We start from the raw sequence: 691,893 nt of genomic DNA on the forward strand, positions 1-691,893 counted from the left end.
AAATCGCGATCCGCTTGAAACACTTAAACAATTTACCCCTGCCCGCATAGGTGTCGGCCGTACAGGAACAAGGCCGCTAACAAAAGACGTTTTATCTTTTCGCACGGATCATGCTGCAGCCGTGGATTCTGTATATGGAGCAGTTTCAGAAGATATTTTAGCTGAGTTTAACCTTTTCACTGTGAATACACGCGTGAAGTCAAAAGAACATTATTTAAAACGGCCGGATCAAGGAAGGTTATTAGCAGATAACGCTAAGAAAGAAATTTTTAAAAACTGCGTGCAGCAGCCTGATGTACAAGTAGTAGTCTCAGATGGACTGAGTGCCAAGGCAATCGAAGAAAACATAAGCGACGTGTATCCAGCTTTAATTGACTCCCTGCAGTCATATGGGCTTTGTATCGGGACTTCATTTTTTGTAAAAGGGGGACGGGTTGCATGCATGGATGAAATTGGCGAGATCATAAAGCCAAAAGCACTTGTGCTATTGATTGGAGAGCGACCTGGACTGGTCAGTGCTGAATCAATGAGTGCTTACATGTGCTATGAACCTAGCAAAGGCAAAAAAGAGTCTGATCGTATGGTTATTTCTAATATTCATAAAAGAGGGACGCCTCCTATTGAGGCAGCCGCACATATCGGTACCATGATTGACAAAATGATCAAGCAGCAAACAAGCGGTGTACATCTTATTGTTTAAACATCAAAAGGAGGAGAACGTATGGCGTTACAAAAACAATTAAAACCTATTCATTTATGGGCTATTTCAGTGGGCATGGTTATTTCAGGACAATACTTTGGGTGGAATTACGGGTTTGAACAAGGCGGGATTATTGGGCTTGCAATCGCAACCTTAATTGTAACCGTGTTTTACACAACGTTTATGTTCAGTTATGCAGAGCTTTCAACATCTATCCCGCAAGCCGGCGGACCTTCAGCTTATGCAAGAAGAGCACTTGGACCTTTTGGGGGATATATCGCAGGAATTGCCTGCTTGCTTGAATTTATTTTTGCTCCCCCTGCTATTGCAGTGTCAACAGGAGCATACCTACACTTCCTTATTCCAGCCGTTAACCCTGTATACGCAACGGTAGGTGCCTTTATTTTCTTTGTTTTATTAAATTTAATCGGGGTAAAAGAAGTAGCGGTGATTGAGCTTACAGCTACCATTGTTGCACTAATTGGTTTATCTATTTTTTATGTAGCTGGTTTGCCTCATGTACAAACATCGAATATTTTTAATGATCATTCATTTATTAACGGGCCAACAGGGGTACTAGCAGCTATTCCATTCGCTGTTTGGTTTTATCTAGCAATAGAAGGAGGAGCAATGGCAGCGGAAGAAGTGGAAAATCCTAAGAAAAACATTCCTAAAGGATTTATTGGAGCGATTATTACTCTAGCAACCGCAACGTTATTTACACTATTTGTAACAGCAGGACTTGGCGAAGGAAGCGGGAAGCTAGCCGATTATCCACTTCCACAGGCACTGTCTTCTGTATACGGAAACGGCATTTCAACCGTTGTTGCTATTATCGGCCTATTCGGTTTGATTGCTAGCTTAAACGGAATCATCATGGGATTTTCAAGACAAACCTATGCGCTTGCACGAGATGGGTACTTCCCTAAATTTCTTGCTAAAACGAATAAAAAAGGAGTTCCTGTCGGCGGTTTGTTGATTCCGGGAGCAATCGGCGTGATTTGTGCAGGATCTGCAACATTTGCCAATGCACTTATTATCTTATCCGTGTTCGGAGCAATGATGATGTACTGCATCAGTTTAGTTTCTCTTTTTATTTTACGCAAAAAAGAACCTAACTTGTCTCGTCCTTTTAAAGTAAACTACCCGGTCGTGCCAAGCATTGCCTTAGTATTAGGGATTCTGTGCTTGTACAGCATCATAAAATACAGTGTTCTTACAACAAATTTAATGCTGTTTGGCGTTTCTCTACCTTTAATTTATGTGATTCTTGGAATTTTCCTTCTTTCAATTATTTACTATGTCTTTTATGGCTCTAGACAGCTCAAAAAAGAAGCAGCCAATTCATATCGAGAAGCATCCATTAAATAGGAGGAAAAACGGCTCGCTGTAAAGGCAAGCCGTTTTTCTTGTAAAATTAAAGGGTTGAGCGTTTTTTTGTAGAATGATATACTAGGTCTGTTTGCTGGAAGAATATACATACATTTATATTAGATAAAGAAGGGGCAATTATGATGAACAAACGTAATACAATCATTATCACGGTTGTTTCATCTATTCTGTTATCAGCCTGTCAGCAAGAAGAAACATTAAAAGACGGAAATACAATGATAGTAGAAAAAGATGCAAAAAAAGTACTAAACCAACCAAAAACACAGGTAGAAAGCATTCAATCAATTGATTTAAATAAAGAAGCAATGAGCGGGAAATTTATTACAGCCTGGATGACTGATTACTTTTCAGCGTTTGGAAAAGCAGTGGATCAAAACTCCTTTGATGATTTAAAAGCTTTTTTGAAAGCGGACAGTTCTTTTTATAAAGAGCAGAACCTTCTTGTTGAAAATTTCACACGCCAAGGCATCGAGCAGAAGAAGCAAACGTTTCATATTGTCAATTGGTATGAAGAACCTAACCATGTGTTCAAAATACAAACCCACGAGGAAAGCTTATTAAAGCAGCCGGGTAAAGATCCTTACACTAAAATTTGTGACCGCCTTTATACAGCCGTTTATCAAAACGATACGTTAAAGTTATCGAGTGTAGAACCATTTGACTTTTCATCTAAACCAAATGCAAGCACTGAAACTCCCACTACACAAACAACAGATTTACACGACTACGATGGAAAATGGACCACTGGCAATGATAACGGATCTCCTATCATTCAATTTCTTGCTACATCCAACTCGGAAGCAACGATTAAAATAAATTCGTACCAGCCACCTAGCAAAATCCGCGTGTCAACCGTTGAACAAAAAAATATTCGCTTTGAAAATAACCAAGCAGCCATTAAATATGAAAATGATGGACAAGGAAATAAAGGAACAATTGTCATTACGCTCAAAGAAAATTCCATCTCATTACTTGCTAAAACAGATCAAAATAAAAAGGCAAAGTGGGGAATTCCAAGCGGTGATTACGTGCTCGATACGTTTGAGAATTAAAGATCATTTTAAAAACAGACTAAATTCGGCATTGAGGAGGACACCTTATGCATAAAAAATGGACGATTGCATTCGTTCTACTGCTGCTAATGGTTTTGACAGCCTGTGAAGAAAAAGAAACAGTTAAGTTATCCAAACCAACCGAACCTTCCTCAGATGAAGTGATCCCAAAAGATCAAGCTAAGTCATCTCTTCCTCCTGATCTTGTATCAGAAAAAAAAGCAGAAAAAACTGCGGTTAAGACGATGAACAAAATTTCAAGTACCTATAAAGAATTAGGCCAAGAGTACGAATGGGAAAATGAATCTAACCCTGCTGATTATGAAACGCTAAAAAAAGCGTTAACGCCATACGCAACTTCATCTTTAATTGCAACAAAGCTAAAAAGTATTTCTACTAATTATTACTGCAAAGAATGCAATATGAGCTTTTTTCCTGATGTAACTCATCTTATTCGATTTGAACTTATTAACAATCACGCTGGGCAATTTTCGGTCTCGGCTATTGAGCCAATTAGTAAAGAAGGAAGCGGTGGACTGACCATCTACATGAATTTTAAATACGTCAATAAGCACTGGAAGTTAAATGAATGGGATGAAGTTACCTATCATCAAAAATACCTCAACATTACGGCCGATGAATATATCGAATACGTGAAGTCAATTAATCCTTCTAGTGATATTTCATACCAAGGTGAAACAACCCGTACAAACGAAAAAGGGGAAAAGGAAGAAATCTTGGTTTTCAAAGAGAACAATACAAAGTATGCCATCAGCAAAAACAGCTCTCAGCGAATCGACGATTTTAAAGAAGATAAAAAAGAAAAAGAAGAGAAGGAAGAAAAAGATTTTAATTTAAAAAGCATCCAAAAAGTTGATCAAGAAACAGCGGATATTTTTATTGAACATTATTTGCGAGATTTAACAAAGTCCATTAACACGAATAAATTTGAACACGTACAGCCTTATATCCAGCGGGATAGTGTTTTGTGGAATGATCAAAAGCAGCTTGTGAAAATGCTGTATGAAAGAGACATTCGAGAAGAACTCGTTGATTATTCGGTATTAGACGTGGAATCTGTGAGTGAAGAAGAGGGCGAAGCGGTCTATACAATCCAAACGAAAGAAGTCATTTCAATTACAACGAACGGTCAAAGTCAGGAAAAAGAGTATTATCGAACCTATACCGTTTCCTACAGCAATAAACAGCTGCACCTGACTAAAATTGAATCACTTTAAAAAACATCACGCTCTGCGTGATGTTTTTTATTTACAAATAAGTTCGCAGGATATTAAAATAATTCTTTCCGATCATCTGCTCTTGGCAGTTTTTCGATCCATCCTTTTTTGATCATTATTCGCCCAAAAGAAGAGATGGTTTTTAAATCCCTTAAAATAGAAGCATCACAATGTCCGGCTACGTCTATTCTCATACTAGTTATCATAGCCGCAGCATAATATGTAGTAGCTAAATGAAACAAAAATCCTGCATGAAATACCATTAGTTTATCAGAAAAAGGGGCTACGTCAGAATTTGTAATTTCAGCATCCATCAAGCGCGGAGACTGCAGGTTTTCTTGTTGAAGTAAGGAAGAAAAAATGTTTATATTCTTACTGGCTGTGTGCAAACATTCCTCCATAAAGCTATGGATATCTTTATCTTTCGTTACCTGTTTGAAGCCATTCACAAGCGCTTTAGCTGTGATACTCTTTTTTTAGTTAAAATAAATATTTCCAGCTTCCATTGAGTTCAGCTGTCTTTTGTCTCCGAATAGGTCCATGACATATCCCCATTCTGTAATCGAGTGACCTCTCTCTGTTTTAGAAAAGTAGGGAGATCGTTGATAAATACCTTTCGATATAAGAATTTCAATAGATTTATTATACAGATCCATCGCATCAATATTGCATTGATAATAATGGTCACGTATACCTTTGCGTGCTGAAACACTAAAAGATATACTATATCCAGCCAACCCGTGCATGGTCATTTCGTGTATATACACTAACCAAAAGGTGTCCGTAAACAAAGGGGGAGCATCTAGATTTACATCTTTATCAGTAAAGCCAATCGGCAAATCTAATTTTTCAGCTTTAAAAATATCTCTAAGCACGTGCAAATGTTTTTCAGCCAGTTCTAAAGTAAATTCAAAAAGAGAATAAACCTCAAGGCCTTTGACCTTTGCTAACACATATTTACTAATACAAACAGACATGGTGTCTTGGATGTATTGTGTCCATAAACTTGTAATTTCTGATGACGTCAATCTACTTTTCTGATTTTCCAAAGTCGGTAACTCCAATTATTACCTAAACTCCTACTAGTGTTCCCAAAACATCACTGTTTAACACAGGGCAAAATACTTTAGTTAACTAACGCAAGATAACTCTTCCTTATCAAGCGTTCATATGATAAAGTAGAGAAATAAACAGAAAACAGAATTTATTTTACATATAATGGATTTTTGTATTAAAATCTTTAAAAGCCGACTTTCTAAATTGAGTTTTGAGAGGTTTTTAAAAACTTTTAATGGTATTTGTTGCGAATTTATAAAAAATCGTTATATCGAATCCTAGATCATTTAAAAGGGATATCGTTGTTTTTAATCATTAGGAGGGGTAAAATGGAAGAATTTGAATTGTCGCCTGCGAAAAATTCGTTTCGCCAACTAAAAGAGCAGTGGGAAGAGGCAGAGCTGTTAGATGAAGATAACAACTTGAATTTAAAGCACATTTCAGATGAAGAATTTATTCAGCTCTTTTTTTCAATGCGTATTATCAAAAAATCACTTTCTCCTCATACAATCAGATCTTACAATCAAGACATGAAAACGATTCTGTCTTTTTTCTATGAACGAGAGATTACATTAAAATCGATTGGATTTATGGAAGTCAAATTATTTAATGAAGAAATGATGAATCAATATGCCAATCGCACCGCTGCAAGAAAACTAGAATTTTTTAGAAGAATGCTAGAGTTTGGACACGCTACTCATTTTTATCCTTCGCTGTATACGACGTGGATTGAAAAACCATCTATTTCTAAAGGACATTACAGCGACAAGGAAAAACAAAATCGCACCGAGTACCGAGAGCTAACCGACCGCGAAGCCCAGGTGATTGTAAATGCGTTAGAATCAGTCGTGCGCATTCGTCAGCATGAAAAGGAATTCAAAGCGCGCAATCGCTTAATGGGAATGCTTTTGTATATGAGTGGAATGCGTTCAAGTGAACTGCTGAGTTTAAATTGGGGAAGCTTCCGCGAAGACCGTCGCGGAAATTTGGTTGTAGATGTGATTGGTAAAGGAAAAAAAGAACGAACGATTCCTGTGTTTGATGATGTGAAAGAAACGCTTTTCACTTACCGTCAAGCGTTAAATGAAAGCACTGAACTAAGTCCTTTTGACACCGACCCGCTTTTTTACTCCATTAAAGAGTACTATCGTACCGGCGAAAAGAAGCGATTATCCTATACAACGTTGTATCGAACGATTAAATCAGCTGTTTATAAAGTAAAAGGAAACGCGTCTATTTCTCCTCATTGGTTTCGTCACACCTTTATTACAAACAGTTTAGCTAATGACGTTCCGCTTGCTGTTGTGAAGCAAGTAGTAGGGCATTCTTCTATTGCTACAACGAACGTTTATCTTGAAAAACTTCAAGAAGATACGGTATACGACGCGTTTCGAAAATCGGGTTATCGCTAATTACTTATAATATTTTTATGTAAACTAAAAAACATATATTTTCATTTTTACTGCTTATGCGTATGAAATAAGTTGTATAAATGAATAAGTTACTTTTCCTACAATATAATGGTAGAAAGTCGATAAAGGAGGGAGCTACCTATGACGGCTAAACATCCGCTTCACTACCATTTCGGAGAAGTAACGGAGCTTTTTCATTACATATACGAAGTTTGTGAAACAGCAGGTATTTATATTGACTGGAGCGGAACAGCCCAAACCGTTCAGCTATATCGAAGCGAAGAATCTTTTTTATCCGGAGAACGCTACATCGGAGCGATTCAGTATGAGGGAAGCAATCAGTTTCAAAAAAGATGGCCTTCTACCGTCAGTTTGAGATTTCGACGTGCGAACTTGTCGTTTATTTTAAAATATTGTTTAGAACAAATTGAAGACTACCGCAAAGACACGAACAAAGAACCCTTCATTAATCCAAATGCAGAATCCATCGCGTTTAAATTCACCTCTTTAACAGATGAAACCAAACAAGTGATTTCAAAAATCAAAGAAGTACTATGCATCGCCAACTACGTGTAAAACCCCGCAGAATGTTAGCTGTGGGGTTTTGGGTATTTAACGCAGGTCTTCTGCGTCTTGAAGCAATTGCTCGGCGCGGTATTCAAGTTTTTGTAAAGTTTCGGTATAAATTTTTACCTGCTGTTCGTTTAATTCGGACGTCAATTCGAAAAATACCTGCTCCACAGCAGGCGTTACGTCTGTTTTTAAACGCAGGCCGTCTTCTGTTATTTGAATAAAAAACGAGCGGCGATCTTCTGGATTTCTGATACGCTGAATCCAATTTTGTTTTTCTAGTAAATCTAAAATTTTAGTCAGCGTCGCTTGATCCTTATCCGCTCGTTCAGCTAATTGTTTCTGCGTACTATATTCAGCTTCTGATACGCGTTTTAAAACGGTCCACTGTTCTGGCGTAATCCCAAAAGGGCGCAAGCGTGCGGCAACTACTCTGCTTAAGCGCTTACTTGTACGAACTGTGGGAATGCCGAATATTTCTTCTAACGATTCCATATAAAACCTCCTGCATACATACATGCTGTGATTATATCAGCTGTTTTTATTTCTGTAAATTTGTTTGTAAAGAGGACGCTTTATAAAAATAAATTTACAGAATAAATCGCAAATACACTAGACTTATTGTGTGTATCCTTGTAATCTAGTGTAAGAATAGTTAAACTTTTTCAAAAACAGTAGGGGGTACACACATCCATGATTAAAGCGGTATTTTTCGACTTAGATGACACGCTACTTTGGGACCAAAAAAGCGTAAAAGAAGCATTCGTTGCAACATGTACATATGCAAGTGAGAAATATAATTTAAAACCTGAAGAACTAGAAGAAGCGGTGCGTAAGGAAGCAAGAGAATTATATGCTTCGTATGAAACCTATGAGTTTACGCAAATGATTGGCATTAATCCATTTGAAGGATTATGGGGAAATTTTTTAGACGATCATGATGAATTCCGCAAAATGAAAGATATTGTTCCTACTTATCGCAAAGAAGCTTGGACTCGTGGTCTTCGTGCCCTAGGAATTCACGATGATGCTTTTGGAGCAGAGCTAGCTGAGCGTTTTCCATTAGAGCGCCGCAAAACACCGTTTGTATACGAAGAAACGTTTGAAGTACTTGATCAATTAAAAGGAAAGTACAAGCTGCTGCTGCTAACAAACGGTTCACCTGACTTACAAAATACCAAATTAGATATTACATCAGAACTAGTTCCATATTTTGATGAGATTGTGATTTCAGGTGCATTTGGCCGCGGTAAGCCTGATCCATCTATTTTCGACCATGCTTTATCACTTATAGATTTAAAGAAAGATGAAGCGATTATGGTTGGAGATAATTTAATGACAGATATACTGGGTTCTTCTCGCGTTGGAATGAAATCTGTATGGATTAATCGTCACGATAAAGAGCGAAATGAAGTCATTCCTACTTATGAAATTACCCATTTAAGTGAACTGCATTCAATTTTAGATGAACTAAATTCATAATACGAACAAACAAAAAAGAGGCGGAAATCGTCTCTTTTTTGTTATAAAAATAAGCACAGCAGTCTTTGCAGGTCCTATATCCGTTCCAAATCTCACTGACTTCATTCACATTGTACTAATCTTACCCTTGATTCCCAGATAAATACCATATAGCATAATATATAGACTAGTCATCGGAGGAATAACATGAAGAAAATAGTTACCAGAAGCCTTGTAGCTGCTGCTTTGTTCAAAAGTCTCGCCGCTTGTGAAGACAAACAAGGCGATACGCACGTCACTTACAAAACCCCTCAACCTAAACATGCCCCGGGAACAGACACCATTTCAGCAACAGATGAAACGATGGCCCCTGTAAGTCGGGTAGCTCAAGAAGATGAAACCGATGATCGATTAGCATTTGGAGAACGATCAAAACACGGTCAATATTATGTGTCCACAATGGATGCGCAATTTTATCCTGTTAAAGGAGCTAAACAAGTAAACACCCAGTACATTGTCGTATCCGTTCAGTTTCAGCGAACACCTAATGAACATTCGACTGTAGTATTAAACGACACAACGTTTACATTACAAGATACAGTAACTCACCAAACTTACGAACCGTCTGATGGAGGGAATTTATCGACAGAAACCCCGCACACCCTGTGGACAGCTTTTTCATTACCGTCACTATCTGACGATGAACCACTTAACCTCGATGTTGCATTTAAAATTCCAAAAAAGGCCAACCATACGTATAACCTGTTAATTACACAGCAATCAGAACGTGCGGATGTGTTTAAGTTTGAAGAAGCCAAACAGAATTATTAACTACATAAAACGTCTATCTTTTGCTTTATAGAAAAAGAAGGCGTTTTTTTATAAAATAATCTTGTTTTCCATAAAAAGAGCAAATGATACTACAACCCCTGAATAAAAAAAAGGAATATACAAGGGAAGCGGAGCAAACGATAGACACAAAAAGAAAAAAAGAAAAAAAGAAAAAGAGAATAGACATAAAGCGCGTTAGTGTAGTCAAGTTCAAAAAGAACGTGTATCATTGTAACTGCTGGTAACAAAAGATAGACATAAAATATAAATAAAAAAGTTATGAGAAAGGAAAAGGTGCGTACATCACGTTAAAGACATATGAATCATAAACATACAAAAACAACTACTGAATTTAGTAATAAAAAAATAAACATGCATTTAAATAGAAAGCTATCAGCCGCTATTATAGCTGCGTTTCTTTTTACTTTACTTTTTTGTTTTATGCCAGGTATAAAAGAGTCAATTCCCAATTTTTCTATTAAAAAAACCAGTCCGCATTTCATTGATTTATTTCCTTTATACCTTTTATTTTTTACACCCTTCTTCTTAATAATGGGGACGTTAGGCACGGTTATCGTTGATTTATTAGTCAGTGCTTTTGTAAAAGACCGTAGTAAAAAAATTGATTTTATCATGTCATTCATATTTCACGCCATTTTTGGGTTATTAATGTTTGAATTCGGAATGATGGGCGTCATTCTTATTTTTATTGTTGATCGCATTCTTTCAATCCGTAAAGAAAACTATTCTTATTTATCCCCACTGGGTTGCTTAGTACTGTCGGCCATTATTGGAACTCTCGTCTACTTCATTTTTACTATCGTTTAATAAAAAAAAACAAAAAAGAGACCCAATTGTTAGACTATATCTAACTTTTTAGGGTCTCTTTTTTGTTTTTTCTTGAAAGTTTGATTTACTATGCTATCGTTTGATAAATCAAAAAGATATTTAAACAAATGACTAATGCAGCTATCACCCAAGCTACAGTGGTTGTTGCTTTATGATTAACCAATCCGCCCATAATTTTTTTATTACTCGTAAACATAATAAGAGGAACGAGCGCAAAGGCAATTCCGAACGATAAAATAACTTGACTGACAACTAGTGCACTTGTTGGATTTACGCCCAATCCGATAATCAAAAGCGGCGGAATAATTGTAATGAACCGGCGAAGATATAAAGGAATTCTGCGTTTAATAAATCCTTGCATGATGACATCTCCAGACATTGTTCCGACCGAAGAACTTGAAAGTCCTGAAGATAATAATCCAACTCCGAACGCAATAGCTGCAAAGGGACCAATTAAATGTTCAAATTGTGTAAAAGCCACGTCCAAATCTTGCACGTTTAGTCCGTTTTTAAAGAATAGAGCGGCTGCGACAATCAGCATGCTTGCATTAATTGCACCAGCGATAATCATGGCAATCACAATATCAATAAATTCAAAGCGGAAAATCGCTTTTTTCTCCGATTCTGTAGTTCCTACCACGCGGCGCTGCGTAAGAGCTGAGTGCAAATAAATCGCGTGTGGCATAACTGTAGCACCCAAAATCCCAGAAGCTAACAGCACGCTGTCTGTTCCGTGAAACTGAGGGACAAATAAGCCGTGGACAACACTTGCGCCGTCTGGATGCGCAAGAAACATTTGAGTCCCAAAAGCTAATACCACAATAAAAACCATCGCCGCAATAGCTGCTTCTAGCAGTCGAACACCTCGTCTTTGTAACTCTAAAATAGCAAAAGAGCCTACCGCTGCGATAAGTGCAGCTGGGAACAGAGGAATATGAAATAATAAATAAATTCCAAGAGCAGCCCCAATAAATTCTGCTAAATCCGTTGCCATAATGACCAATTCTCCTTGGATCCAAAGCCCAAAAGAAACGAAGGACGGGAAGTGTTCCTGTGCTATCTCGGGTAAATTCAAGCCCGTTGCAATCCCTAATTTAGCTGATAACGATTGAATTAAGACAGCCATTAAGTTAGAAATTAATACAACCCAAAGCAGCATGTATCCGTATTGAGAGCCTGCTGCAATATTAGTAGCAAAATTACCTGGGTCAATATAAGCAACCGCTGCGATAAAAGCAGGCCCTAAGAAAGGTAATAATCGCTTAATTCCTTTTGTTTTACCCGACAATACGTCTTGAGCACTTAGCTGCATAGCTGATAATGCTTTACTGCCGTTTTGATCTTTCATGTCTAGTGCTCCTTTCTTTGATGAACAATAAATAGCCCAAGCTAATTTTTTTATATGAAGTATAAAATGTTTCCTTAATGCAAATTATATGCTAGCAAAGGTTCTTTTGACAATAAAAAAGTTCAGCAAAAAATATAGATCATCTTCAGCTGTTTTTATCCCGTTTGGCACAATTCTTTAAATGCACAGCCGTGACAGGAGGCAGGCGTATCTGTTTGAGGGAAATGCTCAAGCGGAAGAGGCTGATTTACCTCTGAGTCTTCCAAAAAAGTTTTCATATAATCAATGCTTGTATCAACTTGCTGAAGAACAGCTTCAATTTCGTGAAGAGTAAGCTGATACGTACGCGCACTGCCTGAAAGCAAGTATTCGTTTCGGACTTTTATCTGATCAACGGAAATATTATATTCAGCTAGCGCGTAGAGGGCGTATATCGCCAGTTGAAACAAATCATCTTTTGTTTGTTTACTTATTTTCCAATCAACAATCGTAAATTCGTCTGTGACTGGATTTTTAAAAAGAGAATGAAAAGGCGCATATACTTTATGATCATACACATTTATAGAACGAAACGACTGATGAGGCTCCACTTCTAAAAAAGGTGAAGATACGATGTCGCAAAAAGATTTACTTTGTAAAAAGTGATGTACACAAATGTGTACCCGTTTTTGCATGTCTTTAAGGTCTTTTTTAGAAATATAGCCGTTTTCGTAGAATTCTAAAAGCATCTTATACTGAGCAGGCTTATGATACCAAAGCTCTCCATAGTCAGTAGAATCACGCAGTGCGTTATTTAGTAGCTGCTGCACTTTCTCCGCTAAGTTCCGTTCATTTGGGACAAGCTTTGTAGATGTATAGTCAGAAATGGCCTCTGTAATCACTTGACGTACGGCTTGTCCGGCGTACATAGATAAAGTGGAAACCTTTTTTAAACGATAAGCGCTCTGAGACTGCGCAGAAGCGCTGTCAAGCCATCCGTTATGTGAGACATAATAATGATATGCATACTTTCGGTTGCACTGTGTGACCATTTTATGTCTGGAGTACGACCATGAAAATTCAGGGAAATCAGTGATTTGAAACAAGCTATTCACATCCTTTTTCAAAAACTGCGTATAGGTTGGTCTATTAGTATATTCGTACATGAGTTAAAATAGACTGAAAATGTAGAGAGTGAATAGCTACGCATGCATATTATTTTGTGGATTCTCGCGAAATATGTATAAATAGAAAAAACTATTTAAAAATTGATTGCTTTTTTCTGTGGCGGATGTTATATTAATAAAGCGATGAGCTAATTTGTGTAAGTCGAAGGATATGCTTTCGAGCTAAACGTGTGAATGTGGTCACACGGTCCCCGCCACAAACGCATCAAAGACGTCCTACGTGGACGTCTTTTTCATTTTATAAAAAAGAGAGCTTATGCTCTCTTTTTTTGTGTGAGATTATTTACTGAAGAAGTTAGGGTTTTTATTTGAATGCTTCACTATATTTTTAATACTTCTTTTTCACCGTTTTTTATTCCATACATCGTTTCCTACTTGCAACAAGAGTTTTCTTATCCGATTTTCTCGACCAAACGTAAATATATAAAAACTTACTGTATTTGCACATTTGCCGCATATTGCATTGTTCCTCTTGTGGAGTTAATCGCAATATCAACAACGTACAAACCTTGATTTTTAGGAACCTTAAATTCATTATTTTTGACAAACAGCTTGGTTTTTTCACCGTTATCTCTCCATATATGCACACTCACACTACGAATATATGCACCGTCTAAGTTCGAAAAATGGAGCTTAACCAATTGTTGCTGCTGCAATGGGATACTTTTTTGCTGCGATATGTATGTATATAAATCATATACATTTATTTCTTTTTTTGTTGTTGAACGGCCGTTTGACCAGTTAATAGAACCTTTGTGAAGGTGATAGGTATGTTCGTTGACCGCAAGCGCAGCTTCAGGTTTGTTTTGATCGTATTCTTCCTCTAGAAAGAAAGCACTGTTCTTAAGTAAAAGTAAGAAGAACACTATAACAGCTCCTAGACCGCTTAAGACATATACACCACATTTTGCGGATTGTACTTTCATAATAATTTCCTTTCATAGACCAATAATTAAGGAGGAAATGTACATAAAATTTCCACTTTTTCTATTTTAAACGATTACAAGTAAAATTACATTTATTGCTTTCTTTCTTCATGAAAAACAGGATAATAGTCATATGTTTTCTATAAAAGGTCTACTTAGATCAAAATCAAACCCATAGAAAAGGAAGATAAATGGAAATTAAAAGAGGGAATCTAAAAAATTTACAGAAGTTGATAAGTGATTTAAAATTATACAGAGGAAAAAAGCATTTCAAAAAAAGGGAGATTAGTAGGTTTTTTGTTCTACTTCCGCTTCTTAAAAAGTCGTATTTTTAGTAAGAAACTGTAAAGCTATATTTTATAAAGGTGAACCAATACATATACAAACAAAAAGGACACACAAAAAGGGGGATCAGCATGCAAATTAGAGAACTAGAATTACATGATGCTGCAAACTTTGTAGATTTGCTTAAACAGATTGAAGAAGAAAGTAAGTTTATGCTGTTTGAAAGCGGAGAGCGAAAGCTGAGCACAGATCAGCAGGAGAAAAACATCGAAATCTTTAAGCAGCAGCCAAACTCTACGATTATTGTAGCAGAAGAAGACGAGATGCTTGTGGGATATATAGCTGCAACAGGGGGGGAAGCTAACCGAAACGCTCACATCGCTTCTCTAACATTAGGTATTCGAAAGACGTTTCAAAATCAAGGGATTGGGACAGCTTTAATCGGTGCACTTGAAGAATGGGCGAGAGAACACCGTATTCATCGTCTTGAACTGACAGTCGCTATACAGCATGAAAAGGCTCTTTCTTTATATGACAAAGTAGGATTTGAAATTGAAGGAACAAAAAAACATTCACTGCGAATTGGCGGTTTGTTTATTGATGAGTACTATATGTCTAAATTGCTCAACTAAAAAAGAAACGACGTTTAAAGACGCCGTTTCTTTTTTTAGCTTCCTCTATAAATTTGGTATCCCCACGGTGACACAAGCAAAGGGACGTGATAATGTTCTTGTTCAGAAGACAATCCGACTCGAACAGAAACCTGATTTAAAAAGGGGGGATTTGTTGTTTGGACCTCTTGTTTTTTATAATATTCCCCAATATGAAACAGAAGTTCATAATCTCCTGATTCAAACGCTTCAGAAGAGAAGAGCGGAGTTACTAACCTCCCGTCTTCATTTGTAGTACCCTGTGAAATTTTTATTCGTTTACTTTCCGACTGAATATGATAAAAATCAACTTTGACAAAAGCAGCCGGACATCCGTGGGTAAGATCTAAAATATGCGTTGTGATTTTAGTCATGCTCGTTTCTTTGTCTCCTTATCTTCAGTAATTTTATCAGTTAAGCGAAAGAAAGCAATTTTATATACTTCTTCTAACGCTGTATCAAACTCTGTTTGCTCGGTATTTAGTAAACGACTTTGCATTGCCTCGTAGATATCTTCTTTTTGTTTGCCTCGTACTGCCAAAATAAAAGGAAAAGGAAACTTCTCCATATACGTTCCATTGAGAGAAGAAAACTGTTCATACTCATCTTGCGTTAAGTTTTGTAAGCCTGCTTTGGTTTGTTCTTCAGTAGAAGCAGATGTCATGGCAATATTTTCACCTAGATTTGGATGAGCTTGCAGCAGCTGCAGCTGTTTTTCTACAGATGCTTGCGCTACAATTTCTTTCATCATGGCATGAAGTTGTTCAACGGAAGAGAAAGGGCCTTTAGAATAAGCCTCTTCTGCAACCCAAGGTGAATGTTCAAATATATCACCAACTAGTGAAACAAAATGCTGCTTGCTAAGCTGATTTACATACTGCACGGATACATTATTCATACTACACCACCTTTATTTTATTTCTGAATAATCTGTCTTCTCCAAAGAGACAGAAGGTACTTTTCGTTCAAATGCTGCGTTAAAAAAGAGATTTAATAAAATGGCAGCCAAACTTCCCGTGATAACTCCATCACTTACAATTACGCGCAAAGCATTTGGGAGCTGAGCGAATAAATCAGGTACCACCGTTACACCAAGGCCGAGTGAAAGAGAGCACGCAATAATCAGCAAATTTTCTTGTTTAGACAAATCAACAGCACTTAGCATTTTGATGCCTGATGAAATAACTAAACCAAACAATACGACCATTGCTCCTCCTAAAACAGGGGTGGGAATAATGGTTGTAAAAGCAGCTATTTTCGGAACAAGCCCCAGTAATACGAGAATGAAGCCGGCTACTACCACTACATTTTTTGTTTTCACTTTCGATAATTGAACCAGTCCTACATTCTGAGCGAATGTATTGTAAGGGAAAGCATTAAATAGCCCTCCAAGAACAATGGCGATTCCTTCGGCACGGTAGCCTTTTGTAAAATCCTTTTCCGTTAATTCCCGATCACACAGCTTTCCTAACGCTAAAAATACGCCTGTAGACTCAATAATAATGACCAAGCATACGAGAATCATTGTTAAAATAGGGCCGATTTCAAAAGTGGGCATCCCAAAATAAAAAGGAGTGGGAACGTGCAGCCAAGAAGCTTCATTAAAATTAGTGAAATCAACTTTTCCCATTAATACAGCGGCTATTGTTCCGGCTACAATTCCAATCAACACAGAAAGAGAACGAAGAAAACCGCTGAAAAATCGATTTAAAATTAAAATAAGCGCTAGAACACCAAAAGAAAGAAGAAGATTAGAAAGAGAACCAAAATCTTTGCTTCCCACTCCTCCTGCCATATTTCGGACAGCGGATGGTACAAGCGATAAACCAATCATCGTCACAACCGTTCCGGTGACAACGGGAGGGAAAAATTTAATAATTTTGCCTAAAAAACTTGCTGCCAGTACGATGAAAATACCACCGGCAATAATCGCTCCGTAAACAGCGCTAATTCCATATTGAGTTCCAATTGCAATCATAGGAGTCACCGCTACAAATGAGCTTCCGAGTACAACAGGAAGACCAATACCAAACCACCTGTTCGTCCATGCCTGCAGCAGCGTAGCTAGTCCGCATGTTAGTAAATCAATGGCCACAAGATAGGATAAGTCATGGGTATTTAAATTCAATGCGCGCCCCACCATCAGCGGAACGAGAATGGCACCCGCATACATAGCAAGTACGTGCTGTAATCCCAATGAAGCTAGCCGAAACGGTCGATTTTGGTTATTCACCTAAAAACCTCCTTTAATTATATCACATGTAATGTCAATAAATATTACATTTATAATGATACATTAATAGTAAAATGTTTTTTAAGGGATGTCATTAGTTAAGTTGACTAAAAACAAAGGATTCGATATCTACTTTTTTACAATGTATAGAGAAGTAGGTAAGCTATCTTGTAAAAAGATGTTACATTAATTTTTGGTACCAACTCTTAATAGTAAGTGATATAATTTTTGTATATATTTTCAAATAATAGAGGGAAGAGGAAATGTTTATGTATAATCTTGCGGCTCACGTATGTAAATTTTTATTAAAAAGAAGAGGTAAGCTTTACATAAGGAATAAAGAGTCTTTACCAACAGACACAGGTTTTGTGATCGCTTGTTCGCATAAGGGATGGGTAGACGTTGTAGCGCTTGGTGCGGCTATTTTGCCTCACCAAATTCATTTTATGGCAAAAAAGGAGCTTTTTAATCATATACTCACTAGTAATGTATTAAAAAAACTCAACGCATTCCCAGTAGATCGTAACAACCCGGGACCCAGCAGCATTAAAACACCTATTAAATTAGCAAAAGAAGGACATATCGTCGGGATTTTTCCTAGCGGCACGCGAACAGAGAAAGACGTTCCCTTAAAAAGAGGAGCAGTCACTATAGCAAGTATAGCAAAGGTTCCTATTGTACCCGCGGTTTACAAAGGACCCGCAAATGTAAAAGAACTATTTTCGAAGGTTCCTATTGTTATCTCCTTTGGAAAACCTATCTACCTTGGAGAAGATAAACTGACAAAAGATCGCCTTGCCGACGTGTCAAACCATTTAACAGCTTCAATTCGTGCGTTAGAGGAAACGGCAAGATAACTTCATAGCGGAGGTGCATCATGAAGGATTGGGTACAGAGAAAGTTAAACAATGTAATTAGTGATGATGTGCAAGCAAAAATGAAAGAAAAGATGGCTGAAAGTGGCGTAACCGTTCCTATATCCGCTTCTATGCTCATGCGAATTTTTCAAAAGCAAATGACAAAGCAAGATCAAATTCAGCAATTCTCTATTTCATTTCAAGACTCCTATATTCACGTGAATGGAATTATTAAAAAATTTCTGGTGAGAATTCCATTTTCCATTGTGCTAGAACCTCTTGAGGCAAAAGAACGTACGCTTCTATTCAAAATCCATGAAATGAAACCTCTTAATCAAAATTGGATCAACTATCGAATTTTTCACAAGCCGCCTGTTACTACGTATGAAGAAAAACAAATTCATATCAATCTCAATGAAATTGATAAAGTGAAGGTCATTCCAGTAGGGAAAATCAAACAATTTTCAATACAAGATGAAAAGCTTCGAGTGAAAATTGGTTTATAAATAGTTATAAATAAAATGTAGAAATAGTTTTTTTAGAAAGAAAACCTTTTCAATTCAGCACTTAATTCGATTAGGTGCTATTTCTTTATAATTTTTATAAAATTTTTAGAATTTTTCGTCTCTAACTATTGTGACACTCTTCCCTAAAGTTGTACAATGTAACTTATATAGAGGTTTAAGCGAAAAACCCGTAAATATAAAGAGCAAGGAGAAACAACTATGACAACTTATTCAATCGATGTAACACTAAGTCAAACAAAAAAAGAAAAGCCCCAATCTGATCAATTGCAATTCGGGAAAGTCTTTACGGACCATATGTTCATTATGGATTATACAGAAGGCCAAGGATGGCACGATGCTCGTATTGTCCCTTATCAACCTATCACATTAGATCCGGCATCCATGATCTTTCATTATGGGCAGTCTGTTTTTGAAGGACTAAAAGCATATGTAACAAAAAAAGAGCAAGTATTATTATTTAGACCAGATGAGAACTTCAAACGTTTAAATAAATCAAACGATCGTCTTTGTATTCCTCATGTTGATGAAAACTTAGCGCTAGAAGCGTTAAAGCAGCTGATTAAAATTGACCGCGAATGGATTCCTACTGCTGAAGGTACATCACTATACATTCGCCCGTTTGTCATCGCAACAGAGCCTTACTTAGGAGTAGCGCCATCTGACCGCTATCAATTTATCATTATTCTTTCTCCAGTTGGTTCATATTACAAAGAAGGGATTGCTCCTGTAAAAATTGCGGTTGAAAGCGAATTTGTTCGTGCTGTAGCCGGAGGGACAGGGACAGCTAAAACAGGCGGAAACTATGCTTCAAGTTTAAAAGCTCAGCAGCTTTCTGACTCAAAAGGCTATTCACAAGTACTGTGGTTAGACGGAGTTGAACGCAAGTACATTGAAGAAGTAGGAAGCATGAATATTTTCTTCAAAATCGATGGAGAAGTAGTAACGCCATCTGTGAACGGAAGCATTTTGGAAGGAATTACGCGTAAATCTATCATTGAGCTGCTAAAACACTGGGATATGCCTGTAACTGAGCGCCGTATTTCTATGGAAGAAATTAAGCAAGCTTATTCCGAAGGCAAACTAGAAGAGGCATTTGGAACAGGTACAGCTGCAGTTATTTCTCCAATTGGCGAACTATTTTGGAATAACGAGAAAATGGTCATCAACGATGGAAACACAGGAGAAGTATCACAAAAACTGTATGACACTCTAACAGGTATTCAAAATGGTACAGTGGAAGACCCATTCGGCTGGGCAGTGGAAGTAGAATAAATTTCGGTAGTCAAATATCTTTTTACGTAAAAGAAGCGGACAGCTCCCGCTTCTTTTTTTATTGCCGAATAGTCCAAAAGAAACGAGTTATTTTTTGGATATTTAGAACTATTTATATACTTTTATTGTAAATAAAATATAATTATCCTTATAAAAGCAATACTTTGTCTTTATTGAAATTCACAGCATTACTTATTCGTTATAAGGGGGAACAAAATGCTTTTTTATCACATGATGAAAAAATTAAACAGCTGGCTTCACACTTAGCTGAACGACTCAAAAGAGAATTAAGCCAAGAAACCTCAGATGAACAAATGCACGTGCTCATTGGCTATTTGTTTGCTTCTCGTTTAATCGAGCACCGTCCTACGGGTTATTACGTAAGGTCTCAATACCCTGAGCAGCTAAAAGATTTATATGAAACTTTACACGTCCATCAATAAATTATCTCTTCCTCTTTTGTCCTATATCGTGTAGAATTTTAGAAAATATATGATTTTCTAGTTGATGGCAGAGCTAGGATATAGCAAGGTGTGGCATTTACCTTTAAATGATTAAGTAATGGCTTTAGAGGTGAATAATGTTAGCGCAGATCAAAGAAATGAGTTTAGATAAAAATCGTCGTAATCCACATTACCGCGTATTGTTGCAGTGTCCAGACGGGAGTGAACTATTCATTCACTTTAATTATACATACCGATCAAAAACATATTGGTCAAGAGATGTATATTACAACAATGTTCATAAAAAATCTCAGCTTGCTTGGTATACCCAAAGCGTAGAAGGAATGACGGCTCAGCAGTTTCTTGAAGAGCTAGGAGCCAAGGTAAATGAACATTTCGATTTTACACTGGGACGATAACTAAAAAAAGCACCCCTTCATAAGGGGTGCTTTTTTTGGTTGTTTTACACAAATAAGGACAGAATAATGTATATTCTCTTTTTTTGAAATGAAAGGCAGAATGTTCATGGCGCAAATTGTAATGTGGGTGTTTTTTATCGGTTCTTGGCTATTGCTTTTTGCAGTGGATAAAGAGCGAGTGAAGCGGTATATGGCTGTATCACTATTTGGAGTGGTATTGTTAACGATGGTTTTTCAAATTGCAGATGGCTTTAACTGGTGGGAAGTGAATAAAACTCTTTTTTTTCTTCGTTAATATGACGCCTTTTCCTTTTGGCATATTTATAATAGGCACGCTTTTTATTTTTTATTTTACCTATCCTGGCTTTTGGATATTTATGATTATCAATTCAGCATTTGATTTGTTTCAAGCATTTGTTATGAATCCTATTTTTGAAAAGCTAAATATTTATACACTGAAGGAAATGAATCATTTTTTATACTTTGTACTAATGATGGTTATTGCTGTTCTACTTTTTCTTTATCATAAGTGGCAAGATACTGCGTTTAAGTTATCTATCAAGTAATAGAGAGACGGGTTGTGTTTTATCGCTAACTTTTATATAATGAGCGTATAAAACCCTCTATTTATATCGGAAATAGAGGTGTTTTTACTATGAAAAAGATACAAAATGGCAAAATATCTGCGGATGAATATCATTTTTCGCAAAAAAATTAAAATAATGTAAAAGTTTATGTTAAAATGGCAATATTGCGTGAACGAATTAACTAAATTTACGCAAGAATGCTATTTACATACGTAAGAAGGAGAGAGATTTAAGATGGCAAAGACGTTAATTTTTGGACATAAAAATCCTGACACAGATACAATCTGTTCTGCAATTGCATACGCTGATTTAAAGAATAAATTAGGTGTAGACGCTGAACCAGTTCGATTAGGCGATATTAACGGTGAAACGCAATTTGCTCTTGAAAAGTTCAACGCTGAACTACCACGTTTCGTTGATGAAGTATCTAAAGAAACAAATGAAGTTATTTTAGTGGACCACAACGAACGCCAGCAAAGTGCAAACGATATTGATCAAGTTCGTGTGCTTGAAGTAATTGATCATCACCGTATTGCTAACTTTGAAACAGCAGATCCTTTATACTATCGTGCAGAGCCAGTTGGATGTACGGCAACGATCTTAAACAAGATGTATAAAGAAAACGGCGTAGAAATCGAACCTAACATCGCAGGTCTTATGCTATCAGCTATCATTTCTGATTCTTTATTATTCAAATCACCAACTTGCACAGACCAGGACGTTGCAGCTGCTAAAGAATTAGCGGAAATTGCAGGCGTAGATGCAGAAGAGTACGGATTAGCAATGCTGAAAGCTGGAGCTGACTTAGGCGATAAAACAGCTTCACAATTAATTTCATTAGATGCTAAAGAATTCAGCATGGGTACAAGCAAAGTAGAAATTGCCCAAGTGAATGCAATTGACGTAAACGACGTTTTAGTGCGCAAAATTGAATTGGAAGAAGCTATTACTAAAACAATCGAAGAAAAAGGATTACAATTATTCCTTTTAGTTGTTACAGATATTTTAAACAGCAACTCTACTGCATTAGCATTAGGTTCTGCTGCTTCAAAAGTAGAAGAAGCATACAACGTAACGCTTGAAAACAATACAGCTGTCTTAGAAGGCGTTGTATCACGTAAAAAACAAGTAGTGCCTGTATTAACATCTGTATTTGCTTAATGAAAAAAACGGTTCGTGTCTAGACACGAACCGTTTTTTTGTCCATTTGCACGTCAAGCCAATTTAGTATATCTTCTATCACTTCATCTTTATTTAATTCATTAAGCAACTCATGACGGCACTGTGTAAAAAAGCGGTAGCTTACGTCCTGCAATCCAGCTTTTTTAAAGTCGTTATATACTTTGAGTACCCCTTTTGTATAGCTGCCTACTGGGTCATGTTCTCCAGATATTAAATAAACAGGCAGGTTTGATGGTACTAGCTTTATATTAGCTAAGTTAGAGATTTGTTTGATTCCTGTTAATAAGTCATAGAAAAATCCCGCTGTGAAAACTCCTCCGCAGTAAGGGTCATTTACATATAAATCTACAGCCTCATTATCTTGACTTAACCAATCAAAAGGTGTTCGAGCAGGATGAAAGGATTTGTTATACTGTCCAAAAGAAAGTTTATCAAGCAATGGACTAGCAGATCGTAATCCTTTTCTTTTTTTCTCTATTGTCGCAGCTAATATGCCGCCCTTCAGTGAAAGGGAAGGAATGCTGCCAGTACCTGAGAGCATCACACCATGAATGTGCTCTGTATTCAATTGAATATATCTTCTCGTTAGAAAAGAACCCATGCTGTGACCGAAAAGAAAGATTGGTAGACCGGAGTGTTCCGTTGAAATGTGATTAGTCAAAGCAATCATGTCGTAAACTACGGTGTCAAAACCATTTTCTTCAGCAAAAAAACGCTTTTCTTCATCTTTTAAAGCTGTTTGACCGTGACCGCGGTGATCATTTCCATATACGATGTAGCCATGTTGAGTTAATACATTAGCAAAGTATTCGTAGCGTCCAATATGTTCGGCCATCCCATGGGCTATTTGAACAACGCCTTTTGCAGAATTGTTTTCAACATCCCATTTTTGTGCAAATATTTCTTTTTCCTGATGACCTCTGTAATAAAAGGATTGTTTCATGTTCAGCATCCACCTTCCGTCCCCCTTGTAAAATAAGGGATATATGTATATATTATACTAATTTATGCGGGTGATTTTACTATTTTGAAATAAAAAATGATTATTTTGTCATAAACCTTTACAAACCTTTATGTGATTTGTTAAATTAGTATTTATATTAAAAATTATTAAACAATTTAAAAAGATTCAGTTTTTAATAGGTTAGATGAATACGGAGGGAATTATTGTGGCAGAATTAAGAAGTAACATGATCAAAAAAGGATTCGACAGAGCACCGCACCGCAGCCTACTGCGTGCAGCTGGTGTAAAAGAAGAGGATTTCGGCAAACCGTTTATTGCGGTTGTCAATTCATATATTGATATTGTACCAGGTCATGTTCACTTGCAAGAGTTTGGTAAAATCGTAAAAGATGCGATTCGCGAAGCTGGTGGCGTACCTTTTGAAATGAACACTATCGGTGTAGATGACGGTATTGCGATGGGACATATCGGTATGCGCTATTCATTACCAAGTCGTGAAATCATTGCTGACTCAGTTGAAACGGTAGTATCTGCTCACTGGTTTGATGGAATGGTATGTATTCCAAACTGTGATAAAATTACGCCTGGGATGTTAATGGCTTCGTTGCGTCTGAATATTCCGACAGTTTTTGTTAGCGGCGGACCAATGAAGGCTGGCGTAACGAGCGACGGTCGTAAGATTTCTCTTTCTTCAGTATTTGAAGGCGTAGGAGCTCATCAAGCGGGTAAACTTGATGATAAAGGATTGCTTGAATTAGAACAATTCGGCTGTCCGACATGCGGATCTTGTTCAGGAATGTTTACAGCGAACTCAATGAACTGCTTAGCTGAAGCGTTAGGACTTGCTTTACCTGGAAATGGTACAATCTTAGCAGTTGCTCCTGAACGTAGAGAATTCGTTAAAAAATCAGCTAAACAGCTTATGGAATTAATTAAATTAGATTTAAAACCACGTGATATCGTAACAGAAAAAGCAATCGACAACGCGTTTGCTTTGGACATGGCGTTAGGTGGTTCTACAAATACAGTTCTTCATACGCTAGCTCTTGCGAATGAAGCTGAAATTGAGTATCCATTAGAGCGTATTAATGAAGTGGCAGAACGCGTGCCTCACTTGGCAAAACTGGCTCCGGCTTCTGATGTATTTATTGAAGACTTACATGAAGCAGGAGGCGTATCAGCTGCTTTAAACGAGCTATCTAAAAAAGAAGGGGCTCTTCATTTAGATACTATGACAGTTACTGGGAAAACGCTAGGTGAAAACATTGCTGGATGCGATGTAAAAGATTATAACGTTATCCATCCAATCGATAAGCCGTTTACCGAAAAAGGCGGACTTGCTGTATTGTTTGGTAACTTAGCTCCAGACGGCGCGATCATTAAAACAGGCGGTGTTCAAGATGGCATTACTCGCCACGAGGGACCGGCAATTGTATTTGAGTCTCAAGACGAGGCGCTGCACGGTATTGCTAACGGCAAAGTAAAAGAAGGACATGTCGTAGTCATTCGTTATGAAGGACCAAAAGGCGGCCCGGGAATGCCTGAAATGCTAGCTCCAACTTCTCAAATCATGGGAATGGGACTAGGTGCAAAAGTAGCTCTATTAACGGACGGACGCTTCTCTGGCGCTTCTCGTGGATTATCAATTGGCCACGCATCTCCAGAAGCTGCTGAAGGCGGCCCGCTAGCATTTGTCGAAGATGGCGACCACATCGTGATTGACATTGAAGATCGTTCGATGAATGTTCAAGTTTCTCCAGATGTTTGGGAAGAACGAAAAGCAAACTGGAAAGGCTTTGAGCCAAAAGTGAAAAAAGGCTATCTTGCAAGATATTCTAAACTTGTAACTTCTGCAAGCACAGGCGGAATTATGAAAATCTGATAGTACAAAAAAGGCTCTCAGTAGAGAGCCTTTTTCTTTACTGAAGTAACTGTGTACAAGAGGATTTTTAAAACGTAAATTCTTTTTTCATTATAACGTGTGGAATACCGTCTTCCATAAATACATCAGAAACAGTCTTATACCCTAATTTATGATAAAATGATTCAGCTTGAACTTGACCGTGAAGCTTAGCTTGAGTTAATCCTTCTTTTTTCGCTGCTTCTTCCAAGCTGGCCACCACTTCTTTTCCGAGCCCGTATTTTCTAAATTCCTTTAATACGCATATCCGCTCTATTTTGGCGTAATCGTCTACTATGCGGAATCTACCAGAAGCTGCCGGTTCATTGTTATAGTAAATCAACATATGTTTTGCCGTTTCCTCATGTTCATCAAATTCATCTTTTAATGGCACGCCTTGTTCTTCAACAAACACTGTTTTACGTATATGACATACTTCTTCAAGCTGCTCTTTTGTTGTAACTTGCTTAATTTTCATTAAAATCCTTCCTTTGCTGCGAATTTATGATTCTTTTTTGTATAATAAAGATATCTGATATGAAAGAGTATAAAGGAAAAACAAAATGTTGTAAATGCAACAAAAAACAAACAAGTGAAATATTACATACATGATGTTTTAATTTCTCGCTGTTTGAACTGTATGAGTAGCATTAAATTTAAATGCTGAGCGAAATATAATCAAAAAATAGCACTTCAGCTTTTAACAAACTTTAGAAAGAATTAAAATCAACTGGAACATGTTAAAAAAGGAAAGAAAAGGGATTATGAAGCGCCGTGGCTTTACATAACTTGTAAAAAGAGAAATATTCATAATAGTAGTGGGATGAAAAAGGGGAATGTATCATGCAAATAACCTTAGTGTATAAAGATGAGCAATCGAATAAATTTTGGAAAGTTGAAAGAAGAGACAGCAAGTTAGTGATTCACTTTGGAAAAGTTGATACAGCTGGCCGCATGCAAGTAAAAGAGTTTGCTTCCGCAGAAGCTTGTGAAGCGGAAGCTGAAAAGCTGATTCGTGCAAAATTGAAGAAAGGATATAAGCCTTTAACTTGTTCGATGCAAGTAATGAAAGACAGCATGATGTCAGAGGCTCTCTTTTGGGACCTGATAAAAAAGGCGAAGTCAAAATTAGATGTCGACGAGCAAATGGAATGGCTCCGCTCCACGCTAGCAAAGCGTTCTGAAAAGGACATTTTCCGCTTTGATCAGCTGTTAAATCAGCATTTTGATCACTCCTATACTTCTTCATTGTGGGCAGCAGCTTATATTGTAATGGGCGGTTGTTCAGATGATTGTTTTGATTATTTTAGAGCGTGGCTTTTATATCAAGGAAAAGACATATATTATAAAGCAATTGAATCTCCTGAGACGATGATTTCTGTACTTCAACCACTAGAAGCAGAAGGCTATGCTCCTCAATTAGAAGAATTACTTTCTGTAGCGTGTGAAGCTTATGAAGAAAAAACAGGTTTAGATAACGACTACTATTATGATAAATATGACCAGTTTGATCCAATGTGGTACGATGAGCAAGATTTGGATCTTGATTGGGATGAAGATGATGAGGATGGTTTACAGCTGCGATTCCCTGTGCTTTGGAGTCGCTATTGGAACAATCATCTCGAATATTAAAAAGAGGAGATGAAAACCTTTAAACAGATTTTCATCTCCTCTTTTCTTATTTTGATAGAGTACGTGAAGGACCGGCCGAAGACAGTTTTGTTTTTTTGTTTAGCATACTGTTCATAATCATTCCGATTACGATTACCATCATACCAGCTAAAGCTATCCCTGTTGGCACACGCCCATTTAATAAAATCACTTCTCCAAACACTGTAAAAATCATGCTGCCCGATTGAGTTGCTTCGACAGCTCCCAGCAAAGCTAAATTTTCTTTTGCCAAGTCTGTTGCGTGAAAGAACGTCATCGTCGCAATTACACCTGAACTCATCGCTAATATAACAGCTTGCGAAAATTGAGGAGCTGTTGGCATACCAGTTGTATAAAATCCATATATCGCATAGATGATACTTAGCGGTATACTGCCGATAGCCATACCTAAAACACGTTGAAATGTATCTAATTTTCCTTTGCAAACTTCCATCATTTTTCGATTTCCAAGCGGATATAAAAAAGCAGCCATGACGACAGGGAGAAAACCCAACACAAACTGTGAAAGCGTGATGTTTTCAGCTTCTTTAACTTGCATGAGAATCACACCCGCTAAAATAAACGTTGAAATACCAAGCGTTTTGAGTGGAATGTTTCCTCTTACTTTTTTGTTTCCGTCTGCAGTTTGAATCGTTACATAGAAAAGTGGAGAAATGAGCGCACCTGCCAAGATCGTTACTTGCCACGTTCCAGCTATAAGCCATGACGGTCCAAAAAGTGAAGAAAAACTTAATAATGAATAAAATCCAATTCCTGCAAGAGTTCCCCAGCCTAACCAAGCGAAAGGATGCTTTTTCATTTCCATCCATAATGGTGTAAACTTCTTTTGTACAAGTACTAAAATGAGTAAAATAGGTAGTGCTAATAAAAAACGAAGAGATGCTGTCCAAGCCCAGCTTGTTCCAGATACATTCATGGCACGATTCACAATAAATGTAGCAGAAAAGAACATAGACGAGAGAAGCCCCCATAAAATTGCTTTCATACTTTTTCCTCCTAATTAATAAAAATACCTAAATGTACATTATAGTATACTTAGATACAAAAAAAGTGTATCATAATATACAAAAGAAAGGAAGAAAAAAATGCATTCAGAAGAAATGATGAAAAAGGTAGGCAACGAGCTTAGAAAAATAAGAACACAGCGAGAATTCACACTCGATGAATTAGCAGATAGGACGGGAGTCAGCAAACTCACGTTAGGGAAAATTGAAAGAGGGGAGACTAATCCAACCCTAGGAGTAATGTGGAAAATAACAACAGGTTTAAATATCCCTTTAACTAAATTAGTGTCAGTAGAACCTTCAGTGGCTGTATCTAAGTGCGGAGAAGGTTTTTCTCTCAAAGGACCGGACGAAGCGTGGAAAGTAGAATTTATTTTTCAAAATCAAATAGATTCAACTATTGAAATGTACCGAGCCTTTCTTTCTCCTCTCGCTACATACTATCCCGAACCTCATCATAAAGGATTAATTGAAGTAGCAACGGTAATGGAAGGAAGAATTGAAATGAAAATAGAAGAAGAGCTATACGAACTAAAACAATTTGACTCTATAAAATTTGAAGGAAGTCATGTACACTCATACAAAAATCTTGAAGAACGTCCCGCTGTTCTGCATTTACTGCTAAAATATGAGGAGTAAAACGGCAGAGCCGCAGTAAAACGAACCATAAAAAATGATTCGTTTTACTGCGGCTCTAATAGCTGTTTATTCATCAGCTTGTTTTGATAGCTAATATATTTTTTCACTCTAATGATAATTAATGAATATTCTTCAATCAAACGGTGGATAGATTGAACCATACACTCTGGGTAATGATGTTTTTTCTGTAAATATACTTTATACTTTCGAATTTGCCTTTCGAAATATAAAATCACTTGTTCGGGCGTTTTTACCAGTAAAGATTGCATGTATTCATTTACTTGCGTTTCAAGAAACGAATAGCGATTCGTGATAAAAAATGTCTTCATCTTATTTTCCTCCCTATATGTTATTGGTACAAAAAAGAAACCCTTGTGCTAGGATTTCTTTTTTGCTTTTTATTTGAATCAGCTGTACACAACTTTTAGGCACTGATACTCGAAATCGAAGACTGTCTATATTTTTTTATTTTGCATTTTATATATGTAGGCGTTTCGCCGAAAAGATTTGCTACATGTGCAATAGCTCCATAATACGTTTTAGCATCCATCATTTCTTTATTCACAATATAGTCATAAAGGGATGATTCAATATCATCAACAAAAGCTAAAATGTGACGCTTTTCGAATAGGAGTTGATAAAGTTCATTAATTAAGTATGGGCTTTGATCAAATTTGTCTTGCAGCTGCTCTACTCGGTACTTCGTCATAGGCACTTCACACAAGATAATGTATCGTAACTCTTCTAAAAATAATTTATTCATCTTCCTCACATCCCTATTCTGTTAATAATTATATAATAGCACTATGCCTTCATATTTGGAAGCGTTTTCAATGGATTAATTTTAATATTTTTTTCTCCTCATTTCCTTTCATTTTTTCTTTTCTTACGTGAATTATCTGTAGTATAGTTCGTTTCACGTAAAGACTCTAGCTAATTGTTAAACTACCTGACATACTTTTTTGAAAATTTTATTATTGATGTTAAAAACTCTTACATACCTAAGCGGAAATACCTTAAAGATAACGTCCTGTGAGTCAGAATAGTCTTTAATTGTGATAAAATAAAAAATGGAAAATACATCATATAGGAGAGAGGCTATGGAAAAAGATCATATTTCAGAGCTTAAGATTTTAAAAGACATTGCCGAGATTTTAAATGAAGGCACTAATTTACATACAATGCTTCAAGATACTCTTTTAAAACTGCTGCAAATAACAGATTTACAAACAGGATGGATCTTTTTTATTGACGAAAATGGAAAACATGAGATGATTGCCGCTCAGCATTTGCCGCCCGCTTTATTAAATAAAACCGCTCAGCCTATGTGTAACGGAAGCTGCTGGTGTGTTGATCGGTATATGGATGGCCGGCTTCAAAAAGCGTCTAATATTATGGAGTGCAAGAGACTTGAAGATTCCGTCATTCATGAGTGGGGGGATACACACGACATTACCCATCACGCAACGGTTCCCTTACAAGCAGGGGATGAGCGCTTTGGATTATTAAATGTAGCTGCCCCCCATAAAATTCATTTTGAACAGCGAGAGCTTGATTTATTAGGATCTGCCGCTCTTCAAATTGGCACGGCTATCAAGCGGATTAAGCTGACTCGATCTCAGCAGGAAGTAAAACTTATTGAAGAAAGAAACAGATTGGCCAAAGATCTTCACGATTCTGTTAATCAGCTGTTATTTTCGATTAATGTCACAGCCAAAGCCGGAAGCAGCTTGGCGACAGATGTGCAGTTAAAAGAGACTTTTTCCTTAATCCAAGAAACCGCTCAGCATGCTCAAGTGGAAATGAAAGCATTAATTTGGCAGCTTCGTCCTCAAGGATTAGAAAACGGCATTGTCAGTGCGTTAAAAAGCTATGGTCAAATGCTAGGGCTTAACGTAAAAGAACAAATTAAAGGAGTGTCCGTTTTGCCTGCTGTGATTGAAGAGACACTGTGGAGAGTCGGGCAAGAAGCTTTTAATAATTGCCGAAAGCATGCGGGTATAGCAGATGTACATTTAAACGTAAATATAAGCAAAGAACAAGTGATCATGAAAGTCCGAGATAGCGGCAATGGGTTTATGTATAGCGCTTCAGCAGAATTGCCGACGCTTGGGTTAAAAACCATGCAGGAGCGAATAAACAGATTAAATGGAAAACTATCTGTTACAAGCAGCATAGGAAACGGAACGGTTGTGGAAGTATCTATTCCTCTTTCATAACGGAAAGGAGCGCACATGAAAATAAAGATTCTAATCGCAGATGATCACCACGTTGTCCGAAAAGGACTTGTCTTTTTCTTACAGACGCAGTCAGACTTAGAGATTGTAGGAGAAGCTTCTAACGGAGAGGAAGCTTTAAAGTTAGCAATATCCCTAGAGCCCCATATTGTTTTAATGGATTTATCGATGCCGGTTCTCGACGGAATCGAAGCAACAAAAGAATTAAAAAAACAAGCACCGCATATACAAGTTATGATTTTAACAAGCTTTTCGGATCAAGATCATGTGATACCGGCACTAGAAGCTGGAGCTTCAGGCTATCAGCTAAAAGAAAGTGACCCAGATGAACTTGTAGCAGCTATTCGAAAGCTAATGGATGGAGAAAATCAGCTTCATCCAAAAGTCACCACACACTTGTTAACACGATTAACCAAACGCACCGAAAAGCAAGTCAATTTTATTGACCACTTAACGAAACGAGAAAAAGACGTATTAAAAGAAATTGCAAAAGGTAAAAGCAACAAAGAAATTGGTACTTCCTTACACATTACGGAAAAAACAGTAAAAACACATGTATCTAATATTTTATCCAAGCTTGGGGTTCAAGACCGTACGCAAGCTGCTCTATATGCTGTGCAGCACGGCATTTCCTAACCTACGACTTTAGTTGTAGGTTTTTCTCTGTGCTTCTCCGTCTATATTGGTAGCTTTCTTTCTATCAATAGCATGACGAAAAAAAGTTCAATCATCCCTATACTATACATATAACCAAACGACAGAGGAGTAGATAAATATGAACATACTTATTATGAATGGAAGTCCTAGAGAAACAGGCCGAACAACACAAGTGACGAGAGAGCTTCACAAAAGTTATCAAAGTTCTTTTTTAGATTTAAGTAAATTATCGCTTCCTATATTCACAGGTGAACCTCATCAGTATGAAACAGAAGAAGTACAAGAGCTAATTGAAAAAATAGAAAAAGCAGATGGTATTTTGCTTGCGACGCCCGAGTACCACGGAGCTATGAGCGGAGCGTTAAAAAACGCGTTTGACTTCTTAAACAGTGCGTATTTTGCGCATAAGCCCGTAGCACTTTTAGCAGTATCAGGAGGAGGAAAAGGAGGCATTAATGCTTTAAATAACCTTAGAACCGTTACACGCGCCTTGTATGCGAATGTTCTATCTAAGCAGTTGGTATTAGACCCTGCAGACATCGTGGAAAAAGGGACTTTACGAAAAAACGCAGCTGACGGAATTCATGAATTAGTTAATGAGCTGACTCTGTATACACAAGTGTCTAAGCAAATTTTAGAAGCTAAGCAAAATGTTTGATGAAGGCGCTCCATAAAGACCTGCGCTTTCAAGCCGTAGTAGCTGCTAATGTTTTATCCTCTATCGGCTCCGGTATTACGATGCTTGCCATTCCTTTACTGTTAGTTGCATCTCCACATGGAAATAGACTATTTGGCACGATTATGCTGATTATGACGGTGATTAGCTTTATGGCTACTCCGTATATAGGTGTTCTTATTGATCGAATGTCACGAAAGAAACTGCTGTTAACCGTAGAATTGATAGGTTTTATCACGGTCATGTTATTTGTAATCGTCGGTTTTGTTACAGATTATTCAACGATTCACTACGTAATTTTGTACGGAACCGGAAACCTTTACTACACGTTTTTTTATCCAACGATTTTCGCTTTAAATCAAGAAGTTTTTTCAAAAGATGCGTTTCAATCATTAAACAGTATCATGGAAATACAAGGTCAGCTATCGAGTATGCTTGCAGGCGCTGTGGCCAGTCTAGTCATTACTCGTTGGTCGCTTCAGTGGATTTTAACAGTCGATGCAGCTACGTATATAGCTGCATTCCTTTGTCTATGGAGTATTCCATATAAACAAAGCAGTGAACGAAGCCACAAGAAACACACTGCCATGAAAGAAGGTTTAACATTTATAAAAGAAAATCGCTCCGTCTCTATTTTTTTACTGCTTTCTTTTATGCCTTTCATCGCTGTGATGATGACGAACTATTTATTTCCTATTTATCTGACTCAAGAATTAAAAGCAAGTCCAGCAGCATATGGAATTGAAAGTGCGGTATATGGTTTCGGGGCATTAACGGCAGGGGTATTCATCGTATCTATTATGAAAAGAACAGGCACTGAGCTAGCGGTTATGCTTAATATAAGCCTTTTTGCACTCGGAATATCTATCATCTTCTTTATGAAGTTTTTGCCGGTTTATTTTTCTATTGTGTTTCTTCTTGCTTTTGCAAATGCAGGTACAAGAGTAGCTCGAAATACGTTTATGATGCAAAAAATACCGAATATCATCGTGGGAAGAGTCGACAGCTGTTTTCGCTTTATTACGTTAGGAATTCGGATTTTACTGATTTTCTTCTTTACGTACGTTACGGCTAACGATCGTATAGGACTGGCTTTTTTAGGGCTGAGTCTACTTTTATTATCATCGGCTGGAGCGGGCTGGATACTCTACAAAAGAAAAAAGCGAAAACAGTCTGCATTGCTTAAGAGTGTTTTATAATGTCTGTTGCATGTTATAATAGAGAAATTGACAAATAATGTTCAACGTTTATGACGTTGAACATTATTTGTTCTGAATAGAAATTAAACAGAAACAGCATTGACTGTTATGCGATTGGAAGATTGTGAAGCGATGATAAATAAAACATTAAACAAAGAACAATTAAAAGATTCGTACTCAAGCAGAACGTACTATAGAGGACACACGTATTACAAGCAGGGACGTGTGCTCGACTTGGAATACAATGAACAGACCACTACGTGGACAGCAGCCGTTCGAGGGGCGGAAATGTATACGGTAATGGTTGAACAAAAAGGAAATTCTTTTTATTCATTCTGCGATTGTCCTGCTTATCACGAGTTTTCAGAATGCAAACACGAAGTAGCTGTTTTATTAACCATTTGCGATGAGCGAGCAAAGCCGCAGCCAATTAAAACGAAGCCTTTTCGCCAAAGCAAAGAATACGAGAATGTAAATCTTTTTATCGACTTATTTTCAAGCTATCAGCAAACAATAAGCGACCACAGAAAATATGCAGATAAAGATCCGTTGAAAGTGGAATTTATTTGCAAGTCTTACTCAGAAGAATTTTTACGTTCAGAAGGAATGTACGTGGCGCTTGAAATGAAAGTAGGCGTCGACCGGACGTATGTAGTAAAAAACATTCAAGAATTTTTAACAGACGCTAAAGAATTCAAAACTCACGAATTTACCAAGCGCTTCGAATATGACCCGGCGGAACATTTTTTTATAGAAGAAGATAGGAAAATCATTGAGCTGCTGATGGATATTATGACAAATGAATCATTTTATAAAAATTCTTATTCCATGTATCGTTCGTCTGCAAATAACAGAGAACTAATCATTCCCTCTATCATAGCCAAAGAGTTATTTCAATTGCTCAAAGATCGGAGCTTTATATTTATTCATGACGGGCACTCATATGAAAATATTATCTTTGCTGAAAGCTCAGCTCCTTTTTCGTTTCAATTAAATAAGCACCCGGCAGCTGGATTTGAGTTAGACTTTACTGAACTTCATCAAGCTTCATTTTTTGATCGATACGGGTGGCTATTTTTAAACGGGACGTTTTATGAGCTATCTCAAGATCAGCGTATGCTTCTTGAAGGGCTTCGAAAAACGGCGCCTTTGAAGCCAGTCGTACCTATAGCAGAAGAGCAGATGGGCAATTTTTTATCTCACGTCGTTCCAGGACTAAAAAAAGTGGGGAAAGTGGATATCGCAAAAGAAGTATCCCATCAGATTATTGCACCTGAACTAAAAGCAAAAGTATTTATTGACCAGGAAGATGAACAGCTGTTTGTGACGCTTCGGTACCACTATGGAGAGATTTCAATTAATCCATTTTTACCTCAACCTGAAAAGTACGATAAAATCTTAATACGAGATTTAGAAAAAGAAGACCGCGTGATGGATTTAATTGAAACAGCTCCTTTAAACATTTATAAAAACCAGCTGTATTTAAATCAAGATGAATCATCTTTATATGAATTTTTGTTTCATATTGTTCCAAAGCTTGATGAAATAGCGGATGTGTATATTACAGATGAGATGAAAGATTATGCTTATACGGATTTTTCTGCGCCAGTAACAACGGTTGACATCAAAAACAGCAATGGATTATTAGAAATTAATTTTGATTTAGGAGACATTAATCATCAGACCGTTCAAGATGTTTTAAAATCTGTTTTAGAAAAGAAAAGCTATCATCGTCTAGATAACGGTGCGTTTATTCCTCTTGAAAACGAAGGCTTTGAGCATATTCAAAATCTGTTTCGTGAGCTGAACGTAACCGAGAAAGACTTAAAGGATAACTCATTGCAAGTACCTTTATACAGAGGAATGCAAGTGGAAGAGATTATGAGTGCGGGTGATAAATCAGCGGCTAAGTTCGGCTCAGCATTTAAAAGGTTACTTACACAGCTCAAATCTCCAGAGGAAATGGATTGGGAAGTACCGGAATCCTTGCAGGCATCACTGCGTGATTATCAGTACAATGGGTTTAAGTGGTTTAAATCTCTGGCTCACTACTCTTTAGGAGGCGTGCTGGCTGATGATATGGGGCTTGGAAAAACGCTTCAAAGCATTGCCTATATCCTATCTGAAAAAGAGCTTGATGAAGATAGCAGTGCTTTTTTAATTGTTGTGCCGGCTTCCTTGATTTATAACTGGCGCAACGAATTGGAGAAATTTGCACCGAATTTAACGGTTCAAACCATTACAGGAACGCCGAGCGAGCGTGAGGAGAAGCTAAAACGCACAGCTGACGTATGGATCACATCTTATCCAACGCTGCGTCAAGATATTGATTTGTATCAGCACCTTCATTTTCATGCTTTAATTCTAGATGAGGCTCAGAGTATTAAAAATCATACAACGAAGACAGCAGTAGCTGTTAGGACTATTTCAGCTAAAAAACGTTTTGCGCTGAGCGGTACCCCTATTGAAAACTCACTTGATGAGCTTTGGTCAATTTTCCAGACCATTCTTCCTGGTTTATTTCCAGGGCTTCGCCAGTTTAAAAACATGTCATCGGAGCAGGTCAGTCGAATTGTAAGACCATTTTTACTGCGACGAGTAAAAAAGGATGTGTTAAAAGAACTGCCTGATAAAATTGAAACAACTCATTTATCTGAGCTGACTAAAGAACAAAAAGAGTTATATGTAGGCTATTTAGAGCAATTAAAATCATCTTTAGCCGGTGAAGATTTTAATAAAAACCGAATGAAGATCTTAGCGGGATTAACAAGACTTCGCCAGATTTGCTGTCATCCGTCTTTATTCGTTGAAAATTACGAAGGGTATTCAAGCAAATTAGAGCAGCTGCTTGAGATTACAAGAAGTGCTGTTGCCAATGGAAAACGCTTGTTAATCTTTTCTCAGTTTACAAGCATGCTTCACATTATTCGAGAAGAGCTTCAAAAAGATAATCTCTCATATTTTTATTTAGACGGTCAAACGCCATCAAAAGAACGGGTGGAAATGGCGGATCGGTTTAATAATGGAGAACAAGACATTTTCTTAATTTCATTAAAAGCCGGAGGCACAGGCTTAAATTTAACGGGAGCCGATACGGTTATTTTATATGACTTATGGTGGAACCCGGCGATTGAAGAACAAGCGGCAGGCCGTGCACACCGCATTGGGCAAAAAAATGTTGTGCAGGTCATCAAGCTTATTTCTCAAGGAACCATCGAAGAAAAAATTTACGGCTTGCAGCAAAAGAAAAAAGAACTCATCGAACAGGTTATTCAGCCGGGAGAAACAATGCTTTCCAGTTTGACAGAAGAAGAGCTTCGAGAACTGCTTAGTATGTAGCAAAGGATGTGTGAGGAATGAAAAAATGGGCGTTTGTATCAGATTTTGATGGAACAATTTCAAAAAAAGATTTTTACTGGATTGTGATTGAAAAGTATTTTCCAGAAGGTGAAGAATTTTTCCACCGATGGAAAGCAGGAGAAATGAAAGATATTGATTTTTTATCTACTGTTTTTCAATCCATTCACCAGGAAGAACCGAAAATTTTAGAAGAAGTAGGGAATATTCCAATTGATGAATACGTGCCCGCTTTTATTAAAACTGTTCAGAAAAACGGCGGGGATTTTTATATTTTAAGCGCTGGAACAACGTACTATATTAAACCGATTTTAGATAAATACGGTGTTGAAAAAGTGGAAGTTTATTCGAATGAAGGATATTTCCATCAAAACAATGTTCACTTGCGTCTAGACCCTGCTCACAGATGGCATTCAGAACGCTACGGCATTGATAAATCTGCTGTTATTCAAGAACTAAAAGAGACATACGAAACGATTTATTTTGCTGGAGACAGCGAGCCGGATTCACATCCGGCAAAATATGCAGATGTCACATTTGCAAAAGATTCTTTGCAGGATTTACTGCGCGAACAAAACGTTTCATTTGTTCCAGTTGAGACATTTAAAGATATTGAGCGGTATTTAATGCAGCACAATGTGATAAGCAAGACATAAAAACAGCGGTATTATTTGATTACTTCAAATAATACCGCTGTTCCTATTCCGCCTCCGCTCCCTAAAGCAGCTATTACATATCGCACGTCACGGCGCTTGCTTTCATAAAAAAGACGTGTAGCTAAAATAGCTCCTGATGCTCCGTATGGGTGTCCCAGCGTCAACGCTCCTCCGCGAATATTTACTTTCTCTTCTGATATCCCCAGTTCTTGCATACAAGCAACAACTTTAACGGCAAAGGCTTCATTGATTTCAAATAAGTCAATGTCATCTATCGTAAGAGAATTTCGCTTCAAGATATTTTTAATCGCAGAAACGGGCGCAATAGCAGGGTATAGAGGCGACACGCCTGAAATATCAGCGTCTATAAAACGTAAAACGGGCTGAAATCCTAAGGCGCGTGCTTTTTGCTCTTCCATCACAAGTGTAACGCAGGCCCCGTCATTAATTCCACAGCTGTTGGCTGCAGTGACGGTACCTTCTTTTTTTAAAAAGACGGGGCTGGCTTTTTGAAGCAGCTTTGTTAGGTTTCGGTTTTTCATAAACGCTTCATCGTGCATCACGTTTGAAAGAGGAAGCGTTTCTTCTTCAAACAATCTCTTTTCAAAAGACTCCCAGCTTCTTTCATGGCTTAAAAGAGCATACCTGTCCTGCTGGTCTTTAGATATATTGTATTGCTGGGCTACGTTTTCTGCTGCGATCCCCATGTCAGGGTCACCAATTTTATCAGGAGAAAAACGTGCTCTTTTTTCAAAAGGAGAAGTACTTGTACTTTCAACTCCTCCAGCTAAATAACACGTTCCAGCGCCAGCTTTTATCAAATAGCTGGCCATTCGAATAGCCTCTAAGCCCGCTCCGCACTGACGATCAATGGTCATTCCCGGGATAGAAAAAGGGAGGTCTGCTTCTAAGGCGGATAGTCTAGCTACATTTCCTCCTGGACCTACAATATTGCCTAAAATAATGTCATCAATTTCATGCTCGATTCCAGCGCTAAGCTGTTTTAATAAAGGAGCCGCTAGCTCTTGAACGCGAAAATTTTTAAGTGCGCCGTTTTCTTTTCCAATCACTGTACGTTTCGCTTTTACAACTGCTGCTTGATACATGGTCATCACTTCCTTACATAGAAGCCGTTTTAGAACGGCCAGGTACCGCTACTGCTTTTCGAACTTTTGTAATTAAATACGCCGCGACCGCTGCTTTTATGAAGTCACCCGGAAGATAAACAAAGCTTAGCTGAAGGGACTTCAGAAACGGAATGTGAAGCTGCATTGCCTGTACGGGAATGCCGCATGCGTATACTAACACAATGCCAAATAACACATTTACGGCAAATGCCTTTGCAACCGTTACATTTTTCAACTGTGATAGCGTCCAGCCAATAAAGAAAGCTGCAAACACATAGCCAATGATATACCCAGCACTCGGACTCAAGAATACCCCGATTCCTCCGCGCCCTCCAGCAAGTAAAGGAACGCCAGCTGCTAGCAAACATAAAAAAAGAAATTGACTTAAAGCTCCTAGTCTAGCTCCAAGAATTCCTCCCGATAGCATAACACCCATAGGCTGAAGGGTAATTGGAACGGGTGTAAAGGATAAAAAAATAGGAGGGACGAGGCCTAGAGTTCCCATTATAGCCGTGAATAATGCAACGTACGTCATATCTTTTGTTTTCATCGTAAACCTCCGCTATGTATGATAAAACATGACTATCGTATCTTATAAAACTCAAATTAGTCAACTTAATTTTTATATAAGTTTACATTTTTGTTTTCTCAAACGTACATTTACGATACACTAAAAGTAAAAGTAAAAGAAAAAGGGAGTTTAAGCAGTAATGAAACGAATTGAAGAACTAATTTTTTATCAGTGTCAACAAACGCCTGGCAACCTGGCACTATCGGATTCTATTAATAAGCTAAGCTACGGTCAAATGTGGGATCATGTATGCAAAGCCGAAAATCAGCTGCAGGAAAAAGGGATGGAAAAAGGGGAGCTCGTTGCGTTAAGTATGCCAAACAATGTAGAAGCTGTTGTGTCATTTTTAGCAATTTTAAAAGCTGGTGGAATTGTGATGCTTTTACATAATGAGTTAACAGAGGGGGAAGTGGATACCTATTTTTCTATTCAATCCCCAAATTGGCTATGGAACACATCTTCTTTAACTAACACAACAAAAGAAAAACCAATCCTGCCCGTACGGCGAGTGAATGCACTGTCCGATTTATTTTTATTTGGATTTACCTCTGGGTCAACAGGGAGACCAAAAGGATTTGTAAAATCGCATTATTCTTGGTCTTCATCATTTCAAGAGTGGTCCGATATATTTTCTTTAGAGCAACACGACAAGGTGCTTGTTCCTTTACATATCTCGTATTCTGCGCAGCTTTACCCGGTTTTGCATGCGCTTTGCAGCGGCATGCACGCTATCATGCTAGAATCGTTTACACCTTCGGCTGTTTTTAACAAGGAAGCTAGCTGTATGTCTATTACACCCGCATTAATTTCTCCGTTGCTTCGTTATGTACAAAGCAGACCAAAAGAAAAACGACTTCTGCCAAAAACCGTAATTTCAGTAGGCAATAAATTATCTCCTTCCGTTCGAAAGAAATTTTCACAAGCGTTTCCTAATGCCTATCTGTATGAATACTACGGATCTTCTGAAATGGGATTTGTTACGGTGCTTTCACCACATACAGCTGAAACGCTGCCTCATACAGTAGGCTATCCTGTTGACAGCGTAGACGTTTTAATCCTGAACGAGCGTGGAAAAGAAGTAGAAAAAGGAGATAAAGGAACACTATTTGTGAAAACAACTCAAGCATTTGAAGGGTTTGTTAAGGACAGCGAAGAAACGAACCGCTCATTTTTTAACGGATATGTTACGTCGCATGATATTGCGGTTCAGCTTCAAGACGGAAGCATTACCATCGTAGGAAGAGACAAAAACGTGATTAAAAGCAGCGGAAGCTTAGTGTATGCTGAAGAAATCGAAGAGTTGCTTTTGCAAATACCCGGCGTTAGCGAAGCAGCCGTTTTTAGCGTAGTAGATGCTGAACGTTCAGAAGTAGTCGGTGCAGCAATTGTCTTAGAGAACGTTTCTCTTTCTGATGTGAGACAAGCACTGACAAAACGAGTATCTGCTTATAAAATCCCGCGCATATGGAGAGTTTTAACGTCCTTTCCGCGAATGAAAAATGGTAAAATTGACAAAGCAACGATATACAGCTACTTTGCAGAGAAAGAAGGGAAGACATATGATTTCATTTGAACTTATTACAGCTGACACGATGTATATTGTGTCAGAGATTATCAATTCAAACGAAGCTTATAACGTGTTAGAAAACGGCAAAAAAGAGCGGGGTGAAGAAGAGCTTTTTAAAGAATACATGAACGAAAAAACAGACAGTTACTTTATAAAAGCCGACGATACATACGTAGGGGTTATTGATTACATGAAACAAAACCCAAACGATGACCATCCGTGGATTGGAGCATTTATCATTCATAGCGCTTATCACAATTTCAGTTTCGGAACGCAGGCGTATCTAGCGTTTGAAGACAAGCTAAAAGAAGAGGGAGTTTCCGTTCTACGCCTTGGCGTTCTGTCTCAAAATCCTAGAGCCAAGCTGTTTTGGGAGCGCCTTGGTTTTACGCATTATGCCACTAAGCCGCTTCATCATAATCAAGTTAACTGCTTGGGAAAAGAGATATAAAAGAAATCCGTGGGTTCATCCACGGATTTCTTTTATATTATTTTGTTAAAACCGTCGCATTCGCCGGAATCACAAGCTGATTTTTGACTTTCTTAGCACCTTTTTCACTAGCAAAAATCAATTTACCTTTCGCTGCTACAGATACTCTTACAGGTTGATTTGAAATATTATGATACACGCTAATCGAGTTGCCATTATACGTACGGCTATAAGCAACAACTTCTTTACTGTCTACTGAAATAGATTGAAGCGTTCCTTTTACTAACTCTTCGTGCTGTTGACGCACACGAATCATTTCACGGTAATGATTTAACAAAGAATCCTTTTGTTTTGTTTGGGCTTCTACTGACACACCGTTGCCGCCTTTGTTATATACAGGCGTTTCCCAGCTAGTTTGTCCAAGTCCGTTTCCTTCGTACCAGCGGAACGGTTCACGGATTAACTCATCAGGCTTTTCACCGGTCATGCCGATTTCTTCACCGTAATAAATATACGGGTTGCCAGGAAGCGTAAGTAAGATAGAAGCAGCTGATTTTGCTTTGTTCACATCGCCGCTCAGCTCACTCATGACGCGGTTTTGGTCATGGTTGGTTAAGAAAATGCCGTCAATTTTATTTGGATTGTATGATTTGAACAGCTCATCAGTTGCCGCTGCTGCAGTAGCGATTCCTTGATCATTTCCCGCTTTTACAGAGCTGACAATTTTTCCTGCTAAATCAAAGTTAAATAAAGAATCAAGCGATTGATAGTAAGGGGCTACCACTTCCGGCTGATCCCATACTTCACCCGTTAGATATACGTTAGGGTTTTCTTTTTTCATCGCATCTCTAAACTCATTCCACCAAAGGATATTTTTCTTAGCGCCTTCAGGTGTTTGACCTTTAAAGATATGAAGGGCAGCATCTAAGCGGAAGCCATCAACGCCTTGCTTTAGCCAAAACTTTCCGACGTTAATCATTTCTTTTCTTACTTCAGGGTTATCGTAATTTAAGTCAGGCATTCCTTCCCAGAACGTTCCGTAAAAATACTCTCCGTTTGGAGCTTTATGCCATACTTGCTGTCCCCAAGATCCTTTTTCATTCAGGTCGGTATTTTTATCAGCCCAAATATAGTAATCTCTGTACTTGCTGTTTTTATCTTTTAACGCAGCTTGAAACCAAGGGTGTTCACTGCTCGTATGATTCACAACGAGGTCCATAATAACTTTTACGTCTCGTTTGTCTGCTTCTTTCATCAGTTTGCGAAAATCTTGCAGACTTCCATACTGCTGATCAATATTATAATAGTCCGTTACATCATATTTATGATAGCTAGGAGAAGGGTTTACGGGCATCATCCAAATCCCGTTTACTTGAAGATCATTCTTTGTATGAGAATTGCCGTCATTTAAATAATCCAACTTTTGTGTCAGACCTTTTAAATCACCATGTCCATCCTTATTTGCATCGTAAAAAGAGTTTACATACACTTCATAAAAAACACCGTTTTTATCTGCTTCTTCAGACTTACCTTTATGTACGGTTTCGGCGTGAACGCCTGTTGATAAGCTAGCAGCCAGCGGCAGTGTTAGTGCTAAAGCTGTCCATTTTTTCCCTTTCATCGTTTCATCCCCTTTTTTTGCAATCGTTTGCATAAATTGACTACAATTGAAATATAGCACCTATTTGAAAACGATTACAACGAAAATTTCATATTGATTATTTTGAACTAGTAATTTTTCTGACAACCTGTTTGTTTACTGCGTCTAATGACATTGAGCGGCTGCGTTATATTAAGTCTATAGATAGAAGATAGCAATAAAATAAGGGATTATTATCCAAGTGAAAATAATGACTATGTCAAATATTCTGACAATGTTGTTGTTCAATTCATCATCTCGTGCTAAAATCCAAATATAACTGAAAAATGGTACTTCGATTCCGAAAAACGGAACTTAAAGTATTGATGCAGATAATAAAGCTTGAATTTTATTTACTATCTGCAAATGATTACGCTTACATTAAAGGGGTTAAGGGGGAAGAATGCATTGAGTAAAGTAGATTTAAACTGTGATTTAGGTGAAAGCTTTGGTGCTTATCGTATTGGCAATGATGAAGCCATTTTAGAGCACGTGACGTCTGTGAACGTAGCCTGTGGATTTCATGCAGGGGATCCGAGCGTCATGAGAAAAACGGTAAAATTGGCCGCTGAAAAAAAAGTGCAAATTGGGGCTCATCCTGGTCTGCAGGACCTTATCGGTTTTGGACGCAGAAACATGAATATTTCACCTCAGGAAGCCTACGATATCGTGGTCTATCAAATTGGGGCATTAAACGGTTTTTTGCAAGCGGAAGGGTTATCGATGCAGCATGTAAAACCTCACGGTGCACTATATAACATGGCTGCTAAAAACAAAGCGTTGTCTGAAGCAATAGCAAAAGCTGTTTACAACGTAAATCCTGAGCTGATTTTGTTTGGGTTATCTGGAAGTGAGCTGATTCAAGCAGGTAACAGAATTGGTTTAAAAACGGCTAACGAAGTATTTGCAGACCGTACCTATCAGTTAGACGGTTCTCTCACTGCTCGCACAGAACCAAATGCTTTAATTGAAAATGATGACGAAGCTGTTTCTCAAGTTATTACAATGGTGAAAGAAGGGAAGGTAAAATCTCAGCAGGGCAAGGATGTAGAATTGCAGGCAGATACGATTTGCATCCATGGAGACGGAGCTCACGCACTTGAATTTGCCCGTCATGTCAATTGTTCTTTACGAGCATCAGAAGTGGTAGTTAAGGCTATTTCAAAATAAAAACTACATACAATCAGGAGGAAGATGATATTGGAGCCAATTAAAAAATCAACACCTCAGCAAAAACTTTCGGCTGCGCCTAAAGTAAACTGGACGTTAATGCTTGGAGCCGCTTTTTTAATGGCCACATCGGCTATTGGACCAGGCTTTTTAACTCAAACTACTGTATTTACACAAAATTTAGCTGCAAGCTTCGGATTCGTTATTTTAATTTCAATTATTCTTGATATCTTTGCTCAAACCAACGTATGGAGAATTATTGCTGTTTCTGAAAAACGCGGACAAGAAATCGCCAACATGGTATTTCCTGGATTAGGATACGTGCTCGCTATTTTAATTGTTATTGGAGGACTTGCTTTCAATATTGGAAATATTGCCGGTGCCGGGCTTGGATTAAATGCGATTACGGGTATTTCTCCAACAGCCGGCGCTGCGATTAGTGCAGTTATTGCCGTGCTAATCTTCGTTGTAAAAGAAGCTGGAAAAGCAATGGATCGCTTCACGCAAATTGCAGGTTTTGTCATGATTGGGCTAATGCTATACGTAGCTGCTACCACTTCACCTCCCGTTGGAGAAGCTGTAGTGAAAACTTTTGCTCCTGACAAAATTGACATTATTGCGATCGTTACGCTTGTTGGAGGAACAGTCGGTGGTTATATCACCTTTGCTGGCGGACATCGTCTTTTAGATGCCGGCGTAAAAGGCATCGATTCTTTACCTCAAGTAACAAAAAGTTCTGTAACAGGAATTCTCATCACTTCTGTTATGCGAATCGCGTTGTTTTTAGCTGTACTTGGCGTTGTGTCTAAAGGTTTACAAATTGACCCAGCCAATCCTCCAGCATCCGTGTTTCAGCTCGCAGCGGGAAACGTCGGTTATAAAATCTTTGGTATTGTTATGTGGTCTGCCGCTATTACGTCTGTGGTAGGAGCTGCTTATACATCCGTTTCGTTTATTCAAACGTTTAGTGAAAAACTTAATAAAAACTCAAACTGGATTATTATTGGATTTATTATTATTTCAACTCTGTCGTTTGTCTTAATTGGAAAACCTATAAAAGTTCTTCTTTTAGTTGGAGCAATCAATGGATTAATTCTGCCGATCGCTCTTGGGACGTTACTGGTTGCTGCTTACAAAAAAAGCATCGTTGGCGATTATAAACATCCTTTATGGCTTACCATTTCTGGTGTACTTGTCGTTATTGTAATGGCTTTAATGGGCGGCTATACGTTAATAGATCAACTTCCTCAATTATTTAAATAAAACAATGTGCCCGCACGTAAGTTGCGTGCGGGCAATGATGGGAGATAGAAACATGACAACCCTTTCACAACTAACTCCAGCTGAACTTCGTCAGCAAATCCGTAACAATCAGCTTATTCAACCAACAGCAGGCATGGCAAACGGCTATGCTCAAGCTAATTTAGCTATTTTACCAAAGCAACAAGCTTTTGACTTTCTATTGTTCTGTCAGCGTAACCCTAAATCGTGTCCTCTTTTAGATGTCACAGACGTTGGATCTCCGGTGCCAAAATTCGCAGCTCCATCCGGAGATATTCGTACAGACATTCCAAAGTATCGAATCTATGAAAATGGGGAACTAGTAAAAGAAGTAACCGATATCACAGATTACTGGACAGAAGATATGGTTGCTTTTCTTATCGGCTGCAGCTTTACATTTGAACACGCGCTTTTAAACAACGACATACCTGTTCGTCACATTGAAGAAAACTGTAATGTTCCTATGTATAAAACAAATATTTCATGCGCTGAAGCGGGAATATTCCACGGCTCGACGGTAGTTAGTATGCGTCCAATTCCTCAGCAAGACGTAGTGCGGGCAGCCCAAGTAACTTCACGTTTTCCAGCTGTGCACGGGGGGCCTGTTCACATTGGAGATCCGGCTGCAATAGGGATCCAAGACCTGCACTCTCCGGATTTTGGTGATGCTGTTTCGATTAAGGAAGGGGAAGTGCCCGTATTTTGGGCTTGTGGTGTAACTCCTCAAGCAGTAGCAATGGCAACAAAACCTTCTATTATGATTACACATGCTCCGGGGCATATGTTTATCACAGATATTCGAGATGAAAAACTAGGTGTTTTATAAAAGAAAGAGGTGTAGATATGAATCAAACCGTAACAAAAGCGTCGGCTGTTATTTCTCCTCTTGGCGACTCAGCGCTTGTTATAACGTTTGGAGATAGCATTCAGTACGACATTCATAAACAAATTAAAACGTGTAAAGATTCGATAGAATTAAATCCTTTCCCTGGATTTGTTGAATGCGTGCCGGCATTTACAAATCTTACAATTTTCTATAACCCTCTTGAAGTTGTAGCAGCCGTGGAAAAAAAGCAGAAGAAGGAATTTGTTTCTCCTTTTGAAGTAGTGTCTTCTATCGTTCAAAGTAAACTAGAAAACGAACAGACAGAAAAAGAATTAGACCATCGTACGGTTTCCATTCCAGTTTGCTACGAAGGCGAGTATGGACCTGACCTTGAATATGTCGCTCGTCACCATAACTTAACAACTGAAGAGGTAATTAGTATTCATTCTGAAGGTGAATACTTAGCGTACATGATTGGGTTTGCTCCTGGATTTCCATTTCTAGGAGGATTATCTGAAAGAATTGCTACACCTCGCCGGCCGTCTCCTCGCACCTCTATTCCTGCCGGTTCGGTTGGTATTGCGGGAATGCAAACAGGAGTGTATCCTATTTCTACTCCTGGAGGATGGCAGTTAATTGGTCAAACGCCTATTAAACTGTTTTTGCCGGAACAAAATCCCCCAAGTTTGCTGCAGGCTGGAGATATTATAAAATTCGAGCCTATCTCTAAAGAAGAGTATCAAGAAATGCAGGCAAAGGAGGGGGAGAAATGAGTATGCGAGTCAGTAAAGCCGGGTTATTAACGAGCATTCAAGATTTAGGCAGAAGAGGGTTTCAGCAGCACGGTGTGATTGTAAGCGGTGCAATGGATTCTTATTCCCTTCGAATTGCTAATTTACTAGTTGGTAACGATGAAAAAGAAGCAGGACTTGAAGTTACGCTAATGGGGCCTACCCTTGAAATAGAAAGTGATTGTTTAGTAGCAATTACCGGAGGAGATTTAGCTCCTTCGGTCAACGGAAAGCTAGTCCCGATGTGGAAACCTTTATTTATTCCAAAAGGAAGCACTTTATCATTTGGTCCTTGCAAAACTGGGTGCCGTTCCTATCTATCTGTAGCAGGAGGATTTGCTATTGATGAAGTGTTAAATAGTAAAAGTACGTATTTAAGAGGTGAAATCGGGGGCTACAAAGGAAGAGCATTACAAACAGACGATGTTTTACCTCTATCTGTTCCTGCTGTTTCAAAGCCTGCTTTTCTTTCAAATGAACTGATAAACGGAGTATATACTTCTTCATGGTCCGTAAATTATAAGGAATTTGTTCATTTTACAAAGAAACCAGGTGTCCGTGTTATTAACGGCAGTCAATACGATTTATTTACAGCTGAAAGCAAAAGTCATTTTACGAAAGAGCCTTTTAAAGTATCGAATCAATCAGATCGAATGGGCTATCGAATGGATGGACCTTCTCTTCAGCTTCAAGAAAAAAAAGAGTTATTGTCCGAAGCTGTTTCAAAAGGTTCTGTTCAAGTCCCGCCGGATGGAAATCCCATCATCCTGTTAGCAGACCGTCAAACCACGGGGGGATACCCTAAAATTGCTCAAGTCATCACAGCGGATTTACCGCTTTTAGCTCAAGTAAAGCCTGGAGAATCCATTTACTTTTCTCACATTTCGCTTCATGAAGCGGAAAAAATCTATTTAGAAAAAGAACAGATGCTTCAAGAATTGAAGATTGCTGTTAACCTTGCGTCAACTAAATAACACAAAACGGGAGTGACAAGAAATGATAAACGTACGTGAATTGCAAGAAGTTGTTTCATTAATGAATGAATCTGGTATTCAAAAGCTCCATATTGAACATGAAGGAACAAAAGTTGTCATTGATAAAGCAGGAATTCCTTTAGAGGACACAGCTGTTACAGAAGTGAAAACAGATGAAGTAAAAGCCGCTGCCACTGAGCAAGCGCCCCAAGATTCTATGTCTGTAAACGCAGCAGACAATAATGAAAAGCAAATTTTATCACCAATGGTTGGAACCTTTTACGCCAAGCCAGAAGCAGACGCCGATCCCTTTGTTCAAGTAGGACAAACCATTGAACATAAAGATGTTGTATGTGTGATTGAAGCGATGAAGCTGTTTAATGAAGTCGATGCGGGAATGGAAGGAGAAGTGCTTGAAATTCTTGTGAAAGACGGGGATGTTGTTGAGTTTGGACAGCCTTTATTTACCGTAAAATCACGCTAAAGTATACATACTGTCAGGAGGAGTCATTATGTTTAAAAAGATCTTAATCGCAAACCGCGGCGAGATTGTAGTTCGTATCATTCGGGCTTGTAAAGAGATGGGGATTGCAACCGTGGCCGTGTATTCAGAAGCAGACAAAGATGCACTTCACGTGAAGCTAGCAGATGAGTCATTTTGTATTGGCAAAACGTCTTCTAAAGAAAGCTACTTAAACATTCGTAATTTGCTTACCGTAGCGCAAGTAACCAAGGCAGACGCTATTCATCCCGGCTATGGGTTTTTAGCTGAAAATGCTGATTTTGCTGAGATGTGTGAATCCTATGATATTACCTTTATTGGTCCAAAAGCGGAAGCCATCCGTAAAATGGGGGCAAAAGCTGTAGCGCGAGATACAATGAAACAAGCCGGCGTGCCTATTGTACCTGGCACGGAAGGACTGATTGAAGATAGCAGCACCGCTATTCCAGTAGCACGAGAAATAGGCTATCCAATCATCGTAAAAGCTACAGCGGGCGGTGGCGGAAAAGGAATGCGTCTAGCTCATAGCGAAGAGGAGCTAGAAAAAGCCATTCGTCAAGCTCAGCATGAAGCAGAAACAGCCTTTGGAAACGGCGGCGTATATCTTGAAAAGTACCTAGAAGAGCCAAAACACATCGAAATTCAAATCATTGCTGATGAAGAAGGGAATGTGGTTCATTTAGGTGAACGAGATTGTTCGATTCAACGCCGTCATCAAAAATTGGTAGAAGAAGCTCCGTCTCCTGCGGTAGATGAAAACCTTCGTGCTAAAATGGGCAAAGCGGCGGTCTCGGCAGCTAAAGCAGTTGATTATACAGGTGTCGGAACAGTCGAGTTTCTGTTAGATAAGCACGGGCATTTTTACTTTATGGAAATGAATACACGAATTCAAGTTGAACACCCCGTTACAGAACTTGTAACAAACATTGACTTAATTAAAGAACAAATTTCAGTAGCAGCAGGCTACCCGCTATCATTTTCTCAGCAGGATATTCAGTTAAAGGGATGGGCAATTGAATGTCGGATCAATGCAGAAAATCCGGCTAAAAACTTTATGCCTTCCCCTGGAAAAGTCGAGATGTATTTACCTCCTGGCGGCTACGGGGTTCGTGTAGACAGCGCCGTTTACCCAGGCTATGAAATTTCCCCATTTTATGATTCAATGGTGGCGAAATTAATTGTAACGGGGAAAGATCGAAATGAAGCGATTCAACGAATGAAACGCGCGCTCGAAGAGTTTATCATTATAGGTATTCATACAACCATTCCTTTTCATTTAGAATTACTGAACCATCCTTCTTTTAAGGAAGGGGATTTTACAACCAAATTTCTAGAAAGTAACCCTATTTCAATTAAAGAACTAGAAACGGTGTAAGAAAGGAAAGTGCTCTTATAAGGGAGTGCTTTCCTTTTTTTCTTCATGTATAATAAAAAGAACATATCATTAGCTAGTAAGCTATACGTCTATCAAATACATGTATTCGCACAAATAAGGGAGAAGGTTTTATGCAAGCTAACAATAAAACAGTGGTTAAATCCATGCAGATTCTCACGCTTTTTATCAAGCACCCTAAGCTGACCTTCACAGAAATGATGGAATATTCAGGCGTTCCGAAAACTTCTTTGCACAGGATGGTTGGTTCGCTTGAAGAGATGGGATTTTTAACAAAAGACAAGCAAGGATACTATTCGCTAGGACTTTTATTCTTGCAATTTGGTCAGCTAGTGGCTAATCGCTTAGATATTAGAAATATCGCAAAGCCTGTAATGGAAGCGCTCCGAGATGAAGTAGAAGAAGCGGTTAATTTAATTGTACGAGATGGGAATGAAGCTATGTATATTGAAAAAGTAGATACGCTTCATCCAGTGCGTCTTTATACATCAATTGGAAGGCGTTCACCTCTTTATGCAGGAGCTTGTTCACGCATTATCTTGGCGCATTTACCCGAAAAAGAACAAGAGGAATATATTACTCAAACGGAGCTAGCTCCAATAGGTATTGGAACCATTACAGATCAAAAGAAGCTAAGAAATGTATTAAAAGAAGCAAAAGAAAAAGGGTATACCATTAGCACCTCTGAATTAGAAAACTTTACAACATCCGTGAGCGCGCCGATTGTAAATCATCAAAATGAAGTGGTTGCAGGCATTAGCGTAGCGGGAATTGAAGCGAGATTTCAAGGAGACAGACTGCCGTTCATTATTCAAAAAGTAACAGAAGCGGCGAGCCTAATTTCTGAAAAACTCGGTTATCAAGGATCATTAAAGTAGCATACATAGAAAAATGGAGGTAGACCATTGAAACGATTAGAAGGAAAAACAGTCGCACTCGTAGGTCAGCGTAAAGTAGAAGAAATCAGCAAAATTGTTGAAAACCTTGGCGGGATCCCGCTTGTACGACCTGCACAAGGAACAATCTTTTTAGATGACACACACTTAGAAGCAGATATTAAAGAACTGGTAAAAGGAAATTATAATTGGTTTATTTTTACGACAGGCGTCGGGACGGAAATTTTGTATAAAACAGCAGATAAGCTAGGACTGGCGGATGAATTTCTGTCTTCTTTAAAAGCAGCTAATATTGCTGCACGCGGGTATAAAACCGTAAATATGTTAAAAAAGCTCGGTGTTACTCCAACCGTTCGAGATGATGATGGAAGTACAGCGGGACTAGTCAGGGCACTTCATTCATTTTCTTTTGAAGGAAAGCATGTAGCGCTTCAGCTTCACGGAGATCCTGCACCAAAATTGATTGACTTTCTATCGAATCAAAAAGCCCAATTTAAAGAGATTTTACCGTATCAGCATATTCCGCCAAAAGCAGAAATCATGGAACAGCTTATAAACGAATTAATAAGCGGAAAAATTGATGCTGTTAATTTCACAAGCGCTCCGCAGGCCCGATTTTTATTTTCGTTTGCAAGAGAACACGGACAAGCTGATCACATTCGAGAACTCTTTAAAAGCTCTGTAGTAGCTGTATCCGTAGGAAAAGTAACCGCTGCTGCTTTAAAAGAAGAAGGAGTAGATCGTATTGTTATTCCTGATCAAGAAAGAATGGGAAGTGCAATTGTAGCTTTAGAACATTATTATCAGCAGCGTGATTAACAAAAGACCTTCTCGCCTCACAGTGAGAAGGTCTTTTGTATGACTTCATCCAAGCGTTGTCGAATATTGTTTGATAATTATCTATCACTTATCTATCACTCTCGTTTTAAATACGTGCAAACGACAGATAAACATAGATTTGTTACTATTTCAGAAAATCATTTTCAAATATTGTAAAAATAGTAGAAAAAGGTAAAAAAACAGACGTAGATGTTAAAAAATTGTTACGTTCTCTTTAGCGATAACTTATATCCAACCAGCTTAAAAAATCTTGATCGCCTATTTTATCATGTTAAAAACAGTGCTGTGTAAAGCCCGGTAGATTATTTATTTTAACAGGGATATAAAGGTATATTTTTGCAGGTGAAAGATGAATGTATACACAAGCGTTAATTGTTACACTACTGAAATACAATTGTAATATTGTTATTCTTTTTTTCAACGTTTATCGTGGTATAATTTTCGTAGATTTTCATTAGCATATTTAGCTATTTATCGACAAATACAGTGAATTTTACATAAATTGTCAGACTTTTATACATATTGATACATAATTAGGAATTACTAGTTTAACAGAGCAAGAAAGCGGAGGAATTCATATTGAAAAAGAAAATGCTTTTACTTAACACAACGGTTTTATTAGGCCTCGGAGGAGTTTTATCAACTCCAACGTATGCCTCTACCATTCAAGATATGGAATCGCAAAAATCTCAAATTCAAAATCAGCGTCAAGATGTGCAATCTAACATCAAAGCAGCTTCTGATGAATTGACACGCCTTCAAGCAGAACAAGATCAAATGAAAGCACAGCTTGAGCGATTAACAATAGCAGAAGAAGAAAATAATAAAAAAGCCCAAAAAACAGAAGCCGATATTAAAGAAACGTCTAAACAAGTAGAGCAGCTTGAAAAAGAAATTAAGCTGCTTCAAGAAAAACTTGAAAAGCGAAACGATATTTTAAAAGATCGTGCACGTTCCCTGCAAGAAAGCGGCGGTAACGTAGAGTATTTACAAGTTTTACTTGGTTCTTCAAGTTTTGGTGATTTTGTAGACCGCGCGCTAGCTGTTTCGACTATTGTAGATGCAGACCGTGGTATTTTAAAAGAAACTAAAAATATGCAAGACGAATTAAAAATAAAACAAGCGGATGTTAAATCTAAGCTTGCTAGCTTAGAAGACATGAAGGCGGAACTGGATGAAATGACTGTCCAGCTAGCAGTTCAAAAGAAACAAAAAGATGCACTGGCAAAAGAACTAAAAGATAAAGAAGCAAAAAATGAAGAACTAAAAGCTTCTCTACAAGCAAAAGACAGCTCTCTTGCAAATGAACAGTCTACGCTTGAACAAAATATTAAAGATCAAAAAGCTGCAGAAGAAGCAGCAAGAAAAGCAGCTGAACAAGCGGCTAAAGAGGCAGCTAAGAAAGCAGCTGAGCAAGCTCAAAAAGCAGCGGCTGCACCAGCTGAAAAAGCCGATTCATCGTCTGCTAAGGCAGAAGCACCAAAAGCAAGCAGCAATGATGTGGCACCTACAAGCGCTCCGGCTCCAAAAGCTAGCAATGTTGTAACAGTAGGAAACCGCTGGATTGGAAACTCTGCTTACGTATTTGGCGGAGGACGCAGCCAGTCTGATATTAGCCACGGTTTATTTGACTGCTCGTCATTTGTACACTGGGCATATTCTCAAGTAGGCGTTAACCTTGGACCTCTTGGATCTGTAAGTACAGAGACGTTAAAGCATGCTGGAACACAAGTGTCTTCTAGTCAAATGCAACCTGGCGATCTTGTTTTCTTCGATACATATAAAAAAGACGGCCACGTTGGCATTTATGTAGGAGGCGGCAAGTTCATCGGTGCTCAAAGCTCAACAGGTGTTGCAATTGCAAACATGAGCAGCGGCTACTGGAAACAAAAATTCAACGGACGCGTAGTTCGTATTTAATAGGGTATAGTAAAAAGAAAACATCCAATTTGGGTGTTTTCTTTTTACATTGTAAGGAGCGTATGACTATGAATTCTATTTTTGATCACATACAACCCAACTTAGATATTTTATTTGTCGGTTTTAATCCAAGCATCCGTTCCGGGGAAACGGGGCATCATTTTGCGAATCCAACCAATCGTTTCTGGACGATTCTTCATAAAGCAGGTTTGACAGATCGTAAATATCATCCGGAGGAAGATCACTCGCTGCTCCAGCTAGGATACGGTTTAACCAATATTGTAGAGCGTCCTACAAAGGCAGCTGATGAGATTACAAAAGAAGAATATGCAGAAGGCAGAGAAATCTTAAAGAAAAAAATAGCTACATATACGCCTAAAATCGTTTGTTTTGTTGGAAAAGGTGTCTATCAGCAGTACAGCGGGCGCAAGCAAGTAAAGTGGGGTAAACAAGAGAAATCGATGGTATCAGGAATAATGGACTTTGTTGCCCCGTCTTCAAGCGGGCTCGTTCGAATGAAAGTAGATGAAGTAGTCGCCATTTATGCAGAGCTTCCGAAGCTGCTGTGTACATTAAAATAGAGAAAGCCTCAAGGCTTTCTCTATTTTGTAAACGAAATATCAATTTGAATAATTTCTGATCGGCTCCCGATTCGAAGCGGAGGACCCCAAAAGCCAAATCCTGAAGAGACAATGGTATGCAGTTGATTAGTTTGCTTGTAGCCCCAATCAATTTCAAATAACCGCTTGGTGATTAAATGATTAGGTGCCATTTGCCCTCTGTGAGTATGACCGCATAGAAGTAAATCTACGCCTGCTTGTTCCGCTTCTTTTAAAGAAAGCGGCTGATGATCCATTGCAATGACAGGTAGGGAACGATCCGTTTCAATCGCTAAATCGAAAAAGCTGTCTCGGTTTTTGTCCGTTTTGTCTTTTCTTCCTATTAAATACAAGCTATCACCTATGTTTAACACTTCATCCATTAAAATAGGAATGTTCATTTCTTTCATTCTTTCCACAAACTGAGGGATCTTCCCGCCGTAATACTCATGGTTTCCTAAAATTCCATATGTGCCTAAAGGGGCTTTTAGCTGTTTCATCATAGAATCCATTTCTTTTTTAAAGAATACGTGGGGATCATCGTCAATAATATCTCCAGGAAGTAAAATAAGATCCGGCTGTATCTTTTGTACATGAGTGATTAACCGCTGCAAATGTTTTTTGCCCGACAATGTGCCAAAGTGCATATCAGATGCTACAGCAATGCGAAGGTTTTTCCGATTCGTTTTTTTAGCAAGTGAAATCGTGTATTTTCTTACCACAGGACTGTAAGCATTATACGTACCATAAGCAAAAATGAATAAAAAAGCGGCAATCATGAAAAATCCAATTGAATCGATAGCTGTAGAAAGTGAAGCGCCTAGAAGAGTAAGAATATATACGGCTAGATTACTTATAGGAAGCAAAAGCACCGAATATTGAATAAATCCTAACCAGTACGATCCCACAATTTTAAATATGCTCACTTGTTGAAACGCACGACTGATGATAAAGGAATAAGCAAAAAAGACAACGATCACCGTAAGAATCCATTTGTTTTCCACTTCAAACATTGTGTGAAGCCACATCCAAGCGTTCCATCCGATGTACAGAACGAATAAATTATATAAAATAACAACTAAAATAGACCTTACTAACACACTTACTTTCATACGCTAACCTCTTTTCTTTCATCTGTAATTCCACTATAGCTCATTTTTATTGCTTCAACAAAATTTTATCTCTTCTTCTTATCAATAAAATTTTTGCTTGTCACACAAACGAAAAAACACACCTGTTTTAGAGGTGTGTTTTTTGTATTAATGATGGTGATGCGCGTGGTGAAGGCTGCTAATCACAAATTCAGGCTCTGGAACGTGGAAATATTGAATCCATACGCCTTCTAAAAATTTCTCGCGTTTATCTAAAATGATATCGATATCTTTATCTGTTTTTACGATTTCATCATGTTCAGTCGGCGTATCAAATTTCCAATCATAATGCGCGTGATCACCGTGGTCGATAGTTACATATACACGAATCATTTTTCCTTGACCTTCTGGACTAGCCAACGCATTTTTTAACACTTTTGCTGCGTTTCGATTAATTTTTACTTCCATTTTGAAAACTCCATTCTGTAACTTAGTATGTAACGTATTTTCGCAAACTTAAACGAAAAAGAGAAATTTTTTGCCTGACGCTCCGTATAGAGTTGCTTCATTCCAACGTAATACGCTACACTACACCATAAATGAACGAAAAAGGAGCGTATGACGAATGAAGATCGTTATTTTAGGCGACACTCATATTCCAAAAAGAGCGAAACATTTTCCGGAAAGACTTCTAGCCGAACTGAAAACAGCTGATGCTATTATTCATACTGGAGACTTTCAAACGATAGATGTATACAATGACCTGCGTGTGTTTGCTCCTGTACACGGGGTAATTGGAAATGTAGACAGTGAAGAGCTTCAGCAAGTACTTCCATCTTCATTACTTCTTCCGTTTGACGACGTTACGATTGGTGTAACCCACGGTCATGGCAAAGGAAAAACGACTGAAAAACGTGCGCTTTTGGCATTTGAACATGAACAAGTTGACGCAATAATTTTCGGTCACTCCCACATTCCTGTTCATAAGCAAATTGGTGATATTACGTTGTTTAATCCAGGTTCCGCTACTGACAAGCGGCGTGAAAAGCAATTTTCGTTTGGACTGCTGTACATACAAAAAAACACGCTGCATTTTGAACATGTTTTTTATGATTCTAAGAACTAAAACAAGAGAGGGCTCTTGTTTTAGCATTTTTACGTTGTATGGTCTAAATGAGCAATATATTCATGAAGCTTATTTTCTTCGTAATCATTTAAGTCATGCATCGGAATAACCTGCTGAGTTTGAGGATCCGTTCCTCTTACTTCTGCAATTTTTACTCCTTCTTTATAGATATTAAAAATATCTTTTTCTTCCCCGCGCTGAACCTTTTCTGTTTCAAACATTGAAAAAGACTTGCTGTTTTTACTTTCTTCCATTAAAATCACCTACTTTTTTTATCGTACTCTTATCTTTTCACACCCATTGTTAATTATGTATACACTCGATGACTAAAGGAATATGAAGTCTTGCCGATAGAAAGAAAGTGCACGATCACTTTTAACTACGGAGAGAGAGGCTACATAGCATGGAGAGAGTAAGAAAAAAAAGGTCCCTTAATAACTTTAAGACAAAGCTGGTGCTAGCATTTGCAGCGATCTTATTAGTGCCATCTGTTACGATAGGTGTATCAGCTTACATAACGGCGAAACATGAAATTGAAAACCAAATTATTAACACAGCACAGCAAAATGTACAGTCCATTAATTCAGTGATTGACGATACCATTGGACCAAAAATTCATGATGTAGAGTTTTTTGCATCAGTGGTAAACAACGAGCGCTACAATGAAAAAGATATGGCTACTTTAAGGAAAGATTTTAACTTATATGCTTCGCTTCATCCAGAAGCCGTCAGCATTTTTACAGGAAATCAGCAGGGGAAGTTTATTCAATCGCCTAAAAAAGTGATACAAGCAGGCTATGATCCCAGAAAGCGAGATTGGTACAAGCTAGCCATGCAAAACAAAGGAAAAACAGTTGTCACTGAACCTTATCCATCAGCCTCTACAGGTCAGACCGTTATTACTGTAGCGAAAACAACGGCGGATGGCACAGGGGTTATTGCTTTAAATTTAGATATAAGCCGCATCAATAAAGCTGTCAGCAAAGTAAAAATCGGAGAAAAAGGATATCCATTTCTTTTGGATGGAGAAAGAAAATATATTGTTCACCCTACGGAAAAAGCAGGTACAAAAGCGACAGATTCTCTTTTTGACAAGCTTTATGCAAAGAGCTCCGGGTCTTTTGATTATACCTTTAACGGGGATGAAAAAAAGATGGTCTTTACTACAAATAAAACAACAAGCTGGAAAGTTGCAGGCACTATGTACTCATCAGAAGTTAGTGAAGCAGCACAGCCTATCTTTTACAAAACACTATTTATTATTGTAGCTTGTCTGATAATCGGGAGTCTTACCATTTTTGCGGTGTTGCAATCGATTATTAAACCGCTCAAACAGCTTAAGAATCAGGCTCTGAGCGTTAGTGAAGGAGATCTAACAACAGCGATTATCGTCAATTCAAAGGATGAAATCGGCGAGTTAGGGTATGCTTTTAGTCAGATGCAAAACAATCTTCGCACATTAATTCAAAATGTTGAAATGAGTGCAGAACAAGTGGCTGCTTCTTCAGAAGAGCTAACGGCCAGCTCACAGCAAACGAGCGCTGCGACTGAACAAGTATCGGTTGCGATACAAGAAGTGGTTTCTAGCGCGGAAAAACAAACGGCTGTTATTGACCAAAATGCAGCTTCTTTAGATGAGATTGTCCAAGGAGTTTCTACCATTGCCAAGCGTACAGAAATTGTTTCTCAGCTATCAAATCACACAACGTCTGAAGCTGTAGAAGGCGGAAAAGCCGTGAGAGAAACGGTCGAACAAATGGAATCCATTTCTCAATCCGTCGAGCTGTCTAATACAACGATTCGTACTTTGTTTCAACGTTCAAAAGAAGTTGGAACCATTTTAGAAGTAATCAGCGGCATTGCTGCTCAAACAAATTTACTAGCCTTAAATGCTGCAATCGAAGCGGCACGAGCTGGAGAACATGGAAAAGGGTTTTCCGTTGTAGCAGCGGAAGTGAGAAAGCTGGCAGAACAATCACAAGTGTCCGCGTCTCAAATTTCTGAGCTTATTCAAGCGATTCAACAAGATACTCAGGAATCTGTACATACAATGGAGCAAGTTACAAACAAAGTTGAAGAAGGACGAACAATATCACAAACGGCTATTCAAAAATTCGAACAAATTCTAAGCAGCATGAATGAAACGACTCCGCAAGTAGAAGAAGTTGCTGCGACTGCTCAGCAAATTTCAGCAGCGGTTGAAGAAGTGGCCCGTACAGCGGGTGAAATGGCGATCCTTGCTAAAGGAAATGCAGCTACATCTGAAGAAGTGGCTGCATCAACTGAAGAACAGCTGGCTTCAATGGAGGAAATTGCTGTTTCCGCACAATCTCTGTCTCAAATGGCAGAACAATTAACAGCGCTCATTAGCAAATTTAATTTGTAAACTTTCGTCAAATCGTCATAGACCTCTTTTATATTGGAAAAAGTAGAACATACACACATGAAAGAGGTGACAGTATCTAATGGAGCAAACAAAAATGACCTTTGAGCCAGCTTCAATTAACGATGATATGCATGCGAAGCTTAAACAGCTAGAAGAGCAGTTTCAACAAACGTTAGGAAAAAGAGTAGCTTTAGTTGCATACGAAGCTGAAAAATAAAGAAACAAAAAAAGAAAAGACCCAGTGTCTTTTCTTTTTTTTGTTTCAATAAGGTTAACATACATTAAATTACAAATTTTTTCATATACTTTCTCAAAATAAGTTGTAAATTAGTGTAAAATTACACTTTTATAGTGTTATTTCACTTTTTATATGGTATAATTTCACAGAAATAAAGAAAGGAGCTTACAGTTTAGAATGAAGAAAAACGTGTTGTTAGGAACTTTTTTATCTTTTTATCTAGTAGGTTCATATTCCTCCTATCATATTTATAAACAGCAGCAAAGCCACCCTGTAATGGGGGATGTTGCTCGGCTTCTTCCTACAAAAGTCAAAGAAATAAAGCATGGAACAACTGAAAAACAGCTGAAAGATTGGGTGAAAACCGCTTCACAGCATCATGAAAAAATAGCGATTGCAGGCATGCAGCACAGCCAAGGAGGGCAGACGTACTATCCGAATGCTATTTTACTTGATATGAAGCAGTACAATAAAATTATAGATTACAAGCCACGTCAAAAAGAAATTAGGGTTCAAAGCGGGACAACGTGGAATGATATTCAGCAATATATACATAAAGACGGTCTTGCTCTTCAAGTTATGCAATCACAAAATATTTTTACCGTTGGAGGTTCTATTAGCGTGAACGTACACGGCAGAGATATTCGATACGGTTCTTTAATGGATACGGTAAAATCTATGCGTCTCCTGCAGGCGGACGGATCTATTATCGAAATTAGCCGGACAAAACACCCTGAGCTGTTTTCTTTAGTAAACGGAGGATACGGGTTATTTGGAGTCATTTTAGATGTGACGCTTCGTTTGACAGACGATGAATGGTATGAAGATGAAGTTATTCGCTTAGATTATAGGCAGTATACAGCGTATTTTAAAAACTACGTACAGCATAATCCTGACGTTCGTATGCATATGGCGCGTATTTCTGTTTCTCCTAATCAATTACTAACAGATATGTACGTCACAAACTACCGTTTATCTTCTCAAAATACTTCTACTGCAAACGAACCGCTCAAAACAGAAAAAATAGTGGCACTTCCTAAATTTATGCTAGGGCTGTCTCGGTACAGTGACTGGGGAAAAGATATGCTGTGGGAAACACAAAAGGCTTATTTCTTAAGACAAAATGGACGGCTTGAAACAAGAAATAATGTTATGCGTTCTGAAAGTGATTTTATGGAATACGAAAGTGCTAGCCGAGCGGAAGTTTTACAGGAATACTTCGTTCCGGTTGATGAATTTGCTTCTTACATCGATGATTTACGCGAAGTGTTATCAACAGAGAAATTAAATTTATTGAACATTACCGTTCGCTATGTAGAGAAAGACAATAAAGCAGTCATGTCTTATGCAAAAGACGACATGTTTGCTCTCGTTTTACTTATTAACCAGAAAAAAGACCATCAAGGCATCTCTGATACACAAAGAGTTGTCAGAAAAATGGTAGATGTTACGCTTCAGCATCAAGGAAGCTATTATTTGCCTTACTACGGCTACCCAAGCAAGAAGCAGTTAGAAGAGGCTTACCCTCATACAACCGCCTTTTTTAATTTAAAAAGAAAATATGATCGGAACGAAACGTTCGTTAATTTATTTTATAAGGAGTATGGAAAATGGCATACAAACAACTCTTATATTCACAAAGCCTTATGATTACTGCAAGCAGTATTGTGTTTCCTTTTTATCTTTTATTGCTTCGGAATCTTGGAGATAGTTATTCGCAATTTGGCTTAGCTTACGGAATTTTCGCTTTAACCGCAGCTTTAAGTCATCCGTTGATCGGTTCATGGAGTGACAGAGTAGGAGAAAAGCGCTTGCTTCTTTTATATACGTTTGGGATGGCCGTTGTTATGCTTGTTATTCCTGTTTTAACAACGATCACGCAGGTGTATATCGTTCAGATTATAATGGGGCTACTTGGAGCTCTTCAGAAAACTTCAGAAAAAATAGCGTTATCTAGGCAGACAGATCGTGCTCATACAGGAAAACAAGTAGGACACTATCATTTATGGACCTCTATATGGGCAGCTTTAGCCGTGATTGCAACAGGGTATATCATTGATTTTCTGACAATCGGCAGCCTTTTTTACATCACTTCGTTTATGTACGTAGCAGCAGGGGTATTAATATGGCAAAAACCAAAAACAATTGAGCTTGAACGCCACCATTCGCTGTAAAAGTTTATATGGACAGGTCGCTTGAATTTTTTAGTTCGTATTATAAGATACTATAAAAAATTTATGTTCTCCCGATATAAGTACTGAAAGGAGAAACGTTTATGCAAGGTATAAGTATATCAGGGCAAGATGCATGGTCTTCTATTATAGTATCGTTCGCTATTTTCATCATTATATGGGGTCTGATTCCAGGCTTAACTATAAAGTATGTATGTAAAAGTCAAACACTAGGTATAGCAAGTTTTTTTGTTGGTATTGCCTATGGGGTTAAAGCGGGTCATTTCCTTATTTAAATACGGTTTGGCGTAAGTAAGCTTGGACCACTATTAGCTAAGTGGTAATCCCTTTTGTTTCCTGTTATTTTTTTAGAGCAATTCTCTATAATAACAGTTAAAGAGGTGAATCCGATGACAGATAACAATGTTGGGTTTGGAGTTAGCGGAGGCGAAGAGACTAGAAAAAAGTCTACTGTTTCTAGTGAAGCTCCTATATCTAATGATGTACAACAAAACCAAAAACAAGATAACTACGAAAAGCTTAGCCATCAACTAAATTCATTATCTGATGATGAATTTAGAGCAGATCGTGATGAAGATTAAGGGTTACCTATCAAAAAAGAATATTTAAATTAAATAAAGTATTATGAAAGTAAACTAATTGGATTCCATGACTTTAACATGATAGCATTAACTACTGGTACAAACATACCACTTGACTATTTTGACATGCTATTTTGTCAAAGTTCTTAGTTATTTCTTTGATAACTGAGAATCCATTTGTAACCTTTAAGTAGAGATATAAAGGTAATCCTTCACTTTAATAAGTGAAGGATTTTTTTATCATTTCGTAATGGTTTTGCGATTGTTTGGATTAACGGGGATAAAACAGATACATTGTATACAATGTAAACGTCGTCATGTATAATGTAACTTATTCTTAGTTGAAAACTTGAATGAGCAGGATAGACATACTCGAGATAAGCGGGGGCATACACCAGTGTCTAAGAAAATACATGATTTTAATGATATTATCCGAAAGCTGCGCAAAAAACTTTTTGGAAAAGGTCCAGAACGAATTCATACTGTATTTGTTCAAAATATGGCTATTTCAACTTTGTACGGCAACTTAACGCCAGCTGAACAATTTATCGCGAGAACAACCGAAGGTAAAGAGACGGTACATATGGCAAGAACAAAGCTTATTCAAAACCTGTACGCTTCATCTCCTCCAGAGGGGTTTGAAGACTTGTTAGGAGCTAAGCTGGAGTACTTATTTTCTGATATCAAAGTAGAAGAAGATATCGCTGTTTCTGTGTTTGTGTTTGAAACCAATATTCAGTAGAACAACGTAAAATACATAATTTAATTAAATGAAGGAGAAGTAGGATCTGCTTGTTTTTTATTTGATTTTATTATAGATAATGATGACTGATATACTGTAAAGAAAGTGCAGGATTATTAGGCAGCATTCAAAAACCTTGTGTAAAAGGTGTTTTTGAGTGCTGCCTTTTTTAGTTAAGGAGGAGTTTTATGGCATTTCACAAGCCGGATAAAATGTTAAACATCGCTTTAGAAGCAGGGATTTCAAAAACGAAGCTATCCCTTTCTTCCATTCTCATGCTTGGGTTTTTAGGAGGCGCGTTTATTGCGCTTGGCTTTTTACTAGATGTACGCGTAATTGGTAATTTACCAGCTGAATGGGGAAGTTTATCGAATCTTTTAGGAGGGGCCGTCTTTCCTGTAGGTCTTATGCTGGTTGTACTTGGGGGAGCGGAGCTTATTACAGGGAATATGATGTCTGTTTCCATTGCCTTGTATGCAAGAAAAATTTCACTTCGTCACTTGCTTCATAACTGGTTTTGGGTCACGCTTGCTAACTTTTTAGGTGCCGCATTTATTGCATATTTCTTTGGACATATTGTAGGTTTAACAGAAACAGGGCCTTTTTTAGATAAAACGGTAGCAATTGCTCAAGCTAAAATTGATGAAACGTTTTTTAAAACGCTTATTTCCGCTGTGGGCTGCAACTGGCTTGTATGTTTAGCTATTTGGCTTTCATACGGTGCTGAAGATGTTACGGGGAAAATTCTTGGTATTTGGTTTCCTATTATGGCATTTGTTGCGATTGGCTTTCAGCACGTTGTAGCCAATATGTTTATTATTCCCGCTGCTATTTTTGCAGGTCACTTTACTTGGTTTGATTTTATGACAAATATTGTCCCTACCTTTATTGGAAATATGATAGGCGGAGCTGTATTTGTAGGTCTTATTTATTTTTCTTCTTATCAACAAAAACAAAAAGAACAATTAAAAAAAGCTTCTTAAGCGGTTTTATCAGTTGTCATTAAAAAAAAGCAGTCTCTTAGTAAAGAGGCTGCTTTTTTGATAGTGAAAGGTAAAAAAATGTATTTTTAACAATTTATGTATGATAACATATAAATCAATTAAGGTTGGGTAAACGTTCAAATTCGTTTTTTTATTTTCATAATAATATTATGGTTGACTAGATGATAAGGAATACATGCATAAGGGAGAGAAAGAAAGATTGAATATTGGTATAGGGTTAATTCTACTATCTGTCGCACTACTATTTCTTATATCAGGAATGTTTTTACGCAAGAAGAGAAAAAAGGTATGTAGCAACAGTTTGTTAATCGCAGGAACATTGATTTTATCAGCAAGTCTATTACTACTTACTGGTTTATATGATCCATATGCAAATCATATTTAATAACTTACTAACGGAGAGTGAAGAAATTGAAGTTCATGTTTGCTGTTTTATTGATTATATTTGGCAGCATTTTAGTTGGGTTGACTAGTAACAGTCTAGGCGCGACAGGTAATAACATCATGCATTGAGCTGGAATTGGGTGCCTTATAGCAGCTATTTTTATAGCAAAAGGCAAAAAAGATACCAAAAGCCGTACAAGAAAGGAATGCGGTGTTTAATCACGCATTCTTTTTTGATGTAAGCAGCTCTAATTCTTTGTCGTCCACTTTTTCTTACGATTATTATAAAATAGAGAGTAACAGCTATACATACAGCAGTAAGGTGGTATTGAACAATGAAACAATCTAATAAAACAATCGGCATTGCAGCGCATGTGGATGCAGGGAAGACTACGTTTTCCGAGCAGCTTCTTTATCATACAAAAAGTATTAAACAGCGAGGAAGAGTTGACCACAAAGACTCCTTTCTTGATACCCATGCGATTGAAAAAGAACGAGGAATTACGGTATTTGCCGATCAAGGAACTTTTTCATATAACGGTTCTACTTACTATTTAATTGATACGCCGGGCCACGTCGATTTTTCACCTGAAATGGAACGTTCTATTCAAGTGATGGACTATGCCATTGTTATCTTAAGTGCAGTAGAAGGAGTCGAAGGCCATACAGAAACGGTTTGGCAGCTGCTTCAAAAACATCGTGTGCCCGTATTCTTTTTCATCAATAAAATCGATCGTGTAGGAGCAGATCCTGAACGTGTTATAAATGATATTAAACACAACTTAACCCCCGATGTTTTTGACATAACGTCAGAGCTTCTAGATGGCTCGTTAAGTGAGGAACTTATTGAATTTATAGCTGAAAAAGATGAAGAGCTTCTAGATTCATTTATGGAAGGTAAGAATGATCAAGCTTATTGGAGAGCGGCTATGCAAAAGCTTATTCAAGCCAATCAGCTTTTCCCGTGTGCGAGTGGTTCAGCTTTACAAGACATCGGTATTAAAGAATTTTTAGAGAAGGTTGATTTGTTAACAGAAACTCGCTACTCGAAGGAAGAAGCATTTTCAGGGCGTGTATATAAAATTCGGCACGATGAAAACGGCATGCGTATCACGTTTATCAAAGCTCTTAGCGGGACACTGCAGGTGCGTGATGAAGTGGCTTATGAAAAAAACGAAGAGCTATACGAAGAAAAAATTACTCAAATTCGCGCTTATAACGGAAGCACATTTAAAAACGTTAATGAAGGTTCAGCCGGCGCACTTTTTGCAGTTACAGGATTGTCTTCAGCATCGATTGGAGACGGTCTTGGAACGTTAAAAGAAAGCCGGTCCTACGAACTTTTGCCTACGTTAAAATCAAAAGTTGTTTTTGAGCCTTCTGTTCATCCAAAAGAAGGAATTAAACTTTTTCGATTATTAGATGTTGAAGACCCTTCTTTACATGTGACGTGGGAAGAAAAGACTCAAGAACTTCATATTCATGTGATGGGAGCAATTCAGCTTGAAGTTCTCGAAAAACTGATAAAAGAACGTTTTAATATAAACGTACAGTTTGAAGAACCAGAAATTTTGTACAAAGAATCCATTCAAAATACAGTGATGGGCTACGGGCATTTTGAACCGTTGAAACACTATGCAGAAGTTCATTTGAAAATAGAAGCAGCGGAACGAAACAGCGGAATTACTTTTGAAAATGCTTGTCACGCCGACGATTTGTCCTTTGGGTATCAAAATCTAGTCCGTCAGCATATATTTGAAAAGCCGCATCACGGTTTGCTGACAGGTTCGCCTATTACTGATATAAAAGTGACGTTGCGTACCGGACGAGCTCATAACAAGCATACAAGCGGAGGAGATTTTAGAGAAGCAACGTACCGAGCATTACGACAAGGGTTAGAAAAAGCCAAAAACATTGTGCTGGAACCGTATTATGACTTTAAAATTAAAGTAGATATTGATCAAATGGGAAGAGTATTAGCTGATGTTCAAAGCGCACACGGTCGCTTTGATTCTCCTGTAACAACCGAAAACAAAGCGATTATTACAGGAAAAGTTCCTGTTGCTACTTTTATGACCTACGGTTCGACGCTAGCATCTTTTACGCATGGAAAAGGAGCGATGTCTCTATTATTCGGAGGGTATGAACGCTGTCATAATGAAGAAGAAGTTATTGAACGAATCCGCTACAATAAAGAGGCGGATCCCGAATACAGTTCATCCTCCGTCTTTTGCGCCAAAGGACAGGGCTATACGGTTCCTTGGAAAGAAGCAGAGGAAAAAATGCACTGTTTATAAAAAGCACTGTAGCAATCGCTACAGTGCTTTTTTGTAATGGGCTTTCATTAGTTATTTTCTTCATATCTTTACAATAAAAACCACATTATAGTATAGTTTACTTATATTTCTAAAAAAGAGGTGATAGAAACGTGGATGCCACTGTTAAAACAACTAAAAGTGGGATAATAGGTGGGATTCTTGGAGGAATTTCACTTTTATATGTCATTATTAATACTTTATTGATCCTTAACTTTTTTACAGGACTTATTGCGGCTGAAAAGCTTCAAGGACTGCCTATTATCGCACCTATCTTTTTAGTTCCGCTCATGATTGTTCCTGCAATTATTGGTTTCTTTATAAAAAAAGACAAGCTCTGTCTATGGGGGATTATTTTAAATATCATCTTGTTTCTTGTACCAATTAGCTACCATGTCATCGGTACATTAGTATTTGGCCCTTAATTAAAAAACGAACAAACTTTATATTGAAGTTTGTTCGTTTTTTAATATCATATAACCACTATTGAGCCGGAGCAGTAGCTGTACTGCTGTTTTCGTCTTTCACCATCATCCTTACGCCTTGTACAACCGCAATTCCTTCCCACTTATCAAGATCAGGTTCGAGAAATTCTAAAGCAAACGTGTGGGGACGTAATGACAGAAAAGAAGAGAGTGTGCGGACTTGAATGATAGGAACGCCGGAACGCAAAACGTTGAATTTGCGATCTGTTATATTCCCCGTAATTTCATATGTATCGCCATCGTTTCTGATATAAAGATACTTCTTTTTTAAAAAAAGTGAATTTCCGTTGAATCATGCCAACTTCATTTCCTTGATGATCAGAAATAATCAGCTTTGGCTTGAGGGCAAACATTTTAGATTTACCTGTAAATATAATTTCTTTTTCCTTTAAAATCTCAAATTTATTAGCAATAGATAACTTATATGTGACATTTCCAACAACGTCTTGTGATTCATTATAAATAGGAGATTCACCTAATTCGAAAAACTTGTCTTGCAAGATAATCCCTTGTTTCTCCATCCGAAAACCTCATTTAGAATATATTACCATATTTTTTAACCTTTGAGTTGTGCCAAGCAGATTTTTATGAGTATCACTAAATAAAGGTCACCCTTATGTGCTGCGGATAATGAAAAGAATGAAAATAGGTTTCAAAGCTCATAATGTGTAAAGGAGACCTGCTTGTTATAGCACCAGGTGAACGTAAAGCAATTTGTTAGATATACATAAGGAGATGATACTTTATGCCTCAATGGCACCCACATCGTGAACAAAAAAATTTACCTGATGAATTTCCTGTTAATCCGCTTTTTTCTCGACAAGGAGAAGTGACGATTCCAAGACTGCGCATCGGTGATCAAGGTATGCTTCCGGAAACGGCTTATCAAATCATTCATGACGAAATTGCTTTAGACGGAAATGCCCGCTTGAATTTAGCTACGTTTGTTACTACGTGGATGGAGCCTGATGCAAAGCGTTTGTACGGAGAATCTTTTGATAAAAATATGATCGATAAAGATGAGTATCCGCAGACAGCGGCTATTGAAGAGAGATGTGTACGTATTTTAGCGGATTTGTGGAATTCACCTAATCCTGATACCACGATGGGCGTTTCTACTACAGGTTCATCTGAAGCATGTATGCTTGGTGGACTAGCGTTAAAAAGACGCTGGCAGAAACTGCGTAAAAGTAAAGGGCTATCAACGGACCGCCCCAATATTGTATTTAGTTCATCGGTTCAAGTGGTATGGGAGAAGTTCGCAAACTATTGGGACGTAGAGCCTCGTTATGTGAACATTAATCCAGATCATCCTTATTTAGATGCAGAAGGCGTGATTAATGCGGTTGACGAAAATACAATTGGCGTCGTACCGATTCTTGGAGTCACGTATACAGGGGTTTACGAACCAATTGCTGCTATCGCAAAAGCATTAGATGAGTTACAGGAAAAAACAGGGTTGGATATTCCTATCCATGTAGATGCTGCTTCTGGAGGTTTTATCGCTCCATTTCTTCAACCAGACCTTATCTGGGATTTCCGCTTGCCGCGAGTAAAGTCCATTAACGTGTCAGGACACAAGTATGGTTTAGTTTACCCTGGCTTGGGATGGGTAATTTGGAGAGAAAAAGAGGACTTGCCTGAAGATCTTATTTTCCGCGTTTCTTATTTAGGGGGCAACATGCCAACTTTTGCGCTCAACTTCTCTAGACCAGGAGCACAAGTCCTTTTGCAGTACTACAATTTCTTGCGTTTAGGTAAAGACGGCTATTATGCCGTGCAAAAAACCTCCCAAGAAAACGCGCTGTTTCTTAGCAAAGAAATTGGAGAAATGGACGCATTCGAAATTCTTGCTGATGGTTCAGATATCCCGGTTCTTGCTTGGAAACTGAAAGAAGACTATACACCAAACTGGACTCTTTATGATTTGTCTAGACAACTGCGTACGTACGGATGGCAAGTTCCTGCTTACCCACTCCCAGCAGACATGGAAGAAATAACAATCATGCGCATTGTTGTTAGAAATGGATTTTCAAGAGACCTTGCTCATTTATTTATGGTTAATTTCAAACAAGCCGTTGAATTTCTTAACTCGTTGGATAGACCTGTTCTTAAAGACACGAAATACGACAATGGATTTCATCATTAACATCTGTTACGAAAACATAAAGCCGTGTTCTGAAAAAAGTATATGGCTTTGTGTTTTTTTATGCATAAAAAGATATTTTTTTCAAAAAATTTCATAAACAACACAAGAAAATATTCTTATATTTTCTTAATTTTGGTATAATAACCCCTAAGGTTTTGTGGTTCTTTAGAATTATGTAAAACCTAAAAAAAGATAAAAAAAGGGGATAATAGTCTATGAAAATGTTGAAAGTTGCTTTTGGTATTCCATTATTAGCTATATTGCTAGCAGCCTGTAGCGATGAGTCCAGTGAAACGGTATCGCAAAAAGAAGAGCCTACAGAGAAATCAACAGCGGTTCATACTAAAGAAAATGGCAATAAAACGGCTGTAAAAGAATCATCGCCGAATACATTACAAACAAAAGCATCCACAATTAAAAAAGCTGTTAATTCTAAAGAAGCTGATCGTGATTACTTATTAAACGTAATGAATGGTTATCAGTACATCCAAGTAGGTGACAATCAATATATTTACTATGGCATTAATCAAGAGCAAAATGTTTTTTGTATGATGGAAGTTAATTTTGACGCGAGTGGTGATTATGTAGAAAACATCAATTTTGTTGATAATGCTTCAGAAGAACAAATTGCTTTGCTTCAAAATCAAATACAAGAACAACAAAAGCAATTATCTGACCTTGAACAGCAGCAAATGGAAAAGGAATTAGATGATTACTATGCGCAACTAGAAGAAGACCGACAAAAAGAAGAAGAGGCGCAGGCCAAAGCGGATGCAGAAGCTGAAGCTCAGGCAGAAGCAGATCGTAAAGCGGAGGAAGAACGTTTAGCAGAAGAAGAAAAGAAACAGCAGGAGGAAGAGGAAGCTCAGGCCAAAGCGGACGAGGAAGAAGCTCAGGCTGATTCAGAAGATGAGGCCCAAACGGAATCAGAACCAGAGCAAGAAGAAGATACAGAAGCAATTGAGGAAGAGGAAACAGCCGAACAAACAGTTTCCCACGAACAAGCTATCCAGCTGGTTCGTGATCAGCAAGGCATATCTGAAGATTCACCTCTCCTTGTAGCATATGATCACGTTGACGACTCAGGAAACTATATTATCCATGTTTATGAAAATGTTGTTGATAATGAAGAAACAGGAGAAGGGCATACAGCTACACAAGGGTGGTATCAAGTAAGTCCTAGTGATGGGTCAATTACTGATGTTACGTTAGACGGTTACCAATAAAATAAGCTGTTTATTAAACATAAAAAGAGCGATACAAAACCTCAAAAGTAGCTATTATATATACTTTTGGGATTTTAATTCCTGTTGACTATAAATTGTAATAAAATGGATTTTTCAAAAATTAAAACGTAGTAACTAACGTATAGAAAAGTTTTTTCTCTATCTTTCAAAAGAACAAAAAATGTTAGATACTGACACTCTTAAATACAACCGATATATGATTTATCTATGCTTCATTTTATAGTTCATTTCACTTTCGTAAAGAGAAAGTACATTATAAAACTAAACATCTTTTCCTCCATAGATATAAAGATATAAAAATAGTAAAAGATTTAGAGGAAGACAGCCCCATTAAAAATGGTTGTCTTGTTTTGTCGGAATTTGAATATAGAATTATATGGTTATGTTAAAAATTAAGTAGTATCATAGTCGTAGTTATAAAGTAATTACACATGGTTAAGGGAGAGATTAAATGAAGAAAAAGGGTATCATCTCATTATTATCTGTAGGTTTACTAGCTTCCTCATTATCAGTAAGCACAACTCAAGCAGCTGAAAATAACTATGAGTCTTCAAAGAAAACAATTGAAAGCCGATTGAAATCTGATAAACCGTTAAATCATAATGTTATTAATCCCTATGCGCTAAGGGAAATTAAAGAACAAACTTTAATTACATTAGAAACACCTAAAGGTTTTTCTACGAAAAAATTTAATGCACCAAGTGCAAGTATTAAGGGCAGTAGTGGTCAGCCAATGTATGAAAGTGAGCCTAATGATGATTTCAAAATAGCAGATACACTACTAAACGAGAGAGTAACATTTGGACAATTCGACGATACTCTTGATATAGATTTTTATAAGGTGAACGTATCTGGAAAAGGGACTTTACTAGTAGCGGGTGGAACAGATACTACTTCCAATATCGATTTACTATTTTTAGCAACTGAATATGAATATCAAGATCATGGTTATTTAGAATACTTAGGTTCTGAATATGATGATGGAGTGGAAGTGCAAGGATATAAAGTTAATAAAGCGGGCACGTATTACATACCTGTTTTAGATCTAAACGGAAATGATTATGATGCTATATATGGAATCTCTACTCAATTTGAAGCTGACAAAGATACTGTTGCGCCAAATAAACCTACTGTTAATAAAGTAGACAATAACGATAAAGTTATAACTGGTAAAGCGGAAGCAGGTTCAACTGTAACTGTTAATGTAGGTAAAAAACGAATTGGGTATGCAAAGGCAAGTTCAAAGGGAGCATTCTCTGTTAGTATTCCAGTTCAAAAAGCAGGCACTACGCTGAATGTAACCGCTAAAGATAGTGCGGGAAATGTAAGTAAACTTACCTATATAACAGTTGTAAAAGCTGACGTTACTCCACCAAACAAGCCAGCAGTTAATAAAGTAGATGATAATGATAAGGTTGTGACAGGAAAAGCAGAAGCTAACTCTACCGTAACTGTTAATATAGGGAAGAATAGAATTGGGTATGCAAAAGCAAATTTAAAGGGAGCATTCTCTGTTAGTATCCCTATACAGAAAAAAGGAACTAAATTAAACGTAACTGCTAAAGATGCTTCGAATAATGTAAGTAAAGTTACGTATGTAACTGTTGTGAAACATTAAAATTGATAAACTGTTTAGATTATCTGCGATGCATTAAGTGGTAAATCAATCCAATAATAATCACAAAAGCTAAAATCAGACTGTTAGGATAGCAGGATAGCTAGTATTATAAGCAGACCAATTGCGTCTGCTTTTTTATTTAGGCAAAATACATAACTCCGTAGTAAGTACACTTATTTAGACCTAATTAAGGCCTAAAACTTTATTATTAATTAATAATGGAAGATTATAATGATGATTACGTTCTTGAGAGTTTAAGGAATGAACAGGACCAAGGGGATAAGGAAAGAGCTAAATTATGTACCAAAGAGAACGGATTTTCATCCTCTCTTTAAAGAAAGCTGGTTTAAAGGGTGTAGAGTGCTCTCATCTAAAATGATAATTTTCGATGAATATTCGAGATGTTCATTATAACAAAGCAACAAATTATGATAAAAATCCAGTAAAAGACCGACATAAAAACTATTTTCCTCTGAAAACATACCAGAGCGATTGATAAGAATATTTTCGTATTTTTTAACGATTCTTTGAGTTCTCTTTATAATTTTTACCGCATCTTTCATTTTATACATTTCATTTAACTCTTCCGCAAATATGTGGAGGTCTTTTTGTATGATAGTTCTAAGCGCTGCATTCATTTCTTTAATGTTCTGCGGCACTTCTTCCAGAATAAATTGCTTTATCATAATGAAATCAGACTGCACTGGCTCGTTCAAAAAGCTTAGGTATATGCGAAGAGTGTTATACGCATCATACATCGGATTGTGCTTTTTACCCTCAAACTGCAAATTATATAAAGCTAACCCATTTTCTACTGATACGTTATTTTTAGAAACACGCTTTGTAAAAATTGCTTGAAAATCAACATAACGCTGTTCTATTTTCTTTATAGTAGCAAGAGAGATTTCGTGCTTTGCCGCATCTATTTTTAAACGAGATAAATCGCTGGTAGACCAGGAGAAAAAACGGGATTTTTTAATTCCGCCAATCCAGGTTAAAAAGTCTTCAAAAACATTTTTAAAATTACTTGCACCGACTAAATCAGTATCGTTAATACCGGTTAACTCTTTGCAAAAGCGGCTTAAGGACACTCGTTTTGTAGGTTGAATATAACGATCAAAAAACTCAATGTCTTCTGTCTCGATATTGTACTTCACCGCGCCGAGCCGAATTGCTTCCATATCTTCAAACGGCATTCCTTTGTTTGAACACAGCATTTCAAAATCAAAAAAGATAAATTGTTTTACATCTGCCATATTCTATGCTCCTCTCTCTAACAGGTTATTATAAGGGAATAGGTGTGAAAGAGGAAGAACTAATAAATTCCAAATCCCGAGGATAACAATGGATTATTTCAAAAGGCTAGGGGACTCTTATCAGTTTCTAGGTAGCGGAAAAGTTTTTGAAGCTCTTCGAAGGACATATAAACAGGAAGTTCTTTGTCTGATTTTGGCGCTTGGATATTAGCAGTGAAGTCTGACTTCATATAATTTTCTTTTAAGCAATATTGCGTAAGTGGCTTGATATACGACGTTGTAACGTTTCGATGATTAATTACTTAATTCTATACAAAACGACGTACACTTGAAAATGTAAGGTCATTCAAATCAAGTGAGCGATTATTTTCTTATAGGAATTCTCGATAAAGCCTTAAAGCAAGCAAACGAGTAACCAAGACAAAGCAATAGGTGATATGTATTCCAAGGGTCTAAGAGCAAGGGAGACCGCAATGATTTTATTTCTTTTTCTAGTTTACATAATATATATTCTAGGAACCAATAGATAAAACGTAAATTCCGTCTCATTACAAAAGTATACTTGTGATAGTGAGACGGAATTTAAAAATGAGATAGGGTTTGTGTTTATTTAATTTAACTCACTAAACTAATTATCAGTAAGATTTGTTCTAATTGAACAAATCTGGATATGATTTTATAGAATGCATATTGATTTCACCAGATTGTTTTTAAGTTTGATCAGTTCGACTTATATTTATAGATTTTGAAAAATAAATGAGTTACTTGTAGGATTTAGATTTTATACTCATTTATTTTTTCTCATCGTATTCTCAATGAACTCTTTGCAAATTGATAAAATCTGTTTACGTTTAATATTTTAAGGATTTATTTGCTACAGAACGTATATTTTTCATTTAGTACATATGTTTGCATTTAATGGATTTTTATTCATTTACAAAAGTCAAAACCTCGTATTTTCTGTAATAAAATACAGTAATTAGTATTTTTATTCTATCTGATTCCTTGTTAAAATCATTGAAAACCCCTTTCTTATCAGCTTTTTAGTGATTTTAGTTGTAGTTTCCTTTTTCATCGGGTATAATATTAAACAAATAGATGAGGGTATAAATTGGATGTCATTATCCAGTTTTAAAGGAGCGATACTCATGAACATTACAATTTATTATGGAAATCATGAAGATAAAACAATTCATACAATGGATTGTCACGTAGATATCGATTTAGATGATGAAGATATGGTAGCTTTAACAGAAGCTCGTTAATGAATATATAAAAGGCTGTGGATGCTTTTCATCTGCAGCCTTTTATTTTTTGCTCTCCCTCTCCTCTTTAACTTCTACTAACCGCTATGTTTTAGAAACCTTAGTTACTTTTATTATAAAATTTCAAATTCTCCGTTAACTTCTCTTTACTTTTCGACACATTTTTTGTATCATTAGATAAGAACATATGTTCGTTTTATTTTTATCGTATTGATGATCACAAGGAGTGTTTTTGAATGACGGTACGAAAAAGAAAAAGAAAGAAGCTCCCTCCTACCCTATCCAATACAGGCTTTATTGGATCAACGTTTGCTGATACAGATGAATTAGCACGCAATGAATATCACTTTCCTCGTAAGCAAATGAAAATTACCCATCATGTCTTAGATGCCTTGCTTCAAGGGGCAACGCACTTATTTCAACAGCATAAAGTTGAAGCCGCTATCTCATGCGTGTATCTTCCTAAGTACAAGAAGATTGGTTTAGTCCTTTCTAAACAGCCTTTTGGCCGCAATGAAGGCATTGGGTATTTTATTAATTACTTAAAGGAAATCGGACATATTGAGTGGGATGAAAAAACGAAAGACTACGAAATACATAATACGAGTTTTATCGGCGTGGTATTTGCAGATCTGAAAAAAATTGCTAAGTTCACCTTCGACTTTGAGCTGGAATTGCTGTCAAAGTTCGTTAAAGACTTAATTATTCCTGCTAAAGAGCTGTTCTTGCAGCATAATGTAAAAGCGTATCTCTCAGGCGTTGAAAATGAAGATCAGCATAAAGTAGGGTTTGTTTTATCGATCAAGCCTTATGATGAACGTAAGGAAGCAGACTTATATTTTGTGGAGTATTTAAAAGAACGTGGTTTATACGAAGAGGACGAGTCTGAAGAAGAGCTAGTACCTATTCATACAAAATGGAGCTTATTTAAATAACATACGTTATACCCGCTGTCTTAATAAGATAAGCGGGTCTTTTTTTGCTTTTTTACTAAAACCCAAAACAAATTAGTAGCAAGTACTAATAGTTAGCAATATAATAATAGTAATGATAAAAATCATTGATATCTATAATATAAGGAGTCGTTTTTATGATTCAGCTAAAAGATTTAGTTCCAAGTGAACATTACAACTTAACAGAGGAAATTGAAAAACATGCATCCGATCAGCTTGCGTTAAAGTGGCAGGACGCTGACGGTGCACGTGAAGAAATTACATATAACCAGCTGTTAGCAAAAGCCAATAAAGTGGCAAACGGGTTAACAGAGCTAGGTTTAACAAAAGGCGATCACGTTTTAGTTATTACGCCTCGCCTTATTGAATCGTACGCTATTTACTTAGCATGCTTAAAAGCAGGTATTATTGTAATTCCTTCTTCAGAACTATTACGCGCAAAAGATATCCAATATCGTTTACATCACGCTGAAGCAAAAGCGATTATTTCTTACCATCCTTTCTGCAATGAGATCGATAAGATTGAAAACTTCCCTACTTCTCTACAACATAAAATTACGTTTGGTGCTGATGTTACGTCATGGACGCGCTTAGAGTCACTTACGGCGGATGCATCAGAACAGTTCCAAGCAGCTAAAACAACTAAGGATGATACGGCATTCCTTCCTTATACTTCTGGTACAACAGGACAGCCAAAAGGCGTTGTTCATACTCATGGATGGGCTTATGCTCACCTTCGTATCGCAGCTGCTGAATGGTTAGATATTAAAAAAGGAGATACGGTATGGGCAACAGCAGGTCCTGGTTGGCAGAAATGGATTTGGACTCCGTTTTTATCTGTACTTGGACAAGGTGCAACAGGCATTATCTATAACGGACGTTTTGAACCTAAAAAGTTTTTAGAAATTTTACAGGATGAAAAAGTAAACGTACTGTGCTGCACGCCAACAGAGTACCGCTTTATGGCTAAAATTGATGAGCTTGAACGTTTTGACCTATCTCACCTTCATAGCGCTGTATCTGCGGGAGAACCGCTAAATGAAGAAGTGATTAATGTGTTTAAAAAATATTTTAATATCCAAGTACGTGATGGATACGGTCAAACAGAGAATACTCTTTTAATCGGTACATTAAAAGGTGTAAAAACAAAGATTGGTTCAATGGGTAAACCGATGCTTGAAGGATTTGTAGAAATCATTAATGAAGACGGCGAACCTTGTAAGCCTGGAGAAGTTGGAGATATTGCCGTTCATAGAGACCTCCCTTCTCTTTTCAAGCACTACTATAAAGACATGGAGCGCACTGAGAAAACGTATAAAGGAAACTACTATTTAACAGGTGACCGCGCTTCTAAAGATGAAGATAACTATTACTGGTTCCAAGGACGCGGAGATGATATCATTATCAGTTCCGGCTATACAATTGGGCCATTTGAAGTTGAAGATGCATTAATTAAGCATCCAGCGGTGAAAGAGTGTGCCGTTATAGCTAGCCCAGATGCTGATCGCGGCCATGTTGTAAAAGCGTATGTTGTTCTTGTCGATCATGTAAAAACAACAGATGCAGGGTTTATTAAAGAGCTGCAAAATCACGTAAAGACTTTAACTGCACCTTACAAGTATCCTCGCGTAATTGAATTTATTGATGAATTGCCAAAAACTAATTCAGGTAAAATTCGACGTGTGGAACTTCGTGAACGCGAGCAACAAAAAGCATAATAAATGAAAAAAAGACGTATCTGTTAGGATACGTCTTTTTTTATTAGATAGCATGCTGTGAAGTACGGACATCTACCGTTAAAACACCGGTATTTACGTTTGCGTACGCTTTAATGATGACAGGGTAATCTTTGTTGTTTGTGAACTTAAAATCAGGTCCTCCCCACGATACGGTTGCATCTCTTCCTGCAGGTACATAACCTACATGTTTTGAATGGTGAGACCTAGCTGTCACTTGAAGACCAGCGCCGTCAATAGCATTGAATAGCGTAGAAGATGTTTGGCAGATCCCTCCGCCAATTCCCATCACAAGCTGTTTGTTGATGATTTCAGGAGCAGGCTGATAGCCTCTTTCTGCTGTGCGCTCCCCAACTGTTTGATTATAAGAAAATGAATCTCCTGGACCTAATACAACGTTATTAATCGCTTCTGCGGATAGCTGAACATTTCTGTTTCGGCTTGTATCACTTGGACGAAAACGTGTAGAATACGAAGCTAGCGATACATCAGCGATCCCTTGAGTAGATGCTGCCGTTACATTTGGAGCGGTTTCGTAAATCGGAACCTTTACATCCAATTGTTTCGTATTTAAGTTCTGCAGATTTTTAACAAGCTCTGCTTCTTTTAAAATGATTTGTTTGGACCCGCCGGTTAACGATCCATTTGCATCCATCTTTATGTTTTGCATAGGCGTGTCGATCCCTTTTGCCAGCTCAGACGCTAATTGCTTAATTTCTTGGTCGTATACGTCTTTATCCTTGTAATGAACCGGCTTGAATTCTTTCATTACTTTTCCTGTGCGGGAATCTTTCAGCTGATACGTTAGGTCTTCGATTTTAAGAACTGGTTTTTTCTTTTTCTCAGTCTTTTTTTCTGCTTTTTTCGCTGCTTGTTTTTGTTCTATCGCAGCTGTTTGCTTTGCAGAATGGTTTGTATACATGCTGTACGCAATAAACGCACTCACAATTGTAGCGCCAAGCAAAAGCGCTCCTAAGACTTTCTTCATGTAATTGAATCCCCCCATATCTCGGCTTTACCTCAATATGTTTTTTCTATAAAAATATGTATACATTCATTTTATACAAACATCCTATAAAAGACGATCTGCCAAAGTGAATAATCACCATTTTTTATATTTTTTTCTTTGTTCAACACATGAGGTAAAGCGGAATGATGTTCATAGACCCCATTTTTTCTTATGAACTCAATAGAAAACAAATGTTGTATGCGTTTCCTGTTATTACTATTCTTATATATAATAGCACGAAAACAAGGATTTTTTAACGAATTATGGTAATTATTTTAAAATTTTTCTGACAATTTTCGCGGTGTTGTTCATTTTTCTATGGGCATTATACATGGTATAATGGTAAAAATGGAATTTGTTTTATGAGGAGGATTTACGCTTGACTGAACGTTATAGCAAAGAAGAGATTAGTCATCAGCTAGAAAGTATAGATCATGTAAAAGAAGCTCTTTTAAAATATAAAAACACCGTAATCGGTGAGAAATATGATTTGCTTCCCTACCATTTAACTTCAACAAAAGAAGCAATCTTAAAGACCATTCACGATAAAAAAAGCTGTATTGTTAGCGATATCACAAAAGTACTTGGACTCTCACCTGGTGCTATCACCATTGTATTAAATCAATTAGAAGATGATGAGCTTGTGAATCGTATTTATAAAAAGCAAAACCGCCGAAGTGTTTGGGTAGAGCTGACGGAAAAAGGCGAAAAAGTTGTCGAAATATTGCAAGCTACTCGTGTCGATTTTTGGTCAGATTTACTTTCACACTTATCAGAAGAAGAAAGAGATCAATACTTTCACATTATGAAAAAAATATCTCAAAAATTACAGCAATAAATATAAAAAAAGCGGCTATAAAGGCCGCTTTTTTATTATGCGTGTGCTAAGGCTTGTTTTTTCACTTCGTTTTTCAACACTTTTCCTACGCTGTTTTTAGGAAGTGATGAAACAAATACAACAGTTGGCACTTTATATGGTGCTAATCGTTCTTTACAGAAGTTCACTACATCTTCTTCAGTTAAAGCAGATGCTTCTTGTTTAACAACAAATGCATATGGAACTTCGCCGTACACATCATCAGGCATGCCGACAACTGTCGCTTCTAACACACCATCTGCTGCTAGGACAACTTCTTCTACTTGATCTGGGTAGATGTTGTCTCCTCCATATACAATTACATCTTTATAGCGTCCTTCAATGTAAAGAAATCCGTCTTCATCTAATCGACCTGCATCGCCCATCGCTAGCCAGCCATCTTGTAAGACAGCGTTTGTTGCTTCTTCGTTTTGCCAGTAGCCTTTAAATAGATAAGGGCTTCGTACAAGTACTTCACCTTTTTCTCCAGTTGGAACTTCTTGACGTGTTTCGGGGTCTACAATTTTAACTTCCACATGTGGAGCAGGTTTTCCAGCAGAGCTTACTTTCTTCCATCCCATTTGAGGATGCCATGAACTGATAATCCAAGCTTCTGTGCTTCCGTACCCTTGAGCTAAAATCATTCCGTTACGATCATATTGTTCAATTAAAGACTCTGATACTTTTGTTCCGCCTGACACAGCAAGTTTTAGAGGGAAATCATAGTGATCTCCTTTTTCAAGCTCTTCTACAATGTATTTTAATGCAGGTGGTAGTGCAAACAGCATTTTAATGTTTTCTTTTTCAATTACTTCAATTACTTTAGCTGGATCTGTTTCTTCAGAACATACCATTGTGTTTCCTGTGTTAATGCACATAAATAAAATGCTCATCGAACTCATGTGGAAGAATGGATGAACAAACAAATAGCGCATGCTTTTATCAATATTTGCACGTTCTTCCTGTCCGCCAGAATTTAAAAAGGCACTTACCGATCCGTGTGCAATCATACATCCTTTTGACTTACCTGTTGTACCTGATGTGAACATCATCAATGCTAGATCTTCAGGAAGTACTTCAGGAAGTGCTTCTGGCGTGTTTGTGTTATACGCTGAGAATTGAGTTGTAAATTCTTTTGCATCCTCAATTTTTAACGTAAAACTAAGTCCATCCGTTTGTTCCGCTTTTTCTAATACAGACGTAAATTCATTGTGGTGGATAATCGCTTTTAACTGTCCGCTCGTAATAATGCTATCAAGCTCATAAGGTGTCATGCTCTTACTTAATGGAACAACGACTGCTCCCACTTGTAAAATCCCCATTGTAACGACTGGGTAAGCAATGCTTGTATGAGCTAAAACACCAATACGGTCTCCTTTTTGAATTCCTTTCTCTAAGAAGTAATGAGACAATTGATTTACTTTTTCATGAAATTCATTAAATGTATAACGTTCATTATGTTCAACTAGTGCTTCATGTTGAGGAGAAATCTCTGCACGTTCTGCGACTAAGTATTGTAATGTGTTCATTTTATCCTCTCCTTTGTCCGCTCGGACTAAATATTTCTTTTATGAATATTTTAATGACTAAAACATAATAACAAAAAATTTTTCCGAAGTAAAAGTTTAAAATTATCAAAATGTGTTTATATAGGTTGTATCGGGAAATGTTAAAAGAGATACTGTTTTTAAGAAGTGTTGTATTACCAAGGGTTTGAGAAAATTTTACAAAATTTAAATAGTTCAGACACTGGGTTTAACGAACTATTTTTTTCCTTTTTTTGTTTGTAAATTAGTTTTTATTTCTTGTTTTTCATTTTTTTAATATATTTTCTTACTTTCCCCTTATTCACCGGATTTTGAGCTCATTTATTGAATGAAAACGGTGAATATGAAACAATAATATATAAGCATTTGGATTTGAAAGGAGCAAATTTAGACATGAAAGTTCTTGTAATTGGTGCGAATGGTCAAGTAGGCAAACATATTGTAAACATTTTGAATGAAAGTGATGTGCACACTGTACGTGCGATGGTTCGTAAAGAAGAACAAGCAAAAGAACTTGAGGCAAGAGGTATCGAAACGGCTTTTGCAAGCTTAGAAGGCACTGTACATGAAATTAAGGAAGTGATGAAAGGCTGTGACGCCGTTATCTTTAGCGCAGGATCAGGCGGAAATACAGGCCATGATAAGACACTTTTAATTGATTTAGACGGTGCGGTAAAAGCGATGGAAGCTGCAGAAGATTTAGGTATTAAACGATTTGTGATGGTAAGCGCACTTCAAGCACATCACCGTGAAAACTGGAATACTTCACTAATTCCTTACTATGTAGCCAAACATTACGCGGATAAAATCTTAGAAGCAAGCGGATTAACATATACAATTGTTCGACCAGGCGGATTGTTAAACGAACCAGGAACAGGACGTGTAGATGCTGGGGAGAACAAAGAGCGCGGATCCATTCCTCGCGAAGATGTAGCGCGTGTGGTAGTGGAAACGTTAAGTGAAGATCATACATTCGGACGTTCTTTTGATTTAGTTTCAGGCGATACGCCTATCGCAGAGGCTATTCAATCTATTTAATATAAAAAAAGCAGCGAATACGTATTCGCTGCTTTTTATTTATCATTTAATACACGTACTAAATGATAAATCACTTTTGCTGTCAGTCCCCATATGACTCGATCTTCATAGTAATAAAAATGTTCTTCCATCTCTCTTGTTTGCCAATTATAATTTTCACCACCGATAATCGCGTCATAAGGAAAATTATGTTCGGGTTCTACCCTCAAATGGATATTGTGTATATCAGGTTCGGTACGTTGGAAAAAAGAAAGAGGCACGGTAAATACTTCTGCTACTTCCGAAGGATTCGGTCGAAGTTCAAGCGACTCATCAATAAAACCTACATAAGGATAAATGATTGTTCCGAATTGAGAAACAATATAATCTAAAGCTTGTACTTGCTGAATAGATTCAGGCGTAATCCCTAACTCCTCGGATGTTTCACGGATAGCCGTTTCTTTTTCGTCTGCATCCGTCTTCTCGACACGCCCTCCTGGAAAACAAATTTCTCCGGGCTGTCTTCGTAAATCGAGCGCTCTTACCTCAAATAAAACATGTAGTTCCCCTTGTTTTTCAATAAGCGGAACAAGAATACCGAAGCGAGAAAACTGCTCCATCCCAAGAATTGTCGGTATCCGATTTTCTAACTTAGCTATAATACGGGATGCATCCATACGTCCACTTCCTTTCACAAAATGAATTATCAAAAGAATAGCGAGTTGTAAGCTACGATGTCAACTAACCTGCAAAAGAAAGCTGTTATCTTTAGTATATGAAGAGATCCATTCAATTGACACTACCAATTGATAAAAATATATAACATGAATATAAATAAAAGCAGATAGCATCGGCTACCTGTCTTTTTGTTTTGTTTTTAACAACCCATAAATAAGTAAAAAGAATGCAACCACACTGATAAGCAATCCTCCTACTTGCTTATCAGTGAATCCAAAACGAAGCTGAAGCCAAAAGATAACCAAGCAAATCAAAATGACACTGGTAGCTAAATAAAAGTAAATACTGTAGAAAAACGGATTCGTTCTTTTCCGTTTGTAGACAAGTAGTGAGATGCCTATATACGTACCCAATAGTGTGAGTAATACAACAACTTCCGTTAATGTTCTCACCGCATTCTCCCCTCTCCCTTTTTTCTTCTATACCCCGTTTCTTCTTTCATCAAAAGGAAGTTTGACTAAGGTATTTACAAAAAAAGCCCTTATGCCATAAAGCGGTTTCCTTCAATACACTTGCTTTTATATATCAAGAGCAAAGGTAATGACCGCTTCACAAGCTAACTCGCTGTCTACAAATGCTTTTCCTTTTCCTCTTACAATCTTTCCGCGCTGCTTGAGAACCTCAAATTCTAAACGCAGTGTATCTCCTGGCCTTACTTGACGCTTAAAACGACATTCGTCTATTCCTGCTAAAAAAGCAAGTCTTCCTTTTTGTTGGTCATCCGCAGCCATGGCAAATCCACCGAGCTGAGCAAGAGCTTCTACAATAAGTACCCCTGGCATTACCATATAGTCGGGAAAGTGGCCTTTGAAAAAAGGTTCATTTGCTGTTACTTGTTTGATTCCTACCGCAAGCTTTCCTTCTTCTTGCTCTAAGATGCGATCAACAAGTAAAAAAGGATAGCGGTGTTGAAGGGTATGTTTTATTTGTTTTATATCTTTCATATGTATCGCTCCTTTTTCTTATAATAAGGGGTCCTTACCGTCAAATGCAGGAAACGTATCTGGATGAAGAAGCGGCGCGAGTTTTTTTAACCCTAACAGCAACCTAGGTGAAGGACGACAATACAGCCATTCTTCTAGTACATATACGCGATGTTCTTTTATGGCAGACATGTCAGACCAGTTCGGTCTCTTGTGTAAAATCGTTGGATTCACTTTGTTTGTCTGTACGCCCACCCAAGCCAAACACACATGAAGTGGATTTCGTTTGAGCACTTCTTCCCAATCACTCTGTACATTTGCTTCTTTATGATCAGCAAATATATTTTCTCCTCCCGCTAACTCACTAATTTCAGTCAGCCAGTTTGCTTTGCCAGGAGTAAAGACAGGTTTTGGCCACCATTCCCAGTATACAGTGGCTTTTTCATCAATTTGATTTGCAATCCCTTTATATGTAGAAAGAAACTGATCATAACGCTTTAACAGTTCAGCTGCTTTTGTTTCAATGTTTAATCGCTGACCTAAATCCTGTAGATTTTGACGGATATCTTCTAGCGAATTAGGATTATATACGACATAAGGAAGCTTTCGTTTTTTTAGTTCTTCAATATTTCGCTCCATTCCAGGAACGCTTAGTGATGCTAGGACTAAATCGGGTTTAGCTTCTTCCACCGCGTCCATATTAATAGATAAATCGGGACCTAAACGCGGCAGACCTTGAATAGACTGCGGCCAATCGGAATAATCATCTATTGCTACGAGCAAATGCTCACATTTTAAATACGCTATTAGTTCTGTATTGCTTGGACAAAGCGAAACAATTCGCATAGTTCCCCTCCTGCATTCATTTCTTTTTTTCTATTATACAATAGATCCAAATATAAAAAGCAGAGACTTTCACTGAAGTCCCTGATTGTGGTGCTCTCTCTTATCCGCCCATCGCGTGATAAAAGAAGTAAAAGAAACCTAAACAGCCAAGTGAACTAATGCTTGTAGTTAAAATGCCGATTGAAAGCAACACCTGTCCGTCTTTTTTTTGTTTGTATCGCAGCATATAATAAAAAGCTAAACAGGTGCCAAGAAGTAAATAAATAGCCCATATGTAAGGTAGATTCTTTAGCTGAAAGATGTATCCTTGATTAAATAATAAACAGTAAATAAAAAAAAGATTTACGATAAAAAATATAGGAAGTACACTTTTCTTCATCTATTAAACCCTCTTCTATTCTTTATTTTCTGCTATAGTTGCTCTGTTTTGATTTCTCAGTTCATCCCGTATGTCACGTAAATATTGATTTCTCTCTTTCATTCGCTTTAAAACTATAACGATAACAGCTATAATACCAGCAATGATTCCTATATAAAGAACTCCAAACACTAAGATAGGTACTACACCCCAAAGCTCCATCTCATTCCTCCTATTTTTTAGTTATTACCTTATTTTACCGTATTTTGTAAGGATGTCACGTCTTTTATCCATGAAAAAGGGAGTTTGAATATACATTCAAACTCCCTAAAGAGATAATAAAAAATAATATTTATTATAGCGCTTTGCTTTTGACACTCGCTCCCGTTCCGAAGAACTTATCAAAAATTTGATAAAGAGCAGACAGGCCAACTAACCAATAAATCGTTGTTACTAACCAATCCCAAGAGCCAAATAGCTCTTCTACTACATTCACGCCTAATGCTACAGCTAACCAATTTAAACCGCCTAAAATCACAAGAAGAGTCGTTAAACCTGAAAGAAATTTCACGTTGTCACCTCCTTGCGAACTGCATTAGGAAAAGCAGCTCATGTTACATCTTATGCGCTGTATAGATCAGTATATGCATAGGCGCTATGTAAAATAGTTATAAAGAATATGTGATTTATTCTTTTTTATTTCCTTATTGTGCAGCTGCTGCTTTCCCAATTTGCTTAATCGTTTCTACATGCATCGCTTCGTGATAAAAGCTGAATAAAAACGTTTCACCAACTGTTGTAAAGTTGATGCCCGCTTTGTTTGTAAAAGGTGTGATCAACTGTTTGTCAAACTGCTGAGGCATGAACTCTTTAATACGATGTGCTTGATCTTTCAACACATTCGCAATTTCTTCAAGAGAAGGAGCAGCCTCCGTCCAATCGGCAGGTTTTGTTCCTGCGCCGAAAAGGCTTTCATAACTCTCGGGCGTTTGCATCGCTTCACCAGCTAAGCCAAACACAAGTTTTTCTTGAATAAAGGCAATGTGTCCAAGATTCCAGCGGATATTGTTATTGAATCCTTTTGGTGTGATGTCCGCTGCCTCTTCTATTGTTTTTTCGAGGATACTAATCGTAATTCCTCTTACAACGTCCATATGTTTTAAAATCATGTTTTCCATCGTCTAATCTCTCCTTACGTTGTCGTATTAGATAAACTATTCAATGTCTATTGTGCACAAATTATCCCTTAAATGCCACTCATAACATTTAAACCTGAAAATAAAAGAAAACTCAAAAGAAACATCCCCCTATATAAAAACTAGGGGGATGTTTTAAGCAGAAGACTTCAAATTTGAGACAGGTCCTTTGTTTGGCTTCGGTTTTAGCTGACCTAGCTTATTTTTTAGATAATCTTTTAATGCGCCGCGTTTTCTCTTGCGTCTTTTATCACGATTTTTAATGGGAATCTCCTCCTTTCCTTTTAGTTTTAAGACCTGTGTATTAAATGGATTCTTCTTTTATACATAAAATCCTTTTGAATTCTCAAATTTACCTTCATGTAATTCTTTCCTTTTTACAAAAAAAGACCAAAGTATCAAACCTTTGATCAATCAAGCTACATACGTAATCGACCCAATAGTGGAAATAATAGCGCTGTTTCTGTCGTACCAAACAACGGGTTCGTATCTAACTGCAAAATAACTGAGGTGAGCGGTGTGAAGCCTGACAATTTCATCTGACAGGTAAGCTGATTGCTTTGCGTCGTCTTTTCTCTTTAAATTTAACACTTCAATAATTCTTTCCCGCGTCGTAATTCCAATTCCATGACCAAAATATAGAGTTTCATCTAATACAATTGTGTTTTCACCTTTCCACTGGGGAGTATCAGGGTTATAATCAGGATTTTTAAAATACGCACAGTCTCCGGGCAAGTAGTCAGATCCTTTATAACCATGGAGCTCAAGATCTTCATCATATTGCCAATCGTGTAAGTAAAGATCAGCAAAAAGCCTGTTAAAGTTTGCTTTTCCAATATTATTTAATACAGCTTTGTAAAAGATGATGATAACAGCCGTCGCGCACTCAAACGCATATTCGTGTCCGTTGTAAAAAATATCATCGATGGCCTGATGAGGAGAAACGGTAGGCAGTAGCTGAAATCCTCCGTTATCGGTTCTTTTCCAATACTTTTCGTTACACCTAGAACGTGCAAATGTAGCAAACCTGGCACCGCTTTTACGCAGCAACACAGACGATTCAATAATTTGTAATTTAACAGATACATCAAAATCAAGCTGGTCAAATGTAGCATACTCATACACTTCCCTATAGGCATCCATCTGTTTTAAAATGTCTGCTTTTTCTTTTGTTAACGAACTATTATTTAGATCACTTATTTTCACAATTTGTTGGTTAACTTTAATCATAGACGTTCTCTCCTTTACAGAAAATGATATCAATCACTTTCTCTAACAGGATATTGATAAAAAAAGATTTTGTGTATCTTCATTTATTTAAAATCATGAAGATTAGAAAAAACGATGAAAGAAAGTAATTTAACCAATAATCTTTTCCTTTGTTCCTTTTTGTCCTTTTGTAACCTTTTTAAATATAAAGCGAGCAACTAACACGTACAGTGGTAATACAATAATGACGGCAATAACATTTAAAATCCAAGGTATTGTCCCCATAAAAACGTTTGAAGATGCTTTATCATACCAGCTCACAATAAGTATTAAAAAGAAAACACTGAATATAAAAGTACTTATATATCCCTTCTTATAGTTTGTACTTCTCACAGCAACAACAAAGCCAATTATCAATGAAATGCCTGCTGCAATTAAGATAAAAATCAAAAAAAAGTTTGCTACCTTTTGAACGTCCATTACTTCCCTCTTTCTTATAAAATTTTCACTCCAGAATCTTCGTTAAGCTTATAAAAAAGTAAATTTAAGTACTTTAAACTCCCTAAAACAATTAACGCCCTTTTCTAGATACAATTCCTATAGTTAAAATTAAGTCATACCTACAGCATATAGTGCTATAAAAGTATAAAGTGATTTTATGTAGCCAGCTGTATAAAGCGTAGCGCTCATTATTAATAAAAGTCCTAATATGTTTAATAACTTTGTTTTTTTAATTTTTATTTCAATCTCTTCCTTTCTATCTCTGAGCAATGTATTTTTTGAAAAAGATTTAATACAACTACTTTAGTTAATAAAAAGCTAAAGCAAACTAATAAAACAAACGAGATTTCCTTTTGATAGTTTAGAGATATATTTATAATATTTTTCTCCTTTATCTGTTGTATCGTACTGTGAAATGTAATAAAAGGGGGGAAATGCATAGATTTGTTCACGCTTGGTCCTATTGTTGTAGCATCCTTAAGGACAGTAGGCCACTATGTATTAGAAAATATAAAAGTTAAATCTGGCAATGGAATCAATCCTAAAATGTATAAAGGGATTCTATTCGTCTTTAAAGATGAATTAAGCAGTGTTCTGGGCAATAGAAAAAAGGATGTTCAGGACTTTCTTGATCAGTTTGAGAAACAGTTAACTTTACATACGTTCAATGGCAAAGAGTATTATAGGGCCGATAATTTAAGACAGACTATTAATGCTACTGAATAAGCACATAAGCAAAAAAGGTCTTGATGTCTAATCGAGTCCTTTTTATTTATAACTGTATCAAAAAACTTGATCATTTCACGTCAAAGGTGCTGCTATAAAGGTTTCCAGCGAAAGTTCCATCATAATTTGTTAGCGGTTTGGTTATGTGATATACAGCAAGCTTATAACGGTATGTGCCATTAGTATCAACTTTAAAACTCGTTCCAAATTTCTCTCCAGAGACTGCATACCATTGGGATGCAGATTGCACGTTCACCCATTTACCATTCTCTAAATGCTGCAATTGACCAACAAGTCGTACCTCAAATGAATTATGGTTAATAAACTTCATAATGATTGGTTCTTCTTTTGTCCAATTTGTCTTAATTGAGTTAACTGATACATCGTATGATGAAGCGGCATCAGCTTCTTGAATATCCCATTTGGAACCAATGGGATATTTGCGACGGATCCTATTCCTAAACCACCTAATGTAATTACTCCGGCTAGTGCTACTCGCGTTACTCTTTTCACATCATTTCCCCGTTTCATTATAAGATTATAGGCTTTATATCCTCTATAAAACCTATTAATTTATCACTATAGCACAAAAAATAGAATATTATGGGTTATTTTGTAAAATGTCTTATTGAACTAAGAGTTTTAAATAACACTATTGAAGATTCTAAACACTAGATGCAAAAGATATTTTACCTCACATACGCCTAAAAGGAAGGAATTAAGCTGGGATACTAGCCTATATAAGGTTTAATCCATAATTGTGGTTTATGGTCTTATAACAATAACGAAACCCCAACTTGTGGTCTATAGAATTGCTGCTTGCAAAGAGCAATATTCATACTGAATAGTGTTATTTAGTTTTTTCTCCTACAAGTGATTTTTTTACTTAAAATTACAATAATAAATTAACTAATAAAACGTAATAATATAGCTATAACTACAATTAAAGCGATTAATAATACTTTTTTAAAGCTTTTCTACTCTAGTTCTTCACCTCTGTCTTGACTATTAAATGGTCAACTTTCTCTTATCGAGATCGTTTAAACGTTCATCAGACTATTCAAAGGGTATTCTAAGCAGCTTATATTAAAGCTCTACTTAGTTAAGAATTTACTGCAGTAAAAGAACGGATTGTAAGACATTTCGAAGAACAAGAGCACAGTATGGAGATATACTAGGTGACGATATTAATCGTTTTTAAAGAATACGAAGCCAAACAAAACAAGCTGGCATTTTAAATGCGCAGCTTGTTTTGTTTTCAGGGTATAAGATATTTGTACAAAATTGGAAATAAGAACGGGCATCTTTACTACTATTGTGTTCCTGTTTGTAAATTTTATTTCTAACATAAAAAGCTAAATGAACATATCTTTAATGTTAAAAGTGTATTTATCCGGTAATTTGTCAGCTCTCCTTGAAATCTCTGCTCTTTGGCTCTTTCTCCCCTTAATAACAACTGAATCTTTTTTTATACTTATGCTTCCAAAGCTATACGGGCACCAAAACAAATTAATATCATCTATTTTTGTAGTTTTAACAAAGTTAGAATTAAGGTCTGTAACACGTAGTTTAAATGGAGCGTTTGTAAGATGAGATTTAGGAACTGTATAAATGACCTCGGCTAAATACTTCTCATTTTGTTTCGCAAAGTATGTGAGCTCAATGTCGATACCTTCTTCTTTTATTTTTCCAATAACAGATTCTATTTTATGCTCTTCTAAGTAATCAAACTCCGTAATGCTTCTTAGTGCGGAAACTACGCTATTAAACATCATATTTGATTTAGTTTCGTTATCACTTGTCACATATTTTTAGTATCTATTATCGAAAATGCATCTTTTCCATGGGGATTTGGAGTAAATTCTTGTTTTGCTTCTACTAATGTGTCCGCTAAATGTATAAAGATATGACTATAACCCGGCAGCATCACTTCTGATTTTCTAAGAAGGTTACTGAAAATTTCAGTGTATATAAAGATGTAATCGGGTTCTGTTTCCTCCATAGGAGCAGAAATACTAATTGTTATTAACGGCTTTGTTAGCGGTTTTGGATTAGACAAAGATCTTTTCATTGAAAGGTCAGCTAGTTTAGCCCAGTTATTTTGAACTGTTTGCTTTTGCTTCTTGAAATATGTCTTTAGCTCCTTGAGTGTACGTGGTGCATTTTTTATCGATTGTTGAAATTCTAATAGAAGCTTGTCTTCACTAAAGTCGAGTTCTGACTTTAGTTTTATAGTTTTAACTAACATAATAGCCTCTTCAACTCTATGTAGGCCTGTTAAGAAATCCACTATTAAGATTTTTGTTATTGTTAAAATTTCCAGGCAACTCAATTTCGGCTATATTTTCATAGAGAACACGTAATTTGTACTTCTTCTTAGAGGTAGGATTGTTTATAAAACGGATCAAAATGCACTCAAATGTGCTTCCATGGAACTCTCCTATTAAATGTTCATTTAAAAAAGTATCTAATAATTGCAAGGAAAAGTTATTTTCTTCTTTCGTTTTAAAATCCTTATACTCAATCAAAAATCTCATTGGAATCACCTTGAAATATACAGTATATTTTTACTATACATTATATTTTAAAAAGCAGTCAACGCAAAGCATACAGCCAGTAAAGGGCAGTTTTATACAGGATCAATCAAACTTCACTTCTAGACAGAGGTTATTCACCTGGACACATTGAGATAGAATTTGATTCTGTTCCTGTTCCTGTTCCCTATATTAAGGAGCTATACAATATAAAGAAGGAAGAGAAAAATATCTAAGGTATCTTAATCTTTTGTTCTTTTATTATAAAATAATTATTTGAAGTTCGCGTTCAGTTTCCTTCTGCCGCTTTTCAAAAACAATAAAAAAGGCAGCAGCTCATAAGTTGAGCTGCTGCCTTTTATTTATAGAAACACAGAAAGAACCTTTTAACGATACCAAATCGTTTTATCTTGATATGGAATACGTTTTGATGAAGCTTCTTTATTAGGATGTCCGACGTAAATTAAGCCTAAGAGCTTATCGTCTTCTTCTAGAGATAAAAAGTCATTCAGTTCTGTCTGATAGACAATTTCACCGGTTCTCCAAATTGTAGCCAAACCTTGTTCTTCCGCTACTAATAGCATATTTTGTATGCCTGCTGCTACGGCAGAGATTTCTTCAATTTCAGGCACTTTTCCAGAAGGACTTACTGCTACAGCAATAATGACAGGAGCGCGAAGCGGTCCTTTTTTTGCTTTTGTTGTTTTTTTCAACGCTTCTTCTTCACTTAAGTGAGCAGTTTTTTGCTTCATAATACGTTCCATTTCGTCTCCTAAACGAACGCGTGAATCCCCTGTAAACACGCGGAACTTCCAAGGCTCTGTCTTTTTATGGTTAGGAGCCCAAGTGCCGGCTTCTAACATAAGGTTAATAGCATCTTCTGATACGTCTTTGTCTTGCATGGCCCCAATCGTCCTTCTGGCTTTAATAATATCTAATACGCTCATGCTTTCTGTCTCCTTTTCTACCTTCAATTTATTAGTATAGGTATGTATATATTATATATCTTATATATAGAATAATTGAAAATCATTCTCATCGTCAATTGTTTTGCCCTTATTCGGGTCGCGATAAATATGCCAATTTTTTAAGCGTGTTTGTTTTTTTAGCAGTTTTTCTTTTAATTACTTGGCAGTTCCGGTAAATAAAAAACGATTTGGAACATAGAGTCCAAATCGTTTTTTTATCTTATACCCAGCCGCGGAAACGAGAAGCTTCAGCTGATTTCTTGATTCCTGCCATGTAAGCAGCAAGTCTCATATCTACGTCATTTTCTTGAGAGATTTGATAGACCGTTTCAAATGAATCCACCATTACTTTACGTAATTTGTAAGCTACTTCCTCTTCAGACCAGTAGTAGCCTTGATTATTTTGCACCCATTCGAAGTATGAAACCGTTACGCCTCCAGCACTCGCTAAAATATCTGGCACTAAAAGTACGCCTTTTTCATCTAAAATGCGCGTAGCTTCAAGCGTAGTCGGTCCATTCGCTGCTTCTACTACAATAGAAGCTTTGATGCGATGAGCGTTTCGAACCGTAATTTGATTCGAAATGGCTGCGGGCACTAAAATATCACATTCTTTTTCTAATAGTTCTTCGTTTGTCATCACATTGGTAAATAAATTCGTTACGGTACCAAAACTGTCGCGTCGATCAAGCAGGTAATCAATATCAAGACCAAGCGGATCATAAAGAGCTCCGTATGCATCTGAAACGCCAATTACTTTTGCTCCTGCATCATGCATGAACTTAGCGAGAAAACTGCCGGCATTTCCGAAGCCTTGAATAATAATTCGCGCTTCTTGCAAGTTAAGGTTTTTCTTCTTAACAGCTTCTTCTATACAAATGGTTACTCCTTTAGCCGTTGCAGTTTCGCGTCCTTGAGATCCTCCGAGTACGATAGGTTTTCCGGTAATAAAACCAGGAGAATCGAACTCACGCAGTCGGCTATATTCATCCATCATCCACGCCATAATTTGAGAGTTTGTATAGACATCCGGTGCAGGAATATCTTTAGTAGGCCCAACTATTTGACTGATGGCTCTTACATAGCCGCGGCTGAGTCGTTCTAGTTCACCAAAAGACATGTTTCTTGGGTCACATACAATTCCGCCTTTACCACCGCCGTACGGAAGGTCGACAATTCCGCATTTTAAGCTCATCCAAATGGATAATGCCTTCACTTCCTCTTCATTTACTTCAGGATGAAAACGTACTCCTCCTTTAGTAGGCCCGACAGCATCATTATGCTGAGAGCGGTAGCCGGTGAATACTTTTACCGATCCGTTATCCATTTTAACCGGAATGCGAACCGTCATCATGCGCAGCGGTTCTTTCAATAAATGGTATACTTCTTCACCATAGCCTAGCTTTTGAAGCGCTTCTTGAATAACCGTTTGAGTAGATAAAAATAAATTAAGTGATTCCTGTTCTTGCTGCTGTTCTTTTTTTAATTCACTAGCTGTTTTTGTAATGGACATTCTGTTCACCCCATATTAATCATTGAATTTTCTCAACGATTTAACATGCAATTCCTGTGCCAATTTCTGCTGCTTAACAACGCTTTTATATTATAAATAATCTGTATTAGCAAGCCTTATATTCCCTGCATAGGCTGATATTAGTATATACTTAAAGAAATAAGACAAACTATTTATACTGCAAAGGAGGAAAGTGCTATGTTACATGAAAGAAAAGAACAAGAGCAAAACAATCACTGTATAGAATGCTGTTCCATCTGCGGAGAAAGGCTAACATCTTTTCAAGAAAAAGAAATATTCACATGCGACAGCTGCTTTGAACAAAAAGTCAACGATGTGCTTTCTGAGCTGTAATCAGATACTCTATTTTTCGGAAACAGGTGTCACAATATTAAAGTTTGGATCGACAGAATCCTGACAAGACAAAAAGAAATCCCATTTTGATTTATCTCCTTGAACAAATATGACCGAGCTATAAGAGTGATCATTTGTAGTTGTGAGTCGATATAAGGTATCTTGCCACATCGTTACCGTCACCTCAGCTTTCTTTCGCGTATCTCCGAGATACCTAAAGATTCCATGCTTAAGTTCTGTGAGAGCTACTTCATTAAGATCTGGTATTACAAACAATATACGATAGTTACATGCACCTGCCTTTAATCCATCTACGCGAATGCTAAATAGTTCTAAAATATTTTTTAAAGGAAGTGTATCCCATACTTCTTTTGTGATAATGTTGGCAGGCAGCGGTATATTACCTAAACGAAGTTCTTTGGCTCCTGTTAAATATTCATTTCGCCAAGGGCCAGATTCCGCTATATACCCTAATTGTTCAAGCGCGTCTGCACATAAAAGTTTTGCCTTTACATGGTGAGGAGCAGCATAAATAACTTGTTTGGTCACTTCAGCTACCCATTGATAGTCGCCTTGTTGAAAACAGCGCTGCGCTTTTTTGACAATGTTGTCCGCTCCACCCATATACTCTACATACTTCTTAGCTGACTCTTCAGGAAACAGTTTATTTAAATCTACAGGATTGCTGTTATACCAGCCCATATAGCGCTGATAAACCGCTTTTGCGTTGTGGTTAACCGTTCCATAAAAACCGTTGGTATACCACTCGTGAGATAGGCTTTCTGGCAGCTTCATCATTCGGCCGACGTGATCAATGGTATATCCTTGATTCATGAGCCTTAATGTTTGATCATGAATATATTGATAAACATCTCGTTGATTTTCGATATAGGTAATACACGACTCGTTTCCGAACCTTGGCCAATTATGTACCCCAAATACAGTTGTTAGTTCTTGGCCAAATAAATCGATTGCTTGCTGCAAGTATCTTGCCCATGCTGCTGCGTCTCTTACTTTTGCTCCTCTGAGCGTATAGAGGGTGTGCTGAGTGGCCGTACAGTTTTCTGCAATACACAGAGACTTTTCACTAGGAATATAGATGTTCATTTCAGCAGGCGCTTCCGTTCCGGGCGTAAGCTGAAACTGAAATGAAACGCCGTCAATTTCTTTACTTACATAAGAATGATGTTGGGAAGGGCGAATTTCTTCTATTCCTTTAATAAGCGTAATTGTTCCAAACGAAATTTCTTTTCCGATACCGTTGTCAATTAAGCCTTTTTCATCGCGTCGCAGTCGAATACCGTACATGTATTGACTTCTTCGTGTCATTGCTGTTGCCGCCGTGACGTTTTCATCGATAACTGCGTCCATAAACCCAGCAGGAGCATAAACTTTACTATTTTTATTTTGTGTTGAGTCAGGTAATATCCCTAGAACTCCGCCGTAATGGTCTATATGCGAATGAGAGAAGATAACGGCTTTGATAGAGTGTTTACCGCAGTGCTGGTTTACTAGTTTAAGCGCTTCTTCTGCTGTTTCTTTTGACGTCAAGCAATCAATAACAATCCATCCCGTTTTCCCTTTAACAAATGTAATATTAGCTATATCAAAGTCTCTTACTTGAAAGATATTTTCAGTTACTTGATATAAGCCGGCTTGTACATTTAATTTTCCTTGTTCCCACAGTTTAGGGTGGACAGTAGCAGGTGTAGATTGTTCAAATAAAAAAGCGTACTTTCTTAAATCCCATACAGGATACAGCTGATTTTTTTTGAAAATCAGAGGAAAAGGTACGCGTACAAGAGCTTGGTAATCCGCAAGATTTTGTTCTACTTTCACTTGTTCCCAGTCTATGTTTTTATAAGTCTCAGCATTAGTCGCTGCAGTCTTTTGAGTAGCATCTTTTCTGTGAATCGTTAACTCCTGTTCATAATCAAACAGCATAACCCCCTCCTTTTTATTACTTTATGCGTAAAAATAAGACGAAGTACAAAAAGGGAGGGAAAAATAGAGTCAATAAAAAAGAAGATGCGCTTAGCACGCATCTTCTTTTTATACTGAATGTTATGTTTGAATAGTCGAGTATTCTGTCTGAATTAGACAGCCTAGCACTTAGTATAACGATTGTTTACCAGTGTGCCTTTTGTAATCAAAACAAATCTTCCTTCTAAGGTGCTCAATACGTTTCTTGAAGTCGCTGTAAAACAATGCATGTGTACAGTCTCTCCTTTCTTGTATTGGCCTTACATAGAATGTATACCCTCGAAAAAATAATTGAAACCTAATTGGGATATTTTTCCAAAAAATAATAATTCCATTATGGTTAGGCTCTTTTGTCACTATTTTTTCACCCAGTTGTCATTATCATCTTTTTTGTACTTCGTTTTCACCGCTTTCCAAGCAACTTTGTGAGCGGTAGCTTCTTCTTGGTATTCGTCACTTGCTGAATTGAATGCTTCTTTATAAATTTCCTGAGCGTGATGAGGAAGATTATCTCTTACTCCATCCGGCAGTTCTTTTAATGAATTGTAAGGCATGATAGTATTCCTCCTTGAAAACATCTTTTACTACTGATTTACCTGTTTTTAAATAACATAAACATTTAATAAATATAGTCCCTATACAAGTCGGACTGAGTGACCTTTTTATAAGCGAGTCCGTGTTTTTTAGCAAGGGCTTTTACTTCATCTACACAGCTTTGAGCGCTTCTTGGGGACACGTAAATTTCATTGATAAGCTGATGTAAATTACATGTAAGGAGGTTACCATGCTCATGAGAAAACTCATACGATCTTTTTTCAAGGATATCCATTCGTTTTTGCCATTGATTTGCGGAAATACCTTGAATTTCGAATAGCTTTTGCAGTTTCCAAGCGTGTATACGGCTTGCTACAATAACAAGCCTCAATTCATTTTCATGCTGATAGGATTTACGCTTGTAAAATAACGTGTCATATACAGAGTGACTGACCATTTCTTTTTGGAAGTCTATGTACTGCACTTTGCCAGAGAAGATTTTATAGCGTAAATCTTTAATACTGCACAATAAATTTTCATAGGTGGTTTTAATAGCTACGCCATCATTCCCCTTTAAATATAGATCCCACATTCCAGCGGCTTCGTAATCATTGATATGCCAGGATGAAACAGCAGAAAATTCATGGATTTTTCTTATATAGGTTCTAGAGGTACGGTTATGACGTTCGCCTTTTTTTCTTAACTCTTCTATGTTCCACATTGAAGAGCATCCTTCAAGGGGGTCCGAAAATGCATCAGGTTTTGCGAAAAAAAGCGCATTGGTTTCCAGTAAATCTTGAAAATCAGACAGCGGCATAAATCGCCACACCGTCGGATTATTGTGCAACTTATACCGTTCATCATAATCGTCATAGCTAGATTCGAATCTTTTGGCATATTCGTAAGCTTTATCTCTATAAGCTAAATCCATTGATTTTCCTCCTCTGAATGCATATTCATACTTGAATTATAGCACTTAATTGTTGTAATTTTCAAAATTATCCACCTGTATTAAGACAGTTCTGTTATCAGAAAAGAAGACACGCCTCAACATCTACAGCGTGTCTTCTTATTTAATGAAATGAATGTTTTGCTTAACACTTTCACTTTCTGGCTGATTTAATTCCAATAAATAAATTTCATCCGCTCGAAAATCAGTATTCTTCATTTCTTTTTTTAAGGTACGAATAAAGGCAGCTGAACTTTTTCCGTAGGCTTCAAAATAATGAAACGTGTGTACAACAAATAGAATCGATGCTCCACTGTAATCTTTTTTGCTCTTTTTTTGGATGTTTTCTAGCACTTTTTCTATATACTCTTCTACAGAACCTTCCGTCTGGATACGGGGTAGAGCAAAATTTCCTGAATTCATCCTCTGTGCATCTTCAAATTCCAGTTTCCCATCTTTGTAAGAAGTAATTTCAATTCGTTTTTCAGTACCATCCGGCTGAAGAATTAATCCGTCGTATCCTTGACTTCCAATAATAAGCTTCAATTTTGAATTCCTCGGACAATAGGAAGATTGGCTGAAGCAATAAAGCGGATAAAACTCTTCAAAAAACTTTTTGAAACGCCCTTTTTTAAGTCGAGCTAATTTTATATATTCTCTGTTTTGATGAATCATTTGCTGCGTATGTTCAAAATACTGCTTCATTTCTTCTTGCGTCCTGTACACATCAAGATCTTTAAATAATTCATCCATCTTTTTCACCTTCAATCCCACCAACTAAAAAAGTCTTCTTACTTAGTAGATACATATTCATAAATGTGTGTGACAATTTTCTTTTTTTAAAGATATAGCTTTTTTAAAACAAAACGTGCACACTTTTCATTTTTTTGCATATCCTGTTATTCGTGCGTTCAATCATGAGCGTAAATTTCAGCCTTTAGTTGTAAAAGATGAACCGCAAAGTTACAGCTGATGGCGGATGATATGCTGCTGATTATTTCATAAACTATAACAAACAGGAAACTTAACAATAATTGAGGTGTTGAAAATGTTTGATAATGATTATGTAGTTAAAACCATTCACGATTTATATGTAAAACATACAGAAAGCAAATTAAAAGTCTTCTTAACTTATTTTTGTCATAAAAGATAACATGTATTTATAGACGGTAATATATAGTCAGTTGTTACTTGGAGTTTTTTATAGGAAGAAGAGTTTGATACAAATAAAAAGGAATAGTGGGTAATCCACTACTCCTTTTTTTACTATACTTGCAATTCCCCAATAAGTTCAGCAATAATTTTAATGCTTCTATCGATATCTGGTAAAGAAGCATAGGCGTAAGAAAGGCGAAGATAACTGCCGGTTTCTTGTGCATAGATACTTCCGGAATTAAGCAATATTCCTCTTTTTAAAGCACGAGAGTATAAAGATTTCATTGAAATAGAAGGTTGAATATGCACCCATATAAAAAAGCCTCCTTCAGGATTCGTCCATGTCGCTACATCTCCTGCATATGTTTCTAAAGCATTCAGCATAACTTTTCTTCTTGTTCGCAATTCGGTTCGTACCGTTTCCATATGCTGTTGATATAAGCCATTTTTAAACCATTCTGCTGCTACTCTTTGAGACAATGAGCTGGATCCATAATCTGTTTGCATTTTAATATCCGCCAAACGCTCAATGACTGGTTCTGGGCCGACTATCCATCCGATACGTAATCCTGGGCTTAATGTTTTAGAAAGACTGCTAACATATAACACGTGTCCATTTTTATCTAAAGCCTTTAATGGCAACGGAGGCTGTTTATTTAGCCATAATTCGCGGTATAAATCATCTTCAATAATAGGAAGCTGATGTTCCTCACATTCTTTCAGCAAAACGTAACGCCTTTTTGAGGACATTAATGTTCCCGTTGGGTTATGGAAACATGGATTTGTATATAAAATAGCTTGCCCTTCTTGAGGATCGGCGCATTTTATAGCTGTTACTTTTATTCCTTCCTCATCCATAGCAAGACCTTTGAGTTTCATTCCGGCTGATTGAAATACATGTAAGGAGTATAGATAAGAAGGTTTTTCTAGCAAAACCGAAGAGTTCTTTTGCAGCAGTCCAATTGAAATAAGCTGAAGAGCTTGAAGAGCGCCGGAAACAATTAAAATAGAATCTGGAGAAGATTCAATCCCCATTGTTTTCATATACGCACTTAACTCTTTTCGTAAAGGAAAATACCCCTTTGGTTCTTCGTATCCCAGAACCTCCATGTTTTTTGCTACCTTTTCCATAGCATATTTCATTTTATCTTTAGGGAATATGTCAGGTGAAAGCTCTCCTTTGCTTAATTGAATAAGATTTGAGTTAAATTCGGATTCATTAATATCTTGTACCATTGCTTGACTCGGACGATGCATACCTGATTTCACATGAACATTCCAATCAGGCGGAGTCGTAGCCAAAAGCGTCCATGTATTATTTATAACGATTGTTCCCTTTCCCATCTTACCTTCAATTAAACCGTCCGCTGTTAACTCCTCTAATGCCGTGATGACCGTACTTCGGTTAACATCGAACATAGCAGCAAGCTTTCGCTGACTAGGAATTTTACTTCCAATCGGCCATTCTCCACGCGCAATTTTCTCTTTCATAAAATCAATGATTTGCTTGTATTTTGGATAACTCGAACTGTTCTCTTGATTCATACACTTACTCCTGTTTTTAAAGTGGTTGGGTTAATTGCTTTTAAACTGGTTGAAGACATTTTATCAAATGTTTATTAACATGGGAACCACAATAGATACTGGTTGGATTCAAAATAAAAAATGGAGATGAATAGCATGAAATTAACGTTTAGTTTGGTGTTCTTACATATACTGATGATTAGCTTATGGGCTTCAGCATTTCCAGTTATTCAAATAGGGCTGGAATCGTTTTCTCCTCAGCACCTCGCTTTTGTTCGGTTAAGTATTGCTTCTGTAGTGCTGTTAGTTATTGCAATAGCCACACACATGCGCTTGCCTGATATAAAAGATATTCCATTTCTTTTAGCACTCGGTTTTTTAGGTTTTACCGTATATCACACGGCATTAAACATTGGGGAAAAAACGGTGAGTGCGGGTATTGCGAGTTTACTGGTCTCGACTACTCCTATTTTTTCTTCGCTTTTAGCTATTTTTCTTTTTCAGGAGGATTTCGGAAAAAGAAAATGGGTTGGATCTGCAGTAAGCTTTGCAGGTGTTGCACTTTTAACCTTCAGCAAAGAGAATTTTGTACACTCAGTTAATGGAATCTTACTGATTCTGCTAGCTGCCCTTGCAGAAAGCATCTATATAGTATGTCAAAAAAATTTATTGAAAAAGTATGGTTTCCTTTCTTTTGTGACGTACAGTATTTGGGGAGCTACAATTTCTATGCTTGTTTTTTTACCTGGGTTAGAAACGGAACTTGCACATATCTCTGTCAGATCAGCAATAAGCGTGATATATTTAGGATTATTTCCAACCGTTATTCCCTATATGGTACTCGCTTATCTGACATCGCGTATAGGTTCTGCTGAGGCTGCCATTTCTCTTTACTTAACTCCTGCGCTGTCCTTTTTCTTAGCGTGGCTGCTTTTAAAAGATATCCCGAGTGCAGCTTCCATTGTTGGAAGCATCATTACGTTATGCGGCGTGTTGCTTACACATAGTAAAAGAAAAGTAGTGGTAAAAGAGACAAAGTTCACAATGCAAAGGTAATGTGTATGTTTTAAGGAATTCTCTTAGATGCTATGTGTTTTATTTATATATTTTATTTAGAACATACTTTAATTTCTTCTTTTTGCAGTTTAATTAATAATTAATAAAAAAGCACCTTTCTTTAATTAAGATTTAAAGAAAGGCGCTGCTTTTTTATGTAGTTTCTAATTCTGCTTTTATTTTCCCAGCCACTGCGTGAGTCAGCTGCTGAAGATCGTAAATCTCTTCTCCTGAAAGTACTACATGTCCGTTTAAAACATGGTTATGTTTATATACTCGATACGTCACTTCAATACTTTTTATCGCACGCTCTACTTCGTCATTCACCATAATGCTTTCGTAGTGGTAGGACAGTGTTTCAATTCGAATCTGCGTATTTTTCATATTCATTCACCCTCCATGAGCTGTTGACTAAAAATATGACTGCTACAGGTGAACTATACATAGAATCTTTTTAGTTACCACTTCTTTTATTATTTAGAACATATTTTAATTACTTAATTGATGTCTGCTATCTTTTTTATTAAATCCCAAGACAAAATCCCACTCCGAAGAGCGGGGTTTTATTGTTTATAATACCAGCCTTTTTTATCTAAAAACTGCTTAACTTTTACAAAATCTAGTCCAGCTGCTGTGATTTCAGCTGATGGATTACCTATTGCATTTACATGTAATTCACTGTCAATTCCTTCATTTTTTAAGAAAGCACGGAATTCCGCTTCCATGTCTTTACTTAATCCACCTGTTTTAATTGTAACTGAGATAGGTTCTACATCTTTTATTTGCACAAATCCACCTGGCACAGCCCATGCTGCATACGTATAGCCATATACGCTAAATATCGTATCTTTTTTTATAGTTCTGAAATTCTCTGTTACATTCGCATACTTATAGACCTCAATATCCTTCTTCGCCTTTACTTGGAAAGAATATTTATCTCCCAGTGAAGTAACCTTCGGTAATGATTCTTCTATAGGATTACTTATACCTTTAAGCAATTCCATCATTTTAGCCAATGTTTTTTCATCAGCTTTTCCAGTTGACGTTAATCCATACTTTTCTTGAAAAGCTTTAACAGCTGCAGTAGTTTCATTTCCATATTGACCATCGGTTCCGTGTTGAGAAAGGTCAAATCCTAATTTAGTTAAATTTTGCTGCAGTTCTTTTACAGCTAGTCCGCTATCACCTTGCTGTAATTGTGCTGATGGCTTATTATTTTCCACCACCGTAACACCTGTATTAATACTATTAAAGAAATCGAGATCCATTTCGTTAATATCAACATTTCCGTTAATTCCTTTTACCTTTCCTTGATCTGTATATTGGAACATAGTCCATCTATTCCAAATCGCTGTATTCCCCGGATTAGCAAACCCCTCAGAACGGTTACTTCCACTGTACCGGGCTACCCATAGCGGATATTTTGCTACAGCGCTTGTAAAGTTGGATTTAATAAAACTATATCCCGTGTAAAGAATAGGTGTGATGCTTGTTTTCTTTTCAATATACTCCATCCATCTAACTGCAAAGGCTGTGACCTGCGCTTTTGTTTTCCCTTTGTTTTCTTCCAAATCTAAGCAATGAGGCAAATCAACCTTCATGCTGCCCAACTTATTTAAAAAGAAATTAACTTCTGCAATAGGATCATTATCAGCATGAGCAAAGTGATAAAAGCCTACACGTAAACCTGCATTTTTCGCTCCTATATAATTATCGTATGATTTTTTATCTAAGAAGGTTGTGCCTTCTGTTAATTTAATATACGCGCCTTTTACACCATCCGAAGCCACTTTTGCCCAATCAATTGTTCCATTGTGATGAGAAACATCAATGACCTTAATATTTTGATTATTACGGTTTTGCATTGCTATCACTCCTTCATACAAACTATGAATAAAAAAGGAAATGGAAACTGATACAGGCCTATTAAATAGATATTAGGCTTTATAAAAAACCGTACAATAACAAGGGCTTTTGATAGCCTTACCTTATTATAAGAAATGAATTTGCGCAATTTTATAAAGTGAGGAGAGCTATATTCGTTTATACTAATAAGATAAATCTTATATTTCACATGCTTATAATGTGTATTAAACCATAAGTGTTTGATGTTTAATGACCTTAAAAAGACTAGTTATTTTATACTGGTATGCAATGATAATGATTAATAAATAATTTGTGGTCATTTATGTGGTCAGTGATCAATTTTTATTGGCCACTTTCTTTTATACAACTAGCACCTGTATTATAGATTTTGTTAGCATGTGCAGCAATTAAATAAATACATAAGCTATAATCGTTTTTGTCAATCAACTAATACTTTCGTATATTTTAAATATTTCCTTTCTCATAAAAAGAGAAGCCCCTTATAAATATAAGAAGCTTCTCTTTTATTGTTTTTTCTTATTCATTATGCATGGCTACGATTGCCAGGACGTACTCTTCTCATAATAAAACTTACAATTAACACTAAAATAATGGAACCGATAATAGCAGGTATAATGGCAAATCCACCAATATCTGGTCCCCATTCTCCAAAGATAAGTCCGCCTAACCATGCGCCAATAAAACCCGCAATAATATTTCCAATAATACCTCCTGGAACATTGCGCCCTGTAATTAAACCCGCTAACCAACCAATAATGCCCCCAACAATTAGCATCCATATGAATGACATAAATAATAACCTCCTTTTTAAAATTACATCCATTAACTACATGTGCATATAAAATGCACTGTTACCATAATTAAAGTCATCGTTAGTCATTAACTTATATCGTAGGGAAAGTATGATTATCTTAAACCATTGTTCATTTGGCTTCTACTCGTCATTGTTTTCATGGCTGGTGCTGCCGTCTTATTTCCATTCCCTCTTATTATCCAAATGGCAAGAGTCCCAATTCCTATACCTAAAAGTGACAGTAACACGCCTCTGTTATTATTTCTCTTTCCAAACATCTCATTAAAATTAAATAAAGAAGTTAACCCCTGGAAGCTGTTCATTATACGAATACCTCTTTGATATTTGTTTGAAAGAAAATGCTCTTCCAACGCCTTTATCTTTTGACAACTTTATTTATATATACTGGAAAAATGATACTACTCCCTTTCATTTTCAAATTATTCCCTGTAATTGTTTTTGAAAATAATGTGGATTTTAAAAGGTATACGAATATTACAAGGAGTGAAGACAAGATGAAGAAAAGAAAATATTTATTGGGTCTCCTATCAACAATTTTATCTGTAGGATTCCTTTTTGGTTGTAACGATAAAAAGGATGAAGCTGAACCCGATCCAACTGAAGAACCTTCTGAACAAAGAGCAGAGAATGCTCGTAACAACAATGGTCCACTAAACGTTGGATATGATCCTAATGGGGATGATAATGATAATGACAATAATCAAACAAGATTAGAAGTAGCTGATGAGGCTGCAGATCGTATTGCTAAATTAGACGAAGTAGACAGTGCGAATGTGATTGTTACAAACCGAAATGCCTACGTGGCTGTTGTTTTAAAGAATGGAGCAAACAGAGAAGTAACCGATCGTTTAAAAAAGAAGATTTCAGATCAAGTTAAAGCTACAGATCGGGATATTCGAAATGTATATGTGTCATCCGATCCTGATTTTGTGAATCGTATGGAAGGATACGGAAACCGGATTAATGAAGGCGCGTCAAGAGATGGTCTATTTGAAGACTTTACTGAAACTGTTCGAAGAGTATTTCCTAACAATCGTTAAATTAAAAGGATGATGCATAGCAAGTCAATTACTATGTTCTAGAAAAGAGAAACCTCCTTGGATTATAAGGAGGTTTCATCTATGTTTAGCCATCTCCACTTAAGAGGGATTTTTTATTATATATTTTTTTATACCGCAATTTGCACATTTACATAAGACAATATTTGCTTATTTAGTCTTCATCACGGTCTGCTCTAAATGCATCATCAGATACTGAATTTAATTGATGATTAAGCACTTCGTAATTATCATGTTTTACCTTGTTTGTCATAGTAGCTTCACTAGAAACATTAGTTTTTTGTTTAGTATCAGCATTTCCACTAACTCCAAAACCAACATTGTTATCTGTCATAAAGATTCACCCCTTAATTATATTGTGTAGAGGTTATCTAAATAAATAACAGGGAGTAAGAGGAAATTATTAAATATTCTTTTTCATACCACAATTGGTACATTCACGCAGAAACCTACCGCCGTCCACGCTGCTTTTAATACAAGGGCTAACTATACTAACAACTCTTCTTTTTGTTTTCATATAAAAATTTTGATTCTATCTCTGAAATTAATTTTCCAAGGCCTTGTTTGCTTAATATTAATTTCCCATTCAAAAACTCAAGATTATCTTCTGATTCTTCACCAGTCACTAAACATCTCTTAACAACATTGGTTTTAATAACAATTTTTTTCATTACAATAGTATCTCTTCGCTTATGTATTTCTAAATAGTCATTTTCTTTTAATGATAATTTCCCTCTTATTTGTTTTGGAATAACAACATATCCATTTTGATGTATATGTCGTCTAATCGGTTCCAATCCGTTAACAGTTCCTAAAGAATCAAACTTTCTTACCACAATATCTGCATTATGTATAAAGAACTCTATACTTGGGTTATTCTTACTAGGGTTTAATAAAGTAATAAATTCATCCGATAATTGAATCTTTCCTGACTTCTGAACTCTTACTTTAAGATTCATATACGACCCTTCCTTCATTAAAGTAAACATTCAACATCATATAATAAAAAGGGTTTAGATAACAAATACTATTCTTCATACCACACTTCGTACATTCATGCAGGAACTTATCACCAACCAATTTCTTTTCCACATCTAATACATCTCCCAGAAGAAATTTCTATTTTATGCTGATTCTTAACCTTACACTTGAAGATTTTTTTAAAAAACTCTACCACTTTAAATTCTCCTTTTACCAGGTAAACAAGCTGTCATAGTCATTTGACCTTAGACCTTTGGTTTTACATCTGAGTCTTTCGATTAGTTTGCCTGTATTTTATTGTTATTATTTTACATTTAATTATATAATTAGAAATATATGAATTTTTTACATAAATCAGTATAGTTGATAAATAAGAAAAGTTCACTAGGTCTTACGAGTTATTTTACATATAAATCCATCTAATGACTAAGACATAATTAAATAACAATTACGTTCCAATCAAGGGTAAAAAGATACATCCCAAATTACTTATTTTTATAATTATAAAAAAGACCCCTACTCTAATGAGCAGGGGCCTTACCTTATCTGTCACCAAACAGAAAAGGATTTGCTAAGGGGATTGTTTGCTATCAGGGGAGATAACAAAGGGTCTCGACAACATTACATTGTCAAACAGTAAAGTAAGGATAGTGAAATAACTATCGTTATAAAGTGTACTCCTGTAAAATACAGCTGTCCACAATTCTGCTTCAGATGTTCTTCTTCATTCCACAATTCGTACATTCACGTAAAAATGGAGATTTGTATATCATATACATCTTCATTTATTGCAATATATGAATTAAAATAAACATTCCAATAAACAATAAAGAAAGCTCATTGCTAACGTTACATCTAAAACAGGATATATAATAAAGTAAAGAGCTATTGGAGGGTGAGTAGTGATGATACAACGAGATAAAAGACCAAACTTTAAGATTTTAGGCATTCTTCGGTTTATCTTAAATACAGCATTGATTTTACTAGCTGTTACTTTATCCGTTTTGCTTGCTAAAGAAATCTTTCATTTTATTCATTTTTCTATTTTCAACCGAGGGGTTGAGACTCACTACAAAGTTCTTGAAAGTATCTTAGTTTTCTTTTTGTACTTTGAATTCATTGCAATGATCGTAAAATATTTTCAGGAGAATTATCACTTCCCTCTACGCTATTTTCTTTATATTGGCATTACAGCATTGATCCGTCTGGTTATTGTGGAGCACGATAACCCGGTTACTACACTTTTGCATACTTTCGCTATTCTTGTGTTAACTATCAGTTACGCTATTATAAAGTTTTCGTCGAAACAAAAGGAGAAACTATAATTACGCCTTGTTAAAATAATACTAATAAATTAGCACCCCTCTTAACTCAAGCTATTAGGAATTTAAATTCATCGTCACTTCCAAAGGAAAAATTTTCCGAGTTAATGTATTTTAGGGAAGATGCCAAAGCCTTTATTAATATTTAATATAACGAACGAATATGACGTAAACGAAAAAACCTGATACTCCTAAGAGAGTACAGGTTTTTCTAATTAGATATTCTTTTTCATCCCACAATTTATACATTCGCGTAGAAATTTACCGCCCCCTACGCTACTTTTGAATTTAACACTACCGCAGTAATCACACCGCCCAGCAATTTTATCCGGTAAGTCTTTATATTCATAAATTTTATTTAAATCAATATTTGCGTACTTATCTTCTAATTTTCCCATTATGGCTCCCTCACATTCTTATCTATAATACCATTATGGACAAATAAAAAAGCCCCTACTCATAAGAGCAGGAGCTTTAATCAATAACCTTTAGATTTCAAAACAGCTTGTAATTTACTCTTAGTGTTTGGTCCATAAATTCCATCAACCGCATAAGGAAGATAAACTTTTTGAAAACGTGTTACCGCATCTGTTGTTTTAGCTCCATAGATTCCATCTGCTGCACCACACTTAAAATACACAGCATTTAAAGCCTCCTGAAGCTGTTTGATTGCGCTCTTATCCGTTGAACCTACCTTAAGTACCCCTGAAGGAAGAGGATATTTATATTCTGACTGATCTTTTTTAGACGTTTCTGGAGTTGGTGTATAAGTATTCTTTGCGGTACCGAATTTAATTGTTTGACCAATTTTTAATTGAGATGGTTTTACATCTGGATTAGCCGCAATTAAATCCTCTACAGTAATACCTTCCTTTCCATCTTTTAAAGCAATAGACCAGAATGTATCTCCTTCTTGAATTGTATATAAGCCAGGTACTGGATCAGGTTGTTTAGCTTCTGGAAACATATCAGATAGTACATCTTTAAATGCCTTATTGTAATCAAATACGCAGCATGCTTTCCAGCTATACCCGGGCATTTCGCTATGCGCTTTGTCATACTTACCAATTCCATCAGCTATTAAAGCTTTATGCAAGTCAATAATAGAACGAATAGTTGCCTCACTAAGCTTATCCGCACGATAATCCCCGATAACACAGATACCAAGTCCAATGCTGTTGCTATTTCCAACGTGATAGCTTTTCTTAGAAATATCCACGCAATAATAAATAGTCGCTTTTCCACCCATAACATGCTTAGGATCAATGATTAGATGGTATGCAATTTCTGGCCAGCCGTTTGTTCGTACATGAAAGTCAGCAAATGATTCAATTTTAGAGCCTCCAGCTGATAACTTAGTTAAGGAGTGGTGCCATACACGCGTAGTAATGGAATTCACACCATTTTTACGTTTACTATAAGAACCTTTATGAATTAACTTGCCTCGTTTATCAACTAACTGTGGTAACTTTTGAAATACGTACATTTTCATCTTCCTCTCGAATTTTTTATATAAAAAAGCCACTGCATAAACAGTGACTTATTTATCCATCCTTTCACGAATATCCTGAATCTCTTCTTGCATTCCACTGACACTTTGTTCAATCTGCTTTAGCGTATCAGTCGTGCGCTCGACATGACTCATGAGCCTATCTTCACGTTCTTTTGATTCTTTAATTGTTTTAAAGAAAAGCCAAATAAACAATGCCGCATAAGGACCTTGTTGAGCAATTGTATTTAATACTGGATCCATTCTTCCCCACCCTTTTATAAAATAAAAAAGAGCCTAAGCCCTCTTATTTCTCTATTTAGACATAAAAAATAACGATGCATCAGCACCGTTTATCGTTGAATATTATTTAGTTTAGTAAAATACGTGACCATCCGAATAACGAAATCCAAAGAGGAATGCTAAGCAAGATTCCCCATAGTAACCCCTTAAACACATTACCTTGTTCAATAATCATGTTATTCCTCCATTTTTATGAATTGTTTTTATGAAAGCGTTATCATTTGTTATATATTTCTCTTTCTACTCTCATAAACCCTTTTTTATCCATAAAAAATAACGCCCTAAGCGTTTGAGTTACACTAAAATACAACCCTCATATTCGGGTAAGGATTTTACCAGTTCATAGGCTTTGTTAATAATTTGAGACAACAAAATACCTTCATTTTCAATAAAGAACTGATGCTTTCTTGTTGCTAAAGGGTTCATTCCCTCTTCTTTCGATGTTTGATTGGTATAAATAAAGACCGTACACTCAAGTAAAGACGTCTCGTTATTATTTCCACTTAATGTGTAAGATTCAATGGAATGATATGCATCTTGGATGGTAAGACCAACTCCCGACAGCTCAATAGGTCCTTGTAAAGCCATATACATTCTCCTTTCACGATTTGGTTATAGTCATATACGTATCAGTTGTATTTTCTTCGATCGTCACAGCGTCAGGTGAAATGATATAAATTTCTACTTGATCATAGGCATTTAATTTAACAGGAACTCCTCCTCCTAGAAAAGCTCCAGATCCTGCACCTATTCGTGCCTCTGCAACTCCATTCACATAAAGCATCAAAGAGCGTTCTTGGTTAGAGGGAGTGGTTAATCTAGCATGCGCTCGCACATTATATACACCAGCTTGTTTAGGTATAAATTTATAAGTGTTTGTATCGTACTCTTCCCTGAAATCATTAATTCTGTTGTTAAAAATCACTTTATTTATTCCAGAGGCTACTTGTTGTACCCCTTGTCTTTTGGCTCTGACAAACGTAATATCTTCTAATGCATCAGTCAAAACACCACTTGGCAGAGTCGGTATAAGTGGTTGATCCGAATACCATGCATAGTACGCACCAGTTTCATTTGATACAACGTGGTAAGGGTTTAAAAAAATTTGGTCAAAGGCATTGTTAATCTTCATATAAAGTTCAACTCGTGTTGCTTCGGCATCATTTTGGATAGTTACTGCTTTGATTTGATCTGGAGAGATATTCGCATAATCTTTAATCTTTAGCTGGATGATAGGAGGTGCCCCCATCACGCCTTGTTGCTTTACACGTAGAAATAAATGTCCTCTCTGTGAGGTGGTATATCCACTGTTCCCAGACATAAACACCGAGCGAGCAATTGCGTATTTATATTGTTGCGTTAGATGAACAACACCTATTTTCGCCCAGTAATATTGTGTGTTTGGCTTAGATTCAATTGTGTGAAACCCTTCTGTCTTTGTATAAAAAGGATGAGCATTTTCATCATCAAGATGCTCTGTATTAAGCACCGGACGTCCGTTTAAAAACAGGGTTTCTTTATTGTAAACCGCCATTTAGATCCCCTCCTTTTGTATGCCCAATCCAATCAGCGAACACTTGTGCAGATGGTAAGTTTTCAAATCTAAAAGCGTCAGTTGTACTAAATGCTAGCCGCCACCAAAAGAAACCTTTTAACCAACTCACTTGGCTAGTCCATATTCGAAATATAGCATCCACGTATAATGCTTGCTCATTATAATCGACGGTAGAGCTAATGTTGTAATTTGCTGGATCTTGAGTGGAGCCTTTAAAAACCGTACAACCAATCTCTGTAAACAAGACTGGTTTACCATGTACCTTTTGCCAGGTAGTTAATTTGCGAATATAATCCTGCCCCTCTGAACTCTTTGTCCATGCAGCTCCTACTGTAGAAGTGCTAGGAGTGATATCTGGAAGTGTAAGCTTGAAATACACATCTAACCCTGCATAATCTAAAAGCCCCCAAAAAGGAACGACTAAGTATTCTTCTTGATCTTTACTACTCATGGCAGTAGCTGCATACGTAAGTTTATTTTGATAAGCAGAACGAATAGATTGAATAACGTTTGTCCAATTAGATTGATAAATTACCTTTGTCATATTCTTTAATTCTGTACCGATACAAAATAATTCAACATTTTCATTTTGAGCTATTTGTGCATAGTGCAGAATAAATTGCTGATAGGAAGCAAACCAAGCAGTCGTATCAACTGGGTTAATTTCTCCACGCCATGTACCATCATTACAATCCACATGAGGCTTTAACATAACTTTTAATCCTTTGCCCTTCGCTTGACGAATAATAGCTAAGACATCCTCATCTGGCACCGTTTTAGTTGCATCACGTTGAATAACAGTTGACGTCTTTGTATCTTGAAACCATGTAACAACAATCGCTACACTATCCATAGAAATTTGTTGAACGTAATTCAATAGATCCGTTGCACGGGTACTTTGATATTGTCCTGGGACAATAGAGGTCATATTAGCTCCATTGTATTCAAAGGCATCTGCCTCTACAATTTCACCATTTAAGTTATTAGTATTTACTTTTTGGAATTCATCAACTGAAACTCCATTTTGCTGTAACTCTTCTAACGATTTATACGTTCTATTAAAAAACCAATTGAGCCATTCTGCAGGTGGACGATTAAGAGCCCCCCATCCCTGATCTTTTACCGTACTAGGAGGCTCTTGACCACTATTTTTCCACTCTGGAAGTGGAGCATTAAATCCCATCTTGTTTCACTCCTCTCTATAAAGGCACACTTGTTTCTTTATCTGGAACAATATATGCCCCTAACGTTCCTCCTTCAGTTGGAGTATCAATACTTGACAATCCATTAGGACCATTAGGATTCAATGTAAATTCTTCTACCGAAGATAATTCGAAGGTACCATCCATTTGTACAGATTGTACCTGTACACCTGCCGAAACAGTCGATTGTACAATGTTCGTAAAGGTATAAGGCGTCAATCCAGCAGCGTAAATCGTATCTATCGGTGCATTGGTCATATAAACAGCTGCAGGCTCATCAGCTGAACGTAATTGAAATTCGTTAGGATCACAGTTTAATGTTTGCGCTAATACCTCAATAACTTTGTTGAATGTGCCATCTGATCTGTCACGAGCAATTTTACTTTTAATAAGAGACCGATAGACGGCATCGGTTGTCTTACCCCGTTTTTGCCCTACATCGTTTCCTATCAGATCAAGGTTTTTTCCTTGTGCATTATTTAAATCACGCCATTCCTCAATACGTGTAAAGGTTTCCTTTAGCTGATTGATTTCATCATCCAGTAAAGAGAATATTTTTCCTAAATTTGAATTCTCACTTTTAACAAAGGCATCGGAGAGTTTGGAAAACCAATCTTTTATCAACTTACGCTCACCTCAATTAAATCTCCACTTGTTCTCGCAATCTCGTAACTTTGTAAAGTTAAGTTGCTCATTTTATAACCTTCGTTATTCTTAGCAATCTGAATCGTTACATCATCTATACCAGGCGTTTCATAAACAAAACTAAATAACTGTGAATATACGATTTTTTCTCCTAACGCTAAACCTGCCCAATCTGTATCAGCTGCATCCCTTCCCCCTATATGTTGAATAAGCGTCTGTTTAATAGTGGCTATGCCGTCACTTGGAAAGCTCGTATCAGACTGAACATTAATTTTTATCTTAATTTGGACTTCAACAGCATAATCAAATCTAACTATGTGTTCATTCCCACTAATATCTATTACAACGACTTCTTCAGAACCGATCGTATCAATCCCGGCTGCCACACAATTAAAAAGTGTCTCAGCTACATCTTCACGATTCCCACCTAATACATAGGCATGAACAACAGGATTGACACTTAATACACTAGAAGAGCGAACACCAGCTGTATCATTTAAACGGGCAATAATTGAATTAACAGTGGTATTTCCTTCAATAGCTGGTGATTTAATAAGGCGATCACGAAGTTCTGTATCAGTCTCCACGTCTCTTCCACCAGTGGCGGCCAAAAGATTTGTTACCGTATAAATATTTTCTGTAGGTTCTGCCTGTAATGTAATGGTCTCTGCAGCAACGTTAGTATGAATACCCTTCTCAACCGAGACAGCTTCACCACTGCCTTTTCCTGTCTCATCTAGCGTTACATTTTCTATGAGATAAAAATAAATAAATTTATCTGTTGCAAATTGAGTCTGTTCTTGAATCGTTGTATTTGGCACGCCTGTAAAAGTTAGTTCTACATGAGATTCTGATTCTTGATCACGACTCATCGTTTTGTTAGCAGCTAAGCGATCAAGTTGCACACCTTCAGCTTTACTAGAATATCCACTGTTATAAACCATTTCTGCTAATTCCCATAGAGGAGCTAAAAAGAAAGCAAAGATCATGATTAAAATACCAAATGGACTTTTAGCTGAAATGTTAACGTCATTGCCGAATTTCTCTTTAAATTTAGTTTCTAAGTCTGCTTTTAAATCTTGATATGTCTTACGTTTAAATCCTGTTTTATCAAGCATTTAACACCACCTCGTCGATGGTTATTTCGTCTTGTTTTTGAATAGTTAGCGATATTTTAAGGGTACGCCCTTCTTTAACAAAAGAAATATTCGTTACAGCACCTATACGATCATCTTTAGAAAGAGCTTCAATAATGTCATCTCTTATCTCTGCTTCACTAGCACCTTTACCCAATAAATTGTCATAAGATAAGCCATACTCAGGATCTAAAAAGAACTCACCTTTCCGTGTCCTTAATATGGATTGAACGGATTGAATGAGTTCTTCATCACCTGATATCATGATTAAATTCCCATTTTCCACAACTAAATCACCGCCTTCAAGCTTCGGTGAAATCATACCTTAAACCTCCCAACAATAACTGCATCATTCATGCTATGCATTCTGGAAAACTGCGGATCAAATGGTTCAGACCCTAAGTAATCTAGAGCATAATCAGCAAAACTAACATACACCATATCACCAACTGCTATAGGTCTGTTATATTCAACATGCTCCAAGATATAAGCATCTAGTACTAAAGCATGCTCCTCTCCATTTTCTTTAAATAGAGGTTTAATATCAGCTGTAGATCCATGAACATCTGTAACCCTAGCAGGAGCTGCTACATGAATGTTCGCTTTAATTGCTTGAGCAAAGTTTAAAAAGAAATTTGTATCATTAGCCATTATTAGATCACCTGCACTTCTGTTTTGAAATCAGAACCACTAGCTGTATGCTTTCCTTTTTTAGCACGATACTGACCATTTGCAGTTTTACTTTTAATTTGAATGATAGAGGCTGTTGAAATACGATGCTGCAGCAAACAATTAACTGTGTATCCTTTTAAATCATCTTCTTCAAAAGGGTCAGGGGAACCTAATAGTCCAGTTGCCTCTTCTAAATTAAAGCGTTCGTCTGTACCCTCTTTTATTGAACGAATAACCAATGTACCTCTTCGATAATAAAGAGCTGCACCACAGTCTTTTACAACATCTGAAAGATTATTTAATATGTTCCCCGTGACTGTGTATCCACTTTTATAAGTTGGATTCTTAGGTAATTTCATTTCTCCAAGGCGTATACCTAGTGTACTCACTAACTTGCGAATGATAGTATCTGCCTTCGTATTTTTACCAAATGCAATCTTTAAGGATTTTTCATCTGTACTTGTAGAAGCTGTCACTTTTACACCTGAGTAATCCTGTCCTTCTGTCATATAGATAGTTGTGATTTTATCTACACCATCCCGACTAGTCAAAACTCGTGATATCTTACCTTGCGAAAGAATACCATAGTCTGATTTGTATCCTGCCTGCAATATCAAGGTGTTATCCTTCTTTATATGATTAATAGAAGTACTAGAGAGATTGTACAGCTTAACCGTAATCTCATTAGGTGTTGAATCATCATCAAAAGGAACTTCAAACTCAATATGAAAATTGTCACTAGAAAAATCAGCTTTGTAGTCCCCTTCTATATGGACCTTGATTACTCTTCCAAACAATTCATTACTCATACACTTACCTCACTTAAATCATCATCAGGTGCAATGTCATCAATAAATAAAAATGTTGTCACCATAAAATTATCAAAGGTAATGCGCTTGGTTTGGTCAGATTCATCTAAAACTACTAATGACGGGGCTGGCAGTCGTCGATCAACAGAATCATGCCAAAGTGGTACATTTAATACAAGCTTTTCACCTAAAATAATGGCCTCATTATCTACACTATACAAATCCACTGTAAAAAAATCGCATGTTTGATTGTAATTAACCTCCATCACAAATGTATCTGCAGCAAGTTCAATTTCAAATCGTTCAGGTAAACTATTTTTATTAATGGGAATGTAATCACGCATATCATCACCTCAACCTATTTCACTCTTAATTTAACGCCAATGGGAATACGACGGTCAGGATACTTATTCCACTTCCTTAGTTGCGCAATACTTGTGCCGTATTTCTGCCACATATCCCAGTAGGTATCTCTTTTCTTAGTGACATGATAAACAGCACCTGTAGGTTTACTACTCACAGGCTTTTTCTTGCCACTATTTTTGACTTTAACCCAGGGCGTAGAGGCAATCCGAATTTGCCGTAACTTAATGGAGATATCTTTCCCATTAGCATTATTTGAATCTACTGAACCACTTATGTCCAAAATAATAACGTTTTTAGCAATATTACGGCCAGTGTAGGTTAGAATCGTACCGTTTTTCATACATTTCTTAAGGTATTCGTAATCAGATTCATAAGAATCTCCATTTAAAACGCCGGAGAGTGAAAACTCATCCGGCTTTTGTTCAACATGATCTGTCATAGGAATACCTTCTTCTACTGAATAAGAAGTAGCATCAATTGAAGCAGAATCATCTTCTTTTTCAATTAACAACCTGATGTTTCCTAAACGCGCCATTTTCACCCTCCTATACTAAACCTGTATTAATAAGAACCTCCTGGAGCTTCTTAAACTGTTCTGCTAATGCTTCATCAATTTGTTCTCTTACACTCTTTTCGCCTTCTTTGCTGCCACCAGTAACAGTAATAACAGGCTTAAACTCGATGTTAATCTGTTTAGAACCTGTATCCCCAACAGCAAAAGAAGGAGCAACAGAATCATAACTTTCTCCTGGATTAATAGATACTTTACTAGTTGTTTTCTTAAAGAAATCTAAAATACTAGGCCATACCTTAGTTCCAGTAGGTAGGTTAGGGAATAAGGTAGCTCGATTTGGACTAAGCCCCATTTGTCCGTTTGGAAGCAGGAAAGGCTCGTTTAATCCACCATCACCGAGTATGGCATCTCCACCGATATGAGAGTCCGTTCCGTTTTTATACTTACGTCCACCATGAGGCCCCCATCCACGACGACCATATGGTAGGTCTCTTCTCCAAGTTTTATTGTTGAAGAATGCTAATAGCTGATCGTAACCACTGTAAATATTCCCGTGCCCCTTAACCTTGTAGGCATTAAACGTTTGCGGGATATATTGGAGTAATCCGCGAGCAGGATTTCCAGCAGCCGTATTCACATCCCATACAGCAGACGATTGAACAATCCTTTGATTACCGCCTGATTCACGCTGAATCTGAGCAATAATACCATTTACTTGAGCAGGAGTTATAGCTTCCTTCATCGCGGCTGCAGCTTTTAATATCATAGGACGCCACGCAGTAGCCCCACCTTTAATATTAGGAGCTGGACCACCATCACCCATGAATGAGAAAGCTTCCATTTTCTTCTTAATAAAACCTAAAGCATTATCTTTAATCTTTGTTAAAGAAGCAGGAAAGACTTTATTAAATACTTCACTGATGGCAGGTGGTTTAGGGACAAAGCTAGCAAATACCTTTTTAAGTAGCTTAGAAGGCTCTGATACATAGGACCAAGCATCAAGGGATAAATCTTTAACTTTTCCAGCACCTTCCACCACTTTATCTTTTGCAGCTCCGGCTACATTTTTCGTTCCTTCCCAAAGACCGGAGGCTACACTTTTAAAGGAACTACCTAAGTTCCCTTTATCATAAGCCGGTATCATACCAGATTGCATTAACTGTTGAGTTTGAGGACCAGAAAAAACTTTAGTACCTTGAGGTAAATTCAATAATGTATCAGTTGCTGGTGACATCCCCATTGCACCACTAGGAGTGACATATAACTCTTTCATGCCACCATCACCAAGAATTGCAGGTCCACCAGGATGATAGCCTGTACCAGTAGCATATTTAGGTACCCAAGGATCTATATAGAAGTCTGCACCGATCTTCTTCATGATCCAGTTTAGACCACCAGTAGCACCGTTGATCATTTTCTTAAATCCGCCAAATATTTTGGAAGTAAGAGCCTCGATTCCACCAGCGACTTTGCCAGCCATCCCCTTGATTCCAGAACCTATTTTGCCAGGCAATTCTCTAGCACCTTGTACGATTTTTCCAAAGGTATTAGATACATCGTCGCGTATCATACCAAAAAGTTGCTTCGTTTCAGACCGCGCTGTGGTCCAGGCTGACTTTATGGATGAACTTATTCGGCCAAGCATTCCCTTGACCCCACCATACAAAGAAGTCCAAATGCCAACTACCGCATTTTTTAACCCGGTCATAATATTTTGACCAAGCAATTTTATAGCGGTAAATCCATATTGGACCGTATTTTTCACATTTGTAACACTGGCTTTAAAGAGTGCAACTAGACCTTGCCACAAACTAACAAATACACTACGGAAACCCGAGAAGAAGAGCTTACCTGCGCTTAGGATACGACCAAACATCATTAGATTGACATAGTTCCAGACTACCTGAATGGCTCCAAAGAACATCTGTTTTAAGCCTTCCCACATCTTACTGAAGTCTCCAGTAAATAAACCTGAGAATACTTTTACAGCACCCATAATGACATTTAAAGCACCATTTATTATGCCTTTTATATTCCCCCATACTGATTGGACTAAGATAACCAAAACTGGGAAAACAGCACGGAAAACAGCGCCTATTACCGTTAGTGCTCCTTGGATAATAGAAGAAATAAAACCAAAAACATTTCGAGTAGCCTGTAGGATTTGCTGACCATTGTTGTCCCAGAAAGCTTGCAATTGTACTAGTTTAGCATGGACGAATGTAGTCACAGCAGACATTGCTTGATTGATATAAGGAGATAAAAATCCCCAAACTTCAAGTGCCTTATTTTTTATGGCAGTCCACCCACTGATAACTGCATTTCTGAATGTTTCAGAGCGTGTCCACAATAAATAAAGTGCTGCACCAAAGGCGATAACAGCTGCAGAAACTAGCACTACAGTGCCCATCATAGCAGCTAGACCTTCTACTAATGGACCAATAAATACCCATGCTGCTGCAAATGCTGCTTTTAAGCCCATGATATATCCTATACCTGCTGCAAGAGGAGTTAAAATAAGAGCAAACGTTGCAACTAAGTATAGAAACATACCAGCTAGCTTAGTGATCCAGGGGTTAATTTCATTTAGCTTATTGATAAATCCACCAATCATAGTGCCAACATCAACAATTTTGGCAGCTATTGTTCCCCAAAAAGCTACGAAAGGCGCAACTGCACTAGCCCAGGTATTTTTGAAATTATATAGAGATACCCCAAGGGGAGTTAAAGAATCCTGTAATCCTTTGACCTTTAATTGCGTTTCCTGTTTTAACTTTTCTAGTTCAGTAGTAGCTGCTTGTCTTGCTAGTTGGTGCTTCTGTCTCCACAAATCCACGTATTTATTTAGCTGAGGTTGAGACATTTGGTTTAAGGCAGCAATCTGTGAAGCTGCTTCTGGACCCATCTTACGTAGACTAGCAATAAAGCCTTCATCTACGCCTTTACTAGCAAGAGAGTTAAGGTTTTTAGACCAATCTTGCATAACCTTAACTTGGCCTTGAAGGTTAGATAATAGCTTTTGCGGACTGGTCTTTTCTAACTGGACCTTCTCGAAAAGTCCCCAGGTATCTACAATTTCCTGTGTTCGATTCTTTACAGCATCTCTATAATCTGCCCATGCTTTAGCTTGAGCAGCTAAATTCTCTCCGACGTCGGGTCCTTTTGCTGCATTCGCTAAAATAGCTGTAAATCCAACCCAGGCAACAGATGTGACCATTGCTACAGACTGCATACGCATAACACCTTGGGTGATCATGCCAATCATATCTTGGAGCTCTTTCATACTAGCGTTAGGTCCAAGCATTTGAAGAGCTAAAGAAGCAGCACTGCTCTCCCTTGCTAAGCGTGACAAATTAGAAGTAACTGAAAGTAATGGGTTGTTAACCTTTAGCAATGCATTCCCCATGCGGTCATAGTTCTTAGCTATCTTTTCACTTTGACCACTCATGGCTGACATAGTAGCTACTTGTTGAATAATACTTTGGCGCATAGCGACATTATTATTAATCATTTGATCGGTAGACTTTTTATGTTCTTTTCCCAGTCTAAGAATTTCATTCATAAAATCATTAGTGCTACCTGTGTAATTACCCATTTGAGAACCAAGTTTGTACATATCATGCTCCGTCTTCATAATTTGCTGACGGTATTTCAACATGTCGTTATGGTTGTTAATCATAGACCTACGCATTTCGTTATTCATCGCTTGCCAGTCTTTAGCTAACTGAGTAGCACTTGTTCCCGTAGTTTTCGCTAAAGCACGAATAACATCACTTTGACGACCTAACTGATTATTGAGAGCTTGAGATTCATCAATCATTCGTTGGGTAGATCGATGAGTAGAATTCATTTGGTTGCTCATTTGCCGCATTTCTTGCGTAGCTCGATTTGTATGTTGATCCATTTGCTGCATTTGCTGATTAGATTGACCAAACGCTCTATTCGTTTGATTAGTTTGTCGCCCTGTTTGATTCATCTGCTGATTCATACGATTCATAGAGTCGCGCCATTCACGAGTAGCATTATCTGTTTGTTGAAAAGCACGCACAGTATCATTCATATAACGATTCAATTCAATAACAGGGGCTAAATTAACACTAGGTTGAATTCTTACATCCAAATCACGAATGCTCATGTTTCCCCTCCTTTCTTTGAATTATTTTTAGTTACTTTACTTTGTTAGCGTCATTCTTTTGTTTAATCAGTTTGTTAAGTGCCTCATTCGCTAGTTGAAGCTGATAAGGGGACATTTGGTAAGCCTCTGTAAGACTGATCATTCCTTCTGCAACAGGCCTCCAAAAATCCCAATTCTCATCTACTTCTTTTTTTACGACGTTCTGAGGTTTACCCTTACTTTCCGTCTCGAAGAAAGGTAGAAGCCTCTGTAAATAACTCGTTAAATCCATCTTTAGGCTCAATATCCTTATCTTCGTTGCCATCAAAGTACTCCCAATCTACTTTTGGATCTACAATGACATGTTTAAACAACTCTTCCGCCATTTTTTCGCTAGAAAAAGTACCTCTGTCAGTTGTGCATCGGTCTTGAATTCTTACTTGTTCTCGATGCCCCGGGAATTGCAATGTGTATTCTACGCCTTCAATTGTTACCTTTTTTTGAGTACCGATTTTAGCCATTTTAAAAATCTCTCCTTTGTAATGTAAATATAAAGAAGCAGCCCTATTGGACTGCCTCAATTCATTTGTTTTTCTTTTTTGTGAATTACGTTTAGAACATTTCAATCAAATCACTCTTCTGTATAGTCAAATACTTTAAACTGGAATTCACGGCCACCTGCTTCGGTATCAAACTCTTTAGAAGGTGTTTTGACAATACGAGCCTGTGTTCCACCAGCCTTTTCCTTTGTTGTGCCGTTATTGTAGTTAACCCATATAGGGAACGGCTTCTTTTGCTTTGCCTTTCTCATCAAATAAGGATACGAAGGCGATGTTTGAGAAAGTGTTAGAGTAACAGTTCCTAACGTGTTATTGCTCTCAGAAATGATAGCTTCCCCTTGAGCACTAACTTTAGTTGAGAAAAAATCCTCATCTTTTTCAGCTTGGATGAATGATCCTTCATCATAGCCAGTCATAAAAACACCATCTACAATTGCAGATGCATACTTTGGATCGTACGTACGTGTCATATTTGTTCAGCTCCTTTAAACCAAAATTTCACCTTTTATTTCAGCCGAGTGAATAGCTCCAGCTAATTCAAACGAAAATGATAGACCTTTATAAACACGACTTGCGCGATCTGCAGGTAATGTTTCACTACGTGGTACTGTTGTAACTGTATAGATAGGGTTATCATCCTCATCTGCCGCAATAATACCTTGAGCAAAAGCTCGTTGAAGAACAGTCGTTGCAGCACTATCAAATAATGCTATACCTCGACTATCAAATGAAACTTTTCCGTTGTTAGCGAAAGCAGATTGAATGTTGTTTTCCATGTTTGTTTTAACCCATGACTTACCATGCATAACGTCAATGTACTCACCACTCACTGTGATGCCTTCACTAGTTTGAGCGATGCCTGCTTTCTTCACATATGCAATAGCACCATCTTCATGAATAGCTGCTAGCTCGTCTGCATTTAAATCAAGAGGAGTGATACCTGTTAATGACTTGAATTTCCATGTGATGGAACCAACCTCTTGACTTCCTAATTCACCGACTAATGCTGCGTCGGCCTGTTCACCTGCTGTTAGATGGTAAAAGTTAATGACATAATCATAATCCTTAGCTTTAAAAGCATTACGGCTTTTTGAGTCAACTGTTTTCACCACATGCATTTTGAATTTCTTACCTTCCACATAATCAGCAATAGCCACTTCATCTGTTAACTCAATATCTGCAGTTAACAAAAAGAACCAATCATGATCATAATACTTGGCAATAGCTTCTGCAGCTGTTTTAGCGTCTGTATCTGTTGCTGCTGGATCATATGTGGCAATAGCTAAAGTAGCTGGGCGATGATTTTGAGCAAAAACAGCAGCTGCCTTTTTGTAGACCTCTGTTGTTTCAGGAAAGTCCGGTTTTACCGTATCGATGCTGCTATATGTTTTAAATGTGCTCGCTCCTGCTTTTTCAGCTAGAATAAGTGGCTTGCCAAGTCCAATCAAACCGGACGGCTTTCTTAACTCGATGCTTACAGTTACATCTTGTAATGGCATTCTATAAACCTCCTAAGTTAATAGTTTCAATGACCTCACTTAGCTGACGAATTTGTTCATTCGTTGCTCTAAATTGCACATCGAAACCGTGTTTGTACTCATAATGTTCAACAAGAAATGTAGTGCGATCTTCAATGTTTCCTAACATCGCAATAGCTATATTCTTTTCTTCAATGAAGTCTTGACCCAAAAATAAAAACCACTGATGGATTTGAAAAGCTTTCTCCATAGTGGTTTCAGCATCCTCAGCGTAAAAACTAAAAGATATCGTATATTTATATTGTTCAATACGTTTTTGAAAAGCTGTATCGCCTTCAACGTACTCTACAACAGCCCCTTGTCCTCTGCCTTTAATGTATGGTGACGTAATATTATAAACGCCATAAGGTAAGGAAGGAGCAGGGTTTATTGTATTTCCTTTGATAATTTGTAGTCCTGTATCCTTCTTTATTTGAGCAATCATTTCTTTAATTGTTGCTATGTTCATGACCTGCCCACCTTGCTAGATAAATAAAGACATCCGTATAATCTGTGAAGTCCTTAAAGTTCTGCACAGTGTAAGGGATGCCTTTATATTCGATTTTCTGTCCTGGATTAAGAGCTTCGATTGTATAGACTTTACGGTCTTTTACGCTATAAGTACCACTCTCTGAATATCGAACGTCATCTTCTGATAAAGGAAGAATAACGCCGAATCTATTTTCAGGATGAGGACTTCCACCAGGTACCCAATCTCCTGCATCGTTGTAATAACCGCCCTCTTGTTCAACAATTGCCACAAAAGGAACACCATTTTCCACAATCATTTCTTTAAAACTAATAATCTCAGGCATTTCTTTCTACCACCCTCCAAGTTACACGGGCACGAAGGCCACCAGTATCAATTAAAGGATTGGATGAACCTTTGTTCTCCATTGTGATAGGACTATTCCCAGGAGAACGTAAGGTAGTAATCTTCTCTTGAATATGAGCAGCTGCCTTTGCCCCGACTCGCTCAAATAAAGTCTTTGCATCAATTTCAAATGCTAGTACCTTATCGATTAATCGCTCCATAAACTGCACCCATTCATCATTCTTTTCATCAAATGTTGAACGTACGAAAGAGCGTTCCGGAATGGTTACGCTCTTAACAAGAATGAACATGACTTTTAAGTTGTCACCCTCTTGAATAGCCAATACATTTTTTCCTTTTGGCTTAAATAAACCGGGAATGTCCGAAGCTTTCCGACCATCTGCCTCCTTTGTTGGGATAGTTAGAAACTGCTTCTTAGGCTTAATAGTTATTCCATATTCATGTACATTTGCAATCATGGCATAGAACGAATCGTCAGAAGCAAAGATACCAACTTCTACTGAGTATTTATCAAGATCCTCTAAAGCTTTGATTAACTTATCGAAATTATCATTTTTAACGGTCATTTTTACAAAGCCTTTTTGTCTAGCCATGTTAAATCACCGTTAGATTAATACTATTTCGCTTTGTAAGCTTTTTTAAGAGTCTCAAATATTCTTGCCCATATGGTGTAGATTCAAGCCCTACAGCAGTATTTGAGACGTTATATTCAGTCTCCATAACATCTAACTTCTTTCTTTTTACTGTTTGAGCCTTTATAGTTGCCAAATGAGTGGCATAATAGCGAATTAAGCGCTGTTTGTTGTCCTCTGACACATCTAGATCCTCTACCTCAAGGGTTGCATCATCAATAAAGATTTGCAACACGTCTGGAGACATACTAGCTAAATGTTCAGCAGTCTTTTGAATGATTTCAGGTGTTGTTTTCAAACCAATCACCTACCTTATTCTTTATCTTCTCCTGAACCATTTACGATTAAGTCACTTTGTTCAGTGATGGCAGCAAGAACAGTACTACGCTTCTCTGTAGCCTTCCACTCTTCTAATAAAGAAAGTGAGAACGTGTCTTTCACTAACTCAATTGCTTCGTTTGCGTTTAAATCCTTAGTTGTTTTAGCAGATTCATGAGCTACAATCTCTTCATTTTCCACTAATTCCTTTATTAAAGGATGTGCGCTGAACTTCTTCCAATCAGCGGGAGCGAGTTGGTTCGCTCCAGGAACCAACATGACACCAGCAGCATGACGAACGTATTTACCTTTGTTTTGTACTATCATCAAGCACCATCTCCTCGTACAATCGCCATTGGATAACGTACAATTGCACCGCCTGTACGCTCTTCTAATGGGATTTTATAGTTGGGGAACTTGTATTCTTCCGGATGACGCATAATGTCCATCGGAATAAGTACTTCAACTACATCTGGTGAGCTATCGAATACTAAGAAGCAATCTGTACCACCTTGACCTTGACCCTCGATATCAGATGTAAATTCAATACGACTGAACCATTTTTGGCTACGTAAGTATTGAAGAACTGTCTGATTTGTATATTCGTTGTACTCTTTTTCAAGCTCTTCCATCATGTCCGGCGTAACAACAAGTGTATCTGCATTGTGACCAGGTAAACGATTAACTGCAGACCGAGCTTTACGTAAATCAGATACGATTTCTTTACCTGTTTTATCAGCCCACTTTGTTGAAGTACCAGCTTTGTTTTGGTCAATTGCAATCGTTTGGATTCCTTCTGCATTTGTTACACCAAGAATATTGTGTTTAGCATCACCGATCCATACGATACGATTCTCTTTTTCAGCAATGGCTTTACGTGCTGTATCAGCCTTTGTTGTTTCGATAGGTTGACCTGCCATTTGTGCCTGGCGTAACTCCTGAACAGACACTCGAAAAGCAGCAGCAACAGAATAGATTTTTTCCGTATGGCGTTCCATGTCAGCATCCACTAATGGAATATCCTCTGCACCTGGAGCTAATACTTTAGCAGCACCAGAACGCTTGATAACATCATAGCTGTATGTTTCCGCGCCAGCAGGTACATCAGTCTTCACATTAAAAATAGTGCGGGCTTTTAGTTCCTCTTTCTTTGCTTCATAAATCTTATTATCAATGGATTCTAAATCAATCGGACGAATAACGCCGTCTGCTCTATATTGGGACATTCTTGTTCACTCCTCATTCTTACTAATTTTAAGGTAAATTGATTTCAAGCTGTACTAAACCACCTGCTTGAGCGCTTGACTTGAATGCTGCTGAAGGGAATGCAATGACTCCAGATGTTGCTGTATCAGCTGGACGGAAATTGCTTGTAGTAGGATCTACAACCACACCGTCACCAATTACTACATCTTCATCAACTTGCACCCAAATGACACCCTTGCGGACTGTAGCAACAGGATCATATTTTAAATACTTTTGATCATCAGCTTTTAATACCCAATCATGCATTTCTTGAGCTAATGAAACGCCATAAGGTTTACCACCAGCTTTAACGCGTGTGATAGTTTCTCCGTCTGTGCCTAATTGAACAGCAACTCCGTAAGGAATATCTTCAGCTGCAGCTTTTGTATCTGCACTATAATCTTGATAATTGGCAAGCTTACCTTTACCGCCTGCTGCTGGCATATATTTGTCATAACTTGTAATAGCCATCTATATAGCCTCCTATTTTCATATTTTGACGTTTTATTTCATGTTTAGGCGTTTGTTTTTCATCTCTTCAATCTGCTTATTAGATGAACTACCGTCACCAGTAAACATGTGATTGTTGCCTGTTGAAGAAAATCCTTCTTGCTTAGCACGTCCTAAAGTCGCATCAAAAAAGGCGTCGATATAATCATCTGATTTACCGTCACCTTTAAAGTCAGGTTTTGCTTTTTGAATAACTGCTTCTTTGATTTCACGCTCTGATTTGCCTTTAAAATCAAAAGAATCACCAAGGAATGTTGTTGCACCACTGATTAACTCAACACGAGATTGTACCTTTGCATCTAGTTCATCAGCAGATAAATTGTTTTCCTTTGCTTGTTTTAAATCCTTCTCAGCATTTTGGTATTTCACTTCTAGCGCATCATAACGACCTTGTAATGTATCGAAGTCCTTCGCTTTTAAGTTAGCCGTATCTAAGCGTGCTTGCTGTGCTTCTAAAAAAGCTTTAACCGTTGAATCCACTTCATAATCCTTGCCATCAATTTTGTAAGTAGGCATGTTATTAGTTCCTCCTTTATTTTCAATCTGCCATGCATCTGAATCATTTCGAATAGCAACCTCTGGGCCTGCCCTCCCTTGATCTACTATGGCAATATGGTTGATTTCTAAATTACGTTGAACATATTCGTAGGGTTCTCCATTGTAATTACCTGACTCAGCAACTACATCGGATAAAAAACCAATACTGATCTCTCGTTTCCCATCACGAATCTTTTGTATAAGAGCTTCATCAGTAATTGTCATGGAAACATAGAGTTTAAAGTTTCGAACAACTGCATCTGTATGAGACAGCCCTTTTGCATAACGGCTATAGTTTTTTAGCGTCACCGGTTCATTAGGGTGGTCATCTGTAACGGGTTTAGAACGAGCTGAATTAATAGTATGATCACTAAATATCTCATCAGGCAGCTTGGCCTCCATCTGAACAGTGCCATCCTGCCTTTGATATGGAAAAACGCCAGGACGAGTAATTGGAACCGTTACAGTCAAATACCCTTCTGACGTTTCTGCGTAGTCTTGTATTAATGCTTTATCAAAGCGTTGGTTCTTCAAGCTTTATCACCTCCTTTCCAAGAAAAATAAAAAGACTGATTTCTCAGTCTCTAAGCAAGTGAAAGATTATTACATACCATGTTTTAACTGGTACAGCCTACGTCTTATGTCATAAAACTCTGCTCCTGTCTTTATCTCTCTTTCTAGTATCTCTATCCATTTCCTATTATAATGAGATATAGCAACAGCTGAAGTACTATGCATACAATTAAGAGAAAGATGTAGCTTTGAAGGATCTTCCCCTAACCATTCTACAGTATCCGAAACTAGCGAGGCTATTTGTTCCCATGCTTGAACAGCTAGTTCTAAAATCCCTTCTTCATATGGGTCTAATCCCCAGTGACGTTCAATACATGGCCACGACTCTTCATCATCCCCTAATATTCCAAATACATCCACAACCTCTTGATCCTTTGCAGTTAAAAATAGAAACTTCAATAACAAAATATCGCTATCTTCGAAGGGATCTAACTTCATACCCATACCTAGCTTTAAACCATTTCTTCCTTCTGTTATACCCAAATAAGCACTACTTTTAGGTTTTAACATTGATTTGTGAACTACTATATCTCGAGCTTTAAACAAATAAGATATCAATGGATCATTATTTGTTACTTGTCTTCTTTCTTTGTACCATTTAGTAAAACCTTCTTTATTTTGGAGCTCCATCTGTAAAATCTGCGGAACCTCTTTAATTACTCTTAAAAACGAATTTAAAGAATATCTGAAAGGCTCTGACTCGTGATAATGTTGCTCCATTTGGTGAATATTCCAGTGTGCTTCTTCTAATCTATCATAAGCACTTGCAATAATATTAATAGGGAATTGAGACATGCTACTTACACTACTTTCTTTGTTAGTTTTTATAAATATCTCATTAATATTATCATTTTTTTATTTCCAATTCACTCAAAAATTGGAATGGCAACGCATCTACAGCGATAATCCCCACCAGGTAAACCTACATTTGGTGGATCTGTATAAGAGAAGACTTTATTACTCAAATCCCTGTGTGTTTTTCGTACCTTTTCGTCATTGGATGTTAGCCATTTGAACTTCGATACACCCATTTGCTTATGACGTTTTGCAGTCATTTGACCGAGTATAGAACCTGTTTGATCAACAGCAATAAATTCAGCCCGTTTCCTAGACATTCCCACGCGTTCAACCAGCTGATCTCTCACCTTTTTTGCGCTACTGCCATTCTTCACACCCTGATAAATGATACTTTCAATATTAGCCAGGTACCCATCTTTAATATTAGTAATGTAGCTGGCATTCTCGCTTATTGATGTTTTCATAAATGACTCTAACCAAGGCTCACTAACGGTGGGGTCAATTCCCTTCACCTTGCCTTGGTTGCTAATATTATTCTTATTGAATAAGTTCAGAGAGTTAACAAACTTACTGGCTGTTTCCTGAACTACACTCGAATTAAAAATACCTAGTGACAACCCTTTGATTACGTCTACAGCTCGTTGAATAACGTCAAGTGGAGCGTCTGACTTATAGGATGAACCGTCATCCCTACTCTTTCCCAACCTAATCTGAGGCGTTATTTGCTCGTCATAGACGTTTAAAGTGACTTTTTCTAACTCAGATATTAGTTTGTTAATAGAACGACTGTATGAGACTGCTACGCTGTCAGGGAAACGTGTAGGAGGAATTATCCTAGCCATATCACTGACTCTCCTTATAAGCTGTGTAAACTTCTTTAGCCATTCGTTCCCAATCAGCATCGTCACCACTGTACTTAGTTTCATTCGTTAAACCGAATTGTCCAAAGCGTGCTTCTCTCACCTCATCAGACGTATGAACACCATTAACAATATAAATATTGTCTGTTTCAGCAGTTAATTTGCGAATCTCAGCGTCTGTTTTTGAGTCAACATTCCATAATGGGTTAAACTTAATCTCCCATTCCACTGAGTCAGGGTTAATTGTGCCACCTAATTCATCAGAACATAGCAACAGCAAACGAATAAGACGCTCAATGTGAGGCTTTAATTCATTCTCTTGTTGTGCAGCAATACGAGAATAATAGTTCATAACATCGTACTGAGCACCAGCAATAGTCCCTGCTTCCTGTCCTTTAATAACCGTCTTAGGCATTCGTGCTGCGCCTGCAAGCATATCCCACACATAATCAAGTAAATCCTTAATACCTGTGGTGACTGTGCCTTCTTTTGTGAGCTCTTCATCCTTGCCAATAAGAGCAAGAGCCTCTGTGCGAAACATAAAGTCCATAAGCATACTTAATTCTCGTTTATCTTCCTTTCCCATACCTTCAATATCAGCTGATTTATAGACCTTAAAAGTAAAATCATACAGCATCTGACCAACTGACCAAAGGGACGTATCAAGAACTGTGATAATGTCATATAACGGTTCCAATAATGGCTGTCCTCTGTATTCATCTTCTAACCTTCTTGTTTGATCATGAATAACACGAGAAGCGTGTACACGATCTTGAGTAGGTCCTGCAATCTCTTGACCAACACGAGAACGGCGGTTTAATTGGAATGATTCTACTTGACCATACTTAGGATGGAACATATCTTCATTCAACAAGAACTCATACACTTTCATCCCACTGAATGCATGGATATAATCAATATGCATTAGTTCTTTTTCTCTTAGAGGGTCACTTAGTTCAAACTTATTCTTTTGGGTAACACCTAAAGAGATAAAGCCATCGCCACGTAATCGCTCGTATGAACGCATCTTTTTAAAAGCTTCCTTAGCATTAAGATCAGCAAGCTTACTCATAATATCGCGTTGCAACTTCTCATCCTTCATTCGTAAAGTGAACCAGCTGCGTGTCATATCTTCTGCAGGGATATCAATGACATTTTGAATAATACGATTATCCGCATATAAACGGGTTAAATCTTGGTTAGTTAATACACGTCTTAGTCCTGGCGTTTGTCGGGTTAATGCATCCCTGCTATTTCCCTTGCCAGGTGCTTGCATGAAATCATTACGAAACTGCTTTGCTTGCTTAATTACACTCACTCAATCACCTCCCCATTAATTTCTTATAGCGGTCTAAAGGATTACCCTTAGATGCCTGTAATTTAACTAATGCTTGCGTTAAACTATCGACCATATCATCATGCTTACCATTTGGAAATGCTGTTGCTTCATCAATAAGCTCATTAACCCAAGGTGCATAGGACGGATGTGGCAGGTATACGTTACCGGATTCTACTTCAGGAGAAACGGCATTGGCACGTACTTCTTTTCCACCCTCCGGATTAACAGGAATTAAACCACTTATTTCATCCTGTAGCATTTGAATAACAGCAGGACCATTCGCCTTATCCTCGACGTATTTTGCTTTAGCATTCGGCCATTTTGCTGTCATGTTACGAATAGCCTTCATTGTTTCAGGCAGATTTAAACGATCACGTATTTGATCAAGTAGATAAGAGTTAGCTTGTCGCTTCCCCCATACTTGCCCAACAACAAAGTCAGAAGCGCTGCTATCTTTAAAGGTACAATCCCATGACTGAACCTGTTTATCTAGCAATTTGGGGAGGACAGCTACTTCTTTAGGAAGCTTTAATTTAGCCCTTATTTCCTCAGTAGGTACATAAAATCCCCACCAATGACGCTTGAAAATGTTACCGCCTGCAGGAGATGGACGTTGCTGATACATTGCGTTCCACAAACGAGACCCTAACGCTTTCTTTGTGTTGTGATACTCTTGTTCAGGAAAACGTTCTGGCCACAATGTTGCTCCAATTTTCCGTCCTAATGCGTCATCTTCATCCTCTGCAATAGCAGGTAAAGAAAGAACTCGCCACTTCTCCCCATCTGATTCCATATCCTTAATTAAACGGCCAGCTAAGTCGTCATCATGCCAACGTGTCATAATTAAAATAACCGCCCCACCTGGCGCTAAACGTGTACGCAAAGTTGAACGGTACCAGCTATCTACATTTTCACGAATCTTTAATGAATCGGCTTCTTGCCAGTTTTTAAATGGGTCGTCGATGATAGCTATGTGTGCTCCACGGCCTGTCAGTGGTCCTCCTACACCAGCAGCAGCAAGCCCTCCTCTATAGCCTTCAATTCCCCATCTACCAACAGCTCCACTTTCTCTTGAGACATTTACATCATATAGAGTTTGAGCGTGTTCTTTAAAAGTGTCACGGGCTATTTTGCTGAAGTCGAAAGCAAGATCAGCTGAATAACTGGATATAATCATTTCCCATGTAGGATTCCTCATTAATACCCATGCTGGAAACTTCTTTGTACTAACCTCACTTTTACCATGACGGGGAGGCATAAAGATTAGCAACCTATCGCCTTTGCCTTTTTTTACATTTCGCTCTACCTTTTCGAGCTCAAATATCAGCATTTTAAGATGTTTGGCTGTTTTCCACATTCCACGTCCATCGTAAAGAAGAAAGCCTTCTAATGACCGTCTTGCTAACTCTTGTTGAGCAGCTGTAGCAATTATTTCTCGTTGTTCACTCGTCAAGTTTAGCAAGTTTCTTCAGCTCCTCAATGCCTAGAGCAGACATATCAATGTTGTGATTTGTAACAGTGCCACTATGCTCCACCTTATCAGTGAACAGACCTAGATGTTTGCCTAGTAGTTCAATTGCACGCACCTTATCGTGGAACTTAATCTCGATACCATACTTTGTTTCTTTCATTCCTGAGATTGCTTTCTTTTGAAAAGCATTTAGGGCTTCTGTTTCTTTGATAAAAACACTTTGGCGAATTTCCATAACAGGAACACGTTCCATACGTTCATATTCTTCACTGCTTGGAGTATAATCATTACGTTCTACTTCTTCACCATCAAGCATCCATTTATAACTGCTGATGTATTCTACATCTTTGACATTCACAACGTCTGTTGCGTTTGCAAATGCTATAGCTGCTAATTCTTGCAAAACCTTATCTGCGCTAATTTCAGCACGATGAGCACGCGTCTTCAATGCTTCATCAATAAACATTTTTATCTTAGGTTTTCTTAGGTTCTCATGTCCGATAGCTTCAGCAGTCTTTTCACTGTACCCAGCACGTATAGCAGCTTGAGTAGCGTTTAGGTCAACTAAATACTCTTCCACAAATCGTTTTTGTTTAGGTGTAAGTTTCACTACATCACCACCGCCTCCATTAGTTCAACTTTGGTTCACTCTTATGGGTTAACTATAAAGTGAACTTAATCGCTGCAAATAAAAAAGCACCCAAATAGGTGCTAATCTCTTTTAAAATAAATCCAGCTTCTTTCTTGAAACTTTGAACGATTAATTCTACGGAATACTTTTATAAATGGTAACTTTAGATAATAAGATTCTGTGATATGTTTCTTGGTTAAGGAGTTCTTCTTAGTAATTTCAAGAACATACTTTAAAGTTTCATCTTGCTGAGTTTTATAGATTACTATTGTTTTGTCAATTGAGTAGGGTTCCCCAATAATTTCTACAGGATCTGTAGATATATAAATTTCATCACCAACTTCCATTATTGGTAAGGTAGCTTCTATAACCCAAGACTTTTTATCTGAACTTATATGTAATTCTACAGACGCACCAATGACTAAACCCGGACCTAAATTTTTTAATTGAGTATAGTTAAACTTGGAGTCATTAAGATCATTTTCATCCAGCTTGAGTTCTTTTATTTTTTCTTTCAATAAATTATACTGCTCAGTAATAATTAGCCTTGATCCTTCCTTTGCTGAAGTGCTCTTTAGGTTATAATTAGTAATTATAGTTTCAGCTTTTAAATAACTACGATGATTTCTTTTTCTGTCTTTAGAAGCACTGTATCGTCCTAAACCATAGACTACCAACGCGCTGGCTACCCCAAAAGTAGATCCATAATCTTTAATGAATTGTACAATTGTCATTTACTTATCCTCCCTGTCCCAATTATATAAGACGAAGGTTACATTTAACATATTTTCTCAAAATCATAGTTCTTTATTTTTATTTCTTGCTGTTTGTATTTTATGGATATATAGTAATAATTGAGCATTTTTAAATATAGGGGGGTAGCTTCTTTGAGATTAAGAGAAATAAAATTCTTATTAGCTAAATACAGTGACAAAATTTCTTATCAAGAACAGCAACTTAATAGTGGTAATAGCTATAGAGTGATTGGATTAGAAAAAGCCATAAACGCTATTAACCAATTATCTGTCTTAGGATTTTTAAATCCTGATATTGAGCGTTTAAAACAGTTTGATACAGTATACTATTCTAAATCTAAAGATGACCAAATGATATTAGACAAGACAACCCATTTTGAGATTAAAAATATCATTCGTACAGCTAAAGAAAAAACAGAAGGCTTTCAAGCGCTTATAGCAAATTCTATTTCCGAACACAAAGATGATATTGTTAGCGTCAAGCTACCTGAGTACAATGATTTAAATGATCTAAGTATTTTTTTCAAAAATTTAAACCAAGCCCTTAAAACTGGTTTAATGAATGATGAGATTAAAGCTAATTATCATTTACAAAGCTTCGACACAGGTTCTATGTGGGTTGATATTGCTATAACTTCAGGTGCTGCTATTAAGTTTTTAGGCGAAATAATCAAAACAGCAATGTCAGTAAAAGAGCAAACTTATCAACTAGAAGCATCGAAGACCCACCTTAGTATGTTAAAAATTAAAGAAGAAACCTTAAAAGATCTTCAAGCAGCAGTCGATGTTCAATTGGATGCTATTGTGGAAGCAGAAACTCAACGCCTTAAAGGGGAAAAAGAAATTAACCCTGAAGCGTTAAATGATATCAAGCATTCTGTGAAAACCTTCTCCCAATTAATTAATGAAGGTGCTCAGTTTCATCCATCATTGGAGGCGCCTCAAGAAGTAAGCGAATCTTTTCCTGAGCCTCCTAAGACAGAACTTTTAGGTCAAGCCCAAGGACTTCTAGAACAATTAGCTTCTAATTTGGAAAACGATAATGATCAATGAAAAATGACGCTGAATTATTCAGCGTCATTTTAATTTTTATTAAATTGTTTAACACCACCCTATGCTAATTGCTTAATTAAATTAAACCCGTCCTTTATCAATCACCCGGGAGGCGGCCAGGATTGCAGTAACGGTTGCTGTACATAGAACGACAGACAGTAGTTTCGTGAAGGACTTTCACACTTCACTACCCCGTGGCTATCGTACGCAATACAGCTAGACTCCAGTTGTTCCCCCGTAATTTCAGCCGGCAACCTTCATAGTCATTCGATACACCCGAGTATACCCGTTATAAGGGACTGGTACGTTTCCCATAAGCGATATTGCTTATAAGAAAATCTTACTTGTCATGGAAAAATAAATAGTCCCCTATTTTGTCCCTCTTTTTTCTGGTTTTTTTCGGTGCTTTTTCTGCAAAAGAAACAGCACTTAGATTATCCCAAGTGCTGTAGCTATACGATTCAATGCTCTATTTCTCATTGCATAATACGTATCCTTTTTCACTCCAATTGCAAGATAAATTTCAATGTCTTTCGTTCGTTTTGATGTAAGATATGCCTTTTCGATGATTAAGAGCTCTTCTTGATCCAGGCTGTTTTTTAATGCCCTATCAATTTGTTTAACTTTTAATTCATTAATGCGGTGGGAATTACGAATAGATGGGAACAATTCTAGACCTGCACGTTCACATTCTTCTTTATTTTCCACCTGGACCTTTAAGGCCCTATATCCTTTTAATTCTTTAATTACGATCTTCCTCACTAATTTTTCATCTACCGGTTCAAGTAAGGTTAATTGCTCAGCTACCATCATTTAGCCTCCTTTTTAACTGGCTTGTCTGCTACAAATCCATATTCTTTTACACAACGTTGGAACATACATAAACCGTTTTGCTGCCATACACAACGCTTGCAGTAATTATTCTTTACTTTAACTTTCACTGTAATGACCCCCTTATAACATAGAAAAGAGGACACTAATCAAAACACAGGTATTCTGTGTAAAGATTAGTGTCCTCCAGTGAGCTGGTAGAACTATTTATCTTTATTAGTAATGAAGGCTATTATGAAGAATAATGAATTATTCTTTCTGAATTGTGGATGAATCTTATCGAGATATTTTTCGATGATTATAGCGTTCTTTAATGTATGAATGAGCTGTTTATTAATTCCTTCTTCAAACTGTTTGTATTTAACTAAAAAATCAATTTGGTTCTTTACAGCCTCCTTAGTACAAAAAGTTCTATTCAGTTTATTCAACCTAGATTTCGGATTACTTATATTACTATACATTGAGTGTAATTTATAAAAAGATGGATGTTTTACCCCCATAAAAATAAACGGATATAAATCCTTGTATTTATCATTTTCTGATACAAAAGCATCTAATTCTGCAATTTTAGGTATTTCCTCTAAAGAATTATATAACCTATTGCAAGTATCATTAAATTTATCAGTTTCTTCCTGTTTAAATGTTCTTATTAATTTCTTTCTGTAATGAAAAACCCAATTAATATTTCTATAACCTTCTAAAGTAATCTCAGATAAAAGCATTCTATTTTTCTTATGAAATCTCACTATCGTTTCAAAGTCCTCTAAGTTAATTTTATTCTTTGCTCTTGCTAATAAACCTTTTCGACTAGTAAAGAAATATGACATAAGAATTAGTAATAACGCAATGGATGCTGGAACGATTAAAAGTAAACTTTTTAAAGTTGTAAGGTGTTCAATTACCCATGTATACACTATTTTCAAATACTCTATCACGCTGATACCATTTAACTCCAATAATAAAATTATAATCATAAAATTAATAAGTCTAAATGGCGATAACCTATAAAGAAAATACTCTACTGTATTTCGAAATATATTCCTCTTTCTTATTAGTAATCCCATATCCTCCTCTAATGGATTTCTAGAAACATCAGGGAAATAAGGTATTATAAAAAGGAATATATTTTCTAATAAAAGTTCAAATCGAATACTTTGAACAAGTTTAGGCTTGTTATCATTTTTTATACAATTTTCCTGATAATCTGCCATGGTCTTAAAGAAACTATCCTTAAATTCATTAAGGATAACTTCAATTAATTTCAATATTGCCACTCCAAAAATTGAAATTATAAAATAAGCTGCTATTAAACTTATAACAAACGTCAAAAATCTTCCCCCTCATCAAACTTAACGCGTTTCACCTTTCCTTGATGAGTAATAATTTTTGTCTCACCATGATGGGGTAACTCCGTTAATTTCGCTTTACCGTCGCATACTACAATGGCAAAACTTCCTTTTTGCTCCATTATATCAACTTCAAATTTCATTGTATCGACATTTATTTTAATTTCTTGTAATTTCACCAAAAATTCCCCCATATGGTATAATGTTATTAGGCATGATCAGACGAAGTTCTGGTCTTTTTTCGTTTCACCTAGTGTATAATGAAAATACCTCTTAGAAGGTTCTTTTTTATCACACGGACGCTCCTGGCAGAGCGTCTTTTTTATTGTTATGTTGAGTGCTACATATACTAATTACGTGTAGCGTATATTCCTTGAATGACCATAAATAGATGATCGGAATTCATATAAGATTGGTGCTCTTCAAAGGGCATCTTTGTATACTCACAATATATTAGTAATCCATGTAATTCATCTTCAGATGCTTTTAATCGAGCATCTCTTTTTTGCGTTCTAAACTTTTGATGTTAATAATACATTCTATAGAATCCGTTTATTCACCACTTGACGCTCTTAGCTGGGCCCTTTTTATGTTCCAGATGATGGACAATCACCATAAGGTTCATAGAATACCTTTTCTCATGAAAAAATACTCTCTATAGGATATTTTTTCGTTTTTTTGCAATCATTTCATAAATTCATATATAATGTAATTCCTAGTACATAGCACAAGGAGTAACATAATGAATAAACGAACTAAGAATAAACGATCATTTGGATGTTTTATAAGTTTCATGGTTTTATATATTGTAGTAGGTTTAATATATATTACAATTACTAACTTATAACAAAGGTTTGTCCGCACCTTTTGTTATTAAATATCCACTTTCCTGACGTTTATGGTAAACTTTATTTTTACCCATCCGACGCTCCCGACCGAGCGTCTTTTTTATTTCTACTAAAAGGGTACATTAAGTTCTCTCCTTTTATTAAAATCCTTACAAATTAATTATTTAGTTTGTAAAACTCTCCATTTTGAGTAATAATTAGTCTATCCAATATAGAAGAGGTGATGATAATGGTAATAGTCACGGAAGGTCTAACTCCATCTGCTTTAGTTAAAGACTTAATTGCTTTACCCACACCTTGTAATGATGTTGTCTACTATCCTGCCAACTTAGCTGTCTTAGGAACTCAAGAGAAATATTCTGTTTTCCAAACTTTTAGTCGTAAAAGTGGACTAGCTTATATAGCTGCCATCCAACCTGATAGAGCTAAATTTAAATTAGCTGGTTCTAGAAATTTCATGTGTGAAGTATATGAGGCTATTCCTTGGCCTGAATTTGAGCTAACGTATGGGGACAATACCTTTTATTACAAAGCAGCCTCATCTTCACAAGAAATGGAAGATTATTTTAACACTCTCAAAAAACAATAATTTATTTTATGGATAGCTCTTTTTATTTAATAAGAGCTATCTTTTTATTTTATTGGTTTAACCGACTTCAAAGCCTCAAACATATCCTCTTTCACGTTCTCTACTTGCTTTTTAACCCCTCATGAATTGACTGAACACATCTATTTTCATTCCTACCTCTAACACAAATAAGTCACTTTCCTATACGCGTCTATATAAATCCTCAAGTTCAGTTAAAGTAAGTTCGTAAAGCTGCCGTTCGTTCGAATCTTTATAGACATTTTTTTGAATAAGAGCGTTGATTAAACTCTTTCTTTTTTCCTCTACGCGCTTTCTAAGCTCCATTTAGTACCTCCCATCCGTTATCCAGCTCGTTTATGTAAGATTTCTTGTTGTTGTTCAAAAGCTGTGATACGTTGTTCAAATAAATTCATCGAAATATTGAAATAATTAATGTCATCTGCCCCCTCTTGGATGCAGTGTGAGCAAAGTTGAACCTCCATCATACTGACCGATAATAGGTCAACCTTCGTTCTCCCATTACATAATTCACACACTATGAATCCCCCTTTTATCTATATAAAAGTGACTGCAAATCTTCGTTTTCCTGCTGAGCTAAATAGCTTCGTATCTTTTCATCTGGCATATAGATAGGAAACGCCATCTTTTCAATACGGCTACTCACACGACCTTCTTTGTATTTGATATCTAGATCATCAATTGAAAGGTTGGATGTAAACAGAGTTACCTTTTTATTTGTTAAGCGATAATCCATAATGCCAGAAAACTTCTCTTCTACGAAACTTGTTACTTTTTCAACCCCAATATCATCTAAAGCCAAAATATCTACATTTTTAATGGTTTCAATCAGATCCGACGTCTTAACCTTGCTGTCATCACTGAAAGTCTTTTTAATATCATCAAGCAAATCAGTGGAGGTGATTTTTATGTTATAGCTAAAGCTAACTGTGGTTGTTTAATAATGCAATTTCTAAATATATTTTTTAAGGAGGCTTTAATTCTATGGCTTATTTTCGTAAAGTTCCATCTAAAAAAGCAAAATCAGGTTATACATGGTCGTTTACTATTGAAACTGGTGTTGATCCATTAACCGGCAAACGTAAGCAAACGACGAGAAGAGGATTTGCTACTAAAAAAGAAGCAGAAAATGCAGCAAAAGAATTATCAACACAATTAGAAAACGGATTAAACATTATAGATAACAAAATGACTCTAAATCAGTATCTACCTAAATGGCTTGAAATGGCTGCTAAACGCAAAGTTAAAGATACTACCTTTGACCACTATCAAAATGTGATTAACTTTCGTATACTCCCCATTTTAGGTCACCTAGCACTAAGGGATTTAAACGGAACTGTATGTCAAAAATTTTTCAATCACCTTTTAGATCAAGAACTTTCAGAGAGATATATCAAATATATTTATAATGTTTTGAATACCTCCCTAGAAAAAGCAATTGATTGGGATTTAATTCTAAAGAATCCCTTACGCAAAGTTGATCTACCTAAAGAGAGAAAGCGTAAGTACACAGTATGGAAAAGAGAGGAAATTCATCGTTTTTTACAATTTGCAAAGGATGAGGATCTACACTACTTCGCATTATTTTTTGTTTGTGTTTATACTGGAATAAGACGAGGAGAAGTATTAGGGTTAAAATGGGAAGATGTTGATCTTAAGGATGGTACCCTTCATGTTCAACGGAATCAAACCTACCTTAGAGGAACTTATTCCTATGGCTCTCTCAAAACAGAGTCATCTAATCGTATAATTAAACTTGATGATGAAACATTGCATATATTAATGCAAAATAAAAAAAGACAGAACGAACTTAAATTGCTATATGGACCTCAATATAGTGCTGAAAATCTCATTTTTAGCCGTAAGAATGGACAACCCATAAACTCTGCAACACTGGCCAAAATCTTTAATCGTATTATCAAAAAATCGGGTGTTCCTAAACTCCGTTTTCATGATTTGCGTCATACCCATGCTACTTTATTATTAGAAGCTGGTGTAAGTCTAAAAGAAGTTCAAGAACGTCTAGGACACTCTAGTATTAAAATGACTGGAGATATTTATGCTCACGTAACAAATAAAATGAAAAATAATGCTTCTAAGAAATTCAGTGAATACATGCAAGAACATAGCTAAGCGGCAATTGGTTACTTCCCCGCCGTTTACCAACTTCTAATAAATGTGGTCAAAATGTGGTCAACATTAAAAAAAACAACTAAAAAACGTTGTTATTTCAAAATTATTAAAGGTATGTACTTCATACTAATAATATGAAGATATACTGTATAAAAAAAAGTGGAGGAATATGATGTCTTTAATAAAAGAAGCACGTAGATATGCAGAACACGCTCATAGCGGCCAAATGCGCAAGCTGTCCGATACACCTTATATTGTTCACCCTATTAACGTAGGTAATATTTTAGAAAAAGCGGGTTTTAGTGAAGAAGTAATTGCAGCAGCTTATCTGCATGATGTTGTAGAAGATACAAGTGTAACACTCGAAGAAATTGTACAAAGATTTGGTTTAGAGGTAGCGGGGATTGTTGAAGCTCATACAGAAAACAAATCAAAAAGCTGGGAAGAACGTAAACAGCATACAATTCAAATTGTGAAAACTGGTTCTCTTGAAGTGAAATCTTTAATTGTAGCAGATAAATTAGACAATTTAAGGTCTTTAAAAGAAAGCTACGATCAGCAAGGAGATACGATTTGGAATAGCTTTAAAAGAGGATTCGAAAAGCAGAAATGGTACTACGAATCCATCAGCAAATACGCTGCAAAAGGATTGGAACCAAGCCAAATTCCAAGCTTTTTTTATACGTACAAACAAGAAGTAAATAATTTTTTTAGAAGTTAATATTCATATGAAGAAATTAGAAAACACTGAAAATAACTATTGCGAACGCGCGGCATACGTATTAAAATATAGTAGAGTCAACACGCAATAAAGGCTCTACATAATCGGGACTGTAGTTCAGTGGGAGAATACTTGTCTGGCAGACAAGGGGTCGTGGGTTCGAATCCCATCAGTTCCATAAAACCAGTCGTATCAAGAGTTTAAAATACTTTAAAACTCTGCAGGATGGAATGGTTGCAATACTATTTCATCTGACCTCTTCATGATTTCCATGAAGAGGTTTTTTATTTTCTTTTTACGATTGATCCTCATGATTTTTATGATTATTCTTTTCACTGCTTCTGCTGACAATTTCTCTAAGTTCGCCCTCGTCGCCTTTTGCATTGATGATTTCAAAAAGCTGATTCAGCCCTTCACTTGTTTCATCCTTTGGTTCTTTGCCCATTCTATCCCCTCCTTTTGCTTCTAGGATGCCCATTTTTTTCACATTGTTTCATGTAAAAAGCAATTCATCAATATTAATCGGCCGTAAAAGTATACCTTTACGGCCCTTGTGCAATTACTGGTTATACAGATATACTCAATCAATTCCTTAAATTTTGCAGCATTTTATAGGGTTTCTAATACTCATCTATAATGAAATGATCATCACAAACTTCGTTAAAATCGCTCTCGTCGTGGAGATCTACTTCTTTATCTTTAGATATCTCGGTTTCTTGTGTAAATAGTTTAAAAAGCTTGTTTAGCATTATTCCACCTCATATCTTTCATTAATACATTCAGTATGATTAATTTATATGAAGCCAGTATGAATTGAAACTTAAGATAATGTGAATTTAGACATTAACGTGAGATGTTAAGGATGCTTACCCTTACCTGGACAAAAAGGTTACTTCATTCTACAAAGAGGTGATTAGTATATCAGCTGTATTTGGCATTCGTTCTATAACAGTCGTCTTTTTGCTTCCTCCCTGCTGCTATATAAAAAATACGGCATTCGTTTTTTATACAGTGTTAATCGATTTACTATTGTACTAGGTGGCTTAGTTTTATGTATTATCGCTTTAATCCTTGAGTCCTCAACATCCTTAAATACCATTCAAATCGCTTGTTTAGTCGGAATTATACTTTTGCTTGCTTTGTTTTTCTTTGGTTATATCTACAATCGAACGAAAAAACGCAAGCTATAAAAAAGAACTTTGTATGCTGCTGCAAAGTTCTTTTCATAAACACTTACTGTTTGTTAAGAACTGTACTAAATATGAAATAGCTCATACACTTCTCATACAATCGCTAAGACCTATTCAGTTAACAGTCCTTCTTACGTTTTTTTTCAAAACATCTATATGCAATTTCACCTTTAATTTCTTTATTTCCCGGAGAAACTAGAAAAATAACGTAGGAACCGTTGTTTGAAAAGATAAATTTACCGTCTTCATCACTTACTAATGTCCTCGTCGGCTGCTGGTATATAAACGGATTGTTTTGTAATTTTATATTCCAATGCTTTTTTAATATTTCTACTATCACTTCTTAAAGTAGTAATCACCTATTCTTTTGTGGTCATAAAATGAAGAATCCTTACCTTTTTTTCACAATATTCAACAATTTTATAACAGGTTGTGAGGATATCATGTCTAGACAGTTCTATTTCATCAAATACAAACTTTGAAAGCTGCTTCTGCAGAACCTCCAACTTTTTGCTGTCTTCTTCATCGATCCATAGTCCTTCCGTAATACACACATCTGCTAGTTTGTTAATAGATTGAGCCGTCCAGTTTAAGCCGGCTGAAGAAACGGTTTTTGTAAGTAAATCATTTTTTATAGCTAGAATAACTTGACACACATGGGTATAGGCATCAACTTTCTTTTGGATAAATGCTTTGCGAAGCTCTTGTTTGTATTGCTCTTTCGACATCACTATAGCTACGACAGACGTAATGAATGTTCCTGCCAGCGCGATGAGCGACCCTATCAAAATTCCTATCAGTTCTCCTGACAAAACGTTCACCTCTTTAAATGTATTTCTATATGCTATGAGAATAAAGGAAATGATATGAGGTAAACACCATGTAAAAACAGCCCTAACTTAGAAAAGTTAGGGCTGAAACACTAAAATATGATGGGAACCAAATTAGATAATACGACTTGTAATAATTCCTTCAATTTGACCAATTTTTTCTTCTAGCTCAGGCACAATCTCGTCACTTACTTGATTGTCAATATCGATCATTGTATACGCATATTCACCGCGGCTTCTGTTTACCATATCTGCGATGTTTAAATTGTAGTTTGAGAATACTTGCGTAAGTTGTCCTACCATATTCGGCACGTTGTGATGGAAAGCAGCTACGCGTTTTTTCCCAGTGTAAGGAAGAGATGCATTCGGGAAGTTCACTGAGTTTTTAACGTTTCCTGTTTCTAAGAAATTTTTCACTTGACGTGCTGCCATTACCGCGCAGTTTTCTTCTGATTCTTGAGTTGATGCCCCTAAATGAGGAATTGGCACAACATTTTTCATGTTCAAGACATTTTGATTTGGGAAATCTGTAATGTATCGGCCAACTTTTCCACTTTCAAGAGCAGCTTTCATATCTTCTTCGTTTACAAGCTCACCGCGTGAGAAGTTCAAGATATGAACATCTGGTTTCATGATGCTAAACGTTTCTTTATTGAAAACACCTTTTGTATCGTCCGTTAATGGAACGTGAACCGTAATATAGTCAGATGCTGCAAATAGTTCTTCTAGAGACATTGCACGCTGTACGTTGCGAGACAAATTCCAAGCTGTATTAACAGAAATGAATGGATCAAAACCAATTACGTCCATATCTAAATCAAGCGCATCGTTTGCTACAAGAGCACCAATTGCACCTAAACCAATAACGCCTAACGTTTTACCTTTGATTTCTTTTCCAACAAACTGTTTTTTGCCTGCTTCAACTAACTTAGGAATTTGATCACCTTGGCCGTCTAATCCTTTTGTCCATTCAACTCCAGCAAATAAGTTACGAGAAGAAGCCATAATTGTAGTTAAAACCATTTCTTTTACTGCGTTTGCATTAGCTCCTGGCGTATTAAATACAACGATACCTTGCTCCGTGCAAGCGTCCACTGGTATATTATTAACCCCTGCTCCAGCTCGTGCAATAGCTTTTAAATTTTGGTCAAATGCCATGCTGTGCATGTTAAAGCTACGCACGACAATCGCATCTGGGTTTTCGCTGTCATTGTCAATTTGATAACCTTCTTGATTAAAAACATTTAGACCTTTTTGTGCAATGTTGTTTAATGTTTTGATTGTTTGTACTTTTTCCAATGTTAATGTGCTCATTTTGTACTCTCCTCTGATTATCATCGTAGTTTTACATGTTTTTACCTTTGAATAAAGGAACTTCGTTTTTAATTTTTTTAAAAGTCTGGTTTTTCAGCCTACATGTCTGGTAACTTCTATATCCTCTCCCCCTAAACAGAAAGAGGTAAGAGATATGTATTAATCCCTTACCTCTGCCCAGGCGAACGGCTACGTCACTATATGCTTCCTCACGGTTATCCGCGTTTCGCCAGTCACATATAGTCTTTGAAATTAAGTATATTCTAGCAAACTCTTTCAGAACGTTCAACCTTTTTTTAAAAGTTTGCTTTTTTCAGTCTAATTTTTAATCTCTTTAGTGAATCTCCTAATATATTGACAAATATCCTAATACATGTTAAATAAAAAGAGTGATTAGCACTCTATCCACTCAAGTGCTAATTATTTTACAAGCCCTATTTGGAAAGGAGAACTTCTTATGTCAAAAAAAGAATTCAAAGCCGAATCAAAGCGATTATTAGAGATGATGATTAATTCCATCTATTCTCAAAAAGAAGTATTTTTGAGAGAACTTCTATCAAATTCAAGCGATGCAATCGATAAAATTTATTACAAAGCTTTAACAGACGACTCCTTGCGTTTTAACAAAGAAAGCTATTACATAAAAGTAACACCAGATAAAACTAACCGTATCTTAACCATTACGGATACTGGGATTGGCATGACGCAAGAAGAGCTTGAAAGCAGCTTGGGCACAATTGCGCGAAGCGGTTCCCTTGCATTTAAAAACGAAAATGAAACAAAGGACGGGCACACGATTATCGGCCAATTCGGCGTTGGGTTTTACGCAGCGTTTATGGTGGCAGATGTCGTAACGGTGATTAGTAAAGCGTTAGGCAGCGGTGAAGCCTATAAATGGGAATCTACTGGTGCCGATGGTTATACAATCGAACCTTGCGAAAAAGAAACGGTTGGGACTCAAATCATTTTAAAAATTAAAGAAAATACAGAAGATGAAACATATGATGAGTATCTAGAAGAGTATCGTTTAAAAGAGATCATTAAAAAGTATTCAGACTTTATCCGCTACCCGATTAAAATGGACATAACGGAAAAACGTCCTAAAGAAGGTTCTGATAACGAGCTAGAAGATTATACAGAAGAGCAAGTTATCAACAGTATGGTACCGATCTGGAAGAAAAACAAAAATGAATTGACTTCAGAAGACTATGAGCAGTTTTATTCAGAAAAGCGCTACGGATTTGATAAACCGCTCACTCACCTTCATATTAATGTGGATGGAACGATTCGCTACAATGCCATTTTATTTATTCCAGAAAATAGTCCGTTTGACTACTACTCAAAAGAATTTGAAAAAGGGCTTGAACTGTATTCAAACGGCGTCTTAATTATGAATAAATGTGCAGACCTTCTTCCAGATTACTTTAGCTTTGTAAAAGGTATGGTAGATTCTGAAGATTTATCTCTTAATATTTCACGTGAAATTTTGCAGCAAGACCGCCAGCTTCAGCTGATTGCCAAAAACATCGGCAAGAAAATCAAAAATGAATTAAAAAGCTTGCTTAAAAACGAACGTGAAAAGTTCGAGAAGTTTTATAAATCATTTGGCCGCCAGCTGAAGTACGGCGTTTACAGTGACTTTGGCAGCAACAAAGACGTATTAAAAGACCTGCTTTTATTCTATTCTTCTACAGAGAAAAAGCTCGTAACACTAGATGAGTATGTATCGCGCATGCCTGAGGATCAAAAGTATATCTATTATGCATCAGGCGAATCGTACGACCGAATTGAAAAACTTCCTCAAGCAGAATTGGTTGCAGATAAAGGGTACGAAATTCTGTATTTTACAGAAGATATCGATGAATTTGCCATTAAAATGTTAATGACGTACGAAGAAAAAGAATTTAAATCTGTTTCAAGCAGTAACTTAGGGATTGAAGCAGAAGAAGAACAGATCAATGAGTCTGAGGAAAGAGAAAATAAAGAGCTATTTGACTATATGAAAAAAGCTTTGACGGGAAAAGTAGGAGATGTGCGCGCGTCTAAACGTTTAAAAACACATCCCGTTTGCTTATCAGCTGATGGTGAAGTAACGATTGAAATGGAGAAAATTTTAAGTGCTATGCCTGATAATCAGCATGTAAAAGCAGAGAAAGTGTTAGAAATTAACGTAAATCATGATGTATTCGCTTCTTTAAAAGATGCATTTGAAAGTGATAAAGGGAAATTAGACCTTTATACAAATTTATTATATAACCAAGCTCTTCTAATTGAAGGCTTATCTATTAGTGATCCCGTTGAATTCACAAATGATATTTGTAAAATCATGATATAAAAATCAGGCGCAGAATCATTCTGCGCCTGATTATATGTATGGCATAATAAAAGTAGTTATATAGTAAGAAGCGATAAAAATGGGTACGGGCAGTTCTTCTATTACTCTTATTGAGTGTTTGCCTTCTTTAAAATGAAAAAGGTCTGTTTTAAACTCTGCGACTTTTTCTCTTTTTTGATTAAAAATACACGCTTCCTCTACGGCTTCATGACTGCTTAACATGTAGACGTTATTTCCCCATCTAATTTCTTGTTGTCCTTCGTTTTTAATTATTCCTTTACCTAATAGATCCCCCACTGTTTTTCCATTTTCTTTTATCACCCACCGGTGTTTTTTCACGTGATCAATAAGCACCGTTCTTCCTTCCCATTGAACTTGTAAATGTACCTTTAAGCCGCAGGAAAAGATAGGAAACCAAGAAATAGAATCTAAAACTGGAAGTCCATCACGAGTTAAAAAATCAATACTTTTAGTCCACATATTTTTATGCATTCTCTTAAGTTGTCCGACGTTTTCTCCATTTTCATTTGTAACTGCTACGGTCTTCCCCGCTGATTTAAAATAGGGAAGATAAAAAATATATTCTTGCATATAAGCCTCCAAAGATTCTGCACTTCATATTAACAGCGTGTACATAGTTATGTTTCTATCTTTCATATATTTCGTTTGTTTCTTTTGATTTCTTCCTTTGTTTAAATTGGCTTTGATTTTCTTTTAAATGCTTTAGTAAAGCAACAATCAAGAAACTAACAATCACAAGAAGAAGCCAAGAGCTAATTTTACTTATATGAACCATTGTCCACTGCTGCTGTTGATCTGGATACTGCCATGCCCCGAAAAATGTTGCGATATTTTCAGCGATCCAAATGAAAAAGCCAATCAGTACAAAAGACAGTGCTACAGGCATGCGATATGTACGTTTGTTAACCGTAAAATATACAAAAGTTCGATAAAAAATAAGTAAAGTAAAAAGTTTTAAAAACCAGCGGAAGTCGTAAATAAAATGATGCGTGAAAAAATTAAGGTAAATAGCCATACTTAGTATACTGACGATCCACGTAGAAGGCCAATTCGTAAGCTTTAATTCAAGCCTTCTCCACACTTGGCACATGTAGCTGGCTACACTAGCATACATAAATCCGCTGTACAGCGGAACACCCCAGACTTTAGTGAAAGCTTTTTCTGGATAGCTCCATGATCCCATATGAACTTTGTAGAGTTCTAACGCTAGTCCAATTAAATGAAATACTGCGATGACTTTTACTTCATCAAGCGTTTCTCGTTTAAACATCACCATTAAAACTTGAGTTCCTAGACAGACTAATAAAATAAGGTCATATCTGGAAATAAACGGTACTTCAATTATTTTTGTCATGGCCAATGTAAGAAAAATGATAACAGGAAAAACACAAGATTTTGCTTGTTCTAAACCAAAATAGATTAATTGCTTCATTGTAACATCCTATCTTTATGGTATTCCTTAGTATTTTCACAGAAATGATTCCCTGAAAATTATTGCAGGTTTTTCAAATTTATTCAATAAGCATCTCCGCTGTTTTTGTAACTAAACTATCATACCCAGCGGAGATTCGTTTTCTCCGTTAACTTTTCAAAAAATCGGTTACTCTCTGTACATAGCGCTCTTTATCATAAGATAAGTACAGATAACTGGTTAACTGTACAGGCTCCCCAAAGAAAAAACGTTCATACAGCGTTTCTCTTGTGCCAAACGGACTCATAGTTAAATCCCACGCTAGTCGAAAAAGCTTAATTCGATCTTCTGCCCCTTTTGTTTTAGCTTGCAAATAACGCGTAATATCTTCTTTAACCAATGAGCGGCACGTATTTTCTGTTGGTATTGCCATTAGTCCGCTTGCACCTAAAAGCTGGATAATTTCTGTAAAGGTAGGATATGTTTTTGAAAATATATTCGCGGCAATACGAAGTGTAGTTTCATTCGGACGCATGTATCCCCATGGATCAATCTCCGCTTCTTCTTCTGCTTTCATCACGAGGGCTTTCATCGTTTCTAACGCAATAATAAGCTCCGTTGCTTTTTCTCGCACATGCGGATAGTCCGTAATGTTAATGGTCTCAATCAGAGATTGTACAATCCCTAATACAAACTCTGTTTTGACAATTCTCCTTGAACTTACTTGATGCAGAGCAAAAGCTGAGAAGGAACTAGAAGAAAGAAATGTATTTGATACGTCTACATTTTCATAGAAAAACACGCGGTTCCACGGTACTAATACATGGTCAAAGACAACAATTGTATCCATTTCTTCAAATCTAGAACTTAATGGATAATCAAACGTCGAATCTTTTCCTGCAAATGATTCTCTACAAATAAATTTAATTCCTTTTGTATTACTTGGAATCGAAAAAGCAAATCCTTTTTCTTTTCCTTGAATGCCCCCTGAAGACAGTACGAGTAGCTCATCCGTCATTCCACCCTGTGTAGCAAGCAGTTTCGCGCCTTGGATAACGATTCCCTCATTGTTTTTATCAACTATTTTTGCTGCTATCGGTTCGTCGTTTTGCTCGTAATAAAATTGGATTCGATTGACTTGAGGATCGATGAATGTATGAGTGAGCGATAAGTCGTGCTCTCTCACATATTCATAATAAGAAATGATGTTTTCAGGAAAGCAATTTTCTGTTCCTCTCAGGAGTTCTGCAGAGGATGCAAAAGCCATCAATACGGTATTCATATAATCTGGACTTCTTCCCATCATACCATGGGTTAATTGCGCCCATTGCTGAGTCATCTCTCGTCTTTTTTTTAACTCTTCTTTTGTTTTAGGCTGTAAATAAGATGTACCAACGAATTTCTTAGAAGCCGGAGATTGATATGTCATGATATCTTTGATTTTTTTATCATGCTGAAGATCATAAAGCTTAGCTTGACTGTTAATGGCTCCTTTAAAAGCCGGATGTTCTGATATATCGCCTGTTACGAGCTTGCCATCAACCCATACATTTGCTTTTAATTGATTAATTCTCTCTACGTATTGCTTCCCATTAATTGCTGACATACTCCCTCTCCCAGACTTTCGATAAATATTTTCACCTATTGCATTTTTATCATATTACGATGTCTTTTCCATGTTTCCTTCCTACATCACAGCTTTGAGCATAAAAAAAGAAGGTCACAGTAACCTTCTTTTTTATGATTTATTTATATTGAATATCATTTCTTAGGGATTCAACTTTACTTAATGCTTGGTCAATATCAGGCTCTTCAACATTAAAGTGAGCAAGTGCATCGTGAAGATGCTTAGCAATTGCATTAAAATGTTCGGGTTGAATATTCATATTTGCATGTGCTTTGGCCATGGATTTTCCTGAATATTGATTCGGGCCACCTAAGGCAAAACTTATAAACTTGGCTTGATGTCGACGCTGTTTATCCATGTCCGTATGCTCGAAAAAGTGACTGACCGTTTCGTCTTTTAATACGAGTTCAGAATAAAAATAATCAACTACTTTTTCAATAGCTTCTTGTCCGCCCACTTTTTCATACAATGTTTGTTCCAAAACAATTCCTCCTTTTGTACCTTTCCCCATTATTACCCAACAGAAGTGTTCATATTCTTTAAAAGGCTTCTTTATGGAAATTCGTTGTCCCCATATTTTATTCCTCTTCCACATAAAGAATAAAATGTAAAGAAGTGAACACAATGTAAAGGAATTGTAGAAGTTGCATGTAAAATCTCTCGTTACTGGTCTTTAGGAATCATTACATTTTGATAAGCGCTTATCTAATATACGTAAGTATAAGCCGGCACGCCTTTTACTCCTACTCGGCATGAAAAAAGAGAGCCGGCAGCTTCTTCGTATTTTTCTTCTTCCTTAGCTGTGGTGATAAATAAGGTTTGTAAATCGTCTCCTCCAAATGTACAGCAGGTTACATTGGAAACAGGAAGATGAATAGATTCTATAATTTCTCCTTTATCTGGATCTACACAAATAACTTTGGAACCTCCCCAAAGCGCTACCCATAATCGGTCGTGTTCATCAATTGTCATTCCATCAGGAAACCCGTCCATATCTGAAAGGTCAATCACCACTTTTTCATCTTCGAGCCTTGTTGTTTCTTTCGAAAATGAATAAGACATAATTTTATTTTTCGGTGAATCGACTAGAAAGAATTTGTCTCCTGTTCGATTCCAAGCTAGCCCGTTTGACACGCTTAATCCTTCTTTAGCACTCTTAATTACACCTTTTTCATCTACTACGTACAGCTGGGCTTTTCCTTCTTCATCTTCTTCACTCATCGTTCCAATCCAAAAGCGATTATATGGATCGCATTTCCCGTCATTAAAACGCATGGTTTTTTCAAGAGTATCTAAACGGATATACTCTTCATGATTCTTTTTGTTTTTATCAACTAAAAGCAGCTGGTTATGGGTGGAGACAATCAATTCTGAATGATTGGTTTTAGAAACGCTTGTAACGACTGAAGGAAGAGTAATATCTTCTAAGGTTGTCGTTTTTGGATCGTACGTAAGAAGCTTTTTATCTAAGATGTCTACTAGTACTAATTTTTGATTTTCTTCATCCCATAGGGGTCCTTCAAGCAAACGGCCATCGTACTTTTTTTCAATTTTTGCTTCCATTTTTAAGCTCCTTTTTCGTTTTTATGTACAACCATTTTTTTATAATCGCTTTCTCAAAAAAATATTCTTTTAAACAAATTAAAAAAGCTAGGAATATCTTTCCTTTTTCATAAATACCCGTTGTATGACATTCTTTAAACACCAGGTTCTAAGAGAATCTTTTCATAAAAAAAGCAGCACGCTTTGTATAGCGTGCTGCTTTTTTTATTATAAAGTTACGTGTTCTTTTTCAAGCTCTTTAACACGTGCTGCAAACTCTTCTTCTGTTAAACCGTGTTCTTTTACATAGCGGTTACGAGGGCTCACTCGACATTCATGTGAACAAGCGCGTAAATATTTGTGTTCATTTTCTTCAGAAGCTAAGATTTTCTTATTGCATTCTGGGTTTGCGCAGTTAACATAGCGTTCACAAGGCTCGCCGGTAAAGTGGTCTTTTCCGACAATCACATGCTCTTTTTGGTTAACTGGTACGCTGATGCGCTCATCAAATACATAGCACTGACCGTCCCATAGTTCACCTTGTACTTCAGGATCTTTTCCGTATGTTACAATACCTCCGTGAAGCTGGCTTACATCTTCGAAACCTTCTTCAAGAAGCCATCCAGAGAATTTTTCACAGCGAATACCGCCTGTGCAGTACGTTAAGATTTTTTTATCTTCAAACTGATCTTTGTTGTCGTGAATCCATTCAGGAAGCTCACGGAAGTTTCGAATATCCGGACGAACAGCTCCTCGGAAGTGACCTAAATCGTATTCATAATCGTTTCTTGCATCAATTACGACCGTATTCTCATCTTGCATCGCTTCATAAAATTCTTTTGGGCTTAAGTAATTACCCGTTACGCGAAGAGGATTCACATCTTCTTCTAGTCGAAGAGTTACTAATTCTTTGCGGTGACGCACGTGCATTTTTTTGAACGCATGTTCATCTGCTTCGTCTATTTTAAATACAATACCTTCAAAACGAGGATCATTTTTCATCGTTTCCATGTATTTATCTGTTTGTTCAACTGTTCCTGATACCGTTCCATTGATCCCTTCAGCCGCAATTAAAATGCGTCCTTTCAATTCAAGCTCTTTACAAAATGCCAAGTGCTGAGCTGTGAACTCTTCAGGATTTTCAATTGGTGTGTACAAATAATATAGTAGTACTTGATATGGTTTTCTTTCAGTCATGTTGCTTCTTCCACCTATCTGTTTATATTTGCAAGATATAATGCATGTAGGTCGGTTATTGTGAACCGAATTGATGGTAACAATTCATTACTTAAAGGTACATTACGACAAAAACAACATCCTTTTTATAAGGATGCTTCTATCTAAAAAGTATTACAGTGAATGATTGTTTCAAAAACATACAGTATTTAAGCCTGTAATAGTATAACATATCAAAGCGTTCACTTCTAGGATTTGTTCTTCAATAAAAATTTTATTGACTCGATACGTTCTACATGAATTTTCCCGCGCATACATGATGAGATATAAATCTTTGAGGTGGGGGGCGAAAATGATGCCTTTTTATACATTAAAAGACGGTGCAACTTTGTACTATGAACAACAAGGGGAAGGAACACCTATTATTTTCATTCACGGAGTTTGGATGAGCAGTCGTTTTTTTCATAACCAGCTTTCTTTTTTTTCAAAACAGTATCTAACTACTCTTTTGGATTTAAGAGGACATGGAAATTCAAGTCATACTCCATATGGCCATACAATTTCCACTTATGCTCGTGATGTGCATGAGTTTATAACCACTCATCAATTAAAAGACGTCATATTAGTAGGCTGGTCGATGGGTGCTTTTGTTGTGTGGGAATATTTGAAACAATTTGGTCAAGAAAATGTAAAAGGGAATATTATTGTAGATGAAATGGCTTCCGACTTTAAATGGCCCGACTTTCCGATCGGTGCATTTGATTTACCTGCGCTTATTTCGCTTATGCAGGGTATTCAGCTTGATCGATCAAGTACATTAAAAAATTTTATTCCGCTTATGTTTAAGGATGAATTAACTGAAGAAGATAAACATTGGATTATGAAAGAAGTAACGAAAATGCCTGAGTCAATAGCCAGTGCTATTTTGTTTGATCAATCCATTGTGGACTATCGGGATTTTCTCCCGTTTATTACAATCCCTACCTTACTGTGCTTTGGAAAAGAAGAAAAACTCATTCCGGTAGCAGCTGGAAGACATATTCAAAAGCTGGTTTCAGGTTCTGTACTTGAAGTTTTTGAGAACAGCTGCCACTGCCCTTTTCTCGAAGAAAGCGATCGGTTTAACAAAGTTGTGATCGACTTTATCGAACATATCTAATTTACAAGTTTAAAGAAGCAGCGCTTTACCTCCGCTGCTTCTTTAAATGAAACCTTTTATGCGTTTATGTATTACTATACTTAGGGTAATAAAATCTCGCGTCCGTCATAGGCAAAGCTTACGTTTTCATCTGAGAGCATCTCGGCGTGCTTTCGGATATCGATATCATGTGATAAATGAGTAAACACCATGTTTTTTGCCTGTAGCTTCGCTTTGATCTCCATTCCCTCTGTCACGTCATATACGGATCTTTTTTCTTTTTGAAGATATTCTTTCCAGAAAGATGTACCAAATATCAGTAAATCTAAGTGGTAAAAAGGCTGCCACTGTTCTTTTGTCACATTAAAAGAATCGGATACATACGCCCAGCGTTCGCCTTGTTTTTGATGAACCACAATGCCGTAGGAATGACCGTTAAATCCGTGATTTACTTTATGAAACGTAATGGTTGTTTCTCTACTATGCCATTTTAACGTTCCTTTAAAGGTAAGCCCTTTTCTTTTTGCGAGATAAGGAAATCTTTCGGTTAACTCGCTGATGACTTCAGGCGCTCCTACGACTTCTGTATTTACATTATTCCAATAGCATAAATCAGCTAAATCTCCTAAACCAGCCACATGGTCATTGTGAGGATGAGTAATAAAAACGGTAGAAGGGATTTTTTTGTTATTGTATAAATGAAATTGATGTTTAAAATCAGGTGATACGTCAATCAAAAACACGTTACCGTCCATTGTAAACTGTGCACTAGGCCTTGTGCGCTGATTTAATTGATCTTTTTGTGTACATACTTTACAGTCACATAATAATCGAGGCACTCCTTGAGCATCGCTCGTCCCGTAAAATAAAAGCTTGTTCATTGCTCTGTTTCCCCCTTTTTTTCTTCTAAAGGTCTATCTTTTTATTTCAAGAAATGTCCTATGTTGTTCTGCATCTTTCTTTTATTTGTCCTTCTAGAATAAAACCAGCTTTTATGTAAAACAGCCAGTCTTTTTAACGACTGGCTTTGCTATATTCCCTATAAAAAACGTTTTTATGCTTTTTCTATTGATTTCCTTCTTCATCTCTTTCAACAATATGCTGAAGAATAGATAATTTGTTCGTCCAAAATTGCTCGTAGTAAGAAAGCCAATCTTGTACTTCTTTTAAAGGCTCTGGCTGAAGATAATACACTTTTTCTCTGCCTTTTTTCTGTCCATGGACTAAGTCTGCTTCTGAAAGTATATGAAGATGCTTGACAATAGCGGTACGGCTTATTGAAAAATGAGACGTTATTTCTGAAATAGGCAATTCTTTTTCAGAAAGCAGCTCAAGTACTTTTCTTCGAGTAGGATCAGCAATGGCTTGAAAGATATCATGCTTGGGAGCTGATGAAGTCATTTAGTGTTCAACAACCTTTCGAAGTTTTTCATTTACGAGACTAATCCACCCGTAGCTCATTCTATCTCGTACTACTGAACTCTTTTCGTTTGCTTTTTCAAGAAGTGTTTCAGCTTCTTTCCACCCGCTATGAATAAGCGTAAATTCAGTTTGATTACCCATTTCTTTTAAGGTAAACGAAACGACCCATCCATCCGTATCCCAAGAGAAAGAAAGATAGTTTGGTGCATCTATTTCTAACACTTTACACGGAGATGGTCCAAAAGGCGATTGCAAATGAAATTCATATCCTACCTGAGGCTGAAAATCATTAGGCATGAACCATTGTTGGAGCCCTTCTGCAGTTGCTACTTTATCCCAAACTTTTTGAATCGGCGCGTTAAATATTATCGTCTGTTTTACATCTTCTACTACACTTTTATCATTCATCGTTATCTTCATTCTCCTTTTTAAAAAATAACACCAAAAAGTTTTATATAAAAATAATATAACACCTTTAGGTTTCATGTAAATTCCTCTTTTGAAAAATAAAATCCTTCAATACATTTCCGTTCTTTGATAAAGAGATTTGTTATGATGCTGAATGAGTGCATTTTGTTATATTTCAAATATATCTTTTAAACGATGCTTCGTCCGCTTTGTGCCAATGCATAATGAATGCCGTGCTGCAATGTTTGAAAACAATCATATTTTGATAAATCAATATGGGTCTCTGATATAACTAACCCTAAGTCAGCAGAAATTCCTACTAAAATTGTTTTCGTACCAATCAGGGACGCTGCTGCACCTAATTTTTCAATAAGACTTGCCGTATATTCAGTAAGTTCTTTATCCAATCCGGTTAAATCCAGCACAAGATAATTAGCCTGATGTTTTGGGAGGTTATTTAATGTATTGACAATCAAATCTTCCGTTCGATCCTCGTCGTATTTGCCAATCAAAGGAACGACGACTATGCCTTCCAAAACCGGAATAATAGGAGAAGAAAGCTTTTTAATAAGATCTTTTAACTCTGCTGTTTTTTCTGCTACAACGTTTTGCAAATGTTCTATTTTCTGCGCTTCTTTTCTTCTGGCTAATTGATGAATATTTTGAGTGATATCAATGTTGGAAGGGAAGTATTCTACTGTGGTGCATTCATGCCCTTCTATTTGATGTTGAATCACCTTGTACCAAATATTTGTTCCGAATAGTCCTGTAAAAATCCCTGCATAATGGGCCGGAAGAAAATTTCCTCCCTTTGTTTTCTTTTGCGCAACGTTAATTTTATGTTCCCAACTGTCTTTTAATTCAGCAGATAGAGTTTTACTTTCAGGATTTAAATATTTGATAGTGGTTTTTCCCCACCCAGCCGAAGCATATGTATCTGTAATTAACTCAGCCGCTTCAAAAACCGTTACGCCTTTCATATTTTGAAAGTACTCTCCTACTACTAATCCTTGTCGGAAACCAGTGGTTTCCAGTACTACAGAAGCTGCCTCTTCTCCAGATATTTCTTCGATTGTGTCAAACAATGTTTTCATCGCAGAAGAAATCCAAAAAAGGATGGCATCTTCTCCTTCAAAGCTAAATTGCCCTTTTTCTAAATCCCAAGCAAAACTAAGACCACCTATATCAATATTCTTTTTTTCACCCATGGCGGAATCTCCTTTTTATAAAGTTCTTACCTTCTTTATATTTTATCTTATGTTGAAGAAGCTGGTAATAAAAATTGTTGCATATTTTCTATTGCTTGTCTAACCATTACCCATGTTTTCAATTAATAGAAAAGAAAGGTAAATGCTATAGAACTTTGAATTCGCCAACTTTTCTTTCTTTTGTATCAAACATACATGATAAAAAGGAGGAAAAGCAAATTGTAATATAACATCACATTACGTTATAATATAATTATATTCAAAAGAAAGTATTTAGAAAAGAGGAGGAAAAAGATGAAGCTAAATACTCATAGCTCTACGCCTTTATATATGCAGTTAAAACAGGCTATTACAGAAGATATTAATAAAGGAGTTTATACTCCGGGTGAAAAACTTCCAATTGAAACAGATTTGTGCGATATATACGGAGTAAGTCGGATTACGGTAAGGAAAGCCGTATTAGATTTAGTAGAAGAAGGCCTTCTAATACGTCAGCAAGGAAAAGGAACCTTTGTTCAATATCCAAAAGCTAAAAGAGAGCTGTTTGCTGTTAATGGGCATACAGAGTATATGTCGGAATTAGGGAAAGTACCGCAGACTAAAATTTTGTCTTTTGGTATAAAACCTGTAAAAGCTCATGTGGCAAAGATGTTATCAATCCCTCCAGAAAGTGAAGTCCTTGAACTGCAGCGCATCCTGTATTATGACGACCAGCCTCTTACCTTAGAAATTTCTCACTACTCCTTAGAATTGTTACCACACTTAGATCAGCACGTCCATAATTCAGTTTCAATGTACGATACTATAAAAAATAAGTACAATATTGCTCCGGTTCATAATAAAAAATTATTGAACATGGTATTTGCAAACGTGGATGAAGCAAAACATTTAGAATGTGAAGTCGGAGAGCCGCTGTTTAAAGTGGAAAAAGTGGCGTATGATGCACAAAAAAGACCGATTCATTCATCTTTTCTACACTACCCTGCGAATCGCGTTACGTTCACTATAGACAGTTCTAATTCTTAATAAAATAGCGCCTTGCTTTAAAAGCAAAGGCGCTATTTTATTCATTTTAAAACCATCGCACAGTCTGCATTATATTCTTTTCCATATCCAAATGCTCCGTAATTCTGACAGGTTTGTGATGCCACCAATGATCCATTATGGAGGGCTTTGGCTATGTTTTTTTCTGGTAGGTAAGAAGAAAGAAAACCAGCTATAAAAGAATCTCCAGCCCCAAGCGTATCCACTACATTTGTAGGAATTATAGGCTGTTTAAATAATTGGTTTTCGACTGATAATAAAGCTCCCTCTTCTCCTCTTGTCACGCATACGACACTGGTTCCTAACAAGTGTACTCGCTTTATTAAATTCATACACTCTTCTTCTGGCAGGCTGCTCCCTGAGAAAAATGCATAGCTGATATATGGACATACTTGCTGTAAATATTCCTCATCGTATCTCGTAGAAAAATCAAAGGAAATATCAACAACTTTATGTAACAGTGGAAGGTCAGATTCTAAATGACTAAAAATGCTCGTATGAAGAAGATCGTGCTGACGAATATAGGTTAAATCCGATTCATTCAGCATTAGTTTTAATCTAGATTGAACGCCCCCTTTATTTGATCCTACAAAAATCCGATCACCTTGTTCATCAAGTGTTACAACCGCCATTCCATTCTCTCCTACAGCTCTTCTTACTCTGCTAATATCCATCTTTTCTTGCTGCAGAGTATTGACTACATGCTCTGCCGATTGGTCATTCCCCACGATTCCCATATAAGAAGACTGATGATTGCTCAATCTATTATAAAATACGGCCACATTTAGTGCGTTGCCGCCTGGATAGATCTTTCCTTGGTCTTTATAGTAATCTACTACATTATCCCCTACTCCAATTAGTTTCATCTGCTTATCCTCCTATTATTTAACACTCCCGTTAGCAATGCCACGGATAAAATATTTTTGCATAAATAAAAACAACATAACAATCGGTGCTGCTGAAATGGTCAGCCCAGCTAGTAATACCCCCCAATCTGTTTGCAAAGCGTCTCTAAATTGCATTAATCCTGCTGGGATTGTACGCAAACTGTCGTCGTCGATAAAGATAATGGCAAACATAAATTCATTCCATGTGTAGTAAGCCGTCAAAATTGTCGTTGTTAATAAAATGGGCGTGCTCATTGGAATGAAAATCCGAAATAAAATCCCCAAGCTTGTACATCCATCTAACCGAGCTGCTTCCTCCAGTTCTTTTGGAATCGAAAGAAAATAAGCTCGAATTAACAAGATGGTTAAAGGAATTCGATAAGCAACATAAGGCAGAATCAGTGCCAAGTGTGTATTATAGATACCAAGTTTTTGAATAATGCTATACAAAGGAATTAAACTTACCTGAGGAGAAAGCATAAGCCCTCCGAGACATATAATAAGGACAAAAGCTTTTCCTTGAAACTCAAAGCGTGATAGCCCATAAGCTCCTAACGCACTGACCAGGACCGTCAAAAAACAAGACGCGCCCGTGACGATCACACTGTTTAAAAAGTAAGAAGATATTCCGCTTTTCCACGCTGTCACATAATTTTCAATTAGCCAAGTATGGGGCATAGACCAGCTGTGAGTAAAGATTTCATCCGTGCTTTTAAAAGAACTTATAATCATCCAAAGCAAGGGATACGCAATGACGATAAAATAGATGATCAATCCGACATATACTATCGTTACACCTGTGTACCTCTTCTTTTTTCTTTCTTTAGTGGCTGTATTGACAACATTAGGTAAGGTGACATTTGTTTTAGGCATCTGCATCAAGCGTCTTCCTTTCCTGTTTTAAATGCTTTCATTTGAACAAGAGAAATCAACAGCGTAATAATTAAAATGACAGTAGCAATTGAGGAAGCGTAGCCCATCATATCTTTCGAAAAGGCTGTTTTGTATAAATACGTACTTAGGACTTCAGATGATGTACCCGGTCCGCCTCCAGTTAAAATATAAGGTTCATTAAATACTGTAAAAGCACCAGTGAGCGTTAAAATAACAGCAACAAATGTCATTTCTTTTGTTTGCGGTACAGTAATATGAAAGAACATTTTAAATTTATTAGCGCCGTCTATTTCAGCTGCTTCATACAATTCAGGTGAGATTTTTTGTATCGCTACAATATACAGCAGGGCGATATAGCCGATAGACTGCCACTGAGATACAGCAATAACTGCATAAATAGCTGTATTACTGTCTCCTAGCCAAGGTTTTGCCAATGAGTCTAATCCGATCATTTTAAACACTTGATTTAGAAGCCCTACTTCAGGGTTGTAAAAAAAAGTAAACAACAAGGCAATAACGGTCATCGAGACGACTACTGGTAAAAAATAAACCGTTCGAAAAAAAGGAGAAAACTTTCGAATAAGTTTATCTTCTAAAACGGCAGCCACAATTAGACCGCCTCCCACTTGAAAAATAATTGAAATGACCGCATAAAGAATATTATTTTTGAGTGCCTGATAAAAAACAGGGTCTTTAAATAAGTGCACATAATTATCTATTCCTACAAAAACTTTGTCTGGTGAAAATGTGCTCCACTCATAAAGACTATCCCAAATATTCTGAAAAATAGGGATATACACAAGTAGTAAAAAAGCAAAAGCAGGAAAAAGATATAAATAAGGGGTTAGCTTATTGCGTTTTAACATCGCTTTTTCACTTCCTTACTTTTTAGATTCAGCACGAACACTCGCTGCAGCTTTTTGCACATCTTTCATTACTTCTTTAGGGGTTTTATCACCATTTAGCATAAGCTGAGCCCCTGTTAAATAAGCATCTGCAATTCGAGCATCGATTGCCATATCAAACCATGGAGCCATCTCTTTGGCTTGTAAAATATTATCTACTGCTTCTAATTGCTCCGGTGTTGAATTACTGCTGTTAGCTGTATCATTTACTGCACTGTATTTCCCTACTTCTTTTACTAGCTTTTCACCCATTTGTTTTGATGTTAAAAATTCAAGAAATTCCATCGCTTCTTTTGGATGTTTTGTTTTAGAAGAAATCATAAACCCTTCAGGTGATCCTGTTAAATTAGTAGCATTTCCTTTTCCATCCTCTACTTTAGGAAAATTAAACATGCCAATCTTAAATTTCGTTGGACCGAAAAGCTTAATTTCAGCGGTTTCAGCATAAAACATAGCTGCTTTTCCATTTGAAAATTGTTGTCTTGCATATTCATGATCAATCGAATTTGTATTTTTATTAAAGTAAGGAACTAATTCTTCTAATTTTTCTAGAGCTTTTACATAGCCTTTATCCGTGAATGTCCCAGTTTTTGAATTATAGTCTTTTGAAAGAACGTCAGGCTTTATCATGCGCTGATTTAAGGTTCCTACGTAGTGAGAAATGGTCCATGTATCCTGGCTTCCAAATTCTAAAGCTGTATAATGCTTCTTTTTTAACACGCTTAAAACATTTAGTAGCTCGTTCCAGTTTGTAGGCGCTTTTAATCCTAATTTATCGAAGATATCTTTGTTGTAAAAAAACATTTTCCCATCCATTGTGACAGGAACACCGTAAATTTTCTTATTAACGGTATATGGTTTAATTTGAGATTGAACAAGCTTGGAAGACCACGCTGAATCCTTCTTATAATAAGAGGTTAAATCTAAGGCTTTGTTTCCTCTGACAAATTGTCTAGCAAACTCATCGCTCCAAGAAAAGTACACATCAGGAGGGGTATTAGTGCCTGTCATAACTTTAATTTTGTCTTTATATGAATCGTTTAAGACCGCTTCTGTTTTAATATCAATATCAGGGTGCTGTTTTTCAAATTCTTTTACAACTTCTTCAAAGTAGCTTTTTTCAGGTTCTTTTGGCCATCTGTGAAAGAATGTTAATGTTGTCTTTCCTGTGTCTGAGTCTGAAGACGTTTGTTTTCCAGCACACCCCCCGAGCATTAAAGAACAACTTAAAAGTGAAGCTAAGATTAAATTTGTCTTTTTCATATAGAAACCCCCTTATTGTAAGTGCTTTCATATATAAGTTATACTATAATGTTTTATAACATTATAGTATAACTCGTAAGGAAAATATACAGATTTCTATCTTTATTAGGAGATTATTAATATTCTACTTTCCACATGTAGCGTCTTTTACTTAAAGGATGATTGCGTGCTTCAGCTAATTCTTCGGCATACTGACGCAGTACACGGTTTAATACAAGAGGAGCAATATACCGTTGCACATCTTTATCAATTCCTTCGAAGTCATATGCTTTTGCATCTAGAACAGTTAATTTCTTTCCATATCGTTTAGAGAATGATATGGCGCGTTCTTCTAAAGGTCTCGTTTCATCTAGTCCAGCTAGGATGATAAATGGTACGTTTTCATCAATAATTTCGAATGGACCGTGGAAATACTCTCCAGCGTGAATAGCGTGAGAATGAATCCACTGCATTTCCATCAAGATACAGATGCTGAATGAATATGCTGCTCCATAGTTCGAACCGCTGGCCATTGTATAAATAACCGGTTCAGACTTATGTGATTCAGCAAATTTTCTTGCGTTGCTCGCTTCGTATTCTAGAGCTTTTTCATAAACAGACTGTAGATTTTCTAAGCTAGTAACTAACTTTGCAAACTTATCATTTTTTTCTGCTACGTATAAGAGACCAAATACAAGCTGATATAAAACGCCTAAGTTTGTTTCAAAAGCACCGACATCATTGCCCCATTCATACTTAATAAAAATATCTGCGCTGTGTGCTAAAGGTGAAGTAGGTTCATTTGTTAAGGCTACAGCATAAGCGCCTTTGCTTTTAGCGAACTTAGCTGCTTCTGTAGTCTCAGGAGTTGTTCCTGACATGGAACATAAAATAACTAAGGAGTCTTTTCCTAGCTGCTGCGGATTGCGGTGGATAAATTCGTTCGAGCTATACAAATCGGATGTAATATGTTGAGCTTCTCGATCTAGTACATACTTAGCTGGATACATGATCGCAGAAGATCCTCCACATGCGACGAAAAACACATTACGAATTTGCTTGCTTTTTAATTCGTTTAATACGGCTTGCACATCACTTTTTACATTCACTACTGTTTTGCTCATTTTCCCCACTCCTTAAATAAAATATGATATACAACATTATGTAATGTTATATATTGTTATATTAAACTGCAATCGTTAACTAGTCAATACATTTATCAGAATATTTAACTTTTTTATCTACATTTGTAGAAATGCGCTCTTCTGTTTCTCCATCAAAGAAATGCACGTAGGTTAAATTCAACGAAAAAGCGCCTTTGTCCCCTGCTTCAAACTCACATAAAAGAGGCACTCGAGCGACAAACGTTTGCTTTTCTAAACTAGCATATAAAATTGTTTCAGCACCTAGTACCTCTATCATATCTAGTGTCGTAGTGAAACAAAACTCATTGTTCAACTCTCTCTTACTATCCTCTTTATGATATACAATGTGTTCAGGACGCGCACCCATTATGACCTCTTTCTCATTATGACCTTGAGAATGTAAAGCGTGTATTAGAAAATCAGGAAGCTGTATTTTAGTTTTTCCCATTATAAAATAAGTGCCTTGGAGATACCCTCGAAAAAAATTCATTGCGGGCGATCCAATAAAACTGCCTACAAATACATTCCTAGGATGGCTGTAAATATCTTGAGGAGTTCCGATCTGTTGAATAATCCCGTCTTTCATAACAACTAGGCGAGTAGCCATTGTCATAGCTTCCACTTGATCATGTGTCACATAGATTGTTGTTATTTGCAGCCTTTGATGCAGTTTAATAATCTCAGCACGCATCTGTACTCGCAGCTTCGCATCCAAATTAGATAATGGTTCATCCATTAAGAAAACTTTTGCTTCCCGAACAATAGCACGACCTAAAGCAACTCGCTGACGCTGCCCTCCTGACAAAGCTTTTGGTTTTCTCTCTAAATATGTCTCTAGTCCTAGCATTTTAGCGGCTTCAGTTACACGTCTATCAATTTCATCTCTCTTTATTTTTTTTAACTTCAAACCAAATGCCATATTTTCTCGAACTGTCATATGAGGGTAAAGAGCATAGTTTTGAAAAACCATAGCGATATTACGATCTTTTGGAGCTACTTCGTTCATATGCTTTCCATCAACGTAAAAATTACCTTTTGAAATTGTTTCTAGACCAGCGATCATTCGCAGCGTAGTAGATTTACCACAGCCTGAAGGTCCAACAAATACAATGAACTCTTTATCTTTAATCTGAAGGTTAAAATCATTTACGGCGATATTCTTTTTATCATATATTTTATATACTTTATCTAAATGTAACGTTGCCATCTAGCATCAGCTCCTCATATTTAATATTCGAAATACAGTATTGCAAGCTACGAGTCTCTTTTCCCTTCATCCTTTCCTCCTTTTTATTTAAATTGCTAACTTGAGACATTAAAGTAACTTAATAACTATACTAATCGAATCTAGTTAGACAGAAAATAAATATGTAAAGGTTGCTAACACAAAACATACAAGCAACCGTTCACCTTCAAAAAAATAAAAACCTTCTCTAAAATAAGAAGGTTTCAGATCATAATCTGCATAGAGACTGCCTTTGCCTTACTTCTGAAGATTTTATTACATATCTTCTTTGCCTTGACAGCTCGGACACTCATAAACATGTACAAAATAAAGTCCAATATGGTGGAATCGTTTCCCTAAGCAATCTGGACATGTTCCTGCTTCGCGCATTTGTTCTCGTCGTTTGTCTCGCTGATTAGCGAAGAAATTTACAAATTTCATAAAAGAACCTCCCTCATGTTTTTGACTATAGGTTTTCCTGATGGGAGGTCTTTTATTCGACTAGGTGTATTTATAAAAGCACCTGCTTGATTGTGCTTTTAAACTATACTCACGTTTTCCAATAATACAAAAAGGATAGATAGAGCATTCTTATGACGCTCATCTATCCTTCATTTTTATCCTATATAATGTTTAACGCTATACAGGCGTTTATCACTATTTCCTAACAAGTATCTGATTTTTGATACAGCTAGCATATAAAAGTTATTCTTCTACTTTGTATTTTTCTTTTTTTCGAATAAACGGCCACCAGTTTCCTTCTCCAAGCGTTACGACAATCGCTGGCATAAGAAGCGGAAGAATGACAAGGCCATAAAGTAAAAGACCAATAATAACAACCGTTGCTACATGAACAAGTGTTAATACACCCGATGGCATCATAGCCCCAAACGTTCCGGCTAAGATAATAGCAGCAGTGATAATAACCGACCCCATCTTACTCATAGACGTAACCATCCCTACTGCTACGCCGCTTTTTACTTCTTCGTTAAAACGGTCTAACAAGAAAATAGAATAGTCAATTCCAAGGGCAACTAAAATAACAAAACTAAAGAATGGCACGGCCCAGCTGATTCCGTCATTCCCCATTATATCCACGAATAGAAGCTCTGAGATTCCCATTGCTGTATAATACGTAAGCAGCAGTGAAGCAATCATGTATACAGGCATTATCATTGAACGGAATAAAATGGTCAGCACAATAAACAATCCAATCATCATAATAACCATTGTGCGTGAAAGATCCGTTGTAGATAAATCTTTTAAATCCGCATTTGAGCTCGATACCCCTCCGTACACAATTTCTGTATGCTCAAACGGCGTATCAACAACTTCGCTTGCCACCGCTTTTTCAATATTTTTTACGGTTGAAATGGCTTCTTCAGAATATGGATTTTGATCGAGCACTACACTGAGCTTAACTCCTTTTCCATCTGCAAAAGAATAGTTATCGATGGATTGTTTAAACCCTTTATCTTTCATCACTTCTGCTGGAAGATAAATACCCGTATCTCTAACTGTTGAGCTGTCACTCATGTTATCAAGCATATCTGTTGCTTTTGTTAAGCCATCTGAGATCTTCGTCAGTCCGTCATTCGCACTTTTAACTCCTTTTGCTAACTGATTGATACTGTCTGATAGCGTTCCAACTTGACCTTGCTGAGCTGAAAGATTCTCATTTGCTTGTTGGAGACCTGTTTGAATGGAAGTAATCTGTTTACTGATTGCAACAAGCTGCGGGACCGCTTGCTGCACATTTCCTGTTGTAGAGAGCTGTGTGCTGACAAGCTGCAGCTGTTGATTAATTTGAGCTAATCCGTCTGCAGCAGGTGCAAGCGACCCGCCAGATTTCTCTTTAGAAGCAGAACCCGTTTGGTCAGCTATTTGATTTAGCCCTTTTTCAACATCACTTAATCCTTTTTGTACATCTCCGATTCCTTTAACAGCATCTTTGATTCCGTCTGATACAGAGCCTAGCTGTGAATTAACATATAAATCATCAATCTTTTCTCCGGTAGGCTGTGTGATAGTCATAACAGAATCCACGTGATCCACTTTTTCAATTGCTTTGCTGATATTTCCTAAATAAGGAATAACATCCGCCTTTGTTAACTCTTTATCTCCTTTAATAATAACATTGACAGGAAACGCTTTTCCTTCTCCCAGTGCATCACTGATAGCATTTAGTCCTTTTATAGATTTATAATCACTGCTTATTTCAGCAGTAGAGTCAAACGATACTTTTGAGTCGTACGTTACAATAAAAGGCACGGTAATAATGGCTGTAATGACTAAAAACACGAACGGTCGCGCCACTGCCTTTTTTCCTAAAAAGCCCCACAGCTTATTATCGCTATGAGAAGCCACTTTTTTAGACGGCCAAAATAATTTTTCTCCAAGTGTAACCATAAAAAGTGGAAGCAGAGTAAATAAAATGACTAGCAGTACACCTACGCCCACTGCTACCCCGACAGCGGACTGGAAAATGGCAAACTTGGCAAATCCGATGGCTGCAAAACCAATAAATACGGCAATTCCGCTGATAAATAGCGTTCTTCCTGCTGTCCGATAAGCCGTGATCGTGGCTTCTACTTTATCATGTCCGTTTGCCAATTCTTCACGGAAACGATTAAGTAAAAGAATGCAGTAATCCGTACCAATTCCAAACAAAATAGCTACTAAGAACGTTTGCGTGAACGTTGAAATTGGAAAATCGACATTTTTAACTAAAATCCCTAGTAACGATTGACTGATTAAGTATGTGATTCCCACAATTAAAATAGGAATAAACGGCGTCACTACTGAACGGAAAACGAGTAAAAGCAAACCTAAAATCAAAAAGATAGTAATAAACTCGGTTTTCTTTAACCCTTCTTCTGAACTGTGTGCAAAATCCTGATTAATAAGAGATGCACCTGTTACATATGCCGTAATGTCTTTTGGCACGTTATCATAAATCTGATTCGCTATTTTTTCAACTTTTTCATCCGATCCACTGACAGTAACCGGAACTAAAACGGTTTTTTTGTCTTTAGACATTAATTGATTACGAACATCTTTATCATCTGTTAAAGGCGTTGTGACATCTTTTACACCTTTAATTTTCTCTGTCTTATCAATGATTTTCTGTATTTGTTTCTCACTATCTTTATCTAATGCGTTATCTAACTTGATAACCATGCTGATGGTATTACTGTCTTCTCCGGCATTTTTTAGAATTTGGCTGGCTCTAGATGAAACGGCATCGTCGGGAAGCTGAGACTGTCCTTTTTCACTTGCGAGCTTTGTTAAATTTGGTGCCGTTAGCATCAATATAACTGTTAAAGCTAAAATGAAGGCCGCAATCACCCATTTAAATTTCACAATAAATTTCATTCTTTGCTTTCCCCTTTTGTAGTTAACTTTTCTTTTGCCATTGTAAGAATTTCAATAAATGTATCTATTTTTTCTTCTTCTACATCATCAAACAAATTCTCAATGATACTAAAACACGCGGCATTTCCGTCATTTATTACCTTTTCGCCTTCAGCCGTAATCTTAATAAGCTTAGAACGTTTATCGCTCTCTAGTTCATTAGCGTCCCACTCCACAAGCCCTTTTTCGAGCAGTTTTTTGATTCGATTCGAAATGGCACTTTTATGAACACCTTGCAAGACTGCAAGACTGCCAGGTGAAGACGGACCTTTAATCATTAAACTATTTAACAAATCAAACTGCTGCCTAGAGACATGTTCAAAGAGGTTATGGCTGATCTCTCTATGAATTACTTCTGTTCCTACAAACAGCACTTCTTCAAAAAGTTCTACAGCTTGATATAATTTGCTTTTTGTCACTGTTTCTCTCCTTTATTCATTTAGTTTATAGGTATAAACTATTCAACTTTAAAAATAGTTTATAGGACTAAACTTTATTCTGTCAATAAATTTATGTCCGACTGTCTTCATATATGATAAAGATAAATAGAAATCCCAAAAGATACCGCTTACATCATCTTTTTTGGTTGTCAAAGCTCCATCACTTAAGTATTATTAGTAATTGACTTCTTTTCAAGGAGATATAAATTTTATACACAGAAAGGGTGATCACACATGAATACAATGCATGCTAATGAGCAGGTCAGTAAGAAAGATTCCTTTCCAATTGCTCTCATCTCGTTGACTCTTGGAGCTTTTGCTATTGGAATGACGGAATTTGTTATTATGGGGATACTGCCTAACGTTGCGGAAGACCTTCATGTTAGCATTTCGACTGCTGGCCAGCTAATTACAAGCTATGCTTTAGGAGTAGCAATCGGCGCGCCAATTTTAACCATTTTTACTCATCGACTTCCTCAAAAGCTTCTGCTTTGTTTACTTATGCTTTTATTTATTCTCGGAAATGCAATTGCTATTATTGCACCCAGCTATGGAATTTTAATGGCAGCTCGTTTAGTTACGGCATTATGTCACGGTACTTTCTTTGGAGTAGGCGCTGTTATTGCTTCACGACTCGTACAACCTCATAAACGTGCAAGTGCTGTCGCAACGATGATGGCAGGTTTAACCATTGCAAATATCATCGGGGTTCCTGTGGGAACATTTATTGGGCAACACTTAGGCTGGAGAGCTTCATTCGGGGCTATTACGATCATGGGGATTATTGCATTTATTGGTATTATTCTGTTTATTCCAAAGCTTGGTCAAGACAAATTAACGGGTCTAAAACAGCAGTTTGCTGCTTTTACTCAACCAAAACTTCTTGTGATGCTTCTTTTAAGCGCAATAGGATGCGGCAGTTTATTTACTGTTTTTACGTACATTACACCGCTTCTTGAAGATGTTACAGGAGTAAGTGAACATAGCGTTACGTGGATACTTGTATTATATGGATGCGGCGTTACGCTCGGAAACGTTGTTGGAGGCAAGCTTGCAGACTGGAAGTTAATGCCTTCGGTTGTAGGTATATTTGCTTTTCTTTGTATTGTGCTGACTATTTTTACGTTTACCGTTAAAAGCCCAACAGCAGCAATTATCACGCTTTTTTTCTGGGGAGCAGCAGCATTTGCTGTAATGCCTGGTATTCAAGTAAAAATTATGAACTTAGCACAGGAAGCACCTGCTTTAGCTTCTACTTCGAATCACTCGTTTGCTAACTTAGGAAATGCTTTTGGCGCCTTTTTCGGGGGCGTGATTATTAATCATATGGGACTTACTTCACTTCCTTGGGTCGGCGCCATTTTTGTAGGAACGGCTTTTGTTATCAGCACTTGTCTTTTTATTGTGGAAACACGCAAAAAACATAGTGAACAATCGTCCTAATTCTCTAACAACCGAACAAAAAATAAAAAAAGAGCCTTTCTTTGCTGAAAGGCTCTTTTTTTATTTTTAACTCGCTTTTTTCATTTCTTTACTTGTTAATCGACTGTGTTTACGAGAATAACCGACATATACAAATATACCAAGCACAATCCATATGCTAAAATACAGCCATGTTGTTTTAGGAAGATTAATCATTAAAAATAAACAAGATAATACAGATAAAATTGGTAAAACAGGTACAAACGGCATTGTAAATCCACGTTTTAAAGTTGGGTGCGTTTTACGTAAGATGATAATGCTGACGCCCACCATGCCGAAAGTTAAAAGAGCTCCGATATTTGCTAAATTCGCAAGTTCTTTTAGATCAATAAACCCTGAAATTAACGCTCCGATAATCCCTACTAGCCAAGTAGAAAGAGTCGGAACTCCTGTTTTCTCATTTGTTTTAGCAAATGCTTTTGGCAGCAAGCCGTCGCGGCTCATGGAGAATAAAATGCGTGTTGCTGCATAAATGTAGGCGAAAATAACAGCCATGATTCCAATGACAGCTCCTGCAGCAATAACTCCTGCCACTGCATTTTGTCCTACTGAATGGAGAACATAGGCCATTGCTTCTGGGACATTCAGTTCTTTGTACGAAACAACTCCGGTCATAACAAGGCATACTGCTACATAAATAATCGTGCAGATCACAAGTGAACTAATAATTCCAATGGGCAAATTGCGCTGCGGATTCTTTACTTCTTCTGCTGATGTAGATAAGGCATCAAAACCTAAGAAAGCAAAAAATACGGCCGCGCCCCCTGTCACAACACCTTCAATTCCATAAGGCATAAAAGGAGTCCAATTAGACGGTTTTACATAAAAAGCTCCTACAATAATAAAGAGAAGGATAATAAATAATTTAACCAGCACCATAAAGTTATTCACTTTTTTACTTTCTTTTGTTCCTCTTGAAAGCAGCCATGTAATAAGAAGTGTAATACAAATAGCAGGAAGGTTCACTAGACCTCCATTTGCAGGGATCGTAATCAATTCTTTTGGCAGTGAAAAACCGAAGCCTTCTAAAAAGTTGTTAAAATAAGAAGACCATCCATTTGCTACTGCTGACATTGTTAACAAATAGACAGAAAGCAACGTCCAGCCCATTAAGTGTGCTACCACTTCGCCGATGGTTGCATATGTATAGGTGTAAACACTCCCAGATACAGGTATAGTTGAAGCAAATTCCGCATAGCACAGCGCTGCAAAACCGCATACAATAGAAGCCAATATAAAAGAAAAAATAACGGCTGGTCCAGCATCGTTAGCAGCTACTAAGCCTGTTAATACTAAAACCCCTGTTCCTATTACGGCTCCAATACCAAGAAGAGTCAAATCGAATGCTCCTAATGTTTTGACTAGAGATTTGTTTTGACTTTGTTCTAATAATTGCTCGATTGACTTCTTTTTAAATAGTTTTCCCATTGCACTCTCTCCTCTCTGTTGCCACTCATCCCTTAAAAAAACTTGAAAATGACGTTTTCCCTATTTGGCTGCGCGTTTTTACTTCAGATACAGAAGTAATTATATAGAAATAATTACTAACTTGTCTATTAGTATACTAATATCATTATATATATTTCAAGAGTTTTTGTAAGCGATTTCTTAATATTGCTCTATTTTGGATTTATAAACTAAATAAAGAGATTATCATTGTGCTTATGTATAATAAGTTTGAATAAAAATAATATTCTAAAAAATTATTTTATGTGTTTTTAGATAACTTTTTTACTAACTATCTTCAGATATAAATTCCTGACCTAGAGATTATTTACAGAACAATGAATGTTTTATCTTACCGGGTGTTATAATGATGAAAACTGAAGTGTATGAAGGGCGGAGAGAGATGCTTAACTTACTTATTGGCTGTATTTTACTAGCATTAGGAGTGTACTTTATGTTTAAATTTCTTTTTTACTCTCCTTCTAAAAAAAAGCGAGATCAGCAGAACATGAACAAACCATCAGATGAGGCTTCAGCTTCATCCCGTACAAACGATTCGAATGGAATAAGATAAATTTTTTTATAAAATACCGGCGTTTGTCTAAGGCAAAAGTTATACTGCTGATATATATTATCTTATACCCTTCTAGTTCAATATTCCCTTCATTTTGGTGTAAGACAAGATGAAGGGAATCACTATACGACTTAAAAAAATCGGATTTTTCTATTTAGTAAGGTAAATAGCTTCAATAAACTCTGTTTGAATTCTTTTCTTTATTCAAGTGTACAGCTGCCTCTTCCACACTTACTGTTCCTATATTTTTCTTCCCGTGCTTTCGCATAGCAAGCGATTCATTTTCCACTTCTTTATCTCCTATCACGGCCATATAAGGAACTTTCTGCATTTCTGCTTCTCGAATTTTCAGCCCTATTTTTTCAATGCGATCGTCTACTTCAACACGATACCCTTTTAACTCCAGCTCGTGTTTCACTTTATATGCATATTCCACATGCGGCGGTGCAATAGGCAATAGTTTGAGTTGAACAGGAGCTAACCAAAGAGGAAATTGACCTTCGTAATGTTCAATCAAGATGGCCATAAATCGTTCAACGGAACCGTATATAGCGCGGTGAATCATTACGGGACGATGAGGTTTATTGTCTTCTCCAATATACATACAGTCAAACTTCTCTGGCATTAAGAAATCAAGCTGAACTGTTCCGCACTGCCAGCTGCGACCTAATGAATCTAAAATATGAAAATCGATTTTCGGCCCATAAAAAGCTCCGTCTCCTTCATTCACCTGATAGTCTAAGCCTTTTTCACTTAACACAGATTGAAGCGACTTTTCTGCTTGGTTCCATGTTTCAATATTTCCCATGAATTTTTCAGGTCGTGTGGATAGCTCCACTTTGTAATCGAAGCCAAAATGTGAGTAAAAGTCATGGATAAACGCTAGAATGCGGCTAATCTCAGCTTCGATCTGACTGAGTTCTACGAATAAATGAGCGTCGTCCTGTGTGAATGAACGGACTCTTAGCAATCCGTTTAAAGACCCAGAAAGCTCGTGACGGTGAACTAATCCAAGCTCTGCGTATCGAATCGGAAGTTCTCGGTAGCTTCTTCGCTTGCTGTTAAACAATAAAATGGCTCCCGGACAATTCATCGGTTTAATCGCATAGTTATGTTCGTCAACATTTGAAAAATACATATTCTCATGATAGTGCTCCCAGTGCCCTGATTGTTCCCAGAGTTCCTGTTTCATCATGATGGGTGTTTTTATTTCTTGATAGCCTGCTTTATAATGCTTTTGTTTCCAGTAGTTCTCTAACTCGTTTCGAATAATCATTCCGTTAGGTAAGAAAAATGGCATACCAGGAGCTTCTTCCATTGACATAAACAGCTCCAGTTCTTGACCTAATTTTTGATGATTTCGCTTTTCTGCTTCCATTTGTTTTGACATGTTCATTCCTCCAATATGTTTTTATTCAACAAAAAAACCGCACTCATTCCTAGTAAAGGGACGAATGCGGCCGTGGTACCACCCTAATTCCGTAAAATACCCATACGTATTTTACGCTTAAAAAGATAACGGTTTTACCGGTTGCGGTTTCAGTGTATACACATTCCCCGCCGCAGCTCCAAGGTGGTAAATTCATCTCGTTTTCTAAGGGTTCTCAGCCAGTGACCCTACTCTCTGTAAAGAAAATTCAAAAATGATTCATGTCCTTTTCATTGCTTGTATATTCTTTTTTCTACATAAAAAACCGCACTCATCCCTAGTGAAGGGACGAATGCGGCCGTGGTACCACCCTAATTCCGTAAAATACCCATACGTATTTTACGCTTAAAAAGATAACGGTTTTACCGATTGCAGTTTCAGTTATGCACGTTCCCTGCAATAGCTCTAAGGTGGTAAATTAGATGTTTTCTTAAGGGCTCTCAGCCAGTGGCCCTATTCTCTGCGAAGAAAACAGCATCTAATTCGTGTCCTTTTCATTGCCAAATACTGTTTATTAGTTGTTAAAAGCGATTATAGTGTATAAATTTAACAGAAGTCAAGAAGTAATTTTTTATTTTTTAATGGTATAGAATTACTTTATGCTTGAATTATTGAAAAGTTACTTAAGAATACACTGACTTAAAAAGTTTTTTATTATACTATTAACAACTACCTTCCATTCTTATTTTCACAGCAATAAAGCGCAAAAGAAAGATATCATAAGTCCTTCTTTGTTTTATCTAAGCGGTATTAACGAAGTTAAATCCAATACTATCCCAAATCAGAACAAGCAACATAGCCCAAGCATCATCCGTTTTTTATTTATATACTAAAATATTAAATATACCTTTTTCTGCTCACGCAAATAGTTAACTTAAATCCGTAGAAACTATTTTTTATCTATCTTTAGACGGAAGCTCATCATGCATGCTTCCACTTTGCGGAAAAATCCGTTTTGTACTGATTTGTTCTTTAAGAATAACATCAAGCTGCCGCTGAATTTTCCTTGTTTCATTTGTCGAAAAATACGGGTGAGCCAGATTTACTGTTTCTAACGGATCCTTGGTCAAATTGTACATTTCAATTTGATCGGGAACACGTGTTGTTTTGAGGGTGGTAAGACTTACAGGGTAACCTTCATATTGCTCCCGGTGGTTGACTTTATCTTTTTCGTCAGCTGCTGACCAAAATTGCAGATTATCATAATAGCGAGCGTATTTCCAAATTTCCTTTCCTGCCGCTGACGAAAACTCGACAATGACTGCTTGAATGTGATTAGGCTGAACAACTGACGGGTAGCTTTCTCCTAAAAAATTTGTTTGGTGAAGTCCTTTTGTCGGGTCATCATCCGTCATGAAGAAAATCGGTGTTTGCTCTTGCTCAAGAGACGACTCTCTTCGAAGTATACCTGACAGGTCTCGCCCAACAAATGGATGTACTTCCGTATGACTTTTTTGTAATTGCTTTTGAACAGCCGAAGCATCGATATTAGCTAAACTAAGCATTGTCGGGATCAAGTCAACGTGACTAGTCATCAGGTCTGTACGTTGATAATTGGGAAATAAACATTTGTTGTGAATGAGAAGCGGAACGTGAATAGATTCTTCATACATGTTGTACCATTTTTGGTGTAGTCCCCCGTGAGCTCCAAGCAAATCACCATGATCAGAGGTAAAAATAATAATTGTATTTTCATAGAACGAAGATTGTTCCATGGTCCGAAGAACTTTTAAAATTTGTTTATCAACATTTTTTTGCAGCTGATAATACAAGCGCCGGTAGAAGCTAGAATTTGGAGTTGGCTGCAGCGCTTTTGGATAGATGTATTTATAGCTGCTTTGAGCGCTAGGCTTTGTTTGTAAAGGTTCTCTAATGGTAGCTGGCGGATCGATGTTTGGAATCGTCTCATCAATAGAAAACTGAAACATAGGAAGGTGTTTGGTAATCGCTCCGAACAGCGCAATGTCATGCGGGTTCACAAATGAAGCTACCATAAGCCAAGGCTGCGCAGGCGCTTGATGTTCTAATCGTTGAATAAGCTCTATGATTTCCTCTGCATATATTTCGTCTCGTCCGCTCACTCCAACGGCCGCGGATGAACCAGAATTGTGCGGGTTTCTCCCTTCCGGTTCTGGACCAATCCACCCTGAAAACCCAAACTTTTCAAGCTTATTAGCCTGTTGATAGAGGCACTCTTTCTCTAGATCCGGTATTCCTGTTTGCATCTGGTAGCTAGAAAAAACGTTATGTGTTCCTGGAATTAAGATGTTCTCATCAGAAATATGCCATTTTCCTTTATAAAAGGTTTGATACCCAGCCTTCTTAAAATAATCTCCCATCGTTGGGACGGTATTAGGCTGCAGCCAAAACATATCAGGATCTTGTGACTTCTTTGCGATACCTTGCGTTTGCGTAACTCCATGGAAGGAAGGGTATTGTCCTGTAAACAATGTAGCTCGACTTGGTGAACAGGCTGTAGAACCGACGTAGTGACGAGTAAACTCCATTCCATGCTGTTTTAAAAATTCATGTGCTTTTAAATGTTTTTTTCTCCACTTTTTTAGTTCTTTACTTTCATATAAGGGTGGAAATCGCTCCTCGTCCACGATAATCAACAAAAAATTAGGCTGCTTCTGCATGTTTACTCCTCCGCGTGTTTATCAAATTTTCTGTATTGATAAACTATGTAAAAAGCACTTTTTTTAGAAGAACGGAGTACGGTTCATGGCTTTTTATACTCAAACAAAAAAAGACTTGGAGGATTTCTCTAAGTCTTTCATAGCTCGTTTCAATACGATATTCCTTATTTTTTGTAAGCTTTTAGCTGCTGATTTCGTTTATAGGTGCCAATGATACTAGGTATACCTACAATTATACTTATCATAAAACTCCACATCATGTAGCGCCAATCCCTGTAAAAAGCGCTACTCCCATAAAAAAAACGAGCTGACCAGCAAGAGCTAACCATGAAGCTATCCAAGCAAACATCATATTCTCTTTCACGTTATCACCTCATATTTTTAAGTATGAATGACTTCTTATATTTTACCATAAAATTCTAATTTTAAAGGTTGTTCTACTGTTTATTTTATGTACATAACTAAAAAAGCTAATAGCAGCGCGCAGCTAGCCATTAGCTTTTTCATCATTTTGCAAATACATGATGGCCTATTTTAATTGTTTCTTGTTTTTGGCGCAGCCATTGATCTCCCGTTTTATCAGGATTAAAGAAGAATAATGAACCTTTTCCTTGACCTTGAAAGTTAATTGCTTCTTCTACAGCTTTTTTTGAATCTGTGTCTGCAGGTTTATTAATTTGACCGTTGCTGACCGGACTATACTGACCTTTTTGATAAATAACGCCTTTTACAGTGTCCGGGAATTTGCTGCTGTCGACTCTGTTTAATACAACTGTCGCCACGGCTACTTTGCCTGCATAAGGCTCTCCTTTGGCTTCAGCTGATACAAGACGAGCTAATAATTCTTTATCATTTTTATTTACTTGAATGTGCTGTTCATGAGCGGGTTCTGCAGCAAATGCTGAGTAACCTGCACCAAAACTTGGGATAAGCATTGCTATAGCAATCACTAGTTTCTTTATCATAAAAATAAAAAGCCTCCTTGCTATTTCTTGACGTGGTTCATATGCTAGCAGAAATATAGGAGTCTTTCATTACAAAAAATTATCCAGTTCCAAAAGAAATTGGATGTTATTGTCTTCTTCAAACAATCTTTAGCTTATAAAACTGGACCTTTTATGATTACGTATTAGTTGCACTTCTAAATCTTAAAGAAATTATATTTTTTCTGTTTGAAATATAAAGTTTGAACTGTATATTTCCTTAACTACTGAAGAAAGAATATCAATTCCTTTCTTTAACTCCTCATCTGCAGCAGTAAGACTTATGCGAATGCACTCCCGGTTGTGAGAAGAAGATTGGCTACCGTGAAAGAATGACCCGCCTGGCACTACAATCAAGTTTTCTGCTTTTAATTTATTGTATAGATCGGTATCACTGAAAGGCAAACCTTCTAACCAAAGCCAACCAAATAACGAACCTTCCGCTTTGTGCAAATACCAAGGAATATCATCCGGCATACGTATAGTTAAAAGATTTTTTAAATAGTCATGTTTTTGTTTATAATGAGTTCTTATATGGGTAGCTGAAATTCCGGCTAACTGCCCGCTTTTTAAGGTGCTAACCACCATTCGCTGACCTAACCTAGAAGAGTGAATCAAAATATTTGATTGAAATGCTTCCATTACTTTTATGAAGTCACTTTTTCCTATAGCAATTCCTATTCTCTCTCCAGGCAATCCGGCTTTAGAAAGACTCATGCAGTGAATGATATTATCATGTATGATTGGATCCATTTCAATAAAATTAATAGCAGGAAAAGGCGGTGCGTAAGCTGAATCAATTAGCAATGGAATGTGATAGTCCTTGCACACTTGGGATATAAGCTGTACGGATTCTTCAGAAAGAATGTTGCCGCTTGGGTTATTAGGTCTTGATAATACAACAGCTCCGACGTCTGGGTCCTGAGCTATTTTATCTTTAAATGCTTGTTTGTTAAATTCATAACGAAACGTATGATGATCAAGCTTTGAGAGGATAGGAGGAATTCCTTCTATTACACCTTCCTCAAGCGCGACTCCACTATACCCAGCGTAATCTGGCAGCATAGGTATTAATGCTTTTTTTACTCTTCCTTCTTTACTTGTACCGCAAAACGAATTTAAAGCTAAAAAAAAGAGATTTTGACTTCCCGAAGTGATCAAGACTTGTTCTCTGTCCAGTTTAATACGATAATTCGTAAAGAAATATTCTCTTATGCAATCAATTAATTCATGCGTACCGTAACTAGAACCATATTGGCTAATCAAATTTTTTAATTGTTTGTCGTTCACAATATCCTTTAAAGCTTCTTCCCACATTTCATAAACTTGAGGGAGAATGGCGGGGTTGCCAGCACTTAAATTCACATATTGATTAAGATTGGAATTGAGCACTTCTTGGATATCATGCATAATAGCGCGAACGCCTACTTTATTAGTCATTTTGTTTCCTATTTTACTTAAATGCAAAGCAGTCACTAGTGCACCTTCTCCTTAAAGATTATGGTCATCGAATAGTAAGTATGGAACTTCAATCTTTTTATTTTGCTGATTAATAAAGTAATTGTCCGGGATAATAAATTTATCATCGTTCTCACTAGGTAATAAGTATTTTCGAACATAATGTTCAGCTTCTTCTTTATAGTCAAGGTCACTTTGAATCGTTTCAAGTTCTTCAATTTCTTTTACTAAAAGATCCAGTTCTTTTAAGCATATGTCTAAATCTAAATAAGCATGGTCTCCTTTTCGGGATATTGAACGCCCATTTGCAACTAACCAGCTAAAAAGAAAAAATCCTGTTCCAGAATCAAAGTTTCGGGGTGCATTATGCTGACTAGGGTATCTTAAAAGTCGTTCAAAGAGAACAAATTCCGTTATCTCTTCCCAAAAAGGATATTTTCTTTTATGAAGAGTCAGCACCGTCTGGCAATCTACTTTAACTTCTTCTAGTATGCCTGCAAAAAAATTCATTTTCGCCTGTATATGTTGGTCAAAAGGTTTATTTCCGCAGTGATGGTAATAATCATGCAGATATCCCCAAATCACCCTTGCCTGATAAGTGTCTTCTCTATTCATAGTATGAGATTTAAAGTTAAAATCAGGAAAGATAGAATACGCTCTTTTTAATGTATCCTGATTGTATATGCTGTGAAATTTATTAAAGAAAAATATCGCGAAGTTTTGACTTGTTACCTTTTCTTTTGTCTTTACATTCTCAGGGAAAAATACAATACACTTCCCTTCCATAAATCCTTGAGTACCAGCTAACAGCTTTAAAGATTCACATCCATTTTTAGGATGAGGAAGGTCTGCTTCAATGGATTTCATGATTTCAGGTTCATCACGAACGGCGATAAAGGCTTCTAAATAAAACCCTCTTTTTGTAGGGCCATTAGGCGTTACAATCGGTCCTAAAAAGAACGTCGCCTCCCCGTTTGCAGGCGGGCTATAAGCAATTAACGTTTGATCAAAATAAGGAGCTTGATCGAGTCCTCTTTCAATCCAATCACATACGTCATTTTTTAATGCATTCCACACTACAGGTAAATTTAAAGAGTTATATATTGTTTCAGTTTCAGCAACTACTTTTAATAAGAGTTCTCTAGCTTTTTCGTAATTTCTTTTGACCTCTCCATTTGGGCCCTGATATTTTCTTATCTCATATAGAGCAGGTACTATTTTATCATTTAATAACTCCACTAAACTTTGGGTATGATTTTTTGTTAACATGATTAAAACCCTCCTTTTTTAGAACAGCTACTTAGCAGAAATATTTTTAGATGATGTAAGAGTAGAGTTATTTGTGTTTTTCTCTACTTGCTTTTTCAAGTTAATAAATATAACCCCTGCTATTACAAATGCTGTACCTATATAGACCTGTTTGTTTAATGTTTCACCTAAAAAGACAAACCCTACATATAAGGCGATAACCGGTGAAATAAATAAATGCGCCGTTGCTTTTGATATATGCCATTTTTTTAATAAATAAATATTAATAGAAAACCCCAAGACCGACCCTATAATGGCCAAATATAATAATGAGATAAGACTAATACCCGAGAAAGTGCGGTTTCCATTTTCTACAAACAAACTAACAATCAGTAAAAAAGCGCCTCCACTTAGCATCGAAAAAGAATTAAAGGTCATAATAGGCAAGGATTTTATGCGAGATTGAACTTGAACAGTTATAAAAGCAGAACCTAGCATAGCCATTAAAATGACAATCATGGCTACTATTTGAATCACATTCCCCTGTATAAACAGCTGATTTCCAAATACAACGCTCATACCAATTAAGCACATGACTACACCTATCTTTTGTCCTTTTGTAGCTGGTGTTCCTTTAAATAAGCGATTAAATAAAAGGGCAAACACTGAAATGCTGGCAGCTAAAACGGAAACAAGCCCGCTTGGCAAATAGACGGATGCCCAATAAACAGAACCAAACGGTAGAGCAAAGTACAAAATTCCGTTTAATGCTGAAATAATTACTACTTCTTTTGAAATGGCCATTTTTTTTGTGAGTAAGAGGTAGAGGGCAATTATTAAACTAGCAATTAAAAACCTCATACCTGCTGACCATAGAGGCAAGCTATCCTTTAATCCAGTCTTTTGAAAAGCCCATGTCGTTCCCCCGATGACGGCTAATAGACAAAACAAAAGATGTACATGAATACGGGTTAATTTAGAAATCACTGTTTCACCTTATTTCTTTTTTAAAGTTAAGCCTATTTTCTTCCGTGGAGCGTAAAACACATCGGCACTTCTCCAAAATCTTTTACAACTGTTAACCCCTGCTCGTTAGCGGCTTTACTCGTTGTAATACATGCGTCTACCTTTCCTTCTAAGCAATCAATCGCCGCTTGAGCATTACTATTTACTAACTGAACATTAGGACTGATGGAATGAGCTAAATCAACAGGGGCAGGATGTGAAGCAATTAACAGGTTATTGTTTGTTATCACCTCTTCTTTTGAGGCAAGCACCATGTTATACGTTGGCATAATAAAGCTATCTACTAGCTCTAAACTAGTTAAGTTTTTGAACACAATATCATGTAAGTAAGGATATACCGCGCAGCCTAGAAGAGCAGAACTCTCTGTTTCTTTCACATGAACTAAAGCTTCTTCCAACGTTTGATGCAAAAAGACCTGACCTTGTATGCTTTGGCGTTCGAACCACAGATAGCCTGCTTTTTCACAATTTGTTCCTTCAGGCCCTAAGGTATGGATAATGCTAATTTTTTGAAGCTGCTTATTTTTCTTACTAGACGACTCTGCAACTATCATAGCCTTTGATACCCCCTATGCGTTTACTTTATTTTTATAAACGATTTTTACTTTGTTATCTAAATAGCTGTAATACTGCTCACAGTCGGAATAAGAGTCATGAGTGGTTAAAATAAATCCAGGGTAACCTGAAAAGTGCGGATATGGTAAAATGTCTGTCCCTTTAGTTATAAATTGAATAACCCTTTTTACTTCAGTATCTCTACGCACGTCTTCTAAGCCTCGAATTTCTTTAAAAATCCCATAGCCTTGCACAGGGATAATGTAGTTGCCCACCACTTTCTTTCGTTTTCTTTCATTTTTTAATACAGGAGGTTTTAATCCTAATACATAGTAAAAAACTAGCTCCATATAGTTAATACCTGTACTTTCCTTTACGATATAATGAGAAATCCCAGATCCTCCAATGCGTGCTCCTATTTCAATTACATAAGGTTTTCCCGCTGGATCCAGGCGTAATTCAATATGAGCCGGGCCATCCTCAATCCCTAAAGCATTTGCTGCTCTAGCTGCTTCTCGTGCAATAGATTGCCAAACGTTTTCTTCTAGCTGAGCTGGAGCTATATAAACACCTTCTTCAAAGAAAGGTCCTTTGGAATTTCCTTTATAACCTATAGAAAGTACATAAACTTCCCCTTCTACAGAGAACGTTTCAATAGCAAACTCTGGCCCGTCTATAAATTGTTCAATTACCATGCTCGTTTTATTTTTTGTGAATTTACTTAGGTCTTCTTCATTTACGCGTCTCACTTTTTCTATGCTGTCAATCAGTTCTTTTTTATTATTCGCTCGTGATACACCTTGACTGGAAAATCCGTTAGAAGGTTTTACTACGACAGGATAAGGCAGTGAAAGATTCTTTAATTCCTCCGTATTTTCAACCTCTTTAAAATACGGAGTGTTAAGATCATTATCTTTCAAAACCTCTCTCATCTTCTGTTTGTTGCGACAGTTACTAATCACAAACGGTGATAAACCAGGTAAGTTTAATTCTTCTGTCAGCTGAGATACAAACTCTAATGCAGGCTCATATAATGTCATAATGCCGTCAAAAGGATTTTTGTGATGCTCTGCTTTAATAATATCAAGAGCTTTGTCTGGGGTGTGAAATAAATCGATGGGTATGAAATTTTGTACGTTTTTAAGATGCTTAGGTTCTACTTCTTCCTGGTTATAAAAAAACGTCACTTTAATTCCGAGAGCTTCTGCTTCTTCAAAAATAAACGGTAAATATGTATTTTGTAACACAACTGCTAGATGCTTATTTTGTAACGGCATTTACTTCCCCCCTACTTTTAAACAGCTCTTCACTGTTCGATGACTAAATTCTAATGACCGCTTCATATATTTGTCAATTTAATTTTATATAACATTAGGAATATATAGAATATTTGATATATTAGTAAAAAGTTAAGAAAAGAATGGGTTATAGGGTTAATACTAAAGCGAAATTAAAAGCAGGAATTTTGCTATTTGATTATAAAGATATTGTTAGAAAAAATTTAATGAGAATTTTTATAAAAAAAGAAAGGTCGCCATAGATTCAACCTTTCTTTTTTATATTTTTTATTAAAATAGATATTAACCATTTATAAAGTTACATCTTTTTCAGCCATCTCATTTAGTATTCTTTTTAATGCAATGTCGGGGTTTAATGCGGGATCCTTTATATTCACTTCTTTCATATTGCGCTCCTTTTTCATAGATATATTCATTTTTCACTTTCTTGTTTGAATTTATGTGAACCCTTTTTGTTTACTATAACGAAAGAGAAAATAAAAAGAAAAAGAAGTGAACTTATAATTCACTTCTTTTTTTGACGTAACATTTATTTCATAGGCCGCAAATGATTATTAGCTTTTTGTTTTGCATCACGCTGAACGAAAAAAATGATGCAAAGCGCCAGAAGATATAAACATGCAAAAGCTGTTATGTACCAAAGTGCTGAGGTAATTCCGCTTGCGTCCATAGTAAAGCCAATAAGCGCAGGAAAAATAGCTCCTCCAAGCCCTGAAAAACCAGTAATTAAACTTGTTACAATACGAGCAGATCCGGTAAATGAATGATTAGCATATACCATCGTAATCGAATAGATACCTGACATTGCAAGCCCTAAAAACCCTAATAAAATATAGCCTGCGACAGCTTCTTTTAATACGATAAACAGCACTAAACTCACAATTGTTCCTCCAATGCTGCCAAAAAGATAGCGTTCGTATGTAACGATTCGAATAATCCATCCAGTAGCCACTCGTCCTATTAGCATAGCCACCCAAAAAACGCTTATGCTTAAAGTAGCCTGTGACGGAATTACATCTAGATACGTGATAAAAATAGACGAAAGAAAATTATTCATACTGCTTTCTACTCCGGCGTACATAAAAATCATCACACTAAAAAGAGCAAGTATTTTCCATCTTTGATTTTTAGCAAGCACAGGCGCAGGTTCTGAGTTGGCGTCTGAAGAATCGCTTTCTGAAGTTAAAACAGTCTCTTTTTTAAAAGGAATCATTTTGCAGACCACAACCATTAGTAAAGCTAGTACACTCGTTATAAAAAATGAAAACCTCCAGCTGTTCTGTGAAATCAATAAGCTAGCTACTAACGGCATCAACAGCGCACCTAGACCAAATGATACTTCTAAATAACTCATAACAATAGCTCTTCTACCGATAAATACTTCCATCATTAAAGTAGCTACAACTACTTCCAATGCGGCTACACCAATACCGTTTAAAAAATTGAATGCAATAATCCACTCAAATGGAGGCAATAAAAGCATACCCATTTGTGATAGCGCTATCATTAGTGCAGCAATTGTAAGTAAATTCATTTCTCTGAAGCGTCCTAATAGAAAAGAAGATAGCGGAACTCCTATCAAAAATCCTAAAGAACCTAATAATACAAGCTGTCCGCCAACTGTATAGGACACATGATAATGTGTTAACAATTGCGGTAAGACGGACCCTACGGCTGTAATGACTAATCCGCCCAGCAAATAAAGCGCATATGAAGCTAGCGCAAACTTTTTCATCTCCCCACTCCCTTAAATTCTCTAAAACTTTCTTTCTGTACTTAATTATAAAGCTTTTCCTTTAGTTGTTAACTGAAATTTGAGAAAAAAACCATTCTTCCTGCTCTACTTAATTTCCAGTCATTTATAAGATAAACCAAAAAGAAGAAGACAGATGTCTCCTTCTTTTTGGTTTTCACTTTACAGTGACGCTTTTAAAATAGCTAAAATATCATCTTTATTTAGTTTTTTAAAGTTACCGAAACCTCCGTACTCCATTTCACGAGCAGCAATTCCAGCAATTTCGTCTAGTCGCTCTTCGCCGATATCGTAATCTGCTAAGCGAGAAGGTGCACCAAGACTGGACCAAAAAGCGCTTAACTTATCGATTCCTTCTAACGCAATTTCTTTGTCGCTTTTACCTGCAGTTTCAATATCGAACATACTTGTCATTACACGCTTCATACGAGTTACATCTTGATCTACAACGTGTCGCATCCAATTTGGGAATAGGATTGCTAAACCGCCTGCGTGAGGAATGTCATATACAGCTGACACTGCGTGTTCAATAGTATGTGAAGCCCAATCTCCAAAGTAGCCCATTTGAAGTGTTCCGTTTAGCGCGATTGTTCCGGAATATAAAATCGTTTCGCGGTGCTCGTAGCTTTGCAGATCTTCTAGTAATTTCGGTGCTGTTTCAATTACTGTTTGTAATACGGAATAGCACATACGATCTTGTAAAGGCGTGTTTTTCACGTTATGGAAATATTGTTCAAATACATGGCTCATCATGTCTACCATGCCGTAGATAGTTTGATCTCTAGGAACAGACATCGTGTTCACAGGATCTAATATAGAAAATACAGGATGCGTAACAGAGCTGCCCCAAACGTATTTTTCATTTGTTTCCCAATTCGTAATAACAGAATCAGGATTCATTTCAGAACCTGTTGCTGCCAATGTTAATACCGTTCCAAACGGCAGTGCTTTTGTAGCCGTTACTTTTTTGTTAATAATATCCCAGACGTCTCCTTCATACTCAGCTCCGGCAGCGATTGCTTTTGTGCAGTCAATAACGCTTCCTCCGCCGACTGCTAACATGAAGTCAATGTTTTCATTTCGGCAAATCTCAATTCCTTTTCGTACCGTAGATAGTCTAGGATTTGGCTCTACGCCCGCTAACTCATGTATATTTACGTTTAACTCTTTTAACAGCGTAAGAACTTGATCGTATAAACCGTTTTTCTTAATGCTTCCTCCGCCGTATACAAGCAAAATATTTTTTCCGTATTTCGGGAGTTCTTCTGATAATACTTGAAGCTGATCTTTTCCGAAGATTAATTTTGTGGGATTATGATAAATGAAATTTTCCATACTATCTGTATACCTCCTAGTTGAATATAAAGTAAGTTGTCGCATTACGCGAACAAGAATGTAAGTATAAATGTAAAACAAAAATTTTTCAAGAGTTAAGTTCTCAAATCGCGTACTTTATTTTATTGAGTAATTAAAATGAAGAAAATGGCTTCTTAGATATAAAAAAGAGAGCAAGTAAATGCTCTTTTTAAAGTTCTTTATAAGCCATTTTTCTATACGTAACAAATCCTTCTTTTTCGTAAAAGCTTTCGGCAATCGTATTATCATTCCAATAATCTAACTCAATTGTATTTATGTCGTTTGTACGAGCAATGCTATAAATTTCTTTCATCAAACTTGAACCAAATCCTTTGTTTTTATAGGATTCTGCGATGTTTATTTGATGCACGTAAATTGACTCGTAAGCTTTTTTAAACACTGTTTCTGAATACTGCTTTATTTCCAGCCAAGCGAACCCTACATGCTGACCTTCGTCTTCTCCTAAAAGAAAGATAAATCTATCGTCTTTCATCACTTTCTTAAAAAATTCATGTACCTGATGAAAATCATATGTTTGAAAATGCTGCGGGTATAATTCTACATGCAGTTGATGAACAGACTGATTAAGCTTGGCAATTTTACCAGCATCCAAAGTACGGCTAATCTTCAATTTTTTCTCTCCTATATATCTCGTATTTAGTAATGGTCGTTATGAATTTATTTCGTTTAATATAGCCGGTGCGTTTGAGGTAAATAACAGATAGTTTTTATTGGTCGTTTTTATAAAGATGCGGTCAGTCGTTCCGTACGGAGGGCCAATTCGAATGGCGTTTGCTTCTTTACCTCCGTACGTGTCATCTTCCGTTACTTCAAGAATGTCTTCTAATGGAATCGTAAAGTGTGAAAGCTGCCATTTTATAATGAGATTATCATTTATTTTTCGGACACTGATAGTTGGTGTAAACATTTTATACATCCCCTTTGTTTTTTATTTTCCCTTACTTGTTCTAGCAAAAAAAACAAGTTCATTTCCCCTTAACTTTCTCCCTGTGCAATGTGTTCTTTTATCCTTAAAATCGCTTCTTTCGGACAGCCTTGAAAATACCCTCCATGATAACAAATAACATGCTCAATATCGTAGTGTAAGAATTTTCCGAGTGATTGAACTGCTTGGTCCATATTTAAGGTCGTTTGTTTAACAGGTCCCATTAGTCGTCCATTTGCAAATACTAAAGCATCTCCAGCAACCAGTGTTTTTGATTTTCTTAAATAAAAACTTACATGCCCAGGTGTGTGTCCAGGGGTAAAAATCGGTTCAATGCCTTCACAGTATGGGAGCATTTGACTCCCTTTTAATACTATATCTACGTCAACTTTTGGAGGATTTTTATACAAATATTTTATTTCATCAGGTATAGCTGCTAGCTCTTCGTTACTCATTCGACTCGCATTCGTTTTAATAAGCGGAAGTTTCCCTTCAATATACGGCTTATCAAATTCATGAGCATATACGATGATATTTTCATTTGATTTTTTTCGTATATCAGTCGCACATCCTATATGATCTAGATCTTGATGTGTTAAAAGAATTACTTTTAGCTGTTCAATAGATATATTCAATTCACCCAAGGCCTCTTTCAGTTGATCGGTTTGCCCAGGCATTCCTGTATCAATTAGAATAGCTTCATCGTTATTCCAAACTAATGTAGGATTTAATATTATATCTTGGTCAAAAGCTCTGGCAGTCAACTGTAGCATTTCAACACCTGCAGAAATTCTCATTGCAAACCCCTTTTCTTATTAAAGTACAAAGATTTTCAGCCTCCATAATCGCTTAGCATGCAGTGGTATTCTTGAATTTTATCAATAAACAAAATAAAAACCAGACTGGAAAAAAATCACTTTTTATGCTATGATATCTATAAAATAAAGCTTGCTATGATAGATTTTTATAAATGAAAAGGTGAACCTTTTTGTCCAAGGTTCACCTTTTTTACTTATCGTTAGCCGTATAGCTTTTTTATTTCTTATCGTCTCTTTGGATACACTCATGCAAAGGTACAACCTTGGTTTTCTTTGCTATTTTATATCCCCACCACGTCGCTAAAAAGAGAGGCAGACCGATGTATGAGACAGTCAAGCCGTACCAATCAATTTTGTCAGAAAGTACCGCTTGATAATTCTGACCTAGAATAACGATGAGGCACATTCCAAATGCAAGAACAGGACCTAGAGGAAACCATTTTGCTTTATACGCCAGTTCATTTATATCCTGTCCTGAAGCAACATATGCTTTTCGGAAACGATAGTGGCTGATGGCAATACCGATCCACGCAATAAATCCGCTCATGCCTGAAGCGTTTAAAAGCCACATATACATTTGATCGCCAAAAATTGATGTTAAAAAGGCAAGACCGCCAATGATAGTGGTTAAAACAAGCGCGTTTACTGGAATTCCTCGGCGATTAATTTTTCGAAGCGCTTTAGGCGCTTGCCCTTCATTTGCCATTGACCACAACATTCGCGTAGAAGCATATAAGCCAGAAGTTCCGGCTGATAAAACCGAGGTAAGAATAACAGCATTCATCACTGAAGCAGCTGCAGCAATTCCTGCCTTTTCAAAAACAAGCGTAAATGGACTAACAGCAATGTTATCCACATCTCCTCCTAGAAGAGATGGACTTGTGTAAGGAATGATGAGCCCGATTACAGCAATGGCTGCAATATAAAATAGAAGAATGCGCCAAAAGACTTGGCGAATGGCTTTTGGTATATTTTTTTGAGGGTTTTCACTTTCCCCCGCCGCAATGCCGACTAGCTCTGTACCTTGAAAAGAAAATCCCGCGATAAAGAAAATGCTTAGTACGGACAGAAATCCGCCGTTGACCGGCGCTTCTTCTAATGTAAAATTTTTAAAGCCAATATATTCACCGCCGAAAATGCCAAAGATCGTCAGAAGTCCCACTCCGATAAACACAATGATGGTTACTACTTTTACGAGAGCAAACCAATATTCAGATTCTCCATAGCTTTTTACAGATAGGAAATTAAGTAAAAAAATTAAGCCTAAAAACAAAGCGCTCCAGATAATACTTGGCACATCAGGGAACCAAAACTTCATGATAATAGCAGAAGCAGCTATTTCTACAGCGAGCGTAACAGCCCAGTTAAACCAGTAGTTCCAGCCGAGCGCAAAGCCGAGAGCTGGGTCTACATAATGACTGGCGTACGTTGAAAAAGAACCTGAGACCGGCATAAACGTGGCCATTTCTCCAAGACTAGTCATGAGAAAGTAAACCATAATTCCAATGGCCCCGTAAGCAATCAGTGCTCCTCCAGGTCCAGCAGTTTGGATGGATGATCCGGTAGCTAGAAATAAGCCAGTTCCTATTGACCCTCCAATGGCAATCATGGTCATATGGCGTGCTTTTAAATGGCGTTTTATATGCTTATCGTCCTGCTTTTTTTCTTCTTCATTACGATTTATATCGACCGCTTCCATACTTATCCCACCTTTATAAATGAACTATGCGCACATGTTTAACGTAAAGCGTATAAGAATATCCATCTCCTATAAAAAGTAGGAGATGGACTCTTCATTGCTTACTTTGAAAAATCAAAGTAGTTTCGTTTTAATAGACGAGGCAGGCTCATAAGCTGTTCGTACGTTACACTTTTTTCTAAGGCAGAGGTGTTGATTAAAAACAGTTGATCTTCAATGTGTCCTACCGTTTCATCTGTTTGATACGTAATTCCGCATTCTGAACATGTAATGGAAGGCGTCTCTTTAATTTCTATGGCTTTTGTGCCGTCAGGAAGCTCCCAATAAACCGTTGCATCTGTCTCTTTCGCTTCATAGGATTCGCACCATTGACATTTCAATATTATTCCTCCTTCGCTCCCGCCGTTTCGTATTTTTTCATTTGCGTTTCAAATTTTTTCTCTTTTAATTGATCGCGCTTTTCACGCTTGTCTTTCAAAGAGCTATGCTCTGGATTTTGGTCATACGTTTTCCGGCGGTCAAGACGGTTTAGACCTTCCGGCGTTAAGTTGAACTTTGTATCATCAATAATCGAAAGAACACCGTTGCTTTCAAATTTTTCAAACACTTCAGGATATACTTTTTTATAAAATTCTTCTGCGCTACCACTTTGGTAATTTTGCGGCTCCGGATAAGATGTAATAACACCTTCAAAGTTTCGAAGCACTACTTTATTGGAGCTTTGAGAAATAATGTAGTTTGGCTGCAGCGGAATTTTACCGCCTCCTCCAGGAGCATCCACGATAAACGTAGGAACTGCATAGCCGGACGTATGGCCGCGAAGTCCTTCCATAATTTCTAGCCCTTTACTGATCGGCGCACGGAAATGGCCGATTCCTTCTGATAAATCACATTGATAAATGTAATAAGGACGCACGCGAATTTTTACTAAATCATGCATAAGCTGCTTCATGATTGGCACGCTGTCGTTAATTCCGGCTAAAATAACCGCTTGGTTTCCAACTGGAACCCCTGCGTTCGCAAGCATTTCACAAGCACGCTTTGATTCTTCTGTAATTTCAATTGATGTGTTAAAGTGCGTATTTAGCCAAACCGGATGATATTTTTTTAAGATATTGCACAGGTTTTCTGTAATGCGCTGCGGGAACACCACCGGTGCTCTTGTACCGATACGAATAATTTCTACGTGCGGAATATCGCGCAAATTTTTCAAAATATATTCTAAAATATTGTCATTGATTAATAGGCCGTCTCCTCCGGAAATTAACACATCACGGATTTGAGGGTTGGCTGCAATGTAATTAATAGCTGTATCCAGCTGTTTTTTTGGAACCCCCATGCCAATTTGCCCTGAAAAACGTCTTCTTGTACAGTAGCGGCAGTACATAGAGCATTGATTTGTAACTAAAAACAGCACGCGGTCGGGATAACGGTGTGTTAACCCAGGAACCGGTGAATCTTCATCTTCATGAAGCGGATCTTCTAAATCATACCTTGTTTTATGCAGTTCTTCTGAAATAGGAACGGACTGCATTCTGATTGGACATTTCGGATCGTTCTCATCCATTAACCATGCGTAGTAAGGAGTGATATTTAACGGAATCGTTTTGGTTGCAATTTTAACACCTTCTTCTTCTTGAGGTGTTAAATTTATCACTTTCTTTAAATCTTCCAATGTTTTAATCGTGTTTGTCAGCTGCCATACCCAGTCGTTCCACTGCTCGTCCGTTACATCTTTCCAAAGCTCGATTTCTTTCCAGTGTCTGCTTGCTTTATATAACGTATTGTTCATTTTATATTCCCTCCAAAGTTTATTTTTTGAATAGATGTTCTACTAAGAAATTGACCGCACCATATAATAGCGATCTTCTCCTTCGCCAAACTCTCCTGCTCGCGTTTCTTTAATGGTAAAGTCCATTTTTTTATACAGCTTCACAGCCCCTTCATTTTTTACATTCACAGTCAAACAAACGCTTTCGAAATTATCTTTTTTTAGAATCGAAAATATTTCTTCTAAAAACAGCTGTCCAATTCCGCTTCCTTGTTTATCAGATCGGACGTAGAAACCAAAGATATAAGCTTTTGTAATATCTTTGTAATCTCGAAGCAGCTCACAAATGGCAATCGGCCTTGCGTCATTTTCCTGGAAATATTGAATAAGCTTGCCGTAGCGGGCTAAAGGTACAAGCGTCTGTTCATCAACGGCTCCCATGCCCGGAAACGCATCTTTTTCAAGTTCAATCATCATCTTTTGCTGCTCCGGATTTAACGATTCCGGCACTTCGATATAGTACTGCTCTTTTAATGCATCCATTTTTCTTTCCTCCTTTTTTCACTTTCATATTTGACATCTTGCAGCGGCCAGATTGGATTTGGAATGTGCTGATAATTAAAGGTCGTTAAGCGATTTGATGCTACGCCTGGTGCATCCACATAGATGATAGCTCCTACAAGCGGCTCAAAAGCGGCTCTGAAATGATTTTTAGCTTTTAAACCGATGATTTTTTTCGTCGCTGGCTCAATGCCGATATGGCGAAAAAGTTCAGGATCGTTTGCTGATACCGGCCTTCCAATCAGCAAAATATCCAATTCTCCTACTCGAATATGAGCTGCACCTTTTACATTTACTTTCAAATGCTGATTAAACGGTCCCGAATTGTAAAACTCACCTTCTGATAAACCAATGACCTTTGCTTCAACTTCAACGGGCTTTCCAAACTCAGGAGAAACTTTTCCTCCTAAGGAAAGAGAGACGTAATTCCCAACTCCTGCTTGCACGCATTGTTCAATAGATTCAGGGTCATAAAGACCTCCAAACAGTGTCCCCGGCATATTTAGCTTCAGCATGTATTCCAAAAGTTCTGTTGTATCGCCGCTTCCGCAGCTTAAAGGATTGTCCGCTATATCAGCGAGCACAATTGGCTGTTCGCTTGATAGTTTTAACGCTGTTTGCAGACCTTCTTCAACGGTAGGCAAATCCACGATAAACTCTTCTTTTATACTCCAAAACTGAGAAGCTAGTTTCTTTGCTACTTTTTCTGCTGTTTCAGGATTCAAAGCTGTTACGAGCACGCTTGCTCCGGCAATTGGAATATCAGAATACGGAAAGCCCCCAAAAATGGAAACATTGTATACGTCTGCTTCTTGCTCGGCTTGCTTAGCAAGATCAATCATTTTTTTCATCGGCCCTTCTGCGGTTCGCATATTAATCGACGGCAAAAGCATAGGCAATTTTTTTAAAGATGCATAATAGATAGCGCTTTCTTTTACTTGTGTTAAAAGCGCTCGCGCAGCGTTCACTCCTTGTTCGTACATATCAACATGAGGATATGTTTTAAAACCAAAATGAAGCGGCGTGTACGTAAGCATATCTTCACTGATATTTGCGTGCATATCGAGCGTAGTAGCAATGGGAACGTTGCTTCCTATACAGCTTCTTATCTGACTTAACAAATGAGCTTCAGGATCGAAAAGATGCTCTACTACCATTGCGCCGTGCAAAGCGATTAACAAACCCTCTAGCGGCCCCGCATGAGTAAGTGAGTGCAACATTTGCTTTTCAATTATGTGATAAGCTTCAGAAGATACGATCCCAGACGGAACTGCAGCTGCACAAACAAGGGGAACGATTTCTACCTGCTTCTCTTGCTTTAATACATCTAAAAATCCCCCTACTTCTGTTTTGGTTCCTGAGTATGCTTTATATATTTCCGTTCCAACAAAATAGCCTTCTTGTACAAACTGTTCTATTTCTGTTTTTAATGGACTAAAGCTGTGAGATTCATGATAAAAAAAGGCAATTCCAATGCGATGTGAAGACATGTGCTCCTCCTTTTCGCTAAGGTGCGAGATTAATAGTTGGTGTAGACAGACTTCCATTCTGTCATCACATCAAACGCATGATGAGAAACTTCTCTGTGGCCGTTGCCAGACATTTTCATTCCTCCGAATGCTACCCCCATTTCAGCATTAGATGTTCCGTTATTGATATAGACTAATCCGCTAACAGCGTCTTTTGCCGCTCGGCTGGCATAGTGCAAGCTGCTTGTATAAATAGAAGTGGAGAGTCCATACATCGTTCCATTATTGACGCTCATTGCTTCTTCATAGCCATTTACTTCAATAAAAGCAAGCACGGGGCCAAAAATCTCTTCTTGAGCAATTGTGTGGTTAGAATGAACGTTATCAATGATAGTAGGCATATAATAACAAGTTCCTAACTCTGATAAAGCACGACCTCCAAACGCAATATTCCCGCCTTCTTCTACCGCTTTTTGTACGTAATCTTCTACTAAACGGCATTGCTGTTCATTAACAAGCGGTCCTATCACAACTCCTTGTTCAAGGCCATTTCCAACCTTCATTTCTTTTGTAAGAGCTATTACTTTTTTCAAAAGCTCTTCTTTTACTGAACGCTCCACGATGACTCTGCTAGCTGCTGTACAGCGCTGCCCCGTTGTCGTAAACGCTGATTTAATAATTCCTTCTGCTGCTTTATCCAAATCGGCATCCTTTAATACAATAACAGCGTTTTTTCCTCCTAGCTCTAAAGAAATTCGTTTTAAGGTTTTGCTGCTCATTTCTGCTAACTGCTGACCAACTTCCGTAGAACCTGTAAATGAGATAATTTTCACTTCAGAGTGCGTAGCAAGCTTTTGTCCAACGATTCTGCCCGATCCTGTAAGCAAGTTAATTGTTCCCTTTGGAAGCCCCGCAGCGTGCAATACTCCCATAAAAATCTTCGCTGAGAGCGCCACTTCTGAAGCCGGCTTCCAGACAACGGTATTGCCAGCGATTAAAGCGGCAAACATTTTATAAGAAGCGAGAGAAACAGGAAAGTTCCACGGTGTAATACATGCCACAACTCCAAGCGGTTCGCGAACCATTTTTATATCTCGGTCAGGAAAGCCAGCGGGCACTATTTCGCCAAACAAACGTCTTCCTTCTCCCGCCATATATTGAGCTGTTGCAATGACGACACCAACTTCGCCTATGGATTCTGTCAGCGGTTTTCCCATCTCTTTTGTCATCACTTGAGCTAGCTCTTCTTTTCTGTCTTCAAAAAGCTCAGCTGCTTTTGTTAAAAATGCTGCACGTTCAGGAATAGATGTATTTTTCCAGTGGCTGTAGGCTGTACTAGCCGCTTTTACCGCATCATCGACTTGACTAGCCGTAGCGGCTGCGCACGTTCCGACGAGCTCTTGTGTTGCAGGGTTTATACTTTCAAAATAGGTTTGCTCCTCTTCACTTATCCACTCGCCGTTAATATATAAATTTCCTTGTAACAGTTCGGTTTTAGTCTGACTCATATTGTTACCCTCCTTTTCATTTAAAAAGCTAGTTAATTGAAACTGCTTCTGTGATGACTTCTTCTAGTAAAGACAGCCCTTGATCCAGCACGTCTTTATCAATATTTAGCGGCAGCATTAAACGAATGGTTTGCCCTTTAACTCCGCAGTTCATAATAAGCAGTCTTTTTTCCAGCGCTTTTGATTTAATAACAGGGACATAAGCAGCTGCTGTTTCAACATGAAATTCAATACCAATCATCATACCAATTCCTCTAACCTCTTTAATAGCCGGTAAATGTCCGATAGAATGCTGAAGGCGTTTAACAATATCAGCGCCTACTTTTTCACTGCGTTCTACAAGCTTTTCTTCTTCAATGATTGAAATATTTGCTAAAGCAGCTGCACACGATACTGGATTTCCTCCAAAAGTAGAACCATGTCCAGCTGTTGGCCATTTCTCATGCAGTTCTCGGCTTGCTACAATGGCTCCTAGTGGCATGCCACCCGAAAGAGCTTTTGCTAAAACTAAAATATCTGGTGTAACTCCAGCATGTTCTGCCGCAAACATTTTCCCAGTGCGCCCAAATCCCGTTTGCACTTCATCAAAAACAAGCAGAATGCCATAATCATTGGCTATGTCTCTCAGTGCGCGTAAAAAGCTAGAAGGAGCAGGGTAATAGCCTCCTTCGCCCATGACTGGCTCAATCACAATCGCTGCTACGCGTGAAGGATCCACTCGCAGTTCAAACAGCTTTTGCAGTTGATTTAAGCAATATGCTTCCGCATCTTCCTCGTCAATATTAGGAAGCTGACTTGGATAGGGATAAGGAGCATGATACACTTCTCCTAAAATCGGTTCATAGTAGCTGCGGTATTTTGAGCTTGAAGCCGTAATAGCTGTAGCTCCTAGTGTACGGCCGTGAAAAGAACCTTCAAAAGCAATGATCGCTGGTCTGCCAGTGGCCGCTTTTGCTAATTTGAGCGCACCATCAATGGCTTCTGCGCCTGAGTTTGAAAAAAACACCGTGTCTAAGTTTCCAGGCGTAATTTGCGCAAGTTTTTCTGCCAAATTCACTGCTGTTTCGTAATAGCCGTAGTTTAAGCCTAGGTGAAGCAGCTGATCTGCTTGTTTTTTAATCGCTTCTACCATCTTTTCATGCGTATGACCCACTGCATTGACAGCTACTCCTGATACAAAATCAATATATTCCTTGCCATCAGCTGTCCAAAATTTCGCACCGTGCGCTTTTTCAATAACAAGCTCTGTTACTCTTGTCATCACCGGTGATAAATGTTTTTTTCCTTTGATTTGAAGCTCTTCTGTTTTATTTTGCACTTTCATATGGCTCATCCTTTCTTATGTGCTGATGAAAAATAGAAAACGCATGATCTAGCAATCTCACTATTTCATCAACTTCTGATTTCGCTATATTTAAAGGAGGACTGATAATGATATGCTCTCCTTTATGTCCATCTATAGATCCGGATCCTGGATAAAAGACGCCTCCAAGCTCCATACAAATTTCATTGAGCTTTTCGCTGGCTGCTTCACGTGGCTCGAAAAATATCTGTTGATTGGCGTCTTTCATTAGTTCTAATCCAATTAAAAGTCCGCGGCCGCGAATATCTGAAATATAAGGATGCTTGCGCTGCAGCGCTACTAAACATTCCATTAAATACGCGCCTTGAGTTTCAACGTTTTGAAGGATATTCATTTCTTCATACATATCCAAAGCAGCAAGACCTGCCGCTATTGAAACAGGATGTCCACTGTACGTATAGCCATGAAGAAATTTCCCGCTGCTATTTTCTAACAGGCCTTGAATCAGACGGTCATGGACAATCATTCCTCCTAAAGGAGCGTACCCAGCTGAAACTCCTTTACCAAATGTTAAGATATCCGGTTCGATTCCGAATTGTTCCACTGCAAAATTAGTTCCGGTTCTCCCAAAGCCTGTCATCACTTCATCAACAATCAAAAGAATGTCATAGCGGCTGCAGAGTTCACGCACTTTTTTAAAATAGTCAAGCGGAGGTACAACAGCTCCTTGCTGACTTCCTACGATGGGCTCTGCGATTAAAGCTGAAATATTTTCTGGACCAAGCTCTAAAATAGTGCGTTCAATATCGGTGATGCAGCTCCAGTTTTGATTTGCCACGCAGTCTTCTTGATTTCGATTATACGGACAGCGATGACAATACGGAGAATAGACGTGCGCAAAATGTAAAAGGTTAGGTGTATAAGGATATCGTCTTTTTACATCTCCTCCAGCTGATAGTGCACCTATCGTATTTCCGTGATAGGACTGCCACCTTCCGATTACGATGTGTTTTTGCATCTTTCCGGCATCTCTGTGATATTGCCTTGCTAATTTTAATGCACTTTCATTTGCTTCTGATCCTCCTGATGTAAAATAGACTTTGTTTAAATGAAGTGGCGCCATGTTACCAATTTTTTTTGCAAGTTTATGCAAAACATTCGTTTCAAAACGTAATGTATGAACAAAAGCCGCTTTTTTTGCCTGCTCAGCCATCGCCTCGGCTATTTGTGCAATGCCGTGCCCTAAATTTGCCGCCACGGCCCCAGAGCATCCGTCTAAATACTTTTTTCCTTGTTCATCTATTAAGTAGCTTCCTTCACCGTGTGTAATCATTGGATACTTTTTTGTTAAATCTCTATGAAACACATAGTCTCTTTTTATTTCGTCCATCTTTCCACCACCATCGCCATTCCTAATCCTCCTGCAACGCAAATAGTTGCGAGACCGTATCGTCTTTTTTGCTTTTGGAGTTCATGGCACAGAGTTGTTATGATTCTTGCCCCGGAGCAGCCTAAAGGATGGCCAAGCGCAATTGCTCCTCCGTTTACATTCACTTGTTCTGATGTGATATTCCATTCTCTTAAGCAAGCAATACTTTGGGCAGCAAATGCTTCGTTTAATTCAATCAAGTCCATATCACCTAAGCGTAAACCGACTTTATTTAAAGCAATTTGCGAAGCAGAAACGGGGCCAATTCCCATTTCCTTTGGAGAAACGCCCGCTGCGGCAAAAGACACAATCTTAGCCATAGGTGTTAATCCGAGGTGCTCAGCTTTTTCTTCCGACATCATCAACAGCATCGAAGCGCCATCGTTTCTACCAGATGAATTGCCAGCTGTCACCGTTCCATTCCTTTGAAAAACGGGCTTAAGCGTACCAAGCTTTTCTTTGCTAGTAAGACGAGGAAATTCATCTGTTGCAAAATGCCCCATTCCTTTTTTTCCTTCTTTTACAGGCACGGGGATAATTTCTTCTTCGAACAAATCAAGTTCTATAGCCCGCCTAGCTTTTTCCTGACTATAAAGAGCAAACTCATCTTGTTCCGCGCGGCTAATACTATACTTTTCAGCGAGCCACTCGGCCGTCTGTCCCATCGTAAAAGTTCCGTATAACGTTTCAGGCTGTGATTTTGGCTGACTTTCTGTATTAGAGTCATAGAGTGTTAAATCACCAACGTGAAAACCGAAACGAGTGCCTACCGTATAGTGCGGTGCTTGAGACATGCTTTCCACTCCTCCGGCTAATACCACTTCGGCTTGACCTGATAAAATGGACATAGCTCCATTCATCACAGCCTGCATGCCTGAGCCGCACTGGCGGTGCACCGTATAAGCTGGAATACGTTCAGAGAATTGAGCTTTCAGCCCGGCTACTCTTGCTATATTAGGAGCATGAGCGCTTTGTTTCGTTTGTCCGACAATAATTTCATCAACAATCTCTGACGTATATCCGGCTGAAGACAAATTGTTTTTCATCACGAGAGAGACTAGTTCTTCCGGAAGCGTATCTGCAAGCGAACCGCCAAACTTTCCAATAGGCGTTCGAAATGCATTTACAATCACTGCCATTATGCCGTCACCTCATTGTTTTTATTAAATAATTTAGAAACGCGAAAAGAAGCCTGTGTTTTTTGTTGTACTGTCTCTAAAGAAACACCGGGAGCTGTTTCAAGAAGTTCAAGACCAAGGTCCGTTACGGAAAAGACAGCTAATTCCGTAATAATCATATCGACTCGTCGCTCTGAAGTAAGTGGATAAGTTAACTCCTCAACTAGCTTTGACTCTCCTTGGCTATTCGTATGAAGAGTCGTCACGATCACTTTTTTTGAGCCTTCTAATAAATCCATTGCTCCTCCTACGCCAAGAACACTTTTCCCAGGAACAGCCCAGTTCGCAATTCGGCCTGCTTCATCTACTTGAAGCACTCCAAGAATGGATACATTCACATGGCCTCCGCGTATCATAGCAAAAGAATCAGCGCTGTTAAAAAATGAGGCACCTCCCAAAACTGTGACGGGCAGCTTTCCAGCATTCACAAGTTCTGGATCTACATAGGCTTCTTCAGGAGTAGGTCCAACGCCGAGAATCCCGTTTTCTGAATGTAAAAACACGTGAACATCGGGTGAGATATAATTAGCAACTAAAGTAGGAATGCCGATTCCTAAGTTTACTACATCTCCGTGACAAAGCTCTTTTGCAGCACGCGCAGCAATATATTGTTTGACGTTCATCTTAATTTTCTCCTTTCACTACGATATAAGTAACGTATAAATGAGGAGTTACAATTTCTTCAGGAGAAATCTGTCCAACTTCAACAACTTCTTCTACTTCTGCAATCACGATATCAGCGGCTGTTGCCATCATTGGATTAAAGTTTCTTGCTGATTTGCTGTAAATAAGATTTCCCAGTCGATCTGCTTTTTTAGCTTTTATAAGAGCTACATCTGCGTGCAGCGATTCTTGCAAAACATATTTCTTTCCTTTTAATACTCGTTCTTCTTTTCCTTCCGCCAGCTGGGTCCCTACGCTCACAGGCGTATAAAATCCTCCGATGCCTGCTCCTCCTGCTCTAATTGCCTCGGACATTGTTCCTTGCGGGATGAGCTCCACTTGAAGTTCTTGTTGTTGATAAGCGTGTACAACTTCAGGGTTGGAAGTAAAATAAGACCCTATGGCTTTTTTTACTTGTTTTTTTTGAACCAATACACCTAATCCTTTTCCAGGTTCACCGAGGTTATTACTAATAATCTCTAAATCTTTAAGGTTTGATTTGGCAATCGCTTCAATCAGACTAAGCGGGCTTCCAACAAGACCAAATCCACCTACCATAATGCGTGCGCCATCTGTTATTTTTTCTATTGCTTCTTCGCGCGTGATGATTTTGTTCATTTTGTTTCCTCCTTTTCTTTTTATATTTCACAGCGCTTTACACGAAAAAAACCAAGCAGGACACAATGACTCCCCAAAGAAAAAGGGATGTCCCCCACTCTTTGTAAAGTGTGTGTGTGTCTGCTTGGTTTTAATAAGACCATGAAAAGAGGTTGTCTTCTCACTTTATTCTAACCAAACGCTATGTAATTTTTTGATTCACATTATCCCAGTAACGTTGGATTGCAGCCTGAAGCGCTACGATAATCGCCTGTTGAGATGGAGCAAAATAATAATTTTGAATACGTTCAATAAGAGGTTCAATTCCATCTGCAAGGCAGTAACCAATAAGCAGCTTCCGGAAAAAATTTTGCGTCAGCTCCGTAATAAACGTAAACTCAGCATTTACAATTTTATGCTCTGTCAGATCCACTTCTAGTACAATTCCCGCATGCTTATACATTTCATACATGGAAGTTCCCTGTGGAGCTTTTGCATATCCTGTCACAATGACTGTATTCAGTATTTGCATGCCCCTTAATCTCCTTTTAAAAACTATTTGATTACTCTGCACTTTTACAATAATAATTCTGAAAGGTCAAATGAGACTAACTCATATGCTTTTAGTTATGTAAGTGCTTTCATTTTTAAAAAGATATGTTCTTACACAACTAACATTTCGCCTTTTCTAGACAAAATCCTTCTTTTCTTTTAAAAAAACTTTCTATTTTTTTATTTATTCCGGTTTATTGAAATTTATTCGAGTCTCCATCAAACTTTTCATCCGCTATACGGATGGACTCTGTTGGACAGCCTTCAAACGCATCTATTAAATCGTCTTCCAGCTCTTGGGGCACTTCAACCGTGCCTTGATTATCATCAAGTATAACGAACGCAATTCCTTCATCATTATAATCATAAATATCAGGTGCCGCAGCTCCGCATGCACCGCACGCAATACACGTTTCTTTATCGACTATCGTATATTTCCCCATGGTCATTCTCCTAACTAAGTTTAAAAGTTATTACTCATTACCAGCCGCGTTCTTGCATACGATTTTCTGGTAATAATGATGAAATTTCAATTCCTTTCATTGCACTTCCTAATCCTTTTGACAAGTTTGCAATAAGTTCATAGTCTTGATAATGCGTTGTTGCTTCCACGATTGCTCGCGCAAATTTTTCAGGGTTGTCTGATTTGAAGATTCCTGATCCAACGAACACACCGTCTGCTCCAAGCTGCATCATTAACGCTGCATCTGCTGGTGTTGCTACACCGCCTGCTGCAAAGTTTACAACTGGTAAACGACCTTCACGTTTAATTTGCAGTAATAACTCATAAGGTGCACCTAATAGTTTAGCTTCTGTCATTAACTCGTCTTCATCCATGCCTACAACTTTACGTACTTGAGCGTTTACTTGGCGCATATGACGCACTGCTTCGACGATGTTTCCTGTTCCTGGTTCGCCTTTTGTACGCAGCATCGAAGCACCTTCACCAATTCGTCTTGCTGCTTCCCCTAAATCACGGCATCCGCATACAAATGGAACCGTAAATGTACTTTTGTTAAGGTGATATTCCTCATCAGCTGGAGTGAGTACTTCACTTTCGTCAATGTAGTCTACACCCATTGCTTCTAGCACGCGTGCTTCAACAATATGGCCAATACGAGCTTTCGCCATAACTGGAATGGATACAGCGTTCATCACTTCTTCCACAATTGTTGGATCTGCCATACGAGATACGCCGCCTGCTGCACGAATATCGGCCGGAACGCGCTCTAACGCCATAACGGCAACAGCGCCTGCTGCCTCTGCAATTTTTGCCTGTTCTGCATTAATGACGTCCATGATAACGCCGCCTTTTTGCATTTCTGCCATTCCCCGCTTCACGCGGTCCGTTCCATTTCTCACCATATTCAATTCCTCCTTTATATGTTCAAACACTTATTATGCAACTTCCATGCCAGTGTTAAAATATAGAAGAAATTAGTAAAAAACATTGGTTTTTATGCCAAATTATTAAGCGGTTTTTAAAAAATTGGCAGGTGAAAGCCAATTTTTTAAACCAAAACAGCTCCCATCCCTATTAGAGACGGAAGCTGTTTTGTTAAGGAACTAACACTAATTTTCCGGTCGTTTTTCTTCCTTGAAGCAGACGATGTACATCTGCCGCTTCATCAAGTGAAAATGTGCCGCCCAGCATTAATTTTAGCTGACCGGAATTTGCGTAGTTTAATAGCTCATGCAGGCTTTGCTGATAAAGCGCTGGTTTTGCCATCATTTGAGGTAAGAAAAAGCCTAGAACCGATTGATTTTTTTCCATCAGGCGGGCAGGGTTAAATTTTACAGGTTTTCCGCTAGCCATTCCGTAAAAAACGAGGCGCCCAAATGGTGCAAGACATTGAAGAGATTCATAGAATATATGCCCTCCTACCATTTCTAAAATAATATCGGCTCCTTTTCCTTCCGTTACTTCTAAAATTTGTTTTTCCCAGCCTGTTTCTGTATAGTTAATCGTTTCGTCAGCTCCGAGATTTTTTGCAAGCTCAAGCTTTTCTTTGGAGCTCGCTGTAGCAATAACTTTTCCAGCTCCAAACATTTTGGCAAGCTGAACAGCTAAGGTTCCAACACCGCCTGCTGCCGCATGAACAATGACGGTTTCTCCTTTTTCAAGGCGACCCATTGTTTTTAAAATATGATAAGCCGTGAGTCCTTGAAGAGGCAAAGCAACCGCTTGTGTTAAATCCACATTCTCCGGCAACGGAATAAGGCCTCTTGAATCTGCCAGCGTGTACTCAGCGTATCCTGTTGCTCGATTAGATCCTAGCAGCGTCACGACTTTTGTACCTACTCGTATCCCTTTTACATCCTCGCCTACTTCAATCACTTCGCCCGCTACTTCAGAACCTGGGATAAAAGGCAGCGGTGTTTCGACTACGTATGCTCCTTCACGCCGCGCAGCGTCGGCGTAATTAACGCCGATTGCCGCAACTTTAATGAGCACATCTTTCTTTTTTGGTACAGGGCGTGCAATATCGATAACTTGAAGAACATCAGGTCCCCCGTACTGCGTAAATTGAATGGCTTTCATCTTATATCCCCCTCTTATTTCCCTTGAAATAGTGGCTTTCTTTTTTCTTTAAACGCAGATATTCCTTCTTGATGATCTCTTGTTTCTACCATAAGAACTTGCGTTAGTCTTTCTTGTTCAAGGACTTGTTCTAACGTTAAATGAAAGGAATCGTTGACAATTTTTTTCATTTTCCCATACGCTTTCGTTGGTCCTTGTGATAAGCGACTTGCAAAGGATGTGACCTCATCTTTCAGCTGATTTAACGATACTACACGGTTTAAAAAACCAGCTTTGTAAGCCGTATCGGCATCCATAGGCTCTCCTAAAAATAATAGTTCCTTCGCTCTATGGGGACCAACGACCTTTGTAAGAAAGTAAAGGCCTCCTCCGTCTGAAATCAATCCAACTTGAGAAAAGCTTAATACGAACCGACTTTCTTCTGACGCAATGATAAAGTCAGAGGCAAGAGCTAAATTAAAAGCCGCTCCTGCTGCAAATCCATGAACTGCTGAAATAATTGGCTTCTCTAGATTTTGCATCGCTAAAATACATTCATTTAAACGGCCGATATGTTCATAAACATCAGATCCGGATGCTTGACCCATCGTTTTTACATCGCCTCCGGCAGAAAACGAGCGTCCTGCTCCATTTAATATAACTACTTTAATAGACTCATCGCTTTGTGCCTGTTTTATTTCTGCTGTTAACTTTTCAATCATTTCTTCACTGAATGCATTTAAACGCTCCGGCCGATTTAACGTTAAAGATAAAATAGTCCCCTGCTTTTCTACTACTAAATCACTCATAATTTCAATTCCCTCCTCTTTAATTTGCATTAAACGATAAGCCACCCGCCATCTACTAATAAATCGCTTCCCGTCATATAAGATGCCTCTTCAGACGCTGCAAAAGCAATAACATTTGCAATTTCATCTGGTTTACCTACACGTTTTAAAGCCGTATTTTTTTCGATTGCCTTAGTGAAGCGCTCATTTTCAAGTCCAGGCTGCGTTAAAGGTGTTTCTACGAATCCAGGAGACACAGAGTTTACTCTGACTCCGTGGGGTGCTAACTCAAACGCCATTGCTTTTGTAAAGTTAATTAGACCAGCTTTAGCAGCGCTGTAGTGAGGAATTTGTGCCCCAGCTTTATGTCCTGAAAGAGAAGCGATGTTAACAATAGATCGATTTCCTCCTATTTCTTCAGTTAAAAAAGGAATCAAATGTTTTGTGACAAGAAATACGCTTGTTAAATTGACGTCCTGCACGTGTTTCCACTGTTCAAGCGTTGTTTCTTTGATTGTTGAATTAACTGATCCGCCTGCGTTATTAATTAATAAATGAATTTGTCCGTACTTTTCTTTTATAAACTCAGCCAGCTCTTTGACGTCTTCTTCTTTCGTTACATCAGCTGAGAAAATATCCGTGCATTTTCGTTCACACCGTGTGTCAATAGCCGATGCAGCCTGTACTAGTTTTTCTTTAGTTCGCCCGACAAGAATGAGGCGAGCTCCTTCTTTCGCCATTCTCTGAGCGGTCGCTTCTCCAATGCCGCTTCCAGCTCCTGTAATAACAGCTATTTGCCCTTCAAAACGCATAATATCCCTCCTTATACAACATATCGCCCGCTTTCGATAAATTCACGGGCGATGTCTCGATTGCGCGTGAACTCTCCTTCACTTTGCAAATCATTCATCCATTTTCCAATAATTGTGCGGTACTGTCGGTGTTTTTCACCCGTTAACATTCCGTTTATTAATTGTCGAGCCTGCTTTTCAATTTCAAAGAGTGTTTCACTAACAACCGTTGCTGTCAGCTTGCTTTTCAACTTTTCTTTTTCTTCTCCATTTTTGTTCACGGCTTTTTCCGCGCGCAGCACAGATGACTCTATGGCAAATAGTCCAACAGCAATTTCTGCGAGCTTCATCAGCGTTTCTTGTTCTTGTGCTAGATTGGCGTTAAACGTTTGGAATGCTGTTCCTAACAATGCAAGAAATAAATGTCTTGTGGTAATAACCGCCTGCTTTTCTCTTGCTAGAAGTTCATTTGAAGATATTTCCCACTGACCGCTCATCAATTCACTAACAGCATGTTCTACTTGTTTGCTCAGCTCTATTTCTCCTTTGTCTGCTTTTTTTAGAAGCTGAGTTGGAAGCAAAAGGCGATTGATTTCATTTGTACCTTCAAAAATACGATTGATGCGTGAGTCACGATATACTTGTTCTATTTTATATTCTTGAATAAACCCTGCGCCGCCATGAAGCTGCAGCGCTTCATCGGCAATTAAATCAAGCGTTTCCGATCCGTACACTTTACAAACTGAACATTCCATTGCAAATTCAGCCAGCTGTTTAGCTACTAACTTATGATTTTCACTTTCATATAAGCCACCAAGTGCCTCTTCTAGTAAACCAGCTGTACGGTACTGAATAGATTCAGATGCAAAAATACGAGCCGCCATTTTTGCTATTTTTTCTTTTGAAGCATTAAATTCCGCAATAGCTGTTTTAAACTGCTTGCGTTCTTTTGTATAAGCTAAAGCAAGTTCAAACGCATATTTCGCTGCACCCATACATGCAGAACCTAAGTTAAAACGTCCGAGGTTTAAGACGTTCAACGCAATCAAGTGACCTTTTCCTACTTGTCCAAGTACGTTCTCTACGGGTACTAAGCAATCTTCATAAATAACTGGACGAGTAGACGACCCTTTAATTCCCATTTTCTTTTCTTCTGGCCCGAGAGAGAGTCCTTCAAAACCTTTTTCTACAATAAAAGCGGTAAAATGTTCACCGTCTACTTTTGCATACGTGATGAACGTATCTGAAAAGGCAGCATTGGTAATGTACTGCTTCGTTCCATTTAATACATAATGTGTTTTTTCAGGATTTAATATGGCTTTTGTTTGGGCTGCAAGAGCATCAGAACCTGCTTCTGGCTCTGTCAAACAGTAGGCGCCAATATATTCCCCGCTTGCCAATTTAGGCAAGTATTTTTCTTTTTGCTCCTTGGTGCCAAAATACGTAATAGGAAGTGTCGCAATGCATGTATGATTAGAATGAGCGACTCCATATCCGCTTGTCCGGCCAATGATTTCACCGACGAGTCCTTTGCTTACTTTATCAAGACCTAGTCCTCCATATGTTTCTGGAATACTGTGAGCAAGAAGTCCAAGCTCGCCTGCTTTATGCATCAATTCTACTACTTTATTAAAATCCTGCTGCTCAATGTCATTATGGTAAGGGTCTACTTCTTTTTCAATAAACTGCTTTGCTGTCTGAGCAATCATACGGTGCTCATCCGTTAAGTCTTCGGGTGTATAAACGTGATGCGTAGATGTTTTTTTCAGTAAAAATGATCCGCCTTTTGCTTCGGTTTTCATTTCAGACATATCGTTTCCTCCCCGTTTACTAGCTTTTTTTTCACTACCTTAGGAACTACGGAATAGACGTTTTTCCGGCTTACAAAGCCAATTTCGTCTAGAAAGCCATACTGAGTGAGCATTTCCCCTACGGCTGAGCGCTTTAATATTTCAACAGGTGAATGCTCATAAGCCTCATATAAAAGCAGTGCGGCTTTTGCAGCATCCGTTAAATGAAATGTTTTTAGTTGCAGCAAACAGCTTATGAAGTACCCCGCTCCATATAAATCTTCTAGACAGAAGCGATCGGATGAACCTGAACAAACCAATAAAACAGTTTCATCTTGACTTGGTTGACAAACAGCATTCGCAACCGCTTCTCCGTTTAACAGTGAAGCTGCATATACATGTTTCGCTTTCTCGGCGTTATGGATGGCTACCGTTCCATTAGTGGTAGACAAAATAACTGCTTTATTTTGAACATGCTCCTTTAACGTGCTGGGGTTTGGATCAAAAAAGCCTTCGATCGTTTTCCCTCTATATTCGCCTACAAGCGCAATTTCATCAGGCTTATACGTTTCTGCTTTTTTACGCGCTTCTTCTTCATTTTTTACTGGAATAACTTCTATTGCTCCTTGCTGTAAAGCAGCCGCAATTGTTGATGTAGCTAATAAGACATCAAATATAACAACCGTTTTTCCTTCTAGCTTTTTGGCAAGAAGCTCTTCTTTTTTGAGTATTACGTGAACTTTTCCTTTCATATATGTCCTCGTTCTGTGTGCAGAGCATGAATAATTAGTGTTTTTACATAATCTCCAAATTGTGAAAACCGTTTATCATTTGTTTGGCCTTTTTTATAACGGTAATAAATTTGCTGACAAATGACAGCAAGTTTGAAGTACGCAAATTTTAGGTAAAAGTCAATATGTGAAACATCCCGTCCGCTTTTTTTAGCGTATGCTTCTACAAAATCTCGACGGGAATAAAAGCTTTTTTGCACAGTAACAGGTGGATTTCCAAGTCCTCTTTTCAAAAGTTCAGGATCGCTGTCTTCCATCCAGTAGCTCAGCGCCACTCCCAAATCAGCAAGCGGGTCTCCAACGGTTGTCATTTCCCAGTCAAATAATCCTACAATTTTATTTCCATCCGGTGAAAATAACGTATTGTTAAGCTTATAATCATAGTGAATAATGGTCGAATGCTGTGTAGTGGGGATGTGTGTGGTCAACCATTTTTTTAGGGCTTCTACTTCCGGTATGTCACTTGTTTTTGATTTTTCATAACGATGAATCCAGCCGTGTACCTGACGTTCTAAAAATCCTTCGGGCTTGCTGATTTTTTCAAGAAGCGTGCCTTTGTAAGGAACATCATGAAGTTGAACAAGGACATCCACCATTTGTTCTGAGATACAACGGCAAAGTTCGTTAGTTCCTTTCACGTCTTCTGGAAACGCTGTGTCGATGAGAATACCGTGCTTTCTCTCCATTAAAAAAAAGGATTTCCCAACCACCGTCTCATCTTCACAAAACACATACGGCCTAGGAGCGAGAGGGAAAGACTTCGATAAAACAGATAAAATCTTGTATTCTCTTTGCATGTCATGCGCTTTTGGCGCAACTGGCCCAAAGGGAGGGCGTCTCAACACCGCCTCCCACTCTCCGACTGAAAGAGCGTAGGTTAAATTGGACGCACCTGATCCAAATTGCTTGATTAAAAGAGGCTCTGTAGGTAAATCAGGAACCGAAACACGGAGAAACTGATGCAGTTTTTCCGTGTTTAATTCCTCTCCTTTTCGTACAGGAATGATTTGTGACATTCTTTTACCACCTGCTTTTTTATAGTTAAACAGCTACTTTATAATTCATCAAAAACTGCTTAATGTCCGCTGGAATAGAAACGCTTTTTTGTGCATCAAAATCAAAGTACACGATGACAGCTTCTCCTTTAGCAATCAGCGATCCCGTCTTGCTGTCGGTAATTTCATGTCCAATTGTAAAGCTTTTATTGCCGACATTAGATACAAAGGTTTTAATCATTAGCACTTGATTAAAATAACCTTGCGCAACAAAATCACATTTAGTAGACGCTAAAATATACTCCCACTTTTCTGTATGCATGGATGCTCCCATTTCTTCAAAAAAAGCAATCCGGGCCTCTTCTAAATAAATGAAATAGCTCGTATTGTTAATGTGACCGAGTGCGTCTGTTTCGCAAAAGCGCACTTTGACCTGTGTTTCATACATGATCTTCTCCTCCTTTACTTATGTGAAAAAACAGCGGGACGCTTTTCAATAAATGCTGATACTCCTTCTTTAATATCTTCTGTTTGAAAGACTTCTTCAAACAGCTCTGCCTCAAGTTCAAGACCTTCAGATAATGTACGATTTATTCCTTCGTTTACCGCTGTCTTAATTCGAGAAAGTGACGGAAGAGAGTGACGGTTAAATTTCTTAGCCAGCTCTTTTGCTTTTTCGAGCCCTTTTCCTTTAGGCATGACATGATTGACAAAGCCTGCATGAAGCGCTTCTTCTGCAGAAACAGGACTGCCGGCAAACATCCACTCTTTAGCTTTAGAAACGCCGATTACGCGTGGAAGACGCTGAGTTCCGCCGCCTCCAGGAAACAATCCGAGCTTCACTTCCGGAAGACCGATTTGAGCATGTTCTTCGGCAATGCGTATATCAGCGGTTAGTGAAAGTTCGCATCCTCCTCCAAACGTTAAACCGTTTAACACGACAATTGTTGGTTTTTCAATGTTTTCAAGTTTTTGCAAAACACGATGGGTTTTCATAAACTCTTCTTTAATGCCGCTTTGCCCCATTAACTGAGGAAACTCTTTAATATCAGCTCCAGCCATAAACGCCCGCTCGCCCGCTCCTGTTAAAATGATTGTAATTACATCCGGATCTTTACTAAGCTCTTCATACGTTTCTTCAAGCTGCTGCACAACAGTCTGGCTCATTACATTTAAAGGCGGGTTATCAATGGTTACAATTGCCGTTTTCTCCTCTTTTTCAACACGTACAAATTTTTTCATCATTACTTCACTCCTTGTGTGTGGTATGTGTAAAAACCTTTTCCTGTTTTGCGTCCAAGCTCGCCTTTTTGAACTTTTTCTTCAATGCACGCAGCTGGCTTGTCCTCTGGATCCCCCGTTTCGCTATAGCGCTGCTGCATCACAAAATATCCGACGTCAATTCCCGAGAGATCCATCAATTCAAAAGGACCGATCGGGTGATTGAGCGCTTTTTTGCAAATCGTATCAATGTCTTCAAAATTTGCGTATCCATTTTCGTAAAGGAAAACGGCTTCTTTTTGCAACGCTCCTAAAATTCGATTGGCAATAAAACCTGAGATTTCTTTTTTCAGAAGGACTGCTGTACGATTAATTTGCTTGCAAACTTCCATTGTCGTTTGAGCTGTTTTTTCACTTGTCTTTTCACTCATCACAACTTCTACGCAGTCCATTACAAGGGGAGGAAAAAAGAAATGCATGTTAACGATTTGCTCTGGACGGTTTGTTGCACTTGCAATAAGCGAGTTAACAATTGTTGAACTATTCGATGCTAAAATGGCGTGACTTGGTGCGTACTCATCTATTTCTTTAAAGACACTTTGTTTTACATCTAACTTTTCTACCACAGCTTCAATTACAAAATCAGCATTTGAAACCGCTTCCTTTAATGTGTTTGTAAAAGACAATCTTCGAAATGCGGCTTCTTTAGCCTCAGAAGAGATTTTTCCTTTATGAACCCACTTGCCTATAATCGCTTCCAGCTTATTTTTTGCATCAATGAGTGATTGTTCATTCATATCTTGAATAATTGTTTCATATCCTCCAAGTGCACAAAGCATACCGATCTGATGTCCCATTTGTCCTGCTCCAATAACAGCAATACGCTGTATGTCTTTACTATTCATGTTATAGCCTCCTTTTAATATAAAAGGAGAGAAAGAGCTTATACTTTCCCGCCTTTTACGAGCACTGTCTAGCCTATCAGCTACTGTGACTGAATACCTTTCACCAGCATCTTATAAAAAATAGCCGCAACTTCTCGATCTGATTTTTCTCCATCCGCCTGAAACCAAAAATAGCTCCAATTTGTCATTCCTAATATGCCTAGCGTCACGATATCTGAAGGCAAATCTGAACGGAACTGCCCTGCTTCTATTCCTTTTTCAATAATTTCTTGTACGTTTTCTTTAAAACGATCGCGCTTTGGAATGATTTGTTCTAAGTGTTCTTCACTCAAATGACGCATCTCTCTAAAAAACACTTTAGCTCGAAGACCTTCTTTCTCAATATCATGAACAAGTTTAAAAATAATGCTGTGAAGCTTTTCTGGATAAGATGTTGTCTTATCTGCAAGAATCGTCTCTTGGTTTTCTATTAATCTTTCAATATATTGAAGGTGAATATCCATTAAAAGCTCTTGTTTGCTTTTAAAATAATAATAAAACGTTCCTTTTGTGACGTTTAATTCATTTACAATATCTTGAATAGACGTTTCTTTGAAACCTTTTTGAGCAAAAAGCTGAATGCTTCGTTCCATCATCAAATCTTTCATCGTCAAACCCTCTCTGTCTTTTCTCATTTTCACAAATTATACCATGGCTTAGAGGGAGCTTTTGAAAAAGTTTGTTTATGTTCAGCTTATTTACATCGTTTCTTTCACCACTTCTTCTCGTAGTGCCCGTCGTAAAATTTTCCCTACATTGGTCTTAGGAAGCTCAGCGCGAAACTCAAAGATTCGCGGAATTTTGTAAGCGGCAAGGTGATGTCGACAATAAGAAGTAAGCTCTTCTTCGGAAAGAGATTTCCCTTCTTTCACTACCAAAATCGCTTTAATCGTTTCTCCTCTGTAAGGGTGCGGCACACCAATTACAACGGCTTCTTTAATGTGGCTGTGTTCATATAAGACTTCTTCAATATCTCGAGGATACACATTAAAACCACTCGCAATAATCATATCTTTTTTGCGATCAACAATGGATAAATACCCGTCTTCATCTATCTGTCCAATGTCTCCTGTGTACAGCCAGCCGTTTCTAAGCGCGTGAGCCGTCTCTTCAGGTTGATTCCAATAGCCCTTCATAACTTGAGGGCCTTTAATCACTATTTCTCCAAGCTCTTCTCTTGGCAGTTCTTTTGTTCCGGTAGCCACGTCTACAATTTTATAAGCAGTTTGCGGAACGCCAAGTCCGACTGTACCTGGCTTTCTCTCACAAAACGGCAGGTTACAATGCGTGACAGGGGATGCTTCTGATAAGCCGTACCCTTCTAACACTTTAGCACCCGTTTTTCGTTCGAACTCTTTCATCAGCTCAATAGGCATCGGCGCACTGCCGCTGTTGCAGATGCGAATACTTTCGATGTTGTATTCTTCTGCCCGCGGATGATTTGTAATAGCAACATACATAGTTGGCACGCCAGGAAAAATACTAGGCTGCTCTTTTTTTATTGTATTTAGTACTTCTTCCAAATCAAAACGCGGCAATAGCAATATTTCATTTCCGCAAAGAATCGATAAATGCATACAGGAAGTCATGCCAAATACGTGAAATAATGGAATAACGGTTAAGCATTTTTCTTTTCCTAATTCAATATCATGCTTAAATATTTCGTATGATTGAACTGCGTTTGTGTAAATGTTTGTATGTGTAAGCATCGCACCTTTAGATGGTCCGGTCGTTCCTCCCGTATACTGAAGAACAGCGATATCGTGTCCTGGATGGATGACCGGCTGATTAAATTCATGCTTGATGGTTAAAAAATCTAGGAAGGAAAGGTCTGGTGATGTAGGAACAAAAGGTTTTTGCAAGCTGACAGTTATCGCTTCTTCTATATCAACGCGGTTTCTTATCTCTTGAAGTCTCGTATAAAAATCATCGAGCAGAATTATTTTTTTTGCCCCGGAATCGTTTAAAATATGCTCTAGCTCTTGTTCGACAAGCATAGGGTTGACCTGAGTCACAATGCCGCCCGCTGCTACAATGCCGAAATAGCTTATTATATATTGCGGACAGTTTGGCAGCATAATTGCTACACGATCTCCTTTTTTAATCCCTTTTTTCTGTAGTGCTCCTGCAAATACGCGAACTGAGTGATACAGCTCCTGGTACGTTAACGTATGCTGATACATGCGCGTTGCCGTGTGAGCAGGATAACGTTCGGCTGTTTCTTTCAGCATATCAAATAGTGAAGTATCTTCGATGTGAATGTCATGAGTGTAAGCTTCTGGATAAGGTGTAAACCATTTTTTAACGTCTTCCATCAAGTTACTCCTTTCTTATTCACATAGCATGAACTCCACCGTCTACTGTCAGAATATCTCCCGTAATATAATTAGACGCCGCAGAAGCAAGAAAAACAGCCGCTCCTTTTAAATCAGCTTCGGAGCCAAAGCGTTTTAAAGGGGTTTGACTCAGAAAATAACCTTTACCTTGTTCCATAATCGCACCTGACATTTTAGTAGGGAAAAATCCCGGCGCAATCGCATTAACTTGAATATTATGCTGTCCCCATTTGACAGCTAAATCTTTCGTAAACGTAATGACCGCTCCTTTACTCGTGTTGTACCCGATTGTATCCATGTACTGAGGATCTGTTCCTCCAAGACCGGCAATTGAAGCAATGTTAATAATCTTGCCAGCTTTTTGTTTAATCATTTCTTTTCCAGCTTCTTGGGACATTAAAAACGTTCCTGTAACATTAATATTCATCACTTTTTGCCATGCTTCAAGAGGCATTTCTTCAACTGGAGCACCCCACGTAGCTCCGCTGTTATTAATTAAAATATCAATACGTCCAAATTTTTCAATCGTTTGATGCACGACATTTTTAATATCTTCAGGCTGACTGATGTCGCATGCTAAAGCGAGGGTTTTTACGCCTGTAGTGGCCAATCGATCGGCCACTTGCTGACATGCTTCTTTTTTTCTCGAACATAGAACAATATTTGCCCCTGCCTCTGCAAGCCCTTCTGCCATTTGTTCTCCTAATCCTCTACCTCCGCCGGTAATAATAGCTGTTTTCCCAGTTAAATCAAACAAATCCTTTATGTGCATATGTTGCCTCCTTTTCTTGATAGGATTTTAATTCAAGTCTTGCAAGCTGAGCTTTGTGCACTTCGTCTGGACCATCAGCGAGGCGAAGAGTGCGGGCATTTGCCCAAAGTGCCGCAAGCGGCGTGTCTTCTGAAACACCTGCTGCTCCAAATGCTTGAATAGCACGATCAATGACTTTTAAAGCCATAGCAGGAGCCATTACTTTAATCATAGCAATTTCTTTCCGCGCTTTTTTATTTCCAACTGTGTCCATCATATAAGCAGCTTTTAATGTTAATAAGCGAGCTTGCTCAATTTCAATACGCGATTCTGCCACCCATTCTTGAATAACCCCTTGCTGGGAAAGCAACTTATTAAAAGTAGAACGATTTTGAATACGCTTACATAATTCTTCAAGCGCTCTTTCCGCTGCTCCTATTAGCCGCATGCAGTGATGAATACGTCCAGGACCCAATCTGCCTTGAGCGATAGCAAATCCTTTGCCTTCGCCTAAAAGCATATTAGACGCTGGCACACGCACATTGTCATAATGAATTTCAGCATGTCCATGAGGAGCGTGATCGTATCCAAAGACTGGCAGCATTCGTTCAATTTTAACTCCTGGAGTATTTAATGGAACTAGAATCATAGACTGCTGTTCATATTTAGATGCGGTAAAATCGCTTTTTCCCATGACAATAGCAATTTTGCAACGAGGATCTCCCGCACCTGAAGACCACCATTTTCTTCCATTTATTACATATTCATTGCCTTCTCTTACAATACTGCACTGAATGTTTGTGGCATCAGAAGAACCTACATCTGGTTCTGTCATAGAAAAGCAGGAGCGAATGTCTCCATTTAACAGCGGCTTTAACCATTTTTCTTTCTGTTCGGACGTTCCGTATCGAACCAGTACTTCCATATTGCCGGTGTCAGGAGCTCCGCAATTAAAAGCTTCTGGTCCAATAATAGAACGGCCCATAATTTCGCAAAGAGGGGCATATTCGACATTTGTTAGACCCGCTCCGTATTCGCTTTCTGGCAAAAATAAGTTCCATAATCCAGCTTGCTTTGCTTTTTCTTTTAACTCTTCCATGATCGGAGGAACAGCTGACCATCTAGATGGCTGTTCATTCAGCTGTTGTTCGTATAGCCGTTCATTTGGGTAAATATGCTCTTCCATAAAAGAGGTCAATTCTTTTTGCAGCTTCACTACTTTATCAGAGTAAGAAAAATACACGGTAGTCCCTCGCTTTCATTTACTTACTAACCGGTTGGTATGTTACATATTCAATCATAAATGAAGGGAAATAATTCAGCAAGACATTTTTAGAAAAATTCTAAATATTATATTATTTAAAAATAAAAAAAGAGAGGTTTTAACCTCTCTTTTTACGCGGATGTCATTTCCTCAAATACGGCTGATACCTTTTCAAACTCATCGTCATCTTCAATTGAAGACCATTCACCATCATCTTCAATTTTCAAAAAGAAAACATCAATTTCTTCTTCTGTTTCAATTAAAACTTCTTCCACAAACGCAACAGCAATATAATCGTGCCCTTCAATCGTCATTTTTCCAAGCACTTCAATATCTTGCTCTTGATCATTTTCATCTAAAATTGTAAAAATCTCTCCCGTTTCAATGCGTTCCATCTTATTCCCTCCTATTTTAATCTCATTATTCGTTCACTAACATGTATTCCCCTTTAGAAAAGGTTTCATGCTTATAAAAGTAGAATCTACTTTTTAAAAGGCAAAAGAATGTCTACGGTAGTTCCTTTTCCAAGTTCACTTACAAAGTTAATTTCTCCTCTATGTTCTCGAATGATCTTATAACACACCATCAGTCCAAGCCCCGTTCCTTTCTCTTTGGTACTATAAAAAGGCTTTCCTAAATGCTGCATTCTTTCCTGCGTGATGCCTGGCCCCTCGTCGCTAAACCGGACAACAAGGTTCTCCTGATTAAATCTTTTTAGTTGAATCGTTACGGTTCCTCCACTTGGCATAGATTCGACTGCATTTTTAAATATATTGCTAAACACCTGTTTCAACTGATTTTCTTCGCATAATACGAGAGGAAGATGAAGATCAATTTCTTTTTTTACGTGAATTTTCTCCGTAATCCCCTGCACCTCAGCTAGCTTTAAAGTATTCTCTAAAATATCTTGGACATGTTTGTCCCTGTAGGTTTTCGCCTGAGGCTTTGCAAGACTCAAGAACTCATCAGTAATCAATTCAATTCTATCTAACTCATGATTTATCATTTCTACATAGTAAGGCTGACCGCTCGTTTCTTTTAATAACTGCATAAATCCTTTTACCGCCGTCAGAGGGTTTCGAATTTCGTGAGCTATGCCAGCTGCTAATTGTCCGACTAAGGAAAGCTGAGCGGATTCACGCAGCAATTTTTCAGTTTTTTTACGTTCTGTAATATCACGAAACAAAACTTGAATGGCCTGCTTTCCCATATAGGGAATAGGAAAAGCAATGGTTTCGGCATCAATCGTATGACCGTCTTTATGAATAAACTTCTCTTCCTGTAGGTCTACAGATTTATTTTCTGTTTTCATTCGATAAATTCGCTGTTTTACCACATCATAGTAATCAGGGTGAACAAACTGATAAACACACGCTCCTAATACGTCTTGAGGACTTTTGTATCCTAGCGCTTTGGCTCCTGCAGGGTTGATGTAATCAATTTTCCCTTCACTATGAACGATAATCGCTTCCGGCGATAACTCAATCAAGCTTCGGTAGCGTTCTTCGCTTTCTTTTAAAGCCGTTTCAGCCTGCTTTCGTGATGTTATATCTCGATAGACAAAAGCAATGCATAGCGGCCAATCATTCATATTTTCAACGCGGAATAGTGTGACGCTTACATTAATTAAATGACCGTCTTTATGCTGTCTGACCGTCTCAAATTCCGTTTTCGATTCCCCTGATTGAATGGTCTTATGAAGTTCGCACACTGGCTCCTTTAAAAACGAAGGTATAATTGGAAGAGGCTTTTGATAAATTTCTTCAAACGTCCAGCCAAATGTATTCTCAAACGCAGGGTTCACTTGAAGCGTTTTACCTTCTAAGTCAACGACAGCAACAGCATCTGCGTTATGATAAATAAAAGGCTGAATCTGTTCTTTCTTCTCCTGATAACTAGTTATATTCACGCAATGCCCCATAATTTCAGGCTTTTCTGTGTAAGATAAAGGGGTTAAGTTTACTACATAGCGTTTATCATTTATTTGAAGCTCGTACATAAGCTTTTTCTTTTTGTTTAGTGCTTCGAAAAAATGCTCATACGAGACCCATTCTTCTAGAGGTATTTTTTGCTCATGAACGCTTTCACCTTGATACATACTGTAAACAAGATGGTCATCTTTTTGTTTGTAAGCAAATATGATTCCTAGCGCCTCAGCTGAATGATTTTCTGCATGTAATCGGACTATTTTTTTATTTTCGTTCATCGTTCGTATTTACCTACCCCTCACTAGCATCTTTCCTACTCGTTCTAATTCTCTTAATTTTACATGAGGATTTTAGAATTTACTAGATAAAGAAGCGGATATTTTCCATTCACTCACATAAAAAAACGCCTGTAAAGGCGCTTTTTTATGTGAATATGAATTACTTTGAATGATGCATTTTATGACAGTGTCGCTTCGGAACAAAACCATTTTTCTCCATATGCTGATAGCGATTTTCCATATGTGAAGAAATGTTTTGACTCTCCGTTTTGCTTAGCACACCGTACTCCACATATTTTGAAAGTATTTCTTTCTTTTTTGCTAGCATTTCTTTGTACAGCACGGACAATTCCTGCTTTTGCTGAGACGTTAGCTGCACGTCTTTTGTTTCTGGCTGAGGATTGTTTTCTGCTAATACAGGCGTCGCGCTCATAAATAAAAAAGCTGCTGCTGCACTTATCATAATCTTTCGCAAACAATCTACTTCCTTTCATCATATAGTAGTTATAGTTTACGAACTTCTATTTGTTTTCATTCATTCTGTTTGCTTAAGACTCGATAGCTCCTCCTACATCATAGTCGCTAAGATCAATTTCCATTTCCATTTCAAGTGCTAATTTAGCAAGCTCTGAACCAAGATAAGGACCCGACGTTAAGCCTGAAGCTCCGAGACCATTCGCTACTAGTATTCCTTCGTAAGCCGGAAGAGTTCCAATGACTGGCAAGAAGCCTGGAGTAAATGGTCGAAACCCTACCCTTGTTTCTAAGACTGTGCTTTCTGTTAAGCCGGGAGCAATTGATAAGGCCTTTGAAAAAATCTCATGAAGCCCCCCAACAGTTACTCTCAAGTCATAACCCGTGTCGTTTTCATGTGTTGCTCCAATGACAATTTGACCTTGTTCAAATGAAAGAATATATTGGTCGCTTGGAGGCATCACAACGGGCCAGTCTTTTGTATCTACATCAGGGAGATGCAAGTGGACAATTTGTGCTTTTTGAAAGCTTGCTAAAAATTTCACTCCAAGAGGCTCTAGTAATTGATTTGCCCACGCTCCTGCTGTTACGATTGTTGTACTTGCTAGAAGGGTTTGTCCATTTACGGAAACGCCCGTTACTTGATTATTTTCATAAAGTAGTTCTGCGTTTCCTTCTATTATTTTTGCACCGTTTTTCTTCGCTGCATTCACAAGTGCGTTTCGAAGAGCTCTTCCGTTAACGCGAGCGGCTCCACTAATATGAACTGAACTGTATTCTTTCGAAAGAACGGGAAACAAAGCCTGTGTTTCTTTAGCGGATAAACGTGTAATCTCGCCTATTTCGGGAGCTTCTTCCCGACGCTTATATGCTCTTTCTTCCATTTTTTTAAGCTTTTGCTCATCAGTATGTAAGCTAATTGCTCCTACTCGCTTATATCCCGTATCCGTTTCTCCATCTTCTTCTAAGTGCTGAATTAATGTTCGATAGTACTTGGCGCCGCCTTTTGCTAAGCGGTACCATGCTTTATTTCGACGCTGCGAAAGCCATGGACAAACAATTCCTGCTGCTGCATCAGTAGCTTGACCCGCATCCTTGCGATCTATCAATGTCACATCTGCTCCTGCTTTTGCTAAATGATATGCTGTAGAAGCTCCAAGTATCCCAGCTCCAACTACGATGTATGTTTTCATACCAAAACACCCTTTTCTTTCTTCTAGTATTCTTATGCCATTATGTACGCAATTTTAGCATAGCAAAAAAAGAAGTCACATACTAGGTGAAGCTATTTTGAGCTTATTTTTGAGTCTTGCTGAATTTGACGTATTGCTCCTTTCATTTAAGCTCCTTTACCAAGACTATAGCAGGATGAAGCGAAACATAAATAGTGATAGTACATTTTTAACGCTTTTCTATTATAGGTTCTGAATAAAAAGATAAAAGAATAAAACCACTATAATATGTAAATAAAAAGAAATAACCATTATTTTAAGGAGAGCGTATGCAATCTTCATTTGTATTATTTTTCATCATTCTTGGTTTACTATTTGGCAAGTGGCGGAGATATCAAGAATACTATCCTACTTTGTTGTTTTGGATCACGGGGAATTTGCTTTATGAAGTGCTGCTGTTTCATCACCGCGTATGGGTATTTCACCCTGTTGGTATTGATCACCTTTTTCTACCCGATCACCTAATGGTTTCCCTTGGAATAACCTTAATTATTTATCCGTTTGTTATACCGGTTTTTTTAGGAAGGCTGCCGTTGCATGTAAGCGGCCGGCTGTGGTGGATTCTTTTGTGGGCGCTTTTATTTACTGTGATTGAGTTCATTGCTTATGTTAATCACAGTATCACTCATCATTATGGATGGTCGCTGCTGTGTTCTTTTCTCTTCAATGTTGTCACGTTCTCACTTTTAATCATTCATCAGAAGACAGCACTGGCTGCTTGGATTCTATCTGGAAGCTTTATAGCTTTTTTATTTATTTTTTTTGATATTCCTATGCCTTAACTTTTCATTGACTAGACAGAGGAAAAGGAAATATAATAGGAGTTACATTTAAATATAATTTTCCTCTCTGAGAATAGAGGTGCATGAAATCAAGAGTCACTTATTAGAGACTAATGGAGTCTGTGAAGATAAGTAAAAGGGATTTCGTGCCGAAGTATATAGACATCCATTGTGTTCATATACTGGTTCAGTATTGAATAAATGCTGAGCTGTCACAAACCATTTGGTTTGTGGAGAGCTATTGAAGAGATGTTGATGCCTAGAATGTAATAATACTTTATTATTATGAAACCAAGACGCGTGAACATCACTTCACGGGTCTTTTTTGTGTTTTTCTATTGATCATCAAAGTTATAGTTGAATGATTTAAATGGAGGGATATGGATTATGTACTTACATGGAACGAGTAAAATTAACAGCAGCAATCATTTAGAAATTGGGCAGTGCGATACGGTCGAACTGAAAAAACAATACGGCACTCCCCTATACATCTACGATCAAGAATTAATTGAGACGAAATGCCAGGCCTTCCATTCAGCCTTCCAAAGAAGTGGATTTTCATATCAAATAGCCTATGCAGGGAAAGCCTTTCTTTGTATGGAAATGGCTAATCTTTTAACGAAGCTTGATATGTCATTAGATGTGGTCTCAGGAGGGGAATTATTTACAGCTCTTGAAGCGGGATATCCAGCTGAACGCATTCATTTTCACGGAAATAACAAAACGATTGAAGAAATTGAAATGGCTCTTAATGCGAATATCGGCTGCTTTGTTGTGGATAACTTCACCGAACTTGAAGTTTTGCATGCCTTAGCAGCTGAGCGCAAACAGAAAGCATCTATTCTTCTCCGTGTTACTCCAGGGATTGAAGCCCATACACACGAATATATTATGACCGGACAAGAAGACTCAAAGTTTGGATTTGGTCTTTCCAATGACCAAGCCATGAAAGCGGTAAGTTCTGCATTAGAAAAGCCTTATTATAATCTTTTAGGCATTCATTGTCATATTGGTTCGCAAATTTTTGAAGTAGATGGTTTTTCTCGCGCTATTGATATTTTAACTGATTTCTTATTCAATATTCGTGATAAAATGGACTTTGAAGTAAAAGTTTTAAACGTAGGTGGTGGTTTTGGTATTCGTTATACCGAAAGCGATTCTCCTCTTCCAGTTGAGTATTATGTAGATGCACTGACAGAAAAGCTAAGCCGTACGTTAACGGAACAAAATTATACTCTTCCGGAAGTCTGGATTGAGCCTGGAAGAAGCATCGTAGGAGAAGCGGGTACAACGCTTTATACAATTGGCTCAACGAAAGAGATTCCAGGTGTACGCAAATACGTGGGAATTGACGGGGGTATGACCGATAATATTCGTCCTGCTTTGTATGATGCAAAGCATGAAGCTGTCTTGGCTAATAGAGTGACGGATAAAAAAGATGAAACGGTATCGATTGCGGGGAAATGCTGTGAATCAGGAGATATGCTTATTTGGGATATCGATTTACCGCGCGTTAATCAAGGAGATTTATTAGCAGTTTCCTCTACAGGTGCCTACAACTATTCAATGGCTAGCAATTACAACCGCATTCCGCGCCCTGCTGTTGTATTTGTAAAAAATGGAGAAGCTCGTCTTGCTGTGGAGCGAGAAACATACGAAGATTTGGTGCGAAAAGATGTAAAGCCAGTCGTTACTACGTATGCAATGAGCAAATGATAGCTGTTCTTGCGTAGTAAAGAAGCTATTGTTGTTTGGAGGAAATATAACTATGGTTTTAAGTGTATTTAAAACGTACAGATCATCGCTTATTCTGCTTCTCGCTATTTTAATTGGCGGGATAGCAGGATATGCTATCGGGCCCGATGTAGCAGTCGTAAAGCCCTTTGGTGATTTGTTTCTTAATTTAATGTTCATGATTATCGTTCCCCTTGTCTTTTTTAGTGTGGCTTCGGCAATTGCAAACATGAACGAAATGAAACGTCTCGGTAAAATTATGCTAGGTATCGCCGTTGTGTTTATCGCTACTGCTGCTGTTTCAGCTGTTCTAGGCTTTTTAGGCGCGTCACTTTACAATCCGCTGCACAACGTAGATACTTCTGCGATTAAAGAATTAATGGGTGACAGTGAAAATACAGCTGAAAAAATGACGCTTTTAACTCAGCTTGTTAGTACCTTTACTGTACCTGATTTTGTTCAGTTATTTTCGAAAGAGCATATTTTACAATTAATTGTCTTTGCCGTCATTTTCGGTATTGCTACAACGATGGCCGGTGAAAAAGGACAGCCTATGGCGAAATTCCTGACTTCGGGTCAAGAAGTATCGATGAAGGTTGTTAAAATTGTGATGTACTATGCTCCAATTGGTTTAGGGTGCTATTTTGCTACTGTAGTAGGAGAACTAGGACCAAAGATCTTACAAGGGTACGCTAGAGCATTTATTCTTTATTTATTAATTGCAATCGTTTACTATTTCGGCTTCTTTACGCTATACGCATGGATTGCTGGCGGTAAAGCAGGAATTAAACTGTTCTGGAAAAATGCAGCTGCTCCTTCTATCACCGCTATTGCTACCTGTTCTTCTGCTGCATCTATTCCAGTCAATTTAGATGCAACAAAGAAAATGGGTGTGCCACTTGATATTGCTGAAACGGTGATTCCATTAGGAGCAAACACGCATAAAGATGGTTCTGTTATTGGCGGTATTCTAAAAATTGTTTTCTTATTCAGTTTGTTTGGAAAAGATATGACCTCTGCTACGAGCATTTTGAGTATTTTAGGTGTAGCCTTTTTAGTTGGAGCTGTAATGGGAGCAATCCCTGGAGGCGGTATGATTGGCGAAATGTTAATTATTACGATTTATGGATTTTCGCCAGAAGTTCTGCCCATTATTGCGGTCATTTCCACGATTATTGACGCCCCTGCTACCCTGTTAAATAGTACAGGAAATACAGTAACAGCAATGCTGGTTACAAGGTTTACAGAAGGAAAAGACTGGATTAACAAAATTATCACCACCGATAAAGTCGCCTAGTAAAAAAGCAAAGGGAACAGTCTTAGTGACTCTCCCTTTGCTTTTTTCGTGTGCAGTAATATCGATAGAGGTGTATAAAGTCTGTAAATACGCACATTCTATAGGTATGTTTCATAACCAGACTGGAGGTGTCGTCTAATGAGTAACGCTGCAGGAGGTTCAAAGAAGAATCAACCGAATGATGCAAATCACGTAAGTGCAGAAACAAAAGCTCATCAAAAACGTCTCACTGAACAAAACAAACAAGAGCATCAGGCTGAAGAGCGAAAATAAAATTACGTCAAAGAACGCAGGGCCTGTGCCAAACGTTCTTTGACGTAATTTTATTTTTAGAGAGAGCTTCATACCGTCACTCGTTATAGGTCTATCGTACAACCTCCTTTCGAACTTTTACATATTCTATTAGTAGGTTTATAAAAGGAGGAATGGTATGATGTTTTCCTGGCTAGAGATTACAACCGCAGCATTTGGACTTTCAGTTGTTTTAATCAGTTTTGCATTTTTGCCCGCACGCACATGCAAAAATCTTTATATCCCCCATCAGCTAATAGCAAAATCTATGTTTCTCTATAAAAAAATTATTCGTTTTATAAATCAATTTCGACGGAAACTTTAGTTCATTTCCTTTCCTTGTTTTTATTCATTGGATATAATCAGCACATTTACAGTAAATAATTTAATGGTTAAAATAAAGAGTAAAGAAAAAGGATAAGCAGTTTGCAGAAATGGAGTTTCACATGGAAATCAGAGACTTAGAATATTTTATAGAGGTAGCGAATCATAAAAATTTTACAAAGGCAGCGCTGCAAGTTCATTTGTCACAAACGGCTTTAAGTAAAGCCGTCAAAAAAGTAGAAAATGAACTAGGATTTGAGCTTCTTGATCGTTCAACAAGAGAATTAAAGCTAACCGATGCAGGAGAAGTCGTGTATCATCAGGCAACTAAAGCTCTGTCGGTGTTAAAAGACATGCCTCACTTGTTGGGAGATTTAGTGAACTTGCAAACAGGGCAAATCAAGATGGGAGTCCCTCCGCTCATCGGGACCTTGTTTTTCCCGAAGATTGCAAAAGCATTTAATGAACAATACCCTAAAGTATCTCTAGAGCTTATTGAATTTGGAGCAAAAAAAATTGAAGCACTTGTGGAAGAGGCTGGTGTAGATATGGGGATTGTTATGCTTCCTCTCACAAGCGTTCATGATGAACATTTTCACGTATACCCGTTCCTTAAGGAGAGATTCCTTTTATACGCGCATAAAAACCATCCTTTAGCGAAACGTTCTTCCGTCTGGATGAAAGAATTGGAGCATGAAAAATTCATTATGTTCAGTGAAGAATTTACGCTGCACGACCGGTTAATTCAAGATGCTTTAAAATCAGGCTTTGTGCCTTCTATAGCGTATAAAAGTTCTCAATGGGATTTAATTATTGAATTAACAGCGGCAGAACTAGGTATTGCTATTTTACCCGAATCGCTTTATGCCAAAGTGAAAGATCCCAATATTACTACCGTACCTATTGCAGATCCTGAAATGATGTGGGAACTTGGAATTATTCTGTTAAAAGAACGCTACAGTTCATTCGCTGTACGAGAATTGATTAATTTTTTAACCGAAAAACAAATGACAGATAAATTGGGGCCCATTTAAAAAGAGTCTGGAACAAAAGTATGTTAGTTGAAGGACCATCCGAACGAGTTTGGTTGAGAATCCAACTCGTTCGGATTTTTTTAGGGTGATGATGAACGTAGGTTTCATGTATGTATTTGATTCTAGCTGTTGATTGGATGGGTTTAGTTATGTCTCCGTCTCTTTTTAGGTGTAATACAAATTTTATCATTCAACAATCCCTACAATGAATCCATCATAGCCTTTGCTTCCAACGGTTTGTATAGCCGTGGCGCTGATTCGTTTTTCTTGAGCCAGAGCATTCATAAATTGACGAATTCCCTTTACATTTTCATCTTCACTTTCTGAGTTCACCACATGCCCTTGACGAACAACATTATCACAAATAATCAGACTTCCTCTTTTCGATAATTCTAGAGCCCACTTTAAGTAATTTGGGTTATTCGGCTTGTCAGCATCAATAAAGATAAGATCAAACGGATCTGTTCCCCTATCTTTTAATACAGCTAATGTATCAAGCCCGGGGCCGACAATGACTTCTACTAAGTGGCTTACTCCCGCTCTTTTTAAATTAGCTCTTGCTACTTCTGCATGATGAGCGCTTAATTCGAGCGTAATCAGCTGCCCGTCTTTCGGAAGAGCTCTGGCTAGCCAAATCGTGCTGTACCCTCCAAGAGTACCAATTTCCAAAATGCGTTTAGCTCCTTTTAATGAAGCTAACAAATGCAGAAACTTTCCTTGACTAGGCGATACGTCGATGGCAGGTAATTCAGCTTCTTGATTTGCCTTCAATACCTCATCAAGAATAGGGTCAGGTTGTATAAGCTTATCATTCATATAAAGATCCACTTCATTCCAAATTTCATATATAGACATTTCCATACTCCTCCACATAAGTGATAAAAGCTTTATTATTTCAAAGATACGAATATGTTCTTCTCATATTCAGCTTGTTGCCATAATCGTTCGTATTATGAATGTGTTCTAGCTCTCTCATAAACTATCCTGCTCGCTCTTAAAAAGAATTGTTATATGTCCATAAAAAAAGACCTTCAGAGAGGTCTTTTTTATCTTTAAATAATCGTAACTTTACTAAGATCTATCTTGGCACTTTTTAAAAAGTTATATGTCAATTTATCCATTTTTGCACTTTCAAAATCGGATTTCTTTAAATCTGATCCTCGAAACTGTACATTTAGCAAAGTTGCGTTGCGAAATGAGGCTTTTTTTAATGATGTTCCTTCAAAGATTGTTCCGTTAAATGTTTCTTCGTCAAATACAACGTCTGTTAAATTACATTGCTTAAAGTACGTGGTGTCATAGATACAGCCTTTAAAACTAGCCTGTTTAAAATTTGCCCATTTAAATTGTACGCCTGTCAAATTAACCTGATGAAATATTGCTTTCGTTAAATTGCTGCTTTTAAACATGCTGTCTGTAAGATCTGCGTAGCTAAAATCAGATTCATTCAAATTACTTGCATTAAATTTCCCTTTATACACCGATATAGAACGAAAATCAGATTTTGTAAGCTCGGTCTTTGAAAAATCCATAGGGACGGTTTGCTTTAATTCCTTTGTTTCTACATTTATTGATTGAATCAGTTCTGTGATATCACCGATAGAATTGATTGTCATATAATAAGCCTGTTCTTCATTATGCCCGTCTTTTCTGTAATCTGTAAATTTTTCCTGCAAGTTCTGTGATAGTTCTTCTTCTAGATCTTGAACATTTTTTACATCCTGATAAGGAGCCAAAATGTTATGCACATGATTTTTTATTTTTTCGTTCATTTATAACATCATCCTTTCTTACAACAATAAATCAATAATTTTTTTCGCTTGCTCCCAGTTTTCTTTGTTTTGTTTATATACGCTTTTTCCTTGTTCTGTAATTTTATAGTATTTTCTGCGACCGCCTTGTACAGCATCTCCCCAGTAAGAAAGAATATGCCCGTCTTTTTCCAGGCGCTTCAAGCTTGAATACATTGTGGCTTCTTTTAATTCATACTGCTCTTTAGAGTAGGTATAAATAAGCTTACTAATTTCATAACCATACTTATCTCCGCTGAGAAGTAATTTCAAAATCATTGTATCTGTATGTCCCCGAAGTAAATCTGAAGACATTTTTGCATATACCAAAGTATCACCTCTTTATGTATAATTTAAATCATATTACCATGACAATCAAGGTATTATATTCAATAAAATACACTAATTTATAATTGAACATATGTAAACAGCTTAACCAGTAGAAAATAGCCGGTAGAAACGTACCGGCTATTTTCTAGGAGAGACCTTATTCTTCGTTATAACTGAGCTTAAATACTATCGGCGTACTTTCTGCTGATATTTTCCAAACCATGTGATGATACCCCTTGCTCCAGTAATCTTTTATTAAATAATCAGGGATTCCAAATATGTTTTTCCATACTTCCTGAGCATTTTTGTATCCGCTGTCCAAACAAATTTTTTTAATTTCTTTGCTTTGAAGCGTAAGCAGCATAGTATGTAAAAGCAGTGTCCCTACACCTTTTCTTTGGTACTTTGGATGAACAAAAACTGTGCCGATTTCAATCCATCCTTGCAGCTCTCCTTTTGTACACGCCGTAATTAATTCACTAGCAGGACCATATTCGATACATCCAATAATCTTATTGGTGCACTTATCTATTCCAAGCCAAAAGTATCGATGTTTTCCACCGCTATCGAGGTCACTTTTTAAATATTGTTCTTTACTTTCAATTTCTATTTGTATATCGTTCACCATGTCAGATAGACCCTCTTTATGAAAGGTATCTGTGATTACTTCATTAAAAAGCTCGTGGAGTTCTGCGCTGTCTTCTGTTTTTGGTCTTCTTATTTCAATATGATGCAATGTTCATTCCTCCTTGTTATTTTGTTATTTCACGTCGGAATATGAAGCTTTACCATTATTATTTGTTATTTATCAATCTATGTTGATAATCCTTTTCTCTTTCTACTGTTTTTCTAATAAAAAAGCACGAGAAACTTTGAGTTCTCGTACTTTTTTATAATATGGATTCTACTTTTCTATTGGAAAATGTTAATACTGATTCACAAAGCTCTGGATTTTACATACGAATTCAAAAAGATTCTCCTTTATCTCTTTATCCTCTGTTTTCTCTACTTGCTCCTGTATGGCATCAATCATTAAACGTGCTCTTTTAGGATCTATAGAGGCCGGCTGGCTGCTGTTGTTTGATAGACTTTTCAAAATTTGATTAGTCATTTTGTTTTTATCATGAATATAAAATAATATTTGAGGAACTTGATTAATTAACAAATTTACGTATCTGCGAAACTCCTCTATCTCATATAATTCTCTTGAATTACCTTTAAAGCCATCAACGGAAAGCATAAGACTCTGGTAGCCTTTATCACTGCGTTGATTAAGTGTTTTAATCACTTTCAAAAACCGATCGAACTTTAGATAACGTATTTCGTCTTTCCTTAATTCTAAAAATTCAACTTCTCCTTTTTCCAAAAAGGGATCTTTGATAAGACTATTATCATTCATATACATTCTCTCCCTACTAATTTATTAGTTGTAGAGCTTGTTTTGAATTCATTTGTCTATCGTTTTAGTAATTGTTTACCTCTTTTAAGCCCGTTTTAAAACCTTTATTTGTAAAACGCTTACATAAATATTCTCATTTGCCTGACGTGTTGACGGAATTCTGATTATTATCCGATAAATGACGAATGAAAAAGAGCTCCTTTACAGAAGCTCTTTTTAAAAAATTATAGTGATGCTGATAACTTTATATCTTATTTGCTTCTTTTAATACTGCTAATAAGTATTCCCATGTCTTAATAGTAGACGGAATGCTCAGGTGTTCATCAGGTGTATGAACGTCGTATATATCGGGACCGAGCGAAATGGCGTCTAATCCAGGGATTTTTTCCAGGAAAATACCGCATTCAATTCCAGCATGGATGGCGTTGATCTCCGCCTCTTCCCCATACTTTTCTTTGTAAACCTTTTTACATAATTCACGAATTTTTGAATCTCCATTGTACGCCCATTCAGGGTAATTACCTTTTGTTTCAACTCTTCCTCCGACTACTTGAGCAAGTATGTGCACTTGACTTACTATTTTTTCTTTTAAGCTTTTTACTGAGCTGCGGATTTCATTTTGAAAAACAATCTCAGACTCTGTCGTCGTAATCACACCTAAGTTAGTAGAAGATTCTACCAATTCTTCGATATTCATACTCATGCTTTGAACGCCGTTTGGTGTTAGCATAATGGCTTGTACAATTCGTTCTGTCGTTTCTTTTGTAAAACATTTCTCAACGGAAGAAGATTTGTTTATTTTCACATATACGCTCGGATCAGCCGCTTGTAATTCATTTTTTACTATTTCGTTCCACTCACGAATCTTATTTTCTAGCTTTCCTACCTCAGAAGGCTCAACTGATAGAATTGCTTCTGATTCACGGGGAATCGCATTTGATTTTAATCCTCCACTAATGCTGCTTAAAGAATAGGGAAGTTCATGTTGTAAATCATATAAAACTCTCCCTAGCAGTTTATTAGCATTTCCTCTTTCTTTATCAATTTCCATTCCAGAATGTCCGCCGCGCAATCCACCGATGCTTAAGCTATATGTTTCTGAGTTATCGGAAGAGGATTCCCAGTCTACGGGAATACGAAGCACGCCTTTTATCCCGCCTGCGCTGCTGACAAGCAGCTTTCCATCTTCTTCTGTATCAAGGTTAATAAAGATTTTCCCTTCAAAATGAGCTGGATTTACAGCAATGGCTCCGCCCATAGTTGTTTCTTCCTCAGTAGTAATGACTACTTCAAGAGAAGGATGAGCTATATCCTGAGCATCTAGTAAAGCCAGTGCATATGCAACGGCAATCCCGTTGTCAGCTCCTAGCGTAGTACCATTTGCATAAAGCATATCTTCCACAATTCGCAGTTGAAGCGGATCTTTTTCGAAATCATGCACAGTTCCTTTATTTAACTCGCATACCATGTCCATATGTCCTTGCAAAATGATGGCTGGAGCATGTTCATACCCTTTAGTTGCCGGCTTTTTAATAATTACATTTAAAGCCTCGTCTTGTATAACTTCAAGGCTTCTTTCTTTTGCAAAAGAAACTAAATAGTCACTAATTTTCTTTTCATTTCCAGATTCTCTAGGAATAGCTGAAATTTCGTTAAAAAAATAAAAAACCGGATGTTTAATTAATTCATTTACTGTTTGCACCATATGTATCATCCTTTCTAATCTGTAGGCTTTTTTATCATACTATTTATCTTTATAGGAGAAATAGTATAAGGCTTCTTTTATGTATCGCCTAGTTATATTTTAACGTTGATTAACTCGATAGAATAGATATAACATAAAAAAGCATAAAGGAGCTCATTAGACTCCTTTATGCTTTTAATGACTTATTCTATTTTTTATTGAGCTGTATATCCGCCGTCCATTACTACCGCTTGACCAGTTACACCTTTTGCTTTATCACTCGCTAAGAAAATAGCATAGTCAGCAATTTCGCTCACGTCTAGTAATCTTTTTTGAGGGACTAAAGGATAAATAACTTCTTCAAGCACACTCTCTAATGGTACATTTCTTGTTTTAGCTAAACCATCTAACTGACCTCTCACTAGTGGTGTATCCACATAGCCAGGACAAAGTGCATTCACCGTAATACCGTGTGCTGCGCCTTCAAGAGCAGCTACTTTTGTTAGCCCAATTACACCGTGTTTAGCACTGTTATAAGCTGCTTTGCCCGCAAAACCGATTAAACCGTTGATAGAAGAAACGTTAATAATACGTCCGAACCCTTGTTTTTTCATAATCGGAAACGCGTGCTTAATCGCCATAAATGGAGCTGTGAGCATAATTTTGATCATTAACTCATATTTTTCAGTTGGAAACTCTTCGATTGGAGAAACATGCTGCAAGCCAGCGTTATTAATGAACGTATGAACCGCTCCAAAATGCGCGTTTGCTGTTTCAATTAAATGTTTGATTTCTTCTTCTTTTGTTACATCGGCTTTGACACCAAGCGCTTCAAATCCAGCTTCACGAAGATTTTGTGCTGCAGCTTCTACAGCAGCTTGATCAATGTCGGATAACACAATTTTTCCTCCGTTTTCTGCGAATCGTTTACCTATTTCAAACCCAATTCCTCTTGCTGCTCCTGTGATTACAATTACTTGATTTTCAACCATCTGTATTCTCCTCCTGTTTTTAAATAATACCGGCTGCCGCTAATGCGACTCCTGCAAATAAAGCGATTGTTGGAATGATAAATGCAACAACAAATACGTCTTTATAGGTTTCTTTATGCCGAAGGCCAGTTACGGCTAACAGTGTTAACAACGCACCGTTATGCGGTAAAATAGATGCACCTGACGCAACGCTTGCAATACGGTGCAGAGCGTCAGCACTTAAATTCGTCGTTTGAGATAAGTGATACCACGTATCTCCTAATGCTTGAAGCGCAATACCCATACCGCCGGATGCTGAACCCGTGATCATCGCTAGCACTTGAACACTTAACGCTTCTGAAACGAGCGGATTACTCGAAACATTTAGCAACACATGCGTGACATCTTTAAAATCTGGAACTGCTGTAATAACCGAGCCAAAACCTACTGCTGCACTCGTATTAATAACAGCCATCACGGATCCTTTTGCTCCTTCATTTATAGAAGAAATAAACTTCTTATAATGTTTAAAATTAATAAGTAAAATAGAAAAAATACCAATTAATAACGAAACGATAGGCTCCCATTTTAAAACGTTTAATGCCACGACAACAACAATCAGCGGTAAAATAGCTAATATTACATTCATCGAGTCCTGCTCTTCACTCGCTGCGACTGATGATTCATTAGGCTCGGTAAACCCTTGATTTTTAGCTTTTAATTTTTTATCGCGATAAGCTAACCATAAATATCCTCCCACTGCCATAATAAGACCTGAGACCATTCCAATAATCGAACCGGACATTGCATTGGTTTTAAATGTAGCAGTCGGGATCAGATTTTGAATTTGAGGCGTACCTGGAATCGCTGTCATTGTAAACGTAAATGCTCCGAGTGCAATGGTTGCTGGCAGTAAATTTCGCGATACGTTAGCTTCTCGAAATAGCGCGATTGCTAAAGGATAAATCGCAAAGACAACAACGAATAGACTCACTCCGCCGTATGTCAAAATAGCTGAAGCAATCAGCACCCCTAAAATGGCTCTTTTACTTCCAAATAATTTAGCAATACGCTGCGCCAACGATTTAGCTGCGCCTGTATCTTCCATTAGCTTTCCAAAGACGGCTCCTAATAAAAAGATGGGGAACCATTTTGCAGCGAAATCTACAAACCCTTCCATATACACATCTGTATAAGTAGGCAGTACTTTTAAACCGCTAAAATAAGCAACGAACGTAGCTACAACAGGCGCCACCCAGATAATAGACCATCCTAGATAAGCAAAAAACATCAACAATAACAATCCTACAATAATAACCACACGGTAACCTCCTTTCCTTTTTAATACATATACATAATGGATTATTTCACAACACCACAAGTTTACACCCGTTAGTTTTATAAGTAAAATGAATAAAAGGAATCAAAACCATGAATAAAAGTCGTAGTTTATTTAAAAATCCACACTCGATTATTTTCCTCCTATAATTTTACTCTGAGTAGAAGCTAAGTTTTTTTCTTTCACATCCCGCTTTCTTCCTGTATTTTCTTTTCTTTTATAAGTTTTTCCGAACATATAGATGGGTATTTGAATGTTATGACACAGAAAAAGAGGCGATCTTATGCTACATTTCATAACAGACTTACTGAAACAATTTGGAATTTGGGGACTTTTAAGCGGACTGGCCATTGAGGCTTCCTCCCTGCCGTTTCCTGGTTCTCTTCTCACCCTTACCTACGGATACTTATTAAACATGCACATAGTGAAATTATTATTAATCGCTTTTGCAGGAAGCGCCGTTTATACAGCTTTTAGCTTTATACCTTATGGGATAGGCTATAAATTAGAGGATAAGGTAAAGAAAAAATTATCAAAGAAGAAAAAAGCATTTGAGAAATCACAAAAATGGTTTAAAAAATGCGGATTATGGAGTATTGCGATTGCTCGTCCTTTAGGGCTCGGCAACTACATTTCCTACCTTTCAGGGCTATCTAAAGTGAAACCTATGCCGTTTGCTCTGCTCACATTTCTTGGTATCTTTCCTTTGAATATTGCCATGCTTTGGTTAGGACAAATCGGAAACTTTAAGTCCATTCAATCTTTTATTTCAGATGCACAAACCTATATTTTAATTGCAGCGGTAGTGGCTGTATGCGGATTTTTAATTTATAAGTTCTATTTTAAAAAAAGCAGCTGCAGCGAACAGTCTAGTTCAATGTAAGAGTATAAAAAAAGACCCCTTGGGGTCTTTTTTTATCAAATAGAAATAACGCCTAAAATTAATGCAGCTATTGTCATCACTGCCGTAGTTCCTAGTGCCCACTTAATTAAAAAGCGTTGCAAATCACTAAATTCAATTCCTACCATTCCAATTAATAAGTGAGCTGCTGCTACCAAGGGACTTATCACGTGAACAGGTTGCCCTAAGATAGCAGCTCTTCCAATTTCAGCTGCGCTAATGCCATAACTTTCGGCAGCTTGAGCAATAATCGGCAATACGCCAAAATAAAAGGCATTATTAGACATAAAAAATGTAAAAGGAGCACTTAAAAATGCTACTACAACTGGTAAAAAAGGGCCCATTGCATCTGGGATTATTCCTACAAGTGTATTTGCCATAGCATCAATCATCTTTGTTCCAGACATAATTCCTGTAAAAATACCTGCTGCAATAACAATTGAAACGACGGCTACCGCATTATTTGCATGAGATGAAATTCGCTGCTGTTGATCTTTGATGTTTGGATAATTTATTAATAATGCAATAGCAAACGCTACCATGAACAAAAGCATCAGCGACGTAAAGTCCATAATTAAGCACACCATAAGACTAACGGTAAGGAGAAAATTAAACCATACTAACTTAGGGCGTCGATAGTCTGAATGTTGCGCTGTTCCCTCTAATTCATGTGCATGTGCAATTTCATTTGCAGAATGTTTAATATTGATAACTCCTAACCTTTTTCTTTCCCTTCTTCCAAGAACAACAGAAACAAACAGCACCCATAGAAGCCCAAAACCCATTACAGGTATTAAAGGCAAAAACAACTGAGACGAATCTAAATTTAATGAACTCATAGCCATAGCAGAAGCACCTCCCCACGGAGTCATATTCATAACTCCCATAGATAGCATCGCAACTCCTGCTAGGATAAGCGGATTCATTTCTAGGCGTTTATATAATGGAAGCAAAGAAGAGACCGTTATCATATAGGTAGTAGTTCCATCGCCATCTAAAGCAACCATCATTGAAAGAACAGCAGTTCCGACGACGATTTTTAGAGGATCTCCTTTTACAACCTTTAAAATGAATGAAACGAGAGGGTCAAACAATCCTGAATCAATCATTAATCCAAAATATAAAATAGCAAATAAAATCATAATAGCTGTAGGAGCGATATCTTTTACACCCTCTAGCATCATAGGCCCCATTCCACTAGCAAAACCACCTATTAAACCAAATATAATTGGAATAATGATAAGAGCAACCATGGGGGTAAGTCGTTTTGACATAATTAAATACATGAATACTGCAACCATTAAAAATCCTAATAAAGAAAGCACGGATATTTTTCCTCCTTTTTGATAACGTTTTCATTTTTGTTTGCTACACGTTACTAAAAAGGTATCACTTGTTAAACCAGGTTCATAGATAACCACCATAAGTTTAATATCTTTTATAAAAGTAATTCTTTTCATTTTTTTCATGCATCATTTTTACATAAAAACGAGATAGCGGACAAAGAACCGCTATCTCGTTTTTATGCAAAATTAGTTACTCGGTATTTCCGCTCAGGCCTCCCTACACTTCCATACACTATTTCCACCTGCATTTCTTTACAAGATACTAAATACTCTAAATACCTTCTCATTGTTGAATAACTGATACCTACTAGTTGAGCAAACTCATCTACATTCAAGCTCTGCTGAACTTCGCGAACTTTATCTCTTACTAAACGAAGAGTATGTTTATCAATCCCCTTAGGAAGTTCTGTTACTGCAGCTGCTGATTGAGTGTGGCGGTTATGATGTGTTCTAAATAAACGGTCTATTTTGTCTTGGTTAATCATTTTATTTTCGGTTAATTCTATTCTCGTAGACTGATAATGTTTTAAAGTAGATAAAAATTTATCAATAATTACAGGTTTCACCAAATAACCAAATGCTCCTCCTCTTATTGCTTCCCCTACTGTTTCAACATCATTGGCTGCCGTTATTAAAATAATATCAATTCCTCGATACTTCTTTCTGATTTCCCATAGCAGTTCCACTCCGTTGATATCTGGTAAAAAGACGTCTAATAAAATTAATTGCGGCGTAAATATTGTTAGTAATTCTAAAGCCTGTTCTCCAGATCCTGCTGTCGCAACAACAGTGAAATGCTCTAGTTTCTTAGTAAACTGTTCATAAATTTGTGCAGCTGTAGAATCATCTTCTATAATCATCACATTAATTTGATTTTCAGTCATATCGATTCTTCCTTTTCATTATTTAATAGCTTTGGGATAACTAATGTGAATCTTGCCCCTTGTAACATACTTTTGCTTATGTATAGTTCACCTTTAAGCAGCTCTACAGATCTTTTAACAATAGTCAATCCAATTCCGTGATTTTCACCTTTTTTCGTTGTGTAACCATCTATAAAAATCATATTTTCTACTTCTTTTGATATCCCTTGTCCATTGTCTTCAACTTCAAAAATCAGGTCATTTCCTACATCTGTAAAAGATACCAGCACGTTCCCTTTATGTTCTCGCACAGCTTCGAGCGCATTATCAATTAAATTCCCCAAGATAGAAACAACGTTTTTTGCGTCTTCGATATCTAAAGTACTTGTTAAGTTACTATCTTGGTCAATTTCTAAAGTAACGTCTAATTCTTTCGAACGATTGATCTTTCCAAGTAAGCATGCCGCAATCAAAGGATCCTTTACAGAAGACATTAAAAAAGAAATAATATCTTGGCGTTCCTTTACCTCTGATGAAATCATTTGCATGACATGCTCATACTTCTTTAACTTTAACAATCCATAAATCACGTTCAGCTTATTTAAAAATTCGTGATTTTGAGCACGTAAATTATCAGAAAACATTTTAATTTTAGAAATCTCTTCTGTCAATTCTTCAATTTGAGATAAAGTTCTTATAGTAAGGACGATACCCTGCACTTCTTTTTTTCTTACAATAGGAGATAAATCTAAAATATACTGCTGACCATCTAGTACAAGGGACTGGTTAGAATACACCCGCTGCTTTTCTATCGCTTGATCAATTAGCTGTCCTAAACGGGCGTTCTTTATCTCTCCTCCTATTTGAAGATGACCAAATAGTTCTCTAGCCCTTCTGTTCATCGACGTTACATATTTTTCAACATTTACAGTAACAGTAGCATCTCGAATAGATTCAAGGGTAGCCTCTTTTTCTTTAAAAAGAAAGGAAATCTCCTCCGGTTCCAGTCCAAATATTAGTCTTTTTACCCGCCTTGCAATAAAAAAAGCTCCAAATGCTCCAATAAGAAAAGGAATACAGGACAATTTAATAATTTTTATTCTATAATCATTAATCTGTTTTTCTATATTGCTTACAAGAAACCCTACCGAGGAAACGCCTATTACGTTTCCTCGGCTATCCCATATGGGGGTTTTGGCTTTAATTGCAAAGCCTGAAATTCCTTTTCCTTTATAAATAATGGAGTGATGCTCCTTTAAAGAAGCTTCGTTGCTTGTTTTGGTATGTTTTCCAATATAGCTACTATTGGGATGAGAATAGCGGATTCCTTTATCATTAGCGATGGTGACGTAATCTGCCCCAGTGGTTTTTCTTATTTTTTCTGCAGCAGGTTGGATCTGCTCAGAAGGATTTTTATTCTTAAAAGCTTTTACAATCATTTTGTCTTCAGAAGCTAATTTTGCTACTGTCATAGCTTGCTTACCTACATATTTTTCAACAATTTCATCTATCATTGCAGAAAATAAAATGCATACAAGGACGGTACTCACAAGAATAACTACCGTAATAAGTAATGTAATTTGGGCAAGTAAGCTAGGTCTTCTATTTACATTTGGAAAACGCATACATTCCTCCTTTTAATGAAATGAAATTTCGGCTGTTGTTTCAAGTGTAGCATAAAAGCAAAAAAGTTTAGCACCCAACTTCAAATGTTTATAAACATACTTCTAAAGGGAAAAATAAATCGAATAAACGCTTGACTTAAAGTATACTTTAACAATTATAATCAATTCGAAAACATCGAAAATGGAGGAATCAACATGAAATATACAGTAATCACTGGCGCAAGTTCAGGAATTGGATATGAAACAGCTTTAGCTTTTGCAGCACGTGGAAAAAATCTTATATTGGCTGCACGTAGAGAGGACAAGCTAGAAGAGTTAAAAAGAAAAATTGAAGAACTGAACCAAGATGTAAATGTTATTGTCCAGTCGGTTGATTTATCCGTGGCAGAAAATGCTCATACGTTTTATGAGTCACTCAAAGAGTATGAATTAGAAACTTGGATTAACAATGCTGGATTCGGAAACTTTGCTTCTGTCGGTGAACAAAAATTAACTAAAATTGAAACAATGCTTCATTTAAATATCGAAGCCTTAACCATTCTTTCTTCTCTATTTGTAAGAGATTATGAAAACGTTGCAGGTACCCAGCTTATTAATGTCTCTTCTGGAGGCGGCTACACCATTGTTGCTGATGCAGTCACTTATTGCGCAACAAAATTCTACGTAAGTGCATTTACAGAAGGTCTTTCTCAAGAATTAAAAGGGAGAGGAGCAAAAATGCAGGCTAAAGTTCTAGCTCCGGCGGCTACTGAAACAGAATTTGCACAGCGTTCGATGGATATGAGTGATTTTGAATACGAAGGACGAGTACCTAAGTTTCATACGTCAAAAGAAATGGCTGCTTTTATGCTGGATCTTTATGATAGCAATAAAACGGTAGGACTTGTAGATGGAGTGACTTACAAATTTCAATTAAAAGATCCTATCTATCCATACGCAGACAGAGCGACAAGCTCAGATTCTTAAACAAAAAACACCCTTCCAAGGGTGTTTTTTTATGGCCGTTTAAATGAGTAACTATCTTGTTTATGTAAGGAAGATGCTTAAAGATAATCTTTTCCTATTTATCTTTCCACGCTTTACTTCTTGATTTTTGTTTCACTTTTTTGCACATACTAACCGAACGGAGGTGACAAAAATGGGTACAAAAAAATCTGCTAACCGCGGTCAAGTAGCTCCTGGTGTTAACCCTCAAGGACACGGAAAAGATGTTGAATTTTCAACAGAACCGAAAAGTGAACTTGAAAACAAAGCGAAAAAATCAAATACCAAAATTTAATTAAAAAGGAGAAGAGTACTCTTCTCCTTTTTCTCCCTCTTAACTATTTTTTCAAAAACAAACTCCCCAGATCGTTTCCTCCTTTCTGCTTCTTATAAAATTGGATCAATAGTATAAAAAAGTATACTATACAACAAAAATGTGCGTACTTGTTAGAATGGTTTATATAATTTATGATAAATCTGCAAACGGATTTTATGACAAATTGTATGTTAACTGGCTGTTAATTGTAAGCTATACAGGGTATAGCTTACTCTGAACAGTTCATCACTAAATATTTTTACAGAAAGGTTGTTTACACATGAACAATACAGATAAGAAACAAGAAATTTTAGACGCATTTAACTTTCGTCATGCTACAAAAGAGTTTGATCCAACGAAGAAAATTTCCGATGAAGATTTCCAATTCATTTTAGAAACAGGGCGCTTATCTCCAAGCTCAGTAGGTTATGAGCCGTGGAAGTTTTTAGTCGTTGAAAATAAAGATTTAAAAGAAAAATTAAAAGCTGTTTCTTGGGGAGCACAAGGTCAAATTCCTACAGCCAGTCATTTTGTTATTATTCTTTCTCGCACAGACGCAAGATATGACTCTGAATATGTATTGGATCTTCAGAAAAACGTAAAAGAAATGCCCGATGATGTATTAGAGACATTAATGCCTCGTTATAAAGATTTCCAAGAAAATGATTTTCACTTGTTCGAAAGCAAGCGAGCGCTTTTTGATTGGGCTAGCAAACAATCTTATATTGCACTAGCTAATATGATGACATCAGCTGCTCAAATTGGTATTGATTCTTGTCCGATTGAAGGATTTAACTATGACCAAGTACATGAAATTCTAAAAGAAGAAGGATTACTAGAAGACGGTAAGTTTGATATTTCCGTTATGGTTGCGTTCGGCTACCGAATTCATGAACCTAAACGTGGAAAAACGAGAAGAAGTATGGATCAAGTTGTACAGTGGCTAAAATAGTAACAAAAAAAAGAAGGGCTGACAGCAATGTCACCCCTTCTTTTTTATATCTTTATATGCTGCTATAAAGGCAGCAGGATCGGTGTGTATGGTATAAGCGAACATCCCTTGATTTGTATGTAAGTATAAAAAGCCGCTTTCTTTTGAAACGCATTTGTAAGAGATGTCAAATATGCTGTTAATGTGAAAGCAATCATTCTCTGTTTGAATATTATCAGTATATAAGCACATGTCTTTTGAATGCTGAATCGTCACCTTTTGTGTTCGTTTTATTTTTCTTTCAACGTATGTATAAGGAATAATAGAAATAATGCTCATAGCACCGCTCAAACCCCTCCCTCATGAATGTTTTTCTTTTAAAAGCCAAAACAACTTGTTAACAAAACTCTATCACTTACCAAAAAACAATTCCAGAAATACTCTTTCTGGAATTGTTTTCAAGATTGTTACTCTTTATTTTCTTCACCTTTGCAAAAGTCGATATTACTGTTTGTCATAGAGGCAATAGCAGGAGAGCCGTTTCCAAACGAAAAACAAGCTCCTACCGATTTTGTATTTGCCGTGTGACTATTTTGTACAACACAGCCTACGCTTACATTCGAATTGTCTTTTAACCCGTTAGTCACGATATTCTCAATGTTAATAATACAGCCCATTTTAACACCTCTTTCGTTTCTATTAACGTATGTCTTCTCTGCATATATGTATAGGATGTTCGCCTATTAATGATAAGTTGTTTGCTGCAAAATAGAAAAAAAGAATCTTCGTATACCCTTTAAGCAGAGAAGACACTAAAATGATGTCTTCTCCTTAAGTGAATTTAACTTTTTACAGCTTTTTCCCAGTCTGACGTAAATTTTTCAATTCCTTGTTCTGTTAACGGGTGTTTTACTAATTGTTCAATTACGGCATACGGAATTGTAGCAATATGAGCCCCAGCAAGAGCTACTCGCGTGACGTGATCTGGGTGTCTGACTGACGCTGCTATAATTTGTGAGTCAATGTGCTGAATTCGAAATAGCTCTGCAATTCGAGATACCAGATAAACACCGTCTTCTGAAATATCGTCTAAGCGTCCTAAAAATGGCGATACGTATGTGGCACCGGCACGCGCTGCTAGAAGCGCTTGATTCACTGTAAAAATTAACGTTACGTTTGTTTTTACGCCTTTTTTAGCTAGATAACGGGTTGCTTCCAATCCAGCAATGGTCATAGGAAGTTTAATCGTTATATTTTTGTCTCCTCCATTAATTTTTATAAGCTCTTCTGCTTGAGCAATCATGTCATCTGCTGTTACTGTGTCGGGCGTGACTTCTGCTGAAACGGATTCTACTTCCGGGACGGTTTTTAAAATTTCTTCGATGCGATCTTCAAACTTTACGCCTTCTTTAGCTACTAGGGAAGGGTTTGTGGTAACACCTGATAATACCCCAATTTTATAAGCTTTTTTAATATCTTCCAGGTTAGCTGTATCAATAAAAAATTTCATCATGTATTCCTCCACTCGTTATGTTAAAAACAACTTTTCAGGGGCGTTTTTGCATGATTTTATGTTCAAATGGAATTGCCCTCTTCATATTGTCTTCATAAAATAAAATTTATTTCCTTTCAAATGCTGTATGTTTTTCTCCAAGTTTTCCCTCCCTTAAATTCATCGGAATAACTTTTATTTGCATGTATCATAATAATGATGTTGAAAAACCCCTCATATACCCCACTAAAAAACCTTCAGCATTTATGCTGAAGGTTGAGATACATTCTATTCTTAATTTTTTAGTCCTCTATAGCGAGCTGTTTTTAATTCTTGAACGTAGGGTTCAAAATCCGGCATCTCTACAGATCTCGCCAATTCTATTGCTTTTTCAATATCGTATGGAATACGCACAAATTGAATAGAAAATGCTGAAGGGCTTTCGTCTTGATCGTTTCCTTCTAAGATAAGATAAGAAGCTTGCGGTAAATCAAGCGGATTTCCTACACTTCCTACATTACATAGCGTTTTCCCTTTAATATGTTGAATAAATGCATTATGTACATCTCCGTAACAGATAACATCCGGCTCTCTTGATCCTTTTATATTTTCCGTATATTCCGTATTAGCAAATAGACTAAGGCGCTTTTCAAGTGAATCCCAGGGTTGAATTCGATCATAAAGACTTCTAGGTGAAGCGTGAAACATTCTAATTAATTTTCCGCTCATCATAAACTCAACGGAAAAAGGAAGTTCCTTTAAGTATGCCTCTTGGGTTGAACTTAACTTCTTTTGATGCCATTTTAACGCTTCAAATTCCGCAGGCTTTGTAATAAAGTCATCCCAGTTTCCCATTACTGTTACTTCGCACTTTTCTTTTATTATATCAATCGTTTTACTTGAATCCGGTCCTTTTCCTACTAAATCACCTAGACAAATGATACGATGGATATCTCGTTGTTGTATGTCAGCTAAAACTGCTTCTAATGCAGGAAGATTTCCGTGGATATCTGAAATAACAGCAATTTTGTCCATTGATTCCTCCACTCCTTTTTCATATGTATGTATTCAATTCTTTTCTTTATTATAACATTTTATAATAAGACCGTTTACTAAAACGGGTCCTCTTCATTTAACAAACAATGGTATAATCCGAACGGACATAAAAGGGAGGAATAAGAAGTGGATTTTTATAGATCAAGAAGAAATCTGTCTTTCTTATTTATTAACATAAAATAAAGGAGTACTGTAATATATTTATACGAGTACTCCTTTATTGGTAGTAAGGTAATATAGGAAGTCGTAAGATACCTCATTTATCTTGCGACTTTTGGTTTATAACTTATTGAACACCAACTGCGTCAAATGACTTGCCTACTGAAATTACTTCTTGAGAGCCTGAACCGTATAAATCAGCAGCAGCTTGTACTAAACCTGCACGCGCTTGGCTAAACGTTGTAGACTGAGTGAAGTATAGCGTATTGGCACGGTAATAAATTTTTCCTAGCTTATCGCCGCCGATGCCTGTTACAGTAACCCCGTAATGCGTTCCTCCGTTAGCTAGCAAGTAGGCTGCTTTGTTGATAATACCGCTGTTTGTATGAACCCCGCCGTTGTCACTAGAACCTGTATAGCGCTTTGAATAATGATCCGGATCTCCATATTTTGCTGGGTTGCTCATTGAACGAAGGGCATCACCGCTTGTTCCAGGCGTATAAATATCTTCTCCGATTTCCCAATCTGGATTGCGGTTGTCATAGTATTCTACCAATGTTCCGAAAATATCGGAAATTGCTTCGTTTAATGCACCTGATTCATATTGATAGATTAAATTAGAACTTCTTTCTGTGACCGCATGCGTCAATTCATGTCCGATAACGTCTAATCCTCCTGATAACGGAACAAAAGTATATCCATCTCCATCTCCATATACCATTTGAGAGCCATTCCAAAACGCATTATTGTAGCCGCTGCTATAATGAACAGTCGATTTTAGCGGAGCTCCTGCATTGTCATAGGAGTTGCGGTTAAATTTGTTTTTATAATAATCATATGTCACACCTGCATAATAGTGAGCATCTACTGCAGCTGCATCGCGGGTTGCATTGTACGTATTATCGGTATCTGCCCATAGAGTACCCGGAAGAGATGTACGATTTTTTGCATCGTACGTATAGATTGTGGCGCCTCTTGTATTATCTTGTAAGTAGTAAGTAGAACTAGATAACGTTGTCTTTAAGGATTTAGTATCTCCAAGCACTCCTTTACCTGAGCCAATAGCATTTGTGCCTGTTACAGGTTTCGCTGCCGGCTTTGCCGCTTGCTTCACGTCGGCTTTTGGACCAGCTACGGAATCAATCGTATTGTACTTATCTAGCACTTTACCGTTAATAGCATCAACAAAGTAATAATAGTTGCCTGGTTCAGGGCTTAAGAAATTTAAATTTACTACATAAGCATACGTTGTGTCTGAACCATTTTGATAAACATACAGTTCAGATGAAGGGGATTTTTCATACGTCGGTTTAAAGCCTAAATCTTTTTCAGCTGCTTGAATCGCCTTTTTGCTGTCAACTTGCTTCTGCCCTTTTAGCTTTTCCTTTTTATCTAAATCAGGAGCTACTGTACCTGATACAACTTTTAAGGTTCCATCTTTCGCTACGTGTGCTAATTGAGTAGATCCCCATACAGGAATATTATTGTATACCTGCTGCAAGCGTACAACGGTTGCTTGTTCAACGGGATCTTTCACTACTTCTGTTACTTTAAACGAGTTTTGGGCATTTTCGTTTCCTAATTTATATTTGTCTTTATTTTTATTCATATAGTGAAATACGACGTCTTGAGCTTTCTGTGATGATGGGCCTGAGAGCTTCCCAGAAATATACTCAGGAGATTTAATTTCTTTGTTGTACTTTTCAGTTGAAAGTACATTATTTGGCGCGGCACTGCTCGTATGTGCAAAAGCAAATGATGAAGAAAGAATACCAACTGATAATAATACCTTTAAAGCCTGTTTTTTCTTTTTCATAGTTTTTTTCTCCCTATCCCTAGTAAATTTAATTACCGCAATTTTTCTGTTAATTGTGATAATTAGCAACATTATAGCAACTAAAAATTACTACGTCTATATATTATTTCAATATTCCTATTATTATGAAAATTAAAAATAAATCTTTACAATAAGTCTTTTTTACCTATTTAAACTATATGAAAATCATTTATGTTGATTTTCATACAAGTGAAATAATTCTTCTGGGCAGGTGATAAAAACTAGTAGCCTAGTTAGTGCTATTGGCTCTTACTATCAACTCTCTGAAGCATTTTACAAAAATTACTTATAAGGAAAATTATAAATTCTAGCCCATTTTTAAGACTTAAATCTACTGTTCCTATTCATTTTTTATTTTTTTAATCTATTAATTAAATTTTTTATATGTTTTTTATGTATGTTCACGACATTATTTCATTATAGTACTAAGGTTTTATCCATATAAAAAAGCACGAATCTACTAAATTCTTTGCAGATTCGTGCTTTTTTTATTTGAAACATGTACAACCAACGATAACTAATAAAACAAATAGTACAACGATTAATGCAAAACCGCCACCGTAATTACCGTAGCCGCCGTAACCGCCGTAGCCATAACCACCGCCGTAACCCCAGTTACAAAATCCCATTTGACTTCACCTCCGTAGCCTGTTTACTCTATAGCATATGTACAGGCTAGGAAAAATGCTAGCCCATTTATCGCCCTTTTATTACGATAAAAAAGAGATTGAGACATAACGAAATTACTGCAATCAACCGCTAGAAACAACCAGCTAAATTAAACCCATGTTCACCATAAAAATAAAAAAATCCGAACGATGAATCGTTCGGATCTTCCTTCAACTAAAATACTTTTGTCCCAGCCTCTTTTAAGATAACAAATATTAACTTATTTACTTTTAGAAGCTTGTTCTTTAAAGCGAAGTATGTAATACGGAACAATACAGATAACCGCCAAAATGAGAGCCGTTAAACTGACTATGCGGGGATTATTAAGCCCAAAAGAATAGTCTCCAAAAGATGCTCCAATCGCAATAATAGCAAAAATAATATACAGAATACGAAATATGTTAATCCACTTTTTCTGTTTAATCGTAACCACTCCTTTGCTTATTTTACTTCAACATAGAATATTATAACTTTACTAAACAACTTGTTGCAAAATTTCTTCTTCCTTTAACTGATTACCTTTTAATCTAACGGTAAACAAATTTCCACACTCGTCCCTTTGTTTACTTCACTTTCAATACTAAGAGTTCCTTTATGCTGTTGGATAATATTAAAGCAGATCATTAATCCTAACCCGATTCCGTCTTCTTTAATACTGTAAAATGGTTCACCTAAATGTTTGATGCGTTCTTTTGAAATTCCTACACCTTCATCAATAATTTGAATATGAATATGATTGTTGTCCTTTTTTCTCAGCTCAACTTTAATTTCTCCTCCGGAAGGCATTGCTTCAATCGCATTCTTAAGAATGTTTATAAACACCTGTTTCATTTGATTGCTTTCACAATATACAAAAGGCATTTCTCCATATGAGTTAAGTTCAATAAAGATGTTTTTCATGGTTGCTTGAGGCTGCAGCAATAAAATCACTTGTTGAATTAACAGCTGCAAATCAATCGACTGAAATGTTACGGCCTGTGGTTTTGCCACAGACATGAATTCATCTGTAATCATTTCAATACGCTCAATTTCAGAGGATATAATGTTCATATAGGTTAACTCTTCTTTACTCGCTTTTTCAGTTAATAACTGCATAAACCCTTTGATGGCCGTTAAAGGATTTCTAATTTCATGAGCAATAGCTGTAGCAAGCTGCCCGACCGCTGCTAATTTCTCAGATTTCTGCAGCAGCTCTTCTGTTTTTAAGTACTCTGTCCTGTCTCTTGAAACAATAAGAAGCACTTTTTTGTTTTCTATATTGAACAACTTCCCACTATATTCTAGTTTTTTTATTTCGCCAGACTTAAATGTAAACTGTGATTGCAGCGTAAAAGAAAGATTTCCGTTACGAATTTGTTCGACTGTTTTTTGAACAATGTCAGAATCTCTAGGTATAATACCGTGACAAGGCATGGATAAAAGCTCTTCTCTCGTATATCCAAAGCGTTTACATCCAGCTTCGTTTACTTCAACAAAACGGGCAGGGAAATGATCCGAACCTATTTCAAGTAAATAAATCGCGTCGTTTGCATATTCAAATAACGTTCGGTACTTTAACTCACTTTCCTTAAGCTTACGATGCAGCAAATCAAGCTCTTGTTTAGCTTTTTTAGCTTCAGATATATCCACACATACTCCAGACAAACCTACCAACTCATCTTTCCCATTAAAAATTGGAGAAATGGTGATGCGAAGATCTACCAAACTTCCATCTTTACGAGCTCTGACAACTTCTACTCGATTGATTGCCTCTTTTTCAGCAACAGTCTTTTTTATATTCTCATGTACATCCTTACTAAAAGCTCCTGCTATATCGTAATATTTTTTCCCAATGACTTCATGGGATTTCCATCCATATACTTTTTCATAGGCCTCATTAACTCGCAAGATTTGCCCTTCTAAATCAGTTATAATAACCGCATCCATGTGATGATTAATAAAAGACTCCAACTGTTCTTTCGTATATTCCAGTTCTTTTTTCATTATTCTGACAAAAAAAGAATCTTCTTCATCCTTACATGAATCTGATCCAGCATAAGCAGCTTCTTCTGCTACAGCGTAAAATTTACGATAAAATTCTATCGTCGCTACGGCTACTCCCAGTCCGAGAATTCCGAACATTAAATATTCTATTTCGCTATAAAACGGCGACTGAATAGGTGTATTCCAGAAGTAATTTGTCAATAAGACATGAACGATAAAATGAAGAAAGAAACAAAGAAGAGATTGTTTTAATAAAGAAAACTGCTTTTTATATCGAATAAGAGGAAGGGAAAACAAAAAGGTAAAAATTAAAATTAAGATAGTCAGTAACCAATGACTTTCTAAATAGATACTGCACACAGCCATAGTGATACCTGCAACTGCACCGGCTCTATAACCAAAGTATAGAACGGTCAAAATAAGAGGAAGAAAACGTAAATCATATGTAATCTGTTGATACGTAACGCTATACACCATAAGAATAGCAGAAACAATACTTGCATAAATACCATTCATCCATTTGTATTTATGGGCTAGACGCTGTAACAAAAATATTCTTATCGCAATCATAATACTGACAAAAAACGAAAAAATACATAAGTTAACAAACAATCCGCTACTAACCACTCCTTCTATTCCTCCTTTACTTGTAAATATGCGTAAAATAATTCCCTTATATAGAGAGTGTAACATGAATAAGCGCTGCTATTTATAAAATTAATAAAAAAACTAGTCTCGCCCGAGGCAAGACTAGTTTTTTATTATCTATGTTGGTCTTGATACATAGGTCCTTCTGAAATCATATTACTTTCAGAAACGTACGTAGGATCTGAATGAGCATCTTTATTCAAGGTAGCATTTACCTGCTGTTTTTTAGATAAACTTGAAAGTTTTACTTTGGCACTTCGAACAAGTCCTTTTACTTTTCGTCGTTTCGCAGCATCGCTTAATATATAAGACGTAATGCCGACTCCTACCGTTGATAATGTAATACCTGATATCAATGCTTTTTGTTTTCGTTTTCTCATAATAGCTCCTTCCTTGTACCTTTTTGAATCTTACAGTGACTTTTCCCTATCAGGTAATCTCTTAAACCAGATTATTCGGATTATTCACTTCTTTAACAAGACGCGGCAGTGTGTCCGCTCCTGCTATCCCATCTGAAAAAAGGCCATACCGATTCTGGAATTTTTTCACTGCAGCGATTAATTCATCTCCATAGAAACCGTCTGCTCCAAACTTCGGAAGAGAAAAACCTAGCGCAAGTAAGTTTTGCTGAATTTGTTTGACTCCTAATCCTCTATCACCTTTGGAATACACAAAGGGTCCTTTTGTATTATTCGTCATAGATAGATTTGTTGTGACTTCTTTAAAAAATGAGTAGTCCATTTCATTTATATCCACATTTGTAGAAATTCCTTTTACTCTGCCAGAATCCGTATACTGAAACATTGCCCATCGCTGCCACTGACTTAGCTTACCAGGGTGCTGCATACCGCCTTGTCTGTTGGCTGCACTATATCTTGCTACCCACAAAGGATACTTACTTATTTCGTTTGTAAAAAAAGTTTTAGCAAAATGATAGTTCGTATATACGATAGGCTTAATCCCTGTTGTTTTGTGAACATGCCCGAGCCAGCTTACGGCAAAGCAAGAAACAAATTCTTTGGATTTTTTCTTATCTTCTTCTAAATCCAAACATGGCGGAAGGTCTAGTTTCATTTGTCCAAGCTGAGCAATAAAAAAAGCAGCTTCTTTCTCCGGGCTATTTGTACAGTGAGCATAATGATAAAACCCTACTCTCAAGCCCGCATTTTTAGCACCTATATAATTTTCATAGGATCTAGGGTCTACAAAAGTTCCACCTTCTGTTAACTTTATATACACCCCTTTTACTGAGGTATTTTTTATTTCTTTCCAATTAATGATTCCTTGATGATGAGAAGCGTCGAGAATAATAGGATTATTTGAATGTCGCCTTTGCATAGTTTTCACCTCTTTTGCTAGCTTCCTTATGTATACGACGAATCTCTCAAAACCCCTGTTTTTTCCGGATCCTGATATTCTTTTATAACGATGTGTAAAACGTTGCTCATTTGAATCGCTAAATAAGCTTCGTGCTTTTTGTCATAATAACGATACCATCCTTGTGTATGAATAATAGATTCCTCAAGCTCTTTTACATTTTCTGATTCAACCAATGTACTGATTGATTTTTCATTTCCAAAATAAAACTTCACTTCGTACGTCACTTGAATCCCTCCTTTATAAAAATGTAAATACCCTAATCGTATGTATTTGAATCTAGTACAAGGTAGTGTAAAATTTCTTTTAATCCGCAGTTTCTTTTTATGTGTTTATTTAGAACAATGTTTATTTTATTAAAACAAGAAACCAAGCATTCTGAGCTGCTTGGTTTCTTGTTTTATTTTGATGGATGAATCATATTAGCAGGATTTACCCAGTGCTCAAATTGTTCTTCAGTCAGAAGGCCTGTTTTGACCGCTGCTTCTTTTAATGTCGTTCCTTCTTTATGAGCCAGCTTGGCGATTTTAGCCGCATTTTCATAACCTATGTGCGGATTTAACGCTGTTACAAGCATAAGAGAATTTTCTAGATTATGCTGAATCTTTTCTTTGTTGGGTTCAATTCCTACTGCGCATTTATCGTTAAAAGCCTGCATGGAATCTGTCAGCAATCTGACTGATTGTAAAAAATTATAAATAATAACTGGCTTAAATACATTTAATTCAAAGTTTCCTTGACTAGCCGCAATGCCAATCGTCACGTCATTCCCAAGCACTTGTGCAGAAACCATTGTTAGAGCTTCACTTTGAGTTGGATTTACTTTTCCAGGCATAATAGAACTTCCTGGTTCGTTAGCAGGAATCGTAATTTCGCCTAGTCCGCTCCGAGGACCGCTTGCCAGCCAGCGTACGTCATTGGCGATTTTCATTAAGTCAGCTGCTAAGGCTTTGAGTGCACCGTGGGCATAAACCACTTGATCGTGACTTGTTAATGCATGAAATTTATTAGGTGCTGAGATAAATGTTTTTCCAAGCGTGCTGCTGATTTCTTTCGCTACTTCATCGCCGAAGTCGGGATGTGCATTTATCCCCGTCCCAACAGCTGTACCGCCAATAGCTAGCTCTTTCATATACTCTACGCTTTGTTTAATCATTTCTTCATTCTTTTCGAGCATATGATGCCATCCGCTAATTTCTTGTCCTAGTGTTAGCGGTGTAGCATCTTGTAAATGGGTTCTGCCTATTTTAATAATATCTTTAAACTGCTCTTGCTTCGCAGCGAACGTTTCTTTTAATGTTTTTAGAGCAGGCAATAATTGATCTTCGACTTCTAGTACAGCTGCAATATGAAGAGCTGTAGGAAAAGTATCGTTAGAGCTTTGTGACATATTGACATCATCATTTGGATGAAGCGTTTCGTCGCCATTTATTAGCTGGTTTCCCCGGTGGGAAATCACTTCATTTACATTCATGTTTGATTGCGTTCCGCTTCCTGTCTGCCATACCACTAAAGGAAAATGTTCATTCCATTTCCCTTCAATAATTTCGTTAGCAGCTTGTACGATGGCTTCCGATTTCCCTGCTGATAGTTTGCCTAGTTTATGATTACTAATAGCTGCACTTTTCTTCAAAACCGCAAAAGCACGTATTACTTCAATCGGCATTTTTTCAATCCCTATTGGAAAATTTTCTTTACTTCTTTGCGTTTGCGCTCCCCATAGTTTATCTTCTGCCACTTTGATTTCTCCAATTGAATCTCTTTCGATACGATAGCTCATAGTTAGAACTCCTTTTCAATATTTTCTTTACCTATTAGTATTGATTATATGGATGAATTTCATGACATAATAACAATTATTCACTGTTGAAAATTCCCTTTATTTTATTTTTTAAACGGTATTAAATACTTTGATTATTTAGCTCATAGTTTATTTTGATTTCCTAATATAAAAAAAGATCCGAAGAATACGCTCTTCAGATCTTTTTTGAATACGTCTAATTTTACTTATGAATCCATACAGCACCGGCTGAATTGTCTTTTGCTTCACCAATTACGTCTAATTTTAATCCGTTTTGAGGAAGCAAGCGGCCTGCATCTTTAATTCTTTCATCTAAATACGATTTTTTGTCGTTGAAGCTTGTAACTCCATTTGATCCTTTAGATGAAATAGTTCCCCACGTTTTATGGGAATATGACCAAGCAGGTGATTTATCAAATGAGAACGCCGCGTCTGCAATTTGATATCGGCTTGAATTTGCTGTCGTGCTAATCCCATTCACATTAAAGTAAAGAACTTTATGAGCATGGGAATCAACCACGCCAAGGAATCCTTCACCTGGATGTTGTCCTACCCAGTTATCAAGGTAGCTTTCATCTGCGTACCAAAGCAGCATGCCTGTATTATATTTTGCACCTCGCGCGAATTGAAGTGCTTTATCGCTGCCTGCATAGTTTCTCCACTCAAGGTAATAATAGTTGTCTTTATAGCTGATGCCGTTTGTCTTTTCAAATCCATCTAACGTTACTTTTGGCGCTCCTTCAGCATCGTCCGTAAATACCGTTTTTCCATCTACTACTAAACTGGCATTATCAAGTGCAAATCCTTGAAGAGCAAGTCCTCCGTCTGTTACGTATTCAAATTGAAGCTTGATTTTTTTACCTTTAAACTGCGTCAAGTCATAGCTTTTATCTTCCCAGTTTCCGCCGGAAGTTTCTGCGGAACCGTCTGCGTTATTCGCTTTATCACCAATTGTATCTAACAGAACTTTTGAACCGTCAGGAAGAATCGCATTTACATATAAATAATCGTATTCTGCCTCTACTTCATAGAACGCTTTATAATTGAACGTCGCTGTTTTGGCCGTTGTTAAATCAAACTCTGGCGTCGTCATTGTCGTATGCAGATCATCTCCGCGTTTACTGTAGTAGTAGTTGCTTCCAAACTCAGGCTTAATCCCTTGAACAGCTTTTTTAGGTAAATTAATCTTCACAATACCCGGTCGTTTAGATTTTGTCACGCTTTGATCAACCACGCTCACAGAGCCCGATTTTGTAATGTTTTTGCTGTCGATTTGTTGAATATTTGCCCAGTTTCCATCCATATTTGCTTGGAAAAACTCTTTATTTTGCGGGGAGAAACTTGTCGGTTCTGTTCCAGCTACTTCACCAGCCCAGCTCCCTCCGCTCATAATTGACCAAACGCCTACCGGCTCACCTTGACCCGTATACTGTGTATCATACTCATCCGGCAAACCTAAATCATGGCCAAATTCATGAGCAAAAACGCCAACTGCTCCGTCTTCTGGTTCAATTGTATAATCATAAGCAGCCATGTTTGTTCCAGGAACTTTATACACTTGTCCCAAAGTAGAGCGATGAGACCAAATAGCATCGTTTCCTAGTTTACCTCCACCTGCTTCTTGCCCAGTTCCAGCATGAATGACCATTAAGTGGTCCACTATGCCGTCAGGCTCATTGCGGTTGCCGTCTCCATCGATATCATATTGATCGAACTGATCATAATCTGAAAGGTTAATGCCGCTTTTTGCTGCAGCAGCAAGCGCTTCTTTTACAAGATTACGAGGCCCTTTAGATCCAGGCGCATTATCGTTTCCTCCCGCTGGGTTGTCTGCTCCGTATTCTTTTGCGTTTCCAGGTACAGTTAACCAGTCAGAAACCGTTCCATCTACTGTGTAACTACCTCCAGACTGTTCTTCATAATATTGTTTAAACGTTTTAATTTTCTTTCCGTTAAATAGCGTAAAATCTTTCTTTCCAAACATTAATTGCTGATAATGATTTCGGTTAAAATCTTTTGCATACATGTAACCAGGTTCTTGAACGACATTGTTATGCTTAAAGTCTGCGTATTCGACTAAAAGAACAAGAACTTTATCTTTTCTCACTTGTCCTTTATAGTTTGCCTGAGCTGCAGGTTTAACGTTTACCCCGTTCCCCGAATTGTTTCCTTGAGACTTAATGTTAGCAAATTCGCCTCGTTGAAACTTTTCTTTTTGTTTTGTTTGCATTTCTTTCGCTTTCAAATCAATTTTGCTAGCTTTATGTCCCTTCATGCTCTCTTTATGTGCATCTTTTTTGTTTATGTAAGAAGTAACGGCTTTCTTCACTTCTTGCGGTGTTGCACTTTGAGAAATAACTCCTTGGTTTTTCAGTGCGTTAGCCAATCTTTCTTCCGGTACTGTATTCATATCAATTGGTGAACTCGGAAGTTCATCCGATTGTGCGGTTTTAGCTGAAGCAGTACTTCCATTCATAAGTACTGGCCCCACTCCGCTTAATGTAACAGTTGTGGCAAGAAAAGATGTCCCCAAAATCTTTTTCCAGCTTTTCAAGTAAACCCCTCCATTTTAGAATTTTCAAACTATTAGCAAGATTTATTTTATATTCTAAAACTAGGAAGGTCAACTACATTTTACTATATTATTAAAATTTTTTAATTCTAGTAGATAATGTAAAATAGTTTTATAGTATGTAACTAATTCTCTTTGCCTGACAATTAAAATGTCTGATAAAACCTTCTTACATATGCAAATTCTATGCCAAATCGATAACAGAAACTAAAAATATATGAAGCGTATTTTTTTAGGGAATTAGAACCACCTTTTCCGTATTACTATTATATAAAAACAAAAAATTCCCCATTATGGATACAGAAAGATAAAAAATCACTTCTCAATAGACGAGAAGTGATAATTTCTGTATGCAAGTAAATTTAAGAATGTTCTTTTTGACGCTGCAGCAAGATATGATAGAGCGACATGCTCCAAATAGACATGTTACGCGCTGCGATTTCATAAGGTTTTTCATCAATTTTAAACAAGAAATCCCCTTCATAACTCACGGATTTCCCTTGCTTTTCTAGCTCTTGTTTAACAGCTTCAATCCATTCTACTGCATTCGTATAATGTTTGTTCAAACGAACTTTAATAGTTTGATTCCTGTAATGAATAAAAGATGTAATTCCCCAAAAAATTAAGACAAGAAAAAGTACCATATACAGCAATTGCATGATAACGATCCCCTTCTTCCTTCATTTCATTATTTTCAATGAAGACTTAATTTAGATGAGTAAATATTACTATTCTCCTTTGCTATCGTCATCTCCTTTTAAAAAAATAAATTCCTTTTCCACGTAGGCGTATAAAATAAATCCATGTCCGTGCTACCTCATCTTTTTTACTAACGTTTTCTGTTGAAAAATGATAAGCTAATAGAATGATAAATAGAAAGGGAGGGCAACGAGTTGTCAACTGAACAAGTGAAATTAGCAGCCGTTTTAGATGTTGAAACAACGGGATTAAGTGCGCAAACATGCGATATTATCGAACTAGCTATTGCTGTTGTTTCTTATGATTCTTCTACCGGAGAAATAATCGACATTGTAGAAGAATATGAAGAATTTAATATGCCTTCAACTCCCATTTTCCCGTATATTACAAACTTAACGGGAATTACAAATGAGATGGTCAAAAATAAAACATTAGACGATAAAAAAGTGGAATCGCTGTTAACTAGCGTTTCGGCTATCATCGCTCATAATGCTTCTTTCGATCGCAGTTTTCTTTTAAAACGGTATCCATCTTTATTCAACCAAAAATGGCACTGCTCTATGCGTGCTGTCAAATGGAAAGAGTACGGCTTTCCTAATAAAAAACTAACAACGCTTCTTGATCATCATAATATCGAGAGAGAGCACGCTCACAGAGCTATGGATGACGTGAAAGGAACCATTGACTTGCTAAGACAGCAAAATCCTAGCGGAGAGCCCTATTTTTCTGAAGTATTAAAAAAAGCAATGAGCAAACCTAAAAAAACAGCGGCCTCCACTCGTTTTTAACTCAACAAAAAAAAAGCGCAGAAGCTGCGCTTTTTTTGTTTTTATTCGCATATTTCTTAAGTGTTGAGTTATATGTTTGAGGAGTATGATTGGAAACAGCTAGGCTGTAAACGCACAGGAAGAAAAAGAAAAGTGCCTGCTTTCAAGCAAAAAAGACGCGGAGGAACAAACTGAACAGCTGGTGTTTACACACATATACGAAATCAGCTGAATTTCTAATAATCTGGAAGATTTTAATTATACTTCTCTTATTTTTTGGTTTTGAAGATCGTGATGCGTTTGTTCTAGTTCACGTAAATTCAATTCGTACAAATGTCTCCCGTCTTCTGCTTTAAAGTAACCCGATTCAATAATTTGATTCATTAAAAGATCTTTCTTTTGCTCAAATGCTTTTTCAGATGTCATGTTATCATCTCCTTTTTTAAGTAAATATCTTTCATAGAAAAGACGTACACCGCTTGTGGCATACGTCTTGTTGCTTTTCACACTCGTTACCTATGTTTAAAAACAACGCAATCGTTACATTTTATCGAGAAGGCTGCTTATATCTTGCAGCCATATTGAACATTTTGGTGATGCACTACTTTTATACCCTTCATGATGTTCTTAAAACGCAATTGGAAAAAGATTTTCACAAAATTTGTTTTCCATCTACTGCCCCGCTTTCAAAATGCGGCTGTGCGGCGATTTTTTTCGTTGCTAAACTGACCACCATTAATACAACTAAATTAATAAATAAAGAAATAACGCCGACATTTGTATCTTTAATGATTTGTGGCAACGCAGGAAACAACGTGCCAAGCGTTGTTTCAGTAATCGTTATATACATCACAGACGCAATGCCGGCAACAATACCTGCACACGCCCCGTATTTAGTCACGATATTGTTTTTCATTAAACTAAAAATAAAAGCAGGAAACAGCTGCGTCACAATGCTGTAGCCCATTAGTAAAAGCGTTACAATCGTATTCCCTCCATGAAGTGTAAAATAGACTGAAACAAGCGCAATGACCGGTACGAAGCATTTAGCCAGTATCGAAATTTGTTTGCCCGTCGCTGAGGGAACAAGAACGCCATAAACGTTTTTAGATAGTGACGTAGAGGCTGCCATCAAAAGCATCGATCCAGGCACAAGTGCTGTTAATAAACCAGCAGCGCCAATAAAGCCGACAATCCACGGGTCAAATGTTTGAATGGAAAGACGAAGCAGTGACAAGTCCGCTTCTGCGCCTTGTAGTCCAGGTACCTGCATAAGAGCAGTAAACCCTACAAAAAAGACAAAAAGCAGCATTAGCGTATAAATAGGACTTATAATAGAATTCTTTCGAAATACATTCTCGTTTTCAGCTGAATACGTTGCATTAAACGTATGCGGCCACATGTAAAATCCTAATACGGTCAGCATGACTGTAGAAATAAACCACGAAATACTTAGACCTGTCTTGGGAAGAGTAAGAAACGTTGGATTTGCTTGATGCACAGCCTCAAACATTGGCTGTAAGCCTCCGTAGTAATGAAACGGCATATATATTCCTAAAAATAAGACGACAATAAAAATCATAATATCTTTAACAATAGCCGTCCACGCGGAACCATGTATGCCTGATATCATTAAGTAAACCGTTAGTGATATGGCTCCAATCCAAATGGCTGCGGTTGAAGAGATAGAGCCATAAGAAGCTTCAGATACAATAATACCTAAGCCTTTGAATTGTAAAATAATATAAGGAACAATTGCCAGCACCCCTGCGCATGAAACAACGATGCCTAGAAACGGGCTTTTGTATTTTGAAACAAAAAAATCCGGCTGAGACATGAGCTTATGTTTCTTCGCATATCGCCATATTTGCGGGCCGATCCAATACCCTAACACGTACGCTAAAGAAATATAGGCTAAAATATAAAACGCCGGCCCTCCTTTTCCATATGCCCAAGCGCTTCCTCCTAGAAACGTAAAAGTAGTATAGATTTCACCCGCCATCAAAAAGAAGACAAAAACAGTTCCAAAACCTCTGCCGCCTACGCTCCACTGTTCTAAATCCATTTTTTTGCCCCGCGTAGCTCGAATTCCAAGATAAATAGCTAAAAGTAAAAAACCAAAAATAATAATCAGAGCGGTATTCATTATTTATCTCCTCCTTTAACAGCAGGATCGAGCTTGTACACAATACCCATAATAAAAGACGTAAGGATTACCCACATAACAATCCAAAAGAGAAAAAAGGGCATCCCTAAAATAAACGGCTTCACTTTGTTAACAAAAGGCAATAAACATAATATTCCTACAAACGGAAGCAGGCAAAGAAGATAAATTATTTTCATAGAACTCCTCCTTAATCAAACGGCTTAACAGTACTTATCTAAGGCTTCAACCATCTCATTATGTACTTCTCTTATTCTTCTCTTTACACCTTCATTCTTAAGCTAAACGAGACGTTTGGCATAGAAAACCGCCGTTTATTTGCTTCTTAGTATCTTCCATTTGTCCCCATGTGGAAAGAAGTTTGTAAGGCATGCTTACAAGATTTTGAATGCAGCAGAATATTATTTCATATACAGAATATAGACAAACAAAAAGAAACGGAACTGAGAGTAAAGGTCTCAGTTCCGTTTCGATCTAGCATTTCTATACTTTATTCTTCTTCTTTTTTCTTTACACCAAGCGAAGAGAGAGCTTGTTTTAAATGCCCAAACGTTTCAATTTTATTAAAACTAATTCCTACATTAACAGCTGTCTGAGCCATGTCAGGACTCACTCCTGACATAATCGCATGGATGCCTAGCAGCTGCAAAATGTTAATCAAATCAAAAAATTTGTGAGCGACATACGTATCTACATAATTTACACCCGATAAGTCAATGACTAGATGCCTTATATGTTTTTCTGCACACCTTTTTGGAACAACCTCGATAATAGAATCACCTTTGATTTCATCAATAAGCCCTACCAAAGGCAAGACCGCGATGTGATCTACAATTGGAATGACAGGAAAACTCGTTTCGTCGATTAGCTCTTGCTGAAGACTTATTTTTTGCCTTGTGATTTTATAATACTGTTCGGAGAATTCATTAATGAGTTTATCAAATGTTGTATGATAAACTTCGCTCCAAGACAGTATATCTTCTTTTGTAATAGATGAATGTATCAGACTATATGTTTTGACATACGTCCAAATAATTTTTCTTGTTTTGCTTAGCGCTTCTACTACCTCGTAAATCGGCGTATCAAATTTAATTCTGCTGTTTACTACTTCCGTCGTCCATTTCACCATACGTTGTTTAAAAATTTCTTGATCGTCAAGAAAGCCGCTCGCAATTGTTTCGATCGTATAAAGATGCTGCTCGCGCAGCTTTTTCTCAACTGAAGCGTCTGCGTCCTTTGAGTAAATCGATCCTTTAATTTTACTTCTTTGGCGCAGCCATTCTTCACTGATAGAGGCTGAATTCTCTAAAATATATTCAAAAAGACGTTGATTTTGTTCACTCACTACTGTTTAACCTCCGTTCACTTTCTCCTTCTGTCCAATTACTTACAAAACGTACCTTATGATAAATTCATGCTTCATATTTTTTCCTCGTCCATCTCTATCATACACGATAACCGCTTTGCATACTTATAGAGAATTAGATATAAACAAGCAGGTATTTGATTATCTACATAGATAAACTGCCGTGTATGATGCAACTATCATTTATTTTCACATGAAAGGATGTTAATTGTATTGAAAAAATCAATTATTTTGTTGGGGATTCTCGCTACAAGTATTGGATTATCCGCTTGTTCAAACAATACAACAACTTCTTCTGCCACAAACTCTTCTGCACATTCAGGTCATGAACATCATAAAGCTGCAGTTGCTGACATTCGCGAAGAGACTCCAGGAGCAGATGTTTTACCACAGTTTTTGAAGAACCAGCCTAAAGATATGAAACTAGTTTATCTATCCGTTGCTAAAAATCGTGAACTACTTGAAAAAATCCCTTGCTACTGCGGATGTGGCATGGAAGCGAATCACAAAAATAGCTATGACTGCTTTATTTTTAAAAACAAAAGAAATGGAGCAGTTGTCTGGGATGATCATGGAACAAAATGCGGATTGTGTATAGAAATTGCAGCTAAAGCTATGCTCGACTATAACCGAGGCAAATCAATAAAAGATATTCGCAAAGACATCGATGAAAAATATAAAGAAGGCTATGCACAACCCACTCCCACTCCTTCCCTGTAGAACATTGGCAGTTTTTAAGTAAACATTTGCGACAGGTATATATAAAAGCAGAAAATATCAAAAGCACGTTTTTTTAGCGTTTTGAAAGCTGATTCATATTTGAAACAGTAAAAAACACTCAAATAACTATTTGAGTGTTTTTTGTATACTATTCTTTCACAAACTCTTTTGTACTTCTTACTGTATCAATCGGACGCACGAGCTTCTCAATTTCTGCACGTTTTGGCTCTAAAAACGGAGGCAGTGATAATTTTTCTCCGAGCGTTTCGTAAGGTTCATCTCCCATAAATCCTGGTCCATCTGTCGCAAATTCAAATAAAATTTGCGGAGCCACTCTTGCATACAACGATTCAAAGAAGTGACGATTCACATAACCAGAAGTATGGAAACCGAAGCTTGGCATTCGGTTAATCCACTCTTCAAGAGCCTGTCGATTTTCTACGCGAAAAGCAACGTGATGAACCGTTCCAAAACCTTGCTGAGCCTGCGGAAGTTTTTCATTGTGTTCTACTACTACTTGCGCCCCGTTTCCTCCTTCTCCTACTTCAAATAGGTGAAGATCTCCTTCTTGAGCAATCTCTTTAAATAAAAGGACTTTTTCCATCATTTCTTTAAAGTAATTAAACTCGGCAATACGAATAAAGATAGGACCGAGTCCCGTAATAGCGTATTGAAGAGGAACAGGGCCTTTTTGCCAAGGAGTGCCTGATTCAACTCCTTGATTTCCTTCATCGGAAATTAACTGATACTGCTGATCATCAAAATCAACAAACGAAAGCGTCTTTTTCCCAAATAGCTCTTGAATCCCCGTATGCTTTACTTCTAAGCGATCAAAGCGCTTTACCCAATAGTCTAAAGCCTCATCATTTGGAACGCGGAAAGATGTTTTTGAAATTTCATTTGTTCCGTGAAAACCTTTTGGAATACCTGGAAAATCAAAAAAAGTCATGTCCGTTCCAGCGCTTCCTTTATCATCTGCAAAAAACAAATGATACGTTTGAATATCATCTTGATTGACCGTTTTTTTAACTAAGCGCATGCCTAACACATATGTGAAAAATTCATAATTCTTTTCTGCACTGCTTGTAATAGCCGTTACGTGGTGTATTCCTTTTAAGTGGTTCATTCTACATTCCTCCGGATAAATCGTCTAGTTTATTATTCATCATTTATCTTTAATTTAAATATCTTTAATTAAAGATAATATACCATGATTAATTTTCCTTTGTCAATAAAGTATGGATGATCTCGGAAGGAAATATGTATATTTTTACATTTAACCAAAACATTATAAATGAGGACGAGCCAAATCGGCAATAAAACATCGTATAAACAAAGAGCTTTTACAATTCAAAAGCTCTTTGTTTATTCTTTAATTTTCAATATGCTTGATTATAACTGCAGGATTGCCTCCCACTACCACGTTATCAGGAACATTTTTTGTCACAACGGCACCCGAAGCAATTACCGCATTGTTGCCTATTTTCACTCCAGGATTAATAACGGCTCTTCCCCCAATCCAGACGTTATTTCCTATTTCTACGCGTTTTCCAAACTCAGCTCCTGAAATTCTTTCAAGAGCATGCAAAGGATGAGTTGCTGTATAGATATGTACACCTGGTGCAAGAAAACAATTATCTCCTATTCTTATTTCACATACATCTAAAAGTACGCAATCAAAGTTAGCATAAAAATTTTCTCCAACATGAATGTTAGAACCGTAGTCACAGCGGAAAGTAGGCTCTATGCAAAGAGAATTTCCCGTAGACCCAAACAGTTCTTTTAATAAGTTTGTACGTCTTTCTTCTTCCCTTTCTGTTGTTTGGTTATAAAGCCTTGTTAATCTTCGAGCGTTTTCACGTTCTTTTATTAATTGCAGATCAGCGGAAAGATATAATTCTCCATCCAGCATTTTTTGTTTTTCTGTTTTCATTTTGCATCCCCTTTTTTGTAGTTCCTTCTCTAACCTATACTGATTTATTCTCTTACACGATATCATGTTTTTAAACCTTTGTCCGGTATTCGCTGAGATTATCACCCCCCAGGCAAACATTAGTTAATTTAATAACTCCCGGAAGCTAATTTTTTAATCTTTTTATGTAAAAGGAATAGTAAGAGAAACCTTCATCACATATACTATATAAATTTATATAAAAGGCAGGGATATCATGAAAGCACAGCGCTTGGTAGATGACCAAAAAGGAACATACAGCAAGGAGGTTCAGAAGCACTTTAAACTAAAAATAAATGGAAAAATTTACACACAACCCTCACCACAATCACCTTCCTCCCGCCCTATACAGAAGAAAAATCTTAAATACAAACCTCAAAATAAAGTTCTACGCACATACGATAAAAAAGATAAAATATTAAATGATACACAAGAAAAGCTCATAAAATCTGCAAAAACTAGATTAACTAAATATGAAAAGCTTCTATTAAGCAATCAGCTTTCAGAATCTGCGGCTCTTTACTCACCTTTTGGGTTAGAAGAGCTGGTACGAATGGCTAGTAGAGAGGAGTGAACGATTTGTGTTGGGTGAAAAAGTAATCATTGATACAAACATTTGGGCTTCACATGCGCTTAATTATCCAGAAGTTGTGGAATATATTAATGAACTTATTTCAAATAATGCGGAATTTTTAATGCCTACCGTTGTACAAATGGAACTTCTGTCGCATTGGGAAGTAGAAACAAATCCTCAAGTCAAAGCAGTAAAAAATCATTATATTTACGATATGACAGATAAAATTGTAGACGTTACAAGTGAAATTGCACAGCTAGCAGCTCAAATTCGCAGAAAAGCCAAAATAGAATCCAATAAAAAAATTAAAGGCCCGGATGCGATGATTGCCGCATCTGCTTTTATACATAATGCGAAACTGATTTCCAACAATAATAAAGATTTTGCTTGGATTACATTTAATTTCAGCTATCGAGGTCAACCATTATCTTATGTAAATCCTATTAAAGACACGATTGCTTACGCTTCTTTTATTAAAAGCTTTGAACTTCTCAACCTTCCCGATACTGATAACTTACAAGAAAACGAGAAGGAAAGCTAATTTGTTTTTATTTTCAAAATACTCTTTGTCTCCCGCCTTTTTCAAATTAAAAGTTTGATGGGTACATACTCCAATTCTTTTTATGTTGAATACAGTAAAAAGCATAAAAATTTAGGCGGTGAAAAGAGTGAATTATCAATATTACCCAGAACAAGCTTTAGAAGAGTACCAATATGGCTATGATTATTATTCGAATCCCCATGAAACTGACGAAAGATTCCCTTATGGTTATTATCCATACCCTCGCCCACGTCCATTTTATCCTTACCCTTATCCTCGTCCTATTTATTACCACCCCCCTTACTTTTACCCTCGTCCTCGTCCGTTTTACCCACACCCAGTGTATTGGAGATAAAAAAAAAGAAGAGCGATCAGCTCTTCTTTTTTGTTTCTTGATATTTAGACATCTCTTCTTTAATAATGGTCACAAACGCTTCATTTTGCTCAATTTCAAAAACAGTAATAGCTTTTTTTAAGTAAGCTATTCCTTCTTTAAGCTCACCAAGCTGACAGAGTGCTTCTCCAATTTGATAGTGCAGTTCTCCTAATAAATAAAGCGTCTCATGCTGAATACAAAGCTCTAGTCCTGCTTGTGCATATTTAACCGACTTTTCATAACGTTCCATTTGCAAAAGCGCACGCGATAATCCGTATAAAATTCGAATTTTGACTAAAGGATCTTTTAACTTAGGAAGCAAAGCAATATGCTGCAATCCTTCCATAAACGTACTGAACGCTTTTTTTAAATGACCTTCTTCTTCATAAATAATGGCAATACTATTTAAAATAGCAATCTCTTTTTCTGAATAAAACTGTTCGCTCGTACGCGTGAACGCAATGGCTTTTTCCAATTTACGAAGCGCTTGTTCAAATTTATTTCCAATATAATAATCACATATGGCTTCGTGCCATAGGAAAAATTGTGCGTGAAAAGGATCTTGAAACATAGGATTATCTTTTTCTTTGTTCACCATATGTAACACGGTTTCATAATCGCGTTTTCGTATATAATGCCTAATGGTCGATTTAATTTCTTTTGAATAATCGTTGGGCGTTAGCTCTCCTGCTTCAAAGAAATAATTCATCGGAACCCCTAAGCGTTTCGATAAATGATAGAGAACTTCACTGCTTGCATGAATTTCACCTTGTTCAAATCGATGTAGATCTTCTTCTGTACAAATTCCTTTTGATAACTCGACAGTTGTCATTTCCGCAATCTTTCGCAGATCTTGAATCAGCTGACCTACTTGTTTTTTATCATTCAAAAAATCACCTTACTTAAAACGTACAAACCCCGTTAAAACAACGTTCCGTTATAATATTGTAAGCCTATTGTACATTTAGATAGTTTTTTTATCAATAGAAATAAGAAAAAAATTCCAAGAAAAATTCTTCTAATTATATTGACGTCACACCTAACCCACTTAACCTTTATAAAATATCACCTTGAATTGATAAATTAATTCGACTACCTAATTTTTCTAAGTCCTTGATTAATTCATTAGGGGTGCGAGTATTATTCATTACGTTATTACATATCTTTAGAAGCTCAAGTTTAACTTCTATGTTAATTTCCTTTGATTTCAATTGCTCTTCCACAACAAACAGCCCCTTAATAAGTACATATTATCATAAAAAAGGATTTTTTTGTTATTATTTCATTTGTTTTTGCTTCAAATTTCTTTCCCTAACTTAAAATAAATTTCTTTTTACCTATATTATTTTTATGTATACTGAAAAAGAACTATACATCCAGAAGGAGGAAATTTAATTATATTCTTTACCGTAGATGCACTTTTAGAAAATAACTCTCACGTACTACAATATTATCAAACTGCTAGTCGCCTATGGAACGAAATTTGGAATGATCCTCAAAGTGAGACACTGAAGGTTTATCTCGTATTTTATCTAACCGACAGCTTACTTTTGAAGAACGGTGTGGCGGAAGACCACTAGGTCAAGAAGTTATGGTTTAGGTAGGGTTTGGTCAGTTGTACAGTCCGTACAATGATTATACAGATGATAGTAGAGCTAAAGCTCATTTATTAAAAGAAGCTTTTAGACTCAACTATTGTAGTTTTGAAGTTAAAAGTTTAGCAGATGATGCTTCCAGTTCTTACGATGATGTGCTTTACATACTGATTGTAGATTGTCTATTGATAAACGTTTACTCCAATCCTCTTTCACTTCTATAAGGTGATGGACTATTTCAACAGGAGTAAGCCTGCCTTCTTCAAGACAGACCTCGCATAAAGGGTTTAACCTCTTCTTCCTATTGCGTAATTTAATCCATGAAATACTAGAATAAAAGGCTTGTTCTTTCTTATCTACTCGCTGTTCTTTATACTCTCGATGAGCATCTTCCCTACACTTATCACAATATGTATCATAAGTTAATTCTCTACATTCATTCCTCCGTGTTACATATCTTAGGACTCTTGCGAGGCACGCTGTGTTTTAACCACCCTTCCTGTTCCTTTTATTATTTAGCACATATTTCAATTTATGTAATTTAGACATAATAAAAAGCCACCCAATTTGAGCAGCTTAAACTTATAAAAATATTAACTTTTATTTCAGCTCTAAAAGTAAATAACTTAGCGCCCTATCTAATGCTTCAGATATAGTTTCAACCTCTTCAATCAACTCTGCGCCAGATTTCAAATGATAAGATAAACCCGTATCAAAAACTTTAATTCCACCAGCAACCTGATAGTTAGATTTTAAAACTTTCCTCAAGCTCAATACAGATCCTTGGATTTTAAAAGAAACTAAACAGTCTGGAAATGAAATTTCATTTTCCTCTTTATTAAAATTGACTTTAGGCTGTTGATTATCATTTAGCTTTACATTTAACATCTCAATGAAAGAATCAATAATATCTTGAATCAGTACCAGTTCGAAATGTTTTCCTGAAATTTTAGAAACATAAGCATTAATCCAATTTTTATCGACCATATCTATTACCACCTTTTGTCTATTCTATTCGACAAAAAGTTATTTATTCTTACCTTATTATTATTTTTTTCTTCTGTAACCATAAACTGCACCACATTATTTAAATTGATATGCACTAGCTCTTTTTCATTCGAAACAAATTTTTCATGTTTTGTTATATGACTAATGACTTCTTTCTTTGATGTGGCTTCAAATTTTAATTCCTTTGTTCTGCCGTTTATAAATTCAAAAACAACTTTAAATTTAAGCATATGTGTATCACCTCTTCACCTACTAGTTCGACAAAGAATGACAAATCATCTGTTTTTAATAAAAAAGGACACTGATGAATCAGTATCCTTATGCTTATTACTTCAATAATAACTCCTGAAACTGAAAGGTATGGCAGGTCCCGAAATAGGCGACTGTCCTCCACCCCCAAGTTTTGGAGCCTTAGCAGGATACCCCAATGGATAATTCCCCCACCAACTGTCAACCTCACCACTAGAATTCAGTACATATCCAGTAGGACGTCCAAAGGAAGGCATAAAATAGGGGTAGAAAGTATAGTTAAAAGGCGTATAGAAATTAGAATAAAACATTTAATCACCTACTTTGTTTCAATTTGTAAAAAAGCCTTCATTAAAATATGAAAGCTTTTCTTTTATTGTGAATCATCGTTTTCAACAACTTTTTATTACTCGAACAAAATAAAAAGCCACTCTAATTTTTAGAGCGACTTAACGTTAAGTATTAAAATGTTGAATGCGTAAGCTCATTGTAAAAAACAACAACTTTAATTGTTTTTTCCTTTCTGAGTAAGCTTGTTTTGAATGCGTAAAAGCAATCCAATTATTACCCCAGCAAATATAGTTAAAGCAATATATGGAGTCCAATCTCCACTAAATAAGGCTTCCATTACTACGAATATTACTACACAAACTATTACACTTGCTAGAATTTACAATAGGTTCTTCATTACACCATTCCTATATAACAATAAAATTCTAATGAGCTATAACAATAGTCATAGCTCATTGACTAACTAATTAATAGTAAAATAAAATCATTGGGGGTGTCATCTCTTTTTTAGAAAGATTTCCTCCCACACTAATGCTACTTATCTATACAAGTAGTCTTACTGTATTTTTTCACTTTTCTCAATTTTTATTATAAAATTAGCTAATTCAATATCAATAAAGGTTCGATTTAGAGCTGGTATGTCCCAAAATTGTTGATGGTAATCTGGTATATATACACTCCCGTCATATTGTGCTTTAATAACCCGTCGGAAATTCTCGCCTAGGCATTGCACAATGTAGGACTTTATGCCGTTTTCTACTATAACATTTAGCACTTTAAAATCTAATTGAATTCTCATTTTCTAATCACCAACTTTCTGCCTATAATTTCGACAAAAAGTGTAATAACCCTTCTCGCTATATGACTATGAGAATATTTTTATTCCACGCACTTGAAAGCAATTTGATAAGCTTCATACTTGGTTAATCCTTGTAAACTCATTAAGTACTCAGCCAACATTATTCTTTGATTATGAGTTAAAGGTTCATCATCTTCTTCATTGATACGTAAGAACTCTTCGTTACTAATTTCTCCATCTAATATTTTTTGGTAAAGTTCATCGGTCATTATTTAATAGTCACTCTTTCTAAATTTGAACATACTAAAAAGCACCTGAATTGAAACGATGCTTCCCTGGTTTTATTAACTGTATCTATGATGTTCTAATTTAACAACATTATTAATATTATTTATGCAATTGATCTTAAAGGAGATGATATCAGTGATTGAATATACAGGCTGGCAATTTTATGATGACTATACAGAAATTTATGGTAGAAACTATTTAACTCATCATGTTGGCTCACTGCTGGTGCCGGTTTCAAGAATAAAAGGCTTGACTCATGACAACGTTTTGTCTGAAGAAAAGTTAAGTCGTCTTCTTAAATCAATAGAAACTCACGGATATGTAACAACTGGTTCCTCTCACATGGATATTAACCTAACATTATTTCCTAATGGGGAGTTTTGCGTTGGTAATGGAGGTAATCATAGACCATACTTAGCAAAAAAACTAGGTATAACTATCATTAGAGCAATTGTAGATGTATGTATCCCGCTTGACCTTTTAACAGATGAACAAATTCTACATTTTGAGTCCCTAGATCCTTATGATTTACCTAATAACCCAGAATTAAAAGATGTAGCATATGCCCTAGAACTAATGCCTAGCCAACAACTTGCTAAACAAACTATTATTCATATTCGCTGAGCACCAAAACAGGTGATTTTTGTTGTTAAACAAAATAAAAAGCCACTCTAATTGAGTGACTCTTTACTTGTTATCATTTGTCTTTTACTTCAGTAGGCACATAATCTAAAAGTATTGATATTATCATATTGAAATGCCATGGAGTAAGGTTATCTCCATTATTATCTTTTAATTCGTTAGTTAATTTCTCTAAGGTTTCAGTCCACATCGGAGAATTATTCCTTTGCTTAGCCTCTTCTGCTAAGTGTTCTACAACATTTAGTGCTTTGTAATACTCATTATGCTTAGCACTGATATAATAATCCTTTTGTTCATAGGGCATTATCCTACACAACCCTTTCGTAATTTTTAATTATCTATGGGCATACCTAGGAAAATCGTTTAAAACTATGTAATCTCCACATTGCAATCAATTCTTAATTCTTCCACTGTATCTTCTACTTCATCAATGTCATCAACATTATGATCATAATCCAAGCAAATCTCTCTTATCTGAAATTTACTAGCTAAATCATCCATACTAGAATGTTGTCCTATAGTTTTTGGAGTTAATTCTACTAATCTAAATTTCTTCGATTTTGTATTTTGAAAAGTTACTGACCGCTTATCGAAATCAACGTCTCGTTTCTTCAAATATAAAGTTTCATCTACCCTTCCTAATGTGTCTAGCAATGTATGTAAAAGCACATATGATCTAAATTGAGCATAATAACTCTTATTAAAGGCATTAAAAATTCGCTTTATTTCATCTACCGTCAATGTTTCAACCTTATGTTTTTGGAACTTTACATTACGAATTTCATTAAAGACATTTTCTTTCAGCACTTCTTCACGTTTCAAAATATTAAAAGCAGCACGTGCTTTTTGAAGGTAGTTATTTACATAGATGGCTTCACCCCCTTCTTTGCAACTTGCTTAAATTTACTACTTGTATCAGATTTTTCGTGAAGCAACCAATTAATAAAATCCCTAGCGTCATTTAAAGTGATATCATCTACTCTTGTATCTTTTTCAAAGAATGCAATTAAATCATTAAAAACGAGATTATATTGATTTAAAGTGGATTGAGCCATACCTTCTAAAGTTTTAATTTTAATAATTTTCTCTTTAGCTTCTTCAAGATTTATTTGAGCTACTTTTGCTCCCTTTCTTATTCGCTTTGCACACAAAAAGGCAACCCCCTTTGAATATGGAAGTTGCCTTAACAGTTTAGGTAGTTTTTTTATTATGGGCAAGTTTCAGTCTTAGTGACTATTTACTCACCCTCTAAAAACCCTATTATATCAACGTTTATTAAGTATTTTTTGAAAAGTAATCAGCTGACCTACTTGTTTTTTATCATTCGAAAAATCACCTTATTTAATGTAAATAAATGTTTTTATCCTACTTTTCTACTTTACTCCAAACAAAATGACTTTAAAAGAGATAATGGGCTATTTTTTGAAACTATTGTCAATCTTTTCTCCCTATTAATAAAGAAAAACAGCACATCCATGTGCTGCTTCTCCCAAGTTCATATAATTTATGACACTATATATCTTTGCGCCTTAAATAGCGTCAAATACTTGACGCAGTTGAGCTGCGCTTTTATTGATCGCCTGCTGAGCGAGTGGGACAAATTCATGAAACCCTAAAAACCCGTGAATCATTGTTTCATAATTTTCATAGGTGACGGGGACACCGTGATTTTTTAATGCGTCCGCGTAGTCTTTTCCGCTATCTCTTAAAGGATCATACTGTGCTGTAATAATGGTAGCGCTTGGTAGACTCGATAAATCTTCTAGTAATACCGGAGCGTTATAAGGATGCTGTTCTTCTTCTTTATTATTTAAGTACTGAAGGCGAAACCAATCCATGAGATCTTTTGAAAGGAAATATCCTTCCGCATTTTCTTTCATAGAAGCAGGGTGCTGATTTTTAAATCCTAAAGACGGATAAATAAGCAGCTGATGAACAATGGATGGACCTTGTCTTTCTTTTGCTAAAATGCTCACAACCGCAGCAAGGTTGCCACCGGCACTGTCCCCACCGACGGCAATTTTATTTGAATCGATATTTAACTGAGACGCATGAGCTGAAATCCAATCCAAGGCTTCATAGGCATCGTTTACTGCAGCGGGAAATTTATCTTCAGGAGCAAGACGATAATCAACAGACACCACAATACAGTTTGCTCCATTTGCATACGACCTGCATATAGAGTCATGAGTATCCAGGCTTCCTAATACCCAGCCTCCTCCGTGATAATAAACAAGAGCGGGAAATGGCCCTGTTCCTTCAGGTTCATACACTCGTATAGTGAGTGTACGTTCATTTAATTCAATGTCTTTATTATATACTTTTTTAACTGCTTCTTTGGAAGGAGTTAAAGACATCTTTTCCATTTCTCTCAGTTGCGGGGGTGTAACGTCCTCTAAAGAAGGACGGGGCATTTCATTATATTGATTTAGAAATATTTGAATATGCGGATCTAACGGCATTCTTCTTCTCTCTCCTTTCAAGGTAACTCTATATGTAATGATGAATGAAATTTCAGAAAAAATCCAATATATTGTCTTCTCGGCAGGCTTTTGTTTGTTTTAATTAAAAATGGGTATAACAATTAAATAAAGAGGATGATATTCGTATATATTTTATTCTCACCTATATAAATATAAATACGTACAAAGGAGGCACACTGATGATTATTGTTTATATAAGCTTAGCTGTTGTTTTGGCATCACTTGCGTATCTTATTTACGCAGGCGTATCATTTAATAAAAAAATCAAGCCAACTGTGAACTCTGTAAATGCCACTTCTCAACATCTTCAAAACGAAACTGATCATATCAAAGAAAAAACAAATCATTTAAAAGTAACACAAGCAGCTATTAAAACCGATGTACAGTACAAAAAAGATTCGGTCAAATATACAGCCAACTCATTTAAACAGCTTGTTAATAGCTTTAAACGTTGAAAAAGGAAACCTCTATAAAGGTTTCCTTTTTTATTACATCGCCTGAGACGTATCTTTAGGAGGTGCAGCCGTTTTGTTTCGGTGATAAATAGCGTTAATCTCTCCTCCAATCACGAGAATTAACCCCGTTAAAAATAGCCAAAGCATCAGAACAATCACGCCTCCTAAGCTTCCATAAGTAGCAGAATAATTGCCAAAGTTGCTTACGTAAAATGAGAACCCTAAAGATGTTAGCTGCCATAGCAGCGTAGCAGCGAGTGCCCCGGGCAATACATGAGCAAAAGGAAATGTTTTGTTTGGCGCTAATCTGTATAATACGGATAAAACAAGTACCATAATGCCGACACCAACAATCCAGCGCAGAATATTTAAAACCACTGTTGTACCTGAAGGGAGAGAAAACCATTCGCTTATCCAATTTAACAAAACTCCTCCGAACACTGGTAAAAGAAGCGATACAACAATTGTTACAATTAATCCAATTGTTAAAAGAATGGACAGACCTCTTACTTTAATAAACGAGCGCTGTTCTTTCACGTCGTAGGCTTGGTTCATTGCACGGATAAAGGCGTTCATACCATTTGAAGCGGACCAAATGGTTCCTAAAATCCCTACAGTCAGTAACCCGCCGTTTGGTTGGCTTACAAATTGAGCTACGTTATCTTTAAAGATTGCAGCCGTTTCTCCCGGCATAACGCTTTGAAGAAGATCGATTGCCTCTTCCGGTTTAATAGATAGATACGGAACAATCGATATCAGTAAAATAAGCATAGGGAATAATGATAGCATATAATAATAGGCTTGCTCAGCCGCTAGTCCCGTTGCTTGGTCTTCTTGAATTTCTTTACCAAGACTTTTTCCAAATGATAATAGCTTTTTCATGATAAACCTCTACTTTCTCTTTTTTTGTTCTTTTCCCATTTTATGCACTTTTCAACCTTGAAAGTGGAGAATTTCAAGCAAAATCTCCACTCAAACGACCAAGAGAAAGTAGAATGATGTTTTCTACACAAAAAAAGTTCCAGCTCAAAAGAGCCAGAACTTTTCATCAAAGTGTTTATGTAGAGCAGACTAGCGAATGTGTCCTTGTGCACCGCTTAATTGCTGTTGCGCCATTACAACAAGATGCTTCGTCATTTCTCCACCAACAGAACCATTTGCGCGAGCCGTTTGTTCCGCGCCAAGCTGAACGTTAAGTCTCCCCGCAATTTCCGTTTTTAATTGATCAAGAAGCTGTTCAGCACCTTGAACTAAAATAGGATTACGATTTGCCATGTTTATCACTCCTTTCCTTCAACAGCTTATATAGGTTAATGTTCCTTTCACTTGAAATTTTATACAACATCCCTCAAAAAAAAGATCCCTGGCTATCGCCGAGATCTTTTTTTCTTTTTAAGCTTTTTTACACTCGTTCCAGAGGTATTGTGCAGCAGCGGAAAGAACCGCCGGACTTAATAATTTCAGATATATCAACTTCAATTACTTCATAGCCTCGTTTCCTTAACTCTTCATTCACTTCTGTATTCATTGGCAGGCTGATAACCCGCTGATTACCGATTGATAATACATTGGTTCCCATCGTAAACTGCTCTTCTTCTGTTACTTCAATTAAGTCATATTTCATGCGAAGTAAATTTAATTCTTTCTCATGTAAAGCTGGTGAAAATACGAGCGCTTCTGTAGGTGATAAAATATTTAACACACAATCAAGATGAAGGTAAGATCGGTCAATAGGAATCGGAACAACCTCATACGTTGGAAGCAGCTCTTGGATATGCTCCACACCTTCTCTACTTGTACGGTCGCTGAGCGCAATAAAAATAGCTTGTCCATCAATCAGCACATCTCCACCTTCAATGGGATGGTCCGGTACCTGATGGAAAGGAATACCTTGCTGCTGCAGCCACTCTGCTAGCACTTGTTCTTCTCCACTTCGAATTTCGCTGCCCATTTTCGTGACAATAATGGTATCTCCGAGCGTATAGCCAATATCCCGCGTAAATACTTGTTCTGGAAATGGCTCTTGTGCAGATAGCCCGATGACTTCCACTCCTTCTTTTTGAAGACATTCCACAAATTGACGGTGTTGCTTTGAAGCCAAGCTCTCATCAATATTTTCGTCCGCATAGTGCTTTTGTGTTTCATTAATAATTTCTTCAATTTTCATATATGTAGGTGGGCAAACAATCACACGCTTTAATGTATCATACTCATTTTTACACCCATAACTATTCGTCATTTTAGCTGGCTGTTTCATTTGCATCTTTTTAAATCCCCCTTCGTGCATTTATGTACAGTGTTCCCTAAATCTCCTGAAACATAAACACGATTTTGCTGAGGAAACACCCCTGCTTCTCTGTATAAAAACTTTTTCAGGCAAGAAAAACAAAAAAACATAATACTTCTTCTAATTACAATAACTGTTAGTATAAAATAGTCTAGTAACTGTACAAAAAATTGGAGGTTAATATGAATAAAGTAGCGAACGCATTATATGCGAGCAGGAAAATTTTATTAATACTATGGATCATCCTAATTGTCGGATTTGGCTTTTATGCGGCTAAGCTTCCTTCTGTGCTGGGAGGAAACGGATTTGAAATGAAAGGAATGTATAAAGTTACCGAGCAGCTTTTAGTTGATAAATTTGATGTTAGTGAAGCTCAGGTTATCGTTTTGTTTTTAAAAAAAGACGGAGTTTCTGACTCGAAATTCCAGCAAACGATCGCTCAGTATATGCAAAAGGCAAAGGACAAATCAGACGCGTCGAAAGTTGACATACCAACGGCTTCTAACAAGATGATAAAAGGAAGCACAGCGTATGGAATTATCCACTTTAATCACGATGATGGAACGATGGATAAACGAGTGGAAAAGATCAGAACTCTTTCGGCTGAAGAAAAAGAAGTTAGTGTAAAATTAACCGGTGGTCCTATTATTGAAAAAGATATGAATACAGCAAGCCAAGCTGATTTAGCAAAAGCGGAAGCCATTGGCATTCCTGTTGCTTTAGTTGTGCTTCTTCTAGCTTTTGGCGGCGTGGTAGCCGCTGCAATTCCTCTTATGATAGGAATTGTAACCGTTGTTACTACCATGGGCGTTGTCTATTTCTTTCATCCGTACACAGAGCTATCCATCTTTATTTTAAATGTGATTCCAATGATTGGATTAGCTCTTAGTATTGACTTTGCCCTTTTATTTATTAATCGCTTTAAAGAAGAAATTCAAACAAAATCGGTAGAACAAGCAATCAAAATTACCATTCAAACAGCGGGACGCTCGGTCATATTCTCAGGATTATGCGTATTTATTGGATTAGCGGGAATGCTGTTTATTCAAGTGGATATTTTCCAAAACGTCGCTCTTGGAGGAATGGCTGTTGTTTTTATTGCTGTGTTTTCAGCTCTTACGCTTCTTCCTTCCATACTGGCTATATTAGGTACACGCATTAATCGTTTACGCATCTTAAAAGTCAGTGAACAAGGCGGTCAGTCTAGGTGGCGTTCATTCGCTACATTTGTCATGAAAAAGCCTGTAACTATGACGATTGTTTCTCTTATCATTTTGTTAGTAGCACTTATTCCCGTTCGAGACATGCATCTAGAGATACCGTCTTCAGAAGCGCTCCCAACAAAATACGAGTCCCGTCAAGCTTTTGACACATATAACGATACGTTTATAAATAAAAATACGGCAGACGTTTATTTTGTGCTAGAAGCTAAGCAAGATATGCTGAATGAAAAGCCTTTAACAAATGCCTTTACTTTTATAAAACAATTAAAAGAAGATTCGTTAGTTAAGCAAGTCGATTCTATTTCTACCGCTTTAAACGTAAAATCGAGTGATCAGCTTCAAGCTATGCTGGAAAACCCGCAGATAAGTGCGCAGACAAAGCCAGCTGTAGATTCGTTCATTAACAGACATTATATGCTCATAAAAGCTACGCTAGATACAGACCAAAATTCAGATCAAGCAAAAGATTTTGTTCGAAAATGGAAAGACAAACGTTCACCTTTCACCGTTCATATTGGCGGCTATCCAAAATTTGAACAAGAAATATTCGATGAAATTTATGAAAAAGCTCCCTATGGTTTGGCTCTTGTTTTATTTTCAACGTATGTCATTTTAATGATTGCTTTTCGTTCCGTACTCATTCCTTTAAAGGCTATCATTATGAATATTTTAAGCTTAACAGCTACGTTTGGTTTACTTGTATGGCTATTTCAAAATGGACATTTAGGTCTTACCGAATCTAATATTGCTTTAGTACTGCCAGTCTTTGTTTTCGGCCTTGTATTTGGGCTTAGCATGGACTACGAAGTCTTTTTAATTTCGCGCATTCACGAAGTGTACCATCAAACCCGCGATAATAATGTGGCAACCGTAGAAGGCTTAGCTTCCACTAGTAAAATCATTACGAGCGCTGCTTTAATCATGATTGTGATTACAGGAGCCTTTGCTTTTACAGACGTAACTCCTGTTAAACAAATGGGTGTAGGAATTGCTTTAGCTATATTTATCGATGCAACGATTGTCAGAATGCTTCTTGTCCCTTCTCTTATGAAATTGCTTGGAGATGCCAACTGGTGGTTTTTCACTAAAAAAGTCGATAAGTCCAGTTCCAACGAACAGTTAAAATCCTAATAAAAAACCCGCTCACTTGAGCGGGCTTTTTATTGAAGATTTCTTTATCGACTTAATTTAGCAAAAGCGATAATACCTTCTTCGTCGTCTAATTCCAGTTCTAGTCCTGCTGCGTATGGGTCTACGTTCATTTCCGTATCCAGCCAAAAGCGCAGCGCTTCAATAATGTTCAAAGTAATATGAACCTGCTTACGATCATGTACGTATGACTCTGCTGAAAAACCGTAGTCATCATCATACATTAGCTCAATCTCTACTTCTTGAGGCTGAACTTGTTTTTTTTCCGCGATATACAAACACATCGCATTGATAATATCTTGTTCAGAAATTTTTATTGTCTCCAAGATTTCACTTCCTCATTTTTACGCTTGTTGCTACGTACGCTTTGGAATAACTTTACTACAAGAAGAATTAAAGCTACAATCACAAGCATGTTTACCATAAAGCCTAAAATTGGGCCTAATGGTCCTAAGCTAGATAGTAAGCTTCCGAATAATAAGCCCGCAATTCCTCCCATTAAAAGACCTTTCATTAAGCCGCCACGCTTTGAGCTAGCCGCTGTACTCTTAGATGATGAATTTTTAGACGTATTGTTTTGCTTAACTGAATTACTGTTATTGTTTTTAAATAAGCTTGATTGGTTATTGCTTCCGCTGTCAAAAGAGCGCTTTCCTGATTTATACCCTTTTGCGCTTGCTACGTTTGAACCGTCATGAATAAGTGATCCACCGACTGGTGAAAACACAACCGCTAATGCGATAAATGCGGCCAATAATTTTTTTACCATTGTTTTCCCTCCACTAAATGACTAACGTCACATATGTTTTTTCATATATGATTTCCATATATGTTCCTACGTTTCATCATACCAAAAGGTTTCACTTTTTTATATAAAAATGCTTCAAGCTCCATCAAATGTTCATAGGATTAAACGTTTGCATGTATTTTGCTACCTTCGCCTTTATTACTAATTAAAGGATATAGGTGCTTATATGACGAATACCATACGAGAAACAGCGCCTCAAAGATATAATAAAATTCATTAAAAATTGGCTTTGGAAGCTTCTAACGCTGTACATTTGCAGTTAATTGATGGCCAATGCTTCACGTTATCTACTTGCCCTTTCATAAATAAGAGCTTTCTCTTATATGAATATGTATAGATAGACTAAAGTTAAAAAGGAGAGATACGATGTTGAATGAACAGCTCCCATTATCAACAGCAAATTTATCAGATGCAATGGAAGGTGCAAACCACTTAGACTTTTCTATTAAGCCATTGCAGCGCCATTACAAACTATTTGGGCCGGCTCTTACCGTAGATACGCCTGCTGGTAATAATTACTCAGTGCTTGAAGCGATTCGACTAGCGGAGCCCGGAAGCGTGCTCGTCATTGATGGAAAAAGCTACTGTAACCGTGCCTTAGCAGGAGATTTCGTAGTAGCCATGGCGAAGCTTGTTGGAATAAGCGGTATTGTACTAGATGGTGTTATACGAGATCCGGAAGACATTGAAAAGCTTAATTTCCCTGTATTTTGTAAGGGCTCTACGATCGCAGCAAGCAGCAAAGAAGAAAAAGGAAAGGTAAACGAGATCATTTCCTGCGGGGGCGTGAAGATCCGTCCTGGGGATTTTATTGCAGGTGACGACGGTGGAGTCATTGTCATTCCAAAGGAGGAAGTCGAAGAAGTATTAGCAAAAGCACAGGAAAAGTGGCAAAAAGATAAAGACAGAGAAAATGAAGTATTAGTTAGCAAAGAAACGGTATATACGTATTTAGATAACGCCTTAAAATAAAAGACCTCCGCTTGGAGGTCTTTTATTTGTCATATTGTAAAAATTCTAATCGATTTCCGAACGGGTCGTGGACAAAAAAACGCTCTCTCCCTGCAATAGGCTCTTCTTCAGAAAGAACGCAGCCCGAATGTGCCAACTTACGTCTAAGCGTCTTGATATCTTCCACGACAAAAGCTGGATGCGCTTTTTTAGCAGGTATGTAGTCATCTTGAATACTGATATGCACTTCTTGAGTTCCACATTGAAACCATATGCCGCCTCTGTGCCTCAAATTTTCCGGCTTAAGAACAGTTTTCATTCCTAAAAGATTTTCATAAAAATTTCTTGCTTCTTGCTCGCATCCTTCTGGACCAAGAAGCTGAACATGATCAATTCCTAGAAACATCCACAAACCCCTTTCAAAAAACGTCTTCCTAAAAGTTATTAATCAATGACTCTAGGATTATGAATAACCTGCAGTTCTTTTACAGCTTGCTTCATTTCGCTTTTGCAAATTGGACAAGTTGGCTGATCTCCGCTTTTAAAGTTATCTCGAACCCAGCAATTACACGTATCTGATGTACATTCCCAAACTTTTGTTTCTTCAATAACAGCCGGCTCTAAATTTTTACGATTATACATACACATCGTCTCCTTTAAACAGTACTTTTTAAGTGGATAATAAATGAAGATTAACTTAGCGTGTAAATGTGGTAAATGGTGCAAGATAAAGTGATACTATACATCCGTAAATCAATCTTTGAGGAATACATACGGCGTCTTGAAAGACTAAAATAAAAATGAAGTTATAACAAAGCAGATAGCAGTTGCTTTTCTTAAAACAACGGGATAGTCTGAAAAGAACAAAAATGAAGATCACAAAAATTATATATTTTACTATTATAACAGAGTTTATATTTTTTTACAAATCAGCTTCCATTTACTTATTTTGCTTTTCATAAAAAAAGCGAGCACATGATTAGGCTCGCTTTTTTTCTTATCGAGTTTGTCCGTTTCCACTCATAATATATTTAATTGTCGTAAGCGCAGGAAGTCCCATTGGACCGCGTGCATGAAGCTTTTGAGTTGAGATCCCAATTTCAGCTCCAAATCCTAAAGCTCCTCCGTCAGTAAAACGCGTAGATGCATTATGATACAGTGCGGCTGCATCCACTAAAGACATGAAGCGTGAAACGGCTTGTTCATCTTCTGAAATGATGGCTTCAGAGTGTTTTGTTCCATATGTTTCGATATGGTCAATCGCTTCATCCACACTCTCTACTACTTTCATTGCGATTGCTAAGCGCAAATACTCTTCAGCCCAGTCTTTTTCAGCCGCTGGTTTTGCTCCAGGAATTTCACCTACTGTCGCTTTGTCACCATATACTTCAATATTATAATCATTGAATGCTTGAATCAATTCTTCTTTATGAGAATCGAGCCAGTTCTTGTGTACAAGAACCGTTTCTGCTGCGTTACACACCGCTGGTCGATCTGTTTTTGCATTAATCAAAATCGGAATGGCCTTCTTAACGTCAGCTTGTTCATCGATATAAATATGGCAGTTTCCGACTCCCGTTTCTAACACGGGAACCGTTGCGTTATTGACCACCGCTTGAATCAATGAAGCCCCTCCGCGCGGAATTAGCACGTCAATATGCTCTTTCATTGTAAATAATTCTTGCGTAGCCGCACGATCTGTACTTGAAATAAACTGTACCGCTTCTTTAGGAATTGGCGTTTCATCAAGAGCTTTATGAATAATGTCCACGATAGCTTGGTTAGATGAAATAGCTGAAGAGCCGCCTTTTAACACAATGGCATTTCCAGATTTCAACGCTAGCCCTGTTGCATCTACCGTGACGTTTGGACGTGCTTCATAAATCATTCCGATAACGCCAAGAGGCACGCGTACTTGCTTTACATCTAGACCGTTATCCAATGTCCAGCTTGATAAGATATCTCCTGTTGGATCGTCTAGCTCAGCAACTTCACGAAGGCCGTTAGCAAATTCTTTTACACGTTCCGCTGAAAGAGCAAGGCGATCCATCAGCGCTTCGTCAAACCCTTTTTCTTTACCGTTTTTTAAGTCTACTTCATTTGCTTTTAAAATATACTCCGTGTTGTTTTCAAGTGTAGAGGCAATCGTTAACAGCGCATCATTTTTTTGTTCTGTTGTTAGTAAACTTAATTTCTTAGCTGCTTTTTTTGCTGAAATAGCTTGTTCTTCTACTGAATACTTTTCATTTGTTTGTAACACCAAATCACTCCTGGATTCGTTTTAGTTTTGTTTGATTTTAAAGTGTGAGGCATAAGAGGTAAATGCAATCATGCAAAGAAAAGGAAGGGCTCCTTTTCTTTACAGCATGTTTGCTTACAAACCGACCGGTACTGGAATTTCTAAGTGACACACTAGACCTTCGCTGTCTACAATCGGTTGATCAATTGGCTCATTCAGTGCAAGTTCATCAGATGAATAATTTGTCACGCCAAGAGCCAGCTCATTTTCGTCTTTATCTAGAATACGTACAACTGCTCGTTCACTAAAGTGGCCTTTAATATATTTAACATGCTCGCGAAGTAAAGGCTCTTTATCTTCAATAATTGCACGTTTCGCGGCATCTTCGACTACTATTTCCCCTTCAGGACCAGAGTTAAACGCAATCCACTGCTTTTTCTGATTAAGGTTCGCAGAATCATCTTCAGATTCAAAATACGTTCCTGTTGCATCTCCGTCAACCGCTTGTGTTAAGATGTTTGGCACGCCGGCTCTTCCTAAAAATGCTGGAATTCCTGAGGCCATAGCAATTTTGAACGCGTCAATTTTCGAGCGCATACCGCCTGTTCCAACTGAACTTCCTGAATCTCCTGCAGATTCTTCGATTTCTTGCGTGATTTCCCCTACGTGAGGAACTAATTTTGCATTTGGATCCTGGCGAGGGTCCGCGCTGTATAAGCCATCGATATCCGATAAAATAATAAGCAGGTCGGAATCCACTAGTCCAGCAACTTTAGCTGAAAGTGTATCATTATCGCCAAATTTTAATCGATTGATGGTTACCGTGTCGTTTTCATTGACAATTGGCACAATGCCGCGTTCTAACAGCACGTTAATTGTATTTCGTGCATTGTTGTAACGATTTTCGTCTGAAAAATCGTCTCTTGTAATTAAGATTTGAGAAGCAACGTATCCATGTGATAGAAACAGTTCTGAATAAGCTTCCATTAACAGTCCTTGACCGATTGAGGCAGCTGCTTGTTTTTCAGGTAAAGAGCTAGGTCGCTCTAAGCAGCCAAGCTTGCGGTACCCTGCAGCTACAGCTCCTGATGAAACCAACAGCACTTCATGACCGCTATCTTTTAAGTCTACGACTTGATCCACAAGGCGCTCGAGCTTCCGTCTGCTGATTTCGCCGTGTGAACTTGTTAATGAACTACTTCCAATTTTAATTACAACCCGCTTCTTATTGTCGGGACTCATCAAATCACTCCTAGTGTGTTCTGTATGTTTTCTTGTTTATGATTATTTTTTTGTGGTGAGGAATTCACGAAGAAGATAAGTGACGAATTAATTAGTACTTGCCACTTTTTGTAGTTGAGCACTCATTTCTTTTGAACGCTTTGATGCTCCTTTGACTGCTTGCATCATTGCTTCTCCGCCGCCGTGTTTAGCTAAGGCGGCTAAACCAGCTGCTGTTGTACCGTTTGGAGACGTCACATTTTCACGAAGCTCCGTCGGCGTTTCATCTCTTTCCATCATCATTCTTGCTGCACCGTAAATGGTTTGGGCGCCAATTTCACGTGCTAGCTCAGGATCGAGACCTTCTTCTTTAGCTGCTTTTTCGATATGCTCCATAAGGAAATAAAAATAAGCGGGTCCACTTCCGGCAATTCCTGTGAAAATGTCCATTTGTGGCTCATCAATCACGTATACTTTTCCGATTGCAGAAAGCAGCTCTTTTGCTGTTAGCACAGCATCCATTGCAGCATATTGACCTGGAGATATAGCCGTTGCTGATTGCTGAATCATACTTGATGTATTCGGCATCACTCGAATGACCTGCTGTTCATCATGCAATAACTCTTCCATGTAAGAAGACGAAATCCCTGCAAGAACAGATAGGACAAGCTGGTCTTTGTTGATTTGAGGCTTTAATTCGTTTAATGCCTCTTCAGCGCCTTTTGGCTTCATCGCTAGAATAAAAACATCAATGTCATCTGTTTTCAGCTCGCTGCGCTTTACTGCTGTGATACCATATCTATTTTCAAGTTCATGCAGTCGCGCATCATTGCTTCGATTTGTTACGATAATATTTTCAGCAGGTAATTTCTTTGCATTGACCATACCGGAAATCATCGCTTCAGCCATTGATCCAGCACCTAAAAAAGCAACTTTTTGTTTTTGATCCATCAAATCTCCCCTGTCATTTGTTCGTATTTTTGTTCTCGTTTCTTTCAACGGTTCCTATAGTAACATGCTGAAAAAGAGTGTCAAGTTGGATTTAACCGTTTTTTTCCTCCTTGAGCGTATAACCTTATGCATATGTAAGCGTAAACAAAACTTTTTTAAATATTTTTTTCTGCAAAAAAAAACGATTTTTTTTATAAAAATACGTTTATATAAAGAAAATCGGGGCATACTATATAGTTTGGACTTTTAAATTTTTTTGCAAAAATAGAGGAATTTTGAAAACGTTATTTGAACAATATAATAGGTTTGCTAAAATGAACCTATGTACCAGCATCTTGGTTTTTTAAAAAAAATTTACTTTTGATGTAAACCACGCTGTGCTGTCGACATTAAAATAAACAAAACGACATACAATCTACGAAGTGTCTAAACATTATTGGAGGTTCTATTATGAAGAACAACTCGTTTTCTACAGTCCCATCGTCTTCAGAAGGAATAGAGAAACAGGATTTACACGTTGTGGGAATTGGCGCTTCTGCCGGAGGGTTAGAAGCTATTGAGCAGTTTTTCGCTAATATGCCTTCACCAAATGGAATGGCGTTTATTATTGTGCAGCACCTTTCCTCTAAATATAAAAGTTTTATGCCAGAACTTTTAGCAAAAAAAACAGGAATGAATATCAAACTGACACAAGACGGGATGACTTTACAAGAAGACACAATTTATTTAAATCCTCCCCATCATTATGTGACCGTTGTTGATCATACTCTTCGCCTTCGTCCTTATGAAGAAAATGATCAGGTAAAGTATCCGATTGACGCCTTTTTTCATTCTCTGGCTGCTGCAAAAAAACACCGGTGCACAGCCATTATTTTATCGGGAAAAGGAAATGATGGAACAGGAGGAGCAAAAACGATACGAGAGTATGGCGGAACTGTACTTGTACAAGATGAAAGCACAGCAAAGTACAGAGATATGCCCCTAAGCGCTATTGATGCACACCTTGCTGATTATATTCTTTCTCCTGCTGATATGCCTGACCTTGTGCAAACGCATGTCAGCCAAACTGAATTTACATATAATGAAGAAACGCTGCAATACATTTATTCATTAATAAAGAAGAAAACAGGCATCGACTTCTCTATGTACAAAAAAAACACGGTGCTGCGACGACTTGAAAAGAGAATGGCTTTACTCGATCCGCCCTCTCAAACGATGGAAGAATACCGGGACTATTTATGTAAAGAAGCCGAAGAAATCGTCGAACTGCAGCGAGACTTGCTGATTGGAGTGACACAATTTCTTAGAGATAAAGAAGCATTCTCTATTATTGAAGAACAAGTCATCCCTCAATTAGTTGAAAGAAAGATTCATAGTCAAGAAGATGAAATCCGCATCTGGGTAGCAGGTTGTTCTACTGGTCAAGAAGCATATACATTAGCTATTTTGCTTCATGACTATTTATCAACAATCAACCGTTACTTCGATGTCCGAATCTTTGCTACGGACATCGATCGTCATGCAATCAAAAGAGCTAGTCAAGGTATTTATGAAGAAGCGGAAGTTCATTCCTTCTCAGCAGCTCAGATTAATGAATATTTTGAGCAAACAAAACACGGGAGTTATCAAGTTAAAAAAACAATCCGCAAAATGATTGTTTTTGCCCCCCATAATATAGGAAAAGACTCGCCTTTTGTAAACGTTGATTTAATTAGCTGTCGAAATATGATGATTTACTTCCAAGCTGAACTGCAGCAGCGCATTCTGTCTCTTTTTCATTTTTCTTTGACAGAAGAAGGCGTACTTTTTTTAGGCCCTAGCGAAACAACGGGAAACTTGTCTGATTTGTTCCGCCCTATCAACAGTAAGTGGAAAATATTTAAGCGTTCCGGACAGCCCAGCCGACAAATTACGGGAGCTTTTAATCTTTCAAAATCCAACTTGCATGAAGGTGATTTTTCTAGCGTGCCGCTGCCAAGTCAACTTTATAAGCCTCTTCCTTCGCTTAAATTAGATGAGATGTATCAGTCAATGATTGATTACTTTATGAGCCCTTGTCTCGTATTAAATGAATACAACGAAGTGATATTTTGTTCAAAAGAAGCGACTCAGCTTATTAACGTTCCTGTAGGGGAAATTAATTATACAATTTTCAAAATGGTTCCTGTTCACGTCTCTTTAGCCATTGGAGCAGCTATTAAACGCGTAAAAGAGCAAGGTATGAGCGTATGCTGTCAGCACATTGAGTTTGTCGTAAACAACGTGCAGCGCCGCTTTAATATTACGATATCTGCTCTTCCAACAAATCACTCTCTTTACTTACTTATGTTTGATGAACAGACAGATAGTGCCATTATTGATAAGGGAGAGCCCATGTTTCTTAATCAAACAAGCTCTATTAGTGAGCTTGTAGTAGATTTAGAGCAAGAGCTTCATTATACGCAGCAGCATTTGCAAACGACGATTGAAGAGCTAGAAACAGCAAATGAGGAGCTAAAGTCCACGAACGAAGAACTGATTGCTTCCAACGAAGAGCTGCAGTCCACAAATGAAGAATTGCAGTCTGTTAATGAAGAGTTAATTAGTGTTAACAACCAGTATGAGCGAAAGATTGAAGAATTAACGGACTTAAACAACGATATTGATAATTTATTAATCAGCACAACTATTGCTACCATCTTTTTAGACGAGCAGCTGAATATTAAATTATTTACGCCGGAAACGAAAACAGTGATCAACGTTCTTCATCAAGATATCGGAAGACCTTTCTTTCATATTTCGCATAACTTTAGATATGACCATCTAATCGAGGACGCAATGCACGTTTTAAGAACAAATAACACCCTTCAAAAAGAAATTCAAAGCTACGATAACCAATGGTACAGCATGAAAATGATGCCTTATCGTACAAATGAGAATTTAATTAACGGTGTAGTTATTACGTTTATTAATATTACAGAAATTAAACGGTCAAATGAAGAATTGGCTATTACATCATTTGCAGTTGCTCACAGTCCTACGGGCATTTTTATTACCGATCATCAAGGTAAAATTAAGTACATTAATCAAAAGTTCATGGAACAAAAGCATGCGCCGCAGGAAGTATTTGGTTTACACCTTTATGACTTATATACAAAAAAGCTGGGGGTTAAAAGATTCCCTAAGATTTGGAATGAAGTATACAGAGGAGAAAAATGGAACGGAGAAATTTCCTACGTTCAAGAAGGCGGAGAAACCGTTTGGGAACAGTTAGCCTTAATGCCTGTTAAAAATGATCAGGATGAAATCATCCATTACATTGGGTTAAGCGAAGACATTTCACAGCGCAAACAGTCGGAAATGATGCTCAAAAATTCAGAGATGCTGTCAGCACTTGGACAGCTGGCTGCTGGCATTGCCCATGAAATACGAAACCCTCTTACATCATTAAAGGGCTTTTTACAGCTTATGATGCAAGAAGAAACGTATAAAAAAGAATATATGGATGTCATGATGTCCGAGTTTAACCGCTTAGAACTGATCATTAGCGAACTGCTCATTCTAGCCAAACCCGAAGTCGTAAAATATGAAAATAAACAGATAAATTTAATTCTTCAAGACGTATGTACGCTGCTGCATACACAGGCCATTCTTAAAAACATTACTATTTCAACAGATTTTGAAGAAAAATTACCTGTTGTTCATTGTATTGAAAAAGATATGAAACAAGTATTTATCAACATGGTGAAAAATTCTATTGAAGCGATGGATGACCCCGGGTCTATTCTGGTGGTATCTAAATTTGATCCAGATACAAATCAAGTAGTGGTCCAAGTGATAGATGAAGGAAAAGGCATGCCGAAAGATCGATTAACACGAATTAGCGAGCCTTTCTATACAACAAAAGAAAAAGGAACAGGATTAGGATTGATGGTGAGTCACAAAATCATTAGTAATCATAAAGGAAGCATTTCGTATGATAGTGAAGAAGGAAAAGGAACAACGGTAGAAATCCGATTGCCGCTTTCTTAATGTACTTTGTTCTTCTGCCTTAAACATTCAAGCTCCTGATTAATTACATCTTGGATGTCAAACAAATGTGTAGAGACCAATTCAATATATTCTCCTTTTCCTGCTTCAATTACGTCAGAGCGGATAATACTTAGGAGGTCTTGAATGGTTAGCACATTTGTCTTCATTTCTCGAAAATGACGCTGAAGATCAACTAGCTGCATTTTTTTCGCCGTTTCTACATCTGTTTCCCTGACTGAAAAATCTTGGTTCACTTGTGATGAGTCTTGCATAAGCATAGAGCGAAACTGTTGAAGAGTTGATTGAACACTCGTCATATGCTCATGAATAGGATAGCAGAAAACAGCGTGCAGCGAATGATAGGCTTCAGGCTTAAAATGAAAATCAAAAAGAGCAACCGGGTTAGAAAACGTGGGCATATTTACTTCGATTTGTACTTCTTCCTTTCCCTGGAGTGCTCTTTTTACTTTTTCTTGGCTGTCTTCATCAACTAGATCTAAAAAGTTCTGAACAGGCGGGAAATTTTTCGTGACGCTTGGTGTAAATTCAATTATTTCGTTGTCTTTATTGAGTAAAAACATTGGAACCGGAATGTGTTGAATCGGCAAACTGATCATATTTCTTCCCCCATTGCTAACATTTTATCTTGCGTCGAACTTTCTTTATTGTTGATTAGAAGCCAGTCTTTAAAAGCTTGAATATGATTAATGAATATGGTTCTTGAAGATCCTGAAGCCGACAAATCGTGCTTGTTGAGAAGCCTGCTGCCTACTAATACAAGAGGACTTTGCGGCATGTTTTCAATCTCAGCAATGTATTTTTGTAAATCAGGCAGCAAATGCACTTGTGAGACAGATAAGCACACTACATCAGGGTCCCATCTTTCAATGCTTTTTAGAGCAAACCGCAGCGGCAAGTTTGCTCCTAAATTTTTAACTTCCCATCCCTGTTCTCTCATAAGTCCTGCAATCATTTTAATACCTAAGTAATGCTCTTCTCCTTCAATGCAAAAAAGAAGTGCTCGATGGCGCTGAAGCAATTGATGCTGTGACTGCTGAAAGCGAGTTAACACATAGTCACAGGCTGCAGTAGCCAGATGCTCGTCCGCGACTGAAATTTTATTTTCTTGCCACCTTTTCCCTATCTCGTACATTGCTTCTGTCAGAAACGTGTATACGTCAGTTGAAGAATGGCCTTCTTCTATATATATAGCAATGAGCAGCCAGCTTTTTTGAACGTTTCCTTCTAGCAAACAATCAGCTAAAGCCGCTATATTACGAGAATAAACGATAAGGTCACGCCCTTTTCCTAAAGTTACAATAAATCTCTAGGCAAAACTTCCTTTTTGCACGATGGACAACATGCGTAGACGCCTTTATTTTCATCATACTCTACGTTCATTGGCTGCTTGCATGCTTTACATACAGCATGTACGTAGTTTAAATATTTTTCCACTAATAAACGTGTTGCCCCACTTGTTTTCCCGCAATAATAGCAAATAAACCTTACTTTTCCTTTTTTTGTTATCTCTACTTCTCGCATATGCTGACAAGATTCACAGCGATCCCAGCTGCGAAGGTAATTGTTCAAAGAATATTGTGGTTGATTTGTTTCTATATACATTTTCGTTTCTTGATTTCTTGTTTTATCTTCGGTAAAGTCAATTGACCGAATAAGCTGTTTAGCGCCTAGCTTTGATTCAATTCTAGCTGCCATAAATGCTTCATTCTTTCCGCCATAAGGCATATTGATCCATATAGTGGATTCATCGATGATAAGCAGTGACATCGGAACAGCAGATGAAATGACATGAGCACCGTCAATTCGAACTTCTGTTGGTTCACGAGTAAGAACGGTCACTTCACCTTTAAACGAATGTAACACATCCCGTATTTCTTGAGGAACAAGGGAAGCATAAGGAATACACAACAAAATCTGCTGCCGAGCTTGATATAAGTCTTTTTTTAACTGACTGCTGTTCGATGGATGGTACCAAATCAATTTAGGATGCTGAATGACTTCTTTTAAAAATTGCTGAGGTTGATATACTTTTTGATTTTCGTTAAAGTGGTTGACCAACTTCCATAACGCTCGCTCCTTTGGCACATGCTGCTGTGCAAACGACTCGTCTGAAAGCATAATAAATTTTCCTTTTGAACGCGTCACCGCCACATTTACCAATCGATCGCTATTTTCATTTGTTAAAAGTAACCCTGGTTTTGACTGCGGCTTTGTATCGACCGTATCAAAAATCATGATATCTCGTTCCGCGCCTTGAAATTTGTGTACGGTTGCTGCAATTATATCGCTAGCTGGTTCAATATCTTGAAGAAATGCGTTGATCAATTTAGCTTGAGACTTATAAGGAGTTACATAGCCAAGAGTAGCCGAAGAAGCTTTGCGTGCCCGCAGCATCAAACTTACCGCCAAAACAGCCGTTATCACATTGTAACGTGAGCCGGAAGCGACATCTCGCATAGCGGAAGAATGCAAATGACCAATGTTAAGCATAAACGCTGCTTCATGAGCAAACGGCCGGCTGCCTGCTACCACTTCTCGACTTGTTGTGACAGATGGATGATCTGCTACTCGATTGCTGTAAATATAGCGATTTGTAAAAGCTGAGATATCTTTATGCATTCTTCTTTGCTTCGTCAGCATAAAAAGATGCGGGTGTATCTCACCGCTTTCTACTTGCTCTACAAGACCCGTCTGCTCAAATAAATCTCGCTGCAGCCAATTCTTCACTTCAGCATGAGAAGATTGAGATACCGGGGGAAGCTGTTTAAAATCGCCGCATACGACAATTCGTTTTCCTAACGTAGCTGCAAAAGCCATTTGCGGTGCATATGCCATGCTAATTTCATCTACCACAACCATATCAAATTCACTTTGATAAAGTAATCGGTCAATAGCCGCTTTTGATAAAGTAGTGCCTACAATATACGCTTGATCAAAAACATTTTTCTCCGCTTCAATCCACTTGTTACGAAGGGCGTTTAGCTTTTTGTTAACTTGCTGAAGCTGGTGAGCTCTATTGGGATACCTGCTTAAGTAAACTCGTTCTTCTTGTAGCTCACGCATCTCCTGAGCTAAATCCGGATCATCTTCTCCAATGACTTCTTCTACTTTTATATTTTCTAAGCCGCTGCTTTTTGTTGCTCCGTATCGAATGAGTTTTCCTTTTTTCCAAGCTTCTTTCTTTTTTAACTGACGCGCAGTTTCTTGCAGCAAACCGTCCACCGCTGCATTACTGTGAGATAATAAAAGAATCCGCTTTGATTTCCGGTAATAGCTTGCCGCGATTTTGGACAGCGTATATGTTTTTCCAGTTCCAGGAGGACCCCAAATATACGTAGTACGGTTATAACGCGCTCGCAGCAACACTTCATGAAGAGGGTTCTTAGACGTATACTCCTTATGACGAACAGGACTATCACCTCTCATAAGACGTTTGATTCTTACTATTTTTTGCTTGTAATCTTTTGCTTCCGTGAGTCTATCAATGAGAGCCTGCAATAATTCCCATGGTTCGTTATATATATCGAGTTCGTCTACTTCTTGTCCAATAAATGCATCTATTTTAAGGTACAAATCAAATCCTTCTGTTCCGATAACTTCTCCTTTACTTTCTTTATGCTGGTGGATAAGACGTACCTGAGCTCCATCAAAAAGGTATAAATCGGCTGTGCGTTCAAACCGGTAAAGATACGCATCCTCCTGCTGCCCTAAGTACTCTCCTTTTCCTACCGTATACTTTTCTCCGCCGTGTTTCTTCATATAATTAATCTCAATTGAAAGTGCGCGCACCCATGCTTTTAAATATGAAGAGATAGAGCGTTTTTCCATAGATGTCTAACTCCCTTTTTATCCGTTCATTTCTAACTTGTCTATTCTATCATGTCATTTGAATATAGCATAGCTTCTTTCCTTTTCATTTTTATAAAAGTAGAATAACTTTTTTACTATTCTATCTCTATAGACGTATTAAGACTTTTTTCATCATAATCGTAAAAAAAACGCGTTTTTTCTATATCTTTAGACGTATTGTTACAAACTTGTAATATAAAACCCACCATTTTGTCATGAGTTTGTTACATATTGCTGATAGAATAAGAGACAACTATTGGAAATAAAGGAGAAATATTAGATGAAAAAACACATTTTTACATTAGGGGCCACAGCTTTAGTATCAATTGGAATTGCAGACGCAGCATCTGCTGACACAGACACGCATAAAGTAAAAGCTGGAGAAACGTTATTCAGCATCTCACAGCAGCATAATGTAACAGTTGAAGACTTAAAAAAGTGGAATGGTCTTTCTTCGACATTAATTTATGCAAACCAAACATTACAAATTGGATCTACATCTACTGACTCTTCATCTAGTTCAACTCCAACTACGACATCTTCAAATCATACATATACAGTAAAATCAGGTGACACGCTTTATCGTATCGCTAAAAACAACGGTACTTCTGTACAGCAGTTAAAAGAGTGGAATAACTTATCTAGTCATTTAATTTATGTGAATCAAGTATTAAAAATAAGAGGAACAGGAACTGTTTCATCATCACCTTCAGCACCTGTACAAGAAAAAACAAACGAAACGCAAGCATCCCCGGCTCCCAGCAACAGTAAAAGTTACAAAGTTCAGCCTGGAGATACAATGTGGAGCGTAGCACAGCGCCACGGCATTTCAATTTCTCAATTAAAACAATGGAATAACTTATCGTCTAATACGATTTACATTAATCAAGTGCTACAAGTAGGCGGACAAGCTGCAGCTCAGGCGAAACCATCAACACCGTCAACTTCAACGCCGGCACCTGCTCCAGCGCAAGAAAGCAAGTCGGTTTCAAAAGAGATTATGGTTGAAGCAACAGCTTATACTGCTTACTGTGCGGGCTGCAGCGGAATCACTGCTACAGGCATCGACTTAAGGTCAAATCCTAATCGAAAAGTAATTGCTGTTGATCCTCGCGTGATTCCATTAGGTTCTCGCGTATACGTAGAAGGTTACGGAGAAGCAATTGCTGGAGATACTGGTGGTGCCATTAAAGGTACTCGCGTTGATTTATTTATGGCATCTCAGAGCTCAGCTTTAAATTGGGGACGCAAAACGGTAAAACTTCAAATTTTAGATTAATCCCTAAAAGCAGAAGCGTGTTAGTCGCTTCTGCTTTTTAATTTTTTTTCAAACATAATCATATCGATAGCTTGCAAGCCATTCTCGTAAATGGGTGGAACGTACTGCAAAAAGAAATTCTTTTTGACACCACTTTGATAAAAGCCTGCCTTTTTATAAAATGCTATGTTTTCAAGACTGGAGTCCGCTGTTCCTACAATCATTTTAGAATAATGCTTACACTCATACAATGCTTCTAACTTTTTAATGACTTTGCTGCCGATTCCTTTTCCTCTGTATGCTTTTTTTAAACCAATATTCTTTACTTCTACTGCCGATTCCTCTTCATCGGTGAGGCACTGCACAACTCCTATCTCCTTCTTTTCATACACAATGGTAAATAAGGAACCTTCATTTATATACGACTTCACTACTTTTTCGTCTTCATCCCCTATTAATAGCAGGTTCAAATAGGAAGCGCGCCTGTCTTTGTGGATTTCAATAAGGTCGATACTCATCTTTATCCTCCAAAAAATAAGTCAATAATATTGCTGCCTCTTGAAAATGATTTATTATATAGCTCTGAATATCCGCAGTTCGTGCAATATACCACTGTAAAGTGATTGTGCTGAACGTCTAAGTATCTAGACAGTCCCGTTCCCGTTGTAGCAATTTCTTTTGTATGTGCTTCTGTATGTCCGCATTTTACACAACCGTTTTTCCCCATTGTCATACTCCTTTATAAATAAAATAATTTCTTATTTATATAAACGGACAGAAAAGGAAAAAGTTTCATTTAATTGATAAATAAAGGAAAGTAAGAAACCGCATCTCCAACAGAAGATGCGGTTTCTTACTTTTAATATCAACGTTCTAACTGTACACTCGATTTCTATGACAGCATTTCTCTTTTCATAATTTCAACGTTTTTTTGATGACATTGTGCCGTGAAATCAGAGGGAAACGCCAGTTTATCATTTAGCTTATCGAGCGCTTCTTTACTGTTTTCTTTCACTGCCGCTTGCAGTTCATCTAAATAAGAGCTGGCCATCTCCACCCGTCTTTGAATTTCAACTCGGTGATGTGTCGTTTTCCCGTGCCCGGGAACTAGCGTTAGATTTTGGTACTTAGCTAAAATGTGTCGCGCAGTGGCAAGCGTGTCGCGGTAATCATTTACACTTTCATATATGTACGGATATTCAAAATCCGATAAATAATCCCCTGCAATCCATATCGAATCATCGACAATCATAAATAGGCCATCGTTTGTATGACCTTTTGCAAAATAACAGGTAATGGATGTTTCGCCTAAAGTAATATGCTGTTCATTTTCGGTTACAACAATATCTAACTCTGGGAATATAATATCATGAGATCTTTTTATATAATAGTCATGATCAAACTGCTTAATCATTTGAACTTTCTCTTCTTTGTCCGGGTGATGTTCTAAAAATTTGCTGCCGATAAAGGTGGCATTTAATTCTAAGAAAGCGCCATACCCAATGACGTGATCAAAATCTCCGTGAGTAAAAAACACATACAGTTTGCGATGATTTAAGATCTCTTGAACATGCTGCTTAATTTCATTAATTTCGTGAGGAAGCCATGTTGGATCAACAACAATGACACAGTTTTTTGTTTCGATTACTGCAGATGTTGTTTGAAATAGCGCGCTTTCAAAAACCGTCATTTGCTCCGTTTTATATTGAATCATGAGAACAGCTCCTTATTTTTTCTATCACCTTTATTATAGCGGAAATAGAAAAATAAGGGCGCGTATGACGGTTTATAAAACGAAACTATGCAAGATGTGATAAAATGCGGAACCAGCCAAACAATGAAATCCAAATAGGAATACTAAATAAGGTTCCCCAAAATAAACCTTTCAAAAAGTTCCCTTGATTCATTCTGATATTCCTCACCTTCATCGTATGTTGGTTCTTAGTCTAGCGCAGCTTAATGAAATTTTAGTGAAAAATAAAAAAAGAAGCAGTTGCTTCTTTTTTTATTTATTATAAAATTGATGATCGTACTTAATTTTCGGCAGCTCGCGTACTTCCTGCGACATTTCTGTTCCGCACATCGGACAGTTATAATCAACTGTAACAAAATCTTCTCTCATCCACCCATTACATGATTCAGATTGACACGCATATACAGTCGTATCCATCATTTGATCTACTTCTTCTTCTACGGCTTTTTTTGCAAAATACATGTACACAGCTCCCTTTTTTTCTTAGTATATGTAAAATTCCCATTTTTTATTTACAGCTTGATTACTTTTTCATCCGGCGTTATTGGACACTACTATTTAATTGTGTATAATTGAATAAAAAGCAATAGACTGGAGGCAACATGAATGGAACAACTTTATAAGCAGCTGCAGCTGGAAAATCAGCTTTGTTTCTCAATTTACGCCACGTCTCGAGAAATTACAAAGGTGTACAAGCCGTTGCTCGATAAATTAGGAGTAACCTATCCGCAGTATTTAGCCCTTCTTGTTTTATGGGAACATGAAACACTCAGCGTGAAAAAAATGGGCGAACTTCTGTATTTGGATTCAGGCACCCTTACTCCTATGCTAAAAAGAATGCAGGATCAAGAATTAGTGATTCGTCAGCGTTCTCATGAAGATGAACGCGTTGTTTTTATTAGTTTAACCGAAAAAGGAAAAAAATTACGTGATAAAGCTTGTCATATTCCAGAAGAAGTTTTTAGTATGACGAATAAGTCACAGAGAGAATTAGAAAAGCTGAAAGAAACGCTGCAGGAGTTATTGCAATCACTGCATACGTACAATCAAAAATAGACCATATAAAATTGCACATAAAAAAACGCCTGGATTCAAGAAAAATCCAGGCGTTTTTTATTTACTCAGCCGTTGTATTTAACGTTACGTTAACATTTCCACGCGTTGCTTTAGAATACGGGCAGAATTGATGTGCATCTTCTACTAGCTTCTCAGCTACTTCTTGTGAAACGCCTTTAATATGAGCGTTTAACACCACTCCAATTTTAAAGCCATCATCAGTGTGGTCTTTTAGTAGACTTACCTCTGCAGTAATAGACGAATCAATGTCTTTTTTTTGTTTCTTAGCAATTAAATTTAAAGCACCGTCAAAACAAGCAGAATATCCTGCTGCAAACAGCTGCTCGGGATTTGTTCCTTCTTCTTTGTTATTTGGAGAAGGATTTACAAGGGTTAAATCAATAATACCATCATCTGATTTGACTCGACCATCTCGGCCTCCTACCGCTGTTGCTTTAGATGTAAATAGTACGTCTGACATAAGATCACCTCATAGATTATTTTATGTAATTTCATTGCAGACAATCAAAAAAGTCGCAATCAAATTCATTTTGTAATCACTTTGATTACCGTGATAGTAATGTACTTCCCCTTCTATAATGAGTGTAAACCTATTATTTTATACAAAAAAAGAGAGTTACCTCTCTTTTTTTCCTCTTTGTTTTTTTAAACCGCTTTGAATAATGTTATCTCCATATTTTTCACGCAAACTTTCGACCGCTTTGTATAAAGGCTCTTTTTTTACTTGCTCTCCATATGTAAACAAATCTAACTGTTCTTCTTCCTGAACATGGTGGCTCACTTGAAGAGCAGCTACGCCTAATAAACGAATTGGTTCTCCGTTCCAATGCTTTTGAAATAATACTGCACTGTAATGAAAAAGATCATTTGGCTCGCTAATTGCTTTTGAAATAGTTTGGCTTCGAGTAATGGTTTTAAAATCACTGTATCGTATCGTTAGTTGAATCGTTTTGCTTACAACTTTTTTCGCTTTCATACGAGAGCTTACAGAATGCGATAGTTTATTTAAAATAGGGAGAACTTCATGTTCATCTACTGCATTTTGAGATAGCGTCGTAGAGTTTCCAATAGATTTAAACTGTGATTGGCGATCAGGGTTCACCTGTCGATCATCTTGGCCCCATGCTCGTTCTTTCATAACTTCTCCTTTTATTCCGAGAGTTTGTTTAAGAAGACCGGGAGCGGCTTTTGCTAGATCACCGATGGTCACGATCTTAATCGCATTTAGCTTCTCAGCTGTTTTTGTACCGATTCCGTGCATTTCCTCTACGGCTTTTGGCCAAAGAACTGTTTGGACATCTCTTTTTCGAAGGACGGTAATCCCTAAAGGTTTTTGCATATCACTTGCCGTTTTGGCTAAAAATTTATTCGGCGCGATTCCAATTGACACAGGAATTTGCAGCGTCTGTATTAAATGCTGCTGAATGGACTTTGCTATGTCAAGAGGAGAGCCTAATTCAGCACAGTTTGTAATATCCAAATAGCCTTCATCAATTGAAGCGGGCTCTAAAAGAGGTGAAATGGTTACTAAATAATCAAACATGTTTTTGGACATTTGGCGATATAATGGAAAATTAGGTTTTATAACAACCAGCTCGGGGCATTTTCTTTTCGCTTCCCAAAGAGGCATAGGCGCATATACTCCGCGTTTACGAGCAATATAGTTACAGGTTACAACAATTCCTCTTCGTTCCTTTGGATTGCCAGCAATAGCAAGAGGCTTATCTTTGAGCGTATGATCATGTGCGGTTTCAACAGATGCATAAAAAGCATTGGCATCAATATGAAGAATAACTTTGCCGTTTTTAGGGTACATCATTTTCATACTATCACCTCTTTCTGTATAATTAATCCCCGAAAGAAGAACGTACATTCTTATTTATTATAACTCTTTTTTCCTAAATTGTGCGCACCTATACTTTATTTTTATTTTGAGCGAACACTGTGTGTCACTCTCTCGTATTCTAATGAAGAAAGGAGGAAGAAAACGTGATTGATCAGCTTATCGGAGCCATTAACCAATTAGGCTACGGATATTTCTTTTTTATCATTTTAGTCGGAGCCAACCTTACTCCTATTCCTGACCCGGTATATATTATGCTTGCAGGCAGCCAGGCTACGTCTCCATCCGTTCAGTATATTCCAGCTTTTATACTTACCTACAGCGGCATGATGATTAGCTTGTATCTTAAGTTTTTGATAGCCAGTCTTTTTTCAGCTCAGGCGCTTGCGCTATTAAAACGCCCGCGATGGGAAAAGAATGTCATGAAAGTTGAGCGAACGATTCAAGAATATGGATCTCACGCCATCATCGCAAGCTACTTTTTACCAGGAATGCGACATGTGATGCCTTTTTTTCTCGGAGCAAGCGGAATGAAGCATCGGCATTATGTTAAAGTCTCATTTTCCTTCGGTTTTATTTGGACGCTCGCTTTATTTATTTTCGGTTCCTTTTTTAATACGACATCTTCTTATACTGATGTGATTGAGATCACTTTAGCTTTTTGTGCGATCAGTTTGATTATCTATGCCGTCCAAAGAAGAAAAATACGAAAAAAACAGCAGTAGTTTGTGTAAAAAGTGCTGTTTCACAAACTGCTGCTGTTTCATTTATATTAAATGACTTCATTATACCCCTTTACAAAGTATTTGCGCGCGCGGTAAAGAGCTGATTTTAACGTAGTCATCTGCATATTTAATAACTCGGCAATTTCTTCATATTTAAATCCAAATCCATATTTTAATAGAAGCAAATTGCGATACTTAGGATTCAATTGATTTAAAATCGCCTGACATTCAGCCGCTTCTTCATTTCTGAGCACCTGCTGAATAGGCGTATACATAACGGGCTCTTCTTTGTAAGATGACGTATAGCGGTCTTTCACTATTTTACGCCTTCCTAAATCACACCGTTTATTTAATGCGACGCGAAACATCCAAGCTTTTATTTTTTCAGGATCGACCATTTCTTGTTTTTCTAAATATTTTAATGCTACTTCTTGCGTAATATCTTCGGCGTCTTGTCTATTCACACCATTTTTTAATAAATAAGCCAGCACCTGATTTAAATAATCTTGCAATTCCTCGCCGCACATAATAAGTTCTCCCTTGTTATTTTAGTTTTTCTTTTAGTTCGATTGGCAGTTCATTTTCATTCAACATATAAATCTGAGGAGTATCTACTTGATCTTTGTAATAAAAAGCAACAAGATAATCTCCTGTATCTCGTAAGTTCGCATGTTGAAGAAGTATTTCTACCTGCTGATTGTTTTTTACTTTAATTGCTTTCTCATCCTTCGTTAGAGATGTAAAATCTTCTTGAAGACGATAGTCGTTTTTTAGATGAGAAGAATTTTTAAAGACTTCGGTTTTTTCTATGTCCTTTGGCATAAGGCGAGCACGTTCATATAAATGCTCTTTCTTCAGCCATGCTTCTACTTCGCTATAAGACTTATCCCAAGATGCAGTTTGTACGTACTGTCCTTTTCCACCCATAAACTCAATTGAAGCCCAGCTTTCTTTTGTGCTGTACATTTCATCAAACGTTTCGTTCATCATCGACTGTTTGACTACGTGTATAAGTTCTTGTACTTTATCTGGATTTGTAATATTGATTGAATTTGACTTTCCTGGAACAGAAAAACTCACGCTTTTAATTTTATCCGTGTTTTTTGTTCGTAAAAGCGGATGGAAATTTTCTTTGTATTCTTTTGTTTCTGCAATTTCTTTATAAAAAGCTTTATAGTCTGAAAATGGAATAAAGTATTCTCGGACCATTTGTTTTCCATTTTTTAATTTATAAGCAAATACAGCCATTTTCCCGTTTCTGTTTTCTATTTCACTTTGTTTATCAGGATCCAGCTTCTTATCTTTAGAGGCTGTAATTTGTTTTTGCAGCTGACGAACACTCTGAATCGTTTCTTTACTTGTATAATAATATGGAGCTTCATAATAGCCATTCATTCCATTTGCATAGTTTTCAGGTTTATCAGTCAATGGATATATATCTTCATCGAAATATACACTTTCAATCTCTGAAGCTGCTGGCACTTTAGTAGAATAGCCGAACACATCTAGATGAATGATAAAGCCAACGATAGCTGCAGCTATAACAAAGCCTAGATACCCTTTCCATTTCGTAAAGATCCGCCACGTTTTATTTAAAACGATTTGAGCAACTATATAGCCTATTAATGAACCAATAATATAGCCCACGACTATCCATAAAAATTCACCTTTCATACTACCAAAGTAAAATCCGCCCAACATCAGTGAACAAGCGGTTACTCCGTATACGAATACCGGTTTTAACCAGCTAACTGAAATGGTTTGCGTAGCAGCTTCTACTTTTCTTTTTTGGTAGGTGATTAAAGCAACGATGTAAAATAAGACAACGAGTCCAATATAAACAAATACACTAGTAGAAAAGCTTTTATGAGCTGCCAATTTCGCTACGTGTGAAAACGGGATAAGGCTGTCAACATTCTTGTTCACGTAATAGTCATACGCATAGCCGTACCAGTAAAACTTTACACTCGATATAGCTAAATAAGAAATTCCGCCCGGGAGAAGGAATAGAACGTATAAAAAGATTCCTTGCAGAACAGACATCCCGGTGAACATTCCCGCTAAAACAGTTCCAGTTAGCACAAATAAGTTAATCAGAACACTGTAGCCGACCCAGCTTAGAACATCTCTTGTTGTATAAACATTCTCAACCGTTAAAACCCCTTTAACGGCAAAAGTCACGATTCCCGTAATTAAAATCGGAACAACTAAAACCAACGCGCCCAGAAGCATATTTTGATGAAACAGCGTAGAACGTTTAATTGGTAAACTATGAATATAGTCAGCCGCAATTTTCGTTTGTATATATCGAAATAGGAAAATACCAAGTAACACTGGTACAACGAACATAAGCACGAATTCTAGCCCGCCAAATACGTCAAATAACGTGTCTGGTTTCTCTATATAAGGCTCAACCTTTCCTGTAAAAGTGAAAATTAGTTGTAAAGGCAAAGCGAACAGCAGTACTAATAAGTAGACAAGCCCAATCCATCCCACGTTTCTCATGGATTGAATCCACATGCCGCGGTTAAACGATGATGTTTTCGATTGCATAACCCACATCCCCCATTTCATAAATAAAGATTTCTTCTAGCGTAAGTGGCAAGATGTCAAAAATTAAAGGCTTATACGATCGAACTTTGTTGACTAAATGATTTTCTTTTCCTCGAACAATACAAAGCAAGACGCTTCCTCGTTTTTCTTGATATAAAATGTCTAGCGTGTCATAAAGCGCTAGCGGCACATCTCCTTCAAATGCAACTTGAATTTTGTGCACGTCTGATTTTAAATCATCCAGCTCTTTTTCAATTAATAATTGACCGCGATGCAAAATGCCTACATGATCACAAAGATCTTCCACTTCTCGCAAGTTATGTGATGAAATTAAGATCGTCATTTCCCGTTCTGCCACGTCTTGAACAAGAAGGTTTTTAATTTTTTGACGCATTACCGCATCTAACCCATCGAGCGGCTCATCTAAGATAAGTACATCAGGCATAGCAGACAGCGCTAACCAAAAACCTACTTGACGCTGCATTCCCTTGGACATTCTATGTACCTTTTTATGTAATTGAATTGGGAAAGCTTCTTTTAATTTTTGAAACCGCTCTTCGTTCCAAGTCGGGTAGACGCTTCTATAAAAAGACGCTAATTGCTTAATCGTTGTTTGAGGGAAAAAATAAAGAGAATCTGGCATAAAAATAAGACGTTCTTTTAAGCCAACGTTTTCAAATACTTCCTCGCCGTCTATTGCGATTTTCCCGTGATCTTGCTTGTAAATACCTGCAATGATTTTTAATAGCGTTGTTTTCCCTGCCCCGTTGGAGCCAAGCAGTCCGTAAATAGATCCTTTTTTTATAGAAAGCGTGACGTCCCTTAGAGCTTCCATTTCTTCAAACTCTTTTTTTATCGCCTTCAGTTCAATCACTATCGCTTCCCCCTTTTACTGCTTTTTCAGCCTGTGAAATAAGTGATAGAATTTCATCTTTATCCATCCCTAAATACATAGCTTCTGCCAACAGCCTTACTAATTCTTCTTTCATCTTTTTCACCTTCTCGTTATTTAGTGTATCAACTTGAGGCGTTACAAAACTTCCTTTGCCTGGAACTGAATAAATATAATTTTGATGTTCTAGTTCACGATATGCTTTTTGAATTGTATTTGGATTAATTGTTAATTCTTTTGCTAGCAGTCGAACAGATGGAAGCTTTTGATCGGCCTTAAAGACTTCATGAATAATAAGTTCTTTCAATTTATCTACTAATTGCTCGTATATCGGCTTGCGACTACGAATATCTAAATCAAACATAGTCTGCCTCCCTTCATTTACCAAAAATCATGATGTGTGTACTAGGTGTATTAACTGTATTACTCATCGTATTACAGTTAATATTATAATATGTTTTTTGGAAAAAACAAGTACTTTTTTTACTTTTGTTACAAACAGATGACAAAAAAGTGTTTAGTAGCTTTATAGATGAAATGTAAATAACTAGATTAACTTCTGAAAATAGCTTGTACTGCTTTCGTTATAAATCTTTAAGCCAGCACCTTATTTTACTGTTTTAACCAAGTGCCTCTAGTTATTACAATAGCAATGTTTTATAATGTTTATAATTAATTTTTTTAATATAAAAGGAGCCATACTCTATGTACTATGATGCGTTAAAGACGTTTGTTTCTGTTGTAGAAGAGCAAAGCTTTACAAAAGCTGCGGAAAAGTTAATGATTTCACAGCCAAGCGTAAGCGTACACATCAAAAATCTTGAAAAAGAATTTCAAACTTCCCTGTTCCTGCGTTCACCTAAAATGTTAAAAATCACACCCAGCGGCGAAATTTTATACGATCGTGCTAAACAAATGATTCAGATATATGAGCATACGAAACGAGATATTTATGAACATCATCACCGTGTCAAAGGAATGCTAACGATTGGCGCCAGTTTCACGATTGGCGAATATATTCTCCCTTCATTTTTAGCAAAGCTTCGTGAACAATATCCTGATATTGATGTAGAAGTGACTATCGGTAATACAAAGGAAATCGCTCAGCTTGTTCGTCATTTCAAAGTAGATGTAGGGCTTATTGAAGGACACACGGAAGAATCCGACTTACATATTCAGTCCTTTATGGACGATGAACTTGCTATCGTTGCGTCAGTGGATCACCCTTTAGCTCAGCTTAAAAAAGTAGAAATTGATGATTTACAAAATCAGCGGTGGGTAGCGCGTGAAAAAGGCTCTGGAACAAGAGAATATTTAGATCACGTTCTAATGTCCAACGGTTTAAAAATGAAAAGCATGCTAACGATCAGCAGCAATCAAGGAATTAAAGAAGCCATTGTTCACGATTTAGGAATGTCTGTGCTGTCACTTTGCGCTATTAAAGAAGATGTAGAACAAAAGCACCTATCGATTCTCAACGTTAACACCGCTCCTTTTAAGCGCCGTTTCTCTTATATCTATCCTGCTAACAGTGCTCATAAAAAAGTAGCCGAGCTTTTTATTCAGCTTTTAAACTAAAAAAAGACTTTCCACGCTGAGTGGAAAGTCCTTTTAAATCAATAGCCATACATGTCTTTACGTTCTTTTTTAGTGAACATGCGTCTGCTGAGCCGGCATTTTTGACAAACGAACAGCTAGGAAAAAGGCTGTTGTAAGAAACACACCAATTAAAGCAATAACACCTTTCCAGCCGTACGCACTCCAGCATAATCCAGCCACTGTCCCGCCAACACTTGATCCTGCATAGTAAAAAAACAAATACAAAGACGAAGCCTGAGCCTTGTCATGAGTGGCTCTTCTTCCCACCCAGCTGCTTGCGATGGAATGACTTCCGAAAAAGCCAAAAGTCAGCAGCAATAGCCCGGTAATTTTTATCCATAAAACTGGATGCAGCGTAACGATGGAACCTATAAGCGTAACAGCAATCGTACATAACAGCACTTTTTTCCGGCCGCATCGATCCGCCAGCGTCCCCATCCAGACCGAGCTGAATACTCCCACAAAAAAAGTAACAAAAATAAAACTTACAAGCGTATGATTCCAAGAATACGGAGGAGCGGATAAAGCGTATCCAATATAATTGTATAAAGCTACGTTACTCCCAAGCAGCGCAAAACCAATAGCAAAAAGACAAAGCATCCCTTTATCTTGAAGATGACTGCGAAGAGAGCCGGTAAGCTGACGAAGTTCAAAAGATCGTGAAGTGAAGTTTTGTGAATCTGGCAAGTTCATAAAAAAAACAAAGGTGGCTAATAAACTGATTACGCTTACAACATCAAGAGCTACGGACCAGTTGAAATATTCCGTGAGCACCCCTGTCATAAGCCTTCCCGCCACGCCTCCAAAGGCGTTGCCGCTTATATAAATCCCCATCGCTTTTCCTAAACTCCCTGGTTCAATTTCTTCTCCTAAGTAAGCCATGGCCACGGAAGGCAGCCCTGCTAAAACGATTCCTTGAATGACGCGAAAGACTAACAGCGTTTCAAAGGTAGAGCTAAATGCTGTCATGATGCATAGCAATGACGCAAAAATTAATGATAGACCCATCAGTTTCTTTCGTCCCCACACTTCTGATAAAGAACCTAAAAAAAGCATACTAACCGCTAGCGTAATGGTTGTTAACGAAAGAGACAAGCTGGCAAACGCCGGGGATATCCCGAATTCTCTAGAAAATTCGGGTAAAATGGCCTGTGTACAATATAAAATCGAAAATGTGTTGAAGCCTGCTGCAAAAAGCGCAACATTTGTTTTGCGAAAAGCTGATGTTCCAATTACGGTATAACTCACAGTTGGTCACTTCCTTTTTTCTCTAAAAAAAGCATATCACGGTTTTTTTATTCTGTATAATTCATTATGTAAATCGTTTTCATGCATTTCAGTAATGAGTGAAGTGAACAAATATGGAAAGACAACAGCCTGCTTATTTTCAAACAGCTGCATACGAGAATGAAGATAGTATCCTCTCTCGTTTTACACAAACATTAAAAAAGTCGAGCCAGTTTTTCATGGCTCAACTTTTTTAATCTAACACATAAGATGCTAATACTTTTTGCACGTCGTAAATGTTTTTATCTTTACGAAATTCTTTTGAAATCGGTGCACTAGAACCCGATACCCAAATATTTAATTCCGCATCTAAATCAAATGTTCCAGCCGTTTCTACGCTAAAATGGGTAATCGTCTTATAAGGAATGGAATGATAATCTGTTTTCTTTCCCGTCACTCCTTGCTTATCAACGATAATTAAGCGTTTCGTCGTAAACACCATTAAATCGCGAATGACTTTATACGCTTGTTCCACTCGCTCGTTGGCAATTAAGATATTTTGTAAGTCTTTTTCAGTTCCTCTTATATCTGCTTCTGATGCATTTCCTAATAGTCCATCTAATATACCCATGCTGATCACTCCTTTATATCTACACTACCGCATTTTGTTCTGTCTGGAAACCCAAAACGTTTTTTTAATGAATTAATTTACTTTCACGCGCTTTTTTTGTTAATTTTGCACTCGTTTTACTAAGAGGCTTATGAAGAAAAATGCCAACGAGCAGCACGCCTAGCCAAATGCAAAGAAGCACCGTAACGTCTTTTCTGACAATATCCGCTAACATGCCTCCTACAACTTCTCTCATCATGCTTATTGCATACGTAAATGGTAAAAATGGATTGATTGCTTGAAAAAAAGCAGGCACGACTTGAATCGGAAATGTACCGCCTGCAGCGGAAAGCTGAAGCACAAGTAAAACAATCGCCATTGCTTTTCCTGCATTGCCAAATATCGCAACAAGCGTATATACAATCGTCATAAATACGAAGCTGCACAGCAAGCCTAAAAAGATAAAAGGTACTTTATCTACGACATACGTTTTGATTAAAAATAAATCCCCTAGCGTCACAATAAAAGCTTGCACGAGAGCAATAGACAAAAACGTTAAAAGTCTTCCAAGATAGACCTCATAGCTTTTGAATCGCTCTTCATCCGCTACTTCTACGCTTAAAATCGAAACTAACAGCAAAGCTCCGACCCACAAGCAAAGCGTTGTATAAAACGGCGACATAGCTGAGCCGTAGTTCGGAATTGGGTAAAGTCTTTCTTCTTTTAAAAGAACCGGCTTAGCAAAAAAGTCACTTTCTTTTTGCACATCATTCTTTAGCAAATTAATAATATCTTCAATATTTTCTTTTTGCTGAAATTCTCGTATTTTATCCGCTATATTGTGCACGTTTTGTTCAATTCGCGGAAAGTCTTTTGCTATTTTCCCAAGCTCCTGTTGTCCAAGCAAAATGCCACTGGCTGTTTTAGACAGGACGTTAGAAACATCCGGCATGCTTTTATTGGCTTCATCAAGCAGTGAGTTTGCGCTTGCCGTTTTATCCTTTCCTTCTTTGATTGCTTGTTCAACAGCAGGCACAATCGTAGAAGAATATGAGTTCGTTAACGCATTTAATCTAGAAACAGCTTGATCGGTGCGAGAGCTGAACCTATCAAGTACGCTTTGATTTGGAACATCCCCATTCTTTGTTTGTTGCTGCAGACTGTTTACATCCGAAAGCTGCTGCTGTAAAAGCGTATTTACATCTTTTACGTCATTAATAACAGGTGAAAGAACTTTTTGTTGAGATAACGCATTTAAATCTGTAAGAAGTGTAAGAATCTCTCCTGTGTCAGCAATTTGTTTTGTTAACTGCCCTTTTAGCTGTTCCGTTGCTGCGCTGACTTCAGCCGGTTTTATATCTTTTTCCATCAGCTGATTCTTCAATTCTTGAACCCGGAGAGCTCGTTGCTGAACCCGATGCAGCGTTTCGTTGATCGTTGGTTCAGCGTTTTTTAAAACTTCATCGCTTTTAGTTAAAAAAGTGTTTAGCTGCTGAGTCATCTGTGCGCCGTCAGCTGTTAATCTCTCTACTTCAGGAAGAGCAGCCTGGGCTTTTGATACAATAGCTCCAGCTTTTTGAGTGGTGTCATTCGCTTCATTAATTACTTTTTTGATTTCAGGAAGACGATTTTCAAGTTCAAAAATCCGTTGTTCAACTTGTTGAATGGTCGGCAAATCCCGCTGCAGTGTAATACCTAGTTCGTTAAACACTGAAAAAATGGCTCCATTCGCTGTTTTGACGAATTTTTCACTGATCTGTTGTGTTAAGCTGCTGGCTCCTTTGCTTGTAATTTTAGGCGCCACTGCGTTTATTTTTTCGTTCACTTTGTAAATAATGACCGGTTTTTCCAAACGATCTTGAAGAACGGTACCAAGCTTTTGTGAAAAATCTTTTGGAATAACAATACTTGCATAATAGTCACCGTGCTTTACTCCGTGATCAGCTTTTTCTTTGGAGACAAACGTCCATCCAAGCGTTTTATTTTTTTTTAACGTTGCAATAATATCTTTTCCCACATTTACGTGCTGCCCTCTTATCGTAGAACCTTCATCTTCGCTCGTTACTGCAATGGCAATACCTTCAGTCCGCCCGTATGGGTCCCAAGATGCTTTTATATTAAACCATGCGTAAAAAGACGGCAGAATCATAAGCGTCAGCACAATGATAATCATCGCCCAATTGGTGAAAATTCTTTTTAAATCCCGCGTATAAATATAAACAGTATTTTTCATATGTCCCACCCAATTTTATTGTTACAAGTTAGCTTATCCATGTTCGAAGAAACATATTTCTGATACTATAGAAAAAGTTAGATATGGTTTTACTAGAAAGGATGATGAACATGACAGAAAGACTTTATTATAGCAACCCCTACATAAAAACGTGGGAAACTGAAGTGATAGAGACGCGCTCTCTTTCAAATGGCTACGCATTAACGTTAAAACAAACCGCTTTTTATCCAGAAGGCGGCGGACAGCCGTCTGACTACGGTAATATTGCCGGAATCGACGTGAAAGATGTGTATGAAGAAAATGGAGAAGTATATCATATCGTCAATACGCTTCCTGCACAAACGAACGTCACATGCGAAATTAACTGGCATCGCCGCTTTGATCACATGCAGCAGCATAGCGGACAGCACTTGCTTTCGGCTCTATTAATCGATACATATGATATTCACACCGTTAGTTTTCATTTAGGTAACGAAGCAGTCTCTATTGATCTGAATGTACCTCAATTATCTCATGAGCAGTTATTATACATTGAAAAAGTTGTAAATGACGCTATTTACAGCAACCGTCACATTAAAACGTACGAAGTGAAGAAAGAAGAGTTACATACTCTTGCGCTTCGCAAAGTGCCCGACCTAGAAGACGAAGTGGTACGCATCGTGGAAATTGAAGGCATTGATGTTTCTGCCTGCTGCGGTACTCATGTAAACCAAATTGGAGAGCTTGGCCTTATTAAACTTACGAAAACAGAAAAGCAGCGCGGCAATACACGCCTCTTTTTTAAATGCGGTATGCGTGCATTAGCTGATTATCAGCAGTCTCAAGAAATCGTAGCAGAACTTAGCAATAAATTCAGCACAAGCCGTGAATTAGTTGTAGAACGCATAAAAAAATTGGAGACTGAACAAAAAGAGCTGCAAAAACAACTAGAAGAATTAAAAAATGAAAATGCAGCTTATTTAGCAAGTGAATTAGAAAGCAAAAAAGAAGGTTCATTTCTGTACCATCACTTTGAAAACCGCACACTAAAAGATGTGCAAGCCTTGACAAAGCAGCTTCTTCAAACACCTGATACGACGCTTCTTTTTTCTTTTTCAAGTGATCAAAAAGTTTTGCTGGCTCACAGCGGCAGTGGGGTCAAATGCGGAGAACTTTATAAAGAGCTGCTTCCACTTTACCATGGAAAAGGCGGCGGCGGACCAAAACAAGCCCAAGCCAGCTTTTCATCTTCTGAAAATATGAACGCATTTATTAGCGCAGTAAAAGAAAAAATAACTGAAGCATAACAAAAAGCCTGTCTTTAAAAAGACAGGCTTTTTCCACTTAATCAGCTTACTAAATAGCCAATTAATAAGCCAATTGATAAAGTAAATCCAAAAAACGTATTTGTTTGCGCGGTTGCTTTCATCGCAATAAGCTCTCCGCGTACAAATGCTTGTACGGCTTGAATTGGCTTAGGTGCACTAAGAAACACTAAGAAAATCCAAGGGCTAATATCGAAGAATACCACTAATGCAACGGTCCAAATATACGCAATGCCAAACAAAGCAGCTAAAAATCTAATCGCATTTTTAGAACCTAATAAAATTGCTAGGGTACGTCGTCCGCCTTTTGTATCTTCTTCTATATCACGAATGTTGTTAGACAAATTAATCGCACCTACTAAAATCGCAATCGGAAGTGATACAAAGATGCTTTCAGACGTTACGGTATTAGTTTGAATAAAAAATGAAATCAATACGAACATGGCGCCCATGCAAAGACCTGAAAATAATTCTCCAAACGGCGTATATGCAATCGGAAGCGGTCCGCCCGTATACAAATAACCAATCGCCATACCTACTAATCCAACTAAAGCAAGCCACCAGCTGCTGTTTGCACATATATATACACCTAAAATAAGAGCAATTCCATAAGAAATCAGTGCTAAATTTAATACCGTTTTCGGTTTCATGCCGTGTCTGACGATGGCTCCTCCGATACCTACAGAGTCTTCTGTGTCTAAGCCGCGTTTAAAATCATAGTACTCGTTAAATAAGTTCGTCGCAATTTGAATCCACAAACATGAAAAAAGCATCGCAAGAAACATCCAAACGTTCACATGGCCATAAAACATGGCTAGAACTGTTCCAATTAAAACCGGTACAAACGATGCTGTTAGCGTATGAGGACGGGTTAATTGCCACAAAATCTTCCCTTTACTGTACTGCTCGGCTGCAGCTTTTTTTTCTTTGTTATGACTTGTCATCATCCTCTTCCCTTCTATTACGAACCGTATCTCTATTTAAAAGTGCTGCTTTTAACATAACGAATGATAGCAAACTTACTCTAATACAATACACGTCCGCCCAACAAAAAAATCACGGAACTCTTTAAAATATCAGTTCCACTCTATATGATAATAATTTATTGCTCTTTTTACAAGATGACCGCTTATACATTTCCGATTTTTTTCTACAAAAATCTGCTTTGATGCAGAAATTCATAGGAAAAAGATAAAAAGCCTATCCGAAAAATAAGGTTGAGACATAAAGAAATGAATCCAATCTAAAGACGAGTAAATGGGATGCATGAGCTGAACCGCTTGTTACACCGCAGTTGATTTCCATGCAAGGCTTCGCTTTCCGCGGGCGGCCGCTGAGCCTCCTCGCCACTTATGCTTTTCCCGCACGAGCCTTAGCCTTGCCCTCCAATCAACTGCTAGAAGAAACGAAACAGATGAAACCTACGTTCACCATAATAAAAAAAACGAATCACTAATCAAACATGTTGATCAATGGTTCGTTTTTCACTTCGGCTAAAACACTTTTGTCCCAGCCTCTTCCTTCAACTAACATACGTTTATACAAGCCTCTTTTTTATCACTACATCTTATTAATTAAAATCGTCGTCTCCATACCTTCTGCGGAATCTTTTATGAAAACACGAATCGCATATCGCATGATCATGATTCCAAGGAAGGTCTTTAGAACACGCACTGCATGTTCTTTTAAATTTTTTCATATCTTTTCTTAATACGTTATGGATTTTATCTGTAAGCTCTTCTCGGACACGTTCCCAGTAAATAGCTTCTGGCCTTCTGTCCATTCGATATAGAAATAAAAGATGCAGGCCAATTGCTTTATAAGACAGCTCTAATTTTTCCAGTGAACCTTCTATCATCCGTGGTTCAGGTAACTCTTCTCTGTTAACAATCGCATTCATGCTGGCAACCCACTGCTTTTTCAAGGAGCTTTCTTTTGCTGAAAACGGCAGCTGCAAGTAGCCGTATAAATCAACAATGGGCATTTTCGCCTCAATCAGCGTGTCTTTCACTTCCTCATAAAGCTCACGTTCTTGTGCCAGGTTTGATTTTTGTGTACCTTTTGGATTTTTAAATTTAGCCCACATGTCAAAAAACGTTCCGAGGTCATGATGATATTCTTTAAATCTTCTTAGCATATCTGAAGTAGGCGCAATTGAAAATTTACTGATTTGCTCGTCTGTTGAAAATAACAGTTCTCTCATTTGCTTTGCATCTTTAGCGAATGCAACTTCTCCTACATTATAGAGACCCTTCCTTCCAGCACGACCTGCAATCTGCTTTAACTCTTGAGAAGTCAACAATCTCCTCTTTTGTCCGTCAAACTTCATGTTTTCTAAAAGGACAATTCGTCTAATTGGAAGATTTAACCCCATTCCAATTGCATCTGTAGACACAATGACATTTGTTTCTCTATTAATGAACTGCTCAATTTGTTTTCTTCTCGTTTCAGGCGGCATACTTCCATAAATCACGCTAACTTTGTGACCATCTTTTTCTAGCTTAGCTGCTGTCTGGAGCACTTTCTTACGCGAGAAAACAATTAAAGCATCTGCGGGTTTTACTTGTTCAATTTTGAACCTTCGAAGATCTACTTTTAAAGGTATATCTCTTTCGTACTCATGAATTTCTGAGATCACACCGTCTAACATCTCTTCTAACATACTTCGAATGCTTAAACTCCCGATAACATGAACTTGTTTGGCATTAGCTCGAGTGATGGCTTTATACCATGAAAACCCTCGGTCTCTGTCTTGAATCATTTGCGCTTCATCAATTACGGTTACATCGCCATGTTCTAATTCACTAAACATCTCTACAGTACCGGCCATATGCTGAGCGTCTTCAACAATCTTTTCTTCTTCACCTGTTTTTAACGAACAAGGGACTCTGTCTTTGTTCAGCTTTTCAAAAACTTCTAAAGCTAACAGGCGAAGCGGCGCTAAGTAACTACCCGAAGCAGCTTTTTTTAATGATTTTAATGCCGTATACGTTTTTCCGGTGTTTGTATCACCGAGATGAAGGATGTATTCCGTTTCTTTTCTTGGGTCCATTTCGTATTCTGCACCAAAAATATAATTTAACTGTCGTTGTTCTTCTTCGATAAGCTTTTTCTTTTCCTCACGTTCACGTTCTTGTTGTAATCGTCTTTCTTCCAGTTGCTGTTGATATCTCTCTTGATGCTCTTCAATCGTCAAGTTGTGATCTGAAATTTCTAGTACATCAGAAAGCTTTTCTTCTACAAGCATTTTTTTATATTCATAGACCAAATCCGATAAATCACTTCTAAGTGCTTTTATAATATCCATTCGTGTTACCGAAGCATTTGTATAAGATTTATATTCTTCTTTAAATGAAGCAGGAAGGTCATCCATAATCATAGTTGGAATAATTTCATAAATCTTATCGGTGATAAATACCTCGTATACATCTTCATACGTTTCAAACAAGATAATCGTTGAATATCTGTCTAATTCTGAGCTTACGCCGCCGGTGAGCTCTTGAAAAAAGTCATTAACCGTTTCATAATCATGACGTGTTAAATCGCCGTTTGCTATTAATTCATCTTCAAGCTCCGTATGCGGCGCATAGTTTTCAATATACTTTGAGTTTGTTTTAATGTCTTTTGACAGCTGATGGGAAAGCTGTTCTCTTATATGTAGGTAATACAGCCCTTTGTTTACTTCCAAAATAGGAGCTGCTTCTAAGTTTAACTGTAATTGATATCTAGCTTTTCGATCATTAATACTTTGCTGTCGTTCCTTCTCTTTTCTTTCTTCTTCTTTCTCGGCAAATTCAGCTCTTGCTTCTCCGTATAGAGATAGCCACTCCGCTTTATTGCCCTTTCCGTATTGCTCTTCTAGCCAAGAAAAAGCATTAAACTCTATACCTTTTCTCGTTTCTTTAGCAAATAACTTATCTATAGCTTGAGGTTTATACCCTTTCACCTCGAAGCCTTTCTCTGTTAAATATGACTTTCTGCTTTTTTTAGATACAGAAGAAACAACTGCTTTTCTCCACGTAGTCCCCCAGGCCTTTTTAATAAAAGAGTGCCTGTCTGTTAAATAAGTCTCAAAATCCGGACATTCGTCTTGTTCACCTATTACGTTTTTTATATCCTGTAGTAATGTATGTTTAGTTTTTTCAATGGCACTGCTTTGAATAGTCTCTAATTCGAGCATAAAATTCTCCTTTGGAAAGTTTTCCTACATTTATTATAGGAAAGACCCCTGACAGAATCAAATACATGTTATTACTTTATTTTTAGCTAGATCAAGAACCTCTCTTCTTCCTTCTTTTGCTTATTTCTTAGCTATTTTTAACACAAAAAGCTCCTTTAACATAGGAGCTTTTTGATTATTTTTGATAATTCAGTCTATTTAAAATTATATTAAGCATTTCTGTCGATTCCCTTTGAGTAGGGGATTGAGAGCTGCGAAAGTTTGGTTAACAATACATGCAAAACACCTGTAAATAAAAAAGCTAAGATTGTTGCGCCTGTGGCTAGCGGGTGAACGTACGTAAAATAGTAGGCAAATACAGCCCCCATTATGTAAGATACATACACACGAAGGTTAAAGCCTTTTGTATACCAGTATAGTTTATTTTCTTTTTCTAAAATAGCTGAAACGTCATAGTGTTTTCGGCAAATGATATAATAATCAACAAGAACAATCGCAATAATAGGAATAAACAATACGCCGATCATAAGCAAAAAGCTTTGAAAATTTGTCATTAACCACTCTTTTAATAAAGAACCTAGAACTGTGACAACTCCCATGGTTAGTGCCGGTATCCAGAACCTCTGCTTTGGAAAAATAGATAAATAAGACATTGTCGCGCTATACAATACCATTACGTTGGTTGACAGCACCGATAAAAAAATTACGATGGCAGCTACTAACCCTAACAGCGGGCTATATGCACCAATTAAATTTACCGGGTCATACGTTTGCGTCATATTTCCGAGAATTGAAAAGCCAGAAACCGTTGCCCCTAACCCCATCGCAATTAGAGTTGCGACGTTATACCCTAAATAAGTTCCCGCAATGCCCGTTTTTTCAGATTTACAGTTTCGGTTATAATCGCAAACAATGGGAATCCACGTAAAAGCTGTAGCTACTACAATATCAAAAGCTAACATTCCTGTAATACCAGGATTTTCGCTTGCTTTCATTTGAATTAATTTTGCTGCATCAAATTCGATAAACAAATAGCTAAACACAACGGTTGCTAAAATGACCATAAGCGTAGCTACTAATTTTTCCGTTGCTTCAATGCCTTTATGTCCGTATATAGAAATAGCTACTACCAACACTTGAGTAAGAATTGTAAATAGATTGATATTGCTGTAACCTGTCAAAAAGGTAACGGCATGATTTAAACTTAGCCCTGCCATGTAGGCTTGAATCCAGGCCCAGCCGATTAATGTAATAAGATTAACAGCAGCAGGAAGCATAGCTCCTCTTTGCCCAAAAGCTGGTCTCATCAAAACCATGGTTGGAAGACCGGTTCGAGTTCCGATATTCCCCATCAACACGAGCGGTATGGCACCAACTAAAGAGCCAAGCACAATAATAAATAATGCCTTTAAAAAGGTCATATCGGGTACAAACAGCATTCCGGTAAAAACGGTCGTTACTACCACATTGGCTCCTATCCACATGGAAAATGTAGAGAAGAAGCCCATACTTCTTTTATTCGTTGCAATCGGCTGCACATCATCATGGGCGAGACCACTTTTTGTTGTCATTCCTTTTCCACCTTTCACTTTTATTGATACCAATTGGCTCGAGCTAGCTTGGAATTTGTATTCACATGTTTTGTTTCAGTAAAAGCAGCTAATCCTGATGGACCTAACTCCCGCCCAATGCCGCTTTCTTTAAAACCTCCCCACGCCGTTTCAATATGAGGCGTATGGTAGCCGTTGATCCAAATCGTTCCCGCTTGAAGATGTTCAGCAACTCGCTCTGCTTTCATTAAATCATTCGTTAAAATTCCTGCAGCTAAACCAAATCTCGTGCCGTTGGCAAGTACTATGGCTTCTTCTTCACTTGAAAAAGATTGAACGGTAATGACGGGACCGAATATTTCTTCTTGTACGACTTTCATATGCTGCTCCACATCGACGAGCACAGCCGGCTTTATATAGTTTCCACCTTCGCAGTCAATTAACGTTCCTCCTGTTAATAAATTCGCGCCTTCTTCTTGACCTAACTTGATAAAATCCTGTATTTTGTTCAGATGCTCCGTGCTAATAACCGGACCCATCTCCGTTTCTTCTCTTAAGGGGTTACCAATTTTTATAGCAGCAACAGCCTCCATAAGAGCAGAAAGAAACGGCTTATAAATAGATTCATGTACGAGTATACGAGATGAAGCTACACACACTTGTCCTTGGTTAAAAAATGAGCCAAACATTGTCCAGTCTACTGCAATATCAATTTCACTGTCTTCAAAAATAAGAAGCGGAGATTTCCCTCCCAGTTCAAGCGAAACTCTTTTCATCTCTTTTGCGCACTGCTGATAAATACGTTTGCCTGTTTCTGATCCTCCTGTAAAAGAGACTTTGGCTACGTCTTTGTGTTCAACCAGTGCACTTCCCACTTCACCGTCTCCTGTAAGTAAATTAAACACGCCTTCTGGTATACCAGCTTTTTCACATAATGAAGCTAACTTTAAAAAAGAAAGTGGCGTTAATTCTGACGGCTTAAACACCACCGTGTTTCCAGCTGCTAATGCAGGAGCCAGCTTCCACATGCCAAGCAGCAAAGGGAAATTCCAAGGAACGATTAGCGCGCATACACCGATAGGTTCTTGAATGATTTTACTGTTTGTATCGTCGAACATGTCTTTTGTCCACGGCTGATTTTCTTCTATTAAATTTGCGTAATATCTTAAACAATTAATCGTATCTTCAATATCTAACTGCGCTTCTTTTATCGGTTTGCCTGTATTTAATGTTTCTGTTTCAGCGAATATACTCGCTTCATTTTCTAATAAATTTGCTAGTTTCGTAAGCACCTCTACACGCAGTGACTTATTTTTCTTCCATTCACTCTGTTCAAAAGCCTGTTTCGCTTTACCTACCGCTTCCTCTACTTGTTGAAGCGAGGAATCAAACACTTCCGCTATGATCTTATTGGTCGCTGGATTGAATATTTCTCTTTTACATGGTTTTGCTCGCTTTTTATCTACTGTTACATTTACTTGCCCGTTCATAGTCCAACACTCCCTATAGAGAACTCTTATATAAAAGTGGGAAGATAATAGTACCTTCCCACTTTTACCATCTTCTTTATATTCAGTCGCGCGCTTTCATTAACAGCGCTTCTTCTTCTTTTGTTTTTTTTCTTAACGCGATAAGCGTGATAAATTCATAAACAATATTAGCGGCCGCTGCTGCTGTAATTTGTCCATGGTCATAAGCTGGCAGTACTTCTACTAAATCAAACCCGACAAAATCAATATTTGTTAACCCACGAACGAATTGAAGCGCATCGTCAATACTTGCACCCGATACTTCAGGCGTTCCTGTTCCCGGCGCGTAAACTGGATCTAAAAAGTCAATGTCAAACGATAAAAATACGGGTCCTTCTCCTACACGCTCATGAATAATATCTAGCATTCTTTCAACGCCCAGTTTTTTATATTCATTTGTCGTATACAGAGCTAGACCTAAGTTCTTTGCATCTTCTAAATCTTCAATTCCGTACAGACCGCCTCGCATACCGATTTGAATCGATCGCGATACGTCTATTAACCCTTCTTCAATTGCTCGTCTAAATACCGTACCGTGATTGTATTTTTGTTCAAAATAGCTATCCCACGTATCAGAATGAGCATCAAACTGTAAAAGCGCTACCGGCCCGTGCTTTTTCGCGATGGCACGAAGTTCGCCGAGCGTCATCGAATGATCACCGCCTAGTGAAATAGGAATAATTCCTTCATTCACAACCGGCGTTAACCCTTCTTCAATTTTTTTATATGTTTCTAAAATATATCCCGGAACAACTGACAAATCGCCGTAGTCAACGCCTGAAATGTAATCAAAAATATTAATCTTTTGTTCTGGGTTATACGGGCGAAGCAAAATGGAGAAATCTCGAATAGCTTCCGGTCCAAAACGTGCTCCTGTTCGAAAAGATTGACCTGAATCAAACGGAATACCCGAGACAATAAAATCCATTTCCGAATTTACTTGTTCTACATACGGAAGTCTCATAAATGTTCGAGGTCCGCAAAAACGCGGAGATTCAAATGAATTTTTCGGCTGATATTTTGGCATGATTTATTCCTCCTAATGGGTTTCATTCATTAGCGCCGTGTCAACATGTTAGATACTGACGCTTTTTATTTAGATACTTTTTATTAATGCAAAATGCATGCCAATTTTTATCGTCTTATTTCGTGCAATTATGGACGATTTTTAATTCATAATAGAATCAAAACAAAAAAACTGATTCAGTACGGAATCAGTTAATTCATTTTGAATTAAATTTTCTTTATTTAATATTGTACTTTCGTAAACGTCTTACAACCGTAGGCTGACTAATTCCTAATGCATTTGCCATTTCATACGTTGTTTGACACTGTCGATAAGCACGAATCAGCCAGTTTTTCTCCACTTCTGCAAGCGCTTGCTGAAGGGTCATTCCCTGAGAGGTTAACGTATCAAGAGTCTCCCATTCTTCTTTATCACTTTTGATCTTTTCTGTATAAAACGGCAGGTCTTTAGGCGAGATGCTGTTTTCATCCGTTGTTAATACAAGGCGTTCAATTGTATTTTCTAGCTCGCGCACATTTCCGGGCCACGGATGTTCAACCAATATATCTAATGCTTCTGCATGAAAAAATTTCTTCATTTTATATTTTTCATTTTGTTTATGTAACACATGATAAAGCAGTGCCGCGATGTCTTCTTTTCGCTCGCGAAGCGGAGGAATAGTAATCGGAATAACGTGTAACCGATAAAATAAATCTTCGCGAAATGTTCCTTTTTTGACCATTTCCTCAAGCGGCTGATTTGTTGCTACAATCAGCCTGAAGTTTACGTATTTGGCTCGTTCACTTCCAATTTTGGTGACTGTTTTTTCTTGCAGCACTTTTAACAGCTTCACTTGCATATCAAGAGGCAGCTCTCCTATTTCATCTAAAAAAAGCGTGCCGTTATGAGCTAATTCAACCTTTCCTATTTTCCCTTTTGTACTTGCACCTGTAAAAGATCCTGCTTCGTATCCAAACATTTCAGATTCAAACAAACTAGCTGGAATGGCTCCGCAGTTGATTTCAATAAACGGCTCTTCTTTTCGTTCACTTCCATAATGTAAAGCACGCGCAAAAGCCGTTTTACCAACACCCGATTCACCTAGCAACACAACCGTTGCATCGCTGTCTGCCACGCGACTAATAATGGACCATACCTTTTTCATCGCTTGACTTCGTATGACCATTTCATTTGACTGCTGTTCCCGAAGCTCTTCCATTTCTAGCTGATATGTTTTCATTTTCACTTCGAGCTGCTGATAATCTTCTTTTAAGCGCTGAAGCTCTGTTAAATCATGTGAAAAGCTAATTACTCTTTTCATACACTGATATTCATCATACACGGGAATACCGGTTGCCATTACAACTTTACCCGTTTCTGTTTTTTGCATCAGCTGTACTTCTTTCTTTTTCTTTAACACTTCAATCGTAACGGAAGGTGAAAATATCCCGCGGTCTTGCAATTCGTATACTGTTTGTCCGACCAACTCTGGCACGTCATACCCGTATATATCACGGCAGTTTTGACTCGCTCGTAAAATACACCCTTTTTCATCAGTGATAACGATATTGTCGTTAGAAGCATGCAAAATAGCTTCAAGCTCTCGTTCAATCATCTCAGTGCAGTACTCCTTTTTATTTAATCTGATTTTTCAAATATTTATATCTTCTATTTTATCAGTAAACTCCCTTATTCAACATAAAAAAGCTCCTTAAATAGGAGCTTTTTGTTTAAGACAGCTGCTTCATTTTTTGTTTAAACAGCGCTACTTTAATCATAAAATAGGTAATGTTTTCAGGTAATTCTTCTTTGATTGGTTTTAACTTTTCATCGCCTACTGAGAAAGCAGCTTCTAAAATAAGCTGTTCGTCCTCCTCTGAAAGAAAAGGTGACCAGTCAATTTCTTTTTCTTCTTCTGCGCATTTAAACAAATGATTTTCAATGGTAATGCGGCTCAATTCACGTTCTGCAGCAATTTCATCTAACGATTTCCCTTGCTGAAATAGCTCATACGTCATTAAGTGAGAGCCTTCTTTTGATGAAGCTCTTGCTTTTTTCGGAGCAGGGGAAGATACTTCTCGCTTTCGATCTGGATGTTTCTCACAAAACTGTTTGATTTCAGTCGTGAATCGTTCTCCGTATCGCTCTTGTTTTTGTTCTCCGACTCCTTTTACAGTGGCGAACTGTTCAAGAGTTACCGGAAGTTTTGCGCACATATCATGAAGAGTATCGTCTGAGAAAATAACAAAAGGAGGCACGCCCGCTTCGTCTGCCAGCTGCTTTCGAACGGAACGCAAATGAGCAAACAGCTCGTCGTCTTGGACAATTTGCTTCACTTCCATTTGTTCTTTTCTCATCACTTTTTCCGTGCCCAGAAGCACACCTTTTCCTTTCGCTGCTACTGATAAAGTAGGAAATGATCCTTGTCCTACTAAAATAAACTGCTCTGAAATCAAATACTCAATAAAATCGCTCACTTCTTTAGCCGACCGGTCGCTCATGACGCCGTACGTTTTCAGCTTATCAAAACCAAAATCAACTACTTTTTTATTTCGTGAACCCGTTAATACTTGAGCAATCATCATTTTACCGAAACGTTCGCCCATACGAATCATACAAGATAATACTTTTTGCGTATCGACCGTTACGTCTATTTCCACACGATCATCCGTACAGTTGCTGCAGCGGCCGCACTCATGCGCTTCACTTTCTCCAAAATAATGAAGAATATACGCTTGCAAGCAGCCTTCTGTATGACAGTAGTTCACCATATTTTGCAGCTTTTCAAGATCTTGAATCTGCTTTTTAGGATTTGACGTTGACTGTTCAATCAAAAAGCGCTGCACGCGAATATCTTGAGGAGAATAAAGGACGATACACTCACTTGGAAGTCCGTCACGACCAGCACGTCCTGCTTCTTGATAATAGCTTTCCATATTTTTCGGAAGCTGATAGTGAAGAACAAAGCGAATATTTGATTTGTCAATCCCCATTCCGAAGGCAGAGGTAGCCACCATCACCTGCACATCATCTTGCAGAAAGCGGTTCTGCTCTTCGTCACGGCTGTTCCCATTCATACCAGCATGGTATTTTGATACATTAACTCCTGACTTTTGTAATCTAGCATGAAGCTCTTCAACATCTTTACGCGTAGCGGCATAAATGATTCCTGCTTCTTGGTCATTTTTACGGATATACTGCTCGATATAGCTGATTCGATCCTGGCCTTTTACCACAGCGAACGATAAATTTTCACGTTCAAATCCCGTCATCACCGTGTACTCTTCATTAATATGAAGAGCTCGACAAATATCTTCACGCACTTGAGGCGTCGCCGTAGCCGTCAGCCCCATCACAATCGGAGCGTTAGACAGCTTGCTGATCAGTTCGTTGATGCGTAAGTAACTCGGTCTAAAATCATGACCCCACTGTGAAATACAGTGCGCTTCATCTACCGCTACAAGCGGGATAGGAAGCATTTGAAGCTGCTCTAAAAACTGCGGAGACTCCAGTCGTTCCGGCGCTACATAAAGCAACTTATATTCGCCAAGTGCGACTTCTTCTAAGCGCTGCTGTACCTCCGTGTGAGTCAGCGAGCTGTTAATATACGTGGCCGGAATACCAGCTGCATTCAGCGTGTCCACTTGGTCTTTCATCAAGGAAATCAACGGAGAAATTACCAGTGTTGTACCTTCTAATAATAATGAAGGAATTTGATAACAAAGTGATTTTCCTCCTCCTGTTGGCATAATACAAGCGGTATTGTGCCCTTCTAAAACATAACGAATCGACTCTTCCTGTCCTTTTCGAAACGAATCATAGCCAAAATAGGACTGTAAATGTGTTAAAGCTTGTTCAAACTGCAAAATAGCGTCCTCCTTTAAAATAAGTAGAAATAGTAGTTGAGGGATCTATCGGAAGGAATTAAAACGTAGGGTTTTATTTTACCAAATCTTAAAAGAAGTTGCACAGAATTCGTTGATTTAAGGTTATAGCAAAAATGATAAGCGAAAAGCCCTCAATTTATAACTCTCTTTCCTATTACAAACAGTTTACAAACAGTTTACAAACAGTCTTTTTATGTATGTCAGGACTCCTTTCCTAAAAATCTTTCCCCATTCCATTCTTTTTTCCTGTATACTTAAGAATAGGAAAGAGGTGCTTATCACGAGACATCCTGTAGAAACGATTTATTATTTAGAAAATCCACAGCGTAATATTTCAACATATGCTTCCACAACTCAGTTAACGGTTGAGTCTGTTGTGAAAGATGTGTTTGGTGTTGCTTGCGTAGCAGATATTAAAATTATGCTCCAATATAATAAAGAATTCCGCAAAAGTATTAGTCAATTACACAATGCAATGGACGATGATCTTACGTTAGAAATGGTTTTTCGAGTTGCTTCAAAAGAAGATTTGCTTCGATTTAAAAAAAGTTTACTTGAAAGTAGTTTAGATGACGCAGAAACGTCAATAGACTGTCCATTCAGCGCAACCATTCAATTACAAGATGGTCGATATACATGGAACGAGTCTACTTCTGTTTATGAAAAACAAAAAGAACGTCTTTCATCTTAAATTTCTCATGTATGCAAAAAGCCTGGATCTTAGCTGTTTAAGATCCAGGCTTTTTGCAGTTTGTACTGTACCTTAAAAGGTCAAAAAAAAACGATGCAGGAAAAAGGCTAACTAAAGCTTCTTCCCGCTTACCCTTCACCAGATTCTCCTTAAAAATAAAAGCGTTTTTCCTTGTTCTTCTATATTAGGCTTTTTAACTCAATTTCATGAAATAGGTTTTATCTCTTCCAATAACGTGTATACACAAAACAAGGAGATAAGTTACTTAAGCTTCTCTTCATTACTCAACGTATTCAAGAAAGTTGTCTATCATACAAGGAGGTTTTTTGAAATGGTAAATGTAAAAGTAGTTGAAAATGGCGTACAGGCAAAAGATACAATTGAACAATTTTTGCGTGAAGGATTTACAAAAGACGAAGTTTATTTACTTGCACACCATCAAGATCGCTCCGAGGATTTAACAGCTGCAACAAATACAAACAACATCGGTCTTTCTGAACAAGGTGTTTTTGATGCGATTGCGAATGTATTTCGTTCTCGAGGAGACGAGCTTCGTGCCAAGATGCGTTCATTAGGATTATCACAGCCGGAAGCTGAACGCTATGAAGAAGAATTAGATCACGGTAAAGTCATCGTCGTTGCATCAAAAGTTGCTTAATCTAAAAGCCCTACAGCAGGGCTTTTTTATTTTTGTCTTCCTCCCTTTTACCCTTTCATTAAAGAAGTCATTCATACATATGATTATGAAGATAAGAGCTACTGTGAGGAGTGATATATTGATTATAGGAATTGAGTACACAAAACGTGTGAAAAATGGATTAGTCGTTAAAAATATTCCTTACAAGATACACGATAAACCCTGTGATGAAGGCTGCTGTAAAAACGATAAAACGATAGGCGTCAGAGACAAATTAAGGGTTAATTGGCTGTTGAATGTTTTTATGCCTAGCAAAAATATAACGGTATTTGATTATAAATATTGGTCAGAGGAATTAACTTCTTTATGGAGAGAGCATCGGAGAAAAACGATATAACACATCTGATAAAAAAATCTCCTTAATGAGCAAGGAGATTTTTTTCTATTTACTTCATGTTCTAGCCCTAACATATTTAGTACGCATTGCCGCAATTTTTATACCTTTAGATGTGGTGACAGTAAATGTACTGTCATCATTATAAATGGCTGCGTGAGATGCTTTTTCTTCCACTCATCATAATCAATTTTATATGTAACATTTCTTAGCTGTGTTTATCCTTTTCTGCTGAAGGTAATAATGGAGATGGATAAACTATATAAAGGGTGAAAAGTTATGATTAACGTCATTGAGACACTACTTGATTATATAAAGAACTCTTCTACAGATGATTCGCCCCCTCCCCCACATATTGGTGAGGCTATGGGATGCTGGTTATATTTCACTGCTTTAGTGGAAGAAGTACCTGTCTTAATACAACAACCAACAGTGAACTGCTTAAGCTTATTCAAGACTCAAAAAACCTGGCTGAATCTCAGATTAATACCCTAAAGAAATTAATGGTTAAAGAAGGAATCCTGCTTCCTGAAATACCGGCTACCAAGCCCAAATTCGACCCTAACAGCATTCCATTAGGAGCAAAAGCAACGGATTCTGAAATCGCTAACTTAATATCTGTAAAAGTTGCCTCTAATATCGTCATGTGCAGCACAAATATGGGACAGTCTATTAGAACCGATATTGGATTGATGTGGCTAAAATTCCACACTGAAAAGGTCATATTAGGATCAAAAGTGAAAAGTCTGATGCAGCAAAAAGGCTGGCTTAAAATTCCACCTTATTATTATTCACCTGGAGCACCTCATAACTAACTGAAGTGTTTTAAGGTAAGCAGCATAGATAACCTTACATCTAACACATTTAACGAGGTGCTTGAATATGGATTTCCCTACAATTCATACAAATTTTTGGGACGCAGTCATTGGCGTTCCTATCGTATTAATCGTGACGCAGCTGATCAAATGGCTTTTCCATCCTAAAAAGCAATATGTTCCGACTATTGCTTTAGCTGTTGGCGTGCTTTTTTCAGTATTTATCAGTCATCCTCATCATATTATTGCCGGCTTGTTTATGGGATATTTTTATGGATACGCTGCAATTGGCAGCTATGCCGGTCTTAAAACAACGTGGAGAACGATTAGGAAAGATACGTCTCCTTATTCATCAGACTAAAAATCAGCGAAATATTCGCTGGTTTTTAGTCTTCACTACTTATTTCTTCTGCCCCTAGCTCTTTGGCTAAGTGAACAACCGATTGATTGATTTTCCATACGTAATAAATGTTATGCAGCAGCTGAAGATGCTGTAAATTTCTTGATTGAACGGACGTATCAAAATAATCTAAAGATTGTTCAATCTTTTGTCTTACATCTTCAAGCGTGTATACATACGTTCCTCTTTCTCCTCGTAACGCTTTTTCAAGCTGAGTGAAGTTGCTTGCTACTTTCTCTTCCACTTCCTTTACTACGCCATGAAATTCTGCTTCCTTATAAAAAGCCTCGTTTCTAGTAGAAGAAGCTACCAAATGCTTGGCGTAATAATTAATGGCGGTAAAGACGGTCAAAAATTGCTGAAGACGTGAACGGCCAACGAAACCTTTGATAATAGGATCTGAATCGACATGAAGCTGTTTTAGCTTTTTTTCTAATTCCATTCCTTTATCAGCTAAATTGGCCAACGCATACTGCTTCGTAAAACGATGCAAATAAGTGTGAACAAATTCTTTTAAAGCCGCTACGTATTCTACTGAGGTGTCGGTTATTTTATCTCTTGTTCTTTTAGGAAACACAAGAGCAGATACGGCTAAACCAATTCCAACTCCTACAACTGTATCTAATACGCGAGCTAGTAATAAACTCTCTGAAATCCCCCCAAGAAGCATGTCATACATAAAGGCGAGCATCATCGTAATCCAAAAGCTCATAAACGAATACGTAATAGGAAAGAAATAAAAAGCCATAAACACACAGATAAAAAGCAGCGTTATTTCAAGTATCCCGGGTGAGACAAAGCTTGCGACAACAAAGCCAACAGCTGCTCCTAAAAGCGTTCCTACGCTTCGCTGCACGGCTTTTACAAACGTACTTCCTATCGTTTCTGTACCAAGAAGCACTAGATAGCCTGCTAACAGCGCCCAATATTGATGCGATGGAGATAAAAAAGAGCCAAATATTAACGTGGCAACAGCGGTGATGACCGCTTGAATAGACTTTTTCGTAGATGGTTTTAATCCTTTTTCTTCATCATTGTCCTCTTCGCCTTCTTTTTCTTCCGCTTCTTTTTGAGGCTGTTTTTCTTGTTTCACAATTGCTTGCTGCAGCTCATAGGCTTCATCAATCACGTGATTTGATATCGTTTCGATACGGCGGATTAAGTAAAGCCAGTCTTTATACCTTTTATCTTGAGGTTCGAGTTCACTTAATTTTTGGCGCAGCTCTTGCAGATGCTGAGCTGCATCCGTTAAGGAATGAGTAGGATTTTCATTTAATACTTCTGCTTCGCGAATCGATTCCACTAGCTTTAACAGCAGCTGCTGAATGTCAAAATGATTAAATGCTTTTAATTCACTGAGCTTTCGAATCGCCGGGGAATATGTCTGAAGCAGCATAACTGTATCAAATACATAAAGGCGCATCTGTTCAGCTGTTACGCCAAGCCATATGTCGTGGGGATCTGTATTTCCAAGCTCTTCTGATGCTACACGGGCATACTCTGCTAGTTTTTTAATATTGCGGTTATATTGTTTGATTTGAGCCGGTTCAATTTGTTTCTTTTGAATTAACTCAATAATTAAATCAAGCACCAAATTCACTTGAATATGAAATGATTTCATTGAAGACCTCAGCACGTTGGCAGGCCGGTCTTTAAAGATAACAAAATTATAGATAAATGCACAGCAGGCTCCTATTACAACGCCAGCTAACAGCCACGGCAGCTGAGAAAATGTGACGTGTAAAATAGAAGCAAAATAAAACGACATAAATGCTACCATCGACAGGGAAAAATAGCGAATACCAAATTTCTGTAAATAAAAAGACAAAAACACCAACAGAACAAGAAAAATATTTTCTGCTTGTCCATATCGTGATAAAAACGAGCCAATTCCGAGAGAAACGGCGCTGGAAAGTGCTACTAAGCCTGTTGTCACTTTTTTTGCGTTTGTTGTTTCATCATTCACGACCAATATACCCATCAGGCCGATTACACCTGCTAAAATAGCAGCGGTAATTTGTGAGCTTCCCGCTGCTTTTAATACGATCAGCATAATAACGACCGCTGTAATGACGCTGATCGTAGCTTTAGAAGCTGTTTTGAGCCTTTTTCGTCCAGGGTCTGCAGCAACTAAGCGGCTAAACCAATATGAAAAAATAAACACCCTCTCCTTTCGTGCTGTAGAGTTCTTTGTAGAAAGAGTAATATTATTACTTATACCCTTTTTTATTCTTTTCTATCGTATGTAAGCACGTTTTTACACTATAACATTGCGAAGGACTAAAGAGCTAAACAAATGCTTAAAAACACATCTGTTTTCTGTCAGATGTGTTTTTAAGCATTAATCAGTACTTACAATGTAAGTGAAGAAATTTCCCACCCGTTTGTTAACGGGTTTCTTTTTAAAGTAAAAACCATCGTGGTCTTTTGAGCCCCTTTATCTTCGTAATAAATAAGGCAATCTACGGCGATTTTCTCTTTTGTTCTATACTTTTTTGCATGAAATAAGTCCGTTTTATAATAAATAGTGGAGATACTATGCAGTTTTGTCCATAGCTTATGCTCTTGCTTCACGCGCAAAACCGGCTGCATTAAGGCATCGTCATCTTGCTTTAATCCTGTTAAAAACATATTTACGACTTCTGCCGGCTCAGCTTTTAATGCATATTCATCAAGCTTTCCTCCTGCTTTTAATACCATTAACTGATGACCTGGATCCACATTTTGAGACTTGTGAGTCGTACTTCCTGCAAAATGAATGCAAAAATGACCGGGGAACCCATTGTCAAGCGCACCGGCTCCGTGAGGCATTCCGTTCATGGAAGCTGCAAGCATTTGACCTTTAAACGGAATGAGAACAGCTCTTCGGTTCCAGCTCCATTTCCCATTATATAAGTGCTTCATTATTTTCGTATCTTGGCGTGTAAGCGGCTGAACATCTGCATGGTGTGAGCCTGCTCTTCGCTGCACATAAAAGTAAAAACCAGTTTCTACATCGATCACTTTAAATTTTTTCCCCTTTGGCAGTAAGCTTTCTACACGTTTCCACTTTAATACTTTTCCTGTGTCACTTACGGGAAAGTACGTAAGGTTTTCTTCTGCTTTCATCTTTTGGGGATGCACAAAAAAACTAATAAGCATAAAGACTAAAATCATTAATTTTGTCATTGTCTACCCTCATTACCTTGTAGTTTCTCTATGTAATATGCGAAAGTACACATACAATTATAAATAGAAATTTTTACACGCTAAGCTCATGGAAAATAATACAAAAAAGAGCTTGTGAATCTTATACATTAAACGGTTCATTTTATTCATACTAACAGGTGAAAGCGAGGTATATGATATGAATTTCACTTGGATGGTTGGACTTTTAATGCTCATTCAACCTCTTTCTACACAAGACCACCTATCTATTACTCATGACGGTAAACCAATTGAACGGATTGAACGGGACAAAGTGGCCGTGCCTCTTCTTCCTGTACCTATGGTTGATCTTGATCGATACAATCTTCTTCTAAAAGAATTGGATAAAAAAACATATAGAGAGCCCATAAATGCCCGCATTGATAAAAGCGGACAAATTGTTCCTGAGCAAGCGGGTGTCAAACTATATCATAAAGATTTTGCGAAGAAATTTTATACTTATTTTTTTAACGGCGGTACGTCAACATTAGAAATCCCGACGCTTCCTGTTCCGCCTCGCGTGGATAAGGAGCTGCTTGCAACGATTCGAATTAAGCAAATCGGTCATTATCATACGTTATTTAACCCTCATAATAAAAATCGTTCTCACAATATTTCCCTTGCGGCTGAATCACTAGACAGCAGCGTCATATTTCCTGGGGAAGTTTTCTCATTTAATCAAACCGTCGGAAAAAGAACGGCAGCCAAAGGGTATATGCGTGCGCCAATCATTGTAAAAGGAGAGTATTCTGAAGGAGTTGGAGGAGGAATTTGCCAAGTTTCTTCTACCTTATTTAACGCCGTCGATAACGCTGGCGTAACAATTACGCAGCGTTACTCACATAGCCGCAGTGTTTCCTACGTACCTCCTGGGCGAGATGCTACCGTGAGCTGGTATGGACCTGACTTTCATTTTAAAAATACGTATAGTGATCCTTTGTTAATTCGAGCGCAGGTGCACGGCGGAGTCGTAAGCGTAGCCGTTTATTCTACCGATGCGATTGAATACAAGCCTCGCCGTGTACCTTGGGCTTCTAATGACCCATTGTTGAAAGAAAAAAAAGCTGAATCACATGTTAATACTGAGCCTGCCGATTAATCATCTCTTCCAGCTTTTTATAATGAACATAAAAAAAAGCCTAAAGGATATCCTTTAGGCTTTTCAGTGATATAATTAGCAGCCGTAGCCGCCACCGTAACCACCGCTATAACAACTACATCCGATAATTACTAATAGAATAAATAATACAACTAATAAAGCGAAACCAGAACCAAATCCACATCCAGCATTAGACATACAAGCACTCCCTTTCAACGTAATTTTCTGTTGCTAAAACAAAGAAGGTTCAAACATGGGGTGTTTCTCATGGATAGGTTATTGTATGTCTGCCTAGACGTTTTGGTTTGCTGTTCTGCTCATTTTTTTAAAATTGGGCTTGTTTTCGTCTTTATAACTCGGAAAATGCAATTCCGTAAAAGTAAAGCTCATTTCCACTCTTCCTTTAAAATCGCGTAATAATATTCATCCCACCATCCTTTTTCAGTTGGAATACATTTTTTAAAATACCCTTCTCTTCTCATCCCGATCTTCTCCATAACACGATAAGAAGACGTATTCTCAGGTTGACAAGTAGCAATAATCCGATGCAGTTTCATTGTGTTAAAGCCATAGTCCACTATTGCTTTTGCCGCTTCTGAAGCATATCCTTTCTGATGATAGAGAGAATTAAATACCCAGCCAATTTCATAAGTATGGTTGCCAAAATAGTTAAAAAAGACGATATGGCCAATTAGAATTTTTCTGTCTTTTAATACAACTGGAAAATTTTTAACATTTTCTTTCATATTTTCATTTAAAAATTTCTTCGCATCAGTCTTACTAAAAACACCTTCTGGTATATACTTCATGACATTAGCATCAGATGTATATACGTAGACATCTTGCCAATCTTCATATTTAAATTTGCGTATTAGTAATCTTTTAGTCTCAATGTTCATGTGGTTCTCCCCTATCTCAAAGCTATCTTTCTATACGCTTGTTTCGATAGTGAAGATATAAAAACCTCTTTGCACCAAGTTACTATTGCTTTTGTTGACGCTTCTTTAAAACAAGATAAAGTGACTCTGCGAAAAAGAAAAACAAAAGAGAAAAAAGGTCAAATAATTCGGCCACTTCCATTACACGAAACGGGCTTAAAGCATTGTATAGTGCCTGCAGTACGTTCGTTCCTTGAAAAAGATCAATTCCTACAGAAAGAGCGAGCAATGATCCAAATAGCAGCAGGCTGACTCCAATAACTTCATCATTTTCACTCCTCACCTAATCATTACTTACCTCATAGGTTCGTCATTTTTATTTACTGCCATGCAAAAGATATTTTGTTAAAAATTATATAATTATACGGTTTTTGGTCAAATTAATAAAAACTATAGTATATAGTAAGGGTGCTTTCATTTATGCCTTCGTTCTTTAAAAATCAAAAATCTAAAAATAATCTTCGATCTCAGGCAAATCAAACAAGCAGTGAACAAACAGAGTCTTCTCTTAAGAATCTGCTGTCTGAGAACCTTACCTTTATTAATAGGTACAGCTACTTTATTTAAAATTAAATCTCCTTCACAACTAGCGTATCCTTTAGGCATCATTGTGTTGTTTTTATCGATTACCATCGCTAGTAATTTTTAAGAACATCTTTATGAAGGGTTACACGTAGCGAGATTTCTTTTACATATGCCACTATTTTCTATCGTACCCATACTGCTTCTGATTATCGCATTTTTGAAGAATAGGAAGAAGCAACACAGATCGTGTATCTCTAATAAATAGAAAAATGGCTTAATTTATCGAGGTGATTTTTTTGTATATATGGTTTTATGATCATTTTGTTAATACCATCTTATTTCCGCTTACTTGTATCATGCTAGTGTGCCTATCATTAGGACTGTATGCATACTTCAAGCTGAAAAAAATGAAAAATTGATACTAGATGGCTATTTCCCTCATTCAAAACAAGAAAGATACAACAAGATAAAAAGCAACTGTTATTCCCGCTGCAATTAAAGCTGGCTTTAATTTATACTTGGCATATTCAATAACCGATAAATCTAATATTTTGGCGATAGTATTCGTATCGTCGCTTAAAGGTGAAGAAAACGCTCCAAATGAACCGCTCGCAAATACCGCACCGATAATCAACGGTAAAGAAAGGTCTGCGGAACTTGCAAGCGATACACCAAGGGGCATTAAAATCCCCCACGTCCCCCAAGCAGATCCGATAAAGTAAGAAATAGCGGCTCCAAAGATAAACATGAACGGAGTGACAAACATTTGAGGAATCCACTTAGAATGTGCCGTCACAAAATTTGAAAAACCTAAGTCTTCTGTAACAGCGGATAATCCCCATACTACCGATAACAGCAAAATAACGGACATTAAGTCATTGCCTCCTGTGATAAAACCATTAAGCAAATTCTGTAATGTAAAGCGCTGAAACAAGAAAAAAATGAGGGTAATTAACGTAGTGATAATTAAAGCTACTACCATCGCTTCTAACACGTCTGCTTTAATAAATGCTTCAAAAAAGCTGTGGCTCTTATGATGCCCGCTCCACCATGTTAAAAGTAAGGTAAGTGAAATCACAACAAGTAAAGGTACTAACAAATTCCAAGGCTTAGAAGGCAAATCCTTCGACACGCAAGGATGGCAATCATGCCAATCTTTTTCGTCTTCTTCCTCGAGCTTCATAGGAGCCGTAGATGTTGAAGGATGAAAAAAGCTGAAATAAATCCCTACCAGAATAATCACAATCGAAAAGAAGTTATAAGGAATGCTTTGAATAAACAAAGAATAAGCGTCTTGTTTTATGCCTTGATGATCAATTGCCATTTGAATGATTGAGACCATATACCCTACAAATGCCGTTGCCACAGGAATTAAGACGATAACAGGAGTAGCAGTTGTTTCAATAACAAACCCTAGCTCTGCTGTCGTCATTTTCACCTTCTTCAGTAATGCTCTCATAATGGGCGCGATCGTCACAAAACGAAATGTGGGAGCACTGAATGTTCCAATGGTTGAAACATAGGTTAAAATAAGGGCTTTTTTTCTTGTATCAATTCTTTCTGCAGCAGTTTCCACAAATCCCTTAACTCCTCCAGCCATCTTAATCATTCCGATAAGCCCTGAAAACGCGTATAAAAAGACGACGATTTCTATATTACTTTTATTTCTAAGAGCTTGTACAACGTAGTGAAGTAGCTTTTCAACACCTCCAATAATCGAATGATCAATCAAATACGCGCCTACTAATAAGCCTAAAAACAACCCTGGCAGCACTTGTTTGGTGAAAATAGCTATTGGAATAACAATTAAAAACGGTATAATTGAAAACCAACTAGATTCCATAGGACTCTCCCCTATCTTAAAAACCATATTAGATGTCTTCACGTATCGTTCATTAGCTTTTAATGTAACCCCAATATTATGTGTATATTCACGAAAACAACACGTATAAGCAGTACTGCTTTAATAAAATATTTCTGATTAAAAACAGCATAATAAAACTCTTTATTTCTACAACAAAAAAAGCAGTTTGCACATGCAAACTGCTTTTGAAAAGAAGCGGAAGACGAGGTTCGAACTCGCGACCCCCACCTTGGCAAGGTGGTGTTCTACCACTGAACTACTTCCGCGCGTATATGAAAGTAAAGATGCGGGTGAAGGGACTTGAACCCCCACGTCATAAGACACTAGATCCTAAGTCTAGCGCGTCTGCCAATTCCGCCACACCCGCGTGTGAATTAAAAGATAACTCCAAAATGGCAGGGGCAGTAGGAATCGAACCCACACTGACGGTTTTGGAGACCGTAGTTCTACCTTTAAACTATGCCCCTAGAAATGATTTCTTCAAAAGAACCTCGTTTATTAACGACGCTATATCATAATAAAACATATATGGAATTTCGTCAATAGGTCTTTTGATGAATCATAACTAGTACTAGGGATTTCAAAAAAACTGTGAGGCATATCACAGTTTTTTACACATTCCCTTCACCAGCTGCAGTCCTCTTTAATCTCCGCTATTTGTTTTTAAAAACTCTGCTGTAACACAGTACTATACAAAATGTCTCCAAAATCGTGTAAAGACCGAAAGAATATGTAGGAGTGCAGATTTTACGGGAGGGACATTTTTTTGAGAATCCGTATTAAGATCAACAGGTTCTCCCTCATTCCCCACGAGCATACTGTGAGAAATTTTAGTTTCAATAGCTCCTGTTAGCTCGGCTGCAAATTCTTCACTATCTATCATAACCATGGATTCAGTATTTAAAAATACAGAACGTGAATCTAAGTTAAAAGAACCAACTGCACTTAAACGCTGATCATAAACAACAGATTTCCCGTGAATTGAATAGGGCTTTTGATATTCATAAAGCTTCGAACCAGCTTTTATAACGCGATTCTTTACTCCCAAGTATGCAGAAAAAGCCATAGCATTCGGAGTGGATGTAATAGAATTAGTTAAAATAATTCTTTGCACTTTTGGTTTTACTTGCTTATCTATATACTGTTCCATCTCTTTTGTTGGTACGATATAAGGGCTTTGAACAACAATGGATTTTTCAGCTTGTTGGGAAAGCTTAATAAATGTTTTCCATATAAAAGGGCTTTTATTCATTCGTTGAATAGGATTTGTAATAAAAGAAACCTTTCTTGTAGGCATCGTTGATTCTCTCCATACAATATAAGGATGGACAAAAGGTTCATTTGCTTTTTTTGCCTCTTCGTATTGATCTATTAACAATTTTTTTCCTGAAAGGCCCCGAAATTGTTTAGTTTTCTTGAGCTTTGGAAAAGCTTTGAGGGTATACGGGTGGTTCCATAATTTCTCTACATACTTCTCCATTGAGACAATGACACTATGACTTTCTTGCTTTGTGTTATAAATCAGCACATCACGGTCATAGACAAAATTTTTATCTGGTTGACTGGCCAAGTATTTATCCCCAATGTTTCGTCCTCCACTAATACCTAATTGGCCATCGACTACTATTATTTTATCGTGAAGACGGTTATGCCATGTCCAAGGTTTAAAAATAGTGAAGGGCTCATAGTACTTTAATTCTATATTATTGTGGAAAGCTAGAGCATAAAGAACATTCTTTCTTTTGCCTTTTAACCCATGAGAGATCCCGTCTAACAGCACTCGAATACGTATACCTCGATCCGCAGCTTCGAATAAAGCGCCCATAAGTAAATCCGAAGAACGACCTTTACCTATGGAAAAGTACGCAATATCAATTGTATGCCTCGCTTCTTGAATCATCTGCATCCGAACAAGCCCTGAAAAATAACCATTTTCTAAAAGCATAACTCGATCTGTGGATTCTTTCTTCCCGTAAAAATTCTCAGTATTCATTACTTTTAAGTCTTTTCCCTTGTGCAAAGGGACATAAAACAGTACCACTGCAGTTACGAATACATATATGAAGTACAATACGACAATCATTATTAGTATGTTTATTAGCATATTTCCTGTCACAATCCCTTTCCATTCTTATCGTTCTGTTTTTATTAGGATTCTTACTTTTTTAACTTCTATACCTTTTAAAATAAGAATGGAATGATGGATTATTTGTTACACCACTGTTGATTTCCGTGCAAGTCTTCGCCTTTCCCCCAAAACAACAGCTAGAAGCAATTATATACACGAAACTTACGTTTACACTATCAATAAAAAATCCGAACGCGTTCGATTCTCCATCAAGAATCAAACGCGCTCGGATCTTCCTTCAAATAACCTGCTTTTGTTCCAGCCTCTTTCAAATAGATATGATTATTGTAAAAATAATTCTCAATTTTTCTTTATACATATTTAAGGAGATATATGCTTTATTATGGTTTTAAGATAACTTTTGTACATTCATCCTGATGATTGTTAAACATTTCATAGGCTTCACTTGCTTGATCAAGAGGAATTTTATGAGAAATTATTTCTGTAGGATCAAACTCCCTATCTGTAATTTTTTTAAATAATTCTGGCATGTAATGAATTACTGGAGCCTGTCCCATTTTTAAAGTGATGTTTCTTTCAAAAATGTTCCCAAGAGGAAACATATTATATATCGATCCATATACACCTGTTAGCTGAATTGTCCCAAATTTCCTTACTGCTTTTAATGCAATTTGAATAGCACTTAACGTTCCTCCTTGCAGCTTGAGTTTTTGTTCAATCGCTTCTACTGGTGATTTCTTTCCATCCATTCCTACACAATCAATTACAACATCTGCTCCACCACCGGTTACCTCTTTAATATAGCTTCCCATATCGTCGTATTTATCAAAATTAAAGCACTCTACGTTATTCATTTGTTTAGCTCGTTTTAATCTATATGGAACGTTATCAACAGCGATGACCCGTTTAGCACCTTTCATCCATGCAAACTTTTGAGTCATTAATCCAATAGGACCGCTGCCAAGAACCATCACTGTATCCCCAGGTCCAACTCCGGAATTTTCTACACTCCAATAAGCGGTTGGCAGAACATCAGACATAAATAACAATGCCTCATCTTCAAGCTCACAGGAGGGTGGAATTACAAATGGCATAAAATTCCCAAAGGGAACACGTAATAGTTCAGCCTGTCCTCCTGGGTGATTCCCGTATCGTTCAGTGAACCCGAAGTATCCTCCTGTATCGATTTCCTTATTAGGATTAGAGTTATCACATTGACTTTCTAAATCATGCTGACAATAATAACAGGTTCCGCACGAAATATTGAACGGTAAAACTACTCTGTCTCCTTTTTTTACTTTTGTTACCTCTGGACCCACTTCTTCTACAATCCCCATTGGTTCATGGCCAATAACGTATCCTTTTTCAGCAGGGAGAGCACCTTGGTAGATATGTAAATCCGAACCGCAAATAGCTGTAGATGTAATCCTAACAACAATGTCGTCTTTTTTCTTCAAAGATGGATCTTCTACTTCTTTTACTTGGATATCCTTTGCACCTTGAAAAGTTACTGCTTTCATAATCATCCTCCTTAATTAAATTACTACTCTATACCCTTAATGTCCCAAAATATGTATATGCATGGTTAGAAATTTATTTAGCCTTCATTTAGATTAAAAAATAAGCGTAAATACTTCTTATACGACAAAAAAAGCAGAAGTTCATTATCTTCTGCTTTTACGATTTATACTCTCTATTGTGAACCTGCCTAAGTAAAACAGCGGCTCTTTTATTGATTGAGGTCGTTCTCCATATCTTTTATATCTTGCTGAAACTCTGTTAAACGCTGACGCTGTGTTTCAGAAGCATTTTCAAGCGCATTCTCAATTTGCTGAGAGGCTTCATTCACTTCACCTATTGCTTGCTTCGCTTCATGGCCGTACGATGCATCATTTTTAGCTTCATTTGCCTGTTCATATGCATCTACTGCTTCTTTATGCCCCTGCTGTGCTGCTTGAAACGATTGTTGTTTATCTTTATTGTATGGGTATTTTTTCATCATAGTGCTCCTTTCCATTTGTTCACTCTTTAGTGTGGCATTTTTCTACTTATTCATACGACGCTTAAATAGGTTAAAGCTAAGTGAATATTCCTCATAACAAATCCCTCAATCATATAAGAGCCCTAGAAAATATCTTCTATCTCCTGAAATGCTTTCTATATCTTACAAAAATGTATAATCACTTTCTTTAGCGGACATCATACGAATAGCTTATCTGAACGAAAAAATGTATTGGGGTTGACTGCATACACTTTTTTCTTTCCTTTTTGATCACTTGTTCTGGGATTATATGGATGGAAATAAAAAGATTACCTCAACACTCTCATAAAAAGGAACGGAACATTTTTATTGTGTTCATGACAATCAGTATCATAATCGCTCTTGCAAAAATCTTTCGGCTGCCTCTACCGAACCCTTCTGATTGGGTAGAAGTAATGTTTCAACCTTTAAGTCACTTATTATTCCGTTGGATCACTTAATTAGTGTATATGGCAAAAGGATGTGCTCATTTTGCTTAATGAAATCAATATTTCAGCTGCGCAGTTTCGCAAATTAGTAACTTTGTATAGCATCGGAAGCACAATTATTGTTGTACCTGCCGCTATTACAGCTGATGCTCATCAAGATGCCTGGATTGCCGCACTCTTCGGTGTTGCATTAGGAATTGGCTTAGTTTTGCTTTTTACCTCACTAGGAAAAATGTTTCCAACGCTTACGCTGATGGAAATGAACGAAAAAATTTTTGGCAAACTATTTGGAAAGATTGTTTCTGCTGTTTTTGTGTTATCCAATTTATTTATCAGCAGTCAAGTTCTTTACTATGTAGGGAATTTTCTCACTACACAAATTCTTCCCTACACCCCGCTTACAGCCATCCACATTGCATTTATGGGTGTGGTCATCGTAGGAGTACGCCTAGGAATAGAGGTTATTGCACGAAGTGCCGAGATTTTATTCCCTTGGTTTGTCGGATTATTCGGGCTTCTCATTGTGTCTATGATCCCTCAAATTAAAATAGAGCATCTTCAGCCTGTGTTCGAAATCCATCCAAAAGCTTTTATTCGTGCTGTTTTAACGTTTTTAAGCATAAGTTCTTTGACTTATACGATTCTGCTTATGATTTTCCCTTCCCATACACCAGACACGAAAAAGGCAACTCAATCCTTTTATATAGGTAATATAGCCGGTGGACTAGTGATGGTTACGTTAATCTTACTCGGAATTTTAGTACTTGGTCCTTATTACTCCCAAATCACCATGTTTCCAAGCTATGAATTAGGAAGAAGAATTGATGTAGGAAACTTTCTTCAAGGAATTGAAGTAGTCATTGCTATTTTGTGGTTTATTACTCTCTTTTTTAAGCTTTGCATTTACTTTTACGCTACTCTTTTGGGGTTTGCCAATGTATTTCATATAAAGGATTACAAGCTATTTTCTTTTCCAGTCGCACTCATCATGATTACCCTTTCCCTTATTGTGTATCCAAGCGTTTCTTATCAAAAGGATTGGGATACAAAAACGTGGATTCCCTACAGCTTACTTGTAGGCATCTTATATCCACTTTTCCTTTTAATTGCAGGGTTTATTCAAAACAAAAAGCGGCGTTCTAGCAATGGATAGAAACTCAAAAACCTTTAATAAAGAATGCACCTTCAGTATAAGTAATTATTTTTCAGGAAAATATAACACTAATTATTCATGTATAGGAGCTAGTGTATGCTAGGGGTATTGGGTTTACTTATTGTTTGCACGCTCGTCATTTGGTTTGAAGTACCTAAACTACGGCATAAAAAAGCGAAGAAAGAACTGTGGCTATTCTATACAGTTCTTGCAATCGGAATGGTGGTAAGCATCTGTAAAGCACTTGGTTTAAATGTTCCAAATCCTTCTGATTTATCAGCTGCTATCTTCAAGCCAATCAGCATATTTTTATTTCATTTATTATCTTAATACGTTAAGACGAGGAAGTGAATACAGTGAAACCTGTAGTTAAAATTTCAACGATTCAATTTCGCATGCTCGTTATGCTTTATACAATTGGAAGCACAATTGTTATTGCTCCAGCAGCTATGACTGTAGATTCCAAACAAACCGCTTGGATTCCAGCTATCCTTGGAGTAGTATGCGGATTTGTATTAGTAAAAGTATATATAGCTCTCGGACTGTTATTTAAAGATAAAAATCTGATAGAAATCAATGAAGCAGTGTTTGGAAAATATCTAGGAAAAGGTGTATCTTGTTTATTTGTCACGTCTACTGTCATAACATGCAGCCGCATTGTATACTACGTGGGGAGTTTTTTAAATACACATATTATGATGGAAACGCCGCTGATTGCTATTCACATTATTTTTATGCTTGTGGTTGTGTTCGGAGCAAGACTCGGACTAGAAACCATCGCACGCTGCTGTGAAATATTTTTCCCTTGGTTTATTGGCCTTCTCGGAATTTTCATCTTCTCACTGACTCCTCAAATGAAAGTCCAAAACCTTATGCCTTTATTAGATATTCACTTAAAGCCGCTGACTCATTCGGTTTTCATCTTTCTTAGCATCACTTATTTTACTTTTGCTCCTTTAATGATGGTATTTCCTCTTCATTTAAGAAAACCTGAAAAAGGTGCTAAAGCTTTAATGAGCGGAAGTCTGTTAGGTGGATTTATTATGGTAGCGATCATTCTCTTTTGTATAATGGTTATTGGCTCTTATCATTCTTCAACTACCATGTTTCCTGTATACGAAATGGCTAAGCGAATTGAGGTGGGGAATTTTTTGCAAGGAATTGAAGTAATTATTGCTATTATATGGTTTCTTACTCTTTTCTTTAAAGTTTCTCTTTATTTTCATGCTTCTATCGCTGGGCTTTGCCACATTTTTAACGTTAACGAAACTAGATTTCTAACGTTACCGATGGGGTTAATCGTTACAACTTTTTCTATTATCGTTTATCCAACTATTATCTATCAAAAAACATGGTTAGCCGAAACGTGGATTCCCTATAGTTTTTTCGTAGGGGCTTTTTATCCTTTTATTGTTCTTATTATAGGCTGGATCCGCTTTAGACCTGCTAAAATAAAAAAGATAATAAAATCCACATAAAAAAGCAGGTAGTCACCTGCTTTTTTATGCTTGAAGCGCTTGAAGTCCTGCTTGGTTTAAGAAATGCCAAGGCTTATTAAAATGCGGCTGAAAGAAAAAGTCCATAAAGCCAAGCTCATCGATCGTCATTTCCTGCTGTACACATACAGACAATGTATTGATTGCTTGAGTAGCATCAATTTTAGAAATAACCTGTGCACCTACAATTCGTCTTGTTTCTTCTTCATATACTACTTTTAACGTAATATTTTCGTACGTTGGCATGAATTCAGGTCGGTTATTCTCTGATATTGTGATACTTTTCACATTCATATCAAAAAGAGAAGCTGCTGTTTCTGTTATGCCGGTAGATGCAACATTGTAATCATAAATATGCAAGCCTGACGTTCCTTGTGTTCCCATATACTTAATCGTTGGCTTAACAAGGTTTTGAGCTACTAATGTTCCCATTCTAACCGCATTGGTAGCAAGCGGAATATAAGCATGTTTCTTAATCGGATTGTAGTAAATGGCACAGCTATCTCCGGCAGCAAATATATCTTTTTTGCTTGTTTGCATATATTCATCAACCACAATTGCCCCGTTTGGAAGCATATCTACTTGTCCTTTTACTAAGTCTGTATTTGGACGGAAGCCAACACACAGAATAACAAGATCCGCTTCGTATTCGCCATCAGTTGTCACTACTTTTTCAACAGATCCCTCACTGCCTACAAATTTAGTAACCGCTTGGTTTAATGCTAATTTAACTCCTCGATTTTCAAACTCAGTTTCCATTAAATTCGTAAATTCTGGATCAAGATATTTATTTAAAATACGATCAGCACTATCAATAAACGTCACTTCTTTTCCATACACTTCGAATGCTTCTACTAATTCTGCACCAATATAGCCCGCACCAATTACTGCTATTTTCTTCGCTTGCTTCGCTTTTCCAATAATGTGATTAGCATGCTGATAGTTTTTACAAAGCACAACATTATTTAAATCGATGCCTTCAAGGTTTGGAATAATCGGCCATGATCCAGTTGTCATCACTAGTTTATCAAATGTATCTTCAAATTCTTCCTTGGTCTCTAAATTTCGTACAGCTATTTTTTTACCATCTGTATCAATATTCGTAACTTCATGCTTCATTTTCATATTTACACCCATCTCTTGCAATTCAGACGGTGAAGAGTAAAATAAGCCATTTGCATCTTTTACGACCCCGCCTACATAGAGCGCAATTCCACAAGACAAAAATGAAACATTATCATTTCGCTCATAAACTGTAATTTTAGCTTCTGGATAAAGTTCTGCCATATTTTTTACTGCTGCCGTTCCTGCATGTGTACACCCTACTACTGCAATTTTCATAGATGATATCCCCCTTAGGATTATAGAAAATATGATATTGTGAAGTTTTTCACATATATTGTGAAATTTTTCACAATATCTTTTACAATTCTTATTATACAAACATGTTTGTCCTTTTTCAAGAGATATGTGAAAAAAATCACATACTTTTTTTAAAAAATATGTTACAGGGTTCTTTAAATGGCGTTGAAGCTTGATATGATGCGCTGCTGATGAGAAACTTCATCAGCTTGTTTTTTTACGTAGAAATTCACTATCCAATGCACTCTCCATCAAAAAAAATAAGACGGATAAAAGAGTCACCGCTAAAATAGATACAGTGATGCCGCTCACAAGCAAGTCTGCTATGTAAACTGATAGAAAAGTAAAAAATATATCCACAAAAGCTGTGGATGTTATAAATAGTACTCTATTCAGTCTGGCATTCTTCATTAAAAAAATGAGTGCCTTTGAAAAAAGCTCTGTGATAGAGCCAAATACAAAAATTAAAAATAGAAATAAACATATGGACCAGTAGGACTCATATTCCACTCCCATTACTTTAAGAAAGCCTATAAAACCAAAAAAGTAGCTTCCCATTAGTATCGCTAAAATGATTAGTACCATCGCTCCTACTATAAAGAACGCGATTAAATGATCCATTCCCCTGCTTTTTCTTTTCATTGTTCCACTCCACCTTACTTACTCATCACTTAATCCATATTATACGAAAAAAGTGCGATACCGTGGTATCGCACTTTTCTCCATTATTTATCTTTTTTATCTTGAAGAGCTTGTTTTAAAGCATCACCCAAGCTTGAACCAAATGCTCCGTCATCATTGTATTTGTTAAGAAGCTTTCGTTCTTCTCGTTTCGAAATCTTTTTCTTTTTGTCCTCAGCTTTCTCCACTACTTGACATGAACGACATTGGAAGTACGTACCCGCTTTTCCTGAGTGAATTTCCATTCGCTTATGACACTGTGGACAGCGTCGATTTGATAGTTTAGGGTCTTTTGCGCGTCTATAGCTGCACTCAAGGCTTGAACAAACGAGCACTCTTCCTTGCTTTGTTTTCTTTTCTTTCAAGAAAGAACCGCATTCCGGACATTTAGAGCCCGTTAAATTATGAGGTTTGTACGTTTGATTACTTGTTTTTACTTGCTTAACTAGCTTTTCTGTTTGTTCGCGAATATTTGTTAAGAACTCTTTTGCATTTCCTTTTCCTTTAGCAATTGCTTCTAAGTCACGTTCCCACTTAGCCGTAAGCTCAGGCGACTTTAACTCATCTGCTACTAGGTCAATCAGCTGCTTCCCTTTTTTGGTTGCGTGCAGACGATTGTTTTGGCGATCAATGGATTCATTCTGCAGAAGTTTTTCAATAATATCTGCACGTGTTGCCGGGGTACCTAAATTATGTTTTTCCATTTGTCCAAGAAGATCCGCTTCTGTATAGCGCTGCGGCGGCTCTGTAAATGCGCTTTTCATCGTTACATCTTGAATGAGCAGCTTGCTGCCTTCTTCCATATCAGGCAGCTTCACCGTTGCTTCTGAGTCTCCACCAGAAACTTTTTTGAAGCCTGCATTTACGACTTGCTTTCCGCTTGCTACTAACTGTTCTCCGTTTACTTCAAGCTCTGCTTTAACCACTTCATACTCATATGGAGGATAAAACAATGAAATAAATCGCTTTGCAATTAAGTCATACAGCTTTCGTTCATCAGCTGATAAGTCCTGTAGAAATACAGGCTGATCCGTTACGATAATAGCATGGTGATCACTTACTTTTTCGTTATTAACCACTCGCTTTGGCAACTGTGCATTTCTTAAAATTGGACGAACTTCTTCTTTATATACAGCAGAGATGCTTTCCAAACGCTCTTTCATAGTAGAAACCATATCTGTTGTTAAATAACGGGAATCTGTACGCGGATACGTGACTAACTTATGCTGTTCATATAACTTTTGAAGTACATTCAATGTCTTCTTAGCAGAGAAGTTAAAGCGTTTGTTAGCATCCCGCTGCAGTTCGTTTAAGTCATAAGGAAGCGGCTGCGCTTCTTTATGCATTTTGCGCTTAATTGTTTTTACAACTGCCTCACCTGATAATTTTGAGTGCAGCTCTTTTGCGCGTTTTTCATCAAAGATGCGCTTTTCATTGCCCTTTTGCCAAGCCGCTTCAAAAGATGAAAACTGAGCTGTAAGCGTCCAATATTCACTAGGTTTGAATGTATTAATTACTTGTTCACGCTCAATTATCATCGCCAGCGTCGGTGTTTGTACCCTTCCTGCCGACAATGGTTCTTCGTATTTAGTCGTTAACGCTCTCGTCACGTTTAAACCGATAAGCCAATCGGCTTCTGAACGGCAAACGGCTGAATCATACAAGCGATTAAACTCTTTTCCTGGTTTTAACTGTTTAAACCCGTCACGAATTGCTTTATCCGTTTGAGACGAAATCCAAAGACGTTTAAACGGCTTGTTCCAGCGTACCTTTTCCATAATCCAGCGTGCTACAAGTTCTCCTTCACGCCCTGCATCAGTCGCAATAATTAACTCTCCAATATCCTTTCTTTTTGCTAGATCGGATACTGTGCGAAACTGAGAACTCACTTTACGAATTACTTTTAATTTCATTTTCTCAGGCATGATTGGCAGATCTTCTAATCGCCACGTTTTATATTGGTTATCATAATCCTCTGGTGTTTGTAATTCTACTAAATGACCGAGTGCCCATGTTACGACATACTGTGGTCCTTCAATATACCCTTTTTTTGTTTGGGTGCTGCCAAGTACGCGCGCAAGATCACGTGCTACACTTGGCTTTTCTGCTAATACAAGTGATTTCATTTTATGTATACCTCCAATTCACTTGTTCCATTATACATGATTGTATACTTTTTGTACGACTTCAAGATTAAGTTTACATAATAATATTATAATAAATAAAGCTGAAGAATTTCTCTTCAGCTTCTAGCTACTTCTTTTTATAAAATAGTCGCGAGATAATTAAACCGATAGCTCCTAAGACGATAAATAATAAGGCCCGTATAGCCATTGGGATAAAAGGTAAATCGTATAAAATGAGTTTAAAAAGTGTTAAGAACAAAATGCCCACGCCGATATACGTTGCTGTTTTAAACGTTTTAAGTGATCCTATTATAAATGCTGCAATGGACAGCCCTAACCAAACGGCCGTCATAATAAGCGTTTGCGGATTAGCGGAAAGATGAATGGTGCCAGCGGCCGTAACTTCCGTAGCAAAAATTAAAGAAAGAATAGAAAAAACAATACTTCCTCCAATTTTGAACGTATCGTGCTCATCTTTTTCTGTTTTTTGAATGCTGATCCATATAAATACTAGAATAGAAGGTAACACAACAAGCCAATTTAATGTCGGAAGAGACAACACTTGTTCGATTGGTGTAACTAAGATATACGTTGCGCTCAGTATATAAATCGTATAAGAAAATAGTTGATGAAGTAGATTTTTATACGTCATGGCGATATAGTAAACAGCCAGTCCTTGAATCACATATAAAATGACTCCTTCTCTTAAATCGACGAGCTGATGAATAAAAAACGCTACTGCAACAATTAAATAGGTAATAAAAAATTCAAATTTCTCTTTAGAACTTCTTACTGTGTAAACACCTAATGCGTAAATAATAACTAGCGCAAGCAGCACCATTGTGGTCATGCCATCGTCAAAAACGGCGAGCAGCCATCCGTACGTAACTGCTAAACTCGACAGAAGGGTAAACGCATATACTTGGAGTACCGATTGTGATAGAAAAAAACTAGAAATTAAGCATAAATGCTGAATAAGAATCGCCATACCTAATAACTCTTTTACACCATTATCACCAACAAACGAGTAATAAATGAGTAGCGTAAGATTTAATAGTACCGCGGAAAGAACATATAAAATTGAATATTTTTGTTTGATTGCTACATATAAAAAGGCAATATACAGAAGCGTTTCATAGCCAATGAAAACGAGCGCATTAGGCGAATTACTTTCAATAAGAAAAGGAACGAGTACGCCTCCAACCGCGCTAATAATACCTAATGCCTGTGAACGATAAAAGACTGTCGCGATAATCCCTAGGATAATCCAGCTCGCATTTAGTATAAAAGCAAGCGTTGGTCCCGCTAAATGATACAGGCTATGCATCGCAAACGTCGTTAACATGAGAATAGGAATAGCTCCTCCTACAAGTACTTGCCCGAGCACCAACCTGCTCTTTTTAATTTGGAAATGACCTGTCACAGCAAAACCTATTGAAACAACGAAACCGAGAACAACTTTTGCTTTTTCATTCATTAACCCATAGTCAGAAGCTGCTTTAAATCCCCATAGCACACCAATAATAAATACAAAAATAAAAATTCTCGGCAGCCATGTTTGAAAAAGGACTTTTTCCCAATCAACAGGTTCTTCTATTGCCTGTGAACTTTTAGCTGCTGTTTGAGCAGGACGTTTAGTCATCTCCTCACGCTGCTTGGGAGGAGCGTGAGCTGTTTTTAGCTTTGGAGAATTTGTTTTATATACGAGCGACTTTAGCTTGGCTACGTCTTCTTCTAAACTGCTTATTTTTCGTTCAAGTTCTTCTATTCTTTCTTTTTCCATTTTCTCTCACCCTTTCTTTTTAAAGTATTTGTGATGTTTATATGTATATCTAACAGAACTTAACTATTATACCATTAAAAGGGATATTACTTAGAAACATTCTATTTTTAGCAAAAAAAAATACAGCGCCCTTTTCAAAAGAAAAGTTCGTTGTATAGGAGGTGCTGCATTTTTTATGTCACTTTCTCGCTGTATGTACTATGAAATCCCGCTTCGATGTGGGCTACTTGAAAACTATGGTGACCAATTAAATATTTAACAATATCCACACGGTCAATTTTACCGGGCTTATTGTTCATTGCTTCTCGCACCATAGATTGAAATGTTTCTTTGCAAAACTTCTTTTCATGAAGCAGAATCGTTTCACAATACTCTTCATGGTCTCCCTCGGAAATACGATAATAATGCATTTCTTTCACCCCTTTTTAATGTTATATCTATTACATACCCCAAATATTGCTATTTTAACAAATTAATTTTATTATTCTTTATTTTTCCATGTATATGGTTTATAGGGCAACGTTTCGAAAATCGTCGTTATAAATGCTAATTTGAAGCCGCTGAGAAAAACGTTCTTGTTCGATATATGTTTCAGGCATTAATCCAACAGGATATACCTTAGGGTTTTCGCCACTTCCTAATATGTATACATACATCTTTCCTTCGCTTGTATATCGAACCTTCGTCGAAATACCGCCTTGCCCTTGAAGAGGCGCATAAACAGCTCTTACATTATCTCTTATTTCTTGTACAAACCCATGTAGTTCAATATCAGAATCATAATAATGGTTTGCTTCATACAAGCCGTAAATACGAGACTTGTCGATATCACATAATATGTTCCAAAATTCAGATAAATTTTCTTGGAACAACACTTGAATAAAATTCCGTGCAGCTTCTTGCTGTTCGCTTGTTAATTCTTTTGTTAGCGCAAACTCTTCATTTTTTAACATCTCAGTCACCTCCCTTTTGTATGTAATACGACAAGAGATAAAAATAACCTCTTTTTTTCAACTTATTAGCAAGCAATTTATTTTTTTACATTAAAAATTGAAAAGTTATTTTGACTAAGGCGTCAGAATAACTTTTCAATTACTGTAGAATAATTACGTAAAATATTCGATTTTTGCATTCGGAAAATACTGATCAATGTAATACTCTAATGTTTCTCTTAATTCCTGTTCTTCATCTTTTGCGTATACATACTTTCCAATTCCGTAACGCCCCCATTTGTAGCGGCGCTCCTCTTCATTCATCTCAAGCTTTGTTTTCGGATAATTTTTCTCGATTACCCGCTTGGCGGGCTTTGTAAAGCGATGCTGAATCATTTCAAACGTAATATCATCTCTTGACTCCTCAGGTATAGAGGCGTCAAGCTTTTCAAACAACTGACGGTATCCCTCTTGCCAACCTTCATGAATGTAAATAGGCGCCACAATAAAGCCAAGTGGATATCCGGCTTTTGCAACTTTATTAGCAGCTTCAATCCGGTAATCAAGAGGAGATGTACCGGGTTCAAAGTTTTTTATAACATAATCTGCATTTATGCTAAAGCGGAAGCGCGTGCGACCATTATGTTTAGCATCCAATAAATGATCCACGTGATGAAATTTAGTCACAAAGCGCAGTTGACCTAGTTCACTTTCCCCAAAATATTCAATCGCGCGCTTTAATGAATGTGTTAAATGGTCAATTCCTACGATATCAGATGTACAAGCCGCTTCAAATCGTGTTATTTGAGGGGCTCTCTCCTGCATATATTGCTCTGCTTGACCTAATATTTCTTCAACATTCACGTACGTGCGAATATATGGTTTGCTTCCCATTGTTGTCTGCAAATAACAATAGTGACAGTGCCCCATACACCCTGTTGCAAATGGTATTGCATATTCAGCTGACGGTTTAGATGTATCAAACTTCAATGTTTTACGCACGCCAACTACTAAAGTCGACTTGGCATTGCGGTATTTTTGCAAATCATTTTTTCCCGGTATATTACGCACTTGATTATGAGAAGTTGTTTGACGAATCTCAATTCCCATCTTCTCAAATTTTTCTTTTAATTGAACACCAAGCGGGTACTCCATTGCCCCTGGCTCAATATATACTAATTGAGGTACAAAAGGTTTTATCATCATGTACACTTCCTTTTTTCTAATACTAATAGCGTTTGAAAAATAAAACGACTCTATCCTTGGTAATTATTTTTCAAACAAAAAAGACTCTCCGTTTAAGAGAGCCTTGCGTCAGTCATATTGTTCATAATCAAATATCTTATTATACATTTTTTCAGCTTCTTCATATGTTGAATACACGGCATCATCTTCAGCTAACAAATGATAAGACTCATGTAAAAACAGCGCCTTTTCACCTTTGTTTTCAGGATGTTCAACAATTTCAGCTTGATTAATATTTGCAACGTTTGCCGTATGAGGATTTCGGTAAATAACAAATACTTGATCTCCCACTTGATATTCTTTTTTCTCCACGATCATCATCCTTTTCTTTTTTCTTTACTCGTATGATGTCCGCTTTTGCTCATTTTATCCGGTAAAAACCCTCATAGCATCATCAAGAATTCATACGCTTTTACGCTCAATAAACCGAAAAGGGAGCTCAATTTTCTGAGGAACCTTGCTTCCCACTAATGTAAAAAGCGTTTCGCCCATTTCCTTAAGAGGAAGTTCTATCGTTGTTATTTGTAAATAAGAAGAAAGCGGATGATTATCAAAACCAATGATAGCTAACTCACCAGGAACTGAAATACCCGCTTGTTCGCACTGAGCTTTTATTCCAATAGCTACTTGATCATTTGTTACTAAAAGCGCCTGAGGCCGATTTTTCATCTGCACTAGTTTTTCCACCACTTTTTCACCATCTGTCACGTTCAAACAGCCTTGAAAAACCCATTCCGGATGATAAGGCTGATTTATTCTTTCTACATATTCTTTGTATGCTTGTTGCCGCTGCAGGCTATTTGTACCCGTCATTCTTCCAATACAGTAGCCAATATCCGTATATCCTTTTTCTTTTAAATACATAAGCGCCTGCTTAAAAGCTGCATAATGATCAACGTATACGGAGCGAATAGAACGATTCTGTACGTTTTCGCACACGGCTATCGGCCCGTGCTGCTGATAATATTCAATCGTGCTCCAGCTGCTTGCTCTAGAACAAATAATCACTCCATCAACTTGCTTTGTTTTCAGCATATGAAGCGCTTCTTCTTCTTTTTTCACATCATAGTTCGTCTGACAAATAACAAGCTGATACTGCTTTTCTAACGCTTTAGATGCCACTCCTTCTAAAAGCAGACTAAAATACGGATGATTAATAAAAGGTAAGACGACGGCAATCATATTTGTTTTCCCTTTTGATAAGTGAACGGCATTAATGTTTTGTTCATAATTAAGTTCGTGAATAACCTGCTCTACCAGCCGGCGTTTCTCTTCTTTTACATACGGATGATGATTTAGCACCCGGGATACAGTCGAAACAGATACACCCGCTTTTTTTGCGATATCTCGGATATTTGTCATGTTTTCACCTTTTTCTCTTGCGCTGAAACGCGTTTCATACTTTATTCTCATTATAAAGTGAAACAGCAAGAAGCTAAACCCGTTACCATCGTGTTTTTATTCATTTACGTAAGGAGGTCATTTCATGGGTATTTTATTATTTATTTTATTATGCGGAATTGAAATTGGAGGAGCGGCTTATGCACTTAAACAAAATGAGACGCTTTGGAAGGAGTTAGATGAAGAAAAGCCGACTGATTTTTTCAAACAGTAAAAAACCCTTAAAAAGAACATTCTTTTTAAGGGTTTCATATTACGCAGCTTCTTTAGATGACTTAGACTTTTTATTTAAACGAGGAAATCCAATTACAATCGCAATGATTCCGCAAACCGCTGTTAACATTGGATAGAATGTAAATGGAATAATCTCAATCGGTGAAACTTTAGCAAATCCTGCTGCGAGAAGCATTTGTGCGCCGTAAGGGATAAGCCCTTGAACGCTGCATGAAAACAAGTCCAGCAGACTGGCTGATTTACGATTATCAATTGAATACTTATCAGAGATTTCTTTTGCTAACGGACCTGCTGTAATAATTGAAATCGTGTTATTAGCCGTCGCTAAATTAGTTAAACTTACCAATCCGGCGATGCTGAATTCTCCGCCTTTTTTTGTTTGAATGCGTCGTGTTAATAAATTCAATAAGAACTGAATACCGCCATTATAGCGAATAAGCTCAACCATTCCGCCAATTAACAGAGATAAAATAATTAACTCTGACATTCCGCCAATACCTTCTGTCACAGTTTTAGCAAGAGAAGAAAGCGTGTAGCTTCCGTCAGCTAATCCAATCACGCCGGCTAGCACAATTCCTCCGGTTAAAATGCTTAATACGTTTGCACCAAATACTGCAGCAATGAGTACGCCGATATAAGGCAAGATTTTAAACCAGCTGAAATCTTTAATTTCTACTGATGACGTGTTTCCTAGCGTCATTACAAGCAATAGAATCACTGTAACAATCGCTGCAGGAAGTACGATAAAAAAGTTTACTTTCAATTTATCTGTCATATTTGTTTTTTGCGTACGAACTGCCGCAATCGTTGTATCAGAGACAACAGATAAATTATCACCAAACATTGCACCGCCAATCACACCGGCTATTGCCAATGTAACAGAAACATGCGCTTGCTCACTGATTCCTACAGCGATAGGTCCCAGCGCAGCAATTGTTCCCATTGATGTTCCCATCGAAATTGAAATGAATGCGCCAATAACAAAGATTCCTGCTACGACTAAGCTTTGCGGAAGCACAGAAAGCGCTAAGTTTACCGTTGAATCCACAGCTCCCATGCCTTTAGCGACTTCAGAAAAAGCACCTGCTAAAATAAAAATAAGCACCATAATAATGATATCAGGATGTCCTGCTCCTTTAGCAAAACGCTCCACTTTTACATTAAGTGAATCTTTGCGGTTCATAGCCAGCGCCACAATGGCTGCAATGATAATGGCTACTAATACAGGCAGCTTATAAAAGTCTCCCGTTATAATTCCTGATCCGACAAACAGGACTAAAAAGACGCCCAGCGGTAACAGCGCCCAGCCGTTTCCTTTTTGTTGTTCCATTCTTAACACCTCTTGTTTACGTAATAAAAAAGACCTCTTCTTATTGATAAGAAGAGGTCTCTTATTTTGTATCATAAGATTACCCTTCTCATCTTCCAAACGAAACATCGTCTGCTGGATTTGGCACCGCACTGCGTACAGCCAGTTGCCGAGACATCATAGGGCCAGTCCCTCCGTCTCTCTTGATAAGAAGTTTATAGTTGTTTTAAAAATAGTCTTTCACTACTGTAATCTCTTTTTATTTAATTGTCAAATGCTATTTCAGAAAAATATATAGTGCGAAAATTCTCACATCAATTAGCTACGTCTCGTTTTAAAAACGCTGCCCAAGCTACGCCCATAAAGAAGACAAAATGCGCGACTAAGACGAAGATTGAAAATGGAATCGTCATGCCGTCAAACATCGTCTTCATTCCGTCCATATACTGCACAAAGTTTGTGTTGGCGAACAGTAAAAATTTCCCCCACCATAAGCCTAACTCTGATACTAGTCCTGTTACAGCTTTTGCCCCGATACTTACGACAATAGCTAGACTTGAAGCAAGCGCGCTGTTTCTAAATAAAGACGACAGCATGAATGCGAACGTCATCATCATAAACGTTTCCATATACGCACTGTCATACGTAAGCGTAATGTTTTTAAGCAGCTGCGCATCTCCTTCTAGACTGGTAAAGCCAAAGAACAATGCTCCCCATACAAACGAAAAAAGCAAATAGCTCAGTAAATAATACAAGCTAATTAAAATGAGGGTTAGGTACTTGGATGCTAAAATCGTTGAACGTCTAGCAGGACGAATTAAAAGAAGCTTAATGGTACCTGCTTCAAACTCTTTTGCAACCATTGACCCTCCAACAGCAAGAGCAAAAAATTGAACAAGAATGAGCATACCTGAACTAAATGACAGGAAGTTCAAAATGTTGTCTTCTGTTCCTGCACTGTTTGCTACTTTCTTCATTAAAAGAGCCATACAAAGAGTTAAAATACCGATTGTAATAAACGTGACTTTTGTACTTCTTTTATGAAACCATTTCATATGTTCATTTTGAATTAGCTTAAGCATGGTGCTCTCCTTCCGTAACGGACATAAACGAATCTTCAAGCGTCTCATACACAGGAGTGATTCGGTAGACTAAAATATTGCTGTCCACTAATTTTTTATTCACAGCTGGAATTTGTTCTTTTACAATCGCCACGTCGATACTACGTGATCTCATCGTTACTTCAAATTCTTGTGATAAAAGATCCGCTGCTTTTTGCGCATCAGACACTTCAAATTCTACGTACATTCCTTGATCTTGACGATTTGGAGATAGATCTTGAATGGCTTTTAACTCACCGTCTTGAATAATGCCAACGCGGTCACATAGTGCTTCTACTTCTTTTAATAAGTGGCTCGCGATTAAGATTGAAATTCCTTCTTCCCTGCAAAGCGTTTGTAAATATGTACGAAATTCTCTCATTCCCGCTGGGTCTAGACCATTTGTTGGTTCGTCTAATAAAAGCAATGCAGGCTTATGTAAAATAGCTTGAGCCACTCCTAAACGCTGTCTCATCCCAAGAGAATACGTCTTCACTTTTGCATGAATGCTGTTTTCAAGCTTTACTAAAGCAATTACTTCATCCAAGCGTTCTGATGTGATCCCTTCATGCATATTCGCAAAGTGTTTTAAATTTTGATAGCCCGTCAGATAATCATAAAACTCAGGGTTTTCAATAATCGCTCCAATTGATTTCATAGCTGATGTAAACTGTTCTTTTAAAGGAAAGCCGTTAACGGTAATCGTGCCCTCTGTTTCTTTAATGAGTCCTACGACGGTACGAATTAGCGTTGTCTTTCCAGAGCCGTTCGGGCCAAGCAATCCGAAAATCTCACCGCGCTCAACCGATAAGGATACATCATGCAAAATGGTTTTCTTCCCAATTACTTTACTGACATGATCTACTTGTAGCACTGTTTCTGTCATCATGTACATCCTTTCTTTAATTAGCAATACGCCTTCTATTGTTTCTCTTTTTTAACTATTTGTCTACTATAACCTTATTTTTGGAAAAGTAGCCCATTCAAATCATTCGTATTATCCGCTTACATTTGATAAAATAAAACAAACTTTAGTTAGAGGAGGACTTCTACATAATGAACTTAACCATATACCTTGCGGGGCAAATTCACGATAATTGGCGGGACGAAATTAAAAACCAAGCAGAACAATTAAACCTTCCCCTTACCTTTGTCGGTCCCATGACAGACCATGACCGCTCCGACAACATTGGAGAAGAAATTTTAGGAAAACAGCCTAACGCTGTCTTAAAAGATGAAGCTGCTTCTCAAATTAATAATTTACGTACGCAGGTGCTCCTTAAAAAATCTGATGTGGTTATTGCTTTATTTGGCGAAAAATACAAGCAGTGGAACAGCGCAATGGATGCGGCAACAGCCATTGCATTAGATAAACCGTTAATTTTGGTTCGCCCTGAAAAACTGCATCACCCGCTTAAAGAACTGTCAAACAAAGCGCAGGTTGTAGTCGAAACGCCAGAACAGGCTCTTCAAGCATTAGCTTATATTTTTGAATAGCAAATAAGAGCTGTCGGTTCTGGACAGCTCTTATTTTTCATTTATCCCTCAAGCTCATTACTAGGGGAAATATTTTTTAGCAAGCTCTAAGGCTATTTCCTTTTAGCTTCTTTCATTTTCAACATCAAAACAAGCAAAATTGTACTTAGCTACTCATTTTTTTGATCCTGACGTTCCATAATCTTTAATCATTAATTTTACATCATAGTTAATTGGAACTTCACTAAATGTTTGATCCCAATTGTCTTTAACCCTCATCCATACTCTGGGCCTCTTAATTCTCAATTGGTTTCCGAACCCGGCTACATCGACTTTATATTCTTTTTGCATTTTTTCTACCGTGTTTCTTACGAGGTACTTCACTTTTTTTTCTGAGTTTTTTTGCACCTTATGTAAAAATTGATTTTCTAAAGGATTTCCTGAGATCACCCAATTTTCAGATAGCCTTCCCTCGGATTCAATATGCACATTGAAGGAGATGCTATTTCCTTTAACATGAGGTTCAATATGACTTTTCATGGATTCTATTTCGTATACAATCAGCTGACCGGTCTTTTTATCAAAGCTTTTCACTAGCCCGCCTTTCCCTTTTCCTGTGATCCAAGTCAGACCATCTAGTTCTTCTTCATCCAAAAAACCGATCATTTTGTTTGTTTTCCCTTTAATTATGGCAGCACCAGCAAATTTGATTTCCCCATTTGCCGATAATACATTTTGCAATAGAAAACTAGTCCCTGATTCAATATTGCTCTCTAATTTAATGAGCGAAGTGGGAGGTAAAATTCTTGTTGTTCGATAGGCATTTTCCACCATTCCAGCCAAACGAAATGCCGGGATCTCTCCTGCTGTCTTCGATTCTAGCCCGTCGCTAGCTCTCCCTTTACTAATAAGTACAAGACAGCTTGGTCTAATCTCATTATCACGAAGAAACTCATTCACTAATTTTCCTAGGCTGTACGTTCTTGCAAGAGCCTCGCCAATAATAATTACTTTTAGATGTTGGCTGGCAATCGAAGTCTCTCTTCTCAATGATAATTCACGGGTCATTTGATGAATAGAATCTCCCGTTTCAGCCATATTCACGTAAGCCTTCTGCTGAGATCCTCCTTGGACAGTTGTTGAACTTGCCACTTGCGGGGTGATCAGTTGGTAGGTTGACGTAATCAAGTTCCTTTTGGGATACTCTTCTTGTTCATCAAATTCTTTTTCAGTCATGGACTTGTTAGCTCTATCAAGAGCCATACCTACTCCTAAACTTCGTTCTTCAATTTCATGACTGCTCCAACAGCCCGCCAGAGGAAAGAGCAAAAAAACAGAAAGTAAAACCGATAAGAAGAACCGTACGTGATTAGAGGCTTGTCTCATACTTTTTCCCCTTTATTTTTGAAATGATAAGAAGCAGTACCGGTAAAAAGCCAAATAAAATCAGGGCAGCATTGCCAACCATATCTCCTAATTTAAATACATCATTGATATTTCTAGGAACCATGGAAATGAGATAAATAACCGGAAGCACACCATACATAAATGGATGGATATTTTTTTTGAAAAGCTGAGACAGTCCTAATGAAGCAGCGTAATGGTTAACATTAAAAGAAGTAAACATTTGCATAATCCATACCACCAGCAACAAGGAATCAAAGCGTTCAAAGATTAACCCAGTTAATTCATAACTTCTTATCAAATCAAGCGTAGGCCACGTTCTCGTAACCACTCCATCCACTGAGAACGCTCCGATAACCATCACGACGGTAATAACATAAAGAAGCAAAGGAATCGCAGTACCAACTAGTACAGCTTTTACTGCTTTGTTTGGTTCTTTCATAAATGCCAATATTAAAAGCATGAATTCAGGCCCAGTAAACGCAAGAGCTGTTGTCCTTATCCCTTTTAACACCGGCGTAATACCTGAACCTAGTACCGGGCGCAGATTATCCACTTCAAATATTTTGATACTCATAAAGGCAACAAGTAAAAAAAGAATAACCGTAATAGGTAATATAATTTCAAATATACGGGCAATTGGATTTATTCCCCCTCTTATCAGATAGAGACTTGCCCACATAAATGGCATGATTATAGCCCATTTGGGAGTTCCCTCCAACAACAGATATCCAGTTACCTCTGCCAATGAACGAGCATGAAACCCACCCAGCGCCAAAAAATAACCTATCATGAGGAAACTAAATAACTTGCCTATCCATTTCCCTACAATTTCTTGGCTGTATTGATAAAAGGTTTTTTCAGGGAAGCGTTGACTTAATTTTACCATGATTACCCCTGCTATCATGGTGATTATCCCCCCTAAAATAACAGTTAGCCAAACATCTGGTGTTTTCACTTTTTCCGCAGCTGCCCGGGGCAAGGTAAGAATCCCTGTTCCAAGGATAAAGTTGGTAATAATAATAGTTGTTTGAGGCGTCGTAATACGATCTTTTGAATTTATCATTTCTAACGGCCCATTTCCTTTCATCATAAGCTACCCTTTTCGCAGAGGATCTTTGGTGTGCATCATCTTTGGACGTCGTTTCATCATCATCAGAGGCATACGGACTACCAAGTCTTTCCATTCACTTAAACGATAAGGAACAGCTGGACTCATATAAGGTACGCCGAAACTTTTTAGTTTCACTAAATGGCTCATCATAAAAAGGAAAAATAAGATGACGCCATATAATCCAAGTATGGCAGCACAAAGCATGGCTACAAAACGAAGAATACGCAATGTGATTCCTACACTATATTGCGGAATAGAAAACGATGAAATGGCAGTTAACGCCACTACAATCACCAAAATAGGGCTAACGATTCCTGCCTGCACCGCAGCTTCTCCAATGATTAACCCACCGACAATGCCCATTGCTGGACCAATTGGTTTCGGCAACCGGAGTCCGGCTTCTCTCAAAATTTCGATCGATAGTTCCATAAATAAGGCTTCGATAAGGGCGGGAAACGGAACACCAGACCTTGATCCTATAATAGAAATAGCTAACTTAGTCGGAATTAATCCTGGATGAAATGAAATAAACGCAATATACAAAGCCGGTGTAAAAAGGGAAAGAACCACTGCAATATAACGAAGAAAACGAATGAATGTACCGGGAATCCACCTTTCATAATAATCTTCCGGCGACTGTAACATCATGCTAAACGTAACGGGAGCAATCAAAGCAAAAGGCGTCCCGTCTAATAAAATGGCTACTCTCCCTTCCATCAAAGCAGCAATTACACGATCGGGACGCTCCGTATTCTGTACCTGAGGAAAGGGACTAAGGTAATTATCTTCAATGAGTTGTTCAACATATCCAGACTCCGGTACATTATCAAGGTCAATTTTTTTAATTCGTTTTTCTACTTCTTCAACTAGTTCTGGATCAACAATTTCCTTTATGTAAGCAACAATTAAATCTTTTTTGGAACGCTTTCCTACTTGAAATTTCACCAGCGACAAATTTTCAATATCTCCGCTTCCTCTTAATAAAGAAGTATTATCACTTAAAGATTCAGTGAAGCCTACTCGTGGCCCTCTCACTAATGCTTCTGATACGGGCTCTTCAATCGTCCTTGTTTTTAATTTGCTTGTACCAAGAATAAAGGAAAGTGATAACCCGTCAATCAAAAGAGCCGTAGATCCTGTTAAGACTTTTGATGTTACTTCTTTAATAGAATGGACCTCTTCTACATCACTAATTGATAATACTTGGCTTTTAATAAACTGTTTTGAAAGGCTTCCCTTTACGTAAAGCTGATCCTGTTGATATTCTTTTGAAAAATCAGCCATCAATGATGACAAAATATGTTTTTCAATAAGATCTTTATCTGAGAGCCCCTCTACAAAAATAATAGCTGCATGAATGCCCATGCGCCCTATAATAAACTCACGAAAATGAACGTCGGAATTATGACCAATTTCATTTTTAATTACTTCTAGAGTTAAAGCTAAATGATCCGTAACATGATTAGGTGAATCTTGATGTATAGATTCCTGTTTGTTTTCCTTCTCGTTCGCATGGTTACCTATTTTTCCTACTGCCGATTTCCATTTTTTCACTTCCATCACTCTTCCTCTGAATTACGAATCCCGCTTAATAATTTGTAGATTATATATGGGATGAAAAAAACCAGAACTGCTTGTATAAAAACTGGCCCTTCTGGAAGATAGGAAACAACTAATTTCCACATGATAATCACCCTATTTATGTCTATGTCAAACCAATTTTAGAAATAAGCACCCGTAAAATATCAGTGTTTACTTTATAAAAATTCTTTTATTTACCATGTAGTATTATTCTTCTTTTTGTTTCTTATACAAAGGAATACAACATCCATCTTAAAAATGAAAAAGAGCTGATTACTGAAGGATTATACATGCTGGTTTGCCGCTCAATGTTTTGGTGAATGCTAGAATAATCAAGTTTTACCGCTCAAAAATCCCTTAAATGGTTGACGCGTGCTTAAAGTGTCGGTTACACTTTATGTTTGAAATATTGTATTCATATCGCTCTTATCTCAAAAGAATGGTATAATTTTATAGATATTGAATTTGGAGGACTGCTCATACATGATTACAGTTAGTAATGTAAGTTTACGATTTGGCGACCGAAAGTTATTTGAAGATGTGAATATTAAATTCACGCCTGGTAACTGTTATGGATTAATCGGCGCAAACGGTGCTGGAAAATCAACGTTTTTAAAAATTTTATCTGGTGAAATTGAATCTCAAACTGGTGATGTACATATGGGCCCTGGCGAACGCCTTGCTGTCTTAAAACAGAACCACTTCGAATATGAAGATCAAGAAGTTATGAAAACCGTTATTATGGGGCACGCTCGCCTTTATGAAGTAATGCAAGAAAAAGATGCTATTTATATGAAAGCAGACTTCACAGATGAAGACGGAATGAAAGCAGCTGAGCTTGAAGGTGAATTTGCTGAATTAAACGGTTGGGAAGCAGAATCAGAAGCAGCTATTCTTTTAAAAGGATTAGGTATTTCTGAAGATCTTCACGCAAAAAAAATGGCTGAACTAACGGGTAGTGAAAAAGTAAAAGTGCTTCTTGCACAAGCTTTATTCGGAAAACCTGATGTATTACTTTTAGATGAGCCTACGAATAACTTGGATATTCAAGCAATTCAATGGTTAGAAGAGTTCTTAATTAACTTTGAAAACACAGTCATTGTTGTATCTCATGACCGTCACTTCTTAAACAAAGTATGTACGCACATTGCTGACCTTGACTTCAGTAAAATCCAAGTCTACGTTGGTAACTATGATTTCTGGTATGAATCAAGTCAATTAGCACAAAAAATGGCGTCAGATGCGAACAAGAAAAAAGAAGAAAAAATTAAAGAGCTTCAAGCCTTTATCGCTCGCTTTAGCGCAAATGCATCGAAATCAAAACAAGCAACGTCTCGTAAAAAATTGCTTGATAAAATTTCATTAGATGACATCCGCCCTTCTTCTCGTCGCTATCCGTACGTGAACTTCACGCCGGAACGTGAGATTGGAAATGACGTACTTCGCGTGGAAGGTCTAACAAAAACAATTGACGGCGTAAAAGTGCTTGATAACGTAAGCTTTATTATGAATAAAGATGACAAAATCGCCCTTGTAGGCCGCAACGAGCTTGCAAATTCAACATTAATGAAGATTTTAATGGGTGAAATGGAAGCAGACAGCGGTACGTACAAATGGGGTGTGACAACGTCTCAAGCCTTTTTCCCAAAAGACAACTCCGAGTACTTTGAAAACGGAGATTTAAACTTAGTAGACTGGCTGCGTCAGTATTCACCTAATGACCAAAGCGAAAGCTTCTTACGCGGTTTCTTAGGCAGAATGCTATTCTCTGGTGAAGAAGTGTTGAAAAAAGCCAACGTTCTTTCCGGAGGAGAAAAAGTTCGCTGTATGCTTTCTAAAATGATGCTAAGCGGTTCAAACGTTCTTTTACTAGACGATCCTACGAATCACCTTGACTTAGAATCAATCACAGCACTAAACAATGGACTTATCAGCTACAAAGGTTCAATGATTTTCACATCTCATGACCATCAGTTCGTTGAAACGATTGCGAATCGTGTAATTGAAATTACGCCAAACGGAGTAGTTGACAAGCAAATGACATACGATGAGTATTTAGAAGACAGCAACCTACAAAAACAAGTAGCAGGCATGTACGCTTAATAAAAAACCCCTTTCTTTAAAGAAAGGGTTTTTTTATATATGCACCTCCTGATTTAGCGATGACTTCGGAGAATACGTTAAAAACGCTAAGCTAACAAACACTAGTGCTGCTCCGCATATGTTCACCAAAGTCAGGGATTCTCCCAACAAAAATACGCCCAGTAAAAAAGCGGTAACGGGCTCTGCTAACGATAACGTCACCGCGGTAGACGCATGCACCGACTTAAGCGCTGTAGAAAATAATACATAAGCAAGAGCCGTCGTAAGTATTCCTAAGTGAAGAGCAATGCCTATTCCATTTAAAGAAACTAGCCAGCTCATATCATACATAAACCAGCATGGGATTAGTAGAACAGCTGCTGTTGTGAACACAAGAGAAGCGCCTACTTGCGGATCAACATACTGAACAATTTTTTTATTAACAGTCGTATAGCAAGCAAAAGACGCCCCTGCTCCTATCGCCATACCCAAACCTATCACGTCGATTTGACTATCTTTTTTTAACAACAAGCAGCAGCACCCTAGAATACCCGTAAACGTGGCAAGCAGCCATTTTTTTGTAGGTTTCTTGCTGTACACTATGTAATCTAACACTCCTGACAAAAGCGGCGCACTCCCAATTGCAACCATTGTTCCTACTGCAACACCCGTTTTGATAACAGCTGAAAAAAACAGCGGCTGATAAGCGGCCATACTTGCTGCAGCAACCGTAAGAGGCAGAATAGGAAGGTGTCTTACGTCCACTTTCTTTTTTTGAATAAGACAAGCTGCAAGAAGCGACAGTCCCCCTACAGCTAATCGCACGGCTCCAATCGCCACAGAATGTGCTTCAGCAGATGCTAAAGCTTGGGCAGTCCCTGTTGTTCCCCATAGTACAGCTGCACATAATATAAGTATTTTTGATAATGAAGTATTCATATTTCCATCTCCTTTCTTTTATCATAGCTAAAAGAAAGAAAAAAGTTTTTCCGCTTTTATGATATTATTTGTCTGTTTTTAAGATACTTCGATATTGCGTGGGTGAGACTCCTTCTTGTTTTGAAAACCATTTAGTGAATGAAGACAAGCTGTGATAGCCGACTTCATGCGCAATATACGTTACCGAATAGCTGCTCTCTTTTAACAATTCTTTTGCTTTATTTAAACGTATACGCGCTACATAGCTTTGAGGCGAATAGCCCGTTTTTTGTTTAAACCAAGCGGAAAAATAAACGGGATGATAATTTTCCAGCTTGGCAAGACTTTCTATGTTTAGCTCTTGATTAAAGTTAGCATGAAGATAATCAATGGATTTAAACGTTTGTTTCTTTGGCAAATAATGCTGAACGTAACGGATTAAATCTTCAAGCGCCCCCCTGTCAGTGCTTTTTTGAAGCCCATCAAGTAAAAGGTAGCGAATTGCTTTCCACGTTGAATCCCATTGAATAAAAGTGGCTTGTTGAGAAAGATGCGCACTTTCTGTAAATTTCAACGGAATATCAACAACTAAACATTCATTTGTATTTTTAGCTTGATACGTATGAAGCTGACGAGGCGGAATGTAAAAGCATCCTTCTTGCAGCGTTAAGTGCTGCTCACTTGCTTGAATATCAAGTGCACCTGCTAGCGGAAACAAAAGCTGACTGTAGTTATGATCATGAGTATGAGGTGAATAGCTGTAGGCTCTTTTTTCGCAAATAATTTCACGTAGCGTATCCATTTTGTACTCCTTTCCTTATTTCCTATCTTATAGAAGCTGTTCTATGCCATTCAAAACGGTTTCCAGCGCCTTTAACGATTCCGTGGGAGTATACAAAACGTCCAATGAATGATCGGCATTTTCAATCACTTGAATATTCATTGTGTTTGTTTTTAATTGATAAACTTCTTCAGTATAATAGTGATCACGAGTTCCTATTACAAGAAGACCTTTATGAGTGCATTCTAGTAAACTTTCAAACAGTTCTGTTCTTGTTAAAAGCGGGGTCAGTAAAAGCATCACTGCATCTTTGTAGACTTCATCTTTCATAATTCGCTGAATCAGCGGAATTGTGCCAATCGATTTTCCTGCAAATATGATATTTTTATAGTCATTGTGAGATAAAACGTCTTGCAGCACGAGATCAATGTCTTTCATCATAACGTCTGCAATCTCATCTGTAGACTTTGTCATGAGCTCTTTTGGATATGTATAGTGAATATGAACAACGTCAATTCCGTGTTTTAGCATCAGCATTGTTACATAATACAATAGCGGCTTTTCATATGTATAACCCAAGCCTGAAAACATAAAGCAAATTTGACTAGACCCTTCCGTTTTAATATGTGTATAGGTAATCCTATGAGTTTGGTTGCTTACGCTTTTCTGATTTACGTGCATGTCAATCCTCCTTTTTAAATATTCTAACATTTAATTCCGTAAAAAAACCCCATCTTTTTCTTAAAAAAATGAGGGTTGAGAAAATAGCTCTGCAAGCAATTCATAGGACTTCTTTTTCGCTTCATAATCATGGATATTTGTAATAATTAAAAATTCGTCGTTATCGTATTTTTTCTGCAGCTGAGTTAATCCTTGTTTTACTTCAACTGGATTTCCTACGATCATACGAGGACGATTGGTGCTTATTTTTTTTAGCTCTTCTTCTGAATAAGAACGATTGTGCACTTCTTCTATCGATGAAATTGTTGTATCTCCGCCTTTGGCTACTTTCAATAGCCAATCATCTAGCGTTTTGGCATGCTGCTCGGCTTCTTCTGTTGTTTCTGCACATACAACAAATACGCATACGTTGGTTTTAGGCTTTGATTGATACGAAGAAGGGATAAATTCTTGTTTATAATGACGAATGGCTTCTTGTCCTCCAACTGAATAAATAAAGTGTCCAAATGTAAAAGAGATGCCTAGCTCAGCAGCCGACCTTGCTCCTCTTTTATTAATGCCAAGATGCCACAGTTCCGGCTTTGTTTCACTTAACGGATAAGCCGTCACGCCGTAATACGGATGATCCGACGGCAAATTATGCTCAAGGTGTCCTTTTAACGCTTGAATTTGCCGCGGGAATTCATTGAGGCTTTTACGGACTCCATCTGTCAGCGCAAGCCGAGTCAGCGCATCTCCTCCCGGTGACCGTCCAAGACCTAAATCAATTCGATTAGGAAACAGATTTTCAAGCAGCTGAGCATCTTCTGCTACTTTATACGGACTGTATTGAGGAAGAAGGACTCCTCCAGACCCAATTCGGATTCGGCTCGTGTGAGAAGCTAAGTGCGTCATTAAAAGTGTCGGAGATGAGCCTGCAAGACCGTTAGTATTATGATGTTCCGCTACCCAAAAGCGGTGGTAGCCTAACTCTTCCGTTAATTTAGCCAGCTCTACCGTACGTTTCAACGCTTCCTTTGGTGTTGATCCGCTTGAAACAGGAGACTGATCCAATACGCTTAGCTTAATCATAGGTGATTCTTCCTTTCGATTTTCAATTTCTATTGTCTCTATTGTAGGAGAAAAATATGAATTCGTCTTGAAATTTGCTTCACGCTCATAGAAAAAGCAAACGCTAAGGCGCGTTTGCTTTTTCTTTTTCTTATTTTGCTTCGTGTATTTCTTTCACACGCTTATCGCTCGGTAACAGCCATGTTAACAGCCCTAGAATTGGAAGATAGCTGCAAAACAGCATAATAAACTGAAGGCTGAAGACATCGGCTAATTTACCGAATACAACAGCTCCCAAAGCTCCCATTCCAAAAGCAAGCCCTACAATTAAGCCGGAAACCAAGCCAATTTTCCCTGGCATCAGCTCCTGAGCATAGACGACCGTGACGCTGAAACTTGACTGAAGAATAAAGCCGATTATTACTAAAAGAGGTGCTGCCACTCCTAGAGAAACGTGAGGCAGTAATAAAGTAAAAGGGACTGACCCTAACATAGAAAACAATAAAATATTTCGCTTTCCGAAACGATCGGCAAGCGGACCTCCAAAGAATGTTCCAAATACCCCTGCAATCATAAATAAAAAGACGTAAAGCTGAGCGCTTTTGATAGGCAAATTGAATTTTTCAATGATATAAAACTGAAAGAAATTAAGGATACCTGCTCCGTACCATGAACGTGCAAAAACAAGAAAAATTAAAAGTCCAATCGCAAAAATAATTTGCTTGTTCATCGTAAATGAAACATCTGACTGCTTTTTCTTCAAGCGTTGACGAGTAGCTAACTCCGATTTGTACCATTTAGAGACGCTATACAAAACCACTACGCCGATACCTGCAATTAACGTAAACCAAATCGTTCCAAACTGACCAAGTCCGATAAAGATAAATGCCGTAAATAGCGGAGCCATCGACTGTCCTGTATTTCCGCCAACTTGATAAATAGACTGCGCCAGCCCCCGTTTTCCTCCTGCTGCCATATACGCTACGCGAGAACCTTCCGGATGAAAAATAGCTGAGCCAAATCCTACAAATAAGACAGATATAATCACAAAATAAAAATTTGGCGCTAAAGCGAGTCCAACCATACCAATCATGCTTAAACACATTGCAATTGGCAATAAAAATGGCGAGGGACGCTTATCGGCAAATACGCCGAATACCGGCTGCATAATCGATGACGTCATGTTTAAAGCAAAGGCAATCCAGCCGATTTGCGTGTAGTTTAAATTCATCGATTTTTCAAGGACAGGAAAAAGTGCCGGTATAACGGACTGCATACAATCATTTAGGAAATGTCCTAAACTAATAGCAAATAAAATACGATAAATCGTTGCCGACTGCGCTTGCTGCGTTCGTGCTGCTGCTTGCATTCATAACCCTTCTTTCTTAATTTAATCTACATTATAATTGTTAAAGTCTTACAATGTCTTTTTCTATTATACAGTGAAAGTTAAGATTGTAGTTGTTTTCTTTTTTATAAAAAAGGGAAAATTGCCTGTGAGGTGAGAACAGTGAAAAAACATGTGCATATGATCGTAGACGGACGCGTTCAAGGGGTTGGGTTCCGTCACTATACGCAGCTAAAAGCAATGGAATGCTCTATTAACGGATGGGTACGAAATCGAGACGATCGAAAAGTGGAAATTGATGCTGAAGGTGAAGAAAGTAATATCCAAAAATTTATTGAAGAAATTAAAAAAGGCCCCTCGCCGTTCGCTTCTGTTAGCAATGTGGAAGTAAAGGTAGTAAACCCCCCTTCCCACCCCCATTCTTTTCGCGTAAAGTACAGTTAAAAAACTCGCTAAATCAAGATATTTTTTGATAAAATGGAAAAGTAAGCGATTTTATATCATCTACATATAAGGGGGAAAAAACGATGGTTGAAAACAAAATTGTGTTAATTACAGGTGCAGCTCAAGGTATTGGTTATCAAATTGGTGAGCGCTTCGCTGAAGACGGAGCGACTGTTGTCTTAACTGACTTGAATGAAGATGGAGTTAAGAAAGCAGCAGACAAATTGAAGACAAAAGGCTACGAAGCATTAGGTATTAAAGCAGATGTGACAAATGAAAGTGATATTGAACAAATGATTGCTCAAACGATTGAAACATATGGCCGCCTTGATGTATTGATTAACAATGCCGGCATGCAATTTGTTTCCCCGCTCGAAGAATTTCCTACTGAAAAATTTGAACTTTTAACGAAAATTATGCTTGTTGCACCTTTTGTTGCGACTAAGCATGCGTTTCCTATTATGAAAAAGCAAAAATTCGGTCGCATTTTGAATATGTCCTCCATTAACGGATTGATTGGTTTCTCAGGAAAAGCGGCATACAACAGCGCTAAGCACGGCGTGATTGGCTTAACGAAAGTGGCTGCTCTTGAAGGTGCGGAGCACGGCATTACGGTAAATGCGATTTGCCCTGGTTATGTTGATACACCGCTTGTTCAAAATCAATTAAAAGATTTGGCACGTACGCGAAATGTAGCGCTTGAAAAAGTACTAGAAGAAGTCATTTATCCTCTTGTTCCTCAAAAACGTTTGCTTGCAGTCGATGAAATTGCAGATTATGCAATGTTTTTAGCAAGTGATTTAGCAAAAGGCGTAACCGGCCAAGCTGCTGTGATCGATGGTGGATATACGGCTCAATAAGAAAAGAGTGTCAGTTAGAGACTGGCACTCTTTTTTTATTTATTTAATTTCGAATTCTCCTAAAGAACCTGTCGTCTGACCTGCTTTTACTGCTTCTGCGTATAAATAATATGTTCCCGCTGGAAGAGCTTCACCATTAATCTTTCCGTCCCACGTTGCGCTAGAGAATCCTTTTTCTACATTCGTATACGAACTTAACAATTCCCCTTTTTCTAACGTTGCATCGTAAATGTAATAGCTAAGCTTCTCTGCTCCTCCTGGTAAATAACTGCCGTATTCAAATGATCCATTTCCAAGTACATCTACATACGCAGAAGTAACGCGCGGGTAATCCGGCTCTTTTACAAATAAGATGGTTGGGACATCGTACGTTTCTTTATTGTTACTTACGGTAATTGTCCCTTCGTAATAGCCAGGAGATAATTTCCCTGCATCTACTTTTACATTCAGGTTTACTTTTTGCGTTTTTCCTGCATTAACTACTAAATCGTTTGTTGATTTAACGTCAATTGCCTGATGGCTTTTCTTAAATTTTACTTTGACCGAGTATTTTTGACTGTGATTTGATAGATTTTTAATCTTAAAGCTTTGTTTTTCTACTTGTTTCCCTTTATCTTTATAAAAGACACCGTACGAGTGACTTCCTGGTGTAATAAGCGTTTTTGCTTTAATTGCATCTACTACGCGCATGCTTCCTGCACCTTGCGTATTATGAGGATAAACCAGCCCGTTGCGGTCACGAAGCAATTCCGTTGTATTCATTAAAGATGCTTTTACGTCTTCTACTTTATAATTTGGATGCGCCTGTAAAATTAACGCTGCTGCTCCTGCTACGTGCGGCGCGGCCATACTTGTTCCTTGTTTTGACCCATATCCATGAGGGTTGCTTGGATCATTTGTTGGCACTGTGCTGATAATATCTACTCCAGGTGCTGAAATGTCTGGCTTAATCATCCACGTATCCACAACCGGTCCGCGAGATGAAAAATCAGCCATTGTTTCATCAACTGTCTGATCAAATGTTGCAGTAAAAGAGCCCGTGACGGATCCTTTTGCTAAAGAAGCTACCAAAGCTTGTCCATCGGCTTTTGATAGGCGAATACTTGGCAGAGATGTACCTGGAATATCAGGAATTGTCCCTTCTACGTTGTTGTAAATCACCGTTGCAACAGCACCGGCTTTTTTCGCATTATCAACTTTATCTACAAACGCAATGTCGCCGCGAGAAATAACCGCTACTTTTCCTTTTACATCCTTTCCTTCAAAGTCTTCTGGTTTACCGAGTCCGACAGGTACAAATTCATACTTTTTACCGCTTGCATCTAGTAATGCCTTGTCATTTGGAAAGCCCATTACTTCAGCTGAAGCATAGCTTGCGTTATCTACAGTTAATGTCGTTTTATACAAATTGTAAGGAAGCTGAGTTGCACCAACTGAAATAGCTTCACGAGACGTCCCTGGAGAGCCTACTGTCCAGTTAGCTGGCCCACTGTTTCCATTTGATGTAACAGCTACTACTCCTTCTTCCATTGCCCAATCTAACGCAATACTCGTTGCCAAGTCAGGATTATTAATTGTGTCTCCAAGCGACAGGTTCATTACATCCGCTCCGTCTTCTACTGCACGTTCAATACCGGCGATCACGTCTTCCGTTGTACCCGTTCCTCCTGGGCCTAATACACGATAAGCAAGTAAATGGGCATCAGGAGCTACCCCTTTAATTTTCCCGTCCGCTGCAATTGTTCCTGCTACGTGGGTTCCGTGCGTTGTTGCTTCTCCTTTTGGATCTCCAGCCGGCGTTTCTTGAGGATCTTTGTCATCATCTACAAAATCCCATCCTTTATATTTCTCAAACGCTGACTTTAAATCCGGGTGGTCGTAATCAACGCCTGTATCTATAACGGCTACGGTCATATTTTTACCTGTATATCCTGACTTCCACGCTTGCTCTGCTCCCACATAGTAAATGCTTTTATCCATTTCAGAACCGTATTCTTCGGCGCTCACTTCTTTCGATTTCACTTCTGTTGTATGATATTCAACGCTTGGATAAATAGCTTTTACTCCAGGTAAACTTGCTACTTTTTCAAGGTCATTAGCCGGAAGTTCCGCTGAAAACCCGGAAAACACTTGGTCATATTCACGTTTTACTTTTGAAGTTTTAGAAGCTTTTGAAAGCTCTTTTTTCACTTCGTCACGCGCTTTTTTAATCTTTCCTTTACTTTGCGCTACTCCTTTTTTCTTTGCTTCCGCTACAGACTCTTCATTTAACTCCACAATAACTTTTACTTTTTTAGCCGACTTTAAGTTATAGTCTCCTTGAATTTTAATTAAAGACGGTTCAAGCGCTGGTTTTGAATTTCCGTTAGCGGATGCTCCCATTGCAAAAGAAGATAAAGCAACCGAAAATGCTACTGTACTCAATACAGCCCGAATTGATACTTTTTTCATCGTTTTCCCCTCTCCATTTCTCTCTATAATTCATGCAACTATGTATGTCTTCATCCCCAGAACATACGCATCTTTTACTTAGCTTGCGAGCTAAAAATTAGAATAGTATGGAAGTTCTATATATTACTATAAAATCCTTGAGTCTATGGAATCATTTTGTGTATCCCTAAAAATTAAGCACTAATGCTCAAAAAATGAAGAATTTTGTCTATTTCTCGTCTTTCCGTAACTTTTTTATTCCTAAAATTATGAAGAGATTAGATGAATATACAAGAATACTGACGAATTTCTGTTAATTTAGCTATTTTTATCAGGGACTCATCTCTACTTTCCCTTCGTTTACTTATAAGGTTTTTTTATTATTTTAAGAAAATTGTTCTTATAAGCGCTTTTTATTTTATAACTTATTATTTAGAACATAGTTTAATATAATATAAAATATCGCACTTAATTAAATGAAATTTTAAAAAATTACGAATAATAAAGGGAGGTCTTGCAGATACTAACGTCAACGCTCGCACAAAGGGAGGCATGATTATGATAGATTTAAATTTCATCCTACTCATCCTTGATCTTCTCTCATCTCTTGTCACTATTGGCATCTACTTTACAACCAAGTAAGTACCTAACCTTCTCTTTACTCTTCTAGCGCATGTACTTAAGCTATTACAAAAAAGAAGCAAGCCAATTTTTACTGGCTTGCTTCAGCTATATAATAAAGTAGTTAAAGTGGAAGGGATTTATCCGCGTCTTCCGCCTCTGCCACCTCGTTTTGATTCAGTGCTGCGTTTTAGTGTAGATAAATTATCTTCACTATCCTTTAAGAAACGCGCCATTTTTTGTTCGAAGTTTTCCTTTGGTTGGAAGCTGCTTTTAGAACGATTATCATTATTTCTTGCCTGACGTGGCGGGCGTTGTGAATAAGAAGATGAGGGTCTTTCAGGTTTATCTATCGCTTTTTTAATCGATAATCCAATTTTTCCGTCTTTCTCATTAACGACTTTCACTTCAATTTCTTGACCAACTTTAAGATGGTCATTAATGTCTTTTACATAGCTGTCAGCTACCTCACTAATATGTACAAGCCCAGTTTGACCTCCAGGTAATTCTACAAATGCTCCAAAATTAGTAATACCTGTTACTTTACCTTGTACCTTGCTACCTACTTCAACTGCCATAAAAAATGTTCCTCCTCAATAATATTAAAAGCACTTCATTATACCAAAGTGCGTAAGAATAACAAAGTGTGTATGAGAAAACAATTCGTTAATTTACACTTTTTCCGCCACTTTTTTGTTTTATGAAAGAAATCAGTCAAAATAATGCCCATATTAGATATACCTAATATGGGCATTTCTCTCATTTCCACCATTCATCAAACATGCTAGCCGGTAACTGACGCTTATGTTCAGTAATACGATAGCGCTGTTCAATTTTTTCAGCGGCTTCTTGTGATACTTCTTTTCCTTCCAAATAATTGTCTAGTTCATCATAAGAAATTCCTAGTTCCGTTTCATCAGATTGACCAGGACTATTATCTAACAAGTCAGCTGTTGGTACTTTTTCGTACAATCGTTTATCTGCACCTAATTCTTTTAGCAATGCTTTTCCTTGACGTTTTGTTAATCCCGTTAGAGGCAGCACGTCTGCTCCGCCATCCCCGTATTTCGTAAAAAAGCCTGTTACTGCTTCTGCTGCATGATCGGTTCCGATAACTAAAAGGCCGTTTTCTCCCCCGATTGCATACTGTACAATCATACGTGTACGTGCTTTGACATTTCCTTTATGAAAATCAGACAGCGCTATATCTGTCGCGCCTGTAAACGAACTTTCAAATGCTTCCACCGTGTTTTTAATATTAAACGTATATGTTTCATTAGGTTTAATAAATTCTAGTGACGCCTTCGCATCTGCTTCATCATGCTGCGTGCCATGAGGCAAGCGAACGGCTACAAATTTTGCTTCATATTCTTCTTTTCGCAATTCGTCTACAGCAATCTGCGCTAATCGCCCAGCTAAGCTAGAGTCCTGCCCCCCACTTATACCTAATACAAAGCCTTTTGCATTTGCTGACTTTAGGTAGCTTTTCAGAAAATCAACGCGGGCACGAATTTCTTGTGCTGGATCAATTTCAGATTTCACATGTAGCTCTTTTCTTATTTTTTCTTGCATGTCTGACATGATACATGCTCTCCTTCCATTATATGTAGATTTCTTACTGATACAGTCCATGTTTTTTACTATAAAAATAACAGAGATCAGGCATTAAATATCTTGGTTCTCCGCCCCGGGCAAATTCTTGACGAATATAAGTAGAACTGATTTCCATCGCCAGCCCTTTATCAAGAAGCTGAAACCGGCCGTCGTCATAATTTCGAAGCAATGGAGAATGACTAATAGCTTTCAACATGTCTATTCCCTCTCTTGCCATGATGATAAACTGGTTTTTACTAATAAGTTCATCTGCTTTCTTCCACTTGCCTTCACCAATATCTTGCAGTAAGTCGGCTCCCATAATAAAAAATAAATCAGCGTGTGGAAGCAATTTTTTAAAGTGCTCCATAGTGTAGTATGTGTAATGATAGCCGGGCAATACGTCTAGCTCATACGTATCGAGCAAAAATTTTTGGTTATCTTTAATCGCTAAGCTAACCATATTTACACGGTGCTCATCCGACGTCTGGAGCTTTTTATCTGTTCGTTTGTGCGATGAAGGCAAAAAGATAATAGCATCTAACTTCTTTCGATGCGCAACCGTTGATGCCGTCCAAAGATGAACATTGGTAACCGGATCAAAAGAAGAACCATAAATACCAATTTTCGCTCCTTTTTCTAAAAGCTTATCTATTTTTTTATCAGGGTTTAGCTGTTGAAAATAAGCAAGCGTATCTGACATGTCTCCAGCTCCCTACTATTTTTTATTTAGGGCTTCCGCTACTTTTTGTTTTACGTACGCAATTTGACGCGTTTTATTTTCCCAACATTTCTCGCTTAAATCTACTGGATATTCTTCAGGATTGCGCGTACGCTTATATTCATCCCATAGCAGCTCTAAATTATCTTTTACGTACTGCTGAATTTCCTGAAGTTCTTCTGTTTCATACACAAGCTTTCCGTTTACAAAGATATCATGATGGAGTTCTTTTGCCTCAAAATTTGTGACGAATTTACTGATAAACGTATGAACAGGATGGAACATTTTTAAACGTTCTTCGCTTTGAGGATCTTCATCTTCCATCGTGATATAATCCCCTTCAGATTTTCCATTCAAATTATTAATAATACGATATACGCGCTTCAACCCTGGTGTACTCACTTTTTCAGGATTGGCGCTAATTTTAATCGTATCCATCATCTCGCCATTTTCTCCTTCAATAGAGACGAGTTTATATACTGCTCCAAGCGCCGGCTGATCATATGCAGTAATGAGCTTAGTGCCAATTCCCCACATGTCTATTCGTGCCCCTTGCGACTTTAAATGCATAATCGTATCTTCATCTAAATCGTTGGAAGCAACAATTTTTGTGTCTGTAAACCCTGCTTCATCTAACATTTGACGAGCTTTTTTAGACAAATATGTTAAATCGCCGCTGTCTAAGCGAATCGCTGTAAAATTAATTTTATCGCCTAATTCTTTTGCTACTTTAATGGCGTTGGGAACTCCTGATTTTAACGTATCGTATGTATCAACTAGAAACACGCAGTTTTTATGGCGACGAGCATATTTATGAAATGCAATATATTCGTCTTTATATGCCTGCACCATGGCATGAGCATGCGTTCCTGCAACTGGAATTCCAAATTTCTTTCCTGCTCGCACGTTAGAAGTAGCACCAAATCCGCCAATATAGGCTGCTCTTGTTCCCCAAATAGCAGCGTCCATTTCTTGAGCGCGGCGTGTTCCAAATTCCATTGCCACTTGATCTCCCACTACATGTTTGATTCGAGCTGCTTTCGTCGCAATCAGCGTTTGGTAATTCACAATATTCAAAATAGCTGTTTCTACGAGCTGAGCTTCAATTAATGGTGCTTCTACACGTAAAATTGGTTCATTATGAAACACAAGCTCACCTTCACGCATACATCGAATCGTTCCAGTAAACGTAAGGTCTTTTAAGTAAGCTAAATAATCTTCTTTAAAACCTAATTCTTCGTGCAAGTAGGTTAAATCTGATTCGCTAAATTTAAATGCTTTAATATATTCAATAATTCTTTCTAATCCAGCAAAAACAGCATAACCATTTCCAAAAGGAAGTTTGCGGAAGAAAACTTCAAAAACAGCTCTCTTTTGATGAATATTATCTTCCCAGTACGTTTCTCCCATATTAATTTGATATAAATCGGTGTGTAGCATTACGCTGTCATCTGTAAACATATTCATTGATTTCCTCCACTTTTATGTCCTTAAATAATTTCTGCTCCGAGGCAAGATTTAAAATGTTCAAGCGCCCACTCATGACCTTTTTGATTAAAGCTTGCTACGGCTTTTTCATAAATATAAATAGCAAATCCTTTATTATAGGCATCTACTGCTGTATGAAGTACACAAATATCCGTGCATACACCTGCTAAGTAGACATCGGTAATTTGTCTTTCTCTCAGTTTAATCTCCAGATCCGTTCCAGCAAATGCGCTGTATCTCGTCTTATTCATCCATTCTACATTTGCCTTTGATTGATACACATTATATAAATCATTTAACTTTCCGTATAGCTCTCTTCCTGCAGAACCTTCAACATTATGAGGCGGAAACAGCGCTGATTCTGGATGCAAGGAATCATTTTCTTTATGAAAATCAATGGCGAACACGACATACTCGTTTTGCTCAATAAATTGACGCGTAATATCGCTTATGGATGTTTCAATGTGTCTCCCTGGTTCTCCGCATGTCAAAGCTCCGTTTTCAGCTACAAAATCATTTGTATAATCGATGTTAATCAGTGCTTTTTTCATTATGTTTCCCCCTCATACGTAAAAATTAACAGTTAACATATTGTTAATTATTTGAATTGAAAGTTTTTCTTTTAGTAGCGTGCTGTATAGATTGGCTTCATCACATTCATTTCAACAAACCGGTAGAGCTTTGTTGGTTTTTTAGACGTTCTCGTCGTTGTTTTTCCATCTACTTCTTCAATAAATGGCAGCATTCTTATTTTTCGTGCAAAGGCCTGATCACTTTTAATCGCTGCATCATCCGTTACGGTAAGCAGCACAGCCTGCAGCTCAGAGTATGTAAACTGAGAAGGCAGAAACTTCTGGGCAATGGTCGTTTGCAATAAATCTTTCTTAATTTCCTTGATTGCATCTCGAATGATGATTTCATGATCAAATGCTAAAGGCAATGAAAAGATTTCATCTATTTTAAATAATTCAACTCGAGCAGCATCATCATTCGCTTTTCGCTTTATTAGACTATCTTCTGGGACGATTGCATAATGTGCGTTTGTAATGACCCATCCTCTATCGTCCCTGCCAGGCTCATCATAGACACCATAGTGTTTTAAATGAATATCTTTTACGCCCGTTTCTTCTTCGAGCTCTCTTTTAGCCGCTTCAAAAGCTGATTCATCAGGATGGACAAATCCGCCGGGAAGCGCCCACTTTCCTGCTTCGCTGTTCTTTTCTCCTTCTGCATTCACCATTGCTCGTTGGATAAGCATTAATTTCAAACTCATTTTAGGTGGTTTGTATGGTTCTTTTTCTTCCGTCACAATCGTAAATACAGCAATATCTGACGTATAGCCATAGGGTTTAGGGTATTCTTTTTTCGTTTGATTCGTCACTGCTTTATTGTTCGACATTCATCATTTCTCCTGATCGCTCTTTTTACAATTAACAATATGATTAATGTTAATTATATTTGTTTTATGGAAAATGTCAATACTTTTCCCACTAATTATAAAGAGAAGGTAATTTATGTTGTAAATAACGTTATGTTTCGTATTTTTTAGATTTTATATGCATAAAGAGCTGAGTGAAGAGGTTCTAATTCGCCTCCCCCCTCAGCTTTTTTTCCTTTTAATTAACGTGCTGCTAAACCAATCATCATTTTACCGTCTTTAAAATACTCAATTACATAGTCAACAGACGGACAGTAAATAAATGCTTCTTCTGTAAGATCAGCTGTTTGTTGAAAAAACAGTAAAGCCTGAGCTAAATCGACGCTTACAGCTTTAGTTGCTCGTTTCCAAAATAAAACAACCTGATGTTCTTTTATATTCATCTCTTGAAGCCATTTTTTGATTTCTTCAATATGCCGGGTGGACTTTTTAATTAATACTTTTCTCCAATTAATTTGCATGATTGTTAAAAAAGGAAAGGTGTTTGAAAGTTTTTCGAAGTAAATGCTTGTCTGCCTTTTTGTTAGCAAATCTGCACTGTTACCCAATGTTTGAATATAATGTTCTACTTTTGTCATAATCATCCTCCAGTCGAAATTGGAGTTTGCTAGAATTTTCAGAAACGATCTCTACTCTTCTTGCTAAAAATCCTGCAGCTTTCCAACCGTGCTTTTTCTCAACAATTTTGAAATTTCACCTTTTTATACAAATTATTCAAAATAATTTGTGTATTTTAGTTTATCATAAAACTTAATCTTTGACTTTGATTATGTAGAACCTTATTTGTGTTTTGTCCAAAGAGCGAATTTCATAGAAGAAAAGCTATAAAAAAGTTGACATTAACATTTATAAAAGTTAATATACTTACTAAAAGTAACTTAATTGCATATAACAAACAAGGTGAAGAAAATGAACTATCAAACAGATGTGTGTATAATAGGAGCCGGACCAGGCGGTGCTCTACTGGCCTATCTACTGGCTAAACAAAATATATCAACTATACTGATAGAGAGATCTGATGAGCTTGGAAAAGAATTTCGAGGCGAACATTTAAATGAAGATGGAGAAATGATTCTTAAGAAACATCATATATTTGAAGAAATTGAAAGCTTAGGCCTCCTTCAAATGTCTAGGGTCGAATACTGGAAGGATGGACATGTATTCAAAACGATAGAATCTGAACTTGGACATGCAGGAATTCATGTTCCACAGCAGCATCTCCTTCAGTCTATAAATAACCAAGCAAGCATCCATCTCTCCTACAAGCTTATGCTGGGCACAAAAGTAACGGAGCTAATGCAGAATGAAAAAGGACAATATACTGGAATAAAAGCTCAGCAAAAAGGCCGGGGTGAAATAATAGTTGAAAGTAAAATCATTATTGGAGCAGATGGTCGATATTCAACTGTTCGCAAACTTGCGCACATAAAAAACAATATCCACAATCATGGATACGATTTGCTTTGGGCGAAAATTCCTGCACCTGCTAATTGGGAGCCTTCTATTAAATTTTCACTTGTGAAGCAGCAGCAGGTGGCGCTTTTTTCTCAAGCAAAAGGCTTTGTTCAAATCGGATGGAATATTGAAAAAGGCAGCTATCCTGCTCTTCGAAAACAATCGTTTAGACCGTTTATTCAGCGTTTAATAGACGCTTTCCCTAGCTTAAACCTTTCAATAGAAAGGTTTATTACGTCTTGGTCAGACTTTACGCTTCTTTCTGTGCAAAGCAGCATAAGCGAAGTATGGTCAAAGCATCACCTGTTATTATTAGGGGATGCTGCTCATACGATGACTCCCACTGGCGCTTTTGGATTAAACGAGTCATTAAAAGATGCTGACTTACTGTCTGACTTACTGCATCAAGTTTTTTATCAAAACAAAAAGATTTCAGAAACATTGAGACAGTTTGAACAGAAAAGAAAGCCTGAATTAATAACTCTTGAACGTATTCAGTTTCAGCGAGAAAAAGAATTCTCGTCCCATTTTATTTCTTCTTAAGCCTAAAAAAGAGATTCCATAGATAAATGGAATCTCTTTTTTACAATCATGATTTTTCAGCAGTTGTTCTATGTAGGTTCTCTTTTATGTATATTCCACGAAGTTAATCTTGCTTTGCCCGCTGCCATTTTTGAAATTCAAGAAATTGTTTAAACTGCTCTTTGCTTATTCCTGACTCCGCTGCTTCTTTTGCTAACTCAAGCCACTCATCATCAATATCCAACGATTCAGATTTATCCATAGGCTCATGAATCAATCTATCAATACTGACGTTCAATGAGGTAGAAATTTTGTTTAGAAATTGAATAGATGGGTTGAGCTGAATTCCTCTTTCTACTGAAGATATGTACGATTTAGCAACACCCGCTCGGTTTGCAAGTTCTGTTAGCGATATTCCCTGTTTCGTTCTGAGATCTCGAATACGTTGGCCAATTGTCATTTTAATCACCCTTACTAATGCTTACTTATCGATAATAATACCATAATTTCACTTTACCGTGCATTATAAATAAACGTTCTTACTGTAAAGGGATGATTATACATCTAGTAGACATAGCTTGAGACTCGCTATAAAGGTTATCTATGCTTAGAGAATTCTTTATTTTCTTACTAGTGTATTGGCTAAGAATTTGAGCTAAGAATTTGAGCTAATACTTTGTAAAAATTGTCTAACTTCCTCGATGCTTATACCTGTTTGTTTTGCTTCCATTATGAGCATAACCCATTCTAAGTCTAACGCATTTTCGTCTTTAAAATTCATAATTCTCCTCCTTTCTTCTTTTTTCGAAATTGATAACGTTTTCTTTTTGCTGTTTTTGGGCATTCTCCCTTATTTTTCACTATGGTTTTACAGTATAATGGATATTACTAGAACATTAGACATTTTTTAATTACTAAAAAGCACTCATTTTTTTGAATTTTCCGTCTATTCTTATCATAATAATTTTACCGTTACACAAACGCTACAGTTAGACACTAGGAGGATTGTTTTTATGCCTTTTCTGCATACGGCGACAGAAAAAATTTACTATGAAGTTCATTCGCCCGTATTCACTGACAAGACAGAAACCATTGTGATGGTTCATTCTGTTATCACTGATCATACGCTTTTTGATTCTATTACTGCAGAATTAACCCAACATTATTGTGTTATTCAATACGATTTGAGAGAGACAGGAAATAGCGCCTCCGCTACAGGGGAGATATCGTTTGAGGCTCATATTAAAGATCTTTTCCACTTATTACATACGTTACATATAAAGAAATGTTACTTAGTTGGCGTGGGATTTGGAGGACAAATCGCTGTTAAATTTGCTGCCCGCTATGAATTTCTTATTGAGGGACTGATACTATTGTCTCTTCCTTTTTATTCAGATAGCACCCTTCAAAAGATTAAGAGATGTTACAACGAAGAAAGTAAAAACCAAATACCGGTAGATAAAATTTTCGAATTAGGCAAACTAGAGAGTCTGGAACCTACAAACATACAACAGGTAATTGAAAGACTAAAAAAAATGGATCCCGGTGTATATTTCCGCTTTCTTAAACTATCTATTACAGACAATCTATTTCAAGAGTTGACTAGCATTTCACTTCCTGTACTCACTTTATCTGGTCAACATGATTTTCTGTTTTCATCTCAGTATCTCATTTCAAAGACGATGTTTTTAAAAAACTACAGTCATATGACCATACCTAACGCACATTCTTTATTTTTGGTAAAAGAAAAAACAACTTTACTCAAAGAAATTGCCGTAGATTTTATTAAAAGTAACAAAACTCAGCCGTCTTCTTTAAGAAATGACTCTATGAAAATACTTAAAAACTGGGAAAGTGATACGGCTATAGACATACAAAAAGACTTCCATGCCCACACACCCTCTCTTAAAGTAGATTTCTTGTACTCTTTTTCCGTCTATGTAAATGGCCAACTTATTACAGAGGGCTGGAATAAGCGCTTTGCTCAAGAAATTTTACTATATCTTATTTTTCATCATTCTATCAGCAGAGAACAGCTATGCGAAGCGTTGTGGCCTGACATACCTTTAAGCAATGCTAAAAAGAATTTACGCGTCTACTTGTCTCATTTAAAAAAGTTATTGAACGCAGAAAAGGAAGAGCCAGTTTTACTTGTTAACAGGCAGCTCATTTCTTTAAACGCAGATGTATCAAGCGATGGATTAGATTTATTAACTGACCTTCAGTGGATTACCGAACAGTCTGATCCGACGTTGAAATTCAAGGAAGCTGAACAGCGACTGCACCAATTAGTTCCTCATTATTTAACAACGATTTATGACGACTGGTTCCTTGATATCCGAGTAAAAATAGAGATTATTCTTCTTGACTTATTAATCTGGATGAAAGAATGGCTTTGTGAGAATGGAAAAGTTTCAAAAGCCGTATTTTTACTCATTAAATTTATTGATTTAGTAGAAGAAAAGGAATTCATTTATGATGAAATTGTCGATTGCTATATTAAGCTCGATAACAATGAAAAATCAGAGTACTGGCTGGATCAAAAAATGCGGTATTTAGTTGAATAAAAAGGATGTGAATACATGAATTCGTACTGTGAGATGGTGTTTAATCAAATAAACGTTAACATCCATTCCCTAACCGCAATCATTAATGGCGTTACAGAAGAAGAGCTTGCTTATCGTCCCCTCCCTCACAAGCGGTCTATTCAAGAGCTGCTGCAGCATTTATGTCTCATTTGTAGTGCAGACTATTATATTTCCTTAGGCTACTCTGCAGATAAAATGAATGACTTTTATCTGCAGCATCCAGCTTATACAAAGCTTGAACTCAAAGCTGCTTTAGTAGAGGGCTTCAATCAGCTAAAAGCAGCCTACTCTTCTTTTGACGAACAAAAGCTATTTTCACTGCAGACATCCTATTGGGGATGCACGTATACACGTTTTGAGTGGCTGCTTGAAATTCAATCTCATTTATACCATCACCGTGCAGAACTGTACACGCTTCTAACCTGTTACCGCAGAAACGGATTGGATGTAGTGCTTTTTGAGTAATATCATTTTGAAATAGAAAAAAGCAGTGAAGCTAAAGCTTCACTGCTTTTTCTTACTATTTATATTAGATAACCTTTATTTTTGTTTTAATTGTATAATATGTATCTGCTACTAGTCCTACTGCAAGTCCGCTAATCATCCCGTACGGCAATACGCCAGGTACATTTTGATAAAAAGTTCCGATGAACATTGCAGCTAGTATGCCGAAAAGTACGCCTATTACAATATGCGAACCAAACTTCACCTGTTTTGCGGTATACATTCTTCCTCCTCCTCACTTTTTTTCCATTATATCACAACAGTATCGTTTGTTTAATGATAAATGCAAGAAGAAGGCGAATGTAATAGAATTATAACCTCATGTAACTATTTTAGTACTACTCTTTTAGCGAATAAAACTTCATATGTGGCTTTTCATCTTGGTAATACGCTAAACGGTCTTGGAGCGTACCGGTATGAAATTCAAATTTATGCCCATCTGGATCCGTAAAATAAAGAGATTTTTTGTCTCTCTCGTCACGGCTTCTTCCCGGTAAGATTGTTACATTATGCTGTTTTAACAATTCTTTTGCTTCGTCAAAGCTTTCAATGGCAATAGAAAACGCTAAATGAGTATACGAATACTGAATTTCTGATCTAGGTACATTTTTTTCTTCGTTTAACGCCAGCCACAATCCATTAAGATTAAAATAAGCGGTGGATTTTCCTTTCACTAAAAGTTCCGCTCCTAACACTTTCTGATAAAAGGTGATGGACTGTTCTAAATTTGACACGGAAAAGCACATATGATTAATTCCTTGAATCATTTTTTACCCTCGCTTTCTAGAAAAAAGCATTTTTATATTACATAACTTTCCTTTCAACGTTTATTCTAATGAAAAAGAATGCTTTTTGCCATGTAAAGAGCCACTCCCCAAATCATACATGCAGAAACCTTATTCACCCAAATCATTATTTTCCCATTTGTATCCATTTCCCCTACCACTTTTCCTGCAAAAGCTAAAAATAAAAACCATATCCACGAAACAGATATCGTAACCAGCGTAAAAATCCATTTTTCCTTTCCGCTGTACAGTAGAGAATTTGTTCCGATTACGCCTATAATATCCATCAGCGCGTGGGGATTTAGCAGAGATACAGAAGCAGCAAATAGAATCTGCGCTTTTACCGTCATTCCTTCCTTTAATGACGTTTTCGAAGGTTCGCTCTTCCATGTTACAAAGCCCATATACGCTAAAAAAAGAAAACCTATTCCAAAAATAAGCGTTTGAAAAAACGAAAAAGCAGCAACTACTGCTGAAACTCCCAGCACTGCGACTATAATTAAAATCGTATCACAAACAGAAGCCGTCACCACTACGGGAAGCGCCTGTTTGAACATCCGTTGATTTGCTCCTTGATTAAAAACAAACACATTTTGTACTCCTAAAGGTAAAATCAAACCGAATGCTAACACCAAAGCGTGTATAACCACTGTAAACATGTTACTCTCTCCTTTCTCTTTCATCTTACAATTGACATCCCCTGTTGTCTCCATCCAAGTTTTGATTTATAATACCAACCAAATTACAAAAAGGTGGTCTCACATGAATTGGACTCCAAATCCGGCTGATAAAAAGCCAATGCACAAACAAATTCAAGAGTATATGAAAGAGAAAATTACAAATGGAGAATGGCCTATTGGAACTAAAATTCCTTCGCAGCGCCATTTGGCTGCTGCCTTTTCTGTAAATAGAAGCACAGTGGTAACAGCAACTGAAAACTTAATTGCTGAAGGACTGCTTAGTGGAAACAAAGGTGGTGGAACCAAAGTCATTAACAATACGTGGAGCTTACTAGCAGCATGTTCTCACATGAACTGGAGTTCTTATGTAGAGGCAGGAATATACCAACCAAATTCTTCGACTATCCGCCATATTAACGAAGCTGAATTTCAACGGGGCATTATTCGTTTGGGAACTGGAGAGTTAGCACCTGACCTGCTCCCTTCTGATCAGCTTTCCGAGCTGTTTAGCGGAATGAAACATAGAAGCGTACACTTGGGGTACGAGCACCCAAAAGGTAACGGTGAACTGCGACAAGAGTTAGCGAAGCATGTAAAAAAACGAGGCATTGAAACGTCTCCTTCATCTATTTTAATTGTATCTGGTTCACTTCAAGCGCTTCAATTAATTTCAATCGGCCTGCTGCCTCCAGGTGCCAATATTTTAGCTGAAAAGCCATCTTATCTTTATTCTCTGCCCTTGTTTCAGTCCGCACAAATGAAAATAACGGGCGTTTCATTAGATAAAGAAGGAATTCAATTATCTTCATTAAAAGACCAGCATGAAAAAGAAAAAGGCACAGTCTTATATACGATACCCAACTTTCATAACCCAACCAATGTGACGATGAGCGAACAAAGGCGTCAAGAGCTACTTCATCGGTGTGAAATGATGCATTTGCCTATTATTGAAGATGATGCTTACGGAGAGCTTTGGTTTCATTCACCCCCTCCGCTTTCATTAAAAGCTCAAGATAAAAACGGAATGGTTCTTTATTTAGGAACGCTCTCTAAAACCTTCAGCCCAGGATTTCGAATTGGATGGGTTGTCGGGCCAGAACATGTGATTGAGCGATTGGCCGATCTTAAAATGCAAGTTGACTACGGAGCTAGTTCCTTATCTCAATGGGCTGCTGCTGAAGCTCTTAAGACAGGAATTTATGACAATCACGTTGCCAGCGTACGGTACAAATTAAAAGAAAAATCTCAGAAAGCACAGGCTATTTTAGAGAAGCATTTGGAAAGTCTCGCTACATGGAATGTTCCAAGCGGAGGTTTTTATTTTTGGCTTACGCTGCATAAGCCTGTTTCGATGCGTAAATTATTTAAGCACTGTCTAGATCAAGGCGTCCTTTTAAATCCAGGCGCATTATATGATCATGAAACATCGCAGCATATCAGAATATCCTTTGCTTATGCGACGCTTCCAGAATTTGAATACGGTATTAAAATAGTAGCAAAAAGCCTTAAGAATCTTTACTTATGATTCTCAAGGCTTTCTTGTGTTAGCGGCAGCTTTATAAAAAAAGTGAGCTTATTACGCTGAAGCTCCGCTCGTATATCTCCTTGATGAAGCAGGATGATTTGTTTAGCAATAGCCAGTCCTAAGCCTGAACCATTCGCATCCGTTCTTGATTCATCACCTCGATAAAATCGATCAAATAACTTTTCTACCTCAAGTTTTTTACTGATGTTAATGCTGTTCCTAAAGGAAATAATCAACGAATCCTCATCAATTTCCTGATTCACCTCTAATACGGAAGGCTTTTCGCTGTACTTTTTGGCATTTTCGAGCAAATTTTGAAATACTCTTACCATTTTCTCTACATCAATCAATACAACCGATTCACTAGCAAAACTAGTCTGAACGTCAATGCCTTCTCTTTTTAAAATCGGCTCGTACTCTCCTATCACCTGCTGAAGCAAACGTTTCATATCCACTTCATTTCGTTGAAGCTGAAGATCGGGACTCGTTAATTTTGTATAGTCAAACAACTCTTCAATTAAATCCGTTAAATAATTTGCTTTTGAATCGACAATATATAAATAGCTATCTAATGTTTCATCATCTAAATTTGCTCTTTTTTTAATTAAATCGAGGTACCCCACAATGGAGGTTAGCGGCGTGCGCAGATCGTGAGACACACTGGATATTAGCTCATTTTTTGCTTGTTCGATTTCTCGTTCGCGATTAAATTTTGTACGAAGCTGAGCAGACATTTTGTTAATATTTTGACTTAACTCAGCCAGTTCATCTTTTCCTCGCACATGGATGGTTGCTCCTAAATCTCCATTTGATATTTTTTGAACCTGTTCGGAAATTTCTTTCAGGTAACGAATATGGGAACGAATAAGTACTAAAAAAACAAAAATAAAGACCACAACCGCCATAGAAATAAGCCCAAACGCCAATAGATTATATGCAGAAACATTCATTTTCTCTTCTTGTATATACCTGTTTAAAACAAGCCTAGAAATTAAAATAAAAATTAAATTAGTAGCCAAAAAGCTTATAATGACAGCAAAAAGAAGCTTTACACTTATTCTTCTCATATCCTGTATCCTACGCCCCATATTGTTTTAATATAAATGGGCTTTTTCGGATTATCCTCAATTTTTTCGCGGATTTTTGTAATATGAACCATTACGGTACTATCCGATTTAAGCGCGTCTGCTTGCCAAACGGCTTCATATATTTTCCCCATACTCATCACCGTGCCCTTATGACGTGCAAGCAGCTCTAAAATATTAAACTCTTTTGGCGTTAAGCGAATCTCTTGGCCGCGTACAAAGACGAGTCGGGTGCTGCGGTTAATTTCCAAATCGCCAATTTGAATAATTTCATGCTCAGCACGTTGATTGTATTTTTTATAGCGTCTAATTTGTGATTTAACCCGCGCGATGAGCTCGAGAGGATTAAATGGCTTTGTTAAGTAATCATCTGCGCCTGCTGTTAAGCCAGATATCTTATCCATATCTTCTGACTTAGCTGACAGCATGATAATGGGCATGTTTTTTTCTTCACGTATTTTAAAAGCAGCCTCAATTCCATTCATCTGCGGCATCATAATATCTAATATAATTAAATCTACCTCTTGTTCTTCTAAAAGCGCTAACCCAGATACAGCATTAGAAACTTTCAGCGCTTCAAATCCTTCATTTTCTAAGTAAATAGCAATTAAATTACGAATTTGCTCATCGTCATCCATAATTAAAATTCTGTCTTTCATTTACAAACTCCTTATATCTCATTTTTTTCACATGTAAAAATGTATGCAGGCGGAACATTTCTCCACTCTTTTTCTACTTTAATCTTCGGGAAAAACGTACGAATCAACTCTTTTTTTAAATTCGTATACTGAAACGTAATAAATTTCCCTTCATCAGCTAATACGCTGCGCGTGTTTTGCAGAATACAGTCCGACACTTCAGACGGCAACGAGGCAAAAGGAAGACCTGATAATACGTAATCTATTTTTGTAATACCATACTGTATCAAGTACTTTTGAACATTTTCAGCGGATCCGTTTATCACGTACACATTTTTTTCATTCCTTACTTGTTCCTTTACTTTTTCGTAAAAATGCCGATTATATTCGATAAGAAGCAAAGTTGTACAAGCGCTTCGTCTTCTTATTAATTCACGGGTGAAAGCTCCGGTTCCTGGTCCGTACTCTACTATACAGGCTGCATGTTCAAAATCAATCCCTTTTATCATCTTTTTCGCTAAGTGCTTAGAGCTTGGCAAAAGTGCTCCTACCGTTCGCGGCTGGTGAAAATATTGATACATAAAAGCTAAATTCATTTTCTATTCCTTCTTTCTACTCTTTCTTTCTAGAATAGAAAAAAATCTAAAGAAACGTTAAGTAAATTTCTTAAGAATTCTTAAGAAAACAAAAAGGAGGATGGGACAAACGTATTTTAGTTGAAGGAAGATCCGAACTATGAATTAAAATCCTTTATTGAGAATTAAGTGCATTCGAATTTTTTATGGTGATAGTCAACGTAGGTTTCATGTATGTAGGTGCTTCTAGCTGTTGATTGGAGGGCAAGGCGAAGACGCCTGCCGGAAAAGCGGAACAGATGAGACCCCGCAGGAGCGCATGCGACGAGGAGGCTCATCGGCCGCCCGCGGAAAGCGGAGTCTGGCACGGAGATCAACAGCGGTGTAACACGCGCCATACTGAATTATTTATCCCATTTGTTCGTCTTTGGATTGATGTAGTTAATGTCTCAATTCCTTTTGAAAGAGTATTCAGCGTAAATAACATCCGCTATTAAGATCAAAGGTGGCTCCTGTATAATGTTTTGCTTGAGGGCTTAATAAAAACAGGACCGTATCTGCCACGTCTTGAGGCGTAACAAAGCTTGGAATCAGCTGATGAGCGATGTATTCATTTTTGCGCCACTCTGGAATATTTTTCATCATATCGGTATTTACCATTGTAGGTGCTACCGCATTCACCCGCATATAAGGAGAAAAATTCATCGCACAGCTCTTGGTTAATCCTAATACTGCTGCTTTAGACATTCCATATATAGCATCGGAGCTTCCTTCCATTCCTGACACGGACGATATATTAATAATCGCCCCTTCTGTTTCCTTTTTCATTAATAATTCGCCAAAGTACTTGGAGAAATAAACATATCCTTTAATATTAATATCCATCACAAAATCTATTTCGTTTTCTTCATAATCCAATAAATTTTTTCCTAAATACACGCCTGCATTATTAACTAACCCATACAAATTTTTATCTTTTATTTGATAAAAAAGATCTTTTACATCCTTTCCATTTTTAACATCTACTACATGCGTTTCAATATGGCCCTTTGTATCTTCAGCTAGTTGTCTCAAAGCTTCATCATTAATATCACAAGCAATAACTGAATAGCACTTTGACACACACTCTTTTACAATTTCTTTGCCAATTCCAGAACCTGCACCCGTAACAATTATCCATTTTTCTTTCATCTCGACACCTCTTATTTACTTCTGTTACACATACATACTTGTTATGTAAATATTCAAACATTTATTATACCATTATTTTCTATATAAAAGTTCTTTTCATATGCTCTTTTTCAACTTACTGAACAAAGTGCGTATAGTTTTTTATACGAGTGATAACGATAAGACAGTACATTATTTCAAACAAGAAAGAGATGATAAGAAGTGGCAAAAGTACTTTATATTACAGCTCATCCTCACGATGAGTCTCAATCATTCAGTATGGCAACTGGAAAAGCATTTATCGATGCTTACAAAGAGCACAATTCAAGTGACGAAGTTGTACATATTGACCTTTATAAAGAAAATATCCCTCATATTGATGCGGATGTATTTAGCGGCTGGGGCAAACTTCAGTCTGGCTCTGAACTTTCTTCTCATGAACAGGAAAAGGTCAATCGTCTTGCAGAACTGAGCGAACAGTTTGTAACCGCGGACAAATATGTTTTTGTAACGCCTATGTGGAACTTTTCATTTCCACCGGTTATGAAAGCTTATTTAGACTCTGTAGCCGTAGCCGGTAAGTCATTTAAATACACGGCAGAAGGTCCTGTTGGGCTATTAACGGATAAAAAAGCGCTTCATATTCAAGCGCGCGGAGGCATTTATTCTGAAGGTCCCGCAGCTGATATGGAAATGGGGCATCGTTATATTGGAATTATGATGAATTTCTTCGGAGTACCTTCCTTATCTGGCATTTTTGTCGAAGGGCATAACGCAATGCCAGATAAAGCGCAGGAAATTAAAGAAAAGGGAATAGCCGAAGCCAAAAAACTTGCGCAAACTTTTTAATACAAAAACCCGCATAAAGCGGGTTTTTCTACGCAAAAAAACTTTCTCTTTCCCTTTCGATCCATCTGTCCATTTCCTGATCACTTTTTTCTACAAGTCTGTTAACGAGAATATCATGCCAAATATAGTTTTCAAGTAAATTAATGTTGACTGCGTTATTTGTATAGTAAGCCATTTCTTTATGACCATAAATCATTTCACTGCTGTCAACAGATATAATAAACCAGTTTTGATTCCCAATGTTTTCGGTATAGCTTGTATGACGGTGCCGGTCAAATTCCTCCATCGCTTCATCTTGTTCAAACACAATTCCTTTTAGTGTGACACTCTCCCTTAGCTGTAATAAAAGGGGCTTCAACTCATTATAAATATCGGGCCAAAGCGAGATGACAATTTTATTTTTCGCTTTTAACAATAGCGACTCACAAAAAGCAAGAATCGCTCTTTCCCCTTTCATCGTCATAACCCGGCTTTCTTCTATAGACTCTGCAGTTTCAAGACGTTTAAGCGTTTCGCTAACGTCTTCATACGTTTCGTTCCATTTTTTCTGCAGCGAATGCAAAAAAGCATCGACGGGCAACGACGTGTACCGGGTGCCATCATTACTCTCTTCTTTTAACACCATGCCTTTTTCCTCTAGTGTTTGTAAAATATCGTATACACGCGCTCTTGGCACACCTGAATGTTTACTAATACTATAAGCAGTGGAAGATCCTTTTTTGACAAGCGTCACGTATACTTTTGATTCGTACTGATTAAATCCAAGCGACTGCAGCTGCTGAATAATATTTTCCATAAAGGAAACCTCCCTGTTTTTTAAGTTATTTGAAATTTTTATCATTTACATATTTACAACTGCTTTTTATATAGTTACTATTTAAGTAGTCACTATATATTATGACATGAGGAAGGTGCTTTATGGAAGAATTAAGTTTACAGATTGTTCTTTTGCTTTTACTATTTGGTTTTTTAGCCGCATTCATTGACTCTGTAGTTGGCGGAGGCGGTTTAATTTCAACGCCTGCTCTTTTATTTTTAGGCCTGCCTCCCGCTGCTGCCTTAGCTACAAATAAATTAGCCGGAACGATGGGCGTATTAACGAGTACCATTCGATTTGTAAAATCCGGAAAAGTCGACTTTCGCGTCGTAGGTAAATGGTTTCCTTTTGTATTTATTGGTTCTTTAGGAGGTTCAATCACCGTTCATTTTCTATCCTCTGCTTTTTTGAAACCTGTTATTTTGATTCTCCTTGTTTTAGTTGCTATTTATACAATCTTCAAAAAAAACTGGGGCACCACGTCTACGTATAAGCCGCTGTCTATTAAGAAACTTATTTTCTTTACCGTACTTATTTTTATTATTGGCTTTTACGATGGATTTTTAGGAGCAGGCACAGGTTCATTTATTTTATTTGCTTTTTTATTTATGGGATTTGATTTCCTGCAGTCAGCAGGCAGCGCAAAATTTTTAAATTTCGGCAGTAACTTAGGTGCTTTGCTTGTGTTTTTATATTTCGATTCTGTTGTATTTTCTTACGGATTAATTATGGGGGTTGCGATGATCGCGGGTTCTTTTGTCGGGTCAAATGTCGCTCTATCAAAAGGCGTGACGTACGTCCGAACGCTTTTTATCCTTGTCACTTTAAGCCTTATTAGCAAAAACATATTCGATTATATGAATCAGTACAAATAGATCAATGGTTTCTTTAGAACCATAACAATGAACCTATATATCTATTAGATTAATAAAACCACCTCTTACTATTTTCTTATTTTTGGGTAAATGTGTAAAAAAACACTAAAATTGTTGTATACTGGTCCATATTTTTTACATAATTTAGAAATATTATATAGAGGTGAACATTTTGTTTAAGAAATTCAGGTTTTTATGGTTTATTTTGCTGATCTTTGCACTTATTTTTGTCAAAAATACGTTTTTTTCTTCTTCAGAGAACGCTACTAAGACGCTAGCAACGTCAGATGTTCCAAAAACCGCGGCTACTTTCAAAGAGGGAAACAATCAGCAGGACGGAGTCATTATTCAAAAATATCGCAAACAGCTAGATGCAGCGCAGAAAAAAAACGACGAAAAAGCGACGAAAGAAATACAAGAAAAAATTTATGAAGACGGAAGACAGGCGGCACTAAACTTTTTACCGCGCAATAAATTTCAAAGAACTTTTTTCCAGCCTTCTAAAAAAATCGGCCGATGACATTTATAATTTTCTAATTGCCCAAGTGGGGTTTGGAGGATATGATTCTCTTTATCAAGAAGCAATAGCCGCAAAAAAAAAGCAATAGCCGCAAAAAACGATGCAGCTTCTTCTACTGATGAATTAAATATGAGTGGCATTCAAGCTAAAACCGCTGCACTTACATACGGCACACTAGCACAAAGAGAGCAACTGCTTGTTACAAGTCTTGCCTATGACTTAAGCAGCGTAGGCGTCATTTCTTCCGATACAGCTAAAGATATTGATAAAAAAGCTACTCATATGCTAGAAGTTAGAAAAGAAGGAATAAATGCCGCGATGCAAAAATAGTTTTGCGAAGTGAAAAGCAGCAGGTGAAAACTGCTGTTTTTTTATTCTAACGTTCAGGTATTTCACTATTTTAATAGCCGATCATTTAATAACACTGGTTAAAGCTTTCATACAATGATATAAAAATGGAGGTAATTTCTATGAAAGAAGCGATTGTGTATCAATACGATGCGTTCAGTACGCGCCCTAATAAAGGAAACCCTGCAGGAATTGTGTTTAATGGAGATGATTTTTCAGCTGAAGAAATGCAGATGATTGCTTATCAAGTACAGTTTAACGAAACGGCTTTTATCATGAAGTCTTCCCGCGCTGATTTACGAATTCGATATTTTACACCCGGACAAGAAGCAGATTTGTGCGGTCATGCGACCGTCGCTTCTCTTTATGCTTTATACAGTAAAAACAAACTTCCAAAAACTACATTTACAGTGGAAACAAATGCTGGAATTTTGCCGATGACTGTACAGAATAGAAACGGACAACCTGTTATCACCATGAGTCAAGCTTCTCCGCAGTTTCATCCGTTTTCAGGTTCAAAAGAAAAACTGGCAAAAGCTCTTAATCTTCATATTGATGACCTTGATCAAAGACTTCCTATTGTATATGGAAGTACAGGGAACTGGACGCTTATTGTACCTTTAAAAAATTTAGATGCCTGTAAAAAGATGAAGCCTAATCAAGAAGATTTCCCTCATATTTTAACAGATATGCCAAAAGCATCTATTCATCCCTTTTGTTTTGAAACGATTCACTCAGAAGCTCATATGCACGGAAGACATTTCTCTTCACCATTTTCAGGTACGGTAGAAGACGCCGTAACTGGAACAGCATCAGGCGTAATGGGCGCCTATTATGCGAGATATGTGGACCAGCAAGATAACGGCCGCTGGCAATTTGTCATTGAGCAAGGACAGGAAATAGATAAAGATGGCTTCGTTCATGTAGAAATTACAAAAAAAGAGAATACGTATGGTGTGGTAATCGCAGGAGAAGCTGCCTATGTAACCAAGCAAATCGTTTCTCTTTCCTAATAAAAACGTGTCCGCCTATTTGGCGAACACGTTTTTCGTTTAGTAAATAATAGCCTGTACGCTCATTATTGTAACGGTTAAAATAAGAATCACATTCCCTATAATTAACCACGGCTTTGCGCTTCCTCTTCTACCTTTAATAGCCGTGATTAGTCCAGCAATGGGCAATAAAGCCATAACGATGACCCAAATTTTACGAAGAATGCTGGAATCCAAATAAAAACCAAACTGCATCATCGCAAATAACACGACTGTGATAAGGAAGAAAAGTGTAGGCACAGCTAAATGAATGCCTCTTGGTCTCATTGAGTAGTACACAACATCACTTTCTTTCTATGTAAAATCTTACGTAAAATAACGTTATCATTTACAAAGAGTTTTGACAACTTTTTGAAGGATTTTGTCAACAAATTTTAATAATCTAGAAGAAATTACTTCTCACTCAGCTGCCCTAAGACTGCCGGCAGTGCAGAAATAACGTCGCTTGCTAACATATCCATCATTGTATGCCCCTGATCGAGCAGCACATCCGCTGCTTTTCCGTGAACATATACCGCATTGCTGATTGCTTCTTGAAGAGAATCATGCTGCATAATAAAAGCGAGGATGATCCCTGTTAACGTGTCACCCGTTCCGCCTTTTGCAAGTCCCGCATTTCCAGTGGTATTTACGTATTGTTTTCCGTCAGGTGTTGTAACAATCGTGTTTGGACCTTTTAATACAAGGTACACACCATTTTCTACTGCGTATTGCCTAGCTATTGAAAATCGATTTGCTTCTACTTCGGCGATTGTTGTGTCCACGAGCCTTGCCATTTCTCCCGGATGAGGCGTTAAAATCGTTGCATGTTCTCTTTCTTTTACTTCTTTTTCTAAATGGGGAAGATGAAAAAGAGCATCGGCGTCCACCACAACAGAAACCGGCTGGTGAAGCACTTGTTCGACGACTTTCTTCGTTTCTTTCGTTCTCCCAAGCCCTGGTCCGACTGCAATTGCATCATACTTCCCTTCTTCTAAAGGAATCTCGCCTGCAAAAAATCCATCTTTGCTTGGACATGGTTTATACATCACTTCCAGCATGTGAGCAGCTGCAATAGCATGAATATCGCTCGGAAGCGCAAGCGTTAAAAGTCCCGCTCCGCTTGTGAGCGCTGCTTTTGACGTTAGCATCGGCGCTCCGGGTGTTTGAAGCGAACCTCCTATTACGATTCCTTTTCCATGTGTACCTTTATTAGACGAAGCGTTTCGAATGGGAAAAGATTGTTTAATATGCTGAGTTGACCATACTTCCTTAAGAGATGAACTTTTTTCAATTGCTAGCGGCGGAATACCGATATCTACTACAATCAATTCACCGTAACTGTCTTTACTCGGGTATGTAAATGCCGTGACTTTCGGCTGCTGAAGCGTAATCGTAGCATCTGCACGTACTGTAAGCTCTTGCTTCTGTTCCATTACTCCACTTGGGACATCGATGCTGTATATGTAAGCCTTAGAGTCGTTTATTTTTTTTATAATATCATCGTAAGGAGATTTGATGCTGCCTTTTACTCCTATCCCTAGTAGACAGTCAATAAGCACCATATACTTTTTTACAGAGAAATTATCTCCCGCCGATTGCCACGTGAACCCGGCATTTTCATAGATGATCATTGCTTTTTTAGCCGCGCCTTTTATTTTTTCCCGTGCAGGAACTACCCAGACGTCAACTTCATAGCCTTTTGACTTCAAAGCACGGGCAATAACAAAGCCGTCTCCTCCATTGTTTCCCGTTCCTATAAGCAGCCCTATGTTTTCATGTTTTTCGATTCGCTCACTCAGCGCGTTTGCAGCAGCCTGCCCGGCATTTTCCATAAGGGACTCTTCACTCATCCTAATTGTATTCATCATATAATCATCTACTTGATACATCTCTTGATTCGTTACAATTCTCATTATGCTGCTCCTTACTGAAACGGAAATGGTTCATCTGTATTTACCGTTCCTTTTATTTTCGTTATAGTTAATTGTTCTCCTTTCATCCAATCTTCAAACGAGAAAATGAGAGGCTTTGCTTTTCGTCCAATCCCCACAATGACTTGCAGCGTCTCCGGTACATATGCTACTGTATGAAGCGTTCCAGCAGAATTCCGGTAATCTTCTTTAAAAATACCGTATTCATCTTCATTAAATAAAGAGAAAGCTTCAAGAGGCGATAGCTTTTTTTCAATATGATCTCGAATATGATCGAGCCTTTCCTTTGACTCTACCAAATGATGACGATTTTCTTCGACCAGCTGATTAAAATGGTTCGTACACCCCATCATCGTTCCTCTTTGTACATGAACGCCTCGTCCAGATGCTTCGACTACTGCTCCCTGTCCGCTGCGGTCATAAATGGAATAATTGAACGCATGACGATGCGGTGCTCTTTCTAAAATAGCAATAGCCTCTTCTGTCGTTTCACATGTTTCTAAAATAAACCGAGCGAGCGTACAGCAAATAAATCCATTCGTTTGACGGCGGCGATTAACAAAATGATAGCCAATTGCTAATCCTTTTTCATTCATTCCATCCATTCGCCCAATCATTCTCGTTCCAAATCCGACGCTTGCATATCCTTCATTTGGCTGAAAAAGCAAAAATCGCCCTTCGTACGTTTTAGGATGATAATCATAGTTTCGTACATACACGCCGTGCTGCATAAGAGCCGAACATCCCGTTTTTTTCCACTCTTGCTGATACCCGCTGTACTCATGAATAACGTCTTCAAGAGGCCAATCTAAACCTTCTGCTAAGCCCACTAGCTCATCCCACAGTCCGGGAGCAAATAAGTCGTAATAATGACGAGCTTCTTTTGCTATCGTTTGATAGCTTCGTAATGAACGTTTTCTTCTTTTTTGATGATTTTCAAACAGCTTTGTTCCTTTATGTAATTTCCCTTGCATTTCACCAAGCTCTCGGTAAGAGCCTCGTCCTTGAATGACTTCTACCTGTATTTCTTTCACTTCTATCACTCCAATTTTCCAGTACCTTTATTGTGCAGCAAGCGCTCTATTCTTTGCAACTTTCTCCTCTCATAGAACTCTCTTCCTTTGAATACAGTTATAAAGAAACAGGTCGAAAGATTGAAAAGCATTATCATAAGAGGTGATCATATTGCTAAAGGAAGTTCAGCTAGAGATTCAGCGAAGAATCGCCTATCTGCGCCCAACACAAAAAAATGACGGGTCATTTCGCTACTGTTTTGAAACAGGCGTTATGCCTGATGCGTTTTTAATTATGCTTCTTCGCACCTTTGATTTAGATAAAGAAGTGTTGATTAAACAATTAACCGAACGGATCGTTTCCCTTCAAAATGAAGATGGTCTTTGGACGTTGTTTGATGATGAAGAACATAACTTATCCGCCACTATTCAAGCTTATACAGCTCTTTTATATTCAGGGTATTACCAAAAAAACGACCGAATTTTGCGAAAAGCAGAAAGATATATTATAGATTCAGGAGGCATTTCGCGCGCTCATTTTCTCACAAGATGGATGCTTTCTGTTAACGGTTTATACGAGTGGCCAAAGCTATTTTACCTCCCGCTTTCTCTTTTGCTCGTGCCTACCTATGTACCGCTTAACTTTTATGAATTAAGCACTTATGCCAGAATTCACTTCGTTCCGATGATGGTAGCAGGAAACAAAAAATTTTCACTTACTTCTAGGCATACACCTTCTCTTTCTCATTTAGATGTAAGAGAACAGAAACAGGAATCGGAGGAAACTACTCAAGAATCACGCGCTTCAATTTTTTTAGTCGACCATTTAAAACAGCTGGCTTCTTTACCTTCTTACATCCACAAACTTGGTTATCAAGCAGCCGAGCGTTACATGCTAGAAAGAATTGAAAAAGATGGAACACTCTACAGCTACGCCACCTCTACTTTTTTTATGATTTACGGTCTTTTGGCTCTTGGCTATAAAAAAGATTCATTTGTGATCCAAAAAGCAATTGACGGTATTTGTTCACTACTTAGTACATGCAGCGGCCACGTGCACGTAGAAAACTCCACGTCAACCGTTTGGGATACCGCGCTGCTCTCTTACGCTCTACAGGAAGCAGGTGTACCGCAGCAAGATCCCATGATTAAAGGCACCACTCGCTACTTAAAGAAAAGACAGCATACAAAGCTTGGAGATTGGCAGTTTCATAACCCAAATACAGCACCTGGAGGCTGGGGGTTTTCCGATATTAATACAAATAACCCTGACTTAGACGATACGTCTGCTGCTATCAGAGCTCTTTCTAGAAGAGCGCAAACCGATACAGATTATTTGGAGTCTTGGCAAAGAGGGATTAACTGGCTGCTGTCCATGCAAAACAAAGATGGGGGTTTTGCTGCATTTGAAAAAAATACCGACTCTATTTTATTTACTTATCTGCCGCTTGAAAATGCAAAAGATGCAGCAACGGATCCGGCTACTGCCGATTTAACCGGTCGAGTGCTTGAGTGTCTCGGAAACTTTGCTGGTATGAATAAATCCCACCCTTCGATTAAAGCTGCAGTAAAATGGCTGTTTGATCATCAATTGGATAACGGGAGCTGGTATGGCCGGTGGGGAGTTTGCTATATTTACGGAACGTGGGCCGCTATTACAGGACTCCGTGCTGTAGGGGTTTCTGCTTCTGATCCGCGTATCATCAAAGCTATCAACTGGCTCAAAAGCATTCAACAAGAAGACGGTGGATTCGGAGAATCATGCTATAGCGCTTCTTTAAAAAAATATGTGCCACTATCGTTTAGCACCCCTTCTCAAACGGCTTGGGCTCTCGATGCTTTAATGACAATATGTCCGTTAAAAGATCAATCCGTTGAAAAAGGAATTAAATTTTTACTGAATCCAAATCTTACAGAGCAGCAAACTCATTACCCCACGGGAATTGGTCTTCCTGGACAATTTTATATTCAGTACCACAGCTACAATGATATTTTTCCTCTTCTTGCACTTGCTCACTACGCAAAAAAACATTCTTCGTAAAGAGGCTGGGAGAAAAGTAGTTTAGCTGAAGGAAGATCCGAACGATGAATCGAGATTCTTGCTTGAGAATCCAACTCGTTCGGATTTTTTCATTTGTAGAATGAACGTAGGCTTCATGTATGTAGAGCAGTTAATGGAAAGCCAAGTCTTGCACGGAAGTCAACCGCGGTGTAACAAGCACTCCATACTAGCGTACCGATCCCATTTGTTTTAAGATTCGATGGACATAGTTATGTCTGAATTTCTTTTATACATAAAAGCAGGTTTTTTAGGAGACAAGTGGAATACCTTTTTAAATGTTAGAAAAGAAAGGATGCATCAAATGAATAATGTTTCACCACTTTTAAAAGGAAAAAACGTGATACTAAGAAAACCAAAAGACAGCGATGTAAATGACTATCTGGCATGCAAACAAACAAAAGAACTTATTCGCATGTACGGAGGCGATACCCGAAACTTAAAACCTCTTACATTACAAGATGCCAAGCGGCACGTCGAGTACATAAAGTCTCAAAAGCTGAATTGGTGCATTGAATATGAGCAGCGTTTTGTTGGAGAGGCCCGGCTGACCGTTAACGAGTACGACCGGCGCGCACGGTATGCAATTGGTTTATTTGATTCTTCCGTTTGGAATCAAGGACTAGGCACTGAAGTTACAAAATTGGTACTTGCGTACGCATTTGAACACCTTCACTTGCATAGAGTCGATTTACGAGTGCTCGAATACAACCATAGAGCCATTGCTTGTTATGAAAAATGCGGTTTTGTAAAAGAAGGAATAGAGCGTGAAGGTGCTTTTATTGAAAAAGCATTTCAGACAGATCTTATCATGAGTATACTCGAACAAGAATATTATCAGCTGTAGAAAAGAGAATCAGCTGTCATCATCTTACTTCTTTAAAAGTTCGTATAGCCCAAGCCTTTTGTGAATAAAGTAACATAACGATATAATCAAAGGAGCCAACGATGACAGCTTATGATTCCTCTTCTTTTGTATTTGTAACCATTGATAAACATGACATTGCTGCTTTTTTACTAATTGATATTATTTGCGGCACCACTATTTATGTAGCATGTAAACATTATCTTCATAATGAGCTTGTTTCCATTGCAAGCAGCGCTCTTTTTCCCATGGTATGTAAGAAGGTTTCTCGAAGTTAGATCAGCTTTTTACCGGTTCTTTTAATGACAGCCAAGTGCGTTCCTTCTGCTGCTGAATCTCTACGGAGTGATTAAAAAATTTAGAAAGATGCGGCTCAGTGAGCTGGTCTTTCGTTTTTCCAGAAGAAAACACTTCTCCTTGGCGCATACAAAGCGTATGGGTAAAGCACGGCAAAATTTCTTCTACATGGTGAGTAACATAAATAAGCGTAGGCGCTTTTGGCTGCTCTGCCATTTTTGCAATCAGCTGAAGAAGCTGTTCTCGGGCCATTATGTCTAGACCTGTACATGGCTCATCAAGTATTAAAAGCTTTGGTGAAGCCATAAGAGCTCGGGCAATTAGCACTCGCTGGCGCTCTCCTTGAGAAAGTGTCCCGTACGCCTGGTTTTGTAAATCTGCGCAATTTAGCAGCTGCATTAATTCTATGGCTTGGTTCATGTCTTTTTGCTCCACTTGTTCATACAAACCAATAGATGCAAATTTGCCGCTTAAAATCATTTCTAAAACCGTATCGTCATCTTGAAACCGCTGCTGAAGCGAAGAACTTACCCACCCGATTTCTTTTCTGAGCTCAGACAGATTTGTTTCTCCAAATTTCCTTGAAAGAACTTCTACTTGACCTTTTGTAGGCCAGATATATCCGTTGATTATATTTAAAAGCGTCGTTTTTCCGGAACCGTTTAACCCAAGTAAACACCAATGTTCCCCTTTTTCCACTAACCACGACACGTTTTTTAAAATTTCTTTTTCTGCTCGTTTTACCGAAACCTTCTTAATTTTGATCATTCTACCACTCCTATATTCTCATTTTTCATTATATATACTATAAAAGAATAGCGATTTATCCCATTCGTTAACTTGCTTTTCTTTTTTCATGCCAATTCTTTCAGCCACTTTAATCGATGGGAAATTGTCAGGATCTATTAATGATATAATCTTCTGAAATTTCAGCGTATGAAGTCCATAATCTAAGCAAGCTTTTGCTGCTTCACTCGCATAGCCTTTCCCCCAGCGGCTGCGTAAAAATAAATAACCAAGTTCTGGATCTACCTTTCCGTCTACTTTTTGAAGAACCATGCCGCACTGCCCTAGAAACTCTCCTTTCTGCTTATCCTCAGCGATCCACATGCTAATGCCGTACGTTTGATAATGCTGCTTCATCCATTGAATCCAGCAACGTGTGTCTTGTGCGCTTTTAGTAGAAGAATAATACTTCATTGCTTCAGCATCCTCAAAGATTTTCAGTAAATTTCCTGCATCGCTTTCGGTCATGGCTCGCAGCGTCATTCGTTCTGTCTCAATAATCGTATGAATCCTCTCCTTTCTTACATTCCAACATCTACTATCTTTATTATCCGCTACTATTTTCTTTTCGTAAAGTTTTCCTTTTTTTATTTAAATGAACGAGAAAAAACGCACCAAAAAAAGGCTGCTACACACAGCCCTTTAATCTGGATCACACGTTTTCCCGTACCGTAATACGTTATATATAGCACGTCCATCACTTGCAGTTGTCTCTGTATATTGAATTGGCAGCAATGAGAAAATAACATAATAGACTGAAAAATAAACAAATTGATAGCAAAATATATCTTCAGGCAGAATATTAGCCATAATTAATCCATTTATTATAAAAATAGTAAGCAAATTAAACAGTACACCACCCGCATACACCACTGCATGAGAAATGCGACTGTCATTCTTAAGATTTTCATATTTACAAAACGAGTCTAAAAAATAGACTGACTTAATTTTAAACTTCCCCATTTTAAGAATCGTTTTCCCTCGCCCAATAGTAAAATCGACCTTCCCTCCGAAAATAATTGCCATGACGGAATGCCCCAGCTGATGAATAAATGATACAAGTGGCAATACAAGACAGAATGACCACACAAATTTTGGAAGATCATTTAACCCAAACACGTTTATCCCTCCTTTTTGTTTCTTCTCTCTACTTTTCCTCCCCGTTTTCACTTAAAACTACATTTAATTTCTTTTTTAAAACTCATACGAAATAACTAGCATACACATCATGTCTTATGACCTAGATAAACCCCGATATATGTAGCTTATGAAAAATACATTTTTCGAAAAATAGTTGGCGTAACGTTTTCCTGTTCTTTGAAACGCTTGATAAAGTAGCTTGGATGTTCATACCCTACTTGTCTTGCTATATCTTGTACAGAAATTTGGTTATTTTTAAGCAGCAGTTTCTTTGCTTTTTGAATCCGCACGCGCGTTACGTATTCAAATGGCCGGATGCCAAGAGATTGTTGAAAAAGCAAACATGTATACTGCTCCGTTACGTTGAGCTGCTTTGCCAGCATTTCTAACGTTAACGGCTGATGATAATATTCCTCGATATAACGAAGAACTGGGTTGAGCTGAGTAATTTGCTGCAGGCGACTTTTGCTTTCTATATATACGCTGTCTTGGCGAAGTTTTAAAATGACGCTATATAGTAGTTCCGAGCAATGCATGGTGCTAGAGGTATGATTTTCTTCTAATCGATCCATTAGTTCTTGAAGCATCCTATAAAGGCTTTCAGCATTTGTAAGGACGATTTTTCCGGAATTAATAAATTGAAGAGAAAGCATAATATCATCAATCACACTTCCATTAAAAGAAACCCAGCATACTTGCCATTCGCTTGTAATAGGGTAGTATTCGTGCGGAACGTGCGACGTCAGAAACATCCCTTCATTTTCTTTTATAATATAAACCTCGTCATTTACACGAAGCTCACCTCTTCCTTTTATACATTGAATCCATTGATAATCAGGAAACTCTCCTTGACGTTTAATATGCGTTTGATGTCTCCAGCTTCCAGCGCTTGTAACATAGAATGGCAGTTTCATATCTTCATCTGAAAGAGCCGGAAAGTACATACGGTCCACATTACTTCCCCCTTTTTATGTGAATATAGTTATATTATCATGAAAATAATTAGATTGATAAGGTTTTCAGAAAACGTTATCATTTTCATATAAACTAATAACCTAGTACTTTAGAAATGAGGGATCGACGTGTTAAAAACCGGCAAGAAATTTCATTATACAGCCCCTGCAAACGGATACCCTGAATGGAATAACAACCCTGAAATTTTTCAATTGAACCGTTCAAAAGCACACGCTTTACTTATGCCTTATCAAACGGTCGAAGAGGCCTTAAAAAATGATAGAAAATCTTCTGTTTACTATCAAAGCTTAAATGGCAGCTGGTATTTTCATTTTGCTGAAAATGCAGATGGCCGCGTCAAAAACTTTTTCGCACCTGAGTTTTCATATGAGAAATGGGACTCTATTTCAGTTCCTTCACATTGGCAGCTGCAAGGATATGACTATCCTCAATATACAAACGTGACATACCCTTGGGTTGAAAGTGAAGAGCTCGAACCTCCTTTTGCACCGACTAAATATAACCCTGTCGGTCAGTACGTCCGTACTTTCACACCTAAATCAGAATGGAAAGATCAGCCCGTGTACGTCAGCTTCCAAGGCGTTGAATCTGCTTTTTACGTATGGGTTAACGGTGAGTTTGTTGGATACAGCGAAGACAGCTTTACTCCAGCTGAATTTGATATAACTTCTTACCTTCACGACGGTGAAAATACGATAGCAGTAGAAGTATATCGCTGGAGTGATGCAAGCTGGCTTGAAGACCAAGATTTTTGGCGAATGAGCGGCATCTTCCGAGATGTGTATCTCTATTCTACTCCGCCGGTCCACATCTATGACTTTAGCGTTCGTTCGTCGCTTGATACCAACTACCAAGATGGTGAACTTATCGTTTCAGCTGATATTTTAAATTACTTTGAGCAAGATACTCAAGATCTAACATTTGAAGTCATGCTGTATGACACGAATGGCCAAGAGGTACTACAAGCTCCGCTGCAAACAAATTTAAGTGTGAGCGATCAACGTACAGTCTCCTTGCGTACACACATTAAAAGCCCTGAAAAATGGAGCGCAGAAAGTCCTAATTTGTATACGCTTGTACTCAGCTTAAAGAATTCTGCTGGTTCTATTATTGAAACAGAAAGCTGTAAAGTCGGCTTCCGTACATTTGAACTAAAGAACGGTCTTATGACAATCAACGGCAAGCGTATTGTACTTCGAGGAGTGAATCGCCACGAATTTGATTCAGTAAAAGGCCGGGCAGGCATTACGCGCGAAGATATGCTTCACGACATTTTGCTGATGAAACAGCATAATATTAACGCGGTGCGTACATCCCATTATCCTAACGATTCAGTATGGTATGAACTATGTAATGAATACGGACTGTACGTTATTGATGAAACCAATTTAGAAACGCACGGAACGTGGACTTATTTACAAGAAGGTGAACAAAAAGCCGTTCCAGGAAGCAAGCCAGAATGGAAAGAAAACGTATTAGATCGCTGTCGTTCCATGTACGAACGTGACAAAAACCACCCTTCTATCATTATTTGGTCGCTTGGAAACGAATCATTTGGCGGAGAAAACTTTCAGCATATGTATACCTTTTTTAAAGAAAAAGATTCCACGAGACTTGTTCATTACGAAGGAATCTTCCATCATCGGGACTATGATGCTTCAGATATAGAAAGTACGATGTACGTTAAGCCAGCAGATGTAGAGCGCTATGCACTAATGAATCCGAAAAAACCTTACATTTTGTGCGAATACAGCCATGCAATGGGTAATTCTTGCGGAAATCTGTACAAATACTGGGAGCTGTTTGATCAATATCCAATCTTGCAAGGCGGTTTTATATGGGATTGGAAAGATCAAGCTCTTCAAACAACCGCTGAAGACGGTACTTCTTACTTAGCTTACGGCGGAGATTTTGGTGATGCGCCAAACGATGGCAACTTCTGCGGAAACGGCTTAATCTTTGCTGATGGGACAGCTAGCCCAAAAATTGCAGAAGTAAAAAAATGCTATCAGCCCGTAAAGTGGACAGCAGTCGACGCTGCAAAAGGAAAATTTACCGTTCAAAACAAACACCTGTTTACAAACTTGAACGTCTATGATTTTGTTTGGACTGTTGAAAAAAACGGTGAACTCGTTGAAAAACATGCGTCTCTTTTAAATGTAGATCCTGATAGTCCAGAAGAACTGACGCTTTCTTATCCTCTTTATGAGCAAGAAAATGAAACTGATGAATTTGTTTTAACTCTTTCTCTCAAATTGTCCAAAGATACAGCTTGGGCTTCAGCTGGATATGAAGTGGCGTACGAACAGTTTGTACTGCCTGCTAAAACCGCTGTACCTTCAGTAAAAGCTGCTCATCCTTCTTTAACTGTTGACCAAAATGAACAAACGCTTACGGTTACTGGAACTAACTTCACGGCTATTTTTGATAAGCGAAAAGGACAGTTTATTTCTTACAACTATGAGCGCACCGAGCTGCTTGCATCAGGTTTCCGTCCGAATTTTTGGCGCGCAGTAACCGATAATGACCTAGGAAATAAACTGCATGAAAGATGTCAACCGTGGCGTCAAGCAAGCTTAGAACAGCACGTGAAAAAAGTAACCGTTCAGCCGCAAATTAACTTTGTTATCATTTCGGTTGAACTAGCTTTAGATAACTCCCTTGCTTCTTGCTATGTAACGTATACGCTATATAACGATGGTGAAATGAAAATTGAACAATCCTTAGCATCTTCTGAGACAATGCCTGAAATTCCTGAAATCGGCATGCTGTTTACGATGAATGCGACTTTTGATTCTTTAACGTGGTACGGAAGAGGCCCTCATGAAAATTATTGGGACCGTAAAACTGGTGCTAAGCTTGCCCTTCATAAAGGCAGTGTAAAAGAGCAAGTCACACCGTATTTACGCCCTCAAGAATGCGGAAATAAAACGGACGTTCGATGGGCAACTATTACAAACGATCAAGGACGCGGTTTTTTACTAAAAGGTTTGCCAACAGTCGAGCTGAATGCTTTACCTTACTCACCTTTTGAACTGGAGGCTTACGATCATTTTTACAAATTGCCGTCAAGCGATTCAGTAACCGTACGGGTTAACTACAAGCAAATGGGCGTTGGCGGAGACGACAGCTGGGGAGCTAAAACACATCCTGATTACACACTATATGCTAACCGCTCGTATACAAACACGTTTACGCTAAAACCTCTATAAAAATAAAAAGGGCTTTCATTTGAAAGTCCTTTTTACTTATGATGTTACCTCTGGCTTTCGCTGAGAAAGTAAAAATACCGTAGCGATAATAAGAATCGTACCTAACCACTCCGTCCACCCAAACGTCACATGAAGCCATAGAACAGAGAGTGCCGCTGCTGATAAAGGCTCTGCTGAAGCAAGAACAATGGCTTCAGAAGCGCTAATATGCTTCAAACTTTCCAAATAGCAATAAAATGCAATAAGCGTTCCGAAGATGATTACAAATAACACCGCACACAGCGACAATAGCGACCACTCACCGGCTATATGCCACGGCGGGTGAATAAATGAAAAACTTACTCCGCCTATCACCATTCCCCAGCCTACTACTTCAATTGAGCTCCATTTCGTCAGAAGACGTTTAGGCTGAAGCGTATAAAAAGCAGACGTCACAGCTGCCCCAATCCCCCAAAACAACGCCCATCCTGTAATAGACAGCTCGTTAAAATTTCCGCTTGTTGCAAGAAAAAATGTTCCCGTTATGACGAGCGCAACAGAAATCATTTCTACTTTCACCGGCCATTTTCTTGCTTGCACGGCTAAATAGCCAATAATAAATATTGGCGACGTATATTGAAGCACTGTAGCTGTAGCAGCGTTTCCTCCTTCAATAGCTGCAAAATATGTATACTGCACGCCGAGCATACCGATTACACCAAACAAAAGCAGCGAAGTCCTCTCTTCTTTTGTTTTCCAAATTGCAAAAATATTGCGCTGCTTAGAGGCTATTGCCAAAAGCAGCAATCCGGATACTAACATACGAACGACGACCAGCCACTCTGCGTTAAAACTTTTATGCTGAAATAAATATTGAGCCACCGTGCCAGATATTCCCCACATTGTGGCACCAATGATTACAAGCAGCAGCCCCCATGCTCTTCTAGATGACGTTTGAACTCCTTCCACTTACCATTCCTTCTCTCTTTTTCATATATATTTAACTTACCTCGCTCCTCTTTAACGGTCAATAGCAAAAAAAGTCGAAGCAATATGCTTCGACTTTTTTAAATGCTTTTATGAAGTAATTTCTTCAGTAAAGGAAATAACACATCGGGAAGTTCTTCGATGTTTGGTACTAGAATACTATATTTCCCGTACATATTTTGAATGGTTTTCTTTTGTCCTTCATCAATTTCCCCGTTGGATAAAAAGACGTTGATGACTTCAATTCCGTGCTTGCGTGCTTCTAATACCGCTTCGTGCGTATCTACAATACCATTTTGTTCATATCCCATAGCGGCTGGTTCACCGTCTGAAAACACAAGTAAAAACTTCTGCTGTTCAGAACGCTGAAGCAAGCGGCGTGTCATATGGCGAATGGCAAATCCATCACGGTTGTCTTCCTCGGGCTCAAGCTGCATAATTTCAGGACCGCTTTTACGCTTTAACGATGCTTGAAAGTCCATAACCGTCTGCAGGTAGTTAGGCTGGCTCGTTTCGGTGGCATCATTTGTATCTTCCCAAAACCCTACAATTTGATGAGGCACCATAACGGATTTTAGCGCTTCATGAAATAGCGTAATTCCAAGCTTCGTTTCATCCATTTTATCGTACATCGACGCAGAACAGTCAACTAAAAGAGAAAAGACGGCATCAATTTGCGCAGAATCTTCGTCTTTTTTATAAAATAGACGAGGATTGTCATCTGTCCATAGTTTTAGAAGCTTTTTATTTAATCGGCCAAAGTGCAGCTCGCTTCTAGGCAGCGTTTTTTTGTGTTCAAGCGTTTTTTCAATCATTTGCTTTAATTTCTTTTGATACGATGCAATGATTTTTTTATTCTCGTCATACTGAACAACGTGATCATCGTTCGGAAGTTTAGAATCTACAAAAACGGCATAGGCATGCTTATTTTCTTTCCCATACTCATAATCCGCTTCTCCGTCTTTTTCCGGATGCGTTTGCTCCATGGCTTCCATTTGAGAATAATCGTTGCGCGATGTCTTTTGAGAAGACCCTTGCACCATGCCCATTGCTTGATCTCCATCGTCGCCTTCACGAACACCATCGCCTAGCATGTCTGTTTTTGAGCCTTGATCCATATCAAACTGTAGAAAACTTTGCGTCGCTTCGCTTGTCTCTCGATGCCACATTTCCATTTTCTCTTCGTGAATGTCTTCATCTCCGTCTTTTTCATGCTCTAAAATATCATCGTTCACTAATGAATCTTTGCGTTTTAAATCTTCAAATGTTAACCCTTCTTCTAACTGATCATACTGTAGTTCAGCCAAGAAGAAATAAGTATTAAGCATATCTTTTTCGATAATATCATCAAAAACATCTACGAGTTCAAGGCAGATGCGCGATACATCTTTTGTTGTTTTAGCTTCATATACATTTGTTAGCTGTCTGCGAATAAAAGGCATCGCTAAGTTAATCGATTCACTCATTGAAGGAATTTCTTCAAACGGATTTTCAGCCGTCAATAGCAAGTAGATGCCGTTAAAAAGTGCATCCGTGTACACGCTTTTTGTTAAATTTGCGCTCATTTGTGTAGCAAAATATTTTCTATAGAGCTGTCTTCTGACGGCGAAGGCTTTTTTCGTTCCAGGACGTTCGCGTTTGCAAACTTCTTCTAAACGAATATCTTCAAACAGCATAAACAGCTGCTTAGCTAAGCTAGGTACCGAGGTTTTATTTATTTTCTTTAAATATGCATTAATTTCTTTGAAGTTTGAATGCCTATAGCTTCCAATACTTCTTAAAAACACATCACTTTTTAAGCCATACACTTTGTCTTCTTCTGGGCGGTTATCCCAAAAGTGACTGAGATAAATAATGCCGTGTACAGGATCATAATAAGAAGAAACGCGATACTCTACTTCAATTTCATCATTTTTTGTTAATGTTTTCGTTAAATCCGCCAGCTCCATATAGAGAAAAGAATCTACATTTTTGTCGTTAAATTTAATAAATCGCATAGCGCCACTCCTTACTCAAATAATGTTTCAGCAATATTTTGAATGGCGGCTTTTTCCCTTTCATCTTCTAGCTTTTCAATAATACCGCGTTTAATCGCGCGAAGAGGCGGCATATAAAGAGCTAAATCACACGTATCGATAAGCGCACGAATAGACGCAGCTTCTTCTGATACATGGCCGCTTTGAACTTGAGTAATTAAATCCGCAGAGAGCGTGACAAATTTATCAATTAATTTTTCGTCTTTTAACTGAGACTGAGACATCAGAACTTGCTTTAAGCTGCCTCCTTGAATATATGGCACTTCAATAACAACAAAACGATTTTTTAACGCTTCGTTTAATGGAACAGTCCCAACATACCCTTCGTTAATAGCCGCTACTACGCCGAACGTTTGCTGACCGCGTACTACTTCTCCAGTGAATGGGTTCGTAATCATTTTTCGGTAATCAAGAACCCCGTTTAAAATAGGAAGCGTTTCAGGTTTGGCCATGTTAATTTCATCAATATATAATAAATGGCCTTTTTTCATTGCCTGAATAACAGGTCCTTCCACAAACTCAATACCTGTTTTCCCTTCTTGTTCAGCAATTGTTTTAAAACCAAGCAGCGCTTCTGCATCTAAATCAACCGAGCAGTTAACGCTATGCATCGGCTGAGAAAATAAATGCGACAGCGTTTCAGCAAGCTTTGTTTTACCTGAACCTGTTGGCCCCTTTAAAAGTACATTTTTCCCTAGTGACAAGGCAATAATGGCATCTTCTAAAATATCTGCTTCTTCTGCTGTATAGCCGCCTTTTCCAATTAATAGCTGATCAGCATCGGACAAATTTTCATATTTACGATTCGCTAAAAGCGAAAGAACCTCTTGCGGTAATGATAATTGTGATAGTTGAATTGACATAACAAAAATCCTTTCTTTCTGCATACTTTCTATAGTTTACTAAAAAACATTGTTCATCTCAAAGAATTGCTTTACCTACGCTTTTTTCTAAGGTTTCCGATAGAAAAATCGCAGCCTTTAAACATATATTCAGTAAAAAAAAGTAGGTTATTCACCTACTTTTTTACGATTTTATAGTTTTTATGATTAACAACTGTTTTCATGGATTCGCCCGTTTCAGCATCTTTCCCAAAATCTACGATAACCGAATTGTCTCGCACTACCATAACAATTCCTTTAAATCCTTTATAGTCGCCTTTTTTTGGCTGAATCGTATCGCCAACTTTAGCTGCTTTGACTTTAGGTGCTTGTTCTTCTGTACCTTGTGTATTTTCTACGTCCATCATGACCCCACCTTTTCCAATTTACCGTGTTTTTTATAAGTGAAAACACAATTTAATTTACTTTTTGTTGAAAATACTTAGTTCATTTTCCCACAAACATCCATGGTTAAACAACATGTGTTTGTCCATTTTTATTTTGCAAACAAACGCTGTATTTTTTATTATGTATGTAGCTGTTTTTTGTAAGAGCACATCCTTGTTCTATCATAACATTTTCTGTTTCCTTCGAACACCAATTACCCTTTAGTTTTTTAAAAAAATGACAAATTACACGGAATTATGTCGAATTTCATATGGTTTTCTTTTTATTATGATAAGCTATATATCGTATTTTAAGCATCTTTTATCTATTACATACGATTTTTAATAAAAAAACCGAAACTTTTATCCACAAATTGCGTTGATTAAATGAAAGGGGGAGAAAATGGCACAACAGCATAACTTTGAACACATTTATAAACAGCACATGCATGATTTGCTGCGCTATCTCCTCTCTCTTACTCGCAGAAAAGAATCAGCGGAAGATTTAATGCAGGAGACCTTTTACCGGGCACTTTTACACTTAGAAACATATAAAGGCGAGGAAGTGAAGCCTTGGCTGTTCAAAATTGCTTATCACGCCTTTATTGACTGGTATCGAAAAGAAAAAAAACGCCCTACTGTCGAAATAGAAGAATGGCACTTTACTCCTCAGCCAAGTGCTGAAGAACAAGTGATGATTCAAAGTGAAATCGACGGCTGGCTTTCTGATGTATCTGCTTTGCCTCCGGCTAAGCAGAATATTGTACTGTTACGAGATTATCACGGCTTCACATATGAAGAGATTGCAGAAATGACTGGCTTTACTCTGTCAAAAGTGAAAATGGACTTGTATCGTGGTCGTCAACAATTGAAAAAAAGAAAGGAAGAGGACGGATGAGCTGTCAAGATATGAAGCATCAATGGGAAAAATATAAAAACGGCACTTTGACAGACAAAGAAGCAGAAACACTTGAAGAACATACGGAAAATTGTGAAGCATGCTCAGCTCATTTGGAGCACTTGCTAACCGAAGATGAACCGTTATCGCCAACTGCATCAGCTACTTCATTAAGTGACGATACGATGTTGGATAATAAAAAAGTTAAAAAGTCCATTTATATCGCCAAATGGAAGCAGCGCCTTTCAAATGTGACAACTGTCATTGGCTCTGTCGTTCTGCTATGGATAATCGGCAGCTTTTTATCTATTGTATATTATCATCAATCAAAAACCGAATACATAAACAGCGTGAATCAAGCGGCTATCGAATCTGCTTTTCCGAACATTCATATACGTGAAACCACTTCTGATACACAGTCCTTTTTCCGCATGCAGTCGCAAATGGAAGCTTATAAGCAAATTGGACGTGAAGAGCAGGCCATTGGGACGTTTACATTTCATCAGCTGTTTGATAAAACAAGCGGTGTAGAAAAAGAATTTCCTGGCGGCAAATACGATCTTAACCTTTCTTTTGTCTATCCTGATCCAAAAAAACTAAAGCTACATACAAAAGAGTATAAGGAATGGACGAATGAAACATGGAAAGCATTAGAAAATCTACCAAAAGGAACGGTAAGCGAAGTGGCTATTTCTTTTGATGATACGTACTCGCTAAAAGAAGTTCAGCAAAAAATGAACGCCATCGACAGCCGTGATTTTTCTACCTCTTGGTACGCGCTTAATACAGGGCACGAACAAAAAACAAGTACAAAAGACGAGCCATTAATTGACTTAACATCAACATTTGGCTTTCCAGAGTTTCTAGACTTACCTTACGAACACAAAGGAAATCAAACCCACTCTACTAGCAAGTCGAACGTTTTAAATATGATGAAACTATTAGCTGATAATGAAGAAACGGTCCAAAAAGTTCGTCAGCTAGACCATTCGGATCTATTGCTAAAGCAGCGATATTCTTATGTAAAAAAACATGGCGTCGGTGTGTACGGCGTTGTGATTACAGGGCCTACAAAAAAGCTTCTGAAATTAAAAAATGATCCGTCGATCACATATGCGTCACTTGGAGATGTAGAGCTATGGAATTGGTTCAGTCGTCCCTCATCAGGTACCTTAATGAATCAGTAGAGGCTGAGACAAAAGTATAGCAATGGAAGAAAAATCCGAACGATGAATCAAGACTCTTGATGGAGAATCAAATTCGTTCGGATTTTTTTATGGATAGGGTGAACGTAGGTTTCATATATGCAGTGATTTCGTTACGTCCCGGCCTCTTTTTTATTCATTCGTTAATTCTTCAAACCTTTTTACCGCTTCGCTTTTATCAAATGAACTAAACCATCGATAGTCTTGGTCATCTAAAATGCGATAGTGCTGACTAATCATATTTTGCTGCAGACGAAAAGAGCCTTCTTTTTGAATTTCTTTCCACCATACTCTTCCTCCGAGCGTTCTATCTTTTGGAGAAGATACGCCGTTATGAGCAATGATTTCTACTACTTCTAAAGGAACATCTCCTAAAACCGATTGAAGGATTTCACTGTCACCAAACAAACCGCATACTGCAACAGTGGTCGTCCACCCTGCTTCCGTGCGCCCTTTTTCAATTTGAACCAATGTTTTTTTGGAAATACCAATGACTTCAGCCATTCTGTCTTGTGAATAGTTTCTTTCTAAACGAATTAATCGTATTTTATCTGATACTGATTTAATTACTTCTTGTTTATTCATTTTCACAGCCCTTTCTTTCTATACACGTACATTTCTTTAGTGTAATATTACACCTAATTAAAGAAGAGTTTCAAGCGTTTCCCTTCGTCACAAGACGGGGAAATATACTGAAATGGTTTTTGTACACTAAAACAAGTAAAAGGAGTTGAGAATATGTATATCATTGGATGGGCTATGCTTGTACTATACGCCTTGCTGCTAGCTCCGGGAGCAAGCGCCGCTAATGATTTGCTGTTTAAAAATCTTATCACAGGAAATTTTCAACAGGTAGATCCGCTCGTGGTTATGGTATTCTCTTTTTTAGGACTTTTCCCAGTATTGTTTATGATAATGATCTGTAAAAAAGATACATACAAACTGCCTGGATGGCCATTTTCTCTTCTATCATTTGCGCTTGGAGCTTTTTCTCTTTTGTTCTATTATCATTGGAAAGGACAAAAAGTTCGAACACGTTCGTGTATTTCTTCACGCTTCATTGCTATCATTTCTTCTCGTCTATGGATTGGACTGTGCTTAGCGCTCACGATTTCAGGTTACGCATACGGACTATCCGTAGGTTCAATAAAAGCTTATGGAGATGCTTTTATGCAGTCACAGCTTGTTTAGCGTGATGACCGCTGATTTTTTTGTTTTAACGTGGCTTTCTTACTCCGTTATGACAAAAGAAAGGATTGCATCCCAGCCTTACCTTCTTTTATGTTTCATTCCAGTTGCGGGCCCTTTTCTTATTTTGTTACTGCTTCCCGGCCAAGATGTTAGAGAAGAAAAACTTTAAATAAAAGTCTTGCGTTCCATTCATTATTCCGTTATAATCATTTCTTGTACGATGAAAGTTGATTAATTAGAAAACATTTATATATCGGCATCTTATTTACATTTGTTATACATACCTGCGCTGTGCGTATACTCATGTTGTCTTAAACCTTTGAGTGTTAAAAGGGAGCTCAAAATTTAGCTGCAGATAGCACGCCCTTCTTGGGACGCTAAACCCGGCTATGAGGGCACCCACCTAGTAGATCTGGGTATTTAAGACACTTAGGGTTACGGCAGTGCGGGCTTATTTTTTAGTTAGCTGTAGCTAGCTTTTTTTATTTTTCATTTTATTAGTTTACATAACTATTTTATTGTTAACTTATATTTTTTTTAGACATGTATGTTTTATTTATCTTCGATTGAGGAACATAAAAAGTAATAAAGGAGATGGATAAAATGAATGAACAAAAAATTGCTAAAAAAGTAAACGAAGTATTAGAAGGAAATCGTGTAGGAACATTAGCCACAGTTGTAAACAACAAACCCCATTCTCGCTATATGACATTCTTTAGCGATGAAGAGGGTATCGCTCTTTACACACCAACAAATATCAATACACATAAGGCAGAAGAAATCGAAGCCAATCCGAACGTGCACGTACTATTGGGCTACAGCGGTGAAGGATATGGCGATCAATACTTAGAATTATCTGGTACAGCTGTTCTTCGTACTGGTGATCAATTAAAAGGGCGTATATGGAACGATCACATGAAAGAATGGTTTGACGGTCCAAATGACCCTGAGTATGTTGTTCTTGAAATTACGCCGAACGAAATTCGCTTCATGAATGAAGGCGAAGAAACTCCTCAAACTGTTCAGCTATAATAAAAAAAGCGCACAGTGTGCGCTTTTTTTATTTTCCTACCGCTTCTTTCAATTGAGCTGCTTTTTCTTTTGGAGACGCTGCTAAGCTAATCGCGGTAATAATAGAAACGCCATCTGCACCTGCTTCTACTACTTGTTTGGCATTTTCAGGCGTGATGCCACCGATTCCTACAATTGGAAAGTCAATATTCTGGTTTCGCACTTCTTCAATTAATTTTGTACCTTGCACTGCTTTTGCGTCTTTTTTTGTAGAAGTAGGAAAAACAGGTCCCATTCCTACATAATCCGCCCCGTCTTTTATCGCTTGCTGCAGCTCTTGTACATTATGAACAGAGACGCCCACAATCCCTTTTCCTATTTTCTCTCGAACAATATGAGCTTTTTCATCTTCTTGTCCAATATGAACGCCATCTGCTTGTAAGCGGATCGCTAAGTCAAGATCATCATTCACAACAAAAGGAACGCTGTGCTGCTGACAAATTTGCTGAAGTTCCTTCGCCAGCTGATATTTCGCTTCTCCTGTTAAGGCACCTTCGCCTTTTTCACGAAATTGAAACACGGTAACGCCGCCTTCAATTGCTTCTTTCAACACTTCTTTCGGATCTTTTTTACAGTTATTGCTGCCCATTATAAAATAAACTTGCAGCAGCTTTTTGATTTCTTCGTTTGTCATTTTCCGGCTCCTTTTAACGTTGATGTACTCTTGCATATGATTCAATATCCTGCCCAGATAAAAGATGAAGCTGGTTTAACAGCTCAATTTGAAAGCTTCCCGGCCCTTCTTCACCTTTTTTCGCTGCGGCGATTTGACCTGCCACTCCGTAAAAACTTAAAGCAGCAACGCTTGCCTCGACATATTCTTTTTCTACAGCAGCGAAAGCTCCTATAATTGATGTCAGCAGACACCCAGTACCCGTCACTTTCGTAAATAACGGGTGACCGTTGTCTACTGTATACGTTGTGTTTCCATCTGTGATTACATCTTGTTTACCCGTGATAACAATCACTGTATCTAATTTGTTCGCTGCTTTCTCAGCAAGTTCAATGACGTCTCCTTGCCCTTCTAATGAATCAACGCCTTTAATGAGCCATGACTCGCCTACTACATTCGCAACTTCAGCAGCGTTACCACGAATAACGGCAATATTTAATTCTTCTACAAGCTGACGTGCTACTTCTGTACGAAACGGTGTCGCTCCGGCTCCTACAGGATCGAAAATAACCGGCACGCCATTTTCATTTGCTGATTTTCCTGCTATTCTCATCGCTTCTACTTCTTGAGCCGTCAGTGTACCCATATTTAAAACAAGCGCTCCGGCGATTCGTGCCATGTCAGCCACTTCTTCCTTCGCATAAGCCATAACAGGTGAAGCTCCTAGTGCAAGCAGTCCATTTGCAGTAAAATTGGTTACCACAACATTCGTAATATTATGAACAAGCGGACTTGTATCTCTTACTTTTTCTAATTGAGCTGAAATTTTACTAATATCCATATTCTCTCACTCTTTTCATTTAGTTTTAACACTGCAAAAAAAAGACAAAAAAGCACCTTGCATGCGCAAAGTGCTTTGGTATGTACTCACATTCCCTGCGCTGGCATTATCCAACAGGTTCAAATGGTCAACAGGCGCCCCTGTACTCTCAGCCTGCCCCGCGCAAGCTCCCATACTATTCTTGTTACGTATAAAGTTTACTATTAACCTTTTTTATTTGCAACCATTTCACTGTTTTGCCGATAAAATAAAGCTTCTCTATAGGCTGAGTGGCGTTGTAAACCTTACACCTTTACTAAAAGAATAATCAAAAGACCTCCAGTAAGCTACTAGAGGTCTTCTATTCCCTAAGAATTCTATCATTTTTCCCTTATGGTTATTTCTCTTGAACCGCTTGATTTCTCACAGCTGTTTTTCTGTCCTTCCCTGCTCTTAAAGATAAAAGAAAACAAAGCAGCAGTACAAGTGCAGCTGATACGTACGGATAATTAATGTTTATATCAAAGAGAAAGCCTGCTACAACTGGTCCAATAATATTCCCAAGACTTGTATAAGCAGAATTTAGTCCGGCTACATACCCTTGGTCGTCTTGTGCCATCATCGACATTTGCGTGCTGATTGCCGGACGTAAAATATCTGTTGCTAAAAAGACGATGAATGTCACAACAATAATAAGCCAGTACGTGTGCACAAACAGCGTAAGTAAAATAAAAAGTCCCGTCATCATCAAGCAAAACGAAATCACTCTTTTTTCACCAAACTTATTTAAAATCCAGCCAAAAATCGTAACCTGCACTACAGCCCCCGCAATAGAGCCAAACGTAATAACAAACGCAATATCTTTTGGCGTAAAGCTAAATTTATGATCAACAAATAGTGAAAAAATCGTTTCATAATTGGATAATCCAAACGATGTCACAAAAACAATAATTAAACTTAGAAAATAAGGTTCTTTATAGGAATTCATAAGCTGCAGTAGCAGCCGATCTTCTTTTGGATTCTCATTGTTTGAAACAGCATGATTTTGTACAGAACGAGACTCTGGCAAAACAAAAAGCGTAATCACTGCAGCCAAGCCTCCTGCTACTGCGGCCATATAAAATGGTACACGCATGCCGTATTCAGCTAAAAAGCCTCCAATACCGGGCCCAATAATAAATCCTGTTGTAATCGCCGCCGTCACATAGCCCATTCCTTTAGCGCGTTCTTTAGCAGACGTCACGTCCGCTGTATAAGCCATAACAGCAGGCATAATAAGCGCGGCCCCGACCCCGCCTAACATTCTCGATACAAATAATAAAAGAGGTGTACTCACTGAACCAAAGAACCATTCAGACAAGGCAAAAACAATCATTCCCGCTACAATAATTTTCTTTCTCCCTAACGAATCTGATAACCGGCCCGCTAAAGGTGAAAACAGAAATTGAGTTAGTGAAAACACCGCTACTAAAAGCCCCATCACGCTGCCGTTGATATGAAGCTCCGTCATATATGTTGGCATAATTGGAATAACGAGACCGATTCCTGTAAAAATAATAAAAATGTTTAGCATGAGCAGCAAAATCGCCGCTCGATTTCTTAACAATAATGACATATAAACCTCCTGATTACAAAAATACTGAACGTTCGGTCTATAAAAATACAAAATAATGAGGGATTACTCATTACCGCAATAAGCATCCCCGATTATTTAAGAAGACCTTGCTATAATTCCGTTTAAAAATACATCGATTGCTGAATGATAAAGCTGCAGGGCATTTTCCGTGTTCATTTTTCGAGACATGCGGCTCATTCCAACAAACAGCCCTTCTAAAATCACTGCAAGCTGTTCTGCATTTTTAGGAGAAAACTCTCCTTCATCAATGCCTTTTTGCAAAAGTTCCCGGTTAAACTCCACGTGTCGTTTCACCATCTCATCAATTCGCTCTTCGATGTCGCTGCCCTTTTCCTCGTTGTTAAAAAACTCATCGGCGGCTTTCGTAAGAGGATGATTCAAATCATCTAAAATGATTTGCTCCGCAATTCCAAAAAGCTTATCTCTTGTTGTTTTGTAAAGAGACTCTCTTTCTTTCCAGTTTCGTTCCCACTCGAGATCCCATTCGTCTATTAAATAGAGAAAAAGCCCTTCTTTACTTTTAAAGTGATAATAAATATTCCCTTTACTGCTTCCCGTAGCTTCTACAATTTCCTCAATAGATGTAGCTTTATAGCCTTTTTGAGAAAACAATGCTTTAGCGGCATCTGCCACTTTTCTTTTGGTTTGTTCACTTTGAAGCTTTTTTTTATTCAAGCTATTTCCACCGCCCCGCACATTTATTATTTATACTGAACATTCGTTTTGTATTATCTGACACCTATACTACATAGGAAAAACCTTTTTGTCTAGTGAAAAAACCTAGTTTATACCTTTTTATATGAATTATGACAAAACAAAAAATAAATAGGTGGAGACATAACTAAATCAACCGCTTGAAGCAACTACATATATGAAACCTACGTTCACCATCACCATGACAAATCCGAACGAGTTGGATTCTTCATCAAGAATCTTGATTCCTCGTTCGGATTTTCCTTCAACTAAAATACTTTTGTCCCATCCTCTTTTAATCATTCAATTTCTTTGTCATAAATACACTGTATGGATCTTCTTTGTAAGTAGAAAACGGTTCGCACTCGTAAAATCCAAAACTGGCGTACAGCTTTCTAGCCGGTTCAAAAGCAGACGCGGATCCTGTTTCTAAGCTTAAGCGTCGGTACCCTCGTTTTTGTGCTTCATTTATTATGTACTGCAGCAGCTTCCTAGCAATTCCTTTTCGCAAATGAGCCGCGGCTGTTCGCATCGATTTAATTTCTCCGTGGTGCTCATCTAACTCTTTTATAGCCCCGCATCCTGCTAGCTGGCTGTCTTCCCACACGCTCCAAAACGTAATATCACGGTGTTTTAAGCTTTCAATATTTAGAGCATGAATACTTTCAGGGGGTGAATGTAAGTTCATTCCTTGAAGGTGAGAACTTACTAGTTCAATAACTTCATTGTTCGTTAAGTGGTCTCTTTTTATTTTAATCATTTTCTCTTCCTTCCTGCTACTAAGGGGTGGTCAACTACAAACCGACTTATGAATAAATTCACTGCCGACCTTTAAAAATCCTTTTATACACTCCCTTCTTTTTCTCCAGTTATTAAAACCGACTTTGCCAAGCAGATATTTCATACATTGTTAAACGGAGGTGAAATTCGTTGAAGAAGGTTTTATTTTGTCTTGTCCCTCTTTTGTTTTTATTATCCGCCTGCTTTAGTGATCCTGTTCAAGATGATTTAATCGACTATAACAACCAAGATTTAAAAAAAGCCGCTCAGCTTGAAAAAGAAGCGATTGACTCATACGATTCTGTTACAGGCGCTAACTACACAAGTGACGCGGTGATGTACGATACAATGACGAGTGAAGTCATTCCTACCTATCGTAAATTTGTTGACGAACTAGAAAGCATCGATGTAGAAACCGACGATCTTCGAAAGGTTCATGAAGGCTATATAAAGGCTGCCAATACCCAGTATAATGCTTTCATTAAAATTGTCAGCGCTTTAGAAAAGCAGGACCGCAACCTTATTGCTGAGGCAAACGCTATGCTTGATGAGGCACGAAAAGGCATACGCGATTACAATGCAGCTATTAAAAAGCTGGCTAAAGAACATGATGTGAAAATTGAAGAACCAAAAACACAGCGAGAAAACAGCCTATAGTTTTGATGCAAAAAGAAGGTCTCTAAAAATAGTAAGAGACCTTTTTTCGTATGCTGTTTCAATTTCTCCACGTTCGTTCGATAAATGAAGAAGAGTATTAGGAAATATTGCTTAACGATGCATAATAAGAGGCAATAATTTCTTCATCTGAATGCGGAATTTCGTTGCCTTTTACAAGCTGAGCGCCGTTAATACAGCCGCTTGTGAGTAAAATAATATCATTCGGCTTTCCTAAAGAAAGCGACTTTAATACTCCTTCTGTTCGAGTAGGGGCACGGTGAATATTACTTGCGCTTGGATTTGAAAAACCCGTCATTACTTGATCTACAATTACGTTCGGATCATGGTGACCTGGATGATCAACAGTTACGACAATTTCATCAGCTTTTCCTTCAATGACACGCGCCATTTTAGGCATTTTATTAAAATCTCGAATGCCAATCCCTGCAATCATGACAATTAGCTGGTTATACTCCATCTTTTTTACTTCTTCTACTAAACGCGTAAGGGCAACAGGCGTATGGGCATAGTCTAAAATCACTTTTTGGTTATTAGGACCTTCTATCACTTGAAAGCGCCCTTCTGGACTTTCCAATTGAGGAAGCACGCTAATAATATCCTCAATGTGGTATTCAAAGTGAAGAGCTGTACCAATGGCCGCTAGCACGTTAGCAATGTTGTAATCGCCATATACAGGCACTGCTACTTTGTATGACTGTCCTTTATACAGTAAATCAAAGAAAGAGCCCCCTTCTTTGACAGTAATATTTTTTGCTTGCAGAGTGGCCTCCGCATTATTTAATAAGCTATACGTGACTTTAGTTCCTTCAAATAGCCTGCTTAAGTCTTTACCCATGTCCTGATCATCTATATTAATAACGGCATGTTTTGCCTGCTGAAATAATTTCATCTTGCACTTTTTATAGTGTTCAAACGTTTTATGATACTCTAGATGCTCTTCTGAAAGATTTGTGTGAATGGCTACATCAAAATAAATATTTTCTACTCGCTGCTGATCAATCGCAATTGAAGATACTTCCATCACTGCCGCTTCGTCGCCTCTTGTATACAAATCATAAAAAATTTTATGCAAGTCTACCGATTCAGGTGTTGTAGGCGTACTTTTTTTATAAACTAACTTCTTCTTTGATGACCAAATGCCGGTCGTGCCAATCAATCCTGTCGGCAATTTTAAAAGGGTTAAAAGCGACCTTACGTAAGCTGCTACGGTTGTTTTACCATTTGTACCTGTAACGCCAATTGTCTCAATTTTTTCATCCGTATAATCAAAATACATTTTAGAAAAAGATGCCATTACTTTGCGAACGTCGTCAACTGCTAAAAACGTACAGTGAGAATACTGAGTGCTCAAAAGACGCAGCTCCTCAATGCTTGTCCCAAAGACTGCTACGGCTCCTCTAGTTATAGCTTCTTTAATATATTGATGTCCATCTTCATTTTCACCTTTTATACTAAAAAATACTGATCCGTCGTGAACCTGCTTTGAGTGATATGTCAGATAGTTGATCGTTTGAGATGCAGGCCCAAAAATATGTTTAATTGATAAGTTCATTAATGTATCAAAGTGGATGTTCATAGCTATTCCTCACAGTGTATAAATTTTATTTTTAATATGTTCTAAAATCCCTTAAATACTCTTTGAAGGATATTTTTTCTTTATTTCCATTTATAAAGAACTTTCTACAATTCAATCTTTTTATTTTGCTTTCACGTGTAGAACGAAAATAAAGAAAAGACGGATCACTATTTTTTAAAACTAAAATTATGTAAAATATGGATGAACTGTGTATATCATACCAGCAGCAAAAGCGAAGTATTGTAGTAAAATATTCCCCCTATACGTGCAAAACGAAACCATTCTTTCAAATAAAATAATTTCATAGAGTAAGTTGAATCATGATAAATACTTGAACGTGGGGTAAGAAAGATTACTGTATTAATCAGTGCCTTCCTTTGCAAAATAACAAAGAAAACATCATAATAAAAGATGCGCATAACAGCGTGAATGACTCTGTTTTGAAAGGATGGGCTACAGCAAATGACGCGTTCTCTTTTAGCGATTGAACCACTTCCTCTTTTATTTTACCAACAGCCTACACTTGAATTAGCTCAGTCGCTGTTAGGATGTCTTCTTGTTCACGAAACGGCGGAAGGAACTGCATCTGGTTTCATTGTAGAAACTGAGGCTTATAAAGGGCCTTTCGACCGAGCAGCTCATAGCTTTAATAACCGGCGCACAAAAAGAACGGAGGTAATGTTCGGTCCTTCTGGTCATGCCTATACGCATACAATGCATACACATTGTTTACTCAATGTTGTAAGCAGCGACATCGATTGTCCAGAAGGCGTCCTCATTCGAGCTATTGAGCCATTTAGCGGAAGAAATTTGATGAAAAATAGACGTCGAGGGATGGAAAATGAAATAAATTGGACAAACGGTCCTGGGAAACTAACAAAAGCACTAGGGGTTTCAATGGATTTGTACGGTCATGATTTAACCAGCCCTCCTCTTTATATTGCTCGTGGCTTCACTCCTTCAGAGATTTCCGCCGGACCTCGCGTTGGCATTGATAATTCTGGTGAAGCGAAGGATTACCCTTGGCGCTTTTGGGTTGCCAATCACCCTTTTGTATCGAAATTCAGGTGAACCAAAGGCGAATTGATTTACTAACGAAAATAAAAGAAGCACCTCTTTTTAGAGATGCTTCTTTTTGCTTACGCCCACCACATTTGTGAGGGAGTTTCTTCAATCAATACACTTTGTAAGTTTGTAACCGCGCGTTTAAATCCTTCTTCAATCGACATGATTGGATCTTCGTGCTCAATGCTGACTACATAATCGTATCCGTATGTGCGAAGTGCACTCATCATATCAGACCACTCTTTTACATCATGTCCGCACCCTACGGATCTAAACGTCCATGCACGCGTTTGGACTTCTCCGTATGGCTGCATATCCGTCAGGCCATACATGTTAATATTATCCTGGTCCAAGTACGTATCCTTTGCATGGAAATGATGGATCGCATTTTCTTTTGCTAAAATTTTAATAGCTCCTACCGGATCAATTCCTTGCCACCATAAATGACTTGGATCAAGGTTAGCGCCAATCGCTGAACTTGTTTTTTCGCGAAGCTTTAGGAGCGTATACGGAGTATGAACTAAAAATCCGCCGTGAAGTTCTAAACCAATTTTCACATTATGCTCCTCGGCTAGTTCTCCAATTTCTTTCCAATAAGGAACAAGCTTATTTTCCCATTGCCAATTCAATACGTCTCCATACTCGTTAGGCCAAGGAGTAACAGGCCAGTTTGGGTACTTGGCTTCTTCGTGATCTCCTGCTGTTCCAGAGAAACAGTTCACCACTGGAACATCTACTAATGATGCTAGTTGGATGGTCTTGCGAAGCGTTACGTCAGATTCTTTTGCAAAACTTGCCTCAGGTGAAATAGGATTGCCGTGGCAGCTAAATGCGCTGATTGTAAGTCCGCGGTCTTTTATCTGCTTCATATAGGCTTCTCTTTTTTCTTTATCTTCAAGCAGCTCATCTAGCGGACAATGGCTGTTTCCCGGATAGCCGCCCGTTCCGATTTCAACAGCATGAAGACCTGCTGCTTTTACTTTATCTAACATCTCTTCAAAAGAAAGATCCGCAAATAAGACCGTGAATACTCCAAGTTTCATTTTAATTTCCCCCTGTGCGATATATTTCGTCAATAATAGCTGAGACTTGAAGCGCTTCTTGTGGCTTTACCACTAATTCAGCATTTCCTTTACACGCTTCAACGAAATTTTTAGCCTGACTTAGGCTGTAATCATCTTCTCCATCTATCCAAGGTGACCTACTGTTCATGAGCATACCGTTTTTAGACGTGTATAGTTCAAACGGAAACACACTTAAACCGCCCTCTACCCCTGATATGCTTACGTGCTCTTCATCATCTTCGATATTAGCTGCCCAAGAAGTTTCTAAAAGAAGCGACGCTCCATTTTCAAATTTAATATAGGCCGTTACATGATCATCCACGCTGAATGTTTCATGATCAAATGCTCCCCATTGATTTAATTGGTTAGGCGTTTTACTCAGGTCATTATATGTACTTCCCAGCACTTCAGTATGCTTTGGGTTTCCCATCAGCCAAAGCGTTAAATCAAGCAAATGGCAGCCGTAATCAATTAAGCTGCCTCCTCCTTGAAGATCTTTGTTCGTAAATACCCCCCAACCGGGAACCTTTCGGCGACGCATTGCTCTGACACGTGCAACTAATGGGCGCCCTACCTCTGTCATCATTTTTTTCGCAGCCTGCGCTTCTTTCATGAATCGGTAATGATACGCAATCGCTAACTGCTTACCTGATTCTCTAGCAGCAGCAAGCATTTCTTCACCTTGCTCTTTAGACATCGCCATTGGCTTTTCACATAGGACGTGAACGCCTGCTTTTAGCGCTTCTACTGCAAACTCGGCGTGAAATTTATTCGGTGTACAAATACATACAGCGTCCACTTCTTTAAACATATCTTTGTAATCAACAAATACGTGAGGGATATTATGCTCATTGGCTACCTCTGTGGCTCTTTCACTATTAATATCGCTAAGCCCCCAAATCACACATTCATCACCCAGTTGTTTGAATGCTGGGATATGCCTACTTACAGCAATCCCTCCTGCTCCGATTATGCCAATTCTCACGTTTTTCACCTCTTACACGCGCGTAATTTGTTTCGTTTGACTTGATTTTAAAGCTGCTAAAATAACAGCAAGTGATTTTAATCCTTCTTCACCAGGAACAGGAGATTCTTTATCTTCTGCAACTGCATCTACAAATTGTTCAATGACGTGAGAATTACTTTGTCCGCCTTCATCGTTCGACTGGATTTTTCCTAACTCATAGTTCACCACTTCACCTGTTGCATATTGGGCAACTAATGAATACGTCGGATCGTCCTCTAAACGAAGAATCCCTTTCTCGCCGTAAACAATCGTGGAGTTGTCTTCTTTTCCATTGTAAGCCCAGCTTGCCGCAAGCGTACCGATAATCCCGCTTTCCGTTTTTAATACGCACACAGCATTGTCGTCTACATTTGCAAAGTCTTTTGCATTGCTTTCTACAAATGCACCGACTTCTACAATTTCTTCATTTAATATGTAGCGGAGCATATCGGTTTTATGAACGCCTAAATCCCCCATAGCACCAATAAACGCTTCGTCTTTTTTAAAGAACCAGCTGTCTTTTCCGTCCACGCTCCAACCTTCAGGACCACCGTGGCCAAAAGCCGTACGGAAACTGTAAATTTTACCGATTTCCCCTTTTCCAATAAGTTCACGAGCTTTTTGATGAGAAGCTACAAAGCGCTGATTATGTCCGATCATTAGTTTTTTACCGTTTGTTTTTGCTGCTTCAATCATTGCTTTCGCTTCTTCTTCTGATGTTGCCATCGGCTTTTCACACAGGACATGAACTCCGCTGTTTAACGCTGCCACCGAAATAGGCGCATGAAGATAATTGGGCGTACATACGCTCACTGCTTCCACTGTACCGCTTGCTAAAAGTTCTTCGTAGTTTGTGTAAGCTTTTACACCGTACTGCTGCGCTACGCTGTTTGCACGTTCTGTGTTTATATCGCAAACGGCTACTAATTCTACTTGTTCATTCATCTTATATTCTGGTAAGTGACGGTGTTGCGCAATGCTTCCGCACCCAATAACGCCAATCTTTACTTTTTCCATCTTTCCTATCCCCTTTGCTTAAGCATTATTAATTAGTTTTTAACAGCGATTGATTCAAGCGGTTGCGCATTGCCGTAAACAGGACGTTTTCTCTCTGCTGGCTTCGCCCATTTAATAGCATTCATAATGACACGCTGAATGTCTTTGTTATGGTATGTTGGATATGTTTCATGTCCAGGTCTGAAATAAAATACTTTTCCGTTTCCGCGTTTGTACGTGCAGCCGCTTCTGAAAATTTCTCCGCCTTCAAACCAGCTCGTGAAAATCAGTTCATCAGGTGCTGGAATATCAAAGTGCTCTCCATACATTTCTTCGCGCTCAAGCTCGATAAATTCACCAATACCTTCCACAATCGGATGACTCGGTTCTACTACCCACAAGCGCTCTTTTTCATCTGCTTCACGCCATTTTAAGTCGCAGCTTGTGCCCATTAACGTTTTAAAAATTTTAGAAAAGTGACCTGAGTGTAAGACAATAAGCCCCATACCGTCTAGCACGCGCTGCTTTACTTTCTCAACGATGTCATCTTTCACTTCGTCATGTGCTAAATGACCCCACCATACTAAAACATCCGTTTGATTTAATACTTCTTCAGTCAACCCGTGTTCTACTTCGTCTAATGTTGCGGTGTGTGTACGAAACCCTCCTTCTTCTAAAAAAGAAGCGATGGCACCGTGAATGCCTTCAGGGTAAATTTCTCTTACAACCGGATTTTTCTGTTCATGACGATTTTCATTCCATACTGTAACATTAATCATTTTCATATCCCCTTTTTTTGTGAATGCTAACTTATATCCCCTTTTTTCATAAATGCTAAACTTTGGTTAACCGGTTAACTTACTCTGATTCACCCGCGCTTAGCAGTCGAATCTCGAATAATAAGTTCAACCGATAATTTCACATGCTGCAGCGTGCTGAAACGGTGTTCAATTGCTTGAATAACAGACGTCGCGGCGACGACTCCTTTGTTAAATACATCTTGACGAATGGTTGTTAGACTTGGAGATGCATAGCTACTAAACGTTATGTCATCGAACCCTACGATTGAGTAGTCCTGCGGAATTTTTTTCCCCTTTTCTTGCAGTGCTTTCATAATTCCAAGCGCCAGCGTATCAGAGGATGCAAAAACCGCCCGAATATTCTTATGATCTTGCAGCAGCTTGTTCCCTAAATTGTAACCGTTATCAAACGAACTTTCGTTCACTTCAAAAACAAACGTCTTTGATGGTGTAATGCCCGCTTCTTTTAATGCTTTCTCGTAGCCTATATACCTCTTTTTATCCACTGGACTATTGACGAGGTGATGAGCAACAAAGGCAATTTCTTTGTGACCCAAATTCACTAAATGTGTTGTAGCTAGATATCCTCCATACTCATCGTCTACAGAAATATGATGATAATCGCGTTCGTACCTTTCGTATGTATCTACTAGCACAATCGGATTCGATAACGCTTTCATTTTCTCATACAATCGATGCGGGAAGGCTCCTAAAAACAGAAGACCATCAATATTTCTCGTTCGAATCCATTTTAGGCAATCAGCTGGGCTACTCGCTCCAGATATGACTAGATCATAACCATGCTTACGGATTACATATTCAATTCCACTAATCATTTCACTGTAATAATGGTTATCTTTAAATATAGTAGAAAGTGAATCATCTGTAAGCGGGAACATAACGCCAATCATATTTGACTTTTGTTTCGAAAGACTAACGGCGGTTAAATTTGGTTCATAGTTTAATTCTTTTACCGCTGTTAAAATTCGCTCTTTTGTTTCATCGGATACTTTGTTAATTCCGTTTAAGACGTAAGATACTGAAGCTGCAGACACACCTGCATGCTTTGCTACATCACGAATCGTTATCTTTTCTCCCATAAAATCTCTCCAGTTAAACGGTTAACTATTTACTCGTTCATTATAATTCACTCCTTTATTATCAGTCAACGTATTTTTCAAATTATCTGTTAACTATTATAATATCTTCCTAGATTGGTATGTTTTAAGCAGTGACAAGATGTATTGACACCTGTTAATCTTTGAAACGTACATATAAAGTTCGGTGCACAGCACGCACCGATCCGTGATAAAAGGGGCGTTCAAAAGGATTTCAGGAGGTACTTACTTTATGTTTAAGAAACTAGCAATTATTGGAGCACTAGCAGTTCCTATGTTCGGCATGAGTCACGGGGCAAATGCCGCTGAAACAACCCATCGCGTAAAAGCCGGAGAGACTCTTTACAAGATTGGCGCTGAATACGGCGTTACGGTTAAACAGTTAAAAGAAGCGAATCACAAATCTACCGACTCTATTAATGCAAATGAAACATTAACAATCCCTAACTCTATTAGCGAAAGTGATAAAGAATTGTTAGCTCGCCTTGTACAAGCTGAAGCAAAAGGCGAACCTTACGCTGGCAAAGTGGCTGTAGCAACAGTCGTTTTAAACCGCGTGGATAGCGATTCTTTCCCAAACTCTATTCATGATGTCATTTATCAAGTTACACAGTTTACACCTGTACAAAACGGTGAAATTAATAAAGCAGCGGATGCTGACGCAAAAAAAGCTGTAAATGAAGCACTAGCTTTTAGAGGTCAAGGAAAAGGTTCGTTATTCTTCTTTAATCCAGATAAAACAAGCGACCAATGGCTTCGTCAAAAACAGGTTACGATTACGATCGGAAATCACGTTTTTGCAAAATAAACAAAAGATTGAGACATAAAAAATTGCTCCAATCTAAAGGCGAACAAATGGCGTAAAGGAGCTCGTATGGATTGCTTGTGACACCGCTGTTGATTTCCGTGCAAGTCTTCGCTTTCCGCGGGCGGCCGGTGAGCCTCCTCGTTGCTTACGCTCCTGTGGGGTCTCACCTGTTCCGCTTTTCCCGCAGGAGTCTTGGTCTTGCGCTCCAATCAACAGCTAGAAACAATTAAATCGATTAAACTTACCTTCACTATCACAATAAAAAGCTCCGAACGATTCATCGTTCGGAGCTTTCTTCAACTAACATATTTTTTGTCTCAGCCTATTTAATATGCAACAAGTAAGCTTAATAGAACAGCTATAATTATAATAGGCAATACGTATTTAACTAGAAAGAACCATGCATTGAATAATTTAGCGCCTTTTGTACTTCCTGAAATAAACTCTTCATACACGGCTTCTTTTTTCATTTTAAATGTCACAAAAATCGCAATGGCTAAACTTCCAAGAGGCAGCATTAAGTTGCTCACAAAAAAGTCAGCTACGTCAAATATACTTCTGCCAAAAAGTGAGACATGTTTTAGTACACCAAACGAAAGCGCTGATGGGATACCTACCACAAACACAAGAATCCCTGATAAAGAAGCGTAGCGAGTTCGTTTTGTCTGATCGTCTTTGGTTAAAGCAGCTACGATAATTTCCAGCAGTGAGAAAGCAGAGGTAAGCGTAGCGAATAGAAATAAAATTAAAAACAGTGCTAAAAAGACAGTACCAAACGGCATTTTCTCAAATACTGTTGGCAAGACCACAAACAAAAGTCCAGGTCCTTCAGTTGGCTTTAATCCAAATGAAAAAACGGCTGGAAAAATAGCCAAGCCCGCCAGCAGCGAAACAAACAAGTTCAAAATAGCAATAGTGCCAGCTGAACGCGTCAAGCTTACTTTTTTCCCTAAATAAGAGCTATATGTCACCATGCAGGATAATCCCACGCAAAGCGAGAAAAACGACTGACCGAGCGCATAGAGAACAGATGACCCTGTAATGGCTGAAAAATCTGGTTTCAAAAAGAACTTTACTCCGTCCATTGCTCCGTCTAATGTTAAAGAACGCACCACGATAATGATAAAACAAATAAATAACAGCGGCATCATGTATTTATTAGCACGCTCTATTCCTTTTTGTACGCCTTTTGAAATAACAAACACTGTAATTAATAAAAACAGCGCCTGTGCACCTAATACTACATAAGGCTGGCTAATGACGGCATTGAACAACGGGCCGTACTCTTTTCCGCTTAGCATACCGGTTACGCTCATAATCGTATATAAAATCACCCAGCCGCCAACGACGCTGTAAAAGGAAAGCAAAACGACACAGCTTAGTACTCCCAGCCTGCCAATCCATACCCAAGCGGATTTTGGAGCAATTGCCTTATAAGCACTAATCGCTTCTTTTCCCGTATGTCTTCCAATGATAAATTCTGCCAACAGAAGCGGCAATCCAATAAAAATCGTAAATAAAATAAACAACGCAAAAAACGCTCCACCGCCACTGGTTCCCGTTACGTATGGAAACTTCCATATCGCTCCTAGACCAATTGCTGCCCCAGCAGATGCTAAAATAAAACCGAGGCGTGAAGACCACTGATTTCCTTTACTCATATAATGTTACTCTCTCCTCTTCTAAACTCAAAACTCACCTGATTAGTACTGTACCATAAATGCAGAAGAAAATCATTCCCGTTTTACTTTTTTCTATAAAACGATATCTATATAGAATAGAAAAATGAAGAAGCAGCTGCTTCTTCATTTTAAGGTTGGTGTTTCTATTCAAAATTTATTCTCTGTACGATGATTCATCTCCCCGGTAGGCTTCTTGATTTGAAATTTCTTCAATATGCATATGCCCTTCTCTCTCTAAACGAAGGACCGTACGCTCTGCATCTTCATAACTCTCGCACGTCACTTGTTTATATTCCATATCATCTTTATCTGTGTAAGCGACTAAATATGTTTCCATTTTAACTCCTCCTAATACAACCTGTATGTAACGTATGTTGCCTTTTTCGTTTATTTCTAAACATATAGGCTCCAAACATAAAGCCTAGCATACTATAATAGCGGAACTTCAATTTAAAAAAGTTGAATTTTTCATTATGCACCGATGCAACATGGAGGTTACACTTATGACATTTATTTTATCATTCGTACCAATTGTTGTTCCTTTTGGTATTTTAATTAGCTTAATTGCTTTTACAGCTGCTTTTTTACAATCAAAAGAGCATCATAAAAAGCTCTAGCTTACAAAAGCTAGAGCTTCTTTTTAAAAACGTCTATAGCGTTTAATCAATCCCACAATAATGGCAATTGCTAATAAAACAACTGAAATGATGACAGTAATGACAATTGGCTGATTTCCACTTTGCTTCACTGCAATGGCAATATAAGCCCAAATAAAAACAAGCGGATAAACAGCGTCTCGGTTTTTTAATGTAAACATAATGCCCAGCGCAGCTCCTACCAGCAGCATAATAATCGTCCATGCTAACTCGCTCAGGCCAAGCAAGTGCTGTATTCCATTTGCTTGAAATACGACAAACACATTGACAATAGTCGCAACAGAAATCCATCCAAGATAAAGCGAAATCGGCAGACGCATAAACCATGTCGTCATCCGAGAATGCTGAATAATGGAATATACAATCATTAATGTGCCTAGAATAAAGAGCATAACTAAAAGAGATAACTTATAGTAATCGTTTTGGAAAATAAAGATCCACGCACTATTTAACAAACAGTTAAGAAAAAACCAAATGCCGATACGTGCATATATTTCCTTTTGATCTTCTCTTGCAAAAAATTGGCGTATAACCCAAATGGTTAATAATAAATAAATAATGCCCCAGATAGCAAAGGCATAACCCGCTGGTGTAAACAACGTAGGAACTTGCGCAGAAGCTTCTCCCGTTGTTTTGCCTCCTATTGGAATGGCATTTGCTAAATAATTCACAAGCAGTGTAATAGCCAAGCCTACTGTATTTAATACAGCATACAAACGAAATTTCGCCATTTTGTTCTCTCCTTTCTTCTATTTATATGGGAGTGTTTCGGAGACGAAAACGGCTCTTCCCTTCATTAATACCTCTTCTTCCCTAAAAATATGCATTTTTAAACAAAAATGATTAAAAATAGCTTTAAGAAATTTCCTCTTTAAGAAAGAAAAGCGGTTAGCACACAATTTCCCATAACGCTTTCTATTTTTCAGAATATATGGTAAGTTAAACATAGATTAATAGGAAGTCCACTAGGGGTGCCCACCGGCTGAGACAAGTTTTCTTGATCCCTTTGAACCTGATCTGGCTCATACCAGCGTAGGAAAGTGGCAATGTTCAGTTTTTTACTGTCCTTTGCCACTCCGTTTATAAACGGAGTGTTTTTTATTTCCTTTATGTGCTTGTTTGTGACTTCCTCATATTAAAGGAGGATTTTGATGTCATTTTCATCTCAATTAAGACAAGAAGCAAACTATATTTACGAAGCCATTTTTAACCATCCTTTTATTAAAGGAATTGCTGAAGGAAACGTGCCAAAAGAAGCGCTTATTCACTACGTTTCTCAAGATTACGAATACTTAACAGCATTTGTTCGCATTTACGGCGCTGCTTTAACGAAATGCCGCACGCGTACCGAAATGGAAGCCTTTAATGCCGGCATTTCTACGGTATTACATAGTGAAGTACACCCTCACAATAATTTTTGTGAAGTAGCAGGCGTACGTTATGAAGACCTTCACACTGAGACGCTTTCACCGACGGCCAGCCACTACATTAACCATATGACAAGCGTTGCGCATACAGGCAGCTTAGCAGAAATCATTGCAGTGCTTCTTCCATGTCCATGGACGTACGTTGAAATTGGGCAGCGCATTACAGAACAAGTAAATCCATCTCCTTCTCATCCTTTTTATGAATGGATTCAGTTTTATAATAATGAAGAAATGAATGGCACAACACAATGGTTTTGTAACAAGCTCGATGAACTCGCCGAACAAGCGACTGAAGAAGAACGTAACCGTATGAAAGATCACTTCATCAAAAGCTGTGAACTCGAGTATTTATTTTGGGAAATGGCATATACCCAAGAAAAATGGCCGCTTTCTCAGCTTTCACTTTCAAAATAACGAAAAAGCCTCCTATCAGGAGGCTCTTTTATTTCAGTAATTTTTTGATCATTTTCAAGCTTTGTTTTTCCGAAGGATAGCGGAATGACAAATCAAACTTGGTTGTTTGAGACAGCATGCTTTTAAAATGAGTAAATGTCTGAAAGCTGTCTTTTCCATGATATTGACCCGTGCCGCTTTCTCCCACTCCGCCAAACGGTAAATATGGCGTAGCGATATGCATAAGCGTATCGTTTATACAGCCTCCTCCAAATGAAAGACGCTCCGTTATGGCGTTTTGCACATCTTCACTTTCTGTAAATAAGTAAAGAGCTAACGGCTTAGCTTTTTCTTGAACTTTATGAATGACTTCGTCTAGTGTTTCATATTCAATCATAGGAAGAATAGGCCCAAAGATTTCTTCATGCATAACATCTGAGGTCCAGCTTACTTCACTTAACACCGTAGGTTCTATTGTTAGCGTGTTTTTATTGTACCCGCCTCCAACTATAGCATTTCCGTCTTTTAAAAACTCAACTAGCCGAGTAAAATGGCGCTCACTGACAATACGGCCATAGCGGTCGCTTTCAAGCGGATTACTACCGTAAAATTGAGAAATCGCTTCGCGAAGTTTCTCTACAAGCTGCGCTTTTACCTTTTTATGCACGAGCAAATAATCAGGAGCAACGCACGTTTGACCTGCATTCATCCCTTTACCAAACATAATTCGCTTCGCTGCAAGATCTAGGTTTGCGTCTTCATGTACAATGCACGGACTTTTTCCGCCTAGCTCAAGCGTGACGGGAATAAGCTGCTTCCCTGCTTCTTGCATAATAATTTTCCCTACATTTACACTTCCCGTAAAGAAAATATAATCAACGGGCTGTTTTAAAAGCAGACTTGTAGTGTCTACAGCCCCTTCAACCACCGTCACAAATGCTGGGTCAAAAGCTTCAGCCAGTAATTCTTGTATAACGCGAGATACGCTAGGCGTTAATTCAGAAGGTTTTATAATCGCCGTGTTTCCAGCGGCAATCGCTCCTACTAAAGGAGACAGTGCTAATTGAAACGGATAGTTCCACGGAGCAATAATTAACGCGACTCCATACGGTTCAGGAACAATTTTCCCTTTAGAGCCCACATGTGTTAAAGCGGTTTTTACTTTTTTAGGCTTCATCCATTTTGCTAAATGTTTAAGCGTAAATCGAATTTCCTCTAGTAAAATCCCAATTTCCGACGTGTAGGCCTCTACTTCAGATTTATTTAAATCTTGTTTTAAAGCATCCATAACTCTCTGCTCGTTTTGTTTGACTGCGTCTCTTAGCTTATTCAGCGCTTGAATACGGCTGTTGATACTCTTTGTCTTTTGCGCATAGAAATACTGCTTTTGTGTAGAGACAATATGTTCAATGACCGTTTCATCTGTGATATAAAATCGCTCGTGGTTCATCTCTTTCATCTCCCTATAAACATTCGGCTTCAACTGTAGCAAGCAAGCTTTTTAATAGCTCAACTGCCTCACTTAAAGCTAGTGAATAATATCTCTGCGTCCCTTTTTGCTCAATTTGCACAAGCTTTTGATCGCGTAAAATTTTTAAATGATGAGAAATTGCCGGTCGTGATAGAGTAGACTCGTTTGCAATTTCATTAACGGTTAAAGGCTCTTTTTCGGCGAGCAGCAAAATAATATCTTGTCTTGCTGAATCACTTAGAGCCTGAAAAACAGGAATGCTGGCACGAAATAACTCGACTGCTTTTTCACTCATATATATTCTCCTTTATTTAATTTCTTGTGTTCTTCGGACAACGGATGTAAGCCACTTTCTTGGCACGAAGCGCGGGATGAACGTAGCAAGACGAAACTGTACTCCTGGTACGATAACCGTCTGCCCTTTCATAAATTTTTCATAGCCAACTTTCGTTACTGTTTCTACATCCATTGCACCGCTTTGAAAAAGCTTGGAGTTGCTTAGCTGGGCTCGGTCGCTAAAACCAGTTTTAGTTGGACCCGGGCATAGAGCACTTACCGTTACATTGGTACCTTTTAATTCATTTTCAAGGGCCTCTGTGAAAGATAACACGTACGCTTTCGTTGCGTAATATACCGTCATAAGCGGACCTGGCATAAATGCAGCAACAGATGCAATGTTTAAAATTTTTCCGCGATTTCTTTTGACCATATCCGGTAAAAATAATTTTGTTAAATGAGTTAATGCTCGAATATTTAAATCAATCATGTTTAACTCTTCATCTAAAGCTGTTTCAATAAATTTGCCGTATAGTCCAAAACCAGCATTGTTCACTAAATAATCAACGTGCATTTTTTTATTTTTAAGTTCTTCATATAATGACTGTATCTCTTCTTCTCTTGATAAATCCTTAACAACCGTTATCACTTCAATATTATAAGTAGATTTTAAATTCTCTCCAATCGCTGTTAGTTTATCAGCGCTTCTGGCAACTAAAATTACAGGATGCCCATCCTTTGCGAATTGATAAGCTAACTCTTTACCTATTCCTCCCGACGCACCGGTGATGAGCGCATAATACTGTGACATAGTGTTCACTCCTTATGTTTATATGTTCAAGAACTTAAACATTTAAACTTATCTTATAGGATTCATTTTTTCCCGTCAACTGTTTTCTATACTCTCCTTTTCTTTTATGTTTTCCATTTTTGCCATTTGCGCATTTCTGTACATTTTTTTACAAAATATGCGTTTTCTTTACATAGAAGGCTAATGTCGTCTAGTTTTGACAACCTTTGTCACCTAGCAGGAAAACAAGTGAAGATATGGTGAATACAACATACAACAAATAATCCATTACATAGTTGGATGAAAATAGATAAGGGAGGAAATGAAAAATGATGGAGACATATACAATTAAAAAAGTAAGTGATCAATTAGAGGTAGAAAAGAAAACGCTAAAACAATGGGAAAAATTATTGGGCAGCTATTTAACAATTGAACGAGTAGATGGGGCTCGTATCTATACAGAGGAACAAATTGAATTATTTAATGATATTAAACAGCTGTTTGATGAACAATGTACGTTAGATGAAGTCAAAGAATATGTTCAGCTGCTGATAAAGGAACAAGAAGAACAGGAGCATTTAGTGATGGAATCAGAGGCAGCGGTTTCAAAAGAAGAGGAACCAGCAAAGTTGAAAACTTCTAAAAAAGAAAACGTCATTGATTTTCAAGAACATTCCAACAAACAAATAAAGCAAGAAAAGAAAAAAGCTGCTGAAAAGCAGGAAAGCATTTCAGAAAATAAGCAAGAGAAGACCCCTCCTATACCTGAAGCACGATTAGCTACTGAAGAAGAAAAGCAGGCTATTTCTGCTTCTATTGAAGAGCCAAAACCAAACGACCTTGTTGTGAATGAAAAAGAACTGCTTCAAGGGGAATTAGTAGAAGCTGTTCGCCGCTATGAAGATGTGTTTGAGGTACTTGATACATTTAAAGCTGATTTGTTAAAAGAAATGCGAGAAGGTATGCGAAATGAAGTTCGCGAAGAAATTGTCGGAGAAGTAAAAAGAGAGCTTGAAAAAAGTGCTACCCAAACTGTAGAAATGGTGGAGTCGGTCGGGGCATACATTTCTGAGTCTTCAGAACGCAGCGCAAGAGATGTAGAAAATATGTCTAAAAAAATTATCCGTTCTAACGAAAAATCGTTTGATGAAGTCACTTCTTTGATTGAAGATTATTCAACAATCGCTGAAGAGAAAACCGAGGATATGCGCCTGTTCATGAAAGATGTCATGGAGAATGCGGATGAATCCTCTAAAGAAATGCAGTATTTATTAGACCGATTCTCAAGCAACTCCACCGTTGCGATGAATCAAGTAAAATTTATGGTTGAAAAATTAAATAATTCTTCAACTAATACGACAGAAGAGCTTCGTGATTTAATTGATTCAATGAATGAGGAACGAGTCTATTATTTAAAAGAAATGGAGAAAGAACGTAAGCTTCATCGTCAAAGTGTAGCTGAACGCGAAGAGATGTTTAGTGATTTTGTCCAAACCTTTAGACAAACCGCCGCTGCTGATATGAAGCGAAAACGGAAGTGGTGGAAGCTGTTTCTCTCCTGAAAACACCGGCCCTATGGTAATGGGGCCGGTGTTTTTAATGGTATGAACAATAGTAGTTTGTATGTAAGAAATGTTAAGGTAACGTATGGCGGTGAGACGTTATACTTTGAAACACATGATAGCCGCTTACCGATACGCCTATAGTTCCCGCTCCTGGAAACACTGTATCTCCGCATAACCACAGTCCTTGTAAGCCAGATCGATGCGAAATGCTGTTGAACAAGGCATGATCTAACGTTTGCGGAAAGCCTCCCACTCCGCCGTTTGGGCGAGAAGTGAACCTTTCCCATGCTTTAGGAGCTCCCGAAATTTGATGCTCTGCTTTTTCAATGCTAGGAATAATGGTTTTAATGCCTGCTACCATTTTTTTCTCAAGAACTTGTTTTTGAAGGTCATAGGCTTCTTTGTTACTCCACTTGCTAAGATCAATGTGAGTAGATGCTGTAATTGTACGCTTGCCTTCAGGCGCTCGAAAACGATCATCAGGATGAGAGACTGAGATAAATAAATGATTTCCTTCTGTCATTTCCCCTTGTTCGGATTGAAGTACTTGCTGAAACAACTCTACCTTTTGCGGCAGATCTCTTTCATCAATGGCAAAATACATCGAAAACGTTCCCCACTGCGGAAGCTCGCTTTTTTCTTTTGCCCGCTTATGAATATGTTGGTAATCTTCATCATGCAGCAAAGACTTTAAGCTTTGAACCGGGGCGTTGCATACAACGTCTGATGCACGGTAACGGTTACCTCTATGATCATGCACGATCCACCCGTCATTATCACGCTCTATCTTTACTACTTTCCTTCCTAGAGTCGTTTTTCCTCCGTTGGCTTTAATCGATTTTTGCAGCGCTTCTGCGACTTTGTATAAGCCGCCATTCACATAAAAAGCTCCTTCGTGATAAATATCCAACGCTAAACATCCAATAAGCATTGAACAGTTCTCACTCGTTGTCTGCATGCTGTCTATTAATTGACCATCAACAAAATGAAGAAAGTCCGCTTCGTCTAACAAGCTGTGTTTTTTTAGTAAATAACTAAACGATTGATGAAAATAAGGCAACAGCTTCAAAGAACCAAAATTCAACGAACTTACCAGTCTGCTCCACTCACCGACTGTCAGAGGAGGAAGAACCGGCAGAGATTGCATAAGCTTGCGAATTTCTTTTGCAATTCTAAAAACATTTTCATAAAAGCTCCTAATATTTTTTGCTTTATGAGGAAATTGTTTTTGAAGATAGGAAATATGCTGATACCGGTCTTGATAATAAATCAGTGTACGATGAGGAAGATGAACTTTCATGATTTTCTCAAGAGAAACCTTTTCAATTTCTAGGCCAAGGTACATGCCGATTCGCTCATGTATCCCTCCGTGCTCAAATCCCATTCCAAGCGTCGCTCCAACAGGAAACGTATACAAATGGCGCTGAAATTCCCCTGCACAGCCTCCCCATTCTCGAGAAGCTTCTAAAACCGTCACTTCATAGTCATGTTTAGCTAAAAGCGCTCCCGCTGTTAACCCACCTACTCCTCCGCCTATTACGACAACTTGCTTATGCATGTTTTCACCTTCTTTGCTCTTTCTTCTATTGTGCAAAAAAAAGAAGCTCACCGCAATTTAGAAGCGGCTCGTTACTGAAATAAAAAAGCCGTGAATGATTTCACAGCTTTTTGGCTTATTTTGTAATCACTCCACAAACAATCCGATCTCCTGAGTTTCCTGAAGGATCCGTTGTGTAATCGTCGACTTTATCATGTATCACTAATGCCGATCCATCCATATCCAAAAGAGAATTCGGCTTTCCTTCTTGCATCGTGACAAGAGAAGCAAAAATTTCTGTATCTACTTTGCCATTTGGAGCAACTTCTAGATTGGGCAAATCACCTGCATGCGGGCCTTTTGTATTTTTAAAACCGTGTTCACGTTTAAAAGGATTAAAATGGGCACCCGCTGTTTTAAAATCCGGCACCTCACATTTTCCTATTTCATGAATATGAAATCCATGTCTTCCCGGTGAAAGACCTTGAGCAGTTAATTTAATTTGCACGCCGTTCTTTGCTTCTGACAGGGTAGCCTCTCCTACTTTTTTGCCCGATGTATTCGTTAAATCCACTTTAACAGGTTCTACAGATACTTCGCTTGTTTCTTTCGCTTCCTCTGTTTTCAAGTGGTTTTCATGAGCGTTATTTTGCTCTTTTACCATGCTGCATGCTCCTAACAATAACAGAACAAACACTACACATCCGTTCATTATTAACTTTTGCATCCGTGATTCCTCCTTTTTCTTATTTATCACCATCCTTTCACTATTTTCCTTTTTTTAGACATCAAAAATAAGATTGAGACATACGTTCACCTTACCAATGAAAAAATCCGAACGAGTTGGATTCTTAATGAAGAACCTCAATTCATCGTTCGGATTTTCCTTCAACTAAAATATTTTGCTTTAACGTCTTACTTTTGTTTAAAGTTGTATTCTTTTTCCGTTCCGTTTGAAAAACGAACTTCTAATTCAAACGACTGAAAATCTTTTTTTAGGCTAAACGCATCGATTACTTCCTTTTTTACATCTTCATCGGGGGTGCGCTGATCAAAATTTAACTTTTTAAATTTTGAAGATAATTTATTAAAAGCTTTGTCTCCGTTCAAGTACTCATCGTTAATATTATCATCCACTTTGGCTTCTATCTCATCATTTTCATTTTCGTAGTCGGCTTCATAATCATTGTTGAGCCCCTTATAGTCTACTTCTAAATCAAAATTTGAAAAGTTAAAAGATGTGTTTTCGCTTTGATTATCATAGCTCATCGGCGTTCCGCCATTCGTCACACCTTGTTTATTTTGAGCTTCTTTTGCCGGTGCTGCATCATCATTGTGGCATGCTGAAAGTACGCTAATACCTATAAGGGAAAAGAATATGAAAAAGGGTCGTTTCTTCACTGTATTTCCTCCTTTGACTTCACTCTTCCTTCCCTTTATGTCCACAAATTTGATTTTTATACGCCTTCATTAGAAAACCCCGCTCTCTAAAAAGAAAGCGGGGTTTTTCGTCTTGTTTATTTTATATTCGAATAAGAAATACTGTACATGCTGTTAAAATACGTATTGTAAAGAGCTTGAACAGCACGGTCTAAAGCATCTGCTTTCACACCAAACATCATGCTCACCTCAGAAGAACCTTGGTTGATCATTTCAAGATTCACTTCAGCACGAGCAAAAGCTTCTGTAGCTTTTGCAGCAATTCCTACTGTGCTATTCATTCCTTCTCCTACTACCATAACCATAGCAAGATCACGTTCAATAAAGATTTCATCTACCTCAAGTTCTTTTTCAATTCGAGCAAATACGCGCTTTTCAACATCTGGCGTAAGCTGATGCTCGCGCATGATGACAGAGATATTATCAATTCCTGAAGGGGTATGTTCGTATGAAATACCTTCATCCTCTAAAATTTCAAGCAATCTTCTGCCAAAACCAATTTCACGGTTTAATAAGTATTTGCTCACGTGGATATTGCAAAAACCTTTGTCCCCAGCGATTCCGACCACCGGCGTATCTCCGTGAGGACGCTCAGCTACAATGAATGTCCCCTTTGCTTCAGGATTATTTGTATTCTTTACACATACAGGAATGCCTAGTTTATAAACCGGCTCCAGCGCTTCATCATGGAAGACAGAAAAACCTGCATAGGATAGTTCACGCATTTCTCTGTATGTTACTTCTTTCATTTCATGAGGCTTTTCCACAAGTCTTGGATCTACACTATAAATAGCATCTACGTCGGTAAAGTTTTCATACAAATCAGCTTTTACTCCCGCTGCTACAATTGAGCCTGTGATATCTGATCCACCGCGCGAGAACGTAACCATGTTCCCTTCTTCAGAATAGCCAAAGAATCCTGGAATCACCAAAATGCCCGAACGCTCTCTTAGCTGCGGTAATTTTTCATAAGACAGTGGAAGCACTCTTGCTCTTCCGGGTTCATCAGAAACAAAAATACCTGCTTCTTTTGGATTTACATAATGAGCTTCAAAACCTAAATGGTTTAAATAAGAAGCCATTACCTTTGCGTTATTATCTTCTCCACTTGCTTTTAGGCAGTCTAATAAGCGAAATGGATCGTTTTTATGTAAATCAATAAGTGATTGTAAATTCGTAATAATGTCAGTAATAATCGTTTCTGGCATAGACAAGTCCACAACGATTTCACGATAGCGATCAATTACTTGCCCAAACTCGTCTACGTAATCTTCTCCAAGCTGTATTTTGGCAGAAAGTGCGATTAGCAAATCTGTCATTTTTGTATCTTCTCCGTATCGCTTACCCGGAGCTGATACGACTACCAGCTTTCTCTCTTTATCAGACGTTACAATATGCGCAACCTGTTTAAATTTCTCTGCGCTTGCAACTGAACTCCCGCCAAACTTCGCAACCTTCATGTGTGAGACACTTCCTTACTTTGTTTTTAATATTCGATTATTGTACCATATTTTATCAAGTAGAAAAGCTCATCTATCTAACTTTTCTAAAAATTAAAGGAATACTACCGTAATTGTACTCTCATAGAGAACAAATGTCTACCAGAAAAACACAAAAAGACTGATTTTACATCATGTAAAATCAGTCTTTATTTGTTATTCTGCTTTTGGCTTTTTTAATACCCCTACAAGAACCGCCGTTACAATTGCACCAATTAAGATTGCTAGTGCATATAAAAGAGGATTTCCTTGTACAATTCCGATAACGAATACACCGCCGTGTGGTGCTGGTAAACCGATGTGGAACATCATTGTTAAAGCACCTGCTACTGCAGCACCGATAACCGATGCGGGAATAACACGGCCTGGGTCAGCTGCTGCGAATGGAATCGCACCTTCTGTAATAAATGACAGACCCATTACATAACACGTTTTACCTGTTTCGCGCTCTTGGCGAGTAAATTTGTTTTTGAACAAAGTTGTCGCAATAGCCATACCTAATGGTGGAACCATACCGCCTGCCATAATCGCTGCGTGTGGTGCATAGTTTCCAGCATCAATCATTGCAATACCAAATGTAAAGGCTGCTTTATTAATAGGGCCACCCATATCAATTGCCATCATACCGCCTAAGATAATACCTAATAATACTAAGTTACCTGTACCAAATCCACTTAACCAGTGCGTTAATCCTTTGTTAATTGCACTAACTGGCTCGTTTACAACATAAAGCATAATCAATCCTGAGATAAAAATCCCAAATAGCGGATAAAGAAGAACTGGCTTAATTCCATCAAGCGCTTGCGGTAAACCGCTGAATAATTTCTTTAATCCCACTACTACATAACCCGCTAAGAAACCAGCGATTAAACCACCTAAGAAACCGCCTCCGCCAGAAGCTGCTAAAAGACCTGCAACCATACCGGGAGCTAAACCAGGACGATCAGCAATACTCATTGCAATGAACCCTGCTAGTACCGGTACTAGTAAGAAGAATGCATTATCTCCGCCAATTGTTTTTAGCGCCGCTGCGAATGCATTGTACGTTGGATCTTTCGGTTCTGCTGAGTGAATGCCAAACATGAATGAAATAGCAATTAAGATCCCGCCCCCTACAACAAACGGAAGCATCGCTGATACACCGCTCATTAGGTGTTTGTAAAACCCTGTACGCTCTGATCCTTTACTTCCTCCCCCTTCTTTGCTGCCACCGCCGCCGCTGTATATAGGAGCATCTCCTTTTAACGCGCGGTTAATTAATTCTTCAGGCTTGCGAATTCCTTCAGCTACTGGAACTTGAATAACTTTTTTACCTGCAAAACGTTCCATTTCTACTTGCTTGTCCGCTGCAACAATAATAGCGGTAGCGTTTTCAATTTCTTCCTTCGTCAACGCGTTTTTAACACCGCTGGAACCATTTGTTTCAACTTTGAGCGTCACGTTCATATCTTTCGCTTTTGCTTTTAGGCTGTCCGCTGCCATATATGTGTGGGCAATTCCTGTTGGACAAGCCGTTACAGCAAGCACTAATTGATCTGAAGCCGTATCCACTTCTTCTTCCGGCGCTTCATTTTCAGTTTCTTTATCATCAATTGCTTTAATAACTTCATCAATCGATGATGCCGTTAGCAACGTTTTTCGGAACGATTCGTCCATTAATAACGTAGACAAACGAGATAGTGTTTCTAAGTGCGCGTTATTTGCGCCTTCACTCGCTGCAATCATAAAGAATAGATGTGCAGGCTGTCCGTCTAATGATTCATAATCGATACCTTCTGTTGAGCGTCCAAATGCAATGGCCGGCGTTTTTACCGAGCTTGTTTTCGCATGCGGAATGGCGATGCCTTCCCCAATTCCCGTTGTACTTTGAGATTCACGGTTTAAAATTGCTTCTTTATAGCCAGCTCGGTCGCTTAAGCGACCAGCTTCGTCTAATTTTCCAACTAACTCATCAATAACATCAGCTTTTGACGTGCTTTTTAAATCAAGAATGATTGTATCTTTTTTTAATAGTTCTGTAATTCTCATTCTCGGTTCCCCCTACTCTACCTTTGTGATTGACACTTGTTCACGAAGCGTCTTTACATCTTCTGCTGTACATAATTCAAGTGAGAATGCTGTGGCACTTCCTGAAGCAACTCCTGTTTGAAAGGCTTCTAATAAATCCCCTTGCTTTACATAAGAAGCAATAAATCCAGCTACGAGTGAATCGCCAGCTCCAACAGAATTTTTCACTGTTCCTTTAGGGACTGTGGCACTGTAGACACCGCTTTCATTAATAAGAAGTGCTCCATCGCCTGCCATGGATACAACGACGTTTTGCGCTCCTTGTTCCACGAGTTTTTTACCATATACTAGCGCATCTTCTGCACTGTTTACTTCTACATCAAACAATTCTGCAAGTTCATGATGATTCGGTTTGATAAAAAACGGCTTGTGAGACACGACGTCTAGCAAGGTTTTTCCACTTGCATCTACTACAACTTTTACTCCGTTCGCTGCAGCTAGTTCAGTTAATGTTTCATACACGGAACTTGGAAGCGTTTTCGGTATACTCCCTGCTAATACGAAGATATCGCCTTCAGTCATTTGCTTTACTTGAGTCAATAAAGACTGAAGCGCTTCGTCTGTAATAGCAGGTCCTTGACCGTTAATTTCTGTTTCTTTTTCCGTTTTTAACTTTACGTTAATGCGGGTATCTCCATCAACTCTTGTAAAAGCTGTTTCGATATTCTCCGCTTTTAAGTAGTCTTCAATATAGGTTCCTGTAAAGCCGGCTACAAAACCGAGAGCTTTATTATCAACACCTAATCGCTTTAAAACGCGAGAGACGTTAATGCCTTTTCCTCCTGGAAACTTGGCTTCATTCGTTGTGCGGTTAAGCCCGCCTTCTTCGAATGCTGAAACATGTACTACGTAATCAACGGATGGGTTCAACGTACATGTATAAATCATGATTTCACAACCTTTATGTCTGTTTTGTTTGCATACTGTATAAGTACATCGCTAGGTACGTCATTTGTTATAATTTTTGCTTCATGTAAATCGGCTATTTTCGCAAAACTTGTTTCAAAAAACTTAGTAGAATCTGATAAAATATAAGATTCTCTAGACAGCTTCATTGCCGTTTGCTTGATTAATGCTTCTTCTGGATCGGGAGTTGTATATCCATATTGATGATGAATCCCATTCGCTCCCATAAAGCACTTATCAAAACGATATTGCTCAAGACTTAAAAGAGCTCCATTGCCAATTAAAGCGCCCGTTTTATGTTTAACGGATCCTCCAATTAAATAGAGGGTGATACCTTGTTCTAGCATCGGGTTTAAATGCATTAAACCATTTGTCACGACAACTACATCTTTTTGCTTTAAAAAAGGAATCATTTCATACGTTGTAGTTCCTGCATCTAAAAAAATACAGTCACCTTCATTTATAATGGAAGCCGCATACTCTGCAATGTTTCGTTTATCTTGAACATTTTTAGCAGATTTTTCGATAACGCTCAGTTCAATTCGTTTACTGCGAATAAGCGAAGCGCCACCGTGAACACGTTTGAGCATTTGCTCTTCTTCTAGTTGACTTAAGTCTCTTCTAATGGTGGATTCCGAAGCGCCTGTAACTTCGATAAACTCTTGCACTTTTACAAGTTCTTTCTCTTTTAAAAGTTTTAAGATTAGTTGATGTCTCTCCGGCGTTAACATGTTCTAGCTCCTTTTTCAAAAAAGCGTTTTCATTTATTTCATGTACTTACTTTATCACGGTTTACATTCAAAATCAATCATAAAAAATCAAAAACATTCATTTTTTTAATTACAAAATAAAGTTTTTTGAATGAATAATTAGTTTTGCATTTGTTTTAATGATAGTTTATACAAAAGGAAATAAGCTGGTAATTCAAGAATTTGTCTACTTTTCTCATTATATGTAAAGGTTTTCTTCTACCCAATTAGCTATGACTGTTTTTGACTATTTCTTGACCGATTGAATTTTTCTGACTGAATCACGCATAGCTTGTCCTGATTTCATAAAAGCTTACACACCAAAAAAGTTGTCCACCTTTTTGGACAACTCAAAGTGACCCATCATTTAAATAAAAACAGAAGCATATATAATATGGAAGCAAGGGCAGAAGAAATAGCTAAACTTGAGATAAAACGAACGAGTCTTTTTTTAATGAACTGCGTTAATTCGATTTCTCTTACTTGGGTTTTTTCATTTTGCATACAATAATCCCTTCTTTAATTAAAATTTCCTAGTAGCTAGAAGTTACTACTCGCAGAATATGCTTTTATGTATTGTATGCATGCGTTAAAAAAAAGATACAAAACGAACAAAAAAGCTACTCTTAGCTAGAGTAGCTTTCATCTTTCCATACATCTGCTTCAATTACTGCATCCGCTCGAATCGAATATGTATAACAAGGGCCTGTAACCATCAGCGTATTCGACTGCAGCGAGACTTTATCAATCGTCACTCGTTCATACCTTTGAATATGTCCTGCTTCATAGACTTGAAGCGTTACTGGATGATGCTCCGAGTAACTGTTCATAATGACATTTTCAATATGCTCAATCTTTTCTTTTTTCAATCCTAAAGACTGCTTATGCGCCTCGGGACTGTACATTTTCTTCATTTTCTCTAAATGCTCGGGCATTACTAACTTTGCATACTGTTTTAGTTCATCTTGATACACGTTCATTCTCCCCCTTGACTCTTGCTTCTATTGTACCGAACGAACATTCTCATTGCAAAACTTTTTAATCAAAATAAAAGCAAACAATTCATTTTTTCATACTCCATAAAAACTGTCAAAAGATTTTATGTTAATAGCAGAAACTGATTTTTAAAAAAATAATAATATCCCATCTTTAATTCGGTCTCTAGAGTTGGTATAATACATTGTCATGATTGTGTTTTCGGAGTTTTTGATGATTGGAGGTAACGTTCATGATTAATAAAATAAAAGAAATTATCCTCATTATTCTAGGGAGCCTCATTTTTGCACTGGCCATTAATTACTTTGCCATTCCAAATGAATTAGCTGAAGGCGGTGTAACCGGTGTAACAATGATTACCTATTATGTATTAGGCTGGTCTCCCGGTATCACAAACTTTATATTAAACGGTTTGCTGGTACTGATCGGATACAAACTGCTTCACAAACGTGTTATGGCTTACACAATTATATGTATTATTTTCACGTCTCTATTCCTACATATAACTGAAGGACTGGGAAATCCTCTTGACGATACGTTACTGGGGGCTATTTTTGCTGGTATTTTAGCTGGTGTAGGACTTGGACTTGTGTTTAGAGGAGGCGGAACTTCCGGAGGCTCTGCAGTTATTGCCCGTTTAGCTAATCAATATCTAGACTGGAATATTAGCAAAACGATGCTGGCAATTGACTTATTAGTTGTAGCAAGCGCTTATTTTGTTATCGGTGGAGAAAAGACGATGTATACGGTTATTTCTCTTTACATCGGAACAAAGGTGCTTGATTATATCATTGAAGGACTCAACCCTCGCAAAGCAATCACCATTATTTCACACCGTTCAGCTGAAGTAGCCGAACAAGTCAATAAAAAGATGCAGCGCGGAGTCACCGTCTTTTCTGCTCATGGAAGCTATACAAAAGAAGCAAAAGACGTATTGTACGTCGTTGTGAACAAACAAGAACTTCTGGAGTTGAAGCGCATTATTCATAAAGTTGACGAACAGGCTTTTGTGGTCGTCCACGATGTGCGCGACGTCTTTGGAGTAGGTTTTACCATTCCAAAAGCCAGCTGAAAACCCGCTATAAAAAAGCGGGTTTTTTCTATTATATATGTTTGCGCTGAAAATACAGTAAACCTGCTGTTATAAAAAGAAAAAACTTTCTTATAACGACAATAAAAAGCTCTGTAATGAAAAAGAAAAAAGCTAAAAGGCATCGCCTTTTAGCTTTTTTCTTTACACGTCCATTTAATTAACAAGCCGCAGTGCGTTAATCCTCCTCCAAACCCATAGAGAATAAGGAGGTCATTATCCTGTACTTTTCCTGTCATTATTCCTTCGTTTAAAGCAAGCGGAATAGAAGCTGAAGATGTATTTCCGCAGTATTGCACACTCGTTAACGTTTTATCCATTGAAACATCTGTTTTAGCACAAATAGCTTCGATCATTCGAAGGTTTGCACTGTGCGGAATAAACCAATTTACATCAGAAAGAGAAATGGAAGTATCCTTTAATAATGCTTCTACTCCTTTTGGAATCGTTCGTACAGCAAAGCGATATACTTCACGTCCATTTTGAACTAAATTTCCACTCGAGTTAATTTCTTTTCCTGAAAGAGTATTAGATAAATTAGAACGATATAAATTTCCCCCTCCGCTCCCGTCCGTTCCGTAGTGACATCCTAAGAAACTTGGGTTATGCTCGTCGTATTCTACAAGCATCGCTCCTGCTCCGTCACCGAACAGCACGCATGTTGCACGGTCCGTATAATCTGTAATTCTCGACATTACTTCGGCACCAATAACTAAAATCTTTTTATGCAATCCCGACGTCACTAAGCCGTTCGCCGCATGAAGTCCATATGTAAAACCGGCGCATGCGGCACTTAAATCAAATGCAGCAGCTTGATCAATATGAAAGTAATCTTGAACCTGACATGCTACGCTAGGAAAAAAGTGATCAGGCGTTGTTGTCGAAACAATAATTGCATCTACATCTTCTATTTTTACATCATATCGGTTAAGCAAATTTTCAACGGCTTGAATGGCAAGCGTGGACGTGTATTCGCCTTCTCCTGCAATTCGTCGTTCTTTCATTCCCGTACGCTGTACAATCCATTCGTCACTTGTATCAACCATTTCTTTTAAATGGTCATTCGTTAATTTTTGCTTTGGTGTATATATCCCCATTCCCGTGATTCTAGCTTTTGATTGTATCATTTCTCCACCTCAAATCAGTTGATACTTAATTATAACATCTGCCTTTAATATCTGGTACTAATTTATTGTTAGATAAAAAGCGCAAAGGCATACCCTTTACGCTTTTTATCAAATAGAATAATCTTCTGGAATAAATACTTTTAGCTGCTTAGGCTTTACATACACCTGATCTCCGACTTGAAGGCTGAGTGTTTTATAATGCTCTTTGCTTAATTCAGCTTCTAAAAATTCTTCTGCATCTTCTCTTTTTAATTCAATTTGCACGATAGGTCCTATCACATGAATATGGCTAACGGTTGCAGAAACGGCATCTGCGCTTGTGTTTACCTTTTCAAGGTGAATATCATGAGGTCGCACATAACCAACAGCTGCTTCTTCATTTCTTCCGCTAAATTCTGGAACATCCATTTCAAAGCTTCCTTGTTTTAGTCTGCCTTTATGAATGCGGCCCTTGAATAAATTGACGTTCCCTAAAAAATCGTACACAAACAGACTGTTAGGATGATCATATACTTCCTCAGGACTTCCAATCTGCTCAATTTTTCCGTTGTTCATCACAACAATACGATCGGCCACGTCTAAAGCTTCTTCTTGATCATGCGTAACGAATATACTCGTAATATGAAAGTCATTATGCAATTTACGCAGCCACCTGCGCAAATCTTTGCGAACTTTTGCATCCAAAGCTCCAAAAGGTTCGTCTAATAGCAGTACTTTAGGTTCCACTGCTAACGCTCGAGCAAGCGCCACTCGCTGCCGCTGTCCGCCGGATAATTGAGAGGGATAGCGATTTGCAAGCGGCTCTAGTTTCACAAGCTGCAGCAGCTCGGCTACTTTCTTGTTAATGTCCGCTTTAGAAGGTCTTGTTTTTTTAGGTCGTACTTTTAAACCATACGCAACGTTATCAAATACAGTCATATGTCTGAACAAAGCATAGTGTTGAAAAACAAACCCTACATTCCGCTCCTTTGGATTTACGTGCGTAATTTCCTTTCCATCAAATAAAATAGCTCCTTGATCAAGGTGTTCAAGACCGGCAATGATGCGAAGCAAAGATGTTTTTCCAGAACCGGACGGGCCGAGTAAAGCTACTAATTCACCCGTTTGAATATCAATGTTAATAGAATCCAGCGCTTTAAAATCACCAAAGTTCTTTGATACGTGCTTAATATGGATACTCATCTCATAAGCTCCTTCCTATTTAAATATGCTTGGCTTTCCACTCGATAATGTTTTTCACAATTAAGGTAAAAATAGCTAAAACTGACATTAAAGAAGCTACCGCAAATGCGGCTGCAAATTGATATTCATTGTAGAGAATTTCGATATGAAGAGGCATCGTATTTGTCATTCCTCGAATGTGCCCAGACACAACGGAAACAGCTCCAAACTCCCCAATCGCCCGCGCATTACATAAAATAATGCCATATAATAAGCCCCATTTAATATTAGGTAACGTCACTAGAAAAAAAGTTTTGAAACCGCTGGCTCCTAACGTTAACGATGCTTCTTCTTCTGCTGATCCTTGAGCTTGCATAAGTGGAATTAATTCTTTAGCAACAAACGGCAGCGTTACAAAAAGCGTAGCTAAAATAATACCGGGAATAGCAAATACAATTTTAATATCTTGATTAAACAGCCATTCTCCGAATAACCCTTGTGCACCAAATAATAAAATAAAAACCAATCCAGCAATAACAGGCGAAACGGCAAACGGTAAATCAATAAGCGTAATTAAAAGATTTTTCCCTTTAAAATCAAACTTCGTAATTAACCATGCAGCTACTACGCCAAAAACGGCATTTAAAGGAACGGTAATAAGCACAACGATTAACGTTAGTTTAATAGCAGCCAAAGCATCCGGATTCGTAATCGCAGCTAGATACGTTTCCCACCCTTTTTGAAAAGCTGTCATAAAAATGGTGATGAGCGGAAGCACTAAGAATAGAGCTAAAAAAGCCAGCGCAATAAATGTAAGCAGCCATCGGACGACTTTGGGCTCTTTTAAACTAGAATGATTAAGTTCCACATTCGTTTTTGCATGCTGCATTGGAACATGTCCTGTCAATGCCATCCCTCCTTAACTATGTACAAATTTACGATTTGTCCACCATTGAATAATATTAATAAGTAATAACAGAAAAAATGATACAACGAGCATGACTGATGCAATAGCAGTAGCGCCCGCATAATCGTACTGCTCGAGTTTTGTCATAATAATAAGCGGCGTAATTTCAGTTTTCATCGGCATATTTCCAGCAATAAAAACAACTGACCCGTATTCTCCAAGCGCTCTTGCGAATGAAAGAGAAAAGCCTGTTAAAATAGCAGGCACCAGCTCTGGAAAAATAACTTTTCTGAACGTTTGCATTCGGCTGGCTCCTAAACTAGCAGATGCTTCTTCAATCTCTGCATTAAAGTTTTGCAATACTGGCTGCACCATTCGGACAACAAACGGCAGACCAATAAACGTCAGAGCGATAATAATTCCGATAGGCGTAAATGCGATTTTAAACGTAAATAATTGACCAATCCATCCTTTTGGGACGTAAAGAGTGGTCAAGGCAATGCCGGCAACAGCCGTTGGTAAAGCAAACGGCAAATCTACAAGTCCATCAATAAACCTCTTTCCAGGAAAATGATATCTCACTAATACCCATGCAATAATGGTTCCAAAAATAACATTAATAATGCCTGCTGCAAATGCTGCTCCAAAACTTAATTTATATGATGCTACTACTCTAGAGTCTGTAACAGTTTTAATAAAGTCGCTCCATCCCATAGATGCCGTATTTAAAAAAATCATAGCTAACGGAAAAAGCACAAGGATACTTGCATAAAACATCGTAAAACCTAAAGAAAGCCCAAATCCAGGTAAGATGCTTTTCTTTTTCTTCTGTCGTTGTAACACGCTCACGTCTTACACCTCTCTCTGCTTTCAAGATACATGTACACAGAAGATACGAATTACCATTCGTATCTTCCTCATTTACTTTTTTTAATGCATCATATTACTTTGGCTGATAAATCTGATCGAATGTTCCTCCATCGTTAAAATGAGTTTCTTGAGCTTTTTTCCAGCCGCCAAAATCTTTAATGGTGACTAGGTTAAGAGAAGGAAATTGATCTTTGTGTTTCTCTAATACTTTTTCATTTCGAGGACGATAGTAGTTTTCCGCTGCGATTTCCTGACCTTTTTCTGTATATAGATATTTCAAGTATGCTTTCGCTACCTTTGTTGTGCCTTTCTTTTCAGCTACTTTATCTACTACAGCAACAGGCGGTTCTGCTAAAATACTCAATGACGGTGTTACAATTTCAAATTTATCTTTTCCTAGCTCATTTAACGATAAGTAAGCTTCATTTTCCCATGCAATTAACACGTCTCCAATGCCCCGTTCTACAAACGTAGTTGTCGCTCCGCGTGCGCCTGAGTCTAACACTTCGACATTTCCATAAAGTTTACTCATGAAGTCTTCAATCTTTTTGTTATCTCCGTTATATTTATTCTTCGCGTATGCCCAAGCCGCTAAATAATTCCAGCGTGCGCCTCCAGAAGTTTTTGGATTTGGCGTAATAACGGATGTACCTTTTTTCGTTAAATCATCCCAATCTTTAATTCCCTTTGGATTTCCTTTACGAACTAAAAAAACAATTGTTGATGTGTATGGTGTAGAATTATGAGCCAATTCTTTTTCCCAGTCTTTGTTTAATAATTGGCGAGTTTGAGCTATTTCATCAATATCGTAAGCAAGCGCCAGCGTTACTACATCCGCTTCCAAACCGTCAATAACTGCTCGGCCTTGCTTACCAGAGCCACCGTGTGATTGCTTGATAGTAACGTCTTGCCCTGTTTTATCTTTCCAATAAGATGCAAAGCTCTTATTGAACTCCTGATAAAGCTCACGTGTAGGATCATATGAAACGTTTAAAAGCTCTACTGATTTTTTTGAATCGTTTTTACTCACAGAACTATCTTTCCCTGCTGTTTCAGTAGATTTCCCATTGCCGCAACCTGCTAGCACGACGAGCAATGCTGTTAGCACCATTAAAAACTGAACTGCTTTTTTCTTCATGTTTTACTCCCCTTTTTATAAAAAAATACAAAAAGGCTGCTATCTCTTTGAAAAGAGAAGCAGCCTTCAGTTAGTCTGATCAGCGTATATGCTCTTAAATTATTCTTATTAAATTTATTCGTAAGAATAAAAAGAAGATACTTTCTGAAAAGACAATTTATTCTTGTTTTTATAATAAACACACTTTACCTATTAGTCAACTAGGTTTTTAATCTTTTTTACACTTATTTTAGTTCTTTTTACGTGTTTTCCTTATTTACTGCGTGCCTGATACTCTTTTTCTAAGTCAGAGAGTGTGAGTTCAAAAAGATGATGGTTTTCTTTTTTGTAAATCCCTTTTTTCAGTAACTCTTCAATGAGGTATTGTTTTCTTTGCCGCACCGCTGCTCGTAATAAATTTTCCATCTTTTCTCCTCCTATTATATTAATTTAAGAATAAAAAAAGACTTCTAACACAGGTCAGAAGCCTTCGGTAATCCGGTCAGCACAGGAATGAAACTGTCAGATTTTCATAATTTTAAAAAGTATAAAGCTGCTGCTTTAGCAGCTTTACACTTCTCATCGTCATACTCGTACAACCTATAATTTTAATTCAAAAAATTCTAAATCTTTGACCGGAAAGAAAGTCAATTTTTCTTCGAATACGCACGTTTTCTATATTTAATAAAGTACTTGCTTGCCCCGCCGTCAAGCATTCGCTAGCTAGGCTGGCCCTTCAGTTTCTCTAAATACGTATTTAAATAGGCTTATTTGTGGCTTGCTACTTTGCTTTTAGCTAAAAAGCGGTTTTTTTCCGTGCTGTCCACTTGAGTAATTTGTCCGTCGTGAAGAGTAATTAGTACAGATCCATAGTTGATTTCAGTTAGTAATTTAACAATATAATCTAATTTTTCTTGTGTAATTGAAGCCATTTTACCATTCTCCTATTCATAGATAAATTTATATTTTAGTTGCAGTTGAATAAACAAAGCGAACAACATCTATAAGTACTTGTATAATGTGCAGAAGATAAATACATGGTAATCCTCCCCATATGTTCAGTTGAAGATTGAGATTTTAATGACCACAACCAATGTACAGAAAAGGCCCACACTAGTAGCGAACAAGTATGAGCCTTCGGTTGACCGATCAGCTTCTTTAGCATCCCAATTTTTTCAAAAGATTTATACTATCTATATTATTTACACTTTACCTATATGTCAAGTAGGGATTAAAAAAATAAATAGATATTATTAAATTTTTTTATATCTTTGACCTAATAAAAAAGACTCATCTGTATGAACTTACACAGACGAGTCTTTTTTAGTCCTATTTTTTTGGATAGGCAGGGTTACCGTAAAAATGCTTCCTTGTTCTTTTTTGCTTTCAACACGTATTGCGCCCTCATGCAGCCGAACAATTTTTTTTGTAATGGCTAGACCGAGGCCGCTTCCTTTTAACGTTCTGGATTTATCTACTTTATAAAAGCTTTCAAAAATATATTTTTGATCTTCTTCGGCAATACCAATTCCATTATCCTTTATTTTCACGTCTATCTCTTCGTTTTTTTGATGAATGGATATTTTCACCAATCCATTTTCAGGCGTATATTTAATAGCATTTGTTACTAAATTCAGCCAAACTTGCTCCAACAAATCTTTATCTGCTTCCATTTGAACATTGGATAAATCAAGGTCAATTTCTATGTTCTTTTTTGTCCACTGAGGTTCTAAAGCCATGACCACATGCCTGATTTGTTCATCTAACCGGTATTGCTGCAGCGTTAGCGTTTGATGTTCAGAGTCTAGAGAAGCAAGCTTTAGCAAATTGGAACTAAGCTGAGAAAGTCTTGTACTTTCTTTTTCAATAATCGTTAAATATTGTATCTTTTTATCTTCACTGACGATATCATCTTTAAGTGCCGCTGAAAAACCACGAATAGAGGTCAGCGGTGATTGAATCTCATGCGAAACGCTAGCAATGAACTCTTGCCTCATCGTTTCTATTTTGTTTAATTCTTTAGTCATTTGATTAAAGTTTTTAGTTAACAAACCAATTTCATCATTTGTCGCGTGCTCGACTTGCACATTGTATTCGCCTTGTCCGACAACTTTCATCGCTGTACTGAGACGCTTAATCGGTTTAATAATAATCGTTGAAACATATGCAAATAATACAATACCTACTAATAAAATTGTAATAAGCTGGATATTTTGAACATCTTGAATAACTGAAAATTGCCGCTGTGGATGTGACTGAATAAATAGAGCATACGACCGTCCATTTTCTTTAAAAGGAAGACCCACTACGTTTGGCTGTAGACGATCACCTTTTTCCTCGTTTAAATTAGAATAACGCTTCCCGTCTAATACTTGATCTACTTCTTGCGGTGTAATTGGAATAGGCGGTCCTGGCTGTCCTAATACTTTTTCTTCATGCTGATCATCAATAATAATAAACGAAAAATGAATGAATGATGAATTAGATAAAAACCTTGCAGCTTTGTCGGAGTCTTCTGCTCCGTACAAATCGATAAAATCTTCTCCCATCTTCACCATATCCTGACCTAATCGCATTTCGAGCTTCTGCTTGCTAAGAAATGTCGTGACGACAACGGTAATCACAACGCTCAATAAAATTGTAATGATGAACGACAGAACCAGCTTTACATAAATTGATTTCACGTTAACACCCTTCTGCTCTATAGCCTAGTCCGCGAATTGTTTTGATTTCCATACCGACGTTTTTCATATGATTAAGCCTCTCTCGCAGACGTTTTATGTGAACGTCTACCGTGCGCTCATCGCCTTCATAATCATATCCCCAAATTAATTGAATAAGCTGATCACGAGTAAAAATCTTTCCTGGAGAACTAACTAACGTGAACAGTAATTCAAACTCTTTTAACGGCAGCTGTTCGCTTGTTTCTCCTGCACTCATCTCTAATTTGGTACGGTCTAGTTTTATATTCCCCATATAGATTACATTGTTAGCTTCTACTCGATACCTGCGTAAAAGAGCCTTTACACGAGCAACCATTTCCTGAGGATCAAAAGGTTTCACGACATAGTCGTCTGTTCCGATATCAAATCCTTTTAGCTTATCATGCGATTCGCCTCTAGCTGTTACCATTAAAACCGGTATATCAAAATACTCCTTAATTTCCTTTGTTAGTTCCCATCCGTCTTTAAATGGCATCATGATATCAACGACCGCTAGATCAATTCGAAACTCTTCCATTTTCGCCCACGCTTCTTCACCATCTGCTGCTTTTATAATTTTAAATCCTTGATTTTCTAAATATAATGATATCAGCTCTCGAATATGTTGATCATCATCTGCAACTAATATTTGAATCATACATGTCTCTCCCTATTCCTAAGTTTGTCCAGCTTTTACGCACAGTAAGCTCTCTGTTTATAGTAAACAGAGAGCCACATAAGATCATACAATGATTTTATACTTCAAATATGAACTGAATATGAACAAACTGATTAACTCTTATTAGCTGAAGTTGTTTGCTCGTTCTTTTTCTACAATTCCTTCCAAATACGATAAAAACGTTTGACGTAAATCTTTACGCTTTAACGCCACTTCTACCATTGCTTTCATATAGCCTATCTTATCTCCAATGTCAAAGCGCTGTCCTTCCAGTTCAAGAGCAAACAGCCGCTCTTTTTCACATACTACACGCAGTGCATCTGTTAATTGTAATTCATTTCCTACCCCTCTTTCAATGGTTTTTAGATAAGAAAAAATAGAAGGGTTTAAAATGTAGCGGCCCATAACGGCAATAGTTGACGGAGCTTGTTCTATCGATGGTTTTTCGATCAAGTCACTCACTTCATGAAGGCTGCCGGATTTATTTTTTGGCTGAATGATTCCGTATTTCGATACCTCTTCAACATCCACTTTTTGAACTCCGATAACTGATTGATTAGTCGTTTCATACGCTTGGATCATCTGTTTGAGCGCAGGTTCTTCAGAAGTCATAATATCATCTCCAAGAAGAACGGCAAACGGCTCATCTCCAATAAACTGCTCGGCACAAAGAATAGCATGACCGAGTCCTAACGGCTCTTTTTGACGAATATAGTGAATGCTGGCCATTGATGAGATCGTTTGTACTTCTTTTAACATGTCAAACTTGTGTTTTTCTTCAAGCATTTGCTCTAACTCAATTGATTTATCAAAATGGTCTTCAATTGATTTTTTGTTTCGTCCTGTAATAAAAATAATACTTTCAATGCCTGATTTCACAGCTTCTTCTACAATATATTGTACAGCAGGCTTATCGACAATTGGCAGCATTTCTTTCGGCTGCGCTTTTGTCGCTGGCAAAAATCGAGTTCCTAAACCGCCTACTGGAATAACTGCTTTTTTTATCGTCATATATGAATCCCTCTTTCTTTTTTAGGAGTAAATACAAATAATTTAGTACCAATAAAGTTGATACCGACACTTGCGATTGTAATTAAAAGTTTACTGATTAGCAGCGGTATACCCCATTTATTATATAGAACAGTCAACAGAAATGATGTTAGGGATAAAGTGATCAAATTTACGATCACAAATGAAATCACTTCACGCTTACTGCTTTTTTCTTTTCTCTCAAACGTCCATTTGCGATTCATGACATAACTGTTTAAAATGCCGGCACTGTATGAAATCCACTGCGCTAGTATGTAGTTAACACCGATTGTTGTTAAAAGTGCGTATACTACAAAATCAATCAGTGTATTTACAACTCCTACTAACGCAAATTTAATAAAAGATATCCATTTGTTAGTCACGAAGTGATACTTCCTCGCGTGTTTCAAGCTGATACTTTTCACGGACGATATAGAGTGGACGATTTTTTGTTTCATCGTAGATGCGGCCAATATATTCTCCAATCATCCCAAGAATAATTAAAATGATGCCGCTAAAGAATAGCTGAATGACAATTAATGACGACCACCCGGTGATGGTGCTGTCTGTAAATAACTTCAAATACATCACCACTAAAAGATAAATAAAACCGATACCAGATAGAGTTACACCAGCATAGCTAGCTAGCTTTAGCGGTTTATAGGAAAAAGATGTAATGCCATCCATTGAAAGCTTCAGCATCTTTTTCAAAGGGTATTTCGACTCCCCGGCCAAACGCTCGTCTCGCTCATATTCTACTGCTATTTGCTTAAAGCCAACCCAGCTTACTAATCCGCGAACAAAGCGATTTTTTTCTTGAATGCTATTCATTTGATTGCACACTTTGCGATCTAGCAAACGGAAATCCCCTGTATCAAGCGGAATATCAATATCGGTCATCGCACGTAAGAAGCGATAAAACATAGCAGCCGTTTGTTTTTTAAAGTATGTTTCTCCTTTTCGCTTTGTACGCTTAGCATATACAACGTCAAACCCTTGCTTCCATTTTTCAATCATCTCTAAAATCAATTCGGGCGGATCTTGCAAATCAGCATCAATCACAACGACCGCCTCTCCTCTTGCATAATCCATACCAGCTGTAATAGCAATTTGATGACCAAAGTTACGGGCAAAATCTAATAAAACAACCGCTGGGTCTTGCTCACTGTACTCTTTAATGATTTCTGCTGTTCGATCTTTACTGCCGTCGTTCACGAAAAGAAGCTCGTAAGCTTCTTTCGTTGAACGCATCACTTCTGTGAGACGGCGGTAGGTTTCATGAATCACTTCTTCTTCGTTGTAGACAGGAACAACAATAGAATATTTAACAATGGAACTCATGTTCATGCCCTCCTTATTTAAGCGTTATTTCGTATAGTGTTCCGTTTCCAGATGGCCCTTGCTGAGCACTTGATAAAGTAGACTGCCACTTGGAAGAAGGAATCTCCTTACTATTTTCTTTAATCCACGTGATAACGTCAGATTGACCTCCCTTGCCCATTCCAGACAAGTAGAAATATTTCACTTCACCTTTTTTAATCATGGCTTTTAATTTACTTACCGTTAAAATTGGATCTGAACCGCTAAATCCACCCATTGCCATTACTGGCTTGCCCGTTTTGATAATGTAAGGCGCAGCTGAAGTTGAATCCGTTGTGGCAAATAAATATTTTTCACCTGTATTATTTTTTGTTAAATAGTTTAGTAGCTTTTGGTTTACTTCTACGTTCATCCCTCCACTTTTTCGTTTTGAAGATGATGATTTGCTTGAAAAGCTATTTGGCATTTGACTATTATTGGATGAACCGCCTGGCATTTGCATTTGACCACTGTTTGAAGAACCGCTTGGCGGCTGCATTTGACCATTATTGGACGAACCGCCCGGCATTTGACCGCCGTTCGATGAACCGCTTGGCGACTGCATTTGATTGTTCGATGATGAATTGCCGCTAGAGCTTCCTGGAGGTTGCATGCCGTTAAAGCCAGACTGTTTGCTATTTGTAGCTGTGCTTGGAGGTCCTCCCATACCGCTTGAAGAATCAGGACCTGCTGATGGAAGCATGCTATTTCCACCATAAATAATTGGTGTCATCGCCCAGTACGCCGGCATCGCAAGTAAGACAACCATCGCTGCGGCTCCTAGGTAGTTCGTCAACGAATTTTTACGCTGTTTACGAATAGCTAAAACAAGAGCTAAAATGACGCCCAGTGCTCCTACACCTGCAATTGGCGCTACGCCGATTGAGCTGACATAAGGAGACATAATATATACTTGAAGTGCTGCTGTCGTTAAAATACCACCTGGTAGCAGCCATGATTTCCAGTCATTATGCTGTTTGTACATGCTCCATAAAGCTACTGCTCCCGCTCCGGCAAATGCAGCGATTGGAGGTGCCAGCATAATTAAATAATACTGATGGAAAAATCCTGCGATACTAAAGAAGACAGCTACTGGTAGCAGCCATGCTAACCAAAATAAACTTTCTTTTTGTTTTGCCGTGTAAGGCCCTTTAAATTTTACTCCGGCAAATAAACCCACGATTGAAAAGATTACAAATGGTAATAACCAGCTGATTTGATCTGATAAACCTTTTTGGAATAGTCGGAAGGGACCAGGATTCCCCGTGTTAAACATTCCGTTTTGATTCCCTCCGCCTAGAGCCTGCATCTTTTGAGAAAAGCTGCTCTTTCTTTGATTTGAGCTTTGTGAAGAATCAGCACTTGAGTTACTATTTTGTTTTGTTTCACTGCTTGCTGTTTGCTGCTCAGTTTGAGCAGGCTGTTTATGACTGCTTCCCGTCACGCTTGTATTTCCAGTTAAACGATTGATACCGTTATATCCAAAAGCAAGCTCTAGAACTGAATTTGTTTGGCTGCTTCCCATATAAGGTCGCTTATCAGCAGAAGTTGAATCTACTACAACTGCCCATGAGACAGAAACGGCAAGCATCAGTGCAGTTGCTGTTGTTAAGAAAGCAATTTTCTTTTTCCACGTGATTTTGGTTGCCACTACATAGAAAACATAAAATGCTGGTAAAACCATGTATGCTTGAAGCATTTTCATGTTAAATGCAACACCAATCATCGCAAAAGACGCTAACACCCAGCCAAATTTAACCGTACGCACAGCACGAAACAACATCCATGTTGATAATAATAATGTAAATACAAGCATACTATCGATATTATTTGTTCGGCTTACCGCCGGTACGATTGGCGTCAGGGCCATGGCAAGAGCAGCAAACCTCCCAGCCCATACGCCAAACGTACGTTTTATGAGTACGTATAGTAAAAGGACTGAACCGATGCCCGCTAAGGCTTGCGGTAAAATGACGCTCCACCCGTGAAATCCAAATATTTTGGCGCTAATTGTCTGAATCCAAAACACAACCGGCGGCTTATCAATCGTTACGTAGCCTCCTGGATCAAAAGATGCGTAAAAGAAATTATGAAAACTTTGAAGCATACTTTTGACAGCTGCCGTGTAATAAGCGTTGGCGTATTCATCTGTCCAAATTTTAAATAAGTTCAAAAACGCTGCAATTAAAACGATTGGAACTAAAAATAAGTCTATTCTTTTTTTATTTGAAGTTCGTTCTTCTTTCACTTCACTGTTCATGTGTTTCATTTCACTCCTTCGTAATTTCTGACTTTAGTCTAACAAGCATCTGTGAACTGATTATGAACAGCAAAAATAATTTTTATTTTTTTAAAATCCATTTGACCTCTTACGCTCACCAATGAAATATTTTACAATTAAAGAATCAAGCACATGAAATAGAAAGCGTATTCTTGGAATGCTGCAGCTTCTATGAAACATTATTATCAACACTTCATCCACTTCTTGCTGAGAAAGGAGACAACTTTATGATTCAAGTAAAAGATATATACGGAAATTTACCCACACTAGAAACAGAAAGACTCCGCTTGCGGAAAGTTACCAAAAAAGATGTGCGTGACATGTTTGAATATGCCTCAAATGAAAAGGTAAGCAGATATGTAAATTGGGAAAAGCACCGAAAGCTTCAAGATACAAAAGAGTTTGTTTCCTTCGTTTTAAAACAGTACAGCAACCAATCCATTTCTCCTTGGGCTATGGAAATCAAAGCCTTGAAAAAATGTATTGGCACCATTGACTTTGTCACTTGGAACCCTCCCCATCGCATTGCGGAAATTGGCTATGCGATTTCTGAAGCATATTGGAATAAGGGATTTGTTACGGAAGCAGCTGAAAAAGTAATTGCGTTTGGATTTGAAGAAATGGATTTAGTCCGCATTCAGGCGAGGTGCTTTATTGAAAACGCTGCATCTGAGAAAGTGATGAAAAAAATCGGTATGTCTTATGAAGGAACGATTCGAAAAGCCATGTTTATTAAGGGAGCTCATCAAGACTTAAAGTTATATTCAATCTTGCGAGAAGAATATACACGCAACGCGTAGAAAATGTATAAAATACTTTCCATAACATAGGCTAACTTCAACACTAACTCTTCCTTTTGAGGTGAACAATGTTGGAGCAAGCAATTCAGCATTTAGACTTATCTCCACATGGTTTGTGGTTTCCGATTACCGTTAGTTTATGTTTATTTATTCTTGCCTTTGTTTTATTTAAACGAAAGCTAACTTGGCGAGATTTTTATATCACGTTTAGCGTAGTTGGATTTGTTGGATGGCTTTGTGATGTTATCATCACACGTGTTTTTAACGTGATTGATTTGGGAGATCCAAAAGTTACAGGACTTGGAGATATTCTAAGCTATACATTTATTCCACCTTCCCTTTCCGTTTTATTTTTGACTTACTTAACAGCTAAAAATAAATGGGTTTTATCACTTCTCTTTTGCGCTGGTTCACTACTCATAGAATACGGAATGATTAAAAGTGGCTATATGCATTTAAACGGCTGGTTTTTTATCTATTCAATAGTGGTATACTTACTCGTTTATGCTTTTGTGCTACCATGGCATATCGCATTTATTAAGTAAAAAAGCGGATGTTGATTAACATCCGCTTTTTTACTATACACTTACTTCCTATCCACTGAAATTCGTATTTCACAGCGAGTTTTAAAAGAATTGGAATAGTTACGTGTATAAAATACATTTCTAATTCTGGTGTCCCTGCATGTTCATAGTCTGTCATTTTATGTGACGTGATGACAGGTGCGTGGGTCTATGTTCTTCAGAACGTCTAAATCCAATTTTTAAAAGCGCTGCTTCTAAATTAGCTTCTGTTTTAATTTGATTAAAATTAATTCCTAATTTCACTACCGTTTGGGCAATTTCCGGTCGTATTCCCGTTATAATAGCTTCCACTCCTACCAATTTAAGAGCTTGATGAATTTTGAAAAGATTGTCTGCGACCATTGTATCGATAATTACAACACCTGAAATATCCAAAATAAGATAAGCTAATTGAAGACTTGTCCCTTTTTTCAAGCAGGTCTCCATAATAACCTGCGAGCGATGAGTATCAATTTCCCCAATAATCGGCATAATAGCGATGCCTTTGGTAACGGGTACAAGCGGAACTGAAAGTTCTTCTAATGACGTATAAGCTAAATTCATCATATATCGATTATGCTCATCGTAAATTTGTCCAAAAATACATGTTACCGTATCTAAAAGCGGATCGATTCGCTCACTGACGTGCAGCATAGTAATTGCGGCAAACTGATGCTCCTCTAGTTCTCTTGTAAATACATCCCAAATAACACTGCGATAGATTGGCAAGGTACCTAGCGCTTTTTCTAAAGGAATATTTTTTTCTACCGCATATTTACCGGTAGCAAGCGCCCACTCTTTAACAAGTTTAAGTACAGCCTCTTGCTCTTCAAATAGTACTCTTCCAAAATACTCCATAATGGACACTCGCCACTTCAAAATTTTCTTTTCTTTTAATTCCTCTGTACTTAAAGGATGTGTAGCATCTAAACGTTCTGCTAATTTTTCTGACAAGTTGTATTTATGTTCAATAATCTTTTTTCCTATATACACGAGCTCCTCTTTCATAAAATACGCTCAGCTCCTCTTTTTTGCTATTTTTACTGCGTATATAACCTTGACTAAGCCTTCTTACCCATCCGACAATTGACTAGCCTTCCTAAAAACAACAAAAAAGCGGTTATTTTATGAATTTTCTTTCTTTTTATTATAGTACCAGAAAAAGAGGCGTACAACTTAAAATTTGCTGCGGATAAAACTTATGCTTTCGTATAAAAAAACAATCCTGTTCCAATTGGAACAAGATTGTTTTTTTATATTCACTTTCTTTTACCTCACCTTACACTTGGAATAACCAGACAACAATAGGCCCAAAAACCGAGCCTAGTACAGCGCTTAACGTCATTGATACTGAACTCATCGATACCGTTAATTCACCGTATTCAAATGCTTTAGAAGTTCCTAAGGCATGAGAAGCGCTGCCTAGGGCAATGCCTTTTCCTAAAGAACTCTTAATACGAATCCACTTTAAAAGTAAAGGTCCAAGGATTACTCCCGAAAAACCTGCAATCATAACAAATACTACGGTCATGGATGGAACGCCCCCTAATCCCGTAGCAATTTGAATCGCAACCGGAGTAGTAATGGACTTAGGAATAATGGATAAAATCAGACTTCGATCAATGCCGAATACTTCAGCGAACACAAGTCCGCTAATCATACCTGCAAATAACCCTACAAATACCCCTCCGATAATAGGAACGCTGTATTTCACCAGCATCTCACGCTGTTTATAGAGTGGATACGCTAATGCGACAACGGCTGGTCCTAGAAGTGAATTAATCCATTTGCCTCCAATCATATACTCATCATAGGAAACATGAAAAGTAAGCAAAAGAAGAATAACGAATATGGTTGTAGTTAAAACTGGAATAAGAATTGGATAGGAGAACCGTACATATACTTTTGCCATGACTAGGTACAAAGCAACTGTAGCTACGATTATAAAGACCGCGATAAAGAATTCTTGCACTGTTGTTTCTCCTTTCGTTTGTTCGCTTTCTTTTCTAAAAGTTGGCTGGCAATCCCTGCGGCGGCCATCGTAACAATCGTACTAAGTACAATAATTAAAAACAAAACCGCTCCGCTGCTTGAAAGAAGCGAAGGATAATTCATCACACCCGCCATAGCTGGTATAAATAATAGCGGTAAAAAAGATAACAAGAAACTTGCTCCGTCTTCAATCACTTTGATGGGAACAATTTTGCACATTAAGCAAATAAGCATTAAGATTAAGCCTATAATACTTCCTGGAATAGGCAGGCGCAGCATATGGTGAACAGCTTCGCCAATCATAGAAAAAGCATAAAGAATCGCAATTTGTAGAATAATTCGTATCACTTTCATTATAGGTCACTGTCCTATAGATAAAGAACAGCTGTCCTCCTCTCTTTCTTTTGTCATGTTGTCTAACATTTTACTATATAAACATACTTTACTTTACCTACTTTTACTTGTACTATACAACTATATATACATTTGTATTATACAAGTATATATTTCTTTGTCAATGAATGATTTTGTAAGGAGCGATTATGATGCAAGAAAAGAATTCAATTGAATTGATTGAATATGAACTTACTACCTTTATTAGACGAGCCGTCTATCTTGATAATTCCGAAAATAAAATAGGAAACCTAGAAAGATCAGCGTATTTATTATTACGCCAGTTAGATGAATTTGGACCAGCTCGTGTAAAAGAACTAGCTGAAGCATTTAAACTCGACATTTCAACTCTTTCTAGACAAGCTGCTGCTTTAGAAAATAAACAGCTGATTTCCCGCTCCTCTGATCCTTCGGATGGACGCGTCAGTCTATTTGATATCACAGCACGCGGAAAACGAATGCTGCAAAGTGATAAACAAATGCGCCTTGAACGCTATCATAGTATGTTGAAGAAATGGTCCAGTGAAGAAAAAGAGCTGTTTGGCAAACTATTAATGCGGATGAATGACGCATTTATCGATTAAATAGAAAGCCCTAAAAAATTAGGCTGCTACTGCAAGGTGTTTGTCCCTGTCTCTTTTCCGTTTCTTGCATTTACTGTAAAGAGACTATTGAAAAGGATGTATGATTATGTCTGTTCCGAACAAAAGGAAAGCCATGCCCTGCCTTTTCCCCGGCTATAAATGGTGCGGCCCCGGATGCAGTGGTCCAGGATGCCCAGTAAATGATGTAGACTGCTGCTGTAAATACCACGATTTATGCTATGAAGATTACGGTTCATGCCGCTCATGTGATGAGCAATTTCTTAACTGTCTTTGCTCCAAAGCAAATCCATACAGCTTGAAAGGAAGACAGGCATACGCTATGTATACCTATATGCGACTGAAATTAGCTTTAAAACAATATGACTAAGCATAAAAGAGGTGAATTTAAAAATTCACCTCTTTTTTATACTATTTTATCCGTATGAATCCAAAAGCGCTGAACAACAGCTCCGTTTTCTTCTATATAATCCTCGTCTTGTATACCACCGTTTGCCAAAATAGTTTGACGAGAAGCGATGTTCCAATCATCGCACACTACTAATGCCCGTTGAACTCCTAGCTTTCTGATCTCTTGAAGAGATAACTTTAATAGCAGCTTTGCATACCCTTTTTTTCTTTCGCTTGGCCGAATACCATAACCTATATGCCCTCCGCTATTTCGAAGCAATTCACTTAGTTCATGACGGATATTAACTACGCCTATTACTCTTTCGTTATGCATTAGCCAATAGGTAGAATCGGGTACATATCCTTTTTTTAATCCAATACCTTTTTCTGCATTTATTAACTCTTGAATCATTTCTTCAAAGTGAGTAGGGTCTTTAGCAATTACCCACGGAATCATTTTTTCTCCGCTTGCTTTCCATTCATGATAAAAGCTCATATAAGCCTTTTTATAAGCTGCATCTGGTTTCATTAAAACGGCGGCTTCCACGTACCTTCCTCCCTTTTTATTTATTATGTTTATACTACCGATTTTTCCCAATAAATAAAAGAGGATAATTTACGTGATGTGTAAACTGTCCACTGTTTAAATAAATTCCTTAAAAAACCTTGTTACTTTTGCAAGGGCGTACAGGAAGGTTCGCTTCATGACAGGTTCTTCTTTCCTTTGGACGTCGGGAGATTTAATCCATCGCTTATGGTTGGCAATAAGGATACTTTTATCCATTTTGTTTTCCATCGCCATCGTCAACTTTTTTGCAAATTCTTGACTATCGATAATGACCATTGATTCATTATTCAAAAATGTAGAACGAGAATCTAAATTAAAAGAGCCTACGGCGCTGAGTCTTTGATCATAAATCACAGACTTTGCATGGATCGAATAAGGTCCTTGGTATTCGTAAAGCTTTACACCTGTCTTCATAATCTTATCACGCATACTTATATACCCGGAAAAAGCCAACACATTGGGCGTAGATTTAACTGAATTTGTGAGTAGCGTCCATTGAACAGCTGGATTCTTTTTCATTGCTATATACTTTCTCATCGCATTGGTTGGCACCACATAAGGACTTTGAATAAGAACAGAGCGGTTAGCTCCTTCTGCCAGGTTAATAAACGTTTTCCACATAAAAGGTCTTTTATTAAAGCGTTCAATTGGATTATGAATAAAAGAAACACGCTTTGTAGGAACGGTGGAAGCATTCCAATTAATCTTAGGCGTCGCAAACGTTTCTCCTACTTGCTTAGCTTTATCATATTGCTGCAGCAGCAAAGCTTTCATCCTCTTTCCCTGATCGACCTGGTACTGTGTGAGATGATAAAAAGCTTTTTTAGTGTAAGGATGAGCCCATAATTCATTTATATAATTTTGCATTTGAATGATGACGCTATCTTGTTTATGTTTGCTGTTTGTAATAAAGACATCACGATCATAGACGAATTCTGGAGGAAGCTTTTTAGCCAAATACTTGTCCCCTATATTCCGTCCCCCTATTATGCCTAGCTGTCCGTCTACAATCATTATTTTGTCATGCATACGATTTTGCCACACCCAAGGTTTAAACAATTGAAACGGTTCATAATACTTCACTTCAATATTAGGATGTGAAGCTAATGCGTAGAGCACGCCTCTTCGATTCCCTCGTAAGCCGTTAGCTATCCCATCTAAAAGAACGCGAGTATGGACGCCTCGATCAGCTGCTTTAAAAAGAGCGGCCATAATTAAATCAGTTGACTCTCCTTTTCCTATTGAGTAATATGCAATATCAATCGATTTCTCAGCTTCTTGAATCATTTGAATACGAACTCTTCCTGCCTCATATCCATCTTCGAGAAGTCTCACCCGGTCGGTGGACTCACTGTGACCAAAAAAGCTACCCGGTTTAATTGAGGTCGTTTCCTCTCCTGTTTTTAAAGGTACATAAAAGAGAACCACCGCCGTTATGACCACATACAAAATATATAGAGATAAAATAATAAGTAATCCTTTAAATGCTATTTTTATCATCGCAACTCCAGCTTTTTGTCTTTTTCTGTTATCGTTCACAAATAATGATCATTACATGCAAGGAACTGCTTCCTTAATTGCTTTGCGCGTTGTCTTTTTGACACATTTATTTTTTCTCATTCACTGTTTGTATAGTATGCTAGTACATATCATAGAAAAAAGGATGATGGTGATGGAGGAATATTCTTTTCGTTTTCATATTACAGATTCTTACCCTTTGCACAATGAAAACGATAAAATAGAAGCTGTTGTACGTACCAAAATCAAGCATGCGGACCGAGGATGCTTGTATGAGGGTTATCTTCGTGTTCATATCACTAAAGTCGGGGTATTTCCAGTAGCAAAAGATATTGCTGAAGCGATTAGCGTTCGTTCGCTTCGTCAGCAGTTAGCGGCCGAATTAAAAAGATACGTACGGCCGCACCGCAATTTTTTATAACTTTATCCAAACATTTGTCCAAGTGGACTTTCATCTTCAATAATATCTTGAATAGCATAGATAGAAATGGGAAAGTGAGGAATTCCATATACGTAAGGAGCCAGGTCGTACAGCTGATAAAAGAGCACAAGTGATTTATCGGCGATATAAAAATCTTGATCTGGTTTAATTCCTTTATATTCTCCAAGAACCATAATATCGCGCTCTTTTATTTGCTCTCCTACTATTTTAGAAAGAATGCTCACGTAATTACTGTCTTTTTTAAATAGATCTTTGAGTTGATACGTTTTTCCAGTCAGCACATTAAACGTTAACGGAACGACCACGGTCAATCCGTGCGCTCCCCCGGAATAAGCAAAATTAACAAGTGTTAAGCTGAGCACATTTCGCTCGTTTGTTTTCAACTCATAGTAACCCGTTTCTTCTGTATCCGGATTTTCTCCATATCCCTGCTGACGAATTAATTCATTCGTGCGCTGCAAAATTTTACGGTTCATGCTGTGCTGAACAGCTTGATTAGTCAAATGTACAACTGGATAATAAACGTTTAACTTTTTCTTCACCATTTGTTGAGAATATACGGTTGCAGGTAACGTAACCATCGCTTCCTCCTCTTTGTATACAGGTTGTTACATTCTATTCTTTTAGCATTCATTCCATTACTGAAGCAAAAAAATCCCGTGCATATACGCACAGGATTTTTAAATTTTTATTATTTTGCGTTATTAATTGTTTTAGCAGCGTCTACCGTATTTTTTAATAGCATTGTGATGGTCATTGGACCAACTCCGCCTGGTACTGGTGTGATATAACCTGCAACTTCTAAAGCCGCTTCGTAATCAACATCACCAACGAGTTTACCATTTTCCATTGTGTTACCTACATCAATTACAATGGCACCCGGCTTGATATCATCCGCTTTGATAAGTCTAGGTTGTCCTACAGCGGACACAAGAATATCAGCTTGTTTTGTTAAAGCAGATAAATCTTTTGTGCGAGAGTGAGCAATGGTTACTGTTGCACTTTCTTGAAGTAACAGCATGGATACTGGTTTACCAACAATATTGCTTCGTCCAATTACTACCGCATGTTTACCTGAAATTTCTTCACCTGAACGTTTAATTAACTCAACGATACCATGTGGTGTACATGGTAAATAGCACTCATCGCCAATAACCATATTCCCTACGCTTACTGGGTGGAAGCCATCTACATCTTTTTTAGGAGATACAGCATTTAATACTGCCTTTTCATCAATATGTTTTGGTAATGGAAGTTGAATAAGAATACCATGAACGGATGGATTTCCATTCAAGTGATGGATTTCGTTTAAAAGCTCTTCTTCAGTAATCGTTACGTCACGTTTGATAATTTCAGATGCAACACCGATTTCTTCACAAGCCTTTGCTTTCGCTCTTACATATGATTGCGAAGCAGGATTTTCTCCTACTAAAATCACGGTTAAACCAGGAACGATACCTTTTGTTTTTAATTGAGCTACCTCTTCTTTTAATGCGGCGCGCAGTTCTTGCGCTACTTCTTTTCCTTTAATTACTTTCGCTGTCATGATGTTTTTTGCTCCTTTCAACTGTAGCCATTTAATAAATGTACGAATTATAGTTATTAATCTAACACAAAAGTTCGGTTTTGTTCAATGTTTTTATTATTTTTATTTTAAATAGATGAAAATAAATAACAAATAACGTATATTCCGTTCTTATCGTACTATAATATTTTGTATTCACCAAAGCTGTTTTTATTCAAACGTTGCTTTTCCAAATTAAAAACCGCACCTTCGGCACGGTTTTCGGCGATTTATTTTTCTGTTGATATGCTTTTCTTTGTAGTCAACGGCAGCACGTCTTCCTCTGTTTTTAGATCCTTTACATGCATTTCCTTGAGAGGCGCACTTATTTTCTTATTTTTCGGAGGTTCTTCAAAATTCTCCACCCAATCACATAGCAATTCAAATCCTTGATACACATAAGGCAGGAGAGGCTGAAGCTTTCGATCTGGGTCAATTTGATGATTCCATACTAAGCTATCAATGTGGTTTCCATTTTCAATTACATAGTGACGATGAAGGTGCTGCTTACCAGAATCTTTTACCAGTTGTTCATAAGGATAAGCATGAATATCCGGAAAAATAAGAGCATCTAACGACCCTGTAATGCTTATCAACGGAGCGGAAATATCACCTGTATTTTCAATTTCACGAACTCTTCGCTTTACATCTTGGGGTCTTTCTTGATAATCATACTTTTCAAAAATAGAATCTAACGAACGATCTCTAACTCCATTTTCAAAAAGCGTCAAGTATTTTTGCCATGGAATGCTTCCAGGTGCTTGACTGTCAAACTCATCTCTATATATATTAAGCGTTAAAAACCAATAATACTGGTCATGATATGGCCATAAAAACTCAGATCCTTTTGGCAACCCTGCCTGATACAAACGGTGCAAAGCTTCTTTTTGCGATTCACCTACCGTGTACAGTGCTTCTTCGGCATGATTTACAACAGGTGTTAAGGAAGTAATTAAGTTATCGTGATCAGCTCGCCACATAACCCCTTCCCATTCAACACCCCCATTAAAAAGCTGAGGCTCTCCATTTTTTCCATCGTTTTCTAAAGCATAACGAACAACATAACCCCCGTTAGAAATACCTAACGCATACGTTTTTATATCAAAATATTCTGTCACTTCTTTTTGAAGTTTGTGACGATAATTTTCAAACAAAAATCTCTGAGCTATTTTTGTCACTTCTCGGTATTGAATATGCCATTTTCTAATGGAGTCTTCTTCTTTGACTAGAGCGTTCTTTGCTTTAGCAAATGGATCATCTCGCACTTCTTCTCCCTGAGTTCCTTTATCAGAAGCAGCAAACGCAAACCCTTTTGCCAACACATAGTCGCTGAACAGTAAATCCGTTGATTTCTCATCCCTGGTAGCTGGAACTCCTGACATAACTAACTTTCCATTCCAGTCATCAGGAATTCGAATGAGAAACTTACCACCATCAACTTCACCTTCTACTTGAACACCCGTTATTTCTTCAGGCTGATACATGTAATACCATCCATTTTTTTCTTCTTTTGTTCCCCAATAGATAGGAGCCAGCCCAATGTTCCCATAGGCAGTCGCTGCTTGAAATTGAAGAGGGTTTTTAGTCGTTAGCCAGTTTCCATACCTACCGTCAAACGTTGTGATATTCAAGTGATAACCTCCATTCATATTTGCTTTTGAAGACACTCTTGGGGACTGTACACGCATAATTTTAGTTAAATATTACCATTCATTTCTCAAAAAGTACATTAAAACGCCTTTCTTACAGAAAGAAAGTAGACATTTATCACAACTGAGCCCATAGCGCCGTATAATATTGAAATTTATTCAAAAAAAGGAGAGTCAATGACTATGAGTTCGTTTAATTCTTCAAAACTTTCTACGACTTTTATTCCCCCTGCTACTTCCTCCTATCCGGTTTCCGGAAGAAAATATACTCTTACTCATTCTGATACAACCGGTCAGCTTTTTTTAAGCATCGGATGCTCATATAACAACAAGGAGATAGATAAAAATATGCGTGATGAAGTACTGGCTGCTCTTCACGTAACAGATCGACAGGCAGTTATTCAAGGCGAAGTTTTTGTTAGCGGAGGCGAGTTCAGCCGCGAGCAAGCACAGCTTCGTTATCAGATTTTCCGTCGTGAACTCCCCCTTGCTTTAGAAGCAATGTTTTACGGAGACCAAGCGTTTTTTCAACATTATCCAGACTTGCTAAATACGCCGATTTACATTTATTTTGTATCGACTTATCAAGAATTTAGAGGGTGGTCCTATTATCAAACTCCTAAATTTTATTTAAAACAAACATGCAGCAGCTAGCACGCTAGTGCATAAACTAATGGCAAATGAACGAGGAAGGTGTGAATGTTTCATGTACAGTCAATGGGTTTACCCCTATATGCCGCGCTATTACCATCCAGTGGTTCCTACTACGAATGAAAATTATTTAGAACCTTATAGATACAATGAAGACTTATTTTCTTATATCCTGCATGAGGAAGAGGAAGTTAGATCTACACGCGATGTAGACAGAGTGATGAAAATTTTAAAACGCCAGTATCAGTCTATCTACAGAGATGCTCAACGAGGCGGGATGGATAGCAAACTAACAGAATACTTATTTCGTTCCATTGTAAGATTTGTTGATGATAACTATAACAGTTACAGCGGATCTATTAACGAACGCGTCGAAAAAGCCGCGCGACAGCTGAAAAAACGTGACCCCTGGATATTTGAACTTTTTAACTTATACAGCGTTTCCCCCGCTTCACAAGTTCGAATTACCAACACGATTTTAACCGTTTCATTTGAAAATTTACGTAGAGGAAATGAAGTACCAAATCCTAGATAAACAAAAAACCGCCACAATTGTGACGGTTTTTTGTTATGGTAATACAGTTGCTCCCATTAGATGGCTATCAACTTGTTTAGCTACTTCACGACCTTCATGAATAGCCCATACGATTAAACTTTGCCCACGACGAGCGTCACCAGCAGCAAAAACACCTTCAACATTTGTTTTGTAATTTCCATAGGCTGCATCTACGCGACGATTTTTCGTTTCAACACCAAACGCTGATAGAACCGGATGCTCTGGACCTTCAAACCCAATCGCAATAAAGACAAGCTGAGCTGGCCATACTTTTTCTGTTCCTGGAATTTCGGTAAAGATGTACTGTCCATTTTCCCCTTTTACTTTTTCCATTTGAACTGTATGAAGTTCCTTTAGATTGCCTTGCTCATCTGCCACGATTTTTTTCGTTTGAATTGAATATTCACGTGGATCGTCCCCAAATTTTGCCTGTGCTTCTTCATAAGCATATTCAAGATTAAATACATGTGGATATTCAGGCCACATATTATCTGCCGTACGCTCAGCAGGAAGCTGAGGATGTTTACCAAACTGAACAACGCTGCGGCATTTTTGACGAAGAGCAGTAGCTACACAGTCAGCTCCCGTGTCTCCGCCTCCAATAACAATAACGTCTTTTCCTTCAGCATCAATAAATTGACCATCTTTGAAGTTAGAGTCTAAAAGGCTTTTTGTTGAAGTTGTTAAGTAGTCCATTGCAAAGTGAACTCCTTTTGCTTCACGACCTTCTAATACTAGATCTCTTTGCTTCTGAGCTCCTGTACACAAAATCACAGCATCATATTGTTCTTTTAACTCTTCAGCAGTAATGTCTTTTCCAACTTCCGTATTCGTTATAAAATCAATACCTTCTTGCGTCAATAAGCGAACACGTCTTTCCACTACTTCTTTATCTAGCTTCATATTTGGGATTCCATATGTTAATAAACCGCCAGCACGATCAGCTCTTTCATATACCGTTACTGAATGACCCGCTTGGTTCAGCTGATCTGCGCTTGCTAAGCCTGCTGGCCCAGAGCCAATAACAGCAATTTTTTTGCCTGTTCTCTTCTCCGGAATACGCGGAGTAATCCACCCATTCTCAAAGCCTTTATCAATAATAGCGCGTTCGATATTCTTAATCGAAACCGCTGGATCTGAAATAGCAAGCGTACAGGAACCTTCACACGGAGCAGGACAAACTCGTCCTGTAAACTCCGGGAAGTTGTTCGTTTTCATTAAACGCTCTAAAGCTTCTTTCCAGCGTCCTTTATAAACTAAATCATTCCACTCTGGAATTAAGTTATAGATTGGACATCCAGAAGTAAAAGCATTAATATCCATTCCCATGTGGCAAAAAGGTGTGCCACAATCCATACATCGTGCCCCTTGACGGCTTAGCGCTTCATCAGATAAAGGAGCAGCATACTCTTTCCAATCACCTAAACGTTTTAACGGGTCACGTTCCTTCCCTTTTTCACGTTTGATTTCCATAAATCCTGTTGGTTTTCCCATCGTACTCTCCCCTTTCTTACTGAGCTACCGCTTCTTGTTGTTTTGCCGATGCTTTCTTTTCTTGTTTTGCATTTTCCTCAAACGCACTCATAGCTGCTTCTTCTTCCGTTAGTCCAGCTGCTTTTTGCTCTTCAATGCGATTCATCATGCGTTTATAATCATTCGGAATCACTTTTACAAATTTTGAAAGTGATTGTTCCCAATTTTCCAAGACAAATGCTGCTTTATGACTGTTCGTATATTTCAGATGATTTGAAACCATCTCTTTTACTTCTTCTGCTTCTTCGCCTTTTAAGCCCTCAAACCCAATCATGTCTTTATTACAAAGGTTTTTGAATGCTTCTTGATCATCAGCAAATACGTAAGCAATACCGCCTGACATTCCTGCACCAAAGTTTTTACCTACATCGCCTAATACGACAACACGTCCGCCAGTCATATATTCACAGCCATGATCGCCAATTCCTTCAACCACTACGTTCACACCGCTGTTACGAACTGCAAAACGTTCCCCTGCTAGCCCGCTAACATAGGCTTCACCGCTTGTTGCACCGTAAAATGCAACGTTCCCGACGATAACATTCTCACCTGACACAGCTGTTGTTTCCTTAGGTGGAGCAACAATGATTTTACCTCCTGATAAACCTTTTCCGATATAATCATTTGCATCTCCAGTTAGATACATAGACATTCCTTTTGGAACAAACGCACCAAAACTTTGTCCTGCAGAGCCAGTGAATCGAAGAGTAATCGTATCTTCTGGCAAACCTTTCTCACCGTAACGTTTTGTAACTTCACTTCCCACAATTGTGCCAGCTACACGGTTAATATTAGAAATTGGAAGTTCTAACTCGACTTGATACTTATGCTCGATTGCTTGCTGTACCGCAGGCAAAATCTTTTGCATATCAAGAGATTCGTCAATTTTATGATTTTGAGGTGTTTTAAAGGTACGTACACCTTCAGCTTGATATAAAAGAGTTGTTAAGTCTAAGTGCTGAGCCTTCCAGTGATTTTTTGCACGTTCGCTAACGCTTAATACGTCTGTACGTCCAACCATTTCATCCACTGTTTTAAATCCAAGTTCAGCCATAATTTCGCGCACTTCTTGTGCAACAAATTTCATATAGTTAACGATGTGGTCCGCTTCTCCCAGGAACTTTTTACGAAGCTCTGGATTTTGCGTTGCCACTCCAACTGGGCATGTATCTAAGTGACACGCACGCATCATGATACAGCCTAAAACAATTAAAGGCGCCGTAGCAAAACCAAACTCTTCTGCTCCTAGAAGTGCTGCCATGACTACATCTTTACCCGTCATTAATTTCCCGTCTGTTTCAAGCACTACTTTTTCACGAAGACCGTTTAACATAAGCGTTTGATGAGCTTCTGATAAGCCAAGTTCCCACGGTAGTCCAGTATGTTTAATACTTGTTTTTGGAGATGCTCCCGTACCTCCGTCGTAACCGCTAATGACAATAACATCCGCTACTCCTTTTGCTACTCCGGCAGCAATCGTTCCTACACCTGCTTTTGAAACGAGCTTGACGCTGATTCGTGCATCACGGTTTATATTTTTCAAGTCATGAATAAGCTGCGCTAAATCTTCAATCGAATAAATATCGTGGTGTGGAGGAGGTGAAATTAAGCCTACTCCTGGCGTTGATCCACGCACATCTGCCACCCATGGATATACTTTGTTTCCTGGAAGCTGACCGCCTTCTCCAGGTTTTGCACCTTGTGCCATTTTAATTTGAAGCTCATCCGCATTCACAAGGTAGTGACTTTTCACCCCAAAACGCCCAGAAGCGATTTGTTTAATCGCACTGCGGCGATTATCTCCATTCTCATCCAGAGTGTAGCGGCTAGGATGCTCGCCACCTTCTCCACTGTTGCTGCGTGCCCCTAAACGGTTCATCGCAATCGCTAATGTTTCATGAGCTTCTTGACTTAAAGATCCAAACGACATAGCACCTGATTTAAAACGTTTTACAATCGAATCAACTGATTCTACTTCATCAATGGAGATAGATGAACGCGATCCATTAAACGAGAACAGATTGCGCAAGAAACCGATGCGTTCTTCATTAGCCGATTCAGAGAATTTTTTAAATAAGCTGTAATCTCCCTTACGGCAAGCCCACTGCAGCGTGTGAATTGTTTTTGGATTAAACGCATGATGCTCGCCCGTGTGTCTCCACTGGAAGTCACTTCCTGATTCTAACGTTTGCTCAATTGTTTCAACATAAGCATTGTCATGACGCGTTTTTGCTTCTTTTGCAATAACATCTAAACCGATACCGCCAAGCTGCGAGGCAGTACCTGTAAAATATTGCTCGATAACCTCTGCACTGATTCCAACTGCTTCAAAAATTTGTGCGCCCCGATAACTTTGCACCGTTGAAATACCCATTTTAGACATTACTTTTACGACACCTTCAGTAACGGCTTTTACATATTTCTCAACAGCATAATCATACGATACGTTCAACGTACCTGCGTTAATTTCATTTTGATATGTTGCAAAAGTAAGATATGGATTAATTGCGTCTGCGCCGTAACCAATCAGCGCTGCAAAATGATGCACTTCACGCGCTTCTCCCGTTTCCACTACAATGCTCGCCTTTGTACGGTTTCCTTTTCGCACTAGGTGCTGGTGCAGCCCGCTGACCGCTAATAAAGCTGGAATAGCTACGGATTGAGCTCCCGCTTCACGGTCTGTCAGAACAAGAATGCTAACACCTGCGTTAATTGCCGCTTCAGCTTCAGCAAATACGCGATCAAGATCTGCTTTTAAATCATTTGTAAATACAGCAGATATAACGGCACTTTTGAAATCTGGATGAATGGCAGACTTCAGCTGATCAGTTTGATCGTTTGTTAAAACCGGCGTCTCAAGCTGAATTCGATGAATGTTTTCTTTGGTTGGATGCAGTAGATTCCCTTCTGCACCAAGCAATGTCATTGTCGATGTAACCAACTGTTCACGAATAGCATCAATCGGTGGATTCGTTACTTGAGCAAATAGCTGCTTAAAGTAATTGAACAGCGATTGAGGACGATCAGACAACACGGCTAATGGAGTATCGTTCCCCATTGAACCAAGCGGATCTTTTCCTTCTGTAATAACTGGAACTAAATATTTATGAATATCTTCATACGTGTAGCCAAATGACTTCTGGCGAATGACCAAATCATCGAAGTATTCAGATTTTTCTTCTTGCACTTCTGGCAACGTTACCAGCTGTTCATCTAACCACTCTTGATAAGGCTCAGCCTGTGCCATTTCAGATTTAATTTCTTCGTCTGAAATAATTCGGCCCTCCTCTAAATCGATTAGAAGCATTTTACCTGGGCTTAAACGATCTTTATATAATACATTTTCATCTTCAACATCAATGACGCCTACTTCTGATGAAAGTATGATGTAATCATCTTTTGTAACATAATAGCGAGCTGGACGTAAACCGTTACGGTCTAGAATAGCACCGATTTGCTTTCCATCCGTAAACGAAATAGCAGTCGGACCATCCCATGGCTCCATTAATGCGCTATGATACTCATAGAAAGCACGTTTTTCTTTTGACATGTGCGGATTTTCAGACCAAGGCTCTGGAATAAGCATCATCGCTGCATGCGCTGGCTTGCGGCCGGCCAATACAAAGAACTCTAGCGCATTATCTAACATGGATGAGTCGCTTCCTTCAGCATCTAAAATTGGAAGAACCTTCGGCAAATCCTTACCGAATGCGTCCGAAACAAACTGCTGTTCACGTGCTCTCATCCAGTTTTGATTACCGCGAAGCGTATTGATTTCACCGTTATGAATTAAATAACGGTTTGGATGTGCTCTTTCCCAGCTTGGGAACGTGTTTGTGCTAAAGCGAGAATGCACTAAAGAAAACGCTGAAGTAAAGTCTTCATCTTGTAGGTCAAGATAAAAAGCATCAACTTGCTCAGGCGTTAATAACCCTTTGTACACAATTGTTCTACTTGAAAGACTCGTAAAATAAAAACGGTTTTGACGCGCCTGCGCCCAATTTTCCGCTTGCTTACGAATAACATATAGCTTGCGTTCAAACGCTAAGTCATCTTGAATACTGTCATTTGCCCCAATAAATACTTGTCGTACGTACGGACAGCTTTCTTTTGCGACTTTTCCGATTTTTCCGACATTTACAGGTACAGTTCTCCAACCTAGTAACGTTTGTCCCTCTTCTTCAATTAATTTATTAATATAAGCTTCGATTTCTCGACGCTCGTCTTCATTATTTGAGAAAAAGATCATTCCAACTCCATAACGACCTTTTTCTGGCAAGTTCAATTCAGCGCATGTCTTTTTAAAGAACGCGTGTGGAATTTGTACCATTAATCCAGCTCCATCTCCTGTTAGCGGATCGCTTCCCTGTCCGCCTCGATGGTCAAGCTGGCAAAGCATATTTAGTCCTTTTTTAACGATATCATGTGACGCTACGCCTTTCAATTGAGCGTATAGTCCGATTCCACATGCATCGTGCTCAAATTCAGGACGGTAGAGACCTTGAGCTTTTGGCATTTGATTGTATGTCATCTTCTTCTCCCCCGTTCGTTTTCTTTATCTTTTTAAGATCACCTGTTTACATTGTAAGTTTTCAAATCAATATAAACAATATATAATTTAGATAAAACTAATCTAATTTTGATATATATAGATGGAGGATGCCTATGGAACTGCGTCAATTACGCTATTTTATGGAAGTTGCAAAAAGAGAACACGTATCTGAGGCGGCAGAATATCTTCATGTAGCTCAATCAGCGATCAGCCGTCAAATCGCGAACCTGGAGTCTGAGCTAGGTGTTAGTTTATTCAAACGCGAAGGAAGAAATGTCAAGTTAACAGCAATAGGAAAAGTCTTTCTTGAGCATACGGAGACGGCTATGAAAGCTATTGACTATGCGAAAGAACAAATTGATGAATACCTGGATCCTGAAAGAGGAACGATTAAAATCGGATTTCCAACAAGCCTTGCCAGTCACCTTCTTCCTACTATTATATCAGCCTTTAAAGAAGAACACCCAAATGTTGCTTTTCATCTTAGACAAGGTTCGTATAAATTTTTAATTGAATCGGTTAAAAAAAGAGATATTAATATCGCTTTTTTAGGCCCTGTACCTGTAGAGGACCAGAGTATAGAAGGGCATATTTTATTCACTGAAAATCTTTTAGCCCTTGTTCCTTCTCATCATCCGCTCGCTGAACGGGATAACATTCGGCTGCGGGATTTAAGAAATGAAGATTTTGTGCTATTTCCAAAAGGATTCATTTTACATAAAATGGCCTTTGACGCTTGCAAACAAGCAGGATTCATGCCCAATATTTCATCTGAAGGAGAAGATTTAGATGCGATTAAAGGTCTTGTATCCGCAGGAATCGGCGTCACGCTTCTTCCTGAAAGCACAGTGTCTGAAACGACTCCTCGTTTTACGACTAAACTTCCTATTCATACGCCGCAGCTTCAGCGTACAGTCGGGATGATTATTCCTCGAAATCGTGATTTAGCACCTTCTGATAAAATTTTTTATAAGTTTGTCAAAACCTTTTTTGAACGGTTGGAGCAGTATAAATAAGAGAGGCCCCCTGCCTCTCTTATTCTTTGCTTTATACACTATTCCTCAGCAGATCAATTGTATAAATAGATCTTCTTCCCCTAAAGCTAACAGGCATTGACGCTTACCGGACTCTTTCTTATACTGAAGTAACTGACTAAAAAGAAACAAGGTGACTGCTATGGATTTTAAAATTAATTTTTTATCATTTTACGTAATACAAGTAGAAGGAAAAGAAGAACAGGCCTCTAAACAATATAAGCATTTTCAAACGCTTGATACGGAAGAATATGAAGAAAGTTCGATTAAAGATTTTTTAGACGGTGAATTTAAAAAAATTGTAAAGCGTAAAGTAGAACGACACCCCAAAGCAGAACAAGTGCCTACAAAGCTCGGGTATTTTATAGTTGAACCAGGACACGCTCTCGACTCAAACCCTAATTATAATTTATTTCACCGCACTCGTTTTGCCACAACCAAAGAAGAATTTGAAGAAAATAGCGAACAGTTTATCAATGCATACCTTGATACTGCAGCCGTTCGAGGAGGAGCATTTTTAGTTGTATCCGCTGTTCCAAGAAAATATTTTGATCATGCTTTTGTGTTTATTTTAAAATGTGACTTCGAACCAAAAGTGGCTTCAATTTCAGATGAATCAACCCTTATTCGTCACGTAGAAATGGCAATTACTACTAAAAACATGAAATCTATTCAATACCCCTACATGCCTGAAGAAGGAATGGTCGAAGAAAGTGAACTTGTCATCCACCAAGCATCTCACGCCCGTTATTTTGAAGACTTCTTAAAATTCATTGACTACAACGAGCCGATGCCTGAGATTATGAAAACACAAGTGATGGATATGGTGCGTGAACACGTCAGCGAAACGTTTGAAGCAGAAAGCGTAGAACTTGAACAGTTTGAATCGGACATGGAACTGTGGGCAACAAGTGAAAAGCGTGAGCTTCAAGAACGTTTGGATACGCATCAAGTTATGGAAGCTGCTGCTCATATCGTCGAGCATACGCCTGATGCCGAGCTAAAAATGAAGCTTGGCGAAACAGAGATTAAAGGGCTGTTAGCTGATTTCGGGGAAAATATTCACTTAGCGAAAGTGAACGGACGCTACGTGGCTTTAATTGAAGCGGAATCGATTCTGTTTGAAAAAGGCGCTTCCCCGATTGAGTTTCATAAGCCCGATGATTTGCATGGAATTATTGAAAAGATCAGCAGTAAGAAATGGGAAGAATAAATAAAAGCCAGAGAGTAAAACATAGCTCTCTGGCTTTTATTTAACTGAAAAACCAGCTCTATTTATCCACCTTAATTCTCTACTAATTGGCTCACGGAAACATTTTGTTCATTTTCTGGCTGACCTAGCGGATAAATTCTTACCGTATCATTTTCTTCGCTTACATGTTGAATATAAACGGCCGTATCGTTATACGTAACTTTAGCCATAACGGGTGAATCAGCAATTTGTTTTGCTCGCTGCTTGTCCACGTTTCTTCCCCCCTCTATGCCGATATACATATAAGGTTTACTCAAAGAATAGATGCTATTCGCCCCCTAGAGCAGTTCTACCGTTTTTTAGCGGTGCGGTAACCAAGGTAAAAAATGAAAGAAGTATAGCTAATGAATGCAGCTCCAGCCAGCAAGAGCATTTTGTGATGATGCCAAAGGGCCGCATATGTTTTGATGAAGATTCCCTTTGTAAGTAAAATATATTGATACACAATAAAAGCAACCACTAAAGCAAGAAACAGCACTCGAAACAAACGAATGAAATCAATGTTAGATAAAATGGAAGCAACTTTTACCCAGGGCGATGTAGGAGGCTGCGCTTTTTTAGCGCTTCGGCTCTTCGACTTTTGTTTCTTTGCAGGCGGAGCTTTTGATTCTTCTATTTTAGGTGCTGGTTTTTGTTTTCCTTGAGCCATTAGTCACTTTCCCTCTTTCTTAAATAAAGTGTCTAAAAAAGAAGCTTTTCTATTTTGCATATTCAAGAAAGGAGCGGCTATCTCCTTTTGACTTTTAAAAATACTTTCCTTTTTTAAATACAGAATGTCTTTAGGTATGTGCCTATAGCATTTTTCTTATCTTCGCATACGTTATATCGTGTTTGATTTGAAATTACTATTTAAAAGGAGCGATGCCCTAATGAACCCTTATTATTTCAACCCTGGATACATTCCTCAGCAAGTTGATTACTCAGTTCAACAATACTATCCCCCTTACGTACCACAGCATGAAGAATACGATGAAAGACAGCAGCTTCAAAATCTTGGAGGATTTGAACGAAGAATTCGTGCCCTTGAGAGACAAAATGAGGAGCAAGTCAGAGAAATTACTCGTTTAAATCGAGTTGTGGAGCGACATACTGATCGTATAAACAGATTAAATCAGCGCTTACGCAATGTAGAAAGAAGACTTAACATTCCATTTACAGCAAGCCAGGACGGATTTTAAACTCACCTTAAGCATTCCCGTTTCTTTTGAGCGAGAATGCTTTTTTACATGTCTTCCGTCGTTTTTGATAGCACAAAGGATATTTGATTAAACTTTACATAAAATAAAATTTGACTATGAAAAAGAAAAGGAGAAAATCACATGAAATCCCCTGTTGTTATTTGTCCTAACTGTCATTCTCAAAAAGAGCTTGCTACCGTTTTAACTGCTCAGTCCAATCAAAACGTTATCTATACATGCTCAGCTTGCGGATATAAGCTGACAAACATTAAAACAAGCAAAGGATAATAAGTATCTCTCACCTCACTTAGTACCTATACTCAATACGTTCCTTCTGTCCACATACAAAAATTAACGTTTACGTAAATGTTATTAATTTTGTATACTAATAGTATTATGGGAAAGGGAGTTGAAGAAGTTGAAGTTTAAAATGAAGGAACGCGGGCAGCTGCATTTGAGTCCCGAAGGAAAACAATTGATTTTAGACTTGTACGAATCAAATATGATGGAATCTGTAAATGAAGCTTTGGATGCTGAAACAAGAAGCTTTCACAGTGGAAAAGCCGATGGGATACAGGCTATTCTACTTCTTTTAGGAGTACAGCTAGAAGAAAACACTTCACAATCATAAATGAATGCCCTATAAAAACCGTAAAAGCAGACGCACTCTTCTGGTGAATGCGCCTGCTTTTTATGATTCTTCCTGCTCAAATTTTACAATTGCAGTCTTAGCACGATCTCTCAGTGACAGAAGATCAGACTCTACTTTTAAGATATTTTTCTTTTTCTGTTCAATCAGCTTGAGCTGCTCTTCTACCGTATGTAACACTTGCTCTAACTTTTCTTTTTGTTGACTTGTTCCTTTCACTTGCCTATAATCCATCTTTTGTATTTCAAGAGTATCACTTAAAGCAAGAAATTCCTGTAATTCTTGAAGCGAAAAACCCATGACTTCTTTGGCATTCGTAATTTTCTTTAAAAATTCTACATGTTCTTCGGTGTACAGACGAAATCCACCTTCACTTCTTGGAGGTGCTGGCATCAGTCCAATTTGTTCATAATAACGAATTGTACGTTTTGTTAAACCGCTTTGCTTCGCTACATCATCTATTTTTAGTTCACTCATTTTTAAATCCCCTTTAATCAATTCACAATGTCAACTTTTCATACTTGTTACTATTATACACTAACGCTAGATATCTCAAAACAAATCTGAACAGCTGTACACTTATTTAAAAATAAATAAGCAATTTCTTTACCCTTTTTTAGGGTAAAAAAATTGCTTATACAGTATATGCTGGGTTCTTTTCTCTGAAACCTTCTCATAAGTGCCGTTTTTGTTAATTTACGATTTAGCATACAAATTAATAAATTTGTTTTTGAGAGTTCTTATTTCTATCCACTAAATGTTTATTAACTTGTATGTAGCCTTCTCTTTCTGTACTAGCCCCGCCTGCGCTGAGTACACCGATAGCCACGCATGCTATCCAACCTAATTTCATTATAACAGAAAGCGCTTACATAATAAAGTGTTATGCTTTAATTTCTAAAAAGTTATAAATAAAAGCAGCAGATATTTTTCCACCTCCTGCTGACTTGTTAAATAGAACCGGCACGATACAGCTTTATCAAACAGTAAATACGTCGTCTTAATAAGCTACTTTATAAATCAAAAACCGTTCATATGGGTTTTTACGATCCAACTCTGGCAGCATTACCTCTTCTTTTAAAATGAAAGAAGGGTGTTTTTCGAGATGATGAAGATAATCCTCCGAACTATAATATAAAATCAAATCAATCTCGCGCTTATTCTCTTCCCACGAAAGCAAAATATTGTTCACTACTTGGATAAAAATTTGAACTGAAAAAGGATTAAAAAAATAAAAGCAGTTGTCTAGTGGATGAATTTTATATTCCTGGGCTAAACAACACTGAAAATGAATATGATGTTTGCGACCCTTGGCTTTTTTTAAATAGCGCCTCTGGTTATCTATGGCCTGCTCATAAAAGTGTTCATTCATTTCTACCCCTACAGCGGTGGCATTGCACAGGTAGTTCACATAAAAATTTAGCCTTCCTTTTCCACACCCGAAGTCGACAATTCTATCGCTGCTTGTTAGCTCATACTGAGTGAAAAGTGTTTCTAATGCACTATAAGGCGTGGGTTCATAACGGTGGTAATGAAATGAATCATTAAATCCCTTTTGTTCTCCCGTTGTTTTTATATTTAATAAAGCGTCATAATATTGCTCATTCATAGCTAATCTCCTGTTTATAGTTGTTGAAAAAGAGAAAGAAGGACAGATGTCCTTCTTTCTCTTTTTTCTCACTCTACTTTCACACGCATTTCTGATATTTTAAGACCAATCTCTTCGATTAACTGCACAGCTTCCGCTCGTTTTTGATCATCTAATGTGCTGATTCCCCGTACGTCTACGCTTTTTAAATATCGATAAGAGGCTTTAAGACGTTCTAGGGTATCTTCTTGGTCAAATGTTTTCATGATTATCTCCTCCAGTATATGTAGTTACTATATGTATACCACAAACATGTCCGTAATAAATCTAACCTGTTTAATAAATACTAAACGTATCTGATTTATCTAAGAGGAAATGCACTTCTAATAGCTGATATATACTCAAAGAATTCCTGGGTTTTCGAATTTTTCCGTTCATTTCTCGTATTAGTTGCAAAAAAAGCTTCTCTTTGCGCTTTACTTATCTCAATTTGCACACCCATCCGCCTAGCTGTTTTATTGGTTATATTTCTAGGGCTTGTACCGGAAAAAGGGTCTTGATCTGATAAAATTTCTGTACTAAAACCTTTGGAAACAAGCGCTTCATGTACTTTGGACCTTAACGCTTTGTCAGCACCGCCGATTTTAGTGTGTTTTTCACTTTTATCATTGTATCCATGAAAAGATACTACATAGTCTTCTTTCGATATAATAGTTAGCGCATGAGGTTCATCAAAATGAGTGGATGTGATATGAAGATCGGCATTTCCTGCTTTCTTTAACCCTTCAAATATATAGTACGAGTATTCGTTTCCTGCTAGCCCAACAGCAAGTTCGGATGTTCCAGTTTCGATACCTCCGCCGTGTATCGCAAGCATAATAATGTTAGAAGGTCTGATTTCAAATTGAATTTTGTAGTCTTGGTTGTATACTTCATAAGAGGCAAGTTCAGAGAAGCTAGCATATTTATCTGGCATCATATATCCTCCTTGTGAATAAGACATAGTAAATAAACTTATTAGTTCTTTCTTTAATGTACCACATCTTTTCTTTCATCACATACTATGTGATTGCAATTACCAATAAATATGGTACGATTAAGTTCGAGTTTCTTGCTCGTTAAAAGTTCACCAGATAGTCAAAATTTTCATTTTTAAGCATTCCATTTTTATCTTATAATAAAGGATGTACTTATTTTTAATTGGTAATTCGACATTTTTCTTTGTTTTTTTAAAAAGTTCAAGGAATGTTAACAAATTTTACGAGCAACCTTGATGTAATTACGATATTTTTTTGTTAAAATAGTTTAGTTGATTAATAAAGATTAGGTTTATTCATGCAAGAATAAGCTCAAAAAGGAGAATTGCTGTGAAAAATACCGAAGTTATCACAAAGGAATCACTTCCTATCAATCAGTATTTTTCCCGGGAAGTAATCAGTGCTATTATAAAAACTGGGATTATTAAATCGAACTCACTAGGAATGGTTGCTGGGCTTTGTCTCGCAATTGCTGTTAATGACTTAAGCTTTGTGACACAAATTCCTATCATTATTTTGGCTTTAATTGGGACATCCTTTGTCGTAGGAGGAGCTGGGGCAGTTAATAACTTCTATGACCGTGATATTGATGCGATCATGAAACGTACGAAAGACAGACCGACGGTAACAGGAGCGGTCAACCCTAAATTTGCTCTATGGTTAGGACTGGCTTTATTTGTTATCGGTGTAGGTATTTTATTTTTAGTTTCTAACATGGCCGCCATTATGGGTATTTTAGGATTTTTCTTTTATGTAGTGCCTTACACTATGCTTACAAAACGTACAACCATTTATAATACCGAAGTCGGAAGTATTTCTGGAGCTATGCCTCCAATCATTGGCTGGGCCGCTATTTCACCAGACTTATTTCATCCGGTAGCAATTGGATTGTTTGTATTTATGTTTTTATGGCAGCCTCCTCACTTCTACGCTATTGCGATTAGAAGACTTGAGGAATATAAAGCCGCAGGTGTACCAATGCTTCCTGTAGTAAAAGGTATCCGTCGTTCCAAAGTCCAAACGCTTGTATACCTAGTTATTTTACTAGCGGCATCTTTCTTATTTTTGTCGTTTAGTAAAATTATCGCATTTACAATGTTCGGTTTAACATTAGTGTGGATGCTTCTTGGAATTGTTGGATTTAAAAAATTAGAAGATACAAAATGGGCTACTTTAATGTTTGTGTTCTCATTGAACCATCTTACGATTATTTTTGCCCTTATGATTATACTGTCATTTTTTAAATAATAAACTTTCAAAAGCAGGTAGCTATCAGCTACCTGCTTTTATACTAGATACATCTTTTGCTTTAAGCGAAATTATTCCTCCATACCTTGCCGAAACTGCTCCACCTAACGCGTTAGCAAAGGTTGTGTACTGCTTCTGTGACTCCTCACTTTCAGGTAATCCTTTTTCGTGAACGCACCATAAAATTCCTGCCATAAATGCATCACCCGCTCCCGTCGTGTCTATCGCCTGCACTTCTTTTGCACTCACATGAAGCGTTTGATTTGCAGTAACGGCTGCTGCGCCATTTTCTCCCTGAGTGACCCATACGTACGGAATATGATATGCTCTCAGTTTTTCTAGGCTTTCTGTCAGGTCTGCTGAATTCATCAAAAATAGGAGCTCATCTTGAGAGATTTTCAAAATGTCTGTTTCGGACAAAAACGGTGTCACGATATTTCTACATGCTGCTTCACTTTCCCATCTTTTCATTCGAATATTTGGATCAAACGCTACAAGCATAAGATGTTTTTTTGCGAGCCTCACGGCTTCTTTTGTAGTTTGCTGAGAAATCGGATGAAACAACGTACCTGATCCAAAATAAAAAATCGCTGCCTGCTCAAATAAAGCTTCCTGCAGCTCATGTTTATACACTTGCTCATGAGGTGTAGAATCTATGTAGGAATGAAAGTAACGATCTCCTTCTTTACTTTTATGTACATACACTTCACAAACTTTTTTAGTCTCCGATATTACACAGCCGCTTTGATTCACTCCTTCAATTAAAAGGTTCTTTCTTACAAAATCACTTGTTTCATCACTGCCTAACTTGCAGATATAATATGCTTTTGCTCCTAACTTCTGAACTCCAACTGCTACATTAACGGTTGTGCCTCCCAAAAAAGGGTCAAAGCTAGTGTTAAATTCGTTTTTAGCAATATAATCAATAAATGCCTCACCGTATGAAATAATTCCTTTTTTCAAGTTAATCCTCACCTTCTTTCTTCTGTCTCCCAACGCATTTGACACATACACACGCTTTTCCTCTGCTTTCTAAAGGAATTTGTTTAAACAGACCAGGAGTAAAAACTTTCTGCATACACCAACACTTTTCTATTTCTCTGCCTTGTACAGAAGCACAGTTATTTTTTTCTCCGCAGATAGGACACCTGCTATCATCGCCTGAAAATGGCATGAATTCCTCTCCTTTTTTCTATGTAATTGTATAGATTATCTTTATTAGTATACAAGAGGTGGTTAAAATGTGCTTTCCGCTTTTTGATATTTTCGTTTTCAACTTCTTCTATTCTTGATACTATACATATAAAGGAAATAACATATTGCGAAAGGAGCCTTTATGACGACACATTTATTTCACCAAAAGCCCCTTGCTACATGGATGCATGAATATCCTTTATTAACACCTTTAATCAATAAACAGGAAATACTTTGGATAAATCCTTATATAAAACCTGCTCAAGGAGAACTTTCTTCACTTTCTTTACATACCAAAGATATAAAAGATGCAAAAGAACGTCTTTCTCGCTTTTCTTCTTTTCTTCAAATCGCTTTTCCGGAGCTGAAAGCATCAAAAGGAATCATTGAATCACCTCTTCAAGAAATTGCATACATGAAAGACTATTTAAATCAACAAATGAATAACATGCTGCAAGGAAAATTACTGATGAAATGCGATCATGATCTTCCCATATCAGGTTCTATTAAAGCAAGAGGCGGCATTTATGAAGTATTAAAATTTGCTGAAAGTCTTGCTATCAAAGAAGGACTGCTTACCGAGGAAGACAGCTACGCTCTTCTAGCTGAAGAACGATGTAAAAAGTTATTTTCTTCTTATTCTATTGCAGTAGGATCTACCGGTAATTTAGGTTTAAGCATTGGTATTATGAGCGCTACTCTCGGCTTTAACGTCACCGTCCATATGTCAGCGGACGCTAAAAAATGGAAAAAAGATCTACTTCGTTCTAAAGGTGTAACCGTTATTGAATATCAGTCTGACTACGGAAAAGCCGTGGAAGAAGGACGAAAGCAAGCCGAAGCAGACCCCGCCTGTCATTTTATTGACGATGAGCAGTCTAGAGATTTATTTCTTGGTTATTCCGTCGCTGCTTTACGTTTGAAAAAGCAGCTAGCCGAGCTGCGGATTCAAGTAGACGCCGAACACCCTTTATTTGTCTATTTACCTTGCGGAGTAGGCGGAGGTCCTGGCGGTATTACGTTTGGATTAAAAGCAATATACGGTGATCACGTTCACTGCTTTTTTGCTGAACCTACTCACTCTCCTTGCATGCTGCTTGGATTAATGACCGAGCTGCATGATGGCATTTCCGTTACGGATATTGGACTTGATAACGCAACAGCTGCCGATGGACTAGCTGTAGGAAGGCCATCTAGCTTTGTAGGCGAAACGATAAAATCGCTTATTAGCGGAATTTATACCGTAGAAGATGATCAGCTTTTCCGATTTATTTATGAGCTAGCCAATGGTGAAAATATGTATATAGAACCTTCAGCAGCGGCTGGTCTACAAGGACCTCTCCACCTGATGGAAAGCGGGTCTTCCTATATACAAGCGCAAGGACTAGAAAACGATATGTCAAAAGCTACTCACCTTGTATGGTCAACTGGAGGCAGTATGGTGCCAGTTGAGGTGATGAATAGCTATTACGAGCAAGGGAAAAAATTTAATGAATAGATAACGTCAAAAGGCATGGAGAACAATGATGTTCTTCATGCCTTTTTAGACGAAGTAGCTTGCAGAAAGATAGGATGCCAAATCTCAAATGGAAAATATCCCGACTTATAGCTGCCGCTTGTACCCATAGTTGCAATTTTTATTTTCCTGTATCCTTTTTTCCATAAAAAGGTGCCTGCAAACACCTCAATTTCTTCTATTTTCTTTCTTCTAATAATCGTTGTTTTTCGTGTTAAAAACTGCGATCGAATACTGACAAATACATCGTTCATCATTAAGCCGCCTTGACGATAGCCCCCCCAGTGAATAAGTACGTATACAAGGCAGAGCACAGCAATAATCCACACAAACATGGATTTCCAAAAGCTGATGCCAATCCCTGCCGCCGCAAATAACAAGACCGGTACTAGTAATGGATACCACGCATATTGAATTGCTGTATTTCTTGGACACTTTATATATTCATAGTGCGGCACATATACGTTCATTAACGCTGCAATCTTTTTTTGCTGGATAAACGGGTGCAAATAGACCTTTTCTTTTAAATCAGAGGTTACGACGTTTAACGAAACGGAAGACCATCCAAATAAGCGTCGAACCAACCCTTCCTCTATCGTAACAGCCTGTATTTTATGAAAAGGAATCGTAAGGGATTTCTTATTTAACAGTCCGTATTTAATATGTAGATAATGATCGTAGCGTTCTACGGTAAAACCGCCAAATCGTATCACATATAAAACGATAGACAGCAAATAAGCAAGCACCACAATTACAGCCACTAATACAAATAAACCAAGCATCGATTGATGAATCACTTCTTCGTAAGCTGTCTTCACCCAGCGGTTGATATACGTATCAATATACTGATAGAGAAAACCAAGAGCAGCAAATATATAGCCAAAATTCCCGGAAAACGCAGCAGCTAACGCCAGCTGTTTCACCGACACTTTCATCGTACGTTCAGGACTTTTTTCCCTTATTTCCGGCTGACTCCCTGACAGCTTTAACGTATCTTTAAGATGGTGCGCTTCTTTTAGTGAAATACCAGATAAATCAATTTCAGCATCTGTACCGCTGCTGGCCGTGTCAATACGAAGCCGGGCTAAGCGAAGAATTCTAAAAACAAAAGGCTGATCTAACTGAATCGATTGAATGCGATTTCGTTGAATAAATCTTTTTTCTTTTTTAAAAATCCCTTTATACAGACGCACTTCCGTTTCCGTTACTTCATAACGAAATTCCTTCCAAGTAAAAAAAGCAAATAAAGCGACTACGCCTCCCGCTAATAGCGTTGCCCACCAATATGTAAACAACAGGTGCCGATTGACAATAAATACAAATACAAAAGGCAGGATATTATTTTTTATATGTTCAATAAATGCTATTGCAATATATAGCGGATGCAGCCGCTTACTCATCTTCATCATCTACCTCTGCTAGTCTAGCAATATACTCTCGCAGTGCTTCAGCATCTCTTTGTACAAGTGCAGGAATTTCGACGCTTCCAGCTGCTGTGATGATTTTAACAGATGCCAAGTCAAATTTTCGAAAAATCGGCCCTGTCAACGTTTCAACGTGCTGCACTTTCACAAGCGGAATTTTCGTATGATACCAGATGAACAGCCCTCTTTGTATATCAATTTGAGTATCTGTGACTTCATATGAATATACATTCATATATACATTTGGAGCTATAATTGTATATATGATAAAGCTCATGACTAATAGTCCAGCTGATATCCATCCAATAATTGACCACCAATCAAAAAAATGAACGAGTAGAAAATAACCCGCTGTTGCAAGAAGCCACAGGCTATGCGTAAAAATGGATTGCCAGCGCATCGCTTTTTTAGCCTCGAGGGGCAATTTGCCCTTTAAATGTTCAAACTCCATAAAAACTCCTTTCTCTACCTTTTTTACTATTTCTATTACTATATTACGTTAAAAAAGGAAAAAAGTTTCATAGTTTGCTATTTTCTTATTATTTTTTGATAAAAAACAAACAAGGCTGCCTATTTCGAGGCAGCCTTGTTTGTTATCGATAAACGCCGTCTTTCTCTCCGTGTACAACAGCCGCTCTTTCAACTGCTTCAGATACTGCTTCATGTACAGCTAGATTAAGAGGATGAGGAACTAAATCGCCTGGACGCGTTGAATTTGCAATGGCTTCAGCTGCAGCTACAAGCATCGTATGCGTAATATCGCGCACCCCCGCATTTAACACTCCTCTGAAAATACCTGGGAAGCCAAGTACATTATTTACTGACCTTCCGTCAGTAGCGTAAATAGCTCCTGCTTCAAGAGCATCTTCAGGTTCAATTTCTGGCTTTGGATTAGAAAGTGCTAGAATGATTTGCCCTTTTCGAATCCATTCTTTTTGTATTAAGCCAGGTACACCTGTTGTCGCAATAACAATATCACAGTTCTCCATAAGCTCTTCTAATGAATCAGCTACTTTTCCACCGTAGCTGACTAAGCGCTCATTCGCTTCAGGAGACTTATCAGCTCCTATCACCTGTTTAACACCGTAAGCCATGAACATTCTGCAAGTAGCGATGCCAGCAGCTCCTAAGCCGATTTGTCCTACTTTTGCTTCTTTCAAATTCACACCTGTGCTGCGACAAGCTGAGATAGCTGCCGCTAGCGTCACCACCGCTGTTCCGTGCTGATCATCATGCATAACTGGAATATCGAGCTCTTCTTTTAAACGTTCTTCAATTTCAAAGCAGTGAGGCGACCCTATATCTTCTAGTAAAATACCGCCAAATCCCGGTGAAATATTTTTAACCGTTTGAATGATTTCTTCCGGCTCATTTACATTCAACAAAATAGGGATAGCGTTTACATTGGCAAGTTGATCAAATAACGCAGCTTTTCCTTCCATAACAGGCATTCCTGCAACTGGACCAATATTTCCTAATCCTAGTATAGCGGTACCATCTGTTACAATCGCAACCGTGTTTCCAATACTCGTATAAATCTTCGCTTTGTCCGGCTGTTCTTGAATAGCACGGCAAACGTTTGCTACACCAGGGGTATATACTCTTCTTAAATCAGCAATTGACTCAATTTTCATTTTGCTTTTCATTTGAATTTTGCCGCCTTCATGCGCATGAAGAACTTCATCTGATACTGTATGTAAAGTAATGCCTTCTAAACTGCGAACCGCTTCAAGCAATTCCTCAAGCTGGTCTTCACTTTCTACTTGAACCGTAATGCTTCTCATGGTGTAGTTATGTCCTACTTTAACGGTTTCAACTTCGCCAATATCTCCTCCAACATTTCCAATAGCTGTTGCTACTCTTCCTAAGTTTCCCGGTACGGTCGGTGTTTGTACCATTAATGTGCGTATTAAATTGTTCAGCATATCCCCATATCCCCCTTGTCTTAATCCTGCAAGTACGTATGCTTACTAATTGAAACGTTTAAAATGGTCAAATTCCCTATAAGTTCATGTTATCTACTTATCTTACAAGTAGATCTATACGTACTGTCTTTTCCATTAAAAGAAAAGCAATAGATAACGCTTTCAAACAGACGTTTCGCTTTGATTATAAGCAAAGTTTTTAGAATAATCAAGCGATGACATTGTGAAAATTCATAAATTATTAAGAAGGAATTTGTTCTTCACAAACAGAAAAGACTTATATAGAAAAGAAACAAAGGAGTGAATCAATTGAAATCAATTTGTGTGTTTGCAGGATCAAGCGCTGGAATAAAAACAGAATATAAAGAGGCCGCCGTCTCGCTAGGACGCTACATGGCCCAAAAAAACTACCGGCTGATTTACGGAGGCTCGCGAATGGGCCTGATGGGAGAAGTCGCAAATGAAATGCTTCAGCATGGAGGCGAAGTCATCGGCATTATGCCCCGCGGTTTGTTTAGCGGTGAAATTGTTCATACCGCGCTGACAGAACTCATCGAAGTAGAGAGCATGCATGAGCGAAAGGCAACTATGCACGAGTTAGCTGATGGTTATATTGCGCTTCCTGGAGGTTTCGGGACATTTGAAGAGTTGTTTGAGGCTCTTTGTTGGGCTCAAATTGGTATACATAAAAAACCAGTAGGGTTATTAAATGTGAACGGCTACTACAACCCGCTTATGCAAATGGTTCAGCATGCCGTAGATGAAGGGTTTTCTACGGATTCTGCTATTCGTCTCATCAACATTTCTGATACTCCCGAGCAGCTTATCTCTTCAATGGACACGTACACGTCCCCTTCAGAGGACCAAAAATGGAACACTGAACGCTAAAAAGCAAGCGCATAATTTGCGCTCGCTTTTTAAGCTTTATTAAAAGTAATCTCATATTTTTTTACGCCAAAAACAAAAGGGCTGCCTATTGGCTTTAAAGACTGATTTTGAACTTTCGAAAATTCTCCTTTTTCTAGTAACTTAGTAAAAGCAATTTTCCCTTCCATTCTTGCTAGCGGTGCTCCTAAGCAAAAATGGATGCCAAATCCAAAGCTCACGTGAGGATTTGTTTTACGATGCACGACAAAAGTGTCAGGACGTTCAAACTTAGCTGAATCTCTATTTGCACTCGCTGCCCAGCTAATTACCTGCTGTCCTTTTTTAATCTTACACTCTCCAAGTTCTACATCTTCAGCAGCTATGCGTCCAATCGCTTGAATAGGAGGATAATAGCGAAGCGTTTCTTCTACCAGGTTCGGAACCAGCGATATGTCTCGACGAACTTCATTCTGCACGTCTACGTCTTCTGTCATATACCGAACTCCGTTCGTAATTAAGTTTGTTGTTGTCTCATTACCTGCTACTAGCAATAAAATACAGAACCCCAGCACTTCCTCTTCTGTTAAATGCTCGCCGTCGATTTCTGCTTCTAAAAGAAGCGAAATGAGATCTTCTTGTTTATTTTGCTGACGCTCCGCGATAATTTCTTTAAAATACCCTTGTAAAAAAATCACGCCTTCATTACGCTTTTGCATCATTTTCGCAAAAGCTTCGTCTGAATTATTTTCAGCACCGCTCACTAAGTCATCGGAGTATTTTTTAAACAGTGCTCGGTCTTGTATTGGTACTCCTAGCAGCTCTGCTATTACAATAATCGGCAGTGGTCCAGCAAAGTCTTCTACTATGTCAAACTTTTTTTTGCTGCTTACTTCATCTAATAAATAATCTGCAATCTCTTCAATATGACCCTCCAAGTGCTGAATAGCTCTTGGCGTAAAAGCTTTGTTTACTAAGTTTCGTAACTTTGTATGTTTTGGAGGGTCCATCATTAAAATACTTTCTTGGCGTTCTTCCATTGCTCGTTTGGATGAAAAAAGCGACGGGTTTTTTAAAATATACTTTACTGTTTCATAATCAAATACATCCCAGCAGTTTCGGCTTTCATCGTAACGAATAGGTGCCTCTTGACGCAGACTGTTATAAATATCAAATGGGTAAAGCTGCTGTTCAACTGATTTGATTTCTTGCATAGGAATCCAGTTAGCATAGCGATTTTCTCTTTTTACTGCTTTTGAATTCATCTCGTATTCCTTCTTTCGTTTAAAAGTGACCTCGTTAAGTTTTTTAATCTTCTACAGATCAAAGAATTTTTTTCCATCTTTGTATCTTTTGATCAGACTATCACAAGGTTTTTTCCCTTTCAACGGACATAATCAGAAAATTTTGTCAATTATACAGAAGACTTATTTTATTTAAGGTCTAAATCAGTGATTTTTTTCCATTTTTTTAGTTCATTTATCTTGTTTCATAATAATCATAGAGATGGTTACACTACAGGTAAGTACGTAAGAAAGTAGGGATCTCATGTGATAGATGCCCTTATGTGGGGTGGTGTCTCAGGCTCAGCTGTATTAATTGGAGCTATTATAGCTATTTTTATACCTTTAAAAAAACAGTTGACTGCTTATATTATGGCTTTTGGCACGGGCGTTTTGTTAGGAGCTGCTGCTTACGAGCTCATTCAAGATTCGGTAAAAGAAGCGGGAATCATTGCTTCTTCTTTAGGCTTTTTAACAGGCGCAGCACTTTTTACTCTTCTTGACATCTCCTTAGCTAAAAAAGGCGCTCACAAAAGAAAACGTTCGGACCACCTTGTCCCCGCTAGCTCGGGACTAGCCATTTTTATTGGTACTATTATGGATGCTATACCTGAGTCACTGATGATTGGCGCAAGTTTGATTGAACAGCACCACGTTAGCTGGCTGCTTGTTGTCTCTATTTTTATCAGCAATATACCCGAAGGAATCTCCGGGACAAGCGGACTACTAAAAAGCCAATATAAGCAAAAGAAAATTTTTTCATTATGGCTTTCAGTCTTCTTTATATCAGCTCTTTGTTCTTGGATTGGATATCTATTTCTTCAAAATGCTACCCCAAACATGATGGGTTTTATTGCCTCATTCGCCGGTGGTGGAATTGTGGCAATGGTTGCTTCTACGATGTTGCCAGAAGCTTTTGAAGAAGGTGGTCCTGTTATTGGTTTTATTGCTTCATTAGGGTTATTAACTTCTATTATTTTGGATTATATGTCTTTTTAATGAATAAACTTATATTTTGTATGAAACAAAATATATAGGTCTTTCGTCTTTACAAGTAGATATAAATAAAAGGAGTTACCATTATGAAAAAAATATGTGCTTCTCTTACACTTTGCACAGTGCTCACTTGCCTATCAGGGTGTACCTATGCACCTCATAATAATCTGTCTGCCGAAAGAGTCTCTGCTTCTTCTATTCAACATACTTCTTCTTCAAAACATGAGGCTTCAGTAGAGGAAATTACAAATAAGCTTCCAGGACACGTTTATTTAAAAGGTATAGCCTTTCAAGATACGCAAAAACCTTATTACTTAGCAATTAATTACGCTGCAATAAATAATCAGCATACGTTTGAAAAAAGCTGGACGTCTGTGAAAACTAAACGCATACTTTTACATAACGCAACCATCTTACTTTCTGCCGTACAAAATGCTGACAGCGTTCACTTTACTATTAATACGACTGTTCCTCAGACAATCACCATTACTCGAAAAGAGTTAACCGACTTCTACGGAATAGATCTGGGGAATTATAATGACGTGAAACAAGTATGGAAAGAAAAATTCGAAGGAAAGCAAGAAAAAATCGAGGAATTTTATGATGCACATCCAATTACGGAAATGCAGTAAAAGCGGCCCATGACCGCTTTTTAAAGTTGTTTTTTCATAAACACCTGCTCAAGTTTGATTCCTTCATCTGTATATAAATCTTGAAAACCAAATGATTTTAACATTTTCACGAGTAAGCTATTTCTTTTTTCAGGTACATTATATGTATTGTAAGCAATTGGTCCATACATATTAAAAATGGTTGCTAATAAAAAGCCCAGAACGTCCTCTGAATTTGAGATATGTTCCTTAACGCTTCCTTGATAAAAAGTAACGGAATTCACGATGCCTATGGAAGAAAAATTCTTTTGAAATAACAGATAGCCAACTTCTTCGTTTTTTTCATTCAACGCAATAAACGATTCTCCATCACGAATACAGTCAAATTGATTTTTTCCACGGAACGTCGTATGTATAAAAGGGTAGGTTTCGAATATCTTTTGCAAGCCTTCGCTTTAACGAATACGTAAGCTGATTCTTCTTTTTAAGTAGAGAAGCGTGAAAACTACCTCTATGCTTTAGAAATAAAAGGGTATCTACAATCTCATATCCGTATTTCTGATAAAGGTGAATGGCTTTTTCATTCACTTTAAATGCTTCCAGACTGGCTTCCACTACTCCTTGCTGCTGTATCTCTCAAGTGTAGCTTTTAGTAAGGCTTCTCCAATTCCCAGTTTTCGGTAAGGTAAGGCTACGCTTGTACCTCCATTCCAAGCATGTTTTTTTCCCTTGACCTTTTTTATTCCATTTAACATAATTCCAGCTGGTGTATTATTATAAAAAGCCATAAAAGAATGGTCGACAGATAGCTGATCCAACCAAATCTACAAGTGAATTGATTTAGTGACAGCTCAATCGGAAGATAATAATCTTCAAAACCCTTATTGAATGCTTGTAGTGCATCAGAAAAAGAACACTGGCTTAGAGGCTTAATTATAATCATGGGACATTCCTTCCTTTTGTAAAAAGATAATAAGCTAGAAAATCATTATAAGAAAACATCATCAATAACCTTCTGAATTTTTGTGGTTTTTAAAAGAAAAGAAAGAGACATATCCTTTAAGCATCCTGTCTCTTCCTTTTCTTTTAACACTCTATTCTATTGTCTTTTAACCTCTACATCCGACGCTTTCACAAACGCATAGCGGTGATTAAAATAAATTTGATAATATTCGTCTTTTCCAACAATCATTTTATGATCGTTTGGATTTGTTGTAAAAGTTGGTGCATAGTAATAGTCACTCGTTACTTTTTCTACCCCCACGTACACCTGCTCTGGAGAAATTTTATACTGAAGTGGCACCATAGCTTTAACTGGTATATTAGAAGGATAGGCTGAAGCTTCGGGGAAAGCTCCTCCGTACACTTGAATGCTTTCTTTTCCTGCTTTTGGCGTTAATAATATGCCTGTACCTTTACTTGTATTTTTATTATGGGGATTATAAAACCACGCTTTTTGCCCTCCGTACCAAATCGCTGTCCATTCTCCTTTTGTCTCAGCCACTGCATACGTTTGTCCAGTTACTGCTTTGCTTCCCCAGTCTAACGTTTGTTTCGTTCCTGGCCCTGAAGCTGCAGGCTCATTCAGTAGCGGTGAATCATTGCTGGGAGCTTGATGCAAATACACAAAATTGGCCGGCTGCTTTGGTGCATCCGATACCTCCGGCTGATTATTTTTAAAGACTGGATTAATCGTAACGGCTAGTTTGTTTGTATGCTGGCGCTCGACTGGATTTCCTACTAAATCCATGTAGTGCCCCCAATCCCAAAACGGCCCTGGATCTGAATGCATACCTGATTGAGCCTTAGGAGACAAACCCGGCACCTCATCATGACCAATAATATGAGCTCTGTCTAACGGAATATTATATTCTTTGGCAAGGTGGCGTACGAGTCTTGCCGAAGAACGGTACATTTCTTCTGTAAACCACGTGGATCCTTCAAGAGCAAACCCTTCATGCTCGATTCCAATACTGTGCGTATTAAAATACCAGTTTCCTGCATGCCATGCTACGTCTTTGTTATGGATCATCTGTGCGATGTGGCCATCACTTGAACGGATTACATAGTTTGCAGCTGCTCTATTAGGGTTAGCAAACAAATCAATCGTTCCATCATAACTTACTTCTGTATCATGAATAACAATATAACGAACATCTGATTTTTGACGATTTGCAATATCATAGTTTCCGTAATCTGAAGGACTTTCGCTAAATTTTCCGTAAAAAGCAGGGATGTATTCACATTTTAAAGATGGCGGACAATCCGCTTTATTCGTATTGGAATTTTCAGCACGAGGAATCGACATATCTATATTTTGAGGGGAAATTTTAAGATGCTGTCCGTCTGATGTTGTATGCTCTGCTCCTTTTTCCAACGTTTCATATACATCATCGGCAAATACTTGAGCGTTTTCTTTATCCTGAGAAGAACTGTAAGCGGCAACTGCGTCGTACCATTTCTGATCAGTGGACGGTGCGTTTCCATTTTTGTCTTTTGCGATAAAAGCTAGTACAGCAGCGCCACCGCGAATATTTTGCACAGGATCTTTTTTTAATCTTTCTTTATCTGACTTAAGCAGCTTAGCAGCTAAGGAGAGCGTTTGCTGTTTGTCATATGCTGGTTTTGAAGGTGCAGCTCCGTTTCCTTTTCCATCTTCTAAAGAAGGGATGTCTGTTAAATGCATAAGACCGTATCCCCCGGCCGCACTAGGTTTTCCATTATGATTTTCCCAGCGCGACTTGTTGTAGGAAATTGCTTTTAAAAGCGAAGCTGGCACACCAAATTCTTTAGATGCTTGTGCAAATGCTAGCTCCAAAGAATCTGACTGATCCTCTGCAGCCAAAGCGACTACAGGCGCTTGTAGCGTATGAATAGACGTATAAGCTGTACACATAACCCCGGCTGCAAGCATGGCTACCCCTATCTTATTTAATTTTAATCGTTTCTTTAGTTTCAAACGTATTCCTCCCCCGTAAAGTATGTAAATGAAGTCAATAAAGACATAATATGACTTTACCTCGTTCTCAACCATTTCGTCTTCTTTCTTTCTATTCCCTTGAGACAATAGTCTAGAAGATTCGACAGAGTTACTAGGAGGAAAGATGTGGTACGAGGAAAAAATCATAAAAATCATCCCTCTTCTTTAAAGCTGCGCTCTCAAAAATGGTTGAGTACAAAGGCGGTCCATTCATCCCTTTTGCTGCCTTTTTAATAAAGCAGCAATATTGTAGATAATGACATTCCTTCTATAATTCAACTATTACTAAACCAAATTTCTTAATTTACCAGTTTTTAACAGACTGTACGTTCGACATTTTAGTAACTTTTCACCATAGTTAACCATGGAAAAGGTTGCTATTATTAAAGACAAGAGAATGTTTACATATGATTGAACGCAGCAAGAACTGCTCTTGAAAGGAGATACCTTATGAGAGGACACAGCATTCCAGCAATTAAGTTGAATGAAGAAGAAAAAGAAAAATTAGAGGAACTTATTGAACACTATAATTTAAAACGAACTTCTCTCATTCGAAAATTTATTATGGATGGAAAAGTCAAGCCTCCTTTAATCGGCAAAGAAGCAGGTGTGGAACTATTGGTTAACCTCCGAAAGATTGAGTCTGAACTAAGCCGGCTAAGCAATAATATGCATCAAATTGCAAAGTACTTACATAAACCAAAAGATAAGCAAAACCATTCACAGAATCTTGAAGAAATACTATTAGAAATGATGAAAAAACAAAAACATGTACAAGAAGATGTAGAGACTATTTCAGAGCAGCTTAGCGATCATTTATACGTTAAATAGAGAAAAAACGCTCTTTTCATTTCAGAAAAGAGCGTTTTTTATAAAGAAGTAGGGATTTAAATGCTTTTTTTCATCCCGCACTTTGCGCATGTACGGATAAAAATAAAGTCTTTTACTAAGCTTTTAAATTTCACATGTCCACAGTTATCGCATCTGCCTGCAACTTTATCCGGAAACTCCTCATATACATATACTTTTGTTAAATCAATCGCTTCTTGTTGCTCTTCCATTTCCATCACACCTTTATGCATCTTTACGATTCAGCTCTTTATATTCTATCAAAAATAAGTAAAATTACTAGGGTGAAAGCTTCAAAAAACAAGCAGGTTTTTTCACTATTTTTTTATCCGTTCAGCTTTGTACCACCATTTTTCTCTATCTAAAAATGCTTTTACATTCAGTATTTTTTTATCCCGAAGTGTAATGATGGCTACTGCAGCTCCTTCTTTGGAAAAGGTTACCGCTGTTTCTAACTTTTCTTTCGTCACAAATACTTTTAATGTTTCCATATTCTCTTTTGTTAATTCCGCAGTTGTGATGGTTTCTCCTTCAATGATTGTATCTTTTTTTTCAATAAAATGTTGTCCATCAATCACCCAGGCTGCACGCGTTTCACCATAAACTTGAAAGAGGGTATTCTTTTTTAAATAACCTGTTCTCTCTGACATATTTGCATCCTTATACGTCTCCGTATCCTCAGTTGTTTTGATCCATAAAGGTTTATATAAAAAAGTAGGCTTTGGACAACCTTCCTCGTCAGAATCTCCCAAAGGATTTGTAGATTTAGGCTCCAAGTTTAAAAACTGTGCAACCCCTTTTGCATATGCCACCCCCATATCTTTTAGAAATTGAGGATTTTTTAAGAGCTTTGCATCATGTTCTGTATCAATAAATCCAATTTCAGTTAGTACAGACGGCATATATGAACGCCTTAACACACTATGATTAGCCAATTTCCTGCCTCGGTTAGAGTGATTGTATTTAGTGAGAACAAATTTCACATGATCGTGAATATCGTTTCGTAACACAATGGTTTGGTTATTTATATTTTTGCTATAAATAAAATCTTCATATCCCGTTTCGCCGCCTGAATTTATATGAATAGATAAGTATACATCAGCACCCCACGCATTGGCTTTGTTGACCCGTTCATTTAATGACAAAAACACATCGGTTGTACGCGTTGTACAAAGAGAAAATCCTTGATAGTGAGTAGAAAGAAAAGAGATGATGTACTGTTGAACAGCTAACACTAAGTCTTTTTCATACAGCCCGCTGGCGACAGCCCCTAGATCTGCCCCTCCGTGACCTGCATCTAAATAAATTTTTTTCATATAACCTGTCTCCTCCTTATCCGTAGCATATGCATGAATAAGCGAAGACGTTTGTTATACAAAACTACTTTTATGTATAAAGCTTTTTGCTATGGCTCATTTAGAAGTCTTTACAACTGATTTACCATAGCTGGTAACATCAAAATATGTATTTGATCCATCGTCTTCATTGATCACAACATCTAAGTCATGAAAATAACGATGAAGTTCTTTTAACAGTGCTTGATCTTTCGTCTGCTCTAGCTGTCCAGCGAGCTTCTCCATATGCTGAAAGTCTTTCTTTAAAACAGAATCTTTTACTTCAATCGTGCCAATCGTATTTTTAATGGCTGTCGCTTCTTCTTGTACGGAAGGCCAGTCTGGGTGCTCAATGGCACTCCACCCCGTCAAATCATTTAGTACGTCATGATGTTCAGCTATAAAATCTTTTGCCTGCTGATCACTGCTTTCCAGCTTATCAACTTTTTGTTGATTCACTTTAATGGCACTTGCCTTTATACTTTGCTGTGATAAAAAAGGAATTTTTCCGTTTTGGCACAATATCCATCCTGTCGCTCCTCCCCCGACTAAAAGAACGGATAAAGATATCGAAATGATCATACGCTTTTTCTTACTTTTATGTCTTTTTTCCATTTGACTCCTTTCCGGGTATACAAAACCCTTTAGGCCTTATGAACTGAAACGAATAACCTACAAAAAGAATTTTACCATATTTTTAATATTAAAAATATTAAAAAAAGAGACTCCTTCGAGTCTCTTTGAATCCACTTCAATTAACTTTCACCTTTGTGTAGCGATTCTTAGGAACATTCAACTGCAAGTTACTTCTTAACGTACTCCCTTCGTATTCTATACGATACAGGCCTCTTTCTTGCAGTATCGGTACAATGTGTTCTACAAAGTCATCTAAGCCATGGGGAACGCTTGAATGAATAATAAAGCCGTCAGCTCCTTTTTCTTCAAACCACTGTTCCATCAAATTAGCGATATGCTCTGGCGTCCCAATAAATTGTGTTTTAGGTGTAGCAATTCGCAGCGCTGCTTCTCGCAGTGTCCACTTATATTTTTTAGCATTTTCTTTAATTTTGTCTGTTGTACTGCGGAAACTATTACTTCCTATATCTCCTAAGTCAGGAAATGCCTCATCTAATGGAAACTGTGAAAAATCAAAATGATCGAAAAAGCGTCCTAAGTAGTTTAGCGCATGTTCAATTGTCACCAATTGAGAAAGTTCTTCATATTTTCTTTCGGCTTCTTCGTTTGTACTACCAATTATAGGACCAATTCCCGGGAAAATTAAAAGTTCGTTTTCATTGCGCCCTTGCGCTGCGGCTCTTGATTTTACATCTTGGTAAAAAGCTTTTGCTTCTTCTAAATTGTCTGGTCCCGTAAACACTGCGTCAGCCGTTTTCGCTGCTAGATCTTTGCCGCTTTCAGAAGAGCCTGCTTGAAACACTACGGGCTGCCCCTGAACTGAGCGGCCAATGTTTAACGGGCCTTCTACAGAAAAAAATTCGCCTTTGTGATGCAATCGGTGCAGCTTTTTCTCCTCAAAAAATTGTCCGGTTTCTTTATTTCGAATAAAAGCATCATCTTCCCAAGAATCCCATAATCCCTTTGTTACTTCTAGAAACTCTTCAGCTATTCTATAGCGTTTGTCATGAGTGGGGTGCTCTTTTCCATAGTTAAGCGCAGATCCTTCTAATGGAGATGTGACAACATTCCATCCCGCTCGGCCGCTGCTAATATGATCAAGTGAAGCAAACTGTCTAGCCACCGTAAACGGTTCGCTATACGAAGTCGATAGAGTGCCGACTAAACCAATATGAGAAGTGACAGAAGCAAGTGCTGATAGAATAGTAAGAGGTTCAAAACGATTCAAAAAATGCGGAAGCGATTTTTCATTAATATATAACCCATCGGCAATGAACACTAAATCAAATTTTCCTTCTTCCGCTTTTTGAGCCTGCTGCTTGTAAAAATCTAAATTAACGCTGGCATCTGACAAGATTTCAGGGTGTCTCCACGCCCCCATATTTCCTCCGACTCCATGAATAATAGCCCCTAGCTTTAATTGTCTTTGATGTGTCATATTACCATTCTCCTTTTTCATATCCATTCATAAATTCTCGTAATTGATTAGTTAAACCGCCTGCTCCAAAGCGAAGGACTCCTTCTTTTTCTGTCTTTCTTTCATTTCCTTCTTGTGCAAATTGTAAAAAAGCGATAACGTGAACTCTTCTAGGGTGAATATTTTCAATTCCTTCGTCATAAAACCATTGATCAATTGTATTGTAAATCCCTTTATTGACTTTGAATTGACTGTGGCACCAATTAAAAAACTGGAGATCAGGCAGATTTAAATATCTCGCTTGCCCTAGCTTGGAAGCTGTAGCTTCACTAGATACATAGCCCATATGTTGAAATCTTTGCTTAGCTTGCAGCGTATCAGCTTTAATTTGATGCTTTAAAAACTCAATAGAAGGGAACTTTTTCTCTCCTCGCACCCGAAAGATTACGTCGCATTGAACTGTCTCTCCATAAATAACGTCGTTAAAATCCAAAATATGAACCTCAAATGTTTTAGATAGTTCCGATCCAAATGTCGGCTTAACCCCTACATTCATAACTCCTATATGTTCAAGTCCCTGCAGATGAACGAGGACACCATACACGCCATTTTTTAATTCCTCATGCTGAGTATCTATATTAGCTGTTGGAAACCCTAAGTATCTTCCTTGCTGCCTTCCAGGTACAACCTGGCCTTTTATAATAAGTTTTTTGCTTGTTTTAGCTTTTAATGCTCCTCTATTCACTACGTTCACCCTTCTTCCCTTAAGTCTAGTAAAAAATAAAAGGTTCTTTGCACAATGTCACACATTGTGCAAAGAACCTCTAGTGATCTAGTCGGTTTGTTTAATTTGATGATTTTATCATATACTTATTATTCCTATGAGTCAAGTTGGTTTTTAATTAAAATATTAGATTGTTTTTTCATAAATATAAGAGTAAGGAGAATGCGTTGGGTTAATACGCTTGAAAAATTGCTTTGTTCGATCTTCTTTTGGGTTTAAAAATATGTCTTCAGGATGACCTTGTTCGACAATCTTTCCTCCGTCCATAAACACCACGTGATTAGAAACTTCACGGGCAAAACTCATTTCGTGCGTCACAATGATCATCGTAATTCCTTCTTCAGCAATTTTACGAATAACAGACAGTACTTCACCCACCAGTTCAGGGTCCAAAGCAGACGTCGGCTCATCAAATAAAATGACTTCAGGATTTAAAGCAAGCGCTCTAGCAATGCCCACTCGCTGCTGTTGACCTCCTGATAACTGACTTGGATAAGCATTTGCTTTTTCAGCAAGCCCAACTTTTTCAAGGACGTCTAAACTGCGTTGTTTCGCTTCTTCCTTTGGCAGCTTTTGAACAATAACTAGCCCCTCCATAATATTTTCAATAACGGTTTTGTGTTTGAACAAGTTGTATTGCTGAAAAACCATCGTTGTTTTTTGTCGAAGAGTTAAAATGTCTTTGCGATTTGGCTTTTGGCACTGAACCGTAAATTGATCAATCGAAACTTCTCCTTCATCTGCTTTTTCTAAGAAATTAATGCAGCGTAAAAACGTAGTCTTTCCAGAACCACTCGGTCCTAAAATGGTCACAACGTCGCCTTTTTTAACAAGTAAATCAATACCGTCCAATACTGTATTATGACCAAATGTTTTTTTTATATTTGTTAGTGTAATCATACAACCCCTCCTCGATTATAAACAGTTAATTTACGTTCAAGCAGCGCTGTTATTCCTTCTATTAACATCGTCAGCATCCAATAAATAAGAGCAGCAGCAATATAGGCTTCTAAAAACTTGAGATTATTCGAAGCTACGATATTAGCAGCACCGTTTAGCTCTTTTTGCGATACGATGAATGCGATAGAAGACGTATGCAAAAAGCCGATGAAGATATTACATAAATTCGGTAAAGACAAAGCAAACGCCTGTGGAAAAACAATTCGTTTCATCGATTGAAAACGATTCATCCCAATAGCATACGCAGCCTCAATTTGTCCTTTTTCTACAGCTAACAAACCAGAGCGAATAATCTCTGACATATAAGCTCCCGCTGTAAAAGACAAAGCGATTAATACAAATACGACAATAGGAATGCTGTTTGCATTGAAGCCCCATCCATAGTAACTCGATAGTTTATTAATAAATAGCGGGAACCCTAGGTAAATAACCATAATATGAAGAATAGCAGGCGTTCCTCGGAAAAATGATACGTATACGTTGGCAATTGGCGTTATTATTTTCACTGAATTGATTCTCACAGCCGCAACAGCAATACCAATAAGCAACCCGCCTAGTAACGGACCGATGGTAATAAGGAGCGTTAAAGGTAATGCCTTTAAAATTTCTACAAATGCTGTCCATATAAACGGTACGTCAATAATCATGTTTACACCTCTTTTAGTAAGCTCGTTTTATACATGAACAGGCTGATCATGTTTTTGCAGCTTCTGTTCTGATTTCACAAAAAATTTCTCTAATATAATCGCCACAAAATAATAAATAATGGCAAGTGCGATATATACCTCCACTGCATGAGCCGTTGCAGCGATAATGGTATCTCCTCTTCCCATCATATCCATCACACCAATGGTAAAGGCTAAAGACGTATCTTTTAAGGACCCAATCACAAGATTTCCAAAGTTAGGAAAGGCTACAACGAGAGCTTGCGGCAGCACAATTCGAGTGAACGTTTGTTTTCCGGTCATTCCTATACTATAAGCTGCTTCAGTTTGCCCTTTATCTACACTATTAATGGCACCGCGCATCATTTCAGAAAAAGACGCCGCCGTGCTCAGTGAATACGTGATAATAACAAATACGAGCGGAGCCATTCTTGAAACGTCAATATGAATCAATTGTAAAAGGGCAGGTATCCCGTAAAAAACTAAAAATAATTGAATTAAAATAGGCGTTCCCCTCATAAAAGAAATATAAACTGCTGCTATTTGACTTAACACCGGTACCTTATAAATACGAGGCAGGGCAATAAACAATCCCAAGGTACTGCCAATCACAAGTGAAGCAATCAAAATCCAAATTGTAATATGCAAATAAGATAATAATTGAGGAATAGAGGTGAAAATCAGCTCTATATCAAATGCTTTTCCCATCTTTTTCTCTCCTTTGTTTCCCTCTACAGGTAGCGAAAGGACCCAAGTTCAAGGCTTGGGTCACAGTAAGTGCTTTAGTTATTTCCAGCTGCTTTTGTATAATCTTCTCCCAGCCATTTTTTACTTAATTTTGTCAATGTTCCGTCTTCTTTTATTTCTTTTAACGCTTTATCAACATCTTTTTGTAAACCTGTTTCATTTTTGCGAAGCATAAAATATACTTTTGAATTTGAAATAGCAGGCCCTACAACTTTTTGCTCTGCGTCCGCTTGTTTATTGACAAAGTCAACTGCAAACGGCGTACTAATCGTGGCATCCGCACGCCCTGTTTTCAGCTGCGTTTTTGTATCATCAGATCCTTGGCCTGAATAGACGATATTAATTTTATTTCCATGTTCTTTGTTATACTTATCGATTAAGTTAGCAGAATTACTCGTTGCTCCTACAATTACCTTTTTACCGTTCAAATCTTTAATTGATTTAATAGACGTATTTTTTTCGTTTACAACTACATGTAGCGGAAAGATATTATAAGGTTCTTTATTAAAAAGGAACTTTTGTTTTCTCTCTTCATTCACTTCCATCTGATGGGCTACTAAATCAATTTTGTTCGATTCTAAGCTCAAAAGTAAATTAGAAAAATCCATTGTCTTAAATTCGAACTTATAGTTTGGAAGACGTTTGTCTATTTCTTTAACAAGTTCTACGTCATACCCTGTTAGATTTCCTTTATCGTCAAGAAAGCAAATGTTCGGAAATTGCGTACCCGTTCCTACAATAATTTTTTGTACTTTGTCTTTGCTTGCGTTAGCCGCTGTTTCTTTATTTGGTGTTCCGCAAGCGGCTAGTAATAAAAGAAGTGATAAAAAGATAGCTGTCAGCTGTAGTTTTTTCATGTGTTTTGTCCCTCACTATGTCTCAAAATAATTTATTGTTTTAATGAATTAATAAAATACATGTTCCAGCTATTTAACGATTGGTGAATAGTCTTCAATCAATTTTTCTATTTGTTCATAATCTTTTTCAATTACTCCTTTAAACTGCCCCTCGTCTCCAATTTCAACGACCGGTACATGGCGAATACCGTATTTAAATTCAAGTAAATCCCGCAAATAATCTTTTCCTTCTACATCGATACTTTCATATTGATATCCTTTCTCATGAAAATATGCTTTTAGTTCCTCGCAATGATGACAACCTTTTCGATTCCATAATAAAATCTTTACTGACATTTTGTCTCCTCTTTTCTTTTTAATTATTAATTAGCTTTTTGCAACTCTTTGTGTTTTTCTAACTCGTATCTTTCAGGATGTAAGATTTTCCTTAAGAATACGCCTTTTCCTTCTTCTCCTTGATCAACTTCAAAAAAACGTTCGTACCCTTTCCTTTCATACATAGGAATCAACCACGGATGTCGATCAGAAGTAGCCAATGTAACGGCAGGTTCCCCCAATTGATCCCGAATAATTGTTTCTTCAACCCATGTTAAGAGTTTAGAACCTACTCCTTTCTTTTTAACCAAAGGATCTACCGCAAACCACCATAAGAAAGGCCAGTTCGTTATTTCTTTATACGTTCTTGCTGTAATCGTAGCTACGATTTTTTTATCACTTTCCAGCACGTAGCAACGGCTGTTTTGAATGTTTTCTTTTACAAGTTCAATCGTTGCCGTTGCGGCTGGAAACTTAATTCCTAGCTCTCGAATCGGCTCGTATGCTCGAAGTGTTAAATTCAACAGTTCTTCAGCATCTTCTACGGTTGCTAATCGAAATAATTCACTCATTTTCTCCACCTCATTTTATAAATGATTGAAGAGATAGACCTGCTTTATAAATCAGCTCATCCACCGCTTCCTTTAAACGACTTTTAGCATTCATATTGTTGATGCCTGCAAAAGACACGTATTCATGCAGCAGAAAAAGACTGCTGAGCCAATAAGGTCTACCTAAAAAAGACGCTAAAAGTTTTAAATCATATTTAGCTTTTAGTAAAGAATTCACATTTTCCCCAACAAGAATCGGCAGAAGTATTTTTTTATGCAATAAATCTTCCGGCAATACTTTTGTTAGTTGTTCAAAAGACTGTACGTATGTTTCATTTACTCCAGATAACAGAACGACAATACTTTTAGCTTGTTTCACTTTTGAAATGAATACCTTTACTTCTTTCTGAGCTTCCTCCGTTAAAGCGTGTACATCATGATACAAAATAGCTTCTGCGTGCACTCCTTTTGAGGTTAAGCAAGCTTCTAGCTCATCTTTTACTGAAGCTATTTGTTGATAATTATGAGAGCTTCCGTTATATAAAATACATACATCGCTCACTTTCTTCCCCTCCTTTTTATAGCAAAAAGGCTCCTGGAGTTTACTCAGGAGCCTTTGGTAGACCAATCAGCTTTAACTGTTTGTTTGATAAAACTGGAGAATGAAGTGAAGTGTCTTTGAAACATACTCACTTAATTCTTATTTATCCAAGTTGTTTTATCGGCTTTTCTGTTTGATGATTCAACTATATAGCCTCAAAATGGCAAAGTCAACTTATTTTTTAAAAAATATTTTTCTTTTAAAAAACTCTTTTCATTTGGAAAATCCTTTGCTAAAATAAACCCCAATTATTCTTACCTTTTTTATCAACTTTAAGGAGTGTTTTCAGTGAAATTAAGTATTTTAGATCAAAGCCCACGTTATGAGGGTGAGCGTGCTGAAGATGCATTTCAGCATACCATTCAATTAGCTCAGCTAGCAGAAGAACTTGGTTACCATCGCTTTTGGGTAGCCGAGCATCACGACTCTGAACATGTTGTAGGATCATCACCTGAAGTGTTAATTTCTCACCTGCTCGCTAAAACGCATCATATCCGTATTGGTTCAGGGGGCGTTATGCTTCAGCATTACAGCCCTTATAAAGTAGCAGAAAATTTTAATGTTTTAGCCTCATTATCTCCAAATCGCATCGATCTTGGAATCGGTAGAGCACCAGGAGGACTACCTCATTCTACTCAAGCCTTACAACAAAACTCTCAGCCCACTAAGTCCTTAACAGACAAACTGATAGAACTTAAACAATACCTAAACGATACGCTGCCGGAAGATCACCCCCTTTACGGTTTAAAAGCCTATCCAAGGCCGGAAAAATCAGCAGATATGTTTTTACTGGGAGCAAGTGCTTCAAGCGCAGAGCTTGCGGGTTCATTAAACCTTCCTTATGTATTTGCTCAATTTATTAATGGTGATCAAAAAGTGCTAAAAGAAGCGATTTCTGTCTATAATCAGCACGTTTCATCTCGCGCACGCTCGCTTGTCGTTGCCCTTTCCGTCATCGTAGCGGATACCGTAGAAGAAGCAAAAGCATTAGCATCCAGCACAAAAATATTTAAAGTATACTTACAAAATGGTAAGTCCGCTACATTAGGCTCCAAAGAAAAGGCGGAAGAATTTGGTCAGCAGTCCAAAGAAAGCTATCAAATTGAAGAAAAAGAAGCCAACGTCATATACGGTACAAAAGAAACCGTTCGTCAAAAGCTTAAAGCTTTGAAGCAGTCATTTTCTATTGATGAATTTATTATTCTTACTGCTATTCAAGATTTTGAACAAAAAAAGCGGTCTTATACGCTCTTAAAAGAAGCTTTCAGTGAAGGAGATGCTCAGAAAACTAATCACACTTTAGCTGCTTACTAATCTAGAAGCTGGGACAAATAAATTTTAGTTGAAGGAAAACGCGAACTAATAATCAAAATTTCCGATTATTAGTTCGTGTTTTTTTATCATTAAAATGGACGTAGCTTTCATGTGTTTAGTTGCTTCTAGCTGGTGGTTGGAGGACAAGACAGAGACTCCTGCAGGAAAAGCGGAAGGGATGAGACCCCGCAGGAGGGTATGCGACGAGGAGGCTCATCCCCCGCGGAAAGCGAAGTCTTGCACGGAAATCAACAGCGGTGTAACAAGTCATCCATACTAGATCATTTATCTCATTTGTTCGTCTATAGATCCGAGTGATTTCGTTATATCTCAATTTCTTTGTTTCATCTACTTACGAGGAGTTCAAACAAAGTATACGCATGCTTCTTTTTTTCAAAAAATCATTAAATTGAATCGAACGTTTTTTTATAGTACCATATGAAGATATGAGTCTAGTAAAAGAAGGGAATTTACACATATGCCTTACAAAATGATTGTTTTAGATTTGGATGATACACTATTATGCGATGATCACACTATTTCTCCGCGCACGAAAGAAGCATTAATGAACGCGCAAGAATCAGGAGTAAAAGTTGTACTTGCTTCTGGACGACCAACTTACGGAATGGTTCACATTGCGAAAGAGCTAGAATTAGAAAAGTACGGAAGCTTTATTTTATCGTTTAACGGGGCAAAAATTATTAATTGCTTAACAAATGAAGAGCTATTTAGCAGCACATTATCTCCGAGAACCGTTGCACGTCTCAACGATATTAGCCGCGAAGAAGGCGTTTTAATTCATACGTACGTTGGAGATGAAATTATAACGGAAGTAGAAAATAAATTTACGGATATTGAAAGTGACATTACAGGTCTGCCGATCCGTGTTGTTTCATCTTTTACTGATGCCGTTACAGAACCTGTTGTAAAAGTACTCATGCTTGCAGAACCGGAAATGCTGGTTCACGTTGAAAAGAAACTTCAAAAGCAGCTTCAAGGAGAGCTAAGCGTAATGCGCTCTAAACCATACTTCCTTGAATTTACAGAAGAAGGCGTCACAAAAGGGACAAGTCTCCACTTATTAATTCAACAGCTTGGCATTACACGCGATGAAGTGATCGCCATTGGCGACAGTTATAATGATCTTGCCATGATTGAATTTGCTGGACTTGGCGTAGCAATGGGAAATGCTCCTGAAGATATTAAAGAAAAAGCCAACCACGTAACAGATACAAACATGAACGACGGTGTGGCAAAAGTTGTGGAAGAATTTATCTTAAAACCCGTTAGCGTTTCATAAGACAAAAAAAGCAGCTCGTACGAACCGAGCTGCTTTTTTGTTCTGATTTTATACTCCTAAAAGTTTCATAAGAAGCGTAGCTAAAATAACAGTAGAAGCGCCTCCAAGTCTTGTTGCTACTTGAGCAAATGGCATAAGTGACATACGGTTGGAAGCTGATAAAATCGCTACATCTCCCGTACCTCCTAAACCGCTGTGACAGCCGGTTACAATGGCAGCATCCACTGGATGCATTTTCATCATTTTACCTACAAAATAACCCGTTGCTACCATAGCAATAACAACTGCAGCACATACAACTACATAGCCTGGTGTAACAATTTTCACTACATCTTCAAGAGGAATATACAAAATTCCTAGCCCCACCATTAACGGCCATGTTAAGCTCGTAGAAATGAATTTGTACATATGGTAAGCACCTTGCTCCATCTTAGCAGGCATTACTTGTAAACATTTGACTAGCGTTGCCGCTACGATCATTAAGACTGGACCTGGAATTCCTAAAAACTTATGTGCTAAGCCTCCGAAAATAAAGAAACTACATGCAATTAAAAGGCCTGCACCCATTAACGAAAAATCTACTGGCTTATTGATGTTTGTTTCTTCTGAAATTCCATCTCCACCTTTTGTCTTTACAAGAACTCCGTTACCTGTTAATTCTGGCTTTTTCTCTCCAAGACGTTTCATTAAGCCGGCACACACAATCGCAACGATGTTTCCAATAACAGCAGCTGGAATCATTTGCGACACAAAAGATTCTGCTGAACTACCTAAAATTTGAGAATAAGCAAGTGAAAGCGGTAAAATACCTTCACCAATCCCTCCTCCAATGATTGGTACAACAATGTAGAAAAATGTATGTTTTGCTCCGTAACCAAATAACGTCCCAACAGCTACCCCTGCAGCTACAGCGGCTAGCGTACCTAATACAAGCGGTACAAACATACGTGTAAAGCCTTGAATTAAAACTTTGCGGTTCATACCAAGGATACTTCCGGCTACTAAACAAGAAATATAAAGGTATAAAAAGTTTGATGTTTTCATCAAAGTTGTTACCGCTTCCATAGATGCGGGATTTAAAACATTATAAAAAACTAATACGGAAGGTACAAGCAGCGATAAAATAGCTGGTCCGCCAATATCTTTTAAAATCGGAATTTTTAATCCTAAATCACCAAGCAGCATTCCCATTACCATAATAATCGCAAATCCGCCAATCATATCTGGAGGAAGCTCGTTGTAAACGGCCGCACCATATACAATTAATGCAAGTAAAACGTATAGCGGCAGAGGAATAACTCCTACTTTAATATTGTTGATCCGGTTCCAAAAACCCTTATTTTCAGGCTGTGAATCTTGAGTAAACGTTTCCAATTTACGTGCTGTATTCATCTCATAACCCCCTGTGGTTCTAATATAGAGAATCATACACAAATTTCAAAAAACTATATACGTTATGTAACTTAAGAATTCTTTTTGTAACTAAAAAAAGCACAGCTTCTTTTTTTCAGAAGCTGTGCTTTTTCTATCTAAAAATTAAGCATTTACTGTTTCTAAAGCTTTAACTTCTTTGTATGTTGGTTCCCACATTGCTGCTTTTACTGCCGCTTTAACATCTGTTGGAACTTCTTTTGCAACGCCATCTTTAATTGCTGCGTTAGCAACTGCTAAAGCAACGTTATATGATACTTCACGTAATTCTTCTACGCGTGGTAGTAATGAAGCACCCGGCTTGCTGCTGTCTACCATTTGAGCTACAGCGTGTGCACATGCTGCAAACATGCTGTCTGTAATAACTTCTGCTTTTACCACGATTGATCCAAGACCAAGACCAGGGAAAACAAAAGCATTATTAGATTGGCCAATTTCATATTCCACACCATCGTAGTTAACTGGTTCAAACGGACTTCCCGTTGCTACAAGCGCTTTTCCTTCTGTCCAATTTAATAGGTTTTCAGGAGTAGCTTCCGCAAGCGGAGTTGGATTTGACATTGGTAAAATAGCTGGGCGTTCTACATGCTTCGCCATTTCTTTTACGATTTCTTCTGAGAATGCGCCTGCTACACCAGACGTACCAATTAAGATTGTTGGCTTAACTTGTCTGACAACTTCCAAAAGAGAAATTTTGTCTTCTTCACGGTTCCAGTCCTTCACTTCTTCTGCTTTTCGTGCATAAGGCGTTTGGAAACCTAATAAGTCGTCCATGTCATCTGTTAAAAGGCCTCGGAAATCAACTGCCCAGAAGTTTTTGTATGCTTCTTCTTCTGTAATACCGTCTAATACCATTGCGTCACGAACTTGGTCTGCAATACCGATACCTGCTGTACCCGGTCCAAAGATTAAAACGCGGTGGTCACGAAGTGGCATTTTAGACACTTGAACTGCTGAGAAAATAGCGGCAAGCGTTACAGCACCTGTTCCTTGGATATCATCATTAAACGTTAGAATTTCTTTTCCGTACTTGTTAATAATGTTACGAGCATTTACATTACCGAAATCTTCCCAGTGTAACAGTGCATTAGGGAATATTTCAAGAGATTTTGAAATGAATTGATCTACGAAATGATCATAGCGCTCACCGCGGATACGTTCATGACGGTTTCCGATATATAAAGGATCATTTAATAATTTTTCGTTGTTTGTTCCTACATCAAGAACAACTGGAAGTACTCTGCTTGGGTCGATTCCTGCTGCAGCTGTGTATACGGCTAATTTACCGATAGCAATATTAATACCGCCAACGCCCCAGTCACCAATTCCTAAAATACTTTCTGAATCTGTAATAACCATTAAATCAATGTCTTCACTATTTGCATCGATATTTTTAAGGGCTTCTTCAATGCCTTCTACATTATCGATTGATAAGTATACGCCACCCGGACGGCGATATTCGTGGCTGTATTCTTGGATTGCTTGTCCAACTGTTGGTGTATAAACAACTGGAAGCATTTCTTTTAAGTGATCTTGCAATAAACGATAGAATAATACAGCATTACGGTTCTGTAAATCGTTTAAATACACATTCTTACCAAGGTTATCCGCCTGAGCTAAAAATTGCTCATATGCACGTTTTGCCTGCTCATCTAAAGTTAAAGTCATTGGAGGAAGTAAACCTTCTAATCCTAACGTTTTACGCTCTTCTTTTGTAAAAGCTACTCCTTTGTTTAACATTGGAGCTCCTAAAATTTCTTTCCCACGTAAAGTCGTTTCAATTGTTTCATTATCTGCAAAAAATACGTTGCGCATACGACTATCTTCCTTTCTGTAGACTTGTATGACAAGCATACAAGTTGGTTAGATTTAAGTAATTAATACCTTATATGGATATTACTCATATTATTCAAATGTCCGTTAACTTTTTATGAATAGCTTGCTAATTCATTTGACAATAGTATATTTTATGCCTATCTATTTCTGCTGTCAACTATTTTAGTAGAGCAATTTTTTAGTTATAAAGAGGTGGAAATTTCTGAATTTAATATCTTTTATCAATTTTCTTTTTATATAGGTACTAAGAACCCTCTTTATTCTATTCATCTCTTTTTGAAAGTCAAAATAATCCTTTAATATGGAAAAAATGTTTAATTATAAAAAATTTATTTTGAAATAATTTTAATTTAACTATAAAAGAATATTTTTTATTTTTTTGTCTATGCTGATTAGTGAATTACTATGAATATTTTTTCCTTTCTATCTATACATATAAACTACATAGTTCTTTTTTATAATAATGGAGGTTATTGTATGTTAAAACCAGATACAGCTATTATTTTTGGATTTCTTATCGAAGAAGCGGCCAGTCGATTAGACGATCAAGAGATTAAAGAAATTGCGGCTAAAGAGCTAGAAAATGGAGAATTGGTGTTTGAAGAAGCGAGTTATTTTTATAAACGCTTTTTTATCCCTGCTTCCTCTGAATTAAGACAAGCTCTTCGCCGAGAGGTCTTATCGCTTCATTTAACATTAAATCAAATCAAAAATGCTCATGGCAACGGATCTATGTCTAAGATTGCTCATATGCATCAAATTATTGCAGAAACTGAAAAATCAACAAACGAACTTAACAGACTTTTAAATCTTGCGTTCTATGAGGGTGAGGACGATCAGACCTACGCCTCCTTCATGAATATTTTTTCAAATAAATCATAAAAAAACCGTCCTTAAGGACGGTTTTTCTTATTGAACACCTTTCATTAAACGCTGAATTTTTGGAGAAATCATTAGCACAATTAGACCTAAAATGACCGACACTCCGCCCAATGCAGCAAAATAAACAACTTGCGAAATGTTTTCATAGTATTGAACAAGCTGAGCATTGATTGCCTGCGCCGCTGCGCTTGTTAGGAACCATAAGCTCATCGTCTGAGCAGAAAACGCTGCAGGTGCTAGTTTTGTTGTAGTTGATAACCCTACTGGTGATAAACAAAGCTCTCCAACTACAACTAAGAAGAAGCTTAGCACTAGCCATAGCGGGCTCGCTAACGTTTCATTTCCATGAATGCTAGCCGGGATAACCATGACAAGGAAAGAAAGCCCTGCAAATAAAAGTCCTAATGAAAACTTCTTTGGTGTAGAAGGCTGTCTGTTTCCTAATTTTACCCAAACCGCTGCAAAAACTGGCGCAAATATAATAATGAATAGCGGATTTAACGATTGGAACCAGCCAACTGGAATTTTAAAACCACCATACGTTAGCTGCGTATGATCTTTTGCATACGTTGCTAAAATTGTTGACCCCTGCTCTTGAATCGCCCAGAACATTACTCCAGAGATAAAAAGAGGAATGTAGGCTAATACGCGTGAACGCTCATCAGCTGTTGTCTTGGGGCTCTTATACATAACAACAAAGTAAATAATAGGAATAACAATCGCTAAAATACTTACAAATAAAATAACGCCTTCAACAGTTAAAATGCCCGCTAAAGAAGTCAGTACAATAAAGATTGCAAGTACAACTACAGCAAGTGCAATGGTACCAAAAACTTTTTTACGTTCTTCTGGTTTTAAAGGGTTTGGAACTTGTCTGCCTGCACGACCTAGGTTTTTGCCTCGTGTAGCCATAAATACGATTAGACCTAAAAGCATTCCTACTGCCGCGATTCCAAAACCTAAGTGGTAGTTATACTTTTCACCTACTGTTGAAACAACTAGCGGCGCGATAAATGCTCCAGCATTTACACCCATATAGAAGATACTAAATCCAGCATCTCGACGGTTATCAGTAGGGCTATACATATCACCCACAACGCTTGAAACGTTTGGTTTTAATAAACCTGTTCCGATGATAATTAAGAACATTGAAATAAACAGCGCGGTTACACCTGCTGGCAACGCAAGCACTAGATGTCCGAGCATAATAAATATACCACCGTAAAACACCGTATTAGACGTACCTAAAATGCGGTCTGCAATCCAACCGCCAATAATTCCAGACATATAAACAAGGGAACCATAAATAGAAAAGATCGCTAAAGCGGTTCCTTGTTCCATTCCTAATCCACCGTTTGCAATTGTATCGTACATGTACAATACAAGTAGCGCCCGCATTCCATAGTATGAAAAACGCTCCCAGAATTCTGTAAAGAACAAGGTAAATAACCCTTTAGGATGTCCGAAGAATCCTTTTTGAGGAACTGTTTCATACACTTTTTCTCTCTCTACCGACATATTCCTTAACCTCTCTTTCAACCGTAAACCATCATAGACAAAACTGTCAAAAAATTATGATGATATAAAAAAATAGAAACAAGAAAATTTTATTCTTATAAAATGATTCTGTCAATATCAGAATTTTACAATGAGTGCATAAAATACGGTTTTCCATTATAAAATTGCACCTATAAAAAGCTTTAAATCAAGATTTCTTTTCTTAAAATATCTTTTTGAAAATTTTTTTATACAAAACCCTTGATTACAAAGCATCTGATTATCTACTTTTCATACAACCAGATAATATTTTTCTTTTTGGAAATTTTTTCTCCATATTAAAAAAGAAGCTTTATTATTTTTTTATTATGCTTCCCTCAACCAAAAATATATTTTTTCAGAATAATAAAAACCTCTTTAGAAATGTCTCTTTTGTTATAGTAGATACTCATTCTTCTCCTATGTATTACCTTTAATATAAGTCATCCTCATTTTTTTATGTAAAAAAAGAGATAAAAGATTTATTTTTTATCTCTTTTTTCGCTGTACCTACAATTTTACGTATTCACCGTTTACCATTTGTCCTTTGTGAAGAGGAAACACACCTTCTTCTTTATTGTATACAATCGTTCCTCTACTAATAGTGGTTAAAATAACGCTATTAAATACCGTTCCTTCATATATACTGTGCTTATGTTTGAAAACCATTCCTTCTTTTGTCACTTTTTCAGTTTGATCCAGATCAACGATAACCAAATCCGCATCCGACCCTAGCAAAATGCTTCCTTTTTTAGGATATAAACCGAATCGTTTAGCTGGATTGGTTGATACAAGCTTTGAAATGTGAGAAAGAGAAATCCCTCTAGTGATGGCTCCCTCACTAATCATTGCTTGCAAAGAGTACTGACCGCCTGATATTCCACCCCAAACTTTAAATAAATCATTCTGATGAGCTGTTTTTAACTCAATTGGACAAGGAGAATGATCCGAAGAAATCATATCTACCTCCTCTGATTGAATACAAGCCCATAATTTTTCTTTTTGACTCCTGCTGCGAAGAGGAGGTGCACACTTAGCCGTTACGCCAATTTCTTCAAAGTCTTCCTCTGTAAAAAGCAAATAATGCGGACAAGTTTCCAGCGTAACGTTCATTCCATTCTTCTTTGCTTCCGTAATAAGCTGCACTGCTTCATAGCTGCTAATGTGCACAAAGTGAAGTGGACATCCCGTTTCTTCACCGTACTCAAGCGCTTGCTTTACTGCGTTTACTTCTGCTACAACCGGTCGCGTTTCTAAATAATCTTTAATAGCAGTTTGCTTTTGCTTCTGTTTAGCCTGTTCAAGCTTTTGTATTAAGTCATTTCTTTCAGCATGCAGGGCAAGCACTTTATTTAGTTTTGCAATCTCTTTCATTCCTTCGTATAATGTGAGGTCATCTGAGAAATCAAATTCAGAACCGGCTTCTGACATAAATGCTTTAAAACCTATTACACCCGAATGAGCCATTTTGGCTAATTCTTCTTTATTACCAGGAACCACCCCTCCCCATAGACCATAATCTACTACTGACTTTTGATCAGCCAGCTTTTTCTTTTCCCACAGCGCTGCTTCTGTTACGGTAGGAGGAACGCCGTTTAAAGGCATATCAAAATATGTAGTGCAGCCTCCCGCAGCCATAGATGCTGAACCGTAGTCAAACCCTTCCCAATGGTCTCGGCTCGGTTCATCAAAATGCACGTGAATATCAATCATTCCAGGCAGAACATATTTGCCTTTAGCATCTACGTATTTTTTTGCTGGTGTGCTAACACCTTGCGCTATTTCTGCAATCTTTCCTTTATTAATCCCTATATCCGCTTTTACTATTTCGTCTTCTAATACGACCGAACCATCCCGAATAATTAAATCGTACATGTTATCAAACTCCCCTTTATTTAACTACTCCATCTTCTTATTAAACGAAGCAGTCTGCTATTGTTCTATCATGCACTGTTTCCTTTAAAAAGTCTTTATCCTTGTAAAGAAACCTGACACATAGACTGGTTATTACGCTAGTAAATATAACTGAATTATCTGATTTTTACACTCGCCATTTTGTCTAAACTTTTCTTTTTTATTTGGTCACTTTCACTAACTAAAAAGAGATTAAGACATAACCAAATCAACAGCTAGAAGCAACTACATACATGAAATCTACGTTCACCCTAAACATAAAAAAACCGAACGAGTTTGATTCCCCATTAAGAATCAACTCGTTCGAATCTTCCTTCAACTAATTTTTTCATAGTCTCTTTTAACTCTTTTTCACTTTTTGTGACATTGGCAACCTTACTGTAAATGTACTTCCTTTTTCTTGTTCACTTTCTACGTCAATTTTCCCTTTATGTGTTTCTACGATCCATTTAGCGATTGCTAAGCCTAGCCCATGACCTCCCATTTGACGAGATCGCGATTTGTCAGCACGATAAAAGCGGTCAAAAATCCGATCCTTTTCATCTGGATGGATCCCAACGCCCGTATCACGTACTTTTAATATACATTCACTTCCATGCTGAACTACTTGAATGTTTACACTTCCATGAGGAGTCGTATATTTAATCGCATTGTCTAACAAAATGTAAATCAGCTGAGTTAGACGCTCTTGATCTCCAGTTACTACTAATTTTTCCGGCGTATCCAGCTGCAAATCAATATGTTTAGAAATCGCTAGGGTTTCAACGGATTCCATTACCTTTTGCACCGCGTCTGTAATATCAAAGGGCATCATTGCTTTTTCTACTTTATTAGAGTCTGAGCGTGCAAGCGTAAGCAAATCACTGACGAGACTCGTCATGCGCTTCACTTCAGCTTTCATATTATTGATTAATTTTTTAGAAAAAGGATCTTCTGTTACTTCCTCCTGCATTTCTAAAGCGTTGATAGAAGAAAGCATAACGCTAAGCGGCGTTCTTAACTCATGGGATGCATCCGCCACAAACTCTTTTTGCTTTTGGAAAGCTGTTTCAATTGGAACCATGGCCCGTTTTGACATTAAGCGGCTAATATAAATGGCTACTCCTACAAACAGTACGGTAAGGCTTAACATAATAATAAGGAGCCACTTTAACAGCTGATAAAGAAATGAAACGTCTTTTCCAATATAAAGCATCCCTAAAAATTGACCTTTATAAAAAATAGGTTCACCCGCCATCATCAAATCAATATCTATTTTGCCTTCCCCGTTTTGCCCTTTTACTCCTTCAATGTGTTCGAAACTAGGACGCGGGGCTTTTATTCGTTCTTTCCTCACTTCATTTTCAATAGGGATCCACCCATCAATTAAATCTAATAAGTTAGAGCGAAGCCGCTCGCTCGCTTCGTTTCCCATAATAAGGTCCCCTTCAGGACTGATTACATAATAAAAAAATTGATCTTCACCAGCTACGACAATGTTTTTGTACTCTTCTTTTGACTGTTGATCGGAGCTGTTTATCGCTTGTTTAATTAAGATGCTTTGGACAATTCGGGACTCTTGCTTTAGCATGCTATTTAAGTTTTGCTGCTGACTATTGGATACAACCACATATACCAATGCATAAACAATAAACACGAATAATAGCAAAAACAGCATTAGTAATGCGCTATATCGGAATGTTAAACGATTTTGCGTCTGGCTGAATAAATCTTGCTTTACTTTTTGTTTTACTTTCTGTTTAGCTCTTGTAAGGAGTTTAGCTTTCAATTTTGTAGCCTACTCCGCGAATGCTTTGAATAAGATCCTGTTTGTTAAATTTCTCTAGTTTTTTTCGCAAAAGTTTAACCGTCGCATCAATCGTTTTAATGGAAACATCTGATTCATATCCCCATACCCGGTCTAAAATAATATCTCGAGAAAGAACTTGTCCTTTGTTTTTCACTAAAAAATCTAGGAGTTGAAATTCACGAGGACTTAATTGAATAAATTCCTCGTCAAACTGTACGGTTTGACTTGCTCTTTTTAATATCATGCTGGCAATCTCTACTTCTTCTTCTAAAATCGGTGCATAATTACGACGAGACAAAGCACGAAGCCTTGCAAGCAGCTCGTCAATTTCAAATGGCTTAATAACGTAATCATCCGCTCCCGCATCTAAGCCTTGTATACGATCTTGAACCGCATCTTTTGCTGTTAACATAAGAATAGCTCCGGCGTATCCTTCTTTTCTTAGACGTTTACATACATCGATTCCGTCGCCATTGGGCATCATCCAGTCAAGAATTAACACATCATAATGCGCTTCAGATGCATAATCATATGCATCATTCCCTTCCGTCACCCATTCGACGTTATAGCCTCCTTTTTTCTTTAGCATATAACTAACTAATTCACCTAGCTGCAAATCATCTTCTGCTAGCAGTACATTCATTCCGCGTAACTCCTTCCTTCGATACATTTCGCTGCATCCTTTTGTTTACTTTATTATACAAAAAGAATCAGCAGAAACAAGCTGCCTCTACTGATCTCTTTTCATTTTAAATTCCCTTAGCTATACTCAGCAGGGGCGTAAACTGCTGTTCAGCAGTTTGCGTCTTTTGTACTCTTTATGAATGCCTAACGATTTGATTTGAATATGAAGGATTTGATCCATTAACAGTTTCTGTGACCTTTACAGCACGCCGGCATATCTCAGCTCGTACACCTCTGTGCTTCAATTGCTCGACGATTTTTTCTAACTTACTATAAGACGCTGTTTGTTTCATATCCATCCCCTCATTTCGTTAAGGTATTATTTATGAATCAAGTTTGTTTGTAATATCATACTTTTTCTTTAGCTTTTGTAACCATGTTGGATACTCTGTTTGGTATTTTTGATCAAGCAGCGTTTGCTTGATTTTTGCTTTACTATTTTCATATGTTGCTTTTTGCGCTTCCTTTTTGCCTGTTACTTTAATAATGTGATAACCGTATTCTGTTTTAACTGGATCACTTACTTCATTTACCTTCATTGAAAATGCTTTGTTGGCAAAAGCTTCGACCATATCACCTTTTTTGAAATATCCAAGGTCTCCGCCATTTGATTTAGAAGCTGTATCTGTTGAGTATTCTTTTGCTAACTTCGCAAAATCTTCTCCTTTATCAAGCTTTGCCTTTACTTCTTTCGCTGTTTTTTCGTCTGCTACTAAGATATGACTAGCTTTCACCTGTGCTTCTGTAGCTAGTGAATCTTTATTTTGATTAAAGTACGATTTCATTTCACTATCTTTAATATTAATAGTCGACTCGACCATTTTTTTTGCTTCAATATTCGTCTTTAAATCTTTTTTCAGCTCTGACAATTTTACACCGCTAGATGCTAATGCTTGATTTAATGCATCTTCTCCCCCGTACTGACTTTTAAGGTTTTCTAATTCAGCATTAATTTCTTTATCGGTTACTTTAATATTTTGTTTAGCTGCTTCTTTTGAAATAACTTTTTGTTCAATCAGTGAATCAAGGACACTTGATCCTCCTTGAGCAAGAAGAGCATCGTACAGCTGATCTTTTGTGATTTTTTCATCACCAACGGTAGCAACCACCTTTGATTTATTCATTGCTACGGCACCAATAGCTACTGCAGCAATAATCACAACGGCTGCAATAATCATAATTATTTTGTTTTTAGACATCGTTAAACTCCTTTTCCATTTCTCATTACTTACCTAAACTTAAACTTTTGCGCCTTGGTAACGGTTTAAGCTCAATTAAAGGTCTTGCAATAGTAGATACGTATTTACTCGACAACAACCACGCCACTCCACAAGCTCCAATTAGAAGAATACTGTATCCTTGTACACTTTCTATCCAGTCTCCAAAAGAAGATAGGCGGATATATTTAATCAGAAACCCATGTAGCAGATATACATAAAAGGTTTGAGCACCTCGAGATGTAAAGGACATCGTTTGTGTAGGGATCAAAGCTAGAAAGGAAATCGTCATTGCTAAGCTGATGCTATAAAATAGCGTACGAATGGTCATTCCCTCTAATTGATTTACACCTAAAGAGGCATAAGATTTTGAACCAAATAACCACTCTTTCTCAAAATCCGGTGCTATATACTGAATCCATAGAGCAATAATCAGCAAAGTGCCTCCAGCTACTTTTTTGCAAGAAACAGACGTCAACTTTTTAAAATGTTCTTTTTTCATATAAAATCCTGCTAAGAAGAAGGGAAAGAACACAAAGGTTCTAGAAAGGCTTAACGTTGTTTCCAGCGGTTCACATAAACCAATCATAATTCCTAAAACTGCCGCAACGGCTAAAGGATATTTGATTTTTGTAAAAATGAACAACATGGCGTTCCAACAAAATAAACTCAACAAAAACCATAGCGACCAAGCTGGCTGAAACACTGAAACTTCGAATGTGGATTCATCATACAGTTTATAGTCGTATACCGCATAGATAAGTTGAAAAATAATATAAGGAAGTAATACTTTCTTCGCCATCTTCCACATATATCCTTTTTTTCGGTATCCCTTTGCAAAATAGCCGCTTATTAAAATAAACGCTGGCATATGAAAGGTGTAAATAAATATGTAGAGCGTTCGTAGCCACTGTTCATCATTGATGAAGGGAGTTAACAAATGGCCAAACACTACTAATACAATTAAGATAAATTTTACATTATCAAAATACGCATCCCGCTTAGCCATTTGACCTCCTCCTTTCTTTCGCGTTCTACGGATCTGTACGGCGTGCCGCTGCGAATATCTTTTCTTTACATTCCTTACTATACATAGTGAAAATGAAAAAACAGTGAAAACCTTGCTTATTTCTATTTTTAAATAAGGCGCGGCTAAATAAGTTTGACAAATGGCGCCTCTTTCTCTACTATATAGATACGCACCCTATCCAATTCAATTTCGCTTGTTGCGGGACACTTAACCAGTACGGATGGATAGGGTGTTTTTGTATGCAAAAAAAGCAGAAGACCTAGGTCTTCTGCTTTTTATTTTGCTATAGGCTGACTTTCGTTTTTTCTGTTTCCTTTTTTATTTTTATTTTTATTTTTCAAATAATAAAACAAGTAACAAAAAAGGACAAATGGGATACCGCAGTATAATGCGATACGCTGACTCTCATCAAAAGCCAGTCCTACACAAGCAGCAAAGCATAAAACAAACGCTAAAATAGGTACAATAGGATATAAAGGAGCTTTGTAAACAAGCTTCGATACATCATTCCCTTCTTTAATATAGCGTCTTCTGAACATAAAGTGAGAAGCCGCAATAGCCATCCATACAGCTACAACCGCAAATCCAGAAATAGAAACTAATACTAAGTAAACAGTTGTTGGTGCAACTACGCTTGACAGCAAGGACAGACATGCCACTCCCATGCTGATAAGTAACGAATTAAATGGAACTCCTTTAGACGTTACTTTCCCTAACCAAGTGCTGACCATTTTTTGATCAGATAATGACCATAGCATTCTCGAACATGCGTATAATCCTGCATTAGCGTTTGATAATAAAGCTGTTAAAATAACCAAGTTCATGATATCTGCTGCGTAAGGAATACCTATTTGATCGAATACCGTTACAAAAGGACTTTCTAACACTCCTGCTTGTTTCCATGAAATCAATCCAGATAGTACAAACATGGCGCCAATAAAAAAGAAGAACGTACGCCAAATGATATTTTTAATTGCGCGAGGTATGTTCTTTTCCGGATCCTCTGTTTCCCCCGCCGTAATACCAATTAATTCTGTTCCCGAAAAAGCAAAGCTAACAGAAACCATCGTAATTAATACTGGCATAAGTCCATTTGGAAATAAACCGCCTTCTCCTGTAAAATGAGAAAGCATCGGCGCTTTTTCATGACCGCTAAGAGGAATAAATCCAAACATCGCTGCTGCGCCTAAAATAATAAATACAATAATCGTTAATACTTTAATACTTGAAAACCAAAATTCTGTTTCGCCGAAAAAACGTACAGATGTTGCATTTAAACCAAATAATAAAAGGGCAAACAGCGCGCTCCATATCCAAACCGAAACGTCAGGAAACCATCTTTGCATAAGCAATCCAGACGCTGTAAACTCCGAACCGACAGATACCACCCAAGTCAGCCAGTAGAGCCAGCCAACCGCAAAACCAGTTCCCGGTCCGATAAACTTCGTAGCGTATACTTGAAATGATCCTGACACAGGCATTGCTACGCTTAGTTCCCCTAGACATATCATGACTAAATACATAATTAATCCACCGATTAAATAAGCAAGGAGTGTTCCCCCAGGACCTGCTGCATTAATTGTGTAGCCTGAATTAAGAAACAGCCCCGTACCGATAACACCACCAAGAGAAATCATAAATAAATGACGGCTTTTCATTTTTCTTTGTAACTGATTCATAGATGTTGTATTCTCTCCCATTATGTACCTCCTTTTTTGTAGTAAACCCATCTAAAAACTTGGTTTATTTACATATTCTCTATAGTCTCTTCTCTGCAGGAGTAGGCTCTATTTCTTCGATATGTACGAATTTTGTATATTGTATACAATATACACTTCTTAAATCTTTTTACGATTATATCATTTTTCAGATTTTTTACAACAATGAATAGTAAAAAATATTTCAATAATTCTATTTTTTATATTCTAACTAAGATTAAATGAAGTGATATGATATGATTATTTTTACACCTGTACGTTCTTTCATGCTATTTTTATACTTTTTCATCACCATGACATGAAGAGAAAGAACGGCTGATGCGATATTTATTTTAGGGGGAAACAATGAACAAGGGGCCTATGATTTATCATTCATTAAAAGATCATGTATATAACTACATAGCAAGTCAAATTCAAGACGGTACACTGCTGCCTAACGACAAAATAAATGAAGCCAGTATTTGTTCTCAGCTGAATGTCAGCCGAACGCCTGTGAGAGAAGCGCTTATTAAACTGGCTTCAGACAATCTATTAGAATACAGACCGCGCAGAGGGTTTACTGTAAAGGAAATTGACACACCAAAAAAACTAGAAGTATTTGAAATCGTCGGTGCTTTAGATGGTCTTGCAGCTGCGCTGTCGATTGATCACTTAACGGAAGAAGATTTTACGAAGATGGATGAGCTTATTAAAAAAATCGATGTTTCGATTGAATTAGAAAATTATCAGGATTATCAAAAATATCAAACGTATTTTCATCGAGTATATTTGAACCGATGCGGTAATGTGACCTTAAAAGAACAGCTTATGTCTTTGCAAGACGGATTCATCAGACAAACGTACTTTAGCAATGACAATAAAGAGCTATACGCCATTTTACATGTGATGAATGAGCATCACCGCCATATTCTAAAACTTCTGAAGCAGAAAAAAAAGGCGGATGTTCAGCTTTACCTTCAAAATGTCCACTGGAACATCGAATATCCAGAAATGATTTGATCAAAGAGCTCGAGACATAACTAAATCAATCCAATCAACAGCTAGAAGCAACGAAATACATGAAACCTACGTTTATCATACCAATAAAAAAATCCGAACGAAGTTGATTCTCCATCAAGAATCTCAATTCATCGTTCGGATCTTCTTTCAACTAACATACTGTTGTCTCAGCCTCTTTTATTTCGCTATAGAAGAACGCTGTTTTTCTTCGGTTACGTACCAAATGAATTTCCCTGTATATCCGTAAATAATCGCCAAAATAATAGAGACAAAGCTTAGCCACATAAACGGCAGATAAGCGAATGTAGAAATCCCAAGCGTTGTAGCTAGAAATACACCGTTGTCCGTCCACGGAACCATCCCTGAAGTTAAGGTTCCCCCTACTTCCGAGTTACGGGCAAGCACTAGACGCTGTATTCTTAACTTGTCATAACTTTTCTCCATAATTTTCGGTGTTAAAATTAATGAAACATACATTGCACAACCAAATATATTCCCTAATAACCCAACGAAAATAGTAGAAGCCGTAACGTTTCCTGAATTGACAAGAATTTTTTCGAATTTAGATAACAGGACTTCTAAGACGCCGAGCTCATCTAATAACCCGCCAAAGCCTAGTCCAAAAATAATGACAATAATGGAACCGACCATGCTTAAAATTCCGCCACGATTTAACAGCTCACTTAAAAATGTGTTGTCGGTATTAATTTTAAACCCTTCATAAGCCGTATTAAATGCGCTCGCCACATCCATATGTTGAAAGACAACTGCCCATATAATTCCTAATAATGAGCCAATCGCAATTGCTGGAAGAGAAGGTTTCTTGAATGCTAAAAGGACAATGACAGCCAAAGCCGGAATCAGCATCCACCCGCTGATATGGAATGTATCCAACAGCGAAGATTTTAATCCTTCTACCCGTCCAGCATCAAAATCTTTTCCTCCATACATAAACCCTGTTACCGTAAATAATACTGCCGTAATGAGGTAAGCAGGAATATCCAACACTAACATTGCTTTTACGTGATCAATAACGTTCACTCGAGCCATTGACGCAGATAAAATGGTACTGTCAGAAAGAGGAGAAAGCTTGTCTCCAAAATAAGCTCCTGAAATCACAGCTCCAGCTACTAAAGCGAGCGGCATGCCTAGGCCTTGTCCGATTCCCATCATCGCGATTCCAGCTGTACCAACCGTTCCCCAAGATGTTCCTGTTGAAATCGAGGTAATAGAGCAAATGATAAGTGTAGCAAGTAAAAAGAATGTTGGATTAATAAACTCTAATCCAAAATAAATAAGAGAAGGAACAACTCCTCCGGCAATCCATGTTCCAATTAACGTACCGACGGCTAATAAAATTAAAATAGCTTCTAAGCCGTTTGATATTCCTCTTGTAATGGCCCCTTGCAGCTGATTATACGTATACCCAAGTCGTACTCCTAGCGCCATAACAATAAACCATGAAATAAATAAAGCGAGCTGAATAGGTAAATCAAAAACAGTTGCAAATGAAATAACAACTGCTAAAAATAAAGCAAGCACAATCATTATTTCCCACATAGATGGTAAACGGGTTGTGTTCAAACTAGCTCCTCCTAAACTGGTATGTAGATTCTGGAATGTGGTATCGTTTAAGAGTAAAACGTCCTTATTCTATTCTTTAATTGTTCCTCTTACTGCTTGAACCTATGTACTTCTTTGAATGCTTAAACAATAAACTGCATCTTTTTAAGAACATAAAATAAGGATACTCGTGTAAACAATAAGCCATTTTTCTTTTATCCAGTGGTCATAATACCACAAGAGCGTGCTTTCTTACAAGACTAGTTATAAAGCGCTTTCTGTTTATTTATACATTTTAATACATGAATATGTTTTTATTTATTTCATTCAACGAAAAGAGGTAAGTAACGTGAAAGAATATGCAACATTTGCGGGAGGATGCTTTTGGTGCATGGTCGCTCCTTTTGATCAGCTTCCAGGAATCAGCGGTATCCGCTCAGGCTACGCTAAAGATGAACAAATCACTTCTGAAGCTAAACAGGAAAGCGAATACGTAGAAGCAGTACAAATTGTATGGGATCCTTCTCATATTACGTTTGAAGAGCTGCTTAACCTGTATTGGCAGCAAATTGACCCTACGGATTCTGGCGGACAGTTTTCAGACCGCGGACCGGCATATCGAGCCATTATTTTTTATCACAACGAAAAACAAAAAGAAGCGGCTTTCGATTCTAAAAAAAAGCTAGCCCAAAGCGGACGCTTTAAGCATCCTATCGTCACACCTATTTTACCTTTTTCTTTTTTTTATGAAGCAGAAGAGCAGCAGCAGGATTATTATCGAAAAAACACATTTCACTATAAATTATACAAAGAAGGCTCGGGGCGAACTGATTTTCTGGGACAGCATTGGCCAAAGGACCGCTCCTATCTAAAAAAGGTCCTAACGCCCATGCAATATTTTGTTACGCAGGAAAACGGAACCGAACCTCCTTTTACAAATTTATATTGGAATAACAAAAAACAAGGAATTTACGTTGATCTTCTAACGGGAGAAGCACTGTTTAAAACGTCAGATCAACTCCCTTCCCATACAGGGTGGCCGGTTTTTAAACGCCCTATTTTATACGGAAATATAAAAAAAGTTCCGATGCAGCATGAAACAGCACTAAAAAGCAAAGAAGGAAATAACTATTTGGGTTTACTATTAACCGAAGAAAACAGCGAATACTATCAAGTAAATTCCGCGGCTTTGCGCTTCATTCCAACAGAGAAGCTTAAAGAAGAAGGGTATGAAGACTTTTTAATTTTGTTTTGATACTTATACTTTTTTAAAAGGATAAAAATAAGCCGTGACTTGATTTGCATAGTGCACAATTAAATCGCGATTGTCCGCGGGACGCAAAAAAGGCGGAGTAATAGAATCATCTCTTATTTCACACTCCCCTTTTTGCAGCTCCCAAGGATCATGATAAAGGTCTCCTCTGTAGACATTTCCTTGATGAGTAGTAAATAAGCAGTAGCGCTCTGTAAGCCAATGAGCTAATTCTCCTTTTCTACTGCGATAGGACGGAGAAATACCTCTATATGTAAGCTTTACTCGCTCTTTTTTTGAGTCTCTGTGCGTTCGAACTGACTGAAAAGAAATATGGTTCTGAGTTTTGTTGAATGTCATAGTAGCGTGGTAATAAGGCAAATGAAAAAACTGACGAGCAATCCATACCCCTAGCGGATTGCTTGCGTCTAAACTAAAAAAATAAACGCCTTTTTCCCCTTTATATGTAACATATGTACGCACATTCAACTCATATAGCCGTGAAAAGATGGGAACTGCGGGCGTTCCTTTGAATCGAATGTCTGTCATCGTAAAAGGTACAAGTGCAATCCATCCTTGACCATCATAGGTGTCAGGCTCTAACTGACTAGGCAATAAAGAAGCCAAAAATGCCGGATCTACAGGCCAATGAATAAACAGTAAATCTTTCCACGTTTGTTTCATTATCCAATTATTTTTCACTTCTTAGTCCCTCCTTTTTCTAGATGTTCTTTCCCATTAATTCAGCGGCTGCCGATTTCCCTGACAAATATGCGCTCTCTAACCGTGAGTGATTTGTTTCGTCTTCCCTTCTTAAAAAAGCATCTCCTGCCACCAGTAGCGACGGCATAATTTTAGCAAAGGGCTGATGAAGAACTTGTTCAACCTCTGCATAGCGCCATTTCTTTAACTGAATGCTTTTAATATGATTTGCACCTATCCATTCTTTTATTTCATTTTTTATCGCCCGCAGCAGCTCATGTTCATGTTCATCAAAATGTTTTTCTGACCAGTCTTTATTCATATATATGCTAAGAACGGGCGTCTTTGATATTCCTTTTTGCTCATGGTTAACGATTCTTTGGATTGTGCTAGAAGGATTCGTGATTTGACCATGATCACCATACAGCATCTCTGTGTAAAGCTCCACGATAGCAACCAAGCAGGGACTAAATTTCAGTGTATTAAGAATTGATTGGTCCGTTTGCAGCTTACTATTATTAAGCACCTCAATAACCTGAGGAGACGGAGGTGTAAGAATGATATCATTCGCTTCAAAAATCTCATTTTCTTCTGTATACAGCTGATACCTTCCGTTTTGAAAATCAATGGCTTGAACTTTTCGATTCACGTATACGCGTAGATCTTCAGCTAAATATTTAGCTAGCGCATTCATGCCATTCATACTTTGATACCGAGGGTGATGGTCACCAAACCACTTCTTAACCTTTCTATCAGCTATCCATTTATTTACGTCTTGTTGAAATTCATCGGATCTCACTGTAAAAAATTGAGCTCCGTGATCTGCTTTTCCATCTCCTACTCTTCGGGTAGCCATTCGTCCCCCTACACTTTTACCCTTATCAAGAAGAAAGACCTCTATCCCTTCTTTTTGTAATTCAGCCGCTGCTGTAAGGCCCGTCATTCCAGCACCTACTATTCCTACTCGTCTCATTTTTTCCTCCTTATTTAACGCATTTACTTACAGTATAAAAAAAGCGGAATGATTGAGCTAATTTAAACTGTCTTTTTCATTTAACTGCGTTTCTGCTTGTCTCAAAAAAATAGTCTACGATTCCATTCAGCTGAGTATACTTGTTGTATACAAATATATCTTTACCTGCTAGCACGTCTATAGATAGGAGGACTGTCACATGATGCTCTATGATATTAAGCACAAAGTATATTACGAAGTATTTAATACAGCTCGCCCTAAAATGAAGGACGCTCACCAAGGACGAAGCTGGGGATATGTTTATAAAAATCTCAATGGACAACCTACAAAGTTTTGGATTGATTTTACGCACGGACGGTTTATGTACTTTCAAGTTGAAGACAAGTGGTATCGCGTGCAATATTTGCAGTCCAATGATAAGAAAAAAACAGCGGATGTCTTTAAAGGCGCTCTCATTGACTTGATTTTAGATGGAATGGATCTCAAGTTAGTACGAGGAAACTTTGAAAAGAGAAGACTCTTAGCTTTATAACACATAGAAAAACAGCCGTAAAAGCAGGACTGCTTTTACGGCTGTTTAATTGTACGAGGAGTAATCAATATTTCAACCCTCCTATTTTTCGCTTGTCCCTCTGCTGTATTGTTAGATGTCACCGGTTTGAACTCTCCAAATCCTTTTGCACTGAACATGCTTGGATTAAGCTTATCGTTTTTTAAGATAACTTTCATAAAGTTAACTGCTCTCATCACGCTTAACTCCCAGTTGGATTCAAAACCAGCGTTGCGAATAGGTACGTTATCGGTGTGACCGCTAATAATAATATTACGAGGAGGATCAATCACCAAAAGCTCTGAAATATCATTTGCGATTTTTGTATCTTCACTCCGAACTTGTGCTCTTCCCGAATCAAACAATACATTGTCTCGAATGGAAATTAAGAGACCTTCCTCGGTTAGCGAAGTCTGTAATTGATTTGTTAAGTTTTTCTTTTTAATATACGCATTAATTTTAGATTGAATTTGCTGAAGCTCTTCTTGATCAGCTTCTCGAATGGTTTGCTCCTTTTGTTTGCTCGTCAACGATTGTGAAGAAGCAGGAGACTGATTGGGGGCTGTCTCCACTTCATTTGTTTTTTCCGTACTTTTAGCTGAAGGAGTATTTGAAGGCTGAACCGCTTCTTCAGATTCCTGCAGAGATTGAAATTCCATCACGCCCGTTCCTCCAACGAACGCTTCATTAAATGCGCGAGAAAGGTTCTTAAATTTCTGCGCATCCACTGAGCTCATTGCAAACAATACAATGAATAAAGCAAGTAAAAGTGTAAGCAAATCTGAGTAAGGAAGCAGCCAGCTTTCGTCAACATGGTCCTCTTCATGCTTTCGTTTTCTGCGTCTACTCATTTATGCCCACTTCACTTTCTTGAAGAAGCTTTTTACGTTCCGCTGTTGGCAAATAAGAAGCCAGCTTTTGCTCAATTACTTTTGGTGTTTCTCCTTCTAAAAGTGAAAGCACTCCTTCGATCATCATATACTTTACCTTTACTTCATGTTTCGATTTACGCTTTAGTTTATTTGCAAACGGATGCCATAGTACATACCCAGTAAAAATACCAAGAAGCGTAGCAACAAACGCCGCGCTGATCGCATGTCCTAGCGTATCTGTATCTTCCATGTTCCCAAGCGCAGCAATTAACCCTATAACAGCTCCAAGTACACCCAGAGTTGGAGCATATGTACCTGCTAAAGCAAAAATACTTGCACCCGTTTGATGTCTTTCTTCCATAGCATCAATTTCTTCAGACAACACGTCTCGTATATAATCCGCACTTTGACCATCAATAGCTAAATTCAAACCATTTTTTAAGAAAGGGTCATCTACATCAATAATTTGGGCTTCAAGTGATAGTAACCCTTCTTTTCGAACAACTTGTCCCCATTCAGAAAACATGGATACTAAATCAACGGGCTGCAGCATTTTTTGTTCTTTAAACAGGACACCAAACAGTTTTGGGACTCTCTTGATTTCATTTGAAGGAAATGCAATCACTACTGCTCCGACGGTTCCGACAATAATAATTAAAATAGCAGCCGGATTTCCTAACACAGATGGATTAACCCCTTTGAAAAACATGCCTACAATAAGAGAGGCTATTCCTAAAATCAGTCCAATAAAAGATGTTTTATCCATATGTAATTCTCCTATCCTTAACTTCCTGTTCTTTCTTTTTGTGTATTTTATCCTCATCTTTTATTTCGACTATTTCATAGAATTTTTAAGCTTTTTATGAATCATATTTACAATTACAGCTTTTCTCTATTATAAAAACACTTTTTTTAACTTTTCATAAAGAATATCTGAAGGTCCAGCTATAATCGCTACAATTTGATTTTCCACATAAATAGCAGCCGTCATCTTATTATCAATATCAGCTAAAATTGCAAATCCGACGTTAATGTTCAACTTTACTCACCTCTATCACGTTCTTGTTTATCCAACATATAAAAAGAACAGTCTTACCATTTATTTTTCCGTCTTTTATTGACATTTGTAAATTTTATATTAAGATTATGTAAATGAGTTGACAAAATGGAGGTGATATCATGCTACTAGAAAAATACTGTAAAGACACTGATTTAATGATTATCCAGTTTACAATCGAACTAACAAAAGACATTCACGCTAAAATCTCCGCACGTACTTTATTTTATGAAGAACAGGTGATACGTTATGCTAATAAAAGAATACGTTCTTTCTTACATCCTCTTTCCCTTAAACATACGCTAAAATTTGTCTATCAATCTGAAATACTACAAACCATTCTATTCAAATTAAAACCAACTTTTGAGCAGCAGCATGTATTGCGCTGTATTTCATCTTAAAAAGGAGTTTCCTTTAGCGGAAACTCCTTTTTGATTTGATTCTACGATATAGACGATATGCTTTTCTGATAACGTTTAAAAGCGGGTACGGCAAGCGGATATGGTACTTATCAATAAACGGATAAAAGGTGTAATAAGCTTTTACAAGGTCTGTCCATTTTTTATCAATACCTTCTTTATAAAAGTCAGAGATATCCACCACATACCCTCGTCCATCTTTCATCATGACATTTTTACCATGCACATCATATGGGTTTAAACCCTGGCTTCTTGCATAGTCCAAAGCTTTATTCACATCTTTTATGACTTGTTCTGGAATCTTTATGCCCCGCTGGACGGCATCATACAGTGTAACGCCTGTAAGCCTTTTTAAAATCAAGTACGTCTTTCCCTCATGAAAAAGTTGAGAATAAGCTGGGTGAACGCCCAGCTTTCTATACACTTGCGCTTCTTTTTTTACACCATAAATTTCTCTTCCGTATACTTTCACGACAAATTCAGGATAATTTTCGTGCGTAAACACACCGGCATAGTTTCCTTTACCAATAAGTACCCACTCTTTTGTTTTGTTCGTAACTTCAACTGGATCATAGTCACTTTCACTTTGAATCGTAACTTGCGTTAGTAATGATGTTTCAACTAGCGACACCAACTGTTTAATTATTTTATCCATAGTCCCCTCTAAAAATCCTTCAGTAATCTCTATCAAATATTACCCTATGATAAATCTCAATGCAGGATGTGTCAATAAATTGACGGCCTGATATAAAGAGGGAAAGTATTCCCGTTCATTCAAGACTGCGTGTGAACTTTGTGAACATTCACATTCAGTTCTTCTTTCATATTCAGCATTACGCCCGCCATCGGAGCAATAGATCCGGGCTTAGTCAGCTGAAATAAAAAGCGCTTTGTCATTTCTGACATAAAAATGGTTACTATTTCAGTGATATAGTCCATGCCCCTTTCCGCTTGATGCTCAATCCCAAGCGGCATATACATATAGCTTGGGACATCAATGGACCCTCCTTTTTCGAAACGGTCAGGTAAAAATTCACTTGGCTCTAAAAAATAATCTTCATGGCGATGCATCATATAAGGGCTAATTAACATAATCTCCCCTTTTTTAATACTATAGCCATCTATTTGTATATCTTCACGTGCTTGACGCCCAAATAGCCAAAGAGGCGGATACAACCTCATGCTTTCAGCAATTATTTTACGCATATAGGTCAGGTTTTTGGTTGAAAGTGATTCGCCGCTAGCATAGGCTTGAATTTCTTTATGCAGCTGAAGATGCTCCCTAGTATTTTGAGACAGTAAATGAATAGACCAGCTGCATACGTGCGTAATCATTTCATACATCGAAAGGAATATAGATTTTAGCTGTTCGTATATTTCTCTTTCATCGATTTCTTCTCCACAAGAATTCAATATATACTCCAGTAAATCATTTCCTTCGGTTTTGTTTTGAACACGCATTTGAACACGTTCAAAAAGGAGTTGTTCTAGCTGCTCATCTGAGTCAGGCTGGTGCAAAGGTAGACGAATATAAATTTTGCCTAACTTTTCTTTTTTTCTCATAAGCGCTTGAACATAGTGAATTTTATCTTTATCCTGAATCGAAATGCCAAATACAAGTTGAAGGAGTACAGCTACGACTATCTGTCTTATGTCTTTTACTATCGTTCGAAGCTGCCCTTCTTCCCACGTTTCCGTATGCTTTTCAATTATTTTTGCGATTACTTCCTTATTATAAGTTAGATGTTGTTTAAGTTGTGAGGGTTGAATGGGGCTCATGTATAATGCTTCATCTGTCCATAACATTTCTTCGCCTAGCAGTGTTTTAAACATGTGCGTTAGTTTAATTTTTTGAAACGCCTTGCTGTTTGTAATGACTACATCTTTAATAAGTTGAGGGTCTCTCGTTACATAAAAGCGTTTGTGCGCAACTCTAAATGTTGCAATTTCTCCATACTGAGTCAAGTTTTCCAAAAAACCCAGTGGGTTCTCTCTAAACTTTTGCAGGTGACCGGTAAGCTTATACGACGAGGGGCCCTGTATAACCGGCAATGTTATCACTCCTTTTCTAAAAATGCGGGACTTAAACAAATAAAAGAGTAGTCCACTAAAGACTACTCTTTTTCACACAAAGATATGCTATTGATTTTCACAAAAAATCTTACTTATTATTCCATATTGATCCATACGCTTTTCACTTCAGTGTAATTATCAAGCGCATAGCTTCCCATTTCACGACCAATTCCCGACTGTTTATAACCTCCAAACGGGCTTGCTGCATCAAATACGTTGTAACAGTTCACCCAAACTGTACCCGCTTTAATACCATGAGCAATATAGTGTGCTTTCTTTAAATCCTGTGTCCAGATGCCCGCTGCTAGACCATATGCTGTATCATTTGCTTTGGCAATCAAATCATCAAGATCGTCAAACGGCATAGCAGCTACAACCGGACCGAAGATTTCTTCACGAGCAATCGTCATCGAATGATCGACATCTGCAAAGATAGTCGGTTCTACGAAATAGCCTTGATCAAATGGAATGTTTCCTCCTGCGAGTACTTCCGCTCCTTCTTCAATTCCTTTATCAATATAGGTTTTCACTCGTTTTTGCTGCTGCGCAGATACAAGCGGACCCATTGTCGTCTCATCTGCTAATCCATTTCCTTGTTTAATAGATTTCGTTTGAGAAACTAAATCAGCTACGACATTATCATATAAGCTTTTTTGGACATACAGACGACTTCCAGCACAACATACTTGTCCTTGATTAAACATAATACCTGAAAGCGCACCAGGCACTGCTTTTGTTAAGTCTGCATCCGGGAGGATAATGTTTGGTGATTTACCTCCAAGCTCTAACGTCACACGCTTTAAGGAGTCGCTAGCTTGCTTCATAATTGCTTTTCCGACAGCAGTAGATCCTGTAAAAGCAATTTTATCGACAAGATCATGATGAACGAGCGGTTCACCTGCTGTTTTCCCGTAGCCTGGTACAATGTTTAGCACGCCTTTTGGGAACCCTGCTTCATCGGCTAGTCGAGCTAAGTAAAGTGCAGAAAGCGGCGTTTGCTCTGCTGGCTTGAGCACAATTGTACATCCAGTTGCCAAAGCGGCTCCGAGCTTCCAAGCGGCCATTAAAAGTGGAAAGTTCCACGGAATAATTTGGCCAACAACCCCTACTGGTTCATATCTTGTATAGTTAAAATACGCTCCTTGCACAGGAATAGTTTGTCCAACCATTTTAGTTGACCACCCAGCAAAGTAGCGGAAATGTTCAATTGCTAATGGAATGTCTGCATTTGATGTTTCACGAATTGGTTTTCCGTTATCAAGCGTTTCAAGCTGCGCAAGCTCCAATTGATGTGTTTCCATTAAATCAGCTAATTTATAAATAAGTCGACTTCTTTCAGCTGCTGACATCTTTGTCCAAGGTCCATGATCAAAGGCTTCTCTAGCCGCTCTGACGGCACGATCAATATCCTCTGGATTTGCTTCAGCTACATCTGCCAACTTTTCACCCGTTGCTGGATTTACTGTTTCAAACGTTTTTCCTGAAACAGAGTCTACCCATTCGCCGTTAATGTATAGCTGTTTAACTCCTTTTAAAAACTCCACTACTTTCGGACTCATTTCAACTTTTTTCGCTCCAAGATTTTGCATCAAATACATACCTCCCCACGAATTTTGAAAACGCTAACAATGAATATTTTACCATGTTATCTAGTAAAATCAACAATTTTGCATACAATATTCTGAATTTTTCTACATATATTCTAGTTGTCTAAAATTTATCTTACTAGCACAAATGTCGAAAGAGGCGAAACGTTTACTGTGTTTCCCTTCACCGTACGGAGCGTTTTTGTTCCTGCCTGCTCGCCGTCAACAAGTAATCTCCACGTTCTGTTAGAAGGTAGATGAACCGTTTGAGCTTGTTTATTTGCATTATGAATCACCATTATTTCGTTTGCTTTATCTTTATTGGCTTTAGCATTTAACGTATAGCCTACTACGTTTGCTGATGCATCAACAAAGCGTAAATTTTGATGAATAGCCTGTGCACTCGTCATTCTAAATGAGGAATATTGCTTTCGAAGCGCAATAAGTCCCTTCATATAATCTACTTCTTGGCTGAAAGCTGCTCGGCGCTTCCAATCTAGCTGATTGACAGAATCGGGTGACTGATAGCTATTATGATCTCCGCCTTTTGTTCTCATAAACTCTTGACCTGCATGTATAAAGTTCATTCCTTGAGATGTTAAAATAATAGAAGAAGCAAGCTTATGCATTTGCTTTTTCGTTTGTTCGGTTTCAGCAGGGTTCGTCAGCTGAAGTTTATCCCATAATGTATGGTTATCGTGTGCTTCTACATACGTCACAACTTGATCCGGGTCTTCATACGTGGCAGTTGAATGATCATAATCAATTCCAGCTGCTATACTTTGCTGTATGAGCTTTTCTTGACCCTGTTTTCCATTGACAAATCCGTTGTCACGATCAAAAAATACGCTGCCTTTAAGACCATCTCGCATACCGTCATTAAAGTGAGCGATGCGCTTCATATCCTGAGCGTTTTTCTGATTAGCTTTTAGCTTAGCATCAAGCTCGGTTTCTAGATCCCAGCCTTCTCCTAAGACGATAATAGAAGGATCAACTTCATCTAACTTCTTTCTCACTTCATTCATTGTCTTTATATCGTGAATCCCCATTAAATCAAATCGAAACCCGTCAATGTGGTACTCTTTTGCCCAATACGCAACAGAATCTACAATAAACTTCCGAACCATTTTCCGTTCAGACGCCGTGTCGTTTCCAACACCTGTTCCGTTGGATAGAGTTCCATCTTCTTTATAACGGAAGTAGTAGCCTGGAACTAGTTTATCAAAGCTATGCTCACTCACTGCATACACATGATTATAAACAACGTCCATTATCATACGAAGCTGCTTATCATGAAGCGTTTGAATCATTTGTTTGAGCTCAATAATTCTCGTCTTAGGATTATATGGGTTTGTTGAATAGGAACCTTCTGGGACGTTGTAATTTTTTGGATCATATCCCCAGTTAAACTGCGGCTCGTTTAATTTCGTTTCATCCACCGTACGATAATCGTAAATAGGCAGGAACTGAACGTGCGTCACACCTAAATCTTTAATATGGCTGAGTCCTGTTTTTACGCCATTTGGTCCTTTCGTATTCCACTCCGCTGCGCCTAAATATTTTCCTTTATTTTTGATACCGCTCTCTTTTTGAGACGATAAATCTCGTACGTGCAGTTCATAAATAATCGCATCTTCTGGATTTTTAAATTTCGGCTTATTTGTACTCCACTTTCTCGGATTTGTCTTAGCCAAATCTACGACAACTCCGCGATCTCCATTCACCGTTGTTGCTCGTACATATGGATCAACCGCTTCGCTCCAGCTGTTCCCAATTTTTACTTTGTACGTATAAATTAGTTCATCTTGATTTCCTTTTAATTCCGCTTTCCACGTTCCTTTTTCACTTTTGGTCATAGAAATTTCTTTTACAGCTTTGGAGTTCCATGACGAATAAGTCACTAGCTTGGCTTCACTTGCGGTTGGAGCCCATACGCGAAAATTTGTTTGTTTCTTAGAATACGTGTTTCCTAAATCGTTTCCGCTATATGCATACTTTTCGTCAAATTCTTTCGTGCGAACGACATTTCCATTGACTACATCAGCTGAGCCGTAGCCTTTTTGCTTAACTCTATACGTTTTTGTAACGTCCAAAGGCTGTTTTGTTATAATTTTAACTTTAGTAGTAGCAGCGTCTCCTCCCTCTTTATAAGGTGTCACTTTCTCAATTTGAGCTCCGTCAATTTCAATGTCTCCTACACTCTTAGAAGAGTCAAACGGCACGTTTGTTTCTAAGGTGATTTGATTAAATGTATCCATAGTCGCTTTCGTGATTTTCCGAGTGATATCTACTCCAGCTCTATCATAATAAATTCGATTTTGTCCTTGAACAATCCATACTTCTACATTCCCATCTTTACCAACCTTGGTAATAAAGCGGTCCCCTCCGTCTTTATTTTCCCAATCGCTGTCACTAGTAGAATGGCGTACAATAAAACCAATTTTGTCAAATAAATTACCGCTTCCACTGTTAATGGCGTAAGTCGCTCTCTTCCCAAAATTCGTGTCTTCCGTAAATTCGATTTGCTTGCCTTCTTTTTCATCACCTGGCCATGTCCAAATGTTCCACCCGCTGTAATCTCCGTCGTACCGATGATAATTTAAGGTAACGTTTACTTTATCAAACTTCGGTAAATCTCGGTATTCACCGTCAGGAGGAGACGTATATGTATGTTCATCTCCACTTTTCACCCATACTTCTCCTTCACCGTTCTCCACTGAAACGAAGCGGTCTCCTCCATCTTTTTCCCACGACTCTGTTCGAACAATAAAACCTACTTTGTCATAAGTACCGGGTAATTCAACTTCAGCTACTTTTCCAAACTGGTCTTCTCCTGTAAATGCGTAAGGCTTCCCTTCTCCTCCTTCAGGAAAAACCCATAATCCCCATTCCTTTTTATCATTTGGAGCAGACTGATAGTGAATCGTGATTTTTGTTGCGTCTGCCGCAGATGCAAACGATTGCATAAACGGGCTAAAAAAAGAGCTTACTAGTAAGAGCAAAGCCGTCAGTACCATTGCATATTTAGTCCAACTACGTTTCAATGAAAACCCTCCCGTAAAATAGAGTACGTACACATTTTTCACTATAACCTTTTTTGAAAGCGTTATCATAAGTATTTTTTCCTATTTTATGTGAATGAAGAAAAAAAATCCATAGTTAACAATGTTAACTATGGATGACGTATCTCTTTTACACTTCTGCTGTTTCAGGTGAAATGGTTTGATCGTTGTATACGCTTGTATCTAGCTCTTTTGTTAATTTACTAGTGACGACTCCGGCTGTCATACTTCCACTTACATTAAGGGCCGTACGCCCCATATCAATTAATGGCTCTACTGAAATTAATAAACCTGCTAGCGCTACTGGTAAATTCATAGAAGATAATACAAGTAAAGCCGCAAATGTCGCTCCTCCGCCAACGCCTGCTACGCCAAACGAACTAATTGCTACAATGGCAATCAACGTGAAAATAAATGAAGGCGTTAAGGGATCAATACCTACCGTTGGTGCAATCATAACGGCTAACATAGCTGGATATATTCCAGCGCATCCATTTTGACCAATTGTAAGACCAAATGAACCTGCGAAATTTGCAATTCCTTCTGGAACCCCTAACTGTCTTGTTTGTGTATTAACATTCAAAGGTAATGCTCCAGCACTTGTACGGGAAGTAAAGGCAAAAGCCAATACAGGAAATACTTTCTTAACATATGTGATCGGATTTACACCGATGATTGTTAGAATAACTAAGTGAACAATAAACATAGCTGCCAATGCGATATAGGATGCTACAACAAATTTTCCAAGTTTAACAATTGCATCAATATCACTCGTTGCTACTGTTTTGGTCATAATTGCAAGTACCCCATAAGGAGTTAAACGAAGAATTAGCGTCACTACACGCATTACGATTGCATAAAGCGTATCAATAATTTTTGAAAATAACGCCGCTTCCTCAGCTTTTTTACGCTTCACGCCTAAATACGCAATTCCAACAAATGCCGCAAAGATGACAACGCCAATCGTGGAAGTTGAACGTGCGCCTGTTAAATCAAGAAACGGGTTAGCAGGTAATAATTCTACTACTTGCTGCGGGATTGTTTTTGCTTCTAAACTAGATAAATTGTTTTCTAAGTCCTCTCCGCGCTGAAGTTCCGCTTCCCCTTTTGTGATTTGGACAGATTCTAAATTAAAGCTCATTGTTGTAAAAATACCAATTGCAGCTGCTATCGCTGTTGTGACAAGCAAAATTCCAATAATTAAACTACTAATCTTTCCAATATTGCTCGTCAATTTTAAGCGAGTGAATGCCGCTACAATCGATACAAATACAAGCGGCATAACAATCATTTGAAGAAACTTAACATATCCGCTTCCTACAATGCTAAACCAATCGGCGGTCGTCATCGTTACTTCATGAGTCGGACCATACACCCACTGAAGAGCAAAGCCAAAAATAATCCCTAGCCCAAGCGCTGTAAACACACGCTTTGAAAATGATACATGCTTTTTCTGCATCATAAACAGCCCCGCAAGCAATGCGAGCATAATGAGGATGTTTAGGATGACTAATAAGTTATTCATAGATGTTCCCCCTGTAGTTTTTTCCATAAATTATGTCTCTATTACTTATAATATAACAATACCAATAAGTCAACTAGGTTTTATGTTTTTTCCTGAAGACAGTTTTTTTGAATAATTTTGACAAAACAAAAAAGCTAAGGGTTTTCCTTAGCTTTCTATTTTACGCTTGTATGTACTTCAGTGGTCTTTTGCCCCGTTACCAGAGATAGTCTTTCTTTCAATACACCGGATGTACTACAATTCATATATAGGATTACATTTCATATAATTCATTTAGCCATTTTACAAACAAATGTCTGGGTAATTCTAGTTCGTGAAGCTCGACATATTGAATATCAGATAGCGTCGTCCCTCTAGCCATATAAAAGTACCACTGCCAGCCAATATCTTTAGCAATGGCATAGGATTTAGCTAGATCTTGTCTATTATCTGTCTGCTGCATATCATTCATCCACTGCGTTTCATCCGCTTCATACTCATAATAATGGAGAGTATATTTATCACACCAATACGTAAGGTCCTGATGGGAAAACGGATTTTCTCCGTCACATACTTGAAGCAATAGCATTCTTAAATTTTCCGGTGTATACGGTAATATAATTTTTTGATCTGCACGTCTCATTTTGCTACCTTCCTGACATGTTCGTTTCTTTTATTACATCATGTACGGCTGCGTTTAGCAATAAGAAATGGATGACGTTTTCATTACTTTTCGTTTACAACATTTCATTTGCTTGCAAAACCGCCGTATCTTCGACATACAGAGGCAGTCGGATTTTAACAATCGTCCCTTTGTTCTGTTCACTCTCAATCTGCAGGGTACCGTGATGATCATGAATAATTTTGGAGCTGATTGTTAATCCAAGCCCCATTCCTTTTTCTTTTAAAGTAAAAAACGGTTCTCCTATATGTTCTAGACGGTCTTTAGAAATTCCTATTCCTTCATCTCTAACTTCTATAAAAATATGGTTATCCTGCGCTGTTTTGATTGTAATGTAAATATTTCCAGGCCTATCCATGGCTTCAATTGCGTTTTTAAAAACATTAAGTAATACTTGAATAAGGTGATTTTTATTTCCATACACACTAGCGTTATTTGTTTGTTCATCGTATAAGAAGTCAATGTTTTTCAATAAAGCTTCATGGGAAGTTAAACTCATTACATACTTAACCGCTTCTGTAAGAGAAAACACGCGAAAATGTTCACTTTCAGGTTTTGACAAAAGGAGCATTTCACTGACAATACCATTAATTCGTTCCAGCTCATCAAGCATGATGTTAGCATACCCTATTGCGGATCGGTCTGTTTCTTTCATGAGCTGAACAAACCCTTTAATACTCGTAAGCGGATTTCTAATTTCATGAGCAATTCCAGCAGCTAATTCGCCTACTACAGAAAGCTTTTCCTTTTTTATCAGAAGCGCTTCTGCAAGCTTTTGCTGAGTAATATCTCGTCCAATCGTGATAAGAGCTTTTCTTGAGCCATCATCAAAAAACACAGGTATTTTAATAACATCAAATGTTTTGACCTCGCCGTTTGGTATTTCAAATGCTTCTTCCGTGCGTACCTTTTCCTTTTTTCTCCAAGCTTCTTCATCCGATGAAATACAGTGTAAGAAAGCCGCTTGAAAGAAAGGCACAAGCTCCCCAAGTTCTGCATCGGTTTTACCCCTGTAATCAATACCCTTTAAATGATAAAGTTCTCTTCCAAAATCATTCACCGCCACCCATTTGCCAGCTCCATCTTTAAAACAAATAAAATCTGGCATTGAATTTATTAATGTAGCAAGCTGATACTGTTCATCAGACACCTGGGTATGAACCGAACGCTTATGAAGTAAATAAAACGTGCCAGCCGTTACGCCCACTAGTAAACTATCTTTTATCAAACTGCTAAGAGCATATGCTCCTTTAAAAAATGCCATTGTTTGAAAGACGATGTACGCCCCTACAAGCAGAAGACCCGCTACCGCCGCTGCTTTTCGTACACCCTCCCTATTTTTTATCAATATTTCCCACCAGCCTTTGTTTTTTACGTGAATACTCTCTATGTCTCATCAATTAAGTTCTGAACATTCTTCTTGCTTTTAAACTAGTTTACCTTATTTTTTTATTCTTATCTAATACCTTTTTTTATTACTTTTGACACAGTTTCTTTTATCCTCTTTATTTGTTTCCGCATTTTCATTTTATTTGAATTATTTTCTCTATCAAAATAGGAATTTAGATATGGAATACCCTGGAACATTTAGGTAATAATACTCTTTTTTGTATTTTCTTAATATTGTAAATTCGAGTAGTACCAACTACATCGATAAATTTAGGGGGATTTTAATGAAAAAAACCGTGATTTCTTTGGCTGTAGCAACAAGTTTGACTTTATCTTTTACAAGTGTACAAGCTTCTACTTCTGCAAATACTTCTCACCATCAAAGTTCTGAACAAAAAGTATTAAAAAAAATCAATGCTGAGAAAATTTATCAAGACATTGCGTATCTCTCAAAAAAACCTCGTGTGGCAGGAACTGAAGCTGAACGCGAAGCTGCTACATTTGTTCAAAAGCGTTTGTCTAAACTAGGCTACGAGAGCGCAGTAGAGCCTTTTACCTTTACCGGTTACACACCAGCAGCTAGTTTTTCACTAAGCGTAAACGGTACGAGCTACTCTTCAACAACTTTTACTTATAGCACCAATGGAAATGTCACCGCTGAAATTGTAGATGGAGGGCTGGGTACAAAAGATAATTTAGCAAACAAAGATGTGACAGGTAAAATTGTATTAGTTCAGCGAGGCACTATTACTTTTGGTGAAAAAGTATTAAATGCTGCTGAAAAAGGGGCTGCAGCCGTCATTATTTTTAATAATACAGACGGTGAGCTAAACGGAACGCTTGGCGGCGCTAATGATAACTACATTCCGTCTCTTGCTGTTACCAAAGAAGAAGGTGAAAAGATTCTTACTTCTATTCAAAAAGGCGAAAAGCCTTCAGGTACAGTAAAAATTGAAGGAGCTGTCGTAAGTGAGCGAACATCTTATAATGTAACCGCTACTAAACCTTCTACTTTTAAGAAAAAAGGAACAAATGATATTATTGTAGTAGGTGCTCATCATGATTCTGTGGCCGGAGCGCCTGGGGCAAACGACGATGCTTCTGGAACAGCAATAGTGCTTGAATTAGCTCGCGTATTTAAAACTCTTCCTACTGATACAGAACTGCGATTTGTTACATTCGGAGCTGAAGAAGTAGGCTTACTAGGATCCGAGCATTATGTTAGTGAGCTATCTGAAGATGAGAAAAATCGTATTATTGGAATGTTTAATTTAGACATGGTAGGAAGTCGAGATGCGGGAGATTTGGTGATGAATACAGCTGATGGAACACCAAATCTTGTCACAGAATTAGCTCAAGCTTCAAGTACAAGATTAAATGGATCACCTACGCCATTTCAAGCTGGCGGCCGCAGTGATCACGTTCCTTTTGCAGAGGCAGGAATACCGGCTGCTCTATTTATTCACAGTCCGTCTGAACCTTGGTATCATACGCCTGAAGATACCCTTGATAAAATAAGCAAAGAAAAACTTCAAGATGTGGCTGAGATTGTTGGAACAGCTATTTACGATCGTTCCAGTCCCGACCAACAAGGTTCTTCAGTTAAAAAGAAAGCAACATTTAAAGCTCCTCACCTTTATCACGAGCAAGATGTTAAATAAAAATCTATCCCTGTTATTCATACATGATCAAAAAAAGAGATGTTTATGCATCTCTTTTTTTGATCAGCAGATTTCTCAAGGTTTTAAATCCATTATGCTACAATTATTATAGAGGAACCTCACTTATTGCTTACATAAAAATTTTGAACAAAAGAGGTGTATTTTTTGGATTTTACGGTAGACCATTCAATTCTTTTATTATCTATTCTCCTTGTCATAGGGGTACTTACTGCAAAGTTCTCTACTCGCCTTGGAGTCCCTTCGCTCGTACTCTTTATTATTGTAGGAATGGTTGTTAGCCACTACATCTACTTTGACAATGCTCTTTTAACACAAGGATTCGGAATATTAGCACTTATCATTATTCTTTTTGATGGGGGTGTGCAGACAAAATGGAAAGATGTTAAACGCGTTGTTCGCCCTTCCGTTTCATTAGCTACTTTCGGAGTCCTCATTACGACAGTTTTAACGGGTGTACTTGCCAAATATATTTTAGGTGTTACTTGGCTTGAAGGCTTTTTATTTGGGGCAATCGTTGGCTCTACAGATGCTGCGGCCGTGTTTTCTGTACTAGGGACACAGAATATCCGCCAAAAATTAAACTCCACGCTAGAAGCAGAATCTGGTTCCAATGATCCGATGGCCATCTTCTTAACCGTTTCTATTATTGAATTAATTCAACATCCGGACTCTCCTATCCTCTCATTAATCCTTAATTTCTTTTGGCAAATGGGAATCGGGCTGGTACTTGGTTTAGTACTTGGAAAAGCATCCGTTTGGATTATTAATCGAATTAATTTGGATTCTTCAGGTCTTTACCCTGTGCTTACATTGTCATTGGCCGCCTTAACCTATGGAATTTCCACATTTGTAGAAGCAAGCGGTCTACTTGCTGTATATGTAATGGCAGTGGTAGTAGGAAATGCAGATCTAACTTATCGTCATACAATTGTCCGCTTTAACGAAGGTTTTGCATGGATGATGCAAATTTTAATGTTTATTTTACTCGGCCTTCTTGTCTTTCCTAATCAACTGCTAGATATCATTTGGCAGGGTATACTGTTATCTCTTTTACTTATGTTTGTCGCTCGTCCGCTCGGCGTATTTCTTTCGATGATGTTTGCTAAATACTCATCCAAAGAAAAACTGTTTATTTCTTGGGCCGGTTTAAAAGGAGCTGTTCCAATTGTATTAGCCACTTATCCTATGATGGCAGGTTTGGAGAACAGCACGCTCATTTTTAACGTCGTTTTCTTTGTTGTCTTAACTTCCGCTCTTCTTCAAGGAGCAACAATCGCTCCTTTAGCCAAATTTCTAAACCTTTCTCAAGGTGAAAAAGAGACGGTTCCTCACAGTCTCGAGCTTGTTTCGATGGGCAAAACCAAAAATGAAATGATTGAGTTGAAGCTCGTGGAACATGCAGATATATCAGGAAAATCGCTTGAAGAACTTCACCTCCCTGAAGACATTTTAGTGACTGCTGTTATTCGAAATGATAAACTACTTACACCTAGAGGAAATACACAAATTTTTGCAGGTGATACATTATATATTCTTATTTCGAAGAAAAAACGGGATAAAGTAAAAGCATTTTTCCAAAAAAATACGTCTGACGGGGACGAAAGAGAAGGAAAAACCAGTTAAAAAATTGGTTAAAGCCTTTACTGAAAAAACAGCACCCGATTATTGAACGGAGTGCTGTTTTTGCTGTTGCATTAAATAAAGAGATTTATAATTAGGGTGATGTTTTAAAAGTTCTGAGACCGTTACAAATTTATACCCCTCTTCCTTTAACTTCGGTAAAATTTGTTTTAATGCTTCAATGGTTTGGGTTCGATCTCCTCCAGTATCATGAAACAATACAATATCTCCTGACCTGGCATGGTTAAGCACTTGACTAACAATTTTACCTACGCCTGGATTTCTCCAATCAAATGTATCTTGATGCCAAGACCAAAGAATAATGGTATACTGCTGATTTTTAGCAGCTTTTACTACCCGATCGTCATAATAGCCAGTAGGTGGACGAAACAGGTAAGGTTTTATTCCTGTAATAGCTTGTATACGTTCATCCGCTTTTTCAATTTCTTGTTCAATTCTCTCTACTTCCTGGCCCCTTACTTTCAAATGGCTATATGTATGATTAGCAAGTTCATGACCTTCGCGAACTTCTCTTTGAGCAAGCTTGGGAAACGACGTTATTCGATCGCCGACTACAAAAAAAGTTGCTTTGGCACCGTACTTTTGCAATAAATTTAAAATGGTCGGCGTATATTTAGGATCTGGTCCATCATCAAATGTAAGCGCAATCAACTTTTCATCTTTCATGGGAACTTCCCACACGATATCTCCTTTTTTTTCATAATAAAATCTGCTCTTCTTTGCAGCGTCCGCCTGAATACCATAGAAATTAATGGAAACAATAATGATAATTGACAAGCACCATTTCACTCAATGACCTCCTTTTTTGTCTAGGTGTGATTCATGCGTATTGTCAATAAACGCTTTAATACCAACTGCAAATAATCGTTCATCACCCAAACACACGCGCTGTTGACGGCGATTAGCTGCAGAAGTTGATTTACGGTTTTTCATAGTCTTCTCTCCATTACTAATTGATTGTGTTTTTAGCTTTACCAAAAAGTCAAAAATAAACCTACGGGTTCTAACATGGCGAAAACATTTTTATATAGTCACTACACGCTGTCTAGCGTTTTGAATAGGAGATATATACATGCGAAAATTTTATTTAGCGCTTCTGTTAATGATAAGCGCAACCATAGTTATACTGCCTTCTGTTAAAGCAGTCAGTGAAAGCAATGAAAAACATCAGCAGCTCACCGTAAGCGAACAAGGATATTCTCTTTCATTGCCCAATGAATATACGCTTCAAAAAGAAGAGGATGGAAAAGATATTCTTTTTTCAACCAAGACTCCCTATACGTGGATGCGAATTGAAGTCCTTTCCGGGAAAGAAAGTACAAGCAAATCATATCTAGATCATTCAAAAGAATTGTTTGATGACCAGTTTGGAAAATCGTTAAAAATTTCTTCTACATCCCTATTTATTCAACCCGTTGTATTTGCATCTATATCCGGGAGTAAAAAAGAAACGGCAAAGCTATATGTACTAAGAGAAACAAAGGGGCACCCTCCTTTAAAAATCACGATGGTTACAGCTAAAAATTCTGATGATGAAAAAAAGTTAATTTCAATTGTTAACTCAGTAAAAACGCATGAATGAAAATAGATAAGGAAGCCAGCTATGAAAAAAAAGATATTTCTTGTTTGCTTTATATGTTTGATGAGTGGCTGCTCAACTGCTTTTCGTGAAGAGCTTATTAACACACAGGAAGAAATTCCAAAAGAACGCTTGCCACAGCAAGAATTCACCTATCCTTACAAAGGAAGCAGTAGAACAGATGTGGGTTATCTTAAAAGAAGCATCAATCAAAACTATACGCTTTACGTACTAGAAGGATACGAGTTTACAGAAGAAGAGCCCCGAAAAGATGTCATTTACAACAAAAAAAATGATGCTTTGTGGATGCGGATTGAAGTGTTTCCCTCAAATAAAAGTGTAGAGGAGCTCAATAAAGAAACAAAAGAAATTTTAAGAGCTGGCTTTTCAGAGGTGGCTTCCCTTGATACGCACCTCATTCACCATAACTTAGAGATAGAAGTTGCGTACAAAGCATCAGATGATAAAAGTAACGCATACGGTTTTCTCGTTCGAAAGCAAAATCAACACCCTACTTTCCGGTTAACGATCTTTGCTCCTAAATCTGAAAGAGATTTAACTCCGTTTTTAGAAATGGCGAGAACGCTTCAAAATGCATAAAACAGAGGAAAAGTCGGTTTACAAAGTGTGTAAACCGACTTTTTCTTTATTTCATATCTAATAGTTTAGTTTTTAAATCTTTTTCCATTTGATACAGCTCTGATTCTGCCTCGGTACGCTTCGTACGTCCTTCTTCTTGTATCTTTAGCACTTCTTCTAACGTGGTAATCAAATCGGACTGCGTTTTTTTCAATGTTTCGATATCGACAATCCCCGCCTCGTTTTCACGAGCTACTTCAATCGTATTCTGCTTGAGCAGCTCTGAATTTTTAGTAAGCAAGTCGTTTGTTGTCTTAGATACTTGCTTTTGGGCTTCCATTGCTTTCTTTTGGCGTAATAAAGTGGTTGCGATTACTACTTGATTTTTCCAAAGTGGAATAGCTGTTAAAATAGAGCTTTGAATTTTTTCCACAAGGGTCTGATTGACTTCTTGAATTAATCGAATCTGCGGTGCACTTTGAATGGCAATTTGACGGCTCAGTTTTAAATCATGCACTCGTTTTTCTAGCCTATTGATAAATTGATTTAAATCATTGACCTCCTGAGCCATCAAGTAGTCATTTTTTTGAGATGCTGTTTGCTGAAGCTGGGGCAGCGTTTCATTCTGCAGCGCCACTAACTTGTATTCTGCCGCTGCAATGTAGACGTTAAGCGCCTCGTAAAACTGTTTATTTTTATCATATAAGCTATCTAGCATCGTAATGTCTCGATACAGCATTTGTTTTGAGCGCTCTAACTTATCTGCAATTTTATCAATTTCAACATTAATGCTTTGATATTTTGTTAATAAATTTTGAATAGGCCTAGAGACTCCTGAAAATAATCGACCGATGACTCCTTTTTTCTTTGCAGAAAAATCATCGGGATTCACTTGGCGAATCTTACTCATTAAATCTCCTATAACGTCTCCTACTGGTCCCGTATCTTTCGTTTGAACATGCTGTAGTACAGATTGAGAAAACTGAGATAGTTCTGACTGAGCTGCTACCCCGTACTGTAAGATAGCCTGCTGATTTTTATAATCAATTTGATTTGCGATTTTCTGTGCTTTTTCCTGATATTCCGGTGTCAAATCATCGTATGTGTTTCTTTTTGCAGCGCGAGAGTCCGATTGTACCTGCGGGGTAGGCGACGCAAAAGGATCATCAAGCAGCGCATCTAACGATTGATTTTGATTATATTCTTTCATCATAAAATCCCATCCTTTGCATTTACGTTACTTTGTGCGATTAGTAGCTGTCGGTATATACGGCTGCTCCTCTTCAAATGCTTGTTTTAGCACTTTAAGCTCTACATCTAACATCAGCTTATCTTGTGAAAGAGCACTTGTTAATAAATGCTCATACTTCCCTGATAACCCGCGCAGCATGTCTTCCGCTTCATGAAGACTTTCTTTTACTTCTATGCTTTTCGTTGGTTTTGATAATAAAAACATATACCTTTCAATGACGGTAACCGTTGATTGTAAGTAGTTCGTAAAAAAGGGCTGAACATCTTTATATCGTGTGGGCTCTTTTTCTACCATTTCAATGATGCTTTTACCTACTTTGTATAGTTTAGAAAGTTCTGTCCACATATGAACAGACCGAATTTTAAAACGATAGCTTCCAATGGTTCTTAATTGCTTTTTTGCCTCTTTTACTTGATGACGAACGTATGCAATTTCTTCTCTATACGGATTTTGATAATGACGTCGAGCACTGCTCGTAATAAAAAACAGGCTCGTCACGAGCATTACTCCTATACTAATGCCAAAGGATTGAATCATCGTGGTACTAAATCCAAAATAGCTGACCGGAACGGCTACTGCTCCTGTTACCCAAATGGCAAGAATCTTTTTTATGATTCGAACGACTTTCATCGCTTTCACTCCTATCTCAAATGTGACCGAACTTTTAAACGTATACATATTATACCATTGTCTTCCCGTCTCTTAAAACGATTACTGTTATAATTTATATACGGATAAAACCTTTAAAGGTTTCATAAAACAAAAAAACAGGCAGCTATTAAAAGCTGCCTGTTTTTTATTGATCTTCGCGCTTGTTGTAATCATACTTCGAACGTTCAATTGGTTTGAACCCTTCTGGTGTATGAAAGCGGAGTAAATCTCCGTAAACAAGTTTATCTGATAGTTCTAGCTTTTTCTTAACTAGTTCATCATACTTATCATACTGTTTCGCTTCCTTATCTGAAAGCTGCTTGCCCGTTGCGTTGTCATACACTTTCTGATCAGCTTTTGTTACCTTAGGTGTAACAAAGTCACCGTTACGGAAAGGTACAACTTGCTGATGTTCTTTTGATAATAAGTCTGTACCAAAGTCAATATAGTCTTTTGTATCAAGACCTAATAAATGCATCACTGTTGGACGAACATCTACGTCTCCGCCATACGTATGATTTACGCCGCCTTTAAGGCCTGGTGAAGTAATAAATAATGGTACGCGCTGCAGTTGAGCTTGTTCAAAATCATTGATGTTTTTACCCATTACTTTGCCCATTGCACGCTTATGGTTTTCAGAAATACCGTAGTGGTCACCGTACATCACGACCATCGTATTGTCTGCTAAACCAGAGGCCTGTAAATCCTCAAAGAATTGCTTGATTGATTCATCTAAATAACGAGCCGTTTGGAAGTATTGGTCAACTGACTTATCTCCCGTATTGTGAGGTCCAATCGTTTGGTCTTCCTTATCTAGCGGATAAGGGAAGTGGTTTGATAACGTAATGAACTTCGCGCTAAATGGCTGCTTTAAGCCTTTTAGGTACGGCATTGATTCTTTAAAGAATGGTTTATCTTTTAAACCATAGTTCAGCGTATCTTCGTCTGACATATTGTAATAAGCTGAATCAAAGAATTTTTCTACACCCATTGATTTATACATTTCATCACGGTTCCAGAACGATTTTCCATTTCCGTGGAACACAGATGTTGTATAGCCTTGCTGATCTAGAATACCAGATAGCGACTGATAGGTGTTATTTGCTTTTGTTGTAAATACAGAACCTTGAGGTAAGCCGAATAATGAGTTCTCCATCATGAATTCAGCATCTGACGTTTTACCTTGCCCTGTTTGATGGAAGAAGTTATCAAAATACATTGTGTTCTGATCTTTTAATAGTGAATTTAAGAATGGCGTTACTTCTTCACCATTTAACTTATAACCAATCATAAATGACTGAAGTGACTCTAATGAAATATAGATGACGTTTTTGCCTTTTGCTTGACCGAAATATTCTTTGTTCGGCTCAGCATATGTTGCTTTTGCATAGTTCTCTACCTCAGCCACATCACTGCTATCTGCTAACGCGCGCTGTGCTGAAGATTTCGAGCTCTGGATGATGTCATAGATCGTATAGTTATACGTTCCTAAATATTTCACTAAATAGTTGCGGTCAAATGTTCTTGTTAATAGTTGAGGACGATCCATTTCCGCTAGTGCGATGTTGGCACTTAAGAATAAAATCCCTGATAAAAATACACCTGTCACAGTACGTCGACTAATTGTTGCTGGTAAGTCAACTTTTTTCCATAGTACTAAAACTAAAAGAATAAAGAAATCTGTGAAGTATAAAATATCAGTTGGGCTAATTAAAGCCATGGCACTGCCGCCTAATTGACCAAAGTTGTTTGACTGAGTCAATACAGGAACAGTAATAAAATCATTAAAGAAGCGATAGTATACTACATTTGCGTACAGGATGAATGAAAGTAAAAAATTCATTCCAAGCAGTGCTCGTACTTTTCCGCGCCCTTTAAATAGTAGTGCAATGGCAAAAAAGAAAATTGCCGAACCAATTGGGTTTATGAAAAGTAAGAACTTTTGCATAAAATTATCTAACCCTAAGTTAAATTCGATACGATAAACGGTATACGTTTTAATCCAGAACAACAAAACTGCAATTAGAAATAACGGCAGCTGTTTCGAAAAAATATTTTTACCGTTTGTCATGAGCTGTTTCATATTCCCACCTCTGTCTCTATTGAAATTTAAGCTCACTTTTATTTTTATAGTAAATGTAAAAAGAAATCTCTCTTACAAAAAATGTAAGAGAGCTAATCTGTTCTTTCACATTTTAACTCTTTAAAAAAAATTGTCAACACCGCTGCGTATAATTTTCACCAAACGTGAGAAAATAACTACTTTCTTATTCCCAGCTCTATCGGCTTTCAAACACAAATGTTTTCTGTGCTTTTTTCTTCTTACTATTTAATACGGACAACTTCTCTTTAAGTTTCACTATTTTATATTTATTTTTTATTTTGTCCACTATACATATAAATTTAACACTTGCCTTAGTTTTCCTTCTCCTTTACAAGAGAATGCATAAAAGTACTTGTGAATATTTGTTATATCAATACCTCTTATTTTCTTTTCTTTCTACAGTAAACCACATATTTTGAGTTATTTCTTTCTTTAAATTTGAAAAAAATGTGTCAGTTTGCATCGAAAATTTTTATTTTTTTACCTTTTTGTTTATAATATAAATTATAAATATTATTTGAAATTTCAGATCTCTTTAACATCTGATCTAGAAAGTGCATTTTTTATATAAAATTGGAATTAGTACGGGCTATGCATGCTTGTATACCTAGAAGTTTAAACGTCTTACATTTTTATAAAGGAGAAAAAATGAAAGAATGTATTGTTTTTATTACAAATATTATTAATGTATTGCACGACGGATTAATTTATATTTTTTATTTACTAGGATTTTCTCTTTCAGATAAAGAACTTCACTTCTGGATTATTGGTATTATTGGACTGCTCACGTTTTTAAGCGTTTATATGATCTTTAAATTATTGTCAAAGTGGAAATTTAGTATTACAGCTATTTCTTTTATCTATACCCTTACCGTTATGCTTGTCTTAGTTTTTGCCATTGAAATTCAGCAAGGAATTACCACCCGGGGCAATATGGAATTTGATGATGCCATAGCAGGCTTATGGGGGTTTTTAGTCTTTTTTAGTATTTATATCGCCTTTGCTTCTTTTTTTCTTTTATCCAAGAAGTTATTGTCTTCGAATAAGGAGAAAAAAATAAAAACCGAGGCCCCTACTCGGAGCCAAAGGCACGTGAATTAATTTCGTTTGAGTTTCAAAACGACTTGATGAATTCGTATTCGATTATATCGTTGAACCAAAATAAACGGTACGTTTGCAACAATCGCATAAATAACCATCCAAACACCTATAGAAGGAGAGTTCCATATAAAAAAAAGAATAGAAGGAAGTATGCTGATCCAGTGAGTTAACTCTGCTCGATTTGTTTCAATTAAAAAAAGCTGTGCATATTCCTTCGTTCTACTCTCCCATTTCTTTTTATAAAACCCTCGTTTAAATAGCTTTCCTCCATCAGGAAGCCACGTTTTCCATCGGTGTACCCCGAATTTTTTATATATCCCAACTGTTTCCCAGGTTTGAACCTTAAACAGCGCAAGGTCCTTCTTTAAATAAAAGGGAGAAATTTTTGTGCATCTGTAGGCAATCAACATGTGAATCACAAACCATGCCATGATATTAATTAAGAGCTGAGCACCTGTCATTTTATCACTTTCTTCTTTTTTTCTTCTTCTATAGATATGCTGCGTTCTTTCCATTTAACTTGCTTTCTCACTGCTGTTTGGATGAAAGACCATACGAATAGACCCAGAAAAAACAGCACATGAATAGGAAATAAGCACAAAGAAAAAAAAGTAAACGAACCTATTTTTCTTAAGCTATTAAATAAGAGACTTACATAGCAAACATAGCTGCTAATTGCTAAGCCTGCATGTTGATTCCATAGAGTAGGTAAAAAAAGGACATAATTAATCATGCTAGTAAGCCACAAACTTACTAGAAATAAATAAATGGCTTCCGTTTTCCCCGCACCTGAAGCGAAACTTTTACTCCACCCTCTTATAAGGCTTTTCATACCATTTGGATACATGCGCATGGAAAGAGCTCCCTGTCCACTCATACACGTAATAAATTCACCTTGATTGTTCATTTTCTCAACCAGCGCCATATTTTCAACCACTTCTTTTTTTATCCCTTCGTGGCCTCCGCTTTGAAAGTAGGAGGCTGCGCTGCAAAGCAAGCACTGCCCGAAACCGACAGAAGGACTTTTCCAATTTTTAAAGGGGTGAAACGCGCCAATCGATGCAAACGTAACATAGTGAAATAAAGCAGAAAACATTTCATAAGGCCTCTTAACAAGATGATAAGGATGAACCGACAGCACGCCCCCTTGCTGTTGATAACAGAAAAATACTTTTTCAATTCCGTCTTTCTCTACTGTAATATCAGCATCTAAAAACAAAAGCACCGAGCCTTTTGCTTCTCGTGCTCCATTCCAGCATGCCCATGACTTTCCTAGCCACCCAGCTGGAAGTGCGCCAGGGTGCACTACTTTTACGCCAAATGCTTTGGCTACCCTCTCAGTATTATCTGTTGAGTTGTCATCTACAACAATCACTTCAAAGTCAGCGTTCCGTAACTGGAGTGACTGCAATAAAAAGGTAAGGTTTCTTTCTTCATTTCTAGCTGGAATAATAATGGACAAACATGACATATCGTTTCTTACTATTTTTACACGTTTAAATGTAGGGATAGTGATGACAAGCGTACCTGTCAAGACAAGAGCAACCAGTAAAAAAGACATCCTTTTCTCCTTTCCTTCACGTATGAAAATTAGCGAACTGGACAAAATAAAAAGTTGTAGACCTATTTTTATTTTGCGTGAAGTCATTTTATACACATTGTTAACAACTCGCTTTTGTTTTATAAGGAGGAAAAAGATGAAAAAGAAAGTAATTGTTGTAGGCGCAGGTTTAGGTGGTCTGTCAGCTGCTATTCGTCTGTCAGTTGATGGATATGATGTAACAGTCGTTGAAAAAAGCGAGCGAATCGGCGGTAAGTTAAATATTCGCAGCGGCAAAGGGTTTTCTTTCGATACGGGACCTTCTATTTTAACAATGCCGTGGGTGCTAGAGCAGCTGTTTGACAGTGCAGGCCGCAATATCCACGACTACTTGACAATAGAACGAATTGAGCCTCAGTGGAGAACTTTTTTCCAAGATGGAACACAAATTGATTTGACCAGTGACCTTCCTCGCATGCTTCAGCAGCTTCAAGAACTTGCTCCAGAAGACATTGAAGGTTTTTTTGACTATTTATCTTATGCAAATAAAATGTACGAATCGAACTTAAAAAGTTTTTATAAAAAAAGTTTATCTGGACTGCACGATTTACGAACGATGCACACGGTAAAAGAACTGCTTCAAATGGATCCAATGAGATCTATGGATGCTACTACACGCAAATATTTTTCAAACAAACATTTGCGTCAATTGTTTAATTTTTTAATTATGTACATCGGCTCTTCTCCTTATCATGCACCGGCTGTATTAACACAGCTTGCTCACGTTCAGCTAGGATTAGGTATTTATTACGTAAAAGGCGGAATGTACAAAATTGCTGAAGCGATGGATAAGCTCCTTCAAGAACTTGGCGTCACTGTACATCTAAATACGCCGGTAAAAGAAATCACAACAAGCGGAGCAAAGGCAACTGGAATTACACTAGAAAATGGCGAGAATCTATCAGCAGATATTGTGGTATCTAATCTAGAAGCAATTCCAACTTACCGCTATTTATTAAAAAATCATGCGCAAGCAGCTAAACAAACTCAGCAGCTTGCAAAATTTGAACCTACTGTTTCTGGCCTTGTTCTTTTATTAGGGGTTAACAAACAGCACAAGCAGCTTCAACATCATAATTTCTTCTTCTCAAAGGATCAGAAAGAAGAGTTTGATACAATCTTTAACAAAGGTCAAGTAGCCATGGATCCGACAATTTACATTGGCGTATCGTCTAAATCAGACCCTACGCAAGCTCCTGAAGGAAAAGAAAACCTGTTCGTTCTTACTCATGTACCTCCTTTAAAAGAAGGCGACGACTGGGCTGCATTAAAAGACCGCTACCGTGATGTCGTATTGAAAAAGCTTGAGGCAATGGGATTAGAAGACTTACGTTCAAGCATTGAGTTTGAATATACGTTTACTCCTAATGATATCCAAGAGCTTTACGGTGCTAACGGCGGGTCCATTTATGGCGTAGCAACTGACCGTAAGAAAAATGGAGGTTTTAAAATTCCGGCAAGAAGTCAGCTTCTTTCTAACCTTTATTTTGTGGGCGGCTCTACACACCCTGGAGGCGGCGTGCCAATGGTGACATTATCAGGTCAGCTTACAGCGGACGCAATTAATGAAGATTTTCAGATTCCTCGTATGCAAAAAGATATTGGATAATGAAAAAGTGCAGGAAATTCCTGCACTTTTTTTAAAAGTTCATTTTTGACTGTCCACCGTCTACGTTTAACGTCGCACCCACTATCCATGAAGCTTGAGACGATGCTAAAAAAACAACGGCGTTTGCCACTTCTTCCGGCTCTCCAAAGCGCCCTGCTGGTATTTCATTTTCAACAAACTGCTCAATCTTTTCCGGATTTTCATCCATTCTTTTTTTCCAATTACCCGTTTCATGCAAAATGCTTCCCGGCGCTACTCCATTTACACGAATTCCTTTAGAAATCATTTCATCTGCAAACGACTTTGTAAAGCTGATAAGCGCTGCTTTTGCGTTATTGTACGTGACTTTCCCTCCACTTTCCCTTCCGAAAATAGACGTAACATTAACGATTGCCGCATCTTTTGTCATATGCGCCGCTGCTAGCTTGCTCAAGTGGACAGCTGAAAAGTAGTTAAGCTCCATCGCTTCTTTGAAAAGGGATAAATCTGTTTCCATCGCAGTGCTTCCATTACTTCCTCCAGCGTTATTAATTAAAATATCAATGCTTCCGAAGTCGCTAATGAACTTCTCAATTAATGCAACTCTGTCTGATTCGTTTGTTAGGTCTGCTGTATATGTACGCACGTTTTCTAATTCTGACTGTGCATCCTGTAACGCTTCCTCTCCTCTTGCCGCAATTCCAACATTTGCTCCTTCTTGAATAAACAAAGCAGCAATAGCCTTCCCAATTCCTTTTGACCCGCCGGTAATAAGTACATTTTTACTTTGCAACTGTAAATCCACACGTATCCCTCCACGTTAAATGATAATTACTATACTTTCTATCATAGCTCACTGCATGTCAAAATTAAAATCATATACTGTTTTACCTTTTTATTCCTTTTAAATCGCTGCGTTTTATGGATACATTCTTTGAATTTATTGTCAGAACTCTTAGCAAAAACAAGCCACGGCGTGATATAATGCTTTTTGGTGTAAATGTTTTCAAATTGGGGGTTTTTTAATGCAAAAAACGTTTTCAACATCTCAAAAAGTTAAGCAGTTCGTTTTTATTTTATTTCCGATATTGGTCACCCAGTTTGGAATGTTTTCAATGACTTTTTTTGATACGATGATGTCAGGAAGGGTAAGTGCAGATGACTTGGCAGGGGTAGCAATTGGTTCAAGCTTATGGGTACCTGTTTTTACAGGGCTAAGCGGGATTTTAATGTCTATTACGCCAATTGTTGCACAGCTTGTCGGAGCTAATCAAAAGAAAAAGGTTCCGTTCTCCGTCATTCAAGGGCTTTATGTGTCCATTTTAATGGCCGTTGTTATTATTTTAATCGGTTTTTTTGTTGTTGATCCTATTTTAAAAGGGATGAATTTAGAAGCAAACGTAATGCGCATTGCCAAACAGTATTTAATTGCTTTATCTTTTGGTATTATTCCGCTTTTTATTTATACGGTTTTACGAAATTTTATTGATGCTTTAGGGCAAACTCGTACGTCTATGCTTATCACCATTTTAGGGCTTCCGGTTAATGTAGCTTTAAACTATGTATTAATCTTCGGTAAACTGGGCTTCCCCCACTTGGGTGGAGTAGGCTCTGGTTATGCAACTGCCGTTACGTATTGGTGCATACTCATTGTATCCATTGTAATTATTCATAAAAAAGAACCTTTTTCTAACTTCGATTTATTTAAAAGATTTCACCGTATCTCTTTTTTTACTTGGAAAGAAATATTAAAAATTGGTTTACCTATCGGTTTTTCGGTCTTTTTCGAAACAAGTATTTTTTCAGCCGTCACGCTGTTTATGAGCTCGTATAATACCATTACAATCGCTTCTCACCAAGCAGCTATTAATTTTGCCTCATTTCTCTATATGATTCCGCTGAGTATCTCTATGGCTTTAACGATTGTTGTGGGATTTGAAGCGGGTGCTAAGCGTCATCAAGATGCAAGAAGCTATAGCAGGATCGGTGTAACTATCGCTGTTGGCATGGCTTTTGTTTGCGCAGGTCTTTTATTTACTCTTCGAGAATCAGTAGCTTCTTTGTATACAAAAGATGCAGATGTACTTGCATTAACTTCTCATTTTTTGATTTATGCAATTTTCTTTCAGCTTTCTGATGCTCTTCAAGCTCCTATTCAAGGCGCTCTGCGAGGATATAAGGATGTAAATGTTACCTTTTTAATGTCCTTGGTATCTTATTGGGTAATTGGTCTACCTTTAGGCATTGTTTTAGCAAAATACACCGATTTGCAGGCGTTTGGCTATTGGATTGGACTAATTGCGGGGCTTGCTGCAGGAGCAACAGGGCTTGCGTATCGTTTGATAAAAATACAAAAAAAGCAGCTGCTAGAGGAGAATAAATCTTCTCGAACGGCTTAATCAAAAAAAGAACGTTCTCAAAAGAACGTTCTTTTTTAGTTTAAAGACGGATTGATATTCTTCCTTATACTAAAACTTCTTATTTATTTAAGGTACGCTCTAACTCTTGTAAAAGCTGTTCTGCACCTTTTTTACTTAACACAACGTTTCCATTCCCAAAGGTTAAGTTTTCACGCGTAATTTCCCCAGTTACTAAGCAAGCACCATACGGGCTATACTTTTGTAAAATAATAATATCTTCATCAACATATATTTCTACTGGATCACCTGTGTTGATATTTAAAATACGGCGCAATTCAATAGGAATTACTACGCGACCCAATTCATCTACTTTTCTTACAATTCCTGTAGACTTCATAAAATCCATTCCTTTCATAGTAAACAAATAATATCTTCTCGATACAAATCTAGTCAAATTCGTCAGAGTTGCTAAAACCCAAATGCTTCAATGATGGTCTGATAACGGTTTATAAGTTCTTAAAATATGGCAAATAACGCATTAAATAGATTTATATACACTTTGTATCATATCAATTCGTACACTATTTATGAATAGTGCATAATCTTTAAAATCGAATTCATCCATATATGTTAAAAGTGTGTATTTTATCCATAATATAACTATATATCCATCTTTTACACTACTTTGTACCCATTTTATAACTTTTATTCCGACATAAGACGACAAAATCAGCTATAGAAAAAACGTGTCTTTTCTAACTAAAGACACGTTCATTTGGACCCGAAGTTGTCACGAATAGCTTTTTGAATCATAGCTTCACACCGCTCCAGCTCTACTTTTAATTGTTTTTTATATAATTTAGCTTTCTCTTCTCCCTCATTTGTAAATGTATAATAAACCACTTCTTGAAGCTTCATTCCTTCTTTTTTACGCTTCACCTGTTTGAGGACACCGTCTTCAATCAAGTCATGAAGAGCTTTGTATACTTCAGAATGATTAGGTTTGAACCCAAAAGGTCGAAATTCATCTCTTAACACATCTAATAACCGAAGGCCATACAGACGCTCTTGTTCTGTCATCGTAATCATATATAATTTTAAGAAAGCACGTTGTTTTAATAGAAAACCACTGGATGTACGCTTTTCTCTCATCTCAACTTCCTCCTTCATATACTTGCTTTCATTCAGGATAATAGAAAGCTCTATACGTAATTATACTTTTTTTATTCTACATAATCCTTCTTTTTCACTCAAAATCTCTTTTTTTTCTCATATTTTTTCACTTATTTACGTGTTTTTCTCATTCTTTATAAGCAGGCATTGAATTTTCTTTTTTTCATATATATAGAAGGAATTTACGTGAATATAAGGAGGGGTTCCTTTGAGTAAAAAATATGAAGAGATTGATTGGGGTTCGATTCAGCATAAGGTAGAAGATATGCTTGGAAATCACTTTTGGAGCGATTTAAATCACATCTTGCCCAAGCGATTTCCAAACGTCGACTTATATGAAACCGATAAAGAAGGCATTATCGTCGTTGAGGTTCCTGGACTGCATTCAACTAACGACATTCAAATCAAGTTGGACGCAAATATATTAACAGTTGAAGGAAACGTTCCTTATGCTTATGAAGCATCTAAACAAAAGTTAAAGCTCAACGAACGCCATACAGGCATATTTTCTCGCACGGTCAAACTTCCTTTTCACTACACAGACGAACCAGTTCGCGCTAAGTACAAAAATGGATTATTGGAAATTCGACTGAATAAGATAGAAAATGATCAAACCATTGCCATACAATTTGAAGATGATTAACTGCACGTAACAAAAACCCTTCTGTTAGCAGAAGGGTTTTTGTTAGAGCGCTGAACTTAACACAATGTTTCCTTTTGGCGTCTTATTATTCGCATTCGGTTCTAAAGTAATCGCCATAACATCCCACTTTTCAGTCTGTTCTTTTTGGCTCATCGTATAGACCACTGTCCCGTTTCCATTTTTATCTGTTACAAAAGCACCTGCCGGATGAGGCTTATCACCTTTTATGAGCCACACCTGATAGACTTCATTCCCCTTTACGTTTTTCAAGTTATTCGCTTGAATGACCACATTTAAATTTCCACCTTTTTTCGTAAGAGATGCTGTTGCTTCGCCAGAAACGTTCGGCTCTGCCTGCAGCTTCATTGTTTTTTCAGATGTAAGAGGTTCGTTTTGAGGAGCAACCGAAACATTTGGTTCTTGTTTGCCTTTGTCTTCATCTTTCAACAGAAAGTAGCTGTTTCCTGCAAGGGATAAAAGAAGTGCCGCAGCTAATCCAATAATGATGGATTTTTTATTTGATTTCTTAGACGCAACATGTTGTTTTTCATTTTTTAAAGCTATTGGTTCTCTCTTTGTCTCCCCTTGATCTTCTTCGAATACATTCGCAAGTATTCGCTGTCTCATTTCTGGCGGAGGAGATTGTTCTGGTGTCAAATACGTTAGATCTCCAAGAACTTCCTCCAGTTCTCTTAGTTCTTCTTGACAGCTTTGACAGTTTTTCAAATGCATTTCAAACTCTTTTTTCTCATGGGAAGTCAACTGATCATTATAGTAATCAATTAGTTTATTGCACATACTCATGAATCAGCTCTCCCTTCTGCATCAGTACCTAAATATGTTTTTAATTTCCGCAACGCTAATCGCACCCTACCCTTTACTGTTCCTAATGGGATTTGCTGCTCTTCTGCTACTTTTTGCTGCGTTAATCCCTTAAAATAAACGGATTGAATAATCTTTTTTTGGTCTTCAGACAATTTTGATACAGCGTGCCGTACTCTCCGCTGTTCTTCTTTCCACTGAAGATGCTCGTCAATCTGAGGATGATCATCTTCAATAAAATCAAAAATCTCTTCTGAGAAAATAGGATCGGTTTTTCTTTTTCTCACAATATCAATCGCGGTGTTTCTTGTAATCGTAAACAGCCATGATGAAAACTTCCCTTTTCCATCGCTGTAAACTCCCTTTCCTCTCCACAGCTTAATAAATACTTCTTGAACAGCTTCTTCAGCAATATCAGAGCTATTTGTTAACCGGTATACAAACGAATAAAGAATTCGCTCATACTTGTCATACAGCAGTTCAAGGGCTTTTTTGTCTCGTTCTTTTATTCTATTGTATAAGACAACGTCGTTTTGCTCTTTCATACCCTTCTCCTTTAACTCTTATGAGTCCTTATTATATAATCGAATTACCTTTGAATTTGGATCACTTTCACATCTTTTAAACGTACCTTTGTTTTTCAAAAATGACAAGTAATTATACTTTTTTTATGGAATAGGAGCGAAATTGTCCAATGAAACATTTAATTCTTTTTGATGGTATATGTAATTTATGTAATAGCAGTGTTCAATATATTATTAAACATGATGAACAAGCTTTGTTTTCTTTCGCTTCTCTTCAATCAGATTTCGGAAAGCAGCAGCTAGCCTCTCACGGCTTACTTCCTGAGCAATTAGACAGCATTGTATATATTCATGGAAACCAAAGATATGTAAAATCAACGGCTGCTTTAAAAATCGCCAAGCGCTTAGATGGACCCGTTAAATTTTTATATGCTTTCATTATCATTCCTGCACCTATTCGAGATATAGTATACAACTGGATCGCTCGCAACCGATATAAGTGGTTTGGCAAACAGCAGCACTGCATGCTCCCAACTTCTGATACGAAAAAGCGGTTTGTTGATGACTAAAAAAGCTTGGGACATAGAGAAAAAACAGTTCTAAAGAGGACTATATTTATGTTAAGGAAGTCTATTCATTAAAAAATCCGAACTGATTCAACATTCTAATGAAAGAATGCTGAACTATAGTTCGGATTTTTCAGCTAACATATGGTTGTACGAGCTTTTTTAGCTTCCACCCATTGCTTTTTTATTCGTTGCTTCAATTGCCTGCTTTATTATTAAGGATAAGTCTTGTTCTTTCATCACTTTTAACCCTTCGGCAGTAGCGCCGCCTGGAGTTGTTACTTGCTCTCTTAAAGACGCAGGATCTTTGGTTTCATGCAGCATTTGTACAGAGCCATACATCATTTGAATAACTAAATCTTTGGCTGTTTTTTCGTCCACACCGTAAGCAGTAGTTGCATCAATTAACGATTCTGCAAAATAATATAAAAATGCCGGTGCACTGCCAGTTACAGCCGTTAGCTCATGTACTTCTTTCTCTGAACACTCATGCGCTTCACCAATTCCTTTTAAAATCATTTGAAGCACTTCTTTATGCTCTTTTGTGGCAGAAGTTCCAAGTGTATACAGTGACATCGATTGTCCAATCATAGCAGCTGTATTTGGCATAATCCAAGCGACAGGCGTATCCTGCGGAAGATGACTTTCTAAGTAACTCGGACCAATTCCTGCCGCTAACGTTACGACAAATTGTTGATTTAAATGAGTCGAAAGTTCCTTGAGCACGGAAGGATGGGCCTCGGGAGGCATCGCTAAAATAATAACATCCGAATTGTCAACTTCTTGGCGCCAATTTTGCGTCGTTTGTACGCCGTACGTTGTTTCAACACGCTGTAACCGCTCAATATCTCCATTGTTTGACATCACCACTGCCTCAATACTGTCAGCGCTGCTCGTAACCAAACCAGCCGCTACAGCTTCAGCCATTCGTCCTGCTCCAATAAATAAAATTCGCTGTTTTTTCATCTGTTACTCCCAGTTATATGTCCAGAATTCTTCTCTAGTTAATAAACGTTCCATTTGCGGATAGTCAGATAAGCGATCGAAGTCAATTGCGTTCATCATTCCTTCTGTTTGAGAACGATGGGCTTTTAACGCTTCAATTTTTTTATCTTTCATCGCTGTTACATCAAAAATAACATCTGGTTCTCCAATATGTTCAATACGATCTTTTGAAAACGCATGACACCAAACAACCGGACGCTTTTCTTTTGGCATACGTTTTACCGCTTGAATCGTAGCTGCACCCGTAGCATTATGATCAGGGTGTACCGCAAAGCCAGGGTAATGCGTTAAAATGTGAGTCGGCTTTACATCGTTAATGATTTCTTCAATTTTATCTGCAAAAACATCAATATCAAGAAATTCCAGCGTTTTATCACGAAGCCCTAGCATACGCAAGTCTTGAATATCTAAAACGTTCGCTAAATCTAAAAGTTCTTTTTTTCGGATTTGAGGTAAAGTTTCACGGTTAGCAAACAGCGGTCTACCCATATTTCGTCCCATTTCACCTAGCGTAACACAGGCATATGTAACGGGCGTTCCTTTTTGTCTAGCTTGCGTGATCATTCCTGCTGCTCCATATGCTTCATCGTCAGGATGCGGAAATACAATTAATAATCTTTCTTCCATGTTCTATTCTCCTCTCTTTTCTGTTATAAAAACGGATGTTCACTTAATTGAAGGGCAACTGCTAAACGACCTTCAAAGTCATGCCCAGCTAGAAGAAGTCGGCCTTCTTCATCAATTTCCCAATCTGTTAATCCCTCTGCATAAATCCATCCTAAATCAATTTGAAGACCTACACGATAAGGACCTTCTCCAGTTATCTTTCCGTTTGAAATAGTGACTTTACCATTGCGAATAAAGGCCCCAACTGTCATTACTTTTTCATTTACGTGTGAAGCATATGCACCGTTTGTCGTTTCAAGGTGTACATATACGTCTTTATTTAAAAATGTTTGTATTTTTTTTTGGACTGTTTCTTTATGAATTGGTTGCACGCTTGTTACTCCTTTCTCATGTTCATAAATTGTATTGTACTAAAAATCATGAGCGAATCCTAATGTTTAGTTCTAGACTTTGAATTTCTTTATTCCATCGTTCATAATCATACATAAATGTTAATTTTTCCCAAGTCAACATACTGATTTCTTGAATGTCTATAATAATCTCAGCGAGTTCACGACTAAGCATACCTAGTTCTTTTCCTTCGACCAGCTTTTTTTTGTAACGATTAAAAGCTGGATCTAATTGTTCAATTTGTGCATAAATTTCATGGATAGAGCCATATTGTTGAATAAGAGGCAGTGCGGCTTTTTCTCCTACACCAGGAACGCCCGGAATATTGTCAGATTTATCACCAAGCAATGCTTTTACGTCCACCCATTGACGAGGATGAATATTGTATTCTTCTTGAAAGTGCTTAAAGCCATAAACAAGATCGCCAACCTGCTTTTTGGCAATAATTTGCGAAATATGTGGATCTAGAAGCTGAAGCAAGTCTCGGTCATTGCTATAGATGTACCCTGGACTTTGCTTTTCCTTACTCCACTTGCTTGCAAGTGCTCCAATTAAATCATCTGCTTCATAAGAAGACAATGACATTTGATAAATGCCTACTGTGTCAAAAAATTGTTTTAACGTTTCGTACTGCTGAATCAGCGGCTCAGGCAGCTCTGCTCTTGTTTGCTTATATAGGGCGTATGTATCTTTACGTTTTGTATCCTCACGCTTAACATCCCAAGCGACAAAAATATGGCTTGGCTCATATTGGTGAATCAATGCATGCATTTTTTGAATCGTTACTCTCAGGGCATTTGTAAATTGGCCCTTACTGTTTCTTGTCAACGCTGCTTCATCTCTGCCATAAGAAGTAGCAAAATAACAGCGGCTTAATAAATTAAATCCATCAATTACTAATAGTGTTTCGTTCACATAGTCACGTCCTTTGAAAACTTTGCTCCTTTAGCTTTTAAAGCAAACATACTATAGCACTTGTTCTTTGCACGAGTCAATGAAGCGCACAAAGCTCAAAACACGCCCATTTTTTTCTCTCAATGTAAATGTAGTATAAAGATGTTAAATTGTTGTTATGATTTATTCGTTTGACTTTTAGAACTTTTGACTATCCTATAAAATGAGGATGAAAGATCAATCCTACAAATGAAGGTGAAAAAAGTGAATAAAAACACGATGATTAAAACATTAAAAGTTATATCTGTTGTGTCGCTTCTCGCTTTGTTATTTATCATTGCTTATGATCGTTCCATGTCTACATCCATGATTATTTTGTTCAGTTCACTCATTTTCTTTGTATTTGTACTTAGCGACTTTTTTTTCGATCGCAAGCCGTGGGGATTAAAAGGCCTTCAATTATATATATCACTGATGTTATTCATCATTGCCATTTTTGAAATGCATCAAGTTGTCAGTTCACTTTGCGTTATTTCCATTATGGCTCTACCAAAAGTTATTGACGAATTAGCTTAAGTGTGAATGATAAATGATAAAATCCATGATCACAATGATCATGGATTTTATTACGTTTTGAGTAATTTTTCAGAGATGCGAAGAGCTTCTGCTATGCCAAATTTACGCACTAAACTGATGGCTTCCTTTATTTCTCGTTTTTTCAAATCATGGGTCGGATTTAAATTTAACAACACTTGAATAACAACTAAATCCCGCATCGTAAACATCATATTCTTTTTCATATCTCGCTGAAATGTATACTGCTCTTTTAAGAGCCGGTCACTTATTGCTAACACTTTCGACTCCGGAAGATGTAGCTGCGCTCCTGCTTCTTGACAAGACCACAATTTTTTCACTCGATCTTCAGCATTCATATTTGCGACTCGTGCATATGTAATATCGCTGTTTTCTTGACGAATCTCTATCTCTTTTAACGTTGGCTTTAGCACCGTTTTTCGCTTGGAGACTTTTTTCTTATCAACTCCTGTATCCCTGAGGACTCTGCCGTGAACGGTGTAAATGTCGTATTCATTTTCTCTTTTTACATCTTGTTTATTGTATTTTGGAAAATAACCATTTACAAGCATCGTTCTCAGCATATCTAATTCTTTTTTTAATCCATGAACTTCAATATATCCAACAGCATAAATTTCTTTGTGGAATTTTTTTGTGTTGCTAACGCCTTTTCCTGCAACGTGAGCTCTTACTCTTTCTAATAGAGAGCCCGTCGTTGTTCCGATATACAAAAGCCTGCCGGGTTTATCAAAGAAAAAATAAATGCCGGGAGCGGAAGGCAATTGTCCTATTTCTGCTGTACTTAGCAGCTTCTGCAGTACCTGCATGACTGCTAAATCAATTTTCGCTGTCATTATTTTTGATAACCTTTTAACATTTCTTCATACACTTTTAGATGCGTATACACAGTTTGAAGAAGGGGTACGTGTATAGACGATTTTTCAGCTAATGTCAGCAAATATCCTTGAAGGTGGTCTCCTTCAATTTGAAAACTTTTTTCCATATCACGCTGCATCGATGACTTCATGCCATACGTCATTTTGTCCATCGTATTCATATGCTGTTCAATAATCCCTTCAGCTAATGGTGCATCGTATGCCATCATAATATTTTCAACTTCTTTAAAAAGCTCTTGTACGAATTGACGCCCTCCTTTTGCCGCTAGCACTGGACCAACAGGTGCGCGCATAAGAGTGGTCATGCCTGACATAACCGTAATAAATAAATACTTATGCCACATATCCTGTTCAATATATGAACTTTTTACAAACGAAGCTTTTGTACCACTGAACGCTTGCTCAATCAGTTGTAATCTTTCTGTTTCCTTCTGCTTAAATTCACCGAATACAAGTCTGTGAGCGGGACTCGTCTGGACGACATCTCCATCTTTGTTTAAAGTTGTTTCAATAAAACACAGTCCTCCAATGACTTTTTCTTCCCCAAAAGCTTCTTGTAAAGGAACGACGTGAGCCATACCGTTTAACAAAGGTACGACAACTGTCTGATTCCCTACAAAAGGACGCACATCCTCAATTGCTTGTTTAAGATGATAAGCCTTAGTTGTGAACAAAATAACATCATAAGGCTCTTTCATCTCAGATTTTGTAATAGCTTGTACAGGTGAAGTGAAGTCACCGTGTATGCTCTTGATAACAAGTCCATTTTGTTCCAGCTCTTTTTTTCTGCGTTCTCTAACAAGAAAAGTAACATCCTCTCCTTTTTCCACAAGCCTGCCTCCAAAATAACCTCCAACGCCGCCTGCGCCTAAAACTAATATTCGCATAACTTTTGCTCCCCTTTTTCTTTTTCTTTTATTGTAGCACAGCTAGTTTGAAATTTTATAATATTCTTATTTCATTGTATTTTGAGTTTTTTATAAAAGATAGCCATAGCGCTTTTAAAGTTGTTATAATGAATACAAAAAAGCATAAAAATTTACGCATAGATATTTATCCCCTCTTGGATATACTATTTACCAATCCGTAATCGGAAAAGTTTCGATTTAAACAATGTTATTTACATAGGAGAGACTGAAATGAAAACAGAAATCTACATTTTATCTGGATTTTTAGGCAGTGGAAAAACAACGTTACTTAAACAGCTGCTTCAGCAAGAAAAAGATCGTAATCGCAACATTGCTGTTGTGATGAATGAGCTTGGCCAAGTTTCGATTGACTCAAATGAAGTAGAAAAAGACACGCCGTTAAAAGAATTGCTAAACGGCTGCGTGTGCTGTACTATTCAAGGTCAATTTGAAACTCAGCTTCATTCACTTCTACAGGAGAACACATTGGATGCTATCTATATAGAAACAACCGGAGTTGCACATCCCATTGAAGTGTTGGATGCCTGTATGTCTCCTCTTTTTGCGCATCAAGTCACGATTAAAAGTATTATCACCACACTCGATGCAACAAGGTGGAAAGAACGTGGGTCCTTAAGCATTCAACTTCAAAAACTTCTTCAAGAACAAGTAAAACATGGGGATGTAATTTTATTAAATAAAACGGACATGCTGTCTGAGGCAGAAAAGTCTTCCCTGCTTTTTGAGGTTCAATCAATTAACGCTCGTGCAATAACATTATTAACGACATTTTCCCGCGTGAAGCTTGACGTGATTCAAAGAGCTCAGCTGTCTCAAAAACAGCCGCACCATAAGGCTCATGTTGAAGATCATCTTCATTTGAAAACATTTGTATATGAGTTTACAAAAAAAGTGGATCTTGAATTATTTGAAAATTGGCTGCGCCAAATGCCAGATACCATCTATCGTATTAAAGGCTATATGCGCTTTACTCATTCGGATGATACGTATTCGTTTCAATATTCATACGGCATGCCTCTATATATGAAAGAAATGATGAAGCTGCCCACCACTCTTGTCTTTATAGGGGAAAACCTCGACCACACTAAGATGAAACAAGAATTATTTAATCTTGAACAGCAGTCCAATTAAAAATCCCGCCTAGAGCGGGATTTTTTTTATTACTTATAAACAGGCATTTTGTACTCTGCGCAAAATTTCATATGCACGATTTCCAGCTAACTCTGTCAACTCTTCAAATTTTTCATCTCTTTTCAAATCAAGTTCAATAATTTCTTTTGCCAGCTCAATAATCTCTTCTTTTTTCAATTGTTGCACAGCCATTTAAAACGCCCTTCCCTTTTAGAATTTATGTATATTCTCACATTTATTTTCTATTCATCATTTTGAAAGCAAGTGGTTAACCACAAAGCTTTATCCTGTATGGTTAACCACTTGGGATCGAGTTAATCATTAGTTTATAGGACTCTTTTCCCTATTTCATTATTTATGTCACTTTTTCTCACATAGTAATTCAAAAATATAACATATATATGTTAGAATGTATTACATGTTATAAATTTTTGTATTTTTTTCCTTTATAATAATAACATACTACTACGTACTCAGGGGTGAGGGAGATTGTCTACGAATGAAGCGTCATATCGAGATAAAAAAGTCATGTCTATTGGGATTGTAAAAGAATTAACCGGTTTATCAGAAAGGCAAATTCGCTACTACGAGAAAAGAAGCCTGCTCTTTCCGGACCGAACCAATACGGGTATCCGGAAATATTCGTTTTCAGACGTCGAACGATTAATGGATATTGCCGATCGCATAGAAGAAGGAGTTCAAACGAGTGAAATACGCACAGAACTGGCCAAAAAAGATGAAGCGAGAAAAATGAAAGAAGTAAAAAACCAAATGCTTCAAGGTCAGTTGAACGCTCATTTCAAGCGGAAGCTATAAAGTATACATACGGTGACTTTCCCGTCTCCGTTTTTATTTCTTTACGGCAGACAAAAAAGCGCATATCTAAAGATATCCGCTTTTTTGTCCGTTAAGCTGAGCGCCCTTTAAAGAATTTCGGCTGATGAGAACTCATGAACTTAGTTTTAGATAAAATGAACATAACCGATCCGCCCCAAATGAACAAAAAGGCAATCATCTCTACGCTAGAAAACGGTTCATGATACACGAATACCCCTAATAAAAGCGTCATGGTAGGAGCAATGTACTGTAAAAAACCGACCATCGATAGCGGAATAAGCGGGGTCCCTTTAGCGAAATATAATAGTGGCATAGCTGTAGCAACACCGCCTCCAATTAAAAGAGCACTCAGATCAAGCGACTGAAGGGAAAAACTTGAAGATCCTTTCACTAAAAGAAAAATAAAATAAATAACTGCAATAGGTGCAACCATCATCGTTTCAATCGTTAATCCTACTTTTGCTTCTAATTGAATAGTCTTTTTTACAAGACCGTACAAACCAAAGCTAAACGCTAAGCTTAATGATACCCATGGGATATGCCCGTATGTAACTGTCATAACGATAACACCTATAGCAGCTAATCCAACAGAAGCACCCTGCCAAAAATTAAGCTTCTCTTTTAAAACGACTATACCAAGTAAAATACTAACGAGCGGGTTGATATAGTAACCTAAACTTGTTTCAATAATATGATTATGGTTAACCGCCCAAATGTAAACGAACCAGTTGATGCTGATCAGCACTGAAGCCACAAATAAAATGACCGCTTGTTTCGTATTACGAAATAATAAACCAAGCGTCTTCTTTAAAGCACTCATTTGCTTTGTCACAAGCAAAAGTAAAAGCATAAAAACAAATGACCATATGACACGGTGAGCGAGTATTTCATTCGCATTCACCTCGCCAAGAAGCTTCCAGTAAAGCGGAAAAAGCCCCCACATAACGTAAGCGCTGGCTGTATAAACAATACCTGCTCGTTTAGAATCTTGATTCATTTCTCAACCTCTTTTCTTTATCTCTCTGTCTCTTATCATTATAGATGCATTTACCTCTTTTTTATAGCTTTATTTTGCCTATCGAAATAGCTCATTAAAAAAAACGATCGCTTTTAGCTCGACCGTTTTTTATACCTTATTTTTTAGGCTGTTTAAATACTTTGGCACTGCGAATATATTCTACATCTTGTACATTTTCTCGCGCGTTAGCGATTCGAGCCGCAGCAAAGAAATAATCGGATAAACGATTTAAATACTGAAGCACCGCCGCATTAATTTTATACTCACGCTGCACGCCAACAACAAGCCGTTCTGCGCGGCGTGTAATCGTCCGGCAAATATGAAGCGTTGTCGCTGCAGGTGTGCCTCCAGGTAAAATAAAACGCTCAATGGCCGGCGCTTCTGACATATAGACATCAATGCGCTTTTCAAGTACTGATATCATGTCGTTTGTTACTTTGTACGGATGATCATCTTTTGCAAATGCTAAATCACTTCCACAGTCAAAAAGCTCATGTTGAATCGTAATTAGCTCTTCTTTTACATCTTTTAATGTTGTTTCATCCAGCTGATAAATCGCTTGACCTACAAAGCCATTTAGCTCATCAATCGTACCGTATGCTTCCACTCGAATATCATCTTTATTTACTCGTCCTCCAATTAAGCTTGTCTGCCCTTTGTCCCCTGTTTTTGTGTAAATGTTCATTATATTTCCTCCTTCAATCGATTAGCAATTCCGTACCAAATGTGATCTACTTTCCGGGCATATGCCGCTAAATGCTGATACGCATACCCGCATTCATCTCTCCACTGCCGCTCTGTTGGATCTAAAGGAACAATCCCTTTGCCGACTTCAGTTCCAATCACTATTAACTTTTCCCATACACCGCTGTCTCTCCACTTCTGTATTAACTTTTTAACAACAAGGTGCGGAGACTCCAGCTCGCTATGTATTAATTCCTTAACATAGTGCTCAAATCCTTCTAGCACTATGTAACTTTCTTCGAACTCAAGCGCTGGTAAAACAGGGTCTTCATACAAACAATGCCATTTTACCGACTCACTGGCATAATGCTGCTTCACCCATTTTCTTTTGCCGGTAAATGCACCGCCGAATACGAAATGCATGCTCTTCTCTCCTTTGCCTGTTTGTATGTACACGCTACTGAAAAACCTTCTCCATAAGAAAAAGAAACATCCCAAAGCGACGCTGTCTGTTTAAAGTGGGATGCAAGTAAACGCAGCGGTCCGCCGTGTGAAACAATAGCAATGTGACGCAATTGCTGACTGGCCGCCAAATCGACCGCTTCTTCCCACGCTGCCCAAATTCGGTTTGAAAAGCTTGAGAAGCTTTCACCATTCGGAGGCGTATGTTCTGTCCAGTGATCAATCCAATTTCTATACGCCCGTATGTTTTTTAAATCTTCATACGTCTTCTCTTCCCAATCTCCAAAATGCAGCTCACGCCAATTTTTACTTTTAACCACCTGAGATTTTGGAAAAACAACTGCACTTGTTTCTAGCGCTCTTTTTAAGTCACTGGAAATAACGAGCTGAGGTTCTAGAAAAAGCTCTTTCAATTCATTTTTCCCTTCTATACTTAAAGGCGGATCACTCCACCCTATATATTTTTTCTGTTGATTTTCAAGCGTCATGCCGTGACGAATACATGTGATAACCAAAGAATTATCCATAAAAGCGTTTCTCCTCCTTCAATGGTTGCCCCTATAACATCTCCTGTTACGCCACCAAACTGCGAACGATAAAATCGTATCCAGAGCCATAGAAAACCGGCAAAGAAAAGAATAATGAATTTATTGTCCATAAAAATAACGAAAATAGCAACTAAGAATAGGCTCATGATGATAAATCCGTAAATAGACCGTTTGGTGACTCCTTTTTGAAAATATGCAGCCAGACCCGTCTCTTTAGCGGGCTTATCTCTCAACAACAAAAAGGCTGCTCCAATTCTTGGAAGCGTAAAGACAATTAAGCATGCCCAAATTGATAAAGAAGAAAGAGACACTAATTCATAGATCGCACTAAAACGCAGCAGCAGCAGAACCATAAGAGAAAGAATAGCAAAAGACCCAACGTGCGGATCACTTAAAATCTGCAGTTTTTTTTCCTTTGACTGATGAGAAAAATACGCATCGCTTACGTCCATCCAGCCGTCTAAATGAAGGCCACCCGTTAAAACAAGCGGTAAAAGCAAAACTAAAATACTATCAACAATCGTAGTGATAGGTGAAGATTGAAGCAGCTGTAAAAAGCTATAAAACATCAAGCCTAGTAACATACCAATCCAAGGCAGCACAAAAAGTGAGCGTGCCGTTCTTTTTTCAGTCCATTGAACGGTTTTAGCCAGTGGTAAGATCGTAAAAAACTGGAGAGAAATTCGTAGTATAGCTATCCATTCTTTCATATATCTACACATTCCTTTCCTTTTTTAAAACGATAAATTCCCGCTTCTACACAAATAGCCACATCTGCTTTTTCTACAATATACTGATGTAATTTCCCTAACATCTTCATATAGCTATATGTGGGCTCTTCTAATACGCCCGCTTCAAACAGTTCATTAGATACTAGCACAACCGTCTGAGACTGCGCAAACAGCTTATCGAGCGTTTCTATCATATGAAGAAAAACCGCTTGTTTCCCTTCTTTTGTTTGCCACCTTCTTTCTGTTAAAAAAAGCTCATTGGCAAGCCAATTCGTGACACAATCCAAAAGTATAGCATCATCACTTTGAAGATTTGGCAAAATTTGTTGTAAATTTACAGACTGTTCGATCGTTACCCAAGGCGTGTTCGCTGCTTGACGTTCTTTTTGATGAAGCTGGATGCGTTTTTGCATTTCCTTATCTGTTTGCCTGCTTGTGGCAATATAAACAGCGCGCTTTGTACAAAAAGTTTGAACCATATTCTCCGCTCCACGTGATTTTCCGCTTCGAACGCCTCCGCTAATAAAGATGATCATATTTCATCGAGTCCTTGTTTGATTACTTTAAGTAAATAGTCATTTTCTTCTTTCGTTTTCACGGCCAAACGGATATAGCGTCCATTTAAAAATGGAAAGTTTTCAGTATGACGAGCTACCACTCCATGGCTTGCTAAATAGACAAGCCATTCGCGCGTTTTAATAGAAGACGGAACGCTGCAAAGATAATAGTTTGTTTGAGAAGGAGAAACCAAAAGCCCCCATTCCTTTAGTTGACTCAAGATCCGTTCCCGTTCTTGTTTAATATAATGTACGGTTTTTTTCACAAAATCTTTTTCATCCACACATATCATTCCTACTTGCTGCGACAATCCATTTACACTCCAAGGAGGCTGCTTTTTAGACATCTTGCTAATGATTTTTTCATTTGCCAAAATATAGCCAAGACGAAGCCCGGCAATATTAAACATCTTTGTCATGGAACGCACCACAATGATATGCTCATAATCCAGAATAAGAGAATCAAATGAAGGCTGATGTTCGACAAAATCAATGAATGCCTCATCAATTATTAAGTATGTACCATGATGAGCAGCAGCTTTTACTACTTTCATCCATTCCTCATGACTATACATAACACCCGTTGGATTATTTGGATGGCAAATCCACAGTACTTTTATGTCCGGAAGAATACTCATAATCAACTCTATATCCCAGCTCCAGCCATTTTCTTCAGCTAAAGGAACGTATGTCACTTCACATCCATAAGCTTTACTTGCCTGTTCATATTCAACGAAGGTCGGCTGTACAATCCCTGCTTTCTCTCCTGAAAATAACGAAGCAATAAGGAAAAACGCTTCAGCGGCGCCATTTGTAGGTAGCACTTGAGCAGCTGAAACATGATGATGAGCTGCAAGTTTATTTTTCAGCTCTGTTACTTGAGGATCAGGATAACTAAACGCTGCATCCTTGAATTCGTTCCACTTTTCGTGAAGCACAAGGGGAGCCCCTAAAGGATTTGTATTCACGCTAAAGTCTTTTATATGCGATAAATTCTCGGCCCCTATTGCTTTTAAAAAGACATTAGGATTAGCTCCATGTGTAGGTAATAGCACTAATAACTCCTCCTAACAAAAGATATAATAACCACGTAGCATAGACCGTCCTTTTCATAATGAAAACAGCTTGTTCAATATGACCGGCTTGCAGGGGAATGAGTGGTTCACCCATTTTTGCACGATTAGATTCTATGCCTTTATATGTATTAAGCCCGCCGAGTTGAATACCTAAAAGAGCAGCCACTGCGCTTTCCCCGTATCCGCTATTTGGGCTTGGATGCTTCTTAGCATCACGCTTAATCAAACTCGTTACATGCCCCAGAGAATACTGGCTTTTTACTACATTAACAGCCGTCATCACTACTGCAGTTAGCCGACTTGGAATATAGTTTAATACGTCATCGGTTTTTGCACTAAAGTAGCCGAACAGAAAGTAGCGGTCATTTTTGTACCCAACCATCGAATCACATGTGTTAATAGCTCGGTAAAAAAAGGCTAGGGCTCCTCCTCCTATAAATGCATAAAAAAGCGGAGCTGTAATACCATCACTTGTATTTTCAGCCACGGTCTCTACCGTCGCTCTGGCAATTTCTCCTTCTGACAAACGATCTGTATCTCGTCCCACAATCATACTTACTTCATATCTAGCTTTCTCCATATCTCCTAGCTGAAGCGGCTTTTGTACCTTATAAGCAGCTTCGCTTAAAGAACGAGTGGATATAGTAGTCGCAATCATTACGCCCTCTACTAAAACACCTGCTATAAAATCAACTCCGTACAAAGCATGGAGGAACAAAAAGGGAACAACTCCTGCTAGCACAGCCATACTTATCACAAGAAGCAATCCTTTGAATCGTTTTCCTACACCTTTATTTAATCTGGAATCCATCCAATAAATCCACTTGCCAAACCAGCGAACGGGATGCGGCCAATTTTCGGGGTCGCCTATGATTCGGTCAATTAGTAAAGCAATCGTCATGGCCGTCATGTGTGCAATTATCGCTTGTGTAATACTCATTTTTTCACCTCTTTCCCTTAAGTCCCTGCTCTAAGCTTATTTTCACCAGCTTGGCTACCGCTTGACCTAAAGCGGTCATAGAGCCTGCATATTCATATAATGGTCCTTGCTGAGACGCTGCAACTGAGATGCTGTCCGTAGATGTTCCCGTAGCAATCGTCTTTGTAGCTGGATCTATGACCCCCAGCTGTGACAGCGTTTTTGTTTTAGCTTCTGTGGCCGCAATAAAAAGCTGTAAAAACGCAGCATCCGTAAGCGTACCTTCCACGAAAAAAAACATATTAATTGTACCGGGAGAGGAATAGAACGGGACAGCTTCGTCAGCTGTAATATCTACTGCGTTTCCTACTCCAGCCGTTATCACGGAAGCTACTCTTACTCCGTAGCCTTCATAACAGTAAACCGCTCTTTCTTTTAACCAAACGGCTGTCATCAACCCTACGATTTGCTCATGGCGTACATTTTCTTTCATCAAATATTGCTCATACTCCATAGAAGGAGTATCTGAATAATAGTCTTTGTGAACAAATCGATTGTAAAAGGTATCCGTTTCCGTAATGCCTGTTCCTAAAACCCCTGAGCTGTATGTTTTATAAGAAGTCTCGGTTTTCATGATTAAAAGCTCAGGCCGTTCTTCAATTTTAAGATGTGAAAAGGGACCAATCCCCTTTTCGATTCGAACTGGAATATGGTCCCTCTTCTTATTTATTGTACACCTCAGGGTATACTGCTTTTGCTAAGTCCTCTAAGCCATCTACAATACGAGGTCCTAAGCGGTTGATTTTGTTTTGATCAACCTTCTCGATGTTACCCTCTTTTACAGCAGTCATGCTGCTCCAAGCGGGACGCTTCATAATCTCATTTTTGTCTGCATCATACGTTGCGATAATAACGTCAGGGTTTAACTTAACAACTTGCTCTTCAGAAAACTTAACCCAACCCTTTTCACTACCCGCTACGTTATCAGCACCGATCATAGTAAGCATTTCGTTCATGAACGTACCTTTTCCTGTTGTATAAATCTCAGGAGCTCCTGATACCTCTATCCATACTTTTTTACGATCTTCTTTTGAAATCGTTTTTGCTTTTTTCTCAATTGAAGCTACTTTTTCTTTCATGTCTTTAATTGTTTGATTAGCTTCTTTTGTTTTACCTGTTAATTTACCGATTTGCGTAATAGAATCATAAACCGTATCAAACGTTGTTGAATCTTTTACAACAAATACCGGAATACCCGCACTTTCAATTTGTTTAAATACTTCATCCGAAACTCCCATACTTGAAGCGTGTGCCAGCACTAAATCAGGATTTAAAGCAATAACTTTTTCTGCATTAACGTTCATATCTCCTACCTGCGCTTTTTTCTTTACGCTTTTAGGATAATCATCGTTGCTTGTAACACCGACTAATTCTTTTTCAAGGCCAAGGGCATATACAATCTCCGTATTACTTGGCATTAATGAAACAATTTTCTTAGGCTGTTTTTTCAACGTAATTTCTTTATCACGCGCGTCTTTTACCTTCACTGGAAATGCAGCTTGTGACGTTTGTGCCGTATCTTGCTTCGTTTTTTTATCACTGTTGCTTTGGCTGCCTGCACCGCATGCAGCAAGTACGATGACTAACAGTGCAATAATGGAATACGAAAGCCATTTTTTCATCTAAATACTCCCCCTATATATTGTTCATTGTGAATACGAAACCTCCACGTTAAAGAAAAAGCAAATGATCATGCAAAAAGCAGCGCTATCCCGTTTTTCCGCTTTGACTATGTATACTGCTCGCCGGCAGCTTCAAAATAAAAAAGCTTTACTTTCAATTGAAAGCAAAGCAGGTAACGTCAAGATAAGCAGGAAAAGAATCCGTTCACTATACTTGATATGTATGTTCATTACCCTGCTTCACCCTTCCTCGAAGGTTTCACAGCTAACAATAAGGCAGGTCTCCTGACTTACGCACAAAGCGCTTACAGTGGCGGGACCGCGCTGGTTTTTCACCAGACTTCCCTTTTCACTCAATCTTTAAATTGAGACCTTATTGCTTTACGATTATTCACTTGTCCTAGTATACCCCACTCATGGAAAAATGGAAATAGCCATTCTCACAAAAAAAGCTGCGAGAATGCTCTCGCAGCTTAAGGAATTAAAGAGTTGCTAAAAATTCACGGACCGCTTCAGGCGTTTTAGCATTTGCACTGTGCAAGTGTGCAATTTTTTCACCGTTTTTATATACAAGAAGAGAAGGAATACCCATTACATTGTTTTCAGCAGAAAGTTCTTCAAACTCATCCTTGTCAATTTTAAACCATGCTTTATCTGTATTTTCGTCAACGATTTCATCAATGAACATATCCAAACGTTTGCAATCAGGACACCACGTTGTCGTAAAAATCCCAACGCTTAGTGTTTCGTTCTTAATTTGTTCGCGAAATTGTTTTTCTTCCGTAAATTGTTTCATTGTGTTACCTCCAGCATCTATTCGTTCCTTCTCACTATTCTATGGTAAGAAGTCTGACTTCATTATAAACGATTTTTTTATCGTTGTGCTAATGTTTCAGCTTATTTAGACCATAACGGTTTTAGACGTAAAAAAATGCTAGCTTAAAAAAGCTAACATTTCGAAATCGTAGAATGTTGTGTCTATTATCAGCTAAACCATTTAGGCGGCATGTTTCGGTTCCAATAAATTTTCCCTAAATCATAATGCTTTTGAAAATTATCTGCAGCCGCATGATAGTGAAAATTAAACCAGTATCCATCTTTTGGAGGATTTTCACGCCGTACGTGAAACCGTATTAAGTCCTGACCGGTCTCCCGGTCATATACATGGAAAATCTTTTCACCGTAGCCAGCAGCAGGATGCTCGCTTATCTCGAGATTCTGAATTGACTGTTCACGTTCAGTGCCAATGTCGGTCAGCACTTCTTCAATTTTAGGTAACACTGCTTGACGAAATTCATCTTCAATGACAGGCCCAATTTTTGTTCCGAATTTTTCCACTGACTGTTTTTCAGCTGATTCCATTGCATAAGTAACAAATGATGAAACGTCTTCATATTTTGGTTCTTCATATGGCAAATGAATATCTTCTATAACAGCTGTGACAGGAGTTGTTTCTCTTACATACCCTGCTTTATGTTGCTTGTCCGCTTTTGCATCATCAACGTATAAATATTCTGGTGGAGTGACAAGCCCAAATGTAAATACTGTAATAAATACAACTAGCATTCTTTTTATCCATCTAGGCATTCGTATCTTTCCTTTCTCATCTTTTCCCATATGGTCTTTTCATATCGTAAAATTCATTGTTATAACTCACTAGGTATTGTAACATACTTATTAATTTTTTACCTATATTTGCTTATTCATTTATGCTGCCTACGGGCATTCGAAGACTTTTTAGTTAGCACCTTCCTTCTTCTGTTTGAGGTTGTCACACCGAGCGGAAATCTATACAAGATATTCCTTTTTTGCTGGATGCTTAAACACAAAAGTATTTTTATGTTCAAAAATATATCATACTTTTATGAACTTTAGATGAAATTCATAAAAAAAACTTCCAAAACTTTTTAATTCCTAAAAGGTTTTGGAAGTCTTTTCAATGATCGGAACTCATTTTACTTTTTTGTTTATTATTGTATATCAATTGTCCCGTAATGAAATTTTGATGTTTTTCGTTTTTGTACGGTAAATCCATGTTCTTCAAAACGACTGCTTTTCCAATGATCTTTTAGCACGATCTTTTGTTTGGCTACTCTTTTTGCTTCTTGTATAGCTATTGGCGTCAGCGTAGTATACAGTGCTATTGCTTTAATACCGTTAATTCCATTCGATTCATCAATTTGCTCTTGAAACATAGGATCAAAGTAGACAACATCAAAAGAATTATCTTCACAACACGCCAAAAACGATTCAAAATTTTGATGAACCACGTTTATACGCTTCATTGCATCGTTCAACTCTTGTACGTCACTTTCCCAATTTAAAAGTCCTTGTTTGACTAAATAAGCTACATAGCGGTTGCCTTCTAGTCCGACAACTTTCCCGCTTTTCCCTACCGCTGCGCTCGCCATCATACTATCCGATGCAAGACCAAGTGTACAGTCAAGCACGCTCATTCCTTTTTCTAAACCAGCAGCTTCAATAAACGCATCACGTTCTCCGCGCAGCCATCTCTTCACTCTAAACATAGCGGAATTTGGATGAAAAAAAATAGGTTCCTCTTCATTTTGAACGTGCAACTCTACTCTATTCTTACCGACAACCAGCACGTCTGCAGCTTGAAGATTCTGAAGATCTGCAACGGATTTCTTCTCTCTTACTACAAAAGGTATACTTAAATCAGCGGCTACTTGTTTGGCTTTTACAATCATCTGTTCATTTGTTCGACCAGCAGTCGTAACAATCACTTTCATAACTCCCCCTACACTGTTTGGCTATTTACATAAAGAAAAAGGATGCCGATAGACATCCTTTTTCTTATAAAGTATATGCGATTTTTCTCTAAAAATCTATATACTAGATGTGACAAAAGCAGGACATTTTATGAACAGTGCTGCTTAAAGCCATTTAAAATGTTTTCAAAAATAACTTCTAACGGCTGACCTTCAATTTCATGTCGAGGAATAAAATGAACGACTTCTTTTCCTTTTAAAAGCGCCATAGACGGTGATGAAGGCTCAATGTCCCCAAAATATTCACGCATTTTAGCTGTTGCTTCCTTATCTTGACCGGCAAAAACAGTTACCACTTGATCTGGTTTTTGCTCAGACTGTAAGTACGCTTGCGTTGCTGCAGGACGTGCTAAACCAGCAGCGCATCCACAAACTGAATTAACGACAACAAAAGTTGTTCCTTCTACGTTTTCCATAAAATCAACTACGGCTTCCTCTGTTGTTAATTCTTCATAACCAGCTTGAGTTAATTCTTGACGCATTGGTTTAACTAACTGACGCATATATTCTTCATATGCCATTGACATATTAACATTCCTCCTAACAATCATTCACGCTAAAAGCATACTATAAAAACCAGGAAAAATCTAGCTACTCACTCTTCAAATCCTTATCGTTGTCCCATTCTCATTTTTCATTTGACAAAAAAGATTAAAACCGGGTCATATCATCTAATTTTTTTCCATAAAAATGTCGATTTTTACTATTAATATTCCATTTTTTGTACTATAGTAGTAAATAGTAGTTTAGTAGAAAGGATTTTCAAATTGAACCAGCGATTTAAGCCAAACAAACGATTTTATGCATTTTTGTCTTTAGTGTTAGTGATCGTCGCCTCTTTGTTTTTTATTACAGAAGTCAAAGGAAGTGAATCCGCTGCATCTCAGCAAGTCTTAGCATCTACTGCTTTGCCGCTGAAAGAAGCTGCATCTTCAGTACAGCCTGAGAAGCTGCTTAATACACTTCACCATAATATGTATGTAGGAAATACATTAAACGATCAAAATCAAGCTCTTACACAGCCTGTTTACCTTACGTTTGACGATGGCCCAACACCTGATACCCTTCATATTTTAGATGCTTTGCGTCAATATAACGTAAAAGCAACTTTCTTTATGTTAAAGCATCAAATTGAGGCTCACCCTGAAATTGCTAAAAAAGTAGCACAGGAAGGACATGCTATCGGCTGTCACGGTGTCTCTCATGATATTCATGTCATGTATAGTGAAGATGGCGCAGCGTTAAAAGAAATGCAGGAGTGTCAAGCGACAGTTAAGAAAGTAACCGGTGTTGACAGTAAGTTAATCCGCGTTCCTTACGGCAGCGTTCCTTATTTAAAAGAGCCCCACCGTACAGAGTTGCTAAGCCATTTTAAATTATGGGACTGGAATGTAGACAGCGAAGACTGGGCACTTCGTTCTGCACCTAGAATTATTCAGGGCCTTGAACCTCATATTCAAGGGGTTAACTCCAATGGAAGAACACCAGTCATTTTATTTCATGATAAATCCTTTACGGCACAATCCCTTCCTGCTATTTTGACTTACTTAAAGCAGTCGGGCTATCAGCCTATTAAAATTGATAACACTATGCAGCCTATGCAGTTTCCAACTCCCGCTGCAAAACAGTCGTAAAAAAAGATCATTCAAGTGAATGATCTTTTTTTATGCTTTTCTGCTTTCCGTCATTTGTTTCCAAACAGAACCTTTTGCTTCTTCTCCGCCTTCGATACGTTCAATTGCTAGCTTGATTTGTAAATCTACCTCAAATTCTTTATCATTCTCTGCTGCTTTTAATGCAGGAAGAGCCGTCTCGTCCCCTACCTCGTATAAATACATAGCTGCACGCCAGCGAACAAGCTTGTTTTTATCACCAAGAGCTTCACACATTGCCGGAATACCTTCTTCAAAACCTAAATCTGACATGCAGTCTCCAGCAGTACGGCGCACAGTGACTGATTTATCTTTTAATGCTTTGTATAAATAAGGCAGTACCGCTTTTGATTCAATCATTCCTAAGTAGACCGTAGCTAAGCGGCGAATAGATGCTTTTTCATCATCAAGCGCTTTATTTAAAACGTCTAAATCAGCTTCTGTTGGATCCATTTGTTCTAAATGGGCATAGCGCACTGACCAATCGTTGTCTTCTAACATTTCTTCTGTAACTTTATAGGTTTTACGCGGCTGTACAACTTTTCCGCCTTCTTTTTCTTCTTGTGCATTAGACACAAGGCGAGTTAATCTTTCTTGCGGATATGCTGCTGCTAACTCTTCCACTACTTCGTCTCCGATAGCCGATAACTCTCCATAACGAACGCCTTGTTCTTTCCATTTCCGTTCTAATACCACATTATCTGAAAAACGTTGAAGTTCTGCTACCGCTTTTGCAAATCGCTCGGGCAGACCAAAGCGCTTTTCTTCATTTCCGTCCGTTAGCTTGACTTGCATCGGTACATTTTTGAACATTTGAACTGACACATTGACCTCACCAAAATGCTCATTCATTTTGTGCTGTTCACTGTTGCTTTGCAAATCTTCACCAAACGCTGCACGAACTTGCGGCAAAATTTGCTTCCAGTCATATTTGGCATTTCGCTCTACTGCCAAGAAGTCCGCTACGTGGTAGACTCCTTTTACCCCTTCTACTTTCAAAATGTCTTGAACAACTTCAGGGGCTGCTTCAGCATTTTTTTCCGTATAGTTATTGCTTTTTCCGCCTGATAGCACTTCGTCTAAATTAATTTTCATTGTATTCGGACTTGGCGTTGGCTCAATTGATTTAATGTTCATGTCGTATCGTACTCCTCTCATTAAAATTGTAGCATGTGGCTTATACTCAGTCTAACGACTTGTTTACGCGTTTTCAATTTCTTCAATCAGCTCTGAAAGCTCTGCCCAGCGATCAAGCAGTGCACTTAATTCTTCATTTGCTTTTTCTTGTTCTAACGATAGGTTATGCGCTTTTGTATAATCGCTGCCCACCTGTTCAATTTCACTTGTTAAGCGTTCAATTTCTTCTTCTTTTGCTGCAATATTATCTTCGATTTCTTCCCATTCTTTTTGTTCTTTATACGTTAAACGACGCTTTTTCGTTTTCTCCGGCTGTTTTGGCTTTTCTTCTTTCACTTTAGCCTGCTGAACCATTGCCTGCTTCTTCATCGCTTCTTCCAATTGATCTGTATAAGCTCCAAAATAAATCGAAATGTTTCCTTCTCCTTCAAAAACTAGTAAGTAATCTGCTACTTTATCTAAGAAATAGCGATCATGCGATACGGTGATAACAACACCTGGAAATTCTTCGAGATAGTCTTCAAGCACCGTTAGCGTTTGAGTATCCAAATCATTAGTCGGCTCATCTAGAAGCAATACATTCGGCGATGTCATTAATAATTTCAACAAGTATAAACGACGGCGCTCTCCTCCGGACAACTTTTGAATCGGTGTTCCGTGCGTATGTGAAGGAAATAGAAATCTCTCAAGCATTTGCGAGGCAGAGATCATTTTCCCATCCGTCGTATGCACAACTTCTGCCGATTCTTTAATATAATCAAGCATGCGTTGATTCAAGTCCATATCATCGCTTTCTTGGGTATAGTAAGCAACTTTAACCGTTTGTCCTCTGTCAATTTCACCGCTGTCCGGCTCAATGCGTCCTGCAATCATATTCAAAAGAGTAGACTTTCCGCTTCCATTTTTTCCTACAATTCCAATTCGATCTTGTTTTTTCACGATGTGCGTAAAGTCTGAAAGAATGATTTTATTTTCATACGTCTTAGACACATCTTTTAATTCAAACACTTTTTTCCCAAGGCGACTGCCTGCTAAACTTAAATCCAGTGATTCTTTTTCAGAGGAATCGATTTTCCCTTCTAATTCATCAAATCGCTGAATACGCGCTTTTTGCTTAGTCGTACGCGCTTTTGCTCCTCTGCGAATCCAAGCCAATTCATTGCGGTATAAGTTGCTTAATTTTGCTTGAGTTGCTTTTTCCTGCTCTTCTCGAATCGCTTTTCCTTCTAGAAAAGCAGCATAGTTTCCTTTATAGCTATATAAATTTCCACCGTCTAATTCAAAAATTCGGTTTGTAACAGCATCCAAGAAATAGCGATCATGAGTAACAAGCAGCACGGCTCCTTGATATCTGGATAAATATTCTTCGAGCCATTTAACGGTCTCATAATCTAAGTGGTTAGTCGGCTCATCTAAGATCAGTAAATCAGGTGTTTGAATTAGACTTTGCGCAATGGAGACGCGCTTTTTCTGTCCACCTGAAAGCTCACCGATTTTTGCACTCATATTTGAAATTCCAAGCTTCGTTAAAATCGACTGTGCGTTAGAATTGGCTTCCCACGCGTTCATCGCATCCATTTTCTGCTGCAAATCATACAATGTTTGCTGATTTTTTTCGTTTGCAGAGTCTTGCTCTAACGCATACAGAGCTAGCTCATAGTTTTTTAATAAGTTAAGAAGAGGCGTATCTCCGCTGAAAACTTGCTCCAAAACCGTTAAGTCTTCATCAAAATCCGGATGCTGCGGTAAATATGTCACGCTGTAGTCTTTAGCATGAACAATATCTCCTTCGTCCCCGAGCTCTAAACCTGCGATAATTTTAAGAAGCGTTGATTTCCCTGTTCCGTTTACACCGATTAAGCCGATTCGCTCATTTTCCGTAATGGTAAATGTTAGTTGATGAAACAGCTCTTTTTCTCCATACGTTTTTGTTAAGTTTTCAACAGTCAGCATTTTCATAATGATAATTCCACTCTTTCTTAAATTGAACTAAAAATTCTTTCATATATGTATGTCGCTCTTGCGCTAGAGACCATGCTGTTTGAGTATTCATTAACGCAGTGAGCTTTAATAACTTTTCATAAAAATGTGCAATAGCCGTTGATTTCCCGTGTCTGTATTCTTCTTCCGTCATCTCACTTCGTACAGCAATGTTTTCATCATACAAAACCGTGCCTTTAGCACCTGCGTACATAAACGTACGTGCGATACCAATTGCACCGATCGCATCTAAACGATCTGCATCTTGAACAATTTGACCTTCAAGCGTAGCCATAGCCGGACGGTTTCCGCCTTTAAATGACATCGTTTGTAAAATGTGAACGATATGCTTGCAGTTCTCTTCTTCTACCTGCTGACTCTTCAGCCACTCCCGCACTTCTTCGTACGCCTTTTCAACATCTTCCACTAGCTTATCATCTACAACATCGTGTAAAAGCGCAGCTAGTTCGATAACTTCCCGATTGCCGCCTTCTTTTTTATATAAAAGCACTGCATTTCGACGCACGCGATTGATATGCTGCCAGTCATGACCCGTTGTGTCATGCGCAAGCTTTGCTTGAACCCACTTTTCCGTTTCCACTATTTTATTCATTTGCTCACCTCAATTATATCCACCATTATTTTAGCACAAAGTAAGGCGCTCGTCTCACTGACAGCGGATCACCGTTTGAAAATCCTCGCTGAAAAATAAAAAACAGATGGAGATCCACCTGCTTTTACAGCAATTCTTTTATATCTTTTTGAATATCTTTTGGTGCAGTTTGAGGTGCGTATCGCTTCACGACTTCACCTTGACGATTCACTAAAAACTTAGTGAAATTCCACTTTATCCCTTTGGAACCTAGTAGACCCGGTGCTTGTTCTGTTAAGTATGTAAATAACGGGTGTGCATGCTCCCCTTTTACATCTACTTTTGCAAACATCGGAAACGAAACGCCATAGTTTAACTCGCAAAATTGTTCAATATCATTTGAACTTCCTGGCTCTTGACCACCGAACTGATTGCAAGGAAAACCTAGAACCGTTAGGCCGTTTTCTTTTTCTTCTTCGTACAGCGCCTGCAAATCTTTATATTGAGGGGTGAAGCCGCATTTGCTAGCTGTATTCACAATCAACAGCACGTCACCTTGATAGTTAGATAGCGATACGTCTTCGTCTTTAATTGTTTTTGCCGAGTATTCATACACGCTCATCAAAACGCCTCCTTTTCCCTATTGTAATTCACTTTATTTCGGAAGTACAACTGAAACGCTCTTATGATTTGTCGTAAAGAACCTTTAGCTGATCAGTCGTTTGCAACATGTAATCAATCATCTCGATTAAATCTCCTACTTGGTCTTCGTAAATAAATCGGTTAAAGGTTACCTCAATATTGTTTTCGTATTCACTTCCTCCGACTTCATGAGTAATACGCTGCTTAACAACCCTTGTTGTTCCCCAGATCCTCTCACACATTTCCTGTATGTTTTGAAACTCAGCTTCTTCAAACGGTTTTTGTTTTTTCAGCTGAAAATGAATATAAACTGTACACCCTGGTTTTTCTACACGGGAAGGCGTTAATTCGGCATGAATGTTGTCTAAGTCGGTTGATAAAGTTAGCGACGCGGTACAGCAAAAATGCTGTTGAAAAGAAATGCGGTACGTTCGAGTAAACTGAGCTAAGTCTACAAAATCTTCGCGATTCGTAACAGATACTTGCCCAGATAAGTCAAGATCATAGATCTCTCCTTCTACAACAACTTTTAAATTATCAAATACAATCGGATCAAACATTTCAACTACTTCCTTTTTTATAAAATACGAACAGTCAGCTCTTCTTCTTTCTTGCCAAATTAATTCATAACATACCTGTTATTTTATTTTATATTGCAAGAAAGAGATTGAGACACAACTAAGTCCACCCAATCTACATCTAGAAGCCACTACACCCATGAAACTTATTTTTACCATAACTATGAAAAAATCCGAACGAGTTTGATTCTTCATCAAGAATCTTGCTTCATCGTTCGGATTTTCCTTCAACTAAAATACTCTTACCCTAGCCTCTTCTCTTAAAAAATCCCTAGTGCATGTCCATTCTCGTCAATATCCATATTGAGCGCAGCAGGTTTTTTTGGAAGTCCAGGCATTGTCATAATTGAACCTGTTAGCGCCACGAGAAACCCAGCTCCGAGTGAAGGACGGAATTCCCTTACCGTAATCTTAAAATCAGTTGGTCGCCCAAGCTTCGTCTGATCATCACTTAACGAATACTGCGTTTTGGCCATACAGATCGGCAGATGATCCCAACCGTTTGCTTCAAATTGCTGTATTTGCTTTAACGCTTTTGGAGCAAACTCTACGCCTTTTGCTCCGTATACGGTTTTAGCAATAGCTTCTACTTTTTCTGGAATCGAAGCTGACACCTCGTAAAGAGGAGAAAATTGACTTTCTGTCTCGTTCATGACTTCAAGAAGTTTTTCAGCAAGCATGACGCCGCCTTCTCCGCCTTTTTCCCAAACTTCTGTTAAAGCAACGGGAACATTCTTTGAAGTACACCAATTCATAAGCGCTTCTACTTCGCCTTTTGAATCCGTTACAAAACGGTTCACGGCTACAACATAAGGAACGCCGAATGCTTGAATCGTTTCAATATGCTTTTCAAGGTTTTCAATTCCCGCTTCTAATGCCTCAATGTTTTCTTCATTTAACCGCTCTTTAGGAACGCCTCCATGCATTTTCAGAGCGCGAATTGTCGCAACGATTACCACCGTTTCTGGTTTAATATCTGCCATACGAGCTTTAATATTTAGGAATTTTTCCGCGCCTAAATCTGCCCCGAATCCCGCTTCTGTTACTACATAGTCGCCTAGTTTTGCAGCCATTTTTGTTGCAATGACGCTATTGCAGCCGTGGGCAATATTAGCAAAAGGACCTCCGTGAATGAGAGCTGGAGTATGTTCCAACGTCTGTACAAGGTTTGGTTTAATCGCGTCTTTTAAAAGAAGAGTAAGCGCTCCTTGTGCACCTAAGTCTGCAACCGTTACAGGCTCATTATCCATGTTGTAAGCTACCACAATAGACGCTAAGCGACGTTTTAAGTCTTGTAAATCTGACGCTAAGCAGAAAATAGCCATAATTTCTGATGCCACCGTAATATCAAATCCATCTTCTCGAGGAACACCTTGCATCGGACCACCTAATCCAATGACAACCTGACGCAACGCGCGGTCGTTTAAATCAACCACTCGTTTCCACGTGATTTTACGTGTATCAATGCGCAGTTCATTGCCTTGATGTATATGGTTATCCAAAATAGCGGCCAGCGCGTTGTTAGCTGTTGTGATGGCATGCAGGTCTCCAGTAAAGTGCAAGTTAATATCCTCCATTGGAAGCACTTGAGCATAACCTCCTCCAGCGGCACCTCCTTTAATTCCCATTACCGGACCAAGAGATGGTTCACGCATGGCGACAATCGCTTTTTTACCTAATCTATGTAATGCCTGAGCTAAGCCAACCGTCACTGTCGACTTCCCTTCTCCTGCTGGAGTTGGATTAATAGCTGTAACTAAAATCACTTTTCCATCTTGTTTTGTGTGTAAACGTTCCATAACGGACAAAGAAAGCTTGGCTTTATAATGTCCATACGGCTCTAACTCGGCCTCTAAAATATCTAGCTGCTCGGCAATCTCTTTAATCGGTTTAATCGTTGCCTCTTGTGCAATTTGCAAATCACTTTTTATTTGCTTCTTAGTTGTCATATAAAAACCCCTTTTCTGCTGAGAATTCTTTTTAAACACTTCATCAAAAAAGGATAAAATCCGTTTTCTGGGGGAGATATGAAGTTTAATGAATACAGGAACGACTGCTCTATAAATTTTACTGAGTTTCAGTCACGCTAAAAAAGCATAGCAACGCTCCAGTTTAACCTTATTGTACCATTTCATTTTAGCCATTACGCATATTAATGCTCTTTTTTTTCAAAATTCAATTGCTTAATATTCTGTATATTCCTATAATAGTATATTGTACATAAATGTTGAACCTCATCTTCACGTGAGAAAGAACATTTATACGCGTCATTACTTCGAAATCGAATAGGAGGAATTTTATTGCCTATTAATATTCCACGTGATCTTCCGGCAAAAGAAATTTTAGAAAAAGAGAGAATTTTCATCATGGACGACGTGCGCGCGATTAACCAAGAAATTCGCCCGCTTAATATTGTTATCCTAAACTTAATGCCGGAAAAAGAAAAAGCTGAAACGCAATTATTACGTTTACTCGGGAACTCACCGCTGCAAGTGCATATTACACTTCTTTACACAGCAAGCCATAAAGCAAAAACAACGAGTAAAAATCACCTAGATCAGTTTTATAAAACGTTTGAACAAATTAAAGAACGAAAATATGACGGAATGATTATTACAGGAGCACCTGTAGAACATATACCATTTGAAGAAGTAAACTACTGGAAAGAACTTCAAGAAATTATGGATTGGTGTAAAACAAATGTGACTTCTACCCTTCATATCTGTTGGGGAGCTCAAGCCGGACTTTATCATCACTTTGGCATTGACAAGCGACCTCTTTCTGATAAATGCACGGGTGTATTTACACATGTTGTATCGAGTGAAGAACCGATTAAGCTGCTGCGAGGATTTGATGATGTCTTTTATTCTCCTCATTCTCGTCACACTGACGTCGACATGAATGAAGTAAAAAACCATCCTGACCTTGAGCTTCTTTCCTACTCTGAGGAAGCTGGTGTTTATATGGCGATGTCTAAAGACGAAAAGTTTGTTTTCGTTACAGGACACCCAGAATACGACGTTCAAACACTGCAGGAAGAATTTCTTCGAGATACAGAAAAAGGGCTAGAGCCAAAGCTTCCGGAAAACTATTTCCCAAACAATGATCCTGACAAAAACCCTTTAAAAACATGGCGTTCTCATGCCAACCTGCTGTTTATGAATTGGTTGAACTATTATGTTTACCAAGAGACTCCATATCTGTGGGAATGAAAGAACCGAGTGGCCGTATTTCAAACATAAAAAACGACAAGTCCTTATATGGATTTGTCGTTTTTGCATTTATTGTATTTCTTGTATTTCTTTTTTCTAAAGTCTCCCTTTCTTTTTTGTAACTAGCTAGCTTTCTTTTTTAATTATTATTTAAAACATAGTTTTACTAAAAAATAAAACACAATCTTTTAAGAGATTGTGTTTTATAGCTCTTTAATATATTCAATGACAGAGTCTGGAAATTCATTTCGACTTCCGCAATTTCCACAGTAAAATCCGCTATATTCGTCTGTCGCAACGTACTGTCTTAAAAGAAACAATGTTAACCTGTTTGGGAGACCGCATTCTGTGCAAAACGCCAAGTACTTGCTGCGCTGTCTGTTTGCTGACATACGTTTCATCCTTTCGATTAACTATAGAAAGCGTTTTCTTATTTATATGGAGCTTTCTTATCAGTTTATGACAGCAATTACGGCCTATCTCCAATTATTGTCGCGGCGAGAAGAGCGAAAAAAGCGCAGAATTAAATTAATGACAAGCACAATAGCCAAAATATTAATTAATAACCCAAAAATCCCGCCCAGTGCCCCCATATGACCAAGCAAACCTCCAAATAAAAGTCCTGCTAGCCCTCCATACAGAAGTCCACGGGCGAATCCCCCGCGGTTTGAACGAGTAACGCCTCGATTTACCGTTCCATTTCTGCGGTTTGAAAAATTAGACCTTGGCTCATTTTGTCTAACGCTCGGCTGTCTATTAAACGAACGCTTTCCCGAACGATACGACCTTGCACTTGCGTTATAGTCATCGTGATAGGAAATATATTCAGCTAAGGGAGATAAACTTAGCGAAAAGATTAATGCTACAGCGATCAGTATTTTTTTCATCTGTTTTTTCCTTTCTTGACCTAATAGTAACTGTTTATTATAGTGCGCTGTTTCATGCATATCATACGCTTTGGAACAAAAGGGAAATTCAGCTTCATACAAATTTTTTAATCGGGTATCATAACGTTATACTTTGTCCTAGAAAGGAGCGTGCATGTACATGATACGAAGAATTAGTATACTGCTTCTCACACTGTGCTTCTTATTTAATGGAGCCCTTCCTGCACTATGTAAAGCGGAACAAGTAAAAAATATAGCTGTGCGTGACCGTTTGCTTTATCAAGGTAATAACCACCTAAAGCAAACCGCCCTAACATTTGATGATGGACCGGATCCGCGCTTTACTCCACATGTATTGGATCAATTGAAAAAGCATGGTATTAAAGCAACCTTTTTTCTTATTGGGGCAAAAGCTTACGAACATCCTGAGCTGGTGAAAAGAATGGTAGCTGAAGGTCATGCTGTTGGGATTCATACCTATTGGCACCCCAATTTACTAAAAGAATCGACTGAAAAGTTTCACTGGGAAATTGCCAAAACTCAGGCTATTATTAAAAACATTACCGGTTTTGAAACACAGCTGTTTCGTCCTCCATATGGAAATTTAACGCAAGAAATGATCAGCGAGTTGCCAAATGAAAATGTCTATGCGATTAACTGGTCTTCTGATTCATTAGACTGGAAGCAAATCCCAGAAGCAGAAATCACCAAGAATGTATTTAAGAACATGCATGCCGGAACAATTGTTTTGATGCACGACGGAGGCCATTGGACCATGGACCTTTCCAACACCGCAAAGTCGCTGGATACCATCATTCCTAGACTTAAACAAGAAGGATATCATTTTGTGACCGTCCCAGAACTTTTGCACATCCCTTATCCAAAAAATTAAGCTCCAACGAGTTTCTGATTTAGAAACTCGTTGGAGCTTTACGATTTCCCTTAATAGAAAGTAAATATGCCCCTCCTACAAAAAGAGCGTGTCAAAAGATCTAATTCAAATCCATCTTAAAACTCAAACATATGCCTTATTTCTTCAAAACGTTATCATACTAAAGATACAAAATGAGGCATTCTTTTTTTGTTCCATCGCTCTACAATAGAGGGAATTTACGGATAACCTCTAAAATAGGTTTTAAGTTGCATGATTAGGAGTAAATATTATACTATGACTACTCTCATATTTTTAGACAAGCTGCATATAGATAAAATGAGAGAGTCGAACGCATTCCACATATCCCTAAATTTCTTCTTCTCACAAAAAAATTGACGAACTTTTTTTGTCAACAGGTGCGTATAGATATGATAGAATTCCTATATAATGACCTGGATTCATTTCTAAACAAGGAGTTTTGACTATGATTAATGAACAAGAGACGTTGTTATTTATTAAAGAACTTGGCCGCTTGTTGAAAGACTATCAAAACTGTTCAAACGCCTCTGTAAAAAGTGAAATATATAAAGATATCGTGTTGTTGAGCAATGTTATCCAGTTAGATCACGTGAACGTTTCTTACGCTTAGAAAATCCTTTTTATTTCTTTATAAATTTCAGTTTTTCTACTATAACTACAGAAAAGGAAGAAAAGAGACGATTTCCATCCATCTCTTTTCTTCCTTTTCTCGTTCTCATATTTTTATGTTTATTTAGAACATAGTTTTATTAAAATTGCTATAGAGTTTTTCGAGTGTCTTCGGTCCAACTATTCCATCTACCTGCAGATAAAGCGCTTGTTGAAAAGCTTTTACTGCTTTGAGAGTGGAAGACCCGAATATACCGTCTGCTCCTCCAGAAAGAGAATAACCTAAGTGAATAAGCATACGTTGAATTAACTGTACATGATTTCCTCGACCTCCGTATTCAATTAGCACTCTTGAAGCCTTTTCCGTCTGTTTCTCAGGTTTTTTTCCACTTCGAAGCTCCGACAAAGATAAACCGAATGTATATTGAAAATGAGGGTAATCTTTTAAGCTTGTCCAATCTCCTCCCCATTCCAACCCGATCCTTTTTCCTATCTCTCCCGCTTTTTTCCATCTTCGATCAATGGTCCAGTCAACTTCTCCGTTGTCATCAAGCAGCGCAATATCAAAAGCTAGTCCATAATTATGATAAGAATAGCCGCCTTTAGCATTAGTCACGATACTTCCTGGTGTTGCTCGGCCTTTTGAATATAGTTTATGCTGCTGCTCTATCGATCTAAATCCTTCAGTTATCACAACAAATATGCTTTCTTTATATGCTTGCCTAATGAGCTCGTACGATTTTTCTTGCACTATTTCATGTACATTCTGCAACTTATTTTCTGCTTTTTTTAACAGCTTGTCTAATGATAAACCGCTCATATTCCCCACTCCTTAACTAGATGGCTTCTCCTTATATATACGTATAAGACGAACTCTAAGGGAGGCATCCAGTATCAGTTTATGCGGGAAGTAGTTAAATGGTGCAACAGTGCCTGCTGTGTAGAGCTGCTGTTATTTCAGCACCCAGTGGCTGATAGCCTTCGCTACTCCGTTATTGACATTTGTATCTGTCACCCAGTCCGCTGCTTCTTTTACAGCTTCCTGAGCATTTCCCATGGCGATTCCACAACCTGCCGCTTCAATCATAGCCATATCATTTAAGCTGTCTCCCATTGCAATGACTTCATCCATTGAAATGCCCAAACGTTCACATACCGTCATAATCCCTTTTGCTTTGTTAATACCAAGTGCATTAATTTCTAGATTCGTTAAACTAGAGTTGCTGATTTCAAAATCTGAAATGCCTGCTATTTGTTTCAGCACTTCTTCTCGTAAAGCATCATCTGGAATATCGTAGCCAAACTTCAGCCATTCCTGTGAAGCAATATCTTCTGGAAATTCATCTCTCCATACTTTATCCGTAGTCACAGCCCAAAAGTTAAGCTTATGCTCTTGCGTTAAATTCCACATCTTCTCGATGGAAGAAGCATCAATTAACTTTCGTTCTACAAGCTGTCCAGATTCATCCCAGATTTCGCTTCCGTTTACTGTAATAAGGTAAGAAGACAGCTGAAGAGACTGCGCATATTCACGGCATGTTAAAAGAGAGCGTCCCGTACTTAATACCACATGAACACCTTGTTCTTGAGCTTTAGCAATGGCCTCACGATTTTCTTTAGAAATTTCCTGCTGATTGTTCAGCAGCGTTCCATCCATATCTAGTGCAATCAGTTTAAATTCTTTTTTTTCATTTGTTGGCATCTTTCTCTCTCCTTCTTATGAATAGTAGATATAACATTACGCTGAACATTTGGCTTACACTATGTAACTCTTACTACAACTGTAGCACAGGAGCATTTTCCTCTGCATCAGATAAGTGCTGAAATGGTCAATTATTCTACGGGGAATAATTGAAGGAAAATAAAATAGCTTTGCCGTAATTTATATTTAACGCTTTTTATTTTTATTTATTTCAACTAGAATGTTGGTAAAAGGATGTGAATATTATGAATACTATTATTTCACCACACGAATTACATACTGCATTGCAACAACCCCAACAATCCATTATTTTGCTTGACTGCCGATTTACCCTTGGAAAGCCTGAGGCAGGCTCAGATGCTTATCAAAATGAGCACCTCCCGGATGCTCATTATTTGGATTTAGAAAAAGATTTGTCCTCTGTGGCTACTTCCCACGGAGGCAGACACCCGCTGCCCGATGTTCAAAAGCTAGCTCAAAAGCTCGGCTGCTTAGGAATTAATGCTGATTCCAGAGTCGTCGTTTATGATGAACAAAATGGGATGATGGCTTCAAGAGCATGGTGGCTACTGCGATATATAGGAATTGAATACGTACAAATTTTAAATGGAGGTTTTACTAACTGGAAACAATCGGGATATGAAACAACTAAGAGCGTTCCAGCAGCTTCTCCTCAAACTTTTGTACCTTTCGTTCAACAAGATTGGGGACTTGCAGGAGTTGAATACGTAAAAGAGAATCTTCATAACCCTAATGTTGTTCTTGTCGACTCTCGTGAAAAAAAGAGATATCTCGGCTTAGAAGAACCCATTGATTTTGTAGCAGGACATATTCCAGGCGCCATTCATTCTTTTTGGCAAGATGTGTTAACTTCAGAAGGTTTATGGAAAACAGATAAAGAGTGGAAGGAGATGTTTTCTGCTATTGATTCTCACGCTGAAATCATTGTATACTGCGGATCGGGTGTATCTGCTTGCCCTAACGTTTTAGCTTTAAAATCAGCAGGTTTTCCAAATGTAAAATTATATGCCGGCAGCTGGAGCGATTGGATTAGCTATCGTGACAATCCAATCGAGAAAAACAGATAGACAAAGAAGGCTCAGTCTCACCAAAAGTATAGGGACTGAACCTTCTTTTTTTGTATTCTTCTTATTAGCGGCATGTTATTTGCTGAGCCTTAACATAAAATCATGAAGCCGCTCTAAGGTAAGCAAATTTTGATTACATGCTTCGCTATCTTGACAAATATAATTTCCTCGTTGTGTAAATGTCCCTTGAACAGTTCCTTTGATTTCAGCAGTGAACATACCGACTTCCTCGTAGCTGTGGCAAAGCGTGCATATTCCTTTCTGATTGATAGGCTTAAACGTTCCTTGAATACCTTTTAACTTCTGGGTATACGGCTCCTGCGCTACGATAAACTTTCTGTTTGAGCCTTTATCGATCCAGCTAACATAGGAAATGCTCGTTAGATCAATGCTATCAGCAGAAGGGACTTTTAACTTTTTCACTTTTGGAAACAACTTTTTCACGCCATCTTCTGTAAAAGATTTAAATGGAATCACGTAAGGCTTTATCGTTTCTAAAAACACCTCTGCTTGCTCCTTATTTCTAACTTCAGCAACTGACAGCAGTAATTCTTCCTGTTCCTCGCTAAGAACATCAAACACATTTAATACTTTTTCTTTTGCAAGAGCTTTTAAAGCCTGCAGCACATCAGAATTGTTTACTGTTCCATGCCCATTGATAAGGATTTGCGTTTGGCTTTTGATAAAGTTATATTGATCATTTCTTATAAACGCTTCCACGTTCTTCACTCCTTCTTCATTTAATCAGCTACTTTTTACTTTACCGTACAGATCCCTTTTATGAAATGTAAAAAATAAATCAGAAATAAACTATACCTAAAAAAGCGCGGGCATTCAGTTGCCAGCGCTTGATTTCTACCGTTGCTTTTTATATACAATTTTTTTGATGGTTTCGGTTGATAAAAAGTATTCACGGGCTAGTTCCTCAATTGAAGTTCCTTTTTCAAAGAAATTCTTAATCCGTTCGTTTCGCTCGTCAATCAACTTTCTTCCACCAGAGCAAGTTCCCCATTTTCTTTTTGCCTTCTGCGGCTTTGGAATATAAATGGTTTCTCCTTGAATATATTTTTGAATTTCACTAATCAGCTCTTCAGGTAAAACATTTGTTGCTTTTACATACGTCATTTCTGCCAGCTCCTTATGTGGTTTTGCTTATACAATAAGGGGCAAAGCCGTATATATTAGAAATGAGATATGCGCGGTTAGGCGATGTCTATTACTAAACCGTCCACCCCATGCAAAGTATCGCCTTTCTAATATCAGGCTTTGCATGAGACGCTACAGTATCCGGTAAACATCTTTTATTTACCATTTATTACACCTCCACTTTACATCGACTGTAAACCAAACTTGTATAAAATTACAATTATTGGCTCAGATTTTATTATAAGCTATCTATAATCTTGCACACAACACCTTCTTACTTATAAAGATGACACCAAAAATAAAACGAACTTGTAGTGAGCTCGTTGTTCTCCCTGCAAGTTCGTTTTATTTTTGTTATGAACGCTTCTGCTTTTTGTTAGCTGAACTGCTTTGAACACCTTGTTCAGAAGTGGTCGTCCCTTGTCCTTCTACATTTGGTGAACCTAGCTCTGATTTTGAGCGGTCTTTTTTAATTTTACTCATGTCACTCACCTCCAATTTGTAGTGTACCCTTTGTACAGCTACATATAAGGAGAGGTGTGCTGTTTTTATTGTTTCTTGAGCATAAATAGCCATAGAAACGTTAAAGCTTGCTTTAATTCATTTGGGAGCTGTCCAATCAGCTTATCAGTAACATTTCGCTTATATACACCTTCGCCATCGATTACTTCCCATCCATTTTCTTTTGCAAGCTGTTCAAACTCCCACGGCATCATCGTATTGCAAATGACGTGTTCACCATATAATCGTCGAAAGCTATTGGTACGAGGCTGAGCAGTTGGTCCAAGAATACCTACGCATGCATATCCTCCTGGTTTTACAACTCGGTACAATTCCTTCAAAGCTAATCGAGGATGCTCGGTCCATTCTAGGGCGTTGATTACCATAACCCCTTCTACTGATTCAGAAGAAAGCGGCAGCTTCATAATATCAGCTTGAGCGAACGACAAATTTTCACTGTTATGCAGCTGGGATGCTTTTTGAATCATTTCTTCCGATAAATCAAGACCGATTGCTTTATATCCAGAAGCAGCTAGAAGAGACGTTCCAAACCCATCACCGCAGCCCACGTCTGCCACCATACCACCTGATTTAAGATGTTTTTGAATAAATGGAATCACTGTTTTCCGACTTCCGTTTTTCCACATTTCTTCACTTCGGCTATTCCAAAATGATACTTTTTGGTTCCACTCGTCTTGAGCTTGATCATGCCAATTAAACGTTGTCATTTTTTATCCCCTTTGTACTCTTTTCTTTACCTTATCACTTTTTGCAATGAATAAAAACGACGATTTCAGCAACCATATAGATGTAAAGGAAGGTGTTTATTTGTATGAAAGAACGTTTCGTTGCAGTACGTAAAAATGCAGACGGTGACCTCTTAGAATTCCAAACAGCTTCAGGAGACGTTTTAACCTATGAAGAAGCCTTAAAGAAAGTAGAAGCAGGGGACGTTGAGCATGTGAGTACCTTTGTAGGGAAAGATGGCGGTACGTATATTCGCAGCATTCCTGATCATGACAAAACAAATAATCTCGATGCATTGCCATCGTTTTAAAGGAGAATGAAGATGACTAAAAAGAATAACAAAGGAAGCGCTAATCAAAGTAATCCAAAAACGCAGCACCATCTTGTAGAAATGGGTGAGGAAATTTCAAGCGGGGATAATTCAAAAGGAAACAAACGCAATAAAGATCAGTCAAGTAAAACACAATAAAAAAAGCCGTGCTTCTTAGCGCGGCTTTTTCTTATTAATGTTGGCTAGGAAGACCTAATGTTGAAAAATCTCCTGTTGCTACGCTTGTTCCAACTGACGCAACACCTGCTACTAATGTAAACGCTAATGCCATACCGACTAATACTTTTTTCATAATTATTTCCTCCTCTTTCTTTGATTTGACTCTAGTGTATCACAGGATAAAAGTAGATGAATTCCTTTCTATCAGCATTTATCCCCTTAAAATCACGGATTTCCTCCATTTTGATAGAAATTTCTCAAAAATTATAATGATAGGAATATTTTAAACAAATAGAGCTTCAAGTTCTTTTTCTACTAGCTTGACGAATCGCTCATTTCGTTGCAGGGTGAAAATGGTCATAGACTTTTCCATATATTCTTTACCTTGTTCAATTTTACCTAATTTGATTAAACTCTCTCCTGCTTGGTAATGAAGTTCTCCAAATAAATACATTGATTCATTACTAATACACAAATCGATTCCTCGGTTGCTATATATTAATGATTCATCATAGTTACTCATATCTCCAAGCGTTTTGGCAAGTGCATTTAAAATTCTAATTTTTATATTTTCGTCTTTTGTTTGGGGCAGCTCATTTAAGCTTTTGAGTGCTGTTTGATATGTATCTAGAGCCTGTTCATACTCTTTCTCTTCATAAAGAATAATCCCAATGCTATTTAAAATTTCAATTTCTCTTTCCTTATAAAACGTTGCCGATTGCTTAGTAAGATCGATCGCTTGGTACATTTTAGACAGCGCATCTTCTTTGTTGTGAAGAATGTAATACACGCAAATACCTTCGTGCCACATTAAAAATTGCTTGTTCAGCGGGTTTTGAAACAGGGGACTTTCTTTTTCTTTTACAATGATATTATGAATAGCATCATAATCTCTCTGACGAATATATTGACGAATTAACGATTGAACCGCATCTACGTAATCAAGTCGAGGTGATTCTACACTATCAAAAAAGTAGTTAACATCTACGCCAAGGCGCTTAGAAATTTTATAGAGGGTAATGCTTGATGGATATTCTTCACCGTTTTCAATTTTGCTGATTTGCGCTTGTGTACAAATGTCTCTTGATAATTCTTGTTGTGTCAACCCTGCCATTTTGCGAAGGTCTCTCATAACACTCCCAATTCTATACTCTCTCATCTCTTTTCTCACCCTTACTTTCACATAATATATTCTCTCTATAAACATATAGTGATTTTATTTAGATAGTCAACTGTAAACTCGTTAAAAACTTATACAATGTTTCGAAATTGACCATTCCCTATAATAGCAAATTAATCTATAATAGTAAAATAGTGTATTATTTCTCTTCTCTAAAAAATCCTGCAAAAAAATAATATTGAGACATAACGAAATCAATCCAGTCTACAGACGAACAAATAGGATGAATAAGCTAATATAGATCACTTGTTACACGGCTAAAAGCACCTGCATATATGAAACCTATGTTCACCATAACAGCAAAAGATCCGAACGATTTATCGTTCGGATCTTCCTTCAACTAACATATTTTTGTTCCATCCTCATTCACATTTTTATTTATAAACAGGATATCCAACAAATTTAAAGTCTTTGCCGATTGACGTCACAGAAAGACGCTCCACGTCCACTGCGTCCCACATTTTCTCTACGCCTTTTCCTTCTAGGAAAGTAGGAGCTTCTTTTCCTCCTGAAAGCTTTGGAGCCATATACAGCACCAATTTATCAATTAAACGATTCTCTAAGAATGCGGCATTCACTTCGCCCCCTCCTTCAATTAAAAGAGACGACACAAATTTCTCACCTAGTATAGAAAGCATATCTTCAAGATTTACTTTGTCCTCACCGCTTGTAACAAATACTTCGACGCCTTGCTTTTCGAGCTGTTCTTTTTTTTCTTTTGAATAGCCCTGACTTGTAAATACCCACGTTGGAGCTAAAGAATCTGTTGCTAGCTTAGATTCAAGCGGCATGCGCAGCTTTGAATCCATCACAATACGAATTGGACTGCGGCCGCCTTCAATGCGAGTTGTCAGCTCGGGGTTGTCCTTAATGACCGTGTTCACCCCTACTAAGATACCCGCTGTTTCATGACGCAGCTGATGTACATCCAAACGAGCTTCCTCAGACGTAATCCACTTGCTGTGAGAAGAAGCAGTTGCTATTTTACCGTCTAACGTAATCGCTGACTTTAATGAAACAAACGGCTTCTTCGTTACAATATACTTATTGAAGACCTCATTCATTTGACGCGACTCTTCTTCACATACACCTGTTATGACCTCAATGCCTGCGTTTTCTAAAATTTCAACTCCATTACCTGCTACTAAAGGATTGGGGTCTAAAGTTGCTATGACCACTTTTTTTACACCGGCTTCAACTAGCGCTTCAGCACAAGGACCTGTACGTCCGTGGTGTGAACAAGGCTCTAGCGTTACGTAAGCAGTCGCTCCTTTTGCTTGTTCGCCAGCCATTCGCAGCGCATGAATTTCAGCGTGCGGCTCTCCCGCTTTTAAATGCGTACCGATTCCAACGATTCGATTATCGTTTACAATGACAGATCCTACAAGCGGATTTGGATCTGTTTGTCCTTTTGTTGCTTTTGCGTTTTGTAAAGCTATATTCATATAAAATTCGTGATTGATCAAAGAAGAACCTCCTCTTTTAAGTGGCCTGAACGTTTAACTTTGGTGTCTAGATACTTTTCATTAAACTGAGATACATCTCCCCAAAGTGGAACGCGCCCGGATAAAAGTGCGCCGTTTTTCTCAAGCGCGATTAGCTTTTTCGGATTATTTGTAATCAGCGTAACAGGTTTTTGACGCAGCACTTTTAACACGCTGATGGCATCACTATAGCTGCGAGTATCATCTTCAAATCCTAACCCTTCATTCGCCTCTACCGTATCAAATCCGTTTTCTTGAAGAACGTATGCCATTGCTTTGCTGAATAGGCCAATGCCGCGTCCTTCATGATTTGCTAAATAAAATAGCGCTCCGCTTCCATTTTCGACGATCATTTTCATAGATTGTTTTAATTGAAAACCGCAGTCGCAGCGTTTGCTTCCGAATATATCTCCTGTATGGCAGATACTGTGCATACGAATTAGTGCCTCATGCGATTCTTGAAAATCTCCGTACACAAGAACACTCGATTGCTGCATGTCAGCTAAATTAGCTCCTTGCATTTTTTCAATAAGCTCTTCCGTACTTAAAGATCCTTCTTTTACATTATCAGAACGCAGCCATGAATACCAACTAAATACTTGTGTCTCTCCATCTAGATTCACCGGAAGCGTGATAGGTCCTACTATATAAATAAAATGATCATCATTTTTTACTACGTTAATTTTATCTTTTAAAATTGAAACAACTTTTTCGTTAATCACAGTCATTTCCTCCTCTTATGTGTCTTTCACTTATCTACTATTTTCACATTGTGTTCAATCTCTCACATGAACCAATATTTTTTCTAGCACTTCACTATATTTATCTTTTTTAATTGATGTATCAGCTTACTAAAAGTAAGTAACTTTACTTGCTTAAAGTATTATATGACGATACATTTATCTTGTAAAGCTTTTATGTTCTTTTTGTTACTTTTAGTAATTAACTTCTTTAATTATATAAATTATATAATCAAAACATAAAAGCGTAAAGTAATTTATGTTCTTTAAGTAATTAAATTACACAACACTAGATAAAATGCTGACTTTGTTTTATAATATAGGAAGAGAATGGAGGTAATAACATGGACGGTTTAGCACTCTGCCCACGTTTTGAAAAGGCTGTTACTATACTAACGAAACGTTGGACGAGTTTGATCATTTTTCAGCTACTTTCCGGCTCACAGCGGTTTTCTCAAATGCAAGAAGCACTTCCAGTAAGCGGAAGACTCTTATCCGAGCGCCTAAAAGAATTAGAGCATGAAGGAATCGTCATTCGTACGGTTATTCCGGAAACTCCTGTTCGAATCGAGTATTCGTTATCCGACAAAGGATTAGCACTAGCGCCGGTAATTCAGGAAATTCAGACATGGTCCAGTGAGTGGATTACAAAAGAAGAAGTGGAATAAAAGAAATCTCTAAAGAAATCAGGAGAGCTTCTATATCGATATGCTCACAGCCGTTTTCTTTAGAGCTCCATAAATAAAAAAGGCATGCTCCCCTTGAGCACGCCTTTTTTTATTTATGTTATTTTCCTAATGATTCATTTTGAGAAAGAATACGCTGTTTCTGGCTTTTTCGGCCGTGCAATACAAGGTATACTGCTATAGCTAAAAGAGCAACAATGGAACAGAATACATACATTCCTTTATAACCGGCTGCTGTGGATAAAATGCCTAATAAAAAGGACCCTAAGCCCATTCCAGAATCAAAAAACACAAAAAACGTAGCTGTGGCGACACCTCGGCGATGAGGAGAAGCTTTTTTTACAGCAATGGATTGAAAACTTGATGTAATCGTTCCAAAGCCTAATCCAATCAATGCTCCAGCTAATAAAAACACCCAGCTTGTTGTCGCTTGGCTAAGCAAAAAGATACCGATAGCTAAAGATAAAATGGACGGATATACCACGCTGTTTTCTCCGTATTGATCAAACCATTTTCCAGTAAAAGGTCTAGAAGCTAATAAGCACACCGCGTAGACAACAAAGAAAAAGCTTGAAGCTTGCGTAAAGCCCATTTCTTTTGCATAAATAGACACAAACGAAATAACACTTGCATATGAAAAAGCTACCACAAGGCCAGCAACAGAAATAGGCAGCGAACGGTATTCAAAAAACGCCGCAAGACCTTTAGCTGGCTGTATTTCATTTGTTGCAGAAGAAGCTTGCACCTCAGGTACACTAAGTACTAGACTGCATAATACTGCTAAAACAGAAGATACAACCGCAACGGTAAAGACCGCTGTATGACCCAAAGTATTTGTTAACGTTAAGCCTACAAACGGACCTACTACCATCGCTAAGTTCATAAACGTCGCATAGTACCCCATCCCTTCGCCTTTCCTCTGTTCTGGAATTACATTTGCAACGATTGCTCCTGTGGCAGTTGTGCTCATTCCAAAACCAATACCATGAAGCACACGCAGCAGCAGCAGCGCAGATAATGAGTGAATGTTCATATATAAAATAGAACCAATTAAAAAGATAAAGACACCTATTAATAGTACTTTCTTTTGTCCTAATGTTGTCATCCACTTACCGGCTAGCGGTCTGAACACAATGCCGGACACTAAAAAAATTGTCACAATTAGCCCTAGGCTTTGTTTACTTGCATGAAGTTCATCCGTTGCAAACAGCGGCAATGTGACAGTTAACATATAAAAAATGACAAAAACAAAAAAGCTGGTCAATGAGACCGCTAAAAAATCTTTTGTCCATAATTTTGATTTCTGCATGATTTTCCTCCTTTTATTTGTTTGTTCGTATCTATTTATTAAAACAAACTAAATCATAGTCTAGAAATAATATGTATACGAATTATCTCAACTCAAACTATTATAGGGTTCATATATGTAAGTGTCAACATGTATTTATCGATTTTGATTTCCGTGCAAGACTTCGCTTTTCCCGCAGGAGTCTTCGCCTTGCCCTCCAATCAACCGCTAGAAAGACCTTCACACATGAAACCTACATTTACCACAAAAAAACAAACCATGAATCAAACACTTTGATCAATGGTTCGTTTTTCACTTCGTCTAATATTCTTTTGTCCTAGCCTCTTTTAGAACCTTCACTTCTTTAAATGAGAAATAATTTGATCCGTTACTTCACTAGTAGTTGCGCTGCCTCCAACATCTGGTGTAATGATGCCCGATTCCGTCACTTGTTCGATAACCTCTAATAAATGACTGCCTAATTCTTGTTCACCAAAATGATCCAACATCATTTTAGCCGTCCAAATCTGTCCGATTGGGTTTGCAATTCCTTTTCCGACAATATCAGGAGCGGACCCGTGTACCGGTTCAAACATCGAAGGATATTTTCCGTTCACATTAATATTTGCAGCAGGAGCAACGCCAATACTTCCCATAATAGCAGCTCCGATATCTGTTAAAATATCTCCAAATAAATTGCTTGCCACAATTACATCAAAACGACTTGGATTTGTAACGAAAAAAGCCGCCAGCGCATCGATGTGCTGTGAGTCTGTTTCAATATGAGGATAACTCTTTGCAACATCTTGAAACACTTCGTCCCAAAACGGCATGGAATGAACAATTCCATTTGACTTCGTTGCGCTTGTAACTTTCGCTTTTCTTTTAGAAGCTAATTCAAATGCGTAGCGCATCGCTCGTTCTGTTCCTTTTCGAGAAAAAACCGCATTTTGAATAGAAATTTGATCTTCTCCTTGATAAATCCGGCCTCCTACTTCACTGTATTCTCCTTCACTATTTTCACGAACAACAATTAAATCAAAATCTTTTGGGTTCGTTAGTGGAGATGCGATGCCTTTTAACCTTTTGGCTGGACGAATATTAATTACCTGCTGAAATTCTCGACGAATCTTAATGAGCAGACCCCATAGCGACACGTGATCTGGCACAAGATTTAAATTTCCTACGGCTCCTAAAAAAATTCCGTCAAAGTGTTGAAGCTGCTTTAGCCCATCTTCCGGCATCATCTGTCCGTACTTCAAATAATAATCACAGCTCCAAGGAAATTCTGTAAATTCAAATTTTAATCCCCCGTGAAGATCTGCAATCGTGTGAAGGACCCTAACCGCCTCGGGCACAACTTCTTTTCCTACTCCATCTCCTGGTATGTTCGCTATTTTTAACGTTTTCATCAAAAATCCCCCTGCGTCTTTTATGTAAAAAATTATCGGTCGACCGTCGACTGATATTATCTATTTGATTATACGTAAAAAGAACACTTTTAACAAGAAAATTCTGAATATATTCATTCTCTTCAAAAATTCAAAATTATTATGACTCTTATGAACAAGCGTATTATAATTAGGAAATAAATGATTATAAATAAACGAGGTATATCAATGAACAATTTTGATTTACACAAGCCGTTACCATACTATCTTCAATTTTATGAAAAAATTAAGCAAATGATTGTGAACGGTGAATATGAACCGGGTCAGCGAATCAATGAAACCCAGCTAGCTAAAGCATTTGGGGTCAGCCGCTCTCCCATAAGAGAAGCAATGCGTTTATTAGAAAAAGACGGCCTTTTAGTTGCAGATCAAAAAACAGGCTTTATTATTTATTCCCTGTCTCCTGAAGACGTAGAAGAAATTTATCAAATTCGTACGGCTTTAGAGTCTTTAGCCATTGAGCTGTGTATTACTCGCGCTTCTGATGAAGAGCTTCTTTTCATTGAGCAACTGTTAGACAGAACCGCTGAGGAAATAAAGCAAGGAGCCGAAGATTCTCGACTTATTGAGCTAAATGAACATTTTCATCAGCTGATTCTTGAATACAGTCATAATAAACATTTAAAAAAACAGCTCGATAGCGTAAATGTATTGATTTATTTTTGTCGGGTGCTTAATTTTAAAGGTAAAGGACGCGCTGCTGAGATTTTAGATGAGCATCAGCAAGTGTTCACCTTTATGAAAAAACGCAGTTTAAAAGCTGTTGAACATATGCAACAACATTTACATCATGATCTTGTTTATTTACAAAAACGATTAAACACCAAAAGAGATTGAGACATAACTAAATTCATTCAATCCAAAGACGAACAAATGAGATACATAAAAAAATCCGAACGATGAATCGAGATTCTCCATCAAGAATCTCAATTTATCGTTCGGATCTTTCTTCAACGAAAAAAATTTTGTCCTAACCCCTTTTTTAAATAGGAACAAACACTCCAGGTGCTTCCCCATGCTCATCGTCATCGAGCCACCACTTAAAGCCTTCTTGTTCAACTAATTTCTGGGCTTCTTTAGGGCCTTGTGAGCCGGATGGATATTCATAAAGCGGCAGCATATCAGCTTCAAATGCATCTAATACAGGCTGCACCCACTGCCAAGATAGCTCTACTTCTTTCCAATGAGCAAAAAACGTGGAGTCTCCGATTAATGCGTCGTAAATAATTCGTTCATATGCTTCCGGCACACTTTCTTCTTCTCTTGAAAACGTAATACGAACCGGCTCAATAACACCATTTTTTAATGGGTTTTTGCTGTTAAGCTGCAAAGCGACGTTTTCGCTTGGACTGATTTCGATAATAAATAAGTTTGGTGCTACTTTGTCATAAGGAGTTTCGTACAGACCCTTTAAAGAATCTTTAAATTCTACGACGATACGAGTTGATTTTTCTTTCATTCGTTTGCCCGTTCGAATATAAAAAGGAACGCCTTTCCAAAATGGATTATCAATCCATAAACGTGCTGCCACAAACGTGTCATTTTTAGAGTCTGCTTCTACGCCAGGCTCTTCTTTGTATCCTCTAACAGATTTGTGATTGATTTCTCCGTTTCCGTATTGTCCTCTTACAACATCGCGAGCTACTTCTTTCGCTTGAATTTTCCTCAGTGACTCCATTACTTTTTGCTTTTCTTCTAAAATGTTTTCTGAGCAAATTCGTTTTGGAAGATGCATAGCTGTCATCATGAGAACCTGCAGCATATGATTTTGAATCATGTCGCGTATGGCCCCCGTATGATCATAATAACCTGCACGATTTTCAACACCGACTGTTTCACTTGCCGTAATTTGTACGTTCGCAATGTGTTTGTTATTCCACAGCGATTGCAGCACGGGGTTCGTAAATTCAAGCGCTTCTAAATTTTGCACCATCGATTTACCTAAATAATGATCAATTCGATAAATTTCTTCTTCTTTAAACGTACTGCTTAGCTTTTCATTAAGCTCTCTTGCTGAAACAAGATCATGTCCAAATGGCTTTTCAATCATAAGACGCTTCCACCCGCTGGTTTGATCCAAGCCGCTTTTTTTTATATGCAGAGCAATTACATCGAAGTATTCGGGTGCTACGGACAAATAAAACAAACGATTTCCTTTACTTCCATGAGTTGTTTCTTGCTCATTCACAACCTTTAATAGCTGTTTGTAATCTTCTGTTTTGCCTGCATCTACTGCTTGATAATGAAACAGGGACAAAAAATCTTCTTCGTTACTTTCCATTTTCCGTCTCGAAAAATCGTTTATAGATTGCTTTACACGCTCTTTAAAATCCTCATGAGAAATCTGCTCGTACCCCGATCCAATAATAGAAATAGCATCAGGAAGCTTTTTGTCTGTAAATAAATTATAAAGAGCGGGAAAGATTTTTCTTTTTGCTAAATCACCCGTTGCGCCAAATAAAACAAAAGTTAAGGACTCCACTTTTTTTCCTCCCGTCAGGTTGTATGTATGATGGATTTTCTCTTCTCCTAGCTTACCTCTGTTTATTTGGGAATATCCTTTTTTCATCAAAAAGGACGCTCACAAGTGCGAGCGTCCTCAGTTATTTACATTAAAATGTTTGTCATTCCCCACAGCAGCAAAAAACTCAGCAGAATCGTCATATTTGAAACGGTGCCGACAAATTTTTGATCGTATTTGAATTCTACTGCGTAAGGTAAAACTGACCCCGCTACTGGTAGAATGAAGCAAACTAAGATTGTATACCGGAACATATCTTCAAATGGAAGCAGGAAAAACAGCGCAATTCCTACGCCGAGTCCGATTACGTAGCGGATACTTAAAAACATAATAATTTTTTTCAAGTAGCTTTTTTGGAACGAAAAATTTAAATATACGCCTAAAAGCAAAAGAGAAAGCGGCATATTAGCTTTAGAGATAATGCCTGAAACGTCTAATACATATGATGGTAAATGAATGCCTATAATCGCAAGAAGACAAATGATTACGTAGGTAAGAAGCGGCATCGATTTTAATACTTTGTATAAAATCTTTTTAAATTCAATGTCAATATCATCTCCTGAGTAGTAGCTGCCAATCACATAGCATAAAACAAAAATAACAAAGGCATTTCCGACATCAAACATCCCAAAATATTTAAGCCCTTCTTTTCCCCAAATGCCTTCTACTAACGGATAAGCAAACATTCCAATATTAAACCCTGGAATCATCATCGTCAGCATGCCTTTCACTTTTCTTTCATCTTTTCGAAAAACAAAAATTCCTACCGCAGCTAACAGCAAGCCATAGACAATTCCAATAACTAATAGTAAAATAAGCGATCCATCAATTTTAATACTGCTGAATGTGACAATAATCAAGCAAGGCATTGTAATATTAAAAATAATTCTGGCTAAAGCTTCCCCGTCTTTTTGCTGAAGGAGGTTTGTTCGTTTTAGTATGTATCCTAATAGAATGATTGTAACGGAATACAAAAACTGACTGTTAAAGCTGCTCATAGACCTACTCCCTTGCCCTCTAAGATAAACGTTTTATAGAAACGTTCTTCATATCTTTTATACTTATTTAATCGATTGTTTTACCCTGTCTTTTTTAATCCTTGTTTCATTATAATATAAGCAGCTTAAAAAGAAACTAGAGAATTGGATGCAGTTTACCTGTTTGTTAGACAAAAACAGCTTAGAAACAAATGAAAAAACTTTCCTCCAAACTGATTTTAAAACAGGAGATTTTTCTTTTTTATGGAATTTGTTTAAAAGGTATGTAGTATTTTTATGAGGAGGAAGAAACGTGAAACGAAAAATAATAGCGCTTACTTTTTCTGCTGCTCTTTGTTTTTCAGCTTCAGGATCTCTTGCTGAAGCTTCTAACAAAACAGATGTAATTCCAAATGCTGATCAGTCGGCAGAAACCTATTTCGACGGAGCGAACGGGAATTGGCTCACCACTAAAAACCCCACTCAATATCAGCAGGCTACGCTCTATGGCAATATTGGGCTTACTCCTTATAACTGGGGAAAACCTGAAGATGGATCGGGCTGGTATCGAATCAATCAGCCCGCTAAGGTCAAAGGAACGCAAGTAAATGGCATTTTTGAAGACGCTCAGTTCGTCATCCGTGTTCCTGATAACTGGAACGGAAAACTTGTGATAGCCGGCATTCCTGCCACGCGCAACGAAACGTCCACCGATTTATTATTCAGCGATTACGTTCTTAAAAAAGGCTATGCATTTGCAGCCACCGATAAAGGAACGCAAGGAGAAAGTGACCCTAACGATCCTTTTGCTAAAGTAAAAAATGCACTCGCTAACGATGACGACAGCGTAGCAGAATGGAATATGCGCTATCGTCAACTGACAAAAGCTGCCCAGCAATACTTGACTACTCATTATTCAGACAAGCTAATCAACCCGTCCAACCGAAAAAATCCTGCAAGCGATTTGATTCGAAACGATCATAAAGTACCAACGTATGCAATTGGCATTTCAAACGGTGGATACGTCGTCAGATACGCACTTGAGCACGATGATCCAAAGCAAACAAAAGAGCCTCGTTTATTTGATGGAGGCGTCGATTGGGAAGGCGTATTATGGAGTTCAAAAGCACCAAATTTAATTAGCTCACTAACACCTGTTGTCAACAACGCAGAAGAAGCGCTGTACGGAACGGGAAAAGAGCAGAAAAAAGCCATTAAACAAATGTATAAAGCAGGTCTTCCGAAAGGATCAGAAAAATTGTGGAATTACCATGATCAAGTGTACTGGTCGGTCACATTAAACATTTACCGTGATCACTTTGATCCAACTGCTCCCGGAAGAACAAACTGGCACAACTATTTAAACTTTACTTCAGCAGGTTTACGTGATCGCTCATGGGATTATATCTTTGAAAATTATCGCTATCAAACCCGTCCAAAAAGTGTAAAAGAAAATGTAGCAAAAGTAGAAAATACAGGCGATATCGATGTACCTCTTATCAGTATGGCGGGCTCTCTCGATTCACTTATCTTCCCGTCTATTCACGCGGAAGGCTATGAAAAACTCGTTAAAAAAGCTGGCAAGGCAAATCTTCATCGTCTTTATACCGTTAAAAACGGAAATCACGTTGACAGCTTAGTATGGAATAAACAAACGGATCCAAATCAAGAGCTTCAGCCCCTGCTTCCATATGCCCATCAATCTTTTGATTTGTTAGTAGACTGGGTGGAAAATAAAAAAGCTGCACCTGCAAGTAAAGATATTAAAGCACCTCAAAATAGCCTTAAAGTAATGGATATAAAATCCGGACAAGAAGTAGATCCACGCTGAGGTTGAAACATAACTAAATGAATCCAACCTAAAGACGAACAAATGAGATACATGAGCTGGACTGCTTATTATACCGCAGTTGATTTCCGTGCAAGGCTTCGCTTTCCGCGGGCGGTCGCTGAGCCTCCTCGTTGCTTGCGCTCCTGCGGGGTCTCATCTGTTCCGCTTTTCCCGCAAGCGTCTTCGCCTTGCCCTCCAATCAACTGCTAGAAGGAACGAAACAGATAAAACTATATTCACAATCACAAAAAACGAACCACTAATCAGACATGTTGATTAATGGTTCGTTTTTCACTTGGGCTAAAATACTTTTCTCTCAGCCTCAGTCTTCATAATAATCAAGATACAAATGACCTGCTGAGTCTGCTTGACCTAAAAATACCTTATCGGCTGCAGCACCTTTCTTTTTGAGCTGTTCTTTAACCCACGCTACGCTATATCCCAGCTCATGAACCGCTTCTTTCATTATATTTCCGTCCATGATAATCGTTTGAGGTAATCGTGTCGCCTCTCCTTTTATTAATAAATCTTCTCTCGTAACGTTTTGCTTTTCTTTTTTTAACAGCACGCTTAATTCGCCGTTGGTTTCGAGCATGGCAAAAGCTACGTCTTCCACATAAAAGATGTCTTTTTTTCGAAGCTGCTCCATGAGCTCATCTACTGTATATTTTTCTTTTTTTACATTTTCCTCAAGAATTTTTCCTTCTTTAATGAGGATCGTTGTTGTCCCTTCCACCGCTTTTCGAAAGCTTATACTTTTTAACGATACGTTTGATACAAAAATAAGAAACGATGCCCACACTAAAATTGCGACTACCCCGTGACTTGCCTGTAAATCTACATCCATTGAAATTGTTCCTGCAATATCTCCAATTGTAATGCCAACGATATATTCAAAAAAAGAAAGTTTGGATAACTGTTTTTTCCCCAACAGCTTTGTGATAAAAAACAAGCCAAGTAAAATCAGCACTGAACGAAGTACCACTTCCATCCAATGATTCAACGCATGCACCTTCTTTACTAAAATTGATGTATCCTTTATCTTGTACTTATTTTTATGTATGAACACGTTTTTTCATCTTCCATTATTTACATACCTTTCACGACAGGTTAGAGTAGAAAGAAGTAGGAAGCAAATGGGGGTTTTATGATGAACGATGAAGTGTTAACCGTATTTAACGACCAACAGCAGCGCATAGGAACAGCGTCTCGCAAAGAAGTTCATGAAAAAGGCTATTGGCACGAAGCGTTTCACTGCTGGTTTGTCAGCCGTGAAAATGATACAGACTATATTTATTTTCAAATTCGAAGCGAACAAAAACAAGATTATCCCGGTGCGCTTGATATCACAGCTGCCGGACATTTGCTTCATACAGAAACCGCTGTGGACGGAATAAGAGAAATTCACGAGGAACTTGGTGTAAACATTTCATTTGATGAACTGCTTCCTTTAGATGTCTTTAAATACGAAGTATCTCAGCCGCACTATGTTGATAAAGAATTTGCACACGTATTTTTATATCACAGCTCTCATCTGCTCACTGCTTTTACGTTGCAGCAAGAAGAAGTATCAGCACTTGTAAAAGCGCCTTTTTCTCACTTTTGCGAACTGTGGCTTGGAAATCAAACAGAACTGATCATTGAAGGGATAACAAATAAAAAAGAGCCAATTCACCGTACAGCACATAAAAGTGAATTTGCTCCTCATCCCAAAGCTTACTATGAAACGATTATTTCATTCATTAGGCAACAGCTGCATTCAGCAGAAAAAGCTTAGAACCCTAAGCTTTTTCTGCTGAAAAAATCATATATGTTGCACTGCCAAGCGCAACAAGTTTACCGCTGCTGTCTTCAATTTTCACTTCTCCAACTGCAAGTGTTTTGCCGCGGTGAGACAATGTAGACTTTGCAACTAAATAATCGCCTATACCTGGTCTAGTATAATTTACTTTTAACTCAACTGTACTGGCACTTTCATCCTCAGAAAGAGAAGACCGCACAGCCGAACCAACCGCCGCGTCGATAAGCGTGGCAATAACTCCTCCATGAACCGTTCCTCTTCCTTGCAGAAGCTGAGGCTGAATCGTGATTTTTAACTCTGCATATCCTCTTTCAAGCAGCTTTTCTTCAATGCCAATATAATCCCAAAACGGAATCATCCCTTTACTCGTTCGTTTCATCAATCTCATCCTTTACATAAATAAACTATGTAAGAAATTCTAGAAAAGCTGGAAAACTCCTGTTTTTATATACAACAAGCGCTTGCTCTTTAGCAAACGCTTTTTATTTCTCTATTTTTCAAACAAAAACTGCACTTTGTTTTCTTTCCATTCTAACTTGGCATTAAAGGTTTTATCGCCTTTTTTAAAGCCTTCAATCAAATCTGTCTGTCCTTCACTTAACAGCTTTTTTAAATTAGCCTGCGTGACTGTTTTACCTAAAATCTTTTTCGATACGGTAAACGTGCATTTTGTTTTTGCATAGTTTGAGCATCCGTAAAATGAGCCTTTATCGACTACTTTTCCGTCGCAAAGCTTACATGAACCAAACGATTTAGAAGAAAAACCTTTACCTTTTCCTTTACCTTTTCGCTGAATGGATTCAGTATCGTATCCGCTGAAGTTCCACTTGCTTTCTGCTTCGACAGCGTCTTCGATAATTTTAGCTGACAGCTTCTTTGTTTGTTCCATAAAGGCAGCGGCCGATGCTGTTCCTTCTCCAATTTCAGCTAGACGCTGCTCCCATTTAGCCGTCATTTCTGGAGAAGCTAAAATTTTATCGCCAATCGCGTCAATCAATACCTTTCCTTTATCAGTCGCAAATACTTGGTTTTTTTTCACATCAATATATTTACGATCTTTAAGCATTGTAATGATTCCAGCGCGCGTAGCTTCTGTTCCTAAGCCTTCTGATTTTGCTAAAATTTTCTCCAGCTCGTCATTATCCAAATGCTTGCCTGCTGTCTTCATCAGTGTAATCAACTGACCTTCCGTGTAGCGTTTTGGAGGCTGTGTTTTACCTTCTTTTACGTCTACTTTAATAACTTTTCCTTCTTCGCCTTCTTGAACATTCGGAAGAATAACGTCGTCATCTTTCTCATTTTGAAAAATTACTTTGCGCCAGCCTTCTTGGATTTGCTGCTTTCCTTTTGAAATAAAAGCTGCTCGCTTTTCCACTAGTGTCGTAATCGTTGTATAGTCGAAAATCGCTTTTTCGTAGTGTGCCGCAATTAGACGTCTTACGACTAAGTCGTAAATTTTCTGTTCGTCTCCTGACAGTTTGCTGGGGTCCTTCACTTGTTCCGTTGGAATAATCGCATAGTGATCGCTCACTTTTTTTGCATTTACATAGCGTTTATTTCCTAGGATTGAAGCGTAAGGCAGCGGAAATAAATGTTCATATTCAGAAAAAGCACTCAGCTTTTCTAAAATCTCAGGAAACGTTTCCGCTTCTCCTTCTGTTACGTAGTTTGAGTCTGATCTTGGATAAGAAACAATTCCTTTCTGATACAGCCCTTGCAGCACATCAAGCGTCTTTTTAGGAGAAAACTTAAACGCTTTATTCGCCGTTGCTTGAAGTGATGATAAGTTAAATAATAGCGGCGGCTGGAACTCTTTTCGCTCCGTTACGAGTTCATGAACTTCCGCGTCTTTTCCTTCGCAAAACTGAGCAATTTTATAGGCCATTTCTTTTTCTTTAAGACGCGACTCTCCGTCTTGATGCCATTTGCCTTCATACTTCTTTCCTTCAATATCAAACTTAGCAAGCACTTCCCAAAAAGGCTCTGATTTAAAGTTATCAATTTCTTTTTCACGCTTCACGATCAAAGCAAGCGTTGGCGTCTGAACTCGTCCTGCTGAAAAAACATCTGACATGCCATGCTTTTTTAACAAAATGCTATACACCCGTGAAGCATTCATCCCAACGACCCAATCTGCACATGCTCTTGTATATGCTTCATAATAAAGGTTACGCGTATCGCTTTCGTCTTTTAACTGGTGAAACCCATCATAAATGGCTTTTGGCGTTAAAGAAGAAATCCACAATCGCTTCATCGGCTTATGCACACCTGACAGCTGAATGATATTACGAACGATTAATTCCCCTTCACGCCCCGCATCTCCCGCATGTATAATTTCTGTGACCGTGGGCTTTTTAAGCAGCTTTTTTACCACTTGAAACTGCTTCGCTTTTGAGCGCGTCACTTCATATTGAAAACGGTCTGGAATCATCGGCAGCGTGTCAATTGACCACTTTTTCCACTCCGGCTTATAATCTTCCGGACTCACAAGCTGACATAAATGCCCGACTGCCCACGTTACATATGCTCCGTCTGTAAACACTTCATTCGGTGGAATCTCTAAATAGCCGTCGTGACGCTTCGGCTTAAACTGTGAAGCGAGCGTCGATCCTTGATCCGGCTTTTCTGCAATAATTAACTTCATGTATTTAATCACCTTACATTTCAAATTTCCATGTGAAACTTATTCAGTTTTATTATTTTATCATAGAAAGAGCTGTTGGAGTATGAATGAGGAGAAAAGTAGCTTAGATGAGAAATACGTATCTTATTTTAAAAACGTGTCGCTGTCCGTTATACCTTTTCAAAAAAAAAAGCTGTAGACCATTTTCTACAGCTTCGATACACATCTCAATTTTTCTGGCAACAGCCATTATCATATCGACTAAAACAAATCTCCTTTAGCACGCGTTATGAAATAATCACCAACCAAATATACAAACCAACAAGCGTAATAAACAAGGTCGGAATCGTTAAAATAATACCCGTTTTAAGATACGTTCCCCAGGAAATTTTCACGCCTTTTGTTGACAGAACATGAAGCCATAAAAGCGTCGCTAAAGAACCTATTGGGGTAATCTTCGGGCCTAAATCTGATCCAATAACATTTGCATAAATGAGCGCTTCCTTGATCGTTCCTGCTGCGTGTGTTGCATCGATTGCCAGTGCATCAATCATAACGGTTGGCATATTGTTCATAATCGATGAAAGAATAGCCGCAGTGAATCCCATACCAATTGTTGCTGCAAACAGTCCATGGCTGGCTGTTGCTTGGATCACGTCAGCCAGAATTTCTGTTAAACCAGCATTACGCAAGCCGTATACAACGACATACATGCCGATAGAGAAAAAGACAATCGCCCATGGAGCTCCCTTTAGCACTTTTTTTGTATGAACCGCTCGGCTTTTTTTTGCCATCATCAAAAATAGGATAGCGATAATACCTGCGATGATCGAAACAGGGACGCTAAAGAATTCTCCAATTAAATAGCCTAGCACTAACAAAACTAAGACAATTCCAGATAGCCGAAACATCTTTTCATCTTTGATGGCATCCACTGGCTTCTGCAAATTTGCTACATTGTATTTCTTAGGGATTCTTTTGCGGAAATACACATACAAGACCATAATACTCGCAAACAGAGAAACCAAATCTGGAACAATCATGCGGGATGCAAATTCAGAAAAGCTAATACCAAAGAAGTCGGCCGATACGATATTCACTAAGTTACTAACAACAAGGGGCAGCGACGTTGTATCCGCAATAAATCCACTTGCGATAATAAACGGAAAAACCATTTTATCGTCGAACTTTAATGCCCGAACCATGGCTAGTACAATGGGTGTTAAAATCAACGCTGCTCCGTCATTAGCAAATAGCGCTGCTACAACGGCTCCAAGAAGAGATACGTAGACAAACATACGCACGCCGTTCCCTCCTGCAGCTCTAGCCATATGAAGCGCTGCCCATTCAAAGAAACCAATTTCATCTAAAATTAAAGAAATAATAATAATAGCAATAAACGTAAGAGTCGCATTCCACACAATGCTGGTTACCTCAAGAACGTCTTGAAAATCAACAACGCCTGCCAGTAAAGCAATCATAGCTCCCCCGCAAGCCGACCAGCCGATTGATAAATTTTTCGGCTGCCAAATGACAAAAATTAATGTTACTAAAAAAATCAATGATGCTAGTACAACTGATGCCACTTTTTAAACCTCCAATTATTCACAACAACTAATACGCAGTCCTTGTTTTTCCAGCTCTTTTAAACGTTCGTCCTGACTTGGTACAGATTCAAGTATGCCCAGAACGAACTCATAGTACTGGCTTTCCTTATTAAGAGAATAAAAAACCCATTGCCCTTTTCTTCTTTCCTTCACAAGTTCAGCATCTCTTAATTTTCGTAAATGCTGACTAATTGAAGGTTGGCTAGCTTGATAGATATCTACGAACTCACACACACAGCATTCATTGTTCTCTATTAATTTCACCATCGAAAGCCTTGTTTTATCTCCCAATAATTTTAAGATTTGGGCTGCCTTTTCAATACTATCTATAGATTTTGTGCTCATCAATGAATACCTCCTACTCCCTTTTAGTTGATAGATAATAATGTGCTTATGTATTAATGCTCATTACTATAATTGATTTATATATTATTTACAACTCTTCTAGCAAAATGCAATGGATGAACTATGAAGAATAATAACTAGGTCTGATGCTTAGGCTGTTTTTTAATAGATGTAATTTATATAGTTGACAATTTTCATCATAAGATTCATCCTGTCAGCTGCCCCAACTGTCCTTTTTCCTGTCTTATCTTTTTGAAATTCATGAATTCTCGTTAATTCTCGTTAAGCTGTCTTTTCATTTAAATTTTGTCACAAAAAGAGGCTGGGACAAAAGTATTTTAGCCTAAATAAAAAACGAACCATTGATCAACATGTTCGATGAGTGGTTCGTTTTTTTGGTTATGGTGAATACTGCTTCATCTGTTTCGTTCCTTCTAGCAGTTGATTGAAGGGCAAGGCGAAGACTCCTGCGGGAAAAGCGGGACAGATGAGACCCCGCAGGAGCGCAAGCGACGAGGAGGCTCATCGCCCACCCGCGGAAAGCGAAGCCTTGCACGGAAATCAACTGCGGTGTCATAAGCGGTTCAGCTCATGTATCTCATTTGTTCATCTTTAGGTTGGATTCATTTAGTTATGTCCCGGCCTCTTTTTAATTAATCCGCTTATTTCAGAACTTACTTCGCTTTTTCTCTTTGTTGTAAGAAAATAGAGGCACTAATCCAAGAAGTAATTGGAATAATAATGGCTACACCAATACCTCCGCTTAAGATAGAAATGACTTCTGCACAAAAGGTTTTTGAATTGATAATATCTCCAAACGAATACGACAATCTCTTAAACCATATAATTAAAGTCAAATATCCCCCTACAAATGCAAAATACAGTGTATTGGTTGTGGTGCCTAAAATATCTCTTCCGATTTTCAATCCTGAATTGAAGAGATTTTTTTTAGTTACGGACGGATCATGAACAAATAATTCATTCATAGAAGATGAAATAGATAGAGAAATATCAATGATTGCTCCTATGGCTCCCATAATAATGGTACAAATGGCTATTTTAGCAAAGTCAATTCCAACGTAAAGTGAAAAAGCGTTAATTTCTTCTTCTTGTTCTTCTCCAAACCCTTGAATCATGGCATGATGTTCAATGATAAAAATAAAGAGTACTAAAACGGCTAAGGTAATAATCGTTGAAACAAACGCAGCAAGCGTTTTATGATTGAATTTATTAATATAAAATAAATTAATGCAGCTAATGATTGTACAAGCGATTAACGTAACAATAATCGTATTTTTTATAGACAGCATAAAGAGAATGGTTAGAAAAATAACGCCAAAATTCAAGAACAAAGCAAGGAACGATCTAACCCCTTTTCCCCCCCCCACAATACTCATCAAAATAAATAAAATAAGAGCAAGCAATAGTAAAACGTTCACTTTCTGTTCCCCTTCCTAAAAATAAAAAGAATCGAAAGATAGAGTGTAATTGGAATCGTTAGCACAATGCCAATACTGCCAGTAAGAGCACGGATTAACTCTAACGAGAAATTCATCGAAAACGTGTATCCTAGAGGAGAGCCGTTTTTTAAATAAAGAAGAACCATTGGAATTGTTCCACTTATATATGAAAAAAATAAAATATTCGTCATGGCTCCCATGATGTCTCCGCCAATTTCCTTGCCTGATTTTAGTAAGTCTTTGTGCGCTATCTCTTTATTCTTTTCATATAGTTCATAGACAGAAGAAGTAATCGTAATAGCTACATCCATGACAGCTCCTAAAGATCCAATTAGTACCTCACTCATAAATATTTTTTGAGGAGGAATCGTCACAAACTCCATTCCTTCATAATGAAGACCATTAGAATCTGTTAGCTGCATGACGATGTATGCAATTAACAGAGAAATAAACGTACCTATTAAAGTTGAAATAATTGCTACATGCGTTTTTTCTTGATTACCGCTTACTAATAATAAAGAAATAACCGTAAAAAGAACGACCGCAACAATACATACAGCTAGCAAGCTCACATTCCCTAGTGCTAGATATACATTTAAGGCTCCGATTAAAAGAACAATATTAATAAGTAAGCTGATAATTGAATAAAAACCTTGTTTTTTTCCAATCGCCAGCAAAATCAGTATAAATAAGCCTGCGACAGCGGTAACCTGCGTGTCCCGCTTCACTCCTTCAATCGTGCCGCTTAAAGCGTACTGTGAATTCTTTTCTAAGGAGACAAAAAGATCTGTTCCGACAGTGTACTTTTGATCATAAGCACCTGAGTATGAGTACGTATTCTCCAAATGAATAAGCTTCCCTTTATATTTTCCGTTCATGATTTTAGCAACAATTTTTTGAGAATATACGGTATCTTTGTTGTGATTTAAATCAGTAGATTTATGTTGTTCTACAACATTCGTCTTCACTACCTCAGCTATTGGTTTTTTATAAAGAGAATAATTGTGGTTTGTTACTATTAGCGCTATACACAAACAGCAAATTCCTAGTATATAGAGAAAGATTTGTTTACGCGATAATTTATTAAACTTTTGCTTCGAAAAAAGATTCCTTATATGCTGGGAATACAGAGGTGACATCACATAATTCCTTTCTGGTTATTATTTGAACGCAGAGCTCTTGAACATGAAGAGACTGCAAAGAGATCTAAGACCCTTTGCAGTCTTTTCATTCGTTTATTTATTATGGGCGCTATACAGCAAAACACACTATGATCATGCAAGACACTCCACATGCTATTTTTCATTCCGTACTGTATCAGAGAAAAGTGAAATTATAGTGAAAACATAGAACGATTTATCTACTTCACTAGTTTTTTATGACTATCTTATATAATCATAGGAATATAAAAACAAATAGAAAACTGTCTGCGCTATAATAAATTGACTTTATAGCTACTGATTAGTTATAAAACTCATGAAAAGCGACAAATAGTTGCTAAAAACAAGGAGGTTATTTCATGTTAACGAAAAAAACACTTGTCATGCTTTCTACTCTCACCCTTGTAACAACATGCGTAGCATTCAGCACTCCAACTACTGAAGCAGCTGCTAAAGATACCTACTTACAAAAAATTGAAACTAAAGCAGGAACAAGGCCTACGCTTTGTAAAGGTTCTCACTCTAGCTACGTAAAGGACTTACAGCAAAGCTTAAAAGATGTGAAGTATAACACATCAGTTGATGGAATTTTCGGTACGCAAACACAAAATGTAGTAAAAGAATTTCAAATCGATCACAGCTTGTCTCCAGATGGTATTGTGGGTCCCTTAACATGGGCAGCTTTAGATGAGAACAAGGTAGAAAGAAAGCAATTTCCTGTCAGCACAGCTATTACATTCGGTAAAAAAGAGCTCGGTGACAACATTGTCTTCAGTACAGACGACCGCTTACGGAAAGATAACAACGATAAAGCTTACTACAGATTCTTAGCAAAAAACAAAGACTGGATGGATCAAGGCGGATCAGGTACCATAGGGTGGTATCACATTTACAAAAATGGAGATGTGATTGAAATATCCAATTAAACCTATTTACAAATAGCGGTTCGAAAAAAGCCTTCATAATCATTCTTTTGAGTGATTTACTACTTCTCTTACAGAATGCTAAAATTTAAAGGAATCATTCCGTAGGTATTTTACTTGAACAAGAACAGCTTTTTCTCCCCGCAGCTGTTCTTGTTATTTTTTAATAAAAATGAAAAAAGCAGCATGCTGAACATTCCACACGCTGCTTTTTGCGATTACAGGACTATTCTGCGGGTCGAGGTCCTGCTTCTCGTCCTGAGCTCTCTACCGTTAGTATTGGTCGAACGGTGATATCTTCATTTACACGAATTTGACATGATAAGCGCAAGTGATCTTCAATTGAACTTTCTGAGTATGCATTTTTCTCCGCGTGTGTTAAATCACAATATTCACCTTCGAGCACTTCTACCCTGCAAGTTGTGCATTTGGCTTTCCCGCCGCACCGATGAAGAATATTTATACCATTGTCTTCAAGTGCCAAGACAAGCTTTTTTCCTTTTTCCACTTCAAAACTTCCGTGTCCTAAAACGGTTACTCTTGGCATGTATCTCCCTCTTTCCCTCTACTGTGTACAAGCGATTTAAATTACACTATATGCAGTTTCTTTTTATTGCATGCCTAAATAAGTTACAATCCATTATTTCTACTGATTGCGACGCTTGTTTGTACGTTACAGGCCCCTTTTGCATGCCTAAATCCAATTAAGAAGACCATCATTTTGTAATACGGCAACTAAAACGACAATCCCAAGTATAATAACAGGTATCAGTGCTTTTAAAATTTGATACTTAGATAATTCTACGCGTTGAGGCTCCTTTAATGAGTGGCTTTGTTTTAACTCAGTGTTGTTTTCACTTTCTTTGTGATCCATGTTCCTCTGCCTTTCTATTTTTTATAGTGCGGTTCATATCTACTTCTGCTGAAATCACAAAAATAGACACAGAATTTCTTCATAAAAACCAGCTTAACCTTTTTAAGAACATGCTATACTAACAATTCTATTTTAAAATACCCACCTATCTTAAATTTCAGACAAACAAATTCACCATGATCATAAAAAACACGAACTATTCATCCATTCATGATAAATAGTTCGTGTCTGACTTTACCTGCACTACTTTTGTCTCGAGCTTTTTACTTTATATGTTGTTTTTTTTTGGAATTTTAATTTGTTTAATATCTCCAAGCACATAAATATAAAAAATCAAGCCTAGCAACAATACAATTCCCGCTACAATAAAGCTTAGATTAAAAGAACCAGTTTTATCTAAAAGATATCCCGTTAAAGCTGTAGCTATAATTCCACCAAACAAATTATTAGCTAAATTAACAATAGAACTGAGAAGAGAAATAGAGCCTGCAGGCGCAATTTCAGCAGAAATAGACCAGCCGATTGGTGCCGTTGCAGATATACCTGCCAGTCCAATCGAAATACAAATCATCGCTACGACGACATTATCGGTGAAAATAGAGCCTAAAAACACAAACCCTAAGCATAACCCTACTACAATGATCGTACGATATACATTTTGACTGTTATACCCTTTTTTTATAAGGTAATCAACAAGCCATCCGCCAACTAAAATGCCAGCAAATGTAGCAATTAGCCAAGGTACTGCCGTAAGCAGGCCCGATGACATGATATCCATACCGTATTTTTCTTTTAAAAAAGTTGGCAGCCACGTTAACAGTAAATTAAACGTATATCCATAGCCTGTAAACCCAATCATGAGCCCCCAAACTTTCCGATTCTTAAATAATACTTTTAAGGTATGTAAAAATTTTGATGTTTGCTCATCGTTTGCATTTAGATTATTTTCTTGAATATACTTCAACTCATCATCTGATATACATCTATGCTTTTCTGGCTTTTCGTAATAAAACCAAAACAGCAGCGTAAACAGCACGTTTATAATTCCAATGGATAAAAATGCTGTGCGCCAATCAAATTTGGTGATGAGAAACGCTACAAGAGGCGCGCCAAGTACATTTGAAAATTTGGCCGCTGAATCAAACAAAGAATTTGGTAAGCTTCTTTCGTTTGGAGGAAACCATAGCGACGTAGCTTTTGATGCTGCCGGAAAAGCTGAAGCACTCATTATTCCTATTAAAAACCGGACAATATAGAGAAGAAGTTTTCCTTGCAAAAAAGCCATCGACATCGTTAATAAACTCCAAATCACCATACCGACTCTTGTCACCCAAGCTACTCCGAACCGATCAAGCAAGCTTCCGGCAGGTATTTGCATGATCGTATAAGAATACGTATAAATAGAAAAGACAATTCCGAGCTCTGTTCCTGTTAAGTGAAATGCATCTTGTATTGCAGGAGCGGCTACTGACACCGCTACACGATCAAAATAGTTTAAAATAATCATACTGCTTAACAAAGATGAAATGAACCATCGTGTGCGTCCTGTTCGCTTTACTGTATGTTCACTCATAGCTAGCTCCTTTCATCTGTAGTTTGTTCGTTTTATTACCGTAGCATTCTACTTAATACCGCAACTTCTTTTGAAAGAAACATGCGTTTTCTTCATACATCATGTCAGAAATTCATCATTATAAAACATAAAACAAGAAGTAAACAAAAAGAGATTGAGTCATAACTAAATCAATCCAAACTACAGCTAGAAGCCACTACCTACATGAAACCTGCGTTCACCATAACAATGAAAAAATCCGAACGAGTTGGATTCTCAATCAAGAATCTCGATTCATCGTTCGGACCTTCCTTCACCTAAAATACTTTTGTACCAGCCTCTTTTTTCGCTAACAGTCTATTTGGTTGAAAGTTCACTTTCGGTTACCCATTTGTGATTTTTTACTTTCTCTCCGCCTGTAGTCGGTTTGTAGTCTACCATATACACCGTTGTTTTTTCGGCTGAATCAATCGTTGCTTTTGCCCCTTTCATACCTTTCATATGATCTGCTTCAATCGTCACTTCGCTACCTGGCTTTAACTGTTCGTTACCCGCATCTTTTATTTCTTCTTGAATAACCCACTTATGATTTTTTACTTTTTTGCCTCCAGTCTTTGGCGTATACGAAACAGTATAGGCCGTAGTGTCGTAAGCACCAACAATCGTTGCTTCAGCCCCGTTCATGCCTTTCATATGATCTGCTTTTATAACGGCTTTATCTCCAACTTTATATGTTGGATTCTCAGCTTGCTTTAATCCTTTTGGAACCTCTCCTGAACTAGAGTGATTCATCTCTGAGTGATCGTGCATGGATTCGTTTTTGTCAGTTGAAGGCTTTTCATGACTAGAATCGTTTCCGCATCCGCTTAGTCCAATAATGACAGATGCACCAAGAATAAATAGCTGTTTTTTCATAACAGTCCCTCTTTTCTACATTATAAATTTTTGTTAAAGAACTCTCTAATCTATGGAAATGATCGATATCCTTTTCTTTATTGTAGCCAGACTTTGTGCAGATTTTGTGAAGATAAAGGTAATTGGGTACGAAAAATTCCTGTGCCTAAAAAAGGCCTTCGTATGAAACACTTACCACAAGGAAAAAGTATAAAAATAAAAGGAGGAAAGAAACATGCTAAAAATACGCTTTGCTCTATCCTCACTCTTACTTGCGTTTAGCTTGGTGATGGGAGCCCCCTTTGCTTCCGCACACTCCACGCTCTCATCTAGCGTACAAAAGATAGAAGTAACGTCCATTAAAATGAAAACGCTCAAAACATTTATCGATGAACAAGATATGAATGCATTCACCAATAGCATAAAAAAGGCACAGCATATGAACATTCTCTTAGATGAAGAATCTGCTGGGAGCATCGATTGCAAAATGACCATTACCTATGGAGATGGTTCTAGCCGTCATTATTTCATTTGGATTATGGATGATGGACGCGATGTGTTAATTGCTCATCAAAAGTATCCCCAGGACCTTCATCTTAAAGGGTATGAATTAAGCCAAAAAAATTCCTTGCACCTAACAAAGCTGCTAAAGAATATTCTTTAGCAGCTTTGCTTTTGGATCACTTTCACCGAGAGTGGCTCGATGACTCCAATATTTTTTAGTTTATATTGCCCACATAGCATATACTGCTATGACTGCGGGCACGTACAAAATAGCTGAGATGATCCACTTTTTCATATCTTATAGCCTCACTCTCTGCAATCGCAGTGCATTTAATACAACCGATACAGAACTAAAGGCCATCGCGGCTCCAGCGACCCAAGGGGCTAACAGCCCAACTGCTGCAATTGGAATACCAAGCGTGTTGTAGCCCATTGCCCAGAATAAGTTTTGCTTAATATTAGAAATCGTTTTTCTACTCATTTCAATCGCATCTGCAATGCTCATCAAGTCTCCTCGCATCAGCGTAATATCAGCGGCTTCCATCGCTACATCCGTTCCTGTTCCGATGGCCATTCCAATATCAGCTAACGCAAGTGCAGGAGCATCGTTAATACCGTCTCCTACCATTGCGACTTTTTTACCTTGCTGCTGAAGCTTTTTCACTTCTTCTGCTTTTCCTTCTGGCAACACTTCTGCTATAACATGCTCAATACCCGCTTGCATCGCAATAGCCTGAGCTGTTTGACGATTATCACCTGTAATCATCATCACTTCTAAGCCCATTTCTTTTAACCTGGAAACTGCTTCTTTAGAAGTTGCTTTAATGGTATCTGCAACAGCAAGCATGCCGGCATATTTTCCGTCAAGAGCAACGAGCATGGCCGTTTTTCCTTCTTGTTCTAAATTTGTCATTTCTTCTAAGGCTGTATCAATATTCACTTTATACTGGTTCATAAGCTTTCTTGTTCCCACTAACAGCTCTCGCTCTTGTACAGTTGCTTTTACTCCATACCCTGGAATAGCTTCAAAAGATAACGGGTCTTGAATCTCTATACCTTTATTTTTTATACCTGCTACGAGTGCTTGAGCTAGAGGGTGCTCTGATAAACGCTCAGCCGATGCAACTAACTGTAATAGCTCATTTTCTTTGTATCCTTGTGCAATACGCACATCGGTTAACTCGGGGGTTCCATTTGTCACAGTTCCCGTTTTATCTAAAAGAATCGTATCGATTTTATGCGTTGCTTCTAAATGCTCGCCGCCTTTGAATAAAATACCAAATTCTGCTGCGCGGCCCGACCCCGCCATAATGGAAGTTGGAGTAGCTAAGCCTAACGCGCATGGACATGCAATCACTAGTACGGCAATAAGCTTTTCTAAAGCCGGTGCAAATTCGCCAGGCGCAATCCAAATATACCAAACAAAGAAAGTAAGAAGTGCAATTCCGACTACAATTGGCACGAATATACCTGAGATATAATCAGCTAATCGCTGAATAGGCGCTTTAGACCCTTGCGCTTCTTCTACTACTTTAATAATTTGCGCAAGCGCCGTCTCTTTTCCAATGTTCGTAGCTTTTATTTTTAGAAAACCATTTTTATTGAGTGTAGCTCCGATTACTTTATCTCCAACGTTTTTATCTACCGGTACGCTTTCACCTGTCAGCATGGACTCATCTAAAGCTGATTGCCCTTCAATAATCTCTCCGTCTACTGGTACTTTTTCACCAGGTTTAATAAAAATAACTTCACCTTTTTGCACTTCTTCCACTGGTATTTCAACTTCCGCTCCGTCTCTTACTACAACGGCCGTTTTAGCTTGTAAGCCCATCATTTTTTTTATCGCTTCTGAAGAACGGCCTTTGGCATTTGCTTCAAACAATTTCCCTAAAAGAATCAGCGTAATTAATATAGCGCTCGTTTCATAGTAAAGCTGATCTGTATGAGCAGATGACCCAAGCGATTTAAGAGAAGAGTATAAACTGTAGAAATAAGCTGCGCTTGTGCCTAATGCTACTAAAACATCCATGTTGGCGCTTTTGTTACGCAGAGCTTTAAATGCGCCTACATAAAATTGCTTCCCTACCACGAATTGAACAGGCGTAGCTAAAGCAAGCTGAACCCATGGATTCATCAGCATATGAGGTAAAGGAATAAACGACGTAAACGTAAAATGGCTAACCATTGCCCACAATAACGGTACGCTTAAAATCAATGAAAACCAAAACTTCCCTTTTTGTTTACTGAGTTCTTTTTCTCTGTAGCTTTGCTCTTCTTCTTTTTCTTCTGACTTTAGCTTTGCTCCGTATCCAAGTTTTTCAACTCGCTGCGTTATATCTTGCGGAGCTATTTGAGAAGGGCTGTATTCAACAGAAGCCGTTTCTAAAGCAAGATTAACGCTTGCCTTTGTCACGCCTTCTAATTTGTTTAACCCTTTTTCAATACGAGTCGAACAAGCGGCGCACGTCATGCCCGTAATAGCAAATTCGGCTTTTTCACTTACAACTCCATACCCAAGCTTTTCGATTTTTTCTTCAAAGACCTGTGGACTTGTTTTAGACGGATCAAATATGATAGTAGATCTTTCCAAAGCCAAATTCACGTTTGCTTCTTTTACACCTTCTATTTTTTTTAATCCTTTTTCAATTCGGTTAGAACACGCTGCACATGTCATACCTGTAATTTGCAAGGTGGCTTCTTTTTGTTTATCACCCATCACGTTTCGCCTCCTGTTATATACCTACAAGGGGTATATATTTTTCCTAAATCAAGCGTGCGAAGGTATTCGCACGCGATGCTGTTTATGCTACGTCATAACCTTGGTCATCAATAGCCTCTTTAATATCTTCGACCGTTACTTGACTTGGATCAAATGCAACCGTTACTTTTGCATCTTCTAAGCTTACTTCTACGCTTTTAACGCCATTAAGTTCGCCTACGCCGCCTTCAACAGCTTTGACACAATGACCGCAAGACATTCCTTTTACTGATAATGTTACGTTTTCCATTTCTAGCATCTCCTTTATTTCATTAATCGTTTAATGGTTGTTAATAATTCATCCACTACTTCTTCATCACCATCTTGCACACGTTCTACAATGCAATGCTTCAAGTGGCCTTCAAGCAAAATTTTACTTACACTATTTAAAGCAGACTGCGCAGCTGCGATTTGAGTAATCACGTCGTCACAATACGTATCTTTTTCAATTAATCCTTTAATTCCTCGAATTTGTCCTTCAATTCGATTTAATCGGCTTGTTAGATTTTTTTTCACTTCTGGAGAATGGTGACTTTTTCTTTCACTATTTATCGTACAACATTTTTCTTCACTATTCATGTGATTCGCTTCGACCATCTAACATCCTCCCTTCATAACTTCATGATACTATACCCCCCTACCCTATGTAAAGAAAAAAGCTCGCTTCTGCTTACTTTATCTTTTCACCAATTTCACCAGCTATGCTTATATCATTTTCAACTAACATCAACCCACTTATAGCCTATTCCCCATACGGTTTGCAGGTATTCGTCTACAGGAAAGCCCGCTTTTCTTAGCTTATCCCGAACATTTCGCACATGAGAGTCAATAGTACGGTCTCCAATCTCCGCCTCATATCCCCACACTAACACAAGCAAGTCGTCCCGGCTGAACACACGATTTAAATGCTGAAGAAGTAACCCCACTAATTCAAACTCTTTAGGCGTCACTTGAATGTACTGATTTTTATATTGTAATACGTGGTCTTCCTTGCTCCATACTAACCCTTTGTAGGTGATTTCATGTTTTTCTTTTAACGAACGTCTAAGAACCGCGCTGATGCGTGCAACCAATTCTTCTTCGCTAAACGGTTTGGTAATATAGTCGTCTGCCCCTATATTTAATCCTTTTACTACATCTAACGTTTGGCTGCGGGCTGTGAGCATAATGACCGGTAGATCAGACATTTTCCTTACTTTTTGGCAAATCTCCCACCCATCTTCGCTTGGCATCATAATATCTAATAACATCAAATCTGCTTTGTTACCTTCATAAAGATAGCGCAGCGCTTCTGTGCCTTTTTCAAATTTTATACATGTAAATCCGTTTGGCAGCAGATAAAGTTCTAGTAAATCCAGCATCCTTGCTTCATCATCGACTAATAAAATCGTTGTCATCCTATCCATCCTCTCTTAATGCAATCTCTACAGTCGTTCCTTTTCCCACCTTGCTTATGATTGTTATTTCTCCTCCATGAGCTTCTACAATCTCTTTTACAATTGATAAGCCTAATCCGTAACCTCCGCTTTTTCTCGAGCGGGATTTTTCCACTCGATACAGCTTGTCAAATACGTAAGGCAGATCTTTTTCTGGAATGCCTATTCCTTGATCTTTAAGAGTTATTGTCAATGATTCAGCTGATTTTTTTACCATTAAATCGATTTTAGTCCCTTCTTTTGAATATTTCATTGCATTATCAAGTAAATTGATAATCACTTGCTGAAATCTTTCAGGATCTAGTGAAATATAAAGACCTTGAGAGCAGCTTATGTCCAGCTCCATCTCTTTTTCTTTTAAAGCTAAATGAAAATGCGCGCATATGGTGTGCAAATACGTAGCCAGTTCTACTTTTTGTTTTTGAATAAAAAATGTATGCTGATCCAGCTGCGCCAGCTGAAACAAATCTTTGACTAACTGTGAAATTCTTCCCGCTTCTTCTTCCACAATAGCAAGATATTTATCACGTTCTTGCGGTGTATTAGAAGGCCTTCTTGCTACGTCTGCATAGCCCTTTAAATACATCAAAGGAGTTTGAAGTTCATGTGAAATGCTGCTTAAAAATTCATTTCTCTCTTTTCGTAACCGCTGCAGCTCATTCGCTAGCGACTGAATGGACATTCCTAATTGTCCAAGTTCATCTCTTGAATGAGCACCCAGCTTTACAGACAAGTCTCCTTGACTCAGCTTCTCTGTTGCTTTTTTCATCTTGATTAAAGGAGCGGTTATAAATTTAGACAGAGCAAAAATAGTCACAATCGAAAATAAAATGGAAACAGCTCCTGCTACGTAAAAATGATGCTGTAGTCTCGCAATCATTTCGTGAATATCGTTTGTGTTTTTGAACATATAAACCGTTCCGAACTGCTGACGGCCTTTTTCAATAGGTGATGCTGTGGCGATATAAGGTTTGCTTTTCCAGTCGCCTTGCATAATTTCACCTTTGTATGTAAGAGACTTTCCTTTCCATTTCTCTACTGCTTTTCTTGCACCTTGAATTAAAGGCCTAGACGAACTGATAATCTTTCCTGTTTTATCCGTTATGACAACATCAGTTTCTGCTTCAGATTCCATCAGTGCAACATGGTTAAGCGTAGCCGAATCATGATGCTTCTCTAGTACTTCCCGGTGACTGTTTCCTCTTAAACGCAAACTTTCTAATTCCTCTGAAATTCGTGTGTTGGCAAGACCGCTATATAAGTAAAAAAAGAGCGCAGCTTCAATTAGTAAAATGAACATTAAAAATAAGAGTCCAAGCTTAATAGAAATTCTATTCATTTATTCACATCCTTTGCTTTCATTATAAAAGTAATAATTGAAGAAACTGTGCAGAATAAAGCATACCTGATTAAATAACCATTATTCTCTGACAGTTTACCACAGGTATCTGACAGCTTAGCGTATGACGTACGTTTATCATACAGTAAATTTCGAACTCGCGAAGCGTGCAGCACTACATAATCCAAACGCAAAAAAAAGATGGAGACATAACGAAATCCATCCAACCTACAGAACAAATAAAATAAAGAAGCTAGTAGGTATCGCTTGTTCCAGCGCGGTTGATTTCCATGCAAGACTTCGCTTTCTGCGGGGTCTCACCTATGCCTCTTTTTCCGCAGGAGTCTTCCTCTTGCCCTCCAATCCACAGCTAGAAGCACCTATATACAGGAAACCTACCTTCACCATATCAATAAAATCAACAAAAAAATCCGAACGAGTTTGAGTCTCCAGCAAGAATCTCGATTCATCGTTCGGATTTTTCTTCAACTAAACTACTTTTGTCTCACCCTCTTTTTATTTAACAATGATAACAGGACATTCTGCGGATTGAGCAACTTCGTGACTTACACTTCCTAAAAATGTCTCTTTAACAAAGCCCTTTCCTTGGCTTCCTATTACAATGACGTCTTGTTGATTGTCATGTGCGTATTCGATAATTTTCTTTGAAGCGGTGCCTTCTAAACCGTATGCCTTATATGGAATACCTGATTGAGTTAAATGATTGTGAGCTTCAGATAAAATATCGCGATTTTCTTCTTCTATCAGTGCGTCTAAGTCAACGCTAAAAACAGGCTGCTGCAAGTGAATTCTTTCCTTAATATGTACAATTGTCAGCTTATTGGCATTTACGCTTTTAGCTAGTTTACTTGCATGTTGAAGAGCACGAATAGAAGGTGCCGAACCGTCAAAGGCGACTAAGATTTTGTTATACATATAAAGAACCCTCTCTCTTTTTGTTCTTTCGTGATGCGCTGCCATCTAGATGCTGCAGATGATAAAGCAAAAAATAATAAAGTAAGAGACTTCTTGATTTTTGCTTTATCATCCATACTATACTTTTACCGCTTTCAGAAAAAACAAAACATTTATCCTTTTTTTTTCATATAAAAAGCCTTTGCTCACTAGAAGCAAAGGCTGATCGTTTATGTTAGTAGGTTATTTAACAAACTTCTTTTAACTCTTCAGTTAAACGTAAAAAAGTTTCTTTATCTCTTTTTTCTAAAGACTGATCAATTTGCAGTAAAAGCTGTGCTTTTTTAAAGTCACGAAGAGATTTGTTTAGCACTAGTTGAGCTGCTGTCGCGTCTGATACTTTTACTTCTTCTTGTGTCATTTTGCGGGACGTATAGTTTTCCATTACAAGTCAACTCCTCATCCTTTTCGCTATTATATAAGAAATCATATAATTATTCAAATATTTTTTCTTATTTTTCATTTTAAATTTGTCCCTCAAAATGAGGTTGGAACATACCAAAATCAATTTAGTCCAAAGGCGAACGAATTGGATTAAATTGATTTCCGTGCAAGGCTTCGCTTTCCGTGGGCGGCTGGTGAGCCTCCTCATCGCTTACACTCCTGCGGGGTCTCACCTGTTTCGCTTTTCCCGCAGGAGTCTTCGCCTTGCCCTCCAATCAACAGCTAGAAGCAGCAGAATATACAAAATCCACGTTCACCATCGCCATGAAAAAATCCGAACGAGTTGGATCCTTTATCAAGAATCTCGATTCATCGTTCGGATTTTCCTTCAACTAAAATACTTTTGTCTCAGCCTCTTGATATCACAACCACTCTGGGCATGAAGAACCTCGAGGAACCAGAACCGTCTTATATTTCCCTGGAGTTTCCGACATTTCGATTTGTTCTGTAAGCCCTTGGTACAATCCTAAAGGTGTTTGGGCTGTAAAGAGATCCGGTGCAATGTACTCGTGCTTCTCTGACGAACCAGCTGTTTGATGAGCGTACGCTTTGTCATAGATGCCCATTGATAAAATCCATAAAGATACGCGATCCAATGATACACGCACGCGGTAGCTGCCTCCTTCTTTTGCTCTTCTTTCCAGTGCCATTAAAGCACCGACTTCAAGCAACCAAGAAACCGCATAATCATTGACAACTACAATAGGAGGCAGCTTAGGATTTTCTGGCGATCCTTCTAACGCCATGACTCCCGTTACACTTCCCGCTGTCTGATCAAATCCATTTCTTTTTGCCCACTCTCCTTGCGTTCCGTGCAGGTTAACGGTGCATTGGATGATTCCTGGTTTTAGTTCTGCACACTCTTCAGCTGTTAGACCGTATCTCTCTAGAAATCCGTATCGACGGTTCGCAAAAAAGATATCGGCTTCTTTTAGAAGTTCAACCATTTTTTCTTTTCCTTCTTTTTCACCGATATCCAGCGTTGAAGAGCGCATACCGACATTAGACGTAGCGTAAATCGTATCATGCTCCCAATCCGTTGGCTTCCAAATATTTAAGACGTCCGCACCGTGTAAGGCAAGAGCTCTACCAAATCCTGCTCCCGCAATAACATGACCAAGCCCTAATGCTCGAATACCATCTAGCGGCGTTTTAGGATCTTTTGAAAAAGGAATCGGCTCACTTTCTCCAATCTTTTCAATTTCAATTAAAGGAAGTTGCGCTACTTCTTCATACACGGACTCATTCATAAACTCTTCAATTGTCCGCACAACAGGCATGATAACTCCTCGCTCCGCTGTAGCTTTTTCTAATTCTTCTGCATTCCATCCGCGAATTGCTTTTGCCACTGCATCAGGGTCTTCTATACAATTTAACAGCTTTAGCGTTTCATGCTTGGAGCGTGGATATGGATTCAGCGGCATCACCCATTTGTCATCTTTTGTTTGATAAAAGCGAAAGCCTAATGGGTTATATGGATCATTTGCTTTACTTGGTGCGTACCCATTAAGCTTTTCCCATTTTTTATCGTAAAAAGGTGATAATCTTCGGATAGCTTTTCGTAAATCCATATGAATATCTTGACCTTTTCCTCCGCGTATTCTCCAAATTTTTGAGACAGCTACTGATTTAGCAACTAGTGCAATAGCTGCTGCTGAGGCAAGGCGCAGCGTACTAGGAACAACCGGATCTTCTCCGTAAAACGTAATGTTTCCTCCACTGTCTTTTGCTGATAAACCTACTCCTTGAAGCACATTTTCAAGCTCTTGATAGATATCAAAATCACTATTATCCGTTAAACGATTTTCATTTGCTTTCACAATAGATTTTGTTAGCTGATCTTTCGTAATGTTGCTCACGTATAGTCCCTTCTTTCCTAATATAATTACCTCATTATGTCCCTGCTTGCTGAAGTTATGCCCTCATGGAGTTAAATCAAAACACTTTAAATATAACCTTTACGTTAACGTTAATATTACCTTAAAACGAATGTATCATATATCACTTATGCGAACAAATAATTTGTTTCACAGACAAACAAAAGCGCTTTATGTTTTTGTACATAAAACGCTTTTTTCCTATTTCATATTTTCTTTTTTGAACTACTTTTCGATTGGTTTTTTTAATGCATGTAAATTTTCTTCTGCAGAAAGCATGACTTGGTTCATAATATCTTCCGCATCTTTAATTGCTTGGTTATAAAAGTGAGGACCGATATGTTCTTTAATAAACTCTAATACATTTTCCGCTGCAAATTCACTTATTTCTTCATCTCGTTCGTTATAAAAAAACGTTTGAATTTCATTCAGCATTTTATCTTTGTCTTCTTTTGAAAAATTAATAAACATAAACAAAACTCCTCTTTACATTGATATCTGTCTACCTGACATCATAGCAAGAGGAGCTGAGAAAATGCAGTCTTTTTTTCTTGTTGTTTTTGTGTACAATGCTGATGCTAATTTTAATTAGCTAGACACCTTCATAGCCGGTTTTTCTTTTATGCGGCCTGAGCGTTTTTTCATATCTTGTAAAATTTCTAGATATCTGTTTTCCGTCAACTCATATTTTACGAGTGGGACAAGTGATAACAAACAGAGAATACCCGGAATAATCGTAAAGATTAAAGCAATCCAAATGAGTGTGCTGTGTGACTGAATTTGATTTGGCACGTACCTTACTGCTGAAAGGATATACCCCCCTACTGCTCCACCCACTGCTGAAGCGACCTTTGTTTTGAAAATATTCGTAGAAAACACCATTCCTTCTGCTCGGTTCCCCGTTTTCCATTCGCCGTATTCTACACAGTCAGCGAGCATAGATGTTTGAGCAATGTTACTAACTCCACCGCCAAAAGAAGCTAAAAAGCTTAAAATCATCACTGGCATAACGTGGAAACCCGTTGCAAACATTGTAAGAGTGGCTACAGCATTTAGCGCAATTCCCCCTATTGCTGCACGTTTCTTTCCAAATTTATTTGAAATAAAAGGAGACGCAATCGCCCCTACAATTTGTGCTGTAAAAAATAAGGTTAAATAAAGAGACGCGATGTTCTCTGCATTTAGATTGTATTTAAAATAGTAAATAGAAAAAGTAGTTCGAATTGTTAAAATCGTTTCAACTAAGAGCATCGAGAAAATCAGGTAGCGCAGCGGTTTATTTTGAATAAATAAGTTCCAAACTGCTTTTGGCGTCTGCTTTTCCTGTCTTTTTACGGTATAGTTTTCTTTTACTCCTGAAAATGTAATGATCATTGTAATCATTAAAATACAAGCATAAATAAGACTAAGCATAAACCAGTTTCCAAAATAATGAGCTAGTGGAAGAGTTAATAAACTAGCAAATAAAGACCCTACTGCTGCAATGGTTCTAGGAAAAGCCACTACTTTATTTCGTTCTTTTACATCTTGTGTAATCGTTGCTGAAAGCGACCAATAGGGAATATCCATGATAGCAAAACTTGTTCCCCACGCGATATAAGTGATATAAGCATAAATTAATTTTCCTGTATGAGAAAGATCAGGACTAATAAAACACGCGACTGTAGCAACGGCCGCAAAAAATCCGCCTATTAACAGGTAAGGCCTAAACTTACCAAATCTCGTTTCTGTATTATCAACAATCATTCCAATAATAATGTCTGCAATTCCATCCCATATCCTAGCAATAAGAAATAAAGTTCCTACAGCTGCGGCATTTAATCCTACGCTATCCGTATAAAAAATCATTAAATATGTACTTGTTAATGCATAAATAATATTGTTTCCAAAACTCCCCATTCCGTATGATAATACGGTTTTTAGAGAAACTTTTGACTGTACCCCCATGCTCATATAACTTAACTCCCTTCTCCTATAAAACGCTTTCATATCATTGGTGACTAGAATCTCATTGCTTTATGAGATTCTAGTCTTCTATTACGGCTGTATATTTTCCACAACTCGACTTTCGTAAGGCTGCAGAACAATATCTTTAAATACTTTTACTTCTGACGTATGGTTCATAAGGAAGTAATAACTTTTCTCTCCAAGCTTGCGAGGATATACTTCAATTCCATCTTCACTTTCTCTATGCTCAATATGCTGCTGTTTCACAATATCAAGCGCAATTTTTTCAAACGTTTGCTCCTCAATTCCACAGCCTACATAATAAACCGTTCCACGACCAAACTGATTTTTTGTTACAGCTGCTTGATTATAAAATGGATCATCATACTCATACAGCACTTCAGCTGTTACAGGCGTGATAATATCTCTCCACACGGACGCACTTGATTCTTCTCCTTCATACGGTCCTTTTCCTTTAATAGCTGCTTTTTGAGTAGAAGACAGTGCTTCCACTTCATGAATTTCAATTCCTGTTATTTCTTTTACATATCCCGGGAGCGTCTGTTTAAAATGAATGTTATTTTGTTTGTCTTTAATGCCGGTTCTAAAAGTAAAAATAATCACGCCTCCGTTTTCAGTAAATTCAGTAAATCTCTTACCTAGTTCTTCATCAATGATTTGCAAAGCCGGAACAACCAGTACTTTATAGCTTGAAAAATCTCTCGAAGCAGGAATAACATCAATAGGTGTATTCAACTTATAAAACGGTGTATATCCTCTAAGAAGCTCTTGCGTAAAGTCAAATCCTTCACTTTGCTGCTGAAAGCGCCATGACCATATATTTTCATAGTCATATAAAACGGCAACATCGGATTTAATATCAGACTCAAGTACATGTTCGTAATGAACGATTTCACTAAATAACGACTGAACTTCTTTGTAGCGTCTTCCATAATGATTATCGTGACCTACAACTCCATAGCAGTATTGCTCGGCTCCTCTTGTCATTCCGCGCCAACGGAAATACAGCATATTCGTACATCCATGAGCAAAAGCCTGATAAGACCACATCTTTGCCTGGTTAGGTCGCGGAAGATAACCGATGACATCATGACCTTGAGCGCCCATTAATTCCTCTACAATCCAGAAGTTTTTATGTAGCAAGCCTCTATTAAAATCATGCCCTAGTGCAATATGAGCCGGAGTAATCGGCTCTGTTTGACCGCCCCATACCGGATAATTGTCATAGGATACAAAGTCCATTACTTCTAGATTTTCTTCATGATCAAACCATTTATCAAAGAAGCCTCCTGATACATTCGTTGTCAACAGCTGGTGATCACCTTTATATTTCTTCACAATCGCCGTTTGTTCGTGAGCGTATCTGTTTAATGAAAAAGAGCGAAAGCGCGCCCAGTCAAGCTTTAGCGAAGGGCTGTGTGTCGTAATTGTTTTTACAGGCATAGGCACTTCAGTAAACTCGTTATATGTTTGTCCCCAGAAAATAGTGCCATACTTTTCATTTAGCTCATTAATATCTTGATATTTTCTTTCCAAAAACTGCTGAAACTCTTTATGACATTGTTCGCAGTAACACATGTCACTGCCTTCATGGCCAAATTCATTGTCAACTTGCCATGCTACGATTGCTTCTTCTGAGCAGTAGTACTTTACGAGTTGTTCTGTAATCTGGGCGCTATACTTCCGGTAAAGAGGCGAATTAAAACAATATTGACGTCTTCCTCCAAAGGCTCTGACCGCCCCGTTTTCATCTTTTGATAAAATAGAAGGATGCTGGTTCGCAAGCCAAGCCGGAAAAGTGGCAGTAGGCGTACCAAACATAACATCAATATTCTGTTTTTTAAGCTTATTGATAACGCTATTAAAAAAGGAAAAGTCATAGTGCCCTTCTTTAGGCTCCATAAGGTGCCAAGCGAACTCTCCTATTCTCACCATGTTTGATCCTAGCTCTTTAATGCCTTGGATATCTTCTTCTATCATATTCTCTGGCCAATGTTCAGGGTAATAATCGACGCCGATGTACATTCTTCTCTACTCCTATCTATTTCTTTATTTCATTAAAAAATGAACGATTTGCTGCTAACTGTTAAGGTCTACTCGGAAACGGTAATCAAAAGCAAAAAAATCACATTTATTTTCTTCATAAATAAATCTCTATTCAACTTTCAAGATACATACTTCCTATTTTTTTAAAACGCTTACAAGTTTATTTTATGAACTTCATTCAAAATATTCAATGGTAAAAATTTAGAGAAAAACATCCTTTTTTTGCTCTTTATTAAAACAAATAATAAAACGCTTACAGAGACAAATGTTTTTATGATTCTTTTATATATCTCCTCTCATACTTTCCATATCCACATTTAGGTAATAAATTGCTAAGAAAACCATCGTCAAAAGTCATTTCTTTTACACATGCTATCTATCAATTAGCAGAAGTCATTTGGCTTATCTATAAAATAGCAAAAATTAAAGAGCAGGTTTTTACCATTATTAATATATTAAACCTACGTTCACCCTCACAACAAAAAATACCGCACAATTAATCAATAATCTCGATTAATTGTGCGGCTACTTCTTGTGCTAAAATACTTTTGTCCCGCTTTTTACTTACAGCTGATTATAAACACACTTTTACCGGTTTGTGTTCATGCAGCTTCCATTTATACAAAGCTCTTCAAACTTACATAGAGCTTATACAAGGGTAATAAGGCGAACGGCTGTCTTTAATGCTATAATTAACTTCGTATGCAAAATATCACTACTAGCATTTAAACCATACATAGCCGCTTCACCTTATTTTCGTATCATTTAAAATAAAGGAATTTTAAAGAGAAAAGTGAATAGTATAAACATGCACTTTATTTACTATCTCTTTTTAATTTTCATATATTCATTGCTTTTAAAGGAGAGGATATCATGCCAGGAGCTACAAGCATGGTCGTAATTGGAATTACTGCCTTAATTGTATTTGGACCAAGTAAATTGCCGGACATAGGACGAGCATTTGGACATTCCCTGCGAGAATTTAAAAATGCAGCAGAAGGAATTATACAGGATGACGACAAAAAAACTCCAGAGGATACTACTGAAGATAAAGAGGAAAAATCCTAATTTTTATGTAAATGAAAGTTATACAGACTAAAAAGCCCACTTTTAACGTGCAGTGGGTTTCTTTTTTGATGTATGATAGTAAAAAATAGTAAAGAAAGAGGGTAACTTTTTGTTTAAATCGAAACTGCATTTTTGGACATTAGAACTATTAATGATTGCTTTACTGATTTACATTTGTAAACATATTTCGTTTGTTTTTCTACCAATCGGTGTGTTTATCTCCACTTTGTTTTTCCCTATTCTTGTAGCTGGTTTTCTTTTCTTTTTATTCGAACCAATTGTGTCATTTCTCACAAGAAAAAAAGTGCCAAAAACACTGGCCATCTTATTATTATACGTTGTTTTTATCGGCGTAATTGCTTCTATTGTGGGCGGTGTGGGACCTACTTTATCTAAACAATTAACTGATTTGGCTAAGAATATTCCGTCTTATATTGTAGAAACGAGAGAGTACATAAACGATTTATCTAACTCAAGATGGTTTAACTGGCTCGTTGAACAAAAATATGTGTCGCTCGATCATATTGAAGAGTCACTTTTAAACTACGCGTCTACTTTACCTACGAATCTCACAAACAGTATTTCATCTGTTTTAAGCGTCGTAACAAATATTACACTTACGGTTGTAACCGTTCCTTTCATTCTTTTTTATATGCTTAAAGACAGTCATAAACTTCGTAAAAATACGCTGCGTATGGTTCCTGCTTCTTACCGAAAAGAAACGTTACGTACAATGAAAGAAACAACAAATACGCTAGCTACTTATATTCAAGGCCAAATGCTCGTTTGTTTATTTGTCGGTATTAGTACATTTATTGGTTACCTCATCATCGGGTTGCCTTATGCATTAATACTCGCACTAATAGGAGCCCTTACTAATATTATCCCGTACGTCGGCCCTTTTATTGGCGTAGCACCCGCTTTAATCGTAGGTTTATTATACTCTCCTACAAAAGCAATATTAGTAATTATCGTCGTCGTAATCGTCCAACAGCTAGATGGGAACATTATTTCTCCGCTGGTAATTGGAAAAAAATTAAACACTCATCCTTTAACGATTATTATTTTATTGCTTGTTGCGGGTAATATTGCAGGAATACTCGGAATGATCTTAGCGATTCCGGCTTATGCTGTAACAAAAACAATTGTGATAAATATTGTAAGAATGATTCAATTCAGAAACAAATCTATCAAGTTGTAAAATGCAAAGGCAATACAATAAAAGGACCTTCTCTTGAAGGTCCTTTTATTGTTCCATAGGTTCAGCATTGACACACCATCAGGTGATTTCCATCCGGATCTTTAAATGTAAACCAATGATTGTGTTGAATTCCTGTCGTTAGCTCTACTTTTTTTCTGCTTCATATATTCATAAGCTTCTTTGATATCGTTTGTATTCAAATGAAAAGCTGGCGTTTTAAAAAGCGTATTTTTTGAATACGTTTTGCTATCTACTACAATTCCTGTTCCATTCATAGGTATCACATATAAATGATCATATAAAATGTCCCCATATGCTATCAAACCTAGTATGTCACAATACCAATCTCGTGCGGTTTTTATGTCCTTTACAGGAATAAAAACCGTGCCTACTTCATTTAATATAGGGTTCATTTATGACCTCCCGTATGGATTTAGTAGTTTTACAAAGTATTCTCTTTTAATCGCTGATAACCTTTTATTTTGAGATACTTTCTATCAGTCCATTAAACTCGGTAGCAGAATTAGTAGTCTTGCGGACACTGTTATTCTCCATACATAAGCTACACGGCAAATGTATATACTTCATGACCAAATGTAGATTACTAAAAAAGAAAATGAGAAAATCTCCCCCTTCCTCTGCTTTGCACGTGTATAATGAAAAATAGACTATAGATAGTAGCCTTCTTTTGTTTGTAGCATCGAACTTTCGTGCATTACAATAGATTTAAAGCCACTATCCAGCTAAGAATTAAAATGACTAACTTAAGGTTAAGGAGGTTAGATGTGTATGGATTATTCATCTTTACTCATACGCGAAGTCATTGATAGAGTATCTAAATTACGCCTCTTATCTGTTTATAATGAAAGTATAAAAGGAGATTTAGAAAGCACCATCCTCCCTCTTTATCAGCAGCACTTTGAAAATAAAGATGTAAACGAAACGTTGAGAATTTTAAAAAAAGACTTTCTCAATCGTACGAAACGCAGATGGTTAGATGCTGCTATACGCGACTATGAGCAAAAAAATCCTAAGAAGAATAAAGAGCTGATTGGAGAATACAAAGCGCTAACAGCTTATTATAAAACGAATGGAAAAGAACTCTTTTGCAAACAGTTTGAAAACGTATCATCTCCGGAAGAAGTCATTGATAAACGAATTAGTATTCTGCGTGAATGGAGTCAAGAAGATAGCTTCTTCTTAACGGATTATCCTTATATTCATCAAAAAACCAAGACCCAGCGAGAAAAAGCAATCCATACGGATATATCTATTATTATTGGGCTTACTATACTGGATCCAAGCTTCCAAAACGGAAATCATAGTATTATTGAGAGCCCTTTTTCAACTGTAGAGAATCCTTTTTTCTCTAACTCAAGAGCAAAACTTCTCGTCGAGCAACCCCTATTAGAGAAAGAAGGAAAAGAATATTTCTTAAGTACTTATAACTCTGAAGACGGGACAGATTACGAATTGTTAATAGAAAAAGAATACGCTGAAGAAAATGGAAATAAAATTAGTGATTTAGATCGGTTTGATTATAAAGTGTTTTTAGAAATCATGAGCCAGCGGGACGAGTTGTTCGCTACACAAAAAATCATTAACGTAAAAATTGGTGACCTTGTGAAAGCACTTTATAAAACAGATAGTAAGCGCAACTATCAGATGATAGAAGAAAGAATTACAAAAATGAAGCACTACAGCATGACAAAAGTACAGCATAATAAGAAAATTGCCTATGGTATTTTTGACTTTGTAGATATTACTACGATGCCGAACGGAACGCGAATTGCTGAAATTCACGTCAATGAAGTGATATATAGAGACTATATTCAACGCCAAACGGTGCGTATTTATAAAAATAAAGTAGAAAAATTAAGTTTAGACGCCGCTTATCATTTGCTATTCGTTATGCAAAAAGAGCGCCTCATTTGCTATGAAACAAAATCTTCATACAATGTCACAAGAGATTATTTATATTTTTCGACAAGAGTCCGCTTTCGAAAAAGACGAAAAAAAGAAAACCTTGTCGAAATTGAAACAGCCTTAGATGAGCTAGTCGAACAAAAACTAGCTGTCCAATCCTATAAAAGAGTGGGCCAAGTGTTTCAGATTACCTTTATTCCTGTGGGAGAAAGTGAAGTAAAAGACTTATTAGCTGGTGATTACGAATATGCTCCCCTTTCTATTTATCAAAACGTAACAAGTTCTATAGGCTAAAAAAGAATGCCCTTATAATCTTTATAAGGGCATTCTTTTTATCTATCTACTATTAATCACTGCATTTTTTGCTCCACATTTCCGTGCGAAAGTGTTTTTTTGCTCCAATTCTTTATGTAAACATATTATTTCCCCTGCTAATACAGCTATTAAACTTCACCTTCCTTATCATTTTGTGAACTTTTTGTGTCTAAAAAAGTATTTATAATTGTTTTTTGCTCCAGATCCCCGTGCGAATGTGCCGTTTTTCTTTCTATACTGCATTTACTATAAGTTTGGCTCCAATCTTCCGTGCAAATATGCCACTTTTACATAAATTTTCTTGTGCCAGCGACTTTCCCTCTTCGTTTCCTTCAATTTTTGCTCCACATCTCCGTGCAAAAGTGTTTTTTGCTCCAGATTTCCGTGCAAACATGCCACTTTCTTAAAAAAACACTATTTTTGCTGCAAATGTTTGTTTATCCCCTCTGAAAATGTGAACTTTTTGTGTCTCAAAAAGGGCAATTTTCTTTTTTTTGTCCCTTTTTTCCGTGCAAATGTGTCACTTCCTTGCCTGGATCTTTACTTTTATCATTTTTGCTCCTATTCTCCGTGCGAATATGTCATTTTTACATCAAAATTTTTTTTGAATTTGTCGCATTTTGTGTATTTCATCCGTCATAATACGACACTTAACTTAAGAATGCTGTTTTATCAACGTTTATGAAATATAACACTATTTTTGCTCCACATCTCCGTGCAAATATGTCACCTTTTAAATAGATGTCTCGCCCCTTGATATCACTAGTCTTTTTAAAAAATGCACCATTTCCCCGTGCAAATATGTCATTTTACAGCCTATATGACTGTGTCTATACTGTAAAAGACGACGTCTATAGTTTTGGAAAGGAGGTCACTACATGAGTATACAAAAGCTGTCACTAAAACGGCACACCCTTGTAGCAAACAAGCTGCTGATTGCCATGAGCGGCTTAAGTAGAAACACTAAACGAGACAATAGCTATTACTATGAAAAACATTCATTTGGTCTTGCGAAAAACTTTGTAGATATAAAGTGGACGGGTTCTCTGATGAAGCAAATTTTAGCTTACGTAGCCAAATGTAACAGCCAGGGGCATATTTCAATTATTTCTGAGCAAGAACTGGCTAATACAATCCAATGTTCCGTTCGGACCGTTCAAAATAATAATAAGCTTTTAGAAGACTATGACATCATTCGCTGGGATCGTTTATGGGGAGACTATATTCAAGTTTCTTTAAACAACTATTTAGAGGATTTTTTAGATTTACATATAAAAGAAGCTGCTGATGTTCAAAACATATCATATAATCCTGAAATGCTTGATGAAGATAACAATACATATACTTCAAAAGGTGGTTATACTTCTGTTTCGATGGAAGTGATTTATCAATTGCTGGCTATTAAAAATATCAACATGCTGCGTCTGGCTTTACGTGCGTTGTACGTATACGAATCTGATGTAAACGTAAAGAAAGATTCAGAAGCACTTTTATCTTATACCGAGGTAAAACACATTCTTCCAAAATACATTGGCTATAAAGCTGCTATTAAAGAAATGGCTAGTAAATTGAGTACAATTTTCCGTATCGATGTGCTAGAAAAAGATGATTGTGTCAAAACATTATTAGAAGAAAAGCAGCCAAGAAAATCAATTATTGAAAAAATCAAGGATGGTTTTATTTTAAGCTTTAATTTAACTGGTGCTCATGATAGTAAAAAACAAAAAGAAATCGAAAAAATCCGGGGAGAGCATGCATTTGCTCAGTTTAAGAATTTCTTTAAATCTTTTGGACATTATTCAATTAAAAAGGAAGATATTCATTCCATTGTACATGAGTTTGGTTTAGATATAATCGAAAAATCATTAGCGTCCGTTCAGCGTCACCTACAACAAACTTACATAGAAGAAAGTATGGATGCATTTCGCCCTCTTGTGCATGAAATGGAGTCAAACTTCTTTACGTATATCCGCAAAATTGCCAACGGGTATTATCAGGCAAAAATTAACGCTCTATAATACTCTTTTTTGTTATGCCTTTTTTTACTCATTTCTACTCTATTTTCCTTCCATTCTTTCTTTCTCTTTAACTTACTAAAACATAAATGTCCGTGAGCTATAATAAATCCTTTTAAATGATAATGATTTTCGTTTTCATGAAAAAAATCAACTAAATGAACAAAAAACACAATAAATAAACGTTATTTTCCGAACTACTGCGTAGAAAATATGGCTGTTATAAAAAAAGCCTATATTTTTTCGTGAAAATTCTTGTAGTAAACTGCAGTTTTTTTGATTGCTTTATTCCCTTTAACCTCAGTCAGCAGAAGGCTTTTACCCATATAAGTTTTAGCAATGTTTTTAATTTCTTTAATTTCTTTTTAATCTCTTATAAATGTATAGTAATGTCTCTAAAATAAAGGGCATCAAATAAATAGCAGGTATATATATGAAATGATGAAGCTAATCTATGACATATAATCATGAGTTGATTTAATTCAGCTGATAAAAAAAGCTGTTTTATACGTCAAATTTCTCACGTATAAAACAGCTCAGCCTGTTATTCACATATTTTCACGAAGCCCTATTCACTACGTTCAATTACTAGTTAGCTGGACTTCTTTCTTTTCTTCATTTTCTTCTATTCCCACTTCTTCTATATTCACAAAAGGTTGATCAGCAACGGTCACAAGCTCGCCGCCGCAAACATGGCGAACAACGGTTACTAGTTCTGGAAAAGCGGGAAATTTGCCGTATAACGTTTTTAAAGGAAGTGCGCCTTTACATATCTTACTGTTATGTGGTTCATACCCTTTGAGAGTATCAAGCAATAATTGTTCTCCGCTTTCAGTCAATTTGATGTAGGTGTTTCTTTTATCATTTTCTCTTTTAGACAAATGCAGGTATCCTTGATTTTCTAATTTTTTCGAAAAATTAAACGCTGTAGAGATATGCATAGCTCCTAAATTAGCTAACTCTGACATAGAGATTTCTCCCGTGTTACTAGCTAAACATAAAATATGATGCTCATTTACGTTTAGTCCATAAGGTTTCACCCATTGCTCCCAGTCATCTTCCGCAGCTCTCCAGATGGCTTTACTTACCTGCATTAATTTTAATCCAAACAATGATGCATCTTTTATTGTGTATTCACTTTCTTGTTTCGACATACTATCATTCCTTATTTGTAGGCTGTTGTAAGTTAGTTTATTTTTAAAACGCGTAAAAACATTTTTATTTCATCTAATTTATCAGTATACCTACAAAATCAGACGAAAAAATACACGTACAGTTTAATTTATCAGCTTTATTCCACAAAATTTCTACAATTCTGAAGAAGTGTTTACCAACTAAAAAGAGGTACTTACTTTATTTTTATTAAAAAAGTAATACGCGTCTTTTTAATTACTAATAGATGATGCGGATTCTAAGTGAGCAAATGCTTGTTCTAAGTCTGCAATTAAATCTTCCGTATCTTCAATTCCTACAGATATACGAACCAGTCCTTCGGATATTCCAAGAGCTTTACGTTCTTCAAGCGTACATTCTAAGTGACTAGTCGTTCTTGCCGGGCCGTAAATCGTTTCAACCGCTCCTAGATTACCGGCTTTATTTGCATACGTTAACCTTGGCAGTAAAATTTTAATGGCTTCCATTTCTCCTTTTAACACAAAGCTTAATATTCCGCCAAAGCCTTTCATTTGTTTTTTGGCAATATGATGATGAGGGTGTGTTTCCAATCCTGGATAATAGACGGCTTCAACAGCTTCTTTCTTTTGAAGAAATTTAGCAATTTCCAAAGCGCTTCGTTCTTGTTGACGTATACGTAATTTTAACGTTTTCATTCCTCTTAAAATAAGATACGCTGACATGGGATCCATGGTCGCGCCATTGATTTCACGGTAGTGATACACATGCTGCATTAATTCTTTAGAGCCGCATACTGCCCCTCCTAAGGCATCCGCATGTCCGCTTAAAAATTTTGTTGCGCTGTGAATGACAAGATCTACCCCTAATTGAAGAGGGTTTTGATTAATGGGTGTCGCAAACGTATTATCAATAATGACGACTGCCCCTGCAGATTTTCCTGCTTTTGCTATTCTTTCAATATCAATAATTTTCATCGTAGGATTTGTAGGTGACTCTAGATATAGTACTTTACATCCTTTATTTACTTCCGCTTCAATTTCTTCATGATTTCCCGTATTACATAAGGTTACATCAACTCCGATGTTAGGAAGGAACTCAGTGAAGATTTTATTTGTTCCTCCATATGTATCCTTTACTGACACGACGCGGTCTCCGGGTTTTAAAAACGTGTATAATGTGCTGCTAATAGCCGCCATGCCGGAGGAAAATGCGACCGCTTCTTCTGCTTCTTCAAGTATCCTTACTTTTTCTTCAAAAGCTTTTACCGTAGGATTACTCATGCGATTATACGTATAGCCTGGTTTATTTCCTAACGCAACTTCTTGCCATTCGTCTACATCATCATAATTATAAGCTACGCTGAAGACGACAGGAACTTGAGTAGCATTGTAAGCAAGCGATTCTTTTTCTCCTGCCCATACCGCTTTTGTTCCGTCTTGTACATTTCTAAACTGTTTGTCTGTCATTCACTCATCACCTCTGATTTTATTAATTAGATAATGATTAGATTATATATTGTATACAATATACTGTATATAGTACAGAATAATCTGATAATAAAATAACCATACTTACCTTATTAAATTTAAAGAGGTTGAGACATAACGAAATGAATCCAATCTAAAGACGAACAAATAGGATACATGAGCTGAACCGCTTGTGACACGTCAGTTGATTTCCGTGCAAGACTTCGCTTTCCGCGGGAGTCTTCATCTTGCCCTCCAATCAACTGCTAGAAGGACCTAAACAAATCGAACCTACGTTCACCCTAACAAAAAAATGAACCACTAATCAAAAATCTTGATCAATGGTTCATTTTTTACTTCGTCTAAAATACTTTTGTCCCACCCTCTTTTTTTATTCAGCTTTCACCAAAATTTTCACCTGTTCTTTTTCTTTTAACAATGTCTCAAAACCTTCTTCAATTACATTCTCTAGCTTGATACGTTTTGTCACCAGTTTATCAGCAGAAAAATAGCCTTTTGCCATTAAACTAATAACCGCTGGAAATACATCGCGGTAGCCAATAATACCTGTTACTGTACGCTCTTGTAAAACGATTGTTTGGGGATGAATGGACGCTTCTTTTTCAAATATGCTAACAATCATTGTCTCCCCACCACTTTTGGTAGAATTAATGGCTTGAGTTAAAACTAAGGGAACACCCGTCACTTCATAGGAAACATCCACACCTCCACCTGTGCGCTTATGTACTTCTGCTACGGGGTCGTATTCTTGCGGGTTAATCACAATCGCCCCAAGTTCTTCAGCTTTCTGTCTGCGCTGTTCCGATAGTTCGATCGCATAAATTTCAGATGCACCCGATGCTTTTAACGCTTCAATAACTAACAAACCGATTGGTCCCGTCCCAAATACGGCAGCTTTATCTCCTACCTTTAGTTTGCTTTGACGCACGGCATGAAGAGCCACAGCTGAAGGCTCTACGAGAGCTCCTTGCTCGTAAGATACCACTTCCGGTATTTTATGAATCATTTCTACCGGTATGGAGGCATACTCAGAAAAACCTCCGCCACCTCCGGCAAGACCATAAAACCCCATTTTATTACAAAGATTATACTTTCCTTGTTTACAGTTTTCACACTCTCCGCATGCATAGATAGGTTCTACCACTACTCTGTCTCCGACTTTTACATTCGTAATACCTTCTCCGATTTCTACAACTTGTCCAGAAAATTCATGCCCCAGCACAACCGGCGCTTTATCTTTACTTAATGGATGGGGTTCTTCTGTAGGAATAAAAATGGGTCCTGCCGTGTACTCATGCAAATCACTTCCGCAAATTCCACACCATTCTACTTTAATTTTCACTTTCCCTTGAGAGACGGTAGGTTCTGCAATATGTTCTAACCTTACATCTTTAACGCCATGCCATCTTAATGCTTTCATTCTACTCAGCTCCTATCCTTATTTAAAAATTTAAAACAGCTAAAAACTCTTTGCTTACAAATTGAATCTTTTTAATCTGTTATAAAATGTACTTCTTGGTATATCTAACAGCTTAGCGGCAAGTGACACATTTCCCTGCGTTTTACGTAAAGCATCCATCATTAAGTCTTTTTGAACTTTTTCACGAAATGTGAGTGCGGGTAAGGATGTAAAATCATTTTCTTCTATTTCTTGTGAAGTATCAAAGTGGGAGATGCTCTTCTGACCGCCAAGATTTAAAGAACTTAAATAATTCAATATCCTCTCTTTTTCTGTTTCTGTTTTAAGCGAGATCTTCAAGCGTTCAAGTACATTAAATAATTCTCGAATATTGCCGGGCCACTGATAATCTATTAATTTATCTACTAACTCTTTGGAGAAATTCATATTCCAAGCATTCTTTTGACAAAAGTAGCGCATCAGATGTGGAATATCTTCTTTCCTTTCTCGCAAAGGCGGAACATGCACGGGATACACGTGAAGCCGGTAATATAAATCTTCTCGAAACTTCCCTTCACTGACAAGTTGACGAAGATCTCGATGAGTAGCGGTAATAATCCGGATGTCTACCGGAATTTCCTGATTGCTTCCAACAGGCGTTACCTTGCGCTCTTGCAATACTCTTAACAAAGAAACTTGCATAGAATGAGGAAGTTCACCTATTTCATCAAGAAAAATCGTACCGTGATTAGCCTGCTCAAACTTTCCTTGATATCCTTGACGCCGTGCTCCTGTAAACGCTCCTTCCACATAGCCAAATAATTCACTTTCCATAAGTTCCTTCGGAATAGCACCACAATTAAGAGCAATAAAAGGCCCGTTTTTACGCGAGCTGTTTTCATGAATTGTTTGAGCTATTACTTCTTTTCCAGTACCTGTTTCCCCTAAAATATAGACCGTTGTATCCGTAGGAGCCGCATGCTTTATTTCTTCTAGTGTTTGCTGAAAGGAACGGCTTATGCCTGCTTCTCCTTTAAAAGAAAATGATTGAGCAGGGATCTGTGTAGTAGTTTGGTTATGGTGCGCTTCTTCTGATAGATAAATAATCTTTCCAATAGAATGACCGTATCTTTTTGAAATGACAGGCACTTCCATCACTATACGAAATCCCTGTTGTACAATCGTATTTAACTGCAGGCCTGACCATTTTGGTATACATTCCCGAACGGTTTTGCTTGCTCCTACAATCACTTCTTTGTAATTGCAAAGCAGCAAGAGCTGTTTGCTATCAACAAAATTCATAGAAGCGTGAACCAACTCAATTTCGTCTTTGTGCATTCGAATGCTTAACTCCCGCTCAATTGTATAAGCAATGGATGTAACCATTCCAAGTGTATAAGGGTGAGCTCTGTTTACAGGACAAGAAATATTAATAATCCCAATTAAATTTCCGTCGTCATTTCGAACAGGAGCTGCCGAACAGCTCCATTGATGCGAAGCAATTGAATAATGTTCTGTACCCGTTATCATAATGGGCTCTTCCGTTTGCAGAGCCGTACCGATTGCATTTGTGCCTACTTCTTTTTCTGTCCAACAGGCACCTTCCACAAAATTAATTTTCCTTGCTTCATTCAGTGTAAGTCTATTTCCTGTAATAGATAAAATATAGCCTTCTGGGTCAATTAATAAAGCAACCATTCCTAAGTCCGCCGCTGATTGTCTGATTCTTTCTAAGTGCGGCAAAGCCGTCTCAAGAAATAAAGAGTTCATTTGTTTTCGAGAATGAAAAGCTTCGTTTTTTAATATCGATCTGCCTTTATCTAGGTAAGGATTAACATCTGCGCTTTTACAGCGGTGCCACGATTTTACAATGATGTCGTTTAACCTTGAAGATTCAAGTGCTCCTTCGTTTACAAAACGTTTCCATGTGTTTAAAGAAAGTGTGGATTCCATTTCTTACCTCTCCCCTATAAACTTAATTGAATATAGTAAATCAAGGCTTGTTATCATTATTATAAATCACAAAGAAAACGTTATCATTACCAAATGATAGATTTTTAAACTCACGTTATGTAAAAATTAATAAAGAAACTAGACGAGGATGTAGGAAAACTCCTATACCGCTTCCGTGATTCCTTCATCCTCTAGTTATCTTTTTGAATCATTCATTTTTACTTTTCATCCTCAAAGAGTTTAATAACTTGGGCACCTGCGTAATCAGGAGTGAACGGTCTGACCCGCCGACTGCAAAAGAGCTTCGTGAATGGCTTCAGATAATGTAGGGTGGGCAGCGATAAAGTCTTCCATTATATCTGTGGTCAACTCTCCGTGCATCATAATGGTTCCTTGTCCAATTAATTCTGTAGCATGTGAACCTACAATGGAAAGCCCAATAATTTCATTAAACTGCGGTTCTACGATTACTTTCACTTTTCCAACGGACTCATTATCAATCATCGCTTTGCCGTTTGCCGTAAACGAGAATTCTCCGACGCGAATATCGCCGTATTCGCTGCGAGCCTGCTTTTCTGTCATACCGACACTTGCAATTTCAGGGTGAGTATAAATGCAGCGGGGTACAGCTCGGTAATTTACGCTCTTATCTTTTCCGCATGCGTGTAAAGCAGCAACTGTGCCTTCATGAAAGGCTACATGAGCAAGCTGAATTCCGCCAACTACATCTCCACAAGCATAGATGTTAGGTATATTCGTTTGCATATGCTCATTAACATCAATTCCTTGTTTTGAAAAATGTACGCCAACCTGTTCTAAACCCAAACCTAGCACTCTAGGTTTTCTTCCAATTGAAATTAATGCATACTCAGCTTGCAGTTCATGCAGCTCCTCTTTATGTTTAAATAGAGCTGTTTTATCTTCTGGCTGCATTTCTGTTAACGAAGAGGATGTATAAATTGCTACGCCTTTTTTCTCTAATTCTTCCTGTAACGTAAATGCGATGTCGGCATCTTCACCAGGAAGCAGCTGATCTGCCGCTTCCACAATCGTTACTTTTGCGCCCATTTGACTGTAAATGCTTGCAAACTCACACCCAATTACACCCCCTCCTACTATTAAAAGAGATGAAGGGATAGCAGGCAGCGACATTGCTTGTTTACTGTGAATGATCCACTTTCCATCAAAAGGAGCAAATGGCAGGCTAGCAGGTTCTGAACCCGCAGCAATAATAAACTGTTCAGCCTCTATCTCTTCTACGTGATTTTCGTTTCGCACAGATAGACGATGATTTGTCAAAAAAGAAGCTTCTCCTTTTATGACTTTAATACTGTTCTTTTTCATCAAATAGCCAATTCCCCTGACCAAGTTTTTAACAATAGCTGTTTTATGATGCTGAACGCCATCCCAGTTAATTTTCACTTGTTCTAAAGGAATAGTGATACCGAATTGCTCAGCTTTCTTAATTTTCTCATAGGCTTCCGCGCTTGCTAATAGCGACTTTGTTGGCATACAGCCCTCATTTAAACAGGTTCCACCTAAATCTTTTTGTTCGATTAACGTAACTTGTTTTCCTTGCCGGGCGGCAGTGATTGCCGCCACATATCCTGCTGGACCGCCGCCAATCACAACTAAAGGTTTCACGGAATGCACCCCTTTCTATAAGAGTAGTAAAATAGGCTGTTCTAAGTATTGTTTAATAGTTCCAAGGAAATTAGCTGCAGGTGCTCCGTCCAGTACGCGATGATCAAACGTCAGGCTTAAAGGCAGCAAGTTTCTTTTTTGTAATTCGTCTCCTTTATACATCGGTACATCTTCAGTAGCTCCAACACCAAGAATTCCTGTTTCAGGCGGGTTTAATACAGGTGTAAAATACTCTACTCCGTAAGCACCGAGATTAGTAATAGTGAATGTAGAACCTTGCATTCTATCAGTGCTCAGCTGACCTTGCCGAGCATCTGCTGCTCGTGTTTTGATCTCTGTAGCTAATTCAACTAACGACATCTTTTCAGCATGCTGCATAACTGGAACAACTAACCCATTTTCTAAAGCTACGGCCATTCCAAGATGAACATGGTTATAGAGTTGAATTTCGTTATCAATATAGGCACTGTTCATTTGTTTGTGTTCTTGAAGTGAAAGAACAACAGCGCGAGCAATAAAATCAGTTAGAGATATCTTCACCTTATGGCGTTGCTGGGTCACATCTTTAATTTCTCGTTGAAGAGACAGCAAATCCGTCACGTCAGCTTTCATATTAATCGTTAATTGGGCACTGTTTAATAAACTGTTATGCATTCGACTTGCAATGACTTTCCTCATGCCCGCTACTGGAAGCGTTTCTTTGTTTATAGCGGGGTTATCTCTTTCTATCGTTTGGTGACTCGATTCTGAAGCTCTTTCCGCCAGCACTTTCTCTACATCTGCTTTGGTGATTCTTCCTTTTGGTCCTGTGCCTTGAATCGTTTCAATATTAATGTTTTCAGATTCTGCTATTTTCCGTGCAATTGGTGAAATGCGCACAGTTTCTTTATTCTTTTTTGATGAAGCTGTGTTTGCTGGTGGCTCTTCTAAAGAGATAGCAGCCGCTACCTCGTTTTTAGGCGCTTGCAGCTCATTTACTGAACGGTTCTGCTCAGTGAGCTGCTCGTTTGGCTTTCCAACATAACAGATAATCGTTCCAGGAGGCACTCCTACATCTTCTTGTACAAGAATATCAAGAATCACACCGTCCTGCGGCGCTTCAATATCCATTTCGATTTTTTCAGAATTAATGCTTGCAATCATATCTCCTTTTGAAACGGAGTCTCCAACTTTTTTGTTCCACGTCGAAACGGTTCCTTCTTTCATTGCCATACCTAGTTTTGGCATTACAACCTCTGCAGCCATTTGCTTCCTCCTCCTTTTCTTAAATTACACGCTTAGAAGCGATTTATCTCCTAGTAACTCCGATACAACTTCAATTACTTTTTGTGGTGTCGGCAGATAAATATCTTCTAATGGAGGCGAAAACGGCACAGGTGTATGTGGTGCTGTAATTCGTTTAATAGGTGCATCAAGCATGTCAAATCCTTTATCAGCAACTAGCGCAGCAATATCTGTTGCTATGCTGCATCTTGGATTGGCTTCGTCAATGACAATTAATCGATTCGTTTTTTCTACAGACGAAAGAATGGTCTCTTCATCAAAAGGTGATAGACTTCGCGGATCGACTACTTCTACGTCAATTCCCTTGTGAGATAATTGATCTGCTGCCGCAAGTGCAGTATTTACTTGTTTTCCAATTGCTATAATGGTTAAATCTGTTCCTTCGCGTTTCACGTCAGCTTTCCCTAACGGAATCGTATAGTAGCCTTCAGGAACCTCTCCTTTCATGTTGTACAATGTTTTGTCTTCAAAAAAGATAACCGGATCATTGTCTTCGATTGCTGCTAACAATAACCCTTTTGCATCGTAAGGGTTAGAAGGCACTACTACTTTAATGCCAGGAATGCTAGTAAATAAGGCGTACAAGCTCTGAGAATGCTGAGCTGCAGCCCTAAATCCAGCTCCATGGGTTGTCCGAATCGTGACGGGCACTTCAGCTTTTCCTCCAAACATGTATCTAAATTTTGCGCCTTGATTCAGCACTTGATCTAAACAGCAGCCAATAAAGTCATTAAACATTAATTCTGCAACCGGCCTTAACCCTGTAGCTGCAGCTCCCATTGCAGCTCCTATATAAGCTGCTTCTGAAATAGGTGTATCAAGAATTCGTTCACGTCCAAATTCTTGTACAAGTCCCTTCGTAACTCCAAGGACCCCGCCCCACGCCTCATCATCTTGCAAGTGGTCAATTTCCGCTCCGCCAGCTACGTCTTCTCCCAAAAGAACCACATTCTCATCTTTTCGCATCGCTAGTTTCATAGCTTCGTTAATAGCTTCAGACATGCTTAATTTTCTAGTCATTTTCTTTTCCCCCTTTAATTAATAAGATACATAAACATCCGTTAATAGTTCCGAAGCATCAGGATAATCGCTTGTTTCTGCTAGCTCAACTGCGCGTTTTACTGCTTTTTCTACTTCACCATCAATATTTCTAAGCTCTTGTTCTGTTACTACTTGTTCTGAAAGCAAGTAATTTTCAAAAAGAGCGATAGCATCTTTTTCCTGAAGATGTTCTTTCTTTTCATTTCCTGATTTATACGTTTGTGCGTCACCTTCAAAATGTCCGTAATTTCGATACGTTACACATTCAATTAACGTTGGACCTTCCCCTCTGCGGGCTCGTTGAATAGCTTCTGCAGCTGCTTCATAAACTGCCATCACATCTTTCCCATCTACCCTTACCCCTGGAATGTTATAAGATGCGGCACGGTCTGCAATCGCACTGCAGCTCGAAGCATAAGAAAATGGAGTTGCCTCTCCGTAGCCATTATTTTCAGCAACAAAAACAACCGGCAGTTTCCAAATGGCTGCTAAGTTAATTCCTTCATGAAACGTCCCTTCATTGCCTGCTCCGTCTCCAAAAAAGCAAACGCTTACATCTTTTGTCTTTTTATACTTAGCAGTTAAAGCAGAACCGCATGCAAGCGGAAATCCTCCTCCTACAATTCCATTTGCTCCTAAAATTCCTTTATCTAAATCCGCGATATGCATGGATCCGCCTTTTCCTTTGCCTAACCCCGTTACCTTTCCAAAAAGCTCCGCCATCATGCCAGCTAAATCGCCGCCTTTAGCAATACAATGGCCGTGTCCGCGATGAGTGCTCGTAATACTGTCACTGTCATTAAGATGAGCGCACATTCCAACCGCTACCGCTTCTTCACCTGCATACAGATGAACAAAACCAGGCAGTACCCCTTTTGCGAAAATTTGATGTACTTCATCTTCAAACTTTCGAATTTCTACCATTTTCTGATACATCCAGCTGGCTTTTTCTTTCGTAAGCTTTTCTGTTTTGTTTTGAGCAGTTTTCATTATGGTAAGCCTCCTCATTTGATTATCAAACTTCACTTAACTACTATTGCAAGTCCCGTGCCAATAGTAAAATCGCTTCATACTAGCAATCTATTGTTGTATTTGGCCTCATAAAGTTAGACAAAATTGGACACTGTTCCAACTTTGTCTAACTTTGTCCAATCTTAGAGGAAACAATTATGTAAACTGAATTTAAGGTGCATAATAAGCGTGCGAGATGAAAATCGCATTGAATAATCAACAAGAAAGCTTTTATATAAATATGATATAATGCTGAAGGAATCGTCTTCATTTTGAAGAATACTAAAGCTCCTAAAGGAGGTTGGTTAAAGCAAAACAGGCTTTATATAAGTTTTACCGTAAAGTTGGATGTAAATTAAACGATGAAAGATGAGGTGAAAACCTGGAAAACATCCAAAGTTTTTGTCATCTACACTTCGTGATGTCTAGATGACATATCGCCAGGTTACTGTTATGCACAATGCAATTCAACACATTACAAGTTTTCATGTATACGCAGCCATTATTATATTTATCATTACATATTTTTTGATTATGACCGAAAAGATCAATCGCGCTTCGGCAGCTCTTTTAGGTGCTATATTGATGATTTTGTTAGGTATTGTTGACTTTAATAAGGCCATTATGGAACACATTCAGTGGGAAACGATTGTCCTTCTTATGGGTATGATGATTTTAGTCGGCATTACAAACAAAACAGGCGTGTTTCAATACGCAGCCATCAAGTCTGCTAAAATCGCTAAAGGTGATCCTGTTCGAATTCTAGTTATTTTATCAATCTTAACAGGCGTCGGATCAGCATTTTTAGACAACGTAACAACCGTGTTATTAATTGTTCCCGTTACATTTTCCATCACTACTATTTTGAATATTAATCCTTTTCCCTTTCTTATATCAGAAGTGCTGTTTTCAAATATTGGAGGAACGGCAACTTTAATAGGCGACCCGCCTAATATTATGATTGGGGCAGCGAACCCTCACCTTGATTTTAATGCTTTTTTATTAAATTTAACTCCTGCAGTACTGATTATCGGTGTTGTTACGCTGGGGATTCTTGTTCTTATCTATCGTAAAAAGTTAAAAGTAGAAGATAGTAAAAAGCAAGAGCTAATGAGTTTAAATGAAAAAGATTATATTCAAGATTCCGTTTTAATGAAAAAATCGTTAACTGTATTAGTCTTAACGATTCTAGGTTTTACCCTACATTCCGTTTTACATATTGATGCCGCTATGGTAGCTATTACAGGTGCAGCTGTATTATTGGTAATTGGATTAAGAACTCATGATGAAGTAGAAAGTGCGTTTGATTCTGTTGAATGGACAACCATTATTTTCTTTGCTGGTTTGTTTATTCTTGTCGGGGGATTAATCGATGTAGGCATCATTAAAAAGCTGGCTGCAGGCGCGTTAAACGTTACAGACGGCAATATCGCACTGTCAGCTTATCTCATTTTGTGGATTAGCGGAATTGCGTCAGCTGTTATTGACAACATTCCTTTTGTTGCTACAATGATTCCGCTTATTCAAGATATGGCTCATGGAATGGGAATGAGCCCTGATTCTGCTCAAATCAGTGTACTATGGTGGTCATTAGCTCTAGGGGCATGTTTGGGAGGAAACGGTACGTTAATTGGAGCATCTGCCAACGTCATTGTAGCTGGCATGGCTGTAAAAAAAGGACATAAATTTTCATTTATGGATTTCTTAAAAATTGGAGCTCCAATCACACTCGTATCTCTTTTGATTTCAACGTTATATATTTTCCTTCGCTATCTTTTATTTCTGTAAGGGAAGAAAAATTAAAATCTACGCGAACAGTAAAAAAGACTTCTCAGCTGAGAAGTCTTTTTTACTGTAAATACATGCCTCAAGCAGCCCAGACGAAGTTGATAATAAAAGCGGCGCTAATGATGTACATAATCCAGTGAATTTCCTTTGCCCTGCCGGCTAACAATTTAACGAATGTATAAGATAAAAACCCTAGCGCTAAGCCTTCGCCGATACTAAACGTTAACGGCATCAAAATGATGGTACAAAAAGCAGGCACAGCATCTGTTATCTCGTCTAAAGGAATGTTTTTGATTTCTGTTAACATGAGAGCTCCAACCATAATTAAAATAGGCGCTGTAGCAAAAGCAGGAATAATGCTAATTAATGGCGTAAATAAAATGCTCACTAAAAACAACATGGCAACGACCAGTGCTTTAAGGCCCGTTTTGCCTCCTTCTGCAATTCCCGCAGCATTTTCTACATACGCGTTCATTGCGGTAGATCCCATAGCAGCACTGGCTACAGTCGCAAGAGAATCTGCCATAAGCGCTTTATCTAACCCTTTGATTTTTCCTTTTTCATCCATTAATCCAGCTTTTTTAGATAATCCAATCATCGATCCTAAATTATCAAATAGCTCCACAAGTGTGAATGAAAAAATAATAGAGAAAAGACCGTAATGAAGAGCAGATTTAATATCCATTTTCAAAAAAGTTTCCGATATGCTCGGCATTGAAAACGACGCCACGCTGCTGATGCTTTTTGGTGCTTCTACTATGCCCAGCATCATCCCGGCAATTGATACTAGCAAAATGCTAATCAGGGCAGCTCCTTTAATTTTTCGAGCAGTTAATACAGTTACCGCGATAAAACCTAATAAAGCGAGTAATGGGCCCGGTTTTGTAAGCTGACCAAGGGCTACTAAATTTTCTTTGTTGCTTACAATAATTCCTGCTTGCTTAAAACCGATAAAAGCAATAAATAGACCGATTCCAACAGAAATAGCACTTTTTAAAATAGCGGGTATCCCTTCAATAATCTTCTTGCGTAAGCCTGTTATGGTTAAAATAAAAAATACAACCCCTGAAATAAATACGGCTCCTAAACCTGTTTGCCACGTTAACCCTTCACCCAATACCACTGTATACGTAAAAAAAGCGTTTAGCCCCATTCCTGGTGCTACTGCAATAGGCATGTTCGCCCATAATGCAAACAAAAGAGTTGCAAAGACAGTGGCAAAAATCGTCGCCGCAATTGCCGCTTCTTTTGGAATGCCTGCATCTGCTAAAATCGTCGGATTAACAAAGATAATATAGCTCATCGTCAAAAAAGTAGTAATTCCAGCAAGAATTTCTGTTTTTACATCTGTTTTGCGTTCGGTTAAATGAAACAGCTTATCCAACCATGAAGGGTTAGGTGCTGATTTTTTTATTAGTTCCATATGCTGAGTTTCAACTTTTTTATTTATCGCCACTTGCTTTTCACTCCTTTAATTTTCGATTCATCTTCTTTTAACTCGCTTTTACAACTCCTCTATAAAACAGTGTGTTTTTAACCATTTCCCCTCTCTTTTTTATGAAAATATCTATAAAAAGAGCCGTGAAAATAGAAGGGAATCCTTCTATCTTCACGGCTCTTTGCTTCTGTAAACAGAAGATAAGCATCCGTCTTTTACGTGTTTTGCACAACAAACGATTTCATCGAACGTTTTGCAATTTATATAGAGAAGTTATTTAAAGCAAATAACCGTACAAGAATTCTCTGTAACAGGATCATAGTCTCTAAATAAAGAAGTGACCTGGATATCAAATAAAAGCTCCACTTTTTGCTTTAGCATTTTTTTATATTTAGTCGACAAAGCGGCATCAAGAGACATCACTAATTCTCTATATTCTTCACTAAGTGCTTCTAGTGCCGGCATTCTTTTTGATTGAGCTAGTATAAGAATTTTATTATCAATAATATCTATTTTTTGAGTATTCACGCCTACATTAAAAATTTCTTGGCTAATTTGAGTATACAAAGTAGCTATCTTCTTTTTAGAGATCGGCTCCATATGCTTCACCTTTTTCATTTTTAAAAATATGTTTTTGCTATATTGTTTTCGCTTGATTATTGTCCTTTAACCAGCTGCCGACAAATTCAGGCTCATCATAGTCAAAGAAATTGGTTAAATTCTCATGGCGATTATCAATAAAAAGCTGATTGGCGACTTCTGAGACGAGCTTTGGTATCGCATATTTTAGCCCTGAAAGAGCGGATGCAGAAATTCCACAGCTAATTAAAGCGGAATAATTAAAAGCAAAAAGGCCATATACCATTTTTTGACCTTCCCTATTACGACTTAAAAAAGCAAAGCCGTTACTAAGGTAAGGATGGGCATCCAATACTGGGTTGGCAATTTCATGCGGTGCTTTGTAATGATCGTTCCAGCGGGCGATGTGTTTTTCAACAAGTTGCAATTCTGGACGCAGAGCCGGATCTGTTAGAAGTCCGGTGCTAATAATTAAATAGTCAAACGTAAACGTTCCCTGAGGAGTGGTTACAACTGCTTTGTCGTGTTTTTCCTCGACGTCGAGCCATGGGGCATGTACGTGCAAATGAAAACCTGGCCATGAGGAAGCGCGTCCAAATGTATCATTCGTAGGCGGCTGATTGTATTCGAAAAAATGAGCCATCACTTCATATTTTTCAGCATCTGATAGAGCATGGAAACGTTCAATCATTCCTGAAGCTTCCATTTGTCTGATTGGATTAATACGGGGAAGTTCTTTTCGTCGAACAAATACATGAGCTTCAGCAACCCCTTCAGAAAGCGCATAGTTGGCGTTATCAAACGCGGAAGCTCCTCCTCCTAAAACAGCTACTTTTTTGTTCTTCAACGTAGTAAAATCAATGGTTTGTGAAGTGTGAGAATAAAGATGAGGCGGCAATTTTTCAGAAATCATAGGTGGAACATGCCATTCTCCTCCTCCTTGAATTCCTGTAGCTAGTATAACTTTACGTGCCATCAGTGTAGGACACACGGCTCCATTCCCTTCAATATGCAAGCGATGGATACCTGTTTCTGCAGGCTCAATTAACGTTAATTTTATTTCATTTGCCACAGGAAGGTTAAGAATGTTCCGGTACCAGCGCAAATAATTCATCCAGTCTCCTCTTGGGATTTTGTCAAGAGCTTCCCAGCCTTCTGAGCCGAATTGTGCTTCCCACCACGCTTGAAACGTAAGTGAAGGCATACCTAAATCGATAGACGTTAAGTTTTTGGGCGTTCTTAGCGTAATCATTCGCGCGTACGTTTCCCACGGACCTTCTAAACCCGAACGGTTTTCATCAATAACAAGAATATTCGACACGCGTTCTCGCAGCAAGCCAAAGGCCGTTCCTAAACCGCTTTGACCTCCTCCAATAATGATTACATCGTATACGTGTCCGCTCTTAGGGATAATTGGCTGTACCTCTGTTGGTTTCCTGAAGGAAAGGTAAGAAAGATCGGTTTCTACTCTTTTATTTAAAGCTTCTAAGCTCATTGTTATCTCTCCTTTCAATAAAGTTTCTCCGTGATAAAAGTTTATTTTATACCTAACACAAAATGATAGGTTTTATAACATCGTTTAATTTATATTTATATTATCACTTTTGGAATATGATTGTATCTCCATTCTCTCTAAAGTTTTTTTTGCAAATTGTATAAAATCACTAATATAATTTTTTATATCTTATGTATGGAAGCATATTTACATCGTTTAAAAGGAAAAAACCATTACAAAGTTTAAGGAAGAAAGCTTTTCCGACATAAATTTTAAGGTAAACATGTGCGAGTTTGTGACAGTTATTTGTTAATTACGCTCTACTACTTGACTATCGTATTCATCAAATCTATAGTCATAATTAGTAACTCAGCAAAGGGAGTCAACGTATGAGAAATTTATTTAAAATAACAGCTATATTTACAACGATTGTTATGTTTATTTTAATGATTGCCGGCAGTCTGGTCACAACCACAGGATCTGGATTAGGATGTGGAAACGAGTGGCCGCTGTGCAACGGGCAGTTAATACCCGAATACGCGGTAGCAACAATGATTGAATATACGCATCGTTTGATTACCGCATTTGCAGGTCTTCTTGTTTTAGCATTTTCTATTTGGGCTTGGATTCGTTACCGCAGAAACCGTGAAGTGAAAATTTTAGCGATTATGAGTATTGCATTTATCGTTATCGAGTCATTACTCGGGGCTTCTGCAGTTATCTGGCCTCAGTCAGCTGAGGCGCTAGCACTGCATTTCGGTCTTTCGCTTATTGCGTTTACCGGTGTATTTTTACTTTCCATCTTTGTTATTCAAAAGGACCGTTCGGACCATTTTATTAAAGGAGCGGTTACAGGCAAATTTAGATGGCTCTCATGGTTTACGCTTATATTTACCTATTGCGATATTTATTTAGGTGCATATGTACGTCACAAAGGTGCAAGCTTGGCATGTACAAGCTTTCCTGCTTGTTATGGTAATACGCTTATTCCAAAGCTATCAGGAACAACAGGCATTCACTTTGCCCACCGATTTGCTGCTCTTGTGCTGTTTGTTCTTATCATTTGGATTATGGTATCTGCCATCAAACAGTATAAAGAAACCCGCCGTGATATTTACTATGCGTCCATCATTGCAGTTGCTTTAACCGTTGCTCAAATATTTAGCGGTATATTTGTTGTCATGTCTCGTTTAAATGTCTTTGCTACACTGTCTCACTCGGCGTTTATTACAGCGTTATTCGCTACGCTTAGCTACATTTGTGTACAGACTTTAAAAGGAAAAAGACATTAAAACAGAAATAACTCCAAAAAACACGTGCAGTTCATAACTGCACGTGTTTTTTGGAGTTAAGCTAGTTCTATTCCGCCTGTAATCCCGTAAACTTGAGCTGTTACGTAGCTTGCATCCGTTGAAGCTAAAAATACGTATACATTTGCTAACTCTACCGGCTGACCAGCGCGCTGCAAAGGCGTATCTTGTCCAAAACCTGGAATAGCGTCGCTTGGCTGCCCTCCAGAAATTTGCAGCGGCGTCCAGATAGGTCCTGGAGCAACTGAGTTGACGCGAATACCTTTTGGAGCTAGTTGCTTGGCTAGTCCGCGAGTGAATCCGTTAATGGCAAACTTTGTAGCTGCATAGTCTAATAAATTAGGACTTGGGCTATAGCCTTGTACAGAGCTTGTTGTAATAATAGAAGCACCTGCCGGTAAATAAGGCAGCGCTGCTTTTACGGTCCAATATAAAGAGAATACATTTACTTCAAAGGTTTTGCGCAGTTGGTCCGTTTCTAAATCAGCAATATCTTCTACTGCCTGCTGTTTGCCAGCTACGAGCGCTAGAACATCTAAACCATCTAATTCTTTATAAGCTTTTTCTACTAGCTCCTTGCAAAAAGATTCTTCGCCTACATCACCAGGTATGAGAACGGCTTTTCTTCCTTCTGCTTCAATAAGCTTTTGTACTTCTTCTGCATCTGCTTGCTCTTGTGGCAAGTAATTAAGCGCAACGTCTGCACCTTCTCTTGCGTAAGCGATCGCTGCTGCCCGGCCAATACCTGAATCTCCACCCGTCACAAGAGCTTTTCTGCCTTTTAATTTACCTGCACCTATGTAACTGTTTTCCCCGCAGTCCGGGATGACGTTCATTTCTTTTTGTACACCGGGCGGTTCTTGATACTGTTTTGGATAGTCTTCATGGAAATATTGAGTTAATGGATTATTTAGTTTTGACATATTCGTCACTCCTTTATGAATGAATCCTTAACCAACTAAGGAAAAGTTTTCTATATGCTTGTTCTTCCCCTCTTCTTCTTTAATAAACATGTTTAATGTGCTCTATTATCCTCACTTTTTTTTCGTTACCCTTCCCCTTCAATCAACAGCTAAAAACAGCTGCATACATGAAACCTACGTTCACCATCACAATAAAAAAATCCCAACGAGTTGAATTCTCTATTAAGAATTCGATTCCTCGTTCGGATCTTCTTTCAACTAAAATACATTTATCCCCCCTCTTTAAATAAATGGTGAGAGCTTTGTATTTTGCTGTGAACAATAAGCTTTCTTTCTCTTCTGTCCTGCTACTCTGTTAGTTCCACTTGTAAAGGCTTTGATTCTTCTTCGGCTTCTTTAGGAGTGCGAACGATTAACACATCACATTTTGCATAGCGCAAAATATGCTGAGATACACTTCCAATTAAAATGCGCTCTACGGCATTTAACCCCGTCGCACCGCATACAATTAAATCAACGTGCTTATCAGGAGCAATTTTTTTAGATATTTTTGTTTTAGGAGAACCGTGTTCAATTAACGTCTCGACTTTCGTTACTCCAGCCTTAAGAGCTAGGTTGCTATAGTTGGTTAAAAGTTCTTCAGCAAATTTCTCTGCATCTTGAAAGCGTGTATCCGTATAGAATGCATAAGGTGATGGACTTAACGCCTGTATGTCGATAACGTGACAAATTATCAAATGAGCGTTATTTTTTTTCGCACTGTTAACTGCTTTTTTGAATGCCCACTCCGCTTCTACAGAACCGTCTACTGCTACGAGGATGTTACGATAAGCCATATTCATCATAATCTCTCCTTTGTCTTTCGTTTATAAAGAACTTTCCTTGCTACACTTTTATTTTACTTCTTACGCAAACGAAAGTATGTGATTTTTATCACAAGGTAGAGAAATTAATAAAAATGGAGCCGTGTGTAGTGCACGGCTCCATTTTTATTGAACTTGAGAGTTAAAAGTCATTATCCAAATCGACCCTGCTACAATCGTAATAACAAAAACGATTCCAAGTATTAAAGCCATCACATTATAACGGGGCTTCTCTCCGTCTTTAATATGCATGAAGAAAAACAGTTGAATGAAAAATTGAAGCACGGCCATTCCTAGAATACTAGCTAGTAATATATTTTTAGCAAATACATGGTTTAATACGAGCATCAGAGGAATAACGGTTAAAATAATCGAGAAAATAAATCCTATTGTATAAGCTTTTAACGACCCATGGTTCTCCATCTACATCACCCCCATTAAATACACAACCGTGTAAAGGAAGATCCAGACAGCATCAAGAAAATGCCAGTATAAGCTGATAATCGTCACTTTTCGCTTTGTTACAGAGGTAATTCCGTATCGTTTTAATTGGATTGTAATTGAAATCATCCAAATGATGCCGACAGAAACGTGCAGCCCGTGCGTACTAACTAGCGTATAGAAAGCTGTAAAAAATGCGCTGGTGGAAATGGTTGCTCCTTCATGAACCATTGTTTGAAATTCATGAATTTCAAGGCCAACAAAGCACATACCTAAAAGCAGAGTTACGATTAGCCAGCCAATTAAAGGCTTTATTTTTCCCTTGTGCATGCTCAGCACAGCTAATCCGCTCGTAAAGCTGCTCGTTAATAAGATAAACGTTTCAGAAACAAATCCTGGAACTTCAAAAAATTCCTTTCCTGTAAGGCCACCCGCAGTATGATTAACAAGAACGGCATAGGTCGCAAATAATGCTCCAAATAAGATGCAGTCCGTTACGAGGAAAAGCCAAAAACCCATAACTGTGATTCCTTCATCATGTTCGTCATGATGTTCTTCGTAGTGCGCTGTCGCATAAGCCATGTCAGCCAACCCTCCCTACTGAATCTTCTATATGTCGAATTTCATCCACCGGAATATAATAGTCCGAGTTGTATTGAAAAGAACGAGCTAGTAAACAAGCTCCGACTCCTGTCAAACCGAATATCGCCATCCACACCCAGTGGAACGTTAAGCCAAAACCAGCAATGAACCAGAAAACCGCCATGATAAATGGAATACCTGAATTCTTAGGCATATGAATCGGAGAAAAAGCAGCTGTTTCCTTCGCTTTTTTCTTTTTTCTTTCTTCTTTTATTGTCCACCACGCATCTTGCCCCGTTACTGTTGGAATCACTGCAAAATTGTAGTGCGGCGGCGGTGAAGGAATGGACCATTCTAATGTACGTCCATTCCAAGGATCCCCTGTTACATCTCGTTCTCCGTACTTAATGCCATGAAGAATCTGCCATGCTTGAAAGATAAACCCTATGCCCATAAAGAAAGCTCCGACTGTAGAGATAACGTTCAGCGGTCCCCATCCCATGTCAAAGTCGTACGTATAAATACGGCGCGTCATTCCCATAAACCCTAATGCGTATTGAGGCATGAAGCATACATAAAAACCAATATTCCACGTCCAAAACGCCCATTTACCAAGACGGTCATTTAGTTTAAAGCCAAACATTTTTGGCCACCAATAGTACAAACCTGCAAAAAAGCCGAATACAACGCCTCCAATTAACACTTGGTGAAAGTGTGCAACTAAAAAGTAGCTATTATGATACTGATAGTCTGCGGGAGCTGCTGAAAGCATAACACCCGTTGCTCCTCCCACAACAAAGCACGGGATAAAAGCAATTGTCCATAGCATTGGCTGCGTCATTTGAATACGGCCGCGGAACATCGTAAATAACCAGTTGAACACTTTAACACCCGTTGGAATTCCGATAGCCATCGTCGTAATAGCAAAAAACACATTCACATTAGCGCCTGCACCCATCGTAAAGAAATGATGCACCCATGTGAAATACGATAGAATGCTAATAATCATCATTGAAAAAACCATAGACTTATAGCCAAATATCTTCTTTTGAGAAAACGTGGCAACGATTTCAGAAAAAATACCGAATGCAGGAAGTACAACAATATACACTTCGGGATGTCCCCACATCCAAATTAAGTTAATGTACATCATCGGATTTCCTCCGCCGGTCATAGTAAATAAGTGTCCATCAAAGAAGCGATCAATAAACAATAAAGCAAGCGTTACGGTTAATACAGGAAACGCGAAAATGATAATAATACAGCTTGCTAGAACGGACCACGTGAATAGCGGCATATGCATAAGTTTCATGCCCGGCGCACGCATTTTTAAAATAGTCATAATAAAATTAATTCCGGAAGCCAAGCTGCCAATACCTGATATTTGAATACCCCAAATATAAAAATCTTGACCTGGTCCAGGACTGAACTGCATGCCAGAAAGCGGCGGATAACTCAACCATCCTGCATCTGGCGAGCCGCCGATTACGAACGACAAATTGAAAAGCATGGCGCCAAAGAAAAATAGCCAAAAGCTTACCGCGTTTAAAAAAGGATAGGCGACATCTCTTGCTCCAATTTGAAGCGGTACAACAATGTTAAAGAACGCAAACATAAGCGGCATTGCCATAAATAGAATCATAATGGTTCCGTGCGTAGTGAAAATTTCGTTGTAATGATTAGAATCTAGAAAATGCCACTGAGGGAATGCTAGTTGAATACGCATTAATAGTGCATCTACTCCGCCTCGAAACAGCATTAATAATGAAGAAAGCATATACATAATTCCAATTTTTTTATGATCCACCGTTGTGAGCCATTCACGCCATAGCCACTTCCATTTTTTAAGATACGTAAGAACAAAAATAATACCGGCTAGTGTTAACAAAATGGCGACATCGGCTCCATAAATCATCGGCTCCCCTGTCACAAAAAAACGAGATGAAAAATCTTTTAATTTGTCTAACAACTTATTTTCCTCCTTCCTGGTGCTCGTGCTGTGTATGTGTTTGTTCATCAGAAGCCACATTCATGGTCTTCATGTCTTCGTTTTTCATATGGTGATGCTGACTATAATATTGACCGCCGTTTTTAATGACAATTTCTTGGAATAAACCTTTAGGAATAGTAGAATACGATTTTTCCAAGGAAAGACCTTGTTTGGCAAGACTGTTATAATCAGCTTTTGTTAAAGCTGGTGCGGTTTCTTTCACTTGTTTTACCCACTGATTAAATTCTTTTGTCGATGTAGATTTAACTTTAAAATTCATATGAGCAAATCCTTCACCCGTAAAATTAGCGCCTGAACCAAAATATTCTCCCTTGTGATCAGCTTGCAGCCACAGTCCCATTGCCATTCCCGGCATGGTATATAATTGTCCTCCCAGCTCCGGTACCCAAAAAGAATTCATAGGTGCATCTGACGTTAGCACGAATTGAACGGGCACATCTTTTGGAATTTCAACATAGTTGACTGTCGCAATATCTTGATCCGGATATTGAAATAACCATTTCCAATCAAGAGACGTTACTTCAATCGTTAGTGGCTTTACATCTTTTTCCGGCGGATCCACTAAGTCATACGTTGTTCTGGCCGTAGCAAAACCTAAAACGCCAATAATAATAATAGGGATGACTCACCAAATAAATTCCAGACGCTTACTATCGTCCCAGTCTGGTCGATACGGAGCCTTGTTTCCAGGCTTATCACGGTAGCGTAAAACGATATATACAAGCAGGCCTAACACAGGAATAACAACAATTGCGCATAAAATTATGGAAAAAATAATTAACTGGTATTCTTTTTGGGCCACCGCCCCCTGCGGATTTAAAATCAAATAACGACTATCACAGCCTGCTAAAAAAATTATGAATACGGAAAGAATGATTAACTTGCCAATATGCATTGATTTTTGCTTTCTCACCTAAGCTCAGGCTCCCTTCCTTTAAATCTCTGTACATAATAATGGTATATAAACGTTCATATTAGAGATGCATCTCAACAGATCAAAAGGCTAAAAACCTCCTAACATATTGAAGTTTGTCATGACATATTGCTTACTCCTAAAAAATTATCATGTTGTGTTGTTAAAGGGTGTGATATTTATCACACTTAAAGCGGTTTTTATCTATTTTGAATACCTTTACCATAATTTCGTCACATATTTGGGTAAAGGTAGGGGATAAAAGGTGCCTTGTGACTGGCCTAATAAAAGAAAAAACTCTTCCAGTTTTTATTAACTGAAAGAGTTTTTTATAAGTACTAGATGAAGTATTGAGCTTTAACACTTACTGATTTGCTTGTTTGACCTGCTGAAACATCCAATCAATCATTTCCTGATTTTGATACGCGGGAACCCATGAAGCATGATCATACTTTAATTCTTTAGGATATTCCGCATATAGCGGATGCCCCCAGATTTTTTGTAAATTCATTGCACCGTTATTTATATTTACGATGAAACACTCCTCATAAAGAAAACTATATTTCTATTTTCAAAGAGACTTATGACTATAGCAATATCTTTTAAAAAAGCTATCCACTTTCTTCATAAAGATTACATGTTAAAAACACCTAAAGATAGTTTAGGTGTTTTTGAAAGTTTTATATTCATCTTTCCTCTAAGCAAAAGCTCAATGGTTATATAGCCTTCTTACTCTTTGAAGCCCCTTGTTTTTTTCTCCACATATTTTCCATTTGTTCAAGAGTTCTACCTTTTGTTTCAGGAATGAATTTCCATACAAATAAAGCAGAAAGTACACTCATTAAACCGTAAAAACCATATGTTAATCCTCCGCTATATTCCATCATCACAGGATATGTAGAGGAAATAAAATAGTTAGCCGCCCACTGAGCAGCTACGGCAATAGCTACAGCACGACCTCTAATTTTATTAGGAAAAATCTCTGAAATGAGCACCCAACAAATTGGTCCCCATGACATCATAAAGGAAGCTGTATAAATAATGATAAATACAAGCGTCCCTATACCAATGATGTTTGAAAAAGCCATGCTTGCTACACCGAACATTCCAATGGCCATTCCGATAGACCCTGTTATTAATAAAGGTTTTCTTCCCAAACGATCAACCGTCAAAATTGCAATTACTGTAAAAATAACGTTTACTAATCCCATAATAATCGTTTGCAGCATAGAAGAATCTTTAGCTGCTCCCATGCTTTCAAAAATACGTGGAGCATAATATAGAGCTACATTGATTCCTACAAACTGTTGAAATACAGAAAGCAGTATACCTACAACGATAACTAATTTTCCATATGCCAATAATTTTTCAGACGAAACATTGGTAGAAATTGTTTGTTTAATATCGTCTAAAATTGATTTCGCTTCTGAAGATCCATTAATTTTAGTTAGTATGGCTAAAGCTTTTTGATCTTGATTCTGTGTAGCTAAGTAGCGAGGCGTTTCAGGAACTAAAAACAAGAGTGCTGCAAAGAGTAAAGCTGGAATAGCTCCTGAAGCAAACATGTATCTCCACCCTACATCATTAATCCACTCTAAGGTTTCCCCATTTGCAATACCCCAGTTCACGAAGTAAACGACTAACATTCCAAAAATAATCATAAATTGATTGAACGATACCAATCTGCCGCGAATATCTGCCGGTGCAATTTCTCCTATATAGATGGGACAAATGGCTGATGCTAAGCCAACGCCAATCCCACCTATAATGCGGTAGAAGTTAAAAGCTAGTAACAAAGAGAGTGTCGGTTCTCCTTTTGTAAAAAATAAAAACTCAGGATAAGAAGCACCTAACGCTGAGACTATAAAAAGAATAGCTGCTAGTATAAGTGATTGTTTGCGTCCTAGTTTCGTCGCAAAATAACCAGATACCAATCCTCCAATAATACATCCTATTAAAGCACTTGATACAGTAACACCGTGTGCTAAAGATCCTAACCCTAAGCTGTCAATAAGATACACCTTTAAAGATTCTTCAGCTCCAGATATTACAGCTGTATCATATCCAAACAGTAACCCTCCGATAGCGGCAACTAAGGTAATAGAAAAAATATATAATGAGTTTCGATTTTGTTTCATGCGTTGTTAAAAGCAGTTAAGAGTAACAGTAGAAGTTCTATTTCTAACTGAGTTCGCACTTATTTGAATGCGTTTTCAAATTCTTGGAACACAAAAGAAATTTTCTTCGTCCATTCTACTAACTGCTCTTATCCTCCCCTCTAATGTACGTATTTTTCTATTGAATCAAATCTTACTACAGCATTTTCTATACTTCCTTTTGTGTCAGGTATATCGATATACAACCATAATCAATTGATACCAGCTACTTTCATATGAAGCTCCTTTTTAAAGTAAGGTTGCATGTTTTGCAACCTATTACTTCCTTTTAAATTCGCCTAGCTTTTTACTTAAGTCGTTTGTTTGAAGGTAGACTTCTTTATATAATTCATAAAGCTGTTTATAGACTTGTACATGTTCTGCGTTAGGATAATATGTTTTTGAAGACGTAATAAATACGTTTGCACACTCTTCCAATGAGTTATACCAGCCACAGCCATAAGCTGCTAGCATGGCTGCTCCTAACGCCGGGCCTTGTTCAGTAGATAACTTTACAATTTTTGCATTAAAAACGTCTGCTTGAATTTGAAGCCAATGATCATTTTTTGCTCCTCCGCCAATTGATACAATAGACGTAATTTCCTTTCCGTTTTCTCGAAAGATTTCAATTGATTCGTTTAATGAAAACGTAATACCTTCAATAACCGCTCGCGTAAAGTCTCTCTTTTTATGAGAAGCGTCCATTCCTATAAAACTTCCGCGAATCGTAGCATCTGCATGCGGTGTACGCTCCCCAACTAAGTAAGGGGTAAATAAAAGGCCGTTTGAGCCGATTGGTACATTTTTTAGGTCAGCCAACAATTCTTCAAACGTGTCTTTTTCTGCGAAATTCTCCTTAAACCAGCTTAAACTGTGACCCGCAGATAGCGTAACGCCCATCGTATAAAAGGTATTTTCTTTTCCATGATTAAAATAATGGACTCTTCCATTAAAGTCTCTATCGCTTCGTTCCTCATAAGAAAGAACAACACCCGATGTCCCAATGCTACACAGTGTTTCTCCTGGCGATAAAATGCCGGCGCCAATTGCTCCGCAAGCATTATCAGCTCCACCTGCAAATACTTTTGTTGAAGTAGCTAATCCCGTTTTTTGAGAGAACGATTCACTAATATTGCCTATGCATTCACTAGATTCGACTAGTGGCGGACAAAGGTTAATATTGACTCCTACTAATTGGCAAAGCTCACCATCCCATTTTTTCTTGCTGATGTTTAATAATAATGTACCGGCAGCATCGGAATATTCACTATGAATAAAGCCAGTCATCTTAAAACGCAAATAGTCTTTGGGCAGCATAAATACAGCTGTTTTTTCAAATATCTCCGGTTCATACTCTTTTACCCACAATAACTTAGGAAGAGTAAATCCTTCTAAAGCCTGGTTTTTTGTTATTTCTAAAAGACGTTTTTCTCCAATGACTTTATAGAGATGATGACATTGTTCTGTTGTTCTTGTGTCATTCCACAAAATGGCATTACGTAATAGGTTATAGTTTTCATCCAACAGCACAAGGCCATGCATCTGTCCAGAATAACTAATTCCTTCTATATCTTCGGGTTTTATATTAGCGTTAGCAATTAATTCATTTAAAGCACTAGCCGTCTGCTGAACCCATTCTTCTGGATTCTGTTCGCTATACCCTGTTTTTTCATGAAGGAGAGGATAATTTTTAGAAACCACAGCGCAAATCTCGCCTTTTGTATCAACTAAAACCGTTTTTACGGCGCTTGTTCCTAGATCAATTCCAATTACATATTTCATCTTGATACCTCCGTGTTTATAAACGAGAGTAGAAATTGTTTCTACTCTCGTTTGTCCTTTAAACTTCCAGTATATATTGATTTAAAATAGCCTTTAATCGTTCTTGTCTTCCTGATTTATTCACAATATTCGGATTTTTAAACGCGTACTGCTCCAGTGTATGGAAGTTAGCTTTTCCTTCCACAATCTCAAGCCCAATTCCCTCTTTAAAACTGCTGTAGCGCTCGTTGATAACATTTTCGAAAACACGATCTTCTACTAATTTATGTGCTACTTTCAATCCTCGAGCAAACGCATCCATTCCTGCTACATGAGCATAAAGTAAATCGTCTTGTTCAAAAGAACCTCTGCGTACTTTGGCATCAAAGTTTAATCCTCCGCTGCCCAGCCCTCCATTTTGCAGGATTTCATACATTGCTAGCGTTGTAGAATATAAATCCGTTGGGAATTCATCTGTATCCCAGCCTAAAAGAGGGTCACCTTGGTTTGCATCCACTGATCCTAATAAGCCTTGTACTCTAGCTACTCGTAATTCGTGTTCAAATGTATGCCCAGCTAACGTTGCATGGTTAGCTTCCAGATTAAGTTTGAAGTATTTATCTAATCCGTATTGTCTTAAAAATGAAATAGTTGTTGCTGCATCGGTATCATACTGATGTGTCGTAGGCTCTTTAGGTTTAGGTTCAATTAAAAACTGTCCCGTATATCCAATTTCGGTTGCGTAATCTACAGCCATATACATAAATCTGGCTAAGTTATCTAACTCTAACTGTAAATTTGTGTTAAGCAGTGTTTCATATCCCTCACGGCCGCCCCAGAATACATAATTTTCCGCACCTAGTTCTTTTGCTGTTTCAAGCCCCTTTTTTACTTGAGCCGCCGCATAAGCAAATACATCTGCATTACAAGAAGTAGCTGCACCATGAACGAACCGGGGATTTGTAAACATATTCGCTGTGTTCCATAATAACTTTACGTTACTTGTTTGCATGTATTCTTTGATCATAGTGACGATAACATCAAGATTTTTATTTGTTTCTTGCAACGTACTGCCCTCAGGAGCAACGTCTCGATCATGAAATGCGAAGAATGGAACATTTAATGTTTCAAAAAGTTGAAAAGCTGCCTCAACTCTCGCTTTTGCTAAATCCATTCCATCATATCTATCCCAAGATCTTTGCATAGTAGCTGCACCAAAAGGATCCGTCCCATCTGCTGTAAACGTGTGCCAGTAAGCAACAGAAAAACGCAGCTGATCTTTCATCGTTTTACCGCCTACTACTTCGTCAGGGTTATAGTATTTAAAAGCTAAAGGATTTTTAGAATCTTTACCTTCGTATAAAACTTTGTTTGCGCTTTCAAAATAATTAATTTTATTAGTACTAGTTTGGACCATTTGTCATTTCCCCCTTTGATTTAAGTGAACAAGTTTATCCAATAACTATCTTAATTCAGTTAGTTTGTTTATCCAATAAACTAACTTTATTTCATCATATACAAAATAAATGTTTATTTCAATGTTTTTTTTAGAAAATTTAGTTATAATATTAGGTAAGATACTTTTAAATATCTAATTAAGGCTTCATAAAACGCCAACTTAGTTCGATAGATAAACAAAGGAGTGGTTATTATTCAAATTGCAGATCAAGCTTTAGTAAAAAAAATGAATCAAAAATTAATATTAGATGAAATTTTAAAGAACTCCCCTATCTCCAGGGCAACTCTCTCTGAGATTACAGGATTAAACAAGTCTACTGTCTCCTCTCAAGTAAATACACTGCTTGAAAAAGATTTTATTTTTGAAATTGGGGCAGGGCAATCCAGAGGCGGCAGAAGACCTGTAATGCTTGTTTTTAATAAGAATGCAGGCTACTCGATCGGTATCGATATAGGAGTCGACTATCTTAACGGAATTCTAACCGACTTAGAAGGAAATATTATTGTTGAGAAGATTTCTGACTTGTCTAGTTCTTCCGCTAGTGAAGTAAAAGAGATTTTATTTGCACTTATTCATGGTTTTGTAACCCATATGCCTGAGTCCCCTTATGGTCTAGTGGGAATAGGAATTTGTGTTCCAGGTCTTGTAGATCGTCATCAGCAAATTATTTTTATGCCTAACTTAAATTGGAATATCAAAGATTTGCAGTTTTTAATTGAGAGTGAGTTTAATGTTCCGGTTTTTGTTGAAAATGAAGCTAATGCAGGAGCATACGGTGAAAAAGTATTTGGTATGACAAAAAACTATGAAAACATCGTTTACATCAGTATTAATGTCGGAATTGGAACTGGACTTGTTATTAACAACGAATTGTATAAAGGTGTTCAGGGTTTTTCTGGGGAAATGGGTCATATGACGATAGATTTTAATGGCCCCAAATGTAGCTGTGGAAATCGAGGCTGTTGGGAATTATATGCTTCTGAAAAAGCGTTACTGGCTTCGCTCTCTAAAGAAGAAAAGAATATTTCTCGAAAAGAGATTGTGGAACGCGCAAATAAAAATGATATAGAAATGTTAAATGCACTTCAAAACTTTGGCTTTTATATCGGAATTGGATTAACTAATATTCTTAATACATTTGATGTAGAAGCTGTTATCTTGAGAAATCATATAATTGAATCCCATCCCATTGTTTTAAATACGATTAAAAACGAAGTTTCTTCTAGAGTCCATTCTCATTTAGACAATAAATGTGAATTATTTCCTTCTTCGTTAGGGAAAAATGCACCTGCGTTAGGAGCGGTTTCTATCGTTATTGATTCTTTTTTAAGTGTTACCCCTATAAGTTAGTTAAGTGAACGCAAAGGTTAGCAAACTATATCACGTTTGATCTTAAGAATGAAGCAGCTATTTTCGATTAATTGATTTTCTATAAAAGGGAAAGAATTACCCTCTTCTAATAAGAGTGTTATGTCTGTCTCCACCACCTTTTTCATCCCATGCAGCCAGTCACCTATCATAACGGCAACTGGCTGTTTATATGTTATTGGCAACCTGCTTTTTTCTAAATTACGGAGAGTCTTGCCTTTTAGGTTAGTTTACCTGCTTTTCAAATTATGAAGCATGTCTTGTCAGAGTAGTTATGACTTCCTTATATTCCTCTAACTCTTTGGTCTGTGCGAGAGTATTGATTTTCTCTAGCGATAAAAGAGAGCTCTGAATAATAAATGTGCGAGGCTCCGTATCATTTTGCAGTAATTCATCAGATATAAACGTCACAAATTCCAGACCCTTCTTTTGTTCCTCTTCATTTATTAGTTTATTTTCAATCACCCGTTTTAACTTCGCGGTTACGCGCGTAAGCTCAGTCGAAAAATGACTTTCTGTTTTCTCATTAAATACCGCAGAGTAAACGGAAGGATTAAATAACTGTTCTTTTTGTTCTGCTACTTCGATTACGATTTCCTCTATACGCTTCATACAATAACGGACAATTTGTTCAATAGGCAATGGATAGTTTAGTGCTTTATTCATTTTAAATATATTGTTAAGCATTCCTTCTAGCAGCACAGCTCCATCAAATAAATAAGGAGAAGTCTTAGAGGGGAAAATCTCCTGAAAGCGTTCATATATCCAGTTGAATGTTGCTGCTTTTAACTCCTCTATATATTGAAATGTTTTAACTTCATTTAAAACGAGTGTACTTTCAATCATTTCAGGAATTTTGTTTTGCTCTGCAAAGTTCAGCATAAAAATTATCTGTTCTTCAAATACCTTCTGATTATCTCCTTTATATTCAATGGCTACTTTTTCTCTTTGTAGAATAAGTGATTCTTGCAAAGACGAAAGTAATGAGAGAAGCAGTTCGCTTTTAGATGAAAAATATTTATAAAATGTTCCTTTTGAAATACCGCTCCTTTCTAATATATCTTGTACCGAAGTGTCTACGTATCCTTTTTCCATAAAAAGCTGGTGCGTATCACCTAAAATATCGAGCTGTTTTTGATTCATTGCTGCTACTCCTCTGTTTACAATTTACTTTTTATTTAGTATAACTTATCTGCCTTTTCTTACGTGAACTTTATCCTTTTTCCTTGATAAATAAATAAAAATAATTATATACTATTAGTACACTTTTATACACTAAGTATAAAAGTGTACTAATAGTATAGGTAATTCAACAAAGTAATTATTGATCTAGCAAGTGACAACTACTAAGCGCTATGTAGCTAGTAGATTCCAAATTTATACCTATTCTGAAGGAGGAATAAGATCATATGAACAAAGAAGTCATTCCCGTTACAGAAATTCCAAAATTCCAATCACGTGCAGAAGAGTTTTTCCCTATCCAATGGTATAAAGAAATGCTGAACAACCACCCTGTTTATTTTCATGAAGAAACAAACACCTGGAATGTATTCCAATACGACCATGTTAAACAAGTCTTGAGCAACTACGAATTTTTTTCAAGCGATGGACAAAGAACCACTATTTTTGTTGGAGATAATAGTAAGAAAAAAAGCACATCTCCAATTACCAATCTTACAAACTTAGATCCTCCTGACCACCGGAAAGCGCGATCTTTGCTTGCTGCAGCCTTTACTCCTCGCAGTTTAAAGAACTGGGAACCGCGAATCAAACAAATTGCAGCAGAGCTTGTAGAAGCGATACAAAAGAATTTAACTATTGATATTGTTGACGATTTATCTTCTCCTTTTCCTAGTTTAGTTATAGCAGATCTATTTGGCGTACCGGTAAAAGACCGATATCAGTTTAAGAAATGGGTAGATATTCTGTTTCAGCCTTATGATCAAGAAAGATTAAAAGAGATTGAACAAGAAAAGCAACGTGCAGGAGCTGAATATTTTCAATATCTCTACCCGATTGTCATTGAAAAGCGCTCCAACCTTTCAGATGATATTATCTCAGACTTAATTCAAGCCGAAGTTGATGGTGAAACATTCACAGATGAAGAAATTGTGCACGCTACCATGCTGCTTTTAGGTGCTGGCGTTGAAACCACAAGTCACGCCATTGCAAATATGTTTTATTCTTTTTTATATGACGATGAGTCGTTATACAGCGAGCTGAGAAACAATAGAGAATTAGCTCCAAAAGCAGTAGAAGAAATGCTTCGATATCGGTTTCACATCTCCAGACGAGATCGGACGGTTAAACAAGATAACGAGTTATTAGGCGTTAAGCTAAAAAAAGGAGATGTGGTTATTGCGTGGATGAGTGCATGTAATATGGATGAAAATATGTTTAAAACCCCTTTTTCTGTAGACATTCACCGTCCAACTAATAAAAAGCACTTAACATTCGGAAACGGACCTCATTTTTGTTTAGGCGCCCCTCTTGCTAGACTTGAAATGACAATCATATTAGAAGCATTTTTAGAGGCCTTTTCTCACATCGAACCATTTGAAGATTTTGAATTAGAGTCGCATTTAATAGCTTCAGCTACGGGGCAATCTTTAACATATTTGCCGATGACGGTGTACAGATAAAGTCTATGTGCATGCCAAAGTAGAGAAACGTGAAAGAGGTTTATCTTCTCTCATGTTTCTCTTTTCTTTTATTATCTCGTTTAATTATTTATGTACCAAGTTTAGGAGGCCTTTAATATGATTTAAAACTGACAGTATCGAAATTTAAGTGACGATGAGCCGGTTAACGAAATATCAGCTATTGTCTTCTCTGCCTTAATACATCTTCTATAAAATGCTGATACAAATAATTAATAAGAGCAGTCGCAATCGAGATGATAAAAAGTTGAAAACGCGTCATGTTGACCATTTTGTATACCTTTAGTTTTTCTGCCAGACTCGTCAAAGGATGAGCAAATAGATAATCAAATAGAACGTTAATCAGCAAATATTTTTTGAAATTCCCATAGGTCAGCTTGAATACCCAAAAATTAGCTACAAAAAATGGTCCAAAGATAAAAGAAATATCGCTTGAAAGTTTAGGAAAAAGAGGTTTTCTCACTTTCCACCAAGTAAAGCTTTTAGATAACTCACTGATAAAGGCAATAACCAATGAACTAAACGTCAAAACAGGTAGGTATCTTTTAAAGACAAATTTATCAACTTTTACTATAGACAGCCAAGGCAATAAAAGTACTGCCAAAAGCGTTAATTTACCTTTCATTATGTACCCAACTCCTGCCGTTACGAAAATGTAAGCTAGATCATATCCTCTTTAGTTTGTGTAATAGGCTCTTTTTTATGTGCTTATTACACTGCGTTAGTTCTTTTATTCACCTTTTATTACAAAATTTTTTCCTTTCTTTATTTTAATCCTGTACTTTTTTGCTTTTAGGAAATTATTGATTCTCATATTCTGCATGTGCATGGAGAAAATACGGAGGTGAATGTTTAAAAGGAGGAAATAAAAATGACTACAGTACGTGAAGTTATGACTAAAGATGTGAAAGCTTGTGCACCGCACGACCCAGTAACAGCAGCTGCAAAATTAATGCGTGATATTAATTGTGGTTCTGTGCCGGTGTGTCAAGAAAATCGAGTAATGGGAATGATCACAGACCGTGATATCGTATTAAACTGCGTGGCGGATGGAAAAGATTGCAACACTGTGCATTGCCATGATTGTATGACCAAAGATGTAATTACGTGTTCTCCGGATACGGATATTCACGAGTGTGCCCGTATGATGGCTGACCATCAAATTCGCCGCATTATTGTAGTGGAGAATAATAATATGGTTGGAATCTGTGCAATCGGCGACCTTGCGACAGTGAACGTATATGTTGATGAAGCCGGTGCAGCATTAAGCGAAATTTCTAATCAAGTTCATTAAAACTTTTCAGCATATAAACCCTTAATGCTTGTACAAAATAACCCTGTCTGCAAGGAGGTGCTAACATGCCAAATTTAAACGATAACAAATTTAAAAAGATTCAGTCTGAGAGTCAAAAGCAAGGAAAGTCTCAAGAAGAATATGCAGCTGAGCTTGACGCTAATCGTGCAAAAAGCCAAAAGAAAAAGTAACAATAAAAAAGGATTACAATCGGCAGAGGCTCGGTTGCAATCCTTTTTATCATCCCGTTTTGTTACAGGCTGCGATCAGTTATAAATGTATAGTGAGTATATGCTTCATACTTTTCACCGGGCTTTAATACACAAGAAGGAAAATGCTTATGATGAATAGCGTCCGGTAAACCTTGTGTTTCTAGGCAAACACCGAGGTATTTCTCTAAGTGAACTCCTCTAATTTCGAATTCTTCGTCTAGATGATTTCCCGTATAGAGAACAACTGAAGGCTGATCCGTTTTGACTTCTATTTTGCGGCCGCTTGCAGGATCAAATAATGACATCTGATTTTTAGCTTCTGCTTCTAAAAGAAATGGATGATCGTACCCTTTACTCACTAATATGTTTTGCGGATGTGTGGATTCCACACCTTCCTTGAGACTATGTCCTTCTCTAAAATCAAATGGGGTACCTGTGACATTTAGCGTTTCTCCAGTAGGTAAAAGATCATCATTCAACTCTAAGAATTCGTTACTTTTCATCTTCAAAACATGATCCAAGACCGTTTCTTTTAGATTTCCGCTTAAATTGAAATACGTATGATTTGTTAAATTGATAAGAGTGTCTTGATCTGTTGTTCCTTCATAAGAAATATGGAACTCATTTTTATTCGTTAATGTATACGTAACTTTCACTTCAAGGTTGCCGGGATACCCTTCTTCTCCGTCTTTACTTACATATGTAAATTCAACACCTACATGGTCACTTGCTTCAATTATTTTGGCATTCCATATCTTATGGCTGAATCCTTCTTTTCCGCCATGCAAATGATTGTTTCCTTCATTTTTCTCTAGACGATAGGTTTCATTATTAAGCTCAAACGATGCTCCACCTATACGCCCTGCTACGCGTCCGACCACAGCTCCGAAATAAGGAGAATACTTTTGGTATTCTTCTATTGAATCAAATCCCAATACAACACTTTCAATCTTCCCTTCAGAATCCGGCATTTCAATATTTGATATCACACATCCATAGTCAAGGCAGGTGATTTTAAGCCCTTCATCATTTAATAAGGTATAAGCATGTACAGCTTGATTGTTTAGTTCGCCAAATTTCTCTGAGTTCACTTTCACTTTTAATCAGTCCAATCCTTTTTTTATTCGTAAATTGCTTAACGGACCCTACATGTTATAAACATCGGATATGTTGTTATAGTTCCCTCTTCAATACTTCCTGAATCTTCATTATTCTCATTTTATTGTAATCGTGTACATTTCTTAATTCAAGCTTGAATGATAAAGGCTGGCCACTGTGTGTCAGTGCTATTTCTTTAGTATTCCTAAGTATTCTTCCCAAGGTCCTACATCTTCTCTATATCGTTCTGCCATTACTCGAACAATTTGCGCAATATGGGTTAAATCATGAGCAACCCAAGTCGAGAGCAACTCTCTGACTTTTACTTCCCCAAACGTCGGGTGTTCTCCTCTCACTTCAAGGTGCTTTTCATGCTTAACTAGCAGCTTTAGTTGATGTAAATTCTGTATTCTTATCTTTTTGAATTCAAGAAGCTTCTCTTCAATAGAACTAGCAGATTCCTTGTTTAAATGGGCATAGCGGTCAAACGGAGGAAAAGCTCCCTCTTTTCCTTTTTGAAGGATAAATTCTAGCCTTGGTATCCAATTGTTTTTTTCTGCTTCTATTAAATGTTCTATGACTTCGGAGGTATTCCACGTTCCTTCTCCTTCATTGCATTGCAGCCACCCTGCAGATAGACCAGACAAAAGTTTTTCAAGTGTTTGTGGCGTATGCTCAAGTATTTCAAACGCTTCTTTTAAATTAAAATTCATATCAATTCCCCTTTCTCAACGTAATGATGCTGAGCTGTCAGTTATGTAAATCCTTTAAAGATTATAGTCAATTTTACCATAATTCGCTTCTATTAAAGGAGCCAACTATTTTTCTAATTCCTTTTATGATGACTAAAACAAAAAAAGAACACATGTTTGGTTTTTCTCTAGAAATATGATAAAATATATATAGACTAAAACGCAGTGAGTATCAGTCTGAATAGGCACTGCTCATTCGTAAAATAGATTGCTAGCAACTTTTTCATCTTGAGCTTTTCGTGTGAATTGGAGTGAGACAACAGTGAGTAAAAATCAAAAGCGATGGACAAAAGAAGAAGATAGATTTCTTATCCAACACTATGGTGCTATGACGCTTCAAGAGATGGGTAAGCATTTACATAGAAGCAAGGAATCGGTTAATAAACGACTTACTCGATTAAATCTTCGTGCTTCGGATACAGCTTTACGTAAAAAATGGACGCTTGAACAAGATGCGTTTTTGCAGGAGAACATTGATATCATGAATAACCGTGAAATGGCACATTCCTTAGGCAGAAGTCCTTCTTCTATTGCTACGCGCATAAAAGTTTTGGGACTAACACGAAAAACGGCGATGCGAAGATGGACGCTGCAAGAAGACGAATATTTGCTAAGGTATTACGGGGTAAAACCTCTTTCACACATATCAGCTAAATTACAGCGAAGTGTGCAAGCGCTAGAATCGAGGTTGAACCGTTTAGAAGTGTATGGAGCCAAAGCACACGTAGGACATATTACAGCGTGTGAACTAGCAGCCTGCCTTGAAGTAGATGTTCATACAATTTACAAGTGGATTCATAAAGAGAATCTACCGTACAAAATGATCATCGCCAAGACCAGAACATTTATGGGAATTGACATTCAATCTTTTTGGAAGTGGGCTGAACAAAATAAATCGTGCCTTAACTTTTTTAAAATACCTAAAAATACGCTTATTCCAGAACCAGCGTGGGTGAATGAACAAAGAAAACTAGACTATGTAAAGCGCCCTAAATACGAGCATAAAAAGTGGACAGCAGAAGAAGATGCCAGATTGTGGCGTATGTTTTATCAGGAAAAGCGCAATCAGCGAGAAATTGGGCAGCTGCTTGGGCGTTCGAGAAATAGCGTGCAGCGACGCTTAGAGCGTTTACGTAAAAAGAAACTAGTTAGTTAAACGATAAAAAGCTTGGAATAAGCTATGCTTACTCCAAGCTTTTTTTATTGATATGACTTTTTGTTAAGCTTTAACTGCTTTTTCCCAATCTGCTGCAAACTTTTCCATTCCTTGGTCAGTTAACGGATGTTTTGCTAATTGCTCAATAACAGCGTATGGAATTGTGGCAATATGAGCTCCTGCAAGTGCTACACGCGTTACATGATCCGGATGTCTTACAGATGCCGCAATAATTTGAGAGTCGATGTTTTGAACGCGGAATAACTCAGCAATTTTAGATACCAGCTGTACTCCGTCTTCTGAAATATCATCAAGACGTCCTAAAAATGGAGAAACATACGTCGCTCCAGCACGAGCTGCTAAAAGCGCTTGGTTTACTGTAAAGATCAGGGTTACATTTGTTTTTACGCCTTTTTTAGCAAGGTAGCGCGTCGCTTCCAAGCCAGCCAATGTCATAGGCAGTTTAATCGTAATATTTTTATCTCCGTCGTTAATTTTAATCAGTTCTTCAGCTTGAGCAATCATCTCTTCAGCAGAAAGTGCGTCAGGAGTTACTTCAGCGGAAACGGATTCAACTTCCGGTACCATTTGAAGAATTTCTTCGATGCGGTCTTCAAATCTTACGCCTTCTTTTGCTACTAAAGATGGATTTGTTGTCACACCAGCTAGAACACCTACTTTGTATGCTTTCTTAATATCCTCAAGGTTTGCTGTATCAATAAAAAATTTCATCTCACTATTCCTCCTTATTGTTGTCCATAAATCTGCATTTCAACGTACGAAAACTATAGCCTAGCCAATTTGCTGTAGCGCATATAGGTTTTCTATAGAAGCGTTTTCAATCTCTTTTGCAGTTAATACCTTTAATTTTTCTAAAAATTGTATAGCGTCCACTCGGTCTTCAATGTCTTCTTCTGTACGAATATTCTCCGTTTTAATCTGGTGGATACATTCGTTGATAACTTCTTTGTACGCATTCGTTTGAATAAACCATTCTGCTAACAGCGTTTTTGTTGCTTCTCTTTCTTCTTCACTTTTAACCGCAAACAAACTCTCTGTTTCCGTTTCACTGAGCATAAGACTGCTAAAATCGTGATTCATACAAATCCAAAAATAACCTTTTTGGCTATCGTAATACTTTCCTTCCCTTAAAAGAAAATACTTGATTCCAAATTTAATTTTATGAGATTGGTTCTCTGAACTCGGCATATGAATTTCTTTTATTTCCACGCTTTCTGGTACATCCAGGTATGTCTCTAAACCGTACTTTGTATTTACTACTTTTGCATCCAATATGTCCATCATCATTCTCCTTTTCTCAAATTCTATTTATTTTTATAAAAAACAGAGGTCTGATTTTATGTAATAACGAATCCAGTTTTGTGGACGTTTTTCTTAACCAACCGACATGTTTTACTGTTTACGCTTTCATTATATATCAGATTATTCGAAAAATCACCAAAAACAATCAAATTCGATCAAAAAAAGTCATAAAATCGTAAAAAATAGTCAAAAAAGATCATCATTCATTAAAAATAGATGTACTTTTATGTTAATTGCGTGCTTCAATGTATCTTAAGGGAATTACCTCTTCAAAAAAACCGGCTTTTATTACATACCCTCTCTGCAAAAATATACCCACTCATTTCACCGTTTTTTCACTTTAACATGCTATCCTGTAGTAGAATTTTGTTTCACTTGCTAATTCCCAATAATTTTTGCCGTTTAAGGTTATTCGTTTTTATTAGTGGGAAAGTTACATAAATACAACACGTTATAGGGGGACTTTACATGGATAAGAGAATTGAAACATTAAAAGAAAAGCTGCCTGATAATCATAAAGAGGTTGCTGTTCTTACCTCTCATATTTTTGATGCGCTTGATAAATTAACAACTGAACATCGCAGATATGTTGATATTTCGGCAGCAGCCAAAATAAAGCCGAATCCGGATGAAGAGAAAGCTTTTTTTGATACCATTTATCAAGTGAAAACACTCATTATGTCAGAGCTTGAAAAAACCGTTGAGGATATCGAGCATAAAGGTGATAAAAACTGGCATAAGAACTATAAAGATGGAATCGAGTGATAGGTAAATAAAACGTTTAAAAGCCTGTGCTTTTTAGAGCACAGGCTTTTTCCTTTGAGATTCTCTACACTCTACTGGCTTGATTTGGAGAGCTCTTGGAATTCAATCATTGAAGATTTAATACCGTTACTTTTTCACGAGTCATCGATTCAATACTTTTACGAATGCCTTGAGCGCCCATACCAGATCCTTTTACGCCGATAAAAGGAAAATGATCAGGACCGCGTTCCGTGCGGCCGTTGATTTGAACGGATCCGACTTCAATTTTATTTGCAATTGAGAAGGCTTTATTAATATCTTTTGTAAAAACACTTGCTTGTAAGCCAAATTCTGATTCGTTTGCTATATCAACGGCTTCTTGATCAGAAGAGACGCGGATAATTGGTAACACAGGACCGAATGGTTCTTCCCATGCCACGCGCATAGTATCATTCACGTCATCTAAAAGCGTAGGATAGATAAGGTTTCCTTCACGCTTGTTTCCAGTCACAACTTCTGCACCTTTTCCGAGCGCGTCTGCAATTAAAATCTGAATAAAGTCCGCTGCTTTGCTATCAATTAATGGAACGATCGTACATCCATCTTCAGGAGAACCGACTGATAGTTTATGTACTTCTTCTTTTAAAATATTTACGAGCTCGTTTGCCACTTTTTCATGCACAAGTACACGTTTAATAGCTGTACAGCGCTGACCGGAATAAGAAAATGCTCCGCTTATAATATGTTTTGCTGCTTCTTGTAAATCTGCATCTTCACATACAATACCCGGGTCTTTTCCTCCAAGTTCTAGTACAAGAGGAATCATGCCTGCCTTTTTAGCTAATTGAGTACCCGTGTTTGTTCCTCCGGTAAATGAAATCATGTTAATGCCTTTATGTTCAACTAAATAATCCCCAATAACAGATCCGCGGCCCGTTACGACGTTTACAAGACCTTGTGGAATACCTGCTTGATGAAGAGCTTCAATCATCTTAATACCGCTGATCGCTCCTTGCGTTGCGGGTTTGAAGATAACTGCATTTCCTGAAATAAGCGCAGGCGCCAGTTTAGCAGCTGCTAAATTTACCGGATAATTAAAAGGAGGAATTGCGAGTACAACCCCTAAAGGCACGCGTTCAACAATAGCAACTTTAGACTTAGAACCGCCAGGAAAACTATCTCCCTTCATGCTTTCTCCGTTCATATGAAGGGCTTCTTCAACTGTATAGCGAATGAAATCTGCTGTGCGCGCTACTTCATTCCTTGCATCTTTTAAGCTTTTTCCAACTTCCTTCATAATAATTTCGGCAATTTCACTCTGCATTCTTACCAGCTCATCCGCCCAGTTGTATAAATACTTGGCACGTTCTTGCAGAGAAATTTCTGCCCACCCTTTCTGAGCTTTTTGCGCGGCATGTACTGCTTCATCGACCTCTTCTTTTGTGATAGCCTGCACTTTTCCAATCACGTCATGACGGTATGGAGAAACAATGTCAATTGTCTGCCCTGATTTGCTTTCTTTCCACTCACCGTTAAGATAAAAAGAATATGTTGATACATTTAATACCGTTGTTGTCATAAAAAGTCCCCCTTAATAAAAGTGAAATTATTATCAAAATTTTCAGTCTTTTTTACGAATGAAAACTCTGTGAATATTTGAGCAAAAAGAATTCTAGATGCATCTATTTCTATAACTTTTTATATCGCTTGTAACTTCCTTAAACTTGTTGCCTTTAAAGCAGCAGCTTTTCTCTTTTCGACTCAAAACCAAAGCATCATATAATTTAATGAATATTTTGTATTTTTAATATATATAAATTTCTTTCATTCGTACAATACAAAAAAGTTATCTCAACGATTAATAATGTTAATGATTTATGTCTCCCATACGAAAAAAATTTATAGATTCCTACTTTTTTAGGGAAAATGGAAGTTTTAAGCTCCCTTGATTATATTTATTTTGAGGGAGATATTGAGGAGATGCCCTACTCTTTTTATTCTATGTGTTGAGAAAATAAAATAAGGGTATATAATAAATATAGGAAAATGAAGATAAAAGTAGAATATATATTCTAAAGGGAGGGATTTATTGTGATTGTTACTTTAGGTTTTGCGGCATCAATTATTGCTTTGTTTATGCTTTTTACTAATCGGACGTCCAATATCCCGGAAGAAATAATCCATGAAACACAAAATGCCAATAAAGAAGAGCAGTATATGTATTATATATAAAGCGTCTTAACAGACGCTTTTTTGTTGCGATTTTTACAAAGTCTATAGCGGTTAGAAACGGCCCTCACCTATCATTTATCTTTATTTGTCAGTGCCTGATAGCCATAAATAGTTAAGCAGAAACTAATAAACGAAAAAAAGATATGTTTTGGCTTAAAGTTAACTAACTTAAATAAGTCCAATTTTTGATACAAGTATCTTAGTGGAAAAGCAAATAGTGAATCCATAAGTAAATTAACGAAAAAAAATCTCTTAAAGCTGCAAACGTAAAATGAAAGATCCACAGTGTCCCTATCAAAAAGGGGCCAAAAATAAAGCTGCTATCGTTTAAAATTTTTCCTTTCCACCCTCCTTTTACACTCCACCACTTGTAAGGAATAGCTAATGAGCACATTCCAATTACTAAAGATGAGGCAAAAAGAGAAGCGGAAAAATAGGTTCTCATTGATTTTTTTGGCATAAAAACAAGGGAAATCCACGGAAGAAACAATTGAAGAATTCTGATGACATTGGGCATATTAGTGAATTTGCCTTTCTTATGTTAACATGCCTAAATGTAATCGGATTATGCCTATATCCAAAAAACAGGATAAGCTCTGTTGGTCTGTGAGTTATTTACAACCGGGGAACAATCACAATTAAGATAGAGCACAGCTTCCAGCAAAACGTTTAAGAGCTAATTCTTTTTAAATGAAAATATCTGAATTCAAAATACGACAGACTTCGACACTATCTATTTGTTACTATATTTTTTAGGTTCTATTTTTAGATTGGAACCATTTTTACATAAATAATTTAACAATTTAAGCCTTTAAAATGACGTGGCAAGTGGAGGAAACTTAATGTGTTTCAAATGTAGACTACTGCTGATAAAGATAGAATTTATACGAAAAATGATGATGATGATTGCCCTAGAAGAAGGGTTTACAAGTAGTAATACGATTAAAATCAGTCAGGATCTCGATGTATTGTTAAATCGGTTTGAAGCTACTTGTTAAAACATGTTCGTTGATAACAGAAAAAGGATCTTTCGATAAGATCCTTTTTTTCTGTTGGTAGACAATTATTTGTTTCAAAAAAATGAAGGCTGATGTTATTTAGCAGTACATCTTGATCGCTCGTTCATACTCTATTCAATCATACTGTGCTTCAAAAAAGTCCCACATCATTTTTGAAGCATTAGGACCTTTTGAATCAGTATCTGATCCATTGTCGTTTCCTCCTGACCATGCATGCCCCATATCCTCTACCATAATTTTTTTCATCCAGATTTTATTTTCTGCATCTATGTAGTCAGACATTATGTAGCTATAATGATTTCCGTTGTCTTGTGACGTATAAAAAGCAGCATTTTCATGTAAGTTTATACCCAAATTCTTATAGGTATAAATCCACTGCTGAATTAATGTAGACGCATTAATTGGATTGACTGTTGTATCTGATTGACCATGAAACGTAATGATGGGAACAGGCCGTGCATAAGGTCCCATTTTTTTATAAGCTTCATCACCGTCAAGTTCAGGATTTAAAGAGCCGTATAGCATGACTTCTCCAGCTGTGATGAGGTCTACAGCATACGCATTACTGCCTGCTGAATGAATGCCTACTGCTTTGAATACATCAGGATAAGCAATAGCCATCACATTTGCCATAAAGCCTCCAGCTGACATACCAGCAAGATATATATTAGTAGAATCAATCGCATATTTAGCGGTTATGTGATCAATCATATCTTTTATTATGTCTGGCTCTCCATTACCGCGAAACTGGTTATACTCATAAAACCAATTCCAGCACCCGTTAGAATTAGCAAAGTAATTCATTTGAGGATAGAGAACAATAAAGCCTTTTTCTTCCGCTAGCTTATTCATCTCCGTACCTGCAGCAAAATCATCTGCATCTTGTTGACATCCATGAAGCATAACGATTAATGGTACTTTACTTAACCCATTATATGTACTTGGAACATACACCTTGTAGGTAAAATAATCATCATAATTATACTTTTTCCAAATAGGTTGAAAGAACACGCTCTGTAATTCTATTAAAAACGTAGAAGCAGTTAAAACCGGGTTCGTAAAAAAGGAATATAAAGTATTCACGGAGTTTACCCTCTCTCTATTTCTGATGTATATACTCTTTATTTCGTTATATCACAAAATAATCCTTTTATTATGTATCTCATCTTTCTTATATGTCTTCCATTATTTTTTTCTTCACTCTTTAGTGGTGCAACTTCATAGAGTAAGTTACGCTCTGCGCTGGATAACAACTTTAGTTAATTTTATTAAACTTAATATAACGACTATCCAATCGGGAAAATTTTAAAGGGATTGTTCAAAATGCCGAAAGTAAAGCCTGGTTTTAAACATTACTGGAATGAGATTATACGAGGACTTATTATCACCAAATAGTGTACAAATTCATAATGCAAAACTATAGAAAAAAGAATTCTATAGTAAGAACAGTCACTTAGTACGTTTAATACGAGTATATGCGCGGAATACTAGAAAAGGACTGGCTATAAAAGCCCGTCCTTTTTTATGTTATCAAACGATTATTTATTTAACCAAAATTAAAAACTGATATTATTTGGCGGTACATTGTCTCCTTTGTCCTCTTTCTTGAGCTCAGATTCTATGTATGAATCTTTAGAGGACTCACCCATACGCCAATAAACAAGAAAGCTGATGGCAATACACCCTGCTACATAGAAAAAGAAAAGTGATTCATGGCCGATACTTTTCAGCCATAGGGCGATAAATTCTGCAGTGCCGCCAAATATGGCAACTGTAAGTCCATACGGTAACCCAACACCAAGAGCTCGAATTTCTGTTGGGAAAAGCTCGGCTTTTACAATAGCGTTAATCGATGTATAACCTGTTACAATGATAAGTCCAATTGTCATTAATAAAAAAGCCATGACTGGGTTATGTGCTTGTTTCATAAAAAGAAAAAGCGGTACTGTCAGTAATGTTCCTAAAATACCAAAGCTCATTAACAGAGGTCTGCGTCCAATTTTATCAGATAGCATACCTGCTATTGGCTGAATAACAACAAATACAAGCAGCGCACAGAAGTTAATCCAGCTTACGACTCCTTTATCCAACCCTACACTGTTTACCATAAATTTTTGCAAATACGTTGTATACGTATAAAAAGCGACCGTTCCTCCTAAAGTTAAGCCAATAACGGTCAACACTGCTTTAGGGTGCTTCATAAGTGCTTTAATAGTTCCTGCATTTTCACGGCTTTCAGAGTCCATTTTAGAAAATTGCTCTGACTCATCCATTGTACGGCGCAGCCATAAAACGCTTAGCGCTCCGATGGCTCCAATGACAAAGGGAATACGCCAGCCCCATGAAATCATATCTGCTTCACTAAGAACGTTTTGCAGAATAATTTGAACACCTAATGCCACCAGCTGACCAGCAACAAGCGTCACATACTGAAAGCTTGAATAAAATCCTCTTCGCCCGCTGCTTGCCATTTCAGAAAGGTAAGTTGCAGAAGTTCCGTATTCTCCTCCTAAGGAGATTCCTTGCAGCAAACGCGCTAGTACTAGAATAATAGGAGATAATAACCCTATCGTGCCATAGCTAGGAGTACAGGCGATAATAAAAGAACCGCTCGCCATAATGGTAATAGATAAGGTAAGCGCAGCCCGACGACCATATCGATCCGCATAGCGCCCCATTAATAAACTACCAATTGGACGCATCAAGAAACCTACGGCAAAGATTGCAGCTGTGTTAAGCAGCTGACTTGTTGAATCACCTTCCGGGAAGAATTGCGATGAAAAATAGACGGCAAAAGCAGAGTAAACGTACCAATCGTACCATTCAATTAAGTTCCCAACAGATCCTTTAAAAATATTACTTGTAACACGCCTGTTGTTTGCAGCTTCACTGGTATGAGCCATGATTGATCCCTCTTTTCTTTGAGTGTTTAATGTTGGTTCTTCTGTAACATGAAGTAGTAAGTAATTTACCAGCAAATCTTTTTAAACAGCTAGACTGTATTGCTTTCTATAAAACCTGTTCAACCAATTACTTATATAATGAGAGCGCTTAAAAAAGGTTGGATAATTCATTTCAATATCATCTATAGATAACAAAATAAGCGGTTTTAAAAGCGGCTGCTGTCTATTACATATGTAGTGTTAATCCTCCCTTCTATTTATATATTGTACTATTGATTTATTAGAAAATATAATATTTTCTAATTGTTTATACAAAAATTTTACAAAGTTCGGTTTTCTAATTTATATGACAAACAGAAAAAAAAGCCATGTTCTTTAAGTAAGAACATGGTTAAGAAAATACTCTTTTCAACTTGTGAGTGTAAGCTGCTTAAATTTACACAATATGTAGAATAAACATAACTTGTACTAAGCTCTAACCTAAATTTAAGATAATTATCGAATTTTAATCTTATCCCCTATTATATATACAGCCATAGATGCTCTATAATTTTGTTGCATCGGCGACCTTAATTTGACTCATTTGATTTTAAATTCACATTAAAAGCATTCTATACCGAGATATTTTTCACCTAAGCTTGTTGTTTGGAAACCAAACTATATAAAATAATGAATGAGAAGAAATACCCCGAGAACTGGAGCATCAGCTAACATAAGGTTTATAGAATTTGTAATTCTCCACTTCTTGTCTGTTTTTGCTTCCGTGGCCAGATTAGCTTTCATTCGATCACCGCTTACAGCTACTCCAGATATAATGATGGCTAGCCCTACTAATAGAATGAAAACGGCAAAAAATACTGTTTCTGAATTTACGTTTGCTATTGTACATCCTAATAAAAGAATAAAAGATAAAATGAACCCTCCAATAATTGATTTAATCATTTTTGCTTTCCTCCTAGTCCTTTTATAAAGCTTCTAAATATTAACTATATAATATCGTTTTTTCTATATTTTTACTTTTATTTTGTTGTTTTAACAGATAAAAAGACAGTAATTAAGGGAACTAAAAAAGCGAAACGCTCATGTCGGAGTGCGTTTCGCTCAAGGGAACTACATTTCAACTATCTTTTGTGATGTCTGCTAAACCTATGCGAATTACTTTTGATAAGTCACTTAACGTTAACTGTATTTGGTGACCTACACGTCCACCTGAAAAGTAAATCGTTTCGCAGTTTTCTGCTGTAGAGTCAATGAAGGTTTCGAACTGCTTTTTCATTCCGATAGGAGAACACCCGCCGTGAACATATCCTGTAAGAGGTAGCAGTTCTTTTTGAGGAATCATTTCCAAAGACTTTTCACCAGCTGCTTTTGCCGCTTTCTTTAAGTCAAGCTCCTTTTCAACCGGTACCATGAAGACGTAATGTTCTTTTGATTTCCCTACGGTCACCAGTGTCTTGAAGACTTTAGCAAGATCCTCTCCGAGCGAAGTAGCTACCTGTACCCCACTCAGATTTTTAGTTTCGTAAGAATAATAATTGTACTCAATTTTTTTCTGATCTAAAATTCGCATGACATTCGTTTTATCTGCTTTTTTGCCCATAATTATCACCGATACTATCATAACACGTTTTGTTTTCATATCTCCATATATTAGGATAGGTAGGTTAGTAAGGGTTATTCATATCTTTTATATAAAAATGAATCTAATATGCTGAATAATGACTTTTCTCAACCTATTGAACCCGCTTTTTTCACAGAAAAAAAAGCCACTAGAGGTACTATAGACAAATTTACATCTATTAATTAGGTAAAAAGAAGAAAAACAGCGCAAGCATCTTTATCTTTTACAACATTTCAATATACCCTTCTGTTCCATGTACGCGAATTCGCTGTCCGTCTTTTATCAGCCGAGTAGCATTCTCTACCCCGACAACCGCTGGCAATCCGTATTCACGTGCAATGACTGCTCCATGAGTCATCAGTCCGCCAACTTCCGTAACAAGCCCCTTTATCCCTACAAATAACGGGGTCCAGCTGGGGTCAGTAAAGGAAGTGACTAATATATCTCCCTCTGATAGATCAGCATTTTCCATGTTTAAAATGACGCGCGCTCGCCCTTCTATCACTCCTGAAGAAACCGGTAAACCTACAATTGCTTGGGGCGGAAGATTTTCTCGTTTGTACGCACCTGTAACAATTTCGCCATGAGACGTGATGACACGCGGAGGTGTTAGCTTTTTGTATAATCGGTATTCTTCTTTTCGCTTGGTGATGATTTGATCATTCACTTTATGTGTACGCACGACTTCTTGAAGTTCGTCAAACGTCAGATAGTATATATCTTCTGTTTCAGAAATAACACCGGCTTTTACAAGCTGAGCGGCTTCTTTCAGCAGAGCCTGCTTATAAACAAAATAGCGATTAATCATGCCGTATTTGGGATATTCACGATAACCGATAAAATTTCGGATGAGATTAATCTTTTCTTTTGTTTCTTTTGCTTTTTGTTCACCATCCGGCAATTGCTTCAAGCGGTTTAGTAGCTCTTGCTCTTTTTTCAAGGCTTCCTGCAGGCCTTTTTCAAATTTTTGCTTGCTAGCGTTAGCCTCAAAGTTTTTAATATTACCAAGAATCACGGGGATAAGTGCAGCCGGCTTTTCGCTCCAGCGATTTTTCGTAATATCGATTTCGCCGGGGCATCGCATTCCGTATTTGCTGAGATAATCATAGATAGCGTCTTGAGTTTTCTCTCCGCCTTCAAACTTAACCAGTTTCTCCAAAAAGTTATCATCTTTTCCATGTTTTAAATAATGAATTACTTCTGGATAAGGACGAATCACATCTGCGACATCCAATAGTGCCAGACCCATTTCTGAAGTAATATTGTTTGGTACAGATTGAGAAAGCACGTCTGCTGCGTTTTTTTCACCTAGCCATGTCTCCATTTTTTCATTGATCCATGATGAAGCATCCATAGCGGCCATAAACACAGCTGTACTTTGTGGGTCAAATAAAATCTTCTTTAATGTCCCGATATCTTCTGAAATAAAATTGACTAATTCCGACCCAGATTTCGTCTGGATGGTTTGTTTTAGCTCTTCTATTGATGCTTGATTCTTCTTGATCAAATCAGAAACGATGGTCAAGTCGTTTTCGATTTGTGCCTTAGGCTTCGTAGGCGGCACGCTTTTATTGCTTTTACCGGAACTTTGATCATTTGGTAAAGGTTTTATAAAGTCTCCTCGCTCTATTATGCTTGTAAGTGCGTCTTTCATGAGCGGATCATGTTGTCCCATGGCACCTAACATCATTTTTCTGCTGTCAGGTGAAGCCAGCATAGGGGTGACATCAACAAACAGCCTTCCACCGGCTGTACGCATCGGTGCATTAGTCGTTAACAGAAAAAAAGACAATCCCAGGGGTTTCATAGCATCGGTCATCATTTGTTGATGTCCAACAGATACATAAACGCGATTTTCCTGATCATGTGCTTCAGGAATTGGATATAAAGTAGTAATTGGACGACTTTGGACAATATAAAATGTATCATCAGTCAAGCACCACTCGATATCTTGAGGACAATCAAAATAAGCTTCAAGCTGTCTTCCAACGTGTTCTAGCTGTAAAATTTGAAAGTCAGTGAGCGCTTGCGTTTTTTGCAGATTGAAATGAACTTCCTTTGTTTCTGTTCCTCCTTCTTTTAATCCGTAAATAGCTACCTTTTTAGCTGCTATTTTTTTATCGACGATTTCTCCTTCTTGTACTTTATAGCAATCGGCAGAGACCAAACCTGACACTAGCGCTTCTCCAAGTCCAAATCCCGCATCGATTGATAACAGCTTTCGGTTAGAAGTAATTGGGTCAGCGGTAAATAAAATACCTGAAGCCTGTGGAAAAACCATTCGTTGAACAATAACCGATACGTGCACTTGACTATGGTCAAATCCATTTTTAATACGGTAGGTTACCGCGCGATTTGTAAACAGGGAAGCCCAGCATTTGCTAATGTGCTCAAGGATGGCTTCTTTGCCTCTGATGTTTAAATAGGTGTCATGCTGACCAGCAAAAGAAGCATGTGGCAGATCTTCAGCAGTCGCACTTGAACGAACTGCATAAGCATGCTCTTCCCCAAACTGAGAGAGAGAATGAATAACTGCTTTTACAACGTCAGAAGGAATTTTTATTTCCAGAATGATTTGGCGAATTTTTTCGCTAATTTCACCAATTTGATCTCGGTCATCAGCTTTTAGCATTGTCAGCTGGTTCAGTAACGCTTGAAACGTTTCATTGTGTTCAAGGGCTTTTTGATACCCGGCCGCTGTCACACAAAATCCGTCCGGCACTTGTATTCCTTGAATTTTTGATAACGCCCCTAAATTCAAGGCTTTTCCTCCAACAAGTGAAAGCTGTGTATCTTTTATTTCTTGAAAGCTAAGAACTAAAGAGTTCATTCAACATCTCTCCTAACCGGTAATGTTTTATTGATTTTACCAGCAGTAAATGAGAATAAACAGTCTATATTGACGTTTTTTTATGTGATATAATTAAAGTAGGAAGAGAAATACATACCTTTTTGTTTGCGGTTACATATTTAAAAGTTGTATAACTAACTTATCTAATTGATTCGTATCCTTTTTAAAGCAGATAAGCACACGCCTCATAACGCTGCTATTCTTCCCGCTTCGTTTGACTGCAAGAGAATTCTTCTCAATGTTTTTAATCACTTCATTCATCTTCTCATACAGAAGGAATTTCTTTTTACCCCTTCTTTCAGCTAGTCACCTGAAGAGTCTAGCACATCAAATAATTAACTCTTTTTTTGCTATTTTGAAATCATAGCCTTACGAATGTATCTCTTCGCTCGTTTTCTAGCAAGTGTATAAACAATCATCTGCAGTACAAGCGCCGCAAGGCTTATGAGTACGATTTGCTCAACAGAAGTAAAAGGCGAAAAATACTTTTCCCATTTTGGATCAGGAAGTCTTAACGCGTTATAAAAGTATGAGGTACTAAAAGAAACGATATTTCCTAAAATAAGTGATAAATCCGCTCTAATCAGCCCACTTAGATAAGATAGTACGACTGTAACCATGGCCATAATTACATAGTTTACTCTTGAATCATCTTCAAAATCTTTTCGTATAGATAAATAAACATATGGAATGCAATAAATGGTAAAAATTATAAAAGGAAGTATTCTTCTCATATAGTAATCTCTCCAATATTTAGGATTCGACATAGTTTTCTATTATTATAAATTACCGAAGAGAATTTTTTCCAGTTTTTTGTACGCAGAGAGTGTAGAAATACTTATATGTATCATGATCGTTTTTAGAATCATTCCTTAAGGCAAAGTAAAAAAGCACGCTTATGAGTGCTTTTTTACAGCATATTTATTTAAACAGGACGTGTGTTTTAATCGAACATTTTCTGTTTACTGGTAACAATTACTTCTTTATTTTTCTCCTAAAATGGCTACAGGGCTAAGCACCTCGTAATGAATACGTTCGTTTGGTATATCCCATCTACGTAATGCTTTAAGAATAGCTTCCATAAACGGAATCGATCCACAGAAATAAAAGACAGCTTCTTTTGAAGGAACAACGGATTGTAACAATTCTAAATCAATATAACCCTCTTTATCAAAATCAGTGCCAAGTCGATCCCCTTCATTAGGCGAACTATAACAGATGAAGGAGGTACCATTTTCGTTATTTTTATTTAGTTGAGCCACATGTTCTTTAAAAGCATGCGTTTTACCATTAATACTTGCATGAAGAAAGGTAACCTTACATGTAGGTTGTTTTTCTACAATGGTATTCAGCATACTAAGCAAAGGTGTAGTGTAATACCTATACCTCCACTAATTAGCACAATGGGAAGTTCACTGTGATCAAGTACAAAATCTCCAGTAGGAGCTGAGAACTTAAGAGTATCTCCTGTCTGAACTTGTTTATGTAAATAGTTTGACACGATTCCTGCTGGCGCACCGTCATGCGCATCTTCTCGTTTTACACTGATTCGATAATAATCCTTTCCAGGGGCTTCAGAAAGACTATAGTGACGAATATGCGTGTATTTCTCTCCCGGAACAACTTCCCGTCCTTAGGCTATTTAGCAGTTACCTTCAGTTGCAGAATTCTTTAGCTTAATTTATAAGCTGATTAGAAAGATATACGGGCAATTATAACGAATCAGCGAAAGCATCTAATAAGTCTTCACCTTTAGTTTCTGAATAGCTTTTAATACATCTTCTCTATTCTTAGCAAACTTCATCCACTTTGGCAGTCGACTCTCGACACTTAAATAATAGGGATGTGACTCCCTGAGTTCAGCTTCTATTTCTATATAGCTTTCGATATAATTTAAATGTTCCAGGTTTAATGTCCATAAGGTGTTTCCACTACATTCAATTTGTAAATAGAGCAGAAGTTGAAAATACCAGTCGCAGGGATTTCCAATTAAAATTACTTCATAATCAGCTTTAGGTTCATACGATACTCTTGCTTGTCCGTAACCGTTTGCTTTTATAACTTTGTCTTTTGTAGTTCCGCAAGTAGTACAAACAAACCTTCTTCTGACGTTAGCGACGTAGGGACTCCAATCATCTAAAGCTATGACTTTTGCACAAGAGGCGCAATGTGGACAAACGACTAGAAATTCATATCCTAACCCTATAAGTGTTTTATTTTTATTTAGAAATGTTTTTTTAAAGACATTTTCTCCCTTGAATTTATTAATTCATATTATCGAAGCGATGGAACTACAACATTGATTTCAGTTTTAATTTTACATTAATCGCCAGAGGCAAATACTAATTTATTTAGCTTTAGTGCCTCTAAGCAAAGGTCCTTTAATGCTTTAGCAAATGTTTTCGTCTTCAGATCTATCTCCGTTGGTTGTCTACAGATAGTCTGTAATGCTTCACATACCTTGATTAATTGATTTATTTCTTGTACAGAAAACAACTTGTCACCATATTGATCTAATCCTGTCAATAATTCAAACGAATCTCTGAATTCTCTTGTTAACAGGTAGTCGTGTACTCTTTCCTCAAATTTTACACATTTAGTAGAAAAAGCTGCTTCTTTCTTATTATCGGCAATACAGAAATCGATTCCTACCATCAGTCCCTTCCTTCCTCTACATTCTTTCTAAGTTTAATAGGTACTAAAAAAGAGGACAGCTAGGTATATACTAAACTACTATCTGTCCTCTTCTGGCCGTACTTTTATCCAAATCTTTTAACGTAGCAATAATTAAGTAACATCTTCTACAAACTCTTTTAGAGAATCATACATTTCTAAAGCGTCCCATTCCCCCATTCCGTGTTCAGCTGTGAAAACTGGATAATTTTCATTCGCTATATTGATAAAGAGCGGGTCACCGCCTATTTCTTCATCATAACCTATGACAAACCAGTTTTCTTGCCAATCTCCTTCTTGATTTCCTATAAGGGAATTTGCTTCTAAATCTTCTCTATAGCCTAATTGTCCATCTAAAAACTCGCTTTTAAGGTAGATATAATAAGGAGTAGAAAGAGTTTCTCCCACTTCATCTTCAAATTCTACTTTCAATGACGTACCTGGAAGTTCTTTAAGAATTTTATAGATTTTCTCTATATCAGGTTTTATCATTCGCTTCTCCCCTTTAATGATCTGTATGACTTATCGTGGCTGTTACCCATTCTTCTAAGCTGTCTACTATTACTTCACGCTGTTCCCAATCGTGCCAAAAGGTGATAACTTGGCCAATTTTCCCTCCTTCATCAGGATCCAAGTCTATACAAATATCATCTCCTCCCCCATTCGTGGCAATCGAAATCCAACGTGGGTTCCACCAAAATTCTTTTTTTACTGGCCCAATAGGTTCAATTTCTGGAAAATCTTCAAATTCTCCTCCGTCTAAAAGCTCTTTTAATGTTTGCCACGTATACAGAATCTCCTCTAAAGGTAATAGAGTATAATTTTCAATAACTGCTATATATTCATCACGCTGTCCATTATGTATCATTAACCAGTCTTTAAGGTTTTTGGGAAATGTTAGTCCCATCTTTTGTTCAACCGCTGCAATTTCTGATTCACCAGCTGCTTCGTTAAGTGTTCCTACTGCTTTTGGTCGATTTGTCTTCAACCACTGTTCAAACTCATTCCAAACCTGCTTCATATTAGGAGCCTCCTTATATAACGTCATTAAATGAATCTATGAAAAATGATTAGATACTTTTTAAACTTATACTAATTATGTATGGAAATCTTATGTAAATAAACTGTTTTATTATTTTCTACTACATGAAACGAACATCAATTAGCTCACTTAACCTCATTTTGTTCGTTTGCTTACATCCCTCATCTATAAATACAAATAAACCTCCAAGGGAATCTACAAATTGAATAACTCCTGTTTCCGTTATACATTGCCCGTGGTTGTAATACGTAAGGTATACTTTTTTATGTGTATGAAGAGCTTCGATCAAGGTAAAATTAATTTGTTCCATTTGATCTTCTGTTAAAAAAGGTTGAGGTATTTCTGATTGCTTTTTTATAACTTCTTGTAATCCTCTGTATTGCTCTGGCATAGTGGCGAATGGTCGCCATTTTTTCATTCCTCTGTTTTGCATATCATCTTCCTCCTTTATGCTTTATGACCTCCTAAAAGGCCGTTTCGATAACGAGCTGTTGAATGCTCGAGATGGCTTGAAGCTCGCAAAACACTATTCTTCCCATAACGCATCCGTATTTTATCAATCGTTTTAGCAAGTGCATAGGCTCTTTCGCGCTGGTCAATATCTTCAAATAAACTCATTTGCTCCTCTTCTTGAATAAGGGTGTTCGATAATGAAATCCCAATAGAACGAATTGGCATTCCGCTATCAAACGTATGTAAAATCGTTAAACAATAAGGGAAAATATCTTGGCTTAAATTCGAAGCTCTTCCCATTTTCTTTTGCCTTGAGAAGCCCCCACCTGTTTGTTTGCTATATCCAATGGATAAATGGATAGTTTGTGCCACGACTTGATGCATACGTAAACGAAAGCACACATCGTCTAACAGCTCTAATAGCAGCAATTCCACTTCTTTTCGATTTGTATAGTCTTGAAACAGAATTTGACTCTTCCCGAATGATCGAGAGCTCGGAATATACACGTTAGAAATGCGACTAAAATCAATTCCGTTTGCATGTTGGTGGAGTTCTTCTCCCAAGATGCCAAACTCTTTTTGTAACATCTCTTTTGAAGAAAGAGCGAGTTCTTTGATGGAGTGAACGCCCAAACGATTTAAGCGCCTTTCCGTAGCGGATGAGATTCCCCAGAAATCCTTCATTGGGTGAATCGACCATAATTTAAAAGGAATATCTTCGTATCGCCAATAAGCTACCCCTGTTGGGCTATTCTTGGCCTCATGATCTAAGCTCACCTTAGCCAGTAAGAGATTCGGACCTATGCCTGCAGTAGCTGTCAGCCGTGTTTTACGATAAATCTCGTTGATGATTTTATGGGCTAATTCTTCTGGTGTGCGAGCGAATAAATGCAAAGAAGCTGTGGCATCAATAAACAACTCATCAATGCTATACGCATGAAAATCCTCAGGAGCCACATACTGTAATACTAAACTAGAAACATAGTTCGAAGCCTTGACATACCTTTCCATGGATGGGTTTACGACGTGGATATCTTTCCTTCTAGGAATGTCGAAAAGACGGCTGCCTGTTTTGATTCCCTCTTTCTTTAATAAGGGTGTGGCAGCTAACACAACTGATCCCGGCCGCTTTGTATCTCCTACAACTGCCAACTTTGTTTTTAATGGATCTAGCCTACGTATCACGCATGAAACAGAAGCAAAGAATGCTTTCATATCAATACAAATAATGACTCTGTTTGGTAGATATTCATAATCCATTGGAATAACTCCTCAAATAAAGAACGTTTGTTCTCTATTATATACGAACAAACGTTCTTTATTCAATAAAAACTCTAAATTTTTCCCGATTATTGTTACTCTAATAAGAGAAAAGAACATCGCATATAAATCGGAAGAATGGAGGGGTGACCTATGAATAGAAAAATGCCTAATTATATTATCTTTTTATCATGGTTTTTGTTTTTAGTTCTTTTATGGATTATCTTCTCATTTTTTAAAGGTGAAAATGGACAGTGGTGGTCTATGTATCGTTTAAATATAAAGAAATATGGTCCTTGGGCTTTAGAGGTTTCTTACATAAAAATTAGTATTGCTGCTGTTATCTGCTTAGTAATAGCTTATATGAGGAGTTTTGGCTTCAAAAGAAAAAGATAAGGTTAAATAAAGTGCTTTTAAGGTAATATATATCATTCAATTTAATCGTAATAAGCAATAAAGATAAAAAGACCTTAATTAATTTGTTAATAAGGTCTTTTCAGTATATATAAAATTTATGACATATTTTAAAAAAGAAAAAATGGTCATTATTACTTATCCTCTGACTGCTTGAGTGGAGTACCATAAGATAATGATTCAAAGGAAACAGAAACATTTTTGATTCTAGACAGTAATTTTACATTAGAAAAGTACTTTGTTTAGAGATAAGCTGTTGATTGTCAAATCACTAGCTCAGAAGATAAAAGTAAGCGTTCTTTATAAGACTTAGAACGCTCCATTCCTTGAAGTAATAAATCAACTACTTTTTCCTTTTAGATGTTTAGCTCATATTAAAAAGCTTTATAAGTTTCGTAGTACTATATTTACAAACTTTCTTGACTTAATTGCATATCATTCAATCAAATTAATTAAAAGGATAATATACGCGATTTGAATATGATTTATAGTTTTTTAAAAATAATACCGTTATTAACCTACTTAACGTACGCATTTTGAATAAAAATCTGGGTTTTTAATATTATTTTTATTTTAATAATGGATAATGAACGGAAAATTGATAATTTTTTAAATTTTATCAAAAAAGTTTATTTTTTATATTGAAATATGTAATTTGACTGTTTATAATACAAAAAAGATAAGTTATTTGCAATTTAAGTTGTCTGAAAATTTAATTTTTTATGAAGAATATTATTAATGGGGGTTTCACCTTGTCAAACAAAGTACCGTTTTCTTTTATAGTAATCATTGGTTTAATGTTATTTGCATTATTTTTTGGAGCTGGAAATTTAATATTCCCTGCTATGCTTGGCCAGTCAGCGGGAGCAAATATCTGGTCAGCAAATGCGGGTTTTTTAGTTACTGGAGTAGGCTTGCCTTTACTTGGTGTACTAGCTTTTGGATTCTCCGGAAAGGAAGATTTACAATCATTAGCAAGTCGCGTGCATCCTATCTTTGGTTTAGTATTTACAACTGTTCTTTATCTAGCTATTGGACCTTTATTTGCTATCCCACGAACAGGTAACGTCTCTTTTGAAATCGGACTTAAACCTTTCATTTCTGAAAGCTCTAGTTCTATAGCTTTACTCGTATTTACTATTATATTTTTCAGTATTACATGCTTTTTTTCTCTCAATCCTGCGAAAATTGTCGATATTGTCGGAAAATTCTTAACGCCAATTAAATTAACATTCATTGGAATTTTAGTCCTAGTTGCTTTTATTCATCCTATTGGAAAATTTCAAGCACCCACAGAAAAATATGTAACAAACTCTTTTTTTAATGGGTTCCAAGAAGGATATCTCACAATGGATACTCTTGCATCTTTCGTTTTCGGAATCATTATTATCAATGCAATTAAAGAGAAAGGCGCTAAAACAAAGAAGCAAATTATAGCTGTTTGCCTAAAAGCTACGGGAATTGCTGCTATTATTCTTGCAACTATCTATTCTGCCCTTTCATACATGGGCGCTTCAAGTGTAGAAAAGCTTGGGCATTTAGATAATGGTGGTACGGTGTTAGCGAAAGTTTCTGATTATTATTTTGGAGAATATGGAGGATTACTATTAGGCTTAATGATCACAGTAGCTTGTCTGACAACTAGCGTAGGGCTTATTACTTCATGCTCTTCTTATTTCCATAAATTATTACCTTCTATTTCTTATAAGAAAATTGCGATTAGCTTATCCGCGTTTAGCGCAATCATCGCAAATGTTGGATTAAATCATTTAATTTCTTTTTCAGTACCTGTTTTAACAGTTCTCTACCCATTAGCAATTGTTCTAATCTTTTTGACTTTCCTTCATTCTTTATTTAAAGGATGTGCTGAGGTATACCAAGGTAGCCTATTCTTAACATTTGTTGTAAGCCTGGTAGATGGATTAAATGATTTTGGCTTACATATCCCTGGTATTGACCCATTATTTACTTACTATCTTCCTCTTTACCATATTGGATTAGGTTGGATATTCCCTGCAATTATTGGAGGTCTTGCAGGTTATGGAGTTAACTTGTTTAAAAATAAAGAGCAATTTACTTCTAAATCAACAAGGTTAAATAAATAAATTTACTTTAATTCTCTGGATAAATTAAAGCATTTAGATGAATACTTTGAAGCCTACTTTTATTACTATTTGGTACTTAGTATAAAATGAAGCTTCAATTAACTTCTAAATAAGGAATATAACTATGGAGAAAACGTCACAAAATTATAGTTGTATGGATGCGTTAGTATTTAGATAAGTTTAAAGAAAATTTAATCGAAGAAGATGAATCACTTAAAAATTCTCTTAAATAATAAAGCAAATGTAAAAAGAGGCTTTTACTATACGAGGTAAAAGACTCTTTTTACGCGTTGCTTTTATTATATATGTTTTTGATAAAATATTATTAGATTTCTGCTTTTAGACATAAACAAGCTTCTATATCCCCCTTTTTTGTAAAGATCAATCAAATCTCTTAAGGATCTTAGCTTTTTGAAATTAATTATAAATTAATCTAAGAATAATTTATAATTAATTTCAAAAAGCTCTTATTACATATTTAGGAAAGTTTTCTTACCATTTTTATACTTATTTTAAACTTATATCTATATCATTTTAAAAAAATGTTCGTAAAAGTGTAGAGTTTTCAAAAGACGTTCATAATTCGTTTTTTAATTTAAACGAACGATGGAAATGATAGATTTTCTATATAATAGAAAAGTCCGTAAAGGTATACTTTTACGGACAATATATTCAAATCTATTACAAGATGTTAAAGTAATTATTATCCTTAACAAAATAAAAAGCCACCCAGTATTTGCAGGACAGGTGGCTTTTTACTATAAAATGCATGTGCAGACACATAGTAACATATTTTCCCTATAAATACTATATTTTAAAGGACAAGCATTTGTATAAAAGGTCAAGCTATATCATTTTGTTTGCGATATAGATGTATTTAATAACTAATTAATTTATAAATGATTTAGCACCTATGTAGTGTTTTTGCCAATAAGGATTATCAAAATGAGCAACTCCTACACCTGAATCGCCAGAATGAATCATTAAATTGTTACCAATATAAACTGCACTGTGGGAAGCTCCTTGTACATTATAAGTTCCTTCAAAAAATACTACATCTCCAACCTGCGGTGAACTTACATGCACACCATTATTTTTCCACATTTCTCTATG

Annotated in this window: 715 protein-coding genes, 4 tRNA genes, 1 other RNA gene, 4 pseudogenes, 7 riboswitches and 2 other annotated features (1 of these 733 running past the window's edge); of the genes and pseudogenes, 205 read left to right on the forward strand and 519 right to left on the reverse strand. The window is 37.6% G+C overall.

Translation table 11 applies throughout. The features are described 5' to 3' along the window. The 4 genes from eutC to LAV82_RS17325 form a co-directional block, all read left to right on the forward strand. Positions 1-700 carry the 3' portion of an ethanolamine ammonia-lyase subunit EutC gene (eutC, locus tag LAV82_RS17310; RefSeq protein ID WP_013057229.1) on the forward strand. 14 nt of this gene lie to the left of the window's left edge, so the window shows 700 of its 714 coding nt (coding positions 15-714); the start codon falls outside the window, past its left edge; its stop codon occupies positions 698-700. A 21-nt stretch (positions 701-721) separates the two neighbouring features. Continuing rightward, positions 722-2,071, forward strand: a complete 1,350-nt coding sequence (gene eat / locus LAV82_RS17315; RefSeq protein ID WP_057273257.1) for an ethanolamine permease — start codon at positions 722-724, stop codon at positions 2,069-2,071. A gap of 143 nt (positions 2,072-2,214) precedes the next feature. Then, positions 2,215-3,144, forward strand: a complete 930-nt coding sequence (locus tag LAV82_RS17320; protein ID WP_499716564.1) for a TcaA NTF2-like domain-containing protein — start codon at positions 2,215-2,217, stop codon at positions 3,142-3,144. Between the two features lie 47 nt (positions 3,145-3,191). Continuing rightward, on the forward strand, positions 3,192-4,382 hold the full coding sequence (locus tag LAV82_RS17325) for a TcaA NTF2-like domain-containing protein (RefSeq protein ID WP_499716565.1): 1,191 nt from the start codon (positions 3,192-3,194) through the stop codon (positions 4,380-4,382). A 53-nt stretch (positions 4,383-4,435) separates the two neighbouring features. Here the strand turns inward: LAV82_RS17325 and LAV82_RS17330 are convergent, their stop codons facing one another. Both LAV82_RS17330 and LAV82_RS17335 read right to left on the reverse strand, forming a co-directional pair. Then, positions 4,436-4,849 carry a DUF3231 family protein gene (locus LAV82_RS17330; protein ID WP_307872037.1) on the reverse strand — a complete coding sequence of 138 codons (414 nt, stop codon included), beginning with the start codon at positions 4,847-4,849 and terminating at the stop codon, positions 4,436-4,438. 9 nt (positions 4,850-4,858) lie between these two features. Then, positions 4,859-5,431 (reverse strand): DUF3231 family protein, encoded by a 573-nt coding sequence (locus tag LAV82_RS17335; protein WP_499716566.1) that lies wholly within the window; start codon positions 5,429-5,431, stop codon positions 4,859-4,861. A gap of 336 nt (positions 5,432-5,767) precedes the next feature. On the opposite strand from LAV82_RS17335, the gene LAV82_RS17340 reads away from it, so the two are divergent. Together LAV82_RS17340 and LAV82_RS17345 are read left to right on the forward strand one after the other, a co-directional pair. Then, positions 5,768-6,850 carry a tyrosine-type recombinase/integrase gene (locus LAV82_RS17340; protein WP_013057225.1) on the forward strand — a complete coding sequence of 361 codons (1,083 nt, stop codon included), beginning with the start codon at positions 5,768-5,770 and terminating at the stop codon, positions 6,848-6,850. A gap of 141 nt (positions 6,851-6,991) precedes the next feature. Then, positions 6,992-7,426 (forward strand): hypothetical protein, encoded by a 435-nt coding sequence (locus LAV82_RS17345; protein WP_013057224.1) that lies wholly within the window; start codon positions 6,992-6,994, stop codon positions 7,424-7,426. A gap of 36 nt (positions 7,427-7,462) precedes the next feature. Here the strand turns inward: LAV82_RS17345 and LAV82_RS17350 are convergent, their stop codons facing one another. Continuing rightward, positions 7,463-7,915: a MarR family winged helix-turn-helix transcriptional regulator gene (locus LAV82_RS17350; RefSeq protein WP_029322006.1), complete on the reverse strand. Its 453-nt coding sequence runs from the start codon at positions 7,913-7,915 to the stop codon at positions 7,463-7,465. A gap of 198 nt (positions 7,916-8,113) precedes the next feature. Here LAV82_RS17350 and LAV82_RS17355 point away from each other — a divergent pair, with 198 nt between their 5' ends. The 3 genes from LAV82_RS17355 to LAV82_RS17365 all read left to right on the forward strand — a co-directional run bounded on the left by LAV82_RS17355 (position 8,114) and on the right by LAV82_RS17365 (position 10,540). Continuing rightward, a complete protein-coding gene (locus LAV82_RS17355; protein WP_211078971.1) occupies positions 8,114-8,902 on the forward strand; it encodes an HAD family hydrolase in 789 nt (262 codons plus the stop codon). A 186-nt stretch (positions 8,903-9,088) separates the two neighbouring features. After that, on the forward strand, positions 9,089-9,712 hold the full coding sequence (locus LAV82_RS17360; protein WP_499716567.1) for a hypothetical protein: 624 nt from the start codon (positions 9,089-9,091) through the stop codon (positions 9,710-9,712). A 318-nt stretch (positions 9,713-10,030) separates the two neighbouring features. After that, positions 10,031-10,540, forward strand: coding sequence for a hypothetical protein (locus LAV82_RS17365; protein ID WP_013057220.1), 510 nt, complete (start codon positions 10,031-10,033; stop codon positions 10,538-10,540). Between the two features lie 88 nt (positions 10,541-10,628). Here LAV82_RS17365 and LAV82_RS17370 read toward each other — a convergent pair whose 3' ends face one another. The 3 genes from LAV82_RS17370 to LAV82_RS17380 all read right to left on the reverse strand — a co-directional run bounded on the left by LAV82_RS17370 (position 10,629) and on the right by LAV82_RS17380 (position 14,001). Then, on the reverse strand, positions 10,629-11,909 hold the full coding sequence (locus LAV82_RS17370) for an Nramp family divalent metal transporter (RefSeq protein ID WP_029321999.1): 1,281 nt from the start codon (positions 11,907-11,909) through the stop codon (positions 10,629-10,631). Positions 11,910-12,064: 155 nt separating this feature from the next. Continuing rightward, the gene (locus LAV82_RS17375) at positions 12,065-12,994 is read right to left on the reverse strand and encodes a PD-(D/E)XK nuclease family protein (protein WP_499716568.1); all 930 of its coding nucleotides are present in this window, start codon (positions 12,992-12,994) and stop codon (positions 12,065-12,067) included. Positions 12,995-13,506: 512 nt separating this feature from the next. Continuing rightward, entirely contained in the window at positions 13,507-14,001 is a 495-nt protein-coding gene (locus LAV82_RS17380; protein WP_013057217.1) for a hypothetical protein, read from the reverse strand. A gap of 416 nt (positions 14,002-14,417) precedes the next feature. On the opposite strand from LAV82_RS17380, the gene LAV82_RS17385 reads away from it, so the two are divergent. After that, positions 14,418-14,918, forward strand: a complete 501-nt coding sequence (locus LAV82_RS17385; protein WP_211078976.1) for a GNAT family N-acetyltransferase — start codon at positions 14,418-14,420, stop codon at positions 14,916-14,918. A 35-nt stretch (positions 14,919-14,953) separates the two neighbouring features. Here the strand turns inward: LAV82_RS17385 and uraH are convergent, their stop codons facing one another. The 3 genes from uraH to LAV82_RS17400 are packed head-to-tail and all read right to left on the reverse strand — an operon-like array spanning position 14,954 to position 17,169. Next, positions 14,954-15,310, reverse strand: a complete 357-nt coding sequence (uraH, locus tag LAV82_RS17390; RefSeq protein WP_211078977.1) for a hydroxyisourate hydrolase — start codon at positions 15,308-15,310, stop codon at positions 14,954-14,956. Continuing rightward, on the reverse strand, positions 15,307-15,834 hold the full coding sequence (gene uraD / locus LAV82_RS17395; protein WP_013057214.1) for a 2-oxo-4-hydroxy-4-carboxy-5-ureidoimidazoline decarboxylase: 528 nt from the start codon (positions 15,832-15,834) through the stop codon (positions 15,307-15,309). Before uraD ends, uraH begins: the two co-directional genes overlap by 4 nt. Positions 15,835-15,846: 12 nt before the next feature. After that, positions 15,847-17,169: a nucleobase:cation symporter-2 family protein gene (locus tag LAV82_RS17400; RefSeq protein WP_499716569.1), complete on the reverse strand. Its 1,323-nt coding sequence runs from the start codon at positions 17,167-17,169 to the stop codon at positions 15,847-15,849. Positions 17,170-17,438: 269 nt separating this feature from the next. On the opposite strand from LAV82_RS17400, the gene LAV82_RS17405 reads away from it, so the two are divergent. The 7 genes from LAV82_RS17405 (at position 17,439) to LAV82_RS17435 (ending at position 22,435) form a co-directional block, all read left to right on the forward strand. Beyond that, complete coding sequence (locus LAV82_RS17405; RefSeq protein ID WP_211078980.1) at positions 17,439-18,026, forward strand: lysophospholipid acyltransferase family protein; 588 nt, start codon at positions 17,439-17,441, stop codon at positions 18,024-18,026. Between the two features lie 20 nt (positions 18,027-18,046). Then, positions 18,047-18,532 (forward strand): hypothetical protein, encoded by a 486-nt coding sequence (locus LAV82_RS17410; RefSeq protein WP_057273249.1) that lies wholly within the window; start codon positions 18,047-18,049, stop codon positions 18,530-18,532. A 219-nt stretch (positions 18,533-18,751) separates the two neighbouring features. After that, a complete protein-coding gene (locus tag LAV82_RS17415; RefSeq protein WP_013057210.1) occupies positions 18,752-19,825 on the forward strand; it encodes a branched-chain amino acid aminotransferase in 1,074 nt (357 codons plus the stop codon). A 164-nt stretch (positions 19,826-19,989) separates the two neighbouring features. Next, complete coding sequence (locus LAV82_RS17420) at positions 19,990-20,268, forward strand: hypothetical protein (RefSeq protein WP_499716570.1); 279 nt, start codon at positions 19,990-19,992, stop codon at positions 20,266-20,268. Positions 20,269-20,405: 137 nt separating this feature from the next. Continuing rightward, a complete protein-coding gene (locus tag LAV82_RS17425) occupies positions 20,406-20,687 on the forward strand; it encodes a hypothetical protein (protein WP_211078981.1) in 282 nt (93 codons plus the stop codon). A 106-nt stretch (positions 20,688-20,793) separates the two neighbouring features. After that, entirely contained in the window at positions 20,794-20,982 is a 189-nt protein-coding gene (locus LAV82_RS17430) for a hypothetical protein (RefSeq protein ID WP_244856671.1), read from the forward strand. 526 nt (positions 20,983-21,508) lie between these two features. Then, positions 21,509-22,435, forward strand: a complete 927-nt coding sequence (locus LAV82_RS17435) for a manganese-dependent inorganic pyrophosphatase (protein WP_499716571.1) — start codon at positions 21,509-21,511, stop codon at positions 22,433-22,435. A gap of 19 nt (positions 22,436-22,454) precedes the next feature. Here LAV82_RS17435 and LAV82_RS17440 read toward each other — a convergent pair whose 3' ends face one another. Next, positions 22,455-23,399, reverse strand: coding sequence for an alpha/beta hydrolase (locus LAV82_RS17440; protein ID WP_013057208.1), 945 nt, complete (start codon positions 23,397-23,399; stop codon positions 22,455-22,457). A gap of 226 nt (positions 23,400-23,625) precedes the next feature. On the opposite strand from LAV82_RS17440, the gene ilvD reads away from it, so the two are divergent. Continuing rightward, on the forward strand, positions 23,626-25,302 hold the full coding sequence (ilvD, locus tag LAV82_RS17445; RefSeq protein WP_013057207.1) for a dihydroxy-acid dehydratase: 1,677 nt from the start codon (positions 23,626-23,628) through the stop codon (positions 25,300-25,302). A gap of 67 nt (positions 25,303-25,369) precedes the next feature. On the opposite strand, the gene LAV82_RS17450 is transcribed toward ilvD, so the two are convergent. After that, positions 25,370-25,798: a GNAT family N-acetyltransferase gene (locus LAV82_RS17450; protein ID WP_057236387.1), complete on the reverse strand. Its 429-nt coding sequence runs from the start codon at positions 25,796-25,798 to the stop codon at positions 25,370-25,372. Between the two features lie 365 nt (positions 25,799-26,163). On the opposite strand from LAV82_RS17450, the gene LAV82_RS17455 reads away from it, so the two are divergent. After that, the gene (locus LAV82_RS17455) at positions 26,164-26,952 is read left to right on the forward strand and encodes a DUF4240 domain-containing protein (protein ID WP_499716572.1); all 789 of its coding nucleotides are present in this window, start codon (positions 26,164-26,166) and stop codon (positions 26,950-26,952) included. Between the two features lie 46 nt (positions 26,953-26,998). Here LAV82_RS17455 and LAV82_RS17460 read toward each other — a convergent pair whose 3' ends face one another. After that, positions 26,999-27,976, reverse strand: a complete 978-nt coding sequence (locus LAV82_RS17460) for a DMT family transporter (RefSeq protein ID WP_499716573.1) — start codon at positions 27,974-27,976, stop codon at positions 26,999-27,001. Positions 27,977-28,076: 100 nt separating this feature from the next. On the opposite strand from LAV82_RS17460, the gene LAV82_RS17465 reads away from it, so the two are divergent. Beyond that, positions 28,077-28,634, forward strand: coding sequence for a helix-turn-helix domain-containing protein (locus LAV82_RS17465; protein WP_057236392.1), 558 nt, complete (start codon positions 28,077-28,079; stop codon positions 28,632-28,634). A 44-nt stretch (positions 28,635-28,678) separates the two neighbouring features. On the opposite strand, the gene LAV82_RS17470 is transcribed toward LAV82_RS17465, so the two are convergent. Both LAV82_RS17470 and LAV82_RS17475 read right to left on the reverse strand, forming a co-directional pair. Then, the gene (locus LAV82_RS17470) at positions 28,679-28,963 is read right to left on the reverse strand and encodes a hypothetical protein (protein WP_013057202.1); all 285 of its coding nucleotides are present in this window, start codon (positions 28,961-28,963) and stop codon (positions 28,679-28,681) included. 95 nt (positions 28,964-29,058) lie between these two features. Then, positions 29,059-29,397 (reverse strand): hypothetical protein, encoded by a 339-nt coding sequence (locus tag LAV82_RS17475; protein ID WP_013057201.1) that lies wholly within the window; start codon positions 29,395-29,397, stop codon positions 29,059-29,061. Between the two features lie 337 nt (positions 29,398-29,734). Here LAV82_RS17475 and LAV82_RS17480 point away from each other — a divergent pair, with 337 nt between their 5' ends. From LAV82_RS17480 to LAV82_RS17505, 6 genes are all read left to right on the forward strand, one after another. After that, positions 29,735-30,853 (forward strand): GAF domain-containing sensor histidine kinase, encoded by a 1,119-nt coding sequence (locus LAV82_RS17480; protein WP_499716574.1) that lies wholly within the window; start codon positions 29,735-29,737, stop codon positions 30,851-30,853. Between the two features lie 15 nt (positions 30,854-30,868). Next, positions 30,869-31,507, forward strand: coding sequence for a response regulator (locus LAV82_RS17485; protein ID WP_499716575.1), 639 nt, complete (start codon positions 30,869-30,871; stop codon positions 31,505-31,507). A gap of 139 nt (positions 31,508-31,646) precedes the next feature. Next, positions 31,647-32,186: an NADPH-dependent FMN reductase gene (locus tag LAV82_RS17490; protein WP_057236398.1), complete on the forward strand. Its 540-nt coding sequence runs from the start codon at positions 31,647-31,649 to the stop codon at positions 32,184-32,186. After that, positions 32,186-33,403 (forward strand): MFS transporter, encoded by a 1,218-nt coding sequence (locus tag LAV82_RS17495; RefSeq protein ID WP_499716576.1) that lies wholly within the window; start codon positions 32,186-32,188, stop codon positions 33,401-33,403. The genes LAV82_RS17490 and LAV82_RS17495 overlap by 1 nt, the downstream gene beginning before the upstream one ends. Before the next feature lie 132 nt (positions 33,404-33,535). After that, a complete protein-coding gene (locus LAV82_RS17500; RefSeq protein ID WP_499716577.1) occupies positions 33,536-36,742 on the forward strand; it encodes an SNF2 helicase associated domain-containing protein in 3,207 nt (1,068 codons plus the stop codon). 17 nt (positions 36,743-36,759) lie between these two features. Next, positions 36,760-37,416, forward strand: a complete 657-nt coding sequence (locus tag LAV82_RS17505; RefSeq protein ID WP_211079000.1) for an MtnX-like HAD-IB family phosphatase — start codon at positions 36,760-36,762, stop codon at positions 37,414-37,416. Positions 37,417-37,427: 11 nt separating this feature from the next. On the opposite strand, the gene LAV82_RS17510 is transcribed toward LAV82_RS17505, so the two are convergent. Both LAV82_RS17510 and LAV82_RS17515 read right to left on the reverse strand, forming a co-directional pair. Next, the gene (locus tag LAV82_RS17510) at positions 37,428-38,522 is read right to left on the reverse strand and encodes an acetyl-CoA C-acyltransferase (protein ID WP_499716578.1); all 1,095 of its coding nucleotides are present in this window, start codon (positions 38,520-38,522) and stop codon (positions 37,428-37,430) included. Positions 38,523-38,535: 13 nt separating this feature from the next. Next, entirely contained in the window at positions 38,536-39,093 is a 558-nt protein-coding gene (locus tag LAV82_RS17515; protein WP_499716579.1) for a biotin transporter BioY, read from the reverse strand. 160 nt (positions 39,094-39,253) lie between these two features. Here LAV82_RS17515 and LAV82_RS17520 point away from each other — a divergent pair, with 160 nt between their 5' ends. Then, positions 39,254-40,687 carry a class I adenylate-forming enzyme family protein gene (locus LAV82_RS17520; RefSeq protein WP_499716580.1) on the forward strand — a complete coding sequence of 478 codons (1,434 nt, stop codon included), beginning with the start codon at positions 39,254-39,256 and terminating at the stop codon, positions 40,685-40,687. Further along, the gene (locus LAV82_RS17525) at positions 40,674-41,132 is read left to right on the forward strand and encodes a GNAT family N-acetyltransferase (protein WP_499716581.1); all 459 of its coding nucleotides are present in this window, start codon (positions 40,674-40,676) and stop codon (positions 41,130-41,132) included. Before LAV82_RS17520 ends, LAV82_RS17525 begins: the two co-directional genes overlap by 14 nt. A 37-nt stretch (positions 41,133-41,169) precedes the next feature. Here LAV82_RS17525 and LAV82_RS17530 read toward each other — a convergent pair whose 3' ends face one another. After that, the gene (locus tag LAV82_RS17530; RefSeq protein ID WP_499716582.1) at positions 41,170-42,765 is read right to left on the reverse strand and encodes an alpha-amylase family glycosyl hydrolase; all 1,596 of its coding nucleotides are present in this window, start codon (positions 42,763-42,765) and stop codon (positions 41,170-41,172) included. Positions 42,766-43,158: 393 nt separating this feature from the next. Here LAV82_RS17530 and pxpA point away from each other — a divergent pair, with 393 nt between their 5' ends. The 11 genes from pxpA (at position 43,159) to mug (ending at position 53,924) form a co-directional block, all read left to right on the forward strand. Next, positions 43,159-43,920 carry a 5-oxoprolinase subunit PpxA gene (gene pxpA, locus LAV82_RS17535; protein WP_499716583.1) on the forward strand — a complete coding sequence of 254 codons (762 nt, stop codon included), beginning with the start codon at positions 43,159-43,161 and terminating at the stop codon, positions 43,918-43,920. A 24-nt stretch (positions 43,921-43,944) separates the two neighbouring features. After that, positions 43,945-45,183 carry an NRAMP family divalent metal transporter gene (locus tag LAV82_RS17540; RefSeq protein ID WP_499716584.1) on the forward strand — a complete coding sequence of 413 codons (1,239 nt, stop codon included), beginning with the start codon at positions 43,945-43,947 and terminating at the stop codon, positions 45,181-45,183. 52 nt (positions 45,184-45,235) lie between these two features. Then, positions 45,236-46,027 carry a putative hydro-lyase gene (locus LAV82_RS17545; protein ID WP_013057187.1) on the forward strand — a complete coding sequence of 264 codons (792 nt, stop codon included), beginning with the start codon at positions 45,236-45,238 and terminating at the stop codon, positions 46,025-46,027. 17 nt (positions 46,028-46,044) lie between these two features. Further along, a complete protein-coding gene (gene pxpB, locus LAV82_RS17550) occupies positions 46,045-46,800 on the forward strand; it encodes a 5-oxoprolinase subunit PxpB (RefSeq protein ID WP_499716585.1) in 756 nt (251 codons plus the stop codon). Then, positions 46,797-47,792, forward strand: coding sequence for a 5-oxoprolinase subunit C family protein (locus tag LAV82_RS17555; RefSeq protein ID WP_211079015.1), 996 nt, complete (start codon positions 46,797-46,799; stop codon positions 47,790-47,792). Before pxpB ends, LAV82_RS17555 begins: the two co-directional genes overlap by 4 nt. A 22-nt stretch (positions 47,793-47,814) precedes the next feature. Then, a complete protein-coding gene (accB, locus tag LAV82_RS17560; protein WP_013057184.1) occupies positions 47,815-48,276 on the forward strand; it encodes an acetyl-CoA carboxylase biotin carboxyl carrier protein in 462 nt (153 codons plus the stop codon). 28 nt (positions 48,277-48,304) lie between these two features. Continuing rightward, entirely contained in the window at positions 48,305-49,669 is a 1,365-nt protein-coding gene (gene accC, locus LAV82_RS17565) for an acetyl-CoA carboxylase biotin carboxylase subunit (RefSeq protein WP_499716586.1), read from the forward strand. A 131-nt stretch (positions 49,670-49,800) separates the two neighbouring features. Next, positions 49,801-50,565, forward strand: a complete 765-nt coding sequence (locus LAV82_RS17570; protein WP_499716587.1) for an IclR family transcriptional regulator — start codon at positions 49,801-49,803, stop codon at positions 50,563-50,565. Between the two features lie 27 nt (positions 50,566-50,592). Next, positions 50,593-51,402 (forward strand): uroporphyrinogen-III synthase, encoded by an 810-nt coding sequence (locus tag LAV82_RS17575; RefSeq protein WP_499716588.1) that lies wholly within the window; start codon positions 50,593-50,595, stop codon positions 51,400-51,402. Positions 51,403-52,002: 600 nt separating this feature from the next. After that, positions 52,003-53,343, forward strand: a complete 1,341-nt coding sequence (locus tag LAV82_RS17580; protein WP_211079020.1) for a coiled-coil domain-containing protein — start codon at positions 52,003-52,005, stop codon at positions 53,341-53,343. Positions 53,344-53,411: 68 nt separating this feature from the next. Further along, complete coding sequence (mug, locus tag LAV82_RS17585; RefSeq protein ID WP_211079021.1) at positions 53,412-53,924, forward strand: G/U mismatch-specific DNA glycosylase; 513 nt, start codon at positions 53,412-53,414, stop codon at positions 53,922-53,924. A 20-nt stretch (positions 53,925-53,944) separates the two neighbouring features. On the opposite strand, the gene LAV82_RS17590 is transcribed toward mug, so the two are convergent. Both LAV82_RS17590 and LAV82_RS17595 read right to left on the reverse strand, forming a co-directional pair. Next, positions 53,945-55,054, reverse strand: coding sequence for a metallophosphoesterase (locus LAV82_RS17590; protein ID WP_211079022.1), 1,110 nt, complete (start codon positions 55,052-55,054; stop codon positions 53,945-53,947). Positions 55,055-55,201: 147 nt separating this feature from the next. Next, complete coding sequence (locus tag LAV82_RS17595; protein WP_013057177.1) at positions 55,202-55,501, reverse strand: hypothetical protein; 300 nt, start codon at positions 55,499-55,501, stop codon at positions 55,202-55,204. Positions 55,502-55,658: 157 nt separating this feature from the next. Between LAV82_RS17595 and LAV82_RS17600 the strand changes: the two genes are divergently transcribed. Then, entirely contained in the window at positions 55,659-56,159 is a 501-nt protein-coding gene (locus LAV82_RS17600) for a metallophosphoesterase family protein (RefSeq protein ID WP_211079023.1), read from the forward strand. A gap of 29 nt (positions 56,160-56,188) precedes the next feature. On the opposite strand, the gene LAV82_RS17605 is transcribed toward LAV82_RS17600, so the two are convergent. Further along, the gene (locus LAV82_RS17605) at positions 56,189-56,413 is read right to left on the reverse strand and encodes a hypothetical protein (protein WP_014459961.1); all 225 of its coding nucleotides are present in this window, start codon (positions 56,411-56,413) and stop codon (positions 56,189-56,191) included. Between the two features lie 149 nt (positions 56,414-56,562). Between LAV82_RS17605 and LAV82_RS17610 the strand changes: the two are divergent. The 11 genes and pseudogenes from LAV82_RS17610 to LAV82_RS17660 all read left to right on the forward strand — a co-directional run. Continuing rightward, a pseudogene (locus LAV82_RS17610) lies at positions 56,563-57,606 on the forward strand (HAMP domain-containing protein); the annotation flags it as partial. 30 nt (positions 57,607-57,636) lie between these two features. After that, positions 57,637-58,545 (forward strand): methyl-accepting chemotaxis protein, encoded by a 909-nt coding sequence (locus LAV82_RS17615; protein WP_499716837.1) that lies wholly within the window; start codon positions 57,637-57,639, stop codon positions 58,543-58,545. Positions 58,546-58,624: 79 nt separating this feature from the next. Next, the gene (locus tag LAV82_RS17620) at positions 58,625-58,762 is read left to right on the forward strand and encodes a hypothetical protein (RefSeq protein WP_014459963.1); all 138 of its coding nucleotides are present in this window, start codon (positions 58,625-58,627) and stop codon (positions 58,760-58,762) included. Positions 58,763-58,960: 198 nt separating this feature from the next. Beyond that, complete coding sequence (locus LAV82_RS17625; protein WP_499716589.1) at positions 58,961-60,433, forward strand: FAD-binding protein; 1,473 nt, start codon at positions 58,961-58,963, stop codon at positions 60,431-60,433. Then, complete coding sequence (locus LAV82_RS17630; RefSeq protein ID WP_499716590.1) at positions 60,394-60,957, forward strand: MFS transporter; 564 nt, start codon at positions 60,394-60,396, stop codon at positions 60,955-60,957. The genes LAV82_RS17625 and LAV82_RS17630 overlap by 40 nt, the downstream gene beginning before the upstream one ends. 101 nt (positions 60,958-61,058) lie before the next feature. Next, on the forward strand, positions 61,059-61,250 hold the full coding sequence (locus LAV82_RS17635; protein ID WP_025751820.1) for a hypothetical protein: 192 nt from the start codon (positions 61,059-61,061) through the stop codon (positions 61,248-61,250). 114 nt (positions 61,251-61,364) lie between these two features. Further along, complete coding sequence (locus LAV82_RS17640; RefSeq protein ID WP_028408436.1) at positions 61,365-61,556, forward strand: hypothetical protein; 192 nt, start codon at positions 61,365-61,367, stop codon at positions 61,554-61,556. A 397-nt stretch (positions 61,557-61,953) separates the two neighbouring features. After that, the gene (locus tag LAV82_RS17645; RefSeq protein ID WP_499716591.1) at positions 61,954-62,298 is read left to right on the forward strand and encodes a Na-translocating system protein MpsC family protein; all 345 of its coding nucleotides are present in this window, start codon (positions 61,954-61,956) and stop codon (positions 62,296-62,298) included. Positions 62,299-62,486: 188 nt separating this feature from the next. Continuing rightward, complete coding sequence (locus tag LAV82_RS17650; RefSeq protein ID WP_499716592.1) at positions 62,487-63,281, forward strand: formate/nitrite transporter family protein; 795 nt, start codon at positions 62,487-62,489, stop codon at positions 63,279-63,281. A 740-nt stretch (positions 63,282-64,021) separates the two neighbouring features. Next, positions 64,022-65,983: a GTP-binding protein gene (locus LAV82_RS17655; RefSeq protein ID WP_499716593.1), complete on the forward strand. Its 1,962-nt coding sequence runs from the start codon at positions 64,022-64,024 to the stop codon at positions 65,981-65,983. A 131-nt stretch (positions 65,984-66,114) separates the two neighbouring features. Continuing rightward, positions 66,115-66,426 carry a YnaG family membrane protein gene (locus LAV82_RS17660; protein WP_499716594.1) on the forward strand — a complete coding sequence of 104 codons (312 nt, stop codon included), beginning with the start codon at positions 66,115-66,117 and terminating at the stop codon, positions 66,424-66,426. Positions 66,427-66,484: 58 nt separating this feature from the next. Here LAV82_RS17660 and LAV82_RS17665 read toward each other — a convergent pair whose 3' ends face one another. Then, positions 66,485-66,673: a hypothetical protein gene (locus LAV82_RS17665; RefSeq protein ID WP_244856854.1), complete on the reverse strand. Its 189-nt coding sequence runs from the start codon at positions 66,671-66,673 to the stop codon at positions 66,485-66,487. Between the two features lie 37 nt (positions 66,674-66,710). After that, on the reverse strand, positions 66,711-67,007 hold the full coding sequence (locus LAV82_RS17670) for an LURP-one-related/scramblase family protein (protein WP_499716595.1): 297 nt from the start codon (positions 67,005-67,007) through the stop codon (positions 66,711-66,713). A gap of 224 nt (positions 67,008-67,231) precedes the next feature. Between LAV82_RS17670 and gad the strand changes: the two genes are divergently transcribed. From gad to LAV82_RS17685, 3 genes are all read left to right on the forward strand, one after another. Beyond that, the gene (gene gad / locus LAV82_RS17675; RefSeq protein WP_013057164.1) at positions 67,232-68,635 is read left to right on the forward strand and encodes a glutamate decarboxylase; all 1,404 of its coding nucleotides are present in this window, start codon (positions 67,232-67,234) and stop codon (positions 68,633-68,635) included. A 215-nt stretch (positions 68,636-68,850) separates the two neighbouring features. Continuing rightward, positions 68,851-69,861: a hypothetical protein gene (locus tag LAV82_RS17680; protein ID WP_211080215.1), complete on the forward strand. Its 1,011-nt coding sequence runs from the start codon at positions 68,851-68,853 to the stop codon at positions 69,859-69,861. Between the two features lie 472 nt (positions 69,862-70,333). Next, positions 70,334-71,500 carry an Ig-like domain-containing protein gene (locus tag LAV82_RS17685; RefSeq protein WP_499716596.1) on the forward strand — a complete coding sequence of 389 codons (1,167 nt, stop codon included), beginning with the start codon at positions 70,334-70,336 and terminating at the stop codon, positions 71,498-71,500. Between the two features lie 320 nt (positions 71,501-71,820). Here LAV82_RS17685 and LAV82_RS17690 read toward each other — a convergent pair whose 3' ends face one another. After that, the gene (locus tag LAV82_RS17690) at positions 71,821-72,756 is read right to left on the reverse strand and encodes a 3'-5' exonuclease (RefSeq protein WP_499716597.1); all 936 of its coding nucleotides are present in this window, start codon (positions 72,754-72,756) and stop codon (positions 71,821-71,823) included. A 1,501-nt stretch (positions 72,757-74,257) separates the two neighbouring features. Between LAV82_RS17690 and LAV82_RS17695 the strand changes: the two genes are divergently transcribed. Continuing rightward, on the forward strand, positions 74,258-74,956 hold the full coding sequence (locus LAV82_RS17695) for a hypothetical protein (RefSeq protein WP_211080199.1): 699 nt from the start codon (positions 74,258-74,260) through the stop codon (positions 74,954-74,956). A gap of 155 nt (positions 74,957-75,111) precedes the next feature. Continuing rightward, a complete protein-coding gene (gene mbcS / locus LAV82_RS17700) occupies positions 75,112-76,692 on the forward strand; it encodes an acyl-CoA synthetase MbcS (protein ID WP_499716598.1) in 1,581 nt (526 codons plus the stop codon). Between the two features lie 43 nt (positions 76,693-76,735). Here mbcS and LAV82_RS17705 read toward each other — a convergent pair whose 3' ends face one another. Further along, positions 76,736-77,698 (reverse strand): VanW family protein, encoded by a 963-nt coding sequence (locus LAV82_RS17705; RefSeq protein ID WP_211080197.1) that lies wholly within the window; start codon positions 77,696-77,698, stop codon positions 76,736-76,738. A gap of 400 nt (positions 77,699-78,098) precedes the next feature. Here LAV82_RS17705 and LAV82_RS17710 point away from each other — a divergent pair, with 400 nt between their 5' ends. Beyond that, entirely contained in the window at positions 78,099-78,557 is a 459-nt protein-coding gene (locus LAV82_RS17710) for a MarR family winged helix-turn-helix transcriptional regulator (protein ID WP_013057155.1), read from the forward strand. 35 nt (positions 78,558-78,592) lie between these two features. On the opposite strand, the gene LAV82_RS17715 is transcribed toward LAV82_RS17710, so the two are convergent. Further along, a complete protein-coding gene (locus tag LAV82_RS17715) occupies positions 78,593-80,104 on the reverse strand; it encodes a class I adenylate-forming enzyme family protein (RefSeq protein WP_029321906.1) in 1,512 nt (503 codons plus the stop codon). 411 nt (positions 80,105-80,515) lie between these two features. Between LAV82_RS17715 and LAV82_RS17720 the strand changes: the two genes are divergently transcribed. Next, positions 80,516-81,160, forward strand: coding sequence for an SDR family oxidoreductase (locus LAV82_RS17720; RefSeq protein WP_013057153.1), 645 nt, complete (start codon positions 80,516-80,518; stop codon positions 81,158-81,160). 35 nt (positions 81,161-81,195) lie between these two features. On the opposite strand, the gene LAV82_RS17725 is transcribed toward LAV82_RS17720, so the two are convergent. The 10 genes from LAV82_RS17725 to LAV82_RS17770 all read right to left on the reverse strand — a co-directional run bounded on the left by LAV82_RS17725 (position 81,196) and on the right by LAV82_RS17770 (position 86,889). After that, positions 81,196-81,816 carry an NUDIX hydrolase gene (locus LAV82_RS17725; protein WP_499716599.1) on the reverse strand — a complete coding sequence of 207 codons (621 nt, stop codon included), beginning with the start codon at positions 81,814-81,816 and terminating at the stop codon, positions 81,196-81,198. Between the two features lie 177 nt (positions 81,817-81,993). Beyond that, complete coding sequence (locus LAV82_RS17730; RefSeq protein ID WP_211079657.1) at positions 81,994-82,269, reverse strand: hypothetical protein; 276 nt, start codon at positions 82,267-82,269, stop codon at positions 81,994-81,996. 126 nt (positions 82,270-82,395) lie between these two features. Continuing rightward, positions 82,396-82,821 (reverse strand): 3-hydroxyacyl-ACP dehydratase FabZ, encoded by a 426-nt coding sequence (fabZ, locus tag LAV82_RS17735; protein ID WP_013057150.1) that lies wholly within the window; start codon positions 82,819-82,821, stop codon positions 82,396-82,398. A gap of 18 nt (positions 82,822-82,839) precedes the next feature. Further along, on the reverse strand, positions 82,840-83,646 hold the full coding sequence (locus tag LAV82_RS17740) for a cobalamin-binding protein (protein WP_013057149.1): 807 nt from the start codon (positions 83,644-83,646) through the stop codon (positions 82,840-82,842). 100 nt (positions 83,647-83,746) lie between these two features. Next, positions 83,747-84,025, reverse strand: coding sequence for a hypothetical protein (locus tag LAV82_RS17745; protein ID WP_013083263.1), 279 nt, complete (start codon positions 84,023-84,025; stop codon positions 83,747-83,749). Between the two features lie 15 nt (positions 84,026-84,040). Continuing rightward, a complete protein-coding gene (locus LAV82_RS17750) occupies positions 84,041-84,226 on the reverse strand; it encodes a hypothetical protein (RefSeq protein WP_013057147.1) in 186 nt (61 codons plus the stop codon). A 133-nt stretch (positions 84,227-84,359) separates the two neighbouring features. Next, positions 84,360-84,575, reverse strand: coding sequence for a DUF378 domain-containing protein (locus LAV82_RS17755; RefSeq protein WP_013057146.1), 216 nt, complete (start codon positions 84,573-84,575; stop codon positions 84,360-84,362). Between the two features lie 133 nt (positions 84,576-84,708). Continuing rightward, entirely contained in the window at positions 84,709-85,182 is a 474-nt protein-coding gene (locus tag LAV82_RS17760; protein ID WP_499716600.1) for a DinB family protein, read from the reverse strand. A 432-nt stretch (positions 85,183-85,614) separates the two neighbouring features. After that, complete coding sequence (locus LAV82_RS17765) at positions 85,615-86,430, reverse strand: protein-glutamine gamma-glutamyltransferase (RefSeq protein WP_013057144.1); 816 nt, start codon at positions 86,428-86,430, stop codon at positions 85,615-85,617. A gap of 129 nt (positions 86,431-86,559) precedes the next feature. Next, positions 86,560-86,889: a hypothetical protein gene (locus tag LAV82_RS17770; protein WP_499716601.1), complete on the reverse strand. Its 330-nt coding sequence runs from the start codon at positions 86,887-86,889 to the stop codon at positions 86,560-86,562. A gap of 465 nt (positions 86,890-87,354) precedes the next feature. Here LAV82_RS17770 and LAV82_RS17775 point away from each other — a divergent pair, with 465 nt between their 5' ends. Continuing rightward, the gene (locus LAV82_RS17775; RefSeq protein WP_499716602.1) at positions 87,355-87,636 is read left to right on the forward strand and encodes a hypothetical protein; all 282 of its coding nucleotides are present in this window, start codon (positions 87,355-87,357) and stop codon (positions 87,634-87,636) included. A 70-nt stretch (positions 87,637-87,706) separates the two neighbouring features. On the opposite strand, the gene LAV82_RS17780 is transcribed toward LAV82_RS17775, so the two are convergent. The 7 genes from LAV82_RS17780 to LAV82_RS17810 all read right to left on the reverse strand — a co-directional run bounded on the left by LAV82_RS17780 (position 87,707) and on the right by LAV82_RS17810 (position 92,651). After that, positions 87,707-87,967 (reverse strand): hypothetical protein, encoded by a 261-nt coding sequence (locus LAV82_RS17780; RefSeq protein WP_499716603.1) that lies wholly within the window; start codon positions 87,965-87,967, stop codon positions 87,707-87,709. Next, a complete protein-coding gene (locus tag LAV82_RS17785; RefSeq protein WP_499716604.1) occupies positions 87,964-88,149 on the reverse strand; it encodes a hypothetical protein in 186 nt (61 codons plus the stop codon). The genes LAV82_RS17780 and LAV82_RS17785 overlap by 4 nt, the downstream gene beginning before the upstream one ends. Before the next feature lie 842 nt (positions 88,150-88,991). Then, positions 88,992-89,441 carry a hypothetical protein gene (locus LAV82_RS17790; protein ID WP_499716605.1) on the reverse strand — a complete coding sequence of 150 codons (450 nt, stop codon included), beginning with the start codon at positions 89,439-89,441 and terminating at the stop codon, positions 88,992-88,994. Further along, on the reverse strand, positions 89,438-89,884 hold the full coding sequence (locus LAV82_RS17795) for a hypothetical protein (RefSeq protein ID WP_499716606.1): 447 nt from the start codon (positions 89,882-89,884) through the stop codon (positions 89,438-89,440). Before LAV82_RS17795 ends, LAV82_RS17790 begins: the two co-directional genes overlap by 4 nt. A 16-nt stretch (positions 89,885-89,900) precedes the next feature. Continuing rightward, positions 89,901-90,173 carry a hypothetical protein gene (locus LAV82_RS17800; RefSeq protein ID WP_499716607.1) on the reverse strand — a complete coding sequence of 91 codons (273 nt, stop codon included), beginning with the start codon at positions 90,171-90,173 and terminating at the stop codon, positions 89,901-89,903. A 383-nt stretch (positions 90,174-90,556) separates the two neighbouring features. After that, positions 90,557-91,117, reverse strand: coding sequence for a nitroreductase family protein (locus LAV82_RS17805; protein WP_499716608.1), 561 nt, complete (start codon positions 91,115-91,117; stop codon positions 90,557-90,559). A gap of 241 nt (positions 91,118-91,358) precedes the next feature. Beyond that, positions 91,359-92,651: a Glu/Leu/Phe/Val family dehydrogenase gene (locus LAV82_RS17810; protein ID WP_499716609.1), complete on the reverse strand. Its 1,293-nt coding sequence runs from the start codon at positions 92,649-92,651 to the stop codon at positions 91,359-91,361. Positions 92,652-92,849: 198 nt separating this feature from the next. Here LAV82_RS17810 and LAV82_RS17815 point away from each other — a divergent pair, with 198 nt between their 5' ends. Continuing rightward, a complete protein-coding gene (locus LAV82_RS17815) occupies positions 92,850-93,005 on the forward strand; it encodes a hypothetical protein (RefSeq protein WP_211079654.1) in 156 nt (51 codons plus the stop codon). Between the two features lie 9 nt (positions 93,006-93,014). On the opposite strand, the gene LAV82_RS17820 is transcribed toward LAV82_RS17815, so the two are convergent. The 5 genes from LAV82_RS17820 to pdxR form a co-directional block, all read right to left on the reverse strand. Then, positions 93,015-94,949: an alkyl/aryl-sulfatase gene (locus LAV82_RS17820; protein ID WP_499716610.1), complete on the reverse strand. Its 1,935-nt coding sequence runs from the start codon at positions 94,947-94,949 to the stop codon at positions 93,015-93,017. A gap of 395 nt (positions 94,950-95,344) precedes the next feature. Continuing rightward, positions 95,345-95,542, reverse strand: a complete 198-nt coding sequence (locus LAV82_RS17825; RefSeq protein ID WP_499716611.1) for a ChaB family protein — start codon at positions 95,540-95,542, stop codon at positions 95,345-95,347. Positions 95,543-95,607: 65 nt separating this feature from the next. After that, entirely contained in the window at positions 95,608-96,453 is an 846-nt protein-coding gene (locus LAV82_RS17830) for a DUF2971 domain-containing protein (protein ID WP_013057130.1), read from the reverse strand. Between the two features lie 138 nt (positions 96,454-96,591). Then, complete coding sequence (locus LAV82_RS17835; RefSeq protein ID WP_499716612.1) at positions 96,592-97,224, reverse strand: hypothetical protein; 633 nt, start codon at positions 97,222-97,224, stop codon at positions 96,592-96,594. 513 nt (positions 97,225-97,737) lie between these two features. Then, the gene (gene pdxR / locus LAV82_RS17840; RefSeq protein ID WP_211079650.1) at positions 97,738-99,171 is read right to left on the reverse strand and encodes a MocR-like pyridoxine biosynthesis transcription factor PdxR; all 1,434 of its coding nucleotides are present in this window, start codon (positions 99,169-99,171) and stop codon (positions 97,738-97,740) included. 135 nt (positions 99,172-99,306) lie between these two features. On the opposite strand from pdxR, the gene LAV82_RS17845 reads away from it, so the two are divergent. Continuing rightward, complete coding sequence (locus LAV82_RS17845; RefSeq protein WP_499716613.1) at positions 99,307-100,206, forward strand: DMT family transporter; 900 nt, start codon at positions 99,307-99,309, stop codon at positions 100,204-100,206. A gap of 153 nt (positions 100,207-100,359) precedes the next feature. Here the strand turns inward: LAV82_RS17845 and LAV82_RS17850 are convergent, their stop codons facing one another. The 4 genes from LAV82_RS17850 to LAV82_RS17865 all read right to left on the reverse strand — a co-directional run bounded on the left by LAV82_RS17850 (position 100,360) and on the right by LAV82_RS17865 (position 103,209). Next, positions 100,360-100,590: a hypothetical protein gene (locus LAV82_RS17850; protein WP_223268904.1), complete on the reverse strand. Its 231-nt coding sequence runs from the start codon at positions 100,588-100,590 to the stop codon at positions 100,360-100,362. A 179-nt stretch (positions 100,591-100,769) separates the two neighbouring features. Further along, positions 100,770-102,071 carry a GH25 family lysozyme gene (locus LAV82_RS17855; RefSeq protein ID WP_499716614.1) on the reverse strand — a complete coding sequence of 434 codons (1,302 nt, stop codon included), beginning with the start codon at positions 102,069-102,071 and terminating at the stop codon, positions 100,770-100,772. A gap of 545 nt (positions 102,072-102,616) precedes the next feature. Next, positions 102,617-102,883 (reverse strand): GlsB/YeaQ/YmgE family stress response membrane protein, encoded by a 267-nt coding sequence (locus tag LAV82_RS17860; protein WP_280159749.1) that lies wholly within the window; start codon positions 102,881-102,883, stop codon positions 102,617-102,619. A gap of 116 nt (positions 102,884-102,999) precedes the next feature. Next, a complete protein-coding gene (locus tag LAV82_RS17865; protein ID WP_499716615.1) occupies positions 103,000-103,209 on the reverse strand; it encodes a hypothetical protein in 210 nt (69 codons plus the stop codon). A 192-nt stretch (positions 103,210-103,401) separates the two neighbouring features. On the opposite strand from LAV82_RS17865, the gene LAV82_RS17870 reads away from it, so the two are divergent. Further along, on the forward strand, positions 103,402-103,947 hold the full coding sequence (locus tag LAV82_RS17870; RefSeq protein WP_499716616.1) for a YhcN/YlaJ family sporulation lipoprotein: 546 nt from the start codon (positions 103,402-103,404) through the stop codon (positions 103,945-103,947). A gap of 172 nt (positions 103,948-104,119) precedes the next feature. Here LAV82_RS17870 and LAV82_RS17875 read toward each other — a convergent pair whose 3' ends face one another. From LAV82_RS17875 to LAV82_RS17885, 3 genes are all read right to left on the reverse strand, one after another. After that, positions 104,120-104,299 (reverse strand): hypothetical protein, encoded by a 180-nt coding sequence (locus LAV82_RS17875; protein WP_499716617.1) that lies wholly within the window; start codon positions 104,297-104,299, stop codon positions 104,120-104,122. A gap of 69 nt (positions 104,300-104,368) precedes the next feature. Then, positions 104,369-104,482, reverse strand: a complete 114-nt coding sequence (locus tag LAV82_RS17880; protein WP_474327641.1) for a DUF8096 family protein — start codon at positions 104,480-104,482, stop codon at positions 104,369-104,371. Further along, the gene (locus LAV82_RS17885) at positions 104,457-104,924 is read right to left on the reverse strand and encodes an AbrB/MazE/SpoVT family DNA-binding domain-containing protein (protein WP_195780061.1); all 468 of its coding nucleotides are present in this window, start codon (positions 104,922-104,924) and stop codon (positions 104,457-104,459) included. Before LAV82_RS17885 ends, LAV82_RS17880 begins: the two co-directional genes overlap by 26 nt. Positions 104,925-105,159: 235 nt before the next feature. Next, positions 105,160-105,244, reverse strand: a riboswitch (cyclic di-GMP riboswitch). Positions 105,245-105,851: 607 nt separating this feature from the next. On the opposite strand from LAV82_RS17885, the gene psiE reads away from it, so the two are divergent. Beyond that, complete coding sequence (gene psiE / locus LAV82_RS17890) at positions 105,852-106,271, forward strand: phosphate-starvation-inducible protein PsiE (protein WP_499716838.1); 420 nt, start codon at positions 105,852-105,854, stop codon at positions 106,269-106,271. A gap of 212 nt (positions 106,272-106,483) precedes the next feature. Here the strand turns inward: psiE and LAV82_RS17895 are convergent, their stop codons facing one another. From LAV82_RS17895 to LAV82_RS18045, 31 genes are all read right to left on the reverse strand, one after another. Continuing rightward, positions 106,484-106,666, reverse strand: coding sequence for a DUF8096 family protein (locus tag LAV82_RS17895; RefSeq protein WP_499716618.1), 183 nt, complete (start codon positions 106,664-106,666; stop codon positions 106,484-106,486). 80 nt (positions 106,667-106,746) lie between these two features. Then, positions 106,747-107,754, reverse strand: a complete 1,008-nt coding sequence (locus tag LAV82_RS17900) for a peptidoglycan-binding protein (RefSeq protein ID WP_499716619.1) — start codon at positions 107,752-107,754, stop codon at positions 106,747-106,749. Between the two features lie 54 nt (positions 107,755-107,808). Further along, entirely contained in the window at positions 107,809-108,021 is a 213-nt protein-coding gene (locus LAV82_RS17905; RefSeq protein WP_499716620.1) for a BhlA/UviB family holin-like peptide, read from the reverse strand. A 333-nt stretch (positions 108,022-108,354) separates the two neighbouring features. Next, on the reverse strand, positions 108,355-108,648 hold the full coding sequence (locus LAV82_RS17910; RefSeq protein WP_474327629.1) for a hypothetical protein: 294 nt from the start codon (positions 108,646-108,648) through the stop codon (positions 108,355-108,357). Positions 108,649-108,661: 13 nt separating this feature from the next. Further along, positions 108,662-109,594: a hypothetical protein gene (locus tag LAV82_RS17915; RefSeq protein WP_499716621.1), complete on the reverse strand. Its 933-nt coding sequence runs from the start codon at positions 109,592-109,594 to the stop codon at positions 108,662-108,664. Continuing rightward, entirely contained in the window at positions 109,578-110,798 is a 1,221-nt protein-coding gene (locus LAV82_RS17920) for a glycoside hydrolase family 113 (RefSeq protein WP_499716622.1), read from the reverse strand. The genes LAV82_RS17915 and LAV82_RS17920 overlap by 17 nt, the downstream gene beginning before the upstream one ends. Positions 110,799-110,814: 16 nt before the next feature. Further along, entirely contained in the window at positions 110,815-111,441 is a 627-nt protein-coding gene (locus LAV82_RS17925) for a hypothetical protein (protein WP_474327623.1), read from the reverse strand. Further along, a complete protein-coding gene (locus tag LAV82_RS17930) occupies positions 111,438-112,580 on the reverse strand; it encodes a baseplate J/gp47 family protein (protein WP_499716623.1) in 1,143 nt (380 codons plus the stop codon). Before LAV82_RS17930 ends, LAV82_RS17925 begins: the two co-directional genes overlap by 4 nt. Further along, entirely contained in the window at positions 112,573-112,920 is a 348-nt protein-coding gene (locus tag LAV82_RS17935) for a DUF2634 domain-containing protein (RefSeq protein ID WP_499716624.1), read from the reverse strand. The genes LAV82_RS17930 and LAV82_RS17935 overlap by 8 nt, the downstream gene beginning before the upstream one ends. Further along, positions 112,917-113,249 (reverse strand): Gp138 family membrane-puncturing spike protein, encoded by a 333-nt coding sequence (locus LAV82_RS17940; RefSeq protein ID WP_499716625.1) that lies wholly within the window; start codon positions 113,247-113,249, stop codon positions 112,917-112,919. The genes LAV82_RS17935 and LAV82_RS17940 overlap by 4 nt, the downstream gene beginning before the upstream one ends. Before the next feature lie 2 nt (positions 113,250-113,251). Then, on the reverse strand, positions 113,252-114,079 hold the full coding sequence (locus tag LAV82_RS17945; RefSeq protein ID WP_499716626.1) for a phage protein: 828 nt from the start codon (positions 114,077-114,079) through the stop codon (positions 113,252-113,254). Beyond that, positions 114,076-114,423 (reverse strand): phage baseplate plug family protein, encoded by a 348-nt coding sequence (locus LAV82_RS17950; RefSeq protein ID WP_499716627.1) that lies wholly within the window; start codon positions 114,421-114,423, stop codon positions 114,076-114,078. Before LAV82_RS17950 ends, LAV82_RS17945 begins: the two co-directional genes overlap by 4 nt. Positions 114,424-114,437: 14 nt before the next feature. After that, positions 114,438-114,980, reverse strand: a complete 543-nt coding sequence (locus tag LAV82_RS17955) for a LysM peptidoglycan-binding domain-containing protein (protein WP_499716628.1) — start codon at positions 114,978-114,980, stop codon at positions 114,438-114,440. 10 nt (positions 114,981-114,990) lie between these two features. Next, the gene (locus LAV82_RS17960) at positions 114,991-119,094 is read right to left on the reverse strand and encodes a hypothetical protein (RefSeq protein ID WP_499716629.1); all 4,104 of its coding nucleotides are present in this window, start codon (positions 119,092-119,094) and stop codon (positions 114,991-114,993) included. A 215-nt stretch (positions 119,095-119,309) separates the two neighbouring features. Then, complete coding sequence (locus LAV82_RS17965) at positions 119,310-119,594, reverse strand: hypothetical protein (protein ID WP_499716630.1); 285 nt, start codon at positions 119,592-119,594, stop codon at positions 119,310-119,312. Between the two features lie 110 nt (positions 119,595-119,704). Beyond that, positions 119,705-120,103, reverse strand: coding sequence for a phage structural protein (locus tag LAV82_RS17970; RefSeq protein WP_499716631.1), 399 nt, complete (start codon positions 120,101-120,103; stop codon positions 119,705-119,707). A 15-nt stretch (positions 120,104-120,118) separates the two neighbouring features. Next, a complete protein-coding gene (locus LAV82_RS17975; RefSeq protein ID WP_499716632.1) occupies positions 120,119-121,132 on the reverse strand; it encodes a DUF3383 family protein in 1,014 nt (337 codons plus the stop codon). A 1-nt stretch (position 121,133) separates the two neighbouring features. Then, positions 121,134-121,619 carry a phage neck terminator protein gene (locus LAV82_RS17980; RefSeq protein WP_499716633.1) on the reverse strand — a complete coding sequence of 162 codons (486 nt, stop codon included), beginning with the start codon at positions 121,617-121,619 and terminating at the stop codon, positions 121,134-121,136. Then, positions 121,600-121,965 carry a hypothetical protein gene (locus tag LAV82_RS17985; RefSeq protein ID WP_499716634.1) on the reverse strand — a complete coding sequence of 122 codons (366 nt, stop codon included), beginning with the start codon at positions 121,963-121,965 and terminating at the stop codon, positions 121,600-121,602. Before LAV82_RS17985 ends, LAV82_RS17980 begins: the two co-directional genes overlap by 20 nt. After that, positions 121,958-122,578 (reverse strand): hypothetical protein, encoded by a 621-nt coding sequence (locus LAV82_RS17990; protein WP_499716635.1) that lies wholly within the window; start codon positions 122,576-122,578, stop codon positions 121,958-121,960. The genes LAV82_RS17985 and LAV82_RS17990 overlap by 8 nt, the downstream gene beginning before the upstream one ends. A gap of 1 nt (position 122,579) precedes the next feature. Continuing rightward, the gene (locus tag LAV82_RS17995) at positions 122,580-122,915 is read right to left on the reverse strand and encodes a DUF4054 domain-containing protein (protein WP_499716636.1); all 336 of its coding nucleotides are present in this window, start codon (positions 122,913-122,915) and stop codon (positions 122,580-122,582) included. A 14-nt stretch (positions 122,916-122,929) separates the two neighbouring features. Beyond that, on the reverse strand, positions 122,930-123,262 hold the full coding sequence (locus tag LAV82_RS18000; RefSeq protein WP_499716637.1) for a hypothetical protein: 333 nt from the start codon (positions 123,260-123,262) through the stop codon (positions 122,930-122,932). Further along, positions 123,262-124,161 carry a DUF2184 domain-containing protein gene (locus LAV82_RS18005; protein WP_499716638.1) on the reverse strand — a complete coding sequence of 300 codons (900 nt, stop codon included), beginning with the start codon at positions 124,159-124,161 and terminating at the stop codon, positions 123,262-123,264. Before LAV82_RS18005 ends, LAV82_RS18000 begins: the two co-directional genes overlap by 1 nt. 28 nt (positions 124,162-124,189) lie before the next feature. Next, the gene (locus LAV82_RS18010) at positions 124,190-124,651 is read right to left on the reverse strand and encodes a structural cement protein Gp24 (protein WP_499716639.1); all 462 of its coding nucleotides are present in this window, start codon (positions 124,649-124,651) and stop codon (positions 124,190-124,192) included. 33 nt (positions 124,652-124,684) lie between these two features. Next, a complete protein-coding gene (locus tag LAV82_RS18015; RefSeq protein ID WP_499716640.1) occupies positions 124,685-125,761 on the reverse strand; it encodes a DUF2213 domain-containing protein in 1,077 nt (358 codons plus the stop codon). Between the two features lie 69 nt (positions 125,762-125,830). Next, the gene (locus LAV82_RS18020) at positions 125,831-126,595 is read right to left on the reverse strand and encodes an Ea47 family protein (protein WP_499716641.1); all 765 of its coding nucleotides are present in this window, start codon (positions 126,593-126,595) and stop codon (positions 125,831-125,833) included. Positions 126,596-126,666: 71 nt separating this feature from the next. Then, positions 126,667-127,440: a minor capsid protein gene (locus LAV82_RS18025; protein ID WP_499716642.1), complete on the reverse strand. Its 774-nt coding sequence runs from the start codon at positions 127,438-127,440 to the stop codon at positions 126,667-126,669. Between the two features lies 1 nt (position 127,441). Continuing rightward, positions 127,442-128,776: a DUF1073 domain-containing protein gene (locus LAV82_RS18030; RefSeq protein ID WP_499716643.1), complete on the reverse strand. Its 1,335-nt coding sequence runs from the start codon at positions 128,774-128,776 to the stop codon at positions 127,442-127,444. Positions 128,777-128,780: 4 nt separating this feature from the next. Next, positions 128,781-130,259 carry a phage terminase large subunit gene (gene terL, locus LAV82_RS18035; RefSeq protein ID WP_499716644.1) on the reverse strand — a complete coding sequence of 493 codons (1,479 nt, stop codon included), beginning with the start codon at positions 130,257-130,259 and terminating at the stop codon, positions 128,781-128,783. Beyond that, entirely contained in the window at positions 130,240-130,878 is a 639-nt protein-coding gene (locus LAV82_RS18040; protein WP_499716645.1) for a terminase small subunit, read from the reverse strand. The genes terL and LAV82_RS18040 overlap by 20 nt, the downstream gene beginning before the upstream one ends. A gap of 101 nt (positions 130,879-130,979) precedes the next feature. Beyond that, positions 130,980-131,633, reverse strand: a complete 654-nt coding sequence (locus tag LAV82_RS18045; protein ID WP_499716646.1) for a hypothetical protein — start codon at positions 131,631-131,633, stop codon at positions 130,980-130,982. A gap of 153 nt (positions 131,634-131,786) precedes the next feature. Here LAV82_RS18045 and LAV82_RS18050 point away from each other — a divergent pair, with 153 nt between their 5' ends. Beyond that, positions 131,787-132,707, forward strand: a complete 921-nt coding sequence (locus LAV82_RS18050) for a hypothetical protein (protein WP_499716647.1) — start codon at positions 131,787-131,789, stop codon at positions 132,705-132,707. Positions 132,708-133,136: 429 nt separating this feature from the next. Here the strand turns inward: LAV82_RS18050 and LAV82_RS18055 are convergent, their stop codons facing one another. From LAV82_RS18055 to LAV82_RS18070, 4 genes are all read right to left on the reverse strand, one after another. Beyond that, entirely contained in the window at positions 133,137-133,517 is a 381-nt protein-coding gene (locus tag LAV82_RS18055) for an ArpU family phage packaging/lysis transcriptional regulator (protein ID WP_499716648.1), read from the reverse strand. Continuing rightward, a complete protein-coding gene (locus LAV82_RS18060; RefSeq protein ID WP_499716649.1) occupies positions 133,517-133,648 on the reverse strand; it encodes a hypothetical protein in 132 nt (43 codons plus the stop codon). The genes LAV82_RS18055 and LAV82_RS18060 overlap by 1 nt, the downstream gene beginning before the upstream one ends. A gap of 93 nt (positions 133,649-133,741) precedes the next feature. Beyond that, entirely contained in the window at positions 133,742-134,866 is a 1,125-nt protein-coding gene (locus tag LAV82_RS18065) for a hypothetical protein (protein ID WP_499716650.1), read from the reverse strand. Beyond that, positions 134,863-135,063: an XtrA/YqaO family protein gene (locus LAV82_RS18070; RefSeq protein WP_499716651.1), complete on the reverse strand. Its 201-nt coding sequence runs from the start codon at positions 135,061-135,063 to the stop codon at positions 134,863-134,865. Before LAV82_RS18070 ends, LAV82_RS18065 begins: the two co-directional genes overlap by 4 nt. Positions 135,064-135,961: 898 nt before the next feature. On the opposite strand from LAV82_RS18070, the gene LAV82_RS18075 reads away from it, so the two are divergent. Beyond that, the gene (locus LAV82_RS18075) at positions 135,962-136,321 is read left to right on the forward strand and encodes a hypothetical protein (RefSeq protein WP_499716652.1); all 360 of its coding nucleotides are present in this window, start codon (positions 135,962-135,964) and stop codon (positions 136,319-136,321) included. Between the two features lie 180 nt (positions 136,322-136,501). On the opposite strand, the gene LAV82_RS18080 is transcribed toward LAV82_RS18075, so the two are convergent. Both LAV82_RS18080 and LAV82_RS18085 read right to left on the reverse strand, forming a co-directional pair. After that, positions 136,502-136,645 (reverse strand): Fur-regulated basic protein FbpA, encoded by a 144-nt coding sequence (locus LAV82_RS18080; protein ID WP_080743117.1) that lies wholly within the window; start codon positions 136,643-136,645, stop codon positions 136,502-136,504. Positions 136,646-136,871: 226 nt separating this feature from the next. Then, positions 136,872-137,141 (reverse strand): hypothetical protein, encoded by a 270-nt coding sequence (locus tag LAV82_RS18085; protein ID WP_499716653.1) that lies wholly within the window; start codon positions 137,139-137,141, stop codon positions 136,872-136,874. 182 nt (positions 137,142-137,323) lie between these two features. Here LAV82_RS18085 and LAV82_RS18090 point away from each other — a divergent pair, with 182 nt between their 5' ends. The 3 genes from LAV82_RS18090 (at position 137,324) to LAV82_RS18100 (ending at position 139,371) form a co-directional block, all read left to right on the forward strand. Further along, the gene (locus LAV82_RS18090) at positions 137,324-138,472 is read left to right on the forward strand and encodes a site-specific integrase (protein ID WP_136789312.1); all 1,149 of its coding nucleotides are present in this window, start codon (positions 137,324-137,326) and stop codon (positions 138,470-138,472) included. A 172-nt stretch (positions 138,473-138,644) separates the two neighbouring features. Next, a complete protein-coding gene (locus LAV82_RS18095) occupies positions 138,645-139,193 on the forward strand; it encodes an HD domain-containing protein (protein ID WP_499716654.1) in 549 nt (182 codons plus the stop codon). A gap of 106 nt (positions 139,194-139,299) precedes the next feature. Next, positions 139,300-139,371, forward strand: a tRNA-Ala gene (locus tag LAV82_RS18100). A gap of 117 nt (positions 139,372-139,488) precedes the next feature. Here LAV82_RS18100 and LAV82_RS18105 read toward each other — a convergent pair. From LAV82_RS18105 to LAV82_RS18125, 5 genes are all read right to left on the reverse strand, one after another. After that, positions 139,489-139,638: a hypothetical protein gene (locus LAV82_RS18105; protein ID WP_200970341.1), complete on the reverse strand. Its 150-nt coding sequence runs from the start codon at positions 139,636-139,638 to the stop codon at positions 139,489-139,491. Positions 139,639-139,813: 175 nt separating this feature from the next. Further along, the gene (locus LAV82_RS18110) at positions 139,814-139,942 is read right to left on the reverse strand and encodes a hypothetical protein (RefSeq protein ID WP_255260860.1); all 129 of its coding nucleotides are present in this window, start codon (positions 139,940-139,942) and stop codon (positions 139,814-139,816) included. 559 nt (positions 139,943-140,501) lie between these two features. Beyond that, entirely contained in the window at positions 140,502-140,723 is a 222-nt protein-coding gene (locus tag LAV82_RS18115; protein ID WP_499716655.1) for a DUF6143 family protein, read from the reverse strand. 19 nt (positions 140,724-140,742) lie between these two features. Continuing rightward, positions 140,743-141,195, reverse strand: coding sequence for a hypothetical protein (locus LAV82_RS18120; RefSeq protein WP_057236556.1), 453 nt, complete (start codon positions 141,193-141,195; stop codon positions 140,743-140,745). Between the two features lie 132 nt (positions 141,196-141,327). Continuing rightward, positions 141,328-142,527, reverse strand: a complete 1,200-nt coding sequence (locus LAV82_RS18125; protein ID WP_013057119.1) for a phosphoglycerate dehydrogenase — start codon at positions 142,525-142,527, stop codon at positions 141,328-141,330. Between the two features lie 168 nt (positions 142,528-142,695). Continuing rightward, a riboswitch (ZMP/ZTP riboswitch) is annotated at positions 142,696-142,774 on the reverse strand. A 210-nt stretch (positions 142,775-142,984) separates the two neighbouring features. Between LAV82_RS18125 and htpG the strand changes: the two genes are divergently transcribed. Further along, positions 142,985-144,862 (forward strand): molecular chaperone HtpG, encoded by a 1,878-nt coding sequence (gene htpG / locus LAV82_RS18130; RefSeq protein WP_499716656.1) that lies wholly within the window; start codon positions 142,985-142,987, stop codon positions 144,860-144,862. Positions 144,863-144,892: 30 nt separating this feature from the next. Here the strand turns inward: htpG and LAV82_RS18135 are convergent, their stop codons facing one another. From LAV82_RS18135 to trhO, 6 genes are all read right to left on the reverse strand, one after another. Continuing rightward, positions 144,893-145,453, reverse strand: a complete 561-nt coding sequence (locus tag LAV82_RS18135) for a tubby C-terminal domain-like protein (RefSeq protein WP_013057117.1) — start codon at positions 145,451-145,453, stop codon at positions 144,893-144,895. Between the two features lie 55 nt (positions 145,454-145,508). Beyond that, positions 145,509-146,315: a DUF817 domain-containing protein gene (locus LAV82_RS18140; protein ID WP_013057116.1), complete on the reverse strand. Its 807-nt coding sequence runs from the start codon at positions 146,313-146,315 to the stop codon at positions 145,509-145,511. 148 nt (positions 146,316-146,463) lie between these two features. Then, complete coding sequence (gene hpaB / locus LAV82_RS18145; protein ID WP_211079644.1) at positions 146,464-147,900, reverse strand: 4-hydroxyphenylacetate 3-monooxygenase, oxygenase component; 1,437 nt, start codon at positions 147,898-147,900, stop codon at positions 146,464-146,466. Positions 147,901-148,039: 139 nt separating this feature from the next. Further along, positions 148,040-148,402, reverse strand: coding sequence for a group I truncated hemoglobin (locus LAV82_RS18150; RefSeq protein WP_025751868.1), 363 nt, complete (start codon positions 148,400-148,402; stop codon positions 148,040-148,042). Between the two features lie 224 nt (positions 148,403-148,626). Next, positions 148,627-149,484, reverse strand: coding sequence for an SMP-30/gluconolactonase/LRE family protein (locus LAV82_RS18155; RefSeq protein WP_211079643.1), 858 nt, complete (start codon positions 149,482-149,484; stop codon positions 148,627-148,629). Positions 149,485-149,691: 207 nt separating this feature from the next. Further along, positions 149,692-150,660: an oxygen-dependent tRNA uridine(34) hydroxylase TrhO gene (trhO, locus tag LAV82_RS18160; protein ID WP_211079641.1), complete on the reverse strand. Its 969-nt coding sequence runs from the start codon at positions 150,658-150,660 to the stop codon at positions 149,692-149,694. Positions 150,661-150,994: 334 nt separating this feature from the next. Here trhO and LAV82_RS18165 point away from each other — a divergent pair, with 334 nt between their 5' ends. Beyond that, on the forward strand, positions 150,995-151,798 hold the full coding sequence (locus LAV82_RS18165; RefSeq protein ID WP_499716657.1) for an alpha/beta fold hydrolase: 804 nt from the start codon (positions 150,995-150,997) through the stop codon (positions 151,796-151,798). Positions 151,799-151,878: 80 nt separating this feature from the next. Here LAV82_RS18165 and LAV82_RS18170 read toward each other — a convergent pair whose 3' ends face one another. The 4 genes from LAV82_RS18170 to LAV82_RS18185 all read right to left on the reverse strand — a co-directional run bounded on the left by LAV82_RS18170 (position 151,879) and on the right by LAV82_RS18185 (position 154,815). After that, positions 151,879-152,658, reverse strand: a complete 780-nt coding sequence (locus LAV82_RS18170; RefSeq protein ID WP_499716658.1) for an MBL fold metallo-hydrolase — start codon at positions 152,656-152,658, stop codon at positions 151,879-151,881. 184 nt (positions 152,659-152,842) lie between these two features. After that, positions 152,843-153,178, reverse strand: a complete 336-nt coding sequence (locus tag LAV82_RS18175) for an ArsR/SmtB family transcription factor (RefSeq protein ID WP_013057109.1) — start codon at positions 153,176-153,178, stop codon at positions 152,843-152,845. After that, entirely contained in the window at positions 153,179-153,607 is a 429-nt protein-coding gene (locus LAV82_RS18180) for an SRPBCC family protein (RefSeq protein ID WP_211079637.1), read from the reverse strand. Between the two features lie 188 nt (positions 153,608-153,795). Continuing rightward, positions 153,796-154,815 carry an STAS domain-containing protein gene (locus LAV82_RS18185; protein ID WP_055990897.1) on the reverse strand — a complete coding sequence of 340 codons (1,020 nt, stop codon included), beginning with the start codon at positions 154,813-154,815 and terminating at the stop codon, positions 153,796-153,798. 294 nt (positions 154,816-155,109) lie between these two features. Here LAV82_RS18185 and LAV82_RS18190 point away from each other — a divergent pair, with 294 nt between their 5' ends. Continuing rightward, a complete protein-coding gene (locus LAV82_RS18190) occupies positions 155,110-155,841 on the forward strand; it encodes a GntR family transcriptional regulator (RefSeq protein WP_013057106.1) in 732 nt (243 codons plus the stop codon). Between the two features lie 41 nt (positions 155,842-155,882). Here LAV82_RS18190 and LAV82_RS18195 read toward each other — a convergent pair whose 3' ends face one another. From LAV82_RS18195 to LAV82_RS18235, 9 genes are all read right to left on the reverse strand, one after another. Further along, positions 155,883-156,725, reverse strand: coding sequence for a fructoselysine 6-kinase (locus tag LAV82_RS18195; protein ID WP_499716659.1), 843 nt, complete (start codon positions 156,723-156,725; stop codon positions 155,883-155,885). Positions 156,726-156,740: 15 nt separating this feature from the next. After that, positions 156,741-157,625 carry a carbohydrate ABC transporter permease gene (locus LAV82_RS18200; RefSeq protein WP_057273200.1) on the reverse strand — a complete coding sequence of 295 codons (885 nt, stop codon included), beginning with the start codon at positions 157,623-157,625 and terminating at the stop codon, positions 156,741-156,743. Then, a complete protein-coding gene (locus LAV82_RS18205; protein ID WP_499716660.1) occupies positions 157,625-158,506 on the reverse strand; it encodes a carbohydrate ABC transporter permease in 882 nt (293 codons plus the stop codon). Before LAV82_RS18205 ends, LAV82_RS18200 begins: the two co-directional genes overlap by 1 nt. Before the next feature lie 15 nt (positions 158,507-158,521). Then, positions 158,522-159,808, reverse strand: a complete 1,287-nt coding sequence (locus tag LAV82_RS18210; RefSeq protein WP_013057102.1) for an ABC transporter substrate-binding protein — start codon at positions 159,806-159,808, stop codon at positions 158,522-158,524. 116 nt (positions 159,809-159,924) lie between these two features. Then, on the reverse strand, positions 159,925-160,911 hold the full coding sequence (locus tag LAV82_RS18215; RefSeq protein WP_499716661.1) for an SIS domain-containing protein: 987 nt from the start codon (positions 160,909-160,911) through the stop codon (positions 159,925-159,927). Positions 160,912-160,990: 79 nt separating this feature from the next. Beyond that, complete coding sequence (locus tag LAV82_RS18220; RefSeq protein ID WP_499716662.1) at positions 160,991-162,139, reverse strand: ABC transporter ATP-binding protein; 1,149 nt, start codon at positions 162,137-162,139, stop codon at positions 160,991-160,993. Positions 162,140-162,433: 294 nt separating this feature from the next. Next, positions 162,434-162,598, reverse strand: a complete 165-nt coding sequence (locus LAV82_RS18225) for a hypothetical protein (RefSeq protein ID WP_013057098.1) — start codon at positions 162,596-162,598, stop codon at positions 162,434-162,436. 264 nt (positions 162,599-162,862) lie between these two features. Next, the gene (locus tag LAV82_RS18230; protein ID WP_499716663.1) at positions 162,863-165,532 is read right to left on the reverse strand and encodes an MMPL family transporter; all 2,670 of its coding nucleotides are present in this window, start codon (positions 165,530-165,532) and stop codon (positions 162,863-162,865) included. Continuing rightward, positions 165,529-165,990 carry a MarR family winged helix-turn-helix transcriptional regulator gene (locus LAV82_RS18235; protein ID WP_013057096.1) on the reverse strand — a complete coding sequence of 154 codons (462 nt, stop codon included), beginning with the start codon at positions 165,988-165,990 and terminating at the stop codon, positions 165,529-165,531. The genes LAV82_RS18230 and LAV82_RS18235 overlap by 4 nt, the downstream gene beginning before the upstream one ends. 255 nt (positions 165,991-166,245) lie before the next feature. Between LAV82_RS18235 and LAV82_RS18240 the strand changes: the two genes are divergently transcribed. Beyond that, positions 166,246-167,454 (forward strand): MFS transporter, encoded by a 1,209-nt coding sequence (locus tag LAV82_RS18240; RefSeq protein WP_499716664.1) that lies wholly within the window; start codon positions 166,246-166,248, stop codon positions 167,452-167,454. Positions 167,455-167,520: 66 nt separating this feature from the next. On the opposite strand, the gene LAV82_RS18245 is transcribed toward LAV82_RS18240, so the two are convergent. Beyond that, positions 167,521-168,921 carry an amino acid permease gene (locus LAV82_RS18245; protein WP_013057094.1) on the reverse strand — a complete coding sequence of 467 codons (1,401 nt, stop codon included), beginning with the start codon at positions 168,919-168,921 and terminating at the stop codon, positions 167,521-167,523. A gap of 388 nt (positions 168,922-169,309) precedes the next feature. Here LAV82_RS18245 and LAV82_RS18250 point away from each other — a divergent pair, with 388 nt between their 5' ends. Further along, positions 169,310-169,513 (forward strand): hypothetical protein, encoded by a 204-nt coding sequence (locus LAV82_RS18250; protein WP_229754606.1) that lies wholly within the window; start codon positions 169,310-169,312, stop codon positions 169,511-169,513. Between the two features lie 172 nt (positions 169,514-169,685). Here the strand turns inward: LAV82_RS18250 and thrS are convergent, their stop codons facing one another. The 44 genes from thrS to LAV82_RS18470 all read right to left on the reverse strand — a co-directional run bounded on the left by thrS (position 169,686) and on the right by LAV82_RS18470 (position 215,817). Beyond that, positions 169,686-170,903, reverse strand: coding sequence for a threonine--tRNA ligase (thrS, locus tag LAV82_RS18255; RefSeq protein WP_499716665.1), 1,218 nt, complete (start codon positions 170,901-170,903; stop codon positions 169,686-169,688). A gap of 53 nt (positions 170,904-170,956) precedes the next feature. Continuing rightward, positions 170,957-171,185 (reverse strand) — a binding site (T-box leader). A 38-nt stretch (positions 171,186-171,223) separates the two neighbouring features. Next, positions 171,224-171,449 (reverse strand) — a binding site (T-box leader). Between the two features lie 389 nt (positions 171,450-171,838). Beyond that, positions 171,839-173,581, reverse strand: coding sequence for a sulfatase family protein (locus LAV82_RS18260; RefSeq protein WP_499716666.1), 1,743 nt, complete (start codon positions 173,579-173,581; stop codon positions 171,839-171,841). Between the two features lie 506 nt (positions 173,582-174,087). Further along, positions 174,088-174,546: a cell wall hydrolase gene (locus tag LAV82_RS18265; RefSeq protein WP_211079336.1), complete on the reverse strand. Its 459-nt coding sequence runs from the start codon at positions 174,544-174,546 to the stop codon at positions 174,088-174,090. A 192-nt stretch (positions 174,547-174,738) separates the two neighbouring features. After that, positions 174,739-176,040, reverse strand: coding sequence for a valine--pyruvate transaminase (locus LAV82_RS18270; protein WP_499716667.1), 1,302 nt, complete (start codon positions 176,038-176,040; stop codon positions 174,739-174,741). 15 nt (positions 176,041-176,055) lie between these two features. Then, positions 176,056-177,291: a DUF6421 family protein gene (locus LAV82_RS18275; RefSeq protein WP_097812478.1), complete on the reverse strand. Its 1,236-nt coding sequence runs from the start codon at positions 177,289-177,291 to the stop codon at positions 176,056-176,058. Between the two features lie 27 nt (positions 177,292-177,318). Continuing rightward, positions 177,319-178,257 (reverse strand): DMT family transporter, encoded by a 939-nt coding sequence (locus tag LAV82_RS18280; protein WP_499716668.1) that lies wholly within the window; start codon positions 178,255-178,257, stop codon positions 177,319-177,321. 32 nt (positions 178,258-178,289) lie between these two features. Continuing rightward, positions 178,290-178,850 carry a hypothetical protein gene (locus tag LAV82_RS18285; protein ID WP_028408503.1) on the reverse strand — a complete coding sequence of 187 codons (561 nt, stop codon included), beginning with the start codon at positions 178,848-178,850 and terminating at the stop codon, positions 178,290-178,292. A 15-nt stretch (positions 178,851-178,865) separates the two neighbouring features. Further along, positions 178,866-180,128 carry an ATP-grasp domain-containing protein gene (locus tag LAV82_RS18290; protein WP_499716669.1) on the reverse strand — a complete coding sequence of 421 codons (1,263 nt, stop codon included), beginning with the start codon at positions 180,126-180,128 and terminating at the stop codon, positions 178,866-178,868. A gap of 550 nt (positions 180,129-180,678) precedes the next feature. Beyond that, positions 180,679-181,884: an MFS transporter gene (locus LAV82_RS18295; RefSeq protein WP_499716670.1), complete on the reverse strand. Its 1,206-nt coding sequence runs from the start codon at positions 181,882-181,884 to the stop codon at positions 180,679-180,681. 180 nt (positions 181,885-182,064) lie between these two features. Continuing rightward, complete coding sequence (locus LAV82_RS18300) at positions 182,065-183,237, reverse strand: iron-containing alcohol dehydrogenase (RefSeq protein ID WP_057273191.1); 1,173 nt, start codon at positions 183,235-183,237, stop codon at positions 182,065-182,067. A 190-nt stretch (positions 183,238-183,427) separates the two neighbouring features. After that, entirely contained in the window at positions 183,428-183,889 is a 462-nt protein-coding gene (locus LAV82_RS18305; RefSeq protein ID WP_499716671.1) for a GNAT family N-acetyltransferase, read from the reverse strand. 39 nt (positions 183,890-183,928) lie between these two features. Next, entirely contained in the window at positions 183,929-184,186 is a 258-nt protein-coding gene (locus LAV82_RS18310) for a SunI/YnzG family protein (RefSeq protein WP_034652033.1), read from the reverse strand. Between the two features lie 68 nt (positions 184,187-184,254). Beyond that, positions 184,255-185,001 (reverse strand): MBL fold metallo-hydrolase, encoded by a 747-nt coding sequence (locus LAV82_RS18315; protein ID WP_098598646.1) that lies wholly within the window; start codon positions 184,999-185,001, stop codon positions 184,255-184,257. Between the two features lie 238 nt (positions 185,002-185,239). After that, a complete protein-coding gene (locus LAV82_RS18320) occupies positions 185,240-186,721 on the reverse strand; it encodes an amino acid permease (RefSeq protein ID WP_029321808.1) in 1,482 nt (493 codons plus the stop codon). A gap of 101 nt (positions 186,722-186,822) precedes the next feature. After that, positions 186,823-187,101, reverse strand: a complete 279-nt coding sequence (locus tag LAV82_RS18325; RefSeq protein ID WP_013057076.1) for a YokU family protein — start codon at positions 187,099-187,101, stop codon at positions 186,823-186,825. Between the two features lie 2 nt (positions 187,102-187,103). After that, positions 187,104-188,513 carry a lysine 2,3-aminomutase gene (kamA, locus tag LAV82_RS18330; RefSeq protein ID WP_013057075.1) on the reverse strand — a complete coding sequence of 470 codons (1,410 nt, stop codon included), beginning with the start codon at positions 188,511-188,513 and terminating at the stop codon, positions 187,104-187,106. 42 nt (positions 188,514-188,555) lie between these two features. Beyond that, entirely contained in the window at positions 188,556-189,035 is a 480-nt protein-coding gene (locus tag LAV82_RS18335) for a GNAT family N-acetyltransferase (RefSeq protein WP_013057074.1), read from the reverse strand. Continuing rightward, positions 189,023-190,543, reverse strand: a complete 1,521-nt coding sequence (locus tag LAV82_RS18340; protein WP_499716672.1) for a M81 family metallopeptidase — start codon at positions 190,541-190,543, stop codon at positions 189,023-189,025. Before LAV82_RS18340 ends, LAV82_RS18335 begins: the two co-directional genes overlap by 13 nt. A 29-nt stretch (positions 190,544-190,572) precedes the next feature. Further along, a complete protein-coding gene (locus LAV82_RS18345; protein WP_499716673.1) occupies positions 190,573-192,030 on the reverse strand; it encodes an aldehyde dehydrogenase family protein in 1,458 nt (485 codons plus the stop codon). A 28-nt stretch (positions 192,031-192,058) separates the two neighbouring features. Next, on the reverse strand, positions 192,059-193,354 hold the full coding sequence (locus LAV82_RS18350) for an aminotransferase class III-fold pyridoxal phosphate-dependent enzyme (RefSeq protein WP_013057071.1): 1,296 nt from the start codon (positions 193,352-193,354) through the stop codon (positions 192,059-192,061). Further along, the gene (locus LAV82_RS18355) at positions 193,338-194,723 is read right to left on the reverse strand and encodes an aminotransferase family protein (protein ID WP_499716674.1); all 1,386 of its coding nucleotides are present in this window, start codon (positions 194,721-194,723) and stop codon (positions 193,338-193,340) included. The genes LAV82_RS18350 and LAV82_RS18355 overlap by 17 nt, the downstream gene beginning before the upstream one ends. Then, on the reverse strand, positions 194,711-195,901 hold the full coding sequence (locus LAV82_RS18360) for a thiolase family protein (RefSeq protein WP_057273186.1): 1,191 nt from the start codon (positions 195,899-195,901) through the stop codon (positions 194,711-194,713). The genes LAV82_RS18355 and LAV82_RS18360 overlap by 13 nt, the downstream gene beginning before the upstream one ends. Then, positions 195,901-196,563 carry a 3-oxoacid CoA-transferase subunit B gene (locus LAV82_RS18365; protein ID WP_013057068.1) on the reverse strand — a complete coding sequence of 221 codons (663 nt, stop codon included), beginning with the start codon at positions 196,561-196,563 and terminating at the stop codon, positions 195,901-195,903. Before LAV82_RS18365 ends, LAV82_RS18360 begins: the two co-directional genes overlap by 1 nt. Position 196,564: 1 nt before the next feature. Beyond that, positions 196,565-197,221, reverse strand: a complete 657-nt coding sequence (locus tag LAV82_RS18370) for a CoA transferase subunit A (RefSeq protein ID WP_013057067.1) — start codon at positions 197,219-197,221, stop codon at positions 196,565-196,567. Positions 197,222-197,402: 181 nt separating this feature from the next. Next, positions 197,403-197,732, reverse strand: coding sequence for a DUF3870 domain-containing protein (locus LAV82_RS18375; RefSeq protein ID WP_013057066.1), 330 nt, complete (start codon positions 197,730-197,732; stop codon positions 197,403-197,405). A gap of 214 nt (positions 197,733-197,946) precedes the next feature. Beyond that, positions 197,947-198,195, reverse strand: coding sequence for a ferredoxin (locus LAV82_RS18380; RefSeq protein WP_499716675.1), 249 nt, complete (start codon positions 198,193-198,195; stop codon positions 197,947-197,949). Between the two features lie 37 nt (positions 198,196-198,232). Beyond that, positions 198,233-199,117 carry a pyridoxal 5'-phosphate synthase lyase subunit PdxS gene (gene pdxS, locus LAV82_RS18385; protein WP_029321789.1) on the reverse strand — a complete coding sequence of 295 codons (885 nt, stop codon included), beginning with the start codon at positions 199,115-199,117 and terminating at the stop codon, positions 198,233-198,235. Between the two features lie 193 nt (positions 199,118-199,310). Continuing rightward, positions 199,311-200,294 carry a quinone oxidoreductase family protein gene (locus tag LAV82_RS18390; RefSeq protein ID WP_499716676.1) on the reverse strand — a complete coding sequence of 328 codons (984 nt, stop codon included), beginning with the start codon at positions 200,292-200,294 and terminating at the stop codon, positions 199,311-199,313. A 14-nt stretch (positions 200,295-200,308) separates the two neighbouring features. After that, on the reverse strand, positions 200,309-201,082 hold the full coding sequence (locus LAV82_RS18395) for an enoyl-CoA hydratase/isomerase family protein (protein ID WP_029321785.1): 774 nt from the start codon (positions 201,080-201,082) through the stop codon (positions 200,309-200,311). 29 nt (positions 201,083-201,111) lie between these two features. Continuing rightward, positions 201,112-201,873, reverse strand: coding sequence for an SDR family NAD(P)-dependent oxidoreductase (locus tag LAV82_RS18400; RefSeq protein ID WP_211079324.1), 762 nt, complete (start codon positions 201,871-201,873; stop codon positions 201,112-201,114). Between the two features lie 11 nt (positions 201,874-201,884). Next, positions 201,885-203,663, reverse strand: coding sequence for an acyl-CoA dehydrogenase FadE (locus LAV82_RS18405; protein WP_211079323.1), 1,779 nt, complete (start codon positions 203,661-203,663; stop codon positions 201,885-201,887). Further along, entirely contained in the window at positions 203,651-204,394 is a 744-nt protein-coding gene (locus LAV82_RS18410) for a 2-phosphosulfolactate phosphatase (RefSeq protein ID WP_013057059.1), read from the reverse strand. Before LAV82_RS18410 ends, LAV82_RS18405 begins: the two co-directional genes overlap by 13 nt. After that, a complete protein-coding gene (locus tag LAV82_RS18415; RefSeq protein ID WP_499716677.1) occupies positions 204,391-205,449 on the reverse strand; it encodes a phosphotransferase family protein in 1,059 nt (352 codons plus the stop codon). Before LAV82_RS18415 ends, LAV82_RS18410 begins: the two co-directional genes overlap by 4 nt. Before the next feature lie 25 nt (positions 205,450-205,474). Beyond that, positions 205,475-205,876 (reverse strand): acyl-CoA thioesterase, encoded by a 402-nt coding sequence (locus tag LAV82_RS18420; protein ID WP_013057057.1) that lies wholly within the window; start codon positions 205,874-205,876, stop codon positions 205,475-205,477. A 14-nt stretch (positions 205,877-205,890) separates the two neighbouring features. Next, complete coding sequence (locus LAV82_RS18425) at positions 205,891-206,673, reverse strand: enoyl-CoA hydratase (RefSeq protein WP_140456816.1); 783 nt, start codon at positions 206,671-206,673, stop codon at positions 205,891-205,893. Then, a complete protein-coding gene (locus LAV82_RS18430; protein ID WP_029321774.1) occupies positions 206,673-207,554 on the reverse strand; it encodes a 3-hydroxyacyl-CoA dehydrogenase family protein in 882 nt (293 codons plus the stop codon). Before LAV82_RS18430 ends, LAV82_RS18425 begins: the two co-directional genes overlap by 1 nt. An 80-nt stretch (positions 207,555-207,634) precedes the next feature. Continuing rightward, entirely contained in the window at positions 207,635-208,201 is a 567-nt protein-coding gene (locus LAV82_RS18435) for a TetR/AcrR family transcriptional regulator (protein ID WP_499716678.1), read from the reverse strand. 90 nt (positions 208,202-208,291) lie between these two features. Further along, positions 208,292-209,908 (reverse strand): long-chain-fatty-acid--CoA ligase, encoded by a 1,617-nt coding sequence (locus LAV82_RS18440; protein ID WP_499716679.1) that lies wholly within the window; start codon positions 209,906-209,908, stop codon positions 208,292-208,294. Positions 209,909-209,927: 19 nt separating this feature from the next. Further along, on the reverse strand, positions 209,928-210,701 hold the full coding sequence (locus tag LAV82_RS18445; RefSeq protein ID WP_078081843.1) for an SDR family oxidoreductase: 774 nt from the start codon (positions 210,699-210,701) through the stop codon (positions 209,928-209,930). Then, positions 210,679-211,923 carry an acyl-CoA dehydrogenase gene (locus LAV82_RS18450; RefSeq protein WP_140456815.1) on the reverse strand — a complete coding sequence of 415 codons (1,245 nt, stop codon included), beginning with the start codon at positions 211,921-211,923 and terminating at the stop codon, positions 210,679-210,681. Before LAV82_RS18450 ends, LAV82_RS18445 begins: the two co-directional genes overlap by 23 nt. A gap of 152 nt (positions 211,924-212,075) precedes the next feature. Then, on the reverse strand, positions 212,076-212,339 hold the full coding sequence (locus tag LAV82_RS18455; protein ID WP_013057050.1) for a DUF1292 domain-containing protein: 264 nt from the start codon (positions 212,337-212,339) through the stop codon (positions 212,076-212,078). A gap of 86 nt (positions 212,340-212,425) precedes the next feature. Next, positions 212,426-214,150, reverse strand: a complete 1,725-nt coding sequence (locus tag LAV82_RS18460) for a PAS domain-containing sensor histidine kinase (protein WP_013057049.1) — start codon at positions 214,148-214,150, stop codon at positions 212,426-212,428. 160 nt (positions 214,151-214,310) lie between these two features. Continuing rightward, positions 214,311-214,625 (reverse strand): YckD family protein, encoded by a 315-nt coding sequence (locus tag LAV82_RS18465; RefSeq protein WP_013057048.1) that lies wholly within the window; start codon positions 214,623-214,625, stop codon positions 214,311-214,313. Positions 214,626-214,698: 73 nt separating this feature from the next. Continuing rightward, positions 214,699-215,817, reverse strand: coding sequence for an NAD(P)/FAD-dependent oxidoreductase (locus LAV82_RS18470; RefSeq protein WP_499716680.1), 1,119 nt, complete (start codon positions 215,815-215,817; stop codon positions 214,699-214,701). A gap of 308 nt (positions 215,818-216,125) precedes the next feature. Here LAV82_RS18470 and LAV82_RS18475 point away from each other — a divergent pair, with 308 nt between their 5' ends. From LAV82_RS18475 to LAV82_RS18500, 6 genes are all read left to right on the forward strand, one after another. Next, positions 216,126-216,638 carry a CBO0543 family protein gene (locus LAV82_RS18475; RefSeq protein WP_029321764.1) on the forward strand — a complete coding sequence of 171 codons (513 nt, stop codon included), beginning with the start codon at positions 216,126-216,128 and terminating at the stop codon, positions 216,636-216,638. A 66-nt stretch (positions 216,639-216,704) separates the two neighbouring features. Beyond that, positions 216,705-216,887, forward strand: a riboswitch (Lysine riboswitch). Positions 216,888-217,025: 138 nt separating this feature from the next. Next, positions 217,026-218,354 carry a diaminopimelate decarboxylase gene (gene lysA, locus LAV82_RS18480; RefSeq protein WP_211079313.1) on the forward strand — a complete coding sequence of 443 codons (1,329 nt, stop codon included), beginning with the start codon at positions 217,026-217,028 and terminating at the stop codon, positions 218,352-218,354. 52 nt (positions 218,355-218,406) lie between these two features. After that, positions 218,407-219,669 (forward strand): dicarboxylate/amino acid:cation symporter, encoded by a 1,263-nt coding sequence (locus tag LAV82_RS18485; protein ID WP_013057044.1) that lies wholly within the window; start codon positions 218,407-218,409, stop codon positions 219,667-219,669. 138 nt (positions 219,670-219,807) lie between these two features. After that, positions 219,808-219,942 (forward strand): hypothetical protein, encoded by a 135-nt coding sequence (locus LAV82_RS18490; protein ID WP_013057043.1) that lies wholly within the window; start codon positions 219,808-219,810, stop codon positions 219,940-219,942. A 157-nt stretch (positions 219,943-220,099) separates the two neighbouring features. Next, positions 220,100-220,285 carry a hypothetical protein gene (locus LAV82_RS18495; protein ID WP_499716681.1) on the forward strand — a complete coding sequence of 62 codons (186 nt, stop codon included), beginning with the start codon at positions 220,100-220,102 and terminating at the stop codon, positions 220,283-220,285. A 121-nt stretch (positions 220,286-220,406) separates the two neighbouring features. Next, on the forward strand, positions 220,407-221,318 hold the full coding sequence (locus LAV82_RS18500; RefSeq protein WP_211079312.1) for a LysR family transcriptional regulator: 912 nt from the start codon (positions 220,407-220,409) through the stop codon (positions 221,316-221,318). Positions 221,319-221,504: 186 nt separating this feature from the next. Here the strand turns inward: LAV82_RS18500 and LAV82_RS18505 are convergent, their stop codons facing one another. The 8 genes from LAV82_RS18505 to LAV82_RS18540 form a co-directional block, all read right to left on the reverse strand. Next, positions 221,505-222,191 carry an O-methyltransferase gene (locus tag LAV82_RS18505; RefSeq protein WP_035438961.1) on the reverse strand — a complete coding sequence of 229 codons (687 nt, stop codon included), beginning with the start codon at positions 222,189-222,191 and terminating at the stop codon, positions 221,505-221,507. 179 nt (positions 222,192-222,370) lie between these two features. Further along, entirely contained in the window at positions 222,371-223,090 is a 720-nt protein-coding gene (locus tag LAV82_RS18510) for a pentapeptide repeat-containing protein (protein ID WP_499716682.1), read from the reverse strand. Positions 223,091-223,108: 18 nt separating this feature from the next. Then, the gene (locus LAV82_RS18515; RefSeq protein ID WP_013057038.1) at positions 223,109-223,438 is read right to left on the reverse strand and encodes a PadR family transcriptional regulator; all 330 of its coding nucleotides are present in this window, start codon (positions 223,436-223,438) and stop codon (positions 223,109-223,111) included. A 157-nt stretch (positions 223,439-223,595) separates the two neighbouring features. After that, positions 223,596-224,174: a GNAT family N-acetyltransferase gene (locus LAV82_RS18520; protein WP_499716683.1), complete on the reverse strand. Its 579-nt coding sequence runs from the start codon at positions 224,172-224,174 to the stop codon at positions 223,596-223,598. A 189-nt stretch (positions 224,175-224,363) separates the two neighbouring features. Then, on the reverse strand, positions 224,364-224,837 hold the full coding sequence (locus LAV82_RS18525) for a hypothetical protein (protein ID WP_499716684.1): 474 nt from the start codon (positions 224,835-224,837) through the stop codon (positions 224,364-224,366). A gap of 244 nt (positions 224,838-225,081) precedes the next feature. Next, the gene (locus LAV82_RS18530) at positions 225,082-226,542 is read right to left on the reverse strand and encodes an aminoacyl-histidine dipeptidase (RefSeq protein ID WP_499716685.1); all 1,461 of its coding nucleotides are present in this window, start codon (positions 226,540-226,542) and stop codon (positions 225,082-225,084) included. 194 nt (positions 226,543-226,736) lie between these two features. Further along, on the reverse strand, positions 226,737-227,513 hold the full coding sequence (locus LAV82_RS18535) for a 3-hydroxybutyrate dehydrogenase (protein WP_013057034.1): 777 nt from the start codon (positions 227,511-227,513) through the stop codon (positions 226,737-226,739). 19 nt (positions 227,514-227,532) lie between these two features. Then, positions 227,533-228,813, reverse strand: coding sequence for a GntP family permease (locus LAV82_RS18540; RefSeq protein WP_098546808.1), 1,281 nt, complete (start codon positions 228,811-228,813; stop codon positions 227,533-227,535). Positions 228,814-229,114: 301 nt separating this feature from the next. Between LAV82_RS18540 and LAV82_RS18545 the strand changes: the two genes are divergently transcribed. After that, positions 229,115-229,714, forward strand: coding sequence for a DedA family protein (locus tag LAV82_RS18545; RefSeq protein ID WP_013057032.1), 600 nt, complete (start codon positions 229,115-229,117; stop codon positions 229,712-229,714). A 35-nt stretch (positions 229,715-229,749) separates the two neighbouring features. Here the strand turns inward: LAV82_RS18545 and LAV82_RS18550 are convergent, their stop codons facing one another. From LAV82_RS18550 to LAV82_RS18560, 3 genes are all read right to left on the reverse strand, one after another. Beyond that, entirely contained in the window at positions 229,750-231,057 is a 1,308-nt protein-coding gene (locus tag LAV82_RS18550) for a CitMHS family transporter (RefSeq protein ID WP_499716686.1), read from the reverse strand. 197 nt (positions 231,058-231,254) lie between these two features. Then, positions 231,255-231,962, reverse strand: coding sequence for a response regulator (locus LAV82_RS18555; RefSeq protein WP_499716687.1), 708 nt, complete (start codon positions 231,960-231,962; stop codon positions 231,255-231,257). Continuing rightward, positions 231,959-233,566, reverse strand: a complete 1,608-nt coding sequence (locus tag LAV82_RS18560; RefSeq protein WP_499716688.1) for an ATP-binding protein — start codon at positions 233,564-233,566, stop codon at positions 231,959-231,961. Before LAV82_RS18560 ends, LAV82_RS18555 begins: the two co-directional genes overlap by 4 nt. Before the next feature lie 195 nt (positions 233,567-233,761). Between LAV82_RS18560 and LAV82_RS18565 the strand changes: the two genes are divergently transcribed. The 3 genes from LAV82_RS18565 (at position 233,762) to LAV82_RS18575 (ending at position 235,818) form a co-directional block, all read left to right on the forward strand. Further along, positions 233,762-234,532 (forward strand): SDR family NAD(P)-dependent oxidoreductase, encoded by a 771-nt coding sequence (locus tag LAV82_RS18565; RefSeq protein ID WP_013057031.1) that lies wholly within the window; start codon positions 233,762-233,764, stop codon positions 234,530-234,532. Between the two features lie 172 nt (positions 234,533-234,704). Further along, positions 234,705-234,845, forward strand: a complete 141-nt coding sequence (gene sspL / locus LAV82_RS18570) for a small, acid-soluble spore protein L (protein WP_013057030.1) — start codon at positions 234,705-234,707, stop codon at positions 234,843-234,845. 301 nt (positions 234,846-235,146) lie between these two features. Then, complete coding sequence (locus tag LAV82_RS18575; protein WP_211080087.1) at positions 235,147-235,818, forward strand: NAD(P)H-dependent oxidoreductase; 672 nt, start codon at positions 235,147-235,149, stop codon at positions 235,816-235,818. A gap of 30 nt (positions 235,819-235,848) precedes the next feature. Here the strand turns inward: LAV82_RS18575 and LAV82_RS18580 are convergent, their stop codons facing one another. The 14 genes from LAV82_RS18580 to LAV82_RS18645 form a co-directional block, all read right to left on the reverse strand. Continuing rightward, positions 235,849-236,136 carry a hypothetical protein gene (locus tag LAV82_RS18580; protein ID WP_029321736.1) on the reverse strand — a complete coding sequence of 96 codons (288 nt, stop codon included), beginning with the start codon at positions 236,134-236,136 and terminating at the stop codon, positions 235,849-235,851. Between the two features lie 128 nt (positions 236,137-236,264). Next, positions 236,265-236,474, reverse strand: a complete 210-nt coding sequence (locus LAV82_RS18585; RefSeq protein WP_013057027.1) for a spore germination protein — start codon at positions 236,472-236,474, stop codon at positions 236,265-236,267. Positions 236,475-236,638: 164 nt separating this feature from the next. Further along, positions 236,639-237,307 (reverse strand): fructose-6-phosphate aldolase, encoded by a 669-nt coding sequence (gene fsa, locus LAV82_RS18590; RefSeq protein WP_499716839.1) that lies wholly within the window; start codon positions 237,305-237,307, stop codon positions 236,639-236,641. 276 nt (positions 237,308-237,583) lie between these two features. Continuing rightward, positions 237,584-238,324 (reverse strand): metallophosphoesterase family protein, encoded by a 741-nt coding sequence (locus LAV82_RS18595; protein ID WP_013057025.1) that lies wholly within the window; start codon positions 238,322-238,324, stop codon positions 237,584-237,586. Positions 238,325-238,631: 307 nt separating this feature from the next. Continuing rightward, the gene (locus LAV82_RS18600) at positions 238,632-240,320 is read right to left on the reverse strand and encodes a M4 family metallopeptidase (RefSeq protein WP_499716689.1); all 1,689 of its coding nucleotides are present in this window, start codon (positions 240,318-240,320) and stop codon (positions 238,632-238,634) included. Positions 240,321-240,829: 509 nt separating this feature from the next. Further along, the gene (locus LAV82_RS18605) at positions 240,830-240,970 is read right to left on the reverse strand and encodes a YjcZ family sporulation protein (RefSeq protein WP_013057023.1); all 141 of its coding nucleotides are present in this window, start codon (positions 240,968-240,970) and stop codon (positions 240,830-240,832) included. A gap of 260 nt (positions 240,971-241,230) precedes the next feature. Next, the gene (locus tag LAV82_RS18610) at positions 241,231-241,443 is read right to left on the reverse strand and encodes a hypothetical protein (RefSeq protein WP_013057022.1); all 213 of its coding nucleotides are present in this window, start codon (positions 241,441-241,443) and stop codon (positions 241,231-241,233) included. Positions 241,444-241,532: 89 nt separating this feature from the next. Next, on the reverse strand, positions 241,533-243,620 hold the full coding sequence (locus LAV82_RS18615; protein WP_499716690.1) for a PAS domain S-box protein: 2,088 nt from the start codon (positions 243,618-243,620) through the stop codon (positions 241,533-241,535). Positions 243,621-243,754: 134 nt separating this feature from the next. Next, complete coding sequence (locus tag LAV82_RS18620; RefSeq protein ID WP_013057021.1) at positions 243,755-244,021, reverse strand: YbyB family protein; 267 nt, start codon at positions 244,019-244,021, stop codon at positions 243,755-243,757. Positions 244,022-244,082: 61 nt separating this feature from the next. Beyond that, positions 244,083-244,979 carry a GH25 family lysozyme gene (locus LAV82_RS18625; RefSeq protein WP_499716691.1) on the reverse strand — a complete coding sequence of 299 codons (897 nt, stop codon included), beginning with the start codon at positions 244,977-244,979 and terminating at the stop codon, positions 244,083-244,085. Between the two features lie 26 nt (positions 244,980-245,005). After that, a complete protein-coding gene (locus tag LAV82_RS18630) occupies positions 245,006-245,245 on the reverse strand; it encodes a hypothetical protein (RefSeq protein ID WP_013057019.1) in 240 nt (79 codons plus the stop codon). Between the two features lie 173 nt (positions 245,246-245,418). Beyond that, complete coding sequence (gene fumC / locus LAV82_RS18635; RefSeq protein WP_499716692.1) at positions 245,419-246,798, reverse strand: class II fumarate hydratase; 1,380 nt, start codon at positions 246,796-246,798, stop codon at positions 245,419-245,421. 223 nt (positions 246,799-247,021) lie between these two features. After that, the gene (locus tag LAV82_RS18640) at positions 247,022-249,373 is read right to left on the reverse strand and encodes an immune inhibitor A domain-containing protein (protein ID WP_499716693.1); all 2,352 of its coding nucleotides are present in this window, start codon (positions 249,371-249,373) and stop codon (positions 247,022-247,024) included. Between the two features lie 380 nt (positions 249,374-249,753). Further along, positions 249,754-250,050 (reverse strand): hypothetical protein, encoded by a 297-nt coding sequence (locus LAV82_RS18645; protein ID WP_013057017.1) that lies wholly within the window; start codon positions 250,048-250,050, stop codon positions 249,754-249,756. Positions 250,051-250,284: 234 nt separating this feature from the next. Here LAV82_RS18645 and LAV82_RS18650 point away from each other — a divergent pair, with 234 nt between their 5' ends. After that, a complete protein-coding gene (locus LAV82_RS18650; RefSeq protein WP_013057015.1) occupies positions 250,285-250,878 on the forward strand; it encodes an exonuclease domain-containing protein in 594 nt (197 codons plus the stop codon). Positions 250,879-251,115: 237 nt separating this feature from the next. Here the strand turns inward: LAV82_RS18650 and fbpA are convergent, their stop codons facing one another. From fbpA to LAV82_RS18670, 4 genes are all read right to left on the reverse strand, one after another. After that, on the reverse strand, positions 251,116-251,283 hold the full coding sequence (fbpA, locus tag LAV82_RS18655) for a Fur-regulated basic protein FbpA (RefSeq protein WP_211080080.1): 168 nt from the start codon (positions 251,281-251,283) through the stop codon (positions 251,116-251,118). 226 nt (positions 251,284-251,509) lie between these two features. Further along, on the reverse strand, positions 251,510-253,003 hold the full coding sequence (locus LAV82_RS18660) for a sodium:solute symporter family protein (protein WP_029321721.1): 1,494 nt from the start codon (positions 253,001-253,003) through the stop codon (positions 251,510-251,512). After that, complete coding sequence (locus tag LAV82_RS18665; protein WP_211080079.1) at positions 253,003-253,200, reverse strand: DUF3311 domain-containing protein; 198 nt, start codon at positions 253,198-253,200, stop codon at positions 253,003-253,005. The genes LAV82_RS18660 and LAV82_RS18665 overlap by 1 nt, the downstream gene beginning before the upstream one ends. Positions 253,201-253,511: 311 nt before the next feature. Next, on the reverse strand, positions 253,512-254,366 hold the full coding sequence (locus LAV82_RS18670) for an STAS domain-containing protein (RefSeq protein WP_499716694.1): 855 nt from the start codon (positions 254,364-254,366) through the stop codon (positions 253,512-253,514). 234 nt (positions 254,367-254,600) lie between these two features. Here LAV82_RS18670 and LAV82_RS18675 point away from each other — a divergent pair, with 234 nt between their 5' ends. Beyond that, entirely contained in the window at positions 254,601-255,107 is a 507-nt protein-coding gene (locus LAV82_RS18675; RefSeq protein WP_013083117.1) for a PCYCGC motif-containing (lipo)protein, read from the forward strand. 148 nt (positions 255,108-255,255) lie between these two features. On the opposite strand, the gene LAV82_RS18680 is transcribed toward LAV82_RS18675, so the two are convergent. Further along, a complete protein-coding gene (locus LAV82_RS18680) occupies positions 255,256-256,233 on the reverse strand; it encodes a ring-cleaving dioxygenase (RefSeq protein WP_013057008.1) in 978 nt (325 codons plus the stop codon). A 246-nt stretch (positions 256,234-256,479) separates the two neighbouring features. Further along, on the reverse strand, positions 256,480-257,040 hold the full coding sequence (locus tag LAV82_RS18685) for a maltose acetyltransferase domain-containing protein (RefSeq protein WP_064471670.1): 561 nt from the start codon (positions 257,038-257,040) through the stop codon (positions 256,480-256,482). 235 nt (positions 257,041-257,275) lie between these two features. Between LAV82_RS18685 and LAV82_RS18690 the strand changes: the two genes are divergently transcribed. The 3 genes from LAV82_RS18690 (at position 257,276) to LAV82_RS18700 (ending at position 258,528) form a co-directional block, all read left to right on the forward strand. Next, complete coding sequence (locus LAV82_RS18690) at positions 257,276-257,632, forward strand: hypothetical protein (protein WP_499716695.1); 357 nt, start codon at positions 257,276-257,278, stop codon at positions 257,630-257,632. A 7-nt stretch (positions 257,633-257,639) separates the two neighbouring features. Further along, positions 257,640-258,173, forward strand: a complete 534-nt coding sequence (locus tag LAV82_RS18695; protein WP_499716696.1) for a PIN domain-containing protein — start codon at positions 257,640-257,642, stop codon at positions 258,171-258,173. A 127-nt stretch (positions 258,174-258,300) separates the two neighbouring features. Next, positions 258,301-258,528 (forward strand): hypothetical protein, encoded by a 228-nt coding sequence (locus tag LAV82_RS18700; RefSeq protein ID WP_078081837.1) that lies wholly within the window; start codon positions 258,301-258,303, stop codon positions 258,526-258,528. Positions 258,529-258,544: 16 nt separating this feature from the next. On the opposite strand, the gene LAV82_RS18705 is transcribed toward LAV82_RS18700, so the two are convergent. From LAV82_RS18705 to LAV82_RS18735, 7 genes are all read right to left on the reverse strand, one after another. Then, on the reverse strand, positions 258,545-259,438 hold the full coding sequence (locus tag LAV82_RS18705) for a helix-turn-helix domain-containing protein (RefSeq protein WP_499716697.1): 894 nt from the start codon (positions 259,436-259,438) through the stop codon (positions 258,545-258,547). A 166-nt stretch (positions 259,439-259,604) separates the two neighbouring features. Continuing rightward, a complete protein-coding gene (locus LAV82_RS18710; RefSeq protein ID WP_211078666.1) occupies positions 259,605-259,772 on the reverse strand; it encodes a hypothetical protein in 168 nt (55 codons plus the stop codon). A gap of 486 nt (positions 259,773-260,258) precedes the next feature. Beyond that, positions 260,259-260,471, reverse strand: coding sequence for an HNH endonuclease (locus tag LAV82_RS18715; RefSeq protein WP_499716840.1), 213 nt, complete (start codon positions 260,469-260,471; stop codon positions 260,259-260,261). A gap of 273 nt (positions 260,472-260,744) precedes the next feature. Beyond that, positions 260,745-261,131, reverse strand: coding sequence for a hypothetical protein (locus LAV82_RS18720; protein ID WP_499716698.1), 387 nt, complete (start codon positions 261,129-261,131; stop codon positions 260,745-260,747). 5 nt (positions 261,132-261,136) lie between these two features. Beyond that, positions 261,137-261,382, reverse strand: a complete 246-nt coding sequence (locus LAV82_RS18725) for a hypothetical protein (protein ID WP_055991187.1) — start codon at positions 261,380-261,382, stop codon at positions 261,137-261,139. 866 nt (positions 261,383-262,248) lie between these two features. Continuing rightward, positions 262,249-262,491, reverse strand: a complete 243-nt coding sequence (locus LAV82_RS18730) for a hypothetical protein (RefSeq protein ID WP_211078668.1) — start codon at positions 262,489-262,491, stop codon at positions 262,249-262,251. Positions 262,492-262,571: 80 nt separating this feature from the next. Then, entirely contained in the window at positions 262,572-262,760 is a 189-nt protein-coding gene (locus LAV82_RS18735; RefSeq protein WP_064471667.1) for a hypothetical protein, read from the reverse strand. A 145-nt stretch (positions 262,761-262,905) separates the two neighbouring features. Here LAV82_RS18735 and LAV82_RS18740 point away from each other — a divergent pair, with 145 nt between their 5' ends. Continuing rightward, positions 262,906-263,403: a hypothetical protein gene (locus tag LAV82_RS18740; RefSeq protein WP_211078669.1), complete on the forward strand. Its 498-nt coding sequence runs from the start codon at positions 262,906-262,908 to the stop codon at positions 263,401-263,403. Between the two features lie 73 nt (positions 263,404-263,476). On the opposite strand, the gene LAV82_RS18745 is transcribed toward LAV82_RS18740, so the two are convergent. From LAV82_RS18745 to lipP1, 4 genes are all read right to left on the reverse strand, one after another. Beyond that, positions 263,477-263,725, reverse strand: a complete 249-nt coding sequence (locus tag LAV82_RS18745) for a hypothetical protein (protein ID WP_211078670.1) — start codon at positions 263,723-263,725, stop codon at positions 263,477-263,479. A gap of 65 nt (positions 263,726-263,790) precedes the next feature. Further along, positions 263,791-264,243 carry a tyrosine-type recombinase/integrase gene (locus LAV82_RS18750; protein WP_063671553.1) on the reverse strand — a complete coding sequence of 151 codons (453 nt, stop codon included), beginning with the start codon at positions 264,241-264,243 and terminating at the stop codon, positions 263,791-263,793. 38 nt (positions 264,244-264,281) lie between these two features. After that, positions 264,282-264,572, reverse strand: a complete 291-nt coding sequence (locus LAV82_RS18755; RefSeq protein WP_041816556.1) for a site-specific integrase — start codon at positions 264,570-264,572, stop codon at positions 264,282-264,284. Positions 264,573-264,950: 378 nt separating this feature from the next. Continuing rightward, a complete protein-coding gene (gene lipP1, locus LAV82_RS18760; RefSeq protein ID WP_499716699.1) occupies positions 264,951-265,883 on the reverse strand; it encodes a LipP1 family hormone-sensitive lipase in 933 nt (310 codons plus the stop codon). Between the two features lie 200 nt (positions 265,884-266,083). On the opposite strand from lipP1, the gene LAV82_RS18765 reads away from it, so the two are divergent. Next, complete coding sequence (locus LAV82_RS18765) at positions 266,084-266,359, forward strand: hypothetical protein (protein WP_025752355.1); 276 nt, start codon at positions 266,084-266,086, stop codon at positions 266,357-266,359. A gap of 33 nt (positions 266,360-266,392) precedes the next feature. On the opposite strand, the gene LAV82_RS18770 is transcribed toward LAV82_RS18765, so the two are convergent. The 3 genes from LAV82_RS18770 to LAV82_RS18780 form a co-directional block, all read right to left on the reverse strand. Beyond that, positions 266,393-267,241, reverse strand: a complete 849-nt coding sequence (locus tag LAV82_RS18770; protein ID WP_499716700.1) for a YihY/virulence factor BrkB family protein — start codon at positions 267,239-267,241, stop codon at positions 266,393-266,395. A 189-nt stretch (positions 267,242-267,430) separates the two neighbouring features. Continuing rightward, positions 267,431-267,634 (reverse strand): alpha/beta-type small acid-soluble spore protein, encoded by a 204-nt coding sequence (locus LAV82_RS18775; protein ID WP_499716701.1) that lies wholly within the window; start codon positions 267,632-267,634, stop codon positions 267,431-267,433. Between the two features lie 127 nt (positions 267,635-267,761). Continuing rightward, positions 267,762-268,622: a dimethylarginine dimethylaminohydrolase family protein gene (locus LAV82_RS18780; protein WP_499716702.1), complete on the reverse strand. Its 861-nt coding sequence runs from the start codon at positions 268,620-268,622 to the stop codon at positions 267,762-267,764. Positions 268,623-268,828: 206 nt separating this feature from the next. Between LAV82_RS18780 and LAV82_RS18785 the strand changes: the two genes are divergently transcribed. Further along, a complete protein-coding gene (locus LAV82_RS18785; protein WP_499716703.1) occupies positions 268,829-271,000 on the forward strand; it encodes an MMPL family transporter in 2,172 nt (723 codons plus the stop codon). A gap of 44 nt (positions 271,001-271,044) precedes the next feature. On the opposite strand, the gene LAV82_RS18790 is transcribed toward LAV82_RS18785, so the two are convergent. Both LAV82_RS18790 and LAV82_RS18795 read right to left on the reverse strand, forming a co-directional pair. Next, on the reverse strand, positions 271,045-271,344 hold the full coding sequence (locus tag LAV82_RS18790) for a YxcD family protein (RefSeq protein ID WP_013056994.1): 300 nt from the start codon (positions 271,342-271,344) through the stop codon (positions 271,045-271,047). Next, on the reverse strand, positions 271,332-271,787 hold the full coding sequence (locus LAV82_RS18795) for a hypothetical protein (RefSeq protein ID WP_013056993.1): 456 nt from the start codon (positions 271,785-271,787) through the stop codon (positions 271,332-271,334). Before LAV82_RS18795 ends, LAV82_RS18790 begins: the two co-directional genes overlap by 13 nt. A 405-nt stretch (positions 271,788-272,192) precedes the next feature. Here LAV82_RS18795 and LAV82_RS18800 point away from each other — a divergent pair, with 405 nt between their 5' ends. Further along, entirely contained in the window at positions 272,193-272,798 is a 606-nt protein-coding gene (locus LAV82_RS18800; RefSeq protein ID WP_499716704.1) for an RraA family protein, read from the forward strand. Positions 272,799-272,820: 22 nt separating this feature from the next. Here the strand turns inward: LAV82_RS18800 and LAV82_RS18805 are convergent, their stop codons facing one another. The 5 genes from LAV82_RS18805 to proC (LAV82_RS18825) form a co-directional block, all read right to left on the reverse strand. Next, positions 272,821-273,183, reverse strand: a complete 363-nt coding sequence (locus LAV82_RS18805; RefSeq protein ID WP_013056991.1) for a VOC family protein — start codon at positions 273,181-273,183, stop codon at positions 272,821-272,823. A 38-nt stretch (positions 273,184-273,221) separates the two neighbouring features. Then, positions 273,222-273,419: a cold-shock protein gene (locus LAV82_RS18810; RefSeq protein WP_013056990.1), complete on the reverse strand. Its 198-nt coding sequence runs from the start codon at positions 273,417-273,419 to the stop codon at positions 273,222-273,224. 355 nt (positions 273,420-273,774) lie between these two features. Continuing rightward, positions 273,775-275,037 carry a glutamate-5-semialdehyde dehydrogenase gene (locus LAV82_RS18815; RefSeq protein ID WP_499716705.1) on the reverse strand — a complete coding sequence of 421 codons (1,263 nt, stop codon included), beginning with the start codon at positions 275,035-275,037 and terminating at the stop codon, positions 273,775-273,777. A gap of 114 nt (positions 275,038-275,151) precedes the next feature. Next, positions 275,152-276,258, reverse strand: coding sequence for a glutamate 5-kinase (proB, locus tag LAV82_RS18820; RefSeq protein WP_013056988.1), 1,107 nt, complete (start codon positions 276,256-276,258; stop codon positions 275,152-275,154). A gap of 87 nt (positions 276,259-276,345) precedes the next feature. Beyond that, on the reverse strand, positions 276,346-277,188 hold the full coding sequence (gene proC, locus LAV82_RS18825) for a pyrroline-5-carboxylate reductase (RefSeq protein ID WP_211078678.1): 843 nt from the start codon (positions 277,186-277,188) through the stop codon (positions 276,346-276,348). Positions 277,189-277,638: 450 nt separating this feature from the next. Here proC (LAV82_RS18825) and LAV82_RS18830 point away from each other — a divergent pair, with 450 nt between their 5' ends. Then, positions 277,639-281,199, forward strand: coding sequence for a CheR family methyltransferase (locus LAV82_RS18830; RefSeq protein ID WP_499716706.1), 3,561 nt, complete (start codon positions 277,639-277,641; stop codon positions 281,197-281,199). Here the strand turns inward: LAV82_RS18830 and LAV82_RS18835 are convergent. Genes LAV82_RS18835 through LAV82_RS18845 form a run of 3 tightly spaced genes read right to left on the reverse strand, consistent with a single transcriptional unit; the run spans position 281,196 to position 285,048 of the window. Next, positions 281,196-281,816 (reverse strand): hypothetical protein, encoded by a 621-nt coding sequence (locus tag LAV82_RS18835; protein ID WP_499716707.1) that lies wholly within the window; start codon positions 281,814-281,816, stop codon positions 281,196-281,198. The genes LAV82_RS18830 and LAV82_RS18835 overlap by 4 nt on opposite strands. After that, a complete protein-coding gene (locus LAV82_RS18840) occupies positions 281,813-282,520 on the reverse strand; it encodes a cobalamin B12-binding domain-containing protein (protein ID WP_499716841.1) in 708 nt (235 codons plus the stop codon). Before LAV82_RS18840 ends, LAV82_RS18835 begins: the two co-directional genes overlap by 4 nt. Continuing rightward, positions 282,514-285,048 carry an AAA domain-containing protein gene (locus LAV82_RS18845; protein WP_499716708.1) on the reverse strand — a complete coding sequence of 845 codons (2,535 nt, stop codon included), beginning with the start codon at positions 285,046-285,048 and terminating at the stop codon, positions 282,514-282,516. Before LAV82_RS18845 ends, LAV82_RS18840 begins: the two co-directional genes overlap by 7 nt. 301 nt (positions 285,049-285,349) lie before the next feature. On the opposite strand from LAV82_RS18845, the gene LAV82_RS18850 reads away from it, so the two are divergent. Next, positions 285,350-286,348, forward strand: coding sequence for a LysM peptidoglycan-binding and 3D domain-containing protein (locus tag LAV82_RS18850; protein WP_211078682.1), 999 nt, complete (start codon positions 285,350-285,352; stop codon positions 286,346-286,348). A 20-nt stretch (positions 286,349-286,368) separates the two neighbouring features. Here the strand turns inward: LAV82_RS18850 and LAV82_RS18855 are convergent, their stop codons facing one another. The 4 genes from LAV82_RS18855 to LAV82_RS18870 form a co-directional block, all read right to left on the reverse strand. Next, positions 286,369-286,845, reverse strand: a complete 477-nt coding sequence (locus LAV82_RS18855) for a GNAT family N-acetyltransferase (protein WP_211078683.1) — start codon at positions 286,843-286,845, stop codon at positions 286,369-286,371. A 2-nt stretch (positions 286,846-286,847) separates the two neighbouring features. Continuing rightward, positions 286,848-287,054: a zinc ribbon domain-containing protein gene (locus LAV82_RS18860; RefSeq protein ID WP_499716709.1), complete on the reverse strand. Its 207-nt coding sequence runs from the start codon at positions 287,052-287,054 to the stop codon at positions 286,848-286,850. A gap of 165 nt (positions 287,055-287,219) precedes the next feature. Beyond that, positions 287,220-288,041 (reverse strand): MBL fold metallo-hydrolase, encoded by an 822-nt coding sequence (locus LAV82_RS18865; protein WP_211078684.1) that lies wholly within the window; start codon positions 288,039-288,041, stop codon positions 287,220-287,222. Between the two features lie 291 nt (positions 288,042-288,332). Further along, positions 288,333-288,542, reverse strand: coding sequence for a cold-shock protein (locus LAV82_RS18870; RefSeq protein WP_013056977.1), 210 nt, complete (start codon positions 288,540-288,542; stop codon positions 288,333-288,335). A 144-nt stretch (positions 288,543-288,686) separates the two neighbouring features. Here LAV82_RS18870 and LAV82_RS18875 point away from each other — a divergent pair, with 144 nt between their 5' ends. Then, positions 288,687-289,136, forward strand: coding sequence for a MarR family winged helix-turn-helix transcriptional regulator (locus LAV82_RS18875; protein ID WP_013056976.1), 450 nt, complete (start codon positions 288,687-288,689; stop codon positions 289,134-289,136). Between the two features lie 61 nt (positions 289,137-289,197). Here LAV82_RS18875 and LAV82_RS18880 read toward each other — a convergent pair whose 3' ends face one another. Together LAV82_RS18880 and LAV82_RS18885 are read right to left on the reverse strand one after the other, a co-directional pair. Then, entirely contained in the window at positions 289,198-289,617 is a 420-nt protein-coding gene (locus tag LAV82_RS18880; protein WP_013056975.1) for an organic hydroperoxide resistance protein, read from the reverse strand. A 156-nt stretch (positions 289,618-289,773) separates the two neighbouring features. After that, the gene (locus LAV82_RS18885) at positions 289,774-290,982 is read right to left on the reverse strand and encodes a DNA polymerase IV (RefSeq protein WP_499716710.1); all 1,209 of its coding nucleotides are present in this window, start codon (positions 290,980-290,982) and stop codon (positions 289,774-289,776) included. Positions 290,983-291,146: 164 nt separating this feature from the next. Here LAV82_RS18885 and LAV82_RS18890 point away from each other — a divergent pair, with 164 nt between their 5' ends. Then, positions 291,147-291,725: a DedA family protein gene (locus LAV82_RS18890; protein WP_211078685.1), complete on the forward strand. Its 579-nt coding sequence runs from the start codon at positions 291,147-291,149 to the stop codon at positions 291,723-291,725. A gap of 47 nt (positions 291,726-291,772) precedes the next feature. Here LAV82_RS18890 and LAV82_RS18895 read toward each other — a convergent pair whose 3' ends face one another. From LAV82_RS18895 to LAV82_RS18910, 4 genes are read right to left on the reverse strand one after another with little or no spacing between them, the layout of a single operon-like run. Continuing rightward, positions 291,773-292,252 carry an RNA polymerase sigma factor gene (locus LAV82_RS18895; protein WP_016764042.1) on the reverse strand — a complete coding sequence of 160 codons (480 nt, stop codon included), beginning with the start codon at positions 292,250-292,252 and terminating at the stop codon, positions 291,773-291,775. A gap of 16 nt (positions 292,253-292,268) precedes the next feature. Then, positions 292,269-294,278, reverse strand: a complete 2,010-nt coding sequence (locus tag LAV82_RS18900) for a DUF6449 domain-containing protein (RefSeq protein WP_499716711.1) — start codon at positions 294,276-294,278, stop codon at positions 292,269-292,271. Next, positions 294,253-295,152 carry an ABC transporter ATP-binding protein gene (locus tag LAV82_RS18905; protein ID WP_251467999.1) on the reverse strand — a complete coding sequence of 300 codons (900 nt, stop codon included), beginning with the start codon at positions 295,150-295,152 and terminating at the stop codon, positions 294,253-294,255. The genes LAV82_RS18900 and LAV82_RS18905 overlap by 26 nt, the downstream gene beginning before the upstream one ends. Next, positions 295,145-295,534 carry a GntR family transcriptional regulator gene (locus LAV82_RS18910; RefSeq protein ID WP_013056969.1) on the reverse strand — a complete coding sequence of 130 codons (390 nt, stop codon included), beginning with the start codon at positions 295,532-295,534 and terminating at the stop codon, positions 295,145-295,147. The genes LAV82_RS18905 and LAV82_RS18910 overlap by 8 nt, the downstream gene beginning before the upstream one ends. A 341-nt stretch (positions 295,535-295,875) precedes the next feature. On the opposite strand from LAV82_RS18910, the gene LAV82_RS18915 reads away from it, so the two are divergent. Continuing rightward, positions 295,876-296,748 carry a selenium metabolism-associated LysR family transcriptional regulator gene (locus LAV82_RS18915; protein ID WP_013083080.1) on the forward strand — a complete coding sequence of 291 codons (873 nt, stop codon included), beginning with the start codon at positions 295,876-295,878 and terminating at the stop codon, positions 296,746-296,748. 69 nt (positions 296,749-296,817) lie between these two features. On the opposite strand, the gene LAV82_RS18920 is transcribed toward LAV82_RS18915, so the two are convergent. The 3 genes from LAV82_RS18920 to LAV82_RS18930 all read right to left on the reverse strand — a co-directional run bounded on the left by LAV82_RS18920 (position 296,818) and on the right by LAV82_RS18930 (position 300,839). Then, positions 296,818-298,017, reverse strand: a complete 1,200-nt coding sequence (locus LAV82_RS18920; protein WP_499716712.1) for an MFS transporter — start codon at positions 298,015-298,017, stop codon at positions 296,818-296,820. Positions 298,018-298,249: 232 nt separating this feature from the next. After that, positions 298,250-298,627: a PH domain-containing protein gene (locus LAV82_RS18925; RefSeq protein ID WP_013056966.1), complete on the reverse strand. Its 378-nt coding sequence runs from the start codon at positions 298,625-298,627 to the stop codon at positions 298,250-298,252. 64 nt (positions 298,628-298,691) lie between these two features. Continuing rightward, complete coding sequence (locus LAV82_RS18930) at positions 298,692-300,839, reverse strand: YhgE/Pip domain-containing protein (RefSeq protein ID WP_211078689.1); 2,148 nt, start codon at positions 300,837-300,839, stop codon at positions 298,692-298,694. A 110-nt stretch (positions 300,840-300,949) separates the two neighbouring features. On the opposite strand from LAV82_RS18930, the gene LAV82_RS18935 reads away from it, so the two are divergent. Beyond that, a complete protein-coding gene (locus LAV82_RS18935; protein WP_211078690.1) occupies positions 300,950-302,125 on the forward strand; it encodes an alanyl-tRNA editing protein in 1,176 nt (391 codons plus the stop codon). 41 nt (positions 302,126-302,166) lie between these two features. Here the strand turns inward: LAV82_RS18935 and LAV82_RS18940 are convergent, their stop codons facing one another. The 7 genes from LAV82_RS18940 to recQ form a co-directional block, all read right to left on the reverse strand. Next, positions 302,167-303,087, reverse strand: a complete 921-nt coding sequence (locus LAV82_RS18940) for a 1,4-dihydroxy-2-naphthoate polyprenyltransferase (protein WP_182527507.1) — start codon at positions 303,085-303,087, stop codon at positions 302,167-302,169. Between the two features lie 626 nt (positions 303,088-303,713). Further along, a complete protein-coding gene (locus tag LAV82_RS18945) occupies positions 303,714-306,323 on the reverse strand; it encodes a helicase-related protein (protein WP_013056962.1) in 2,610 nt (869 codons plus the stop codon). A gap of 209 nt (positions 306,324-306,532) precedes the next feature. Continuing rightward, on the reverse strand, positions 306,533-307,894 hold the full coding sequence (locus LAV82_RS18950; RefSeq protein ID WP_013056961.1) for a purine-cytosine permease family protein: 1,362 nt from the start codon (positions 307,892-307,894) through the stop codon (positions 306,533-306,535). 20 nt (positions 307,895-307,914) lie between these two features. Continuing rightward, a complete protein-coding gene (locus LAV82_RS18955; protein ID WP_098314912.1) occupies positions 307,915-309,363 on the reverse strand; it encodes an aldehyde dehydrogenase family protein in 1,449 nt (482 codons plus the stop codon). 82 nt (positions 309,364-309,445) lie between these two features. Beyond that, positions 309,446-310,429 carry an agmatinase gene (gene speB / locus LAV82_RS18960; RefSeq protein ID WP_499716713.1) on the reverse strand — a complete coding sequence of 328 codons (984 nt, stop codon included), beginning with the start codon at positions 310,427-310,429 and terminating at the stop codon, positions 309,446-309,448. 217 nt (positions 310,430-310,646) lie between these two features. Continuing rightward, positions 310,647-312,023 carry a sigma-54 interaction domain-containing protein gene (locus LAV82_RS18965; protein ID WP_013056958.1) on the reverse strand — a complete coding sequence of 459 codons (1,377 nt, stop codon included), beginning with the start codon at positions 312,021-312,023 and terminating at the stop codon, positions 310,647-310,649. 115 nt (positions 312,024-312,138) lie between these two features. Next, entirely contained in the window at positions 312,139-314,274 is a 2,136-nt protein-coding gene (recQ, locus tag LAV82_RS18970) for a DNA helicase RecQ (protein ID WP_013056957.1), read from the reverse strand. A gap of 292 nt (positions 314,275-314,566) precedes the next feature. Here recQ and LAV82_RS18975 point away from each other — a divergent pair, with 292 nt between their 5' ends. The 5 genes from LAV82_RS18975 to LAV82_RS18995 all read left to right on the forward strand — a co-directional run bounded on the left by LAV82_RS18975 (position 314,567) and on the right by LAV82_RS18995 (position 317,193). Next, a complete protein-coding gene (locus LAV82_RS18975; RefSeq protein WP_013056956.1) occupies positions 314,567-314,986 on the forward strand; it encodes a hypothetical protein in 420 nt (139 codons plus the stop codon). Positions 314,987-315,317: 331 nt separating this feature from the next. Then, a complete protein-coding gene (locus LAV82_RS18980) occupies positions 315,318-315,644 on the forward strand; it encodes a YflT domain-containing protein (RefSeq protein WP_013056955.1) in 327 nt (108 codons plus the stop codon). Positions 315,645-315,762: 118 nt separating this feature from the next. Next, positions 315,763-316,020, forward strand: coding sequence for a hypothetical protein (locus tag LAV82_RS18985; protein WP_029321637.1), 258 nt, complete (start codon positions 315,763-315,765; stop codon positions 316,018-316,020). Between the two features lie 368 nt (positions 316,021-316,388). Then, complete coding sequence (locus LAV82_RS18990) at positions 316,389-316,832, forward strand: DUF3231 family protein (RefSeq protein ID WP_499716714.1); 444 nt, start codon at positions 316,389-316,391, stop codon at positions 316,830-316,832. A 67-nt stretch (positions 316,833-316,899) separates the two neighbouring features. Further along, a complete protein-coding gene (locus LAV82_RS18995) occupies positions 316,900-317,193 on the forward strand; it encodes a hypothetical protein (RefSeq protein ID WP_013056952.1) in 294 nt (97 codons plus the stop codon). A 25-nt stretch (positions 317,194-317,218) separates the two neighbouring features. Here the strand turns inward: LAV82_RS18995 and LAV82_RS19000 are convergent, their stop codons facing one another. Both LAV82_RS19000 and LAV82_RS19005 read right to left on the reverse strand, forming a co-directional pair. Then, positions 317,219-319,396, reverse strand: coding sequence for an FUSC family protein (locus tag LAV82_RS19000; protein WP_499716715.1), 2,178 nt, complete (start codon positions 319,394-319,396; stop codon positions 317,219-317,221). Positions 319,397-319,584: 188 nt separating this feature from the next. Continuing rightward, on the reverse strand, positions 319,585-320,400 hold the full coding sequence (locus LAV82_RS19005) for a hypothetical protein (protein ID WP_013056950.1): 816 nt from the start codon (positions 320,398-320,400) through the stop codon (positions 319,585-319,587). A 178-nt stretch (positions 320,401-320,578) separates the two neighbouring features. Between LAV82_RS19005 and LAV82_RS19010 the strand changes: the two genes are divergently transcribed. Continuing rightward, positions 320,579-321,517, forward strand: a complete 939-nt coding sequence (locus tag LAV82_RS19010; RefSeq protein WP_499716716.1) for a VanW family protein — start codon at positions 320,579-320,581, stop codon at positions 321,515-321,517. A 75-nt stretch (positions 321,518-321,592) separates the two neighbouring features. Here the strand turns inward: LAV82_RS19010 and LAV82_RS19015 are convergent, their stop codons facing one another. The 3 genes from LAV82_RS19015 to LAV82_RS19025 all read right to left on the reverse strand — a co-directional run bounded on the left by LAV82_RS19015 (position 321,593) and on the right by LAV82_RS19025 (position 322,738). Next, complete coding sequence (locus LAV82_RS19015; protein WP_013056948.1) at positions 321,593-321,715, reverse strand: YjcZ family sporulation protein; 123 nt, start codon at positions 321,713-321,715, stop codon at positions 321,593-321,595. A 188-nt stretch (positions 321,716-321,903) separates the two neighbouring features. After that, on the reverse strand, positions 321,904-322,416 hold the full coding sequence (locus LAV82_RS19020) for a GNAT family N-acetyltransferase (RefSeq protein ID WP_499716717.1): 513 nt from the start codon (positions 322,414-322,416) through the stop codon (positions 321,904-321,906). 82 nt (positions 322,417-322,498) lie between these two features. Next, the gene (locus LAV82_RS19025) at positions 322,499-322,738 is read right to left on the reverse strand and encodes a YczF family membrane protein (protein ID WP_211078698.1); all 240 of its coding nucleotides are present in this window, start codon (positions 322,736-322,738) and stop codon (positions 322,499-322,501) included. 258 nt (positions 322,739-322,996) lie between these two features. Here LAV82_RS19025 and LAV82_RS19030 point away from each other — a divergent pair. Further along, a pseudogene (locus tag LAV82_RS19030) lies at positions 322,997-323,245 on the forward strand (spore gernimation protein KB); the annotation flags it as partial. A gap of 177 nt (positions 323,246-323,422) precedes the next feature. Here LAV82_RS19030 and LAV82_RS19035 read toward each other — a convergent pair. The 7 genes from LAV82_RS19035 to LAV82_RS19065 all read right to left on the reverse strand — a co-directional run bounded on the left by LAV82_RS19035 (position 323,423) and on the right by LAV82_RS19065 (position 328,932). Next, positions 323,423-324,823, reverse strand: coding sequence for a Na+/H+ antiporter NhaC family protein (locus LAV82_RS19035; protein ID WP_499716718.1), 1,401 nt, complete (start codon positions 324,821-324,823; stop codon positions 323,423-323,425). Positions 324,824-325,038: 215 nt separating this feature from the next. After that, positions 325,039-325,110: transfer RNA gene (locus LAV82_RS19040), tRNA-Gly, on the reverse strand. Between the two features lie 19 nt (positions 325,111-325,129). Continuing rightward, positions 325,130-325,211: transfer RNA gene (locus tag LAV82_RS19045), tRNA-Leu, on the reverse strand. Between the two features lie 26 nt (positions 325,212-325,237). Then, positions 325,238-325,311 (reverse strand) — tRNA-Trp (locus LAV82_RS19050). A gap of 221 nt (positions 325,312-325,532) precedes the next feature. After that, the gene (locus LAV82_RS19055) at positions 325,533-326,927 is read right to left on the reverse strand and encodes a phospholipase D-like domain-containing protein (RefSeq protein WP_499716842.1); all 1,395 of its coding nucleotides are present in this window, start codon (positions 326,925-326,927) and stop codon (positions 325,533-325,535) included. Between the two features lie 386 nt (positions 326,928-327,313). Next, positions 327,314-328,453 carry a zinc-dependent alcohol dehydrogenase gene (locus LAV82_RS19060; RefSeq protein WP_499716719.1) on the reverse strand — a complete coding sequence of 380 codons (1,140 nt, stop codon included), beginning with the start codon at positions 328,451-328,453 and terminating at the stop codon, positions 327,314-327,316. Positions 328,454-328,662: 209 nt separating this feature from the next. Next, positions 328,663-328,932, reverse strand: a complete 270-nt coding sequence (locus tag LAV82_RS19065; protein WP_013083053.1) for a hypothetical protein — start codon at positions 328,930-328,932, stop codon at positions 328,663-328,665. Positions 328,933-329,436: 504 nt separating this feature from the next. Here LAV82_RS19065 and LAV82_RS19070 point away from each other — a divergent pair. From LAV82_RS19070 to LAV82_RS19080, 3 genes are all read left to right on the forward strand, one after another. Then, positions 329,437-330,555 carry a GerAB/ArcD/ProY family transporter gene (locus LAV82_RS19070; protein WP_254702817.1) on the forward strand — a complete coding sequence of 373 codons (1,119 nt, stop codon included), beginning with the start codon at positions 329,437-329,439 and terminating at the stop codon, positions 330,553-330,555. A gap of 96 nt (positions 330,556-330,651) precedes the next feature. Continuing rightward, complete coding sequence (locus tag LAV82_RS19075; protein WP_013056938.1) at positions 330,652-330,885, forward strand: hypothetical protein; 234 nt, start codon at positions 330,652-330,654, stop codon at positions 330,883-330,885. A gap of 26 nt (positions 330,886-330,911) precedes the next feature. Further along, complete coding sequence (locus tag LAV82_RS19080; RefSeq protein WP_211078701.1) at positions 330,912-332,033, forward strand: GerAB/ArcD/ProY family transporter; 1,122 nt, start codon at positions 330,912-330,914, stop codon at positions 332,031-332,033. A 24-nt stretch (positions 332,034-332,057) separates the two neighbouring features. On the opposite strand, the gene LAV82_RS19085 is transcribed toward LAV82_RS19080, so the two are convergent. From LAV82_RS19085 to LAV82_RS19125, 9 genes are all read right to left on the reverse strand, one after another. Then, positions 332,058-333,392 (reverse strand): FAD-dependent oxidoreductase, encoded by a 1,335-nt coding sequence (locus LAV82_RS19085; protein ID WP_499716720.1) that lies wholly within the window; start codon positions 333,390-333,392, stop codon positions 332,058-332,060. A 225-nt stretch (positions 333,393-333,617) separates the two neighbouring features. Further along, positions 333,618-334,055, reverse strand: a complete 438-nt coding sequence (locus LAV82_RS19090; RefSeq protein ID WP_499716721.1) for a YrvL family regulatory protein — start codon at positions 334,053-334,055, stop codon at positions 333,618-333,620. Between the two features lie 83 nt (positions 334,056-334,138). Next, complete coding sequence (locus LAV82_RS19095; RefSeq protein ID WP_499716722.1) at positions 334,139-336,220, reverse strand: DNA topoisomerase III; 2,082 nt, start codon at positions 336,218-336,220, stop codon at positions 334,139-334,141. 127 nt (positions 336,221-336,347) lie between these two features. Beyond that, positions 336,348-338,003 carry a DUF2339 domain-containing protein gene (locus LAV82_RS19100; RefSeq protein ID WP_499716723.1) on the reverse strand — a complete coding sequence of 552 codons (1,656 nt, stop codon included), beginning with the start codon at positions 338,001-338,003 and terminating at the stop codon, positions 336,348-336,350. Between the two features lie 173 nt (positions 338,004-338,176). Then, a complete protein-coding gene (locus tag LAV82_RS19105) occupies positions 338,177-338,413 on the reverse strand; it encodes a hypothetical protein (RefSeq protein ID WP_013056931.1) in 237 nt (78 codons plus the stop codon). A 99-nt stretch (positions 338,414-338,512) separates the two neighbouring features. Further along, a complete protein-coding gene (locus LAV82_RS19110; RefSeq protein ID WP_499716724.1) occupies positions 338,513-338,956 on the reverse strand; it encodes a hypothetical protein in 444 nt (147 codons plus the stop codon). 153 nt (positions 338,957-339,109) lie between these two features. After that, the gene (splB, locus tag LAV82_RS19115) at positions 339,110-340,138 is read right to left on the reverse strand and encodes a spore photoproduct lyase (RefSeq protein ID WP_025752275.1); all 1,029 of its coding nucleotides are present in this window, start codon (positions 340,136-340,138) and stop codon (positions 339,110-339,112) included. 111 nt (positions 340,139-340,249) lie between these two features. Then, positions 340,250-340,498, reverse strand: a complete 249-nt coding sequence (locus LAV82_RS19120) for a transcriptional regulator SplA domain-containing protein (RefSeq protein WP_016764006.1) — start codon at positions 340,496-340,498, stop codon at positions 340,250-340,252. Between the two features lie 84 nt (positions 340,499-340,582). Then, entirely contained in the window at positions 340,583-341,542 is a 960-nt protein-coding gene (locus LAV82_RS19125; RefSeq protein ID WP_013056927.1) for a LacI family DNA-binding transcriptional regulator, read from the reverse strand. A 124-nt stretch (positions 341,543-341,666) separates the two neighbouring features. On the opposite strand from LAV82_RS19125, the gene LAV82_RS19130 reads away from it, so the two are divergent. After that, complete coding sequence (locus tag LAV82_RS19130; RefSeq protein WP_255256027.1) at positions 341,667-341,795, forward strand: hypothetical protein; 129 nt, start codon at positions 341,667-341,669, stop codon at positions 341,793-341,795. Positions 341,796-341,834: 39 nt separating this feature from the next. Here the strand turns inward: LAV82_RS19130 and LAV82_RS19135 are convergent, their stop codons facing one another. From LAV82_RS19135 to LAV82_RS19145, 3 genes are all read right to left on the reverse strand, one after another. Then, on the reverse strand, positions 341,835-343,145 hold the full coding sequence (locus tag LAV82_RS19135) for a Na+/H+ antiporter NhaC family protein (protein WP_013056925.1): 1,311 nt from the start codon (positions 343,143-343,145) through the stop codon (positions 341,835-341,837). Positions 343,146-343,230: 85 nt separating this feature from the next. After that, positions 343,231-343,337: riboswitch (SAM riboswitch) on the reverse strand. Positions 343,338-343,438: 101 nt separating this feature from the next. After that, the gene (locus LAV82_RS19140) at positions 343,439-344,206 is read right to left on the reverse strand and encodes an ABC transporter permease (protein WP_041816552.1); all 768 of its coding nucleotides are present in this window, start codon (positions 344,204-344,206) and stop codon (positions 343,439-343,441) included. Continuing rightward, on the reverse strand, positions 344,199-345,110 hold the full coding sequence (locus LAV82_RS19145; RefSeq protein WP_499716725.1) for an ABC transporter ATP-binding protein: 912 nt from the start codon (positions 345,108-345,110) through the stop codon (positions 344,199-344,201). Before LAV82_RS19145 ends, LAV82_RS19140 begins: the two co-directional genes overlap by 8 nt. Before the next feature lie 170 nt (positions 345,111-345,280). Here LAV82_RS19145 and LAV82_RS19150 point away from each other — a divergent pair, with 170 nt between their 5' ends. Continuing rightward, entirely contained in the window at positions 345,281-345,721 is a 441-nt protein-coding gene (locus LAV82_RS19150) for a YtoQ family protein (RefSeq protein WP_045290397.1), read from the forward strand. Between the two features lie 153 nt (positions 345,722-345,874). Here LAV82_RS19150 and LAV82_RS19155 read toward each other — a convergent pair whose 3' ends face one another. Genes LAV82_RS19155 through LAV82_RS19165 form a run of 3 tightly spaced genes read right to left on the reverse strand, consistent with a single transcriptional unit; the run spans position 345,875 to position 349,778 of the window. After that, the gene (locus tag LAV82_RS19155) at positions 345,875-347,086 is read right to left on the reverse strand and encodes a Ger(x)C family spore germination protein (protein WP_499716726.1); all 1,212 of its coding nucleotides are present in this window, start codon (positions 347,084-347,086) and stop codon (positions 345,875-345,877) included. Further along, positions 347,070-348,197, reverse strand: a complete 1,128-nt coding sequence (locus tag LAV82_RS19160; protein WP_082352700.1) for a spore germination protein — start codon at positions 348,195-348,197, stop codon at positions 347,070-347,072. Before LAV82_RS19160 ends, LAV82_RS19155 begins: the two co-directional genes overlap by 17 nt. 3 nt (positions 348,198-348,200) lie before the next feature. Beyond that, on the reverse strand, positions 348,201-349,778 hold the full coding sequence (locus tag LAV82_RS19165) for a spore germination protein (protein ID WP_499716727.1): 1,578 nt from the start codon (positions 349,776-349,778) through the stop codon (positions 348,201-348,203). Positions 349,779-350,282: 504 nt separating this feature from the next. Here LAV82_RS19165 and LAV82_RS19170 point away from each other — a divergent pair. Beyond that, the gene (locus LAV82_RS19170) at positions 350,283-351,902 is read left to right on the forward strand and encodes an ABC-F family ATP-binding cassette domain-containing protein (protein ID WP_013056918.1); all 1,620 of its coding nucleotides are present in this window, start codon (positions 350,283-350,285) and stop codon (positions 351,900-351,902) included. Between the two features lie 33 nt (positions 351,903-351,935). Here the strand turns inward: LAV82_RS19170 and LAV82_RS19175 are convergent, their stop codons facing one another. The 5 genes from LAV82_RS19175 to LAV82_RS19195 all read right to left on the reverse strand — a co-directional run bounded on the left by LAV82_RS19175 (position 351,936) and on the right by LAV82_RS19195 (position 356,680). After that, complete coding sequence (locus LAV82_RS19175; RefSeq protein WP_211078711.1) at positions 351,936-352,820, reverse strand: DMT family transporter; 885 nt, start codon at positions 352,818-352,820, stop codon at positions 351,936-351,938. Positions 352,821-352,884: 64 nt separating this feature from the next. Then, complete coding sequence (locus LAV82_RS19180; protein WP_211078712.1) at positions 352,885-353,601, reverse strand: helix-turn-helix transcriptional regulator; 717 nt, start codon at positions 353,599-353,601, stop codon at positions 352,885-352,887. Positions 353,602-353,628: 27 nt separating this feature from the next. Next, positions 353,629-354,261: an alpha/beta family hydrolase gene (locus LAV82_RS19185; protein ID WP_211078713.1), complete on the reverse strand. Its 633-nt coding sequence runs from the start codon at positions 354,259-354,261 to the stop codon at positions 353,629-353,631. Between the two features lie 60 nt (positions 354,262-354,321). After that, entirely contained in the window at positions 354,322-355,332 is a 1,011-nt protein-coding gene (locus tag LAV82_RS19190; RefSeq protein ID WP_211078714.1) for an LLM class flavin-dependent oxidoreductase, read from the reverse strand. 130 nt (positions 355,333-355,462) lie between these two features. Further along, the gene (locus LAV82_RS19195) at positions 355,463-356,680 is read right to left on the reverse strand and encodes an MFS transporter (protein WP_211078715.1); all 1,218 of its coding nucleotides are present in this window, start codon (positions 356,678-356,680) and stop codon (positions 355,463-355,465) included. Positions 356,681-356,821: 141 nt separating this feature from the next. Between LAV82_RS19195 and LAV82_RS19200 the strand changes: the two genes are divergently transcribed. Further along, the gene (locus LAV82_RS19200; protein WP_499716728.1) at positions 356,822-357,103 is read left to right on the forward strand and encodes an acylphosphatase; all 282 of its coding nucleotides are present in this window, start codon (positions 356,822-356,824) and stop codon (positions 357,101-357,103) included. 83 nt (positions 357,104-357,186) lie between these two features. Beyond that, complete coding sequence (locus LAV82_RS19205; RefSeq protein ID WP_211078717.1) at positions 357,187-357,963, forward strand: 3-hydroxybutyrate dehydrogenase; 777 nt, start codon at positions 357,187-357,189, stop codon at positions 357,961-357,963. 39 nt (positions 357,964-358,002) lie between these two features. On the opposite strand, the gene LAV82_RS19210 is transcribed toward LAV82_RS19205, so the two are convergent. From LAV82_RS19210 to LAV82_RS19245, 8 genes are all read right to left on the reverse strand, one after another. Continuing rightward, a complete protein-coding gene (locus LAV82_RS19210; protein ID WP_499716729.1) occupies positions 358,003-360,414 on the reverse strand; it encodes a S8 family serine peptidase in 2,412 nt (803 codons plus the stop codon). A 740-nt stretch (positions 360,415-361,154) separates the two neighbouring features. Further along, entirely contained in the window at positions 361,155-361,592 is a 438-nt protein-coding gene (locus LAV82_RS19215; protein WP_211078719.1) for a S1 domain-containing RNA-binding protein, read from the reverse strand. 181 nt (positions 361,593-361,773) lie between these two features. Next, the gene (gene nadE / locus LAV82_RS19220) at positions 361,774-362,595 is read right to left on the reverse strand and encodes an NAD(+) synthase (protein ID WP_211078720.1); all 822 of its coding nucleotides are present in this window, start codon (positions 362,593-362,595) and stop codon (positions 361,774-361,776) included. Between the two features lie 34 nt (positions 362,596-362,629). Beyond that, positions 362,630-363,310, reverse strand: coding sequence for a nicotinate (nicotinamide) nucleotide adenylyltransferase (gene nadD, locus LAV82_RS19225; RefSeq protein ID WP_499716730.1), 681 nt, complete (start codon positions 363,308-363,310; stop codon positions 362,630-362,632). Positions 363,311-363,325: 15 nt separating this feature from the next. After that, on the reverse strand, positions 363,326-364,795 hold the full coding sequence (locus tag LAV82_RS19230) for a nicotinate phosphoribosyltransferase (protein ID WP_041816550.1): 1,470 nt from the start codon (positions 364,793-364,795) through the stop codon (positions 363,326-363,328). A 23-nt stretch (positions 364,796-364,818) separates the two neighbouring features. Continuing rightward, complete coding sequence (locus LAV82_RS19235; protein WP_013056905.1) at positions 364,819-365,367, reverse strand: cysteine hydrolase family protein; 549 nt, start codon at positions 365,365-365,367, stop codon at positions 364,819-364,821. A 71-nt stretch (positions 365,368-365,438) separates the two neighbouring features. Further along, positions 365,439-366,215, reverse strand: a complete 777-nt coding sequence (locus LAV82_RS19240; protein ID WP_013056904.1) for an NUDIX domain-containing protein — start codon at positions 366,213-366,215, stop codon at positions 365,439-365,441. 221 nt (positions 366,216-366,436) lie between these two features. Then, positions 366,437-366,832, reverse strand: a complete 396-nt coding sequence (locus LAV82_RS19245) for a CDI toxin immunity protein (protein WP_013056903.1) — start codon at positions 366,830-366,832, stop codon at positions 366,437-366,439. Positions 366,833-367,163: 331 nt separating this feature from the next. Between LAV82_RS19245 and LAV82_RS19250 the strand changes: the two genes are divergently transcribed. Beyond that, complete coding sequence (locus tag LAV82_RS19250) at positions 367,164-368,252, forward strand: FAD-dependent monooxygenase (RefSeq protein WP_499716731.1); 1,089 nt, start codon at positions 367,164-367,166, stop codon at positions 368,250-368,252. Positions 368,253-368,355: 103 nt separating this feature from the next. Here LAV82_RS19250 and LAV82_RS19255 read toward each other — a convergent pair whose 3' ends face one another. Both LAV82_RS19255 and LAV82_RS19260 read right to left on the reverse strand, forming a co-directional pair. Further along, positions 368,356-368,691 (reverse strand): helix-turn-helix domain-containing protein, encoded by a 336-nt coding sequence (locus LAV82_RS19255; protein WP_013056901.1) that lies wholly within the window; start codon positions 368,689-368,691, stop codon positions 368,356-368,358. A 195-nt stretch (positions 368,692-368,886) separates the two neighbouring features. Next, complete coding sequence (locus LAV82_RS19260) at positions 368,887-369,012, reverse strand: anti-repressor SinI family protein (protein WP_013056900.1); 126 nt, start codon at positions 369,010-369,012, stop codon at positions 368,887-368,889. A 232-nt stretch (positions 369,013-369,244) separates the two neighbouring features. On the opposite strand from LAV82_RS19260, the gene LAV82_RS19265 reads away from it, so the two are divergent. Both LAV82_RS19265 and LAV82_RS19270 read left to right on the forward strand, forming a co-directional pair. After that, a complete protein-coding gene (locus tag LAV82_RS19265) occupies positions 369,245-370,798 on the forward strand; it encodes an alpha/beta hydrolase (protein WP_336107409.1) in 1,554 nt (517 codons plus the stop codon). A gap of 15 nt (positions 370,799-370,813) precedes the next feature. Continuing rightward, positions 370,814-371,284, forward strand: a complete 471-nt coding sequence (locus tag LAV82_RS19270; RefSeq protein WP_211078726.1) for a DinB family protein — start codon at positions 370,814-370,816, stop codon at positions 371,282-371,284. Positions 371,285-371,348: 64 nt separating this feature from the next. Here the strand turns inward: LAV82_RS19270 and LAV82_RS19275 are convergent, their stop codons facing one another. From LAV82_RS19275 to LAV82_RS19285, 3 genes are all read right to left on the reverse strand, one after another. Further along, positions 371,349-371,546, reverse strand: a complete 198-nt coding sequence (locus LAV82_RS19275; protein ID WP_013056897.1) for a hypothetical protein — start codon at positions 371,544-371,546, stop codon at positions 371,349-371,351. Between the two features lie 115 nt (positions 371,547-371,661). After that, on the reverse strand, positions 371,662-372,090 hold the full coding sequence (gene fosB, locus LAV82_RS19280) for a metallothiol transferase FosB (RefSeq protein WP_263033014.1): 429 nt from the start codon (positions 372,088-372,090) through the stop codon (positions 371,662-371,664). Between the two features lie 65 nt (positions 372,091-372,155). Beyond that, positions 372,156-372,767, reverse strand: a complete 612-nt coding sequence (locus LAV82_RS19285) for a LysE/ArgO family amino acid transporter (protein WP_499716732.1) — start codon at positions 372,765-372,767, stop codon at positions 372,156-372,158. A gap of 103 nt (positions 372,768-372,870) precedes the next feature. On the opposite strand from LAV82_RS19285, the gene LAV82_RS19290 reads away from it, so the two are divergent. Continuing rightward, entirely contained in the window at positions 372,871-374,313 is a 1,443-nt protein-coding gene (locus tag LAV82_RS19290) for an aminotransferase-like domain-containing protein (protein ID WP_211078729.1), read from the forward strand. On the opposite strand, the gene LAV82_RS19295 is transcribed toward LAV82_RS19290, so the two are convergent. The 3 genes from LAV82_RS19295 to LAV82_RS19305 are packed head-to-tail and all read right to left on the reverse strand — an operon-like array spanning position 374,304 to position 376,632. Beyond that, positions 374,304-375,380 carry a sensor histidine kinase gene (locus LAV82_RS19295; protein WP_499716733.1) on the reverse strand — a complete coding sequence of 359 codons (1,077 nt, stop codon included), beginning with the start codon at positions 375,378-375,380 and terminating at the stop codon, positions 374,304-374,306. The two genes, LAV82_RS19290 and LAV82_RS19295, sit on opposite strands and share 10 nt — an antisense overlap. Then, entirely contained in the window at positions 375,377-376,057 is a 681-nt protein-coding gene (locus LAV82_RS19300; protein ID WP_499716734.1) for a response regulator transcription factor, read from the reverse strand. The genes LAV82_RS19295 and LAV82_RS19300 overlap by 4 nt, the downstream gene beginning before the upstream one ends. Positions 376,058-376,068: 11 nt before the next feature. Next, entirely contained in the window at positions 376,069-376,632 is a 564-nt protein-coding gene (locus LAV82_RS19305) for a class I SAM-dependent methyltransferase (protein ID WP_057273103.1), read from the reverse strand. A 236-nt stretch (positions 376,633-376,868) separates the two neighbouring features. Between LAV82_RS19305 and LAV82_RS19310 the strand changes: the two genes are divergently transcribed. Further along, positions 376,869-377,108 (forward strand): hypothetical protein, encoded by a 240-nt coding sequence (locus LAV82_RS19310; RefSeq protein ID WP_211078732.1) that lies wholly within the window; start codon positions 376,869-376,871, stop codon positions 377,106-377,108. On the opposite strand, the gene LAV82_RS19315 is transcribed toward LAV82_RS19310, so the two are convergent. Then, the gene (locus LAV82_RS19315) at positions 377,083-377,802 is read right to left on the reverse strand and encodes an SDR family NAD(P)-dependent oxidoreductase (protein WP_013056891.1); all 720 of its coding nucleotides are present in this window, start codon (positions 377,800-377,802) and stop codon (positions 377,083-377,085) included. The two genes, LAV82_RS19310 and LAV82_RS19315, sit on opposite strands and share 26 nt — an antisense overlap. A gap of 201 nt (positions 377,803-378,003) precedes the next feature. On the opposite strand from LAV82_RS19315, the gene LAV82_RS19320 reads away from it, so the two are divergent. Next, complete coding sequence (locus LAV82_RS19320; protein ID WP_499716735.1) at positions 378,004-378,630, forward strand: FMN-dependent NADH-azoreductase; 627 nt, start codon at positions 378,004-378,006, stop codon at positions 378,628-378,630. Between the two features lie 28 nt (positions 378,631-378,658). On the opposite strand, the gene LAV82_RS19325 is transcribed toward LAV82_RS19320, so the two are convergent. Beyond that, entirely contained in the window at positions 378,659-379,426 is a 768-nt protein-coding gene (locus LAV82_RS19325) for a TrmB family transcriptional regulator (RefSeq protein ID WP_499716736.1), read from the reverse strand. A gap of 122 nt (positions 379,427-379,548) precedes the next feature. Here LAV82_RS19325 and LAV82_RS19330 point away from each other — a divergent pair, with 122 nt between their 5' ends. From LAV82_RS19330 to LAV82_RS19345, 4 genes are all read left to right on the forward strand, one after another. Beyond that, entirely contained in the window at positions 379,549-380,322 is a 774-nt protein-coding gene (locus LAV82_RS19330; protein WP_251443464.1) for a sulfite exporter TauE/SafE family protein, read from the forward strand. A gap of 172 nt (positions 380,323-380,494) precedes the next feature. Next, complete coding sequence (locus LAV82_RS19335; protein WP_499716737.1) at positions 380,495-380,842, forward strand: hypothetical protein; 348 nt, start codon at positions 380,495-380,497, stop codon at positions 380,840-380,842. A gap of 129 nt (positions 380,843-380,971) precedes the next feature. After that, a complete protein-coding gene (locus LAV82_RS19340; protein WP_499716738.1) occupies positions 380,972-381,172 on the forward strand; it encodes a hypothetical protein in 201 nt (66 codons plus the stop codon). 140 nt (positions 381,173-381,312) lie between these two features. Next, positions 381,313-382,203: a PhzF family phenazine biosynthesis isomerase gene (locus tag LAV82_RS19345; RefSeq protein ID WP_013083005.1), complete on the forward strand. Its 891-nt coding sequence runs from the start codon at positions 381,313-381,315 to the stop codon at positions 382,201-382,203. Positions 382,204-382,242: 39 nt separating this feature from the next. On the opposite strand, the gene LAV82_RS19350 is transcribed toward LAV82_RS19345, so the two are convergent. From LAV82_RS19350 to LAV82_RS19360, 3 genes are all read right to left on the reverse strand, one after another. Next, on the reverse strand, positions 382,243-382,521 hold the full coding sequence (locus LAV82_RS19350; RefSeq protein ID WP_223268911.1) for a hypothetical protein: 279 nt from the start codon (positions 382,519-382,521) through the stop codon (positions 382,243-382,245). A gap of 113 nt (positions 382,522-382,634) precedes the next feature. Further along, entirely contained in the window at positions 382,635-384,137 is a 1,503-nt protein-coding gene (locus LAV82_RS19355; RefSeq protein ID WP_499716739.1) for an NAD(P)H-hydrate dehydratase, read from the reverse strand. 11 nt (positions 384,138-384,148) lie between these two features. Further along, positions 384,149-385,189 carry a C45 family autoproteolytic acyltransferase/hydrolase gene (locus tag LAV82_RS19360; protein WP_499716740.1) on the reverse strand — a complete coding sequence of 347 codons (1,041 nt, stop codon included), beginning with the start codon at positions 385,187-385,189 and terminating at the stop codon, positions 384,149-384,151. A 142-nt stretch (positions 385,190-385,331) separates the two neighbouring features. Between LAV82_RS19360 and LAV82_RS19365 the strand changes: the two genes are divergently transcribed. From LAV82_RS19365 to LAV82_RS19375, 3 genes are all read left to right on the forward strand, one after another. Further along, a complete protein-coding gene (locus LAV82_RS19365; RefSeq protein WP_016763969.1) occupies positions 385,332-387,209 on the forward strand; it encodes a terpene cyclase/mutase family protein in 1,878 nt (625 codons plus the stop codon). A 322-nt stretch (positions 387,210-387,531) separates the two neighbouring features. After that, positions 387,532-388,074, forward strand: coding sequence for a GNAT family N-acetyltransferase (locus tag LAV82_RS19370; RefSeq protein ID WP_499716741.1), 543 nt, complete (start codon positions 387,532-387,534; stop codon positions 388,072-388,074). Between the two features lie 101 nt (positions 388,075-388,175). Continuing rightward, a complete protein-coding gene (locus LAV82_RS19375; RefSeq protein ID WP_499716742.1) occupies positions 388,176-388,370 on the forward strand; it encodes a hypothetical protein in 195 nt (64 codons plus the stop codon). Between the two features lies 1 nt (position 388,371). On the opposite strand, the gene LAV82_RS19380 is transcribed toward LAV82_RS19375, so the two are convergent. From LAV82_RS19380 to LAV82_RS19395, 4 genes are all read right to left on the reverse strand, one after another. After that, the gene (locus tag LAV82_RS19380) at positions 388,372-389,157 is read right to left on the reverse strand and encodes an ABC transporter ATP-binding protein (RefSeq protein WP_499716743.1); all 786 of its coding nucleotides are present in this window, start codon (positions 389,155-389,157) and stop codon (positions 388,372-388,374) included. 18 nt (positions 389,158-389,175) lie between these two features. After that, entirely contained in the window at positions 389,176-389,658 is a 483-nt protein-coding gene (locus LAV82_RS19385; RefSeq protein ID WP_499716744.1) for a GNAT family N-acetyltransferase, read from the reverse strand. Positions 389,659-389,817: 159 nt separating this feature from the next. Then, positions 389,818-390,294 carry a site-2 protease family protein gene (locus LAV82_RS19390; RefSeq protein ID WP_025752199.1) on the reverse strand — a complete coding sequence of 159 codons (477 nt, stop codon included), beginning with the start codon at positions 390,292-390,294 and terminating at the stop codon, positions 389,818-389,820. A gap of 146 nt (positions 390,295-390,440) precedes the next feature. Further along, positions 390,441-391,259 carry an AraC family transcriptional regulator gene (locus tag LAV82_RS19395; RefSeq protein ID WP_499716843.1) on the reverse strand — a complete coding sequence of 273 codons (819 nt, stop codon included), beginning with the start codon at positions 391,257-391,259 and terminating at the stop codon, positions 390,441-390,443. A gap of 138 nt (positions 391,260-391,397) precedes the next feature. Between LAV82_RS19395 and lacZ the strand changes: the two genes are divergently transcribed. Further along, on the forward strand, positions 391,398-394,502 hold the full coding sequence (lacZ, locus tag LAV82_RS19400) for a beta-galactosidase, LacZ type (RefSeq protein ID WP_499716745.1): 3,105 nt from the start codon (positions 391,398-391,400) through the stop codon (positions 394,500-394,502). A 36-nt stretch (positions 394,503-394,538) separates the two neighbouring features. Here lacZ and LAV82_RS19405 read toward each other — a convergent pair whose 3' ends face one another. From LAV82_RS19405 to LAV82_RS19420, 4 genes are all read right to left on the reverse strand, one after another. Next, positions 394,539-395,450 carry an EamA family transporter gene (locus LAV82_RS19405; RefSeq protein ID WP_499716746.1) on the reverse strand — a complete coding sequence of 304 codons (912 nt, stop codon included), beginning with the start codon at positions 395,448-395,450 and terminating at the stop codon, positions 394,539-394,541. Positions 395,451-395,548: 98 nt separating this feature from the next. Beyond that, positions 395,549-397,465 (reverse strand): vWA domain-containing protein, encoded by a 1,917-nt coding sequence (locus LAV82_RS19410; protein WP_211078745.1) that lies wholly within the window; start codon positions 397,463-397,465, stop codon positions 395,549-395,551. Positions 397,466-397,476: 11 nt separating this feature from the next. Beyond that, positions 397,477-398,391, reverse strand: coding sequence for an ATP-binding protein (locus LAV82_RS19415; RefSeq protein WP_211078746.1), 915 nt, complete (start codon positions 398,389-398,391; stop codon positions 397,477-397,479). 131 nt (positions 398,392-398,522) lie between these two features. After that, positions 398,523-398,753 (reverse strand): YkvS family protein, encoded by a 231-nt coding sequence (locus LAV82_RS19420; protein ID WP_013056869.1) that lies wholly within the window; start codon positions 398,751-398,753, stop codon positions 398,523-398,525. A gap of 421 nt (positions 398,754-399,174) precedes the next feature. Here LAV82_RS19420 and LAV82_RS19425 point away from each other — a divergent pair, with 421 nt between their 5' ends. Next, positions 399,175-399,669 (forward strand): RNA polymerase sigma factor, encoded by a 495-nt coding sequence (locus tag LAV82_RS19425; RefSeq protein ID WP_013056868.1) that lies wholly within the window; start codon positions 399,175-399,177, stop codon positions 399,667-399,669. After that, entirely contained in the window at positions 399,666-400,856 is a 1,191-nt protein-coding gene (locus LAV82_RS19430; protein ID WP_499716747.1) for an anti-sigma factor, read from the forward strand. Before LAV82_RS19425 ends, LAV82_RS19430 begins: the two co-directional genes overlap by 4 nt. A gap of 150 nt (positions 400,857-401,006) precedes the next feature. On the opposite strand, the gene LAV82_RS19435 is transcribed toward LAV82_RS19430, so the two are convergent. Further along, a complete protein-coding gene (locus LAV82_RS19435) occupies positions 401,007-401,459 on the reverse strand; it encodes a helix-turn-helix transcriptional regulator (protein WP_499716748.1) in 453 nt (150 codons plus the stop codon). Between the two features lie 153 nt (positions 401,460-401,612). Between LAV82_RS19435 and LAV82_RS19440 the strand changes: the two genes are divergently transcribed. From LAV82_RS19440 to LAV82_RS19450, 3 genes are all read left to right on the forward strand, one after another. Beyond that, positions 401,613-402,065 carry a hypothetical protein gene (locus LAV82_RS19440; RefSeq protein WP_499716749.1) on the forward strand — a complete coding sequence of 151 codons (453 nt, stop codon included), beginning with the start codon at positions 401,613-401,615 and terminating at the stop codon, positions 402,063-402,065. Between the two features lie 278 nt (positions 402,066-402,343). Then, positions 402,344-402,521: non-coding RNA, 6S RNA (gene ssrS / locus LAV82_RS19445), on the forward strand. A 147-nt stretch (positions 402,522-402,668) separates the two neighbouring features. Continuing rightward, the gene (locus tag LAV82_RS19450; RefSeq protein WP_013056864.1) at positions 402,669-403,097 is read left to right on the forward strand and encodes a pyridoxamine 5'-phosphate oxidase family protein; all 429 of its coding nucleotides are present in this window, start codon (positions 402,669-402,671) and stop codon (positions 403,095-403,097) included. Between the two features lie 28 nt (positions 403,098-403,125). Here LAV82_RS19450 and thiE read toward each other — a convergent pair whose 3' ends face one another. The 6 genes from thiE to LAV82_RS19480 form a co-directional block, all read right to left on the reverse strand. Further along, positions 403,126-403,770, reverse strand: coding sequence for a thiamine phosphate synthase (thiE, locus tag LAV82_RS19455; RefSeq protein WP_013056863.1), 645 nt, complete (start codon positions 403,768-403,770; stop codon positions 403,126-403,128). Between the two features lie 13 nt (positions 403,771-403,783). Next, complete coding sequence (thiM, locus tag LAV82_RS19460; protein ID WP_013082983.1) at positions 403,784-404,590, reverse strand: hydroxyethylthiazole kinase; 807 nt, start codon at positions 404,588-404,590, stop codon at positions 403,784-403,786. A gap of 75 nt (positions 404,591-404,665) precedes the next feature. After that, a riboswitch (TPP riboswitch) is annotated at positions 404,666-404,774 on the reverse strand. Positions 404,775-404,966: 192 nt separating this feature from the next. Next, entirely contained in the window at positions 404,967-406,184 is a 1,218-nt protein-coding gene (locus LAV82_RS19465) for an MFS transporter (protein WP_211078749.1), read from the reverse strand. A gap of 96 nt (positions 406,185-406,280) precedes the next feature. Continuing rightward, positions 406,281-406,880: a TetR/AcrR family transcriptional regulator gene (locus LAV82_RS19470; protein WP_034652522.1), complete on the reverse strand. Its 600-nt coding sequence runs from the start codon at positions 406,878-406,880 to the stop codon at positions 406,281-406,283. Positions 406,881-407,051: 171 nt separating this feature from the next. Further along, positions 407,052-407,201, reverse strand: coding sequence for a hypothetical protein (locus LAV82_RS19475; protein WP_016763951.1), 150 nt, complete (start codon positions 407,199-407,201; stop codon positions 407,052-407,054). Next, complete coding sequence (locus LAV82_RS19480) at positions 407,194-407,658, reverse strand: GNAT family N-acetyltransferase (protein ID WP_013082980.1); 465 nt, start codon at positions 407,656-407,658, stop codon at positions 407,194-407,196. The genes LAV82_RS19475 and LAV82_RS19480 overlap by 8 nt, the downstream gene beginning before the upstream one ends. Positions 407,659-407,828: 170 nt before the next feature. On the opposite strand from LAV82_RS19480, the gene LAV82_RS19485 reads away from it, so the two are divergent. Beyond that, on the forward strand, positions 407,829-408,335 hold the full coding sequence (locus LAV82_RS19485; RefSeq protein WP_499716750.1) for a hypothetical protein: 507 nt from the start codon (positions 407,829-407,831) through the stop codon (positions 408,333-408,335). 97 nt (positions 408,336-408,432) lie between these two features. Here LAV82_RS19485 and LAV82_RS19490 read toward each other — a convergent pair whose 3' ends face one another. Next, the gene (locus LAV82_RS19490; protein ID WP_499716751.1) at positions 408,433-409,932 is read right to left on the reverse strand and encodes a UDP-N-acetylmuramoyl-L-alanyl-D-glutamate--2,6-diaminopimelate ligase; all 1,500 of its coding nucleotides are present in this window, start codon (positions 409,930-409,932) and stop codon (positions 408,433-408,435) included. 462 nt (positions 409,933-410,394) lie between these two features. Here LAV82_RS19490 and LAV82_RS19495 point away from each other — a divergent pair, with 462 nt between their 5' ends. Further along, positions 410,395-411,003, forward strand: a complete 609-nt coding sequence (locus LAV82_RS19495) for a DNA-3-methyladenine glycosylase (protein ID WP_211078753.1) — start codon at positions 410,395-410,397, stop codon at positions 411,001-411,003. Between the two features lie 68 nt (positions 411,004-411,071). Here the strand turns inward: LAV82_RS19495 and LAV82_RS19500 are convergent, their stop codons facing one another. The 5 genes from LAV82_RS19500 to LAV82_RS19520 all read right to left on the reverse strand — a co-directional run bounded on the left by LAV82_RS19500 (position 411,072) and on the right by LAV82_RS19520 (position 415,963). Next, the gene (locus tag LAV82_RS19500; protein ID WP_499716752.1) at positions 411,072-412,040 is read right to left on the reverse strand and encodes a sugar phosphate isomerase/epimerase family protein; all 969 of its coding nucleotides are present in this window, start codon (positions 412,038-412,040) and stop codon (positions 411,072-411,074) included. Position 412,041: 1 nt separating this feature from the next. Next, entirely contained in the window at positions 412,042-413,046 is a 1,005-nt protein-coding gene (locus tag LAV82_RS19505) for a Gfo/Idh/MocA family protein (protein ID WP_499716753.1), read from the reverse strand. 12 nt (positions 413,047-413,058) lie between these two features. After that, on the reverse strand, positions 413,059-414,084 hold the full coding sequence (locus LAV82_RS19510; protein ID WP_013056852.1) for a Gfo/Idh/MocA family protein: 1,026 nt from the start codon (positions 414,082-414,084) through the stop codon (positions 413,059-413,061). A gap of 32 nt (positions 414,085-414,116) precedes the next feature. After that, a complete protein-coding gene (locus tag LAV82_RS19515) occupies positions 414,117-414,842 on the reverse strand; it encodes a ThuA domain-containing protein (RefSeq protein WP_013056851.1) in 726 nt (241 codons plus the stop codon). Positions 414,843-414,931: 89 nt separating this feature from the next. Next, the gene (locus LAV82_RS19520; RefSeq protein WP_211078757.1) at positions 414,932-415,963 is read right to left on the reverse strand and encodes a LacI family DNA-binding transcriptional regulator; all 1,032 of its coding nucleotides are present in this window, start codon (positions 415,961-415,963) and stop codon (positions 414,932-414,934) included. Between the two features lie 250 nt (positions 415,964-416,213). Here LAV82_RS19520 and LAV82_RS19525 point away from each other — a divergent pair, with 250 nt between their 5' ends. After that, entirely contained in the window at positions 416,214-416,789 is a 576-nt protein-coding gene (locus LAV82_RS19525; protein ID WP_499716754.1) for a cell wall hydrolase, read from the forward strand. A gap of 33 nt (positions 416,790-416,822) precedes the next feature. Here LAV82_RS19525 and LAV82_RS19530 read toward each other — a convergent pair whose 3' ends face one another. The 4 genes from LAV82_RS19530 to LAV82_RS19545 form a co-directional block, all read right to left on the reverse strand. Beyond that, entirely contained in the window at positions 416,823-417,002 is a 180-nt protein-coding gene (locus LAV82_RS19530) for a hypothetical protein (RefSeq protein ID WP_055991262.1), read from the reverse strand. Between the two features lie 113 nt (positions 417,003-417,115). After that, complete coding sequence (locus LAV82_RS19535; RefSeq protein WP_071274965.1) at positions 417,116-418,450, reverse strand: sodium-dependent transporter; 1,335 nt, start codon at positions 418,448-418,450, stop codon at positions 417,116-417,118. Positions 418,451-418,625: 175 nt separating this feature from the next. Further along, positions 418,626-418,808, reverse strand: a complete 183-nt coding sequence (locus tag LAV82_RS19540; protein ID WP_013056847.1) for a hypothetical protein — start codon at positions 418,806-418,808, stop codon at positions 418,626-418,628. 303 nt (positions 418,809-419,111) lie between these two features. Beyond that, positions 419,112-419,858 (reverse strand): TspO/MBR family protein, encoded by a 747-nt coding sequence (locus LAV82_RS19545; RefSeq protein WP_499716755.1) that lies wholly within the window; start codon positions 419,856-419,858, stop codon positions 419,112-419,114. A 226-nt stretch (positions 419,859-420,084) separates the two neighbouring features. Further along, a riboswitch (TPP riboswitch) is annotated at positions 420,085-420,183 on the forward strand. A 95-nt stretch (positions 420,184-420,278) separates the two neighbouring features. Here LAV82_RS19545 and tenA point away from each other — a divergent pair. After that, positions 420,279-420,968 carry a thiaminase II gene (gene tenA, locus LAV82_RS19550; protein ID WP_013056845.1) on the forward strand — a complete coding sequence of 230 codons (690 nt, stop codon included), beginning with the start codon at positions 420,279-420,281 and terminating at the stop codon, positions 420,966-420,968. A 28-nt stretch (positions 420,969-420,996) separates the two neighbouring features. On the opposite strand, the gene LAV82_RS19555 is transcribed toward tenA, so the two are convergent. The 3 genes from LAV82_RS19555 to LAV82_RS19565 are packed head-to-tail and all read right to left on the reverse strand — an operon-like array spanning position 420,997 to position 423,505. Continuing rightward, a complete protein-coding gene (locus LAV82_RS19555) occupies positions 420,997-422,397 on the reverse strand; it encodes an aldehyde dehydrogenase (protein WP_211078760.1) in 1,401 nt (466 codons plus the stop codon). Positions 422,398-422,410: 13 nt separating this feature from the next. Beyond that, a complete protein-coding gene (locus tag LAV82_RS19560) occupies positions 422,411-422,713 on the reverse strand; it encodes an ArsR/SmtB family transcription factor (RefSeq protein WP_013056843.1) in 303 nt (100 codons plus the stop codon). A gap of 12 nt (positions 422,714-422,725) precedes the next feature. After that, a complete protein-coding gene (locus tag LAV82_RS19565; protein ID WP_499716756.1) occupies positions 422,726-423,505 on the reverse strand; it encodes an SDR family NAD(P)-dependent oxidoreductase in 780 nt (259 codons plus the stop codon). A 308-nt stretch (positions 423,506-423,813) separates the two neighbouring features. Between LAV82_RS19565 and LAV82_RS19570 the strand changes: the two genes are divergently transcribed. Further along, complete coding sequence (locus LAV82_RS19570) at positions 423,814-425,046, forward strand: helix-turn-helix domain-containing protein (protein ID WP_499716757.1); 1,233 nt, start codon at positions 423,814-423,816, stop codon at positions 425,044-425,046. Positions 425,047-425,119: 73 nt separating this feature from the next. On the opposite strand, the gene LAV82_RS19575 is transcribed toward LAV82_RS19570, so the two are convergent. From LAV82_RS19575 to LAV82_RS19610, 8 genes are all read right to left on the reverse strand, one after another. Continuing rightward, the gene (locus tag LAV82_RS19575; protein ID WP_499716758.1) at positions 425,120-426,607 is read right to left on the reverse strand and encodes an FAD-dependent oxidoreductase; all 1,488 of its coding nucleotides are present in this window, start codon (positions 426,605-426,607) and stop codon (positions 425,120-425,122) included. A 115-nt stretch (positions 426,608-426,722) separates the two neighbouring features. Next, complete coding sequence (locus tag LAV82_RS19580; RefSeq protein ID WP_499716759.1) at positions 426,723-427,313, reverse strand: superoxide dismutase family protein; 591 nt, start codon at positions 427,311-427,313, stop codon at positions 426,723-426,725. 188 nt (positions 427,314-427,501) lie between these two features. Further along, positions 427,502-427,987 carry a YusW family protein gene (locus LAV82_RS19585; protein ID WP_499716760.1) on the reverse strand — a complete coding sequence of 162 codons (486 nt, stop codon included), beginning with the start codon at positions 427,985-427,987 and terminating at the stop codon, positions 427,502-427,504. A 116-nt stretch (positions 427,988-428,103) separates the two neighbouring features. After that, on the reverse strand, positions 428,104-429,486 hold the full coding sequence (locus LAV82_RS19590; protein WP_499716761.1) for an aspartate kinase: 1,383 nt from the start codon (positions 429,484-429,486) through the stop codon (positions 428,104-428,106). A gap of 195 nt (positions 429,487-429,681) precedes the next feature. Next, on the reverse strand, positions 429,682-431,553 hold the full coding sequence (locus LAV82_RS19595; RefSeq protein ID WP_306385334.1) for a PTS fructose transporter subunit IIABC: 1,872 nt from the start codon (positions 431,551-431,553) through the stop codon (positions 429,682-429,684). 12 nt (positions 431,554-431,565) lie between these two features. Beyond that, positions 431,566-432,480, reverse strand: a complete 915-nt coding sequence (gene pfkB, locus LAV82_RS19600; protein WP_014460320.1) for a 1-phosphofructokinase — start codon at positions 432,478-432,480, stop codon at positions 431,566-431,568. Beyond that, positions 432,477-433,229 carry a DeoR/GlpR family DNA-binding transcription regulator gene (locus tag LAV82_RS19605; RefSeq protein ID WP_013056834.1) on the reverse strand — a complete coding sequence of 251 codons (753 nt, stop codon included), beginning with the start codon at positions 433,227-433,229 and terminating at the stop codon, positions 432,477-432,479. Before LAV82_RS19605 ends, pfkB begins: the two co-directional genes overlap by 4 nt. A gap of 644 nt (positions 433,230-433,873) precedes the next feature. Further along, positions 433,874-434,227 carry a YolD-like family protein gene (locus tag LAV82_RS19610; RefSeq protein ID WP_211078766.1) on the reverse strand — a complete coding sequence of 118 codons (354 nt, stop codon included), beginning with the start codon at positions 434,225-434,227 and terminating at the stop codon, positions 433,874-433,876. A gap of 248 nt (positions 434,228-434,475) precedes the next feature. Between LAV82_RS19610 and LAV82_RS19615 the strand changes: the two genes are divergently transcribed. Next, positions 434,476-435,315 carry a YitT family protein gene (locus tag LAV82_RS19615; RefSeq protein ID WP_499716762.1) on the forward strand — a complete coding sequence of 280 codons (840 nt, stop codon included), beginning with the start codon at positions 434,476-434,478 and terminating at the stop codon, positions 435,313-435,315. Positions 435,316-435,464: 149 nt separating this feature from the next. On the opposite strand, the gene LAV82_RS19620 is transcribed toward LAV82_RS19615, so the two are convergent. The 13 genes from LAV82_RS19620 to LAV82_RS19680 all read right to left on the reverse strand — a co-directional run bounded on the left by LAV82_RS19620 (position 435,465) and on the right by LAV82_RS19680 (position 448,553). Next, positions 435,465-436,460, reverse strand: a complete 996-nt coding sequence (locus tag LAV82_RS19620; protein WP_499716763.1) for a ketoacyl-ACP synthase III — start codon at positions 436,458-436,460, stop codon at positions 435,465-435,467. Between the two features lie 108 nt (positions 436,461-436,568). Next, positions 436,569-437,642 carry a sulfate/molybdate ABC transporter ATP-binding protein gene (locus LAV82_RS19625; protein WP_499716764.1) on the reverse strand — a complete coding sequence of 358 codons (1,074 nt, stop codon included), beginning with the start codon at positions 437,640-437,642 and terminating at the stop codon, positions 436,569-436,571. Positions 437,643-437,661: 19 nt separating this feature from the next. Continuing rightward, positions 437,662-438,528, reverse strand: coding sequence for a sulfate ABC transporter permease subunit CysW (gene cysW, locus LAV82_RS19630; RefSeq protein ID WP_078081759.1), 867 nt, complete (start codon positions 438,526-438,528; stop codon positions 437,662-437,664). A 12-nt stretch (positions 438,529-438,540) separates the two neighbouring features. Beyond that, positions 438,541-439,377 carry a sulfate ABC transporter permease subunit CysT gene (cysT, locus tag LAV82_RS19635; RefSeq protein ID WP_013082952.1) on the reverse strand — a complete coding sequence of 279 codons (837 nt, stop codon included), beginning with the start codon at positions 439,375-439,377 and terminating at the stop codon, positions 438,541-438,543. A 94-nt stretch (positions 439,378-439,471) separates the two neighbouring features. Beyond that, on the reverse strand, positions 439,472-440,536 hold the full coding sequence (locus LAV82_RS19640) for a sulfate ABC transporter substrate-binding protein (protein WP_013056826.1): 1,065 nt from the start codon (positions 440,534-440,536) through the stop codon (positions 439,472-439,474). Positions 440,537-440,788: 252 nt separating this feature from the next. After that, on the reverse strand, positions 440,789-440,941 hold the full coding sequence (locus LAV82_RS19645) for a Fur-regulated basic protein FbpA (protein WP_013056825.1): 153 nt from the start codon (positions 440,939-440,941) through the stop codon (positions 440,789-440,791). A gap of 341 nt (positions 440,942-441,282) precedes the next feature. Continuing rightward, a complete protein-coding gene (locus LAV82_RS19650; protein ID WP_013056824.1) occupies positions 441,283-441,447 on the reverse strand; it encodes a YezD family protein in 165 nt (54 codons plus the stop codon). 372 nt (positions 441,448-441,819) lie between these two features. Next, the gene (locus tag LAV82_RS19655) at positions 441,820-443,199 is read right to left on the reverse strand and encodes a sensor histidine kinase (RefSeq protein ID WP_499716765.1); all 1,380 of its coding nucleotides are present in this window, start codon (positions 443,197-443,199) and stop codon (positions 441,820-441,822) included. 1 nt (position 443,200) lies between these two features. Next, a complete protein-coding gene (locus LAV82_RS19660; RefSeq protein ID WP_013056822.1) occupies positions 443,201-443,875 on the reverse strand; it encodes a response regulator transcription factor in 675 nt (224 codons plus the stop codon). Between the two features lie 144 nt (positions 443,876-444,019). Beyond that, the gene (gene galU, locus LAV82_RS19665; RefSeq protein WP_013056821.1) at positions 444,020-444,907 is read right to left on the reverse strand and encodes a UTP--glucose-1-phosphate uridylyltransferase GalU; all 888 of its coding nucleotides are present in this window, start codon (positions 444,905-444,907) and stop codon (positions 444,020-444,022) included. Continuing rightward, positions 444,904-445,308: a GtrA family protein gene (locus LAV82_RS19670; RefSeq protein ID WP_211078771.1), complete on the reverse strand. Its 405-nt coding sequence runs from the start codon at positions 445,306-445,308 to the stop codon at positions 444,904-444,906. Before LAV82_RS19670 ends, galU begins: the two co-directional genes overlap by 4 nt. After that, positions 445,301-446,266: a glycosyltransferase family 2 protein gene (locus LAV82_RS19675; protein WP_013056819.1), complete on the reverse strand. Its 966-nt coding sequence runs from the start codon at positions 446,264-446,266 to the stop codon at positions 445,301-445,303. The genes LAV82_RS19670 and LAV82_RS19675 overlap by 8 nt, the downstream gene beginning before the upstream one ends. Before the next feature lie 13 nt (positions 446,267-446,279). Continuing rightward, positions 446,280-448,553 (reverse strand): glycosyltransferase family 39 protein, encoded by a 2,274-nt coding sequence (locus LAV82_RS19680; protein ID WP_499716766.1) that lies wholly within the window; start codon positions 448,551-448,553, stop codon positions 446,280-446,282. Positions 448,554-448,792: 239 nt separating this feature from the next. Here LAV82_RS19680 and LAV82_RS19685 point away from each other — a divergent pair, with 239 nt between their 5' ends. Then, complete coding sequence (locus LAV82_RS19685) at positions 448,793-449,365, forward strand: GNAT family N-acetyltransferase (protein ID WP_057273082.1); 573 nt, start codon at positions 448,793-448,795, stop codon at positions 449,363-449,365. Positions 449,366-449,433: 68 nt separating this feature from the next. Next, positions 449,434-449,910 (forward strand): hypothetical protein, encoded by a 477-nt coding sequence (locus LAV82_RS19690; RefSeq protein WP_499716767.1) that lies wholly within the window; start codon positions 449,434-449,436, stop codon positions 449,908-449,910. A 153-nt stretch (positions 449,911-450,063) separates the two neighbouring features. Here LAV82_RS19690 and LAV82_RS19695 read toward each other — a convergent pair whose 3' ends face one another. The 3 genes from LAV82_RS19695 to LAV82_RS19705 all read right to left on the reverse strand — a co-directional run bounded on the left by LAV82_RS19695 (position 450,064) and on the right by LAV82_RS19705 (position 452,274). After that, a complete protein-coding gene (locus LAV82_RS19695) occupies positions 450,064-450,936 on the reverse strand; it encodes an STAS domain-containing protein (protein WP_499716768.1) in 873 nt (290 codons plus the stop codon). Between the two features lie 271 nt (positions 450,937-451,207). Continuing rightward, positions 451,208-451,840 (reverse strand): LrgB family protein, encoded by a 633-nt coding sequence (locus LAV82_RS19700; protein WP_236019619.1) that lies wholly within the window; start codon positions 451,838-451,840, stop codon positions 451,208-451,210. 29 nt (positions 451,841-451,869) lie between these two features. Further along, positions 451,870-452,274, reverse strand: coding sequence for a CidA/LrgA family protein (locus LAV82_RS19705; RefSeq protein WP_211078776.1), 405 nt, complete (start codon positions 452,272-452,274; stop codon positions 451,870-451,872). Between the two features lie 191 nt (positions 452,275-452,465). On the opposite strand from LAV82_RS19705, the gene LAV82_RS19710 reads away from it, so the two are divergent. Both LAV82_RS19710 and LAV82_RS19715 read left to right on the forward strand, forming a co-directional pair. Further along, positions 452,466-452,897: a MarR family winged helix-turn-helix transcriptional regulator gene (locus tag LAV82_RS19710; protein ID WP_029321464.1), complete on the forward strand. Its 432-nt coding sequence runs from the start codon at positions 452,466-452,468 to the stop codon at positions 452,895-452,897. Between the two features lie 133 nt (positions 452,898-453,030). Further along, complete coding sequence (locus LAV82_RS19715; protein WP_499716844.1) at positions 453,031-453,285, forward strand: phospholipase; 255 nt, start codon at positions 453,031-453,033, stop codon at positions 453,283-453,285. A gap of 36 nt (positions 453,286-453,321) precedes the next feature. Here the strand turns inward: LAV82_RS19715 and LAV82_RS19720 are convergent, their stop codons facing one another. Both LAV82_RS19720 and LAV82_RS19725 read right to left on the reverse strand, forming a co-directional pair. Continuing rightward, positions 453,322-453,834 carry a GNAT family N-acetyltransferase gene (locus LAV82_RS19720; protein WP_057274117.1) on the reverse strand — a complete coding sequence of 171 codons (513 nt, stop codon included), beginning with the start codon at positions 453,832-453,834 and terminating at the stop codon, positions 453,322-453,324. 114 nt (positions 453,835-453,948) lie between these two features. Beyond that, positions 453,949-455,373, reverse strand: a complete 1,425-nt coding sequence (locus LAV82_RS19725) for a phospholipase D-like domain-containing protein (RefSeq protein ID WP_499716769.1) — start codon at positions 455,371-455,373, stop codon at positions 453,949-453,951. 172 nt (positions 455,374-455,545) lie between these two features. Between LAV82_RS19725 and LAV82_RS19730 the strand changes: the two genes are divergently transcribed. After that, entirely contained in the window at positions 455,546-455,812 is a 267-nt protein-coding gene (locus LAV82_RS19730) for a hypothetical protein (protein ID WP_029321458.1), read from the forward strand. A gap of 2 nt (positions 455,813-455,814) precedes the next feature. Here LAV82_RS19730 and LAV82_RS19735 read toward each other — a convergent pair whose 3' ends face one another. The 3 genes from LAV82_RS19735 to LAV82_RS19745 all read right to left on the reverse strand — a co-directional run bounded on the left by LAV82_RS19735 (position 455,815) and on the right by LAV82_RS19745 (position 459,028). Further along, complete coding sequence (locus LAV82_RS19735; protein WP_211078777.1) at positions 455,815-456,414, reverse strand: DUF3298 and DUF4163 domain-containing protein; 600 nt, start codon at positions 456,412-456,414, stop codon at positions 455,815-455,817. Positions 456,415-456,524: 110 nt separating this feature from the next. After that, the gene (folD, locus tag LAV82_RS19740; RefSeq protein ID WP_211078778.1) at positions 456,525-457,379 is read right to left on the reverse strand and encodes a bifunctional methylenetetrahydrofolate dehydrogenase/methenyltetrahydrofolate cyclohydrolase FolD; all 855 of its coding nucleotides are present in this window, start codon (positions 457,377-457,379) and stop codon (positions 456,525-456,527) included. Positions 457,380-457,627: 248 nt separating this feature from the next. Continuing rightward, a complete protein-coding gene (locus LAV82_RS19745) occupies positions 457,628-459,028 on the reverse strand; it encodes an alpha/beta hydrolase (protein WP_211078779.1) in 1,401 nt (466 codons plus the stop codon). Positions 459,029-459,229: 201 nt separating this feature from the next. Between LAV82_RS19745 and LAV82_RS19750 the strand changes: the two genes are divergently transcribed. Continuing rightward, positions 459,230-459,700 (forward strand): staygreen family protein, encoded by a 471-nt coding sequence (locus LAV82_RS19750; RefSeq protein ID WP_211078780.1) that lies wholly within the window; start codon positions 459,230-459,232, stop codon positions 459,698-459,700. A 52-nt stretch (positions 459,701-459,752) separates the two neighbouring features. After that, positions 459,753-460,232, forward strand: a complete 480-nt coding sequence (locus LAV82_RS19755) for a hypothetical protein (RefSeq protein WP_064471612.1) — start codon at positions 459,753-459,755, stop codon at positions 460,230-460,232. 33 nt (positions 460,233-460,265) lie between these two features. On the opposite strand, the gene gltD is transcribed toward LAV82_RS19755, so the two are convergent. Beyond that, positions 460,266-461,747: a glutamate synthase small subunit gene (gene gltD / locus LAV82_RS19760; protein WP_057273080.1), complete on the reverse strand. Its 1,482-nt coding sequence runs from the start codon at positions 461,745-461,747 to the stop codon at positions 460,266-460,268. A gap of 16 nt (positions 461,748-461,763) precedes the next feature. Next, a complete protein-coding gene (gltB, locus tag LAV82_RS19765; protein ID WP_499716770.1) occupies positions 461,764-466,317 on the reverse strand; it encodes a glutamate synthase large subunit in 4,554 nt (1,517 codons plus the stop codon). Between the two features lie 134 nt (positions 466,318-466,451). On the opposite strand from gltB, the gene gltC reads away from it, so the two are divergent. After that, positions 466,452-467,354 (forward strand): glutamate biosynthesis transcriptional regulator GltC, encoded by a 903-nt coding sequence (gltC, locus tag LAV82_RS19770; RefSeq protein WP_013056801.1) that lies wholly within the window; start codon positions 466,452-466,454, stop codon positions 467,352-467,354. Between the two features lie 160 nt (positions 467,355-467,514). Next, positions 467,515-468,585: a DUF3900 domain-containing protein gene (locus LAV82_RS19775; RefSeq protein WP_013056800.1), complete on the forward strand. Its 1,071-nt coding sequence runs from the start codon at positions 467,515-467,517 to the stop codon at positions 468,583-468,585. A 71-nt stretch (positions 468,586-468,656) separates the two neighbouring features. Here the strand turns inward: LAV82_RS19775 and LAV82_RS19780 are convergent, their stop codons facing one another. Together LAV82_RS19780 and LAV82_RS19785 are read right to left on the reverse strand one after the other, a co-directional pair. Continuing rightward, positions 468,657-468,836 carry an H-type small acid-soluble spore protein gene (locus LAV82_RS19780; protein WP_499716771.1) on the reverse strand — a complete coding sequence of 60 codons (180 nt, stop codon included), beginning with the start codon at positions 468,834-468,836 and terminating at the stop codon, positions 468,657-468,659. A 77-nt stretch (positions 468,837-468,913) separates the two neighbouring features. After that, a complete protein-coding gene (locus LAV82_RS19785) occupies positions 468,914-469,273 on the reverse strand; it encodes a hypothetical protein (RefSeq protein WP_211078782.1) in 360 nt (119 codons plus the stop codon). Between the two features lie 220 nt (positions 469,274-469,493). On the opposite strand from LAV82_RS19785, the gene LAV82_RS19790 reads away from it, so the two are divergent. From LAV82_RS19790 to LAV82_RS19800, 3 genes are all read left to right on the forward strand, one after another. Next, the gene (locus tag LAV82_RS19790; protein ID WP_013056797.1) at positions 469,494-469,802 is read left to right on the forward strand and encodes a flagellar hook-associated protein FlgK; all 309 of its coding nucleotides are present in this window, start codon (positions 469,494-469,496) and stop codon (positions 469,800-469,802) included. A 141-nt stretch (positions 469,803-469,943) separates the two neighbouring features. Beyond that, positions 469,944-470,090, forward strand: a complete 147-nt coding sequence (locus LAV82_RS19795) for a hypothetical protein (protein WP_013056796.1) — start codon at positions 469,944-469,946, stop codon at positions 470,088-470,090. 130 nt (positions 470,091-470,220) lie between these two features. Next, a complete protein-coding gene (locus LAV82_RS19800; protein ID WP_013056795.1) occupies positions 470,221-470,433 on the forward strand; it encodes a hypothetical protein in 213 nt (70 codons plus the stop codon). A 60-nt stretch (positions 470,434-470,493) separates the two neighbouring features. Here the strand turns inward: LAV82_RS19800 and LAV82_RS19805 are convergent, their stop codons facing one another. The 4 genes from LAV82_RS19805 to LAV82_RS19820 all read right to left on the reverse strand — a co-directional run bounded on the left by LAV82_RS19805 (position 470,494) and on the right by LAV82_RS19820 (position 473,015). Further along, positions 470,494-470,928 carry a MerR family transcriptional regulator gene (locus LAV82_RS19805; RefSeq protein ID WP_013056794.1) on the reverse strand — a complete coding sequence of 145 codons (435 nt, stop codon included), beginning with the start codon at positions 470,926-470,928 and terminating at the stop codon, positions 470,494-470,496. Between the two features lie 523 nt (positions 470,929-471,451). Further along, positions 471,452-472,060: a methyltransferase gene (locus LAV82_RS19810; RefSeq protein WP_013056792.1), complete on the reverse strand. Its 609-nt coding sequence runs from the start codon at positions 472,058-472,060 to the stop codon at positions 471,452-471,454. A 68-nt stretch (positions 472,061-472,128) separates the two neighbouring features. Further along, complete coding sequence (locus tag LAV82_RS19815; protein WP_013056791.1) at positions 472,129-472,305, reverse strand: hypothetical protein; 177 nt, start codon at positions 472,303-472,305, stop codon at positions 472,129-472,131. 95 nt (positions 472,306-472,400) lie between these two features. After that, on the reverse strand, positions 472,401-473,015 hold the full coding sequence (locus LAV82_RS19820) for a poly-gamma-glutamate hydrolase family protein (RefSeq protein WP_029321439.1): 615 nt from the start codon (positions 473,013-473,015) through the stop codon (positions 472,401-472,403). Between the two features lie 391 nt (positions 473,016-473,406). Here LAV82_RS19820 and cyoE point away from each other — a divergent pair, with 391 nt between their 5' ends. Beyond that, entirely contained in the window at positions 473,407-474,324 is a 918-nt protein-coding gene (gene cyoE / locus LAV82_RS19825) for a heme o synthase (RefSeq protein WP_013056789.1), read from the forward strand. A 24-nt stretch (positions 474,325-474,348) separates the two neighbouring features. Here the strand turns inward: cyoE and LAV82_RS19830 are convergent, their stop codons facing one another. Then, positions 474,349-475,287, reverse strand: coding sequence for a carbohydrate kinase family protein (locus LAV82_RS19830; protein WP_211078785.1), 939 nt, complete (start codon positions 475,285-475,287; stop codon positions 474,349-474,351). A 1-nt stretch (position 475,288) separates the two neighbouring features. After that, the gene (locus tag LAV82_RS19835; RefSeq protein WP_029321430.1) at positions 475,289-475,498 is read right to left on the reverse strand and encodes a cysteine-rich CWC family protein; all 210 of its coding nucleotides are present in this window, start codon (positions 475,496-475,498) and stop codon (positions 475,289-475,291) included. Between the two features lie 162 nt (positions 475,499-475,660). Here LAV82_RS19835 and dsdA point away from each other — a divergent pair, with 162 nt between their 5' ends. Beyond that, a complete protein-coding gene (gene dsdA / locus LAV82_RS19840; protein ID WP_499716772.1) occupies positions 475,661-477,016 on the forward strand; it encodes a D-serine ammonia-lyase in 1,356 nt (451 codons plus the stop codon). A 35-nt stretch (positions 477,017-477,051) separates the two neighbouring features. Here the strand turns inward: dsdA and LAV82_RS19845 are convergent, their stop codons facing one another. The 3 genes from LAV82_RS19845 to LAV82_RS19855 all read right to left on the reverse strand — a co-directional run bounded on the left by LAV82_RS19845 (position 477,052) and on the right by LAV82_RS19855 (position 480,383). After that, complete coding sequence (locus tag LAV82_RS19845; RefSeq protein WP_223272349.1) at positions 477,052-478,434, reverse strand: PH domain-containing protein; 1,383 nt, start codon at positions 478,432-478,434, stop codon at positions 477,052-477,054. Beyond that, positions 478,427-478,909 carry a PH domain-containing protein gene (locus tag LAV82_RS19850; RefSeq protein WP_499716773.1) on the reverse strand — a complete coding sequence of 161 codons (483 nt, stop codon included), beginning with the start codon at positions 478,907-478,909 and terminating at the stop codon, positions 478,427-478,429. The genes LAV82_RS19845 and LAV82_RS19850 overlap by 8 nt, the downstream gene beginning before the upstream one ends. A gap of 142 nt (positions 478,910-479,051) precedes the next feature. Further along, entirely contained in the window at positions 479,052-480,383 is a 1,332-nt protein-coding gene (locus tag LAV82_RS19855; protein ID WP_057237034.1) for an NAD-dependent malic enzyme, read from the reverse strand. A 309-nt stretch (positions 480,384-480,692) separates the two neighbouring features. On the opposite strand from LAV82_RS19855, the gene LAV82_RS19860 reads away from it, so the two are divergent. Next, complete coding sequence (locus LAV82_RS19860) at positions 480,693-481,271, forward strand: LOG family protein (RefSeq protein ID WP_029321425.1); 579 nt, start codon at positions 480,693-480,695, stop codon at positions 481,269-481,271. Between the two features lie 29 nt (positions 481,272-481,300). Here the strand turns inward: LAV82_RS19860 and LAV82_RS19865 are convergent, their stop codons facing one another. Beyond that, complete coding sequence (locus LAV82_RS19865) at positions 481,301-482,512, reverse strand: cytochrome P450 (RefSeq protein WP_013056782.1); 1,212 nt, start codon at positions 482,510-482,512, stop codon at positions 481,301-481,303. A 285-nt stretch (positions 482,513-482,797) separates the two neighbouring features. On the opposite strand from LAV82_RS19865, the gene LAV82_RS19870 reads away from it, so the two are divergent. Both LAV82_RS19870 and LAV82_RS19875 read left to right on the forward strand, forming a co-directional pair. Then, complete coding sequence (locus tag LAV82_RS19870) at positions 482,798-483,529, forward strand: ZIP family metal transporter (protein ID WP_499716774.1); 732 nt, start codon at positions 482,798-482,800, stop codon at positions 483,527-483,529. Positions 483,530-483,612: 83 nt separating this feature from the next. Next, complete coding sequence (locus LAV82_RS19875) at positions 483,613-484,158, forward strand: DUF4825 domain-containing protein (RefSeq protein WP_499716775.1); 546 nt, start codon at positions 483,613-483,615, stop codon at positions 484,156-484,158. 20 nt (positions 484,159-484,178) lie between these two features. Here the strand turns inward: LAV82_RS19875 and LAV82_RS19880 are convergent, their stop codons facing one another. The 4 genes from LAV82_RS19880 to LAV82_RS19895 all read right to left on the reverse strand — a co-directional run bounded on the left by LAV82_RS19880 (position 484,179) and on the right by LAV82_RS19895 (position 487,096). Further along, complete coding sequence (locus LAV82_RS19880; RefSeq protein ID WP_235569088.1) at positions 484,179-484,487, reverse strand: hypothetical protein; 309 nt, start codon at positions 484,485-484,487, stop codon at positions 484,179-484,181. Between the two features lie 31 nt (positions 484,488-484,518). Continuing rightward, positions 484,519-484,752 (reverse strand): hypothetical protein, encoded by a 234-nt coding sequence (locus LAV82_RS19885; RefSeq protein WP_235569089.1) that lies wholly within the window; start codon positions 484,750-484,752, stop codon positions 484,519-484,521. Beyond that, positions 484,752-484,955, reverse strand: coding sequence for a GNAT family N-acetyltransferase (locus LAV82_RS19890; protein ID WP_499716776.1), 204 nt, complete (start codon positions 484,953-484,955; stop codon positions 484,752-484,754). The genes LAV82_RS19885 and LAV82_RS19890 overlap by 1 nt, the downstream gene beginning before the upstream one ends. 281 nt (positions 484,956-485,236) lie before the next feature. Then, a complete protein-coding gene (locus tag LAV82_RS19895) occupies positions 485,237-487,096 on the reverse strand; it encodes an N-acetylmuramoyl-L-alanine amidase (RefSeq protein WP_499716777.1) in 1,860 nt (619 codons plus the stop codon). Positions 487,097-487,567: 471 nt separating this feature from the next. On the opposite strand from LAV82_RS19895, the gene LAV82_RS19900 reads away from it, so the two are divergent. Continuing rightward, positions 487,568-487,948: a plasmid mobilization protein gene (locus tag LAV82_RS19900; RefSeq protein ID WP_013056777.1), complete on the forward strand. Its 381-nt coding sequence runs from the start codon at positions 487,568-487,570 to the stop codon at positions 487,946-487,948. A 56-nt stretch (positions 487,949-488,004) separates the two neighbouring features. Here LAV82_RS19900 and LAV82_RS19905 read toward each other — a convergent pair whose 3' ends face one another. From LAV82_RS19905 to LAV82_RS19960, 12 genes are all read right to left on the reverse strand, one after another. Beyond that, positions 488,005-488,184 carry a DUF8096 family protein gene (locus LAV82_RS19905; protein ID WP_025752091.1) on the reverse strand — a complete coding sequence of 60 codons (180 nt, stop codon included), beginning with the start codon at positions 488,182-488,184 and terminating at the stop codon, positions 488,005-488,007. Between the two features lie 99 nt (positions 488,185-488,283). Next, on the reverse strand, positions 488,284-489,282 hold the full coding sequence (locus tag LAV82_RS19910) for an N-acetylmuramoyl-L-alanine amidase family protein (protein WP_057273068.1): 999 nt from the start codon (positions 489,280-489,282) through the stop codon (positions 488,284-488,286). A gap of 96 nt (positions 489,283-489,378) precedes the next feature. Beyond that, the gene (locus LAV82_RS19915) at positions 489,379-489,915 is read right to left on the reverse strand and encodes a PilN family protein (RefSeq protein ID WP_098580215.1); all 537 of its coding nucleotides are present in this window, start codon (positions 489,913-489,915) and stop codon (positions 489,379-489,381) included. A gap of 136 nt (positions 489,916-490,051) precedes the next feature. Next, positions 490,052-491,374: an LLM class flavin-dependent oxidoreductase gene (locus LAV82_RS19920; RefSeq protein ID WP_499716778.1), complete on the reverse strand. Its 1,323-nt coding sequence runs from the start codon at positions 491,372-491,374 to the stop codon at positions 490,052-490,054. A gap of 1 nt (position 491,375) precedes the next feature. Beyond that, positions 491,376-492,098: a riboflavin kinase gene (locus LAV82_RS19925; RefSeq protein ID WP_499716779.1), complete on the reverse strand. Its 723-nt coding sequence runs from the start codon at positions 492,096-492,098 to the stop codon at positions 491,376-491,378. A 165-nt stretch (positions 492,099-492,263) separates the two neighbouring features. After that, on the reverse strand, positions 492,264-493,037 hold the full coding sequence (locus tag LAV82_RS19930; RefSeq protein ID WP_029321411.1) for an amino acid ABC transporter ATP-binding protein: 774 nt from the start codon (positions 493,035-493,037) through the stop codon (positions 492,264-492,266). Then, positions 493,034-493,744, reverse strand: a complete 711-nt coding sequence (locus LAV82_RS19935; RefSeq protein WP_013056770.1) for an amino acid ABC transporter permease — start codon at positions 493,742-493,744, stop codon at positions 493,034-493,036. The genes LAV82_RS19930 and LAV82_RS19935 overlap by 4 nt, the downstream gene beginning before the upstream one ends. A gap of 27 nt (positions 493,745-493,771) precedes the next feature. Beyond that, a complete protein-coding gene (locus tag LAV82_RS19940; RefSeq protein WP_013056769.1) occupies positions 493,772-494,470 on the reverse strand; it encodes an amino acid ABC transporter permease in 699 nt (232 codons plus the stop codon). Positions 494,471-494,544: 74 nt separating this feature from the next. After that, complete coding sequence (locus LAV82_RS19945; RefSeq protein ID WP_013056768.1) at positions 494,545-495,366, reverse strand: amino acid ABC transporter substrate-binding protein; 822 nt, start codon at positions 495,364-495,366, stop codon at positions 494,545-494,547. Between the two features lie 69 nt (positions 495,367-495,435). Continuing rightward, the gene (locus LAV82_RS19950; protein ID WP_013056767.1) at positions 495,436-495,702 is read right to left on the reverse strand and encodes a glutaredoxin family protein; all 267 of its coding nucleotides are present in this window, start codon (positions 495,700-495,702) and stop codon (positions 495,436-495,438) included. 26 nt (positions 495,703-495,728) lie between these two features. Continuing rightward, positions 495,729-496,253, reverse strand: coding sequence for a GNAT family N-acetyltransferase (locus tag LAV82_RS19955; protein ID WP_013056766.1), 525 nt, complete (start codon positions 496,251-496,253; stop codon positions 495,729-495,731). A gap of 10 nt (positions 496,254-496,263) precedes the next feature. Further along, entirely contained in the window at positions 496,264-496,794 is a 531-nt protein-coding gene (locus LAV82_RS19960; RefSeq protein WP_499716780.1) for a hypothetical protein, read from the reverse strand. 327 nt (positions 496,795-497,121) lie between these two features. On the opposite strand from LAV82_RS19960, the gene LAV82_RS19965 reads away from it, so the two are divergent. Both LAV82_RS19965 and LAV82_RS19970 read left to right on the forward strand, forming a co-directional pair. Beyond that, positions 497,122-498,147: an LLM class flavin-dependent oxidoreductase gene (locus LAV82_RS19965; protein WP_499716781.1), complete on the forward strand. Its 1,026-nt coding sequence runs from the start codon at positions 497,122-497,124 to the stop codon at positions 498,145-498,147. A 478-nt stretch (positions 498,148-498,625) separates the two neighbouring features. After that, positions 498,626-499,447 (forward strand): Cof-type HAD-IIB family hydrolase, encoded by an 822-nt coding sequence (locus LAV82_RS19970; RefSeq protein ID WP_013056763.1) that lies wholly within the window; start codon positions 498,626-498,628, stop codon positions 499,445-499,447. Between the two features lie 48 nt (positions 499,448-499,495). Here LAV82_RS19970 and LAV82_RS19975 read toward each other — a convergent pair whose 3' ends face one another. Next, a complete protein-coding gene (locus tag LAV82_RS19975; RefSeq protein ID WP_211078793.1) occupies positions 499,496-500,839 on the reverse strand; it encodes a 2-hydroxycarboxylate transporter family protein in 1,344 nt (447 codons plus the stop codon). A 144-nt stretch (positions 500,840-500,983) separates the two neighbouring features. Continuing rightward, complete coding sequence (locus tag LAV82_RS19980) at positions 500,984-502,693, reverse strand: NAD-dependent malic enzyme (RefSeq protein ID WP_499716782.1); 1,710 nt, start codon at positions 502,691-502,693, stop codon at positions 500,984-500,986. Between the two features lie 498 nt (positions 502,694-503,191). Here LAV82_RS19980 and LAV82_RS19985 point away from each other — a divergent pair, with 498 nt between their 5' ends. Next, entirely contained in the window at positions 503,192-503,596 is a 405-nt protein-coding gene (locus tag LAV82_RS19985; protein WP_013056760.1) for a hypothetical protein, read from the forward strand. 27 nt (positions 503,597-503,623) lie between these two features. On the opposite strand, the gene LAV82_RS19990 is transcribed toward LAV82_RS19985, so the two are convergent. The 8 genes from LAV82_RS19990 to LAV82_RS20025 all read right to left on the reverse strand — a co-directional run bounded on the left by LAV82_RS19990 (position 503,624) and on the right by LAV82_RS20025 (position 513,466). Then, positions 503,624-505,114 carry a peptide MFS transporter gene (locus tag LAV82_RS19990; RefSeq protein ID WP_057273060.1) on the reverse strand — a complete coding sequence of 497 codons (1,491 nt, stop codon included), beginning with the start codon at positions 505,112-505,114 and terminating at the stop codon, positions 503,624-503,626. A 528-nt stretch (positions 505,115-505,642) separates the two neighbouring features. Further along, positions 505,643-507,007, reverse strand: a complete 1,365-nt coding sequence (locus LAV82_RS19995; protein WP_211078795.1) for an allantoinase — start codon at positions 507,005-507,007, stop codon at positions 505,643-505,645. Positions 507,008-507,386: 379 nt separating this feature from the next. After that, positions 507,387-508,814 (reverse strand): sensor histidine kinase, encoded by a 1,428-nt coding sequence (locus LAV82_RS20000; RefSeq protein WP_195780261.1) that lies wholly within the window; start codon positions 508,812-508,814, stop codon positions 507,387-507,389. Then, positions 508,804-509,478 (reverse strand): response regulator transcription factor, encoded by a 675-nt coding sequence (locus tag LAV82_RS20005; RefSeq protein ID WP_013056756.1) that lies wholly within the window; start codon positions 509,476-509,478, stop codon positions 508,804-508,806. The genes LAV82_RS20000 and LAV82_RS20005 overlap by 11 nt, the downstream gene beginning before the upstream one ends. A 175-nt stretch (positions 509,479-509,653) precedes the next feature. After that, positions 509,654-509,812 (reverse strand): hypothetical protein, encoded by a 159-nt coding sequence (locus LAV82_RS20010; RefSeq protein WP_211078796.1) that lies wholly within the window; start codon positions 509,810-509,812, stop codon positions 509,654-509,656. A 30-nt stretch (positions 509,813-509,842) separates the two neighbouring features. Further along, positions 509,843-510,718: a peptidylprolyl isomerase gene (locus LAV82_RS20015; RefSeq protein ID WP_057237069.1), complete on the reverse strand. Its 876-nt coding sequence runs from the start codon at positions 510,716-510,718 to the stop codon at positions 509,843-509,845. Between the two features lie 25 nt (positions 510,719-510,743). Further along, positions 510,744-511,745: an acyltransferase family protein gene (locus tag LAV82_RS20020; protein ID WP_057273057.1), complete on the reverse strand. Its 1,002-nt coding sequence runs from the start codon at positions 511,743-511,745 to the stop codon at positions 510,744-510,746. Between the two features lie 296 nt (positions 511,746-512,041). Further along, positions 512,042-513,466 (reverse strand): amino acid permease, encoded by a 1,425-nt coding sequence (locus LAV82_RS20025; protein WP_499716783.1) that lies wholly within the window; start codon positions 513,464-513,466, stop codon positions 512,042-512,044. Between the two features lie 363 nt (positions 513,467-513,829). Here LAV82_RS20025 and LAV82_RS20030 point away from each other — a divergent pair, with 363 nt between their 5' ends. Continuing rightward, entirely contained in the window at positions 513,830-514,483 is a 654-nt protein-coding gene (locus tag LAV82_RS20030) for a GntR family transcriptional regulator (protein WP_013056752.1), read from the forward strand. Between the two features lie 177 nt (positions 514,484-514,660). Here the strand turns inward: LAV82_RS20030 and nhaC are convergent, their stop codons facing one another. Then, entirely contained in the window at positions 514,661-516,067 is a 1,407-nt protein-coding gene (gene nhaC / locus LAV82_RS20035) for a Na+/H+ antiporter NhaC (RefSeq protein ID WP_098548909.1), read from the reverse strand. A 328-nt stretch (positions 516,068-516,395) separates the two neighbouring features. Between nhaC and msrA the strand changes: the two genes are divergently transcribed. Further along, positions 516,396-517,301 (forward strand): peptide-methionine (S)-S-oxide reductase MsrA, encoded by a 906-nt coding sequence (gene msrA / locus LAV82_RS20040; protein ID WP_499716784.1) that lies wholly within the window; start codon positions 516,396-516,398, stop codon positions 517,299-517,301. A 3-nt stretch (positions 517,302-517,304) separates the two neighbouring features. On the opposite strand, the gene LAV82_RS20045 is transcribed toward msrA, so the two are convergent. Next, positions 517,305-518,000: a YqjF family protein gene (locus LAV82_RS20045; protein ID WP_098449312.1), complete on the reverse strand. Its 696-nt coding sequence runs from the start codon at positions 517,998-518,000 to the stop codon at positions 517,305-517,307. Between the two features lie 19 nt (positions 518,001-518,019). Next, complete coding sequence (locus tag LAV82_RS20050; RefSeq protein ID WP_098580212.1) at positions 518,020-518,973, reverse strand: NAD(P)/FAD-dependent oxidoreductase; 954 nt, start codon at positions 518,971-518,973, stop codon at positions 518,020-518,022. 199 nt (positions 518,974-519,172) lie between these two features. On the opposite strand from LAV82_RS20050, the gene LAV82_RS20055 reads away from it, so the two are divergent. After that, positions 519,173-519,505: a hypothetical protein gene (locus LAV82_RS20055; RefSeq protein ID WP_013056747.1), complete on the forward strand. Its 333-nt coding sequence runs from the start codon at positions 519,173-519,175 to the stop codon at positions 519,503-519,505. Positions 519,506-519,540: 35 nt separating this feature from the next. On the opposite strand, the gene motB is transcribed toward LAV82_RS20055, so the two are convergent. The 3 genes from motB to LAV82_RS20070 all read right to left on the reverse strand — a co-directional run bounded on the left by motB (position 519,541) and on the right by LAV82_RS20070 (position 521,434). Next, positions 519,541-520,374 (reverse strand): flagellar motor protein MotB, encoded by an 834-nt coding sequence (gene motB, locus LAV82_RS20060; protein ID WP_098580210.1) that lies wholly within the window; start codon positions 520,372-520,374, stop codon positions 519,541-519,543. Then, entirely contained in the window at positions 520,367-521,161 is a 795-nt protein-coding gene (gene motA, locus LAV82_RS20065) for a flagellar motor stator protein MotA (protein ID WP_013056745.1), read from the reverse strand. The genes motB and motA overlap by 8 nt, the downstream gene beginning before the upstream one ends. 129 nt (positions 521,162-521,290) lie before the next feature. Further along, positions 521,291-521,434: a hypothetical protein gene (locus LAV82_RS20070; protein ID WP_014460421.1), complete on the reverse strand. Its 144-nt coding sequence runs from the start codon at positions 521,432-521,434 to the stop codon at positions 521,291-521,293. 140 nt (positions 521,435-521,574) lie between these two features. Between LAV82_RS20070 and LAV82_RS20075 the strand changes: the two genes are divergently transcribed. Then, entirely contained in the window at positions 521,575-521,853 is a 279-nt protein-coding gene (locus LAV82_RS20075) for a hypothetical protein (RefSeq protein WP_029321381.1), read from the forward strand. A 13-nt stretch (positions 521,854-521,866) separates the two neighbouring features. On the opposite strand, the gene LAV82_RS20080 is transcribed toward LAV82_RS20075, so the two are convergent. From LAV82_RS20080 to LAV82_RS20110, 7 genes are all read right to left on the reverse strand, one after another. Next, a complete protein-coding gene (locus tag LAV82_RS20080) occupies positions 521,867-522,526 on the reverse strand; it encodes a serine/threonine-protein kinase (RefSeq protein WP_013056744.1) in 660 nt (219 codons plus the stop codon). Positions 522,527-522,645: 119 nt separating this feature from the next. Continuing rightward, positions 522,646-523,932: a cytochrome P450 gene (locus LAV82_RS20085; RefSeq protein ID WP_499716845.1), complete on the reverse strand. Its 1,287-nt coding sequence runs from the start codon at positions 523,930-523,932 to the stop codon at positions 522,646-522,648. A gap of 107 nt (positions 523,933-524,039) precedes the next feature. Beyond that, positions 524,040-525,533, reverse strand: coding sequence for an aldehyde dehydrogenase family protein (locus tag LAV82_RS20090; protein WP_176584919.1), 1,494 nt, complete (start codon positions 525,531-525,533; stop codon positions 524,040-524,042). Between the two features lie 128 nt (positions 525,534-525,661). Next, the gene (gene pulA, locus LAV82_RS20095; protein WP_499716785.1) at positions 525,662-528,643 is read right to left on the reverse strand and encodes a type I pullulanase; all 2,982 of its coding nucleotides are present in this window, start codon (positions 528,641-528,643) and stop codon (positions 525,662-525,664) included. 79 nt (positions 528,644-528,722) lie between these two features. Further along, positions 528,723-530,117 carry an L-cystine transporter gene (locus LAV82_RS20100; protein WP_499716786.1) on the reverse strand — a complete coding sequence of 465 codons (1,395 nt, stop codon included), beginning with the start codon at positions 530,115-530,117 and terminating at the stop codon, positions 528,723-528,725. Positions 530,118-530,370: 253 nt separating this feature from the next. Continuing rightward, positions 530,371-530,739 (reverse strand): hypothetical protein, encoded by a 369-nt coding sequence (locus tag LAV82_RS20105; protein ID WP_013082877.1) that lies wholly within the window; start codon positions 530,737-530,739, stop codon positions 530,371-530,373. 94 nt (positions 530,740-530,833) lie between these two features. Beyond that, positions 530,834-532,126, reverse strand: coding sequence for an ATP-binding protein (locus tag LAV82_RS20110; protein WP_176584810.1), 1,293 nt, complete (start codon positions 532,124-532,126; stop codon positions 530,834-530,836). A gap of 325 nt (positions 532,127-532,451) precedes the next feature. Here LAV82_RS20110 and LAV82_RS20115 point away from each other — a divergent pair, with 325 nt between their 5' ends. After that, entirely contained in the window at positions 532,452-533,828 is a 1,377-nt protein-coding gene (locus LAV82_RS20115; protein ID WP_499716787.1) for a M28 family peptidase, read from the forward strand. A gap of 165 nt (positions 533,829-533,993) precedes the next feature. Next, positions 533,994-535,472 (forward strand): potassium/proton antiporter, encoded by a 1,479-nt coding sequence (locus LAV82_RS20120; protein ID WP_053487211.1) that lies wholly within the window; start codon positions 533,994-533,996, stop codon positions 535,470-535,472. Between the two features lie 39 nt (positions 535,473-535,511). Here LAV82_RS20120 and LAV82_RS20125 read toward each other — a convergent pair whose 3' ends face one another. Both LAV82_RS20125 and LAV82_RS20130 read right to left on the reverse strand, forming a co-directional pair. Further along, the gene (locus tag LAV82_RS20125) at positions 535,512-536,279 is read right to left on the reverse strand and encodes a polysaccharide deacetylase family protein (RefSeq protein ID WP_013056735.1); all 768 of its coding nucleotides are present in this window, start codon (positions 536,277-536,279) and stop codon (positions 535,512-535,514) included. After that, positions 536,280-536,423: a hypothetical protein gene (locus LAV82_RS20130; RefSeq protein WP_013056734.1), complete on the reverse strand. Its 144-nt coding sequence runs from the start codon at positions 536,421-536,423 to the stop codon at positions 536,280-536,282. Between the two features lie 139 nt (positions 536,424-536,562). Here LAV82_RS20130 and LAV82_RS20135 point away from each other — a divergent pair, with 139 nt between their 5' ends. After that, positions 536,563-537,072: a hypothetical protein gene (locus tag LAV82_RS20135; protein WP_013056733.1), complete on the forward strand. Its 510-nt coding sequence runs from the start codon at positions 536,563-536,565 to the stop codon at positions 537,070-537,072. A 21-nt stretch (positions 537,073-537,093) separates the two neighbouring features. Beyond that, the gene (locus LAV82_RS20140) at positions 537,094-537,669 is read left to right on the forward strand and encodes a DUF8580 domain-containing lipoprotein (protein WP_499716788.1); all 576 of its coding nucleotides are present in this window, start codon (positions 537,094-537,096) and stop codon (positions 537,667-537,669) included. Between the two features lie 46 nt (positions 537,670-537,715). Here LAV82_RS20140 and LAV82_RS20145 read toward each other — a convergent pair whose 3' ends face one another. The 3 genes from LAV82_RS20145 to ltaS form a co-directional block, all read right to left on the reverse strand. Continuing rightward, positions 537,716-538,861, reverse strand: coding sequence for a toxic anion resistance protein (locus LAV82_RS20145; protein ID WP_013056731.1), 1,146 nt, complete (start codon positions 538,859-538,861; stop codon positions 537,716-537,718). A 24-nt stretch (positions 538,862-538,885) separates the two neighbouring features. Then, entirely contained in the window at positions 538,886-539,530 is a 645-nt protein-coding gene (locus LAV82_RS20150; RefSeq protein ID WP_499716789.1) for a 5-bromo-4-chloroindolyl phosphate hydrolysis family protein, read from the reverse strand. A gap of 166 nt (positions 539,531-539,696) precedes the next feature. Continuing rightward, positions 539,697-541,634, reverse strand: a complete 1,938-nt coding sequence (gene ltaS, locus LAV82_RS20155) for a lipoteichoic acid synthase (protein WP_499716790.1) — start codon at positions 541,632-541,634, stop codon at positions 539,697-539,699. 669 nt (positions 541,635-542,303) lie between these two features. On the opposite strand from ltaS, the gene LAV82_RS20160 reads away from it, so the two are divergent. Then, on the forward strand, positions 542,304-542,756 hold the full coding sequence (locus LAV82_RS20160) for a hypothetical protein (RefSeq protein WP_013056728.1): 453 nt from the start codon (positions 542,304-542,306) through the stop codon (positions 542,754-542,756). Here LAV82_RS20160 and LAV82_RS20165 read toward each other — a convergent pair. Further along, the gene (locus LAV82_RS20165; protein WP_223268914.1) at positions 542,753-543,271 is read right to left on the reverse strand and encodes a glycosyl-4,4'-diaponeurosporenoate acyltransferase CrtO family protein; all 519 of its coding nucleotides are present in this window, start codon (positions 543,269-543,271) and stop codon (positions 542,753-542,755) included. The genes LAV82_RS20160 and LAV82_RS20165 overlap by 4 nt on opposite strands. Next, positions 543,214-544,317: a glycosyltransferase family 2 protein gene (locus LAV82_RS20170; protein ID WP_499716791.1), complete on the reverse strand. Its 1,104-nt coding sequence runs from the start codon at positions 544,315-544,317 to the stop codon at positions 543,214-543,216. Before LAV82_RS20170 ends, LAV82_RS20165 begins: the two co-directional genes overlap by 58 nt. Before the next feature lie 136 nt (positions 544,318-544,453). Here LAV82_RS20170 and LAV82_RS20175 point away from each other — a divergent pair, with 136 nt between their 5' ends. Continuing rightward, positions 544,454-545,965: a phytoene desaturase family protein gene (locus LAV82_RS20175; protein WP_499716792.1), complete on the forward strand. Its 1,512-nt coding sequence runs from the start codon at positions 544,454-544,456 to the stop codon at positions 545,963-545,965. Positions 545,966-545,996: 31 nt separating this feature from the next. Here the strand turns inward: LAV82_RS20175 and LAV82_RS20180 are convergent, their stop codons facing one another. Next, positions 545,997-546,749 carry an SDR family NAD(P)-dependent oxidoreductase gene (locus tag LAV82_RS20180; protein ID WP_211079626.1) on the reverse strand — a complete coding sequence of 251 codons (753 nt, stop codon included), beginning with the start codon at positions 546,747-546,749 and terminating at the stop codon, positions 545,997-545,999. 220 nt (positions 546,750-546,969) lie between these two features. Between LAV82_RS20180 and LAV82_RS20185 the strand changes: the two genes are divergently transcribed. Next, entirely contained in the window at positions 546,970-548,343 is a 1,374-nt protein-coding gene (locus tag LAV82_RS20185; protein ID WP_499716793.1) for an MATE family efflux transporter, read from the forward strand. Between the two features lie 79 nt (positions 548,344-548,422). Here the strand turns inward: LAV82_RS20185 and LAV82_RS20190 are convergent, their stop codons facing one another. Both LAV82_RS20190 and LAV82_RS20195 read right to left on the reverse strand, forming a co-directional pair. Continuing rightward, the gene (locus LAV82_RS20190) at positions 548,423-548,701 is read right to left on the reverse strand and encodes an AbrB/MazE/SpoVT family DNA-binding domain-containing protein (protein ID WP_025752053.1); all 279 of its coding nucleotides are present in this window, start codon (positions 548,699-548,701) and stop codon (positions 548,423-548,425) included. Positions 548,702-549,075: 374 nt separating this feature from the next. Next, the gene (locus LAV82_RS20195; RefSeq protein WP_013056721.1) at positions 549,076-549,456 is read right to left on the reverse strand and encodes a replication termination protein; all 381 of its coding nucleotides are present in this window, start codon (positions 549,454-549,456) and stop codon (positions 549,076-549,078) included. 229 nt (positions 549,457-549,685) lie between these two features. On the opposite strand from LAV82_RS20195, the gene LAV82_RS20200 reads away from it, so the two are divergent. After that, entirely contained in the window at positions 549,686-550,120 is a 435-nt protein-coding gene (locus LAV82_RS20200) for an Hsp20/alpha crystallin family protein (RefSeq protein ID WP_013056720.1), read from the forward strand. A 42-nt stretch (positions 550,121-550,162) separates the two neighbouring features. Here LAV82_RS20200 and LAV82_RS20205 read toward each other — a convergent pair whose 3' ends face one another. After that, a complete protein-coding gene (locus LAV82_RS20205) occupies positions 550,163-550,924 on the reverse strand; it encodes an anti-sigma factor (protein ID WP_499716794.1) in 762 nt (253 codons plus the stop codon). After that, positions 550,921-551,487, reverse strand: coding sequence for an RNA polymerase sigma factor (locus tag LAV82_RS20210; protein ID WP_211079623.1), 567 nt, complete (start codon positions 551,485-551,487; stop codon positions 550,921-550,923). The genes LAV82_RS20205 and LAV82_RS20210 overlap by 4 nt, the downstream gene beginning before the upstream one ends. A gap of 149 nt (positions 551,488-551,636) precedes the next feature. On the opposite strand from LAV82_RS20210, the gene LAV82_RS20215 reads away from it, so the two are divergent. Beyond that, positions 551,637-552,035: a thiol-disulfide oxidoreductase DCC family protein gene (locus tag LAV82_RS20215; RefSeq protein WP_013056717.1), complete on the forward strand. Its 399-nt coding sequence runs from the start codon at positions 551,637-551,639 to the stop codon at positions 552,033-552,035. 159 nt (positions 552,036-552,194) lie between these two features. On the opposite strand, the gene proC (LAV82_RS20220) is transcribed toward LAV82_RS20215, so the two are convergent. From proC (LAV82_RS20220) to LAV82_RS20235, 4 genes are read right to left on the reverse strand one after another with little or no spacing between them, the layout of a single operon-like run. Then, positions 552,195-552,998 carry a pyrroline-5-carboxylate reductase gene (proC, locus tag LAV82_RS20220; protein WP_211079621.1) on the reverse strand — a complete coding sequence of 268 codons (804 nt, stop codon included), beginning with the start codon at positions 552,996-552,998 and terminating at the stop codon, positions 552,195-552,197. Between the two features lie 3 nt (positions 552,999-553,001). Next, positions 553,002-553,664 carry a bacillithiol biosynthesis deacetylase BshB2 gene (bshB2, locus tag LAV82_RS20225; protein WP_013056715.1) on the reverse strand — a complete coding sequence of 221 codons (663 nt, stop codon included), beginning with the start codon at positions 553,662-553,664 and terminating at the stop codon, positions 553,002-553,004. Between the two features lie 23 nt (positions 553,665-553,687). Then, a complete protein-coding gene (locus LAV82_RS20230; RefSeq protein WP_211079620.1) occupies positions 553,688-554,035 on the reverse strand; it encodes a YojF family protein in 348 nt (115 codons plus the stop codon). 46 nt (positions 554,036-554,081) lie between these two features. Then, positions 554,082-554,969: a 5'-3' exonuclease gene (locus tag LAV82_RS20235; protein WP_057237118.1), complete on the reverse strand. Its 888-nt coding sequence runs from the start codon at positions 554,967-554,969 to the stop codon at positions 554,082-554,084. Between the two features lie 243 nt (positions 554,970-555,212). On the opposite strand from LAV82_RS20235, the gene LAV82_RS20240 reads away from it, so the two are divergent. After that, positions 555,213-555,524, forward strand: a complete 312-nt coding sequence (locus tag LAV82_RS20240) for a hypothetical protein (protein WP_016763842.1) — start codon at positions 555,213-555,215, stop codon at positions 555,522-555,524. Between the two features lie 50 nt (positions 555,525-555,574). Here LAV82_RS20240 and LAV82_RS20245 read toward each other — a convergent pair whose 3' ends face one another. Together LAV82_RS20245 and panE are read right to left on the reverse strand one after the other, a co-directional pair. Further along, on the reverse strand, positions 555,575-556,375 hold the full coding sequence (locus LAV82_RS20245; RefSeq protein ID WP_499716795.1) for a GIY-YIG nuclease family protein: 801 nt from the start codon (positions 556,373-556,375) through the stop codon (positions 555,575-555,577). Next, on the reverse strand, positions 556,375-557,304 hold the full coding sequence (gene panE / locus LAV82_RS20250; protein WP_211079617.1) for a 2-dehydropantoate 2-reductase: 930 nt from the start codon (positions 557,302-557,304) through the stop codon (positions 556,375-556,377). Before panE ends, LAV82_RS20245 begins: the two co-directional genes overlap by 1 nt. Positions 557,305-557,556: 252 nt before the next feature. On the opposite strand from panE, the gene LAV82_RS20255 reads away from it, so the two are divergent. Next, the gene (locus LAV82_RS20255; RefSeq protein ID WP_013056709.1) at positions 557,557-558,477 is read left to right on the forward strand and encodes a CobW family GTP-binding protein; all 921 of its coding nucleotides are present in this window, start codon (positions 557,557-557,559) and stop codon (positions 558,475-558,477) included. Positions 558,478-558,510: 33 nt separating this feature from the next. Here LAV82_RS20255 and ykzB read toward each other — a convergent pair whose 3' ends face one another. Next, a complete protein-coding gene (gene ykzB / locus LAV82_RS20260) occupies positions 558,511-558,669 on the reverse strand; it encodes a protein YkzB (RefSeq protein ID WP_013056708.1) in 159 nt (52 codons plus the stop codon). A 297-nt stretch (positions 558,670-558,966) separates the two neighbouring features. Between ykzB and LAV82_RS20265 the strand changes: the two genes are divergently transcribed. Further along, positions 558,967-559,293, forward strand: a complete 327-nt coding sequence (locus tag LAV82_RS20265) for a MerR family transcriptional regulator (protein WP_013082852.1) — start codon at positions 558,967-558,969, stop codon at positions 559,291-559,293. A 91-nt stretch (positions 559,294-559,384) separates the two neighbouring features. Here LAV82_RS20265 and rarD read toward each other — a convergent pair whose 3' ends face one another. The 14 genes from rarD to LAV82_RS20335 all read right to left on the reverse strand — a co-directional run bounded on the left by rarD (position 559,385) and on the right by LAV82_RS20335 (position 570,310). Further along, positions 559,385-560,311 carry an EamA family transporter RarD gene (gene rarD / locus LAV82_RS20270; RefSeq protein WP_499716796.1) on the reverse strand — a complete coding sequence of 309 codons (927 nt, stop codon included), beginning with the start codon at positions 560,309-560,311 and terminating at the stop codon, positions 559,385-559,387. 136 nt (positions 560,312-560,447) lie between these two features. Next, a complete protein-coding gene (locus LAV82_RS20275; RefSeq protein ID WP_013056705.1) occupies positions 560,448-561,017 on the reverse strand; it encodes a cob(I)yrinic acid a,c-diamide adenosyltransferase in 570 nt (189 codons plus the stop codon). Next, positions 561,017-561,439, reverse strand: coding sequence for a bifunctional adenosylcobinamide kinase/adenosylcobinamide-phosphate guanylyltransferase (locus LAV82_RS20280; protein WP_029321350.1), 423 nt, complete (start codon positions 561,437-561,439; stop codon positions 561,017-561,019). The genes LAV82_RS20275 and LAV82_RS20280 overlap by 1 nt, the downstream gene beginning before the upstream one ends. Next, positions 561,391-562,005: a histidine phosphatase family protein gene (locus LAV82_RS20285; RefSeq protein ID WP_013056703.1), complete on the reverse strand. Its 615-nt coding sequence runs from the start codon at positions 562,003-562,005 to the stop codon at positions 561,391-561,393. Before LAV82_RS20285 ends, LAV82_RS20280 begins: the two co-directional genes overlap by 49 nt. Then, positions 561,963-562,736 (reverse strand): adenosylcobinamide-GDP ribazoletransferase, encoded by a 774-nt coding sequence (gene cobS, locus LAV82_RS20290; protein ID WP_013056702.1) that lies wholly within the window; start codon positions 562,734-562,736, stop codon positions 561,963-561,965. Before cobS ends, LAV82_RS20285 begins: the two co-directional genes overlap by 43 nt. Beyond that, entirely contained in the window at positions 562,733-563,293 is a 561-nt protein-coding gene (locus LAV82_RS20295; RefSeq protein ID WP_029321347.1) for a bifunctional adenosylcobinamide kinase/adenosylcobinamide-phosphate guanylyltransferase, read from the reverse strand. Before LAV82_RS20295 ends, cobS begins: the two co-directional genes overlap by 4 nt. Further along, positions 563,290-564,369, reverse strand: coding sequence for a threonine-phosphate decarboxylase CobD (gene cobD / locus LAV82_RS20300; RefSeq protein WP_013056700.1), 1,080 nt, complete (start codon positions 564,367-564,369; stop codon positions 563,290-563,292). The genes LAV82_RS20295 and cobD overlap by 4 nt, the downstream gene beginning before the upstream one ends. Continuing rightward, a complete protein-coding gene (cbiB, locus tag LAV82_RS20305; protein WP_098278111.1) occupies positions 564,344-565,330 on the reverse strand; it encodes an adenosylcobinamide-phosphate synthase CbiB in 987 nt (328 codons plus the stop codon). The genes cobD and cbiB overlap by 26 nt, the downstream gene beginning before the upstream one ends. Positions 565,331-565,334: 4 nt before the next feature. Next, positions 565,335-566,051 (reverse strand): adenosylcobinamide amidohydrolase, encoded by a 717-nt coding sequence (locus LAV82_RS20310; protein ID WP_491009143.1) that lies wholly within the window; start codon positions 566,049-566,051, stop codon positions 565,335-565,337. Then, on the reverse strand, positions 566,032-566,991 hold the full coding sequence (locus tag LAV82_RS20315; RefSeq protein ID WP_013056697.1) for an ABC transporter substrate-binding protein: 960 nt from the start codon (positions 566,989-566,991) through the stop codon (positions 566,032-566,034). Before LAV82_RS20315 ends, LAV82_RS20310 begins: the two co-directional genes overlap by 20 nt. A gap of 258 nt (positions 566,992-567,249) precedes the next feature. Then, positions 567,250-567,382, reverse strand: a riboswitch (cobalamin riboswitch). A gap of 90 nt (positions 567,383-567,472) precedes the next feature. Further along, positions 567,473-567,787 (reverse strand): thioredoxin family protein, encoded by a 315-nt coding sequence (locus tag LAV82_RS20320; RefSeq protein ID WP_013056696.1) that lies wholly within the window; start codon positions 567,785-567,787, stop codon positions 567,473-567,475. Positions 567,788-567,975: 188 nt separating this feature from the next. After that, on the reverse strand, positions 567,976-568,578 hold the full coding sequence (locus LAV82_RS20325; protein ID WP_025752035.1) for a YpjP family protein: 603 nt from the start codon (positions 568,576-568,578) through the stop codon (positions 567,976-567,978). 383 nt (positions 568,579-568,961) lie between these two features. Next, positions 568,962-569,738 carry a class I SAM-dependent methyltransferase gene (locus LAV82_RS20330; protein WP_499716846.1) on the reverse strand — a complete coding sequence of 259 codons (777 nt, stop codon included), beginning with the start codon at positions 569,736-569,738 and terminating at the stop codon, positions 568,962-568,964. Positions 569,739-569,872: 134 nt separating this feature from the next. Then, positions 569,873-570,310 (reverse strand): BrxA/BrxB family bacilliredoxin, encoded by a 438-nt coding sequence (locus LAV82_RS20335; RefSeq protein ID WP_013056693.1) that lies wholly within the window; start codon positions 570,308-570,310, stop codon positions 569,873-569,875. Positions 570,311-570,550: 240 nt separating this feature from the next. On the opposite strand from LAV82_RS20335, the gene LAV82_RS20340 reads away from it, so the two are divergent. Continuing rightward, a complete protein-coding gene (locus tag LAV82_RS20340; protein ID WP_176528289.1) occupies positions 570,551-571,417 on the forward strand; it encodes a polysaccharide deacetylase family protein in 867 nt (288 codons plus the stop codon). A 30-nt stretch (positions 571,418-571,447) separates the two neighbouring features. Here the strand turns inward: LAV82_RS20340 and LAV82_RS20345 are convergent, their stop codons facing one another. The 6 genes from LAV82_RS20345 to LAV82_RS20370 form a co-directional block, all read right to left on the reverse strand. After that, positions 571,448-572,572: a conserved virulence factor C family protein gene (locus tag LAV82_RS20345; RefSeq protein WP_013056691.1), complete on the reverse strand. Its 1,125-nt coding sequence runs from the start codon at positions 572,570-572,572 to the stop codon at positions 571,448-571,450. Positions 572,573-572,635: 63 nt separating this feature from the next. Further along, entirely contained in the window at positions 572,636-574,531 is a 1,896-nt protein-coding gene (locus LAV82_RS20350; protein WP_499716797.1) for an ABC-F family ATP-binding cassette domain-containing protein, read from the reverse strand. Beyond that, a complete protein-coding gene (locus tag LAV82_RS20355; RefSeq protein WP_211079611.1) occupies positions 574,512-575,165 on the reverse strand; it encodes an HD domain-containing protein in 654 nt (217 codons plus the stop codon). Before LAV82_RS20355 ends, LAV82_RS20350 begins: the two co-directional genes overlap by 20 nt. A 124-nt stretch (positions 575,166-575,289) precedes the next feature. After that, the gene (locus LAV82_RS20360; RefSeq protein ID WP_025752029.1) at positions 575,290-575,766 is read right to left on the reverse strand and encodes a glutathione peroxidase; all 477 of its coding nucleotides are present in this window, start codon (positions 575,764-575,766) and stop codon (positions 575,290-575,292) included. Between the two features lie 61 nt (positions 575,767-575,827). Then, positions 575,828-576,346 carry a hypothetical protein gene (locus LAV82_RS20365; RefSeq protein WP_025752028.1) on the reverse strand — a complete coding sequence of 173 codons (519 nt, stop codon included), beginning with the start codon at positions 576,344-576,346 and terminating at the stop codon, positions 575,828-575,830. 278 nt (positions 576,347-576,624) lie between these two features. Next, positions 576,625-578,313: a formate--tetrahydrofolate ligase gene (locus tag LAV82_RS20370; RefSeq protein WP_499716798.1), complete on the reverse strand. Its 1,689-nt coding sequence runs from the start codon at positions 578,311-578,313 to the stop codon at positions 576,625-576,627. Between the two features lie 351 nt (positions 578,314-578,664). On the opposite strand from LAV82_RS20370, the gene metA reads away from it, so the two are divergent. Continuing rightward, positions 578,665-579,576, forward strand: a complete 912-nt coding sequence (gene metA / locus LAV82_RS20375; RefSeq protein ID WP_499716799.1) for a homoserine O-acetyltransferase MetA — start codon at positions 578,665-578,667, stop codon at positions 579,574-579,576. 203 nt (positions 579,577-579,779) lie between these two features. Here the strand turns inward: metA and LAV82_RS20380 are convergent, their stop codons facing one another. Together LAV82_RS20380 and LAV82_RS20385 are read right to left on the reverse strand one after the other, a co-directional pair. Continuing rightward, on the reverse strand, positions 579,780-579,968 hold the full coding sequence (locus LAV82_RS20380) for a hypothetical protein (RefSeq protein ID WP_013056683.1): 189 nt from the start codon (positions 579,966-579,968) through the stop codon (positions 579,780-579,782). 84 nt (positions 579,969-580,052) lie between these two features. Further along, positions 580,053-580,463: a hypothetical protein gene (locus LAV82_RS20385; protein ID WP_029321326.1), complete on the reverse strand. Its 411-nt coding sequence runs from the start codon at positions 580,461-580,463 to the stop codon at positions 580,053-580,055. Between the two features lie 160 nt (positions 580,464-580,623). On the opposite strand from LAV82_RS20385, the gene LAV82_RS20390 reads away from it, so the two are divergent. Together LAV82_RS20390 and LAV82_RS20395 are read left to right on the forward strand one after the other, a co-directional pair. Further along, positions 580,624-581,355: a polysaccharide deacetylase family protein gene (locus LAV82_RS20390; protein ID WP_146273971.1), complete on the forward strand. Its 732-nt coding sequence runs from the start codon at positions 580,624-580,626 to the stop codon at positions 581,353-581,355. Between the two features lie 466 nt (positions 581,356-581,821). After that, entirely contained in the window at positions 581,822-581,986 is a 165-nt protein-coding gene (locus LAV82_RS20395; protein ID WP_013056680.1) for a hypothetical protein, read from the forward strand. Between the two features lie 123 nt (positions 581,987-582,109). Here LAV82_RS20395 and LAV82_RS20400 read toward each other — a convergent pair whose 3' ends face one another. Together LAV82_RS20400 and LAV82_RS20405 are read right to left on the reverse strand one after the other, a co-directional pair. Next, the gene (locus LAV82_RS20400) at positions 582,110-582,805 is read right to left on the reverse strand and encodes a peptidoglycan-binding protein (protein ID WP_107917917.1); all 696 of its coding nucleotides are present in this window, start codon (positions 582,803-582,805) and stop codon (positions 582,110-582,112) included. A gap of 132 nt (positions 582,806-582,937) precedes the next feature. Further along, the gene (locus tag LAV82_RS20405; RefSeq protein WP_013056678.1) at positions 582,938-583,687 is read right to left on the reverse strand and encodes a Cof-type HAD-IIB family hydrolase; all 750 of its coding nucleotides are present in this window, start codon (positions 583,685-583,687) and stop codon (positions 582,938-582,940) included. Positions 583,688-583,932: 245 nt separating this feature from the next. Between LAV82_RS20405 and LAV82_RS20410 the strand changes: the two genes are divergently transcribed. Continuing rightward, positions 583,933-584,775, forward strand: a complete 843-nt coding sequence (locus tag LAV82_RS20410; protein ID WP_499716800.1) for a sulfurtransferase — start codon at positions 583,933-583,935, stop codon at positions 584,773-584,775. Between the two features lie 75 nt (positions 584,776-584,850). Here LAV82_RS20410 and LAV82_RS20415 read toward each other — a convergent pair whose 3' ends face one another. The 4 genes from LAV82_RS20415 to LAV82_RS20430 all read right to left on the reverse strand — a co-directional run bounded on the left by LAV82_RS20415 (position 584,851) and on the right by LAV82_RS20430 (position 587,150). Then, a complete protein-coding gene (locus LAV82_RS20415) occupies positions 584,851-585,495 on the reverse strand; it encodes a FusB/FusC family EF-G-binding protein (RefSeq protein WP_211079606.1) in 645 nt (214 codons plus the stop codon). A gap of 135 nt (positions 585,496-585,630) precedes the next feature. Beyond that, entirely contained in the window at positions 585,631-585,900 is a 270-nt protein-coding gene (locus tag LAV82_RS20420; protein WP_013056675.1) for a CD3324 family protein, read from the reverse strand. Between the two features lie 375 nt (positions 585,901-586,275). Further along, entirely contained in the window at positions 586,276-586,404 is a 129-nt protein-coding gene (locus tag LAV82_RS20425) for a YuzL family protein (protein WP_013056674.1), read from the reverse strand. A 65-nt stretch (positions 586,405-586,469) separates the two neighbouring features. Beyond that, on the reverse strand, positions 586,470-587,150 hold the full coding sequence (locus LAV82_RS20430; RefSeq protein WP_499716801.1) for a class I SAM-dependent methyltransferase: 681 nt from the start codon (positions 587,148-587,150) through the stop codon (positions 586,470-586,472). Between the two features lie 104 nt (positions 587,151-587,254). Here LAV82_RS20430 and LAV82_RS20435 point away from each other — a divergent pair, with 104 nt between their 5' ends. Then, on the forward strand, positions 587,255-587,479 hold the full coding sequence (locus LAV82_RS20435) for a DUF3892 domain-containing protein (protein WP_013056672.1): 225 nt from the start codon (positions 587,255-587,257) through the stop codon (positions 587,477-587,479). 12 nt (positions 587,480-587,491) lie between these two features. Beyond that, positions 587,492-587,638: a hypothetical protein gene (locus tag LAV82_RS20440; RefSeq protein ID WP_013056671.1), complete on the forward strand. Its 147-nt coding sequence runs from the start codon at positions 587,492-587,494 to the stop codon at positions 587,636-587,638. Positions 587,639-587,942: 304 nt separating this feature from the next. Here the strand turns inward: LAV82_RS20440 and LAV82_RS20445 are convergent, their stop codons facing one another. The 3 genes from LAV82_RS20445 to LAV82_RS20455 all read right to left on the reverse strand — a co-directional run bounded on the left by LAV82_RS20445 (position 587,943) and on the right by LAV82_RS20455 (position 591,045). After that, positions 587,943-588,818: a helix-turn-helix domain-containing protein gene (locus LAV82_RS20445; protein WP_211079603.1), complete on the reverse strand. Its 876-nt coding sequence runs from the start codon at positions 588,816-588,818 to the stop codon at positions 587,943-587,945. Positions 588,819-589,213: 395 nt separating this feature from the next. Next, positions 589,214-590,305 carry a bifunctional diaminohydroxyphosphoribosylaminopyrimidine deaminase/5-amino-6-(5-phosphoribosylamino)uracil reductase RibD gene (gene ribD / locus LAV82_RS20450; RefSeq protein WP_098590176.1) on the reverse strand — a complete coding sequence of 364 codons (1,092 nt, stop codon included), beginning with the start codon at positions 590,303-590,305 and terminating at the stop codon, positions 589,214-589,216. Next, positions 590,302-591,045, reverse strand: a complete 744-nt coding sequence (locus tag LAV82_RS20455; RefSeq protein ID WP_013056667.1) for a GTP cyclohydrolase II — start codon at positions 591,043-591,045, stop codon at positions 590,302-590,304. The genes ribD and LAV82_RS20455 overlap by 4 nt, the downstream gene beginning before the upstream one ends. A gap of 362 nt (positions 591,046-591,407) precedes the next feature. Between LAV82_RS20455 and LAV82_RS20460 the strand changes: the two genes are divergently transcribed. Next, positions 591,408-591,731 carry a winged helix-turn-helix transcriptional regulator gene (locus LAV82_RS20460; RefSeq protein ID WP_014460492.1) on the forward strand — a complete coding sequence of 108 codons (324 nt, stop codon included), beginning with the start codon at positions 591,408-591,410 and terminating at the stop codon, positions 591,729-591,731. 118 nt (positions 591,732-591,849) lie between these two features. On the opposite strand, the gene LAV82_RS20465 is transcribed toward LAV82_RS20460, so the two are convergent. Both LAV82_RS20465 and LAV82_RS20470 read right to left on the reverse strand, forming a co-directional pair. Beyond that, complete coding sequence (locus tag LAV82_RS20465; protein ID WP_499716802.1) at positions 591,850-593,058, reverse strand: MFS transporter; 1,209 nt, start codon at positions 593,056-593,058, stop codon at positions 591,850-591,852. Between the two features lie 335 nt (positions 593,059-593,393). Next, positions 593,394-594,449, reverse strand: a complete 1,056-nt coding sequence (locus tag LAV82_RS20470) for a tartrate dehydrogenase (RefSeq protein ID WP_055989381.1) — start codon at positions 594,447-594,449, stop codon at positions 593,394-593,396. A gap of 207 nt (positions 594,450-594,656) precedes the next feature. Here LAV82_RS20470 and LAV82_RS20475 point away from each other — a divergent pair, with 207 nt between their 5' ends. Continuing rightward, positions 594,657-595,325: a GntR family transcriptional regulator gene (locus tag LAV82_RS20475; protein ID WP_098278120.1), complete on the forward strand. Its 669-nt coding sequence runs from the start codon at positions 594,657-594,659 to the stop codon at positions 595,323-595,325. Positions 595,326-595,470: 145 nt separating this feature from the next. Here LAV82_RS20475 and zwf read toward each other — a convergent pair whose 3' ends face one another. Beyond that, positions 595,471-596,970: a glucose-6-phosphate dehydrogenase gene (zwf, locus tag LAV82_RS20480; RefSeq protein ID WP_499716803.1), complete on the reverse strand. Its 1,500-nt coding sequence runs from the start codon at positions 596,968-596,970 to the stop codon at positions 595,471-595,473. Between the two features lie 125 nt (positions 596,971-597,095). Further along, a complete protein-coding gene (locus LAV82_RS20485) occupies positions 597,096-598,007 on the reverse strand; it encodes an AEC family transporter (protein WP_025752008.1) in 912 nt (303 codons plus the stop codon). A gap of 292 nt (positions 598,008-598,299) precedes the next feature. Between LAV82_RS20485 and LAV82_RS20490 the strand changes: the two genes are divergently transcribed. Continuing rightward, positions 598,300-599,817: an alpha/beta hydrolase gene (locus LAV82_RS20490; protein WP_211080091.1), complete on the forward strand. Its 1,518-nt coding sequence runs from the start codon at positions 598,300-598,302 to the stop codon at positions 599,815-599,817. 68 nt (positions 599,818-599,885) lie between these two features. Here LAV82_RS20490 and LAV82_RS20495 read toward each other — a convergent pair whose 3' ends face one another. Both LAV82_RS20495 and LAV82_RS20500 read right to left on the reverse strand, forming a co-directional pair. Then, positions 599,886-600,020, reverse strand: a complete 135-nt coding sequence (locus LAV82_RS20495) for a hypothetical protein (RefSeq protein WP_274609632.1) — start codon at positions 600,018-600,020, stop codon at positions 599,886-599,888. A 119-nt stretch (positions 600,021-600,139) separates the two neighbouring features. Further along, positions 600,140-600,829 (reverse strand): DUF421 domain-containing protein, encoded by a 690-nt coding sequence (locus LAV82_RS20500; protein WP_223268947.1) that lies wholly within the window; start codon positions 600,827-600,829, stop codon positions 600,140-600,142. A 135-nt stretch (positions 600,830-600,964) separates the two neighbouring features. On the opposite strand from LAV82_RS20500, the gene LAV82_RS20505 reads away from it, so the two are divergent. Continuing rightward, a complete protein-coding gene (locus tag LAV82_RS20505) occupies positions 600,965-601,594 on the forward strand; it encodes an NUDIX hydrolase (RefSeq protein ID WP_053487202.1) in 630 nt (209 codons plus the stop codon). Positions 601,595-601,598: 4 nt separating this feature from the next. Here the strand turns inward: LAV82_RS20505 and LAV82_RS20510 are convergent, their stop codons facing one another. The 4 genes from LAV82_RS20510 to LAV82_RS20525 form a co-directional block, all read right to left on the reverse strand. Continuing rightward, positions 601,599-601,997: a PaaI family thioesterase gene (locus tag LAV82_RS20510; protein ID WP_499716804.1), complete on the reverse strand. Its 399-nt coding sequence runs from the start codon at positions 601,995-601,997 to the stop codon at positions 601,599-601,601. A 111-nt stretch (positions 601,998-602,108) separates the two neighbouring features. Continuing rightward, positions 602,109-604,262: a DNA topoisomerase III gene (locus tag LAV82_RS20515; protein ID WP_499716805.1), complete on the reverse strand. Its 2,154-nt coding sequence runs from the start codon at positions 604,260-604,262 to the stop codon at positions 602,109-602,111. Between the two features lie 266 nt (positions 604,263-604,528). Next, entirely contained in the window at positions 604,529-605,827 is a 1,299-nt protein-coding gene (locus LAV82_RS20520; protein ID WP_057237190.1) for an arsenical efflux pump membrane protein ArsB, read from the reverse strand. A gap of 15 nt (positions 605,828-605,842) precedes the next feature. After that, entirely contained in the window at positions 605,843-606,193 is a 351-nt protein-coding gene (locus tag LAV82_RS20525; RefSeq protein ID WP_013056623.1) for an ArsR/SmtB family transcription factor, read from the reverse strand. Positions 606,194-606,634: 441 nt separating this feature from the next. Between LAV82_RS20525 and LAV82_RS20530 the strand changes: the two genes are divergently transcribed. Further along, complete coding sequence (locus LAV82_RS20530; RefSeq protein WP_176584848.1) at positions 606,635-606,772, forward strand: hypothetical protein; 138 nt, start codon at positions 606,635-606,637, stop codon at positions 606,770-606,772. A 95-nt stretch (positions 606,773-606,867) separates the two neighbouring features. Here LAV82_RS20530 and LAV82_RS20535 read toward each other — a convergent pair whose 3' ends face one another. Both LAV82_RS20535 and LAV82_RS20540 read right to left on the reverse strand, forming a co-directional pair. Beyond that, positions 606,868-607,632 carry a YibE/F family protein gene (locus LAV82_RS20535; protein ID WP_499716806.1) on the reverse strand — a complete coding sequence of 255 codons (765 nt, stop codon included), beginning with the start codon at positions 607,630-607,632 and terminating at the stop codon, positions 606,868-606,870. Further along, entirely contained in the window at positions 607,629-608,792 is a 1,164-nt protein-coding gene (locus LAV82_RS20540) for a YibE/F family protein (RefSeq protein ID WP_487250873.1), read from the reverse strand. Before LAV82_RS20540 ends, LAV82_RS20535 begins: the two co-directional genes overlap by 4 nt. Before the next feature lie 380 nt (positions 608,793-609,172). Here LAV82_RS20540 and LAV82_RS20545 point away from each other — a divergent pair, with 380 nt between their 5' ends. Then, positions 609,173-609,739 carry a peptidoglycan-binding domain-containing protein gene (locus LAV82_RS20545; RefSeq protein WP_499716807.1) on the forward strand — a complete coding sequence of 189 codons (567 nt, stop codon included), beginning with the start codon at positions 609,173-609,175 and terminating at the stop codon, positions 609,737-609,739. Positions 609,740-609,962: 223 nt separating this feature from the next. Here LAV82_RS20545 and LAV82_RS20550 read toward each other — a convergent pair whose 3' ends face one another. From LAV82_RS20550 to LAV82_RS20565, 4 genes are all read right to left on the reverse strand, one after another. Continuing rightward, entirely contained in the window at positions 609,963-610,283 is a 321-nt protein-coding gene (locus LAV82_RS20550; protein WP_013056619.1) for a 2Fe-2S iron-sulfur cluster-binding protein, read from the reverse strand. Between the two features lie 147 nt (positions 610,284-610,430). Then, entirely contained in the window at positions 610,431-610,610 is a 180-nt protein-coding gene (locus LAV82_RS20555) for a hypothetical protein (RefSeq protein WP_013056618.1), read from the reverse strand. 268 nt (positions 610,611-610,878) lie between these two features. After that, entirely contained in the window at positions 610,879-612,183 is a 1,305-nt protein-coding gene (locus LAV82_RS20560; RefSeq protein WP_499716808.1) for an MFS transporter, read from the reverse strand. Positions 612,184-612,519: 336 nt separating this feature from the next. Next, a complete protein-coding gene (locus LAV82_RS20565) occupies positions 612,520-613,077 on the reverse strand; it encodes a YdhK family protein (RefSeq protein ID WP_057237198.1) in 558 nt (185 codons plus the stop codon). Between the two features lie 214 nt (positions 613,078-613,291). Between LAV82_RS20565 and LAV82_RS20570 the strand changes: the two genes are divergently transcribed. After that, positions 613,292-613,720, forward strand: a complete 429-nt coding sequence (locus LAV82_RS20570) for a hypothetical protein (RefSeq protein ID WP_211079127.1) — start codon at positions 613,292-613,294, stop codon at positions 613,718-613,720. A 138-nt stretch (positions 613,721-613,858) separates the two neighbouring features. Here the strand turns inward: LAV82_RS20570 and LAV82_RS20575 are convergent, their stop codons facing one another. The 11 genes from LAV82_RS20575 to LAV82_RS20625 form a co-directional block, all read right to left on the reverse strand. Then, positions 613,859-616,276 (reverse strand): heavy metal translocating P-type ATPase, encoded by a 2,418-nt coding sequence (locus tag LAV82_RS20575; protein ID WP_063671348.1) that lies wholly within the window; start codon positions 616,274-616,276, stop codon positions 613,859-613,861. Between the two features lie 85 nt (positions 616,277-616,361). Next, complete coding sequence (gene copZ / locus LAV82_RS20580) at positions 616,362-616,568, reverse strand: copper chaperone CopZ (protein WP_013056613.1); 207 nt, start codon at positions 616,566-616,568, stop codon at positions 616,362-616,364. 14 nt (positions 616,569-616,582) lie between these two features. Then, the gene (locus LAV82_RS20585; RefSeq protein WP_013056612.1) at positions 616,583-616,915 is read right to left on the reverse strand and encodes a metal-sensitive transcriptional regulator; all 333 of its coding nucleotides are present in this window, start codon (positions 616,913-616,915) and stop codon (positions 616,583-616,585) included. A 119-nt stretch (positions 616,916-617,034) separates the two neighbouring features. Further along, entirely contained in the window at positions 617,035-617,715 is a 681-nt protein-coding gene (locus LAV82_RS20590; protein WP_057237203.1) for a response regulator transcription factor, read from the reverse strand. A 1-nt stretch (position 617,716) separates the two neighbouring features. Continuing rightward, complete coding sequence (locus tag LAV82_RS20595) at positions 617,717-619,093, reverse strand: sensor histidine kinase (protein ID WP_499716809.1); 1,377 nt, start codon at positions 619,091-619,093, stop codon at positions 617,717-617,719. Between the two features lie 516 nt (positions 619,094-619,609). Further along, a complete protein-coding gene (locus LAV82_RS20600) occupies positions 619,610-620,029 on the reverse strand; it encodes a universal stress protein (RefSeq protein ID WP_057274853.1) in 420 nt (139 codons plus the stop codon). A 226-nt stretch (positions 620,030-620,255) separates the two neighbouring features. Further along, positions 620,256-620,453 (reverse strand): IDEAL domain-containing protein, encoded by a 198-nt coding sequence (locus LAV82_RS20605; protein ID WP_013056608.1) that lies wholly within the window; start codon positions 620,451-620,453, stop codon positions 620,256-620,258. 421 nt (positions 620,454-620,874) lie between these two features. After that, positions 620,875-622,371, reverse strand: a complete 1,497-nt coding sequence (locus tag LAV82_RS20610) for a CoA transferase (RefSeq protein WP_499716810.1) — start codon at positions 622,369-622,371, stop codon at positions 620,875-620,877. A 243-nt stretch (positions 622,372-622,614) separates the two neighbouring features. Beyond that, the gene (locus LAV82_RS20615; protein WP_013082790.1) at positions 622,615-622,860 is read right to left on the reverse strand and encodes a DUF2164 domain-containing protein; all 246 of its coding nucleotides are present in this window, start codon (positions 622,858-622,860) and stop codon (positions 622,615-622,617) included. Between the two features lie 117 nt (positions 622,861-622,977). Further along, complete coding sequence (locus LAV82_RS20620; RefSeq protein ID WP_499716811.1) at positions 622,978-624,342, reverse strand: glycoside-pentoside-hexuronide (GPH):cation symporter; 1,365 nt, start codon at positions 624,340-624,342, stop codon at positions 622,978-622,980. An 84-nt stretch (positions 624,343-624,426) separates the two neighbouring features. Then, entirely contained in the window at positions 624,427-626,382 is a 1,956-nt protein-coding gene (locus LAV82_RS20625) for a beta-galactosidase (RefSeq protein ID WP_499716812.1), read from the reverse strand. Between the two features lie 894 nt (positions 626,383-627,276). On the opposite strand from LAV82_RS20625, the gene LAV82_RS20630 reads away from it, so the two are divergent. Further along, positions 627,277-627,471, forward strand: coding sequence for a twin-arginine translocase TatA/TatE family subunit (locus tag LAV82_RS20630; RefSeq protein ID WP_013082787.1), 195 nt, complete (start codon positions 627,277-627,279; stop codon positions 627,469-627,471). Between the two features lie 109 nt (positions 627,472-627,580). Continuing rightward, positions 627,581-628,672: an AI-2E family transporter gene (locus tag LAV82_RS20635; RefSeq protein WP_025751972.1), complete on the forward strand. Its 1,092-nt coding sequence runs from the start codon at positions 627,581-627,583 to the stop codon at positions 628,670-628,672. Positions 628,673-628,733: 61 nt separating this feature from the next. Here the strand turns inward: LAV82_RS20635 and LAV82_RS20640 are convergent. Beyond that, a pseudogene (locus tag LAV82_RS20640) lies at positions 628,734-629,085 on the reverse strand (VOC family protein). A 376-nt stretch (positions 629,086-629,461) separates the two neighbouring features. Between LAV82_RS20640 and LAV82_RS20645 the strand changes: the two are divergent. Both LAV82_RS20645 and LAV82_RS20650 read left to right on the forward strand, forming a co-directional pair. Next, the gene (locus tag LAV82_RS20645) at positions 629,462-630,892 is read left to right on the forward strand and encodes a hypothetical protein (RefSeq protein WP_097812412.1); all 1,431 of its coding nucleotides are present in this window, start codon (positions 629,462-629,464) and stop codon (positions 630,890-630,892) included. Positions 630,893-631,791: 899 nt separating this feature from the next. Next, positions 631,792-632,931 carry a hypothetical protein gene (locus tag LAV82_RS20650; protein ID WP_211079132.1) on the forward strand — a complete coding sequence of 380 codons (1,140 nt, stop codon included), beginning with the start codon at positions 631,792-631,794 and terminating at the stop codon, positions 632,929-632,931. Positions 632,932-633,509: 578 nt separating this feature from the next. Here LAV82_RS20650 and LAV82_RS20655 read toward each other — a convergent pair. The 9 genes from LAV82_RS20655 to LAV82_RS20695 form a co-directional block, all read right to left on the reverse strand. After that, the gene (locus tag LAV82_RS20655; protein ID WP_055989411.1) at positions 633,510-634,082 is read right to left on the reverse strand and encodes an HTH-type transcriptional regulator Hpr; all 573 of its coding nucleotides are present in this window, start codon (positions 634,080-634,082) and stop codon (positions 633,510-633,512) included. A 231-nt stretch (positions 634,083-634,313) separates the two neighbouring features. Continuing rightward, positions 634,314-635,528 carry a cystathionine gamma-synthase family protein gene (locus LAV82_RS20660; RefSeq protein ID WP_057237217.1) on the reverse strand — a complete coding sequence of 405 codons (1,215 nt, stop codon included), beginning with the start codon at positions 635,526-635,528 and terminating at the stop codon, positions 634,314-634,316. Between the two features lie 119 nt (positions 635,529-635,647). Beyond that, the gene (locus tag LAV82_RS20665) at positions 635,648-635,791 is read right to left on the reverse strand and encodes a hypothetical protein (protein ID WP_013056589.1); all 144 of its coding nucleotides are present in this window, start codon (positions 635,789-635,791) and stop codon (positions 635,648-635,650) included. Positions 635,792-635,919: 128 nt separating this feature from the next. Continuing rightward, a complete protein-coding gene (locus LAV82_RS20670) occupies positions 635,920-636,969 on the reverse strand; it encodes a 2,3-butanediol dehydrogenase (protein ID WP_098314579.1) in 1,050 nt (349 codons plus the stop codon). Positions 636,970-637,023: 54 nt separating this feature from the next. Next, positions 637,024-638,901 carry a sigma-54-dependent Fis family transcriptional regulator gene (locus LAV82_RS20675; RefSeq protein WP_211079133.1) on the reverse strand — a complete coding sequence of 626 codons (1,878 nt, stop codon included), beginning with the start codon at positions 638,899-638,901 and terminating at the stop codon, positions 637,024-637,026. Positions 638,902-639,165: 264 nt separating this feature from the next. Continuing rightward, a complete protein-coding gene (gene lpdA, locus LAV82_RS20680) occupies positions 639,166-640,545 on the reverse strand; it encodes a dihydrolipoyl dehydrogenase (protein ID WP_499716813.1) in 1,380 nt (459 codons plus the stop codon). 15 nt (positions 640,546-640,560) lie between these two features. Further along, positions 640,561-641,790: a dihydrolipoamide acetyltransferase family protein gene (locus tag LAV82_RS20685; RefSeq protein ID WP_499716814.1), complete on the reverse strand. Its 1,230-nt coding sequence runs from the start codon at positions 641,788-641,790 to the stop codon at positions 640,561-640,563. Positions 641,791-641,814: 24 nt separating this feature from the next. After that, complete coding sequence (locus tag LAV82_RS20690) at positions 641,815-642,849, reverse strand: alpha-ketoacid dehydrogenase subunit beta (RefSeq protein ID WP_499716815.1); 1,035 nt, start codon at positions 642,847-642,849, stop codon at positions 641,815-641,817. A gap of 18 nt (positions 642,850-642,867) precedes the next feature. Further along, positions 642,868-643,860: a thiamine pyrophosphate-dependent dehydrogenase E1 component subunit alpha gene (locus LAV82_RS20695; protein WP_499716816.1), complete on the reverse strand. Its 993-nt coding sequence runs from the start codon at positions 643,858-643,860 to the stop codon at positions 642,868-642,870. Between the two features lie 474 nt (positions 643,861-644,334). Between LAV82_RS20695 and LAV82_RS20700 the strand changes: the two genes are divergently transcribed. Further along, positions 644,335-645,669 carry an ArsB/NhaD family transporter gene (locus LAV82_RS20700; protein WP_057274839.1) on the forward strand — a complete coding sequence of 445 codons (1,335 nt, stop codon included), beginning with the start codon at positions 644,335-644,337 and terminating at the stop codon, positions 645,667-645,669. Between the two features lie 79 nt (positions 645,670-645,748). On the opposite strand, the gene LAV82_RS20705 is transcribed toward LAV82_RS20700, so the two are convergent. The 3 genes from LAV82_RS20705 to LAV82_RS20715 form a co-directional block, all read right to left on the reverse strand. Beyond that, positions 645,749-647,125: an NCS2 family permease gene (locus tag LAV82_RS20705; protein ID WP_499716817.1), complete on the reverse strand. Its 1,377-nt coding sequence runs from the start codon at positions 647,123-647,125 to the stop codon at positions 645,749-645,751. Between the two features lie 255 nt (positions 647,126-647,380). Next, the gene (locus LAV82_RS20710) at positions 647,381-647,707 is read right to left on the reverse strand and encodes a Na-translocating system protein MpsC family protein (RefSeq protein WP_013056580.1); all 327 of its coding nucleotides are present in this window, start codon (positions 647,705-647,707) and stop codon (positions 647,381-647,383) included. 37 nt (positions 647,708-647,744) lie between these two features. Continuing rightward, the gene (locus LAV82_RS20715) at positions 647,745-649,181 is read right to left on the reverse strand and encodes an NAD(P)-binding domain-containing protein (protein WP_499716818.1); all 1,437 of its coding nucleotides are present in this window, start codon (positions 649,179-649,181) and stop codon (positions 647,745-647,747) included. A gap of 389 nt (positions 649,182-649,570) precedes the next feature. On the opposite strand from LAV82_RS20715, the gene LAV82_RS20720 reads away from it, so the two are divergent. Further along, a complete protein-coding gene (locus LAV82_RS20720) occupies positions 649,571-650,473 on the forward strand; it encodes a COX15/CtaA family protein (protein WP_057237228.1) in 903 nt (300 codons plus the stop codon). 56 nt (positions 650,474-650,529) lie between these two features. Here LAV82_RS20720 and LAV82_RS20725 read toward each other — a convergent pair whose 3' ends face one another. The 10 genes and pseudogenes from LAV82_RS20725 to xylA form a co-directional block, all read right to left on the reverse strand. Beyond that, positions 650,530-651,414, reverse strand: a complete 885-nt coding sequence (locus LAV82_RS20725) for an SDR family oxidoreductase (RefSeq protein ID WP_013056577.1) — start codon at positions 651,412-651,414, stop codon at positions 650,530-650,532. Between the two features lie 347 nt (positions 651,415-651,761). Continuing rightward, entirely contained in the window at positions 651,762-652,256 is a 495-nt protein-coding gene (locus LAV82_RS20730) for a universal stress protein (RefSeq protein ID WP_211079138.1), read from the reverse strand. A gap of 147 nt (positions 652,257-652,403) precedes the next feature. Continuing rightward, a complete protein-coding gene (cyoD, locus tag LAV82_RS20735; protein ID WP_013056574.1) occupies positions 652,404-652,700 on the reverse strand; it encodes a cytochrome o ubiquinol oxidase subunit IV in 297 nt (98 codons plus the stop codon). Then, positions 652,701-653,300, reverse strand: a complete 600-nt coding sequence (gene cyoC / locus LAV82_RS20740) for a cytochrome o ubiquinol oxidase subunit III (RefSeq protein ID WP_499716819.1) — start codon at positions 653,298-653,300, stop codon at positions 652,701-652,703. A 1-nt stretch (position 653,301) separates the two neighbouring features. Continuing rightward, on the reverse strand, positions 653,302-655,269 hold the full coding sequence (gene qoxB, locus LAV82_RS20745; RefSeq protein ID WP_499716820.1) for a cytochrome aa3 quinol oxidase subunit I: 1,968 nt from the start codon (positions 655,267-655,269) through the stop codon (positions 653,302-653,304). 1 nt (position 655,270) lies between these two features. Continuing rightward, positions 655,271-656,206 (reverse strand): annotated as a pseudogene (locus LAV82_RS20750) (ubiquinol oxidase subunit II). Positions 656,207-656,588: 382 nt separating this feature from the next. Next, positions 656,589-656,735 carry a hypothetical protein gene (locus LAV82_RS20755; protein WP_499716821.1) on the reverse strand — a complete coding sequence of 49 codons (147 nt, stop codon included), beginning with the start codon at positions 656,733-656,735 and terminating at the stop codon, positions 656,589-656,591. A 205-nt stretch (positions 656,736-656,940) separates the two neighbouring features. Then, positions 656,941-658,362 carry a D-xylose transporter XylE gene (xylE, locus tag LAV82_RS20760; RefSeq protein WP_499716822.1) on the reverse strand — a complete coding sequence of 474 codons (1,422 nt, stop codon included), beginning with the start codon at positions 658,360-658,362 and terminating at the stop codon, positions 656,941-656,943. Positions 658,363-658,659: 297 nt separating this feature from the next. Next, on the reverse strand, positions 658,660-660,162 hold the full coding sequence (xylB, locus tag LAV82_RS20765; protein WP_499716823.1) for a xylulokinase: 1,503 nt from the start codon (positions 660,160-660,162) through the stop codon (positions 658,660-658,662). Between the two features lie 58 nt (positions 660,163-660,220). After that, a complete protein-coding gene (gene xylA, locus LAV82_RS20770; protein WP_013056568.1) occupies positions 660,221-661,558 on the reverse strand; it encodes a xylose isomerase in 1,338 nt (445 codons plus the stop codon). 234 nt (positions 661,559-661,792) lie between these two features. Here xylA and xylR point away from each other — a divergent pair, with 234 nt between their 5' ends. Further along, positions 661,793-662,950 (forward strand): transcriptional repressor XylR, encoded by a 1,158-nt coding sequence (xylR, locus tag LAV82_RS20775; protein WP_307872044.1) that lies wholly within the window; start codon positions 661,793-661,795, stop codon positions 662,948-662,950. Positions 662,951-663,214: 264 nt separating this feature from the next. Here the strand turns inward: xylR and LAV82_RS20780 are convergent, their stop codons facing one another. Next, positions 663,215-664,111, reverse strand: a complete 897-nt coding sequence (locus tag LAV82_RS20780; protein ID WP_057237237.1) for a TetR/AcrR family transcriptional regulator — start codon at positions 664,109-664,111, stop codon at positions 663,215-663,217. A 266-nt stretch (positions 664,112-664,377) separates the two neighbouring features. On the opposite strand from LAV82_RS20780, the gene LAV82_RS20785 reads away from it, so the two are divergent. Beyond that, on the forward strand, positions 664,378-665,610 hold the full coding sequence (locus LAV82_RS20785) for a cytochrome P450 (RefSeq protein ID WP_499716824.1): 1,233 nt from the start codon (positions 664,378-664,380) through the stop codon (positions 665,608-665,610). A gap of 178 nt (positions 665,611-665,788) precedes the next feature. On the opposite strand, the gene LAV82_RS20790 is transcribed toward LAV82_RS20785, so the two are convergent. Beyond that, entirely contained in the window at positions 665,789-666,253 is a 465-nt protein-coding gene (locus tag LAV82_RS20790; RefSeq protein WP_499716825.1) for a hypothetical protein, read from the reverse strand. Between the two features lie 246 nt (positions 666,254-666,499). Here LAV82_RS20790 and LAV82_RS20795 point away from each other — a divergent pair, with 246 nt between their 5' ends. Then, a complete protein-coding gene (locus tag LAV82_RS20795) occupies positions 666,500-666,922 on the forward strand; it encodes a CBS domain-containing protein (RefSeq protein WP_013056563.1) in 423 nt (140 codons plus the stop codon). A 65-nt stretch (positions 666,923-666,987) separates the two neighbouring features. Further along, positions 666,988-667,113 (forward strand): hypothetical protein, encoded by a 126-nt coding sequence (locus LAV82_RS20800; RefSeq protein WP_013056562.1) that lies wholly within the window; start codon positions 666,988-666,990, stop codon positions 667,111-667,113. A gap of 62 nt (positions 667,114-667,175) precedes the next feature. On the opposite strand, the gene LAV82_RS20805 is transcribed toward LAV82_RS20800, so the two are convergent. Then, a complete protein-coding gene (locus LAV82_RS20805; protein WP_499716826.1) occupies positions 667,176-668,231 on the reverse strand; it encodes an aldose epimerase family protein in 1,056 nt (351 codons plus the stop codon). A gap of 189 nt (positions 668,232-668,420) precedes the next feature. Continuing rightward, on the reverse strand, positions 668,421-668,945 hold the full coding sequence (locus tag LAV82_RS20810) for a DinB family protein (RefSeq protein ID WP_499716827.1): 525 nt from the start codon (positions 668,943-668,945) through the stop codon (positions 668,421-668,423). Between the two features lie 301 nt (positions 668,946-669,246). Between LAV82_RS20810 and LAV82_RS20815 the strand changes: the two genes are divergently transcribed. Then, the gene (locus tag LAV82_RS20815) at positions 669,247-670,140 is read left to right on the forward strand and encodes a hypothetical protein (protein ID WP_013056559.1); all 894 of its coding nucleotides are present in this window, start codon (positions 669,247-669,249) and stop codon (positions 670,138-670,140) included. 63 nt (positions 670,141-670,203) lie between these two features. Here LAV82_RS20815 and fsa (LAV82_RS20820) read toward each other — a convergent pair whose 3' ends face one another. Beyond that, positions 670,204-670,872, reverse strand: a complete 669-nt coding sequence (fsa, locus tag LAV82_RS20820; RefSeq protein ID WP_013056558.1) for a fructose-6-phosphate aldolase — start codon at positions 670,870-670,872, stop codon at positions 670,204-670,206. 60 nt (positions 670,873-670,932) lie between these two features. Then, positions 670,933-671,442, reverse strand: a complete 510-nt coding sequence (locus tag LAV82_RS20825) for a hypothetical protein (RefSeq protein WP_029321181.1) — start codon at positions 671,440-671,442, stop codon at positions 670,933-670,935. A gap of 489 nt (positions 671,443-671,931) precedes the next feature. On the opposite strand from LAV82_RS20825, the gene LAV82_RS20830 reads away from it, so the two are divergent. Continuing rightward, positions 671,932-672,228 (forward strand): hypothetical protein, encoded by a 297-nt coding sequence (locus LAV82_RS20830; protein WP_013082749.1) that lies wholly within the window; start codon positions 671,932-671,934, stop codon positions 672,226-672,228. 106 nt (positions 672,229-672,334) lie between these two features. Here the strand turns inward: LAV82_RS20830 and LAV82_RS20835 are convergent, their stop codons facing one another. After that, positions 672,335-673,786, reverse strand: a complete 1,452-nt coding sequence (locus LAV82_RS20835) for an NADP-dependent glyceraldehyde-3-phosphate dehydrogenase (RefSeq protein ID WP_211079150.1) — start codon at positions 673,784-673,786, stop codon at positions 672,335-672,337. Between the two features lie 512 nt (positions 673,787-674,298). Between LAV82_RS20835 and LAV82_RS20840 the strand changes: the two genes are divergently transcribed. Both LAV82_RS20840 and LAV82_RS20845 read left to right on the forward strand, forming a co-directional pair. Next, positions 674,299-674,439, forward strand: coding sequence for a hypothetical protein (locus tag LAV82_RS20840; protein ID WP_499716828.1), 141 nt, complete (start codon positions 674,299-674,301; stop codon positions 674,437-674,439). Positions 674,440-675,281: 842 nt separating this feature from the next. Further along, the gene (locus LAV82_RS20845; protein ID WP_016763750.1) at positions 675,282-675,437 is read left to right on the forward strand and encodes an aspartyl-phosphate phosphatase Spo0E family protein; all 156 of its coding nucleotides are present in this window, start codon (positions 675,282-675,284) and stop codon (positions 675,435-675,437) included. A 135-nt stretch (positions 675,438-675,572) separates the two neighbouring features. Here the strand turns inward: LAV82_RS20845 and LAV82_RS20850 are convergent, their stop codons facing one another. From LAV82_RS20850 to LAV82_RS20910, 13 genes are all read right to left on the reverse strand, one after another. Beyond that, positions 675,573-676,541 (reverse strand): extracellular catalytic domain type 1 short-chain-length polyhydroxyalkanoate depolymerase, encoded by a 969-nt coding sequence (locus LAV82_RS20850; RefSeq protein ID WP_211079152.1) that lies wholly within the window; start codon positions 676,539-676,541, stop codon positions 675,573-675,575. Positions 676,542-677,014: 473 nt separating this feature from the next. Further along, on the reverse strand, positions 677,015-678,361 hold the full coding sequence (locus tag LAV82_RS20855; protein ID WP_013082744.1) for an MFS transporter: 1,347 nt from the start codon (positions 678,359-678,361) through the stop codon (positions 677,015-677,017). Positions 678,362-679,018: 657 nt separating this feature from the next. Beyond that, positions 679,019-679,303 carry a DUF5316 family protein gene (locus LAV82_RS20860; RefSeq protein ID WP_207372013.1) on the reverse strand — a complete coding sequence of 95 codons (285 nt, stop codon included), beginning with the start codon at positions 679,301-679,303 and terminating at the stop codon, positions 679,019-679,021. Between the two features lie 175 nt (positions 679,304-679,478). After that, positions 679,479-679,961, reverse strand: coding sequence for a Cys-tRNA(Pro) deacylase (ybaK, locus tag LAV82_RS20865; protein ID WP_013056549.1), 483 nt, complete (start codon positions 679,959-679,961; stop codon positions 679,479-679,481). A 244-nt stretch (positions 679,962-680,205) separates the two neighbouring features. Further along, positions 680,206-682,812, reverse strand: coding sequence for a phosphoenolpyruvate synthase (ppsA, locus tag LAV82_RS20870; RefSeq protein ID WP_499716829.1), 2,607 nt, complete (start codon positions 682,810-682,812; stop codon positions 680,206-680,208). A 371-nt stretch (positions 682,813-683,183) separates the two neighbouring features. Further along, positions 683,184-683,567, reverse strand: coding sequence for a hypothetical protein (locus LAV82_RS20875; protein ID WP_211079155.1), 384 nt, complete (start codon positions 683,565-683,567; stop codon positions 683,184-683,186). A gap of 249 nt (positions 683,568-683,816) precedes the next feature. Continuing rightward, positions 683,817-684,188 (reverse strand): hypothetical protein, encoded by a 372-nt coding sequence (locus LAV82_RS20880; RefSeq protein WP_499716847.1) that lies wholly within the window; start codon positions 684,186-684,188, stop codon positions 683,817-683,819. Further along, on the reverse strand, positions 684,182-684,430 hold the full coding sequence (locus LAV82_RS20885; protein WP_499716848.1) for an FAD-binding oxidoreductase: 249 nt from the start codon (positions 684,428-684,430) through the stop codon (positions 684,182-684,184). Before LAV82_RS20885 ends, LAV82_RS20880 begins: the two co-directional genes overlap by 7 nt. A 725-nt stretch (positions 684,431-685,155) precedes the next feature. Beyond that, the gene (locus LAV82_RS20890; RefSeq protein ID WP_211079156.1) at positions 685,156-685,488 is read right to left on the reverse strand and encodes a hypothetical protein; all 333 of its coding nucleotides are present in this window, start codon (positions 685,486-685,488) and stop codon (positions 685,156-685,158) included. 132 nt (positions 685,489-685,620) lie between these two features. Then, positions 685,621-685,998 (reverse strand): SMI1/KNR4 family protein, encoded by a 378-nt coding sequence (locus LAV82_RS20895; RefSeq protein ID WP_499716830.1) that lies wholly within the window; start codon positions 685,996-685,998, stop codon positions 685,621-685,623. Positions 685,999-686,011: 13 nt separating this feature from the next. After that, the gene (locus LAV82_RS20900) at positions 686,012-686,527 is read right to left on the reverse strand and encodes an SMI1/KNR4 family protein (protein ID WP_499716831.1); all 516 of its coding nucleotides are present in this window, start codon (positions 686,525-686,527) and stop codon (positions 686,012-686,014) included. Between the two features lie 121 nt (positions 686,528-686,648). Beyond that, positions 686,649-686,981 (reverse strand): YolD-like family protein, encoded by a 333-nt coding sequence (locus LAV82_RS20905; protein WP_192100694.1) that lies wholly within the window; start codon positions 686,979-686,981, stop codon positions 686,649-686,651. A 14-nt stretch (positions 686,982-686,995) separates the two neighbouring features. Beyond that, positions 686,996-688,261 (reverse strand): Y-family DNA polymerase, encoded by a 1,266-nt coding sequence (locus tag LAV82_RS20910; RefSeq protein WP_211079159.1) that lies wholly within the window; start codon positions 688,259-688,261, stop codon positions 686,996-686,998. Between the two features lie 153 nt (positions 688,262-688,414). On the opposite strand from LAV82_RS20910, the gene LAV82_RS20915 reads away from it, so the two are divergent. Both LAV82_RS20915 and brnQ read left to right on the forward strand, forming a co-directional pair. Next, the gene (locus tag LAV82_RS20915) at positions 688,415-688,657 is read left to right on the forward strand and encodes a hypothetical protein (protein WP_499716832.1); all 243 of its coding nucleotides are present in this window, start codon (positions 688,415-688,417) and stop codon (positions 688,655-688,657) included. Between the two features lie 770 nt (positions 688,658-689,427). Continuing rightward, positions 689,428-690,780, forward strand: a complete 1,353-nt coding sequence (brnQ, locus tag LAV82_RS20920; protein WP_499716833.1) for a branched-chain amino acid transport system II carrier protein — start codon at positions 689,428-689,430, stop codon at positions 690,778-690,780. 888 nt (positions 690,781-691,668) lie between these two features. Here the strand turns inward: brnQ and LAV82_RS20925 are convergent. Further along, the coding region (locus LAV82_RS20925) for a C40 family peptidase (RefSeq protein WP_499716834.1) at positions 691,669-691,893 on the reverse strand (225 nt) is incomplete at its 5' end.

The organism is Bacillus sp. ILBB4 (assembly GCF_035064545.1).
Classification (GTDB): Bacteria; Bacillota; Bacilli; order Bacillales; family Bacillaceae_H; genus Priestia.

What these genes read in the sequence shown, in the direction of transcription:
- eat (WP_057273257.1), top strand. Translation starts at nt 722, where the DNA reads ATGGCGTTACAAAAACAATTAAAACCTATTCATTTATGGGCTATTTCA.
- LAV82_RS17320 (WP_499716564.1), top strand. Translation starts at nt 2,215, where the DNA reads ATGAACAAACGTAATACAATCATTATCACGGTTGTTTCATCTATTCTG.
- LAV82_RS17325 (WP_499716565.1), top strand. Translation starts at nt 3,192, where the DNA reads ATGCATAAAAAATGGACGATTGCATTCGTTCTACTGCTGCTAATGGTT.
- LAV82_RS17340 (WP_013057225.1), top strand. Translation starts at nt 5,768, where the DNA reads ATGGAAGAATTTGAATTGTCGCCTGCGAAAAATTCGTTTCGCCAACTA.
- LAV82_RS17345 (WP_013057224.1), top strand. Translation starts at nt 6,992, where the DNA reads ATGACGGCTAAACATCCGCTTCACTACCATTTCGGAGAAGTAACGGAG.
- LAV82_RS17350 (WP_029322006.1), bottom strand. Translation starts at nt 7,915, where the DNA reads ATGGAATCGTTAGAAGAAATATTCGGCATTCCCACAGTTCGTACAAGT.
- LAV82_RS17355 (WP_211078971.1), top strand. Translation starts at nt 8,114, where the DNA reads ATGATTAAAGCGGTATTTTTCGACTTAGATGACACGCTACTTTGGGAC.
- LAV82_RS17360 (WP_499716567.1), top strand. Translation starts at nt 9,089, where the DNA reads ATGAAGAAAATAGTTACCAGAAGCCTTGTAGCTGCTGCTTTGTTCAAA.
- LAV82_RS17365 (WP_013057220.1), top strand. Translation starts at nt 10,031, where the DNA reads ATGAATCATAAACATACAAAAACAACTACTGAATTTAGTAATAAAAAA.
- LAV82_RS17370 (WP_029321999.1), bottom strand. Translation starts at nt 11,909, where the DNA reads ATGAAAGATCAAAACGGCAGTAAAGCATTATCAGCTATGCAGCTAAGT.
- LAV82_RS17380 (WP_013057217.1), bottom strand. Translation starts at nt 14,001, where the DNA reads ATGAAAGTACAATCCGCAAAATGTGGTGTATATGTCTTAAGCGGTCTA.
- LAV82_RS17385 (WP_211078976.1), top strand. Translation starts at nt 14,418, where the DNA reads ATGCAAATTAGAGAACTAGAATTACATGATGCTGCAAACTTTGTAGAT.
- uraH (WP_211078977.1), bottom strand. Translation starts at nt 15,310, where the DNA reads ATGACTAAAATCACAACGCATATTTTAGATCTTACCCACGGATGTCCG.
- uraD (WP_013057214.1), bottom strand. Translation starts at nt 15,834, where the DNA reads ATGAATAATGTATCCGTGCAGTATGTAAATCAGCTTAGCAAGCAGCAT.
- LAV82_RS17405 (WP_211078980.1), top strand. Translation starts at nt 17,439, where the DNA reads ATGTATAATCTTGCGGCTCACGTATGTAAATTTTTATTAAAAAGAAGA.
- LAV82_RS17410 (WP_057273249.1), top strand. Translation starts at nt 18,047, where the DNA reads ATGAAGGATTGGGTACAGAGAAAGTTAAACAATGTAATTAGTGATGAT.
- LAV82_RS17415 (WP_013057210.1), top strand. Translation starts at nt 18,752, where the DNA reads ATGACAACTTATTCAATCGATGTAACACTAAGTCAAACAAAAAAAGAA.
- LAV82_RS17425 (WP_211078981.1), top strand. Translation starts at nt 20,406, where the DNA reads ATGTTAGCGCAGATCAAAGAAATGAGTTTAGATAAAAATCGTCGTAAT.
- LAV82_RS17430 (WP_244856671.1), top strand. Translation starts at nt 20,794, where the DNA reads ATGGCGCAAATTGTAATGTGGGTGTTTTTTATCGGTTCTTGGCTATTG.
- LAV82_RS17435 (WP_499716571.1), top strand. Translation starts at nt 21,509, where the DNA reads ATGGCAAAGACGTTAATTTTTGGACATAAAAATCCTGACACAGATACA.
- LAV82_RS17440 (WP_013057208.1), bottom strand. Translation starts at nt 23,399, where the DNA reads ATGAAACAATCCTTTTATTACAGAGGTCATCAGGAAAAAGAAATATTT.
- LAV82_RS17450 (WP_057236387.1), bottom strand. Translation starts at nt 25,798, where the DNA reads ATGAAAATTAAGCAAGTTACAACAAAAGAGCAGCTTGAAGAAGTATGT.
- LAV82_RS17455 (WP_499716572.1), top strand. Translation starts at nt 26,164, where the DNA reads ATGCAAATAACCTTAGTGTATAAAGATGAGCAATCGAATAAATTTTGG.
- LAV82_RS17460 (WP_499716573.1), bottom strand. Translation starts at nt 27,976, where the DNA reads ATGAAAGCAATTTTATGGGGGCTTCTCTCGTCTATGTTCTTTTCTGCT.
- LAV82_RS17465 (WP_057236392.1), top strand. Translation starts at nt 28,077, where the DNA reads ATGCATTCAGAAGAAATGATGAAAAAGGTAGGCAACGAGCTTAGAAAA.
- LAV82_RS17470 (WP_013057202.1), bottom strand. Translation starts at nt 28,963, where the DNA reads ATGAAGACATTTTTTATCACGAATCGCTATTCGTTTCTTGAAACGCAA.
- LAV82_RS17475 (WP_013057201.1), bottom strand. Translation starts at nt 29,397, where the DNA reads ATGAATAAATTATTTTTAGAAGAGTTACGATACATTATCTTGTGTGAA.
- LAV82_RS17480 (WP_499716574.1), top strand. Translation starts at nt 29,735, where the DNA reads ATGGAAAAAGATCATATTTCAGAGCTTAAGATTTTAAAAGACATTGCC.
- LAV82_RS17485 (WP_499716575.1), top strand. Translation starts at nt 30,869, where the DNA reads ATGAAAATAAAGATTCTAATCGCAGATGATCACCACGTTGTCCGAAAA.
- LAV82_RS17490 (WP_057236398.1), top strand. Translation starts at nt 31,647, where the DNA reads ATGAACATACTTATTATGAATGGAAGTCCTAGAGAAACAGGCCGAACA.
- LAV82_RS17495 (WP_499716576.1), top strand. Translation starts at nt 32,186, where the DNA reads ATGAAGGCGCTCCATAAAGACCTGCGCTTTCAAGCCGTAGTAGCTGCT.
- LAV82_RS17500 (WP_499716577.1), top strand. Translation starts at nt 33,536, where the DNA reads ATGATAAATAAAACATTAAACAAAGAACAATTAAAAGATTCGTACTCA.
- LAV82_RS17505 (WP_211079000.1), top strand. Translation starts at nt 36,760, where the DNA reads ATGAAAAAATGGGCGTTTGTATCAGATTTTGATGGAACAATTTCAAAA.
- LAV82_RS17510 (WP_499716578.1), bottom strand. Translation starts at nt 38,522, where the DNA reads ATGTATCAAGCAGCAGTTGTAAAAGCGAAACGTACAGTGATTGGAAAA.
- LAV82_RS17515 (WP_499716579.1), bottom strand. Translation starts at nt 39,093, where the DNA reads ATGAAAACAAAAGATATGACGTACGTTGCATTATTCACGGCTATAATG.
- LAV82_RS17520 (WP_499716580.1), top strand. Translation starts at nt 39,254, where the DNA reads ATGAAACGAATTGAAGAACTAATTTTTTATCAGTGTCAACAAACGCCT.
- LAV82_RS17525 (WP_499716581.1), top strand. Translation starts at nt 40,674, where the DNA reads ATGATTTCATTTGAACTTATTACAGCTGACACGATGTATATTGTGTCA.
- LAV82_RS17530 (WP_499716582.1), bottom strand. Translation starts at nt 42,765, where the DNA reads ATGCAAACGATTGCAAAAAAAGGGGATGAAACGATGAAAGGGAAAAAA.
- LAV82_RS17540 (WP_499716584.1), top strand. Translation starts at nt 43,945, where the DNA reads ATGATATTGGAGCCAATTAAAAAATCAACACCTCAGCAAAAACTTTCG.
- LAV82_RS17545 (WP_013057187.1), top strand. Translation starts at nt 45,236, where the DNA reads ATGACAACCCTTTCACAACTAACTCCAGCTGAACTTCGTCAGCAAATC.
- pxpB (WP_499716585.1), top strand. Translation starts at nt 46,045, where the DNA reads ATGAATCAAACCGTAACAAAAGCGTCGGCTGTTATTTCTCCTCTTGGC.
- LAV82_RS17555 (WP_211079015.1), top strand. Translation starts at nt 46,797, where the DNA reads ATGAGTATGCGAGTCAGTAAAGCCGGGTTATTAACGAGCATTCAAGAT.
- accB (WP_013057184.1), top strand. Translation starts at nt 47,815, where the DNA reads ATGATAAACGTACGTGAATTGCAAGAAGTTGTTTCATTAATGAATGAA.
- accC (WP_499716586.1), top strand. Translation starts at nt 48,305, where the DNA reads ATGTTTAAAAAGATCTTAATCGCAAACCGCGGCGAGATTGTAGTTCGT.
- LAV82_RS17570 (WP_499716587.1), top strand. Translation starts at nt 49,801, where the DNA reads ATGCAAGCTAACAATAAAACAGTGGTTAAATCCATGCAGATTCTCACG.
- mug (WP_211079021.1), top strand. Translation starts at nt 53,412, where the DNA reads ATGAATTCTATTTTTGATCACATACAACCCAACTTAGATATTTTATTT.
- LAV82_RS17590 (WP_211079022.1), bottom strand. Translation starts at nt 55,054, where the DNA reads ATGAAAGTAAGTGTGTTAGTAAGGTCTATTTTAGTTGTTATTTTATAT.
- LAV82_RS17595 (WP_013057177.1), bottom strand. Translation starts at nt 55,501, where the DNA reads ATGGAAGTAAAAATTAATCGAAACGCAGCAAAAGTGTTAAAAAATGCG.
- LAV82_RS17600 (WP_211079023.1), top strand. Translation starts at nt 55,659, where the DNA reads ATGAAGATCGTTATTTTAGGCGACACTCATATTCCAAAAAGAGCGAAA.
- LAV82_RS17605 (WP_014459961.1), bottom strand. Translation starts at nt 56,413, where the DNA reads ATGGAAGAAAGTAAAAACAGCAAGTCTTTTTCAATGTTTGAAACAGAA.
- LAV82_RS17615 (WP_499716837.1), top strand. Translation starts at nt 57,637, where the DNA reads ATGAGTGCAGAACAAGTGGCTGCTTCTTCAGAAGAGCTAACGGCCAGC.
- LAV82_RS17620 (WP_014459963.1), top strand. Translation starts at nt 58,625, where the DNA reads ATGGAGCAAACAAAAATGACCTTTGAGCCAGCTTCAATTAACGATGAT.
- LAV82_RS17625 (WP_499716589.1), top strand. Translation starts at nt 58,961, where the DNA reads ATGAAGAAAAACGTGTTGTTAGGAACTTTTTTATCTTTTTATCTAGTA.
- LAV82_RS17630 (WP_499716590.1), top strand. Translation starts at nt 60,394, where the DNA reads ATGGCATACAAACAACTCTTATATTCACAAAGCCTTATGATTACTGCA.
- LAV82_RS17635 (WP_025751820.1), top strand. Translation starts at nt 61,059, where the DNA reads ATGCAAGGTATAAGTATATCAGGGCAAGATGCATGGTCTTCTATTATA.
- LAV82_RS17640 (WP_028408436.1), top strand. Translation starts at nt 61,365, where the DNA reads ATGACAGATAACAATGTTGGGTTTGGAGTTAGCGGAGGCGAAGAGACT.
- LAV82_RS17650 (WP_499716592.1), top strand. Translation starts at nt 62,487, where the DNA reads ATGGCATTTCACAAGCCGGATAAAATGTTAAACATCGCTTTAGAAGCA.
- LAV82_RS17655 (WP_499716593.1), top strand. Translation starts at nt 64,022, where the DNA reads ATGAAACAATCTAATAAAACAATCGGCATTGCAGCGCATGTGGATGCA.
- LAV82_RS17670 (WP_499716595.1), bottom strand. Translation starts at nt 67,007, where the DNA reads ATGGAGAAACAAGGGATTATCTTGCAAGACAAGTTTTTCGAATTAGGT.
- gad (WP_013057164.1), top strand. Translation starts at nt 67,232, where the DNA reads ATGCCTCAATGGCACCCACATCGTGAACAAAAAAATTTACCTGATGAA.
- LAV82_RS17680 (WP_211080215.1), top strand. Translation starts at nt 68,851, where the DNA reads ATGAAAATGTTGAAAGTTGCTTTTGGTATTCCATTATTAGCTATATTG.
- LAV82_RS17685 (WP_499716596.1), top strand. Translation starts at nt 70,334, where the DNA reads ATGAAGAAAAAGGGTATCATCTCATTATTATCTGTAGGTTTACTAGCT.
- LAV82_RS17690 (WP_499716597.1), bottom strand. Translation starts at nt 72,756, where the DNA reads ATGGCAGATGTAAAACAATTTATCTTTTTTGATTTTGAAATGCTGTGT.
- LAV82_RS17695 (WP_211080199.1), top strand. Translation starts at nt 74,258, where the DNA reads ATGACGGTACGAAAAAGAAAAAGAAAGAAGCTCCCTCCTACCCTATCC.
- mbcS (WP_499716598.1), top strand. Translation starts at nt 75,112, where the DNA reads ATGATTCAGCTAAAAGATTTAGTTCCAAGTGAACATTACAACTTAACA.
- LAV82_RS17705 (WP_211080197.1), bottom strand. Translation starts at nt 77,698, where the DNA reads ATGAAGAAAGTCTTAGGAGCGCTTTTGCTTGGCGCTACAATTGTGAGT.
- LAV82_RS17715 (WP_029321906.1), bottom strand. Translation starts at nt 80,104, where the DNA reads ATGAACACATTACAATACTTAGTCGCAGAACGTGCAGAGATTTCTCCT.
- LAV82_RS17720 (WP_013057153.1), top strand. Translation starts at nt 80,516, where the DNA reads ATGAAAGTTCTTGTAATTGGTGCGAATGGTCAAGTAGGCAAACATATT.
- LAV82_RS17725 (WP_499716599.1), bottom strand. Translation starts at nt 81,816, where the DNA reads ATGGATGCATCCCGTATTATAGCTAAGTTAGAAAATCGGATACCGACA.
- fabZ (WP_013057150.1), bottom strand. Translation starts at nt 82,821, where the DNA reads ATGAAAGATATAAAACAAATAAAACATACCCTTCAACACCGCTATCCT.
- LAV82_RS17740 (WP_013057149.1), bottom strand. Translation starts at nt 83,646, where the DNA reads ATGCGAATTGTTTCGCTTTGTCCAAGCAATACAGAACTAATAGCGTAT.
- LAV82_RS17745 (WP_013083263.1), bottom strand. Translation starts at nt 84,025, where the DNA reads ATGAAGAAAAGTGTACTTCCTATATTTTTTATCGTAAATCTTTTTTTT.
- LAV82_RS17750 (WP_013057147.1), bottom strand. Translation starts at nt 84,226, where the DNA reads ATGGAGCTTTGGGGTGTAGTACCTATCTTAGTGTTTGGAGTTCTTTAT.
- LAV82_RS17760 (WP_499716600.1), bottom strand. Translation starts at nt 85,182, where the DNA reads ATGGAAAACATGATTTTAAAACATATGGACGTTGTAAGAGGAATTACG.
- LAV82_RS17765 (WP_013057144.1), bottom strand. Translation starts at nt 86,430, where the DNA reads ATGATTAAAGTTAACCAACAAATTGTGAAAATAAGTGATCTAAATAAT.
- LAV82_RS17770 (WP_499716601.1), bottom strand. Translation starts at nt 86,889, where the DNA reads ATGGACGTTCAAAAGGTAGCAAACTTTTTTTTGATTTTTATCTTAATT.
- LAV82_RS17780 (WP_499716603.1), bottom strand. Translation starts at nt 87,967, where the DNA reads ATGAAGTTTATTAACCATAATTCATTTGAGGTACGACTTGTTGGTCAA.
- LAV82_RS17795 (WP_499716606.1), bottom strand. Translation starts at nt 89,884, where the DNA reads ATGTTAGTTAAAACTATAAAACTAAAGTCAGAACTCGACTTTAGTGAA.
- LAV82_RS17800 (WP_499716607.1), bottom strand. Translation starts at nt 90,173, where the DNA reads ATGAGATTTTTGATTGAGTATAAGGATTTTAAAACGAAAGAAGAAAAT.
- LAV82_RS17805 (WP_499716608.1), bottom strand. Translation starts at nt 91,117, where the DNA reads ATGAGCGTATTAGATATTATTAAAGCCAGAAGGACGATTGGGGCCATG.
- LAV82_RS17810 (WP_499716609.1), bottom strand. Translation starts at nt 92,651, where the DNA reads ATGTCCATTACAAAAACAGCTAGTGAATTAAAAAAAGAACAGCAGCAA.
- LAV82_RS17815 (WP_211079654.1), top strand. Translation starts at nt 92,850, where the DNA reads ATGTTACATGAAAGAAAAGAACAAGAGCAAAACAATCACTGTATAGAA.
- LAV82_RS17820 (WP_499716610.1), bottom strand. Translation starts at nt 94,949, where the DNA reads ATGCTGTTTGATTATGAACAGGAGTTAACGATTCACAGAAAAGATGCT.
- LAV82_RS17825 (WP_499716611.1), bottom strand. Translation starts at nt 95,542, where the DNA reads ATGCCTTACAATTCATTAAAAGAACTGCCGGATGGAGTAAGAGATAAT.
- LAV82_RS17830 (WP_013057130.1), bottom strand. Translation starts at nt 96,453, where the DNA reads ATGGATTTAGCTTATAGAGATAAAGCTTACGAATATGCCAAAAGATTC.
- LAV82_RS17835 (WP_499716612.1), bottom strand. Translation starts at nt 97,224, where the DNA reads ATGGATGAATTATTTAAAGATCTTGATGTGTACAGGACGCAAGAAGAA.
- pdxR (WP_211079650.1), bottom strand. Translation starts at nt 99,171, where the DNA reads ATGAATCAAGAGAACAGTTCGAGTTATCCAAAATACAAGCAAATCATT.
- LAV82_RS17845 (WP_499716613.1), top strand. Translation starts at nt 99,307, where the DNA reads ATGAAATTAACGTTTAGTTTGGTGTTCTTACATATACTGATGATTAGC.
- LAV82_RS17850 (WP_223268904.1), bottom strand. Translation starts at nt 100,590, where the DNA reads ATGAAAAATACGCAGATTCGAATTGAAACACTGTCCTACCACTACGAA.
- LAV82_RS17855 (WP_499716614.1), bottom strand. Translation starts at nt 102,071, where the DNA reads ATGCAAAACCGTAATAATCAAAATATTAAGGTCATTGATGTTTCTCAT.
- LAV82_RS17860 (WP_280159749.1), bottom strand. Translation starts at nt 102,883, where the DNA reads ATGTCATTCATATGGATGCTAATTGTTGGGGGCATTATTGGTTGGTTA.
- LAV82_RS17865 (WP_499716615.1), bottom strand. Translation starts at nt 103,209, where the DNA reads ATGAACAGCTTCCAGGGGTTAACTTCTTTATTTAATTTTAATGAGATG.
- LAV82_RS17870 (WP_499716616.1), top strand. Translation starts at nt 103,402, where the DNA reads ATGAAGAAAAGAAAATATTTATTGGGTCTCCTATCAACAATTTTATCT.
- LAV82_RS17875 (WP_499716617.1), bottom strand. Translation starts at nt 104,299, where the DNA reads ATGACAGATAACAATGTTGGTTTTGGAGTTAGTGGAAATGCTGATACT.
- LAV82_RS17880 (WP_474327641.1), bottom strand. Translation starts at nt 104,482, where the DNA reads ATGAAAACAAAAAGAAGAGTTGTTAGTATAGTTAGCCCTTGTATTAAA.
- LAV82_RS17885 (WP_195780061.1), bottom strand. Translation starts at nt 104,924, where the DNA reads ATGAATCTTAAAGTAAGAGTTCAGAAGTCAGGAAAGATTCAATTATCG.
- psiE (WP_499716838.1), top strand. Translation starts at nt 105,852, where the DNA reads ATGATACAACGAGATAAAAGACCAAACTTTAAGATTTTAGGCATTCTT.
- LAV82_RS17895 (WP_499716618.1), bottom strand. Translation starts at nt 106,666, where the DNA reads ATGGGAAAATTAGAAGATAAGTACGCAAATATTGATTTAAATAAAATT.
- LAV82_RS17900 (WP_499716619.1), bottom strand. Translation starts at nt 107,754, where the DNA reads ATGTACGTATTTCAAAAGTTACCACAGTTAGTTGATAAACGAGGCAAG.
- LAV82_RS17905 (WP_499716620.1), bottom strand. Translation starts at nt 108,021, where the DNA reads ATGGATCCAGTATTAAATACAATTGCTCAACAAGGTCCTTATGCGGCA.
- LAV82_RS17910 (WP_474327629.1), bottom strand. Translation starts at nt 108,648, where the DNA reads ATGGCTTTACAAGGACCTATTGAGCTGTCGGGAGTTGGTCTTACCATC.
- LAV82_RS17915 (WP_499716621.1), bottom strand. Translation starts at nt 109,594, where the DNA reads ATGGCGGTTTACAATAAAGAAACCCTGTTTTTAAACGGACGTCCGGTG.
- LAV82_RS17920 (WP_499716622.1), bottom strand. Translation starts at nt 110,798, where the DNA reads ATGGGATTTAATGCTCCACTTCCAGAGTGGAAAAATAGTGGTCAAGAG.
- LAV82_RS17930 (WP_499716623.1), bottom strand. Translation starts at nt 112,580, where the DNA reads ATGCTTGATAAAACAGGATTTAAACGTAAGACATATCAAGATTTAAAA.
- LAV82_RS17935 (WP_499716624.1), bottom strand. Translation starts at nt 112,920, where the DNA reads ATGATTTCACCGAAGCTTGAAGGCGGTGATTTAGTTGTGGAAAATGGG.
- LAV82_RS17940 (WP_499716625.1), bottom strand. Translation starts at nt 113,249, where the DNA reads ATGGCTAATGATACAAATTTCTTTTTAAACTTTGCTCAAGCAATTAAA.
- LAV82_RS17945 (WP_499716626.1), bottom strand. Translation starts at nt 114,079, where the DNA reads ATGAGTAATGAATTGTTTGGAAGAGTAATCAAGGTCCATATAGAAGGG.
- LAV82_RS17950 (WP_499716627.1), bottom strand. Translation starts at nt 114,423, where the DNA reads ATGCGTGATTACATTCCCATTAATAAAAATAGTTTACCTGAACGATTT.
- LAV82_RS17955 (WP_499716628.1), bottom strand. Translation starts at nt 114,980, where the DNA reads ATGGCGCGTTTAGGAAACATCAGGTTGTTAATTGAAAAAGAAGATGAT.
- LAV82_RS17960 (WP_499716629.1), bottom strand. Translation starts at nt 119,094, where the DNA reads ATGAGCATTCGTGATTTGGATGTAAGAATTCAACCTAGTGTTAATTTA.
- LAV82_RS17965 (WP_499716630.1), bottom strand. Translation starts at nt 119,594, where the DNA reads ATGGCTAAAATCGGTACTCAAAAAAAGGTAACAATTGAAGGCGTAGAA.
- LAV82_RS17970 (WP_499716631.1), bottom strand. Translation starts at nt 120,103, where the DNA reads ATGACACGTACGTACGATCCAAAGTATGCATCTGCAATTGTAGATGGT.
- LAV82_RS17975 (WP_499716632.1), bottom strand. Translation starts at nt 121,132, where the DNA reads ATGCCATTACAAGATGTAACTGTAAGCATCGAGTTAAGAAAGCCGTCC.
- LAV82_RS17980 (WP_499716633.1), bottom strand. Translation starts at nt 121,619, where the DNA reads ATGAACATAGCAACAATTAAAGAAATGATTGCTCAAATAAAGAAGGAT.
- LAV82_RS17985 (WP_499716634.1), bottom strand. Translation starts at nt 121,965, where the DNA reads ATGCCTGAGATTATTAGTTTTAAAGAAATGATTGTGGAAAATGGTGTT.
- LAV82_RS17990 (WP_499716635.1), bottom strand. Translation starts at nt 122,578, where the DNA reads ATGGCTAGACAAAAAGGCTTTGTAAAAATGACCGTTAAAAATGATAAT.
- LAV82_RS18000 (WP_499716637.1), bottom strand. Translation starts at nt 123,262, where the DNA reads ATGATAGTACAAAACAAAGGTAAATACGTTCGTCATGCTGCTGGTGTC.
- LAV82_RS18005 (WP_499716638.1), bottom strand. Translation starts at nt 124,161, where the DNA reads ATGTCCCAATATAGAGCAGACGGCGTTATTCGTCCGATTGATTTAGAA.
- LAV82_RS18010 (WP_499716639.1), bottom strand. Translation starts at nt 124,651, where the DNA reads ATGGCTATTACAAGTTATGACAAATATATGCCAGCAGCAGGCGGTAAA.
- LAV82_RS18020 (WP_499716641.1), bottom strand. Translation starts at nt 126,595, where the DNA reads ATGTCTCAATTCCCTATTAATATTATTGCAAGTGCTTATGATAGATTA.
- LAV82_RS18025 (WP_499716642.1), bottom strand. Translation starts at nt 127,440, where the DNA reads ATGGCTAGGATAATTCCTCCTACACGTTTCCCTGACAGCGTAGCAGTC.
- LAV82_RS18045 (WP_499716646.1), bottom strand. Translation starts at nt 131,633, where the DNA reads ATGACAATTGTACAATTCATTAAAGATTATGGATCTACTTTTGGGGTA.
- LAV82_RS18055 (WP_499716648.1), bottom strand. Translation starts at nt 133,517, where the DNA reads ATGGTAGCTGAGCAATTAACCTTACTTGAACCGGTAGATGAAAAATTA.
- LAV82_RS18075 (WP_499716652.1), top strand. Translation starts at nt 135,962, where the DNA reads ATGGTAATAGTCACGGAAGGTCTAACTCCATCTGCTTTAGTTAAAGAC.
- LAV82_RS18080 (WP_080743117.1), bottom strand. Translation starts at nt 136,645, where the DNA reads ATGGAGCTTAGAAAGCGCGTAGAGGAAAAAAGAAAGAGTTTAATCAAC.
- LAV82_RS18090 (WP_136789312.1), top strand. Translation starts at nt 137,324, where the DNA reads ATGGCTTATTTTCGTAAAGTTCCATCTAAAAAAGCAAAATCAGGTTAT.
- LAV82_RS18095 (WP_499716654.1), top strand. Translation starts at nt 138,645, where the DNA reads ATGTCTTTAATAAAAGAAGCACGTAGATATGCAGAACACGCTCATAGC.
- LAV82_RS18105 (WP_200970341.1), bottom strand. Translation starts at nt 139,638, where the DNA reads ATGGGCAAAGAACCAAAGGATGAAACAAGTGAAGGGCTGAATCAGCTT.
- LAV82_RS18110 (WP_255260860.1), bottom strand. Translation starts at nt 139,942, where the DNA reads ATGCTAAACAAGCTTTTTAAACTATTTACACAAGAAACCGAGATATCT.
- LAV82_RS18125 (WP_013057119.1), bottom strand. Translation starts at nt 142,527, where the DNA reads ATGAGCACATTAACATTGGAAAAAGTACAAACAATCAAAACATTAAAC.
- htpG (WP_499716656.1), top strand. Translation starts at nt 142,985, where the DNA reads ATGTCAAAAAAAGAATTCAAAGCCGAATCAAAGCGATTATTAGAGATG.
- LAV82_RS18135 (WP_013057117.1), bottom strand. Translation starts at nt 145,453, where the DNA reads ATGCAAGAATATATTTTTTATCTTCCCTATTTTAAATCAGCGGGGAAG.
- LAV82_RS18140 (WP_013057116.1), bottom strand. Translation starts at nt 146,315, where the DNA reads ATGAAGCAATTAATCTATTTTGGTTTAGAACAAGCAAAATCTTGTGTT.
- hpaB (WP_211079644.1), bottom strand. Translation starts at nt 147,900, where the DNA reads ATGTCAGCAATTAATGGGAAGCAATACGTAGAGAGAATTAATCAATTA.
- LAV82_RS18155 (WP_211079643.1), bottom strand. Translation starts at nt 149,484, where the DNA reads ATGGAAGCAAAAATTGAAAAAAAGTACGATGGCCGTTTGCTTGAAGGA.
- trhO (WP_211079641.1), bottom strand. Translation starts at nt 150,660, where the DNA reads ATGACTGAAAGAAAACCATATCAAGTACTACTATATTATTTGTACACA.
- LAV82_RS18165 (WP_499716657.1), top strand. Translation starts at nt 150,995, where the DNA reads ATGCCTTTTTATACATTAAAAGACGGTGCAACTTTGTACTATGAACAA.
- LAV82_RS18170 (WP_499716658.1), bottom strand. Translation starts at nt 152,658, where the DNA reads ATGAACAAGCTTTTATTTTACGGGACGAGCGATGCTCAAGGAGTGCCT.
- LAV82_RS18175 (WP_013057109.1), bottom strand. Translation starts at nt 153,178, where the DNA reads ATGACTTCATCAGCTCCCAAGCATGATATCTTTCAAGCCATTGCTGAT.
- LAV82_RS18180 (WP_211079637.1), bottom strand. Translation starts at nt 153,607, where the DNA reads ATGAATGATAAAAGTGTAGTAGAAGATGTAAAACAGACGATAATATTT.
- LAV82_RS18185 (WP_055990897.1), bottom strand. Translation starts at nt 154,815, where the DNA reads ATGGGTGAAAAAAAGAATATTGATATAGGTGGTCTTAGTTTTGCTTGG.
- LAV82_RS18190 (WP_013057106.1), top strand. Translation starts at nt 155,110, where the DNA reads ATGAAGCTAAATACTCATAGCTCTACGCCTTTATATATGCAGTTAAAA.
- LAV82_RS18195 (WP_499716659.1), bottom strand. Translation starts at nt 156,725, where the DNA reads ATGAAACTAATTGGAGTAGGGGATAATGTAGTAGATTACTATAAAGAC.
- LAV82_RS18200 (WP_057273200.1), bottom strand. Translation starts at nt 157,625, where the DNA reads ATGCAGATGCCTAAAACAAATGTCACCTTACCTAATGTTGTCAATACA.
- LAV82_RS18205 (WP_499716660.1), bottom strand. Translation starts at nt 158,506, where the DNA reads ATGTTAAAACGCAATAAGCTAACCCCTTATTTATATCTTTTTCCTGCT.
- LAV82_RS18210 (WP_013057102.1), bottom strand. Translation starts at nt 159,808, where the DNA reads ATGAAAAAGACAAATTTAATCTTAGCTTCACTTTTAAGTTGTTCTTTA.
- LAV82_RS18215 (WP_499716661.1), bottom strand. Translation starts at nt 160,911, where the DNA reads ATGAGCAAAACAGTAGTGAATGTAAAAAGTGATGTGCAAGCCGTATTA.
- LAV82_RS18220 (WP_499716662.1), bottom strand. Translation starts at nt 162,139, where the DNA reads ATGGCAACGTTACATTTAGATAAAGTATATAAAATATATGATAAAAAG.
- LAV82_RS18225 (WP_013057098.1), bottom strand. Translation starts at nt 162,598, where the DNA reads ATGAAATTTGTAAATTTCTTCGCTAATCAGCGAGACAAACGACGAGAA.
- LAV82_RS18230 (WP_499716663.1), bottom strand. Translation starts at nt 165,532, where the DNA reads ATGAAATTTATTGTGAAATTTAAATGGGTGATTGCGGCCTTCATTTTA.
- LAV82_RS18240 (WP_499716664.1), top strand. Translation starts at nt 166,246, where the DNA reads ATGAATACAATGCATGCTAATGAGCAGGTCAGTAAGAAAGATTCCTTT.
- LAV82_RS18245 (WP_013057094.1), bottom strand. Translation starts at nt 168,921, where the DNA reads ATGGGAAAACTATTTAAAAAGAAGTCAATCGAGCAATTATTAGAACAA.
- LAV82_RS18250 (WP_229754606.1), top strand. Translation starts at nt 169,310, where the DNA reads ATGAAAACTGAAGTGTATGAAGGGCGGAGAGAGATGCTTAACTTACTT.
- thrS (WP_499716665.1), bottom strand. Translation starts at nt 170,903, where the DNA reads ATGTCAAAACAAATGGAAGCAGAAAAGCGAAATCATCAAAAATTAGGT.
- LAV82_RS18260 (WP_499716666.1), bottom strand. Translation starts at nt 173,581, where the DNA reads ATGCAGAAGCAGCCTAATTTTTTGTTGATTATCGTGGACGAGGAGCGA.
- LAV82_RS18265 (WP_211079336.1), bottom strand. Translation starts at nt 174,546, where the DNA reads ATGATAAAGAAACTAGTGATTGCTATAGCAATGCTTATCCCAAGTTTT.
- LAV82_RS18275 (WP_097812478.1), bottom strand. Translation starts at nt 177,291, where the DNA reads ATGTTAACAAAAAATCATACCCAAAGTTTAGTGGAGTTATTAAATGAT.
- LAV82_RS18285 (WP_028408503.1), bottom strand. Translation starts at nt 178,850, where the DNA reads ATGATAGTTGCAGAGTCGTCTAGTAAGAAAAATAAGCAGCTTCAAAAA.
- LAV82_RS18290 (WP_499716669.1), bottom strand. Translation starts at nt 180,128, where the DNA reads ATGCCGTTACAAAATAAGCATCTAGCAGTTGTGTTACAAAATACATAT.
- LAV82_RS18295 (WP_499716670.1), bottom strand. Translation starts at nt 181,884, where the DNA reads ATGAAAAAGTTTGCGCTAGCTTCATATGCGCTTTATTTGCTGGGCGGA.
- LAV82_RS18300 (WP_057273191.1), bottom strand. Translation starts at nt 183,237, where the DNA reads ATGGAAAATTTCATTTATCATAATCCCACAAAATTAATCTTCGGAAAA.
- LAV82_RS18310 (WP_034652033.1), bottom strand. Translation starts at nt 184,186, where the DNA reads ATGTTTACACCAACTATCAGTGTCCGAAAAATAAATGATAATCTCATT.
- LAV82_RS18315 (WP_098598646.1), bottom strand. Translation starts at nt 185,001, where the DNA reads ATGAGAATTTCTGCAGGTGTTGAAATGCTACAGTTGACTGCCAGAGCT.
- LAV82_RS18320 (WP_029321808.1), bottom strand. Translation starts at nt 186,721, where the DNA reads ATGGAAGCGGTCGATATAAATCGTAATGAAGAAGAAAAAAAGCAGGAC.
- kamA (WP_013057075.1), bottom strand. Translation starts at nt 188,513, where the DNA reads ATGAACAATACGTTATATAAAGCAAGCAGACACTGGAAAGAAATCGAG.
- LAV82_RS18335 (WP_013057074.1), bottom strand. Translation starts at nt 189,035, where the DNA reads ATGGATGCATTAAAAGAGCAGTACTATATCGAAGTGCCGGAATCGTTA.
- LAV82_RS18340 (WP_499716672.1), bottom strand. Translation starts at nt 190,543, where the DNA reads ATGTCTTCACATCGCATTGGAATTGCCTTTTTTTATCATGAATCTCAC.
- LAV82_RS18345 (WP_499716673.1), bottom strand. Translation starts at nt 192,030, where the DNA reads ATGAGTCAGACTAAAACCGAACTGTTACAAGGAAATTTATATATTAAC.
- LAV82_RS18350 (WP_013057071.1), bottom strand. Translation starts at nt 193,354, where the DNA reads ATGAAAGTGCAAAATAAAACAGAAGAGCTTCAAATCAAAGGAAAAAAA.
- LAV82_RS18355 (WP_499716674.1), bottom strand. Translation starts at nt 194,723, where the DNA reads ATGGACGAAATAAAAAGAGACTATGTGTTTCATAGAGATTTAACAAAA.
- LAV82_RS18360 (WP_057273186.1), bottom strand. Translation starts at nt 195,901, where the DNA reads ATGGCAGTGATTGTAAATGCATTTCGAACGCCTATTGGAAAGTTTGGC.
- LAV82_RS18365 (WP_013057068.1), bottom strand. Translation starts at nt 196,563, where the DNA reads ATGAACGTCAAACAATATATTGCTGCGCGTGCTGCAAAAGAGCTTTGT.
- LAV82_RS18370 (WP_013057067.1), bottom strand. Translation starts at nt 197,221, where the DNA reads ATGAACAAAATCATCACGCGCGAAGAAGCAATAGAAAAAATAACAGAT.
- LAV82_RS18375 (WP_013057066.1), bottom strand. Translation starts at nt 197,732, where the DNA reads ATGCAAATACTGAATACAGTCATTGTGACAGGATATGCAAAAGCTCCA.
- LAV82_RS18380 (WP_499716675.1), bottom strand. Translation starts at nt 198,195, where the DNA reads ATGGGGAAATATACGATAGTCGATAAAGAAACGTGTATTGCGTGCGGT.
- pdxS (WP_029321789.1), bottom strand. Translation starts at nt 199,117, where the DNA reads ATGGTGAGAAATGGAACGGACCGCGTGAAGCGGGGAATGGCAGAAATG.
- LAV82_RS18390 (WP_499716676.1), bottom strand. Translation starts at nt 200,294, where the DNA reads ATGAAAGCCATTCAATTTACGCAGTACGGGGGACCTGATGTTCTTCAA.
- LAV82_RS18395 (WP_029321785.1), bottom strand. Translation starts at nt 201,082, where the DNA reads ATGAGTGATTTAGTAGTAGAAAAGCAGGGGACTATTTTATCTTTAACG.
- LAV82_RS18400 (WP_211079324.1), bottom strand. Translation starts at nt 201,873, where the DNA reads ATGCGTTTTGAAGGGCAAATAGCTGTTATTACAGGAGCTGGAAGCGGC.
- LAV82_RS18405 (WP_211079323.1), bottom strand. Translation starts at nt 203,663, where the DNA reads ATGTCTGAAATGAAAACCGAAGCAAAAGGCGGATCATTTTTACTGAAA.
- LAV82_RS18410 (WP_013057059.1), bottom strand. Translation starts at nt 204,394, where the DNA reads ATGAAAGGAAAAGTTCACGTAATACTCAAAAAAGAAGAGCTTCTTGCC.
- LAV82_RS18415 (WP_499716677.1), bottom strand. Translation starts at nt 205,449, where the DNA reads ATGTCACAAATCATTCCTGTACGAAAAGGAGAGGAATTAAACACGGAA.
- LAV82_RS18420 (WP_013057057.1), bottom strand. Translation starts at nt 205,876, where the DNA reads ATGTATGAAACACAGGTCAAAGTGCGCTTTTGCGAAACAGACGCACTC.
- LAV82_RS18425 (WP_140456816.1), bottom strand. Translation starts at nt 206,673, where the DNA reads ATGATGAAAAAATTTGTACGTGTTGAAAAAGAGGAGAAAACGGCAATT.
- LAV82_RS18430 (WP_029321774.1), bottom strand. Translation starts at nt 207,554, where the DNA reads ATGAATAGTAAAGACATACAGCGTATTGCTGTTATTGGAGCAGGACAA.
- LAV82_RS18435 (WP_499716678.1), bottom strand. Translation starts at nt 208,201, where the DNA reads ATGAAAGATTTGATGATGGAACGAAGCATTCAGCTTTTTGCTCAAAAA.
- LAV82_RS18440 (WP_499716679.1), bottom strand. Translation starts at nt 209,908, where the DNA reads ATGGAAGACGTTAAAAAATGGTTTACACCTTATCCAGAAGCTTACACT.
- LAV82_RS18445 (WP_078081843.1), bottom strand. Translation starts at nt 210,701, where the DNA reads ATGCACATAAAGGATTTGTTTGATTTAACTGGGAAAACAGCTATTATT.
- LAV82_RS18455 (WP_013057050.1), bottom strand. Translation starts at nt 212,339, where the DNA reads ATGGAACGCATTGAAACGGGAGAGATTTTTACAATTTTAGATGAAAAT.
- LAV82_RS18460 (WP_013057049.1), bottom strand. Translation starts at nt 214,150, where the DNA reads ATGAACGAAAATAAAAAAATAGTCCGATTACATGCAGAAAATCATTCA.
- LAV82_RS18470 (WP_499716680.1), bottom strand. Translation starts at nt 215,817, where the DNA reads ATGAAAACATACATCGTAGTTGGAGCTGGGATACTTGGAGCTTCTACA.
- LAV82_RS18475 (WP_029321764.1), top strand. Translation starts at nt 216,126, where the DNA reads ATGCAATCTTCATTTGTATTATTTTTCATCATTCTTGGTTTACTATTT.
- lysA (WP_211079313.1), top strand. Translation starts at nt 217,026, where the DNA reads ATGTACTTACATGGAACGAGTAAAATTAACAGCAGCAATCATTTAGAA.
- LAV82_RS18485 (WP_013057044.1), top strand. Translation starts at nt 218,407, where the DNA reads ATGGTTTTAAGTGTATTTAAAACGTACAGATCATCGCTTATTCTGCTT.
- LAV82_RS18490 (WP_013057043.1), top strand. Translation starts at nt 219,808, where the DNA reads ATGAGTAACGCTGCAGGAGGTTCAAAGAAGAATCAACCGAATGATGCA.
- LAV82_RS18495 (WP_499716681.1), top strand. Translation starts at nt 220,100, where the DNA reads ATGATGTTTTCCTGGCTAGAGATTACAACCGCAGCATTTGGACTTTCA.
- LAV82_RS18500 (WP_211079312.1), top strand. Translation starts at nt 220,407, where the DNA reads ATGGAAATCAGAGACTTAGAATATTTTATAGAGGTAGCGAATCATAAA.
- LAV82_RS18505 (WP_035438961.1), bottom strand. Translation starts at nt 222,191, where the DNA reads ATGTGGAGGAGTATGGAAATGTCTATATATGAAATTTGGAATGAAGTG.
- LAV82_RS18510 (WP_499716682.1), bottom strand. Translation starts at nt 223,090, where the DNA reads ATGAACGAAAAAATAAAAAATCATGTGCATAACATTTTGGCTCCTTAT.
- LAV82_RS18525 (WP_499716684.1), bottom strand. Translation starts at nt 224,837, where the DNA reads ATGAATGATAATAGTCTTATCAAAGATCCCTTTTTGGAAAAAGGAGAA.
- LAV82_RS18530 (WP_499716685.1), bottom strand. Translation starts at nt 226,542, where the DNA reads ATGGTGCAAACAGTAAATGAATTAATTAAACATCCGGTTTTTTATTTT.
- LAV82_RS18535 (WP_013057034.1), bottom strand. Translation starts at nt 227,513, where the DNA reads ATGGTTGAAAATCAAGTAATTGTAATCACAGGAGCAGCAAGAGGAATT.
- LAV82_RS18545 (WP_013057032.1), top strand. Translation starts at nt 229,115, where the DNA reads ATGCTACATTTCATAACAGACTTACTGAAACAATTTGGAATTTGGGGA.
- LAV82_RS18555 (WP_499716687.1), bottom strand. Translation starts at nt 231,962, where the DNA reads ATGACTGAAAATCAAATTAATGTGATGATTATAGAAGATGATTCTACA.
- LAV82_RS18560 (WP_499716688.1), bottom strand. Translation starts at nt 233,566, where the DNA reads ATGCGTTTTCCAAATGTAAATAGAAGACCTAGCTTACTTGCCCAAATT.
- LAV82_RS18565 (WP_013057031.1), top strand. Translation starts at nt 233,762, where the DNA reads ATGAAATATACAGTAATCACTGGCGCAAGTTCAGGAATTGGATATGAA.
- sspL (WP_013057030.1), top strand. Translation starts at nt 234,705, where the DNA reads ATGGGTACAAAAAAATCTGCTAACCGCGGTCAAGTAGCTCCTGGTGTT.
- LAV82_RS18575 (WP_211080087.1), top strand. Translation starts at nt 235,147, where the DNA reads ATGAACAATACAGATAAGAAACAAGAAATTTTAGACGCATTTAACTTT.
- LAV82_RS18580 (WP_029321736.1), bottom strand. Translation starts at nt 236,136, where the DNA reads ATGAGCATTATTTCTATTATTCCTTATACATACGTTGAAAGAAAAATA.
- LAV82_RS18585 (WP_013057027.1), bottom strand. Translation starts at nt 236,474, where the DNA reads ATGGGCTGTATTATTAACATTGAGAATATCGTGACTAACGGGTTAAAA.
- fsa (WP_499716839.1), bottom strand. Translation starts at nt 237,307, where the DNA reads ATGAAATTTTTTATTGATACAGCTAACCTGGAAGATATTAAAAAAGCT.
- LAV82_RS18595 (WP_013057025.1), bottom strand. Translation starts at nt 238,324, where the DNA reads ATGGACAAAATTGCTGTTATTTCAGATATCCACGGAAATCTTCCTGCA.
- LAV82_RS18600 (WP_499716689.1), bottom strand. Translation starts at nt 240,320, where the DNA reads ATGAAAAAGAAAAAACAGGCTTTAAAGGTATTATTATCAGTTGGTATT.
- LAV82_RS18605 (WP_013057023.1), bottom strand. Translation starts at nt 240,970, where the DNA reads ATGGGATTTTGTAACTGGGGTTACGGCGGTGGTTATGGCTACGGCGGT.
- LAV82_RS18620 (WP_013057021.1), bottom strand. Translation starts at nt 244,021, where the DNA reads ATGAGAAAACGAAAACAAAAAGCATTGATATCAGGTATTACATTATCA.
- LAV82_RS18625 (WP_499716691.1), bottom strand. Translation starts at nt 244,979, where the DNA reads ATGCAAAGGCGACATTCAAATAATCCTATTATTCTCGACGCTTCTCAT.
- fumC (WP_499716692.1), bottom strand. Translation starts at nt 246,798, where the DNA reads ATGAGCTATCGTATCGAAAGAGATTCAATTGGAGAAATCAAAGTGGCA.
- LAV82_RS18645 (WP_013057017.1), bottom strand. Translation starts at nt 250,050, where the DNA reads ATGCAATTGCTGTATATGGTACTTTTTCTTGTCTTAATTTTTTGGGGA.
- fbpA (WP_211080080.1), bottom strand. Translation starts at nt 251,283, where the DNA reads ATGACATCTGAAAAAGCATTTGAGCAAAAGAAAGATCTTTTAATGAAT.
- LAV82_RS18660 (WP_029321721.1), bottom strand. Translation starts at nt 253,003, where the DNA reads ATGAATACCGCTCTGATTATTATTTTTGGTTTTTTACTTTTAGCTATT.
- LAV82_RS18665 (WP_211080079.1), bottom strand. Translation starts at nt 253,200, where the DNA reads ATGAAAATAATTTATCTTCTTTGCCTGCTTCCGTTTGTAGGAATATTA.
- LAV82_RS18680 (WP_013057008.1), bottom strand. Translation starts at nt 256,233, where the DNA reads ATGAACCACTTAAAAGGAATACACCACGTAACGGCTATTACAAGCAGT.
- LAV82_RS18685 (WP_064471670.1), bottom strand. Translation starts at nt 257,040, where the DNA reads ATGAAAACAGAAAAACAAAAAATGCTGGATGGAGAATTATATCTTTCC.
- LAV82_RS18690 (WP_499716695.1), top strand. Translation starts at nt 257,276, where the DNA reads ATGAAAGCACAGCGCTTGGTAGATGACCAAAAAGGAACATACAGCAAG.
- LAV82_RS18720 (WP_499716698.1), bottom strand. Translation starts at nt 261,131, where the DNA reads ATGGTCGATAAAAATTGGATTAATGCTTATGTTTCTAAAATTTCAGGA.
- LAV82_RS18725 (WP_055991187.1), bottom strand. Translation starts at nt 261,382, where the DNA reads ATGCTTAAATTTAAAGTTGTTTTTGAATTTATAAACGGCAGAACAAAG.
- LAV82_RS18730 (WP_211078668.1), bottom strand. Translation starts at nt 262,491, where the DNA reads ATGAGAATTCAATTAGATTTTAAAGTGCTAAATGTTATAGTAGAAAAC.
- LAV82_RS18735 (WP_064471667.1), bottom strand. Translation starts at nt 262,760, where the DNA reads ATGACCGATGAACTTTACCAAAAAATATTAGATGGAGAAATTAGTAAC.
- LAV82_RS18740 (WP_211078669.1), top strand. Translation starts at nt 262,906, where the DNA reads ATGATATCAGTGATTGAATATACAGGCTGGCAATTTTATGATGACTAT.
- LAV82_RS18745 (WP_211078670.1), bottom strand. Translation starts at nt 263,725, where the DNA reads ATGCCCTATGAACAAAAGGATTATTATATCAGTGCTAAGCATAATGAG.
- lipP1 (WP_499716699.1), bottom strand. Translation starts at nt 265,883, where the DNA reads ATGCCGTTAGATCCGCATATTCAAATATTTCTAAATCAATATAATGAA.
- LAV82_RS18765 (WP_025752355.1), top strand. Translation starts at nt 266,084, where the DNA reads ATGATTATTGTTTATATAAGCTTAGCTGTTGTTTTGGCATCACTTGCG.
- LAV82_RS18770 (WP_499716700.1), bottom strand. Translation starts at nt 267,241, where the DNA reads ATGAAAAAGCTATTATCATTTGGAAAAAGTCTTGGTAAAGAAATTCAA.
- LAV82_RS18775 (WP_499716701.1), bottom strand. Translation starts at nt 267,634, where the DNA reads ATGGCAAATCGTAATCCTATTTTAGTTCAAGGTGCTGAACAGCTTCTT.
- LAV82_RS18780 (WP_499716702.1), bottom strand. Translation starts at nt 268,622, where the DNA reads ATGCAAATGAAACAGCCAGCTAAAATGACGAATAGTTATGGGTGTAAA.
- LAV82_RS18785 (WP_499716703.1), top strand. Translation starts at nt 268,829, where the DNA reads ATGAATAAAGTAGCGAACGCATTATATGCGAGCAGGAAAATTTTATTA.
- LAV82_RS18795 (WP_013056993.1), bottom strand. Translation starts at nt 271,787, where the DNA reads ATGGTAAAAAAATTATTGGCCGCATTTATCGCATTAGCGGTTGTGTTT.
- LAV82_RS18800 (WP_499716704.1), top strand. Translation starts at nt 272,193, where the DNA reads ATGTTGAATGAACAGCTCCCATTATCAACAGCAAATTTATCAGATGCA.
- LAV82_RS18805 (WP_013056991.1), bottom strand. Translation starts at nt 273,183, where the DNA reads ATGTTTCTAGGAATTGATCATGTTCAGCTTCTTGGTCCAGAAGGATGC.
- LAV82_RS18810 (WP_013056990.1), bottom strand. Translation starts at nt 273,419, where the DNA reads ATGTATAATCGTAAAAATTTAGAGCCGGCTGTTATTGAAGAAACAAAA.
- proB (WP_013056988.1), bottom strand. Translation starts at nt 276,258, where the DNA reads ATGAGTCCCGACAATAAGAAGCGGGTTGTAATTAAAATTGGAAGTAGT.
- proC (WP_211078678.1), bottom strand. Translation starts at nt 277,188, where the DNA reads ATGGATCAAAAACAAAAAGTTGCTTTTTTAGGTGCTGGATCAATGGCT.
- LAV82_RS18830 (WP_499716706.1), top strand. Translation starts at nt 277,639, where the DNA reads ATGAAGAACAACTCGTTTTCTACAGTCCCATCGTCTTCAGAAGGAATA.
- LAV82_RS18835 (WP_499716707.1), bottom strand. Translation starts at nt 281,816, where the DNA reads ATGATCAGTTTGCCGATTCAACACATTCCGGTTCCAATGTTTTTACTC.
- LAV82_RS18845 (WP_499716708.1), bottom strand. Translation starts at nt 285,048, where the DNA reads ATGGAAAAACGCTCTATCTCTTCATATTTAAAAGCATGGGTGCGCGCA.
- LAV82_RS18850 (WP_211078682.1), top strand. Translation starts at nt 285,350, where the DNA reads ATGAAAAAACACATTTTTACATTAGGGGCCACAGCTTTAGTATCAATT.
- LAV82_RS18855 (WP_211078683.1), bottom strand. Translation starts at nt 286,845, where the DNA reads ATGAGTATCGACCTTATTGAAATCCACAAAGACAGGCGCGCTTCCTAT.
- LAV82_RS18860 (WP_499716709.1), bottom strand. Translation starts at nt 287,054, where the DNA reads ATGGGGAAAAACGGTTGTGTAAAATGCGGACATACAGAAGCACATACA.
- LAV82_RS18865 (WP_211078684.1), bottom strand. Translation starts at nt 288,041, where the DNA reads ATGATTCAATATAAAACGGAGCAAATGACGGTTTTTGAAAGCGCGCTA.
- LAV82_RS18870 (WP_013056977.1), bottom strand. Translation starts at nt 288,542, where the DNA reads ATGTATTTTGCAAAAAAAGCCGTAGAAGAAGAAGTAGATCAAATGATG.
- LAV82_RS18875 (WP_013056976.1), top strand. Translation starts at nt 288,687, where the DNA reads ATGGAACAACTTTATAAGCAGCTGCAGCTGGAAAATCAGCTTTGTTTC.
- LAV82_RS18880 (WP_013056975.1), bottom strand. Translation starts at nt 289,617, where the DNA reads ATGTCAGACGTACTATTTACATCTAAAGCAACAGCGGTAGGAGGCCGA.
- LAV82_RS18885 (WP_499716710.1), bottom strand. Translation starts at nt 290,982, where the DNA reads ATGAAAATGATGTACCCTAAAAACGGCAAAGTTATTCTTCATATTGAT.
- LAV82_RS18895 (WP_016764042.1), bottom strand. Translation starts at nt 292,252, where the DNA reads ATGTGCGGCGAGGAATTGCAAGATTATTTAAATCAGGTGCTGGCTTAT.
- LAV82_RS18900 (WP_499716711.1), bottom strand. Translation starts at nt 294,278, where the DNA reads ATGCAATCGAAAACATCATCGTTTAACCGCGGCATGTGGATTCAATCC.
- LAV82_RS18910 (WP_013056969.1), bottom strand. Translation starts at nt 295,534, where the DNA reads ATGTTTGATTTAGATATTCGTAGTCGCAAGCCGATATACGAGCAATTA.
- LAV82_RS18915 (WP_013083080.1), top strand. Translation starts at nt 295,876, where the DNA reads ATGTACTATGATGCGTTAAAGACGTTTGTTTCTGTTGTAGAAGAGCAA.
- LAV82_RS18925 (WP_013056966.1), bottom strand. Translation starts at nt 298,627, where the DNA reads ATGGGTATATTAGATGGACTATTAGGAAATGCATCAGAAGCAGATATA.
- LAV82_RS18930 (WP_211078689.1), bottom strand. Translation starts at nt 300,839, where the DNA reads ATGAAAAATACTGTTTATATTTATACGCGGGATTTAAAAAGAATTTTC.
- LAV82_RS18935 (WP_211078690.1), top strand. Translation starts at nt 300,950, where the DNA reads ATGACAGAAAGACTTTATTATAGCAACCCCTACATAAAAACGTGGGAA.
- LAV82_RS18940 (WP_182527507.1), bottom strand. Translation starts at nt 303,087, where the DNA reads ATGACAAGTCATAACAAAGAAAAAAAAGCTGCAGCCGAGCAGTACAGT.
- LAV82_RS18945 (WP_013056962.1), bottom strand. Translation starts at nt 306,323, where the DNA reads ATGCTCGAATTAGAGACTATTCAAAGCAGTGCCATTGAAAAAACTAAA.
- LAV82_RS18950 (WP_013056961.1), bottom strand. Translation starts at nt 307,894, where the DNA reads ATGACAACAAAAAGTGGTCTCGCCCATGATGATGTGCAGCCGATTGCA.
- LAV82_RS18955 (WP_098314912.1), bottom strand. Translation starts at nt 309,363, where the DNA reads ATGAACGGGCAAGTAAATGTAACAGTAGATAAAAAGCGAGCAAAACCA.
- speB (WP_499716713.1), bottom strand. Translation starts at nt 310,429, where the DNA reads ATGCCAAAATATCAGCCGAAAAATTCATTTGAATCTCCGCGTTTTTGC.
- LAV82_RS18965 (WP_013056958.1), bottom strand. Translation starts at nt 312,023, where the DNA reads ATGATTGAACGAGAGCTTGAAGCTATTTTGCATGCTTCTAACGACAAT.
- LAV82_RS18980 (WP_013056955.1), top strand. Translation starts at nt 315,318, where the DNA reads ATGGTAAATGTAAAAGTAGTTGAAAATGGCGTACAGGCAAAAGATACA.
- LAV82_RS18990 (WP_499716714.1), top strand. Translation starts at nt 316,389, where the DNA reads ATGCTGGTTATATTTCACTGCTTTAGTGGAAGAAGTACCTGTCTTAAT.
- LAV82_RS18995 (WP_013056952.1), top strand. Translation starts at nt 316,900, where the DNA reads ATGGATTTCCCTACAATTCATACAAATTTTTGGGACGCAGTCATTGGC.
- LAV82_RS19005 (WP_013056950.1), bottom strand. Translation starts at nt 320,400, where the DNA reads ATGACAAAATTAATGATTTTAGTCTTTATGCTTATTAGTTTTTTTGTG.
- LAV82_RS19010 (WP_499716716.1), top strand. Translation starts at nt 320,579, where the DNA reads ATGAATTTCACTTGGATGGTTGGACTTTTAATGCTCATTCAACCTCTT.
- LAV82_RS19015 (WP_013056948.1), bottom strand. Translation starts at nt 321,715, where the DNA reads ATGTCTAATGCTGGATGTGGATTTGGTTCTGGTTTCGCTTTATTAGTT.
- LAV82_RS19020 (WP_499716717.1), bottom strand. Translation starts at nt 322,416, where the DNA reads ATGAACATTGAGACTAAAAGATTACTAATACGCAAATTTAAATATGAA.
- LAV82_RS19035 (WP_499716718.1), bottom strand. Translation starts at nt 324,823, where the DNA reads ATGGAATCTAGTTGGTTTTCAATTATACCGTTTTTAATTGTTATTCCA.
- LAV82_RS19055 (WP_499716842.1), bottom strand. Translation starts at nt 326,927, where the DNA reads ATGATTGTCGTATTGTACTTCATATATGTATTCGTAACTGCAGTGGTA.
- LAV82_RS19060 (WP_499716719.1), bottom strand. Translation starts at nt 328,453, where the DNA reads ATGAAAGCAGTAACTTTTCAAGGTGCAAAGGATATCCAAGTAAAAGAA.
- LAV82_RS19065 (WP_013083053.1), bottom strand. Translation starts at nt 328,932, where the DNA reads ATGAAAAAATACCCATACAATAAAGATAAACAACAATCGTTTCAAGCA.
- LAV82_RS19075 (WP_013056938.1), top strand. Translation starts at nt 330,652, where the DNA reads ATGCTAGGGGTATTGGGTTTACTTATTGTTTGCACGCTCGTCATTTGG.
- LAV82_RS19085 (WP_499716720.1), bottom strand. Translation starts at nt 333,392, where the DNA reads ATGAAAATTGCAGTAGTAGGGTGTACACATGCAGGAACGGCAGCAGTA.
- LAV82_RS19090 (WP_499716721.1), bottom strand. Translation starts at nt 334,055, where the DNA reads ATGAAAAGAAAAAGCAGGGGAATGGATCATTTAATCGCGTTCTTTATA.
- LAV82_RS19095 (WP_499716722.1), bottom strand. Translation starts at nt 336,220, where the DNA reads ATGAAATCACTTGTATTAGCAGAAAAGCCAAGTGTAGCACGTGATCTT.
- LAV82_RS19100 (WP_499716723.1), bottom strand. Translation starts at nt 338,003, where the DNA reads ATGGAAAAAGAAAGAATAGAAGAACTTGAACGAAAAATAAGCAGTTTA.
- LAV82_RS19105 (WP_013056931.1), bottom strand. Translation starts at nt 338,413, where the DNA reads ATGCATTATTATCGTATTTCCGAGGGAGACCATGAAGAGTATTGTGAA.
- LAV82_RS19110 (WP_499716724.1), bottom strand. Translation starts at nt 338,956, where the DNA reads ATGTTAAAAAATGAAGAGTTTGCGCTAACAAAAGAATTAACAAGCGAA.
- splB (WP_025752275.1), bottom strand. Translation starts at nt 340,138, where the DNA reads ATGATAAAACCTTTTGTACCTCAATTAGTATATATTGAGCCAGGGGCA.
- LAV82_RS19120 (WP_016764006.1), bottom strand. Translation starts at nt 340,498, where the DNA reads ATGATCGTGGAGAAAAAAGAATATCAAGTGGGAGATCAAGTATTTGTT.
- LAV82_RS19125 (WP_013056927.1), bottom strand. Translation starts at nt 341,542, where the DNA reads ATGACAAATATCCGAGATATCGCAAAAAAAGCGGGTGTATCTGTTTCG.
- LAV82_RS19130 (WP_255256027.1), top strand. Translation starts at nt 341,667, where the DNA reads ATGGGTATTTTATTATTTATTTTATTATGCGGAATTGAAATTGGAGGA.
- LAV82_RS19135 (WP_013056925.1), bottom strand. Translation starts at nt 343,145, where the DNA reads ATGGAACAACAAAAAGGAAACGGCTGGGCGCTGTTACCGCTGGGCGTC.
- LAV82_RS19140 (WP_041816552.1), bottom strand. Translation starts at nt 344,206, where the DNA reads ATGCTTAAGCTAATTCAAAATGAACATATGAAATGGTTTCATAAAAGA.
- LAV82_RS19145 (WP_499716725.1), bottom strand. Translation starts at nt 345,110, where the DNA reads ATGACAGAAACAGTGCTACAAGTAGATCATGTCAGTAAAGTAATTGGG.
- LAV82_RS19150 (WP_045290397.1), top strand. Translation starts at nt 345,281, where the DNA reads ATGAACTTAACCATATACCTTGCGGGGCAAATTCACGATAATTGGCGG.
- LAV82_RS19155 (WP_499716726.1), bottom strand. Translation starts at nt 347,086, where the DNA reads ATGAGACAAGCCTCTAATCACGTACGGTTCTTCTTATCGGTTTTACTT.
- LAV82_RS19160 (WP_082352700.1), bottom strand. Translation starts at nt 348,197, where the DNA reads ATGATGAAAGGAAATGGGCCGTTAGAAATGATAAATTCAAAAGATCGT.
- LAV82_RS19165 (WP_499716727.1), bottom strand. Translation starts at nt 349,778, where the DNA reads ATGGAAGTGAAAAAATGGAAATCGGCAGTAGGAAAAATAGGTAACCAT.
- LAV82_RS19170 (WP_013056918.1), top strand. Translation starts at nt 350,283, where the DNA reads ATGATTACAGTTAGTAATGTAAGTTTACGATTTGGCGACCGAAAGTTA.
- LAV82_RS19175 (WP_211078711.1), bottom strand. Translation starts at nt 352,820, where the DNA reads ATGAATACTTCATTATCAAAAATACTTATATTATGTGCAGCTGTACTA.
- LAV82_RS19180 (WP_211078712.1), bottom strand. Translation starts at nt 353,601, where the DNA reads ATGGATACGCTACGTGAAATTATTTGCGAAAAAAGAGCCTACAGCTAT.
- LAV82_RS19185 (WP_211078713.1), bottom strand. Translation starts at nt 354,261, where the DNA reads ATGCACGTAAATCAGAAAAGCGTAAGCAACCAAACTCATAGGATTACC.
- LAV82_RS19190 (WP_211078714.1), bottom strand. Translation starts at nt 355,332, where the DNA reads ATGATTAAGCTAAGCGTATTGGATCAGTCTCCTGTTTCAAGCGGATCA.
- LAV82_RS19195 (WP_211078715.1), bottom strand. Translation starts at nt 356,680, where the DNA reads ATGCAAGCAGCAGCACGAACGCAGCAAGCGCAGTCGGCAACGATTTAT.
- LAV82_RS19205 (WP_211078717.1), top strand. Translation starts at nt 357,187, where the DNA reads ATGGTTGAAAACAAAATTGTGTTAATTACAGGTGCAGCTCAAGGTATT.
- LAV82_RS19210 (WP_499716729.1), bottom strand. Translation starts at nt 360,414, where the DNA reads ATGAAAAAAGTATCAATTCGGGCTGTATTGAGTACAGTAGCATTTTCG.
- LAV82_RS19215 (WP_211078719.1), bottom strand. Translation starts at nt 361,592, where the DNA reads ATGGCAGTTGAAGTAGGTAGCAAGGTACAAGGTAAAGTAACAGGTATT.
- nadE (WP_211078720.1), bottom strand. Translation starts at nt 362,595, where the DNA reads ATGTCAGACATGCAAGAAAAAATAAGAAAAGAGCTACATGTGAAATCT.
- nadD (WP_499716730.1), bottom strand. Translation starts at nt 363,310, where the DNA reads ATGTCAGATACGCTTGCTTATTTTCAACAGCTAAACCCTGATAAAAAA.
- LAV82_RS19230 (WP_041816550.1), bottom strand. Translation starts at nt 364,795, where the DNA reads ATGAATATGTTTACAGATGACAGCGTAATGCTACACACCGATTTATAT.
- LAV82_RS19235 (WP_013056905.1), bottom strand. Translation starts at nt 365,367, where the DNA reads ATGAAAAAAGCACTGATTAACATCGATTATACAAATGATTTTGTAGCT.
- LAV82_RS19240 (WP_013056904.1), bottom strand. Translation starts at nt 366,215, where the DNA reads ATGTCGAACAATAAAGCAGTGACGAATCAAACGAAAAAAGAATACCCT.
- LAV82_RS19245 (WP_013056903.1), bottom strand. Translation starts at nt 366,832, where the DNA reads ATGACAAAAGTAGAACATTATATTCAAACATTGGGTAACAGTGCAGAT.
- LAV82_RS19250 (WP_499716731.1), top strand. Translation starts at nt 367,164, where the DNA reads ATGAACTATCAAACAGATGTGTGTATAATAGGAGCCGGACCAGGCGGT.
- LAV82_RS19255 (WP_013056901.1), bottom strand. Translation starts at nt 368,691, where the DNA reads ATGACAATTGGCCAACGTATTCGAGATCTCAGAACGAAACAGGGAATA.
- LAV82_RS19260 (WP_013056900.1), bottom strand. Translation starts at nt 369,012, where the DNA reads ATGAATTTTAAAGACGAAAATGCGTTAGACTTAGAATGGGTTATGCTC.
- LAV82_RS19265 (WP_336107409.1), top strand. Translation starts at nt 369,245, where the DNA reads ATGCCTTTTCTGCATACGGCGACAGAAAAAATTTACTATGAAGTTCAT.
- LAV82_RS19270 (WP_211078726.1), top strand. Translation starts at nt 370,814, where the DNA reads ATGAATTCGTACTGTGAGATGGTGTTTAATCAAATAAACGTTAACATC.
- LAV82_RS19275 (WP_013056897.1), bottom strand. Translation starts at nt 371,546, where the DNA reads ATGTATACCGCAAAACAGGTGAAGTTTGGTTCGCATATTGTAATAGGC.
- fosB (WP_263033014.1), bottom strand. Translation starts at nt 372,090, where the DNA reads ATGATTCAAGGAATTAATCATATGTGCTTTTCCGTGTCAAATTTAGAA.
- LAV82_RS19285 (WP_499716732.1), bottom strand. Translation starts at nt 372,767, where the DNA reads ATGTTTACAGTGGTTATACACGCTTTGGTGTTAGCATTCGGTTTGATT.
- LAV82_RS19290 (WP_211078729.1), top strand. Translation starts at nt 372,871, where the DNA reads ATGAATTGGACTCCAAATCCGGCTGATAAAAAGCCAATGCACAAACAA.
- LAV82_RS19295 (WP_499716733.1), bottom strand. Translation starts at nt 375,380, where the DNA reads ATGAGAAGAATAAGTGTAAAGCTTCTTTTTGCTGTCATTATAAGCTTT.
- LAV82_RS19300 (WP_499716734.1), bottom strand. Translation starts at nt 376,057, where the DNA reads ATGAAAGACAGAATTTTAATTATGGATGACGATGAGCAAATTCGTAAT.
- LAV82_RS19305 (WP_057273103.1), bottom strand. Translation starts at nt 376,632, where the DNA reads ATGAATTTAGCTTTTATGTATCAATATTTTCACCAGCCGCGAACGGTA.
- LAV82_RS19315 (WP_013056891.1), bottom strand. Translation starts at nt 377,802, where the DNA reads ATGAAAGAAAAATGGATAATTGTTACGGGTGCAGGTTCTGGAATTGGC.
- LAV82_RS19325 (WP_499716736.1), bottom strand. Translation starts at nt 379,426, where the DNA reads ATGGAAAATATTATTCAGCAGCTGCAGTCGCTTGGATTTAATCAGTAC.
- LAV82_RS19330 (WP_251443464.1), top strand. Translation starts at nt 379,549, where the DNA reads ATGGAAGAATTAAGTTTACAGATTGTTCTTTTGCTTTTACTATTTGGT.
- LAV82_RS19340 (WP_499716738.1), top strand. Translation starts at nt 380,972, where the DNA reads ATGAGTGGCATTCAAGCTAAAACCGCTGCACTTACATACGGCACACTA.
- LAV82_RS19345 (WP_013083005.1), top strand. Translation starts at nt 381,313, where the DNA reads ATGAAAGAAGCGATTGTGTATCAATACGATGCGTTCAGTACGCGCCCT.
- LAV82_RS19355 (WP_499716739.1), bottom strand. Translation starts at nt 384,137, where the DNA reads ATGAGAATTGTAACGAATCAAGAGATGTATCAAGTAGATGATTATATG.
- LAV82_RS19370 (WP_499716741.1), top strand. Translation starts at nt 387,532, where the DNA reads ATGAATAATGTTTCACCACTTTTAAAAGGAAAAAACGTGATACTAAGA.
- LAV82_RS19375 (WP_499716742.1), top strand. Translation starts at nt 388,176, where the DNA reads ATGACAGCTTATGATTCCTCTTCTTTTGTATTTGTAACCATTGATAAA.
- LAV82_RS19380 (WP_499716743.1), bottom strand. Translation starts at nt 389,157, where the DNA reads ATGATCAAAATTAAGAAGGTTTCGGTAAAACGAGCAGAAAAAGAAATT.
- LAV82_RS19385 (WP_499716744.1), bottom strand. Translation starts at nt 389,658, where the DNA reads ATGACGCTGCGAGCCATGACCGAAAGCGATGCAGGAAATTTACTGAAA.
- LAV82_RS19395 (WP_499716843.1), bottom strand. Translation starts at nt 391,259, where the DNA reads ATGTACTTTCCGGCTCTTTCAGATGAAGATATGAAACTGCCATTCTAT.
- LAV82_RS19410 (WP_211078745.1), bottom strand. Translation starts at nt 397,465, where the DNA reads ATGCGATTTATTAAATTTAACGACAAAAATGTAGATTCTTTTCTCTAT.
- LAV82_RS19415 (WP_211078746.1), bottom strand. Translation starts at nt 398,391, where the DNA reads ATGCAGAAAGAAAGGATTTTTGTTATGTCAATTCAACTATCACAATTA.
- LAV82_RS19420 (WP_013056869.1), bottom strand. Translation starts at nt 398,753, where the DNA reads ATGATGGACGTAGAAAATACACAAGGTACAGAAGAACAAGCACCTAAA.
- LAV82_RS19425 (WP_013056868.1), top strand. Translation starts at nt 399,175, where the DNA reads ATGGCACAACAGCATAACTTTGAACACATTTATAAACAGCACATGCAT.
- LAV82_RS19430 (WP_499716747.1), top strand. Translation starts at nt 399,666, where the DNA reads ATGAGCTGTCAAGATATGAAGCATCAATGGGAAAAATATAAAAACGGC.
- LAV82_RS19435 (WP_499716748.1), bottom strand. Translation starts at nt 401,459, where the DNA reads ATGAATAAACAAGAAGTAATTAAATCAGTATCAGATAAAATACGATTA.
- LAV82_RS19440 (WP_499716749.1), top strand. Translation starts at nt 401,613, where the DNA reads ATGTATATCATTGGATGGGCTATGCTTGTACTATACGCCTTGCTGCTA.
- LAV82_RS19450 (WP_013056864.1), top strand. Translation starts at nt 402,669, where the DNA reads ATGAATGAACAAAAAATTGCTAAAAAAGTAAACGAAGTATTAGAAGGA.
- thiE (WP_013056863.1), bottom strand. Translation starts at nt 403,770, where the DNA reads ATGACAAACGAAGAAATCAAAAAGCTGCTGCAAGTTTATTTTATAATG.
- thiM (WP_013082983.1), bottom strand. Translation starts at nt 404,590, where the DNA reads ATGGATATTAGTAAAATTTCAGCTCAATTAGAAAAAGTAAGAGATACA.
- LAV82_RS19465 (WP_211078749.1), bottom strand. Translation starts at nt 406,184, where the DNA reads ATGTCATTATTGTTAAGAAATCGAGCGGCGATTTTGCTGCTCATGCTA.
- LAV82_RS19475 (WP_016763951.1), bottom strand. Translation starts at nt 407,201, where the DNA reads ATGATTAAAAGAGGATGGGACAAAAGTATTTTAGTTGAAGGAAAATCC.
- LAV82_RS19480 (WP_013082980.1), bottom strand. Translation starts at nt 407,658, where the DNA reads ATGATTAAAATAAAAAGAGACCACTTAACGAACAATGAAGTTATTGAA.
- LAV82_RS19490 (WP_499716751.1), bottom strand. Translation starts at nt 409,932, where the DNA reads ATGAACATCCACTTTGATACATTAATGAACTTATCAATTAAACATATT.
- LAV82_RS19495 (WP_211078753.1), top strand. Translation starts at nt 410,395, where the DNA reads ATGACGCGTTCTCTTTTAGCGATTGAACCACTTCCTCTTTTATTTTAC.
- LAV82_RS19500 (WP_499716752.1), bottom strand. Translation starts at nt 412,040, where the DNA reads ATGAAACTTGGAGTATTCACGGTCTTATTTGCGGATCTTTCTTTTGAA.
- LAV82_RS19510 (WP_013056852.1), bottom strand. Translation starts at nt 414,084, where the DNA reads ATGGAAAAAGTAAAGATTGGCGTTATTGGGTGCGGAAGCATTGCGCAA.
- LAV82_RS19515 (WP_013056851.1), bottom strand. Translation starts at nt 414,842, where the DNA reads ATGATTAATGTTACAGTATGGAATGAAAATCGTCATGAACAGAAAAAT.
- LAV82_RS19520 (WP_211078757.1), bottom strand. Translation starts at nt 415,963, where the DNA reads ATGGGAGAAAAGATAACGATTCGTGATGTAGCAAAGCATGCAGGTGTG.
- LAV82_RS19525 (WP_499716754.1), top strand. Translation starts at nt 416,214, where the DNA reads ATGTTTAAGAAACTAGCAATTATTGGAGCACTAGCAGTTCCTATGTTC.
- LAV82_RS19535 (WP_071274965.1), bottom strand. Translation starts at nt 418,450, where the DNA reads ATGAGTAAAGGAAATCAGTGGTCTTCACGCCTCGGTTTTATTTTAGCA.
- LAV82_RS19540 (WP_013056847.1), bottom strand. Translation starts at nt 418,808, where the DNA reads ATGGAAACATATTTAGTCGCTTACACAGATAAAGATGATATGGAATAT.
- LAV82_RS19545 (WP_499716755.1), bottom strand. Translation starts at nt 419,858, where the DNA reads ATGGCGAAATTTCGTTTGTATGCTGTATTAAATACAGTAGGCTTGGCT.
- tenA (WP_013056845.1), top strand. Translation starts at nt 420,279, where the DNA reads ATGTCATTTTCATCTCAATTAAGACAAGAAGCAAACTATATTTACGAA.
- LAV82_RS19555 (WP_211078760.1), bottom strand. Translation starts at nt 422,397, where the DNA reads ATGAACCACGAGCGATTTTATATCACAGATGAAACGGTCATTGAACAT.
- LAV82_RS19560 (WP_013056843.1), bottom strand. Translation starts at nt 422,713, where the DNA reads ATGAGTGAAAAAGCAGTCGAGTTATTTCGTGCCAGCATTCCTGTTTTT.
- LAV82_RS19565 (WP_499716756.1), bottom strand. Translation starts at nt 423,505, where the DNA reads ATGTCACAGTATTATGCGCTCATCACCGGTGCGTCGGGAGGAATAGGT.
- LAV82_RS19570 (WP_499716757.1), top strand. Translation starts at nt 423,814, where the DNA reads ATGATGGAGACATATACAATTAAAAAAGTAAGTGATCAATTAGAGGTA.
- LAV82_RS19575 (WP_499716758.1), bottom strand. Translation starts at nt 426,607, where the DNA reads ATGCATAAGCAAGTTGTCGTAATAGGCGGAGGAGTAGGTGGGTTAACA.
- LAV82_RS19580 (WP_499716759.1), bottom strand. Translation starts at nt 427,313, where the DNA reads ATGCAAAAGTTAATAATGAACGGATGTGTAGTGTTTGTTCTGTTATTG.
- LAV82_RS19590 (WP_499716761.1), bottom strand. Translation starts at nt 429,486, where the DNA reads ATGAAGGTTGCGAAGTTTGGCGGGAGTTCAGTTGCAAGCGCAGAGAAA.
- LAV82_RS19595 (WP_306385334.1), bottom strand. Translation starts at nt 431,553, where the DNA reads ATGAGAATTACAGAACTATTAAAAAAAGATACAATCATTCTTGATTTA.
- pfkB (WP_014460320.1), bottom strand. Translation starts at nt 432,480, where the DNA reads ATGATTTATACATGTACGTTGAACCCATCCGTTGATTACGTAGTACAT.
- LAV82_RS19605 (WP_013056834.1), bottom strand. Translation starts at nt 433,229, where the DNA reads ATGTTAACGCCGGAGAGACATCAACTAATCTTAAAACTTTTAAAAGAG.
- LAV82_RS19610 (WP_211078766.1), bottom strand. Translation starts at nt 434,227, where the DNA reads ATGAACGTGTATCAAGATGAACTAAAACAGTATGCAAAGTTAGTAATG.
- LAV82_RS19615 (WP_499716762.1), top strand. Translation starts at nt 434,476, where the DNA reads ATGATTAATAAAATAAAAGAAATTATCCTCATTATTCTAGGGAGCCTC.
- LAV82_RS19620 (WP_499716763.1), bottom strand. Translation starts at nt 436,460, where the DNA reads ATGATACAATCAAAAGCTAGAATCACGGGAATGGGGATATATACACCA.
- LAV82_RS19625 (WP_499716764.1), bottom strand. Translation starts at nt 437,642, where the DNA reads ATGAGTATCCATATTAAGCACGTATCAAAGAACTTTGGTGATTTTAAA.
- LAV82_RS19640 (WP_013056826.1), bottom strand. Translation starts at nt 440,536, where the DNA reads ATGAAGAAAAAAGCAGTTCAGTTTTTAATGGTGCTAACAGCATTGCTC.
- LAV82_RS19645 (WP_013056825.1), bottom strand. Translation starts at nt 440,941, where the DNA reads ATGGAAAATTTATTACGAGCAGCGGTGCGGCAAAGAAAACAATACCTC.
- LAV82_RS19650 (WP_013056824.1), bottom strand. Translation starts at nt 441,447, where the DNA reads ATGGCTTCAATTACACAAGAAAAATTAGATTATATTGTTAAATTACTA.
- LAV82_RS19660 (WP_013056822.1), bottom strand. Translation starts at nt 443,875, where the DNA reads ATGATTCAAATATTAGTTGCAGATGATGATCAACATATTCGAGAGCTG.
- galU (WP_013056821.1), bottom strand. Translation starts at nt 444,907, where the DNA reads ATGACGATAAAAAAAGCAGTTATTCCAGTAGGCGGTTTAGGAACTCGA.
- LAV82_RS19675 (WP_013056819.1), bottom strand. Translation starts at nt 446,266, where the DNA reads ATGAGTTCCATTGTTAAATATTCTATTGTTGTTCCTGTCTACAACGAA.
- LAV82_RS19680 (WP_499716766.1), bottom strand. Translation starts at nt 448,553, where the DNA reads ATGAAACACATGAACAGTGAAGTGAAAGAAGAACGAACTTCAAATAAA.
- LAV82_RS19685 (WP_057273082.1), top strand. Translation starts at nt 448,793, where the DNA reads ATGATTCAAGTAAAAGATATATACGGAAATTTACCCACACTAGAAACA.
- LAV82_RS19690 (WP_499716767.1), top strand. Translation starts at nt 449,434, where the DNA reads ATGTTGGAGCAAGCAATTCAGCATTTAGACTTATCTCCACATGGTTTG.
- LAV82_RS19695 (WP_499716768.1), bottom strand. Translation starts at nt 450,936, where the DNA reads ATGAAAGAGGAGCTCGTGTATATAGGAAAAAAGATTATTGAACATAAA.
- LAV82_RS19700 (WP_236019619.1), bottom strand. Translation starts at nt 451,840, where the DNA reads ATGGCAAAAGTATATGTACGGTTCTCCTATCCAATTCTTATTCCAGTT.
- LAV82_RS19705 (WP_211078776.1), bottom strand. Translation starts at nt 452,274, where the DNA reads ATGAAAGTGATACGAATTATTCTACAAATTGCGATTCTTTATGCTTTT.
- LAV82_RS19710 (WP_029321464.1), top strand. Translation starts at nt 452,466, where the DNA reads ATGCAAGAAAAGAATTCAATTGAATTGATTGAATATGAACTTACTACC.
- LAV82_RS19715 (WP_499716844.1), top strand. Translation starts at nt 453,031, where the DNA reads ATGCCCTGCCTTTTCCCCGGCTATAAATGGTGCGGCCCCGGATGCAGT.
- LAV82_RS19720 (WP_057274117.1), bottom strand. Translation starts at nt 453,834, where the DNA reads ATGAAACCAGATGCAGCTTATAAAAAGGCTTATATGAGCTTTTATCAT.
- LAV82_RS19725 (WP_499716769.1), bottom strand. Translation starts at nt 455,373, where the DNA reads ATGATAAAAATAGCATTTAAAGGATTACTTATTATTTTATCTCTATAT.
- LAV82_RS19730 (WP_029321458.1), top strand. Translation starts at nt 455,546, where the DNA reads ATGGAGGAATATTCTTTTCGTTTTCATATTACAGATTCTTACCCTTTG.
- LAV82_RS19735 (WP_211078777.1), bottom strand. Translation starts at nt 456,414, where the DNA reads ATGGTTACGTTACCTGCAACCGTATATTCTCAACAAATGGTGAAGAAA.
- folD (WP_211078778.1), bottom strand. Translation starts at nt 457,379, where the DNA reads ATGACAGCGAAAGTAATTAAAGGAAAAGAAGTAGCGCAAGAACTGCGC.
- LAV82_RS19750 (WP_211078780.1), top strand. Translation starts at nt 459,230, where the DNA reads ATGAGTTCGTTTAATTCTTCAAAACTTTCTACGACTTTTATTCCCCCT.
- LAV82_RS19755 (WP_064471612.1), top strand. Translation starts at nt 459,753, where the DNA reads ATGTACAGTCAATGGGTTTACCCCTATATGCCGCGCTATTACCATCCA.
- gltD (WP_057273080.1), bottom strand. Translation starts at nt 461,747, where the DNA reads ATGGGAAAACCAACAGGATTTATGGAAATCAAACGTGAAAAAGGGAAG.
- gltB (WP_499716770.1), bottom strand. Translation starts at nt 466,317, where the DNA reads ATGACATACAATCAAATGCCAAAAGCTCAAGGTCTCTACCGTCCTGAA.
- gltC (WP_013056801.1), top strand. Translation starts at nt 466,452, where the DNA reads ATGGAACTGCGTCAATTACGCTATTTTATGGAAGTTGCAAAAAGAGAA.
- LAV82_RS19775 (WP_013056800.1), top strand. Translation starts at nt 467,515, where the DNA reads ATGGATTTTAAAATTAATTTTTTATCATTTTACGTAATACAAGTAGAA.
- LAV82_RS19785 (WP_211078782.1), bottom strand. Translation starts at nt 469,273, where the DNA reads ATGGCTCAAGGAAAACAAAAACCAGCACCTAAAATAGAAGAATCAAAA.
- LAV82_RS19790 (WP_013056797.1), top strand. Translation starts at nt 469,494, where the DNA reads ATGAACCCTTATTATTTCAACCCTGGATACATTCCTCAGCAAGTTGAT.
- LAV82_RS19795 (WP_013056796.1), top strand. Translation starts at nt 469,944, where the DNA reads ATGAAATCCCCTGTTGTTATTTGTCCTAACTGTCATTCTCAAAAAGAG.
- LAV82_RS19805 (WP_013056794.1), bottom strand. Translation starts at nt 470,928, where the DNA reads ATGAGTGAACTAAAAATAGATGATGTAGCGAAGCAAAGCGGTTTAACA.
- LAV82_RS19810 (WP_013056792.1), bottom strand. Translation starts at nt 472,060, where the DNA reads ATGAATGAGCAATATTATGACGCTTTATTAAATATAAAAACAACGGGA.
- LAV82_RS19815 (WP_013056791.1), bottom strand. Translation starts at nt 472,305, where the DNA reads ATGAAAACATTTGACCAAGAAGATACCCTAGAACGTCTTAAAGCCTCT.
- LAV82_RS19820 (WP_029321439.1), bottom strand. Translation starts at nt 473,015, where the DNA reads ATGCCAGATAAATATGCTAGCTTCTCTGAACTTGCCTCTTATGAAGTA.
- LAV82_RS19835 (WP_029321430.1), bottom strand. Translation starts at nt 475,498, where the DNA reads ATGCCATTTTCAGGCGATGATAGCAGGTGTCCTATCTGCGGAGAAAAA.
- dsdA (WP_499716772.1), top strand. Translation starts at nt 475,661, where the DNA reads ATGACGACACATTTATTTCACCAAAAGCCCCTTGCTACATGGATGCAT.
- LAV82_RS19845 (WP_223272349.1), bottom strand. Translation starts at nt 478,434, where the DNA reads ATGAGTAAGCGGCTGCATCCGCTATATATTGCAATAGCATTTATTGAA.
- LAV82_RS19850 (WP_499716773.1), bottom strand. Translation starts at nt 478,909, where the DNA reads ATGGAGTTTGAACATTTAAAGGGCAAATTGCCCCTCGAGGCTAAAAAA.
- LAV82_RS19855 (WP_057237034.1), bottom strand. Translation starts at nt 480,383, where the DNA reads ATGCTGAACAATTTAATACGCACATTAATGGTACAAACACCGACCGTA.
- LAV82_RS19865 (WP_013056782.1), bottom strand. Translation starts at nt 482,512, where the DNA reads ATGAATTCAAAAGCAGTAAAAAGAGAAAATCGCTATGCTAACTGGATT.
- LAV82_RS19875 (WP_499716775.1), top strand. Translation starts at nt 483,613, where the DNA reads ATGAAAAAAATATGTGCTTCTCTTACACTTTGCACAGTGCTCACTTGC.
- LAV82_RS19900 (WP_013056777.1), top strand. Translation starts at nt 487,568, where the DNA reads ATGAGAGGACACAGCATTCCAGCAATTAAGTTGAATGAAGAAGAAAAA.
- LAV82_RS19905 (WP_025752091.1), bottom strand. Translation starts at nt 488,184, where the DNA reads ATGGAAATGGAAGAGCAACAAGAAGCGATTGATTTAACAAAAGTATAT.
- LAV82_RS19910 (WP_057273068.1), bottom strand. Translation starts at nt 489,282, where the DNA reads ATGAAAAAAATTTATTTAGATGCAGGTCACGGAGGGGCAGATCTAGGG.
- LAV82_RS19915 (WP_098580215.1), bottom strand. Translation starts at nt 489,915, where the DNA reads ATGGAAAAAAGACATAAAAGTAAGAAAAAGCGTATGATCATTTCGATA.
- LAV82_RS19920 (WP_499716778.1), bottom strand. Translation starts at nt 491,374, where the DNA reads ATGACACATCAAAGACAATTAAAGCTAGGGGCTATTATTCATGGAGTC.
- LAV82_RS19930 (WP_029321411.1), bottom strand. Translation starts at nt 493,037, where the DNA reads ATGATTACACTAACAAATATAAAAAAAACATTTGGTCATAATACAGTA.
- LAV82_RS19935 (WP_013056770.1), bottom strand. Translation starts at nt 493,744, where the DNA reads ATGATTATTGACGTACCGTTTATATGGACAGCATTTGTAGAAATTTTA.
- LAV82_RS19940 (WP_013056769.1), bottom strand. Translation starts at nt 494,470, where the DNA reads ATGGGAAAAGCATTTGATATAGAGCTGATTTTCACCTCTATTCCTCAA.
- LAV82_RS19945 (WP_013056768.1), bottom strand. Translation starts at nt 495,366, where the DNA reads ATGAAAAAACTACAGCTGACAGCTATCTTTTTATCACTTCTTTTATTA.
- LAV82_RS19950 (WP_013056767.1), bottom strand. Translation starts at nt 495,702, where the DNA reads ATGTCAGTAAAGATTTTATTATGGAATCGAAAAGGTTGTCATCATTGC.
- LAV82_RS19955 (WP_013056766.1), bottom strand. Translation starts at nt 496,253, where the DNA reads ATGAGTGAATTATTTCGATTAGCAACCGTAGAAGATGCTGAAGAACTG.
- LAV82_RS19970 (WP_013056763.1), top strand. Translation starts at nt 498,626, where the DNA reads ATGCCTTACAAAATGATTGTTTTAGATTTGGATGATACACTATTATGC.
- LAV82_RS19975 (WP_211078793.1), bottom strand. Translation starts at nt 500,839, where the DNA reads ATGAATACAGCACGTAAATTGGAAACGTTTACTCAAGATTCACAGCCT.
- LAV82_RS19980 (WP_499716782.1), bottom strand. Translation starts at nt 502,693, where the DNA reads ATGCGCAACGTATTTTTTGCAGATAATGAAACAATTGAAACGACTTTA.
- LAV82_RS19985 (WP_013056760.1), top strand. Translation starts at nt 503,192, where the DNA reads ATGTTAAAACCAGATACAGCTATTATTTTTGGATTTCTTATCGAAGAA.
- LAV82_RS19990 (WP_057273060.1), bottom strand. Translation starts at nt 505,114, where the DNA reads ATGTCGGTAGAGAGAGAAAAAGTGTATGAAACAGTTCCTCAAAAAGGA.
- LAV82_RS19995 (WP_211078795.1), bottom strand. Translation starts at nt 507,007, where the DNA reads ATGTACGATTTAATTATTCGGGATGGTTCGGTCGTATTAGAAGACGAA.
- LAV82_RS20005 (WP_013056756.1), bottom strand. Translation starts at nt 509,478, where the DNA reads ATGAATGTACTGCTAGCAGAAGATGATTTGCAGCTAGGTGAATTAGTT.
- LAV82_RS20010 (WP_211078796.1), bottom strand. Translation starts at nt 509,812, where the DNA reads ATGAAACAAACAGCGTCTTATAGTAAGTTAGAAAAAATCGTCGAGCAA.
- LAV82_RS20015 (WP_057237069.1), bottom strand. Translation starts at nt 510,718, where the DNA reads ATGTCTAAAAACAAAATAATTATGATTATTGCAGCCGTTGTGATTATT.
- LAV82_RS20020 (WP_057273057.1), bottom strand. Translation starts at nt 511,745, where the DNA reads ATGGCTAAGCGGGATGCGTATTTTGATAATGTAAAATTTATCTTAATT.
- LAV82_RS20025 (WP_499716783.1), bottom strand. Translation starts at nt 513,466, where the DNA reads ATGGGAGAGAATACAACATCTATGAATCAGTTACAAAGAAAAATGAAA.
- LAV82_RS20030 (WP_013056752.1), top strand. Translation starts at nt 513,830, where the DNA reads ATGAACAAGGGGCCTATGATTTATCATTCATTAAAAGATCATGTATAT.
- LAV82_RS20050 (WP_098580212.1), bottom strand. Translation starts at nt 518,973, where the DNA reads ATGAGACGAGTAGGAATAGTAGGTGCTGGAATGACGGGCCTTACAGCA.
- LAV82_RS20055 (WP_013056747.1), top strand. Translation starts at nt 519,173, where the DNA reads ATGATGCTCTATGATATTAAGCACAAAGTATATTACGAAGTATTTAAT.
- motB (WP_098580210.1), bottom strand. Translation starts at nt 520,374, where the DNA reads ATGAGTAGACGCAGAAAACGAAAGCATGAAGAGGACCATGTTGACGAA.
- motA (WP_013056745.1), bottom strand. Translation starts at nt 521,161, where the DNA reads ATGGATAAAACATCTTTTATTGGACTGATTTTAGGAATAGCCTCTCTT.
- LAV82_RS20075 (WP_029321381.1), top strand. Translation starts at nt 521,575, where the DNA reads ATGCTACTAGAAAAATACTGTAAAGACACTGATTTAATGATTATCCAG.
- LAV82_RS20080 (WP_013056744.1), bottom strand. Translation starts at nt 522,526, where the DNA reads ATGGATAAAATAATTAAACAGTTGGTGTCGCTAGTTGAAACATCATTA.
- LAV82_RS20090 (WP_176584919.1), bottom strand. Translation starts at nt 525,533, where the DNA reads ATGCAAAATCTTGGAGCGAAAAAAGTTGAAATGAGTCCGAAAGTAGTG.
- pulA (WP_499716785.1), bottom strand. Translation starts at nt 528,643, where the DNA reads ATGATAACGCTTTCAAAAAAGGTTATAGTGAAAAATGTGTACGTACTC.
- LAV82_RS20100 (WP_499716786.1), bottom strand. Translation starts at nt 530,117, where the DNA reads ATGAATAACTTATTAGTCATCCTAAACATCCTCATTATGCTCGCATTG.
- LAV82_RS20105 (WP_013082877.1), bottom strand. Translation starts at nt 530,739, where the DNA reads ATGAGACGTGCAGATCAAAAAATTATATTACCGTATACACCGGAAAAT.
- LAV82_RS20115 (WP_499716787.1), top strand. Translation starts at nt 532,452, where the DNA reads ATGAAAAAAACCGTGATTTCTTTGGCTGTAGCAACAAGTTTGACTTTA.
- LAV82_RS20130 (WP_013056734.1), bottom strand. Translation starts at nt 536,423, where the DNA reads ATGAAAAACCGTAAATCAACTTCTGCAGCTAATCGCCGTCAACAGCGC.
- LAV82_RS20135 (WP_013056733.1), top strand. Translation starts at nt 536,563, where the DNA reads ATGCGAAAATTTTATTTAGCGCTTCTGTTAATGATAAGCGCAACCATA.
- LAV82_RS20140 (WP_499716788.1), top strand. Translation starts at nt 537,094, where the DNA reads ATGAAAAAAAAGATATTTCTTGTTTGCTTTATATGTTTGATGAGTGGC.
- LAV82_RS20145 (WP_013056731.1), bottom strand. Translation starts at nt 538,861, where the DNA reads ATGATGAAAGAATATAATCAAAATCAATCGTTAGATGCGCTGCTTGAT.
- LAV82_RS20150 (WP_499716789.1), bottom strand. Translation starts at nt 539,530, where the DNA reads ATGAAAGTCGTTCGAATCATAAAAAAGATTCTTGCCATTTGGGTAACA.
- ltaS (WP_499716790.1), bottom strand. Translation starts at nt 541,634, where the DNA reads ATGAAACAGCTCATGACAAACGGTAAAAATATTTTTTCGAAACAGCTG.
- LAV82_RS20160 (WP_013056728.1), top strand. Translation starts at nt 542,304, where the DNA reads ATGAAAGAATGTATTGTTTTTATTACAAATATTATTAATGTATTGCAC.
- LAV82_RS20165 (WP_223268914.1), bottom strand. Translation starts at nt 543,271, where the DNA reads ATGGAAAGAACGCAGCATATCTATAGAAGAAGAAAAAAAGAAGAAAGT.
- LAV82_RS20170 (WP_499716791.1), bottom strand. Translation starts at nt 544,317, where the DNA reads ATGTCTTTTTTACTGGTTGCTCTTGTCTTGACAGGTACGCTTGTCATC.
- LAV82_RS20175 (WP_499716792.1), top strand. Translation starts at nt 544,454, where the DNA reads ATGAAAAAGAAAGTAATTGTTGTAGGCGCAGGTTTAGGTGGTCTGTCA.
- LAV82_RS20185 (WP_499716793.1), top strand. Translation starts at nt 546,970, where the DNA reads ATGCAAAAAACGTTTTCAACATCTCAAAAAGTTAAGCAGTTCGTTTTT.
- LAV82_RS20190 (WP_025752053.1), bottom strand. Translation starts at nt 548,701, where the DNA reads ATGAAGTCTACAGGAATTGTAAGAAAAGTAGATGAATTGGGTCGCGTA.
- LAV82_RS20195 (WP_013056721.1), bottom strand. Translation starts at nt 549,456, where the DNA reads ATGAGAGAAAAGCGTACATCCAGTGGTTTTCTATTAAAACAACGTGCT.
- LAV82_RS20205 (WP_499716794.1), bottom strand. Translation starts at nt 550,924, where the DNA reads ATGAGTATGTGCAATAAACTAATTGATTACTATAATGATCAGTTGACT.
- LAV82_RS20210 (WP_211079623.1), bottom strand. Translation starts at nt 551,487, where the DNA reads ATGAAAGAGCAAAACGACGTTGTCTTATACAATAGAATAAAAGAACGA.
- LAV82_RS20215 (WP_013056717.1), top strand. Translation starts at nt 551,637, where the DNA reads ATGAAACATTTAATTCTTTTTGATGGTATATGTAATTTATGTAATAGC.
- proC (WP_211079621.1), bottom strand. Translation starts at nt 552,998, where the DNA reads ATGAAAAAACAGCGAATTTTATTTATTGGAGCAGGACGAATGGCTGAA.
- bshB2 (WP_013056715.1), bottom strand. Translation starts at nt 553,664, where the DNA reads ATGGAAGAAAGATTATTAATTGTATTTCCGCATCCTGACGATGAAGCA.
- LAV82_RS20245 (WP_499716795.1), bottom strand. Translation starts at nt 556,375, where the DNA reads ATGACAGCGAAAATTGATTTAGCAGTCATGCAGGTACTGCAGAAGCTG.
- panE (WP_211079617.1), bottom strand. Translation starts at nt 557,304, where the DNA reads ATGCGAATATTAGTTTTAGGCGCAGGCGGCGTTGGAGGTTATTTTGGA.
- LAV82_RS20255 (WP_013056709.1), top strand. Translation starts at nt 557,557, where the DNA reads ATGAAAACAGAAATCTACATTTTATCTGGATTTTTAGGCAGTGGAAAA.
- ykzB (WP_013056708.1), bottom strand. Translation starts at nt 558,669, where the DNA reads ATGGCTGTGCAACAATTGAAAAAAGAAGAGATTATTGAGCTGGCAAAA.
- rarD (WP_499716796.1), bottom strand. Translation starts at nt 560,311, where the DNA reads ATGAATCAAGATTCTAAACGAGCAGGTATTGTTTATACAGCCAGCGCT.
- LAV82_RS20275 (WP_013056705.1), bottom strand. Translation starts at nt 561,017, where the DNA reads ATGAACATTTACACAAAAACAGGGGACAAAGGGCAGACAAGCTTAATT.
- LAV82_RS20280 (WP_029321350.1), bottom strand. Translation starts at nt 561,439, where the DNA reads ATGCATTTCGTATTCGGCGGTGCATTTACCGGCAAAAGAAAATGGGTG.
- LAV82_RS20285 (WP_013056703.1), bottom strand. Translation starts at nt 562,005, where the DNA reads ATGGATAATTCTTTGGTTATCACATGTATTCGTCACGGCATGACGCTT.
- cobS (WP_013056702.1), bottom strand. Translation starts at nt 562,736, where the DNA reads ATGAAAGAATGGATAGCTATACTACGAATTTCTCTCCAGTTTTTTACG.
- LAV82_RS20295 (WP_029321347.1), bottom strand. Translation starts at nt 563,293, where the DNA reads ATGATCATCTTTATTAGCGGAGGCGTTCGAAGCGGAAAATCACGTGGA.
- cbiB (WP_098278111.1), bottom strand. Translation starts at nt 565,330, where the DNA reads ATGAGTATTACACAAGCGATAATTGCACACATGACGGCCATGACGATT.
- LAV82_RS20315 (WP_013056697.1), bottom strand. Translation starts at nt 566,991, where the DNA reads ATGAAAAAATGGCTTTCGTATTCCATTATTGCACTGTTAGTCATCGTA.
- LAV82_RS20320 (WP_013056696.1), bottom strand. Translation starts at nt 567,787, where the DNA reads ATGAAACAATTTACGGAAGAAAAACAATTTCGCGAACAAATTAAGAAC.
- LAV82_RS20325 (WP_025752035.1), bottom strand. Translation starts at nt 568,578, where the DNA reads ATGCCTAGATGGATAAAAAGAATGCTAGTTGTATTTATTACAGTATTT.
- LAV82_RS20335 (WP_013056693.1), bottom strand. Translation starts at nt 570,310, where the DNA reads ATGTCAATGGCATATGAAGAATATATGCGTCAGTTAGTTAAACCAATG.
- LAV82_RS20345 (WP_013056691.1), bottom strand. Translation starts at nt 572,572, where the DNA reads ATGAACATTAAATCAATTGAGCCAACGCCAAGTCCGAATACAATGAAA.
- LAV82_RS20350 (WP_499716797.1), bottom strand. Translation starts at nt 574,531, where the DNA reads ATGAAAATGCTGACTGTTGAAAACTTAACAAAAACGTATGGAGAAAAA.
- LAV82_RS20355 (WP_211079611.1), bottom strand. Translation starts at nt 575,165, where the DNA reads ATGAATAAAATAGTGGAAACGGAAAAGTGGGTTCAAGCAAAGCTTGCG.
- LAV82_RS20360 (WP_025752029.1), bottom strand. Translation starts at nt 575,766, where the DNA reads ATGAGCGTGTATGAATACTCGGCAAAAACAATTAAAGACGAAGACGTA.
- LAV82_RS20365 (WP_025752028.1), bottom strand. Translation starts at nt 576,346, where the DNA reads ATGTTTGATCCGATTGTATTTGATAATTTAAAAGTTGTTGTAGAAGGA.
- LAV82_RS20370 (WP_499716798.1), bottom strand. Translation starts at nt 578,313, where the DNA reads ATGACAACTAAGAAGCAAATAAAAAGTGATTTGCAAATTGCACAAGAG.
- LAV82_RS20380 (WP_013056683.1), bottom strand. Translation starts at nt 579,968, where the DNA reads ATGTCAGCAAACAGACAGCGCAGCAAGTACTTGGCGTTTTGCACAGAA.
- LAV82_RS20385 (WP_029321326.1), bottom strand. Translation starts at nt 580,463, where the DNA reads ATGAAAAAAATACTGATCGCTGTAGCATTAATCTTTTCGCTAAGTTTA.
- LAV82_RS20390 (WP_146273971.1), top strand. Translation starts at nt 580,624, where the DNA reads ATGATACGAAGAATTAGTATACTGCTTCTCACACTGTGCTTCTTATTT.
- LAV82_RS20395 (WP_013056680.1), top strand. Translation starts at nt 581,822, where the DNA reads ATGATTAATGAACAAGAGACGTTGTTATTTATTAAAGAACTTGGCCGC.
- LAV82_RS20400 (WP_107917917.1), bottom strand. Translation starts at nt 582,805, where the DNA reads ATGAGCGGTTTATCATTAGACAAGCTGTTAAAAAAAGCAGAAAATAAG.
- LAV82_RS20405 (WP_013056678.1), bottom strand. Translation starts at nt 583,687, where the DNA reads ATGCCAACAAATGAAAAAAAAGAATTTAAACTGATTGCACTAGATATG.
- LAV82_RS20410 (WP_499716800.1), top strand. Translation starts at nt 583,933, where the DNA reads ATGAATACTATTATTTCACCACACGAATTACATACTGCATTGCAACAA.
- LAV82_RS20420 (WP_013056675.1), bottom strand. Translation starts at nt 585,900, where the DNA reads ATGACGTATGTAAAAGCAACAAATGTTTTACCTGAAGAGCTGATTAGT.
- LAV82_RS20425 (WP_013056674.1), bottom strand. Translation starts at nt 586,404, where the DNA reads ATGAGTAAAATTAAAAAAGACCGCTCAAAATCAGAGCTAGGTTCACCA.
- LAV82_RS20430 (WP_499716801.1), bottom strand. Translation starts at nt 587,150, where the DNA reads ATGACAACGTTTAATTGGCATGATCAAGCTCAAGACGAGTGGAACCAA.
- LAV82_RS20435 (WP_013056672.1), top strand. Translation starts at nt 587,255, where the DNA reads ATGAAAGAACGTTTCGTTGCAGTACGTAAAAATGCAGACGGTGACCTC.
- LAV82_RS20440 (WP_013056671.1), top strand. Translation starts at nt 587,492, where the DNA reads ATGACTAAAAAGAATAACAAAGGAAGCGCTAATCAAAGTAATCCAAAA.
- LAV82_RS20445 (WP_211079603.1), bottom strand. Translation starts at nt 588,818, where the DNA reads ATGAGAGAGTATAGAATTGGGAGTGTTATGAGAGACCTTCGCAAAATG.
- LAV82_RS20460 (WP_014460492.1), top strand. Translation starts at nt 591,408, where the DNA reads ATGGACGGTTTAGCACTCTGCCCACGTTTTGAAAAGGCTGTTACTATA.
- LAV82_RS20465 (WP_499716802.1), bottom strand. Translation starts at nt 593,058, where the DNA reads ATGCAGAAATCAAAATTATGGACAAAAGATTTTTTAGCGGTCTCATTG.
- LAV82_RS20470 (WP_055989381.1), bottom strand. Translation starts at nt 594,449, where the DNA reads ATGAAAACGTTAAAAATAGCGAACATACCAGGAGATGGAGTAGGAAAA.
- LAV82_RS20475 (WP_098278120.1), top strand. Translation starts at nt 594,657, where the DNA reads ATGAACAATTTTGATTTACACAAGCCGTTACCATACTATCTTCAATTT.
- LAV82_RS20485 (WP_025752008.1), bottom strand. Translation starts at nt 598,007, where the DNA reads ATGAGCAGCTTTAACAGTCAGTTTTTGTATTCCGTTACAATCATTCTA.
- LAV82_RS20505 (WP_053487202.1), top strand. Translation starts at nt 600,965, where the DNA reads ATGATGAACGATGAAGTGTTAACCGTATTTAACGACCAACAGCAGCGC.
- LAV82_RS20510 (WP_499716804.1), bottom strand. Translation starts at nt 601,997, where the DNA reads ATGAAACGAACGAGTAAAGGGATGATTCCGTTTTGGGATTATATTGGC.
- LAV82_RS20515 (WP_499716805.1), bottom strand. Translation starts at nt 604,262, where the DNA reads ATGAAGTTAATTATTGCAGAAAAGCCGGATCAAGGATCGACGCTCGCT.
- LAV82_RS20525 (WP_013056623.1), bottom strand. Translation starts at nt 606,193, where the DNA reads ATGAGCACAAAATCTATAGATAGTATTGAAAAGGCAGCCCAAATCTTA.
- LAV82_RS20540 (WP_487250873.1), bottom strand. Translation starts at nt 608,792, where the DNA reads ATGTCACCTCTGTATTCCCAGCATATAAGGAATCTTTTTTCGAAGCAA.
- LAV82_RS20545 (WP_499716807.1), top strand. Translation starts at nt 609,173, where the DNA reads ATGTTAACGAAAAAAACACTTGTCATGCTTTCTACTCTCACCCTTGTA.
- LAV82_RS20550 (WP_013056619.1), bottom strand. Translation starts at nt 610,283, where the DNA reads ATGCCAAGAGTAACCGTTTTAGGACACGGAAGTTTTGAAGTGGAAAAA.
- LAV82_RS20555 (WP_013056618.1), bottom strand. Translation starts at nt 610,610, where the DNA reads ATGGATCACAAAGAAAGTGAAAACAACACTGAGTTAAAACAAAGCCAC.
- LAV82_RS20560 (WP_499716808.1), bottom strand. Translation starts at nt 612,183, where the DNA reads ATGAGTGAACATACAGTAAAGCGAACAGGACGCACACGATGGTTCATT.
- LAV82_RS20565 (WP_057237198.1), bottom strand. Translation starts at nt 613,077, where the DNA reads ATGAAAAAACAGCTATTTATTCTTGGTGCATCTGTCATTATTGGACTA.
- LAV82_RS20570 (WP_211079127.1), top strand. Translation starts at nt 613,292, where the DNA reads ATGCTAAAAATACGCTTTGCTCTATCCTCACTCTTACTTGCGTTTAGC.
- LAV82_RS20575 (WP_063671348.1), bottom strand. Translation starts at nt 616,276, where the DNA reads ATGGGTGATAAACAAAAAGAAGCCACCTTGCAAATTACAGGTATGACA.
- copZ (WP_013056613.1), bottom strand. Translation starts at nt 616,568, where the DNA reads ATGGAAAACGTAACATTATCAGTAAAAGGAATGTCTTGCGGTCATTGT.
- LAV82_RS20585 (WP_013056612.1), bottom strand. Translation starts at nt 616,915, where the DNA reads ATGGTCGAAGCGAATCACATGAATAGTGAAGAAAAATGTTGTACGATA.
- LAV82_RS20590 (WP_057237203.1), bottom strand. Translation starts at nt 617,715, where the DNA reads ATGACAACGATTTTATTAGTCGATGATGAAGCAAGGATGCTGGATTTA.
- LAV82_RS20595 (WP_499716809.1), bottom strand. Translation starts at nt 619,093, where the DNA reads ATGAATAGAATTTCTATTAAGCTTGGACTCTTATTTTTAATGTTCATT.
- LAV82_RS20600 (WP_057274853.1), bottom strand. Translation starts at nt 620,029, where the DNA reads ATGTATAACAAAATCTTAGTCGCCTTTGACGGTTCGGCACCTTCTATT.
- LAV82_RS20605 (WP_013056608.1), bottom strand. Translation starts at nt 620,453, where the DNA reads ATGGAAAACTATACGTCCCGCAAAATGACACAAGAAGAAGTAAAAGTA.
- LAV82_RS20615 (WP_013082790.1), bottom strand. Translation starts at nt 622,860, where the DNA reads ATGTTTATTAATTTTTCAAAAGAAGACAAAGATAAAATGCTGAATGAA.
- LAV82_RS20620 (WP_499716811.1), bottom strand. Translation starts at nt 624,342, where the DNA reads ATGAGCATGGGGGTACAGTCAAAAGTTTCTCTAAAAACCGTATTATCA.
- LAV82_RS20625 (WP_499716812.1), bottom strand. Translation starts at nt 626,382, where the DNA reads ATGTACATCGGCGTCGATTATTACCCTGAACATTGGCCAGAGAATATG.
- LAV82_RS20630 (WP_013082787.1), top strand. Translation starts at nt 627,277, where the DNA reads ATGCCAGGAGCTACAAGCATGGTCGTAATTGGAATTACTGCCTTAATT.
- LAV82_RS20645 (WP_097812412.1), top strand. Translation starts at nt 629,462, where the DNA reads ATGGATTATTCATCTTTACTCATACGCGAAGTCATTGATAGAGTATCT.
- LAV82_RS20650 (WP_211079132.1), top strand. Translation starts at nt 631,792, where the DNA reads ATGAGTATACAAAAGCTGTCACTAAAACGGCACACCCTTGTAGCAAAC.
- LAV82_RS20655 (WP_055989411.1), bottom strand. Translation starts at nt 634,082, where the DNA reads ATGTCGAAACAAGAAAGTGAATACACAATAAAAGATGCATCATTGTTT.
- LAV82_RS20660 (WP_057237217.1), bottom strand. Translation starts at nt 635,528, where the DNA reads ATGACAGACAAACAGTTTAGAAATGTACAAGACGGAACAAAAGCGGTA.
- LAV82_RS20670 (WP_098314579.1), bottom strand. Translation starts at nt 636,969, where the DNA reads ATGAAAGCATTAAGATGGCATGGCGTTAAAGATGTAAGGTTAGAACAT.
- LAV82_RS20675 (WP_211079133.1), bottom strand. Translation starts at nt 638,901, where the DNA reads ATGGAATCCACACTTTCTTTAAACACATGGAAACGTTTTGTAAACGAA.
- LAV82_RS20685 (WP_499716814.1), bottom strand. Translation starts at nt 641,790, where the DNA reads ATGGCTGCAGAGGTTGTAATGCCAAAACTAGGTATGGCAATGAAAGAA.
- LAV82_RS20690 (WP_499716815.1), bottom strand. Translation starts at nt 642,849, where the DNA reads ATGACTAGAAAATTAAGCATGTCTGAAGCTATTAACGAAGCTATGAAA.
- LAV82_RS20695 (WP_499716816.1), bottom strand. Translation starts at nt 643,860, where the DNA reads ATGAAAACTGCTCAAAACAAAACAGAAAAGCTTACGAAAGAAAAAGCC.
- LAV82_RS20700 (WP_057274839.1), top strand. Translation starts at nt 644,335, where the DNA reads ATGCACAATGCAATTCAACACATTACAAGTTTTCATGTATACGCAGCC.
- LAV82_RS20710 (WP_013056580.1), bottom strand. Translation starts at nt 647,707, where the DNA reads ATGGAGCCGATCTCTAAAAAGAAGATAGCTACTTTGTATACTCAAATT.
- LAV82_RS20715 (WP_499716818.1), bottom strand. Translation starts at nt 649,181, where the DNA reads ATGAGCTTAGAAGCTTTAAATAAAAGAGTAGAAACCGATCTTTCTTAC.
- LAV82_RS20720 (WP_057237228.1), top strand. Translation starts at nt 649,571, where the DNA reads ATGAGAAATTTATTTAAAATAACAGCTATATTTACAACGATTGTTATG.
- LAV82_RS20725 (WP_013056577.1), bottom strand. Translation starts at nt 651,414, where the DNA reads ATGTCAAAACTAAATAATCCATTAACTCAATATTTCCATGAAGACTAT.
- LAV82_RS20730 (WP_211079138.1), bottom strand. Translation starts at nt 652,256, where the DNA reads ATGAATATGGCTTATCGTAACATCCTCGTAGCAGTAGACGGTTCTGTA.
- cyoD (WP_013056574.1), bottom strand. Translation starts at nt 652,700, where the DNA reads ATGGAGAACCATGGGTCGTTAAAAGCTTATACAATAGGATTTATTTTC.
- cyoC (WP_499716819.1), bottom strand. Translation starts at nt 653,300, where the DNA reads ATGGCTTATGCGACAGCGCACTACGAAGAACATCATGACGAACATGAT.
- LAV82_RS20755 (WP_499716821.1), bottom strand. Translation starts at nt 656,735, where the DNA reads ATGAATTTACAAAAAATCTGGGGGCATCCGCTATATGCGGAATATCCT.
- xylE (WP_499716822.1), bottom strand. Translation starts at nt 658,362, where the DNA reads ATGAAACAAAATCGAAACTCATTATATATTTTTTCTATTACCTTAGTT.
- xylB (WP_499716823.1), bottom strand. Translation starts at nt 660,162, where the DNA reads ATGAAATATGTAATTGGAATTGATCTAGGAACAAGCGCCGTAAAAACG.
- xylA (WP_013056568.1), bottom strand. Translation starts at nt 661,558, where the DNA reads ATGGTCCAAACTAGTACTAATAAAATTAATTATTTTGAAAGCGCAAAC.
- LAV82_RS20780 (WP_057237237.1), bottom strand. Translation starts at nt 664,111, where the DNA reads ATGAATCAAAAACAGCTCGATATTTTAGGTGATACGCACCAGCTTTTT.
- LAV82_RS20785 (WP_499716824.1), top strand. Translation starts at nt 664,378, where the DNA reads ATGAACAAAGAAGTCATTCCCGTTACAGAAATTCCAAAATTCCAATCA.
- LAV82_RS20790 (WP_499716825.1), bottom strand. Translation starts at nt 666,253, where the DNA reads ATGAAAGGTAAATTAACGCTTTTGGCAGTACTTTTATTGCCTTGGCTG.
- LAV82_RS20795 (WP_013056563.1), top strand. Translation starts at nt 666,500, where the DNA reads ATGACTACAGTACGTGAAGTTATGACTAAAGATGTGAAAGCTTGTGCA.
- LAV82_RS20800 (WP_013056562.1), top strand. Translation starts at nt 666,988, where the DNA reads ATGCCAAATTTAAACGATAACAAATTTAAAAAGATTCAGTCTGAGAGT.
- LAV82_RS20810 (WP_499716827.1), bottom strand. Translation starts at nt 668,945, where the DNA reads ATGAATTTTAATTTAAAAGAAGCGTTTGAAATACTTGAGCATACGCCA.
- fsa (WP_013056558.1), bottom strand. Translation starts at nt 670,872, where the DNA reads ATGAAATTTTTTATTGATACAGCAAACCTTGAGGATATTAAGAAAGCA.
- LAV82_RS20825 (WP_029321181.1), bottom strand. Translation starts at nt 671,442, where the DNA reads ATGGACATATTGGATGCAAAAGTAGTAAATACAAAGTACGGTTTAGAG.
- LAV82_RS20830 (WP_013082749.1), top strand. Translation starts at nt 671,932, where the DNA reads ATGGATAAGAGAATTGAAACATTAAAAGAAAAGCTGCCTGATAATCAT.
- LAV82_RS20835 (WP_211079150.1), bottom strand. Translation starts at nt 673,786, where the DNA reads ATGACAACAACGGTATTAAATGTATCAACATATTCTTTTTATCTTAAC.
- LAV82_RS20845 (WP_016763750.1), top strand. Translation starts at nt 675,282, where the DNA reads ATGTGTTTCAAATGTAGACTACTGCTGATAAAGATAGAATTTATACGA.
- LAV82_RS20855 (WP_013082744.1), bottom strand. Translation starts at nt 678,361, where the DNA reads ATGGCTCATACCAGTGAAGCTGCAAACAACAGGCGTGTTACAAGTAAT.
- LAV82_RS20860 (WP_207372013.1), bottom strand. Translation starts at nt 679,303, where the DNA reads ATGATTAAATCAATTATTGGAGGGTTCATTTTATCTTTTATTCTTTTA.
- ybaK (WP_013056549.1), bottom strand. Translation starts at nt 679,961, where the DNA reads ATGGGCAAAAAAGCAGATAAAACGAATGTCATGCGAATTTTAGATCAG.
- ppsA (WP_499716829.1), bottom strand. Translation starts at nt 682,812, where the DNA reads ATGAACTCTTTAGTTCTTAGCTTTCAAGAAATAAAAGATACACAGCTT.
- LAV82_RS20875 (WP_211079155.1), bottom strand. Translation starts at nt 683,567, where the DNA reads ATGAGAAGAATACTTCCTTTTATAATTTTTACCATTTATTGCATTCCA.
- LAV82_RS20880 (WP_499716847.1), bottom strand. Translation starts at nt 684,188, where the DNA reads ATGCTGAATACCATTGTAGAAAAACAACCTACATGTAAGGTTACCTTT.
- LAV82_RS20890 (WP_211079156.1), bottom strand. Translation starts at nt 685,488, where the DNA reads ATGGTAGGAATCGATTTCTGTATTGCCGATAATAAGAAAGAAGCAGCT.
- LAV82_RS20895 (WP_499716830.1), bottom strand. Translation starts at nt 685,998, where the DNA reads ATGATAAAACCTGATATAGAGAAAATCTATAAAATTCTTAAAGAACTT.
- LAV82_RS20900 (WP_499716831.1), bottom strand. Translation starts at nt 686,527, where the DNA reads ATGAAGCAGGTTTGGAATGAGTTTGAACAGTGGTTGAAGACAAATCGA.
- LAV82_RS20905 (WP_192100694.1), bottom strand. Translation starts at nt 686,981, where the DNA reads ATGCAAAACAGAGGAATGAAAAAATGGCGACCATTCGCCACTATGCCA.
- LAV82_RS20910 (WP_211079159.1), bottom strand. Translation starts at nt 688,261, where the DNA reads ATGGATTATGAATATCTACCAAACAGAGTCATTATTTGTATTGATATG.
- LAV82_RS20915 (WP_499716832.1), top strand. Translation starts at nt 688,415, where the DNA reads ATGAATAGAAAAATGCCTAATTATATTATCTTTTTATCATGGTTTTTG.